The following is a 922,746-nucleotide window of genomic DNA, read 5'->3' as shown; positions in this document are numbered from 1 at the left end:
CGCTTGAGCCAAATGGCCGATCAACAGTTGGCGAGTGGCGTCAGCCTGAATCTGTGGCAAGCCTTTGGCATTCTTGGCCAACTGATCAGGCCGGGTAGCGGTCAGTTCGGCGTTGACGATCTTGCGTCCGAGCGGTGACTGGAAGAATTGCAGCGCAGGGTTCGGGTTGCGCAGACTTTCGCGCAGGCGCTGTTCGGCGCGTTGATCCATGGCTTGTGGGGCGAAACGCTGATTGCTGTTGTTGACCAGCGCTTGAAACACCGCAGGTGGCAGGCTGTTGCGATAGCGTTGTTGCGCGGCTTTAAGAGCGTCATTGAAATGCGCACGCTGTTCTGGCCAGCCGGCGACCTTGTACAACTGGTCATAGCTGTCTGCCCAGGCGGGCATCGTGCAGCACATCAACAACACAACAAACAAACGGCGCATAGGGACTCCTGTCGGCAGGCCGCTATTGTCCCGGTGGTTGCGGGGCTTTGTCGAGTTATGAGTTGGCTGCCCCTGTGAAATTTCGTTCACTATTCTTGGGCGGCTGGATACTATGCGCCATGCAAATCGCCTCTGATCATCCGCTGCTGCTTCGAATCGTCGACGACCTCGCTGCCCGCGGCTGGTCGCAGCAAAATATTTTCCTTCCCGAAAGCCTGACGCTTGAGCTGGCCAGCGAGTGCCGCACGCGCGCCGCCGAAGGTGAGCTGGCGCCCGCCGCTGTCGGTCGCGGGCCATTTCAAGAGATCCGTGAAGGGATTCGTGGTGATCACATCCAGTGGCTGGAGCCCGGGCAGTCTGAACCTTGTGATCGTTATCTGGGGTTGATGGACAGCTTGCGTCAGGCATTGAATCGCGGTTTGTTCCTTGGCCTGGAAGATTTCGAAAGCCATTTCGCGATGTATCCGCCGGGCGCTTTCTATCTCAAGCATGTAGATCGTTTTCGCGACGATGACCGGCGCATGGTCTCAGCGGTGGTTTATCTGAACAATGCCTGGCTGCCGGAGCATGGCGGCCAACTGCGAATGTTCCTTGATAACGACGTGGAATATGACGTGCAGCCAACTGGTGGCTGCCTGGTGGTGTTCATGTCCGGTGATATCCCTCACGAGGTCATGCCTGCCAGCCGTGATCGACTTTCCCTGACGGGTTGGTTTCGTCGGCGTGGGGATGGGGTGTTTTAAGTGTCTCTTTGTCGCGCAGCAAACGCTTGACCTGTAGGAGCTGCCGAGGGCTGCGATAGCGGTCTGTCCGGATTAATGCTTCGCAGCCTTCGGCAGCTCCTGCAAAAGCGAGGTCTGCATGAAATCTTTGTCATAAAGCTCCCTTCTCCAAACCAGTAACTCACCACCACGCTATGGTAATAGGCATGCCATTCAAAGGCTGATCGCTGGTGCCTATAAAAACTGGAGAACTCATGAAAACCCTCTTTGCAAAAACTGCTTTCGCTGGCCTGCTGCTCGGGGTCTCGCTGATGGCCAGTGCTGCCGATATTCCGCGCACGCCTTCACCTGCCGGGGCCGAGGCTTACATCATTTCGCCTAAAGACGGCGCGACGGTGCCTGGCACCTTCAAGGTCCAGTTTGGCCTCAAAGGCATGGGCGTCGCGCCTGCCGGGGTAGACATCCCCGAGACCGGCCATCACCACCTGTTGATCGATGTCAAAGACCAGCCGGACCTGAACGCGCCGCTGCCAATGACCGACAACATTCGTCATTTTGGTAAAGGTCAGACCGAAACCGAAGTCACCTTGCCGCACGGCCCGCACACCTTGCAGTTGCTGGTCGGCGACAAGAGCCACATCCCGCTGAATCCTTCGGTCGAATCGAAGGTGATCAGGGTGAATGTGCGCTGAGGTTACCGATAGTCCTGTAGGTGCTCGTGAGCTCCTACAGATATAGGGCAACACCCAAAAAAAAAGGAGACCCGAAGGTCTCCTTTTTTGTTGCCCCGGAACTGCTTAGAACAACACGCGGCTACGGATTGTGCCTTTGATGTGTTGCAGCTTTTCCTGAGCCAGATCGGAATACTCGGCATCGACGTCGATGACCACGTAGCCGACTTTCTCGTTGGTCTGCAGGAACTGACCGGAAATGTTGATACCGTTTTCGGCGAAGACCTTGTTGATCTCCATCAGCACGCCCGGGATGTTCTCGTGGATGTGCAGCAGGCGGTGCTTGCCAGGGTGAGCAGGCAGGGCCACTTCAGGGAAGTTGACCGAAGACACCGACGTACCGTTGTCGCTGTACTTGACCAGCTTCTCAGCCACTTCCAGACCGATGTTGGCTTGCGCTTCGGCGGTCGAACCACCGATGTGCGGGGTCAGGATCACGTTATCCAGGCCGCGCAGCGGGCTTTCGAAGATGTCGTCGTTGGAGCGAGGCTCAACCGGGAACACGTCGATGGCTGCGCCGATCAGGTGCTTGTCCTTGATGGCGTCTGCCAGAGCATCGAGGTCCACGACCGTGCCGCGAGCGGCGTTGATCAGAATGGCGCCCTTTTTCATGGCGCGGATTTCTTTCTCGCCAATCATCATTTGGGTGGACGGCAATTCAGGCACGTGCAGAGACACGATGTCAGCCAGACCCAGCAGCTCGGTCAGACTGGTGACTTGTGTCGCGTTGCCCAGAGGCAGCTTGGTCAGCGGGTCGAAGAAAAACACCTGCATCCCAAGGCTTTCGGCCAGCACAGACAGCTGAGTACCGATCGAGCCGTAGCCCACGATGCCCAGTTTCTTGCCGCGGATTTCGAAGGAGTTGGCCGCGCTTTTGATCCAGCCACCACGGTGGCAGGATGCGTTCTTCTCCGGGATGCCGCGCAACAGCAGGATAGCTTCGGCCAATACCAGTTCGGCAACGGAGCGAGTATTGGAGTACGGTGCGTTGAACACCGCGATGCCGCGCTCGCGAGCTGCGCCCAGATCAACCTGGTTGGTACCGATGCAGAAGCAGCCGACCGCGACCAGTTTCTTCGCGTGATCGAACATCTCTTCAGTCAGCTGGGTGCGGGAGCGGATGCCGATGAAGTGAGCGTCAGCGATCTTTTCTTTCAGTTCGGCTTCCGGCAGAGACTTGGTGTGGTACTCGATGCTGGTATAACCGGCTGCCTTGAGGACATCCACAGCGGATTGATGGACGCCTTCGAGAAGAAGGAACTTGATCTTGCTCTTGTCGAGGGAAGTCTTGCTCATCTGCTTTAACCTGTGTCCCGGAGAAATTTGGCAGTAAGTGAAGCGGTCGCGAATCGGGCCATCAGCTCGATTGGCGGGGGGCGTATGCTAGCATATGCACCCCGCGAAACCCCATTCCTGGACGTGAAGCGTTCTCAGGATGACCATGAATTGTTCGAGAGTTCCGTCGATGATCCATTCTGCGCTGGTAGATGAACTGAAGACCCTGGTTGAGCCTGGAAAGGTGCTCACCGATGCCGCATCCCTTGAGGCTTACGGCAAGGACTGGACCAAACAATTCACGCCCGCGCCCGTTGCCATTGTCTTTCCCAAGTCCATCGAGCAGGTTCAGGCCATCGTCCTGTGGGCCAACGAACACAAGGTCGCGCTGGTCCCGTCGGGCGGCAGAACGGGTCTTTCCGCGGCGGCGGTGGCTGCCAATGGCGAAGTGGTGGTTTCGTTCGATTACATGAATCAGGTGCTGGAACTGAACGTCACCGAGCGCACGGCTCGCGTTCAACCTGGTGTAATCACCAAACAACTGCAGAACCTCGCGGAAGAAAACGGCCTTTATTATCCGGTGGACTTCGCTTCCTCAGGTTCCAGTCAGATTGGCGGCAACATCGGCACCAATGCCGGCGGGATCAAGGTTATTCGCTACGGCATGACGCGCAATTGGGTCGCGGGCCTGAAAGTGGTGACTGGCAAGGGCGACATCCTTGAACTGAACAAGGACTTGATCAAGAACGCGACCGGTTACGACATGCGTCAGTTGTTCATCGGTGCCGAAGGTACGCTGGGCTTTGTCGTCGAAGCCACCATGCGCCTTGACCGCGCCCCCAAAAACCTGACCGCGATGGTTCTGGGTACAGCTGACTTCAACTCGATCATGCCGGTGCTGCACGCCTTCCACGGCAAGCTGGACCTGACGGCGTTCGAGTTCTTTTCCGACAAGTCCTTTGCCCGTGTCATGGCCCGCGGCGACGTACCTTCACCGTTCGATACGCCATGCCCGTTCTATGTACTGCTGGAATTCGAAGCCACCACTGAAGACCTTGCCAATGAAGCATTGGCGACCTTCGAGCATTGCGTCGAGCAGGGCTGGGTGCTGGATGGCGTGATGAGCCAGAGCGAGCAGCAACTGAAAAACCTGTGGAAGCTGCGCGAGTACATCTCCGAGACCATTTCCCACTTCACGCCTTATAAGAACGACATCTCCGTGACCGTCTCGAAAGTGCCCGCGTTTCTGAGTGAAATTGATTCGATCGTCGCCGAGCACTACCCCGACTTTGAAGTGCTCTGGTACGGCCATATCGGTGATGGCAACCTGCACCTGAATATCCTCAAGCCTGAGACGCTCGACAAGGAAGAGTTCTTCGTCAAATGCGCCAGAGTGAACAAATGGGTGTTCGAGACCGTGCAGAAGTACAACGGCTCGATTTCTGCCGAGCACGGCGTTGGCATGACCAAGCGTGATTACCTGACGTATAGCCGTTCACCCGTCGAAATCGAATACATGAAGGCCATCAAGGCAGCGTTCGATCCGAACGGCATCATGAACCCCGGAAAAATCTTCGCTGTTTAATGGGCCGTCACTTTATAGTGGCGTGACCACAACGAGACCAAGGAGCCGCCATGAGCTATCAGCACAAGTATGTCGACGGAACGAGCATCCACTTTCCCATGGGCAAGGCCGTATGCGTGGGTCGTAACTACGCCGAGCACGCCAAGGAACTGAATAACGCGGTGCCAACCGAGCCGCTGCTGTTCATCAAGCCCGGCAGCGCTGTAGTTGCGCTGGAAGGTGGTTTCACCATTCCGGCTGATCGTGGCGCAGTGCACTACGAAGCGGAAATTGTCGTGCTGATCGGTAAACCCCTGACCAAGAACCCGACCCGTGAAGAAGTGCTGGACGCTATCTCCGGCTTTGCTCCGGGCCTGGACCTGACCTTGCGTGACGTGCAAACCAAGCTGCGCGACAAGGGTTATCCATGGGAAGAGGCCAAGTCTTTCGACGGTGCAGCGGTCATCGCTCCGTTTGTTCCGGCTGAAACCTTCTCCGACCTGACCGACATCGGCATTCGTCTGACCATCAATGGCGAAGTCCGCCAGGACGGTAACAGCCGCGACATGCTCAACCCTATCGTGCCGGTGATTCAACACATGGCTGCCTGCTTCTCGCTGCAGGCCGGTGACGTCATCATGACCGGCACTCCGGCAGGCGTCGGCCCGCTGTTGGCTGGCGATGAGCTGGTACTGGAATTGGTAGGGCAGAAGCCCTTCGAAAGCAGCGTTCGCTGATCCCCTGAAGTCGCCCAAAGCCGTCTGCGACCAGCGTCGCAGGCGGCTTTCGCGTTTTTTGCAGCCTTAAATAGAATAATTGGCGTTTTTTTCACAATTGATCTGGATAATCCGGCCACCAGCGCTCTGATCAGGGCACTGTGCCATCGAATGCTATCCATAATCGGGAATGCTCATGACCAGCCCTTCATCGTCCGCCAGATCCTCGCGTCGTCTACCCCGTCTGCGTTGGTACGGTCTGTTGCTGCTGGTCGTGGTGATTGGTTATGGCATTGCCTGGGCAATGCATTGGGATGACCGCGGGCTACTGTGGCTCGGGGAGCGTTTCGAAAGTCCGGCCGAACGCAAGGCAAGCGTCTGGCTTCCGGACTATGTCGTCGATGTCGACGCCAAGCTGTTGCCGGGTATGGAGGACGACGAAGCGTCGGATGTGTCTTATAACCCGGTGACCAAAACGCTTTTCGCGGTCATGGGCAAGAATCCTTTCCTCGTTGAGCTGACCCTTAAAGGCGACGTACTGCGCAAGATTCCGATGGTAGGGTGGAGCAATCCCGAGGCGATTGCAGTGATGGAGAATGGCTTCATGGCTATTAGCGATGAGCGCCAGCATCACCTGACCATCGTCAAGGTCACCCCGCAAACCACGACGCTGAACATCGCGGATTTCCCGGAGTACGACCTTGGTCCCTCCAGGAACCAGAATAAAGCTTTCGAGGGGACCGCCTGGGACCCTCGCCGGCAACAATTGCTGCTGGGGGAAGAGCGCCCACCGGCAATATTTACCTGGGCAAGCGACGGCAGCGACATTTTGAAAGGCGAAAAACAGAAGGTCGTGAGCAAGTCTCTGGATTTGCGCAATCTCTCTTCATTGACTGTCGAGCCTCGGACTGGGCATACCCTTGCCCTGTCTGCGGAGTCGCACATGCTGCTGGAGCTGGATGAAAACGGCGAGCAGGTCAGCTTCATGACGTTGCTCGGCGGTTTCAACGGTCTGAAGGACACTATCCCTCGCGCTGAAGGAGTAGCGTTCGACGATGACGGTAACCTGTACATCGTCAGCGAGCCGAACCTGTTTTATTCGTTTAAGAAGAAGTGATTCGCAGAGTCTTTTTCTGGGCCTCTTCGGTATCCAAGGCCACAAACAATGGACTGTAGGAGCTCACCGAGGTTACGAGGCCAGCGATGGTGGAGTGTCAGATAAACCGCTATCGCTGGCCTCGTAACCTCGGTGAGCTCCTACAGGAGTAGCGTCTAATGGCCCTCCGCCATTAAGCTTCAATTCATATTCGCATGCTATTTATGCTGCCCGCCTATCCTTGAGCCCTCTGAATGCGCCAGCTCCTGACTTTCCGAAAAATCCTTGTCGTGCTTCTTGTTCTGCTGGCGTTGCTGCTGTTTTTTGCCAACCGTGAATACCGTTTCGCCGAGCGTGCCTTGTTCAACTGGCACCTGCTTTGGCAAGACAAAGACGCGCAGGCCATGGGATTGGGCGATTACCGGGTGGTCATTGAGGGGCAGGTTATTGCGGGGCTTGAGGACGATGTCTCGGCCCTGAGCTACGACCCGGAGCGCAAGAGCCTGTTCACCGTAACCAATTCAAACGCCGAAATGGTTGAGCTGAGCCTCGATGGTCGGGTTTTGCGTCGTATTCCATTGACGGGGTTCGGTGATGCCGAAGCGGTGGAATACATCAGTCCGGGTATCTATGTGATTAGTGATGAGCGAAAGCAGAGACTGATCAAGGTGCATGTCGATAATGAAACGACCTTCCTTGATGCTGCTGATGCCGAGCAACTGACGCTCGGCATCGGGTCTGGCAACAACAACGGTTATGAAGGGCTGGCATACGACACCAAAGGACAACGGCTGTTTGTCGCCAAGGAGCGCAGGCCTACGCAGATCATCGAAGTGCGTGGGTTCCCCAACTTGAACGCGGGCACGCCGAGCATGATTGAGGTGTCTTCTGATGCCAAACGTGATGCGGGGCTGTTTGTGCGGGACATTTCCAGCCTGCAGTTCGACGAACGAAGCGGTCATTTGCTCGCCCTGTCGGATGAGTCCCGCCAAATCGTTGAACTCGATACCAAAGGCCGGGCGGTGGGTAATGTTTCTTTGAGCCAGGGTTCAATGGGCCTGCGCAAAACCGTGCCGCAGGCCGAGGGCATCGCCATGGATGACGAAGGTACCCTGTACCTGGTGAGCGAGCCGAATCTGTTTTATGTGTTCAAGAAGCCGTAATACATAAAGCACTGGGCCCTGGAGGAGTTGCCGAACGCTGCGAAGCGTCTATCCCGACATACCGCATCGCAGCCTTCGGCAGATCCTACAGATCACCTGTTTGCCATAAAAGGCACCGTGACCGTTCTCACCGGTGCTATCAACGCGTCAGCGTCTTAACCCCTTCACTTGTCCCCAACAGCAGCAAATCTGCCGGGCGCGCAGCAAACAGGCCATTAGTCACAACGCCGACGATTGCGTTGATCTGGTTTTCCAGCTCAGCCGGATTGGTGATGTTCATGTTGTGCACATCAAGAATGATATTGCCGTTATCGGTCAGCACGCCTTCGCGATAAACCGGGTCGCCGCCCAGTTTCACCAGTTGGCGGGCAACGTGGCTGCGCGCCATCGGGATCACTTCGACCGGCAGCGGAAATGCGCCGAGTACCGGCACCAGCTTGCTGGCGTCAGCGATGCAGATAAAGGTCTTGGCAACGGCTGCGACGATTTTTTCGCGGGTCAATGCTGCGCCGCCGCCCTTGATCAGATTCAGGTGCTCGTCGCTTTCATCAGCGCCGTCGATGTAGAACTCCAGATCACTGACGGTATTGAGCTCGTACACCGGAATGCCGTGGCCTTTGAGGCGTGCGGCCGTGGCTTCGGAGCTGGCAACTGCGCCGTCGAATGCGCCTTTGTGCTGGGCAAGTGCATCAATGAAGCAGTTGGCAGTGGAGCCGGTGCCGACGCCGACGATGCTTTTATCGTCCAGTTTCGGAAGGATGAAGTCCACGGCGGCCTGCGCCACGGCTTGTTTGAGTTGATCCTGGTTCATGCGGGCTCCACGGGTGCCTGATATATAGACCTGTAGGAGCGCGCTTGCCCGCGATTGCGCTGTGTCAGGCGCCATCCACGTTGGATGTGCCAATGCCATCGCGGGCAAGCGCGCTCCTGCAGATTGAGGAAAAGGGCGCGCATTATAGCGACATGCCAGCGCCAAAGCCCCGTGATTCGTGTGGTCGTGCATCGGAGTGCGGGTTAGACTTCTCGTCCTTGCCCTTTCGCCAGTGATGTCGCCGTGATGCTTGAACAGTACGTCAAAAAAATTCTCACCTCCCGCGTCTACGACGTGGCCGTGGAAACCCCGCTGCAGGGCGCTCGTCAGTTGTCTGAGCGACTGGGCAACCAGGTGCTGCTCAAGCGCGAAGACTTGCAGCCGGTGTTCTCGTTCAAGATCCGTGGCGCCTACAACAAGCTGGCGCAGCTCAGCCCTGAAGAACTGGCCCGTGGCGTAGTGACTGCCTCGGCAGGCAATCATGCGCAAGGCCTGGCGCTGGCGGCTAAGACGCTGGGTGTCGAAGCCACCATCGTGATGCCTAAAACCACCCCTGAGATCAAGGTCGAGGGTGTACGTTCTCGCGGCGGTAAAGTGGTACTGCACGGCGACTCGTTCCCGGAAGCACTGGCTTATTCGCTGGAGCTGGTCGAGGAAATGGGCTTCGTTTACATCCACCCTTATGACGATCCAGACACGATTGCAGGGCAAGGCACTGTGGCAATGGAGATTCTTCGCCAGCATCAGGGCCCGCTGGACGCAATTTTCGTCCCGGTGGGTGGCGGCGGTTTGATCGCTGGTATTGCGGCTTACGTGAAATACCTGCGTCCCGACATCAAAGTAATCGGCGTCGAGCCGGACGATTCCAACTGCCTGCAACAGGCCATGGCCTATGGCGAGCGGGTTGTGCTGCAGCAGGTCGGGTTGTTCGCCGATGGTGTAGCGGTGGCGCAGATTGGTCAGTACACCTTCGACATCTGCAAGGATTACGTCGACGAAGTGATCACCGTCAGCACCGACGAAATATGTGCGGCGATCAAGGATATTTACGACGATACCCGCTCGATCACCGAGCCTGCTGGCGCTCTGGGCGTGGCCGGGATCAAGAAGTACGTCGAGCATTACGAAGTCAGTGGCCAGACCTTTGTCGCGATTGACTCCGGTGCCAACGTCAACTTCGACCGCTTGCGTCACGTCGCCGAGCGCGCTGAACTGGGCGAAGGTCGCGAGGCGATCATCGCCGTGACCATCCCCGAGCAGCCAGGCAGCTTCAAGGCCTTTTGCGAAGCCATTGGCAAACGCCAGATCACCGAGTTCAACTATCGTTACCACACCGACCGTGAAGCGCACATTTTTGTCGGCGTGCAGACGCATCCGGACACTGATCCGCGCAAGGGCTTGATCAGCAGCCTCACGGAACAGGGCTTCCCGGTAATCGACCTGACCGACAACGAGCTGGCCAAGCTGCATATCCGGCATATGGTCGGCGGGCATGCCGAGCGGGTCAGCGACGAAGTGGTGTTCCGTTTTGAGTTCCCGGAGCGGCCGGGCGCGCTGTTCAACTTCCTCAACAAACTGGGCGGCCAGTGGACGATTTCGATGTTCCACTACCGTAACCACGGCGCGGCGGATGGTCGTGTCGTTGCGGGGCTAGTGGTGCCTGAGGATGAGCGACACCTGGTACCGGCGGCACTGGCCGAGATTGGCTATCCGTACTGGGATGAGAGCGAGAATCCGGCTTACAAGCTGTTTTTGGGGTAATAAAGCGATCCCGGTAGGAGCGAACTCGTTCGCGAAACAGACCACCGGGTGTGTCAGGTAAACGCCTCGCGAACAAGTTCGCTCCTACCGATTCACCAGCTGAGCATCTAGAAAATGGATCATCTTACCGCCCTGAAAACCTTGCACATCTCGGCGACGGTGCTGTTTTTGCTCAGCGCCCTCGGTTTGACTATCTGGTTGATCAAGGGCCGCAGGGCAGGGTTTACCACCAACCACACCCGCTTGTTACTACGTCCTCGGCTATTTGCCTGGATCCTGATGGGGTTGTGCCTGCTGACCATGCCAATCACCGGCTGGTGGCTGGCGCACCTGGTGGGCTGGCCTCTTGGGCAAACCTGGGTATTAGCGAGCAGCGTGCTTTACACCTTGGGGGCGTTGAGCTGGCTGTGGCTGGTAGTGCGTTTGAACCGGTTGCGTATTGATCCAGCCAAGGCCGGGCTGAAATTCACTTTGGCGCTGGCGATTTTCAGTTTTGTCTGTTTTATCGCCATTGCCGGGTTGATTGGCGCGAAGCCGGTTTGAGGCTAAAGATTGGCTAACCTGGATGCAATCTCCTTGTGGGAGCGGTGCTTGCCCGCGATACGGTTTAGGTGATCCACCTGCAGAACTGCGGTGTCCTTATCGCGGGCAAGCACCGCTCCCACAGGGGCCGTATTCCACAGTGCGATCTTATTTCGCTGGAGTCATCCGCGCAGTGTAATCACCGGCCAGCCACGGCTTTCAGCTTCGGCGCGCAATTTCGGGTCCGGGTCCACGGCTACCGGGTTGGCGACCTTTTCCAGCAGCGGCAGATCATTCAGCGAGTCGCTGTAAAAATAGCTGTCTTCCAGACTGAGCTGGTTCTCTTCCAGCCATCGATTGAGTCGTGTCACTTTGCCTTCGCGGAAGCACGGCACATCGGTGGTTCGTCCGGTATAGCGTCCGTCGACCATTTCGCATTCAGTCGCCAGCAGCGTCTCGATACCCAGGCGCTCAACGATCGGTCCGGTGACGAAGCGGTTGGTAGCGGTGATGACGACCAGCGTGTCGCCGGCTTCGCGATGTTTGGCGATCAGTTCCAGCGCCTTGGGCAAGATGATCGGTTCGATGCAATCACGCATGAAATCCCGATGCCACGCGTCTAGCTGGGCCATCTCGGTGCTGCCGAGGATTTCCAGTGAGAAGTTCAGGTAGTCGGTCAGGTTCAAAGTCCCGGCCAGATAATCCTGATAGAACTCATCGTTGCGGGTTTTGTAAGTCGCGGTATCCAGGATGCCGCGTTCGCACAGGTAATCACCCCAGGCGTGGTCGCTGTCACCACCCAGAAGTGTGTTGTCGAGGTCGAATAAAGCCAGGCGCATGCGGTTACTCGCTGAAATTGCTGAAAAAAGAGCACCAGAATACGAGGTTTTCACAACTCTTCACATAACCTGCTAAGCCTCGTTGCTGCTTTGATCGGCTTTGTGGAACAATGCGGTGACATGCGTTTGCGAGGTTGTTGCCGTGATCGACCCCGATGGTTTCCGTCCTAATGTCGGGATAATTCTGACAAACGACTCCGGCCAGGTCCTATGGGCTCGGCGAATCAACCAAGATGCCTGGCAGTTTCCACAGGGTGGTATCAACCCGCAGGAAACGCCGGAAGACGCGCTTTATCGTGAATTGAACGAAGAAGTCGGGCTTGAACCTGAGGATGTGCAAATTCTTGCCTGTACTCGGGGTTGGTTGCGCTATCGTTTGCCGCAACGTCTGGTCAGGACGCACAGCCAACCGCTGTGCATTGGCCAGAAGCAAAAATGGTTTCTCCTGCGCCTGGTCTCCAATGAGCAGCGGGTGCGGATGGATTTGACCGGGAAACCGGAGTTCGATGGTTGGCGTTGGGTCAGCTATTGGTATCCGCTGGGTCAGGTGGTGACATTCAAGCGCGAGGTGTATCGACGCGCACTCAAAGAGCTTGCCCCGCGCCTCTTATCGCGCGACTGACACGGAGTTCGACCCCGAGCCATGCTCAATACGCTGCGCAAGATCGTCCAGGAAGTTAACTCCGCCAAGGATCTCAAGGCGGCGTTGGGGATTATTGTGTTACGCGTCAAAGAGGCCATGGGCAGCCAAGTCTGCTCGGTCTATTTGCTCGATCCCGAAAGTAATCGCTTTGTGCTGATGGCCACCGAGGGCCTGAACAAGCGCTCCATCGGCAAAGTCAGCATGGCACCGAACGAGGGCCTGGTTGGCCTGGTCGGTACCCGTGAAGAACCGCTGAACCTCGAAAACGCCGCCGATCACCCGCGTTATCGCTACTTTGCCGAAACCGGCGAGGAGCGCTACGCGTCGTTCCTCGGCGCGCCGATCATCCACCACCGTCGTGTGGTGGGGGTTCTGGTTATCCAGCAAAAGGAGCGCCGTCAGTTCGACGAGGGCGAAGAAGCCTTCCTCGTGACCATGAGCGCGCAACTCGCCGGGGTTATCGCTCACGCCGAGGCCACTGGCTCGATCCGCGGTCTGGGTCGTCAGGGCAAAGGTATCCAGGAAACCAAATTCGTTGGTGTTGCCGGTTCTCCCGGCGCGGCCGTGGGTGTCGCGGTGGTCATGCTGCCGCCTGCGGACCTCGAAGTGGTTCCCGACAAGACGGTCACCGACATAAAGGCCGAGCTGGCCCTGTTTCAGACGGCGCTGGAAGGTGTGCGCAGCGATATGCGCGCCCTGTCTGCCAAGCTCGCCAATCAGCTGCGACCTGAAGAGCGCGCACTGTTTGACGTGTACCTCATGATGCTGGATGACGCTTCACTGGGCAGCGAAGTGACCAATGTCATCAAGGCCGGTCAGTGGGCTCAGGGCGCATTGCGCTCGGTGGTCAACGAGCACGTCAAACGTTTCGAGTTGATGGACGACGCCTATCTGCGCGAGCGTGCCTCTGACGTTAAAGATCTTGGCCGTCGCTTGCTCGCGTACTTACAAGAGGCGCGGCAACAGACGCTGGTGTATCCAGATAACACGATCCTTGTCAGCGAAGAACTGACGGCCGCCATGCTGGGCGAAGTTCCGGAAGGCAAGCTGGCAGGTCTGGTGTCGGTACTCGGCTCCGGCAACTCCCACGTGGCGATTCTGGCCCGAGCCATGGGTATCCCCACGGTCATGGGTGTGGTCGACCTGCCTTACTCCAAGGTCGACGGCATCGAACTGATCGTCGACGGCTACCACGGCGAAGTCTTCACCAACCCTAGCGATGTCATGCGTAAGCAGTTCGCCAAGGTCGTTGAAGAAGAACGCCAGTTGTCTCAAGGGCTGGACGCGCTGCGCGAGCTGCCTTGCGTCACTCTGGATGGCCATCGCATGCCGCTCTGGGTCAACACCGGCTTGCTGGCTGACGTGGCTCGCGCCCAACAACGCGGCGCGGAAGGTGTGGGTCTGTATCGCACCGAAGTACCGTTCATGATCCAGCAACGCTTTCCGAGCGAGAAAGAACAACTGGCGATTTATCGCGAGCAACTGGCAGCTTTCCACCCGCTGCCCGTGACCATGCGCAGCCTGGATATCGGCGGCGACAAGGCACTGTCCTACTTCCCGATCAAGGAAGAGAACCCGTTTCTGGGCTGGCGCGGTATTCGCGTCACTCTCGACCATCCGGAAATCTTCCTCGTGCAGACCCGCGCGATGCTCAAGGCCAGTGAAGGCTTGAACAACCTGCGGATTCTGCTGCCGATGATTTCCAGCACTCACGAAGTGGAAGAGGCGTTGCACCTTATCCACAGGGCTTGGGGCGAAGTCCGCGACGAAGGCACCGATGTACCGATGCCGCCTGTTGGCGTGATGATCGAAGTGCCGGCTGCGGTTTATCAGACTCGTGATCTGGCGCGTCAGGTGGATTTCCTTTCTGTAGGCTCCAACGACTTGACTCAATATCTGCTGGCCGTGGATCGAAATAACCCACGGGTTGCAGACCTTTACGACTACTTGCACCCGGCCGTGCTGCAAGCCCTTCAGAACGTGGTGCGCGATGCTCATGCTGAGGGCAAACCGGTCAGCATTTGCGGTGAAATGGCCGGCGATCCTGCTGCTGCGGTGCTGTTGATGGCGATGGGGTTCGACAGCCTGTCAATGAACGCCACCAACCTGCCAAAAGTGAAGTGGATGCTGCGCCAGATCAATCTGAGCAAAGCCAAGGAATTGTTGGCGCAGTTGATGACCAACGACAACCCGCAAGTCATCAGCAGCTCGCTGCAACTGGCGCTGAAGAACCTGGGGTTGTCGCGGATGATCAATCCGGGGTCTGTGAAAGGGCATTGATTTCTAGCTGTAGCTAGACAAACCCAGACCTGTAAGAGCGTACGAGCACCGCGAGGCCGCGATAGCGGTGTATCGGACGGGACGCCATCGCTGCCTCGCGGTGCTCGTGAGGTCCTACAGGATCTGCTTTCCCCTGTGGGAGCCGGGCTTGCCCGCGATTCAGGCACCTCGTTGTATCAGGCATATCGAGTAATCTGTATCGCGGGCAAGCCCAGCTCCCACAAACGATCGCATTTCCGCTGCTGAGCTGTGTCAGATCCTAAATTCCACCTCACCCAATCTCCCGCCATATGGGCCGAAGCTGTGCTCCACAAACTGTTGGCTACCGTCAGCATTGACGATCAGCACGGTGCTGGCGCGGGTGCCGTAATTGGGACTGGCGATGAACACACTGGACAGCAGTTTTTCGGTCTCCAGGCTTACGCCCGTATCAGGCAGCTCAACGGTCGGTGCGGTGGCCGGGTCGCTCAACAACGCCATGAGCGCCAGTGGATTCGGGTCCTCAAGTTGGGTGCTCATGGCCGCCTTGGCTTTTTCCACCTTCGGCCAAGGAGTATTCAGCTCTGCGTTTGACAGCCCGTAAACGCCTGCAGCCAACAGGCGTGGTTCCGGGTGGGCGCCATTCAGGTAATACAACCGCTCGCGATCACCTACCAGCAGGTTGAAACCACCATACTCCGCAGCCCTTAGCGCGATATCGGCAAGGTAGTCTTCAGCCGGAACGTCGCTGGTTAAAAATTGAGCAACCAGTTCGCCTCGCGAGCGGTTACCCATTGGTAGGTCAGGGTTGCGAATATTGGTCAGCGCTGCAAATCGTCCGTCGGAAGTTACGCCTAGCCAGGTTCCACCTGCTTCGAGGTCGCGCCCGGCATAAACTTGAGGCGCGTCTGCCCATTGCGCCAAGGGTTGAGTCGGGCGGGCGTAAAACTCATCACGATTGGCGGCCACGATCAGCGGCAGGGCGTGCGAAGGGCGCCACGCGAAAACAATCAGACACATGCAGTACTCCTTTTTAAGCCACTGTAACCACACATGAGGCTCACATCCATCGCACGCCGCTAGAGCGCCGGGCGTTGCTCCGGTAACATGCCGGTCTCTTTTCGTCATGCCCGGCCTTAGCTGTTCAGCGCGGGTTTATGTTTCCTGCTTTAGTGTGTCTGGTTAAGTGCTCGCAAGAGCGTTCCCATTTAAGGAGTTGCAATGCTGCCTTACCCGCAGATTGACCCGGTGGCGGTGGCCATCGGCCCGCTGCAAATTCACTGGTACGGTTTGATGTACCTGGTCGGGATTGGCGGCGCGTGGCTGCTGGCATCGCGGCGTTTGAACCGCTTTGATCCGACCTGGACCAAAGAAAAACTCTCCGACATGATTTTCTGGCTGGCCATGGGCGTGATCGTCGGTGGGCGGTTGGGTTATGTCCTGTTCTACGATCTGCCTGCCTATATTTCCAATCCGCTGCTGATTTTCGAAGTCTGGAAAGGCGGCATGGCGTTCCACGGCGGTTTTGTCGGCGTGATGCTGGCCGCGTGGTTTTTTGCTCGACGCAACGGCAAGTCGTTCTTCGAACTCATGGACTTCATTGCGCCCATGGTGCCGATTGGTCTGGGTGCCGGTCGGATCGGTAACTTCATCAATGCCGAGTTGTGGGGCAAACCGACTGACGTGCCTTGGGCGATGATCTTCCCGCCGTTCAGCGATCCGGCGCAGTTACCGCGCCATCCGTCACAGCTGTACCAGTTCGCGCTGGAAGGCGTTGCGCTGTTCCTGATCCTCTATCTGTTCTCGCGTAAACCGCGCCCGACCATGGCCATTTCCGGCATGTTCGCGTTGTTTTACGGGATTTTCCGTTTCATCGTCGAGTTTGTCCGCGTGCCGGATGCGCAGTTGGGTTATCTGGCCTGGGGTTGGGTCACGATGGGCCAAATCCTCAGTCTGCCGATGATCATCGCGGGTGCTGTGCTGATCTGGCTGGCTTACAACCGCGCCCCCGCTGGCAAGAACGCGGCGGTCTAACACCGAAACGCCGGGCGAGGCTGCCCGGCGGATTCACCGAAGCAGGTAATTTATGAAGCAATATCTGGATCTAGTCGCCCACGTCATCAAGAACGGTACGTTGCAGGCCAACCGCACCGGCGTGAAAACCATCAGTTTTCCCGGCGCGATGCTGCGTTATGACCTCAAGGAAGGCTTCCCGGCGATTACCACCCGGCGTATGGCCTTCAAGTCAGCTATCGGCGAAATGGTCGGCTTCCTGCGGGGCGTGAACAACGCTGCTGAGTTTCGCGAACTGGGCTGCAAAGTCTGGGACCAGAATGCCAACGAAAACGCCCAGTGGCTGGACAACCCGTTCCGCAAGGGCGAAGACGATCTGGGCGAAATCTACGGGGTGCAATGGCGCAAATGGCCTGCTTACAAGCGCATTGACCTGAGCAACCCGAAAGCCATCGAACTGGCAATCAGTCAGGGTTACCAGCAGATCGCCCAGTCTGAAGAAGACGGTCAGCCTTACGTGGTGCTGTACAAGGCCATTGACCAGATTCGCCAATGCGTCGACACCATCATCAAGGACCCGGGCAGCCGCCGTATTCTGTTCCACGGCTGGAACTGCGCGCAGCTGGACGAAATGGCCTTGCCGCCGTGCCACCTGCTGTATCAGTTCCACCCGAATCAGGAGACCAAAGAAATCTCCCTGACGTTATACATCCGCTCCAACGATCTGGGCCTGGGCACGCCGTTCAATCTGACTGAAGGGGCTGCGCTGCTGAGCCTGATCGGCCGTCTGACGGGCTACACGCCGCGCTGGTTCACGTATTTCATTGGCGATGCTCATGTCTACGAAAACCACCTGGACATGCTCAACGAACAGCTCAAGCGCGAGCCGTATCCGATGCCTAAGCTGGTGATTTCCGATCGGGTGCCGGAGTTTGCCAAGACTGGCGTATACCAGCCGGAATGGCTGGAGCAGATCGAACCGTCAGACTTTTCGCTGGAAGGTTACGAGCATCACCCGGCAATGACCGCGCCGATGGCGGTTTAAGAGTCTGCATGTTATCCGGTAGGAGGCAACTTGTTGGCGAGAGGTTTTACGCGGTGAGTCAGGTCTGCCGCCTCGCGAACAAGTTCGCTCCTACCGATTGGGTTGTTCCTGATCCCTCAATGCCCATGACTCCTGCCCACATGGGAGTGTTCTACATCAGCGGTCACTACGCTGCCGCTGACTTCCAGTCGATCCAGAATCCCGCAATGATCCGGTGCTCCATCGCTGCAGCGTTGGCGCAGGTCCAGTAGCTGCGTCTGCAGGGCTTGCAGGCTGGCGATGCGGTCATTGACGTGCTGGATGTGCTCATCAATCAGCGCATTGACACTTACGCACTGGTCTTGCGGGCTGTCGCGCAAGTTGAGCAGGCTGCGGATCTCTTCGAGCGTCATGTCCAGGCTGCGACAGTTGCGGATGAAGGTCAGCCGCTCCACATGGGCCTGGGTGTACAGCCGATAGTTGCCATCGCTACGTGCAGGTGCCGGGAGCAATCCCTCGCGCTCGTAGTAGCGGATGGTTTCTACCTGCGCATCAGTCAGTTTTGCCAGCTCGCCAATCTTCATTGTCGTTGATTCCGTTTCAGTGCTTGACCCTATAGTGGCTACAGGGTGTTCACTTGGCAACAAGCACGATAAAGGACCGGACCATGAGCCAGTTGACCCCCGTTCACGACAAGCACGATCACGACAAGTATGACCATGAAAGCCACGATCATCAAAGCCATGACCATTCCCAGCATGATCACGGTAAGGTCGAACAAGGTCACGGCAGTTGCTGCTCGTCGAAAGTCGCGCCTGCGGTGGTCACGTTCAGCGATGCCCCTGCATCGGGGGCGCAACTGAGCACATTCCGTATCGAGCAGATGGATTGCCCTACGGAGCAGACGCTCATCCAGAACAAGCTGGGCAAACTGGCCGGCGTGCAGAAACTTGAATTCAACCTGATCAATCGCCTGCTCGGCGTCTGGCACGAACTGCCGTCCACCGATCCGATTCGGGACGCCATCGCCTCATTGGGCATGCAAGCCGAGCCGGTTGAGGAGGGCGCAGAGTCCGCACCTGCACCGGTAGTGAAAAAAGCCTGGTGGCCGTTGGCGTTGTCCGGTGTTACCGCGCTGGCCGCTGAAGTCATTCACTTCGGCTCATTTGCGTCGGATTGGGTCGTGGCCATCGTGGCGCTGGTTTCCATCCTCAGCGGCGGGTTGGGCACCTACAAAAAAGGCTGGATCGCACTCAAGAACCTCAACCTGAACATCAACGCGTTGATGAGCATTGCCGTGACCGGCGCCGTGTTGATCGGGCAATGGCCGGAAGCAGCGATGGTGATGTTCCTGTTTACCGTCGCCGAGCTGATTGAAGCCAAATCCCTGGACCGCGCTCGCAACGCTATCAGTGGCTTGATGCAGCTCACGCCGGAACTGGCTACCGTGAAGCAGGCGGATGGTCAGTGGTTGGAACTGGAAGCCAAAAACATCGAGTTGGGCGCCATCGTCCGGGTTAAACCGGGTGAGCGCGTCGCTCTGGATGGTGAGGTGGTGTCCGGTAACTCCACGATTGATCAGGCGCCGATTACCGGTGAAAGCCTGCCGGTCGAGAAAACCATCGGCGATAAAGTCTTTGCCGGGACTATCAACCAGTCTGGCTCGCTGGAGTATCGCGTGACTGCCGTGGCGAATAACTCGACGCTGGCGCGAATCATTCATGCGGTTGAGGCTGCTCAAGGCTCGCGGGCACCGACTCAGCGTTTCGTCGACAGCTTCTCGCGCATCTACACCCCGGCGGTGTTCATCTTCGCCCTCGGCGTAGCGATCATCCCGCCGCTGTTCATGGGCGCGGCGTGGTTCGACTGGATCTATCGCGCGCTTGTGCTGCTGGTTGTAGCTTGCCCTTGTGCATTGGTGATCTCCACGCCGGTGACCATTGTCAGCGGGCTGGCGGCTGCGGCGCGCAGAGGCATCCTTATCAAGGGCGGCGTGTACCTGGAAATGGGCCACAAGCTTGATTACCTGGCTCTGGACAAGACCGGCACGATCACCCACGGCAAGCCGGTGCAGACCGATTTCGTGTTGCTTGAGTCAACCGCTGCGGATCGCGTTCCGGGTGTGGCGGCGAGTCTGGCGGGGCGCTCTGATCACCCGGTTTCCCAGGCAATTGCCAAGGCCGCCGAGCACAACGTTAATGCCCATGAGGTCAACGCGTTCGAAGCGTTGGCTGGGCGTGGGGTGCGCGGCGAGATCAATGGCGAGCTTTACCACTTGGGCAACCATCGCTTGGTAGAAGAGCTGGGCCTTTGCTCTGCGCAGTTGGAAGCACAGCTGGATGCGCTGGAACAGCAAGGCAAAAGCGTCGTGTTGCTACTGGATAAATCTGGCCCGCTGGCGTTGTTTGCAGTGGCCGATACGGTCAAGGAAAGCAGCCGTGAAGCGATCCAGCAACTGCATGAACTGGGCGTTAAAACCCTGATGCTGACCGGTGACAACCCGCACACCGCCAAGGCGATCGCTGCGCAGGTGGGTATCGATTCGGCTCAGGGCAACCTGATGCCAAGCGACAAACTGGAGGCTATCGAAGCGCTGTATGCCAAAGGGCATCGGGTCGGCATGGTCGGCGACGGCATCAACGACGCACCCGCGCTGGCGCGCTCCGAGATTGGCTTCGCCATGGCGGCAGCGGGTACCGATACTGCGATTGAAACGGCGGATGTCGCCCTGATGGACGACGATCTGCGCAAGATTCCAGCGTTTATCCAACTGTCGCGCCGGACGTCGGCGGTATTGAAGCAGAACATCTTCCTCGCTCTGTTTATCAAAGCGATCTTCCTGGCGATGACCTTTGCAGGTATGGCGACGATGTGGATGGCGGTGTTCGCGGATATGGGAGTGAGCCTGTTGGTGGTGTTCAATGGGTTGCGGTTGCTTAAAAAGTAATGAGTTCGCTCCTACCGGATGGTGCGATGATCTTGAAGACGCCAAGGTTGGCCGCCGCGTTACGGTAGGAGCCAACTTGTTGGCGAAGCGGTGTGTCAGGCGGACCGTCTCGCGAACAAGTTCGCTCCTACCGGATGGTGGATGATCCTGAAGACGCCAAGGTTGGCCGCCGCGTTACGGTAGGAGCCAACTTGTTGGCGAAGCGGTGTGTCAGGCGGACCGTCTCGCGAACAAGTTCGCTCCTACCGGATGGTGGATGATCCTGAAGATGCCAAGGTTGGCCGCCGCGTTACGGTAGGAGCCAACTTGTTGGCGAAGCGGTGTGTCAGGCGGACCGTCTCGCGAACAAGTTCGCTCCTACCGGATGGTGGATGATCCTGAAGACGCCAAGGTTGGCCGCCGCGTTACGGTAGGAGCCAACTTGTTGGCGAAGCGGCGTGTCAGGCGGACCGTCTCGCGAACAAGTTCGCTCCTACCGGTGCATGTATTACCTGCCAAATTTTTCCTGCCCCCACTCAATCATCTTTTCAACCAACTGCCTTAACACCACCCGCGTCGGCTCGGCCAGATCCGGGCGGTAGTGGAACGGCACGAATTCGTCCATGTAGGTTGCCTGCACCAGTTCCAGTTGCACCGCATGGATATTGTTGGCCGGGTCGCCGTAGTGGCGGGTGATGTGGCCGCCTTTGAAGCGGCCGTTCAGCACATGGCTGTAATCGCCCGCGGCAGCGCAGGTGGCTTCCAGGCGTTTGGCCAATTGTTCATCGCAGCTTGCGCCGTTGAAGGTGCCGAGGTTGAAGTCCGGCAAGCGGCCTTCGAAAAGATGAGGGATATGTCCGCGAATCGAGTGGGCATCAAACAGCAACGCGTAGCCGAACTCATCTCTCAGGCGTGCAAGCTCTTGCTCAAGCGTCTGGTGATATGGCGTCCAGATATGTTCCAGATAAGTCGCCCGCTCTTCAGCGCTCGGTGCCAGACCGTCTTTGAACAGCGGTACACCGTCGAACAGGATCGACGGGAACAACCCGGTGGTTGCTCCGGCATACAGCGGCTTGTCGTCTGAGGGGCGATTCAGGTCGATCACAAAGCGCGAATACTCGGCGGCCAATGTACTGGCACCCAGTTCTGCGGCGAAATCGTAGAGCTTCGGAATATGCCAATCAGTATCTGGCAGGCTCAGCGCCTCATCCACCAGCCCCGACTCGACAGCAGGTGTCAGACGCAACCCGGCGTGGGGCATGCTGATCAGCAGCGGCACCCGGCCGCGAGAAAATTTCAGAACGTTGTCCATGAATCTCTCCTGTTAACCAAATATTGAACCCATTCCTGTAGGAGCCCACGAGCAACGCGAGGCAGCGATGGCGATTTGCCTGGCACACCGCTATCGCTGCCTCGCGTTGCTCGTGAGCTCCTACAGGTTCAGCGATTCAACACCGTTGCGGACGATGCGTTTGTCCAGATCGCCACCCAGCCAATACGCCAGGTCAGCGGGGCGTTCGATGTTCCAGGCGACGAAGTCTGCGACTTTGCCGACCTCCAGCGAACCATGGGTTTCGCCCATGCCGAGGGCTTTCGCGGCGTTGATCGTGACCCCGGCCAGGGCTTCTTCGGGTGTCATGCGGAACAGTGTGCACGCCATGTTCAGCATCAAACGCAACGACAACGCTGGCGATGTGCCGGGGTTGAGGTCGCTGGCAATCGCGATGTCGACGCCATGTTTGCGCAGCGCATCCATCGGCGGCAATTGAGTTTCGCGCAGGAAGTAATAAGCGCCCGGCAGCAGCACCGCGACGGTTCCAGCCGCGGCCATGGCGACGGCATCGGCCTCGGTCATGAATTCCAGATGATCCGCCGACAAGGCTTGGTAGCGCGCCGCCAGACTAGAGCCTGCCAACGGCGAAAGCTGCTCGGCATGCAGTTTTACCGGCAAGCCCAATTGTCCGGCAGTGATGAAAACCTGCTCGACCTGCGCCGGGGAGAACGCCAGGTACTCACAGAACGCATCCACCGCATCGACCAAACCTTCCTCGGCCAGCGCGGGCAGCATTTCGCTACAGATGTGGTTGATATAATCGTCAGCGCGGTCGGCGTATTCCGGCGGCAGTGCGTGGGCAGCCAGACAGGTGCTGCGCACTGTCACCGGCAGCGTGTTGCCCAGTCGGCGGATCACCCGCAGCAACTTGCGCTCGCTGGCCAGATCCAGCCCGTAGCCGGATTTCATTTCCACCGTGGTCACGCCATCCTTGAGCAAATGCCGCAGGCGACGCTCGGCGCTGGCGTACAGCTCGTCTTCACTGGCCGCGCGTGTGGCGCGCACGGTGCTGGCAATGCCGCCACCGGCCGCCGCTATTTCGGCATAACTCACACCTTGCAGACGCTGCTCGAATTCGCCGCTGCGGTTGCCGCCGAACACCGTATGAGTGTGGCAGTCGATCAGCCCCGGCGTGACCCACGCGCCTTTCAAGTCGATGACACTGTCGTAAGCTGTTTCAACGAGAGCCGATTGAGGCCCGATCCACTCGATCAACGCTCCAGAGGTCACGATGGCGGCATCTTCGATGATCGAGTATTTGCCTTGAGCCATGCTTGCTACGTGACAGTGTTTCCAGAGCGTTTTCATGTCCAGTCTCCGAGGCTACCGGTGGGTGGGAGGGGAATGTTCAGGGCGTTTTGCCGAGCCCGGCTTGCCCCAAATGCGGTAGGCCGCGATCAACAGCACAACCCAGCCTGCGCCAACGATCAGCGCGATACGGTTGTCGGGGAAATAACCCAGCACGCCGAAAATAAACAGCATGAACACAATGGCGGCGGCCGGAGCGTAGGGCCAGAACGGCACCGGGAATTTCAGCTGCGCTGCGTCTTCGCGGCTCATCTTGCGGCGCATGGCGACTTGAGTGAGCAGAATCATCAACCAGACCCAAACGGTGGCAAAGGTCGCAATCGAGGCGATGACCATGAACACGTTTTCCGGGATTCGGTAATTCAGCCAAACACCAAGCAGCAGCGCGACGCCCATCACCAGCACGGTCATCCACGGCACGCCTTGTCTGGACAGTTGCGAGAACGCAGCCGGTGCCTGACCCTGTTGCGCCAAGCCGTACATAATGCGGCCAGCGCCGAACACGTCGCTGTTGATCGCCGACACCGCTGCAGAAATCACCACAACGTTTAGCAGCGCAGCCGCCCATGGCAGGCCGAGGCTGGAGAAAATCTGCACGAACGGGCTGTTTGCCTTGGTGATCTGCGACCACGGGAACAGCGACATCAGCACGAACAAGGTCAGCACGTAGAACAGCAGAATGCGCAGCGGCACCGAATTGATGGCCTGCGGAATAGTACGTTGCGGGTCTTTGGCTTCGCCCGCGGTGATGCCGATGATTTCGATACCGCCAAACGCGAACATCACCACCGCAAAGCAGGCGATCAAACCGCCGATGCCATTGGGCATGAATCCGCCGTGGCTCCACAGGTTACTGATGCTGGAGACGGTTTCACCGCTGCCCGACAGGTTGACCCCGAACAGCAGCAAGCCAAGCCCGGCTACGATCATCGCGACGATGGCGCCGACTTTGAGCAGTGACAGCCAGAACTCGGTCTCGCCGAAGACTTTGACGTTGCACAGGTTGAGTGCGCCGATCAGGAAAACGATGCCCAGCACCCAGATCCAGCGCGGGACTTCCGGGAACCAGAAACCCATGTAAATCCCGAAGGCGGTGACGTCGGCGATGCAGACAATGATCATCTCAAAGGCGTAGGTCCAGCCGAGCACGAAGCCCGCCATCGGGCCCAGGTAGGTGCTGGCGTATTCGCCGAACGAGCCGGAGACCGGGTTGTGCACGGCCATTTCACCCAAGGCGCGCATGACCATGAAAACGGCTGCGCCACCGATCAGGTAAGCCAGTAAAACGGCCGGGCCTGCCATCTGGATCGCTGAAGCCGAGCCGTAGAACAGGCCGGTGCCGATGGCTGACCCCAGCGCCATGAAGCGAATGTGACGGGCCGAAAGCCCGCGTTTCAAACCTTGCTGTGACGTCATTTCAATCCAATCCAGTTTCTTTCCAGCGAACTGCCAGGTACTCAGGCGCGCAAGGATACCTGCTGGGTCGCGTCGGCCAAATCATTGGCCTGTCGGGTGTCGCCTGGCTGACATCCGGTGTCATGGATGTCTATACGTTTGTGACCCCTTGCGGCTAAAGCCGCTCCTACGGACGACACGCATCCGTAGGACTGGCTTTAGCCGGGAGGACGTCATCACATTTGCCGCATCTGTTTCGTCAGGAATATCGAGTCATCGTTCTTCGCGGGCAAGCCCGGCTCCCACAGGAGAACGCGATCTCATGTTGGAGCAGCCGGGGTGGCGCTCCACCTTGCCCGCGATAAACGATAACGCGGTGTGTCGTCTGACTGCGTCTTATGTATCGCGAGCAAGGTGGAGCGCCACCCCGGCCGCTCCCACAGGGGAACGCATTCCTTTGTGGGAGCTGGGCTTGCCCGCGATATAGGCGACTCAATCTAAAGTCATACCGCGTCCAGTCTTATCGTCGGAATGCCGCCCAGACCAGGCTCAGCTCCCAAATGAGTGGTGTGCTCCATAAGATTGGATTCGCCTCGCGAGACATCGACTGTTGTCGACCGGCACTGGCGAAATACTCTTTCCAGCAGCGCTTCACTTCTCAACACCTTGGCACTGCTGGCAATATCCGGCGCGAGCCTGCGGTCCTCGTCGTACGGCGGGACTTCTTCACGCAGCACGCGCCACGCGGCATCGGTGCCGACGCCAAAGCGCTGGATCTTCAAAAATTCGAAGGCTTGGGCCGCAAGCAAATACTCAATCGCCAGAATCTGAGTGGTGTTATCCAGCACCTTGTGCAGCTTCAGCGCAGCGTTGGTGCCCATGCTCAAATGGTCTTCCTGCAGGCCCGAGGTGACGAAGTTATCGGTAACCGCCGGTTGCGCCAGTTGGCGGTTTTCAGCGCACAGGGACGCCGCGACGTACTGAACAATCATCATCCCCGAGTTGACCCCCGGCTGGCTGACCAGAAACGCCGGCAGGTTGCTGATGGTCGGGTTGATCAGGCGATCCAGTCGCCGCTCGGCAATCGAGCCCAGTTCCGCCACGGCAATCGCCAGCAAATCGGCAGCCATGGCCACAGACTGACCGTGCGGGTTGGCTTGCGACACCACGCGGTACGCTTCAGGTGAGCCGAGCACCAGCGGGTTGTCGGTGGCCGAGTTCAGCTCGATTTCAATTTGCCGGGTCGCGTGTACCAACTGATCGCGGGTCGCGCCGTGCACCTGCGGGATCGAGCGAACGCTCAGCGCGTCCTGAGTCCGGATGCCATGGCTGTTGACCACCACTTCGCTGCCGTCCAGCAACCCGCGCAGGTTGCTGCCAACGATTTGCATGCCCGGATGCGGCTTGAGTGCGATGATCTCGGGATCGAACGCATTGATCTGACCGCCAAGCGCTTCAAAGCTCATGGCGCCAATCACATCCGCCCACTGCGTCAGGCGCTGCGCATCGGCGATCGCCAGGCAGCTCAGGCCGGTCATGCACGGCGTACCGTTAACCAGGCACAGCCCGTCTTTCGCACCCAGCACCACCGGACTCAACCCTTCGGCGTCCAGCGCTTGCTGTGCAGGTACGACATGGCCGCGATAACTGACGTTGCCCACGCCCAGCAAGGCAATGCCGATGTGTGCCATATGGGTCAGATAACCCACCGAACCCTGGGATGGCACGTGCGGCGTGATGTTGCGGTTAAGCAGGTTGAGTAGAGCCTCGACGACTTGCCGGTGCAGTCCGGATTTGCCCTGGCTGTAATTGATGATTGCCGCGCAGATGATCGACCGGGTTTGCTCGTCTGAAAGCGCTACACCGACGCCACACGCGTGGCTCAGCAAGGTATTGCGCGACAGCTGGCTCAGTTGCTCGCCTTGCAGGGAAATGTTGCACAGCGCGCCCAGCCCGGTGTTCACGCCATAAGCCTGCTCGCCGCTGGCGACGATGCGCTCGACAATGGCCTGAGCGTTGTCGATCCGCGCCCAGGCGCCGGCCGAAAGCGCGAGCTGTGCGCCCCGGCGAGCAACTGCAACCACGTCCTGCCAACGGACCGGACCTTCACCAATGACCACTTGTTCGACGGGCGACATCTGCACGCTTCCTTACACGGTGACTGCGCGCCGCTGCACGAAACGATCAACGTATTCGTCGGCGGGGGAGTAGAGGATTTCTTTCGGAGTGCCCACTTGAATCAACTGCCCGTCCTTGAGAATCGCGATGCGATTACCAATGCGCACGGCTTCATCGAGGTCATGGGTGATGAACACGATGGTTTTCTTCAGGCTGCTTTGCAGCTCCAGTAACTGATCCTGCATTTCGGCGCGAATCAGCGGATCGAGAGCACTGAACGCCTCATCCATCAGGATGATGTCAGTGTCCGCAGCCAGTGCCCGAGCGAGCCCAACCCGTTGGCGCATGCCGCCGGAGAGCTGATGCGGGTATTTGTTTTCGTAGCCTTGCAGGCCCACGGTACTGATCCAGTGCCGGGCGCGCTCGATGCAATACTCTTTGCTCTCGCCGCGCACTTTCAGGCCGTAGGCGACGTTGTCCTGCACAGTCTTGTGCGGCAGCAGGCCGAAGCTCTGGAACACCATGCTGATTTTCTGGCGACGAAATTGGCGCAGGGCTTCCATGTCGTACTGCAGGATGTCTTCGCCATCGACCAGGATTTCACCGCTGGTGGGATCAATCAGGCGGTTGAAGTGGCGCACCAACGTCGATTTACCTGAACCGGACAGGCCCATGATCACGAAGATTTCACCGCTGCCGATGGACAGCGACAAGTCGTTCACGCCGACCACGCAGCCGGTTTTTGCCAGAACTTCGTCTTTACTGCCGTTCTGCCTGACCATTTCCAGCGCGTCCTTGGGACGGTTGCCAAAAATCTTGAAGACGTTGCGGACCACGATTTTGTTGGGCTCTTGGTCAGTCATTTGTTCGCCTCATGCCGTGGTCGGCCGTATGCCTGGGTGATGCGGTCGATGACCACTGCGAGAATCACGATAGCCAGCCCGGCTTCCAGTCCGCGTCCGACGTTCAGGGTCTGAATGCCCACCAACACATCTTCGCCAAGGCCGCGAGCACCGATCATCGAGGCGATAACCACCATCGACAGCGCCATCATCGTGGTCTGGTTGATCCCGGCCATGATGCTTGGCAGTGCCAGCGGCAGTTGCACGCCGAACAACTGCTGCCAGCGGTTCGCGCCGAAGGCATTGATTGCTTCCATGACTTCGCCGTCCACCTGACGAATGCCCAGATCAGTGAGGCGAATCAGCGGCGGTGCGGCGTAGATCACGGTGGCAAAAATCGCCGGAACCTTGCCCAGGCCAAACAGCATCAGCACCGGAATCAGGTAAACGAAGCTGGGCATGGTCTGCATGATGTCCAGCAATGGCATCAGCACCGAACGCAGACGATTGCTGCGTGCCGAGAGAATGCCCAGCGGTATGCCGATGATTACCGAAATCACGGTGGCGACCAGCATCAGCGCCAGCGTCTGCATCAGCTTGTCCCACAGCCCGACCGCGCCGACCAGAAACAGCAGGCCGACGATGACCGCCGTAGTGACGATTTTGCGTGTGGCGTGCCAGGCAATGCCGCCGACAATCGCCAGCATCAACCACCACGGCGCCATGCGCAGCAGGCCTTCCAGATTGACGATGGCCCACAGCAGCGTGTCGGAGATCTGCCGGAACACATCGCCGTAATTGGTCACCAGCGCATCAACCCAGTCGTTGACCAGATTGGCGATGGAGAATGTGAAGCTTTCGGGGAACATAAGGTGCTCTCTGAACTGGAATTCAATTCTGTAGGAGCTGCCGAAGGCTGCGAAGGCGGTGGATCAGGTACATCGCTTCGCAGCCTTCGGCAGCTCCTACAGGGGATTGCGTTACAACGAAGCATCCACCTTTTTCGCCGCTTCTTCACTCACCCAGGCATGCCAGACTTCCGGGTGTTCCTTGAGGAAGATCTTCGCCAGTTTCGGCGATTCGATGCGGTCCTTGGTCATGCGGGCCAGGTTCTGGTTGAGCAGATCAATGGGGATGTTGACCTTTTCCATGACTGACACCAATTCAGGGGCCTGTTCGTGGAAGGTCTTGGACAAGCCCACCTTGATTTCGATGTTCTTGTTCGCGCCATCCTTCTCTTCCAGACGTACCAGATCCACCTGGCCCATCAGAGGCGTCGGCGACCAGTAGTAAGTCAGGATCGGCTCGCCACGTTTGTAGCTCGACAGGATCGCTGCATCCAGCGCCGGGCCAGTGCCTGGGCGGAAATTAGTGTATTTATCTTCCAGACCGTAGGTCTTCAGCATTTCGCTGTTTTCCAGCTCGCAGGTCCAGCCAGCGGGGCAGTTGTAGAAACGGCCTTTGCCCGGCTCTTCAGCGTCTTTGAACAGCGTCGAGTATTTGGCCAGATCGCTGATGGATTTCAGGTCCGGAGCCTTGGCTTCCAGCTTGCGCTTGGCGTCGCCTTCGATCACATAACGCGGCACGTACCAACCTTCGACCGCGCCTTTGACGGGGCTGCCGACACCGACCACTTTCCCGGCTTTCTCAGCCTTGTTCCACACGTCGCTGCGGCCGACCCACTCTTCGGCAAACACCTGAATATCGTTGGTGCTCAGGGCGTTTTCCATGGTGATGGAATTGCCCGGCAAGCTGTCGACTTCACAGCCGTAACCCTTGTTCAGGACCACCTGCAACACGTCGGTCAGCAACATGGCGCTTTCCCAGTTCAGACCGGCGAACTTCACCGGCTTGCCGGATTCGCACCAACCCGCTGCCTGACTTGCGCCAGCGCCGGTGAGCAAACCCAGTGAAATCAACGTGGATAGCAGTGCCTTTTTGGTTTTCATTGTGTGACGCTCCTCGCGAATGGATGTGGGCAGTTTCCAGATCAAAAGGCCAGAAGCCTGATTGCAGGACACTTGACGGTCCTTTGGGGTGGTCAGTTCACTTTTGAGTTGGGGAAGATCCCTGTGGGAGCTGGGCTTGCCCGCGATAAGGACACCTCTATCTAAAGTGAACCGAGTCCAACCGTATCGCGGGCAAGCACCGCTCCCACAAGGAAACTCGCTAGCCCTTGATCATCGGCAGATTCAGGCCCTTCTCGTTGGCGCAATCAATCGCGATCTGATAACCCGCATCCGCATGGCGCATCACGCCGGTGGCCGGGTCGTTATGCAACACGCGGGCGATGCGTTCGGCGGCTTCGTCGCTGCCGTCGCACACAATCACCATCCCCGAATGCTGGGAGAAGCCCATGCCGACGCCGCCGCCGTGGTGCAGCGAAACCCAGGTCGCGCCGCTGGCGGTGTTGAGCAGGGCGTTGAGCAGTGGCCAGTCGGACACGGCATCGGAACCGTCCTGCATGGATTCGGTTTCGCGGTTCGGGCTGGAGACCGAGCCGGAGTCCAGGTGGTCGCGGCCGATCACAACCGGTGCCGACAACTCACCGCTGCGGACCATTTCGTTGAACGCCAGACCGAGTTTGGCGCGCTGACCCAGGCCGACCCAGCAGATACGCGCTGGCAGACCTTGAAAGGCAATGCGCTCGCGGGCCATGTTCAGCCAGTTGTGCAGGTGCGCGTCGTCCGGGATCAGTTCTTTGACCTTGGCGTCGGTCTTGTAGATGTCTTCCGGGTCGCCCGACAGCGCGGCCCAGCGGAAAGGCCCTACCCCACGACAGAACAACGGACGAATGTAGGCTGGAACGAAACCCGGGAAGTCGAACGCATTGGCTACGCCTTCTTCCTTGGCCATCTGCCGGATGTTGTTGCCGTAATCGAAGGTCGGAATCCCCATCTTCTGGAAGGCCAACATCGCCTCGACGTGCTCAGCCATGGACTGCTTGGCGGCTTTGACCACTGCGGCTGGCTCGGTCAAAGAGCGAGCGCGGTACTCGTCCCAGGTCCAGCCTTTTGGCAGATAGCCATTGAGTGGGTCGTGAGCGCTGGTCTGGTCGGTGACCATGTCCGGGCGCACGCCACGACGCACCATTTCCGGCAGGATTTCTGCGGCGTTACCACACAATGCGATGGAGATTGCTTTGCCTTCAGCGGTGTATTTCGCGATACGCGCCAGGGCGTCATCCAGATCGTCGGCTTGTTCATCGACGTAGCGGGTCTTGAGGCGGAAGTCGATGCGGCTCTGTTGGCATTCGATGTTCAGCGAGCTGGCCCCGGCCATACCTGCGGCCAGAGGTTGCGCGCCTCCCATGCCGCCCAGGCCTGCGGTCAGGACCCACTTGCCTTTGAGGCTGCCGTTGTAATGCTGGCGACCGGCTTCGACGAAGGTTTCGTATGTACCTTGAACGATCCCCTGGCTGCCGATGTAGATCCAGCTACCAGCGGTCATCTGGCCGTACATGGCCAAGCCTTTGGCATCCAGTTCGTTGAAGTGCTCCCAGCTTGCCCAGTGCGGCACCAGATTGGAGTTTGCGATCAATACCCGAGGCGCGTTGCTGTGGGTCTTGAACACGCCGACCGGCTTGCCGGACTGAACCAGCAGGGTTTCGTCGTCATTCAGGTGGGTCAGGCTTTCAACGATCTTGTCGTAGCACTCCCAGTTGCGCGCTGCGCGCCCGATGCCGCCGTAAACCACCAGTTCTTTGGGATTTTCGGCCACTTCCGGGTCAAGGTTGTTCATCAGCATGCGCAATGGTGCTTCGGTCATCCAGCTTTTGGCGGTGAGCCTGGTGCCACGAGCCGCGCGAACTTCGACGTCACGGTAGCGGGTCCAGTGTTGGTTATTCTCGGTCACGAAAGAAGTCCTCAGCGATCAGTTCAATGCACTTGGCTTTACTTGTATGTACAAGCATATGCAATTGAAAGACCAACTCTTGAAAACCAGTCCGTAGGAGCGCGTTTGCCCGCGATGGCGTCGGGTCAGTCTATGCATATGTAGGCTGACCCGACGCTATCGCGGGCAAGCGCGCTCCTACGGGGAATTTAATTAAACTCAATAGGTTAGGAGTTTTTACAAATGCTCCTGAGGACAGGATGAGGGGCGCAGGATTATCAGGGGATGACGAGACGATTGGACGTCGTACACCTCACAAGCCAATCACCTACGCGTGTTACTCCGAAGGCGATTTGCTTGTTTTTGGGGCGCTCGGTAACAGAATGGTGCGCGGCTTGAGTCAGATGACCTTCACCGCACGCCCGATAAACTGGATCGGACCGGTAGGCTTGCCTATCGGTGAACCGGTGGCTTGTTCCAGCGTCAGCTCGAACAGTTGGTTAGGCTGCAACGGCGGCAGTTTATCCAGTGGCACTTGCAGAGTTTGCCCCGGCTTGACCAGTCCGAGGGAAACCGGGCCTTGCCAGTCATCGCCCTTGGTCCAGAATTCCAGCGCCTTGTCGGCGGGCACTTCGGTAACGCTCAGCGGAATGAGCTGGATGTCTGTGGAGTTGCTGGTCTGAATCACCCAGCCCGGCGCTTTGTCCTGCGGCGCGACCAGCACCACCAGATACGAAGGCGCCGGAGTCGAGCGCGACTGGGTGAACAGCGTCATGCCCAACACCAATGACGCAGCCAGCCCGGCACCGGCAAGACCACGCCAGATCGACAGGTTGTTCCACCAGCTTTGCACGTCGCGTTTTGCGGCTTTTTGTGGCGCGAGCAAATCATCCAGGCTGCGCTCGATTCGCGCCCAAAGGTGAGGCGGTGGGTTCTGCGGCTCTACCATGTCCGTCAGCGGCAGCAGACGTGCTTCCCATTCGTCGACTGCGGCGCGCAAGGCGGGCTCGTTGGGCAGTCGACGCTCTACTTCAATTCGTTGCTCGGCAGACAAAGTGCCCAGCACATATTCGCCCGCTAATTCGTTCAGCGGTTTTTGGGGTTCAGTGCCCGAGCTGTTGCTCATCCGATGCACTCCCGTAATGCATTCAGGCTGCGCTTGATCCAGGCTTTGACAGTGCCCAGCGGCGCGCCGATTTTTTGCGCAATCTCTTGATGTGAATAGCCGTCCACGTAAGCGTGGAACACGCAGTTGCGACGTACCGGTTCAAGCTGCTCCAGACAGAATTCGATCCGCCCCGGATTTACCCGCCAGTCAAAACTGTCCACCGTTACGTTCCAGCCTTCCAGCGTCGCCTGTGCTTCATCGTGCTCGTCTTCATCTTCACTCTGCACTTCCCGGGCATTGTTGCGAATGGCGTTCAACGCCAGATGCCGGGTGATGCTGAATATCCAGCCACGCGCCGAACCCCGGGTCTTGTCAAAGCTTGCCGCTCCGGTCCAGACCTTGATAAAGGCGTCGTGCACGATGTCCTGAGCCAATGCGCTGTCGCGCACCAAGCGTTGCGCAACACCGAGCAAACGAGGACTTTCCTGGGCATACAGCCGCTCAAGCGCCTGCCGCTCGCCTCGGGCGCAGGCATCCAGTGCTGCTTCGTAATCAAACAGGGATTCTTGGGAGGACAATTCAATACGCCGTATACAGAGTACTTCTACCCCGATTTGAATCGGAGCACCCGCGCAGGAGCATAGACCAGTTCCTGCGCAGGCTCGCGCTAATTACTTCGCAGACCAGAAGATATAGTCAGCTTGATATTTAACGATTTCCTTGGCGCCTTTGTTGCTCTCGGCACACGCTTTGGCGGGGGCTACGCCGCCTTTGAGAGCGGTACGCTGAATGTACGCAACGCCGGTCATTGCGCCTTTGCCTTCAGCCGGGTTGGCTTTGACCAACTGATACGGCAGGTTGCCAGCGCTGGACGGTGCCACCGCGAGTTGGGTGCCGGTCACTTTCGAACCGTCTTTGGCTTCCCAGGTGGCTGGCGGGCCGTAGTAGGTGCCGACTTGCTTGCCGCTGCGATCATTGAGCACGGCTTTAGGACCCACGAACGCCCATTCCATGCCTTCTGCAGCATTGGCTTTGGCGCGGCACTCGTAAGTGATCTCGCCGACACCGGTGGTTTCCAGGCTGACTTTGAAGCCATCCGGCACCCGCACAGTTTCCGGCAGGTTGCTTTGAGCGAAGGCAGAGGGCGCCAGGCAAGTGAAAGCCAGTGCAGCACCAGTCAGGCAGAGCAAGCGTTTTGCGTTCATGCAGACATCTCCAGTTTTGGGTTTTCGCTTAACAGCCAAACCGGCTGCTTATCTGTACTACCCGCGAGAAACCCATCTGGATGCAGAGATTTGAAAATAAATTTTCAGCCCTTGCTGATTCGGCTGCGCAACAGGATCACGCCAGCGATTGCCGCCAGTCCGGAGCCCATCAATACGCCGACTTTTACTTCGTCGATCAGATGTGCGGAACCGGGGAAGGCGAGGTTGCCGATGAACAGACTCATGGTGAAACCGATGCCGCAGAGAATCGCGACGCCATACAACTGCACCCAGTTGCTGCCTTCCGGCATCGACGCCAGGCCGGAGCGAATGGCCAGAACAGCGGCGAGGAATACGCCAATCTGTTTACCCACGAAAAGACCAAGCGCAACGCCCAGCGGTACAGGATCAATCAGGTTCTGCAGCGAGATTCCTGACAACGAAACCCCCGCGTTGGCAAAGCCGAAGATGGGCACGATGGCAAACGCGACCCAGTAGTGCAGCTTCTCCTCAAGGAACAGCAGAGGCGAGCGGGACTCTTCTTCAGGTTTGCCCAAGGGAATACACAGCGCCAGAGCGACACCGGCCAGCGTCGCGTGAACGCCCGATTGCAGGACGAAAAACCACAGGGCGGCGCCCAGCAACAAGTACGGCAGCAGTCGGCGTACGCGCAGGCGATTCATCACGATCAAAACCGCGAGCGTGGCGAAGGAGGCCAGCAGCATCGGCATGTTCAGGCCCGAGCTGTAGAAGAAAGCAATGATGGTAACGGCGCCCAGATCGTCGAGAATCGCCAGTGCGGCGAGGAAGACTTTCAGGGAGGTCGGCACGCGTTTACCAAGCAGCGACAGTACGCCAAGGGCGAAGGCAATGTCGGTAGCGGCAGGGATTGCCCAGCCGCTCATGGTTTCCTTGTTGCCCCAGTTGACCGCAATGTAGATCAGCGCAGGCACCAACATGCCGCCAGCCGCCGCAAAGCCGGGCAGGGCACGCTGGCCCCAGGTAGCCAGACCGCCCGCGAGCACTTCACGCTTGATTTCCAGACCGACCATCAGGAAGAAGATCGCCATCAGCCCGTCGTTGATCCAGAGCTCGACGGAAAGCCCCAGCCAGACGCTGTGCAGTGCTGCGAAGTAGCCAGCGGAAAGTCCGGAGTTGGCGACGATCAATGCAGCCAGCGCCGCGCCCATCAAGACGATGCCACCGGCTGATTCGGAGGCCAGGAAGCTGGCGAGAATGGCGATGGCTCTTGGGGTTTCTTTTTTGTTAGTGGTTGATGTCGTCATTGGCAGGGTGGGGCGTCCTTGGAGTAGCGCTGGCGTTCAATCTGTAGGAGTGAGCTTGCTCGCGATTGCATTAGATCAGGCGATTCGGTGGCGGCTGACATACCGCAATCGCGAGCAAGCTCACTCCTACAGGGACGCGTTAAGTTTAGATTTTAGTTAGCTCAATCAAACAGCAGCGGCTCGCACGGGGGGCATACAGCACAACCTCCAGCAGCGCGCCGGATTCATTGTCCAACTGCAGGCAATCGTGCTTTTCCAGCAATTGCGGCGGATGTTCGGCCAGGTTCGCGGCCATCTGCTCTGCCGCGCTGAACAGCAACAGCGTAGACGCCGAACTGAACAAACGCTGCGGTTTGAGCACATCGACCCACTGCAAACTGACGCGATAACGTTCTGGTGAGTAGATCAGGTTGAAATCGCGAATCGCACCGTCGAGCAATGTGCAACTGACCTGACTGTCGCCGCTGAACGCGAACGGGTCGCCGGGCAGTAGCGGCTCGGTTGTCTTGCCATCGATATCCAGCGTCATGCCCATGCCTTGCAGCACGGTGATGATGCGCTGATAGCCCGGGAACAATGAAAAGCCGCCGGACTGCTCGATATCGGCAATCGACAGACGCCAGCCGAAACCTTCCAGGCCTTCGCCTGCATCGCGGGTCACTTCTTCCGTGCTGCCGCCGCCGTTTTTCCAGGGCATGCGCGGATAGTCGGCGGCGCGTAAAACGGTCAGTTGGCTCATTTGCTGAAACGTCCTTCCAGGCGATGACGGGAACCGGGGTGGATCAGTCGTGCAGCGGTCACTGGCTGACGGCCGGACCATGTGCGACGACGGATCAACAGGCAAGGTTCGTTGGGGCTGATCTGCAACAGTTCGCACTCATTCGGCTCGGCGAGAATGGCCTCAACCACATGCTCGCCTTCGGTCAAGGGCGCGACTTGCGAGAGATAGGCGTAAGGCGTCTGCTGGGTGAAGTCCTGGCTCAAGTAATCCGGCGCGACCAACGCGTTGACATAGCGATCTTCGATTTGCACCGGCAGATCGTTTTCCAGATGCACGATCAACGAGTGAAAAACCCGCTGACCTTCGCGCATATCCAGCGCCAGGGCTCGCTCGGAGCCTGCGGCTTCTTCTTTCAGCAGGATGACCTTGCAGGTGTGCCGATGACCACGGGCAGCGATTTCGTCAGCGATGTTATGCACTTCAAACAGTGCCGACTGACTCTTGGGCTCGGCGACGAAGGTGCCAACGCCCTGCATACGCACCAACAGGCCTTCGGCGGTCATTTCACGCAGGGCGCGGTTGATGGTCATGCGGCTGAAACCCAGTTGGGTCACCAACTCGCTTTCCGACGGGACGCGGTGATGTGGCGGCCAGTTTCCGCACTGGATCTGCTGGGCGATCATCTGCTTTACGCGGGCGTATAGCGGGGCCGGACTGTCGCCCATTTGGGCAGCCAACGGAGAAGTGGCGGGCGGAGTCGGCACTGAGGGCAATCCTTTTCGAAGGTAATTCAGGTGCGGGTCGGCGCTGATCTTGCAGCGCCTGGTCATTAATAACGTGTGCTCACGCTAACCATTAACCTGTTCGGCGACAAGCTTGCCGGAGTTTACCGAGCGTGCAAACGTCTGTATATGTATATACAAATCACTTTTTACGGGATTCAGAGCCATGTCTGCCTACTTTGCCGAGCGTGCATTGTTGCCCAGCGGTTGGGCCAATAACGTTCGTATTGAGGTCAGCGCCGCTGGCGTGATCACTCATATCGTCGCGGAGGCAGACGCTTCAGGCGCGGAGTTGCTAAAAGGACCGTTGCTGCCAGGCATGCCGAATCTGCATTCCCACGCGTTCCAGCGGGCGATGGCCGGGCTGGCGGAAGTGGCAGGGAACCCCAATGACAGCTTCTGGACCTGGCGCGATTTGATGTACCGCCTGGTCGGCAAGATCAGCCCGCAGCAACTGGGTGTCATTGCCCGTCAGTTGTACATCGAAATGCTCAAGGGCGGTTTTACCTCGGTCGCTGAATTTCATTACGTGCATCAGGACACTACCGGCAAGTCGTATGCAAATCCCGCGGAACTGGCGCTGCAAATAAGTCAGGCGGCGAGTTCTGCCGGGATCGGACTGACGCTGTTGCCGGTGCTCTACAGCCACTCCGGTTTCGGCGGGCAAACGCCGAACGAGGGTCAGCGGCGGTTTATCCACAGCACCGACAGCTATCTTGATCTGCACGCGCGTCTGCAACCTGTATTGCGCGAGCAGCCAGCACAGCAGTTGGGCCTTTGTTTTCATTCGCTACGTGCGGTAACGCCTGAGCAGATCAGCGCGGTACTGGCCGCCAGCGACCAGCATTGTCCGGTCCATATCCACATCGCCGAACAGCAGAAGGAAGTCGACGACTGCCTGAGCTGGAGCGGCCGTCGGCCTGTGCAATGGCTTTACGAGAACGCTCCGGTGGATGAGCGCTGGTGTCTGGTGCATGCCACGCATGTCGAAGTCGATGAAGTTGCGTTGATGGCGCGAAGCGGTGCGGTTGCCGGGTTGTGCCTGACCACTGAAGCGAATCTGGGTGACGGGATTTTCCCGGCAGTGGACTACATCGCTCAAGGCGGGCGCTGGGGGATCGGTTCAGACAGCCACGTGTCGTTGAGTGTGGTCGAGGAGTTGCGTTGGCTTGAGTACGGTCAGCGATTGCGGGATCAGCGTCGCAATCGCTTGTATCGCAGCGATCAGCCAATGGTCGGCAGGACGTTGTTTGATGCAGCGCTGGTCGGTGGGGCGCAGGCGTTGGGGCAGCCTATCGGTGGTCTGGAAGTGGGGCAGCGTGCCGACTGGCTGGTGCTTGATGGCAATGATCCATACATCGCCACCGCGTCGGACGACGGGATCCTCAACCGCTGGTTATTCGCGGGCAGCGACCGGCAGATTCGCGACGTGATGGTCAACGGCAAGTGGGTGGTGCGTGAAGGGCATCATGCCGGGGAAGAGCAGAGTAGTCGGGAGTTTGCGCAGGTATTGCGGGAGTTGTTGGGGTAGCGATATCAACAAAACGCATTCCTTTGAATCGAAATCCATTCCCTGTAGGAGCTGCCGAAGGCTGCGAAAGCGCTTGGCCTGACGGACCGCTATCGCAGCCTTCGGCAGCTCCTACAGGTCATTTTTGATTCATGACTGGCGCGTATTACTTGCCGATCTTCGAATCTTCAACCCGCCAGACCAGCTTGGTGGTGTCGTATCCCTGCTGTTGAGCCTGGCTGAGCAAATGCTCTTTCACTTCCTTGGAGATGGTAGGCGTGCGCGAAAGCAGCCACAGGTATTTGCGGTCCGGATTGCCCACGACAGCGGTCTTGTAGCCGTCGCCGATATACAGCACCCAGTAGTCGCCTTTGGCTACGCCGGGCAGCAGGCGGGAGAACCAGTTATCGAACTCCACCCATAACTTGTCGGTTTTACCCGCCACTTGCGGTGTAGCTGTGCCTGTCGCTTCCTGCCACTCACCTTCAATGGTCCGGCAGCGGTTGGTCACGCCGACGTTGCCATCTTCCTTGAGGGCGTAATGCGCTTCGGATTGCGCGCAGTTACGCTGGAAGAACATCGGTAAACGAGCGATTTCGTACCAAGTACCCTGATACTGTTTGAGGTCGACGTTACCAACCGTTCTTGGCTCAAGGTTTTCAGCGGAATGCGCGAAACCGATTGCGAGAAAGCTGGCCATGACCACCAGCCCAAAGCGCACGAGTAATTTGATCATCTGTTATTTCAAACCCTGTCCCGAAAAAAGCACAACCTTGTCGGCGGCGTACTGCACGCTGATAAAGCTCTTCTGATCGCCCCACGTGCAGCTGGACATACCCAGCGCGCCGGAGCATTCGGTCGGGCTGCCGAGCAGGCGTTCAACTTCAGCCTTGGGCATACCCGCAGAAAGCTTCGAGTAATTTTCCTGATTAACCTTGCTGCATGCGGTCAGCAATACGAGAAACGACAACAACGCTAGAGAGCGCAGAGACATGGGTGAAGCTCCTGAACGGAAAAGGGCAACGCCGCAGCAAACGGTCGATGGGCAGGTTGCTGGCGTAATACCGCAAGCTTAGAAGAGAAAAGCGGGGTCTGGTTCCGTTGAGGATAAAATCCATTTTTTCGAGCAAACGCATACCTGTGGGAGCGGTGCTTGCCCATGCGCGCGTTTCTTACTTAAAACCGCGAACCAGGCTGTTTCAGGAATTCAATCTCTTCCGGCGTTGAAGCACGGCCAAGAATTGCGTTGCGATGCGGGAAGCGCCCAAAGCGATCGATGACTGCCCGGTGGCGTTCGGCGTAATCAAGACTGTCGTTGAAATAGTCGCGGTCTGTGGAGGGGAGCAGGGGGAGGAGTTCGGTGAAGCGCGCGACGGCTTCATTTTGTGCGTCGAGGGTTTCGCTGTGTTCCAGCACCAGATAGATGAAGGTGCGCTGCAGCGGATCCAGATGCTGGTCGCGGCCAAGCTTCAGGCCGTGGGCAACAAGCGCCTGAGCGCGTTGATCGCCAGCGAAAGCTTTAGGCGTGTCGCGAAAAATCATGCGTGGTAGTTGGTCGAGCAGCAGTACCAACGCCAGCCAGCCATCAGGACTTTCAGTCCACTCTTTCAAACCGCCCGAAAGTGCGGATTCGACCAGATCACCAAAACGCGTCCGCGCTTCGGTGTCCTGAGCCTGATCCTTGCCGAACCACAACTTGCCCTTGGCCTTCGCCATTTCGGAGGGCGATCCGGCAGAGCCGAACCACCATTCCAGCAGCGGGAGCCAAGGGGCAGTCATGTTAGTCAGGCCTTGTGGTACGAGGTCGCGCGCTCAACTTCTTCTTTCGAGCCCAGGAACACAGCCACACGCTGGTGCAGACCGTCCGGCTGAATGTCGAGGATGCGCTGATGACCGTCGGTGGACGCGCCGCCAGCTTGTTCGACCAGGAACGACATCGGGTTGGCCTCGTACATCAAACGCAGTTTGCCCGGCTTGGATGGTTCGCGGCTGTCACGTGGGTACATGAACAGACCGCCACGGGTCAGGATGCGGTGTACATCGCCGACCATCGCAGCAACCCAGCGCATGTTGTAGTTCTTTTTCAGTGGACCGGCTTCGCCAGCCAGCAGTTCGTCAACGTAGCGTTGTACTGGAGCTTCCCAGTGGCGCTGGTTGGACATGTTGATCGCGAATTCCTGGGTGGAAGTCGGGATCTTGATGTCTTCGTGGGTCAGTACGAAGCTGCCCATTTCACGATCCAGCGTGAAGCCTTTGACGCCGTCGCCCAAGGTCAGAACCAGCATGGTTTGTGGGCCGTAGATTGCATAACCTGCGGCTACTTGCTGAGTACCTGGCTGCAGGAAAGCCTTTTCGTTCAAAGGCTCGTTCTGGCTCAGGTATTCATTCGGGCAGCGCAGTACGGAGAAGATGGTGCCGACCGGGGCGTTGATGTCGATGTTCGACGAGCCGTCCAGTGGGTCGAAAACCAGCAGGTAGGCGCCTTTCGGGTATTTGCCCGGGATCTGGTAGGCGTTGTCCATTTCTTCGGACGCCATGCCTGCCAGGTGACCGCCCCACTCGTTGGCTTCGAGCAGGATTTCGTTGGAGATCACGTCGAGCTTCTTCTGCACTTCGCCCTGAACGTTTTCAGTGCCCATGCTGCCGAGCACGCCGCCCAGCGCGCCTTTGGAAACGGCGTGGCTGATTTCCTTGCACGCTCGCGCCACCACTTCGATCAGGAAGCGCAGATCGGCAGGAGTGTTGTTGCTGCGGGTCTGCTCAATCAAATAGCGACTCAGGGTAACGCGGGACATGGATAGCTCCGAATAGGGGGAATAAAAAACCCGCGCAGTTTAGCGCGAGTCGAGACGTAATACTGCCTATAAGACTGGGTTAACACCCATTGAGTTCACGTGTGGGCAGAGCGTAGCTGGAAAATGCTGAAACGGTGGCTGAAACGAGTTGGTTACCGAGTGAAGCACGATCCCCTGTGGGAGCTGGGCTTGCCCGCGATAAGAATGGCGCGATTTAAAGTGAACCGCGTCCAGCCCTATCGCGGGCAAGCCCGGCTCCCACATTGGCCGTATTGCCAAAGTGGGAGCGGTTTGCGCTTATTCCATCAATCCAGCGCGTTCCAGATATCCCCAGCGTATTCCCGGATCGTCCGGTCAGACGAGAACCAGCCCATGCGTGAAGTGTTGAGCACCGCGGAGCGCCACCACTCTTTCGAGTCGTGCCAGTGGGCTTCGACCCTGGCCTGGGCGTCCCAGTAGGAATCAAAGTCGGCACAGACCAGAAAGCGGTCGTAGGCCAGCAATTGATCGATCAGGCCGGCATAACGGTTAGGATCATCCGGCGAAAACACGCCGCCCCGAATGGCTTGCAGAACGTCATTAAGTCGACCCGATGCCGCCGCTGCCGCGTAAGCGCTGAAGTCGCCCACTTGCTTATGAGCTTCGACTTCCCGAGCGGTCATGCCGAAGATGAACATGTGTTCCAGGCCCACCTGCTCGCTCATTTCCACGTTGGCACCGTCCAGCGTGCCGATGGTCAGCGCACCGTTGAGGCCGAATTTCATGTTGCTGGTGCCCGATGCTTCCAGGCCCGCAGTTGAAATTTGCTCGGACAAGTCGGCTGCCGGGATGATGCTTTCCGCCAGGCTGACGTTGTAGTTGGGCATAAACACGACTTTGAGCAGGCCGCGTACGGTCGGGTCGCTATTAACCGTGCGAGCAATATCGTTAGTCAGCTTGATGATCAGCTTGGCCGAGTGATAACTGGCCGCCGCTTTACCCGCGAAGATCTTCACGCGTGGCACCCAATCGGTGCCCGGCTGAGCCCGGATGGCCTGATATAAGGCAACGGTGTGAAACAGGTTCAACAGCTGGCGCTTGTATTCATGAATCCGTTTGACCTGCACATCGAACATTGCCGCCGGATTGACCACGATCCCCAGGCGTTCCTTGATGATCGCCGCCAGTGCGCGTTTGCTGTGCAGGCGCTGATCCGCGAACTGCTTGCGGAAAGAGCTCTTGTCCGCGAACGGTTCCAGCTCGATCAGGCGCGTTTCTGCGTTATCCAGCACGTCCTCGCCCAGCGACTCGGTGAGCATTTCGGTGAGCTTGGGATTTGCCTGGAACAGCCAGCGGCGAAAGGTAATGCCGTTGGTTTTGTTGTTGATCCGGTCCGGATACAGCTTGTGCAGTTCGGCGAAAACCGTCTTGCGCATCAACTGGGTATGCAGCGCGGAAACGCCGTTAATGCTGTGGGAGCCGAGGAACGCCAGGTTGCCCATGCGCACTCGACGACCGTTCTCTTCCTCGATCAGCGATACCGCGCGCAGCACGTCAAAGTCGTGAATGCCTTTGGCACGCAAGGTGTCGATGTGCTGAGCATTGATGATGTAGATGATCTGCATGTGGCGCGGCAGCATCCGCTCCATCAAGCCAACCGACCAGGTTTCCAGCGCCTCGGGCAGCAAGGTGTGGTTGGTGTAGGCGAGGGTGCCCACGGTGATCTTCCATGCCGCATCCCACGCGATACCGTGGGTGTCGATCAACTGGCGCATCAGCTCGGCGACTGCGATGGACGGGTGCGTGTCGTTCATCTGGATGGCTGCGTGTTCCGGCAGGTCCATCAATGTTGCGTGCATGTTCAGATGGCGGCGCAGCAAATCCTGCAGCGACGCGGAAACGAAGAAGTATTCCTGGCGCAGGCGTAATTCCTGGCCGGCCTCAGTGGCGTCGTTCGGATAGAGCACGCGGGAGATACTTTCTGCGCGCACAACTTCGGCCACTGCACCAAAGTGGTCACCGGCGTTGAAACGCTCCAGATGCAGATCGCCCACCGCGCGGGCGCGCCACAGACGCAAGGTGTTCACGCTTTTACCGCGCCATCCCACCACAGGCGTGTCGTAGGCAATAGCCCGGACGGTTTCAGACGGGCGCCAGACCTGACGCTGTTCACCGGCCTCGTTGGTGAGGGTGTCGACACTGCCGCCGAAACCAATCGGGTAAACCACTTCCGGGCGCTCAAACTCCCATGGGTTACCGAAGTCCAGCCAGTTCTCGGTTTGTTCCTGCTGCCAGCCATCGACGATTGCCTGCCGGAACAAGCCGTGTTCGTAACGAATACCGTAACCGTGACCTGCGATGCCCAGCGTCGACATGCTTTCCATGAAACAGGCTGCCAGACGACCCAGGCCGCCGTTACCCAGCGCGGCGTCCGGCTCAAGTAATTTGATGCGCTCGATGTCCACGCCCAGTTCAGTCATCGCTTCGCGAGCTACTTCCAGCAGGCCAAGGTTGCTCAGGCTGTCGTACAGCAAACGCCCGATAAGAAACTCCAGCGACAGGTAATACACCCGTTTCTGGACCTTGCGATAAATCTGCCGGGTATGGTCCATCCAGTGCTCGACCATGTGGTCACGAGCAGCGAGTGCTACAGCTTCGAACCAGTCATGCTCAAACGCATGGTCAGGGTCCTTACCCACCGAATAGGTGAGTTTGGCGAGAACAGCGGCGCGAAAAGCAGCCACTTCAGCGTCACGAACGAGTGGTTCCTGAGACATCGATACGACCTCAAGTAGTCAGACGAATGAAGGATGGGGTTTCTTTGACTGTAGGGCGTGTCTGCAAAACTTTCCTGAATTTTTCCTAAATTACTCAGGACACGACTCACGCTTCGACAGACTCATGCCGCTCTGGTTCGCCCATTTGAGCAATTGGCAAACCGCTTGCATCGATCGTTCCACACTTGGCATGAGCTGCGAGTGACAGCATGAACATTCCTCGTTTCGGGTTTATGATGCCTCCACGGCAAAAAAATAGAAGAACCCGAACCGCACTTACGGAGCACCTATGCAGACCTTGTATCCGCAGATCAAACCTTACGCCCGGCACGATCTGGCTGTAGAGGCGCCGCACGTTTTGTATGTCGATGAAAGCGGGTCACCGGAAGGTCTGCCGGTGGTGTTTATTCATGGCGGCCCCGGCGCGGGCTGCGATGCGCAAAGCCGTCGCTATTTCGATCCCAATCTGTATCGCATCATCACTTTCGATCAGCGTGGTTGCGGTCGTTCGACGCCTCATGCAAGCCTGGAAAACAACACCACCTGGGATCTGGTTGCCGACCTTGAGCGAATTCGCGAGCATCTGGGCATTGATAAATGGGTGTTGTTTGGTGGCTCGTGGGGTTCGACTCTGTCGTTGGCCTACGCTCAAACTCATCCGGATCGCGTCCACGCCCTGATCCTGCGCGGCATTTTTCTGGCTCGCCCGCAGGAAATCGAGTGGTTCTATCAGGCGGGTGCCAGCCGCATGTTCCCGGATTACTGGCAGGATTATGTGGCTCCGATCCCGCTGGAAGAACGCGGCGATCTGTTGACCGCGTTCCATAAACGCCTGACCGGTACCGACCAGATTGCCCAGATGCATGCGGCCAAGGCCTGGTCCACGTGGGAAGGCCGTGCTGCGACGCTGCGTCCTAATCCGCAAGTGGTGGATCGCTTCTCCGAGCCGCAGCGCGCATTGTCCATCGCGCGTATCGAGTGCCATTACTTCACCAATAACTCCTTCCTTGAAGAAAACCAGTTGATCCGCGACATGCCGAAAATCGCCCATTTGCCGGGGATCATCGTGCACGGCCGCTATGACGTCATCTGCCCGCTGGATAATGCCTGGGAGCTGCACCAGGCCTGGCCGAACAGCGAGCTGCAAGTGATTCGCGATGCGGGGCATGCTGCGTCCGAGCCGGGTATCACCGACGCACTGGTCCGCGCCGCCGCGCAAGTGGCTGCTCGTTTGCTGGATTTGCCGCCTGAAGAGGCGTGATGGAATTTGTCGGAGCGGTGCTTGCCCGCGATAAGGCTGGACACGGTTCCCTTTAGATCGCGTCGCTCTTATCGCGGGCAAGCACCGCTCCCACAGGAATCCTCAGCAAGGGCCAATATGGAATTTGATACATGAAAGGCTTGCTACAACGCGTCAGCAGCGCACGAGTTGAAGTTGAAGGGCAGATTGTTGGCTCTATCAATCAGGGTTTGATGGTTCTGGTGGGAGTCGAGCCTCAAGACACTCAGGCCAGTGCCGACAAGCTGCTACATAAGCTGCTTAACTACCGCGTGTTCAGCGATGCTGACGGCAAGATGAATCTATCCTTGCGCGATGTCGCAGGAGGTTTGCTGTTGGTTTCGCAGTTCACGCTGGCAGCGGATACCAAAAGCGGCATGCGGCCGAGCTTCTCCAAAGCAGCCCCGCCCGCCTTGGGAGCCGAATTGTTCGAGTATTTATTGAGTCAGGCAAAAAGCTCGCATGCGGTGGTTGAATCGGGCCAATTTGGTGCAGACATGCAAGTTCATTTGGTAAATGATGGCCCCGTGACTTTTCTGCTGGAGGGGTAAAGTATCGATTTGCTGTACTGCCCCCGGATTTATTAGGCTGCAAAGCAATAAATACTTCATCGGACATGGTGCGTTGTGGCGCGCGCTACTAGATAATCGCGCCGTCCGGGGATCCGCGTTTGTGGCACCGTTTGGCAAGGTCAGAAGCTGGTCCGACACCGTTTGGGGAATCATTAGGTTCTTTCGGAGTCGGAACAATGCTCGCCAACCCGGCAATTGATAGCTGGCCGTTGGTTTCTTCATCTGTTTTCGGCGAGGGTTGCTCGTGATTGTTAGTCCCTGTAATGCGGTAAAGACACCTGGCAAGCGGTTGCGTAGCGCGCTATTGGCAAGTTCAGCCCTGATCTCATTGTTCAGCGCCACACAATTGTGGGCGTTTAGTCTTGATGACGTAGCGAGCAGAGCGAAGGAACTGGCCGACAAGAAGTACGAAGCCCCGCGTAGCAATCTGCCGGCCGAGTTCCGCGACATGAAGTTCGCGGACTACCAGAAAATCCGTTTCCGTGAGGATCGTGCTGAATGGGCGGGCGACAGAACGCCGTTCAAAGTCTCGTTCTATCACCAGGGTATGCACTTCGACACCCCGGTCAAAATCAACGAAGTCACTGCGACAACCGTTGAAGAGATCAAGTACGACTCCAGCCGCTTTGATTTTGGCGATGTGAAGTTCGATCCTAAAGCGACCGAGAAACTCGGCTATGCCGGTTTCCGTGTCCTGTACCCGATCAACAAAGACGACAAACAAGACGAAATCATGACCATGCTGGGCGCGAGCTACTTCCGCGTTATCGGTAAAGGTCAGGTTTATGGTCTGTCTGCGCGTGGCATGGCGATCGATACCGCACTGCCGTCTGGCGAAGAGTTTCCACGTTTCACCGAGTTCTGGATCGAGAAGCCAGGCACCGATGACAACCATCTGGTGATCTTTGCGCTGCTCGACTCCCCGCGTGCGACCGGTGCTTACAAGCTGACCCTGCGTCCGGGTACCAATACTCTGGTTGATGTCCAGTCGCGCATGTATCTGCGTGACAAGGTCTCCAAGCTGGGCGTTGCTCCGCTGACGAGCATGTACCTGTTTGGTGCCAACCAGCCTTCGCGCGTGCAGAACTACCGCCGCGAGCTGCATGACTCCAATGGTCTGTCGATCCAGGCGGCCAACGGCCAATGGCTGTGGCGTCCACTGACCAACCCTAAACACCTCGCTGTCAGCAGCTTCTCGGTAGAGAACCCGCGCGGCTTCGGTCTGCTGCAACGTGGTCGCGACTTCAGCAACTATGAAGATCTGGACGACCGCTACGACAAGCGTCCAAGTGCATGGATCGAACCTAAGGGCGATTGGGGCAAAGGTACCGTCGATCTGGTAGAAATCCCGACTGCTGACGAAACCAACGACAACATCGTTGCGTTCTGGAAGCCAGACACTCTGCCAGCACCGGGCGAGCCAGTTGACTTCAACTATCGCATCCACTGGACCATGGACGAGAAAGCCATTCACTCGCCTGATCTGGGCTGGGTCAAGCAGACCCTGCGTTCTGCCGGTGATATCCGTCAGTCCAACCTGATTCGTCAGCTGGACGGCAGCGTAGCGTTCCAGGTCGATTTCGTCGGTCCGATCCTCGCGTCGATGCCTGAAGACAAGACCATTCGTAGCCAGGTCACCACTGACACCAATACTGAGCTGGTGGAAAACAACCTGCGCTACAACCCGGTGACCAAAGGCTATCGCCTGACGTTGCGGGTCAAGGTCAAGGACACCAACAAGCCGATCGAGATGCAGGCCTATCTGCTGCGCGAGATCCCGGCCGAGCCAGGCAAGGAACCTGCGGTATTGGTTGCTGCCAAAGCTCACATCGGTGACGAGAAAAAAGCTGCGCCTAAAGAGGCTCCGAAGAAAGAAGCCGCCGCAGACGCCGCGAAGGATCCGAAAGCCGACGTAGCCAAGGCTGACGCAGCCAAACCTGCCGATGCCAAAGCCGATGCAGCCAAACCTGCTGATGCTGCCAAGTCCGACGCCAAGCCAGCCGACGCTGCCAAAACAGACGTGGCCAAAGCTGACGTAGCCAAAGACGGCAAAGAGACCCAGCAGCCAGAAGCCGATGCGGCACCCACCAATCCAGAGCCGGCCAAGACGCTGCAAGTCATGACCGAGACCTGGAGCTACCAGTTGCCAGCCGATGAGTAATTCCGTACCGGTGCCAGTGTCTCTCAGCGAGTACCTGGCACACCTCCCGATGAGCGATGAGCAGCGAGCCGAACTGGCTGGCTGCACCTCGTTCGCCGAGTTGCATGAGCGTTTGTCTGCTCAGCCAGTTACCGATACTGCCGAAGCCGCTCAGGCTTCGGTGGGTCGCCGACTGACTCTGACTACCGCCGAGGCCTTGGAAGAGGCTGAAATGCTGACCCTCGACGCCAATGGTCGCGTGTGCCTCAAGGCTACGCCACCGATCCGTCGGACCAAAGTCGTGCCTGAGCCATGGCGGACCAACATTCTGGTTCGTATCTGGCGTCGCATGACCGGTCGCAGCAATCCGGTCGAGCCAAAGGTTGAACGCGATCTGCCCAAGGCGCGCTGGCGCACCGTGGGTTCGATTCGTCGTTACATCCTGCTGATCCTGATGCTCGGTCAGACCATCGTGGCTGGCTGGTACATGAAAGGCATTCTGCCGTACCAGGGCTGGTCGCTGGTTTCACTCGATGAAATCACGCACCAGACTTTCGTGCAGACCATGTGGCAGGTTCTGCCCTATGCCTTGCAGACCAGTATTCTGCTGCTTTTCGGTATTCTGTTCTGCTGGGTTTCAGCCGGTTTCTGGACAGCCTTGATGGGCTTCCTGGAGTTGCTGACAGGCCGCGACAAATACCGGATTTCCGGTGCCAGTGCGGGTAACGAGCCGATTGAGAAGGGTGCTCGTACTGCGTTGGTCATGCCGATTTGTAACGAAGACGTGCCTCGTGTGTTTGCGGGTTTGCGGGCGACTTTCGAGTCGGTTGCGGCCACCGGTGACCTCGACCGTTTCGACTTCTTCGTGCTCAGCGATACCAACGAGACCGACATCGCCGTAGCCGAGCAACAGGCCTGGCTGGACGTGTGCCGCGAGACAAAAGGCTTCGGCAAGATCTTCTATCGCCGTCGCCGTCGTCGCGTAAAACGCAAAAGCGGCAACCTCGACGACTTCTGCCGTCGCTGGGGCGGTGATTACCGTTACATGGTCGTGCTTGATGCCGACAGTGTCATGAGCGGTGAATGTCTGACCAGTCTGGTGCGCTTGATGGAAGCCACTCCGGACGCGGGTATCATCCAGACCGCGCCACGGGCGTCGGGCATGGACACTCTTTATGCGCGCATGCAGCAGTTTGCTACTCGCGTGTACGGTCCGTTGTTTACGGCCGGTCTGCACTTCTGGCAGCTGGGTGAATCCCACTATTGGGGTCACAACGCGATCATCCGCATGAAGCCGTTTATCGAGCACTGCGCCCTCGCGCCGTTGCCTGGTAAAGGTGCGTTCGCCGGTGCGATCCTTTCTCACGACTTCGTTGAAGCAGCTTTGATGCGTCGTGCTGGCTGGGGCGTGTGGATTGCCTACGACCTGCCGGGCAGTTACGAAGAGCTTCCGCCAAACCTGCTCGACGAGCTCAAGCGTGACCGTCGCTGGTGCCACGGCAACCTGATGAACTTCAGGCTGTTCCTGGTAAAAGGCATGCACCCGGTTCACCGTGCGGTGTTCCTGACGGGCGTGATGTCATACCTGTCGGCGCCGTTGTGGTTCTTCTTCCTGGTGTTGTCCACGGCCTTGCTGGCGGTGAACACGCTGATGGAGCCGACGTACTTCCTTGAGCCGCGTCAGCTTTATCCGCTCTGGCCACAATGGCACCCGGAAAAAGCCGTTGCGCTGTTCTCGACGACCATCGTGCTGCTGTTCCTGCCTAAATTGCTCAGCATCATTCTGATCTGGGCCAAGGGCGCAGTCGGTTACGGCGGCAAGATCAAGGTCACGCTGTCGATGCTGATGGAAATGCTGTTTTCGGTGCTGCTGGCTCCGGTGCGTATGCTGTTCCACACCCGCTTCGTATTGGCTGCTTTCCTGGGCTGGGCTGCGACCTGGAATTCGCCACAACGTGACGACGACTCCACGCCTTGGCTGGAAGCGGTCAAGCGTCATGGTCCGCAGACGCTGCTGGGTGCGTGCTGGGCGCTGCTGGTGGCCTGGTTGAACCCAAGCTTCCTGTGGTGGCTGGCACCAATCGTTGGTTCGCTGATGCTGTCGATTCCGGTCTCGGTGATTTCCAGCCGTACCGGTCTGGGGCTCAAGGCGCGCGACGAGAAGTTCTTCCTGATTCCTGAAGAGCACACGCCGCCGCAAGAACTGGTCTCGACTGATCTGTACACCCACGAGAACCGCTGGCACGCACTGAAGCAAGGCTTCATCCGCGCCGTGGTTGATCCGCAACAGAACGCACTGGCTTGCGCACTGGCGACCTCGCGTCACCGTACTGCCGAGCCAATCGAGTTCGTTCGGATGGAGCGTGTGCGTCATGCACTGGCTGTCGGGCCTGAGAAACTCAGTAACCACGACCGTTTGATGCTGCTTAGCGACCCTGTTGCCTTGGGCCGCCTGCATGAACAGGTCTGGAGTGAAAACCACCCTGAATGGCTGGATGCATGGCGAGAGTCCGTCGCCGCTGACCCGCACGCGCCGCTGCTGCCTTTGCAGCCGGTCGTACGCGAGCCTGAGCCTTCTTTGGTTCACGCTTGATTCAAGGCTGGTAAACAAAAACGGCGCCCCGCAAGGGCGCCGTTTTTTGTGGTCTGGATATTTCTATAGGTACGGCGCGGTCCTTTGTGGGAGCTGGGCTTGCCCGCGATAAGGCCGGACACGATTCACTTTACATCGCGTCCGGCCTTATCGCGGGCAAGCCCAGCTCCCACAGGGACGGTGGTGATCAACAATCCGGCTTGTCCGCCGTGTAACGCCGCGCCGGGTTCACCGCTGCGCCAAACTCGCGCAAGGCCTTGGCACCAATCAACAGCGGGTAGTTGAAGTGGCTGCGGTCTACCAGGTTCACCTCGACCGTGCGCTTGACGTTACCCAGGCATAGCTCAAGATCGACAACCGGGCGCTTGGTTGGATCGAGGTCTTCGTCCTCGTCGTCACCTTCGGCGCGGCTTTTGATTTTGCTGATCCGGGATACCTTGTGCTCGTAAACCTTGTTGCTGGCACCTTTGGTGGCGAGGCGGAAGCGTACCCAGTCATCACCATCGCGGGTAAACAGCTCAATGTCCTTGGCCGACAATGACGCTGTCAGTGCCCCGGTATCCATCTTGGCTTTGAAGGTCTCACCGATTTCCGCGACCTTGATATTTTCGTAGCGACCATACAGCGTCGGCTCGGCAGCCATGACAGGCAGTGCCAGCAGGGACAGTAGCGCCAGGGTTGATTTCACTGGGTGGGTACCTCTATTTGATTGGAATGCAATCGACCTTGTGGGAGCGGTGCTTGCCCGCGATGGCTGCGTCTCGGTCTGTCAGATGCGCCCCGTTATCGTTTATCGCGGGCAAGCCCGGCTCCCACAAGAGCAGTTTTGCAGCATGCCGTTTTAGACATCGCTATCACACATCGTTCGCAGGCCAGAGCTTACCTGTAACCTTGTGAAACATTTGTCCGCGACCAGCGGATTTGGCGCGAACGCAGTTGCTCTTTATCATGGCGGCCCTTGTAGTCCTCCAGAGATCCGTATGCGTCGCCTGCTCACTGGCTGTTTCGTTACATTGCTGCTGTTGCTTAACACGCTGGTCATGATCGGGCCGTTACTGATTTTCGGCTTGCTCAAGCTGACTTTCAGCGGCCAGTTGCGCGATAGCTGCTCGCAAGCGGTGGTATGGATTGCCGAAACGTGGGCAGAAGTCGACAAGCTGATTTTTTCGCTATGCATTCCGACCCGGTGGGAAATTCGCGGTGACGAGGGTTTGCGCAGCGACACCTCTTACCTGGTGATCAGCAATCACCAGTCGTGGGTCGATATCCCCGCGCTGATTCAAGCGTTGAACCGCCGCACGCCGTTTTTCAAATTCTTCCTGAAGAAAGAACTGATCTGGGTGCCGCTGTTGGGCCTGGCCTGGTGGGCGCTGGATTATCCGTTCATGAAGCGCTACAGCAAGGCTTTTCTGGCCAAGCATCCTGAGCTCAAAGGTCATGACCTTGAGATCACCCGTCAGGCCTGTGAACTGTACAAAAATCAACCAGTGACCGTGGTCAACTATCTGGAAGGTACCCGCTTCACAGCAGCTAAACATGCGCAACAGAACTCGCCTTATTCACACCTCCTCAAGCCCAAGGCGGGCGGCGTGGCGTTCGTACTGGCGGCCATGGGTGAAAAACTGGATGCGATTCTGGATGTGACGGTGGTTTATCCAGGTGAGCGCATTCCGGGTTTCTGGAACTTGCTGTGCGGTGACGTTCCGAGGGTGATCATCGATATCCAGACGCGCGAGCTGGACCCGGCGTTATGGCAGGGCGATTACGAGAACGATCCAGTGTTTCGCGAGAAAGTGCAGGGCTGGGTCAACCAGCTTTGGCAGGAGAAGAATGCACGCATCGCCACCTTGCGCGGCGATGCATCCCAAGATTGAAGGATCAGCGCTGAATCAGCTGCCTGCGCCCCACACGCTGCTCAGGCTTTGCAGTGCTGACCCGCCAGCACCTTGTTGACCGAGGTATTGCAGAATCAGTGGTACAAACTGGCTGACCATTGAGCTGTCCATGCCCAAAGCACTGAACGCCTTGTTCACGTCGCCCATGTTTTGTACGTTACCTAACGCGCTGTTCAGCACCGAGCTTTCAGCGCTGTTGCCGGAGTTGCCCAACAGACTTCCCAGGCCATTCAGGCTGCCAAGGCTGCTCAGTGCGCCGTTGCCAGCGAGCTGATCGAGGCCGGGAACGGATTTGCTCAATTGGCTGTAGTCATTACCGGCAAGTTTGTTCTTCGCCAGACCCAGCAATGCACCCGTGCCGCCGACGGCTTGCTCGGGGGTGATATTGAGATTGGTGCCCAGCAGATTGAGCAGGCCAGCAGCTTCAGGCGCTGCGGTGGCTTTCTGATTGCCGTTAGTGGCGTTGGAAACGGCGTTGGCCGCGTCATTCAGATTGAAAGCGAACACTGGACTGGCGGCGAAGGCCATCAAGGTTGCCAGTGCCACACCGCGGGAAATCTTCATTGCAACAAACCCCTCAAACCAGAAAATCCGGCAGCTGCCGGTAGAAACACGTGTTCGACCTTGAGCGGGGTGGCAATGTTCCATCTGGTTGAGAAATGCATAGATACCTGTAGGAGCTCACGAGCACCGCGAGGCAGCGATAGCGATATGTCTGACACACCGCTATCGCTGCCTCGCGGTGCTCGTGAGCTCCTACAGGGGCCGAGGTTTACGCCGCGCTAAACAACTTGTGCGGATCAATCACAAACTTCTTCGGTACACCTGCATCGAACTCGCCATAACCGCGTGGCGCGTCGTCGAGGCTGATGACTTCGACGCCGACGATATCGGCAATCTTGATGCGGTCCCACATGATCGCCTGCATCAACTGGCGGTTGTACTTCATCACGGGCGTCTGACCCGTGTGGAAGCTGTGGGATTTGGCCCAGCCCAGACCGAAGCGAATACTCAGGCTGCCCATTTTAGCCGCAGCATCGACAGCGCCCGGATCTTCAGTGACGTAGAGACCGGGGATACCGATCTTGCCCGCCACCCGCACCACGCCCATCAACGAGTTGAGGACGGTCGCCGGTGCTTCATGCTGCACACCCGCATGGCCATGACCGCGTGCTTCGAAGCCTACGGCGTCGACCGCGCAGTCCACTTCCGGCTCGCCCAGCAGTGCGGCGATTTGCTCGTGCAGCGGGGTATCGAGGGACAGGTCGGCAACTTCGAAACCCTGAGCCTTGGCATGGACCAAGCGAGCAGGGTTCACGTCACCGATGATGACCACCGCGGCACCCAGCAGGCGTGCAGATGCCGCAGCGGCCAGACCAACCGGGCCCGCGCCAGCGATGTATACGGTACTGCCCGGACCTACACCGGCTGTCACCGCGCCGTGATAGCCGGTGGGCAGAATGTCGGACAGGCAGGTCAGGTCGCGGATTTTCTCCATCGCCCGGTCGCGGTCAGGGAGCTTGAGCAGGTTGAAGTCGGCGTAGGGCACCAGCACGTATTCGGCCTGGCCACCGGTCCAGTCGCCCATGTCGACGTAACCGTAGGCACCGCCCGGGCGGGCCGGATTGACGGTGAGGCACACACCGGTGTGTTGTTCCTTGCAGGATCGGCACAAACCGCAAGCGACGTTGAAGGGCACTGATACCAGATCGCCGATTTTCAGATTCTCGACGCCAGTGCCTTTTTCGATCACTTCGCCGGTGATTTCATGGCCCAGTACCAGGCCGGTTTGTGCAGTGGTACGGCCGCGAACCATATGCTGGTCCGAGCCACAGATATTGGTGGAAACCACCCGCAGGATGACGCCGTGTTCGATCTTGCGCCCACGCGGGTCCTGCATTTTCGGATAGTCGATTTTTTGCACTTCGACCTTGCCAGCGCCGAGATACACCACACCACGATTGTCAGACATTCTTTCACCTCGATTTTGTTGTTATGTCGCGGGGAAACGCGCTGCTTTTGTTGGGTGTTGCAAGCAACGCAGGGATTGCTCTTGGGTGCCTGCCTGGATTGATGTTGTTCATACCGCCGCCATCGCGAGCAAGCTCACTCCTACAGTTGATCGCGTTTTCCTGTAGGAGTGAGCTTGCTCGCGATACCGCGAAGCGGTGCCCTTAAAGCACCACTGTCCTGTTGGCGTTCAAAAACACACGCCGCTCAATGTGATAACCCACTGCCCGTGCCAGCGTCAGGCCTTCGATGTCGCGCCCTTTGGCGATCAAGTCTTCGGGGTAATGACTGTGATCCACCACTTCCACGCCTTGGGCAATGATCGGGCCTTCGTCCAGGTCGTTATTGATGTAATGCGCAGTAGCGCCTACCAGCTTCACACCTTTGTTGTAGGCCTGATGGTAAGGCTTGGCGCCCTTGAAACCGGGCAACAGCGAGTGATGAATATTGATCGCTTTACCGTCCAGCTTGCGGCACAGGTCCGGCGACAGCACCTGCATGTAGCGGGCAAGGATCACCAGCTCGGCACCTGAATCCTCGATCACTTGCCAGACTTTGCTTTCCTGAGCGGGCTTGTCGTTCGGGTCCAGGGGGAAATGGTAGTACGGAATTTCATGCCAGCGCGCCAATGGTTCCAGATCCGGATGGTTGGACACCACCGCGACCACGTCCATGGACAGTTGGTTGATGCGCTGACGGTAGAGCAGGTCGTTGAGGCAGTGATCGGCCTTGGAAACCATGATCACCACTTTCGGCCGGTAATTCGGCGCAGTCAGCTCGAAGATCATGCCAAAGGCTTCGCCGCGTTCAGTCAGGCCTGCGCGAAAACCTTGTTCGTCAAAGCCATCAGGCTGGCGGAATTCAACCCGGATGAAGAAGCGGCCCGACAGGCGATCATCAAACGAGTGGTGCTCAGTAACGTAGCAGCCCTGCTCGAACAAATAGCGGGTCACCGCGTCCACCGTGCCCAGCACGCTTGGGCAGTCGGCGGTCAGAATCCATGTGTCGGGGGCGCGGCTCATTCGATAACTCCAATATTGATGTGATCACTGTAGGAGCGCGCTTGCCCGCGATCGGCTGCGAAGCAGTCGTGAAAATGGTGAATTCACCATTGCCTGAAAGTCGTTCCGACTTTATCGCGTGCAAGCGCGCTCCTACAGGACCTGATCAGGCCTGAATGGTCAGGCCGTACTCAGCACTCGCATCCTGCAACCACAGCCACCAGTAATCGGCGAAGCTGCGGCGGATCAGTAGCTCCCAGGTTTCTTCGCCAGTGCGGCGGATCACCAGTTGGGATTTCGCGAATACCGTGCCTACAGCCTTGCCCACCGGGAAGTTGTCCGGGTGTACATCGTAGCTGGTGGATTTCATCAGCACTTCGCGGACTTTCGGGCCGCTCAGTTCAAGGATGGACTGACCGCCGCTGACGTTCACGATGGCGATGTGCAGACCGGTCAGTTCCTGGCGCAGTTTCTGCTCCACGGCGAACTCTTCACCGGTCGGCACGATCAGCAGCCATTCATCCGGGCCAAGCCACTGGATCGAGCTCTCGCCACTGATAACCAGTGCCAGTGCGCCGGGCAATTCCATGCCCAGTGCCTTGTGGACTCCTGCGGCGAAAGCCGGGTCGTGAGCGTCGCCACGGATGGTCAGGTGGCCGAGGAGTTTCTTCTCGCGCAGGATCACACCAGGATTGGCGCGACCTTTACCGACCAGGCTGTTGAGGTCGGCATGAAACAACGGTGACTCGGCTTTCTCGCCGGTCGTTGGCCGCTGCTGGTAAACGTTGGCTGTGGTCATAGAGCACCTGTTCTGAATTCTTTTCCAGTGAGCTGGGACCTGTAGGAGCTAGCTTGCTTGCGATAAAGTCGGAACGACTTTCAGGCAATGGTGCATTCACCATTTTCACGACTGCTGCGCAGCCGATCGCGAGCAAGCTCACTCCTACAGGGTAGGCGCACGCCATCAAACGTTCTGCTGCTCACCCTTCGGATCGAAGAACACCGAGGAGACAATTTCGGCTTCGATCACGCTGCCATCAGCCTGAGGTGAGAACACCCGCTCGCCCATACGCTGCAAGCCACCTTTGACCACACCCATCGCGAACGAATAGCCGAGCGAGTTGGCCGCATAGCTGGAGGTCACGTGACCAACCATGGTCATCGGGATCGACTGTTTAGGGTCGAACACCAGTTGCGCACCTTCTGGCAGCCACTTGGTTGGATCAACCGGCTTGAGGCCGACCAGTTGCTTGCGTTGCTCACGCACGCAGTCTTCGCGGTTCATGCCTCGTTGGCCGATCCACGAGAACGGTTTGGTGCGGCCAACACACCAGCCCATGTTCAGGTCGTCCGGGGTCATCGAGCCGTCGGTGTCCTGACCCACGATGATGAAACCCTTCTCGGCGCGCAGCACGTGCATAGTCTCGGTGCCGTATGGCGTGAGGTTGTACTGCTTGCCAGCTTCGATGATCTTTTCCAGCACGCCCATCGCGTAGTCGGCCTGGATATTGACCTCATACGACAGCTCGCCGGTGAACGAGATACGGAATACCCGTGCCGGAACGCCGCCAACCAAACCTTCTTTCCAGGTCATGAACGGGAAGGCTTCACGGTCCAGATCGATGTCGGTCACTTCGCTGAGCAGCTTGCGGCTGTTCGGGCCAGACAGCGTCAGGGTCGCGTAATGGTCAGTCACGGAGGTGAAGTACACCTTCAGATCAGGCCATTCAGTCTGCTGATAGATTTCCAGCCATTGCAGGACGCGAGCTGCGCCGCCTGTGGTGGTGGTCATGATGAAATGGTTGTCGGCGACACAGGCGGTAACCCCGTCGTCGAAGACCATGCCGTCTTCTTTGCACATCAGGCCGTAACGCGCCTTGCCCACGTCGAGCTTGGTCCAGGCGTTGGTGTAAACCCGGTTCAGGAACTCACGGGCATCCGGGCCTTGAATGTCGATCTTGCCAAGGGTCGAAGCGTCCAGCAGGCCGACGCTTTCACGCACGGCTTTGCACTCGCGAGCCACGGCAGCATGGATGTCTTCACCGGCTTTCGGGAAGTACCACGGGCGTTTCCACTGGCCGACATCTTCGAATTCAGCGCCGTTTTTCACATGCCAGGCGTGCAGGGCAGTGAAACGCACAGGCTCGAAGATATGCCCGCAGTGACGACCGGCTACCGCGCCGAAGGTCACCGGCGTGTAGTTCGGGCGGAACATGGTGGTGCCCATTTCCGGGATGGAAACGTTCAGCGAGCGAGCGGCAATGGCCAGGCCGTTGACGTTACCCAGCTTGCCTTGATCGGTGCCGAATCCCAGAGCGGTGTAACGTTTGACGTGCTCAACCGATTCGAAACCTTCACGGGTCGCCAACTCGATGGCGGCGGCAGTGACGTCGTTCTGCAGGTCGACGAATTGCTTCGGCGCACGGGCAGTCGGTTTGTCATGCGGCACCTGGAACAGGGCCAGCGTCGGTTCTTCCGCACGGCTCAGAGCTTTTGGTAATACACCTTCGACGACTTTGAACCCGGCTTCGCTGGCCGCGCGCACGCCACCCTCGAAACCGTCGGCCAAGGCGTCGCCCAATGCGTAGACGCCATTCACGCCGCCGACGCAAACGCGCTTCTGCGGCGCTTCACCCGGTACGAAACCGAGAATGTCTTCACGCCAGACGGGCTTGCCGCCCAGGTGCGAAGCGAGGTGAACGATAGGGCTGTAGCCACCGGAGCTGGCAACCAGATCGCATTCGAGCCATTCGCCAGGACTGGTTACGCGATGAGCTTTCACATCAATCGCTGCTACACGAGCGGCGGTAACGTGCTTGCTGCCACGGGCTTCGATCACCGCGCTGCCGGTCAGAATGCGAATGCCTTTTGCACGAGCTTCTTCAACCAGCGCGCCGCGTGGGTTGTGCCGCGCATCGGCAATCGCGACCACTTGCAGGCTGGCGTCGAGCCAGTCCAGCGCGACGCGGTAGGCGTGGTCGTTGTTGGTGGACAGCACCAGTTTCTTGCCCGGTGCCACGCCATAACGGCGCACATAAGTGGAAACTGCACCGGCCAGCATGTTACCCGGCACGTCGTTGTTGCCGTAAACCAATGGACGTTCGTGAGTGCCGGTAGCCAGCACTACGCGCTTGGCGCGAACCCGATGCATGCGCTGACGCACCTGACCGATAGGCGCACGATCACCCAGGTGGTCGGTCAGCCGCTCATGAATGGTCAGGAAGTTATGATCGTGATAGCCGTTGACCGTGGCGCGAGGCAGCAACACCACGTTCTTCAGGCTTTTCAGCTCAGCGATAACGGTGGTGACCCATTCAGCAGCCGGTTTGCCGTCGAGGCTTTCGCGGCTGTCCAGCAGACTGCCGCCGAACTCTTCCTGCTCATCGGCCAGAATGACTCGAGCACCGCTGCGGGCCGAAGCCAGAGCCGCCGCCAGACCCGCTGGGCCACCGCCAACGATCAGCACGTCGCAGTGCTGGTTCATGTTGTCGTAGGTGTCCGGATCGTTTTCAGTCGGCGAACGACCAAGGCCAGCAGCCTTACGAATGTACTTCTCGTAAGTCATCCAGAACGATTGCGGGTACATGAAGGTTTTGTAGTAGAAACCCGGCGGCATCAGCTTGCCGCCGACTTTGCCGAGAATCCCCATCACATCATTGTTCACGCTCGGCCAGCCGTTGGTGCTGGTTGCGACCAGACCCGAATACAGCGCTTGTTGCGTGGCGCGCACGTTGGGGATCTGCGTGGCTTCGGTAGCACCAATCTGCAGTACCGCGTTCGGCTCTTCAGAACCTGCGGCGAAAATCCCACGAGGGCGTGAATACTTGAAGCTGCGACCGATGATGTCCACGCCATTGGCCAGCAGAGCGGCGGCTAATGTGTCGCCTTCGAAGCCCTGATACGTCTGGCCATTGAAGTTGAAGTTCAGGACCTTGCTGCGGTCGATGCGGCCGCCGTTGGGCAGTCGGTTGGTCTGGCTCATACCTGGTCTCCCTCGCCGCTGGCTGTCTTCTCAAACGCAGGGTTTCTGAACTGCGGTTTGGTGCCAATCGGGTAGGTTTCGAGAATTTCGTAAGTCACGGTGTCGCGGGTCGCGTTGAAGTACTGACGGCAGCCAGCGGCGTGGATCCACAGTTCGTGATGCAGCCCGCGTGGGTTATCGCGGAAGAACATGTAGTCGCCCCATTGCTCGTCGGTGCAGGCGGCCGGGTCCAGTGGACGCGGGATGTGGGCCTGACCTGAAGCGTGGAATTCCTCTTCGGAGCGCAGTTCGCCACAGTGAGGACAGAAGATGTGCAGCATAGGTAGTGCTCCTCTTAGTGGGCGACCGCGGCTGCGCCGTGTTCATCGATCAACGCACCGTTGTGGAAACGGTCGATGGAGAAAGGTTTGGCCAATGGATGCATTTCACCTTTAGCCAGACTTGCCGCAAACACGTTGCCCGAGCCCGGTGTAGCCTTGAAGCCACCGGTGCCCCAACCGCAGTTGAAGAACATGTTCGGCACCGGGGTCTTGGAAATGATCGGGCAGGCATCCGGCGTGGTGTCGACGATGCCGCCCCACTGACGGTTCATGCGCACTCGGGATAGCACCGGGAACATTTCGACGATGGCCTGAATCGTGTGCTCGATCACCGGGTACGATCCGCGTTGACCATAGCCAACCCAGCCGTCGATACCGGCACCGATCACCAGGTCGCCCTTGTCGGACTGGCTGATGTAACCGTGTACGGCGTTGGACATGATCACGCTGTCGATAATCGGCTTGATCGGCTCTGATACCAGCGCTTGCAGCGGGTGGGATTCAATCGGCAAACGGAAGCCGGCGAGTTTTGCCATGTGCCCCGAGTTACCGGCGGTCACCACGCCGACGCGCTTGGCGCCGATGAAGCCTTTGTTGGTTTCAACACCGATGCACACGCCGTTTTCCTTGCGGAAGCCGGTTACTTCGGTCTGCTGGATCAAGTCCACGCCCAAGGCGTCAGCGGCACGGGCGAAACCCCACGCCACGGCATCGTGACGGGCTACGCCGCCGCGACGTTGCACGGTGGCGCCGATAATGGGGTAGCGGGTATTTTTCGAGCAATCGAGGTACGGGATTTCGTCCGCCACCTGTTTGCCGTTGAGCAATTCGCCGTCCACGCCATTAAGGCGGTTGGCGCTGACCCGGCGCTCTGAATCACGCATGTCCTGCAGGGTGTGGCACAAGTTGTACACGCCGCGCTGGGAGAACATAACGTTGTAGTTCAGGTCTTGCGAAAGGCCTTCCCACAATTTCATCGCGTGCTCATACAGGTGAGCAGACTCGTCCCACAGGTAGTTGGAACGCACGATGGTAGTGTTACGCGCCGTGTTGCCGCCGCCCAACCAGCCTTTCTCGACCACGGCGACGTTAGTGATGCCGTGCTCTTTGGCAAGGTAATAGGCAGTCGCCAGACCATGCCCGCCGCCACCGACGATGACCACGTCGTAGACTTTTTTCGGGGTAGGCGTGCGCCACATGCGCTGCCAGTTTTCGTGGTGGCTGAGGGAGTGCTTGAGAAGGCCGAAGCCTGAGTAATGCTGCATGAATAACTACTCCTGACTCAGCTATAAACCGGGAAATCGGAACACAGTGCTGCAACCTGGCTGGCGACATTGGCCTCGACATCAGCGTCACCGAGGTTGTCGAGAATGTCGCAGATCCAGCCGGCCAGCGTGATGCATTGGGTGACTTTGAAACCGCGGGTGGTCACTGCTGGAGTGCCGATACGCAGGCCCGAGGTCACGAACGGCGATTGCGGATCGTTGGGCACCGAGTTCTTGTTAACGGTGATGTGCGCACGACCCAAAGCGGCGTCGGCGTCTTTGCCGGTCAGGCCCTGACGGATCAGGCTGACCAGAAACAGATGGTTATCGGTGCCGCCGGAGACCACGTCGTAGCCACGGTCGATGAACACTTGCGCCATGGCCTGAGCGTTATCGATCACCTGCTGTTGATACGCCACGAAGCCGGGCTCTGCTGCTTCTTTGAAGCACACGGCCTTGGCGGCGATCACGTGCATCAATGGGCCGCCCTGACCGCCTGGGAACACGGCAGAATTGAGCTTTTTCTCGATTTCTTCGTTGGCCTTGGCCAGGATCAACCCCCCACGTGGGCCGCGCAGCGTTTTGTGCGTGGTGGTCGTTACCACGTCGGCGTACGGCAGCGGGTTCGGGTACAGACCGGCCGCGACCAGGCCTGCAACGTGGGCCATGTCGACAAACAGGTAAGCACCGACTTTGTCGGCGATCTCCCGGAAACGAGGGAAGTCGAGGGTTTTCGAATATGCCGAGAAACCGGCGATGATCATTTTGGGTTTGGACTCGACGGCGATGCGCTCGACTTCGTCGTAATCGATCAGCCCGGTAGCGGTGTCGATGCCGTACTGGACTGCGTTGTAGAGCTTGCCGGAGAAACTGACTTTCGCGCCGTGGGTCAAGTGACCGCCGTGGGCCAGGCTCATGCCCAGCACGGTGTCGCCAGCTTGCAGCAATGCCAGGTAAACCGCTGCGTTGGCCGAGCTGCCGGAGTGCGGCTGAACGTTGGCGTAATCCGCACCGAACAGTTGCTTGGCTCTGTCTATCGCCAATTGCTCGACTTTATCCACATGCTCGCAGCCGCCGTAGTAGCGCTTGCCCGGATAACCTTCGGCGTATTTGTTGGTCAGGCCGCTGCCCTGGGCTTCCATCACGCGCTGGCTGGTGTAGTTCTCCGAAGCGATCAGCTCGATATGATCTTCCTGACGCTGCTCCTCGGCATTCATCGCGGCCAGCAGTGCATCGTCATAGCCTTGGATTTGGTCGTTCTTGCTGAACATCGCGGTTCTCCCAGCGGCGGCGTCGCGCCTGACTTATCGGTAGGACCGCAGCATCTAAGCAGGGCCCTTTGACAGCGATACTAGGGCCGGACCAAAGACGCCAAATGCCTACGCACGCCACGCAAAGGTGCGTTTACGACATGGCTGGGAGAGGAGAGCGAATAACGTGCGGGTGAGGTTGGAACGCGATCCATGTGGGAGCCGGGCTTGCCCGCGATAAGGTCGACGCAATTCTCGGATAGACCGAGGTGTCCTTATCGCGGGCAAGCCCGGCTCCCACAGGGGAGTGCGGTGTGCAGGGATTAAAGAGCCTTGCCCGGCAACTGCCCATCCGCCCGGAACATCCCGCGAATACCGCGCACGGCCTGGCGAATCCGGTCCTGATTCTCGATCAGCGCAAAGCGCACATGGTCATCGCCGTACTCACCAAAACCGACACCCGGCGAAACGCAGACCTTGGCTTCGGCCAGCAGCTTTTTGGCGAATTCCAATGAGCCGAGATGAGCATAGGCGGGTGGTATCTTGGCCCACACATACATTGAGGCTTTAGGGTTTTCCACCATCCAGCCCAGTTCATGCAGGCCTTTGACCAACACGTTGCGACGCTGACGGTACTGCTCGGCGATATCCAGCACGCATTGCTGATCGCCTTCCAGCGCAGCAATAGCCGCGACTTGCAGCGGGGTGAAGGTGCCGTAGTCGTGGTAGCTCTTGATCCGCGCCAGAGCGTTGACCAGCTCCGGGTTGCCGACCATGAAGCCGATCCGCCAGCCCGCCATGTTGTAGCTCTTGGACAGCGTGAAGAATTCCACGGCGATGTCTTTCGCGCCCGGCACCTGCATGATCGACGGCGCTTTCCAGCCGTCGTAGACGATATCGGCGTAGGCGAGGTCGTGAACCACCAGCACGTCGTACTGTTTGGCCAGGGCAACCACGCGCTCGAAGAAGTCCAGCTCCACGCACTGCGCGGTCGGGTTGGACGGGAAGCCGAGGATCATCATCTTAGGCTTCGGGATCGAGCCACGAATGGCCTTTTCCAGCTCGGCGAAGAAATCCACACCCGGGATCAGGGGCACCGAACGCACTTGTGCGCCAGCAATCACAGCACCGTAGATATGAATCGGATAGCTCGGGTTCGGTACCAATACCGTGTCGCCCTGATCGAGGGTGGCGAGCATCAAATGCGCCAGGCCTTCTTTCGAGCCGATGGTAACGATGGCCTCTTCTTCCGGGTCGATATCCACGTCGTAGCGTTTTTTGTACCAGTTGGAAATCGCCCGACGCAGACGCGGGATGCCACGCGAAGTCGAGTAGCCGTGAGTGTCTTCACGTTGGGCGACAGTAACCAGTTTTTCGACGATATGCGGTGGGGTTGGCCCGTCGGGGTTGCCCATGCTCAAGTCGATGATGTCTTCACCACGGCGGCGAGCGGCCATTTTCAGCTCGGCGGTGATATTGAAGACGTACGGGGGGAGTCGATCGATACGCGCAAAACGGCGCGGCGAAGGTAAGTCTGCCATGGAGGCCTCAGATACGTAAGCGCCCGGAACCGTCCGAGCGACGTCGGCCACTGCGGTGGCCAGCGCAGAAGATAAGGGCGCTGCTGGCGTTTTGTCTACAGGGATTTTCAGCTCACCTCAATCTCTGCGTAGGAGCGCACGAGCACCGCGAGGCCGCGATGGCGGTGTGTCAGGAGAAACGCCATCGCGGCCTCGCGGTGCTCGTGCGCTCCTACAGGATTGTGGGGGGGGCCCATATTGCCAATATTTCCCGCAAACCCAGCAGCACCAGAAAATGCGCTGGATAGATCGCGTACGCCCAACGCCGCATCGGTTTGACAGGAAAGCTCAAACGACGGCGCAACAACGCCAGCCCAAGTATGGGCGCGATCAAGCAGGCAACCAGCGAGCCGATGGAAACCGGATCACCCCAGGCGGCACCGGCAAACATCTGCGGCCATGCGTTGCCTGCCACGCAGATTGCTCCCGGCAGCAGTGCAAGCCAGATCGGGCGATGCATCACCAACAGCAGCGCCAGCGGCAGCAATGTCCCGAAGAAACCAAACATCAGGTATTTGTGGAAAATGGCTGCGCCCAGTAAAGCGATAAGCGCCATGACGCGCGTCACTGGTAGCCGGTGTCGCCAACCCTGGGCGATCAGCAGACCGAGCACCAGTGTGGGCAGTACGTTAAGCGTGTGAGCGTCATCCATGTACAGCCGATAAGGAGCCTCCGCCATTACGGCGAACAACGACATCCAGCCCAGATAACGCCACTGCACTTTCGGCTCGGGAAAAAGCGCGGATCTGCGTCCCAGATTTGCCGCAATCGCCAGGCAGAACCAAGGAAATGCCAGTCGTCCCGGCACATACAACACATCTATCGACCAGCCGACATAGCGCAAGTGGTCAAGTACCATGGCCAACATCGCCAGCCATTTGAGAAGGTCCAGTGCCTTGTCGCGTCCGGGCAGGTAAGGCGGGTTCGATAGATCCATATCTCTCCGAGAGGGTTAAGCGCGGATTCTAAGGTGGAACGAATTACCTGTGGGAGCGGTGCATGTCACAAGTACAGCGCCTGATACAACAACCCATGACCAAACGCTGCGATCTTCGTTACAGTGCGCAGCATAATCAATGACAAGGATTCGGCCATGACCGATAAAAGCCAGCAGTTTGCCAGTGATAACTATTCAGGCATTTGCCCTGAAGCCTGGGCTGCGATGGAACAGGCTAACCACGGCCATCAGCGCGCTTACGGCGATGACGAATGGACCGCACGGGCCTCGGATCAATTCCGTAAATTATTTGAAACTGACTGTGAAGTGTTCTTCGCTTTCAACGGCACGGCGGCCAACTCGCTGGCGCTGTCGTCGCTGTGTCAGAGCTATCACAGCGTTATCTGCTCGGAAACCGCTCACGTCGAGACTGACGAGTGCGGCGCTCCGGAGTTTTTCTCCAACGGCTCCAAGCTCCTCACTGCACGTAGCGAGCAGGGCAAACTGACGCCCGAGTCGATCCGCGAAGTCGCGCTCAAGCGCCAGGATATCCACTACCCAAAACCTCGGGTCGTTACCCTGACCCAAGCCACCGAAGTCGGCAGCGTTTACCAGCCTGACGAACTCAAGGCGATCAGCGCGACCTGTAAAGAGCTTAATCTGAACCTGCACATGGACGGCGCGCGATTCGCTAACGCCTGCGCTTTTCTGGAGTGTTCACCGGCAGAGCTGACCTGGAAGTCGGGCGTCGACGTGCTGTGCTTTGGCGGCACCAAAAACGGTATGGCGGTGGGGGAGGCGATTCTGTTCTTCAACCTCAAGTTGGCTGAAGACTTTGACTATCGTTGCAAACAGGCCGGGCAACTGGCGTCGAAAATGCGTTTCCTTTCCGCCCCGTGGGTCGGGCTACTAGAAGGTGATGCATGGCTCAAGCACGCCAGCCATGCCAACCATTGCGCGCAATTGCTCGCCTCGCTGGTCCAGGATATTCCGGGCGTTGAACTGATGTTCCCGGTCCAGGCCAATGGCGTGTTTCTGCAGCTATCCGAATCCGCCATTGCCGCGCTGACGGCCAAGGGCTGGCGCTTCTATACCTTCATTGGTAATGGTGGCGCGCGCTTCATGTGCTCATGGGACACCGAAGAAGCCCGCGTGCGCGAGCTGGCGGCGGATATCCGGCTGGTGATGGGGGCTTAGTCTGGTTTGGGCGGCTTTTGTAGGAGCTGCCGAAGGCTGCGAAGCGATGTGTCAGTAATACTGCTTCGCAGCCTGCGGCAGCTCCTACAGGGGCATTTGGCTCAGTTCTGCGCAATCGTCTTCGAAATCGCATCCACGGTGGCATCGACCTTCTCGCGGCAGCGGTCGAGTTCAACCTGGTGTTGCTGCTTGAGTTCGATCTGCTGCGAACACAGGTTCAGGGCAGCCAGTACCAACAGGCGGTCGCCAATCAGAGTCGGGTATTTGCGCTTGGTATCGGCCAGCGATGCACGAAGCAGTGCCGTAGCCTGCTGCAGAGTTTGCTCTTCGCCGGCGGGCGCCTTGATCGAATAGTCGTTACCGAGAATCGAAACGACCGTCACCCCGTTTCTGTCGGTACTCATGCGCTGACTGCGCTTGCGCTGGTCGCACGGTCAACAAGGGCCTGAATGCGCGCAGCAGTGGCACCTTGTTTCTCTTCCTGCTCCATCAGACTCAATTGCAGACTGTCGTTTTCATCCCTGGCTTGAGCCAGCTCCGTAGTGAGCTGGGTATTTGTGCTTTGCAGCTGCTGGTTTTGTTGCACCAGATCGCTGACAAGTTGTTCCAATTGGCTAAGGGATGCTTCCAACATTTTGATTTCTCGAGCAAATTTCAACGGGCGCACACCTTAAAGAAAAGTCACTGCGCATACCAGTGAAGCCGCTTAAATAACGACGTTTCGGCGCGCGGGCTTCCTCCCTGAAGGCAAGTGCATAAACAGGCCCTGTTGACTGTGATTTATCCATCTGGTTCCTGCTGCTCGTCAGTCCGGTCAGAGCGAGAAAATATGCGGTCTTCAACATTTACAGATTTTCAGCTCAGAGCCCCGTAAACGTTGCCTTTCAATGACTTGCATGGCGTTTTGCCGCATTTTAAAAAGACTGCGACTTTCCGACGCGCCCCCATTTGCGACCACCCACCTCAAGACTTCTGCTCATCGACCGATAGGCATGCAATCGCAACGGTTCAAATCTCTTTCTCGCAAGGAATGCTCCTCCTCTTTCTCTGGAAAAAAACATGTCATTACGATCCATGAATATTGCGCCGCGCGCGTTCCTCGGTTTTGCCTTGATTGGCACGCTGATGCTAATCCTCGGCGTATTTGCGTTGACGCAAATGAGCAAGATCCGCACCGCGGGTGACCAGGTTGCACAGAACAGCGTGCCCAGCATTCAAAGCCTGAACGGGCTGACGGTGGCTGGCATTCGCATGCGTGTTCTGTCCTATCGGTTGTTGACCAATCGCGAACAGGATGTTCAGGACAAGACCATTGAGTTGTTTGCCGCGCGCAACAAGCAGATCAGCGAAGCCCAGGCGGTCTATGAAAAACTGATCGAGGCCCCGGAGGAGAAAGCAGCCTACAACGAGTTTGTGCAGTTGCTGGGCGAGTACCGCCAAATCGAAGCGCGCGTGATCGCTTTGAGCCGTGCAGGCAAAGTCGACGAGATGGCCAGGCTGCTTAATGCGGAGTCAGCCTCCAACTCTGACAAAATGAATGTGGTCCTGGCCAGACTGGCCGACCTTAACACCAGGCAATTGACGGTCACCAACCAGGCTGCCGCCGACGAGTACTCGTCAGCGTTCAATCTGGTTGTCGGTCTGCTGATTATCGCTACGGTCCTGACCATGCTGTTCGCCTGGCTGCTGACCAATAGCATCACCCGTCCAATCGCGTCGGCGCTTGAAGCGGCCGAAACAATTGCTGAAGGCAACCTGACTCGCCCAATCAAGGTCGACGGCACCGACGAAGCCGGTCGTTTGCTCGCCGCCATGCAGAAGATGCAGGAAAAACTGCGAGACACCTTGACCCGTATTTCGGGTTCCGCCACTCAGCTGGCTTCTGCCGCTGAAGAGCTGAACGCGGTAACCGACGAGAGTGCTCGTGGGCTCTCGAAACAGAACAACGAAATCGAACAAGCCGCTACCGCTGTCAACGAGATGACCAGTGCCGTTGAAGAAGTCGCACGTAATGCCGTGAGCACTTCTGAAGCGTCGAAAAACGCCACTGCGTCGGCGGGTGACGGTCGTGATCTGGTTCAGGAAACGGTCAATGCCATCGAGCGCATGAGCGGCGATGTGCAAAGCACGGCGGACCTGATTGGCAATCTGGCTGAAGAGTCCCGTGATATCGGCAAGGTACTGGATGTGATTCGCGGTCTCGCCGATCAGACCAACCTGTTGGCCCTCAACGCAGCCATTGAAGCCGCGCGTGCTGGTGAAGCCGGTCGTGGTTTTGCTGTGGTGGCTGATGAAGTACGTGCACTGGCGCATCGTACCCAGCAGTCGACCAGTGAAATCGAACGCATGATCGGCAGCATTCAGGGCGGCACCGAGCAGGCAGTCAGCTCCATGCGTAACAGCACAGAACGTGCTGAGTCGACGCTGAACATCGCCAAAGGCGCAGGCTTGGCGCTGGACACCATCAACACCGCCGTAGTGGAAATCAACGAGCGCAATCTGGTTATCGCCAGCGCCGCCGAAGAGCAGGCCCAGGTGGCCCGTGAAGTGGACCGCAACCTAGTCAACATCCGCGACCTGTCGGCTCAGTCATCCGACGGTGCGGCCCAGACCAGCGCTGCAAGTGGTGAGCTGACGCGCCTGGCTGTGGACCTGAACAGCATGGTTTCGCGGTTTAGTCTGTAACAAGCTTGAGTTCGTTGGAGCGCCTCCTGCTCGCTCCAACTTAACCACGCACTCCGGTAGGAGCGAACTTGTTCGCGAGGTGTTTGTAAGGGCGATGGATAAATTCGCCTGCCGAGCCTCCTCGCGAACAAGTTAGCGCCTACCCGTATCAATCGCCCAAGCGATTAATACTCGATCCGCACATCCCCTTTCGGAATACTGTAGTAACTCTACTGAGCGGTTAGTTAGAATAGTTTGGAATTATCTTAATAGCAAAAGTTAAAAGGCTGCCCAAACTATTGAAAGTTATAATTTTGCGACGAGTTTTTCGCTGGCGCTGCAACTGTTACTTTTGACAGTGACAACTTTTTTCGCATGTTCTAGTCTCTATCTACGTCAGCGCAAATGCACCACTGGCATTGGCGGCGTCTTCTGATATCACGTGTCTACTTGTAAATATTAAGAGGGATCTGTAATGAGCATGAGACAGGATGGAGGTCCGAAGAGACTCGGAGCGATGAAAGCCCCTGTTATTTTGGAGGCAGAGATAGTTAACGGTGAAAGTACTATAGATTTTGGTCGCCTTGAACCGGAAGGAGCTACCTTGGAAGTTGCCTATGTCGGCATCAAGACGGGAGATATAGTTCAAGCATGGGGGCTGAGAGCTCCCGATAATTACAGTGAAACCCAAGTGGTGCCGGAGGGAGCGACTTCTTTGACCTTCAAGGTGCCTAAAGCCTATTTTGATAGAAAACCGAATGTGATTTTCCAGTATTTCTTATTGGGGGACGACGATGCACCAATTGCTATATCTGATGGCGCTTTCTATATAGTTACAGGATCGATTCCAGAGCCATTACCTGCTCCAGTGATACGGGAAGCTGTCGGCGAGTCTGTTGATGTTTCGAGCCTTCCAATAGTCGGTGCAACCCTTCTGGTTGATTACCCCGGTGCTCAGGCTGGCGACGTAATTACAGCTACTTCTATGGGCCCAAACGACATGCCCCCCCACGTGGAGGTCAAGACTTTTATTGGTACTGCCCCGATGGCATTCACGGTGCCTAAGGCTTGGTTTGAGAAGGTCCTGGCGGACGGGGGGAGCAGTTCGGTCTATCAATACTATGTCGATTACGCTAATGGTGATACAGCCCATATTTCAGACATGCAGAGATATAGGCTTGTGTGACTGGATTAACACTTTATGTTTGATGCCGCGAGCTTTGAGCGTCGCGGCTTTATAGGTCTTTCTAGAGGCCAATTTGTTGTCGAGGCGATTGATCAACACCGCCTCGCCGACACGTTAGCGCCTACCCGTATCAATCGCCCAGGCGATTAATACTCGATTCGCACATCCCCCTTCGGAATACTGCAGCACGACAGGATGTAGCCTTCGGCTTCGTCCTCTTCGGTGATCCCGCCGTTGTGCTCCATCTCCACTTCGCCACTGAGCTTCATCACCTTGCACGTTCCGCAGATGCCCATGCCGCAGGCTTTGGGGATCATCAGGCCGAGCTTGGCGGCGGCAGCGTGAACGGTTTCGCCCGGTGCCACGCGGATGCTCTTGCCGGTGTCGGTGAACTCCACCTGATGCAGATCCGACGCATCGACCTCGGGTGCTTCGGCGGCGATTTCGGCTTGCTCCACAGCATCGGCACGCGCTTCGGGAGGCGTCGCGCCGAACGATTCCTCATGGTATTGCGCCATGTTGAAACCATTGGCTTCCAGCAGGCGTTTGACGGCCGTCATGTATGGCGTCGGCCCACAGCAGAACACCTCGCGCTCCATGAAGTCCGGCGCCATCAGCTCAAGCATCTTCTGGTTCAGATAGCCGCGATAACCGGCCCAGGGTTCGCCAAGGCCGTGCTTCTCGCAGATCAGATGCAGACTGAAGTTATCGATCCGCGACGCCATGTGCTCCAGCTCGCGGTGGTAAATGATGTCTTTGGGTGAGCGAGCGCTGTGTACGAACACCATGTCGACGTTGGCGTTGGTGTCGTAGAACCAGCGCGCCATGGACATCACCGGCGTGATGCCGACGCCGCCACTCAAGTAGAGGATTTTGGGGTTCGGGAAGTCGATGGCATTGAACAGCCCGACCGGACCGTGCACCGCCAGCTCCTGACCTTCATGCAGCGTGTCGTGCAGGTAATTGGAAACTTTGCCGCCAGGCACGCGCTTGATCGTCACCGAGAAGCTGTAAGGCACCGAGGGTGAGCTGGAAATAGTGTACGAGCGCATTACCGGCACGCCTTCGATTTCAAGCTCCAGGGTCACGAACTGGCCCGGTTTGAAGAAGAACATGATCGGCTGATCAGCCATGAAACAGAAGGTGCGCACGTCCCAGGTTTCCTGGATCACCTTGACGACGCGCACCAAGTGGCGGCCATTGGCCCAGGTCTGGGTGTTTACCGGGCTCAGGAAGCTTTGGGACATGCTCAATCTCCACGGCCGACTACCGGCCTCATGTTGCGAATTCTGCGTAAGGCGCAGACCACCCACTTACCTGCCAGCGACATCGGCGTACTTATCGCGACCAGCCCCTGACTACCTGCGTTAGCGCGTCGGAAACGGATTCGGCCATGTCGCCCATGGATAAGGTCAAGTCTGCGCCGGACTCCACACTCGGCACTAAATGTTTATCAAAAAGCATGAGCGGCAAAACAACGGCCGCCTTGCGTGCCAAACGCCACAAAGAACCGTATTAGCCACATTCGTCGACCATAAACCGTATGGTCATGAGGACTTCAAACGATGGACGTCACCGCAACTTTGAGCTTGGGCGATCCGCTGGAACCGGCACGTAAGGCCACTGCCGAAATGCTGCAGAACCGCGAACGCACCTATTCGCTACCGCAGCCTTTCTACAGTGATGAGCGGTTGTTTGAAATCGACATGCAGGAGATCTTCCACAAAGAGTGGCTGATCGCTGGCATGACTGCCGAGATTCCGGCCAAGGGTAACTACCTGACGCTGCAGATCGGCAAGAACCCGGTAGTTGTGGTGCGCGGTCCGGATGGCGCGGTTAACGCCTTCCATAACGTCTGCCGCCACCGTGGTTCGCGTTTGTGCACCAAGGAAAAAGGCAAGGTCGCCAAGCTGGTCTGCCCTTACCACCAGTGGACGTATGAGCTGGATGGCCGCCTGCTGTATGCGGGCAGCGAAATGGGCGATGACTTCGACATGAAGAACTTCAGCCTCAAGCCAATCAACGTCAAAACCGCTGGCGGTTATATCTTCATCAGCCTTGCGGAAAATCCGCCGGCCATCGACGAGTTCCTGCAGACCCTCAAGCACTACATGGAACCGTACGACATGGAAAACACCAAGGTGGCGGTGCAAACCACCTTGATGGAAAAGGCGAACTGGAAACTGGTGCTGGAAAACAACCGCGAGTGCTACCACTGCTCCGGTTCACACCCCGAACTGCTCAACACGTTGCTGGAATGGGACGACGTCACCGATCCGCGTGCCACGCAGTCGTTCAAGGACCACGTCGCTGAATCGGCTGCGGCCTGGGAGGCAGAGAAGATTCCTTACGCGCATGCTGCTTTCGGCTTGCGCAACCGCATCGTGCGCATGCCGCTGCTCAAAGGCACCGTGTCCATGACTATGGACGGCAAGCAAGGTAGCAAGAAACTCATGGGCCGGATCACGAACCCGGACCTGGGCTCAATGCGCATCCTGCACCTGCCGCATTCCTGGAACCACTGTATGGGCGATCACATCATCGTGTTCACGGTGTGGCCAATCAGCGCCCAGGAAACCATGGTCAGCACCAAATGGCTGGTCCACAAAGACGCTGTCGAAGGCGTGGACTACGACGTGGCGCGCCTGCGTGAAGTCTGGGACGCGACCAACGATCAGGACCGCCGTCTGGCCGAAGAGAACCAGCGTGGCATCAACTCCAGCGCCTATCAGCCGGGTCCGTACTCCAAGACCTATGAGTTCGGCGTGGTCAACTTCATCGACTGGTACAGCGCCCGCATGCTGGAAAATCTGGGGGCTGAGCCTGCGCCGTACCTGAAGGGTGTGGCGGTTAATCACGAGTGATGCGTTAGCCCCCTGTAGGAGCTGCCGCAGGCTGCGATACCGCTCGCAGCCTTCGGCAGTCCCTACATGGTAAGCAAAACCTGAAACGCTACGCCTTCCTTGTAGGAGTGAACTTGTTCGCGAGACCTTGCACCTGACGCAAAGCCTCGCCAACTAGATGGCTCTCCCAGGTAATTTCTCCATCTGATCATAATTTGATCAAACCCCCGCAAGCCCAACCCCACCGCGCGTCCCAGCGTCAGCAAACAACTTATCCACAGAGCAACCCACAGCAATTGTGGGGAAGTCGGTTGTTTACCCAGTAAAAATCAATAAAAAACCGTGACTTATTCAAAACAGCGTTTTCAGATTGTTATTGGTCAATAATTGATCGTCTGTCTCCAAGCCTCGTTATGTAAGGGCTGTAGCGGATCGTAAACACCTTATCCACAGATGCGCCAACAGACTCTGGGGGCAACTTTCGATCTAAGGGTCACGATCTGTGGAAAACTGCTGGAAGCCTTGATTTTCAAGGTTGACAGAAGAATATTCAGGGCTTTGTGGTGTGGTTGGTTGTTTTTTGATCGTTTGCTTGAAAGCCTTGATATACGTGACTTGTGGCGGTAAGTAAACAACTTGTCCACAGAAGCGCCAACAGACTTTGTGGGTATTTGTGGATGATCTTATTGCTCGGTGGACTCTTTATCCACAGAGAATAACCAATAAAAACCGTGGGTTATGCTGGTCGTTTTTCAATCAAATGCCTGTAGGCCTCGGTTTCTATAGGGTTTAGGGATAAGCGAACATGTTATCCACAGAGCCGTTAACAGCCTTTGTGCACAACTTCCCGTAGGAGCACGCTTGCGTACGATGGGCTGCTGCTTATGTCCCGAAGGTCCATCGGCCCTGTCGCGGGCAAGCGCTTCTACAGGGGAATAAGGTCTCGGGTTTTAAAACGAATGACTCTGCTGACGCCGACGCCACTTGCTCAGGCTCTGGTCGAGGCGGGCGGGGCTGTCGATCTCTTGGCGGCGGGCGTGGCTGAACAGGATCAACGCCAGTTCTGCCGTTACCAACGCATCGGCGCTGGCATGGTGGCGTTCTTCTGCCTGAAGCCCGAAGAACTGAGTCCAGTCATCCAGTCCGGCTTTACGCAAGCCAGCCTGTGGAAAAAGCAGCGGGGCGATTTCTGCCACATCGAGGAAGTGATGTTCGAACGGGTAATCCAGGCTCTCCTTCAGGGCCCGGCTCAGCATGTGCTGATCAAACGGCGCGTGAAAGGCCAGCAGCGGGCTTTCACCCACGAACTCCATGAAGTCCAGCAAGGCCTGTACCGGTTCGCTGCCCGCCGCGATCGCGCTGGGTGCCAGACCGTGAATCAGTACCGCGGGGCTGACTTTGTGGTTAGGGCGCAACAGAGTCCGCTCAAACTGCTGGCTCAGGTCTATAGCGCCGTCTTCGATCACGACCGCGCCAATGGACAACACTTGGTCACGATTCATGTTCAGGCCGCTGGTTTCCAGATCGACCACTACCCAGCGTTGTTGCCGCAACGGGTTTTCACTCAGAGGCGCGGCTGGCGCGAGATTGGCGAGACGTTGCTGATCGCGTTTATCCAGCGTCGGTTTGGGAGGGCGAGGTCGCAGCCATTGAAACAGGTTCATGCCGGTAAACAGACTCATAGTTGATAACGCAGGGTCAGGCTGATTTGCAGACGTTGGGCCTGGCGTAATGATTCACGCAGAATCCGCCGGTCCAGGTGATTGAGCGTGTCCGGATCTATGCGGTTGGACCAAGGCAGGTTCTGGCGGCTTTGCTGTTGATGTTGCTGCATGCGGGTTTGTTGAATGAAGTGGTATGCCTCTTCATACGCCGCACCGTCCTGCGAATCGATGACCTCGCGTGCCACCAACTGACGCAGGCGCTCCAGCGTGTTATTGGCGCCAATACCGTTGGCCAGCGCAAGGACTCGCGCACCATCGACGAAAGGTGTCAGGCCCTGAGTCTTGAGGTCCATGGTGTCCTTGTCGCTGCCTTTGCGGGCGAGCACGAAGTCTTTGAAGCGGCCCACCGGTGGGCGCTGTCGCAACGCATTCTCTGCCAGCATGCGCTGGAACAGACGGTTGTCAGCGACCTGGTCGAGGATCTGCTGGCGCAATTGCTCACCGCCGCTTTCATCGCCCCAAACCACTCGCAGGTCGAAGTAAATACTGGAGTTGAGCAGGTTTTCCGGTGTTGCCTCACGAATGAATGCCGCAAAGCGTCGGGACCATTCAGCGCGAGACAGGCACAGTTCCGGATTGCTGGCCATGATGTTGCCTTTGCACAACGTGAATCCGCACAGGGCCAGGTTCTGGTTGATGCGCTCGGCAATCGGCAGCAGCAGACCGCGAATGCGCTCCGCTTCAGCCGCGTCTTTGGCGTCGAACAGGATGCCGTTGTCCTGATCGGTGTGCAGAGTCTGCTCGCGTCGGCCTTCGCTGCCGAAACACAGCCAGCTGAACGGAACGCCGGGGTCGCCTCTTTCCTGCACGGTCAGCTCGATCACGCGGCATACGGTGTGGTCGTTCAGCAGGGTGATGATCTGCGTGATCTGGGTCGACGATGCGCCATGGGCGAGCATGCGATCCACCAACTGGACGATATCGCCGCGCAGGTTGCACAGGCTGTCGATGCGTGGCGCAGTGCGAATGGTCCTCGCAAGATGCACCAGGTCGACCCGCTGCAAGGAGAATAGATCGCGCTCGGATACCACGCCGCACAAACGACCGTCTCTGACCAGACAGACGTGCGCGATGTGCCGGCTGGTCATGGCAATAGCCGCGTCAAAGGCGCTGGCGTCAGGGCTGAGATGAAAGGGCGCCTGGATCATGCGGCTTTCGATCGGCTGGCTGAAGTCGACGTTGATATCGGCGACCGCTTCACGCAGGTCACGCAAGGTGAAAATGCCCAGCGGCGCTTGATGTTGATCAATGATCACAATGCTGCCGACCTGTTGCTCATGCATCAGTTTCACGGCTTCACGCATCGGCGTATCCGGCGCGCACATCACTGGATGACGCATGGCCAATTCACCCAGTCGGGTATTGAGCGAGTACTGGGTGCCGAGGGTTTCTACCGCGCGTTGCTGAACCTGCTGATTGACCTGATCCAGCAAGCTGCTGACGCCGCGTAGAGCGAAGTCGCGGAAGGTTGTGGATAACGCAAACAGCTTGATGAACGCCTGCTTGTTCAACTGCAGGCAGAAAGTATCTTCGGCGGCCAAATGTTCGGTGCGGGTGGCTCGCTCACCTAGTAACGCGGCCAGCGGGAAGCATTCGCCGGTGGTGATTTCGAAGGTGGTTTCAGTGCCGCCTTTTGCCGTATGAGGGCGCTCGCCGACCACTCGCCCTTGTTTGACGATGTAGAAATGCTCTACTGGCCCATCGCCAGGCTTGATGATGCTTTCATCGGCGGCGTAAAAACGCAGTTGGCATTGTTCGACCAGATAGGCCAGATGCGCGTTTTCCATATGGTCGAATGGCGGGAATTTTTGCAGGAACTGCATGGTGCCGTGAATGTTCTGCAACACCGCTGTTTTCCCGGCCTGGGTGAATGCATCCGCTCGACTCATGACCTGCACCGCTTTGTTTTTATTGAAGGCTATGGTCGGCCGCTTGAGGAGTAGTGCCCATTGGACGTAAGTCTTACGGCAATAAAAAGATTTCTGCCTTCTCGCCTCATGGTGTAAAAAGCAGCTGTATACAGTTATACGATGCCTTGGACGGCGTTTAGCTCAACGCAGGGACGTCAGCAAAAGCACATAGATATCTCCGGGTAGAGCCCGGTGTTTTTGTCAGTTAGTGCAAGGGAATGAGGCGGGTATGCTGGATTACGATATTTTGAGCGATGAAGAGCGCGAAGCTCTGAATGAGGTCATGCTCGCGCCGGCGTCCAATTCGGAGCAACGGGTGTTGATCGTTGACGACGATCGGGACGCTCGCGAACTGCTGGCCGAAATACTCAGCCTCAACGATATAAGTTGTCTGACGGCGGCAGGCGGTAACAGCGCCATGGAGCTGATTCGCACCCGTGAGAGTATCGCTCTGCTGATTACCGACTTGCGCATGGCGCCTTGTAACGGCCTGGACCTGATTCGCCAGGTCCGTGATTCCGAGCGCGCCTCATTGCCCATCATCATCGTGTCAGGTGACGCCAACGTGCGCGACGCCATCGACGCCATGCACCTGAGCGTGCTGGACTTCCTGCTCAAGCCCATCAACACCAAGCAGTTGGTGAAGCTGGTGAAGAGAGAGTTGGGGATGGAGTGAGGGTTATGTGGGAGCCGAGCTTGCTCGCGATCAGACTGGACGCGGTTCACTTCAGATCACGTCTAGCCTTATCGCGAGCAAGCTCGGCTCCCACAGGAAGCGTCAGAGCTGCTCGCGAAATTGCTTACAACCCGTTCTTCGCCTTGAATTCCCGACGCCGACGGTGCAAGACCGGCTCGGTGTAACCGTTAGGTTGTTTAGTCCCTTCGATCACCAGTTCAACCGCTGCCTGGAACGCGATGTTGCTGTCGAAATCCGGTGCCAGCGGACGGTACAGCGAATCCCCCGCATTCTGGCGGTCAACCACAGGCGCCATACGCTTGAGGCTGTCCATCACCTGAGTTTCATTGACCACGCCGTGGCGCAGCCAGTTGGCAATGTGCTGGCTGGAAATACGCAGCGTGGCGCGGTCTTCCATCAGGCCGATGTCATTGATGTCCGGCACCTTCGAGCAGCCCACGCCCTGGTCGATCCAGCGCACCACGTAGCCGAGAATGCCCTGTGAGTTGTTATCCAGTTCGTTCTGGATCTCTTCAGCAGTCCAGTCGGTATTCGGGGCCAGCGGGATGGTCAGGATGTCATCCACTGAGGCGCGAGTGCGCTGGGCCAACTCAGCCTGACGGGCGAACACGTCGACCTTGTGATAGTGCAGCGCATGCAGCGCGGCAGCCGTCGGCGAAGGCACCCAGGCCGTGTTTGCACCGGCCAGCGGGTGAGCAATTTTCTGTTCCAGCATCGCCGCCATCAGGTCCGGCATGGCCCACATGCCTTTACCAATCTGCGCACGACCTTGCAGGCCGCAGCTCAAACCGATATCGACGTTCGAGTTCTCGTAGGCACTGATCCATTTCTCGGCCTTCATCTGCGCCTTGCGCACGACTGGACCGGCTTCCATGGAGGTGTGGATTTCGTCGCCAGTACGATCGAGGAAGCCCGTGTTGATGAACACCACGCGCTCGCTGGCCGCCTTGATGCACGCCTTGAGGTTGACCGTGGTACGACGCTCCTCGTCCATGATCCCGACTTTGAGCGTGTTGCGTGGCAGACGCAGAACATCTTCGACGCGACCAAACAATTCGTTGGTGAATGCGGCTTCTTCCGGGCCATGCATCTTCGGTTTGACGATGTACACCGAGCGGGTGCGGCTGTTGCTGCGTGTGGTGTTGCCATTGAGGCTGTGGATCGCCGCAAGGCTGGTCAACAGGCCATCCAGAATGCCTTCCGGTACTTCCTGACCATTCTTGTCGAGGATCGCATCAATGGTCATCAAGTGACCCACGTTGCGGATGAACAGCAGTGAACGCCCGTGCAGCTTCACGTCGCCGCCATTAGGTGCGGTGTAGTGACGATCGCCGTTCATGGTGCGGGTGAAGGTCTGACCGCCTTTGGAGACTTCCTCGGCCAGATCGCCTTTCATCAGGCCAAGCCAGTTGCGATAAACCACGACCTTGTCGTCGGCATCAACGGCGGCGATGGAATCTTCGCAGTCCATGATGGTGGTCAGGGCAGCCTCCATCAGCACGTCTTTGACGCCAGCCTGATCGGTCTGGCCAACAGGGCTTGAGGCGTCGATCTGAATCTCGAAATGCAGGCCGTTGTGCTTGAGCAGCACGGCGGTCGGTGCTGACGCGTCACCTTGATAGCCGATCAACTGCGCATCGTCCTGCAGGCCGGTATTGCTACCGCCTTTGAGGCTGATCACCAGTTTGCCGTCGATCAGTTTGTAGCCCGTGGAATCGACATGGGAGCCAGCGGCCAGCGGCGCGGCCTCATCGAGGAACGCGCGAGCAAAGGCGATGACTTTGTCCCCGCGAACCTTGTTGTAGTCTTTGCCTTTCTCCGCGCCGTCGGCTTCGCTGATGGCATCGGTGCCATAGAGCGCGTCATACAGCGAGCCCCAGCGGGCGTTCGAGGCGTTGAGGGCGAAGCGGGCGTTCATGACCGGCACCACCAACTGTGGGCCAGCCATGCGAGCGATTTCTTCATCGACGTTTTGCGTCGTGATCTGGAAGTCCGCCGCTTCTGGCAGCAGATAACCGATTTGCTCTAGGAAAGTCTTATAAGCCGAGGCGTCGTGGGCCTGTCCGGCATGGGACTGGTGCCAGGCGTCGATCTGCGCCTGCAAGTCATCACGTTTGGCGAGCAGTGCCTTGTTTTTTGGGGCCAGCTCGTTGATCAACTGGTCTGCACCCATCCAGAAGCCAGCAGCATCAAGACCGGTCCCGGGAAGTGCTTCGTTATTCACGAAGTCATACAGGACTTTGGCGACCTGCAGGCCACCGACTTGAACGTGTTCAGTCATTGCACTTGCCTCACTCTGCTCAGCTTTTTTGCGCTCGGAGGGAGCGCTCTGTTGTTAGGTCAACGTTATGTAGTGCGCGACGCGGGATACTACATGAAGGCTTGACGCGTGGAAACGGAACTAAATATGTCACTTCGCGCCTGAAATTTCATGGTCAGTCATCATCGAGATCAGGATGTTCTCAAAGATGCTGTCGATTGTTCCAGATAAAAATGGAAATCGTACACAAAATGGCACCCAAGCCCTGTTCCGGCGTGGCGGGCAGGGTTGCCTATACTTGCCCCGTTGTCGTCAGCCCGCCGGGTTGGCGCTGGCGCGGATTCAAGACCAGAAGGAGTCAGCAGTGGATCATCTCGTAATCACCGTGTTTGCCCCCGACAAGCCAGGCCAGGTCGAAGCCATCGCCAAATGCATCGCCGACCACGGCGGGAACTGGCTGGAAAGCCGCATGTCGCACATGGCCGGGCAGTTCGCCGGCATCCTGCGCATTGGCGTAGTGGCTGACGCCCATGAAGAATTGAAGAGCGCATTGATCGAGTTGTCCGGGCGAGGCATACGCGTGTTGTTCGCCGAAACCGCCATTGAATCCCCCGGTACCTGGAAACACATCGGTATGGAACTGGTGGGTAACGATCGCCCCGGCATCGTGCGCGACATCACGCGGTTGCTGTCAGAGCAGGGCGTTAACGTCGAAAGGCTGGTCACCGAAGTCAAACCCGCCCCCATGAGCAGCGAGCTGTTGTTCCATGCGGATGCGGTGTTGGGCGTGCCTGAATCGCTGGCGCTGGATGATCTGCAACAGGCGTTGGAAACCCTGGCGGATGATTTGATGGTGGACCTGGTGTTGCGTACGGATTTGTAGGATACCGATTAGCTGACACCGCGCTATGGCCTTGCTAACGAAGGGCCTTGTGGGAGCAGAGCTTGCTCGCGATAAGTCTGGACGCGATCTAAAGTGAATTGCGTCCAGCCTTTTCGCGAGCAAGCTCTGCTCCCACATAAGGGATTGTGCTTGCCTGAGGTTATCCACTTTATCCATTAGCCTGCCTGTGGATAACCTTGGGAGAACCGTTTGCAGGGCTTGTAACTTAAGGCATGCAAGCAATTGATCAATAAATGATCAAGCCCTGCGGCGCAAAGTTATCCACGCATCAACGCTGTAAACCGCCAACCCCGCCCAGATAAAGGCGAAAGTCACAATGGTGCTTGTCGCAAGGTGTTCCTTGAATACCAGCACCGCCAATGCCAGCACCAACGTCGGGCCGATGTATTGCAGGAAGCCCAGGGTGGTGTAGGGCAGATGCCGGGCGGCGGCGTTGAAGGCGACCAGCGGCAAGATCGTCACCGGGCCTGCGGCGGCGAGCCAGAGTGCCTCGCTGGTGGTCCAGAATTCCGGTTGTGAGGTGTACGCCGCCGGGTTGAGCAGCAGCCAGCCCACGGCGATGGGTACCAGAATCCAGGTTTCCACTACAAGGCCGGGAAGGGCGGCAACCGGGGCTTTCTTGCGCACGATTCCGTACACCGCGAACGTTCCGGCAATCACCAGCGAGACCCACGGCAGGCTGCCGACTTGCCACAGTTGCTGCGCCACACCCGTCGTCGCCAGACCGACGGCGATCCATTGCAAGCGCCGTAGCCGTTCGCCCAATACCAGCATCCCCAGCAAGACGTTGACCAGCGGGTTGATGTAGTAACCCAGGCTGGCCTCGACCATGCGCTCGTTATTCACTGCCCACACATACACCAGCCAGTTGACGGCGATCATCGAGCCGCTGAAAGCCAGTACCGCCAGACGCTGTGGATTGTCCCGCAGTTCGCGCCACCAGCCGGGGTGTTTCCAGAACATCAGCAGCAACGAGCCGAACAACGCCGACCAGAGCACTCGATGGACGATGATTTCCACAGATGGCACTTGGGCAATGGCTTTGAAGTAGAGCGGAAACAAACCCCAGATGGTGTAGGCACTAAGCCCGAGAATGTACCCGCGTCGCGGGTTGACGGCTGGCATGGTGGGTCCTGTTGGCAGGTGGTAAATTCTTGTTTTATTTCTTCTGTAGGAGCTCACGAGCACCGCGAGGCAGCGATGGAGGTTCGCCTGACACACCGCCATCGCTGCCTCGCGGTGCTCGTGAGCTCCTACAGGTGATGATGTGATTCATTCAAAACAACTTCAACGGCTCCTCGTTAAGCGCCGACAACTGTTCGCGCAAGGCCAGAATCTGGTCGCCCCAATAACGTTCGGTGCCAAACCACGGGAAGCTGTGCGGGAACGCCGGGTCGTCCCAGCGACGGGCCAGCCAAGCGCTGTAGTGCATCAGGCGCAGCGCGCGCAGTGGTTCGATGAGGGCCAGTTCACGCGGGTTGAAATCATGGAATTCGTTGTAGCCGTCCATCAACTCCGATAATTGCCCGAGGCATTCCTGGCGATCACCGGCCAGCATCATCCAGATGTCCTGGACGGCAGGGCCCATGCGGCAGTCATCGAGGTCGACGATGTGGAACATCTCGTCGCGCGCCATCATGTTGCCGGGGTGGCAGTCGCCGTGCATACGGATGTTCTGATGCGGCGTGGCGGCGTAGGCATCTTCGACGCGCTTGAGCAGATCCTTTGCCACTGACTCGTAAGCAGGCAACAGACTGCGCGGGATGCAGTCGTTCTGCAGCAGGAAATCCAGTGAGGCCTGACCGAAGTTCTGCACGGCCAGTGCTTCGCGGTGCTCGAAAGGTTTGGTCGCGCCAACAGCGTGGATGCGCCCGAGCAACTGGCCCAGGCGATACAACTGATCAAGATTGCCCGGCTCTGGCGCTCGGCCGCCGCGACGGGGAAACAGCGTGAAGCGAAATCCTGCGTGTTCGAACAGGGTCTGCCCGTTATGCACCATCGGCGCGACCACCGGAATATCGACGTTGGCCAGTTCGAACGTGAAGCTGTGTTCTTCCAGGATGGCTTCGTTGGTCCAGCGCTGCGGCCGGTAGAACTTGGCGATCAGCGGCTGGCCGTCTTCGATGCCGACTTGATAGACGCGGTTCTCGTAACTGTTGAGCGCAAGGATGCGGGCGTCACTGAGAAACCCGATGCTTTCAACGGCATCAAGGACCAGGTCTGGCGTAAGTGTTGCGAACGGGTGGGCCATGCTAACTCCTGCGCGCAGCAGGCTGCCGCGTCGGCCCGTGATGGTAGCGCAGACGGGCAAGCGATGGGTTTTTAGCTTCACCGCAAAGTTGCGCGCTGCAATCAAACTGTCATCACCTGTTAGCTGTAACGAAATATTGAATCGCTAATGTCGCAGCCAATGAGATCGATCTCAAGGCGAGCGAATGTGAGTGATTTGAAAGAAGTGGCACGACTGGCAGGGGTTTCGCGGGCAACTGCCGCGCGGGCCTTTGCGTCCCCCGATGTCGTGCGCCCAACTACTCGCGATCAGGTGTTCGAGGCCGCCCGTCAGTTGGGTTTTCGGCCTAATCGCCTGGGGCGCCAGTTGCGTCTGCAAACCACCAATCTGATTGGCGTGATTGTGCCCAATCTGCTTAACCCGGTCTTCGCCGAGCAATTCCAGGCCATGGAGCGGGCTGCGCGTCTGAAAGGCTACAACCTGCTATTGGCGACGACTGATTACAGCAGCGAGCGTGAAAGCGCCGTGGTTGAGGAGCTGCTGCGGCAGCGGGTCGATGGCCTGGTGCTGACCGTGACCGATGCCGAAAGCAATCGTGTTTTGCAAAGCCTGGTCAACGAAGACACGCCGTTCGTGCTGGCGTATCACCAGCCTGGCAATCCAGATTACAGCGCCGTGTCTGTGGATAACCGCGCAGGCATGGCGTTGGCGACGCGATACCTGCTCGACTCCGGTCATCGTCGCATCGGCATGGTCGCCGGTCCCGCGTTGCAATCGGACCGCGCCCGCCTGCGTTATGCCGGGTATTGCGAGGCCATGGTCGAGCGGGGTCTGGAAAGTCTGCCAGTGATTGAAATGCCTGCGCATACCCAGGCCGACTTCGCTGCTCTTGAGCCTTTGCTGCGTGGGCCTCATCGACCCAGCGCGCTGGTCTGCTCCAACGATTTACTGGCGATCAGCCTGATCGCCGAACTGCGCCGCAACGGCTGGAGCGTGCCCGGCCAGCTCTCCGTTATCGGCTTCGATGGCATCGCCCTCGGCGCTCAGATGCATCCGACGCTATGTAGCGTCGTGCAACCCATCGCGGCGCTGGCCAGCACCGTGATCGATCAACTGCTGGCGCAAATTGCCGGTGCCGCTCCGATTTCCCATTGCCTGCCTTGCCATATCCGGCCGGGTGAAAGTACTCAGCCCTACGAGGAGATGCTTCATGATCCGCTTCAGTAAAACCCTGGCAGCGCTGCTGCTGTGCGGTGCGGCCAGCCTGGCTCAGGCCGCTGAAACTGCCATCTGCTACAACTGCCCGCCAGAGTGGGCGGATTGGGGCACGCAGCTCAAGGCAATTGCCGACACCACTGGCGTGCAAGTGCCGCTGGACAATAAGAACTCCGGCCAGTCGCTGGCACAATTGGTCGCTGAAAAGGCCGCTCCGGTTGCCGACGTGGTGTATTACGGCGTGACCTTCGGCCTGCAGGCGCAGAAAGCGGGCGTGGTCGGCAGCTACAAACCAAAAGGCTGGGAGCAGATTCCGGCCGGTTTGAAAGACCCGGAAGGCCACTGGTTCGCGATCCACTCCGGCACTTTGGGCATCATGGTCAACGTCGATGCGCTGGGCGGTCTGCCGGTCCCGCAAAGCTGGGCTGACCTGCTAAAGCCTGAGTACAAAGGCATGGTTGGTTACCTGGATCCGTCCAGCGCCTTTGTCGGTTACGTGTCTGCGGTGGCGATCAACCAGGCCATGGGCGGCACCCTGGACGACTTCAAACCGGCCATCGATTACTTCCAGAAGCTGGCGAAAAACTCGCCGATCGTGCCTAAGCAAACTGCCTATGCACGTGTGCTCTCAGGTGAGTTGCCGATCCTCGTCGACTACGACTTCAACGCCTATCGCGCCCGCTATAAAGACAAGGCCAATGTTGCTTTCGTGATTCCGAAAGAAGGCAGCATCAGCGTGCCGTACGTGATGAGCATTGTGGATAAAGCACCGCATCGCGCAAACGCTGAAAAGGTGCTGGATTTCACTCTGTCCGATCAAGGCCAGTCGCTGTGGGCCAAGGCTTATCTACGCCCGGTACGTGACGTGAAAATGCCTGCCGATGTGGCTGCGCAGTTTCTGCCGGACAGCGATTACGCCCGTGCTGGCGTGGTCGACTACGAGCACATGGCCGCGGTGCAGGAAGCTTTCGCAGCGCGCTATCTGAGTGAGGTCAAGTAAGTGACCGCTTCGGTTCTGAAAGCTCAGGGCGCGAAGTCGGGCAGGCGTGGATTCTTGCGCCTGCGTCCGACCGCGGCCTGGGCGCTGGCTCCGGCCGCAGCCATGCTGTTCGCGTTCTGGTTGCTGCCATTGGCGCACCTGATTTTGCTGGGTGGCGAAAGCCGTGACGGCAGCGCGGGTTACTGGCAGGTGCTGAGCAGTGCGCAGTATCTGGGCAGTCTTGCCCAGACCTGTGTGTTGGCAATCGTGGTCACGCTGGCGGCTTTACTGGTCGGTGGCATCAGCGGCGTTTTTCTCGCCCGGCAGCGGTTTTTCGGTCGTTCGGCACTGGTGGCGTTGCTGACTTTTCCACTGGCGTTTCCCGGCGTAGTCGTAGGGTTTCTGGTGATTCTGCTGGCCGGTCGCCAAGGCTTGTTTGCGATGCTGGGTATGGAGTTGGCGGGGGAGCGCTGGATCTTCGCCTATTCGCTGACCGGACTGTTTCTGGGCTACCTGTATTTCTCGATTCCTCGCGTGATCCTCACGGTGATGGCGGCCTGTGAAAGTCTGGATCGCAGCCTTGAAGAGGCCGCTCATTCACTCGGCGCGGGTCATTGGCGAGTGGTCTGCGACGTCATCGTGCCGGGCCTCGCGCCCGCGTTGGTGTCCTGTGGCGCGATTTGTTTTGCGACTTCCATGGGCGCGTTCGGTACGGCGTTCACGCTGGGCACGCGGCTCAACGTCACGCCCGTCGCGATCTACAACGTGTTCACTAATTACGCCAATTTTGCGGTCGCTGCGGCGCTGTCCGTGGTGCTGGGCGCGTTGACCTGGGCCGTGTTGTTGCTGGCGCGACGTCTGGTGAAAAACTCGGGGACTGTCCTGTGAAGCGCTCATCGCTGTTTGTCATGCAGTTGCTGTTTACCCTGTTGGTCTGCGCGTTCATGTTGGTGCCAGTGTTGTTGTCATTACTGGCGGGACTGACGCGCAATTATTTCCAGGGCCTGTCGAGCGGCTTGACCTTCGACTGGCTGATTCAGGTTTGGCAGGCCTATTCGCCGACGGTCTGGTTGTCGATCCAGTTGGCTGTGGCCTGCGCTGTGTGCGTCTGCGTGATTGGCGTACCGGCTGCGTATGCCTTGGTGCGGATGAACAATCGCTTTAGCCGTGCCTTCGAAGAATTGATGGTCTTGCCGGTGGCCATGCCCGGTCTGGCCAGCGCCTTGGCGTTGCTGCTGACCTACGGCCAGTTCGGCGGGTTTCGCAGCAGTTGGTTGTTCATCTTGGTCGGCCACGTGCTGTTCACGTTGCCGTTTCTGGTGCGCCCGGTCATGGCCGTGATGCAGCGTCAGCAATTGTTGGTGCTGGAAGAGGCGGCAGCCAGTCTTGGCGCAGGTCCGTTCAAGCGATTTTTCAGCGTCGTGGTGCCCAATTGTCGGGCCGGGATTCTGGCCGGGGTGTTGATGGTCGTCACCTTGTCCTTGGGTGAATTCAACCTGACCTGGATGCTGCACACGCCGATGACCAAAACCCTGCCGGTGGGTCTCGCCGACAGCTACGCGTCTGCGCGGCTGGAAGTCGCCAGCGCCTATACCCTTATTTTTCTGTTGATGATCGTGCCGCTGTTGATTGCGTTGCAGGCCATCAGCGCCCGTCTTTCCCGTGGAGAGAGTCGATGACCGGAACCACTATTCGTTTGCAGGGCTGCCGCAAGTCATTCGCTGACGGCACCGTCGCTGTGCATGACCTGAACCTGACTATCGAACCCGGCGAAACCCTGGCGATTCTCGGTCCGTCGGGCTGCGGTAAAACCACTACGTTGCGGCTAATCGCCGGGCTGGAAAGTCCGGATGTCGGGCAGATTTTTTTCGGTGACAACGATGTCACCCGCTTGCCTATCGAGAAGCGTGATGTGGGCATGGTGTTTCAGAACTACGCGCTGTTCCCCAATCTGCATGTGGCCGGAAATATCGTTTATGGCCTAAAGATTCGCGGCATGTCGCCTGCCGAGCGCAACAAGCGCTGCACTGAACTGCTGGAGTTGGTCGGCTTGCAGGAGCACGGCAAGCGCAGCATTCACGAGCTGTCCGGCGGTCAGCGTCAGCGGGTTGCCTTGGCCCGCGCGCTCGCGCCACGGCCTCGGGTGTTGCTGCTCGATGAGCCGCTGGCGGCACTGGATGCGCAATTACGTGAACGCTTGCGCAGCGAGCTGGATGAGCTGCTGCGTGGGTTGGGGATAACTTCAGTTTTCGTCACCCACGATCAAGGCGAGGCCATGGCGCTGGGCGACCGGATTCTGGTGATGGAGAAAGGACGTGTCGCGCAGTTGGCGACGCCCCGCGAGATTTATCAACAACCCGCCAATGCCTTCGTCGCCAGTTTTGTCGGCAATCTCAATGCGTTTTCGGTGGTTGAGCGTACGGCTCATGGGTTGAAAGTCAGCGGCGGCGAATTGCCGTGGACGGCTGCGAATCAGCCGTCAACGGTGTATTGCCGCCCCGAGCATTTGCGCGTGGCGGACGGTGAAAGTCATTTGCGCGGGCGGTTGGTCGGGCAGTTTTTTCAGGGCGCACAGAGTCGGCTGTTGGTGGATGTCGGTGGTGCTCAGCCTCTGTTGGTCGACAGTTCCGACAACGTTATCCACAGCCCTGGCGCGTTGATCGGTCTGACCGTCGCGCCGCAGGTGTTGTTTACCCTGGGTTCCTGATACTGCGCGAATTTGAACCTGCATCGGACCTGTGGGAGCCGGGCTTGCCCGCGATGAAGGCACCGCGATTTATCAGGAATTGCGTCCAGCCTCATCGCGGGCAAGCCCGGCTCCCACAAATCTGTATTTTTTGTTGAGATCTAATTTTGAACCACCCATTCCTCATTGCGCAGATCAGCGATCTGCACCTTAAAGCCGGTCAGAAACTGACCTATGGCGTCGTCGATACCCTGAGCGCATTGCGTCGTGCCGTGGATCACCTGAACGCCAGCGTGCCGCGTCCCGATATCGTGGTGATCAGTGGCGACCTGGTGGACTTCGGTCGTGCGGATGAATACGCCGTGCTGCATCCAGAACTGAAACGGCTGCACATGCCGTTTTATCTGGTGCCGGGCAATCACGATGATCGCCAGCACTTGCTGGCCGAGTTCGCCAATCAGACGTACCTGCCCCTTTCATCCGATGCGCCACTGGATTGGGTCGTGGAAGAGCATCCCGTGCGGTTGATTGGCCTGGATACCAGTGTTCCCGGCTCACATGGCGGACAACTGTCGGAGTGTCAGTTGCTCTGGCTCGATGAGTTACTGGCGCGCCGCCCGGATGTGCCGACGGTGTTGGTCTTGCATCATCCGCCGTTCATCACCGGTATTGGCCACATGGACCGTGAGCCGTTTATCAACAGGGGGCCATTCGAAAAAGTGATTGCCCGTCACCCGCAAGTCGAACGCTTGCTGTGCGGGCATTTGCATCGTCCGATGCAGCGTCGTTTTGGTGGCAGCCTGAGCTGCATTTGTCCCGGTACTTCCCACCAGATCGTGCTTGATCTGCAGGAAGACGCCCCGGCGCATTTCAATCTGGAACCGGCCGGTTACCTGCTGCACCGCTGGCACCCAGAGCAAGGGCTGGTGACACATAACGCGGTGTTCGGCGAGTACCCGGGGCCGTATCCGTTTTATGACGTGAATGGGTTGATTGATTAGTCGGCGATAGGTTAACGACTTGGAATACCACCTGTGGGAGCTGGGCTTGCCCGCGATAAGGCTGGATGCGATCTAAAGTGAACCGCGTCCAGACTTATCGCGAGCAAGCTCAGCTCCCACAGGTTAAGCGAATCAGATCAAGCGCCGATCACGCCACCATCATCCCGCGTAATCACCATCACCGATGAGCGCGGTTTGCCGTTGGGCAGGTGCTCGGGGAAGGTCGAACCGCCGTTTTCACCTGGATGCTGGATGCCGATGAACATGGTTTTGTAATCCGGCGCGAAGCTGATGCCGGTGACTTCGCAACCAATCGGGCCGACCATGAAACGACGGATTTCGCCGCTTTGCGGGTCGGCACATAACATCTGATTGTTGCCCATGCCGGCGAAGTCGCCTTTGTTGCTGGAGTCGCCGTCAGTCTGGATCCACAGGCGACCGGCGCTATCGAAACTCAGGCCGTCCGGGCTGTTGAACATGTTCTGCGGGTTGATGTTGCTCGATCCGCCTTGTGGCGTGCCGCTGTGTACGGTCGGGTTGCCCGCAACCACGAACAAGTCCCAATCGAAAGCCATTGCCGAGGCGTTGTCGTCGTTTTCGCGCCAGCGCAGGATCTGCCCATACTGGTTTTTCGCCCGAGGGTTAGGCCCGCCAACCGGTTGCCCGTCTTCGCCGCGCTTGGCGTTGTTGGTCAGCGTGCAATAAACCTGACCGTCTTTCGGGCTGACCACGATCCATTCAGGACGGTCCATGCGCGTGGCTTTCACAACGCTGGCCGCGAGGCGAGCATGGATCAGCACTTCAGCCTGGTTATTGAAACCGGCAGATGCATCCAGGCCGTTTTTGCCGTGGGTCAACTCGATCCATTCGCCGGTGCCTTTCGGACGGTCCGGGTTACCGTCGCCATTATCGAAGCGAGCGACGTACAGCGTGCCGTGGTCGAGCAGGTTGCGGTTGGCTTTTGGATCCTGGTGATTGATCTTGTCGCGGCTGATGAACTTGTAGATGAACTCGCCACGCTCGTCATCGCCCATGTACACCACAGCACGGCCGCCTTTGGTTTCTGCCAGGGCTGCGTTTTCATGCTTGAAGCGACCCAGCGCGGTGCGTTTGACCGGGGTGGATTTCGGGTCGAACGGATCGATTTCCACGACCCAGCCATGGCGATTGATCTCGTTAGGGTTTTTGGCCAGATCGAAGCGCGGGTCGTGCTGGTGCCAGTTGATGTCTTTACTGGCGGCAACAGCGCCGTAACGCTTGATGCCCGCGTCGAACTTCTGCTCGGGATCGGTGCTACCGAAGCAGTCGGTGAAGTTCTCTTCGCAGGTCAGGTAAGTGCCCCACGGCGTTTTGCCGTTGGCGCAGTTCTGAAAAGTCCCGAGTGCTTTGGTGCCGGTGCTGTCGGCGGCAGTCTTGAGCCACTCGTGCCCGGCGGCAGGGCCGCTCAGATTGATCGGGGTATTGCCATGGATGCGGCGGTTGTATTTGGAGTTCTGCACGAACTGCCATTTGCCGTTCTTTTGCTGCACTTCAATCACCGACACGCCTTCACTGGCCAGCGCTTTGCGCACGTCTTCAGCGGATTGCGGCTCTTTGCCGTGATCGAACAGGTAGCGGTAGTTGGTGTATTCGTTGTTGATGGCCATCAGCGCGCGGTCTTTATGACCCGGCATCGGGAACAGGCTCATGCCATCGTTGTTATCGCCGAACTGCACTTCCTGCGCCTCGGCGGTGCCTTTGCCGCTCGGGTCGAATGCCGGGCCGCCCACGTGCAGCGGCTGACCCCAACTGATCAGCACGGAAGATTTATAACCCGGCGGCAAGCTGATGCTGTCAGCCGTGGCGGCTGGAATGCTGTCGAAACCCAGCAGCGTGCCTGATGCGGCGCTGACACTCTTGGCCAGCGCGGTGCGGCTCAGCAGGCCGCCGCCGAGAAACATCGCTGCGCCACACAAGGCGCCAGCGGTGATGAAGCCACGGCGGGTCAGGCCGACCATTTGTTCGAGGTCTGTAGATTGGTTTTCTTCTAGTAGTTTCATCAACACGGCTCCCAGCAGGTGTGGCAGACACCTTAGTGAGCGGATATGACGAAATTGTGTCGCGGCAATGACGCCGTTGCGCTTACAGCGGCGTGCCCAGCAGCACGAGGGATGGCGCGAATTGAACCTGCACGGCGCTGCCCGTTTTTAGCTGAAGGGTCGCGAGCTGCGCGGGCTCTGCCAACGCGCAGAGAATCTGCCCGCTGGGAAGGGTGATACGCACCTCGCTGGGACCATCAGTCGCGTCGATGACCTCTTCTATCGTGCCGTTCAAGAAATTGTGTCCATTTGTTACAGGATGCCCGGGTGCCTGTAATTCCAGCCAGCCGGCCTTGATCAGCGCCACCACATCGGTGTCCACCGCCAGATCCAGGCGCAGCGTGCTGTCGTGGGTGATCTGTGCATTGATGAACACATCTCCGGCCAGACGCAGGCGGACCAGATCGTTGTGGCCGTGAGCGGAGATACTCTCGACACGCCCCAGTAACTGGTTGCGAGCACTGGTACGTAATGTCAGGCGGCTGAGTAAATCCAGGTCGGCGCTTTCTTCAGTGGCTTCCAGAACCTGAGCCTGAAGCGCTTGCAGACGATGGTACAAACGCAAAACGCGTTCGCCCTCGACAGACAGCTTCGCACCACCACCGCCGCGCCCACCTACACTGCGCTCGACCAACGGCTGCTGTGCCAGGTTGTTCAGCTCATCAATGGCATCCCACGTCGCCTTGTAACTCAACCCCGCACTCTTCGCCGCCCGGGTGATCGAGCCCTGCTCGGCAATGTGCTGCAACAGCGCGATGCGTTGCGGGCGACGGACCATGTGTTGAGTGAGCAGGGTGGGTAGGGGCATGGGGGCAGCTTTTTGGTCGTGATGATGGCTGGCAGTGTAAGGCATGAAGTACTTATCGGTGTGCAGGGTCTAGCGCCAGACTCATACCTGTAGGCGCTGCCGGAGGCTGCGATGGCGGCGTGTCAGGATGAATGCTTCGCAGCCTTTGGCAGCTCCTACAAAATGCCGTTCTCTGTTGATGCTAATCAATCCCCCGGTTTGGGCGTCCGCGCCAGGCAATAAACATCCACCCGACACGCCCCGGCCTTGATCAGCAGCTTTGCAATCACATCCGCGGTAGAGCCGGTGGTCAGCACATCGTCCACCAGCGCCACATGCTTGCCTTTGATCTTCTCCCCATCCATCACAACAAACGCATTCCGCAGGTTGCGCTTGCGGGCCTTGGCGTCGAGGCCTTGTTGGGCCGGGGTTTCCTGAGTGCGGAGTATCAGCCGCTCCTCCACCGGCAGTTGCAGTTGATCGCCCAGCCAGTCAGCGAGCATTGCGGCCTGGTTATAGCCGCGCTGGCGCAGGCGTTTTACGGCGAGTGGCACGGGCAGGAGAAAGTCCGGGCGGGGCAGGTCTTCTTCGAAGCTGTGTTGCAGAAACTGCCCGAGCAATTGCGCCATCAGGCGTCCCATTGGCCAGTTGCCCTGATGCTTGAAGCGCGTAATCAGACTGTCGATGGGGAACTGGTATAGCCAGGGAGCTGCGACCTCATCGAAAGCCGGTGCGTTTCGAATGCATTGCGCGCAACTCAGGCCTGACATTCCCAGCGGGAGTGCGCATTGCTGGCATTGGTCGCCGAGCCAAGGCAGTTCGGTTTCGCAGGCGGTACAGATGGCATAAGGCGTATCGGTTGATTCATCACATAATAAACATGGTTGTTTGTTTTTTAACCAGTTGTAAACCTGATACGTAGGATGTGGTTGACAGCGCATGGCTCTTCCTTAAACATGCCGACATATCCGTGTCACGACTGTGGACTTTCAGCCTGTTCAAGCAGGGTTGAGTCGCAGGGTCGTTCGCTAACAGAACCAATGCAGAAACCGAGGACCGCCCGATGAGCGCCAGCACCACCGCCACTTTGCGTCATGACTGGACTTTAGCTGAGGTCAAAGCGCTGTTCGTACAGCCTTTCAATGACCTGCTGTTTCAGGCGCAGACTGTGCACCGTGCTCACTTCGACGCCAATCGCGTGCAGGTCTCGACCCTGCTGTCGATCAAGACCGGCGCCTGCCCGGAAGACTGTAAGTACTGCCCGCAGTCGGGCCACTACAACACCGGCCTGGAAAAAGAAAAGCTGCTGGAAGTGCAGAAGGTTCTCGAAGAAGCCGCCCGCGCCAAGGCCATTGGCTCGACCCGCTTCTGCATGGGCGCTGCCTGGAAGCATCCTTCGGCCAAAGACATGCCTTACGTGCTGGAAATGGTCAAAGGCGTGAAAGCCCTTGGCCTGGAAACCTGCATGACGCTCGGTCGTCTGGATCAGGAGCAGACTGAAGCGCTGGCGTCGGCAGGCCTGGATTACTACAACCACAACCTGGATACATCGCCGGATTTCTACACCAGCATCATCACGACCCGAACCTACAGTGAGCGCCTGCAAACACTGGCTTACGTGCGTGATTCCGGGATGAAGATCTGTTCGGGCGGCATTCTGGGCATGGGTGAGTCCCTGGATGACCGCGCCAATTTGTTGATCCAGTTGGCTAACCTGCCAGAGCATCCGGAATCGGTGCCGATCAACATGCTGGTCAAGGTCGCCGGTACGCCGTTGGAAAATGCCGAAGACATCGATCCGTTTGATTTCATCCGCATGCTTGCCGTGGCGCGCATTCTGATGCCTCAGTCCCACGTGCGTCTGTCGGCAGGTCGTGAGGCCATGAACGAGCAAATGCAGGCGCTGGCGTTTTTTGCCGGTGCCAACTCGATCTTCTACGGCGACAAGTTGCTGACCACCGCGAACCCGCAGGCTGACAAAGACATGCTGTTGTTCTCGCGACTGGGCATCAAGCCGGAAGCTCGCGAAGAACATGCTGACGAAGTGCACCAGGCTGCCATCGAGCAGGCGCTGGTTGAGCAAAAAAGCAGCGAGCAGTTTTATAACGCCGTGGTTTAACGCGAAGATTCCTGTTGCTCGAGGTCCTGTGGGAGCGAGGCTTGCCCGCGATTTTGGTTAACCCCTATCGCGGGCAGGCCTCGCTCCCACATGGAACTCCAGACAGCTTCCCTCCCCGAGGCCTTCCATGTCTTTCGATCTGAACGCACGTCTGGCTCGCCGGCGTGCTGACAATCTCTATCGCCAGCGTCCTTTGTTGCAAAGCCCTCAAGGCCCTGAAGTGGTGGTCGACGGCAAGCCGTTGCTGGCGTTCTGCAACAACGATTACCTGGGGCTGGCGAATCACCCCGAGATTATCGCCGCCTGGCAGGCCGGTGCCGATAAGTGGGGCGTAGGCGGTGGCTCATCGCATCTGGTGATTGGCCATAGCAGCCCGCATCACGAACTTGAAGAGGCGCTGGCCGAGCTCACCGGTCGACCCCGGGCGCTGCTGTTCTCCAACGGTTACATGGCCAACCTTGGTGCTGTCACGGCGTTGGTCGGGCAGGGCGATACCGTGCTCGAAGATCGCCTCAATCACGCTTCGCTACTGGACGCCGGATTGCTCAGCGGCGCGCGGTTTTCCCGTTATCTGCACAATGACGCTCAGAGTTTGAGTACACGTCTGGAGAAGGCCGTTGGCGATACGCTGGTGGTCACCGATGGCGTGTTCAGCATGGACGGCGATATCGCTGATCTGCCGACCCTGGCGCAAACCGCGAAAGCCAAAGGTGCCTGGCTGATGGTTGACGATGCTCATGGCTTCGGTCCGTTGGGTGCCCATGGCGGCGGCATCGTTGAGCATTTTGGTTTGGGCATGGATGACGTGCCGGTATTGATCGGCACGTTGGGCAAGGCGTTTGGCACGTCTGGAGCCTTTGTCGCGGGCAGCGAGGAGCTGGTTGAAACCCTGATTCAATTCGCCCGACCATACATCTACACCACCAGCCAGCCACCTGCTTTGGCGTGCGCGACGTTGAAAAGTCTTGAGCTGCTGCGCACCGAGCATTGGCGTCGTGAGCACTTGGCGCGGCTGATCGCACAGTTTCGCGCCGGAGCTGAACAGATTGGCCTGACGCTAATGGACAGCTTCACGCCGATCCAGCCGATCCTGATTGGCGATGCCGGGCAAGCTGTGCGTCTCTCGCAGATGCTGCGTGAGCACGGCCTGCTGGTGACCGCTATCCGACCACCGACTGTGCCCGCAGGCAGTGCGCGTTTGCGCGTGACGTTATCCGCCGCACACAGCGCCGCCCAAGTGCAGCTATTGTTGAATGCATTGGCGCAGTGTTACCCGCTGCTGGGCGCGAGCGAATCGGTGGAGCCAGAACATGCGTGATCGGTTGATTCTGTTACCGGGCTGGGGCTTGGGTATCTCGCCTCTGGAGCCTTTGGCTGCTGCGCTGCGGGGGCTGGACGAGCACCTTAGGGTGGAAATCGAGCCGTTGCCAGAACTGGACAGTAGCGATCCTCGAGAATGGCTCGACGAACTGGACTCGACGTTGCCCGATGACGCGTGGCTGGGTGGCTGGTCGCTGGGCGGTATGCTCGCGGCTGAGTTGGCGGCGCGTCGTGGTGAACGTTGCTGTGGTCTGCTGACGCTGGCCAGCAACGCCAGCTTCGTACCTCGTGGCGCGTGGCCCAATGCGATGCCCGCCGGGGATTTCGATGCGTTCCTGACCGGGTGTATTGATCATCCGGACGCGACCTTGAAGCGCTTCAGTCTGCTCTGTGCGCAAGGGGCCGAAGATCCACGTGCAATCTCGCGACTGCTCAAGGCCGGTGCTCCTCATGGCTCCGTCAATGCATTGGTGCATGGCCTGCAGTTGCTCGAGCAACTCGATACCCGCAGCGCGTTGCAGACCTTTCGCGGCCCGCAACTGCATCTGTTCGCCGGGCTGGATGCGTTTGTGCCCGCCGAGGCGGCGAGTGATCTGCTGGCGCTGCTACCTGATGTGGAAGTGGGGCTGATCGAACAGGCCAGTCACGCCTTCCTGCTGGAAAACCCTCACGGCGTGGCGGCGGCGATCCACGCTTTTTTGCATGAGTCCGGTGATGACTGATCTTTCCAATCCACGGCTGCCGGGTGGTTTGCCAGACAAACGCCAGGTGGCGGCCTCTTTTTCTCGTGCGGCGGGCAGTTATGACAGCGTTGCGGAATTGCAGCGTGCGGTAGGCGGCGAACTGCTGTCGCGTCTGCCTGTCGGGCTGAATCCTCAGCGCTGGCTGGATCTGGGCAGCGGCACGGGCTACTTCAGTCGCGCGTTGGCCGAAACCTTTGCGGGCAGCACAGGCGTGGCGCTGGATATCGCCGAAGGCATGTTGCGCCACGCGCAGCCTTTGGGTGGTGCCGAGCATTTCGTCGCTGGCGATGCGGAGCGCATGCCGTTGCGCGATGACAGCTGTGAGCTGATTTTCTCGAGTCTGGCGGTGCAGTGGTGTGCTGATTTTGCGGCTGTCCTCAGTGAAGCTCGCCGCGTACTGCAACCGGGCGGAGTGTTCGCCTTCGCCAGTTTGTGTGTCGGTACGCTTTATGAGTTGCGCGACAGTTGGCAGGCGGTGGACGGTCTGGTTCACGTCAATCGCTTCCGGCAACTCGACGATTACCGTCAGTTGTGCGCGTCCAGCGGGATGCGAGTACGCTCGCTTGAGGTCAGGCCTCATGTTCTGCATTACCCGGATGTGCGCAGCCTCACACATGAGTTGAAAGCGTTGGGCGCGCACAATCTGAATCCGGGCCGTCCCGGCGGTTTGACCGGACGCGCGCGACTACTAGCCTTGATTGAGGCGTATGAAGGTTATCGCCAGCCTGAGGGGTTGCCTGCGACGTATCAGGTCGTCTACGCCGTGCTGGAAAAAGCAGTCTGAGTTCACCACGTTAGTTAGAAGGGATTGCCGAGATGAGCCGTGCGTACTTCATCGCAGGCACCGACACCGATGTCGGTAAAACCACCATCGCTGCAGGCCTGCTGCATGCCGCCCGGTTGAGCGGGCTGAGTACTCTTGCGGGTAAACCGGTCGCGTCGGGCTGCGTAATTGCCCCTGACGGCCTGCGTAACGCGGATGCCTTGGCGCTGATGGCTGAAAGTTCTGTGGCGCTGAGCTATGACGAGATCAATCCGTTTGCGTTCGAACCCGCCATCGCGCCGCATCTGGCTGCGCGGGAGGCGGGCGTGACGCTCACGGTGCAGGCGCTGCTCGGTCCAATGCGTTTATTGCTGGCCCGCAATGCTGACTTCACTCTGATCGAAGGAGCGGGTGGCTGGCGTGTGCCGCTGGCCGACCAGGCCAACCTGTCGGACTTGGCTGTCGGTCTGCAGTTGCCGGTCATTCTGGTTGTTGGCGTGCGCCTGGGTTGCATCAGCCATGCGTTGCTCACCGCCGAAGCCATCGCCGCCGATGGCCTGCAATTGGCCGGTTGGGTGGCCAATATCATTGATCCGAAAACCTCGCGCCTCGAAGAAAATCTGGCCACATTGGCAGAGCGCTTGCCTGCGCCATGTCTGGGTCGCGTGCCCAAGTTGAAGAGGGCCGGGGCTGATGCTGTGGCGGAGCATCTGCATCTGGAATTGCTGGATTGATCGCTGAGCGGTTTATGTAGGTGCTGCCAAAGGCTGCGTTGCGGTCTGTCGGAGACACCGCTTGGCGATCGTCGTAACCTCCGATGGCTCCTGCGGGAGTTGGTGTAGCCGAGATGTGCGCCACTGCACAAAAATTGACCAATGCGAGGCTGTTCGAAGCAGTAAACTGGCCAAGGCAAAAAGGATTAGTCTATGAAGAGGCCTAGTGCCATTAGTCTTTTTGTCGGGTGTTTCACTGGGTTTACTGCTTAAATAAGCCCGTGTTCGCTTTATGAACAGAGGATCGACTTATGCAAATCACCATGAACAACACGCTGTATCCAGGCCTCAGTGCAATGGAAGTTGGGCAGTCGCGTGTCGATCAGGCGGCTACTCAAATCGCCAGCAGCAACATTGAAGTGTCTGGCAGAAGCCAGTCTTCAGACTTCCAGCTTGAAAACCTGCGCTCAGTTGATCGTTCCCAGCGTTCCGACCTGTCTGCCAATCTGGTCGAAATGGCCTCGGGCAAAAGCCAGGTTGAAGTCGGTGTTGCCGTACAAAAAGCCAGCGACGAAATGCTCGGCACGTTGATCGATACCTACGCCTGATTTATCCCCTCTGTGCCGTGCGATCGCGCACGGCATGCGCTGAATTCCCTGCCATCACCCGCTTCTATTTCCTGCGCAGCTGCTCTGCAAACCCGACTCTCTCAACTAGACTCATGCCATCGACGAACGGCTTGTGCAGCGCTGCACGCCTTTGCCCGTGCGCCCTGTAAAACTTCAGAGGATGAAAGGTTGCAGACGCATGCTTGACAAGATTTGGGCGTAAACGTATGTTTCAAACACCTGTTTGACCGCTAGGCATCCGAGATTGTCCGGTGGTTGGGGAACGTTCCCACAGCGACCGATCGGTCACACATTTCCAGGTTTCATCAGCAGAGGTTTATCGCTATGCCTGACTACAAGGCCCCCTTGCGTGATATTCGCTTCGTACGTGACGAACTGCTCGGCTACGAAGCGCACTATCAAAGTCTGCCGGCTTGCCAGGACGCTACTCCAGATATGGTCGACGCCATTCTTGAAGAGGGCGCCAAATTTTGTGAGCAGGTTCTGGCACCGTTGAATCGTGTTGGTGATCTGGAAGGTTGTACCTGGAGCGAGTCTGGCGTGAAAACGCCGAGCGGTTTCAAAGAGGCTTACAAGCAATTCGTCGAAGGTGGCTGGCCAAGTCTGGCCCATGATGTGGAGCATGGTGGTCAGGGCTTGCCTGAGTCTTTGGGGCTCGCGGTCAGCGAAATGGTCGGCGAAGCCAACTGGTCGTGGGGCATGTACCCAGGCCTGTCGCATGGCGCGATGAACACCATTTCCGAACACGGCACCGAAGAACAGCAGCACCTGTACCTGACCAAGCTGGTTTCCGGTGAATGGACTGGCACCATGTGCCTGACCGAATCCCACTGCGGCACCGATCTGGGCATGCTGCGTACCAAAGCCGAACCTCAGGCCGATGGCTCGTACCGCGTGACCGGTACCAAAATTTTTATCTCGGCTGGCGAGCACGACATGGCCGATAACATCGTCCACATCGTACTGGCGCGCCTGCCGGATGCTCCTGCGGGCACCAAAGGTATCTCGCTGTTCATCGTGCCGAAATTCCTGCCAAACGCTGACGGCAGCGTTGGCGAGCGCAATGCCGTGACCTGTGGTTCTCTGGAACACAAGATGGGTATTCACGGCAACGCGACCTGCGTGATGAACTTCGACGCGGCCACCGGTTTCCTGATCGGCCCGGCGAACAAAGGCCTGAACTGCATGTTCACCTTCATGAACACTGCGCGTCTGGGTACTGCGCTGCAAGGTCTGGCTCATGCCGAAATCGGCTTTCAAGGCGGCCTGAAATACGCGCGTGATCGCTTGCAGATGCGTTCCCTGACTGGCCCGAAAGCGCCGGACAAAGCCGCTGACCCGATCATCGTTCACCCTGATGTACGTCGTATGCTGCTGACCATGAAGGCCTTCTCTGAAGGCACCCGTGCCATGGTGTACTTCACTGCCAAGCAGGTTGATATCGCCAAGTACAGCCAAGACGCCGAGCACAAGAAGCAGGCTGATGCACTGCTGGCGTTCATGACTCCGATTGCCAAGGCATTCATGACCGAAGTGGGTTTTGAGTCCGCTAACCACGGTGTGCAAATCTACGGCGGTCACGGCTTCATTGCCGAGTGGGGCATGGAGCAGAACGTTCGCGACAGCCGCATTTCGATGCTGTACGAAGGCACCACCGGTATTCAGGCGCTGGACCTGCTGGGTCGTAAAGTGCTGATGACTCAAGGCGAAGCACTGAAAGGCTTCACCAAGATCGTCCACAAGTTCTGCCAGAACAACGAAGGGGCCGAAGCTGTTCAGGAGTTCATCACTCCGCTGGCGGCACTGAACAAGGAGTGGGGCGAACTGACCATGAAAGTGGGGATGGCCGCCATGAAGGACCGTGAAGAAGTCGGTGCCGCCTCGGTGGATTACCTGATGTATTCCGGTTACGCCTGCCTGGCTTACTTCTGGGCTGACATGGCCCGCGTGGCGTCCGAGAAGCTCGCGGCCGGTACCAGCGAAGAAGCGTTCTATACCGCCAAGTTGCAGACCGCGCGCTTCTACTTCCAGCGCATCCTGCCGCGCACCCGTTCGCACGTCGCCGCCATGCTGTCGGGTGCCAATAACCTGATGGACATGAAAGAAGAGGATTTCGGCCTGGCTTACTAAGCCGCGTCGGATTCACTCAAAGCCGCTTCTCCTTCGGGGGAGGCGGCTTTTTTGTGGCTGCTCGTATCGGGGGCGCCGTTCGCAAACAAACTACAACTATCTGATTGGCATACTTTTCTGTAGGAGCGCACGAGCACCGCGAGGCCGCGATGGCGTACTGTCTGATACACCGCCATCGCGGCCTCGCGGTGCTCGTGCGCTCCTACAGATTCAATGTTTGCTGCGCGACAGCGCGGTGTCAGTGACGAAGGGACAGCTCCTACCGGTGATGTCATCGCCCACTCGGGTTCTGCGGTAAGCAAATCCGGATGATGCAGGGAATCTCGGTAGGAGCGAACTTGTTCGCGAGCGGTGCCCCCGGTATGGCTTATCAGTGCCGCTCCGCGATCTTCATCTCCCCGCAATAAACATTTTCGGATTGCTGCCGTTAAAGAAAGTAGCCCGCTATTTAGTTCTTCTGAATGCATATCCGAGCGGATGAAGGCACAATGCCAGCTACTAAGTTCTTTACCCTGTGATGGGTAGGAGACATCCCTTTTGTTGCGTTCTTCTGCTGCACGCTTGAGTCATTTTCTCCCCTCGCTGTTTTTATTGCTGGCGGGGCTGGCGGCTGCGTACGTCAAGGACCTGAACGTTTTCTTCACGTCCCTGTTCAACGTTCTGCCCACGCTGGTCCTGCTGTTGGGCGGCGCGTATTGCTGTGTCTATCGTCGCCAGCGCGAGCTGTTTCTGATGATCACCGTGTATATCGCGTACTTTTTGCTCGATACCCAGACTGACTACTTTCGGGACAACGGCAAGGTTCGTGAAGACGCAGCTGTGGTGTTTCATCTCGTGTGTCTGCTGCTGCCGTTGTTGTATGGCACTTACGCGGCCTGGGAGGAGCGAACTCATCTGGTTCAAGACCTGGTCGCGCGACTTGCGGTATTAGTGGCCGTCGGCGGTGTTGCGCTGGGGCTGGAGCAGAGCTACCCGGCGGCGCTGCTGGCCTCGCTGGCAGAAATCCGCTGGCCTGCGTTGCACGGATCGTGGATGAGCCTGATTCAGCTGTCGTACGTATCCTTCCTGATTGCCTTCGCCTTATTGATCACCCAGTACGTGCGCAAACCTCGGCCGCTGCATGCCGCGCAGTTGATTGGCCTGCTTGGATTATTCTGGGCATTGCCGAAAACTTTCATTCTGCCGTTCACGCTGAACATCATGTGCAGTCAGGTCATGTTGATGATTGCTGCGGGTGTTGCTCATGAGGCCTATCAAATGGCTTTCCGGGATGAATTGACCGGGCTGCCGGGACGCCGCGCCCTCAACGAGCGTATGCAGCGTCTGGGGCGTAATTACGTTCTGGCGATGAGCGATGTCGACCACTTCAAGAAATTCAACGACACCCATGGCCATGATGTGGGTGATCAGGTACTCCGGCTGGTGGCCAGCAAACTGTCGAAAATCACCAACGGCGGCGGCAAGGCCTATCGCTACGGCGGTGAGGAATTCGCCATCGTATTTGCCGCCAAGTCCATTGAGGAATGCATTCCTCATCTGGAGGCCATTCGCGAAGTCATCGCCAACTATGAGATTCAGTTGCGTAACCCGGATAACCGCCCCAAGGATGATCAGCAAGGTCGCCAGCGACGTGGGGCAGGACCGGCGACCAGCGTGTCGGTGACCGTCAGTATTGGCGTCGCCGAACGTCTGCCGGAACACCGCACTCCCGAAGAAGTCCTCAAGGCGGCAGACCAGGCGTTGTACGCCGCCAAAGGCGCAGGCCGCAACTGTGTCATGTCTCATGGGCAAAGCACCAAACGCGGTGCTGTGCGGACTGCGGCCGCTTAACCTCCTTGGCACGCGCACTTCTCTGTAAACATCGCCAGGCCGCGATAGCTGTTTGCCCGACACACCGCTTTGCGGCCGCCGTTACCTCCTTGCGCTCCTACAGAAAAATGGCATGAACCCGGACAGCCGTGGGCTTCTGAGGATCGCTGCATATTTATGTGACTATTATTTGATAAATGGTCACATATCGACCCTATGTGTCGCTAATGGTGTTCGAGTACACTCGGTTCATCGACACTGATTTCGCGCTTTCTCTGCGGGATCACTCCATTCGAACGTACTGCTCCTGTTCCTGTGAGGTTTGCCATGGCTGACTACAAAGCGCCGTTGCGCGATATGCGTTTCGTACTTAATGAAGTCTTCGAAGTCTCGAAGCTTTGGGCGCAGTTACCGGTACTGGCCGAGACGGTTGATGCTGAAACAGTCGAAGCCATCCTTGAGGAAGCAGGCAAGGTCACCAGCAAAGGCATCGCTCCGTTGAGCCGCAATGGTGACGAGCAGGGCTGTCGCTGGAATGACACCGCCGTGACCACCCCCGACGGTTTTCCACAGGCCTATCAAACCTATGCCGAGGGCGGCTGGGTCGGCGTCGGCGGTAATCCTGATTTCGGTGGCATGGGCATGCCCAAAGCGGTTTCGGCTCAGGTCGAGGAGATGCTCAATTCGGCGAGCCTTGCCTTTGGTCTCTATCCGATGCTGACTTCCGGGGCCTGTGTTTCGATCAACACTCACGCCACAGAAGAACTCAAGGCTGCTTACCTGCCGAACATGTATTCCGGCGCCTGGTCGGGTTCGATGTGCCTGACTGAAGCCCACGCAGGGACTGATCTTGGCATCATCCGTACAAAGGCCGAACCGCAGGCGGATGATTCTTACAAGATTTCCGGCACCAAGATTTTCATCACCGGTGGCGAGCACGACCTCACCGAAAACATCATCCATCTGGTCTTGGCCAAGTTGCCTGATGCGCCTGCCGGGCCAAAAGGTATCTCACTGTTCCTGGTGCCGAAATTCATGGTCAATGCCGATGGCAGCCTGGGTGCGCGTAACACCGTGAGCTGCGGTTCCATTGAACACAAAATGGGCATCCAGGCGTCCGCGACCTGCGTCATGAACTTCGACGAAGCCGTTGGCTATCTGATCGGCGAGCCAAACAAAGGCCTGGCGGCGATGTTCACCATGATGAACTACGAGCGTCTTGGCGTAGGTATTCAGGGGCTGGCGTCGGGTGAGCGCTCTTACCAAAATGCCATTGATTACGCCCGTGATCGTCTGCAAAGCCGTTCGCCGACTGGCGCACAGCAGCCCGAGAAAGTGGCTGACCCGATCATCGTCCACCCGGATGTGCGGCGCATGTTGCTGACCATGAAAGCGCTGAATGAGGGCGGTCGGGCATTCTCCACTTACGTGGCCATGCAACTGGATATCGCCAAATTCAGCGAAGATGAGGTTGCTCGTCAGCGGGCTGATGAACTGGTCGCGCTGCTGACGCCAGTCGCCAAAGCGTTCCTGACCGACATGGGCCTGGAAACGACTATTCACGGCCAGCAAGTATTTGGCGGCCACGGCTACATTCGTGAGTGGGGCCAGGAGCAACTGGTGCGTGATGTGCGCATCACCCAGATCTACGAAGGCACCAACGGCATTCAGGCACTGGATTTGGTCGGTCGCAAGATCGTTGGCAGCGGCGGTGCGTATTACAAGCTGTTTGCTGACGAGGTCCGTGGATTCATCGCTGGCTCTGATGCGTCATTGAGCGAGTTCACCAAGCCGCTGAGCGCTGCGCTGGATACGCTGGACGAACTGACCCACTGGATTCTCGATCGCTCCCGTAACAATCCGCAGGAAATTGGTGCGGCGTCCGTTGAGTATCTGCATGTGTTTGGCTACACCACTTATGCGTATCTGTGGGCGATGATGGCCAAAGCGGCGTTGGGCAAAGAAGCTCAGGAAGATTTCTACGCCAGCAAGCTTGGGACGGCACGTTTTTACTTCGCCCGTTTGCTGCCGCGCATCCACTCGCTGAGTGCTTCGGTCAAGGCGGGAAGCGACTCGCTGTTCCTGCTGGACGCGGCGCAATTTTGACGACAGAGGCTCTGTAAGCATTTACTTACATGCTGTGGTGCTATTTGGCCTCTATCGCTGTAATGGATCCAAAGTTAATCTTTATTCCAAGGACGTAGCGCAGGAAGCGCAACAAATAACACGGACACGTAAGGATGCCTGCCAGGATGGTGGGGAGAAAGGGAAGTCAGGGAAACAGTCTGCAAAACCCCGCTTAGGCGGGGTTTTCTTATTGGGGCCGATTAAGTTGCAGGCAATCTGCAGCAGCTACAGCCGTTGAATTCGCTCGGTAATGGCTTGTTGCCAGACCAAAATGGAACCTCTTTCACCGCCCGCAGGTCAATTCGCTGTGTGGCTTACGAGAGCCATTTAAAATCTGGAGCTATCCCATGGACATTATTCGCATCATCTTCGCTATTCTGCTGCCGCCCGTGGGCGTGTTCATGCAAGTCGGTTTCGCCGGCGCGTTCTGGTTGAACATCCTGCTGACCATCCTTGGTTACTTCCCAGGCATCATCCACGCTGTGTACATCATCGCCAGTCGGAAATAATTCGATATTTTTGAATCGGGCACATTTCTTATGTGGGAGTAGAGCCTGCTCGCGATAAGGCTGGACGCAATTGGCCTGAAATCGGGTGCCCTTATCGTGAGCAAGCTCTACTCCTACACGTTGATCTTCAACCCACCCGGAACTTCGCCACCAATTCCTGCAACTGCGTGCCCAGCCGCGCCAGCTCTACGCTGGACGCCGCCGTCTGATCGCTCGCCTCAGCGGTCTGCTCTGACACATCCCTCACACTGATAATGTTGCGATTGATCTGCTCGGCCACGGCGCTTTGCTCTTCGCTGGCGGTGGCTATCTGTTGATTCATGTCCTGAATGGTGGATACGGTGCGGGTGATCTGCTCCAGCGCACTGCCTGCGCGGCGGCTCAGTTGCACGCTGTTGTCGGTCAGGCTGCGGCTGTTATCCAGTGTGGTAGCGACTTGTTGGGTACCGCTTTGCAAGGCTGCAATCAACTCCTCGATCTCTTCTGTGGATTGCTGAGTGCGCTGCGCCAGGCCGCGTACTTCATCGGCCACGACGGCAAAGCCGCGTCCTGCTTCGCCAGCGCGTGCGGCTTCAATGGCGGCGTTCAGCGCTAATAGATTGGTTTGTTGTGACACCGACTTGATGACGTCCAGTACACCGCCGATCTTGTCGCTTTCCAGCTTCAGTCGGTTCATGGCCTGGGTTGATTTCTTGACCTCATCTGCCAATTGCTCAATCTGCCCGATCGCTTCACCGACCACCTTGTCTCCTTCACGCGCCTGCTGGTCTGCTTGAGCTGCCGCCTGAGAGGCATCCTGCGCGCTACGTGCCACTTCGTGCACGGTAGCGGTCATTTCGTTCATGGCCGCAGCAACCTGATCGGTCTCGTCTTTCTGGCTGTTGACCCCGGTGCTTGTCTGTTCGGTCACTGCGGATAACTGCTGCGCCGCGTCGGTAATCTGCCCCACGCCCTGGCTGATCCCGCCGATCAGTTGTCGCAAGCTGAGGGTCATGGCCTGCATGCTGTCTTGAAGTTGTCCCATTTCATCTTTGCGCTGAACCTGCAAATCTTTGCTCAAATCACCTTTGGCGATGCGCTCTGCCGCCGCAAGTGTCTGGCGCAGCGGGGCGATGATCTGTTGCGTCATGACCCAGGCGGCGAGCAGGCCGAGCAGTAATGCCAGTGAGGCAACACTGCTCAGTGTCGTGCGAGAGGTGTCAGCTTCGGTATCACGTTGCTGGCTTTGCAGCGCAAGGAGTTCGGCAACGCTGCTGAGCATCTTGTCGCCCAGGTCTTCGAGCGTCTCCTGAGCGGCCTCAACTTTGACCTGAATGTCCTTGAAGTGACCGAGCTGAGCACGATAACGCTCCAGCGCCTCTTTGGCAGGCTGCAGACCTTTAAGATTACTGTCGGCCTGATCCTGGCCAATCTGCTGCACCTCCTTCAGTGATTCATCGATAGCCGCAATGGCTGCCGTTTCATACACATCGCGTGCAGTGAAGGTGTAGGCCTGCACCTGAAATCGAGCGTTCTGGATCTGCTGTTTGAGTTGGGAGATGTTGGTGAATTCGTCCAGCCGCTCTCCATTGTCCTGTTCCTGGCTAACGGCTTTAAGCACTTCGCTCTCCACCAGCGCGACGGCCTGTACTGCCTGTTCCGATTGCTGTTCCAGCTGACTCCGGGATAGATCTCGCCGCTGGTTCTCCTCATTGAGCGCCGCGAAGGTCTTCTCCATGTCGGCGACGAGCTTGCTCTGCCCGGTCAGCAAACTGACGCTTTTGCTGTCGTCGATTTCTTTGCGCAACGTCTCCAGGTGACTCTCCAGCCCGTTGAGTTGATTGACGACTTTGTTCGCGTTTTCCGGGCTGTTTTTCTGCCGAAAGATAATGCGATCGGTGCGCAAATCCTTGGTCATGTTGCTCAGTTGGCCGATGGACGTCAGGGATTCCGAGCGTTCGATCATGGTGTCCAGACCATGCCAGCCGGTCAGGGTGATCGCCATTGTGAGCATCAGCACCAGACCGAAACCTAAGGACAGTTTGAGTTTTACGCTGGTGTTGCCAAGTGTGTGGTTGATCCATCGAAACATCGGAAAGCTCCTGCAAGTGTGCGAAACAGGTAGGGCCTGGGCGAGCCAGGATCTACGTTGTCAGCGCATCGGCAGGGCAAAGAAGAGCGCGACCTGAGTCGGTCGTAGGACGATTCTGAGTGGGGTGTGTGAATGGAGTCACGCGCTATGTCCTGACACAGCGCGCTCCCACATAAAAGCCCATAGGCGTTAAACCTTAAACTTACTCACCATCACCTGCAGGTGATTGCCCAATCTCGCCAGTTCAACACTGGACGCTGCGGTTTCTTCACTGGCAGCGGAAGTCTGTTCGGAGACGTCGCGCACGTTAAGGATGCTGCGATTGATCTCTTCGGCGGTAGCGCTTTGCTCTTCAGCTGCTGCGGCAATCTGTTGGTTCATCGCCTGGATCGCCGAAACGGTCTTGGTGATGTTTTCCAGCGAACTACCGGCGCGGCGCGTCAGTTCCACACTGCTTACGGTCAATTCGCGGCTGTTATCCATGATGGTCGCCACTTGCTGCGTGCCACTCTGCAGGCCTGCAATCAGTTGCTCGATCTCTTCTGTCGACTTCTGAGTACGTTGGGCGAGGCTGCGGACTTCGTCGGCGACAACCGCGAAGCCTCGACCGGCTTCACCCGCGCGCGCTGCTTCGATGGCGGCGTTGAGAGCGAGCAGGTTGGTTTGTTGTGCAACCGACTTGATCACGTCCAGCACGCTGCCAATCTTGTCGCTTTCACGCTTGAGTTCGTTCATGGCTTCGGTAGAGTTGCCCACTTCCGAGGCCAGACGCTCTATCTGAGTGATGGCTTCGTTAACCACGCGATCACCTTCACGAGCTTGCTGATCTGCCGCGACGGCCGCCTCAGAGGCTTCCTCGGCATTACGTGCGACTTCCTGCACGGTGGCAGTCATCTCATGCATCGCGGTCGCTACCTGGTCAGTCTCGACCTTCTGGCTGTTGACCCCGGCACTGGTTTGCTCGGTCACCGCAGACAGCTCTTCAGCTGCACTGGCGATCTGGGTCACGCCGTCGCGAATTCCGCCGATCAACTGGCGCAGGTTGACGGTCATAGTCTGGATGCTGCGTTGCAGAGAGCCCAGTTCGTCCTTTCGATCAATGGTCAGGTCGCGACTCAGATCACCGGCGGCCACGCGTTCTACGACTTCCAGCGTCTCGCGCAAAGGCGTGGAGATCTGGCGAGTAATGATCCACGCTGCAAGGATGCTGAAAAGCAGGGCTAATACCGTTGCTATGCTGATCATCTGCACCGATTGCGCGCTTTCGTCATCACGGCTCTTGTTCTGAGTAACAATCATCTGGTTGTTGACGTCGATCATCTTGCCGCCCAGGACTGTCATTTTTCCCAGTGCTGCTTTACTCGCGGCTTGGGCGTCGCGGTACACGCCCACTGCTGCGCGATAACCTTTCAAGCCTTCGAGCGCTTGCTGCAACTGTGGCAAATAAACGGAGGAGATACTTCCGGCCAGGGTGTTGATGCCAGTCATGGCTTCATCAATGGCTTGATTGGCGTTCTTTTCGAATTCAGGTCGACCGCTGTAGGTATAACCGCGCACTTGAAAGCGCGCCTGCTGGATCTGCTTGCTGACATCGACGATGCTGTTGAAAGCCAGAATGTCATCGGCCGTGAGCAGAGCCGCTTCGATTTTGTCCGCTTCCGCGACGGCCTTGTCGGCACTGTCGCCCATCTGGCTGCGACTGCCTTCACGCGTTGCGATGGCTTTGACCATTTCACTGAAGGCGTCGCGATACTCACGAGCAGACTGTATCTGCTCATCCAGCAGCGCAATGTTGGCCGGAGAGCGAAGTAGCTCCCGCGCCTTTTTCAGGCGTGCGTCGAGCTTATCAAGGTTGGCTTTGACCTCGGCTTCGGTCTCTGCGTTATAAAGCACCTCGTAGCGCATGCGGCTGACACGCAACTGGAGGGTCACCTCGTTAACGTCCGCAATTGCGGTCACGCGGTCGCCGCGGGAGATCAGGTTCTGGGTGCTGAACCATCCTGTGGCGCTGATCACCAGGGTCATCAACACGACCAGGCCAAAGCCAATTGCCAATTTCAAGCTGACACTCGCATTAGCGAGACTTCGGGTAAACCAGCGATGCATGACCCACTCCTTGGCGGATTTTAGATGTATTCACCTACATCGGCCGGAGGAGCATGAACTAAAGGGATGTAATTAACGCAAGTAAGCGTTAGAACAAACGTGCCAACAGGGCAGTAACTGCAGTTTCCACCCGCAGAATACGCTCGCCAAGCTGCACCGGTTGCAGGCCTGCCTTGGTCAGCAGGTCGACTTCATAGGGAATCCAGCCACCTTCCGGACCAATGGCCAAGGTCACAGGGCCCGTGACGGCACGCGGGCAGGCGGGAAAACTGCCGGGATGTCCGACCAATCCCATCGTGTCTTTAACTAGCTCCGGCAGGCGATCTTCGACAAACGGCTTGAAGCGTTTTTCGATGATGATCTCGGGCAACACACTGTCCCGGGCCTGTTCGAGGCCGAGGATCAGTTGCTCGCGGATCGCTTGCGGTTCCAGGAACGGCGTCTGCCAGAAGCTTTTTTCCACGCGATAGCTGTTGAGCAGAATGACCTTGGGCACGCCCATGGTCGCCACTGTCTGAAACACCCGGCGGAGCATTTTCGGACGGGGCAGGGCCAGCAGCAGGGTCAACGGCAGTTTGGCGGGCGGGGCGCTGTCGAGGGTGATACGCAGCTCGGCTTCGTGTGCCTCAAGTCGCAGCAGCTCAGCGCTGCCCAGCAAGCCGCCAATGCGGCCTACACGCAGGCTGTCGCCGACTTCTGCGCGATGCACCTCTTGCATGTGCTTGAGGCGTCGGTCGCGCAGTACGACCCGGTCAGCCGCAACGAAGTCGGCGTCTTCGAGAAGCAGCAGATTCACGGCTGAGTCGCGGGCGGCTGGTCTTGCTTGTCTTGTTCGGGCTGATCATCGGCATGATCGCCGCGCTTGGTGATCAGCGAGCTGCACAGCACGCCAATCTCGAACAACAGCCACATCGGCACCGCCAACAGTGTCTGCGAGAAAATATCCGGTGGAGTCAGAATCATGCCGACCACGAAGCAACCGATAATCACGTACGGACGGATCTTTTTCAGGTACTTCACGTCAACGACGCCGATCCACACCAGCAGCACGACGGCTACCGGAATCTCAAACGCCACGCCGAAGGCGAAGAACAGCGTCATGACGAAGTCCAGATAACTGGCGATGTCCGTCATCATCGAAACGCCTTCAGGCGTCACGCTGGCGAAGAAGTGGAAAATCAGCGGGAAGACCAGGTAGTAAGCGAAGGCCATGCCCGAATAGAACAGGATGATGCTCGATACCAGCAACGGTACCGCGATGCGTTTCTCATGCTTGTACAGGCCTGGCGCGATAAAACCCCAGATCTGGTGCAGGATCACCGGCATGGCCAGGAACAACGCAACCATCATGGTCAGCTTGAACGGCGTGATGAACGGCGAGGCCACATCAGTGGCGATCATTGTCGCGCCTTCAGGCAGGAAAACCCGGAGCGGTGCCGAGACGAATGTGTAGATCTTCTGCGTGAAATAAAACAGGCAGCCGAAGATAACGAAAATCGCCAGGACACATTTCAGCAGGCGCGAACGGAGTTCTGTGAGGTGCGAGACCAGCGGCATTTGCTGGTCATTTTCCGGAATATCGCTCATGGGGCTCGCGGTGGCAGTGACGAATCGTTGGCGGAGGGTGCGTTGGGTGCTGGCGCTGCTGGCGAAGCGTGCGCAGGTTCAGTCGCCACCTGAGTCGTCGGTTCGGCAGCAGGCGTTGTGCCCGCCGGGGCGGCTGGACCCAGGTCGGTAGCAGGTGTCACAGACGGCGTGTTCGGGATGCTCGAAACCACCGGTTCAGCGGGCGCCTGCTCAGTTGCGGGTGCGGGAGCCGGGTTGGCCGGTGGCTGCTGCGGAGACATGATCTTGCGCGCTTCTTCTTCCAGCGACAGGATGTGCTCGTTATGCAATTGGCGACGGATTTCGTCTGCTCCGATTTCGCGTTCAACTTCCTGTTTGATCGCATTGAAGCTGCGTTTTAACCGGCCAATCCACAGACCGGCGGTACGCGCAGCACCGGGCAGACGCTCAGGGCCAAGCACCAGCAAGGCGACGAGGCCGACCAGCAGCAGTTCAGAGAAGCTGATACCAAACATTCAATACGACCTAGTCTTTGCGGATTGGCTCTTCGACTTTATGCGCTTGCGCGTCGATGGTGTGCGGCTGGTTCAGGGGTGAGCCCTGTGGTGCAGCTTGCGGCGGCTGCTGAGGTTGCACTGGCGGCTGCTCTGCGTTTTTTTCGTCGTCGTTCATGGCCTTGCGAAAGCCCTTGATCGATTCGCCGACGTCAGTACCCAGGTTCTTGAGTTTCTTGGTGCCGAATACCAGTACCACGACAACCAGGATGACGATCCAGTGTTTCCAGTCAAAAATACCCATGAAGCAATCCTCGTAGAAATTTCAAGCTCGAAAAGTGAAGGTCAGTCAGCTGTGCGTGCGGCTTTTTCCGCATGCCCGGACAAGCCGAAACGGCGGTCCAGTTCATCCAGCACTGCTTGTGGGTGCTGACCCAATGCAGCAAGCATCACCATGCTGTGAAACCACAGGTCAGCGGTTTCGTAGATGACATCGCTGCAATCGCCGCTCACAGCGGCATCCTTGGCGGCAATGATGGTTTCGACCGACTCTTCGCCGACCTTTTCCAGAATCTTGTTCAATCCCTTGTGATACAGGCTGGCGACGTAAGAGCTGTCGGCAGCGGCACCTTTGCGCGACTCCAGCACTTCGGCCAGGCGGGTCAAGGTATCAGTCATGTTTCAGTGTCCTGCGTGATAAATAGCTTCAGGATCTTTCAAGACCGGTTCGACGGTCTTCCAGGCGGCGTCTTCGTAGACGCGGTAGAAGCAGCTTTCACGCCCGGTATGGCAAGCAATGCCGCCGATCTGCTCGACCATCAGGATGATCACATCGGCGTCGCAGTCCAGACGCAGCTCATGAAGCTTCTGCACATGGCCCGATTCTTCGCCTTTGCGCCAGAGTTTGCCACGCGAACGCGACCAATAGATTGCACGATTCTCTGCGGCGGTGAGGTTCAGGGCCTCGCGGTTCATCCACGCCATCATCAGAACTCGTCCGGTCTTGTGATCCTGAGCAATAGCAGGCACCAGACCGTCGCTGTCCCACTTGATTTCGTCCAGCCAGTCTTTCATATCTACTCCGGCAGCCGGGCTTCAGGCCTCGGCGGATTGAACAGTGTGCCAGCGGGCAGCGTCGCTGGCTATCGGCGGATGACCAGATACAGGCCCGCCACCAACATGATCCACGCGGGCCAGGCGAGTGGAGCCACTAGCGCAGTACCCTCGGCGAACAAGGTCGAGGCCATTACTGCGCCACCAGCTAGCAGCGCCGAACCCAGCAAACGCAATGCCCAACCGTCACCGCGCTCACGCCATGGTGGCGGCGGATCAGACCGGTGCGGTTGCGACATGCGTTCCAGCAAGTCCCGCGTCATGTTGGCCAGATGCGGGATCTGCTCAACCTGGGACTGCAAATTGCCAAACAGCGTTTTCGGGCTAACGCGATCACGCATCCAGCGCTCCAGAAACGGCTGCGCGGTGCTCCACAGATCCAGATCCGGATACAACTGACGGCCCAGGCCTTCGATGTTCAACAGGGTTTTCTGCAGCAGAACGAGCTGCGGCTGGACTTCCATGTTGAAGCGGCGAGCGGTCTGGAACAGACGCATCAGCACCTGACCGAAGGAAATATCCTTGAGCGGCTTCTCGAAAATCGGCTCACACACGGTACGAATCGCAGCTTCAAACTCATTCAGTTTGGTTTCCGCAGGTACCCAGCCCGAATCAATGTGCAGTTGCGCGACGCGACGATAATCACGTTTAAAAAAGGCAAACAGGTTACGAGCCAGATAATCCTGATCTTCCGGCGTCAGGCTGCCAACGATTCCGCAATCGATAGCGATGTACTGCGGGCTCCACGGGTTGACCGTGCTGACAAAAATATTGCCGGGGTGCATGTCGGCATGGAAGAAGCTGTCGCGGAACACCTGAGTGAAGAAAATCTCCACACCGCGCTCGGCCAGCAATTTCATGTCGGTGCGCTGATCCGCCAGGGTCGCCAGGTCGTTGACCTGAATCCCGTAGATTCGCTCCATGACCAGCACCTTGGGGCGGCACCAGTCCCAGTAGACCTGAGGCACGTAGAGCAGGTCCGAGCCTTCGAAGTTACGGCGCAACTGGCTGGAGTTGGCGGCTTCACGCAGCAGGTCCAGTTCGTCGTAGATGGTCTTTTCGTAGTCGGCAACCACGTCCACCGGGTGCAGCAGGCGGGCGTCGGCGGACATCCGCTCCGCAGTGCGGGCCAGAATGAACAGCCATGCCAGATCCTGGCTGATGACGGGCTTGAGGCCTGGGCGCACAACCTTGACCACCACTTCTTCGCCGGTCTTCAGTTGCGCCGCATGGACCTGCGCTACAGAAGCCGAAGCCAGTGGCGTGACGTCGAAGCGACTGAACACTTCGCTGATCTTCGCGCCCAGCTGCTCTTCGATCAGCTTGATCGCCACTTGCGGGTCGAACGGCGGAACGCGGTCCTGCAATAGCATCAGTTCGTCGGCGATGTCCTCGGGCAGCAGGTCGCGACGGGTCGACAGGATCTGCCCGAATTTGATGAAGATCGGCCCAAGGTCTTGCAGCGCCAGACGCAGACGCGCACCACGGGGCAATTCTGCGTTGTTGCGCGGAAGCAGGCGCCACGGCATGACAAAGCGCGTGGCCTTCATCCACCACGGTAACGGCAGAGCAAACAGCAAGTCATCGAGACGGTAGCGGATCACGACACGCTGGATACGAAACAAACGGCGGACGGCAAGCAGCTTCATGCGTTATCGCTGGAGTCAGAGGATTGGGCGAGGCGCTCAAAGCGCGCCTCAAGGCGTTCCAGATCAAGTTTTATCTGGTCGAGTTCGGCGAAACGGGCTTCGGCTTCGTGTTTCCCCACCAGAGTGCGCGACTCTTCGTTCAAGTAGTCGGCAAGGCTCTGGCTGAGGTTGGTGAAGCTGTCTTTGCTCCAGCGCGCGCGGCTGCGCAAATGATCGCCCAGCAAGGTCGTGGCCACCGGGCCAAGCCAGCGGGACAGCTCGTATTCCCAGTCCAGTTCGAGGTCCTGAAGGATCCCGACCAGTTCCAGTAATACGCCGCTGTCGCCGTCCAGTTCGACATCCGGGCCATGCAGCACAGCGCTCTTGTCTTTGCTCACAGCCAGACGCATCAGGCTGGCAGCAGGGGCGCGCAAGGTGCAATCAGCTTCAACTTCCCAATGCGAGGCCAGCAGCAGGCCTTCGTCGCTGGGCAGAATGAACAGTTGCAGCGAAGGATTGCGGCAATCAACCGCAATCACCTTGCCCGACAGGCGCTCAAGACGCGGCAACGCGGTGCTGTCCAGACGCAACACGCGGTTAATGCCGTGCTCGACGCTGGCGAGCAAGCCGCTAAGCAACATCAGGGTTTGATGCCGCGATGCAGTGCCACGACGCCTGCGGTCATGTTGTGGTAAGTCACGCGATCAAAACCGGCTTCCACCATCATCGACTTCAGGGTTTCCTGATTCGGGTGCATGCGGATCGATTCGGCCAGATAGCGATAGCTTTCCGAGTCATTGGTGACCAGCTTGCCCATCAATGGCATGAACGCGAACGAGTAAGCGTCATAGGCTTTGGACATGAGCTTGTTGGTCGGCTTGGAGAACTCCAGCACCAACAGACGACCGCCCGGTTTGAGCACGCGTAGCATCGAGCGCAGCGCGTCTTCCTTGTGAGTCACGTTGCGCAGACCGAAAGCGATGGTCACGCAATCGAAATGGTTGTCAGGGAACGGCAGCTTTTCAGCGTCGGCCTGAACGAATTTGACGTTGCCCGCCACACCCAGATCAAGCAGGCGATCACGGCCGACCTTGAGCATGGAAGCGTTGATGTCGGCCAGTACCACTTCGCCGGTCGGGCCGACAAGGTGGGAGAATTTTTTGGTCAGGTCGCCAGTACCGCCCGCGATGTCGAGCACGCGGTTACCGGTACGAACGCCGGAGAGTTCGATAGCGAAGCGCTTCCAGAGGCGATGCATGCCGCCGGACAGCAGGTCGTTCATCAGGTCGTACTTGGCTGCGACGGAGTGAAACACCTCCGCCACTTTCTCGGCCTTCTGGCTTTCCGGCACGTTTTTGTAGCCGAAGTGAGTAGTAGGTTCGGCATCGCTGCCTTTGCGCGGATCATTCATATCGCGTTCACCGGAATAAAGTGTTGCCATTCTAATCGTCGTGGCTGGCTTTGTCTTGACAAGGCTCATCGCCAACAGTTTCTTCATCCGGGGCGGCTGTTATAGTTGCGCCACGATTGACCTTGCGCTGAAGGAGCCATCGAATGGCCAAGATTACTGTTGAACGCCCGCATTCGCTGGGTAAGGAAAAGGCTCGCGAGAAGGCTGAGCTGCTGGTCGAGAAGCTGGCTGACAAATACGGCATCGAGCATGAGTGGAACGGCGACAGCGTCAAGCTGGAAGGCAAGGGCGCCAAAGGTGCGGTGGATGTCGAGGACGCACTGGTGCGCGTAAACCTTGAGCTGAATTTCTTCCTGTCGGCCATGAGCGGACAGATCCAGGCAGAGGTAGAGCGGCAGCTGGATAAAGCACTGCTGGCCTGATCGCGTTCCCTTGTAGGAGTGAACTTGTTCGCGAGGCGATTTGTACGGCTCACGGGCCTCTCGCCAACAAGTTGGCTCCTACAGCTGTTATGTCTATCCAGCCAATTCCTACTCCCAATTCCTACACCCCTTCAACATCACCCAAACCTAGGGTGAGCTTTCTAATTTTTCCGACTACTTTCGTGTCCATGCCCCGTTGTCCCTGGGGGCGATCCTCAAACATTCGAGCGTGAGGTGCACCATGGCCAAAGTTACGTTGAAGAAAAAAATCAAAGACGAAGAAACCAAATCGGTCTCCGACGTCCGCCTGTATGCCCGCAAGGTCTGGCTGGCGGGGTTGGGTGCTTACTCCTGGGCGGGGCAGGAAGGTGCCGAGTACTTCAAAGAGCTGGTCAAGGTTGGCGAGCAGACCGAGAAGAAAGCCAAGCAGGTGATCGATGAAAAGGTCGACGCGGCCAATAGCGAAATCGATTCGGCCAAAGAAGAACTGACTTCGGTGAAGGGCCGGGTTGAGGTGCAGCTCGATAAAATCGAAAGCGCATTTGATCGGCGGGTCGCCAGCGCCTTGAATCGCATCGGTATACCGTCTAAACATGACGTGGAGACACTGTCTGCTAAGCTCGATGAGCTGACGGCATTGCTTGAACGTGTCGCGCGTAAACAATAAGGAGAGCAGGATGGCTGGCAAGAAAAAAATCGAGAAAGAAGGCAGCTCCTGGATTGGCGAGGTCGAGAAGTACTCCCGCCAAATCTGGCTGGCTGGTTTAGGCGCTTACTCCAAGATCAGCAATGACGGCAGTAAGCTTTTTGAAACGCTGGTTAAAGATGGCGAAAAAGCCGAGAAGCAGACCAAGGTTGAAGTCGATAAACAAGTCGACTCCGCCAAGGACTCTGCCAAGGCAGCGAAGTCTCGTGTGGGCGATGTCAAAGACCTCGCACTGGGCAAATGGAGCGAGCTGGAAGGTGCCTTCGACAAGCGCCTGAACAGCGCCATTTCGCGCCTGGGTGTTCCGAGCCGCAATGAAGTGAAAGCGCTGCACAGCAAGGTCGATCTGCTGACCAAGCAAATCGAGAAGCTGACTGGCGCTTCGGTGACTCCTGTTTCCAGGGCGCCTGCTTCCAAAGCTTCGGCTTCCAGGGTTGCTGCTTCCAAACCAGCACCTAAAACCACCGCTAAACCATTGGTGAAAGCCGCCGCGAAACCGGTCGCCAAAGCCGCCGACAAAGTTGCCGCGAAAACTGCAGCAGCCAAACCGGCCGTGAAAGCCACAGCGGCCAAACCCGTTGCCGCTGCCAACAAGGCTGCAACCAAAACCGCGACCAAGGCCAAGTCTGTAGCGGCCAGCAAGCCGGCTGCGGCGAAGAAACCGGCTGCGGCCAAAAAACCTGCTGCACCGAAGGCGGCCCCAAAAGCAGCCGCCAAACCGGCGCCGAAACCCGCCGCCAAGCCAGCTGCCACACCAGCTGCCACACCAGCAGCAACGCCTGCACCCGCTGCGACCAATACCGCCGCAGCACCGGCATCGACAACGCCGTCGACCCCAGCCAGCCAGTCCTGATTCAAGGGCTGTAATGCGAAAGCCCGACCTGCGAAACCAGGTCGGGCTTTTTTATTGGGCTGAAATGCAATCTCTGTGGGAGCTGGGCTTGGTCTGGGCGGCATTCCGACGATAAACGATAACCCGGTGCATGCCTGTAAATAAGGTTGACCCTATCGCGGGCAAGCCTCGCTCCCACAGGGATATGTGTTTGTTGCGCCAACGCACAGTGTCAGAGGCAAAGCCACTGCCTGAAGAACTGTCAGTACTGCGAGAAATCACTCCTCCAGATAATGCCTCGCCAACTGTTGCGCCGCATGCCGTGAGTCCGGCGTCAGGTGCGGCGCGACGAGCATCATGATCTGGTAGACCACGACCCGTACTTCAGCGTCGCGACCGAGAATCCGTTGGTAGTCCAGCGAGAACAGCAGGGTCATGGTGATTTGCTCCACCAACTGCCCCAGGGCCTGGGTGTCGCTGACAACCTGACCCTCAGCTTTCAGGCGCGCCAGTAGCGATGCCAGCGTACGTTTCAGATTGTTGAGCAGGTTGCGAATACCGCGAGCCAGCTTGGGCAATCGCCCGGCCAGGTTAGACAGGTCCTGAAACAGGAAGCGATAGTCGGACAGTCGCTCGACGATCAAGTGCAGGAACAACCAGTAATCTTCAGCGGCCAGTTGCGCATCTTCGGGTGGGTTGAGCAGGGGCGAAAGCTCTGCCTGGAAACGCTCGAACAGGCCGAGCACCAAGGGCTCCTTGCCGTGGAAGTGGTAGTAAAGATTGCCGGGACTGATACCCAGTTCGTTGGCAATTTCCAGGGTGGAGACATTGGGCTCGCCCTGCTGGTTGAACAATGTCAGGGCGCATTCAAGGATACGGTCGCGGGTTTTCATCCAGTCTTCTTGTTGGCAGATAATTTCGAAGGGAAATGTGTGCATCTGTAGGCGCTGCCGAAGGCTGCGAATCGTGTATCCGTGACACTCCGCTTTCGCAGCCTTCGGCAGCTCCTACAAGGGATTAGTGCCGAGCGCTTTATCGAACATGCACATAAGTCCCAGGCGCAGCCTCCATTGGCGTGTATGTGGCGTTGCCCAATGCCATCTGGGTTTCGCGCTGGGTGCCTGAGCGGGCTTGTATCCATTCCAGCCAGGTCGGCCACCAACTGCCCTCGTGGTTTTTCGCATCGTAGTACCAGGCACGAGGGTCGCTGCTGAGTTTGCCGTTTTCGACGAAGTTGGCTTTGGGGTTGCCCGGCGGGTTGAGAATGCTCTGCACATGACCGCTGTTGGACAGCAGAAAGCGCCGGTCGCCGCCCAGCAGCAGGGTCGAGCGATAGACCGCGTCCCATGGCGTGATGTGGTCGTTGATACCGGCTACGTTGAAGCTGTCGACTGTCACTTTCTGCAGATCGATCGGTGTACCGCAGACTTCCAGCCCGCCAGGATGGGTCAGCGGATTGTGCTTGAAGAAGTCCAGCAGATCGCCGTGCAACGCTGCGGGCAAGCGAGTGCTGTCGTTGTTCCAGTACAGGATGTCGAAGGCGGGTGGGGCTTTGCCCAGCAAGTAGTTGTTGATCCAGTAACTCCAGATCAAATCATTCGGGCGCATCCAGGCGAAGATTTTCGCCATGTCCCTGCCGTCCAGTACGCCTTGTTGATACGAGCGACGCTTGGCAGCTTCAAGGGTCGTTTCGTCGATGAACAACGTCGCAGCGCTGTCGATCTGGCTGTCCAGCAGGCTGACCATGTACGTGGCGCTGGACACTTTGCGCAGTTGGCGCTTCGCCTGTAAATGCCCTTGCAGCGCGGCGATGGTCAGTCCGCCTGCACAGGCGCCCACCAGATTCACTTCTTTTGCGCCGGTTATGGAGCGACATACGGCCATCGCTTCTTCGGTGGCCTGGACGTAAGTGGACAGCCCCCATTCGCGGTGGCGAACGTCCGGATTGCGCCAGCTGATCATGAAAGTTTGCAAGCCATTCTTCAGGCAATACTGGACGAAGCTGTTGGCGGGGCTGAGATCGAAAATATAGAACTTGTTGATTTGCGGCGGCACGATCAACAAAGGCCTGGCGTACTGCTTTTCACTCATGGGCTTGTACTGGATCAACTCCAGCAGTTCGTTGCGAAACACCACCGAGCCTTGAGTTGCAGCCACCGTGCGGCCGACTTCGAAGGCGTCTTTGGTGGTCTGTCGCGGCAAGCCGTTGTTGTGCAACAGATCGTCGAACATGTGGCCAAGGCCTTTGATCACACTGTTGCCGCCGCTATTGAAGAGCTCTTTGATGGCCACGGGATTGAGCAAGGTATTGGACGGTGACAGGGCATCGTTGAGCAGCGAAAAAATGAAGTGCGCCCGGTCGCGATCATCCTTGGACAGGTCCGTCTCATCGATCCAGTGTTTGACTTGATGCTGCCACGCCAGATAAGACTGCAAGCCTCGACGATACAGCGGATTGAGACTCCATGTCGGGTCTGCGAAACGGGTGTCGCGGGCAGGTAATGGGTAGGGCGTTTCGCCCAGCAACACGACGCGGCTGACTTGCTTGCCGAGGGCCAAAGCGTGACGAGCGCTGCGCAACGGATGCTGCAAGCCTTGGGCGGCAACCTTGCGTAAGGTCGAAAACAAATCCTGGCCACGCAGGCCGGTGATCGCGCTTTGCGCGTTTATGTAAGTCGCCGGTACGGTGTCGGCGCTCTTTGCTGATTTTTCTCGCATGGGGCAACACTCCTTCGTCGTGCCATCGACCGATACTTCTGTGCAGGCGCATTCCCGCTCAGGGCATGCGTCGTTCTGCGCCGTACAACTTCCATTCAAACGGCGCAGTCAGTGACGATTCTTTGCGGTACTGAGAATCCTTATTGGTCTGTAATGATCAGCGTGTGCTGGGTGTCGGATGTGGGTGCATCACGGCGCGCTGACGTTCCTGCTGGAGGAATTTCATGATGATGGGCGCGACTGCTTCGGCACGGGTGATCAAGAACAAATGACCGTCATCGATTATGTGTAGCTGGGCGTTGGGGATCCGCCAAGCCAGCAGGCGCATATTTATCAACGGGATCAGTGGATCGTCGTCGCCCGCCAACACTAATGTCGGCTGACGAATCTTGTGCAGCCAGTGGATGCTGGTCCAGCCCATGCCAGCAAACAGCTGCCAGTAGTAGCCCAGCTTGCCGGACGAACGGACCTTTGCCGCGTGGTTGGCGGCCAGATAAGGATCCCGCCGAAAAGCGCCGCCGTAGATTTCCGGTGCAATGCGGATTACGTGAGAGGGCTGGATATACCGCCGTGGGCTGGCCATCAACCAGAGCACGCGCGGTTTGCCGGGCACCATCACCGCACCGGCCGCTGTTGCTGCCAGCACCAGCTTTTTGCAACGCTCGGGGTAGTCGTAAGCGAACTGTTGAGCCAGCGCGCCACCCCATGAAACGCCGATGGCGTTGACCTGGCCATAGTCCAGATAGTCGAGCATGCGCGCCGCCAGTTTAGCCAGACCGGGAAACCGGTACGGGCGACTGGGTGTCGAGGAGCCACCGACGCCAGGCACATCGAAAGCGATGACTTCCAGGTCCGGGTCCAGCGCATCAACGAACGGGAACACCAACTCAAGATTGGCGCCAATACCATTGAAAATCAGCAGAGGAGTCAGATGACTCTTGCCTGGGCGTACTGCGGTTCGGATGCTGTGGCCATCCAGATCGATAGTGCGAAAAATAAACGGTTGCGGCATGCGCGAAGCCCTGTGGGTTAAACCGCTGGGAAAGCCGTCCTGCGCTTTGACCAGATCGCCCGAGGCCGGGCGCCGATGTGGAATGTCAGTGATTACTGTAGGAACTGCCGAAGGCTGCGAAAGGGACTGAAAACGCTTCACAGCCTTCGGCAGCTCCTACAGGTTTTCTGTTTGCCGCGAGATAGCTCCTGCCTTTGTAACGGCCATCGGCAGCCATTCCTGACTCCACCCGTCGCGTCAACCTTTAGCGTTCATGCACATAGGTTCCCGGTGAAGCCTCACCTGCCGGGAAAGCCTTGCTGCCAAGCGTCGCAGGAGATTTTTTCAATTTTCCGGAGCGTTCGCTCAGCCAGTTCTGCCAGTGCAACCACCACGAGTCAGTGTGCTTGGTGCCGTTTTCCTGCCAGACCTTCGGATCGACCGGCAACTCGCTGTTGGTCATGTAACGTGCCTTGGGGTTGCCGGGCGGATTGAGAATGCTCTGGATATGGCCACTGCTGGACAGAACAAATTCAGTCTTTCCGCCGAACAGTCGTGCTGATTTGTAGCAGGAGCCCCAAGGCGTGATGTGATCGTTGGTTCCGGCCAGGCAAAACACATCGCTGGTGACCTGCTTGAGGTCGATAGGCGTACCGCACACTTCAAGCGCGTTGGGGCGGATCAACGGGTTGTTCTTGAACATCTCGATCAGATCGCCATGGAACGCAGCGGGCAGGCGGGTGGTGTCGTTGTTCCAGAAAAGGATGTCGAACACCGGCGGTTCGTTGCCCAGCAAGTAATTGTTGACCCAGTAATTCCAGATCAGGTCGTTGGGACGCATCCAGGCAAATACCTTGGCCATGTCGCTGCCTTCCAGCACGCCTGCCTGATAGGAGTGGCGCTTGGCCGACTCCAGAGTCTGCTCGTCAACGAACAACGCAACGTCGGTGTCCAGCGTAGTATCCAGCACACTGACCAGCAACGTCAGGGCGTTGACCTTTTGATCGCCCAGTGCCGCGTAATGACCCAGCAGCGCAGTGCAGGTAATGCCGCCCGAGCAGGCGCCGAGCATATTGATATCTTTGCTGCCGGTGATCGCCGTCACCACGTCCACAGCTTCCTTGACGGCATCGATGTACGTTGACAGGCCCCATTCACGCTGGGCCTTGGTCGGGTTACGCCAACTGATAATGAACGTCTGCACGTTACTGCGCAGGCAGAAACGCGCCAGGCTTTTTTCCGGGCTCAGGTCGAAGACGTAGAACTTGTTGATTTGTGGCGGCACGACCAGCAGCGGTCGCTCATGTACTTGTTCGGTGATGGGCTTGTACTGAATCAGCTCCAGCACGTCGTTGCGAAACACCACCGAGCCTTCGCTGGTGCCCAGACTCTTGCCGACTTCGAAGGCGTCCATGTTGACCTGGCTGGGCATGCCGCCGTTGTGTACCAGGTCCTTGGCGAGATGAGACAGGCCGTCGAGAATGCTTTTACCGCCGGTTTCGAAGAAACGCTTGATCGCTGCGGGGTTGGCAGCGGTGTTGGTGGGCGACATTGCTTCGGTCATCAGATTGATCACGAAGTGCCCGCGGCTGATTTCCTGAGGTGCAAGGTTGCTGTCATCTATCCAGTCATGCAGTTCTTTACGCCAAGCCAGATACGTCTGCAAGTAACGGCGATAAACCGGATTCTGGCTCCAGGCCGGATCGCTGAAGCGCCTGTCGTCAGGGGTTGGCTGCAAGGCTGATTTTCCCAGCAGGACGTTCTTGAGCTCGACGCTCAAATGCGCGATGTGTTTAGCGCTATGAAAGGGCTGTTTCAACGCCTGGCGCAGAACCATGCGGGCTGTGGTCAGCAAGTCCTTGCGCCGCAGGCCGACGACCGGGTTCAAACCCAGTGTGTGTTCCGAAGCTTGTTGCTGCAGGTCATCGTTGTTTCTGCTACTCATTCACGACGCTCCATTGTCCTGAGGTGAGTACCGCTTCCCTGTGAATCAGTGACACAGGCAGACGCCGGTACTACTGCTCGGGTGACCGATGATGGCTAAACCGCTTATCCCTTAAGAGGTAGCCGTCGCGGTGGATGCGTGAACCATTGCGCTCCTTGCGACGACTTCTTGCACACCTTTCAACTGCATTCGAGGATGCAGGGAACTTGCCAAAACCATTGGTTACGCGAGATTGCGAAAAATCGCAAGCAGCACCAGTCGTTGGCCGCTGCGCGGCACATTCAAACAAAAGGAATTAGAAAGCGCGTCCTAAAATGCCGGACGGCTCTGTGGTGCGGGTTAGAGCATCAGCCGGATGACTTGCTCGGAAGGGTCGCGGGATTTGCCTGCGTTTTTCAGCTCAAGCAAATAGTCGTTCCACAAATCGTCCTGACGTTGCGCCAGTTCGTAGAGGTATTCCCACGTGAACAATCCGCTGTCATGACCGTCATCGAAGGTCAATTTCAGTGCGTATTGGCCCGCCGGTTCAACTTTGGTCAGGCCCACCCCCAGCTTGCCAAATTGCAGGATCGGCTTGCCGTGGCCTTGAACCTCCGCAGACGGCGAGTGCACCCGGAGGAATTCTGCAGGCAAGTGGTATTCCTCGTTCGGCCCGTACTTGAGGGTCAGGGTTTTCGAGGCTTTGTGGAGCTGGATGGCGGTTGGGAGTTTGGGCATGGATACAATCCCTGTGGGAAATACAACGTACCTGTAGGAGCTTACGAGCAACGCGAGGCAGCGATGGCGGTGTGTCAGATGGACCGCTATCGCTGCCTCGCGTTGCTCGTGAGCTCCTACAGTAACTGCATTTCAGTTAAAGGATATACCGCGACAGATCTTCATCCTTGGCCAGTTCGCCAAGATGACTGTTCACATAGTCGGCATCAATGCGGATCGGCGCTGCGTCCGGATCGGTGGCCAGATCACCTGCGCTGAACGACACTTCCTCAAGCAGACGCTCAAGCAAGGTGTGCAAGCGACGGGCACCAATGTTCTCGGTCTTTTCGTTGACCTGCCAGGCAATCTCGGCAAGACGCTTGATGCCGTCCGCTTCGAACGCGATGTTCAAACCTTCGGTTTTCAGCAGCGCGCAGTATTGCTCGGTCAGGGACGCATGCGGTTCGCTGAGGATACGTTCGAAGTCCTGCGGCGACAGCGCCTTGAGTTCGACGCGGATCGGCAGACGGCCTTGCAGCTCAGGTACCAGATCGCTTGGCTTGCTCAAGTGGAACGCACCGGAGGCGATGAACAGGATATGGTCGGTTTTGACCATGCCCAGCTTGGTGTTGACCGTGCAGCCTTCGATCAGCGGCAGCAGGTCGCGCTGGACGCCTTCACGGGACACATCGGCACCGCCCACATTGCCGCGCTTGGCGACCTTGTCGATTTCGTCGATGAACACGATGCCGTGTTGCTCAACAGCTTCCAGCGCTTTGGCCTTGAGTTCTTCCTCGTTGACGAGGCGACCGGCTTCTTCTTCACGCACCAGCTTGAAGGCTTCCTTGACCTTGAGCTTGCGGCTCTTTTTCTTGCCCTTGCCCATGTTCGCAAACAGGCTTTGCAACTGGTTGGTCATCTCTTCCATGCCCGGCGGCGCGGAAATGTCGACGCCAACGGCTTCGTTGATTTCGATCTCGATTTCCTTGTCGTCCAGCTGACCTTCACGCAAGCGCTTGCGGAACAGCTGACGGGTGTTGGAATCGTTGCTCGGCGCGGCTTCTTCCTGAAAGCCCGTACGAGCTGGAGGCAACAGGGCGTCCAGGATGCGGTCTTCAGCAGCATCCTCGGCACGATGGCGAACCTTGATGATTTCCTGTTCGCGCAGCAGCTTGATGGCCGCGTCGGCCAGGTCACGAATGATCGACTCGACGTCGCGGCCGACATAGCCGACCTCGGTGAATTTGGTCGCTTCGACCTTGATGAACGGCGCGTTGGCCAGCTTGGCCAGACGACGGGCGATCTCGGTTTTACCGACACCGGTCGGGCCGATCATCAAGATATTCTTGGGCGTGACCTCAACGCGCAATTCTTCCGGCAGTTGCATCCGGCGCCAGCGGTTACGCAGGGCGATGGCGACAGCGCGCTTGGCATCGTCCTGGCCGATGATATGGCGGTTCAGTTCGTGGACAATTTCACGGGGGGTCATTGACATGGTATTTGGCGGTCCTCCAGCTGATTCAAGGTCTGTCAGGCCGCTGGTCGCAGCGGCCGGTACGAGACTTATTCAGCGAGGTCCTGCTCCTCAATGGTGATGTTGTGGTTGGTGAACACGCAGATATCGCCCGCGATATGCAATGCGGTTTCGGCAATTTCACGCGCCGAGAGATCGGTTTTTTGCAGCAGGGCGCGAGCAGCGGCCTGGGCGAAAGCACCGCCGGAACCCATGGCAATCAGGCCATCTTCAGGTTCAACGACGTCACCGTTACCGGTGATGATCAGCGAAGCGTCTTTGTTGGCGACGGCCAGCATGGCCTCCAGACGGCTCAGGGAGCGGTCGGTCCGCCAGTCTTTGGCGAGTTCAACGGCGGCACGCACCAGATGACCTTGGTGCTTTTCAAGTTGCCCTTCAAAGCGTTCGAAAAGAGTGAACGCGTCGGCCGTAGCGCCAGCGAAACCGGCAATCACTTCGCCGTGGTACAGACGACGCACTTTCTTGGCGTTGCCTTTCATGACGGTGTTGCCCAGAGAAACCTGGCCGTCGCCAGCCATGACGACTTTGCCGTGGCGGCGAACTGAAACGATGGTGGTCAAGGGAGAGTCTCCACACAGCGGGGCGAAAATGCCCTGGTGAAAACTCATATGGGGGTGGGGGAAGGGATTTCAACCGTTGGGTATGAGTGGTGGTGAGGGGCGAGCATAACAACTGTAGGAGTGAGCTTGCTCGCGATGGCGTCAGTTCATGCGACAAATTCGTCGACCGTGAAATCGGATCGCGAGCAAGCTCACTCCTACAGGGTCCGCGTTTGCTGCGCGGCATCGCGGGTTCTGGACGACGGGGGTGCTCCTACAGGCCAGCATTTCGGCAGTGACCTGTGGGAGCGAATTCATTCGCGAAGGCGTTGTGTCAGGCACGGTGGTGCTAAACGTGGGGCCCATTCCCGGATGAATCCAGCCCACTGGGATCTGCGTCTGGCTGTTACTTACTACGCTGCTGCAACAACAAGTTACTAAAACCACCGGTCGCCAATTGTTTCTGGGCAACGGTCAGTTGTTCGCGGTTGCTGAACGGGCCAACCAATACGCGGTACCAGGTTTCTTCTTTGACGGTACCCGATTCAACGGCAGCGCTCTGGCCGAGCAGAATGATCTGCGCTCGCACTTTGTCGGCGTCTTCTTTCTTGCGGAACGAGCCCGCTTGCAGGAAGAACTGCGTCACTGCTGCCGGTTTGACCACGGGCGGAGCTGGCGGAGGCGTCAGGCCGCTGAGTGCAGCTTGAGCTCGTGCGGTATCAATCTTCGCTGCCTGCTCGGGCGTAACTGGGGCAACCACCGGTGGCGGCGTTTTCTCAGGTACGGCTTCGTTAGGCACGATGACTTCCGATTCCGGCAACAATGTGTAGAAGTCGTACTTGGGCTTCACCGGTGCAGTCGGGCTCGGCGGCGTCTTGTTGGCTTCGGCGATCTTCGCAGCCTTGGCATCGGCCCGGACCCGTTTGATGTCATCACCGCCCGGTTCGAGCTTCATCAAAAAGACGACAAATGCACCGACGCTCAGGCCGATTGCCAGCCACAGCCATCCAGGAATCGGCTTCTTCGCGGGTGCCTGATAACGGCTGGCGCCGCGCTTGGGAGCAGGTTTCTTTTTCGCAGCAGCCAACTTACATACGCTCCAGAGTTTCCAGACCCAACAGTTGCAGGCCTTGCTTGAGGGTGCGGCCGGTCAATGCAGCAAGGCGCAAACGGCTCTGCTGTTGTTCGGCATTATCGGCAGCCAGGATAGGGCAGTTCTCGTAGAAGCTGGAGAACAACCCGGCGAGGTCGTAAATGTAAGCGCACAGGACGTGAGGCGTACCTTTTTCGGCAACGTTGTTGAGGATTTCCCCAAACTGCGCCAGACGTGCCGCCAGTTCCTGTTCCTGTGGTGCTTCAAGGACGATCTGACCCTTGCTGGCATCAAACGGCGTACCGAGTTTACGGAACACACCCGCGACTCGCGTGTATGCATACAGCAAATACGGTGCGGTATTGCCTTCGAAGCTGAGCATCTGGTCGAAGTTGAAGCTGTAGTCGCTGGCCCGGTGTTTGGACAGGTCGGCGTACTTCACCGCACTGATACCCACCGCCTGGGCGATGGTGCGCAGTTCGTCTTCTGGCAGCTCCGGATTCTTTTCCTTCACCAGGGTGTAGGCGCGCTCCTTGGCTTCTTCGAGCAGGTCGATCAGTTTGACTGTGCCGCCGTCGCGGGTCTTGAACGGACGGCCGTCGGCGCCGTTCATGGTGCCGAAGCCCATGTGCTCCAGTTGCATGCCTTCGTGAACGAAGCCTGCACGGCGTGCCACTTCAAAGACTTGCTGGAAGTGCAGGGCCTGACGCTGGTCAACGAAATACAGGGCGCGATCAGCCTTCAACACCTTGCTGCGGTAGCGGATCGCTGCCAGATCTGTGGTCGCATACAAATAGCCGCCACCGGCCTTCTGCACGATGACCGGCAGCGGGGTGTCGTCTGCGGTGCGGAATTCTTCGAGGAACACGCACTGTGCGCCGTTGCTCTCGACCAGCAGGCCAGTCGCTTTCAGATCGGCAACTACGTTGGCCAGATCGTCGTTGTAAGCACTTTCGCCCATCACGTCTGCCGGGGTCAGTTTGACGTTCAGCAGGTCGTAGACTTTCTGGCAGTGCGACAGCGAGATGTCTTTGAATTTTGTCCACAGGCTCAGGCATTCGGCGTCACCGGCCTGCAGCCTTACCACCAGTCCACGGGCGCGGTCGGCGAACTCTTCGGATTCATCGAAGCGTTTTTTCGCCGCGCGGTAGAAGTCTTCCAGGTCCGACAGTTCGTCACTGGTAGCTGGCTGCTCTTGCAGGTAAGCCAGCAGCATGCCGAACTGCGTCCCCCAGTCGCCCACGTGGTTCTGGCGGATGACGGTGTCGCCCAGAAACTCCAGAACGCTGGCAACGCCGTCGCCGATGATGGTCGAGCGCAAGTGGCCAACGTGCATCTCTTTGGCCAGGTTCGGAGCCGACAGGTCGACTACTGTGCGCTGTGCCGGGCCGGTTTTGCGGACCGACAGTTGGGCATCGGAGAGGGCGGCATCAAGACGTGCGGCCAAGGCCTGAGTGTTCTGGAAGAAATTCAGGAAGCCAGGACCGGCGATTTCCACCTTGCTGATCTGCTCGTCGGCAGGCAGTGCGGCGATCAGTTTTTCAGCCAGATCACGCGGTTTCATGCCGGCTGGCTTGGCCAGCATCATGGCGATGTTGCTGGCGAAGTCGCCGTGGGTCTTGTCCTTGGCATTCTCCACCTGAATCGCTGGCGACAGGCCTTCTGGCAAGACGCCCTCGGTGACGAGTTGGCTCAGGGCTTGTTGGATCAGCTGGCGAATGGTGTCTTTCATGGTGCTCTCTTTCGACCGCAAGCGCGGCAGCGCCTGGATGCGCGGGTGGAAAAACTGGGCATTATCCGTTGCCGGAGCCACCTTGCCAACCGCGTTGGATGTGCGGTCTGAAATTTCCCCTGTGGGAGCTGAGCTTGCTCGCGATAAGGACACCGGGGTCTAAAGTGAACCGCGTTCAACCTTATCGTCGGAATGCCGCCCAGACCAAGCTCAGCTCCCACAAGGGATTTGCGCGTTTAATACAAATCCACCGGATCCACATCCAGCGACCACCTGACCTGCCTGCCACTCGGCATCTGTTCCAGCGCCAATAGCCAGGAAGCAAGCAGCCGATGCAGCGGCGCGCGGGCGCTGGATTGCAGCAGCAATTGCGCTCGATAACGACCGGCGCGGCGCTCCATCGGTGCTGGAACCGGGCCGAGCAGTTCGATACCGCCCAGATTCATGTCGTTCAACAGTTGCTCGGCAACCGAGCAGGCTTCATCAAGAAACCCTTCGGCCTGGCCCGGTTTATGCGCTTCTGCCCGTAAAAGCGCCAGATGCGCAAAAGGCGGCAAGCCCGCAGCGCGGCGTTCACTCAAGGCCTGCTCGGCGAAGGCGAAGTAACCTTGCTCGGTGAGTTGAATCAGCAGCGGATGGTCTGCCAGATGCGTCTGGATAATCACCCGGCCCGGTTCTTCAGCTCGTCCGGCCCGCCCGGCCACCTGTACGATCAACTGTGCCATGCGCTCGCTGGCGCGGAAATCTCCGGAAAACAGGCCTCCGTCGGCATCCAGAATCGACACCAGCGTTACACGCGGAAAGTGGTGCCCTTTGGCGAGCATCTGCGTGCCCACCAGAATGCAAGGCTGGCCGCGCTGAATGGTCGCGAACAGTTGATTCATCGCGTCTTTGCGCGAGGTGCTGTCGCGATCAACCCGTAATACGGGGTAATCCGGAAACAGAATGGCCAGACGCTCTTCGGCGCGCTCGGTGCCTGCGCCAACCGGACGCAAATCGACTTTGCCGCAGGACGGGCACTGGCGCGGCACGCGTTCGACGTGACCACAGTGGTGGCAGCGCAACTCGCCGGAGCGTTGATGCACGGTCATCCGCGCATCACATCGCGGGCAGCCCGACAGCCAGCCGCAATCGTGGCAAAGCAGCGTCGGCGCAAAGCCCCGTCGGTTCAGAAAGACCAATACTTGCTGGCCCGCAGCGAGGGTCTGGCCGATGGCCTGTTGCATCGGTCCGGAGATACCGCTGTCCAGTGGACGGCTTTTTACGTCCAGACGCATGAATTTCGGTTGCTGCGCACCGCCCGCCCGCTGGTTCAAGCGCAACAGGCCGTAACGGCCGGTGTAGGCGTTGTGCAGGCTTTCCAGCGAAGGCGTGGCTGAGCCGAGCACAATGGGGATGTTTTCCTGGCGTGCCCGCACCAGAGCCAGATCCCGAGCGTGATAGCGCAGGCCTTCCTGCTGTTTATAAGAGCCGTCGTGCTCTTCGTCGATGATGATCAGACCGGGATTCTTCATCGGCGTGAACAGTGCCGAACGGGTACCAATAATAATGTCGGCTTCGCCATCCCGCGCTGCCAGCCATGCATCCAGCCGATCACGGTCATTGACCGCCGAATGCAGCAGCGCGATGCGTGCGTTGAAGCGCTGCTCAAAGCGCGCCAGGGTTTGCGGCCCCAGGTTAATTTCCGGGATCAGCACCAGCGCCTGTTTCCCGGCTTCCAGGGTTTCACGGATCAACTGCAAATAGACTTCGGTTTTGCCGCTGCCGGTAACACCCGCCAGCAGAAACGCATGGAAGCTTTCGAACCCGGCGCGAATTGCCTCGCAGGCGGCACGTTGTTCAGTGTTGAGTGGCAGTTCCGGCTGGGCCAGCCAGTGTTCATGGCGCGCTGAGGGTGCATGACTGCGCACTTCAACTTGCACCAGCTCTTTAGCCAGCAGCAGGTTGAGGCTTTCTTTATTAAGCATCAGCTTGCTCAGTAACTGATGCGCAACGCCGTGCGGGTGCTGGGCAAGGGTCGTCAGTGCTTCGCGCTGCTTGGGCGCCCGGGCGATACGCGGATCGTCAACGCTGGCATTTGGCGCAACCTGCCAGAAGCGTTCCTGACGCGATTCTGCCGGTTCGCCTTGGCGCAGCAGCACCGGCAGCGCCCAACTCAAGGTGTCGCCGAGGCTGTGCTGATAATACTGAGAGGTCCACAGGCACAATTTGAACAGCGCTGGAGGCAGCGGCGCTTGTTCATCGAGCAGGGCGATGGCGGGCTTGAGCTTCTCGGCGGGCACTTCGCTGTGATCGGCGATCTCGATCAGGATGCCGATCATTTCCCGGCGGCCGAATGGCACTCGCAAGCGCATGCCTGGCTGCAAGGCACTGCGCAGCACTCCTGCAGGCGCTCGATAGTCGAACAGGCGCCGCAGTGGCGAGGGCAGGGCAAGGCGCAGAATGGCGTCGGGCACGCGGGGTTTCCCTGTTACGGTGTGTGACGGATGCGCGATCTTAGCAGACGACCGGCGTAAAGCCCCGCTTGCGTGATCTGGATTGTCTGGTAATATTCGCGGCCTATTTACGTGCGGTATTCAACAATAGTGTTGGATGGCGGCACGCTAGCCCGAGGAAGTACCGATGAAAGCTGATATCCATCCAGTTTACGAAGCCATTGACGCTACTTGCAGCTGCGGCAATGTCATCAAAACCCGTTCGACTCTCGCCAAGCCTCTGAGCCTGGACGTTTGCAACGAGTGCCACCCGTTCTACACCGGCAAGCAGAAGACTCTTGACGTTGGCGGCCGTGTTGACAAGTTCAAGTCGCGCTTCGGTGCGTTCGGCGCGACCAAGCCTGCTGCTCAGTAAGGTCGGTCGTTCTGGAAGGTCCAATGGATTTCTCCAGGCTGCTAAAAAAGGCGTCCCTTGTGGGCGCCTTTTTTGTGGCCGCGATTTGGCTGCCTGCGGCTCAGGCTCTGTGCCCCGCGCCATCCTCGCTCCCGGTTGCTCAGGTCGAGCGTGTGGTCGATGGCGATACCCTGCGCCTCAAAGATGGCCGCAACGTACGCATGGTTGGCCTCAATACTCCCGAGACGGGCAAGAAAGGTCGTTCCGCCGAGCCGTTTGCCGAGGCTGCCAAGCGCCGCTTGCAAGCGCTGGTGGATGAAAGCGACGGCTCCGTCAGGTTGCGCGTCGGCCAACAGGGCAAAGATCACTACGGTCGTGTGCTGGCCAATGTCTATGGGGGCAACGGTGCGAATTTCGAAGCGCAGCTGCTGAGCGAGGGCTTGGGCTATCTGGTCGCAGTATCGCCGAATGTGGCGCTGGTGGATTGCCAGCAAGCGGCTGAGCGCATCGCTCGCGACGCCAGGCTTGGTCTGTGGCGTGATTCGCCGGTACAGCCCGCCGCGCAGATCGACAAGGGTGGCTTTGCCTTGGTGTCCGGGCAGATCGTTGATGTGCAGCGCAATGGCGGTGGCGTCTGGATCGAATTGCAGGGCTCACTGGTGCTGCGTATCGCCCCTGATCTGGTCAGCCAGTTCGATGTAAAGCAGCTGAGTCGCCTGAAGGGCCAGCGCATCGAGGCGCGTGGCTGGATCGTTGATCGCTCCCGACGGGGCGGTCTCAAGGACGGACAGGCGCGCTGGATGATGCCCATTACCCATCCGGCGATGCTTGATTCATCGATCCCCTGACAGACAGATGTGTAGGAGCGCGCCTCCATCAAACAACACGCAAACTAATGGATTGGAATGCATTTTCTGTAGGAGCTGCCGAAGGCTGCGAAGCGTTTATCCTGGCACACCGCAATCGCAGCCTTCGGCAGCTCCTACAAACCCTTTCCCCTGATGCAACTCCTCCGCTCTAAGCGTAAAGTCTTAGTCCCCGCCTATTGACAGTTGTGACTGGCCAGTCTTGTTAGGACTTTGCATCTTGCGTATCCTCGGCGGTCCGTCTGTCCCACAGTAAAAAAAAGCGGAATGCCCACATGTCTGATTTGAAAACTGCTGCGCTTGAATATCACGCCAATCCTCGCCCGGGGAAACTGAGCGTAGAACTGACCAAGCCTACCGCAACTGCTCGCGATCTGGCCCTGGCTTACAGCCCTGGCGTTGCTGAGCCTGTGCGCGAAATCGCCCGTGACCCTGAGCTGGCTTACAAGTACACCGGCAAAGGCAACCTGGTAGCAGTTATTTCCGACGGTACCGCGATCCTTGGCCTGGGTGATCTGGGTCCATTGGCTTCCAAGCCAGTGATGGAAGGCAAGGGTGTTCTGTTCAAGCGTTTCGCCGGTATCGACGTTTTCGATATCGAAGTGGATTCCGAAAGCCCGCAAGCTTTCATCGACACTGTAAAGCGCATCTCCATCACCTTCGGCGGTATCAACCTCGAAGACATCAAGGCGCCTGAATGCTTTGAGATCGAGAAAGCGCTGATCGAACAATGCGACATCCCGGTTTTCCACGATGACCAGCACGGTACCGCGATTGTTACCGCGGCCGGCATGATCAACGCACTGGAAATCGTCGGCAAGAACCTCGCTGACGCCAAGATCGTCTGCCTGGGGGCTGGCGCTGCGGCCATCTCCTGCATGAAATTGCTGGTGAGCATGGGCGCGAAGATTGAAAACATCTTCATGATCGACCGTTCCGGCGTGATCCACTCCGGCCGTACCGATCTGAACCAGTACAAAGCGGTATTCGCTCACGCGACCGAAAAACGCACACTGGCTGACGCGCTCGACGGCGCAGACGTGTTCGTGGGTCTGTCTGGCCCGAACCTGCTGAGCGCTGAAGGTCTGAAGTCCATGGCCAAGGATCCGATCGTGTTCGCATGCTCGAACCCTGATCCGGAAATCTCCCCAGAGCTGGCTCACGCTACTCGTAGCGACGTGATCATGGCGACTGGTCGTTCCGACTACCCGAACCAGGTCAACAACGTACTGGGCTTCCCGTTCATCTTCCGTGGTGCTCTGGACGTTCGTGCCAAGCGCATCAACGAAGAAATGAAGATCGCCGCGGCTAACGCCCTGCGTGAACTGGCTAAACTGCCAGTGCCTCAGGAAGTGTGCGACGCCTATGGCGGTATCAAGCTGGAGTTCGGTCGTGAGTACATCATCCCGAAACCAATGGACACCCGTCTGCTGGGCTTGATCGCTGATGCCGTTGCCAAAGCAGCCATCGAAAGCGGCGTTGCAACCCTGCCGTATCCAAAGCACTACCCGCTGACCAGCGTTGATGACGTTTTCAACGGCTAATCGCTGATTCAGATGCACAAAAAACCCTGCTGAGATGCAGGGTTTTTTTGTGGGTGATGATTTGATCTTGATCTGGCGTTGGACCCAATCGCTGCCTCGCGTTGCTCATGAGCTCCTACAACATCCTGTAGGGGCTCATGAGCAACGCGAGGCAGCGATGACCGATGGCGCAGGTCAGAACAAGTCGATCGGCGCCGACTCATCCGCTGGCAGCGGGCTGCCCGGTGCCTGACCGCCCAGCTCGTTGACGCTTGGTGGCGTATCTTCGCTTTTGAACAGCTCGAAGAATGCGTTAGGTGTGCTCGGCGTCGCTGCCCGGCCGCTGATCGGATCAACCCTCAAGCTCAGGATGCCGTCTGGTTCAGCTTGCTGATGCGGAGGCTTGTCTTTGAGCGCAGCACTCATGTAGTTCATCCAGATTGGCAGGGCAACGGTGCCGCCAAACTCATGACGGCCCAGGCTTTCGGGTTGATCGAAGCCTGTCCAGACGGTGGTCACATAATCTGCGTTGTAGCCAGTGAACCAGGCATCCTTGGATTCGTTGGTCGTACCGGTCTTGCCAGCGATGTCCGGACGATTCATTGCCAAGGCCCGGCGGCCTGTGCCGCGCTTGATAACGTCCTGCAGCATGCTGTTGAGGATGAACGTGGTACGCCCATCAACAATGCGAGGGGCAATGGCCGGTGCCTGAGGATCAACCGGCGCAGCAGGCTGTGCCGGGCCTTCGGTCGAGGAGGTGATCAGCGCTGGGCCATTGGGCACTGCTACCGTATTTGTATTGGGCACGGGCTGACTGTCGACAGCGGGAACGCTCGGCGGATTCGCCTGGAACAGTGTCACGCCATCACGGCTTTCAATGTTCTGAATCAGATACGGGTTGATCTTGTAGCCGCCGTTGGCGAACGCAGACCAGCCGGTGACGATTTCCATCGGGGTCAGAGTCGCGGTGCCCAGCGCCAGTGACAGGTTGCGCGGCAGATCGCTCTTGTTGAAGCCAAAGCGCGTGATGTAGTCGATCGAGGTGTCGATGCCCAACTGTTGCAGCAGGCGGATCGATACCAGGTTGCGCGACTTGTACAGCGCTTCACGCAGGCGGATCGGACCGAGGAAAGTATTGGTGTCGTTTTTCGGACGCCACACCTTGTCCAGATACTCATCAACAAAAACGATCGGCGCATCGTTTACCAGGCTCGACGCGGTATAGCCATTGTCCAGTGCTGCGCTGTACAGGAACGGCTTGAAGCTCGAACCTGGCTGACGCTTGGCTTGCAGGGCGCGGTTGTAGTTGCTCTGTTCGAAGGCAAAGCCGCCGACCAGCGCGCGAATTGCACCGTTCTGTGGATCAAGTGAAACCAGTGCGCTTTGTGCTGCCGGTATCTGACTGAATTTGATCGAGCCATTTTCCTGACGCTGCACGCGAATCAGGTCGCCAACACGCGCTACGTCAGCAGGTTGCTTCGGATTTGCGCCCAGGCTGTTGGTATTCAGATAAGGACGTGCCCACTTCATGCTCGCCCAGTCGACGGTTTCTTCCTTTTCGCCATTACGGGTCAGGACGCGCACGCCGGTCTTGTCGACCTGGGTAACAATCGCTGGCTCCAGGCCGCTGATTGGCCGCTGTTTAGTCAGCTCTTGTGCCCAGCCTTCGCGGGTCATACCCGGGAAGCGGCTTTCAGGGCCGCGATAACCATGGCGCTGGTCATATTCGATCAGGCCTTCCTGAACTGCTGTATTGGCGTGCTCCTGAAGATCGCTCGGTACCGTCGTGGTAACGCGGAAGCCTTCTGTGTAAGCGTCGCTGCCATAGCGGCCAACCATTTCTGCGCGAGCCATCTCGGCAATATAAGGTGCGTTAACTTCAGGTGTAGGCACGTGATAGCTGGCGTTGAGTGGCTCGCTGAGCGCGGCTTGATAGGCGCTCTGGTCGATTTTGCCCAGCTTGTACATGCGGCCCAGAATCCAGTCGCGACGCTCTTTGGCGCGTGTCGGGTTGGCGAGCGGGTTGAAGCGCGAAGGTGCTTTAGGCAGGCCGGCAATCATCGCCATTTGCGCAAGACTTACGTCACGGATGGATTTGCCGTAATACACTTGAGCCGCCGCTTCGATCCCGTAGGCTCTGTTGCCCAGGTAGATCTTGTTGACGTAAAGCTCAAGAATTTCGTCTTTGGTCAGTTGGCGCTCAATTTGCAGAGCAAGAAGGATCTCGGTGGTTTTGCGCGAAAAACTGCGTTCACTCGTCAGAAAATAGTTCTTTGCCACCTGCATGGTGATGGTGCTGCCGCCCGACTGAATATGGCCGCTTTTAACCAGCTGCGAAGCTGCGCGCATCAAACTGCCGGGATCGACCCCGTAGTGATTGGCGAAATTGTCGTCTTCGGCAGAGAGCAGGGCGTTGATGAAGTTCGGCGGAATCTCGGCGAAGCGGATAGGGGTGCGGCGCATTTCGCCAAACTCCGCAATCAACTTGCCATCGCTGCTGTAGACGCGCAGAGGTATTTGCAGTTGGATGCTGCGCAGCGCTTCAACAGACGGAAGGTTCGGGCTCAGATAAAGAAAGGCACCGCTGAGGCCGAGTAGCAGCGCACAGAATACGGCGACGAGAGACCACCAGAAAAACTTCAGCAGGCGTATCAAGGCTTTTTGATTTCCAGAATAAAAAGAATGAGTTAAGCGCAGGCATTAACAAATAGACACGCCTTGAAGCTTGGTTATACGAAAAAAGCGCTCGGCATTATAAGCATTTTTCGTCTCCGAGCGTTATTTGCGCTACTGTCAGGATTGCCGACAGTGGCGTTGGACAACAAATAATCCGTAAGTGACGGAAACTCATAGGGAACAGGTTGTGTTCGAACTCTTCAGTAAGAAGGCCAACACCCTTCTAGGGATCGATATTAGCTCTACATCGGTGAAACTCCTTGAATTGAGTCGTTCCGGCACGCGCTACAAGGTCGAGTCTTACGCGGTTGAGCCACTTCCCGCGAACGCTGTGATTGAGAAGAACATTGCCGAGCTTGAAGGGGTCGGCAATGCGCTGACGCGTGTCTTGGTCAAGGCTCGCACAAGCGTCAAATCTGTGGCGGTTGCCGTGGCCGGTTCGGCGGTGATCACCAAGACCATCGAGATGGACGCTGGCCTGTCGGATGATGACATGGAGAACCAGCTGAAGATCGAGGCCGATCAATACATTCCTTATCCGCTGGAAGAGGTCGCCATCGATTTCGAGGTCCAGGGATATTCGCTGCGCAACCCTGAGCGTGTTGAGGTCTTGCTTGCTGCCTGCCGCAAAGAAAACGTCGAGGTGCGCGAAGCAGCTTTGGCGCTGGCGGGGCTTAGTGCACGGGTTGTTGACGTGGAGGCTTATGCCCTGGAGCGCGCATTCGGATTGCTGTCGGCACAGTTGGGTAATGGTCATGACCAACTGACCGTTGCAATTGTCGATATCGGCGCAACCATGACGACCCTCAGCGTGCTGCACAACGGCCGCATCATCTATACCCGCGAACAGCTGTTCGGCGGGCGTCAGCTCACCGAAGAAATCCAGCGCCGCTATGGCCTCTCTGTGGAAGAGGCCGGTCTGGCGAAGAAGCAGGGCGGTCTGCCGGATGATTATTTATCCGAAGTGTTGCAGCCGTTCAAGGACGCCGTGGTGCAGCAGGTTTCCCGATCCTTGCAGTTTTTTTTCGCGGCAGGGCAATACAGTGCGGTGGACTACATCATGCTGGCCGGTGGTACCGCATCCGTTTCCGGGCTGGATAATCTGGTTCAGCAGCGTATCGGCACGCCGACGCTGGTCGCCAACCCGTTTGCGGACATGGCTCTTGGCGCCAAGGTCAATGCCGGTGCGTTGGCCACTGATGCTCCAGCGTTGATGATCGCATGCGGTCTGGCCCTGAGGAGCTTTGACTGATGGCACGGATTAACCTTCTCCCTTGGCGTGAACAGCTTCGCGAAGAGCGCAAGAAACGTTTCCTGATATCGCTGGCTGGCGTGTTTGTCGCCTCAGTGGGTGCGTTGTTCATGGTTGATCAATATTTGAGCAGCGCAATTACTCATCAGGCTGCGCGCAATGCGTTTATCCAGCAAGAAGTGGTGCAACTCGACGAGCGCATCAAGGAGATCAGCGATCTGCGAGCCCGTCGCAAGCAACTGCTCGAGCGGATGAAAATCATCCAGGACTTGCAAGGCAATCGCCCGATTATTGGCCGGGTGTTTGACCAGATGGCGCGAACCCTGCCGGACGGCGTGTATTTCTCGGATGTGAAGATGGTCGACAACCTCATCAGCATCACCGGGGCGGCGGAGTCGAACAATCGCGTTTCAGACTTGATGCGTAACCTTGATGCCTCTGACTGGTTCGAAGCGCCAAGCCTGACCGAGGTCAAGGCAACGACCGCAGGTGCGCTGGATCAGGCCAACATCTTTCAGTTAACGGTACGCCAGACCCAGCCGAACCTTGATGGAGCCAAACCATGAATCTTTCCGAGACGCTGGAAGGTCTGCGCCGGATCGATCTTGGCGATCTGGACGTCAACAACCTTGGCTCGTGGCCCGCTGCGGTCAAGGTCGTAGCGGGTGCGTTGCTGGCGGTGTTAGTGCTTGCTCTGGGGTACTTTTTCTACATCCAGGATCTGGAGAGTCAGCTCGCTGCCGCCCGAGCCAATGAAGGTACGCTCAAGGAGCAGTTCACCAACAAGGCGTTCCAGGCCGCGAACCTGCAGCCTTATAAGGTGCAGATGACCGAAATGGAAAATACCTTCGGCGCGTTGTTGCGGCAGTTGCCGAGCGATACCGAAGTACCAGGCTTGCTGGAGGACATCACCCGGACAGGGTTGGGTAGCGGGCTGGAGTTCGAAGAAATCAAGTTACTGCCCGAGGCTGCCCAGCAGTTTTACATCGAATTGCCGATACAAATTACCGTGGTTGGCGCGTATCACGACCTGGCAACCTTTGTCAGCGGTGTCGCCAGTCTGCCGCGGATCGTTACCTTGCACGATTTCGAGATCAAACCTCTGGAAGCTTCCAACCCGTCCAGGCTGCGCATGAATATTCTGGCCAAAACCTATCGCTACAACGATGAAGGGCTGAAGAAATGAGGCTGGCGAGATTGTTGTGCGCCAGTGTGGCGTTGATCAGTCTGGCCGGTTGTAACGATGACTCGACGTTTACCGACCTGACCAGCTTTATGGATGAAGCGCGTGCACGGCCGACAGGCACGATTGAGCCGCTGCCAAAGTTTCGCCCGTATGAAGCGTTTACTTATAACGCTGCGAATATGCGCAGCCCGTTTCAACCGCCGGTCAAGGCTGATTTGGTCAATCGTCAGAAAGGTTCAAGATTGGTGGCGCCGGATGAAACCCGGCCAAGGCAGTTCCTGGAAGGTTTCAACATCGAGGCTTTTGAAATGGTCGGCACCATGGGCAACGACTCCGGGACATTTGCTTTGCTCAAAGGGGCTGGCGGCGTGTATCGGGTAAAAGTCGGTGATTATCTGGGGCGTAACAATGGCCGGATTGTCTCAGTCGATGAATCCCGCGTTGATGTCGTAGAAATAGTTCCTGATGGAGAGGGGGCATGGTTGGAAAGGCCGCGCAGTATTTCCCTGAAAGAACGCTCATGAAACGGGCACAGCCAAGCATGCAAAACACCCTCGGGTTCGCAGGACGGAAAATGATCATGACCAGGATTCTTTCAACTATCGGTGTATCGCTATGGATTGCGATGATTTCGCCGATTCTTCAGGCCGCCACTCTCAAAACACTGGATGTGGCAGCGTTGCCTGGAGACCGGATCGAGCTGAAGCTGACCTTTGACGCTCCGGTACCTGCTCCGAAGGGCTATACCACGGAACAACCGGCGCGCATCGCGCTGGACTTGCCCGGCGTGAGCAGTCAGCTGGCGACCAAAAGCCGTGAGTTGGGCAGTGGCAATGCTCGCAGTGTGGTCGTGGTCGAAGCCAAGGATCGTACTCGGATCATTATCAATATGACGACCCTGGCGCCCTACAGCTCGCGTGTTGATGGCAATAATCTGTTTGTCGTGATCGGTCAGGGGGCCGCAGCGGCTCAGGCATCGCAGCCGACCACTGCGCTGGGCGCCGCGCGGGTTGCCGTGCCACCACCAGCTCCGGCAAAGCCCAAGGCCTACGCGCCTGTAGGCAAGGCGATCAGGAACGTTGATTTTCAGCGAGGCGAGTTGGGTGAAGGGAATGTGATCATCGATTTGACTGATCCCGGTGTCGCCCCAGATATTCAGGAGCAGGGCGGCAGGATTCGTGTCGATTTTGCGAAGACTCAATTACCTGAGAAACTGCGGGTGCGACTGGACGTCAAGGATTTCGCCACCCCGGTGCAGTTCGTCAACGCCAGTGCTACGGGTGATAAGGCCAGTATCACCATCGAGCCTTCCGGGGCCTTTGACTACTCGGCCTATCAGACCGAAGGCAAGCTAACCATTAGCGTGCGCCCCTTGACCAATGAAGATCTGGATCGCCGCAACGCGGAGAAACTGGTCTACACCGGTGAAAAACTGTCGCTCAACTTTCAGGACATCGACGTGCGTTCGGTGCTGCAGCTGATCGCCGATTTCACCAGCCTCAACCTGGTCGCCAGCGACACGGTTCAGGGCGGCATTACCTTGCGTCTGCAGAACGTGCCTTGGGATCAAGCGCTGGATCTGGTGTTGAAAACCAAAGGCCTGGACAAGCGCAAGATTGGCAATGTGTTGCTGGTGGCACCTGCCGACGAAATTGCCGCCCGTGAGCGTCAGGAGCTGGAATCTCTCAAGCAGATCGCCGAGCTGGCACCACTGCGCCGCGAATTGCTGCAAGTCAACTACGCCAAAGCGGCGGACATTGCCAAGCTGTTCCAGTCGGTGACCAGTGCCGAGTCCAAAGTCGATGAGCGTGGCTCGATCACGGTGGATGAGCGTACCAACAACATCATTGCCTACCAGACTCAGGATCGTCTGGACGAGCTGCGCCGCATCGTTTCCCAACTGGATATTCCGGTGCGTCAGGTGATGATCGAGGCACGTATCGTTGAGGCCAACGTGGGTTACGACAAAGCACTTGGGGTTCGCTGGGCGGGTGACACCAACCGCAACAACAATCACAAGTGGAGTGGTTACGGTCTGGACGACAACGGCGACGAGGCGGGCAACACCGGTGACGCACTGACCTCCAACGTGCCGTTCGTCGACCTGGGCGCGGCGGACGCTACGTCTGGTATTGGTATCGCGTTCATGACCAATAACACGTTGCTGGACCTTGAGCTGAGCGCCATGGAACGGACCGGTAACGGCGAGATCGTCTCTCAGCCCAAGGTCGTCACCTCCGACAAGGAGACCGCGAAAATTCTGAAAGGCACCGAGATTCCTTATCAGGAGTCCAGCTCCAGTGGTGCAACCACCGTGTCCTTCAAAGAGGCTTCGCTGTCGTTGGAGGTTACTCCGCAGATCACCCCGGACAATCGCATCATCATGGAAGTCAAAGTCACCAAGGATGAGCCGGATTACCTCAATACCGTGCTCGGTGTACCGCCCATTCGCAAAAACGAAGTCAACGCCAAGGTGCTGGTTGCCGACGGCGAAACCATCGTGATCGGTGGTGTGTTCTCCAATACGCAAAGTAAAGTTGTCGATAAGGTGCCATTTCTCGGCGATGTGCCGTATGTTGGCCGCCTTTTCCGGCGCGATGTGGTCTCGGAGGCAAAATCCGAGCTGCTGGTGTTCCTCACTCCGCGTATCATGAACAACCAGGCGATTGCTGTGAGTCGTTGATTCTGTGCGAAATTTAATACTTGTAGGGCCGATGGGGGCTGGTAAAAGCACCATCGGCCGTTTGCTGGCCAAAGAGCTACGCCTGCCGTTCAAGGATTCCGACAAGGAAATTGAACTGCGCACGGGCGCCAATATCCCGTGGATTTTCGATAAGGAAGGCGAGCCAGGCTTCCGTGATCGCGAGCAGGCCATGATTGCCGAGCTGTGCAGCGTGGATGGAATTGTCCTCGCGACAGGCGGTGGCGCGGTCATGCGCAGTGAAAACCGTCAGGCCCTGCATCAGGGTGGCCGCGTGGTTTATCTGCATGCTTCGGTAGAGCAGCAAGTGGGACGTACGGCCCGCGACCGTAACCGTCCGTTATTGCGTACCGCTGACCCGGCCAAGGTTTTGCGCGATCTGCTGGAGATGCGCGACCCGCTTTATCGGGAGATCGCCGATCTGGTGGTTGAAACCGATGAGCGGCCGCCACGAATGGTGGTTCTTGATATCCTTGCGCGCCTGGCGGAGCTTCCTCCCCGTTAAAGCCCAGGCAGAAATGCGCTATCCTCGGCGACCAATAAAAAACAGGACGAGGCACAGCCTTGAGCCACATTTTGCGTGAGCGCCAACAAGCGCTTGCGAAGACGTATTCGGTAATCATCGTGGGGACACATGCAGACACTTAAGGTCGAGCTTGGCGAGCGCAGCTACCCGATTCATATTGGCGAAGGCTTGCTGGATCGTTTGGATTTACTGGCTCCGCATATCGTCGGACGGCAGGTGGCGATTGTCTCCAACTCCACTGTCGCACCTCTTTACCTTGAGCGACTGACCCGTACTCTGGCTGGCTATAACGTATTGCCCGTCATCCTCCCTGACGGCGAAGCTTTCAAGAATTGGGAAACGCTGCAAACCATTTTCGATGGCCTGCTGGGTGCCCGTCATGATCGGCGCACCACAGTGATTGCGCTCGGTGGAGGTGTGATCGGCGACATGGCCGGTTTTGCGGCCGCCTGCTATCAGCGCGGCGTGAATTTCATCCAGATCCCGACTACCCTGCTGTCCCAGGTCGACTCGTCGGTGGGTGGCAAGACCGGGATCAACCATCCGCTTGGCAAAAACATGATCGGCGCGTTCTATCAGCCGAGCGTTGTGCTGATCGATACGACCAGCCTCAACACTCTGCCGGAGCGCGAGCTTTCGGCGGGTCTTGCCGAAGTCATCAAGTACGGCCTGATCAGTGATGAGCCGTTCCTGACCTGGCTTGAAGAAAACATCGATCTGTTGCGTGGGCTGGATCAGGCTGCGTTGACGGTTGCCATCGAGCGCTCCTGCGCCGCAAAGGCCTTGATCGTCGGCGCTGATGAGCGGGAAACCGGCGTGCGGGCCACGCTCAACCTCGGCCACACCTTCGGGCATGCCATCGAGACCCATATGGGTTATGGCGTCTGGCTGCATGGTGAGGCGGTAGGTGCTGGCACCGCCATGGCACTGGAAATGTCTTGCCGTCTGGGCTGGATCAGCGAACAGGAGCGCAATCGCGGTATTCGTCTGCTTCAGCGCGCCGGTTTGCCGGTGGTGCCGCCTCAGGAGATGACGCCGGAGCATTTCCTTGAACACATGGCTGTCGACAAAAAAGTCCTGGATGGTCGTATGCGTCTGGTCCTGTTGAGCCGCATGGGCGAAGCAGTGATCACCGACGAATATCCAAAAGAAGTATTACAGGCCACGCTGGCGGCGGATTACCGCGCCCTCGTGGATCAGCTCAGAGGTTAATGAAAATCCATGACGAGTAGTTTGCACGCCGACGAGGCCTTTCTCGGCCATTATCAGTTGAGTCATGACCCCTTCGCAGCGCGGGTACCTGGCTTCAAATTCTTCCCTGCCCAGCGTAAGCCGGTGTTGGGACAACTGCACCATCTGGCGCGTTACAGCCAGCTATTGCTGGTAGTCACCGGGCCAAATGGCAGCGGTAAGACCTTGTTGCGTCAGGCACTGGTTGCCAGCACCAACAAGCAATCGGTCCAGAGCGTAGTGATTTCAGCGCGCGGAGCCACTGATGCGGCAGGTCTGCTGCGTCAGGTCGCTCAGGCGCTGAATGTCGCCCAGCCAGAGATACAAGCCATTCTCGGCCAGATCGTGCAATTGGCCCTGACCGGTCAGGAAGTCTATTTGTTAGTGGACGATGCCGAACAACTGGGCGAATCCGCAATCGAAGCACTGCTTGGTCTGGCCGATGGAAGCCCTGAGGGGCGTCCGCATGTATTCCTGTTCGGTGAAGCCTCGCTGATTGATCGACTCGATCAGTTGTTTGCTGAAGCCGAAACCGAGGGCGAGCGCTATCACGTCATCGAGCTGGCACCTTACACGGAAGATGAAACACGGGAATATCTGGAGCAACGACTGGAAGGTGCCGGACAAGGCATCGAATTGTTCACGGCCGAGCAGATAACCGATATTCACGAGCATTCCGGTGGATGGCCTGGAGCTATCAATCAGGTTGCCCGGGACTCAATGATCGAGGCGATGATCGCCAGCCGTTCGGCGGTCAAGCGCCCAAGTGTGGGATTTAAAATGCCGAAGAAATATGTACTGGCACTGGGTGCTGTGGTTGCAGTCGGGGTGTTGGCAGCAGTGCTGATTCCTGGCCGTGGCGGCAACTCCAGCGCCCCAGCGACGCAGTCTGCCAACTCTCAGGCGCAATTGCCTCTGGGGCAGGGGCAGCCTAGCGCTCAACAGTCCAACAATGGTGGCCCGGCCATCGAATTCGCGGGTAATTCGCAGCCTATGCCGTTGCCGTTGGTCGGTAACTCGCAGCCGGTAATGCGCGGTCCGCTGGCTGAAGCGGCTGGCTCGGGTGATGGCGAAGACGATGGCGTGCCGGTCGGTTCCGTTGATCAGCCGCCTACCGTGACCACTACTGCGCCACCTGCGGGTGTTCCAGCCGGTGCCGCGCCGTCGACACCTCGTTCTTCCATAGCCCCGCCAGCGGCAGCAACCGCTCCGAAGCCAGCCGCACCTGCTGCGACCGCTCCGAAGCCAGCAGCGCCTGCTCAGGCTCCAGCGCAAGTAGCCACCGCCAAGACTGCACCGGCCGCTGCTGCAAAACCTGCTGCCGGTGGCAGCTGGTACAGCGCCCAGGCACCCGGTCGTTACGTGGTGCAGATTCTGGGTACCAGCTCTGAAAGCACCGCTCAGGCGTTCGTTGCAGAGCAAGGTGGTGAGTACCGTTATTTCAAGAAAACGCTTCAGGGCAAGCCGCTGTATGTGATCACCTACGGCAACTTCTCTGACCGCGCAGCTGCACTTGCAGCCATCAAGGTATTGCCAGCGAAGGTTCAGGCTGGTAAACCTTGGCCTCGTACTGTCGCCAGTATCCAACAGGAACTCGGCGCAGCCCGCTGAAGTCGCAGCGGCCTTATCCAGGCCGCTCACCCAGCAACCTGATTCAACCCTCGAGCGTGCTGCCAATGGGCAGCGCGCCTTGTGGTGTCTGCATTACAGACACCTTTGACAATCAGTGCGCTTCTGGTCAGATTGATAAAAGTTCTTTCGGCTAGCACAGCATCCAGCTATAAACGTTCATAAATGCGACACGAATTTACGACTGTTCGTCGTTAAATTTGTGAGGCTTTGTGTCGCTGTGTACAATGACCTCCCTTTTGCTCCCGCTAAGCTGGCGTACGTTCAGCGCGTGAGGTAACTGGTTGAATTGAAAAGAAATTTGCCTCGGAAAGAGGCAGCCTGGTGAGAAAGTGTCTATGAAAGCAGGTCTGTACCATCCAGATGAATTCAAGGATAACTGTGGTTTTGGCCTGATTGCTCACATGCAGGGCGAACCCAGTCATCACCTGTTGCAGACGGCTATCCAAGCCCTGACCTGCATGACCCACCGTGGTGGGATCAACGCCGACGGCAAGACCGGTGACGGTTGCGGGCTGTTGATTCAAAAACCGGACGCGTTCCTGCGCGCCGTTGCCAAAGAGCACTTTGGTAATGAGCTGCCGCGTCAATACGCCGTGGGCATGGTGTTCCTCAATCAGGACGACACTAAAGCAGACGCTGCCCGCGAGAACATGAATCGCGAAATCCTCGCCGCTGGCCTGACCCTTGTCGGCTGGCGCCAGGTGCCTATCGACACCAGCGTGCTGGGTCGTCTGGCCCTGGAGCGTCTGCCGAAAATCGAGCAGGTGTTCATTGGCGGTGAAGGCCTGAGCGATCAAGAGTTCGCAATCAAGCTGTTCAGCGCCCGTCGCCGTTCTTCGGTCGCCAACGCTGAAGACACCGATCACTACATCTGCAGCTTTTCTCACAAGACCATCATCTACAAAGGTCTGATGATGCCGCGCGACCTGACGGCATTTTTCCCGGACCTGAGCGACGAGCGCCTGCAAACCGCGATTTGCGTGTTCCACCAGCGTTTCTCGACCAACACCTTGCCGAAATGGCCGTTGGCCCAGCCGTTCCGCTTCCTCGCCCACAACGGCGAGATCAACACCATCACCGGTAACCGCAACTGGGCGCAGGCCCGTCGCACCAAGTTCGCCAACGAACTGATTCCGGATCTGGACGAGCTGGGCCCGCTGGTCAACCGCGTTGGCTCTGACTCCTCGAGCATGGACAACATGCTGGAGCTGATGGTTACCGGCGGCATCGACCTGTTCCGTGGCGTGCGCATGATCATTCCGCCTGCGTGGCAGAACGTTGAAACCATGGACCCCGATCTGCGGGCGTTCTATGAGTACAACTCCATGCACATGGAGCCATGGGATGGTCCGGCCGGCGTCGTAATGACCGAAGGTCGCCACGCGGTGTGTCTGCTTGACCGTAACGGTCTGCGTCCGGCGCGCTGGGTCACCACCAAGAATGGTTACATCACTCTCGCGTCGGAAATCGGCGTGTGGGACTACAAGCCGGAAGACGTCATCGCCAAGGGCCGTGTCGGTCCGGGTCAGATCTTTGCCGTGGACACCGAAACCGGCCAGATCCTCGACACCGACGCCATCGACAACCGCTTGAAGTCGCGTCATCCGTACAAGCAATGGCTGCGCAAGAACGCTTTGCGTATCCAGGCGACCATCGAAGACAACGACCATGGTTCGGCTTTCTACAATGCCGACCAGCTCAAGCAATACATGAAGATGTATCAGGTCACCTTCGAAGAGCGCGATCAGGTATTGCGTCCGCTGGGTGAACAAGGCCAGGAAGCGGTCGGCTCCATGGGCGATGACACGCCGATGGCGATCCTGTCGCAGCGCGTGCGTTCGCCCTACGACTACTTCCGTCAGCAGTTCGCGCAGGTGACAAACCCGCCGATCGACCCGCTGCGTGAAGCCATCGTCATGTCGCTGGAAATCTGCCTCGGTGCCGAGCGCAACATTTTCCAGGAGTCGCCAGAGCACGCTTCCCGCGTGATTCTCAGCTCGCCGGTCATTTCTCCAGCCAAGTGGCGCTCCTTGATGACTCTGGAGCGTCCAGGTTTCGAGCGGCAGATCATCGACCTGAACTACGACGAGAGCATCGGCCTTGAAGCGGCTGTGCGTAACATCGCCGATCAGGCTGAAGAAGCCGTGCGTGCCGGTCGTACCCAGATCGTCCTGACTGACCGTCATATCGCTCCGGGCAAGCTGCCGGCTCACGCCTCTCTGGCTGTTGGCGCAGTGCACCACCGCCTGACCGAAAAAGGCCTGCGTTGCGACAGTAACATCCTGGTTGAAACCGCCACGGCTCGTGACCCGCATCACTTTGCGGTGTTGATCGGCTTTGGTGCTTCGGCGGTTTACCCGTTCCTGGCCTACGAAGTGCTGGGCGATCTGATCCGTACGGGTGAAGTGCTGGGTGACCTCTATGAGGTGTTCAAGAACTACCGTAAAGGCATCACTAAAGGCCTGCTCAAGATCCTGTCGAAGATGGGGATCTCGACCATCGCTTCGTACCGCGGTGCGCAATTGTTCGAAGCCATCGGCCTTTCCGAAGAAGTGTGCGAGCTGAGCTACCGTGGTGTGCCTAGCCGCATCAAGGGTGCACGCTTCGTCGATATCGAAGCCGAGCAGAAGCTGCTGTCCAATGAAGCCTGGAGCCCGCGCAAGCCGATCCAGCAGGGCGGCCTGCTCAAGTTCGTGTTTGGTGGCGAATACCACGCCTACAACCCGGACGTGGTCAGCATGCTGCAAGCTGCTGTGCAGCAAGGCGACTACAGCAAGTTCAAGGAATACACCTCGCTGGTGGACAAGCGTCCGGTGTCGATGATTCGCGACCTGTTCCAAGTCAAGACACTCGACACGCCGATGTCCATCGACGAAGTCGAGCCGCTGGCGGAAATCCTCAAGCGCTTTGACTCGGCGGGCATCTCGCTGGGCGCACTGTCTCCTGAAGCTCACGAAGCGCTGGCTGAAGCCATGAACCGTCTGGGTGCACGCTCCAACTCCGGCGAGGGCGGCGAAGACCCTGCGCGCTACGGCACCATCCGCAGCTCGAAAATCAAACAGATCGCTACTGGCCGTTTTGGTGTGACCCCTGAGTATCTGGTCAACGCCGATGTGTTGCAGATCAAGGTTGCTCAAGGCGCCAAACCGGGCGAGGGCGGGCAACTGCCGGGCGGTAAAGTGAACGGTCTGATCGCCAAACTGCGTTATGCAGTGCCGGGCGTGACCTTGATTTCACCGCCGCCGCACCACGACATCTATTCCATCGAAGACTTGTCGCAGCTGATTTTCGACCTCAAGCAGGTCAATCCGGATGCGCTGGTTTCGGTCAAGCTGGTTGCTGAAGCCGGCGTGGGTACGATTGCCGCTGGTGTTGCCAAGGCTTACGCCGACCTGATCACCATTTCCGGCTATGACGGCGGCACCGGTGCTTCGCCGCTGTCGTCGATCAAATACGCCGGCGCTCCGTGGGAACTCGGTCTGGCCGAAACTCACCAGACCCTGCGTGGCAACGACCTGCGCGGCAAGGTCCGGGTACAGACCGATGGTGGTCTGAAAACCGGTCTGGACGTGATCAAGGCTGCGATTCTCGGCGCTGAAAGCTTCGGTTTCGGTACTGCGCCAATGATCGCGCTGGGCTGCAAATACCTGCGCATTTGCCACCTGAACAACTGCGCCACCGGCGTCGCCACTCAGAACGAGAAGCTGCGCAAAGACCACTACATCGGCACCGTCGACATGGTGATCAACTTCTTCACCTACGTGGCAGAAGAAACCCGCGAGTGGCTGGCCAAACTGGGTGTCCGTTCGCTGGAAGAGCTGATCGGCCGTACTGATCTGCTCGACATCCTGCCGGGCGAAACCGCCAAGCAACAGCACCTGGACCTGACGCCACTGCTGGGCAGCGACCACATCCCGGCTGATAAACCTCAGTTCAGCCTGGTGGATCGTAACCCGCCGTTCGACAAGGGCCTGCTGGCTGAGCGTATGGTTGAAATGGCCAAACCGGCCATTCAGAGCCTGAGCGGCGGCGAGTTCGAACTGGATATCTGCAACTGCGACCGTTCCATCGGCGCACGGATTTCTGGCGAAATCGCCAAGCTGCACGGCAACCAGGGCATGAACAACGCACCGATCACCTTCCGCTTCAAAGGCACGGCCGGGCAGAGCTTCGGTGTGTGGAACGCCGGTGGCCTGAACATGTATCTGGAAGGCGACGCCAACGACTACGTCGGTAAAGGCATGACGGCCGGTAAGCTGGTGATCGTTCCGCCCAAAGGCAGCCCGTTCAAGACACAGGAAAGCGCCATCATCGGCAACACCTGTCTGTACGGTGCAACCGGCGGCAAATTGTTTGCGGCCGGTACTGCAGGCGAGCGTTTCGCGGTGCGTAACTCCGGTGCGCACACCATCGTGGAAGGCACGGGCGATCACTGCTGCGAATACATGACCGGTGGCTTTGTCTGCGTACTGGGCAAGACCGGCTACAACTTCGGTTCCGGCATGACCGGTGGTTTCGCCTACGTGCTGGACCTGGACAACACCTTCGTTGACCGGGTCAACCATGAACTGGTTGAAATCCAGCGCATCAGCGGCGAAGCGATGGAAGCCTATCGCAGCCATCTGGAGCGTGTACTGGCTGAGTACGTCGAGGAAACCGACAGCGAGTGGGGCCGTAACGTCTGGGAAAACCTGGACGATTACCTGCGCCGCTTCTGGATGGTCAAGCCGAAGGCTGCTTCGTTGAAGTCGTTGCTTTCCAGCACCCGCGCCAACCCGCAATAAAAGCAGCCACGAGCTGCAAGCTTGAAGCTACAAGCTTGCAGCTCAGTGGGTCGAACAGAATTTGATTTCTTGCAGCTTGAAGCTTGTCGCTTGAAGCTGCCGTGAAGAGGCTCCAAATGGCTGAACGTCTAAGTAACGACTTCCAGTTCATCGATGTCGGGCGTAAAGATCCGAAGAAGAAGCTGCTGCGTCAGCGCAAGAAAGAGTTCGTGGAAATCTACGAACCTTTCAAACCCCAACAGTCGGCCGATCAGGCTCACCGTTGCCTGGGTTGCGGTAACCCGTACTGCGAGTGGAAATGCCCGGTACACAACTTCATTCCCAACTGGCTGAAGCTGGTTGCGGAAGGCAACATCCTGGCTGCCGCCGAGCTGTCGCACCAGACCAACACCCTCCCGGAAGTTTGCGGCCGCGTATGCCCGCAAGACCGCCTGTGTGAAGGTGCCTGCACCCTGAACGACGGCTTTGGCGCTGTGACCATTGGTTCGGTGGAGAAGTACATCACCGACACCGCGTTCGCCATGGGCTGGCGTCCGGACATGTCAAAAGTGGTCCCGACCGGCAAGCGCGTCGCGATCATCGGCGCTGGTCCTGCGGGTCTGGGCTGTGCTGACGTACTCGTGCGCGGCGGCGTGACTCCGGTGGTGTTCGACAAGAATCCGGAAATCGGCGGTCTGCTGACCTTCGGTATCCCTGAGTTCAAGCTGGAAAAAACCGTATTGAGCCATCGTCGCGAAGTGTTCACCGGCATGGGTATCGAATTCCGTCTCAATACCGAAGTCGGCAAGGACGTGACCATGGAGCAACTGCTCGAAGAATACGATGCCGTATTCATGGGCATGGGCACCTACACCTATATGAAGGGTGGCTTTGCCGGTGAAGACTTGCCGGGCGTGCACGATGCGTTGGACTTCCTGATCGCCAACGTCAATCGCAACCTGGGCTTTGAAAAGTCGCCGGAAGATTTCGTCGACATGAAAGGCAAGAGGATCGTGGTGCTCGGCGGTGGTGACACGGCTATGGACTGCAACCGCACGTCGATCCGCCAGGGCGCCAAATCGGTGACCTGCGCTTATCGTCGCGACGAAGAAAACATGCCGGGTTCGCGCAAGGAAGTGAAGAACGCCAAGGAAGAAGGCGTGAAGTTTCTCTACAACCGTCAGCCGATCGCCATCGTTGGTGAAGACAAGGTTGAAGGCGTGAAGGTCGTCGAGACCCGTCTCGGCGAGCCGGATGCCCGTGGCCGTCGCAGCCCTGAGCCGATTCCTGGTTCGGAAGAGATCATCCCGGCTGATGCCGTGGTCATCGCGTTCGGCTTCCGCCCAAGCCCTGCGCCGTGGTTCGAACAGTTCAGCATCCAGACCGACAGCCAGGGCCGCGTCATCGCTCCGGAACAGGCGCAGTACAAACACCAGACCAGCAACCCGAAAATCTTCGCCGGTGGCGACATGGTGCGCGGCTCTGACCTGGTGGTAACTGCAATCTTCGAAGGCCGTAATGCGGCCGAAGGGATTCTGGACTACCTGGGCGTCTAAGCGATCCCCTGTAGAAGTGAGCTTGCTCGCGATGAACGATAACGCGATCCGCCTGATAGATCGCGGTGTCCGCATCGCGGCAAGCACTGCTCCCGCTGGTTCTATGATTTGCCTGATACACCGCGCCGCCTGATTCTCGAGCAAAGTGGAGCGCCACTCCGGTCGCTCCAACGGAAAATCGCTGATACAAACCCTGCAACAACTCTGCGCAGTAACGCTGGTTGAAGTAACTCTCCGCCCGACCCCAGCGCTAATACCTCCTCCAGCTTCATCCCCTTCTTTGCACCCATCCATGGCCACTACCTGCTGGCTCGCCGACTCTTTTGCTGCGTATTTCCGTTACGTTTTTCCGTCTTGCAGAGGGACTAGGATTGCCTGATCTACGGGAAATCAGTGTCACGTTGATTTCCTTGTCATACATGACGCTATAAGGAAATAGCCATGTCTCAAGATGCAACCTTGTCCACTCCTTCGACTGCTGAAGCGTCGAATACATTCTTGCCGAGCATCAGCGCTGTCCGTGAGCACCGTGCCCGCCAGCATGCTGACCGGATTCTTGATCAGTTTGCCGAGCGTTTTACCGAGAAAGATTTTTTTCCTGAAGGCGGCGACGGATTGCTGTTCGCCATGCTGACTCGTTTACCCCAGTGGCCCGTCGATACGCAGATCACAGTGCTTGATGACGGGGGGGAGGTCGCGGGATACCTGAAAGACAATGACCAGAGTATTGCCCTGTACGCCGTAGTGCTCGTCCAGCAGGATGATGGCACGTACTCTCTAAACCACAATGAGCCCGCCACGGGGCCGGAGTCATTGTTTCGGCTGATCCTTGGTCAGCTTCCTGCCTCGTCGGGTCTTGGCCTGGGGGGCAACTTCCATGGCAGCAACAGTATTTCCGGGCGTATCGTAACGCTTCGCGAACAGCTCGCAGGAATGGCGCGATCTGAACGTGGATTGTTGTTCGACGCGTTGTTAGCCGATGCCCAGGCAAACAAAAGCGAATCGCCAACCGGTTTACCCAATCCTTTCTTGCCGCTATGGACCCTTGCGGAGGCCGACCGGTTGCCGTCGCTCGTGAAGCTCCACGAGTTAAACCCACAGCTGCCTAGTGAAAGGCTGGGGGACCTGTTGCAAGCTGTTCCGATGACCGAAAGTCAAGAGTCCGAGCTGCTGCTAAGCGGCACAATACCCGCAGAACATGCGGCAGCTTTGACGACTTCGTGGGCAGAGTGGGTTCGCTATCGCGCCATAGACGGCATATTAAATACCCGAGTTTATGACCCTGAAACCGATGCCTTGGCGCGGCAATTCGTCCAGCGGCTTTTAAAGGACACGCTTGACCGTGAATTGATGATTGTCGAGTCAGGCCAGAGCAGCTATTCACCTACGGAGCCCGACGACACTCGTATTGTCCTCTGGCATGACCGTGATGGTATTTATAGGGCAGAAAATCCTGGCACAGGTGAGATCAACAGCTTCGGACAGACCACGGACAGTTTCTATCTGGCTTTGGGTTCGCTACTGCAGCCTCATGAGCTCAGCCTGTGTGGCATGCAGCATGAGCGGGACGTAGCGGGGCTGCGCTCAACGGTAGGTAATCTGGTCGTCAAAGAAAACGGCGGCTGGTTCGAGCTGGACACATCGGCCCAGACCGATAATGCGTTAGCACCTGACTGGTTCATGCAAGCGTCTGCTGCAGACAAACTCGCCTGGGCGGATGCGGTTCAGACGTACACCCAGGCCATGCTTGAAGCGCAAGTTCCTGATTCACCCACGCTGGCCGTGTCTGAGGTCGCCAGAGAACTACGCCAATTCGCCCGTAAGAAACTTCAGGATCAACTCAAATCCGGATTCGGCCTTGAACTGGACCCTGATCTGATCAGGGTTCACATCCCGGTTATACAGCCTTGGGGTACCGGCTCAAGCATTGGCCTGCCACATATTGGAGGTGACCACTCGGCCTCATTGCCGCGCACCGTCAGCCTTACCCAGCTAAGCCTGGAAAACGTAGCATTCAGCGATGTTCTGTTCCTGTTGCGTGCTCAAGTGAGAGACGCAGTCGGCAGGCCGATCGATGGTTTTGGTGCGCTTGATGCTTACAGGCTCGTGCGTGAAGTGGATATTGGCGAGACCTACAAAGCTTTTTTGAGAGCGCGGTTGCTCAACTCTCCTGAAGGGGAGTGGTACAAAGAGCGCTTTGCTCAAGTCATGCAGGCTCAGATGCAGCTGGATGCGTTAGAGGCCAAGCTTGCCGGAGATTACCTTGAAAATGGTACCTCACCGCACGGCCAGGAAGATCGCGGCTACAAGTGGGTCAAAGCCGTTCTGGATCATCCAGTCGATGATGGCGCTCGTCCTTTGGTGGAGGGCAGGCGAGTAAGGGTCGGTTCGCTACGCATTGCATCCGGTACCAAGCCGGATGACAGGGTGATCCTGAATGACTTTCTGGTTTTCGGACTGGCCTCTCCCTTGAGCGTTCCTTCCGCTGTGCTTTACACCGCTGGGGCTAAGGATGGGCGGTGTTTCGTTGAATTGAACAGCCTTGAGGATCTGCGTCCCAGATTGGGAGATAGCGAGTTTCAGGATTATTTGGTCCTTCAGGCTGAACCCTCTCAGAGACCCAGAATCAGGTGGATGTTGGAGAACAAGTGGCAGGATTTGATAATTGATGTGGCACTGCACACCGAAAACTTTCTTGAGACAAGCTATAAAGCCCAAGCGGAGCGCGTAATTGCACTCGTTGATGAAAAGACCAAAAGTACTTGGGAAGTAAACTGGGAAAGTGCCTGGTCAATCGTCAGATCCGTCGGAGACTTTGCGCTAGGCTTCACACCGTTCAGGGTTGCGTTACCCATAGCAGCCGTGCGCAGTTTGCATGCGATGTCCAAGGCGATAAAAAACGAGGACGGTGGTGACCACAGTTCCGCTTTGTATTTTGTTGCAGCGGCCAGCTTCCTGACCGCAGCATTGCCGACGTCAAAACAAACCAACATCAAATCCCCCCCTCGCAAATACCCCACTGTCATTGAATTAAAAGGCAAGGCGGCTCTGGCCGTCAGCCCGGATGGCTTGAGACTGCGCACGGATGGAATTTTTAAAGAAATCTACGAGCAAGCACAGCAAGGGTCAGCATCGCGTTTTTATATAAAACAGGATGGGAAAACCTTCCAGGTACGCTATGACCGTGACAGCGGGGTCTGGCGGCTGATTGATCCTCGCCGCCCTGACGCTTATTACCAACTACCGATACGCTCTCAGGGCGGTAACTGGGTATACGCCAGGTCCGGGTTGATAGGCGGCATGCCCAAAGGCGCAAAAGGCGCCAACGGTGCCACGGCTACGGTGCCAGCCGCGAGCGAAGGACCCAAGCGCTATACGTTGGACCTGACCGGGTTTGAAGAAGCCAAGCCGTTTAAAAAGGCTGATCCGTTTATTAAGGAAAAACTTCTGAAGTCGGCAGAGAGCGTCACTGAAAAGTACGCCCAGGAAGGTGGCGGAAGATTTCATGGCTACAAGGAGAAGGGTACTGGCAGGAGTATCTTTACCCTCGATCTGACAGGCATACCAGGCTCTACCGGCAGAGGCTCGTGGCGATTACAGCTTGTCGAGCGCTTGATAGTTGATGAAACGGGCAGCGTTGTTAAACAGCCGGGCCAGCCCGGTGTATTGGTGTTCGATAAGGTCTTGTCCCAGCACTAATGCAGACATTGTTTCATCTGGCATCGTAGCGGGAATGAGTGGCCGAGCTTCATTTGGCTCACTCAGCCCGCCGCGACAAATCGACCTGATAGATAAAAGGCACGGCTCTGTCCGTGCCTTTTACGTCCGCGTCTGAGAAAATGCCCGCACTTTTTTTGCGGATGCCGACATGACTGCCTTGAAGAACGACCGTTTCCTCCGTGCCCTGCTCAAGCAACCCGTGGACGTTACCCCTGTCTGGATGATGCGCCAGGCCGGCCGTTACCTGCCGGAATACCGCGCCAGCCGCGCCAAAGCCGGAGACTTCATGAGCTTGTGCATGAACCCGGAGTTCGCCTGCGAGGTCACGTTGCAACCACTGGAGCGTTATCCGCTGGACGCTGCAATCCTGTTCTCCGACATCCTGACTATTCCGGATGCCATGGGGTTGGGACTGTACTTTGAAACCGGCGAAGGTCCGCGCTTCAAGAAAACCGTCAACACGATGGCCGATATCGAGGCCTTGCCGATCCCCGATCCGCAAAAAGACCTCGGCTATGTGATGGACGCCGTCAGCACTATTCGTCGCGAATTGAATGGCCGTGTACCGCTGATCGGCTTCTCCGGCAGCCCATGGACCCTCGCCACCTATATGGTTGAAGGCGGTTCTTCGAAGGACCATCGCAAGTCCAAAGCCATGCTCTACGAAAACCCGCAAGCCATGCACCTGCTGCTGGACAAGCTGGCGGACTCAGTCATTGCTTACCTCAATGGCCAGATTCTGGCGGGCGCGCAGGCGGTGCAGGTGTTCGATAGCTGGGGCGGTAGCCTCTCTGATGCTGCCTACCAGGAGTTTTCGCTGGCCTACATGCGCAAGATCGTCAACGGCCTGATTCGCGAGCATGATGGCCGCAAGGTGCCGGTGATTCTGTTCACCAAAGGTGGCGGTCTGTGGCTGGAAAGCATGGCGGACACCGGCGCTGACGCATTGGGTCTGGACTGGACCACCAACATCGGCGACGCCCGTCGTCGCGTTGGTAACAAAGTCGCACTGCAAGGCAACATGGACCCGTCAGTCCTGTACGCCAGCCCGCAAGCGATCCGCGCCGAAGTGGCACGCATCCTAGCCAGCTACGGCAGCGGCAATGGCCACGTCTTCAACCTCGGCCACGGCATCACCCCTGAAGTTGACCCGGCACATGCCGGTGCTTTCATCGAAGCGGTGCATGAGTTGTCGGCGCAGTATCACGATTGATGCAGGCTTCATAAAAAACGCCCGGTTAATCCCGGGCGTTTTTGTTTGCGATTGTTTTCAGCGACTGAGGCGTTGTTCGGCGTAACGGGCAATGATGTGGTCGAACGCGTGTTGATCTGCAATGTCGGTTGATCTGATTACGGCAATCAGACGGTTTAGGTCGTCGTCACTGACGCTCAAAAGGAACTCATCATCGAACACTCCGCCTATTGCGTTCTGGCGTCGATTGTTGAGATAGGCAATATCTAACGCCAGCATCTCAATCATCTTTGCGGCAGGTAAGTCTTCGGCGTTTGTTGGCTTTATCTCACCTGTTAAGAGATATCGAAACCGTAGCTCACAATCTTCATCCATAGGGGAGATGTGCTGCACCTCATCAAACCAGTTGCCCTTGCGGTGCCCGCAGTGCAGCGGGTTACCAGGCAGGGTCTCGCGCAGACAGGAGGCGTGAAGATTTTGATAGTCTAGCTCCATAGCCTCAAATGCTTCCTGAGGCCTGAAGTGCTCGATATGACTGGTGGACGCCTCTATTTCTCTGCCGCAGTAACAGCAGAAGAAGCCCTGTTCGAGCAGCAACGCTTCATGTAACTCGCGTTTTTGCGGATTCTGCAGGGTTGGATAAGTTGGGCTCCAGTCGTCATTCGCCGTCGCTTTCCAATCTATAAATGATGAGGGTTCAGTTCCTTTGAGCACTCGCTTCATTTGCCGAGGATCTCCTTGCGCCTGATCAACGCCTCCGCGCCTGCAAACTCTGGAAGGTCGGGAGCGTCATGTTTTAGAGCGACCAACAGCTCTTTCGCTTTTACGAGATCGTTATCTTCCAGCACTGAAAAAAGCTCAGATAGACGTTTCTCAATATCGGGCTCGCGCTGAGCCACGCCCATGACTTCCTCAAGCACGCTGCTGGAATCCAGACCATACGTAACGCGCGGATGTGAGCTTTGACCATTGTTCAGGACGATAACTTCTTCGGGCTTCAGGCTGCCGATAATCTGCGGTGAGTGACTGGCTGCAATGAACTGTATTTTAGGAAACGCCTGCTTCAATGCCGGGACGATATTGCGCTGCCAAGCCGGATGAAGGTGGATATCCAACTCATCAATAATGACCACGCCTGGGGTGTTTTGCAGGACATCCTTACCCTTGTGGGGGTTAAGGATGCACATGCGGCGCGCAATGTCGGCGATCAGCGCGACCAGGCCGCGTTGTCCGTCACTAAGCTCATTGAACGGGATGAAGTTGTTAGATCCGAAATTCACCAGGAGACTGCGCAACGGCAGGTCGTAATAAATGCCCGTCGAGTCGGGGAGTGCGCACTTTATGGCTGAATTGATCCAGGTTAGCTCATTGTCAAACATCGACATTGCATCTGAGGAGCGTCGAATCGACTGTAGATCCTCAAGAGTTTTGCCGATGATCCAGCTCTCAAAATCTTGAATGTCGGCCGCTGAGTCATACCAATTTTTGTATCCGTCAAACCTGGATATTTTTTGGGTTGCTGAAAATTCGGCAGATACATTTGCTGCAGACCACCTGCGATTACCGCGATAGAACGCCAGTAACGGTAAATCGGTAGTGCTGTTTTGATTCAAGCCTTGGACTTCGTCCCTGACGGTGTCTACAAGGCCGGAGTCAGAGGACGCCATCTCTTCTGAACGCAATAAAATGGTTGACCAATTGCAATAGCCAAACACATCGCCACTTGCTTTCAATGTCACAGGGTATTTACGTTCGAACCGAACTCGACCGTTGTAGTTATCGATGACGAATCGAGCGTCCTGTTCTTTTAGAGAACCGCTGTAAACGCCCATGCTGCCAGAAACGTCATCAAAACTCGCCGCAACCGCCTGCAACAATGAAGTCTTACCGCTCCCATTCACCCCCACCACCAGATTGAATCCCGGCTGAAAGTCAAAAGTGGCATCTTCGTAGCAACGAAAATTCTGAATGTGGAGACGGTCCAGGCGCATGCCGGTTTCCTTTACCAAGTCTGGCTGATGTGCAGCAGTGTACCTTGGTCCGTGATTCCCGCCAGAACGACGTTGTGACTAAACCTGCGCCGTCACCTGCAACGGCGGTAACTTCGCCAACTTCAGCGCCACCCCCAGTGCAATCAACAGCAGCACACCAATAAACAAACCGATGCCGTTCCACCCGCCGTAGTGCCAGCACACCCCGCCTGCCGTCCCGGCCACGCTTGAGCCTGCGTAGTAACTGAATAGATACAGCGACGATGCCTGGCCTTTGGCCTTGAGTGCACGGCGGCCTATCCAGCTACTGGCGACTGAATGGGCACCGAAGAAGCCGAAGGTGAACATCACCACGCCAATGACCACCAGCGCTAATGGCTCAAACATCGTCAGGGCCATGCCTGCCAGCATCAACACGATGACTGCCCAGAGCACCTGGCGACGTCCGAGTTTGTCCGCCAGCGAACCAATTTTCGCCGAGCTATAGATGCCTGACAGGTAAACCACCGAGAACAATCCCACGACCGCCTGGCTCAAGTGATAAGGCTCAGCCAGCAAACGATAGCCAATGTAGTTGAACAGGGTCACGAAGCTGCCCATCAACAGGAACGCTTCAAGGAACAGCAACGGCAGGCCTGCATCACGAAACTGCATGACGAAGCCATCAATCAGGCTACGCGGTTGCAGCGAGCGTGCGCGAAAGTTGCGCGACTCCGGAAGGATTTTCCAGAACACCGCAGCGGCTATCAGGGCCAAAACACCCACCACCATCAACGCTACATGCCAACTGACGTAATCGATCAATACGCCAGTAATGACCCGGCCGCTCATGCCGCCAATCGCGTTGCCGCCAATATACAGACCCATTGCCAGACCGATGTGGTTGGGGTGAATTTCTTCGCTGAGGTAGGTCATCGCCACTGCCGCCAGCCCGCTGAGGGACAGGCCCACCAATGCTCGAGTAATCAACACACCTTCCCAGCTCGGCATCAACGCACTGGCGAGGGTGAAGATCGCCGCGCAAAACAGCGCCAGCACCATCACCGGCTTGCGCCCGAGGCGGTCGGAAATCGGTCCGGTGATCAGCAAACCGATCGCCAGCATGCCGGTCGATACCGAAAGAATCAGGCTGCTCTGCGCCGCATTGATCGAAAACTCTCGGGACAGCACCGGCATCATCGGTTGGACGCAGTACAACAGTGCAAACGTCGCGAAGCCGCCCGCGAACAGCGCCAGCACCGTGCGCATGAACAGTGGCGTGTCTTTCTCGATGTAAACGTCACCCAAAGGGATGGCCGCTTCAATCGTTGTCGATTGGTTTTGCGGAGCAGAAGGGCTGACGGCAGTGTTCACGGTGGGCCTCAAAGAGCGTCTGGCGGGCAATGAGAAAAAAGAATATAGCTCGCTAATCATTCTTTCCAATATATTGTTCGACCTGTTTGATAGGTGAAACGACTTATTGGAAGGGCCATGGAATTACGTCATCTGCGCTACTTCATAGCGGTCGCTGAAGAGTTGCACTTCGGTCGTGCCGCGCAAGTGCTGGGTATTTCCCAGCCACCGCTGAGCCAGCAGATTCAGGCGCTGGAGCAGGAACTGGGTGCGCGTCTATTTGATCGCACCAATCGGCGTGTGGAGTTAAGCGAGGCGGGGCGGTTGTTTCTCGACGAGGCCCGTTTGGTGCTGGCGCAAGTCGACAAGGCGGCAGATGTCGCTCGTCGTGCGCAGTTGGGGGAACTGGGGGAGTTGAAGATCGGCTTCACCACGTCGGCGCCGTTCACCTCGAGCATTCCACAAGCGATCCTCGCTTTTCGCCAGACCTTTCCCGCGGTGCACCTGTCGTTGCAGGAAATGAACAGTAAAGAGGTTGCGGCCGGCCTTGAGGATGAGTCCATTCAGGTCGGCATCATGCGGCCACTGGCGTTGCCGGATTCCCTGGTGGTTCATGAGCTGTTGCGCGAGTCGCTGGTGGCGATCATCAATGCGGATCACCCGCTGGCACAGGGCAGCGATCAAGGCATCCATTTGTCTGAACTGGCCAGTGAACCCTTCGTGTTTTTCCCACGCACTTACGGCAGCGGTTTGTATGCGCAGCTTGTCGATCTGGCGCGAGCGGCCGGGTTCAGCCCCTTGATCACTCAAGAAGCGGGAGAGGTCATGACCATCATTGGCCTGGTTGCTGCGGGGCTTGGCGTGACCGTGTTGCCTGCGTCCTATCGACGTATGCGAATCGAAGGTGTGGTCTATCGCACGTTACTTGATCCGGAGGCCACCAGCGCCGTCTGGCTGGTGCAGCGCAAGGATCAGCAATCACCGATGGCCAAGGCGTTTGTGGAGCTGGTGACGCAGCGGGCGGGGTAAGCGCCATATCGTGACCGTGACGTCACTGTCATTTCTGACAGTACCCGAAGGTTTTCGTAACGATTACCCTATTCGCTCGGTAATACAGTCCAACTGTTTGCACATGGAATCAAGGAGAGAGCCATGAACAAAAGTTTTTGGGTGCTGGGCGTTTTAAGTGTGTCGATGGCAGCTTTTGCAGATGAAAGGATTGTTGGTGGAACGCCGACGCCACCCGGTGCTTATCCGTTTTTCAGCACTGTTACAGAGCAGGACGGAAAGCATATCTGTGGCGGCGCGTTGATTGCTCCGCAGTGGGTGCTAACTGCGGCGCATTGTATACGTAGACAGATGCCTTATCAGGTGCAGGTCGGGATGGAGCAGTACCTTCCTAATGTGGTGAGCCTGGATACCGTTAAAATCGAACAGGCATTTATTCCAGCAGACTGGAAAGGTTGGCAACCTTATTCACGCGAGGCAGGCGAGGCCAGGAGTCAGGGTCAGTACGACATCGCTTTATTGAAGTTGGAGCGTCCGGCCAATAGCACTCAATTTCTCAAGCTCGAACAAGAGCCTGCGAAAGAGCAGGTCGGGGACATTGTGATTCTGGCGGGCTTTGGGTTAAACGAGGCGGGTCAGCGACCTGATCATCTCTACCATGCCTCGGGCGCAATCCTTGAGACTCAACGGTGTATCGATGTTCCTGAAGGTTATCCCGATACTAACTTTGATCCGGTCCTCAATGTGTGCGCCACCGGTATGTCTCGGGGCGGGGATTCCGGTGGGCCTTTGCTATACAAGGAAGGCGCTGGTTACATTGGCTTGGGGTTGGTCAGCCGTGGGTTGATTGATGCTGCGCAGTTAACCCGGATATCGTTCTTCCGCAACTGGATAGATACGGTGATGAGAGCAGGCACATGTGCCAAGCCTGAATTACTTGAAAGCGGTGTGCCTGTTTGCGCTGATGTTAGCGCACACGTTAAGTGAGGCAATTTGGTAATAGCTAATTGAATGGTATTGGCATGCAACTCCTGTAGGAGCCAACGTGTTGGCTCTTACAGGACTGAAGAAATCGCATAGCCCTGGGGGAGCAAGCTTGCTTGCGAAGACAATGGTTCAGACAGGCGTAAACGCATCGAATATAGTCGCTAAGCCACTCCTACAGAGCCTGCACAGGGATTTATGCCATTCAATGCGACCGAAGTCTGGCAAGGAAAGACCGATCCTGTGTCAATCCACCTTGCTCAGGTCACCCTTCAACGCAACGCCAGCGATGATTGCACCGGCATGGCATTCGTAGTTCACAGGGTCTTTGCGTTCGATACTTTTGTAGTAGCTGGTGATGTTGGTCACGGCATTGGCGTTGGCGTTTTTCGCTGCGCCGTACATCTGCAGGATGGCCGATTGCAGGACCCACTCACACGCTTCGGTATCGGTCTTGTTGAATGCGTTGGTTTTTTTGTTGGTCACAGCGCCAGGGCTGACCACGGTAACCTTACCTTTTGGCGGTACGCCTGCCAGGTAGAACTTTACGCTGCCATCGATTTTGCCAGCGGCGGTCATGTCATTGATGACTTTCTGAAACGGCAGGAACAACGCCGTGTCGCGGGCCTGGCTGACAGCAGGCAGGACGGACAACGCGACGGCAGCAGCGGCGATCCAGGATTTCATTTGCATAACGATCTCTCCTTGAGACTAGGTAAAAGGGTCAGGACCAGCGGCGGAAAATCAACGACGTGTTGACCCCACCAAAAGCGAAGTTGTTGTTCATCACGTATTCGTGGCTCATCTGCCGAGGCTCGCCGCGCAGGTAATCCAGGTCGCCGCACTGTGGGTCGATCTCGTCCAGGTTCAGCGTATGGATGTAACGGTCGCGATTGAGCATCTCGATGCAGAACCAGGACTCCAGCGCACCGCATGCGCCCAGGGTGTGGCCCAGAAAGCTTTTCTGCGAACTGATCGGCATGCGTGGTCCGAACAGACTGCTGGTGGCGAGGGTTTCAGCGATGTCGCCTTGCTCGGTTGCGGTGCCGTGACCGTTGACGTAGCCGATGGCTTCAGGCGGCAGGTTGGCGTCTTCCAGCGCCAGCTCCATGGCGCGGCGCATGGTCGCCTGTTCAGGGCGGGTGCTGTGCGCGCCGTCGGCGTTGCTGCCGAAACCCACCAGCTCTGCATGAATGTGCGCGCCACGGGCCAGTGCGTGCTCCAGTTCTTCCAGCACCAGCATGCCGCCGCCTTCGCCGATCACCAGGCCGTCACGTCCGGTGTCATACGGGCGCGGGCTGGTGTGGGGCGCGTCGTTTTTCAGGCTGGTGGCATACAGCGCATCGAAGACCATGGCTTCGGTAGGGCACAGTTCTTCCGCGCCCCCGGCCAGCATCAGCGGCAAGCGGCCGAACTTGATTGCCTCATAGGCATAACCGATGCCTTGGCTGCCGCTGGTGCAGGCGCTGGACGTCGGGATCAAACGACCGGTCAGCCCGAAGAAAATGCTGATATTGGCCGCCGTGGTGTGCGGCATCATCCGCACGTAAGAGTTGGCGTTGAGCCCAACGGCCACCGAGTTGAGCAGCATGTTGCCGAAAGCTTTTACATCTTCGGTGCTGCCCGTGGATGAGCCGCAGGCGGTGCCCATGCGCCCGTCACGGATGATGGGGTCATTGAGCAGGCCCGCACCTATCAAGGCCTGTTCGGCCGCGCCCACTGCCAGACGCGAGACCCGGCCCATGCTGCGCAGTTGTTTGCGGGTCCAGTGCGACGGCACGGCGAAATCATCGATAGGGCCCGCCAGCCGAGTGTTCAGCTCGGTGAAGCGATCCCATTCGTCCATGCGCCGAATGCCGCTGCGGTTGGCGTTGAAGTTGGCTTCAACGCTCGCCCAGTCGCTGCCCAGTGAAGTGATACCGGCCATGCCGGTGACGACGACGCGCTTCATCAGCACAGGCCTCCGTTGACGGCCAGTACTTGGCGAGTGATATACGCGGCTTCGGCGGACATCAGGAAATTCACCGCACCAGCGACTTCTTCAGGGGTGCCCATGCGCTGTGCGGGGATCATCTTCATCAATTCATCCACAGGAACATTTTCGTCGAGCATGGCGGTATCGATCAGTCCGGGCGCGACGCAGTTTACGGTGATCTTGCGCTTGCCCAGCTCGATGGCCAGCGCCTTGGCAGCACCGATTACGCCCGCTTTGGAGGCGCTGTAATTGACTTGGCCACGGTTGCCGATCAGTCCTGAAACCGAGGTGATGCACACGATGCGACCGGCCGCACGGCGACGGATCATTGGCATCATTACCGGGTGCAGCACGTTATAGAAGCCATCGAGGTTGGTTCTGAGCACCACGTCCCAATCATCGTCGCTGAGCGCCGGGAAGGCGCCGTCACGCGTCAGTCCGGCGTTGAGCACCACACCGTAATAGGCACCGTGGGTTTCCACATCCGCTTCCAGAATGGCTTTGCAGGTTTCGCGGTCAGCCACGTCGAATTGCAGGATCCGCGCCCGACGGCCCAACGCGACGATTTCGGCCTGGACAGCTTCGGCTTCGGTGCGTCCACTGCGGCAATGCAGGATCAGGTCGAAGCCTGCTTGCGCCAGTCGTAGCGCAATGGCGCGGCCGATGCCACGGCTGGAGCCGGTGACCAGTATCGAGTCAGTCATGTGCCGGCTCCTTCGTTCAGGTATTGATCGGGGTTGGGCGGGCAGTACACGCTGAGGCGGGCAAACGCTTCAATGGCCGGGCCGGTCAGGCGACACTCGAAAACACCCATGCCGTTGTCGTCCTGCAGCGACCGCAGAGCGTGGATGGTCAATTCACTGCCCGCGGGAAAGTGTTCCACGTTGCATTCGAACTTGCGACTGCCGAGCAGAAAGCCCAGTACTACCGGTTCACCTTGAGTACGAGCCTGACAGCCTGCGTAGGCGGCGACACTCTGAGCCATCAGCTCGATGCCTACCCAGGCGGGCATGTTGCCTTTGGCGTCATTGAGCAGTCCACCGGGTGTGACAGTCAGGCGAGTGTGAATCTGTTCTTCGTCGAACGACAGCACCTCATCGATGAGGATCATGTCGCCGGCATGGGGCAGCAGTTCTGCGAGCGGCCAGGCAATCATGAGGCGTCTCCGATAATCAGGCTGATGTTGTTGCCGCCGAAGGCAAACGAGTTGCTCATCAGGTAGCGCTTTGGCGTTTGTGCCAGGCGAGTCTGCGCGTTAGTCCACTGCAAAGGCGGCAGCAGCGGGTCTGCTTCGCCATCCCAGGTGTGAGGCGGCAGCGCGTGGTCAGTGTTTTCCGGTGCCAGGCTCAGCCAGCAGAACGCTGCTTCAAGCGCACCCGCTGCGCCCAGCGTGTGGCCGGTCATGGGTTTGGTCGAAGAGCAGGGCACGCCGTCAGGGAAAATAGCGTTCACGGCCAGGCTTTCCATGGCGTCGTTGTGAGGCGTGGCCGTGCCGTGCAAGTTCAGGTAACCGATCTGCGTCGCAGCAAGCCCGGCATTGTCCAGCGCTTGTTGCATGGCTTCACGTGCTCCGCGGCCGCTCGGTTCGGGAGCGGAAATATGGTGCGCGTCGCACGTTGCGCCCGCACCCAGTAACGCAATCGAATGCTCGCCGCTGGCTTCGCGGGTCATCAGAAACAACACCGCAGCCTCGCCGATATTGATCCCGTCACGATTGCGCGAAAACGGGTTGCAGCGCTGCTGCGAAACCGCTTCCAACGCCGAGAAACCGTTCAGGGTAAGTTTGCACAGCGTGTCGACACCGCCGCACAGCACCGCATCGCACAGGCCCATGTCCAAGGCGCGTCGGGCACTGAGCAGGGCGCGGGCGCTGGACGTGCAGGCAGTGGAAATCACGTAAGAAGGGCCGCTCAGCTCCAGCCACTCCGAAAGGAAATTGGCCGCTGCACCCAGCTCTTGTTGCTGATAGTGGTAATCAGCAGGGAACTGCTGGCTGCTCAACCATGCGCCAATGCCACGCCCGGCTTCGTCGATGCCCGACGTGCTGGTGCCCAGAATCACCCCGATACGATGAGTGCCATAACGCGTGATGGCCTCACGGATACCCGGCTCGATCTGCAGGGCAGCCGCCAGCAACAGCTGATTGTTGCGGCTGTTGTGGGAGGCCAGAGCAGAGGGGATTTGCGGCAACTCTGTTTTGACTGCACCTACAGGCAAGATGCGCTCCGGGACCCATCCGCCTTCTTCGACCATGCCTGACGTGTCGGCGGCAAATAGCCTGCGGGCGACTTCTTCGCGATCGCTGCCCAGAGAGCAGATCAGCCCTAGTGCGTTCAGGTAGGCGTTCACTGCAGGGCCTCACTGTTCAGCGGGCTGATACCGTAGTTGATCCTGCCGTCTTTGCCGGTGAGGACGACCAGCCTGAAGGTGTCGGCGCTGCTGTATTCCACGCCCCATCGTTCATTGAAAATGCGTTGCGTACCTCGGCGCTGTGCAGTCGGATAGTTACGCCCCAACTCATTGTCCGGGGTCAGGGCGAATAGCAGCGCCGCGAACAGTTCCCGGGCTTCGGCATTGGGCGGTAAAAGACCGTCGGCTTGCCATTGGCCTTTGATCAATTGCTGGCGGGCAAGGGGAATCCCCAGTGGGTCCATCAGTGACCAGCGCAATCCGCTGGCTTCCTGCTGAATCACCAGCAACCAGTCCTGACGCTGATCAGCCTGCTGGCGCTGGATGTGCAATTGCATCGGCAACTGCAGCTCGGGGACCGAAACAGGCAGCGGGGCCTGGCTGGCACACGCCGTGAGCAGCAGGGCACAGGCAATCAGCAATGCGCGAATCATGTTCTTTCACCCTCGACAGGCTTGCGCGCCACCACATTGACCAAGGTTTCCTCGCGTTGGCCAACAGGCGCTGGCTTGCGTAGCTTCAGACGTTCCAGCAAACCGAAATCAGTGGAGCGGCTCCACCAAAGATACGGGTAAGACACGTTCTGCGCACCAAACTCAAAGCCCTGATCGCGGAGCATTTGCAGGTACTGCTCAGCACTTTTCTGCACATGCATCGGGTGGCGGAACAGCCAGCGGATCACCCAGGTGTCGATATAGGCTTCGGTGGATTCAGCGAACAACAAATAACCGCCGGGTTTGAGCACCCGATAGAACTCGGCGAGGGCCTGTTCCTGTTCGACCAGGTGGTGGAATGTCTGGTGGCAGAACAGGATATCGACGCTGGCGTCGGCCAGTTTCAGGGCTGCGCAGTCGCTGCCGATCAGTTCGACATCGATGCCTTGAAGTCGGGCTTCAGTGCGGCTCATGGTCAGGCTTTCAGGATCAGCGTCCACACCTAACAGGCGTGATGGCGCAAACACTTCAGACAGGCGCTTGAAAGACTTGCCCTGACCGCAACCCGCGTCGAGTAGTACTGGCTGGCTTGGCGGTGCGCCGTCAAACAGGCTGCGCAGATCGTCGATCGCCACCCGCAACACGCGGTGTTGCCAGGTATGGCTACGCAGGAACCACAAACCGAAACGGGTTTCTTCGACGTATTTGTCGCTCAGGAACGGGCCGCTCATTGAGCTGTACTCGCGCAGATTTCCGAGAGCATGCGCAGGCGGCGCTTGGGCTCGGCAACAAACGGGTTAAGCGGGTCCCAGGCGTATCCGGCCAGAATCGCGCTGATCATGCGGCGGATATCCCGAGTGCTTTCCGGGTAGAAAATCACATCCTGGAAAGTGCCTTCGTACCAGCCCTCGACATAGGCGCGGAAAGTGTCTACGCCACGCTTGAGCGGTGTGGAGAATTCAGCCTGCCAGTCGACCGTTTCACCTTGCAACTGGCGATGCAGAACCCCCGCCGCCATGCTCGCCGAACGCATGGCAATGGTCACGCCGGATGAGAACACCGGGTCGAGGAATTCAGCCGCATTGCCCAGTAGCGCAAAGCCCGGACCGTGCAGGGTTTTGACGTTGGCCGAGTAACCGCCGATGGTCCGCGCCGGAGTGTCCCACACGGCGTTTTTGAGCAGTTCTTTAAGGTGCGGAGTTTCACCCACGAACTCGCGCAAGCAGGCGTCGAGGTCTTCGGGTTTGTCCTTGAAGCGTTCGGACGCAGCGACGACACCCATGGAGCAGCGGCCGTTGCTGAACGGGATCGACCAGAACCACACGTCGCGCATTTCAGGGTGAATGCTGACGAGGATTTTCTCCCGGTCAAAGGACTCCGGGAAATGATCCTCAACGTGGGTGAACACCGCCTGACGCACCGGAAAATTCGACGGTGCTTCCAGGTCCAGCAAGCGCGGCAGCACGCGACCATAGCCGCTGGCATCGAGCACGAACTGCGCCTGCACTTGATACTTGCTGCCGTCTTCGCGACGCACGTTCAGTACTGGCTGCAGGCTGTTGAAATCGCCCGCGATGATCTCTTGCTGATAGCGGATTTCCACTCCCTGCAATTCAGCCTGATCGGCCAACAGTTTGTCGAACTCACCGCGCTGTACTTGAAAGGTCGATGGCTGGCCTTCGCTGAAGGTGTCGCCGAAGTCGAACGCGCTGTATTGATCGCGCCAGGCAAAGGCAGCGCCATTTTTCTTCTGGAAGCCTGCGGCCTTTACGGCTTCGAGCATGCCGGCTTCTTCGACGAAGTCCAGGCAATGTGACAGCAGGCTCTCACCGATGGAAAAACGTGGGAACTGCTGGCGCTCAATGATCAGCACGTCATGCCCGTTGCGCTTGAGCAGGGCTGCGGCGATCGCACCGGCAGGACCCGCACCGATCACCACGACTGTCCGGCTTTCCCTATCAGTTACTGGCATATGACTTCCTTACTGGATCGACAGCGTTTACGGGTGGCTGCACCGGTGCGCGGCCCATGCCCAGCAAGGCTGGCATCAGGGTCGCGAGCAGGCTCATCAACATCAGCGCGAAGTACAGCGCCGGGTTGATCAGTTGTTGTTGCAGCAGCATATTGAGAAAGACGATTTCGCTCAGGCCGCGAATATTCAGCAGCACGCTTTCACGCCAGCGGCTGGCACCGGCAAAGGACGGCGTTGCCCAGCTCAACCCGAGCCAGTTGCCGAGCATCTTGCTGACAATCGGCAGCAGAATCAGCGCGCCGAGCTGTACCCAACTGAGGCTGCCCATGGCGCTGTGCACATTAATCTGCACGATGCCAAAGGTCAGGATCAGCGGGATCGCCAGCCAGGTTTGCAGGCGTATGAACCATTCGCGCTTGATCGGCAGCACCCACGGCTGTTTGAGTTGGGCCATGCACAGCAGATAGCCGATGCCGAAAATCAGCGCATTGAGCTTGTAGTGCTCGGCGACTACCAACAAAGCGAAAAACGTGACGCTGTACACCAGCGGTTGGCGCAGTTGCAGAGCCCGCAACAGCAAAGGCACGCACGCGCCGAGCAGCGGCAGTAAAAGGCTATTGATGTTCAGGCTGCCTTGGGCGATGCCAAACAGGCTCCAGCACATCAGGTCGATAAGGATTGCGGTCTGCACCAGACGCCGGGTCGCCTCTGGCGGATAGTCGATATGGCGCAGGTACAGGTACAGCACCGGGATCGCCGTAATCGCGAATACGAGACCGAGAGCCAATGAACTGATCCACGGCTGTGCAGGCAGAAACCAGAAGGCGCAACCCAACCCGGCCAGGAATGGCACAGCAAAACTAGGCAGTGCGACTTTCAGGCTTTGGCGATCCATCTTTACGTCGATAACGTCGCTGAGGATGTGCCCCAACACGATGGCGAAACTCAGGCCATACAAGGTCTTTAGCCAGACTGGCGACACCAGCTGTGCACCGCTCAGTTGCCAGTACGGTTCCACCCAGAACAGCATGATCAGCGGCAGGGCGAAGGTCGCCAGTAACAACTGACTGACGATGGGAATCAAGCCGAAACGGCGTCCCAGATGCGTCGCGACCGCAAACATCAGTAAGGCCATCAACCAGAACAGCGCGGTCATCATGAATGAGCCTCGCTTTCAGTTGCGGGTTTGGTCTTTCGAGAAGCAGCCCACGGTGCGAGCATGAAGCTGAACGCCAGTCCGAGGCTCACCGACAGGCCAAAGTTGCTGATGGCGGGCGTGCTGGAAACGGCCAGCAAACCGAACGATAACCATGTGGTGACGGCGGCGAGCAAGGTACCCAGCAAACTCACTGCGGCACCACCAATCTGTTCGCGCATCAGGATCGCGTAGTCAACACTGATCGCGGTCACCAGTAACAGGCCGAACAGGCTGAACAACGTCAGCGGCTGGCCGAGCCAACCCAGGCTGGCAAGGCTGCACAGCGCGGCGAGCAACGGTAGCGCGACGATGCGCAGCGCACCGCCAAATCCGAATGGCGCAATCAGCAACAGCACGATCAACACGCAGGACGCCAGTTTCAATTCTGCGGCGCTGATCTGGGTGGCGGCAAAGACAGTGTTGAGTTGTCCCAGACGATCCACCAGCCGCACGCCCGGCAAGTCCTGAGCTTGCAAACGCAGCAAGGCGGCGTTGTTCAAACCTTGCAGGCTGACCATGCCAGCGACACCATTTTTGCTCGCGCCCAGCCACAGCACTCGCCATGGTTCGCCGAGTGGTCCGGCCAGTGCTGCGTCGATATCAGTGACCGGCAACGCCTGCAGTTGAGTCAGTTCAGCTTGCAGTGCATTGGCGGGAACGCCGAGCTCAACCAGCGTTTGCCAGTGCTCAGGCAAGGTGCTCAGGGCTTTGCGCACGGCCTCTTGTTCGGAAGGGGGCGCAACCAACTGGTTCAACGCCAGATAACCGTTCAGTTCGTCCAGATTCACCAATTGGTCGAGACGTTGGGTCAGTGCCGTCTGACGCTCCAGCAATTCTTGCTGGTCTTTGCCCTCGACCAAAAAGAACTGGCTGGTGGGCTGGTAACCCGTGATCTTCGCAATGGTCTGCGCTTGCGCGGTAAGTTGCGGCGGCGCCGAGATCCATTGACGGATGTCATTCTTGGTGGTCAGTTGCCACAGTCCTGCTGCGCAGAACAGCACCAGCAACGTCAGCAGAATGGGCGTGCCGACCCGTTGCAGCAGGGTTTCGCGCCAGCCCAACAAGCGTTCAGCCAGGCGCAAAGGCCATTGAGCCGGGTTCAATTCAGTGCTGTTGAGCATCGCGGGCAACAGGCAAACGGCAGTGAGATAAGCGCCAATCAGGCCCGCCGCAGAGAACACGGCGATTTGTGTCAGCGCCGGGAAAGGCGTCCAGGCCAACGCCAGGTAACCGATGCAACTGGTCGCCAGGCTCAGACTCAGGCCCGGCAGCGTCAGGCGCAGGGCAGGCCAGCTGCGCCAGGGTTTCAGGCTCCAGCTTTTGGACAGGTAATGCAGCGGGTAATCCACCGCTACGCCAATCAGGCTGGACCCCAGTACCAGTGTCATCACGTGCATATGGCCGAAGAACGCGACGCAGGCGACGGCGCCAAACAGCATGCCCACCAGCACCGGCACGAACGCCAGCAAGACACGCCAGCGGCGGAAAGCCAACAGCAGCAACAGCAGAATGCCCGCTGTTGCACCACCGCCGACCCAGGTGATTTCCCGACTGGCCTGACGTTGGCCGTCGGCGGCATACAGCAGGCCGCTGGCTGCCAGTAACTGCCCATCGGCCTGCGCAGCCTGTTGGCGGGCCGCGCTGAGCAAGTCGGCGACGCGCAGCGGCAAGTGCATGTCGAACGCATCGCCGTTTGTACGGGCTCGCAGCAGTACCCAGTTTTTGCCATCGGCGTTGGCGATTAGCGCCCCGGTGCCGATATCCGGCCGCACGGCGCCGTGTTGTGGCATGCCGCTCTGAATACGTCCAGTCAGGCCCAGCCAGTCATCCTGGCTGGGCACCAGGCTGAAGCCGCTGAATGGGTCGAACAGGCTTTGCACGCGTTGTTGAATAAAGGCCTGAGGGTTGTCGATCAATTGCGTCCGGTCTGCCGTTGGCAGCATCGCCAGTCGACCTTGCAGCAGCTGGGTGCGCAGCGCAGGCAGATCGGCTTGCAGGCTCCATTGGACCTTGTCGAACAGACCGCTGGCCTGCCATTGCTCTCCCAATTCTTGGGCCAGTTTGATGGCTTGCTGTTGATCGGTGTGGCCGACCAACACCAGCATTTCGCGGTTCAGTGGTTCTTGCATGCGCTGTTCGGCGCGCAGTTCCAAAGGATCGGGGCTGCTACCGGGGACCAGCTCCATCAGGTTGGCTGACAGCGGCGCACCGTCGCGCCATTGCCAGCCCGCGAGAGCCAGCACCGCCAACAGGATGATCAGGAACAGGCGCGGCAACAGGCGTTCAATTCGCAAAATCAGTACGCTCCGCATCGCTCAAGGCTGGCACGCTCTGGCTGTCGACCATCTTCAACAGTGTGCTGTCACCTTGGGTTTCCAGCAGTTCGATACGCTGCACCAGTTCCCCGCCGTCGATATTGATCTGCTTGAACACCTGTTGCAGCAACAGCGAACGCGGGGTCAATGTCAGTTGCCAGGCTTTGGCATCGCCTTTGAGCTGCAATTCGAAGTCGCGCTGCAGGCCGCTGCTGTCACCCTGCAACACGGCAAGGAACAGTCGGTTCTGTTCAGCTCCGGCGCTCTTGTTGGGCAGCAAATGCCAGCCATTGGCTGCGTCACGGCGGGCAATGCCAGCCGGGGTGATGCGGTAATCCTGTTTGAGCGGCGTATCCAGCAGCCACAGCAGACCGAACTCCTTGGCCAGTACAAAACGGCCTTTGCTGATCAATGGAGTTGGCAGGGCGCGCAGGTGTTTTTCCTGGATGAAGTTGCCGCGTACCACGACCGGTTTTGCCAGTTGATCGCTTAGTTGCTGTAAGTCAAAAGCCTGGGCCAGTGGTGACAGGCACAGCAGCGCCATAAGGCAAAACACACGACCCATGGTTGAAATGAGGTTCATGTGGGAGCGGTGCTTGCCCGCGATAAGTGCACCGCAGATATCAGGTCTACCGCGTCCAGCCTTATCGCGGGCAAGCACCGCTCCCACAGGGTTGAGACCTGTTTCGATACAGAGATTCATGGCAACACCCTCTCAACCGCATCAGTGAAGGCTTTCGGCGACGCCAGCTGCATTTCGCGGGTTTCGATGGCCACTGCCACCTGAATCGAGCTGGCGCGGGTCATGCGTTCGCCGGTCTCGGCATCGGTGATCAGGTAATTAATCTTCAAGCGGTTCTCCCACTCCACAAGGCTGGCGCGCACGATCAGCCGTTGGCCGAATACCGCGCCGCGCACGTAGCGCAACTGGATGTCTATCACCGGCCAGCCGTAACCGGATTCGAGCATCTGCGTGTAGTTGTGGCCGATGTGGTCCAGCAAGGCGCAGCGGGCGACTTCCAGGTACTTGATGTAATGGCCGTGCCAAACGATGTTCATCGAGTCGACGTCAAAAAAGGGCACCAGAATTTCGGTGTCGACATCGATTACGCCTTTACTGCGCATGCAACCTCCAGTGGCGATCAGCGATGCGCTGCAGGCACAGACGCAGTTCACCTTCCAGCGCACGGTCTTCGATCACCGGCGGGAAATCAGCGGCCAGTTGTTCGTGCATGGCTGCCAGCGCTGGCGGTAGAGGGCGCGCATCAGCGGCCTTACTGCGCAGCCAGACGCCCTGATTCGCGGCGATCAATGTGGCGGCTGCCACTTGCTCGGTCAGCTCCAGCACGCGAATGGCGTCCCGGGCGGCGATGGTGCCCATGCTGACTTTGTCCTGATTGTGGCACTCGGTAGAACGCGAGAACACGCTGGCTGGCATGGTGTTCTTCAAGGCTTCGGCGGTCCAGGCGCTGGTGCCGATCTGCACGGCCTTGAAGCCATGGTTGATCATCGCCCGGTCCGCTGGCGCGCCGGACAAATTGCTCGGCAACCCGTGGTTGTAGCGTTCATCTACCAGCAGCGCGAGCTGGCGATCAAGCAGATCGGCGACGTTGGCGACGAGGTTTTTCAGGCTGTCCATGGCGAACGCAATGTGGCCGCCGTAGAAATGCCCGCCGTGCAGCACGCGTTCGGCTTCGGCGTCGATGATCGGGTTGTCGTTGGCGCTGTTCAATTCAATTTCGATGAACGAACGCAGCCAGTTCAGGCTGTCAGCCAGTACGCCCAGCACATGCGGGGCGCAACGTAGCGAGTAGCGATCCTGCAAACGATGCAGTGGCGCGGTTGGTGCGTCGATGGCCAGATCCTTGCGCAACCAGGCCGCGACTTGCATCTGGCCCGGATGAGGCTTGGCAGCAAACAGGCGTTCGTCGAAATGCTCAGGGTTGCCTTGCAGCGCAACGACGTTCATCGCGGTGATACGCGTTGCCAGTTGCAGCAGGTAATCAGCGCGGGCAAAGGCCAGGCACGCCAGACCGGTCATCACCGCTGTGCCGTTCATCAAGGCCAGGGCCTCTTTGGGGCGCAACACCAACGGGTCCCAGCCCAGCTCGCGATGCACGTCGCTGGACTGACGGCGTTCGCCGCGGAACATGACTTCGCGCTCGCCGGACAAGGTCGCCGCGACGTAAGACAGCGGCGTCAGATCGCCGCTGGCACCCACCGAACCTTCTTCCGGAATCAGCGGCAATACTTCCTGATCAAGAAACGCCTGCAGCCGCTCCAGCAGCTCAATGCGAACCCCGGAAACGCCGTGGCACAACGACTGCAAACGCGCCGCCAGTACCGCACGAGTGGCTTGGGCATCGAGCAGTTTGCCCAGCCCACAACCGTGAAACGTGTACAGGTGACGTGGCAAGGCTTCCACATGCTGCAGCGGTACAGCCACCACGCAGGAATCACCGTAACCGGTAGTCACGCCGTAAATCACGCCTTCCTTGTCCAGCAGCGAATCGAGGAACTGCGCGCCTTTGGCGATGCGCTGACGGTAGGCGCTGTCGCTTTGCAGAGCGGTCGGCACTTGGCGATTGGCCAGGGCCAGCACGTCTTCGATCTGCAACGCACGCTCGCCGAAGGTGACCGGCTCAGGAACTTGATTCGTCATCGGACTTCCAGAAAGGGTAGAAATTGAACCACTGCTGCGGGGCTTGCAGGCTGTAGTGGGCGAGGCGGTCGGCATAGCGCTGAGCGTGATCGGCAATGACTTGTTGCCGGTCGCTGCGCCTCCACTCGACGGCATTGGCGAAAGGCTCAAGCGTCACTTGATAACCGCTTGGGCGCTTGAGGCAGAAAATCAGATTGATCGGGCATTTTAATAATCCGGCCAGCAGCCACGGGCCCTGGGGGAACGCAGCCTTGGCACCCAGGAAGTCGACCCGCGCATTGCGCCCGCCATGAAGGGCCACTCGGTCACCGGCGATGGCCAGCCACTCGCCTTCATCCAGACGCTGGCTCAGTTGCAGCATGACCGACGGGTCCAGCTCGCTGACCTGAATCAGACGCAGATTGGTCGCGCCTGCTTCACCCAAAAGACGGTTGAAGCGCTCGGCGTGCCGTGTATGGACCAGCACGTTCATGGTGACTTTTTCGCCCAGTTCGGCCAGCGCGCGGCAGACTTCGAGATTGCCCAGATGCGCGCCCACCAGCATCTGGCCGCGTTCGCCACGCAACTGAGTGCGCAACAGGGCCGGGTCAACGATTTCGATCTGCTCCAGGCGCAGCTTGCCGTTCCAGACGTCGAGCTTGTCGAGCAACGAATCAGCAAAGGCCATGAACTGGCCGAACACCCGTTTGTGGGTTGGCATCAGCTCTGGTCTGGCGCTCCACTCGGACAAGCGTCGTTGGTATTCCCAGGCACTCTTGCGCGCCTGACGGCCGAACAGGAAGAAATACAGCACGATGCCGTGCAGCACCGGGCTCAGCACCCGACGACCCAGATGGCGTACGCCCCATGCGGTGAGTTTCATCAGCATGAAACTGCCGCGTTCTTCGTGTTTGGCCCAGTGCTTATCGCTCATCGTTGCGTCCCCCTGTAGAAGCGCACGAGCAGCGCGAGGCCGCGATGGCGGTGTGTCAGGGCGAACGCTTGCTCGTGAGCTCCTGCATTTCCTGCCAGCAAACCGATCACGGCAACCACCGTCGCCAGAGGATCAACGGGAAACGCCCCAACATGCCGAAGAACAGCTTGGTGTGCATTTTCGAGATCAATGCGTTGTCGTGGAACATCCGGAAATGCGACAGGCCGTCCTGCGGGTAATGCACTTTGGTCGGCAGCCAGATCATTGGCTGATTGAGCCACGACAGGCGCACGAGGATTTCCGAGTCGAAATCCATCCGCTTGCCCACTTGTACGGTATTGATCAGGTGCAGGACGGGCGCCAGCGGGTAAACCCTGAAACCGCACATCGAATCCTTGATCTGCAAGGACAGGCTGTTGACCCATACCCAGAAATGCGTGAGGTAGCGGGCATACAACCGGCCTTTGGGAACGCTGGCATCGTATTGCGGATAACCGCAGATCAGCGCGTTGGGTTGTTGGCGTGACGTTTCGAGGAAAATGCCGAGATCAGCGAGATTGTGCTGACCGTCAGCATCCACTTGCAGGGCATGGCTGAAACCCAGGCGCTGAGCCTCACGGAAACCCGCCATGACCGCGCCGCCTTTACCTTGATTGACGGGCAGCGTGACCAGATAAACGTTGTCGCGTTGCGCCAGTTCGCGCAGCACTGCAGCGCAAGCCGGGCTGCTGGCGTCGTCTACCAGGACACACGGCAAACCGGCCGCTAGCACCGCTTCAAGCACCGCAGGTACCGCCAGCTCATGGTCGAACACCGGGATGATGGCGCAGGGGTTATGCATGCGTAGGTACCTGTTCCCGGGTTATCGAGTGCGCTGGAGACTGTGTGGGAGCGAATGCGCTGAGGCTGGAATCGAGTTCATGGCAGAGAATGAATGTCCTGTAGGAGCTTACGAGCATCGCGAGGCAGCGATGGCGGCTCGGCTGGCACACCGCTTTCGCTGCCTCGCGATGCTCGTGAGCTCCTACAGAACTGATGTTTGCCGCGCGATCATGCAGCGGCAGGGAAGATGCAGCATGGAGCTTCGGGTCAAACATCTCCCACCTCCAGCAATATCCGGCCACTGGAGCACGCTGCGTCGCCGTTGCGGAAGGCGAAGTAGAGTTTGCTGCGTTCTGTGTCGAACCGCAGGTTCAGGCTGATCTGGTCACCGGGGCGGACCAGTTGCTGAAACTTGAGGACTTCCATCCCGGCAAATTTCGGCGGCACGTCCAGCAAGCGCTGACCCAATGCCATTGCCCAGTTCACCTGAACCACGCCCGGTAACACCGGGACCTTCGGAAAGTGTCCGCTGAAGTACGCCAGATCCGGCGGCACACTCAATTGCAGATGCCACTCGCCATCAATGTTCTGCTGCTCCAGCACTTCCGGATCGAGTCCGCGGGATGCCATCAATAGGGCTTGAACCTCAGCCTGGGGCAGCTTGCCTTGTGCATTCAACGGTAGCTGTCGCAGCATGCGCCAGCGGCGGGGCAGGGCAATGGCTTCGCAATGACCGCTCAAGTGCTGGCGCAGGGTTTGCGTCAGATTACGTCGTCCTTGATTGCGCAAGGCATGCAAACCCGCGTCGCTCAGCACTACCAGTGCGCCGAGCGAGGCCCGATTTTCCTGCACCACGCCAAGACGCGCTTCACTGACCCATTCATGGCTGACCAGTGCTTGCTCCAGTAGCGGCAGGGAAATGCGTTTTTCTTCGAGCTTGACGATGCGATCCAGTCGGCCGATCAATTCAAAGCGGCCGTCATCGGTCATGCGAACTGCGTCCGCAGTTTGCTCGACGTGGCCCGGCGGCATGTAGCTCGAACTGATACGCAGGGCGCCGTCGGCGTCCTGACCCAGCTCCACGCCAGCGAAGGCTTGCCACAGGTCCTGACCTTGACGCCAGGCGATGCCACCGGTTTCCGAGCTGCCAAGGATCTCAGTCGGCCATTGGCCCAAGCGCTGGTGAAGGCTGGCGGCTGCGTCAGCAGGCAGTGCGCCACCGGAGGAAAATACCCGACGTACTTTACCCAGGCTTGGCCAGTCGAGGTTGTCGCCCATACGCTTGAGCAGTGCGGGGCTGGCTACCCAGGCGAAATTCGCGAACTCGCGACTGGTGCGCTGTAAGTCTTCGGGGAAAGGCAGTTGTTTACGGACAAAGCAGCGACCTGCGCTCAATGGCCACAACACGCGGAACAGCAAGCCATAGATATGCTGAGTCGCCACGCTGCCGATGATGCAGGCCGTGTCCAGCTCTGCGCCCCAGAGTTGCTCCAGTGCATCGACTTCATTGGCCAGTTGACGCAGGCGTTTCTCAATCAGCTTGGGTTCACCGCTGGAGCCGGACGTACACAGGCTCAGGCGGCATTGATCCAGATCCAGCAGTTCGGACGGCATCGGTTCGGCGTGCAGTTCATGCAGCTTGCGATCGCCGGGCAGGTCCGTCAGCCAGGCATCCACATGCCCGGACCAGCGCTCGCGGGTCTGCGCTTGCAGGTCGGCGGGTAGCAACACGCTGACGCCCGCGCGCCAGGCTGCAAACAGCGCAACCGCCAGTTCGCCCGCATCTTCAAGATGCAGGGCCAGGCGCTTGATGCCTCGGGCCTGAAGGCCCGCCGCGACGCTCAACGTCTGCTCGCAGAATTGTGCGTGGTTCAGGCCCTGCGTCAGCTCGCGGGCTGGCTGCGGGGCGAGCAACAGACGCTCGGGTTTTATCCAGTCAACAACCATCCGGTTCATGCATTCCATTTCATGCCGCGCCTCTGACTCGGCGGCGGATCAGCCATTCGCCTGCAAACAGCAGGCCCATCAATCCGTATGAAACAAGCCCGGTGTACAACGCCCACCAGGACAGTGGAGCCCACAGCGTCAAGCCGGCTGCCGTCAGCCCGTTGGCGAGAAAAAACCAGCACCACACGACCGTCACCTTACGGGTGTAGCGAATGGCTTTTTCCGGCAGTTGCGGGTCGGTCAGGCGCGCCAGGCGCTCGACGATCGGCGGCCCATAAATCAGGCTCATGCCAAACAGGCTCAACATCGAAGCACTGATCAGCACCGGGTACCAACGTAGCAATTGCGGGCTGCCCAGCAGGCCCAGCAACAGGCAGAAGACAATGGCGATCAGTGCGGTAATCAGCGTGGCGGGCCGTCGGCCTGCGGTCAGTGCTCGTCCTAGCCACAAGACACCCAACAGCAGGGCGAACTGCCAGGGTGCGAAGTGTTCGGTGCCGTAGTAAACCGCGAACGGGTAAAGCACGCCTGCCAGCAACAGACCCAGGCCAATCAGCCGTTTCATTCGGCGTTGTTGGCCAGACGGTAAACCGCCTCGACGACGTCATTGACGGTGCGTACCGCCTTGAATTCTTCGGCAGCGATTTTGGTGCCGGTCTTGCGTTTGATGTGGTCGATCAGGTCCACGGCGTCAATGCTGTCAATTTCCAGATCCTGATAAAGATTGGCTTGCAGAGTGACTCGCTCAGGCTCAAGTTCGAACAGCTCAACCAGCGCATCGCGCAGGATTTCGAAGATGTCTTCACGGGTTTGCATGTCAAATCCTCAGGCCGCTTGTCGCGCGCTGACAAAAGCCGCAAGGCTGTCGACGCTAGTGAAATGATCACGGGTATCTTTGGCGTCCGCATCGATCTTGATGCCATAACGCTTCTGAATGGCAAGGCCCAGTTCCAGCGCATCGACGGAGTCAAGACCCAGCCCTTCACCGAAGAGGATCTGGTCGTTGCCAATGTCATGGGTGCTGATGTCTTCGAGGCCCAGGGCATCGATGATCAGCTGTTTAATGTCTTGATGTAGATCGCTCATCTAAGGCGAGCTCCCGGATGAAATAGTGATGCAAGTGATCGTTGAGCTTGCGCGACGCAACAGGCGCCGGGCCAAGCGCAGCAAAGGCGTGTGGATCTATATCGGCACCTACGCGCAAACTGAAATGCACGCGACGCAACGGGATGCGATACCAGGGTTCGGCCTTGGTCAGCGTCGTCGGGCTGACCTGAATGACGACCGGAGTGATCACTGAGGCACCACGCAAGGCAATTGCCGCTGCGCCGCGATGAAACTCAGGTGCGCAACCGGGCCGGGTGCGTGTGCCCTCCGGGAAAACAATCAGGGTCTGGCCTTCGCGCAAAGCGTCGGCGGCGTTGTCGAGCATCTCGGCGCTGCCGTCGTTGCTGATGTAGCCGGTGGAGCGCACCGGGCCGCAGGTAAAGGGGTTTTCCCAGAGGCTGTGTTTGACCACGCAATTGGCGTCGCGCACCAGACCGATGAGAAACACCACATCAATCAGCGAAGGATGGTTGGCGATGATCATCTGTCCGGGGCGACCCAGGCGTTCTGCGCCCTCTATTTCGTAGGTCAGGACACCGTTGCGAGCCATGCGCTGAATAAACACCCAGAACAGACGACTGATGGTTCTTCTGGCCCGCTGGCGTTTTTTGCCCTGATCACCCGGCAGGCAGCGCAGCAGCGGAAAAAACAGCAAACGCAGGCACAGCCCACCCAGCCCGAACAAGGCAAAGCACATCGCAGTTGCGAACAAGCGCCAGTAGTAGGCGTCCTGACGCTTTTTCAGTGGTTGCGTTGCCAGTTCCATAACCGGTTCTTCCAGGTGTGTCGGCATGTGGTGCGTTCAGTGTTGAGTGCTTGCAGCAGGTTCAAGGCGTGCGGCCATTGGCTGCACGGCAGTTTCTCTTCGCCGGCGGGTTGCAAGGACAGCTGCCAGTCCGTTCCTGGTGTCAGCAGCAAGCCAACGGCGTAGGGAAAGGGCACGTCGTCTATCCAGTCCGAGTAAGCGTGGGGCGGTTGTTCTTCGGTGACGATCAAGAGCACCGCGGAGGCGCCTTCGGCCAGCAGCGCCGCAGCTTCAAAAGCGCCATGTTCCAGGCCATCACCCGCGGCAGCCAAGGCTGTCATTTCGCTGGTTTCACCGCGCATGATCGACCACAGACCGATGACTGCGTTGTGCACGGACAGGCTGAACTGTGTCGGTGACAGAGGCTGGTCGGCGGCTACGTCACGCAGGATCTCGAACGTGCGCGGTGTTTCACCGTGGCGCGAGACAAACACCAGTGGCAAACGCTCGTGGCCCTCGGCCAGTGGCCAGCCTACGGCGAATGCCATGCGCGCCAGACGACCGAGGCGTCGACGTTGCATGGCGGGCAGGAACGAAACATCCGGCGCTTCATCGCTGCTCTGCAAAGGCGTTGGGTGCTGACTCCACTGCTGCCAGTCGCCGACGCTAGTCAACCCCGGTGCCCAGGCGCGCCATTGTGCGATGTTGAAGGTGATCAATGGATTTATCTTCCCGCCCCTGCGGGCTACTGCTTACTGCTATAGAGCTGGCAATCTGCCCTGATCGTGCAATTTTTGCTCAAACGTCGGGCATTATCCCGATGAGGATGATGAGTAGCAATTTGTAAAGAACAAATATGTCGAAATTTGCCACTTTCATTGTCGGATGCTGTCGAGTCGATGGCTGAACCGCTCGCCGTTGTCACGTGCATTGCATAGACTCCAGCCATCCACTAATTCCCTGTACTCAATCCAGGCACCAAGGAGGTCAACTCATGCGTCGGGTGGTTTTCAATCAGAAGGGGGGCGTTGGCAAGTCCAGCATCGCCTGTAACCTGGCCGCGGTCAGTGCTCACGAAGGGTATCGGACGCTCTTGATCGATCTTGATGCCCAAGCGAATTCGACCCAATACCTCACCGGGTTGACGGGTGATGATATTCCTATGGGGATCGCGGATTTCTTCAAGCAGACCCTGTCGTCGGGGCCCTTCGCGAAAAAAAATCAGGTGGATATCTACGAAACACCGTTCGACAACCTGCATGTTGTGACCGCGACCCCGGAACTGGCCGACTTGCAGCCCAAGCTTGAAGCCAAGCACAAGATCAACAAACTCAGGAAACTGCTGGACGAGCTGGATGAGGACTACGACCGGATCTACCTGGACACCCCACCAGCGCTTAACTTCTATGCTGTTTCGGCACTGATCGCAGCGGATCGCGTTTTAATCCCTTTTGACTGCGACAGTTTTTCCCGTCAGGCGCTGTACGGTCTTATCAAGGAAGTGGAAGAGCTTCGTGAGGATCACAACGAAGAGCTGCAGGTTGAAGGAATTATCGTCAACCAGTTCCAGCCACGGGCCAGCCTGCCCCAGCAGATTCTTGATGAGTTGATTGCCGAGGGCTTGCCGGTTTTGCCCGTGTACCTGAATGCTTCGGTGAAGATGCGTGAATCACATCAGGCCAGTAAACCGCTGATCTATCTCGAGCCACGCCACAAACTGACTCAGCAGTTTGTGGAGCTGCATCATTTGCTGGAGACCAATGCGTAGAGTTAAGTGATGCTGTGGCAATCATGACCTGTAGGAGTCATCGGAGGTCACGATGGTCGCGAAGCGGAGTTTCAGACTGAGCGCTATCGCAGCCTTCGGCAGTTCCTACAAAAATATGTTTCGCCTTGACCCTCAGTTTTTGCTGCCTGTGCGCAGGTCACGAGGCTGCGCTCCGTCTTTAACCGCCGCACTCATCTTGTCCACCACAAGCCTTGCGCGTTTGGCCAGGCCCTTCGGGATATCAATAGCGGCATCCATGTCGGCAGCCAGGGTCTGCTGAGTCGCTATCAATTGATGGCTGCCGGGCTCGCATTCACACCGCACGTGATGCCCATGGGTCGCGACGGCGATGTATTCATCAACAAAAGTCGGGTTGCCCTGAGCGATGTAACCGACTGTTCCACAAGCCGGGCACCACACAGGATCGCCCATGCGCGCCAGTTTGCGCTCGTCCAGGCGCTGTATTGCCGAAGCACTCAATACAAAACCACCGGTAGTGGTTGGATCGTCTTCCCTGACTACATAAGGCATAGGTGTGCTTCCGTTAAGCGAGTCGGACCTGAATCCTAGGTCCGAATCGCGCAATCGGCAGCGGCAAATCGCAGTTTCGGAAATGCCCTACGGAAAAATCAGCAAAGCGAGTTCGCTGCTTTCCCTTGGACCGGTCAGATGCCTTGGCTTTTTAACCACGCCAGCAACTGCTGCAACGGGAATGCGCCACTTTGACGGGCGACTTCCTGACCATTGCGGAACAGAATCAGGCTGGGTATCGAACGAATACCCAACTGTCCAGATAGCTGCTGGTTGGCTTCGCTGTCCAGCTTGGCCAACCGGCAGCGCCCGGTCAGTTCGCTGGCAGCTTGTTCGAAGACAGGGGCAAAGGATTTGCACGGCCCACACCATTCAGCCCAGACATCCACCAGCAGTGGCAAATCACCTTTGATCTGGCTGGCGTAATCGCCCTGGGTCAGATTGAACGGCGTGCTCAGCAAGACCTGCTGTTTGCAGCGGCCACATTTGGGGTGGTCGCCGAGGCGCTCGCTCGGGATGCGGTTAAGGCCGTTGCAGTGCGGGCAGGGGATCAGCATGGGGTCGGACATGATGCCTCCAAAATCTAATGACTGGCAGATTGTACTGCTCGGTTCTCGTCTGGCTGTAGCTGGTTGTGACGGGGGAATGCCCTTAGGCTGATTTCAATGGTTCAGCGACGGAGCAAAGCATGAAAACCCTCGGAGTTATAGGCGGAATGAGCTGGGAATCCACAGCCACTTATTACAAATGTCTTAATGAGGGTGTTCGTGATGCGCTGGGCGGCCTGCATTCGGCGCCTATTCTTCTGCATTCAGTCGACTTCGCTGGTATCGCTACGTTGCAGAAGTCAGGTGAGTGGGACGTTGCGGGTGAGCAACTGGCCCAGGTCGCGCACAGCTTGCAACGAGCCGGAGCGGGCGCGCTGCTGCTGGCTACGAATACCATGCACAAAGTTGCTCCAGCCATCGAAGCTGCGGTGAATATCCCCCTGCTGCATATCGGCGATGCCGTCGGCCAGACACTGCAAGCCCGCGGCGTGTCACGTGCTGCACTGCTGGGCACGCGCTTCACCATGCAGGAAGACTTCTATCGCAGCCGTCTTGCCGAGCGCTTTGGGATTGAATGCCTGCTGCCTGACGCTCAAGCCATGGCCGAAATCGACCGCGTGATCTTTGCCGAATTGTGCCTGGGCCAATTCAACCAACCGGCTCGGGACTACTACCTGAAAGTGCTTGAACAACTTCGCGATCAGGGTGCGCAGGCGGCGATTCTGGGCTGTACCGAAATCGGCTTGCTGCTTGATGGCGTTAAAAGTCCGTTGCCGTTGATCGACAGCACCGAGCAGCATGTGGCGATGGGGTTGCGATGGTTGCTTGAACTGTAAGAACCAACACTCGTTAGCGCCTACCGAAATGCATTCCAGTTCCGGGATTTATTTATTGTTAGGAATAACGTCTGGTGATTGGTGTTTCTGCTTGAGTGGTAGCTATATATGGTGTGCGTAAGATAATTCTTACAATAAATAAAGAATATTCGGAAATTTGATATTTTTGTTGGTCTGATTGTCCAGTGATTGCGTGGCGCTATCCATTAACTATCCGTTCGGATAGTTGTGGGTTCTTTCATTTGGTGATTACCTTTTCTCAAGTTTTAATAATTGATAAAAGGAAATTAACTAATGAAATTGATTAGCGCTTTGGCGCTCGCGTCGCTTTCTGTCGCTGCTACATCAGGTGTTGCTCTTGCAGGGCCTGAGGCTACAGTGACGTTCAAGAATAACTCTGAATTTGATGCCGATTATGATCCGGTGAGTATCAGTGCGTATACCTACGCTCACGCTGATCCAAAGCCACCTGCTCGTGTGGGGACGCGTTCCTCAACAGTCTTTAACGTCAAAGGACCTACCGCTGATGTAACGTCGGTCATTTTTCAATACAAGATTGGGCGGAAGGTTTGCAGGTTTAAAACCAGCTATTTGAAGCTCCCTGGCCGTAACGGCGCGCCAAAGTGGAATAAAAGCGTTGAGGAAAGTGGGGGCGCGCGCTGTGAAGTTAAAATTACCGCGGTCAACTACTCCAATCATGACTGGGCTGCGGAATTCACCATGAGATAAAAAATCACGTCTGCGTGATGTCCGGTCACAGGGCTGTTATTCAGTCCTGTGGCTACACGGTTGGTGGTTGTATCTTATCGCTTGGAGGTTAGGTCATGATTAATGCTGTTTCCATTGGCTCCGGTATTCATATCAACTCTGCCAAACAGGCCAGTGATGTCGCATCAGTACCTGTTCAGGAAAAAGAATCAATAAGGGGTGACGCATCACCCGCAAATGCAACATTGTCGACGCTTTCTCGACAGCTCGCAGAGAGTGCGGTACGTGCTGAGCATAGAGACAAGACAATGGATCGCCGGCAGTTGGGGGCCGAGGCCAGTCGTATCATGAGCCGAATGGCTGAAAGTAACTGGCGATTGGACAGGGCCGATTACAAAATTGAGCTACCTGACACTACCGACCCTGAGTTGTTGACGAGGGCCCGGCAAGCCGCTGAATATGTCGCTCGTTATGCTCATGGCCACGTGGGTGCTACAAATCCTTTTGCCGGGCTTTCCAGGGAGCAGTTGAACCTGATTGTCTATGACGAAGAAGGGCCGTACACGATGGATGAAAGAAGTGCGGCGTGTAGTGAGGTTTGTGAAATTGAAGGCAAATGGAATCACGCTTTATGGGGCCCGGAGCGCCTGGAATCGGCGGCCAATAACGGCAGAACGCCTATGTTTCTGACCGAGGTGCTGGCTCATTATCGGACGCTTGAGCCCATCGAACAGGCTCAATATCCTGATATTTATGAGAGCCGTTTAGAGCGAGAAATAAAAGAAGCCAGCGATCCAAACTTTTCAGATAAAAAAAGCGACTTCGAGTTGTTGTCGCTTTTCGAGTTTCTCGCCCGTTATGGATTTCCCGGGGACAAGAAAAAGCCTGGAATGCTGGACGAGGACCTCAACGGCACGCCCTCTATGGCTGTAAACACAAACCAGGCCTCCAACCTTACGACGAGCAACTTATCTCCAAGTGCTTCCCCCACTCCGGCGGCCGCTGGGCGTAGCTAGCCATGCCCGGTTGCTCGTTGAACGGATCGCTGAGGACTTTGTGCAGACGGCGGACTTCTTCGTAGTCGCCGTTCTCGGCGGCATCGATGGCTTGTTGTGCCAGGTAGTTACGCAGGATGTACAGCGGGTTGACCGCGTGCATGCGCGTCTGGCGTTGCTGATCGGTGCCGTTGTCTTCACGGCTTATCCGCGCCAGATAGCGTTCGGCCCAGCTGTCGAAGCCTTTGATGTCGACGAAATCATCACGTAGCACATGCAGTGCTTCAGCGGCCGGGGCGTCGCCGAGGCGACGGAAGAACAGGGTGTAATCCACACCACTGTTCTGCATCAGTTTGAGCAATCCGCTGATCAACTCTCCGTCATCGTCTTCGGCGCTGGTCAGGCCCAAGCGACGGCGCATCAGGTCTTGATAATGGGCTTCATAGAGCGGCAGGAACAGGCCGATGGTCTCGCGCAAGGCCTCGACACTGATGAAGGGCGTCAATGCCTGAGCCAGGGCGCTGAGGTTCCACTGGGCAATGGGCACCTGATTGCTGAAGGCGTAGCGGCCTTCATGATCCGAGTGGTTGCAGATGAAGTTCTGATCGAAATCATCAAGAAACGCGAACGGCCCAAAATCGAAGGTGATGCCCAGAATCGACATGTTGTCGGTGTTCATCACCCCGTGGCAGAAGCCATAAGCCTGCCACTTGGCGATCAGCTCGGCGTTACGCTCGACGATCTCCTTGAACATCGCCAGGTACGGTTCCGGCTGCTCCAGGCACTGCGGGAAATGCATCGCGAGTAAGTGCTCGCCCAATTCCTTCAGCTTCTCAGGCTGCTTGGTGTAGTAGAAATATTCGAAGCTGCCAAAGCGTACATGGCTTTGCGCCAGGCGCAGGACCATCGCGCCTCGCTCCTGCTTTTCGCGCCACACGGGTGTACTTGAGCCGATGACGCAGCCCGCGCGACTGCTGGGTATGCCCAGCGCAAACAGCGCTTCGGAAGCCAGAAACTCGCGGATCGAGGAGCGCAACACGGCGCGCCCGTCACCCATTCGGGAGTAGGGCGTTTGCCCGGCGCCTTTCAAATGCAGGTCCCAGTGCTCGCCCGCCTCGTTATAAACCTCGCCAAGCAACAACCCACGGCCATCGCCCAGGCGCGGATTGTAGGAGCCAAATTGGTGGCCCGAATAAACCATCGCCCGTGGATCGGCGTCAGCCCAGAGTTTATGGCCGCTGAAAATTTCCGCGAACAATGGCAGTTCGGCTTGCGCGGGATCGAGATCGAGCAGGGCCAGCGCTGCATCGCTGGCCACTACCAGACGCGGCTCGGCAAGCGGTTCGGGTAATACCGAGGTGGAGAACGCATCGCCCAGGCGGGCAAAGCGATTGTCGAAGGTCAGTTCGTCGAGGGCTTTCACAGGCCTTCTCCAGCAGAATGTCCGAGCATTCTGCTGGGTTGGTCTGGATGCGTCCAGTTGGTGGGGTGGGTATAGGGGACCTGCAGGTTCATCTGATGGTCCTTCGCGCCGCGCTGTCTCGCGGAAAACATCAAACCTGTAGGAGCGCACGAGCACCGCGAGGCCGCGATAGCGGTGTATCAGACAGACCGCCATCGCGGGCTCGCGGTGCTCGTGCGCTCCTACAGAAAGAATTCCAGATCAGGTGGTTGCATGTTATTTGATAACAGCTGCCGACGGCTGGCGTGTCAGGATGAATGCTTCGCAGCCTTCGGCAGCTTTTCCAGGGTTCTGTAAACGGCTTTAATCCAACCGCAACTCAGGCGGCTCGGGCTGGTCTTTTGGCGCGGGTTTGACCGGCTCCGCAGATTCCAGCTTGAGCGGCCCGCTCGGTTTTGGTTCTTCGTCCGTCGGCACCAGTTTGTATTCCTGGCCATGCAGGTTCTTGAGGTAGACCTCCATTTGCCGGAACGAGATGTTGATGTGCTGCTTCTTGAATTCTTTATTGATGAAGCGGTTGATCTCGTCGAGCACCGGGTTACGGTCGCCGAGGTCGCGTACGTGCATGCGCAACTCATGGTCCAGAGTGCTTTCGCCGAAATTCAGGAAGTAGACGATCGGCTCCGGGTCCTTGAGCACTCGCGGGTTATCCCGTGCGGCCTTGAGCAGCAGCGTGCGAACCAGATCCAGATCGGAGCCGTAGTCCACGCCAAGCTTGAGGGTCACTCGGGTAATGGTGTCGGTCAGCGACCAGTTGATCAATTGACCGGTAATGAACGTCTTGTTCGGGACAATGATGTCCTTGCGGTCAAAGTCAGTGATGGTCGTCGCACGGATACGGATCTTGCTTACCGTACCCGACAGGTTGCCGATGGTGATCGTATCGCCAATCCGCACCGGGCGTTCAAACAAGATCATGATGCCCGAGATGAAGTTGGCGAAGATCTCCTGCATGCCGAAACCCAGGCCGACCGACAGCGCCGCCACCAGCCATTGCAGCTTGTCCCAGCTCACACCCAGCGCAGACAACGTAGACACGAAGCCGATACCGGCGATGGCATAAGACAGCAATGTAGTCGTCGCGTAAGCACTGCCTTGAGCCAGACTCAGACGTGACAACACCAGCACTTCAAGCAAGCCGGGCAGGTTACCCGCCAGCACAAAGGTGATGCCGATAATCACCAGTGCGCCAATCATGTCGCCGAGGCTGATCGGTACCATGCTCATGGTGGCGCCGGTACCGCTGGTGTATTCGTACAGGGTGATGTTGTCCAGATACGAGAATACGGTGATCAGGTCCGACCACACCCAGTACAGCGCAGCCACGAATCCTGCCAGCAGCGCCAGACGAATCAGACGCAGCGATTGTTGGTTGACCTGTTCGATGTCGAGCGTTGGCTCTTCAACCACCGCATCTCCGTCGCCTGCCTCTTTGGCCGCCTGACGTTTAGCCAAGGCTCGCTGATAGGCCAAGCGTCGTGCGGCAACACTCAGGCCGCGGACGAAGGTCGCCTCGATCACCAGCCAGAGCATCATCAGATACAAGGTGTCGATCAGGCGATCGCTGAGTTTCAGGGCGGTATAGTAGTAGCCGAAGCACACCGCGACAAATAGCGCGATCGGCAGCGCTGTGAACGCCAGGCCCATGGTTTTTCGGAACAGTGAGGCGTTGTGGTTGCTCGGGCTGATCAGCAGCAGGCGGCACAGCAGCAAGGCCATCAGTGCGTAGCAGGTCAGAACTACGCCAATGCCCAGTACATCATCAGCCAGCGCAGCGGGTTGATGCTCGGCCACCGCTACAACGGCGACCAGCGCCAGCACGACCAGCCCCAGCTTGCGTATCCAGCCTTGAAGGAATTCGACCTGTGCCTTTTCCCAGCGGAAGTGCAGCTGAGCCACGCCGCCCGGTGCCAGAATTCGATAGGCGGTATAGAACACAAGCCATGCCAGAGCGATTTGCAGCAGCGCCTCGCCCAGATTGGCATTTTGCCCGCGAGCGTCGATCTGCAAGGCGTAGCCGCACAAGGCAAGCGCCAGAGCCACCGGCATCGCCAGCAGGATATTGATCAGAATCGCCAAGGGCGTTTGCAACTGGCTATCACGTTTGAAGTGGCCGATGTCGGCATGAAGCTTGTTGAGTTTGTCGTAGAGCGCTTTGCGCTTCCAGGTCAGCACGCCAATCAATAGCAGCAGCGGCAGGAACAGCAACGGTCGCTGGGTCAGGCCGTCGCTCAGCTCGCTGACGCTGGACGCCACTGGCAATGTCGCCACCTGTTTTTGCAGGCGCGGCCAGATGCCCTGGAACCACTCCACATCGAGCGGCTTGTTGCTGGGAATCCAGAACATCTGCTCATCCAGCGTCGAACGCAGGCTCATGGCCGTGCTCACCAATTGCTTCTGGTTGAGCTGCAAGGTGATGGATTCGTTGAGCAACGAACTGAGTTCGCGGTTCAGACGCTCCAGCAGATCGCTTCGGGTCACCGCCAGATCCAGCAAGGTCTTGCGCAATTGCGGCGTGATGTCCGCTGGCTGTTGCGTGGCCAACAGCTTTTCAACGTAGGCCACCGGGCTGCTCATCGCTTCACGTTGCTGATTGACCTCGAACTGGTACAGGCGGATGTCGGCAATCTCGTCGGCCAGGCCTTTGTCCAGTTGCAGGTGCGGCAACGACTGCTTTTGCTTGTAGAGAATCTTGGACAGCAACAGGCTGCCACGCAGCACGTTGATCTGCTCGTCCAGCGCCTGATCCGTCTGGGTCAGGTTGTCTAACTGCTGCTTGGTCTTGAGGTTCTGCTGAGTCAGCTCGTTCAGACGGTCGGTGCCGCGCAACAAATAGTCGGAAAGCTTGAGGTTGGCCGCGCTTTCGGTCGCCAGGAGGCTGCTGCTCCCGGCTTTTTGCGCTTCCAGAGACAGCTGCGTGACCGTTTGCTGCGACTGCGCGCGGCGCTTGTCGTTGATCAGGGTTTGCAGCTCCTGGATTTCCTGCTCCTGGCGGCTGACCTTTTCCACAAGCAAGTCATGCTGGCTGTTGCCCAGATCCTGCAACTGACTGTTGCCCGCCAGTTCCTGACGGCGCAACGTGTTCAAGGCATTGATCGACGCCAGTTCGGCGTTGAGCTGATTGCGTTGTTCGGGGCTGAGGTTTTTACCGTTGTCTTTACCCAGCTTGAGCGTGGCGTTGATTTGCTGGATACGGTTCTGGTTATTACTGATTTCAGCCTGAGCCCGTTCGGGACGGGTCTGCGCGGTGATGACCATGCTGCTGGCATCGCTCAAGGCTTTTTGCAATTCGCCTTGTTGGGTGCTGCGCTCGCTGAGCATGTTTTCCAGTTGCGGCACATCAAGGCTGCCGTAACGCTGGGCGACAGGGATGATCCTGCTGCCCTTCAGGCGAGTCAGTTCTCGCTGGTTTTCACTGATCTGCTTCTGGGCATCGTTCAATTGCTGCTTGAGTGCCGCGAGTTTTTTCTCGTTGTCACTTTTGCTATCGATAAACCCCAGCGTCTGTTCAAGCACTTGCTGCAGGGCTTTCTGGTCGGCGTCCGGCAGTTTGCGGTCGGCAATTTTGTCGAGGCTTTGCTGCACGGCGTCACGGGTGGGCGGATCAGCAGCCAGCACCGGGAAAGAAGACAGGCAAAGGCCGAATACAATGGCAGCAAAAAAAGTACGCAGGGGCAACATAGACACCGGTCGAGCTGATCGAATAGAAGGGCAGTTTAGAGGAACAACCCAGGGCCCGGGTTGCTTCCTTCCGGGAATCTGACGCCGACTTTGAGGATCTTGTTCCCCTCCATAACCGCAACTGTCCAAATAGTTCCATTCCATTCAATCTGGTCGCCGACAACTGGCTCGCCGCGATTCTTCTGCACGATGAACTGGCTCAGCGGCATGTTGCCGTCCTGGCCGTCCAGTTTCAGGCCATACAGCGCGGCGACGGCGCTCAGTTGGGCGTCGCCTTCCAGTACGAAGTCGCCAAAAAAACGCAGATCCAGACCGCGTTGCGGAGCCTGACTGAACAGTTTGCCCAGCGCCGGCAGGTCATGTTCGTGGCCGATGACACACAGCAGGTCGCCCACTTCCAGCGTCGTACTACCCGATGGGTGGAGCAGTTGCTGACCACGGAACAACGCCGCGATACGTGTTCCTTCGGGCATTTTCAGTTCGCGCAGTGCAGCACCGATGCACCACTTCTCCGCACCGAGGCGATAGACGAACAGCTCCCATTCGCTGGTGACGTGCACTTCCAGCGGCGCCCGTGAAATCGGTGCAGGTTCTGGCGGAACGGTTACTTTGAGCAGCTTGGCCACCCAAGGCAGGCTAGTACCTTGCACCAGCAGCGAGACGAGCACGATGAAGAACGCAAGGTTGAAGTACAGCTGCGCATTAGGCAGGTTGGCCATCAGTGGGAACACCGCCAGAATGATCGGTACTGCACCGCGCAAACCCACCCAGGCAATGAACGCTTTTTCACGTCCGTGGAAGGCTTTGAACGGCAGCAGTCCCACCAGTACCGAAAGCGGGCGTGCGACCAGAATCATCCACAGGGCCAGACCCAGTGCCGGGATCGCAATCGGTAGCAGGTCATGCGGCGTGACCAGCAGACCGAGCACCAGAAACATACCGATCTGCGCCAGCCACGCCATGCCGTCAAGCATATGCAAAATACCGTGTCGGCTGCGGATCGGACGGTTGCCCATCACCAGACCACACAGGTAAACCGCCAGAAAACCGCTACCGTGGATGGCGTTGGTCAGGGCAAACACCGCCAAACCGCCAGAAATAACGAGAATCGGGTACAGCCCGGCAGCCAGATTGATGCGGTTGACCAGTTGCAACATGAGCCAGCCACCGCCCAGACCAATCACGCCGCCGATACCGAATTCGCGAACCAGATGGGCCAACAAGCTCCATTCCAGATTGGTCTGGCCGTTGGCGAGCATACCGATCAGGGTTACGGTGAGAAACACCGCCATGGGGTCGTTACTGCCGGATTCGATTTCCAGGCTGGCGGTCACCCGCTCATTCAGGCCTTTGCCACCCAGCAACGAGAACACGGCGGCGGCGTCGGTTGAGCCCACAATGGCGCCGATCAGCAGTCCTTGAATCATGTTCAGATTAAACAGCCAGGCGGCGACCATGCCTGTCAGAGCCGTCGTAATCAGCACCCCGACGGTTGCCAGCGACAGCGCGGGCCACAACGCTACCCGGAAACTGGAAACCCGCGTACGCAGGCCGCCGTCGAGCAAAATCACTGCAAGTGCGAGGTTACCCACCAGATAGGCGGTGGCGTAGTTGTCGAAAATAATCCCGCCGCCGTCCACACCCGCGACCATGCCGACCGCCAGGATGATCACCAGAATCGGGATGCCCAGTCGCGAGGAGAGCGAACTGACCAGAATGCTTGCACCCACCAGCAACGCGCCGATCAAGAACAGGCTGTTGATGGTCGTGGCATCCAAGGGCATTACTCCATGCAGAAAAGTCGATCAAAAAAAGAAGGGGCACGTAATGACCATGCAGTCACCGTGCCAACCGATTCTAACCTGTTGAATTGGTTGGCTGTCAAAGCATTGCTGTTGATTGGCTGAACAGAGGTGTTTATAGCCGATGAGAACTGCACGAACCCATCGCTCACGAGCAATGCGCGGCGACGCTGGGTGATCGGTTCCTACCTTTACGGTCTGGCACGTTGATCGTTTAAAACCAGTTTTCCTGCATGCTCAGGCAGGTGTCATCACGGGCTTCGAGAATTGCCAGATCGTGATGGCAGCCCGGTACTTCCCAAGTCAGGAAGTAGCGGGCGGCTTGCAGTTTGCCTTGATAGAAGTCGCGGTCTGCGGGGTTGCCTTCGCTCAGTCCGCGTTCAGCGTGGATCGCCTGCTCCAGCCAGCGCCAGCCGATCACGGTGTGGCCGAAGACCTTCAGATACAGCGCTGAGTTGGCCAAGGTGGAATTGACCTTGCCCTGCGCCAGATCGCCCAACAATCCTAGCGTCACGGCTTGCAGGCGAGTCACCAGTTGCTCCAGTGGCTGGCGCAGCTCAGTCAGCGTTTCATGCGCTTGGGCGCGCTGGCCGGTGGCTGCGATCAGGCGCAGCAATTGTTTAAGGCCAGCGCCGCCATTCTGCGCGAGCTTGCGCCCCAGCAGATCCAGCGACTGAATGCCGTTGGTGCCCTCATGGATCGGGTTCAGACGGTTGTCGCGGTAATACTGTTCCACCGGATACTCCCGGGTGTAGCCATGGCCGCCGAGAATCTGGATCGCAAGCTCGTTAGCCTTCAGGCAGAACTCCGATGGCCAGGCTTTGACGATAGGTGTGAGCAAATCCAGCAACTGTTGGGCCTGCTGGCGCGCCTCGTCGGTTTCTCCGGTGGTGGTGTCATCGAACAGTCGAGCCGCATACAACCCAAGATCGAATGCGCCTTCCACGTAAGCTTTTTGGGTCAGCAGCATGCGTTTCACGTCGGCGTGCTGGATGATCGGCACTGGCGCGCTTTCCGGATTTTTACTGTCGGGCAATCGACCTTGAGGCCGCTCGCGCGCGTAATCCAGCGAGTACAGATAGCCCGCGTAACCGAGCATCACCGCGCCCATGCCAACACCGATGCGTGCCTCGTTCATCATCTGAAACATGCAGTTCAGGCCTTGATGCGGCTTGCCTACTAAATAGCCAACGCATTGTCCGTTATCACCGAAGTTAAGCGCAGTCGAGGTGGTGCCACGCCAGCCCATTTTGTGGAACAACCCGGCCAGAATCACGTCATTACGCGGGCCTAGGCTGCCATCTTCGTTGACCATAAACTTGGGCACGATAAACAGTGAAATGCCCTTCACTCCGGCTGGCGCATTCGGCAGCTTGGCAAGCACCATGTGCACGATGTTTTCCGAGAGCTGATGATCGCCACCGGAGATAAAGATCTTGTTGCCGCGTAAGCGATAGCTGCCGTCCTCGTGAGGCTCAGCGCGGGTGCGAATGTCCGAGAGTGATGAACCGGCGTGAGGTTCGGTCAAGGCCATGGTGCCGAAGAAGCGCCCCTCAATCATCGGCTGCAGGAAGCGTCGTTTTTGCTCATCGCTGCCAAAGCTTTCGATGAGGTTGGCAGCGCCCATGGTCAGGAATGGGTAAGCGGTAGAGCCTGCGTTTGCGGCTTGAAAATGGGCAAAGCACGCTTGTGACAAGAGCGTCGGCAACTGCATGCCACCGTCCTCGAAACTGCGTGCGGCGTTTAGAAAGCCCGCTTCCAGAAATGCATCGACGGCAGGTTTGACCTCGGGAATCAGGATCGCCTCACCGTTTTCATAGCGCGGCTCGTTTTCATCGGCCTTGCGGTTGTGCGGGGCGAAGTACCTCTCGGCGATGGTACGGGCCGTGCCAATCGCCGCATCGAACGTCTCGCGATTGTGCTCGGCAAACCGCTCACGCCGTGTCAGCGTTTCGGCGTCCAGCACTTCGTAAAGCTCAAAAGCCAGATTGCGCGAACTGAGCAGCGACTCGGACATGACCCTGTACCTGTTTATTGAAGTGGGTTGAGTCTAGGCGCGGGTTCTTGGGCTGCACAGGATGATTAATTTGGGTGATGGTGGGGGCATGACCGTATGAACCTGGATTGGCCGCTGACGGCAGACAGAAGTGATCTTGCTGGTCATTTATAAAGGAGCCCAAACCAGGCTGCTGAATCCGATCAGCGTTTAACATTGATCGGCGCAGCCTGTGATACGTAAAAAGGCGTTAGAGAACAGGCCCGAGCCTGTTCCTCTAAATCGTCACGCTGCCGCCGAATGATGGGTGGAGCATTCGGCGCCCTGGATGTTAAGCCAACAACCTCAACAACGCCGTGGTCGACCCGAATGTTCCGGCGATAACAATCTTCCCGTCAGGCTGGGCCACGACGCCTTTGACAAACGAGATCTGATCGCTGGTCGTGGTGAATACGCCTGTGCCGTTGTCGCCAAATGACGTGTCCGCGCTGCCGGTAGGCAGGTATCGGGTGACGTGATTGCCGGTCTGCGGGCTGCGATGGGCTACCAGGAATTTGCCGTCGGCTTGCAGCGACATGTCTTCGCCTACCTCGCCCACCCGCACGGGGTCGCCACGATTGAAGGTGGCGTCAACTCGCCCTGTCTCGGTCAGTCGAATGACATGACAGGCTGGATCTGCATCGGAGCCTGAGCCGTTGACCAATGCGAGGATCTTGCCATCGGCGAGTGCAATAACCCGGCGACAGGCGCTGTAGCGGGCGTCGAGCATTTTGATCCTGTATACGCCTGCATTGGCAAAACCTGGATCAAGATTGCCTGAAAGATCCATACGCACTATATAACCATCATTCGCCACTTCCCCTGCCAAATAAAACAATGAGGAATCAATGTTTCTCGCCATGTGCAACGTAGACACATAACTGCTGCCTGTCAGAAAAGTTGCTTTGCCGTCGGTTCCAAAGTCAGGGCCATCCGGTTGTTCAGGATAGCGGTAAACAATCCCGCCTTCAGGGTTGGAGGTCGCCACCATGACGGTATCGCTCATTGCCAGTAGTTGCGAAGTTGCAGTGGGTGAGTCAACTAACGATAGAGATTCTATGAGTGTGCCATCTCGATCATAGTGCACGAGTGGAAGCTGGTTGAATGCTGGGCCAGTTATATAAAAAGATTCATCTGGCATCCACGCCAGCCCGCTGGCGGTGGCCGCCTCGACGTTTTCAGGAGCGACCGTGAGGCCGTCCTTATATGCGCCAAACGCGATGTTGAAGTCTCCGCTGTCCAAAAGCCTCCCGACGCCCGGCCTGTTAGCGACGGGTGATACGCGTTGGTAGCTGCCAATAAGAGTCAGGCGGCCCTGGGGATCGATGGCGACAGTTGAAAGGTTGTTGGTGAAGTTTCCCGGTGTCTGGACGACCTGTCTTCCGTTTTCGCCAAATGAGGCGTCAAGCTCCGCGGCTTGAGTGCATTTTAAAGTCATTTCCCTATTCCTTTTTATGAATAAATACTGCCATTCGTAACACCTGTTGCGAACAGTCGATAATTGTTTAATCACAGTGCAAGGTTGGGGGCAATAGTTATTTTTGCGATTGTATTAGGGTTGGATCCTTACTTCACGTGTACCGGTTTGGGAGTCTCTATTCTCGGTGCCATCGGTTTGTGAGTGGGTACTGACATGAACGGGAAGATAAAAAAAGAGAGCCGAAGCTCTCTTTTTTAATTGCCAATTAATCCATCAGCCAATAGTCATCAAGCTCGCATTACCCCCCGCCGCAGCCGTATTGACGCTCAATGCGCGTTCAATCACCAGACGCTCCAGCGCGACGTTGGTTTCGCCATGGGACAAGCCGTTGACCCCAACGATGGCGCCGGCGCGTTGGGCCACTTGCTCGCAGACTGCGCGCAGTTGGTCCGAGTCGCCGTGGTGCAGAACGGCGTCGATCAGCACTTCATCCTTGGTCCAGTCAGCTACCAGCTTGATGCGCGCCTGGACTTCTTTCGGCAGGCGAGCACGCAGTGGCTTGCTGAGCGAGTTGTCAGGCCATATCGCTGTGCTGCCAACCGCCAGAACCGCGGCCAGTTGAACCAGCAGATCGCTTTCTGCTTCGGCCAGACACAGCACGTGCTCACGCGGCAGGATGCTGTAGCTGTTGCGCTCGCCGGTCGGGCCCGCCAGCAGGCGAGTGATACCGCTTTGCGATTGCACGGCGAACTGGCTGCACAGCTGATCCAGCTCGGGGTGCTGATTGGCGGTTGCCCAGGTTTTCAGCGCCTGCAACGGCTGGCTCAGGGCTTCGCGCATGCGGGTGTCTGGCGTGGCAAGCGCGTCACCGCGCACGAACGATTGCTCGATGGCGTCGACCGGGCGGGTCGAGAGCAGGCGATACAGATACAGCGGCCCGCCTGCTTTTGGACCGGTACCCGACAGGCCTTCACCGCCGAATGGCTGCACACCTACTACAGCGCCGACGATGTTGCGGTTAACGTAAACGTTGCCCGCGTTAACGTTGTCGATGACCTTGGCAATCGTTTCGTCGATACGGGTGTGCACACCGAGGGTCAGACCGTAACCGGAAGCGTTGATCTGGCCGATCAACTGGTCCAGTTCCTTGCGCTTGTAGCGAACCACGTGCAGCACCGGGCCGAAGATCTCGCGTTGCAGCTCGTCGAAGCTTTCCAGCTCAATCAGGGTTGGCATCACGTAGGTGCCGCGCTTGATTTCGTCGCTGTCGGCAATGGCGACTTGATAAACCGTACGGCCTTTGTCGCGCATGCCCTGGATGTGCTTGTCGATACCGGCTTTGGCTTCGGCGTCGATCACCGGGCCGATGTCTACGGACAGGCGCTCCGGGTTACCGAGACGGCATTCAGCCATGGCCCCTTTGAGCATTTCGATCACGCGGTCGGCGGAGTCTTCCTGCAGACACAGCACGCGCAGGGCCGAGCAGCGTTGGCCGGCGCTGTCGAACGCGGAAGAGACCACGTCGATGACCACTTGCTCAGTGAGCGCCGAGGAGTCGACGATCATCGCGTTCTGGCCACCGGTTTCCGCGATTAGCGGGATTGGACGGCCTTGCGCATCAAGGCGACCGGCAATGTTGCGTTGCAGCAGACGAGCGACTTCAGTGGAGCCGGTGAACATCACGCCCTTGACGCGATCATCGCCGACCAACCGGGCGCCGACGGTTTCGCCACGGCCGGGTAGCAATTGCAGTACGCCTTCCGGGATGCCCGCTTCGAGCAGAATGCGAACGGCTTGTGCGGCGACCAGTGGCGTCTGTTCCGCTGGTTTGGCCAACACCGGGTTACCGGCGGCCAGCGCAGCGGCAACTTGACCGCTGAAGATTGCCAGCGGGAAGTTCCACGGGCTGATACACACCACTGGTCCCAGCGGACGATGGGCGTCGTTGCTGAAATCGTTGCGTGCCTGCACGGCGTAGTAGCGCAGGAAGTCCACAGCTTCGCGGACTTCAGCGATGGCGTTGGCGAAGGTTTTGCCTGCTTCACGAGCCAGCAGGCCCATCAGCGGCTGGATTTCAGCTTCCATCAGGTCGGCAGCGCGCTCCAGAATTGCAGCGCGCTCGGCGGGTGGGGTGGCTTGCCAGATTGGTCCGGAACTCAAAGCGCAAAGCAGGGCGTTATCGACATCTTCCAGGCTGGCTTCCTGCACATGACCGACCACATCGCGCAGGTCGGATGGATTCAGCAGCGGGGTCGTCGTGCCTTCACTGGCGGGGCTGCCGAGCATTGGCGCCGCTTTCCAGTCGTTGTGGGCGGTGGCCAGCAGGGCGGAAGACAGCGAGCCCAGACGGTGTTCGTTGGCCAGGTCGATGCCGCTGGAGTTGGCGCGCTCCGAGCCATACAGGTCACGCGGCAGCGGAATGCGCGGGTGCGGCAGGCCAAAGCCGCCTTCCTGAGTCGCCATGCGCTCGATGCTGGCCACTGGATCAGCCACCAGCTCCTGAATGGAGATGGACTGATCGGCAATCCGGTTGACGAAAGACGTGTTAGCGCCGTTTTCCAGCAGGCGACGAACCAGGTAAGCCAGCAGTGTTTCGTGTGTGCCTACCGGGGCATACACGCGGCACGGTCGGTTCAGCTTGCCATCGGCAACCTTGCCCACCACTTGCTCGTAAAGCGGTTCGCCCATGCCGTGCAGGCACTGGAATTCGTACTGGCCGGGGTAATAGTTCTGACCGGCGATATGGTAAATGGCCGACAGCGTATGGGCGTTGTGCGTGGCGAACTGCGGATAGATGACTTCCGGCACCGACAGCAGTTTGCGTGCGCAGGCAATGTACGAAACGTCGGTGTACACCTTGCGGGTATAGACCGGATAACCTTCCAGGCCTTCGACCTGGGCACGCTTGATTTCGCTGTCCCAATACGCGCCTTTCACCAGACGAATCATCAGGCGGTGGCGGCTGCGACGGGCCAGATCAATCACGTAGTCGATCACATACGGGCAGCGTTTCTGGTAAGCCTGGATCACGAAGCCGATGCCGTTCCAGCCGGTCAGTTGCGGCTCGAAGCACAGGCGTTCAAGCAGGTCCAGCGACAGTTCAAGGCGGTCGGCCTCTTCGGCGTCGATGTTCAGGCCGATATCGTATTGCTTGGCCAGCAGTGTCAGCGACAGCAGGCGCGGGTACAGCTCCTCCATCACGCGCTCGTACTGGGCGCGGCTGTAACGCGGGTGCAGCGCCGACAGCTTGATGGAGATGCCCGGGCCTTCGTAAATGCCACGGCCATGAGACGCTTTGCCGATGGAGTGGATCGCCTGCTCGTAAGAGGCCAGGTATTTCTGTGCGTCGTGCTCGGTCAGTGCGGCTTCGCCAAGCATGTCGTAGGAATAACGGAAGCCTTTGGCTTCGAAGCGGCTGGCGTTGGCCAGGGCTTCACCGATGGTTTCACCGGTGACGAATTGCTCGCCCATCAGGCGCATGGCCATGTCAACGCCTTTGCGGATCATCGGCTCACCGCTCTTGCCAATGATGCGGCTCAGGGAGGACGTCAGCCCGGCTTCGTTGTGAGTCGCAACCAGTTTGCCGGTCAGCAGCAGGCCCCAGGTCGCAGCGTTGACGAACAGCGAAGGGCTGTTGCCCAAATGCGGATGCCAGTTGCCGGTGCTGATCTTGTCGCGGATCAAGGCGTCGCGAGTGCCTTTATCCGGGATGCGCAGCAGCGCCTCGGCCAGGCACATCAAAGCGACGCCTTCCTGAGAAGAAAGCGAAAATTCCTGCAGAAGGCCCTGAACAATTCCCGCACGGCCGCCTGCGCTCTTCTGATTGCGCAGTTTCTCGGCGATGGTTGCCGCGAGCTTGTTGGTGGCGTCGGCCATCGGTGCAGGCAGTCGCGCCTGTTCGATGAGCATCGGCACCACTTCGGGTTCCGGACGACGATAAGCCGCAGTGATAGCCGCGCGCAGTACCGATTGCGGCAAGATGCTTTCCGCAAACTCCAGGAAGCATTGGTGAGCGGTGTCCACGGGTAGTTCGCCGTGATCATCGCCATCTTTGCTTGCAGTGCCATTGAGTTCAGAAAGGGTTGCACCACCTTCGAGCTTTTCCAGGTAATTGAAAATTGCCTGTTTGATAAGCCAGTGCGGAGTCCGGTCAATAGACTGGGCAGCTGCCTTCAATCGCTCGCGGGTCGGGTCGTCGAGTTTGACACCCAGGGTGGTGGTCGCCATGTGCAGTCCTCATCGTGCCACTGTGAATGTGGCCTTGGTTGTCGGACAAGATTAGCTATGAGCGGGTTGGGGTGCAACCGGGTGCAACCCTTTTCTTCATGAATATTTTCGATGTCTTCCTGGCCGTAACCAACGTCCGGTATCTGCGCACAATCACGGTGCCAAGGGGCTGACGAAAGGTGCATGCGGCTCTGGAACGGGGCGCCGCGCCCAAGATTGGGAGCTTGCTCGTGGCTGGGTGCAACTTTTTGTCGGTAAATAGGTTGCACCTTTGGCGGCAGGTTGAATAGGATGCTCCGCTTTGGTGCGAGAACGATCAAGAATCGTTCGCGTGGGACTGGCTTATTGACGGTCCCACTCAATAAAAACAATGCCTAGGCGAAATCCCCCATGAGTGTCAGCAATCCCACCCTGATCACGTTCGTAATCTACATCGCAGCAATGGTGCTGATCGGCCTGATGGCTTATCGCTCAACCAATAATCTTTCGGACTATATTCTTGGCGGTCGCAGCCTGGGCAGCGTTGTAACGGCGCTGTCGGCAGGTGCTTCGGACATGAGCGGCTGGCTGTTGATGGGCTTGCCGGGCGCGATCTACATGTCGGGTCTGTCGGAAAGCTGGATCGCCATCGGCCTTATCGTCGGTGCTTATCTGAACTGGCTGTTTGTGGCCGGTCGCTTGCGCGTACAGACCGAGCACAACGGCGATGCGCTGACCTTGCCGGATTACTTCACCAGCCGCTTTGAAGATAAAAGCGGTCTTCTGCGAGTGATCTCTGCAGTGGTGATTCTGGTGTTCTTCACTATTTATTGCGCGTCGGGCATTGTCGCCGGTGCGCGGTTGTTCGAAAGCACCTTCGGCATGTCCTACGAAACTGCGCTGTGGGCGGGGGCTGCGGCAACCATCGCTTACACCTTTGTGGGTGGATTCCTGGCGGTGAGCTGGACGGATACCGTTCAGGCCACGCTGATGATCTTCGCGTTGATCCTGACGCCCATCATTGTGCTGCTGGCAACGGGTGGAGTTGATGCAACCTTCCTGGCCATCGAAGCCAAGGATCCGGCCAACTTTGACATGTTCCGCAACACCAGCATCATCGGCATCATTTCCCTGATGGGCTGGGGCCTGGGCTACTTTGGCCAGCCGCACATTCTGGCGCGCTTCATGGCAGCGGATTCGGTGAAGTCCATTGCCAGTGCACGTCGCATTTCCATGACCTGGATGATCCTCTGCCTGGGCGGTACGGTCGCGGCGGGCTTCTTCGGTATTGCTTACTTCTCGGCGCACCCGGAAGTTGCCGGTCCGGTGACTGAAAACCCTGAGCGTGTGTTCATCGAGCTGGCCAAGTTGCTGTTCAACCCGTGGGTGACCGGAGTGTTGCTTTCGGCGATTCTGGCAGCGGTGATGAGCACTTTGAGCTGCCAGTTGCTGGTGTGCTCCAGCGCGCTGACTGAAGACTTCTACAAAGCCTTTTTGCGTAAAAACGCTTCGCAGAAGGAACTGGTCTGGGTCGGTCGCGCGATGGTGTTGCTGATCGCGATCATTTCCATCCTGCTGGCTGCCGATCCGAACAACCGTGTGTTGGGGCTGGTGAGTTACGCCTGGGCCGGTTTCGGTGCAGCATTTGGTCCGGTGGTTTTGATCTCGGTACTGTGGAAAGGCATGACCCGCAACGGCGCCTTGGCGGGCGTGCTGGTTGGCGCGATCACCGTGATCGTCTGGAAGCAGTTGGGGATCTGGGGGCTGTACGAAATCATTCCGGGCTTCCTGTTCGCCAGCATCGCCATCGTCGTGTTCAGCCTGCTGGGCAAAGGGCCTTCGACGGGCATGCAGACGCGTTTTGAGCTGGCAGAGAAAGAGTTCAAGGCGGCGAGCCATTGAGTTGAAATGATGTTCTGCAGGAGCGCACGAGCAGCGCGAGGCCGCGATCGCGCTGTATCAGGCAGACCGCTATCGCTGCCTCGCCTTGCTCGTGAGCTCCTACAGATTTTTGGGCTGTCAGGTATACAGCGCTAAATCTTGTTGTGATCAATATCCAGCTTGTAGAAGGTGGCCTTGCCGCCTTCGCTGCTGTAGCCCTTGTTGTCCTGAACGTAAACCCCTGCCTTGAAGTACAGCGGCTTGTCCCGCCAGGAGGCGCTGATCGGGCTGCTCCAGTTCTGGCCTCTCGCGCTGACGCTTAGATCACCTCCGGGGCTGAGGTGAATCTTGTAATTGAAGCGCTCATTGAGCGGCACGCCTTCAGCGATCTTGATGACGCGACTTTTATCGTCGTCATAACGCTTACGGACCTTGGCAACGATATTTCCGGTCTTGCTCTCTTCTTTGTACTGATACTCCACCTTGAGCATCGGCTCGGTGCTTTCATAGGCGTGTATCTGACCGATCACGATCTTGCCGGAAGAGGGCACCTGATTAACTTCCAGCGTTGCATCGAGAAAGTTGTCAGCTTGCGGATACATCCAGTTATGCAGCGTGCCGTCGGCCCAGGTTTCGCGCAATTCACTGCGCGGGTATTTGGCGTTGGCTGTTTTCGAACCGGTTACGGGTGACCAGAAGAAGATGTAACCCGATTCGGAGCGAAAATATTTGCCGTCGTACCCTTTCTTCAGTTGGGACGTCTCGATTGTTTTGGGGGGCGAACCCACAGGAATACTTAGATTCCACGAAGCCATGTCTACCATGTGATGTTTTCCAATATGTCGCATTGCCAGTAATAGGCGTCTAAGTCAAGCCTTTGCGGGTTGTTGTTATACGTTCTCAATAACGATGTGTTAATGCCTGATTGCCGAACGGATGACGTCAAAGTGCTGTCACATTGGCTGTAGGGCATGTGCTCAGTGGCCTGTAGGAAATGACCGTTAGTCGGTTAGATGTGAACTTTAGAGACAGCTGTCACAAAGCTATCTCCGGTTTTCGTCAGAGCCGACTAGAGTTACGCCGATTGGAAATCAAAAACGATGGTCTCAGGATCTCGTGCCACATAAGAGAAGTTGCATGGAATGCGCGCAAACCAAGCCGGGTGATGGCTGTTCTGTTTTGTTGGTTGTTGATGACTATCCAGAGAACCTGGTAACGATGCGTGCCGTTCTGCAGAGGCAGGACTGGTGCATTGTGACTGCAAGTTCCGGCATTGAAGCGTTGACTGTGCTCCTGGAGCGCGAAGTCGACCTGGTGCTGCTCGATGTGCAGATGCCGGGCATGGATGGTTTTGAGGTTGCCCGCTTGATGCGCGGCAGTCAGCGAACGCGGCTGACCCCTATTATCTTCCTCACCGCTAACGAGCAATCTCAGGATGCGGTGCATCGCGGCTATGCCAGTGGCGCGATCGACTATCTGTTCAAACCGTTTGACCCCAACGTTCTCAGGCCCAAAGTTCAGGTATTGCTGGAGCAGCAGCAGAATCAGCGCGCCCTGCAACGAATATCCCGTGAGCTGGAGGCTGCAAGAGCCTTTAACGCTTCGGTGCTCGATAACATTGACGAGGGCATATTGGTCGTCAACGAGGCCGGGCTGATCAATTTCGCTAACCCGGCCATCTGTCGTCTGTTGGGGGCCAGCGTCGAGGCGTTGAATGGCACTAGCGTGATTGATTACCTGATTGAGCCGGAGGTTGTCGATTGGGCTCAGTCCGGGTTCTACCGCCACTATCGCAATGCTGAAATCTACCGACTGCACGATGCGATCATGCGCACCAGTGACGGCTGCAAGCTGCCGGTGGCACTGTCCTGCGCGCCTTTGCCGGTTGAGCAGAAAGCCATGGTGTTCAGCATTCTGGACATGTCGGTGGTGCGCGATCTTTATCAGCAACTCGAGCAGCAAGCAGTTACCGATGCCTTGACCGGGTTGCTCAACCGACGCGGCTTCTACCAGGCAGTAGAAGGCATGTTGCTGCGCAATGAGCAGCCGGGCCGGTTCCTGGTGTTGCTGTATCTGGATCTGGACGGTTTCAAGCGCGTCAATGATTCACTTGGGCACGACGCCGGGGATCAGGTGTTGCTTTGGGTCTCTCAGCAGCTCAAAGAGTGCATGCGGCCCTACGATGTGCTGGCACGCATGGGGGGCGACGAATTCACCGTGGTCATCGATGGTCTGGACTTCCCCGAGCAGGCCGCCAAAGTGGCGGAAAAACTCATCGAGCGGGTTTCGGTGCGCAGGCAAATCGATGGTCTGGACGTTACGCTGGGTGCCAGCATCGGTATCGCGACCTACCCGGACTGTGGCTCCAACCTTGATGGTTTGCTGCGTGCGGCGGATATCGCCATGTACGAAGCCAAGCGCGCGGGGCGTCAGCAATACCGCTTCTACGATCAGGAAATGAACGGTCGCGCCCGTTCCAGGCTGATGCTTGAAGACAGCGTGCGCACCGCCATTGATGGCAAAGACTTCTCCATGGTTTATCAACCTCAGGTCTCCATTGCCGATGGGAAGTTGCGAGGCTTCGAAGCGCTGTTGCGTTGGCAACATCCCAACGCCGGTGATGTGCCGCCGGGTGTATTTATCCCGTTGCTGGAAGAGACCCGGCTGATCAACAGGCTGGGCGGCTGGATCTTCGAACAGGGGGCCGAGCATCGCAGCCGTTGCACTGACGTGTTCGACGATGATCTGGTGCTGAGCATCAGTGTCAGCCCAACCCAGTTCTGCATGCCGAATCTTGCTGGCGAATTACGCCGTGCCATGCAGCGCTACGGCTTGAAACCCGGTCAGTTGGAAGTGGAGCTCACCGAGGCGTCGCTGGTGCATAACCTGTCGCACAGCCGGAATCAGATTCGTCACTTGCATGACATCGGTATCAGCGTCGCACTGGACGATTTTGGCGTTGGAGAGTGTTCGCTGACGCATTTGCGCAATCTGGATATCGATACGCTGAAGATCGACCGGCATTTCATCGCGGGCATGCTCACCACGCCGCGCGATACCGCAGTAGCGCGCAGCATTATTGATCTGTGTCGCAATCTGGATGTGTTGGTGATCGCTGAAGGTGTCGAAACCGTTGAGCAATATCAGTGGCTGGCCGACAACGGTTGCCAGCTGATTCAGGGCTATCTGGTAGCGCGCCCGATGCTGGCTGATGAGGCATTAGGCTTCCCGAAGGTGTTTGACTGGGAGAGCCTAAAGCAACAGTGAGTTCTGTACACTGGCGCCTTTCACTCTACGTTACGGCTCATGACTGCATCGGCGATTGCTCCTCTCAAATACCTTCAGGCCTATCCGCCAGCGCTTCAGGATCAGGTCCGGCAACTGATCGCCCAGAACAAACTGGGCGACTATTTGCAGCAGCGCTATCCCGCTCGTCACGAAGTGCAAAGCGACAAGGCGCTGTACGCATACGCGCTGGCGCTCAAGCAGGAATACCTGCGCAATGCGCCGAACATCGACAAAGTCCTGTTTGATAATCGCCTTGACCTGACGCATCGCGCACTGGGCCTGCATACGACGATTTCCCGGGTGCAGGGCGGCAAGCTCAAGGCCAAGAAAGAAATCCGTGTCGCCTCACTGTTCAAGGAAGCGCCCCCGGAGTTCCTGAAAATGATCGTGGTGCACGAACTGGCGCACTTCAAGGAATCAGATCACAACAAGGCTTTTTACCAGCTATGCGAGCACATGCAGCCCGGTTATCACCAGTTGGAGTTTGATCTGCGGATCTATCTGACCTGGCGGGATATGCAGTAAACGCTTCTATACCGACGTGGGACCGGCTTTAGCCGGGAAGAGGCCCGGACAGGCGCTGAATCTTCATCTGCAAAAATACCGCCTTCCGGCTAAAGCCGGTCCCACGACCTCAGTGAGGATTCCTAACGATGGACGTCAGCAAAACCAAATCCAGTTTCTACCGCCGACTTTACGTGGCGTATCTGATCGATAGCGAACTGGCCAGCAACGTCCCGGCATTGGTCGACGTCACCGGCATGCCACGCCGTACCGCGCAGGACACGATTGCCGCGCTGGCGGATCTGGATATCGAATGTGAGTTCGAACAGCTCGATGGCGCCCGCAACCACGCCGGGCAATACCGGATTCGTCGTTGGGGGGCGATAGACAAAAGCTGGATTGCGGGCAACCTCGCACAGATCAAAGCCGTGCTCGGTTACCCCTGAGCGCGTTACTCGAGATCGCGGCGCATGCCGATGTGGGGGATTTCGTCTTCCAGATACACCTCGCCCACCGGCTCGAAGCCGTAGCGTGCGTAATAGCGTTGCAAGTGTGCCTGAGCTGACAGATAGATCGGCTGATCGGGCCAGGTCTTCTCTGCGTTCTCCAATGCCTGTTCCATCAGTTCGTGACCAATGCCACGGCTGCGTATCGAAGGCGCAGTCACCACGCGGCCAATGGTCACGTCGCCGCCTTGCTGAATAGGGTCGAGCAGGCGCAAATAGGCCACCAGTTTGTCTTCCTGCCAGGCCATCAGGTGGCAGGTATCACCCAGCAGATCCTGGCCGTCGACGTCCAGGTAAACGCACTGCTGCTCAACCACGAACACCTGTGCGCGCAATTGCAGGATGGCGTAAAGCTGCTCCTTGCTCAGATCGGTGTGGTGTTTGCAAATCCAGTTGATAGGCATGTCGCTGACTCGGAGAAGAAATCTGGAGCGAATACTAACCCATCCGGTCAGATACCCCATAAACCCCTGCAATGAATGGCGGGTGAATGTTTCGTTTCGGGTGCCGATAACCCTTAAGGGTTTTTGCGGAGCGCCGCACGTAATGTCATCTAAGCGTGAGTTGTGAAAAGGGCTTTATGCAGCTTCAATGAGGCTACGTGCCACTACCAGTGCCGGGTTTTGCGGGCGTTGGCTGTAATCATCCGGGCATTGCCCGTCTCAGGGATATGAGCATGACGTGTGTGCTTCGAGCCATAGCGTTGCTGGGATTGCTGTTGATGACTCAGGTCAGTGCAGGAGAGAGATTGCGATTGGTGGCCGACTCCTGGCCGCCTTTCACGGACGCCTCATTACTTAATAATGGTCTGGCCAGTGATCTGGTCAGCACTGCGTTGCAGCGTGCCGGATACAGCACAGAGTATGAGCAAGTGCCGTGGGCGCGAGCGTTGCTCGGGGTTGAGGAGGGGCGTTACGACGTGCTGATCAACGCCTGGTTCAGTGACGACCGAACCCGCATTGGCCGCTTCTCGCAAGAGTACCTGCTCAATCGTGTCCGGTTTCTCAAGCGCACCCGCTCCAGCGTACAGTTTCAGGATTTAAGCCAGTTGTACGAGCGGCCCATCGCTGTCGTGCGCGGCTACAGCTATTCCCCGGAATTTGATAACGACGACTTGCTGGAAAAAGTGCCGGTGAACAGCTTTTCAATGGCGCTGCGCATGGTTGCGGCGGGGCGAGTGGACCTGGCTGTAGAGGACGAATTCGTCGCACGTTACTACCTGGCTGCCGAGCCCAAAAGCGTTCGCGACAAGCTGGAGTTTCTCTCTAAATCCTTGAGCGAGAACAACCTGCATATTCTGGTCAGCCTCAAGAATCCAAAGAATCAGGGGATCGTCGCTGATTTCAACCGAGAGATTGCCGCCATGAAGGCTGACGGCAGTTACGCGGAAATCTTCAAGCGACACGGTCTGTAGCGGCCGGCTCCGGAACCTTGATCAAGTGCGCGGCAAGGGTGCGCAGTGGGCCCAGTTGACGGCAGATCAGCGCCAGTTGGGTTTGCACCAGACGCTGACTCTCATCCAGTTCATCGGGCATTTGCTCAAGCTCAGTGGCCAATGCCTCTTCAGCATCGCTGTGAATCGCCACCGGCTGCTTCTCGGAGAGGCCTTGGGCAATCTCATCGATACTCGCCGCCAGTGTCGTACCGGCGCCATTGATGAGCTGTTCGTGGACCTCGGCTGGCAACTGCGTCTCCCGATGCGCGCCAAGCCCTGACAGATAACTGAGCAAGGTGTGCGACAGCACCAGAAAGCGGAAGCCAACGTCCGCTTCCTTACGGAAGTGCCCAGGCTCCATCAGCATGTTGGCCAGCGTGGTGGACAGCGCCGCATCGGCGTTGTGAGCGTTACGTCGGGCCAGACGATAAGCCAGGTCGTCACTCTTGCCCTTGGCGTATTGCTGCATGATCTGGCGCAAGTAAATGCTGTTGCAGGTGAGGGTATTAGCCAGCACTTTGTTCAGGCGTCGACCTTGCCAGTCCGGCAGGAACAGGAACACCGCGAGGCCTGCGATCAGACTGCCCAGCAGGGTATCGAACAAGCGTGGCAGGAACAGGCCATAGCCGTCGCCGACCTGGTTGAAGCAGAACAGCACCATGATGGTGATGGCTGCTGTGGACAGCGTATAGCGCGTGGTGCGATTGACGAAGAACACCACGCCGGCGAGCACTGCACACATCGATTGCAGAATCGGGCTGGTGACCAGATCAAACAGCGCCCAGCCGATAGTCAGGCCAATAGCCGTGCCGACGATTCGTTGGCCCAGCTTGCGACGAGTTGCGCCGTAACTCGGCTGGCAGACAAATACCGTGGTGAGGATGATCCAGTAGCCCTGCGACGGGTGAATCAAATGCACCATTGCATAGCCGATCGTCAGCGCCAGCGGCAAGCGCAACGCGTGGCGGAACAGCAACGAAGTCGGGGTCATCTGCAAGCGCAACCGGGTCCAGGCATCCTTGAAGGTGCGAGGCGAGCGGTCCAGCAGCGAGCTGTCGGTGGCGTCGGCCACGGCATCGGGGTTGCTGGCATCGCTGAGCAGGCGATCAAGGGTTTCCAGATTATTCGCCAAAGCACGCAGCGAACGCAGCAGGCCGCGCCATGCCGGGTTGCTCTGAATACGCAAGTGTTCCAGCGAGGCGCGCAGGTCTTCCATGGCGTAGGCGAAACTGTCGTTGTACACGAACGGCTGGCGCAGCTGGATTGACTCGGACAATGCTTGGCAGGCCGAGCCCTGCTGGCGCAGCAGGCGCTGACAGCGGAACAGCACGTCGCTGTGGAAGAACGCTTCGGCCAGTGAGTTGTACGGGTAGTGCGATGAACTGGCGCGCTCGTGGATGTCCTGAGCAATGAAGTACAGCTTCAGGTAGCGGCTGACTTTCGAACCGGGCCGACCGTTGCCCACCCGGTGCAGAATGATTTCCTTGGTGGCGTTCAGCGCCGCGACTACCCGGCCGTTTTGCTGGGCCAACTCCAGGCGGCGGGCTTCAACGTCCAGTTGGCGAATCGGCTCGAACAGGCTCGACTTCAATTTCAGGTACTGGCCCAGTTCGCGAAACAGCCGCGCCAGCGCCTGTTGCACCGGCTGATTGGAAAACAGCATTTGCCACAACACTGACAGCAAGCCATACCATGCAGCGCCCGCGACCAGCAGCATCGGCTCGTGCCAGAAATCGAGGACTTCCCCACCACGCTGATCGACGCCGATCATGGTGTACACCGACAGGATCAAGGTGCCGTAGGCAATCGCGCTATAACGTTCGCCCAGCGCGCCGAGCATGGTCAGCGCAAAACTGGCTATCGCCAGTGATATGGCGAAGATCCACGGGTAGGGGAACAACAGCTCAACGGCCATGGCGGCGATGCTGAAACACACCAGCGTCACCGCCAGCGCGTTGAGGCGGCCTTGCCAGCTGTCATCGGTTTCGGCGAGGGCGCAGGCGATAATCCCCAGGAACAACGGAATCAGCAGGCCCATTTCATTCTGGTACCAGCACAGCGCCATGCTGCCGGTCAGCGCAATGAAAACGCGAACGCTGTAACTGAACTTATCCAGCGCCCACAGACGGCGGAAGGTATGACGAAGAGATTTCGATGCCATAAAGGAGCTGTTTCACGATTGATCAATGCTGAAGTGGATATGTACAGGCCTTGGCCTCATCTGTACATCCGGTTGGCGAGATTTATTCGATAGATGCAGATGTGAAGGCGGAGCTCAAATCCTGTGGGAGCAGAGCTTGCTCGCGATAAGGCTGGACGCGGTTCACTTTAGAACTGCGGTGCCCTTATCGCGAGCAAGCTCTGCTCCCACAAGGGTTAAATCGCATTCCGGTTGTCAAACAAACTGCGCAGCCGCGTACCCCGAGGCCCACGCCCACTGGAAGTTGAAGCCGCCCAGATGCCCGCTGACGTCCAACACTTCACCGACAAAGTAAAGCCCCGGTGATTTCAGGGATTCCATGGTCTTGGAAGAAACCTCTCGCGTATCGATCCCACCGAGGGTGACTTCCGCCGTGCGATAGCCTTCTGTCCCAGCCGGTACAACCTGCCAGGAAGCCAGCTTTGTGGCGATGTCGGTCAGCTCGGCATGGGTGTATTGCTTCATAGGCTTGGACACAAACCATTGCTCGGCTATCAGGTTGGCCATCTTCTTGGTGAAGATTTCCCCCAGCAAGGTCTTCAATTCGCTATTGGGCCGTTCGGCTTGTTGCTCGTTGAGCCAGCTTGGGACGTCGTGATCGGGTAGCAGGTTGATTTCCACCGCGTCGCCCGGATGCCAAAACGAAGAAATCTGCAAAATCGCCGGGCCACTGAGGCCGCGGTGAGTGAACAGGATGTTCTCGCGAAAACTCGTGTCGTTGCAGCTGACCAGACAATCCACCGACGTACCGGACAGCTCGGTGCACAGCTCTTTGAGCTGATCGGTGATGGTGAACGGTACCAGCCCGGCGCGCGTCGGCAGCAAGGTGTGACCAAACTGCTTGCCCACCTGATAACCAAAACCGGTCGCGCCCAGTGTCGGAATAGACAAACCACCCGTGGCGATCACCAGCGATTCACAGCTGATGTTGCCCAGTGTCGTGATCAGCGTGTAACCGATTTCGGTTTTTTCGATCTGCTGCACGGACGTGTCCATATGCAGGCTGGCACCGGCCTGTCTGCATTCGTCGAGGAGCATCTCGAGGATGTCGCTGGACTTGTTGTCGCAGAACAATTGCCCGAGTTTTTTCTCGTGGTACGGCACGCCGTGCTTGCCCACCAGACCAATGAAATCCCACTGGGTGTAACGCGCCAGCGCCGACTTGCAGAAGTGCGGGTTCTGCGAGAGGAAGTTGCTCGGCTCGGTATACATATTGGTGAAATTGCAACGCCCGCCGCCGGACATGAGGATCTTCTTGCCGGGCTTGTTGGCGTGATCGATCAGCATCACTTTGCGGCCACGGCCAGCAGCAGTCAGCGCGCACATCAAACCTGCGGCGCCAGCGCCAATGATCACAACGTCAGTAACGGGCAAAGCGATTTCCTCGGGGTGTGATGTTTTATGTGGGAGCAGAGCTTGCTCGCGATAAGGCTGGACGCGATCTAAAGTGAATTGCGTCCAGCCTTATCGCGAGCAAGCTCTGCTCCCACAGGTCCTGCGTTCGGCTTTAGATCTTACAAAATCCGCACGCGCAGCGACTTGCCCTTGATCTTGCCGTTGTTCAAGCGCTCCAGCGCTTGCTTGGCGACGCTGCGTTCAACGGCCACGTAGGCCTGGAAATCAAAGATCGCGATCTTGCCTACCTGAGCGCCTGGAATACCGGCTTCGCCCGTCAGTGCACCGAGAATGTCGCCCGGACGCAATTTGTCTTTACGACCGGAACCGATGCACAGCGTGCTCATGGTCGGGATCAACTGAGAACCGCCAGCGTTTTTCAGGCTGTCGAGCTGTTCCCAGCGCAGCGAGGCTTTCTGGATTTCTTCAATGGCGCGGGCACGTTGGCTTTCCGATGGTGCCACGAGGCTGACCGCAACACCTTTTTCCCCGGCGCGACCGGTACGGCCTACGCGGTGAATGTGCATTTCCGAATCACGGGCCAGTTCGACGTTGATCACCATGTCCAGCGCATCGATGTCCAGACCACGGGCTGCAACGTCAGTGGCAACCAGTACCGAGGTACTGCGGTTGGCAAACATCGCCAGCACCTGATCGCGGTCGCGCTGTTCCAGGTCGCCATGCAGGCCGACGGCGGAAATACCTTTGGCGGTCAGGTGATCGACCACTTCCTGGCACTGCTGCTTGGTGAAGCAGAACGCAACGCAGGATTGCGGACGGAAATGACCGAGGACTTTCACAACGGCGTCGAGACGATCTTCCGGGGAGATTTCGTAGAAAATCTGCTCAATCTGGCTGTCGGCGTGCAGGGCTTCGACCTTGACGGTCTGCGGATCGCGCATGAACTTGGACGACAGCTGCTTGATGCCCACCGGGTAAGTGGCGGAGAACAACAGGGTCTGACGCTTTTTCGGAGTCTGCTCGATGATGTCGGCAATCGCGTCGTAGAAGCCCATGTCCAGCATGCGGTCGGCTTCGTCGAGGATCAGCGTGTTCAGGCCGTCCAGCACCAGCGAGCCTTTGCGCAAGTGCTGCTGAATGCGACCCGGCGTACCGACGATGATGTGCGCGCCGTGCTCCAGCGAGCCGATCTGCGGGCCAAACGGCACACCGCCACACAGGGTCAGGACCTTGATGTTGTCTTCCGAACGGGCCAGACGACGGATTTCCTTGGCGACCTGGTCAGCCAGTTCACGGGTCGGGCACAGCACCAGCGCCTGACAGCCGAAGTAGCGCGGGTTGATCGGGTTAAGCAGGCCAATACCGAACGCTGCGGTCTTGCCGCTACCGGTCTTGGCCTGAGCGATCAGGTCCATACCCTTGAGAATCACCGGCAGGCTCTGCGCCTGAATCGGCGTCATCTCGGCATAACCAAGGGACTCCAGGTTAGCCAACATGGGGGCGGACAGGGGCAAAGTATTGAAAGCGGTGTTAGTCACGGTAAAGAGCCTGCAAAACAAAATGTCGCGCAGTGTATCAGGTCACAGAGCCATCAGGCGTGCTCCCGCCGGGTGGCATGGGTGCGCAGGTTGGAATAAACCCTGTGGGAGCGGTGCTTGCCCGCGATAAGGACATCTCGATTCTGCAGGTAGATCACCTAAACCTTATCGCGGGCAAGCACCGCTCCCACATGGAATGTATTTCAATTCGCCGCCGGTTTTGCTTCCCTCGCCGGCAACTGCAGGAAGATCCCCGCCGCCAGCATCGCCATCACGCCCACGGTCAGGAACGTCAGTTGAAACGCGCCCAGCACGCTGCTGACTTCGCCGGTCGACACTTGCTCGGTAAACCCACCCAACAGCGCCGCTGCGCACGCTACACCGAAGCTCAGGGACAATTGCGCTACCACCGAGAGCAAGCTGTTGCCGCTGGCGGCGCTGGCATCATCCAGATCGATCAGGGTCACGGTGTTCATGGCGGTGAATTGCAGCGAGTTGACCGCGCCCAGCAGACCCAGATGCACCAGCAACACCCAATACGGTGTTTGCGCATCTACCAGCGCGATGCTCGACAGCAGGATACCCAGCATCAGCGTGTTGCCGGTCAGGATGATTCGATAGCCAAGCCGTTCGATCAGCCAGCGCGCGACGGACTTGGCGAACATCGCCGCAGCCGCCAGCGGCAACATGCTCATGCCCGCTTGCGACGGCGAGTAACCCAGCGCTACTTGCAGCAACAAGGGCATGAGAAACGGCAGGGCACCGCTGCCCAGTCGGGCGAACAGATTGCCAAGAATGCCTACCGCGAAGGTGCGAGTGCGGAACAGTGACGGCGCGAACAGTGGCGACTCAACGTGCCCGGCCCGCAGCCAATACGCCGCCAGGCAACCAAAGCCTGCGAACAACAACAGCACCACGCGCAAGTGCGGCAAATGCAATTCGCCCAGGCCTTCCAGTGCTATCGTGATCAGCACCATCGCCGCGCCAAACAGCGCGAAGCCTATGCCGTCAAATTTTGTGCGGCCGCCACCGGCCAGGTTCGGGATGAAATGATGCACCGCCCAGCAACCGAGGATGCCCACCGGAATATTGATCAGGAAGATCCAGTGCCAGCTCAGGTATTCAACCATCCAGCCGCCCATGGTCGGGCCCATCAGTGGGCCAAGCAGGCCGGGGAGGGTGATGAAGCTCATGATCCGCACCAGTTCCGAGCGCGGGTAAGCGCGCAGCACGATCAATCGCCCGATGGGCAGCATCAATGCCCCGCCCAAACCCTGAACAATCCGTGCACCCACCAGCATGCCCAATGAGTTGGACATGGCGCAGAGCAGTGAGCCAAAACTGAACAGCAAGATGGCGCTGAAAAATATCTGTTTGATACCAAACCGGTCCGCGATCCAGCCCGAGGCAGGGATCAACAGGGCGATGGTCAGCATGTAAGCGATGACTACCGACTGCATGCGTAGCGGATCTTCCGCCAGCGAGCGGGCCATGGAAGGCAGCGCAGTATTGAGAATCGTGCCGTCCAGGCTCTGCATGAAGAACGCGATAGCGACTACCCAAGGCAGCCAGCGCAGGGTTTTTTCATCCAGAAGCGGTGTGGTGGTCGGCATGTGGGTCCTCTGTTGTCGGAAACCATCCTGAGGTTGATCGATATCCTGTGGGAGCCGGGCTTTCCCGCGATGGGGTTGGGCGCGATATAGCTGATATCTGCAGCGTCCGTATCGCGAGCAAGCTCTGCTCCCACAAAAGCCTCATTTCACAGTGATTTTTCAGCGGTCTTTAAAGCGTCAATATCGACTTGCTCCAATAGACTGATGAGTACTCTGTGGGAGCCGGGCTTGCCCGCGATGGGGTTGGACGCGATATTCCTGATATCAGCAGCGTCCTTATCGCGAGCAAGCTCTGCTCCCGCAAAAGCCTCATTTCCCAGTCATTTTTCAGCGGTCTTTAAAGCGTCAATATCGACTTGCTCCAATAGACTGATGAGTACTCTGTGGGAGCCGGGCTTGCCCGCGATGGGGTTGGACGCGATATAGCTGATATCTGCAGCGTCCTTATCGCGAGCAAGCTCTGCTCCCACAAAAGCCTCGTTTCCCAGTCATTTTTCAGCGGTCTTTAAAGCGTCAATTTCGACTTGCTCCAATAGACTGATGAGTACTCTGTGGGAGCCGGGCTTGCCCGCGATGGGGTTGGACGCGATGTACCTGATATCTGCAGCGTCCTTATCGCGAGCAAGCTCTGCTCCCACAAAAGCCTCAGTTCACAGTGATTTTTCAGCGGTCTTTACAACGTCAACGTCAACTTGCTGATTAACGCACCGGGCAGCTGGCTGGAAGCTGTCTGGCGCTGACTATAGGTACTTGTGGACAGAATCAGTTCCCGCTCTCTGGTCAAATCTTCCAGTGCGCTGCCCAGCAGGCTGTAAGCGCTGTCGTCGAAACGCATGGTGCTGACCGGGGCCTGGATTTTGCCATCTTCCACCCAGAATGTCGCAAAACGGGTCATGCCGGTCAGGCGCGCAGCGGGCTGGTCGGAGTAGTTCAAGTACCACAGGTTTCCGATGTACAGACCCGTGCCGATTTTCTCCAGAATCTGCTCCAGTTCCAGGCTACCACCCGCCATGCTCAACGAGTTCGGTGCTTCCCAAGGCTCAGCGCCGTTGGCTGCCAAACCATACTCGGCAGCACTGGCAGAACCCACCAGTTGCTCGCCGCCTTTACCTTCACGAATCAATGCCAGATCCCGACGTGGATAGCCTTCGCCGGAAAACGCCGGGGAAAGCGAACCGCTGACCTGCTCGTCGAGGCTCACCAGCGGACTGAACTGAGCATCGCCGCTGTACAGCCGCTGTAATGGACTTGTCTTGTTCGCCAGCGACTGCGCCGAGAAACCGCCCCAGCACAGCATACCGATGATTTCATCCATGGCTGCCGGGGCCAGATACGCACGGTATTGACCCGGCGCCAGAGTTTTCAGCGGCTTGCCAAGAAACTCCAGTTGTTCGCGAGCCAGTTCGAAGCGACGTGCAAAACCGTCGTCACTCCAGTCGTGCCCGGCGTAGTTGGCTTTGACCGCCTGACCGTTCTCGTGAAACAGACTCCAGTCGAAATTGAAGCTGTTGGCTTCATGCCAGCCGAACGCGCCCCACGAGCTGGCGAAACCGCGATACAGCGGTCCTGCAGCATAGAAACCAACCAGATCCAGCCCTTCGCCAAGCTCAGCAATTTGCCCGACCACATGTTCGCTGTCGGCAACGGCAAGTCTTGAACGTTTGTGTTCTGCCACGCTTCGGTGTTGGGCTTGAGGTACGGATCTTTCGGCAACAGCGCTACCGTTTCACGCAGTTGCTCCAAGGCCTCGCTCAAACGCTGACGATCAAGCTCGCCGTCGCCGCTGAGGGTCAGTTGCAAGTCGGCGTGGCGCTCGTCGTTGATCAGCTTGAGGGTCACGCTGGCCTGTTGCACATGGCCGACCTGACGCACCTTGGCGTGATTTAAACGAATGAAGTCCGACTCTTCGGCGTTGTAGGCGAGGGTGAAGCGCTCTTGATCGCTGATCGCAGCGTTGAGTACTGCGACCAGTGCCTGAAATTGCTGTTGATGCGACATCAGGCATCCCCTCCAAATACATCGACTTGCTTGAATACGCAGGCGGGCGAGGCATGGCCCACGCGCACCACTTGATTGGGTTCGCCTTTACCGCAGTTGGGCGTGCCCAATACTTTGAAGGTACTGGCGTCGCCCACGGCGCTGAGGTTTTTCCAGAACTGCGCGGAAATAGCCCGGTAGTTCGGGTTCTTCACCACACCTTTGAGTTCGCCGTTCTCGATCAACTGGCCCCACTCGCAGCCGAACTGGAATTTGTTGCGCGCATCGTCGATGGACCACGAGCGGTTGGTCGACATCAGCACGCCATGTTCGATGCCGCCAATCAACTGGTCGAGGGACTTATCCCCAGGCTCGATGTTGAGGTTGGCCATGCGATCAATCGGTGGACGGTTCCAGTTACAGGCGCGACTGTTGGCGACGCCTGGCAGGTCAGCGCGGTATTGCGACAGTGCACCGCCCAAAGGACGTTCCAGCACACCGTTGCGAATCAGGAACTGCTTGCTGGCCGGCGTGCCGTCATCGTCGTGGCTGTAGCTCGCCAGTTGCTCTGGAATGTCCGGGTCGAAGGTCACGTTGAGCAATTCGGAACCGTATTGCAGATGACCGAAATCACTGGCCTTCACAAAACTGGTACCGGCATAGTTGCGCTCGTCACCGAGGATGCGATCCAGCTCCAGCGGGTGGCCGATGGACTCATGGATTTGCAGGATCATCTGGTCCGGCGTCAACAGCAGGTCGCGGGGGCCGTTCGGCGTGTTCGGGGCCATGATCAGTTGCAAGGCCTGGTCGGCGACTTTGCTTGCCGCGCCCACCAGTCCGCAACTGCTGATCACTTCCGCGCCGCCCTGCTGGCCGAAGTTGTCCCGGCCCAGGCTACGGGTCTGGCTGTCGCTGCCGTCATAGGCGGTAACGGTCATGCCCGGATAGACAAAACGCTGCGCCCGACGAATCTGTGCGCCTGCGTTATTCAGATAAATCTGCTCGACGTTTTCCAGACCGAGCGTGACTTGCCAGTTCACCAGTCGCTCGTCTTTGGGAACGGCGCTGGATTCGCTGAGCAACAGCTGGAGGCAATCGCTCAAGGGCGGGAAGGCGTCCTGCAAATGTGGCGAAAGGTAATCAGCCTGCGCGGTCGCAACAGGTTGATCGCTGAGGTTCAGCAGTGCGTGAGGGGCAAGCCTGCGGGCGTGGGCTTCGGCCTGTTCCAGCGCGGCTTGCAGACCCCGTTGCGAAATGTCCCGCGTCGCTGCGTAAGCTTCGACGCCGTTGAGGCGCACGGTCAGCATCGCCCCTTCGTCAGTGCTCAAGTGCGGCGGTTCAGCGACGTTCTTGCGTACGCAAAGATGCTGGCTGGTTTGACGGACATAACGCAGGGAGAAGAACTGGGCACGGCTCTGCAAGGCGGCAAACCGCTGCTGGAGCTGAGCGGAAAAATCGAACATGCAGAGTCATCCTTGTTCGGGTGAAGCGGGGGATTTGGGCGTTGTTGCGGCTCGCAGCTGAAGCCGCTCCTACGGATTCTGCCGTCGTCGTAGGAGCGGCTTCAGCCGCGAGCCGCAACAATGCAGGATGGCGCTAGATTAGGCCTGTGGCCATGTCGGGATCAAGCGCGGTTGTGGCGGGTGGGTGTTTCGAGCAATGCAGGTGCATGCGGGGCCCGATTGAAATGCGATCTATGTGGGAGCCGGGCTTGCCCGCGATACATGAGACGCAGCTTGAAGACACACCGCGTTATCGTTTATCGCGGGCAAGCCCAGCTCCCACAGGTTTTGCATTTTCAAATTTTACTGCGCAGTGCGGCTCACTTCCCGCACTGGCTTGCCACGTGCTGGCTTGTCACCCGCGACGAAGTAATCGGCAGTGCTGCGAGGCAGCGGTGCGCGGCCGCGGATCTTGTCGGCGATTTTCTCGGCGATCATGATCGTTGGTGCGTTCAGGTTACCGGTGGTGATCAGCGGCATGATCGAGGCATCGACCACACGCAGGCTTTGCATGCCATGCACGCGGCCTTCGCCATCGACTACGGCCATTTCATCGGTGCCCATCTTGCACGAGCAGGACGGGTGATAAGCCGTTTCAGCGTGTTCACGGATGAACGTGTCGAGGTCTTCATCCGACTGCACTTCGATGCCAGGGCTGATCTCGCGGCCACGGTATGGGTCGAGCGCAGGCTGCTGCATGATTTCCCGGGTCAGGCGAATGCCGTCGCGGAATTCCTGCCAGTCCTGCTCGCTGGCCATGTAGTTGAACAGGATGCTTGGGTAGTCACGCGGGTTCTTCGATTTGACCTGCACACGACCGCGACTTGGCGAACGCATCGAGCCTACGTGAGCCTGGAAACCATGCTCTTTGACGCCCTTAGTGCCGTTGTAGTTAATCGCTACCGGCAGGAAGTGGTACTGAATATTCGGCCATTCGAATTCTTCGCTGGAACGAATAAAACCGCCCGCTTCAAACTGGTTGCTGGCGCCGATGCCCGTACCCAGGAACATCCACTCTGCGCCAATGGCAGGCTGGTTCCACCACAACAGTGACGGGTACAGCGAGACCGGTTGAGTGCAGGAATATTGCAGGTACATCTCCAGGTGGTCCTGAAGGTTCTGGCCGACACCTGGCAGGTCATGAACCACAGGAATATCCAGCGCGTTCAGAACTTCAGCCGGACCTACGCCGGAGCGTTGCAGAATCTGCGGCGAGGCAATGGCGCCGCTGCACAGCAAGACTTCCTTGCGTGCACGGGCTTCGATGCGTGCGTCGCTGTCACCCACCAGGTAGCTCACGCCGACTGCTTTTTTGCCGTCGAACAGAATGCGGTCTGTCAGGGCGTGAGTGACGATGGTCAGGGTGTCGCGCTTCTTGGCTTCATCCAGATAACCGCGAGCGGTGCTGGCGCGACGGCCTTTGGGCGTCACAGTGCGGTCCATGGGACCAAAGCCTTCTTGCTGATAACCGTTGAGGTCATCGGTGCGCGGGTAACCGGCCTGCACACCGGCTTCGACCATGGCGTGGAACAACGGGTTGTTGCCCGCTTTCGGCGTGGTCACGCTGACCGGACCTTCGCCGCCGTGATAATCGTTGGCGCCGATGTCGCGTGTTTCGGCTTTGCGGAAATACGGCAGGCAGTCTGCGTAGGTCCAGTCTTCCAGACCTGGGTTTTTTGCCCAGCCGTCGTAGTCCATCGCATTGCCGCGGATGTAGCACATGCCATTGATCAGCGACGAACCGCCGAGGCCTTTGCCGCGACCGCATTCCATACGACGACCGCCCATGTGTGGCTCTGGATCGGTTTCGTAGGCCCAGTTATAGCGACGGCCTTGCAGCGGGAATGCCAGAGCAGCCGGCATTTGTGTCCGGAAATCCAGACGATAGTCCGGGCCACCGGCTTCCAGCAGCAGAACGGTGACGCCCGCGTCTTCGGTGAGACGGGCTGCCAAGGTGTTACCGGCCGAGCCTGCGCCGATGATGATGTAATCGAATTCCTGGGACATTACTGCACCCTCTAAAAAAATGTTTGAGGTCTACGGTCCCTGTAGGAGTGAGCTTGCTCGCGATTGCGGTGGTTCTGGAAAAATACCGGTGTCTGACACACCGCAATCGCGAGCAAGCTCACTCCTACAGGATCCGGGCGGCAACTTGCTCGCCGCCTGGAGGGGACGGCGTTCCTAGAACACCGACGCGTAATCACCCAACTCAACCTGAACAGACTTGATCCGCGTGTACTGCGCCAACGAGCTGATGCCGTTTTCGCGGCCTACACCGGATTGCTTGTAGCCACCGACTGGCATCTTCGCGTCGGATTCGCCCCAGGCGTTGATCCAGCAGATACCGGCTTCCAGCTGATGAATCACGCGATGGGCGCGGTTCAGGTCTTTGGTGACGATGCCTGCTGCCAGACCGAAATCAGTGTCGTTGGCGCGGCGGATGACTTCTTCTTCGGTGTCGTAACCGAGGATGCTCATCACTGGGCCGAAGATTTCTTCCTGGACGATTTTCATGTCGTCTGTGCAATCAGTGAAAACCGTAGGGGCCACATAAGCGCCTTTGGCCAACTCACCTTCAGTCAGTCGCTCGCCACCGGCCAGCAAGCGTGCGCCTTGCTCTTTGCCGGACGCGATGTAGCCCAGTACGTTTTCCATATGGGCGAAACTCACCAGCGGGCCGAAATTGGTATTTTCGTCTTCCGGGTCGCCGACACGTATGCGCTTCACACGCTCCAGAATTTTTGCTTCAAACGCAGCCTTCAACGCGTTGGGTACGAACACCCGAGTGCCGTTGGTGCAGACCTGACCGGAGCTGTAGAAGTTGGCCATCATCGCAACGTCGGCCGCGCGATCCAGATCAGCGTCGTCGAAGATGATCAGCGGCGATTTGCCGCCCAGTTCCATGGTCACTTCTTTCAGGGACGAACCCGAAGCGCTGGCCATGACTTTCTTGCCGGTTTGCACGCCGCCGGTGAACGAGATCTTCTCGATGCGCGGGTGCTCGGTCAGCCAGCTGCCGACTTCAGCGCCGGTGCCCGGCAGCACGTTGAACACGCCATCCGGTACGCCTGCTTCGGTATAGATTTCAGCCAGCTTCAAGGTGGTCAGCGAAGTGACTTCGCTCGGCTTGAAGATCATCGCGTTACCGGCAGCCAGCGCCGGGGCGGACTTCCACAAAGCGATCTGGATCGGGTAATTCCAGGCGCCGATACCGGCGACCACACCCAGCGGCTCGCGGCGGGTGTAAACGAAAGAAGAGGTGCGTAGCGGGATCTGCTCGCCTTCGATGGCAGGCACCAGACCTGCGTAATATTCCAGCACGTCTGCACCGGTGACGATGTCGACGTATTTGGTTTCCGAGAATGCTTTGCCGGTGTCCAGAGTCTCCAGCGCGGCCAGTTCATCGTTGCGTTCACGCAGGATGTCCACGGCACGGCGCAGGATGCGCGAGCGCTCCATCGCGGTCATTTCGGCCCAGATTTTCTGGCCTTTCTCGGCGCTGACCACGGCGCGTTCAACGTCCTCTTTGGAGGCACGCTGGACTTGAGCCAACAGCTCACCGTTGGCAGGGTTGATAGCATCGAAAGTCGCATTGCTGGTGGCGTCGACGTAACCGCCGTCGATGTAGAGTTTTTGCTGTTCGAAACGGGCCATAAAGTCCTCGCAAATTCAGAGTGGCTGGCGATGACTGACGTCAGGTTGCCTTAGCGATTTGGGCAACTTTGGTGCGTAGTCGTTCGGTGCTCGCCTCATCAAATGTGAAACGTTTCAGCTCACCGCTTTCGCCAGTTGGAAATCCATGTATTCGTAGGCGATTTGCAGCGCCTGATCGGTGTCGAACTCATCGCCCGACAGCGCGCCGCGTAGCCATAAACCGTCGATCAGTGCCGCAAGACCGCGGGCCGCGCTACGCGCTTGCTCCGGTGCCAGTACGCGGCGGAACTGACAGCACAGGTTTGAATACAGACGGTGATCGTTGATCCGCTGCAGCCTGTGCAATGACGGGTGGTGCATGCTGGTGGCCCAGAAGGCCAGCCAGGTTTTCATTGCCGGGCCGTTGACCTGGCTGGCGTCGAAGTTGCCCTCGATGATCACTTGCAGATGCGCCCTTGGGCTGTCATCGGTGAGGGCCTGACGACGTTCACGTACGGTCAGGATCAGGGCATTCATCAGGTGGCGCATGGTGGCTGCGATCAGGCCGTTCTTGTCCTGAAAGTAGTGGCTGATGATGCCGTTCGAGACGCCTGCCAGACGAGCAATCAGCGCAATGCTGGCGTCGCCCATGCCGACTTGATCGACCGCTGTAAGCGTGGCCTGGATCAACTGCTGACGGCGTATAGGTTGCATACCGACCTTGGGCATTCGCTAAATCTCCTGATTCGCCTGACTGATCGCTCTGCCCAAAGAGGCTCAGCCAGTCTAAAGATTTTTTATTGAACGTTCAATCAATAAAAAATGATGGGCGTGCGGAAAGCCTTGTAGATGCACATGTGTGGGCGATGAAATTCGGTTCCCTTGTGGGAGATTCTATGTTCGCCTGCTCCCATAAGGGGCTGTGGTGTGCTTTTACCCTAGATTCTTGCCAAGCAGCGCGTGATACAACTCGCTATCCCCCAGAATCCCCACCACCTGGTTGCCATCCTGCAGCACCAGTTTGTTGCCCGTCTGATAACGAATCTGCAGGGCGTCGCGCATACCGATATTGGAATGCACCAGGGTCGGTTTGCGATCCAGAGAGTCCATGGGTTGGCCGGGCGTCCAGTTTTGCAGGTCGAGTTGACCTGCCCCCTGACGTGCGCCTTTGATGGTGTTGCCTTCGGCCAGTTCTAGCCACGAATCCACGCTTGGGTCCAGGCACACCGAGCCGTTGACTCGGGTGCAATTGTCCAGCGTACGCATCAGGCTGCGGCCACACAGCACGTTGAGCGGATTGGTATGGGCGACGAAGGTACGCACATATTCATCGGCCGGGTTGAGCACGATCTGTTCCGGCACGCTGTACTGCACGATGCGGCCGTCTTTCATGATCGCGATCCGACTGCCCAGCTTGAGCGCCTCGTCCAGATCGTGGCTGACGAACACAATGGTTTTATTCAGCTTGCTTTGCAGCGCCAGCAGCTCATCCTGCAAGCCTTGGCGGATCAGTGGATCAAGGGCGGAGAAGGGTTCGTCCATCAACAGAATGTCGGCATCCATGGCCAGTGCACGGGCCAGGCCAACGCGCTGCTGCATGCCGCCGGATAACTCGTCGGGCTTCTTGTTGCGCCACTGGGTCAGGCCAACCAGTTCGAGTTTTTCGTCCACCAGCTTGCGGCGTTCTTTCTCGGGGCGGCCCTGCATTTCCAGACCAAAGCTGATGTTCTCGCGCACCGTCAGCCAAGGCATCAAGGCGAACTTCTGGAACACCATGGCGATGCGTTTGGTGCGCATCAGTTTCAGCTCGGCCGGAGTGCAGTTGGCGATGTTGATCTGCGAGCCTTCATGCTCGACGTAGAGCGCGCCGCGGCTCACGGTATTGAGGCCGTTGATGCAGCGCAACAGGCTGGATTTGCCCGAGCCGGACAGGCCCATCAATACACAGATTTCGCCTTTCTCGATATCCAGACTGGCTTTTTCCACGCCGACGATCTGGCCGGTTTTCTTCAGGATCTGGTCACGGGTCAAGCCTTCATCAAGCAGCTTGAGTGCCTCGCGCGGATCATTGGCAAAGATAACGTCGACGTTATCGAATTGGATAATGCTCATGCGTCAGCCCTCACTTTTGCTTCGGGTTGTTTGCAGATACGGTCGAGCATGATTGCCAGCAGTACGATCGCCAGGCCAGCTTCGAAGCCTTGGGAGATGTCGGCAGTATTCAGTGCATTGACCACGGGTTTGCCCAGGCCATCGGCGCCTACCAATGCGGCAATCACCACCATCGACAACGACAGCATGATGCACTGGGTGATACCGGCGGCGATGCTGGGCATGGCGTAAGGCAGTTCGATACGCGTCAGCAGTTGGCGACGCGACGAGCCAAAGGCTTTGCCTGCGTCGAGCAATTCGTGGGGTACATCACGGATACCCAGATACGTCAGGCGGATCGGCGCGGCAATGGCGAAGACCACCGTTGAAATCAGACCGGGCACCACGCCCAGGCCAAATAGCGTCAGGGTAGGGATCAGGTAAACGAAGGTCGGTACGGTTTGCATCAAGTCCAGCACCGGTCGCATCACGGTGTAGAACATCGGTTTGTGCGCAGCAACAATGCCCAGCGGCACGCCGATGATGACGCAGACGAAGGTGGCGAACAGCACCTGAGCCAGAGTTTCCAGGGTTTGATCCCAGTAACCCAGATTGAGGATCAGCAAAAACGACGCGACGACGAACACGGTCAGACCCCATTTGCGCTGGATGAAGTGCGCGAGCAGGGCAATCAGGCCAATCAGCACGAAGGGGTTGAACCAAGTCAGCGCAAACGTCAGGCCGTGGATCATGGTTTCAAGCGATGACGCGATTGCATCGAAAGTGCTGGCGCCGTGTTGGGTCAGCCAGTCTACGAAGGCCGCGATGTACTCGCCTAAGGGGATTTTATGATCTGTCAGCATGGTATCGATTGTCCGCTTGCGGGAGAAAAGGGGGACAACAGGCGGGCGTACCCGCCTGCGCGTCGGCTTACTTTGTCAGCTTGGCTTTTGCTGCCTCCAGGCCAGGTTTGCCGTCAATGGTGGTCACGCCAGCCAGCCAGGTGTCGAGCACCTGCGGGTTGGCTTTGAGCCAGGCTTTGGCGGCCGCGTCAGGCTTCTGCTTGTCGTCCAGAACCTTGCCCATCAGGGTGCTTTCCATGTCGAGGGTGAACGACAGGTTTTTCAGCAGTTGGCCGACGTTGCTGCATTCCTGTGCGTAGCCTTTACGCGTGTTGGTGAAGATGGTGGCCTGACCGAAGTTCGGGCCAAAAAACTCATCGCCCCCAGTCAGGTACTGCATTTTGAAACGGGTGTTCATCGGGTGCGGTTCCCAGCCCAGGAACACCACATCGGATTTGCGACGCTGAGCGCGATCAACCTGGGAGAGCATGCCTGCTTCGCTGGATTCAACGACTTTGAAACCGGCGTCTTTCAGGCCGAAAGCATTCTTGTCGATCATGCTCTGGATCAGGCGATTGCCGTCGTTGCCAGGCTCGATACCGTAGATTTTGCCGTCCAGTTCTTTCTTGAACTTGGCGATGTCGGCGAAATCTTTCAGGCCCTTGTCGTAGAGCGCTTGAGGAACGGCCAGGGTGTATTTGGCGTTTTCCAGGTTGGCACGAATGGTCTCCACGGTGCCGGCATCACGATACGGCTTGATGTCGTTTTCCATGGTCGGCATCCAGTTACCGAGGAACACGTCCATGTTCTTGCCGTCGGCCAGGGACTTGTAAGTCACCGGTACGGAAATCATCGTGGTTTTGGTTTTGTAGCCGAGGGACTCGAGAACGGCGCTGGTGACGGCGGTGGTGACCGTGATGTCTGTCCAGCCGACATCCGAAAAGTTGACTGTGCTGCACTGCTCAGGCTCAGCGGCCTGTGCCAGCATCGGTAAGCCCAGCGCAACAGCCAGTAGCAACGATTTAGAACCTTTCATATATGGACTCCCTTGGTGTTTTTTTTCTCGCTATCAGCTTCGCAAGCTGACGCGGTTGGTGTTTTTTTGGCTGAAGTACAAGGCGTTTGATCAAGGCTCTTCCACTGCGCTGGCGAACGAGTCGATACGGATCATGTAACAGCAAAAATCAAACGCCTACAGGGGGCGTCGTAACCAGTACACAGGGCGTCGTATCCAGTGTTGGTGACGTCGCTTACAGGTTTTTTCCATGCCGCAAGAGCGTTTTTGCTGCGTGAAAGCGGCAAAAACCGGCATGAGTCATCGCGCCGGGACTCAGCGAATCTCGGACGACGTTGGTGGGGATGTGCATGTCGTTGCGGGATGCCACAGGCGCTACAAAAGCCTGATGATGGATGCATCCACAGCGAGGGAACAGCAAGAGCGTAGCAGCTGCGGCGGCGCTCGCTATTACCCCTCAAACCGCTCATCACGGTGGTTTTGGATGGTCATTCGGGTGTTATGTTCCCTGGGCGACGCTTATCAGTCTTTGTAGACGCTGCCGAAGGCCGCGAATGAATTGTCATGCCCGCACCTGTTTCGCAGCCGTTGGCAGCGCCTGCAACGGCATGCGTCGGGCTGGATTCAAAGGTGCGCACTTATCGAACACTCACCCTGAATACCGCCACCTTTTGGCGCGGAAGCTCTTAAATATGGCGCAATGTCAGGTGATGGCTTTCCAGTTTCGACCATCCCCCGTGCATTGAGTGACAATCGGCTACGACCCCTCGTTTCGAGCCTGCACACAAGTGCTACCGAACTGCTCACCCGCCACTGCCATTAAGGTCGCAAGGGATGCCGACGTCGCTAATCGACAACTCAAGTCGCTGCTGACTAGACGCATCGCGACGTCGTTTTCAGGTGTAATTGAATGAGCATTCAACTTTAGGCATGGCATTTGCGTTGTCATCACAAAGCCCTGCTTCGTACAGGGTAATAACAAGAGCCTCCGCCTGAGGCCTCCAACCGCTTTGTGTGAGGAGATACTGTGATGACATCGTTCAACTCCGGGGCCCAACCCCAGAATCGCGCACCACAATCCATCGGCTTTCTGCTGCTGGATAACTTCACTCTGATATCTCTCGCATCAGCGGTTGAACCTCTGCGTATGGCGAACCAGTTGTCGGGCCGCGAGTTGTATCGCTGGACCACGCTGAGCGCTGATGGCGGTCAGGTCTGGGCCAGCGATGGCCTGCAGATCACCCCTGATGCGGCCATGCACAAGGCTCCGGCAATGGACACGGTAATTGTCTGCGGCGGCGTCGGTATCCAGCGCACGGTTACCCGTGAACACGTCAGTTGGCTGCAAAGTCAGGCACGTCAATCCAAGCGCCTTGGCGCGGTATGCACTGGTAGTTGGGCACTGGCCTGCGCCGGTCTGCTCGATGGTTTTGATTGCAGCGTGCATTGGGAATGTCTGGCCTCCATGCAGGAGGCGTTTCCCCGCGTGGCGATGAGCACCCGCTTGTTCACCCTGGACCGCAACCGCTTCACCAGTTCCGGTGGTACCGCACCACTGGACATGATGTTGCACCTGATCAGCCGTGATCATGGTCGTGAACTGTCGGCTGCCATCTCGGAGATGTTTGTCTACGAGCGCATTCGCAATGAGCAGGATCACCAGCGTGTGCCGCTCAAGCACATGCTCGGCACTAACCAGCCGAAGCTGCAGGAAATCGTCGCGCTGATGGAGGCTAATCTTGAAGAGCCGATCGATCTGGACGAACTGGCAGTTTATGTCGCCGTTTCTCGTCGTCAACTGGAGCGGTTATTCCAGAAATACCTCCACTGCTCCCCATCGCGTTATTACCTCAAGTTGCGCCTGATCCGCGCCCGGCAGTTGCTTAAACAAACACCGATGTCGATTATCGAAGTGGCCTCGGTCTGCGGCTTTGTGTCTACACCGCATTTCTCCAAGTGCTACCGCGAATACTTCGGCATCCCGCCGCGTGACGAACGAGTAGGTTCCAATACCACCCAGCAAGTGGCGATGATGCCCATCCCGCAAGCGATGGTCCTGGCACCGCTGTCTGGTCCTTTGTCGGCGTTGAGTCAGGCCCGTAATGAATCGACGTTTGCGAGTGTGCGGTTGTAGTGCAGGACAAGCATCCCTGCATCAACTGAAACACCGCTTCTCTGTAGAAGTGAGCTTGTTCGCGAGACATCAGACCGGCTTACGCAGAAATACCGCCTTGCAGCCAAGGTCACTCCTACAGGAAAAGCTTCATCCACGTCTTTGTTTGTACTGCGCGAGCGCTGGCAATAGCTGCTGATCAATTGCCTGCCTTACTGCTGGCAAAATCGTCGCGCTACCCGTGAGCATTTGCTCCACCAGACAACGCAACGCCGTGGCGCGGTCTTCGGTCAGGCCGCAGACGGCCTGTGCGCAGGCCTGTTCGGCGGTGGCTCCTGACGGCATCTCGAAGCCAATCGATCTTAACTGGCTGATCAAGTCTTCCTGGTCGATCAAGTCCGCATGCATCATGTCCTGTGCTCCATTTCCTGTGAGGTATGGAGCGATTCTGGTAGCGGGCAGGTGACTCGACAAGAGTCGTTGTCCGGCATGACTACGAACAGGTCGTTTTCGGTCAACTCGCGACGAGGAGGTTGATCTCAGGCATTAGCTCATGGCTGAACCGCTTGGTCCGCTGCGTTGTAGCTAAACGGTTTGGCATTAATCTGAGTAAAGTCGAGCCGAAGAACGGGTACCCAGAGTCCGGTTTTATTCTTGAATTTGGTTTGATAAGTTTTGGCTTCTTCCACCGAGCCTGGAGCACTGGTTTTCCAGAAAAAAGCCTCCAGCGGTAGCTTGTTGCCTGAATCTTGCAGCCACGTGGCAACCATTACTTCATTCCAATCGCGCGGATGTATTCCAGTTGCACGTGCTTCAATGCTGACTTGGAACTGCGCGGGATCCTGAGTGCTCAATGAGCATTGATAACTGGGGGCTGGCAGCGGGGTTGAATAGGTGATCCATTGTGCAAGTGTCCGCACATTAACGGAAGCGCAGGAACTCAGGTCTGCCGCGGACAGACTTCTCACCCTGATGCTACACCCTTTGTCTTTTCGGCCGCTAACTAAAGTTCCTGCATCGTTGGCATATATGCAGACGTAGTCCACAGACTTATTGGCGGCGATTGCATCATTTTGACTTGAAAAAATAAAACCACTGTTATGGTAAAGATCGGTGATTTTTGCATCGAGCCTCATGTAAGCAAACGACACACCGCCTAAATCAATTGCGCTAGGTGCTGGATTCCATGGGTCATAATTACCATTTTGAGTTGCACGTATGATCACGCCGTTGCAATAGTAAGCTGGCTTGTCGCCTGGGCATGCTGTCCCTGTATTGCGATACCTGGTGTTAATAGCTTCCGCGATGGCGGCTCCATCAAAGGGAAGAGTATTGATGACCTCAATCGAGAGTGGGGCGGAAATCTTGAGTTGCCCCTCTCCGCTACCCACGCTGTAAGTCAAGACAGCTGTATTTCCCACGTCTTTGGCGATTTCGGCTTTAGGAATGACAAACACCAGTGGTCGGGTCGCTCCTACTGTCTGGATAGGCACAACGTTGTAAACCGCCTTACCTGTCCAGCGCATGCCGACGGTTTGCCCATTGGCAATGCTGGGGTAAATAACAGTCACACTAACGGTTTCTCCCATCGTCCTGAGGTCGAGCTTACCGTTGAGTGCGGACGCTACGGTCGGTTCTGGATAATCATCACCGGGGACTGGCGTGCCAACGACGTTGATGAGTAGCGGTTGAGATATTTCGATCCGGTTGGGGCCAACTCCTACGCTGTAGGTCAGTACGCCTGTACGCCCTGCATCCAGTGCGAGGGTAGCTTTTGGAATGGTGAAGGCTAGCGGACGAGTTGCCCCCACCGTTTGCACCGGCGTGTCATAGGTGGTTCTACCTGTCCATCGCAGCCTGACGGTATGCCCATTGGTAATCGCCGGGTAAATAACTGTCGCGTTGGCATGAGTCCCAAGGTTCTGCAGCACCAGTTCGCCGTTAGGTGCTTCCGTCACTTTGGTTGGAGGTAGCTCCAGAGCGAGTGGCTGTATTTGTGTTTGGGACGCTGCGGCTTGACCCTTATGAGGTGGAGCGAGAAGATCAGATGAGCAGCCATAAACGAGCAGGCTTATACACAGCAACGCGCTCATGTGCACTTTAATAGTCATCGCTGGCTTCCATGTCGATAATAATATGGTGTTAGAGAGCTGGATTGTCTTTTTGGGACAAGATTGAATTGCCTCGGGCGTTAATAGTCGCAAAGCCTAGAGTCAGGCTAGTTGCTCGTCATCTAATTGTCTATCAGTCCGGGCACGGATTTATAAAGTAAATAGCGATTATAAAACCTCCAGTGATTCCGAAGTTAATATGAAGATTGAGAGTTTTAGGGGGGCTTGATTGCCTATAGCGAACGGCGATAATAAAATTCCAGTATTAATTTTTATCGCAAAAAAAGGGCCTGCGAAGGCCCTTTTGAAACAGGCTAACTATTACCAGTTGTAGAGTGTGCCCAAGTTTATGCCCCATGGCTGCTCGATGTTGCTACCTTTCATGTAATCGAAGTCTGCATGCACCTGCAGTAAATCTGTCAGTTGGGCTGCGATGCCTGCGCCCACTTCAAGACGGGTACCCGACAGATCGTTAGCAAGACGGGTGTCGTTGATCGTCACTTCATTGGAGGTCACGAATTCGCGTGCTACGGCTGCTTTGACATAAGGCTGTACAAAACCGCCGTCTTTCAACGCAAATTTGCGACCGATGTGGCTACCCAATTTGCCGAGCAGGGAGTCTGCCTGATTGCTGCTGGCATCCAGGCCATTGTCCAGTGTGTAATCTTTGCCACTGACCCACAGTGCCGATACCTGTGCGTAGGGTTCAACAAACCAGTCGTCAGCAAAGGTGATGTGTTTGCCGACTTCCACCGAACCGCCGATGCCGTGGTTGGTGTAGTCACCTTTGGTTTTTACCCCGTCACGCATGGTCACGTCAGCGGAGTTTTTAAAACGGTTGGCCTTGATGAGTGCGTCAATATAGAAACCGTTGTCCGCCAGCCAGGTGCTGTAGGCGCCGATATAGTAGCTGTCGACCTTGCCTTTGTTGCCCGCTTTGAGATCCAGATCGGATTTACTGTAACCGCCCATCAGACCTGTCAACCATTGGCCGCTGCTGTTGGAGACCGGCATGTCCGCACCGAACGAAATGCCTTGCTGCTGTTGCGAGTACTGGACGCCGCCCGCCGCAGACATGTTGTATTTGTTGCCGTAGGTGCGCATCCAGCCGCCACCCTGATTACTGTCGGTACGCAATTCACCCATGCGGCTGCGCAGGCTGGCTGATTCGCTGTACCAGACGGTAGGCGCCGCACTGAACAAGCCGATGGCCACTTCAGAGCTTTTGGACAGGCCACTGGTTTGCACCAGAAACCAATCGTTGCCACCAGCCCCGTCCGCACGTTGCTCCAGCGCGTAGGCGTAGGTGCCGGTATCCACCAGGCCATCATCGCTTGCAACGGCGAATTGCGCGTCGCCGTCTTCAATGTGTACTAACCGAAGATCAGCGCCGCCGAATGTAGGGCTCGCCCCGGTGTTTTCAATCATCAACTTATGATCACCGGTTGCGGTCCCGGAAACGTTCAGCGAGTCACCCACACCAGCCGTCAAATCGGTGCCTAGCCCAAAGGTGCCGCTGCCAGAAAGCTCCTCGACGTCCAGTTGATGAAAGCTTGCGCCGCCATCGGTACCGCGCAGGTCAACCGTGCCGCCATTCAGGTTCAGCTTGCCGACGCTGGAGTCATCTTTCATGACCCACTGCGACGAATTGTCGATGATTAATGATGTGGCGTTGGTGATGGTGCCGGTCAGGCTGGCGTTGTTTTTCAGGTCCAGGTTGGCGGTCGAGCCAGCTTCTACTACAACGTCACCCACCAAGCGGCTGTTGTTGACGTTGAAGTTGGCCACGGCCGATTTCTCCACCTCCAGAATGATGCCGTTGCCACCAGTGAGCGTCGAGCCGTTGTCGATGTTGATCGTCGCTTCAGTGCCTTGGGTATATACCTGGCTGACCAGAATGGCACTGCCGTTGACGCCGTCTACGTGGGAAGCATTGAGGTTGAAAGTGGCTTTCTCCGGGAAGGCACCAATTTTGTCCCCAGTGATGACCACGCCATTGTTGTACCCAGTCACCACACTGCCAGCGTTCACATGAGCAGTGCTGCCAATAAGTGCGATGCCTACACCGCCCGCTATAGGACCGTTGGGGTCCAGCCCATCACGGCCTGTTACCTGAGTGTTTTCCAGTATCAGCGTGCTGCCTTCTGTCACATTGATGCCTCGGCCTACGCCGAAAACTTCGCTGTCTATCACTGTTGCTTTAGAACCCGGGCCGCCGCCAAGCGTTGGATCCCGGCCTTCCAGGGAAATACCGTAACTTTTTTGTGAGGCATTACTTGATGAGTTCGAACCCCGGATGATCGAGTTCTTGATCAGCGCTTCGCTGTCGGTCAGACGGACTCCTGAGTTGCCAGGTATAGCACTGACTGTACCGCCGGTAATTTCAACTTTTGAGCCCCAGGTGGCAGAGATTTGCCGGGCCCGCCCACCTTGATTGACGATGATCGTGGCGTTGTCGAGTTCCCACGAGTCGACGGCCGTGCCTGAGTCGATGATCTTTGTATCGCCGGGATTCACAGGCGTGGCCCAAGTATTATCAACGCTTGAGGCTGTGGCGAGAATCGCCGCACAGAGCAATGATTTTTTTAAAAAAACGGGTCTTGCGTTCATACGTATAGCGCCGATGTGGTGCATGTTTAATGCAGGTTTAATTCGAAGGCGCTATTTGATAGAAGCGAACTACAAAGTTCCCTAGGATGCGTCCTAAGTATTTGTAAGAACATTCCTTGGTTCTGAATGAATAAGCTGATTTAACAATGCCCATGGTCCTATTGTGCGTCGGGTTTGAGACTACGGGCATTTATCTCCTGCCGAGATGCTTGTTTACCATGAGTAACGAAACCCTACATTCACACCCCAAGGCTGCTCGATTTTTTCCCCATTGCTGTAGTCCACGTCTGCATGAACCTGCAGAACATCGGTCAATTGAGCGGCAAGCCCGGCGCCGATTTCGCCGCGGCTACCGGATAAATCGTCACTGAAGGTCGTGCTGTTAACCTTCACCTTATTGCTTCTGAGAAACTCCTGAACGGCGGCAATCTTGACGTAAGGCTGCACAAAACCACCTCTGGCCAATGGGTAGGTACGGCCTACATGAGTGCCAACCTTGCCCAGCAGCGAATCAGCATGATTGCTGCGTGCTTGCATGCCGTTGTCCAGATCATAGTTTTCGCCGGAAACCCACAGAGTGGAAATCTGAGCATAAGGCTCGATAAACCAGTTGTCGGCGAGTTTGATGTGTTTGCCTGCTTCAATGGAACCGCCCAGACCGTAGGAGCGATAGTCGCCCTCGGATTTAACGTTGTCGCTCATCAGCACATCGGCCTTGTTCTCAAAACGGTTGGCTTTGATGACAGCATCAATGTAATACCCGGATGTTGATAGCCATGTGCTGTAAACGCCCAGGTAGTAACTGTTTACCTCCCCTGAGGTGCCCCGTTGCAGATCGAGGTCTGACCGGCTGTAGCCGCCCATTACTCCGAGCAGCCATTGCCCGTCTGCGCTGGGTAGCGGGGTGTCGATGCCGAAGGAAATCCCCTGCTGGTTCTGTTGATAGTTCACCTGATCGGTGGTCGAGATGCTGAACTTGGTGCCATAAGCTCGCGTCCATAAGCCGCCTTTTGTCTGGCCATTGCGCAGCTCGCCCATACGGCTACGCAACGTGCTGAGTTCGCCGTACCACACGGTCGGCGCCGCACTGAAGAGGCCAATGACGGCTCTGGTGCTGGGGGTAATGATGGGATCGCCAGGATCGGTGGGGTCTGGTCCAGGTGTAATGGCCTGAACCAGAAACCAGTCAGTGCCCCGTTTCTCCAGCCGATACTGAAACGTACCCACATCCACCGTGCCACCGGGCACTGCAAACGCCCCGTCACCACTGCCTGTATGCACGACTTGTTGTGCATGGTTTTCCTCGACGGGTTCCACGCCGGTATTTTGCACCGCCAATGTGTGGCTGCCGGTCGCACTACCGGTCACGTTGACCAGATCACTCAGATGGCCTGCCAGGTCAGTGCCCAACGCAAACGTACCCCCGCCAGACAACGAGTCAAGTGTAAGTGTCCGAAAGCCTGCGTTGGCGCCTCGCAAATTAACCGTACCGCCATTCAGCGTCAGGCTGCCAATGGACGAATCATTGATCATATTCCATCGCGACGTAGCGTCGAGATTCATGCTCTGGGCGTTACTAACGCTGCCCGTCAGTGTGCCGTTATTGCTCAGGGTGATCGCCGCAGGGGTTGCAGCATCCTGCACCACATCACCCGTCATGAGGCTTTGATCAATATTCAATGTGCCAATATTTGTGAGCTGCCCGGTGAGCGTCGAGTTGTTGGCCAGTGTTACAAGCGTCGTCGAGCCGCTGGTCGAGATGACGTTCCCGGTGAGCGTGCTGCTGTTCATGTCCAGACTGCCAATGTCGAGCAACTGCCCGGTCATGGTCGAGTTGTTGACCATACTCACAGGCGTGGTCGAGCCGGGCTGTTGCGCGACATTGCCGGTCATCGTGCTGCTGTCCATGTTCAGGCTGGCGATGTTGGTCATGTTGCCAGTGGTCGAGGCGTTGTTGCGCAGCGTGATGTTCGCAGTAGACGGCGCAGTGACCAACACATCGCCGGTCAGGATGCTGTTGTCTACGGTGAAGTTAACGGTTGAGGGTGCGGCAGTCCCGGCCAGCCCGACTTCCAGCATGACTCCGTTGCCGCCAGTGAGGGTCGAGCCGTTCTGCACGATAAAGGTCGCATTGGGCGATAAGGAAGGTATTACTGCATTCACCAGTATCGCGCTGCCCGCGGTCCCGGTTATCGACGTATCGTCCAGTGTCACCACCGAAGGCGCCTGCGCGCTACCGGATGCAGAAACGGCAATCCCTCTATTGCTTCCAGTAATGTTGCTGCTTTGCACATTCGCTGTTGCGCCTAGCACCGCCATGCCGACCCCGTCACCCACGACGCCGCCAGCACCTGTCCCGCTTCCCGACACTTGCGAGCCAACCATCGTTAGCACACTGGCGCTGGTGACGTTGACGCCGCGACTTTTGCCCGTGATTGACGAGTTGGTGACTGTTACGGTGGACGCTGCAGGGCCGGCAACGCTTGTGCCTTCATTGATGCTCAGCCCCAGGTCATTGACCGAGGTAATAGTCGAGTCGGTGATTGTTGCAGTAGCCCCACGCAGCCAGATGCCTCGTGACGTTTCGGGCGTGCCAATGGGGCCAACCCCTGCTATTGCTCCCTGGTTGATGATGAGCGTTGAAGCACCCTCGGTAATGATGCCCAGTGTCTGGCCGCCGGGGTTGACGGTTAACGCGGCGCTGACCAGGTTCCAGCTTGCACGCTGACTACCTGGATCCACAACTGCAGAGTCTCCAGGGTTCAGCGTTACTGCACCCACGGGGCTGGCCATTATTAACGTAGCGGCAATGCAGGAAGTCAGCCGTACTGTCTCAATATGATTACAGATGATTTTCATTAGATAATACCCTGATTAGTTCGCGGATAAAGGAGCGAATAATGGGTGTTTCTAAAATCTAATAGTGCGATTTGCTATTCAATCAAGCGTACGTCGAGGTGCTTGTCAATATTATTTATTGGATATAGCGCGGCGCTGTATAAAGTGAATTTTTTAAAGCGATATGTGCGGACAGATTTAAATAAATGCCAGCACGGCGACGATGGAGAAGTTTTAAGACTTTGTTGGATTGGGCCTTATCGCGGCTCGCTATACACCTTTCGTTAGTTCGTTGAATCGTATCGGTTTTTGAAGGGGACTTATTGGGGTTTCTAATTTATTCGCCCGCGTCCTTCGTTGCGCGTGCAGGGTGTCCGGACTAATGTGATAGGGCGATTACTAACTCACTTGACAAAGGATGTCGCCATGACAAGTTCTTCCACACCCCCTGTCCCCGGCAGAGCAAAACGCGGTGCAGGCGTGCTAACCTTTAACCAGGCTGTAGTTGTGGGGCTGCCCGCCCATGGAGTGGTGCCTGTTACCCTGCTCGATCCCCTGGTGCCTTTAGTCGTCAAGATTAAGAACAGTGCGGCTGATTTTGTAGCGTTGGATCAGATTCAACTCCACTGGAATAAGCCCACTTTAGGGGGAGGCTTTGGTGATAAATGGACTGTCACTGATGCCCAGGCAAAGGATCCCGATTTCGTTTACGAACTGAAGATCACCACTGATTTAATTCCTGCCGAGTGGATGTATGAGGAAAACCAGCTTGAATACGAGGTGGGCGATACTTTCTCGTCGACCGGTGCGATGTCAGGAAAACCGGTCACTGTCATATTCGACAGAATAATCCCCGGCGGAGATGCTCCTCCCGCGTTATTGACCTTCACCGAAGAGCAAGCACATGAAATCACTGAAGACGATATGGTTTTAGACAAGCTGCCGGTCTTTGCCCAGGCCTGGTATGACATGCGCGAAGGTGATGTTCTCACACCGTGGTTGGGCACAGGGCCGCTTGATGCTGATGGTAATTACCTGGCGCCCATGCCGGCGGTTAAACCCGGTGAAGATCACGGACGTTTTCCAGTTTTATTTGAGCGTTCCGACTTGGTTAACCTGGGTAATAAGGAACAATATTTTGCGTACAAGGTAGAAGATTTGGCAGGCAACGTATCACAGCGTTCGGTTTCGATTCATGCATTCGTTTTTCTTGCCAACCCGCCTAGCGGATTCCTGGCGCCGCTCATTCCGGCGGCTGACGATAAAGTGGTAACTGAATCAGACACCCGGCCCAACGCTCTGGATGTCGAAATACCGCTGTACACCAACCCGGCAGTAGGACAGGAAATCGTCGTGGTGTGGGGCGGTGTTGAAATGCCCGGTGTCTTCCTTGATGCCACTCATGTTCCACCCGGCTCAGGGGTCCCTTCGGATCCGTTGATCGTTATCCCGCTTAGGTATGAAGACGTAGTGAAGGGGGGCGTCAAGGTCTCCGGCTTGGTCGTTAATTACAAGGTCAAAGTGAAAACAATAGTGGTCGGAACGTCTCTTGGCACCCCTATCGATGTTGATTTGACAACCCCCGGTGGCCAGCCTGACCCTGACCCGACCACACCGTGGCATGAAGATCTCGGCCTGTTAACTGTGCAGAGCAGTAGCGGCGCTCCGGTTAATACTATTCCCGCTCGTGATTACGACAAAGATGCCGTCATTACAATTCCTCGAACAGGCGTCATTAGTACCCTGCCTATCTGGATTCTGGGTGACGAAGTCAAGATCACTTACAGGTCGGAAGAACTCCCGGTCGTGCCGATAACAGCCAGCAATGAGCCGAATAATTTGACAGTGACCTTGCCTGCCGCGGTCATTGGCAGAGGCGGACCGAATCCTCAGATGCCGGTGAAATACCGAATCGAGCGCGCGCTCGCTGGCGTGAGTCCTGCTCAATTAGGCACGGCTTATTCAAACGCTACACTTGTGGATGTTTCATCGTCAGCTGATTTTCCGAATGATGGGAATCCGCTGCGGGCTGTTGATTTTCCTGAGAAGAAAGAGGTTGAGGGGAATTATTATATCCAGCGCGCAGAGGGGCGTGACGGTACGATTATTCACGTGCCGGTGAACTACTCCAACGTGGACAATACAAGTACTATTGATCTGAGGTTTGTGGGTATTGAGGGGTTCAATAACCCAAGCGGTGCTGATATCACGGGCACGGAGGTACCGTTCACTGGACATCCTATTACGGATGCGGACTTGGTGCGTGGTTATGTGGAACTAGCTATTTCGGCGGAGATCTTGTTGAAAATATGCCACAGAAACGGTTCAAAAACTAACTACAGTATTACAAATGGTTCTGGACCCACCAACTCTGTAAACACGTTTATGAATATTGCCGTGCAGCACAAGGATCCTGACTGGGGCTGTAAATACCCGGTTCCTCCCAGTGAGCCATAGATAAAACTTCGTCAAAGAGGGGGCAGAATCGGCATCCCATCTTTGATGCAATGTCATCAAGGATGAATCATCATGACTGTGCAAAAGGTGTTATCTCGGGCCGGAATACGGGCCGACCTGGACCCCATAAAAATTCCTGTTATTGACGACGGCGGTCATGGCGGTATTGGCCACGATGACCTGAACGACCCGGAAGACGGTCTTGTACTCAGTGTAAACATGGGGCCCAACTTTTTTGAGGGCGACTTCATAAAACTTTTCTGGGAGGACGTCGAAGTTCAGGCATTCCCTATCACCGCAGAGCATTATCAACACGGAATCATCGGGTTTAGCGTACTGCCGCGTTATATTATCAAGCCAAATGTTGACGTTTACACGGCGAAGATTTACTACATCGTATCTGATGCCAGCAGTGGAACTTCCGCCCGGCTTGATCCGCCGCGCGAAGCATTGGTAAAAAACACGGTGCCGGGCAATCCCGACCCGATCCCCGATACGCCCTACCTCAATGAAAACCTCCACGCACCCGCTGGTGTCCCATCGCAGATCAAGCCGCCGGTAAAGCCGGTGACATTAACGATAGAACCGTGGGACAAGATGCACGAAGACGATCAGTTGACGGTGTATTGGGGGAGTACGCAAAACAAGGTGACTCAACCGATTGTTGGCCTGGGTCGACCGCAAACAGTAACCGTACCTGCTGAGGTCATCGAAAGCGGTGGCGACAGCACTAATTTACGGGTGCTCTACAGCATTCGTGACTTTGCGGGCAATTGGTCATTGTACTCGGAAGCGGCGCTGACCAATGTTGCCATCGATCCCTCGAAGCCGAGCCAGCCAAGGGTTCTGGACGATGGCAGGCCAACCCTCAGGATTGATCTCGATACGCCAGGCACGCACACAATCACCGTTGAGATCCCGGCGTACGTCAATGCCAGCGAGATTACGGCACACGGAGCCGACACCCAAAAAGGCCGTATGGCGCTCGGCGACGAGATCACGTTGACCTGGGCGGGTGAAACGGCTGATGGCATTCCACTTGTATATACCCCGCCAAGTCAGCCAGTCACAGATACAGGCTTCGGTCCTGTTTTTGATATACCGGATGATAACGTCACAAAAATCGCCAATGGTTTTGCCACTGTATCTTATGAAGTGGATCCTGCAGATGGCACAGCCAATCGTTTTTCGCGCAGCACCACTGTCACAGTCGTGCGCAAACAGGTTGAGGAACTCATAGCGCCCGAACTGCTTGACGCGAAGGGGGGGACAACTGTGGACCCTGCAGATGTGCCCGCGACAGGGGCGTCGGTCAATATCCCGCACTACACGGGTAAGCAATTTGGCGACATTATTTACTTGCTCTGGGAGGGCAAGAATTCGCTGGGCGATCCTGTCGTTTATGAAAATGATCACAGCGTTTTGCAAAATGAAGAAACGCTACCGTATGTATTCACCGTCGATAAATCCCAAGTCGATAGGCTGATCGACGGCTCATTGAAACTGAGCTATAGCGTTAAATTTTTCGCCAGCGTGACCCTACCTTCCGCCCCTTCCAGCTATACAGTGGTCGGTCAGGGTTTATTGGAGAAACCATCAGTTGATCATGTCGACGCCGACGGAGTTCTTGATCCCGAACTTTACCCCACCACCTCAGTGCGGATCGATGGTACCAAGGCCATGTTGAAAATCGGGGATACGGTGACAGCGTACTGGGTTGGCGCTCCCGGGCCAGGTACCGGCAACCAGCCATTCAGGGTTGGGGGGGATAATCAGAATCTGGTATGGCCAATCACCAATGCTCTGATAGCGCCCAACCGTGACCTCTCCGTACAAGTGCGCTACATCGTAGTCCGGGCTGCGGGCGGTCAACAGAATTCCGGCATCCAGCCCATCCAGATCAAAGTCGCAGCCACCGGACCTGTTACGGGCGATGAAAGTTTTGAAGCTCAACCGCTACGCGCTTTGCCTTTGAATACGCCTTTGCAATTTGCTAATAACCTCACCATTACGGTGAGCGGTGCAGCGGGTACAGCCACGGTCACTCCCGGCATCAATGAATTTGGTAATGTGGCCCTTTACTGTGCGGGAGACGCCAAAATAAAGTTTGAGTTTGGCGGTAACATCACCAGCTTGGCGTTTAGCCATGCCATTACAGATACAGCATTCAACACGCTGGAGTTTTTTAATGCGGCGGGTGGTTCGGTGTCGATTCATAATCTTTCAGCGATCCCCGTCGGCAGCGACGTCAAGTTTGAGGATGTTAGTTTGCCGTCGACTTCCGTTTATTGCGAATTAACGGTCGATAACATTGGGACGATGCTGGATAACCTGATCTGGACTTAGGCTGTCGTGGTGCAGAAGTTCGATGGTTATTCCCTGGCTGTCCCCGTGTTGTGGGTAGTCAGGGTGTTTGAAGTTCTGGCTCGCGCCCTCTAGTCAGTCGTACTCTAATACAAAATAGCGATGGCGTAGTGTTCTGAAAGCCATAACTTATTGTCGTTATACTTACTGTGCAATTTATCAAATGCTCGGCTAAATTTTTTATATTAATTCACAACTCGTCAGCGGTGTGTAACTTCTTTCGCATAGGTAGGGTGACCACTATGAATACCCAATCAAAAACCGCTTCAACCCTTGCCACCCCTTCTATTACCAAAGTGCAGGACAGCAAGGATGAGCTCTCAAACCCCGGCCAGACTGAGGACACCCTTCTAACCCTGTCGGGTACGGCAGACCCCAGCACAGTGGTCAGCTTGTACGATGGCTCGGGACGCGTACGCACCGCCTCGGTGACTAACTTGGGGGCGTGGGCCATATCGTCAGTGCAAGCGCCTATTGGCTCGCATAGTTATACAATTCGTGCGCTCGATGGAGCGTCTTCGCGGGCCTGGGTGATCACCGTGGGTACGGTAGTCGTGGGGCGTGAGAATTTTGAGAGTTTACCGCTTGGCAAGCTTCCTCAGGATACCAACGTGCTTTTCTCAGATGGGCTAATAGGCTTCTTCCCTTGGCAGCCGGATCAGGAGGCAAGTTCAGGCCCATACATTGTATCTTTAGAGAGTATCCCGGCCTTAGGGCTAAGGACTTTTAGGGCTTCGCGTCGTGACGTATTTAATTTCAACTTTCGTGAGCCAGTCACACACTTTAAACTGACTTGTGCCTCAGTAAATACCGCGGACGGTAATTTTGTAGAGTTTTACGATGCTCATGGTAGTTTAATTGATAGGTTTTTTCTTCCTGTTGTTACTGGTGATAACTCTATTGAGTTACGAATGGCACTTGATAGTCCTTGCGTACGTTTTGTTCTCACAGTGAATGATCTGGATCTTGGGATTCATATAGATAACTTTGAATGGTACTGATGCCCACTTTTTTACTGTGTAGCGACCCACTGCATAGAACACCATGCGTCCTGCAACGGATCGTTCTGTTAATGCGACACGTCTCGCTCACTAGCTTCCCGTTCGGAGGTGATGGCCAATCAGGATTTCCCCAACTAACTAAAGCGCCAATCAATATAACCACTGTTATTTATGACAGTAGATGTGCCCGTATTATTAACCAATAATTTATAGGCCTTTAATCAAACCTGGCATATCGCCGTTGTCAGCCAACGGCCTTGATCGCTACAGGTGACCACTGTGCATACCCAATCAATAACGGCTTCAACCCTTGTCACTCCTTCTATTACGAAGGTGCTGGACAGCAAGGAGGAACTCTCAAACCCCGGCCAGACTGAAGACACCCTTCTGACCCTGTCGGGTACGGCAGACCCCAGCACAGTGGTCAGTTTGTACGATGGCTTGATACGCGTTCGGACTGCCTCGGTCACCGAGTTGGGAGAATGGGCCATATCGTCAGTGCAAACGCCTATTGGCTCGCATAGTTTTACGATTCTTGCGCGTGGGGTGGCGTCATCGCCGCCTTGGCTGATTACCGTAGGTACGGTCGAACTGGATCTGGAAAAACCCGCCGTCGCTCAGGCGCCCGGCGGGATTCTGGACCCTGTGAATGGTATTAACGGTGCGACGGTGGTGGTGACTTACGCCATGCTAACCACCGACACCGTCGAGCTTGGCTGGAATGGTCTCGATAACCTTGTGCTGCCTCAACCTGGTAGCGCGCTGGGCAGCGTGACATTCACCGTACCGGCTTCGGCCGTGGCGGCGGTGATCGGTAAAACCATCCCGGTGCTGTATACCGTGACGCGCAATGGTGTCGCGAAACCATCCGAGGTGCTTAACCTGACGGTCCATACCTTGGCCGAATCCGTGCTCGAAGCGCCGAAAATTACCCAGGCCGCCGATTCCCTGAACCTTGATGTCAACGCGTTGACCGGCGATGCCGAGCTTAGGGTCAAGCCCTGGCCTTTCATTGGCGTAGGGCAGCGCGTCAGTCTGCGATTTGAAGGCACAAAGGCTGATGGCACCGCTTATAACTGGCCGCATCCGACGTGGCAGAACCTGCCGATCACCTCGACGGGGGAGCCGAGCACGACGGTCGCGTTGGCTAATCTGAAGGAGTTGAAAGATGAATCAAGTTTGAGGCTGGTGTTTGAGGTGTCGTTTGATGAGGGGAGTACGAAGGTGGCGTTTCCGGTGCGGACCTATACGGTCAAGACGTTTATGCCCGTTTTTGAAGTTACATCGGTTAAAACTGCACAAGGCGAAGAAGTGCTTGAAGGCAGTCTGCTCTACATGTCCGATCTGATCCTTACCGGCACCGCCGCTCCTGGTGAGCAGGTTGATATTTTAGATGGCGTCAACGTCAAAGGTACGACACCCGTTGATACCAACGGTAACTGGATATTCTCACTACCGAATCTTACGCCCAGCCAGCACAGCCTTTGGGCCATCGGGCGCTATGACGGTAATCCGGAGTCAAGGACGGTTAATTTTGAGTTCGTTAATACGTATGAGGATTTTGAACTGCACCCGCCTATTCACCCTTTCCCTGTAGGTAGGTCACTGGAATATCCAACGATGACTTTTACATGCCTAGGACCGCTTGTATATATAGGGCCAATGCTAAGTCCGGGGAATTACTATGCGGGCAATGTTCTTTTCTGTAATCAGTATAACCTAGCCAATCCGGTCGATCAGATACGGCTAAGGCTCAGGGTGCCAGTCAGTTCGGTTGAGTTTGGTTGTTACTCTCCCAAACTTGTGTTTAAGTGCTTTGATTCATCAGATGCTCAGATACTTTTAACCCGGCCTGCTAAGTATCATGGCTACACGAAGTTGTCGGTTCCTGGAAAAAAAATACAGTCGATCATACTTGTAGGCATGACTGAAAGTTATAGTTTTGTTGATAACTTTCGCTTGGCTATGTGAAGGAATATTAATGTCTGAATTTTTTCCGTCTGGTTGCGGCTCAGTACTACTGTCCAGAGACGATTGTCACAAGTGAATTTATTCGCGAAGGCGATACATCAACTGCCTTCAAGGCCGAATGTACCGACGCCTTCGCGGATAAATCCGACCCTATAGGTCACGCGAGAGCACCCTTCAACTTGATCAAAACAACCCGTGTCGAAGTGCGTTCCACCAACCACTCTCCAATCGCCGCCCACCCACGACCTCTCGCCTAGGCAACAAACACGGCATGTCCCGCAACCGAATCCATGGTTCATCCTGCCAATGCATCACATTCAGCTCTCCTGTGTTCCACTCCAGCACCCCCGGCGTTGGGCAGTTGTGATCAGGCGTCAGCTGGCCGTAACGCAATCTGGGCAGCACGCTATACGTCAGCCATTTACGCAGTGGCAGGTTGGCCGGGTTTGGGTGATAGACGAGCAGGGCATAGACGGCGGACTCGCTGACCATCAGGGTTTCTTTCGCTTCGCCGTAGTAGCTCATAGTCAGGCTGCGGCGCTGGTCCGGGGCGAGTTTGCGGGTGAAGCGTTCTTCAAGGAACAGGCCCATCATGCGGCCCAGATCCCGGGCGCAGAACCATGCCTGGCGCTCGATGAGCAGGGCGTGCAATTGGTATTTATGGCGGGTGAACACCATGGGTTCGTAAGGCTGTTCCATTGCTGTCTGTCCGTTTTGGCTTTTTTGGGGGACCCAAGGCGTCGGGAGCTAAGAACACCTACAAGCAGTGCCGGCATATTCCCCCGAAGGGTCTTGTATTAGCCGACTCCCGACATAACAGACATGCGAGGGCATTATGCGCCCGCGATAAACGAATTTATCGCGGGCACAAAAAAACCGCTTTCTGTCGTGGCGGGTGACGCTTGTAAAGAGTTCTTAGGCTCAGGGCGCGCATGATTGGGTAGGCGGGGGTGGGCGTAAATGCTGGCACGTGTGTGCGGATGTAACCGTTGGGTGGGTTGAGGGACCGGCTTTAGCCGGGAAAGCCTCACGTGTCACCCCGCAAAACTGATAGCGCTCAAACTGGCCTCCTCCCGGCTGAAGCCGGTCCCACTGCCTCCATTCGCCACACGTAAGTTTGGTTAATGCCGCTGATATAGCAAAGATAACGATTTATTAAATTGTAATCGCCGATCAACCTAACCACTGTTATTTATGACAGTGGTCAAACCCACACCCTTAACCAATACTTTAAAGACTCTTTAATTAAACCTGACATATCGCAGTTGTCAGCCAACGGCCTTGATCGCTAAAGGTGACCACTGTGCATACCCAATCAATAACGGCTTCAACCCTTGTCACTCCTTCTATTACGAAGGTGCTGGACAGCAAGGAGGAACTCTCAAACCCCGGCCAGACTGAAGACACTCTTCTGACCCTGTCGGGTACGGCGGACCCCAGCATAGTGGTCAGTTTGTATGATGGATTGACAATCGTACGCACCGCATCGGTGACCGAGTTGGGTGTATGGACCCTATCATCAGTACCAGCGTCTATTGGCTCGCATAGTTTTACGATTCTTGCGCGTGGGGTGGCGTCATCGCCGCCTTGGGTGATTACTGTCATCGACGCATCGATCAAACCTGTCATCGCTCTACTCGAAAATTCCCAAGGCGCCGAGATACCGCCCGACACTACAACCCCGGATACCAATGTGACTGTGAGCGGTTCGGCCCAGGCCCAGCAAATGGTCGAGCTGTTTGATTTTGCTGTTTCCAAGGGCGGGGCAAGTGCTGACATCAATGGCGCTTGGCGAAAAGAACTCACTAATCTGGCAGTGGGTGCCCATGCTATGAAGGCGAGGGCGCTTTACGGGAACAATCCAGAGTCAGGTATCTATGGCTTCACCGTAGAGCGGCCGCCTCTGGACCTGGTAATGCCAGAAGTACTTGAGGCATTTGGACCCAATAAAGATCAATTAGAGTTCGCCCGCCTTGCTGACGGCGCAGATGTGCATGTGCGGGTAAGTTATACCGGTATGGCGACCGGTCAAGCAGTTAGGGTGCGGTGGGGCGGGCGTGTTGAACACACCACTGATATCAAAACTGTTCAAGACCCATCCAGGCCGATCGATTTCACTATTTGGCGGGATCAGGTAATTGATTCCATTGGTCGACGCGTGGATATAAATTATTCGGTTGTCGAGTCCCAAGGAGGGCCAGTACTCCCTTCAAAAATATTGCCTTTGAATATTTTACCCCAAGCTTTTGATCTGGTTGAGCCTACTATTAACGGTGGATATACCATTGTAACTGTCGCTTACCTTGGAAGTTTGACCAGCCATACCATTGCCGTACGCTGGCGAGGCGCTGTGGATCGCTCGACCGAGGTAAAGCGCCCTCCTAACAATGGCAGCCCTGTGTCATTCACTATTCCCTCTCAATGGGTAGGGGAAAGTCGCGGGCGGCAAGTACTCATTAATTACAGCGTCGGCGCAGGTAATAATTCGTTGATTTTCTCGCAGTTGTTAAGGGTTAGTATTCCTTGATGGATTAAACTTCAGTCGGGTGAAAGGTATTGATCATGAATATGAAATGCTTGCTTTCGTGTTTCTTTAGTTTTTATCTTGTTGCCTGTGCGGAACATGGGCTTGACACGCTTCCTCCTACCCCGGAAGTTATCGGCGCAGTAAACTTTCCGTCTGATCAGTTGAGGGTAGTCCCTGGTGTTCAGCCTCCCGTAGCGGTACTGGAGGCCATGAACCGGAACTACGGTGAGTCCCAGCGGAACTGTCTGGAATATGGGTCAAGTTTACCGAGAGGCCACTACTATTGCAGTGGAGTTTTGTTGCGCACTGTGGATGATGGCAATTTTAATCCCTGGAACTACAGTCCAGCAGCAGTAGCGCTGGGCGCCACGTCCTATTCATGGATACGCCAAGATGTCAATAATCGGATACTTTACCATCCAGCAGGATTTATTCTTCGAAACAAGGCGGAAGCCAATGCACTTGGACTTCGTGCACTCGAGACGGGGTTTGTCTGTTTATATCCCTTTGATGCTGGCACGCTAGCGAATCTCAATAATCATCAAGGCTGTGGTATTAGGCCCGCGATCGCGACACAGGCTATTAACACCCGATCACCGCATCGCGAGTTGAAAAATAACAATCCTTACGGCTGGGGTTCATGTGATGGGGTGGGCGTTTCCACGGCAGAGCAATGGAACAATTACCTGATCGCTCACGGGACAACCTTGGATCGCCAGTGTTCGTGGAACATCGAAAGTCAAAGTGGCTGGAATGCCATGGTCGCCTCGCGGCCCACTTTCCCTCAATACGCAAATACGTGGAATGAAATAATGCTCAATAACAAAGCAGGCGACAACGGGGACAGTCTGAAACCGTTCATTGCTGCTTTTTTTTACGACGTGACCCGGGGCGGAGGCTTGCAAGCAGCAAGAAATTTTCAAACAAAACTCAATGCCAACGGCTACAACGTACCTATTCTCAGACTTGATTTCTCAACCCCTTCTGCGCAGCGTTTCTTCTACGTTGAAGCTGATCAAGCGGTTCCTCAGCAGTAATGCGAAATACACCATTGATATTCCATGATCTCAAGGAGGTCGTCATGCAAAAGTTGATATTAGGTACTCTTTTTTTAAGCGTGGGGTGGATAGCCAATACAAGCGCAGCCGAGCCTGTACGTGCGCCTACCTGCCAGACTTATATTGAGAGGGGTCAATGGATCTACCGTTTTAACGAGTGGACGCTGGAAATAGTGCCTACTGAATGCGGAAGAGAAATTGGTGCAGAAGAAACGGCTTATATGTTTTTTGAGTTGGTGAAAAAATTCTCGGGCAATCAGCACTGGAAGAATACTCGAGGGATGATTAATCAACTGACTTGCCATTATGCAATTGCACGCACCAAAGCTGAGTGGAATCTTGATCCTTGGCGTCCCTATGTAGGGCATGCCGCAACCGTGGCAGCGCAGTGTAACGTGACGGTTCCCAAACCCGATGAACCTTTTGAGTGACTTAGCGTTTTTTTAATTTAATCGCTATCGGCCTCTGTCCATGACTAGCCTCATATAAAAATAAGGATGAGTGGTCATGGACTATCCGAGCAGAAAAAACAAAACAGGACATATAAAATGACAAGCACACGCATGCTTATTGTTTTCTGGATGGCGTTGTTAGTGGGGTGCTCTACCCCTGTGTCAGACGAAGCTACACGGACTGGTTTAGGGCCCGCACCGCCTAAAGTGTTTGGGGCGGTTAAGCATCCGGCCCCGTCAATAAAGATTGATTTAAGCGATGGGCCTGGTCTCGCTGCGTGGTTTAACAACGAATACAATGATTCTACGACGTCCTGTGCTCAGCCTGGTACAGGCACTCCTCGAGGCTTGTATTTTTGTAGTGGGGTACTGTTGAGGACTGTAGATAACGGAAATTTCAATCCTTGGGACTACAGCCCTGCGTCGGAGGCCTTACGCGGTATTTCATTTTCCTGGATCAGGCGGGATGTAGGGATTGAAAATCTGTATCACCGGGCAGGTTTTATTTTACTGAGCCCGGAAGCGTCCATTGCAAATTTCGTCCCCGGAATTGCCGCTCTCGATGAGACTCTGTGTGTGTACCCATTTGACGCGTGGACCACTCGAACAATGAATCGAAACCACGGAGGCTGTGATTTTGAAGGGACTGGCATTGGGGTGGATTACCCAAGACAGTGGGGAAGTTGTGATAATAAACTTGCCTACACTTCTGCTGCTCAATGGAACGCTCATTATTCTTCCATGGGGCAGGTCAACTATCAGCAGTGCTCATGGAATGCCGACAATGCCCAAGGGTGGCGAAACATGATCGAGTCCCGCAGGAGTTTTACTAGCCCGAACTCCTGGAATGAAGTGATGCTGGCCGCCAGGCAGACCTGGGGTCCTCATATGCGCAACTGGCTGACCACCTTTTTCTACGATGTTCGTAAATTAGGCGGTCTGGAAGATGCCAGGATTTTTCAGCAGAAAATGGCCAACACGGGCAAGCGAGTTCCGATACTCCGGCTGGACTTCGCGGCTGCACCTACCAGCCGTTTTCAATACGTGGTATCGGACCAGGTTACCTATCCTTGATGGGGAATTGAAAGTACGCCTTTTCACATAGGCATGCGTGTGAGCAATTTGACATGCCCGTGGCAAGCGAATGTATTTGTGACGATGGCGCTGATTGCAAACGCGGGGCGGGGAGGAAGTCGCTCATTCTCAAATGAATTTGCTCCTACTGCGGCAGAGTGCTGCGGGATGCACATGATGGGAGGCATACACCTGAGCTGTGGCGCGGAGTTATCCGCGTCAACAGCGGGCGTAAAAGCCAGAAACCTGGCAGTTCCTGCCCCATCTCGAATGAGTTGCTTCCACTTGACGGCGGCAATAGCTGCCAATGCTGGTTTCTGATTTTTGCTAAACTGCGCAGCCCTCGAGGAGCTGCCATGAATTACCGCCACGCCTTCCATGCCGGCAACCACGCCGATGTACTCAAACACTTGATCATGACTCGCTTGTTTGCCCTGATGGCACGCAAGGAGCAGCCGTTCGCCTATATCGACAGCCACGCCGGGTTGGGCCTTTATGACCTTCAGGGTGATCAGGCCAGCCGCACGGGCGAATATCTGGAAGGCATTGCCCGTTTGTGGGACGCGCCGGATTTGCCTGCTCTGGCGGCGGATTACATGCAGCTGCTGCACGACATGAACCCCAACGGTGAGCTGCGTTATTACCCCGGCTCCCCGGAAATCGCCCGCCGCTCGACCCGCGCCAATGATCGCGTGTTGCTCAACGAGAAACACCCGGAAGACGGGCGCTTGCTGAAAGAGAACATGAAGGGCGATCGCCGCGTGGCCGTGCATCTTGGCGAAGGCTGGCACGTGCCGCGTGCGCTGCTGCCGGTGGCGGAAAAGCGTGCCGTGCTGCTGATCGACCCGCCATTCGAGCAGCTCGATGAGATGAAACGCTGCGCCGTGGCCCTGAAAGAAACCATCGGCCGCATGCGTCAGACCGTAGCGGCGATCTGGTACCCGATCAAGGATCAGCGCCTGCTCAAGCGTTTTTATCAGGACCTTGCTGAAACCGGCGCGCCGAAGCTGTTGCGTGTCGAGTTGTATGTTCACCCGCTGGACACGCCCTCCAGCCTCAACGGCTCAGGTCTAGCCATCGCCAACCCGCCTTGGGGCCTGGAAGAAGAGCTGCGCGAGCTACTGCCATATCTGGCGCAGAAGCTGGGGCAGACCAAGGGTGACTGGAAGATGGATTGGTTGATAGCGGAATAAACTATAGGCGCCGCTTCGGCGGCGCCTATAGGTTCAATAGTTAGTGCAATACATCACGCTTATATCGTCAGGCAATCGCCAATTAATCTTAATGTCATCACTTTAATTATTGTGCTAGGTTGTGGGCTGTTCAATACTGTGTAGGGCTGAATTCCGTTGTGGTCGGGCTGTTATCAGTATTCACCTGAGTAAAAATGGATGATATTTACGCCGTTGCCCGCGTAGTTAATAAAGCAGGAGTATGTGCTCCTTAAATCGTAAGCTGCTACGCGGTGAGGCAAGAATACCTTCCAGTCGTGTAAATTCTTTCATAGACCCGGTTTGTACTACCGGTCTAACTAATAGGGTGAGTGTTATGGCTATCGAACCACGCCCCACAAGTTCTCTCGTGGCACGGGTTATTACAGGTGTCGTGGACAGCGAAAGTAAGCCAATACCCAACAACGGCACGACCGAAGATAAAGTGTTAACGCTCTCGGGTACCGGCTCGGCCAATAGTGCGGTGATCATTGCTGATAATAATGAGCCTGTCGCATTAGCTCAGGTCAGTGAACGGGGGGAGTGGGCAAAGACAGTTGCAGCCTCGCTTGGCATGCACAGCTACACCCTTCGTCTGTCCAATGAAGCTTGGGTAATAACGGTGGTCGATGCAGTTGTTGCGCCTACTATTACTATCGTGCGCGATTCCCGTGGTGATGTCGCCAACGGCGGCAGCACGTATGACACTTCTATCACCGTTGAGGGCAGGGCTGCCACTGATCAGCAAGTGGAGATTCTGGACAAAGCACAAGTACTTGGCACTGTAACGGCGGTCGGAGGCGATTGGGCGATTACGTTGTCAGCGCTGGCTTTCAAAGGCTATAGCCTCAAAGCGCGGGGTTTATATGGCAGTATTCCTGAATCTGCAATCAGAACGTTCAGTGTCATTTATGCGGGTGAAGATTTTGAAACCGGCACTGTTGGCGTTATTCCCGTCGATACCGTTCGGGAGTACCCCGCGATGATGGTTATGCCCAGAGGCAAAGATGCCAGCCTGGTTATAGACTCCATTGCCGCACCCATTGTGGCGGGACAGGCTATTTCATTGGCCGATGAAAGTGTAGTGCGCTTTGTTTTGAAGTCGCCGGTCAATAAAATAAAATTTGGTGCTTTTGCATCAGCCAGTATTCCGGGCATCGTGCCGCCGATTCTTGCGTGCTTTGATGAGCAGGATGCCCTTATTTTCGAACGCAAACTGGATTTCGGTCTTGAGTTTGCGGCGTGGCACGATGCTGTAAGCATTGACCGAAAGATTAAAGCGATAGAACTTACCGTGAATCCCGGCACGAGTGCTTTTCTGGTCGATAACTTCACGTTTTCTTGAGCGTGGATAGATAAGGGCGTAGTGAGTGTCTCCGCTGTAGTTTAATCACAGTAATGTACAAAGGATAATTCCCATGGAAAGGATAATCGGTCAAATACCTTCTTGGCATGCGAGTGCCGTGCGGCGGGCAGAAATCATTCAATTAAGGCCCGGTATAAAAACGTTATTTCCACCCATTCTCGTAGAAGCCAATCATGAGTCGGGTGGCCAGTTTCTTGAGCCCAATACAGTCCCCGCCACGGGCGCCACGGTGCGTGTTGTGGCGTACGAAGGGATGGCCCAAGGACAGCGAATCGAGCTGACCTGGAGCGGTAAGGTCAACTATGTTGCCAGCCTCGATGTTGTGGAGGGTGGCCGTTATCTGGATTTTATCGTGCCCAGACAGATAGTCGTGGATAACAGCGCTGCTGGCTCTATCGGTTATTGCGACATCAGCTATACGGTCATGCGCGGGGGCAATATTGAAATTTCACCCCTCAGCCGTATCGGTATTGTTGAAGAGAGCGCTGTGAACCCGGCGCCGATTGTCCCTCAGGCGGTCAATGGCGAATTTAACCCGAACGATATCCCTGAACCGGGCTTGAGAATTGAATACGAGCTTGAAGTGAATTGGGGGGCGTTCTGGATCAGTTATGGACGTGATGGGCGGGTGATTGCTTCGGTGTCCTTCGGAGTCGTTGAGGGTGAGCGGTTTGTCTATATGTGGCGAGTTATGCTGGATCAAACCGAACCCGGCGGCGAGGTGCGGACCAACTATGTAGCGCGTAATAAGGACGGGGTTTTTTGCCAGTCCTTGCATGCGGTACTGCATGTAATCTGAGTTGCCAAGGTGACCCAGGTTAAAGCGGGGACCATGCGACCATGCATATTCCGGGCTATGAAGCGGCTCGTGGCACACCGCTCGTGCGGAGGAGCGGTGTGCCGCAGCTCGGTTTAATTCCCTGCCAGACTCGGCGGCATGCAAACGCCCGTACCGCCAATGCCGCAATAGCCCTGTGGATTTTTCGCCAGGTATTGCTGGTGATACGCCTCGGCGAAGAACACGGTAGGCGCTTCTTCGATTTCGGTGGTGATTTCACCCAGTCCGGCTTTGCTCAGTTCTGCCTGATAGACAGCAGCGCTGGCTTTGGCGGCAGCAAGCTGTTCTGGCGTGGTGCAGTAGATCACCGAGCGGTATTGGGTGCCGATGTCGTTGCCCTGGCGCATGCCTTGGGTTGGGTTATGCAGTTCCCAGAACTGAGTCAGCAGTTGCTCGTAGCTGACCTTTTCTGGCTCATAGACCACCAGCACGACTTCAGTGTGCCCGGTCAGGCCGGAGCAGACTTCTTCGTAAGTCGGGTTAGGTGTGAAGCCGCCCGCGTAACCGACGACGGTGCTGACCACGCCTTCTCTCTGCCAGAAGCGGCGCTCGGCACCCCAGAAGCAACCCAGCCCAAAGATGGCGAACTCCACATTGGCAGTGAACGGACCCAATAGCGGATTACCGTTGACGAAGTGGGTTTCCGGGAGGGCCATCGGCGTTTCGCGACCTGGCAGGGCCTGTTCAGCGGTGGGCAGCACGTTTTTGTTCACAAGAATTTCCGAGCGTAGAGCCATGAACCTTTTCCTCATGGTGGGATGCGGGTGGACCGCGAAGGTAATCAGGGCGCGACTCCCGATAGGAGCGAACTTGTTCGCGAGGCGATGTCAGCTTCGCCGTCTCGCCAACAAGTCGCCTCCTACCGAGGGCGGCGTGATGTCAGTTAGCAGCAAGTGTGCCCCAAACAAGCGGGCAGGGGGAAGCCTGTCAGGCCAACGGTCCGCGGGGATAGCGACGCAGCTTGTTGATCAGGTCCTGACCGGGGATGGGCTTGTCGAACAGATAGCCCTGGCCCACGTCGCAGCGATGGCGGCGCAGGAAGGCCAGTTGAGCGGCGGTTTCGATGCCTTCGGCGACCACCTTGAGCTTGAGGTTGTGGGCCATGGCGATCACTGCCGAGGTGATTTCCATATCGTCCTCATCATCCGGAATGTCGCGGATGAAGCTGCGGTCGATCTTGATCACGTCGATGGGGAATTTTTTCAGGTAGCTGAACGATGAATAGCCGGTACCGAAATCGTCCATCGCCAGAGACAGGCCCATTCTTTTCAACGAATCCAGTTGCTGGCGAGTGTCTTCGGTCGCTTCCAGCAGCAGACCTTCGGTCAGCTCGAGTTCCAGCAGCGAAGCGTCGAGCTGTTCTTCCTTGAGGATTGCAGCGATTGCACTGACCAGCTCAGGGTCGGAGAACTGCTTGGGCGACACGTTGATCGCGACTTGCAGGTTGCCAAACCCGGCGGCGGTCAGTTGCTTGCTCATCCGGCAAGACTGGCGGGCGACCCATTTGCCGATCGGGATGATCAGGCCTGTTTCTTCGGCCACGCTGATGAACTGATCCGGGCGGATCATGCCCTTCTCTGGGTGGTTCCAGCGCAACAGCGCTTCCATACCGATCAGGCGACCGCTGAGCAGGCACAGTTTGGGCTGATAGAACACTTCCAGCTCATTCTGGGTCAGGGCGCGCCGCAGGTTGTTTTCGACGAACAGCTTGTAGCTGGCTTCGGCGTTCAAGGCCTCGGTGAACACCTGAACCTGATGCTTGCCGTTGGCTTTCGCCTTGTGCAGCGCCAAACCTGCGTTTTTCATCAAGGTCTGCGGATCACGGCCATGCAGCGGCGCACACGCCAGGCCTACGGAGCCGGTGACGCTGATCAACTGGTTATCGACGAAGATCGGCTTGTCGAGTGTCGCCAATACCTGGCTGGCGATGCTTTGGCCTGCGTCCGGCCCGGTCTGGTCGAGCAGCACCGCGAATTCGTTACTGGCGAAACGCGCCAATACGTCGCTGGGGCTCAGTGTGTTGCGCAGACGCCGGGCCAGGCTGATCAACAGTTTGTCGCCGGTCTGGTGACCCAGGCTGTCGTTGATGCGTTTGAAATTATCGATGTCCACCAGCAACAGGCTCATGGGCGGGTCGCTGTCGCGGGCAAAGCGCTCGTCCAGCGTGCGAATGAACGCCGGGCGGTTACCAAGGTTGGTCAGGTTGTCAGTGTAGGCCAGGCGCTCGATACGCTGCTGGGCCAGCTTGTTCTGGGTGATGTCTTCGTAAATACCGATGTAATGGGTCAACTCGCGGTTGTCGCCGTACACCTTGGAAATCGACAGTTGGCCCCAGTAGGGTTCCAGATTTTTACGGCGGCTCTTGAACTCACCCTGCCAGCTGTTGCTTTTGGCCAGACTGGAGTTGGCGTCCTTGAGCAAATCGTGGAGGTTCTCAAGGGCTGGCAGCTCTGAAAGCTTGTGCCCGTGCACCTCGTCGGCGGTGTACTGGGTGATGGCCGTGAAGCTGGGGTTGACGTACTCGACCATGCCGTCGCAATTGACCAGCAGGAAGGCGTTGGCGCTTTGCTCCACCGCGCGCTGGAACAAATGCAGCGCACTGGTGGCGGTGCGTCGGGTGTGGTTGTTGATGGCCTGGGCGAACTGATCGGCCAGCTCACCGGCGAACGCGATTTCATCGGACTGCCAGGCGCGCGGCTCACCGGTGTGCTCCAGGCACAGCACGCCCGTTACCTGGCCGTCGATGCGAATGCTGGCGTCGAGAATGGCACTGATGCCACGCGGCTTTAAGCTGGCGGCCATCTCCTTGGTGCGAGGGTCCTGCTGAACGTCATTCGCATCGATGGCGCGGCTGTTGTGCAGCGCTTCGAGGTAACTCGGGTAGCGGCTCGCGTCGACCGGGGCCGGCAGGCTGAACTCGCCGCTTTCACTGCGGTATTCGGCGATAGGCTCGAGCATCTGACCGTTGAGGTACCACATGCTGGCGCCAGAAAGTTTGTAGATTTCACACGCGCTTTTAGTGATCAGTTCTGCAGCTTCCTGCAGCGCGTTGTTGCTGCTGTAGCGCTGGCGCGTGAGGTGCAGGATCAGGGTCTGTTGAGCGCGAACGCGCTCCAGATGCTCAAACTGTTCGTGCTGGGCTTGTTGATTGAGCTCTAAAGCGATTTGCAGGCGCGAGTTCTGGGTTTCCAGATCCGGATTGGCATACTGGTCGGGATCAATCTGTAACCCGTCGACCACCATCAGGTAGCCCCGCAACAGGTGCCGGCTGTGTTGCTTATAGCCCTCGCCGATTTCGACTACGCTGAGCGCGCCGCGAGCGGTGTGCAGGGTGTAGCGCACGCTGTAATGAGGGGTTTGTGCCAGTTGCAGCTGAATGGCGTCGTGCAGGTGATAACGGGCTTCAGGTTCCATCAGGCTCGCATAGGGCGAGCCCAACAAGGCGCAGAGTTCCACGGCAGCCAGGCCGAACTGTTTTTCACAGTTGGGATCGAGGTAAAGCAGCGCCCAATTGGCTTCATTCAGCCGCTCGAAACGCAGCATGCCGAGCCGAGAGGGCACAGGCAATTGCGTCACTACCTCGGCGGCCGTTCTACCGGCAGCATCGGGTTGGCTCTTCATGAAGAAACTCGCTTCCGGAATACTGATCGCGCACGGGCAAAGCCCTTTCTGAAATCGCGTCTGGCAAGGTTGCATCATGCAGCACTGGCTGACAAGGGAGCGCGGTGGCTTAGTGCTATAAATGTTTGGCCGAAATCGGCTGTTTGTATGCGTTTGCTGAATCAAGCCCTCTAGATCAAGGCTTTGCTGGGAGAGGGAGAAGATTTCGAATTAGCGGCATTTCGCCGCACTTTGCCAAATCGGACACAAAAAAAGCCCCGCCATGTGGGCGGGGTTGAGGTCGAGCGGTTTGGCTCGGTGAAAATGTGAGGGTATTGCCTGGTTCTGTAGGAGCGCACGAGCAATGCGAGGCCGCGATTGCGGTTCATCAGGCAGACCGCTATAGCTGCCTCGCGTTGCTCGTGAGCTCCTACAGATCCTCGGTTACAACAAGATCGTACGAATATCAGCCAGCAGATCGCTCAGGCGCTTGGTGAAGCGCGCGGCTGCTGCGCCGTTGATTACGCGGTGATCGTAGGACAGCGACAGTGGCAGCATCAGCTTCGGCTGGAAGGCTTTGCCGTCCCAGACTGGCTGCATGGTTGCCTTGGAAACACCCAGGATCGCCACTTCAGGCGCGTTGACGATCGGCGTGAAGCCGGTGCCACCAATGTGCCCGAGGCTGGAAATGGTGAAGCAAGCGCCCTGCATTTCGTTCGCCGAAAGCTTCTTGGTACGGGCTTTTTCAGCCAGTACAGCGGCTTCAGCAGCAAGTTGCAGCAGGCTTTTCTTGTCGACGTCCTTGATGACCGGTACCAGCAGGCCTTCAGGGGTATCTACCGCGAAGCCGATGTTCACGTACTTCTTGCGGATCACCGCTTTGCCGCTTGGTGCCAGCGAAGCGTTGAAGTCTGGCAGTTCCTTGAGCAGGAAGGCGCAGGACTTGAGCAGCAGAGGCAGGATGGTCAGTTTGACGCCCGCTTTCTCGGCAACCGCTTTCTGCGCAACGCGGAAAGCTTCCAGGTCGGTGATGTCGGCCTGATCGAATTGCGTCACGTGCGGAATGTTCAGCCAGCTGCGATGCAGGCCGGTCGCGCCCAGTTGCATCAGGCGGGTCATCGGTACTTCTTCGATTTCGCCGAAACGGCTGAAGTCGACTTCAGGGATTGGCTGGATACCCGCGCCGCCGCTTGCGCCGCCCGCTGGAGCGTCCTTGGCCTTCTGCATCATGGCCTTGACGTAAACCTGCACGTCTTCTTTCAGCACACGGCCGTGTGGGCCGGTGGCGCTGACTGCGCTCAGTTCAACACCGAATTCACGAGCCAGTTGGCGAACTGCCGGGCCTGCATGAACTTTGGCGCCGTCTTTGGCAGGTGCGGCGGTTTGGGCCGGGGCAGCGGCTGGCGCTTCTGCTTTCGGTGCAGGTGCAGCGGCCGGTGCAGCTTCAGCTTTGGCCGGTGCGGCGGCAGGCGCAGCTGCTTGAGCCGGTGCAGCAGCAGGTGCAGCGCCAGCCACTTTCAATTTCAGGATCAGGTCGCCGGTGCCGACTTCGTCTTCGAGCTTGACGAGGATGGCTTCGACAACGCCTGCGGCTGGAGACGGGATCTCCATGCTGGCTTTGTCGGATTCCAGGGTGATCAGCGATTGATCAGCGGTGATGGTGTCGCCGACCTTGACCATCAGTTCGATGATCTTGGCTTTGCCCGACGAACCGATGTCCGGTACGTGGATGTCTTGTACGGTTTCAGCAGCGGCAGCAGCTGGCTCGGCAGCAGGCGCTGGTGCAGCTTCAGCAGGCTTCTCGGCCGGTGCCGGAGCGGCAGCAGCAGGGGCAGCTGCTTCGGCTGGAGCTGCGGCAGCTTCGCCTTCAACTTCCAGTTCGAAAAGCTCGTCGCCTTCTTTCAGGCGGTCGCCCAGCTTCACTTTCATGGTCTTGATGACGCCAGCCTTGGGAGCAGGAATTTCCATGCTCGCCTTGTCCGACTCCAGCGTCAGAACGCTCTGGTCAGCTTCGATGCGATCGCCGACCTTGACCATCAATTCAATAACTTCACCTTCACCGTTGCCGATGTCGGGTACGCGAATTAGCTCACTCACAATGTCTCTCCTTCGGAGAACCTGTTCACTCTCGATGCGCCGGGTAAGTCAGTTACGACAAAACAGCCTTCAATGCTCATTACCGTTATCAACAACAGTAAATTCCGCATCTTCAGCTGCCTTGTCGCTCCTCTTTCAGCGCGTTATACGATCTCGAAGCAGACTCTTAACAATCCAGTGGGTTGCGTTTCTCAGGATCGATGCCGAACTTGACGATGGCTTCAGCCACCACCTTAGGTTCGATATCGCCACGATCAGCCAAGGCTTCCAGAGCGGCCAGCACAACGAAGTGACGGTCGACTTCGAAGAAGTTACGCAGTTTCTTGCGGCTGTCGCTGCGGCCGAAACCGTCAGTGCCCAAGACTTTGTATTCCTTGGTCGGAACCCACTGACGGATCTGGTCAGCGAACAGTTTCATGTAGTCGGTCGATGCGATCACCGGACCTTTACGGCCAGCAAGGCACTCTTCAACGTAGCTGACAGCTGGCTTCTGACCAGGATGCAGACGGTTGCTGCGCTCTACGGCCAGGCCGTCGCGACGCAGTTCGTTGAAGCTGGTAACGCTCCAGACATCAGCACCGATGTTGAATTCGTCACGCAGGATTTTCGCCGCTTCGCGAACTTCACGCAGGATGGTGCCCGAGCCCAGCAACTGGACGTGATGCGCCGCTTCCTTGGTGTCTTCTTCGAGCAGGTACATGCCCTTGACGATACCTTCCTCGACACCGGCCGGCATGGCTGGCTGGGCGTAGGATTCGTTCATCACGGTCAGGTAGTAGAAAACGTCCTGCTGTTCTTCGAACATCCGGCGCATGCCGTCCTGGATGATCACTGCCAGCTCGTAACCGTAAGTCGGGTCAAAGGTGCGGCAGTTCGGGATGGTCGAGGCCAGGATGTGGCTGTGACCATCTTCGTGCTGCAGGCCTTCGCCGTTCAGCGTGGTACGGCCGGCGGTGCCGCCGATCAGGAAGCCACGGGTGCGGCTGTCGCCAGCGGCCCATGCCAGGTCGCCGATACGCTGGAAACCGAACATCGAGTAGAAGATGTAGAACGGAATCATCGGCTGGTTGTGGCTGGAGTACGAAGTACCGGCAGCGATGAAGGAGGACATGGCGCCTGCTTCGTTGATGCCTTCTTCCAGGATCTGGCCTTTCTTGTCTTCGCGATAGAACATCACTTGTTCTTTATCGACTGGCTCGTAGAGCTGGCCGACGGACGAGTAGATGCCCAACTGGCGGAACATGCCTTCCATACCGAAGGTACGGGCTTCGTCCGGAATAATCGGCACGATGCGCGGGCCAACTTCCTTGTCCTTGACCAGTTGCGAGAGGATCCGCACGAAGGCCATGGTGGTGGAAATTTCGCGGTCGCCCGAACCGTCCAGGATTGCCTTGAGGGTTTCCAGTGGCGGAGTCGGCAGGTTGAAGCTTTCAGCGCGACGCTGTGGCACGAAGCCGCCCAGCGCAGCACGACGCTCGCTCAGGTAACGGGCTTCGGCACTGCCTTCTTCCGGTTTGAAGAACGGCAGAGATTCCAGCTGGTCGTCTTTGACCGGGATGTCGAAGCGGTCACGGAAGTGACGCAGGCTGTCGACATCGACTTTCTTGGTGTTGTGCGCAGTGTTTTTCGCTTCGCCAGCACCGGTACCGTAACCTTTGATGGTCTTGGCCAGTACCACGGTCGGCTGACCTTTGTGGTTAACAGCCTGGTGGTACGCCGCGTACATTTTGTACGGGTCGTGGCCGCCACGGTTAAGTTTCCAGATTTCGTCGTCGGACAGGTCAGCAACCATCGCCTTGAGTTCAGGCGTGTTGAAGAAGTGTTCACGGACGAATGCGCCGTCTTTGGCTTTGTAGTTCTGGTACTCGCCGTCGATGACTTCGTCCATACGACGTTGCAGGATACCGTCGACGTCTTTGGCCAGCAGTGGGTCCCAGAAACGGCCCCAGACCACTTTGGTCACGTTCCACTGAGCACCGCGGAACACGCCTTCGAGTTCCTGGATGATCTTGCCGTTGCCGCGAACCGGGCCGTCGAGGCGCTGCAGGTTGCAGTTGACGACGAAGATCAGGTTGTCGAGTTTTTCACGACCGGCCAGCGCGATGGCGCCCAGGGATTCCGGCTCGTCGGTCTCGCCGTCGCCCAGGAAGCACCAGACCTTCTGCTTGCCTTCAGGAATGTAGCCGCGATGTTCCAGGTACTTCATGAAGCGCGCCTGGTAGATCGCCTGGATTGGACCCAGACCCATGGATACGGTCGGGAACTGCCAGAAATCTTTCATCAGCCAAGGGTGTGGATAAGACGACAGGCCTTTGCCGTCGACTTCCTGACGGAAGTTGTTCATTTGTTCTTCGGTGATGCGGCCTTCCATGAACGCACGGGCGTAGACGCCTGGCGATGCGTGACCCTGGAAGTAGATCAGGTCGCCGCCGTGTTCGTCGGTCGGGGCCTGGAAGAAGTAGTTGAAGCCAATGTCATACAGCGTGGCGCTGGAGGCGAAGCTGGAGATGTGACCGCCCAGGTCTGGGTCATTCAGGTTGGTTTTGACAACCATGGCCAACGCGTTCCAGCGGATCAGCGAGCGAATGCGGCGTTCCATGAACAGGTCGCCAGGCATGCGTGCTTCGTGAGTCACCGGAATCGTGTTGCGATAAGGCGTGGTGATGGCGTACGGCAGCTGCGAACCACTACGGGTGGCCAGCTCGCCCATACGGGTCATCAGGTAGTGAGCACGGTCTTCGCCTTCTTTGTCGAGAACCGATTCCAGGGCGTCCAGCCATTCCTGGGTTTCGACGGGATCGAGGTCTTGCATGGCTTGCTCCAGGGCGGAAAGGCTTCCAGAATCGGTTGCCTGAGTGTTTGCGACTGGCCTTGTGGGCAGACGACATAAATTCTTGGATGACCGGCGGTTGGTCCGGCGGCGTGTAGTTTTACTACAAATCGTCGGCTATTTCAGCCTTTCGAACTGTAGGGGCAGTAGTAAAGCTACAGGGAAGCGTATAAAACGTTCGTCATGTGTTGTGGGATAAAACGTTCCTGTTGGTTGAAAACAAACATAAACGGATCAAATCAGATGCTGGCTGCTACAAAAATCACTATCCCAGCAATTTATGACTTTTGTTCGACAGTTCTGTCAGTGGCGTGCCGGTTTCCTGCGCGCTACACAGCTCTTCGCACGCCGATCTAGGATAGACCATGAGCCTACCTTCGCTGGCCGATATTCCGGCCATCCTGCTGCCTTTAGTCTCTCGTGCGCAACAGTCGTTTCGCACATCTCTTGCTGCTTCGTCGGACAGCGCTTCGACATCTTTCGACGCCTGGCCTGAATCTCGTCGCGCAGCTTTCGACCGGGTTTGTGCGGCCAGCGACTTCGTCACCGAGCAGGTCTGTCGTGACCCGCATGTCCTGCTGGACCTCGCTGAATCCGGCGAGCTGGAGCGCAGTTTTGCGCCCGGCGAACTGCGCGGGCAGATCGCGGCAGCGTTGGCCGAAGCGGTCAGCGAGGACGAACTGGGGCGTAATCTACGTCGCCAGCGCATGCGCCAGCAAGTACGGATTATCTGGCGCGATCTGACCCGTCAGGCTGATCTGGTGGAAACCTGTCGCGACCTGTCGGAAATGGCTGACGGCTGCATAGACCTGGCTTATCAATGGCTGTACGAGCGCCATTGCCAGCAGTTCGGCACGCCCACTGGTCGGCGCAGCGGCGAAGTGCAGCAAATGGTGATTCTCGGCATGGGCAAGCTGGGTGCCGTGGAGCTGAACCTTTCGTCGGACATCGATCTGATTTTTGCGTACCCCGAAGGCGGCGAGACGGTGGGGGTCAAGCGTCCACTGGACAACCAGGAGTTTTTCATCCGCCTGGGGCAGCGTTTGATCAAGGCGCTGGACCCGATCACCGTTGACGGCTTTGTGTTCCGCGTTGACATGCGCCTGCGGCCTTACGGTTCATCCGGGGCATTGGTGCTGAGCTTCAATGCGCTTGAGCAGTATTACCAGGATCAGGGGCGAGACTGGGAACGTTACGCGATGATCAAGGCCCGCGTAGTCGGCGGTGATCAGGCTGCGGGCGAGCAGTTGCTGGAGATGCTTCGGCCATTCGTCTATCGCCGCTATCTGGATTTCTCGGCCATCGAAGCGCTGCGCACCATGAAACAGCTGATTCAGCAGGAAGTACGCCGCAAGGGCATGGCGGAGAACATCAAGCTTGGCGCAGGCGGCATTCGTGAAGTCGAGTTCATTGCACAGGCATTCCAGTTGATTCACGGTGGCCGTGACTTGAGCCTGCAACAGCGTCCTCTGCTTAAAGTGCTGCGCACGCTGGAAGGGCAGGGCTATTTGCCTGCTGCGGTCATCGACGAGCTGCGTCAGGGTTATGAATTCCTGCGTTATACCGAGCACGCCATCCAGGCGATTGCCGACCGGCAGACGCAAATGTTGCCCGACGACGAAAAGGATCAGGCCCGAATCGCTTTCATGCTGGGTTTTGCCGACTGGCAGAGTTTCCACGAACGGTTGATGCACTGGCGTGGACGAGTGTCGTGGCATTTCCGTCAAGTCATTGCGGACCCGGACTCTGATCCGGACGACGAGCAGCAGGACGAGGCCGAAGTGGTGGTTGGTGTGGAATGGCTGCCGCTGTGGGAAGAGTCCCAGGACGAAGACGCCGCCTGCCGCCAGTTGCTGTCAGGTGGTTTCGTCGACGCAGATAAAGCACTGAAGAACCTCAACGATTTGCGCAACAGCTCACAGTTGCGCTCGATGCAGCGTCTTGGCCGTGAGCGACTGGATGCGTTTATTCCGCGTCTCCTGGCGCAGGCGGTCGAGCATGACAATCCTGATCTGGTGCTCGAACGCGTGCTGCCGCTGGTTGAAGCGGTGGCCCGGCGCTCGGCTTATCTGGTGCTGCTCACCGAAAACCCTGACGCGCTGCGCCGGCTGCTCACCCTTTGCGCCGCAAGCCCGTGGATCGCCGAGCAGATTACCCGCTTCCCGTTACTGCTTGATGAGTTGCTCAACGAGGGTCGTTTATTCAGCCCGCCTCAGGCCCTGGAGTTGGCGGCGGAATTGCGCGAGCGGCTGACGCGCATTCCCGAGGATGATCTGGAGCAGCAAATGGAGGCGCTACGTCACTTCAAGCTGGCGCACCGTTTGCGCGTCGCAGCTTCTGAAATCACCGGCAGCTTGCCCTTGATGAAGGTCAGCGATTACCTGACCTGGCTGGCCGAAGCGATCCTCGAAGAAGTACTGGCTTTGGCATGGCGCCACACCGTTGCACGCCACGGCACACCTTCGCGACCGGATGGCAGCCTGTGTGATCCGGGGTTTGTCATTGTCGGCTACGGCAAGGTTGGCGGCATCGAGCTGGGGCACGGCTCGGACCTTGATCTGGTGTTCATTCATGACGGTGATCCGCAAGCTGAAACCGATGGCGCGAAACCTATCGACAGTGCGCAGTTTTTCACCCGGCTCGGGCAGCGGATCATCCATTTACTGACCGCGCAGACCAACTCCGGCCAGTTATATGAAGTGGACATGCGCCTGCGCCCGTCCGGCGCGTCGGGGTTATTGGTCAGTTCGTTGGGGGCTTTTGCCCGCTATCAAGAAAATGAAGCATGGACGTGGGAGCATCAGGCTCTGGTTCGTGCCCGTGTGCTGGTTGGCAGTCGGGAAGTCGGGCATGCATTCGAGCAAGTGCGTGCAGCGGTGCTGGGTCGTGATCGGGACTTGCCGAAGTTGCAGCAGGAGGTCAGCGAGATGCGCGCCAAGATGCGCGGCAGCCTGGGGACCAAGGCTACAGCGGCCGGAACCGCAGCGAATGCGTTTATGGCGACGGTGCCATTCGATCTCAAGCAGGACGCCGGAGGTATCGTCGATATCGAATTTATGGTGCAATACGCGGCCTTGGCGTGGTCCCGGGAACATCCGGCGCTGCTGCGTTACACCGATAACATTCGTATTCTTGAAGGGCTGGAAGAGGCCGGGCTGATCCCCGCCAGTGATGCCAGCCTGTTGCGTGAGGTTTACAAGATCTACCGTTCGGCCGCTCACCGTCAGGCCTTGCAGAACCAGGCCGGAGTCGTGCCGGGGGATCAGTTTGAAACCCAGCGGCGTGAAGTGATGCGGGTTTGGGGCGAGATGGGGTTGAGCTAGGTTCTTCAGCGCCCCTTATGGTCCCTCCACGGGCAAGCGCGCTCCTAAAGATGGGCCGCATCGTGCTGTAGGAGCGCGCTTGCCCGCGATGATGTCAGTGGAAACGCTGAATGTTCGGGTAGATCTATATAAAGCTATGACAGGGAGGCTGATCGGGTTGTGTGGGAACGTCACGCAAGCCGATCAGCCTCCCTGATCGTTTCTGTCGTTTTGGATGAAACATGAGAATTCTGATCGTTGGGCCTAGCTGGGTAGGCGACATGGTAATGGCGCAAACGCTGTTCCAGTGTCTGAAACAGCGCCACCCCGAATGCGACATCGATGTCCTGGCTCCGGAATGGAGCCGTCCGATTCTGGAGCGTATGCCTGAAGTGCGCGCGGCCCTGAGCTTTCCGCTGGGCCACGGTGCGCTGGAACTGGCCACGCGTCGCCGGATCGGCAAGTCCCTGGCGGGGCAATACGATCAGGCCATTCTGCTGCCCAACTCCTTGAAGTCCGCACTGGTGCCTTTTTTCGCGGGTATTCCAAAACGTACCGGTTGGCGTGGCGAGTTCCGCTACGGTCTGCTCAACGACGTACGGACCCTCGACAAAGAGCGTTATCCGCTGATGATCGAGCGTTTCATGGCACTGGCGTACGAGCCAGGCGCTGATCTGCCGCGTCCGTATCCAAAACCTGACCTGCGCATTGACCTCACCACCCGCGACACCGCGCTCGCCAAGTTTGGCCTGAGCCTGGATCGACCGGTGCTGGCGCTGTGTCCCGGCGCCGAGTTTGGCGAATCCAAACGCTGGCCTGCCGAGCATTACGCGAAAGTCGCCGAAGCGAAGATTCGTGAAGGTTGGCAAGTCTGGTTGTTCGGTTCAAAGAAAGATCATCCTGTCGGTGAAAGCATTCGTGAACGGCTGATTCCGGGCTTGCGCGAAGAGTCGGTCAACCTAAGCGGCGATACTTCGCTGGCTGAAGCCATTGATCTGCTGTCGTGCGCCGATGCCGTTGTGTCCAACGACTCGGGCCTGATGCACGTCGCTGCGGCGCTGAATCGCCCATTGGTGGCGGTTTACGGCTCGACATCGCCGGGCTTCACGCCGCCGCTGGCCGATCAGGTAGAAGTGGTGCGTCTGGGGCTCGAGTGCAGCCCGTGCTTTGATCGTACTTGCCGGTTCGGCCACTACAATTGCATGCGCCTGCTGGAGCCGGACTCTGTGGTGCAGGCACTGGGTAATCTGGACGCCACGCCGGTGGAGGTCGCCTGATTGCGGGTCTTGCTGATCAAAACTTCATCACTGGGTGATGTGATTCACGCGCTGCCAGCGCTGACTGATGCGGCGCGGGCCATACCGGGTATCCAGTTTGACTGGGTGGTCGAGGAGGGTTTTGCCGAAATCCCCACTTGGCACCCAGCCGTTGGCAATGTGATTCCAGTCGCGATCCGGCGCTGGCGCAAGAATCTCTGGCAAACATTCAAGACCGGAGAGTGGCGGCGCTTCAAGCAGCGTTTGCGCGACACCCATTACGACCTGGTGATCGACGCTCAGGGGTTGCTGAAAAGCGCCTGGCTGACCCGCTATGTCAGCGCGCCCGTGGTCGGACTGGACAAGGATTCGGCCCGCGAACCACTCGCCAGTCGTTTTTACGATCAGGCTTATCCAGTCGCGCGCGGGCAACATGCGGTGGAGCGTCTGCGGCAACTGTTCGGTCAGGCGCTGGGTTACGCAGTGCCTGCCGGGTTGGGCGATTATGGTCTCGACCGTGAACGCCTGCTGGGCGCAGACGTGAACACGCCGCCATTCGTTCTATTTCTGCACGGCACCACTTGGGACACTAAGCACTGGCCCGAGCTGTATTGGCGGCAGTTGGCCGAGCGCATGGGCGCGCAGGGCCTGCAAGTACGTCTGCCGTGGGGTAACCCGACTGAGAAAGCCCGTGCCGAGCGCATCGCCGAAGGACTGGAACACGCGGTGGTGCTGCCGAAGCTGAATCTGGCAGGCGTCGCTCAGGTACTCGCCAGTGCGCAGGCGTGTGTGGCCGTGGACACCGGCATCGGTCATTTGGCCGCTGCACTGGATGTGCCGACGGTTTCCCTGTTTGGCCCGACCAACCCGGGCCTGACCGGTGCCTACGGCAAGTCGCAGATTCACCTGGCGGGTGACTACCCGGCGTGTGCGCCATGCCTGCAAAAGAAATGTACGTATCAACCGACGGATGAAGACCGCCGTCAGTTCGATACAAAACGCGAGTGGCCGATGTGCTTCACTCGTATGAATCCCGAGCGGGTAGCGAGCCAATTGGGTTCGCTGTTGCTGGCAAAGGAGCCCGGCTGATGCAACTGGCTTTTGTACTTTATAAATACTTCCCGTTCGGCGGGCTGCAACGCGACTTCATGCGTATCGCTCTGGAGTGCCAGCAGCGCGGGCATCAGATTCGCGTTTACACCCTGATCTGGGAGGGCGAAGTGCCGCCGGGCTTCGAAGTGCTGGTGGCTCCGGTCAAAGCGTTCTTCAACCATCGCCGCAATGAAAAGCTCAGTGCCTGGATGGAAGCGGACCTGGCCAAGCGTCCGGTGGATCGTCTGATCGGCTTCAACAAAATGCCGGGCCTGGACGTGTATTACGCCGCCGACGGTTGCTTTGAGGACAAGGCGCAGACCTTGCGCCATTCGCTGTATCGCCAATGGGGCCGCTATCGCCATTTTGCCGAGTACGAGCGAGCAGTGTTCGCCAAAGACGCGAAGACTCAGGTGCTGATGATTTCCGAAGTTCAGCAGCCTCTGTTCATCAAGTATTACGATACGCCGTTGTCGCGCTTTCATCTGTTGCCGCCGGGCATTGCCCAGGATCGTCGCGCACCGGCTGACGCGCCGCAGATTCGCGCCGGGTTCCGCAAGGAATTCGGGCTGGCTGACGATGACCTGCTGCTGGTGCAAATTGGCTCCGGGTTCAAGACCAAGGGCGTGGATCGCAGCCTGAAGGCGCTCGCCGCGCTGCCAGCCGAACTTAAAAAACGCACCCGGCTGTTTGTAATCGGTCAGGACGACCCCAAAGTATTCCAGCTGCAAAGCGCGACGCTGGGCCTGGGTGATCACGTCACCTTCATGAAAGGGCGCAGCGATATCCCGCGTTTCCTGATGGGGGCCGATGTGTTGATTCATCCGGCGTACAACGAAAACACCGGTACCGTGCTGCTCGAAGCACTGGTCGCAGGCCTGCCTGTGCTGGTCAGCGCGGTGTGTGGCTACGCTCATTACATCGCCGAAGCCGACAGCGGTCTGGTACTGGATGAGCCGTTCGAACAGGCACAGCTCAATCAATATCTGGCGAACATGCTGGCCGACGACACGGCCCGCGCCGACTGGAGCCGCAATGGTCTGGCCTTTGCTGATACGGCAGACCTCTACAGCATGCCGCAGCACGCGGCCGATGTGATTCTGGCGGAGCACTACACATGAAGTTGTTCCTAGCTGAGCCGTTCAAGACCCTTTGGGAAGGCCGTGATGCCTTTGCCGAAGTCGAGCGTCTGGACGGTCAGGTCTATCGCGAGCTCGAAGGTCGACGCACGTTGCGCACCGAAGTCGACGGTCGCGGTTATTTCGTCAAGATTCACCGCGGCATTGGCTGGGGTGAAATTGGCAAGAATCTGCTCACCGCCAAATTGCCCGTGTTGGGTGCCGGCATGGAGTGGCAGGCCATCGCCCGCCTGAAAGAAGTCGGTGTGCCGACCATGACCGCCGTGGCTTATGGCGAACGGGGCAATAACCCGGCGGCCCAGCATTCTTTTATCGTTACTGAAGAGTTGGCGCCTACCGAAAGCCTGGAAGACGTCAGTATCAATTGGCGCAATGAGCCGCCAGAGCCACGTCTCAAGCGCGCGTTCATTGCTGAAGTGGCACGGCTGGTTGGCATGATGCATCGCGCCGGGGTCAACCACCGCGACTGTTACATCTGCCATTTCCTGTTGCACACCGACAAGCCAGTCACTGCCGATGATTTCCGTCTCTCGGTGATCGATCTGCACCGCGCCCAGACCCGCCGGGCGATAACCCCGCGCTGGCGTAACAAGGATCTGGCTGCATTGTATTTCTCGGCTTTGGATATCGGTCTGACGCGGCGCGACAAACTGCGTTTCCTCAAAGGTTATTTCCAGCAACCCTTGCGTCAGGTGCTGGCTGAAGAAGCCAGGCTGCTGCGCTGGCTGGAAGTCAAAGCCGACAAGCTTTATGAGCGTAAAGTCCGCTACGGAGATGCGCTCTGATGGCGGGTTGGAATCTGGAACCAGCTTACGCGTCCCTGGCGGAAGATTTTGGCAGTCTGGACGCGGTGTTTGCCTTGCAGGGCGAGCAACTGACCCGTGATCCGCTGTCCGAGGTGATCAAGGTCCAGCGCGAAGGGGTGAATTATTACGTCAAGCGCTACGTGGGCGCGGGTAAAGGCTTGCGCCGCTACCTGGGCAAGCCGCGGGTCAAGTCCGAGTGGCAGAACCTCAAGCGCTTCGCCAAGTGGGGCATTCCTACTGCCGAGGTCGTGGCGTGGGGCCTTGAGCGTCGTGGTACCGCTTATGATCGGGGGGCGTTGATTACCCGAGAGCTGCCCAACACTGAAGATCTGTCTGCGTTGGCAAACCATAAAGACTCGCGCTTATCGGACCGTTCATGGGTTGATGTCATCAGTCGGCAAGTGGCCCGCTACACTCGCGCCATGCATGATCAGAACTTCACCCACAACGACCTGAAGTGGCGCAACCTGCTGGTGGACGATAAAGCCACGGTGTTCCTGATCGATTGTCCTAACGGAGCCTTCTGGTGGAGCTTCATGCTGCGCTATCGGATCACCAAGGATTTGGCGTGTCTGGACAAGCTGGGTAAATACCATCTGTCCAACACCCAGCGTCTGCGCTTCTATTTGCAGTATCGGCAGCGTGCGCGACTCAATGCGTCCGACAAGAAACGCATCCGCCATGTCGTCAGTTTCTTTGAGGGACGCGAATGACCGATTTTATTGCACCCAGTGAGCGCCCGTTGCTGGAACGCCACGGCCTGGCTGATTTCGACTCGCTTTGGGAGGTCCAGCTTGATGCTGTCGATGAACCCAATACCGGTCGCGGCGGCTGGAGCAGCGTGTTCCGCATGGAGCTTGAAGGCTCGGGCTTTTACCTCAAGCGCCAGAGCAATTACCTGACTCGCACCTTGCACCATCCGTTTGGCGAACCTTCGTTTTCCCGCGAGTTTCGTAACATCAGCCGTTATCAGCAGTTGGGTATTCCCGCGTTGCAGGCGGTGTTTTACGGCGAGCAGCGAGTCAAGGGTGAGCGCCGCGCAATCCTCATGACGCGGGCGCTGGATGGCTGGACTGATCTGGATACGCTGCTGCAGCACTGGCCCGAGATGGAGAGCCAGCAGCAGTCCGCGATTCTGCAATCCTGTGGTGACCTGGCGCGCACGCTGCATGCTGCCCGGCAAGTGCACGGCTGTTTCTATCCCAAGCATATTTTCATGCGGGCCAAGGCGGGCTTTTATCGCGCCCAGTTGATCGACCTGGAAAAAACCCGGCCATTACTGCTGGGCCAGCGTGACCGGATCAAGGACCTGGAGCCGTTGCTGCGTCGAGCACCGATGTGGAGCAGTGCGCAGGTTCGCGAATTGCTGGCGGCTTACCTGCAAGCGGGGATCGAGAGCCCGCAGGTTGAAGATTTGTATGTGCGGCTCGGTAAGCGAGGCAGCCATAAACGCGCTACGCGGCGCAGCGAACATGAAGAGATCCGTTGATGCGTTTGTCTGAACTCAAAGAGGCCGGACGCACGCCTGTTCTGCCGATCAATCTGGCGCTAGCGGATGCCGCTGGCCCTGCTGAATTGCAGTTGCTGACGTTGCTACGGGTTTTGCCTGGGCAGCGTTATGTCGGCGCCGGGGTATGGCGCGGTCGGCCGGTGCTGGCCAAGTTACTGATCGGCCCGAAAGCAGCACGGCATTTTCAGCGCGAGCTGGAAGGCGTACGCGCCTTGGCAGCGCAGGGCATGACCACGCCACTGCTGCTGGCTGACGGCTTACAGGACGGTGAGGGCGGCTGGCTGCTTTTCGAGTTTCTAGAACAGGCCCGCAGTCTGGGGGATGCCTGGCTTGAAGTGGAGCACCAGGCACCGTTGAGCGACGCGCAGCAGGAAGTGTTGGGGGAGGCGTTGTCGGCTATCGCCCGGTTGCACCTCAAAGGGCTTTGGCAGGAAGACCTGCATCTGGACAACCTGCTGCGCTGCAACGGCAAGCTGTACCTGATCGATGGTGCGGGCATTCGTACTGAAGAAGCTGGCAAACCGTTGTCCCGGCAAAAAGTGCTGGAAAACCTCGGCGTGTTTTTCGCGCAGTTGCCCAAGTCTCTTGAACCGTTCACCGAAGAGTTGCTGGTGCACTACCTGTTGAGCAACGGCGAACATGGTTTGCCGATGGAAGCGTTGCAGAAGCAGATCGATAAGGTCCGGGCCTGGCGATTGAAGGATTACCTGGATAAGGCCGGCCGCGATTGCAGCCTGTTCAGCGTGATCGATGAGCCGTCGCAATTGCGCGCGATTCGCCGGGAAGAGGAAGCAGCAATGTTGCCGGTGCTGGCTAACGCCGATGCGTTGCTGGATCAGGGCCACCTGTACAAGACCGGCGGCGCGGCGAGTGTCGCCAAGGTCGAAGTCGATGGCCGTGCGCTGGTGATCAAGCGCTACAACATCAAGGATCTGGCTCACTGGTTCAAGCGCTTCTGGCGTCCGAGCCGTGCCTGGCATTCGTGGCGCGAGGGCAATCGACTGATGTTCCTCGGCATCGCTACGCCCAAGCCACTGGCACTGCTGGAGACACGCTTTTTCGGTTTGCGGAACAAGGCGTATCTGGTCACCGAGTTTTTGCCCGGGCCGGATATCATCGAGCGTTTTGCGCCGTATGTGGCGTCGGGGGATGCGCCGGAAAGCGAGCTGTTGGCGCTGGATCAGCTCTTCGAACAGTTGGTGCGCGAGCGCATCAGCCATGGTGATCTGAAAGGCCATAACGTGTTCTGGCATCAGGATCGCTGGGCTTTGATTGATCTGGACGCGATGTGTCAGCACGCGTCACAGACCTCGTTCGCTACGGCCTTCGCCAAAGACCGCGCCCGTTTCATGCGCAACTGGCCCGCCGACAGCGCGCTGCACCAATTGCTGGAACAGCGGCTGCCGAAGGTTTAGCGCAGGCTACCTACCAACCTGTGGGAGCTGAGCTTGCTCGCGATGCAGGCACCGCAGTCGTTCAGACAGACCGCGTCATCGTTGATCGCGAGCAAGCTCGGCTCCTACAGGTGAGCATTGACCGACGCAGTTGCGATCTATTGTGGGAGCGAGGCTTGCATCGCGATGCAGGCGCCGCAGTCGTTCAGACAGACCGCGTTATCGTTGATCGCGAGCAAGCTCGGCTCCTACAGGTGAGGGTTGACCGACGCAGTTGCGGTCTATTGTGGGAGCTGAGCTTGCTCGCGATGCTAGCACCGCAGTCATTCAGGCAGACCGCGTTATCGTTGATCGCGAGCAAGCTCGGCTCCTACAGGTGAGCGTTGACCGACGCAGTTGCGATCTATTGTGGGAGCGAGGCTTGCCCGCGATGCAGGCGCCGCAGTCGTTCAGGCAGACCGCGTTATCGTTGATCGCGAGCAAGCTCGGCTCCTACAGGTGAGGGTTGACCGACGCAGTTGCGATCTATTATGGGAGCGAGGCTTGCTCGCGATGCAGGCGCCGCAGTCGTTCAGACAGACCGCGTTATCGTTGATCGCGAGCAAGCTCGACTCCTACAGGTGAGGGTTGACCGACGCAGTTGCGATCTATTGTGGGAGCGAGGCTTGCCCGCGATGCAGGCGCCGCAGTCGTTCAGACAGACCGCGTTGTCGTTGATCGCGAGCAAGCTCGGCTCCTACAGGTGAGGGTTGACCGACGCAGTTGCGATCTATTGTGGGAGCGAGGCTTGCCCGCGATGCAGGCGCCGCAGTCGTTCAGACAGACCGCGTTGTCGTTGATCGCGAGCAAGCTCGGCTCCTACAGGTGAGCATTGACCGACGCAGTTGCGATCTATTGTGGGAGCGAGGCTTGCCCGCGATGCAGGCGCCGCAGTCGTTCAGGCAGACCGCGTTGTCGTTGATCGTGAGCAAGCTCGGCTCCTACAGATGAGGGTTGACCGACGCAGTTGCGATCTATTGTGGGAGCGAGGCTTGCCCGCGATGCAGGCGCCGCAGTCGTTCAGGCAGACCGCGTTATCGTTGATCGCGAGCAAGCTCGGCTCCTACAGGTGAGGGTTGACCGACGCAGTTGCGATCTATTGTGGGAGCGAGGCTTGCATCGCGATGCAGGCGCCGCAGTCGTTCAGACAGACCGCGTTATCGTTGATCGCGAGCAAGCTCGGCTCCTACAGGTGAGCATTGACCGACGCAGTTGCGATCTATTGTGGGAGCGAGGCTTGCCCGCGATGCAGGCGCCGCAGTCGTTCAGACAGACCGCGTTGTCGTTGATCGCGAGCAAGCTCGGCTCCTACAGGTGAGCATTGACCGACGCAGTTGCGATCTATTGTGAGAGCGAGGCTTGCCGCGATGCTAGCATCGCAGTCATTCAGGCAGACCGCGTTGTCGTTGATCGCGAGCAAGCTCGACTCCTACAGGTGAGGGTTGACCGACGCAGTTGCGATCTATTGTGGGAGCGAGGCTTGCGCGCGATGCAGGCACCGCAGTCATTCAGGCAGACCGCGTTATCGTTGATCGCGAGCAGACTCGGCTCCTGCCAATATCCCGGTGATGTTTATCCGACTCGCGTCAGGTTGATCTCCTCCAGCCCGACAATCAGGGCATCCATGTCTTCATAAGGTTGCAGGTTGACCGAAGTCCACGTGGCTCGCTCCACATAAACCTGCCCTCGGGCGTTAACCCTCACGGGCGTGCGATGAATCGCGTTGTCTCGCGAGCGATGGACGATGACCGGCAAACTATTCTCACTTTCTTCCACCAGAAACATGCCCGGCCTGATCAGTCGTTCTTCGACAGGCAACGATTGTGCAGGTCTGACAGCAGCGACGGGCTTGAGTGTTTCCATTTCCAACCGGAAGTCGCTTTTGACAAAGCGCTGTTGGCTGCTCAGCGTATCGGTCAGTTTTTCACCCGGATCTATCGATATACCTCGAGCCTGTCCAGGCCTCACATCAATCACTCGAACACCGATACCGCCTTCCAGCTCGGCGAGGCCCGGCACGATTTTTTCGAAGGTGTTGGCATGGCTGTTACCAACCAGGGCTATCCATTTGTGGGCGCCCATAACTTCCTGATGTTTGCGCACGGTGCGTGAAGCGAAGTGACTGAACATCTGTTGACGGGTGGTCGGCGCCAGATTATCGAGGTCTCTGAGGTAGTAACTGGCGCTACAGTCGATGGCCCTGATTTCCAGGCCCTGTCCTCGTGCTTTATTGATCAGTTGCTCAAAGGTGTAAACACCATCGATATCGGTGTGATGCCCTCGGTCCAGCTTCTTCAGATCATGAAGCAGGGTTTTGCTCATGTGACCGGTCTCGACGAAACGATCCAGGTCGGCCTGATGTACGTCGCTAAGCAGATGCTCAACGTAAAGCGTTTTAACATCTTGTCGGGCCAGCAGCGGTAAGTTGTCGATGATCAACTGCTTGCTGGCAATGGATGAGTGGGCCTCGCCAATGACTACGCCGTTGGCATGTTGATAAATGTCTTCGAGAAAATCGCTATGGCCCATGCTTGGCGCAACGGCTGGCATTGGCGGGCGAGCTGGTAGCTCCCTGCTGATGATGGTGCGGGCATCTTTCTGCAATGTGTTGCGCAGGTTGAAGAATTGATCGCTGACCAGCGCGTGCTGTTTGTTAACGCTGAAATAACGTGAGTCCAGTCCGCGGCTTTCGAAATTGATCAACTCATGCAGCGTGTGGTGTGTTTCGGCAGGCATCGAATAGACGGGGTCCTGCAACGATAGCTGTATCGCCGTGGGTGGCGTTTCAGCAGGCCAGTGCTGTGCGTCGACGGGTTGCCAGCCGCTGGCGTCGTTCCATTCAAAGCCTGGTTTACCCGTATAAGGGTTATCGATTTCGGCGCTGATTTTTCCGTGCATCTGTCGATAAAGCGCGTCATCGAGTCGGCTGGGTGGCGAGTGCTTCAGGACTGCTGCAAGGCTTGGTGCGTCTTGATCGCGGATCAGCGGATTAGCCATTTCGATCTTGAAGTCGGCCTTGCCATACGCAGTCCCTGTTTCTTCAATTTCTCTACTGATAATGGTGGCTCGACTGTGGGGCACGTCATGTACGCGTACGCTGATCGCGCCTTGCAACTCGGCAATGCCAGGGACTTGTTGGTAAGTAGTGGCCAGCTTCTGGTCAAGCAATGCCACCCAGCGGCGTGACGGGTGAGAGGCAACGTCGGCGCTGATAAGGATATGAGCAAAAAAGTTGCTCATTTTCTGTTCGGTTGCAAGGTCGCCCACAGCTGTTGCCACCGGGTTGTTAGACAGTGGGTAGCTAACCGAAGAGCTGAGCGGTCGAACTTCCAGACCGTGGTGGTGTGCGGTCTTTATCAAGTGGTAGTAGTCGTATTCCTTGCTGCGGTTTTTCAGTGCGCCGCTGTTGAGGTCTTCCAGCCAGAATTTCAGATCACTGGAGCCTGCTTTGCTTCTGGCCCCCAGCTTTCGGTACTTCTCCAGCTTGTACATATGAAGGTCGGTAAATAGATGCTGGATGTACAGGACCTTCACATCCTGCTCAGCCAGTGCGGCCATGTTCTCGATCAGCAAACGCTTGCTGGCGATCGATCTTGGGGCCTCGCTGATAACCAGAGCGTTGTTGTTTTCAAAGATTTTTTTGATCAGCCCGGTTGCTCCTGCGTTGACATCGAGCTGCGGCAACGCCGGGCGTGGTGAAGGGACGAACGAGGCAAAAAACGCCTGGGCGTCGGCGTAGAGCTTTTCTCTTTGTGTGGTGAACGTCGAGCGCATGTCGCTGAAGATGAACTCGAAATACTCCTCAAAATCCAGCCCCAGCATTTCCCCCGATCTGCCGGTATTACTGATGCCTCTGAAGTGCGGGCGTAACTGTAGTGGTAGTTCGTAGGGCACGACTGCCGCAGTGATGGCATCGGCGGTTGTCGTTGTCGGTTCACTTACCAGCGGCTTGAATGAGTCGTCCATGCCGCCACGCAGGTTGGAGCGTTCCAGTAATTGCCATTTGTTCTGATCATCCAGCCGTACCGGACGCCTGCCGAAAAACGCGAATGGATTCTGTGGATCGATGATGTTCCAGCAGCGCGCACCTGCATCAAATTGAACCTCGAAAACCTGAGTCCCAAGTTCGATGTAGTACTTGTTGTTGACCACGCTGACGCCCTTCGCATGGCCGGACGACAGCACGATTGTATCTTTCAGTGACAGGTTCACTGAGAGCCCCTGTTTTGTACCGTCGGCGCTTGCGTGGGCTGGCTGGCTCAGAGGTCGCCATTTCCCGTCAAGGTCGAGTCGGGCGAACTCCCCGGTCGGCAGTGCTGTCTCGGTTTGATCGCTAACGCCTTTGTACACAGACGCGTGACCATTCACGTTCGGCTTGCTGCGCCAGAAGGTTTCCCCTTCAAGGTTGACCGGGTGCAGATCAGCCTGACTTGGCGTGCGCGTGATGTTTTTTGCAGCCGGAAGTGCTGACGCGTGTTTGGCGCTGTCATCAAGTTGGCGCAGCGCACCGAAGCCTTTCATGCCGGCTGACAAATCCCCGGCAGCGCCCAGGGTGTTGAACAGTGAGCTGAGAATGTAGGCGCTGGCGGTTTCCCGGTCGCCGTTGGCGAAGGCTTGCAGCGCTTTCATGCTGTCGTGCAGGGAAAGCAGGGCGCCGACCGCAAAGCTGGCGGGCGGGAAGGGTAGCGTGACAACGGTGGCGAGCAGTTCGAATGTTGTCCAGGCCAGCTTGGCCAGCATGTCACTGCGGCCGGTGGTGGTGTCTTCGACATCACGCAGTTGTCGTTCGAGCGGGCGATTGAAACAGATGTCCTGAAAGTCCTTCACCGCATCACGAGGTGTAACCGGTGCTTTGCTTTTACCACCCTGCTCCATGTCACGGAGAAAAAATGCCAACTTGCGGCGTGCGTCAACCCGGCAGCGGTCCTTGTAGTAATCAATCATGCCAGCGCTGGAAAGCGAGGCCTTGAAGTCGCTCAACAGACGAAACTCCAGGCCATCCGGTGCCTGCGGGGTGTAGAGCATTGCCCCTTGAGTGGCATCGGTGGATGACAACACATAACAGCCCTGTACGGTTTCAACCTGAGTCAGCTCGACCCTGACAGGCGAAATGATGTTGTAGAGATCTTTCGCTATTTCGCCCGCCTGCGGAATATCGGTAGCTATCAGTGGGTTTTCCAGGCGCAGTTGCAAGGTGTGCAGGGGGTGGCGGCGTCTTGCCTGGCTGTCAGTCTGGTGTAGATGATCCATGGATAGCCTGAGCCATTGATACTGCCCGGGGACGAGTTGGCCTTTGAGATAGCTGCGTAACGCGGCCGCTTTCATTTGCAATACGGTGATCTGCAGGCTGCTGCGCCGGCGATGCTTGTAGCCGGGAGAATCCGGCGCGAGCAGGGTGTCCCTGACCAGCTTGATGTAGTCATCGCTAAGCCATTTACCATGCACCGAGCGTGCGACTTTCTGTGCGGTCAGTGGCGTCAGGTCAATATGCGGCGGGCCGCTGAATGTGGCTTGGGTATCAGCGCTACTGTTGAGGAAACCGAGGGTGTCGTCATGACCGTTGCGCAGCATCTGCGTATAGCTGAGCACTTCGCGTTGGGAGGTAATGATGATCTGGTCTGGGTCGACACTGCCTTCAGCCACGCCCAGCAACTCGCTGATTTTTTTGCTGGCGCGCTGATGAACATAGTCTTCGAATGCCTGAGCCTGAGCGGGCGATTTTGCGTTGAGGTTTTGCGTGGCACCGGCTATCGCGTCCTCCAGAGCCAGCAACTCCTGCTGCTCGACAGGCGTGGCGCGCACGTACCAGTCCGGGATTCGTTGCGCCTGATCGGCAGCAGCCACCCGCACATGTTGGCGCACGAATTGCCCAAGGGCCTGGTTGTAGTGGCTACGACTAATGAGTTGAACGTAATTGGCTGGCGGATAGGGTTTCAGGCGTAAAGCGGCGAAGCGCTTCTCGAGGTTCTCTCGGCTCGACGCAGAAACCTGTTTGAGCAAGTAGCGGCTCATTTCAGGCGATGTGGTCCAGCTGACCAGTTCGTGTGTTAGCTGAGTCTGGTTGTCGAAGCCCTGAAAGCGTTGTGTCCGCGGCGCATCGGCAGCAAACATGATCAGTCGCTCAACACGCCCCTGGCTGTCGTTCTTACGAAAAACCAGTATGCCGCCCAGAATGTCGCCGTCATCGAGCTTGATCTGCTGGACTTGCAGGTTTGGCGTCGTTTGCCCCGTTGGGTCCGCTTCGATTTGTTCGATGACGGCGAAATCTTCGGTCAGGATATGCCCCTGCATCCTTGCCGCGTAAGCCAGCGCTGTAACCTGCTTGCGTGTCAGATCGCACATCAACTGCTGATTGTGTTCAGAGGCGTAGGCTATGCGTTGGTACTCGCGAAACGCTGTGCCCAGCTTCAATTCATCGACCAGTTTCGCCAGATAGGCGTTGGTCAACAGTGGATGGCTCATCTGCATGAGCGAGCCGTTCATTTGAACGGTGGTAAGCGTCTGGAAGGCAGAATTGGCATCACGATCGCCGGGATGCAGCCCGTACAACGCCAGATGCAGCAGTGAGCGTTGTGTCGTATAGCGTTCGCCGGTGATAGCCAGTCGGCGCTGCGTCGTGACTATCACCTGTTCGGGGTCCAGCTCATAGCCAAGGTCAGAAGCGAGGCGGGCGCGCAATTGAACCCGAGCGAAGTGCTCATGCGACGACGCGCCACCCAAGGCGCTGAGCAGTGCCGTGCGGGCCTGTTCGTAATGGGTCAGACGCTGCTGATATTGATTGAGGTCGCTCGGGTCGGCGATCTTGATCCAGTGAGGCAGATGCCGACGTTGTTGGCGTTCCCAGTAAGCCATTTCGCGTTGTGCAAGCATGGCGCCGGGACCAAACAGACCTTGCATGCCAAGAGCCGCGTTAAGTCGCGCCGTTTTATTACCGGGTGCCTGTGTATCGAAAACGGCATGACGTACGTCTTCGCGTTGTTTGTAGAGTTGGCGCTCGAAAGCATGTGCAAAGGGATTGCCGATTACCGCTTGCAACTGCAGGTCAGCAGCGGTGAAGGGCTCCAGATAGAGATTTGGATCCTGGGTGATGGTTTCCAGTAATCGCTGGTCACGCTGCTGGGCATTGTTGAACAGCGCATGGCGTAATACATCGTTGTTGAGCCACTGAACGAGCGCTTCGCTAAAGACGGTCCGGCTCGCGAAACCCTCTGCACCGACGCCGGGCAATACCAGTAAGGTCAGGCCTGTCATGGAAATGAAAACCAGAGCCCCAGCGATTTCAATGGTCGTCCTGTCATTGAGTTGCACGTGCAGAGTGAACGTCTCCAAAGACGTTTCAATCTCTTTGCTGGCCGTTGGCAGAGGTAGGCAGATGCTGTACTGCGTTTCTAGATTGCGTTCATGATTTTTGACAATCACCTCGTTGCGCAGCGTCTGCTCCATCCCGTCGATGAACAGGGCCTTGCGGCTATTGCCCTTGGCGCTGGTTGCTTGCCAGAAGTCGTGGAGTTGTTCGAGCAGAGCGGTCACTTCGGCTTCTTTGGCTGTTTCGTCCTGCCCGGCAGGCGGCTCAACGGTTGCTGTGCTGGCTTTGGGCAATAACTTGAGCTCATCGTTGAGCGTGACATCTAGAGCGCTGAGCTGCTGCAAAGCGGTAGCCGCCAATGGCAGGGTATCTGCTGGGGCAGTGGGGAGCGGAGTGAGTTGTTGCATAGGTGTCGATAATCCTGAATGACTGAATGGTGCAAAAGCGCGGTCCAGAAGCTGTGCCGCTTATTGGGTCAATCAATCAGGAGTGGGGAGGGTGGGGGTGTTAGATAGTTAGTGGGTGTGTCCGGTCTTCCAGTTGTCTGGAGGCGAAATATGCATTTGCAGAAACGTCCCACAGATAAAGCGACATAAACCTGACTGACGATTTATCCGCTTGGGTGCAAAGTCCCGCCTTTTACTCAGGCCAAGGACTCGCCCATGTTCAACCCCGCCAATCGCGCCTCGTTCACGCTGGAAATCGCCGGGCTTGAGCATGATTTACGAGTGCTGGCCTTCACGGCCAAAGAGTCCATCAGTCGTCCGTTTAGCGTACGCATCGAACTGGTCAGCGAGCGGGCCAATCTCAAACTGGAAGAGCTGCTGCACCGTCTGGCCTTCCTGAAAATTGACGCTGACGGTAACGGTTTTCACGGACAGATTGGCGAAATTGCCCAAGGTGATTCCGGCAAGCGCTTCACCCACTACTTCATCCAGCTGGTCCCTTGCCTCAAGCGGCTGGAATACCGCAGCAATCATCGGATTTTTCAGGGCAAGACGGTCCCGGACATCATCGCGCTGGTCCTCAAGGATCACGCCATCTTCAGTAATGCGTTTGCTTTCAGGCTGCGCGAGCCTTGCAAGCCTCGCGACTACTGCACCCAGTATCAGGAAACCGACCTGCATTTCATACGCAGGCTGTGTGAAGAAGAGGGCATCCACTTTCACTTCCAGCACAGCGCTGACCAGCATCTGCTGGTGTTCGCCGACGACCCGATTCAATTGCCGGTACTCAAACCTGCGGTTGCTTATGTACAGAGCAGCGGGCTGGTCGCAGAAGCTTCGGTTATCAATAGATTCAATGTTCGTCTCGCCACCCGATCGGGCAAGGCCAGCCAGCAGAACTATCACTTTCAATTGCCCAAGGTGGACCTGCTCAGCAGCGCGGGCGGCGAGGGTCGTAGTGAGCTGGAGGATTATCACTATCCAGCGCCGTTCACTGACCTCAGCGCCGGCACGCGTCAGGCGCGAAAGGCACTGGAACGAAACCGCAGCGACGTTCAACTGGCCAGTGGCAACAGCGATCAGAGCGCGCTGGTCAGCGGTCACTTGTTTGAACTGACGCACCCCAATCCGCAGTGGAGCCAACAATGGCTGCTGACTTCAGTTTTTCACGAAGGCAAACAACCACAGGTGCTGGAAGAGTCCATGCCTCGCTCGTCTGAGCAGGGAGCATTTACCCAAGGCTATCGCAACCGTTTTGAAGCCATCCCCGGCAAAGTGCCGTTTCGTCCACCGCTCAGGCACCGCAAGCCACGGGTTTTAGGCAGCCAGCACGCGGTGGTCACCGGCCCGCAGGGCGAAGAGATTTACTGCGACGAATACGGCCGGATCAAGGTCAAGTTCTTCTGGGACCGCGAAGGCAAGCGTAATGAACATTCCAGCTGCTGGCTGCGGGTCGCCACCGGCTGGGCGCACGAGCAATACGGCACGACGATGATTCCGCGAGTCGGTATGGAAGTGATCGTCGGTTACTTCGATGCTGATCCGGACCAGCCTTACGTGCAGGCCTGCCTGCCCAATGCCGGTACGCGAGCGCCGCTGAACCTGCCTGCACAAAACACCCAGACCGTGCTCAAGACCCAAAGCAGCCCTGGGGGCGCAGGCTTCAACGAGCTGCGCATCGAAGACCGCAAAGGCGCCGAGTCCATTTCCATCCGCGCTCAACGCAACTGGTCCGAGCATGTACTTAATGATCAGTCGATCCAGGTGGATAACCAGCGCAAGGTCAAGGTCACCGGCTTGTCCAGCCACGAATCGCACGACGAAGAACACCACCTTACGCACGGGGCTCGTAAAACCCAGGTGCTGGCTGATGACTCGTTGACGGTGGTCGGCAGCCAGTACATCAGCGCTGCTAATCACCTGGTTAGCGCAGCCACACAAGTGCATCTGCATTCAAGCGTAGACGTGGTGATCAATGCGGGAATCTGCGCAACGATCAATGCGGGTGGCCACTGGATAAGTATCAGCCCGGCGGGGATTTTCAGCAGTGTGCCCATTCAGCTTGGCGGAGTGCCTGTGGTGGGGATGCCGGCGGTTCCTGACTTGCCTGCAGCGTTGGTACCTCAGGTGGCGTTGCCCGCGAATCCGTCTTTGATTCCAGAGGTACAACTCGAGGCCATCGAACGCGGTGCGCCGTTTTGCCAAGCCTGTGCTGACGCCAAGAAGGAGTTGTCATGAATAGCGCTTGCTCGATGCAATCTCGACTGCCTGACGACTTTCCCTGGGATCAGACGGTCGGACTCCTGCTTGATGCTATTCAGGTCAAAAATCTGATTCAACGTCTTTACCAGTGGAGCCCGGCACCCAAGGTGAGCGTGCTGTATCACGGGACCCGGTGGGCTGAAATCAGTCGACTTTCACCGTGCCTGGTGCGCTTGCATGATTCTGATGATCCAGTGCTTTTGCAGTTTCTGGCCCACAGCCAAGAGTTATGGGGGTACCTACTGGTCAGTGCCGGTTCGTGGGACGAGTTGTTGACTCATATGCGCTGGCTGACCTGTTTCAAGCCGCCTCATGGGGACGAAATGTATTTACGCATCTCCGATCCCGCAGTGGCGCATGCGTTATTTGCAACACGGCGTGATCCAGGGCTGGACCTTTTCGGCCCCTGCCAGCAGATCATTGTTACCAACCTGACGCGGGACGGCTGGACGCAGTTCAAGCGCCTGGATGACAAGCACATCCCGCAATACGACAAGCCGTTCATGGCGAACGATGCTCAGTGGGTGGCTCTGAAAGGTGTGGCTTTTGACAAGTCCATGGGCGCGCTTTACCAGCACCTGCAGCGCTTCTTTCCCGGATACCGGGCCGAGTTGACGCCTGAGCAGCGTCTGGAGCGTATCCACCAACTCGCCCGCTCCGCCATCGAAAAGGGATTCGAGACAGAACAGGAAATCTGGTTATACGCCAACGTCTTTGGTTTTCTGGGGGATGACGTACTGCGGCAGCATCCTGGCATTGCTGAGTTGCTGACAGTCCGTTCGGAGCTGAGCACTCTGGAACGTGTTGATCGCGCTGCGACGATTGCGGCAGAGCTTGCTGGAGCCGGAAGCCTGTAGCGCTCACCGAAGTTATTAGGCCGGCGATGGCGGAGCGTCAGACAGACCTCCATTGCTGCCGTCGTTACCTCCGACAACTCTTGTCGGATAATATAACTAACTGATTTGGAGTGCTTTTACTGTTGGAGGAGCTTGCTCGCGATTGCTTAATTCAGGCGGCAATCTATTGAAGCAAAAATCGAATCGCGAGCAATGGGATCGCCACCCCGGTCACTCCTACAGGGTTCATGTTTGCTTCGCGACGGCGTGGTGTCAGGGACAACGGGGGCGAATCCTTCAGTGCGTGAGTAGTAACCCGATCTGTAGGAGCTATCGGAGTTTACGACGGTCGCGATAGCGATCTGTCAGATACACCGCCATCGCTGCTTCGCGCTGCTCGTGAGCCCTACAGAGTGCTCGCCTGCTGTACCTCGGTGAACCGTGCAGCAATGCTCTGATTGGGTTTTTGTTCGCGCAGTGTTTTGACCGCTTGGGTCATACGTTTCAGCTCTTCACTGGGCTTGGCCCACTGCTCCTCTGGCAGCGGCTCTGACCAGCTTTGCATCGCTTCAGGTATGGCTGCGCGGCCGATACTTTTGATGTGGCGGATTTCCCATTCCGTGAGGTAGTTGGGCAACGTCCACAGAGTCAGCACGTGGTACGTGTACCACCAGAACGGATAGAAGAACCCAACCTCGCGATTTTTGCGCCGACGCCGCATCCGCTCCCGTGCGTTGTAAAACGTATGCAGTCCTTCATGGGGAGGATCGCCGGGGTTTTGCAGTTCAAGCGGGTCCTGAATCTTCTTCAGGGTGTGAACCTCATATTCCATATACGCGCGAATCGCCTCCCAGTTGCACACCGCCAGATCAAACCCGGCGCAGAAAAACTCCAGGCTGTAATGCTCATCGTGAGGCGGATGATAAAACCCGACTCCCATGGCGTAGCGGATGTCCATGCCGTATTGCGTGACTGATCGTGCCTGAACGACCCATGCTGACAGCGATTCCCACGGCACGAAGATAGGTTCGGTATGGCCACGGGGGACGAAGCAGACTTCACGGCGCTGACGGTTGAAGCGGGTGGGGACGACTTCGTGGTATTTGTTGAGGTGGTTGAAGGTGATGACGAGGTAGAGGGTGAGGGCGCCAGCAGCGGCCAAGCTCCCGACTTTAAAACCATAAGACATCACCTGTATTGCGAACTCTGTTGCGAGCTCCACCTCTTCTCCGTCCAGTACTGTCAGCAACCAAACTAGCGCTGGCAGAGCCAAGCCAAGACACCAAATAGCCCAAAAGGGAATTCCTACACCCACCTGCCAGGCGAACACTGCGGGTAGCCCAACGCCGAAGTCCAGATACGTATCGTTCACTTCACCGACCGCGTGGCCGTAATCCTGAGCGGGCAACTCAGTGGGCAATGGCAGAGGAGCCAGATACACGACTTGGCCGGTTGGAAACGTTTCAATCATTCCGGCATGAGGGGCGTGATGAATCGGCGGCGGCCCTTCTAGAGTTTCAGAGGTCATAGTCCTTGGTTCGCTAAATCAGGGTTTGGGCCATATAGAAAAGAGGGTGTTTGTCTTCCGGGTGGCCTGTAGGAGCTTCAACCCGGTGTCGATGGCACCGCGCTGTCTCGCGGCAACGTAGGACCTGTAGGAGCTGCCGAAGGCTGCGATCGCGGTGTATCAGGAGAAATGCTTCGCAGCCTTCGGCAGCTCCTACAGAAAATGCATTTCAATCCAGTGGTTTGCCTGTTGTTTGACGAGAGCGAACTTGTTTGCGAGGCGATCTTTGTGATGTCGGATCGACGTATCGCCAACCAGTTGGCACCTACAGATTCGTCTAAGCTCGTTTGGCCGTATTTCGATCCGCCTGCTGGACCTCGGCAAATCTGGACGCAAGGTTCTGACCAGGCCGCTTCTCTCGCAGGGCTTTCACCGCCTGGCTCAGACGCTGCAATTCTTCACTGGGCCTGGCCCATTGCTCCTCTGGCAGCGGCTCCGACCAGCTTTGCATCGCCTCCGGAATGACTGCACGACCGATGCTCTTGATGTGGCGGATTTCCCATTCGGTGAGGTAGTTGGGCAACGTCCACAAGGTCAGCACGTGGTACGTGTACCACCAGAACGGATAAAAGAAGCCCACCTCCCGATTTTTACGACGACGCCGCATGCGCTCCCGTGCGTTGTAAAACGTATGCAGCCCTTCATGGGGCGGATCGCCGGGGTTTTGCAGCTCCAGTGGGTCCTGGATTTCCTTCAGGGTGTGAACCTCATATTCCATATACGCCCGGATCGCCTCCCAGTTGCACACCGCCAGATCAAACCCGGCGCAGAAAAACTCCAGACTGTAATGCTCATCGTGAGGCGGATGATAAAACCCGACGCCCATGGCGTAACGGATGTCCATGCCGTACTGCGTCACGCTTCGGGCTTGCACGACCCAGGCGGATAGCGATTCCCATGGCACGAAGATGGGCTCTGTTTGGCCGTTGGGGACGAAGCAAACTTCGCGGCGTTGACGGTTGAAGCGGGTGGGGATGACTTCGTGGTATTTGTTGAGGTGGTGGAAGGTGATGATGAGGTAGAGGGTGAGTGCGGCAGCTGCCGCCCATGAACCTACTTGAAAACCGTATGGCATGTAGTCCAAGGCAAGCTTTGTGGCCATGTCTGCGCCATTACCTTCTGCGATGGTCATCAGCCACACGAGTGCGGTTGCAAACAGGCCAAAAAACCAAATAGCCCAGAACGGGCCCCCCAATGTCATTTGCCAGCCGAACACTGCCGGTAATCCCACACCAAAATCCAGATAGGTGTCATTAAGGTCGCCTACGGCATGGCCGTAATCCTGAGCGGGCAAGTCAGTGGGCAGTGGCAGTGGAGCCAGATAGATGACTTGTCCCGTTGGAAATGTTTCAACCATTCCGGCATGAGGGGCATTATGGATCGGTGGCGGTACGTCACCGGAGTGCTTCGTCATCTTAGTCTTGCGCCTTGGGTAGGGATGCCGGGTTGATGTTGAAGTGAGGGCATTGCTCGCCCAGATGCTCAAGGTCAATGGCGGGGAAGTCGCCATTTTCTCCTGTAACCGGAACGCGCAAGTCGTACAGGTTGGCTTCGTAGAGTCCTTCCGGTGTCCTATGGCCCAGTTGAATCGAAAGCACCAGATCACAGCGTCCCGGGATGGGCGAAGTTATTAGCCCGCTAATGTCATTCAGTCGCAGGATCAGCGGCGAGACCTGATGGAGTTGCAGGGTTTCTTGAAGGTTCTCTTTCAAGGGCGTCCATTGTTCCGGGCTGTGATCTCGGCCGAACTGGGCGCGGACGACCTGATATCCACCGATGTTCAGCAAAACGCTGCTGGCGTAACCGCCAATCGGTTGCGCCAGATCCGCAGTGGACAACGTAGGAAAGTGCAGTAGAAAGAGTCTAGGTTGAAGGTTATTCGGATCATCGCTGGACGGAACAATCTGCATACGCGGGGCCTGAACATGGCCGCGAAATTCTTTTTGATAGTCGCTTAGAGGGAGCGATCGACGTTGGTCGTCATCCTTGCTCCAGGGCGTGCTGAGCAACCAGCGGTCATGGAGGCTGAGATTGTTACGGTTGTAAAACCAACTGCCGGACAGCTCCAGTGCAGTAAACAGAATACCCGCCACGTTAAACCTTAAAAACACCGTCGACAGCCTCGTGCCTGCTGCTGCCCAAGCAGCAATACGGGCTGGGGAGTTACGAGCAGTTGCGAGAACGTGTTTGAAGGCTATGCCGGTCTGTGCGCCGCCATAGCTGTTACTGGCGAGAAAACCACTGTTGCCCAGCATGCTGACCGCGGCGCCGGTTTGGGCATCGCTATTGCCATTGCGTACGGCGTCTGACCAATTTTTGTGGGAACTATACAAACTCATTGCGGCGGCCACCGTTCCAGATATGTACCCAACCATGCCGAGCCCGATATGCAATTTCCCCATCTGGACATGCACGCCCAACAGTTCAGCTTTCTGCAGATTTTTCGCTAGTACTGTTGCGTGAGCACTGAGAGCCGTGTCTGCAATACCTTGTGCTGCGCCAAAGCCTGCGGCGACGGTGGCTGCAAGCGAACTTACAAATGGCGCCCAGCTTTTAGCGTCTTCTGGTTGCAGGTTCATTTCATGTTTCACCTGCACAAAATTCACCACCTGCGCCACAAACACCAACAATCCGGCCCCATCCCCCAGCAACCCGGCCTTCGGAGCAACCGTTACCCCGCGCCGATAGTTATCCAGCACGGTTTTAACCTCTTGATGCTGCTGCGCCGGAAATACCAGCGCCAACCCCGGTTTGCCCGAGGATGCCGGCTGAAGATGTGTCGTATCCGAAGGCAGGTCGGCCAGCGGGCTCATGGCCTTGGCCAGTTGTTCTTCCAGACTGCGTAATCTCTCCTGTGTGGCCTGTCGGGAAAGCTTGAGGTTCTCGGCTGCCGTGCTGGTGTGCCAGAGAGCGTGTTTGGCTCTGGATTGCTGTGCTTCGTTGTTCAGATAGCGCAGATATTTGCGCTCTTTTTGTACCGCTTGGACGGTCTTGCCCAGCGCCTCCAGGTCTTCGGCACTGGCGATCTGGAAGGCCACATTCTCTCGTCGTGCTGCATCGAGGATGGTCACGCCCGCTGCTTTGGGCAGACTACGAAACAGGGTATCCATGTCGGGCAACTGGCCCTTGTCCATCTGCTGCAAGAAGGCCTGCACCGCCTGCTGAATGCCCATCTGCAACGCTGGAGCCAGTGTGCCCCAGGCAGCCGTGAGGTTGACTTGAGAGGCGGGCGATAGCCGTCCGGTGTCGAGCACCACGCCAGCGCCCCAACGTTTGAGGCGTTCCAGCCATTGCGGTGCGTCCTTGAAAAACAGCCAGCTCGCGTTTGTGAAGACAGCAAACTGCACGCCCAGCTCGGTTTGCGCACTCAACGGCGCGGCATAAAACATGGGGCGGGACATGGCCGGGTTGTTGTTCAGCCAATCCAGCACTGAATCAACGGCTTTGTCGCTTCGGCAGATGTCTTTCAGACAGGCGTATTCGGTGAGCAGGGCGTGATCAACCTGCTCGCTGTCCTCGACGTCGTAATACCAGATGGCCCGATGCAGGCGGTTTTTGATCAGCAGATCGATGCGATCCTGGGTGATCTTTTCCAATAGCTCGTTGAGCGGTTGCAGGATTGCCCGTTGCTTCTTGAGAAAGACATCCATACGCGGGCGGTCGATCAAGTCATTGATGCCGCGCTGGCCGAATTTGGCGCCGTAGAGCGCGTCTTTAGTGGGTTTGTCCATCTGGCGATACAGCTTCCAGAGGCTTTTGCGATGCCGGGCGATGAAGGCCGGGCTGGTGCCGACGAAACGTTGTTCGAGTTGATATTGCTGAATGGTACTGGCACGTGCCTCAATGCCGTCATCCATGCTCAGCCGGTCAGGTTTGGCTTTTTCGAGGCGTTCCTGCAGGTCTGCCGGTACGTCGGAATCATTGAAATAGGCCCCCGCTTCCTGACGGTTATCCTGGCTCATCACCTCTCGCAACGTATTGCGGGTCTGGGTGCGCTCAGGCTCGGGCAGGATTTCCAGATCATCAAGCAAGGCTTTGAGCGTCCGGTCCTTTTTAGCGCGTTCGTTCAGATCCTCCTCGTTGATCTGGGTAAGAGACTCGATGTAGCAACCCAGCAAGTAGTCGCGCTCGACCTCGCCCTGCTGGCTCAGGGCCCATTTCTCGATCTGGCCGACCACCTGATCCTGATACTGCGCCAGATCACGCATCACCCCGACGTCATCCCGAACGGCCAGAAACAGAAAATCCCGTTTATGAGCGGTGGTGATCTGGCTGGTGAATTCTTCAATAATCGTCTGGCGATACAGCGGGGTGTGTTCCCAGTCGTAGGGAATCCTCGTCGAGTTATCGTCAGGTTTGTCCGCCCGGCTGCCGCTGCTTTCGGCCAGCCAAAGTGCCATTTTCCGGTCGTTGATCAGGTCCCGGGCATTGCCGCGCTGAATATTTTCGAAGCTGACGCGCTGCATGAAGTATTCGCGTTCGGTAGCGACTTTCATGACCTGAGCACATTTGAACGCCGTCCACTGGACCTCGGAAAAGGAGACGTGCAGCACGCTGCTGCGAGAAAACGCCAGCGCGGGATCAGCCTCGATAACGTCCGGTCGACGATCCTTGGTGATCTGATCGCCCTTGAACAGCAGAGCCGCAATGGAGCCGTCGGTAATGCTGTATTCATGCAAAAAGCCAGTGGCGCTGTCGATGATGTACAGATAGCCATCGCGCAGCAGACGAAACCCCAAGGGCAGGGCTTGCAACGTGTACGGCATGGCGATTTCGACGGACGGCTCGAGGTCTTCTACCAGCCCGTAACGCACCGGCAGCAGTTGCAGGGTCTGGCTCATCAACGGACAAAACCCGCCAGCATCAGGCGCTTCGGCAGGCTGAGCCTTGGCGACCAGATTGGCCATGTGGCCACGCGGCGTTATATGAGGGTGGGTCATGCAGGCTCCTTGCCTTGGGCTGGCGAATCGAGGAGGCCAGGGTCCAGATGGCGGAGCGCGTACGACGTGAGTCCGGCCCTGAGCGAGGGCGGGAGAGTGGCTGATGAGCAGCGGGTGCTCAATGCATGGAAAGCACTTTGGGAAAGGCCCTACGTCACGCGTCGTAGATTCATACAACTAGTAGCCAGGCCATGGCTTGCGCGGGATTTACTTACTGCCAAGCAAATCCACTTGTCATTACGCTATAATCCCGCCCTTTAGCTGTTCCTCGCCCCGCTGCGAGGGCACATATTTTTCTCAGGCGCGTGCCGCCTGCATGCAGACTAAAGAGGCTAGACCCCAGTGGCATTGACGATTCTTGGCCTGTCCGGCGCCCTTAGCCATGATCCTTCCGCCGCGCTGTACATCGACGGCAAGCTGGTGGCAGCGGCTGAAGAAGAGCGCTTCGTTCGCGATAAACATGCAAAGAACCGCATGCCCTACGAGTCGGCGAAGTTCTGTCTTGAGCAAGCGGGCATCAAGCCTTCGGATGTCGATGTGGTGGCGATTCCGTTCGCGCCTATCAGCTTGTTCGGCAAAGCGCGCTGGCACTATGCCAAGCGTTACTGGTACGCCCCGGACCGTGCGCTTGATGCGCTGTTGATGGGCAACCGTCGCTATAAGCGTTATCGCAACAAGATCGTCTGGTGTCTTGAACAATTGGGCTTTGATCCTAAAAAGATCAAGATCGAGCCGGTCGAGCACCATTTGGCCCACGCTTCCAGCGCTTACCATTGCTCCGGTTTCAAAGAGAAAACCGCGATCCTGGGTATTGACGGCAAGGGTGAGTACGCAACGACCTTCTTTGGCTACGGTGAGAACGGCAAGATTCACAAGATCAAGGAGTTCTTCGATCCTGACTCCTTGGGCGGCCTGTACGGCGCAATCACTGAATTCCTCGGGTTCGAGATGCTCGACGGCGAATTCAAGGTGATGGGCATGGCGCCGTATGGCGATGCCAGCAAATACGATTTCTCGCGTCTGGCGAAGTTCGAGAACGGCGAACTGGTGATCAACACCGAGCTGGCCAACGTTATCGGCCTGCGTCGTTATAAAGAGAAAGGCAAAGGTTTCTACTTCTCGCCCAAGCTGATCGAGTGGTTGGGTCCCAAGCGCGAAGGCGACATCGCCGACGAACCTTACATCCACTACGCCGCGAGCATGCAAGCGCTGTTCGAGAAGCTGGCGTTGCAGATGATGGATCACTATCTGGGTGACATCCTCAAGGAAACCGGCAAGATCGCTTTCGCGGGCGGCTGTGCGCTGAACGTCAAGCTGAACCAGAAAATCATTGCTCGTCCGGAGGTCAAAGAGCTCTTTGTGCAGCCGGCTTCGGGTGATGCGGGTACTGCGGTCGGTGCGGCGGCTTACGTCTCCCACGCCCGCGGTGTGCCGGTTGAGAAGATGGAGCACGTCTACCTCGGCCCGTCGTATACCAATGAAGATGTGATCGCTGCCTGCGCCCGCCATCCGAGCAAGCCGGTCTGGCGTCAGATCGAAAACACCCCGGAACGCATCGCGCAAATCATGGTTGCAGGTAATCCTGTGGCCTGGTTCCAGGGCCGTATGGAATTTGGCCCACGTGCGTTGGGTGGTCGTTCGATCATCGGCTGCCCGAGCGTGGCTGGCGTGGCTGACCGCATCAACCACCAGATCAAGTTCCGCGAGCGCTGGAGGCCTTTCTGCCCGTCGATGCTCGACACCGTTGCCCCGCAGATGATCAAGATTGATCACCCTGCACCGTTCATGACCTTCACTTTTGAAGTGGCTGAAGAGTGGAAGACCCGCGTGCCGGAAGTCGTCCATGAAGATGGTACTTCGCGTGCCCAGGTCCTGAAGCGCGAATACAACCCGCGCTACTACGACATGATGAAAGCGCTGGAAAACCTGACTGGTAACGGCGTTTCGCTGAATACTTCGCTCAACCGTCGCGGCGAACCGATGATCTGCTCGCCGACAGATGCGCTGAACATGTTCTTCGGCTCGGATCTCGAGTACCTGATCATGGAAGATATTCTGGTGGTCAAAGACGGCGTGGAAGCCTATGACACGCTCGGCTGAGCGCCATGTGCTGCAGTTTTGTCACGGTTATGATGGTCCGTTTCTAGACTGCGCCCGGCAATACGCGAGTCTGTTCGTTGGCAAGGGGTACCGGGTTACGACGGTATTCCTGACCGGCGCGGCGGATGCCGAGGTTGCGGCAGCGTGTGCATCCGACGAAGTACTTTTCATGGAGTACAGCTCCGCGGCCATTCGTGGCCTGAAGCTGCGTGCCATTCGTGATCTGCGCAAGATCGTTGCTTCGCGCAACTTCAGCTTCTGCATCGCACACCGTTTCAAACCGGTGTACATCGCGATGCTGGCCACGCGTTTGCCGGTCATTGGCGTGCATCACGCGTTCGGCGATTATCACCGGCGCGGTCGTAGACTTTTCGCTCACCTGTTTCGCAGACGCTTGAGTTTGCTGGGTGTGTCCGATGCGGTACGTGACGATATTCGTCAAAGTCTGACCAACTGGCCGACCGATCGTATTCAAACCTTGTACAACCGCGTCGATATCGAACGCCTGCAAGCCAGCCAGTTGTCCGCCGAACAGGCGCGTCACGAGCTGGGCCTGTCGTCATCGGCATGGATCGTTGGCAACGTCGGGCGGCTGCATCCGGACAAGGATCAGGCAACTTTGCTACGCGGTTTCGCCAAAGCCTTGCCAAGCTTGCCGCAGGGCAGTCAACTGGTGATTCTGGGTAAGGGGGCGCTCGAGCGCAAACTCAAAGCACTGGCGCTGGAGTTGGGCATTGGCTCACAGGTGTTGTTCCTTGGTCAGGTGCCGCAAGCCAGTCTCTACTACAAAGCGTTCGATGTTTTCGCGCTGAGTTCTGATCATGAACCGTTTGGCATGGTGCTTCTCGAGGCCATGGTTGCAGGTGTGCCTTTATTGGCGACATCCTGTGGCGGAGCGAAGGAAGTGGTCGAGGGTGTGGGCGTACTGTTCCCGCTGGGCGATACCGAACGTCTCGCTCACGGGCTGATTCATTTGTCCGCCCTGGATGCAGGGCAACGTCGCGAGTGTGCAGACCTGATGCTGTTGCGTTTGCGCGAGCGATTTTCTGATCAGGCTGTACGCGAAGTGTTCTGGCGTTTACCTCAGGTCACCAGCCTGATTGCGGAGTCTTGATGCTCAATCGATTCCAAGGCTGGCGCGAGCGTGGCTGGACGCTGATTGACGCTACTGCTTATCAGCAGGCATGGCAACGTTACGGCGGTAGCGTGGCAACTCATCCTATGGTGGTCGAGCGCCTTGCTGGTCTGGCGCAAATCCCGGTGCGTTATCTTGGCTGGGAGCAAGACGGTGAAATCAAGGCGGCGATACCGACATGGGGACGTTCGCTGGCACTGTCCAAGGACGTGCTGAAAAGCCATGGCAAGAAAGGTCTGTTCGATCTTGGCAACGCAGAGTTGATACTGCCAGTTGCGGCCGATGTTCAGGTGCCTGTTCGTCATCGTGGACGCTACATGTCAGCGCTCAATGAAGGGCGTGTCAGTACTTTCAAGCCTCAGGCCGAATGCCTGGCCATGGCCCGTACGCCAGAAGAACTGTCGAAGAAGTTTCGCTACAACCAGCGTCGCGAACTGCGTCTGCTGGAGGAAGCGGGTGGTGTTGTTCGTCCCGTGACGGATTTCACCAGCGATGAAATGGCGCGGATGTACTGCGATCTTTTCCAGCGCCGTTGGGGCTTTGCTGCGACCGGCGCCGAGCGCATGGCCGACGTGATCGAGTTGCTACGCGAGCTGTTGATCGGCTCAGTGGTGTTTCTCAACGATGCGCCGATAGCCATCCAGCTGGTGTATCGCGTTGAAGCACCAGAGTGGATCAGCGTCGAGTACATCAACGGCGGTGTTGATCCCGAAACCCGTGATTTCAGCCCTGGCAGTGTGCTGAGTTTTCTCAACACGCAAAGCGCTTGGGAAGATGCTCGTAACCTGGGTAAACCATTACGCTTTTCATTTGGGCGTTCAGATCGCGAGTACAAGGATCGTTGGTGTAATCCCGTGCCGGTATTCCAGATTTGAGCCGCAAGCAGGCATTACTCAAGCGCCATCGCCGTAACAAGCGCATGGCGTTGCTGGCTGGGCTGTTATTGCTGATTATCGTGGGCGTGGTGATTGCCTGGTGGTTGCCGCTGTTACTTGCGTTCATGGGCTGGATTGCTCACGAAGCCTGGTTCGCTGATCACCTGTTTTATTCCCCGAAAGACGATTATCAATACAATTTTCCGAGTGACGCCGAGGTGATGGGCTTGAGTCTTCAGGGGCAGCGTTTGCACCTGCAAGCTCCTTTGGAACTGAACGGGGATGAAACCCTGATTCTCGCTCTTGAAATTCGAAGCTCGTGGCTGGGGCGATTTTTTGATCCGTACATTGAGCTGTCCGGGGCAGATGTCACTGACAGGCAGGCGTTTGAACGTGGTGTTGGCGGTCTGCGATACCTCAATCTGACGGGTCTTGGTAAAGCATTGGCCGATGGCTCATTGCGCCTGCGTGGCCGTTTTTGCACGGTGCGCGCAGCGCCGCGTTTGTGGGTGTTTCATCAGCCTGATGCTCGCCAGCAGAGCGTTATGGTCATCGCGCCTCACGCTGACGACGCAGAACTCGCGGCCTTTGGTTTGTATAGTCAGGCGGCGGACACCTGGATTGTTACGCTGACGGCGGGCGAGATAGAAGCCGAACACTATCAGCAAATGGGCATGAGCCAGGCTCAAGCGTCGCGGCTCAAGGGGCGACTGCGAGCCTGGGACAGTATTGCCGTGCCGCGATGGGGCGGTGTGCCGGAATCTCAGTGTGTGCAGCTTGGCTACTTCTGTTTGCAGCTACCCGCCATGCAGTCGGCACCGGATCAGCCGGTTGCCTCGCGAGAGGCGCAGATTGTCGATACTCGTATTTTCCGCCAGTTCAACGCCATGACGCTGCCAGGCGATGTCGACGGCGCGCCCACCTGGCACAACTTGCTGGCAGATCTCAGGGCGTTGTTGTTGCAGGCCAGGCCACAAGTGTTGGTCATGCCTCACCCGGCCATCGACCCTCACCCCGACCATATTTGTTCACAGGCTGCAGTTCTTGAGGCGCTCGAAGGGCTCGAGTGGCAGCCTGATGTAATCCTGGGTTACGCCAATCACTTGCACGACAATGACCGCTGGCCCATGGGTAATGCTTATAATGGTGTCAGTTTGCCACCTGTTTTTGACGCCTCATTGCAAATGATTCCCTACAGCCTGGAATTGTCGCTTGATCAGCAGCGGGATAAGGCAATGGCATTAGGCATGATGCATGATCTGCAACCACCGATGCCGTTGAAGAGACGTGTTCGTCGCTGGTTGCAAAGTGTGTTGGCCGGGCGACGCTGGCCTGCCGAGGGTGAAAACGAATTTTTCAGGAAAGCTGTTCGCCGACACGAGCTGTTCTGGCGCAGAGATATCTGATTGGCAGCCTGCGGTACTGCAAGGAAAAAAATGAAAGTTTTACTTCTGGTTCAGAAAGAACAACGAGCCATTCTGGATCGCCTGTACGAAGGGATCGCTGCCCATTGCGAATGTGATGTGCGCTGGCTGACGTCCGCTGAACAACGCAACCTGCGGGGTTACTTTCGCCGTGAAGTGGATGTTACTCAATACGATCGTATTGTGTTTTTCCTGCGCTTCAAGCATGAGATCCGCCAGGCGGGTTTCATTCGCACGATCCCCAATCTGGTAATCCTCGAGCACGACGCTTATCAGAACTACATTGCCTGCAAGTACACCGGAAAGTTCAGCGCTCACTATCGGAAGCTACCTTGGGTGAGGGTCATGTGCTCAGGCTTCAATGTCAGCGAGCGCCTGCGCGATGAAGGGTTCGATGCTGTGTTCGTCCCCAAGGGCTATGACCAGAGTCTGCTCCAGTGGCGTGATCGCGAGCGGGATATCGAGCTGGCTTTTGTCGGCAGTACCAACAGTGTTGCGTACAGTGGCCGCAAGGCATTGCTGGACGAATTGGGCCGTGTTGAAAAGCTGGTGGTGACGCGTACCAAATCAGGCGAAGAGTATTGCGAAACGCTTAACCGGATTCGCTTTTTCGTCAGCGCCGATGTGGGCATGGGCGAGTACATGATCAAGAACTTCGAGGCCATGGCCTGTGGTTGCGTGTTGCTCGCTTACGATCAAGGCGCTGAAGAGAATCGTGCCTTAGGTTTTGTTGATATGCACAACATCGTTTTCTACCGCGATATCCCGCAGCTTCAGGAAAAGCTGCGTCAGTTAAGGGGCAACCCTCAGCTGGCAGATGAAATTTCGCGTAATGGGCAGACTTTGGTTGAACAACGCTTTACATTTCACGCGCTAGGGAAGGCCATTGTTGAAGAGATGCGTCCACCGTTGCGTGCCATGCCAGCCATGGGCTGGTTAGACCGTTTGAGGTCTCGGCTGGGGCTGTGACCGCCTTTTTCAAATTTCAACGATTGAGTACAAATGATGGTGTTCAGCGAAAGTAGCGAGATCACACTGGTGGTTACCAGTTGTGGGCGGTTTGATTTGTTAAAGCGAACGCTTGAGACATTCGACCGCTTCAATACCGCGCCAATACGCAGTGTTTTCATCACTGAGGATTCTGGCGATGCCCAGGTTCAGGATTGTATTCCAGAGCACTGGCGGCCATTCACCCGCTTCATTATCAACAACCCGAAACTGGGTCAGATGCGTTCGATCGATGCCGCTTATGAGCAGATTGATACTCACTGGGTGTTTCACTGCGAAGACGATTGGGACTTCTACCGCCCTGGTTTCATCGAAGAATCGATGACCTTGCTGGAGAATGATCCGCAAGCCTTGCAAGTGTGGTTACGCAGCTTCAACCACGACCTGCAGGTTCACAGCCCTTACGTTTATCTTAATGAGCGTGAAGTGTTTCAGGGCATCCCGTTCTACAAGCTTGGTTCGCACAAGCCTGAGTGGCAGGGTTTCTCCTTCAATCCCGGGCTACGCCGTCTGGTCGACTACAAGCAGCATGCGCCTTATGCCTCTCATGGCGGCGAGAAAAAGCTGTCCGGCCTCTATGCCGCAGAAAACCGCTACGCATTGATTCTGGAGAATGATGCGGTACTGCATACAGGTTTCGGAAATCATCTGGAGCTGCCGCAGGAGCGCATCAGTAAAAAACGCCGCAAGAAACGGGATCGCGTCAAATTGTTGGGAACGCTTGTTCTTGGTCTGGTCATAGGTTGGGTAATCAGTAATGTTGTCTGAGAATTTCGGTTTAAACCCTAAAACAGCAGCCTATTTCAGCGGTGCATTAGTCCTTTTTCTCTTGAGCTTCATTCTGGGGGACTCATCCAAGTTCACCAACAACCTGTTCTATGCATTGATCGCTCTTCCAGGTTTGATCCTCCTGATCATTAACCGCGGGACTGGCCTGTTCTCAGATCGTCTTGGTTGGTTCTGGCTAGCGTTCATGTTGTGTTTTCTGGTGCCTGCTTTTAATTCGGGAGACTTCCAGTTTTATAAGCACATCGCTTACGTCGCCTTATTTGTTTTTGTGCTGGCCAGCTTGGTCAATGTCGACTTTTTCCGCAGTGGCTTCTTTGCGCGCAGCCAGTTCTGGGTTGTCTTCCTGTACATCCTGCTGTCGGGGATTTACGGCTGGGTCACCGGTAAGTTCGAATTTGGCCATAGGGTAGACATACTTCCCTCACGTCTGGATAACGTCATCTACGCCAGCATTTGGCTGTTCTGTGCACTGGGGCTGGTACTGCCTGTCTTGCTGAAACAGAGGCGCTGGGTCGAAGCTACTGCCGCAGTCGTTTTATCTCTGTTCATAGTGTCTTTTGTTGTTCAGACCCGCACAGCCTTGGTGGGTGCAGCTTTTCTGGGTGGGCTATGGGCGTTACATGCAATGCGCCACCATCAGAAACAGGGGGCTATCGCGGTCATCAGCCTTGCTCTGCTGGCTTTGCTTGTCGTGTGGCTGGTCAAGGACGAGGCATGGGTAAAGCTGCTGTTTAAAAGAGGTGACTCTCATCGCATCGAGTTGCTGCAGATCATGGTCGGGGAGTGGCGCAACTGTGGATGGCTGATGGGGTGTGGGGTTGATTTCCATACCACTCAAGTACTCACCGGTGGCATGCCCATCCAGCATCCTCACAATATCTTTGTTGCTATGGGGCTCTATACCGGAACCGTCTCGCTGGTGCTGTTTGTTGCTGTCATGGCATTGACCCTATGGCATTCGTGGCGCATGCGCAGTGCGTGGGGCGTTTATCTTGCGTGCGCGCTGGTCATGCTCAACTTCGATGGCAGCAAGTTGGTCGGTAACCCTGATGAACTATGGGTGCTGGTATTGTTCCCTGCGGTAATGATCTATGCCCAAGTGGTGCGTGAACGCAGGCTTGAACGGCAGTAAAATCAAACGAAAAAAATGGCCCTACCAAGGCCATTTTTTTGCATCTGATTAGCGCCAGGGAGAGCTCAACTGATTACCAGGGTCAGCTCGTTTGCGGAGCAAAGTGTTTGTGCGCCCAGGTATCCATTGATAAACGCCTGATTGTTTTGCCCGAGCAGCCACGCACGGTCTTCGGTATAGCGCAGCATGTGCTTGAAGTTGCGCAGGCGCAGACTCTTACGCAGCGGGCCACGGAAGGTCTTCATGTCTGCTATGTCGATCAAGCCCAGCGTGCCTTGCGGGGTCAGTATCACGTTGCCCAGATGAGCCGACCGGAAGTAGATGCCTTTTTCGTGCAGCTCAGCGATGAAGCGGCCTAGTTCTGTTCGAAGTTCGTCATCGCTGGTCGGCTCATTGAGCACCTGACGCAGTGTTTTTCCGTCCAGCGGCGCGTAATGCACGGCGTCACGCTGAATTTCTGCGATTCTGAACACACTCAGCACTTTGGGGCAGGGGACAGCCCGCTGCGCTAATGTTATGCAGTTGTCTGCGAAGCGTTGCGCATAGGGATACCAGGCTGCCGAGCTGATCAGTCGCTTGCGGCGAAACAGTTTTAGCATTGATCCATCGGTCAGTCGCAGGACTTTATCACCTGAATAATCGGCTTCGAGGACTTCGGCCCCCTCGACCAAGGCAAGGTAATGTGCGTGATCAAGCGCTTGCATCGATACTCCGGTTTCTGTGCCCTAAGGCTTGGACAGCCGCCTATGTTACCGCAGCAGGCTGTAGCAAAATGCGCTTGTGATACAATTCGGCCTCTTTTTATGCATGACGGATTCTCATGACATCCCCCGAATCGTCCAGCCAATCAAGTATGAAGATTTACTTCCGCTTGTTGTCCTATGTGCGTCCGTATGTAGGAATCTTCCTGCTCAGTATCATAGGCTTTGTCATGTTTGCTTCGACCCAGCCTATGCTGGCGGGCATCTTGAAGTACTTCGTCGATGGGCTAAGCAACCCAGAGGCGGTACTGTTCCCCAATGTACCCTACCTGCGCGATCTGCAACTGCTGCAGGCCGTTCCGCTGATTATCGTGCTGATTGCGGCCTGGCAAGGTCTGGGCTCCTTTCTGGGTAATTACTTTCTGGCAAAAGTCTCGCTGGGTCTGGTTCATGACCTGCGTGTCGAACTCTTTAACAAGTTGTTGGTATTGCCTAATCGTTATTTCGATACCCACAACTCAGGACATCTGATTTCACGGATCACGTTCAACGTAACGATGGTGACAGGTGCTGCCACTGATGCAATCAAAGTGGTGATCCGCGAAGGCCTCACTGTCGTATTCCTGTTCGTTTATCTACTGTGGATGAACTGGCAACTCACGCTGGTCATGCTGGCAATTTTGCCGGTGATCGCCGTGATGGTTGGCAGCGCCAGCAAGAAATTCCGCAAGCAAAGCAAGAAGATTCAGGTGGCCATGGGGGATGTAACCCATGTGGCTTCCGAAACTATTCAGGGTTATCGCGTTGTACGCAGCTTTGGCGGCGAGCAATACGAAGAAGCTCGCTTTGCAGGTGCTAGTGCCGACAACACCAAGAAACAACTGCGCATGACCAAAACCGGCGCAATCTACACGCCGATGCTGCAGTTGGTTATCTACACGGCAATGGCTGTGCTGATGTTCCTGGTGCTGTACCTGCGTGGTGATTCGACTGCTGGTGATCTGGTGGCTTACATTACTGCGGCAGGTTTGTTACCAAAGCCTATTCGCCAGTTGTCCGAAGTCAGCTCTACCATTCAAAAGGGTGTGGCTGGCGCGGAGAGCATTTTTGAGCAGCTTGATGTTGAGCCAGAGTTTGACACCGGCACCATTGAGCGTGATCGGGTCAGCGGGCACCTTGAGGTCAAGAATCTCAGCTTCACGTATCCGGGCACAGAGCGTCAGGTGCTGGATGACATCAGTTTTTCCGTAGCTCCAGGTCAGATGGTTGCGCTCGTCGGTCGCTCGGGAAGCGGCAAGTCCACGCTCGCCAGCCTGCTGCCGCGTTTCTATCAGCATCGCGACGGGCAGATTCTGCTCGACGATGTAGAGATCAGCGATTATCGGCTACGTAACCTGCGTCGTCATATCTCTCAGGTTACTCAGAGCGTGACGCTGTTCAACGATACGGTGGCCAATAACATTGCCTATGGTGATCTGGCTGGCGCTCCTCGTGCCGATGTCGAAAAAGCTGCGGCCGATGCATACGCCAAGGAGTTCATCGATCAGCTTCCGCAAGGTCTGGACACTCAGGTCGGGGAAAATGGAGTGCTGCTTTCCGGTGGTCAGCGCCAGCGTCTGGCAATTGCCCGGGCATTACTCAAGAACGCGCCTGTGCTGATCCTCGATGAGGCGACCTCAGCGCTGGATACCGAGTCCGAGCGGCATATTCAGGCCGCACTGGATCACGCCATGCAAGGGCGTACGACGCTGGTGATTGCTCACCGGTTGTCGACGATTGAAAAGGCTGATCAGATTCTGGTGATGGACGGCGGGCGTATTGTAGAGCGTGGCACTCACGCTCAATTGCTCGCACAGAATGGCTATTACTCGCGCCTGCATGCCATGGGGCTTGATGAGCCAGCACCGGTCGGCGCCATCTGATTGAACAGGATGATGTGGTAGCGAGTTGTGGGGGCGAATTTATTCGCGAATAGGTCGGTACTTCACAGGTCTCAGCGCCTGGCCCACCGCTTTCACGAATGAATTCGCTCCCGCACAGCCTATAGAGATCGCCGCGTTCGCAATTCTCAATGTTGCGCAATCCCAAGCCTTCGCAAACCCTGTGCTAAGATTCCGCCCTTGTTCATTCTAGTTACGGGTTGTTCGATGAAGTTGTCCATGCCGCGTTTCGATCAAGCACCAGTCTTGGTAGTGGGCGATGTCATGCTCGACCGCTATTGGCATGGCGGTACCTCAAGGATTTCGCCGGAGGCACCCGTGCCTGTGGTCAAGGTTGAGCAAATCGAAGACCGTCCAGGCGGTGCTGCGAACGTCGCCTTGAACATTGCTGCGTTGGGTGCACCTGCCTCGCTGGTTGGTGTGACCGGTGAAGACGAGGCTGCAGAAAGCCTCTCCAACAGCCTCAAGGCCGCAGGTGTGCTGGCGCGCTTCCAGCGCATTGCCAATCAGCCGACCATCGTCAAGCTGCGGGTCATGAGCCGGCATCAGCAACTGCTGCGCATCGACTTCGAAGAGCCATTTACCACTGACGCCGAGGCTTTGAGCGTTGAAGTGGAAGGGTTGCTCGACGGCATCAAAGTCTTGGTTCTGTCCGATTACGGTAAAGGGGCGCTGAAGAACCATCAGGCGCTGATCAAAGCTGCTCGTGATCGCAACATCCCGGTGCTTGCTGATCCGAAGGGCAAAGATTTTGCGATTTACCGTGGCGCCAGCCTCATCACTCCGAACCTGAGCGAATTTGAAGCCATCGTTGGCCACTGCGTTGACGAGGCTGAGTTAGTCGCAAAGGGCGCGCAGTTGATGAGCGAGCTGGATCTGGGCGCGTTGCTGGTCACCCGTGGCGAGCACGGCATGACGTTGTTGCGTCCGGATCACCAGCCTTTGCATCTGCCTGCCCGCGCTCGTGAAGTGTTCGATGTGACGGGTGCAGGCGACACCGTTATTTCTACCTTGGCGGCGGCTATCGCTGCTGGTGAAGATCTGCCTCACGCGGTGGCGTTGGCCAATCTTGCTGCGGGCATCGTCGTCGGCAAACTGGGTACGGCGGCCATCAGTGCGCCGGAGCTGCGTCGGGCGATCCAGCGAGAAGAAGGCTCTGAGCGAGGTGTTCTGGGCCTTGAGCAACTGCTGGTGGCCATTGACGACGCCCGCGCACATAAGGAAAAGATCGTTTTCACCAACGGTTGCTTCGATATTCTCCATGCCGGTCATGTGACGTATCTGGAGCAAGCGCGTGCTCAAGGTGATCGCCTTATTGTTGCGGTCAACGATGACGCGTCCGTCAGCCGTTTGAAGGGGCCTGGGCGCCCGATCAACAGTGTGGATCGGCGTATGGCGGTACTCGCCGGGCTAGGAGCAGTGGATTGGGTGATCAGCTTCCCTGAAGGCACACCGGAAAACCTGCTCGGCTACGTCAAGCCAGATGTGCTGGTCAAAGGCGGCGATTATGGTATCGACCAGGTGGTCGGCGCGGATATCGTCCAGGCCTATGGCGGTGAGGTTCGGGTGTTGGGGCTTGTGGAAAACAGCTCTACTACCGCGATTGTCGAGAAGATTCGCGGGCAGTGAAGTGATCCGCTCTTGAGTTGTGAATGCTTACTGTGGGAGCCGGGCTTGCCCGCGATAAACGATAACGCGTTATGTCTTCTGGCTGCGTCTCATGTATCGCGGGCAAGCCCGGCTCCCACACTCAGGCCGTATTCCAATGCCACATAGGTTGCGCTTCAGCTTTTAAACGTCACCAACTTCAATAATTGCCGGGCCTTGCCTGTCAGGCGTTTGAGTCCGGTTTTCTTTGGCGGTGGCGTCATGCCTTGCTGGCGTAGCCAGTCCTTCCAGCGAATCCTCTCGTCACGCACCACCCAGCCTTCCTGTGCTGCAAAGCTTTCAGCCAGATACAGGCCCCGGGTTCCGGCCGGTGTCAGCTTGTCGCGCTTCAAGGTGTAAAGCTCGGGCAGCGGCACGCCATTTTCCAGCGGCATCAGGTACAGATCAGGCTTGCTTCGATTGAGGCGGGCGACCAGTTGATCTTTTTCGAGACACTCATCGACATGGAACAAGCTCAGAGGCCGCGCTTCCTTGGGGACCTCCAGACGCATGTCATAAATAAGCTGCAACGATGCGGTGGGCAAGTGTACGTAGGCGCGAGGCCGTTCGATCAAGGTCATGCTACCGCAGCGTACCGGGCGTGCAGCGCCTGATAGCGTGCTGAGACGAAACGGCATCGCTTCACGGTAATGCAGGGCTGCGGCGTAGGGCGCCGGTAGCCAGATATCGTTGAAGCGCCCGCTGAGCCAGCCTTGCGGAGTTTCAATCAGGCACTCTTCAGCGACCTCCTGAATGGCGGTGTGCAACGGTAGATTGAGTTCGTGAGCCGGGACATAACCCGAGATCAACTTCAACACTACATCGCCACGATCCTGACGACGTTGGCGAACCAATACCCAGTAATCGCGGTTTTGCCAATTCAGTGTCAGGCGTACCGAAACCCCCAGATTAGCCAGCTCCGTAGCGAACCGCTCGGTGTCGGCCACTTCTATTTTGCGGCGCCGCTGCAAGGTCTGGGTGAAATTGAGTGGCATCCCGATGCTTTGATAATTGAGGCCTTCGGGCGTGGCTTCTACGAATAACGGCAGGGTCTTGAAGTTGCTTGGATTCTTCCGAATCAAAGTTCGCGGCATATCGGCTCCTTCTTGCGTTGGGGTCGGCCGCCTACATCAGGCTGGACGGCGAATCACGGCAGCGGCTGTGGCTACGTTATGGACCAGATGCATCGGGTTTATGGTCCCGACAATAGCACTGGCAACACCCGGATGGGCAAACAGCAATTCGAAACTGGCCTGCACCGCATCAACTCCAGGTCTCAGGCAGACATGACCGCTGGCCAACGCTTTCTTGACCAGAATGCCTTTGCCGTGGGCAGCAGCGTAGTCGAGCACTGGCTTTTCGCCTTGCTCGGAGAGGTTGTAAGTGACCATGGCGCAATCACCATCACGCAACGCCAGCAGGCCGCCCTCTACGGTTTTGCCGGAAAAACCGAAGCCACGAATCTTGCCTTCACGCTTAAGGTCAGCGAGGGTCTGGTAAACATCGCTGTCGTTAAGAATCGCCAGATCATTGCCGTCGGAGTGCACGAGCACCAAGTCAATAAAATCGGTTTCCAGACGTTTCAGGCTGCGCTCCACCGAGGCTCGAGTGTGTTCAGCGCTGAAGTCGTGACTCGACTGACCGCTTTCAAACTCCTCACCGACCTTGCTGACTATTACCCAATCCTGCCGCTGACCACGCAACAAAGGCCCCAGGCGTTCCTCGCTGGTGCCGTAGGCGGGTGCGGTGTCGATCAGATTGATACCCATGTCACGTGCCATCTTCAGCAGCATTTGCGCTTGCTGATCGTCCGGGATAGTAAAGCCGTTGGGGTATTTGACGCCTTGATCACGGCCGAGCTTGACCGTGCCCAGGCCCAATGGCGATACGCTAATACCGGTGCTGCCCAGCGGGCGATGCAGCTCGTGTAAGGTCTTTACGCTCATGGCAGCAGTTGATCCCAGACAGGTATGGCCAACGGTGGCTTGGGCAGATCGTTTAAAGATGGCTGCGGCGTCGGGTGGATTTCTTCGTGGGACAGCTCGGCCAGCACACGATCGGAAAAGTCCGGAGCCAACGCAAGCTTTGTCGGCCAGCCCACCATCAGGCGGTTCTGCACGCTTAGAAATGCATTGTCAGGACGCACCAACCCGGATTGCGCTGGTTCTGCTCGATCAACCCGCAAGGTTGCCCACTCGACTTGAGTGAGATCAATCCACGGCAACAAAGTGCCCAGTTCTTTTTTCACGGCAGCGATTTGCTGGGCCGGGTCACGGGCTACGCCATCCGCCTCGGCGACATCGCCGCCCACATACCATACCCATTGACCGTTGGCGGCCGGATGAGTCGTGACCGTCAGCCGCGGCTTGGGTCCGCCGCCGAGGCAGTGGGCATACAGCGGTTTCAGGCTCGGGCCTTTGGCAAGCACCATGTGCAGCGGCCGACGTTGCATGGCGGGTTGCGCTACGCCTAGTTTTTTCAGTAGATCAGCGTTGCCTGCACCCGCACACAGCACCACGCGCTGGGCGAAAATATCCCGACCGTCGACGCGCATGCCAACCAGGTCGTCGCCATCTACCAACGGTTCCAGATCGTGACCAGCCAGTAAGCTGCCATCGGCCAGGTCGGCCAGTCGCTCAATCAGGCTTGGTACATCAATGACCAGTTCAGCCAGGCGATAAACCTTGCCCTTGAACTTCGGGTCCTGCAGGGCTGGCGGCAGGTCAGTGCCTTTGACTTGATCAACGCGACCGCGTACGGCCTTGCTGGCAAAGAAACTGGTGAGGTTGCCCGCGAGTGTGCCGGGCGACCAGAGGTAATGGGCCTGGGAAAGTACGCGTACGCCACTCAGATCAAGCTCGCCGGTGCCTGCCAGCGCTTCACGCCAGCGACGTGGCATGTCGGCGATGGCTTCTGATGCACCCGACAACGCGCCATGCAGCGCGTATTTGGCACCGCCGTGGATAATCCCTTGGGATTTAAGGCTTTGTCCGCCGCCGAGGCTGGCGTTTTCGACCAGGACAGTCGAGTACCCCTGGCCGCGCAGTCGGGCATTGAGCCAGAGGCCAGCAACGCCGGCACCGACGATCAGGACGTCAGTGGAAATAACGGAAGGCATGAGCACCTCTGTGGCCGAAAGAATGCGGCCATTATAGAGGAACGCGTTTTCAATGCCCGGCGGTTTTCGAAAACAGCTGTATGACGACGACACCCAAGACAATCAAGCCCATGCCGAGCATGGCGGGGATATCGAGTTTCTGCCCATAGATGAAAAACGCGGCGACACTGACCATGACAATCCCCATGCCCGCCCAGACTGCATAGGCGATGCCTACCGGAATCGTACGAACTACCAGGATCAGCATCCAGAAGGCGATGGCGTAGCCGCAGATAACCAGCAACAGGGGGAGCGGCGTGCTCAGGCCCTTGACGGCTTTCATGGATAGGGTGCCGATGACTTCAGCACAAATGGCGATGGCCAGCAGGTAGTAAGCAGGCATGACGGTAACTCCTCTTCGTATGCCGCGTATTTTAGCCATCACTCAGATGGGGTAAAGTCATTACCTATCGCTATGGGAGATAGGTTTGGCCATGCAGTGGAGTCTTGAGCAAATGCGCCTGTTCGTCAGCGTGGCCGAGCAGCGTTCGTTTTCAGCTGTGGCGCGGGGTATGCATCGCGCACAGTCAGCCGTCAGCAGTTCGATCGCCATGCTCGAATCGGATTTGGGTGTGAGCCTGTTTGAACGCAGTAGTGGCCGCCAGCCGCGCTTGACCGAGGCTGGTACGGCATTGCTCGAAGAGGCGCGCGAGCTGTTGCGTCAATGCGAGCGTATCGACGGACGCGCTCTGGCGTTGATGCGCGGCCAGGAGGCGCAATTGCGCGTGGCGCATGATGAAGCCATGCCTTACCAGCCTGTGCTCGATAGCCTGGAGGCGCTGTCCGAACGCTTTCCGACCCTTGAAGTTCAGCTGGCCAGCGGTGCTCAGGGCGACGTAGCGCGCAAGTTGCTGGAGCGGCGGGCTGATCTGGGTTTGCTGTTTCATCACGAGCAGATGCCCTCCGAGTTGGAGCGCAGAGGGTTGGGCGGTGTGGAAATGGTTACCGTGTGCGCAGTGGATCATCCACTGGCGCGCGATGGGCGCGTCACTCGACAACAACTGGCGCGGCATCGCCAGTTACTGATCGCTCCGCAACAGAGCGGTTATCCCGGTGGTGAGCAACTGAGCCCGCAGGTCTGGCGGGCCGACAGTTTTTATGTGATGGCCGAGCTGTTGATGCGCGGCCTGGGTTGGGCCTGGCTGCCCCGGCATGTGGTGCAATATCCGACCTATCAGCATCAGATGATCGAGCTGGTCGGCGAGTGGACGCCGCCACCGTTGGTAGTGGAAATGGTCTGGCGTCGTGACGAGCCGCTTGGCCCGGCTGCGCAGTGGCTTTCCGAAAGTTTTGCCCGGCATTTGCGCGCCATTGGCTGATAAACTCCGCGCCCATGAATAGAACTTTATATACCTTGCTGTTTCATCTCGGTCTGCCGCTGGTGGCCGTTCGCCTGTGGCTGCGAGCGCGCAAGGCTCCTGCCTATCGCCAGCGAATCGGCGAGCGCTTCGCCCTCGGTTTGCCAGCCATGCAGCCGGGCGGCATCTGGGTGCATGCGGTTTCGGTGGGGGAAAGCATTGCTGCCGCGCCAATGATTCGTGCGCTGCTTGCCCGTTATCCACAGCTGTCGATCACCGTCACCTGCATGACGCCGACCGGTTCGGAACGGATCAAGGCGATGTTCGCCAACGAGCCGCGCATTCAGCATTGCTACCTGCCCTATGATTTGCCATGGGCGGCGGGCCGTTTTCTCGATCATGTGCGACCAGTGCTTGGCGTGATCATGGAGACCGAGCTTTGGCCTAATCATATTCATCAGTGTGCCAAACGCGGCATCCCTGTGGCCTTGGCCAATGCGCGTTTGTCCGAGCGCTCGGCGCGGGGGTATGCGCGGTTTGCCAGGCTGACCCGGCCGATGCTGGAAGAAATGAGCTGGTTCGCGGTACAGACCGAGACCGAAGCGCAGCGCTTTCGGGATTTGGGTGCACGTTCTGAATGCGTGGCCGTAACCGGTTCGATCAAGTTCGACCTGACGATCGACCCGCAACTGTTGACCCGTGCCGCGCAGCTACGTGAAGAATGGCAGACGATTGATCGCCCCGTCTGGATCGCGGCCAGCACCCATGCGGGAGAGGATGAAGTTGTTCTGGCGGCTCATCGGCAGTTGCTGATCAGCTATCCTGATGCGTTGCTGATTTTGGTGCCGCGCCATCCGGAGCGCTTCAACAGCGTTCATGATCTTGCCGTGCAGCAGGGCTTTGCGACGGTGCGTCGCTCATCCGGTCAGCCAGTCACACCGCAGACCTCGGTGCTGGTGGGCGACACCATGGGCGAGCTCCTGTTTCTCTATGCCTTGGCCGACATTGCTTTTGTTGGTGGCAGCCTGGTGCCCAACGGCGGCCACAACCTGCTCGAGCCTGCCGCATTGGCCAAACCGGTGTTGAGCGGCCCGTATCTGTTCAACTTTCTGGAAATCGCCGCGATGCTGCGCAATGCCGACGCACTGGTTGAGTGCGGTGATGCAGCGAGTCTTTCGGCTGCCGTGCAGAGCCTGTTCGACCAGCCACAACGTGCCCGTGAGATGTCCGAGGCGGGGCTACAAGTGATGAAGGCCAATCAAGGCGCATTGCAGCGATTGCTGGATGGGCTTGACCGCGTTCTAGGGTAGGAGGCAACTTGTTGGCGAGAGGGCCTGACGCGGTGTTTCAGACGTATCGCCTCGCGAACAGGTTCGCTCCTACCGCAGTTGCGTGGCGGCGCTGGTTTAGGAGGTTGCCTCATGCTTTTCTGTAGGCACTCACGAGCACCTACAGGTTTCCGTTTGCTGCTCGACAGTGATCTCTACCTTTGCGGCGGCCGTTCGAAGTTCTTTTTCGCGGCCGCTGCCAGATCCGGTGGCAGGAAGTCTTTGTCCGGGTTGTAGTCGGCTTTCAGGTAGCGCGACAAATCCTGCAGGTCGCCGGGATTCAACGTGCCTGCCGCCTGCTTCAAGCGCAGGTTATCGAGGATGTAGTCATAGCGGGTGTTGTTGTAGTCACGCACCGAGGCGTACAGCTGGCGCTGCGCATCCAGCACGTCGACGATGTTACGAGTCCCCACCTGATAACCGATTTCCGTGGCTTCCAACGCGCTCTGGTTGGAGATGATTGACTGCTTGCGGGCCTGAACCTGTTCGACATCGGTATTCACAGCGCGGTGCAGATTGCGAGTGTTCTCCACCACCTGACGACGCAAGCCTTCGCGGCGCTGTTCGCTCTGGCTCAGCCTTGAATACGCTTCGCGCACTTGCGAACTGGTCAGGCCGCCGCTGTAGATCGGGATATTCAACTGCACGCCAATACTGCGCTGCTCTACGTCGCCACGGTAGTTCTGCCCGGTGTAGTTCGGGTTGCTGAAGCCCAGCGCATCGTTATCGCCGCGCTTGTACTGAGCCACCGCATCAAGGGTCGGGGCGTGTCCGGCCTTGCGCTGGCGCAGGGTTTCTTCGGCTGCGCTGACTGCGTAATTGCTGGCCAGCAGATTGAGGTTCTGCTGCGCGGCCGTATCAACCCAGGCTTTTGCATCGTTAGGCATCGGCGCCAGAATCGGTAACGTGTGGACGATGCCCTCAATGGAGTTGTATTCACGATTGGTCAGCGTCACCAGCGCTTGAAAGGCATCATCCACCTGACGTTTGGCAACGATCCGGCTGGCCCGGGCAGTGTCGTAGCTGGCTTGGGCCTGCAACACGTCGGTCTTGTCGGAAAGGCCAACATCAAAGCGCTCGTTGGCTTGATCCAGCTGACGCTTGAAGGCCGCTTCTTCAGCTTTGGTCGAGGCCAGATTGTCCTGGGCGCGCAGCACGGTGAAGTAGCTTTGCGCGCTTTCCAGAATCAGGTTCTGCTCGGTGGCCGACAGCTCCAGTGCTGCTTGTTCGTTGACGGCTTCGGCGGCCTGTAACTGGAACCAGCGGTCGGCACGGAAAATCGGTTGGCTCAGCGTCGCCTGATACACCGTGCCGCTGCGGGTAGCGACGGCGTTGGGTTGGTCGATGCTGGTGCGGGTATTGTTGACGTCTGCGCCTGCAGACAGATTGGGCAGCAAGCCTGCGCGGGCCTGCGGCACGACTTCCTTGCGAGCGGCATAATCGGCGCGGGCTGCTGCAAGATCGGCGTTGTTGTCGACAGCTTCCTGATAAACACTGACCAGGCCGGTCTTGGTTGGCAGCGGCAAATCGGCTGCCCAGGCAATCGAACTGCAGGCACATGACACGGCAATGGCCAATGAAAGTTTGTGCAGCATGGGGTGTTCCCTGTTCATGATTATGGTGCCAGTCCGATTCGAAGAAACTGGTTAGCGAGTGTAGAGGCTGGGGGACCTTGCAACAATCAGGCAGGCCATTTATCCAGCGTTTGAAAACGTGCTTGGCGTTCCGGCCCCGTCCCGACTAGACTGGCGACGTTCTTGTCGGGGTGCCTTGCTTTGAGGCTGAGATCGGTTAAACCGGATCCCGTTGAACCTGATCAGGTTAGCGCCTGCGTAGGGAACAAGATTTCTCGTCTCCCGGCGAGTCCTCTTGAGTGTCGTCCGGGGTCTTTGGTTCATATCTGAGCCGAACATTCTTCCGCTCGATACTCAGCACCAGCCTTGGTGCGTCTTTTCGTCTTCAGGTTCGCTCCGACAATTAATCCGCCGCTGGATGATGTCTGGAGAGCCCGTGATGAGTACAAATCTAAAAAACGCCGCCAACCTGAGTGAGTCCGCACAAGTCGACTCTGGATCGGTGCAGCCGTTTACCCGCTCGCAAAAAATCTATGTTCAGGGTTCTCGCCCGGACATCCGCGTGCCCATGCGCGAAATCACCCTGGACGTGACGCCCACCGACTTTGGTGGGGAAATCAATGCGCCGGTGACGGTGTACGACACGTCCGGGCCTTACACCGACCCGAACGTCATTATTGATGTGCGCAAAGGCCTGGCTGACGTGCGTTCGCCATGGATCGACTCGCGCAATGACACAGAGCGTCTCGACGGCCTGACGTCGAACTTCGGCCAGCAGCGACTGGCCGATGCCGAACTGACCCGTCTGCGTTTTGCCCATGTGCGCAACCCGCGTCGGGCCAAAGCGGGGGCCAATGTCAGCCAGATGCACTATGCGCGTCAGGGCATCATCACGGCGGAGATGGAGTACGTCGCGATTCGCGAAAACATGAAGCTGCAGGAAGCGCGAGCTGCTGGCCTGCTGACTCAGCAACACGCCGGACACAGTTTTGGCGCCAACATCCCCAAAGAAATCACCGCTGAGTTCGTGCGTGAAGAAATCGCCCGTGGTCGCGCGATTATCCCGGCCAACATCAACCATACCGAATTGGAGCCGATGATCATTGGCCGCAACTTTCTGGTGAAGATCAACGGCAACATTGGCAATAGCGCACTGGGCTCTTCCATCGAAGAAGAAGTCGCCAAACTGACCTGGGGTATTCGCTGGGGCTCGGACACGGTCATGGACTTGTCCACCGGCAAACACATCCACGAAACCCGCGAGTGGATCATTCGTAACTCGCCGGTGCCGATCGGTACAGTGCCGATCTATCAGGCGCTGGAAAAAGTCGGCGGTGCTGCCGAGGACCTGACCTGGGAGCTGTTTCGCGACACGCTGATCGAGCAAGCGGAGCAGGGCGTCGATTACTTCACCATCCACGCCGGTGTGCTGTTGCGCTACGTGCCACTGACCGCCAAACGCGTCACCGGCATCGTCAGCCGTGGCGGTTCGATCATGGCCAAGTGGTGCTTGGCGCATCACAAAGAGAACTTCCTTTACACACACTTCGAAGACATCTGCGAAATCATGAAGGCCTACGACGTCAGCTTCTCGCTGGGCGATGGCCTGCGTCCGGGTTCAATTGCCGATGCCAATGACGCTGCGCAGTTTGGTGAGCTGGAAACCCTGGGTGAACTGACCAAGATCGCCTGGAAGCACGACGTACAGACCATGATCGAAGGTCCAGGCCACGTGCCGATGCAACTGATCAAAGAGAACATGGACAAGCAGCTGGAGTGCTGTGACGAAGCGCCGTTCTACACCCTTGGCCCGCTGACCACGGATATTGCGCCGGGCTACGACCACATCACTTCCGGTATCGGGGCAGCGATGATCGGCTGGTTCGGTTGCGCGATGCTCTGCTACGTCACGCCCAAAGAGCATTTGGGCCTGCCGAACAAGGATGACGTGAAGACCGGGATCATCACTTACAAGATTGCTGCGCATGCCGCGGACCTTGCCAAAGGCCATCCGGGCGCGCAGATCCGCGATAACGCACTGAGCAAGGCGCGGTTTGAGTTCCGATGGGAAGACCAGTTCAACCTCGGCTTGGACCCGGACACCGCGCGGTCTTATCACGATGAAACCCTGCCGAAGGATTCCGCCAAGGTCGCGCATTTCTGCTCCATGTGCGGGCCGAAATTCTGCTCGATGAAAATCACCCAGGAAGTGCGGGAGTACGCGGCCAACCAGAAGATTGAAGCCATTGACCTGGACGTCGCCCAAGGGCTGGCGGAACAGGCCGAACGCTTCAAGCAGGAAGGTAGCCAGTTGTACAAAAAGGTTTGATTTATTTCATTAAATAAACCTGCTGGAGCCAATCCCCTGTGGGAGCGAGGCTTGCCCGCGATAAGGTCCTACGCGATCTAAAGTAAACCGCGTCCAGCCTTATCGCGGGCAAGCCTCGCTCCCACAGGTCCGCGTTCCAGCTGATCATTTGCGAGCCCCCACCATGACCACCCCCAGCACCTATTCACCCGATTCCCCCGTCCCCGAAGGCAAGCGTGTTTTCGGCGGGCGCGATCTGTTTTCTCTATGGTTTTCCCTCGGCATTGGCCTGATGGTTCTGCAAACCGGCGCGCTGTTGGCGCCGGGGCTGGGTCTCTCGGGTTCGCTGCTGGCGATCTTCCTCGGCACGCTAGTGGGCGTGTTGCTGCTGGCAGCTGTCGGCGTGATTGGCAGCGACACAGGCTTGTCGTCCATGGCTGCGCTCAAACTCAGCCTGGGCAGCAAAGGCGCGTCACTGCCCGCACTGCTCAACCTGCTGCAACTGATTGGCTGGGGATCGTTCGAAATCATCGTCATGCGCGACGCGGCAAGTTTGCTGGGCACCCGTGCTTTTGGCGAAGGCAGCGTGTGGACAAGCCCGCTGCTCTGGACCCTGTTTTTTGGTGGATTGGCGACATTGCTGGCCGTCAGTGGGCCGCTGACGTTCGTGCGACAGATCCTGCGCAAATGGGGCATCTGGCTGCTGTTGGCCGCGTGCCTGTGGCTGACCTGGAATCTATTCGCCAAGGCGGATCTGGCCGCGCTTTGGGCTCAGGCCGGTGACGGATCTTTGCCCTTTGCCGTGGGCTTCGACATTGCCATCGCCATGCCGCTGTCGTGGCTGCCACTGATTGCCGATTACTCACGTTTCGGCAAGCGAGCGAAAAACGTCTTCGGTGGCACCGCGTTGGGGTTCTTTATCGGTAACTTCTGGCTGATGAGCCTGGGCGTTGCTTACACCCTGGCGTTTGCGCCAAGCGGAGAAGTCAATGCGTTGTTGCTGGCGCTGGCCGGGGCGGGATTGGGGATTCCATTGCTGCTTGTTCTGCTCGACGAGTCGGAAAACGCTTTCGCTGATATTCACTCGGCGGCAGTGTCCAGCGGGATGCTTTCAGGGCTGAAAGTCGAGCATCTGGCCTTGGCTATAGGCGTTATCTGCACGCTGATCGCCTGTCTTGCGCCGTTGGCGCAGTACCAGAACTTCCTGTTGCTGATTGGCTCGGTGTTTGCGCCTTTGTTTGGCGTGGTGCTGGTGGATCACTTTGTGTTGCGCGGGCGCAGCAGCCTGGCGGCTAACGTAGGGTTTCAATGGATGACGTTGCTGGCCTGGTTGGGTGGAGTCAGCACCTATCACTTGCTGGCCAACCTTTATCCGGATATCGGCGCAACACTGCCAGCGCTGATCGTCGCTGGCGTGCTGCAGTTGTTGCTGGGTAAAAAAATTGCTGGGTAAAATTCTCAACCGCGGCCGGGGAACAGCTCCGGTTTGAGGATGCCATTGAGCTGCGGATAAGGAATCTTCAGCTCGATGTGGCCCATGGAATACGGCGCGATGGTGTCCACCTGATACTTGAGAATGAACGCGCCATAGGTCAGAGCGATGTGCGGGGTGCGCTTGAACGGCCAGGTTTTCATGAACTCAGGGTCTTCGTTCATCTTGGTCGACAGCAGCCAGCCCTGATGCGCCAGTTCGGCTTTCTGCCAGAACTCGCCTTCCTTGCCCGGTACGATCATGTCGGCCAGGGTCAGCACTTTCTCTTGCTGGCGCGAGTAGTTGATGAACGCGCGACCAGGAGCGCCGTGTGCGCCGCCCGTGTCCAGATAACTGGACAGCTCGACGACTACGATACCGTCATGTTGCTCACGTACCTTGGCTTGCAGGTAGCTGGCGTTGCGACCCTGGGAATCACGCAGATATTGCTCCTGGTAAGCCTTGAGCGAAATCGGCAGTGGTCCGCTGGAATCCGTGCGAGTCAGTTGCAGCAGGGTTTTCTGCACGATGGCGTCCAGCTTGGGCTCATCAGGGAAGTGCACGGTGTCGATATTCACCAGCGGGCAATCGGCGGCAGTACAGCCCGGCTTGATCAGCTCGGAAGCGTCGCGCTGCACTTGCAGGGGCGCACGGTAATTGGGTTGGAACAGGCTCTGACAAGCGCCCAGCATAAGTGCCAGGCAAGCCAGTGAAGCGATCCTCAATAACGACATGTTGATCCTTTGCGGTGGCAATGAAGACGGTTACGTTGTTCGAGTTCAGGCTGCTTGGACTGCAAACGGTGACATCGGTTCGCCGCCAGGCGGATTAGAGTTCGTTTCGCCATTGACCGTCTACCCTGCATGTTCAAGAGGGGGCTGCATAAGGTTGGCGATGCGCGTTAGGATGGCCTCACGTCACGATTTGCCCGAAGCGAGAACCCCATGACCGACCCGACCCGATCGACCCCGACAGATTTTGAAATCACCAAGCGAGAAAACTGCTTTCAGGGCTTTTATAGACTGGACAAAGTGTTCCTGCGTCACGAACTGTTTGCGGGTGGCTTGGGCAAGGAAATCAGTCGCGAACTTTTTGTGCGTCATGATGCGGTGTGTGTACTGCCGTACGACGCCAAGCGTGACGAAGTGGTGCTGATCGAGCAGTTTCGCGTCGGCGCGCTGGAGAAAACCGCTAACCCGTGGCTGATCGAGTTGGTAGCGGGTTTGATCGACAAGGCGGAGGAACCTGAAGAAGTTGCCCACCGCGAAGCAGAAGAGGAAGCTGGGCTTGTGTTCAGTGCGTTGTGGCCCATCACCAAATACTTTCCTTCGCCCGGTGGCAGTGACGAGTTCGTTCATCTGTACTTAGGTCGTTGTGAAAGCGATGGGGCAGGGGGATTGCACGGACTGGAGTCTGAGGGTGAAGATATCCGCGTCACCGTCTGGTCTTTTGATGACGCACTGCAAGCCGTACGTGACGGGCGAATTATCAATGCTTCGACGATTATTGCGCTGCAATGGCTGGCGTTGAATCGTGCTGAAGTCAGGGGGTTATGGTCGTGAATCTATTGCGCGAGCGCTATCGAGTTGACCTTGCCGGGCTGCAAGCTGCCTGCGAGGCCAACTATGCGCGCTTGATGCGGTTGTTGCCGGACATGCGCAACGCCCAGCGCTCGCGGCGAGTCGCTGTAACACAGGGCGATCAAATGCTCGGCGTGCTGGCGGTTGAGGTATTGCTCGATTGCCCCTACACCACCACCCTGCAAGTCCGTCAGGAACACAGCCTGCCGTGGCTGCCGGTGCCGAGCCTTGAGGTGCAGGTCTATCACGACGCACGCATGGCCGAAGTGATTGGCGCCGAACACGCCCGGCGCTTTCGCGGTATCTACCCGTATCCAAATGCTGAAATGCACCAGCCAGATGAAAAAGCCCAGCTCAATCTGTTTTTAGGCGAGTGGCTGAGCCATTGCCTTGCGTGCGGGCATGAGTTTGAAGCGGTGCGGTGAGCGTTGTATCTCGTCTTTCAAAGAATACATTTATTGCAGGAGCTGCCAAGGGCTGCGAAGCGTTTACCCTGGCCGCCATCGCAGCCGTCGGCAGCTCCTACAGGCCAATCGTTCGTAACTGAGACCTGACACTCACTCCCGGATTTGCCGACCTGATCGCTTCCCACCATAATCGCCAGACTCTGCCCAAGGAGATGGCTTTTGCCAAACGCCCACGTTAAGGACTCAGTCCTGCTGGTCCAGCTGTCCGACAGTCATTTGTTCGCCAATGCGGACGGTACGTTGCTGGGCATGTGTACCCGCGACAGTCTGCAAAAAGTCATCGAACTGGTATTGGCCGAGCAGCCGCAGGTCGATCTGGTGGTTGCCAGTGGCGATGTTTCGCAGGACGGCAGCGTTGAGTCTTATGAGGCGTTCCGCCGGTTGAGCGGGGAGATCGATGCGCCGAAACGCTGGTTCCCCGGTAATCATGACGAATCTCAGGAAATGCGCCAGGCAGCGCAGCAAAGCGATTTGCTTGATCCGGTAATTGATATCGGCAACTGGCGCGTGACGTTACTGGACTCGTCGGTACCGGGGTCGGTACCGGGTTATCTATGTGATCAGCAGTTGCAGCTGTTGGCGCAATCCCTGAGCGAAGCCCCCGAGCGTCATCATCTCGTCTGTCTGCACCACAACCCGGTGCCGATTGGCTGCGAGTGGATGAATCCCATTGGACTGCGCAATCCTGATGCGCTGTTTGCGGTACTTGAGCGTTTTCCACAGGTGCGTGCAGTGCTCTGGGGGCATGTTCATCAGGAATACGACCAGATGCGCGATACCGTTCGGCTGCTGGCTTCCCCCTCAACCTGCATCCAGTTCGCGCCGGGCAGCGTCGACTTCAAGGTCGACACCACGGCGCCGGGCTATCGCTGGCTGCGTCTGTTTGACGACGGAGAGCTGGAAACAGGCGTATCCCGTGTGGTCGGGCTGGACTTCGAAGTGGATTATGGCGGCAAGGGCTACTGATCTTTTTGTCGTGAAACACACGCAGGCGAGTCTTTCAGCGTTAGTCCCTGTAAACTGCGCGGCTTTGTACCTCCCAGTGTTCCAGGAGCGGACGGCGTGACCAGCGAATTACCCACACTGCTGTATATCCACGGCCTGAACAGCTCGGCGCTGTCGAAAAAGGCTACTCAATTGATCGCATTGATGCGCTCGCTTGAGCTGAGTGAGCAGGTGCGTGTCCCCGAATTGCATCATCATCCGCGTCAGTCCATGGTCCAGCTGGAGTCCGCTATCGAAGAGCTCGGGCGGCCACTGCTGGTCGGCAGCTCGCTCGGCGGCTACTATGCGACACACTTGGCGCAGCGCCACGGTCTGAAAGCCGTGCTGATCAACCCGGCAGTCAACCCGCATCAGCTTTTCGACGGCTTTGTCGGTACGCAGCAAAACCTTTATACCGGTGAAACATGGGAACTGACCCACGACCACGTAAAGGCCTTGGCCGAACTGGAAGTGCCTGCACCTCAGGACCCGAAGCGCGTTCAGGTCTGGCTGCAAACCGGTGATGAAACCCTTGATTATCGCCGCGCCGAATCGTTTTATCGGGCATGCGCTTTGCGTATCCAGGCAGGCGGCGACCACAGCTACCAGGGATTTGCCGGGCAATTGCCCGCCCTGTTGAGTTTTGCCGGATTCGCCCCTGAGTTGCTGCAGGCAGTGGATGTTTCCAAGCTTTGAATGTATTGCCGGATTAAATGTAGGAGCTGCCCAAGGCTGCGATTGGTTCGAAAGCCTGGCGTATGCCGGATCGCAGCCTTCGGCAGCTCCTACAGGTTTTCAACTCTGTAACCCCACGAACAACTGATGACGAGACCCCATGGCCAATCCCAGCGCTAGCTCTTATAACGCAGACGCCATCGAAGTCCTCTCGGGCCTCGACCCGGTTCGCAAGCGGCCGGGCATGTACACCGACACTTCGCGGCCGAACCACCTTGCCCAGGAAGTCATCGACAACAGCGTCGACGAAGCTCTGGCAGGCCATGCCAAAGCGGTGCAGGTGATTCTGCATGCCGACAACTCGCTGGAAGTGTCCGACGACGGTCGCGGCATGCCGGTGGACATTCACCCGGAGGAAGGTGTTTCGGGTGTCGAGCTGATCCTCACTAAACTCCACGCGGGCGGCAAGTTCTCCAACAAGAACTACCAGTTCTCCGGTGGTCTGCACGGTGTGGGTATTTCGGTGGTCAACGCGCTGTCGACGCTGGTCAAGGTCCGGGTCAAGCGCGATGGCAATGAATATGAAATGTCCTTCACTGACGGCTACAAGGCGTCGGAGCTGGAAGTTGTCGGTACGGTTGGCAAGCGCAACACCGGTACCAGCGTGTACTTCGCGCCGGACCCCAAGTATTTCGACACCCCGAAGTTCTCGGTCAGCCGCCTCAAGCATGTGCTCAAGGCCAAGGCAGTGCTGTGTCCGGGGCTGCTGGTCAGCTTTGAAGACAAAGCCACTGGCGAAAAAGTCGAGTGGCATTACGAAGATGGCCTGCGTTCCTACTTGCAGGATTCGGTTAGCGACTTCCTGCGTCTGCCGGATGAACCGTTCTGCGGCAGTTTTGCCGGTAATAAAGAAGCGGTCGACTGGGCGCTGCTCTGGTTGCCGGAAGGCGGCGACAGCGTTCAGGAAAGCTACGTCAACCTGATCCCGACGGCGCAAGGCGGTACCCACGTCAACGGTTTGCGTCAGGGCTTGCTTGATGCAATGCGTGAGTTCTGCGAATACCGCAACCTGCTGCCGCGGGGCGTTAAGCTCGCGCCGGAAGACGTCTGGGAGCGCATCGCTTTCGTGCTGTCGATGAAAATGCAGGAGCCACAGTTCTCTGGTCAGACCAAGGAACGCTTGTCGTCCCGCGAGGCTGCGGCGTTTGTCTCCGGCGTCGTCAAAGATGCCTTCAGCCTGTGGCTCAACGCTAACTCCGATCTGGGCATGCAGCTGGCTGAACTGGCGATCAACAACGCCGGTCGTCGTCTCAAGGCCAGCAAGAAGGTTGAGCGCAAGCGCATTACTCAAGGCCCGGCATTGCCTGGCAAACTGGCTGATTGCGCCGGGCAGGACCCTATGCGTTCCGAGCTGTTCCTGGTGGAAGGTGATTCCGCTGGCGGTTCGGCCAAGCAGGCGCGTGACAAGGAGTTTCAGGCGATCCTGCCGTTGCGCGGCAAGATTCTCAACACGTGGGAAGTCGATGGTGGCGAAGTACTCGCCAGTCAGGAAGTCCACAACATTGCCGTCGCCATTGGTGTTGACCCTGGTGCGGTGGACATGAGTCAGCTGCGCTACGGCAAAATCTGCATCCTCGCTGACGCCGACTCCGATGGTCTGCACATCGCGACGTTGCTGTGCGCGCTGTTCGTCCAGCACTTCCGTCCGCTGGTGGATGCCGGACACGTGTATGTCGCCATGCCGCCTCTGTACCGCATCGACTTGGGTAAAGACATTTACTACGCACTGGACGAAGCCGAGCGCGACGGGATTCTGGACCGTCTGGTGGCCGAGAAAAAACGCGGCAAGCCGCAGGTCACGCGATTCAAGGGTCTGGGTGAAATGAACCCGCCGCAACTGCGTGAAACCACCATGGATCCCAATACCCGTCGTCTGGTGCAACTGACGCTGGACGATTTTGAAGTGGCGTCGGAAATGATGGACATGCTGCTGGCCAAAAAACGCGCCGGTGATCGCAAAAGCTGGCTGGAGTCCAAAGGCAACCTCGCCGAGGTTCTGACTTGATGCAAAGCGCCCCGGTGTCCCTGACACCGCGCGATAGCGCCAAACCCGCAGGCGTGCGCTCCTACAGATCCTGTGTTTGCTTCGCGACTGCGCTGCTTGCAACTCTGCTGGCCGCCCCGGCATTCGCAGCCCCTTTGCCAGAGTTGGCGCTTGTCTCTGAGCATCCCGTAGACGGCATGGTCGGCGGCAATCTTTCTGGGCTGGCGGTGTGCAGTGGTCAGCTATGGGCCATATCGGATCGCGACGACGACCTGCTCTACCGCATGGATATGACGAAAAACGTCTGGCTGGCTCAGTCGGAGAAGATTGAGGTGCCGCCTGCGCCGGAAAGTGATTTACCGGCCAATTTGCGTTCGCTGGCCAAGTTATCGTCCTTCGTGCGCGGTGGCAGTCTGGATTTCGAAGGCATCAGTTGCGATGCGGCTGGCAATAAATATGTCGTCAGCGAGGCCCATGCCGAGGTGCTCAAGGTGCCTGCCGAAGGCGCGCCAGTCTGGCTGAAATTGCCGAGCGAACTGGTTGCACAGGCGCGCGCCAACGGCATGTTGCAACACTTCAACGCTATTTTCGAAGGGCTTGCAGTCAGCCCGCAAGGTGACCGGTTGTGGCTGGCCGCCGAGCGCGATCAGCGTGGTTTGCTGGTGGTCAGTCGTGATCAGGACACTTGGCACTGCAAGGGCAGTTGTGTGCTGCGCACTGAACCGGGGAAAGAAGTATTGCCACCACAGGTTGGCGGAAAATCGGTTTCCCGTGATTTTGCCGATTTGTCGCTGTTCAACGGCAAGCTGTTTACCCTGGAGCGTTCGGCCTATCGTATTTGCCGACGCGCTCTGGAGACGGGCAAGAGTGAGCAGTGTTGGTCGTTCGCCAAAGAGGCGTTGATGCCCAACCGGCTTTACGACCAGCCGTTCGCCCTGACCGAGGCACTGGTGGTGGATGAGACTGGCGCCTGGATCGGCATTGATAACAATTTTGATAAGCGCGCCGACGGCGAGACACGTCCAATCGTTTGGCGTTTCGCGGCGCCTGCTGGCGGTTGGAGCGCGCAGCGGTGAGTCAGCAGCCTCCCGGCAAGCGTGCGGGAAAGGTGCTGATGATCGTTGCCTGGGCGGCGGGGCTGTTTCTGGCAACGCGCTTTTTTGGCGAGTGGGAAGACAAACAGGAAAATCCCAACGCTGTGGTCACTTCGCAGCACGGTGATGGTTACGTTGAAGTGCAGTTGGTGGGTAATCGCCAAGGGCATTTTGTCAGCACCGGGAAGATCAACGATCATCTCGTGCAGTTTTTACTGGATACCGGTGCCACTGATGTGGCGATTCCGGGCGAGGTGGCCGACACCTTGCAGTTGCAGCGCGGTGCGCCGGTCTGGGTCAACACTGCCAATGGGCGCAGTGAGGGCTTTCGGACTTCCATCGAGCGCCTGCAACTGGGCGATATAGTCCTGCACAACGTGCGCGCCCTGGTGGTGCCCGGTCTGGACGGAGAACAAGTGCTGCTGGGTATGAGCGCAATGAAACAACTCGAATTTACTCAGCGCGGCGGCACCATGCTGCTGCGTCAGACCACGAAATAATGAGGCCCGCATGAGCGACTCCCTTGACCTCAGCCTGGATGGTGTAGAACGCCGGTCACTGGCTGACTTCACCGAACAGGCCTACCTCAACTACTCCATGTACGTGATCATGGACCGTGCCTTGCCGCACATCGGCGACGGCCTCAAGCCTGTGCAGCGACGCATCGTCTACGCCATGAGCGAGCTGGGCCTGGATGCCGATTCCAAGCACAAGAAGTCGGCGCGTACCGTCGGCGACGTACTCGGTAAGTTTCACCCGCACGGCGACTCGGCCTGTTATGAAGCCATGGTGCTCATGGCTCAGCCGTTCAGCTACCGCTACACGCTGGTAGACGGGCAGGGTAACTGGGGTGCGCCGGATGATCCGAAATCCTTCGCGGCCATGCGTTACACCGAGGCGCGCCTGTCGCGTTACTCCGAAGTGCTGCTCAGCGAGTTGGGCCAGGGCACTGCGGACTGGGTGCCGAACTTCGACGGGACCCTGGACGAACCAGCTGTTTTGCCAGCACGTTTGCCGAATATTCTCCTCAATGGCACCACCGGTATTGCCGTGGGTATGGCCACTGACGTGCCGCCGCATAACTTGCGAGAGGTCGCCACTGCTTGCGTGCGCCTGCTCGATGAGCCGAAAGCTACCGTTGAGCAACTGGTTGAGCACATTCAAGGTCCGGATTACCCGACCGAAGCAGAGATCATCACGCCGCGTGCCGATCTGCTGAAAATGTACGAAACCGGCAAGGGCTCGGTGCGCATGCGCGCTGTGTACCACGTGGAAGATGGCGACATCATCGTCACTTCGCTGCCGCATCAGGTTTCCGGTGCCAAGGTACTCGAGCAGATCGCTGCCCTCATGCAGGCCAAGCCTTCCAAGGCACCGCAGGTCGCGGACCTGCGTGATGAGTCCGACCACGAAAACCCTTGCCGCATCGTGATCATCCCGGTGAACAGCCGTGTCGATCATGAAGCGCTGATGCAGCACCTGTTCGCTACTACTGATCTGGAGTCCAGCTACCGGGTCAACATCAATATCATTGGTCTGGATGGCAAGCCGCAACTTAAAAACCTGCGCGCATTGCTGGTTGAATGGCTGGAGTTCCGTGTCCGCACGGTACGCCGTCGTCTGCAATTCCGCCTCGACAAGGTGGAGCGTCGTCTGCACCTGTTGGACGGTTTGTTGATCGCTTACCTCAACCTGGATGAAGTGATCCACATCATCCGTACCGAGGAACATCCGAAGGCGAAGCTGATCGAGCGCTTCGAATTGAGCGAAATTCAGGCCGACTACATCCTGGATACGCGCTTGCGTCAGTTGGCGCGCCTCGAAGAGATGAAGCTGCGTAACGAGCAGGATGAGCTGAACAAAGAGCGCACCAAGTTGCTGGCCCTGTTGGGTAGCGAAGCCAAGCTGAAGAAGCTGGTCCGCACCGAACTGCTCAAAGACGCTGAAACCTATGGCGACGACCGCCGCTCGCCTATCGTGGAGCGCGCTGAAGCCAAGGCCATGACCGAGCACGACCTGCTGCCGAATGAGAAAGTGACCGTCGTATTGTCGGAAAAAGGCTGGGTGCGCTCTGCCAAAGGCCATGACATCGACGCGACCGGGCTTTCCTACAAGGCAGGGGACGGTTTCCAGACGGCTGCAATGGGTCGCTCCAACCAATATGCGGTATTTATCGACTCCACGGGCCGTAGCTATTCGTTGGCGGCTCATACCTTGCCGTCAGCGCGAGGGCAGGGTGAGCCGTTGACCGGCAAGCTCCAGCCACCGCCAGGCGCTACGTTTGAGTGTGTGTTGCTGCCTGAAGATGATGCGTTGTATGTCATTGCTTCGGATGCGGGCTACGGCTTCGTGGTTAAGGGCGAGGATTTGCAGGCCAAGAACAAGGCCGGCAAAGCGTTGCTGAGTCTGCCGAACGGAGCCAGGGTCATGTTGCCACGGCCGGTTGCTGATCGTGAGCAGAACTGGCTCGCTGCTGTGACCACCGAGGGACGTCTGCTGATCTTCAAGATCAGTGACTTGCCTCAGCTAAGCAAGGGCAAAGGTAACAAGATCATCGGGGTTCCAGGGGACCGAGTCGCCAGTCGCGAAGAGTATGTGACTGATATCGCGGTGATACCACAAGGTGCCACGCTGGTCTTGCAGGCTGGTAAACGTAATTTGTCACTCAAGCCTGATGATCTGGAACATTACAAGGGCGAGCGTGGGCGTCGTGGCAATAAATTGCCCCGTGGCTTCCAGCGGGTCGATGCGTTATTGGTGGAAAACGCCTCTTAATACCCTTTTACAGCTATCGGTCTTCGTTTTGCCATGAAGATCGACGCATAATCGCTGGAGTCATGACGCATATTCACGGATGATATGACGTCTTGAGGCGCAAGCGTGGCTGAGTGCCTGCACGAATTTGTTGAGTTATACACTGTGGCTTGCCTGGCGGCGGCCACCTGGATGGGACGATGAATCTTCTACGCCTTCCCTTTGTTTTGTTGATGACCGGTGTTTTGGGTCTGGCTGGTTGCAGTGTGCACCAACCGACCTCGCTATATCAGCTGGACAGCGGTACACCGGGGCAACCCACGCACGATAAGGGTCTGGCTGTTTTACTTGGGCCAGTCTCAGTGGCGGACTACCTGCAACGCGAAACATTGTTGCAACGTCAGCCGGACGGTAGCCTGACTGCTTCGACCGACGGTCGTTGGGCAGGTAGCCTGTCTTCGGATATTGATCAGCTGCTGCTGCGCCAATTGGCGTGGAAGCTGGACAGCCAGCGTGTCGTGCTGGCGCCTGCGGCGGCGAACTTCACACCTGATGTGCAGGTGGTGTTGTCTATCAGCCGCTTGGACTCGGGCGCGAAGCAGCCAGCGATTTTGGATGCTCAATGGCGTTTGGTCGATCGCAAAGGCAACGTGCGGGACAGCCGGATTGTTCACCTGGAAGAGCTTCACGCCGGGACTTCTGCCGATCAGGTGCGAGCCCAGGGGTTGTTGCTCCAGCGTTTGGCTGATCAGTTGAGTTCTGCGGTCAAGCCGATTTCCTGGCAGCCAGTGGAGGAGCCCAAGAAAGCTCCAGTAGCTCGGGCAAAAGAGCCTGAGAAACCAAAAATCCCTATGGCCTCACCGATACGCACTGATCTGGAAGTGTTCCGCTTCTAGAAACGACGCAAACAAAAAGCCCGCAGCGATGCGGGCTTTTTTGTGGGCTGCTATCTGGCATTCCCTGCAGGAGCTGCCGACGGCTGCCAATGGCGGTATTTCAGCGAAATCGCTTTCACAGCCTTCGGCAGCTCCTACAGGTTCTATGTTTTTCAGAACCATCCGCGATTTGGTCAAGGTTGCCCAAGGCCATCGATCGCGGTGCTCGTGCGCTCCTACAGGTGAAGGCGGAAGGTATCCGCAATCAGACCTTGCGCGCTGTCTCGTGCATACGCGCTAACTGGCGCTCAAGCATTGATGGATAGGGCTCCATCAGGCGCTCCACACAGCATGCACCTTCGGGACTTGCGATCGGGCGGATGCGGGCGCGCTGACGGATCAGTGCGTCATCATTGATCTTGCGCTCAACCAGCAACAGGTTGCGGCTGTGTTGCGACAGGGCCAGAGCGTCTTGTGCGGTTTCGGTCAACAACAAGTCGATCTGACTCAAACCTGCCAGACCTTCGCCGAGTGTCAGGCCCAGCTGCAATTGCAGGGTGATGCCGCTGTCTGCGACCTCAATCTGCAATGCATGGCTCAAGGCACGCAACAACTCGCCGCAGCAGATGGCGTTGGTCAGGTAGTCGTCGCCGCTTTCCTGACTATGGAACAACATCAATGTGCTGCCATCGTTCAGGGTATGCAATTCGCCTTCGTAAAGCGACGAAGCCTGATCCAGGCAATCACGATAGCGCTGCAGCAGATCCGTCAGGCGCGCTCGAGGCAGGCGACGCAGTTGATCTTGCGAGCCGAGCTGTACCGCCAGTACGGCGCTAGGCTGTGGGGTGCTTGGGGCGACCGTTTTACTGACCTGCGGTGCGGCGCTGGTATTGTCGCGCAGGTCGGCAAACGGGTCTTCCTCGTCTTCTTCATCTTCCTCGGCGACCAGACGACGCTGTACCGGTGGCGCAGGCAAACGTGGCTTGGGCGCCTCGTCAAAGCCTGGCTCGCGGGCGGAGCGGCCTTTGGCGGCAGGCTCTACTTCCTCGTCTTCCACATAAAGATCATCCGACTCATCTTCAGCGTATTCCGGCTCTGGTTCAGGCTCCGGTTCTGGCATTGGCGGTGCGAAGGATGCACGTAACTGGCGAGCCAGATCACCGATTTCATCCTGGCGTTCTACAGCCGGAGTGTACGGATCGATATCCCGCAGCCAGATCCGCAATTGCAGCAGCGGAGTGGAAATGTGTCGGCCTAGGCGCAGGCTCAGAGCCAAAGCGAGCGCCAGCAGGATGCCCGCGAGGATACCCATGCTTTGCAGGCTGATGGTCATCGGCTGCTGGAATTGAGACATGTCCAGACTGATCCGCAGATGCCCGGCCATCGTGTCCTGGAAGGTAATCTTGATTTCGTAGAGACCTTGCGCTTCGCCCAGCAGACCGTTTTTCGGGCGCTGACCGGCTTCGGCGAGGATACGATTGTCCACGCTGTAGATCGCGGCATGCGCGACCAGCGGGTTCTTCACAAGATTGCCCAGCAGCACGTTGAGACTGAGGATGTCGTTGGACACCAGCAGCTCCGTGGCGGAGGTCGCAGTTTGCGTGGTCAGTGCCTGACCCAGCGCATCGGCCTGCTCATGCATGGCCTGCTTGAACTGCAAACCCATCACGCCGGCGTAGATCATCAGCGCCAGGGCGACGAGGATCACGTTGTGGCTAGCGATGCGCAAAGCAATCGGTACACGGCGATGGCGCAATGCCCGGAAGATCAGCAGGAAGAAATTATCAGTTTTAACAGGCGTGGGCCGGTTCACAGAGCACGGCTCTTTCGAAGAAGTTGCCGCGCAGTATAACGAGCGACCTAGGAGCGGCAAAGCGCTGCCTGTGCCCGATGGTCACTGAAAGTGGTTAGAATGCGGTTTTTTTCCACTGCTGGGGTGCCCCTTGCGCGAAATCGTCCTGATTAACATCACTGGTGAAGACCGTCCCGGCCTCACTGCGACCATCACCGGCGTGCTTGCCGAGGGTGGCGTGAGCATCCTCGATATCGGCCAGGCGGTGATTCACGGCGTCATGTCGTTCGGCATTCTTGTCGAAATCCCCGACACCGAGCAGGGGGCTTCTGTCCTTGCGGCCATTCAATCGGCGGCGCATGCACTGGATCAGCAGGTGCGCATCAGTCCGCTGTCTGAGGCGGATTATCAGCAGTGGGTCGACAGTCAGGACAACCCGCGGCACATCGTGACGCTACTGACCCGCAAAGTGACTGCCGAACAGTTGCAGCGTGTCGGCTCTATTACGACCCGGCACGGCCTGAGCATTGACAGCATTGATCGTCTGTCCCGGCGCATGCCGCTGGATGCGCCGACTGATCACGGCAAAGGCTGCGTTGAGTTCTCTGTGCGAGGCGAACCCGCTGACGCCAAGGCTTTGCAGGCTGAGTTCCTGCAGGCTGCCGAGGAATTGAACGTCGATATCGCTTTCCAACAAGACTCGTTGTACCGCCGCAACCGGCGCCTGGCGGTGTTTGATATGGACTCCACCCTGATTGAAGCTGAGGTCATCGACGAGTTGGCCAAGGCTCACGGGGTAGGCGATCGGGTTTCTGAGATCACCGAGCGCGCGATGCGTGGTGAACTGGACTTCAGCGCCAGCTTTAAAGAGCGTCTGGCCTTGCTCAAAGGTCTGGACGTCAGCGTGCTGGACGAGATCGGTACTTCGCTTCGGTTGACCGAGGGGACCGAAGTTCTCTTCGCCGAACTCAAACGTCTGGGCTACAAGACCGCGATTCTGTCGGGCGGCTTCACCTACTTTGCCAAGCAGTTGCAGGCCCGACTGGGGATCGACTATGTCTTCGCCAACGAGCTGGAAGTGGTCGATGGCAAATGCACAGGCGTTGCCGTTGAACCTATCGTCAATGCCCAGCGCAAGGCGGATTTGTTGCGCGAGCTGGCAGCGAAGGAAGGCTTGAGTCTGGAGCAGACCATTGCGGTGGGCGACGGCGCCAACGACTTGCCGATGCTGGCCATCGCCGGTCTGGGCGTCGCATTCCGCGCCAAGCCACTGGTCAAGCAATCAGCCAGACAGGCAATCTCTACGTTAGGGCTGGACGGGGTGCTGTATCTGTTGGGCGTCAGAGAGCGAGAAGGGCGCGGCTAAAGCTATGGGTTTGAACCAGTGAGAGCGAATTTATTCGCGCAGGCTGCATTTCAAGAGATAGAAATGTATGGGATTGTCCCGGCCTCTTCGCGAATGAATTCGCTCCCACCGCACGGATGTGTTGCTCTTTAAAGCGACGACCACAGCGAATCGAATTCCTGTTCTGCTTTTGGCGCTCCGCCTCCCGCTGCGCCAGGCAGTTCGAAGGTCTCGTATTCGAACTGGTTGTAACTGCCGCTGCTGGTGCGCTGGTGGCCCAACAGGCCGCGGTGCTCTTCTCCGGCAATGTTGATCATGACGTTGTTGCCCTCTTTGAAGGGCAGTCTCGGCGCCAGCAGGGTTGCCGGTTGCTCGATCGCACGAATTTCCGGCAGCAACAACGCACGCATGTATGGGCTGTTCTGTTCGGGGCGAACGATTTGCAGGCCGCAAGGCTGAGCAAAAGGGGCGATCAGTTCGATCCCCATTTGCGTGCCACCGCTGCGCACCTGGCGTACCCAGCGCACAACCGCGACACTCCAGCCCTGACCGGCGTCATCCTGAATCCCGACTAACTCCCCGGCCTGTAACTGCTGCGGCACATCCTTGGGCCATGCCAGGCAGTAACCGCCAGGGCTGTGGTTGACGATGTTCAGTTCAAAGGTCGGGAATGTCTGCTGAGCGTTGGATGCCGCATCCGTGCCGTCGGCGTCGGGCTGTTCATACTGGATTTCCTCGTAAGGCAGCATGAGCGCTGAAGTAGTGCCGCGCTGAGTATCGAAGGCTCTGCCCCAAGGATCGTCGGCTTTATCGGCCACCAACTGCAGCGTGAACTCAGCCGCCTTGGTGGCCGGCACTTGTAGCATGTCACTGAAAGAGCGTTTGCCGCCCAGGTAATAATGCAAGGCGCTCATGCCTATGCACAGGCTCAGGCTGCCCTGGCCGGGCGTACGCTGAAACGTGCGTTCGGCGACATCGCCCCATGCCGCAGCGAGATGCTCCAGCAAGTCGGGTGAGAAACCCTGAGGGACCAGAAGTGGCGATTGTGCCCGCTGGTCTGCCGGAGTTTCGATGTAACGGCTGATCATCGCCGCTAACGCCTGGGTGTTCAGGCCGAGCAGGACAGGGTACTGCTCTTCGGGAAACAGCGATTTATAAAGCGGCGGCTTGTCATGTTTTGCTGACAGTGCGAACAGACTGTTTTCGTCAGTCGGAGACTGCAGCCGGACAAATGGACTCCACGCATCAAGGACATCGGCAAGACGGCCAATGTTGAGCTGGCGCATCTGGTTGCAACGCGAGCAACCCATCAGCAAGGCAATGATATAGGTCTGTTCTACCGTTAACGCATGCGCATGGATGGCCTGCTCATCCGCGACCGGGGCGTTCTGTAGCCCGTGCTCGCAGGTAATCTGATAGATCTTGTGCATCTCCAGCCAAAGGCCTTCCTGCACGGGGCAATACAATTGATTGGCGCGAATCAGTGGGCCGTTGAGGCATTGCAGTGCCCGTTGAAGTGCCGTGGTGAGCAGAGCAATGCGGTCTTTGCTGAGTCGTGGGCTGACGCGCTCGATGATCAGCTTGTAGCCCACAGCGAGATGGTTTTGCAGCGCCTGACAAAGATTGGCCACTTTTCGCGGGCGTTCATCAAGCACGATGGCCTGATTGAGGAAGTGACGCTCCAGATGCTTGCAGACGAAATGTACTTCGGGACGCAGCAGTTCAAGCAGTTGCAGTCGATTGTCGCTGGGCGTCAGCAGTTGATTGAGTTCAGTAAGGCCTTGATAGAGCTGACGAGCTGTTTCACCCAGGTTTGCTTTAGGCAGCGTTGATATCCAACGCTTGAGATCCTTGGGCGTCGCTTCACAGAATGTCAGGCTCGACTGTGTTGGCGCGGGAACGCGCAACAACACAGGAAGGCTCAAATTACTCATGTGACAGGCTAACTCCAACTACCCACTCTGGCCCGAACGGCGGCATTGAATCGATGCAGTAATAACAGTCCTCTGTTAAAGAACTGAAATCCACATCAATCAAATACGAAGTTTCCTACAGAGCCGGTGTTGGAACTCTAGCAGCATCGGCCTGCTGCCGCAGCCCCGCAGACGAATCTAACGGTGCCGGCTCGAGGGGAAACGTCATGATACGGCTATCAGACCTTGATAGTGGCACATAGTGCCACTATTTTACTGTTTCAAACCTGTACGGGCAGTGCCAAGGCCTGGCCCATGCGCACTGGCGATGTCGCAGTGAGTTGCTCGGCCCACTTCACTTGCTCAGGGCCAAACAGGACGATGGCGGTGGAGCCCAGCTTGAAGCGGCCCATTTCTGCACCTTTCTCCAGATGGATCGGCGCACGAGCGGCTTCGTCATAACGGAACGTTTTCAGCTCGCGTTTTGGAGGCGTCACCAGGCCTGCCCAGACGGTTTCAACGGAGGCCACGATCATCGCGCCGACCAGCACCACGGCCATGGGGCCGCGCTCGGTATCGAAGACGCAGACAACGCGCTCGTTACGGGCGAACAGCTCAGGCACGTTTTCGGCTGTAGTCTGGTTAACCGAGAAGATCCGGCCCGGCACATACACCATTTCACGCAACGTACCGGCCAGCGGCATGTGCACGCGGTGATAGTCCTTGGGGGACAGGTAAACGGTCGCAAACTCGCCACCCATGAACGGCGCGGATAACGCCGGGTCGCCGCCCAGCAGCTCCAGCACGCTGAAGCTGTGGCCTTTGGCCTGGAAAATACGGCCCTGTTCGATGCGGCCCAACTGGCTGATCGCGCCATCTGCAGGGCTCAGGATGGCACCGGGCGTTTCATCGAGCGGGCGAGCGCCGGGTTTCAGAGCACGGGTGAAGAAGGCGTTGAAGTGTTCATAGGCGCTCAAGTCCTCGACCTGCGCTTCAGACATATTGACCTGATAGCGACGGGCGAACCATGCGGTAAAGGCATTCTTGAACCAGCGCACGCGGCACTCGGCAACACAGCCCGCCAGACGCGACAGCAAGTGATGCGGTAGCAGGTACTGGCTGAGGATAAACAGACGCTCTTTCATCAAAATTCCTGAATTTAATGCTTAAAAATGAGCTGGGTTTTCAGCGTTCAACAGGCGTATCGGGGTGGTTGCCCCATTCGCCCCATGAACCGGCATAGCCTTTGACTCGAGGGTAACCCAGCGCCTTGGCGACCAGATAGGTGAATCCTGATCGGTGGTGTGTCTGGCAGTGAGTAATGACTTCTTTATCTGCAGTAATGCCCAGGCTGTCGAGAATCTCTGCGATATCTTCACGGATGCGCAGGTTACGCGCCTTATCCATGCCCGCAGTCCACTCGAAATTGATCGCGCCTGGAATATGACCACCTTTGGCAGCGACAACTTTTTCGCCAGAGTACTCAAGCGGCCCGCGAGCATCCCAGATTGCCAGATCGGCAGCGCCCAGGCGACTTTGCACATATTCGCGCGTGGCCGTGGGGGCGTCGTGCAGTTGCAGCTCGACAGGTGCACCAGCCGGTGTCGGAACCTCAGTGGATAAAGGCAAGCCTTCAGCCTCCCAGGCCAGCAGGCCACCATCGACGTAGTGGTATTTGGCGTGACCGATTACATCCAGTAACCAAATAAATCGGCCGGCCCAGCCGCCGCCTTCGTCGTCGTAGACCACATACACCGCATTGGCGTTGTGGCCCAGTTCGCCGAACAGGGCTTGCAGATCGGTTTGAGCAGGCAGCAGACCGGGCGCTGGAGGCTGGCCCAACTGGGTACGTTTCGGATCAACGAAATGCGCGCCGGGAATGTGTCCGGCGTCGTAGCGGGCGCTGCTGGTCAGATCTACCAGGATCAGTTCCGGAGCATCCAGGCGATCCTTCAGGTCGCTTGGTTCAATGACCAACGGCAAACCAGAGAAGACGGACATGTGCAGCCTCCAATTCGAAAAAAGAGGCGAATTGTAGCCCAGCTGTCAGGCTTTGCGACCACTAAAGCTTGTGAGAGCCCGTTCGATGCACTGGCAGGTTTTACCGAAAGCCTGCACCGAGGTTTCTGAAAACAACCCACCGCCCTGATCTGCCACAACCAGCATCAATACTTTGTTGTTGCTGCTCAGAGATCTAATCAGCCAGTGCTTGCCCGGGAACAGGGCGCGGAGATTGCCCGGCAGTAGTGCAGAGAACTGTTCGATGTTGGCGGGAGTCATGCGCAACTGAGTCGGCTGTGCCAGCAAGCGCTGCAGCACGGTGCTTTCTTTTATAGACAGCGCCAGAGACGTCGCTTCATTACGCAGACCTGCGATCTGATGAACGCGCAACATGGTCCCGGTCTTGTCTGCCATCAGGAGCATCACCCGTTCCATGCCACAGGAGACCAATGCGTCGCGAGCAGTGGTGGTCAGGTGCATGGCGTTGGAGAACGGGCTCGGGGTTGCCAGCAGTTCGGCGCAGAGCTTTCGCCAGTTTTGCAGGGCATCAGGCGAGGGTGGCGGGGCTGCCTGTAATTTGCTGTGAATCCGGCGGGTTGCCCATGGCCAGATCAGGGCTTCTGCCGGGTGCCATAAAACCGGATCGTGATGGTTGCGAGCGCTACTGGCCGCATTCTGGTGGGCCTGTTGTTGCACGTTGTCCATGGTCTGTTGCAGGTAAAGACTGCTCAGTAACTCCCAGCGCAGGCAGTGTGGGCTGTCCCATGCCTGTTGGGCGGCGAGTGCCAGGCCATTTCCCAGTAGAACCGTATTGGCGGGCTGGTTAAACCAGCGACGCAGGTTTGGATCGGCATCCATCAACTGTTGCTGTTGCAACGGGTCGTCGTTTGCCCGGGCTATGTGCAACGCCTTGACCAAGTGCCGTCGTTCGCTGATCAGTAATTTGTAGCCTTGAGTGACCCATAGAGGCAGGCGCCACAGGGTAGCCAACTCCATACACAGCTCCAGCAGGCTGACGCCAAACAGGGCTTTTTCTACTGCGCGGGACGACTCGCCCTTGTGTATGACCCGCAGTTCCCACTCATCCAGCAATTTTGGATGCGCCAGTGCGATCGGCCACAGGGGCGCCAGAAACAACAAGCTGCCCAAGTGGATGTCTTGCCACAGGCGAGCGAGCCGACTGGCAAACAAGCCGTTGGCCTGCTGCGTCGCGTGCTGGCTGATCAGCAGTAATTGGCGGAAGGTGACCGGGATTTTTTCGTTTTCCAGCGCGGGTAGCCGATTGAGTAACACCTCGGTGCGCGCCAGGCCCAACCGAGTGATTGCCACTTCCAGACTTTCCGCCGGCTCGGTCAAGCCAGTGCTTTTATGATTGGCTTCACGCATCACGCTCAGTACCAGCGCCGGGCTGTCCTGCATCATGTCGGCGATGTCCCGCAGCGAGCGGCGACTGTCGTTCAGTGCGCTGCGCACTTTACTGTGGCTGGCCAGAGGAACCGGCAATGCAATGCCGTCCAATTGTTTGAGCCACGCATCGAGTGTGTTCGGGACGGGAAGCTGTGAAGACTTTTCTGGCGGCATGCATCAAGGCCCGTGCGACTGAAATTTAGGCAGTGGACACTGCGAAATCATTGGGTGAGACCCGTGTTTGCGGGCTCCCGTTCAACGGCCAACTGGCTTTTCTATTTTTCAGGCTATAGTCTGGCCCACATATGCCGATAAGTAGAAGAAGAGTTTCAAGAACTTCCGAACACGTCCCTGAACCCGACTCAGTAAGTACTTTCTACCTATGGCTAAAATTATCGGCATCATCGTCGTTTTCGCGAGCGTGCTCGGCGGCTACGTCCTTTCACACGGCAAAATCGCTGCGTTGTGGCAGCCGTTTGAGGTCGTGATCATTGGCGGTGCTGCCTTTGGTGCATTCATGCAGGCCAACCCTGGCTACATGACCATGCACGTGGTCAAGAAGTCGCTGAAGATGTTTGGTACTCGCTTTACGCATGCCTTCTATCTTGAAGTGCTGGGCCTGGTTTACGAAATTCTCAACAAGAGTCGTCGTGAAGGCATGATGGCGATTGAAGGGGACATCGAAGACGCAGCGGCCAGTCCTATTTTTGCCAAGTACCCAGGCGTTCTGAAAGACGAACGCATGACTGCCTACATTTGTGACTACCTGCGCATCATGTCGTCCGGCAACATGGCTCCCCACGAGCTGGAAGGGCTGTTCGATATGGAGCTGCAAAGCATCAAGGAAGAACTTGGCCATCCTTCCCATGCCGTGACGGGTATCGCTGACGGCATGCCCGGGTTCGGTATTGTCGCGGCGGTACTGGGTATCGTGATTACCATGGCTTCCCTGGGGGACGGCGACAAGGCAGCCATCGGTAACCACGTAGGTGCGGCATTGGTGGGTACCTTCTTCGGTATTATCGCGGCCTATGGCTTCTTCGGCCCACTGGCCACTTCTCTGGCCCATGATGCCAAGGAAGAGCTAAACGTTTATGAAGCCATCAAAGCTTCATTGGTGGCTTCGGCTTCCGGTATGCCGCCTTCGCTGGCCGTGGAATTCGGTCGCAAGGTTCTCTATCCCGCGCATCGGCCCAGCTTCAGTGAGCTGGAACAAGCGGTTCGCGGTCGCTGAGTCATGGAAAATAATCAGCCAATAATCATCAAGCGCGTCAAGCGCTACGAGGGCGGGCACCACGGCGGCGCATGGAAAATCGCGTTCGCCGACTTTGCGACCGCTATGATGGCTTTCTTTCTGGTGCTGTGGCTGCTGTCTTCGGCTACGCCGGAGCAACTGGTCGCTATCGCCGGGTACTTCAAGGACCCGGTCGGGTTTTCGGAAAGTGGTTCGCCCTATGTGATTGATCTGGGTGGCTCGCCGGAAATGTCACCCGACCAGACCTTGAACCCGGAAATCAAGAACACCCCGACGCCGGACACTGTTCCAATCGAGGCCGAAACGGCGGAAGCCAAGGCGGAGGAGGTTGAGCAAGAGCGTCTTGAGTTGCTGCTGCAGGAATTGCAGAACAAGGTTAACGAGAACCCTGAACTGCAGAAATTCAAGGACCAGATCCATTTCGAGATTACTCAGGATGGCCTGCGGATCCAGATTACCGACGCGGATAACCGTCCGATGTTCGACTCGGGCAGTTCGCGGCTCAAGCCGTATTTCGAGGACATTCTGCTGGCCATGGCCGACACCATTAAAGCGGTGCCGAACAAGATCAGCGTTAGTGGCCATACCGACGCCAAGCCTTACACGGGCAATGGCGAGTTTGGTAACTGGGAGCTTTCGGCCAACCGTGCCAATGCTGCTCGCCGCGCCCTGGTTGCGGGTACTTACCCTGAAGGTCAGGTGGCTCGCGTGGTCGGCTATGCCTCATCGCTGCTATATGACCGTAATCAGCCGCTGAACCCGGTCAACCGCCGCATCGACATCGTGGTCATGACCAAGAAGGCGTTGCAGCGCATGGAAGGCAGTCAGAACAGCGGTGCCGGTGATTCACATCCTGCAGCGCCTGCTCCGGGCGCAGCGCCTGGGGCGTCGAACATACAGCCGGCTGATCCGCAGCCCTACGCCCAGCCGCGTGAACTGCGTCAGAAGCTCAACCTGTTCGAAGACGGCACCTTGAAGCTGGATGAAACGAAGAACTAGCGTTCAGCGGAAAAACAAAAAGCCCGGATCTCGAAAGAATCCGGGCTTTTTTGTGGGCCGCTAAACCTGTAGGAGCTGCCGAAGGCTGCGAAAGCTTTCTGTCAGACAGCACCGTTTCGCAGCTTGCGGCAGCTCCTGCAAGGTGAAGGGCGCTTCTTCAATAACTGCTTTCCGGCAAGCTGGCGATGATCGAGCGATAGCTGTTCATGCGCTGCTGTTGCACGCGGCCTTCTTCCAGAGCGATCAGCAAAGCACAGCCGGGCTCGCGGTCATGTTTGCAGTCGCGGAAGCGGCAGGTGCCAATCAGTTCGTTGAACTCGATGAAGCCCGCCTCTACATCCGCACGGCTTACATGGCCCAGGCCAAACTCACGAATACCCGGAGAGTCGATCAGGTCGCCGCCACGAGGGAAGTGGAACAGCCGCGCCGTAGTCGTGGTGTGCGTGCCTTGCCCAGAAAGCTCGGACAGTGGGCCTACGCGAGTTTCGACCTCAGGCAACAAACTGTTGACCAGAGATGACTTGCCCACGCCTGACTGACCGACGAATACGCTGATATGCCCGTCCAGTTGAGCTTGCAGTTGCTGCATACCATCGCCGTGGTGCGCAGAGACTTCAAGTACCGGATAACCCAGTGTCCGGTAAACCTCCAGCAGCGCGTTAAGCGCCGGGGCGTTCTGCTCGTTGATCAGGTCGAACTTGTTCAGCAGCAGTAGCGGACGAATGCCCGCATGCTCTGCGGCCACCAGATAACGGTCGATCAGGTTGGCGTGAGGCTCCGGCATTGGTGCAAACACAATGACGATCAGATCGACGTTGGCGGCAACCGGCTTGAGTTGCCCGCGGCTATCAGGGCGGCACAGCTCCGTGGTGCGCGGCAGTTGCGCGACGATAACGCCGATGCCTTGGTTGCCAGCGCGCCAGACGACGCGATCACCGGTAACCAGTGCAGGCAGATTGGCGCGCAGGTGGCAGCGGAAAACCTGACCCGCCTGATCGCCGTCCTGCGCTTCGACTTCGACTTGTACGCCGAAGTGAGCGATCACCAACCCCGTTTGCTCGGGGCCAAGGTCGCCGCCCTCAAGTGTTTCCAGCGTTTGGGATTCGCGTTTGGCGGCGCGGGCAGCGCGCTCGCCTTGAATTTTTTCGATGCGCCAGTTTTGACGACGATTGAGTTGGCGTTTGGCCATGGGTGTTCCGAGTGATAAAGCAGCTGATAAGTAAACGCGGGGGAGTCTAGCACGGCGGGGTGAGCTAAACTGCGCGCCTACGCTGAGGAGCCAAATATGCAGAGCAAGCAGAACCTGATCTGGATCGATCTGGAAATGACCGGTCTGGACCCAGACACCGACGTCATCATTGAAATGGCCACGATCATTACTGACAGCCAACTCAACACCCTGGCTGAAGGTCCGGTCATCGCGGTGCACCAGAGTGATGAAACCCTGGCCAGAATGGACGAGTGGAATACCCGTCAGCACGGCGGCTCGGGCCTTACCCAGCGGGTTCGCGAGAGCACGATCAGCATGGCTGAGGCCGAAGCTCAGACCCTTGAGTTCATCAAGCAATGGGTCCCGGAGCGCAGCTCACCGATCTGCGGCAACAGTATTTGCCAGGATCGTCGCTTCCTTTATCGGCACATGCCGACCCTGGAACACTACTTCCACTACCGCAATCTGGACGTTTCCACGCTCAAAGAGCTGGCTGCCCGTTGGTCGCCTGAGCTGAAGTTCCAGAAGGGCAGCACCCATCTGGCGCTGGATGACATCCGCGACTCGATCGCCGAGCTGCGCTTTTATCGCGAGCATTTCATTAAAGGCTGATGCATCCATCATTCCTGTAGGAGCTGCCGAAGGCTGCGATTGCGGCGTGTCAGATGCGACGGTTTCGCAGCCTTCGGCAGCTCCTACAGAAATTGGTTGTGATCGGTAATTTCGCTCTTTGCCCTCTTTTGGTGCTTGCCCTAAACTGCGCGGCTTCGTCGCAGGGACTGCCGCCATGTTGTTGATGCTCTATCTGATCGCTATTACCGCTGAAGCCATGACCGGCGCGCTGTCTGCTGGCCGACGGGGCATGGACTGGTTTGGGGTGGTGTTGATCGCCTGCGTCACAGCACTTGGCGGTGGTTCGGTGCGTGATGTATTGCTGGGCCATTACCCGCTGACGTGGGTCAAGCACCCGGAATACCTGATCCTGACCAGCGTCGCAGCCTTGCTGACCATCTTCATCGCACCGCTGATGCGCCATCTGCGCTCGCTGTTTCTGGTGCTCGACGCGCTTGGTCTAGTGGCTTTCACCCTGATCGGCACGATGACCGCACTGGAAGCCGGGACCGGCTTGCTGGTGGCGTCAGTGTGCGGGGTTATCACCGGAGTATTTGGCGGCATCCTGCGGGATATTTTCTGCAACGACATTCCTCTGGTATTCCGTCGCGAGCTATACGCCAGCGTCTCGTTCCTCGCGGCCTGGTGCTTTCTGCTGTGTCAGCATCTGCAGTTGCCTGAAGAGCAGAGCATCCTGATTACCCTGTTTGGTGGCTTGCTGCTGCGGCTATTGGCTATCCGGTTTAACTGGAACATGCCGAAGTTTGTCTACAAGGGTGATGAGCACTAACCGGTAGGAGCTAACTTGTTCGCGAGGATTTCTGTCATTCGATGCGAATTCATCGGTTGAAGTAATTTCTCGCGAACAAGTTCGCTCCAGCCGTTAACCGCGGTGTTGGTGCTGCCGCAAAGCCCACTCCACATGCTCCCTCACCAACTCCGACGGATACTCACGCCGCGCCTCAAGCGCCTCAAGCACGGGGATCGTCGACGGCGCATTACCCAACCCCACCGCCAGGTTGCGCAACCAACGTTCGTAACCGGCGCGGCGTAGGGGTGACCCTTCGGTATTGCTGAGGAATTTATCCTCGTCCCACATGAACAACTCCGCCAAACCCGCGTTATCCAGATTATGGCGTGGCTGGAAATCACTTTGGTCGGTCGGGCGGGCGAAGCGATTCCATGGGCAAACGATCTGGCAGTCATCGCAACCGAACACCCGGTTGCCGATGAGCGGCCTGAGCTCCTCGGGGATGGCGGTTTTCAATTCAATGGTCAGATAAGAAATGCAGCGTCTGGCATCCAGCACATAAGGCCCAACGAAGGCAGCGGTGGGGCAAATGTCCAGGCACGCAGTGCAGCGGCCGCAATGTTCGGTGGCATGGGGAGCGTCCACCGGCAATGGCAGGTCGACAAACAGCTCACTCAGGAAGAAGAAACTGCCAGCCTTGCGATTGAGCACCAGCGTGTTCTTGCCAATCCAGCCAAGCCCGGCCTTTTCGGCGATGGCTTTCTCCAGCACCGGGGCGCTGTCAACGAAGGCGCGATAGCCGAACGGGCCGATGGCTTGCTGGATGCGCTCGGCCAGTTGCTGAACACGTTTGCGGATCAACTTGTGATAATCGCGACCCAGAGCGTAGCGGGACACGTAGGCTTTTTCCGGCTCAGTCAGGCGCTGAGTCATCTCGGTGTCACCCGGCAGGTAATCCATGCGCAACGACACTACCCGCAAGGTGCCGGGTACCAGCTCTTCAGGATGCGAACGTTTGCTGCCATGCGCTGCCATATAGTCCATCTCGCCGTGATAGCCCGCCTCAAGCCAGCGCTCAAGGTGTTGCTCATGTTCGGCGAGATCGAGCCCGGCAATCCCGACTTGCTGAAAACCCAGCTCGCGGCCCCACTCCTTGATCGATTGAGCAAGGGTGACAAGGTCAACAGTATTGGGCGAATCAACAGTAATTACGGGCATGCGCAAGGAGAAACCGGGTGGAGGTGCGTATAATTCTGCCAGACATCGGAGCCAAGAGACGCATGGTCGACACGAATCCCCAATTACCCGACGCGCTGTACAGTGCCGCGCAGGTCCGCGAACTGGACGCACAGCTCATTGCTGCGGGTACTTGCGGCGGTGAATTGATGCAACGGGCCGCCCATGCGACGTGGCGTGCGCTGCGTCGACACTGGCCCGAAGCGCGGGAATTGAGCGTGCTGGCCGGTCGCGGCAACAACGCGGGCGACGGTTATCTGATCGCCGCTCTGGCGCGCAAAGCGGGCTGGAATGTTCAGGTGTTCAGCGTGGCCGATCCCGCCGCGCTGGCTGGCGATGCCGCTGACGCTTACCGCGCGGCAGTCGCTGCTGGTCTGAATGTTCAATCGTGGGCTGATCAGCCGTTGCGCGGCATTGTGCTGGATGCGCTGCTGGGGACTGGCTTGAACGGTGACGTTCGCCAGCCGTACGCCGCGGCAATCGAGTCGATCAATGCCAGTGGCTTGCCGGTCGTGGCGGTGGATATTCCCTCCGGGCTGAGCGCCGATACCGGACGTACTCTGGGTGTCGCGGTGCGGGCCGATCTGACCGTGACCTATATAGGCTTGAAGCTGGGCCTGCTGACCGGTGATGCACCGGACCTGGTGGGCGAGCTGGTATTCGACGACTTGCAGGCTGATCCGGCCATTGTCGCTCACGCCACTCGCAGCGCGACTCGCCTTGATACCTTCAATCTGCCGCATCTGGCTTCACGCCCTCGCACTGCTCATAAAGGTCTGTATGGTCGGGTGCTGGTGATTGGCGGCGATCATGGTTTCGGCGGGGCCTGTCTGCTGAGTGCTGAAAGTGCTTTGCGCTGTGGCGGGGGCATGGTCACGTTGGCGACCCGAGCCGAACACATTCCTGCTGCGCTGACTCGCATGCCCGAAGTGATGAGCGCGGCGATTCGTTCGGCTAACCAGTTGATGGCATTGATTGAGCCCGCCAGTGTTCTGGTGGTCGGCCCTGGCATGGGGCAAGCCGCCTGGGGCCGTAGCCTGCTGTCAGCGGCGGCCAATGCTCAACGTCCGCAAGTGTGGGACGCCGATGCCCTTAATCAGTTGGCGCAAGGTTTTGTTTCACTTCCCGAGGGCAGCGTTATTACCCCGCATCCTGGCGAGGCTGCGCGCTTGCTGGGGATGACCACTAAACAAGTCCAGGCTGACCGCCCTGCTGCCGCGCGGGCACTGGCCGATAAATACCAGGCGGTTTGTGTATTGAAGGGCAGCGGCAGCCTGATCGCTGACGTCGATGGGCAATTAATGCTGTGTGATCGCGGCCATCCGGCCATGGCGACTGCGGGTCTGGGCGATGTCCTCGCCGGGCTGATCGGTGCGCTGATGGCGCAAAAAATGAAACCGTTCGATGCGGCGTGTCTGGCGGTCTGGCTGCATGCCAGCGCTGGACAGCGGGTCGGCGAAGCGGGCCGTGGGCTGGCGGCCAGTGATTTGATTCCAGCCATTCGTCAGTTATTGGAGGAGCAGCAACCGTGTCTGAGTTAACGCTGCATTTGGTCGGTGAAGAGGCCATGACCAGCTTTGGTGAACGTATTGCCCAGGTGACTCAAGGGAGCGGCGTTATTTTTCTGGAAGGGGATCTGGGCGCAGGGAAAACCACGCTTTCACGGGGCATCATCCGTGGCCTCGGGCATGAGGGCGCGGTCAAGAGTCCGACCTTCACCTTGGTCGAACCCTATGAAATTGGTTCGGTTCGCGTATTCCACTTCGACCTGTATCGATTGGTCGACCCCGAGGAGCTTGAGTACCTGGGCATCCGCGATTACCTGGAAGGCGATGCACTTTGTTTGATCGAGTGGCCCCAGCTCGGTGCAGGCTTTTTGCCAAAGCCTGACCTGACCATTACCATTAGGCAGCATGCGCAAGGTCGAGCACTGACTTTGAGCCCGACGGGCTCGCGTGGCGAAACCTGGTGTGCCGCTTTGGCGTTGGAATTCAAATAGAAATGGGGTTAGGTATGCGCATTCGCGCGCTGGTTACTGTAGTGGGTCTGCTTTTGACAGCCCTGGCTGTTGATGCGCTGGCCGCAACACAGGTAAAAAGTGTCCGCCTATGGCGTGCACCGGATAACACACGACTGGTTTTTGACCTGTCCGGACCCGTCCAGCACAGCGTTTTCACCCTGACTTCTCCTGACCGACTGGTTATCGATATCAACGGTGCGACCCTCGGTGGTCCGCTGAATGTGCCCATGGCCAATACGCCCATTACCAGCATGCGTTCCGCTCAGCGGACCGCTACGGATTTGCGCGTGGTTATCGACTTGAAAAAGGCCGTGACCCCCAAGAGCTTCACCCTGGCCCCGAACCAGCAATACGGCAACCGCCTTGTCGTTGACCTGTTCGATGAACCGGGTGATGCCAATCCGAGTCCGACCATTCCCGATACGGCCGCGAACACCGCGCCTGCCGTACCGGTCAGTCCGGCCAAACCCGAAATCAAACTGACGCCCGTGCCTAACGGCAAGCGTGACATTGTGATCGTGATTGATGCAGGTCACGGTGGAGAGGATCCGGGTGCGTCCGGCAGTAGCGGGCAGAAAGAAAAGAATCTGGTACTGGCCATCGCCAAAGAGCTGCAACGTCAGATCAATGCTGAAAAAGGCTACCGCGCCGAGCTGACCCGAACCGGTGACTACTTCATCCCGTTGCGTAAACGCACCGAAATTGCCAGGGCCAAAGGCGCGGACCTGTTCGTGTCGATTCACGCTGACGCTGCGCCGTCGCGAGCGGCGTTTGGCGCCTCGGTATTCGCCCTGTCCGAGCGCGGCGCTACGTCTGAGACGGCGCGTTGGCTGGCTGATAGCGAAAACCGTTCCGACTTGATCGGTGGTGCTGGCGCGGTAAGCCTGGATGACAAGGACCGGATGCTGGCCGGGGTATTGCTGGACCTGTCCATGACTGCTTCGTTGTCATCGAGCCTCAATGTCGGGCAGAAAGTCCTGACCAATATTGGTCGCGTGACGTCGCTGCACAAATCCCGTGTTGAGCAGGCAGGCTTCATGGTGCTCAAATCGCCTGATATCCCGTCGATTCTTGTTGAAACCGGCTTCATCTCCAACAACGCCGAAGCCGCCAAGCTCAGCGCTGCCTCGCACCAGCAAGCACTGGCGCGTTCAATCAACTCTGGCGTGAAGCAGTTCTTCCAGCAGAATCCACCGCAAGGCACTTATATCTCCTGGCTACGCGATAACGGCAAACTTGCCCAAGGGCCGCGTAACCATGTGGTGCGTTCGGGGGAAAGCCTTTCGATGCTTGCCGCCCGTTACGACATGAGCCCTGCTGCGTTGCGCAGTGCCAATAATCTGAAGACGGATGAGTTGCGTGTCGGGCAGGACCTGAAAATCCCTAGCTCCGAGGTGGCGACTCAACCATGACCGATCTTCTTCTCGACAGTGTTGAGCCTGACGTTCAGGCCCCCGCCAGCGCAGCAGCCCTAAACGCTGCGCGCATCGAGTTGCTCAGCCCGCGGCTGGCCAACCAGATCGCAGCGGGTGAGGTGGTCGAGCGGCCAGCATCGGTCATCAAGGAGTTGCTGGAAAACAGCCTGGACTCAGGCGCCAAGCGTATTGATGTCGATGTTGAACAGGCAGGCATCAAGCTGCTGCGGGTTCGTGACGACGGCAGCGGGATTTCCTCTGATGACCTGCCTTTAGCCCTGGCTCGTCATGCCACCAGCAAGATCCGCGAGCTGGAAGACCTTGAGCGGGTCATGAGTCTTGGTTTTCGCGGCGAAGCGCTGGCGTCGATCAGCTCTGTGGCGCGATTGACTCTGACCTCCCGAACGCGTGATGCCGATCAAGCCTGGCAAGTCGAAACCGAAGGTCGCGACATGGCCTCCCGAGTCCAGCCTGCTGCGCATCCGGTGGGCACCTCGGTTGAAGTCCGCGACCTGTTCTTCAATACCCCGGCGCGACGCAAGTTTCTCAAGGCGGAAAAAACCGAATTCGATCACCTCCAGGAAGTGATCAAGCGCATGGCACTGGCACGTTTCGACGTGGCGTTCCATTTGCGGCACAACGGTAAGACGATCCTCAGTCTGCATGAAGCCAACGACGACACGGCTCGCGCCAGACGCGTTTCGGCCATTTGCGGCCCTGGTTTTCTGGAGCAGGCGCTGCCCATCGAGATTGAGCGCAATGGCTTGCATCTGTGGGGCTGGGTCGGGTTGCCGACCTTTTCTCGTAGCCAGGCAGACTTGCAGTATTTCTTTGTGAACGGCCGGGCAGTGCGCGACAAGCTGGTAGCGCATGCGGTGCGCCAGGCTTATCGCGACGTATTGTTCAATGGTCGTCACCCGACCTTCGTGTTGTTCTTCGAGGTTGATCCCGCCGTCGTTGACGTCAACGTGCATCCGACCAAACACGAAGTCCGCTTCCGTGACGGGCGTATGGTGCATGACTTCCTGTATGGCACGTTGCACCGGGCGCTGGGCGATGTGCGTCCCGAAGATCAGCTCGCGGGCGCTGCGCCCGTCACTGCCGTCGAGCGACCCACTGGCCCGCAAGCCGGTGAGTTCGGGCCGCAGGGTGAAATGCGTCTGGCCAATAATCTGCTGGAGCAGCCTCAGGCTCAACCTTATGCGCCGCCAGCCGGTTCAGGTGCGGGCGCTGGTTATCAATATCAGTACACGCCACGCCCTACAGCGACCTTACCCGCCGCCGAAGCGCAAAGCGCTTATCGCGAGTTTTATGCGCCGTTGCCCGGTACGCCTGCCGTTTCGTTGCCAGAAACTCAGGGCGACATTCCCCCGTTGGGTTATGCCTTGGCGCAACTCAAGGGCATTTATATTCTGTCGGAAAACGCTCACGGGCTGGTGCTGGTAGACATGCATGCTGCGCACGAGCGGATCATGTACGAGCGGCTGAAGATTGCGATGGCCAGTGAAGGCTTGAGCGGTCAGCCTTTATTGGTGCCTGAGTCTATTGCAGTCAGCCAGCGCGAAGCCGATTGCGCCGAAGAGCATATCGAGACATTCCAGCGTCTGGGCTTCGAGTTGCAGCGCCTTGGCCCTGAAAGTCTGGCGATCCGGCAGATTCCGGCCTTGTTGAAACAGGCCGAGGCCAATCGTCTGGTCAGCGACGTGCTGGCGGATCTGATGGAGTACGGCACCAGTGACCGGGTTCAGGCTCACATGAACGAATTGCTGGGCACCATGGCTTGCCACGGTGCGATTCGGGCCAACCGCCGTCTGGCGATCCCGGAAATGAACGGTCTGCTGCGCGACATGGAAAACACCGAGCGCAGCGGTCAATGCAACCATGGCCGACCTACCTGGACCCAAATGGGTCTGGATGATCTGGACAAACTCTTCCTGCGCGGTCGTTGAATGAGCGCTCTACCTCCGGCCATCTTTCTGATGGGGCCGACGGCTTCGGGTAAGACCGATCTGGCCATGGAACTGTGCAAAGTCCTGCCTTGCGAACTGATCAGCGTCGATTCGGCGCTGGTCTATCGCGGCATGGACATCGGCACCGCCAAGCCTTCCAAAGCGCAACTGGCCGAGTTTCCTCATCGTCTGGTGGACATTCTTGATCCAGCCGAAAGCTATTCTGCAGCCGATTTTCGCAGTGATGCGCTGGCTGCGATGGCGGAAATTACCGCTCGCGGAAAAATTCCGCTGCTGGTCGGCGGCACTATGTTGTATTTCAAGGCTCTACTGGACGGGTTGGCGGATATGCCGGCCGCTGATGCAAGTGTTCGCGCGGAGCTGGAAGCACAGGCTGCAACCCACGGCTGGCAGTCATTGCATGACCAGTTGGCAGCAGTGGATCCGGTGTCTGCGGCGCGCATCCACCCCAATGACCCGCAGCGATTGATACGTGCGCTGGAGGTTTATCGGGTCAGCGGGTTGAGCATGACAGCACATAGAGAACAACAAACTGCGCAAACTACTGATGCTGCGGCTTCTGGTAGACCGCAATTGCCCTATACTGTCGCCAACCTGGCCATTGCTCCGGCAGATCGCAAGGTGTTGCATGGCCGTATCGCATCAAGGTTTTCAACAATGCTGGACCAGGGATTCCTGGACGAAGTTCTGGCGTTACGCTCAAGAGGCGACCTGCACGCGGGTCTGCCATCGATAAGAGCCGTCGGTTATCGCCAGGTCTGGGATCATCTGGATGGAAAGCTGACATGGGCTGAAATGCAGGAGCGGGGCATTATTGCCACTCGCCAACTGGCCAAACGACAGTTTACCTGGCTACGTAGCTGGGACGATTTACACTGGTTGGACAGCCTGGCCAGCGACAATTTGCCACGCGCCTTGAAATACCTGGGGTCGGTCTCCATATTGAGCTGAGTCCTTGCAATAGCCGTCTATCCTTGGGGGGTGGCGGTTCAAGCCAATTGAATTCGAATTATTATTGATCCTTAAAGGAGTGCGGCACATGTCAAAAGGGCATTCGCTACAAGACCCTTACCTGAACACCCTGCGTAAAGAGAAGGTTGGGGTTTCGATCTATCTCGTCAACGGCATCAAGCTGCAAGGCACCATCGAGTCCTTTGACCAGTTCGTTATTTTGCTGAAGAACACTGTCAGCCAAATGGTCTACAAGCACGCAATCTCTACCGTTGTTCCGGTTCGCCCGATTCGTCTGCCTAGCGCAACCGAAGGTGAGCAGGGCGACGCTGAGCCAGGTAACGCCTGATAGGAGTCTGCTTTGTTCTTTGAGCGCCACAGTGGTGGTGAACGCGCAATACTCGTTCACCTGGATGGTCAGGACCCTGAGGCGCGCGAAGATCCGCAGGAGTTTCGGGAGTTGGCCATATCGGCTGGCGCCGATACCGTCGCGTTCGTCAACGTGCCGCGTCATCGGCCATCGGCCAAATATCTGATTGGCAGTGGCAAGGTCGAGGAGCTTCGCGACCAGGTCAAAGCCGAAAAAATCGATATCGTCATCTTCAATCACGTGCTGACACCCAGTCAGGAACGTAACCTCGAACGAGTTTTCGAGTGTCGCGTCCTTGATCGCACGGGGTTGATCCTCGACATCTTCGCGCAACGTGCGCGTACTCATGAAGGCAAGTTGCAGGTCGAGCTGGCACAGCTCGAGCACATGAGCACGCGGCTGGTTCGCGGCTGGACTCACCTTGAGCGCCAGGGCGGTGGTATTGGCCTGCGTGGTCCTGGTGAAACCCAGCTGGAAACGGATCGGCGCCTGTTGCGGGTTCGTCTGCGACAGATCAAAGGCCGTCTTGAAAAGGTCCGCAGTCAGCGTGAGCAAGCCCGTCGCGGGCGTAAGCGCGCCGATATCCCTTCGGTTTCACTGGTGGGTTATACCAACGCCGGCAAATCGACATTGTTCAATGCTGTGACCGATTCCGATGTGTTTGCTGCGGATCAGCTCTTCGCCACACTCGACCCGACCCTTCGCCGTCTGCAACTCGACGACCTGGGGCCTATCGTGCTGGCCGACACAGTGGGCTTCATTCGTCACCTGCCACACAAGCTGGTCGAGGCCTTTCGCGCTACGCTCGAAGAGTCCAGCAACTCTGATTTGCTGCTGCATGTCATCGACTCTCACGAGCCTGAGCGAATGGAGCAGATCGAGCAGGTTATGGCGGTACTCGGCGAGATCGGTGCCGAGGGCTTGCCGATACTCGAGGTCTATAACAAACTCGACCTGCTTGAAGGCGTAGAGCCGCAGATACAACGCGATGCCGATGGCAAGCCGCAACGTGTCTGGGTTTCAGCGCGTGATGGTCGCGGGCTGGACCTGTTAAAGCAGGCTGTTGCCGAGTTACTCGGTGACGATCTGTTCGTCGGCACCCTGCATCTGTCTCAGGATTTCGCCCGGTTGCGCGCCCAGTTCTTCGAGTTGGGTGCGGTGCAGAGCGAAGAATATGACGAGCAAGGCAGTAGCTTGTTGGCAGTACGTTTACCGCGCGTTGAGTTCAATCGTCTGGTGAGTCGCGAAGGACTGCAGCCGCTGGAATTCATCGAGCAACACACTTTGCAATAAAAGCGTGAGAAAGCCGTTGTACGGCTTTCTCGGGCATTCTGTAGCATTGGTCGGCGCGCCGCGGGCGCGTCTTTGCTTTATCAGATGGAGAGCGCTATGGCTTGGAATGAGCCGGGTGGCAACTCGAATAATCAGGATCCTTGGGGTGGTAAGCGCAAGGGCGGCGACCGCAAGGGGCCACCGGATCTCGACGAGGCCTTCCGAAAGCTGCAGGAAAGCCTGAATGGGTTGTTCGGTGGTGGTAAGAAACGCAGTGGTGGTGACGGTGGCGGTAACGGCAACCCTGGCAAGGGTGGCGGTTTCGGCTTGCTGGGCATTGGTCTGGTCGTGCTGGTCGCGATCTGGCTGTACAGCGCCATTTACGTCGTGGACGAGCAGGAGCAAGCCGTTGTGCTGCGCTTCGGTCAGTACCACGAAACCGTAGGTTCGGGTCTGAATATCTATTTCCCGCCGTTTGATCGCAAGTACATGGAAAACGTGACTCGCGAACGTGCCTACAGCAAACAGGGCCAGATGCTGACTGAAGACGAAAACATCGTCGAAGTGCCGCTGACCGTGCAGTACAAAATCTCCAACCTGCGTGATTTCGTGCTGAACGTTGATCAGCCGGAAGTCAGTCTGCAACACGCCACTGAAAGTGCTTTGCGTCATGTCGTGGGTTCCACGGCCATGGACCAGGTGCTGACTGAAGGTCGTGAGCTGATGGCGAGTGAAATCAAGGAGCGTCTGCAACGCTTCCTCGATACCTATCGCACCGGTATCACCGTCACTCAGGTGAACGTGCAGAGTGCTGCCGCGCCTCGTGAGGTTCAGGAAGCGTTCGATGACGTGATCCGTGCCCGTGAAGACGAGCAACGTTCGCGCAACCAGGCTGAAACCTACGCTAACGGTGTGATTCCGGAAGCGCGTGGTCAGGCCCAACGCATCATCGAAGATGCCAACGGTTATCGCGACGAAGTGATCTCGCGCGCCAAGGGTGAAGCTGATCGCTTTACCAAACTGGTTGCCGAGTATCGCAAGGCTCCGGAAGTCACGCGTGAGCGTCTGTACCTGGACACCATGCAAGAGTTGTTCACCAATACGAGCAAGGTCCTCGTAACGGGCGAAAAGGGCGGGAACAACCTGCTTTATCTGCCGCTGGACAAGATGATCGAAAATGGCCGTAGCGGTAACAGCGCTGCCCCGACTAACGGTGCCGCCGCAGTCGGAGCTGATGCAGGCGCACGCGCCGCAGAAATTCAGCAGCCGCGTACAAGGGAGACTCGCTGATGAGCAATAAATCGCTGATCGCCCTGATTGTTGCTGTAGTGCTGGCGGTAGTTGCCTGGAATAGCCTGTTTATCGTGTCCCAGACTGAACGTGCCGTAATGCTGCAATTTGGTCGCGTGGTTGAACCTAATATTCAACCGGGTCTGCACGTGAAGATTCCTTACGTCAATCAGGTGCGCAAGTTCGACGGCCGCCTGCTGACTCTGGATGCACCGACCCAACGCTTCCTGACGCTGGAAAAGAAAGCGGTCATGGTTGATGCCTACGCCAAGTGGCGTGTGAAGGACGCGGAAGTGTTCTACACCGCGACATCGGGCCTCAAGCAAATCGCTGATGAGCGTCTGTCGCGTCGTCTTGAATCCGGTCTGCGTGACCAGTTCGGTAAGCGCACCCTGCACGAAGCTGTGTCGGGCGAGCGTGACGCGCTGATGGCTGACATCACCGCTTCGCTGAATGCAATGGCAAGCAAGGAACTGGGTATCGAGGTTATCGATGTTCGGGTCAAGGCTATCGACCTGCCGAAAGAAGTGAACCGCAGCGTCTTCGAGCGGATGAGTACCGAACGTGAACGTGAAGCGCGTGAGCATCGGGCCAAGGGTAACGAGCTGGCTGAAGGCATCCGTGCCGACGCTGATCGTCAGCGTCGTGTGTTGCTGGCTGAAGCCTATCGCGAGTCTGAAGAGGCCCGTGGTGATGGTGATGCACAAGCTTCCGCGATCTACTCCAAGGCATACGGTCAGGATCAGGAGTTCTACGCGTTCTACCGTAGCCTGCGCGCCTACCGTGAAAGCTTCGCGAACAAGAGCGACGTGATGGTTCTGGATCCGAGCAGCGATTTCTTCCGCTACCTGGAAAAATCCAAGCCGTGATCTGAAAGCCGTAATCCACCCGCCGGGCGGCAAAACCGTTCGGCGGGGTGATCATGCGGTAAAACGTGTGTATGATGCGGCAGCCGGGAAATTCCCGGCTTTTTTGCGTCTGCACGATTGATTGGCCACAGCAGTGGCAAGATTTTCGAGGACAGTGGTCTGAAAGAGCCATTCTCGGGCGCTCGCCGTGCCCGCAGGAATGGGCGCAGCACCTGACCACTCTCTGCTTTACTCAAGGCTCGCCTCGGCGCGGGCCGCCCGGATCATAGGGGAAAGGCGTAATGGCAACGGTTGACCGCTGGCTGCTACCAGATGGCATCGAAGAAGTACTGCCACCTGAAGCGGCGCGCATAGAAGTAGCGCGCCGTCAGGTGTTGGATCTGTTCCAGAGCTGGGGCTATGAATTCGTAGTCACCCCTCATATCGAATACCTTGAATCTTTGCTCACTGGCGCGGGCTCGGACCTGGATCTGCGCACCTTCAAAGTGATTGACCCGCAGTCGGGCCGGCAAATGGGCTTTCGTGCCGACATCACGCCGCAAGTGGCGCGCATCGATGCGCATACCCTGCGTCGTGAAGGCCCGAGCCGTCTGTGCTATGCCGGTAGCGTGCTGCATGCGCAGCCGCGGGCCCTGTCTTCTTCGCGTAGCCCGATTCAACTGGGTGCCGAGTTGTACGGCGATGCAAGCCCGAGCAGCGACGTTGAAGTCATCAGTCTGATGCTCGCCATGCTACAACTGGCCGATGTGCCGGATGTCCACATGGACCTGGGGCATGTCGGTATCTACCGTGGTCTGGCTCGTGCTGCTGGTTTGTCCGGTGAAGTTGAGCAACTGTTGTTTGATGCCCTGCAGCGCAAAGCCATCGACGAAGTGATCGAGCTGACGGCCAATCTGCCTGCCGATCTGGCGTCGATGCTGCGTGCGCTGGTTGACTTGTGTGGCGGTCGTGAAGTGCTGGCTGCGGCCCGTGATCGTCTGGCCAATGCGCCTGCGCCGGTGTTGGCTGCCCTTGACGATCTGCTGACTGTTGCCGAGCGCCTTGCGGCGCGATTCCCTGAGCTCCCGCTGTATTTCGATCTGGGTGAGTTGCGCGGTTATCACTATCACACGGGTGTCGTGTTCGCAGTGTTCGTTCCGGGCGTGGGTCAATCCATTGCTCAGGGCGGTCGCTATGATGACATCGGTGCGGATTTCGGTCGGGCTCGCCCGGCCACCGGTTTTTCCACGGACCTGAAGACTTTGGTGACATTGGGCCGTGCGGAAATCGAATTGCCTTCCGGCGGTATCTGGATGCCGGACAGTACGGATGCAGCACTCTGGCAGCAGGTTTGTCAGTTGCGCAGTGAGGGTCAGCGTGTTGTGCAGGCGTTGCCTGGGCAACTGGTGGCTGCAGCGCGTGATGCCGATTGTGATCGGCAATTGATTCAGCATGGCGAGCGTTGGCAAGTCGTGCCGCTGGCTTCTTGAGTTTTCCTGTCGGCGGCCGCCGACACCAAGTTTGCGTGAATGAGGACAAGTGTTATGGGTAAGAATGTCGTAGTCCTGGGCACCCAATGGGGTGATGAGGGCAAAGGCAAGATCGTTGATCTGCTGACCGAACATGCTACCGCTGTAGTGCGTTACCAGGGTGGCCACAACGCTGGTCACACTCTGGTGATCGACGGCGAAAAAACCGTCTTGCACCTGATCCCGTCCGGTGTGTTGCGTGAAGGCGTGCAATGCCTGATCGGTAACGGTGTGGTGGTTGCTCCTGATGCGCTCATGCGTGAAATCATCAAGCTGGAAGAGAAAGGCATTCCGGTGCGCGAGCGTCTGCGCATCAGCCCGTCCTGCCCGCTGATCCTGTCGTATCACGTTGCGCTGGATCAGGCGCGTGAAAAGGCGCGTGGCGAGTTCAAGATCGGCACCACCGGTCGTGGCATTGGCCCGGCTTACGAAGACAAGGTTGCACGTCGCGGTCTGCGTATCGGCGACCTGTTCCATCGCGAGCGTTTCGCCGCCAAGCTGGGCGAGTTGCTCGACTATCACAACTTTGTGCTGGTCAATTACTACAAAGAGCCAGCCATCGACTTCCAGAAGACTCTCGACGAGTGCATGGAATACGCCGAACTGCTCAAGCCACTGATGCTCGACGTCACTGCCGCGCTGCATGAAATGCGTCGCGACGGTAAAGACATCATGTTCGAAGGCGCTCAAGGTTCGCTGCTGGACATCGACCACGGTACCTACCCGTACGTCACCAGCTCCAACACCACGGCTGGCGGCATTGCCACCGGTTCGGGTTTTGGTCCGATGTACCTGGATTACATCCTGGGTATTACCAAGGCTTACACCACGCGTGTGGGTTCGGGTCCGTTCCCGACTGAGCTGTTTGATGATGTTGGTGCGTTCCTGGCCAAGCGTGGGCACGAATTTGGTGCAACCACTGGCCGTGCTCGTCGCTGCGGTTGGTTCGATGCCGTGATCCTGCGTCGTGCTATTGAAATCAACAGCATCTCCGGCATCTGCCTGACGAAGCTTGACGTGCTTGATGGCCTCGAAACCATCAATATCTGCGTCGGTTACGAGAACGAGCAGGGCGCAGTCATCGAAGCACCAACCGATGCTGACAGCTACCTGGGCCTCAAGCCTGTGTACGAGCAAGTGCCGGGCTGGACTGAATCGACTCTGGGCGCCAAGACTCTTGAAGAGCTGCCAGCTAACGCTCGCGCTTACATCAAGCGTCTGGAAGAGCTGGTTGGCGCGCCAATCGACATTATCTCGACAGGTCCTGATCGCAACGAAACCATCGTTCTGCGTCACCCGTTTGGCTGATAAGTCGTTGATCTAAAAATAAAGGGTCGCATATGCGGCCCTTTGTTTTTTCTGGTTTTACCGTGGCCGCAGGAACGGCACGGCGATTGCTGTAATAAGCGTCAGAAAAGGTGCCATCATTTTAATGGCGCCGATGGTGGAGGGATTCCCCGTGTCAGCTGTCCTTTCTCTCTTGCGCAGCCGCTTGCTGCGCCCTGTGTTCATTGCCCTGGGTATCGCTCTTTTGGTGCAGGTGCTGGTTGCGGTCGCTCTTACCCGGAGCACTGTTACTGCGCTTGAAGCCGATCTTGCGAGTCGCCTGGGTGTAGATTCGCAACACTTGTCCTCCGAGCTCGAGCAGGCAAGTCGCGAAGTCACTTCAAGCCTCGACAATCTGGCGACCAGTACGAGCCAGCGCTTGAGCGTCGGCCTTGCAGCCCGTCTGAAGGATGAGCAGGCTCAACTGCGTGCCACGCTGGAAAAAGACCTCAAGGATTCAGCCACCGATATGGCCGAACTGTTGGCCGCTGTGGCACCCCGCGCCATGTGGGATAACGACACCCCTACACTGTCCGAATTTGCTCGTCGTGCGCAGCGCAATCCTAATGTGTTGTTCGTGATCTATGACGATGCGGCTGGCGAGCACTTGACCCGTTACCTGAATCGCGAAAATCCCCTGATCCAGGCGTTGCTTGCCAAGGGTGAAGGCGAGCGGGCGATGGATAAGGTGCTGAACGCTGCGAAAACAGACAGCTCGGTTTACTACGTCGAGGCCTCCATCAGCCCGAATGGTGTTGAGATCGGCAAGGTGCGCATGGGAGTTTCCACGGCCACAGTCGAAGAAAATCTCGTGGCTCTGGACAAGCGTTTTGCGACGCTGATCACCAGTGGCGGGCAGTTGGTTTCCGAAAGTCTGGCGGGCGCATCGAAGGACAGTTCGGCAGCACTGCGCTCGCGTCTGGATTCCGCGCAAAACGCTGCTTCTGCCATGTCGGCCAATACCACGTCGGCTGTGCAGGAAGCGGCTCAAACGCTGCGGTGGCGGATCGGCATGGGCCTTGCGCTAGTCGGGCTGGGCGTACTCCTGGTTCTGGCTGTGGTGCTGGGACGCAGGGTGGTCAACAAGCTGCTGTTGTTGATTGCAGCGCTGGATGATCTGGCGGCGGGCGAGGGTGATCTGACCAAGCGAGTGAAGCTCGACAGTAATGATGAAATTGGTGACATGGCGGCAGCCGTCAACCGTTTTGTCGCCAAGCTTCAGCCGATCGTCCGCGAGGCAGGAGATGTGGCACAGCGCACGGGCGTTGAAATCAATGCGATGAGCCAGCGTAACGCGGGTGCCGGTGCTGCCGCAGAGCTGCAGCGCGACGAAGTGGCCGCCAGCCTTCAGGCCCTTGAGCATATGGCTGAAGAAGCTCAGTCCGAAAGCCATGCCATGCAGGCAGCTTTGCGGCAGGTGGTGGACATCCGTCAGGCAACTGATGAAAACACGCGCACTTCAAACCAGGTGGGCGGCTTGATTGAAGCGCTGGCGGGCCAGGTCGAAACCGGTTCGAAAGTCATCGAGCGGCTGGCTCAGCAGAGCGAGCAGATCGAAGTGGTACTGGAAGTGATTCACGGCATTGCCGAGCAAACGAATCTGTTGGCACTGAACGCTGCCATTGAAGCTGCGCGGGCAGGGGAGACGGGTCGAGGTTTTGCTGTAGTGGCGGACGAAGTTCGTGCGCTGGCGAGCAAGACGCAAAGCTCTACCGGAGATATTCAGGCGCACATCGGCGCCTTGCAATCGGGGGCGAAAGAGGCTGTGGCGGCGATTGGACTGGCGGGGCGTCAGGCCAATGAAGGTCTGGCGGTGCTGCGCAATAGCGCTAAATTGCAGCAATCGGTTCAAGAGTCTGTTGAGCAGGTACACGCGGCGATTGGTCTGGCGACCAAGGCGGCAGTTCATCAGGCCGAAGGTGCTCACGCCGTGCGGGGGCGAGTGGAGGTCATACATGCTCAGGCACAACGTGCGGCGCAGGTCGTTGAGGAAACCACTGCTAGCGGCAAAGTGCTGGATGGTCTGGCTGCACAGTTGAAGGCGAGCCTGGGGCAGTTCCGGGCTTAATTGCAGGGGCGCTGGGGGATTTTTGTGGGAGCAGAGCCTGCTCTGCTCCCGCAGGTCCGGCTGCAATCCAAACCCCAGAAAGCACAAAACCGAGCACATGGCTCGGTTTTGTTTGAATTGGTGCCCAGAAGAAGACTCGAACTTCCACGACCTTGCGGTCACCAGCACCTGAAGCTGGCGTGTCTACCAATTTCACCATCTGGGCAGCATCAGCAGCGTTGCACGCCGTTGATGGAGCGCACTATACGGAGCAGGTTTTGATCTGTAAACCCCTGTTTTGGTTTTAATAAATGCTTTCCAGCTTCTGGGAATAAAAATGGAAAACAAAAATCTGAAATGCAAAAACCCGCTTTCGCGGGTTTTTGTGGGAGTCAGTAGATTTTACAATCTGCTACTCGAAATTGGTGCCCAGAAGAAGACTCGAACTTCCACGACCTTGCGGTCACCAGCACCTGAAGCTGGCGTGTCTACCAATTTCACCATCTGGGCAGTATCGACAAGCGTCTGCCTGTCGATGGCGCGCACTATACGGAGCGCTTTTTACACTGTAAACCCCCGTGGCGAAAAAAATCTGAAAAATTTCGCAGGCGGCGTATTCCGGGGCTCTTTTGCGTCTTGTCACAGGTTTTTCAGGCGCTGTTGGAGTCTGAAATTTCCCGTTTCAATAGGTGTATGCCAAACTAGCCCGCATATAGACAAGGTGAAAACTATCTAATGGCCGATTGGCAGTCCCTCGATCCCGAGGCCGCTCGTGAAGCGGAAAAATACGAAAACCCTATCCCCAGCCGTGAATTGATTCTGGCTCACCTCTCCGAGCGCGGTTCGCCGGCGAGCCGTGAGCAACTGGTGGAAGAATTTGGCCTGACAACTGAAGATCAGTTCGAAGCCCTGCGCCGCCGTTTGCGAGCCATGGAACGCGACGCGCAATTGATCTACACCCGTCGTGGCACTTATGCCCCGGTGGACAAGCTGGACCTCATCCTGGGGCGTATCTCCGGGCATCGTGACGGTTTCGGCTTCCTGGTACCTGACGATGGCAGCGATGACCTGTTCATGAGTCCGGCCCAGATGCGTCTGGTGTTCGATGGTGACCGTGCTCTGGCGCGCGTTTCCGGCCTGGACCGTCGCGGTCGTCGTGAAGGCGTTATCGTCGAAGTGATTTCTCGCGCCCATGAAACGGTGGTCGGTCGTTACTTCGAAGAGAGCGGTATTGGTTTTGTCATTCCAGACAATCCAAAAATCCAGCAGGAAGTGCTGGTCACTCCGGGGCGTAATAACAACGCGAAGATAGGTCAGTTCGTCGAGGTGAAAATCACCCACTGGCCGACTCCGCGCTTCCAGCCTCAGGGCGATATCGTCGAAGTCGTGGGCAACTACATGGCGCCCGGCATGGAAATCGATGTCGCGTTGCGCACCTACGATATTCCTCACGTCTGGCCTGAGGCCGTGCTGAAAGAAGCCGCCAAGCTCAAGCCGGAAGTTGAAGAAAAAGACAAAGAAAATCGCGTCGACTTGCGTCATCTGCCGTTCGTTACCATCGACGGTGAAGATGCTCGCGACTTCGACGATGCGGTTTATTGCGAAGCCAAACCCGGCAAATTGCGTCTGTTCTCGGGCGGCTGGAAGCTCTACGTAGCCATCGCTGACGTATCGAGCTACGTGAAGATCGGCTCGGCACTGGATGCTGAGTCGCAAGTGCGTGGCAACTCGGTGTACTTCCCCGAGCGCGTTGTGCCGATGCTTCCTGAGCAGCTTTCCAACGGCCTGTGTTCGTTGAATCCGCACGTTGATCGTCTGGCCATGGTTTGTGAGATGACCATCTCCAAGTCTGGCGAGATGACTGACTACGTGTTCTACGAAGCGGTGATCCATTCCCACGCACGTCTGACCTACAACAAGGTCAGCACTATGCTGGAACAGCCTAAAAGCAGCGACGCCCGCCAGTTGCGGGGCGAATACCCGGAAGTGTTGCCACACCTTAAACAGCTCTATGCGCTGTACAAGGTGCTGTTGGGCGCTCGTCATACTCGCGGCGCTATCGATTTTGAAACGCAAGAAACCCGCATCATCTTCGGGACCGAGCGCAAGATCGCCGAAATTCGTCCGACCACTCGCAACGATGCTCACAAGCTGATTGAAGAATGCATGCTGGCCGCTAACGTGGCCACTGCCGAGTTCCTCAAGAAGCACGAGATTCCTGCGCTTTACCGCGTGCACGATGGTCCTCCGCCTGAGCGTCTGGAAAAACTCCGGGCGTTCCTGGGTGAGCTGGGTCTATCCCTGCACAAAGGTAAAGATGGTCCGACGCCGAAGGATTATCAGGCGTTGCTGGAAACTGTACGTGATCGTCCGGACTATCACTTGATCCAGACGGTAATGCTGCGTTCGTTGAGTCAGGCGGTGTACAGCTCTGACAATAACGGCCACTTCGGTCTGAATTACGAAGCGTATACCCACTTCACCTCGCCGATTCGTCGTTATCCTGACTTGCTGACTCACCGTGCAATCCGCAGCGTGATTCGCTCCAAGCAGGACACGCCGCATGTGCGTCGTGCTGGCGGGGCGACGATTCCGAAAGCGCGTATCTACCCGTACGACGAGGCGATCCTCGAGCAGTTGGGCGAACAATGCTCAATGAGCGAGCGCCGTGCCGATGAAGCCACCCGCGACGTGGTCAACTGGCTCAAGTGTGAGTTCATGAAAGACCGCGTTGGCGAGTCCTTCCCGGGTGTGATCACCGCCGTCACCGGCTTTGGTCTGTTCGTTGAACTGACTGATATCTACGTTGAAGGTCTGGTGCACGTCACTGCATTGCCGGGCGACTACTACCACTTCGATCCTGTGCATCACCGCCTGGCGGGCGAGCGCACCGGTCGTAGCTTCCGCTTGGGCGACACGGTTGAAGTGCGCGTTATGCGTGTCGACCTCGATGAGCGCAAGATCGACTTCGAGATGGCCGAAAAAACCATCAGTGCGCCGATTGGTCGCAAGCGTCGTGGCGCCGAACCGCAGCCTGTCGAAAAAGCCGCCGCTCCAGAGCGTGCGCCGAGCAAGCGTCCGGCCAAGGCTAAAGCCAAGGTCAGCGCGGAGCCCGAAGCCTATCGGCCTAGTGACGCAGCAGCGAAAAACGCTGAAGTGCGTAAAAGTCGAGAATTGAAACAGGCTCTGCTGGCTGAAGCGAAGGGTGGTAGCAAGGCATCGTCGGGAAAGTCCGGTAAAGCCGGTTCTGCGCCATCATCGGACAGACCTGCTAAACCCAGTAAACACCGTAAAGGCCCGCCTAAGGCGGGTTCGGCCCCAGCCGCGAAAAGCGGCGGGGCGCGCAAGCCTAAGGCCAAGTCATGAGTTCGTTGGAAAAAATCTACGGCGTGCATGCTGTAGAAGCGTTGTTGCGTCACCACCCAAAGCGGGTCAAGCAAATCTGGCTGGCCGAGGGACGTAGCGATCCTCGTGTTCAAGTGCTGGTTGCGCTGGCCGGTGAGAATCGCGTTTCGATCGGCCAGGCCGAGCGTCGTGAAATGGATGCGTGGGTCGATGGCGTGCATCAGGGTGTTGTTGCTGAAGTCAGCCCTAGTCAGGTCTGGGGCGAGGCGATGCTCGATGAACTACTGGATCGTACCGAAGGCGCGCCGCTGATTCTGGTGCTCGACGGTGTAACCGACCCGCATAACCTAGGCGCGTGCCTGCGCACTGCCGATGCTGCCGGAGCGCTGGCAGTGGTTGTCCCCAAGGACAAGTCCGCAACCCTGACGCCTGCAGTGCGTAAAGTGGCTTGCGGTGCGGCTGAGGTCATCCCGTTGGTTGCTGTGACGAACCTGGCGCGCACTCTGGAAAAGCTTCAGCAGCGTGGCCTTTGGGTTGTCGGTACGGCGGGGGAGGCTGAGCAGGAGTTGTATCAGCAAGACCTCACCGGTCCGACCATTCTGATCATGGGTGCCGAAGGTAAGGGCATGCGTCGCCTGACCCGTGAACATTGCGATTACCTGGTGCGTCTGCCGATGGCAGGCAGCGTCAGCAGCCTCAACGTATCGGTTGCAACCGGTGTTTGCCTGTTTGAAGCGTTGCGTCAGCGTAATGTGAAAGCGGCTGCAAAGAAATAGTTGATGTATTTTCTGTAGGAGCGCACGAGCACCGCGAGGCCGCGATAGCGGTGTCTCAGGAAAAATGCTATCGCGGCCTCGCGGTGCTCGTGCGCTCCTACTAGATGCTTTACTGCAATTGTTCAAATATTCACCAATTGCCTTGCACCTCTGCATCCCCTTCTCTACAATTGCGCCCCTTGCTGTCACGGCAGGCGCTCATGTGCCTGTCCCTGAGCAAGACTAACAGTGTCATTCACTCCTTGTCTGACCGCTTATTGGCGGCAGGCTACAACCCGTAAGGAGCATTCATGCGTCATTACGAAATCATCTTTTTGGTCCACCCGGATCAAAGCGAGCAAGTCGGCGGCATGGTAGAGCGTTACACCAAGCTGATCGAAGAAGACGGCGGCAAAATCCACCGTCTGGAAGATTGGGGCCGTCGTCAACTGGCTTACGCAATCAACAATGTTCACAAGGCTCACTACGTGATGCTGAACGTTGAGTGCACTGGCAAGGCTCTGGCCGAGCTGGAAGACAACTTCCGCTACAACGATGCAGTGATCCGTAACCTGGTCATCCGTCGTGACGAAGCCGTAACTGGCCAGTCCGAGATGCTCAAGGCTGAAGAAAACCGCAGTGAGCGCCGTGAGCGTCGCGACCGTCCTGAGCACTCCGACAGCGCCGATGGCGTTGATGGTGATGACAGCGACAACAGCGATAACGCTGACGAGTAATCCACGGACCTTTTAAGGAGCCAATCACATGGCACGTTTCTTCCGTCGTCGTAAATTCTGCCGCTTCACCGCTGAAGACGTGAAAGAGATCGATTACAAAGATCTCAACACTCTGAAAGCATACGTATCCGAGACCGGCAAAATCGTTCCAAGCCGTATCACTGGTACCAAAGCACGTTATCAGCGTCAGCTGGCCACCGCTATCAAGCGTGCCCGCTTCCTGGCCCTGCTGGCCTACACCGACAGCCACGGCCGCTGAGACCGGGCAGTCGACAAAGTAGTAAGGGATCTAATGCATGCGCGCCTTGGCTGAATTCATCATGCGGGGACGTTTGCAGGCCATGCTGGTTGTGGCCGGATTTGCGGCATTGCCGCTGTTGTACTGTGTGAGTGCCGCCGCAGCTAGTCTTGTGCTACTGCGGCGCGGTTCGGACGCCATCGGCGTCATTGGTGTGGGAGTGCTTTCAGCGTTGGTTTGCTGGTACTTCCAGAAGGATCCCAGTGCACTGTTAGTGTTGCTAGGGGCTTGTGGTCTGGCGCTGGTTTTACGCGCAGGCCACACCTGGAATCGCGTGCTGCTGGTCAGCGTGGTAGTCGGGTTGTTGTGTGCAGTGAGCCTTGGAACGGTGTTCAGCTCCATGGTTGACAGTTTGAGTCAGGAGTTCGAGAAACTCATGCCTCAGGCTTTCGGTGAGGTCTACGAGAAACTCTCGGCAGACCAGCGAGTTACCTTCGCTTCACTGATTCCGCCTCTGATCATCGGTTCAATAGCGGTTACGTTGCAGGTTTTCAGTGTGTTGTGCCTGATTCTTGGGCGCTATTGGCAGGCGCTGTTGTACAACCCCGGTGGTTTTGGTCGCGAATTTCGTCAGATCAGAATCCCTAAAGGGCTGGCGTTATCGCTGCTGGCAGCGATGTTTGTAGGGCCGATGCTTGGCGTACAAATGTTGGTTCTGTTGCCGTTGCTGAGCGTACCGTTGGCCTTCGCCGGGCTAGCCTTGATTCATGGGCTGGTGGCGCAAAAAAAACTGGCCAATTTCTGGTTGGTGGGGATGTACGTCACGCTGGTGCCATTCATGCACCTGATAGGTCCGTTGCTTGTGGTTATTGCCATTGTCGACAGCCTGATTGATTTTCGCGGTCGTCTGGGATCGAAAGACTCCGATAGCGCGAACGGTGAAGGTTAAAAGTTAAGAGGATTTTCACATGCAACTGATCCTTCTGGAAAAAGTCGCTAACCTGGGCAACCTGGGCGACAAAGTAAATGTTAAGGCCGGTTACGGTCGTAACTACCTGCTGCCTTACGGCAAAGCTACCGCTGCGACCGCTGCTAACATTGCTGCGTTCGAAGAGCGTCGTGCCGAGCTGGAAAAACTGGCTGCAGACAAAAAAGCTTCTGCCGAAACTCGCGCTGCCCAACTGGCTGAGCTGGAAGTGACTATCACTGCCACCGCTGGTGACGAAGGCAAGCTGTTCGGTTCGATCGGCACCCACGACATCGCTGATGCACTGACCGCCTCTGGCGTTGAAGTTGCAAAAAGCGAAGTTCGTCTGCCGAACGGCACCATCCGTAACGTTGGCGAATTCGACGTAGCCGTGCACCTGCACAGCGACGTAGAAGCAACCGTTCGCGTTGTCGTGGTGGCTGCTTAAGCAGTACGTAATCGTCTGGCGACTTGTTCGTCAGAGGATTAACATCGGGCACGATCCTGTTTACAGGTCGTGCCCTTTGTCTTTCTGTACCGATGGTTTTTACCATCCCTGATTTCGAGTCGACATGAACGATATCTCCGCCCCCGAGCAATATGATCTGCAAACTGCTGCCCTGAAGGTGCCGCCGCATTCCATCGAGGCCGAACAGGCAGTACTCGGCGGTCTGATGCTGGACAACAACGCCTGGGAACGCGTGCTCGATCAGGTGTCGGACGGTGACTTCTATCGACATGACCATCGCCTGATCTTCCGCGCCATCGCACGTCTGGCTGATCAGAACCAGCCGATCGACGTGGTAACCCTGGCCGAACAGCTGGAAAAGGAAGGTCAGACTTCGCAAGTGGGCGGTCTGGGCTACCTCAGTGAGTTGGCAAAAAACATTCCGTCGGTGGCCAACATCAAGGCCTATGCGCAAATCGTCCGGGAGCGGGCGACCTTGCGGCAGTTGATCAGCATCAGCACCGAAATTGCTGACAGCGCGTTCAACCCGGAAGGGCGTAACGCCGAAGAGATTCTCGATGAGGCCGAACGGCAGATCTTCCAGATCGCTGAAGCGCGTCCGAAAACGGGCGGTCCAGTCGCTGTGACCGATCTCCTTACGATGGCCATCGATCGTATTGATACGCTGTTCAACACTGATAACGCTATTACCGGACTTTCCACCGGTTATACCGACCTGGACGAGAAGACCAGCGGCCTGCAACCGGCCGACTTGATCATCGTCGCGGGTCGTCCGTCCATGGGTAAAACCACGTTTGCCATGAACCTGGTGGAAAACGCCGTATTGCGCAGCGACAAGGCGGTACTGGTTTACTCGCTGGAGATGCCAGGTGAATCGCTGATCATGCGTATGCTGTCTTCGCTGGGGCGTATCGATCAGACCAAGGTCCGTGCCGGTCGCCTGGAAGATGACGACTGGCCGCGTCTGACGTCTGCGGTCAACCTGCTCAACGAACGCAAGTTGTTCATCGACGATACCGCGGGCATCAGCCCGTCGGAGATGCGTGCCCGGACCCGGCGTCTGGTGCGTGAGCACGGTGATATCGCCCTGATCATGATCGACTACCTGCAGCTGATGCAGATTCCGGGTTCCGGTGGTGACAACCGGACCAACGAGATTTCCGAGATTTCCCGCTCGTTGAAAGCCCTCGCCAAGGAATTCAACTGCCCGGTCGTTGCTCTGTCGCAGCTCAACCGCTCCCTGGAGCAACGTCCGAACAAGCGCCCGATCAACTCCGACTTGCGGGAATCCGGAGCGATCGAGCAGGACGCCGACGTCATCATGTTCGTTTACCGGGACGAGGTGTATCACCCGGAAACCGAGCACAAAGGCATCGCCGAGATCATCATCGGTAAGCAGCGTAACGGTCCAATTGGTACAACGCGGCTGGCGTTCATCGGCAAATACACCCGCTTTGAAAACCTCGCGCCGGGCAGTTATAACTTCGAAGACGAATAACATGCGGTGACTGTTTTACGTGGGAGCGGTGCTTGGGTTGGTAGTATCTCAAGCTTATGCAAAACCTGTGGGACCGAATTTATTCGGGAAAAGGCCGGCAGATTCAACACTTCTGTCGCCTGACATGACGCATTCGCGAATGAATTCGCTCCCACCGGGATCAACCCTTGCAGGCCACCATGGAATCTCCCACAGATAACCGTCTCAGGCGGATCGCAAACCCCTGTGGGAGCCGGGCTCGCCCGCGATACTGGCGACCCGGTTTCATGGCGATAGCGCGTCATCGTTCATCGCGAGCAAGCTCAGCTCCCACAGGTAATGGGCAGTACCACCATCAGTAACTCAATTCCGACCATTGCCGTCGGACTTGATCAAAATTTGTGCTATATTCCGCGCCCGCGATTTTTCCAACGTGCAAACGTAGGTTCCGACATGCAAGCAGCCAAGCCGTTATTTGACTATCCGAAGTACTGGGCCGAATGTTTCGGGCCTGCGCCTTTCCTGCCCATGAGCCGGGAAGAAATGGATCAGCTTGGCTGGGATTCCTGCGACATCATCATCGTCACCGGTGATGCGTACGTCGATCACCCGTCGTTTGGCATGGCAATCATTGGCCGGCTGTTGGAGTCTCAGGGCTTCCGCGTCGGAATCATTGCCCAGCCTAACTGGCAGTCCAAAGACGACTTCATGAAGCTCGGTGAGCCGAACCTGTTCTTCGGTGTCGCTGCCGGCAACATGGACTCGATGATCAACCGCTACACCGCGGACAAGAAAATCCGCTCCGATGACGCCTATACCCCAGGCGGCATGGCGGGCAAGCGTCCGGATCGCGCCAGTCTCGTTTATAGCCAGCGTTGCAAGGAAGCCTACAAGCATGTGCCTATCGTGCTGGGCGGCATCGAAGCTTCGCTGCGTCGTATTGCACATTACGATTACTGGCAGGACAAAGTCCGTAACTCGATTCTGATCGACGCCTGCGCCGATATTCTGCTGTACGGCAACGCCGAGCGGGCAATCGTCGAAGTTGCTCAGCGTCTGTCCTACGGCCACAAGATTGAAGACATCACTGATGTGCGCGGCACCGCGTTCATTCGCCGTGATACGCCTAAAGACTGGTACGAAGTGGATTCCACCCGTATCGACCGTCCAGGCAAGATCGACAAGATCATCAACCCGTACGTGAACACCCAGGACACCCAAGCCTGCGCCATCGAGCAGGAAAAAGGCCCGGTTGAAGACCCGAACGAGGCCAAGGTCGTACAGATTCTGGCCAGCCCGCGCATGACCCGTGACAAAACGGTTATCCGTTTGCCGTCCGTGGAAAAAGTACGTGGCGATGCCGTTCTCTACGCTCACGCTAACCGCGTACTGCACCTTGAAACAAACCCGGGCAACGCCCGTGCGCTGGTGCAGAAGCATGGCGAAGTGGACGTCTGGTTCAATCCGCCTCCGATTCCGATGACCACTGAAGAAATGGACTACGTGTTCGGCATGCCGTACGCACGTGTCCCGCATCCTGCGTACGGCAAGGAAAAGATTCCTGCCTACGACATGATTCGTTTCTCTGTGAACATCATGCGTGGCTGTTTCGGCGGCTGTACCTTCTGCTCGATCACCGAGCACGAAGGCCGGATCATTCAGAACCGCTCTGAAGAGTCGATCATTCGCGAGATCGAAGAAATTCGTGACAAGGTTCCAGGGTTCACCGGGGTCATTTCCGACCTTGGCGGCCCGACTGCGAACATGTACCGCATTGCCTGCAAGAGCCCGGAAATCGAGTCCGCTTGCCGCAAGCCGTCGTGCGTATTCCCTGGTATCTGCCCGAACCTGAATACTGACCATTCGTCGCTGATTCAGCTGTATCGCAGCGCTCGTGCTTTGCCGGGCGTGAAGAAAATCCTGATCGCTTCCGGCCTGCGCTATGACCTCGCGGTCGAGTCGCCGGAGTACGTTAAAGAGCTGGTGACCCACCACGTGGGTGGTTACCTGAAGATCGCCCCGGAACACACCGAGGAAGGTCCGCTCAACCAGATGATGAAACCGGGCATTGGCAGCTATGAGAAATTCAAGCGCATGTTCGAGAAGTATTCAAAGGAAGCAGGCAAAGAGCAGTACTTGATTCCTTACTTCATCGCAGCCCACCCGGGTACCACCGATGAAGACATGATGAATCTGGCGCTGTGGCTCAAGGGTAACGGTTTCCGTGCTGATCAGGTGCAGGCTTTCTATCCGTCGCCTATGGCCTCGGCGACTGCCATGTACCACTCGGGCAAAAACCCGCTGCGCAAGGTCACCTACAAGAGCGATGCGGTGACCATCGTGAAAAGCGAAGAGCAGCGTCGTCTGCACAAGGCGTTCCTTCGCTATCACGACCCGAAAGGCTGGCCAATGTTGCGCGAAGCGTTGATCCGTATGGGTCGCGCCGACTTGATTGGCTCGGGCAAGGATCAGTTGATCCCGCAACATCAGCCTGCAACCGACAGTTACCAGAGCGCCCGACGTAAAAACTCGACCCCCGCCGGTAGCCATAAGGTAGCCAAGGGAACTACACGGATCCTCACCCAGCACACCGGCTTGCCACCTCGCGCCAGCGACGGCAGCAAACCCTGGGACAAACGCGAGCAAGCGAAAGCTGCCGCCGAGGCGCGTAACAGGCAGGCTGCCAAAGAGCGCATGGATGCTGCGAAAGGCAAAGGTCCCAAGCCGCCGAAGCGTAAGCCTGTCGTTCCGCGCTAAACCCGCTTACCAGCTTTTCTGTAGCAGCTGCCGAAGGCTGCGAAAGGGGTGTTGACTAAAGCGCACATCCTTGTAGGAGCCAACAAGTTGGCTCCTACAAGGGCTGTGTTTGCTGCAAGTCAGTCGGTTTCAGTGGCTCAGGGCAATCTAGCTCCGAAAAATTTCCCCTCCCCATGCCTTATTTCTGTGCAACGCTTGCACCGCGGGGCACAGTGGGCGCTTTAATAGTGCCTGGTTCTGCCTCGCCACCGAGGAACCGCCGTATTTGCCCGGATGGCATAAGTCTTGCGCGGTTCCGATACCGTCCAGGCTCGCAGGAGGCACGCCGTGTCGATTCATATTGCCTTGCACCATGTCACGCATTACCGCTACGAGAGAGCGGTTGAGCTAGGTCCGCAAATTGTTCGTTTGCGTCCGGCGGCTCACAGCCGTACCCGAGTGCTGTCGTATTCACTGAAAGTCCTGCCGGAAAACCACTTCATCAACTGGCAGCAGGATCCCCAAGGCAATTATCTGGCGCGGCTGGTCTTCCCGGAAAAGACCAACGAGCTGCGTGTTGAAGTCGATCTGGTCGCCGAAATGGCGGTCTTCAATCCGTTCGACTTCTTCCTTGAGCCCTATGCCGAGAAGATCCCGTTCTTCTATGCCAGTGAAGAGCAGCGCGAGCTGGCGCCGTATCTTGAAAAACTGCCACTGACGCCGAAGTTTGCTGACTATCTGGCCAGCATCGACCGCACCCCGTTGCCAGCCATCGACTTTCTGGTGGGGCTCAACCAGCGCCTGAGTCAGGACATCGATTACCTGATCCGCATGGAGCCGGGTGTACAAACCCCGGAATTCACGCTGGAAAACGCGTCCGGCTCATGCCGAGACTCGGCGTGGCTGCTGGTGCAGTTGCTGCGTCACTTGGGCATGGCTGCGCGTTTCGTGTCCGGCTACCTGATTCAGCTCAAGGCCGATGTTGAAGCCCTCGACGGGCCTTCGGGCACGGATGTCGATTTCACCGATTTGCACGCCTGGTGTGAGGTTTATCTGCCCGGCGCAGGTTGGGTGGGTCTTGACGCCACTTCCGGGTTGTTCGCAGGTGAGGGGCATATTCCCTTGGCTTGTAGTCCTGAACCGTCATCGGCGGCGCCGATCAGTGGCTTGGTCGAGCCTTGCGAAACCGAGTTCAGCCATGAGATGTCGGTGGAGCGTATCTGGGAAGTACCTCGCGTCACCAAACCTTACACCGAAGAACAATGGGCCGAGATTCAAGCGCTAGGCCATCAGATCGACCGCGATCTGACTGAAAACGATGTGCGCCTGACCATGGGCGGCGAACCAACCTTCGTCTCCATTGACGATCGCGACGGTGCCGAGTGGAACACTGCTGCACTGGGGCCGAAAAAGCGTGCCTTGTCGGCCGAGCTGTTCCAGCGCATGCGCAAGCACTATGCGCCGCTGGGTATCGTGCATTTTGGTCAGGGCAAGTGGTATCCGGGCGAGCAACTGCCGCGTTGGTCGCTTAACTGCTTCTGGCGCAAAGACGGGCAGCCGGTCTGGCACAACAATACGTTGATTGCTGAAGAAACCGAAAACTACGGCGCGACAGGTGAGCTGGCGGGAAGGTTTTTGGCCTGCGTGGCCGAGCGACTGAAAGTGCCTACGCGTTTTGTGTTCCCGGCCTACGAAGACAATTTCTATTACCTGTGGCGTGAGGGCGCACTGCCTGCCAACGTCAGCGCCGAAGACTCACGCCTCAGTGACGAACTTGAGCGTGCACGGCTGCGCAAAGTGTTCGCTCAAGGTCTGGACAAGGTTATCGGTCAGGTCCTTCCTCTGGCGCGCTCCGTTGATGGTGATCGCTGGCAGAGCGGTCGCTGGTATCTGCGGGACACCCATTGCCGCTTGGTGCCCGGTGATTCGGCGCTGGGCTATCGCTTGCCGCTGGCATCGCAACCTTGGGTCAAAGCGGCGGAATATCCGTTCATTCACCCCACCGACTTCAATCAGGATTTCCCCGAGCTGCCAGATGACGGGCAAGTTCAGGCGCAACTCACCGGGCTCACCGAGCAGCCAGACGCCAATGCTGAGCGTATGCCGAAGATCGACGAGTCGGCTGACTGGCTGACCCGCACGGCCTTATGTGCCGAAGCGCGGGAAGGGCGTTTGTACCTGTTCATGCCACCGCTGGAAAAGCTTGAGCATTATCTCGAGTTGGTGGCGGCCATTGAGGCCAGCGCTGAAGAGCTTAACTGCCCGGTCTTGCTCGAAGGCTACGAGCCGCCGAGCGATCCGCGTCTGGCGAATTTCCGTATCACGCCTGATCCGGGTGTTATCGAAGTTAACGTGCAGCCGTCCGCGTCCTGGGATGAACTGGTGGAGCGCACCGAATTTCTCTACGAGCAGGCGCGTCTGACGCGGCTGACCACCGAGAAATTCATGATCGATGGCCGTCATACCGGCACCGGCGGTGGCAACCACTTTGTTCTGGGGGGCGCGACGCCGGGTGATTCACCTTTCCTGCGCCGTCCTGACGTGCTGCGCAGCCTGCTCAGTTACTGGCATAACCATCCATCGCTGTCGTATCTGTTTTCCGGGCTATTCATTGGCCCGACTTCACAGGCTCCGCGGGTTGATGAGGCGCGTAACGACTCTCTGTACGAGCTGGAAATTGCGTTTGCGCAAATGCCCAAACCCGGCGAAGAAGTTGCCCCCTGGGTCGTTGACCGGTTGCTGCGTAATTTGCTGATCGACGTCACTGGCAATACTCACCGGGCTGAGTTCTGTATCGACAAGCTCTATTCCCCTGACGGCGCTACTGGCCGACTGGGCCTGTTGGAGCTGCGCGCCTTCGAGATGCCGCCCCATGCGCGGATGAGTCTGGCTCAACAGTTGTTGCTGCGTGCATTGGTTGCGCGGTTCTGGCGCGAGCCGTATGCGCCAGCCAAGCTGGCTCGTTGGGGCACAGAGCTGCATGACCGCTTCATGTTGCCGCACTTCATTGAGCAAGACTTTGCGGACGTTATCGAAGAGTTGAACGGTGCTGGTTATCCGGTACGTGCAGAGTGGTTCGCGGCGCATCTGGAGTTCCGCTTCCCTAAAGTCGGTGATTACGCGGTCAGTGGCATCGAGCTGGAATTGCGTCAGGCGCTAGAGCCTTGGCATGTGCTGGGTGAGGAAGGTTCGGCCGGTGGTGCGGTGCGTTACGTGGACTCCTCTCTGGAGCGCCTGCAGGTCAAGATTAATGGCTTGCCGCCGAAACGGTATGTATTGACCTGTAATGGCATTGCGATACCTTTGCAGCCCACTGGACGAGTTGGCGAGTTTGTCGCCGGTGTGCGTTATCGCGCCTGGCAGCCTGCCAACTGCCTGCAACCGACTATTCCAGTACATGCGCCGCTGGTATTCGACCTTGTCGATACCTGGATGCAGCGTTCTCTGGGCGGCTGCGAGTATCATGTCGCGCATCCTGGCGGTCGCAACTACGAGACCCTGCCGGTCAACGCGAACGAAGCGGAAAGCCGTCGTCTGGCACGGTTCTTCAGGATCGGTCACACCCCCGGCAAACTGGAAGTGCCTTTGCTGAGCATCAACGATGAACTGCCGATGACGCTGGATATGCGTTTGCATAGATAAAAAACCGGCATCGTTCAGGAAGTACGAACCTTATAGGCGCTCACGAGCACCACGAGGCAGCGATGTTGGTCTGCCTGACACACCGTCATCGCGGCCTCGCGGTGCTCGTGCGCTCCTACAGGGAATCCGGTTTTGTATAAGAGATTCCGCCAGTCGCAAGCAGCTAACCATCAGCTGACATCCGACTGCGCTACTCTGAAATTTTTAGTCTCTGCCGAGCTTTCCATGCGCGACTTGCTTGACCAATATCCGTTGTTCGCGGGTACCTATCACGAAATGCTTGATGCCGATGGCGCCGTTCGCCCCCATTGGCAGCGCATGTATGAGCACCTTCAGCGCAGCACTCCCGCGCAACTGATTCAGCGGCAGGCGCTGTTGGCCCGGCAAATTCAGGAAAATGGCGTGACGTACAACGTCTATGCCGATCCCAAGGGCGCTGACCGGCCGTGGGAGCTGGACCTTCTGCCGCACCTGATTCCCGCCGAAGAATGGCAACAGGTTGCCGCCGGTATTGCGCAACGGGCGAAAGTGCTCAACGCGGTATTGGCCGACTTGTATGGCCCGCAAACGCTGATCGCAAAAGGCCTGCTGCCCGCCGAACTGGTGTTCGGTCACAACAACTTCCTCTGGCCTTGCCAAGGTATCACCCCGCCGGAGGGTGCGTTCCTGCACATGTACGCGGTGGATCTGGCACGCACCCCTGATGGTCGCTGGTGGGTGACGGCAGATCGTACGCAAGCGCCGTCCGGTGCGGGTTACGCTCTGGAGAACCGTCAGATCGTGTCCCGTGCTTTTCCGGAAACCTATCGGGATTTGCAGGTTCAGCACCTGTCCGGTTTTTTCCGCACGTTGCAGGAAACCCTGGCACGCCAGGCGCCAGCCAATAACGAAACACCGTTAATCGTGTTGTTGACGCCGGGCCGCTTCAACGAAAGCTATTTCGAGCATCTGTATCTGGCGCGCCAGCTGGGTTATCCACTGGTTGAAGGCGGCGACCTCACGGTTCGTGATGCAGCGGTGTATCTGAAGACCCTCAGCGGTCTGCGTCGAGTGCACGCCATCATGCGTCGTCTGGATGATGACTTCTGCGATCCGCTGGAGCTGCGCACCGATTCCGCGCTCGGCGTGCCGGGCCTGCTGGAAGCGGTGCGTCAGGGCAAAGTGCTGGTTGCCAATGCGTTGGGCAGCGGCGTGCTGGAGTCACCGGGTCTGCTGGGATTTTTACCGAAGATTTGCCAGCACCTGTTTGGCGAGGACTTGATCCTGCCGTCCGTTGCGACCTGGTGGTGTGGTGAGCCGCCCGTATTGGCTCAGGCGTTAGAGAAGCTGCCGGATTTGTTGATCAAGCCCGCTTTCCCTTCCCAGAGTTTCTCGCCGGTATTCGGTCGAGATTTGAACAAAGCCCAGCGCGAAGCCCTCGCACTGCGCATGCAGGCCAGACCCTACGCCTACGTGGCTCAGGAATTGGCGCAGCTCTCTCACGCGCCGATCTGGCAGGCCGATGGCGAACAATTACAGCCTCGTGCCATTGGCATGCGTGTTTATGCCGTGGCCAGTTCTGAAGGCTACCGAGTCTTGCCGGGCGGATTGACTCGCGTTGCTGCTGAAGCCGATGCCGACGTGGTCTCGATGCAGCGCGGCGGTGCCAGTAAAGACACATGGGTGCTGGGCGAACTGTCGCAAACCGGTGAGCCCTGGAAAAGCCAGCGCACATTGGGCGTGCATGACTTGATCCGCCGTGACCCGTATTTGCCCTCTCGCGTAGTAGAAAACCTTTTCTGGTTTGGCCGTTATTGCGAGCGTTGCGATAACAGTGCGCGTTTGCTGCGCATCATGCTGACCCGTTATGTGGATGGCGACGATCCTGAAGCGCTTGAGGCCGCCGTGGCGCTGGGTGAGCGCCTGAACCTGCTGCCTCAAGAGGAGGAGGGCGGTACGTTGCCTGAGCGGCTGCTTGCGGCTCTTCTCGGCGAAGAGTGGCCGTTCAGCCTGCGCGCTAACCTGCAGCGCTTGCAGTGGGCGGCCTCGCAAGTACGCGGCAAGCTGTCTCGGGAGAACTGGCAGGCGCTGGTCGAATTACAGCGCGAAGCCACTAGCCTGGACAGCAAGGATCCGGATTTTGGCGAACTGTTGGACTTCCTCAACCGACTGGTCATGTCGCTGGCAGCGTTATCCGGGTTTGCTCTGGATGACATGACCCGGGACGAAGGCTGGCGCTTTTTGATGATAGGTCGGCGTATCGAGCGTCTGAAGTTTCTCAGCAATAGCCTGGCGGCGTTCCTGCGCAGCGCTGCTGTGACCGATCAGGCTGGTCTGGAATGGCTACTCGAACTGGGCAACAGCAGCATTACCTACCGCTCGCGATACCTGGCCGTGCCGCAGTTGATTCCGGTGCTGGACTTGCTGTTGCTCGATGATCAGAACCCTCACGCTGTGCTGTTCCAGCTCAAACTGGTTTCCAAGTCGCTGAATCGTCTGAATGAAGAGTTCGGCGCGCCTCGCGATGCGAGCCTGGGGACGCTGGTTCGACGCCTGTCGAGTTTCGACCTGGGTTGTCTGGAGAACCCCTTGTTTGGTGACAGCAGTATCAAGGCGGTGTTAGAGGGCCTTGCAGACATGTTGCAAAGCATTGGCGATGCCAGCGCACAAGTTTCGGATCGATTGGCTTTGCGTCACTTTGCCCACGTCGACGATATCAGCCAACGTACGGTGTCTGTCTGATGAGCGCCCGTTACCAGATTTTTCACGACACGCATTACAAATACGACAGCCCGGTTTCGCTGGCCCAGCAGTTGGCACATCTGTGGCCGCGACCCAATCCCTGGCAGCGCTGTACTGAGCAGCAGTTGCTGGTCAGCCCGATTCCGACGATTCGCCGTGATGAGTTCGACGTGTTCGGCAACCCGCTGACGCGTCTGGCTTTTGAGCGGCCTCATGATGAGTTGGAGGTCAATGCGCGCCTGCAGGTCGAAGTCCTTGAGCGTGCGCCGCTTAACTTCAATCATTCGCCCGCGTGGGAAATGACGCGCAGCATCATGACCTACAACGCTCGGCCGATGTCGGCGGACATCATGGAAGCCTGTCGCTATCGTTTCGAGTCGCCCTATGTGCATTTGAAGCAATCGTTCATCGAGTTCTCGGCGGATTGCTTCGTGCCGAGTCAGCCGCTGATGTGGTGCGTACAGGCATTGATGGAGAAGATCTTCACCGAGTTCACGTTTGACGGCGAAGCCACACAGGTCGCAACACCCTTGGTTGAAGTGTTGGAAACACGCCGTGGCGTCTGTCAGGACTTTGCCCACTTGATGCTGGCCTGCTTGCGCTCACGTGGCTTGTCGGCGCGATACATCAGTGGTTATTTGCTGACTCAGCCACCACCTGGCCAGCCGAGACTGATCGGCGCGGATGCTTCCCATGCGTGGGTGTCGGTGTTTTGTCCGGTGCTGGGGTGGGTGGACTTCGATCCAACCAATAACGTGCAGCCGGCGCTGGAGCATATCAGCCTGGCCTGGGGACGGGATTTTTCAGATGTATCGCCATTACGCGGCGTGATTCTTGGCGGTGGCAGTCATGACCCTGAAGTGCGGGTGACGGTGATGCCGATCGAAGGGTGAGGTGTCGATGGCTATCCACCGGTAGGAGCTAACGTGTTGGCGACGCGGTGGGACTGACACGCCGCTTCGCCAACAAGAAAGTATTTCAGCTAGCTGGCTTGTCGTCAGTGCTGGTCTGTTCCACTGGCGCAGCTTCATCGGTCGCGTCAGATGCCTCGGTCTCGCCTTCAGTACTGGTTTCGGCCAGGGCAGCATTTTTGCGCTGTAGCTTTTCCTCTTTCTTCTGCTCTTTAGCCAGATCTCGCTGACGTTTCGCGAAGGAGTAGTTAGGTTTAGCCATGGGCGATCCTCTTTTAAGGCGATTAATGGCGTCATTCTGCCTGAGAAAGGCGTCGGGCACACGGCGTTGTATGTCCTCCGGTCCAAAGCCTTAATTCCCCAGTGCGGCTTTTCGTCTTTAAGTCGTCATTAAACCCGGTTTGATTCCTCTGCATAGCTGCCGGTGGCACCGCAAGCGTAAGCCGCGAGCAAACTACGGAAAAGACTGTTGAGCTGCATGATGACCTTCCTGAAAGATGGCGATGAGGCATCTTGCGCGGGCGACCGACATAGCGCTCTTAGATTGTTTCGATGGATCCGATAGCTGATTGCCACTGAGCCTTGTTGACGCAGGTCATTGGAACCTGGCGACTTATCAGGCAGTCTTGCCGTAATCAACAAAATACCCAGCCTTGGAGATTCACCATGATTCGCAAGCTTGTTGCTGTATCCCTGCTGACATTGGCCAGCGGGCATTTGCTGGCGGCAGAGTGCAGTGTAGATGTCGACTCCACTGATCAAATGTCCTTCAACACCAAGGCCGTTGAAATCGATAAAAGCTGCAAAACGTTCACTGTAAATCTGACCCATTCCGGCAGCCTGCCAAAGAACGTCATGGGCCATAACTGGGTGCTGAGCAAAGAAGCAGACATGCAGGCTATCGCTACTGATGGCCTGGGTGCAGGTATCGACAAGCAGTACCTGAAAGAAGGCGACGCTCGCATCATCGCGCACACCAAAGTGATTGGCGCTGGCGAGACGGATTCGGTGACCTTCGATGTGTCGAAGCTGGATCCGGCTGAAAAGTATGGCTTCTTCTGCTCGTTCCCAGGCCACATCAGCATGATGAAGGGCACTGTGACGCTGAAGTAAGCGTTCCCTCAAGAGCATCCCGGGTCCATGGTGCCGCGCTGTCTTGCGGCAAGGATTGGACCTGTAGGAGCTGCCGAAGGCTGCGATCGCGGTGTATCAGGAGAAATGCTTCGCAGCCTTCGGCAGCTCCTACAGAAAATGCATTTCAATCCACTGGATTGCATGTTGTTTGATAACTTGTTTGCGAGGCGGTGTGTCAGGTAACACGCCTCGCGAACAAGTTCACTCCTGCAGGGGCCTCGCCCGCATCAAGGCGCGTACGGCAATTCCCGTTTGTGCTGGGTTTTGGCGTAGGTGTCGCAAATGATCTTGAACGCTTCTTCACGCACTGGCTCACCGTGCAGGAAGGCGTCGATCTCGGCGTAAGTCACGCCGTGTGACGCTTCGTCCGGCTTGCCTGGCATCAGGTCTTCCAGGTCGGCTGTCGGCACTTTCTCGACCAGCGACTCCGGCGCACCGAAGTGACGGGCTATCGCGCGAACCTGATTTTTTACCAGCCCGCTCAGTGGTGCGAGGTCACAAGCGCCGTCGCCAAATTTGGTGAAGAAACCCATCACGGCTTCCGCTGCATGATCGGTCCCGATCACCAGACCCTGATGAGCGCCAGCGATGGTGTACTGCGCGACCATGCGCATGCGCGCTTTGGTGTTGCCGAGTACGAAATCCACAGCGCTGGCATGCTGGCCTTCGAACGCCTTGATCTCGCTCGCCATCGCTTTGACCGCGCCGCCGATGTTCACCGTGTGGCGTATGTCCGGATTGATGAAGTCCACCGACGCCTGAGCTTCGTGTTCGTCATGCTGGACGAGGTAAGGCAAGCGTACAGCGATAAATTGGTAGCTTTCGTCACCGGTTGTGGACCGCAGTTCTTCAACGGCGCGCTGAGCCAGCAACCCCGCGGTCAATGAGTCCACCCCGCCGCTGATGCCCAATACAAGGGTCTTGAGTCGAGCGTTGGTCAGGCAGTCCTGAATGAAAACGATACGCCGGGCTACCTCGGCCTGAAGTGCGTTTTCGTCGGCGAAAGGTGGTTGGACCTTGAGCTGCTCAGCAATCTGGAGCTGTACGGCTTGCATGATTCACTCCTTGGTAAGGATGGAGGCGACGGATTCTGTTTGCGGATTAATCCGCCACTTTGAATACATGTCGCAGGTACGAGACGAAATTGGGGTCCTTGCATTGCGTCTTGCCAGGCTCGTCGGAAATTTTCGCAACGGGCTGTCCGGCGCAGGCGGTCATTTTCAGGACGATACTCATGGGTTCAACGCCCGGTATGTCTGCGGTCAGGTTAGTGCCTATTCCGAAGCTGACATTGATGCGACCGCGCAACGCACGAAATATTTCCAGCGCCTTGGGTAAAGTCAGGCCGTCAGAGAACACCAGCGTCTTGCTCATAGGGTCAATCCCCAGCTTCTGATAGTGCGAGATGCATTTTTCGGCCCACTTCACCGGATCGCCGGAGTCATGGCGCAGACCGTCGAAGAGTTTGGCGAAATACAGATCGAAGTCCCGCAGGAAGGCATCGGTGGTGATGCAGTCTGTCAGGGCAATACCCAGCAAACCCCGGTATTCATGCACCCAACAGTCAAGCGCGGCGCTCTGACTGTCGATCAGGCGTGGCCCGAGTTGTTGATGAGCCATGATCCATTCGTGGGCCATGGTGCCCAACGGTTTCAGGTCAAACTTGCGTGCCAGTTGCACATTACTGGTGCCGACGAACTGGCCAGGGAAGTCACGCTTGAGCACGTCGACGACTTCTTCCTGAACGCGGTAGGAAAAACGCCGACGGGTACCGAAGTCCGCGACCTTGAGTTGGGCCAATTCGTCAGCATCAGCGTTGGCGGCGAGCCAGTCGAACTTGCGATAAAGCTGATCTCGCGCCTGGCTGAGCAGAATCTCAGGATGACGATGGCGGTTGCGCACCTCGCTGACGATCGCGAGCACGGGTACCTCGAAGAGGATCACATGCAGCCATGGCCCTTGCAGGCGAATGCACAGTTCATCATTTTCAATAGTGGTTTTGACGTAGCGGGTGTTGAAGCGGAACAAGCCAAGAAACCTCAGGAAGTCTGGCTTCATGAAGTTGATGCGTTCCAGGAAGTTCAGCTCCGGAGCCGCCAGTGACAGTTCGCACAGTTTCTGGATTTGTTGCTGGATTTCACCCAGGTAAGGGCGCAAGTCCTCACCATTACGGCAGCGGAACTCCCACTCAACGTCGACGTTGGGGTAGTTGTGCAATACCGCCTGCATCATGCTCAGTTTGTACAGATCGGTGTCGAGCAGGTTTTGCACGATGCGATTGGAGAAAGCGCTCTCGCTCATTGGGTCGCTCCAGCAGGACCGGCCGCCAGACGCGGCCAAACAAAAATGAATCAAGTGGTCACGGGCGTCCCGTGGCAGAGCCATCGAGCGCTCATTGAGCTTGTTGTTGATAATGCCCGACATAATGCCAGTCAGTGCGGGATAGGGGCAGTTTTCTTTGGTAGGAGCAGTTCACTTTGCATGCCCGGCTTTAGCCGGGAGGACGTTTTCCCTTGCGAAATATGGGTGGATCACCATTCGCCGTCTCCCCGCTATAGCTGGCTCTGCAGATTCAGCTGATTTGAAAATCTACGTTTTGTTTTGATACTGAAGGTTGCAGAAGCGGATAAACGATTCTGAACGAAGGCTTTGAAAGGGTGGCTGTTACAGTGAAATCAATCCTTGCGCCAACGCTACGCCTACTGCTTGCTGGCGACTGAAAGAGCCCAGTTTCCGACTTGCATTGGCGATGTGATAATTGATGGTGCGCTCCGAGCAGCCCAGTATGTAACTCATCTCCCAAGTTGTTTTGCCAACTCCTGACCATTTCAGCACTTCAGACTCTCGCAAGGTCAGGCTACAGATTTGTTTGTCTGATATCTTCAGATGCTTTTGTGAACCTTCTAGAAGGAAAGGAACAAGCATGAACAGCTTCCCTAGTGGCGCATTCAGATCATCGTCCAACTCGTCAGTAAAATTCATGCACTGAGCCACATTCAGAGATCCGACCATTTCGTTGCGTCGAAGTGGAATACTTATCCCTCGCAATAACCCGTACCCCTCCCGCGCCTTCCAGAACTCGTTAGACCTGCCCTGCGCCCGCCGCCGGGCGTTCCCCCAGAAAAGCGGTACGAAATGGTGGCGGCAATGCTTTATTATTGGATCTATCTGAATAAAGTTTTCCTCCTTGTATTTTTTGAGCCAGCCCGAAGGATAAGTTGTAATAATCTTGTTAAAAGGATCATCTGTTGTAGGAGGCCCCAAGCTAAATAAGTAGCTGTCATAGCCAATTCGACGCAGTACCACCCGCAGCTGGCTTTCCCAGTCGCGCCGATGTAATTGCTTTGCTAACGTGGAAAAGTCCTCCCAAACATTTTCGAAATTAGTTTTCAAGGATGCGTGTTTTTTTCTATATTTCGATAAGCCATCCACGATGAGTTCCTTCCGCCCATAAAAATTTCAATGCGATACAGTGCTGAGTTCGGGAGTTGCAGTAGATGCCACTTTGCTCAACGTTTATACCCTGTGGTTTAGGCAGTGTTGCTCTATAAAGCTTTTGAATATTCTGATTCCATCCTCCGTTAATATGCTCTCGGGATGAAACTGCACGCCCTCAATTGGGTACAAAAAATGCCGCACTCCCATAATGTACCCGTCATCATTCGAGGTCGATGTTACAACTAGCTCTTTGGTCAGGCTTTTTTCATCAATAATTAGCGAATGGTAACGTGTTGCCTTGATTGACTTACCCTTTGTATGGGTGTATATACCCAGGCCGTCATTGTTTATCGAACTGATCTTTCCATGCATGACATGGTTAGCCCGAATAATCGATCCACCGAAAGCCAGACCAATAGCTTGGTGCCCAAGGCATACCCCTAATATGGGCAAACGCCCTTTAAAGTGCTGGATCACTTCGAGATAACCGGCATCCTGTGGATGGCCAGGCCCAGGGCCTAGTACGCAAAAGTCGGGTGCATAGGCCTCAATTTTTTTGATCAGGTCTGGAAAATCATTGCGCTCTATATGAGTTTCCAGGCCCAACTGCTCCAGGTACTGACTGATAATAAATACAAAGCTGTCGTAAGCATCAATCAGGAAAACTTTCATCGCAGCATCTCCTTTCCGGTAACTGCGCGGTAAACAGATCCCATTTTGTAGAATGTTTCAATCCATTCCTTATCTGGAACTGAATCTGCGACGATCCCCGCGGAAGCCCTCAAGTAATAGGTGCCCTCTTTATGTACCGCTGATCGGATACACAAGGCTGTGTTCACACTGCCGTCGAATCCGATCAGGCCTACCGCGCCTGCATAGATTCCACGGCGGTTGTTTTCAATACTCTCGATAATCTGCATCGCCCGAATTTTCGGTGCGCCCGTCATGGTTCCCGCGGGGAAAGAAGCCTTGATGACGTCAAAGGCATCGAATCCTTTTCGTACTAACCCGCGAACGTTTGACACCATGTGATAGAGGTGGGAATACTCTTCTACCAGCATCAATTCATCGACTTCAAGTGATCCTGGCTGACAGACGCGACCGATATCGTTTCTGCACAGGTCCACCAGCATTAAGTGCTCTGCGCGCTCTTTTTCAGAGCGTGTCATGCTCAAGATCAACTCGCTTGAGGAAACATTGGGTATTTTTCCCACGGTTCCTGCGATGGGTCTCATCTCGATCAGATCGTCTTTGATCCGAACAAAGAGTTCGGGGCTGGCGCCGATCAGGTCGACCCCCCCCAGATTTGCTAGGTACATGTAGGGTGAAGGGTTGTTTTTGCGCAATGCCCGATACACGTCAAATGGGTTGACCGGTGTATCAACTTGCACTTCGTGACCCAGCTGAATTTGATAGATATCACCTTGGCGAATGTGCTCAAGCGCCTTATCGACCCAGCAAAGGAACTGCTCTTTTTCCACAGTATCACGGGCAATTGTGACAGCGGGGTAAGTAATCGTGTCGGAGGCCTGAATAGCTACGGCATCTGTCAATAGCGCGGCATAGTCTTCAGCGTTGCGTATTTTCCACAGAGGACAATTATTGATCATAAGATCTACAGTCCCGTTAGCGTGGAAATACACCAGGGTCTGGAATACAGTCAAGGCAATAATCGGATATTCATTGGTTCTTTCGGTAACTTCAGGAATATCCTCGACAAACCGAACACTGTCATAAGAAAGATACCCAAAAAAAGCTAGGCTGGGGTTCGTCTGGTTTGGAACACTGAAGGGAGCTTGTACGGCGCGCAGTAAGTCCCATACGGCATCGTTCGAAGCAATATCGACTCGCTTATGTTCGCACAGGAAGAATCCCTGTTCACTCAATGAGCTTCTTAAATGAGTCGTCAGTCGCTCATTGCCCTCAAACGTTGCATGTCCCTCATAAATATTTACCGATAATAATGGCTCCATCCCTACAATGGTTGCTTTGCGATCTCGACTGGGGCCAGATAGAGATTCGAGAATAAAAGCGCCCTCGGACCCAAGCGACTTGACGGCAGTCTCATATACAGCCAGCGGGTTGCATTTCAAGCGCTCAGTGTGTAGCTGAACGCTAATGTCGACGTTTACCTTATTCATTGTATCGCACCTTTATTTTTGTCATATCTTTCGGGTTGGCTTCAAGTGCGCCGACATTTTCTCGGGCGCCAATCATTCAAATTTAATTTCAATTAGATGTATGTCTCACCATTAATCAGAAAGGCGAACACGGTCGCTCAAAGAACTGCCTGGGAAATAGGCAAAACTTTACCGCGCCTCCGGGTATTCTGATTTCATGCGAGCGGCCATGAAACACTGAATAGGGCACTTGGCTATCTAATTAACCGTTGTTTTGGGTGTTTGACTGAAGCAGACAGCAAGACACCGGCGATTGCCGAATTAGCGACGCCAGATATTGCTTTTGAATACCGAAAGAAAGGCAGTGTTGAACTCGGATGAGGATCCGGGAGAATGTTTCCGCACTGATAGTCGGTAATACATTTTAGACTTCCTGTGTCTTAAAGACATTGCAGGATCTATTCCTGAATGACAGTTGGATACTACGGAATGGTTAAAAAAGGGTCAACCTGCAATTGACAGAGTATTTGTAACAGCGATATTAAATGATGTGAAATGGCTATCGTTCTAGGAATCGATGGATGGCATCCAGAGTTTGCTCACCACATTCTAGATATGGAATATGTCCCGCACCCTCAATGATGCATACGCTTGCGTGGGGAAGGAGGTTATCAATCTCATCTATGCAGGAAATATCAAAAACGCGATCTTTGTTTCCCCATAAAATTAAGGTCCGGGCCTGGACTTCAGCCAGCCGTTGTGGGAGTGGATACAATCCGGTGCGTTCGAAGTCTCGTAGTATTTTTCCGACCTTTTCATGGCGAAGCTCACCATTAATAGCTAGCGCCTTCGCCAGAAATCCAGGGATTTTTGGTGTGTGAGTAAATACGATCTCCCAAAACGCCTGCATTTCTCTGACTGTCCGGTAGCCAAACGGATGAGTTCCAGACTCAAAATACTGCTTCATGGCAGGGCTAAGCTTTGCAGCTGGCAAGCCAGCAGGCGACATTGCGATCAGATGGGATACCTCTGCTGGATAAGTGGCTGCGTAGAGGCAGGCAATGCAGCCACCAATGGAGCTGCCAATCAATATGACACCCTTAATGGGTAGCGCATCAAAAAATGCTTTCAGCCGCTCGACTTGATCCTCAGGGCTATAATTTTGCGCACTGTCGAATGAGGATTCACCCTCACCTGGAAGGTCCAGAAAAATGCAATTGTAAGCGTCCGCCAGCGAATAAATCTGCGTCCCCCACTGATCTTTACTGGCCCCTAATCCATGGAGGAACACCAAAGTGGGACCGGCTTCAAAGCCGTTCGATTGCAAATACGCGATTTGATACCCATCTGCTTTCCAGTGCTCGATTTTGAGCTTGTGGCGAAACCGGGTTTGCTTACGCAATGCGAGCAGGACTAACTGACCTGGCCAATTCATGAAAAAACCTCTTAACAGACTCATTGATCAATCAGATGGGTTGTTGCCCACGCAAGTCTGCTTGGGCGGTAGCCGTGCTTGGCATAGCCCGACTCCGAGCAAAACTGCCGCGCCGCCGACGACAAGGCTGAGCGATAGACCTTCTTTCAATAGAAACTGACTGACTGCGACCGCAAACACCGGCACCAATAACAGAAACGGCGCAAGGCGCTGGACCGGGTGTCTGCCCAAAAGCCAATACCAGAGGCCAAACCCAATTAACCCGCCGCTGATGGCCGTATATAGAACCGCAGCCCATGCTATTGGGCTGGCCGTCAGGACTGAACCCCATGCAGGTCCCTCAACTGCAGCCGAAACAATCAACAACTCAGGCGCAGCAACCAAGGCCGTCCACGCGGTTATTGCCACCGGATTGAAAGGTCCCCACTGCTTGGTTAGCAACGTACCCGCGGCGAAGACGAAAGCGGCAGCAATTACCATCAATATTCCCGACAACTCACCACCCTTGCCGACCCCACCCAACACCGTCAGCACGCCAAGAAGTGCGATGACAATCCCTGCTGCGACGGGGAGCGTGATGCGCTCCCCCAGAACCACAAATGCCAGCAACAAAGTAAAAGGTGTTGCCAGTTGGTAAGCGACGGCGGACGTCGAAGCATCTACTTGCGAAATGCCGCTATAAAGCAACCCGAAATGAAGCGCCCCTACAAGGGAAGCGATCCAGATCACCTGAGGCAGTTCGCTACGCTTGGGAAATCCACAAAATGGTACTAATACCGCTGCCATCAAGGTGAAGCGCATAGCTACCATGAAGATAGGTGGAAACTCTAGTCCGCCAATTTTGACTGCTGTGACTTGCGCTCCCCATAGGAACGCTACCAACACTGCTATTAATGAATCTCGAATAGGCATTTATCCATCATCCCGTTTGAAATTGGACTTGCTTGAGCAGTCGCAAGCGCTCGACGCCGTGACGGGGCTGTTGGTTTAACTTTTGATAGAACTCCAAGAGGCGGTCCAGGGTTTCTCGCAATGCTTGTTCTGCTTCCGGATCTTGAGCCATTTGTGTGTTGAATGTGGCTGGAAACCCCGAACCGACCAACACCATTTTGTTCAGTAGGACGTTTAGCACCACTTGGCCAAATACCGCCGTGTGACCATATCTACGTCCTACTACCACCACCGCTGCGAGCTTGTCTCGCAATGGCCGCTCTCGCGGACGCATGAAGCCATATCCCACCCGCTCCAAAAACGCTTGAAAGCGACTGTTGGTTCCATAGGCATGCATAACTGGCAGGTATAGAACGGCGTCGGCCGCTACCATTTCATTAACTATCGCGGCGACCTCATCTGGCAGAGAACAATCGCTTTTTGAGCAGGCATTATCGGCGTCGCAGTAGTCGATACGATAATCGCGCAGCCAGAGATCCTTGACCGATGCGCGTCCCTCAAGGTGGAGTCGAATCATCGACACCACCCGACTACTGGCCCCGTGCGACCGGCTTGAGCCGACAATGACGATTAACTTCATCAGTTCAGGACGCCTTGGCCAATGGCGCGTCGATCAGACGTTCAAATTCCAGCAACGACTCTTCCAACAGCTGACCCGTGAGGTACAACGTTACCCTCGCTACTTCTTTGATCTGTGCCCTGTCTTCATCCGTTGTCACAGCGCGTTGTATTGCCAAGCGCACTTCTTCGGAATGCTTTTCATCAATGGACGAATGGGCGACAAAGAACGTCATTTGCTCGTCTTTGAGCCCGAGGTCTTCACGAAATTTATTAAGTATTGGCTGTATGTGGTCATAAACATCTTCCGCCCAATAACTGTACCCCAAGCGCGCAATAGGTCCTAAGCGAATGGCCACGTCGCTCAGATAAGCTATCAGCGCCTGCGTGGGAGGAAGTGGCGACGGCAGCGTAGTAGGCAAAGCATCGATTGACTCCAGATCACGAATGACCATTTTCTCATGGCCCAGTTCTTCAAGAGCATGCTTGTAAATGAAGCGTAGCAGCGTCGTCTGGCCCGGGTCTGCGCTAAATGCACAGGCTGCCTGATTGATTGAGTTGAATCGGGTGTAATGGTAAATCTGGAGCATCACCTGTTGATAAAAATCGACAGTAATAGGTTGTTCGAGGCTGCGATTCCAGTAGCGACCTTGTTTAATTTTGGCCCAACCATTGTCCACAATCAGATCTAGTTCTTTGAAGAAATTATCCATGAGCTACGTTCCCATTTATAGTGTTAAAGACGGTTTCTAATTCAAGATAAATTAAGCTGTAATCACGTGCTGAATGAAAATTTCTCCAGGTAACATCGCTTGCTAAAACATGTCCGCCGATATCGACATACAACGCAGCCAAGCGTGCTCGGCATAAAGCTGAAATGTATCGAAAATGAGTGTTGGCCTTTAACCAGATAGCTGCTTGCAGAAGAAAGAACCTTAGGTGTATACCGCCCCTGTATCGCTCATCCAACACAAGACGGTTTGCATCAAACGAATCCATTGGATGAGTAAAGTAGGTTCCCACCTCAACAACCCGCTCGACAAAGCTTATGCCATGCCCTAGTGGCGTTATACGGATTGCACCGACAATATCGGCCCCATCCAGATAAGCCATGTGATAGGAGTAGGTGTCGCGCAATATTTCGGCATCACAGTGACTCTCTTCATTGGCCGGATTGTCACCAATGTAGCGAGACCTTAAAGCACGCACTTTATGGAAGAGTTCACTTTTCACCGATACGACTTGCACAGACATATTCATACCGTGCATAACCTATCGGCCTCGCTGGTCAATAATTCGGGCCTCTTTCCAACTGAACCAACTACCCAGATTTACATGGTCATCCAAGTCATCTACAATCATGATTGTTGTTTCAACTCCTAGGCGTTCGCGTACGCGTTCACGCGCCATCAAGGTCAGTTGACTGCGGTCGCCCCGATAAAAACGAGACATTTCCATTTTGGCGATCACAGTGTCAGCGCCATTCACACAGTTGATGACAATCTGATAGCCCAAGCATTGCTCGACACCTTCAAGCAATGCCTGCTCGATATGACCAGCCGTGAAGGCCTTGCCGTTAAGAATCATCGCGTCTTTGACACGCCCGACCACTTTCATTACTTGTGCCAATGCAATCGGTTGTTTGGCTGCTTTTTGAATGCAAACCAAATCACCCGTGCGGTAGCGAATCAATGGTTTTATACCGTCGATTAGCATTGTGACGCACAGCTCACCTTCACCGCTGTCACCCAGACTTTCGCCGGTATTCGGATCCAAAACTTCAATAATATAATTGAGCCTATGAGGCATCAGTTGGTCATTAGTATTGGCTGCGGCAATAATCATTGCTTCCTGTGAGCCGTAAAGACTGTTGTAGGCCTCACACCCCCATAGGCTGTACAAATTGTTCTTCAGAGCTGGCGTACAAAGCTCACCGCTCATCATGAACGCCCGCAAATAAAAGTCCTCGCGCGGATTAAAGCCCAGCCGCTCAGCCTCTTTTGCCAGTGCGAGCAGCAGTCCCGGTGCAGAAGCAACGACGCCAATACGCAAGTCCTTCATCAACTGGAGCGTCTTGGGATAGCCTATGACCGGGGAGTGTGGCCAGATTTTTGCGTTACAAACGCCTAGCTGATCGCATACCTCACCCAGCGTATCACCAAAGGAATGCACCTCGGTCGGTCCCATGATTCCTACAACAGTTTTGCCTGCTGGGAAGTGTTTTTCCAGTACACCCTGATAAGCCATAGAGAGTTGTTTGTTATTTGCATAGCTCTCTTTTTTATCTCGCGGACAAGGGGTCGCTGAACCGGTTGTGCCGGTGGTTTCATAATAGTAAATGCTGTCCTCCAGTGTGCCGGACAAGATGTCCAGCATGGAAGCTCTCAAATCATCCTTGGTGGTAAAGGGTAGCGAGGAAAGATTCGCTAATGTGACGTTCTCGACATCAATATTTTTAAAGTGCTTACTATAAAAAACGGATTGGCTTTTAACGTGACAAAAGACTTTTTTGAGCCGTTCTTCATGCCAGAGCGTGAGGTCGTCTTCACTAATCGTATTGGTCCAGTACGCTCTATGAATATCGTCATACCTAACGGTGAACTCGTCAAACACTTTTCTCGTACCCACAACTTGCTTCCTCATCGCCATTACAGCTGTTCCTCTCAATGCGCGAACATTAACAAGCTGCGAAGAGCGATATACCTGTCTGATTTGGCAGTTGTAGTGAGTGGGATAATGTGCTTGGACTAATCTGTCAGATGAGATGTTGGGTGATAGCTTATTGCCGCGCGACCCTCAATTAGATGTCAAAACTACCTAATGTCATTCAGCAAGCGTGTCGAGTGTTCCAACGATGAGTAATCAACGTGTTCTGTAAGGCTGGCTTGGCTGGAAGGAGGTTCTTCCGCTGAAGAATATGTCGCGAATGTACCGGTAAGTCGCCAGGTAAAGCCGCTGTAATCGGACCGGCTTTACCCACGGGACGTGAACCCGGACGATGAGTGTGTCGCTCATGTTCCAGCGTCTCTCGGCTGAAGCCGGTCTTGTAGACCGTGTGAAAACTGCTGCAAGCTGGGTATTTTGGTCACTACGCGTAGCGACTTACCGCACCGCCGCAACCACCGGAAAACTCAGAGTGAATTTCCCGTTGGGTGTTTCATCACGAAATCGCTCCATCACGGCCTTGAGCTTTTTCGCTGATTCTTCGTCCGTGGCGTAGTAAAAAACGCTGGATGCTGCGGCCGAGGCGCGAGGGATGGTCAGGCGCATCTCTGCCACTTCAATCCAGTTCTTCGGCCTTTCGGGGAACCACTCGTTGTAAACAAACGCGTAATGCACGTGTTTCTCGTCCATCAGGGTTGTCATCCAGTCAACGTCGTTGCGCGTCTTCCGATAGTGCAGCGCCTGGATGCTGCCCAGTCCCCACAAATCCAGGATGTATTGATTGCCATTGAGCGCCACCAGGCCCAAGTCATTGACGGCAACCGGTTCGCCCAATGCCCGGACAATCTCTGCGCTGGAATACTGCTGGTTATAAATCGCTGCCGAGGAAAGAGGCACCCGCAGCGTCGTGTACACGGGAATCGCAAAGGCAACCGGTAGCATGGCGAACAGCGCAGTCATGTAACGCTCACTCATGCGCGTGACACAGGCGTAAATCACGAACACGCCAACAAAGGTTAGCCAATAGGCTTCATAACGGCCTTGCCCGGACCGACCAAACAGCGTGTGCAGTGCGGCCACTGTAAGCAGCATAAGAATCAGCGGCTTTCTGTCGAAGAACAGCACGCACACGAACAACTGGGCGAGCAAGACCCAGCCATAGGCGTCGAGCTGATTGGTGAGGTTGAAGAACAGTGCGGCCAGCCCAGTACCGGTTTTTGCCTGCACGGAAGAAGGTATATAGCCCAGCCCCAGACGACTGAGAAACAGTGAGAACGCGATGACCAGCGCACCGATGAGGGCTGCGCTGACGACTGTCGCGCGTCGTTCGCCATGCCAGAACAGATAAGCCAGCACTGGCAGCGAAACGGCCAGTCCTTCATAGCGCACCAGTGGCAATAAAATCAGCGCGACGTAGACGGTCAGGGGAGTTATGGCTATCTGGCCAAACTCCCTTTTCACCATCGCGCAGGCTATCAAGGTCACAAGATAGACCTGCAGCGTGTGCTCCATCCCTGCGAAAATCAGACCATAGAGATTAGTGGCAAGGAAGAAACCGCCGAGAATGAAAACTTTGCTGATCGGATGCAGACCGTCGAGCAACTTGATAAGCGGACCGATAGTCAGGAGCGCAAAAATCACATTCAGGAAGAACGGCGCGAAGACCATCCCGCTACCAAAAACGGCAAAAGGTGCGAGCAGGAATGGCCAGAGAATGCTTGAGGACGGCGCCGAAAACTCGCCTGGATTGATACCGTAATGGCCGCTGAACATTTGTTTGGCCAGCGCGAGGTGAATGTAGGGATCGTCCAGCGTGTAGATGAACATCCCGTGGTTGTTGATCAGGATCGCCAGCGTCATCAGCATCACTGGCAACACGAGCAGGATAACCGTCAGATGCCTGTCATTGAGCCAGGTCTGGGAGTTTGCCTCTGCAATATGAGTTGTCGCCATAGCGTCACCTGTCAGGAGATCAAGTCAGGAAACTACGGAGCGATCGACATGCAGACGCGAAAGCTTCTACCCAAGGTTGCTGGAATATAGGTTCAACGCCGGAGCAGCACACAGCCATAAAAAACTATTTGGTGGGTGGAAGCAGCCGTAATGCTGGCGTCAGGATTTGGTGGGGTGTCAGGTAGGAGGCAACTTGTTGGCGAAAGGTTTACGCGGTGAATCAGGTCTGCCGCTTCGCGGACAAGTTCGCTCCTACCGTTTGGTGGGGTGTCAGGTAGGAGGCAACTTGTTGGCGAAAGGTTTCGTACGCTCATTCTCCCCCCAACTGCTCCAGCATCCACTTGGCAAAATCCCTGATCTTCGGCACTTCAGCCGCATGCTCCGGGTAGGCCATGTAGTACGCGTCGCTGCTCGGCAAAGCGTGGTGCCAAGGGATGACCAGCTTGCCGTCGGCCAGTTCTTCTTCCACCAGAAAACGCGGCAGCAGGGCGACGCCGCAGCCGACCTGTGCAGCCCGAATGCACATGTAGAACGTTTCGAAGCGCGGCCCGTGGTAGCTGTGTTCGGTGTGATAGCCCTGACTGTCGAACCAGTCATGCCAGCCTTGCGGACGATTGGCGTTTTGCAGCAGGACCAGATCGGCCAATTGCGTCGGATCGGTAAACGGCGTCGCGGGTAGGGCGCTCGGTGCGCAGACGGGCACCAGTTCTTCGCCGAACAAGCGAATACTCTCCGCTCCCGGCCGTGCGCCCTGGCCGAAGTAAAACGTGAAATCGCAGCGGCTTTGAATCAGGTCATCGTTTTCCTGCTCGTTGACCACATCCAGATGGATATGCGGATGGCGCAGACGCCAGCCTTTCAAGCGCGGCACCAGCCAGCGTGCGCCGAAGGTCGAGGGTGTAGAAACCCGCAGCACCTCGGTTTCGCCGCCATAGGAGCGCAGGAAGTGGGTGGACATCTCCATCTGGCTCAGAATCTTGCGCACTTCGCCCAGGTACAGCGCGCCCGCCGGGGTCAACTGCAAACGGCGACGCACGCGGCGGAACAGTAAGTGCTGGACTAATTCCTCAAGCTGCGCCACTTGCTTGCTGACCGCACTTTGCGTGAGGTTCAGTTCCTCGGCCGCGCGCGTGAAGCTCAAATGCCGGGTGACCGCTTCGAAGCATTGCAACGCTGTGATGGACGGCAGGTGGCGTCTGTTGAGCATGTTCTAGCCTTTTCCGATCTTGATACTGCGAGCATGAATAAAAGGAATGATATCTCGCCTAATGGTCGTTTGTTGATGGCGTTAAGGCCAGTTATTACTAGAGCCTGAAGATTTACCGTTATTTCAGCATTCCCGAAATCAGGAGAGAACATGCTTACCGACCTGCTAACCCGCCTCGGTGTCGACCCCGCGCTTTACCAGAAGGGCGACCAGCCTGTTCACACCCCCATCGACGGCAGCCGAATTGGCGCGGTGAGTTGGGAAGGCGCTGCCGAAGTCGAGCAGCAGGTCACACGTGCCGACGCTGCGTTCCAGGCCTGGCGCAAAGTACCGGCCCCGCGTCGCGGCGAGCTGATTCGTCTGTTCGGTGAAGCGCTGCGCAAGCACAAGGCTGATCTGGGGGAGCTGGTTTCCTGGGAGGCTGGCAAGATCACTCAGGAAGGTCTGGGTGAAGTGCAGGAAATGATCGATATCTGCGACTTCGCCGTCGGCCTGTCTCGCCAGTTGTACGGCTTGACCATCGCCTCCGAGCGTCCAGGCCACCACATGCGTGAAACCTGGCATCCGCTGGGCGTTGTTGGCGTGATCAGTGCGTTCAACTTCCCGGTCGCGGTCTGGTCTTGGAATACCGCGTTGGCGCTGGTGTGCGGCAACTCGGTGATCTGGAAACCGTCGGAGAAAACGCCGTTGACCGGTCTGGCGTGTCAGGCGCTGTTCGACAAAGTTGCGGCTGACTTCGCCGATGCGCCGAAGTATCTGGCACAGGTGGTCATTGGTGGTCGCGATGCCGGTGAAGCGCTGGTCGATGATCCGCGTGTGGCTCTGATCAGTGCAACGGGCAGCACCCGAATGGGGCGTGAAGTGGCTCCAAAAGTCGCCGCGCGTTTCGCTCGCAGCATCCTCGAACTGGGCGGTAACAACGCCATGATTCTCAGCCCGACAGCCGACCTGGATCTCGCCGTACGTGCCATCCTGTTCAGCGCTGTAGGGACTGCCGGGCAGCGTTGCACGAGTTTGCGTCGTTTGATCGCCCATGAGTCGGTGAGGGCCGAGATCGTTTCGCGTCTGAAAACCGCTTACGAGAAAATCCGGATTGGTCACCCGCTGGAAGGCAATCTGATCGGTCCGCTGATCGACAAACACAGCTATCAAGCCATGCAGGATGCGCTGGAGCAGGCAACGAGCGAAGGCGGCAAGGTGTTTGGCGGCAAGCGGCAGCTGGAAGATAAATTCCCCAATGCCTATTACGTGTCTCCAGCCATCGTTGAGATGCCAGAACAGAGCGACGTCGTGCGCGATGAGACTTTCGCACCGATTCTGTACGTAGTGGGCTACGAAGATTTCAACGAAGCGCTGCGTTTGAACAACGCCGTGCCGCAAGGTCTGTCGTCGTGCATTTTCACCACGGATGTGCGCGAGGCTGAGCAGTTCATGTCGGCGCTGGGCAGCGATTGCGGTATCGCAAACGTCAACATCGGCCCGAGCGGTGCTGAAATCGGCGGCGCATTCGGGGGTGAGAAAGAAACCGGTGGCGGTCGTGAGTCCGGCTCCGATTCGTGGCGCGCTTACATGCGTCGCCAGACAGCAACCGTGAACTACTCGCTGGAACTGCCGCTGGCGCAGGGCATTACGTTCGATTGAGGCCTGGCTTCGGCACAACGCAATCCCTGTAGGAGCTCTCCGAGATTACGAGGCCAGCGATGGCGATATGTCTGACACATCGCCATCGCTGGCCTCGTAATCTCGGTGAGTTCCTACAGGATAGGGGCAGCCAAAAGATGCGATTTTCCGCAGTAGCTCATATCCTCCACTAACCTCAATTGGTGCGTCCCGTAGCGCCAGCGCACCGACGGTGTGCAGTTAGGTGACGCATGCTGTTACAGCAGGGTTGTACGTGGCTTGATGCGTAGGTTGCTACCTATTTCAGTCGTGGTTGCACCTTTTTATTCAAAGGTTGCACATTGCTTGATGTAGAGGGTTGCATGCGCCGTAGTGCAAGGCTTTAGCCGGGCCAAACGCAACAAATCCATGAGTTTCATCAGAATAAAAAACGAATGGCACGCCACTTGCTCAGAGCAACTCTGTAGTTGCAGTGCTAATCAAAAAAATCTCAGGAGCACCACTCATGTCGCAGACGTTTTACAGAAAAGGCTTTCTTGCACTTGCAGTCGCTACTGCATTCGGTGTGTCTTCGTTTGCTCAGGCTGATCTGAAGATCGGTGTCGCGGGGCCAATGACTGGCGCCAACGCATCGTTTGGTGAGCAATACATGAAGGGCGCTCAAGCAGCTGCCGACGCGATCAACAAAGCTGGCGGCGTTAACGGCGAAAAAATTGTACTGACGTCGTATGACGATGCCTGCGAACCGAAACAGGCCGTTGCCGTCGCCAACAAGGCAGCGTCCGACAAAGTCGCGGGCGTTGTCGGTCACTTCTGCTCCTCCTCGACGATCCCCGCATCGGAAGTTTATGACGAAGCAGGCATCATCGCGATTACCCCAGGCTCTACCAACCCGACGGTGACCGAGCGCGGCCTGACCGCGATGTTCCGCATGTGCGGTCGTGATGACCAGCAAGGTATCGTGGCGGGCGACTACATTGTCGATGTCCTGAAAGGCAAGAAAATCGCCGTCATCAACGACAAAGATACCTACGGCAAAGGCCTGGCTGATGCGACCGCCAAGCAGCTCACCGCTCGCGGCGTGAAACCGGTTCTTGAAGAAGGCCTGACCCGAGGCGAGAAAGACTTCAGCGCCCTGGTTACCAAAATCCGCTCTGTCGGCGCAGACGTCGTCTACTTCGGCGGCCTGCACCCGGAAGCCGGTCCTCTGGTTCGTCAGATGCGTGAGCAAGGTCTGAAAGACGTCAAGTTCATGTCCGATGACGGCATCGTGACCGACGAACTGGTTACCACCGCTGGCGGCGCGCAATACGTTGATGGCGTGTACATGACATTCGGCGCTGACCCACGCGTACTGCCAGACAGCAAGGCCATCGTGGATGAGTTTCGCAAGTCCGGCTACGAGCCCGAAGGCTACACACTGTATGCCTACGCTTCGGTCCAGGCCCTGGCCGCTGGCTTCAATGGCGCCAAATCCAACAAGGGCGAAGACGCCAGCAAGTGGCTCAAAGCTCACCCCGTTAAAACCGTAATGGGCGAGAAAGCCTGGGATTCCAAAGGTGACCTCAAGGTTTCCGATTACGTGGTTTATCAGTGGGACAAAGACGGTAAATACCACCAGCTTGAAAAACAGAAGTAAGCAAAACGCATAGCCGCGCGGGTGCCTCAAGGTGCTCGCGCGTCTTGGTAATGGGGGCGCAAGGTCGCGAACCCCGAAGTTCTTCTGTCAGCTACTGGGTGACGGTCCTCTGATCCTCACAAGGGAACCGTGGGCCGGCATCAGCAGCCTTTCAAGTTCGTGAGCGTGCGTGATGGACGGTATTTTCCTGCAGCAAATGATCAACGGTCTGACCCTCGGGTCGGTCTACGGTTTGATCGCCATCGGTTACACGATGGTCTACGGCATCATCGGCATGATCAACTTCGCCCACGGCGACGTGTATATGATCTCCGCGTACCTGGCCGCCATCGGCTTGGCCGTCCTTTCATTTTTTGGTCTGGAGTCTTTCCCTTTCCTCATTCTCGGCACGCTGATCTTCACCATTGTGGTGACCGGCGTGTATGGCTTTGTCATTGAGCGTGTGGCTTACAAACCACTGCGTAACTCGACACGCCTTGCTCCCCTGATCAGCGCCATTGGTATCTCGCTGATCCTGCAAAACTACGCGCAAATCAGCCAAGGGGCGCGCCAGCAAGGCGTACCGACCCTGCTTGAAGGCGCATGGCGCTTTGAAGTGGGCAGTGGCTTTGTGCAGATCACTTACACCAAGATCTTCATCCTGATTGCTGCGTTTGTCGGCATGGGCGTACTGACCTACATCATCAAGTACACCAAGCTGGGCCGGATGTGCCGTGCGACCCAACAGGATCGCAAGATGGCATCGATTCTGGGCATCAATACCGATCGAGTGATTTCCTACGTGTTTATCATCGGTGCTGCCATGGCCGCATTGGCCGGTGTGCTGATCACCATGAATTACGGCACCTTTGACTTCTACGCCGGCTTCATCATTGGCATCAAGGCGTTCACGGCTGCGGTGCTAGGCGGCATTGGTTCGCTGCCGGGCGCGATGCTCGGTGGGTTGATCCTGGGAGTTGCGGAGTCGCAGTTCTCCGGTTTGATCAACTCAGATTACAAAGACGTGTTCAGCTTCGGCCTGTTGGTACTGATCCTGATTTTCCGTCCTCAAGGCCTGCTGGGTCGCCCACTCGTGGCGAAGGTATAAATATGTCTGCTCCTATAAAACCCGTCAGTTTCAAACAAAGCCTGATCGATGCCGTGATTGCGGGTCTATTGGCGCTGATTGTCTTTGGTCCGATTGTTGGTGTGGTGCTCGACGGTTATAGCTTCAACCTTGAGCCTACCCGCGTTGCCGTTCTGGTCAGCGTTGTCATGGTCGGTCGTCTGCTGTTAAGCCTGTTCATGCAGACGCCCAAGGGCTTGAGCATTGCCCAGAGCTTTGAGAGCTCGGGTTCCGGTGTTCATGTGCTGCCACCGGATTACAAGTCGCGTCTGCGCTTCATCATCCCGGCGATGATCGTCATCGCCATGGTGTTCCCGGTGTTTGCCGACAAGTACGTGCTGACGGTCGTCATTCTGGGGCTGATCTACGTGTTGCTCGGCCTTGGCTTGAACATCGTAGTTGGCTTGGCCGGTTTGCTTGACCTCGGTTACGTGGCGTTCTACGCCATCGGCGCCTATGGTCTGGCGCTGGGGTATCAATACCTCGGCCTGGGCTTCTGGTCGGCGTTGCCGTTGGCAGCCATCGCTGCGGCTTTGGCCGGTTGCATACTGGGCTTCCCGGTGTTGCGCATGCACGGTGATTATCTGGCCATTGTCACGCTGGGCTTTGGTGAAATCATCCGGCTGGTGCTGAATAACTGGCTGTCTTTCACCGGTGGCCCAAACGGCGTTGCGGTTCCTTCGCCGACTTTCTTCGGTCTGGAGTTCGGACGTCGCGCCAAAGACGGCGGGGTGCCCATCCATGAGTATTTCGGTTTCGATTATAACCCCGACCTCAAATTCATCTTCATCTACGCGGTGCTGTTCCTAGTCGTCCTGGCGGTGTTGTACATCAAGCATCGTCTGACCCGCATGCCGATCGGCCGTGCCTGGGAAGCGCTGCGAGAAGACGAGATTGCCTGCCGTTCCATGGGCCTGAACCACGTTCTGGTGAAACTCTCGGCATTCACTATCGGCGCATCGACTGCGGGCCTGGCAGGGGTGTTTTTCGCCAGCTATCAGGGCTTCATCAACCCGACCTCGTTCACCTTCTTCGAGTCAGCATTGATCCTTGCCATCGTGGTACTGGGCGGGATGGGATCGACCATGGGCGTGGTCATTGCCGCGTTTGTGTTGACGGTCGCTCCTGAGTTACTGCGCAGCTTTGCGGAATACCGTGTGTTGCTGTTCGGGATACTCATGGTGTTGATGATGATCTGGCGGCCGCGCGGGCTGATTCGTGTTTCACGTACCGGGGTTACTCCACGCAAGGGGGTTGCGCCATGAGCAACGACATCGTTCTTTCGGTTGAGCACCTGATGATGCACTTCGGCGGCATCAAGGCGCTCAGCGACGTCAGCATTCAAGTGCGACGCAATTCCATTTTTGCCCTGATCGGCCCTAATGGCGCAGGCAAGACTACGGTCTTCAACTGCCTGACCGGTTTCTACAAAGCCACTGGCGGGCGCATCGAATTGCACACCCGAGGCAAGACCACCAACGTGATCAAGCTGCTGGGTGAACCGTTCAAGGGGGCGGACTTTGTCTCGCCGAAAAGCTTCCTCAGTCGTGTCTACTACAAGATGTTCGGCGGCACGCATCTGGTGAATCGGGCAGGGCTGGCGCGGACTTTCCAGAACATTCGTCTGTTCAAGGAAATGTCTGTACTGGAAAACCTTCTGGTGGCGCAGCACATGTGGGTCAATCGCAGCCTGTTGGCCGGCATCCTCAATACCAAGGGTTATCGCGAGGCCGAGGAAGTCGCTATCAACACGGCGTTCTACTGGCTGGAAGTGGTGGACCTTGTTGATTGTGCCAACCGCCTGGCGGGTGAGCTTTCCTACGGTCAACAACGCCGTCTGGAGATCGCCCGCGCCATGTGCACCCGGCCGCAGGTGATTTGCCTGGACGAACCGGCAGCGGGCCTCAATCCTCAGGAAACCGAAGCGCTGAGCGGCATGATCCGCCTGCTGCGCGATGAACACGATATGACCATCGTGCTGATCGAGCACGACATGGGCATGGTCATGGGGATTTCCGACGATATTGTGGTGCTCGACCACGGCAACGTGATTGCCACTGGTGGGCCTGAACAGATCCGCAACGATCCGAAAGTGATCGCGGCGTATCTGGGCGCTGATGAAGAGGAACTGGTATGAGTACGCCGATCCTCGAAATGAAAGAGATCGATGTGTTTTACGGGCCGATTCAGGCCCTGAAAAAAGTCTCGTTGCACATCAATGAAGGCGAAACCGTCAGCCTGATCGGCTCCAACGGCGCGGGCAAGTCCACGCTGCTGATGTCGATTTTTGGGCAGCCACGGGCGGCTGCCGGGCAGATCATTTATCAGGGCACCGACATCACCCAGAAGTCGTCCCACTACATCGCGTCCAACGGCATTGCGCAGTCGCCGGAAGGACGCCGGGTGTTCCCCGACATGTCAGTCGAGGAAAACCTGATGATGGGCACCATCCCGATTGGCGACAAACATTCGGCTGAAGACATGCAGCGCATGTTCGAACTGTTTCCGCGTCTCAAGGAGCGACGTAATCAGCGGGCCATGACCATGTCCGGAGGCGAGCAACAAATGCTCGCTATCGCACGGGCCTTGATGAGTCGCCCGAAGTTGCTGTTGCTCGATGAGCCGAGCCTGGGTCTGGCTCCGATCATCGTCAAACAGATCTTCGCCACCCTGCGTGAACTGGCCTCTACCGGCATGACCATCTTCCTCGTCGAGCAAAACGCGAACCACGCGCTGAAGCTGTCGGACCGGGCGTATGTGATGGTCAACGGCGAGATCCGCCTCAGCGGCACGGGGCAGGAGTTGCTGGTTAATGAAGAGGTGCGTAACGCTTATCTGGGGGGGCATTGATGAGCTGCCGGGAGGGAAATTGCCGGCAACTCAAATGTCTTTACATTGGCCGAGCCGTCAAGGCTTAAATACCCACCGACGGAGCAGTGCTAGCCCGATTAATAATAAAAAAGCGCAGAAAGATAGACATGATATTTTTATTATGAAGGTCAACTGCTCCACAAACACCACCGAGTCGACAATTTTTTGCAGGCAATTTTCTTGAATAAAATGCTGAAGCGTTGATCCTGATTGTGAAGGCTGTAAACAATTAGCTTCCCTTGAAGGCATTTTAAGGGTTATAAATATAGTCGTTAAAACTGCAAGGCTTATAAAGAGGCCAATTGTTTTCTTTTGGAATAAGCTTAGTTTGTTTTCAAATGTAATTTGCATTATGGTGTCCTAGTTTAAAATCTGCATTCCATTTTTTCGGTAAGCAATAGTCTATTGGTTTAGTGTTAGGTTTGTATAATTGTTTTATCCTCGAGCCGGGCTTTCCTAGCTCAGGTCTTTTTACTCTAAGATATTTGTCGACTTCACAAAAGATGTTTTGGCAGTCGATAAGTTGTAATGGTCTGTTCTTTATCGGAATAAATGATAATTCAAGCCTTTTAAACTCATGTTCTTGCTCTGCCGCCATTTTTTCAATGATATACGTAAAGTCCTCCTCCGTTGCCCGAGGGAAACATTTTATGATCCCTCTTTTTGCACCGGGCCCCGCCATTACGAATTGGCATTCTAAAGCGTCAGAAAAGCTACTGTATGCGATATCTGTTGCATACTGGTATGCTAAAAAACGTCCTATGCTCGGGATTTTTAAGAACATCTCATATATTCTTTTTAGGTGGTTTAGATCCCATATTGAATTGTGCATTTCAAGGCTGAGCATGTGGCGAATCATACGTAAATTGTTTTCGTGCTTTATGGCGCTGCCCCACTCCCGTTTACCTGAGGGCATTATGTAGGCCGCTGAGTAAATTTTTAATTTATTTTTTTTGATGGTCGTTAGCGTGTTGGCATAATGTTTTTCGTTGAAATTTTCAATTGTTAAGGGGCCAAGCTCTTTCTCTAATGCTTCCCATGTTTCAATTTTATTAAATACTTTGAAGATAATAGTTCTAAAAAAAATATTAGCCGGGCTTTGTTTGTCGTCTGATGTGATCTGGCGGACGAGGTACTGCGATGTTCGATCTAGAACTCTGTAGCAGTTGGTGAATTTGTATTCGCTAAGTATCGGAGAGTGATCTGATTTTATGTTGTATAAAGTATCGATGAAACGCTGTTGGCGAAGAGCGGAGAATCGCCAGTAATCATCATAAGCCATTGATTTAGATAAGTTTTTTCTAAATATCGTTTCCATTTTTATTTATAGGCCTATCGCTTTTCCGAGCTCGGCCCCAGCTGCAATTATTTTTTCTCTGAGCGAAAAAGCAATTACCGCAGTAAAAACAGCAAAGATAATAGTGGAGTATCTGGTGACTATTTTACTTTCAAGTGTAAGTAGTTCTTTCTTGAGTTCGTCGATCTCTTTCTTTAGTTTGAATGGTGAATACACCTCGCCCATCATGTTTGAGATTTTTTCATGATCTAGATGCGTGGGTGGGTTATCAATATTTTTTGCGTATTCTTTGCTGGCAGAGTTATCAAGGTCTGCATACCATATGAGCGCAAATGGTGCGCCTTTCTCAAGAACTATGCTTGTTGGTCCTGCGTTATAGACCGAGAAGGTAAGTTTGCCCTTCCATCCAGGGTCAACATGAAAGCCTGATACGTTAATCAATCCTTTGAATTTATATTTAGCTTTGAAAGATATCAGTGCTAATGCTGTTGCAGGGACTTTAACTGTTTCAGCTGTGAGGAGTAACGCAAATTGGCCAGTGGGAATAACAAACTGCGGGTTTTTGTCGGTTAGATTCTGTTTTACGTTAGGATCTTTCTCGCCGTTAGGTGTGATGTATACCTCATCTCCTACGGTTAGAGATATGGCAGCACAATCAACGCTCTTAGGGTCAGCAAACCCGCTAGGTGTTTCTATCAGGTTACGTAATTCAGCAGTAAGTTTATTTCCACTCCAAAACATCCTTCAGTATCCCTTTTTATAATTACCTAACTTGTTAAAAAAGTAATTTTTACTCTCTACTTCGTAAAGCCGGTTAGCAATTTTTTCTGGGATGTCACGCATGTCGGAGCTATAGCAAAGCGCAAGCAAGGCCTTGAATATACTTGCTATATTGTCAAGTATTCCTTCTCGATATTCGAGTGTTTCAAGGTGGTCTAATGATTCAACGAGTTTACACATTCTTCCCGTGCAGCCAAGTATTTCTAACGTTATTTTTGTGTCGGGGTCGCTGCTATAAAAATCGTATGAATGAAATATTTTCTCAGCCGCTGAGTCAATACTTTCTTGGCTTGAAAAAGATTCGGGTAGTGCGAATTTTGATAATAATTTGCTAAATATATTAGCGCACGAAAAGGCGATTATGAGCGCGTCAATTGCAGTCTTTTTTAATGTTTCAGAATCTCGTTCGAATGCTGCAATCGTCAGCTTTGAGCTATATTTTGACATGTGCAGCGTCATATGAGTTATGCGCTGCTGGACTGTCAAAAGCCAAATCTCTTTGTGATAGGCCTCGTCGTGCTGCAGCTGCTTCCACTGCATTTCTTCGAGTTGACTGAAAAGTGGCATAGTCAAGTCCTAGGGTCCGTAAGCTGGTGTAAAAATTATAGGTTTCAGAATAGATTAAAACCATGCGCTGCATTCTACTACACAATATTGATCAACCCACGAATTCGATGACTAGCCGATTTCATCGTCGAGCGTGCTGGAAGCCTTGGCTAACCAAGCGTGTCAAACGTCAGTGATCACCGCTTTGCCTCGACCCTGCGGGAATTAGCGCAGACCGGCATGACCATCTTTCTGGTCGAGCAAAACGCCAACCATGCGCTGAAGCTGTCGGACCGGGCGTATGTGATGGTCAACGGCGAGATCCGCCTGAGCGGCACGGGGCAGGAGTTGCTGGTCAATGAAGAGGTGCGTAATGCGTATCTGGGCGGGCATTAATAGGCTGGCGTGACTCCTGCGACGACGCAATACATGGGTAGGAGCGAACTTGTTCGCGAGGTTGTGTGCCTGTAAAACCGCATCAGCCTCCCTCGCCAACAAGTTGCCTCCTACCTTTGAGCGCGGTGGGCCTGAGACTGCGCAATGCCTGGTAGGAGCGAACTTGTTCGCGAGGCGGCATGCCTGAAGAACCGCGTCAGCCTTTCTCGCCAACAAGTTGCCTCCTACCTTTGAAGGCGGTGCGATGCCTGAGAGATCGCATTTTAATCCCTTCGGCTTTGCACCGTCTCAGCTCACAACGGAATCATCGTTGTCGACAGCACCGAACGCAGTCCCATGAACGAGCGAATCTGGCGCACGCCGGGCAGATACAGCAACTGCTCGGCGTGCAGTCGGTTGAAACTCTGGCTGTCGCGAGTACGCAGCATCATCAAGTAGTCAAATTCCCCCGTCACCACATGCAGCTCCATACAGCCCGAGATTTTCTGCGCAGCGGTCTCGAAGGCCGAGAATGACTCCGGCGTCGAGCGATCCAGCACTACCCCAATGATCACCACCATCCCCGCATCCAGCGCTTCGTAATCCAGCACCGCCACAATCTTCTTGATCAGCCCTGCCTGCTTCAGGCGTTCGACTCGTCGCAAGCAGGCCGGGGCACTGAGCTTGACCTTTTCCGCCAGCGCGACGTTAGAGATCGAAGCGTCTTTTTGCAGGGCTTTGAGGATGGCCCGGTCAATTCGGTCGGTACTGCTGGCGTCTGCGCTGATAGTCATTTTGGTAGTGATCTTTTATTGCGTGATTGAGATAATCCTAACAATTTAATTAAGTTAAATCTCCAGCGGGTTAATAAAGAACCGAAAATAGCCTTAAGTTTGCAACCCGTTTTTTTGCTCGTTTCCTTAACATTGAGTTCATCGCAAGCACTGCAGAACGTGCCTGGATACTCTCACTATCAAGGAGCCCTGTTATGAATCTGAGCAAATTCAAGCGCTACCCTTTGACGTTTGGTCCTTCGCCCATCACGCCTCTCAAGCGACTCAGTGCGCACTTGGGTGGCAAGGTCGATCTGTATGCCAAGCGTGAAGACTGCAACAGCGGTCTGGCCTTCGGCGGTAACAAAACCCGCAAGCTTGAGTACCTCATTCCAGAAGCGCTGGAGCAGGGCTGCGACACGCTGGTGTCCATCGGCGGTATTCAATCCAACCAGACGCGCCAGGTGGCTGCCGTAGCGGCTCACCTGGGCATGAAGTGCGTGCTGGTTCAGGAGAACTGGGTCAACTATTCCGATGCGGTGTATGACCGGGTCGGCAACATCGAGATGTCGCGAATCATGGGCGCTGATGTGCGCCTGGACGCGGCCGGATTCGACATTGGCATTCGTCCGAGTTGGGAAAAAGCCATGTCGGACGTTGAGGAAAGCGGCGGCAAGCCTTTCCCGATTCCTGCTGGTTGTTCCGAACATCCTTACGGCGGACTGGGCTTTGTTGGCTTCGCCGAAGAAGTCCGCGAGCAGGAGAAAGAGCTGGGCTTCAAGTTTGACTACATCGTGGTCTGCTCGGTAACCGGCAGCACCCACGCGGGCATGCTGGTGGGATTCGCTGCGGATGGTCGCGCACGCCGGGTGATTGGTATCGATGCGTCAGCCAAGCCGGAAAAGACCAAGGCGCAGGTTCTGCGCATCGCACAAAACACCGCGAAGCTCGTGGAACTGGGGCAGGACATTACCGAAGAGGACGTCATCCTCGACACGCGTTTCGCTTATCCGGAATATGGTCTGCCGAACGAAGGTACCCTTGAAGCAATCCGCCTGTGCGCTCGAACCGAAGGCGTACTGACTGACCCTGTGTATGAAGGCAAGTCGATGCACGGCATGATCGAAATGGTCCGCAACGGCGAATTCCCGGAAGGCTCGAAAGTACTCTACGCCCACTTGGGTGGTGTGCCTGCGTTGAGTGCTTACAGCTTCATCTTCCGTAATGGTTGATAGGTTGGCTCCATAGCTGAATTGGAATGCTGCTTCCTTTGTGGGAGCAGAGCTTGCTCGCGATTAGGCTGGACGCGGTTCACTTAATCCCGAGTCGCCCTTATCGCGGGCAAGCCCGGCTCCCACAGGATCTGCGTTCATCTTTAGACCGAGTTGCCCTCGTCGTTGGATTGCCAAGCCGAGCACTCACCTAGGTGTGGCGTCCAATTAAACCCCAATAAACCGCTCCTCCAGAATGCTCTTCGCCAACGTGCTGACCTTCGCCAGAATCTCATCAACCTGCTGATCCATCGCGGCTGTTGATAACTCCGACTCCCCAAGTCTTACCACATGCAATTTGTGGCCGCACACAGAGCCCAGCCACGTGAGTTGGGGTGAGAGACTTTCTTCTATATCCAGTAAATAACAACCTTTGGATACCGAGCGCAGCAGTTGACTGGCATGGCACTGAGTGTCCAGGTTTGGTGCGGGCTGGGTCGATTCTGCCCGAAGCCAGTCCTCAAGAAACTCATGAGCTTGTTTGACGTGCAGGTAGGCGACCTGATCCCAATCATCTATCGCACTGCGCAGGCGTTCGCTGATGTAACCGGGTAGTCCGGCGCGCGTGACTATCACCACCCCGACTTCCGGGGAGGGCGCTTTCACCCAGACTGCAGACTCCGATATTCCAAGCATGACAGCGCTCCTGGCGGCTTGAGTAGGCACGTTTTCTCAGTTCTAAACTACTCAAAGTCTGACGGGGTTTCCTACGTATTTAGGCCTCCTGATCGGAACGTCGTACCTGTTGAAAAGGCTCAGCGGATGAACATTCATCATTTGCGCCCTTGGATGGGGGTTTGTTCATGCCCCGGCACGATTTGCGCATGAGCGTTGCTCACTCCGTCTATTTCAAGTGTGCCAAGGGAGGTCAGCGGACGATGAAAGATCAGCTGCAAACGCCGGAAATGACGGTGCAAGAGCGCAAGATCCTGCGTGCGTTGCAGATCGATGGACGAATCAGCAATGCCGATCTCGCCAAAAAGGTCGGGCTCAGTACTACTGCATGCTGGAACCACACCAAGCGCCTGTACGAAAACGGCATCATCAAAAGCGTGCGTGCCCAGATCGACCCCAACGCAGTGCAGCAAGGCACTGTTGTACTTATCGGCGTGGTCCTGGATCGGTCGACCCCTGAGAGCTTCGCAACCTTCGAGGCGGCGGCCCGTGAGTTGCAGCAGGTGCTGGAGTGCTGGCTGGTCGCGGGCGATGTGGATTACTTCATGAAGATCAGAGTCCGTGATCTGCCGGCATTCAATCACCTGCACAATACGAAGATTATTGCGCTGCCCGGAGTGCGTCAGGTGCGAACTTTTTTTGTGTTGAACGAGGTCAAATCTGACGGCCTGCTGTTGATCTGATGTCCTTCGCAGAACAGTGCTTGGCCAATTGTGGAAAACAATTTTGACGGGCCGCTAAACCGCGACATAAAGCCGCTGCAAATGCTTGTTTTGTCACGCTTTTGACTTGTTCAGGTTTACTGTGGAACTGCCTGTGAATAACGTGGGAGCATTTGGCTGCAGGCCTTGTTCTACGTGCCCTGCAGGCTAGTGGTTAAACTTTGATCAGTGATTTTTCAGTCTGCTTCTGGCCCTTTTGTCAACGACTTGGGGGCTGGTTTTTCATACAGTTATTCTGCGCCTCCGCCCTGTGGATAAGTCTGTGGGCAAGCGTTGGAAATAGTTCGCAAACCGGCAGTGGACATAGGCTGAGGGCAATGCCGGAGAATTTTCCCGTTACCGATGTTTCAGGCGCTTTACACGAGGCGATGATGGCGTCAAGCAAAAAACCTTTGTCGCGGCCCTTCAGCCCCCGTAAACCGCGGCCTGTACAAAAAACAGTTGCCCACGGATATTGTGGGCCTGGCTGTGGATAACGTGGGTAAAACCCCGTTTGAGCCATGCTACGCCTGGTCCGGAGGTTTCTGGTTGTTTTTTGTACAGTGCATGCAATGTTTTATCCACAGACTTGCTCGTGACCTGTCTGGGCGGGCATTCTGCGGGCCTTGTTTATTGATTGTTATCAACCGGGCTGCACTCAAGTGCGGTACTTCAGGAGAATGAAATGACTTCCACTGTGTTCATTACTGGCGCTACTTCAGGTTTTGGCGAAGCCTGTGCCCGCCGCTTCGCACAAGCGGGCTGGTCGCTTGTGCTGACCGGTCGTCGTGAAGAGCGTCTCAATGCCCTCAGCGCCGAATTGTCCAAGCAGACCAAAGTGCACACGCTGGTGCTCGACGTGCGTGATCGCGCGGCCATGGAAGCAGCTATTGAAAGCCTGCCCGCCGAGTTCGCGACCATTCAGGGTTTGATCAACAACGCCGGCCTGGCTCTGGGCATTGATCCAGCACCCCAGTGCAGCCTGGATGACTGGGACACCATGATCGACACCAACATTAAAGGTCTGGTCTACAGCACGCGCCTGCTGCTCTCGCGCCTGATCGCTCACGGTCGCGGTGCCAGTATCGTTAACGTGGGGTCGGTGGCCGGTAACTATCCGTACCCGGGCGGCAACGTTTACGGCGGCACCAAAGCATTCGTCGGTCAGTTCTCGCTCAACCTGCGTAACGATTTGATCGGCACCGGCGTGCGCGTCACCAACCTTGAGCCGGGTCTGTGCGAAAGCGAGTTCTCGCTGGTGCGCTTCGGTGGTGATCAGAGCAAATACGACGCGACCTATGCAGGCGCAGAAGCGATCCAGCCGCAGGACATCGCAGAGACCATCTTCTGGATCATGAACACCCCGGCGCACGTCAACATCAACAGCCTGGAATTGATGCCGGTCAGCCAGACCTGGGCAGGCTTTGCGGTTGATCGGAATCGCGGTTGATAGGCAGCCTGCCAGATTGAACCCAGTCCTGTAGGCGCTCACCGAGGTTACGAGGCCAGCGATGGCGGTTTGTCTGATACCCCGCCATCGCTGGCCTCGTAACCTCGGTGAGCTCCTACAGACCCGATGCTGGCTTCACGACAGCGTTGGGTCGGGGGACCAGGTGAGCTCAGCCTCTGAAATACTCCGCCAACCCGATGTAACACGTCGCCAGGTGATAAGGCGTAGTCGACGGCATGTCGCTGCGGCTGACCTGACCGTTAGCGTCCAGGCACTCGTTCCAGCCGCTGGCGTGCAGGAATCGTGTTTGCAGTGCCAACAACTGTTTACCCAGCACGGCGTTGCTGTCGTGCCGCAAGGTGAGTGCCCGCAAGTATTCGGCCTGTGCCCAGATGCGCTGGGTGCCATCCTGAATATGCCCATCGCTGGTTAAAGCCGCCGCCACGGCGCCTGTCTGCGGGTTCACCCCTTGAGCTTCGGCATGGGCAAACGCCGTGCACAGCGACTGATGCAGCTCGCTACCACGCAGGTGCGGTGACGACTCCAGCAGGAAATACCATTCGAACTGATGGCCTGGCTCGTACCAGTTGTCCACAGCGTCCAGTGGTTTTTCCAGCATCACTCCGTGTTCTTTGTCCACAAAGCGCCGCTGCATGGCTGCTGCCAGCTCGTTCAGCGTCGCCAGTGTCGCCTCGTCGTTACGTACTTCAACAGTGGTCAGTAACGCTTCTGCCAAGTGCATCAGCGGGTTTTGCAGCGGGCCGCTGCCCAGCGTTGCCCAGTCTTCGCCAAGCACTGCTTCATAGAGCCCGTCGCCATCGGCAAATTGCTCTGCAACGACATCCAGTGCCGCGTTCAGCACCGACTCGACCAAGGGTTCGCGAACCTTGGCCCAGTAGTGTGCACAGGCAAAGATGATGAAGGCGTGGGTGTAGAGATCCTTGCGTCGATCCAGCGGCGCGCCTTGCGGATCGATGCTGTAGAACCAGCCGCCGTGCTCGGCATCATGGAAGTGCCGTTGCAGTGAGCGAAACAGCGCTGCTGCACGAGTGGCCGCTTCAGGCACTGCCGGGTGATCGATCAGGCTGGAAAATACAAACAACTGCCGTGCACAGGCCATGGCCCGATAACGCTGCCGTGGCAGAGGCTGATGCGCAGCATCGACCGCCTCATACGGCAACGCGAGTTGTGCATTCCAGCCAGGGCCAAGCCAGACCGGCACAATGGTTTGCAGGAAGTGCGCCTGGACGTTGGCGAAAACGGCGTTCAGGTCAGGCTGAGGGGCGGAGCTGGAAACATCTGGCATCGGCAGGCGTCACGGCAGGGGCGAATTGCGCGACATGGTAGCAGTTCGTATCAGCGTGAGCGCGTTTGCCCTCGTACTGGAACGCAGACAATTTATTCAGTTTGAGCGCTATTTACTTGTGGGAGCAGAGCTTGCTCGCGATAAGGCTGAACGCTATTCACTTTAGATCGCGTCCAGCCTTATCGCGAGCAAGCTCTGCTCCCACAGGGTTTTGTGTTGATGCAAGACCGTGCGGTGTCAGGCAGCCAGTAACCAAACGCCCGCAGCGGCCGAGGCAGCCCCGGCAATACGCACCAACGGCGCAGCCGCAGTCGGCAGGTAGCGCACGACGGCATAACCGGCAGCGTGCAGGGCGGCAGTGGCGACCACGAAGCCGATGGCATAAGCCGCCGGGCTGGACATGTCTGGCAGTTCAAGACCGTGTGCCACGCCATGGAACAAGGCGAACAGCGCAGTCGCGCCCACAGCCATGAACAGTGGTGGACGAATCGCCAGTGCTACGGCCAGACCCAAGGCCAGCACCGACGCGGCAATACCGCTTTCCAGCGCAGGCAGGTTCAGGCCTTCGAAACCCAGCAGACCGCCGATCAGCATGGTGCCGACGAAGGTGCAAGGCAGCGCCCAGCGCGCAGCGCCTTTTTGTTGAGCGGCCCACAGGCCGACGGCCAACATGGCCAACAAGTGATCCAGACCACCAATCGGGTGGCTGATACCCGCTACGAGGCCGTTGTCGCCATGCCCTGGGTGAGCGAAGGCCAGCGCTGGGACCAGCAGCAGAGCCAGGGTGCCGAAGACTTGTTTGTAGTTCATGCAAAGCTTCCTTGAGGGAGTGAAATCATGCCGCTTCGGTCAACAGACCCTGGCGTTCGATGAAGGCGATGATCTGTTCCAGACCCTGGCCGGTTTTCTGATTACTGAACACGAACGGCTTTTCGCCGCGCATCTTTTTAGTGTCGCGATCCATCATTTCCAGAGACGCGCCCACCAGTGGTGCCAGGTCGATCTTGTTGATCACCAGCAGGTCGGATTTGCAGATGCCCGGTCCGCCTTTGCGGGGCAGCTTGTCGCCCGCCGAAACGTCGATCACGTAGATGGTCAGATCGGAGAGTTCCGGGCTGAAGGTGGCTGAAAGGTTGTCACCGCCGGACTCGACAATGATCAGGTCCAGCCCTTCGAAGCGGCGGTTCAACTGGTCGACGGCTTCGAGGTTGATTGATGCGTCTTCGCGAATCGCCGTGTGCGGGCAACCGCCGGTTTCCACACCAATGATTCGCTCAGGTGCCAGGGCTTCATTGCGCACCAGAAAATCAGCGTCTTCGCGGGTGTAAATATCGTTGGTGACCACCGCCAGGTTGTAGCGCTCGCGCAGGGCCAGACACAGGGCCAGCGTCAGCGCTGTTTTGCCTGACCCGACCGGGCCACCGATGCCGACACGCAGAGGTTGGCTGTTCATTGAGTTCTCCATTGAGCTCTGGTTCTCAAGCTCTGTTAGTCATCAGTTATGCATAAGATCAGGACCGAAACAGTCGGCTGTATTGGCGTTCATGGGCCATGCTCGCCAACGACAGACCGAAAGCGGCACTGCCAATATGCTGTGGATCAAGGTTTGTAGCGTGCTGTTGAGCTTGTTGCAGCAACGGCAGCAATTCGCTGGTCAGGCGTTGCGCAGCCTGTTGACCCAGCGGCAAGGTTTTCATCAGGACCGCGAGCTGGTTTTCCAGCCAGCTCCACAACCAGGCAGCCAAAGCGTCCTGCGGGCTGATCTGCCAGGCACGGGCAGCCAGGGCCCAACCCAGCGCCAGATGCGGCTCTTCGGTTTGCGCCAGAAACTCGCGCGCGGTGTGATCAAGCTCAGGCAGCCCGATGAGCAACTGCTTCAAGGAGTAGCCCATTTGTCGGCTCTCCAGATTCAGCTCGCGGGTTTCGCGGCTGGCGCGATGTTCGTCGCTCAGTTGCAGCAGTTGGCACCAGTTTTCGTCTGCCGCGGCTACGCAATGAGCGAGCAGCAGCGGAGCTTCGAAGCGGGCGAGGTTGAGCAGCAACTGGTCGCCGATCCAGCGTGATGCGCTGGACGGATCAACCACTCGTTGGTTTTCCACAGCCATTTCCAGGCCTTGGGAATAGCTGTAGCCGCCAATCGGTAATTGCGGACTGGCCAGGCGCAGCAGCGCCCAGGCGCTGTTCATATGCGCACGCCAAACTGGTGCAGTTTCGGCGAATAGTTGAAGTCTTCTTCACCCGCTCGGGAGTGATGATGACCGCCGCCATACGCCCCGGTTTCTGGCGAGAAAGGCGCTTCGATCGATTCCGTTGTTGCGCCCAACTGATCGAGCATTGCCTTGAGCACATAGTCGTCGAGCAAGCGCAGCCAGCCGTCACCCACTTGCAGCGCGACGTGACGGTTGCCCAAATGGTAGGCGGCGCGGGTCAGTTCGAAGGTGCTGCTGCAGGTGACGTGCATCAATTGCTCAGGGCGGGCGCACACACGGACGATGCGTCCGTCTTCAGCCTGTAGAAATTCACCGTCGTGAAGTGGTTGCTGACCACGTTCCAGGAACAGGCCAACATCTTCACCGTCAGCGCTATAGCAACGCAGGCGGCTTTTGCTGCGGGCTTCGAAATTCAAATGCAGCTCGGCAGCCCATTCGGTTTGAGATTCGATTCTTTTGTGAATCACCAGCATCAGAAGGCATCCAGCTATTTGCGATGCTTCAAATCAGAGCAAGGGGCTTGCCAACAGTGCAGGACGTAGGAAAAAGCTGACGGAAAAGGCAGGAACGGAACGCGGAGGTGGATATATCGACCCAAAACGGTGCTGTCTGGATGGATTGCACCAATATGGATCGACTGAAGTTATTCGGCGTTGGGCAGACCACGCCAGTGCTTGGCGCCGCTGAAAATGAAACGCAGTTGGTGGGTGATCTTGGCTTGAGGCTTCAGATGCGCAGGCAGCGCGTCACTCGGTGGGTCGATCAGCTCGGGGAGCATGGCGAATACGCTTTTGACGACCAGGTCAGCCAGGATCGACAGTGCTGCGCTATCCAGATGCTGCCATTTGGGCATGGTGCCCAAGTCTGTCGCAAGGTCAGTGCTTATCCCGTCCCGCAACGCACAAAGCGCTTGCCGCACCTGCCGCGAGCCACCGTATTGCTCACGAGCCAGAAACAGGAACTGCGCACGCTTGGCTGCAACGACATCGAGAAAGATCCGTACCGAGGCTTCGATCAGGCCGCCCATGACGAATTCGTTGTGCCGTACCAGACGCAGGGTTTCGCGAAATGTCTGGCCGACCTCGCTGACCAATGCCAGACCCAATTGGTCCATGTCGTCGAAGTGGCGATAGAAACCCGTAGGGACGATGCCTGCGGTACGCGCCACTTCCCGCAAGCTCAGGCTGCCGAAACCGCGCCCGCTTTCCATCAGCGTATGAGCCGCGTTAAGCAGGGCGTGGCGGGTCTGTTGTTTCTGTTCGGCGCGGGGCAGCATGACGGTAGACAAATCAGAGATGACAGTCAGCACTTTAGCAAATGCGCTTTGGATGCGTCGAAGGGGTTTTAGCCTGGGGCGGTTGATCGGTCACCCGCAGGCGCTGCCACCTCGTCTAAGCCGCCGCTGTCGCGAGGCAAACACAGGACCTGTAGGAGCGCGCTTGCCCGCGATAGCTTCAGTGCAGCCGACATATTTATCGACTGACATACCGAATCGCGGGCAAGCGCGCTCCTGCAGGATAAAAAAGGATTCCAAATCAAATAGTTGAATATTGTCTGGATGGGAGATTTTCAGCTTCTAAACCCGCTGAAACTGCTTGATCAACTGCGCATGGCCATCCTGCGCGATCGTCTCGTGCAAGGTCTGCATGCCCATCTTCACTTCAGCGCTTGGCTCGCGCTCAGGCGCGGGTACAGCCCAGACGTTAGCGGCCAGAATGGAAAGGGTCAGTGCAAGCCATACGTGGCGTTTCATGGTATTCGCTCCTCTCAAGAGCTTCCGGGGTGGTGTATGGCAGCGATATTACTCCCGGCCTGTCGATATAAAAGTTCGTATTCCTAATGGTGAAAATCAACAATATTGATTGATCCTCCAGCCCTTGCGGGCTGTGGCTTGCACGCTGCGCTCGATATGGAGGCTTGGGTTTTCAGCCCTATGCTGTAATTTGCACATCCGATCAAACCCTCAGGGTTTTTGTCAGTCGAAGTTCAAAGTCGTATGCAACAGGCCAGGGCCGGGCTGTTGTTATCTGGAGAGTCATGCAATGACGCGCAGCCGTAAAATTTTTGCCTGGACCGGTGCCATTCTGTTGTTGGTGCTGGCCGTATTGGTCGTTGTGATCGCCACTTTTGACTGGAACCGCATCAAGCCGACGCTCAACGAAAAAGTCAGTGAAGCGTTGCATCGTCCCTTCGCGATCAATGGCAACCTGGCGGTGATCTGGGGTCGCGAACCCGAGGAGGGCGGCTGGCGGGCATGGGTGCCATGGCCGCATTTCGTGGCTGAAGACCTGAGCCTGGGTAACCCTGAGTGGTCGAAAACGCCACAGATGGTCACTCTTAAACGCGTCGAATTTCGTCTCTCGCCTTTGCCATTGATCGTGCAGCATGTCGTGATCCCGCGCATTGATCTGACCGGGCCGGATGCAAAACTTGAGCGCCTGGCCGATGGCCGCGCGAATTGGGTTTTCGATATGCCCAAATCGGACCCGAATGCCGAGCCTTCCAGTTGGGTGCTGGACATCGGTGCGATCAAATTCGACAAAGGCTTGGTGAGCTTCAATGACCAGACCCTTAACACTCAGGTGGATCTGGTTATTGACCCGCTGGGCAAGCCGATTCCATTCAGCGACATCGTTGGCAGCAATGAGGCGAAGAAGGCTGAAGACAAGGGCGTAAGGCCACAGGACTACGCGTTCGGCGTGACCTTCAAAGGCCAATATAAAGGCCAGAAGCTCAACGGCAGCGGCAAGCTCGGCGGGCTGCTGGCGCTCAAGGATGCCGCTCAGCCATTCCCGGTTCAGGTCGATGCGCATATCGGTGATACCAACGCGGCTGTCGCGGGTACCGTGACTGATCCGCAGAACCTCGGCGCACTTGATCTGCGCCTGAAGTTGTCAGGCAGCAGCCTGAGCAATTTGTATCCGCTGACGGGTGTGACCCTGCCCGACTCGCCGGCTTACTCCACTGATGGTCGGTTGATCGCCAAAATTCATGATCCGGCGGGTGCTAACTTCCGTTACGAAGGCTTCAACGGCAAAATCGGCAACAGCGACATTCATGGCGATCTGGGCTTTGTCGCCAGTCAGCCAAGGCCGAAACTTACTGGCGCGCTGGTTTCCAATCAATTGCTGTTCACTGACCTGGCGCCGTTGATCGGTGCGGACTCCAACGCCGCGCAGAAGAAACGCGGTGGGGAAAGCAAGCAGCCATCGGGCAAGTTGTTGCCTGTGGAAGAATTCCAGACCGACCGCTGGCGTGCCATGGACGCCGATGTCGAGTTCACCGGCAAGCGCATCGTGCAAAGCCCGGACCTGCCGTTTTCTGATCTCTACACGCACGTTGTGCTGAACGACGGCCAACTGAGCCTGCAACCGCTGCGCTTTGGTGTTGCGGGTGGCAAGCTGGACGCCGACATTCGTCTGGATGGCCGTAGCAAGCCGTTGCAAGGCAGGGCGAAGCTCTCTGCGCGCAATCTCAAACTCAAGCAACTGTTCCCGACTTTTGAACCGATGAAAACCAGCTTTGGTGAGCTGGCCGGTGATGCCGATATCAGCGGCAAGGGCAACTCGGTTGCTGCGTTGCTGGGTACTGCCAATGGTGACTTGAAGATGCTGGTCAATGACGGCGCGATCAGCCGCGGCCTGATGGAAATCGCCGGGCTCAACGTCGGTAACTATGTGGTGGGCAAGCTGTTCGGCGATCAGGACGTCAAGATCAACTGCGCAGCGTCTGATGTGGGGATCAAAGACGGTCTGGCGACGCCTCGTCTGTTTGTATTCGATACCGAGAACGCGATCATCTTCATTGATGGCACTGCCAACTTCAAAACCGAGCAGCTGGATTTGAGCGTCAAGCCTGAGTCGAAAGGCTTCCGCGTGTTCTCGTTGCGGTCCCCTCTGTACGTACGCGGACCGTTCGCCAAACCGAATGCGGGTGTGCAGTCCGGGCCGTTGCTGTTGCGCGGAGCAGGGATGGTATTGCTGGGAGCAGCGATAGGCCCGGCGGCCGGCTTGCTGGCACTGGTTGCGCCAAGCAGTGGTGAAGAACCCAACCAATGCGCGCCGTTGCTGGAACAGATGAAAGCGGGCAAAGCACCGAAGACGGTTCAATAGAACCAGGGCGCACCACGCTTTGTTTGTGGGAGCTGAGCTTGCTCGCGATATTGGCGACCCGGTTTCATAGCCGTACCCCGTCATCGTTCATCGCGAGCAAGCTCGGCTCCCACATAGACCGCACTACTGCGTAGGACTGGCCGGGCGGCGTTCCGCTTCAGCCGGGAGGACGTCGGGGGATTCGCTAGATTGCCTAAGGCCGAAATATCGCCCTCCCGGCTAAAGCCGGTCCTACAGTTCTTCGCGTTGGCAGGCACAAAAAAGCCAGGACTCAGTCCTGGCTTTTTGCATCACAACTCACCCATCACAGGTCGTTGAGAATATCCGCCATGTCGTCGGCGTGTTCTTCTTCCTGCGCCAGGATGGTTTCGAAGATACGACGGGTTGTCGGGTCGTCTTCGCCGATGTATTTGATGATTTCGCTGTAGCTATCGATGGCGATACGTTCAGCCACCAGGTCTTCGTAGACCATTTCTTTCAGCGTTGTGCCTGCCACGTACTGAGCGTGGGAGTTCTTGGACAGGGTGTCCGGGTTGAACTCCGGCTCGCCACCCAACTGCACAATACGTTCGGCCAGCAAATCCGCGTGTTCGGCTTCCTGCTGTGCGTGCTCCAGAAACTCGGCAGCAGCAACGCTAGCCTTGAGGCCGGTCGCCATATAGTAGTGGCGCTTGTAACGCAGCACGCACACCAACTCGGTCGCCAGTGATTCGTTCAGCAGGCGCAGTACCGTTTCACGATCGGCGCTGTAACCTTCGGTCACTGCACCGTTTTCCACGTTATGACGCGCACGCTCGCGCAGGGTGCTCACATCAGACAATTGCTGGGCTTGATTCATGGTTTATCTCCAAAGCTAATCCGGTATCCGTCTCGCTCTTGATGCGCCAGTCTTCTACTGCGTTGAGTGGCGCCCGGCATGATCGGTAATAGGTGTGAGTGGTCAGCTTCGGGAAAAGTTTTATTCTTTTGCGTCATCGGTCCATGAACAAAATATTAGGAAACGACTGTTGCACGTCGCGGTCCCAACCTTGAGACGAAAATATATGGAGATACACAATGCTCAAGTTCCTCGGCAGCACCATCGGCATCATCTTCCTGATCGGCCTGATTGTGGTCATCGCCCTGTTCAAGCTGGTTTTCTAAAGCCGTCAGGCTGCACCTGTAAAAGCAACGCCCAATAAAAAGCCCGATGCATATGCATCGGGCTTTTGCGTTTCAACGAGCGTCTTACATGGCGCGTTCGTTGGCTTCGCGTTGCTCGCAGGTCATGAAACCCTTGTGATCCACGCGACCGTTGGCGTCGAAGCTGACGTGATAGACCTGTTCGTGGCCATCTTTATTCATCACGTAGTTATTGCAAACACCTGGATGAACCTTGCGTTGTACGCGAGTCGACGGCGTGCCGCCGATGGTCAGCACTTGCTGCTCGGTCATGCCGTCTTCGACTTGCTTGACCAGCGGCTCGTTGCGATAGGTCACGTAATCCACCGGGTTCTGCACGGTGGTGTTAGCGCAACCGCTGACTGCGGCGATAACGAAAGCTGCTGCGAGGCTCTTCTTGATCATGACAATCCACTCCAATGACTGAGCCATTGTTGGCCCGTTGCAGCTTGGAGCTATGGAGGTGCGCGAGAGTTCGATTATTTGATGGCCTTTGAATACTACCGCGCACCGAGCGGCTCAATGCCGGGAGAGGACGCCCGTATTCCACGTCGCGCTGTGGCGCAGCAAACATTGGACCTGTAGGAGCGCACGAGCACCGCGAGGCCGCGATAGCGGTATATCAGACAGACCGCCATCGCTGCCTCGCGGTGCCCGTGAGCTCCTACAGAAAAGTATTCCAAATCAGCTGGTTATATTTTTGATAAAAGCTAGCGCCATGCCGGGCCTGTGTTTGAGCCAATTGCCGCTATGGTTCAGTCATCCATTTGCTGATCGCTCGCAAGGAGGCTTCGCCATGAATCAGGAACAAGCGACCCGTTACCCGCTGATACTGGTGCCCGGTTTATTGGGCTTTGTCAGGCTGGTGATCTATCCATACTGGTACGGCATCGTCAGGGCCTTGCGCCGTGGCGGCGCAACAGTGACGCCAGTGATGGTGTCGGCGGTCAACTCCTCGGAAGTACGTGGCGAGCAGTTGATAACGTTGATCGTCGAGATGCTGGAAAAGACCGGTGCCGAAAAGGTCAACCTGATCGGTCACAGCCAGGGCGCGCTGACCATCCGTTATGTCGCGGCCAAGCGCCCGGACCTGGTCGCATCCGTTACCTCGGTTGCCGGGCCCAACCATGGATCAGAACTGGCAGATTTTCTGGAGCGAAATTTTCCTGAGCGAACCCTGCGCGGCTGGTTGCTCAACACCCTGTTGCGCGTCACGGTCTGGATCATGGCGATGCTCGACACCGGTTATCGCGGCACGCGTTTGCCCACTGACGTCACTTCCTCGCACAAGTCCCTGACCAGTGCTGGCGTGGCGTTGTTCAACAGTAAATATCCCCAAGGGTTACCAGGCACATGGGGTGGGCAGGGCGAGGAACTGGTCAACGGCGTGCGTTATTACTCATGGTCCGGGACTTTACAGCCAGGGCTCAGTGACCGTGGCCTTAACCGTTTCGATGGCACCAACGTGACGTGTCGAATATTCGCTCGCACGTTCATAAAAGAGCGCGGTCAATGTGATGGCATGGTCGGGAAATTCAGTTCTCACCTCGGTACTGTCATTGGTGACAACTATCCTCTCGACCATTTCGACATCGTCAACCAGACCTTCGGGCTGGTTGGCAAAGGTGTCGACCCTGTGAAGTTGTTTGTTGAGCACGCCGCGCGCCTCAAGGCTGCGGGCCTTTAGCTGTTTAAAGCTGTTGTTCGTAGTTTGCCGCCCGGTCGGGTCGGTATTGGAGTGATGCAATGAGCGATAAAGAACACTATGCAATCGAGTACACCCTGGCGGGCGAGCACCACGTCGATGTGATCGAAGATCTGGATGTGCCAATCATCGAAGTGGTCCATGAGCTGGCGCAAAAGCACCACGTGTTGCTGGATGACGAATTACAGAGCGTTACTGCGGTGGATGAAGCAACGGCCCATGCATCGGGCATAACCGACGTATCGATTCACAGCATCGAAGAAGAGGATTTGCAGCTCGACACGCGCAACGTCGGGTAGTCCTGAGCCGACCATGTCGGCTCGCACATTCTTTATTTGGCTACACTCCGAAGCAGGCCACGCTGGTCGGCATGGCCACTGCGGAGAGAAGAACAATGAAAATGCTGCGCGCGCCTCTATTGTTGGTGAGTCTGTTGCTGTGCGCCCAAGGTTATGCGGCCACTGCGCAACAGAACAAAATGACGACCTGTAATGCCGATGCTACTGCTCAGTCCCTGAAGGGGGATGAGCGCAAGAGTTTCATGAGTAATTGCCTTAAAGCGTCACCGCCGCAAACACAGCAACAGAAGATGACCACCTGCAACGCAACGGCGACCACTCAGGCGCTCAAGGGCGATGCTCGCAAGGCGTTTATGAGTGATTGTCTCAAGAAGAAATAATTTTCCAATCAGGGTTCAGGCGCTGGATATTGTGCCGTCTGGCGCCCTGAAACCTTTAATTTCGGTGCCTGATGCAGGTCATTCCTGCATCGGCTTGTCAGTCGTTTCCGATGGGGTCGTCTGATCACTGGTCCTTAGCTCAGAACGCTGGCAGACTGCCTGCCTCTTTGCGCCGTTCGTCTTGAGGCTCTATGCCAACGTTTTCCTCGCGACAAGTGTTGTTGGCCAGCTGGATACTGATATTTGGCGGTCTGTTGATGGTTCTGCCGTTCAAACTGCTGCCTAGCCTGTTGGCCGGGTTGCTGGTGTATGAACTGGTCAACATGCTGACGCCCAAGCTGCAAAGGCTGATCGCAGGGGAGCGTGCGCGCTGGCTCGCGGTGGCGTTGCTTGGCACGTTGGTGGTCAGTGTGCTGGCGTTGATCTTCGCCGGCGCTTTCAGCTTTGTCCTTCATGAAGCGGAAAACCCTGGCGCATCGCTGGACAAGTTCATGGTGTTAGTGGATCGCGCCCGGGGTCAATTGCCGCCGTTTGTAGATGCCTACTTGCCCGCCAGTGCTGCGGAATTCCGGATCTCCTTGGGTGAATGGATACAAAAGCACGTCGGCGAGCTGCAGCTGATTGGTAAAGGTGCGGCGCACATGTTCGTCACCATGCTCATCGGCATGGTCCTGGGCGCAATCATCGCCCTGCAGCGCATCTCCGATGTGCACACTCGCAAGCCGCTGGCGGCTGCGCTGTTTGATCGCCTGAGCCTGTTGAGCAAAGCGTTTCGCAACATCGTTTTCGCTCAGATCAAGATTTCCCTGCTGAACACTGCGTTCACCTCGGTATTCCTGGTCATCGTCTTGCCGTTGTGCGGAATTCACCTGCCGCTGACCAAAACGCTGATCATCATGACCTTCCTGCTCGGCCTGCTGCCGGTGGTGGGTAACCTGATGTCCAACACGCTGATCTTCATCGTGGGCATGTCGATCTCGATCTGGGTGGCGCTGGCGGCTCTGGGCTACCTGATCGTGATCCACAAGGTCGAGTACTTCCTGAATGCACGGATCGTCGGCGGGCAAATCAATGCCAAGTCGTGGGAGTTGCTGCTGGCGATGCTGCTCTTCGAAGCCGCATTCGGCCTGCCGGGTGTCGTGGCCGGGCCGATTTACTATGCGTACCTGAAGAGCGAGTTGCAGCGGGAAGGGTTAGTCTAGAAGCATTCCCTGTAGGAGCTCACGAGCACCGCGAGGCAGCGATAGCGGTATTCCTGAAACACCGTCATCGCTGCCTCGCGGTGCTCGTGAGCTCCTACAAAGTAATGTGTTGTAATTCCTAGCCGTAGCGCTTCTTGGCCTCAATCGCCAACCCGCTACCGATACTGCCGAAGATATTCCCTTCAACATGCCGGGCGTTGGGCAGCATGGCTGAGACGCTGTTGCGCAGCGCCGGGATGCCGCTTGAACCGCCGGTAAAGAACACGGTGCTGACCTGATCAACCCCGGCACCCGCCTTGAGCAGCAACTCGGTCACGCTGTTACGCACGCGCTCCAGCTGCGAATCAATGGCGGCTTCGAACATTGTCCGGCTCAAATCCACACTCAAGCCCGGCTCAATGCGATCCATCGGCAAGTGACGGCTTTCGCTGTGGGTCAGCTGGATCTTGGTTTCTTCCACTTCCATCGCCAGCCAGTGTCCGGCGCGTTGTTCAATCAGCTTGAACAGGCGGTCGATGCCTTGGGTGTCCTCAATGTCGTAACGCATGCTGCCCAGCGCGAGCTGAGACTTTTGCGAGTACACCGAGTTGATGGTGTGCCAGGTCGCCAGGTTCATGTGGTGGCTGGTCGGCATGTACGCCTGGCTTTTCATCCGGCTGCCATAGCCGAACAGCGGCATGACGCCCTGAATGCTCAGTTGCTTGTCGAAGTCGGTTCCGCCGATATGCACGCCGCCGGTGGCGAGAATGTCCTCGTGGCGGTCATCGTAGAAACGACGGTCAGGTGACAGGCGCACGAGGGAGAAGTCCGAAGTACCACCGCCGATGTCGACAATCAGTACCAGTTCTTCTTCGTTTATCGTGGATTCATAGTCGAACGCGGCAGCGATAGGCTCGTACTGGAACGACACTTCCTTGAAGCCGATCTTGCGGGCGACTTCGGCCAGCGTGTCTTCTGCTTCCTGATCAGCGGTAATGTCGTCATCGACGAAATGCACCGGGCGGCCCAGCACCACTTCTTCAAATTCACGACCTGCATTGGCTTCGGCCCGCTTTTTCAGCTCGCCGATAAACAGCGCCAACAGGTCCTTGAACGGCATCGCCGTGCCCAGCACGCTGGTGTCGTGTTTGATCAACTTGGAACCCAGCAGGCTTTTGAGCGAGCGCATCAGGCGCCCTTCGTAGCCTTCCAGATATTCGTGCAGCGCCAGGCGGCCGTACACCGGGCGGCGTTCTTCCATGTTGAAGAACACCACCGACGGCAGGGTAATCTTGTCGTCCTCCAGCGCGATCAACGATTCCATGCCGGGGCGCAGCCAGCCGACGGTGGAATTGGACGTGCCAAAATCGATACCGCAGGCACGGGCCGGGGATTGGTCATTCATGTCTTTTACGTTCCAGTCAAAAAACGGCCGCGCAGTGTATGCCAGTGCACGACGGATGCGTAGGGCGAAACATCGGTTAAATGTAGATAACTGTATTTGTACGCCTGACTTGAACTGGCGGACCGAACCCCCAATCTTCTGGGAATTGTCAGAACATCAGGCCGTCGAACGTTTGCAGCATCAAGCTGGCGGGTTTGACGGCCGACACATCTCAACGTATTAGATCCAAACACCTCAAAATAGAGGATGCTGTGCGTCGTATAGAGGCTGCACGGCATAACCGGGGAAACGCATTAGATGGACTTCAAAGACTATTACAAGATTCTTGCGGTGGATCCGACTGCGGATGAGAAAGCGATCAAGGTCGCTTACCGCAAGTTGGCGCGCAAGTATCACCCGGACGTCAGCAAAGAAGCTGGCGCGGAAGATAAATTCAAAGAAGCGAGCGAAGCTTACGAGGTGCTGAGCAGCCCTGAAAAGCGCGCCGAGTACGACGATATACGCAAATACGGTCAGCAGGGTCGGCCGTTTCAGGCCCCGCCAGGCTGGCAAAGCCGTGCCGGAGCTGGTGGTTTCGGTGGTGCTGATAACGGTGACTTCTCCGATTTTTTCAGCTCCATCTTTGGTGGCCGTGCGCAGCAGCAGGGTGGTCGCTCGCGCAATCCGGGCCGTCGAGGGCAAGACGTGGAAATGGAACTGGCAGTCTTCCTCGAGGAAACACTGTCGGCCGAGTCCAAACAGGTCAGCTTCAAAGTGCCGCAACACAACGCGGGCGGTCAGCGCGTGGCGGATATCACCAAGACCCTGAACGTGAAAATTCCGGCCGGGGTTGCCGATGGCGAGCGTATTCGCCTCAAAGGCCAAGGCGCGCCGGGTGTGGCAGGCGGTGAAAACGGTGATTTATACCTGATCATTCGATTTGCGCCACATCCGAAATTCGAAGTCGAAGGCCACGACCTGATCATCACCGTGCCCGTTACCCCTTGGGAGGCAGCTTTGGGTGCAAAAGTTGCCGTGCCGACCCTGACCGGCAAGATCAACCTGACTATCCGTCCTGATAGCCAGAACGGTCAGCGTCTACGCATCAAGGGCAATGGTCTGTCGAACAAACAAGGCCAGCGTGGCGATCTGCTCGCACAGATCAAAGTGGTGATGCCCAAGTCCAGCGATGAGGCGACTCAGGAGCTGTGGAAAAAACTGGCCGCTAAGGCAGCGTTTGATCCGCGTGCGCAGTGGTGAGGTAAAGTCGGTCCTGCGGGGTTGTATAAACCCTGTGGGAGCCGGGCTTGCCTGGGCTGCATTCCGACGATAAACAATAACGCGGTATGTCTTCTGGCCGCGTCTCATGTATCGCGGGCAAGCCCGGCTCCCACATAAAGCTGCTATTCAGCCCGTCAGACGTTTTTCGGCAACACCACTGTAAATGTCGTCCCGTCACCTATGTTGGATGTCACGGTAATGCTGCCGCCGTGGGCGTTGACCACTTCCTTGACGATGAACAGTCCCAGGCCGAGGCTGGTGGACCGGCCGCTGGGCGTGGAACCTTCGCTGATGGCGCGCACCAAGGGGTCAAAGATGCTGCCGATGGCATCTTCGGAAATAGGGTCGCCGAGATTGTGCACGATCAACTGCACATGATCATGCTCACCGCTGACTTTTACAGAGACCTCTTCTTCGCCCTGGCCGTGTTGCAGTGCATTGCCAATCAGATTCTGCAGGAGCTGGTCGATACGTCCACGGTCCCAGTGGCCAGTGGTGTCGCCTTCAACAACAAGTTGTGGGTGTGAGTCCGGCTTACCGGCGCAGGCTTCGTCGATGGCTTCGCGGCAGGCAATGCCCATGTCCATGCGTTGGCGATCCACTGGCAGGCTCGCGCCGAGGCGGCTGCGTACGAATTCCAGCAGGTCGCTGACCATCGCCCCCATATGTCGACTACTGCTCTTGATCCGCGAAACGTAGTTCTGGGACTTGGCATCCAGTTCTTGCCTGTGCTCCAGCAGGTCGGCGGACATGCTCACCGCTTGCAGAGGCGCACGCAGGTCATGCCCCAGAATGGCCAGGAAGATGTCACGTGAGCGCGCCACCTGTTCGGCATACGCCGCCGTGGACTCGGCCAACGCTTCATCGATGGCTTCGTTGAAGCGAATCATGTCCGTGAAATAGGCCAGATCCGGGGTTTTCAGACTTTCGACCCACAGGCGGATGACACTGGCGCGCAAATGGCGGAACTCGGATGTCATCTGCACCAGATCAAACCCGACCATGTGCCGCAGTTCGCCGTGGCTGGCTGCGGCCGCGTCCAGACTTGGGGTCTTTTGCAGGTCCGCACCCTTGGACTTGGCCGCCTGCTCGCTTTTGGTCTGCGCGGTGTTCATGTCCCGCGCAGCAGCCAGAAGAATCGCCTTGGCATGATCGCGTAGTTCTACGCTGGTCATGGAGTCAGCGGCAGGCTTGATGGTTTTGGCGAAGCTTTCCCACTCGTCGACGATAGGATCTACGTGAGCAACGATGAAGTCCGAGAGGCGCATGGCCGGTTACCTTGCTGCGGGAGCTGTAATGGGATGGCGCATCTTACAGCCTTTAACCTTCAGGTATCGAGACAGGGACCAAAGGCGACCGTCATTTCCGACAACAGAGGCAACCAGCGGCTAGGATTGATGGGTATCAGGGACTATCTGGCAGGAGAGCCGTCATGTTTACCACCGCTTTCACGACGTTTATCGAAGAGCAGATAAATCAGGCCGAACAAAAGCTTCACAACGGCAAGAGTGCGAGGCTGGACGATGTGGCGTTTGGAAAGCTGGGTTTTTACCTGGCGTTGCGGCGGGTTCTGGAGGGGACCAGTACGCCTGAGGACCTGGGGCTGATTGAGGCTGTCAACGACACGCTGCAAGCATTGAAGCTGCTAGACAACGACGAGACTTTTCTGGCGGGCATCAAACAATAGGTTACCGGCAAAGAACAAAGGCAGCTTATGGCTGCCTTTGTTCCGTCGTGCGGTTGATCAGAACAAGAAGTATCGCTGCGCCATTGGCAATACATCTGCCGGTTCGCACCACAGCAGCACGCCATCGGCCTTGACCTGATAAGTCTGTGGGTCGACGTCGATTTTCGGCAGGTAGTCGTTGTGGATCAGGTCTTTCTTCTGCACGGACCGGCAGCCTTTGACCACGCCAATAACCTTTTTCAGCCCCAGTGCTTCCGGCACACCGGCATCGAACGCCGCCTGGCTGATGAATGTCAGGCTGGTGGCGTGCAACGAACTGCCGTAGCTGGCGAACATTGGGCGATAGTGCACCGGCTGCGGTGTCGGGATCGACGCGTTTGCGTCACCCATCAGGCTCGCAGCAATCGCACCGCCCTTGAGGATCAGGGTGGGTTTAACACCGAAGAACGCAGGGCGCCAGAGCACCAGATCAGCCCATTTGCCCACTTCCACCGAGCCGACTTCATGGCTGATGCCGTGGGTGATCGCCGGGTTGATGGTGTATTTGGCGATGTAGCGTTTGGCGCGGAAGTTATCGTTGCCTTCACCATCGCCGGGCAATGGTCCGCGCTGGCGCTTCATCTTGTCGGCGGTTTGCCAGGTGCGCATGATCACCTCGCCAACCCGGCCCATGGCCTGGCTGTCGGAGCTGAGCATCGAGAAAGCACCCAGGTCATGCAGGATGTCTTCGGCGGCGATGGTTTCCCGGCGGATGCGGCTTTCAGCGAAGGCCACGTCTTCAGCGATGCTTGGGTCCAGGTGATGGCAGACCATCAGCATGTCCAGGTGTTCATCGATGGTGTTGCGGGTAAACGGCCGGGTCGGGTTGGTCGAGCTGGGCAACACATTAGGGAAGCCGCACGCCTTGATGATGTCCGGCGCGTGACCGCCGCCTGCACCTTCAGTGTGATAGGTGTGAATGGTCCGATTTTTGAACGCCGCCAGGGTGGTTTCGACGAAGCCGGATTCGTTCAGGGTGTCGGTGTGAATCGCGACCTGCACGTCGTACTCGTCGGCAACGCTCAGGCAGTTATCGATGGCGGCGGGCGTGGTGCCCCAGTCTTCATGCAGCTTCAGGCCAATTGCCCCGGCTTTGACTTGTTCTACCAGCGGGCCGGGCAGGCTGACGTTGCCTTTGCCGGTAAAGCCGATGTTCATCGGGAATGAGTCCGCCGCCTCGAGCATGCGCGCCATGTGCCATGGACCGGGTGTGACGGTGGTCGCGTTGGTGCCGGTTGCCGGGCCGGTGCCGCCACCGATCATGGTGGTCACGCCGCTCATCAAGGCCTCTTCAATCTGCTGCGGGCAGATGAAGTGAATGTGCGTATCGACGCCGCCAGCGGTGAGGATCATGCCTTCACCGGCAATGATCTCGGTGGAAGCACCGATAGCGATGGTTACGTCCGGCTGAATGTCCGGGTTGCCTGCTTTGCCGATGGCCGCGATGCGCCCGTTCTTGAGGCCGACGTCGGCTTTGACGATGCCCCAATGGTCGACGATCAGGGCATTGGTAATCAGCGTGTCGACCACTTCGGCGGCCAGCAACTGGCCTTGGCCCATGCCGTCACGAATGACCTTGCCGCCACCGAATTTCACTTCTTCGCCATAAGTAGTGAAGTCTTTTTCGACCTCAATCCACAGCTCGGTATCGGCCAGCCGAACACGGTCACCGACGGTAGGGCCGAACATGTCGGCGTAGGCTTGTCTGGAAATCTTCATGGCGATTCCTTGAATTCAAAAATAATGCAGAGAAGCAGGCACGTGGGGTCTGTAGGAGTGAGCTTGCTCGCGATAAAGTCGGAACGATTTTCCAGCGGTGGTTTGTTCACTACTTTTGCGACTGCTGCGCAGCCGATCGCGAGCAAGCTCACTCCTACAGGGGGACGGATCTGGGATTACAGATCGCCCATCACCCGCCCGGCAAAACCAAACACCCGCCTCAACCCCGCCAGATCCACCAGTTCCACGTCCCTGGACTGCCCAGGCTCGAAGCGCACGGCGGTGCCGGCCGGGATGTTCAGGCGCATGCCGCGGCTGGCGGCACGGTCGAAGGTCAGGGCGTCGTTGGTTTCGAAAAAGTGGAAATGCGAGCCGACCTGGATCGGCCGGTCGCCGCTGTTGGCGACGTTCAGGCTGATGGTCCGGCGACCGGCATTGAGCTCGATTTCGCCGGGTTGAATCTGGTATTGGCCAGGAATCATGCGGGTTGTCCCAAGGTCTTGAAATAGATAGCGGTCGGCGTATAACGGCCGTCCGGGCTTTGGCAGTAGTTGGGCAGCTCGCCGACACGGGTGTAGTCCAGCGAGCGATAGAATGCTTCGGCGGGCGATCCGGCTTCTGTATCCAGATACAGCAGCCCGCGCTTGAGCTGACGCGCCGCTTGTTCCAGCGCCAGCATCAGTTGCTGGCCCAGGCCGCGACGTCGCGCCTCTTTAAGCACCAAGAGTTTTTGCACCTCTGCGCGGTTCAGGCCATTGGCTTTCTGGCACAGCGCGAGCTGTGTGCTGGCCAGTACCTGTTCATCCTGAACCACAACCCACAGCAGCAAGTTGCCGTTGGCGACCTCTTCCCGGAGTCCGTCGCACCAGGCGTAAGCCTGCTCGGCATCCAGATCTGCCATGAACCCTACCGAGGCGCCGTTGTGTACGGCGTCCAGTAACAGACTCGCCAGGCCATGGCGGTAGTGTGCAAAACTTTCATCCGTGACGCGGCGTATCTGGGCAGGATTCATGGTCGCCTCTCAGTTGGAAACAGGAGCTTGCGAAGGTGGGGCGGATGCACCGGGAGACAAATCCAGTTGCATGAAGGTCAGGTCCAGCCAGCGTCCAAACTTGGTGCCGACCTGTGGCATCTGGCCGGTGATGATGAAGCCTAGTCGTTCATGCAGGCTGATGGAGGCGGCGTTACCGCTTTCAATCGCAGCGACCATGATGTGTTTGTCGCACAGGCGGGCGCGGTCGATGAGCGCTTTCATCAGCTTGGGACCCAGGCCTTTGCCGCGCTGGTCGGCACGTACATAAACCGAATGCTCGACGGTGTGGCGGAAGCCTTCAAAAGGACGCCAGTCGCCAAACGACGAATAACCTGTGACCTGGCCGTCCTCATCCACGGCGACCAGAATCGGATAACCCTGGGTCTGGCGCGCATCGAACCATGCCTGACGATTAGCCAGGTCTACCGGCTGCTCGTTCCAGATCGCGGTGGTGTTGAGCACTGCGTCGGTGTAAATCGCCAGGATGCCCGGCAGATCGGCTGGCAGTGCGTCGCGAATCGAATTACTCATGATCAGTTCCAGAGTCTTGTTCGGGGTCAGGCGATTGGCTGGTGCACAGTAACCAGCTTGGTGCCATCCGGGAACGTTGCCTCGACCTGAATTTCAGGAATCATTTCCGGGATGCCTTCCATGACCTGTTCGCGGGTCAGCAGGGTGGTGCCGTAATGCATCAGGTCCGCCACGGTTTGTCCGTCGCGAGCGCCTTCAAGCAGCGCCGCCGAGATATAGGCCATGGCTTCCGGGTAGTTGAGCTTCACGCCACGGGCCAGACGCCTTTCGGCAACCAGGCCAGCGGTGAAAATCAGCATCTTATCTTTTTCGCGTGGGGTGAGATCCATGTTTAGTCCGCTGTAATTTTTTTGGTTGTTAGCAATCCCTGTGGGAGCGAGGCTTGCCCGCGATAAGGCTGGACGCGGTTCACTTTAGATCGCGTCGCTCTTATCGCGGGCAAGCCTCGCTCCCACAGGATCAAGTACTCCAGATCCTCGGCGCTACCGCCTCGCGGCCCAACAGCGCCGGGCGCAGCAATTTCCACAATTCGATCATCCAGGCCCGGGCATGCAACGCCTCGTCAGCCAGGCAACGAGCCACCAGCAAACCGGGCAGTTGGGTCAGATCACCGCGTACCGAATTGGGCACCGAACGGCAGGCCTCAAGCAATTCACTGTCGATCTCACCGGTCATCAGCAATGTGCCCAGGACAGTTTTGCCATCCAGACCAATCGGCGAATTGAGCAAGCCGTCGCCACCGACGATGCGTTGCCGTTCATGCCACAGCAACTTGCCGTCCCGACGCACATCCAGATGAGCCTGGAAATGCCCGCTCTCGAAGCGTTCGCCGCTCGCCGGTCTGCCCAGCGCCACGACGTCCCAGTAAAACAATCTGGCATCGCCCTGCAGTTCGATGCGGGTGGTCAGCTCGGCCTGGGCAGCACTGAACACGATAGTTTCTTGCGGCAGCCATTCCAGTGTCGCGCCGGGCGCAACGCTCAGTTCCAGTTGCTGATACGCAGGCCCCGCCGCGCGATACCACTTGGCTGCGCCGGGGCTGGTCAATTGCGCCCAGGCATTGGGGCCGACGCTGGCGCTGATGTCCAGTCGGTCGCCACCGGCAATGCCTCCGGGCGGGTGAACAATGATGTGCTGGCAAACTTGCGGACCTTCGGCATACAGGTGTTTTTGCACCCGCAGCGGGCCTTTGTGGCGGCGCTGGGTCGGTCGCGTGCTGTCGCCAAAACGCCCATAGCCCAGCTCCAGCTCGGCATGCCAGCTGGCTGTGAACAATGCGGTGTGGGCGGGAAGATTCATTGGCTCGCTGTCGTTGTGTTCAAAGTTTGCACCTTAACGGATACCTGTCAGATGGTCACCAGACCACGGACACCTTCGGCTTCCATATTCTCGCCACGGCCTTGCTGAACGATCTCGCCACGGGACATCACCAGATACTGATCAGCCAGCTCGGCGGCAAAGTCGTAAAACTGTTCAACCAGCAGGATAGCCATGTCGCCTCGTTCGGCGAGCTTCTTGATCACCACGCCGATCTCCTTGATCACCGACGGCTGAATACCTTCGGTAGGCTCATCGAGGATCAGCAAGCGCGGACGGCTGGCCAGCGCGCGACCAATCGCCAGTTGCTGCTGTTGACCGCCCGACAAATCGCCGCCGCGTCGATGTTTCATCTGTAGCAATACCGGGAATAGCTCGTAAATGAAGGGGGGAACTTCCTTGGCTTCGGAGCCAGGAAATCGAGACAGACCCATCAACAGGTTTTCTTCGACGGTCAGTCGACCGAAGATCTCCCGGCCCTGTGGCACGTAAGCGATCCCGGCATGCACCCGTTGATGAGGCTTGAAGCCGGTGATGGCTTTGCCTTCCCACTGCACCGCGCCTTCTTTGGCAGGCAGCAGGCCCATGAGCACCTTGAGCAACGTGGTCTTGCCCACGCCGTTACGGCCCAGCAGGCACGTCACTTCGCCGACCTTCACATCAAAGGACAGCCCGCGCAGGATGTGGCTACCGCCGTAGTACTGATGGAGCTTTTCGACTTGGAGCATATTCAATTCCCATCTGTTGCGGGCGCTGTTGTCTCCTGTGGGAGCGAGGCTTGCCCGCGATAAGTGCGACGCGATCTAAAGTGAACTGCGTCCAGCCTTATCGCGGGCAAGCCTCGCTCCTACGGCCTTCGGCCAGAAGCTTCAGCGACCCAGGTAAACTTCGATCACTCGTTCATCCGCCTGCACATCCGTCAGCGAGCCTTCGGCCAGTACGCTGCCCTGATGCAAAACGGTCACGTGGTCGGCAATTGAGCCTACGAAGCCCATGTCATGTTCCACCACCATCAACGAGTGCTTGACCGCCAGGCTCTTGAACAGCTCTGCGGTGAATTCTGTTTCGGCGTCGGTCATGCCAGCTACCGGCTCGTCGAGCAGCAGCAGTTGCGGATCCTGGACCAGCAACATGCCGATCTCCAGAAACTGTTTTTGACCGTGTGAAAGCAGACCGGCCGGGCGTTGCATGGACGACGTCAGGCGTATGGTTTCCAGCACTTCATTGATGCGGTCGCGTTGTTCGCCAGTGAGTTTCGCTCGCAGGCTGGCCCACACCGACTTGTCGGTCTTCTGCGCCAGTTCCAGGTTTTCAAACACGCTCAAGGCTTCGAATACCGTGGGCTTCTGAAACTTGCGGCCGATGCCCGCCTGAGCAATTTCCACTTCGCTCATCTGCGTCAGGTCCAGGGTTTCACCAAACCAGGCCTTGCCGTGACTCGGACGGGTCTTGCCGGTGATCACGTCCATCAGCGTGGTTTTACCCGCGCCGTTGGGGCCGATGATGCAGCGAAGTTCGCCGACGCTGATGTACAGGTTCAGATCATTAAGGGCTTTGAAACCATCGAAACTGACACTGATGTCTTCCAGCGTGAGGATGGTGCCGTGTCTTGTGTTCAGGCCTTTGCCAACGCTTTGACCCAGGCCAATCGCATCACGGCTGGTGCCTGCATCGGCGTTGGGATCAAGGATAGGTTCGAGCATGAATGCAGGTGTCGGAGTGGTTTTCATTGTTCGCTCCTCTTCTTGAGCAAACCGATCACGCCCTTAGGCAGATACAGCGTGACGATGATGAACAGTGCGCCGAGGAAGAACAGCCAGTATTCAGGGAAGGCCACGGTGAACCAGCTCTTCATGCCGTTGACCAGACCGGCACCCAGCAGCGGGCCGATCAGCGTTCCGCGTCCACCCAGCGCAACCCAGACCGCCGCTTCAATGGAATTGGTCGGTGACATTTCGCTCGGGTTGATGATGCCGACCTGTGGCACATACAACGCACCAGCCAGGCCGCAGAGCACCGCGCTCAGCACCCACACAAACAGCTTGAAGCCGCGTGGGTCGTAACCGCAGAACATCAGTCGGTTTTCCGCGTCACGCAGTGCGGTCAGTACCCGGCCAAACTTGCTCTGCGCGAGACGCCAGCCAACATACAGGCTCGCCACCAGCAGGATCACCGTCGCGAGAAACAGCGTAGCGCGGGTGCCTTGCGAACTGATGCTGAAGCCCAGAATGCTGCGGAAGTTGGTAAAGCCGTTGTTGCCGCCGAAACCTGTTTCGTTGCGGAAGAACAGCAACATGCCAGCGAAGGTCAGGGCTTGGGTCATGATCGAGAAATACACGCCTTTGATCCGCGAACGGAAGGCGAAGAAACCGAACACCAGCGCCAGCAAACCCGGCGCCAACACCACCAGACACAGGGCCCACAGGAAGTTATCGGTGCCCGCCCAATACCAGGGCAGTTCGGTCCACGACAGAAACGTCATGAACGCTGGCAAGCCATCGCCTGCCGCCTCGCGCATCAGGTACATGCCCATGGCGTACCCACCCAGGGCGAAGAACAGACCGTGCCCGAGGGACAGCAAACCGGCGTAACCCCAGACCAGATCCAGCGCCAGTGCGACGATGGCGTAGCAGAGAATCTTGCCCACCAGCGTCAGGGTGTAGGCCGAGACCTGAAAGCTGTTGTCGGCGGGCAGCAAGGACAAAAGGGGCATTGCCAGCAGGATTGCGAGCACGACCACGCCCACAGCCAACGTACCTTTTGGGCCGACTTTTTGTGCGGCCGTCACCATCAATGGTTGGTTCATCAGTCGATCACCCGTCCTTTCAATGCGAAGAGGCCTTGCGGACGTTTCTGGATAAACAGAATGATCAGCGCCAGGATCAGGATCTTGCCCAATACAGCGCCGATTTGCGGTTCGAGAATCTTGTTGGCGATGCCCAGGCCGAAGGCGGCCATGACGCTACCGGCCAGTTGCCCGACGCCGCCGAGCACCACCACCAGGAACGAGTCGATGATGTAGCTCTGGCCCAGATCCGGGCCGACGTTGCCGATCTGACTCAAGGCAACGCCGCCCAGCCCGGCAATGCCTGAGCCGAGCCCGAACGCCATCATGTCGATGCGTCCGGTCGGCACACCGCAGCAGGCGGCCATGTTGCGGTTCTGAGTCACAGCACGCACGTTCAGACCCAGGCGGGTTTTGTTCAGCAACAGCCAGGTCAGCACCACCACAAACAGCGCGAAGGCGATGATCACGATGCGGTTGTACGGCAGCACGAGATTGGGCAGGACCTGGAACCCGCCAGACAGCCATTCCGGGTTGGCGACTTCAACGTTCTGAGCGCCGAACGCCAGACGCACCGCCTGAATCAGCATCAGGCTGATACCCCAGGTGGCGAGCAGGGTTTCCAATGGGCGGCCATACAAATGGCGGATTACGGTGCGCTCCAGCGCCATGCCGATTGCCGCTGTGACGAAGAATGCCACCGGCAAGGCGATCAGCGGGTAGTACTCGATAGCGCCCGGCGCGTAACGCTGAAACATCAACTGCACGACATACGTGGAGTACGCCCCGAGCATCAGCATTTCACCGTGGGCCATGTTGATCACGCCCAGCAAGCCGAAGGTGATCGCCAGCCCCAGCGCCGCGAGCAGCAGGATAGAACCCAGAGACATACCGCTGAACGCCTGACCGAGGAGTTCGCCGACCATCAGTTTGCGCTTCACCTGCGCCAGGCTGGTTTCGGCTGCGATACGCACGCTGGCGTCGGTTTCGACGCCAGGTGCCAGCAAGGTTTCCAGACGCGTGCGGGCCAAGGGCTCGCCGGTTTCTCCCAGCAGGCGCACGGCCGCCAGACGCACCGTTGGGCTGGTGTCGACCAATTGCAGATTGGCCAGAGCCAGCGTTAATGCGTCGTGAACGTCATCGTCTTTTTCATCGGCCAGCCGCAGGCTCAGGAAGGGTAACTGAGCGGGGCGGGCGGACTTTTGCAATTGCTGCGCGGCAGCCAGACGTACTTTCGCATCGTCGGCCAGCAGTTGATGGCTGGCCAGTGCGGTTTCTATCAAGCCACGCAGACGGTTATTCAGGCGCAGTTTGCGCGGTTCATCGGTCGTTGGAGTATCAGCATCGACAGCGACGTATTGGTCGCCCGTTTCGATAAAGGCGCGCTTGTTGCCGTCGGCAGCGACGCGACCTTCCTGCAGGGCGTTGATCAGTTCGACACGTCCCGCAACAGGCTGGGCAGCCCAGCTCTCGAGGAGTTCGGCTTGTTGTGCGGAACTGGCCGCCACGAAATCACCGGCATCGCTGGCCTGTGCCGCGACGGGCAGCAGCAGGGCGAGGGTGAAGATGAAGCGGTACAGAATGTTGGGCATGGCGGGTGTCCTGAAAGGCGTCCAGATCGAGTGGATCTGGTGATCCCTGTAGGAGCTGCCGAAGGCTGCGATCGCGGTGTGTCAGGCAGACCCTGTCGCAGCCTTCGGCAGCTCCTACAGAAGATGTGTTCGACCGCGCCATAGGGCCGGTCGAACATCCAGCGAGTTAGTTACTCTTCACCGCATGATCCGGCTTCTTGTCGTTACCCGGGATGTACGGGCTCCACGGCTGGGCGCGGATTGGCTCTTTGGTCTGCCACACGACGTTGAACTGACCGTCATCCTGGATTTCGCCGATCATCACTGGCTTGTGCAGGTGATGGTTGGTTTTGTCCATGGTCAGGGTGAAGCCCGATGGCGCTGCAAAGGTCTGACCGGCCATGGCTTCGCGGACTTTATCCACGTCGGTGGACTTGGCTTTCTCGACCGCTTGCGCCCACATGTGGATACCCACGTAGGTGGCTTCCATCGGGTCGTTTGTTACGACAGTTTTGGCGTTCGGGAGGTTTTTCTTCAGTGCGTAAGCTTTCCAGTCCGCTACGAACTTTTTGTTGACCGGGTTTTCCACCGACTGGAAGTAGTTCCACGCGGCCAGGTTGCCGACCAGTGGTTTGGTGTCGATACCGCGCAGTTCTTCTTCGCCCACCGAGAACGCCACAACCGGTACGTCGGTAGCCTTCAGACCCTGATTGGCCAGCTCTTTATAGAACGGCACGTTGGAGTCGCCGTTCACCGTCGAGATCACAGCCGTCTTGCCGCCCGCAGAGAACTTCTTGATGTTGGCAACGATGGTTTGGTAATCAGCATGACCGAACGGGGTGTAGACCTCTTCGATGTCCTTGTCCGCCACACCTTTGGAGTGCAGGAACGAGCGCAGAATCTTGTTGGTGGTACGCGGGTAAACATAGTCGGTACCCAGCAGGAAGTAACGCTTGGCAGCGCCGCCGTCTTCGCTCATCAGGTACTCGACCGCAGGAATGGCCTGCTGGTTTGGCGCCGCGCCGGTGTAGAACACGTTCGGCGACATCTCTTCGCCTTCGTACTGAACCGGGTAGAACAGCAGGCCGTTAAGTTCTTCGAACACTGGCAAAACAGATTTGCGCGACACCGAGGTCCAGCAGCCGAATACCACAGCAACCTTGTCCTGAGTCAGCAACTGACGGCCTTTTTCAGCAAACAACGGCCAGTTGGAAGCCGGATCGACGACGACCGCTTCCAGCATCTTGCCGTTGACGCCGCCCTTGGCATTGATTTCGTCGATGGTCATCAACGCCATGTCTTTGAGCGATGTTTCGGAGATAGCCATGGTGCCCGACAGCGAGTGCAGAATACCGACCTTGATGGTCTCGGCCGCTTGAACGGTCCAGGTGAGACCCATGGCTGCGATAGACGCGGACAGGGTAAAGGCTTTGATCAGACTGCGACGCTTCATTGGGCTAGCTCCGTTATTGGTATTCGATGGGGCGCACGAGATAACGCATATCTGATTGCTGTTTAGCAAAGGCTGGGCCAAGGCGCGAAATAGCCCACCGGAACAGGAAACTGTCCGGGTGGGCAGGAAATGAACGCACCAGCGTGGAACTTATTTGCCGGGCTGGTGCGCGGGGCTGCGCTTAATTGGTGCTTGTGCTTTACAGCATCAACTCAGTATTGCCGGAGTAAAGATCGAACATTTTATCCGGAAGGGCAGTTGGGCTTTTGAAGTAGACGTAGAACCGTTTGCCTACCAGCCGGCTTGCCACCAGTTGCAGCGGCGTGGACGGCGCAATCGCTACGTGGTCTCCCAGGAAGCTGGTGAACAGATTTTTCTTCGGTACCGACTCGTTGAATATGACGAATACGGTACTGTCCTCACTGCTTGCCGACTGGCGAATGAAGCCGTCACGGCTCCACTGCTCGCTGCTCCAGCGACTGACAGATGCTGACTGCACGCCGTTATCGACGAACACTTGCCCGATCTCGCTGGTCAGTTTTCGCAGTCCTGCGGCACTGACCAAGGCGGCCCGGTAAGCCTTTCCCTGATATTCGTTGAGGCTATAGAACTCGCTCAGAAAACGGACGGTCAGCGGCGTATTCAGGCGTGCGCGCAACAACGTGTTGATAGGTTGCGAGCCGCCCTCACAGTAATCAAGTATTTCCGGCAGTTCATCGGTATTGGAGGTTTTTGCCAGGCGCAGATAGTTGCGATTGAACGCCAGTTTGGACACGTTGCTGACCTCGTCCGCCGAGTTCGGCCAATTCTGAACCACGTCTCCCAATTCCTGATCTGACTGCTTCAGCACCAGACTGCTGATTTTGGTGCGCAGTGTTTCTATTCTGTTCCAGACGCCGGGGCTGGACTCCACCGCATAGGCCGGCTCTTTAATCAACACGTCAGGATTGGCGACGTCTACCCGATACAGCTGGCAGTGACCAAACAGCCAGGGCCGACGTTTGATGAAGTACTGTCTGTCGCCTATCTGCACGGCGTGAAACTGATCAGCGTCGTATGGCACAACCGCATCCAGATCGGTCTGCTGCGAAGGAGGGCTGGTGGAGGACTCCAGAAAACCGATCTGCTCCTCACCCTCGGCGCTGGTGCGCTGGACCAATGGCGAAGCAGGGCGCAGATTTTCCAGTGCGGTGAAGGGCTCGCGATTTATCACCCATCGACCCAGCGCAGCAGCCCCAAGGTAGCCAACAGCACACAACAATTCGAAGGCAGCCCCATAGTAATCACCTTCCCTGAGATGCTGGAAAGCCTCCCAGAGTTTGAACAGACCGACACCGGCCGCCAACGCGATGAGCACAGGTGAGGGAATGAACAGCATGGCAATATTCAGCGCGATGCTTCCAAACAACGAACCGTGTTTCTTGATCACCTCGGGCCTCAAGTGAAGCGTCTGTTGGCGAGTGTGTTTCAGGTCGTGATGGGTCATGAGGTAGTCCTCGCCCTCATCAACGTAATCAGGTTCGCCAAAAATCAAGCTGGGCAGCCTGGCTGGCGTTTGCAGATGCTTGAATGTGTCCCTTGCACGAAAATGCTTGAGCCATTGCTCGTACTCTTCGGCGCTGCATTCCACTGGCCGGCTTTCCTCGGGCAATTGACGCAGCAGGTATCGAGTGAAATCAGGATTCTCCAGAAACTCTTCACGCATGGTTGCCTCATCGGGAAACCAGCGAAATACTCGACTGTCCGGTGCGTTGAGGGTGCAGAGCAACAATGGCTGTCTGGGTGTTGAACCTAGCGGGGCAATACGCATGACATCCGGGAGCGGATGTTGCTCAAGGATCATGAAATCGAGGTTGATGGTTTGGCCATCGACCTTCTGCCGCTCCTCGACGCAAGGGCTATCAATAATGACCTTCATCCAGGCTTTGGCCACACTCGGCAGCCGGTCGGTCTGAGCCTGTACCTGATCCATGCGCAGCTGGGAGATGGCGAGGTTTTTCACGTTTTCTAGCCACGCCGCCTGATGAGCTCCCTGGGGTTGCGGGCCGTCAGGCAGGTTGGTGCACAGGTGATGCAGCTGCATGATGGATTTGCTGTAATCCTGCGCCGCGGCGACCCAGTGCTGCTGGTGCTCGCGACTTACGTTCTGCCACCAGTGCGGCATGTGACTGGTGATCATGCGATGGTCGTTACGATCAAGCATGAGCGCATTGTCCAGGTGCGCAGCCTGGGCGAGTTGCACGGGCAAGGTCCGCGCAAACTCATCCGGATTGACCCTGGATGTCTTTGCCTGCCGAACCAGGTAGCTGAAGTCGGCTTGTTGCCTGGCCACTTGCTGATCGAACAGTTTTTGCAGCACATCGCCGCTCAGTGCCGATAGACGCCATGCGGGCACGGCTGGCGTGAGTTTGAGGATTTTCTCTCGTGAATCAGCGCTGAGGTTCTGGAGTAAAACCTGCTTTTGTATTGCGTCGTTAAAGCGCACCCCCAATGAGCGGATCATCGTTGCGATGCTCTCGAAACCTTCCAGCCCCTGATGTTCGGTACAAAGCAGTACTTCACCCAGATTGGTGTCAGTCAGCGCCGGTGGCTGCGGGCTATGGGTATGAGTCAGTACAAACGCGCCGGGTAAAATCTGTGCTTCACCTTGCCCATCCACCAGTGCCAACTGAAAGGCACCATATTTCTGCACACTGTTGTTATCAGCAATACGCGGCCTGTTCAGTTGCTCTTCAAGCATCAAGTGCTGGGTGGTCGTGAGCAGGCTTTGCTCCACGGCCGCTATGGATTCCAGCAGTAAGGCTTTTTTTCGCTCAGCGATGAATCGCTCACGGCGGCTGATGCCATTGTGGAGGTAGGTCCAGTAGTCAGCGAGTTGCTGGCGATAGACCGGTTCAAGCGCACTGTTGAAGCGTGTGTAAAGGTCCAGGATTTGCTGGCATTCGAGATGCGCGATCTCGTCGGATTCCGCCACCGTGTTAGCGGCTTTGTAGAAGCCTGCATGGACGGATGGATCAAAGCTCGACCGTTCCAGAAAGTGGCTGAGCAATGTATCTCGCACGGGTTCCGAGCGCAGGAACTGACGCAGCGAGCGTTCAATGGTCGGGTGGCTTTCCTCCGGGAGCTGTGTGAAGGGTGGGATCGTCAGGGGCTTGAGTGTGTAGGACGTCAGCCAGGTGCGACTCATGTCCAGGCTGGCCTGGGGGCTGTCGCTTCGGAGTAGGCGCAGAAACTCCTGTTCAGCGACGGTGCGCAAATCGGGTGGATACGCTGCGTTGCTGGCAGCGGGTGAAGCAGATTGAGTAGACATGATTTCGTTTCGTTTTATGAAAGATGCCGCTCACGAAATCGGATTTGGGTCAGCGCGTCTGTCGGCTGGAGGACGTTTTTTGTTTGGGATATTCCTGCAAGACTTGTAGGCGTTCAGAGGTTAAAGGCACGACATTTACGTGTCCATGGCACCGCGCTGTCGCGCAGCAGACACAGGACCTGTAGGAGCTGCCGAAGGCTACGATGGCGAAGGAAATGCTTCGCAGCCTTCGGCAACTACTACAACGGGAGGCACATTCAGCAATATCGAATCTGCCTGGGTGAGCCTTCAATGACTGTGTGCCGACGCTCCAGGCGGCTGTTTCAACACTTCAACCTCTACCGTGACCGCACCTGATTTCTCGAAGTGCAAGGTCAACGGGAAGGTTTTGCCCTCCGTGAGCGCAGCCTTGTCCTTCAGGTCCAGGAGCATCACGTGATAAGCCATTGGCGCGAACACGGTGTCGCCGCCTGCCGGTACTTCCACGTTCGGCACTTGCTGCATCTTCATCAGGCCATTGGCGTGGACGTGTTCGTGAAGCTCAGCCTTTCCGGCGATCGGGGTTTCAACGCTGAGCAGACGGTCTGCGTTCTGGCCGTTGTTGTGTATGACGAAATAGGCCGCGACGTTGGGCGCATTGGGCGGCAGCTCCATGGACCAAGGGGCAGCAATCTTCAGCTCGGCGGCGCGATAGTCATTGGCGTTGGCGTAACTCACTGGCAGCAATAATGCAGTCAGCATCAGCAGTTGCTTCAGCATGAACAGACTCCTGTCGATTGGACTTTCATTTAGCCTGAACAGCCAGCCGATGTAAAAAGCCCCGCGCAATCCCGGTGGGAGTTGCCCACGTCTCGCTGACACCACGCTGTCGCGAAGCAAGCAAAGACCTGTAGGAGTGCACGAGCACCGCGAGGCCGCGATGGCGGTGTATCAGACAGGACGCCATCGCTGCCTCGCGGTGCTCGTGAGCTCCTACAGAAAAGCATTCCAGGTCATGTGATTGCATTTTTTGATGGGAGCGTCTCCGTCGTCAGACGCCGCGCTGTCGCGCAGCAAGCATGGACCTGAGTCAGCTTGCTCGCGATAACGGCAGACCTGCTGAGAAATTACCTTAGTACCACCTTCCCGAATAAATTCGGTCCTACGGAATCAGCGTCAGAGCTGATACTGATGCAGCGCCTCAAACAACGCTCTCGCAGACCCAAACTCCCGGTCCACCTTCGGCAACTCCGGGCGTTTCAGGATCACTACCGGGACTTTCAATTCCCGCGCCACTTCCAGCTTGGCTTCGGTCGCATCACCGCCGCTGTTCTTGCTGATCAACACATCAATATTGCGCTGCCGAAAGAGCGCGCGTTCGTCCTCCAGCAGAAACGGACCGCGTGCGCCGATGACTTCACAGCGCTCGTGCTGCGGCACGTCGCGCAGGGTGTTTTCCAGGGCGCGTAACGTCCAGAACTGATGCGCGGGGATTTCATCCAGATGCTGCAATGGTTCGCGGCCCAAGGTGAACAATGGTCGCTGGAAAGGCTTGAGGGCCTGAACCAGTTCGGCCCAGTCCGCCACCTCCCGCCAATCGTCCTTCGGACCCGCCTGCCAGGCTGGCCGTCGCAATGCCCAGCAAGGGACGTTGGCCTGTTCTGCGGCACGGGCGGCGTTATGGCTGATTTGCGCGGCGTATGCGTGAGTCGCGTCGATCAGTAAATCAATACCGCGTTCGGCAATGAATTGCGCCAGCCCATCAGCGCCACCGTAACCGCCGACTCGCACTTCACAGGCAAGGTCAGTCGGCACTCGGCCCACGCCCGCGAGGCTGTAGATATGCTGCGGGCCGAGGGTGCGAGCGATGGCCAGTGCGTCGGTCACACCGCCGAGCAGTAGCACGCGCTTCATGGATTGACCCCAGCCGTGCCGACGATGCCACCCTGGCGATCAATCGCGAAGACTTCCACTTCAACCTGCGCCGGAACCACGCTGCGGGCGAAGTCCAGAGCATGCTGACAAACAATGTCGCCCAATGGCACGCCCACAGCAGCGCACATCGCCAAGGCCTGCTGACTGGTATTGGCTTCAAGGATTGCCTGCTGCAGTGCTTGATCAGCTCCGCCATCCGCCGCCCATTGCGCGAGTTGCGGCAGATCGATACTGGAATGCCGGCTGTGCAGATCCATATGCCGCGCGGCTAGCTTGCTGATTTTGCCAAAGCCGCCGCAGATGCTCAGCTTGGCCACCGGCACTTTGCGCAGGTGTTTAAGCACGGCACCGACAAAGTCGCCCATTTCGATCAGCGCGATGTCCGGCATCTGGTAGAAGCGGCGCATGGTGTCTTCGCTGGCGTTGCCGGTGCAGGCGGCAATGTGCAGATAGCCGTTGGTTTTGGCGACGTCGATACCTTGATGAATCGAGGCGATGTAGGCCGCACAGGAGAACGGCCGGACAACGCCGCTGGTGCCCAGAATAGACAACCCGCCGACAATCCCGAGGCGCGGGTTCATGGTCTTCAACGCCAGAGCTTCGCCGCCTTCGACGTTTACCGTGATTTCAAAGCCGCCGCTGTAACCCAGCTCGTTTGCCAGCGCTTGCAGGTGTTCAATGATCATCATCCGTGGCACCGGGTTGATCGCGGGCTCACCCACTTTCAACACCAGACCGGGTCGCGTGACAGTGCCCACGCCCCGGCCTGCGACAAACTGAACGGTTGGCTCGTCCAGCAGGCGCACGCGAGAAAACACCAGGGCGCCGTGGGTGACATCAGGGTCATCACCGGCATCCTTGATCGTGCCAGCCTCCGCTCCATCCGCAACCAGTCGGCAAAACTCCAGGCGCATTTGTACCCGCTTGCCTTTGGGCAGGATGATCTCCACCGCATCGTTGACTTCGCCGCCCAGCAATAGTCGCGCGGCTGCCAGGCAGGTTGCGGTCGCGCAACTGCCTGTAGTCAGGCCACTGCGTAGCGGTGCGGGTTGTTCAGCGGTTTCGTCACGCATCAGGGTTTGATCACATCCAGCAGGGTGATAGGCAGTGCCTGACGCCACGTATCGAATTCGCCCAATGGTTTGGCGTGGGCAATATGTATGCGGGTCAGTTCACCGCCATGTAGATCGCGCCAGGCCATCAACGTTGCTTCGCTTTGCAAGGTGACGGCATTGGCCACCAAGCGACCGCCAGAGCGCAGTTGCTGCCAGCAGGCGTCCAGCATGCCGGGACGGGTCACACCGCCGCCGATAAAAATCGCGTCGGGGCGTTCAAGTCCGATCAGGGCTTGTGGAGCACTGCCGCGCACCAATTGCAGGCCCGGTACGCCCAGCGCGTCGCGATTGAACTCGATCAACTGCTGACGGCCTTCGTCGGCCTCAATCGCCAGTGTTCGGCAAGTGGGATGGGCGCGCATCCATTCAATACCGATAGAGCCGCAACCCGCGCCGACGTCCCACAGCAACTCGCCTGGCACCGGGGCCAGACGCGCCAGAGTGATCGCCCGGACATCGCGTTTGGTCAGTTGGCCGTCATGCTCGAAGGCCTCGTCGGGCAAACCGGCCAGTGGCGAAAGACGCAAGGCATTGGCGTCGGCACGGCAATCGATCGCCACTACATTCAGCGCAGCGATTTCAGGATTGGCCCATTCACTGGCCAAACCGTCCACACGACGTTCGGCCGTACCGCCCAGATGCTCCAGCACGGTCATGTAGCTCGGGCCGAAACCACGATCGCGCAGCAAACCGGCAATCGCTGCCGGGCTCGTGCCGTCGTTGCTCAGAATCAGCAGGCGCACGCCATGATGGAACCGGGCATTCAGTGCGGCCAGTGGTCGGGCCACTACGGACAGCGTGACCACGTCCTGCAACGGCCAGCCCAAACGAGCCGCGGCGAGGGAATAGGAGGAGGGTGCAGGCAGGATCAGCATTTCTTCGACGGCAACCACACGCGAAAGGCTGGCACCCACACCAAACAGCATTGGATCGCCACTGGCTAGCACGCAGACTTCGGCACCGCGCTGTTCCAGTACTGGATTCAGCGAGAAAGGGGTGGGCCAGGCGCGGCGTTCAGCCTTGATGCAAGGCGGCAGCAAATCCAGCTGACGCGGCCCGCCGAACACCTGATCGGCGCGCAATAGAGCGTGCCGGGCGTTCTTGCCCAAGCCTTTGTAGCCATCTTCACCAATTCCCACGACTGTCAGCCAGGGCGACATTTGCTTACCTCAATCCGGTCTTCCGACAGAGCGGCTTTTCATGCCTGCGGACAAAGCAGGCATAATACCGCGCCCAAGGGGCACAAGTGACCAATTCCAGTACCCGTTCCGTTTCATCAAGGTGATCCATTGATCGAGCAGAAGTCCGCTCGCACACCATCCGCATCGCTACGCCCCTCGGCTTGCCCGGGGTTGCTGCGTATCGTCCCGGCACTGGATGGCGGCATCTGCCGGATCAAACTGGCAGGCGGCTCGATCAGCGCGGCTCAGGCTCAAGCTGTTGCAAACGCAGCGCAAACCTACGCCCACGGCGTGATCGAAGCCACCAACCGGGCCAACCTGCAGATTCGCGGCATCGGCGATCAACAGATTGCCTTGATCGACACGCTGTTGGCGGCCGGGCTTGGCCCAAATAACCCCGACAGCGACGATGTGCGTAACCTGATGCTCAGCCCTGTGGCTGGCCTGGACCCGCATATGCTGCTGGACGTGCGACCTTTGGCCGCGCAGATTCTGGCTGCGCTGGAAAACAATCCGCGCTTTCATGACCTGTCGCCCAAATTCGCCCTGTCACTGGACGGCGGCGAAGCCATGGTGATGCTCGAACATCCGCATGATCTGTGGCTGTCGGCGTTGAAGGTGGGCGGCGAGATCATGCTGGGCTTCGGTCTGGCGGGTTGCCCTGCTCAAGACTCGCCATTGGCAGCGGTTCCGATGGCTAACGGGCTAGAGCTGGTATTAGCGGTGCTTGAGCTGTTTCTCGATCTGGCGCGCCCGGAGCAGGTGCGCATGCGACATCTGCTGGAGGAAGTTCCGGCGCAGCAGCTTCTGGCAAACCTGCAGCAGCGCTTGAGTATTGAACTGCGTGTTGATCAAAAAATAACCGCTTGGCGACGTCCAGCAATCGTCAGCAACCAGCACCTTGGGGTTTATCCACAGCAGCAAGCCGGAAAGGTTGCAGTGGGCGGGGGCGTTCCATTGGGACGACTCGATCCTGCGATGCTGAACGCTGTTGCACGACTGGCGGCTGATTTTGGCGACGGCAGCCTGCGACTGACCCCGTGGCAAAGCCTGTTGTTGCCGAATGTCCCGAGCGAGCGGGGCGAGCAGGTGTTGTCTGCATTGGAGGCCGCCGGGCTGCTGTGTTCCGCCGATCAGCCGTTGGCACAGATCATCGCCTGCACCGGTTCGACCGATTGCGCCAAGGGACTGGCCGACACCAAAACTGATGCACGGCTGCTGGCCGGGCAATTGCAACGCAGCGGCGTCAGCCGGGCGGTACACCTGTCGGCCTGCAAGCGCTCGTGCGCAGCGGCGCACCTGGCCTCGGTGACCTTGCTGGCAGTTTCCCCCGGCCACTATGACCTTTATTTTCGCGATGCAGCGCAGCCCGGTTTCGGTGCTCTGCAAGCGCGTGACCTCACTATTGAAGCAGCCGGCGCATTGTTGATCGCCGACTCACGGAGCAGCACCCATGATTGATTACATCCGCGATGGTCAGGAGATTTATCGCAACTCCTTCTCGATCATTCGTGCGGAAGCGCGGCTGGAGACGATCCCTGCCGACCTGGAAAAACTCGCCGTGCGCGTGATCCATGCCTGCGGCATGGTTGAAGTCATCGAAGACCTGCGCTTCTCGGAAGGTGCGGGCAAGGCCGGACGCGATGCGCTGGCCGCTGGCGCGCCGATTCTCTGCGATGCGCGCATGGTGTCCGAAGGCATCACGCGGACTCGCCTGCCGGCCAACAATCAGATTATCTGTACCTTGCATGATGAAGGCGTGCGCGAGTTGGCTCTGGAGCTGGGCAACACCCGTTCGGCGGTGGCGCTGGAGCACTGGCGTGAACATCTGGAAGGCAGTGTCGTGGTCATTGGCAACGCACCGACTGCGCTGTTCTATCTGCTTGAAATGCTCGACGCAGGTGCGCCGAAACCGGCCCTGATCCTTGGCTTCCCTGTCGGGTTCGTCGGCGCTGCCGAGTCCAAGGCCATGCTCGCCGCTGACAGCCGTGGCGTGCCGTTTGTGATCATGCAGGGTCGTCGTGGTGGCAGCGCCATGGCGGTGGCTGCGGTCAACGCACTGGCCACGGAGATCGAATAATGCAGGCACGCGGTCGATTGATTGGCTTGGGCGTCGGTCCCGGTGACCCGGAGCTGATTACCGTCAAGGCACTGCGCCTGCTGCGCGAGTCGCCAGTGGTTGCCTACTTCGTTGCCAAGGGCAAGAAGGGCAACGCGTTCGGCATCATCGAAGGTCATCTGCAGGACGCTCAGACCTTGATGCCACTGGTTTACCCGGTGACCACCGAAGCGTTGCCCGCGCCAATGTCCTATGAAAAAGTCATCAGTGATTTTTATGATGAAGCCAGTGTCGACGTGGCGGCCCATCTGGACGCCGGACGTGATGTGGCGGTGATCTGCGAAGGTGATCCGTTCTTTTACGGCTCCTACATGTACCTGCATGATCGCCTTGCCGATAAGTATGAGGCTCAAGTCATACCGGGCGTCTGCTCGATGCTCGGCGGTGCTTCGGTCTTGGGTGCGCCGCTGGTGTATCGCAACCAGAGCCTGTCGGTCTTGTCCGGCGTGCTGCCCCACGAGGAACTCAAGCGAAAACTGGCCGATGCCGACGCGGCGGTGATCATGAAGCTGGGCCGCAATTTCCCGAAAGTTCGCCAAGTGCTGGAAGAGTTGGGCCTTGCCGGTCGCGCGCTGTACGTTGAGCGGGCTACCATGGCCAATCAGAAAATCGTCCCGCTGGATGAAGTGGTACCGATGTCTTCGCCGTATTTCTCGCTGATCATTGTTCCCGGCGAAAGGTGGCAGGGCTGATGGCGCATAACATTCCGGCCATTGTGATTCTGGGCAATGGCAGCCTGGCAACTGCGCGGCGCATTCAGCAGTTGTACGCGGACTCGTTGATTTACGGTCTTGTTGATCGAGTGCAGGGCGCAGATCGAACCTACAGCGAATTTGGCGCAACCCTGCGCCAGTTCTACCAACAGAACACGCCGATCATTGCCCTGTGCGCAGCGGGCATCGTCATTCGCACGCTAGCACCTGTGCTGCTGGAAAAAGGCGCTGAACCCGCCGTACTCGCCATTGCTGAAGACGCCAGTGCCGTAGTGCCGCTGCTGGGCGGGCTGGGCGGCGTCAACGTCATGGCACGGGAGATTGCTGCCGGTCTGGGCATTGCTCCTGCGATCACTACCAGTGGCGAGCTGCGTTTCGGTACCTGCCTGCTCAATCCTCCAAGCGGCTACGCGCTGGGTGATCTGGAACTGGGCAAGCGTTTTGTCTCTGATCTGCTCTCTGGCGAAAGCGTGCGTATTGAAGGTGCCGCGCCCTGGCTGGCCAAGGCACAACTGCCGGAAGATGAGCACGCACAACTGGCGATACACGTGAGCTGCGCCGAACGTGAGCCGTCGGCCAACGAGTTGCTGATCTACCCGCGCAGCGTGGCGGTGGCTGTCACGGCAATCAGTGCCGGGCTGGCAGCCAGCATCCGGGCTGCGCTGCACGATGCGGGTATCGCTATTCAGTCGCTGGCCTGCCTGTTGGCGGCTGATTCGCAGATGGCCGATCCGTTGCTGCATCAGGCTGCCATTGAGCTGGATGTTGCGCTGCGCTTTGTGCCAGCGGCCTGCGCGGTTGATATGGCTGCGCAAGCCGTGCCGCAACTGTTGCCGCCGATCAGCGTGAATGACGACCTGGCAATTACCGTCGCGCCCCAACCGCTGGATGTTCAGCAGATTGGTAAAGGGCGGGGCAGGCTTGCGGTTATCGGCCTTGGGCCGGGTGCCGCAGATCTGATGGTGCCCGCGGTCAAGGCCGAACTGGCTCGGGCCAATGACATCCTGGGCTACGAAACTTATGTGCGCATGGCCGGGCCGTTCCGCGCTGATCAGGTCATGCACTGCACCGATAACCGTGAAGAAATGCAGCGTGCCCGACACGCTTTCGAATTGGCAGCTTCCGGGCGTTCAGTCGTTGTGGTGTCGTCCGGCGACCCTGGTGTGTTTGCCATGGCCTCGGCGGTGCTGGAAGCGCTGCACGAATCGACCAACCCTGATTGGCACAACGTCGATCTGGAAATCCTGCCCGGTGTCTCCGCGTCATTGGCAACCGCTGCTCAGGCCGGTGCGCCGTTGGGGCATGACTTCTGCGTAATGTCGCTGTCGGACAACCTCAAACCCTGGGATATCATTGAGAAGCGTCTGGATCTAGCCTCTCAGGCTGATCTGGCGCTGGCCTTCTACAACCCGATTTCCCGTTCCCGCCCATGGCAGCTGGGGCGCGCGCTGGAGATCGTCCGCCAGCACCGCACGCCTGAAACGCCCGTGACGTTGGGGCGTGATATAGGTCGACCGGGTCAGACCTTGCGCATCATCACGCTAGGCGAGTTGACGCCGGATCAGGTCGACATGCGCACGATGGTGCTGATTGGTTCATCAACGACCTGCACTTTTGCACGTCCTGATGGGAGTCAGTGGGTTTACACGCCTCGGTGGTATGGCGGAAAACCGACTGGCTAGCTCAGGCAGTTGAGGGCGGTGGCAGCTCCCTGGGTTTTATGCTTCCGGCAGACAAGGTTCGGGGGCTGCCGACAGCAGCTTCCTGTCGCCATATCACTTCCTGAAGAGAAAGGCGCTGCGTTCCAGTGCCCAGACCGCTGTTCCCAATCTCTCCTATGTACTAATTCCCTGTAGGAATATGCGATTTCTTACTGGCTTTCTATAACTTGTTCTGTCCGAAGGTTCTTGTGTGTGAGTAAGTGCTCGGGCGCCACGTCCTGTTTGCGGTAAGTTGGTAGTGTTATAAAAGTTTTGTCATGGATTACCGCCAGTTGCTATCGGTAAATTATTTGCCTAGGCTGAGCGTGTAGTTTCGATGTAACGGATGTTATGAGTTTGACTAGTTAATCTATTACCGCCTCTAAACAGGCATTCCATCATATGTATTTGCTTTATAACGACGAGGTGAGGTTTTGCCTTGAAAGTCCGCATGAACTGAAGACTGACTCGTGGACGAGTCTTTAACTAAAAGGAATTTTTTATGAATGATACATTCGACTCTCTTGAAAACCCGGCTGAACGAATCAGTTTTGTACGAGGCCTGGACCTCGATACTGCTGCACCGGTCGCCATGAGCCGCGCACGAATGACGCGGGCGCTGGACCTTGATCCAAAGAACGATGAGGGTGCCGTAGTTGCCAACACTATTCTGGGGTTCGTCGCGGGAATGTCGCGAGAAAACAAGGATGCCGTGAAAAAGACGGTGCTGCTGGCGGTGCTCGTTGCCGACAACGCATTTGGCCTGGAACGAGGCGGCGAAAACTGGTTCAACAAATTCTACAGCGTCATGAACGGGCTGGGCTGGGTCCCGGAACACTGGGATTACGCTCAATACCGGACGACCGATCAGCGCTTCACGATGGAGCAGGTCGGGCTGAAAATCCTGGGTTCAGCCATTGCCGCAATGGCTGGCCCTGGGCCTGCCGCGATGGTATTGGCCAAGGTGGCAAAAGACGCTATCGAAACGCTTCAAGTCAGTAATGAGCCAGTGGAACTGTTCAAAAGACATACTCGCGACTACGACAAAGGAAATTTCTGTATTGGTTCATGTATTGAATCTCGAGGCGAGGTTTATTTTGCATTAGGTGCGCTGCGCTGCAGCCTGAGAATCAATACAGTCGATGTGTTGTTCACGGAGTGGTATCACTCTGCAATCAATATTTCTCGTGGGGAGGCTGCCTGGATTCTCGATCAGGAAGAGTACAGCTTTCACCGTGAAGCTATTGTTGGCAAGTTGCGTGAAAAAGCACAGCGCGATATCGCCAGTTACCCGATCTGAAGTGTTGCAAAAGGGGGCGTGAGCCCCCGTCTATTTAATATTCAGGAGGCGTAATATGTGTGATATAGCGTTGGATGCCTATGTTAATGCCCGGGATTTTATAATGTTCGACCGGCGAGTGGCGTCGACCATGAAGTCGGATATTCTTGCGTCGACACTTTATGCGCAACTGGCAGCCGATAAAAAAATATCGAGAGTGTCCGATTATTCCTGCTGGCGGCAAACCTATCTGGACGCAATGACCACCTTTGGCTGGCAGCTACGCACCAGCAAAGCGTACAACCATACGCCGGACAGTTCAGCTGCGTTTGACGTCTGGACACTGATTAACGATGTATTTGCCGAGACAAAGGTCATCGGTTTGCCTGACACAGCGCGCGATTATGTCGCCCTGGCCAGTCCGTTGCTGGCCAGGATCAGCCCGTGTGAATGTACTGCTTCGACCTCTGGTCAGCAGTCGATAGCGGTGTTCAGCGGACAGTTTCAGGTCAGCTTTGTGTCTGCAGAGTCCATCCTGCATTCGGTAATGGTGTCGTTCAATACAACGCAACCTCTGGATGACGACCCGCTGCAGATGTCCCTCGATCCGACGCTTATTGTCGGTGCCATTGACGTCATGTTCTTTTCCGCAGAACTGCTGGATATCCACTACGAGATGTACCGGGACGCTTTCGAATCTGCCTTGGCCGAAAGAAAGAAGACGTTGACTGCACGAGTGGGGGAAGAGCCATGAATGAGATGACATCGAACGTCGTCATTGCTGGCAGCAATCTTGTTTCCTTCATGGCCGGGCTGAGCCGCGAAGAGAAGAAGGATCTCTCGGACTTGTTGAGGTACGCCGATTACTTCGCGAGCCAGACCTTCGACCGCAGTGAATTCTGGACCAGCTGGATGGAGTATTACCGCAACCGGCTGGAGAGATTCAGCACGGTGCGAGCTCGCATCGTGAAAGACCCAATGGTGATCACTGACGCCGAAGAGCTTGAGCAGATAGCTCCCGGTGTTAACGGGACTATAGGCTCGGCCAGCCTTGGCAGGCTGATGCAGCAAAGCCTGAGGAAAGTAAGAATCGACAGGGATGCGCGATTGTTTTTCCAGCAAGGCCGAGGCAGTGGTCGTCTACGCACTTTTCAGGTGGTCGGCTGTGAAAAAACGCCTGACGGGCGGATCCTGATCATGCTGTGCGCGTTACACGCCAATGCCTACACCGAGGTTGATATCCTGGGCCTCTCCGAGCGAGTCGAACGCGACATCGTATTGCGCATCACGGGCGGAGTTTATGAGCTCCATCGTGACCAATATGCAACTCAACGGGAAAGCATCAATTCAAAACTGAGAAACGTTACACGCCTGGCAATTCAGGAAATATGAATTCGGGCCTTCAAGGCACCAGATAGCCGCGAACCCCGGTAAAGATAATCTGCGCCGCCAGCGCACACACGAATAACCCCATCAACCGACTGACGATCTGCAAGCCTTGTTCGCCGAGGATGCGTTCGATGTTATTGGCCATGTAAAGCACGACGCCAACCGTCAGGCTGGCCAGGGCAATACTGACAATGGCGGTCAGTTTGTCATCCCAGTGAGGCTGGCTGACGCCCATTACCAGCAGTGCACCAATGGTGCCGGGGCCGACAGTGAGCGGGATGGTCAGCGGGACGATGGTGACGTCCTGCTGAACATTGTCGGTTTGTACCGCTGACTTGCCTTGCGCCATGCCCAGTGCCGAAATGAACAGCACACTGCCTGCGCCAATCCTGAAGGCGTCAACGGTGATGCCGAACACGCTGAATATCACCCGGCCGAACAGGTACAGGAGCACACTGGAGATCAGGGTTGCCAGCGCTACTTTCCACGCCAGGCGCCGTTGCTCTTTGCGCGAGTGGCCGCGAGTCAGGCTGATGAAGCAGGACAAGACGAAGAACGGGCTGTAAAGCACCAGCATCTTCAGATAAACGCTGAACAACACATGCAGCATGGCTTGGGCTCGGCAGCAGATAAATACGTGGCGAGTCTATCAGGGCGCAATAGACGGACGTAGCGGTGCAGCAACAGATCAATTTTTTTGGTAAAGGTCACTGTTCGATGTCAGGGTACGAGCCTTTTCACGTTGAGCGACCCAATGCTCAACCAGCTCGCGCAACTGCGACAGCTCAACCGGTTTGGCCATATGACCATCCATGCCAGCCTGCCGGGCGCGATCCTTGTGTTCGGTCAGAATGTGCGCGGTCAGCGCCACCACGGGGGTGCGCACCCGCTGGTTGCCGACTTCCCATGCGCGCAGCTGTTCGGTGGCGGAGAAGCCATCCAGAATCGGCATTTCACAATCCATCAGTACCAGGTCATAGCGCTGCGCTTTCATCGCTCGCAAGGCTTCTTCGCCGTTACTGGCAGTGTCCGGGTTCAAGTTCAGCTTGCCGAGCATGCCGCGAATCACTTTGGTGGAGATGTTGTTGTCTTCTGCAACCAGAATGCGGAAGTCGCTGGGTACCTTGACCGGAACACTCTGTAGCGGCGTGACCTGATGCGAGGTCGCGCCTTTGTTCAACTGGGTGAGCTCATCCGCCAGAGTGGTTTTGAGTGTGTAGCCAGCGACGGGCTTGGCCAGGATTCTCTTGATTCCGGAGTTGCGGGCAACGATTTTGCTCGGCGCGTTGCTTATGCCGGTCAGCATGATCAGCAGGATGTCGTGGTTGAGGCTCGGATCCTCCTTGATCTTGGCCGCCAGTTGCATGCCGGTCATACCTGGCATGTTCTGATCCAGTAGCACCACATCAAAGTAATCACGCAAATGTGCCTTCGTCCGCAACAGCGCCAGAGCTTCTTTGCCGGAAGACACGGCGCTAACGTTCAGCCCCCAGGCGCTGCATTGCTGGACCAGGACTTTGCGGCACGTCTCATTGTCATCAACCACTAGCACGCGAGCACCCTTGAGCGGGCTGTCGAGATCCAGTGGCGGTTGCTGCAGGCGATTAGGGTCCAGCGGCAGGCTCAGCCACAGCGTGCTGCCGTGAGTCGCGCCGGATTGAATACCGAATTCGCCGCCCATCAATACGATCAACTGGCGAGCAATGACCAGCCCCAAGTGCCCGCCCAGTTTGCTCGACGCCATGAAGTTCTTGCTGTGCAGTTCGGCATGCAGCAGTGCGTCACGTTCGTCAGCGGAGAGCGCCTCACCGCTGTCCTGCACCGCAATGCGCAGGCGGGGTTTGCCGGCGCGTGAGTCCAGTGCGACCACTACCAGAATCTCGCCTTCGTCGGTTTTCCTAAGGGCGTTTTCCAGCAGGCTCAGCACGGTCTGGCGCAAGCGCGTCGGGTCGCCGCTGATGACGCGGGGTACTTGCGGCTGAATCAGGCTGATCAGCTCCACTTCTTGTTGCTCAGCCTTGGCGCGGAAGATGTTCAGGCAGTCTTCGATGAGTGCGCTGAGGTCGAATTGCACGTCATCCAGCTCGATCTGGCCCGACTCAAGCTTGGTAATGTCGAGAATTTCATTGATCAGACTGAGCAGCTCGTTGCCTGCGCTGTGAATGGTCTGCACATAGTCACGCTGCTTGACCGACAACGGCGTGCCCAACAGCAATTCAGTCATACCCAGCACGCCGTTCATCGGCGTACGGATTTCATGGCTGATTTTGGCCAGAAACTCCGCCTTGGCGTTGATTTCTGCATTACTGGCAGCCTTGTCGCGACTGATGCTGAAGTTGTCTTCGGTGAAGCTGCGGTGCCGTTCACTGATAGCAACGCTCATCAACAGACCGCTGAAGCAGAACACTGCCAGCAGGGTAAGGATCAGCCATTGCGGGGAAATCCAGGTCAGCCACAGCAGCGCCGGGAGAATGACCAGGCAACCAATGTTGAAGGTCACCATCGACAGCACGAACAGACGGGCTGGCCAGTAACCTTTTTGCCAATGGTAAGCAGAGGCGAACAGGATACTGAGGGTCGCCAGGGTCACGAGCCCGAAGGTCAGCAGGTTGAGTGGCAGCGTATCGACGAACAGTATCAACAGACAGCCAAGGGCGATGACCACCAGGCTGCCCATTAAAAGGCGATTGAGCACTACCACATTGCGATGCATGAAAAAGGAGTGGGCGTACATCAAGCCGGCGAGTGCAGCGAACAGCAGGGTCAGATGCGCAGCGGGGGTCTGTGCGATGTGCCAGGTCTTGAGCCATGGAGTCAGCAGGTTGAGCAACAGTGCGGCGCTGAGGGCCAATAACCCTTCACAGCCTGCGAGCCACAGATTGGTGCGAGATCGCGTATGCGCATAACGCGTCAGGTTTTGCAGAATCAACATGCCCAGCGAGCCAAACAAAAGGCCGAACAGAAACGGCTCGCGCTCGTCGGCTGCGCTGTTTATCGCGGGTTGCAGGCTGATATTGGGGCGTAGTTGCTGAGTTGATACCAGCCGCAGATAGATATCCACAGGCGCATTGCTTTGCGGAATAGGCAGCATGAAATCGCTGGCCCGCAAGACATTGTTCTGGGGCGCGACACTGTTACCGGTGCGCGTATGGTTGAGTACCTGGTCGCCTTCCAGGACATAAAGGTCCAGGCTGGCAAGATCGGGCGCGAAGATGCGCAGGAGTTGTTCGTGATCGCTGGGTTGTAATTGATAGTGCAGCCATAACGCGCTGTTGCGATCAGCAGCAACGACCTGGTCGAGGTCGGTGGGGCTGAGCTGGTTCTGGTAGCGGGCCGAACGGACGTCGCTTAATTGCAGGTTTGCCTGAGTGTCGAGCAACGTTGACCATCCCGCACTCGGCTGGGCTTGCGCCGACAACACGAAGAGCAGAGCCAACAGCCCTACAGTTAAACTTTTGGCAATCCTGAGCCAGCGCACGGTGAAATCCCTTCGTAAGATGAATGCCCGATAACTCTAAACTCTATTTTGATCTTTGCATGCAGCCCTGAAATCGCCTGTCGGACCTGGCAGGCGGGGAAAGCGCTGCTGCGCCCCCCAGCCTGCCGAAGCCCGGATGATGGCTTGTTACAGGTCTTCACCGCGCTCGCGGGCAATGGCGCGATAGCCGATGTCACTGCGATAGAAGCAACCTTCCCAATTAACCTTGGCGGCCAGAGCATAGGCGTGTTTTTGAGCATCGCCCACTGTTTCGCCCAATGCAGTAGCGCACAGCACGCGACCGCCACTGGTGACTACCTGACCGTCTTGCAGCGCAGTGCCCGCATGGAACACTTTACCCGGCAGTTGCGCAGCATCTTCAAGACCGTTGATCGCTGCGCCCTTGGCGTAATCGCCTGGGTAGCCGCCAGCGGCGAGAACGATGCCCAGGCTCGGGCGTGGGTCCCATTGAGCTTCAACTTTATCCAGTGCCTGAGCCAGTGCAGCCTCAACCAGCAAGACCAGACTCGACTGCAGACGCAGCATCACCGGTTGGGTTTCCGGATCACCGAAGCGGCAGTTGAACTCGATAACCTTTGGGTTGCCGGCTTTGTCGATCATCAGCCCGGCGTAGAGGAAGCCGGTGTAGACGTTGCCTTCGTCAGCCATGCCGCGCACGGTCGGCCAGATGACCAGATCCATCACGCGCTGGTGAACGTCGGCAGTGACAACCGGGGCAGGGGAGTAAGCACCCATGCCGCCCGTGTTCGGACCGCTGTCGCCATCGCCGACGCGCTTGTGATCCTGGCTGGTGGCCATCGGCAGAACGTTCTTGCCGTCGACCATGACGATGAAGCTGGCTTCTTCGCCATCGAGGAACTCTTCGATGACAACCCGCGAACCGGCTTCGCCGAAAGCGTTACCGGCCAGCATGTCGCGGACGGCGTCTTCGGCTTCGGCCAGGGTCATGGCGACAATAACGCCTTTGCCCGCAGCCAGGCCGTCAGCCTTGATGACAATCGGGGCACCTTTTTCGCGCAGGTAGGCCAGCGCTGGCTCGATTTCAGTGAAGTTCTGGTAATCGGCAGTCGGGATCTTGTGGCGCGCCAGGAAGTCTTTAGTGAACGCTTTCGAGCCTTCAAGCTGGGCTGCGCCAGCGGTAGGGCCGAAGCAGTCCAGGCCGCGGCTGCGGAACAGGTCTACAACACCTGCAACCAGTGGCACTTCCGGACCAACGATGGTCAGGGAGACGTTCTTTTCGGCGAAGTCCGCCAGTTGCTCAAGGGCCAGCACGTCAATAGCGACGTTCTCGCACTTCGCTTCGATGGCGGTCCCGGCATTGCCCGGCGCAACAAAAACTTTCTCGACGCGTGGGTCCTGAGCGACTTTCCACGCCAGAGCGTGTTCGCGGCCACCACTGCCAATGATCAATACGTTCATTTCAAAAACCTCGATGACGCTGAATTCTGTTTTTGGAACTGCTAACCCGATCCATGTAGGAGCGCTTGCCCGCGATCCAGCGCGAAGCGCTGGCAAAGGATTCCAAATCAAATCCGATTGAAGGTCGTTCCGACCTTATCGCGGGCAAGCGCGCTCCTGCAGGTCAATGACGGAAATGCCGCATCCCGGTGAACACCATGGCGATACCGGCCTCATCAGCCGCCGCAATCACTTCGTTGTCACGCATCGAGCCGCCTGGCTGGATCACCGCAGTGATACCGACCTTGGCGGCGTTATCGATGCCGTCACGGAACGGGAAGAATGCGTCGGAAGCCATTACCGCGCCCGCGACCTGCAGACCAGCATGCTCGGCTTTGATTGCAGCAATACGCGCCGAGTTTACGCGGCTCATCTGGCCCGCGCCGACACCGATGGTCTGGCGGTTTTTGGCGTAGACGATGGCGTTGGACTTGACGTACTTGGCCACTTTCCAGGCGAAGATCAGGTCGTGGATTTCTTTCTCGCTTGGTGCGCGTTTGGTGACCACTTTCAGGTCATCAGCGGTGATCATGCCGATATCACGGCTCTGCACCAGCAAGCCGCCATTGACGCGCTTGTAGTCCCACGCGGCGCCACGTTCGGCAGCCCATTGGCCGGTGCTCAGCAAGCGCACGTTGGCTTTGCTTGCAACGATGGCCTGCGCTTCGGCGCTGACGCTCGGGGCGATGATCACTTCAACGAACTGACGTTCGACGATGGCTTTTGCAGTCTCGGCGTCCAGCTCGCGGTTGAAGGCAATGATGCCGCCAAACGCAGATTCGGTATCGGTCGCGTAGGCCAGTTCGTAGGCCTGACGGATACCGCCTTCGTTGTCCAGTGCAACAGCAACGCCGCAAGGGTTGGCGTGCTTGACGATAACGCAGGCTGGTTTGACGAAGCTTTTCACGCATTCCAGTGCAGCGTCAGTATCGGCAACGTTGTTGAACGACAGTTCTTTGCCCTGCAATTGAGTTGCAGTGGCGATACCGATTTCAGCCGGGTTGGCCTCAACGTAGAACGCCGCGCTCTGGTGCGGGTTCTCGCCGTAGCGCATTTCCTGAGCTTTCACGAACTGGCTGTTGAAGGTGCGCGGGAATTCGCTGCGGCCTTCGGTGCTCAGGGTCTCGGCGCTCTGATCGACGCTGCCCAGATAGTTGGCGATCATGCCGTCGTAGGCAGCGGTGTGCTCGAAAGCCTTGAGCATCAGGTCGAAACGCTGAGCGTAAGTCAGACCGCCAGCCTTGAGGCTTTCCAGTACCTGACCGTAATCGCTGGCATTGACCACGATAGCGACATCTTTATGGTTTTTTGCTGCAGAACGGACCATGGTCGGGCCGCCGATGTCGATGTTCTCGATGGCGGTCGGCAGGTCGCAACCCGGTTTGGCAACCGTGGCCTGGAACGGGTAGAGGTTCACCGCAACCAGGTCGATCGGGTTGATGCCGTGTTCGCTCATGATGGCATCGTCGATACCGCGACGGCCCAGGATGCCGCCGTGGATTTTCGGATGCAGAGTCTTGACCCGGCCGTCCATCATTTCTGCGAAGCCGGTGTAATCAGCGACTTCTACCGCTGCGACGCCATTGTCCTGCAACAGCTTGAAGGTACCGCCGGTGGACAGGATCTCAACGCCAAGGGCTTCCAGTTCACGGGCAAATTCAAGGATGCCGGTCTTGTCGGAAACACTGATCAAGGCGCGGCGAATCGGCAGGCGGGTAGTCTGGTCGGTCATTTCAATTTCCATCAAGGCAAAAGCAAATGGATTCAGCAAAAAAGGCGACCTCGATAAGGGTCGCCTTTTTTGTATGGAATGCTTAAAGCAGGTCGTACTGCTTGAGTTTCTTGCGCAAGGTGCCGCGATTGAGGCCCAGCAGTTCGGATGCCTTCGTCTGGTTGCCCTTGACGTAGTTCATCACGCACTCGAGCAACGGCGCCTCGACTTCCGACAACACTAGGTTGTAGACGTCAGTGACGGGAGCTCCTTCGAGGTGGGCGAAATAATTGTGCAGCGCCTTCTCAACATTGCCGCGCAGGGTCTGGCCCTCTTCGCTCGGCGTGTTGAGGTGCTGTTTCAAATTGACGTTGTCGCTCACGGGTGTCGTTCCACTCACTAAAGTCTCAGTCATCATCGTCATGCGGCCACCTCTTCTTCTTGCCCTGTTTGCGGGCTCTTGTAGCGTTCGCTGAAGAACTCGCGAACGTTGGCGCACTGTGCTTCCGTATCTTGCAAACGATTGAAGTGGGCGCGAAACTCCTTGGCGCCCGGCAAGGTTGCGAGATACCAGCCAACATGCTTGCGTGCTATTCGCACACCCAGCACATCGCCGTAGAAAATGTGAAGCGCTGCCAGATGCTCTAGCAGAATGCGTTCCACTTCACTCAACTGCAGCGCTGGCAATATTTCGCCTGTACGCAGGTAGTGTTCTATTTCGCGAAAAATCCACGGACGCCCTTGAGCAGCCCGTCCAATCAACAGCCCGTCTGCACCGGTTGCTTGCAGCACATGCCGGGCCTTCTGGGGTGAATCAATATCGCCATTGGCGAACACCGGAATCGAAATTGCCTGTTTGATTTCGGCAATGGTGTCGTATTCGGCTTCGCCGGTGTACAGGTCGGCACGGGTCCGTCCATGAACGGCCAGAGCCTGAATGCCTGACTGTTCGGCGATTTTCGCCACAGTCACGCCATTCTTGTTGTCGCGGTCCCAGCCGGTGCGAATCTTCAGGGTGACCGGTACATCGACTGCGGCAACGACTGCCTGCAGGATCTCGCTCACCAGTTGTTCGTCTTTCAATAGCGCTGAACCGGCCGCCTTGTTACAGACCTTCTTGGCGGGGCAGCCCATATTGATGTCAATGATCTGCGCGCCCAGTTCGACATTGGCGCGCGCGGCATCGGCGAGCATTTGCGGATCACCACCAGCGATCTGTACCGAGCGCGGCTCGGGATCACCTTCGTGGATCATGCGCAGACGCGATTTGCGGCTGTTCCACAGGCTCATGTCACTGGTAACCATTTCCGAAACCACCAGACCTGCGCCGAGTTGGCGGCAGAGCTGACGAAAAGGCTGGTCAGTGACGCCCGCCATAGGAGCGAGAATCAAGCCGTTCTGCAATGTATACGGACCGATGCGTACCGCCGACATAGGTGTGCCTGTTGTGGGGCCGAATCATGGCAAACCGTGTGCAATGCGTTATCTACACGGTCCGTTCGAGCCCGGCCTGACAAGTGCTTGCGCGCCTTTCAGACCGAATCCAGAGTAAGAAAAAGGGTTGGCATGATACCCGCTCTCGATGACTGGATAAAGGCTGAATTGGATAAAATCTGAACAGTTGTTGCCGGGCAGATCACGGATTTTCCGTCTACTGCGCTGCCATCATGTGTTAGTAGCGTCTCAGGCGCTGATTTGCGTCCGATCAGCGGCCATTCATTTCGTCGCTGAGTCTCGTCGGGGGCTTACTCCGGAGAGCGAAAGCTGAGGCTGTAATTTACGGCTTTTGCACCCGGATCGAGGATGTCCAGCGCGATATGGATCGGGGTCTGTGGCGGCATTTCTTCCTTCCCGGCGATTTCGCCGCTCAGGTACTCCGCGGGCTTGAACCGACGACTGGCAATCAATTGGCCGCTGGTGTCGGCAAAACGCAGTTCCAGCAGTGGGAACGGCTGAGAAAATGGCGCGCGGTTGTAGATGATCGCGTCGACCACCAGCGCGCCTTTGAACTCGGGATGGCTGCGTACCACCAGATTGCTGCTCTTGAGCTGGTTGATATCGACCTTGGACGGGACTTTACAGTCGATTTTCGGGCAGATCATCTGGAACCACGGTCGGTACTGATCCTGGCGCGCCAGCTCGTCGAAGTGATACCAGACGTATTGTCCGGCCAGTCCGGCCAGCGCTATCAAGGTGAGCAGGGTCCAGATCAGCTTGCGGCCCCAGCGAGACTTGGGTGGTTGCCAGTCCAGTTGCAGTGGATCGTCGGTCAGGTCCAGCAGTGCCTGCTCGCGCACGCCGGGCTCGGTGCGCTCGCGGCGCGAACGAGGTTCCGGTTGCGGCTCGTCCAGCTCTTCGTCACTGTCGTCATCCAGCGCCGAAAAGCGTTGTGGCTTTTCACTGCTCGAGGTTTTGCGCTGAATCTGGGCGGGAACCGTGGGTTCGTCGTCCAGATGATTGTCACTCAGCGAAAACGACGGTTCGGTTCTGCCGTCGCGGGCGTCAGGTTCCGACTCTGGTAGCGTTTCGGGCTCGTCAACTATCTGCGCATGCAACTCGGGCAGTTGGCTGACTTCATCATTGGGAAGGCTGTCGACCCAGTCGTCAGCGTCGGTCTGCGCGACATCGCGACGAGCGGACAGGGTGGAATCGTCGTGACCGGAACGCTCCCGGCCAAACGTTTCCGGCAACTGAATTTCGCGCTGTTCGAGGCGGGCAAGCTCTTCATCCAGATCCAGATTGTCCAGATCCACGGCATTGGCTCGCCATGATTCCGGAGTCTGGGGCGGCTCGACTGCGGGAGCCTGAGTCGCAACCACCTCACTTTCTGCAACAGGCAGTGTTTCGACGACTACCGGTGTTGCGGACGAGGGGGCAATCGGCAATTGTGCCTGTTCCGGCGCGGACTGCTGGTTACTGCGCTGCTCCAGCAGTTGCTTCGCGGCATTGAAAACCTGCAGGCAGGCGCCACATCGCACGACGCCGCGGGCCACACTCAATTGTGCGTGGCTGACTCGGAAACTGGTCTGGCAGTGCGGGCACTGAGTGACAAAACTGTCGGTCATGCGGCTATCCGGTTAAGCGGCTATTAACGGCGACGGCCAGTGATACGAACCCAACCGTCACGGTTGGCGATCGGATCAAGCTCGAAGGTGTCGGCATAGGCAGCAGCAACTTCTTCGCCCTGCTCGGCAAGAATGCCGGAAAGCGCCAGGCGGCCACCGGTTTTAATCAGCGTGGCCAACTGAGGAGCCAAGGCTACCAACGGACCAGCAAGAATATTGGCGACCAGTACATCGGCCTGTTGTGCTGGCATGTCTTCAGGCAGATACAGCTCGAAGCGCTCCGGGGCAATGTTGTTGCGCCCGGCGTTATCGCGCGATGCTTCCAGTGCCTGCACGTCGATGTCTGTACCGACCGCCTGTTTGACGCCCAATAGAAGCGCGGCGATGGCCAGAATTCCCGAACCGCAACCGAAGTCCAACAGGTTGCAATCTTTCAAATCCTGGCCGTCGAGCCATTCCAGGCACAGCGCGGTGGTCGGGTGCGTACCAGTACCGAACGCCAGGCCCGGATCAAGCAGCAGGTTGACGGCTTCAGGTTCCGGCGCGGCGTGCCAGCTCGGTACGATCCACAGGCGTTGACCGAAGCGCATCGGCTGGAAGTTATCCATCCAGCTGCGCTCCCAGTCCTGATCTTCGATCACTTCACTCATGTGCTCTGGCAACTCGGCATCGGTCAGCAGGCGCAAGTGCGCCAGGACGTGCTCGGCGTCAGTGTCGGCTTCAAACAATGCCAGCAGGTGCGTGTGCGACCACAGCGGTGTGGTGTTGAGTTCCGGCTCGAAGATCGGCTGATCTTCAGCGTCCATGAACGTGACCGATACGGCGCCGACTTCGAGAAGGGCGTCTTCGTAGGTTTCGGCTTGTTCTGGACTGATGGCGAGACGGACTTGCAGCCAGGGCATGGCGGGTTACCTATGGAAATAGCAGGAAAGCCGCGAAGTTTACTTCAGGTTCGTCGTAAATGCTCGCTGGCAAACGTATCTGAATCAGGGAACTCGCCATTTTCCTGGTACTGGTCACGCCTTGAAATTGTAGGTTCCTTTTCCTTCAATATTTAAGTTGGATTGTCGCGGAGTTATGTAGGCGAACCGCCCCGAGAATTGCTTGTTCTCAGGTGCAAAGTCCACGTGGACATGGCCCTCCATGCCGACACGGATAGCATCGAAGTCATCAGGTCCGGTTGGCTTGTTCCAGATGTAGGTATAGACAAAGCCTGGCTCGGGAGTGCCTGGCTGGGAAATGAACTGATGCTGGATGGGTGTTTCGGCCGTTGCAGCAGGTATACGCAGCTGAAATTGTTGGTAATCGCGGCGTTGCGGGTTGCCTCTGCTGGCGTAGATCAGCCAAGCGCCGTCTTGCCACTCAGCGGTAATCGAGTCAGCTGCGATCAGACCGGGAGCACTGCTCCATTGAAAGTCTCCAACTGCTTTCACGCCGTTTTCTGGGGGTTTTTGCTTGTCCACGACTGGCACTCTCCATGATTTGTGCGCAGTATGCGCAGACACAGTGTGAGCCGCCGCCCGGGCTGCAACGACTGTCAGAAATGACAGTTGCTACTCCAGAAACCAAAAAGCCCCGACACGTCGGGGCTTCCAGGCTTGGAACATTTGGCGATTGCGTTATTTCTGTTCCGCCAGCTTGTGTTCCAGGTAGTGAATGTTGACGCCGCCTTCGCAGAAGCCTTCATCACGGGTCAGATCACGGTGCAGCGGGATGTTGGTCTTGATGCCGTCGACCACGATTTCGTCCAGAGCGTTGCGCATGCGAGCCATGGCTTCGTCGCGGGTTGCGCCCCAGGTGATCAGCTTGCCGATCAATGAGTCGTAGTTGGACGGAACCTTGTAGCCGCTGTACAGGTGCGAGTCGACCCGCACGCCGTTACCGCCTGGCGCGTGGAAATGTTTGACCAGCCCTGGACTCGGGATAAAGGTTTTAGGATCTTCAGCATTGATCCGGCATTCCAGCGAGTGCCCGTGAATGACGACGTCATCCTGAGTAAACGACAGTTTATTGCCGGCGGCGATGCTGAGCATCTCTTTGACGATATCGATACCGGTGACCATTTCCGAAACCGGGTGCTCTACCTGAACGCGAGTGTTCATCTCGATGAAGTAGAAGCGGCCGTTCTCGTACAGGAACTCGAAGGTGCCAGCACCACGGTAGCCGATATCTACGCAAGCCTTGACGCAGGCTGCGAACACGTCTTTACGCGCTTGTTCGTCGATGAACGGTGCAGGCGCTTCTTCCAGAACCTTCTGGTGACGACGCTGCAGCGAGCAGTCACGGTCGCCCAGGTGGATGGCGTTGCCCTGACCGTCGGAAATAACCTGAACTTCCACGTGACGTGGGTTGGTCAGGTACTTTTCCAGGTAGACCGTCGGGTTGCTGAACCAGGCAGCCGCTTCAGCACGGGTCTGCTTGGCCGCTTCGATCAGGTCTTCTTCTTTGTGAACAACGCGCATGCCGCGACCACCACCGCCGCCAGCGGCTTTGATGATCACCGGGTAGCCGACTTCACGGCCTATACGCAGCGCAGTTTCTTCGTCTTCCGGCAACGGGCCGTCAGAACCAGGAACGGTTGGCACCTTGGCGCGCTTCATGGCGTCCTTGGCAGAAACCTTGTCGCCCATCAGGCGGATGGTTTCAGCTTTCGGGCCGATGAAGGCGAAGCCGGACTTCTCTACCTGTTCGGCAAAGTCGGCGTTTTCCGCGAGGAAACCGTAGCCTGGGTGAATCGCTGTAGCGCCAGTCAATTCCGCAGCGGAAATGATGGCCGGGATGTTCAGGTACGACAGGTTGGCTGGCGCCGGACCGATGCAGACAGTTTCGTCTGCCAGGCCCAGGTGCATCAGCTCACGGTCTGCCGTGGAATGGACCGCGACGGTCTTGATGCCCAGTTCTTTACAGGCACGCAAGATACGCAAGGCGATTTCGCCGCGGTTGGCGATCAGGACTTTTTCCAACATCGCAGGCTCTCCCCGGTTCAAACGATGGTGAACAGCGGCTGGTCATACTCAACCGGCTGACCGTTTTCTACCAGGATCGACTCGATCACACCGCTGACTTCAGCTTCGATGTGGTTCATCATTTTCATCGCTTCAACGATGCAGATGGTGTCGCCTTTCTTGACAGTCTTGCCGACTTCAACGAACGCTGGCGAACCAGGCGCTGGAGTGCGGTAGAACGTACCTACCATTGGCGACTTGACGACGGTGCCGTTCAGTTTTGGTGCCGAAGGTGCTTCAGCAGCGGCAGCAACCGGAGCAGCTACAGGTGCTGCAACCGGCGCGGCTGCCGGAGCAGGCGCGTAGTACGGTTGTGCTGGAGTCTTGCTGTGACGGCTGATCCGTACGGACTCTTCACCTTCACGGATTTCCAGTTCGTCGATGCCAGACTCTTCCAGCAGTTCGATCAGTTTCTTGACTTTACGGATATCCATTAATCATCAACTCCCAAGGGTCGGTCAGGGGTAAAAGTTGTTAGTGGTTCGGGTCATGCCGCGCAGCCTTTGGCTGTGCGGTCATGGCTTCGAACTGACGGCCAATTGTTCCAGGGCGGCTTCAAGGGCCATTCGGTATCCGCTGGCGCCAAGGCCGCAAATCACACCTACAGCAACATCTGAAAAGTAGGAGTGATGACGGAAAGCTTCACGTTTGTGCACGTTCGAAAGGTGCACTTCGATGAATGGGATGCTCACTCCCAGCAACGCGTCACGTATTGCAACACTGGTATGTGTGAAAGCAGCCGGATTGATCACGATGAAATCCACACCTTCATCACGAGCGGCGTGGATGCGATCGATCAATTCGTACTCGGCGTTGCTTTGCAGATACATCAGATGATGACCAGCCTCACGCGCCCTTTTTTCCAGGTCTTGATTGATCTGCGCCAGAGTGACTGCGCCGTAGATCCCCGGTTCACGGGTCCCGAGCAGGTTCAGGTTAGGGCCATGCAGTACCAGAATAGTCGCCATCGGATGATCCTTGTTATGGTTACGAGCATCAAAGCCCGGCGACTATGCCGGAAACACCCTTGGACTGTCCAGTTAACTGCAATAGCTGGCACGATTACCGAAGTTCGCGAAAAGTTTGTGACTCAATAGCTAGATTGGGTCATTTGCTCTAATCAGCCGCTCTATGAGGCCCTTCGCGTCGATTTCGCCGACGACCCTAACATCGCTGCGTTCCGCACCATTTTTACCGAAGATCAGCAATGCAGGCGGGCCAAACAATTTATAGCGATCCAGCAGGGCACGTTGCTCGGCATTGCTATCGGTCATGTCAAAACGAATCAGGCGATAGCCTTCAAGCTGGCTGATCACGCTGGGGTCAGGCAGCACTTCATGCTCGATGACCTTGCAACTGATGCACCAGTCCGCGTACCAATCGAGCAGTAACGGCTGACCTGCATTTTTTGCTTCGCTCAGCACCCGATCCAGTTCTGCGGCGGTGGTGATGGTTTGCCAGTTGGAGGCGTTGCTGGGCGCGGCGCCATTGTTGCTGATTGCCGCTTGTGGTCGGCCGAGTGGGCGAGTCGGATCGGTCTGGCCGCTCCAGGCGCCGAACCAGCAGGTCAGAGCATAGACCAGTAGAAAAAGCCCCAATAACTGCGCCAGCCGTTGACGGGTAGTTTTCACGCCAAACTCCAGCGTGCCCAGGAACAATGCGACGCCAGCCGCCAGCAAGCCGGTCAGCAGCAATGTGACCTGACCCGGCAGCACGCGACTGAGCAAGGCAATAGCCAAGCCCAGCAGCAGCACGCCGATCGCGTTTTTAACCGTGACCAGCCATGGGCCGCTTTTCGGTAGCCAGGTCGCGCCACCTGTTGCAACCAGCAATAACGGTGCGCCCATGCCCAGGCCCAGCGCGAAAAGCTTCAACGCCCCACCCAGCGCATCGCCGCTGGCGCTTATATAAAGCAGCGCACCGGCCAGCGGTGCAGAAACACAAGGGGAGACCAGCAGGCTGGAAACCACACCCAGCACCGCAGCGCCCCACAGCGAGCCGCCTTCGGTTTTGCCAGCGATGCGATCAAGTCGGTTACTGAGTGCCTGAGGCAGGCGCAACTCGAAAGCGCCGAACATGGCAACCGCAAAAATCACGAAGAACAGTGAAAACGGCACCAACACCCAGGCCGATTGCAGGCGGGCTTGTAGATTCAGGCCCGCGCCGAACATGCCCATCAGCGCGCCAAGCGCGGCAAAACTGATTGCCATCGGTAATACGTAAGCCAGCGACAGGCTTAACCCGCGAAGTCCACCCACCTGACCGCGCAAAACAACGCCGGACAGAATCGGCAGCATGGGCAGTACGCAAGGGGTGAATGTCAGACCGATGCCCGCGAGGAAGAACAGCGCCAGTTCTTTCCAGCTCCAGGCCGTGCTTGCTGTCGGGGCCCCAACAGTACTGCTGCTTGCTGCGGCCGCCGGATCGCCGATACTCAGTCGCTCGGTTTCGGGTGGGTAGCACAGGCCTTTGTCGGCGCAGCCTTGATAGGTCACTACGAGCGTGAACGGTCGGTTATCGCCTGGTTTGCGTGGCAGGTCGATGTCGAGGATGCCGTGGTACACCTCAACGTCGCCGAAATATTCGTCGTGCTTTTTCTCGCCGTCCGGCAATTGCGCAGCGCCCAGGCCGATGTCGGCGGGCTCGGTACGGAACTGAAAACGATGGCGATAGAGGTAATAGCCTTCAGTTGCGACGAAACGCAGCTTTATCGACTCGGGCGTTGTGTCGATCAAATTCAGCTGAAAAGCCTGACGGACGGGCAGAAAATCTTTGCTGTTATCCAGCGCGGCGCCACCGAGGGTGGCATTGGGTCGGCTGTCCAGGAGGCCAGCGCCAGTAGCGGGGAGGGCCAGGATCAACAGCAACAGGCAGAGCAAACGGCGCATGGCAGTCTCAAGTCGCAAAAGTCCGCGCATGATAGCGGAGTGTTCCACGGCGTGCAGGGATGGGGTTTGTAAGTGGGGGTTTCCGAGGGCGTCGGCCACCAGACACCGTGTTGTCACGCAGCAATAAAGAGCCATGTGGGAGCGGTGCTTGCCCGCGATAAGGTTGGACGCGGTTCACTTTAAATCGCGCCCAGCCTTATCGCGGGCAAGCACCGCTCCCACATAAAAATCTCATCTATTCAGGTAGTTATAAATTTTTTGATGGGAGCGTTTGCGTGCTGACGAACTCAGGCCTTGTCAGCCAAACTCAGCAGCAGTGAGCTCTGCTTGGCATCATATTCAAGAAACACATGATTGCGCCCGGCATGTTTCGCCCGGTACAGCGCTTCGTCGGCACGAGAGGCGAGCAGCAGGCTGTCGTCCTTGTCGCTCATTTCCACAACGCCTGCGCTGAATGTGCAGAACAGATCAGCCGGTTGTGCGGGGTAGTGGATTTCAGCAAAGCGCCGACGAATTTCGTCCAGTACCAGATGGGCGCTCTGAATATCGGTATCTGGCATCACGATGGCGAATTCTTCCCCGCCATAACGGCCAATGTAGTCCGTCTTGCGCAGCCGCTGTTTGAGAAACAGCGCCAGACTCTTGATCACCCGGTCGCCCATGGGGTGACCGTGGCTGTCGTTGACCTTCTTGAAGTGGTCAATGTCCAGCATCGCGAAGCAAAGCCGCTGACTTTCCCGCCGCGCACGGAAGCAGCAATCTTCCAGCAATTGCAGGATATGAGTGTGGTTATACAGCCCCGTCAGGCTGTCACGAACCATGCGCGCCTTGAGGTTGCGCGCCCGCGCTGCACGGTTACGCACCGTGGTGATCAGGTGGCGCGGCTTGATCGGCTTGGTCAGGAAGTCATCGCCGCCTTCGCTCATGGCGTCAAGTTGCTTGTCCAGATCGTCTTCAGCCGACAGATAAATGATCGGCACACTGACATAGCGGTCGTTGTGACGGATGACTTTGGCCAGCTCGGTACCGGTACATCCCGGCATATACATATCGAGGATGATCAGGTCCGGCTGAAAGTCCGCAAGTTCGGCCATTGCCTGAATCGGATCCAGCAACGTGCGAGTCACGATCCCGGCACTGTTGAGCAGGCGCTCGGTATGCAGGGCCTGCGCGCGGGAGTCATCAATGATCAGTACTTTGTACGGCTCGTATTGCGCAACGCAGGTGAGGATTTCGATTTTCTCCAGCAGGCTGGAGGCTTCCAGCGTACCGGTCAGGAACTCCTCGCCCCCGGCGCGCACTGCGGCCAGACGTGTGGGGGTATCTGTTTCGTGATGGCTGAAAAACAGCAGCGGCAACTTCTGCTCGAGCCCTTGCTGAACACTTGCCGCCAGCTTCAGCCCTTCGCCCGGGCCGCAGAAGTCCACGTCAATGACGATGGCGGACGGATGGCGATGAGTCATGGCCGTCTGGAAATTGCTCCGCCCGTCCAGCGCCTGAGCGTACAAGCCAAAAAACTCCAACTGCTTGCTCAAGCGCTCGGCGCGTTCAAAATCCTGCAGAGCAATATAGATAGGCTTGCGCAATGGCGGCAGGGCGGTCTGCTCAAAGCGATCGCCATGGCGCAGCCCCGTGCGGGACAAACGCTGCATCAAGCTGTTGAGTTCTGTGATCAGACTACTGCTCAAACGTCCGCGGTTAGCTTCGACCCCTTCCAGCGAGGTATTGATGGCCTGCGCCAACTCGATATGCTCGATTTGCTCAAAACGCTCCGCGAAGCGCAGCAGGCGCTGGTTGGCGTCCTGAAATTCCACCATATCCGCCGCAGACCATTCGCCCTGCTGCAGTCGCTGCCAAGCCTCAAGAATCTGACGTGCCTGATGGATGACGCGCTGAGCGAAATGATGTTTGAGACGATCGCGACTTGGATCTGCTGGCTCGGTCATATCGGGCTACGTGTGTGTTCTCTGGTAGATCACTGCTGGCGCTATGCTACCACCTACTTTCCGCCTCGAACGTGCCCTAAGTCAAATAATTGGCAACAATTCGATGACTGGATGGTTTCGTGAGGGTTGCAGGTGGGGGAAGGCCGCTGTTGTAGGACCAAAGCTTAACTGCCTAGTTGTTTGGCGGGAATCCTGAGGGCGTGGCGTAGGGTATTTCTGAATTTCTCGGTGGTTGATTTTGGGGGATTTGGCGCTGGTAGGGTGGCTGGTATCTCACCGGAAGACCGCTCCATGACCCGATGCTTTAAAGATCTCGGCTGCGATACGCAGACCCTGAATGGAAACACTCAGCCAATAGCGGACTGTGAAACGCTCAACATCAATCTTTATGACTGTGATGTCGATGTCATCGAAGTCCCCATCCTCACTTGTGAGGGTCTTTGGCGTATTTTTCAACGCGAGGCAGAAGAGATAGTCGCTCCGGGTGGCACTCTTATCGCCGATCCGATAGAGCGCAATCGCGCCATTAATGCTGCTTACGCCAGATTGTGGCTTCACGATTCGCGTTTCCAGTGGGCAGGGCTCGCAGCATTTGCTTCCAAGCAGGTGGGCTGCGGTTTACTCCATGCCGCGCAGATGAATGAGCTGATTCGGGCAGAGCGCGATGCGATTCAGCCTCTGCGCGATAGCCGGAGTGAGTCGGGTTTGCTCACTCCCGCCCGGATGGAAGAACAAGCGCAACTCGCAAAGGAAGCCGACAAGATGGATGCAGCCAACCCTTCTCCGGATTGGCTGCCGAAGGCCGCGGTGCAAGATCAAATCCAGTACGTGTACGAGATGATGGCTCTAGGTAACACCACCTTGTTTCTGGATATCTACCCGTTGCATATGTTTTATGCGAAGCGTGGTTTTGAGGAGTTCAAAACGTGCCTGAATCGTCGCTCAAGTATCTACGGTCATCCGAAATTTCCTGTGCTTTGGCTTGTTGAACAGCGTGAGCTCGCATTCGGGGAATACCAGTTCAAGGTATTACTGGGTTTTGATGCTATCGAGCGTGGTGAGGTGGCTGAAAGCGTTGGGCACCTGGCTTGGCATGAACAGCAAAATATCCTACAACCCTCGATGTACAACAAACCAAAGTTGGCGTGGTCGCTGCGTAGTAATCATTTAGCCTATGTCACTAACTTACCATCAGGCCTTTCTCAGGCAATTGAGTTGACACTCGCCAATCAATGCCCAGCCCTGCAAGACGGTCGCACTATAGGTTTTGTCGATAATCCTTTAGCGGATCTTTCGAACCTGGATGAGCGCATGCGTTTTGTACTCAGGGCTGCTGATAGATTTGATGAATTGCTCAAGGGGCCGACTCGCGACGTTCTGGCGCAGTCAATCAGTGATATCGCTGCTGGACTGACTATCGAATGAGTGCCCAGATGAAGCTATCCGGCAAGCAAGTCGGACTTGTTACGTGCCTGAGCGCGATAGCAGTGTATTGGGTAATAGAGTCGTATTTTGGGGAGCGTGAAATCGCGCTTATTATCGGCGAACCTTGGGATCGCATGCGTGACCGCTCTTCTGCGAGTATTGGCGCCGCACCACCCGGAGTAATGTGGGGATTCTCTCCTAAAACGGATGCTCGTCTACGCTTTATAGATCCAGTGTATGGATTTGTGACCCCCGTAGCTGATTTTTTTATTATTGCGTTCGATAATCAAAAAGTCGAAAGTGTAGTTATCCGTCCTCAAACGAAGCTGTTATCGCTGGATGGCGCGCTTGGCGTTGTACTGGATCTACAACAGCAGTGGCAAGCAAAAGGGTGGTCGCCCCTTTATCCTATTGATAATCCACCGATTGCCGACTCGCAAGAGTGGCGTACTAAGATTCGGGGTTTTAGCAGCGGTGCGACTACTTACTGGCAGGCTGGGGAAAAGTATCATGCATCACTGTCGATTCACTGCTCCAACGTTAAAGAATCTCTTGCTGAAGAGCGCTGCCAAATAAAGCTGAATGTCGCTAAAGCATGGATGCAACGCAGGGAGGAACACGAGAATGCAAAATCACAGACATTGGTTTGCGACGAACGCTGTCTGCAAAAACTAAAGGAGAAATTGTAATGCCCAGTCCTTGTTACATGACAATAAAAGGTAGAACGCAAGGCCTTATCAGCGCCGGCGCGATGGGGGAGGCATCAATGGGTTCCAAATGGCAAAAAGACCATGAAGACAAAATTATGGTCCAGGCTTTTAATCACGGGTTATCAGTACCAACGGGCAAAAGCGCGGGGCATCGTATGCATAAGCCTTTCGTCATCACCAAGGCTTTTGATAAGTCATCACCTCTTCTGCACATGGCTCTGTGCGACGGCGAGGTGTTGAGTTTGTGTCGGCTGGAATTTTATCGTACCTCTGCCAATGGCAATCAAGAGCACTTCTACACTGTCGAGTTCAAAAAAGCGGTCGTCGTCGGCGTCGACATAATCATGCCTCACTGCCAAGACTCCCAGTTCGAGCAGTTCACCCAGTTGGAAAAAATCAGCTTTTCTTATCAGGAAATTCTCTGGAAACACGAGACTGCTCGGACGATTGGTTCGGATGAGTGGCAAGGAGCTGCATTCGATTGAAGCTAATTAACGCCGATGTGTCTTTACCCGAAGAACTTGAACACGCTTACTCCTCAGCTGAAGCGCACGTGTTGGTCAATCAGTCATTTGACTCATTTGAGAAAATTGAAGGCATGGCTCAACTCAGGCGGGAATTGATGCTTGATCTTGATTCTGAGGTATTGGCGCTGGTTGGAAGTGGCGAATGGTTGTTGATAAAGGATCAGGCTTATTATTTTGATAACAGCCTTGTGACTAAAAAAACCAATGAGCAGATCCGAGAGTGCCGAGCGCTTGAACTCATGCGTTCACCACCGCCTCAGCCGAAAATCGAAAGAACCCTGTTTAGAATGGTGGATAGCTACACAGGAGAGAGAATCATCCGTAACCGATTTCTTTGTCGGATCAATGGGGGGAAGCACCATTGCTCAACCGATGGGTTTGGCGTGCTGCACACTAAAAAAATTACTAAAAGTGAAATGGTGGCTGCTGATATGAATATCCAGTTGCGGGTTTAACGTTGATTGCTCCGCCGGTGCTTGAGCGGTTTGCGAGGAGAGCGTTGATATGAAGGTGTTGATTTACTGTGCGTTGGTTGCTTTGTATTTTTGTCTTAGCTACGGGTATTATGATTATCTGGAAGATGCTGATCTGGAAGCAATTCTGTTCAAGAAGAAATATTTCACTATACAAGTTAAATTCTATAATATTTTTGCCAGTCAGGGCGAGGGAAAGACTCTGCAGGAGCTGTCGATGGTGGATAAGCAGCTAGTTATTGATTATTGCAAATATAGACTTGGAATAATTACCACCCTCTCTACTGAGGCGGATCTTGAACGATGTAGCTATGGCTACGACCGTGGAAACTTTCATTCAGAACCATGTAAGGAAACCAGATGAGCCGTGCTGCGATATATGTGCGTTAGCATTCGCTACACGTGAGCAACTTCCGGTAAAAACTACAAGCGGCCAGATCGGGTACGGGCTCATCGCGATTCTGTTTTTCTCGATAGAGGTGGGAAGGGTAAGCGCTTTCTGGCATTCGTCAGTTCGGTAATCAGAAACGCATTTGCTCTCTTCCCTGGCGGACTCCCAACCGACGCTTAATCCGCCTCCACCAACTCACCGGCCTGACCTGCAACCCCTCTCGCCCCGGCAACAAGCTCGGCATGTCCCGCAGCCTGATCCACGGTTCATTTTGCCAATGGATAACGCCCAGTTCGCCGCCTTGCCATTCCAGTCGCGCGGGCGTTGGGCTGTTATGCAGTGAATGAATGCGTGCGGCGAATAGCGTAGGCATGACTTCATGGGTGATCCACTGGCGCAACTGGCTATTGGCCGGGTGATGGTGGTGGACCAGCAATGCGTAAGCAGCGGATTCACTGACCATGAGCATTTCCTGCGCCTCGCCGTAGTAGTTCAGGGTCAGGGTGCAGCGCTGGTCGGGGTCGAGTTTGCGGACCAGCCGGTTTTCAAGGAACAGGCCCATCAAACGACCAAGGTCGCGGGCGCAGAACCAGGCTTGTTGCTCCATGATAAGGGCGTGCAGATGGCGTTTCTGATGGGTGAAACGTAGGGGTTCGAAAGGCGTGTCCATGCTGTCTGTCCTTGTTTTAACTGAAAGGCGTCGGGAGCTAAGAACACCAACCACTGATGCCGACATATTTCCCCGAAGGGTCTTGTATTAGTCGACTCCCGACATGACAGACGCGCAGATGCATAAACGGCTGCGCTAAGTGACCTTAGCGCAGACGCAGAAAAACCGCTGTCTGTCGTGGCGGGTGAACGGTGGTTTTTGAGTTCTTAGGCTCAGGGCGGGAATGATCAAATAGCAGCCGTTTAGGGTCAATGGCCAATGCTGTAGGGCGTTTCTGCTTTTGTTGTGGTCATTAGTTGCGGTTCTTTATGACACCGCGCTACCTGTAGGAGTGAGCTTGCTCGCGATGCGTTCTGTCATTCAAAGACCTGCTCGCAGAGAGAAAGCCATCGCGAGCAAGCTCACTCCTACAGGTTCTTCTTCTGCTTCGTGATCGCGGGGGCAAACGGGTAAACCCACTGCTGATGTATATGTTCGCGAGCCATCCTCAACAAAACCTCCCACCCCGACATACCTGCAAAAGGCACCTTGCTGTAAGGTTGCGGTCAGAGCACTGAACCCTGTGATTGAAAGGACATAGCCATGCTGGATTGGAAGAACCGCGCAGGCAGCGCGAAAGAGCGCGTCGATGAACCGGCTTCGGTCAAGCGCCGTGGGTACCTGGGTGGGCTGTTTTACAGCCGTGCGCTGGGTGCCGTGGTTGCGATTTACCTGGTGGTCACCTTGCTGATCGGCTGGTACTGGAGCAGTGAACCGGCGTTGTTCCCCGTCCAGCAAAACGCTCAGGCTGCGGCCGAGCGCGAAGGCAAGCAGATGGTGATTGGTTACACCACCGTCGAAACTCTCAAGACCGTCGTCAATACATTGCTCGAGAAGCGCGGTGGCTATCTGTCCAACGACCGCTTCCCGCCTGGCTTGTGGCTGGACAATATTCCTAGCTGGGAATACGGCGTGATGTTCCAGGTGCGGGACTTGAGCCGTGCCTTGCGTAAGGATTTTTCCCGTTCCCAGTCCCAATCGGCTGAAGACGGCGATTTGGCCCGCGCTGAGCCGTTGTTCAACTTCAGCAATAACAGCTGGGTGCTGCCTTCGAGCGAGTCTCAGTACCGCGAAGGTATTGCAGCACTGAATCGTTATGAAGCACGTCTGTCCGACCCGAATTCAAAAACTGCGTTGTTCTATGCGCGGGCTGACAACCTCAGCAACTGGCTGGGCGACGTCAATACCCGTCTGGGTTCGCTGTCGCAACGTCTTTCAGCGAGCGTTGGCCGTGTGAAGCTCAACAGCACGTTGAAAACTGAAGCGCTGGTGGCCGTGAAGCCGGGTGAAGTGCCGCAGGTTGATGAGGAGATCGTCGAGACGCCATGGCTGGAAATCGACAACGTGTTCTATGAAGCACGCGGTCAGGCCTGGGCGCTGTCGCACTTGCTGCGCGCCATCGAAGTCGACTTTGCCGATGTACTGGCCAAGAAGAACGCCACTGTCAGCGTGCGTCAGATCATTCGTGAGCTGGAAGCTTCGCAAGAACCGCTGTGGAGCCCAATGGTGCTCAACGGCAGCGCATTTGGTGTATTGGCCAACCACTCGCTGGTCATGGCCAACTACATTTCTCGCGCTAACGCCGCTGTGATCGACCTTCGTCAACTGCTGTCGCAGGGTTGATCGATGTCGTTTTCATCCGCCGAGGCTGCGCACCGCGCCGCCTCGGACGCCGAGTTGATCGCTTGGGTTGATGAGCTGGACCAGCCACTCGGGGGCATGGTCCGTTCGCAATTGCGTGAAGCCGGTCTGATCGGACGCGGCACTTATATTCTGTTGTTCAATTCTGCCGGCGAGCTTTGCGTGCATCGTCGTACGCTGAGCAAGGCAATTTATCCCGGTTACTGGGATGTGGCGGCGGGCGGCATGGTGCAGGCCGACGAGAGCTACGCTGAGTCAGCTGCGCGGGAATTGGCCGAGGAATTGGGCGTCAGCGGTGTGCCTTTGACTGAGCACGAGCACTTTTTCTTTGATCAACCGGGCAACCGGCTCTGGTGCGCGGTGTTCTCCGCGGTCTGGGACGGGCCTTTGACGTTGCAGCCGGAAGAGGTGCTGGAGGCGCGTTTCATTCCTGTGGATGAGGCCCTGCGCGAGGCCGAACAGAAGCCTTATTGTCCGGATTCGGTGGCGGCGTTGAAGCGGTATTTGGGAGCTACGGGTTAATCCTGTGGGAGCGGTGCTTGCCCGCGATAAAGCTGGACGCGATTCACTTTGGATCGCGGTGCCCTTATCGCGGGCAAGCACCGCTCCCACATGACGCAGTGATCAGTTAGATGACGAGTCATCCCCAACGTCGCAAATGTTGAGTAAATTGGCGCACATTGGCCCTTAGCAACCGGGCTTTTTGCCGTTACACTGCGCGACCTTTTCAAGCTGGCCGGGGGTTTCCGTCCAGCTGCGCTGCCCCTGCCTGAGTGGGGCTTCGCGGCCGACCCTTTATGGATGTCGACCAATCTTCAGTCCTCAACAAGAGGATTTGCGGTGGCTAAAAAAGCCTCATCCTTCGCCGCCCTGGGTGGCCTGGTATTTTCCACCGACGCGGGACGGCATTGTCCCGACTGTCGTCAGCCCATTGATGCCTGCATCTGCAAACAGACGCTGATCCCGGAAGGGGATGGCATTGCCCGTGTGCGCCGCGAAAGCAAAGGCCGTGGCGGTAAAACGGTAACGACTATTACCGGTGTGCCATTGCCTGAAGACGGCCTCAAGGATCTGGCCAAGACCCTCAAGCAACGGTGCGGCACCGGCGGAGCGCTCAAGGACGGCGTGATCGAGATTCAGGGCGATCATGTCGAACTGCTGCTGGCCGAGCTGATCAAGCAGGGCTTCAAGGCGAAGAAGTCCGGCGGCTGATGGCACCGCGGACCGCAGGCAAACTCTGGCTTGCATTGCGGGTCTACTTTCCATCAGTCGCTGGAACCAAACCGTCACTTGCACTCTTTACACTGCGCCCAGCCCGTTTATGGCTGGCGCTACCTGACTTTTTTATAGGGGACTTCGATGTCCGTACGACGCACACGTAAAGACGATGGCAGCCAATGGACCGTTGCGGACAGCCGCAGTGTCTACGGGATCCGCCATTGGGGCGCTGGTTATTTCGCGATCAACGAAGCGGGTCGTGTTGAAGTTCGTCCCAACGGGCCGGGCAGTTCGCCTATCGATCTTTACGAGCAGGTCGATGACTTGCGCAAAAGCGGGCTGAGCCTGCCATTGCTGGTGCGTTTCCCCGACATTCTGCAAGACCGCGTGCGTCAGCTGACTGGCGCTTTCGACGCGAATATTGCGCGCTTGGAATACCAGAGCCAGTACACCGCGCTGTACCCGATCAAAGTTAACCAGCAGGAAGCGGTGGTGGAAAACATCATCGCGACCCAGAACGTGTCCATCGGTCTGGAAGCCGGTTCCAAGCCGGAGTTGATGGCGGTACTGGCGCTGGCCCCGAAAGGCGGCACTATTGTCTGCAACGGTTACAAGGACCGTGAGTTCATTCGTCTGGCGTTGATGGGCCAGAAGCTGGGTCACAATGTGTTCATCGTGATCGAAAAAGAGTCCGAAGTTGAGCTGGTGATTGAAGAAGCCGCCGAGCTCAAGGTTCAGCCACAAGTGGGCCTGCGCGTGCGCTTGTCCTCCTTGGCGTCCAGCAAGTGGGCTGACACCGGTGGCGAAAAGTCCAAATTCGGTTTGTCGGCGGCGCAACTGCTGTCCGTGGTTGAGCGCTTCCGCAAGGCGGGTCTGGATCAGGGCATTCGCCTGCTGCACTTCCACATGGGTTCGCAGATCGCCAACCTTGCCGATTATCAGCATGGCTTCAAGGAAGCGATTCGTTACTACGGCGAACTGCGCAACCTCGGCCTGCCGGTGGATCACATCGACGTGGGCGGCGGCCTGGGTGTCGACTACGACGGTACTCACTCGCGCAACGCCAGCTCCATCAACTACGACATGGACGATTACGCCGGTGTTGTCGTGGGCATGCTCAAAGAGTTCTGCGATGCGCAGGGCCTGCCGCACCCGCACATTTTCTCGGAAAGCGGCCGCTCGCTGACCGCGCACCACGCCATGCTGGTCATTCAGGTCACTGACGTCGAGAAGCATAACGACGAAGTCCCGGTGATCGAAGACAAGGAAAGCCTGCCGGAAACCCTGCAATGGCTGGTCGATCTGCTCGGCCCGACCGATATCGAAATGGTCACCGAAACCTACTGGCGCGCCACTCACTATATGAGTGACATCGCGGCTCAGTACGCCGATGGCAAAATCTCCCTGTCGCAAAAAGCCTTGGGCGAGCAGTGCTACTTCGCCGTTTGCCGTCGCCTGCACAACTCGTTGAAAGCGCGTCAACGCTCTCATCGTCAGGTGCTGGACGAACTCAACGACAAGCTGGCCGACAAGTACATCTGCAACTTCTCGGTATTCCAGAGCCTTCCGGATACCTGGGCTATCGATCAGGTGTTGCCGATCATCCCGCTGCACCGTCTGAACGAAGAGCCGGTGCGTCGCGCTGTGCTGCAAGATCTGACCTGCGACTCTGACGGCAAGATCAATCAGTACGTGGACGAGCAGAGCATCGAAACCAGCCTGCCGGTACACGGCCTGAACGAAGGCGAAGACTATTTGCTGGGCGTATTCCTGGTCGGCGCGTATCAGGAAATTCTTGGCGACATGCACAACCTGTTTGGTGACACCGATTCGGTGAACATCTACCAGAACCCGGATGGCAGCGTTTATTCCGCCGGCATCGAAACCCACGACACCATCGAAGACATGTTGCGCTACGTGCACTTGTCGCCGGAAGAACTGATGACCCATTACCGGGACAAAGTTGCCAGCGCCAAAATCACCCCGCGTGAACGCACGTACTTCCTGGATGCGCTGCGCTTGGGCCTGACGCGGTCTTCTTACCTGTCTTCTTGATATGAGGCTGGGGTCAACTTGTGGCTATCCTCTGAGTTGACCCCGGTCCTGTAGGAGCTCACCGAGGTTACGAGGCCAGCGATGGCGGTGTGTCAGGCAAACCGCCATCGCTGGCCTCGTAACCTCGGTGAGCTCCTACAGGTACAGTGTTTGCTGCACGACGATGTGCAGTCCAACAGGCGCCTTCTTTAGGGCAAGATGGATGCCTCCGCCGTCTGCTCCACTTTCCTATTCCTCTGTAGGCAACGTCCTATTCTTCGTTTCGCTCTCTACCCGACGGATCTTCTCGGCCAGAATCCACGGCCGCGTTCCTGTAGAGAAGCCACCCATGCCCGGCCCCGCTGTCGCTCATCACTTTAGTCTGGACATAACTCCTCTGTTCCGGGGGTTGCAGGTCTTGTCGTTTACCGGGAAGGAAGCCATCAGCGAGCCATTTGTCCTTGATCTGGAAGTGTTGATCGACGAGCCGCATCTGGATCAACAGGGGCTGATGTATCGCGCTGCATTTTTGAGTTTCCAAGGGGAGAAAACAGGTTTTCACGGGCAGATCCACAGCGTTGTGCGCAGCCATTTCAAGCCGGGGCCTGCGTGTTACCGACTGTCCATCGGGCCTCGGCTCGCCTGTCTCGCGCAACGCTATACCCCCAGGGTTTTTCAGCACCTGACTGCGCCGCAAATCATCAGTCGGGTGCTGTCAGAGCACGGTATCCGGGATGACAGTTATCGCTTCGATCTTCGGGCCGAGTACTGCAAGCGCGATTTCTGTGCGCAGTACCGCGAGTCGGACTTGCAGTTTGTGCAGCGCCTGTGTGCGCAAGAGGGCATTCACTACCACTTTCGCCATTCCAGGAAAGGCCATGAGCAGGTATTCGGCGATGGCTTGCGGGTCTTTCGTCGGACATCAACGGCGAACTTTCAGCAGGTACCGATGCAGGCTGGGGTGACTCGCTTCAGGGTGTTGGAGGTGGACGATGAGCAAGCTGATCGCACGCGTCAGAAGGGGGAAGGTGAAAGCACGTTGCCGTTCGTTTCCTCCGGGCATTTGTTGCCGCTCAAGGGGCATCCGGACGCAGGTATGAATCATCTGTGGCTTGTGACTGCCGTGACGCACCACGGCTTTGATCCTGGCCAACTGAGCAACGTAACCGCCGTCCAGAAAGGCATGTACATCAATCATTTTCAGGTTGCCCCGTGGGAGTCGGGTTTCAAACCGCCGCTATTGCCGCAAGGCTGTGTCGCGACAATCCAGTGCGCTCATGTGGTCGGCGCGTTAGATGAGCCTGTCAGCCCTGACGCCGAAGGCCGGATCAATGTGCAGTTCGACTGGACTTATTCAGGGCAGGGCGCTGCTTGTACCAACTGTTGGTTGCCGGTGGCCTCGCATCTGAACACGGCACTGCGTGGCGGCATGCAGGTGGTGGTGAGTTTTATCGACGGGGACATGGGGCGGCCACTGATCAGCGCCTGTGTTTGGCAATCCACGGATGTCATCGCCGATCCACCGCAAGCGTCATCGCCGCCTGAAAAGCTTGAGATGAATCTTGGGGCCATGGCGGCTGTGGACGGCGAGTCCTGGATTCAGATCGAGGGCGGCGCGCGGATTATTTATCAACAAGGCTGTGAGCTCTCCTTCACTGTCGGCGACAGCACGCTGAGCATTGATGCTGCCGGGGTGAAGCTGAGCAGCCCGCAAATCCTGCTGACTGCCGGGGTTACGCTTGATGTTGACCCGGAGCGCTGAACCAGGCGCCGCGCTTGCTCAGTTGCCAAGTGACAAACCCCAGGGTCAAGGCCCGTAGCAGCATGAACAGCAGCAGAGTCAGCCATAAGCCATGGTTGCCAAAACTTTGCAGCCCAAACGCGAACGGCGCGATAAGCAGCATGTTGACCAACATGGTGTTGCGCATTTCCCGGGCGCGGGTGGCGCCGATGAACAGGCCGTCGAGCAGGTAACTCCAGACTGCCAGCAAGGGCAGCGCGGCCAGATAAGGTAAATAGATAAAGGCCGTTTCGCGGACCTCGACGATGTCGGTCTGCATGCTGATGAACAGATGCCCGGCCACCAGAAACAGCAGCGCGAAGGCCACGCTGGCAATCAGCGACCAGCCTCCGGCGACGGTCAGTGAGCGGCGCAACGCGATCTTGTTTCTGGCGCCGATCGCATGGCCGCACAGTGCTTCAACTGCATGAGCCAGCCCGTCCAGCGCATGGGCGGTGAGCAGCAAACCATTGAGCAGCAGCGCATTGGCGGCCACCGTTGCATCACCCAGCCGTGCGCCCTGAACGGTAATCAGAAAAAACACCGATTGCAGCACCAGGCTGCGGATGAATATGTCGCGGTTTACAGCCAATAGTGGCCGCCAGTTTTCCCAGCGTTTCAGGGCTGGCCACAACACTTGGCCGGGCCAGGCGAGCAGGGTTTTCTGCGTTAATGCCAGACCCAGCAGTGCGCCCGTCCACTCGGCAATGACCGAAGCCCGGGCTGAGCCGACAACGCCCCAGTCCAGCCCGAGTACGAACCACAGGTTCAGGGCGATGTTGACCAGATTGGTGGTCAACAGAATTATCAGCGGCGCGCGTGCGTTCTGGGTGCCCAGAAACCAGCCGACCAGTGCATAACCGGCCAGCGCGGCAGGCAGGCCCAGGAGTCGGGTATGGAAGAATTCCTCTGTCAGTTGTTGCAGGTCAGCCGATGGTTGCATCAGGCTCAGCGCCAGATGGCTGAACGGCAGGCCGATTACGCCGAGCAATAGCGCCAGTCCCATCGCCAGCAACAGCCCTTGCAGCAGGATCTGACGTAACGCCGAACCGTCATTGCGCCCCGCGGCCTGTGACGCAAAGCCGGTGGTGCCCATGCGCAGAAAACCCATGGTCCAGGCAAGAAAGGTGTAGAGGGTCGAGCCTACAGCCACTGCACCCAGTTGATGGGCGTGGGGCAGATGGCCAATCACCGCGCTGTCGACCAGTGCCACCATGGGCACGGAAATGTTCGACAGAATCATCGGCGCAGCCAACGCCCAGACCCGGCGGTGGGTAGCGCGATCGCGCCAGTCATCAAGCAAATTGGACATGAAGGCTCCCGGACAAGGCGGGCATTGTAGAGGTATCCAGCCATTCAGTGGGACCCCACACTGAAACCTGCGGCCCCACAATGCCTGTCCTCTTTTCCTACGCAGCCCCCTGAGAACAAAGTCTCATACCAGCGGTCTATTCTCGCGCTCTGACATCTCCGGTCATATGCCTGCTATATAGTTACCTCTCTCAACCTGCCGCCGATGAGTGCCCCATGTTTAACAAAGGACTGTTTCTGGCCTGCGCGCTTGCGCTGCTGAGCGCCTGTGATTCTTCTGCTCCGGACAAACCCGCCCCGGCGTCACAACCTGTGGCGGTGGAGTCGAACAAGCCCAAGCCAGCGATTGATCTTCCCGCGTTGAGCAAGCGTTATGAGGGCCGCGACTTGACCGTCGTGGACGTTTCGGAAATTCAGGTGGACGGGGCGAGCACCTTGTCGGTGAGCTTTTCCGTGCCGCTCGACCCGGAGCAGAAGTTCGCTGAAAAACTGCATCTGGTGGACAGCAAGAATGGCAAGGTCGACGGCGCATGGGAGCTGTCCGACAACCTGATGGAACTGCGTCTGCGGCATCTTGAGCCCAAGCGCAAACTGGTGCTCACGGTGGATGCGGGCCTGATCGGCGTCAATAAGGCGAAACTGGCGGCGGAGTTCATCAGCCGCCTGGAGACCGCCGACCTGCAGCCCACCGTCGGTTTCGCCAGCCGTGGCAGCCTGCTGCCGACTCGTCTGGCTGAAGGTTTGCCGGTAATCGCGCTGAATGTCGACAAGGTCAACGTCGAGTTCTTCCGGGTCAAACCCGATGCGTTGCCAGCCTTTCTCAGCAATTGGCGCGGTGCATCGAGCATCGAGTATTACGAATCAAAAGACCTGTTGGACAAGGCGGATCTGGTTTACGAAGGGCGCTTTGACCTGAACCCGGCGCGCAACACTCGGGAAACCCTGTTGTTGCCGATTGCCGGAATCAAAGCGCTGCAAGGTCCTGGGGTTTATCTGGCGGTAATGCGCGCCTCTGGCACTTACACCTACTCCAATCCAGCCACTCTGTTCACCCTCAGTGACATCGGTTTGTCGGTGCACCGCTACGCCAATCGTCTTGATGCTTTTACCCAGGCGCTTGAGGGCGGTAAAGCTTTGAGCGGTGTCGAGCTGGAGCTTTATGACAGCAAAGGCAACGTCATTGGTCAGGCAAAAACCGACGCTGCCGGCCATGCCGAGTTGCCGCTGCCGATCAAGGCTGCTGTGCTGCTGGCGCATAAAGACGAGCAGACCAGCATGTTGCGCCTGGACAGCTCGGCGCTGGATCTGGCTGAGTTCGACATCACCGGACCGCAAGCCCATCCTCTACAGTTTTTCATTTTCGGCCCACGGGATTTGTATCGTCCGGGGGAAACGGTGTTGCTTAACGGCTTGCTGCGCGACATCGACGGCAAGGATGTAAAACCCCAACCGATTACCGTCGAAGTGCGTCGACCGGACGAGCAGGTCAGCCGCAAGTTTGTCTGGGACGCAGACAAATCGGGCTTGTATCAATATCAGCTGCAACTGGCGGACGAGGCTCCGACCGGGCGCTGGCAGTTGGTGTTTGATCTGGGGGACGGCAAGCCGCAGTTGTATGAGTTTCAGGTCGAAGACTTCCTGCCAGAGCGGCTGGCGCTGGAAATCAAAGGCAGCGAGACCCCCATCGCCACAACCGAAAACGCGGTGTTCGATATCACCGGCCGTTACCTCTACGGTGCTCCGGCGTCCGGCAATAATCTGACCGGTTTGCTCCACGTAAGGCCGTTGCGCGAAGCGGTGCCGGGCTTGCCGGGTTATCAGTTTGGCTCGATCACCGAGCAAGAGCTCAAGCAGGATCTGGAGCTCGAAGCCAGCACCCTGGACGCACAGGGCAAGCTGAGCCTGGACGTTGAAAGCAAATGGTCGAACGCCAAGTCGCCGGTGCAGTTGATCCTGCAAGCCAGTCTGCAAGAGTCCGGTGGTCGCCCGATCACTCGACGGCTGGTGCAGCCGGTGTGGCCTGCCGAGCAGATGCCGGGGCTGCGCCCTCTGTTCGGTAGCAATCCGGGCAGCAACGATGAATACGATGAAGCCAGCGGCATGCCGCAGACCGATGGTGATGGTCCGGTTGAGTTTGAAGTGCTGGTCGCCGACTACGCGGGCAATAAGCTGTCGGCCGATAACGTCAAAGTCCGGCTGGTTCGCGAGCGTCGTGACTATTACTGGAATTACTCGGACAGCGAAGGCTGGAGTTATCACTTCAACGAGAAATTCCTCAACCTCAGCGAAGAAACCATCAACATCAAGCAAGACTCGACCGCCAAGGTTACTTTTCCGGTGGAATGGGGCCCTTATCGGGTTGAAGTCGAAGATCCTGCAACCGGTTTGATCAGCAGTCTGCGTTTCTGGGCGGGTTATCGCTGGCAGGACAACGCGGAAGGCGGTGCGGTGCGTCCCGATCAGGTCAAGCTGGCGCTGGATAAACCGGGTTACACCGATGGCGATACGGCCAAGGTCACGGTTACGCCGCCTGCCGCAGGCAAGGGTTATTTGCTGGTTGAGTCCAGTGAAGGGCCGCTGTGGTGGCAAGAGATTGACGTACCTGCCGAGGGCAAGAGCTTCGATGTGCCGCTGGACAAGCAATGGGCGCGGCATGATTTGTATGTGAGTGCACTGGTGGTTCGTCCCGGTGAACGCAAGGCCAACGTCACCCCTAAACGTGCGGTCGGTGTGTTGCATCTGCCACTGGATCGCTCGCCGCGCAAACTGGCTTTGACGGTGACTGCACCTGAAAAAATGCGTCCCAAACAGCCATTGAAACTCAAGGTTGCGGCGAAGAACGCAGATGGCAGCGTGCCGAAAGAAGTCCATGTATTGGTATCTGCAGTGGACGTGGGCATCCTCAATATCACCCGTTACGCCACGCCGGATCCATTCGCCAGTCTGTTTGGCCGCAAAGAGTATGGTGCCGATCAGCTGGATGTTTACGGCCAGTTGATCGAAGCCGGTCGCAACCGTCTGGCCAGTCTGGCTTTCGGTGGTGACGCCCTGGCCAAGGGCGGCAAGCGTCCTGATACGTCGGTGACGATCGTGGCGTTGCAAAGCGCGCCGGTCACCCTCAACGAGCAGGGCGAAGGTGAAGTCAGCGTCGACATTCCGGATTTCAACGGTGAGTTGCGCATCATGGCCCAGGCCTGGACCGGCGAGCGCTACGGCATGGCCGAAGCTAAAACCGTAGTGGCCGCGCCGATCATTGCCGAGCTGTCTGCCCCGCGTTTCCTTGCCGGTGGCGATCAGACTACGGTAGCGCTGGACCTCTCTAATCTGTCCGGTCAGGCGCAAAAGCTCACGGTGCAAGCCACCGCTGAAGGCCAGTTGAGTCTTGCCAATGGTCAACTCAGCCAGAGCGTGCAACTGGCACAGGGTGAACGTACAACGTTGCGTATTCCGGTGCGCGCCGAGGGCGGGCTGGGGCAGGGCAAGTTCAAGGTCGTGGTAAACGGATTGGTGTTGCCGGACGAAAACCTGCCGCCGTTCTCCCGAGAGTGGACCATCGGCGTACGGCCGGTTTATCCGGCGATGCTCAAGCATTACCGCACAACCCTGAATGAGCAGCCGTGGAACCTGCCGGAAGGCGCGCTCGATGCGTTCGAACCTGCCGGTCGCGAAGCCATGCTGTCGGTGTCTAGTCGTCCGCCGCTCAATCTGGGTGAGCAGATTCGCGCTCTGGAAGCCTACCCCTATGGCTGCCTCGAACAGACCGCCAGCGGGCTTTATCCATCGCTCTATGCTGATGCCGCCACTCTCAAGCGTCTGGGCATCAAAGGCGAAGCCGATGCCGTGCGCAAGCGCAAGGTCGAGTTAGGTATCGAGCGGTTGTTGGGCATGCAGCGTCATAACGGCAGCTTCGGGTTGTGGAATGCCGATGGCGAGGAAGAATACTGGCTGACGGCTTACGTCACCGACTTCCTGTTGCGGGCGCGTGATCAGGGTTTTGCAGTGCCGCCTGATGCGCTGAAGAAAGCCAATGAGCGCCTGCTGCGTTATCTGCAGGAGCGCAACCAGATCGAAGTCAGTTATAGCCAGAACGCTGAGCACACGCGCTTTGCGGTGCAAGCCTATGCAGGTCTGGTGTTGTCTCGCAGTCAGCAAGCTCCGCTGGGCGCTTTGCGCAGTCTGTTTGATCGTCGCACCGATGCCCGCTCCGGTTTACCGCTGGTGCAGCTGTCGGTGGCACTGGAGAAGATGGGCGACAAGCCGCGTGCCGATCAAGCCATGATGGCTGGTCTGGCAGCAGGCCGTAAAGGCAACGAATGGCTCGCCGATTACGGCAGTCCGCTGCGTGATCAGGCGTTGATCCTGGCGCTGCTGGAAGAAAACAATCTGGCAGCGGACAAGCGCGACCAGCGCCTGTTTGCTCTGGCAGATGAAGTGGCGGCGAGCCGCTATCTGTCCACTCAGGAGCGTAACGCGCTGTTCCTCGCGGGACGTGATCTGTTGGGCAAGCCGGAAAGCAAATGGGCGGCGACGCTTCATGCAGGCGCTGAAAGTCGCGAGCTGAGCAACGAACAGCCAGGTCTCAAACTTGAAGGGCCTTTGCTGGCTTCGCCGATGTCGGTGCAGAACCAGAATGGCGGGACGCTGTATCAGCAGTTGACGCTCTCGGGGTATCCGACTCAGGCACCGGTGGCCGGAGGCGAGAACCTCAGTATTCGCCGCGATTACCTTGGTCTTGATGGCGAACCTGCCAACCTCAACGCGTTGAAAAGTGGCCAGCTGTTGCTGGTGCACATTGAAGTCAAAGCTCAGCAACGGGTGCCGGATGCACTGGTCGTGGATCTACTGCCTGCCGGTCTGGAGCTGGAAAACCAGAATCTGGCGCAAAGCGCTGCCAGCCTGGAAGACGCCAGCGAGTCAGTAAAAGAGTGGCGCCAGTCGATGGAGAATGCCGGTATCAAACATCAGGAATACCGCGGTGATCGCTTCGTTGCTGCGCTGGATTTGAATGGCTACAACACGGTGCACCTGCTGTACCTGGCTCGCGCCGTGACCCCGGGTGTCTATCGCGTACCGCCGCCGCAAGTGGAGTCGATGTATCGGCCGAACTGGCAAGCGCTGGGTGAAGCGGCTGCGCAGATGGTGGTGAAGGGTAAGTAAGTATGCAAATCCCTGTAGGCGCTGCCCTGTGTCACTGACACCGCGCTGTCGCGCAGCAAACATTGGAACTGTAGGAGCGCACGAGTACCGCGAGGCCGCGATGGCGGTGAATCAGGCAGGACGCTATCGCGGCCTCGCGGTGCTCGTGCGCTCCTACAGGTTAGGGCGCATCAATGAATAATCCAGCTCAGCAACCACAGGCCCAGCACCAGCCAGATGATGCCCATGATGATTGAAGCGCGCATGAATGCGCGGATCGCCGAGTACAGGAACAGCAAACCGACGATCAATGCCAGGATGCTGACCAGTGAAGTGTCCATGCCCAGAGTGCGGGACAACCCATCGACAAAATTTCCGCCCGCGCTGGCGAAGAGATTGAAGAACCATTCCAGTCCATCGACGATAAACCGGATGACGGCGCCGAGCGCTTGGCCCAACCATTCAAAAAAGCTTTCTACCTGCATATGTGCGTCCTGATGAAGGTCATGAGAAAAGGCGACTGTTCGCTTTGGCTATCAATGGGTGCGGCGAGTTCCGTGGAGTGTAAGGGCGTTTTGCCTTGAAACCGGGAATATTGTCACGATTCTTCAAGCGCCGGAGACCTGTGCAACCTTTGGGAACCACGGAATCTGTGGGAGCGGTGCTTGCCCGCGATAAGGGCCCCGAAGATATCAGGCCAATCGCGTCCGGCCCTATCGCGGGCAATCACCGCTCCCACAGGTTAGCCACACAGTGCCTGTGTGGGCTTACTGCCGGATTGGCATTGATCATCACCCTGCTCTGGCTCGCCGACCGTCTTTGGCCGTTGCCATTACCGAAGGACGATCTAGCCCGCGTGGTGCTGGCCGAAGACGGGACGCCGCTCTGGCGCTTTGCCGATGCTGACGGGGTATGGCGTTATCCGGTGTCGATCAATCAGGTTTCGCCGTATTACATCGAAGCATTACTGACTTACGAAGATCGCTGGTTCTACAGCCACCCCGGGGTCAATCCACTGTCGCTGGTGCGAGCGACGTGGCAGAACCTGAAAGGCGCACGGGTTGTATCGGGCGGTAGCACGTTGTCGATGCAAGTGGCGCGGTTGCTCGACCCGCATGCGCGCACCTTGCCCGGCAAGGTGCGACAACTGTGGCGCACGATGCAGCTGGAGTGTCACCTCTCCAAGGACGAAATTCTCGCCATCTACCTCAATCGCGCGCCGTTTGGCGGTACTTTGCAGGGGGTTGCCGCCGCCAGCTGGGCCTATCTGGGCAAGTCACCGCAGCAACTGACCCGCTCCGAAGCGGCAATGCTGGCGGTGTTGCCCCAAGCGCCGAGTCGCTTGCGGCCTGATCGTCATCCTCAACGGGCGCAGGTTGCACGGGACAAAGTACTCAAGCGTCTGGCGCAGTTCCAGGTCTGGCCGCAACGGGCGGTGGACGAAGCGCTGGAAGAGCCGTTGCTGCTGGCCCCGCGTCAGGAGCCAAGCCTTGCTCCATTGCTGGCGCGGCGTTTGAATCGCCCCGACAGTCCGCCGTTGATTCGCACCACGCTGGATGCCGGTCTGCAGCGTCGCCTTGAAGATTTACTGTTGGGCTGGCGTGCCCGATTACCCGAGCGCACCTCGGCTGCGATCCTTGTGGTCGAGGCGCAGAGCATGGCGGTACGCGCTTATGTCGGTTCGGTGGACATCAACGACGCCAAGCGTTTTGGCCATGTGGACATGATCAGCGCCCTGCGTTCGCCAGGCTCGACTCTCAAACCTTTTCTGTACGGGCTGTCGATGGATGCCGGGCTGATCCATTCCGAATCCCTGATGCAGGACGTGCCACGCCACTACGGCGACTACCGACCGGGTAACTTCGCGGCGGGGTTCAGCGGAGCGGTGGCTGCCAGTTCGGCGTTGTCGATGTCCCTCAACTTGCCAGCGGTACAGCTACTGGAAGCCTACGGACCGAAGCGGTTTGCCGCCGAATTGCGCAACGGCGGAGTGCCGTTGACCTTGCCGCCGCTGGCCGAACCGAATCTGGCGATGATTCTGGGCGGCGTTGGCAGTCGTCTGGAGGATCTGGTTGGTGGTTATAGCGCTTTCGCCCGGGGCGGACGCAGCGCTGATATCCGCCTGCAACCCGATGCGCCACTGCGCGAGCGACGCATGATGTCGCCGGGCGCCGCGTGGATTGTTCGCAAGATTCTCAGCGGTCAGTCCCGGCCGGATCTCGATCCTCACGCTGAACTGGTGCAGCGTCCGCAACTGGCCTGGAAAACCGGCACTAGTTACGGCTTTCGTGATGCCTGGGCGATTGGTGTCGGCCCGCGTTTTCTGGTCGGTGTGTGGATCGGTCGTCCCGACGGGACGCCGGTGCCGGGGCAGTTTGGCCTGGCTTCGGCCGCGCCGTTGATGTTGCAGGTTCATGACGTACTGGCTAATCGGGACAGTCAGCGAGGGATCACCGCGCCGATTCACCCTGTGCCGTCGAGCGTGGGCGTGGCAGCGATTTGTTGGCCGCTGGGCCAGCCCATGAGCAAGAACGATCCGAATTGTCGCAGGCAGCGGTTTGCCTGGACGCTGGACGGCACCACGCCGCCAACCTTGCAGGCCGTCGATCAACCGTTGGGATTGGGGCTGCAGGAAAAAATCTGGGTCAATGCTCAGGGCTTGCGGGTTGCGGCGGGCTGTCCAGGAGCGCAGGCGCAACCCCTGATTCTGTGGCCTGCCGCCCTCGAACCATGGCTGGCGCGTGATGAACGCAGGGAAGCGCGTCTGCCCGCAGTCGATCCTGCGTGCCCGCCACAAGGTCTGAGTCTGGCGCCGCCACTGTCGATCGTCGGCGTGCGTGAGGGCGATCACCTGCGCTTGCCTGCTGGCAGTCGTCAGGCGCTGCGCCTTACTCTTTCAGCCTTGGGCGGCAGTGGTCGTCGCTGGTGGTTTATCGACGGCGTGCCGATGGCCGACACCGACAATCAGACCTCTTTCAGTCCGACCCTTACCCGACTGGGTCGTTATGAACTGAGCGTACTTGATGAAAGCGGTCAGACGGCGAGAGTGGTCTTCGATACCGTCGACTGAACCACCGGAGGTTTAATGAGCGGTATCCCGTTGCCGACCAGCCCCGCTCGGCGACATGGCCAATGCCAATTGCGTGCGGTTATGCATGTGGGTCAGGCGCAGTATTTGCGACACGTACAGCTTGACCGTGTTTTCAGTGATGCCCAGCTTGCAGCCGATCTGATAGTTGGTATGACCTTTGGCGACCAGTCGGGCTACGTCTTGCTGACGAGGGGAGAGGGGCGCAAAGAGAATCGACAGATCCACTTCGCCGTCGGCGTCTTCGTCAACACTTGGAGTTGGGAGTGACGGGCGACGGAGCTGGTCCAGATCTTCATACAGACCATCAATGGACGCGGCGAGAAACCGCAGCTTTTCGTTGAGTTCGCCCAGTTGGCGGTAACTCTTTTGCCGCTCATGAAGGACGGCTTCCTGACGCTGGACGCCTTCGAGCACTTCATGGAGATTCACCGGCTTCTGGAAGTAATCGGCAACACCGGCGCGCAACGCTTTGATCACATCCTGCTTGTCGTCGTTGACGGTCAGGACGATGGTCTCGAAGACGCGCTTTTTACCGGCGGCCTGCTTGAACGCCTCTACCAGTTCAACGCCGTTGGACTCATGCATATGCAAGTCACACAGGACGATGCCGACGTCAGGGTCGTTGCGAAATTGTTCAAGTGCTTCTTTGCTGGAGTAACTGCCAGCACATTCGTAGCCGTTGCGTTGTAAAAAACCGCTCAGTTCGTTCACAACGGAGGGTTGATCATCGACGACTAGTACTTTCACTGAAGAATTGGTGTTCACGCGCTACTCCCTGTCTGCGAAATACAAAGCGTTGTCAGAGTCGAACTCACGCTTTATCGATACGATCTAGGTCACGTGTTCCATGAGACCTTCACTACCGTAGTCAGACTTTCGCGTTATGTACATAGTGTTAACCGGGTTTGCGACTAGTGGATATTTTCTTTCATGGAGTTGTTAACTCAATACGCATCCTCAAGGGTGAATGCGTTCACTCAGGAACTTTCCCGCGTCACTACACATCGCTGGTGTGAGGAGGCGCGGACCTTGTAGGAGTGAGCTTGCTCGCGATCTGGTTTCTTGGTGAAAGCATTTATCGCCTGAACTGACGCGATCGCGAGCAAGCTCACTCCTACAGATGTCGCGTTTTCTAGACGATAGTGTTACTTATTGGATCCAATATTTTGGCGCGATAGGCAATGCATACCCATGTTGGGAAGTATTTTTGACGTTTTATCAAGTTCGATGGCGCAAGCGGGTTAACGTATTGAAGTAGCGTGTACTTACTCTTAATAATTATCTATGTAAAAAGGGGGCGGTATCGTCAGCCCCCGACAAACTAATCAACCGAATCAACGTGGCGGATATTGCTCCAGAATCTTCGCAACCGTCTGCCGAATAGCCGTTTCGCGGGCGTTCGGGGCGTTGTCCTGGTTGAGGATGCGCTCGGTGCTGCCACGCCAGACCAGCTTCCCGTCTTTGCCGTCAAACAGGTCGATCTGCAGGGTGGTGACTTTGTAGTCCACGCTGCGGGTTTCGGTCATCGGCGCGTTCCAGTAGCCGTAACCACCCCAAGGGCCCCAGCCTCCACCGTAATTGGTACTGACCAGTTGCTGGCGGTTTTCCATGATCAGCCATGCCTGGACCTTCAGATCGCCGTTGGCACCGGATGGCGCCATGCGCAGGCCGCGCTGGTCGAGCTGCTCGCCGATTGACTGGCGAATACGCTGGTCGGTCAGGTCGCTTTTGATCCGAGGGTCATCCGGCTGATACTGCACGCCGGGCTCCTTCCAGCTCCAGCTGCGGTAGCCGCCAAAGTCACGACTGGCGTCGAAGTCACGATTGATCTGGTTGGTTTGGCACGCACTGAGCAGCACTAACAGGGACAGCAGAGCAAGACGGCGAAACATGGCAGTTCTCCGAAGATGTCAGGAAGGAGGATACGCGCTCAGAGCCTTTTGCACAGCTTGGCGAAGCGCCTTGGAGCGATCCGATTGATCACTGCCGTTACGCGTCTCGGCGCTGGCGCTCCACACCGGTTGGCCGTTGCGAGCGTCGAACAGGCTGATGCTGATGACGACTACCTGTTCTTGATAAGTGCGTACGATCGGCACGCTGGCATAACCGCCGTAACGGTTGCCGTACGGACCGTGGCCATAACCGATGCCGCTGCCGCCGTAGTAAGGATCGTAATAATCGTCACGCACCTGGCGCGTACGAATCTCCATGCGGGTTTGCGCGCTGACCTGCAGATCCGCTGGCTGTGTGCTCTGGACCGGACGTAGGCCCCGTTGGTCCAGGCCATTGCTTACGGCCTCGGCGATTTGTGCCGAATCAGCCCAGGCCGAACCGGGTGGCAATTGATTGTTGCGCCAGGTCCAGCTGCGATAACGAACGTAGTCACGAGGCGGGGCAGGGTACGCGCTCATGTCGACGGCATTGGCCGCCTGCGCGGGAGCCGGTGGCAGCGGATTGGAATCAGCGCGATAGGGGTTATCGGTCTGACAGGCAGCCAGACCGAGGAAGAGCGTAAACAATACGAGGCGGCGTTTCATCATGGCCTCCGCAAAGTGGCCTTCGAAGACAGGAAGCAGCGATCAGCAACGCCAGGCTGCCTGTGATCAGCCTGGCGATTTCGGTAGTCAGAGTGGGCGGCAGACCCAGTGCAGGTAACGACCCAATCCTGCATAGGCGGGATGCCGACGGTGCGCCAGTTCCATTTCCAGCAGGTCCACCAGTTCAGCCCGCGCCTGAAACTCTACTGGCATGTAGTCGTGAAACACTCTGACACCGCTTTGGGTTTCGACACGCCACAGCCCATCAAGTTGCGCCGCCAGTTCACGCGGATCAAGTGGCTGTTGTGGCGTCAGGCTTTGTTTCTCGCCTGCCATGACGTTCTTGCGCATTTTCTTGAAGTGACCTTTGAGCAAGTTGCGATAGATCAGCGCGTCGCGGTTGTAGAACGCCAGGGATAGCCAGCCATCGGTCTTGATCAGTTGCCGCAGTACCGGCAGGATGGTGTGGGGCTCGGCCAGCCATTCCAGCACGGCGTGACACAACACCAGATCGTAAGGCTCATGCAGCTGGCTGGTGAGTTCCTGCCATGGCGCTTGAATGAAAGTCGCGGTCTGGCCTGCATCGGCGAAACGTTGTCGAGCGCCTTCGAGCATCGGAGCGGCCGGTTCGGCGAGGGTGACCTCATGGCCACGTTCGGCCAGCCACAACGACATATGACCCAGCCCGGCGCCGATATCCAGCACGCGCAACGGGCGTTCGGGAAGCGCTTCAGTCAGGTCAGCCTGAAGTACCGCAAGGCGAATCGCGCCCTTGGCACCGCCGTAGATCTTTTCGGCGAAGCGGGTCGCCAGTTGGTCGAAGTGGCGATCACTCATTTGGCGAACCTGCGCTCGCTGTCGGCCAGTTTGCTGCGTACTACGGTGTCCATATCGATGCCCAGTTCGCTGCACAGCAGCAGTAGATAAAGAATGATATCGCCCACTTCCTGACCCGCATGCTCAAGCTTGTCGGATGGCAGCTGGCGAGACTGGTCTTCAGTCAACCACTGGAAGATCTCCACCAGCTCGGACATCTCTACGCTGGCGGCCATGGCCAGGTTCTTCGGACTATGAAACTGCTTCCAGTCGTTCTGATCGCGGATGCGGTGCAGGCGTTGGGTGAGTTCTTCTAGGTTCATGGGGTGTCCTGAGTATCAAAGAGTTTGTGTCTGGCCATGGTTATGCGGGGGATTCTATGTTGCCCTCGTCATCAGCGAATTCTGTGGGAGCAGAGCTTGCCCGCGATGAAGACTACGCGGTTTGATTTGGATCGCGTCCAGCCTTATCGCGGGCAAGCCCTGCTCCCACAGGCTTGGGCGTGGCGCGCCGCTTCATCCGGGAAGGCAGCACTTAAAGCCATGCATAAGCTGCGTATGAACCGGCGCCCTCGCGAATAAATTCGCTCCTACCTATCAGCGTTTGCAGGCCAACATCGAATCTCCCACAGAAGCGTTATGTTGACTCTGCTTCAACCACTCCAAAACCCCCAACCCCGCAGCCTTGCCACTGGCGAAGCATGCGGTGAGCAGGTAGCCACCGGTGGGGGCTTCCCAGTCGAGCATTTCACCGGCGCAGAATACGCCGGGCAGTGACTTGAGCATCAGGCGTTGGTCTATGGTTTCGAAGGTTACACCGCCTGCAGTGCTGATGGCTTCGTCCAGCGGGCGGGCTTTGATCAAGGGTAGCGGCAGGGCTTTCAATGCCTGGCTGAGTTGCGCTGGATCGTCGAAAGCTTCACGCGGGGCCAATTCGCGCAACAGGGCGGCTTTCACCCCATCGATACCCAACTGGCTATGCAAGTGCTTGGACATGGAGCGTGAGCCCCGGGGTTTTTCCAGGGCTTTTTGAATGGCGGAAGGCGTCTTACCCGGCAGCAGATCGATCAGCACGGTAGAAGAGCCCTGCTCATTGATCTCTTCACGAATCTGCGCCGACAGGGCATAGATCAGGCTGCCCTCTACGCCGGTGTCGGTGATCACACATTCACCCAAACGAGGCGTTTGGCCGCGCATACCGATACCAATGTTTTTCAACGGAGCGCCCGCGAACTTGCTGCGCAGCAACTCGCTCCATCCGGCCACTTCGAAACCGCAGTTGGCGGCTTGCAGCGTCTTGAGATCAACGCCTTGCTCGGCCAGCAGTGGCCACCATGCGCCGTCTGAGCCCAGGCGCGACCAGCTTGCGCCGCCAAGCGCCAGCACCAGCGCATCGGGGCTCAAGGTTGTTTCGCCTTCGGGATGAGCGATACGTACATCGCCCGCCGCGTCCCAGCCGAGCCAGCGATGTCGCGTATGGATCGTGACGCCGCTTTCACGCAAGCGCTTGAGCCAGGCTCGCAGCAGTGGTGCGGCCTTCATGTCCGTAGGGAAGACCCGCCCCGAACTGCCGACGAAGGTTTTGATACCCAGGCCGTGAATCCACGCACACAGGTCATCCGCGCCAAAACTGCGCAGCAAAGGAGCGATATCGCCAGAACGTTCCGCATAGCGGGAAAGGAAGGCAGGGTAGGGCTCGGAATGGGTGATGTTCATGCCACCGACGCCCGCCAATAGAAATTTGCGCCCCACCGAAGGCATGCTGTCGTACAGATCGACTTTGACCCCGGCCTGGCTTAACACCTCGGCTGCCATCAACCCCGCAGGGCCACCGCCGATGATGGCAACTGAGGGGGGGATGGTCGGCGTGATGTCAGTCATGGCGAGGTGCTTGTCTTTGCGGTTTGGTGGGGCATTCTACCTGCCTCGCAACATCTGTAGGAGAGCGCCGTCGCGCAGTTAACACAGATAGGTAGGAGCGCACGAGCACCGCGAGGCCGCGATGGCGGTGTATCAGACAGGACGCCGTCGCGGCCTCGCGGTGCTCGTGCGCTCCTACAGATCCTGCGCTGTGTCATGAGACAGAGTTCACAACCCCTCCGACACCCAGACCCGCTGTGCGCTGTGATGCAATATTCCATGCCGTCGCGCCAGGGCCTGTCGGTCTTTGCTGTAACCGCCGCCAATCACGCCCATGACCGGGATGTTGCGTCCGATGCAGTGGCGCAATACGGCTTCATCGCGGGCAGCCACCCCGGTGTCAGTCAACTTCAGATAACCCAGCGCATCATCCTGATGGACATCGACGCCGGCATCGTAGAGCACCAGATCTGGCTGATAGAACGGCAACAGGTAGTTGAGCAGGTCATCGACGACTTTCAGGTATTCGCCATCGCCCATGCCCATCGGCAGCGGTATGTCCCAGTCGCTTTCGGCTTTACGCGCCGGGAAGTTCTTTTCGCAGTGCAGCGAGACAGTGATGGCGTCCTCGGTATCAGCAAGAATCCGCGCGGTGCCGTCGCCTTGGTGCACGTCGCAGTCGAAGATCAATACTTTGTCGACGCGACCGCTTTGCAGCAGGTACTGACTGATCACCGCCAGATCGTTAAAAATGCAGAAGCCGGCCGGATAGTCGTAATGCGCGTGGTGGGTGCCACCCGCCAGATGACACGCCAGTCCATGCTGGAGGGCTTGTTCAGCGGTCAGCAACGAACCGCCCACGGCGCGTACGGTACGCCGCGCCAGGTCCTCACTCCATGGCAGGCCCAGACGACGCTGATCTTCACGGGACAACTCACCTTCCATATAACGGCGTATATAAGAAGGGTCATGAGCCAGTGCCAGAATGTCATTCGGGCAGATCTGCGGGCGCAGCAGGGCGGCGTCGCTGGTCAGGCCGCTGTCGATCAGGTGATCGTGCAGCAGGCGGAACTTGTCCATGGGGAAACGATGGTCAGCCGGAAAGTCCGGGCTGTAATCTTCGTGATAGATGAGTGGCAGGGACATTTTGCGTCCGGTCAGAGGTCGAAGCCGGATAGTGCCAGCATTGCCCCCTGAACGCCCAGCTTTGTGGCTTGCCGCAGAGCTACACTGGCCGACACAGTGACTGACCGGTTAATGGAGAAACCGATGGAGCCGATTCTGAAACTCGAGAGCGCGCGATTGTTGATGCGCCAATGGCGAGACGACGATTTAGCCGCATTTGCTGATATGTGCGCAGATCCCCACGTCATGCGTTATTTCCCGGAGCCTTTGAGTCGGCTGGAAAGTGCTGCATTGATTGGTCGTATCCGTGGGGACTTTGCCGAGCTGGGTTTTGGCTTGTGGGCGCTGGAGCGCAAGGACACGGGAGAATTCATCGGGTTTACCGGGCTGAGTGTGGTGAGTTTTGAGTCGCACTTCACGCCTGCGATAGAAATCGGCTGGCGTCTGGCTCGCGAACACTGGGGGCTTGGCTATGCCAGCGAAGCCGCCTGGACTGCGCTGGGCTGCGGTTTCGAGCATTTGGGGGTGGATGAGATCGTGTCGTTCACTGCACAAAGCAACGAGCCATCGCAAAAAGTCATGCAGGCTATTGGCATGACCACCGACTCCGTCGACGACTTCAACCATCCGCAGCTGGCGGCGGGGCATCCATTGCAACCTCACGTGCTGTATCGCATTACGCGCCAACAATGGCTGGATACGCTGCAAGCTTGAAAAGGCTCGCGGTGTTAATTTCTGTATCATTTCAGCTAGTGTCACGCTTGAAGCGCCGGCGAACAGTTTTGTGCAAGGAGTAATGAATGAGCCAAGTGTTGGATGATCTGGTTGCGCTGTTGAGCCTGGAACCGATTGAAGAGAACCTGTTCCGTGGTCGCAGCCAGGACCTTGGTTTTCGCCAACTGTTCGGTGGGCAGGTGTTGGGCCAGTCGTTGTCGGCGGCGAGTCAGACAGTAGAAGATGCACGGCACGTGCACTCGTTACACGGTTATTTTCTGCGTCCGGGTGATGCCGGTTTGCCGGTGGTGTATCAGGTGGACCGGGTTCGCGATGGTGGCAGTTTCAGCACCCGCCGGGTAACGGCGATCCAGAAAGGCCAGCCGATCTTTACCTGCAGCGCTTCGTTTCAGTACGACGAGCAGGGGTTCGAGCACCAGACGTCGATGCCGCAGATCGTCGGCCCGGAAAACCTGCCTTCGGAACTGGAGTTGATGCAACAACGCGCGCACCTGATCCCCGAATCCATGCGCGACAAGATGCTCTGCCCCAAGCCTATCGAGTTTCGCCCGGTCACCGCTGTCGATCCTTACAACCCGCAGCCCACCGAGGCTGTGAAGTACATCTGGTTCCGTACCGATGGCGCACTGCCGGAAGTGCCTGCGCTGCACAAATACCTGATGGCTTATGCCTCGGACTTCAACCTGCTCACCACTTCGTTGCTGCCGCATGGCAAGACGGTCTGGCAGAAAGACATGCAGGTTGCGAGCCTCGACCATTCGCTGTGGTTCCACGGTGATCTGCGTGCGGATGACTGGTTGTTGTACGCCATGGACAGCCCATGGGCTGGCAATTCCCGTGGTTTCTCCCGTGGAAGTGTGTACAACCGTGCCGGGCAACTGGTGGCGTCGGTCAGTCAGGAAGGTTTGATTCGTCATCGCAAGGATTGGGCATGAGTCTTTCCGGGATTCGCCACTGGGTATTCGACATGGACGGCACGCTGACCGTGGCTGCCCATGACTTCCCGGCGATCAAGCGTGCGCTGGATATCCCGCAGGATCACGACATTCTGGGGCATCTCGCTGCACTGCCTGCTGATGTCGCCGCAGCCAAGCATGCCTGGCTGTTGGAGCATGAGCGGGAACTGGCTCTGGCTTCGCAACCTGCGCCGGGCGCTGTTGAGCTGGTCCGGGATCTGGCCGGGCGTGGTTATCGTCTGGGTATCCTGACGCGCAACGCCCGGGAACTGGCCCACGAAACGCTGGAGGCTATCGGTCTGGCGGACTGTTTTGCGGTGGAGGACATTCTTGGTCGTGACGAAGCCCCGCACAAACCTGATCCCGCGGGCTTGCTGCACTTTGCCAGTGCGTGGCAGGTGCCTGCCGCGCAGATGGTCATGGTGGGGGATTACCGCTTTGATCTGGATTGCGGGCGGGCGGCTGGCACAAAGACCATTCTGGTCAACCTGCCGGAAAATCCCTGGCCGGAATTGGCGGACTGGCATGCGCAGGATTGTGGGGAATTGAGGGCACTGCTGGATTGATCACAACTTCAAAAAAACATCCGAATCTTTGGATTTGAACGCCATCCTCTGTGGGAGCCGGGCTTGCCCGCGAAAAGGCTGGACGCGATCTAAAGTGAACCGCGTCCAGCTTTATCGCGGGCAAGCCCGGCTCCCACAAGGTTTATCTGCTTCAGATTCAAAAATCCTTGAACAAAACCGCCTGCCCCTGTGGTGAGGTAAACATCCCATCGCCGCTGTGGCCGACGTTCGGCACCACGATGAGGCGCTGATTCAGGCCTTCTGGATGGCGTTTCTGCAGGTACTTGAAGTAGTTCTCACCGCGCTCCAGACGCTGGGCACCTTGTGCTTCTGCACCGCAGGTCTTGTCCAGAGCCGGGTGTTTCGGGTCGGTGTCATGCTGGCCGAGCAGATAGGTCACGTCGCGTTTCACGTAATCGTCTTCGATGTCAGCGGCTTTGATTTTGCCCGCATAAGGCGGCATGCCGTTCAGACCGTATTTCCACTCATTAAAGCCCGGGCAACTGGCTTTGGTCACGGGAACCGGCCTTTCGGTATCGAAATAGGCATACGACGAAGGGTTAGCGATCACGTAGCGCAGCTTGATGCCTTCTTTGGTCAGCAGTACATCTTCCTTGCCGCCCAGCATCACGTAACGCTGAACCACCTGCGCACCTCCGGAATGCCCGGCGATGACAATTTCCTTGAGGTTCGGGAACAGCTTGCTGTCGCTCAGGCGACGCAGGATATGGTCGATGACCAGAAACGAGCTGACCGGTTTGGGCCCAACAGCGTTTTCACCTGCCATCCATTGGTTGCCATGCCAACGCAACACGTTGTCGCCCATGTGGTGCGCGGTGATGTCTTTCTCATCAAGGAATTGCGGCGCAATGAGCAGGGTTTTGTTGCGCTGTTTCGACTGATTGGCGGCGCGCTCGATGCTGCGCAGATAAGTCGGTGCGTTACGCAACCGGCCATGCAGCACGATCACCGCCCTTTCAATCTGCGGCCGGGGCTGTTTCCAGTTGAGACTCAAGCCCAGCGTTGCCTGAGCGCCATTGATCGTCAGGCGCTCCGGGCTGATGGATTTGACCGCCTGATCCTCGGCGTGAGCGTTGAAACTCAGAAGGGTGCTTAACGACAGGATCAGTAGCGGTTTTATCATGTGATCAGAGGCTCTTGGCGGCGAACGTGTCGCATTGATTGAGTTGACCCTGGGCAAAGCCGGTTTTGAACCAGCGAACCCGTTGGGCGGACGTCCCGTGAGTAAACGAGTCTGGCACTACTCGGCCTTGACCCTGTTGCTGAAGTCGGTCATCGCCAATGGCGTTAGCTGCGTTCAGCGCTTCTTCAATATCACCCGGCTCGAGCCAGTTCAAACGCTTTTGTGCGTTATAGGCCCAAACACCTGCCAGACAGTCAGCCTGTAGCTCCTGGCGAACCAGCAAACCGTTGCTGCCTTCCATGCGCTGACCACTTCTGCGGGCTGCGTCGACTTTTTCTGAAACCCCCAGCAAGGTTTGCACATGGTGGCCTACTTCGTGAGCAATCACGTAAGCCTGAGCAAAATCACCCGCCGCTTTGAAGCGTTGTGACATTTCGCGGAAGAACTCCATGTCCAGATAGACCTTCTGGTCGGCAGGGCAGTAGAACGGTCCGCTGGCCGATGTGGCAAATCCACACGCGGACTGCACCTGGCCGCTGAACAGCACCAGCGTCGGATCTTTATATTGGCGGCCGCCCAGTTGAAAGGCTGCGCGCCAGGTGTCTTCGGTGTCGCCGAGAATCGACCGAACGAACTCCGCCTGTTCATCGTTGGCCGGTGGAGCCTGGCGGGTCTGGCTGGACGTTGGGGCTTGTGTCGCCTGGCCGGTGAGCTGGCCGAGAATCTGCATCGGGTCCTGACCGGTCAACAGGCCGATGGCCACGATGATGATCACGCCGCCGATACCGAGTCCCTTGCCTCCTATGCGCATCCCACCGCCGCCGCTGCTGCCGTCACGTGCGTCCACGACGTTATCGCTGCGCCGACCCTTTTTCCATTGCATGTGGGAATCCTCTTCTTATCCTGTAAGGAGTGTCGCTGCTACCCACACACTGCGCCAGTCCGATTGTCAGACGCATTAGCTGAATGGGAGTTGAACGACGTACATCTAGCGCAGGAGTAGAGAGGGGCGTGGGGCAATTAGTTCGCGGTCATGCGGGAGTAAATCAGGCGCGTATGACACGCTGCTGGTTTTTCACCGAGTTCATGAATGCCTGCATCGCTGAAGACTGCACGCGATGGCGGCGGGTGATCAGGCCGTAAGGCGGCAGACGGGCTTCAAATTTGATCGGCAGCACCGCCAGCAGATCCCGACCGGGATAGTCCTCGACCACTGAAACCGGCGTCACGCCGAGCATGTCAGTCTGCTGCACCAGCGACAGCAAAGTCATGATCGACGTGGTTTCAACAATGCTGCTGGGGATGTCGACCCGTGCGTTATGGAACACCTGATTGATGATCGAGCGCATCGGACTCGGATGCTGTTGCAGCACCCAGGTCATGTTTTGCATGTCGGCCCAGCCCAGATGCGTCGCGTTGGCCATTGGGTGCCTGGCGCCCGCAACCACGCATAGCTCTTCTTCGCCCAGGCTGTCGAACAACAGTTCTTCGGAACGGGCGCCGCCAGGAATTCGACCAAGCACCACGTCCAGTTGGTCTTGCAGCAACGCCTGAACCAGCACATCGCTGGTGTCGACCTGAATACTCATGGACAGGCGCGGATGGCTTTTCTTCAATTCGGCGATGGTCCGGGTCAGCAGGCCCGAAGCCAGGGCTGGAATCGCGCCCACTGCGACCCGGCCCAGGTTGCCGGACTCCAGCGCGACCAGCTCTTCACGCATGCCGCTCAGTTCGGCAAACACCATGCGCGCGTAATAGATGACGGTTTCGCCGAACTGCGTGGCGCGCATGCCCCGTGGCAGACGCTCAAACAGTTCGACACCGAGCAAGTCTTCCGCTTCGTGAAGCATCTTGGTCGCGGCGGGCTGTGTCATGCCGATGTTGTCGGCAGCCCGCCGTAACGAACCCAACTCCTGAAGCGCCAGCATCAACCGCAACTGACGCAGGCGCAGGCGGCTGTGAATAACGTTGGCATCAGGAATTCGGGTCATGGGCGTTGCTCGCAGAAAAGTCTGGGGCTGAGCCTGACAAGAAATGTCCGGTGTTGCCAGCCCCTTACTGTTCATAGCGCTGATTTCGCTTTGGCGTTTTGACGCGTGCGCCAGCCCAATGCGTTTCTGACGCCGCTGGAAATCAGCGGCCAGAACAGCATCAGCAGGGCCGCAGTCGTCAGGCTGCCCACCAATGGGTTGGACCAGAAAATGCCTAATTGCCCATCGGAAAACAGCATCGATTGGCGGAATGCATCCTCGGCCTTGTCACCCAGAACAGCCGCCAGTACCAGCGGTGCGATCGGGTAACCGAGCTTCTTGAACACATAGCCCAAGGCACCGAAGGCCAGCATCAGCCCGACATCAAACAGCGAGTTGTGCACCGAGTACGCGCCAATTGCGCAGATCATGATGATGATCGGGGCAATGATCGAGAACGGAATGCGCAGGATCGAAGCGAACAGCGGCACGGTTGCAAGTACGACGATCAGACTGACCACGTTACCCAGATACATGCTGGCGATCAGGCCCCAGACAAAGTCGTGCTGTTCGACAAACAGCGTCGGGCCGGGATGCAGACCCCAGATCATCAAGCCGCCCATCATCACTGCCGCCGTGGCCGAACCAGGAATGCCCAGGGTCAGCATCGGCAACAGGGCGCTTGTGCCAGCAGCGTGATCCGCCGTTTCCGGCGCAATAACGCCTTCGACTTCACCCTTGCCAAAGTTGTCGCGGTTTTTCGAGAAGCGCCGCGCCAGGCTGTAACCCATGAACGACGCTGCCGTCGGGCCGCCCGGTGTAATGCCCATCCAGCAACCCACCAGCGTGCTACGCAAAATCGTCAGCCAGTAACGCGGCAACCTGGCCCAGGTGCGCAAAATGGTCATGGGCGTGATGCGCGCATGCTCGCCCCGGAACACCAGGCCTTCTTCAACGGTGCAAAGAATTTCACCGATACCGAACAGGCCGATCACCGCTACTTCGAAGCTGATCCCGGTCATCAGCACCGGTTGGTCGAAGGTCAGACGCAGGTTGCCGGACACGGTGTCCATACCGACCGCCGCCATGGCAAAGCCGATCATCATCGCGACCACGGTTTTCAGCGGCGGGTTCTTGCTCATGCCGATGAACGTACAGAACGCCAGCAAATACACCGCGAAGAATTCCGGTGAGCTGAAGGACATGGCGAATTCGGCGATGCGTGTCGACAAAAACGTCAGCAACAGCACACCCGCCAGCGCGCCGATCAGTGCCGAACTGAACGCCGCAGTCAGCGCCTCGGCCGCTCTACCGTCGCGGGCCATGGGGTAGCCGTCAAAGGTGGTCGCCACCGATGACGGCTCGCCGGGAATGTTGAACAGGATCGAAGTGATCGACCCGCCGAACAAAGCCCCCCAATACATGCACGACAGAAGAATGATGGCCGAGACGGGGGACATGGTGAAGGTTAGCGGCAACAGCAGGGCAACGCCATTCGGAGCACCGAGGCCAGGCAATACGCCGACCAGAATGCCCAGCAGCACGCCAACGACCATCAGCCCGATATGGCCGGGGGTGAGGATCAGGTTCATGCCGTGCAGCAGGGAGTCGAACTCGCTCATTGCATCGATCTCCCGGCCATTGCCAGCCAGTCACCGACCGGACCTGCGTCCAGTGGAACCTTGAACCACAGCGCGAAGATCAGGTAGCTGGCCAGGACCGCCCCGCCAGATACCGAACAGATCATCAATTTGCCGTAGGGCTTGGCGCGCACCCGGTCGTGCCACATGAACCAGGCGATGAACACCACCGAGGCCATGTAAATGCCGGTGAACGGCATGGCCGCCACGAACAGGGCTATAGGGATGAACACCGACAGCACCTGACGGAATTGACCACGGCTGACAAACGAAACGCTTAGCGCTTGCCAGCGAATTAGCGTCAGGACGACGTTGCCCAGACTGGCGCAGCTCAGCAGCAAGCCAATGTAGAAGGGGAAATAACCCGGCTCGGGACCGGCGTCGCCCCAGCCAATGCCTTGGTCGAGGCTGCCGTACATCACGACGGCGCCAATCAGCAGGGTGAACAGCGCCAGCCCGAACTCGACCCAGCGAGTGCCGACCAGCGCAGATGTTTCAGAAGAATGGGGCATGGAACACCTCCAGATATAACTGCCGGGCGAACACCCGGCAGTGGGGCCCGATCAGTCAGTTCACTCGCGCAGCCAGCCAGCATCCTTGAACACCGGCGTAACGCGGGCCGTGTCCTGCTGGATGTAGGCACTCAGTTGCTCGCCTTCGAGGAAGGTCGGCACCAGTGCGTTCTGTTTCACGTAGGCCTTGAATTCAGGCGCCTCGGAGACTTTGCGCATCAGCTCGGTATAGAACGCGCGCTGTTCTGTGGTGACTTTGCCAGGCATGAACACGGTGCGCGGGAAGCGATATTGCTCAACGCCCAGGCCTTGCTCGTGGCAAGTCGGTACGTCGGCCCAGGATTTATCTCCGGCTACTTTTTCGGTGTAGCCCATGCGCTCTTTACTGAACACGCACAGCGGCTGGACCTGATCACCGCGCCACTGGCTGATGCTTTCGCTCGGGTTGTTCACGTTGGCGGCGATGTGCTTACCGGCCAGTTGGGTGGAGGCTTCGCTGCCGCTTTTGAAAGGGATGTAAACCAGTTTGCTGCCAGTGGTTTTGTTCAGCAGCAGGGTCAGGGTCTGGTCGACGTCCTTGGACTGGCTGCCGCCCATGCGCAGCTTGGACGGATCGGCCTTGACCGCTTCGTAGAAGCTTTTGGCGTCTTTCCAGGGCGCGTCTTTGTAGGTCCAGAGGATGAAGTCGTCTTCCGCGACGGCGGCAACCGGGGTCAGTTCTTGCCATTGATAACCAAGCTTGGAGACCAGTGGCAGCAGGTAAATGTTGTTGGTGCCGATCACCAGTTTGTCGGCATCGCCTTCGGACATTTTGATGTCCAGAAACGCCTCGGCCCCGTTACCGCCGCCTTTGTTGAGGACCACGGTGTTGACGTCCAGCAGCTTGTGAGTGGTGATGATTGACTGGATCAGACGACCTAGTTGATCAGTCCCGCCACCAGGGCCACCGGCGACGATGATTTCAACGTTCTTGTCGGGTTGCCAGGCATTGGCCAGAGCGGGAAGGGTGCCAGCGCAAACAAGTGAACAGCCGAGCAGAAGACGGGACACGCGTCGAAGGGATGCGGTTCGCATGATGATGAAACCTCTATTTCTTGTAATTGTTTTTTGAGCGATCTGCCGGATACGGGGACCGGCAAATCTTGGGTCGAGTGTGGGAAGCTATTGCGGTGGCGTCTACTCAAAACATCAGATACACCGATAGCCTGGGGTTATCGGTTGGGTATCTTGAGGTTGCAAATCAGAATCTGTGGGGTGTTTATATCTTCTGCCCGGCGATGCCCTGTAGGAGCAGAGCTTGCTCGCGATAAGGCTGGACGCGATCCAAAGTGAACCTATCCAGCCTTATCGCGAGCAAGCTCTGCTCCCACAAAGAATCCATATTGGCCGTTCGTTTTTGACATATCTCTGGGTTATCACCGTATGTATTTTTTTGATTAGACGGTTATCGCTTCGCCTTTGATAGTGAGCGCCACAGCAACACCTACAACAACAATAAAAAAACGAGGTACGCACCATGGATCGTTCCAGTGCACCCGTGCATCTGTCTGACGCAGGTGTCGTTTCTGCTCCCGCCAACCCGGCGGTCGCCACCACTGCCCGAGCCACTTCGGTGCGCTGGCGGATCTTTGCCATCATCTTTCTGCTGACCATGGTCAACCTGATCGACCGGGTCTCGCTATCCATCGCCATGCCCACCATCGCCAAAGAGTTCGAGCTGTCACCGAGCATGCAGGGCCTGATCCTCAGCAGTTTTTTCTGGGCGTATGCGCTGCTGCAGATTCCAGGTGGCTGGATGATCGACCGCTTCGGCCCGCGTCGTGTGATCACTTGGTCCACCGGTTTGTGGGGCACCTTCCAAGTGTTGGCAGGTTTCGCAACAGGCGGTATTTCGCTGCTGTTTGCGCGGATGTTTCTTGGCGCTGCTGAAGCGCCATTGTTCCCGTCGGGCGGCAAGCTGATTTCGCTGTGGCTGGCCCCAAGCGAACGCAGTCGCGGTGCGGTAATGATGGACAGCGGCAGCCCGCTGGGCGTGGCGCTCGGCGGTTTGATCATTGCCTATCTGATTGCCACGCTGGACTCCTGGCGGATGGCATTCGTCATCGCCGGTGTCGCGACCTTATTGCTGGGCTGGGTCTCATGGCGTTATCTGCGTGATGATCCATCGGTTCATCCGCAGGTCAATCAGGCCGAGCTGGACAAGATTAATGCGGGTCGCGCCACACCGGCTGCCGAGGCAGCCCGCGCTCCCGTCAAAGGCTTGGGTATCGCCGCTCGTTCGCTGACCGGTCTGCTGATCGGGCGTTCCAGTTGGGCGATGGTCTATTTCGGTCTGCTGACTTGGGGGCCGAGCTATCTGGCTCAGGCCCGTGGCTTTGATATCAAAGGCATTGGCGCGGCAACGTTCGTGATCTTCATTTGCGGCGCGCTCGGCTCGCTCACCGGTGGTTTCCTGTGTGACGGCCTGATTCGCAAGGGCGTGCGCCGAGGCCTGGCGGTCAAAGGCCTGCTGACCTTTTCCGGTCTGATTGCCCTGGCCGCGCTGGTGATGCTGCCGACCCTGAGCAACCCGTTCGCTGCGGTCGGGCTGTTGGCGATGACCGCGTTCTTCCTGATGTGGGGCAGCCTGTACTGGAGTTTCCCGGCGTTGCTGGCGGCACCGGCCCGCGTCGGCCTGATCGGCGGCGTGATGAATCTGGCGGGCAGCATCGGCGGGATCTTCGTGCCGATTCTGGTCGGGGTGATCCTGCAGTTCTTCGGTGGCTTCGGCGCAGTACTCGCTTTCTTTGCCTTTTGCGCCGCACTGTTTGTTCTGGCCACCTTGTTTATCAGCCTGGATGGGCAGCAGGAGGTGGCTGATGTCTGAGTTGTGGAGCGGGCCAATCGTCGATGCTCACCATCATTTCTGGGACCCGCAGGTCAATCATCATCCCTGGCTGGCCCCAGAAGCCAACATCCCGTTTCGCTATGGTGATTATTCAGCGATCAAGCGTCGCTACCTGCCGCCAGAGTATTTTGCCGACGCCGGTGAACATCAGGTTGTACAGACCGTGTACGTCGAAACCGAATGGGACCCGCGTGACCCGATTGGTGAGACGCATTTTGTCGAGCAACTGGCCGTTCGTTATGGGGTGCCCAATGCCATCGTTGCGCAGGCTTGGCTGGATCATCCGGATGCCGTGGATGTGCTTCGTGCCCAGGCGGCATTTCAATGCGTGCGCAGCGTCAGGCACAAACCTGAAGGGCCGACATCGCCGGAGCAGGTCGGCACGCATCGCAGCCTGATGAGCGACGAGCACTGGCGGCGCAGTTTTGCTGCCTTGCACGGTCTGGGTCTGCATTTCGATTTGCAGACGCCCTGGTGGAATCTGCCCGAAGCTGAGCTGCTGGCGCGAGACTTCCCGGACACCACCATCATTCTCAACCATGCGGGGCTGCCTTCTGATCGCAGCGAGCAAGGCCTGGCCGGTTGGCATGCTGCGATGAGCCAACTGGCCGAGCAGCCTAATGTCGTCGTGAAGATTTCAGGCCTGGGTCAGCCGGGTAAACCTTGGCGCGCCGAGGACAACGCGTGGATCGTCCGGGAAATCATCGCCATGTTCGGCGCAGACCGGGCGATGTTCGCCAGTAACTTTCCGGTCGACAGCCTGTGCGGCTCGTTCGACGACATTTACAGCGGCTTCAAGCAGATCGTTCGCGACTTGCCTGTCGCCGACCAGCAACAGCTTTTTTACAGCAATGCGCGACGTATTTACCGTTGCGAGCCTTCAGCCACTGCACAGACGTGGCCCGAACAGATGAGGAATCAAGCATGAGCAAGACTCGAATTGCGATGGTATTGGGTGACCCGGCCGGTATCGGTCCTGAACTGATTGCCCGTTTACTGGCCGAGCCGCAGGTGCGCAGCCAGGCCCAGGTGATCCTGATTGCTGATGAAGCCGAAATGCTGCGCGGCATGCAGATTGCCGGTAAGGAATTTCCCTATCGTCAGGTTGAGTCTCTGCAAGACCTGAATTTCAGCGACGACACGCCGCTGTTCTTCAACTATCGCGGCGATGCGGTGGGTGAATTCCCGCGCAGCGAAGCCAGTGTCATCGGTGGGCGCTATTGCCTGGATACGCTGAAAATCGCTGTTGAACTAACCGCAGCAAAAACCACCGATGCCGTGTTGTTCGGGCCATTGAACAAGACCTCGCTGCACATGGCGGGCATGGCCCACAGTGACGAACTGCACTGGTTTGCCGAGCTGCTGGGTTTCGACGGGCCGTTCTGTGAGTTCAACGTGCTGGATAATCTCTGGACCTCCCGCGTGACCTCCCACGTGGCGCTGTCGGCGGTGCCGGGCATGCTCAATCAGAATCGCGTTGTCGAAGCGATTCGTCTGATCGACACCGCACTCAAACGCAACGGCCTTGAGCGTCCGCGTATCGGCGTTTGCGGCCTCAATCCGCACAACGGCGACAACGGTTCGTTTGGCCGTGAAGAGCTGGACATCATCGGCCCAGCTGTGAAAACCGCGCAGGCGCAGGGCATTGCGGCGGATGGGCCGTACCCCGGCGATACGATCTTCCTCAAGGTGCAGGGCGATGCCAGTGCATTCGATGCGGTGGTGACGATGTACCACGACCAGGGGCAGATCGCGATCAAACTGATGGGCTTCTCCCGTGGCGTGACGGTGCAGGGCGGTTTGCCGATCCCGATTACCACACCTGCCCATGGCACCGCGTTTGATATTGCGGGGCAGGGCAAGGCCAATGTCGGCGCTATACGCCAGGCGTTCGAAATTGCTTGCCGGATGGGGCGCAGCACCTACTGATTCAACCCGGATTAAAACTGTGGGAGCGGTGCTTGCCCGCGATAAGGCTGGATGCGATCTAACGTGAATCGCGTCCAGCCTTATCGCGGGCAAGCCCAGCTCCCACCGTTCTTTTTTCAAGCCGATAACTTTGCAGTTAAAGATATTGGTGAAGTGATCACCCCAAGCTATCACTGGATACGCATAAGTGATTAGCCGACGCCTCTCTCAGCTGGCTAAATTTCCCCATCGACTTGTCGATCAACAACTACAAAAAGCCGGTCCCGCGCCATGCAGGACATACCGGCACACAAGGAAAAGCAGCCCATGAAAATCAAAGCGATTCGTACCCGTGTCTTCGAATGGAAAGGCAAGGTCGTTCCTCCCCAAGCGCACTTCTGCACCAACGCCAGCGATATCCTTTTCGAACGTGGCGATGCCATGGGCTCGTTCCGTTTTCATGGCTGGCTGGTGGTGGAAATTGAAACCGACACTGGTCTGGTCGGTATCGGTAACTGCGCGCTGGCGCCGCGTGTGGCGAAGGAAATCATCGATACGTACCTGGCCCCCATCGCCATTGGCGAAGACCCGTTCGACAACGAATACATCTGGCAGAAGATGTATCGCCAGAGTCATGCCTGGGGCCGTAAAGGCATCGGCATGGCGGCCATCTCGGCCATCGATATCGCCATCTGGGACATCATGGGCAAGGCCGTGAACAAGCCGGTCTTCAAACTGCTGGGCGGGCGTACCAAGGAAAAGATCTGGACCTACGCCTCCAAGCTCTACGCCAATGACAACCTCGACCTGTTCCTCGAAGAAGCTCAGGGCTATCTGAATCAGGGTTTCACCGCGCTGAAAATGCGCTTCGGTTACGGCCCGAAAGACGGCCCCGCAGGCATGCGTCGCAACATCGAGCAGGTACGTGCGCTGCGTGAGCTCGCTGGCCCGGACGTGGACATCATGCTCGAATGCTACATGGGCTGGACGCTGGAATACGCTCGCCGCATGTTGCCGAAACTGGCCGAGTTCGAGCCGCGCTGGCTGGAAGAGCCAGTGATTGCCGATGACATCGAAGGCTATATCGAGCTGAAGAAGATGAACATCATGCCGATCTCCGGCGGCGAGCATGAATTCACTTCGTACGGCTTCAAGGACCTGCTGGAACGCCGTGCTGTAGATGTGATCCAGTACGACACCAACCGCGTCGGCGGTATCACCGCTGCCCGCAAGATCAACGCCATGGCCGAAGCCTGGTCAGTGCCGGTGATTCCTCATGCCGGGCAGATGCACAACTACCACCTGACCATGTCCACCACCGCCTCGCCGATGGCCGAGTTCTTCCCGGTGTTCGATGTCGAGGTGGGTAACGAGTTGTTCTACTACGTGTTCAAGGGCGAGCCGCAGCCGGTCAACGGTTATATCCAGCTGGATGACAACAAACCGGGCCTTGGGCTGGAAATCTCCGATGAGTATCTGAGTGATTTCAACATTATTGAATGATGTAAGGCATCGCGGGTTAACGGCGAACCCTGTGGGGGCAGAGCTTGCTCGCGATAAGGCTGAACGCGATTCACTTTAGATCGCGTCCAGCCTTATCGCGGGCAAGCCCAGCTCCCACAAGGGGTTGCGCTTTGCAGGCTACTATCTGGAGATTTCCCCCCATGCGCCTTATCCAATTCGAAACCCAATCGGGTCAACGCCAGGTCGGCATCGTCGATGGCAACTTGATCAACGTAGTACGTGCAACCCAAAGCACCCGCGAACTGGCCCTCGCCGCCATTCGCACCGGTAAAAGCCTGGCCGATGAAGTGGCCAGCCGTGGCACTGAGGCCGGTCCTGATTACGCATCGCTGTTAAAAAACCAAAAGATTCTGCCGCCACTCGATCACGAAGACCCGGCGCACTGCCTGATCAGCGGCACTGGCCTGACTCACTTGGGCAGCGCCTCCGCGCGAGACAAGATGCACCAGCATGACGGCCAGGTCGAAGCCGGCATGACTGACACCATGAAGATCTTCAAGTGGGGCATCGAAGGCGGTAAACCCGCTGCCGGTCAGGTCGGTGCTCAGCCGGAATGGTTCTACAAAGGCGATGGCAGCATCGTCGTGCGGCCGGGGGCTGATTTTCCGGTGCCGTCATTTGCTGAAGATGCGGGCGAAGAACCTGAGCTGACGGGCCTGTATGTGATCGGCGACGATGGTCAGCCGTATCGTTTGGGGTATGCCTTGGGCAACGAGTTTTCCGATCACGTCATGGAGCGCCGCAACTACCTGTATCTGGCGCATTCCAAGCTGCGCTATTGCGCGTACGGTCCGGAATTGCGGGTGGGCGAATTACCACGGCATCTGTCCGGTATGAGTCGCGTTCTGCGTGACGGGCAGGTGTTGTGGGAGAAGGAGTTCCTGAGTGGCGAAGACAACATGTGCCACAGCCTGGCGAACCTTGAATATCACCACTTCAAGTACGCGCAGTTCCTGCGTCCGGGGGATGTGCACATTCACTACTTCGGTACTGCGACTTTGTCGTTTGCGGACGGGGTGAAGACCCAGCCGGGTGATCGTTTCCAGATCAGCCTTGATGCGTTTGGTGCGCCGTTGGAGAACGGGATTGGTGAAGGGCCAGGTGCGGTGGGGATTGGGCAGATAAAAGCGTTGTGAGGAGATGCTGAGATTCCTGTGGGAGCAGAGCTTGCTCGCGATAAGGCTGGACTCGGTCCAAAGTGAACTGCGTCCAGCAAGCTCTGCTCCCACAAGGAATTAGCGTCTGACGAGTAAAACCCCGGATTCCATATGGTGGGTATACGGGAACTGGTCGAACAGCGCGCAACGCTCGACACGGTGAGTGTCGTGGAGTTGGGCGATGTTGGCGGCCAGGGTTTCCGGGTTGCAGGAAATGTACAGAATGCGCTCGAAGCGGCGCGTCAGCTCGCAAGTGTCCGGGTCCATACCGGCGCGGGGCGGGTCGACGAAGACGCTGCCGAAGTCGTAGCTCTTCAGATCCACGCCATTCAGGCGACGGAACGGACGCACTTCATTGAGCGCCTGAGTCAGCTCTTCCGCAGACAGACGCACCAGCGTGACGTTATCCACGGCGTTATCGGCCAGGTTGCTCAGTGCGGCATTAACCGAAGTCTTGCTGATTTCGGTGGCCAGCACTTTGCGTACTCGGGTCGCCAACGGCAGGGTGAAGTTGCCGTTGCCGCAATACAACTCCAGCAAATCATCTTCACGGTCGCCCAATGCCGCGTAGGCCCAGTCGAGCATTTTCTGGTTCACGGTACCGTTTGGCTGAGTGAACGCGCCTTCAGGCTGACGGTAAGTGAAGGTGCGACCGGCGACTTCAAGTTCTTCAGTCACGTAATCACGACCTATTACCAGACGCTGGCCTTTGGAGCGACCGATCAGGCTCACGTCCAGGTCAGCGGCCAGCTTTTCAGCTTCGGCCAGCCACTCGTCATCGAGCGGGCGGTGATAACACATTGTGATCATCGCATCGCCTGCCAGTGTGGTCAGGAAGTCCACCTGGAACAGCTTGTGGTTAAGCACCTTGCTGGCTTCCCAGCGGTCACGCAGTACTGGCATCAATGCGTTGATGCGCAGGCTGGCAATCGGCAAACCATCGAGCAGAATCGGGTTCTTGTTATCGCCGGGGGTGAACATCGCGTAGTGACGCTTCTGGTCTTCGCGCCACAGGCGGAACTCGGCGCGCAGCCGGTAGTTTGCCTTGGGCGAGTCAAACACCTGAGGTTCAGGCGCGTCAAACGGAGCCAGCAGTTCACGCAGGCGATCGGCTTTGGCCTGGAGCTGAGTGTCATAGCTCGCAGGATCGAACGGAATACTTGCACTCATGCCGGAAACCAACCCAATTTGATAACGAACAGAATCGACAGGATCACCAGCGCGGGATTCAGCTCACGCCACTGGCCCGACAACAGTTTGATACCTGTCCAGGCGATGAAACCAAAAGCAATGCCGTTGGCGATGGAGTAGGTGAATGGCATCGCCAGCGCAGTAATAACGACGGGCGCAGCGACCGACAGATCATCCCAATCGATTTCCGCCAGCCCGGAGGTCATCAGAACCGCCACGAACAGCAGCGCCGGGGCAGTGGCGAACGCTGGAACGCTGCTCGCCAATGGGGCGAAGAACAACGCCAGCAGGAACAGGACCGCAACGACAATGGCGGTCAAGCCGGTACGCCCGCCAGCACTGACGCCTGCCGCCGATTCGATATAGCTGGTGGTGGTCGAAGTACCCAGCAGCGAACCGGCCATGGCGGCGGTGCTGTCGGCGATCAGCGCACGGCCCATTTTCGGCATGTGACCGTTCTTGTCCATCAGCCCGGCGCGTTTGGCGACGCCGATCAGCGTGCCGGAGTTGTCGAACAGGTCCACGAACAGGAAGGCGAAGATCACGCTGATCAGGCCGACATCAAAGGCGCCTTTGATGTCCAGTTGCAGGAAGGTCGGGGCCAGGGATGGTGGCATCGACACCACGCCACCGAAAGGCGTGAAGCCCAGCAGAATCGAGACAATGGTTACGGCCAGAATGCCGATCAGCACGGCGCCACGCACCTTGAGTTTTTCCAGGGCAACAATCAGGAAGAAGCCCAGCGTGGCGAGTACCGGTGCGGGTTGCTTCAGATCACCCATGCCGACCATGGTGGCCGGGTTGCTGACCACGATGCCAGCGTTGTGCAGGGCGATCAGCGCCAGGAACAGGCCGATACCGGCGGCAATCGCCGAGCGCAGTGGCAGCGGAATGCTGTTGATGATCCATTCACGGATACGAAAGATCGACAGGACAAAGAACATCACCGCCGAAATGAATACCGCGCCCAGTGCCACCTGCCAGGTATGGCCCATGTGTAGCACAACGGTGTAAGTAAAGAACGCGTTCAGGCCCATGCCCGGTGCCAGGGCAATCGGGTAGTTGGCTATGATGCCCATGGTCGCCGAGCCAATCGCGGCGGCCAGACAGGTGGCGACGAACAGCGCGCCTTTGTCCATGCCGGTCGCGCCGAGGATGCTCGGGTTGACGAACAGGATGTAGGCCATGGCCAGAAAGGTCGTGACGCCCGCGAGAATCTCGGTGCGCACGTTGGTGTTGTGTGCCTTGAGTTGAAACAGCCGTTCCAGCATGTCTGGCTCCCCGGTGACGCGCCTGCGTCGTGAATGAATCGACTAGAACAGCAAAGCACAGACTGCCGAAGCGGCCCGCGGATTTTGTACCGGTCGGAAAAAGCCGCGCATGATACCAGTCGAACGGGTTTGTGACTGCCTGCCGATGAATGGTGTGCTGTTGCATTCATTCTTAAGATTTTCTGACACAGCGCTGGACAGCGGTTCGCTGTAGATCAAAACGGCTGCATCGCGAGCAAGCACCGCGCCCACAGGTCCAGCGTCTGACTCAAATGCTTGTGTGAATCCAGTCCAATAGGCTGGCGTGGATCCTGTGGGAGCCGGGCTTGCCCGCGATACATCAGACGCAGCCAGAAGACTCACTGCATTGTCGTTTATCGCCCGGATGCCATCCAAGTCACGCACAACCCACTGGATCAACACTCATCAACAAACCCTGAACGATTCCAAAACTCCACGAGTCGTACCCCTTAAGACGCAGAAAAACTGCGCTGTTCGAGTACCTACCGTGAGGTTTCCATGAGTTCACCAACCCCCCAGGATTTCGCTGGCCATGCGATTAGCCTGACCCTCAACGGTCAGCCGCGACAGCTCAACGTCCAGCCTTGGACAACATTGCTCGACTTGCTTCGAGACCAGCTTGATCTGGTCGGCAGCAAGAAAGGCTGCGATCACGGCCAATGCGGCGCGTGTACCGTTCTGCGCGACGGCAAGCGCATCAATTCCTGTCTGACCCTGGCGATCATGTGTGACGGCGCAGAGCTGACCACGATTGAAGGGCTGGCAGATGGCGAGCAACTGCACCCGATGCAGCAGGCGTTCATCAAGCATGACGCCTTTCAGTGCGGCTATTGCACGCCGGGGCAGATTTGCTCGGCGGTCGGGCTGGCCAATGAAGGTCGCGCCAACAGCCGTGCCGAGATTCAGGAACTGATGAGCGGCAACCTGTGCCGCTGCGGTGCCTACAGCAACATTCTGGCGGCGGTGGAAGAAGTCCTGCCCGAGCTGCGCAACACCCATTCAGAGATGGGTAGCTTCGAGAAAGCGGAGGGCAGCCGATGAATCCCTTTATCTACAGCCGCCCAACCAGTGTCAGCGAAGCGGTCAATCTTAGCGGTGCTGCGACCCGGTTTATCGCGGGCGGCACTAACCTGCTCGATCTGATGAAAGAAAACGTCGCACGCCCCGAACATCTGATCGATATCACCCGGCTGCCACTGAACGACATCAGCGAAACCGACAACGGTGGGTTGCTCATCGGCGCGCTGGTGAGCAACGCTGATCTGGCCTGGCATCCGTTGATTGAGCAACGTTACCCGCTGCTGTCCCAAGCCGTACTGGCCGGAGCATCGCCACAGCTTCGCAACATGGCGAGCACAGGCGGCAACCTGCTGCAGCGCACACGTTGCTACTACTTCTATGACTCCACTGTGCCGTGCAATAAACGCGAGCCCGGCAGCGGTTGCCCGGCGCGCGACGGCCTGAACCGTATTCACGCGATTCTGGGGGCCAGCGACGAATGCGTCGCGACTCATCCTTCGGACATGTGCGTTGCTCTCGCCGCGCTTGAAGCCATCGTCCATGTTCAGGGGCGTGCAGGTCAGCGCACCATCGAGTTTGCCGACTTCCATCGCCTGCCCGGCGATGCGCCTCAGCGGGATAACCAATTGGCCGATGACGAGCTGATTACCGCAATCGAACTCCCGGCACCCAGCTTCGCGGGTCAGGGCAAGTACCTGAAAATCCGTGATCGGGCCTCCTACGCCTTTGCGCTGATCTCGGTTGCAGCGTCGTTGGAGCTGGACGGTGATGTCATTCGCGACGTGCGTCTGGCGCTGGGCGGTGTTGCTCACAAGCCATGGCGCGATAAGGTCGTGGAGCAAATGCTGGTCGGCAAACCGGTCTCTCGCGAGAACTTCGCGGCCGCCGCCGATGCCTTGCTGGCCGATGCCGAGCCGCTCGAACACAACGCTTTTAAAGTCAAACTGGCACGTCGGGCGATCATTCGAACCCTCAGCGATGCCGCGGTCGATGCTGCTGCCACAGGAGGAAGCGCCCAATGAATACGCCTGTTTCGCCACTGGGCCAAGCGCTTGACCGGGTAGACGGCAAGCTTAAAGTTACCGGTCAGGCCCGTTATGCCGGTGAATACCCGGAAACCGGTTTGCTGCATGGCAGCGTGGTCTCCAGCACTATCGCTCGCGGGCGTGTGACGCACATCGACATCTCCGAAGCCCTGCGCGTGCCGGGCGTCGTGATGGTGTTGGATCACAAGAACCGTCCAAAGCTCGCCAGCTATGACGAGAACTATGAAGACGCCGATTCGGCAGACGGTTCGCCATTCCGTCCTCTATATCACGATCGCGTGCTGTACAGCGGCCAGCCGCTGGCGCTTGTGGTCGCCGAAACCCTTGAGCTGGCGCGTTACGCCGGTTCGCTGGTGCGTATCGAATATCTGGTCGAAGCCCATGAAACCGATTTGCTGGCGGTGCAGGGAGACAGCTATGACGCACCGGCGGAACTGCCTGCGCCGCGCGGTGACTTTCAGGCGGGATTCGCCAATTCCGCACTGACTGTCGATGCCCACTACAGCACGCCGGTCGAACATCACAACCCGATGGAGCCGCATGCTTCGACGGTGTTTTACAAGGACGATGGCAGTCTGCAGGTCCATGACAAGACCCAGGGTCCGCAAAACTGTCAGGACTATCTGCACAACGTATTCGGTATCCCGAAAGACAAGATTCAGGTGCTGGCTGCCTTTGTCGGTGGTGCGTTCGGCTCGGGCCTGCGTCCGCAGTATCAGCTGCCTCTGGCGGTCATGGCGGCGCTGGAACTCAAGCGTTCAGTGCGCGTCACCCTGACCCGGCAGCAGATGTTCACCTTCGGCTATCGTCCGCGCACATTGCAGCATCTGCGTCTGGGCGCGGCGGCGGATGGCCGTTTGCTGGCGGTTGGGCACGGTGCAATCGGTCAGACGTCCCGGTTTGAGGACTTCAGCGAGCACGTGGTGGAATGGAGCGGCATGCTCTACAAGTGCGACAACGTCGAACTCACTTACAAGCTAGCGCCACTGGACGTCTACACCCCGTTGGACATGCGTGCGCCAGGCGCTGCGTTGGGTCTGATCGGCCTGGAGTGCGCCATGGATGAACTGGCTGTTGCCTTGGCCATGGACCCGGTGCAGCTGCGTCAGGTCAATTTCGCTGATCGCAACGGCAATGAAGACAAGCCGTATTCCAGCAAGCAATTGCGTGCTTGTTATACCCAGGGCGCAGATCGCTTCGGCTGGAGCCATCGCAACCCTGAGCCACGGAGCATGCGCGAAGGTCGCCAACTGATCGGCTGGGGCATGGCGGGCGGTGTCTGGGAAGCGATGCAGATGAAAGCCAGTGCCAAGGCGCATATCGACGCCCAAGGCAAGCTGACCGTTAGCAGTGCGACGACCGATATCGGCACCGGCACTTACACGGTCATGACACAGATTGCAGCCGAAGCGGCGGGCGTTGCTGTTGAAGACACCACGTTCGTGCTGGGGGATTCGTCGCTGCCAACGGCGCCCTTGCAGGGTGGCTCGTTCACGGTGTCGTCGGTGGGCACTGCCGTGCAGCAAGCCAGCAAGGCGTTGCGCGAGAAGTTGTTCACCGCAGCGGGTCAGATTGACGCGAAGTTTTTCGCCGCGAAGGTCGAGCAAATGACCGTTGCTGACGGATACGTCTCGTTGGGCGATCACCGATTGGCACTGAGCGAAGTGCTGAGCAGTTGGCCTGAAGGCTTGCAGGTGCAGGTCGATGCCGAGCCTGATGCGAAGCGTGAAGGTTACTCGAGCGCGACACACTCGGCGGTATTCGTTGAAGTGCAGGTCGATGAAGACCTGGGCACGATTCGCGTCAGCCGGGTGGTCAGTGCAGTGGCCGCGGGCCGAGTGGTCAATCCGAAAATGGCTCGCAGCCAGATACTGGGCGGCGTGGTCTGGGGGCTGGGCATGGCCTTGCAGGAAGAAACCCAGAGCGATCACAAACTGGGCCGTTTCATGAACCACAGCCTTGCCGAGTACCACATCCCGGTTAACGCCGATATCAACGACATAGACGTGATTTTTGTCGAAGAAAACGATGAAATCGTTAACGCGCTGGGTTCGAAAGGGGTGGGCGAGATCGGCATCGTCGGCGTCGCGGCGGCAGTCGCCAATGCGATTTACCATGCAACCGGCAAGCGGGTTCGGGACTTCCCGATAACCCTGGATAAGGTGCTCTGACGAGCTATCCCTCCAGCAAAATGCAAAGTCGCGATGGCGTTCTGTCTTACACGCCGCCATCGCGACCGTCGTAAACTCCGATGGCTCATACAGGATCGCTGTGAGCCTGATCTGAAAAGCAATCTCCCCCGCATTTCATTCCGTCCTCTCTAATGTCGCCAGAGTGCAAACACAGGTCGCGCTGGTGCGTTTCGTCCCTTGTGCTGCTGGGTAACGTGCTCAGGCGTGCCGCATTCGCATGGCCGCAGTTGTTCAAATAATCAAAACCAAAAAACAACCTGCCGACCGAGGGAGCACGCATGAACCGATTTATCCGTCATATCAGCTGTGGGTTATTGATGATAAGCAGCACAGCGTTGATGGCCGCAGAGCCCGCCAAATGCCAGAACGTGCGCATGGGGGTGGTGAACTGGACCGACGTGGTGGCAACCAGTGCCGTGGCTGAAGTGCTGCTCAAGGGCATGGGTTATGAAGTGAAGCAGACCAGCGCCGCCCAACAAATCATTTTCGGCGGCCTGCGCGATGACAAACTGGACATCTTCCTGGGCTACTGGAAGCCTGCGATGGACAAAAACATCGCGCCGTTTTTAGCAGCCAATCAGGTCAAAGTGCTGAATGAACCGAGCATGAGTGATGCCCAGGCGACCCTGGCTGTGCCCGATTATGTTGCTGCGGGTGGGCTGAAAACGTTCGGTGATATCGCGAAATTCAAGGACAAACTCGGCGGCAAGATTTACGGGATCGAGCCGGGTACCGGTGCCAATGCCAACATCAAGGGCATGATCGATAAGAATCAATTTGGCCTGGGCGGGTTCCAGTTGGTGGAGTCCGGCGAGGCCGGCATGCTTGCGGCGGTGGCTCGGGCGGTCAAGCGAGGCGAGTGGGTGGTGTTTGTAGGCTGGACCCCGCATCCAATGAACATCAACATGAAGCTGGCGTATCTGACCGGCAGCGAAGATGTATTCGGACCGGGCGAGGGCGCGGCCACGGTATCCACGGTCACCGCACCGGACTACGCGCAACGCTGTCCGAATGTCAGCAAGCTTCTGAGTAATCTGACCTTCACCGCCGCTCAGGAAAGCCAGATGATGGTGCCGATCATGGACCGCAAGGCTCCGGACGAAGTCGCCAGACAGTGGCTCAAGGATCACCCGGAAGATCTGAGCCGATGGCTGGCGGGGGTGACGACGTTTGACGGTAAAGACGCAGCGCCAGTGGTCATGGCGGCGATCAAGAAGTAAGGCCGGTTTACAGGTGCTAAAGAGGCTTGGGGAGGCAACTGCATGAGCGACGGCTTTCCCTTGTCTCCCGAACTCTGGGCGTTTGTCACCCAGACCCTGAGTTTCTCCTCAAAGGCGTCTGACTTCCGCAGTCAGCGCCAGGCTTACTCGCATATGTGCCGCGCCTTTACTCCAGCGCGGCCAGCGGGCCTTGAGGTGGCGGATTTTCAACTGGCCGATGTGCCTGTTCGCTGCTATCGACCACAACACGTGCACCCCGAGGCAGCGCCCTGTGTGATTTATCTGCATGGTGGCGGTTGGGTGGTGGGCGATCTCGACTCTCATGATTTCATCGCCGCACCGCTGGCCGTCGATGTTGGCTGTGTGCTGATCGCGGTGGATTATCGGTTGGCCCCTGAGCATCCGTTCCCGGCAGCGTTCGAGGATTGTCTGGCCGTCTGGCACGCGGTGCAGGTGCAGGCAGAACGGCTGGGGATTGATCCGTCGCGGGTCGCTCTTGCAGGGGATAGTGCCGGCGGTAACCTTGCTGCCGCTTTGTGTCTGGCACTGAGGGATGCGGGTTTTGCGCAGCCCAGAGGTCAGGCATTGGTTTATCCGGCGCTGGGCGGCGCAGATGACCTGCCGTCACGTAGCGAATGCGCCGAAGCGCCCCTGCTGAGTCGCACTGATCTTGAGTGCTATCTGGCGTTATACCTGAGCCGCGCCGCAGATTTTCAATCGCCTTACGCGATGCCGTTGCGTGCGAAGGACTTCACCGGGCTGGCGCCTGCGTTCATTGCCGTTGCGCAGTTCGACCCGTTGCGGGATGACGGCGTGGCTTACGAACGTTGTCTGCGTGAAGCTGGAGTGACAACTGTTTTTGATCCGGGCTTCGGCCTGGTGCATGGCTGTTTGCGGGCCAAAGGGCTGGCAACTGAGGTTGACCGGCTGTATGAGCGGTTGCTGGTTGCGCTACGCGGTTTTTTACAGCCCGTCTTGTAAGACTCACCGAGGTTGCAATCCCGTAAGGCTGGCTTGAACCGGGAGGGGGATCGCTGTAACCCTTACACCTTCTGCTCTTGCGCCTCGGCCACCACATCCCGCATGCGGTCGCGATTGGCCAGGGTCGGGAACAGTTTGATCCAGATGCCGGTTACCGCAAGGGTGCCGACGCCGCCCATGACCACTGCCGGAACCACGCCGAACCAGTGCGCGGTGAGGCCCGATTCAAATTCGCCGAGTTGATTGGAAGCACCAATGAACAGCCCGTTGACCGCGCTGACCCGGCCACGCATTTCATCCGGTGTTTCCAGTTGCACGAAGGACGCACGGATCACCATGCTGATCATGTCCGCTGCGCCAAGCACCACCAGCACCGCCATGGAAAACCAGAACGATGTCGACAGCCCGAACGCAATGGTTGCCACGCCGAACACGCCGACCGCGGTAAACATCACGCGGCCTACGTGCCGTTCGACATTGAAATGCGCAAGCCACAGCGACATTGCCAGCGCGCCGACTGCTGGCGCCGAACGCAACATGCCCAGCCCCCACGGACCGGTCAGCAGAATGTCTTTGGCAAACACCGGCAGCAGCGCCGTTGCACCACCCAGCAGCACCGCGAACAGGTCCAGCGAGATGGCACCGAGTACATCCGGACGACTGCGGATGAAGCGAATCCCGGCCAATAGCGAATCCATCGTCGCCTTGTTCTTGTTCAGTGGTGTCTGTCGGGCGGGCAGGCTGAGCATCAACGAGCAAGCGACGACATATAGCAGCACGGTCGGCCCATAGACCCAACTGCTGCCGAATGCATAAAGAAAACCGCCCAGTGCAGGTGCGACGATGGTTGCCGATTGCTGGGCCGACTGCGCGGCAGCCACTGCCCGAGGGAACAGCGCGGGCGGCACGATGCTCGGCAACAAAGCCTGAGTGGTAGGCATTTCAAAAGATCGGGACGCGCCTAGCGCGAAGGCCAGGATGAAGATCATTTCCCGGGTGACGCTGTCGGTGCTACTGCCGATGAACAGCGCCAAGGCGATACAGGCTTGCATCGTCTGGCAAATGGCGGCCACTTTGCGGCGGTCGTATCGGTCTGCCACATGGCCGGTGTGCAGCATGAACAGCACGCGAGGGGCGAACTCCACCAGACCGACTAACCCAAGGTCCAGGACGTTACCGGTCAGCTGATAGAGATTCCAGCCGATAGCCACCGTCAGCATTTGAAAACCGCTGGCGGTAAAGATGCGGGCAAACCAGAAAGCGACGAACGGGCGATGGTGGCGCAGTAACACTGGGGCTTGAGTCGGCATGAGCAACAACAGCCAGGCAGGGAAGAACCGCAAGATTATCAGTTTGTAACAGTTAGTTGCATGAAAAGCCGGTCAGATTGGATCCCAAAGTATGATTTTTTTGCTGCTTGCATGATCGTCGACGCAGGTCCCAAATGCTCTCATATGCCTGCGACGCAGGATTCCAGAGCGGTGAGACAACTCGTCACGCGGCAAAAGACCACACGTCCTACACGCTCAAATACGACTACTCTTTGACAGTCAGTTGATCTGCGTCAATGCCCTCAAGGCAAAAGAAACGGCAGGCGACTTGACGGACTTCAAGGTTGCGATATGGGCTGATGAGACGGGCATAGCCACTTTTTCGTCCAGAACCCAGAACGTTTTCAACCTGCCGCGCTCCTTACCAGTGGGGGGCAGTGGCTGCTGACCTCGGGGTCATCGGCCGTATCACCTGATAGAGGAAAACCCAATGTTCGGTTTGGATGCAATTGAGCTCGCCCGAATTCAGTTCGCGTTTACCATCTCGTTCCACATCCTGTTCCCTGCCATCACCATCGGTCTGGCAAGTTACCTGGCGGTGCTGGAAGGCCTGTGGCTCAAGACCCACAACAACGTCTACCGAGACCTTTACCATTTCTGGTCGAAGATCTTCGCCGTCAACTTCGGCATGGGCGTGGTATCCGGTCTGGTCATGGCGTATCAGTTTGGTACCAACTGGAGCCGTTTCTCCGACTTTGCCGGAGCCGTCACCGGGCCGTTGCTGACGTATGAAGTGCTTACAGCTTTCTTCCTCGAAGCCGGCTTCCTGGGCGTCATGCTCTTTGGCTGGAACCGCGTCGGGCGCAATCTGCACTTTTTCTCTACGGTCATGGTCGCCATCGGCACCCTGATCTCGACTTTCTGGATTCTGTCCTCCAACAGCTGGATGCAGACACCACAGGGTTACGAAATCATCGACGGTCGTGTGATCCCGACTGACTGGTTCGCGGTGGTGTTCAACCCGTCGTTCCCTTATCGCCTGGCGCACATGTCGATTGCGGCATTCGTGGCAACGGCATTCTTCGTAGGTTCGTCGGCGGCCTGGCACCTTTTGCGTGGTCGCGATACACCGCAGATCCGCAAGATGCTGTCGATGGCCATGTGGATGGCTTTGCTGGTCGCACCTTTGCAGGCAGTGGTTGGCGACTTCCATGGTCTGAATACCCTCAAGCATCAACCGGCGAAAATCGCCGCCATCGAAGGTCACTGGGAAAACGTGGGCGACGAGCCGACGCCGTTGATCCTGTTCGGCTGGCCGGACATGAAGGAAGAACGCACCAAGTACGCGGTTGAAATCCCGTACCTGGGCAGCCTGATCCTGACGCACAGCCTCGACAAGCAGGTTCCCGCACTCAAGGAATTCAAGCCTGAAGACCGCCCTAATTCGACTGTCGTGTTCTGGTCGTTCCGGGTCATGGTTGGCCTTGGCTTCCTGATGATCTTCACCGGTTTGTGGAGCCTCTGGCTGCGCAAGCGTGGCACGCTCTACAAATCCAGGGCATTCCTGTACCTCGCGTTGTGGATGGGGCCGTCGGGTCTGATCGCTATCCTGGCGGGCTGGTTCACCACTGAAATCGGCCGTCAGCCGTGGGTTGTCTACGGTCTGATGCGCACCTCCGATGCCTCGTCCGGGCACAGCGTTGCGCAGATGAGCATTACGCTGGTGTTGTTCGTCGTGGTCTATTTCGTGCTGTTTGGCGCAGGCCTTGGCTACATGATGCGTCTGGTACGCAAAGGGCCGAAGGTTCATGAAGACCATCAGCCAACCGGTGGCCCAGGTCAGCAACGTACTCCGGCTCGTCCGCTCTCCGCTGCTGAAGAAGGCAACGAAGACTCGCTCAATCACGACAGCCTGAATAAGGGGAACTGAGTCATGGGTATTGATCTTCCACTTATCTGGGCAATCATCATTATCTTCGGCGTAATGATGTATGTGGTGATGGACGGTTTCGACCTCGGGATCGGGATTCTCTTCCCGTTCATGAAGGACAAGACCGACCGTGACGTCATGATGAACACCGTTGCACCGGTCTGGGACGGCAACGAAACCTGGCTGGTCCTGGGGGGCGCTGGTTTGTTCGGCGCTTTCCCGTTGGCATATTCGGTCGTGTTGTCGGCACTTTATCTGCCATTGATCCTGATGCTGATCGGCCTGATTTTCCGTGGCGTGGCATTCGAATTCCGCTTCAAGGCCACTGATGAGAAGCGTCACCTGTGGGACAAGGCCTTTATCGGCGGCTCACTGGCAGCGACATTCTTTCAGGGCGTTGCACTGGGCGCGTTTATCGATGGCATCCCGGTGGTTGATCGCCAGTTCGCCGGTGGCGGTCTGGATTGGCTCACCCCGTTCTCCATGTTCTGCGGCCTTGCATTGATCGTGGCTTACGCACTACTGGGCTGCACCTGGTTGATCATGAAGACCGAGGGTGCACTGCAAAAAGCCATGCATGATCTGGCTCGTCCATTGGCAATTGCGGTGTTGGTCGTGATGGGTATTGTCAGCCTGTGGACTCCATTGGCTCACCCTGACATCGCTAACCGCTGGTTCACGTTGCCGAATTTGTTCTGGTTCCTGCCAGTGCCAATTCTGGTGCTGGTGACCATGTACGGTTTGTTCAAAGCCGTGGCGCGCAATGCCAACTACACACCGTTTCTGTTGACCCTGTTGCTGATCTTCCTCGGCTACAGCGGCCTGGGTATCAGCCTTTGGCCGAACATCATCCCGCCATCGATTTCGATCTGGGATGCTTCGTCGCCACCGCAAAGCCAAGGCTTCATGCTGGTGGGCACTTTGTTCATCATCCCGTTCATCCTGGGTTACACCTTCTGGAGCTACTACGTGTTCCGCGGCAAGGTTACCCATGAAGACGGCTACCACTAGCAGATAACCGCCCCAATGCCTGGCATTGGGGCTATCGATAGAGGAGAGACTGGCGATGTCTGGCAAAGAATCTTTTCATGATGAGCAAGACCCGGCGTTGAAGAAGCCGTTATGGCAACGTCTGGCATGGCTGGCCGGTATCTGGGCAGCAAGCGTATTTGCACTGTTCATCGTCGCTAGCGTACTGCGACTGTTCATGAACGCTGCGGGTCTGACGACCCACTGATTACAAATCCCATCCCGCGTCCCATCGACGCGGTTTTATAACCCTCCTCTGGAGGGTTTTTTTTGCCATCCCGATATTGATCCTGTAGGAGCTGCCGAAGGCTGCGAACTGCGGTTTATCAGACAAAACGCGTTCGCAGCCTACGGCAGCTCCTACAGGGTATGGTTTAGGCTTGGAGTTATTACTTGCGCGCTTTAAGAATCACAAACTTCGGCGTGGCCGCTACTTGCTCTACGCCGCGAAACAGGCGCGCCAGTTTGGTGTGATAACCCAAATGACGGTTGCCCACCACATAGAGCGCGCCGCCCGGCACGAGCGCAGCACGGGCTTGCTGAAACATGCGCCAGGCTAAAAAATCACCGACGACTTGCTGCTGGTGGAACGGCGGATTGCACAGCACTACGTCGAGGGAGTCAGGTTCCTGACCCGCCAGACCGTCATCGGCACGCAGCACCACTTCTCGTTCGCCCAATGCGGTGCGCCAGTTCTGCTCCGCTGACTGCACCGCCATATACGACTCATCAACCAGCGTGTACTGCGCCTGAGGATTTGCCAAAGCGCTGGCAATTGCCAATACGCCGTTGCCACAACCGAGGTCGGCAACTCGTGCGGTGCCCAGGTTTTTCGGCAGATGCGGCAAGAATGCGCGAGTCCCGATGTCCAGACCCTCACGGCAGAATACGTTGGCGTGATTCACCAGTTCGATGGCCGGCTCGTCCAGCGTATAACGGGTCGGGTAGGGCGAACGGACCACTTCTTTTGGTTGTGGTGTTGCGAACAGCAGCCTGGCTTTTTTCACGGCAAGTGAGGCGCTGACAGGGCCAACATACTCCTCGAGTAAGTCACCGGCTGAGCGAGGCAGATGTTTGACCATCGCGGCTGCGACTATCTGGGCCTCAGGTGCGAGTTGACCCTGAAGCCGGATCAACTGCTCCTCTAGCAGCGCGAGGGTTTTCGGAACGCGAATCAGCACCCAGTCGAACGGGCCGACAATGGCTTCACTGGCTGGAACCAAAGTGACTGCGTCGTAAGCCATGCCGTTGCGGACCAGATTTTTCTGCAAGCCGTGGGCGGCCAGATATGAATCGGTACTGCTGGTGACCGTCGCATGCTGGGCAAGGCTGGCCGCCAGCGCACCAAAGCTGTCGTTGAGCACCAGCACTTTGCTTTGCAGTGTCAGGCCACGCTCCGCGACGTAATTGAGCAGATACTCATCAGCAGCGTCGAAAGCCTGCAGCGGTTCGTCTTGCTGTTCCGGTTGGCGAATGAGGTCAAGCTGGGCGAGCGGAGTAACAAGCAACGGCATGGGCGGCAAAACTCTGGGCAATCGACGATTGGTCACTTGAGCCCTTGAAGCGGTGGGCTAGCGAAAGCGTGTGATTTTACGTGCTTTTTGCCTCTTGGCACCTGTCCTTGCGTCGTTAGTTAAAACATTCCGCTAAGTGCAGCCTGGACCACTGCCGAGGTCTTGTTACACGCCCCCATCTTCTGCACTGCATTGGCTACATGAAAATGCACGGTGCGCTCCTTCATGCTCAGAATAATGGCGATATCTCCCGCTGTTTTTCCTTCAGCAGTCCATTTCAGTATTTCGATTTCCCTGGCAGTCAGCTTCTTCATGCCGAAACTGTGCAGGACCTCTAGAGATTGGGTCCCCATTTTTCACCTCCATGTCGTTCAGATCGTGTCCGTTGTTCTTGTTCCTAAGTGTAGGGAACATTGCGTCGCGAAAACTCAAAGCGGCGGCATCGCAGACAGATGGAGTGCTGGCGTTTTGTCCCCAAGTTCAGTTGGCGAATGAACGAATCCTTGCAGGGGCGGACGTAGACGGGTCAGGTGATTTCAATCGCCGGAGTGGCTATACCCTCAAGAGGCAAATGATCTAACAGGCGTGTCGTAGACATTACGGATGTCACTACAAACCAGCGGTGTTTATCCACAGCGCTTTGCGGGACACTGGGCATCTCGGATTTACGTGCAGGAGTCAGGATCGACCATGACCGCCAGTGAAGAAAAGTACACCCGTCAGACGCTGCTCAACGTCACGCCGTTGACCCCGAGCCTGTTCACGCTGCGCACCAGCCGTGATCCAGGCTTTCGCTTTACCGCCGGGCAGTTCGCGCGTCTGGGTGTCACCAAGCCTGACGGCACCATCGTTTGGCGTGCCTATTCAATGGTTTCCTCGCCTCATGATGAGTTTCTCGAGTTCTTCTCTATTGTGGTGCCGGGTGGCGAATTCACCAGCGAGCTGAGCCGCTTGCGTGAGGGGGACACGCTGCTGATCGAAAGGCTGGCGACGGGGTATCTGACTGTGGACAGATTTACCGACGGCCGTGATCTCTGGTTGTTATCCACAGGGACAGGCGTCGCGCCGTTCTTGTCGATCCTGCAGGATTTCGAGGTGTGGGAGAAATTTGAACGTATCGTCCTGGTATACAGCGCCCGTGAGGCGAAAGAGTTGGCGTATCAACCGCTGATTGCCGGGCTGACTGAGCGTGAGTATCTGGCTGAATATGCCGACAAGCTGATCTACGTCCCGGTGGTGACTCGCGAACAAGTCCCTGGCGCGTTGAATGGCCGTATTACCCAGTTGATTGAAAACGGTGAGCTGGAGCGCGCTACAGGCCTGCCGCTGAACCCTGAGCACTCGCGAGTGATGATTTGCGGCAATCCACAAATGATCGAAGACACCCGAGCGATGCTCAAGGCCCGCGACATGAATTTGAACCTGACACGGCGGCCGGGGCAGGTGGTTGTCGAGAATTATTGGTAACAGGGTTAGAGCTGGACGCTGTTTCCTCTGGGAGTGGCGCTTGCCCGTGATAAGTCACGGTGATTTAACTGAAAAATCGCGGCGTTCTTTTCGCGGGCAAGCACCGCTCCCACAAAGCGAGTCAGCTATTCCTGTCAGCCCGGATGCTTCGGATCCACGGTAATCGGTGCCGACGGCTGGTGCTGTTCTTTCAACAGGTCACGAATCTCACCCAGCAGCAGTTCCTGCTTGGTTGGCGTCGGTGGCAGGGTGGGTGCCTTGGCTTCTTCGCGCTTGAGGCGATTGATCGCTTTCACGCCCATGAAGATGGCGAATGCGACAATGATGAAGTCGATAACCGTCTGGATGAACTTGCCGTAAGCCAGCACTACCGCAGGGGCCGCGCCTTCTGCTGGTCTGAGGATGACGGCAAGATCACTGAAGTCCACACCGCCGATCAGCAGCCCGAGAGGCGGCATGATGACATCGCCGACGAACGACGAAACGATCTTGCCGAATGCCGCACCAATGATGATACCGACGGCCATATCGACCACGTTACCTTTGACGGCAAAGGCTTTGAACTCGCTTAGTACGCTCATGGGTCATTCCTTGTAACTGATGAGATTTGTCCAGTGCAGTGTATGTCAGCTGCACGCGTTGCGCTGGGCACCCTGCAATCGACCGGGCTTTTCTGACGAAGTTTTATGAAATTCCTCAAAAAGACAGCGCCACATGCTTACCGACGCGCTGGCGGCAGCTGCGTTATGATTGCCAACTTTTACCGACGGGGTTGTCATGGCCAAGGCCAAACGTTTGTATGGCTGCACTGAGTGCGGCGCAACCTTTCCCAAGTGGGCCGGGCAGTGCAGCGAATGCGGTGCCTGGAACACACTGGTTGAAACCGTGCTGGAAAGCGGCAGCGCTGCGCCTCCGAGCGGGCGCTCCGGCTGGACCGGGCAGCAGACCCAGATCCGTACACTGGCTGAGGTCAGCGTCGAGGAGATCCCAAGGTTCTCCACTAACTCGGCCGAGTTGGACCGGGTATTGGGCGGCGGCCTGGTTGATGGCTCGGTGGTGCTGATCGGCGGTGATCCGGGGATAGGCAAATCAACCATCCTTCTGCAGACGCTATGCAACATTGCCGAGCGCATGCCCGCTTTGTACGTCACCGGCGAAGAATCCCAGCAGCAAGTCGCGATGCGCGCCCGTCGTCTGGGGCTGCCTCAGGACAAGCTGCAGGTCATGACTGAAACCTGTATCGAAAACATTATTGCCACCGCCAAGGTCGAAAAGCCCAAGGTGATGGTGATCGACTCGATCCAGACGATTTTCACCGAACAACTGCAATCCGCTCCGGGCGGCGTTTCGCAAGTCCGGGAAAGTGCGGCCTTGCTGGTGCGTTATGCCAAGCAAAGCGGTACAGCGATCTTTCTGGTAGGCCATGTCACTAAAGAGGGCGCATTGGCGGGACCGCGAGTGCTTGAGCACATGGTCGATACGGTTCTGTACTTCGAGGGCGAATCCGACGGTCGTCTGCGATTGCTGCGCGCGGTGAAGAACCGCTTCGGTGCGGTCAACGAGCTGGGTGTATTCGGCATGACGGACAAGGGGCTGAAAGAAGTCTCCAATCCCTCGGCGATCTTTCTGACTCGCGCTCAGGAAGAAGTCCCGGGAAGCGTGGTCATGGCGACCTGGGAAGGCACGCGGCCGATGCTGGTGGAGGTTCAGGCGTTGGTTGACGACAGCCACATGTCCAATCCGCGTCGCGTGACGTTGGGGCTGGATCAGAATCGTCTGGCGATGCTGCTGGCGGTCCTGCACCGTCACGGCGGTATTCCTACTCACGATCAGGATGTTTTCCTCAACGTGGTGGGTGGCGTCAAAGTCCTGGAAACCGCTTCGGATCTGGCATTGATGGCGGCGGTCATGTCCAGTTTGCGCAACCGTCCTCTGCCTCATGATTTGTTGGTGTTTGGCGAGGTCGGGCTGTCCGGCGAAGTCCGCCCGGTGCCGAGCGGCCAGGAGCGGCTCAAGGAAGCGGCCAAGCACGGTTTCAAACGGGCGATCGTGCCCAAAGGCAACGCCCCGAAAGAAGCGCCACCGGGATTGCAGATTATTGCGGTAACACGGCTGGAACAGGCGCTGGATGCGTTGTTTGAGTAACGTTCGAGAGGCCTTGTAGGAGCCCGCTTGCCCGCGATCAGGCCAGTGCATCAGATACAACCCCTGCGTCTGAAATACCGTCATCGCGGGCAAGCGCGCTCCTACAGTTAAAAACCATGCGTATCCTTACACCTCAATCAACGCTGCCAGCTCCCGCTCCAGCTCATCATGATCAGCCAGGTTCAGTTCAACCAGCCTGCGCAGATGGCTAATGGAGTCCAGGGTGATCTGCTCACAGACAAACCCCAACTGGCCGTTGTCATCGTGGGTCAGGCGTACGTCCATTTGCACATGCACTTCATTGCTTAACTTGATGTCGGCGTGGAAGGCCTGTCCGGTATCGGCCTGCCAAGGGGTAGGGCGCTCAATAAGCATGCCTTTGAGGGATAAATCGACAAGCTGGACCTGCCAGTTGCGGTCGCCCTGGCTGAGCGTGGTTTTCGCATCGAAGGCGATGCGTTTGAAGCGGCGGCGGTCATCGTTGGAGTCGGTCATCGAATCACTTCTCTTGGAATCGTCTGACTTACAGTCAGCGGTTCAACGCCATTCAAGGCGTCGCCTGTAACGACGATAGTCCCGATCGCGATTTCCGGATAGTTTTCATAACCGGATTTACATTTCCCCTGCGCTGAAGGGTACTTGCTGCCCGGTCTTTTCAATGAGCAGGTGAAGAGCAAATCTGTCTTATCGGATCTTTTAGGCTCTAGACCATAGTGGGGGTGGCCTTTCGCTGTGGCAGAGCTAAACTCGCGTAGCTGGCCTTTCAGTCATCTGCTGGAATACAAAAAATGAAAAATAATAATAGCCTCATGCGCCATGTGCCTTGGCTGATCGTTGCAATTATCGGGGCATGTGCCCTTGGGGTCGTGGCCTTGCGCCGCGGGGAAGCAATCAACGCCTTGTGGATCGTGGTCGCTGCGGTCGCCATCTACCTGGTCGCCTATCGTTATTACAGTTTGTTCATTGCCCGTCACGTGATGCAACTCGATCCGCTGCGGGCAACTCCAGCAGTGGTCAACAATGATGGTCTGGACTACGTGCCGACCAACAAACACATTCTTTTCGGTCACCACTTTGCCGCTATTGCTGGCGCCGGACCTCTGGTCGGGCCAGTACTGGCTGCGCAAATGGGCTATCTGCCCGGCACGCTCTGGCTCATTGCCGGTGTGGTTCTCGCCGGCGCGGTACAGGATTTCATGATCCTGTTCCTGTCCACACGCCGTAACGGTCGCTCGCTGGGCGACATGGTGCGTGAGGAAATGGGCCGTATCCCTGGCACTATCGCGCTGTTCGGCTGCTTCCTGATCATGATCATCATCCTCGCGGTGCTGGCGCTGATTGTGGTTAAAGCGCTGGCTGAAAGCCCTTGGGGGATGTTCACGGTCATGGCGACCATCCCGACCGCGATGTTCATGGGCATCTACATGCGCTACATCCGGCCGGGTCGCATCGGGGAAATCTCCGTCATCGGCGTGGTGCTGTTGCTGCTCTCGATCTGGGCCGGTGGGCACATCGCTGCCAGCCCTGAATGGGCGCCGCTGTTCACCTTTACCGGCGTGCAGATCACCTGGATGCTGGTCGGTTACGGTTTTGTCGCTGCCATGCTGCCGGTCTGGCTGCTGCTGGCACCGCGTGACTATCTGTCGACCTTCCTGAAAATCGGCACCATCGTCGCTTTGGCCATCGGCATTCTGGTCCTCGCGCCTGAGCTGAAAATGCCTGCGTTGACTCAGTTCACTGACGGCACCGGTCCAGTCTGGAAAGGCACACTGTTCCCGTTCCTGTTCATCACCATTGCTTGTGGTGCGGTGTCCGGTTTCCATGCGCTGATTTCTTCCGGGACCACGCCGAAGCTGCTGGATAACGAAACCAACGCCCGTTACATCGGTTACGGCGGCATGCTTATGGAGTCCTTCGTGGCAATCATGGCCATGGTTGCAGCGTCGGTCATCGAGCCTGGTATCTACTTCGCCATGAACAGCCCTGCTGCAGTAGTGGGCAGTGATGTTGTGACAGTAGCGGCCACGATCACCAACTGGGGCTTCGCTATCACGCCTGAGCAACTGACAGCGGTTGCCAAGGACATCGGTGAAAACACCGTTCTGGCCCGTGCCGGCGGTGCGCCGACTCTGGCGGTGGGTATCGCACAGATCCTGCACCAGGCCTTGCCGGGTGCTAGCACCATGGCGTTCTGGTACCACTTCGCAATTCTGTTTGAAGCGCTGTTTATTCTGACGGCGGTTGACGCCGGTACTCGTGCCGGTCGCTTCATGCTGCAAGACCTGCTCGGCAGCTTCGTGCCAGCCCTGAAACGCACTGAATCCTGGACGGCCAACGCCATCGGCACCGGTGGTTGCGTGGCGCTGTGGGGGTACTTGCTGTATCAAGGCGTGATCGACCCACTGGGTGGCATCAACACCTTGTGGCCGCTGTTCGGTATCTCTAACCAGATGCTGGCAGGTATCGCTCTGATGCTGGCAACTGTTGTGCTGATCAAAATGAAACGCCAACGCTACATCTGGGTGACCATGCTGCCTGCGACCTGGCTCTTGATCTGCACCGTGACAGCGGGCTTCATCAAGCTGTTCGATAGCAACCCGGCTGTTGGTTTCCTGGCCTTGGCCAAGAAATACAGCACAGCGGCTGACGCAGGTCAGATTCTGGCCCCGGCCAAGTCCATGGACCAGATGCAGCACGTGATCTTCAACGCGTACACCAACGCGACGCTGACGATTCTGTTCCTGTTCGTGGTGTTCAGCATCCTATTCTACGCGCTGAAAGTCGGCGTCGCGGCATGGGGCAACAAAGAGCGTACGGATAAAGAAGCGCCTTTCCAGGCGTTGACGACTCCGACCAACGTTTGAAAGACGCGAGGATCTGCATATGTTCAACGACCTGAGTCGCCTCGGGAAATACCTCGGTCAGGCAGCGCGTCTGATGGTGGGCATGCCTGACTATGACAATTACGTCGCGCATATGCAGGTCAAACACCCTGACAAGCCGATGATGGATTACGAAACGTTCTTCCGGGAACGCCAGGAAGCCCGTTATGGCGGCAAGGGTGGGCCTAAATGCTGTTAATAGTTGATTAACAGAAGGCGTTAACCTGTGGGAGCGGTGCTTGCCCGCGATTAGCCCAAACCGGTATTCGAGACTGGGTTGGGCTTATCGCGGGCAAGCACCGCTCCCACACTGTTTTGTGTAGTTTGAAATGACAGGAGCATCCATGACCACCCCGCAACCCATCCCCGTCACTGTCCTCAGCGGCTTCCTCGGCGCGGGCAAGACCACGTTGCTGCGTCATCTGCTCAAGACTGAGCACGGCCTGAAAATCGCCGTGATCGAAAACGAATTCAGTGATGCCGGTATCGATACCCAATTGCTGGGCGCCGAACCTGTGCAAGTCATGACCCTCTCCAATGGCTGCGTCTGCTGCACCATCCACACCGACCTGACCAAAGCCCTGTTTCTGCTGCTGGAGCGGCTGGACAGCGGCGAGATCGCGTTTGATCGTCTGGTGATCGAATGCACTGGCCTGGCCGATCCGGCACCTGTCGCGCAGACCTTTTTCATCGATGAAGAGTTGCGCGAGCGCTACATCCTCGACGGCATCATCACCTTGGTCGACGCTGCGAATGCCGACACGCATCTGGCCCAGACCATCGCCCAGGCACAGATTGGTTTTGCCGACCGTCTGTTGGTGAGCAAGCGTGATCTGGTGGACGACGCCACATTCGACGCCCTCAGCGCTCGACTGACCCGTATCAACCGCCGCGCACCGATTCGTGTGGTCGAGCATGGCCAGATTGATCTGGCTGAATTGCTGGATGTACGAGGCTTTAACCTGAACGCCGACTTGGGCGGCGGCATGACTTTGCGTCCGCTGGCCCCGGCCGGTAACGCCATTGACCGTATCTCCAGCCTCGTCCTACGTACCGACGAACCGCTGGATATCGAGAAGCTCAGCGAGTTCATGAACGAATTGCTTGAAGAACATGGGCAACAGCTGTTGCGCTACAAAGGCGTGTTGAATATTGCGGGGGAGCCCAAGCGTATGGTGTTTCAGGGCGTGCTGAAGCTGTATGGCTTTGACTGGGATACCGAATGGGAGGAAGGCGAGAAGCGCGAAAGCGTGATTGTGTTCATTGCCGATGAACTGCCGGAGGAGAAGATCCGGGCGGGGTTTGCCAAAGTCGCAGGCTGAACAGTATCCCTGTAGGAGTGAGCTTGCTCGCGATAGCGTTCTATCAGTCACAAAATAATCGGCTGACAGGCCGCTATCGCGAGCAAGCTCACTCCTACAGGTCCGATGTTGATTGCAATGCAGCGTTTCAGATCAAATACGGCGCCCACAAAAAGCCCGGCTTAAAAGCCGGGCTTTTTGTTACTGCTGCAAACGGGGCTGATTAAGCGCCGTATACCGGCAGTCGGGCGCAGATGGCTTTTACTTTTTCACGTACTGCATCGATCACGGCTTCGTTGTTCAGGTCCGCAAGGATGTCGCAGATCCAGGTTGCCAGTTCTTTGCACTCTGCCTCTTTGAAGCCGCGAGTGGTGACTGCCGGTGTACCGAAGCGCAGGCCGGAAGTGACGAACGGGGAGCGTGGGTCGTTAGGTACGGAGTTCTTGTTCACGGTGATGAAGGCGCGACCCAGGGCAGCGTCTGCGTCTTTACCGGAGATGTCCTGCTTGATCAGCGAGAGCAGGAACAGGTGGTTTTCAGTACCGCCGGAAACCACGTCGAAACCGCGCTCGATGAATACACCGGCCATGGCCTTGGCGTTTTTCACGACTTGTTGCTGGTAAGCCTTGAACTCAGGCTGCAGCGCTTCCTTGAAGCACACGGCCTTGGCGGCGATGACGTGCTCAAGCGGGCCGCCCTGGGCGCCTGGGAACACAGCAGAGTTCAGCTTTTTCTCGATATCGGCGTTGGCGCGAGCGAGGATCAGGCCGCCACGTGGACCGCGCAGGGTTTTGTGCGTGGTGGTGGTCACGACGTCAGCGAAAGGCACCGGGTTCGGGTAAACGCCAGCAGCAACCAGACCGGCTACGTGAGCCATGTCGACGAACAGGTATGCGCCAACCTTGTCAGCGATAGCGCGGAAGCGCGGGAAGTCGAGGATCTGCGAATAGGCAGAGAAACCGGCCACGATCATTTTTGGTTTGTGTTCAACGGCCAGACGCTCGACTTCGTCGTAGTCGATCATGCCATTGGCGTCGATGCCGTACTGAACAGCGTTGTACAGCTTGCCCGACGAGCTGACGCTGGCGCCGTGGGTCAGGTGACCGCCGTGGGCCAGGCTCATGCCCAGAATGGTGTCGCCACCTTGCAGCAGAGCCAGATAAACCGCGCTGTTGGCTTGCGAACCAGCGTGCGGCTGAACGTTGGCGTAGTCAGCGCCGAACAGTTCTTTGGCGCGGTCGATGGCCAGTTGCTCAACCACGTCGACGTATTCGCAGCCACCGTAGTAACGCTTGCCTGGATAGCCTTCAGCGTATTTGTTGGTCAGGACCGAACCCTGAGCTTCCATCACCGCTGGGCTGGTGTAGTTTTCCGAAGCGATCAGCTCGATGTGCTCTTCCTGGCGCAGGGCTTCTTGCTCCATCGCGGCGAAGAGATCGGAGTCGTACTTGGCGAGAGTCAAATCACGGCTGAACATGGCGGTCCTCAAGGATCGGGGCAGAAAAGGGGGGCATTCTAACTCATTGGCTTTTATCTGGCATATGAAAGGCAGTCATGTGCTGGACAAGTGGTGTTCATCTGAAGCGCCGCACCTATTGAATAGAATTGCGATTTCCATGTGGCAGTGAGGCTTGCGCGCGTTAAGGCTGGATCCGATTCACTTTAGATCGCGTCTAGCCTTATCGCGGGCAAGCCTCGCTCCCACAGAAGCATTCCAGGTCAGTCAAACATGAACAGCGCGTTATCACTGTACTGCGCTTCGAACCGGCTGGGCGGCATCGGGCGGCCGAACAGGTAGCCTTGCACTTCGTCACAGCCATGCTCGCGGAGGAACTCAAGCTGCTCGTGCGTTTCGACGCCCTCGGCAATTACCGCTAGATTCAAGCTGTGTGCCATGGCGATAATGGCGCGCGCGATCTGTGCGTCCTGCTCACCGGAGGGCAGGCCGTCAACGAAGGTGCGGTCAATCTTGAGGATGTCGATAGGGAACTGCTTGAGGTAGTTCAGCGACGAATAACCGGTGCCGAAGTCGTCTACCGCGATGCTCAGGCCCAGACGCTTGAGGCCGTCGAGGATATGCATCGCCACGCCCACTTCACGCATCAGAATACTTTCGGTCAATTCCAGCTCAAGGCAGGCCGGTGACAGACCGGTTTCCTGAAGAATATTGGCAATCCGGTTACCTAGCTGACCGTCGGCGAATTGCCGTGCAGAGATGTTGACCGAGACCTTGGGGACACGGACCTTGGCCTTATGCCATGCCTTGAGCTGGCGGCAAGCTTCGGTCAGCACCCAGTCGCCGACTTCCACCACCAGCCCCAGTTCTTCAAGGACCGGAATGAACTCGTTGGGCGAGACCAGCCCGCGGCGCGGATGGCGCCAGCGCAAAAGAGCTTCGGCTCCGGTCAGGCGTTTGCCGTCGCCGCTGAACTGCGGTTGGTAGAACAGGGTGAATTCCTGCTGTTCCAGGGCGTGACGCAAATCGCTCTCCAGCTCCAGGCGCTCCAACGCTGAGGCGTTCATGTCGGCCTGATAGAACTGGAAGTTGTTTTTGCCGTTTTCCTTGGCGTGATACATCGCGGTGTCGGCGTTTTTCATCAACTGGCTCAGCTCGTTGCCGTCCTGAGGGCTGAGAGCGATGCCGATACTGGCGGTCACGAAGAATTCTCGACCTTCAAGGACGAATGGCGTCACCAGACTGTTAAGGATCTGCTCGGCAACATGAATGGCACGGTTCAGGGCCAGTTCGCGGGTCGGACTCGGTTGTAGCAGCAAGGTGAACTCGTCGCCACCCATCCGCGCGACCGTATCGTCATCGGCCACGCAAGCCAGCAGGCGTGTGGCCATTTCCTTGAGCATGCGATCACCGGCCGCGTGCCCGAGGGAGTCGTTGATCGGCTTGAAACGGTCCAGATCGAGGAACATCAACACAACCCATGCATTTTGCCGCTCTGCCTGTTGCAGCGCCGAGTGCAGGCGGTCCTGGAACAGCGAGCGGTTGGGCAGGTGAGTAAGGGCGTCGTAATAAGCCAGACGATGGATGCGCTGCTCACTCGCCTTGCGTTCGCTGATGTCGGTAAAGAAGCACACGTAGCTGGCCAGATCACCTTCGTCATCCAGTACTGCGGTAATGCCAACCCACGCGGGGTAATGTTCTTCATTGCGACGCTTGAGCCAGACTTCGCCTTCCCAACTGCTGTGCTGATTCAGCTGTTTGACGATGTAGCGCAGGTGCGCTTCCTGCTGGTTGTCGACGGTCAGCATGGTCGGCAACTGGTCAAGCACTTGAGCTGCTTCGTAACCGCTCACCCGGCTGAACGCTTCGTTGGTTTGTACGATATAGCCCGCAGGGTCTGTAATCAGGATCGCAGATGTCGAGTGCTCGAATACGGTCGCGGCCATGCGCAGGTCTTTTTCAGCCCGACGTTGCTGGCTGATGTCGCGGCCGACGCCGAGAATGCCTTCGAAGGTGCCTTGATCGTCCCAGACCAGCACCAGTCGCAATTCAATGGGGATTTTTCGTCCATCGGCGCGCAGGCAGTCGAACAGGAATAACTGGGTCGGAATTTCATAGCGCAGGGCTGCCAGTGCTTCCGGCTTTTTCAGCACCTTGCGGATGCGCTCCATCAGCCCGTATACGCCGGCCAGTTGCTGCGGATTGGCGACGGTGGATTTCCAGCCATGCTTGAGAATCCACTCGGCACTGTAGCCCAGTACGCTCTGCACTGAAGGGCTGACATAGTTGGGCGTGAGTTTGCTGTCGGTGGAGAAGATTACGTCGCTGATACTTTCGGCCAGCATGCGGTAGCGCTGTTCGCTGTCACGCAGGGATTCACTGGCTTCCAGTTGCTCGGTGATGTCTTTGGCGACGCCAATAATGCGTGTGACCTGATCATCAAGATCCCTGGAAAGCGCTTGCTCACGGATATCGAAACGTCGCCATTTATCATCGCGGGCACGAAAGCGCAGTTGGCATTGCAGGAGTTCGCTATGGCCCCGGTGGCGTTGGCGTAATCGCATGTCCTGATAGCTTTTGGCGTCATCGGGGTGCAGCAGCATTTCCCAGAAAAACTCGCCCATGCGCAGCAGTTCGGTTCTGCTGTAGCCAAGTGTCTGGCCCAGGTTGTGGTTGCTATAGATCATCCGCTGGCTCAGAACGTCCTGGACATACAGATGGTCGGGTACGGTGCGGACCACATTCGACCAGAACCCTTCACGCTCCTGCTGCGACAGCTCGATCCGCTTGCGACTGGTGATGTCGCCAATACTCAGAATAACGGCATTGAGGTCTTCGCGGTCTTCAGGCAGTCGCAATACCAGCCACAGGTGCTGATCTTCACCGCGATCCTGAGTCAGGCGGATTTCGATCTCCAGTTGATCCTTTTTGGAAAGCAGGCCATGAATCAACGCTTGGCCAATACCTTGCCGACCGCGCTGACAGCCTTCGATCAAGTACTGCCAGGCCTGCTCACTGGATTGAACATTGAGCAGGCTCAGTGCGACCTGATTGACTTCAGTGATGCGTATTTTGTGCAGGAGTGCATTCAACTGCCCGGGCTGCGCCTTGAGCAGTGCGTCCAGGTCTTCACCGGTCTCGATTTGCAAGGTTTCGAGGTAACCAGGCAGGGCGGACATATCCAGCACACAGATCGCTACGCCAGCACCTTCGAATATGTCCTGGTAGCGGCGTCTGCTTTCATGCAACTGGCGTTGACGGCGACGTAGACTAAGCAGGGCCAGCAGCGGCAGGATCGAAAGGAACAGACCCACCACACATTTTCCTATCAGCGGCCCGAGCAGTTGTTCTCGAGCCGTGCTGACATCGAACAGGCCGCGTAACTGCCAGTTGCTGTTGATCAGGGGTTGGAGCAACACGCTCTCGACTTCGCCAATACTGCTGACCACCGGCTCATTCCGGATGGTGGTATCGCGGAACAGCAGGCGATCGGTGGAACGGTTTTCCAGGCGCCAAAGAGGATTGAAACCTTGACGGGCCTGTCGCGTCAGGGGCTTCAGTACGTCCGGCGCCAGACGCAAGGCCCAGTATTTCTGATCGTTCTCAGCGGGGTAACGGATCAGCAGATAGACCTGTGAACCGTCATCATTGTTGTCGTAGTAGTAAGGCCGGCCCATAGCCTGCTGCAGCGTCTGTTTGAGAAACAGCGCGTCGGTCGACGTATCCATGCTATCGGTTGTCACTTTTCCGGTAGCGTCCAGCCACGCAACACTGCGCAGCGAGGGCAGGGATTGACGCAAATTGGTCAGCAGACGTGTTTCCTGCTCCGGGCTTTGTGGCTCTTGCTGGCTGGTGTTGCTCAGGAGGTTGAGCGCAATCTGCGCGCTGAGCTCCATATTAAGGCTCAGCCGGTCGGCCAGTTGCACGCTGTAATCAAGGCTGCGCTGGCGTTGGCGATCCTGAGTCTGTTGAAACTGATCGATCAGTTGCCACAGGATCAATGCAAGCATTAACAACACCAATGCTGCCAGCACACCTTTTAATGACCCGCGCAACGGCATAGCGGGTACGCCCCTGTTGGCGCTCGATGGAGACGAGTGTGCTGATGTTGGCAACATTGATCCTGACTACTGAACTGAACAGGCTATTTGATAGATTACGGTTATCGCTGCGTCGGTGAGCGCCGGGCGCACTATAAGCTGCACGCCCAAAGGGCGGCTAGCTTGCCCTGAGTTGTGGCTAAGTGCCAGCCCTGTTGGTTCAGACGGTTTGCCCTCAAGCCTGCATTCGGGTAGCTTTGCCCAACGCGCAGCCTCTGCCGACTTCTGCATGAGTGACTCCACTGCTTGCAAACTTTGATCCAGTTCCACGGCGCTCACATCCTGCGATGTAGATAATTCAAGGCGTGGAACCGTCCAGCGGCAAGTGCCGGCGACAAATAAAAGCTTTTTTACGTCGGAGCGCCAAGCTCGCGTCTTTATTCAACAGTCATAAACCCAGGTTTTCATCCCATGGCCCAATACGTCTTCACCATGCATCGGCTGAGCAAAGTTGTGCCGCCGAAGCGGGAAATTCTCAAAAATATTTCCCTGTCGTTTTTCCCGGGAGCCAAGATCGGCGTGCTCGGTCTGAACGGTTCGGGTAAATCCACTCTTCTGAAAATCATGGCGGGTGTCGATACCGAATTCGACGGCGAAGCGCGCCCGATGCCTGAGCTGAACATTGGCTATCTGCCGCAAGAGCCACAGCTGGATCCGACCAAGACCGTGCGTGAAGTGGTTGAGGAAGCGGTCAGCGTGATCAAGAACGCTCAGGCGCGTCTTGATGAAGTGTATGCAGAATATGCAGACCCGGACGCCGACTTCGACAAGCTGGCTGCCGAGCAAGCAAAGCTGGAAGCCATCCTGCAAGCCGCTGACGGCCATAACCTGGACCGCCAGCTGGAAGTCGCCGCCGATGCGCTGCGTTTGCCAGCATGGGATGCGAAGGTTGAAGTGCTGTCCGGTGGTGAGAAGCGTCGTGTGGCCTTGTGCCGCTTGCTGTTGTCTGCCCCGGACATGCTGCTGCTCGACGAACCGACTAACCACCTGGACGCCGATTCGGTCGCCTGGCTTGAACATTTCCTGCACGACTTCCCGGGCACCGTGGTTGCGATTACGCACGACCGGTACTTCCTGGATAACGTCGCTGGCTGGATTCTGGAACTCGACCGCGGCGCTGGCATTCCTTACGAGGGCAACTATTCGGGCTGGCTTGAAGCCAAGTCCGATCGTCTGGCCCAGGAATCCAAGCAACAGTCGGCCCATGAAAAGGCAATGAAAGAGGAGCTGGAATGGGTTCGTAAAGGTGCCAAGGCGCGCCAGTCCAAATCCAAGGCTCGTCTGCAACGCTTCGAAGAAATGCAATCGCAGGAATTCCAGAAGCGCAGCGAAACCAACGAGATCTACATCCCGGCAGGTCCTCGCCTGGGTGACAAGGTCATCGAGTTCAAGAACGTCAGCAAGGGTTACGGCGATCGCGTGTTGATCGACAACCTGTCGTTCGCCATGCCAAAAGGCGCGATTGTGGGCGTGATCGGTGGTAACGGTGCCGGTAAATCGACGCTGTTCCGCATGCTGATGGGCAAGGAACAACCGGATTCTGGCAGCATCGAGATCGGTGAGACCGTGCAACTGGCCTGTGTTGACCAGAGTCGTGACGACCTGGATGGCAGCAAGACGGTGTTCCAGCAGATTTCCGACGGTTCCGACCAGATCCGTATCGGCAACTATGAAATCCCGTCGCGCACCTATGTCGGCCGCTTCAACTTCAAGGGCGGCGATCAGCAGAAGTTCGTCAAGGATCTCTCTGGCGGTGAGCGTGGTCGCTTGCACCTGGCGCTGACCCTGAAGGAAGGCGGCAACGTCTTGCTGCTCGACGAACCGTCCAACGACCTCGACGTGGAAACCCTGCGTTCGCTGGAAGAAGCACTGCTGGACTTCCCTGGCGCCGCCATTGTGATTTCTCACGATCGGTGGTTCCTGGACCGGGTTGCGACCCACATCCTCGCTTATGAAGATGACTCGCAAGCGGTGTTCTTCGAAGGTAACTACACCGAGTACGAAGCTGACCGCAAGAAGCGTCTTGGCGATGCTGCGGCCCAGCCACACCGGGTACGCCACAAGAAACTGGCCTGATATTCAGGTGGTACAAAAAACGGAGCCTTCGGGCTCCGTTTTTTTTGGCGGACGCTGGTAGGAGCGAACTTGTTCGCGAGGCGATGCGCCTCACACATCCGGTCGCCTGTCTCGCGAACAAGTTCGCTCCTACCGGGGGGCGTACCTAGACATCCGGTTCAATCAGAACAATCTCGATATCCTGATCCCCAGCCGGACGCTTCCACAGCACTTCATCGCCCAACTGCGCGCCAATCAAGGCACGGCCCAGCGGCGAAGCCCAATTAATTAAGCCCGCCGTTGCGTCTGCTTGATCTTCGCCCACCAGATGCACGCGGTGTTTTGTGTTTTCTTCATCCACGTACGTCACCCAACTGCCGATCTGAACCTTCTCCTTTGAAATGGCCGGGGCGACTACCTGCGCACTTTGCAGGCGCTGGTTGAAGTAGCGAAGGTCGCGTTCGAGGTCAGCCAGCAGTTGTTTGTCGTTGTCCTCATCCCGCGCAGCGATTTCACTGTGCCTGGCTTGAAGTTCTGCAACGCGGTGCTGTAAATGCTCCAGACCGCTGGCAGTGACGTAATTGGGTTGCTCACTGATCAGGCGCTCGACCGGCTGGTCTGCATCTGCAGCGGCATTGTCTTCGTTGACGAAGGCGCGGCTCATGGCTTTTCTCCTCTAATGAAGGTTGGGCCGTGGCAGCGGGGGATAAGTTTCGTTGAATATCGCGAGGACCCTGTCACCTGTAGGAGCCGCCGAAGGCTGCGATGGGGGCGTGTCAGGATGAACGCTTTCGCAGCCTTCGGCAGCTTCTACAAGTATTCGCGCAGCTTGTGAATCAATAGTGATACCACTTCACCTCAAGCATCACTTCGTTCTGCGGGGAGCTCATTTGGCTGAATTCCCGCTGGGCGCTCAGGCGCAGACCGAGATTGCGTGACAACTCCCACTGCTGGTTGAGGCTGATACTGCGGCGGACTTCGCCATTGGTGAAGTAATCGCCCTTGGTCTCCAGGCTCAGATTTCCGACTGGATTACGCCACAAAATACCGGTGTTGAAACCGGCAGCCGGTGAGATGAACTCGGCAAAATCATTGTTGTGTTCTACCCGAACCGTACCCAGTGCAAAGCCCAGCACATCGTCGCCCAACTGCCATGTGCCACCGGCGCCGCCGTTCACGTGGGAAACCAGCGTCTCGTCGCCGTGTTTGCCGAGCACTCGTTCCAGACCACCCGTCACTTGCCACGACCAAGGTTGCAGCAGCGCATTGCGCGGGGTCAGCGAACGAATCGTCGCCAGATCCAGTTGCTGTAACTGCCAGTGATTGCCTTCGTACTGGCGCAGCTTGAGTTGCAGGATTTCGATCTGCGCCCCCAGTGGGAAGCCATAGGCATTGTCATTGAGGTCGTGATACGCCATGCGCAGCCCGTACTCGGCGAAGGCCTTGTCATCTCGGGTGCCGACGCCAGCCTGCCATGTCCGGGACTCATGACCGTCCTCCGGTAAACCGGGGCGTTCGATGTCCAGCGCTGGCGGCGGATTCTGATTGATTGCCCGCAGCAGCTCAAAACTACGCTGAGCGCGTCCGGCATCACGTTCCTGACCGTTGGCGCGGTAGCGCTCCAGGCGATACGCGGCATCCTGAATCAACGCACGGCGTTCTTTGGGTTGCGCAAGGTATTCAGGGTTTTGCAGTTGCTTCTGATCGGCACTGACGTCCAGTACCCATTGCTGCTCAGTGCTGTTCAGCGGTTTGGCACGCTCCAGCAGCTCGCGCTCGCGGGAAGGGCGGTAGTCGATCTTGTCGACAAGGCCCGCGGCTTTAACGGCTTTGACGGTATCGGTGGGGATGGCGGTCAGCGGGAATTGCTCGGTCAGTTTCAAGCCGGGGCGCGCAACCTGCAGCAGTTCCAGCAGGCGATAGGAGCAGTTTTCGTCGAAGAAGAAGTAGCCGAAACGGATCTGCTTGAGTTCCCAAACGTGCTCCACCATGCGCCCGGTTTCTTCCGGGGTCAGGTTGAGGTGGTATTCCCAAAGGTCACGGTTTTCCAGGCTGCGATATTCCGACAGTTTTTCCTGATAGGGCACCAGTGCGAACAGGCCGGGGTAGCCGCCCGCCAAACCTTTCCACGCGTACAGGATGCTGTTGTCCATACCTTCGATGTAAGCGCCGAAGTTGATCGCATAGCTGAGCAGGGCGGTGTTGTTGGTCTTGACGTCAGCCTGATCGATGCGCAACAGCGTATGGCCAAACATGGACGACGGGCTATTCAGGTAAGCGGCGGGGAAGATCATCACTGCGCTATCGGGCGCAACGTCCTTGAACCACTGAGTGAACTCCTTGCACTCAACGGCTGGCAGGTCTTTGAGTTGCAATTGATCCTTCAGCCAGCGAGTCCGTGCCGGGTAAACACACTGGGCGTGTTTCTCACCTGCGCTTGCCGGGGCATAGAGGGCATCAAGGGTCGCGCTCAGCTCGGCCTTCGGGTCGTGTTCACCGTTGGCCGAGAGAAAGAATTTTGGGTCGTCGACATAGCTGCGCCAGCCACCGAGCTTCGCAGTCTCGTAATGCCCCAGTGAAATCCAGAACGGCTCATTGGCCAGTTGCTGCAAACGTTCATCGCTCGCGTGTTGCGCGGCGGACAGCGGGGTGCAGACGCAGAGCGCCAGATACACAAGGCGTTTGAGCATATAAAGCAACTATTCAGGTCAGGGGGCAATCAGGCAGCAGACGCGTCAACGCAACAAAAAGCCCGCCCTCCGAGTGGAAGGGCGGGCGCAACGAGCTTATGCCTGGGTAGCGTACTTGGCCAGGGTTGGATCGTTTTTCAGCACGTCGAGGGTATTGGTGTGAACGTCTTCAGCGGTGGCGTCTGCCTTGCTGAAAATCTGGTTGAAGTGCTCGTGGGTGACAGCGGCGAAATGCGCACGGTCTTCCGGTGCAACGCCCAGCACGACCGCGTAAGTGGTCAGTGCTTCGCCTTGACCCATTGCCATGTCCTTTGAGAGCTCGTCCATCATGCCGTTCATGGCAATCCAGGATTTACCGCCATAGGTCAGGGCGCTGTTGGTGGAGCAGCCATTGGTGCCCGAGGTCATGCCGAAAGTGGCGTTACCCGAAGTACCGTTAGTGGTTGATGCGAGGAAATGAGCGGGAGTACCGCGTTGACCTTCGAACAACATGTTGCCCCAGCCGCAATCCGGGCCACCTGGAGCCTGGGCCATAGCGTTGATGGAAACAGCTGCGAAGAGACTACCAAGAAGAATCCGTTTCATAGCTTTATTCTCTTTATATTCAACCAAGGGTCAGGGTTCATGGCTTCAGTTGCGCCAAGGCGTCCAGCGTTAAATGTCTGGTGCGCCAAGGTTGGAGCTTAGGCGTTATCCAAGGGTTCCGCCTTTTATTACAAAATGTTCATCAAAAAAACGCATTGATATAACGCTCTGGCCAGCGTACCGCGGGAGTTGTGACGACTTGAGTTTTTTCCTGTCTTGCAAGTCGAGTCCAGCGAGCGCCAGAATGCCGCCATCTGCCCCGCCTGATGTAAGGATGCCCGATGCCCGATACTGTTGCTGCCAGCCTGCGTCTTGCGCCTGAAGCGCTGACGCGTCCTTTTTCCGCTGAACAGTTCAGCTTTTCGACGACCAATGATCTGGAGCCTTTCCGCGGTGTGCTCGGCCAGGAACGAGCAGTAGAAGCCCTGCAATTTGGTGTGGCCATGCCGCGCCCGGGTTACAACGTGTTTGTCATGGGCGAGCCCGGTACCGGGCGTTTCTCGTTTGTGAAGCGTTACCTCAAGGCCGAAGGCAAGCGCCTGCAAACCCCGAGCGACTGGGTTTATGTCAACCATTTCGACGAGCCCCGCGAGCCTCGTGCGCTGGAGTTGCCACCGGGCAGCGCGCATCAGTTCATCACGGATATTGGCGGCTTGATCGATAACCTGCTGGCGACTTTCCCGGCCGTTTTCGAGCATCCGTCCTACCAGCAAAAGAAAAGCGCTATCGACCGCGCTTTCAATCAGCGTTACGACAAGGCACTGGACGTGATCGAACGTCTGGCGCTGGAAAAAGACATCGCGTTATACCGGGACAGCACCAACATTGCCTTTACCCCGATGCTGGAGGGCAAGGCGCTGGACGAAGCCGAGTTTTCGCAACTCCCGGAAGCTGATCGCGAGCGGTTCCATGAAGACATTTCGGGGCTTGAAGAGCGCCTGAACGAGGAACTAGCCAGCCTGCCGCAGTGGAAGCGCGAGTCCAGCAATCAACTACGTCAGCTTAACGAAGAGACCATCACCCTGGCGCTGCAACCGTTGCTGGCGCCACTGTCTGAGCAGTACGCGGAAAACGCTGCGGTCTGTGCGTATTTACAGGCGATGCAGGTTTACCTGCTGAAAACTGTGGTCGAGCAACTGGTCGACGACAGCAAGACTGATGCTCAGGCGCGCAAGCTGCTTGAAGAGCAATACAGCCCGAGTCTGGTGGTAGGTCACTCGGCTAGCGGTGGTGCGCCTGTCGTGTTCGAGCCACATCCGACTTACGACAACCTGTTTGGCCGCATCGAATACAGCACCGATCAAGGCGCGCTTTACACCACTTATCGTCAGTTGCGACCCGGTGCGTTGCATCGCGCCAACGGCGGTTTCCTGATTCTCGAAGCGGAGAAAATGCTCAGCGAGCCGTTTGTCTGGGACGCTCTGAAGCGCGCCCTGCAATCGCGCAAGCTGAAAATGGAGTCGCCGCTGGGTGAAATGGGGCGTCTGGCCACGGTCAGCCTGACCCCGCAAGTCATTCCGTTGCAGGTCAAAGTGATCATCATCGGTGCGCGGTCGCTGTATTACACCCTGCAAGACCTGGATCCGGACTTCCAGGAGATGTTCCGGGTGCTGGTGGATTTCGACGAAGACATCCCGATGTACGACGAAACCCTGGAGCAGTTCGCTCAGTTGCTGAAAACCCGTACTTCGGAAGAAGGCATGGCGCCGCTGACGGCCGATGCTGTTGCGCGCCTTGCGACCTACAGCGCTCGCCTGGCGGAGCATCAGGGACGTCTGTCGGCGCGAATCGGCGATTTGTTCCAATTGGTCAGCGAGGCGGATTTCATTCGCCAACTGGCTAACGATGAGCAGACCGACGCGGGCCATATCGAACGGGCGCTCAAGGCCAAGGCCACGCGTACCGGGCGTGTGTCAGCGCGAATCCTCGACGACATGATGGCTGGCATCATTCTGATCGACACCGACGGGGCTGCGGTCGGCAAGTGCAACGGCCTGACCGTGCTGGAAGTCGGTGATTCGGCCTTTGGTGTGCCAGCGCGTATTTCCGCCACGGTCTATCCGGGTGGCAGCGGCATTGTCGACATCGAACGTGAGGTTAACCTCGGTCAGCCGATCCACTCCAAGGGTGTGATGATTCTCACCGGATATCTGGGGAGCCGGTACGCGCAGGAATTCCCGTTGGCGATTTCCGCAAGTATCGCGCTGGAGCAATCCTACGGTTACGTGGATGGCGACAGTGCGTCGCTGGGCGAGGCGTGCACGCTGATTTCGGCCTTGTCGAAAACGCCGCTCAAGCAGTGCTTCGCTATCACCGGTTCGATTAACCAGTTCGGTGAAGTGCAGGCGGTGGGTGGGGTCAACGAGAAGATCGAAGGCTTCTTCCGACTCTGTGAGGCCCGAGGTCTGACGGGTGAGCAGGGGGCAATTATCCCGCAAGCCAACGTGGCGACACTGATGCTTGATGAACGTGTACTGCAGGCGGTGCGCGCCGGTCAGTTCCACGTCTATGCGGTGCGTCAGGCAGATGAAGCCTTGAGCTTGCTGGTGGGCGAACCCGCTGGCGAACCGGATGAGAAGGGCGAATTCCCTGAGGGCAGCGTCAACGCTCGGGTCGTCGAGCGTCTGCGGGACATCGCCGAAATGCTCAGCGATGATGACCTGAGGGAAGAGCTGGAGAAGGAGCCAGCGCAACTGGCGCCAGAACTCAAAGCTTAAACGCAAGCACGGACCTGTAGGAGCTCACCGAGGTTACGAGGCCAGCGATCGCGGTTTGCCTGATACACCGCCATCGCGACCGTCGTAAACTCCGAGGGCTCCTACAGGGTCTCTGTCAGGCCTGTTCTGTAGGAGTTGCCGGAGGTAACGACGGCAGCGATCGCGGTTTGTCAGACGGAACGCTATTGCTGGCCTCGTAACCTCAATGAGCTCGTACAGGGTCTGATAGCGGGCTCACGGACTCGCCGTTCATCCCCTCAACTTTCCCAATTCAGCTTTTCTTCTATTCTGTCTCGGTACCACGGTTGTCAAAGGGACTGACGCGCCTTACAGCACTTTTAGTGCGGCGAATACCGTAGCCAACGAGGAGCTCGCCATGTCGCGCAGCCTCTGCCTTACCCGCCAATGCCTGGGTCTCATGACCCGAATCGAGTGTGTGATACGCCCCCTTTCTGGCGACAATGGCATGTGGACGTTGCTGTTCGCTGCTGGAATGACCGGGGAACAACCGTCGGCAATCAAGACACAAGGGCCGTTTCCCGGAGCCCCTGCTGCCGAATCGGTGATGCTGGCCATCGCCGAGAGTCTGACTTCAAGCGGTTATGAAGCCGTCGATGATATGCCCATCTGGAGTCTGCACCTGCAGAGCGAGTTACGCCGTATCAATGGCGATGTCTCCAAGGCTCAGCGTTCTTCCCCGTTCTAGCCCGCTGTAACCTGCGTTACGACGTTACCTTGCGATTCACATGGTCGATGTGGAGGGCAGCAGTGGTTTCGTCGACTTCTGCGTTTAATCTCTCATGCGTGGCTTTAGGTCACATTCTGCGAATCGTTGGGCGACTGGTATACTCGCCGGCATTTCCACGCATCTGTGAGTTCAAATGGAACGTTTTGTCGAAAATGCCATGTACGCCTCGCGCTGGCTGCTGGCCCCTCTGTATTTCGGTCTGTCCCTGGGTTTGCTGGCACTGGTGCTGAAGTTCTTCCAGGAGATCTTTCACGTTCTGCCTAACGTGTTTGCGTTGGCCGAGGCTGACCTGATTCTGGTTCTGCTGTCCCTGATCGACATGGCGCTGGTGGGTGGCCTGCTGGTAATGGTGATGATCTCTGGCTACGAAAACTTCGTGTCGCAGCTGGATATCGATGAAGGTAAAGAGAAGCTCAACTGGCTGGGGACCATGGATTCTTCTTCGCTGAAGATGAAAGTGGCAGCCTCCATCGTGGCGATCTCTTCGATTCACCTGTTGCGGGTGTTCATGGACGCCAAGAACATCGAGCCGCAATACCTGATGTGGTACGTGATCATCCACATGACCTTTGTTGTTTCGGCATTTGCCATGGGGTATCTGGACAAGGTCACCAAGCACTGATCAGCGCTGCTTACAAAGCTTCAAACCGCCGCCGCCCGGCCATTGAAAAATGGACGGGCGGCGTCGTTTCAGGTGGCTGAAATCCGTTACCTTGTTTAGCGATCGCGTTCTTGCATAAACACAGTTGAGCGAGGGATTCAGATGACCGAAGAAGAATTGGCAGTACATCTCAATGCCGGCAGTATCGACGAATTGAACCTGATCTCCATCGAAGGCGGGATTTACCTGCTTGAGGCGCGCATTCAAGGCGATATACAGCTTCTAAGGGGCGAGCGAGGCGAGACGGTCCGGTTGCGCTCGGTGGAGCATGCTCGCGAGTTGCTCAAAGACTTTAACCCTGTGCCGTTTCATCTGGTTCACGCGGTGGTTCACGATGAAATGTGCGGTATGCCGGTGGATAAGCGCGATGCGCTGCGGGTGCCGATCAGTTTTCATTCGAAGTGGTAGTTTGTGATTTTTCCAGGAGCTGCCGCGGGCTGCGAACAGCGGCGTGTCAGGAATATTGCTTTCGCAGCCTTCGGCAGCTCCTACAGTGGCCTATGCCGGTACTTCATGTGCTAGGCTGCTCGCCCTTTTGATTCGGAGCGTCTGGTTCAGGCGCTCCTTTAGCGGAGCAGTGATATGTCCGAAGTCAACCTGTCCACCGACGAAACTCGCGTCAGCTACGGCATTGGCCGTCAGTTGGGCGGCCAACTGCGCGACAACCCTCCGCCGGGCGTTAACCTGGAAGCGATCCTGGCTGGCCTGACCGATGCGTTCAGTGGCAAGCCAAGCCGTGTTGGCGAAGAAGAAATGACCGCCAGCTTCAAAGTCATCCGCGAAATCATGCAAGCCGAAGCAGCTGCCAAAGCTGAAGAAGCTGCTGGTGCTGGCCTGGCTTACCTGGCTGAGAACGGCAAGCGTGAAGGCGTCACCACTCTGCCTTCCGGCCTGCAATTTGAAGTGCTGACCACCGGTACTGGCGCCAAGCCGACCCGTGAAGATCAGGTTCGCACTCACTACCACGGCATGCTGACTGATGGCACCGTGTTCGACAGCTCCTACGAACGTGGCGAGCCTGCTGAATTCCCGGTCGGTGGCGTTATTGCTGGCTGGACCGAGGCGCTGCAACTGATGAACGCCGGTAGCAAATGGCGTCTGCACGTCCCGAGCGAGCTTGCTTACGGTGCTCAGGGCGTTGGCAGCATCCCGCCGCACAGCGTGCTGGTATTCGACGTCGAGCTGCTCGACGTTCTCTGATCGCTTTCAAGTCGATTCAGTGAGGTGCAGAGTGAGCCTGACGGTTTGCCCTGCACCTGTTCAAAGACTGGCTTCATGGTCAGTGCAGTTCCGTGATCGGGCGCAAGGCTCGGGCATAGCAGAACAGAAAAAGATTGCGCACCAGCTCCTTGAGCACGATCGGCTCGCTTGAGCTCAGCTCATTGACGTCCAGATCCCCCTGATCCCGCAGCTCATCCAGCGCTTCCTCCTCTAGCACAGCACACACTTCCCCGGTCTCGCGATGCAGAATTCGCAGATAAGGGTGAGGGCGGTCCAGCCATGCATCGATCAAATAAGTCATGTCGCTTCTCCTTGAAGGTTTTCAATGAGAATAATTCTTATTGGTGGAATAGCAAGTCTCTATTGAGAATTGTTCGCATTTTACGCTGAGTGGTTGATTTGGGTCAGGTTGGGGCATTGAAAATTTTTGTTCTGTGGGAGCTGGACTTGCCCGCGATAAGGCTGAATAGGGTTCACATTTAGATCGCGTGCAGCCTTATCGCGGGCAAGCCCAGCTCCCACAGTATCGCGATATTCAGCACGTTTTCGTTTACCAATAAAAAGCCCGTCACATGGACGGGCTCTTTTAGCGCTTAGCGATCAATGCGTACGCGCTACTGCAAACTCGCTCAGTTCGACCAGCGCATCGCGGTATTCGCTTGGCGGCAGGGCATCCAGGCATTTGATCGCCCGAGCGACGTAATCGCGGGCCAACTGTGCGGTGTAGTCCAGAGCGCCAGAGCTCTCGACGGCATTGCGGATGCTTTCCAGATCTTCCAGGCCGCCTTTCTGAATGGCCTGACGCACCAAAGCAGCCTGTTCGGCAGTGCCTTCGCGCATGGTGTAGATCAGCGGCAGGGTCGGCTTACCTTCGGCCAGATCGTCACCGACGTTCTTGCCCAGGGTTTCTGCGTCGCCGCGATAATCGAGCAGGTCGTCTACCAGCTGGAAAGCCACGCCCAGGTGGTCGCCAAACGTGCGCAGCGCTTCGCTTTGCTCGTCGGTGGCGTTGCACAGGGCGGCGGCGCTGTGAGTCGAGGCTTCGAACAGCATGGCTGTCTTGCCGCGAATCACTTCCATGTAGATTTCTTCAGTGGTGCTGGCGTCGCGAACTTTCGACAGCTGCAGCACTTCGCCTTCGGCAATGACCCGGGTCGCTTTCGACAGGATCTTCATGACAGGCATCGAACCCAGCTCGACCATCATTTCGAACGAGCGCGAATAAAGGAAGTCACCGACCAGAACGCTTGGCGCGTTGCCCCAAAGAGCATTGGCGGTAGAGCGGCCACGGCGCATGCCGGACATGTCGACGACGTCGTCATGGAGCAGGGTCGCGGTGTGCAGGAACTCGATGGTGGCGGCCAGCAGACGGACGTCATCGCCTTCGCGACCCAGAGCCTTCCCACACAAAAGAACCAGCAGCGGACGCAGGCGTTTGCCACCCGCCGAGGTAATATAGTCGCCGATTTTCGAGACCAACGGTACCCGCGACGTCAGTTGCTTCTTGATAATGACGTCGACGGCACTAAAATCGTCCGCCACAGCGCGGTAGAAGGCTTGAGGTTGCATCAGCGAGAGGTGCTCCAGAAGGGTTGCGCCGCATGCTAGGTTGCGGGTTAGAGCGTGTCAAGGTATGACGTCCCGCCTCTTGCAACCGCTTGATGCCTTGCGTACAATCGCGCACCCTAACTTTCCTGGGCAGCACCTGCCTTACGCAATTGCGACCGGGCCTTTCCAGCCCCGAGCAGCCATGCCAGCCGATACTCTACTTATAAAGAGCTGGGTGAGCAGGATTTACGGAGAAATACCATGTCTTATGCAGTAATCGTTACCGGTGGCAAGCAGTACAAAGTTGCTCCAGGTGAATACCTGAAGATCGAAAAACTGGAAATCGCTACCGGCGAATCCGTTACTTTTGATCGTGTTCTGTTGGTTGCCAACGGCGACGACGTTAACATCGGCGCACCAGTTGTTGCCGGCGCTACCGTTGTAGCTGAAGTGATCTCCCAAGGTCGTCACGACAAAGTTCGCATCATCAAGTTCCGTCGTCGTAAGCACCACATGAAGCGTATGGGCCACCGCCAGTGGTACACCGAGATCAAAATCACCGGTATTCAGGCTTAATTTCAGCCTAATCCCTCACTAGGAGAATTGACTCATGGCACACAAAAAAGCTGGTGGTAGTACCCGTAACGGTCGCGACTCAGAAGCCAAACGCCTTGGCGTGAAGATGTATGGCGGCCAGGCTATCATTCCGGGCAACATCATCGTGCGTCAGCGCGGTACCCAATTCCACGCTGGCTACGGCGTTGGTATGGGCAAAGATCACACCCTGTTCGCGAAAGTGGAAGGCGTGATCAAGTTCCAGGTTAAAGGCGCCTTCGGTCGTCGCTACGTGAGCATCGTTCCGAAGACTGAAGTCTCCGCAGCGTAATCATGCAGCAGCTGGAAAAGCCCTGTCTCGCGACGGGGCTTTTTCGTTTTTGAAGATTGTTGGCTGTAGGCTTTAAAAGGCTTTGGTGAGTCTCTTGCAAAACTGTTTGTGCGGGCTGTTGTGATGTTGACCTGTGGGGTCACTGGTTTTTGATCGGTATCGCAACGCTCATTTTTGCAAGAGTCTTATGTATTTATGTTGTTCTGCTCGTCCCTGTGGCGGGAGGCGTGCGTTATGAAATTTGTAGATGAAGTATCGATTCGAGTAAAAGCCGGTGACGGCGGCAACGGTTGCATGAGCTTCCGTCGCGAAAAATTCATTGAAAACGGCGGCCCTAACGGCGGTGATGGTGGTGATGGCGGCTCGATCTTCATGGTCGCCGACGAAAACCTCAACACCCTGGTTGACTACCGTTACACCCGTCACTTTGACGCTGAGCGCGGCTCCAACGGTGGCAGTGCTGACTGCACCGGCAAGAAGGGCGAAGAGTTGGTGTTGCGCGTGCCAGTGGGTACGACGGTCATCGACGCCAGCACTCAGGAAGTCATTGGCGACCTGACAAAGGCTGGTCAGCGTCTGTTGGTGGCGATGGGTGGTTGGCACGGTCTGGGCAACACCCGATTCAAATCCAGTACCAACCGTGCGCCACGTCAGACTACGCCGGGCAAGCCGGGCGACCAGCGTGACCTCAAGCTTGAGCTGAAAGTGCTGGCTGACGTTGGTTTACTGGGCTTGCCTAACGCAGGCAAAAGTACCTTCATTCGCTCTGTTTCTGCGGCCAAGCCGAAAGTGGCTGACTATCCGTTCACGACCCTGGTGCCAAACCTGGGTGTGGTCAGTGTCGATCGCTGGAAGAGCTTTGTGGTTGCGGACATTCCGGGTCTGATCGAAGGTGCTTCCGGTGGCGCAGGCCTGGGGATTCGCTTCCTCAAGCACTTGGCGCGTACTCGCTTGTTGCTGCACCTCGTTGATATGGCTCCGCTGGACGAGAGCAGTGCTCCGGATGCTGCTGAAGTCATCGTCAATGAGTTGGTCAAATTCAGCCCGTCCCTGGCTGAGCGTGATCGTTGGCTGGTACTGAACAAGTGCGACCAGATTCTTGAGGAGGAGCATGAGGCTCGCGTCAAGGAGATTGTTGATCGTCTGGAATGGACGGGCCCTGTCTACGTAATCTCGGCGATTGCCAAAGAAGGCACCGAGCAGCTTAGCCGTGACATCATGCGCTATCTCGAAGAGCGCGCTCAGCGCATTGCTGAAGAGCCTGGCTATGCTGAAGAGCTGGCTGAGCTGGATCAGCGCATCGAAGATGAAGCCCGCGCCCAGTTGCAGGCGCTGGATGACAAGCGTGCGTTGCGCCGTAGCGGCGTGAAGAGCGTGCATGACATCGGCGAAGACGATTGGGATGAGGAAGACGAGGATGATGAAGACGGTCCGGAAATCATTTACGTCCGCGACTGATCCTCTGCAGTAAACTAGACGCCGCTTAGAGATAAGCGGCGTTTTTGTATCTGATATCTTGAATTTGTATCTACCAAAATTCTCTGGCTAAGGTTGGAAGATGATGCGCAGCAAAGTGACGGGTGCCCAACGCTGGGTCGTGAAGATTGGCAGTGCCTTGCTGACCGCGGATGGCAAGGGGCTGGATCGTTCGGCGATGGGTGTTTGGGTCGAGCAGATGGTGGCGCTGCATGAGGCGGGCGTTGAGTTGGTCCTGGTTTCTTCCGGGGCCGTGGCTGCCGGTATGAGCCGTTTGGGCTGGACTTCACGACCCAGTGCCATGCATGAGCTGCAAGCTGCCGCTGCAATTGGTCAGATGGGGCTGGTTCAGGCGTGGGAATCCAGCTTTGCCGAGCACGGCCGCCACACAGCGCAGATTTTGCTTACCCATGACGACCTTTCCGACCGCAAGCGTTACCTGAATGCTCGCAGTACGCTGCGCACTCTGGTTGATCTGGGTGTTGTTCCGGTCATCAATGAAAACGACACCGTTGTGACTGACGAGATTCGTTTTGGTGACAACGATACCCTTGCGGCCTTGGTCGCCAATCTGGTCGAGGCGGACTTGCTGGTTATCCTTACGGATCGCGACGGCATGTTTGATGCTGACCCGCGCAACAACCCTGAGGCTCAATTGATCTACGAGGCGCGTGCCGATGATCCGGCGCTGGACGCCGTGGCGGGTGGTACGGGTGGTGCGCTCGGACGTGGTGGTATGCAGACCAAGTTGCGTGCGGCGCGGTTGGCGGCCCGTTCGGGGGCGCACACGGTGATCGTGGGTGGGCGTATCGAGCGCGTGCTGGCGCGTCTTAAAGGTGGTGAGCGCCTGGGTACGTTGTTATCGCCTGAGCGTGAAATGCTTGCTGCTCGCAAGCAGTGGCTGGCCGGGCACTTGCAAACTCGCGGCACGTTGGTGCTGGACGAGGGAGCCGTGGCTGCGCTGAGCAAGGATCATAAAAGTCTGCTGCCTGTCGGGGTCAAGCTGGTTCAGGGCAGCTTCCGTCGTGGCGAGATGGTTGTGTGCGTTGCACCTGATGGTCGCGAAGTTGCTCGTGGTCTGAGTAATTACAGCGCTCTTGAGGCGCAGAAGATTATTGGTCAGTCATCGGATGCGATCGTGCGGGTGCTTGGTTATATGGCTGAGCCTGAGCTGGTTCATCGGGATAACCTGATTCTGGTTTGAAATGCTGTTCCTGTAGGGGCGCGCTTGCCCGCGATTGCGTCAGGTCAGCCAAAAATGTACTGCCTGACCTGACGCCATCGCGGGCAAGCGCGCTCCTACGGGTTCTGCGTTCGCCGGTAGCTAGCTTTCCACAAGATAAGGAGCACGTAATGCGCGTAATTAAGGGATTGCTCGGGGCTTTGCTGGTGCTACCGATGCTGGCTTCTGCCGAAGAAATCGGTCAGGTGTCGACGGTGTTCAAACTCGTCGGGCCGAACGACCGAATTGTGGTTGAGGCTTTCGATGATCCAAAAGTCGATGGCGTAACCTGCTATCTGTCGCGTGCCAAGACGGGAGGGGTGAAGGGTGGTCTTGGTCTGGCTGAAGATCGTGCCGAGGCGTCCATCGCTTGTCGTCAGGTTGGTCCGATTCACTTCAAGGGCGAGCTGAAGGACGGTGATGAGGTTTTCAAAGAGCGCACCTCGCTGGTGTTCAAAACCATGCAGGTTGTGCGTTTCTTCGATAAAAAGCGTAATGCTCTGGTTTATCTGGTGTACAGCGACCGGATTATCGAAGGAAGCCCGCAGAATGCTGTGACGGCGATTCCGATTCTGCCGTGGTCGCCAGCTCCTGCGCCGTGATGCTGTTTGTTCCTGGCATCGCGCCGTCCTGTGGCAGGCATGAGGCTTGTAGGAGCGCGCTTGCCCGCGATTGCGTCAGAGCAGTCTATAAATTCATTGGCTGATAGAGCCTAATCGCGGGCAAGCGCGCTCCTACAGGTCCTGTGTTTACCTCGTGAAGGGGTAGTGTTAGGAGCAAGTGCGATTATTCAATAATTGCAGGCAACAAAAAACCGACCCTTGGGTCGGTTTTTTTACGGCTTAAGCTTATCGCTTAGGCTGCAGCAGCAACGCTCAGGTCTTTGATGTGACCGTTCAGGCGGCTTTTATGACGAGCAGCTTTGTTCTTGTGGATGATGCCTTTATCGGCCATACGGTCGATAACTGGCACGGCCAGAACATAAGCAGCTTGTGCTTTTTCAGCGTCTTTTGCGTCGATGGCTTTAACTACATTCTTGATGTAGGTACGAACCATGGAACGCAGGCTGGCGTTGTGGCTGCGACGCTTCTCAGCCTGTTTTGCACGTTTTTTGGCGGAAGGTGTGTTGGCCACCGTCGAGCTCCTCGAAAGACTTTTTAGGGAATAGCTTACAAAATAGGCCGCGAATCATGCCGATGACTGAATTGATTGTCAAGGGTTGGTGATCGGTTCCGCCGAGTGGTTGCTATGTTCAACCGGGATATTTATTTCCGGTGTGCGACCTGTAAACTCGCCGGCTTTGCCTCTGTGCTTTTGCGGCGCGGAGTATCGCATAAATGGACAGGTTAATCGCCTTGTCCTTTAGCCAAGGCGCTAAATTCTTTAATGAACCTACTCAAATCATTGGCTGCCGTTAGCTCTATCACCATGCTTTCCCGGGTGTTGGGCTTTGTTCGCGATACCATCATCGCGCGTACATTTGGCGCGGGAATGGCGACGGATGCGTTCTTCATTGCCTTCAAATTGCCCAATTTACTGCGCCGTATTTTTGCGGAGGGGGCTTTTTCCCAGGCATTCGTGCCTATCCTGGCGGAATACAAAAGCCAGCAAGGCGAGGAGGCGACGCGCACCTTTGTGGCGTACGTCACCGGGCTGCTGACGCTGGTTCTGGCACTGGTCACTTTGCTCGGGATAATCGCTGCGCCTTGGGTGATCTGGGCGACTGCCCCGGGGTTTGCCGACACGCCGGAAAAGTTCGCGCTGACGTCTGATCTGTTGCGAGTGACCTTTCCTTATATATTGCTGATTTCGCTGTCTTCGCTGGCTGGCGCAATTCTGAATACCTGGAACCGCTTTTCGGTTCCGGCTTTCGTGCCGACCCTGCTTAACGTCAGCATGATTTTCTTTGCGTTATTTCTGACGCCTTATTTCGACCCGCCAGTGATGGCGTTGGGCTGGGCGGTACTGGTCGGCGGATTGCTGCAATTGCTCTATCAACTGCCGCATCTGAAAAAGATCGGTATGTTGGTACTGCCGCGCCTTAATCTGCGTGACACCGGCGTGTGGCGGGTTATGAAGCAGATGCTGCCTGCCATCCTTGGCGTATCGGTCAGTCAGATTTCTCTGATCATCAATACGATATTTGCCTCGTTTCTTGTCGCCGGTTCGGTGTCCTGGATGTACTACGCCGACCGTTTGATGGAATTGCCGTCAGGTGTGCTGGGGGTGGCCTTGGGCACGATCCTGTTGCCGATCCTCTCGAAAACCTATGCCAGCAAGGATCGTCAGGAGTATTCAAGAATTCTCGACTGGGGCTTGCGCCTGTGTTTTGTGCTGGTTCTGCCTTGCACTCTGGCACTGGGGATTCTGGCCGAGCCGTTGACCGTTTCCCTGTTCCAGTACGGTAAATTCGATGCCGTGGATGCGGCCATGACCCAGCGGGCATTGATCGCTTATTCAGTGGGCTTGCTGGGCATCATTCTCATCAAGGTGCTGGCACCGGGCTTTTATGCACAACAAAATATTCGCACCCCGGTGAAAATCGCGATCTTCACCCTTATTGTTACTCAACTGCTCAACCTGATCTTTATCGTACCGCTGCAACATGCCGGTCTGGCCCTGGCGATCAGCGTTGGCGCCTGCATCAACGCACTGCTGCTGTTCTGGCAGTTGCGCAAGCAGGATCTGTTTCAGCCGCAGCCGGGCTGGACGAAGTTTCTGTTCAAGCTGTGTCTGGCGGTCGGGGTGATGTCTGGCGTGTTGTTTGGCCTGATGCACGTGATGCCCGCCTGGAGTGACGGGCAAATGCTGGAGCGCTTCATTCGTCTTGGCGCACTGGTGGCAGCAGGGGTTGTGGCGTATTTCGCGACTTTGTTGCTACTGGGCTTCCGGCTTAAGGATTTCGCCCGCAGCGCAGTACTGTAAGCCAGAGTTGTAACGGGTAGTCGTCGGTTTTTCCCATTGTGGAGCGGCGACTGTTGTTTTGCCTCGGCGTGTTCCTGTCGTCCGGGGCTGTGTGTGGTTATAATCGGCCACTTTATGAGCAAGAAGTGCTTTATGCAGCTGGTTCGAGGCCTCCATAATCTGCGCCCCCAGCATCGGGGCTGCGTCGCCACTATTGGCAACTTTGACGGTGTTCACCGGGGCCACCAGGCTATCCTGGGGCGCTTGCGTGATCGTGCTGTCGAGTTGGGCGTGCCCAGTTGCGTGGTTATTTTCGAGCCGCAGCCGCGTGAGTTTTTTGCTCCGGCTACTGCTCCCGCCCGTTTGGCTCGCTTGCGTGACAAGCTGGAGCTGCTGGCCGCTGAAGGCGTTGATCGGGTGCTGTGTCTGGCGTTCAACCAGCGTTTGAGTAAGCTCAGCGCGGCGGAGTTCGTCGACACCGTGTTGATCGACGGGCTTGGCATACAACATTTAGAGGTGGGCGATGATTTCCGCTTCGGTTGCGACCGGATCGGCGACTTCGACTTCCTGCAAAAGGCGGGCGATGCCCGCAGCTTTACGGTTGAGGCGGCGCAGACCGTTGAGATCGATGGCGTTCGCGTCAGCAGTACCAAGGTGCGTAACGCTCTGGCAGTGGCGGATTTCGCCCTCGCCGAGCGTATGCTCGGACGTCCGTTCCGGATTACCGGGCGGATTCTGCACGGCCAGAAACTCGCGCGGCAGTTGGGTACGCCCACGGCCAACGTGCAGCTCAAACGGCGTCGTGTGCCGCTGACCGGGGTTTATCTGGTCAGTGCGAGCATTGATGGCAAGACCTGGCCGGGTGTCGCCAATATTGGCGTGCGCCCGACCGTGGCAGGTGATGGCAGTGCCCACCTTGAAGTGCATCTTCTGGACTTTGCCGGTGATCTTTACGACCGGCGTTTGACGGTGGCTTTCCACCATAAGCTGCGCGATGAGCAGCGGTTCGCCTCACTGGAGGCGCTCAAGACGGCGATCAATGCGGATGTCGCCGCCGCCCGTGCCCATTGGCATGGCCAACCCGCTAATTAAGAGCCTGAAATGACCGATTATAAAGCCACGCTAAACCTTCCGGACACCGCCTTCCCAATGAAGGCCGGCCTGCCCCAGCGCGAGCCGCAAACTCTGCAGCGCTGGGACAGCATTGGCCTGTACCAGAAGCTGCGCGAAATTGGCAAGGATCGTCCGAAGTTCGTTCTGCACGACGGTCCTCCTTATGCCAACGGCAATATTCACATCGGTCACGCCGTTAACAAGATTCTCAAGGACATGATCCTGCGCTCGAAAACGCTTGCGGGTTTCGACGCGCCTTATGTTCCGGGTTGGGATTGCCACGGTCTGCCGATCGAGCACAAGGTTGAAGTGACTCACGGCAAGAACCTGTCCGCGGACAAGACTCGCGAGCTGTGCCGCGCTTATGCCGCCGAACAGATTGAAGGGCAGAAGTCCGAGTTCATTCGCCTGGGTGTCCTGGGCGATTGGAGCAATCCTTACCTGACCATGAACTTCACCAACGAAGCCGGGGAAATCCGTGCGTTGGCGGAAATGGTCAAGGGCGGGTTCGTGTTCAAGGGTCTCAAGCCCGTGAACTGGTGTTTCGACTGTGGCTCGGCTCTGGCTGAAGCAGAAGTCGAGTATCAAGACAAAAAGTCTTCCACCATCGACGTGGCGTTCCCGGTTGCCGATGAAGCGAAGCTGGCGGCCGCGTTTGGCGTGGAATCGTTGAGCAAACCTGCCGCCATCGTGATCTGGACCACCACCCCGTGGACCATCCCTGCCAACCAGGCGCTGAACGTTCATCCCGAGTTCGAATACGCGCTGGTTGATGTTGGCGACAGGCTGCTGGTGCTGGCCGCCGAGCTGGTTGAAAGCTGCCTGACCCGCTACAAGCTGGAAGGTACCGTTATCGCCACCGCGACCGGTGCCGCGCTGGAGCTGATCAATTTCCGCCACCCGTTCTATGACCGTTTGTCGCCGCTGTATCTGGCCGACTACGTTGAGCTGGGCGCTGGCACCGGCGTTGTACACAGCGCCCCGGCCTATGGCGTGGACGACTTTGTCAGCTGCAAAAAATACGGCATGACCAACGACGACATCCTCAGCCCGGTGCAGAGCAACGGTGTGTATGTCGATTCGCTGGAGTTCTTCGGTGGTCAGTTCATCTTCAAGGCGAACCAGGCGATCATCGACAAGCTGGCCGAAGTCGGCAGCCTGATGGACACTGAAACCATCACTCACAGCTACATGCACTGCTGGCGTCACAAGTCCCCGCTGATCTACCGCGCAACCGCGCAGTGGTTCGTCGGCATGGACAAGCAGCCTGAAGCTGGCGAGACCCTGCGTGAGCGGGCGGTCAAGGCTATCGAAGACACCACATTTGTTCCGGCATGGGGGCAGGCGCGCCTGCACTCTATGATCGCCAACCGTCCTGACTGGTGCATTTCGCGTCAGCGCAACTGGGGCGTGCCGATCCCGTTCTTCCTGCACAAGGAAAGCGGCGAACTGCATCCGCGGACCGTTGAGCTGATGGAAGAAGTCGCCAAGCGCGTCGAGAAAGAAGGCATCGAAGCCTGGTTCAAGCTGGACGCTTCCGAGCTATTGGGTGACGAAGCGCCGAAGTACGACAAGATTTCCGACACGCTGGACGTCTGGTTCGACTCGGGTACTACGCATTGGCACGTGCTGCGCGGTTCGCACCCGATGGGGCATGAAACTGGCCCGCGTGCCGACTTGTACCTGGAAGGCTCCGATCAACACCGTGGCTGGTTCCACTCGTCGCTGCTGACCGGATGTGCCATCGACAACCACGCGCCTTACCGCGAATTGCTGACCCATGGTTTCGTCGTCGACGAAAACGGTCGCAAGATGTCCAAATCGCTGAACAACGTCGTGGCGCCGCAGAAAGTCAACGATTCGCTGGGCGCAGACATCATGCGTCTGTGGGTTTCGGCGACTGACTACTCCGGCGAAATGGCTGTTTCCGATCAGATCCTGCAGCGCAGTGCTGATGCCTACCGCCGGATCCGCAACACTGCCCGTTTCCTGCTCTCGAACCTGAGCGGTTTCAATCCAGCTACCGATATTCTGCCACCGGAAGACATGCTCGCGCTGGATCGTTGGGCGGTAGACCGTGCATTGCTGTTGCAACGCGAGCTGGAAGAGCATTACGGCGAATACCGTTTCTGGAACGTGTACTCCAAGATCCACAACTTCTGCGTGCAGGAGTTGGGTGGTTTCTATCTGGACATCATCAAGGACCGCCAATACACCACGGCAGCGGACAGCACGGCACGTCGCTCTTGCCAGACCGCGTTGTTCCACATCTCCGAAGCGCTGGTTCGCTGGATCGCACCGATCCTGGCGTTCACCGCCGATGAGCTGTGGCAGTACCTGCCGGGCGAGCGTAACGAGTCGGTCATGCTCAACACCTGGTATCAGGGGCTGAGCGAAATGCCGGCTGACTTCGAGCTGGACCGCGCCTACTGGGAGCGGATCATGGCGGTGAAGGTCGCGGTCAACAAGGAAATGGAAAATCTGCGCGCAGCCAAGGCGATTGGCGGCAACCTGCAGGCCGAAGTGACTCTGTATGCTGAAGACGCACTGGTCACCGACCTGTCGAAGCTGAGCAACGAGCTGCGCTTTGTATTGATTACTTCCACGGCCAGTGTCGCGCCATTGCTCGATGCTCCGGCCGATGCAGTAGTGACCGAAGTGGCAGGGCTGAAGCTCAAGGTAGTCAAATCCAGCCACGCCAAGTGCGCCCGTTGCTGGCATCACCGTGCTGACGTGGGTGTGAATCCGGAGCATCCGGAAATCTGCGGTCGTTGCGTAGACAACATCAGCGGTGCAGGCGAGGTTCGTCACTATGCCTAAGGCAGCTTTTGGCCGCTTGGCCTGGCTCTGGTTGAGTCTGTTGGTCCTGGTCGTTGACCAGGCCACCAAGTACTACTTCGAGAACCGCCTGGAGTTGTACGAGCAAATCGTGATCATTCCGGACTACTTCAGCTGGATGCTCGCGTACAACACCGGCGCGGCTTTCAGCTTCCTGGCGGACAGTTCGGGCTGGCAGCGCTGGCTGTTTGCATTGATTGCTGTTGTGGTCAGTGTGGTGCTCGTGGTCTGGCTCAAGCGTCTTGGGCGTGATGACACTTGGCTGGCCATTGCTCTGGCATTGGTATTGGGCGGCGCGCTCGGCAATCTGTACGACCGTGTTGCTATCGGTCACGTCATCGACTTCATTTTTGTTCATTGGAAAGAGCACGGCTTCCCGGCGTTCAATGTCGCTGACAGCGCGATTACTGTCGGCGCAATCATGCTGGCGCTGGACATGTTCAAGAGCAAGAAAACCGGAGAACCTGCTAATGACTGAACAGTTATTGACCGAGCAACGCATCGGTCAGAACACGGAAGTCACTCTGCATTTCGCTTTGCGCCTTGAGAACGGCGAGACAGTCGACAGCACCTTTGACAAAGCTCCGGCGACGTTCAAGGTGGGGGACGGCAATCTGCTGCCTGGCTTTGAAGCTGCGCTGTTCGGCTTCAAGGCTGGAGACAAGCGCACCGTGCAGATTCAGCCGGAAAATGCCTTCGGTCAGCCGAACCCGCAAAATGTGCAGATCATCCCGCGTTCGCAGTTCCAGGACATGGAACTGTCGGAAGGTTTGCTGGTGATCTTCAATGATGCGGCCAATACTGAGCTGCCGGGCGTAGTGAAGGCATTCGATGACGCGCAAGTGACCATCGACTTCAATCACCCGCTGGCGGGCAAGACCTTGAACTTCGAAGTGGAAATCTTCGAGGTCAAGGCGCTCTAAGCAAGCTTGAACCTGAGCCCGACTTTTGTTGGGCTGTTTTGCACGTAGATACGAGGCACCCCATGCAAATCAAACTCGCCAACCCCCGCGGCTTCTGCGCTGGAGTGGATCGTGCGATCGAAATCGTCAATCGCGCCCTGGAAGTGTTTGGCCCGCCGATCTATGTGCGCCATGAAGTGGTTCATAACAAATTTGTTGTCGAAGACCTGCGTGCTCGTGGCGCAATCTTCGTTGAAGAACTGGATCAGGTACCCGACGACGTCATCGTGATCTTCAGTGCTCACGGCGTATCGCAAGCGGTGCGCACCGAAGCGTCGGGCCGCGGCCTGAAAGTGTTCGATGCCACTTGCCCGCTGGTGACCAAGGTGCATATCGAAGTGGCGCGCTACAGCCGCGACGGTCGTGAATGCATCCTGATCGGCCACCAGGGTCACCCGGAAGTCGAAGGCACCATGGGGCAGTACGATGCCAGCAATGGTGGTGCGATCTATCTGGTCGAGGATGAAGAGGACGTCGCCAGCCTTCAGGTGCGTAATCCTGAAGCGCTGGCGTTCGTGACCCAGACTACGTTATCCATGGACGACACCAGTCGTGTTATCGATGCCTTGCGCACGCGCTTCCCTGCGATTGGCGGGCCGCGCAAGGATGATATCTGCTACGCCACGCAAAACCGCCAGGATGCGGTCAAGCAGTTGGCCGATGAGTGCGACGTGGTATTGGTCGTTGGCAGCCCGAACAGCTCCAACTCCAACCGCTTGCGTGAATTGGCCGAGCGCATGGCTACCCCGGCTTACCTGATCGATGGCGCCGAAGACATGCAGCGCAGCTGGTTCGACGGCGTTGAGCGCATCGGTATCACCGCAGGTGCTTCTGCACCGGAAGTGCTCGTGCGTGGCGTGATCCAGCAACTGCACGCCTGGGGCGCGACCGGTGCCGACGAGCTGGCTGGCCGCGAAGAGAACGTCACCTTCTCGATGCCCAAGGAATTGCGGGTCAAGTCGCTGTTGTAACGCGGCGAATGACGGACCTGTAGGAGCGCACGAGCACCGCGAGGCCGCGATAGCGATGTATCAGACATGCCGCTATTGCTGCCTCGCGGTGCTCGTGAGCTCCTACAGAAAATGCGTTGCAGGCAGGGGGCTGCAAGGCCAGCGTGAAGCGGCAACCTCCCGATTCAGATGACTTAACCGCAAAGCTTTTCCGGCTTGGGTACGCTTTCAATTCTGACCCTGCCGGTATTGGCCATCACTACTGTGTGATGGCTCAGCGCGTCATTCACGTCGCAGATGAAGAGTCTTCCAGCCACGAATCCGCTGTCTGATGGCGACCCCAAGGCGTTGAAGCGAATCTGTCGAGTGACATGTTGGTTGCCGAAGACTGGTACTTTCCCGCTTCGAGTCCGCTCTGTCAGCACCAGATCATCGTCACTGCCTTTCGGATCAACCACGATCTGCCAGCCTTTGCTCCAGTTGTCTTCGATGGCCCGAATCACCACCGGCCGACTTCTAAGAATCGCCTCCGTTCGCGCCGTGCGTATGCCGCTGGCCAGTTGCTGGGCTACATCAAGCCTGCGCTGGCTCATGACTATTTCACTGAATGCCGGAACGGCAAGGGTAACGATCAGTCCGATGATTACCATCGTGACTGCTAGCTCGATAATCGTAAAAGCAGCTTGTTTCATATATTTCCCTCCCTGGAAATTGTCATTTGAATGCCAGCCGGGCGTTCGTCCCTGCCAAACAACCGTACATCCCTGTTTACAGTTTCAGCTCTGGATGCTGTCCTATAGTCGTAACGTCAAGGAGACACTCAATGACTCAGCGATCCAAGGGGTTCACCCTTATCGAATTGTTAATCACTGTGTCGTTGGTGGGGATACTCGCGGCTATTGCCATTCCCAGTTTCAATAGTTCGATACAGAGTTCAAAGGCTGATACCGAAGTCAGTGATTTGCAGCGCGCGCTCAACTATGCCCGGCTTGAGGCGATAAACAGAGGTGTGAACATTCAGGTTCGGCCCAATGTCGACGGTACGGCATGGAACACTGCGCTTAAGGTGGTGCCGGCGTCAGATACTTCCAGCGCGTCGGCTTTGAGGGTCACATCGCCCATGGGAACGGGGTCGGCGCTGGCTGTTCCGGGTGTCAATTTGATCGAGTTCAATAACCTTGGTGGGCTCTCGGCTCCGGCCAGTGCCGTTGCAATGACTTACACACTGGGCACGACGATCACCAAGACTGTGTATGTATGCTTGAACGGCCGAATAGTTTCGAGTGGAAATTGCGATGGTTAAGGGACGAAAGAGTAGTCAGGTTGGCATGACGCTGATCGAGGTGCTGGTGTCGGTGTTGATTTTAGGCATTGGTCTGTTGGGGGCTGCGGCTATTCAACTGAACGCGTTGCGGTACACCGATAGCTCGGCAATGACCAGTCAGGCCAGTTTCATTGCCTACGACATGATGGACCGCATCCGGGCGAACGTAGATGGTAATGCCGCGAACAATAGCGCCAATGTCCTGGCCAGCTATGCCCTGGCTTCATTGGCCAATGCGCCCGCAGCCAGTGCCAGCAATATGAGCAATGCCGTCACGCAAGACCTTGCTGACTTCAGCACCAATATCACCAACTTTGCCGGGGCCTCTGGTGCTGCCAGCAAAATCGTGATCGCCAAGCCTGTCGTGACCATCACCATTACCTGGGATGACACGCGGGCTGCCGCTGCAAGCGATACGTTTCTGGGGAGAACCCCGGGCGCGACAAATCCACAACAGTTTGTTCTGAGCTCACGCATCGGTGTCAACGACGTGGTAGCCCCATGAATAGATCTGTCCGAGGGTTTGGTCTGGTCGAGATCATGGTGGCGCTGGTGCTGGGGTTGATCGTGAGCATGGGGATCGTGCAGATTTTCATTGCCTCCAAAGGCACTTATCAGTCTCAGAATGCTGCTGCACGGATGCAGGAAGATGCGCGTTTCGCCCTGAGCAAGTTGATGCAGGAAATCCGCATGACCGGGATGTACGGCTGCGTTGATTTCGATACGACGATAGTCGCCCCCGCCATTACCAAACCTGCGGATCTCAATAATCCGATTCTCTGGGATAACGCCAACAATACGCTCACCCTTGTCACCGCAGACGTGGGGACCTCCGGCAGTTCGCCGACCTGGAGTGTGGTGTCCAATTGCAGGACGACTTCCCGGATTTATAACGGCACGCGAGCGCCGGGTGTGGGAGAAACCAGCTTCCCTCTGCGCAAGATCACTTATAGCCTGGTCGGAACCGATCTGAGAGTGAAGGTCGGAAATGGTACCGAGCCTGCACAACCGTTGGTGAGTAATGTCCGGGCATTCACCGTCGATTTCGGGGTAACCGGATCACCGATGTCCTACATCAAGGTTATCGACAGCACCGCGCTCGCCCTTAATATTCGCAGCGTGCGCCTGACATTGGTCGTATTTGACCCGGCGGGCAAAGTGCGTGACCAGACCTATAACGTTGTTGCCGCTTTGCGTAACCGGTTCTGAACGGATGCATGCCATGAAAACTAAGTCGCGCGCTACTTCAACGGGATATCCCTCCAGGCAAAAGGGCATGGTGCTGCTGGTCAGTCTGGTCTTTTTGCTGCTGTTGACGCTGGTGGGCGTCTCTTCGATGCAGAACGCGACCCTGCAGGAAAAAATGGCCGGCAGCGTGACAATACGTAATCAATCTTTCCAGATGGCAGAAGCGGTATTGCGTCTTGGTGAGTCGGCTATTCAGGTCGTGGGTTACTCATTGGCTGCCTGCACCACCCCGGCCGGGTGTGCTCCTCCAACGGATTCAACGACGGTGACCGCCGCAGGCAACAGTTCGGCAGGGGTTCCGTGGATAGCCGCGGGCGGGGGCTTCTATGTCATTCAGAACCTTGGCACCACCGCCTCGCCGGTCAATCGGCCGCCAAGCTGTTCGGCCAGCAGTTCCGTCACGCTTTATCGAGTGACGGCGAGCGTAGTTCAAGGGGTATCGAGAACGGTACTGGAGAGTATTTATGCCAATTGCTAGGTTGCCGGGCCGTATTCTGAAGTATGTCTACGGTGCATTACTGGCGTTGTACCTGACAGCCCCCGCTTATGCGTTTACGCCCGCGCAAGTGCCGCTGCTGAGTTCTCCGGCGGTGCCGCCGAATCTGATGCTCCTGGTGGATAACTCGGGGAGTATGTACAACATTATCTGGTCGTCGGCATTTGATCCGACGGTGAACCGTACAGAGGTCAGTTACTACTCTACGCAGTGTCTGAACGCTGCCGGGCTGATCGTATTGTGTACGACCCCAACCACCATAAGGGGAAACGACACTCTGACGGTGGGAGATATTAACGCCACTGGCGTCCTAGGCCTGTCTCTGAACTGTTTGTTAGGCGGGGTCCCCATTTTTCGCAATAACAACATGTACTGCCTGAAATTGCCTGACCCCGCAGGCAATGGCCAAACCCGCTATACCGCTAACTATCTGTCGTGGCTGATCGACTCGGTTCCTTACACGTTCCTGTTTGGCTACTACAAGGATTACACCACCGGCAATATTCCCAACGATTATCGGATGAATATCGCCAAGACTGTCGCCACCAATCTGGTGACTAACAACACTTCGTTGCGTATCGGCCTGGCTCAGTTCAATGAGCCCAACAATCTCGATCTCGGCCCTGGCGGCAGAATATCCCGACCTGTCGCCGACCTTTCTCCGGTAACCGCCACGGTTTACCAACCCACGCCAGTGACTCAGGCTCAGGCCACCACCAATATCAATAATCTGAAGAACTCTATCGCGGCGCTGACGCCATCTGCCAATACCCCGATCGCAGAAACCTATTACGAGATCACGCGTTATTTCCGGGGGATGACCTCGTACTATCCAAGTCCCCCGACGACGTATACCAGTCCGATTCAGTATCGCTGTCAGAAGAACTATGGAGTGGTGATCACTGATGGCTTGCCAACCTATGACCGGACGTTTCCCGCCAACGACCCGGATGACCTCGCTGATTCCTCTCGGTCGCTACCCAATTGGGACTTGAATGCTGCCAACGACGGCACGTTGAATGGCGACGACGAAGGCAGTACGTTTTACCTTGATGACCTGGCCAAATTCGCCTACGACATTGACATGCGCAAGGCGTCGAACGGTACTGACCTGACGGGCAAGAGCTGGGACACCACTGGTTTCAACAAGCAAAACATGAATACCTACACCATCGGTTTTACGCTGGGAGACCAGATGCTGATCGACGCCGCCGACGATAACCACGGGCGAGGCAAGTATTACCAAACGAACGACAGCGCCGGATTGACCAATGCACTCAATCTCGCACTCAGTGACATCTATGCCAAAGCCGGTTCGGGTGGTGGCGGGGCGGCAAGCTCATCAACGCTCACGTCCTCGACGCGGATCTATCAGACCCTGTATGACCCCACTGATTGGCACGGCACGATCAGGGCTTACAACCTTAATGCAACGACGGGGGTGCAGCAAACAACCCCGGCCTGGAGTACCGACTCACAAATTACCAGCACGGCAACCCCCCCGGCGTTCGAGTCGTGGAACACTGCCACGTCGGCAAAGATAACCCTTAACTACGCTAACTTTTCCGCACCACAACAAACTGCGCTCAATGCAACCCTGCCCACAGGTGTTACCGGAGCGCAACTCATTGCATGGACCCAGGGCACTGCGAACGCCAGGCTGCGCACCCGTACTCGCTTGTTGGGCGACATCATCAACTCACCCCTTACGGTCGCGCAGCCTACTGAAAAGACCTCTGCGGACCTGACCGGTAATACCTCGTACTCGACGTATCTGACCACCAAAGCCGCCAACATGAACCTCAACCTGCTGGTTAATGCCAATGACGGATTCTTCAACGTCATTGACGCCAATACCGGCTCCCGCCGTTACGCGTATATGCCATCGACTGCCTTGACGTCACTCGCAACCATTGCATCGACGACTTATGGTTCCGGTGCTCATAAATTTACAGTCGACGGACAGATAGGTGTTTTTGATACCCAGATCGGGACGAATTGGTCGACTGTTGCCTATGGCGGCACCGGTGCTGGTGGCAAGGCCTTCTTTGCGATCAGCCTGTTTCAAGGGAGCGCCAATAACATCGGGGCGTTGTGGGAGGTTAAAGCCCCCGATACCTCTACGCCAGCCAACCTCTATAACAACCTCGGTTACACCTATGCAAAACCAGATGTGGCCCGTATGGCCAATGGCACCGGCATCGTCGTGGTCGGTAACGGCTATGGCAGCTTCACCGGCAACGCATCGCTGTTCGTGCTTAATGCCGCCACCGGCGCAGTGATCAGAGAAATTCCGATCCCTCCAGCGTATGCCCTGGCGGATAACGGTCTGTCCTCAGTCAAGTTGCGGGTCAATGCGCAGAACGTCGTGCAAGCAGCTTATGCGGGCGATTTGAAAGGACGCATGTGGAAGTTCGACATGAGTGGTGCGGCCGCCAGTAGCTGGGGAGTCGCCTTTGGCAATAAACCACTGTTTACTGCACCGGGTGGTGCTGCACAGCCGATCACAGTGCAGCCGTTGCTGATGGACCATCCCACGAATGGCAAAATGGTCTATTTCGGTACCGGCAAGTTTATGGAGGTCGCGGATAAAACCACCACGGCTCAGCAAGCGTTCTATGCCGTCTGGGATGCCGACACAGGTGTCGGTGACATTGTGCAAAGTGGTTTGCAGGTGCAGAACATCAATCCTGGCAGCATAACTGGCAGCGGTGCCACCTATTACTCCACCACTAATAATGATGTGGACTGGGCATCGAGAAAAGGCTGGTATCTGCCGCTGTCCACCACCGAACCTTTTGTTGGTGAGCGGATTATCTATCCGGCGCAAACGACGCGAGGTCGTATTCTGTTTACAACTGCGGCGGTCAACTCGACCGATCCTTGTGAAAGCACCGGCACCGGCCGTGTGTTCCAGCTAGATGCTGCCAAGGGCGGGATGCTCAACTACTCGATCCTGGATACCAATGGCGACGGCAGGATCGATTCTGCTGATTCGCGTGTCGCCGGTATCGCGATCGGTACCGGGATTCCTAATCTGGTCGCTGTTGTGGCCGGGCTGGCTGGCGCGGATGACAACATGTATATCATCGACTCCAGCGGGAACTTCATTCGTCTTCCAACGAAGGGCGATGGTAGCGGCACTAACGTTTACCAACGCATCATGTGGCGGCAAATACAGTAGGAATACGGCGTATGCGCAGCAGATCAGCAGGCTTTACCTTGATGGAACTCATGATCGTCGTGGCGATTGTCGGTATTCTTGCCGCCATCGCGTACCCCAGTTACACGGAGTATGTGAGGCGTACCCACCGGGCGGAGATTGCGAGCCTGTTGACTGAGCAGACTCAGGCACTGGAGCGGTTCTTCTCTCGCAATGGCAAATATACGGATGTTCCTGCAGCCGGAGGCAATGCTGCGGTGAACCTGATTATCTCGCCGGGTAATGCTTATTACACGATCGCGGCGGTTCGGGCCGATCAGACGTTCACGTTGACGGCGACACCTATTGCGGGGTCGATAATGAACGGTGACAAATGCGGTAATTTCATCATTACCAATACTGGCGCCATCAGCAACTCCACTGGCCTGGCCAGCAAAGACTGCTGGGGCCGCTGATCGCTTTTTTGAATGAGTGCAAGATGTCCAGGCAGGTTGTGATTGTTGGCGGTGGTGTGATCGGTCTGTTGACTGCATTTAACCTCGCATCCGAAGTTGAACAGGTGATCCTTCTGGATCGCTCTGATGTAGGGCAAGAGTCTTCCTGGGCGGGCGGCGGCATTGTTTCTCCCCTTTATCCCTGGCGTTACAGCTCTGCTGTGACAGCGCTGGCGCATTGGTCGCAGGATTTCTATCCACAACTTGCCGAGCGTCTGCTTGCACAGACAGGCGTCGACCCTGAAGTTCACACCACCGGGTTGTACTGGCTGGATCTGGATGATGAGCAGCAAGCGCTGGAGTGGGCGATTCGCGAGGGGCGCCCGTTGAGTTCGGTGGACATCTCTGCGGTTCACGATGCGGTGCCCGTGCTGGGGGAGGGATACACACGAGCCATCTATATGGCTAACGTTGCTAACGTGCGCAATCCCCGGCTGGTCAAATCCCTTAAAGCCGCATTGCTGGCGCTGCCTAATGTCACCCTTCATGAACAATGCGAAGTCTTGGGCTTTGTCCGCGAAGCAGATCGGGTTTTGGGTGTGAGTACGTCTTCCGGAGATATTCTCGGCGATCAGGTGGTTCTGGCGGCCGGGGCCTGGAGTGGTGAGTTGCTCAAGACGCTTGGCCTTGAGCTGCCGGTCGAGCCGGTAAAGGGCCAGATGATTCTGTACAAGTGCGCAGAGGATTTTCTACCGAGCATGGTGCTTGCCAAGGGGCGTTACGCGATCCCCCGACGCGACGGGCATATTCTGATCGGGAGCACGCTGGAGCACGAAGGCTTCGACAAGACGCCGACTGATGTCGCGCTGGAAAGTCTCAAGGCGTCTGCTGTAGAGCTGCTGCCTGCGCTGGCTGATGCTCAAGTGGTGGGTCATTGGGCAGGACTGCGTCCGGGCTCACCTGAAGGCATTCCTTACATCGGGCCTGTTCAAGGGTTTGAGGGGCTGTGGCTCAACTGCGGGCATTACCGAAACGGTCTGGTCCTTGCCCCCGCGTCCTGCCAGTTGCTGGCGGACCTGCTGGTCGGACGTGAACCCGTCATTGATGCTGCGCCGTATGCGCCGACGGGTAGGTTGGCTGGGCTATGACTCGTTCTTCGATCCGGCGCTGTCGTGCAGCAAGCACGGACCTATAGGAGCGCACGAGCACCGCGAGGCCGCGATAACGGAGTATCAGACAGGACGCCATCGCAGCCTTCGGCAGCTCCTGCTGGTCACTTGTCGTTGCATACCCAATTTAGAGCCCTCTACTCCAAGCCCAACTTTTTCAACCGATAACGCATCGAGCGAAACGTCAGGTTCAGGCGCTGTGCCGCTGCGGTGCGGTTCCAGCGGGTTTCTTCGAGGGCTTGCAGAATCAGTTTGCGCTCGATGCTTTCCAGATAATCTTCAAGGTTGTCGATGTCCGCGAGGTTGGCGCCGTCTTGCTCGGCGGATGCTGACGGCTGCGCCAGACGCAGGTCGGCTACATTGATCTGGTTGTTTTCGCACAAGGTATAGGCGCGCTCGAGAATATTTTCCAGCTCACGCACGTTCCCCGGAAAACGGTAACTCTTGAGTGCCTCAAGCGCTTGCGGGGCGAGCTGCGCAACGGGCTGTGATGATTCATCTGCCAGGCGCTTGAGTACGTGGGCGGCCAGTTGTTCGATGTCTTGCCGACGTTCCCGCAACGGGGGCACCTGCAGCTCGATGACGTTCAGCCGGTAATACAAGTCCTGACGAAAGCGCTGAGCGCTGACTTCGACCTGCAGGTCTTTGTGCGTGGCGCACAGCACGCGTACGTCCACTACCAATTCCTGCTGAGCACCCACGCTGCGTACCGATTTCTCCTGTATCGCCCGCAGCAGTTTTACCTGCATGGTCAGCGGCAGGTCGGCAACTTCATCAAGAAACAGCGTCCCACCGTTGGCCGCCTGAAACAGCCCCGGTTTATCCTCATGTGCCCCGCTGAAGCTGCCCTTGCGATGGCCGAAGAATTCGCTCTCCATCAACTCGGAAGGAATAGCGCCGCAGTTGACCGGGATAAACGGCCGTTCGGCGCGGGGTCCTTGCTCATGAATCAGCCGGGCTACGCGCTCCTTGCCACTGCCCGATTCGCCGCTGATATAGACCGGAGCCTGGCTGCGCGCCAGCTTGTCGATTTGCTGGCGCAGAGCCTGGATGGGCGGCGAGTCGCCAAGCAGGCGACGAGCAATGCCCGGCGCAGGCTGACTTGGCGGGTTGAGTCGCAGCGCGCTGCTAACCAATTCCCGCAGTCGGTTCAGGTCCACGGGTTTGGTGAGAAAATCAAAAGCCCCAGCCTTCAAGGCATGAATCGCAGTGTCCAGGCTGCCATGTGCAGTAATCATCGCGACGGGTGTGAGGGGATGGCGCTGCTGGATGTGCTGCACCAGTTCAAGGCCAGTGCCGTCGGGCAGGCGCATGTCGGTCAGACACAGATCGAAGGGCTCACGGGCCAGCCAATCCATGGCTTCCTTGACGTTGCACGCACTACGGGTATCGAGTTTCATCCGGCCTAGAGTGATCTCCAGCAGTTCGCGGATGTCCGGCTCGTCGTCGACTATCAGGATTTTTTGCCGCTGGCTCATGTTCAACTCAACTTCAACGGATGGGCAAAAGTGATGCGCAGACAACTGCCGCCACCTTCCCGAAATGTGTAGTCCAGATGTGCCTGATTGCTTTCGCAAAGCTCCCTTGAAAGATAAAGACCCAGGCCGGTGCCCTTGCTCTCTGTTGTGAAAAAGGGTTCAAACATTTTCGTCATGTGTTCATGAGGGACGCCGGGTCCATCATCGAGTACTTCCAGAATCGCCTGATCACTGCGTGGCTCCTGAAACAGGCGGATCCACACTTGTGCGTGTTCATGGCTTTTACCACTGTAGCGCATAGCGTTTTGCACGAGGTTGTTGAGGACCTGATTCAACTGCTCGGCATCCATACGCGTGGTGAGCGGAGCCGGGGTTATTTGCAGGTGGATCGACTGATGGGCGGGCAGTCGACTGCGAGTCTCCTCGACAAACTGTTCCAGCCAGATCTTCAGATCCAGTAATTGCGGCTCGGCGTGGCGTTGGCGGGACAGCTGCAAAACGTTTTCGATGACGCGATTCATGCGCTGTGATTGCTCATGAATGATCTGCCCCAGGCGATGATCGGCGCTGGTCAGTTCTTCCGACTCATTGAGCAATTGCGCGGCATGACTGATGGCGCCCAGCGGGTTACGGATTTCGTGGGCAATACCTGCCGTCAGACGGCCTAGCGCGGCGAGTTTCAGTTGCTGAGCCTGTTGCGATATCTGCGACAGATCTTCAAGAAAGATCAGGGTCTGGCGCTGATCGCCGCGGTTAAGCGCAGCGAAGCCCGGTTGCAGGACCGGCCCGTTGGGTGACACTGAAATACTTTGTGGAACCAGTGCGGGATTGATCAGCCACTGCCGTAGCCCTGTTACCAACTGCGGCGAATAAGTGTCGATAATCGAGCCGGTCAGTTGTTCGTGGCCGAGCAGATTCAGCGCGCTCTGATTGGCCAGTAACACACGGCGACGTGCGTTCAGTACCACGATGCCGGTGCGCATGCGTTGCAGAATCAGGGCGTTGAGTTCTTCGAGATTGTCCACATCGGCAGCGCGTTGTTCGGCCAGTGTCTCGCTGATGTGCAAACGTCGGGTCAGGGCCTGAACCAGCAGGGCTGCCGCAAAGCACAGCGCGCCCAATGAGCCGGCCTGTAAGTAGTGACTTGCCACCGTGGGGTTGCTGAAACTGATGTAGAACGTCAGATAGATGATGCCAATGGCTGCAACGGCAGCAATCAGCAAGCCGATGCGGCCGCGAAGCAATACGTTGCTGATGGCGACTGAAGCGATCAGGACGTTGCCGATACCGCTGGGCGGTCCACCTCCGGCATAGAAAAGCGCCGATAGCAGCAGCGCGTCGGCCATTGCCAGGACGAACAGTTGTGCCTGACGATTGGGGCGCTCCAGCAATACAACGATCAGGATGTTGAAGACCAGATACAGCCAGCAACCGGCGCGAAACAGGTTGGGGTTGGCCATTTCCAGCAGTTCGGTGTCCAGACTGCTGGAAATCAACAGCACCAACATGATGCCGATGGTTAATCGATAGAGGTTATACAGACGCAGAATGCGCTGGGCCTGAAGGCTGCCCAGCGAAAGTGTTTCAGCGATCACGAGTCGCAGGGCCTTCCAGGCGATGTGCTTCGCTGCAGTACCATTGCTGGCCTTGGTTCAAGGCTCTGTCCTGAGGTAGATGGACACCGCATTGGGCGCAGCGGACCATTGGCGCAGCAACCTCTTCTGGTGGCCGGGCAGTGCGACGTGGAGCTGGCGGGTTGAGCAGACGCTTGATGAACCACACAACCGCCGCGATCAGCGCGACCCACATAAGTAAGCGAATCATGATTTCCAGCTTAGTGATTGGAGATTTTGCAGTGTAGCGAAGGAGGGTAGGTTGTGTCTCTGTGAGAGACCAGCCACTGGAGACAGGACTTATTCGGCCCACTACGCTGCTAAGCATTATTTAGCAGGGTGCTAATGCTGCGACTGTCAACAAACGAAACCTGATCTGGAATACGGTTCTGTAGCTCACGAGCACCGCGAGGCAGCGATGGCGGTCTGTCTGATAAACCGCTATCGCGGCCTCGCGTTGCTCGTGCGCTCCTACAGGCCCGCCGTTTGACGCGATGTACACCAAGACAGCTCCTGAAAAAGCGGGTAATCCCGGGCACAAAAAAAGAGGCCCTCAGGCCTCTTCTTTGTTAACGCGGATGTCAGTCGAACACACCAAACGTCATGTAGCTGAACCACGAGCGGTCGTTGTTGCCTTCCGCTTCGTGTTCCTGCTCGTCGAGCTCTTCCTGATTTTCTGGCAGCAGCTCACGCGGGATGGCTTGCTTGGCGTCTTCGTACTGCTTGATCACGTCCTGGTTGGCGCGGGTTTCGCCCGGCGGCAGCGGCGGATTGCTTTCGATCAGGCCCAGTGTTGCCTTGGACAGCCACGAGCGGTTGTCGGCTTCGTCTTCACGCGGTACGAACTGACCGTCCACCAGTTGCGGGTGGTTAGGGTAGTTGGCTTTGAGCACTTCCAGGCTGGTAGCTGCCAGGTCGTCCAGATGCAGGCGCTGATAGGACTCGACCATTACGGCCAGGCCATCACCCACGGATGGGGTTTCCTGGAAGTTTTCGATCACGTAACGGCCACGGTTAGCGGCGGCTACATAGGCCTGACGGGTCAGGTAGTAGTCGGCTACGTGAATTTCGTAAGACGCCAGCAGGTTGCGCAGGTAAATCATGCGCTGCTTGGCGTCCGGCGAATAACGGCTGTTCGGGTAGCGGCTGGTCAACTGAGCGAACTCGTTGAAAGAGTCGCGGGCGGCACCCGGGTCACGTTTGGTCTGATCCAGCGGCAGGAAGCGCGCCAGCAGGCCCACGTCCTGATCGAAGGAAGTCAGGCCTTTCATGTAGTAGGCGTAGTCGACGTTCGGATGCTGAGGGTGCAGGCGGATAAAGCGCTCGGCAGCAGATTTTGCGGCCTCCGGCTCACCGTTCTTGTAGTTCGCGTAAATCAGTTCGAGCTGTGCCTGATCAGCATAGCGACCGAATGGATAACGCGACTCCAGTGCCTTGAGCTTTTCAGTGGCGGTCGAATAGCTGTTGTTACCCAGGTCGGCCTGCGCCTGCTGGTACAGCTCGACTTCGCTCAGGTTTTCGTCAATCACTTCCTTCGACGAGCAGGCAGCGGTGAGTGCGAGGATGGCTATCAGCAGCAGGTGTTTCACTTGCATGGCGGCTTGCGTCCCTATAACGGTCGCTGTCTTGGGCGTGACCGTCCTGTTATGATGAGCACCCCGCGGAACCCCCGGGGCAAAAGACGCCGTATTTAACCACAAGCGCGCTGCCGAAACCAAAGGCTAGCCGCCACCTAGTCTGGCCATGTCCGAAAATATAGAACTTCGCGCAGAGGTGCCGTCCGAATTGGGCGGTCAACGCCTCGATCAAGTCGCCGCACAATTATTCGCTGAGCACTCGCGCTCGCGCCTTTCTGCCTGGATCAAGGACGGCCGTCTGACGGTGGACGGAGGCGTATTGCGTCCTCGTGACATCGTACACGGCGGTGCTGTTCTGCAATTGATTGCAGAGCAGGAGGCGCAAGGCGAGTGGCTCGCCCAGGACATCGAACTCGATATCGTCTACGAAGACGATCAGATCCTTGTCATCAACAAACCTGCCGGTCTGGTCGTGCATCCCGCTGCTGGTCACGCCGACGGCACGCTGCTCAATGCCTTGCTGCACCACGTACCGGACATCATCAATGTGCCGCGCGCCGGTATCGTGCACCGTCTCGATAAGGACACCACCGGTCTGATGGTGGTCGCCAAGACGATTCAGGCGCAGACCCAGCTTGTGACGCAACTGCAAAGCCGTACCGTCAGCCGCATCTATGAATGCATCGTGATCGGTGTCGTCACTGCAGGCGGCAAGATCGACGCGCCGATTGGCCGTCACGGTCAGCAACGTCAGCGCATGGCGGTGATGGAAGGTGGCAAGCAGGCGGTGAGTCACTATCGCGTGCTTGAGCGTTTCCGTTCCCACACGCATGTGCGGGTCAAACTGGAAACCGGGCGTACTCACCAGATCCGCGTGCACATGGCGCACATCAACTATCCGTTGGTGGGTGATCAGGCCTACGGCGGCCGCTTCCGTATTCCGCCAGCCGCCAGCGTGACCATGGTCGATTCGTTGAAAACCTTCCCGCGTCAGGCGCTGCATGCACGTTTCCTGGAACTGGATCATCCGACCACCGGTAAGCGCATGAGCTGGGAATCGCCATTGCCTGACGATTTCGTCTGGCTGCTGTCGTTGCTCAAGCAGGATCGCGAGGCGTTCATCGGGTGAGTGACTGGCTGATTCCTGACTGGCCCGCGCCTGCGGGGATCAAGTCCTGCGTCACAACCCGTAATGGCGGCGTCAGTCTGGCGCCGTTCGACAGTTTCAATCTGGGCGATCACGTTGATGACGATCCACACGCCGTCGCGGCCAATCGCCTGCGTCTGACGTCAGAGCTGCAGATTCAGGCCGCCTGGCTCAAACAGGTACATGGTGTGGGAGTGGCGCAGGCCGATCCGACCCAGGTGGTCGAAGCGGACGCAAGTTGGACCGATAAGCCAGGTATTGCCTGCACCATCATGACTGCCGATTGCCTGCCTGCACTTTTCTGTGATCGGGCCGGTACTCGTGTGGCGGCTGCTCACGCCGGTTGGCGTGGTCTGGCAGCTGGCGTGCTGGAGGCTGCTGCCGATAGCCTGCAAGTGGCACCCGAGAACATCATGGTCTGGCTTGGCCCTGCCATCGGCCAACCGTCCTTTGAAGTGGGCCCGGAAGTTCGCGAAGCGTTTATAAGCACGCATCCGCAAACCGACGCTGCTTTTATGCCCAGCAAAAATTCGGGTCGGTTCATGGCCGACATCTATGCCCTCGCTCGCTTGAGATTGGCAGCCCACGGAATTACTGCCGTATACGGCGGTGGCTTCGATACCTTCACTGATCCTCGCTTCTATTCCTACCGACGAAGCGCCCGCAACGGTCGTTTTGCGTCGCTGATCTGGATCGATCGAGGCTGATTTCATACGCAAGTCAGGCAGGAACGCGCCTTGCGAAGCAAACATTGGACCTGTAGGAGCGCACGAGCACCGCGAGGCCGCGATAGCGGTATATCAGACAGACCGCCATCGCTGCCTCGCGGTGCTCGTGAGCTCCCACAGAAAAACATTCCAGATTAGATAGTTATTGTTTGTTTGATGAGAGCGATAGCACCGTTTACCCGTGCGCGAATTCATCCATGAGGCTATCTTTCAAACGTCCCACTGCAATGCTGGTCTGCGTCAATTAAATTCAGCTTGAATCTCACGCAAACGCCCGCATGTACTTGGGCATCCAGCAGGTTTTTTTCATAGGTGTGTTTATTTGCTCCGGCCTGCTTATATAGGAAGGTGACTAATGCGTATCGATAGATTGACCAGCAAGCTGCAATTAGCGTTATCTGATTCCCAATCCTTGGCGGTAGGTCTCGACCATCCGGCCATTGAGTCTGCGCACTTGATGCAGGCATTGCTTGATCAGCAGGGCGGCACCATCAAGCCTCTGCTCCTGCAAGTGGGCTTCGACATCAACAGCCTGCGCAAAGAATTGAGCAAAGAGCTCGACCAACTGCCGAAAATCCAAAACCCGACGGGCGACGTGAATATGTCGCAGGATCTGGCGCGTCTGCTTAATCAGGCAGATCGTCTGGCACAGCAGAAGGGCGACCAGTTTATCTCCAGTGAGCTGGTTTTGCTGGCAGCCATGGACGAAAACAGCAAGTTGGGCAAATTGCTGCTCGGCCAAGGCGTCAGCAAGAAGGCGCTTGAGAATGCCATCAGCAACCTGCGCGGTGGCTCGGCCGTCAACGACCCTAATGTCGAAGAGTCGCGCCAGGCTCTGGATAAATACACCGTCGACCTGACCAAGCGTGCCGAGGAAGGCAAGCTCGACCCGGTGATCGGCCGTGACGACGAAATTCGTCGGACCATTCAGGTGCTGCAGCGCCGGACCAAAAACAACCCGGTGTTGATTGGCGAACCTGGCGTGGGTAAAACCGCCATCGCGGAAGGCCTCGCTCAGCGGATCATTAATGGTGAAGTGCCGGATGGCCTCAAAGGCAAGCGCTTGCTGTCGCTGGACATGGGCGCGCTGATCGCCGGTGCCAAGTTTCGGGGTGAGTTCGAGGAGCGCCTGAAATCGCTGCTCAATGAGCTATCCAAACAGGATGGCCAGATCATCCTCTTCATCGACGAATTGCACACCATGGTCGGCGCCGGTAAAGGCGAAGGCTCCATGGATGCGGGCAACATGCTCAAGCCTGCCTTGGCGCGTGGCGAGCTGCATTGTGTCGGTGCGACCACGCTCAACGAGTACCGCCAATATATAGAGAAGGACGCGGCCCTTGAGCGGCGCTTCCAGAAAGTGCTGGTGGATGAGCCGAGCGAGGAAGACACCATCGCGATCCTGCGTGGCTTGAAAGAACGCTATGAGGTCCACCATAAAGTCGCGATCACTGACGGCGCGATCATTGCGGCGGCCAAACTGAGCCACCGTTACATCACCGATCGGCAGTTGCCGGACAAGGCCATCGACCTGATCGACGAAGCGGCCAGCCGTATTCGTATGGAAATCGACTCCAAGCCGGAAGTGCTCGACCGCCTTGAGCGCCGCTTGATCCAGTTGAAGGTTGAATCCCAGGCATTAAAGAAAGAAGACGACGAAGCCGCGATCAAGCGCCTGGAAAAACTGCAGGAAGAAATTGTCCGTCTGGATCGTGAATACGCTGACCTGGAAGAAATCTGGACTTCAGAGAAAGCCGAAGTCACCGGTTCTGCGCAGATCCAGCAAAAGATCGAACAGTCGCGTCAGGAGCTGGAAGCGGCTCGTCGCCGTGGTGATCTGAACCGCATGGCTGAATTGCAGTACGGGATCATTCCGGACCTGGAGCGCAGCCTGCAAATGGTCGACCAGCACGGCAAGCCTGAGAATCAGTTGCTGCGCAGCAAGGTGACCGAGGAGGAGATTGCCGAAGTCGTCTCCAAGTGGACCGGGATTCCGGTATCGAAGATGCTCGAAGGCGAACGCGACAAGCTGCTGCGTATGGAAAGCCTGCTGCACCAGCGCGTTATTGGTCAGGACGAAGCCGTGGTTGCGGTTTCCAACGCGGTACGTCGTTCTCGTGCGGGATTGTCTGATCCGAATCGCCCAAGCGGTTCGTTCATGTTCCTGGGCCCAACCGGTGTCGGTAAGACCGAGCTGTGCAAGGCGCTGGCGGAGTTTCTGTTCGACACCGAAGAAGCGATGGTGCGAATCGACATGTCCGAGTTCATGGAGAAACATTCCGTGGCGCGGTTGATCGGTGCACCACCAGGCTATGTAGGTTATGAGGAGGGCGGTTATCTCACTGAGGCGGTCCGTCGCAAGCCTTACTCCGTTATCTTGCTGGACGAGGTGGAGAAGGCGCATCCGGATGTTTTCAACATCTTGCTGCAAGTGCTGGAAGACGGCCGTCTGACCGACAGCCACGGCCGGACAGTGGATTTCCGCAATACCGTGATCGTCATGACCTCCAACCTGGGCTCGGCGCAGATCATCGAGCTTTCGGGGGATCGCGAAGCACAGCGCGCGGCGGTGATGGATGCGGTAAGTAACCACTTCCGTCCGGAGTTCCTGAACCGTATCGACGAAGTGGTGATCTTCGAACCTCTGGCCCGCGACCAGATTGCCGGCATTACGGATATTCAGCTGGCTCGCCTGCGAAGCCGTCTGACCGAGCGCGAACTGAAACTGGAGCTGAGCCCTGAGGCGATGGATAAACTCATCGCAGTGGGTTACGACCCGGTTTACGGCGCTCGTCCGCTCAAGCGTGCGATTCAGCGCTGGATTGAAAACCCGCTTGCACAGTTGATTCTGTCGGGTGGTCTCATGCCGGGCTCCAGCGTCACTGGCACAGTAGTAGACGACGAAATCGTCTTCAACTGATGGGGTTTGCAGTTCAGGCTCGCCAGCGGTGTGCTATCGCAGGTGGGCCTGGCGCTGCTGATTGTTGGATTTGCGAGGGCTTAAAGGCCATCTGAAAAAAAATCGCAAATCATTGTCTTAAAAGCAATTTAAGGGGTTGACACCTCTTTTTAAAATTGTAGAATAGCGCGCCTCAGAGACGTGAACGCAGCGATGCAAACACATCGAAGAGGTTGAATTAACAAGTTAACAGCGCGTTAGTTCAGAGCAGTAAGTTGTAGAAGTTGCATCTGAAATCGATACGTTCCGCGATAGCTCAGTTGGTAGAGCAAGTGACTGTTAATCACTGGGTCCCTGGTTCGAGTCCAGGTCGTGGAGCCAGATTTCAAAATGTAGCTGTATCGGGGTATAGCGCAGTCCGGTAGCGCGCCTGCTTTGGGAGCAGGATGTCAGGAGTTCGAATCCCCTTACCCCGACCATTTTTGGGTCGTTAGCTCAGTTGGTAGAGCAGTTGGCTTTTAACCAATTGGTCGTAGGTTCGAATCCCACACGACCCACCATTTTTGGCCTCAGTAGAAATACCGTGGCCGAATCTTATAGATCTGATGCCATTCGCATCAAATCGCAGACGGCTTGTTGAGGCGTCTTTAAAAAGTTTCACCCGGGGTATAGCGCAGTCCGGTAGCGCGCCTGCTTTGGGAGCAGGATGTCAGGAGTTCGAATCCCCTTACCCCGACCATCTTCACAAAATAGCCTGATTTAAGCCTGGTGCTCAAATCGGGCTTTTTTGCGTCTGCGTTTTGGTGCGGGAATGGGGTCGCGTGAAGTGGGCGTTGTGGCCTGACTGAAAAGACCGCTCCCGCCGTCGCAACCTCCATGCACCTAAGGCAGTGAGTAAGCGCCGTAAACATAGTCAAGAAGCTAACTCTCTGGTCAGTGTGGTGCCGCCGGGATTCATTGGTGTTGTCGCAGCATTGTTGGTTACGGGCTATCCGTTGGGGGGCGTGGCGATTCTTGGGGTATTGCCATCGCCACCGTGCTGACGCTGTTTTTCCTGCCGGCACTTACATCGTTTGCTATGGGATCAAGCCGCCGAACAATTAAAGCGCAGTTGTTGTAAGCGCCAATGTGTTGACGAGATGTTTGAAGTGCTCAATCGAGACTTCAGTTCGCCAAGACGTAGGATGCTGTAAGGCGGTAATTCTTTTACGATTGTGCTCTTATATGTATGTATGTGCTGTTTAGTTTATTGGTTGAAAATTATCTGAACTAATTTTCAACTAGTCAGTAAAGTCTTGCCCAAAATGGCCGATAGCCATTACTTCGTATATAAAACTAATAATCCGAAGGAAAAGAGCCCCAGGGCTTTTTCAAGGAGCTGGACGTGAAGTTATCGCACCGTTTGATGATTCTGGTTTTTACTTCTATTGTGGGCCTCGCCACGATTGGTATTCTGGCCTTGAACACCCTGCACTCAACCATGCAGGAAGATAAGCGAAACGAAATCCACACCGTGCTTAGTCTCGCCACCCAGCAAGTGGCTTATTTTCAGGGGCTGGAAAAAAGTGGCAAGCTGACCCGCGCTGAGGCTCAGGCTAAAGCCGTTGAAGCGCTCACCAATATGCGCAACGGCACACAAACATACATATGGGCGCGGAGTATTGACGGCCTGGGCCTGGTGCACGCCATCGCCGACAAGGTCGGGAAAATTGACCTCGGAAAGGCCGCTAACGGCAAAACCAGTATCCAGAATTACGTCGATAACCTGGCCACCACCCAGTTCTATTATTACGACGACATTACAACCCACCCCGAAACCAAAGCGGTGGTGCCAAAAATAAACGGCGTTACACGCATCAGTGACTGGAACTGGTTTATCGGCTTCGGCATATTTGTCGCCGATATAGAAACGGCCTACTGGAAGTTGGCGTATGACTTCATTGTTGTCGGTATTGTATTAATCCTGATCGTGGTGGTTGTCGCGTGGCGTATCTCGAAAAGTATCTACAGCAGCCTGGGCGGTGAGCCGGCTTACGCCGCGAGTGCTGTCGGCGCCATTACTAATGGTGATCTAAGTCAGACCATTGCTTACAGTCCCGGTAAGCTCAGCCTGCTGTACAGCGTCGCGCAGATGCAGAAAAACCTCAGGGAAATGATCAACTCCATTCAGCACAATGCGCAACAATTAGGACAGGCAGCCAATGGTCTGTCGGGACAAATGAATCAGCTGGATTCTGCGTCGCAGCAAACCTCGGATGCGACAACCGCGACGGCTGCTGCGATCGAGGAAATGTCGGTGACCATCGAACACATCTCCTATAGCGCGGGTGAAACCGAGAAGAACTCGGCGAACTCCACACAGCTTGCTGCGCAGGGCGAGAGACTGGTCAATGATGCCGCTCAGGCGATTCAGCAAGTGTCGGTGCAGATAGAGGACGCTTCGCAGCTGATTGCCGGGCTGGTCACGCGGACCCATGAAATCGATGGCATCGCCAGCGTCATCAAAAACATCGCGAGTCAAACCAACTTGCTGGCGCTCAATGCGGCCATTGAGGCTGCACGGGCGGGGGAGCAGGGACGCGGCTTTGCCGTGGTGGCAGATGAGGTGAGGAACCTTGCTCAGCGTACGTCCCTGGCAACCGAGGAAATCACCGCCATGATCACCTCGATTCAGACAGATACCGGTTCGGTCGTTGCGGGAATGGGAGCCGTGACCCCGCAAGTGGTACTAGGGGTGGAGTTGGCTGAAAAGGCCGCGAATGCTTTGCGCCACATTAATCAGGAGGCCTCTGCCACGCTGGTGCAGGTGCGTGAGGTGGCGGCATCGACGGGTGAGCAAAGCCAGGCCAGTGCCAGTGTGGCGCAAAATATCGAGCGTATTGCCAATATGGTTGAGGCCACCGCAGATTCCGTCGGCCACGCCAACAACAACGTGCAGCAACTTGAGGTACTGGCTCAGGAGCTGCGTACCTCAGTGTCCAGATTTGTGCTCTAGATCAGCGAACGATGACTACCGGGTAGCCGTCCACGGGGTGTTCCTGGATCAGTACTTCCAGGCCAAAAACCTCATGCAGCACATGCGGCTGTAGCACTTCGGCGGGAGTGCCCAAGGCGTGGATGCGCCCTTCGGCCAGCAAGAGCAGTTGATCGCAGTAGCGGGAAGCCAGGTTCAGGTCGTGCAACACCAGCGCGACTGACACGCCGTCGGCGGCCAGTTGCCGGATTCGTTGCAGGGATGCGTGCTGATGGCGTGGGTCGAGGGCGGCGGTCGGCTCGTCCAGCAACAGGGTTTTGCCGGGTACGGCAGGCCAGAGCTGGGCGAGGGCGCGAGCCAGTTGTACCCGCTGGCGTTCGCCGCCGGACAGTTGTGTATATGATCGTTCGGTCAGGTGGCTCAGGGCGCAATGAGCTAACACTTGTTCGACGATTTCGGCGTCGGCTTGCGCGCCGCTGTCGTGTGGCAAACGACCGAACCCCACTACCTGATTGACCAGGAAATCGAACTCCAGGGTTGATGTCTGTGGGAGTACTGTCAGCTTCTGTGCCCGTTCGCGTCCTGTCCAGGTGCTCAGTGATTCGCCCTCCAGCAACACGTGGCCGGTACTCGGTGAAAGCTCGCCACTCATAGCCCCGAACAGGCTGCTTTTGCCCGCGCCGTTAGGGCCGAGTACACCCAGTACTTCGCCTCCGACTAAGCTCAGGTCAATATCACGCAAGCGCCAGTTGCTACCGGTTTGCAGCCCCAGGCCAGAAACGCTGAGCATCAAATCCCCCTACGTATCAATAGATAGAGAAAAAAGGGTGCACCGAGCAGTGCGGTGACAATCCCCAGCGGCAACTCGGCGGGGGTCAGCAGCATGCGCGCAATGGTGTCGGCCAGGAGCAGCAGACTCGCGCCGCCCAGCAGAGACGCAGGCAGCAACAGTCGATGATCGGGGCCCGCCAGCAGCCGCAACAAATGCGGGACGACCAGCCCGATGAACCCAATCAGACCGGCTGCGGCAACCGCTGCGCCGACGCCCAGTGCTGTGCAGAAAATCAGCTCGGCCTTGAGCCGTTCAACTTCGATACCCAAGTGTCGGGCTTCCGATTCGCCCAGCAACAGCACGTTCAAGGCCGCTGCCCGACGCGGTAACCAGACGGCGACCGCCAGCACAATCACTAGCAAGGGCCAGAGACGCGCATAGCTGGCACCGTTGAGGCTACCCAGATTCCAGGAGGTCAGTTGCCGAAGGGTTGCGTCATCGGCCAAATAACCCAGAAGGCCGATCAGCGCGGCTGCCATGGCGGTGATGGCGATCCCGGCGAGCAGCATGATCCCGACGCGGGTCTGCCCGGCGCGGTAACCCAATCGGTAGACAATGGCCGTCACGCCCAAACCTCCAGCGAACGCGCACAACGAAAGCAAATACGGCTGGAACCAGGCAGGGGCCGCCATACCCCCCAGGCAGATAGCAAATGCTGCGCCCAACGCTGCGCCGGTGGAGACGCCGATCAATCCTGGATCGGCCAGCGGATTGCGGAACAACGCTTGAATGGCAACGCCTGTGATCGCCAGCACCGCACCCACGGCAATGCCGAGTAATGTGCGCGGTAGTCGAATCTGACCGATGACCAGCACGGCCTGTTCATCGGCTGCTATAGGGAAGCCTGCGATATGCGCCAAGGCCCGCAAGGTATCAACCAGCGCCAGATTCAACGGGCCCAGGGTCAACGACAGCAGGACGCTGACCAGCGTCAATCCGCCAAGGCCAATCAATAAGGGTCTGGCCTGAAGTCTCAGGCTCATGGTTTATGGGCGATCGTCGCGCCGAGGCTTGGGCGGAAAGCTTGGGCCAGTGCTTCGGCAGCGGCGGGCAGACGAGGACCCAGGCCGCCGACCAGCAGCGTGGCGTCTAGCGGCAGCAAATGGTTTTCACGTACGGCGCGGCTACTGGCGAGGCCAGGGTTTTGCGCGACCAGTGCTTGTGCCGCCTCGGGACCATTGATTCGCCGGTCAGCGATGACAATGAAAGCCGGATCCAGTCCCAGCAGCATCTCACTGGACAGCGGTTTGTAACCTTTGTGCGTGGCGATGTTATTGGCTCCGGCCTGGGTCAGCAACCATGCACCCAGCGTGTCCGAGCCTGCCACCAGTGGCCGGTCGCCGGCGCCACCGACCAGCAAAAGCACGCGTGGTGCCTGGTCCTTGTTGGTCGCCAAGCGGCTGGAGAGTTTGTTCAGGTTGTCGCGAAACGCTGCAAACTCTGATTGAGCCTGATCGTTTTTGCCCAGCCACGAACCCAGTTGCTTGAGGTTGCTTTCAAGTGCCGGGAGTTCCGGTTTGGAGGACAGCATCTCGACACGCACCGAAGCCCGACGCAATTGTTCCAGCACCGGTGGCGGCCCCATTTCCTCGCTGCCCACCAGTAAGTCTGGACGCAGTGCCAGAATGCCTTCAGCGCTGAGTTGGCGTTGATAACCAATTTTCGGCATCTTTTCCAGGCTGGCTGGATGTTGACTGGTGGTGTCTACGGCCACCAGCCGCGACTCGCCGCCCAGCTCGACGATCCACTCACTGATCGAGCCGCCCGCCGAAACCCAGCGTTGCGGCAAGTCCGCCGCCAGGCTGGTCTGGGCCAGCAGCCACAAACCCGTTGCAGCGACGAGGGCTTTGGAGAAAGAAAAAGACTGGGCTGCGAGGCGGCTCATGGTTATGTCCTTAAGGCATTACCCGGCAAATAGTGATCAGAATTGCCAAGATGAAGAATTCGAGAACACATACTATCCGCAAATGACATTTTTTCTCATTAAGATGTCGTAACCTTTTTGTCCTGCCGCATTGTCCGGAGAAAATCAGCACACCGTCATCGCTACCTTGCCTTGCTCGTTAGCTTCGAAAAAATGCAACTACCTGATTGGAGTGCTTTTCTGTAGGAGCGCACGAGCAATGCGAGGCCGCGATGGCGTCCTGTCTGATACACCGCTATCGCGGCCTCGCGTTGCTCGCGCGCTCCTACAGGTCAGTATTTGTTGAGCGACAGCGGACAGGCCCAGCAACTTCAGGTCCCTAGACTCCTCAGCCGCAACTGCGCGCAACATCCGCCATCGGGGCGGTTGCCGATCTGCAGGGTGCTGTCGAGTTTCTTGACGATCATTTCGACGATGGCCAATCCCAGCCCTGCACCGTTGCTGTGGCCATTGCTGTAGAAACGTTCCAGCAGGCGCGGTGCATTTTTTTCGTCGATGCCCGGCCCGCTGTCCTCGACGCGCAACTCGGCCAGGCCGTCATGGCTGTGGTCCAGAATGACTCGAATCTCACTGTTGGCCGGAGCGAAATTCAGGGCGTTGGTCAGCAGGTTCTGGAAGGCCACAGTGATGGCCGCGGGATCACTGTGTAACCGGAAATTTTCTACCCCATCAAAGACCAGTTCTACTTTTTTCTCGGCCGCCAGCGGTGTCAGTTCGGCAAGTTCTTCACGTACCAGACTGCCCAGGTCGAACGTCTGCAATTCGCTTTGATTTACCTTCGGTTCCAAGCGCGCCATGGTCAGCAACTGGCTGGCAATCCGCGTGGCGCGGTCGACGCCATGCACCAGATAGTCCAGCGCCTCTTCGCGTTGTTCCGGCAGTTGCGCCTGTCTGGCGTTTTGCGCGTGGATGCGCAGGATGGTCAGCGGTGTCCGCAGTTCGTGGGCCGCATCTGCGATAAAACGGCGCTCTCGTTCCAGCAGATTTTCGATCTGGATCAGCAGGCGATTGAGCGCGGTCTGCATCGGTTCCAGCTCTTTGGGCAGCGGTGCCAGATGCAGCGGCTCAAGACTCTCCGGCTCGCGTCGACGAATGACGCTGGCCATGAATTGCAGTGGGCGCAAACCCCAGCCAATCGCCAGCCAGATCGCCAGGGCCAGAAGGGGAACGCCAATCACAGTGGGCCACAAGGTGTGGCGGACGATGCGCTGAATTAGGTCTTGGCGCACATCGTCACGCTCGCCGACCCAGATCAGCAACCCTTGCTGCGCGTCGACCAGCAGGAAACCACACCAGTCATTGCCGTCTTTGAGGAAATCATGTGAGCCCTCGGTAACAGGCGGGCCGTCCAGCTCCGGCGCCTCGGCGGAGCGCACCAACAGTTCGCCGTTGCTGCGCCAGATCTGGAACGTCAAACGGGTCTCATAGGGATGAGCAGCCTCACCGCCGCCCACTCGACTCATGGCTTCATCGAAAGCCTGATACAGCCGATCAAGGTCGGTCTCGCCCGGTGGCCGTTGGCGCAGAACGCCCTGCAGCAGGCGTGCGCTTTGCGCCAGTTGGGCGTCGTAGACTTCTTCAATTTCATTGTGGCTATCGCGTAGCGCCAACCAACTGATAGTCAGGTCGCCCAACAGCAGCAGAAGCAACACAGGGACGAGAATGCGCGCGCGAACTGAACTCATGACAAGGTCTCGATCCGGTAGCCCACACCGCGCACGGTGCGGATCAATTCGGCGGAGAGTTTTTTACGCAGGTTGTGGATCAACACCTCCAGCGTGTTGCTCTCCACCTTGTCTTGCCAGCCGTAAAGCGTCGACGACAAACGCTCGCGGGTCACGACTTTACCGGGCCGGATCATCAGTTGATGCAGTAACTGATACTCCATCGGCGTCATGGCGATTTCGACACCGTTGAAGCTGACTTGTTGGGTCGCCGGATCAAGGCTGATTTGCCCATGTTCCAGCAACGGTTGCGCACGACCCTGACTGCGTCGCAGCAGTGCACGAACCCGGGCTTTGAGCTCGTCCACATCGAAGGGTTTGACCAGATAGTCATCAGCGCCAGCGTCCAGCCCGGCGATACGGTCGGGGGTGCCGTCACGAGCGGTCAGGATCAATACAGGCAGGGACTGTTGCTCCGCGCGAATCTGACGCAGCAAGTCGATGCCGTCCAGACGCGGCAGGCCAAGGTCAAGCAACAGTAAGTCGAATCGCTCGCTGCGCAAGGCATGTAAAGCACTCGCGCCGTCCTGCAACCAGTCCAGCGTATAGCCTTCGCTGCCGAGGGCGACACGGATGCCCTGGCCTACGGCGCGGTCATCTTCCACAAGGAGCAGGCGCATAAGGTGTTCCGTATTGGTTTCAGCCGGTGAGGGCGCACATGATGCCGCTACGCCAGCGCTTCGGGCAGGGCCTTGCGTCGGGGAAGATGTAACGGTCTGTTGCGTCCTAAGCTTTCGCTAAGCTTTGTTTCGCACAGTAGCGGCTCCTTAGTTCTTACGAGTGTCTGCCATGCGTAAAGTCCTGTTGCTGGTTCCCTTCCTGCTCGCCAGTCCGCTGGCCCTTGCCGGTCCACAATGCACCACTGCCGAACGCTCCACCTGGCAGGATCAGGGCAAATTCCAGGAGCAACTGAAAGCTCAGGGTTACGAGATCAGCAAGTTCAAAGTCACTGACGGCAACTGCTACGAAATCTACGGCTTCGACAAAGACAAACGCAAAGTCGAGATCTACCACGATCCGGTCACCGGTAAAGCTGTGAAGACCGAGATCAAAGGCTAATGACTCGGCCGACCCTGCGCCTGTGGGACCCGCTGGTGCGGCTGTTCCACATTTCCCTGGCCGGTGTTTTCGTCGCTAATTACTTCTTCAATGAAGCCGGTGACGATTGGCACGTCTGGCTGGGTTACTACGCGGTTGCCTGGCTGGTGGTCCGAGTGGTGTGGGGTTTCATCGGGCCGCGCAGTGCGCGCTGGTCCGATTTCTGGCCGACGCTTGCGCGTTTGCGTGCCCACGTTGGCTCGCTAATCAGGCGTCAGCCGGAACATCGGCTTGGGCATTCGCCGCTGGGCGCGCTGGTCATGGTGCTGATGATGGCGATGATTTGCGGTATCGGTTTGACCGGATGGCTGATGACCGAAGTGGATGCCCTGTGGGGCGCAGACTGGCCTCAGCAGATTCATGAAACGCTGGCTGACGGCCTGGCGTTGGTGGTGTGCCTGCACATAGCGGCGGCACTGTTTGAAAGTTATCAGGTGAAGGACAACCTGCCGTTGTCGATGATCACGGGTCGGCGACGGCCACTTGCCGAAGAGCCACGTGATTGAGCCCAGACATTTTGCCTTCACGATTGTGATCACTCCCCATGCGACTGACTTCTTTCAATGTACCTGTCTTGAGTGCATACCTTGCGCTCGCTCTGATTTTCATCGGTGCCTGGTTCAGCCATCCCCAGCACAGCTTGTCCGGCTTCGCTGTTGCACCCGTTTTAACGCCGGTTTCGGGCGTTGCGGCAAAAGCCAGTTATAGCAGCCGTTTCGCGTCCTCTGATCTGGATGACTTTGTTCACTCGTCTGCGGTGACCGCCTTGCCCGGTGGCGACCTGATGTCGGTGTGGTTCGCGGGCTCTCGTGAAGGTGCGGGCGATGTGGAAATCCGCGCCTCGCGATTCGACGCACGTGCTGGCGAGTGGGGCGATGAGCAGGTGCTGGCAACGCGTCAGTCCACTCAGGAGGGCACCGGCAAGTACATTCGCAAACTCGGTAACCCGGTGGTTGCTTTGGCACCGGACCAGCGCTTGTGGTTGTTCTATGTCTCGGTCTCGGTGGGCGGCTGGGCAGGCAGTTCGGTCAACGTGATGGTCTCCGAGGACATGGGCAAGAACTGGTCGCAGCCTCGTCAACTGATCACCTCGCCGTTCCTGAACATCAGTACATTGGTGCGCGCCGCACCAGTGTTTCACGCTGACGGTTCGATCGGCCTGCCGGTTTACCACGAGTTTCTCGGCAAGTTTGCCGAGTACCTGTACCTGAGCGCCGACGGTGATGTGATCGACAAATTCCGTATCAGCCGCGGCAAGAACTCTCTGCAGCCAACGGTGGTGCCACTGGATGGCAAGCGCGCGGTCGCACTGCTGCGTTACGCGGGCAACACGCATCACAAAGTGCTCGCCAGTCGCACCGAGGATGGCGGTCAGACCTGGAGTGAACCGCTGCCTCTTGCGCCAAGCAATCCCAACTCCTCGCTGGCTGCAGTTGGCACGCCCGATCGCGGTCTGTTGGTCGCGCTGAATGACCTGCGCGACGGTCGTTTCAAATTGAGCCTTTATGGCACGGACGAGCAGATGGATCACTGGACCTCGCTGATCGATCTGGATAAGTCGCCCGATCCGCTGGGCAATCCGTTTTCCTTTGATGCCTACAAGGAAATCATCGGCGAAGGTTTCCGCGCCTCCAGCGGCGTGCGCCGTCATCCGCTTGAGGAAAAGTTCCTGAGCAATCTCGATCAGCGTGTGTGCTCGCCTCAAGGCTGCGACTTTGAGTATGAGTATCCGTACTTCATCCGCAGCCCCGACGGTCTCTACCACTTGGTTTATTCGTGGAATAACACCTTTATCAAACACGTCAGCTTCAATGAAGCCTGGCTGGCGGAGCAATTACTGTGATGTCTCTGTGGCAAGCTCATCTGTTTTTCAGCCTGACGTTGTTCATCGTGGCGGCTTCTTGGGTCGCTAACCTGAAGTGGCGCCTGATCATTCTGGCGAGTGCTTCAGTGCTGGGTTTTGTCAGTATCAATGGTCTTTCGCTGGCGGCGTACGTGCGCAGCTTTACCGACGATCTGGCGATCACGACCGCGATCGTCCTTGTCTGGCTCACCTTGCAGCGTCTGGGTGTGAAACTGCCTGGAGTCGGTCGACCTGGCACCGTCGTGGTGATCGTTTTTGCTGCGCTGGCACTGGTTCTCTATCCGGCCACATTAGGCCTCAGCTATAGCGATCCTTATCGCTTGGGCTTTAATCCGCGCCCTCTGATCATTGCCGTTGCAGTCATCGCTTTCGGCTTGCTGTACCTGCGCAATGGCTTGGGCGTCGTGATGTTGGCAGGCGCGACACTGGCCTTCGCAGTGCGTAGCAAGCCTTCGGAAAACTATTGGGATTATCTGATCGACCCGTTGCTGGCGTTGTATTGCTGTGTGGCGCTGGTGGTGATGGTCGTGCGTGGCATCTATCGTCGCTGGCGCAGTCGCCAGCCATCAACACTATCAAACGGCAAGCCGGTTTCGGGCTTGTGAGTGTAAGAGTCAAGGGGATGAAAATGGGTTGGCTGCAATCACGGCGCTTGCTGTATTGGCTGGGCGTGACCGTGCTTTTTTTGGTGCTGCTGAGTGTTTTGCGGCTGGTGTTTTTCTTCGGCTTCTCCGGCGTTGATCCTGCCAGCCTGAGCACTGACGCCACCGTCGCTCAGACGCTGGGCATTGGCTTTCGCTTCGATTTACGTTTGGCCCTGCTGTTGGCGTTACCCCTCGTCGTGCTGTTGTGGTTCCCCCGTTGGAATCTGCTGAGCGTGAGGATGCTGCGCTGGTTGGCGCGGGGGTACCTCGCCGTTGTATTGGCGCTGGTCACTCTGATCTACATCGTCGATTTTGGTCATTACGCGTATCTGGGTGTGCGGATCAACGCCAGTGTTATGCGCTATCTGGACGACGCGCAGATTTCCCGGGACATGCTCTGGCAAACCTATCCAGTGCTGTGGATCACCGCCAGTTGGCTCGCCGGTATCGGGGTGATAATCGCGGCGTTCATCGGGCTGGAGCAGATTACCCTTGAGCGCCAGGCCAAACCGATCACGCGTTGGTCTGCCGCATTTGGCGCAGTACTGGTGACGTTGGCCACTTTATTGGGGCTGCTGGGTCGCGTTGAAAACCTCAATCTGGAGAACCCGGTCCCGCTGCGTTGGAGTGACGCGTTCTTCTCGGGAAACAGTCAGGTCGCCGCGCTGGGTTTGAATCCGGTGCTGTTCCTCTATGACACGCTCAAGGTAGGGCAGTCGCGTTATGACGAAGAGGTAGTACGCCGCCATTATTCTGTGGTCGCTGATTACCTGGGCGTCGATAAACCAGACCCACAAAGCCTGAACTTCAAGCGTCAGCAAGACGTGCAGCCTTACAACGTGGCTGCTACCCGGCCGCCGAACGTAGTGTTTGTGATGCTTGAGTCCTTGGGCACCAGTGCTGTGGGGGCGTATGGCAACCCGCTCAATCCGACCCCTAATCTGGATCGGCTGGCTGAGCAAAGCTGGTTCTTTCGGCATTTCTACGTGCCGGTTACCGGAACCGCCAAGACCGTGTGGGCAAGCATTACCGGGGTTCCCGACGTTACACGTCAGGAAACCGCAACCCGGCACCCGATGCTGACCCGGCAAAATACGCTGATCAACGATTTCAAGGGTTACGAGAAGCTGTACATGATTGGCGGCAACTCTGGTTGGGCCAACATGAACGCGCTGATCCGCCGCAGCATCGTCGACATTCGACTGTATGACGAGCGTGACTGGCGTTCGCCTGTGGTGGATGTGTGGGGGATTTCCGATCTGGATCTGTTCAAGGAAAGCGACCGAATCCTGCGCGCGCTGCCCAAGGATCAGCCGTTTTTCGCCTATTTGCAGACGGCAGGCAATCACCGGCCGTTTACCATCCCTAAAGAAAACGACGGTTTTGAAGTCAGCAATCTGAGCCTCGAGCAAGTGCAGGCAGCGGGTTCGCGCAGCGTGGAGCAATACAACGCAGTGCGCTTGCTGGACTTCAATATCGGGCGGCTGATGGAGCTGGCCAAGGCGGGCGGTTACTACGAAAACACGATTTTTGTTCTGTTTGGCGACCACAACACCCGTATCAGCCAGATCCCGCATATGCCTCCGGCATTTGAGCAATTGGGCCTGGAGAGCAACAACGTGCCGATGTTGATCCACGCACCAGGCCTGATAGGGACGAAGGTTGTCGAGGAGGCGGTCGGGTTGGCGGACTTGTTGCCAACCGTGGCGGGTATGGCAGGGATTCCGTTCAGCAACGGTGCCATGGGCCGGGATATCCAGCAGCCTGCACCTGAAGGTGAGCGCGTCGTGCCGTTGGTGCTGCGCGAAGGTACTTTCCCGTTGATCGGTGGTGTCACCCGGCACTTTTTACTGCAAATGGAACACGACGGCACCTCGCCGACGCTGCATGACCTGGCCTCGGCAACTCCGTTGGAGGATGTTGCAGAGCGGCACCCGGAGGAGTTCAGTCGCCTGCGAGCGCTGACCCTGGGGCTGCATGAGAGTGCGCGGTTGATGTTGTATCGGAATGTGCAGTGACGTTATTAACTTCACATGACGGTTTGAATTGGAGTGCATTCCTTGTGGGAGCTGGGCTTGCCCGCGATAAGGCTGGATGCGATCTGAAGTGAATCGCGTCCAGCCTTATCGCGGGCAAGCCCAGCTCCCACAGGAATAGGGTTACTCAGATAAATCGCGTATCGCCCCGAAACTTGTGAACCGTTTGACGATATTTTCATGCCCTGAACGGGTATGATGCCCACCTTCGTTGGGGAGTAGCCTGCTGCTGAGTGACGTCAGCAGCGTTCGTATCAACATTCTCGGCAGCAGCCGTGGTACGAGCACCTTTTGGTTGGCGAGACCAGCGACATATCCATGCCTAAAGTCGGGCGTGTGGATGTGTCGTTGACTCATAGCCCGACTGGAAGTAAACCGTGAGCCCCATCTCCCTCATATTTGTCGCCTTGGCCATGTCCACGGACGCTTTCGCAGCGGCCATCGGTAAAGGCTCCAGCCTGCACAAACCGCGCTTTATCGAAGCGTTACGTACCGGTCTTATCTTCGGCGTGATTGAAGCCATCACGCCCGTTATCGGCTGGGCCATCGGTAATGCCGCGAGCAGCTTCGTCGAAAGCTGGGATCACTGGATCGCCTTTACGCTGCTGCTGATTCTCGGCTTGCACATGATCTACAACGGCGTGAAGCAGGATGATGAAGAGCCAGAGGAAAAGGCCGGTCAGCATTCGTTCCTGATTCTCGCTGTCACTGCTTTTGCCACCAGCATCGACGCGCTTGCCGTCGGTGTCGGCCTTGCTTTTGTGGACGTGAACATTCTCGTCGCAGCCGCTGCAATCGGTCTGGCTACCATGACCATGGTGACGATTGGTGTGATGTTGGGCCGGGTACTGGGGACGATGGTCGGCAAGCGCGCCGAGATCATTGGCGGCTTGGTGCTGATACTGGTGGGCGCGACGATCTTGTACGAACACTTGTCGGCTTGATTTCTGATTTGTATCAATTCCTGTAGGAGCTCACCGAGGTTACGAGGCCAGCGATAGCGGTTTGTCTGACACTCCTCGATCGCTGGCCTCGTAACCTCGGTGAGCTCCTACAGTCCAATGTTTGCTGTTCAACCCGTTAAGGCCTTAACCCTTCACCGCAAACGCCGCGCCCAGCGCCTGAAGCCGGTTAGCCATTGGCAAAAGGTCTTCGCTGCACTGAATAAGGGTTACGACATCCGTGGCATTGTTCTGCGCAATGGCGTGGACGGTTGTCAGGCGATCATTGATGCCCACCGATGCAGCGGATTGCTGTTCGGTGGTGCCCGCGATCATCACGTTCAACCGGTGGATTTCCAGCACATCGGCGACGGTGCTTTTCAACAGTTCGGAGCCCATTTGGCTAGCCTGGACGCAGCGCTCGACTTCTTCGCCGCTGTTACGCATCGAGTCCGCAGCGGTGCGGCTTTCCTTCTGCAATGATTCGACGATCTGGCGTATCTCTTCCACCGAGCCTGCGGTTTTCTGCGCCAGGCCGCGAACTTCATCGGCAACCACGGCAAACCCTCGGCCCTGCTCACCCGCGCGGGCAGCCTCAATGGCGGCATTGAGCGCCAGCAAATTGGTTTGTTCGGCGATTTCGCGGATCACGTTGATCACCTTGCCAATCTTTTCTGCCTGCTCTGCCAGCGATTGCACGCTCTGGTTGGCGCCGCTGATGGACGACTCCAGGTTGGAGATGTCCTTGCTGGCCTGGTCGACTGATTCGCGACCTTTGACCAATTGCTCATTGGCCTTGTTGGCACCCTGATGCGCTTCGCTGGCGTGTTGCGAGATGTCATCCAGTGCCGTGGTGAGCATTTGCATTGAGTGAGCCATGCGAGTGATTTCTGCCAGTTGCTGCTGGGCGCCTTTGTCCAGCGTTTCGCCTGCGACCGACAGCTGGCGACCCATGTCGCTCAAACCGCTGGTTTCATGAATCACGCCACCCACGGTATTGGTGATCAACGCCAGGAATTCATCAAAGCGCTGGGAGGAGTGCATGCCGGCGCGGCTTTCAGTAACGCCTGCTCTTTTATCCAGACGCGCAGCGGCCTGAAGGATTTTGTCCAGCAGATCCTGGTTCTCGCTGGCTTCGCGATGGCTGTGGATGGCGAGATAAATCAGGATAGCGCTTTCAGCGACGACATAGGCGGCATGGATGAAGACCACATCCCAACCGCCGTGATGCTGCATCACGTAAACCGGATAACCTGCATGCTGCAGCACATGGAAGAGTAGATGGTGAACAGCGATGGTCGCGGCAGCCACGACAATGGGCAGCCAGTCCCGGTAGAACGTCAGCACCGCCAACAGCGCGAAAATACCGAAGTGGACTTCGATGAGGCCTTGCGTCTGATTGATGTGCAGACCGGACATGACCATCAGGGCCACGCCCGTCAGGCAGCGAAACAAGCGAGTACCGCGCAGGACGGGATACAACGCAGTCATCCCGAGGGCAGTGCCGCCACCGACCAGAACGGCTTGGCCGAAAGTCGAGTGAAGTGTCGCCAGCCCCAAGGCGTAGACAAAACATAGCCACAAAAGCCCGAGCATGATGCGGTCGGCTTTACGGTAATGATCGGTAAAACGAGGCACCGTCGACATAGCGCAAATCCTCAACATCCATTTCATGGAACCGCATGAACGCCGAGTATGCCTGTGTCTATGGGACTAAAGAAGCGATATGCCATTACTGGCGCTGTCGCGCGCCATACAGTAGACCTGTAGGAGCGCACGAGCACCGCGAGGCCGCGATAGCGTTGTATCAGACGGGACGCTATCGCTGCCTCGCGGTGCTCGTGAGCTCCTGCAGAAAAATAGCGATGCGTCAGCGTTAACGCTTTCGCAGCCTTCGGCAGCCCTTACAGGGAAGGGCGGTTATTAATGCAACTTCATTCTCGGCTCGGTCCCTTTGCCGATACGGCTGCCGAGCATCAGCATCAGGGTGCGGAAGGTGCCATACAGCGCCATTTGGTGCATGCGATACAAGGAGATGTAGAACATGCGCGCCAGCCAGCCTTCGAGCATGACGCTGCCGGTCAGGTTGCCCATCAGGTTACCCACCGCCGAGAACTTCGACAGGGAGATCAGCGAGCCGTAGTCGGTGTATTTGTAGTCCGGCAGCGGCTTGCCTTCAATACGCAGTTTGAGCGATTTGACCAGCAGCGACGCTTGCTGATGCGCGGCCTGGGCGCGCGGCGGGACGTTGCGATCCGAGCCTTTTTGCGGGCAGGCTGCGCAGTCACCAAAGGCGAAGATGTTTTCATCGCGAGTGGTTTGCAGCGTTGGCAGCACTTGCAACTGGTTGATGCGGTTGGTTTCCAGCCCGTCGATTTCCTGCAGGAAACCGGGTGCACGAATGCCCGCTGCCCAGACCTTGAGCGTGGCCGGGATCACCAGGCCGCTCGCAGTGATCAGCGAGTCGGCAGTCACTTCACTGACGGCCGCATCGGTCAGCACTGTGACGCCAAGCTTCTCCAGGGTTTTATGCACAGGCCCGCCGATGCGTTCCGGCAGTGCAGGCAATACACGTGGGCCGGCTTCGATCACAGTGATGCGCAGGTTTTCCGGCTTGATGCGGCCCAGTCCGTAAGCAGCCAGCTCGTGAGCGGCGTTATGCAGTTCAGCCGCCAGCTCAACACCCGTCGCACCTGCGCCAACGATGGCCACGGTGATTTCCTGAGCGGTGTCGGTTTGCCCGGCGTGGGCGCGCAGGTAGTGATTGAGCAGTTGTTGGTGGAATTTCTCGGCTTGTTTACGCGAGTCCAGAAACAGGCAGTGTTCGGCTGCGCCCAGCGTGTTGAAGTCGTTGGTGGTGCTGCCGACTGAAATCACCAGCGAGTCATATTCCAGACTGCGCGCAGGAACAAGTTCCAGACCGTCTTCATCCAGAGTCGCTGCCAGATGAATCTGTCGTGCTTCACGGTTCAGCCCGGTCATTTTGCCCAACTGAAACTGGAAGTGGTTCCACTTGGCCTGAGCCACGTAGTTCAGCTCATCTTCATAGGAATTGAGCGAGCCCGCGGCGACTTCGTGCAGCAGCGGTTTCCAGATGTGGGTCAGGTTGGCGTCGACGAGAGTCACGCTGGCTGTGCCTTTTTTGCCCAGGGTCTTACCCAGGCGGGTGGCCAGCTCCAGACCGCCAGCGCCGCCGCCAACGATGACAATACGATGAGTCATAGGGATATCTCATAAGGTTTAAGGAATTCGGGGGGAGTGGGTCTATCTGCGCGAGCACTGTTTTGCTGCTGCTCATAGCGTCAGATAACTCAACAAACGGCTCAACAAGCCAAGGCCAATCACCACCGCAACCACCACGCTCAGGAGCAGCCATGGCCGAAAAGGCCGGCGCTCGACTTGATGCTGGGGGGCTTGCAGGTACTCTTCGACACGCTTTTGGTCTTCGGGTTTCAGGTGACTGGACATAGGAGCCTCAGAAAAGAGGGCAACTGCGTTATTCGACAATCAGTTCGAGCGGTTCGACCCGTAACGAATCATCTAGACGAATGATGCCGCTTTGTATCACTCGTGCGGTAATTCCGCCATGCCCACGTACCGCCTGAAAGGTCCCATGGCCAAGACGTTGCTCCAGCCGCGCACAAGGTTGGCACCAGCCGGTGGTCTCGAGGATCGCCTGACCGATTTTGAATCGACGGCCTTTGAGGCTGAACAGGTTGATGCCGCTGATCACCAGGTTGCGGCGCAGGTCCTGCGGCACGATGGGTTGATCCTCAGCGCGATTCAGCAAGGAGCTGACCACCGCCAGATGTTCCCATTGAATCAACGTGACCTGCCGCGCATTGCGAGGGCCGGGGCGCGCATGATCGCCGGTCAGACCTGCTTCGCGGCGAGCTTCCACCGCCTCCAGCTCAACCATTTCGCCACGGGATTCAGGGCGCACCCCGATCCAGCGCACCCGACCGGTTTGCGGTACGTCGGCCAACAGCTCTTGCAGAGGGCTCATAAACTGATTCCAACATCAAAGACTACGCTGCGCCCCAGATTGGTCCGTAGAAAATCCGGTGCATCGGGATGGGCATACAGCACTCGGGCAAAGGTCGGCCCGACCAGTGACAGCGAGCGCCAGCCCTGGCGCAGATATTCGGTGGGCGGCGGGAAGTGGCTGTTCAAATCCAGCACTTCGCGTTTAAGGCTGGCGAACGCAATGATGTCCAGCTGTCCTGTATCAATGCTGCGTTCGTTGTAGTTACTGGCTTTTTTACGCAACGTCGGCCCCAGGCGCTGTAGCAGCTCACTGGCAGGAATACGTTTGGGCTTGGCTTCGCGGCGCACGAGTTGGCTCAGGGAAAACGCGCCACGCCTTCGCGCCAGTTCTTCACGCCATTCGTCGTTCAGGCGTCGGCCTTCATCGAGGACAAAAAATACTTCGAAACAGGCATCACGAAACAGCACATCCGGCGGTTCCTGCCCGGCAGCGGTGAAGTCTTCGTGACGATGCGGGATGTTCAAACCCTGCAGTAAACGCTCACAAACCCATCGCTCACGCTCCCACTTTCGCGCATTGGAAAGAAACGCGTTGGCTTGTTCGGCCTGGATCGTGAGCAGGCGAAGGTAGTCTGAGTCATCCATGGGCCAAGCTTAGCGTTCTAATAGCTACAACTGGAAGATGCTGCTACGCATTTCGAATACAGCACAGGTAGAAGCGGCCCCGATCGTCAGAGCAGTGCTCTGGCTTGCGGCAAACATAGGACCTGTAGGACCGAAGGCTGCGATCGCGGTGTGTCAGGATAAATGCTTCGCAGCCTTCGGCAGCTCCTACAGAAAATGCATTTCAATCCAGCAGTTTGGCTTTTGTTTGATGAGCGCGCGCGTGCACGCGATCGAGTTGGCATAGGCGCTGACAAGTGCGTTCTCTGCGGCAGATTGCGTTTAATTAGGCTCCAGACCCAAACCAAGGGAGGGCTCGTCGGTGTTGCGACCCGACATGGATCAGCCAACTCCGCACCCATTTGGGCTATGGTGTTGGTTTTCCCATCCCTCTCAGGAGAGTTGCACCCTTGAAGCTTTGGCCCATTCTGCTGTTGATCCTGTTGCCATTCACCGCTCAGGCCATGGAAATCGGTGACCCGGTACCGACCTGGAGCCTGTTGGATCAGTTTGATGAGCCGTACGTGATGAACCCGCAAAAGACCCAGACGATTCTGGTCGCCAGCAGCATGAGTGCGGGCAAGATCATGGAGAAGGCGCTCAAGGACAAGCCCAAAGGTTTTCTGGAGGCCCGACATACTGTGTTCATCGCCAACATCGAGCCAATGCCAGCGTACGTCACCAAATTTTTTGCCGTGCCTAAAATGCGCAGGACCTATTCTTATCGGGTAGCCCTTGACCGCGAGGCGCAGATCGCACCGGGTTATGGCGGCGACGCGGCTGCCGTTCAGTGGTTGCAACTCAAAGATGGCAAGTTGCTTGAGCGTCGTGAATTCAACGGTCCCGATGCACTTCGCGAGGCACTCGAAAAACCATGATCGGCGCGCAGGTCCTGACACCGCAAGCAATGACCCTGGCGTGGTTGTTGTACTTGCCGGTGTTGGCCTGGGCGGTCTGGCGTTCACCGTGGGTGGAGTTGTTCACGGACAACCGCCGTCAGCATCTGTTGTTCGGCACTGTGTTTGCGTTGTTCCTGCTGTGGCTTGTCAGGCGGGACTTCGAGACCGGTGTGTCATATCACTTCATCGGCATGACCGCGGTGACGTTGCTGCTGGACTGGCCTCTGGCGATTCTCGGCGGGTTGGCGGCGCAAGTCGGGCTGCTTACCCTGGGCCGTCAGGACCTGGCTGCGCTGGGCGTCAACGGCCTGCTGTTTATCGGCTTGCCGGTACTGGTGACCGAAGCGTGCGCGGTATTGGTGGAGCGGGCACGGCCTAAAAGCCCTTTCGTTTACATATTCTGTTCGGGGTTTCTCGCAGCCGTCCTGGCGGCGTTGATGTGCTTGCTGTTGGCGCTGGGCTTGCTCTGGCACGAAGGGATGTTCGAGATGCCGATCTGGCTGGAGGATTTCGCGGGCTATCTGTGGCTGATCATCTTTCCCGAAGCCTTCATCAACGGCATGGTCATCAGCGCGTTAGTGGTGTTCAGCCCCGAGTGGCTGGAGACATTCAACCGCACGCGCTATCTGTCAGCGCCCTGGAAGGATAGCGGGGACAGATGACTGAGCCTTTATATTGGCACGGGACCGTCGCGGGACCGGCTTTAGCCGGGAAGGCTGCGTGACTGACAACAAAAATGTATTGAATGCACTGGCCTCTTCCCGGCTAAAGCCGGTCCCACAGGGGCGATTAATGGCGTTCAGGCAAATCACCGGAAAACATTTCATCTTCGGCATCCGGGCTGACCGGAATGGCGTGTTCTTCGGACGCCCATGCGCCCAGGTCGATCAGCTTGCAGCGTTCGGAGCAGAACGGCCGGGCAGGGCTGGCTGCGCTCCATTCCACTGGGGCGCCACAGGTTGGGCAATCGACGGTCATTGGTTGGCTCATGATTGGCCTCCGGGCAAAGTTAAATAAAATTGATGCAGACGCGAGACTTCGCTTTGCAGCCAGGCAGCATCCCGGTCATTGACCAGTACATCATCGGCACGACTCAATCGATCTTCGCGATTGGCCTGGGCCTGGATAATCGCCTGGACTTGTTCCTGGCTGGAGCTGTCACGCAGCATGGTGCGTTGGACCTGCACCTGCTGCGGTACGTCAATCACCAGCACGCGCTGGGTGGTTTTCCACTGGCCGGACTCAACCAGCAGTGGGGAAACCAGAATCGCGTAGGGCGAAGTGGCGCTGGCAAGATCGCGCTGAATCTCCTTGGCGATCAACGGATGCAGCAGGGCTTCAAGCCAGCGGCGCTGTTCGGCATTCTCGAAAATCAAACCGCGCAGGGCACCGCGATTCAGCGTGCCATCGGCATTCAGCACCGTTGGCCCGAAGTGCTCGGCAATCAGCGCCAACGCAGGACGACCAGGTTCAACCACCCAGCGCGCCGCGTGGTCGGCGTCGACCACATGGATGCCCAGATCAATGAAGCATTGCGCTGCGGCGCTTTTACCGCTGCCAATGCCGCCAGTAAGGCCGAGAATCCAGGGTTTTTTAGCGGTTGGGTTCATCTGAATCCGGCGAATTGCAAATAGGAGTCGGTTATTTGACCACCCCAGAGCAAAGCGATCCAGCCTGCGATGGCCAGATAGGGACCGAAGGGGATCGGCGTGCTGGTTTCGGCATTGCGCAAACGCAGCATGATCAGCCCCAATACAGCGCCCACCAGCGATGACAGCAGAATGGTCAACGGCAGGATCTGCCAGCCACCCCACGCCCCGAGCATCGCCAGTAATTTGAAGTCGCCATGGCCCATGCCTTCCTTGCCGGTAATCAGTTTGAACAGCCAGTACACCGACCACAACACCAGATAACCCGCCACCGCGCCCCAGAGAGCGTCGCCCAAGGTCGTGAGCACGCCGAATGAGTTAACGATCAGGCCCATCCACAGCAGCGGTAACACCAAGTCATCAGGCAGCAACTGGTGGTCGGCATCGATCAGACTCATGGCCAGCAAGCCCCAGCTCAGTACCAGCATCGCCGCAGCAGCCCAGCCGAAACCGAAGTGCCAGGCGACGTAGCCGGACAGCAGGCCGCAGGCCAGTTCTACTAACGGATAGCGCTTGCTGATCGGTGCCTTGCAGCTTGAACACTTGCCACCCAGAAACAGATAACTGATCACCGGCAGGTTTTCCCACGGGCGGATTTGATGGGCGCAATGGGGGCAGCGCGAGTGGGGCAGGATCAGGTTGAAGGTCTCGCTTACTGGCTCGGCGGGCAGCTTGAGCATTTCCCTGGATTGAGCCTGCCAGTCGCGCTCCATCATGATCGGCAGACGGTAGACCAGCACATTGAGAAAGCTGCCCACCAGCAAACCAAGAATCAGCGCGGATAAAACAAAGGCCAGCGGTGAGCTGGCCAGGAAATCAACAAGGGACATATTCAGACAACGCTTCCGAGTTTGAAGATAGGCAAGTACATAGCGATCACCAGACCGCCAACGATCACGCCGAGGATGGCCATGATCATCGGCTCCATCATGCTGGTGAGGTTGTCGACCATGTTGTCGACTTCATCCTCGTAGTAAGTGGCGACTTTATCGAGCATGGCGTCCAGCGCACCTGACTCCTCGCCAATCGCGGTCATCTGAATCGCCAGGCTGGGAAACACACCGGTGGCGCGCATGGAGAAGTTGAGCTGCATACCGGTGGAAACATCCTGCTTGACCTTGTTCACCGCGTTGCGGAACACGACGTTGCCGGTCGCTCCGGCTACGGAGTCCAGCGCTTCGACCAACGGCACCCCAGCGGCAAAGGTTGTGGACAGGGTACGAGCGAAACGGGCGATCGAAGACTTGAAGAGCAGCGGGCCGATAATCGGGAGCTTCAGCAACTTGCGATCAACGCTGTCGCGGAAGTTCTGTGATCCTTTGTAACTGCGTCGGAACAGGAAAATACTGGCGAACATCAACCCAAGGATGATGAGCCACCAATCCTGAACGATTTTCGAGAGGCCGATGACCATCAGGGTGAACGCGGGCAGCTCTGCACCAAAGCCGGCAAAGATGTCCTGAAATTTCGGCACCACGTACAGCAGCATGATCCCGGAAACCACAAACGCCATGATCATTACCATGATCGGGTAAGTCATTGCTTTCTTGATCTTGGCTTTGAGCGCTTCGGTCTTTTCCTTGTAAGTTGCTACCCGGTCCAGCAAGGCTTCCAGCGCACCCGCCTGTTCACCAGCGTCGACCAGATTGCAGTACAAGTCGTCGAAGTATTGCGGTTTCTGCCGCAGAGCGGTAGCGAAGCTGTTACCCGCGGCGACTTCGCTTTTTATTTCCTCGATCAGCTTGCGCATGTTCGGGTTTTCCGAACCCTCGGCAATGATGTCGAAGGACTGCAACAGCGGTACTCCGGCTTTCATCATGGTCGCCATTTGCCGGGAGAAAAACGCGATATCCAGCGGTTTGATTTTTTTCCCGGAGCCGAAGATCGAAACCGGTTTCTTGCGCACTTTAGTCGGGTTGATGCCCTGCTTACGCAACTGCGCTTTGATCAGCGCCGGATTGTGGCCGGTCAGTTCGCCGGTCATCTTCGCGCCTTTCTTGTCCGTACCTTCCCAAGTAAAAACGATAGCTTTCGCCGCTTTGCTGGCCATGATCAGTCCTTGGTCACGCGGTTGACTTCTTCCAGGCTGGTGACGCCCTGCATGGCTTTGATCAAGCCTGAAGTGCGCAGGTCATTAAAGCCGTCCTTGCGCATTTGAGCGGAGATATCCAGAGAGTTGCCTTCTTCCATGATGATGCGCTCCAGAGCCGGGGTCTTCTTGACCACCTCGTAAATCCCGACGCGGCCCTTGTAACCGCCGTTGCACTGATCGCAGCCTACGGCAGTGTAGATTTTGAAGGTGCCGACTTTGTCTTCCGGGAAGCCTTCCTTGATCAGGGTTTCGCGGGGTATGTCTGCTTCCTTCTTGCAGTGCGGGCAGAGTTTGCGCGCCAGACGCTGGGCAATGATCAGGTTGATGGCCGTGGCAATATTGAAGGCGGCCACGCCCATGTGATGCAGGCGGGTCAGGGTTTCTGCTGCGCTGTTGGTGTGCAGGGTGGAAAGCACCATATGCCCGGTCTGCGAAGCCTTGATCGCAATTTCGGCGGTTTCCAGGTCACGAATCTCACCGACCATGATTACGTCAGGATCCTGACGCAGGAACGCACGAAGTGCCTGGGAGAAGTCCATTCCTTGACGCGGATTGACGTTGACCTGGTTAACGCCTTCAAGGTTGATCTCGACCGGATCTTCAGCGGTTGAAATGTTGATGTCCACGGTGTTGAGGATGTTCAAGCCGGTGTACAGCGACACAGTCTTACCCGAACCAGTAGGGCCGGTGACCAGAATCATGCCTTGCGGCTGCTTGAGCGCCTCCAGATACAGGGCTTTCTGCTCCGGTTCATAGCCCAGTGCGTCGATGCCCATTTTCGCCGTGGTCGGGTCGAGCAGTCGCATCACGATCTTTTCGCCCCACAGCGTCGGCAGGGTGTTCATCCGGAAATCAATGGCTTTGGTTTTCGAAATGCGCAATTTGACCCGGCCATCCTGCGGCTTGCGGCGCTCGGAAATATCCAGGCTGGCCATGACCTTCAAACGCGCTGCGATGCGGCTGGCGAGGTGGATCGGCGGTTTGGCCACTTCATGCAGGATACCGTCGGTGCGTAGCCGGACCCGGAAGGTTTTTTCGTAAGGCTCGAAGTGCAAGTCGGAGGAGCCCAGGCGAATGGCGTCCATCAGCATTTTGTTGACGAAACGCACCACCGGCGCGTCGTCGGCATCGTCCTGACCGAGAGAGGTTTCCTTGGTGTCGCTGCCCGACACCACTTCCAGGCTGAGATCGACATCACCCATGTCGCCCAGAGCCGAGTGGCCGTCGAAGAATTTTTCGATGGCGTCGGTGAGCTTGTCGTCCTCCACCAGAATCGCTTCGATAGCCAGCCCGGTGCTGAACTGCAGATCGGTTATGGCCTGTTGATTGGCTGGGTCGGAGATGCCGATATAGAGCTTGTTGGCACGTTTCCAGAGCGGCAGGGCATGATGCTGGCGGATGAGTTTTTCACTCACCAAACCCTTGGGCTGCTCTTCTTTATTAAGGCAATTGAGGTCGAGAAAGGGCAGGCCGAAATGGTCCGAGGACATTTCGGCCAGAACCAGCGCCCTGACCAAGCGGTTTTGCACCAGATAACTGATCAGCGAAACCTTGTCGCGCCGGGCTTGCTGATAAGCCTGTTGCGCCGCTTTTTCAGTCAGAAGTTCGGCAACTACCAATTGTTTGGCCAAACCGCTCAGAACAACATCACTCATAACACCACCAACCCCAGACAGTATCTGGTTTATAGCGTAGTCAGGCGGCGCTGCCAATGATGCACGGCAAGGTGACCAAAATTGTCAGTTAGTGATCATGCAGGGAAGCGCAATTGCGCAGTCAATCAAAGGATTAGCAATAAAGGAGGATTGAAGAGCGTTTGGCATGACCTATGCTTTGGCACAGGCAAGCAACACCTTATTGACGCACCGGAGCAGTACCTATGAAAGCACAAAAAGGTTTTACGTTGATCGAGTTGATGATCGTAGTAGCGATCGTCGGTATTTTGGCTGCTGTGGCGATTCCGTCGTATCAGAACTACACCCGTAAGGCGGCGTACTCGGAAGTGCTTACGGCCATGGCTGCTATAAAAACAGGTATGGGCGTCTGCTTGTCCCAGGCCGCTGCGCTTACTGACTGCGATACCGCTGCTGAAATCGGTGTAACTTTGCCTCCTGTTTCAACTGTGGGTGCTGTGAACAACATTGCGATTGGAGCCGGCACTATCACCGCAACTCCTAACGCCTATAAAGGCATTGCAACTACCGATTCGTGCATACTCACAGCTCCTTTGCCTGTTGCTGGCGCACCTTTGGTATGGACATACTCGGGTAACTGCGTAACCAACGGCTACGTTCGTAACTAAACCGCTTAATGTCTTAGCCAGTGCGGCTAGTGCTTGTTCATCGTATTGCAGGCACTAGCCTTACCTGACTAGCCGAAATAGCTCTGTCCGATAGAGCAGCGCACTCGTAACGCGAAGGTCGCAGGTTCGATTCCTGTTTTCGGCACCGTAGACCCAAAAAGCCCGATCCAGATGGATCGGGCTTTTTCGTTTGGGTGGCATTGTTAGTGCGTGATGCCCATGAACAGACTGAATCCAGACTCAGGTCCCTGACACCCCGATCCCGCGGGTCAAATACTCTATCTGTAGGAGCGCACGAGCACCGCGAGGCCGCGATAGCGGTGCATCAGACAGAACGCTGTCGCGGCCTCGCGGTGCTCGTGCGCTCCTACAGGTCTGTTCCGTATTGACCTCAAAGACTCAACCGCATCGACAAATCCACCGCCTTCACGTCCTTGGTCATCGCACCAATCGAGATGTAGTCCACACCTGTTTCGGCAATCACCAGCAGCGTGTCGTCGTTGATCCCGCCGCTGGCTTCCAGCTTCGCTTTGCCTGCATTGAGGCGAACGGCTTCGCGCATGTCGTCGAGGCTGAGTTCGTCGAGCATGACGATGTCGGCTCCGGCATCCAGCGCTTCGCGCAGCTCGGCGAGACTTTCCACCTCGATCTCCACCGGTTTGCCTGGGGCGATCTTGTGCGCAGCGTTAATGGCCTGGGCGATCCCACCACAGGCAGCGATGTGGTTTTCCTTGATCAGGAAGGCATCGAACAACCCGATGCGGTGGTTATGGCAGCCGCCGCAAGTCACCGCGTATTTTTGCGCGAAGCGCAGGCCCGGCAGGGTTTTGCGGGTGTCCAGCAGCTTGACCTGGGTATTGGCGACCATGTCTGCGTAATGCCGCGCTTTGGTCGCGACGCCTGAGAGCATCTGCAAGAAGTTAAGCGCGCTGCGCTCACCCGTCAGCAACGAACGCGCTGGACCTTCCAGGTGGAACAGCGCCTGGTTCGGCTGCACCCGATCGCCATCCACCACCTGCCAGTGCACCGCAACTCGCGGATCCAGTTGGCGGAATACCGCATCCACCCAGGCCGTTCCGGCAATCACTGCGGCATCTCTGGAGATAACCGTGGCTTTGGCGAGACGTTCGGCGGGGATCAACTGAGCAGTGATATCGCCACTGCCGACGTCTTCCAGCAACGCACGGCGCACGTTGGCTTCGATTTCGGCGGTGAGGGTGGCGAGTTGTAGATTCGGCATAGCGGACTCCATTTCAGGTGGGCCGAGTATAAGGCAAGTTGCCCACGGAACTCACGGCACCCCATCTATAACGGGCCTCTGCGGTTCTCAAACGAATGACAGTTGGTCGGTTTTTTACATTCCGTTGCGATGGATTGCATTTTTCGCGGTCTATCCCTGCACGCGTCAAACCGCCAGCGGGCGGCGAAATGTAAAGAAGCAGGCAGCGCTGGCAAATTGGATATATTTTGAAAGATGATGCGACTTGTAATTGACGTCACGCTTTTGACGTGTGGCGAAATGAATTGGGGGATCGCCTCGCAGGTAAGGGAAGATGCCCGGCTTGCGATGAGATCGAGGATGCCTTCTGGCAGGTGGCTTGATGCAAAACGACGAGAATGTTGTGCCGTTAACTAAAGCAAATACCGACCAGACGGCTAATTCGTCCCTCGCGCGGTTGCCCGTCGTTTTGTTGCAGGTTCGCGACAAGGCTGCTCAGCAACTCAAGGATGCTTTGCAGGAGCTGTTCGATAACGCGGATGACACGCTGTTCGAGATGGCGGATCGCGCGCACAACAATTCTGAGCAAAACACTTTCTTTGAAGCCATGCGCGACCTGCGCCTCAAGCGTAAAAGCATCGAGCGAGCGTTTCTCGACAAGTTTTACGACGCCTTTTTACGCCTTGGCCAATATCAGGTTACCGAGCCGGTCATCGCCGCGCCGGTGTCGTTCGACAAGCTTTCGCTGGTGCATAACGACGATCTGGAAAAGACCGTGGCTGTCGATGCGATGGTCACCAAGGTCCTTAGCCGTGACGGCACTGCGCTGGCCCAATTGACCACACGCCTGAACCAGCTGGTTACCCAGCCCTTGAGCAACGAAGCCAACCCGATGGGGCCGGCGATGTTGTGTGATTATTTCTTGCAGGCCGGGCGCAGTCTCGGCGTGGGCATCAAGGTCAAACTGATCTTGCTCAAGCTGTTTGAAAAGTATGTGCTGGCCGACGCTGATGACTTGTACGGCGAAGCCAACCAACTGCTGATAGCCACCGGCGTGCTGCCTGAGCTGAAGGCCGTGCCTGCGCGTCGCTCTACTGATCGCAGCGCCCGGCCAAGCCGTAGCGTCGAGCCATTCGCCGATCCGGCTCTGGCCCAGACGGCAGACAAACTGGACAAAGGTGTCCAGGACGTTTTTTCTGCCTTGCAGGAGTTACTGCTGCAGGTGCGCGGCAACCTTGCGCCGCGTCACGAGCCAAACGCCGAATCACGGCCTATCTCTAGCCATGACTTGCTGCGTCTGCTGTCACATATGCAGCAGTACGTCCCTTCTTCGGATCTGCCCGACGATTTCGACCTGCGCAATCAGCTCGAACAACTGCTCACTCGCGTCAGCATGAAGAGCGGCAAAGTCCGGGTGGTGGGTGTCGGTGATGAAGATGTCATCAATCTGATTGCGATGCTTTTCGAGTTCATCCTGGATGACCGCAACCTGCCATCGTCGCTGCGTGCGCTGATTGGTCGGTTGCAAATCCCGATGCTCAAAATCGCCGTGATCGACAAGAGCTTTTTCAGTCGTGGCAGCCACCCTGCGCGGCGACTGCTTAACGAAATTGCCTCGGCGGCGCTGGGTTGGGGCGGGCGTGATGACTATCAACGCGACTCGCTCTATGTCCGCGTTGAGCAGATTGTGCAGCGTCTGCTGAACGACTTTGTAGACGACCCGGCAATCTTCTCCGAGCTATTGGTGGATTTCCTCGCCTTTACCAGCGATGAGCGTCGTCGTAGTGAGTTGCTTGAGCAGCGCACCCGTGATGCCGAAGAAGGTCGGGCGCGTGCCGAGTTGGCCCGTCAGCGGGTGCAGCAGGAATTGAATCAACGTCTGCTGGGCAAAATCCTGCCTGAGGTGGTCGTGCGTTTGCTGCAAGAGGCCTGGAGCAAGGTGTTGCTGCTGACCTGCCTCAAGCATGGTGACGACTCTGTTGAGTGGCAGGCCGGCCTGGCCGCGATGGACGATCTGATCTGGAGCGTCGAGCTGCATGAAGAGCCGGAAGCCAGGCAGCGTTTGCTGGATCTGGTGCCTGGCTTGCTCAAGGCGTTGCGTGAAGGCCTGACCAGCGCCGCGTTCGATCCGTTTGCCACCAGCGAATTCTTTAGCCAGCTGGAAGCGTTGCATGTGCAAGCGTTTCAGCATTTCTCGCGCCAGCAGGATGAATCAGCCCCTGGCGTGCCGGATTCCGCTGAAGCCGAGGATGCGCACGGCCCGGCGATGATTCAGGTGGTCGAGGAAATCGTCTTGATCGCGGCTGGCGATCAACCGTTCAACGAGCCTGCACCACGCTTGCCCGAAGACGACGCAGGTCTGGCGCAGGTCGATAAACTGCGTTTGGGCGGCTGGGTGGAAATTCAGGAGGACGAAGAGCACAAGCTGCGTTGCAAGCTGGCTGCCATCGTTGAGCCGAGCGGGCGTTATGTCTTCGTCAACCGCACCGGCATGAAGGTTCTGGAAAAGACCCGTATGGGGCTGGCAATGGAATTCCGTCGCGGCACCATCCGCATGCTCGACGACGCGCTGCTGTTTGATCGCGCACTGGAGTCAGTGCTGGGTAACCTGCGCAAGCTCAAGGGCGCATAAGGTTGCACCGCACAAACCTGTAGGAGCCAACTTGTCGGCGAGGCCTCATGTCTGACATCGCCTCGCCAGCAAGTTGGCTCCCGCACGTGAACGCCGCACCAGACCCTTCCTACCCAATCCTCATCCATTTACACCCTCCCTATTTTTCTCATAGCGGGCATACTTGCCCTCTGTCGATTTATCCGCGCAAGGAACCTTCATGCAGCTCGATTGTGCAAGCGGCTGGTGCCACGGCATCCATCACTGCCCATCGCCCAACTTCAATGCACGCCCTGCGGGTGAAGTCTCATTGTTGGTGATTCACAACATCAGCCTGCCGCCTGCCCAGTTCAAAACCGGCAAGGTGCAGGCTTTTTTTCAGAACCAACTGGATGTCACCGAGCATCCGTATTTTGAAGGGATTGCAGATCTACGCGTGTCGGCGCATTTTCTGATTGAGCGGGACGGGGAGGTGACTCAGTTCGTTTCCTGTCTTGATCGGGCGTGGCATGCAGGCGTGTCGAATTTTGAAGGGCGGGAAACGTGCAATGACTTCTCCATTGGTATCGAGCTTGAAGGCACTGATGAGCAGCCGTTCACCGACGCGCAATACTCGGCCTTGATAGATCTGACTCGCCAGTTACAGTCTGCGTATCCGGCGATCAGCAGTGCACGGATCTGTGGCCACAGCGACATTGCGCCAGGGCGAAAGACTGATCCGGGCCCATTTTTTGACTGGTTGCGTTTCAAAGCGGCCTTGCAGGCTTGAAGTGAGGGACAGGTAAATGAGTTTTCTGGTGTTACTGCTGGCAGTGTTGATCGAGAAGTTTTCTGCCCTGCGTGAGCGAGTCCAGCGTGACGGTATGTGGCGAGCCGAACTGGCCAGGCTTGAAGCCAGTCCGCGTATGGCTTCACATCCCTGGCTGATTCTCGGGCTGAGCGTCCTGCTGCCAGTATTGCTGTTGGCATTGATTCTGGTGGTGCTGGGTTCGGTCGCCAACGGCTGGCTGGCACTGCCGGTGCACTTGCTGGTCTTGATCTACAGCCTGGGCCGGGGCGATCTGATCGCTGCGCTCGGGCCGTTCCGCGATGCGTGCCGTCGCGGTGATGCGCAGGCAGCGGTGCACGTTGCTGAACGCGACATGGGTGTACTGGCGGACAACAGCGAAGAGTTGCTCAAAGGCGTGCAGGGCCATTTGTTGTGGCAGGCCTATCAAAGTTTCTTTGCGGTGATTTTCTGGTACTTCCTGCTGGGGCCGGTCGCCGCACTGGCTTACCGTTTGCTGGCACTGGCTGCCGAGCATGCCAAGACGCCCGGAGTGGCGGAAAATGCCGCCCAATTGCGCCACGCTTTCGACTGGATTCCGGTTCGTCTGCTGGCGGCGAGCTTCGCCCTGGTGGGTAACTTCGTCGCGGTCAGTCGAGTCATGCTGCATGAACTGCTCAACTGGGACATCAGCGCCGCGCAACTCATTGCGAAAGTCGGCTGCGTGGCAGGCGAGGTACCTGCGCCGGTGGTGGGGGCCGAAGGCGTAAACAGTCTCGATGTGCTGTGGGAATTGCTAATCCGCGCCGCGATTGTTTGGTACGCCGGGTTTGCGTTGTGGACGTTGCTGGTTTGAGCTTTCAACGCTATCGATCTGTAGGAGCTGCCGCAGGCTGCGAATAGGGCGTGTCCGATGGTTTGCTTCGCAGCCTGCGGCAGCTCCTACAGAGACGCTTTCCAATTCAGTGACTTTGCTGTTCGTTCCACCCAAACAACTCACACGCATTCCGTGTACTCACCTCAGCCAACCGCTCAGGCGCAACATTCATCAACCCAGCCAGCGCCTTACAAATATCCGGCAAATGCTCCGGGCTGTTGCGTTGGCCGGGATACATGGCCGGGGCCATGTCGGGCGAGTCGGTTTCCAGCACAACGCTCTCCAGCGGCAGCTCAGCGATCACCCGGTGCATGCGCAGCGCTTGTGGCCAGGTCGCGGCACCGCCAAGGCCGAGTTTGAAACCCAGCTTGATGTACTCCCGCGCTTCTTCTCGACTTCCGGCAAACGCATGGATGATGCCGCTGCGCTTGAGTTTGAAGCGCTTGAGCGTGGCGATCACATCCGCATGGCTGCGGCGTACATGCAGCAGCGCGGGCAAATCAAAATCCGCCGCGAGTTGAAGTTGCGCCTCGAACACATCCTGCTGATGCTGACGATCGAGGCTTTCAACGTAGTAATCCAGACCGATTTCTCCCACTGCGCATAATTGCGGATGGCCTTGCAGGCGAGTCAACCAGTCGGCCAGTTGATCGAGGTGTTCCGGCTGATGCTCGTCGATATACACCGGATGCAGACCGAACGCGGCGTGCAGTGACGGGCTCTCCAACGTCAGGTCCCAGACGCGCTGCCAATTGCGCTCATACACACCCAACACCACCATGCGTTCGACGCTCAGGGTTCGGCAGTGGTCGAGAACCGCTGCGCGATCGGCGTCGAAATCATCGAAGTCCAGATGAGTGTGGGTGTCGATGAGCCTCACCTTCAATCCTCGTGAATGCGCTGTTTGAAGGTCCGTACGATGGCGTGTACGCCCGGCTCGTACTGGTTTTTTTCAATCGCGGCCAACGCAAGATCCAGCGCAGCGCTGGCGATCAATTGATGTTGCTGCGCCATGGCGTTGACCGGCAGCGGCAGGAAGTCCAGCAACTGCGTGTCACCAAAGGTGCCCAGGTGGAACTGGTCCGGATTCACCGCGCGACGTTGCAGTACATCGAAAACGCCCTGCAACAGCACGTAAGAGGTGGTGACCAACGCGTCCGGAAAATATCCAAGACGGTCAAAAATGCCCTGCATCAACTGTTGGCCGCACTGCCTGCTGAACGCCTCGCCGTGCTCGATGATCACCGCGCCTTCAAAGCCAGCCAGCGCATCCTCGAAACCGCTGGCCCGAGCCCGGCTGATGCTCAGCTCCGGTCGGGCGCCAATCAGCGCGATGTGCTTGGGGTGGGTTTGTAGCAGGCTGCGGGTCAGTTGCAGGCTGGCGTCATGGTCGTCACTGACGACTGAGCAGAAGTGTTTGGGGTCCATTTCCCGGTCGATAGCGATAACCGGCAAGCCTTTATCCTGCAGCTCGCGATAGCTGTCGTCGCTGGCTGGCAGGCAGCTTGCAACAAACAGCGCATCGCAGCGCCGGGCCCGGAACAGCTGTAACAGTTGCAGCTCACTGATGGGATCATCGTCGGAGCTGGCGATCAGCAGCTGATAGCCGTGCGCGCGTGCACCTTGTTCCAGCAACTTGGCGATCCGCGCATAACTGGGGTTTTCCAGGTCAGGCAGGATAAATCCAAGGGTTCGGGTATGACGGCTGCGCAAGCCTGCGGCCTGAGGGTTTGGGCGAAAGCCGTGTTCTTCAACCACAGCCTGAACGCGCTCGACAGTGGCGTTGCTGATGCGCTGCTGTTCGGCCTTTCCGTTGATCACGTAACTGGCCGTGGTGACGGACACTCCCGCCAGACGTGCAATATCACTGAGTTTCACTCGTGATTCCTTTTGTTATGGATGCCTCATCAGAGAAGATTTTCACCGAAAGTGGCTGATCTGCACAGCAGACCATGGTCCACCTCAATGTTCTCAGGTTTATTTACGCTTTGCCGGGCAACATTGGACCGGGTGCACTTCAACCGATGGAGATAATCGAGTAACGTGCCGCTCAATTAGATTAAACGTTTCAGCAACTATATTTGTTGCTGCTGTCTTAGGGATACCTCTGATCGTTTATCTGTTCCATCACCTAAGCTGTCGATCAGTTCATGATCGTTCTTAAAACAAGAATCAGGCGCTTGCCCGCGCTGTACAGGAGACAGGCATGCTCGAGCTCACCGTTGAGCAAATATCCATGGCCCAGACGGCTGTGGATAAGTCCGCCGCTTTGCAACTGCTTGCTGATTTTCTGGTCGCCGATGGCCTTGTCGCCGAAGGCTACCTGACCGGTTTACAGAACCGCGAAAAGCAAGGCTCGACCTTTCTCGGTCAAGGCATCGCAATCCCCCATGGCACACCAGAGACCCGCGACCAGGTATTCGCCACCGGCGTACGCCTGCTGCAGTTCCCGGAAGGCGTTGATTGGGGCGACGGCCACATGGTGTATCTGGCCATTGGTATCGCGGCCAAGTCCGACGAGCATTTGCGCCTGCTGCAACTGCTTACGCGAGCCTTGGGCGAAACTGATCTGGGTCAAGAGCTGCGCAAAGCTGACAGCCCTGACGCCCTGCTCAAACTGCTGCAAGGCGCACCGCAAGAGCTGGCCCTTGATAGCCAGTTGATCAGCCTTGGGGTTTCTGCCGACGATTTCGAAGAACTGGTCTGGCGCGGTGCACGTTTGTTGCGTAAAGCCGACTGCGTCAATAACGGCTTCGCTGCCGTGCTCCAGCAGGTCGAAGCCCTGTCTCTGGGTGATGGCCTGTGGTGGTTGCACAGCGAGCAAACCGTCAAGCGTCCAGGCCTGGCGTTCGTTACACCGGACAAACCGATCCGTTACCTCGGTCAACCGCTCACCGGGTTGTTCTGCCTCGCCAGTCTGGGCGAAGCACACCAGACGTTGCTTGAGCGTTTGTGCTCTCTGCTGATTGAAGGCCGCGGTCATGAGCTGGGCCACGCCACCAGTAATCGTGCGGTACTCGAAGCCCTGGGCGGCGAAGTGCCTGCCGAGTGGCCGACCCAGCACGTGACGCTGGCCAACGCACATGGCTTGCATGCTCGTCCGGCGAAAATCCTTGCGCAACTGGCCAAAGAGTTTGACGGCGATGTTCGCGTTCGCGTGCTGGACACTGGCGAGAGCGCTGTATCCGCCAAGAGTTTGAGCAAGCTGTTGAGTCTGGGTGCGCGTCGTGGTCAGGTGCTGGAGTTCATCGCCGAGCCGAGCGTGGCCGCCGATGCGTTGCCTGCTCTGTTGGCTGCCGTCGAGCAAGGGCTGGGTGAGGAAGTCGAGCCGCTACCAACAGCGTCATCGCCGACACCGGTTGCTGCGGTCGTCGCCAAAGAGACAGCGGCTCCACTGGATGGCGCTCAAATAACTGCGGTTCCGGCGTCGCCGGGTATCGCCATCGGTCCTGCGCATATTCAAGTGCTGCAAGCCTTTGATTACCCGCTGCAGGGCGAATCTGCCGCGATCGAGCGCGAGCGTCTGGAAAAAGCGCTGGCGGAGGTGCGTCAGGATATTCAAGGCCTGATCCAGCGCAGCAAGGCCAAGGCAATCCGCGAGATTTTCATCACGCACGTCGAAATGCTCGACGACCCTGAGCTGACCAACGAAGTTATCTTGCGCCTGAGGCAGGGCGAAAGCGCCGCAGCGGCCTGGAACAACGTGATCGACAGCGCCGCGCGCCAGCAGGAGCAGTTGAAGGATGCGCTTCTGGCGGAACGCGCAGCGGATTTGCGTGACGTCGGCCGTCGGGTTCTGGCGCAGATTTGCGGCATCGAAACCCTGGTCGCGCCGGACGAACCCTACATTCTGGTGATGGATGAAGTGGGTCCGTCCGATGTGGCGCGGCTCGATCCTGTGCAGGTTGCCGGCATTCTGACCGCGCGTGGCGGCGCGACGGCGCACAGCGCAATTGTTGCGCGCGCACTGGGCATTCCCGCGCTGGTTGGCGCCGGTGATGGCGTGCTGTTGCTCAAACCGGGCACGATGCTGTTGCTCGACGGCCAGAAAGGTCGCCTGACGGTTGCCCCGGATACCGAGACGTTGCAGCGCGCTGCAGAGGATCGCGATAACCGCGAACGACGCCTGCAAGCCGCCGCCGCGAAACGTATGGAGCCCGCGCTGACCCTCGATGGTCATGCGGTTGAAGTCTTCGCCAACATTGGCGACAGCGCCGGTACACCGGCTGCGGTAGAGCAGGGCGCGGAAGGCATCGGCCTGTTGCGTACCGAGTTGCTGTTCATGGCCCACTCACAGGCGCCGGATGAGGCAACTCAGGAAGCGGAATACCGCCGCGTGCTGGATGACCTGCAAGGTCGCCCGTTGGTGGTTCGTACGCTGGACGTAGGTGGCGACAAACCGCTGCCTTACTGGCCAATCGACAAGGAAGAAAACCCGTTTCTCGGTGTGCGCGGCATTCGCCTGACCCTGCAACGACCGCAAGTCATGGAAAGCCAGTTGCGCGCTTTGCTGCGTGCTGCTGACAACCGCCCTCTGCGCATCATGTTCCCGATGGTCGGCACCGTTGAGGAATGGCGTCAGGCACGGGACATGACCTTGCGACTGCGCGAAGAGATCCCGGTGGCGGACTTGCAGATCGGCATCATGATCGAAGTCCCGTCAGCCGCCTTGCTTGCACCCGTGCTCGCCAAGGAAGTGGATTTTTTCAGCGTCGGCACCAACGACCTGACCCAATACACCCTGGCCATCGATCGTGGCCACCCGACCTTGTCGGCTCAGGCTGACGGTTTGCATCCAGCGGTCTTGCAATTGATCGACATGACCGTGCGTGCGGCCCATGCCAACGGCAAGTGGGTCGGCATCTGCGGTGAGCTGGCGGCTGATCCGTTGGCGGTTCCGGTGCTGGTGGGGCTGGGCGTCGATGAGTTGAGTGTTTCGGCGCGCAGCATTGGCGAGGTCAAAGCCTGTGTACGTGAACTGAATTTGAGAACCGCTAAGCAACTGGCGCAAAACGCGCTGACGGTGGGCAGTGCCGCCGAAGTTCGCGCTCTCGTGGAGGCTTTGTAATGGCCAAGATACTGACCCTGACCATGAACCCCGCACTGGACCTGACTGTGCAGTTGGGACCGTTGCAGCTCGGACAAGTCAACCGCAGCGAAGCCATGCTCAGCCATGCGGCGGGTAAAGGTTTGAACGTTGCCCAGGTGCTGGCTGATCTGGGGCATCAAGTGACCGTCGCTGGCTTTCTCGGCGTCGACAACCAGCAACCGTTCGAGGCGCTGTTTACGCGTCGCGGCTTTGTCGATGAGTTCGTTCGCGTGCCGGGTGAAACCCGCAGCAACATCAAGCTGGCCGAGCAGAGCGGGCGTATCACCGACCTGAATGGCCCCGGCCCGATGGTCAGCGAGGATGCGCAGCAAGCGTTGTATGCCCGTGTCGAACAGATCGCGACGCAGTTCGACGCGGTCGTGGTTGCAGGCAGCTTGCCGCGTGGTGTCAGCCCGGAATGGCTGCACAAGTTGCTGGTACGCCTGAAAGATCTAGGTCTGAAAGTTGCGCTGGACAGCAGTGGCCTGGCTTTGCGTGCGGGTCTTGCGGCGGGTCCGTGGCTGATCAAGCCCAATACTGAAGAGCTGGCCGATGCGTTGGATGCGCCGATCATTTCCATCGCTGCTCAGGCCGAAGCTGCCGCCAGCCTGCGCGCCCGTGGCATTGAACATGTGGTGATCTCGCAGGGTTCTGAAGGCGTGCATTGGTTCAGCGCTGAGACTGCGCTGCAGTCGCTGCCGCCGAAAGTCACCGTGGCGAGCACGGTGGGTGCCGGAGACTCGCTGCTGGCGGGCATGGTGCACGGGTTGCTCAGCGGTCATCCGGCTCAGCAAACCTTGCGCACTGCCACGGCCATTGCGGCCATGGCGGTGACCCAGATCGGGTTTGGTATTACCGATAACGCACAGCTTAAAAAGCTTGAAGGCGGCGTGAACGTGCGCACTCTGGCGGAAAAATAAGGGAGCCGGCCACTGCATGGCCGGTGCAGGAGCTGCCGAAGGCTGCGATCAGGTGTGCCAGATACATCGCGATCGCAGCCTTCGGCAGCTCCTACAGAATGCATTCCAATCAACTTGGTGATGCGCTGTTTAATAAGAGAGGCCAGGTAATGAAATTAGCCATTGTGACAGCCTGCCCAAATGGCAAGGTCAGCAGCGTTCTCAGTGCGAGGCTGCTGGATGCCGCGGCCCAGCGTATGGGCTGGAGCACCAGCGTCGAAGTATTTGATCCGCGCAACCCGACACAGGTTTTGTCCGCGCAAGAAGTCGCCGACGCAGACTGGATTCTGGTGGTCAACACCGGCGAAGTCGATCTGTCGCGTTTCGTGGGCAAGCGCCTGTTTCAAGACTCTCCCGCTCACGCGCTGCAAGACGTGGACGGCTTTCTGCATCGTGCGGCCGAGCAGGCCAAAGTCTATGAGGCTCCCGTTGCGACAGCCTCTGCAGCGCCTTCTGCCGTGAGCACCGGCAGTGTGCCGCGCATTGTCGCAGTCACTGCGTGTCCGACCGGCGTTGCACATACGTTCATGGCAGCCGAGGCAATTCAGCAAGCCGCCAAGCGTCTGGGTTATGAGCTTCAGGTTGAAACTCAAGGCTCGGTAGGCGCACGTAATCCCCTCAGCGCTCAAGCGATTGCCGACGCTGACGTGGTATTGCTGGCAGCCGATATCGAAGTCGCCACCGAGCGCTTCGCGGGTAAGCGCATCTATCGTTGCGGCACCGGTATTGCCCTCAAGCAATCCGACGCAACCTTGAAGAAGGCCTTGGCTGAAGCTCAGGTGGAATCCTCTGGCAGCACCTCGAAGGAGCCTGCCAAGCAGGAAAAAACCGGCGTCTACAAACACTTGCTCACCGGCGTGTCGTACATGCTGCCGATGGTGGTGGCGGGCGGTTTGCTGATCGCGCTGTCATTTGTTTTCGGCATCGAGGCTTTCAAAGAGCCGGGCACGCTGGCTGCGGTGCTCAAACAGGTGGGTGATGCTGCGTTTACGTTGATGGTTCCTTTGCTGGCTGGTTACATCGCCTATTCCATCGCAGATCGGCCGGGGCTGGCTCCAGGCATGATTGGTGGTCTATTGGCGAGCACTCTTGGCGCAGGTTTCATCGGCGGGATCGCGGCAGGTTTCATTGCGGGTTATAGCGCTTGGGCAATCAGTCGCTATGTGCGTTTGCCAGCCAGTGTTGAAGCGCTCAAACCGATTCTGATTATCCCGTTGCTGGCCAGCCTCATCACTGGCTTGCTGATGATTTACGCCGTAGGCAAACCGGTGGCAGGGCTGCTGGAAAGCCTGACGGTGTTCCTCAACAGCATGGGCACCACTAACGCCATTCTGCTGGGCGTGCTGCTCGGGGCGATGATGTGTGTCGATCTGGGTGGGCCGATCAACAAAGCGTCCTACGCGTTCTCGGTCGGTTTGCTGGCCTCCCAGAGCTACGCGCCGATGGCCGCTGCGATGGCGGCAGGCATGGTACCGCCGATCGGGATGGGCATCGCCAGTTTCATCGCTCGCCGCAAATTCGCTCAGAGCGAGCGGGAGGCGGGTAAGGCCGCGTTCGTCCTGGGCCTGTGTTTCATTTCCGAAGGCGCCATTCCGTTTGCTGCGAAAGATCCGTTGCGCGTCATCCCGGCCAGCATCGCTGGTGGGGCGTTGACCGGTGCGTTGTCGATGTACTTCGGTTGCAAGCTGATGGCACCGCACGGTGGTCTTTTCGTGATGCTTATCCCGAATGCGATGAACCATGCGCTGTTGTATCTGCTGGCGATTGTTGCGGGTAGCGTGGTGACAGGTGTGACGTACGCCTTGCTCAAGCGTCCTGAGGTGGTTGAGATGGAGGTTGCGCCCGCGCAGGCTTGATTTACACCCTGCCCTGGTAATGCGATGTCCCCGGTAGGAGCGAACGTGTTCGCGAGGCGATTTGAAAGACACACCGCCTCTCGCCAACAAGTTGGCTCCTACCGGTTGAATGTCTGCCCCATTGTCATATTTCCCCCATCTTGCACTGCTAGCTTTCCCCTTTACCTTCAACAAGGGGACCCTCCATGACTCAGTTCGACCCGACACGACGTCGCATCATTCAGGCTGCTGGTGCAGGTTTGCTTTTGCCTGGTCTGGCTCCAGCCGTTATCGCTTCGATTCAGGACCGACCGAAAATCACCGACGGCGTGCAGTCCGGTGACGTACTCGGTGATCGGGCGATGGTCTGGAGTCGCAGTGATCGACCGTCGCGCATGGTCGTGGAGTGGGACACCCGCAGCATGTTCACCAATCCGCGGCGTCTGGTTTCAGCCCTCGCTGATCAGCGCACTGACTTTACTGCGCGAGTCGAATTGACCGGACTGCCCACCGATCAGGCGATTTTCTATCGCGTGCAGTTCGAAGATGCCCAGTCAGGCACGACCAGTGAGCCCTGGTTCGGCCATCTGCGCAGTGTGCCGCAACAGCGTCGGGACCTGCGTTTCGTCTGGAGTGGCGACACGGTGGGTCAAGGCTTCGGCATCAACCCGGATGTGGGCGGCATGCGTATCTATGAAGCCATGCGTCTGCGTCTGCCGGATTTTTTTATCCACAGCGGCGACACCATCTATGCCGATGGCCCTGTCCCGGCGCAGATCGTTACCGAAGGTGGGCGCATCTGGCGCAACATCACTACCGAAGCCAAGAGCAAAGTCGCGGAAACCCTCGACGAATACCGTGGTGCTTATCGCTACAACCTGATGGATGACAACCTGCGCCGTTTCAATGCTGAGGTGCCGCAGATCTGGCAGTGGGACGACCACGAAGTGACGAACAACTGGTCGCCGAGCAAACAGCTGGACGACCGTTACAAGGTCAAGGACATACAACTGTTGGCGTCCCGTGGTCGTCAGGCATTCCTTGAATACGCGCCTATGCGTTTGCAGGAGGCGGATAAGGGCGGGCGCATCTATCGCAAGATGAGTTACGGGCCGATGCTGGATGTGTTCGTGCTGGACATGCGCAGTTATCGCGACGGTAACGACTCCAATCTGGCTGATAAACCTGGCCCTACCACGGCGTTTCTGGGACGCACTCAACTGGACTGGCTCAAAAGCGGACTCAAGAATTCCACTGCACAATGGAAGGTGATCGCTGCAGACATGCCGATTGGTCTGGGTGTGCCGGATGGCGAAGTCAGCCCCGGCGTGGCGCGCTGGGAAGCCATCGCCAATGGCAACGACGGCCCGGCGGCCGGTCGCGAACTGGAAATCGCTGAACTGCTGACCTATCTGCGCGCGCAAAAAATCCGCGACTGCGTGTGGCTGACTGCCGATGTGCATTACTGCGCGGCGCATCACTATCAACCGGATCGGGCGGTGTTTCAGGACTTCGATCCATTCTGGGAATTTGTTGCCGGGCCGTTGAACGCGGGTAGCTTCGGGCCTAACCCGCTGGATAAAACCTTCGGCCCTGAACTGGTCTTCCAGAAGGCCCCGCCTGCGCAGAACACCTCCCCGTTTGCCGGTTTCCAGTTTTTTGGCGAGGTGAACATCGACGGGCAAAGTTCGGAGATGACCGTGACCTTGCGGGATCTGGATGGGGTTTCGGTGTTCGAGAAGAAACTGGTGCCCGCCCGGGAGGCATGAAGCGCTGAGCATTCCTGTAGGAACTCGCCCCTTGTTTCTGACGCAGCACTATTGCGCAGCAAACATGGACCTGTAGGAGCTCACCGAGCTTACGAGGCCCGCGACGGCGTAGTGTCATGCAAACCGCTATCGCTGGCCTCGTAACCTCGGTGAGCTGCTACAGGATTGGGTTCAATCTGGAAGATTGCAGTTTGTCTGAGAAGTGCCAACCTGTTGGCGAGGCGATCTTCTGTTTAGCCAGATAGGCCGCTCGCGAACAAGTTCACTCCTACAGCGGCTTTCCGAAATTCCCTGTAACGCTATCGTCTATGCTGGCTTATCATTAGCTACCTAACGACGGGACAGGGTTCGACGAATGCTGGACATTTTCTATCAGACCCTGGCCATCACTGCGCCGGTTTTCGCCATGCTGTTCCTAGGGGTGCTGCTCAAGCGCATCAACTGGATTGATGACGGTTTCATCATGACCGCGTCGAGCCTGGTGTTTAACGTGACCATGCCCGCGCTGCTGTTTCTGGGCATCATCCACGCCGATTTGCGTGAAGCCTTGCAGCCATCGCTGCTGATCTTTTTCACCATCATCACCCTGGCTGGTTTCGCGTTCGCGTGGGGCTGGGCGATCTGGCGTGTGCCGCTGGTAGATCGTGGGGTTTTCGTTCAGGGCGCCTTTCGCGGTAACAACGGTGTGATCGGTCTGGCGCTGGCCGCCAGCATGTACGGCGATTACGGGATTTCTCTGGGAGCGATTCTCGCGGCCCTGGTCATCCTGTTCTACAACGCGCTCTCGACCATCGTGCTCGCGGTGTACAGCCCGGTGATCAAGTCTGACCCGTGGAGCCTGTTCAAAAGCGTGTTGGGCAACCCGTTGATCATCAGCATCATCGCGGCTACGCCCTTTGCCTATTTCAAGATTCCGCTGCCTCACTGGATCGAAACGTCGGGCAATTATCTGGCGCAGATGACCCTGCCGCTGGCCCTGATCTGTATCGGCGGCACGCTGTCACTGAGTTCGCTGCATCAGAGCGGCAAGCTGGCAATCAGCGCCAGTGTCATGAAGATGGTCACTTTGCCGGTGCTGTCTACGCTGGCAGCCTGGCTGTGTGGATTCCGTGGGGCAGAGTTGGGGATTCTGTTTCTGTACTTCGCCAGCCCGACCGCCGCGTCCAGTTACGTCATGGCCCGGGCGGCCAATGGCAATCATGTGCTGGCTGCAGCGATCATCGTGATCACGACACTGGCGGCAGCGGTGACCACCAATATCGGGATCTTTATCCTGCAATGGGGCGGCTGGATCTAGTGCTGACGTCGCCATGCTCTGATTGTGCTGAAGGTAATCATCACCGCGAACACCGGCAGTACAAACTGGACCATCAGCCGCTCAAGCTTGTCGGCCAGCGGCATGCCGGTGGTGAACGATACGATGTGCAGTCCGTACGCGGCATACAGCGCCAGCAGCATCAGCCCTTCGATCCGGGTGATCCGGTAGCCGGAGTAGAACAAAGGCATGCACAGCGCCGCTACGCCAAGCATCACGGGCAGGTCAAAATCCAGCGCATTGGGCGAGACTGACAGTGGCATGGGTGCGATAAGGGCTGTGATGCCCAGGACGCCCAACAGATTGAACAGGTTACTGCCAACAACGTTGCCCACGGCAATGTCACGCTCGCCACGCAATGCGGCGATCAATGAAGTGGTCAAGGCGGGCAGGGAGGTACTGACGGCAATCACGGTGAGGCCAATCACCCGTTCAGACAGACCAAGATCCATCGCGATCACCACTGATGCTGCCACCAGCAGATGACTGCCCAGCACCACGCAAGCGATACCACCCAACAACGCGCCCAGGCGCAACACGACCTGACCTGTTTTGCGTGAGTGTTCCGTGCCACTGGATTGGCGATAGGCAAAGCGTTGCCCGGATTGACGCAAGACAACCAGTAGGTAGACGAGCAAACCCAGCAGCAGGATCGCGCCATCCAGCGCACCGAGCACGCCGTTCCAGGAAAGTGCCAAAACCAATGCACTCGCTGCAATCATCAGCGGGATTTCCAGGCGTACCAGCTGCCGGGTAACCCGTAGCGGAATGATCAGCGCGCACAATCCCAAGGTGACCAGTACATTGAAGATGTTGCTGCCTACCACGCTGCCCACGGCGATATCCGCGCTGGAGGTGAACGCTGCTTGCAGGCCCACCGCCATTTGCGGCGCGCTGCTGCCCAGCGCAACAAAGGTCAGGCCAATGAACAGCGGCCGTACCCCAAGGGTGGTCGCCAGACTCACTGCGGCACGCACGGAAAGCTCGGCCCCGATAAGCAGCAACAGCAAACCGCAGACCCACTGAAGTACGTCGGGAAAGGGCAGGGATGATAGTTCGAGAATTCGGGGCGTCCTTAGTCGCTCAGACTTTGTACGCGCACAGGCGCGGTTCCGCTGCGCACCATGCCGATCTGTTCGGCAGCCGCGCGTGATAGATCAATCAGTCGGCCACGTGTGTGAGGGCCGCGATCATTGATCCGGACAATAACGCTTTTGTCGTTATCAAGATTGGTGACTTTGACTCGGGTGCCAAAGGGTAGCTGACGGTGGGCCGCCGTGAGCGCGTTTTGATCAAAGGGTTCGCCGCTGGCGGTACGCTTGCCGTGGTGCCGGGCGCCGTAATAGGAGGCATCGCCCGTTTGATTGTAGCCACGAGCGTCGATGATCTGGTTCTGGCTGGCGCAGCCAACCAGGAAGGTGAACAGGGCTGTGGTGCCGAGAAGCCGCAGCATGGGTTGCGATCCTTAAGATTTTTTAGACTACCGCATCTCTCTGTAGGGGCTCACCGAAGTTACGAGGCCAGCGATGGCGGCCTGTCTGACACTTCGCCATCGCTGGCCTCGTAACCTCGGTGAGTTCCTACAGGTAAGGTCCGGCAGGAGCTTTTAAATCAACCTTCCAGCTTCTTCTTCAGCAGTTCATTGACCTGCTGTGGGTTCGCTTTGCCTTTCGATACTTTCATCGCCTGACCTACGAAGAAGCCGAACATCTTGCCGCGTTTGGCTTCATCAGCGGCGCGGTACTGTTCGACCTGCTCAGCGTTGGCTGCCAGCATTTCGTCGAGCATCGACTCGATGGCTCCGCTGTCAGTCACTTGCTTCAGGCCGCGTTTTTCGATGATTTCATCGGCGCTGCCTTCGCCATTGGCCATGGCTTCGAAGACCATTTTCGCGATTTTGCCGGAAATGGTGTTGTCGGTGATGCGCTTGAGCATGCCGCCCAGTTGCTCGGCGCTGACCGGCGACTCTTCGATTTCCAGGCCTTGCTTGTTCAGCAGGCTGCCCAGTTCGACCATGACCCAGTTGGCGGCCAGTTTTGCGTCGCCACTGATGCTGACCACTTGTTCGAAGTAGTCCGCCTGCTCGCGACTGGAGGCCAGCACGCTCGCGTCATAAGCCGACAGGCTGAACTGACTCTGGAAGCGCTCGCGTTTCTGCGGCGGCAACTCCGGCAGGGTTGCGCGGGTTTCTTCGATGAACGAATCTTCGATCACCACTGGCAGCAGGTCCGGATCGGGGAAGTAACGGTAGTCGTTGGCTTCCTCTTTGCTGCGCATGGCGCGGGTTTCGTCTTTGTTTGGATCGTAAAGACGGGTCTGCTGCACGACCTTGCCGCCATCTTCGATCAGATCGATCTGACGCTGGATTTCGCTGTTGATCGCCTTTTCGATGAAGCGGAACGAGTTGACGTTCTTGATCTCGCAACGGGTACCGAATTCGACCTGACCCTTCGGACGGATCGAAACGTTACAGTCGCAGCGCAGCGAACCTTCAGCCATGTTGCCGTCGCAGATGCCCAGGTAACGAACAAGCGCGTGCATGGCTTTAACGTAAGCCACTGCTTCCTTGGCCGAACGCATGTCCGGCTCGGAAACGATTTCCAGCAGCGGGGTGCCCGCACGGTTCAGGTCGATGCCGGTCATGCCGCTGAAGTCTTCGTGCAGGCTTTTGCCGGCGTCTTCTTCAAGGTGGGCGCGGGTGATGCCGACGCGTTTCACGGTGCCGTCTTCAAGGGTGATGTCCAGGTGGCCTTTGCCGACAATCGGCAATTCCATCTGGCTGATCTGATAACCCTTGGGCAGGTCTGGGTAGAAGTAGTTTTTGCGGGCAAACACGTTGTGCTGGCCGATCTCGGCGTCTACCGCCAGACCGAACTTGACCGCCATGCGCACAGCTTCTTTATTGAGCACCGGCAAAACGCCGGGCATGCCCAGGTCAACCAGGCTGGCCTGCGTGTTGGGCTCGGAGCCGAACGCGATGGCGCTGCCGGAGAAAATCTTCGATTGGGTCGAAAGCTGGGTGTGAATCTCCAGCCCGATAACGACTTCCCATTGCATGTGTTTTCTCCTTAGAAGCCGTCAGGCGTGCGCAGATGCCAATCGGTGACTTGCTGATACTGATGAGCAACGTTCAGCAAGCGGCTTTCCTGGAAATACGGGGCGAGCAATTGCACGCCTACCGGCAGACCATCGGCAAAGCCCGCTGGCATGGACAAGCCCGGCAGACCCGCGAGGTTGGCGGTGATGGTGTAGAAGTCTTCCAGATACTCGGCGATCGGGTCGTTGGTCTTGGCGCCGATTTTCCAGGCCGGGTTAGGCGTGGTCGGCCCGAGGATCACATCGACTTCAGCGAAAGCGTTCATGAAGTCGTTCTTGATCAGGCGACGGATTTTCTGCGCCTGCAGGTAGTACGCGTCGTAGTAGCCAGCGGACAGCGCGTAAGCACCGACCAGAATCCGGCGTTGTACTTCAGGGCCAAAGCCCTCAGCGCGGGAGCGCTCGTACAGGTCGGTGAGGTCTTTCGGTTCTTCGCAGCGATGGCCAAAGCGCACGCCGTCAAAACGCGACAGGTTCGAAGAGGCTTCTGCCGGAGCGATCACGTAATAAGCCGGGATGCCGTGTTGCAGGTTTGGCAGGCTGATTTCCTTGACCACGGCACCGAGCTTTTTCAGCTCTTCGACGCTGGCCATGACCATATCTGCAATGCGCGGGTCGAGACCAGCACTGAAATATTCCTTTGGAAGGCCGATGCGCAGGCCTTGCAGCGAGCCGTTAAGGCTGGCGCTGTAGTCCGGCACAGGCTCGTCGATGCTGGTGGAGTCGAGCGGGTCGAAACCGGCCATGCCTTGCAGCAACAACGCGCAGTCTTCAGCGGTACGTGCCAGCGGACCACCCTGATCAAGGCTCGAGGCATAAGCGATCATGCCCCAGCGGGAAACCCGACCGTAGGTCGGTTTCAGGCCGGTCAGGTTAGTCAGTGCGGCCGGTTGGCGAATCGAGCCGCCGGTGTCGGTGCCCGTCGCGGCTGGCAGCAAGCGAGCGGCAACCGCAGCAGCTGAACCACCCGAGGAACCACCCGGTACGTGCTCAAGACTCCATGGGTTTTTCACCGCGCCGTAGTGGCTGGACTCGTTGGCCGAACCCATGGCGAATTCGTCCATGTTGGTCTTGCCAAGGGTGACGGTACCCGCAGCCGCCAGCTTTGCAACGACAGTGGCGTCGTACGGCGCCTTGAAGTTGTCGAGCATTTTCGATGCGCAGCTGGTGCGCACGCCTTGTGTGCAGAACAGGTCCTTGTGAGCGATCGGTGCGCCCAGTAACGGATTGTTTTCACCAGCAGCGCGACGGGCATCAGCGGCTTGCGCCTGGGTGATGGCCAGGTCTTCGGTAAGGGTAATGAAGCTGTTGAGCTGCGGGTCGAGCTGCGTAATGCGCGCGAGCAGGACACGGGTCAATTCTTCGGAAGAAAACTTTTTATCGGCGAGTCCGCGGGCGATCTCTGCCAGAGTCATTTTATGCATTGAAGGCACATTCCCTTAGTCGATGACTTTTGGAACCAGATAAAGGCCGTCTTGGACCGCTGGTGCGATGGCTTGATAGGTTTCCCGGCGATTTCGCTCGGTAACCACGTCTTCGCGCAGGCGTTGGGACGCTTCGAGAGGGTGGGCAAGTGGTTCAATACCGGTGGTATCGACTGCTTGCATCTGATCAACCAGGCCAAGAATGCTGTTTAGTGCTTCGGTAGTACGCGGGATATCGGCGTCATTCAGGCGAATTCGTGCCAGATGAGCGATCTTTTCCACGTCGGAGCGATCAAGCGCCATGGGTTTCTCCAGTGGAATGACTACGGATTGGATCCGTGTGGTAGATTGAGGAACACTATCGCATTTCTACGGTCAGAAGGCCGCGAACGTCGAGGGTCGTGCTCGGAAAAACCGCTAATTTAACATATTGGCTCCTTGCCCAAAATCCCTGTCGTTGTTAGAGTTTGCCGCACTTTTTTACCCACGCGTTCCCTAGGGTCCCTTTCCCATGTTCAAGAAACTGCGTGGCATGTTTTCCAGCGATCTGTCTATCGACCTGGGCACTGCCAACACCCTTATTTACGTGCGTGAGCGCGGCATCGTTCTGAATGAACCATCAGTTGTGGCCATTCGGACCCACGGAAACCAGAAGAGCGTCGTTGCTGTCGGGATGGAAGCCAAGCGCATGCTCGGCCGTACCCCGGGCAACATCGCCGCTATTCGCCCAATGAAAGACGGCGTTATCGCCGACTTCAGCGTTTGCGAAAAAATGCTGCAGTACTTCATCAACAAGGTTCACGAAAACAGCTTCCTGCAGCCAAGCCCTCGGGTATTGATCTGCGTGCCGTGCAAATCGACTCAGGTAGAGCGTCGTGCGATTCGCGAATCAGCGCTGGGTGCTGGTGCACGTGAAGTGTTCCTGATCGAAGAGCCAATGGCTGCTGCCATCGGTGCCGGCTTGCCGGTCGAAGAGGCCCGCGGTTCGATGGTCGTCGATATCGGTGGTGGTACCACTGAAATCGCTTTGATCTCGCTCAATGGTGTGGTTTATGCCGAATCCGTACGGGTTGGCGGCGACCGTTTCGACGAAGCGATCATCACCTACGTGCGTCGTAACTACGGCAGCCTGATCGGTGAATCCACTGCCGAGCGCATCAAGCAGGAAATCGGTACTGCCTATCCAGGCGGCGAAGTGCGTGAAGTTGACGTGCGTGGCCGTAACCTGGCTGAAGGCGTTCCACGCGCCTTCACTCTGAATTCCAACGAAGTGCTTGAAGCGCTGCAGGAATCTCTGGCGACCATCGTTCAGGCTGTGAAGAGCGCATTGGAGCAATCGCCTCCGGAACTGGCATCGGACATCGCTGAGCGCGGTCTGGTATTGACCGGTGGTGGTGCATTGCTGCGTGACCTGGACAAATTGCTGGCTCAGGAGACTGGTCTGCCGGTGATCGTTGCCGAAGATCCGTTGACCTGCGTAGCGCGTGGCGGTGGCCGTGCGCTGGAAATGATGGATAAGCACACGATGGATCTGCTCTCGAGCGAGTAATTCGCTGGCAAGACCTATCATGCATCCTTATGTGTACAGGTAGCGATTTGGCTACCTGTATGCGTTAGGCTGACGCCAAAATATGGTGTTACTTTTTCCACCCGTTCAGGCCGGTTGCATATCGCATGAATAACAACAGCCGATTGAAATCTTGCTTCGGAGGAGCGGCTTATTAAACCGCTTTTCGCAAAAGGCCCTTCGTTGGGCGTGCGCCTGTTGGTGCTGGTCGTGTTGTCGGTGGCGCTGATGGTCGTCGATGCGCGCTTCACCGTGCTCAAGCCTGTGCGCAGCCAGATGTCGCTGGTGCTGATGCAGTCGTACTGGATTGTCGATCTTCCGCAACGGCTGATGCAGGGTGTGGCCAGCCAGTTCGGCAGTCGTACCGAGCTGATCGCTGAAAACGAAAAACTCAAGACCGAAGCCTTGCTCCTGCAAGGGCGCCTGCAGAAGCTGGCAGCCCTGACCGAGCAAAACGTGCGCTTGCGCGAGTTGCTTAACTCGTCGGCACTGGTCAACGAGAAGGTCGAAGTGGCCGAACTCATCGGCATGGATCCTAATCCGTTCACTCACCGGATCATTATCAACAAAGGCGAACGCGACGGTGTGGTCCTCGGCCAGCCTGTGCTCGACGCACGCGGCCTGATGGGGCAAGTGGTCGAGTTGATGCCCTACACGTCGCGCGTGTTGCTGCTGACTGACACAACCCACAGCATTCCAGTACAGGTCAACCGTAACGGGCTGCGGGCAATTGCCAGCGGTACGGGTAACCCAGAGCGTCTTGAGCTGCGTCATGTAGCGGACACCGCTGACATCAAGGAAGGCGACCTGCTGGTCAGCTCCGGCCTGGGTCAGCGTTTTCCTGCCGGATATCCCGTCGCCACTGTCAAAGAAGTCATTCATGACTCTGGACAACCGTTTGCCATTGTTCGGGCTGTCCCGACCGCTGCGCTGAACCGCAGCCGCTACCTGCTGTTGGTGTTCTCCGACGGCCGTTCGCCGGAAGAACGTGCTGCCGATGCCGCTCGCGCTCAAGAGTCCATCGAGAAAGGTGCTGATCCAGCTGTGTCACCCGCTACGGCTCCTGCTGCTAACGGCGTCGTGCCTGCGGGAACACATTCTGCGCCTGCTGCCCACGGTGCTGCTGCTCCGGCTGCCGCGCCCGCTGCAACACCGGCCGCGACGCCTGCGACACCAGCACCCAAACCCGCCAGCAAGCCGCCTGTGAAGCCTGCCGCGACCAAGCCACCGGCCGCCGCGCCTGCCGCCACTCGGGAGAGAATTGATGGCTAGTCATGCCCCGGAACGTAACGGGTGGGTCGTCTGGTTCACTTTTGTCGTGGGTTTGCTGTTGAGCGTCTCGCCTCTGCCGCAGTTCATGGAAATCTTTCGCCCGCTCTGGCTGGCGCTGCTTGTGACCTTCTGGGCGCTGTATCTGCCCCATAAGGTGGGGATGACCACTGCGTGGTTGTTGGGCCTGATGGAGGACGTGCTTTACGGCACATTGCTGGGGCAGAACGCCCTGACCTTGTGTTTGATCACCTTCCTAGTGATGTCCCTGCAGCAACGCTTGCGCATGTTTCCCATGTGGCAGCAGTGTCTGATTCTGTTGGTTATTTTCGGGCTGGCCCAATTGGCACAGCTCTGGCTCAGCGCCCTGACCGGCAACCGACAACCAACGCTGGCGTTGGTCTTGCCTGCTCTGGTCAGTGCCTTGTTATGGCCTTGGGTCAGCTATGGCCTGCGAGGCTTGAGCAAGCGTTTGAAAATCAACTGACGCGGCATGTAGCCCCGGGTGAGCATCTCTGGCTCGGGGCTGCATTACGAACTTTGACACGGAGATGTCCCAATGCCCCCGCTTTTTCTGGCCTCTGGCTCGCCGCGCCGTCGGGAATTACTGACCCAGATTGGTGTTCGCTTCACGGTGCTCAGTGCACAGATCGATGAAACTCCCTACAACGAAGAAACCCCGACGGCCTATGTCGAGCGGCTCGCACGTGGCAAAGCACAGGCCGGACTGGCGTTGCTGACCGATGTTGCTGGCTGCGTGTTGGGAGCTGACACTGCGGTGGTGCTCGACGGTCAGATTCTCGGCAAGCCGCTGGATGAGGCGGATGCCCTGAGCATGCTGACGGCGTTGTCAGGGCGCGAACACGAGGTGTTGACGGCGATTGCGCTGGTCAATCAACAGCGTTGCGAGACTCGTGTCGTCGCCAGTCGGGTGCGTTTTCGTTCGATCTCTACTGCCGAAATTCAGACCTACTGGGCCAGTGGCGAACCTCAGGATAAAGCGGGCAGCTACGCTATTCAGGGGCTGGCGGCGATTTTCGTCGAGAGCTTGCAGGGCAGTTATTCCGCAGTGGTCGGGTTGCCTCTATGCGAAACCGCAGAACTGCTGGGCCGTTTCGGCATACCCTGTTGGCAAGGCCAGGAAGGTGACAAGTCATGAGTGAAGAGATTCTGATCAATATCACGCCGATGGAATCACGCGTGGCAGTGGTGGAAAACGGTGTTCTGCAAGAGGTTCACGTCGAGCGGACCCAGCGTCGCGGTATCGTTGGCAACATCTACAAAGGCAAGGTTGTACGAGTCCTGCCGGGTATGCAGGCCGCGTTCATCGATATTGGTCTGGACCGTGCTGCATTCATTCACGCCTCGGAGATATCCATGCGTGAGGGTTCGGCCGTAGAAACCATCAGTTCGCTGGTGCATGAAGGTCAGAGCCTTGTCGTTCAAGTCACCAAGGACCCGATAGGCAGCAAAGGCGCGCGCCTGACGACGCAGCTGTCGATCCCTTCGCGTTATCTGGTGTACATGCCCAAGACTGCGCACGTCGGGATTTCGTTGAAGATCGAGGACGAAGGCGAGCGCGAGCGACTGAAAAAAGTGGTCAGCGATTGCGTCGCCCTCGAAGGCATCAAAGAGGCTGGTGGTTTCATTCTGCGCACCGCTGCTGAAGGTGCCGGGGCTGACGAAATCCTCATGGATATCCGTTATCTGCGCCGCCTCTGGGATCAGATTGGCGATCAGATCAAGACCGTCAGCCCGCCTAATGTGATCTACGAAGACCTTGGTCTGGCGCTGCGTACTCTGCGCGACCTGGTCAGCCCGCGTATCGAGAAGATTCGCATCGATTCCCGGGAAACCTTCCAGAAAACCACTCAGTTCGTCGCTGAGCTGATGCCGGAGATCGCCGACCGCCTGGAGCACTACCCTGGCGAACGGCCGATTTTTGACCTCTACGGTGTTGAGGATGAAATCCAGAAAGCCCTGGAGCGCAAAGTGCCGCTCAAGTCAGGTGGCTATCTGGTGATCGATCCGGCCGAGGCGATGAGCACCATCGACGTTAATACCGGCGCATTCGTCGGGCATCGAAACCTCGAAGAAACCATCTTCAAGACCAATCTGGAAGCGGCAACCGCCATTGCCCGGCAGCTGCGCCTGCGCAATCTGGGCGGCATCATCATTATCGATTTCATCGACATGGAAGACGGTGAGCATCAGCGCCAGGTGCTGCGTACTCTGGAGAAACAACTGGAGCGCGATCACGCCAAGACCAACATCATCGGTATCACCGAGTTGGGTCTTGTGCAGATGACTCGCAAGCGTACCCGTGAAAGCCTTGAGCAGGTGCTATGCGAGCCTTGCCATGCGTGTCAGGGGCGCGGCAAGCTGAAGACGCCGGAAACGGTCTGTTACGAGATTTTCCGGGAAATCCTGCGTGAGGCACGAGCCTATCAGGCGGTGGGCTACCGTGTATTGGCTAATCAGCGGGTCGTGGACCGCCTTCTGGACGAAGAGTCGGGTAATGTGGCGGAGCTGGAAGCGTTCATTGGCCGCACTATCCGTTTTCAGGTAGAAACCATGTATTCCCAGGAACAATACGACGTCGTGCTGCTCTGACATTGCGCCAAATGAAAATGAATTGATAACAGCGCCTGAGGGCCAGCGGCATGGAAGCCGTCATAAAGAGAATACGCGTGTTAATGAGCAACCCCCACTACAGCACCTGCACCATTGAGTGGGGCCATTTCACGCAAGCCAGCAATTGCGAATCTCCGTGTGGAGGTTCGCTGACATGAGCCATCTGACACGTTTCTTCTCACTCCTGACTCGCTGGGGGCTGAGTCTCTGTGCGCTGGTTCTGGTCCTGGCAGCGTTGTATGTCAGCGTGGGCCGTGAGCTGACGCCTTTGGTTTCCGGGTATCGCGTTGAAGTCCAGAGCAAGGCTCAGGCAGCGATCGGCATGCCGCTGGCGATCGGCAGCCTGGAAGGCAGCTGGCGGGGTTTTTCACCGGTTTTCGTTGCCAACGATGTGATGGTCGGCGAAGGCGCAAGCGCTGTACGCCTCGATGAAGTGCGTGCAGAGCCCGACATCTGGGCCAGCCTGCTGGCGTGGGATGTGCGTTTGTCCCATGTGGAGGTCAACGGCCTGCAAGTGATCCTCAAGGAAGATCAGGACGGTCATTGGGCGCTGCAAGGGCTGCCGGTTCAGAATGACAAGCCGCTGGACCCTGAGCAGATTCTGAATCAGATGCAGGTGGTATCGCGCCTCTCGCTGCTCAACAGTCAGGTCACTCTGCAACCTTTTGAACAAGCACCGCTGACCCTGACTTACGTGAATATCAGTCTGGCCACGGGCAGCGCTCATCAACGCCTTGATGCACGGTTGACGCTCCCGGATGGTCAGCCGCTGGCTCTTAATGTTCGCTCGCGGATTCAGGCCAGAGCCTGGAAAGAGGGTGAGGCCGATATCTACCTGAGTCTGCCGCAAAGCGACTGGGCGAAGTGGCTGCCCAAAACCCTGACGAAACAATGGAAAGTGTCGACCCTCAAGGCGGGTGGCGAATTCTGGCTAAGCTGGGGTAAAGGCACCGTACAGAGTGCCGTCGCACGCCTCAATGCCCCTTCACTGAAAGCGGCTTATGCAGAACGTAAATCGTCGAAGATCGACAATCTGGCGCTAAACGCCTGGCTCAAGCGGAACGATACCGGCTTTGAAGTAAACCTGAGCTCGCTGGCCATGGACCTGAACGGCAAGCGCTGGGAAAGCCGCGTTCAGCTTGAGCAAAAAATGGCCACCAGCGATCAGGAAGAAATCTGGCATGTTCAGGCTGATCGGCTTGATCTGACTCCCATAACGCCGCTGTTGAAATCCCTTGCTCCGTTGCCGGACACGCTTATGGAGGTTATCGATAACCTTCAAGTGACAGGTGCCCTGCGTAACGCACTGGTTGATTACCGACCGCAAGCGGTGGGTGACAAGCGCTTGAGCTTTGCCGCCAATCTGGAAAATATCGGATTTCACGCTTATCACGGTGCTCCGGCGGCAGGTAATGTCAGCGGGGCAATCAGCGGCGATCTGGGCCAGGGAGAGCTGCGCCTCGACAGCGACAATTTCATGTTGCACCTGTATCCGATCTTCAAGAATGAGTGGACCTACCCGAAAGCCAATGCACGCCTGACCTGGCGACTGGATGACGAAACATTCACCCTGATCGCGCCGTACATCAAAGTGCTGGGTGATGAGGGCAAGATCGCTGCCGACTTCCTGATTCGCCTGCATCTAGCTCATGAGCGAGCCGATGAGGATTATATGGACCTGCGGGTTGGCATGGTCGACGGCGACGGCAGTTACACCAGCAAGTATCTGCCGGCTGTCCTCAGTCCGGATCTGGACAAATGGCTGCGTACGGCAATCATTGGCGGCAAGGTCGATCAGGGGTTCTTCCAGTATCAAGGTTCGCTGAGCAAGAACGCAGCGGACACGGCACGGGTTATCAGCCTGTTCTTCAAAGTGCGTGATGCGACGCTGGATTTCGAGCCAGGCTGGCCGCAACTGACCGGTGTTGATGGCAAGGTCTACGTCGAAAACAGCGGTGTCCGTGTCAAAGCCAGCAAAGGTCGGCTGCTCAATACTGATGTCAGCAAAGTCCTGGTCAATATTCCCCATGCGCCAGCCGGACAGCCCAGCCATTTGCTGGTGGACGGCAACTTTTCCGGACAACTGGCCGACGGTGTGAAGATTTTGCAGGAAGCGCCTATCGGTACTGCCAGTACCTTTGCGGGTTGGCAGGGCGAGGGGCCACTGAACGGCAAGCTGAAACTGGACATACCGCTGATCAAAGGGCAGGAGCCGAAGATCGCCGTAGACTTCAGCACCGAAGGGGCGCGCTTGAAGCTTGCTGATCCGGCGCTGGACCTGACCCAGTTGAAAGGCGAGTTCCGTTTCGACAACGCCAAAGGGTTAAGTGGCAAAGGCGTGCGTGCGCAGGCGTTTGATCGCCCGGTGACCGCAGAAATTGCTGCCGAAGGTAAACCCGGTGCGAACCTGACCCGTGTGGTCGCCAATGGTCAGATCACAGTAAAAAGGCTGACTGAATGGCTCGGTATTACACAGCCGTTGCCTGTTTCTGGCGATATCCCCTACCAATTGCAGCTGACGTTGGGGGGCGCCGATAGTTTGTTGCGGATCAACTCCAGCCTCAAGGGCGTAGCGGTGGATCTGCCTGCGCCGTTCGGTAAAACGGCTGATGCCGGTCTGGACAGCGAATTCCGCATGACGCTGCAGGGGGCAGAGCAGCGTTTTGGTTTCGCCTACGGCAAGCTGGCCAATCTGGCGTACGCCGCTGCACCGGGCAAGCTGGCGGACGGGCGGGGTGAGCTGTTTCTGGGTGACGGCGGCGCGATTGTGCCGGATGCCAAAGGTCTGCGCGTTCGCGGTTCGCTGACCGAGCTTGATGTATCGCCCTGGCAGGCAACGCTTGAACGCTATGCGGGTGGTGATCCTGGTGGCAGCGCCAAGCAAGTGGTCAACAACGTCGACCTGCAGATAGGCAAGTTGACGGCCATGGGCACAACGCTGGACAAGGCCAGCGTTCAGCTCAAGCGCAATGCTGATAACTGGGCGCTGTCTCTGGACAGCCAGCTTGCCAAAGGGACCGCGACGCTGCCAGATGCCAAGAACGCGCCCATCGGCATCAATATGCTTTATGTCCGCTTACCGGCACCTGATCCGGCGGCAGCGGTTGTGGAAAATGCTCCGGATCCGCTGGCTGATATCAATCCGGGCAAGATTCCGGCACTGGATGTCAGCGTCACACAACTCTTTCAGGGTGAGCAATTACTGGGGGCCTGGTCGCTCAAGGTTCGTCCGACGGCTACAGGTCTTCGCTTGTCTGATTTGGACCTTGGCCTCAAAGGCATGCAGCTAAAAGGTGAGGGGGGCTGGGAAGGCACACCGGGCTCAACCAGCAGTTGGTACCGCGGCAATATCGAAGGTAAGCAGTTGGGTGACGTACTCAAAGCCTGGGGGTTTGCCCCAACAGTCACCAGCGAAACGTTCGAGCTGAAAGTAGACGGCCGCTGGCCGGGTTCACCGGCCTGGGTGTCGCTCAAGCGTTTCTCTGGCAGCCTTGATGCCAAGCTTGAGAGAGGCCAGTTTGTCGAAGTCGAAGGCGGCGCACAGGCGCTGCGGGTTTTTGGCCTGCTCAATTTCAATTCCATCGGTCGCCGGTTGCGCCTGGACTTCTCCGACTTGCTGGGCAAAGGCTTGAGCTACGATAGGGTTAAAGGGCTGTTGGTCGCCAGCGACGGTGTCTATGTCACACGGACGCCGATTACCCTGACCGGCCCTTCCAGCAATCTGGAGCTGAACGGCACGCTGGACATGGTCAAGGATCGGGTAGATGCCAAGCTGTTGGTAACGTTGCCGGTCACCAACAACCTGCCAATTGCTGCATTGATTGTCGGTGCGCCGGCGATTGGCGGGGCGTTGTTCCTGGTCGACAAATTGCTGGGTGATCGGGTCGCGCGCTTCGCCAGTGTTCAATACAAGGTCGAAGGGCCGTGGAAAGAACCGAAGATCACTTTCGACAAGCCTTTTGAAAAACCTCAATAGTTCGCCATGGAGTACAGTGGGAGCCATTACGAGAGCTGCCATCCAGACGGCGGGAGACTTTGTAGGAGCTGACGAGCACCGCGAGGCCGCGATAGCGATCCATCTGATACACCGCTATCGCAGCCTCGCGGTGCTCGTCAGCTCCTACAGAAAAAAGTCTCCGGATTCATAGGGTCGCGTGTTGTTTGAGGAGAAGCTGACATGTCTTTTGCCGTGATCCAGATGGTCAGCCAGAGCGACCTGCAGGGTAATCTGGCGCAGGCACGGCGTTTACTGGAGCAGGCCGCAGCTTCAGGCGCTCGCCTGGCCGTATTGCCGGAAAACTTCGCTGCCATGGGCCGTCGCGATGCTGCGGATATCGGCCGGGCCGAGGCTTTAGGGCAAGGGCCGATCCTGCCATGGTTGAAACTCGCCGCTCGCGACCTCAAGTTATGGATAGTTGCTGGCACCATACCGTTACCCCCGACTGATAAGCCCGACGGCAAAATCACCGCATGTTCATTGTTGGTTGATGAGCAGGGCGAGCAAGTAGCCCGTTACGACAAGCTGCATTTGTTTAATGTTGACGTCGCCGATAGCCGCGGACGCTATCGGGAATCTGATGACTATGCTCATGGCAGCAATGTGGTGGTTGCCGACACACCAGTAGGTCGCCTGGGTCTGAGCGTGTGTTATGACTTGCGCTTCCCTGAGCTGTATACCGCCCTGCGAAAGGCAGGTGCTGAATTGATTACTGCCCCGTCGGCCTTCACCGCTGTCACGGGGGCAGCGCATTGGGACGTTCTGATTCGGGCGCGAGCCATCGAAACCCAGTGCTACTTGCTGGCGGCCGCTCAGGGCGGGGTCCATCCGGGACCACGGGAAACATACGGGCATGCAGCGATCGTCGACCCTTGGGGTCGGGTTCTGGCCGAACAGGCGCAGGGCGAAGCGGTACTGCTGGCCGAGCGGGACAATGAAGAACAGGCGTCCATCAGGGCGCGGATGCCGGTGTCCAGTCACCGGCGATTTTTTACGCAGGACGCAGTGCGGCCTGTGCAGACCTCGGAGTGAATATGAGCGACTTGTCCTCTGTCAGCGAACACCTTCTGGCACCCGGCGGCTTGAACCTCGACAGCCTGCAATCGGTGTTGGGCGAGCTGGCTGGTCCGGGCATTGATGCCGCTGACCTGTATTTCCAGGGGCAGATTTCTGAATCCTGGTCGTTGGAAGACGGCATCGTCAAAGAGGGTAGCTTCAACCTCGATCAGGGCGTTGGCGTGCGTGCCCAATCCGGCGAGAAAACCGGCTTTGCCTATAGCAACGCGATTACCCATGAAGCGCTGACCACGGCGGCTCGTGCTGCACGCTCGATTTCCCGCGCCGGTCAAAACGGCACTGTGCAGGCTTTCACTGCACAGGACGTTGCCCAGTTGTATGCGCCGGATAATCCGCTGGAAGTCATGACCCGTGCAGAGAAGGTCGACCTGCTCAAGCGCGTTGACGTTGCCACCCGGGCTTTGGACCCGCGCATTCAGCAGGTCACGGTGAGCATGGCGGGCGTTTGGGAGCGGATTCTGGTGGCTTCCACCGATGGCAGCCTGGCGGCCGATGTGCGCCCGCTGGTGCGCTTCAATGTCAGCGTCATCGTCGAACAGAACGGTCGTCGCGAGCGGGGCGGCCACGGTGGCGGCGGACGTACTGATTACCGCTATTTCCTCAACGACGACCGCGCCATGGGTTATGCCCGTGAAGCACTGCGTCAGGCACTGGTCAATCTCGAAGCGATTCCTGCTCCGGCGGGTACGCTGCCTGTGGTACTCGGTTCCGGCTGGTCTGGCGTCTTGCTGCACGAAGCAGTGGGCCATGGCCTGGAAGGCGACTTCAACCGCAAAGGCAGTTCAGCCTACAGCGGTCGCATGGGTGAAATGGTCGCCTCCAAGCTCTGCACCATCGTCGATGACGGTACGCTTGCCGGTCGTCGGGGCTCGCTGAGCGTCGATGACGAAGGGACGCCGACCGAGTGCACCACCCTGATCGAGAACGGTGTGCTCAAAGGCTACATGCAGGACAAGCTCAACGCGCGTCTGATGGGCGTTGCGCGTACCGGTAATGGTCGTCGTGAGTCCTATGCACACCTGCCGATGCCGCGCATGACCAACACTTATATGCTGGGTGGTCAAAGCGATCCACAGGAAATCATCGCCTCGGTGAAGCGCGGCATCTACTGCGCCAATCTGGGTGGCGGTCAGGTAGACATCACCAGCGGCAAGTTCGTGTTCTCCACCAGCGAAGCGTATTTGATCGAAGACGGCAAAATCACTGCGCCGGTCAAAGGTGCCACGTTGATTGGTAACGGGCCGGAAGCCATGAGCAAGGTGTCGATGGTCGGTAACGATCTGTCGCTAGACAGCGGCGTCGGTACTTGCGGCAAGGATGGGCAGTCGGTTCCGGTGGGCGTGGGTCAGCCGACCCTGAAGATCGATGCGATCACGGTAGGCGGCACAGGCGGTTGATACATGATCCTCGCAGGAGCGGCTTCAGCCGCTCCTGCGGGACCAGACGCGAATCAACGCAAACCGCGTTGTTTCTCGTCGAGCTCACGGATGTATTTGAAGATTTTCCGGCTCGAAGCAGGCGCCTTGTTATGGGCCAATTCGTGTTGGGCCTGACGGATCAGCGAACGCAGTTGCTGACGATCCGCATCCGGATACTCAGTGACAAACGTTTCGAGAACGCCATCGTCACCCGCGATCAAGCGATCACGCCAGCGTTCCAGACCGTGAAAACGTTCGTTGTATTGGCGAGTGGAGGCATCGAGTTGATCGAGAAGCACCAGAATGGCGTCCAGATCCTGATCGCGCATCAGCTTGCCGATGAACTGAATATGCCGTTTGCGCGCGATATGAGCCGTGTGCTTGGGCGCATCGGCCAGGGCTCTGCGCAGCGGATCGGTCAAAGGCAGTTTGTTCAGCAAATCAGGTTTGAGCGACACAAGACGCTCGCCAAGTTCAACCAGAGCATGCAGCTCGCGTTTGACCTGGGTTTTGCTTTTCTCCCCGTCGAGGGAGTCGTCGTAAGAATCAACCATGGGGGCAGTCCGCAAATAAACGCCGCCATGATAACCAGTCAGGGGCCTCTTGTCCGGCCCGCTCGGTATTCGGCTCGTGCCGAAAGCAGAATTTGATGGAGAAAGTCATGAGTGCATCACAAAGCGTCGGCCCACAGGCCTTGCCCGCACTGCAGGAACAAGTCGAGCAAATCATCGCCGAGGCCAGGCGCCAGGGAGCCAGTGCCTGTGAAGTTGCAGTGTCTCTGGAGCAGGGTTTGTCCACTTCGGTACGGCAGCGTGAGGTGGAAACCGTCGAATTCAATCGTGACCAGGGTTTCGGCATTACCTTGTATGTCGGCCAGCGCAAAGGCTCGGCCAGTACCTCGGCCAGCGGCGCTGACGCGATTCGTGAGACCGTCGCTGCCGCGCTCGCCATCGCTAAGCATACTTCTGAAGATGAGGCCTCAGGCCTGGCTGATGCGGCGCTGATGGCCAGGGAGCAGCAGGATTTTGACCTGTTCCACGCTTGGGATATCACCCCCGAGCAGGCCATCGAGAAAGCGTTGATCTGCGAAGCCGCAGCTTTTGACGCCGATAGCCGGATCAAGAATGCCGATGGGACGACGCTTAATACCCACCAAGGCTGCCGGGTATATGGCAACAGCCACGGTTTCATCGGCGGCTATGCCTCTACTCGCCACAGTTTGAGTTGCGTGATGATTGCAGAAGGCGACGGCCAGATGCAGCGTGATTACTGGTATGACGTCAGTCGCCAGGGTGAGTTGCTGGCCGATCCGCAGAGCATCGGTCGTAAAGCTGCCGAACGTGCAGCCAGCCGTCTTGGTGCGCGCCCGGTCCCTACGTGTGAAGTGCCGGTGTTGTTTTCCGCCGAGCTGGCGGGTGGACTGTTCGGCAGTTTCCTGGGAGCGATTTCCGGCGGCAATCTGTATCGCAAGTCATCATTCCTTGAAGGCTCCATCGGCCAGCGCCTCTTCCCTGAGTGGCTGACCATCGACGAGCGCCCGCATTTAATGCGTGCCATGGGCAGTTCTGCGTTCGATGGCGATGGTCTGGCGACTTACGCCAAGCCATTCGTCGAAAACGGCGAATTGGTCTCGTACATTCTCAGTACTTACTCGGGCCGCAAACTGGGCTTGCCAAGCACCGCCAACGCGGGGGGCGTGCATAACCTGTTCGTCACCCACGGGACTGAAGACCAGGCAGCGCTGATCCGCCGCATGGGGCGCGGGCTGTTGGTCACCGAGTTGATGGGCAGCGGCTTGAACATGGTAACAGGCGATTATTCGCGTGGCGCTGCTGGTTACTGGGTTGAGAACGGCGAAATTCAGTTCGCGGTGCAGGAAGTGACCATTGCCGGGAACATGCGTGACATGTTCAAGCAGATCGTCGCGGTTGGTAGCGATCTTGAGCTGCGTAGCAACATCCGCACGGGTTCGGTGTTGATCGAACGGATGACCGTGGCCGGTAGCTGATTCCAACTATCTTCAATGCTATGGCTAACACCCTGTGGGAGCGGTGCTTGCCCGCGATAAGGCTGGATGCGATCTCGAGTGAACCGCATCCAGCCTATCGCGGGCAAGCACCGCTCCCACAAGTTATTTCACATCTCGTTATCTAAAACCTTTCACCCTCTACGGTTGTTTTGATTCTCAATATCATTTAATAATGAATATCATTATCTGAATGAGCCGTGGTCATGGGTCCTGTTTTGCACGCACTCCCTGCGCACCTCGAAAACTGGCGCGGGATGAGTTTCAGAATTCGTTGCGCCCTTGAGCCTGACGAACCACGACTGATTGATCGCTATCTGGCCGAAGGCCGTTATCTGGCGCGTTTCACCGCCACCCCTCAGCGCATGATCGCTGAAACTTCCTTTCGTCTGCTCATCGATACCGCGCGCGACACTATGTTGCCCTGGCACTGGCGCTGCCTGTGCGTCGATCAGGCGTGGCGTCCCTTACGTGATCTCAAAGCCTTGATTAACTCCCCGGCCGACCAACAACGCTGGCAGGCCTGTACCTGGCAGTTGGCGACATGCCTGCTGCAGCCCTCGATCTCTCTTACTGAACTGGTGCAAGGAAATTCCGATGAGTAATACCCGTATCGAACGCGACAGCATGGGCGAATTGCAGGTCCCGGCCGAGGCCCTGTATGGCGCTCAGACCCAGCGTGCGGTGAACAACTTCCCCATCAGTAACCTGCGCATGCCCGCACAGTTCATTCGCGCGCTTTTGCTCGCCAAGGCCGCAGCTGCGCACGCCAACCTTGAGCTGGAGCAGATCAGCGCTGCACAGAGTGAAGCGATCGTCAGTGCCTGTCAGCAATTGCTGAGCGGTGATTACATGGCGCACTTCCCGGTGGATGTGTTCCAGACCGGTTCGGGCACCAGCACCAACATGAATGCCAACGAGGTCATTGCAACCATCGCCAGCCGCGTACTGGGCGACAAGGTCAATGCCAATGATCACGTGAACTGCGGACAGAGCAGTAATGACATCATCCCGACCACCATTCATGTCAGCGCCGCGCTGGCACTGCATGAGCAATTGTTGCCGGCGTTGACTCATCTGGTTGAAGTGATCGAGCGCAAGGCAGGTGAAGTGCATCCCTTCATCAAGACCGGTCGTACGCACCTGATGGACGCTATGCCGGTGCGCATGAGTCAGGTGCTCAATGGCTGGGCTCAGCAGATCCGCGCCAATATCGAACATCTGCAGGCATTGCTGCCAAGTCTTCAAGCGCTGGCCCAAGGCGGTACCGCCGTTGGCACCGGGATCAATGCGCATCCTGAGTTTGCCAAGCGTTTCAGCAGCCACTTGAGCCGTTTGAGTAACGTGGCTTTTGTACCAGGCAAGGATTTGTTCGCGTTGATCGGCTCGCAGGACACCGCGGTTGCCGTCTCCGGGCAGCTCAAAGGCACTGCCGTTTCGCTGATGAAAATCGCCAATGATCTGCGCTGGATGAACTCCGGTCCACTCGCTGGCCTGGGTGAAATCGAACTGGAAGCGCTGCAGCCGGGCTCGTCGATCATGCCGGGCAAGGTCAATCCGGTGATCCCGGAAGCCACCGCCATGGTTGCAGCGCAGGTCATTGGCAATGACGCGGCGATCACGGTCGCCGGGCAGTCGGGCAACTTTGAGTTGAACGTGATGCTGCCAATCATTGCGCAAAACCTGTTGAGCAGCATCGAGTTGCTGGCCAACTCCAGCCGATTGCTGGCCAACAAGGCCATCGCGACCTTCAAGGTCAATGAAGCGAAGCTCAAGGAAGCCTTGTCGCGCAACCCGATTCTGGTGACCGCGTTGAATCCGATCATTGGTTACCAGAAGGCCGCCGAAATTGCCAAGACGGCCTACAAACAAGGGCGTCCGATTATTGATGTCGCCCTTGAACACACCGACCTGCAACGCAGCCAACTGGAAGCATTGCTGGATCCGGAAAAACTCACTGCTGGCGGGATCTGACCTGTCGGCCATCGCTTGAGGAGTCGCGCCATGGAGCATTGGAAACGCACAATCGAACACGCCAATCGCTGTTTCAATCTCGGTGAGCTGGTTGACGCCCGCGAGTTGTATTTGCAGGCGTTGGCGCTGGCTCAGGTGTTGTTCGAGCGCTGGCCAAACCCTGATGAAGCGGTGGCAGCCTGCGTCATTTCCCATCACAACCTTGCCGACCTGCATTTGAGTCTGGGCCAGCCGGAGGAGAGCGCGGAGTACCTGTGCGCGATCCATCAGCACCTGTTGCGGGTCATGCAAGAGCAACGTCTGCCGCCAGCACTGCGTCAGGCAGCGTTGCGCCACAGCAGCAAAACCTACGCCGAGCTTCTGAATTTTATCAGTGAACACGGTGAATACCCGCGCACCCATCGCCTGTTGAACAGTGGCGGCGAGCATTCGCGCTCGTCATTACAACGCAATGCCGCAGCCACTTCCGGCCTTTTCTACGGAGTACATTGATATGCCGTTTACTTTGCCTGCCTTGCCATACGCTTACGACGCCCTGGAACCGCATATCGATGCGCAGACCATGGAGATTCACTACAGCAAGCACCACCAGACTTACATCAACAACCTGAACGCGGCGGTTGAAGGTACTGAGTGGGCTGAGTGGCCAATCGAGAAGCTGGTATCAGCTGTCGCTCAACTTCCGGAGAAACTGCGCCCTGCGGTCATCAACCAGGGCGGAGGTCATGCCAACCATTCGTTGTTCTGGGATGTCATGACGCCAACCGGTGGCGGCTTGCCCGATGGCGCACTGGCGAAAGCCATTGACGAGCAATTGGGTGGCTTCGAGCAGTTCAAGGATGCTTTCACCAAGGCCGCGCTGACCCGTTTCGGCAGTGGCTGGGCCTGGCTGAGCGTGACTCCGGAGAAAAAGCTGGTAGTTGAGAGCAGCGGTAACCAGGACAGCCCACTCATGACTGGCAACACGCCAATTCTGGGCCTGGACGTCTGGGAACACGCGTATTACCTGCGTTACCAGAACCGTCGCCCGGAATACATCAATGCGTTCTACAACGTCGTCAACTGGGCGGAAGTCGCTCGGCGTTATCAGGCTGCTTTGGCCTGAATTCCAATAATTAGATCCTAGGCAGTTTATGCGCACGGAAATACTCACCATCAGCAGTGGGCGGTTGTTTCGCCTGGCATTGGGTTCGGTTCTGCTGTTGGCAGGTATGGCGCTTCTGGTAGCACATGCGCTTGAGTGGCTGAATCTGGAACCACGCCTGATGCGGGCGCTGGAGGGCGGGGCAATATGCGCCTTGGGCACTGCGCTGGGCGCTGTTCCGGTGTTGGTGATCAGAGGCATGCCCGCGTCGGTGTCCGATGGTTTACTGGGCTTCGGTGCCGGGGTGATGCTGGCGGCGACTGCGTTCTCCTTGATCGTGCCTGGGCTGGCCGCAGCTGAAAACCTCGGGTTCTCGCCGTGGGGCGCGGGTGGTCTGGTCAGTCTTGGGATTTTCCTCGGTGCAGTGGGTTTGTTTGTGGTTGATCATACGGTCTCAAAGGGTTCGCCTTTGAGCGGTGATGAGCTTCCAGCCATTGCGCCGCGGATCTGGTTGTTCGTGATCGCGATCATTGCTCACAACATTCCGGAAGGCATGGCCATTGGTGTGTCTGCAGGCGGCGGTTTGCCCGATGCCGACAGCCTGGCCATGGGCATCGCGATTCAGGATGTGCCCGAGGGGTTGGTCATTGCGTTGGTGCTGGCAGGGGCAGGGATGTCGCGCTTCAAGGCATTTCTGATTGGTGCGGCCTCGGGGCTGGTTGAGCCGGTTTTCGCCTTGCTGTGCGCGTGGTTGGTGGCAATTGCCGAGTTGTTGCTCCCGTTAGGTCTGGCCTTCGCTGCTGGTGCCATGTTGCTGGTGGTTACTCAGGAAATCATCCCGGAATCGCGCCGTAATGGTCACGACAAGGTCGCCAGTCTTGGCTTGATTACCGGATTCTGTTTGATGATGGTGATGGATACCGCGCTGGCTTGAGGAACGAGCGGGGCGGCGAAATGATATTCGCCTCCTTCGCAGGTGAAAAACCACTTATAATCCATGGTTTTTACCCTTCTACGCGAGAATGTCCGTGAGCTTACCTGCCTGCCCAAAATGCAATTCCGAATACACCTACGAAGACGGTGATCAACTGATCTGCCCGGAATGCGCTCATGAGTGGTCCGCCAATGGCAGTGCCGAAGTGGCCGACGACGTAAAAGTCATCAAGGACTCGGTAGGCAATACCCTCCAGGATGGCGATACCGTCACCGTCATCAAGGACCTAAAAGTCAAAGGCTCGTCGCTGGTGGTCAAAGTGGGCACCAAGGTGAAGAACATTCGTCTGGTGGATGGCGATCACGACATCGATTGCAAGATCGACGGCATTGGTGCGATGAAGCTGAAGTCGGAGTTTGTGAAGAAGGGATGAGGTTTCAGCTGATTAGTAACGTGAGCGGTTAAGGAATCCGGCCTCTGAAAGTGGCCGGATTTTTTTGGGGTTAGCAGTGCACGTGGCCAATTCCTACACAAATTGAAGAGGCTTCTATGGTCGTTCGCTGATATATTCCGTTGAGGTTATATTTCCGCCCATTCATAGTTCTTCCATGAATTGGGAAATTGAATACACAGATGAGTTTGGTTGCTGGTGGGAGTGTTTGACTGAGGGCGAGCAGGCCAGCGTCGAATCGAGCGTCAGGTTGTTGGGGCAATCCGGCCCATCATTGCGGTTCCCTCATTGCAGCGGTCTCAATGGGGCGCGGATTGGTAGCTTGAGAGAGCTTCGTGTGCAGCATGCCGGCCGGCCTTATCGAATCCTTTACGCCTTCGATCCCAGGCGCTGTGCAGTATTACTGATCGGCGGGGACAAGACAGGACAGGACCGCTGGTACGATGAATATGTGCCTTTAGCTGAACGTCTATACCGCGAGCACCTGGAAACATTGCGTACAGAGGGCCTTACAGATGGCTAAAAAATTCTCCGAGCTGCAAGCGCGTATGTCGCCTGATTCCCTTGCTGCTGCTGATCGGTTGTATCAAGAGCACCTGGAGCAAATGCCGCTTCACGAATTACGGCAAGCAAAAGCGTTGAGCCAGGCGACTTTGGCCAAGACGTTGCACGTAAATCAGGCAGCTATTTCAAAGATGGAGCGTCGCACGGACATGTACATCAGTACATTGCGCAATTACATCCGCGCAATGGGTGGAGAGTTGGAGATCGTTGCTACTTTTCCTGATGGACAGGTCAAGATCGAAAATTTCGCGAGTTGAAGGTTCTCGGCCGAGGAAACAGTTGAGCGCCGAGCTCTACAATTACTCCCCCTCATCAAACTTGTTGTTAATCAATTCAACCAGACCATCCAGCGCTGCCTGCTCCTGATCGCCTTCGGTCGAAAGGTGAATCTCCGTGCCTTTGCCCGCGGCAAGCATCATCACCGCCATGATGCTTTTGCCGTCGACCATGCTTTCCGGTGAGCGCCCCACGCGGATCTGACAGGGAAACTTGCCGGCGACCCCAACGAATTTGGCGGCTGCGCGGGCGTGCAGGCCCAGCTTGTTGATAATGGTTATTTGAAGAGCGGGCATCGCAGAGGAAGTCCTTTCAGCTTAAGTCGCGGTGGCGAACCTGAACGTTTTTGAGGGATTGTTGCAGGACCTGACCCAGACGCTCGGTCAGGTACACCGAGCGGTGATGGCCGCCGGTACAGCCTATGGCTATAGTGACGTACGAGCGGTTGCTGGCAGCGAAGCGCGGCAACCACTTGTTGAGATAAGTGAATATGTCCTGAAACATCTCTTCGACATCAGGCTGCGCAGCCAGGTAGTCGACAACCGCCTGGTCCTTGCCCGACTGCTCTCGCAGTTCAGGCTTCCAGTAGGGGTTGGGCAAGCAGCGGACGTCGAACACCAGATCGGCATCCACCGGCATGCCGCGCTTGAACCCGAAGGATTCGATCAGGAATGCCGTACCCGGCTCCGGCTTGTTCAGCAAGCGAAGCTTCAGCGTATCGCGCAGTTGATAGAGGTTCAGGTGGGTCGTGTTGATCTTCAGGTCGGCAAGATCAATGATCGGCCCCAGCAACGCGGTCTCGTCCCGAATGGCTTCTGCCAGTGAGCGGTTGGCGTTACTTAATGGGTGGCGACGGCGGGTTTCAGAGAAGCGCTTGAAGAGGGTTGATTCATCTGCGTCCAGGTACAGCACGTCGCACTGGATATTGCGTGAACGAACTTCTTCAAGCATCTGCGGGAAGCGTGTCAGGTGGCTGGGTAGATTGCGCGCATCGATAGATACGGCTAACAGCGGTTCGGCGAGTTCGGTATTGATCAATGCGCGTTCGGCAAGCTCCGGGAGAAGCCCGGCCGGAAGGTTATCAACGCAGTAAAAGCCGTTGTCTTCCAGCACATCAAGCGCCGTGCTTTTGCCGGAGCCTGAGCGACCACTAACGATGATCATGCGCATGATTAGTGCCCGTTCTGCTCGTTCAGTACCACCTGATAGAGCGCTTCATTGCTCGCGGCGCTGCGCAGGCGTTCACGCACTTCTTTACGGTCGAGCATGCTGGCGATCTGGCGCAGCAACTCCAGGTGTGCATCGGTAGCGGCTTCCGGAACCAGCAGGACAAACAGCAAGTCCACGGGCGCGCCGTCGATGGCGTCGAAATCTACAGGGGCGTTCAGGTGCAGCAGTGCACTGATGGGCGAAGCACAGCCCTTCAGGCGACAGTGCGGAATGGCGATGCCATTGCCAAAGCCGGTAGAGCCAAGTTTCTCGCGGGCGACAAGGCTCTCGAACACGACTTGCGAGTCCAGATCAGGCACTTCTCTGCCGATCAGGTTGGCAATTTGTTCGAGGACTTTTTTCTTGCTGCCGCCCGGCACGTTCACGAGTGAACGGCCGGGGGTCAGGATATTTTCTAATCGGATCATGTTTGGGGGGTTATCAGCGAGCCGTCGCACCCTGAAGGAGGCTGAGCTGCTTTTCCTTATGCTTGAGCAGTTGTCTATCCAGCTTGTCGGTCAAAAGGTCGATTGCCGCGTACATGTCATCATGTTCCGCATTGGCGACGACCTTTGAGCCGGGGATGTGCAGGGTGGCTTCGATTTTCTGTTTCAGCTTCTCGACCTCCATGATGACCTGCACATTAGTGATCTTGTCGAAGTGGCGCTCCAGTCGTCCGAGTTTTTCGGTGATGTAGTCGCGTAGGGCGTCGGTCACATCCAGTTGATGTCCACTGATGTTGACTTGCATACCGCTTTCTCCTTATTGCCAGTGCATAAAGAGGCAGGCTTTTGCCTGCCACTGGAACGCTGTGGCTAGCAACCGGGTTGCGTAAAGCCGTCACGGGCAATGCTCGCTGGGCTACTACTGTACCTCTCGTCACATCAGTCGCTTGCGTTCGCTTGACGGCGCTATGCCAAGTGATTCGCGGTATTTGGCTACTGTGCGACGGGCTACTTGAATGCCTTGTGCCTCCAGTAAACCAGCGATCTTGCTGTCACTCAACGGCTTTTTCTGATTTTCCGCCGCAACCAGTTTTTTGATGATCGCCCGAATCGCTGTCGACGAACATTCACCGCCCTCGGAGGTGCTTACGTGGCTGGAGAAGAAATATTTCAACTCGTAAATACCGCGGGGGGTATGCATGAATTTCTGTGTGGTTACACGGGAGATGGTCGACTCGTGCATGCCTACCGCTTCAGCGATGTCATGCAGGACCAGTGGCTTCATAGCCTCATCGCCGTACTCAAGGAAGCCGCGCTGGTGTTCGACGATTTGCGTGGCGACCTTCATCAGCGTTTCATTGCGGCTCTGCAGGCTTTTGATGAACCAGCGTGCCTCTTGCAGCTGATTGCGCATGAACGTGTTGTCGGCGCTGGTATCGGCGCGGCGGACAAAACCGGCGTACTGCGGGTTCACGCGCAGGCGCGGGACTGATTCCTGATTGAGCTCAACCAGCCAGCGTTCATTGTCTTTGCGGACGATGACATCCGGCACCACGTATTCGGCTTCGGTGGATTCGATTTGCGAACCGGGCCGGGGGTTGAGGCTTTGCACCAGTTCGATGACCTGGCGCAGCTCATCCTCTTTGAGCTTCATGCGGCGCATCAGTTGCGAGTAATCGCGGCTGCCGAGGAGGTCGATGAAATCACTGACAAGGCGCTGTGCTTCGCTGAGCCAGCGGGTTTTTGCAGGAAGCTGGCGCAGTTGCAGCAGCAGACATTCGCTTAGATTGCGAGCGCCGATGCCTGCTGGTTCAAACTGCTGGATGCGGTGCAGCACGGCTTCGATCTCATCAAGCTCGATATCAAGCTCGGGATCAAAGGCGTCGAGAATCTCTTCCAGCGTCTCGTCCAGATATCCTTGATTGTTGATGCAGTCGATCAGTGTCACGGCGATCAAGCGATCGGTGTCGGACATCGGTGCCAGATTCAGTTGCCAGAGCAAATGGCTTTGCAGGCTTTCACCGGCTGAGGTGCGGGTAGTGAAGTCCCACTCATCGTCATCGTTGCTGGGCAGGCTGCTGGCGCTGGTCTGATAGACGTCTTCCCAGGCGGTATCGACAGGCAGTTCGTTGGGGATGCGCTCGTTCCAGTCGCCTTCTTCAAGATTGTCCACTGTTGGAGCGGATTCCTGATAGGTCGGCTCCTGAACATCAGGGTTGGGCTTCTGCTCGATGTTGTCAGCCAGCGGATCGGCGTTGTCGAAGTCGTCGCCTTCTTCCTGGCGTTCCAGCATAGGGTTTGACTCCAGCGCCTCCTGAATCTCCTGTTGGAGGTCCAGCGTCGACAGTTGGAGTAAGCGGATGGCCTGTTGCAGCTGCGGCGTCATCGTCAGCTGCTGGCCCATTCTCAAGACTAGCGATGGTTTCATGGCTGGGGCTTAACACCTTATTCGCCGGCGCACATGCGCCATCCACTACAGAGCGCCGGGGCGCCTACATAAGCAAATTATATGCCTGAAACCGAAGTGTTTGCCTAGGGTGTGCTGGCATTTAATAAGTATCAGCACAAACACTCAGGCCTGCCCGCCTTTAACAGCGGGCACCGCAGCTTATTTACAGGCGGAACTCGTGGCCGAGGTAAACCTCTTTCACCAGCTGATTTGCCAGAATGGTTTCCGAATCGCCTTCGGCGATCAACTGCCCGTCATTGACGATGTAAGCGGTTTCACAGATGTCCAGAGTTTCACGGACGTTGTGATCGGTGATCAGCACGCCGATGCCCTTGGCTTTCAGATGGTGGATGATCTGCTTGATATCGCCTACGGAAATCGGGTCTACACCAGCAAAAGGTTCGTCGAGCAGAATGAACTTCGGCGCGGTCGCAAGTGCGCGGGCGATCTCTACCCGGCGGCGCTCACCACCGGACAAGCTCATACCCAGGTTGTCGCGAATGTGAGTGATGTGGAATTCCTGTAGCAGGCTTTCCAGCTCCTTGCGGCGTCCTTCGCGGTCCAGCTCCTGGCGAGTTTCGAGAATCGCCATGATGTTGTCTGCAACCGAAAGCTTGCGAAAGATCGAGGCTTCCTGTGGCAGGTAGCCGATACCTGCGCGGGCGCGTCCGTGCATGGGCTGGTGGCTTACATCCAGATCGTCAATCAGCACGCGTCCTTGGTCCGCCTGGACCAAGCCGACAATCATGTAGAAGCATGTGGTCTTGCCAGCGCCGTTAGGCCCCAGCAATCCTACGATCTGGCCGCTGTCGATAGACAGGCTCACATCACGCACGACCTGACGGCCCTTGTAGCTTTTAGCCAAATGCTGGGCTTTCAGGGTCGCCATTACGGGGCCTTCTGCTGGTCGGTTTTCTTTTTCGGCTGGATAACCATGTCGATACGCGGTCGCGGCGTGGTCACTTTGCTGCCGCCATTGGCGCGACCTGCGCTCACAATCTGCTTAACCGTGTCGTAAACGATCTTCTCGCCTTCGGAGGTGTTGCCATCGTTGATGACCTTGGCCTTGTCGATCAGCACAATACGATCCTGGGCAGCGTAGTACTGGATAGTGATCGCGTAGGCTTGAACGATTGGCTTGTCCACTGACGGCTTTTGCTCGTAGTAGGCAAGGTTGCCAACCGAGGTGAAGACGTCGACTTCGCCCTGGGCATTACGTGTGATGGTCACAGTGTTGCCTGTGATCTTCATCGAACCCTGGGTGATGATTACGTTGCCCTTGTAGGTGGCAACGCCTTTCTTGTCATCGAGTTGTGCGTCGTCTGACTGAATGTGAATCGGCTGATCGCGATCAGTCGGCAGGGACCAGGCGCTCGCGCTTCCCAGTGCTGCACCCAGGCCGAGCAAAAAAGGAAGGGTTTTAACGAGCCTCATACTGTCCTCTTACTTTAGATAGCAGGTCCATCCTGCCGTCGTTCAAATACGCTTTCATTCCCTTGGCCGTCGTCACACCGCCAGCGCCGTCGATTCTAACGGCTTGCTCGGTCTGCGCATATTGCTTCTGTGGGAATACGGTCATTCGACTGCTGGTGATAATGGTCGTACGGTTTTTGTCGTCGGTTCGTGCTACGCGAACCGAATCGATCAGCTCGACCTGCTCGCCGCCTGGCGACACTTCACCCGTTTTGCTCTGGATGTGCCAAGGATAGAGAGTGCCACGGTACATCTGCAGGTCTGGCGTGGTCAGCATTGTTACGTCAGTGGCCTTGATATGCTCGACCTTGTCGGCAGTCATTTCGTACTGCAATTTGCCATCCGGCAGATACTGCACGCTGTGCGCATTGATTGCGTAAAAATCGATGGCGCTCTCGTCCACTGTTGCAGCCGGTTGCTCCATGAAGCTTTCCGGGCTGATGTTCCAGTAGCCTGCGGCTGCCAGCAAAAATGCCAGCACGCCGAGGGTCAGAAACGTTCGAATTCTTTTGCTAAGCATAAATGGCTTCTATCTATAAGTAGGCGGCGTGAGCGGCTTCAAGGCTGCCTTGAGCGCTCATGATCAATTCACAGAACTCGCGAGCCGCGCCTTCGCCACCGCGTGCCTGGGTGATGCCATGGGCGTGCTGCCGGACAAAAGTGGCCGCATTGGCCACCGCCATGCCCATGCCGACACGCCGAATGACTGGCAAGTCTGGCAGATCATCACCCAGATAAGCGACCTGTTCGTAATTCAGGCCGAGTTGGCCGAGTAGTTCGTCGAGAACCACCAGCTTGTCTTCCCGGCCCTGGTAAAGATGTTCGATGCCCAGATTCTTTGCCCGGCGCTCGACTACCGGCGTTTTGCGACCGCTGATAATGGCCGTTGTCACGCCTGAAGCGATCAGCATTTTAATGCCTTGGCCGTCCAGCGTGTTGAAAGTCTTGAACTCGCTGCCGTCTTCAAGGAAATACAGGCGGCCGTCGGTCAGTACGCCGTCGACATCAAAAATCGCCAGTTTGATTTTTTTGCCGCGTTGCAGAAGGTCCGTGGTCATTTGCAAATCTCCATTACATGACGCCTGCACGCAGCAGGTCCTGCAGATTGAAAGCACCGACCGGATGATCATTTTCATCGACGACGATGAGTGAGCCGATCTTGTGGTCTTCCATTATTTTCAGCGCTTCGGCGGCAAGCATTTCAGGACGTGCCGTCTTGCCGTGCAGGGTCATCACGTCATCTATGGTCGCCAGGCGAATGTCGATCGGGCGATCCAGGGTGCGGCGCAGATCGCCGTCGGTGAATATCCCGGCCAGGCGTCCGTCAGCTTCGAGGATGGCGGTCATACCCAGCCCCTTGCGGGTCATTTCCATCAGTGCGTCGCGTAGCAGGGTGCCGCGTTGCACTTTTGGCAACTGGTCGCCGCTGTGCATGACGTGCTCGACCTTGAGCAGCAGGCGGCGACCCAGTGCGCCACCAGGGTGTGAAAAAGCGAAGTCCTCGGCGGTGAACCCCCGGGCCTCAAGCAAGGCAACCGCCAAGGCGTCGCCCATGACCAGTGCCGCAGTGGTCGAAGAGGTCGGAGCCAGATTCAGTGGGCAGGCTTCGTGTTCGACATGAGCGTTGAGATTGACGTCGGCAGCTTCGGCCAGAGTCGACTCTGGATTACCTGTCAGGCTGATCATCTTGATGCCCAGGCGCTTGATCAGGGGGAGCAGGGTAACGATTTCGGCAGTCGTGCCCGAATTGGACAAGGCCAGAATGATGTCGTCGGAGGTAATCATACCCATGTCGCCGTGGCTGGCCTCGGCAGGGTGGACAAAAAAAGATGTAGTGCCGGTGCTTGCCAGGGTGGCAGCGATTTTCTTGCCGATATGGCCGGATTTGCCCATGCCAACCACGACAACACGGCCCTTGCTCGCCAGAATCATCTCGCAAGCCTGGACGAAATCCGCATCGATATGAGCTAACAAGCCCTCCACCGCTTCGATCTCGAGACGGATGGTGCGTTGTGCTGATTGGATCAGGTCGCTGGTTTGGTTCATGGCAAAAAATCGGTCAGCTGGCTAAAAGGCGGCGATTATAGCGGTAATGCGCGATTCCCTCACGTCTGATCGTCGAGCTTTACTTTTAATCGTTCGGGGTGGCGATAAGCGAGTCGTCTTTGTGGGAAATGTCGCAAAATGTTTGTGCCGATATTGATTGATCAGCCTTCCTCTTGGGTGGCGCCTTATAGCGGTGGTATAGTTCGCGGCCTGTTCAGCCCACCGAGACAGCATGTCTCCCGCCAGGGACTCGGCAGCTGGACGTGAGGCTGCATCGCAAGGAGTTTAGATGAGCGCCGATAACGCCTACGCGATCGAGCTGAAGGGCGTTTCCTTCAAGCGCGGTACGCGCAGCATTTTCGAAAATGTCGATATTCGCATTCCCCGTGGCAAAGTCACCGGCATCATGGGACCTTCGGGCAGCGGCAAAACCACATTGCTGCGTCTGATGGGCGCCCAGTTGCGGCCGTCTGCGGGCGAAGTGTGGGTGAACGGTCAGAACCTGCCCACGCTGTCGCGCAGCGATCTGTTCGATGCGCGCAAGCACATGGGCGTGCTGTTTCAGAGTGGTGCGTTGTTCACTGATCTGGATGTATTCGAGAACGTCGCCTTTCCACTGCGCGTTCATACCGAGCTGCCTGAAGAAATGATCCGCGACATCGTCCTGCTGAAATTGCAGGCGGTTGGACTGCGCGGTGCTGTCGAATTGATGCCCGACGAGCTGTCAGGTGGTATGAAGCGTCGCGTGGCGCTGGCCAGAGCCATTGCCCTTGATCCGCAGATTCTCATGTATGACGAGCCGTTTGTGGGGCAGGACCCGATCGCTATGGGAGTCCTGGTTCGTCTGATCAAGTTGCTAAATGACGCGCTCGGCATCACCAGTGTCGTGGTTTCTCATGATCTGGACGAAACGGCGAGTATCGCCGATTACCTGTACGTGGTTGGCGATGGTCAGGTGCTGGGGCAGGGTACGCCCGAGGAACTGATGGGCTCGGACAATCCACGTATTCGTCAATTCATGACCGGTAATCCGGACGGCCCGGTGCCGTTTCATTATCCGGCGCCGGATTATCGCGAAGATCTTTTGGGGAAGCGCTGATGCGCAAGAAGTCACTAATGGAGCGGATACGCCTGCTGGGGCGTGCCGCAATAGATATCCTGGCTGTCCTCGGACGTTCGGCGATCTTTCTGGTTCATGCGTTGCTGGGGCGCAGTTCAATCGGCGGCAGTTTCCAGTTGCTGGTCAGACAGCTTTACTCGGTGGGTGTCATGTCGCTGGCGATTATTGTCGTCTCTGGCATGTTCATCGGCATGGTGTTGTCGCTGCAGGGGTTCAGCATCCTGACCAAGTACGGTTCGGAGCAGGCTGTCGGGCAAATGGTTGCGCTGACACTGCTGCGTGAGTTGGGGCCGGTTGTCACCGCTCTGCTGTTCGCGGGTCGTGCCGGTTCGGCATTGACCGCCGAAATCGGCAACATGAAGTCCACCGAGCAATTGTCCAGTCTGGAAATGATCGGCGTGGACCCTCTCAAGTACATTGTCGCGCCACGGTTGTGGGCAGGGTTCATTTCCCTGCCGTTGCTGGCCATGATCTTTAGCGTAGTGGGTATCTGGGGAGGCTCCTGGGTAGCAATCGACTGGCTGGGTGTTTACGAGGGTTCCTTCTGGTCAAATATGCAAAACAGCGTTTCTTTCGTTGATGATGTGATTAACGGAGTTATCAAGAGCGTCGTATTTGCCTTCGTGGTGACCTGGATCGCCGTGTTCCAGGGTTACGACTGCGAACCCACCTCAGAAGGGATCAGTCGTGCCACGACCAAAACAGTCGTGTATGCCTCCCTGGCCGTGTTAGGCCTGGACTTTATTCTGACCGCATTGATGTTTGGAGATTTCTGATGCAAAACCGCACCATCGAAACAGGTGTCGGCCTGTTCCTGCTGGCCGGGATACTGGCTTTGCTCCTGCTTGCCCTGCGCGTCAGCGGTCTGAGCTCCAGTGCCAGCACTGATACTTATAAACTTTATGCAAATTTCGACAATATTGCCGGTTTGACTGTCAGAGCCAAAGTGAGCATGGCAGGGGTCACTATCGGTAAGGTCACTGCGATCGATCTGGATCGCGATACTTTCACCGGCCGGGTGACGATGGAAGTACAGAAAAAGGTTAATAACCTGCCTCTCGATTCCACCGCATCGATTTTGACCGCTGGCTTGCTCGGTGAGAAGTATGTGGGTATCAGCGTAGGTGGTGACGACGGGTTGCTGAAGGATGGCAGTACCATCCATGACACGCAGTCGTCACTTGTGCTGGAAGACCTTATCGGAAAATTTCTGCTCAATACCGTGAGTAAAGACGCTAAATGAGGAGCTTCTAGATGATCTCAATCGTGCGCCGTGGTCTGTTGGTGTTGCTGGCATTGCTACCAATGTTGGGCAATGCTGCCGCCACACCGTCCGCTCATGATCTGGTGGATCGCACCACCAAGGAATTGCTGAGCGATCTGGCAGCCAACAAAGAACAGTACAAAAGCAATCCGGGCGCTTTTTATGATGCGTTGAACCGCATCGTTGGTCCGGTGGTAGATGCCGACGGCATCTCCAAAAGCATCATGACCGTCAAGTATTCACGCAACGCTTCTCCTGAGCAGATGCAGCGCTTTCAGGAAAACTTCAAGCGTAGCCTGATGCAGTTCTACGGCAACGCGTTGCTGGAATACAACAATCAGGGCATCACCGTTTCGCCTGAAAAGGCTGAAGGCGCGGATCGCACCAGCGTTGAAATGCAGGTCAAGGGTAATAACGGCGCGGTTTATCCTGTGTCCTATACGCTCGTGAAGATTGGTGGTGAGTGGAAGGTGCGCAACGTCATCATCAACGGCATCAATATCGGTAAGCTGTTCCGCGATCAGTTCGCTGATGCGATGCAGCGCAACGGCAATAATCTGGACGAGACGATCAATAGCTGGGCAGGTGAAGTTGCCAAAGCTAAAGAAAAAGCCCCTGAAGCTGCCGGTCCGGCCGCGCAATGACTGAGTCAGCCGTAAGGCTCGCCGCGCCGGGTGAGCTGCAATTGATCGGCACGCTCGACTATTCGACCGGTCCAGCCTTGCGCAAGCAAGGCGCTGCGCTGATCAAGTCGAGCGAGTTGTCGACCGTTGTTCTGGACTGCGCCGGCGTCGAGAAGTCCAGCAGCGTAGGCCTTGCCTTGCTGCTGGCGTTCATGCGTGATGCGCAGGATGCGGGCAAGAACGTGAGTATTCGTGCGATGCCCGAAGACATGCGCAAGATTGCCCAGGTGTCAGAGCTGACCGAACTGCTTCAAGATCATTGATCTTCTTTTATGAAAGCCCCTCGTCCGGGTCCTGCGTTGCGGGGTTCGCATTGAGTGGGCTTTTTTGTATGATGGCCGACCCGCGCGCGTAGGTCGCCAATCGAGGTTTTGCATGCACGCCGTAGAAGTTAAGAGCTTCCTTGAAGGGAAGCTGCCCGAGGTACAGGTCGAAGTTGAAGGCGAAGGCTGCAACTTCCAGCTGAACGTGATCAATGACGAGTTGGCTACGCTGAGCCCGGTCAAGCGTCAGCAACAGATCTACACGCATTTGAACCCCTGGATTGCCGATGGCAGCATCCACGCGGTCACCATGAAATTTTTCAGCCGCGCTGCGTGGGCCGAGCGCACCTGAGCCACTTGGCGTCGAGACTCTAATGGATAAATTGATTATTACTGGCGGCGTTCGTCTTGATGGCGAAATCCGCATTTCCGGGGCAAAGAACTCTGCCCTGCCGATTCTTGCCGCTACCCTGTTGGCCGATGGCCCGGTAACCGTCCAGAACCTGCCGCATTTGCATGACATCACCACCATGATCGAGCTGTTCGGTCGTATGGGCATCGAGCCAGTGATCGACGAAAAACTCAGCGTGGAAATCGATCCGCGTACGATCAAGACGCTGATTGCACCGTATGAGCTGGTGAAAACCATGCGCGCCTCGATTCTGGTGCTCGGCCCTATGGTCGCCCGTTTCGGCGAAGCTGAAGTTGCGTTGCCTGGCGGTTGCGCCATTGGCTCGCGTCCAGTTGATCTGCACATTCGTGGTCTTGAAGCCATGGGCGCGATCATTGACGTCGAAGGCGGCTACATCAAAGCCAAAGCGCCTGAGGGTGGCCTGCGCGGTGCCAACTTCTTCTTCGATACCGTGAGCGTGACCGGTACCGAAAACATCATGATGGCCGCGAGCCTGGCCAACGGCCGTAGCGTTCTGCAGAACGCCGCCCGCGAACCTGAAGTCGTTGACCTGGCAAACTTCCTGATTGCCATGGGTGCGAAGATTCATGGCGCTGGTACTGACACCATCACTATTGATGGCGTGAAGCGTCTGCACTCGGCGACTTATAAAGTCATGCCTGACCGCATCGAGACCGGCACTTACCTGGTCGCTGCTGCTGCTACCGGCGGTCGCGTCAAGGTCAAGGATACCGATCCGACCATCCTCGAAGCGGTGTTGCTCAAGCTCCAGGAAGCCGGTGCTGAAGTCACCAGCGGTGTCGACTGGATCGAGCTGAACATGCACGGCAAGCGTCCTAAAGCAGTGAACGTGCGTACCGCTCCTTACCCAGCGTTCCCGACCGACATGCAGGCGCAGTTCATCTCGCTCAACGCTATTGCTGAGGGCACTGGTGCGGTAATCGAAACGATCTTCGAAAACCGTTTCATGCATGTGTATGAAATGCACCGCATGGGTGCTCAGATTCAGGTTGAAGGCAACACTGCCATTGTTACCGGTACCCAGGTCCTCAAAGGCGCGCCAGTCATGGCCACCGACTTGCGTGCATCGGCCAGCCTGGTTATCTCGGCACTCGTTGCGCAGGGTGATACGCTGATCGATCGCATTTACCACATAGACCGTGGTTACGAGTGCATCGAAGAGAAACTGCAGATGCTGGGCGCGAAGATCCGTCGCGTTCCGGGCTAGCAGCCGTATGACTGACGCCTGAGCCCAATGCGGTGCAAGGCGTCGGTCTCGCACGCTCAAGGGTGTGTGAATTCTGATTCGTTTCACCTTGTGTCCGTTTTTACGTGACACGAGGGTTTGTCTGGCGCTGATTGCGTCCAGGCAAAGGTTTCCTGATAAGGACTGACGTTTCCCATGTTGACCATCGCACTGTCCAAGGGCCGCATCCTCGACGATACCCTGCCGCTTCTCGCCGAAGCAGGCATTGTGCCGACCGAGAATCCGGACAAGAGCCGCAAGCTGATCATCCCCACGACTCAGGCCGATGTGCGCTTGTTGATCGTGCGTGCTACCGATGTGCCGACCTACGTCGAGCATGGCGCTGCTGATCTGGGCGTTGCCGGTAAAGATGTGCTGATGGAATACACCGGCCAGGGCTTGTATGAGCCGTTGGACCTGCAAATAGCCAAGTGCCGTTTGATGACAGCGGGTGCCATCGGTGCCGCCGAGCCTAAAGGCCGTCTGCGCGTAGCAACCAAGTTCGTCAATGTCGCCAAGCGTTACTACGCAGAGCAAGGTCGTCAGGTCGACATCATCAAGCTGTACGGCTCCATGGAGCTGGCACCGCTGATTGGCCTGGCTGACAAGATCATTGACGTTGTTGACACCGGCAACACGCTGCGTGCTAACGGTCTGGAGCCTCAGGAGTTGATCGCCACGATCAGTTCCCGTCTGGTGGTCAACAAGGCTTCCATGAAAATGCAGCACGCTCGCATCCAGTCGCTCATCGATACCCTGCGCAATGCAGTGGAGTCACGACACCGCGGCTGACTTACCCGCGCAACGTTAAGTTGCGCCCGTCTATCCGCCTCATAGCCAGAATTCTCAGGTGCCCAAGCGGAACGACTGCTAGTTTAGGGCGCCTGAGTTTTTGCCATTCCTATGAGGCTCTCGCTATGACCGCACCGACTGCAATTCGCCGACTCAATGCTGCTGACCCGGATTTCGCGCATCATCTGGATCATCTGCTGAGCTGGGAAAGTGTGTCTGACGATTCGGTCAACGAGCGTGTTCTCGACATCATCAAGGCGGTGCGCGAACGTGGCGATGCCGCATTGGTAGAGTTCACCGAACGCTTCGATGGTCTGCAAGTTGCTTCCATGGCTGATCTGATCCTGCCTCGCGAGCGTCTTGAGCTGGCATTGACCCGCATCACCCCGGCCCAGCGCGCAGCTCTGGAAAAAGCCGCAGATCGCGTACGCATGTACCACGAAAAGCAGAAGCAGGACTCCTGGACCTACACCGAGGCCGACGGCACGGTGCTGGGCCAGAAAGTTACGCCGCTGGATCGTGCCGGTCTTTATGTGCCGGGCGGCAAGGCTTCGTATCCGTCGTCGGTGTTGATGAACGCAATTCCTGCCAAGGTTGCGGGTGTCGCTGAAGTCGTCATGGTAGTGCCGACTCCACGTGGGGAAATCAACGAGCTGGTGTTGGCTGCGGCCTGTATCGCTGGTGTTGACCGAGTGTTCACCATCGGTGGTGCTCAGGCGGTTGCTGCACTGGCGTACGGTACTGAAAGCGTGCCACGTGTCGACAAGGTCGTAGGTCCCGGCAACATCTACGTTGCTACTGCCAAGCGCCATGTTTTTGGTCAGGTCGGGATCGACATGATCGCCGGTCCTTCCGAGATTCTTGTGGTTTGCGATGGCCAGACGGATCCGGACTGGATCGCAATGGACCTGTTTTCACAGGCTGAACACGACGAAGACGCTCAGGCGATACTGGTGAGTCCGGATGCAGCTTTCCTTGATCAAGTGGCGGCGAGCATCGCCAAATTGATGCCGACCCTGGAGCGTGCAGACATCATCGACAAGTCGATCAATGGCCGTGGCGCGTTGATCAAGGTCGTCGATATGCAGCAGGCCATTGAAGTTGCCAACCGTATTGCTCCGGAGCACCTGGAGTTGTCGGTGGCGGATCCAGAAACCTGGTTGCCGCAGATTCGCCACGCGGGTGCGATCTTCATGGGGCGTCACACTTCCGAGGCGCTGGGTGATTACTGCGCAGGCCCTAATCACGTGTTGCCGACCTCCGGCACCGCTCGCTTCTCATCGCCGCTGGGTGTTTACGACTTCCAGAAACGTTCGTCGATCATCTACTGCTCGCAGCAAGGTGCATCCGAACTTGGCAAGACGGCATCGGTACTGGCCCGTGGCGAATCACTGACTGCACACGCCCGCAGCGCCGAGTACCGCATCATCGACAGTGAAGGGCAGGGGAACTGAGCATGAGTAAATTCTGGAGTCCGTTCGTCAACAGCCTGGTGCCGTATGTGCCGGGCGAACAGCCCAAGCTGACCAAACTGGTCAAGCTCAACACCAATGAAAATCCTTACGGCCCTTCGCCAAAAGCGCTGGCCGCGATGCGCGCAGAGCTGACTGATGACCTGCGTCTTTATCCCGATCCTAATAGCGACCTGCTCAAGCACGCAGTGGCAAGCTATTACGGCGTTCAGGCCAGCCATGTGTTTCTCGGGAATGGCTCCGATGAAGTGCTTGCACACGTGTTCAACGCGTTCTTCCAGCACGGCAAGCCTTTGCTGTTTCCGGACATCAGCTATAGCTTTTATCCGGTTTACTGTGGCCTGTACGGCATTGAGTTCGACGCTATTGCACTGGATGAGCAGTTCCAGATTCGTGTCTCGGACTACGCCAAGCCTAATGGCGGGATCATTTTCCCGAACCCTAACGCGCCAACCGGTTGCGTGGTGGGGCTGGAGGCGGTCGAGCAGATGCTCAAGGCGAGCCCTGATTCAGTTGTCGTGGTCGATGAGGCTTATATCGATTTTGGTGGCGAGACGGCGATCTCGCTGGTGGACCGTTATCCGAACCTGCTGGTTACCCAGACGTTGTCCAAGTCTCGATCACTGGCGGGCCTGCGCGTTGGTCTGGCGGTCGGGCATCCTGATCTGATCGAAGCGCTGGAGCGGGTCAAGAACAGCTTCAACTCGTATCCGCTGGATCGTCTGGCAATCGTCGGTGCCGCTGCTGCCTTTGAGGATCGCGAGCACTTTGATTTCACTCGTAATGCGGTGATCGCCAGCCGGGAAGCATTGACTGCTGAGCTACAGGCCCTTGGTTTTGAAGTGCTGCCGTCTGCGGCCAACTTCATCTTTGCCCGTCACCCGCAACATGACGCGGCAGGCATTGCGGCGAAACTGCGGGAGCAGGGTGTCATCGTTCGGCACTTCAAGCAGCAACGTATCGCCCAGTTCCTGCGCATCAGCATTGGCACGCCGGAGCAGAATCAAGCGCTGCTGGATGGGTTGGTGGGGTTGTAACAACCCCATCGCAGTATCACATCACACCTGTGGGAGCGAGGCTTGCCTGCGATAAGGCCACCGCGGTTTATCAGATGGACCTCAGTGCTTTTATCGCGGGCTAGCCTCGCTCCCACAGGTATCTACGCAACTCAGTGGGAACGGATTCATCCGGGTACAGGCCGGTACAGCCGACGCTTTGTATCGTCAAGAGTATCGCCTTGCGGGATAAATCCGGTTCCACGTCGTCAATTTCTCGCGGTGCGATCACTGTTCCTCAACTGGCGTAGCTGACGGTGGAGGCGGCGGGCGCAGGCCAACTTCAGCGTTGAGTTTTAACTCTTTACCGTTGCGCATGACCTCGATGGCGATTTTGTCGCTCGGCTTGGTGCGCGCGACCTGATTCATCGAGCGACGGCCGTCACCGGCAGGTTCACCGTTGATGCTCAAAATCACATCACCCAACTGCAGTCCGGCTTTCTGTGCCGGGCCATCGCGGAAAATTCCCGCGACGACGATGCCTGGACGGTCCTTCAGACCGAACGATTCAGCCAGATCCTGGGTGAGCGGCTGTACTTCAATACCCAGCCAGCCACGAATTACCTGGCCATGCTCGATGATCGATTTCATGACCTCCATTGCCAGCTTGGTCGGAATCGCGAAACCGATGCCTTGAGAACCGCCAGACTTGGAAAAGATCGCAGTGTTGATGCCGGTAAGGTTGCCGTTTGCGTCAACCAGTGCGCCGCCCGAGTTGCCCGGGTTGATCGCTGCGTCGGTCTGAATGAAGTCTTCGTAAGTGTTCAGGCCCAGTTGGTTTCGACCGGTGGCACTGATGATGCCCATGGTGACGGTTTGACCGACCCCGAACGGGTTGCCGATGGCCAGCGCGACGTCGCCGATACGGATGCTGTCAGAGCGGCCAATAGTGATCGCCGGGATGTTCTTGAGATCAATTTTCAGCACGGCCAGGTCGGTTTCCGGATCGTTACCGATCACCCGGGCGATAGTTTCCCGACCGTCCTTGAGCGCGACGACGATTTGATCCGCACCAGTCGTCACGTGGTTGTTGGTCAGAATGTAGCCTTCCGGGCTCATCAGTACGCCGGAGCCGAGACTGGACTCCATGCGTTTCTGTTTGGGCATGTTGTCGCCGAAGAAGCGCCTGAACTGAGGGTCCTCGAACATCGGATTGGCCGCTTTGTTGACCATCTTGGTGGTGTAGAGATTGACTACCGCAGGTGCCGCCATGCCAACCGCGTCTGCGTAAGAGACCGGGCCTTGCTGGACATAGCTGGTTTGTGGCGCTTGTTGCAGATTGACGTCCAGGCTTGGCAGGCCAACCATTTCCGGGAAACGCTGAATAATCAGTAGTGCGATGAGTACGCCTGCCAGCAACGGCCAACCAAAAAAGCGCAGTGCCTTGAACATTGAGCAAATCCTGAAAGTGATCCGACGCTGCGGCTTTTCGCCCATCTGCGCCATAATGGGCGGCATTATACGAGCACTTGGGGTCGTGTCTCGCAAATAAGATATTCAGAAGTGAACCATTTCAGCAACACGACCCTATCAGCTTTAAATCATAGATTCAGGAGTCTTTTATGGCTGTTGCGCTCAGCACTCTGGTAGAAGAAGCCGACCGTTATCTCGGTAGCTCCCGCATCCAGGATTATTGCCCCAACGGCCTGCAGGTCGAGGGGCGGCCGCAGGTCATGCGTATCGTCAGCGGCGTCACTGCCAGCCAGGCTTTGCTGGATGCCGCAGTGGACGCACAGGCTGATCTGATCCTCGTGCATCACGGTTATTTCTGGAAAGGCGAAAACCCCTGCGTGGTCGGTATGAAGCAGCGCCGACTGAAAACCCTGCTCAAACACGACGTCAGTCTGCTGGCCTATCACTTGCCACTGGATGTGCATCCGGACGTGGGTAATAACGTGCAACTGGCTCGTCAGTTGGACATCACTGTCGAAGGCCCGCTGGATCCGGATAACGCTCGCATCGTCGGATTGGTCGGCTCACTGAATGAACCCATGATGCCGCGCGACTTTGCCCGTCGTGTGCAGGAAGCGTTGGGGCGTGAACCGCTGTTGATTGAAGGCAGTGAAATGATTCGCCGCGTGGGGTGGTGTACCGGAGGCGGGCAGGGCTACATCGATCAGGCGATAGCGGCCGGAGTTGATCTGTTTATCAGTGGCGAAGCATCCGAACAGACCGTGCACAGCGCCCGGGAAAACGGCATCAGCTTTATAGCCGCCGGACACCACGCCACCGAGCGTTACGGGGTTCAGGCACTGGGCGACTATCTGGCGCGGCGGTTTGCGTTGGAGCACCTGTTTATCGACTGCCCGAACCCGGTTTGAGTATCAAACGAGACGGTATATAGATAGAACGTTTCGATCTATTGGGCCTCCTGAATAGAATTAGTTGCTGTGCTAGAGTGCCGCCTCGAACACGGCCCGCTGGCCGTCCCGGGCGTTGTCCGGTCAATAATGAATGCAACCCGTGAGTAACCATGGTCGATAAACTGACGCATCTGAAGCAACTGGAGGCGGAAAGCATCCACATCATCCGCGAGGTCGCCGCCGAGTTTGATAACCCGGTGATGCTGTACTCCGTCGGTAAAGACTCTGCCGTAATGCTGCACCTTGCGCGCAAGGCGTTCTTTCCAGGCAAGTTGCCATTCCCGGTGATGCACGTGGACACCCGCTGGAAATTTCAGGAAATGTACCGTTTTCGCGACCAGATGGTTAAGGAAATGGGCCTGGATTTGATCGTCCACATCAACCCTGACGGCGTGGCTCAAAATATCAGCCCGCTGACCCACGGCAGCTCCAAGCATACCGACATCATGAAGACCGAAGGTCTCAAGCAGGCCCTGGACAAGCACGGCTTTGATGCCGCGTTCGGTGGGGCGCGTCGTGATGAAGAGAAATCCCGTGCCAAAGAGCGCGTGTATTCGTTCCGCGACAGCAAGCACCGCTGGGATCCGAAGAACCAGCGTCCCGAGCTGTGGAACGTCTACAACGGCAACGTCAACAAAGGCGAGTCGATCCGTGTGTTCCCGCTGTCCAACTGGACCGAGCTGGACATCTGGCAGTACATCTATCTGGAAAGCATTCCGATTGTCCCGCTGTACTTCGCCGCCGAGCGCGATGTGATCGAGATGAATGGTACCTGGATCATGATCGACGACGAGCGTCTTCTGAATCACCTCAGCGATGAGGACAAGGCACGCATCGTCAAGAAGAAAGTTCGCTTCCGCACACTTGGCGACTACCCGTTGACGGGCGCAGTCGAGTCCGAGGCCACCAGCCTCACTGACATCATTCAGGAAATGCTTCTGACGCGTACTTCCGAGCGCCAGGGCCGGGTCATCGATCACGATGGCGCAGGTTCCATGGAAGAAAAGAAACGTCAGGGTTATTTCTAAGGGGTTGTCATGTCGCACGCATCTGATTTGATCAGCGAGGACATCCTCGCCTATCTGGGCCAGCACGAACGCAAGGAAATGCTGCGCTTTCTTACCTGTGGCAACGTCGACGACGGCAAGAGCACGTTGATCGGGCGTCTGCTGCACGACTCCAAAATGATCTACGAAGATCACCTGGAAGCCATTACCCGCGATTCGAAGAAGTCCGGCACCACTGGCGAGGACGTCGATCTGGCTTTGCTGGTTGACGGTTTGCAGGCCGAGCGTGAGCAAGGCATCACGATTGACGTTGCCTACCGCTACTTCTCGACTGCCAAGCGCAAGTTCATCATCGCCGATACTCCGGGCCATGAGCAGTACACGCGCAACATGGCTACCGGTGCATCAACCTGCGACCTGGCGATCATTCTGGTAGATGCCCGTTATGGCGTGCAAACCCAGACTCGCCGTCACAGCTACATCGCATCGCTGTTGGGCATCAAACACATCGTTGTGGCCATCAACAAGATGGACCTCAATGGTTTCGACGAAAGCGTCTTCGAGTCAATCAAGTCTGATTACTTGAAGTTCGCCGAAGGTATTGCCTTCAAGCCGACTACCATGGCCTTTGTGCCGATGTCTGCTCTCAAAGGCGACAACGTGGTGAACAAGAGCGAGCGTTCGCCTTGGTATACCGGTCAGTCGCTGATGGAAATTCTCGAAACCGTCGAGATCGCCAACGACCGTAACTACACCGACATGCGATTCCCGGTGCAGTACGTCAACCGTCCAAACCTGAATTTCCGTGGTTTCGCCGGTACATTGGCGAGCGGTATCGTGCACAAGGGTGACGAAATCGTCGTGCTCCCTTCGGGCAAGAGCAGCCGCGTCAAATCCATCGTCACCTTCGAAGGTGAGCTGGAAAATGCAGGGCCGGGTCAGGCCGTGACCCTGACCATGGAAGACGAGATCGACATCTCCCGTGGTGACCTGCTGGTGCATGCCGATAACGTTCCGCAAGTCGCTGACGCGTTCGACGCCATGCTCGTGTGGATGGCTGAAGAGCCGATGCTGCCGGGCAAGAAATATGACATCAAGCGCGCTACCAGCTATGTGCCGGGCTCGATTGCCAGCATTACTCATCGCGTCGATGTGAATACGCTGGCCGAAGGGCCAGCCAGTTCTCTGGGGCTGAACGAGATTGGTCGCGTCAAGATCAGCCTCGACTCAGCCATCGCGCTGGACGGCTACGACAGCAACCGCACCACCGGTTCGTTTATCGTGATTGACCGTTTGACCAACGGCACTGTGGCAGCGGGCATGATCATTGCCAAGCCCGTCGGCGGCGCAGGTGCCAACCATCACGGTGCTCTGGCTCACGTCGCAACCGAAGAGCGTGCTCAGCGTTTCGGTCAGCAACCGGCTACCGTGCTGTTCAGCGGCCTGTCCGGCGCAGGCAAAAGCACCCTGGCTTACGCAGTAGAGCGCAAGCTGTTCGACATGGGGCGTGCGGTTTACGTACTGGATGGCCAGAATCTGCGTCATGACCTGAACAAAGGTCTGCCGCAGGATCGCGCCGGCCGTACTGAAAACTGGCGTCGTGCTGCTCACGTGGCGCGTCAGTTCAACCAGGCGGGTCTGATCACCCTGGCGGCGTTCGTTGCACCGGATGGCGAGGGTCGCGAACAGGCGAAGTCTCTGATCGGTGCTGATCGTCTGCTCACCGTCTACGTGCAAGCGTCCCCTGCGGTCTGCCGCGAACGCGATCCACAAGGCCTTTACGCAGCCGATGGCGATAACATCCCGGGTGAGTCCTTCCCGTACGACGTACCGCTCAATGCGGACCTGGTCATCGATACTCAGTCCCTGAGCCTCGAAGACAGCGTCAAGCAAGTGCTGGACTTGCTGCGCAGCCGCGGCGCGATCTGACGATCGTTTGCTGTAAACAAGAAACCCGCCATTGATGGCGGGTTTTTTGTTGTTCAGCACGGCCCTGTAGGAGCGCGCTTGCCCGCGATGCAGGCGACTCGGTCTGTCACGCATACCACGTCATCGTTCATCGCGAGCAAGCTCGGCTCCCACAGGCTATAAGCAATTTTGTGGGATCGGCTTTAGCTGGGAAGAGGCCGTTGCAGTCGCCGAAAGCTGATCGTATGAAATACCACCTTTGCGGCTATAGCCGGTCCCATGACGAAGGTGCAGATGTAAAAAAGCCCGCCATTCTCGCAAATGGCGGGCTTTTCTGATTCGGCTTTCGCTTACGGCTTTTTCAAACCGTAATGCTCGTCGAGCATGCCGGGAGCGTTGGGTGATTTTGGCGCGTAGTCTTTCGGTGCTTCAGTTGTGCGCGGTGGCGTCAGACGATCGCGCTGGACCTGGTTGGCTTCAGGATGCAGGGCCGCCAACAAGCGCTGGCGAGTCAACTCGTCAGTGGCCAGACGATTGGCACCCTCGGCGAGATGCTCCTGTACGTCCTGATAGCTTTGCGAAAGCTTCTGGACCAGATTAGCCGTGCTGTTGAAGTGAGTAACCACTTCGTTCTGATAGATATCGAAACGCTCCTGAACATCATCCAGCTGGCGCTGGGTTCCATTGGGAGCGGCGTTGGGCACCAGACGTGCGACCAGAAAACCGATGACAACACCGACAACCAGGGCAATGGTCGGCAACAACCAAACTAAGAGCGACAGTTCCACGAGTCCTTCCTCTATAAACGGCTTTGCTTTACGTTAACGGCTCGAACCTGCTCTGTATACCGCGACACGCTCACGGATATGCTATTTGCAGACAATCAGCTAGACGAGTCGACCCATTGCGAGGTCACGGAGTTCCTTTTTGCTCATGCGCGAAACCCCCGTATTGATCGATGGCCCGGTGGGCCAGCTTGAAGCCCTTTACCTGGATTTGCCCGATGCTACGGGCCTGGCGTTGATCTGCCACCCCAACCCGATCCAGGGGGGTACCATGCTCAACAAGGTCGTCTCGACCCTGCAGCGTACTGCCCGTGATGCAGGTTTGATTACCTTGCGTTTCAATTATCGTGGCGTGGGTGCCAGCGCCGGTACCTCCGAAGCGGGGGCCGGGGAAGTCGAAGACGCCCAGGCTGTCGCTCGCTGGCTGCTGGAAAAGCATCCCGGTCTGCCTCTGACGCTGTTCGGCTTTTCCTTTGGCGGTTTCGTTGCCGCCAGTCTTGGCGGTCGTCTGGAAGCGTCTGGACACAAGCTTAGCCACTTGTTCATGGTCGCGCCTGCGGTCATGCGCTTGAGCGAGCAGTATCCGCTGCCTCAGAGCTGTCCGCTGACTGTTATCCAGCCGGAGACCGATGAAGTTGTCGAGCCGCAGCTGGTCTATGACTGGTCAGCCGCATTGCCGCGCCCACATGAGCTACTGAAAGTGGCAGAATGCGGACACTTTTTTCATGGCAAGCTGACCGATCTCAAAGATCTGGTTGCGCCACGCCTTTCAAACTGATGACAGCCCCATAAGCGACCTGCCATGACCACTCGTATCCTGACCGGTATCACCACTACCGGCACGCCTCACCTAGGTAATTACGCGGGCGCGATCCGCCCGGCCATTGTTGCCAGTCGCCAGAGCGACGCTGATTCGTTCTACTTCCTGGCTGACTACCACGCCTTGATCAAATGCGATGACCCGCTGCGCATTCAGCGTTCGCGTCTGGAAATCGCTGCGACCTGGCTGGCTGCCGGCCTTGATGTGGATCGCGTGACGTTCTATCGCCAGTCCGATATCCCGGAAATCACTGAGCTGACCTGGCTGTTGACGTGTGTTGCTGCCAAGGGCCTGCTCAACCGTGCTCACGCCTACAAGGCGTCCGTGGACAAGAACGTCGAGACCGGTGAAGACCCGGATGCTGGCGTCACCATGGGCTTGTACAGCTACCCGGTGTTGATGGCTGCGGACATTCTGATGTTCAACGCGCATAAGGTTCCGGTTGGTCGCGACCAGATTCAGCACGTCGAAATGGCCCGTGATATCGGCCAGCGTTTCAACCACCTGTTCGGCAAAGGCAAAGAATTCTTCGTCATGCCTGAAGCCCTGATCGAGGAGAGCGTCGCTACGCTGCCAGGTCTGGACGGGCGCAAAATGTCGAAAAGCTACGACAACACGATTCCGTTGTTCAGCAGCGCCAAAGACATGAAGGACGCGATCTCGCGCATCGTTACCGACTCCAAAGCGCCGGGCGAAGCCAAGGATCCTGATAACTCCCACTTGTTCACGCTCTATCAGGCATTTGCTACCCCTGAGCAGAACGCTGAGTTCCGTTCCGAGCTGCTGCAGGGCCTCGGCTGGGGCGAAGCCAAGAATCGTCTGTTCACACTCTTGGACCGTGAGCTGGGCGAGGCACGTGAAAACTACCACCGCTTGATCGAGCGTCCGGCGGATCTGGAAGACATTCTGCTGGCTGGCGCAGAGAAAGCCCGCAAAGTCGCCACGCCGTTCCTTGGCGAATTGCGTGAAGCGGTTGGCTTGCGTTCATTCCGCAGCAACGTACAAGTGGCCGAAACTGGCAAGAAGAAAGCCGCCAAGGGCGCACGCTTTGTCAGCTTCCGTGAAGACGATGGCAGCTTCCGCTTCCGTCTGCTGGCGGCCGATGGCGAGCAGTTGCTGTTGTCGCGCAACTTCGCCGATGGCAAGGCCGCTGGTGCAGTCAGCAAACAGTTGCAGCAGGGCGGTGAGCTGGACCTTCGTGCCGAAGCCGACAGCTTCACGCTCTGGCTTGATGGCCAATGTGTGGCTGACAGCCCGGTATTCAGCGACGCCGCTGCGCGCGATGCTGCCATCGAGAGCCTTACGCTCGCCCTCGCACCACAACAGGATTGATTGCCAATCTGCCGGGCCGTCGCTACAGTGACGGCCCGTTTTTGTTGCCTTGTTAGCGAATATGACCCCTCTAGAACGATACCAAGCTGATCTGAAACGCCCTGACTTCTTCCATGATGCGGCGCAGGAAACGGCTGTGCGTCATTTGCAGCGTCTCTATGACGATCTGGTCGCCGCCAACCAGAGCAAGCCGGGCATCTTCGGCAAGCTCTTCGGCAAAAAGGAACAGGCGCCAGTCAAAGGCTTGTACTTCTGGGGTGGGGTTGGCCGGGGCAAGACCTATCTGGTCGACACCTTCTTCGACGCCCTGCCGTTCGAGCAGAAGGTCCGTACTCACTTCCACCGCTTCATGAAGCGCGTGCACGAAGAGATGAAGACCCTCAAGGGCGAGAAGAACCCGCTGACCCTCATCGCCAAGCGTTTTTCCGATGAGGCTCGGGTGATCTGTTTCGATGAGTTCTTCGTGTCCGACATCACTGACGCCATGATCCTCGGCACCTTGATGGAGGAACTGTTCAAGAACGGCGTTACGCTGGTTGCGACCTCGAACATCGTGCCCGACGGCTTGTACAAGGACGGCCTGCAACGTGCGCGCTTCCTGCCAGCCATTGCGCTGATCAAGCAGAACACCGACATCGTCAACGTCGACAGCGGCGTGGACTATCGCCTGCGTCACCTCGAGCAGGCTGAACTGTTCCATTTCCCGCTGAATGAAGCCGCGCAGGAAAGCCTGCGCAAGAGCTTCAAGGCGTTGACACCGGATTGCGCTCAGACTGTCGAGAATGACGTCCTGATGGTTGAGAATCGCGAAATCCGAGCACTGCGCACCTGTGACGATGTGGCCTGGTTCGACTTCCGCGAACTGTGCGACGGCCCGCGTAGCCAGAACGATTACATCGAACTCGGCAAGATCTACCACGCGGTGTTGCTTAGCGGCGTAGAGCAGATGAGCGTCACCACTGACGACATCGCCCGACGCTTCATCAACATGGTCGACGAATTCTATGACCGCAACGTCAAGCTGATCATCTCGGCTGAAGTCGAGTTGAAAGACCTGTACACCGGTGGGCGTCTGAATTTCGAGTTTCAGCGGACGCTGAGCCGTTTGCTGGAGATGCAGTCCCACGAGTTTCTGTCGCGGGCGCATAAGCCGTAGCAGCGTTGATCATTAATTAAAGCCCACATGATGTGGGCTTTTTTTTACCGTTATTTTATAGGTAGGATATTTCCTGCAATTACTGAGGAAGAATTCTACGCGCGCAGTCGGCGTTGTTTAATTGTATTTCTTCTGTGAATTCTATTGATTGAACGGTAGATGGCTTAAGGCTTACTTGAGCTGATTTCTGATGGACTTCCCGCTTAATCGGACGGGTATTTCTGTCGATTTGATGAGCAAGCAGGCTTTTATGGATGCCGTCAGGCGAGCTCCAGTTGGTAATTCAACCATTGATCAGCGAGTATCGCACAATACGTATGATGACTCATATTTTAAGGAGGGTGCATTGGGACATATAACTTTGAGAACGCAGGGTGAGCTCCAAAAAAGTCAATCTGGTTCCTGGATTTTAAATAATGGGACGTTGAGAGCTTTTGATGATCGCTTTGATGCTAATAGCTCTACTCATCGCAGTGGGATGGCAGAGCTCGGAACTGCGATGCTTAGACCGTTGATAAGAGAGCCGTTCACAATTCGCTTGCCGGGAGAGCTTCCGGTTTCAGCAAGTGGGCAGCTTCAATGAGCGGTAAGGCTCGGGCCGGGTTGACCAAAGGTTTTTTTCGATCAGCGATAATTATTGGCGTCGAGTATTTTGCCGCCATGATTCTGGTTTTGTTTCATCATTTAACGGTCAGTTTTAAGTTATATGGTGAAATGGGCGAGCTTCCATCGTTGTTTTTCGAGATGTTTGCGATTGCTTTCATAGGAGTTGTTTCGTTATTTTTTCACCTGTTCGGAATATGGGCGGTGCGATCCAGAGTTTCCAGGCGGTTGCGAATTGGAATTGTGATTGCTCTGCAGCTTCCGGTGCTATTAACAGCCTTGCTTCTCGCGATAGTGCTTTGGGTAGAACTAGCCTCGCTGGAAACCGTCGCTGCCGCGTGTGTCGCTAGTACGATCGTGCTGCAAACCCCGGCGCTGATCTCCAGACTGTTGGACTCTTGCTGATCAATTCACGTTTAGAGCTTGTTAAGTGGGAGGGCAGGCTTGACTGGAGTGCGTTTTCTTTTAGTGCGTTCTTCCAATTAGTCGATTAACTGCGGTTTCTCTCCGTGTTAAAAAAGCCTACATTGTGTGGGCTTTTTTGCCGTTTAATGTAATGCCTTGTGGAATGTTTCCTGCAGTTACCAAGGAGGGGGCTACAAGCATAATGGTCTTTGTCCAATTGTATTTCTTTTGTAGATCCTGTTGGGTGCTCCGCGGGGTTTTCTACCAAGATACTCAAGGGCTTGATTAAGTATCCGTTCACGATCCATATTTCGGGAGAGTTCCCAGTGTCATCAAGCGGAGTAGTAAATTGAGTGGAGTCGTGGTAACGGGTAAATCGTTTTGCGGGGCGGCGCTTGTCATAGGGGCCGAGTACTGTGCAGCTTCACTTATGGCTGCTTTTCATTTGATAAAAGTCGGGATCGAGCTAGGGCCAGAGGATGGGGATGCGCTACCGCCCCTATTCGCTATCTTTGCTATAGCATCTGTCTGGACGTTTATGACGTTGCTCTTATATGGGCTTGCCATATGGATAGCAAGGTGGCGAATACGTAGATTGCCGCGGATTTTTATAGTTGCGACTTTACAGCTTCCACTTTTCGCCACAGCAGGTTTCGTTGCGGCTGGCCTCTGGGCCGACTTGAAAGGTTGGGAAACGATTGCGGCTGCCATCATCTATAGCGTGGTCGTACTGCAAACTCCGATGCTGGTCTCCAGGCTTCTGGAACCGACTCGCTCATAACTCACCCCCAAAGGCTGGCCATGTACGGTCAGCCTTTGGTGAAGTAGGCCATTATCCTCTTCTAGCAGGAGCGTTGGCCCTGTAGACGGCCCCTATGTCCAGGGTACCGCGCTGTCTCGCGGCAAACATAGGGCCTGTAGGAACTGCCGAAGGCTTCGATCGCTGTTTGTCAGAATAAATGCTTCGCAGCCTTCGGGAGCTCCTACAGAAAATGCATTTCAATCCAGCAGTCTGCATGTTGTTTGACAAGAGCGAGCAAGCTCACTCCTACAGCTGATGCCCTTTAAGCCGCCTGCTGAAACTGCTGCCGATACTGATTCGGCGACAGCTCGGTGTGTTGACGAAACAGACGGGCGAAGAAGCTGGCGTCGTCATACCCGACTTCATAGCTGATGGTCTTGATGCTCTTGCGCGTACCAGACAGCAGGCCCTTGGCGGTTTCGATGCGCAGCCGTTGTAGGTAATGCAGCGGCTTATCGCCGGTGGCAGTCTGGAAGCGGCGCATGAAGTTGCGGATACTCATGCCGTGATTACGGGCAACATCCTCGAAGCGGAATTTATCGGCGAAGTGCTCCTCCAGCCAGTGCTGGATTTGCAGGATCACAACGTCCTGATGCAGTTTCTGCCCGCCAAAACCCATACGGCCTGGCGCATAGTTGCGCTGCACTTCATACAGAATGTCCCGGGCCACGGCTTGCGCGACATTTGCGCCGCAGAAGCGCTCAATCAGATAAATGTACAAGTCGCAGGCTGAAGTCGTACCGCCTGCGCAGTATAAGTTGTCTGCATCTGTCAGGTGTTTCTCCTGATTCAACAGGACCTTCGGAAAGCGCTCACCGAAGTCGTTGAAAAATCGCCAGTAGGTTGTAGCTTCTTTGCCGTCCAGCAACCCGGATTCCGCCAGCCAGAATACGCCGCTGGCTTCGCCGCAGAGCACCGCGCCATTGGCATGTTGCTCGCGTAACCAGGGAATGACCTGGGGGTAGCGCAAACGCAGGGCGTCAAAGTTATCCCAGAATGCCGGGATGACAATCACATCGCTCTGGTCGAGATCGCCGTCTACGGGCAGCACGACATCGCTGAAGCTGCGAACGGGCTTGCCGTCCGGGCTGACCAGCCGTGTTTCGAACGCGGGGATTCTGCCCAGCCCCAGCTGTTTGCTGTAGCGCAGGGCGGCGAGGTGAAAGAAATCCTTGGCTTGCATCAATGTGGAAGCGAACACCCCGTCAATAGCCAGGATGCTGACGCGCCGCAAAGGCGCGGAGGCGTGAGTCGACATATTCTTTTGTTCTTATATGGGAGAGTGGTCAGGTAACGGCTGGATCGTCTTATTTTTTGGCGGGTGTGTCCAGTTCTGGAATGGTAAGCAGGCTATTGAGCGGTTTTGATCCTGTAGGACCGGCTTTAGCCGGGGGGAGACCTCCTGGCTAAAGTCAGTCCCACAGAGCCGCGTTTCAATTTGAGATGGACAAGTTAAGGCGCAGGATTCGGATGATCCTTGTGAATCGCCTCGATACCGGCCAATACCTCATCGGACAGTTCCAGTCCGAAGCTGGCGATGTTGCTATCCAGTTGCTCAAGCGTGGTGGCGCCGATGATGTTGCTGGTCACGAACGGCTGGCGAGTGACAAAGGCCAAGGCCATTTGGGTCGGTTCCAGGCCGTGCTCGCGAGCAAGTGCCACATAACGGCTGCAGGCTGCTTCCGATTGCGGGTTGAAGTAGCGGGTAAAGCGACTGTAGAGGCTCAGGCGACCTTTGGCCGGGCGAGCACCCCCCTCGTATTTGCCTGACAGCATGCCGAACGCCAGTGGCGAATAGGCCAGCAGACCGCATTGTTCGCGAATGGCCACTTCGGCCAGGCCCACTTCAAAGCTGCGGTTGAGCAGGTTGTAGGGGTTCTGGATAGATACTGCTCGTGGCCAGCCACGGCTTTCGGCCAGTTGCAGGAACTTCATGGTGCCCCAAGGCGTTTCGTTGGAAAGCCCGATGTGGCGAATCTTGCCCGCCTTGACCTGCTCGTCCAGCGCTTCAAGGGTTTCCTCTAGCGGGGTGAAGTCTTCATCTTTATGGGTGTAACCCAATTTGCCGAAAAAGTTGGTGCTGCGCTCAGGCCAGTGCAGTTGATACAGGTCCAGATAATCGGTTTGCAGGCGGGCCAGGCTAGCGTCAAGCGCCGCCACTATATGCTCGCGATTGTGCTTGAGGCTGCCACCGCGAATATGATCGATGGCATTGCCCGGTCCGGCTATCTTGCTGGCCAGAATCCAGTCGGCGCGGTCGCCCTGTTTCTTGAACCAGTTACCGATGATTGTCTCGGTGGCGGAGTAGGTTTCTGCTTTTGGCGGCACCGGATACATCTCGGCGGTATCAAGAAAGTTAATGCCGGCTTCTTTGGCACGCTGGATCTGGGCAAAGGCTTCAGGCTCGCTGTTTTGCTCGCCCCAGGTCATGGTGCCGAGGCAGATTGCACTGACTTTCAGGTCGGTTCTGCCAAGTTGGCGATAGTCCATTTGCTTCTCCTCAGGTAGGAGAGCCATAAAAGCAGGTTGAAATTTATTTCGCAATCCGCATAATCGCGCGCCTCTTTGCAGTGGAAGTGATGCTCCATCTGCCGGAGAGACATCTTTGCCGTACCACAGATGCGCCGACCCGAGCCCTCGGCAGCGTCTGTATCTCGGCTGCCTTTGACATGCTGCTTGTCAAAGTACGATCTATTCAGTAAGATCCGCCGTCTCAATTTATCAGGGCGGCCCCTGAGGCTAAATAATGAAAACTTATACTGCTAAACCGGAAACAGTTAAGCGCGAATGGTTCGTAGTCGATGCTGCTGGTCAGACCCTCGGTCGTCTGGCTACAGAAATCGCTAGCCGTCTGCGTGGCAAGCACAAAGCGGAATACACTCCGCACGTTGACACTGGTGACTACATCGTTGTTATCAACGCTGAGCAAATCCGTGTTACCGGTGCTAAAACCACCGACAAAATCTACTACTCTCACTCCGGTTTTCCGGGCGGGATCAAGTCGATCAACTTCGAAAAGCTGATCGCCAAAGCTCCTGAGCGTGTGCTCGAGACCGCGGTTAAAGGCATGCTGCCTAAAAACCCGCTGGGTCGCGACATGTACCGTAAGCTGAAAGTCTATGCGGGCACTGCACACCCTCATACTGCTCAGCAGCCCCAAGAACTGAAGTTTTAACGGAATAGTTGATTATGTCGGCGACTCAAAATTACGGCACTGGCCGTCGCAAGACCGCTACCGCTCGCGTATTCCTGCGCCCAGGTACCGGTAACATCTCCATCAACAACCGTTCGCTGGACAATTTCTTCGGTCGCGAAACTGCCCGCATGGTAGTTCGTCAGCCGCTGGAACTGACTGAGACTGTTGAGAAGTTCGATATCTACGTTACCGTTATCGGCGGTGGTGTAAGTGGTCAAGCTGGCGCAATCCGCCACGGTATCACTCGCGCTCTGATGCAGTACGACGAAACCCTGCGCGGCGCTCTGCGCAAAGCTGGCTTCGTTACTCGCGACGCCCGTGAAGTTGAACGTAAGAAAGTCGGTCTGCGTAAAGCGCGTAAGCGTCCGCAGTACTCGAAGCGTTAATTCGCACTTCGTTCAAAAAGAACGCCCAGCCTCCTCGCGGAGCTGGGCGTTTTTTTGTGGGCGTCTATTATACATGTGACAACATGACTCATTCCGCGCAGGCCCCGGATTACAAGGCCTTCGGCTTTTCGGGAAAAGTAATTCCCTTGTAGTTTGAAGGGTTTCTATTTACCATCCGGCAAAATTTAGATACTTAAATTTTTAAATTAGACGCCTGATCGAACAGGCCACATAGCTGATGGGAGAGGACGGAATGAGCAATGACGGCGTGAATGCAGGCCGGCGTCGCTTCCTCGTGGCAGCCACATCTGTGGTTGGTGCAGCAGGAGCGGTGGGGGCTGCGGTCCCGTTCGTAGGGTCATGGTTCCCCAGTGCCAAGGCGAAAGCCGCAGGCGCACCGGTAAAGGTGAATATCAGCAAGATCGAAGCAGGACAGCAGATGATTGCTGAGTGGCGTGGTCAACCTGTCTTCATCGTCCGTCGTACCGAGGAGATATTGGGCAACCTTGGCAAAATCACAGGCCAGTTGTCGGACCCCGAATCGAAGAGTTCGGTCCAGCCTACCTACGTTGACCCTGTTGTACGATCAATCAAGCCTGAAATCCTGCTGTTGATCGGTATCTGCACCCACTTGGGATGCTCCCCGACTTTCCGTCCTGAAGTAGCGCCAGCCGACCTGGGCAAGGATTGGGTGGGTGGTTATTTCTGCCCTTGTCACGGCTCACATTACGACCTCGCTGGCCGTGTCTATAAATCGCAACCTGCACCATTGAATCTGCCAGTGCCGCCGCATTCCTATGAGTCGGACAATATTATTGTCATTGGCATCGATCAGGAGAACGCGTGATGAGCAAGTTCATGGATTGGATTGATGCTCGTTTCCCCGCAACCAAAATGTGGGAAGACCACCTCAGCAAGTATTACGCGCCAAAAAACTTCAACTTCTTCTACTTCTTTGGCTCTCTGGCCTTGCTGGTGCTGGTCAATCAGATATTGACCGGTGTGTGGCTCACGATGAGCTACACACCGTCGGCTGAAGAGGCGTTTGCATCCGTCGAAGGCATCATGCGCGATGTCCCATATGGTTCGATTTTGCGTTTGCTGCATTCGACCGGCGCTTCGGCGTTCTTCATCGTGGTTTATATGCATATGTTCCGCGGTCTGCTTTACGGCTCTTATCAGAAGCCTCGTGAGCTGGTGTGGATCTTCGGCATGCTGATTTATCTGGCGCTGATGGCCGAGGCGTTCATGGGGTATTTGCTACCTTGGGGGCAGATGTCCTACTGGGGCGCACAGGTGATCATCTCTCTGTTCGGAGCCATTCCGGTCATCGGCGATGACCTGACTCAATGGATTCGAGGTGACTACCTGATCTCGGGAATCACGCTTAACCGATTCTTCGCGCTACATGTGGTTGCATTGCCGATCGTGGTTCTTGGGTTGGTAGTGCTGCACATTCTGGCATTGCATGAGGTGGGCTCGAACAATCCGGATGGCGTGGATATCAAAAAACACAAAGATGAAAATGGCATCCCGCTGGACGGCATTCCCTTCCACCCGTACTACACGGTCAAGGATATCGTCGGCGTCGTCGTGTTCCTTTTTGTGTTTTGCTTCGTTGTGTTCTTCTTCCCTGAAATGGGTGGCTACTTCCTCGAAAAACCCAACTTCGAGATGGCAAACCCCTTCAAGACACCAGAGCATATTGCACCTGTCTGGTACTTCACGCCTTTCTACGCAATCTTGCGTGCCATCCCTGACAAGCTCATGGGTGTGATTGCGATGGGGGCGGCAATCGCGGTGCTGTTCGTGCTGCCCTGGCTTGATCGAAGCCCGGTTAAATCGATGCGCTACAAAGGCTGGCTGAGCAAAATCTGGCTGCTGGTGTTCTGCGTGTCCTTCGTGATCCTCGGCGTATTGGGGGTTCTGGCTCCGACGCCAGCGCGCACGCTGCTCTCGCAGGTCTGCACCTTCCTGTACTTCGCCTACTTCATTCTGATGCCGTTCTATACCCGGCTTGAGAAGACCAAACCGGTTCCAGAAAGGGTGACTGGCTGATGAAAAAGCTATTTGCTGTATTGATGCTTGCTGCTCTGCCCGTACTGTCGTTTGCCGCCGAGCATGGCGGGCCTGAGCTGGAAAGCATCGACATTGATGTGTCAGACAAGGCTGCCATGCAGGATGGGGCGCGGACGTTCGCCAACTATTGCATGGGTTGCCACAGCGCCAAGTTCCAGCGTTACGAGCGCGTTGCCGATGATTTGGACATCCCTCATGAACTGATGCTGGAGAAACTCGTTTTCACGGGTGCCAAGATTGGCGATCACATGAACATCGGTATGCAGTCAGCCGACGCCAAGGCTTGGTTTGGCGCTGCTCCGCCGGATCTGACGTTGGTGGCGAGGGTTCGCGGTACGGATTGGTTGTATGGCTATCTGCGCTCTTTCTATGAGGATCCTGCGCGTCCGTGGGGTGTGAACAACCGGGTATTTCCGAGCGTGGGGATGCCCAACGTACTGGCCGGTCTGCAAGGGAGGCAGATCATTGGCTGCAAACAAATTCAGGTGGTCGAGGACGGCAAGAAGCAGTACGACCCATTAACAGGGGCGCCGCTGACGCACGAGGCCTGCGACCAGCTGACTATCGTCCCCGAGACCGGCAGCCTCACTGAAGAGCAGTTTGACGAGAAGATCAAGAATCTGGTGACCTTCCTCGCTTATTCGGCCAACCCGGACAAGCTCCGGCATCAACGCATCGGTACTTATGTGTTGCTGTACCTGGCATTCTTCTTTGTCTTCGCGTACTTGCTCAAGCGCGAATACTGGAAGGACGTGCACTGACCGGTTTTGTAGCGCTCAAGAAACACCTGCGCCTTCGTGCGCCTCTTTTAGGCAACAAATGCAGGGCAAATGTGGTTGTGACGACAAGATTGCAGAATTTACTTCGCGTAAATGAGCTATCTTGTCGCCCGCGATGACCACTGCCTCAATGCGGTTGTTGTTGGAGGCGTCCGAGGGCGTATCCGTTTTTGTGTATTCGATAAATTTAACAAGCGAGGAGGACCGCCATGGGCGTGACCAATCGGTTGGCCTGTTACTCCGACCCCGCCGACCACTATTCCCACCGCGTGCGCATTGTGCTCGCCGAGAAAGGTGTCAGCGCCGAGATCATTGATGTCGTGACGGGGACCCACCCGGCGAAATTGATCGAGGTGAACCCGTACGGTAGCGTACCCACGCTGGTTGATCGTGATCTGGCGTTGTACGAGTCGACTGTGGTGATGGAATATCTGGATGAGCGTTATCCGCATCCGCCGTTGCTGCCGGTTTACCCGGTAGCGCGCGCCAATAGCCGCCTGCTGATCCATCGGATTCAGCGCGACTGGTGCGCTCAGGTGGATCTGATTCTGGATCCACGCAGCAAAGAGTCGGCTCGTGTGGTCGCTCGCAAGGAATTGCGTGAAAGCCTGACCGGCGTGTCGCCACTGTTTGCCGAGAAAGCTTTTTTCCTCAGTGACGAGCAAAGTCTGGTCGACTGCTGTCTATTGCCCATACTCTGGCGTTTGCCTGTCTTGGGTATCGAATTGCCACGGCCTGCCAAGCCGTTGCTTGATTATATGGAGCGCCAGTTTGCGCGTGAGGCATTCCAGGCAAGTCTGTCTGCTGCCGAACGTGACATGCGCTAAGGCCTAAGGAGCCGTTAATGAACTCCAGTCGCCCTTATCTGATTCGTGCTCTCTATGAGTGGATCGTCGATAACGATTGCACTCCGCACATGTTGGTCAATGCGGAGTATCCATCGGTGCAGGTCCCGCAAGGGTTTGCCAACGATGGGCAGATTGTCCTGAACGTTTCCCCGTCTGCTGTGCGTCATTTGCACATGGACAACGATGCGGTCAGTTTTGAAGGCCGCTTTGGCGGCGTTCCGCATACCCTGTACGTCCCTGTAGGGGCGATTCTGGGTATTTATGCCCGGGAGAATGGTCAGGGTATGGTTTTCGACCTGGAGCCTCCTTTCGAGGATGACGACAGCGTTGATCCTGATGATGATCTGCCGCCACCAGATGCCGAGCCTCCGCGTCCGAGCGGTCGGCCGAGTCTGAAAGTGGTGAAGTAGCTCGCTTCATGCAATAAAAAAGGCGACCCGAAGGTCGCCTTTTTCATGTGTGCAGATCGTAGTCAGTCGATGTATTCGAACAGCTTCACGATCTTCTGTACGCCGGAAACGCTCTGCACCAGGTTCGTGGCGCGGGTCGCTTCCTGCTGAGTGACCAGGCCAAGCAGGAACACAATGCCATTTTCGGTCACGACCTTGATCCGCGAGCCGGGGATGGCGCTGTCAGTCAGCATCTGGCTTTTGATCTTGGTGGTCAGCCATGCGTCGTTGTTTCGGGCCAGCAATGAAGAGGGAGCCATGACCTGCAGCTCGTTGTTGACCTTCTTCACGCGTTGTACGCCGCTGGCTTCTTTTTCGGCCAGAGCCTTAAGGTCTGCACGTGGTGTCTGGCCAGCCAGCAGCACAATGCCGTTGTAGCTGGTCACGACGATGTGCGAGTTCTGGTCCAGATCAGGGCTAGCCTTGGCGATGTTCACAGCGGCCTTGGTTTCGATCAGCGAGTCATCGATCTTGCTGCCGAACGTGCGCGTCCCACGATCGTCTTCAATCGGGTTGTCGCGGGTAGCAGTCAGCACCGAGCTGCATCCGCTGATGCTTACGCACAGGGTCAAGGCCAGCAGGCTGAGACGATTAACGGTCATTCTTCACTCCCGAACAGTTGGCTGTCGATCAAATCGCACAAGCAATGAATCGCCAGCAGGTGGACTTCTTGAATTCGTGCGGTGACTTTAGCCGGTACGCGGATCTCCACGTCTTCCGGTAAAAGCAGCGAGGCCATGCCGCCGCCGTCGCGTCCCGTCAATGCTACGACAATCATTTCGCGATCATGTGCGGCCTGGATCGCCTGAATTATGTTGGCCGAGTTTCCGCTGGTGGAAATCGCCAGCAGTACATCGCCAGGCTGACCCAGTGCGCGGATCTGTTTGGAGAAGATTTCGTTGAAGCTGTAGTCGTTTGCTATCGAGGTGATCGTCGAGCTGTCAGTTGTTAGCGCAATGGCTGGCAGGCTAGGGCGTTCGCGTTCGAAGCGGTTGAGTAGCTCCGAGGAAAAGTGCTGCGCATCGCCCGCCGAACCGCCATTGCCGCAAGCGAGCATTTTACCTTCGTTGAGCAGCGCGTTAACCATGACCTGGCTGGCTTGCTCGATGTAAGGAGCAAGGACTTCCATTGCTTGCTGCTTGGTGTCGATGCTGGCCTGAAAAAGCTGGCGAATTCGGGATTGCATGTCCATCTGGGTGACCTTAATTAGAACGTATCGCGGCTTGCCGGTTGGCGCAGAGGCAGAAGCTCTCGGCACAACGCTGTACAGCCCGCAAAGCGAAAAGCGAAATCTGTGTTGGGTGGCGTATTACGTGAGTCGTCGCTTCGGTTCCGGGATCGGCCCGCATCGCGGGTATGCCAGGCAGATCAGCTCTCGAATGCATGCTTGATCCAGTTCAAGGATGGGCCGCCAAGCGGATCACCCTCAATGGCGACGACATCGAAACGGCATGCAGCATCTGCCCATCGTATTTCGTTCTGCAGAAACAGTTGTGCTGCCAGAACGAGCTTTTGCTGCTTGCGAAAATCAACGCTTTCCAGTGCTCCGCCCCACGCTGAATGGCGTCGGTAGCGAACTTCGACGAATACTACTGTATCCCCGTCGAGCATGACCAGATCAAGCTCGCCGCGTTTGCATAACCAGTTTTGTGCAATCAGCTGCAATCCCTGCTGCTGTAAATGCTGCAGGGCGCGGGTTTCAGCCTCGCGCCCTGCATTTTGGCGGGTGTTGCCGGGCATTTACTGAGCGGTATCCGGCAGGCGTTGAATCTTGCCGTCAACAAACTCAGCCCAAGGCAACTGACGTTCCACGCGGCGAGCCGGGTTGATGCTCAGGCTTCCGGACAGGCCGTCGATACGGCTTTCAGGCATGGTTTTGAGTTGGCCAAGGCGCGGAGCCAGTCGGTAGGCGTCAACCCCCATGGCGTATAGGCGGCCCAGGCTGCCCGATGCTTGTGGCCATTGGGTGACAACCTGCTGGCGCAGTGGGTCGTTGGCGTTGAGCAACCAAGGGGTTTCGCAGAAGCGCACACCATTGAGGTCCATGTACTGCGCGTGATCGTTGCTGTTGGTAAACAGGTGCGATGTGGCGTAGACCGGAACGTCACCAGCGTATTGGAAGACCATGGTTGGCTTGATCTGCTGAGCTTGTTGTGGCGTCGCAGCAAGAAACATGAAATCAATGTCCTGGCGGCGCGTCGGTTGGGCAGCAACCTGTGTGCCTACGGTGCTCTGCAGGCGTTGCGCGCGACCTTCGCTGTTGCGCAACTGGAACAGGTCGGCAACTTGTTGCGCCAGTGCTACGGGCTGGTCGACGTGCTCAGCGGCAATCAATGTACCGCCTTTGGCTTGCCAGCTTTGACGGAAAGCGTCCAGAACGCGGTCGCCCCATTCACCTTTAGGCACCATGGCAACTGCGCTGCGCTTGCCATCGGCCCACGCACGGCGAGCAACCTCACGGGCTTCGTCTTCTGCGGAAAGGCCAAACTGGAACAACTGCTGTGGGCCTTCAGGACCCGCGTCGCTGTAGTTGAGCGCCAAGGTGGTGATAGGCAGTTGAGGGCGGGTGCTGAGTTGCTTGACCAGTGGTTTTTCCAGCGGGCCAACTACCAGCTGAACGCCAGCAGCCTGGGCCTGGCGATAGAACTCATCCATCGAGGTCAGGCGTGAACTGTCGAATACCTGAATGGCAGGTGGGTTCTGGCCGGCTTGTTGTGCCTGATAGTGCGCGGCCATGAAGCCTTCACGCAGTGCTTTGGCGACCGCTGCGAGCGGGCCTTCCTGTGGCAGCAGCAATGCGATTTTGGTCAACGGTTCGCTGGTCAGTGCACGCAGTTGGGCCAGCGTCGCAGGCAACTGGATGGCGGCAGGGTGTTTTGGGTTTTGTGCTTTCCAGGTGTCGATAGCGGCTTGTTGCTGTTCCAGTGTACCTGCGCCTTTGATGCTACGCGCCAGGCTCAGCCAGCCGCCCATATCGTCGGTGGCAGTACTTTGCAGCTGCTCTGGAGGCAGAGCAGCCACGAGTTTCCAGATGGCGTCGTTGTTGGCGCTCAGGTCATTGCCTTGCAGCAATGGGCCAACAAAGGCTCGTTCGTTGATCGCAGGAAGAATCTGGCCATCGGCTTCGAGGGCGCGAGCGCGAACGGTGTGAGTACGAATCTGTTGTTCAACGGACAGTTCGCCCAAGCGCTGCAGGCTTGGATGGCTCAATGCAGTAAGCGCTGCTTTAGGCTGGTTGCGGCCCATGGCCAACTCGGCGTCGAGGGTCGCTGCAAAGACCTGCTGACCGGGTTTGAGCAGTTCGATCTGCACTTGCGCAAGGATTTGCGCAGCGCGGCCAGGATTGTTTTGCCGATTGGCCAGGTCCGCAGCGCTCAGTCGGAGCAGGGCAGCCTGGTCCGGCGTTTTTGCGGCGGCTGCCTGATCGAGTAATTGCTCGATGCTGGCGTCGGGGGTGCGTGGAAGTTCGCCAAGGCTGGACGAAGGCGAGCTGGCGCAAGCCGCCAACAGGGCAGCGAGGCAGAGGGCAGAGAACAGCCGCAGGCAAGCGATCATGTGTATGTTCCTGATACTCGAGCAAATTAGCGGGGAATTGTACCCAAGCGCTGGCATGGGTGCGACGTCGTTAACATTTAAAGCAGTGATATAAGTCGTGGTGCCTGATTACGCTGGGTAATAAGGCTGTCACGAGCGTGTTGCGCTGGCAGGTGGCGGGCACCAATCATGACTTTTCCTCCCTTTTTTCCGGTCTTCCATGAGTCTGCGAGTCATTGGTTGCGGTCGTAATCTGTACAATGATGACCTTCACCCTTAAAGGGTAACAAATCATGAGGTCTGCGCTTTGACTGCTCCAGTTGCTTTGAATTCCGCCGCGGGCTCGCTTTATGTAGTGGCCACGCCAATCGGCAATCTGGATGACATGAGCGTGAGGGCGTTGAAGGTATTGCGAGAAGTGGCGTTAATTGCCGCTGAGGATACGCGTCACTCGGCGCGATTGATGCAGCATTTCGGCATTTCCACGCCACTGGCTGCTTGCCACGAGCACAACGAGCGCGAGGAGGGCAGTCGGTTTATCACTCGTCTGTTGGCGGGCGATAACGTTGCGCTGATCTCCGATGCCGGGACGCCGCTTATTTCGGATCCTGGTTATCACCTTGTTCGTCAGGCACGGGCTGCAGGTATTGCAGTCGTCCCGGTGCCGGGTGCTTGCGCGTTAATTGCAGCGCTGTCGGCTGCTGGCTTGCCGTCAGACCGTTTCATTTTTGAAGGTTTTCTGCCCGCCAAGGCCGTGGGTCGCCGTGCTCGGCTGGAGTTACTCAAGGAAGAACCGCGCACGCTGATCTTCTATGAGGCGCCGCATCGCATTCTTGAGTGTCTGCAGGATCTGGAGCTGGTTTTCGGAGCGCAGCGTCCTGCGTTGTTGGCGCGCGAGTTGACCAAGACCTTCGAAACCCTCAAAGGCTTGCCGCTGGCCGAGCTGCGTGAGTTCGTCGAAAGCGACAGCAATCAGCAGCGTGGCGAGTGCGTGGTGTTGGTGGCGGGCTGGACTGAACCTGAAGATGAAGACGTCATCGGTAGCGAAGCGCGACGAATTCTGGATCTGCTGCTCGCGGAGATGCCACTCAAGCGCGCCGCCGCTCTGGCTGCGGAAATCACAGGGGTACGCAAAAACCTGCTTTATCAGGTGGCGCTAGACAAGCAAAAAGGCGAATAAATCCCTGCGGCGCAAGTCTGCGACGTTTTAAAGCTTGTTCTGAGGGGGTTGTGCCGCTAACCTTGTCGGCGGAGAGTCGATTGGACAGTCGCTGCCTCTTATTGTTCGCAATTAAGGGGGGGAGGAAAGTCCGGGCTCCATAGGGCGGAGTGCCAGGTAACGCCTGGGAGGCGTGAGCCTACGGAAAGTGCCACAGAAAATAACCGCCTAAGCGCTTCGGCGCCGGTAAGGGTGAAAAGGTGCGGTAAGAGCGCACCGCGCGTCTGGCAACAGTTCGTGGTCAAGGTAAACCCCACTCGGAGCAAGACCAAATAGGGTTCCTAGGCGTGGCCCGCGCTGGAACCGGGTAGGTTGCTAAAGACGTCCAGTGATGGCCGTCGTAGAGGAATGACTGTCCTCGACAGAACCCGGCTTACAGATCGACTCTCCACCTTTTTATCCCCTCTCGTTTCAGCAGCATTACACCCCCTCGTAATACCAAAAAAATCTTAAACCTCACAAATCACTTTAAGTTCGCGCTGCAGCTTTCTGAGCTGTGTCGGAATTTTCCGTAAGACCCCTCCTGAAATTCGCGCCAACAGTCTGATATCGCTCCTAAATCCCAGTTATGTAAGGGTTTTCCTTAAGACCGTGCCTTGACTGTGTGGTGGGCGGGTTCCTATAGTGTGCGCAAGTGGCAGAAAGTGGCGTGAAGTGGGTTTTTTTAACGCAAAAAGCTAGAATTCGGAGAAAGCGCCTGTGTTTCGTGGTGCAAACGCAATCAATCTCGATGCAAAGGGCCGTCTCGCTATGCCGAGCCGGTACCGTGACGAGTTGGATTCGCGTAGCGCCGGGCAATTGATCGTGACCATTGACGCTGTTGACCCTTGCTTGTGCCTTTATCCACTCTCGGAATGGGAGCTGATCGAGGCGAAATTGCGTGAGCTCGCTACCTTCCGCGAAGAAAACCGTCGCCTTCAGCGTTTGCTGATCGGTAACGCGGTTGATCTGGAGCTGGATGGCAGTGGGCGTTTTCTGGTTCCGCCACGCCTTCGCGAATATGCCAAGTTGGATAAGCGCGTGATGTTAGTGGGCCAGCTCAATAAGTTTCAATTGTGGGACGAGGACGCCTGGAACGCTCTTGCTGATGCGGATCTGGCGGCCATTCAACAACCGGGCGCTATGCCTGATGAATTACGTGATCTGATCCTGTGACTATGAATAGCGGTTTTACCCACATCACCGTACTGCTCGACGAAGCCGTAGAGGCTCTCGCGGTGCGCGCTGATGGCTGCTATATGGACGGCACGTTCGGGCGCGGTGGGCATAGTCGGCTTGTATTAGAGAAGCTTGGGCCTGATGGCCGATTGCTGGGATTCGATAAAGATCCTCAAGCAATTGCCACCGGGCAAGCGCTAGCGGCCGAAGACGGCCGCTTTGTCATTGTGCAACGCAGCTTCGCTGAATTGGGCTCGGAGGCTCAAGCACGCGGCATTGCGGGCAAGGTCAGCGGAATCCTGCTGGACCTCGGTGTTTCGTCGCCGCAGCTTGATGACCCGGAGCGCGGCTTCAGTTTTATGAACGATGGTCCGCTGGATATGCGCATGGACCCGACCCGCGGCGTCAGCGCTGCCGAGTTCATCGCCACTGCACCTGTCGAAGAAATTGCCCGCGTATTCAAGGAATACGGCGAAGAACGTTTCGCCAAACGTATGGCAGGCGCTGTAGTTGCGCGTCGTGAAATTCAACCCTTTGAGCGTACGGCTGATCTGGCTGAAGTGCTCAAGGTGGCCAATCCCGCCTGGGAAAAAGGCAAGAATCCGGCGACCCGTGCTTTTCAAGGTCTGCGCATTCACGTCAACAATGAGTTGGGCGACCTGGAGGCGGGTCTGGAAGCAGCGCTTGAAGCGCTGGAAGTGGGTGGCCGCCTGGTCGTCATCAGTTTCCACTCGCTTGAAGATCGCATCGTCAAATTGTTCATGCGCAAGCTCGTCAAGGGTGAGGCGGACAACATGCCGCGCAACCTGCCGATCCAGTACAAGGCTTTTGAACCCAAGATCAAACTCATCGGCAAGGCGCAATTTGCTTCAGACGAAGAAACCAAAGCCAATCCCCGTTCACGCAGCGCTGTCATGCGTGTCGCGGAGAAGCTCAGGTGAGCCGCTTGTTCCTCAAGCCTTTGCCAGGCGGCAGCTTCTTCATGCTACTGCTGTTTCTCGCCGTCCTCGTTTCGGCTATCGGCGTTTCCTACAGTGCTCACTGGAACCGTCAGTTGCTCAACTCGCTGTACTCCGAGCTGAGCATTCGCGACAAGGCTCAAGCTGAATGGGGTCGTCTGATTCTCGAACAAAGTACCTGGACAGCCCACAGCCGCATCGAAACCCTGGCCACTGAACAGCTGAAAATGCGCATCCCGAGCGCCGCTGAAGTTCGCATGGTGGCGCCATGATGAAGCTCGAAGGCGCACTTTATCCATGGCGGTTCCGCGTGGTGGTCGGCCTGCTGCTGGCATTGGTCGGCGCGATCTGCTGGCGCATCATCGATCTGCAAGTGGTTGATCACACGTTCCTCAAGGAACAGGGCGACGCGCGCAGTCTTCGCCATATTCCTATTCCGGCGCACCGCGGCCTGATCACTGACCGTAATGGCGAACCTTTGGCTGTCAGTACGCCGGTGACCACGCTTTGGGCCAACCCGAAAGAAATGCAGCTGGACAAGAGCAAGTGGGCAGTTCTGGCCACGGCACTGGGTCAGGATCCCAAAGCGCTGACTGAGCGGCTCGACGCCCAGGCCGGTAAAGAATTCATCTATCTGGTTCGTGGTCTGACACCTGAGCATGGTCAGGCCGTGCTTGATCTGAAAGTGCCCGGCGTTTACGGCATTGAAGAATTCCGCCGCTTCTATCCGGCTGGCGACGTAACCGCCCACATGGTTGGCTTTACCGACCTGGACGATCACGGTCGCGAAGGTGTGGAGCTGGCCTATGACGACTGGCTGGCTGGGGTTCCCGGCAAAAGGCAGGTCATCAAGGACAGGCGCGGACGACTCATCAAAGACGTTCAGGTCACCAAAAACGCCAAGGCTGGAAAGACCTTGGCTTTGTCTATTGATCTGCGCCTGCAATATCTGGCCACTCGTGAACTGCGTAACGCAATCGTCGAGAACGAAGCCAAGGCCGGCAGCATGGTGATCATGGACGTCAAGACCGGCGAAGTGCTGGCGATGGTCAACTCCCCGACTTACAACCCGAACAATCGCCGCACGATGGTCCCAGCTGCGATGCGTAACCGGGCGATCATTGACGTGTTCGAGCCTGGTTCGACCATGAAGCCGATTTCCATGACTGCCGCGCTGGACAGTGGCCGATGGAAGCCTACTGACAAGGTAGAGGTCTATCCCGGCACCTTGCAGATCGGCAAATACACGATCCGCGACGTTACCAAGACTGAAGGGCCGGTTCTCGATTTGACCGGCATCCTGATCAATTCCAGTAACGTCGGCATGAGTAAAGTGGCTTTCGACGTCGGCGGGGAAGCGATCTTCCAGGCCATGCAGCGTGTTGGCCTGGGCCAGTACACCGGTCTCGGCTTCCCCGGCGAGCGCGTTGGCAACCTGCCTAATTACCGTGAATGGCGTAAAGCAGAGACGGCGACTTTGTCATACGGCTACGGCTTGTCGGTGACTGCGCTGCAACTGGTACACGCCTATGCCGCCATCGCCAATAACGGCCGGATCGTGCCGTTGACCATTCTGAAAAGCGATAACCCGCCGGTAGCGACTCAGGCTATCCCTGAGCAGACCGCCAAGACCCTGCAAACCATGCTGCAAGCCGTGATCGAAGATTCTCGCGGCGTCTATCGTGCGCGGGTTCCTTCGTACCACGTGGCAGGCAAGAGTGGTACGGCACGTAAAACGTCGGTCGGCACCAAAGGTTACGCAGAAAATTCTTATCGCTCGCTCTTCGCCGGCTTTGGTCCGATGAGCAATCCACGCTACGCCGTGGTTGTGGTCATCGATGAGCCAAGCAAGGGCGGTTACTACGGCGGTCTGGTATCGGCACCGGTTTTCAGTAAGGTCATGTCCGGCACCTTGCGCCTGATGAACGTAACGCCTGACAACCTCGCTCCGATTCCACCAGAGCAGGTCAATGCAGCTCCAGTCGTTAAAGGAGGGCGTGGTTGATGTCGTCCAGCCTGAACAAGATTTTCGCCCACGCTTCCAGCGATCTGATGATTCGCGAGTTGACGCTGGATAGTCGCAACGTACGCGGTGGCGACCTGTTTCTTGCGGTTCCCGGTGGCAACTTCGATGGTCGCGATCACATCGCCGATGCCTTGAAGCGTGGCGCTGCGGCCGTTGCTTATGAAGTTGAAGGCGCGAAAGTGTTGCCGATTACCGACGTGCCGCTGATCCCGGTCAAGGGCCTGACTGCACAGTTGTCGGATATCGCCGGGCGCTTCTATGGCGATCCTAGTCGCAGCCTGAATCTGGTTGGCGTAACCGGCACCAACGGTAAAACCAGCGTTACCCAGTTGGTCGCGCAAGCGATGGACCTGCTAGGCCAGCATTGCGGCATCGTCGGCACTCTGGGGACCGGTTTCTACGGTTCATTGCAAAGCGGTCGACACACGACCCCCGACCCAATCGCGGTACAGGCAACACTGTCTGATCTGAGGAAGGCCGGGGCACGCGCAGTGGCAATGGAAGTTTCTTCCCACGGTCTTGATCAAGGTCGCGCAACTGCGTTGGCATTCGATGTCGCAGTACTGACCAATCTGTCCCGTGACCACCTGGACTATCACGGCACCATGGAGGCTTACGGCGCGGCCAAAGCCAAGCTGTTCGCCTGGTCTGACCTGCGTTGCCGCGTGATCAATATCGACGATGAGTTTGGTCGCACTCTGGCCGCTGAAAAGCGCGAGTCCCGGCTCATCACTTATAGCCTGGAAGACTCCAGCGCTTATCTGTATTGCCGCGATGCAAAATTCGATGACGAAGGGGTTCGCGCCACACTGGTCACGCCGCAAGGTCAGCACCTGTTGCGCAGCAGCCTGCTGGGCCGCTTCAACTTGAGTAACGTGCTGGCTGCGATCGGTGCCTTGCTGGGCCTGGATTATGCGCTGGACGAAATTCTTAAAGTCCTGCCGAAGCTCGAAGGCCCGGTAGGGCGCATGCAACGCTTGGGTGGCGGTGAAAAACCGTTGGTTGTGGTTGATTACGCCCACACCCCCGATGCGCTGGAAAAAGTACTGACCGCGCTGCGTCCTCACGCCAAAGGTCGTTTGTTGTGCCTGTTTGGCTGTGGCGGTGATCGTGATCGCGGCAAGCGTCCGTTAATGGCTGAAGTTGTTGAACGTCTTGCGGACAGTGTCCTTGTGACCGATGACAATCCGCGTACTGAAGTGCCGACGAAAATCTTCGACGATATCCGTCAGGGTTTCAGCGCTTCGCAAAATGTTCGTTTCGTTGAAGGGCGTGGTCAGGCGATTGCAGAAATCATCGCCAGCGCTGCCGCGACCGATGTGATCGTTCTGGCAGGCAAAGGGCACGAGGACTATCAGGAAATCGACGGTCAGCGCCAGCCATTCTCCGATCTGGAAGAGGCAGCCAAGGCTTTGACTGTATGGGAGGTGGCGAATGCTTAAGCCGTTGTCCCTCAGTGAATTGACCACCGTGCTCGACGCGCGCCTGGTAGGCGATGACCGCACTTTCGATGGCGTGAGCATCGACAGCCGCGCTATCAAGCTTGGCCAGTTGTTCGTGGCACTGACAGGTCCGCGTTTTGACGGCCATGATTACCTGAGTCAGGTCGCAGCCAAAGGCGCTGTAGCTGCCTTGGTCGAGCGCGAAATTCCGAATGTTGTGTTGCCGCAACTGGTTGTCCTCGATACTCGCAAGGCGCTCGCCCAGTTGGGTGCACTGAATCGTAATGCCTTCGTCGACAGGCCTGTAGCTGCGATTACCGGTTCCAGTGGCAAGACCACTGTGAAAGAAATGCTTGCCAGCATCATGCGTACCCGCGGTTCTGTTCTAGCCACCCGCGGCAATCTGAACAACGAGTTGGGTGTGCCGTTGACCCTCCTTGAGCTGGCGCCTGATTACTCGGCTGCCGTCATCGAAATGGGCGCGTCCCGTGTGGGCGAAATCGCTTTCACTGTGAGTCTGACCAAGCCGCACGTGGCATTGATTACCAATGCGGGTACTGCTCACGTCGGCGAGTTCGGCGGCCCAGACAAAATTGTCGAAGCCAAAGGCGAAATCCTCGAAGGACTCGATAGCTTTGGCGTCGCGGTTCTTAATAAAGAAGACAAGGCATTCTCGATCTGGACTGCCCGTGCAGGGGATCGTCGCATCGTGAGTTTCGCGATTGCCGATCAAAGCGCCGATTTCCATGCTCAGGAACTGAGCGTTGATGCTCGGGGTTGCCCTGGCTTCATTCTCAACAGTCCACTGGGCTCGGCAGCGGTGCAACTCAATCTGCTGGGGACGCACAACGTGGCCAATGCGTTGGCTGCGGCGGCTGCAGGCCACGCGATGGGTGTTGATCTGGACGGTATCGTTTCGGGCCTCAATGCTGTGCAGCCGGTCAAAGGCCGCACTGTCGCGCAGTTGGCGCTCAATGGTGTGCGCGTTATTGATGACACTTACAACGCCAATCCGAGCTCCATCAACGCAGCCGTAGATATTCTTACCGGTTTTACTGGTCGCACCGTGCTGGTCCTCGGTGACATCGGCGAGCTGGGCGACTGGGCAGAACAAGGTCACCGCGAAGTCGGCGCCTATGCCGCGGGCAAAGTCTCTGCACTGTATGCCGTTGGTCCGTTGATGGCCCACGCCGTCGATGCCTTCGGCGAGCATGCGCGCCATTTTGCCAATCAGACTGACCTGATCGCTGCGCTGGGCGCCGAGCAGGATCCTCAAACCACTATTTTGATCAAGGGCTCGCGGAGCGCTGCGATGGAAAACGTCGTCGCTGCCCTGTGCGGTTCTAGCCTGGAGACACATTAATGCTGCTGCTGCTGGCCGAGTTTCTGCAACAGTTCCACAAAGGCTTCGCGGTCTTCCAATACCTGACCCTGCGCGGGATCCTCGGGGTGCTTACGGCATTGTCGCTCTCGCTGTGCCTGGGCCCATGGATGATTCGTGCATTGCAGATGCGCCAGATCGGCCAATCGGTTCGTAACGACGGTCCACAGTCTCACCTGTCCAAATCCGGTACGCCGACCATGGGCGGGGCGTTGATTCTGTCCTCCATCGGTATCAGCACCTTGCTCTGGGCTGACCTGAGCAACCGCTATGTCTGGGTGGTGTTACTGGTGACCCTGCTGTTCGGTGGCATCGGCTGGGTAGACGACTATCGCAAGGTCATCGAGAAGAACTCAAAAGGCTTGCCGAGCCGCTGGAAGTATTTCTGGCAGTCGGTGTTCGGCTTGTGCGCGGCGATCTTCCTTTATGTAACTGCCCCTTCGGCGGTAGAAACCACGCTGATCATTCCGATGTTCAAGGACGCCAGCATCGCGCTGGGCATCGGTTTTATCGTGCTGACCTATTTCGTGATTGTTGGCTCCAGCAACGCGGTCAACCTGACCGACGGCCTCGACGGTCTGGCGATCCTGCCAACCGTGCTTGTAGGCGGCGCGCTGGGCATCTTCTGCTACCTGTCGGGTAACGTGAAATTCGCTGAATACCTGCTGATCCCCTATGTACCGGGCGCGGGCGAACTGATCGTGTTCTGCGGTGCGCTGATCGGTGCGGGACTAGGTTTTCTGTGGTTCAACACCTACCCGGCTCAGGTCTTCATGGGTGACGTTGGCGCACTGGCACTCGGTGCAGCACTGGGCACCATCGCCGTTATCGTCCGTCAGGAAATCGTCCTGTTCATCATGGGCGGCGTGTTCGTGATGGAGACCTTGTCAGTCGTTATTCAGGTTGCATCCTTTAAGTTGACCGGCCGCCGCGTTTTCCGCATGGCGCCGATCCACCACCACTTTGAACTCAAGGGCTGGCCCGAGCCGCGTGTGATCGTCCGTTTCTGGATCATCACCGTGATTCTCGTGTTGATCGGTCTTGCCACGCTGAAACTGAGGTAGAACGAGTGTCTCTTATCGCTTCAGACCATTTCCGCATCATTGTCGGCCTCGGCAAGAGCGGCATGTCCCTGGTTCGCTTTCTGGCGAGCCGGGGCGTGTCGTTTGCCGTGGCCGATACGCGGGAAAATCCACCGGAGCTGGCGACTTTGCGTCGTGACTATCCGCAGGTGGATGTGCGTTGTGGCGAACTGGACGTTGAATTCCTGTGCCGTGGCAACGAGCTGTACGTGAGCCCGGGTCTTGCACTGGCGACCCCGGCGTTGCAGCAAGCGGCTGCGCGCGGCGTGAAGCTGTCCGGCGATATCGAGCTGTTTGCCCGTTACGCCAAGGCTCCGATCATTGCGATCACTGGCTCCAACGCCAAAAGCACCGTGACCACGCTGGTTGGCGAGATGGCTGCAGCGGCGGGCAAGCGTGTTGCGGTCGGCGGCAATCTGGGTACGCCCGCGCTGGATCTGCTTGGCGATGACGTCGAACTCTATGTCATGGAGCTTTCCAGCTTCCAGCTGGAAACCACTGATCAGCTCGGCGCAGAAGTGGCGACCGTGTTGAACATCAGTGAAGACCACATGGACCGTTACAGCGGTTTGCCTGCTTATCATCTCGCCAAGCACCGGGTATTCCGTGGTGCCCGTCAGGTGGTGGTCAACCGTCAGGACGTGCTGACCCGGCCGTTGATTGGTGAGGGTCTGCCGTGCTGGACCTTCGGTCTGAACAAACCCGATTTCCATGGCTTTGGTTTGCGCGAAGAAGACGGCGAAAAATATCTCGCCTTCCAGTTCGACAACCTGATGCCTGTACGCGAATTGAAAATCCGTGGTGCTCATAATCAGGCCAACGCTCTGGCGGCGCTTGCGCTGGGCCACGCTGTCGGTTTGCCGATGGACGCGATGCTTTCCAGCTTGCGCAGCTTTGGCGGCCTGGAACATCGCTGCCAATGGCTGCGTGAGCGCAACGGCGTGAGCTACTACGACGACTCCAAGGCCACCAACGTTGGCGCCGCACTGGCCGCCATCGAGGGCCTGGGCTCAGACATCGAAGGCAAACTGGTATTGATCGCCGGTGGTGATGGCAAGGGTGCTGACTTCAGTGGTCTGCGTGCCCCGGTTGCTGCCAACTGCCGCGCTGTGGTGCTGATCGGCCGCGACGCCGAATTGATCGCTCAGGCGTTGGGCGATGGCGTGGAACTGGTCCGGGTTACGACGCTTGAGGAAGCTGTGTTGCGTTGTGCCGAGATAGCGCAGGCGGGCGACGCCGTGTTGCTGTCCCCGGCATGCGCGAGTTTTGACATGTTCAAGAACTACGAAGAGCGCGGTCGTCTGTTCGCGCAAGCCGTGGGGGACTTGTCATGATCTTCGGCGTAATCAAGCCTTTCCCGTCCCCGATAATCAGTGGTCGTGGCATTGACCTGGACTTCCCGATGCTGGCTGGTTGCCTGGCGTTGCTGGGCCTGGGTCTGGTGATGATCACCTCCGCTTCCTCGGAAGTGGCGGCCGTGAATTCCGGCAACACCCTTTATATGATGACTCGCCATTTGATCTACATGATCATTGGGATCTTCGCCTGCGGTCTGACCATGATGATTCCGGTCGCGACCTGGCAGCGCCTCGGCTGGATGATGCTGTTGGGTGCATTCGGCCTGCTGGTCATGGTGCTGGTGCCGGGTATCGGTCGTGAGGTGAACGGCTCGATGCGCTGGATCGGCTTCGGCATGTTCAACGTCCAGCCTTCGGAAATTGCCAAGGTATTCGTGGTGATTTTCCTCGCGGGTTATTTGATTCGTCGCCAGCAGGAAGTCCGTGAAAGCTGGATGGGCTTCTTCAAGCCTTTCATCGTCCTGCTGCCAATGGCCGGCCTGCTGCTGATGGAGCCAGACTTCGGTGCCACCGTCGTGATGATGGGCGCTGCGGCAGCGATGCTGTTCCTGGGGGGCGTTGGCCTGTTCCGGTTCAGTCTGATGGTCGCCCTGGCGGTCGGCGCGGTGTTCGTGCTGGTTCAGGCGCAACCGTATCGGATGGCACGTCTGATCACCTTTACCGACCCGTGGTCCGATCAATTCGGTTCCGGCTACCAGTTGACTCAGGCATTGATTGCATTTGGTCGCGGTGAATGGCTCGGTGTTGGTCTGGGCAACAGCGTACAGAAGCAGTTCTATCTGCCGGAAGCGCACACTGACTTCGTGTTCTCGGTACTCGCCGAAGAGCTGGGTGTAGTGGGTTCGCTGCTGACCGTCGCGCTATTCGTATTCGTCAGTATCCGCGCCATGTACATCGGTATGTGGGCCGAGCGCGCCAAGCAGTTCTTTGGCGCATACGTTGCCTATGGCCTTGCTTTCCTGTGGATCGGTCAGTTCCTGATCAACATCGGTGTGAACGTCGGCTTGCTGCCAACCAAAGGTTTGACCCTGCCGTTCCTCAGCTACGGCGGCAGTTCATTGGTGATCTGCTGCGCGAGCCTGGGTCTGCTGCTGCGGATCGAGTGGGAGTCGCGCAACAACATGGGCAGCGAAGAAGCGGAATTCAATGAAAGTGACTTCGCCGAGGAGCCTAACCATGGACGCTAACGTGCTGATCATGGCAGGCGGCACCGGTGGTCACGTGTTCCCGGCGCTGGCATGCGCGCGGGAGTTCCAGGCCCGTGGTTACAAGGTGCATTGGCTGGGTACGCCCCGCGGTATTGAAAACGAACTGGTGCCACAGGCCGGGTTCGCTTTGCACCTGATCAACGTTACCGGTTTGCGTGGCAAGGGCCGGTTGTCCTTGCTCAAGGCGCCGCTGATGCTGCTCAAGGCGTTGATGCAGGCCCGTAAAGTCGTGCGTGAGCTCAAGCCGGTTTGTGTGGTGGGCTTTGGTGGGTACGTCACCGGTCCAGGCGGTCTTGCTGCGAAGTTGAGCAAAGTGCCTTTGGTCATTCATGAGCAGAACGCTGTAGCCGGTACTGCCAATCGCAGTCTGGCCTCGTTCGCCAGCCGAGTGTGCGAGGCGTTTCCGAACACCTTCGCAGCGTCCGAAAAACGCCGCACCACGGGTAATCCGGTACGTGCCGAGCTGTTTCTGGAAACCCCACGCCAGGCACTGGCCGGGCGCAAGGCGCGCTTGCTGGTACTGGGCGGTAGCCTCGGTGCCGAGCCGCTGAACAAGTTATTGCCGGAGGCACTTTCGCAGGTGCCTGCGGAGTTCCGGCCTGAAGTGTTTCATCAGGCTGGCAAGAATCACGATGAAGTGACTGCAGAGCGCTATCGCACTGCCGGTGTCGAGGCGCAGGTCGCCCCGTTCATCAAAGACATGGCCCAAGCATATGGCTGGGCCGACCTGGTGGTCTGTCGCGCAGGCGCGCTGACCATCAGTGAACTGGCGGCGGCCGGACTGCCCTCGCTGTTGGTGCCGTTGCCCCATGCGATCGACGATCACCAGTCCCGTAATGCCGACTATCTGGCCCACGAAGGCGCTGCTTTCGTGATGCCACAAGCGACAACTGATGCAGCCGATATGGCGGCGCGTCTGAAAGAGGTTTTGATGCAACCCGAACAACTCAACACCATGGCTCGTACCGCCCGCCGGCTGGCCAAGCCTGATGCAACCAACACCGTTGTGGATATCTGTCTGGAGGTGGCTCATGGTTGAGAATCAACGCGCGATGCCACAGCCGGAAATGCGCCGTATCCGTCGTATCCACTTCGTCGGTATCGGCGGTGTGGGCATGTGCGGGATTGCCGAGGTGTTGTTGAACTTGGGCTATGAAGTTTCCGGTTCAGACCTGAAGGCTTCCCCGGTTACCGAGCGTCTTGAATCCTTTGGTGCTCACATCTTCATCGGCCACCGCGCGGAAAACACTGTGGGCGCTGACGTGCTGGTGGTTTCCAGTGCCGTGAACACTTCCAACCCGGAAGTGGCGACCGCCCTTGAGCGTCGTATCCCGGTGGTGCCACGTGCCGAGATGCTGGCCGAGCTGATGCGTTATCGCCACGGTATCGCCGTTGCCGGTACCCACGGTAAAACCACCACGACCAGCCTGATCGCTTCGGTGTTCGCGGCCGGTGGTCTTGACCCGACTTTCGTGATCGGTGGTCGTCTGAACGCTGCCGGTACCAACGCGCAGTTGGGCACCAGCCGTTACCTCATTGCTGAAGCCGATGAAAGTGATGCCAGCTTCCTGCATTTGCAGCCGCTGGTTGCTGTCGTCACCAACATCGACGCCGATCACATGGCGACCTATGAAGGCGACTTCAACAAACTGAAGAAAACCTTCGTCGAGTTCCTGCACAACCTGCCTTTCTATGGCTTGGCGGTGGTGTGCATCGATGATCCTGTGGTGCGGGAAATCCTGCCGCAAGTCAAACGTCCAACCGTGACCTACGGCTTTACCGAAACGGCGGACGTACGAGCTATTAATGTTCGTCAGGAAGGCATGCTGACGTTCTTCACCGTATTACGTCGCGACCGTGAGCCGCTGGACGTATCGGTGAACATGCCGGGCAATCACAACGTACTCAACTCGTTGGCAACTATCGCCATTGCGACGGATGAGGGCGTCAGCGATGAAGCCATCGTTCAGGGGCTGTCGGGCTTCCAGGGCGTGGGTCGACGCTTCCAGGTTTATGGTGAGCTGCCGGTCGAAGGCGGCAATGTCATGCTGGTTGATGACTACGGTCATCACCCTCGCGAAGTCGCTGCCGTGATCAACGCTGTGCGTGGCGGCTGGCCTGAGCGCCGCTTGGTCATGGTTTATCAGCCCCACCGTTTTAGCCGTACCCGCGATCTGTACGACGATTTCGTGCAAGTGCTGGCGGAGGCCAACGTGCTGTTGCTGATGGAAGTTTACCCGGCAGGCGAAGAGCCAATCCCGGGTGCGGACAGCCGCAACCTGTGCCACAGCATTCGTCAGCGTGGCCAGCTGGACCCTATTTATATCGAGCGCGGCGTCGAGCTGGCGCCTTTGGTCAAACCTTTGCTGCGAGCCGGCGACATCCTGCTCTGCCAAGGGGCGGGTGACATTGGCGGGCTTGCTCCGCAATTGTTGAGAAGCCCGTTGTTCGCGGGGGCCGTCATCGCGCCTACCGAAGGGAAGCTGAAATGACTGCGCCACTGCAAACGCCTTTGCTCTCGACGCTGGAGCCGAAATCGTTCGGCCGCGTTGCCGTGCTGTTTGGCGGCAAAAGCGCTGAGCGGCCGGTTTCATTGAAGTCCGGGCAAGCCGTTCTGGACGCATTGCAGAGCGCTGGTGTCGATGCATTCGGCATCGATGTAGGCGACGATTTTCTGCAGCGTCTGGTCAGCGAAAAGATTGATCGCGCCTTCATCGTCCTGCACGGACGCGGTGGCGAAGACGGCACGATGCAGGGCTTGTTGGAGTGCCTGGAAATTCCTTACACCGGTAGTGGTGTACTGGCTTCAGCACTGGCCATGGACAAGCTGCGGACCAAGCAGGTCTGGCAGAGTCTTGGCCTGCCCACGCCTTTGCACGCGGTACTTGGCAGCGAATCGGATTGTATTTCTGCAACTGCGGAACTGGGCCTGCCTTTGATCGTCAAACCGGCTCATGAAGGTTCCAGTATCGGTATGGCCAAGGTGACCAGCGTCGAAGAATTGATCGTCGCGTGGAAAGCTGCCAGTACCTACGATTCGCAAGTTTTGGTTGAGCAATGGATTCAAGGTCCGGAGTTCACCATCGCATCGCTGCGTGGCCAGGTCTTGCCTCCCATCGGCCTGGGCACTCCTCACAGTTTTTACGACTACGACGCCAAGTACCTGGCTGACGATACCCAGTATCGGATTCCGTGCGGGCTCGATGACACCAAGGAACAGGAACTCAAGCAACTGACCGCTCGCGCGTGCGAAGCAGTTGGCGTTACCGGCTGGGCGCGTACCGATGTCATGCAAGACGCCAATGGCAAGTTCTGGCTGCTGGAAGTGAATACCGTGCCAGGGATGACTGACCACAGCCTGGTGCCAATGGCGGCACGTGCGGCAGGTCTGGATTTCCAGCAACTGGTGTTGGCGATTCTGGCCGACAGCGTCCAGGCGCGAGGTTAAGTCATGAACGCGACGGCGCGTCATCAGCCTCCAGGATCCGGCCGCAAGCCGGTGCCGCGGGGTGCCAGTCGCACGGTGACCAGAGAACCGCTTTCGGCGCGTATGCCGAAAGCCAAAGTGGGTGGCTTCTTCAAGAAGCTGGGTTGGTTGGTACTGATGGTCGCGCTGGGTTACGGCGTTTATGAGGGCGCACAACGGTTGCTGCCTTACGCCGACCGGCCGATCACCAAGATCAACGTTCAGGGCGACCTGAGCTATATCAGCCAGCAGGCGGTGCAGCAGCGGATCGCGCCTTATGTCGCGGCGAGCTTCTTCACCATCGACCTCGCTGCCATGCGCAGCGAGCTGGAAAAGATGCCGTGGATTGCCCACGCGGAAGTAAGACGTGTATGGCCGGATCAAGTAGTGATCCGTCTGGAAGAGCAACTGCCAGTGGCGCGCTGGGGGGATGAAGCTTTGCTCAACAACCAGGGTGAAGCATTTACACCGCGCGAGTTGGCCAATTACGAACACCTGCCGCAATTGTTCGGCCCACAGCGGGCTCAGCAGCAGGTGATGCAGCAGTATCAGGTGTTGAGTCAGATGTTGCGCCCAATGGGGTTCTCCATCGCTCGGCTGGAATTACGTGAACGTGGCAGCTGGTTTTTGACCACGGGCGCGGGCAGTGCGGGACCCGGTATCGAGTTGTTGCTGGGACGCGATCACCTTGTAGAAAAAATGCGCCGTTTTATCGCCATTTACGACAAAACGCTTAAAGAACAGATCACGAATATTGCGCGCGTCGATCTGCGTTACTCCAACGGCCTTGCCGTGGGATGGCGCGAGCAGGCAGCGCCTCCGACGGACAAACCCGCCGTCGCGAAGAATTGACAAGAGGCAGGACCATGGCAAACGTGCAAAGCGGCAAAATGATCGTTGGCTTGGATATCGGCACCTCCAAGGTGGTGGCGCTGGTAGGCGAAGTCGCGGCCGATGGCACGCTGGAAATCGTCGGTATCGGTACCCATCCATCCCGCGGCCTGAAGAAGGGCGTGGTGGTGAATATCGAGTCCACCGTTCAGTCGATCCAGCGCGCAGTGGAGGAAGCTCAGCTGATGGCGGGTTGCCGTATTCACTCGGCGTTCGTCGGCGTGGCGGGCAACCATATTCGCAGCCTGAATTCCCATGGCATCGTCGCGATCCGTGATCGTGAAGTCAGCTCGGCGGACCTGGAGCGCGTACTTGACGCTGCTCAGGCGGTTGCGATTCCGGCTGATCAGCGCGTGCTGCACACCCTGCCGCAGGATTACGTGATCGATAACCAGGAAGGCGTTCGTGAGCCGCTGGGGATGTCGGGCGTACGACTGGAAGCCAAGGTCCACGTAGTGACTTGCGCGGTGAACGCTGCACAGAACATCGAGAAGTGCGTGCGTCGCTGTGGTCTGGAAATCGACGACATCATCCTTGAGCAACTGGCTTCGGCTTACTCGGTCCTGACCGACGATGAAAAAGAGCTGGGCGTGTGCCTGGTAGACATCGGCGGCGGTACCACCGACATCGCGATCTTCACCGAAGGCGCGATTCGCCACACGGCGGTGATCCCGATTGCCGGTGATCAAGTCACCAACGACATCGCCATGGCCTTGCGTACACCGACGCAATACGCCGAAGAAATCAAGATCCGTTACGCCTGCGCCCTGGCCAAGCTGGCCGGTGCCGGTGAAACCATCAAAGTGCCAAGCGTTGGCGACCGTCCACCACGCGAGCTGTCGCGTCAGGCCCTGGCCGAAGTGGTCGAGCCGCGCTACGACGAGCTGTTCACCCTGATCCAGGCGGAACTGCGTCGCAGTGGCTACGAAGATCTTATCCCGGCCGGCATCGTGCTGACCGGTGGTACCTCGAAAATGGAAGGCGCGGTCGAGCTGGCCGAGGAAATCTTCCATATGCCGGTGCGCCTGGGCGTGCCGCATAGCGTCAAAGGGCTCGCAGATGTCGTGCGTAACCCGATTTATTCGACCGGTGTCGGCTTGTTGCTGTACGGCCTGCAAAAGCAGTCTGACGGTTTCTCTTTGTCCGGGATCAGTAGTAGCAATAGCGGCTATGGAGATGAGCCTAAAGCTCCAGTGCTTGAACGCTTCAAGCGCTGGGTGCAAGGCAACTTCTAAGCCTCAAAGCAGTAATGGCAGCAGTGGGCACCAGGCAAAAAAACTAGAGAATGAAAGGAGAGGGAAAATGTTCGAACTCGTAGACAACGTCCCGCAAAGCCCGGTAATCAAAGTTATCGGTGTGGGTGGTGGTGGCGGCAACGCCGTTAATCACATGGTCAAGAGCAACATCGAAGGCGTGGAATTCATCTGCGCCAACACCGATGCTCAGGCGCTGAAAAACATCGGCGCGCGGACCATCCTGCAACTGGGTACTGGCGTTACCAAAGGTCTTGGCGCTGGCGCCAACCCTGAAGTAGGCCGTCAGGCTGCTCTGGAAGATCGTGAGCGCATTGCAGAAGTTCTGCAGGGCACCAACATGGTCTTCATCACCACAGGCATGGGCGGCGGTACCGGTACCGGTGCAGCTCCGATCATTGCTGAAGTGGCCAAGGAAATGGGCATCCTCACCGTCGCGGTGGTGACTCGTCCGTTCCCGTTCGAAGGTCGCAAGCGTATGCAGATCGCCGACGAAGGCATCCGCATGCTGTCCGAAAGCGTCGACTCGTTGATCACCATTCCTAACGAGAAGCTGCTGACCATCCTCGGTAAAGACGCCAGCCTGCTGTCGGCTTTCGCCAAGGCTGACGATGTTCTGGCCGGTGCCGTTCGCGGTATCTCCGACATCATCAAACGTCCGGGCATGATCAACGTCGACTTCGCCGACGTACGTACCGTGATGAGCGAAATGGGTATGGCGATGATGGGCACTGGCTGCGCCAGCGGTCCGAACCGTGCACGTGAAGCGACTGAGGCAGCCATTCGTAACCCGCTGCTCGAAGACGTTAACCTGCAGGGCGCTCGCGGCATCCTGGTCAACATCACTGCCGGTCCTGACCTGTCTCTGGGTGAGTACTCGGACGTGGGTAGCATCATTGAAGCGTTCGCCTCCGAGCACGCAATGGTCAAGGTCGGTACTGTTATCGATCCGGACATGCGCGACGAGTTGCACGTGACTGTGGTTGCCACAGGCCTGGGCGCGAAAATCGAGAAGCCGGTCAAGGTTATCGACAACACTCTGCAAACTGCCCAGCCGTCTCAGGCTCAGCCTGCTGCAGCCCGTCAGGAAGCCCCGTCGGTGAACTACCGCGATCTGGATCGTCCTACCGTGATGCGCAATCAGGCACACGCAGGCGCTACAGCCGCAAAAATGAGCCCGAATGACGATCTGGATTACCTGGACATCCCGGCTTTCCTGCGTCGTCAGGCTGATTGATGAAATGTATCAGGGGTATTAGGGTGATTGGTGTTCAGCAAAGGCCGGGTCTGCTATTATCGCCAGCCTTTGTTGATACCAGTTCGCAACTTGCGCTGAAGCGGCCAATGCCATGATTAAACAACGCACCCTGAAAAATATTATCCGTGCCACAGGTGTCGGTCTGCACTCCGGGGAGAAGGTTTACCTGACCCTCAAGCCTGCACCTGTGGATACCGGTATCGTGTTCGTACGTGCTGACCTCGACCCCGTCGTGCATATTGCTGCCCGCGCGGAAAATGTCGGTGACACCACTCTGTCGACCACGCTGGTCAGCGGTGATGTCAAAGTCGACACCGTAGAACATTTGCTCTCGGCCATGGCTGGTCTGGGCATCGATAACGCTTACGTTGAACTCTCTGCCTCCGAAGTTCCGATCATGGATGGCAGCGCGGGTCCCTTCGTATTCCTGATTCAATCGGCTGGCCTGGAAGAACAGGACGCGCCGAAGAAATTCATCCGGATCCTGCGGGAAGTTACGTTGGAAGAGGGCGGTAAACGCGCTACTTTCGTGCCTTTCGAAGGATTCAAAGTCAGTTTCGAGATCGATTTCGATCACCCGGTCTTCCGCGATCGCACCCAAAGTGCAAGCGTGGACTTTTCCAGCACTTCCTTCGTGAAGGAAGTCAGCCGTGCCCGGACCTTCGGGTTCATGAGTGACATCGAGTACCTGCGCAAGCACAACCTCGCACTCGGCGGCAGCGTGGAAAATGCCATCGTGGTTGATAAGGATGGCGTACTGAACGAAGACGGCCTGCGTTACGAGGACGAATTCGTTAAACACAAGATTCTTGATGCAATTGGTGACCTCTACCTGCTGGGCAACAGCCTGATAGGTGAGTTCATTGGCTTCAAGTCGGGGCATGCACTGAACAATCGTCTTCTGCGTAAATTGATCGCAGAGACAGACGCTTGGGAAGTCGTGACCTTCGAAGATGCCAGTACTGCACCGATTTCTTACATGCGCCCTGTAGCGGCCGTGTAAGGTCAGCTTTACTCTCCTTCCTTTTTTGCTGTTTTTAAAGGCTGCCTTCGGGCGGCCTTTTTTTATGGGGGAATTTCTACACTGCTTGGACCTTTAGGAGCTCACCGAGGTTACGAGGCCAGCGATGACGGCGTGTCAGACAAACCGCCATCGCTGGCCTCGTAACCTCGGTGAGCTCCTACAGGCAGAGGAATAAGCGATTCGTAATCAAGCCTTCGGCTTCGCATGCGCCGCCAGTCGCTCCAGCGCTGCTCGCAGTTTCGGATCAGTGATCCCGTCAGCCGTTGCCTGAATGCTTTCGGCGGCGACGGTCGACAAGTCCATTGTGTGGCCTGTCGCGCCTTGAGGGGTTGTGGGTGGCTGAACCTTGAAAACGATGCGGGTTAGGTTGGCGAATTCGTCAAACGCCGTGAGTTGTCGCTGCAGGCGTTTCTGTTGATAGCGCAATCGCGTTGCCCAATGACCGTCGGTCACAATCAGCAGCAAGCTGCCTTCGCGCCATGAAGCAACATGACAATGTTCGCGCGCAGCAGGCTGCAACTGGCTTTCAAGCAGTCGTTGCAAGTGCCCCAAACGCTGAGCATGGTGAAAAATACCTTTAAGCGGCTTCGCTTCACGCAGCAATACTGCGGGTGCCCGAGCGGGGAGTGGACGAAACGCCATGTGCGAGAACCCTGAATGACAAGTTTGTCATGTTATCAGAAAGCGCCCGCAAGCCCTTGTCCCACGCGGTTTTGCCAGTTTTACCCGCAAAATCAATGGTTAACTTATGTGCTGAATGGGTTGAACTCTCAAGAAATGCCCCTATCTACAAACAGCCCCGTCACAGCGCTGTGCCAGCATCGTGGAATAACGCCACTTTCCTCACCATCGTTTCCGGGTAGAATACTCGTTCGCATGCGGCCATGAGGGCTGCACGGGCGACTCACGGGGCCGCCCTCCATTCCTATGTCTGGAAGATCCTGTCGATATGTTTGCGCCTTTGTTAAAAAAACTTTTTGGAAGCAAGAACGAGCGTGAAGTGAAGCGCATGCTCAAGACGGTACAGATCGTCAATGCCTTCGAAGAGCAAATGGTGGCCCTTTCGGACGAGCAACTACGTGCCAAGACCGAAGAGTTCAAGGCCCGCTTAGCCAAAGGTGAGACCCTCGATAAGCTGCTTCCTGAAGCTTTCGCGGTAGCGCGTGAAGCAGGCAAGCGCGTCATGGGTATGCGCCACTTCGACGTTCAGTTGATTGGCGGCATGACTTTGCACGAAGGCATGATTGCCGAAATGCGCACCGGTGAAGGTAAAACCCTGGTGGGTACACTGGCGGTTTACCTCAACGCGCTGTCCGGTAAGGGCGTGCACGTGGTAACGGTCAACGACTACCTTGCTCGTCGTGATGCCAACTGGATGCGTCCGCTGTACGAATTCCTCGGTTTGAGCGTGGGTATCGTCACGCCATTCCAGCCGCCTGAAGAAAAGCGTGCAGCCTACGCGGCGGACATCACCTACGGCACCAACAACGAGTTCGGTTTCGACTACCTGCGCGACAACATGGCGTTCAGCATGGACGACAAGTTCCAGCGCGAACTCAATTTTGCCGTGATCGACGAAGTGGACTCGATCCTCATCGACGAAGCGCGTACGCCGCTGATCATCTCCGGTCAGGCTGAAGACAGCTCCAAGCTGTACACCGAAATCAACCGCCTGATTCCACGTCTCGTGCAACACATCGAGGAAGTGGAAGGCGAGGTCACCAAAGCCGGTCACTACACCGTTGACGAGAAGACCCGTCAGGTTGAGCTGAACGAAGCCGGTCACCAGTTCATTGAAGAGATGCTCACCGAAGTCGGCATGCTGGCCGAAGGCGAGAGCCTCTATTCGGCCCACAACCTGGGTCTGCTGACTCACGTTTACGCCGGTCTTCGTGCGCACACCCTGTTCCATCGCAACGTCGAGTACATCGTTCAGGACGGCCAGATTCTGTTGGTCGACGAGCACACCGGTCGTACCATGCCGGGTCGTCGTCTGTCCGAGGGCCTGCACCAGGCGATCGAAGCGAAGGAAAACCTGAATATTCAGGCCGAGAGCCAGACCCTGGCATCGACCACTTTCCAGAACTACTTCCGTCTGTACAACAAACTGTCCGGCATGACCGGTACGGCCGACACCGAAGCGTTCGAATTCCACCAGATCTACACCTTGTCGGTCATGGTCATTCCGCCTAACAAACCGCTGGCGCGTAAAGACTTCAACGACCTCGTGTACCTGACGGCGGAAGAGAAGTACGCCGCCATCGTCACCGACATCAAAGCCTGCCTGGCCGAGAATCGTCCGGTGCTGGTGGGTACAGCAACCATCGAAACTTCCGAGCACATGTCCAAGCTGCTCAATCAGGAAGGCATCGAACACAAGGTTCTGAACGCCAAGTTCCACGAAAAAGAAGCCGAGATTATTGCTCAGGCGGGTCGTCCGGGTGCGCTGACCATTGCCACCAACATGGCCGGTCGTGGTACCGACATCCTGTTGGGCGGTAACTGGGAAGTTGAAGTTGCTGCGCTGGAAAACCCAAGCCCGGAGCAAATCGCACAGATCAAAGCCGATTGGCAGAAGCGCCATCAGCAAGTGATCGAAGCGGGTGGCTTGCACGTTATTGCTTCCGAGCGTCACGAGTCGCGTCGTATCGATAACCAGCTGCGTGGTCGTGCCGGCCGTCAGGGTGATACCGGCTCAAGCCGTTTCTATCTGTCGCTGGAAGACAGCCTGATGCGCATCTTCGCCTCTGATCGGGTGAAGAACTTCATGAAAGCACTGGGCATGCAGTCCGGTGAAGCGATTGAACACCGGATGGTGACCAACGCGATCGAGAAGGCGCAGCGCAAGGTTGAAGGCCGTAACTTCGATATTCGTAAGCAATTGCTCGAGTTCGACGACGTGTCCAACGAGCAGCGTAAAGTGATTTACCACATGCGTAACAGCCTGCTGGCCGCTACCAACATTGGTGACACTATCGCCGAGTTCCGTGAAGACGTGCTCAACAGCCTGATCAGCCAACACATTCCGCCGCAGTCGATGCCGGAACAGTGGGACGTTCCTGGCCTGGAAGCGGCGCTCGAGAGCGACTTCGGCGTCAAGCTGCCGATTCAGCAGTGGCTCGATGAAGACGATCACCTGCACGAAGACACACTGCGCGTGAAGCTGCTCGAAGAGTTGCTGGCTGCGTACAACGAGAAAGAAGAGCAAGCCAGCGCCGACGCGCTGCGTACTTTCGAGAAGCAGATTCTGCTTCGCGTTCTGGACGACCTGTGGAAAGACCATCTGTCGACCATGGATCACCTGCGTCACGGTATCCATCTGCGCGGCTACGCTCAGAAGAACCCGAAGCAGGAATACAAGCGCGAGTCGTTCACGCTGTTCCAGGAACTCCTGGATTCGATCAAGCGCGACACCATTCGTGTGCTGTCACACGTTCAGGTTCGCCGCGAAGATCCGGAAGAGGAAGAAGCTCGCCTGCGTCGCGACGCCGAAGAGCTGGCGCAACGCATGCAGTTCGAACATGCCGAAGCGCCTGGCCTTGAGCAGCCGGAAGTTCTGGCCGAAGAGGGTGTTGATATCGCCACTCTTCCGGTCCGTAACGACCAGAAGCAAGGCCGTAACGAGTTGTGCTGGTGTGGTTCGGGCAAGAAGTACAAACACTGCCACGGTCAAATCAGCTGATCCTGATTTGAACCCGTAGCGGGTTTTGCACAAAAAGTACTAACGCCGCGACCGGCTTACCCGTCGCGGCGTTTTTCAATCGATTGCCGTACCGACGCGGACGGCGCAGATATTTTTCAAGGAGCGCACCTCATGGCTGTTGGTCTTGGTCCTTTGCCGACATTGCACCCGGTTCCCGGTTTTGAACTGGGCATTTCCTCTGCTGGCATCAAACGCCCGGGTCGCAAGGACGTAGTGGTCATGCGCTGTGCCGAAGGCTCCAGTGTCGCCGGTGTTTTCACCCTGAATGCGTTTTGTGCGGCGCCAGTGATACTGGCAAAGCAACGTGTGAACGGCCCGGTCCGTTACCTGCTGACCAACACCGGTAACGCCAACGCCGGTACCGGCGAGCCGGGTCTGGCCAACGCTGCGCGTACATGCGCCAAACTTGCCGAGCTGACCGGCGTCGATGCCAATGCCGTGCTTCCGTACTCCACTGGGGTTATCGGCGAGCCGCTGCCTGTGGAAAAAATCGAAGGCGCGTTGCAAGCTGCCCTTGATGACCTGTCTGTGGATAACTGGGCTGCCGCGGCGACCGGCATCATGACCACTGACACCCTGCCTAAAGGTGCGAGCCGTCAGTTCCAGATCGACGGCGTGACCGTGACTGTGACAGGAATCAGCAAAGGCGCGGGCATGATTCGTCCGAACATGGCGACCATGCTGGGTTACATCGCCACGGACGCCAAGGTTTCGCAGAGCGTGCTGCAGGACCTGATCCGCGATGGCGCCAACAAGTCGTTCAACCGCATCACCATTGATGGCGACACGTCGACCAATGACTGCTGCATGTTGATCGCGACAGGGCAGGCCAATCTGCCAGAAGTGACCGAGGCCAAAGGCCCACTGTTCGAAGCGCTGAAAACAGCGGTATTCGAGGTGTGCATGGAAGTGGCCCAGGCTATCGTCCGTGACGGCGAAGGTGCCACCAAGTTCGTGACGGTCGAAGTCAACGGCGGTGGCAATCATCAGGAGTGCCTGGACGTGGGTTATGCTGTGGCTCACTCGCCCCTGATCAAGACTGCACTGTTTGCGTCCGATCCTAACTGGGGCCGAATTCTGGCTGCCGTAGGTCGTGCCGGTGTGCCTGATCTTGATGTGAGCAAGATTGACGTGTTCCTGGGCACCGTCTGCATCGCCAGCAAAGGTTGCCGCGCGACCACCTACACTGAAGAGCAAGGCTCGGCAGTGATGGCCGAAGCCGAAATCACCATCCGTATCGAGCTGGGCCGTGGTGATTGCAGCGAGACCATCTGGACCACTGACCTGTCCCATGAGTACGTGAAGATCAACGCGGAATACCGTACGTAAGTTGCTTCCCGATGATGGTGCAGTGTCTCTGATGCTGCGCTGTCACTTCTGTAGGAGCGCGCGTGACCGCGATTTGATTTCCGGCTCAGCATCATGTTTTTGCCTGTGCTGACGTCATCGCGGGCAAGCGCGCTCCTACAGTCTTTCATTTGAGCAAGGACACTGAAATGACCCTGCACCTGATCATCGGCGACAAACGCTACTCCTCCTGGTCCCTGCGCCCGGCACTGGCGCTGTACATGACCGGTGCTCCGTATACCGAACAACTGATTCGCCTGAATCAGAGCAACACCCGCCAGTTGATTCTCGAGCACTCGCCGTCCGGCAAAGTGCCTCTGTTGAAGACACCGCATGGTGCGATTGCCGATTCGCTGGCAATCATTGAATACCTCGCCGAACAATTCCCCGAAGCTGGCTTGTGGCCAAGCGACACCGCTGCTCGTGCTCAGGCGCGCTCAGCCTGTGCACAAATGCACAGCGGGTTTACGGGCCTGCGCTCCAACATGCCGATGGACTTGCACCGCGATGCGGCGCTGGAAGTCATCTCCGTGGAAGCCCAGGGCGATATCGAACGTATCGTCAAACTGTGGGCTGAATGCCGAGCAGTTGCCGCTGAAAGCGGTCCGTTTTTGTTCGGCAAGCCCAGTGCTGCCGACGCATTCTTCGCCCCCGTGGTGATCCGCTTGCGCACTTATCGGGTCGAACTGCCAGCCGAAGCGTTGGCGTACATCGAAACCATCTACCAATGGCCGCTTTTCCAGCGTTGGCAGAAGGCTGCTTTAGAGGAAGTCGAAGGGTGAAACGTATTCATGTAGCAGCAGCGGTCATTCGCGGTATTGACGGCAGAATCCTTATCGCACGGCGTGCCGATACTCAGCACCAAGGCGGTTTGTGGGAGTTTCCCGGTGGCAAGGTCGAGCCGGGAGAGGCCGTCGAAGCTGCGCTGGTCCGTGAGCTACAAGAAGAGTTGAATATCGTCGTGACCCAGGCCCGGCCTCTGATCAAGATTCAGCATGACTATCCGGACAAGCAGGTTTTGCTGGACGTGTGGGAAGTGTCGGCGTTCACCGGAGAACCTCATGGCGTCGAAGGGCAGCCTTTGGCCTGGGTATCCAATCGCGAATTGGCAGACTATGAGTTCCCGGCGGCGAATCAGCCTATCGTCGCAGCAGCGCGTCTGCCCGGCGAATATCTGATTACTCCCGGTGAGCTGGAAACCCCGCAGCTGCTGCGTGGTATGCAGAAGGCCATTGCCGGTGGCATCAAACTGATCCAGTTGCGCGCACCAAATGGCTATGACCCGCAATACCGCGATCTGGCGGTGGATGCGGTGGGTTTGTGTGCCGGTAAGGCGCAATTGATGCTCAAGGGGCCGCTGGAGTGGCTGGGCGACTTTCCCGCTGCGGGTTGGCACCTGACGTCGGCACAGCTACGCAAACTGGCACCGAACGGGCGTCCGTTTCCGAAGGATCGCTGGCTGGCCGCTTCCTGCCATAACTCCGAGGAGTTGGCTCTGGCTGAACTGATGGACGTCGACTTCGTGACCTTGTCGCCGGTGCAGCCAACCCAGACTCACCCTGACGCTCAGCCGTTGGGCTGGGAGCATGCTCGCGAGTTGATTGCCGGATTCAGCAAACCGGTTTATCTGCTCGGTGGTGTTGGTCCTGCTGAACAGCAGCAAGCGTGGGAAAGTGGCGCGCAAGGCGTGGCGGGGATCAGAGCGTTCTGGCCGGGGGAATAATTGGAATATGTCCAATCCCTGTGGGAGATTCTATGTTCGCCTACAAGCTTGCTCGTGCGCCATTGACCTTGTAGGACCGGCTAAAACCGGTCCTGCGGGATTGCGTAGAACTTGTGGGAGCGAGGCTTGCCCGCGATAAGGCTGACGCGATCTAAAGTAAACCGCGTCCAGCTTTATTGCGGGCAAGCCACGCTCCCACAGGTTTTTCGTTCATCCAGCGGGGGTGGCGATTACGGTTTCTTCGCCGCTTCCCACAATATCTCCGCAATACCCTGCCGCTTGGCAATCAATCGCGCGGCTACGAACAACAAGTCCGACAACCTGTTGATATACGCCAGCCCAACCCCGGCCAAAGGTTCTACAGCGTTCAGATGCTGACAGCGCCGCTCTGCGCTACGGGCCAGGCTGCGGCAGACGTGAGCCTGGGCGATCAGCGCCGAACCGCCGGGCAGAATGAAGTTCTCTAGCGGCCCCAGCTCTTCATTCCACAGGTCGATGGCCGCTTCCAGTCGATCAATTTCAGCCTGATCAAGCGCCTGATAAACCGGCATCGCCAATTCGCCACCCAAGTCGAATAATCGGTGCTGACACGGCGCGAGTACGTCGATCACCTCAGCGAGGGCAGGCTTTGCCGACAGTTGCTCGGCCAACCCGGCAAGGAGTAATCCCAACTGGCTGTTCAGCGTGTCAACTTCGCCGATCGCCTCGACCCGGGGATGATCTTTCGGTACGCGTCGGCCGTCACCCAGGCCGGTTTCACCGGTGTCGCCAGTGCGTGTGTAAATCTTCGACAAGCGAAAGCCCATTCTCAATGCTCCGTTATAGCGGCGAAATAACCGCTTCAGGCACGTTCACTTGATTACCCGCCAAGGGCAGGCGCAAGGTGAAGCAGGTGCCTTGGCCGACGGAGGAGTGCACCTCCATCTGGCCTTTGTGATTGTTGGTAATGATGAAGTACGACACCGACAGCCCAAGCCCGGTGCCCTGACCAATCTCCTTGGTGGTGAAGAACGGTTCGAACGTGCGCTTACGCACTTGCTCGGTCATGCCAATGCCGTTGTCTTCAACCTGAATCTCGGCCCAGGGCGGATTCAATTTTGTGCGCAAAATGATACGTCCCGGTTCGGCATCATCCGGGCGCTGATGAATAGCCTGTGCAGCGTTCTTCAGCAGATTCAACAAAACCTGCTCCAGTTCGTTGGCTGTACCGGGCACCGGGCCCAGCTCCGGGTCGAACTGGCGAATGATCGCCTGGCCCTTGAAGTCGAAACCGATGGTCAGGTCAAAGTCATTACTGGCGATCTCTACCGCCTGATCAATCAGTGCCGGCAAGTCGCACGGGGCCATTTGCCGGGTGCTGAGGCGACTGAAGCTAAGCATGTGGCTGACGATCTTCGCGGCCCTCGCACCGGCTTGCTGAATGCCATCGAGCAGTTTTGGCACTTCGCGGCTGACCAGATAGCGATTGACCGTTTCCAGCTCGATGCCCTCGGCTTCGGCCTGCTCAATGTTTTTCTGCAGGTCGGTCGATAGTCGTCGCCGAATGTTTTGCACGTTATGCAGGATTGCACCCAGCGGATTGTTGATCTCGTGGGCCATGCCTGCCGCCAGTCCGCCGACAGAAAGCATCTTCTCGGACTGCACCATCATCTCTTCCAGCGATAATCGCTGGGTGATGTCATCGACACGAATCACTACGCCCTGGCCTGCACCGCCGGTCAGGGGGTAGAAGGTGAGGGCGTAGTGGCGGCGCTCTTCATCTTTGATCCAGGTGACCCGCTCGATCTTCGTGACACTGTGCTTCTCGACCGTTTGCTTGAGCTGCGGCAGGAAGGTTTTCATCGGCGGGAAGGCCAGAAAGATCGGCTGGTTTAGCGCTTCATCCAGCGGTGTACCCGACAGTGCGCTGGCCTCCTGATTCCACTGGGTGACATACAGCTGCTCATCCAGCGCGATCAGCGCCGAAGGCATCGAGTCGATGATGCTGTTCAGATAGTTCTGGAAACCGGTGAGTTTTTTCTCGATCTTGCTGCGCACCTTCACCTCAAGCTCCAGCTTGCGGTTGGTATTACGAGTCTCTTCGGCCAGACCTTGCGCTTGATCGTAAGCTTCCTGGGAATCGTCCCGGGCGCGCTTGAGTTGCTGCTCCCGGGCCTCGATGCGCGACAGCATGGTGTTGAAGGCTTCCGCCAGACTGCCGATCTCATCTTTGTTGCCCGGCGCAGCGCGCAACGCATAGCTCTCTTCGTGAGTGACCTGGCGTGAGAGCTCTTCAAGCTGATAGATGGGCTCGGTGATCAGGCGACGTATCTGCCGGGCAATGACCAGCCAAAGCAGTACGCTGAAAACCAGAATGCCGAGGCTGGCCGTCAGGGTGCCGGTGTAGAACGCCGTGGGTAATTCGCTGCTGGCCACCAATAACAAGTGGCCTGGCGCCTGGCCTGCTTTGGGTACCGGGATTAACTGAGTGTTACGAAACTCGGTGATGCGCCAGCCTTCGATGTCTCTGAAGCGCGTAGGCAGCTTGAGCTTATCGCCTTGCTGCACTTGGCCAATCCGCTCGCCGTTGGTGTCGTAGAGGGCTGCTGCGCGTAGCGGACCGTAGTTTTTCAACTCTTTGAGCAACGACTCGGCGTCCTCACGTGAGCTGAGTGCCTGTTCGGCGAGGTTCGGGTTGCTGATCAAGCGGCCGATGGTCTGCAGCGCTTGAGGAGCCATGGCTTCTTGAGAGATGTAATAGGCGGCACTGATGAACGTCAGATTAGCGACGAGCAAGACGGTCGTCAGCAAGACCAGCAAGGCCGCCAGCAGCTTCTGGCCGACCGGCAGGTTTTCCAGGCGTTGGCGCAATGGCATGGGGCGAATCACACACGGATGAGGAATGTTCAGGGTAGCGCGCCCTCCGGCCATTGAGCAAACGGGGTGGCGCGTTGAACTGGCCTAGTTGGTGGGCAGTCCTTTATCGGTCAGGTGCTGTACAAGTCTGACCTTGAGCTGCTGCAAGTGTGGAACCACGCAGTGATGGCGCTCGGCCGTTGCGCAGGCATACTCCAACAAATAGCTGATCTCTGTACGGCGTCCTTGCGCGACATCCTGATACATCGACGAGTAATTGGCCGCTGTTGCCTGAATGACTCGTTGCACATCGCTGTGCAGATCCTCGGCCGCTGCTGGTTGTCCGCACTGTTGGAGCAGTTCGGTCAGTTCGGCACACAGGGTGGCCACTTCGCAGTGGTGCTGCATCAGGCCGCCATTGCGGCAATCGTGAAGTACGGTCAGCGGGTTGATCGCACAATTAAGTGCAAGCTTGCGCCAAAGTCGGGTAAGGATGTCCGGCGTCCATTCATGGGGAATGCCTGCCAGCTGCAGGTCGCTCAGCCAGTCAGGCGGGGAGGGATCAGCAGGGTCGCCCAGCCAGTTGTAGCCATGCCCGGCAAACACCACAGACCAATCGCGTTGGCGAAACGCTCCTTCGGTGCTGGAGGCGCAGATACAACGAGCGTTCGGTACTTTCGCGGCCACCGCGTCCTGACTGCCCAAACCGTTTTGCAGCAGGATAATCTGCGCGTCAGTTGTCAGCCGCTGCGCCAAGGCAGCCACGGCTTGCTCGGCATCGTAAGCCTTGCAAGCCAGTAACAGCCGTTCGATCGGCTCTGCACTGTCAGCGGTCTGGGCGCTTATCGCCAGTCGACTTTCAACGCCATTCTCAACCAGTGTCAGGGCCGCGCCATTGGACTCGTAGGCTGCCAGCCGCTTGGCATCACGCAGTACCAACTTTACCGGCACGCCAGCCCGTGCCAGTCGCGTCGCCCAGAGGCTGCCGAGGCTCCCGGCACCTACTACATGCCAGACGACCGCCATCAGCGGGCCACTGCAAGGCGAAGAAAATTGTGCACTAGCGAGAAATTGACGGTCGACATGGATGGCTCGCAGTGAACGCGGAAAAGTCTCGTTATAATAACCGGGTTTTATTCACATCAAAGACAGGCGTTTGATGCGCCATCCATTGGAGAAATGACATGCCCTCGTTCGACGTAGTGTCCGAACTGGATAAACACGAAGTCACTAATGCCGTCGACAACGCTATCAAAGAGCTGGACCGTCGCTACGACTTGAAAGGCAAAGGCGAGTTCGAATTCAAGGAAAAAGACCTGACTGTCAATCTGACTGCCGAGGCGGAGTTTCAGCTTGAAGCGATGATCGAAATCCTCAAACTGTGCCTGGTCAAACGCAAGATCGACGTCAAATGCCTTGAAGTCAAAGATGCTTTTGCTTCCGGTAAATTGATGAAGCAGGACGCCGTTCTCAAAGAAGGCATCGACAAGGAGCTGGCGAAGAAAATCGTCGCTCACATCAAGGAAGCCAAGCTCAAGGTCCAGGCCGCCATCCAGGGCGAGCAAGTGCGTGTGACTGGCAAGAAACGCGATGACCTGCAAGAAGCAATGGCGGTATTGCGTGGTCACGAATTCGGCATGCCGCTGCAATTCAATAACTTCCGCGACTGATTGGCTGGCCTGACCGCAGGGAATCTTCACTCCCCTCGCGCGTCCGAGGCCAGTGCAAGCGACTGAAACCATCAGGCTCGACCAGGTGGTTTCAATCGCCAGTTTCGCGAAATGTAAGGAGAGAAAGATGGATTTGAATGCCGAAATGGACCATCTGGTAAAGGCCTCTCAGGCCTGGATCCCGATGATCATGGAATACGGCAGCCGCGTGCTGTTGGCGTTGGTGACCCTGACCATCGGCTGGTGGTTGATCAACCGGTTGACTACCAAAGTGGGTGCGCTGCTCGCACTGCGCAATGCTGACCTGGCATTGCAGGGTTTTATCAGCAGTCTGGCCAATATCATTCTGAAGATTCTGCTGATCGTCAGCGTCGCATCGATGATTGGCGTAGAAACCACCTCGTTTGTGGCCGCCATCGGTGCTGCGGGTCTGGCAATCGGTCTGGCGCTGCAAGGCAGCCTGGCGAATTTCGCAGGCGGCGTGCTGATTCTGCTGTTTCGCCCGTTCCGCATTGGTGACTGGATCGAAGCCCAAGGCATCGCGGGCACTGTCGACAGCATCCAGATTTTCCACACAGTCGTGCGTACCGGTGACAACAGGACGGTGATCCTGCCTAACGGCAATCTGTCCAACGGGATCATCACCAACACCAATCGCCAGCCGACTCGCAAGATCACGTTCGACGTGGGCGTGGACTACGAAGCTGATCTGAAGCAGGCGCTGCAAGTCCTGATGGACATGGCAGACGATCCTCGTGTTTTGCAGGATCCTGCACCACAGGCCGTGGTAGCTGCGCTAGGTGATAGCTCGATCACTGTTTCGTTGCGAGTGTGGGTCAAGACCGGTGATTTCGGCGATGTGTCGAATCGCTTCAATGCCGAAGCCCGTGACCGCCTGCGTGCTGCCAATATCGATATTCCGTTCCCACAGCGAGTGATTCGCGTGGTTCAGGATTCAGCAGCACCGCAGTAATCGTTACCCCTGTGGGAACTGCCACAATGTCCATCACACCGCGTTGTCCCGCGTGGAACGGTGGACCTGTAAGAGCGCGGGAGTACAGCGAGGCCGCGATAGCGGCATATCAGACAGGCCGCCATCGCTGCCTCGCGGTGCTCTTGAGCTCCTACAGAATGTATTTCAATTCGTTGGTATGCATGATCGCCAGCAGGCTCGGCTCCCACATTTGTCTCATGCGAGCTGCTCTCTCAGAGCTGTTCGCTTGACGGCTTCTCCGCCTCAAGCGCCTCGGCCGCCTTGTCCTGGCGCGCCTCCTTGCTCCACTGCAAGATAATCATGATCAGCGTCGGAACACCCAGTAACGCAGTGATCAGGAAGAAGTTGTGATAGCCATACTTCTCAACCACGACCCCCGAATAGCCTCCCAGCAAACGCGGCAGCAGCAGCATGATCGAGCTGAGCAGCGCGTATTGTGTTGCCGAGAATTTGAGGTTGGTCAGACTCGACAGGTACGCCACGAACGCTGAAGTTGCCAATCCGGAACTGAAGTTATCCAGCGAGATGGTCAGTACCAACATCTTCAGGTTCGGGCCCATATCGGCCAGCATCAGGAACAGCAAGTTGGTGGCCGCTGAACTCAGCCCGCCAATGAACAGAATCGGCATGATGCCGAAACGCACGATCAGCAATCCGCCAAAGCCTGCGCCCAACAGCGTCATGATCAGACCGAAGATCTTGCTGACACTGGCAATCTGGTCCTTGGTAAAGCCCTGATCGATGTAGAAGACGTTGGCCATGACACCCATGACCGTGTCTGACATGCGGTAAGTCGCAATCAAACCCAACAACAGGAACGCCTGCCAGCGATAACGCAGGATGAAGTCGTTGATCGGTGTCAGCACCGGAGCCAGGCCGCGTCGACCCATTGAAGACAGGCAGGCGACCGTCAGCACGATGTAGAGAATGGCGCGCAGAAACGCGCGGTCTTCCATCAGCAGGTCAGTCCAGCTGGCGTTCTGAAACAGGACGCTGGCGAAGTCGGTGTTGTAGAGCTGAGTGAACATCGCCGGTACCGACACCAGCAGCACTATCAGTACGAACACCGACGCCAATTGGTGCGCAAAGCCGTAGCGAGCGGCCGACAGCTGAGTGCGTAGTGCGACGGGAGGTTCGCGCATGATCAGCGTCGTGATCAAGGCGGGCAGCATCAGTAGGCCGAACAACACGTAAGTGCCGGTCCATGCCGAATGCTTGTAGGCGAAACCGGTCGAGCCAAATCCTTCAGCAAAATACAGCGCGCCAGCCGTGGCGAGTAGCGCGGCCACGCGGTAGCCAGACATGTAACTGGCGGCGAGGGCAGCCTGCTGGGTGTCGTTGGCGATTTCCAGACGATAGGCATCAATGGCGATGTCTTGTGTGGCGGATGAAAACGCCACAACTACAGCGATTGCGATAAGCCAGGACAAATGCTGCTGCGGGTCGCAAAAGCCCATCCCTATCAGGCCCAGGATTACCAGGCTCTGCGACAGCACGAGCCAGGAGCGGCGTCGACCCAGCTTGCCCAGCAGCGGCAGGCGCCATTGGTCGAGCAGAGGGGACCATACCCATTTAAAAGCATAGGCAAGCCCGATCAGACTGGCATAGCCAATGGTTTCCCGGGCGACACCGGCTTCACGCAACCAGACCGACAGAGTAGAGAACACCAACATGTAGGGCATGCCCGCAGCGAATCCGAGCAACAACAGCACTAACGTTGAAGGGCTGGCATATGCGGCGAGCGCGGCGCGCCAGGTTTTACGGGGCATGGGCTGGAGTCTGCCTCAGGTTACGAAAACAAAGGGCGCACTCTAACCGCAGTGCTCTATCGGACGCCAGCCATGACGCCGGATATCTACCCGATTGTTCTCCACAAGGATGCCTTCAGCGCGTAAACGGGCACGTTGTTCGTCGCCTGAAACCGTGCCTACCAGCAAACTGACCTTGCCACCCGCGCCGATCACACGGTGCCACGGCAGTGAACTGCCGTCCGGCAACTGGCTCAGTGTCCGGCCGACCCATCGCGCTGCGCGGCCAAGCCCTGCGAGTTCGGCGAGCTGACCGTAAGTGACAACTTTTCCTTCCGGTACCTGATTGAGCGTAAGGTACAGCGCAGTACGCTTGGCCTGGGCCGGGTCCATGCCGGTCGGATCCGCAGAGTGCTGTCGCTCTTTGGTCACCATTTCCCTCCTGTTATAGATCTCTTTATAGATGAGCGGCTGTCCGGGTTTTGAACTACAGAAAATTCCCATTGTCAGTGTTTTCTGTGTCCGCGGCGGTCTTCGATTGCCTTGACGTCATTCTCACGGATGATGCCCGATTTTCCGCTAACCGAGCCTCCTAGTTGCTTATGCTGACCAGAACTCTGCTGTTCCTCGCTGTCTCCATCACCACCACGCCCTTGCTCGCCGACACCGTCTGGTTGAAGAACGGCGACAAGATCACCGGTACCATCAAGCTATTCGACGGCGGCAAGCTGCTGATCGAGACCTCCTACGGAGGAGCAATCCCCGTAGACTGGAAGCAGGTCAAGACCCTGGAGAGTGACCAGCAGTTGATGGTCAAGCAGGATCAGTATCAGGGTGAAATTGCGAAATCGTTAAAAGCCTCGGATGACGGCAAGGTCACGCTGACCAACGGCGAAGCGCCGAAAACCGTCGAGTTGGCTAGCATTCAGCAGATTCTCAAGCCCAAACCTGTCATCACTGATCTGGTATGGAAAGGCAACGTCGATCTGGCAATGGATTTTCAGAAGGCCGAGAACGATACCGACGACTACAACCTGGCCTTCAAGACTTCGGCTCGGCATGGTCAATGGCGGCATAACGCCAAAGGCGATTACAACCGCGAAACTCAGGACGATGTAGTCAGCACCGATAACTGGAGTGCCGAGTATTCCATCGACCGCTTCCTGACCGAGAAATTTTTCTGGGATGGCCGGATCAGCTACAAGCGCGACAAAGTTGAAGACTTGAGCCGTCAGCGTGTTGTGGGTACGGGTCCTGGCTACCAGTTCTGGGATGACGAGCTGGGCGCTTTCAAACTTGGCGCGCTGCTTAACCGTACGGATTACGAGTTCTCCAACGGCGGCAAGGAAAACTTCTATTCGGTTGCAGGCACGTGGGACTACAACCGCTTCCTGATCGGCAAAAAAGTTGAGTTCTTTACCAATGGTGAGCTGGGCAGGCCGTTGAGCAACGTTGCTGACTATGCTCTCGATGCTGAGGTCGGGCTGCGTTACAAAGTCACTGACTGGGCTTCGTTGAACCTCAAGGCCGAGAAGAACGTTATCAGCGGTTCAGACGACGGCGATCTGGACAAGACCCGTTACACCGCAGGTTTTGGTGTGACTTGGTAAACCCCACACCTTTTCTGTAAGAGCTGCCGAAGGCTGCCAAAGCGATATCTCTGATACTCCGCTATCGCAGCCTTTGACAGCTCTTACAGGCGCACTTGCTTTCAGGTGCACCTGCCTCACAAATCCACAGCTTGCGCGCATGAAGTCATCAGCACTTTCTTGCCGCCCCCTTGGCACCCACTCGTAATAATTATTAACTTGTCTTTCAAACCCGTGCACGTGCCCAATCAGCTGATTACTGTTCAGCTTTATTTATACGTGCGTCGATCGTCGACGAGTTCGTTACAAGGAGTCACTGGATGAGTGTGAAGGCTATCAAGCAGGCGCGGGAGCTGCTGCTGAAAGAATACAGAGGCGTTTTGTCCACGCATTCCAAATCCATGCCGGGCTTCCCTTTTGGTTCTTCGGTACCGTATTGCCTTGATGATCAGGGGCGACCTCTGATTCTGATCAGTCGCATCGCTCAGCACACCCACAACCTGGGCAAAGACGCGAAGTGTTCGCTATTGGTGGGCGAGCGCGAAGCTGACGACGTCCAGGCGACGGGACGTGTGACGGTCATGGCCGAAGCCCAAAAGCTTGTTGAACCGGACGATGTCGAAAGTGCTGCTCAGCGCTATTACCGTTTTTTCCCCGAATCGCAGAGCTATCACTCCGCCCATGATTTCGATTTCTGGGTGCTGGTGCCGGTACGCTATCGCTTCATCGGCGGCTTCGGTGCCATTCACTGGTTGGATCACGTTGAGCTGGCAAACCCGTTTGCCGGTGCTGCCGAGACCAGCATGGTCGAGCACATGAATGCTGATCACGCCAAAGCCATTGCCCACTACGTACAGCTCTCGGGGCTGCCGCAGCGTGAAACAGCACAGTTGGCGGGTATCGACAGCGAAGGTATGCACCTGCGCATTGGTCAGAGCCTATACTGGCTGCCTTTCAGTGAGCCCTGTAACACACCGAAACAAGTCCGCGAAGCCTTGGTTCAGCTGGCTCACGCGGAAAAATGGCCCACTCGTGACACTCAAGAGGCTTGAATTCACGCTTTGATGACGTCACGTAGGGTCTACTGCAAGGCATTCTTGCGTTGAGGAATTCAATTGATGCGTGTTTTTCTACTGCTGTTCCTTCTTTTTCCGGTATTGGAGCTGTTTGTTCTGGTACGGGTGGGCATGTCGATCGGCTTCTTTCCGACATTCCTGATGGTCGTCGCGACCTCGCTGTTGGGCCTGTTCGTTATCCGGGTCGCCGGGTTTGCGACCGCTATGCGCGCGCGTGAAAGCCTGTCGCGTGGTGAATTGCCTGCCCAACAGATGCTCGAAGGCCTGATGATTGCCGTCGGTGGCGGGCTTCTTTTGTTGCCGGGTTTTATCAGCGACATCCTTGGCGTGATCTGCCTCCTGCCGATTACGCGTCGGGTATTGGTCAATACCATGCGCAAGCGTGCTGAAGAGCAGGCTATCCGCCAGCGTGCGTTCGCAGAAGACATGCCGGCGAGTAACGATCCGGGTCGTCCGGGTGCTATTCATCCTCCGACTCGCGAACCCGATGTGATCGAAGGCGAGTTCGAGCATCGCGACAAATAATTCCGTCCATCGCTCCGCTGCGCGGCACCTCAGGGTGCCGCGTGCGTTTCATGACGTGGCAACGTTCGACAAAAAAATTCAACTGCTGGCCTTGTAATCACCATGCCCGCCCTTATGTATGGGTCACCGCAAGGTTTCTGGCCATTTCGCCAGACCGTATTCTGCGGTTCGCTCGTCGAACCGTAACCGGCAGCGCCGGATGTTTTAACCCGCCGGTGTATTCACTGGCCGTTCAAAAACCATAATTAGGAGATCGACAATGAAGCTTCGTCCTCTGCATGACCGCGTCGTAATCCGTCGCAGCGAAGAAGAATCCAAAACTGCTGGCGGTATCGTTCTGCCAGGTTCGGCTGCTGAGAAGCCAAACCGTGGCGAGATCATTGCTGTGGGTACCGGCCGCGTGCTGGACAACGGCGAAGTACGTGCGCTGGCCGTGAAAGTGGGTGACAAAGTGGTGTTTGGCCCGTACTCCGGCAGCAACACTGTGAAAGTAGATGGCGAAGACCTGCTGGTGATGAGCGAGAACGAAATTCTCGCGGTCGTCGAAGCCTGAGTCACCCCACTAGTTTCCGTTACTACTCAAAGTATTTAAGGAAGATCGATCATGGCTGCTAAAGAAGTTAAATTCGGCGATTCTGGCCGTAAAAAAATGCTCGCCGGTGTCAACGTCCTGGCTGACGCAGTAAAAGCAACTCTGGGCCCAAAAGGCCGTAACGTAATCATCGAGAAGAGCTTCGGCGCTCCTCTGATCACCAAAGACGGCGTTTCGGTTGCTAAAGAAATCGAACTGAAAGACCGTTTCGAAAACATGGGCGCGCAGCTGGTCAAAGACGTTGCTTCCCGTGCAAACGATGACGCTGGTGACGGTACTACCACTGCAACCGTTCTGGCTCAGGCTATCGTCAACGAAGGCCTGAAGGCCGTCGCTGCCGGCATGAACCCGATGGACCTCAAGCGCGGCATCGACAAGGCGACCATCGCCATCGTTGCAGAGCTGAAGAAACTGTCCAAGCCTTGCACCGACACCAAGGCAATCGCTCAGGTAGGTACTATCTCCGCGAACTCCGACAATTCCATCGGCGACATCATTGCTGAAGCCATGGAAAAAGTGACCAAAGACGGCGTTATCACCGTTGAAGAAGGCACTGGCCTGGAAAACGAACTGTCCGTTGTTGAAGGCATGCAGTTCGACCGTGGCTACCTGTCTCCGTACTTCATCAACAAGCCAGACACCATGGTTGCCGAGCTGGACAGCCCGCTGATCCTGCTGGTCGACAAGAAAATCTCGAACATCCGCGAAATGCTGCCAGTTCTGGAAGCAGTGGCCAAAGCCGGCCGTCCGCTGTTGATCGTTGCTGAAGACGTTGAAGGCGAAGCCCTGGCGACTCTGGTTGTGAACAACATGCGTGGCATCGTCAAAGTTGCAGCCGTCAAGGCTCCAGGCTTCGGCGACCGTCGCAAGGCAATGCTGCAGGACATCGCTGTCCTGACTGGCGGTACCGTTATCTCCGAAGAAATCGGCCTGAGCCTGGAAACCACTACCCTGGAACACCTGGGTAATGCCAAGCGCGTTGTGCTGAACAAAGAAAACACCACCATCATCGACGGTGCTGGCGTTCGCACCGACATCGACGGTCGCATCTCGCAGATTCGTCAGCAGATCGGTGACACCACTTCGGACTACGACAAAGAAAAACTGCAAGAGCGTCTGGCCAAGCTGTCCGGCGGCGTTGCGGTAATCAAGGTCGGCGCTGGTTCCGAAGTTGAAATGAAAGAGAAGAAAGCCCGTGTTGAAGACGCCCTGCACGCTACTCGTGCAGCCGTTGAAGAAGGCGTGGTACCTGGCGGTGGCGTAGCTCTGGTTCGCTCCCTGCAGGCAATCTCCGAACTGAAAGGCGACAACGCCGATCAGAACGTTGGTATTGCTCTGCTGCGTCGCGCTGTAGAAGCTCCACTGCGCCAGATCGTTGCCAACTCCGGTGACGAGCCAAGCGTTGTAGTCGACAAGGTCAAGCAGGGTTCGGGTAACTTCGGTTACAACGCTGCTACCGGCGAATACGGCGACATGATCGAAATGGGCATCCTGGACCCGGCTAAAGTGACTCGCTCTGCTCTGCAGGCTGCGTCCTCTATCGCCAGCCTGATGATCACCACCGAAGCCATGATCGCTGACTCGCCGGACGACAAAGCACCAGCTGGCGGCGGCATGCCAGACATGGGCGGCATGGGTGGTATGGGCGGCATGATGTAAGCCAGCTTTACCCTCTAGCTGTACCCCATAAAAGAACCCCGCCTTGTGCGGGGTTTTTTTATGGCTAGCGCGTGCAGCCGAAACTTTGCTTCTGCTTCTGCTTTTGCTTTTGCTTTTGCTTTTGCTTTTGCTTCAACGAAGTATCGCCATAAACGAATCTCAAGTACGCCACTAAACGAGCGTCGGAAGGCTGAGCGCAGGTGTTGTGGTGTGGGTCGCTCGGCATGGATGCCGAGCGAGCGCCGTTGGGCCAGGGATGGCCCGTCGGCGCGTGCCCACACCACGGCACCGGAGCGAAGGTACCCCTGCGAAGCAGGGGCCGTACGTCAGCGAAAATGGTTTTGGTTACTTTTGTCGAAACAAAAGTGACCCGGCCGTCAGGACGGAACCAAAAAGCAGCAGCACTGAAGATGTCATTGGCGCCACACAATACCAAACGTACTTCTAGTAAACCCATCTGACACTGGCTCTTGCCCCCCATAGGCCTTAAGCTGCGCCAGCCTATTGCTGATGGAGGGCGTGCACATGCGAATTCTTCTTGTGGAAGACAACCGGGACATCCTGGCCAACCTTGCCGATTATCTGGGCATGAAAGGCTATACGGTCGATTGTGCACAGGATGGCCTCTCCGGATTACATCTGGCGGCAACCGAACATTACGACCTCATCGTGCTCGACATCATGCTACCCGGCATCGATGGCTACACGCTGTGCAAGCGACTACGCGAAGACGCCCGCCGCGACACACCGGTCATCATGCTGACCGCCCGTGACCAACTGGATGATCGCCTGCAAGGCTTTCGCTCCGGCGCTGACGATTACCTGCTCAAACCCTTCGCCCTGTCCGAGCTGGCGGCTCGTATTGAAGCGGTGTTGCGCCGCGCTCAGGGTGGCGGCCGACGCACTTTGCAAGTCGCCGAACTGGTCTACGACCTCGACACGCTGGAGGTAACCCGTGAAGGTCGTATGCTCAAGCTCAACCCGGTCGGCCTCAAACTGCTTGCCGTATTGATGCAGAAAAGCCCTCATGTATTGCGTCGCGAGGTCCTGGAAGAGGCGTTGTGGGGTGATGACTGCCCTGATAGCGACAGCCTGCGCAGCCACGTTCACCAACTGCGCCAGGTGATTGATAAGCCTTTCGACAAACCACTGCTGCAAACCGTACATGGTGTCGGTTACCGTCTGGCCGAGGGCCGGGATGGAGTTTAAACAGAGTCTTGCTCAACGCATCATCATCGCCTTCGCGTTGATGAGCGCACTGGTGGCAGGCTCGTTTGCCATGGGGATCGTCGCGACGGTCCACCTCGTGGAAGAAAAACTGATATCTGCCGGCTTGGGTGGTGATCTGAACCGGTTGCTGCTGCTCGACAGTGTCAGTGACTGGAGTCACCGTCCGGAGCCGGATCAGCTGTTCTATTTCAGCGGAGGCCCGGGAGACTTCGATCTGCCCAGCGACCTCCGGCATCTCGAGCCCGGCTTCCATGAAGTCTTTCGCGGCCCGCTGTCCTATCACGCCATGGTTGAAGTAGTAGATGGTCGGCGTTATGCATTACTCCAGGACCAGAGCGATTTTGAAGAGCGCGAGCGGGTCTTGTTTGCGGTGGTGCTGGTGGGGTTCGTGCTTGCTTTGGGGCTGGCGGTGTTCCTGGGCTGGGTGCTGGCTCGGCGGGTCATGGCGCCTGTTGTGCGACTGGCCCGGCAGGTACGCCACCGCGATCAGTTACTCGGGCTGGCGCCACCATTGGCGCCTGACTACGCCGCTGACGAAGTGGGTGAGCTGGCTGTGGCATTCGATGCGACACTAGGGCGTCTGCGTCAGGCATTGACCCGCGAACGCATGTTTACGAGCGACGTTAGCCATGAACTACGAACCCCGCTGATGGTGCTGGCCAGTTCCTGTGAGTTGCTGCTGGCTAACCCGGCTCTGGATAGCCGGGCCAGGGCGCAGGTCGAACGGATTGCCCGGGCCTGTGAGGAAATGCGTGACCTTGTACAGACCTTTCTCATGCTGGCCCGCACGCAACGTGAAGACGCCAACATGGTCCCCAAGGTGTCTTTGGAGAGCGTTGCAGAAGACCTGATCGCGCTTTGGCGCGGACCCATTGAAAGCAAAGGCCTGCAATTGACCGTTCGCTCGGTCGGCTTGAACGAACCTTCGGCAACCCTTTACAACTCCACGTTTCTGCACGCAGTAATGGGCAACCTGCTGCGCAATGCCTTGCACTACACCGATCAGGGATTTATCACCCTGACGTTGCAGCAAGAAGGTTTTTTGGTGGAGGACAGCGGTGTCGGAATCCCGGAAGAAAAGCGCGAAGCGATGTTCGAGCCCTTTGTAAGAGGCAACGAGCAGCGTGGCGAAGGTCTAGGTCTGGGGCTTTCTCTGGTTCAGCGTATCTGCGAGAACCAGGGCTGGAGCGTCAGTTTGAGCCCGATGGAGCCCAACGGTTGTCGTTTTAGCGTGAAGCTCAAGAAGTAACGAAAGACAAAAGCATCACTATTCATTCCTCTCTATGTTTCGGTCCCGAGACAAATCTGACACATCCATGAATCACTCATCATCAAGACTGCTAAGTCATTGACGCATCTGGAAACATCTGGATATTCCGTCAACACTTTTTTCACATAAGCATGACCTGAAGATCACAGCCTGCTCTCTATCTTGGCCGCCATCGAGATCAGGAGGTGCCCCCCATGAGCAAGCGAATCGAGCTTGAGTTCTCACGTAAGTACGACCAAGAGCACGCCCAACAATATTTGCAAAAGCATCAGGACAATCTGTCCCGGCGCTTGTCTCATTGGCGCGATGAGCAAATGGCAAGGACTGCTTTGCATCGTGCGGGTGACCCCGGGTTAGTGCTTGATCTGCCCTGTGGTGCAGGTCGTTTCTGGCCATTACTGGCAGAAAAATCCAACCGGATGATCATCGGTGCGGACAACTCGGCAGACATGCTCAAGACCGCTTGTGCTGCTCAGCCAGCAGAAGTGGTGAAAAGGGTACAACCCTTGCAGACATCTGCGTTCGACATAGATCTACCCGACAACGCCGTGGACAGCATTTTCTGTATGCGATTGCTGCACCATGTCGGCCAGGCCGATCATCGCCGCGCTCTGCTAAAGGAGTTTCAGCGTGTTACACGTGACAGTGTGATCATTTCGCTTTGGGTCGATGGCAATTTCAAGGCATGGAAACGCAAGCGCCTTGATCAGCAGCGGCGAGCGAAAAATGGGCAGGATAGTTACCAAAACCGCTTTGTGTTACCGGCCGCTACTGTCGAGGCTGAGTTTGAACAGGCAGGTTTTCGTATTCAGGAGCGACTGGATTTTTTACCGATGTATGCCATGTGGCGGGTTTATCTATTGCGTAAGAGGTAACGAGATGGGCGTGCAAGCTTCTGTGGAGCCCACAATTTCAAAGGAAGAGCGCTTTGATTATTTCTGGGCGCAACACGGAGAATGGGTCGAAGAGCCCAACCAGCGTCGCGGCGGCGAAAGCGGCGTGCAACGGGTATTAACTGAAGATGGCCGTCTGACCTATATCAAACGGCAGGTTGGGCATACCTATCGCAGTTGGCTGCACCCGTTTGGGCGGCCGACGGTGCTGCGCGAGCGTGACGCTATCGAGGGTTTGAGCCGACTCAATGTCAATGTGCCTGAGTTGATCTACTGCGGCGCGCAACACGATGCAAGGCATGAGTGGCGTGCGCTTCTGGTGACTGCTGCTCTGGATGGATTTGTGGAGATTGAAACCTGGTACGCCGCCGGCGGGCGCGAGAACCATGGTGAAGCGCTGCATGATCAATTGCTCCGGGAACTGGCGGCCAACCTGGCACGTATGCACTTGGGGCGCTGGCAGCATGGCTGTCTCTATATCAAACACGTATTTGTTCGCGTCGTTGGAGACGGTGCCGATGCCAAAGCTGAAGTGGCGCTGCTTGATCTGGAAAAATGTCGACGCCGTTTGAGCGCGGTAGCTGCCGCTCGTCATGACCTCAGACAATTGCGTCGCCACTCGTCGTTCACATCAACAGATTGGCAGAAGTTGGTCTACTTTTACCAGACGGCGTTTGGCAGCGCTATCAAGGGTTTAGACTAATGAAACTAGAACTGGCACGAGGTTTGTTCATTCTAGGTGCGCTGGTGGTTACTTCCGCCGCCATGGCCGCTTGGGTTGAACCTGGAACAAAGGTTTTAAGCGCGTTGCATGGCGAGGGACATTGCCCATTACCGCGAGTAGCGAGAACTCATGAGGTGGTCAGCCCCAGTCATGATCTGTTACTGCTGATGTTCGGATTAGCGCAAGGCTCGGGAACGGCTCGATAGCGTTCCCCGCTTGTGACGTGTCGACTTTAAGGCCCCTTTATCGGGGCCTTGTTGTTTGCGGGCTTTAGCCAGGGTGCGATTCAGGATCTGGACTTGCGGCAGGTTTTTTATCCGGCGCCGCGAGCAGGGTGTAGACGCATGGCAGTACGAATAACGTAAATAACGTCCCGACCGACATGCCGGTAGCGATGACCATACCGATATCGAAGCGGCTAACGGCGCCAGCGCCCGTTGCGAGGATCAATGGCACCATGCCAAAGACCATTGCCGCTGTTGTCATCAATACCGGACGCAGACGAATGGCCGCTGCTTCTTCTACGGCCTCACGCACCGACAGGCCCTTTTCACGTCGTAGCTGGTTGGCGAACTCCACAATCAGAATGCCGTGCTTGCTGATGAGACCTATCAGCGTCACCAGCCCCACCTGGGTGTAGATATTCATACTCGACAGGCCCAGGAACAACGGGACCAACGCTCCGCAAATCGACAGGGGAACCGTAACCAGAATTACCAGCGGGTCGCGAAAGCTCTCAAACTGTGCGGCCAATACCAGGAAAATAATCGCCAGTGCCATGGCGAAAGTCACCCACAGCGCACTGCCTTCCTGAACGTACTGTCGGGATGCGCCTGCGTAGTCATAGGCATAGCCAGCCGGAGCTTCTTCACTGGCGATCTGCCGCACGGTTTCGATGGCTTCTCCCATGCTGACGATCGGGAATCCCTGAATAATCGCCGAGTTCAGTTGCTGGAATTGATTCAATTGGCGAGGTCGCGCGCGGTCGGTCACTTTAATGAGCGTAGAAAGGGCCAGTAGCTGGCCGTCGCTGTTCTTCACGTAATAGTTATTGAGCCAGCCGGGGTTATCCCGGTAAGGGCGCTCGACCTGAGCGATGACCTTGTAACTGCGCCCTTCGATGGTAAACCGATTGATCTCCTGTTCGCCCAGAAGCGTGGCCAGCGTGCCGCCCAGATCCTGCATGGAGACGCCCATTTGCGCGGCTTTAGCGCGGTCGATGTCGACGACGACCTCGGGTTTGTCAAAGGCCAGGTCGATGTCGAGGAACGCAAACTTGCCGGACTCGGCGGCTCGCGCCTTGATCCGTTCAGCTACCTGCAACAACGACGCATAGTCGTTGGCCGTATTCACCACGAACTGGAAGGGCAAGCCTTCACCGGTGCCAGGGAGCGACGGTAAGTTGAAGCCGAAAATCTGCAAACCGCTGATCTGCGCCAACCGCGCCTGGACCTCGGGGAGTATTTCCATTTGAGTGCGACTGCGTTCGTCCCAGGGTTTGAGCAGGAAACCGCCGATACCGGTCTGAACACCATTGAATCCATTGATCTGAAACGATGAGTAATACTCGGGGAATTCCTTGAATATCTTGATGAACTCGTCGGTATACCGGTTGATGTAATTGAGGTTGGTCGGCTGTGGCGACGTCGCCATCATGAAAATGATGCCCTGATCCTCGTCTGGCGCCAGCTCCGATTTGGTGAACTTGAGTAGTATCGGAATCAGGCACAGCACGATGACCGCGAACACTAGCACTACTGGCCTGGTATTCAGTGTGCCATGCAGCATGCGCTGGTAGCGTCGCTTGAGTCCGTCGAATGCGCGGTCGAGTTTGTGCGCCAGACCGCTGGGGTTCGCGTCATGTCTTAATAACAGGGCGCACATCATCGGCGACAGGGTCAGGGCAACCACGCCAGAAATCACCACCGCTCCGGCCAGCGTCAGCGCAAACTCCTTGAACAGTGCCCCCGTCAATCCTTCCAGAAAGCCAATAGGGGCATAAACTGCCGCGAGGGTAATGGTCATCGACACGACTGGCATGGCGATCTCTCTGGCGCCTTCAATCGCGGCGTCAAAGGGCGTTTTTCCTTCTTCGATGTGCCGGTGAATGTTTTCTACAACGACAATCGCATCGTCCACTACCAATCCGATTGCCAATACCATCGCCAGCAGAGTCAGCAGGTTGATGGAATAGCCCATCAGCTGCATGAAGAACAGCACGCCGATCATAGATAGTGGAATGGTGATTACGGGAATCATCACCGAGCGCAGCGCGCCCAAAAACAGGAAAACCACCACGATGACGATCAATACCGCTTCGATCAGGGTTTTGACGACCTCATTGATTGACGCCTGAATGAAGAGCGTGGCGTCGTAAGCAATGGAGACTTTCAGATTGGGCGGGAGCTGGCTTTCCAGCTCAGGCATGATGCGCCGCACCTCTTTGATCACATCCAGAGGGTTAGAGCTGGGCGTGCCTTTGATACCGATATAAACCGACGGTGTGCCATCGAATGAGCTGACGGTGTCGTAGTTTTCCGCACCCATTTCCACTCGGGCTACGTCCCCCAGCAGAACCCGGCTGTCGCCTGCCGTCTTGAGCGGAATAGCGGCGAAAGCCTCGGCGGATTTCAGCTCGGTGGTCGCGTTGATGCTGGTGACCACGTATTCGCCTTTGACTTCCCCGGCAGCGGCCAGAAAGTTGTAGCGTCGTACGGCATTGGTCACGTCTGCAGCGGTCAGGCCAAAGCCGGCCAGTCGTACCGGGTCCAGCCATAGGCGCATGGCGAACACCTGATTACCGAGGATTTGCGCTTCCGCCATGCCAGGCAGTGTGGCCAGCTTGGGCTGTATGACGCGCGACAGATAGTCTGTGATTTGCGGGTTGCTCAGTTCCAAGCTGTAGAAGCTGACATACATCAGGGCAGAAGCATCGGCGGCTTCCTTGCTCAATACCGGATCTTCGGAGTCCTGCGGTAGCTTGTTTTTTACCTCGTTGGCTTTAGCCAGCAATTCGGTGAACAGCCGGTCGCTGTCCGCACCAATACGCGCATAGATTGAAATCACTGAAAAATTCTGGCGACTCACCGAGGTCATGTAGTCAATGCCTTCGGCGCTGGCCAGGCTTTGCTGCAAGGGTTGAGTGATGTAGCCCTGAATGGTTTCGGCGTTGGCACCAGGATAGGCTGTGGTGACGGTAATCAGGGCATTTTCCATCTGCGGATACTGACGAATAGTCAGCTTGCTGAAGGCCTGAAAACCCAACAGTACGATCAGAAGGCTGATCACCGTGGCGAGCACCGGGCGACGAATGAACGGATCTGTAAAAGCCATGAGTATTCCTTGATCAGTCAACCTGGGGTTGGCTGTTCTGTTCGGCTTGCAGTGTCTGGTCGGTACTGATGGCTACGTGAGCGCCAGCATCGAGCTTTAATTGTCCGCCGCTGACCACTTGTTCGCCCGCCTTGAGCCCCTTGCTAATAATGACCAGTCCGTCGCGGCGCTCGCCGGTTTCGACGAAACGACGGTCGACGATTAGCTGTATTTCGCCTTTGGCATCTTTCTCTGGCACGCCCTCGGCGTTTTTCCTTGGGACGACGACGTACACGGAATTGCCGTAAAGCGTGTAGGTGATGGCGCTTTCGGGGATAACTACTTGAGTTTTCGGGCCCGGCAGCAACACCTGCAGATTAGCGAACATGCCCGGCAGCAATGTGCTTTGCGGATTAGGCAATGTGGCGCGAATCAGCACGTTGCGGGTTGCTTCATCGACCTTGGGGTTGATCGCGCTGATCGTGGCTTCGAAGCTCTGGCCGGGATAAGCGGCAACGCTCACCAGTGCAGTCTGCCCAACCGTGACTTTGGGCAGCGCCTGTTCCGGCACATTGAAGTCTACGTAGAGGCTGGTGAGGTCTTGCAGCGTGGCGATGACGGTACCGCTGGCGAGGTAGTCGCCCACATCCACTTGTCGAATACCGATCGTGCCGCTGAATGGCGCCAGGATGCGTTTCTTCGCTAATGAGGCGTTGAGTTGCGCGACGGTGGCACTGGCCTTTTTGAACTGCGCTGCCAGCTTGTCGAAATCGCCTTTTGAGATGGCCTGATCGCCTACCAGTCGACTGCCGCGGCCGTATTCAACCTGAGCAAGCCCCAGATCGGCTTCGGCAGTACCCAACAGGGCTTTTTCGACATCGCTGTCCAGTTGCAGCAAGGGCTGGCCCACGCGGATTTTTTGTCCTGACTCGAACTGCACGGCTTTGACCGTACCAGCGATTTCAAGGCTCAGATCTACGCCTTGCAGGGCCTTCAACGATCCGATGGCCGGAAGGCGGTTCTGCCATGGACGTTCGCTGGCTGTCGCAACCGCAACGCTGATGGGTGGTTTGGGAGCGGTGAACTGTTGAATCTGCTGATAGACAGAAAACGCCTTGTAGGCCGCAAGCAGCAGCACTACAAACAGCACAACACCCAGCATTATCAGCATCCGGCGACGCAGCATATCCATTTCCTTGGAGAGAACCGGGTAAGCCCGGCGAGCGACATTGCTGGATATTACAGGGAGATTGGTCTGGACCGTACCAGCAAAAGAGGTGCTGTCAGTATGTGCTGAATTTTCCTACAGCCAAGAAATCTCTGGCGTTAGCAGAGGGCCTGTAGGCGCTGCCGAAAGCTGCGATGGCGGTGTGTCTGGCGAGAGCGTTCGCAGCCTTCGGCGCTCCTGCGAGAAAATACGTGGAGCACTCAGGCCAAGTGCAGGTGGTTATCCCAAAGCCCGGCAGGCAGATCCAGTGGCTTGGCGAGCAGTTCGTTTTGGCGGCAGTCGTAAAAACGGCAACGGCCCTGGCCTGAGGTGACTACGAATCCATCTGCAACTGCACCGACACCGGCGCAGTCGGGCAGGGCGGTGTCGAGGCGTGTGGCGCCGGTGTCCAGGTCCCAGATGAAAAACCGATTACCCCTCGGCGCAGTCAGCGCTACCAGCCGCAGGTCGCTGTGAACAGCAACACTGGCGGTGTAATGCCCCATCGACGCAAGTTGTTGCTCCTCTACCGGAAAAGCCACAAACGGCTGCCCCGGGCGTTTGATGGCCAGCAGCTCAGAGGACTCGTGAGCGTCGCCCATGAATTGCTGACCGGACACAATGGTACCGTCGCTGGCGATACCCAAGTGACGGACGCTGTTCATGGACTGCGCCAGGGTCTCTTTGCTTAACAGCGTGCCGTCGCGCTGCATCAACACCAGGCTAGGCTGCATGGCATTGAGGTTCATTTCGACGCGACTTTCTGCTTCGGTCCGAATCCCGCCGTTGGCCACCACCAACGTTTCGCCATCAGGCATCCACGACACCTGATGCGGACCAATGCCATGGGTAGATATTTCCCCGGTATGCACTAGACGCTCGTCGACAAACCGATACACGCCAAGCAATCCACGGCCTGGATCAGTGGTGTCATTCTCGGTGGTGTATAGCCACTCGCCGCTGTTGTGGATCACCGCATGACCGTAGAAATGTCGATCAGGCTGCGAATGAATGGTCTGCAACAGACGTCCGTCGCTCAAGTCGATCAGATAACTCTCTGTGCCTGGTCGACGGGCAACGAACAGCGCCAGATTCAGCGTCGGATGATTGATGATGTCGTGGCAGCGCTGGCCGACCTGTGTTGCAAACACCTGTTGGCCATCCAGACGATAACCCACGGCGTAGTGTCGTCCATCGCCATCATCGCGAGCGGACAGCAACAGCGGGCTTTTGCCTTTTTGTCGAAACAGCGTCCAGCCACCCAGGGTGCAGGCGCTGAGCAGCAGACTTCCGAGTGCCAGGGCCTGGCGTCGCAACATCATCTTTACCTCCGATCAGTCGCCGTCGTTGGCGTTGAAGCCCAACTGAATACCCAGTGCCTTGGCCAACTCACCTTCATGCAGGCGATGCACGACGTTAAGGCTGTCGTAGAAGGCATTCAACTGTTGGCGACCTTCTTCGCTGGCCAGCAAATCGGCGAGCGGCGGTTTGAGGTCCGATAGCAGTTTACGGCTGGTAGCGTAAGCAGCGTCGATCTTGTCTGCCAGCGGTTTCTGCTCGGCGGGCAACAGGCCACGCAAGCCCTTGTTGTCGACCCCTGCCCAGACAGTCTGGGCGCTGGCCAGGCTCGCATCCAGGCTGCTCAGCGATGACTGGCTACGCCATGCGTCCGCCTGGAACGGCTGTGGCTGACCTTTGCTCTGACGACCCAGCGGTGTGCCGAGCTTTTTCTTCAGCGTGTCCAGTGCGGTCACTTGTACACGCAGCAATTCGGCGATGGCTTCGTGAGAATCTGCATAGCGCTGGTTGGGGAATTTGCTCAACTGCGCGAGCATGCCGTCGTTACTGTTCCAGCTGTTGAGGATCTCTTCGGCGAGGGCTTTCTGGCGCTCACCAATCGCCGTCAGCAACGGGCAATAACGGGCTTTCTGCTCGGCGTTGGCCATGTCGATGGCAGCGTCGAACAGGATGTATTCATAAGCGGACAGACCTTGAACAACCACGCTGGACTTGGCCAATGCGTCGGGCGTGATCTGCGGCTGGGCGGTCACCAGTTGCTCTACCTGACGGCCGACCAGATTTTTCTTGTCTGGCCAGAACTGCACCTGCCAGGAACGATTGCCCTCGGCCAGCGGCCCGATCAGCAACGGCTGCAGCTCGGCCCAGGTTTTTTGCGCGTAGAGGAAATCGGCGCGGGCGGTAGCCAGATCAGTTTTGCCTTCGCAGAACGCCAAGGCGCTAGTCGCCAACTTGCGATCAGCATCAACCCAGCGGCTATAGGTAGGCAGGATCACCTGCTTGGCAATTGCCGCCGAAGTGACCGCTTGCGGGTCCGAAGGCGCACAGGCACCCAGGGCGAGCGCAGCAAGGCTGGTGAAGAGCAGCTTGGGACGGAACATGTCCGGCTCCTTATAGTTTTTAAATGAAAGAAGTCATAACGAATTCAGGAACGCCAGCAATGCTGCGCGCTGCTCGGCGTCGAACGCCAAGACCTGACGCTGTGCAGCCTGTGCTTCGCCGCCATGCCAGAGCACCGCTTCGAGCAGATTACGAGCGCGTCCATCGTGTAAAAACTGGGTGTGGCCGCTGACGGTTTGCGTCAAGCCTATGCCCCACAGAGGCGGCGTGCGCCATTCGCGTCCCGTCGCCTGAAATTCGGTGCGATTGTCAGCCAACTCGTCGCCCATGTCATGCAATAACAGGTCGCTGTAGGGGCGGATAACCTGATTGGCCAGTTCCGGTTCGGCAGCGTCATGACGAGTTTTGAACTGAGGCGTGTGGCATTGCTGGCAGCCAGCCTTGTAAAACAGGTTTTTCCCCGCCAGCACTTGCGGGCTTTCGATATTGCGACGTGCCGGTACGCCCAGGTTGCGGCTGTAGAACAACACCAGCCGCAGGATGTTATCGCTGACCTCTGGCTCGCCATCTGGCCCGTTGCCATTGGGGGCTGCAAGGCAGTCGGTCTGTGCGGGCGTGCAATCATCGAAATTGCGCAGGCTGGTGGTCAACCCCATGTCACCGGAAAACGCGTGCACGTTTTGTTGATTCAGGCTGGGTTGTCCGGCCTTCCAGCCAAAACGGCCCATGACGACTGTTTGCTGCTCATCGTCCCAGACCCAGTTCGGCCGACCGGAAATACCATCGCCATCTTTATCATCGGGGTCAGCGTTGGCCAGAATCGCTGCATCAGGAATCGCCTCCAGCAGCCCCAAGCCAATCATTGGAGGTGCGACACGCACTGAAGCGCGGGTTTCAGGGTGCATCGGGCCATAGCCCAGATGAGTGATGCTCAAGGTCGGCTTGCGCAACTCGACCACCGTGCCATCGCGGAACCTGACCGGCATGGGCTCGTACTCAATACGCACTCGACCCTCGGGTGCGACACCCGGCACCGACATGTCCTGCAATTGCCCGCCATAAGTCGGCTCGGGCAACACGCCATTCTTCTTTATCAGCTCTGCCTGAGCCGGATCGTCCGGGATCGACAGGCGGACGAGCATCGAAACGGCATTGATGTCGTTAGGCTCGGGTGGATGTCCTCGCCCGTCCTTGATGTGGCAATTCTGGCAGGCGTTGGTGTTGAACAACGGTCCCAGACCGTCGCGGGCCGTCGTGGTCGAAGGGGCAATGACCCAGGGGCTGCGGAAGAAACTGTTGCCCACACTGAAGTCCAGGCGCCGCACGGGAGACAGGTTCGCCGAAGGCATTGAAAACGCATTCACGTCCCGCTTGTTCACGGTAGCCCTGCCACCCGCCAGCGCCTCGCCCGGCTCAGCTTGGGTGAAACGCGGGGCGTCATCGCACGCACCCATCATCAGAGCGCTGAGCAACACAACAAACGGACGCAGCCGCGTAGCCATAACCATCCTGCAACAAGCCCAAAATAAGGGGGTGCAAGCTTAACAGTCTCATCCTTTTTGAATAAGAGGGATTATCGTTTGCCTTGGTGGGTGCAACGTGTTGTTACGAATTCGCTGGTCAGGCAGTTTTCTCGATTTCGGTTCTAGAGCTGCCTTCTTCTCGAAAGTGCTCAAAAAGACTTTTACCCCTGCGCAGGCTTTTACGCACAGCCTTGCTCTGTTCGATCAATTCATCACTGGGCTGCTTCCATTCATCTGGCGGTAGCGGTTTAGACCAGTCGAGCACCGATTTCGGAAAGCTGGTTTTGGGCAATCGCTCCACCCAGGCCGCGATATGGCAGGGCAGAGTCCAGCCGCTGCAGAACTGGACGAGAACGAAGCCCAGCAGGTAAGTGATGTACCAGTGATTGTCGCGGTACACCTGGCGGCAATAATGGAAGTACGCGACGGTGCCTTCTTCAAATTCCCCGCTTACAGGCCGTGGTAATGCACTCAGGCCTTTCTCCATGTAGCCGCGAATGGCTTCCCACTCACTGACGGCTAGCATGAGCGAGCCCGTTGGCACAGTTATCCACGCCACATCGCCAATTTCCGAATCCCGAAGTCCGATCATCAGCGAGAAGCTGTTATGTACACCGTATTGGGTAACGACCTTGCCGCTGGTCACGCAGGCGATGACTTCTTCCCATGGGATGAAACGCGGTGGCTGGCCTCGTTTCGGGACGTAGGCGACTTCGCGGCGTTGGCGGTTGAAGCGGATGGGGGGATAGGAGGTCTGCTGGTGGACCACACGAGCTAGTTGCCAGCAATGAATGGAAATCAGGAAGCCTAGAACGCCCCAAGTGAACCAATTAGGTGAGAACAGGGTAATTACGGGCTCAAGGATAGGCCTTCCGGCGTGCATGTAGTCAGATATGCCTAATCCTAAGCTTACAAGGAACAGGAACATGGTGATGCCTATAACTGAGCCAATCCCGCCTCGAACGCCAAATTCGACTGTGGCTGATCCCGCTGTGAAATCAAGATAGGCCTCGTTCGAGTCTCTATTCAGGCTTCTTGAACTATAAGCTGCAACCCCTGTGGGTATTGGGTATGGGGAAAGATAAAGCACTTCGGTTCCGGATTGCTTCTCTAAATCGCCTGCCTGAGGCAGTTTTTCATATTTATCAGATATCATTTAGCAGCTCACTGGTGATCTGAATTTCTTCTGGCTGCTTAGCTAATGTTGGGACTAGAGCGGATGGCGTTATTGTTTTTTTGCTGACAATATCTGGAGATAATGGAATGCGGTAATGCAGATGGCCTTGGTGTCCTTTCAAGTAGTGAGAGGCTACCGCTGGCTTTACCATTAGATACAGTTGCAACTGCGATTGCATGCCTTGCCATTGTTCTGGGATATCCAGCTCCAAGATCATGGGGCGATCAGCAACGACCCGAATTAGCGAAGCCAGAGCTTGACCTGCATCCCAATCATTTGGTGCCTTTTGTAGTGCGGCGCTCCAGCGCAGTGACGTGTCGTCGAAGGTTCCAAGATTTAGCCCCGGCAAAACCAAATGTAGCCTGCGGATAGGCTCGTCATTGACGAGCTGGCGATGAAGGCCTTTGTCAATTACATGCGGCAACAGGGTGGCTTCAGCGAGTTTTTGCGAATGGGTTGGCCAATCCCAGTTTTCAGGTTGCAGGCCCCAGCAACAACGCAACATCCAGCGTTGCTGATCGTCAAGATTGTTGTAGTTGTATAGCGCTTCGCCACTCAGCTGGAATGCTGTAAACGCAAGACTCAACGGAGTAAAGCGCATGGATAAATAAAGGAACCGGGGGCCTCTAGTTGCCCAAGCTCTGGCGAGGGCAACTTTTCTCTCGTGACGCGGTGCCCTCATGTAGTCCTGACGTATCCCCCAGCCTTCACGGCCAGCTATCAAGGTTGTTATTGTGGCGACCCCTAGAGCCCCTACATCTCCGACCAATGCCGCAAGAGCACCGGCTTTCTCTCCAGCCGTGCCGGTGACAAATGCGTCGTGCCATTTATCCCAGTTGTCCCATGCCGTCCCGATTGAGCCGATGAGTGCAAGCGGAGCAATGATTAATCCTAGCTGCAAACCTAACCTTCCAGCTTTAACAGCGAATAGTGTTCCCGCTTCTCCTGCACTGTTAGTAAGCGTCGCTTGCAAAGCTTTATCCACCATTGCGATATGAATCGACTGGTAGACCGATAGCGCCGCTGCCAAAACTGAAGTCAGACTACCAACTGCAATTGCGATTTCTCTGGCTGTCCTTTTATTGCCAGTATTTTTTTCCCATACCTTCCAAGCCTCCCCCAGATTCCCAACTTGCAACCCCACCGCCAACAACGGCACGAAGCCACTTTTCAGTGCTGCGATTTTCGTCCCCTCAGTCCCATATCCCCGCAACGGGCCAGCCCTAAGCCTTCTCGTCTCATCATTCAACGCCGCGAGATTTTCAGGACTGATATCCAACTGCACACCGACATGCCCGGCCCGATTGGAACTGGTTGGCGTAATACCGTCTTCCAGTTGTCTCACCACCGCCGAACGCTCGTTGCGTGTCGCGAGTAACTCTTTGCTGAACGCTTCTTTACGGACCTGGTATCCGTAGCGTTCTTCTTCGCTCAGCATGCGTTTACGAGTGAGCTTGTCGCAGTTTTTGCGATCTGCCTTGATTTGCTCTTCACGTTCAAGCAGATAAACCAGGCGGGTGAAGTTGTGAGTGAATTTCTCGACATCGTCGGCGCTGGCGATTTTCAGGTGGGCGCCTTCCTGTTGCAGGGCGACCAACATGCCCACCCGTTGCCCACGGTTGGTGAACGTCTTGAAGCTGACCATCTGCTGATGCATGGCAGGCGTGTCGAGTTTGACTTGCATTTGCGCCAGCCATTTCTCCATGCCGAGTGCGATAGCGGGGATGTACGTCGCGCTAACGGCTTGATGGAGTGAATGAGCGCGGCCTTCAATTTGCAGGCTTTTGGTCCAGTGGCTGCCCATGATGCGGCCGATATCGGATATCCGCTTTTCAGCGTCGGCCAGCCCATCGGTAAAGCCGCGCATGTCATCCAGCAGTTTGATCAATGCACCGGATTTGATTCGCAGAAACTCAAGGTTCAGTCGTCCATAAAAAACAGGCAGCACGTAAAACGGCGTGTCATGAAAGTACCCGGCGATTCTCTCCAGCGCCTCGTCGGTGCGGCACAAGTCGCGGGTGCAGTTGTACTCAGTGGCGAGGGCGTTGTTCAGTTGTTCGGGATGGTCTGGATCGAAATACCACGCACTGCGGTGAAACTCGCCCGATGTGAAGAGCCGGGTTCGGTCATGGGTGATGGCATCGAGACGCTCAGTCCAGCGTTTGAGATGGAGGCGTTCGCGTTTTAGATAGCGTTGCATTTCCTCGTGCCGAACCAGATCGAAAATGCCCCGCGAACCCAGACCGCTCCCTTGCAGCGTTCCGATACTGCTGTCTTCGAGGGCCTCGATTTCATCATCAAGGTCCTTGTGTAACGGCTCGCCCAGTGCATCGACCATTTTTCGGTGCTTTTCATCCATCTGACGTTTGGCTATAACCGTTTCAGATCGCTCGCGCAGGTGTGCACCGCGCATTGACGAATAGTGCCCACTCTCGTTACGAGGTACTTCCAGGCCTTGGCTTTTCTCCCAACGCCACTGATTCCGTGCGTTGATGTAGTCGTAAATAAACGTGCGTTGTTCCAGGGTGGTTTTTTCGAAGAGATCCGATGTTGCGTCAGTCCGTAGAGCGTTGTTCTCGCCCAGCGTCATCAGGGTGTCGATATAGCTGCCCACCACGTAGCGCATTTCGTTGTTGTGGCGTTGAGTCCATTCTTCGATCCAGCCGACAACCGTATCCTGTTCCTCTGCAAGGTCGCGCATGATGCCCAGACTGTCTTCCAGAATCAGGTACAAATGGTCGAACTGGTACAGCGCGTTCAGTGAATCCTTGAGTTCGCCGATATGAGCTTCACGGAACAGCGGCTGATGTTCCCACGCGTAGTCCTGGCTTTCTTCGGCGGGCGCATCCGGCGTCGGGCACTGCGGTGCCGGTTTTTCGGCCAGTTCGGCAACGGTTGTTTTGATCTGCTTTTGAACCCGAAGATGCCTGCCGCCGTTTTCGCAGTTCGCTTTAGCCAGATCCACTTGCTGCATGAAGTAAAAGCGTTCAGGGCTGCTGGAGATGACGTGGGCGCATTTTGCAGCAGTCCATTGCAGCTCCGAATACGCTACATGCAGAAGGCTGTTGCGGGCGAAGATGAGTGTCGATTCGCCGGTGTCGAGAGTGCGTTCGTCCTGAGTGACATCATTGCCTTGCCACAACAGCTTTACGGGCGCGCCATTCTCTATGCGGTACTCATGCAGAGTGCTGGTGGTTTCTTCGATGACGTACAGAAAACCGTCGCGAATCAGCCGCAGACCAATTGGCCGCTGTAGCCCTTGATAGGATTCTGTATCTACTTTGCTTGTCAGTCGTTCTACCCGACCATATCGCAGCGGTAGCAGCTGGATTTTCTTACCCATCAGCGGGCAAGTCCCGATACTGGTGCGGGCGTCCTTGTGGCTGCCGCTTCGGGCCTCCCAGTAAGCGCGATCTTCCTTGGGTAGACGTTTACCGGTCATGGTTGCGTTCCTCGCAATTTTCGGGCTCGCTCCAAGGCGAGTAGATTGGCTTTCTGTACCCGTTGCGAAGGCGTGAGTGATGAGCTTTGGTAAAGCAGATTAGTGATGTCTGGATGGGCATCCGGCGGTTGGCTATGGAGAAATTGCATGACGTTAACGAAGTGCAACAGATCGCTTTCGCTGTGAAACCCACGCTCATACGCGCCGTTGGCCATTTCGAGGAAGTACGCGAAGCGCTGTCGGGAATCGAGCTGCGCCTGGAACTCAGGAAAATGCCGACTTGCGTGGAGTTCGATGTTGATCACGACGGTGCGAAAGCTGAGCTCATCCAGCGCTTCGATCTGAGCTTCGCTCAGGCGATAGAGCGTCTGCTGGGCGTTGGTTGCGGGTGTTCCGAAACGCCGGTGATGGCGCCAGCGCTCTTCGAAACGATCTATCGCATACACGTGTTCAATGGGGCCAAATAGCGCGTTATCGGTATCCGCGGGATACAGCTCGAACAAGGCATTCGCGACTTGCGGGTCCGACAGATTGAGCAGGGTGGCTTTGCCCACCGGTTCATCAACGCTGACCAACCAGCGCAGATGATCGACAACCTCACGTTTATTTGCATCGCTGAACAGCAGCAGGCCCCAGAGCTTTTGCGCGTTCTCCAGAAATGCTCCGAATGTAGGGTCGTATTGATCTTCAACGGCCACCACCACGGGCGACACATCCAACAGCTCTTTGAACCGGGTTCCGAGGAACAGCGGATGGCAGTCGACACCAGGATTCCACTGGAAAAGCCGCTTCAACAAGTCGCCGGTTCGTACTGCGTTGAACAGGATGTAGCCATTTTGCGACCACGGCAGGTCATCCGGGCCGGATTCGAGAGATGTCATCGAGACGCGCCTTGCTCAACCGCTTAGATGAAGGCGTGCATATTCGGGGTGGGCAGGGGCAGCTACAAGACCGAGGAGAGTGTTTCGGAAAGAGCTTACAACAGACGCAGAATTGTCTCGCTTCGATGGGCTTCCACAGGATCAACATCGAGCCGGTAGCTAAAAATGAACTGACAACCAGACCTGCTTGCGCGGTTTTGCTCTCTGAGTAAGAGCCAGACCTTACCTGTTCGACGACTGAGCGAAACATCTAACGTTTTTCAGGCGGTCACCGGTCGTGCGGGGCTCGGTCGGTTTCTGGAACTGCACAGGTGTCGTTCCGGCAGCGAGCTCCGCCATCAGGATGAGGCAGCCACGCCAAATGCGGGCGCCAGCGGCAAAAGAGACGATAGCCAATGTTGAATAGCGGCCTGGTCAACCGCCATGATAACGGCGCAGCCCAGACACCCAGGCCCGCCGCTCTCCAACTCCAGAGCGTAGCGTCCAGGCCAGTGACCCATGTGCCATCGTTAAACCTTGCGTGCAACGATGACTCCATTTGCGCAAGCGTGAATCCCACAGATCCGGTATCGAAAGCATCATCACTGATATCAATAAAACAAAGCCGATCAGGATTAGCGCGTGCGCGCAGGATTTTGATTTCTCGAGCGCAGAGTGGGCATTCGCCGTCAAAATAGAGCGTCAGTGGCCACTTTGTTGTCTCGTACATTGATGGTGTGTCCCGTTTCGGTTTTCCACACAGTATTCCCATACGTCCAGGTCGACAATGGGGACTCCGGCCCGGTACGACTTGGTATCCCGCTCCCGTTAGCTTTCAGAGACAATCAACAGCGATAAAAAAAATGCCGGTCAGCAAAGCCGACCGGCATTTTTTAGTTCATCCGTTCGAGGCGTTCATCAGCAAACGCCCAAACCTCGTCGATCAGAATTCGTGATCGGCGTTGTCCGGGTTCAGGTCGGTGATGCCGAGCTTGCCAGCGGCTTGCTCGATGGCACCGGTCTGCTTGACCAGGGCGGCGATGGCGTCACGAACGATCTGGTTGCCCTCGGTGTTACCAGCGGCGATCAACTGGTCGAAATGCTGACCTTTGTTGGCTTGATCGACGAGGGCTTGCAGTTTGGCCTGAGTGGCGTCCAGGTCGGCGCGCAGGGTAGCGTCGGTGGCTGGGTCGGCTTTGGCGACCAGCGACGACAGGCTTGGCCCGCTGACTTTGGTACCGTCTATGCGGGTGTATTCGCCCAGGTAAACGTTGCGGATGCCTTTGCCGTTGTAGAAGTGCGAGTTGTGGGTGTTGTCGCTGAAGCAGTCGTGCTCGTCTTCGCTGGAGTTGGCTTCCAGTGCCACTTTCATGCGCTCGCCAGCCAGCTCACCGAGAGACAGGCTGCCCATGCCGAAAAGCATTTTGCGCAGGCCGCTTTCGCCGGTTTCAGCTTCCAGGCTGGCGCGATAGTTGTCGGCAACACCTGGCTTCCAGTTGTTGACCATTTCTTCCAGATCGCTGACCAGCAAGTCGGTCACGGCGGTCAGGTAAGCGCGACGACGGTCGTTGTGGCCGCCAGTGCCGCCTGCGCCTTCGATGTAATCCGAGGCTGGACGCTCACCCGCGCCAGGACCGTTACCGTGCAGGTCTTGACCCCAGAGCAGGAATTCAATGGCGTGGTAGCCGGTCGCAACGTTGGCTTCGGAACCGCCCAGCTCGTTCAGGCTGGCCAGTTTCTCAGGAGTGATTTCCTTGACGTCGACCTTGTCTTCGCCGACCTGTACTTCGGTGTTGGCGATGATGTTGGCGGTTGCACCCGGGTTGCCCAGCGCGTGCTGGTAGTCTTTGGCGACGTAGTCGATCAGGCCTTCGTCCAGGGGCCAGGCGTTAACCTGTCCTTCCCAGTCGTCGATGATGGTGTTGCCGAAGCGGAACACTTCGCTTTGCATGTAAGGCACGCGCGCAGCGACCCAGGCATCACGAGCAGCCTTCAGGGTTTTGTCATTAGGGGTAGCGAGAAATTCGTTGATTGCAGTCTGCAGCGTTTTCGCGGTGGATTCGGCGTCACTGAATACGGCGTAAACCATGTTCGCGTAGTTGGCGACTACCGCCTTGGCAGCAGCGTCATTGGATTGCGCAGCCGGTGCCGGAGCAGCCGCTTCAGGTGCGGGTGCAGCAGCAGGTGCTGGAGCCGGTGCAGAAGCGGGGGCTGGTGCAGCGGCTTTTTTCTCGTCGCCACAACCGGCGAGGGAAATTGCGATGGCCAGCAGACTAGCGGTTGCCAATGGCATACGAATCATGACGGAATCCTGCGTCTAGAGGGTTCAAGGCGCGAAGCGCCCAAAAAAAGCTGCAACATAATGCGAAAGATTTGCATTCGGTGTAAAGGCCTATTGCCTTTGAGGAAAGATGAGCAGGGGAAGGGTTGTAACAAAGCGTGTCATTTACAAGGCTGATTCATGGGGATTCTTTGACAGCGCTTCTTGGTAACGGCGACTACTTCGCGTTCCGTGGGAGCAGAGCTTACTCGCGATGCAGGCAATGCGGTGCGAGAGATAAATCAGGTTGTTTTTATCGCGGGCGAGCCCGGCTCCCACAGGCAGCAACATATGCAGCCTTAACTTATAAAACCTCCGCGTTACTGCGCTGTGCCTGTTTCAGATAGGCCAGCAGCTCCCGGCCTGGTAGCGGTTTGCTGTAAAGATAACCCTGACCTTCGTGGCAGCCTTCGGAAATGATGTAAGCCTCTTGCTCGACGGTTTCCACGCCTTCGGCGATGACCTGCATGCCCAGGCTTTTCCCCAATTGAATGATGGCGCGTACGATGGTTGCGTCGTCGTCATCATCAATCAGGTCCTGTACGAAGCTCTTGTCGATCTTGATCTTGTCGAGAGGCAAGCTCTTCAGGTAGCTGAGCGACGAATAGCCGGTGCCGAAGTCGTCAATGGCAATCAGCGCGCCGGAGCGTCGCAAGCTGAGCAGATGCTGCGCTGCGGTAGTGATGTCTTCCATCAAGCCGGTTTCGGTGACTTCCAGCTCCAGGCTACGGGGCGGCAGGCGGTAAATCTGCATCAGGTTATTGACCACCCTCGGCAATTCCGAGTGGTGCAACTGGACGGTCGACAGGTTGACCGCCATGCGCAAGTCAGTGAATCCCTGATCATGCCATTCGCGCAGTTGGCGGCAAGCCTGATCCAGCACCCACTCACCAATGGCGATAATCGAGCCGTTCTGTTCTGCCAAAGGGATGAACTGATCAGGGGGAACCATGCCGTGTTCGGGATGCTGCCAGCGGATCAGGGCTTCAACACCCACTACGCGGTTCTCGCGATAGCTGATCTGCGGTTGGTAAACCAGAAACAACTGGTTGCGGGGCAGGGCTTCGCGCAGGTCTTTTTCCAGCTCCCGGCGGCGACGCATTTCACTGTCCACACTGGCGATATAAAACTGATAGCGGTTGCGCGAGCGAGACTTGGCCAGCGTCATGGTCTGCTCGGCTTTTTGCAGCAACTTTTCAGTGCTGTCACCGTCTTCCGGGAACAGCGTGATGCCAATGGTAGCGCGCAGGCGAATTTCCTGATCGCCAAGCGCAAATGGCGCCTCTAGATCATCAAGGATGTTCTGCGCCAGCTCTGCAGCTTCGTAAGGTTGTTCGATATCGGCTTGAACCAGCGCGAACTGGTCGCCACCCAAACGTGCCAAAGCGCCGAGTCGACCACTGTGGCCGCGCAGGCGATCAGCCAGTGCCAACAACAACTGGTCGCCGGTCTGGTAGCTGAATTGCTCGTTGATGCCTTTGAAATCATCCAGTCCGACACACAGCACCGCAACCCGGCGTTGAAGACGGCCGGCGTCGATCAGAATCTTGTCCAGTTGCTGTTGCAACTGTTGGCGGTTGGGCAGGCCGGTCAGAAAATCGTACTGGGCCATGCGCAGCAGGCTGATTTCAGCTTCGTGACGCAAATGGGTATTGCGTTCTATGGAGGCCAGCAACTGGTTGGCAGTATTGACCCAGATGCCCAGCTCGTTTTTCTCATGGCCTTTGAGCAGCGGTAACTGGTGTTCGCTGGGACGATCGGGGTTGATGTTGGTGAGGTGTTCGATGATGCGCGACAGCGGTTTGGTCAGCAGCCAGTGATAGACCAGGTACAACACGAGGCCCATAGCCAGTGCGCGCAGTACTCCGGAGATAAAAATGATCACGGCATTAATGATGAATCCTTCGCCGTAAGTGGCTGTATCCATCGTGATGCGCAAGTCACCGTAGTACTCGCTGTAAGGGCTGCGGCCAACCAGTTGCGTGGTAAAGCTACGCTGCTCGCCGAGGATCAGGTCGGTCAGCCAGCGCGTCGAGGTGGATTTCAAGGGGCGCTCTTTTTCGGCGAGCAAGGTTTCATTCGGATGGCCGATAGAGGCCAGCCGCACAGCGTTGTCCTGAAACAGACCCTCGATAACCTGCATGCCCATTTCCCGGTCCAGGCTATACACAGCCTGAGTCGACGGGTCACGAAACATATCAAGAATTCGCTCAGCATCGCTGGCTACGGCCTGTCGAGTCTTATAAGCGTCGTAGACGATCTGCGCACAACTCAACACGACGCCCACGACCAATGCCGAGAGCAGCACTACGCGTAGCAGTTTTACAGACAGGCTGTTTTTGAGTTCCAGCTTCAAATGGCTATTCCTTAATCCGTGCTGGGTGCGTCAAGCCTTTGCAACCATCAAAAAACAGTCAAACCAGAACGAGATCGCTCACCGCGATTTTGCTCCTCGTCACCTGCTTCCTTGCTCCGTCCTGACTTATCGTAAAGTCAGGCATTCTCACTGTGTCGGACAAAAACCTTTGAAACTTGAACTGAATCGTAAAAACTCCAGCGAATGATATTAGTCCGCTATCGTCTGCTGACAACACATTAAGCACATTTCATCGACGAAAAAAAACCCGGCAATGCCGGGTTTTTTGACTGGATCTGAAATCAGGCAGCGAATTGCTTCGCTACGAAGTCCCAGTTAACCAGGTTCCAGAATGCTTCAACGTACTTCGGACGCAGGTTGCGGTAGTCGATGTAGTAGGCGTGTTCCCATACATCGCAGGTCAGCAGCGGGATGTCGCCGCTGGTGATCGGGTTGCCTGCGCCGATGGTGCTGGCCAAAGCCAGGGAACCGTCAGGTTTTTTCACCAGCCAGCCCCAGCCAGAACCGAAGGTGCCGATAGAGGTTTTGCTGAATTCTTCTTTGAACTTGTCGAACGAGCCGAAAGCCGCGTTGATAGCGTCAGCCAGTGCGCCAGTAGGTTCACCGCCAGCGTTTGGTGCCAGGCAGTTCCAGTAGAACGTGTGGTTCCAGACTTGAGCGGCGTTATTGAAAATGCCACCCGAAGAAGTCTTGATGATTTCTTCCAGGGTTTTGCCTTCGAACTCGGTGCCTGGCACCAGGTTATTCAGGTTAACGACGTAGGTGTTGTGGTGCTTGTCGTGGTGATATTCCAGTGTCTCTGCGGAAATGTGCGGTACCAGAGCATCTTTGGCGTACGGCAGCGGCGGCAATTCAAAAGCCATGGTTTATCTCCTAATCAGGTCAGTTGCGGTGAGCGCAAGGCCGATCACGGGCGGCCAGACAGAACATGCACCGGCGAGTTTGTACTCTTTGCGGCGCAGGGTCAGGATCATAGCACCGGGTCTGCACGTTAACCACGCAACAACTGTGTGGGATAGAGGTTCCAGAGGATTTGACTAATGGAAACGGTCTCCTGAGTAAGATCGCTTTGTTTCTTTGACACCGCGCTGTTGCGCTGCAAACACGACCTTGTGGGAGCGGTGCTTGCACGCGATGCATGTGTCGCCGCTCGCAGGCAAACCGTGTTGTCGTTTATCGCGAGCAAGCTCGGCTCCCACAGATTTTTGTATTAAGTGTTCTGATTTACGCAGCTCTGATCAACTGCACCGCGACGCTGAACATCATCACCGCGACCATCAGGTCCAGCAGCCGCCAGGTGGCCGGACGTGCCAGCCATGGGGCCAGCCACGCCGCGCCGAGTGCCAGGGTGCTGAACCACAACAGTGACGCGCTGGCTGCGCCCACTACATAAGCCTGCGGCACACTTTGCTGAGCACCAAGTGAGCCGACCAGCAATACCGTATCAAGATAAACATGGGGGTTGAGCAACGTGACCGCCAAGGCGCTGAGCAGGACCGCCCGGCGAGAGCGCAGACCAACCACTTCACTTTTCTGCAGGCTCTGACTGGAACAGGCTCGGCGCAATGCAAGGCTGCCGTACCAGAGCAAAAACACCACGCCGCCCCAGCGAGCAACCGCCAGCAATGTCGGGTTTTGCGCCAGCAGATTGGCCAGACCAAATACACCGGCCGCAATCAGGATCGCATCGCAGACAATGCACACTAATGCCACCGGCAAATGGTGTTCACGGCGCAGGCTTTGCGCCAGAACAAACGCATTCTGAGTACCGATCGCCATGATCAGACCGCCCGCCACCAGCAGGCCGTTGAGATAACTTTGCCACATGAAAATACGCTCCACGCATTGAACCACCTGCCTGTTCGACCGGCTTGCCGACAGGTTTATGTGGCGATTGTGGGCGGGGACGCTGTATAAGAAAAACCAATCTTACTGATCGCTCATTAGGAAAACTGATGTTCGACTACAAACTGCTTTCAGCGCTGGCAGCGGTGATAGAACAGGCGGGTTTTGAACGCGCCGCGCAAGTATTGGGTTTGTCCCAGTCTGCGGTATCTCAACGGATCAAACTGCTTGAGGCGCGCGTAGGTCAGCCGGTTCTGGTGCGCGCTGCACCGCCGAGCCCGACTGACATTGGTCGTCGTCTGCTCAACCATGTGCAGCAAGTGCGTCTGCTGGAGCGTGATCTGCAAAGTCAGGTTCCCGCGCTGGATGAAGAGGGCATGCCTGAGCGTCTGCGTATCGCATTGAATGCCGACAGTCTGGCGACATGGTGGGCGGATGCGATTGGGGACTTCTGCGCGCAGAACAATTTGTTGCTGGACCTGGTCGTCGAAGATCAGGATGTCGGCCTCAAGCGCATGCGCGCTGGCGACGTTGCCGCGTGCTTGTGTGCCAGTGAACGGCCGGTTGCCGGCGCGCGCAGTCTGTTGTTGGGAGCGATGCGCTATCGTGGTCTCGCCAGCCCGGCCTTTATTGCGCGCCATTTTTCCGAAAGTTTCGATGCAAAAAAACTCTCCCGCGTCCCGGCGTTAGTGTTCGGCCCGGATGATTTTCTGCAGCATCGCTATCTGGCGTCGCTGGGGATCGAAGGTGGGTTTGAGCATCACGTGTGCCCATCCTCCGAAGGCTTCTTGCGCATGACCGAGGCCGGAGTTGCCTGGGGGCTGGTTCCGGAAATACAGGTGCGCGAGCAATTGCAAAACGGGTCGCTGGTCGAGCTGGCGGCAGACAAACCGGTGGATGTGCCTTTGTACTGGCATCATTGGCGCAATGGCGGGCAATTGTTGACCCGATTGACGGAGCATTTGGCGCAGCAGGCAGGTCGGTGGCTGGTGCCGCTGCACACGAAGTGATTTTCAGGTTGGAATGCGTTCCTGTGGGAGCGAGGCTTGCCCGCGATAAGAGCGCCGCCGATATCTGGTCAATCGCGTCTTGCTCATATCGCGGGCAAGCCTCGCTCCACATGTGATCTCTATCAAGTCAGACAAGACCTGTGTTTTGAAACAAGCAAAAAATATCTAACGGAGCGGTAAATGAAGATTCTGGTCACCGGCGCAAGCGGCTTTATTGGCGGGCGCTTTGCGCGGTTCGCCCTGGAGCAGGGTTTCAGCGTGCGGGTCAATGGCCGACGTGCCGAAGGTGTCGCGCATCTGGTCAAGCGTGGCGCTGAATTCATTCAGGGCGACTTGATCGACCCTGATCTGGTTCGAGAGCTGTGCGACGACGTTGACGCTGTTGTGCATTGCGCAGGTTCAGTGGGCGTCTGGGGGCGCAAGCAGGATTTCTTGCAGGGTAACGTGCAGGTCACTGAGAACGTCGTTGAGGCCTGTCTGAAACAAAGGGTCAGAAGGCTGGTCCATTTGTCGTCGCCTTCAATCTATTTTGATGGCAGCTCGCACCTGGACATCAACGAAGAGCGCGTTCCCAAGCGATTCAAGAGTCACTATGCAGCCAGCAAGTATCTGGCTGAGCAGAAAGTGTTCGGTGCGCAAGAGTTTGGTCTGGAAGTCATCGCCTTGCGCCCGCGTTTCGTGACCGGGGCGGGCGACAGCAGCCTCTTTCCGCGGCTGCTGCACATGCAGCGCAAGAAGCGTCTGTCGATTGTCGGCAATGGTTTGAACAAGGTGGACTTCACCAGCGTGCATAACCTCAACCAGGCGTTGATCAGCAGTCTGCTTGCTGACAGATCGGCACTGGGCAGGGCCTACAACATCAGCAATGGAACGCCGGTGCCGCTTTGGGATGCGGTGAATTACGTGATGCGTCGCATGCAGTTGCCGCAGGTCACGCGTTATCGTTCGTACGGGCTGGCTTATTCAGTGGCCGCGATCAATGAGGCGGCGTGCATGCTTTGGCCGGGCAGGCCGGAACCGACGTTGTCGCGGTTAGGCATGCAGGTCATGAGCAAGGATTTCACGCTGGATATCAGCAGTGCCCGGCATTATCTGGACTACGACCCGCAAGTCAGCCTTTGGTCGGCATTGGACGAGTTTTGCGATTGGTGGCAAACGCAACAAGGCAGGTGAGCGCTTTAGCCTGCGGTATCAGCGGTTATACTCGCGAACTTCGAGCAGTTTTCATCATGGTTTTACACAGGGTTACTCATGCGTAACGATCCTTACGACGACGTCGATGACGTTCCGAATCTCAGCGCCAAGGACGATGACGACGATTTCGTGCCGACGACTGCGGCACGCAAACGCACAACGGTGTACTCCCGCGATACGCCTGTGGTGAAAGTCAAAGGGCCAAGCACCGGGCCTCTATGGGCCTTGGTGGGCGCGTTGTTCATTGCGTTCTGTGGCTTGGGTTGGTGGAGCTTTCAGCAGATATCGCTGATGGAGCAGCAATTGGTGGCGACCCAGGAAAGCTTCGCACGCATTAGCGAAGAAGCAGCCGGTCGTTTGCAGGATATTTCCGGCAAAGTGGTTGCGACTGAGTCGGTGGCAGTCGACGGGGTGGCGCTCAAGCAACGCATCAAGCTGATCGAAGACCAGTTGGCTGATCAGGACAAACAGCAGGAAGGTGCAACCGGACAGCAGACCCAGTTGCAGCAGCGTCTGGAGCAGATCACGACACAGGCGACGCAGCTCCAAACGAGCAATACACAGTTGCAGGAACAGCTCAAAACCGTCACTACCGAGTTGGCGGCAGTGAAGGCTTCCATTGCGGATCACAAAGCGGCTCAGGGCGATCTGGATAAAGTCGACACTCAGTTGAAAAGCCTCAATGCGGATGTCGCTGCACTGAAGAAACAGGGCAATCCCACAGCGGCCATTGAGCGTCTTGAGCAGGATTTGATCGTGCTTAAAAGCGAGCAGGAAAACCGTCCGGCGCCAGCCGCTGCCAGCAGTAACACCGCTGAGTTCGACGCTTTCCGTGCGCAGATGACCCGCAACATCAACACCTTGCAGAGCCAGATTCAGAACTTGTCACAGCAGGTGAATGCGCGCCGGTAACGCTGTTGTGCGGGAAACAAAGACCTGTAGGAGCTGCCGAAGGCTGCGAATGGCGGCGTTTCAGTGACGCAGCGTTCGCAGCCTTCGGCAGCTCCTACAGGTCAGTTACATCCAGATCTGTGAGAGCTGTTCGTATTACAACGCCGGGTAGTCGATATAACCCACTGGCCCTTTGCCGTAGAACGTTTCCGGATGCGGAGTGTTCAACGGCGCATCCTGCTTCAAGCGCGCTGGCAGATCCGGGTTGGCAATGAACGGCACGCCGAACGCCACTGCATCGGCTGAACCGTTGGCCAGCCAGGCATTGGCGCTGTCCTTGGTGAATTTCTCGTTGGCGATGTACGCGCCGCCGAACGCTTTTTTCAGTTGCGGACCAATGCTGTCGCCAGCCTCGCGCTCGCGTGAGCAGATGAATGCGATGCCACGTTTACCCATTTCTGCTGCCACGTAGCCGAAAGTCTCGGCCAGATTGTCGTCGCCCATGTCATGGGAGTCAGCGCGCGGCGCGAGATGCAGGCCCACACGACCTGCGCCCCACACGTCAATCGCCGCATCGACTACTTCGAGCATCAGACGTGCACGGTTTTCCAGAGAGCCGCCATATTGATCGGTGCGCTGGTTGGTGCTGCTTTGCAGGAACTGATCCAGCAGGTAACCGTTGGCTCCGTGGATTTCCACGCCATCAAAACCAGCTGCCTTGGCGTTTTCCGCCCCGGTGCGATAGGCCTCTACAACGTCAGCGATTTCTGCCAGTTCCAGCGCACGTGGTGTGACGTAATCAGACAGCGGACGAACCAGGCTGACATGGCCTTCAGGCTTGATGGCGCTTGGCGCGACCGGGGTTTCACCGTTCAGATATGAAGGGTGGGAAATGCGCCCGACGTGCCACAGTTGCAGAACGATCTTGCCACCTGCGCCGTGAACGGCCTTGGTGATGTTGCTCCAGCCACGCACCTGATCGTTGGACCAAATGCCTGGAGTATCCGGATAGCCAACGCCCATTGGCGTGACTGAAGTGGCTTCGCTGATGATCAGGCCTGCCGATGCACGTTGTACGTAATACTCGGCCATCATCGCGTTCGGCACACGGCCTTCATCCGCACGGCAGCGGGTCAATGGTGCCATGACGATGCGGTTGGCGAGTTGCAGATCGCCCAGAGTGATCGGGTCAAAGATAGTTGTCATGCGTGAAACCTCTTGAATGATCAGTTGATAGCAGGGGCCAGATCGGCGTTGCCGCCCTGGCGAAAAGTAATCAAGGTCACGATCAGCGCGAGTACAGCCAATGCGCCAGCGGCCAATGGCACGCTGGTCAGGCCCAGGCCGTGAGCGATAACGCTGCCACCGACCCATGCACCCAGTGCGTTGCCGACGTTGAAGGCACCGATGTTCAGGGTCGATACCAGATTCGGCGCAGCCTTGCCGAAGGTCACCACGTTGATCTGCAAGGCAGGCACGGCGGCGAATGCGGCCGTGGCCCAGAGGAACAAGGTGATCTCGGTCGGGATCAGCGCGACACTGGTCCAGCTCAAGGCGGTGGAGATCACGGCCATGGCAACGAAGACGCCAATCAGCGTCGCGGCCAGACGATGGTCAGCCAGCTTGCCGCCGATTACGTTGCCCACGGTCAGGCCCAGGCCGATCAGCAGCAGCGTCCAGGTAATGCCGTTTGGCGAAACGCCGGTCACTTCGCCCAGCAGTGGCGCGACGTAAGTGAACAGAGTGAACATCGAAGCCGAGAACAACGCGGTCATGCTCAACGACAGCCAGATGCCTGCGCCTTTGAGCGAGGCAAGTTCGGCGCGCATGTCGAGCTTCAGCTCTTCGCGGTTGGTCGGCAGGAAGCGCATCAGGCCGATCAATGCGATTACACCGATGACGGTGACGGCCCAGAAAGTCGAGCGCCAGCCCGCGTATTGGCCCAATGCAGTGCCCAATGGCACGCCGAGCACGTTGGCGAGGGTCAGACCGGTGAACATCAGGGCAACGGCGGAAGCGCGACGGTTGGCGGGCACCAGACCGGCAGCAACCACAGAACCAATGCCGAAAAATGCACCGTGGCACAGCGCGGTGACCACTCGGGCGAACATCAGCACGTTGTAATCCGCAGCGATGGCGCACAGCAGATTACCGACGATGAAGATGCCCATCAGCGTGACCAGCGCAGCCTTGCGCGGCAGTTTAGCGGTGGCCATGGCCATGAACGGCGCACCGATCGCGACACCCAAGGCATAGCCGGTTACCAGCCAACCTGCGCCGGGAATGGAAACTCCCAAGTCGGCAGCCACTTCGGGCAGCAAGCCCATGATGACGAACTCGGTCGTCCCGATGGCGAAGGCGCTGAGCGCCAGAATAAACAGTGAAAGAGGCACTGGGCGTCTCCTGTCAGTAAAGGGGTAAGTGGTCCTGTAGGCGCTGCCGAAGGCTGCGATCCTCGGTGTTTCAGACAGAAAGCTTTCGCAGCCTTCGGCAGCTCCTACGGGGAATTTTTCGATCGAAATAGATTCAGGACGGCGGACCTAGCTCCAGCAGCAGCGCATCGAAAAAAGCAGAAATAACCTCTTCGTTACGCTTGAAAAAGCTCCATTGCCCGACCTTCTTACTGGTGATCAGGCCTGCGCGTTGCAGGGTTGCAAGGTGAGCAGAGACCGTGGATTGCGAAAGCCCGGCGCGCTGATCGATCTGGCCCGCGCAAACGCCGTTTTCCGTCGAGTGGGTCTGGTCCGGAAAACAACTTTGCGGGTCCTTGAGCCAGACAAGAATCTCCCGGCGAACAGGGTGGGCCAGGGCTTTTATTATTTCGTCGAGGTCGATAGGCATGTCGTTCTCAATATGGGTTTAACGCTATATCGCGATGGAGCGAACTTTATATTTGTATTTCGCGATATACAAATATGATTTTCTGCTGAGAATAGGGAAAAACGCTATATCGGGTTATATCGATATAGGCGGGAGGCACAATTCGGCGTAGGCTGGGCGCCATGAACTATCTCGCACACCTGCATCTGGGCGGCCAACGTCCGGCACAACTCCTTGGTAGCCTGTATGGCGATTTCGTCAAAGGTCCTGTGGCTGGGCGCTTTCCGGACGAGTTGGCGCAGGCGATCCAGTTGCATCGCAGCATTGATGCATTCACCGACAGTCACCCGCTGATCAAACAAGCCATTGCACGCTTTCCTGCCGAGCGGCGACGCTATGCGGGCATTGTGCTGGACGTGTTTTTCGATCATTGCCTGGCCCGGGACTGGACGCATTACGCCGATGTGCCGCTGGCGGTATTCACGCGCAAGGTCTATGGCGTATTGGCCGCAGAGCCAGAGTTACCTGAGCGACTGGCGCGGATTGCACCGCACATGGCCGCTCACGACTGGCTGGGTTCATATCGGGAATTTTCCGTGCTGGAGCAAGTACTGGCGGGGATTTCGCGTCGTTTGTCACGGCCGCAAGGGTTGGCAGGTGCCATGCAGGAATTGCACGGTCTCTACCAACCCTTGAGCGCGGACTTCGCCGAGTTCTATCCGATCTTGCAGGATTTCTCTCAGGCCGCTCTGGCTGAGCGTGGGTTCTCGGCGGTCTGAGCGTCTGGCACTGCTTCGGCTTCTTTAGTAACCAAAGGCTCGGCAACGACGGGTGGCTCGCCAAACAGCGCGATCTGCACCGCCTGTTGTGCCTCATACGCCAACGCTGCGCGTTCCTTGCCCTCGGTCGCAATCGGCGTCAGCAGCCGGATATGCACATCGCCTTGTTCGTTGGCGAACAGGCGGCGCAAGTGCGACAGCAGATCATCATCGCCAATGAAGGGCGCGATAGGGTCCGGTTTGCCATTGCGCGAATAGTGGATCGCCACTGGTTGCAGCAACACGCCGCTATCAATCGCGCTCGACATCAAGCGACCATGAAAGGTGCGCAAGCTGGTGCCGTCTGTGGTGGTGCCTTCGGGGAAAATCACCAGCGCGTTGTTTTGCTGCAGGTGATTGCCCATCTGCTTCTGAATCAGCTTGCTGTCACCCGAACCGCGACGGATGAACAGCGTGCCGGCTTTCAGGGCCAGCCAACCCGCGACGGGCCAGGTGCGTACTTCGGCCTTGGACAGAAACGACAGCGGGGCCAACATGCCCAGCAGTGGAATGTCGGTCCAGGACACGTGATTGCTGACCCACAGCATCGGCTGACGTGGCAGCTCGCCGCTGACGGTCACGCGAAACGGCAGCGCAGCTGTCAGACGCGCCATGAACCAACGGCTCCAGCGCTGACGACGGGCCATTGAGTTGCCGATCTTCATGCGTTCCATGCAGGCGAACGTGCCGGCGATGGTCAGCCCTAGCGCAATCACCAGCAATACCCGTGCGACTCGGGCGTAGCCACGTAACCGGCTCATTACACTGCTGCCTTGAAGTGGCGGGCGTAACGCGGGCACAGCTCGTCACGTTTGAGCAGGATGAATACGTCAGCGACCTGGAAGTCTTCGTCCCAGCACGGCTCGCCGCAGATCTTCGCACCCAGGCGCATGTAGGCTTTGAGCAGCGGCGGCATTTCGCAGATCACGTTGCTGGGCAGATCCAGGGCTGGTAGCGGGTTTTTCGGCTCGGCGCGCAGGTTCTGGTTGCACAGATAACGCTCGCGCAAGCGCTGCATGATGGCGTGGGCCTGAATGCCGCCGTCCTGCATCGGGATGCTCGCGCAACCCATCAGGTAGCTGTAGGCACCTTCGTTGAGGATCTCGGCCAACTCGCTCCACAGCACGGCGATGGTGCCTCCGTTGCGGTAATCCGGGTCAACGCAGGTACGGCCCAACTCAAGGATCGGACCTTGCAGGTGGCCAAGGCCATGCAGGGCGAATTCTTCTTCGCTGTAGAAGCGGCCGATGCTGTTGGCAGCCTTGTGGTCCAGCAGGCGCGTGGTCGCGACCAGCTTGCCGGTATTCAGGTCACGCACGCCGATGTGCGAGCAGTGCACATCGTAATCGTCCATATCCAGGCCTTGGTCAGCGCCTTTGAGTTTGGCGTTGAACTCACCACTGAACACACTGAAACGCAGGGCCTGTGCTTCCTGCAAGGCTTTGCTGCCGGTCAGACGTTCTGCCTGAAGGCGGCGGTCGGATGCTGTGTCGCGAATGCGGGCGATCTGAGTCATGCGAAGTCTCCGTTAGCCTGCCCTGCAAGTGCGGGCGTTGGCTGTAATGGCCTGGCGCTGCTGTACAAACTCAGGCTAAGGAGAGGCGATGTCATGACCATGAAGGTTTGGTGATGGTTGTGTGACGCAGGCACAGCGCCCCCGGTAGGATCGAATTTGTTCGCGAGGCGTCGAACCTGAATCACCGCGTAAAACCCACCCGCCAACAAGTTGGCTCCTACCTGGATATCTGCTCGGCCTGAATATTTGTCACAACTCACTGCTACAGTCCGGCGGTCCACATTCGAGATACACCCCATGCGATTCGCCTGGTTGTTTCTTCTATTTGCTGTCTTCAACGCGAACGCCGACGCGCTCCAGGACCTTGAGAATTACGCCTTCGCGACCCGCAACGACGAAACCCGAGAAGGCATTCGCACTGACGCCTTATTGGTGATGCGCGACGGTCAGGTGCTTTACGAACGCTATGGCGGAGAGACCACATCCCAGACGCCGCATCTGACCTGGTCAATCAGTAAAAGCATCATGGCAACGGTGCTGGGCGTAGCATTCGGAGAGGGGCGCTTTGCGCTGGATGATCCCGCCGCGAAATTCTATCCACCGTTCCGCGCTCATCCCGATATCAAGATCAAGCATCTGATGCAGTGGACCTCCGGGCTGGATTGGCAGGAGGACTACGAGTACGCCCCGCTCAATTCCTCGGTGGTCGCCATGCTTTACACCCGTGGCCGGGACGACATGGCGCGCTTTACGGCCGAGCACCGCAGCGCTCATCCACCGGGTACGTCGTTCCTGTATTCCAGTGGCGACAGCAACGTCCTGTCTGCGGCGTTGAAAGGCATGGTCGGGGAAAAGGCCTACACGGAGTACCCGTGGTCGGCGTTGTTCGAGCCGCTGGGCATTAGCAGCGCTACCTGGGAAGCCGATGCCAGTGGCACTTTTGTCGGTTCTTCCTATGCCTACATGACAGCACGGGACCTGGCCCGCATCGGCTTGCTGATGCAACGTCGAGGATTGTGGAATGGCCAGCAGTTAGTGCCTGAAACCTGGATCGACTTTGTTCTGACGCCCTTTGCCAATTCAAAACCCGACGCCGAAGTTTCTGGCGGCCAGTGGTGGCTCAATCGCACCGCAAACGGCAACAAAGGCCCATGGCCCGATGCGCCCGCCGACACCTTTGCGGCGCTGGGCCATTGGGGGCAGGCATTGTATGTGGTGCCCAGTGCCGGGCTGGTGATCGTGCGTTATGCCGATGATCGGGATGGCAGTTATTCCCATGATCAGCTTCTCAAGCTGGCTATGGCCGCGTTCGGCAAAGAGAAGCCTGCCGTCGTCGCGCAGTAAACAGAAAATGCCTTTCAATAAGGGGAGACCCATGACCAAAGGTTTTATTCGCCGCCGTCCATTCAGCAGCCTGCTGCTATTGATGTTGATTGTGGTGGGGGTGCTGGTCTGGCAAAACCGAGTCGCATTGGCAGCGTTCCCGAGCATCATTAGCGCTTATACCGCCAAAGAGTATTGCTCCTGTCGCTACGTCATGCTTAATTCCGCCGAGTATTGCCGTGGCTACGTCAAACAGTACGTACCGAGCAGTGTGCTCGACGACGCGGCAAATAAACGGGTAACTGCCGAAGGTCTTGGCCGCAGTAATGTGGCCACTTGGCAGGGCGAGCGACAAGGCTGTCGCTTGCTACCGTCAGCGCCATAAAAAACCGGATGCGAACGTAGCAGTTCGCCAGCGGTCAGACAGGCGGTACGGTTGCCCCTTAATGCGCATCTGGAGTTTGCATGCCCATCACAACCCGCCTGCTGCTGGCCTTGCTGGCGCTGACAGCGTTGCCCGCTCAGGCGAACTGGTATCTGGATAACGAATCCTCAAGGCTGTCGTTCACCTCGACTAAAAACGCCAACATTGCTGAAGTGCATCGCTTTTTGACCTTGCACGGGAAAGTTGATCGTAAAGGCGCGGCTGAGCTTGAAGTCGAGCTGGAGTCGGTCAGCACCGGCATCGCCCTGCGTGATGAGCGCATTCGCGAGCAAGTCTTCAACATCGATAAATTCCCCAGAGCGAAAATCAATGCTCAGCTGGATTTGGGACCGATCAATGATCTGGCTCCCGGTGCGCAGCTGGAATTGCGCCTGCCGCTGGTGGTGCAACTGCATGGCAAATCCCACAGCTATCGAGCCGAACTGCTCGCCACGCGTCTTGATGAACGACGTTTTCAGGTCGTGACCCTTGAGCCGTTGGTGGTGAATGCGCAGGATTTCGATCTGGTGCCCGGCTTCACGACCCTGCGCAATGCGGCTGGCTTGTCGGCCGTCAGCCTCGCGGTGCCGGTGGGTGCTGTTTTGATTTTCACGGCGCGCTGATATGGCCGGGGCGATTTTTCCGTGGCGTGAAAACAACCAGTTTCAACTGTTGATCGACGGCCCAGCGTTCTTCCCGCGCATGATCGCCGCCATTGACGGCGCTCAGCAGCAAGTCGAGCTGGAGCTTTATCTGGTCGAGGCGGGCGCGTGTGCTGATGCGGTCGTGCGCGCCTTGGTGGATGCGGCTCAACGCGGCGTGATCGTGCGCTGCCTGTTTGATGACTTCGGCTCCCAGGCTTTTACCTTGGGGCTGCGCAAGCGACTGACTGATGCGGGCGTGATCCTGCGGTTCTACAACCGCATTAACTGGCGGCGCGGTGTGCGCAACTTTTACCGCGACCATCGCAAATTGCTGCTGGTGGATAAGAAGCTCGCAGTGGTTGGCGGTACGGGCGTCACCGATGAATTCTGGCAGCCTGCCGAGGAGGTCAGCGAGTGGCATGAAGTGATGGTGGAAATCACCGGGCCGCTGGTCATCGACTGGCAGGCGTTGTTTGATCGCCAGTTTCACGCCAACCCGCGTCGCACGGCATGGCGCCCTGCGGAGAATTTCGGTTTGCCACGGCTGCCCAAGGTTCCTGTTTCAGGCCACGGATTGGGCCGTGTTGCCTATGCGGATTCCCGCCAGCACCGTGACATTCTGCAGTCCTTGGTGCGGGCGCTGAATAGCGGTCACAAACGTATCTGGCTGGCGACGCCTTATTTTTTGCCAACCTGGAAAGTCCGCCGTTCATTGCGCAAGGCAGCGTCCCAAGGCATTGATGTGCGTTTGCTCCTTACCGGGCCGCGCACCGATCATCCTTCGGTGCGCTACGCCGGGCATCGCTATTACCCGCGGTTGCTGCGTGCGGGCGTCAAAATCTTTGAATACCAGCCCTGCTTTCTGCATTTGAAGATGGTCTTGATCGATGACTGGGTCAGCATTGGTTCGTGCAATTTCGATCACTGGAACCTGCGCTTCAACCTGGAAGCCAACCTGGAAGCCCTCGACGTCGGCCTGACGCGGGACGTGGTTGCCAGCTTCGAAAAAGACTTTGCCGTGAGCAAGCAAATCACCTTGGCCGACTGGAAAGCCCGGCCACTGTGGAGCAGGGTCAAACAGCGGCTGTGGGGATGGGTTGATCGGTTGGTGGTGAACTTGCTGGATCGGCGTGGCTGAGCTGTTGCTCATACCGCAGGACTGGCTTTAGCCGGGAGAGCGGTATGCCTCGCAATGCAGATGTTGCGAATGTATCGACGCCCTCGCGGCTAAAGCCACTCCTACGGGATTGTGCAGGTTCTGTGGGAGCAGGGCTTGCCTGCGATAAGCCGAGCGCAGTGGCAGGTATTCCGCGTTATCGTTCATCGCGAGCAAGTTCGGCTCCCACAGGGCTGTGGCCATTCTGGGAATCACTTATGCCACACCTCTGTCTGGGTGGATGCGATCCAGTGGGAGCGATGCACGGCGTAGAAACCGATTTGCATCTGTAGACTCTAATTGCTAATGTTTGATTCTACAGATGCAAAAGGTATCTTCCATGTCTGTCGTTCCACAACTCCAGCCGCTCTCTAAAGAACACTGCGTGTCCGGCCTGCGCACTGCGCTGCGTATTCTTGATAAGTGGGATGCGTCCAGTGAGCAGGCGTGTCGGATTCTGCGTATCTCCCGCAGCACCTACACCCGTGCCAAGCAGACCGGCTCCGAATGGTCAGTCGGGCTGGACATGGACCAGATGCAGCGAATCAGCTTTGTGCTGAATATTCATGCGGCGTTGCGCACGGTCTTCGATAACCCCGACAACGTGTACGGCTTCCCGTCGATGGACAACGACAATGAGTTCTTCAATGGTCGCAAGCCGCTGGACATCATGGCTCAGGGCGACTTTGTCTCGTTGTATGAAACCTTCCGCCGCGTCGACGCACTTCGGGGCGCGCAGTGGTGATGCTCGACAGCCTGCCACTCCTTGCTGAGCAAGAGCACCGGGCTTATCGATTGGTCAATTCCAGATTCCCGCCCATTGATCTGTTTGACGACGTTGCCGACGCCGCCGAGTTTGAGGGGCTGTACCAGCTACAGGCGCTGACCAATCCCCGGTTGCAGAATGAAATCGGGCGCATCGCGTTGATCCCGGTTGCCGAGATTCCATTTGGTATTCCTGGCTGTTCTTACGCGGTAGGGCCGTTCACCCACGTCAATCCGGCGGGCTCGCGTTTCAGTTCGGGGGATTTCGGAGTGTTGTATCTGGCTGATGTGATGGAAACCGCCATCGCTGAGGTGCGGCATCACCAGAACCAGTACTGGTCGAAAGTGGCGGGGCTCAACTACGAGCGGTTTCTATTTCGTGGTTTGGTCTGCACCTTCGATGAAGTGGCAAATCGCGATGCTACCGGGATGCCGCTGTCAGAGCCGATCTATGATCCTGATGATTATTCCGCTGCTCGCCAGTTGGGCCACGCCGCCAAGCGGGCAGGGTCCCCAGGCCTGCGCTACAACTCCGTTCGCTCGCCGGGCAATCATTGCTGGGCACTGATGACGCCCAGGCACGTGAAGTCGATTGTTCAGACCGCGCATTACGAAATGATCTGGAATGGGCAGATCACCAGTGTTAGTCGGCTTTCGAGTGCTAGGTTGTAAAAATCAAGCCATCGCGCCGCTATTTGTAATGGCTACAAGGACATTCGCCGCTGATGATGTCCAGCCAGCCTGGTTTCCCCAGCCAAATGCAAGGCGGCAAGGTTTGAAGTTTTGGGTTTAATCAGCGTCAGTCGGGCAAGCGGACCGTTGAATGTTTGATTGATAAAAGACGTCAACATTGATACTGAATCGGCGTTACTTAGAATCGTCTTCGATCGTTTGAGCGGATCTGCTGCAAAGCTTTCGCTATCGAGCCTCTGTTCATCTTCCCCCGCCCACATATACCCTGGTCTCCTCATTTGCAGCTTCTGCATGTGTACATACGCTTCGATTCGGCCCGCGTATGAAGCGCCACCGGCCGCTCCTGCCGGCGTGGCACTTGGTGTGTTTATATACCAAATATCCTGGGTTTTCAGCGTCGCGTGACTGAGCTCGTGAATGATATTCCAACTGGCGTTATTAGCGCTTTCATGAAAGACGCTTTCTCTCATGAATACCCTCTGCTGCGGGTCGTCAAGGTAATGCCATGCGACTTTTTTTGAGCCTCTGTCTCCGCCTACACCTATGATTTTTTCGCTAGCATAGTTTTGCAAAGTGGCATTGAGTTGGCTCAAGGCTCTGCTGGTCATGGAGATGATAAGTTCGTCCGTAGTTGCGTTGGATTCTGATGGATTTCGGAAGTACGTCAGTAGCGCTTCTCGACCGCTGGGCTTAGCAAATCCCGATCGTATTAAATTAATAGTTTTAAGTGCGAACGCGACCCCGGCTTTACTGGCTGTGAGGGCTACGGCCAAGGTGCCGCCAAAATTTGGGTTCCTGGCTGCTATCGCCTTCAAACCGATGCCTTTCACAGGGTTACCGCTTTTACTCTCCTCCCTTACCACCTCATTAAAATCAAAGGGTTGCGCACCGGACGTGTCGACCATCAGTACTGGAGTGTTTTTTGAGAATCTATAAAGATTCAATCCATCGACATCCCCGGCCGGGTCTGGGTTAATCCAGCGCTGCAACCACGGCGCGTAATAACGGAAGCCATAATAATAAAGCCCGCTGGCATCGCGCTCTTTACCTGAATAGCGCACCGTCTTGTATTGAGCTTGCACTGCACTGCTCGCCGCCCACCAGGCGGTACCGCCAAACGGGTAATACATTTCCTGGCTGACTACCCCTCCCTGATCATCCAGTTCCAGAGTAGTTGAACCCAGATGATCACTGAGGCTATAGCGCAGCTGATTGTTGGCAACATCGCGCCGTTTGCCAGCATGCCAATGCAGCATTCGCACATCGCCCACTGTGACCACATGAAGGACTTCACCATCGACGTTGCTGCGGATTTCCAGCCCGGGTAAATAGCGCACTTCAGTGATCAGTGTTCGGCTTTGAGTTTGAGCGCTGCTGATTTTGCGACAGCGCTGGCCGCCGCCGTCATAGATATAGGTTTCGATATCGCTTGGCCCGTCATCCCGTCGTACGGTGGTGATCTGCCGAAGTTGATTGCGCGCATCCCAACTCAAATCCTGGCCACGCACCAGTTGCAGAAGATTGCCATTGGCATCGAAGCCGTTTTCAAAATCCACGTCCACTTCGTCGGCGGGCAGGCTGCGGTTACTGTGTGGCGCGACCTCCATGGTTCTGGTAAATAATTGGGCGCCGACGTGGCGCATCTCCAACAAATTACCGCCCGCGTCGTATTCATAGTTTTGCGTGTAGTTGGCGAGCTGGCCGGGATCAGGCGGCAGGTTCTGCAAGTCGGGCAGGGCGGGGCCGTGACTGGCGCCGGTTTTGACTTCCCGGCCGGTGGCTTCGATCAATTGGTACAAAGTGTCGTAACGATACCGGTTGATCGGCTCGATTCGCTGGTTGGCAAAGAAGCGCACCGGTTGGGCGGCATCTTCGATCTGCTCGATATTACCGACCGGGTCGTAGCGGTACTTCAAAAGCTGCAAGGGTGCCTCAGTGCCGAGCGCCGAGCAAAGTTCTTTGAGCCGTCCATCTTGTGGATCGTAAGTCGAACAGCTGATCACGCCGTTGCCTGAGGTGTGCTGCTCAACCTGATCGAAGGCGTTGTAACGGATCTCACTGAGCAAGACCAGCTCGCCAAGGGAAACGGATTTCAGCTGACCCGCGACGGTATGTTTGAAGTACCGGGTATTGTCCATAGCATCGGTTTGCTCAATCGCCTCACCCAGCGCATTGAAAACCCAAGTCGATTCCAGGCCATTGCTCTCGAGCAAGATATCCCGTTCGGCAACCGCCAACGGCCAGTCGGGCATCTCCGGTTCGCGCAAAAATTGCCTTATTTCGGTAATGGGCGAGCCCAGCAAGCCGCAATCCGGTCGATGGACTGTGCCCGCTGTATCGTCATGACGAATTAACTGATTGCATTGGTTATGTTCGGCTAATTCGGGGCCTCCATAGGTAAAGCGCTCGACGACTTGATGCTGTTGGAGGGGGGCGTGCTTTATCTGAGTTGATACGGTGACTGATTCGCGGGCGAGCCTCGCTTCAACAGAGTCCGCGCTGGTTTCTCCGATCAACACCGGTCGCATTAGCTCGTCATAGTCAATCTGCCGCTGACCGTCGCGCCCGTCCCAGCCTTCAAGTAATTGCCCGGCATCGCCGAGCAGTGCTACCCGCCATCCAGCATCGACGCTGTCGGTCAATAGCACCTGGCCAGAAAGGCTGTAGACGCTTTGCTGATTGGGCATTGGCAGGCGCGGGTCCTGGCTGGCGATCAAGCGGCCTGCGGGATCAAAGGATTGGCGGGTGACTCGCAACTCCGGCTCATCACGTTCATTGATCCGGCAGTACGCAATGCTGCCCACCGTTAGACTGCGAGAATCCATCGTCGCAATGCTAGGGGTATGGGCATGCAGAGTCAGGCTCATCAGGCGATATTTCCTGTTTGTGACTATGTTTGAGCTTAGGACATTGGGTCAGATGAGCACAGTTGCATATCGAACAAAAAGCAGCCTTTGGACCAATGGGGAGTACCACCGCGTTGTATCACCTGAAATGCCGCTTCCCCGAATAAAGTTGAGCGCCACTCACGATGCTACCGGGCTGCAACTGTCAGACCCGATCTAAGATCCTGATGATTATTCCCATGCTCGCCGAGCAGCGTCACCCGCCAATCAGTGTCGACGCCGTCGGTCGTTGACACCTGGCGCTGAGGCTGTAGACGCTGCGTTGGTGGGGGGCCGTCAGGCGTGGCTTTTGGCTGGATGTGTGTGTGCATGGCGTGTATAGCGCAGCTGCCGCGGTTAATCCGGTGGCCGGGGTGAATAGGGCTTAAGCCTTTTGGCGACTGCCGAATAAGTACTGATTACTTCTCCGCTGAATAACGAATGTACAGGCCTTTGCAATTCAGATTCAGCAGACTTGCCCAGCAATATATAGGTGGTTTTCTTATTGTTTCTCTCCGTGGTCATTGCCTCGATGACCTCCAGGTTTTCACCCGGAAAAATGGCCACGTGGTCAGCAAATAGTCCGGAGGCCAGGTTGATCTTGGGTACATCCATACCAAAAACCAGCATTACATTTTCTGGGGCGGAAGACGCATCCTGGGCCCATGTTTTTCCCCACTCCATGGCACCGCGCTTTGTCACTGTCGCGCTCTGGACTCCGAAGTCGGCGACCCGCCGGCCTTTCTCTTTTAAAGTTCTCAAACCCTCAGGCTGAACTTTTATCGATCGATACAGGAAAGACTTGGCTTTCATCCATCTCATATTCTCGAAGCTCTCAAGCAAACTTTTGGTGCTGTCAGAGAATTGGTGTTCTGAATCGTTGTGCAGCAGCCGGAGATCGTCGTTGATCTCAGCGTGTCCCCGTTCAATGTAATCAATGAGCGCGGGATGGTCTTCGGCTTCCGAGGTGTCGAGCAGTGTTTGATGGATGTCTCGCAGCTGTTCGGCGCCTGGGTGCGGTTGATTGGTGATTTTGTACAAACTCCAGTTTCCGGGCTCGGACAACGAGGCGGTGGGTCTTGGAATGACCGGCGGTGGTCGTGGTTCTACCAGTGGTGAAGTAACGTTACGTTTCATTCCGCCATTTGAATCCGTGGCTGAAACAGCGCCATTCTGTACAAAACAATAAACATTAAGCCCATCCACAGCACCCGATGGGTCCGGATTAATCCAGCGCTGCAACCACGGAGCGTAAAACCGTAACCCATAGTAATAAAGCCCACTGGCATCTCGCTCTTTACCCGAGTACCTGACAGTTTTGTATTTGGCCTCCACCGCACTGCGCGCCGCCCACCACGCGGTGCCGCCGAACGGGTAGTAACCTTCCTGGCTGATTAATCCCCCCTCATAATCCAGTTCGAGCGTACTGGAACCGAGATGATCCGAGAGGCTGTAACGCAACTGATCGTTGGCGATATCTCGCCGTTTGCCAGCCTGCCAATGCAGCATTCGCACATCGCCCACTGTGACCACATGGAGGATTTCGCCATCGGCGTTGCTGCGGATCTCAAGCCCGGGTAAATAGCGCACTTCATTGATCAGTGTTCGGTTTTGCGTTTGAGCGCTGCTGATTTTGCGACAGCGCTGGCCGCCGCCGTCATAGATATAAGTTTCGATGTCGCTTGGCCCATCATCCCGTTGTACGGTGGTGATGTGCCGGAGCTGATTGCGCGTATCCCAACTTAAATCCTGGCCACGCACCAGTTGCAGAAGATTGCCATTGGCATCGAATCCGTTTTCAAAATCCACGTCCACTTCGTCGACGGGCAGGCTGCGGTTGCTGTCCAGTGCCACGCGCATGGTTCGGGTGAAAAGCTGAGCGCCGACGTGGCGCATCTCCAACAAATTACCGCCCCCGTCGTATTCATAGCTTTGCGTGTAATTGGCGATCTGATTGGCATCAGGCGGCAGGTTCTGCAAGTCGGGCAGAGCGGGGCCGTGACTGGCGCCGGTTTTGACTTCCCGGCCGGTGGCTTCGATCAGTTGGTAAAGGGTGTCGTAACGATACTGGTTGATCGGCTCGATACGCTGGCTGGCAAAGAAACGCACTGGTTGTGCAGCGTCTTCGATCTGCTCGATATTACCGACCGGGTCGTAGCCATATTTCAAATGTTGCAAGGGCGGAGCATCATGCAGCGCAGCGCTGAGTTCAGTCAGGCGGCCATTTTGCGGGTCGTAAGTTGAGCAACTGATGACCCCATTACCGGCGGTTTCCTGCGCTACCTGATCGAAGGCGTTGTAACGGATCTCGCTGAGCAAGACCTGCCCGTCAAGAGAGACCGATTTCAGTTGGCCTGCGATGGTGTGTTTGAACTGTCGGGTATTGCCCTTGGCGTCGGTTTGTTCAATCACTTCGCCTAGAGCATCAAAGGACCAGTTTGATTCCAGGCCATCGGCTTCCAGCAAGTCATCCCGTTCGGCGATCGCCAACGGCCAATCGGGCATCTCCAGCTCGCGCAAAAATTGCCGGACTTCGGTCAGTGGTGATCCGGGCAAACCATAATCCGGGTGATGGACGGTGCCCGCTGTATCGTCATGGCGGATAAGTTGATTGCATTGGTTGTGCTTGGCTGATTCCGGTCCGCCGTAGGTAAGGTACTCGACAACCGAACCTTGTTGGAGCGACCGGGGTGGCGCTCCATCTTGCCCGCGAAATGGAGCACCAGGCTGTACCTGAACGGCTGCGGTGACTGATCCGCGGGCAAGCCTCGCTCCAGCAGCATGCCCGCTAGCTTCGCTGATCAATACTCGCCGCAGCATTTCATCATATTCAACCAGCCCGTGATTACCGCGTCCGTCCCAGTTCTCAAGCCGTTGCCCGGCATCGCCCATCAGCGCCACCCACCAACCGGCGTCGACACTTGCGCTCATCAGGACCTGGCCGGAGAGGCTATACACGTTGTTTTGATTGGGCGAGGGCAGACGCGGGTCTCGGCTGGAGGTTCTTCGCGCAGCGGGATTATAGGTATGTCGTGTGCGGCGAAGTTGCGCCGGTTGATGGTCATCGTTTCGGCAAAAGGCGAGATTGCACACGGTCAGACCACGCGGGTCAAACACTGCAAGAGTGGGAGTTTGCGCATGCAAGGAGGCAGTCATCGGGGTGACCTTTAGTGTGCAACCTGAGTGAAGTCTAGAGCGCCGGACGAGCAGGCGTTGGCCGAGCGTCGCAAAAGGTATTTCGACAGCTCCATCCCTTCGTTAAACAGGCTGCGATTACTACCCGGTACAACGCGTATAAATGGGTAAATGACCTGCCGCCAACATCGCACATGTCCACCACTGCCTTCCTCGCTCGTTTGATATCAAGCCTGCTCGCGCCTCTATCTGTTGAATAACCTGCGAAAAAAACCGACGGGTTCGGAGAATGCAATGAAGTTTCCAATTTCCTTGTTCATGGATCTGAGAGGCGACCGTGCCATCAGTGATTCTCCGCCAGCCCCAATGACCCCCAAAGAAACTGATCCGCCACCGTCGAGGTTTACTGACGAACTTTCTGAACTGTTCAACCGGTCGAGCCTGGCCATTACCTTTGCCCATTCAGGCATTGTGTAGCCAGGAGAGTAATCCACACGTCCGTTAGAGGAACCCATAGCCAGACGTGTACGCGAATCAGCGCCATTTTCTTGCGGACGACTCATACCCGAGCGGGCATTTGGATGCTGAGCATGACCCAGCACCCCAGGTGCGTTGTTTGCCGCACTGAATTGAAACCTCTTGTCTGAGAGCATTGCTTCGGTAAACGTAGCCTGACCGCCCCTCGATAATTTAGGGGCTGCATGGATCATTGATCCATCCTGCATACGAACCTTTTCATAAAAGCTCCCATACCCTTGCGGGACGTCCACTCTTTCACGGCGCTTACCATCAATCACATTGGGTCCAATCGATGCGTGCTCTGGCTTATCGAAGTCTGCCGCTCCATCCATATTGAAAAATCCGCCGTTTATGTAGGCAACGGCGCCAGCACCTTTGAGTCTGGCTACTGACTTGATATTTCCACCATCGGATCGATTGAGGTTCACCATCCGCTTACCCCCTGCAATTTTTCCTTGCAATGAGGCATCAAGCGACAGATAGGAAAGCGCCCGATCGCCGCGAATGTCGCGGTCGAGCCCAACCCCCATGCGATTGAAAAGCTCATTGCCACCGCTTATATCAACTGCAATGATGCCCCGCGCTACCGTGCGTACTCGCACACCTTGGGCCTTGACGCCCCTGTACGCCATTTTCCATCGGCTGGTGGCAAGCTCTCCGGCCAATCCCTCCCGATCAAAAAGATTGACTGGATTGTTATTGACCATCTGGAATGCATTCAGCCCGTCATGTGTGGGGTCAGGGTTTAACCAGCGCTGCAACCACGGCGCGTAATACCGGAAACCGTAATAATAAAGCCCGCTGGCATCGCGCTCTTTACCCGAATACCGAACGGCTTTGTACTTGGCCTCACTCGCACTTCTGGCTGCCCACCACGCAGAGCCGCCAAACGGGTAATAACCTTCCTGGCTGATCAGGCCACCTTGGTGATCCAGTTCCAGTGTGCTGGAGCCGAGATGATCACTGAGGTTGTAGCGGACCTGATCGTTGGCGCTGCGGGAGGGGGGAGTGGAGGTCCAATGCAAAACCCGCACGCTGTTGCGCCCGGCTTGCACGGTGATGACATGCAGGATTTCGTCATCAGGCTCGCTACGGATTTCCAACCCATGCAGGTAGCGCACTTCGCCGATCAGAGTCCGGGTGCTGGTTTGCGAGCTGCGCACTTTACGGCAGCGCTGACCGTTGCCGTCATAGATATACAGTTCTTTGTCGTCAGGCCCGTCGTCGCGTTTAACGGCAGTGACTTCGTACAGTTGATTGCGGGCGTCCCAACTTAAACTCTGACCTCGAACCAGTTGCAGAAGATTGCCATTGGCATCGAAGCCATCGTCAATTTCGACGTCCGCTTCATTGGCGGGCAGGCTGCGGTTGCTGTCCAGTGCCACGCGCATGGTTCGGGTGAAAAGCTGAGCGCCAACGTGGCGCATTTCCAGCAGATTGCCGCCCGCGTCGTATTCATAGCTTTGCGTGTAATTGGCGATCTGATTTGCATCAGGCAGCAGGTTCTGCAAGTCGGGCAGAGCAGGGCCGTGACTGGCGCCGGTTTTGACTTCCCGGCCGGTGGCTTCGATCAGTTGGTACAGGGTGTCGTAACGATACTGGTTGATCGGCTCGATACGCTGGTTCGCAAAGAAACGCACTGGTTGCGCAGCGTCTTCGATCTGATCGATATTACCGACCGGGTCGTAGCCATATTTCAAATGTTGCAGGGGCGGAGCATCAGGCAGCGCAGCGCTGAGTTCAGTCAGGCGGCCATTTTGCGGGTCGTAAGTTGAGCGGCTGATGACCCCATTACCGGCGGTTTCCTGCGCTACCTGATCGAAGGCGTTGTAACGGATCTCGCTGAGCAAGACCTGCCCGTCAAGAGACACCGATTTCAGTTGGCCTGCGATGGTGTGTTTGAACTGTCGGGTATTGCCCATGGCGTCGGTTTGTTCAATCACTTCGCCTAGAGCATCAAAGGACCAGTTTGATTCCAGGCCATCGGCTTCCAGCAAGTCATCCCGTTCGGCGATCGCCAAAGGCCAGTCGGGCATTTCCAGCTCACGCAGAAAATGCCGCACTTCGGTCAGCGGCGAACCCGATAACCCGTAGTCCGGCCGATAGAGCGTGCCCGCCGTATCGTCATGCCGAGTCAGTTGATTGCACTGGTTGTGCTCGGCGGCATCTGGTCCGCCGTAGGTAAAGCGTTCGACAACTTGATCAGGTAGGTTCTGGCTTGAAGTGAGGTTGATCGCGGCCGCTTCCATATTTGCTAGTAGTAATGGCTTTAACCGGGAAGGCGGTATTTCTGACGACACATCTTCAGCGGGTGTACTGGCCTCTTCCCGGCTAAAGCCGGTCCCACTTGATTCGGTGGTAATAGCGGCAGTGGATTCCATGATCAACACCGGCCGCAGCATGTCGTCGTAGGCGGCTTGGCGAACACTGCCACGCCCGTCCCAGCCTTCCAGAGATTGCCCGGCTTCACCCAGCAGGGCCAATCGCCAACCAGCATCTACGCTTTCGGTCAGTAGCACCTGGCCGGAGAGGCTGTACACCATGCGTAAGTTTGGCGAGGAAAGGCGGGGATCCTGACTGGCAATCCTTCGCCCGGCGGAGTTGTAATGGTGCAGGCTTGCTCGCAAATCAGGCAAATGCTGATCATCGCTTCTGCAATAGGCAAGGTTGCCCAGTGTGAGACATCGAGGGTCAAACACTGCAAGAGTGGGCGTATGTGCATACTGGGCCGAAGTCATCCGGTTAACCTCTCGTTGGGAACTTTCATAACGTCTAGCCCCCAGCATCTAATGGCTTTGCAATGGTGCGCTCGCCTTTTCCTAGGCTACAGATGCTCGTTTCCCAGGCTTTATGCTGGCCCAGCCACCTCCACCGTTTAGCCCGCGCGTATATCCTTGAGAAAAAATATTCGATAAAGACCTTGGGTGGCCTACTGAAAAAGCCTCATTGACCTCCGCACGGTAGAAAAAATGCTCGATGGGCAGTCCATAGTGTTGACTTGCTCCCTGTTTTGGCAGGAAGGTTTTTATCATGGACGGACCGGTCATGTGCATGGTCAGTTTAAGTCGGCTGAATAGACCACTGTTCCCAGTGCTCCGTTTTTGTGCCCACCCCATATTTTCATTGTTCATTCTCATGGAGGGATTAGTTGTATAAAGGTCGGTGACGTTGTCCATCATGTTTTGTACTAGTTCTGATTTAGCGGCTGCTGCAATAACTGCGTTGGATGTCAGCGGGCCCTCAATATGGATTAGAAAACCATGGGGCGCTGATAATGTTCCAATGGATCCGCCTACAGCCACATCCGCATCCATATAGATACCGCCTTCAGCGTAGGTTGCTGCCAGCTCTAGAATATCGCTCGCTGCGGCATAGTTTTTATAGGGGCCGGAGAGCTCTCTCGCGAACAATGATTCCAGTTTTCGGGCGGGCGAATACTCACGCGCAAGTGTGTCAAACAAACCACTGGTGTCTCTGATCGATAACGATTCTCCGTGAGCTTGAGAAAGCTCCCGTTGTGCAGGGTGCATGCTCTCTTGCATAGCTGACAGAGTATTTAATATTTGAGGCGGTTTCGACGTCCAGACGTTGATGTTGTATTCGGCATTCAGGTGTTTGAACATTAATATGTTTTGTAAATGCTCATGGGGAATGTTGCTGCCTTCCCAGAAGTAATGGGCATTCGTAGGAATCGGCACATTACCGTCGCGGTCTATTTTATTGACAGGCGTGTTGTGCACCATTTTGAACGCGTTTAGATCATTGTCTCTCCCTGATGTGTCGGCATTTATCCATCGCTGTAACCAAGGCGCGTAGTAACGGGCTCTATAGTAGTAGAGACCACTGCAATCCCGCTCTTTACCTGAATAGCGCACGGTTTTGTACTTGGCCTCACTCGCACTTCTGGCTGCCCACCACGCAGAGCCGCCAAACGGGTAATAACCTTCCTGGCTGATCAGGCCACCTTGGTGATCCAGTTCCAGTGTGCTGGAGCCGAGATGATCACTGAGGTTGTAGCGGACCTGATCGTTGGCGATGCGGGAGGGGGGAGTGGAGGTCCAATGCAAAACCCGCACGCTGTTGCGCCCGGCTTGCACGGTGATGACATGCAGGATTTCGTCATCAGGCTCGCTACGGATTTCCAACCCAGGCAGGTAGCGCACTTCGCCGATCAGAGTCCGGGTGCTGGTTTGCGAGCTGCGCACTTTACGGCAGCGCTGACCGTTGCCGTCATAGATATACAGTTCTTTGTCGTCAGGCCCGTTGTCGCGTTTGACGGCAGTGACTTGGTGCAGCTGATTGCGGGCGTCCCAACTTAAACTCTGACCTCGAACCAGTTGCAGAAGATTGCCATTAGCATCGAAGCCATCGTCAATTTCCACGTCCGCTTCATTGGCGGGCAGGCTGCGGTTGCTGTCCAGTGCCACGCGCATGGTTCGGGTGAAAAGCTGAGCGCCAACGTGACGCATTTCCAGCAGATTGCCGCCCGCGTCGTATTCATAGCTTTGCGTGTAATTGGCGATCTGATTGGCATCAGGCGGCAGGTTCTGCAAGTCGGGCAGAGCGGGGCCGTGACTGGCGCCGGTTTTGACTTCCCGGCCTGTGGCTTCGATCAGTTGGTACAGGGTGTCGTAACGATACTGGTTGATCGGCTCAATACGCTGGTTCGCAAAGAAACGCACTGGTTGCGCAGCGTCTTCGATCTGATCGATATTACCGACCGGGTCGTAGCCATATTTCAAATGTTGCAAGGGCGGAGCATCATGCAGCGCAGCGCTGAGTTCAGTCAGGCGGCCATTTTGCGGGTCGTAAGTTGAGCGGCTGATGACCCCATTCCCCGCGGTTTCCTGCTCTATCTGATCGAAGGCGTTGTAACGGATCTCGCTGAGCAAGACCTGCCCGCCAAGAGAAACCGATTTCAGTTGGCCTGCGATGGTGTGTTTGAACTGTCGGGTATTGCCCTTGGCGTCGGTTTGTTCAATCACTTCACCCTGCGCATCGAATGCCCAAGTCGATTCCAGGCCATCGATCTCCAGCAAGCCATCCCGTTCGGCGACCGTCAAAGGCCAATCGGGCATCTCCAGCTCGCGCAAAAATTGCCGGACTTCGGTCAGTGGTGATCCGGGCAAACCATAATCCGGGTGATGGACGGTGCCCGCTGTATCGTCATGACGGATGAGTTGATTGCACTGGTTATCGTCAGCGGTTTCCGGTCCTCCATAGGTAAAACGCTCGACCACCCGGTTCTGTTCAGCCACCGCCACGGTGCGCAGCAGTTCGTCGTATTCGATCTGCCGCTCGGTACTGCGACTGTCCCAACTGGCTAGAGGTTGACCTGCTTCACCCAACAACGAAGTCCCCCAACCGGCGTCGACGCTGCCGGTCAGCAGCGCCTGACCTGAGAGGCTGTAGACCGTGCGCTGGCTGGCAACAGGTAAGCGCGGATCCTGGCTGGCGACCAGGCGTCCGGCCGTGTCGTGCGCTTGGCGCGTCACGCGCAACTCGAGGGCATTCGCACTGTTCCTTCGATGGCAGGCGACCCGACGCACCGCCAGGCCGCGGCAGTCGACCACGCTGAGTAGCGGCGTGTGTGCATTTAGCGCATGACTCATCGTGCGGCTTCCACTTCTTCGGCGGTGTCGTTTTCATCTTCGCTGATGGTGTACCAGGTCCGGTAAGTTATGCGGCGCATCCAGCCTTTGGCGGTAATGGTGATGGTAGGGCGGCCCAGCGGATCGTAGAACTGCTTGTCGTGATAGGCGTGGTCGCGCATGTTTTTGTCGTTGACATAGACGTGGTTATTGGCGAAGTAAGGACGATAGACCCTGACGGCGAGGCCCTTGTTGTTGTATTCCACGCGCTCGCTGACGCGCCAGCGGGGCGACGCGTGGACGATGACGGGTTGATTACCGATCAAGTTTAAATAGCCGTATTCGTCGACCTCATAGGCGTCGCCATCTTCAACCAGTTGGCGTGTTTGCAAGGTGCGGCCGAAGCCATCCACCGATACCAGGCTGATACGGATTTGCTTGTCCGGATCGCCGGGATAGCGATCGGCCTGAAATGCTGCGCTGGCGAACGGGATGGTGCCGGGATCAAAGTTGGTATTGGCGTCGTAGTAATAGACGCTGGCTCGGTCTTCAAGCACCTGCTCCGGTTGGCTCAAGGCCAGGATGGTTCCGCCCCATATACGTTTGTTCGGGTCCAGCGGTTCGAAGCCCACGGGCGCGCCCAGTTCAGTTCCATAGAAACTGGTCGCCCATAGCCTGCCGAACGCATCGTAGTCCGCTTCCTGGGTGTTCTGATTGGGGTCGAGAATCCGCCGAGGCTGCAAGGTGCGGTAGTCGTATGTCACCTGGGTTGTACAGCCTGCCGGGTCGGTGAGCCGAATGATGAGCAGGTGGTAGGCGTCGTACTCAACCGTGGTCCAGCCATGGCTGCGGGTGGCCCTGAACGTTTCGGGCGTATAAAAACCCTCCAGTCCGGCGTAGCAGGCAAAGCCGCGTTTGACTGACCAGAGATTCAAGCCGTCTTCCGGCAGGAAGCTAGGCATTTGTGCGTAGCCGATTTCTGCGAGCTTGTCTGCCAGTTGCTCGGCGTCCATGACCCGTTCATAGGCGCTGAGGGCATGGTCGTCGAGTTCGGCGCTTTCTGTCGCGTCGCTCAACGCCTCGAAGGTAGCCTCGCCGTCGCCACAGTTGATGTAACGCTGCACCGACAGGCCGGTCAGGGTGCGCGGCAGTTGCGCCAGTTGGCCTTGCGGGTCGCTGAAGTGCTCATAGCTGATGGTTTCGGGCGGTAACTCACTGGCCGCAACGACCATGGCATTGGCACGTGCCCGGTAGGGCAAACCCAGGCGCCAGCTCTGTCGGCCGTCCAGATGAATCGCCTGGGCACGTGCTTCGTTCAGGTAGAACTGTTGTTGCGCCTCATCATGGGACGCCTGCCACCAGAGGCGCTGGTGCTCATCTTCGAAGGGCGGTGCATCGTCCGGTGTCTTGCGTCTCGCATAGTTGACGCAGACGCTATGGGTCAGCACGCCGTAACGATCCCAGGCCAGGCTCAGGCTGTGCTCGCACTGGGGATCTTCAAGCTCGCCGGCCTCGTAGCGATAACTGATTGATTCAAGTAGCAGCGGTAGCATCAGGGCATAGGGCTGATGTTCAGATAGCGGGAGTAGCTGGCGCACCAGGTAGCGCGAGGCCTGCACCGAATACAGCACGCTTGGCTGAAAGTCTTCATCCAGGCCGAACACTTCATTGCGCAGTACCGAGCCGCTAAGGGCCCGGCTCATTTCCTGGCAGGTGTCGGCATCGGCGTCCGCGATCAGTCGGTCGGTATCGCTGGCGAAACGGGATAGCAGGTGCTTACCCAGTGCGCGTGCGGCCGGGTCGCTGGCGTCGTAGTCATCATGGGCGGGTTCGGGATAGCGCCCGGTGTGATACCAGGTTTTACTCAATACCGGCGCGGTGAAGCTTTCTTGCTGGTAGGGCGGCGCCTCGCTGTCGGTTTGCAGCACCAGGCCAAAGCCACGGAACTCCCGTTCGCTAGGGTCGTAAAAGCCCTGCCGATACTGGAACAACTGGGTCAGCGTCGTGGTAGTGAGATCATCTTTTTGCGTTTGTTTGACCACGATATGCACGGGGAACGGCAAGTACGAAATCGCTGGCTTACCGGCTGCCCGCAACGTCTGCTTCTCGTCCAGCCACTCTTGTGCCGAGCTGCGATAGGTGACCGTGCCCGAGCCACCCAAGTGGTTTTCGGTCTGGTTCAGCAGATAGGGTTTGTCCGGGAAAGACAGATGCCAGTGCCGGGGTGCCATATGGGGCACGGTCAGCACCAGGCTGGCGCAACCCAAGCCTTGCAGATCGGCCAGGCTGACCTGGCAGAAGCGATCATAGCGAACGCCGTCGGGCCATTTTTGGCTAAAGGGTGCGGCCAGACCATTGCCGCCTTGATTCATGAATACCTGGATATCGTCCGTTTGTAGGTAAAGCACATCGCTGGCGCCGGAACCGTCCAGGTCGGCCAGCCTGATCCTGCCGGCATCGAAGGTTGCATAATCGAAAGATAGTTCAGCAAATAGCTGACCCTTACCGAAATGGCCGCGTCCCAGATTCGGCCAGAAGCGGATTTCGTTATGGCGAATGCGGATCAGGTGCTGTTGGCCGGTGCCGAGCAGGTCACTGAAGCCCACCAGTTCGCTGGGGCTGTCGCTCAACAGCGGCAAACGGTCTTGGTCGTGGGGCACGTCAAGAGGGGCGGCGAAACCGTCGGCACGGCGGTTGGCATACAGGCGCACGCTGCGCGGGCCGATCATGGCCAAGTCCGACAGGCCGCCGCCGACCAGATCGACCATTTGCCCTTGCGGGTTGAAGAACTCCGTCGGGAAGGCGGCAAAGGTGGCAAACCGCGACCAGCTGCGGTCGGGGTTCAAGGTGAAGAAACCGGCCATGCCCGGCTGCGCGACGATCCAGTCCAGGCGACCATCGCCGGTCAGGTCGGTGAGTGATTGCAGTACCGTCGTTGTGGAATCCGCGAGGGGGATCTGCGGCAATGCCTGCCATTGGTCATAGGCGACATCGTTGGCCTTCGAGCCTGCCGCAGTTGCCCGGATGGGCTCACGGTAGAGCCAGTTCTGATCAGTGCGAAAGAGCACGCCCGGCAAGCCATCGCCATACAAATCGACCAGTTGGTAAGGCTGGCCATCATTGAGCCCTGGCATCGGTTCGAAAGTCTGATAAACGCCCTTCGCTGTGTCGAATTCGTTGTACTTGAATTCCATCGGCGGGCTCTGGTTCAGACTATGTAAGCTCGTGCCATCCCAGGCCTGTCTATGAGCCTTGAGCAGTTTGTTGTAATGCAGGGCGTCCTCGCCGTATTCCAGCAGCAGGCCCTGAATCAGCAGCGCAGAATCGCCCAGCTCATCAGGAAAGTAATGAAACATCAGGACTTGCCTGCACAGGCGCAAATTACCCAGCTCAAAACCATAGGCAAAGCTGGAGTGTGGGTCACTGCGCACAGGCCAGGGCTTTTGTTCGGCATAGCTCGGTTTTTGGTTGGCCGTGGCTTCGTTGCGTTCGCCATAATCGAACAGCAAATCGAAATGCCAGTTCAGTTCATCCAGCGAAGTTTCGTCCCACAAATACAGTTCGGCGTGGGCCAGAAAATTGCCCCAGCGCACGCGCCACAAATAACACTGGGCGATGAAGTCGCGCGGATGATCGTCGGGTAGCCCCTGTTCGTCCTCGGCTTTGTATTCATAAAGAATATGTTCGCCATGGGCGTTCATGCTTTCTTCCAGCAACCACTCGGCCACACGGTTGGAATCGGCCGGATCGGTACGGCGAGAGGAGGCTTGCTTGCCGTAAAAATGCACGCTGCCATCGGCGCCATGGATCAGCCAGAAGCCAGGGTCGACAGGGTCGAGGCGCCAATGTTCGATCAGTTCGAAGGCGCCTTCGACCCTCGCGAAATAGCGAATCACCTGATAAGACGTGCCGTCCTGATTGATCGTGGTGAAGACGATCGCGCCATTGCTGTCGCGCTCCGGCAGCCAGACATCGCCATTGGGGCCGAGCATCACATCGTCATCGGTGTAGGTCGGCACGCCTTTGCTGGCACGCCGGGCCACGCAACCCAGGTTGAGATTCCAGCCCAGGCCGAACAGACCGTTGCCTACCGTGCTCTGGTAATTGAGCGCCAGCCCCGGCGCATAACCACGGCCCTGGCTGATCGGCAGGTCGAGGGCCAGCGACGCCGTGCCAGCGTTGCCCACTGGCCCCCAGCCCTTGCCGATGCTTTGAATGGCGCCCCCACCTTTGGGTAAGGACGGCGTGGCGACGATGGGTTGCGCGTCTTGTCGTGCCTGTTCCTGATTGGCCATGCCGGTGCCTCCGTTCAACGCATGCCGGCGCTTTACGCCGTGTAGCGCATATGCACGATGATATTGAGTTATGTGCCAGATATATGCAGCGACGGGTAAGACGCGTTGTAGCGCGCGGCCAGCAAGGCTTCAACTTCGCTGGCGGTAAGCCCGGTTTTCTCGGCAAATACCATGAGTTGTTTCGGTGGGTTAGAGGCGTCGTCAACATAGACGACGGAGTCTTTTTTCTTGAAGAAGAGTGCGCTGGGCTCATTACCAGACGGGACCGTGTCTACGTAAGTGCGGATCGCTTTGCCGAGTACCTCATGAACAATGTTCAGTACCGGAGCCGGCGTGAAAGTGGCCAATAAAGAAAAAGATGGGGTTCTCATCGCCGTAGCACTCCTTGCTTTGTTCAAGTCATTTTAGCTTCTGCCTTTTTTGCTATAAACGTCTAGCTTTCAGAAGTGCCATCAATGCTCGGTGTTATTAGAGATTACTCATAAAAACAATCTGTTAGGTTGGATAAAAGACTCCTAGAATAATTGGAAATTACGCTTATTGCGTATTGGTAGGTCATTAAATAAAGGTAAAGCTCTATTGTTTGATTTCTGGTGGGTACTCAACAGCGGAGACTAACTCTTAATGCCCGGCACGGATTTCTCTATGCACCGCCACACACCGGTTATTTCGGTGCAAGATCCGCGTGGCTTGACCGTTCGTGGGCTGCAGTTTTATCGCCGGGCAATCGGCGATGCCGTCGAAGTTTGCGTTGCGCAGCAGGTGTTTGATGTTGTTGGACGTCCAGTTGTGCGCCGGGATGCGCGTTTGTTCTCGCTGTTTGAAGCTGATAGTGATGTGCCTGCCAACCTGAGCCAGACGTTCAGCCTCGGCGGGGCGCTGTTGTCGAGTGACAGCGTGGATGCCGGGTGGCGGGTGAGTTTGAGCGGTGAAGCCGGGCAGATGCTTGAGGGCTGGGACGAGCGTGAAACCCATAGCGTTATGCAATACGACGCACTGTTGCGGCCGTTGGCGATCATTGAACAGGATCAAGCGATTGAGCGGTTTACCTACGCGCCTGCCGATGCTCAAGCGGTTGCGCATAACATGTGCGGCCGACTAGCTCGTCATGATGACCCGGCGGGCAGCCAATTGCTTGAGGAATACAGCATTGGTGCGGCGTTGCTGCAAACGACAAGACGTTTCCTGCAGGTTATTGAGCGGCCAGACTGGCCCGTTAGCGAAGCTGCGCGCAATGAATTGCTCGAACCAGTGCCGGGCGCTGTAACGCGCTACGCCTGCAATCCATGGGCTGAAGCTATCGGCCAGACCGATGCGCAGGGCAATGTGCAACGCCTGGAAGTGACCTGCGCTGGCGCACTTCGCAGCACCCATGTGCAACTGGCAGGTCAGGCCGAGCAGGTGCTGGTCAGCGATATTCGTTATAACGCTTTCGGCCAGGTCGAAAGCGAAACGGCGGGCAATGAGGTGCGGAGCATCACGGCCTATGACCCGGCCAGTGGCTTGTTAAAGCGGCTGACGGCCCGCAAAGCCACTGGCGCGACGTTGCAAGACTTGAACTACGAGCACGATCCGCTCGGTAATATCCTGCGCATCGAAGATGCCGCGCAGCCGACCCGTTACTTTCGCAATCAGGCCGTGGCGGATGTCAGCACTTACCGCTACGACACGCTGTATCAACTGATCGAGGCGACGGGCCGTGAAGCATTGGACGCCGATAGCGGGCCTCCACTGGCGCTATTCCAATCCCCTGCCGATCCTAATCAATTGGCCCATTACACCCAGCATTATGCCTACGACGCGGGTGGTAACTTACGCACCCTGAGCCATGTCGGCGCGCAATCGTGCACGCGGCAAATGATCATTGCCCGGTACAGCAATCGCAGCCTTCCGGTAGTCGGTGATCACGTTCCCGATGAAAAAGAACTGGAGGCGGCGTTTGATGCCAATGGCAATCTACTCGAGCTGCAGCGCGGTCAGTTGCTTGCGTGGGACGTACGCAATCAACTGCAACAAGTAACACCGGTACAGCGCGAAGAGGCCGAGGATGACTGTGAAGTATATTGCTACGACGGCAATGGTCAGCGCGTACGCAAAGTCCGGATAACCCAGGCCGCCAATACCACTCATCGCGCTGAAGTGCGTTATCTGCCCGGCCTCGAACTTCGTACCGATACCGCCACGGGGGAAAGCCTGCAGGTAATCAACGCACCAGCCGGCCGTTGTGACGTACGGGTATTGCATTGGCTGGAGGACAGCAATCCTGAGGGCATTGCCAATAACCAAGTGCGCTACAGCCTCAGCGATCATCTGGGTTCCAGCACGCTGGAACTGGACGACAGGGCCAATGTGATCAGCCAGGAACGTTATTATCCTTTCGGCGGGACTTCATGGTGGGCGGGGCGCAGTGCCGTGGAGGCCAAGTACAAAACGATTCGTTATTCAGGTCAGGAGCGTGATGCAACAGGGCTTTATTACTATGGGATGCGCTATTACGCGCCGTGGTTGTGTCGGTGGATAAATCCGGACCCGGCGGGAGTCGCGGCGGGGATGAATTTATATCAAATGGTTGTAAATAATCCGATAGGTCATGTTGATTCACAGGGCTTGGCCCCAGTCGAGCTGGACGACAAATTGAAGGCACTGGCGCAACAGACCGCTGTGCGGTTGTTTCAGTCAGGGGAAGCGCTCATTTCATCTCTTAGACCGTACGAGGAGTCCAAGACTCTTGATTGGATGTTCGACGAAATCAAGGATCTGAAACGCAGTCGCATAAAATACGCCGAAGCGGTGTGGACGTATGCGAAAACTCATTTTTTCGGCCATGAGGAATCACTGGCAAATGACCGGAGGGCGATGACGAAAGACTTAAAAGCAGGACTTAATCTCTTTTGGTCCACCAATGCCGGTGCTCGTTATATCAATAGTGCTACCCGCAGCGTTACCTCCGAGCGCGCCGCAGGTTTACCCTCTTTTGAAGATGCTAAAGCCGCCGCAGGCCAAGAATTAAGCAAGAATAACGGCGAGCATACCGTGAGGCTTAATCACGTGCGCAAAAACGAGCAGTTTGTGCCCGCGCTCAAAATGTTGGGGAAGTATCAGGCATATCCCGCCGGGATAATGAGTCTCTTCACCGCTTCGTTGGGAAAGCCTATTAATGAGGTACTTTATCGCGGAGCACGTATCGCCAGAGAAGAAATAGATGCATTCAAAGAAGGGCTAAAGTTGACAACCAGTGGGTTTACAGCCTTTACGCCTGATAAAGAAACGGCCAAGACATTTCTCGAAAAATATCACGACCCTGCGGTTATCAAGGCTACCGCTCCGGTACTTTTTATCTTGCACGGCGGTGCTCTAAAGGTTAAGTCTCCAACCGAGGTGGAAGGGTTGATTTTGCCGAAGACGCACTTCAGTATCGTCGCTACCGAGCGTAAGCGTGGGTACCTCAATGTAACTATCGTCCCGAGGAAAACGGGCAATACAGGCATGTGGATATGATCGGCCGTTAGAAAACAACGAGTAGTAAGCCGGATTTAATCCAGGCTTACTACTGCGTCATCGCTGGCTTTTACTGCACTTCCACCGCCAGGCTGTCGCTGATCTTTTTCTGCCAGATCTGCGGGCCGGTGACGTGGACGGATTCGCCCTTGCTGTCCACGGCTACCGTGACAGGCATGTCCTTGACCTCGAACTCGTAGATCGCTTCCATGCCCAGTTCGGCAAAGGCCACGACTTTCGATTTCTTGATCGCCTGCGCCACCAGGTACGCAGCGCCACCCACGGCCATCAGGTAAACAGCCTTGTAGTCCTTGATCGCTTCGATAGCGGTTGGGCCGCGCTCGGACTTGCCGATCATGCCCAGCAGGCCGGTTTGATCAAGGATCTGACGGGTGAACTTGTCCATCCGCGTCGCCGTGGTCGGGCCAGCCGGGCCAACCACTTCTTCGCGCACCGGATCAACCGGGCCGACGTAGTAGATGAAGCGACCTTTCAGATCAACCGGCAGGGTTTCACCTTTGTTGAGCATCTCGACCATGCGCTTGTGCGCAGCATCGCGACCGGTGAGCATTTTGCCGTTGAGCAGGACGGTTTCGCCCGGCTTCCAGCTCTGCACTTCTTCCGGGGTCAAAGTGTCGAGGTTCACGCGGCGCGCTGACGGGCCGGCTTCCCAGACGATTTCCGGGTAGGCGTCCAGCGGTGGCGCTTCCAGCGAGGCCGGGCCGGAACCATCAAGCACGAAATGCGCGTGGCGGGTGGCGGCACAGTTAGGAATCATGCACACCGGCAGCGACGCGGCGTGAGTAGGGTAGTCCATGATTTTCACGTCGAGCACGGTGGTCAGACCGCCCAGGCCCTGGGCGCCGATGCCCAGTTGGTTGACCTTCTCGAATAGCTCCAGACGCATCTCTTCGATACGGTTGGATGGGCCGCGCTTTTTCAGCTCGTGGATGTCGATGGATTCCATCAACACTTCCTTGGCCATGACCGCGGCTTTCTCGGCAGTACCGCCGATACCAATGCCAAGCATGCCCGGCGGGCACCAGCCAGCACCCATGGTTGGCACGGTTTTCAGGACCCAGTCGACGATCGAGTCGGACGGGTTGAGCATCGCCATCTTCGATTTGTTTTCCGAACCACCACCTTTGGCAGCCACGTCCACTTCCACGGTGTTACCCGGGACGATGGAGTAATGGATAACGGCCGGGGTGTTGTCCTTGGTGTTTTTGCGAGCACCTGCCGGGTCGGCCAGGATCGAAGCGCGCAGAACGTTTTCCGGCAGGTTGTACGCGCGGCGCACACCTTCGTTGATCATGTCGTCCAGGCCCATGGTGGCCCCGTCCCAACGCACATCCATGCCGACGCGCACGAATACCGTGACGATGCCGGTGTCCTGACAGATTGGGCGATGACCGGTCGCGCACATGCGCGAGTTGATCAAAATTTGCGCCATCGAATCACGGGCAGCAGGCGACTCTTCGCGCAGATAGGCTTCGTGCATGGCCTGAATGAAATCTACCGGATGGTAGTAGGAGATAAATTGCAGGGCGTCGGCTACGCTCTGAATCAGGTCGTCTTGCTTGATCACGGTCATGTGGGGCGCGCTCCTCTGTTTAGGACGGGAACATTCAAAAATATAGTCTGAGCCATGTTTGATCAGATGATGTCCGATGGCTGCACCAGCGCGGCTGGCTGCGACAAAAAGGCGCGGCAGTATAACCCGCATCCCCGCAGGTCCATCCATCGGTTTTGCGCTTTAGGCATGTTTGCCCGCTGATTGGTTTACCCCCCGGATTTTATAGGTATTGCTGACACAGACGCCCTCCAGCCTTCGTATTGCATGGACGCGGGGGCTATTGGTGTCAGTTGCAATTGAACGAGTTTGAACGTATTTATCCTTTTGTCGGCTGGAAACTTTTTGATGCGGGTCTAAGGTTGTTGGCCTGGTGCCACTATGGGAAGGAATCCTTTTTGAGCACGATCAGCCCGCGGGAAATATCCCCAGTCATGCAATCTCTTTTTTTGAAGCGCTTTGGCTTGGCGGCAGCCACGTATCTGGTCGTCATGCTGTTGAGCTGGCTGGCTATCTATGCTGGTGAACTTCACCAGCCCCTTCATGTGGCGGCGATTGGCAGCGTATCTGTGTTGCTCAGTCAACTCGTCGTGCTGGCAATGTTTCTGAGCAAATTCAACCAGCGTTTTAAGGATGCGAGTCTGACTGAACTCCAGGTAGTGCTAGCGCTTTGCTGGCTGGCCTGGCTGCTGTCTTGCCTCGATGGTGCCCGAGGTGTGTTTTTGGTCGTGTATGCGCCGATCCTGCTGTTCGGTCTATTCCAGTTGACGCCGATGGTCTTTGCTCGCTGTTCGGCGTTGGTGCTTTTGAGCTTTGTTGGTATTAACGCGTTGGAGTTCTTCAACGGGACAATGCACAAGCCCGGAACTGTGCTTCTGCAAATCAGTGCCTTGTTCGTCATGTTGCTGTGGCTCAGTCTGTTTGCCGGTTATGTGTATGCCCAGCGTCAGCGGATGCGTCAGCGCCGCTACGCCTTGCAGGCTCACCAAGACACGTTGCGCGGGATGATGGCCCAGCTTGAGGAGTTGGCCGCGACCGATGAACTCACCAATCTGTACAATCGGCGCTACTTTTTACGTATGGCGGCCCGGGAATTGAATCAACTGAGCGGTGACGCTTCCCATGGGCTGGCTTTGATCGATCTTGATCACTTCAAGCGCATCAATGACAACCATGGTCACTCAACGGGCGATCAGGTGCTGCAGGCGTTTGCCTCCCACGCTGAAGAGTGTCTGCGTGAAAGTGATGTGCTGGCGCGCTACGGTGGAGAGGAGTTTGTGTTGTTCATACCGCTATGTAACGAGCAACAGTTGGTCGATTGTTGCGAGCGTGTGCGCGAATCGTTCAGTCGGGTTGAGCTGGCTGCATTGCCTGATTTGAACCTGAGTCTCTCGGTGGGTATGACCCTGTTGCAGCAAGGTGACAATCTTGATGACGCCCTGCATCGAGCAGATCAGGCGTTGTATCGCGCCAAGCGTGCAGGGCGTAATTGTTGTGTGGCTGGCTGGGAAAACGTGGATGCCTGAACTGCATGTAGGCGAGCGTCACTGGACGGTCGCAGCAGGAAGTAATTTACTCGATAGCCTTAATCAGGCTGGCGTCTACGTTCCTTACAGCTGTCGGGCGGGGAGTTGTCACGCCTGTCTGGTGCGCTGTATCGAGGGCGAGCCCGCGGACGCGCTTCCGCAGGCGCTTGATGCCGGTAAGCGTCAGCAGGGCTGGCGGCTGGCTTGCCAATGTCGAGTGACGCAGGATTTGAGCGTCCAGGCTTTTGACCCATTGCGTGACGGGACGCCCGCCCGGGTCGCAGCATGTGACTGGCTCAGTCCAACAGTGCTGCGTTTACGGCTTGAACCGGAACGCCCGCTGCGTTATCGCGCTGGTCAGCATCTGGTGCTGTGGACTGACAGCGGCGTGGCCCGGCCTTACTCGCTGGCGAGTGTGCCGGGTGAAGACCGCTTTCTGGAATTTCATATCGATTGTCGTCAAGCCGGTGCTTTTGCCGACATAGCCCGGCATTTGCGCATAGATGAGCACATCGGGCTTGGCGAGTTGCGGGGTGGTGCGTTGCAATATGACCCCGATTGGCAGGAGCGGCCGCTGTTGTTGCTGGCCGCCGGTACCGGGCTAGGCCCATTGTGGGGCGTGCTGCGTGAAGCGTTGCGTCAGGAGCATGAAGGGCCAATCAGGCTCATTCATTTGGCGCGTGATGGTGGCGAGCATTACTTGCGCGCCGAGCTGATGGAGTTGGCGAGTACTCATGGCAGTGTTCAGGTGCAGCTAGTGAAGGCTGATGAACTGGACGCAATGCTGGCTGATCTGCGCATGCTGTCACGCAAGACTATGGCTTTGCTCTGTGGCAACCCGCAAAGCGTCGAGACTTTTGCCAAGCGGCTTTATCTGGCGGGTATCCCGCGCAATCAGGTACTCGCGGATGTGTTTGTGGGGCGCGAGTAAGGTATTCAAATGCGAGATTGCCTGGTGTCCCTGACACTGCACTCTCGCGCAGAACACACTGGACTTTAGGAGCGCACGAGCATCGCGAGGCCGCGATAGCGGTTTATCAGACAGACCGCCATCGCGGTCTCGCGATGCTCGTGCGCTCTGGGGGGGACCTTGGGTCACCGAACACAAAAAAAGCCCCGGCTCTTGCGAGTCGGGGCTTTTTGTTTCCTGCGCGGGCGGTCTTAGACCAGAGGATCGCCGACGTGCAGGATTTTCATGCCGTTGGTGCCACCGATGGTGTGGTAGCTGTCACCCTTGGTGAGGATGACCCAATCGCCTTGCTCAACGAGACCGCGCTTGAGCAGTTCGTCGACCGCAGACTGGCTGACCTGGCCTGGTGGCAGGTTGGCTGGGTCGAACGGCACGGTGTAAACGCCACGGAACATTGCCGCGCGCGCCTGAGTTTCGCGGTGCGGGGAGAATGCATAGATCGGCACGGAGGAGCGAATGCGCGACATGATCAGCGGGGTGTAGCCGCTTTCAGTCAGGGCAATGATCGCTTTCACGCCAGGGAAGTGGTTGGCGGTGTACATGGCCGCCAGCGCGATGCTTTCGTCACAACGGGTGAACGAGTGACCGATGCGGTGGCTGGAGGTCTTACCTGTCGGGTGCTTTTCAGCGCCGATGCAGATACGGGCCATGGCCTGAACGGCCTCGATCGGGTAAGAACCCGCAGCACTTTCAGCGGACAGCATGACGGCGTCGGTGTAGTCGAGCACGGCGTTGGCCACGTCGGATACTTCAGCGCGTGTCGGCATCGGACTGGAGATCATCGACTCCATCATTTGCGTTGCCACGATCACCGCTTTGTTGTGGCGACGTGCGTGCAGGATGATGCGTTTCTGAACGCCTACCAGCTCTGCGTCACCGATTTCAACGCCCAGGTCGCCACGAGCAACCATAACGGCGTCACTGGCGCGGATCAGCGCGTCTAGCACTTCGTCGTTGGCCACAGCTTCAGCGCGTTCGATCTTCGCCACCAGCCAGGCGGTGCCGCCGGACTCGTCACGCAGTTTACGGGCGTATTCCATATCGGCGGCATCGCGCGGGAAGGAGACGGCCAGATAGTCCAGCTCCATTTCGGCAGCGAGCTTGATGTCCAGCTTGTCTTTTTCAGTCAAAGCCGGAGCGGTGAGGCCGCCGCCGCGACGGTTGATCCCTTTGTGGTCCGACAATGGGCCACCGATCAGCACGGTGCAGTGCAGTTCGTCGGCAGTCTGGGTATCAACGCGCATGACCACGCGACCGTCGTCGAGCAACAGCTCGTCGCCTACGCCGCAATCCTTGACCAGATCCGGGTAGTCGATACCCACGATTTGCTGGTTGCCTTCGGTCAGCGGGTGAACGGTGGAGAAGGTGAATTTATCACCGACTTTGAGTTCGATTTTCTTGCCGGCAAACTTGGCAATACGAATCTTCGGACCTTGCAGGTCACCCAGCAGTGCGACGAAGCGCCCGTGCTTTGCGGCGATTTCGCGAATGAGTTTGGCGCGTGCCTTGTGCTCATCCGGGGTGCCGTGGGAGAAGTTCAGACGAGCAACGTCCAGACCCGAGAGGATCAGCTGTTCGATGACTTCCGGCGAGTTACTGGCAGGGCCAAGAGTGGCGACGATTTTAGTGCGGCGAACGGTCATGCATAAACTCCTTATATGAAGCGCAGCGAGAGGCTACTACTGTCTTGATCTGTAGTCATGTTTCTTTGCACTGTCGCGATATTTTACGAGCGGGTAAACGTCAGACGATTGGTGTCAAAACCACTTGAAGAAATCTTGTTTCAGGTCGATACATTGCAGAGCACAGGAGAGTCCCATGCGAATCGTGATGATTTTAGTATTACTGGCAGCCGTCAGTGGCTGCACCCGAATGGCCATGAATTCAAATTTGAACAGCGCCTACCGGTCGTATGATCGTGGTGACTGCGAGGCCGTGATGTTGAGCTTGTCCAAGGTCGATCGTCAAAGCCGATCGCGTCGTTACGTTCAGCCCGAAGTGTCAATGCTGCGCGGGCAATGCCTCGAGCGGCAAAAACTGTTCGTCGATGCGGCTCAAACTTATCAGTTCATTATTACTCAGTACCCTTACAGCGAGTACGCCTTCAGGGCGCGGGCCCGTCTGGAGACCCTGGCGCAGTTGGGTCACTATCCCCGGGTCCAGACTGCTCAGGTAACCCCTGTAAAGCGCTGATTACACCCGTTTGGATTCTGTGTAACGTTTTTGAGTGGCTATTTGCGACAGCTGGTCTAGTCTTTCGAAAAGCAGACGGACGTACGTGACTTGTGGTGCCTGTAACGGGTCAGAGTCACGTTTCTGCGACGACAAACTCAGGTTTGCTCGTATTTACGGTGCCGACACGCAGTGTTGGTTACCTAGGGAGTTTTAGCGCGACCATGCTCAATGGTCACCTATGGCGGCTGATCTATGTTGAAAGAGCGAAGGATCGAACGGCATCAATTGCCTGGCTATCTGCGGGTTTTCAACCGCTATACCAATAAGCAGTTAGGGTGTTTGGGGAACGTATCCGAAACAGGTTTGATGCTAATCAGCGATTTGCCGATGTTGGTGGGTGCCGATTTCCAGCTGCGTCTCCAAGTCCCCTGTGAGCGCGGAATGCCTGTCACGCTTGAAGTGATGGCGACCTGCGTGTGGTGTCATGAGGATGAAACACCGGGTAGCTACGACTCGGGCTTCATACTGACCGAGTCGCCGCCAGAGTACGCGGAGTTGATACGTGCGCTGCGGCACTACTTCAGTTTTTATCCGATGGAGGCGTCGGCCTGAGGGTATTTCGCTGCGGTGTGGTCTCAATCACCTGATTCACGCGAATCCCTTAGGAGTTGCCGAAGGCTGCGAAGCATTTTTCCCGACACGCCGCCATCGCGGTCTTGGGCAGCTCCTACAGCTCAGTGTTCGCTCCGCGATAGCGGATGTCGGGAAGGAGCCTTCACAGCGATCCGGATTTTTTCAAGTTCAGGTAACGGCTGATCAGCTCCGGCCCCAGTTCTGCCGGGCGTGAATCCAGAACAGGAATGCCGTGGGCGTTCAAGCGATCATGCAGCCCGGCGCGGGCGTTCAAAAAATCGATGGTCCCGCAATACATCAGTGCTTCTTCGTAGGTCTGAACGGGCGTGTGCCGCAGGGCGTCCAGTATCTCCTCGCGCAAGCTGACCACCAGGACCTGATGCTGCTGGCTGAGCAGTTTGACCGCCGACAACAGCTCATCCTCATCTTCATCTCGCAGATTGGTCATCAGCACTACCAGCGTCCGGCGCTTTTGACGAGCCAGCAATTGACGCGCGGCAGTGCTGTAATCCGCGTTTTTGCGAGTGCTGTCCAGGTCGTAGACGCTGTTGAGCAGGACATTCAACTGGCGCTGCCCTTTGACCGGCGCAAGGTAGCGATCCTGCTCACTGGCAAAGGTCGACAGCCCCACCGCATCACCTTGGCGTAGTGCTACATGCCCAAGTAGCAACAGGGCATTGAGCGCATGATCAAAGTGGGAAAGTGCGCCGTCCTGACTGCGCATACGCCGGCCGCAATCGAGCATGAACAGGATTTGCTGGTCAGTTTCTTCCTGGTATTCACGGGCTATGGGCGTTCTGTGACGTGCAGTGGCTTTCCAGTCAATTTGCCGCAAACTGTCGCCTTCGCGAAATTCCCGTAGCTGATTGAACTCCATCCCCAAACCGCGGCGCTGTCGCTGGCGAACACCCATTTGGCTGAGCCAGTTCTCAACAGCCTGCAACTGGCCGCCATAGATCCTTGCGAAATCCGGATAGACCCGAGTGCTGCCGGGCAATTCCAGGTAACGGCGAGTGCGCCATAGCTTCATCGGGCTGGGCAGTTCGATTTCACACTGCGTAAATTCAAAGAAACCTCGTTGCAGCGAACGCAATCGGTAGCCCATTTGGGCTTGCTCACCGGGCTGCAGCGTCACGGCCTGAGGCAGATGCCCTGCTTCAAAGCCCGCGGGCAAGTGGTCAAACACCTGCACCGTGATTTCGTTCGGATAATCGTGATTCAGTTGCAGCTGCACATCCGCCCAGCGACCCAATGCCAGACTGCCGCGAATCTGACGCTGCAGGCGAGGGGATGGCGCACGGCTCAGCCGTATTGCATCTACCAGCGCCAGTATCAACACGGCCAGCAGCAGCCCGTAAAACACTGTGCTGACCTCATCGGGCACAGTAATGGCCAGCGCGGACAGAACGCCAAGCAGCAGCGCAATCCCCGCCAGGCCTCCCAGCCAGCCAAGGAGTGCAATCGATGGTTTCAGCATTTGCTTCATAGGCGGGGGGCCGGGACCTGATCGAGCAGTTGCCCGAGGACCTGATCAACCGACAGGCCTTCGATGTCCAGTTCCGGCGCGAGCCTTACCCGATGGCGCAGCACGGCGAGCGCGCAGCCTTTGATGTCGTCGGGAATGACAAATTCGCCCCCGCGTAACAAGGCCCGAGCCCGGCCGCCGCGGACCAGCGCAATCGAGGCTCGTGGACCCGCACCCAGTGTCAGGCCCGGCCAGGTACGGGTTGCACGCGCCAGCCGAACCGCATAGTCGAGAACCTGATCGTCCAACGGCAGCTCACTGGCGATGCGTTGCAGCGCTTGAACTTCACGGGCCTGAAGCACGACGCGCAACGGTTGCACATCAAGCATGTCGGCGCGGGTCGAGCGCGTGACCTGACGAACCATGCTCAGCTCTTCTTCAGCATCGGGGTAGTCCAGGCGCAGTTTGAGCATGAAACGGTCCAGTTCTGCTTCGGGCAGAGGGTAGGTGCCTTCCTGCTCGATCGGGTTTTGTGTCGCCAGCACCATGAATGGCTGAGCGATTGGCATCGCCTTGCCTTCCAGGGTCACTTGCCGTTCCTGCATGGCTTCAAGCAACGCGGCCTGGGTCTTGGCCGGGGCGCGGTTGATCTCATCGGCCAGCAGCAGGTTGGTGAAAACCGGGCCCTTGCGCAGTTTGAATTGCTCGGTTTGCAGGTCATAGACCGCATGGCCGGTGACGTCGCTGGGCATCAGGTCCGGGGTGAACTGGATACGTGCATGTTCCCCGCCAAAGCAACGGGCCAGTGCCCGTACTAAAAGGGTCTTGCCGAGCCCCGGCACACCCTCGAGCAGGACGTGACCGCCGCCGATCAACGCTGTGAGTACGTCATCAATGACCGCAGCCTGACCAATCACGGCTTTTTGTAGTTCCTTGCGCAGTGCCTGGGCCAACTGACTGGCTCGCTGGCGTTGCTGCGCTTGATTGCTGACGGGGGCCACGGGCGTTGCGGCAGGGTCGATGTTGAACTCGACGACCGGTTCGGAATCGGTAGAGGGTTCGTTGGGAAGATCGCTCATAGGGCATTCCTGATGGTTTGCAGGTGGGCAACCTGACGAGTGAAGTCGGAGCCGGACATGCGCTGTGCCGGACGAGGGCGTAAGGCCTGGCTGATGACGCTGGTAGGCTGGCGAGTCAGGCGTGCCAGAACTTGCCATTGATCGGCGACCATAAGTGTTTCAAAACCTGGGTGACGAATGCGGGCCCGGCGCAGGATTTCCGCTTGTAGATTGCGCAAGAGGGTTTGCTGGCCGCTACGTTGACGCAAAAACTCGGCACTGGCGCGCAGGTGTTCTGTCAGTTGTCGCCGAGCGCCGATAACCGGTGCTGCTACGGGCCCTTGGCGCATGCCTGCCCGCCAGAGTCCGGCACCGATGAGCAGCGTCAGCATCAGCAACAACAGCGGGAAGTGCCGCAGCAACAGGCTGAACAGATTGTCGTGCTGTGTCTTGATGACCATCGTGACCTTGCTGTCCTGGGTCAGATACCACAGAAGCCAGGCATTGTCGTAATGACCGATGGATCGGGATTTCCACAGATTGCTATCAGTCACTACCGTGATCAAGCCGTCGCCATAGATCAGTTGCAACATGTGCGTTGCGCCAGCGCTGTTTGCCCATGACTGTGCTTGATCTTCAGGGTCTTCCAGATGAAATCTGGGGTCGAAGCCAATGTAGGCCGGCGCTTCTTCATTTTCCAGATACAGGCGGGTCAAATCTGGCCAGGGCAACTTGGGTGCTTTGGGTACCGGAGTACGTAGCGGGATCACTGGGCTGACCGGGCTGACTGGCGAGGAATCCTGAGCCTTGAGGTCTTTGGTGAGCAACTGATGAATTTTTAAACGGTCCAGCAACAGGTCGCCGCTACGACCCTTTTTTTCATCCCAGAGTTGCTCTGCGACGAATAGCACGTGCCCACCGGAGCGCGCCCATCGCAATACTTGATCTGCCTGGGATGGGGTCATGTTTTCGCGATGGTCGAGCAGCAGCAAAGTTTGTGATCCCAGGCTCGCGTCGGGCAACTTGCTGGTCGAGTCGGCGATTTTTACCTCGATGGAGCGACTGCGCAGAAAGCTTTCCGCCGCCAGCCAGGGGTTGGTTCGGGCTTCGGGGGACGGGCCTTGATCGACCGTTTCCTCGTAGCGCTCGAGATTTTTCAGAAGGTAGGTCCCTCCGACGGCCGCGACCAGTACCGCCAGAGCGATCAATAACCAACTGCGTCGGGTCATGATCGTACTTCCCGATCAAACAGGCGCCGCCAACCATCGCAAAGTTCCTGCTGCACATGAGCTGCAGGCAGTTGGTGACCGTACGCGAGGTTTTGCCAGTGCAGCGTCAGTGCGCGGCTGAAGGCGTCAAGATCAGGTCGATCAAGTGTGGCTATTCGTTGCAGCACCTCGCCTTCAGTGTCAGCGTTTTTCAGCGGCAGGCTATATTCGCTGAGCATACGGCTGAGAAATGCCCGATACAGCAACCCCAACGCTTCACGTGGCTGGCTCGACCAGAGTTGCTCCGCGCTTCCCGCAATGTTGTCAGGCAGGCTTTCAGCGCTGACTTGCAGGCCAAACAATTGTTCAGGTTGAGTGCGCTGTTGTTTCTCACGAGGAGCGCGACGACTGACGAACGCTGCCAGCCATTTCCGGTAGCGCCAGATCACCACCCCGATCAGCGCGATCACGATGCCCCATAGCAAAACCTTGAAGACCTGTGCGGCGACATTGCCGAATTTCATCAGCCATTTGAGCCAGCCGAACAACGTGCTGCCTTTGCCTGCGATTTTCTCCTGCGAAGTGCTTTGATCTTCTGCCAGTCGCCAACCGGAAACGGTTTTGGGATTCTTGAACGGTGGTTGCTGCAGCAGATTTTTGATTTCTTGACGCGCCGCCGTGCTGGTCAGTTCCTGATTGACCAGGCGCGGACTGTCCGGACCCGCTTCTTCCTCTTGCGACAGTAAAGGAATCGGACAGCTGAAATCCTGCTGCTCGGACCACGCTGTTTGCGCAGGACTGACCAGGGTCAGGCCGAGTCCGACCAGCAATAGATAAGCACTCCCCGTAAGCCGCTGACGCAGTCGACGCAGGACCAGTTCAATATCCCAGGCTTCCAGGACCGTGCGCCGGTTCAGGTAAAGGGTGAAACCGCAGGACACGTAAATCGGTCCCCACACCACCAGAATCAGCGCATAGAAAAAATTGCTCAGGTGCTTCAGCCAGTTCAGTTCGTTGTTCAGGTCGAGCAGCAGCAACCAGTTCCAGTCGAGTTCCACCTGTTTGGGGATCAGTGCGTAAAACAGCACGACCATGCCGGTCCACAGGCATAACTCCAGAGTGGAGCCCATAGCCGTCAGCCAACGGGCGGCGAATTGATCCTTCTGGCTGAGCACGCCAATGCGCAGGCTGAGTGCCTCTGCTCGAAGTTGCTCCAGTTGTTGCACCGGCAAAATGAAGCTACGGCTCAGGCTAAATCGGCGCCAGGCCAGGCTCGCGAAAAGATTCGGGCGTAATGTTTTGAGCCAGCCCTTGAGCGAATCCTTCAGGCTTGGCGCGGGATCGAACAGCGCCTGAGACAGGATCAGCAGCGGCAAGCGTTCATATACGGGCTTGAGCCACCAGAACAGCAAGAAGGCAATGCTCGGATAATTCCAGAGCAGCAGGCTGAGCAGGGCGAAGATCGGCAAGGTGACAATGGCCCAACTGGCCATCAACAAGCCTCGATGCTCCTGTGCCAACAATACGCCAAGGTCTATGGCTTCCCAAGGCGTTCGCGGGTGGATTGCGACGCTGGCATCAGTCAGGCGCATGGTGTGTCCTGCCCGCGAAAACCAGATAGGCGATAACCAGTATCCAGAGGGCCGCACCGACGGCGTATTTGATGGTCGGTCGCGGCCAGGTCATGGATGACCAATAGGCTTCTATAAAGGCTGCAATCAACAGGAAGAGGATGACGCCATAAATAAGCTGCACACTGGCTTTTGCCGCCACTCGTAATGCTTCACCACGGCGCAGGGCCCCGGGAGCCAGCAGTGCCCAGCCAAGCTTGAGCCCGGCGGCACCTGCCAGGGCGATGCCGGTGAGTTCGAATGCACCGTGGCCAATAACGAATGACCAGAATGTCTGGCCTGAGCCGATGCCCGTCAGATGTCCGGCGACAGCCCCGATCGTCAGCCCGTTGAAGAACAGGAAGAACAGGCTGCCAAGTCCGAACAGCAGGCCCGTCGCGTAAGTCTGAAAGGCAATGCCGATGTTGTTCATGATGTAGTAGCCGAACATCATCCAGTCAGCGTCGGCGGCGCGCTCCAGTGTCTGGCCGATACGGCTGGCCTGCGGATCGTACATGCTCTCCATCTGCGCTACTTGTTCCGGGGCAATGACGCTGTAGATCAGGTCGGGGAAACCGTGCACCAGCAAACCCATACCGATCAGGCTGCCGAAAAACAGCAGGCTGGCGATGGTGACCAGACGCCATTCTGCACGTACCAGCCGTGGAAAACCCGCCAGCACGAAGCCCAGCAACTGCGCTGCGAACGGATGACGGTGGCGATACAGCTGCTGATGCCCACGCATGGCCAACTGTTGCAGCGGATCGACCACATGGCTGCTGTAGCCCCTTTCCTGAGCCATGGCCAATTGATTACAGATGCGTCGATAGTCGCGGCTGAAGGTTTCGTTCGAGTCGTCTGGCGTCCGGCCTTTCTCAAGGCGGCCCAGACGCTCTGCAAATCGCTGCCACTCAGCCTGATGTCGAAGTTCGAAAAGGCTTTGTTTCATGTCGGCCCCAGCAGGCCGCTGGCCACGCTGTTGAGTCGTGGCACTGCCAGAGCAGGGCTGACGTTCAGCGGTTCGGCAAGAATGGATGCCAGTTCTTGTGTGCGCTCGGAAGAGAGCTCGGCTTGTCGTTCTGCGAAGCTCAAAATCGCCCGTTGTTCTTCGAGGGTTAGTACGAACGGGGCGATGATTGGCGTTGCTTGAGGCAGTACCGGGCGGCGGGGCGGCTTGTCTTGATAGACCACCAGAGTGCCGGCTGACAGGTCGCCCAGGCGTTTGAATTGCGGATGCTGCAGACAGCTGAGCGCCCCAAGGCTGTAACCGAATGGCAGCATGTCGACGAAGCGCAACAGGTTGCGGATCAGCGAAGCGGTCCAGCCCACCGGTGTCCCATTATCGTGAATCACTCGCAGGCCCATGATCTGTTTGCCGGGTGTGCGACCCTGATTCAGTACTTCAAACAACACCATGTACCACCAGGTCACGAGGAACATCGTGATAGCGCTCAAGCCTGCGCCAAACGATTCGAACAGGCTGAAAATCAGAAAGAGCGCACCGATGATCGCGGCACGAATGCTGAAATCGATGGCGAAGGCCAGTCCACGCGGGACAAGTCCTGCTGGTCGCAAGAGCAGGTCGATACCTTCCGGGGTCTCGACTCGGCTGCGGGTATCCAGCGGCGCGATGGGTGGTGCATTCCTTGGCAAAGCGTGCGGGGATGGCATTGTCGGGAGCGTGACACCTGAGAGCAAAGCCTGATGCTAGGGACTGTTGCAGCGGTAAGCAACCGGACTGTTTCTACATGTGTTGTAAGAAAAGGTTTCTTTATAAGGCCGATATTCCCTGATTCGCCTTTTGTCCTGCTCAAGCCCTACACTTTGCCGGTCTTCTGTTCAGGATCAGTCCGTGACTTCCACCATCTTTTGGTACGACTACGAAACCACCGGTATCAATCCGCGCAATGACCGCCCATTACAAATGGCGGGTATCCGTACCGATGCCGAACTCAATGAAATCGAGTCTGCAGTCAACATCCACTGCCAGCCCAGTGATGACATCCTGCCGCATCCCGCTGCCTGCATGATCACCGGAATCACTCCGGCCACACTTGCAGAGAAAGGGCTATGCGAAGCCGACTTCATGACCCGAGTGCATGCTCAACTCGCAGCGCCGGGTACCTGTGGAGCGGGCTATAACACGTTGCGCTTCGATGATGAGATGACGCGCTACAGCCTTTATCGCAACTTTTTTGACCCTTACGCCCGTGAGTGGCAGGGCGGCAACAGCCGCTGGGATTTGATCGATGTAGTTCGCGCGGCTTATGCGCTGCGGCCGGAAGGCATTGTCTGGCCTGAAGAAGATGGCCGGGTCACGCTTAAGCTTGAGCGCCTGACGGCGGCAAATGGCATCGATCACGGGCAGGCGCATGATGCGCTGTCCGATGTGCGGGCAACGATTGCCTTGGCGCGTTTGATCCGTGAGAAACAGCCTCGTCTTTACGATTACCTCTTCGAACTGCGCAGTAAGCAGAAAGTCCAGCAACAGATACGTCTGATGGAGCCTCTGGTTCATATTTCCGGGCGCTTTTCTGCGGCACGCCATTATCTGGGGGTTGTGCTTCCGTTGGCCTGGCACCCACAGAATCGAAACGCACTGATTGTGTGCGATTTACATCAGGATCATTTGCCCTTACTGGAACAAGATGCACAAATATTGCGACAACGGTTATATACCCGTCGCGAAGAATTGTTGGACGGCGAGCTGCCAGTGCCACTCAAACTCTTGCATATAAATCGTTGTCCGGTGATTGCGCCGCTGAAGGTGCTACGCGCTGAAGATCAACAGCGCTTAAACCTGGACATGACCGTATTTGACGAGCGTGTGCGTAATCTCACCGAAGGTCAGGGAGTCTGGCAGGAAAAGCTGGCCGTCATTTATGCCAGTGATGACTTTGTTGCCAGCGAAGATCCCGAGCAACAATTGTATGACGGGTTTATCGGGGATCGTGACCGCAGGCTTTGTGAGCAAGTACGCAATGCCGAGCCCGAGGAGTTAGCCCATCAGTCATGGCCTTTTGATGATGCACGCTTGCCGGAATTGTTGTTTCGATATCGAGCACGAAATTTCGCTGAAACCCTGAGCGCAGAAGAGCAACAGCGTTGGCTTGCCTTTTGTAGGGCGCGTCTGACAACGCCTGAATTAGGCGCGCCTAATACCCTGAAAAGTTTCACTCATTCCCTTGTTGAACTATCCCTTAGTGCTACCCCCGCACAGCTCAAAATACTGCGCGAGTGGCAGGACTATGTGGAGGCTCTGCGTCATAGGTTAGGCCTTTGAGGCCGTAGCGACGGGTGTTTTTCAGGCAATAAAAAACGCCAGCTTGGCTGGCGTTTTTATGGGTGACGCGAGTGAAGCGGACTTGCGTGGGATTTAGCCCAGCAGGGTAGCCCAGCCTTCAACTTCATCACCGCCCCACTTGGCTTTCCACTCTTTCAGAGTTTTGTGGTTGCCACCTTTGGTTTCGATGACTTCGCCATTGTGCGGGTTTTTATATTGCTTGACCTTGCGCGCGCGCTTGGTGCCGGTCGGTTTAACTGCGCCACGTGCAGACTTGCCAACTTTAGCTTCTGGATCCAGCAGAGCAATGATGTCGCGCAGCGACTTCTGATATTCGCCCATCAGAGTACGCAGTTTGCCTTCGAATTCCAGCTCGGTTTGCAGTTTGTCGTCTTGGGACAGGTTCTTCAAACGGGCTTGCAGTTCTTTGATGGCTTCTTCTGTAGCGCGGTATTCGTTGATCAGAGACATGATGCGTACCTTATGTTGAGAGGTGGCAGGGAGACAGTGAGGCAATAATAGTCACGCACCTTGACCAAGTAAACATTAAATAAAAGTTTTATTTGAATTATTCAGAAATATACAGCGTCCTACAGACGTTTCATAACTAGATGGCTTGGTAGGGGCGGCAAATATAGTCGCTCTTAAGGCGTTTAACTCACGGTCTCATAAGCTGTCATGCAGGGAGCGGTGCCGGGAACGAGAGCGCCGCGATTGCTTAGCTGCGTCGCACCTTTGGCGGTTAACAATCAGTTCAACAGGAATACTGCAGTTTTCCCGCACAGTCGCTAGAATAGCGGCCTTTGCGAAGTTCTGGAGTTTCCCCAATGCGCACTTTTCGTCTGGTGATTTCTTGCCCGGACCGTGTCGGCATCGTTGCCAAAGTCAGTAACTTTCTGGCGTCCTATAACGGCTGGATTACCGAAGCGAGCCATCACTCTGACAATCTGAGTGGCTGGTTCTTCATGCGTCATGAAATTCGGGCGGATACGCTGCCTTTTGATCTGGATGCTTTCCGTGAGGCGTTCACCCCCATCGCTGAGGAATTTGCGATGGATTGGCGTATCACTGACTCAGCGCAGAAGAAGCGCGTTGTGCTGATGGCCAGTCGTGAGTCCCATTGTCTGGCCGACTTGCTGCACCGCTGGCACAGCGATGAGCTGGACTGTGAAATCGCCTGCGTGATTTCCAATCACCAGGATTTGCGCAGCATGGTGGAATGGCATGGCATTCCTTATTACTACGTCCCGGTAAACCCGACTGACAAGGAGCCGGCATTTACCGAGGTTTCTCGTCTGGTCGCCCATCACCAGGCTGACGTAGTGGTGCTGGCGCGTTACATGCAGATTCTGCCGCCGCAACTGTGTCGTGAATATGCTCATCAGGTGATCAATATTCACCACAGCTTCCTGCCTTCATTTGTAGGGGCCAAGCCTTATCACCAGGCCTCTCTGCGTGGGGTCAAGTTGATCGGCGCCACTTGCCACTATGTAACCGAAGAGTTGGATGCGGGCCCGATTATTGAGCAGGACGTAGTACGCGTCAGCCACAGCGACAGTATTGAAAACATGGTGCGCTTCGGTCGCGACGTGGAAAAAATGGTACTGGCCCGCGGCTTGCGCTACCACTTGGAAGATCGTGTGCTGGTGCACGACAACAAGACCGTAGTGTTCGACTAAGCTCCAGTCGAAGTATGAATCTGTAGGAGCTGCCGAAGGCTGCGAATGACTGGGTGTCAGGCGGATTGCTTTCGCAGCCTTTGGCAGCTGCTGCAGAAGATACATTTCCGATGTTCGATGGTGCTTCGATGAATGAGTTGCTCTGCATGGCAAATCCCCTCGACAAAGCCACTTCAACAGCGCCTCCAACGCTTGGTGAGGGCTGTCTCAGTCGGTATGACCCTGATGCGCTGACGCCAGAAGACGGTGCCGACTTCGAGGGCGCAGCCGAGCTTTGGCGCGTTACTCAGGCGGAAAAAGAAAAGTTGCTTAACGACAAGTCCGACACGTGATTCAAACTTGATCGAAGCGCATCAGTTTGTTCAGCAGTGGTCGCCCGACCATCAGCAGGAAGATCGGCCCGCCCACCACCAGATAGAAGTAGTAGGTCACTGTTCGCCAGATCAGGATGGCCGCTGCGGCTGTGGATTTGCCGACCATCGGCGCCAGCAGCGCCGCCGAAGTCAGCTCGGCTGTACCTGCACCTCCCGGCAGCAGACTGAACTGTCCAGCGGTCAACGACAGCATCTGAATCAGAAACGTCCAGGCCCATTGCACGTCAACGCCCAGACCCAGTAGTGCCAGATACAGGATGCTGTAACGCAGCCCCCAGTGCAGGCAGGTCAGCAAAAAGACTGCGATCAGTTTATGGCGTGGCATCTTCCAGGTTTCAGCCAGTGCATTGCGAAAATGCAGAAGTTTGCGCGCCCAACGATGGCGGGTAGTGCCTTTGGTGTTGAAGCGTTTTAACACTCGGCCATTGAACTTGATGACTTGCCGATGAAAGCGTGCGAATCCCAGAAACAGGCACAGGCTCCCCACGACAAGCGCCGCGCTGAACCCCAATAGCCATTCCATACGTTCGCTGAGGGTGTGGAAGAGTGCATAAAACATGATCCCCACCAGTGCGACGAGGAAAAACACCAGATCACTGAGTTGATCTGTGGCAAACACCGCGCTGCTTTTCGCGGGCCCTACGCCGTTTCGAGAGAGCACTGCCATTAATGTCAACGGTCCACCGCTCCCACCCGGTGTTGCGCAGTAAGCGAACTCGCTCGCCATGATGAGGCCAAGGCTTCTGTTCACTGTCAGCTGTCGCGCGCTATCCCCCAGCAGGATTCGCAAGCGCATGGTGTTCAGGCCCCAGCACAGGATGATCATGCCGAACATGCCCATCAGCAGTGCAAAGGGGAAACTGCGCAGACGCTGAAAAATATCGCCGCCGCCCAGCAATAACGGGATCAACACTGCTGCGAGCAAGCCGACTGCCAACCATGCGATACGCTTCATGCCAGACGCCCTGAATATTGTGACTGTTGAGCCAAGCACATGAATGCGGTCATGGGGTGTTATCGGCCTTGTTCGAGCAATTGAGTAACGACGCGCCTGATGATACAGGCCGAAACTGCTCTGGGTGATCACGGAAAAGTCTAACGTTGACCACCGATCAGGACGGATGTTCGCCAAGTGGAGTCGGCGGTGTGTTCGCTGACACTAATTCGCAGGCGTGGCTTTAAGCGCGAGAGCAATTTGTGTAACGCCACAGATGCAAGGATGTGGTCCCCATATCGCGGCGAAAGCGTTAAGTTTTCGAGCTGTTTTCCAGCTTGTGGACCACACTGAGATAACGATCAAGACAGGTGATGAAATGCCAGACGCTCAGAACATTGTGATTGGTGCTGGTCCTGATGGACTGCCGGTGGGTCAGGCTTTGCGTCTGGGCAACCGCCATGGTCTGGTGGCGGGAGCCACCGGGACCGGCAAGACGGTGACACTGCAACGCTTGGCTGAAGCTTTCAGTGATGCAGGCGTCGCGGTTTTCGCTGCGGATATCAAAGGTGATTTGTGTGGACTGGGCGCGCCGGGAGCGCCGCAAGGCAAGATTGCCGAGCGAATCGCTGGCATGCCTTGGCTTAATCACTCCCCAAAAGGGTATCCGGTCACCTTGTGGGACATTCACGGGCAGTCCGGTCATCCGCTTCGGACCACCTTGAGCGAAATGGGGCCGTTGCTGCTCGGCAGTCTGCTGGAGCTGACGGACAGTCAACAGGCGGCGCTATATGCGGCTTTCAAGGTGGCTGATCGCGAAGGTTTGTTACTGCTCGATATCAAGGACCTCAAAGCCTTGCTCAATCACTTGCGGGACAATCCGCAGTTGCTTGGGGACGATAGCTCGCTGATGACCACCGGTTCCAGCCAAGCCTTGCAGCGCCGTCTGGCAGTGCTGGAGCAGCAGGGCGCTGAGGCGTTATTCGGCGAACCTGCGTTGCAACTGGAAGACATTCTGCACCCGACCGCCGATGGGCGAGGGCGCATCCATTTACTGGATGCCAGTCGTCTGGTGCATGAGGCTCCCAAAGTTTATGCAACCTTTCTGTTGTGGCTTTTGGCTGAGTTGTTCGAGCAACTGCCGGAGCGAGGGGACGCAGATAAGCCGATATTGGCGCTGTTTTTCGATGAGGCGCATTTGCTGTTTGCCGACACGCCCAAGGCGCTGCAGGACCGGCTTGAGCAAGTGGTACGCCTGATTCGATCCAAAGGCGTCGGGGTGTATTTCGTTACTCAGTCACCGGGTGATTTACCCGATCAGGTTTTGGCTCAGTTGGGTTTGCGCATTCAGCATGGCTTGCGTGCCTTTACTGCGAAAGAGCAGAAATCCCTACGCGCCGTGGCGGATGGGTTCAGGCCCAATCCGGATATCGACACGCTGGCGGTGCTTACGCAACTCGGCATCGGCGAAGCGTTGGTCGGTACTTTGCAGGACAAGGGGACGCCAGCAATGGTCCAGCAAGTGTTGGTCGCGCCGCCGCAGTCGCGAATCGGGCCCTTGAGCGATACCGAGCGCGCCAGCCTGATCGCCCAGTCGCCACTGGCCGGGCGCTACGACAAACCTGTTGATCGTGAGTCGGCCTATGAAATGCTCATTGCCCGAAAAGTCTCGACCCCAGAGTCGGATGAGGCGCCCGTCAAGAGCGCCAAGGAGCAAGAGACTTTCAGTGATATGGCGGGCGAGTTTTTGGGCGGTGTAGCGGGGCAGGCGATGAAAAGCGCTGTGCGCCAGGCGGCGAATCAGTTGGGGCGTCAATTGGTGCGAGGGTTGTTGGGGTCGTTGCTGGGCGGGGGTAAGAAGCGCAGGTAATTGCATCACTGTCAGTGACAGCTATTGATGCGCAGCGTCAGCAGCTCCTGCATAGGCCGTATTTCAAATGGGTTTATGTAACGCCATCGCGGGTGATGCCCGCGATGGCGCTATTGATCAAGCCAGCGCTTTGGACGCCAGCCAGAACAGGCCAGCCGAGAGGGCAACGGTCGCTGGCAGAGTCAGCACCCATGCCAGGAGGATGGTGCGCACGGTGCCACCTTGCAGGCCGCTCTTGTTGGCGACCATGGTGCCTGCCACGCCGGACGACAGAATGTGCGTCGTGGAGACCGGCAGGCTGAACACGTTAGCAGCAGCGATAGCGCAGGCGGTGGTGATCTGTGCTGACATGCCTTGTGCGTAAGTCATGCCCTGCTTACCGATCTTCTCACCGATGGTCAGAACAACGCGCTTCCAGCCAACCATGGTGCCGATACCCAACGCCAGTGCTACCGCCAGAATTACCCAGAACGGGGCGTATTCGGTGGTCGCGGTGAGGTCCTTGCGCAGTTTTTCGAGGTCTGATTTTTCACGGGGGCCCAGGTTCGGCAGCTTGGCAACCTTGCGCGCGGTGTCATCCAGGCACAGCAGGTAACGGCGTACTTCAATACGGCGCTCAGGAGTCAAAGAGTGGTAATCGGCAACGCCTGTGAGGTTGTCGAGCAGTGCAGCAATGGTTGGCTCGGTTTGTTCGGGGTTGCAGCTGGAGCTTTCCGGCAGGTCGCCTTTTTCGGCTTTGCCCAGCGCCAGGAATTCGCCCAGTGTGCTGTTGTTGCGCTGATAGAACTGGCTCAGGTGCAGGGTTGCGTCCTTCGTCCGTTCGATTTGGTAGGTAGTGCTGTTCAAGTCCAGTACGAACTGGCTTGGCACGATACCGATCAGCACCAGCATGATCAGGCCGATGCCTTTCTGACCATCGTTGGAACCGTGTACAAAGCTCACCGCCATGGCGGAAATCACCAGGACCAGTCGGTTCCAGAATGGCGGGTGCTTCTTGTCGTCGAGTTTGCGACGCTGTTCAGGCGTCTTGTGCATCTTCGACAGCGGTCGCCACCACTTAAGACCGATGAGGACCAATGCGGCGACCAGGAAGCCAGCGAGTGGCGAGAAGACCAGCGACGCGCCGATGTCGATTGCTTTCTGCCAGTTCACGCCGTCGGCCAACGGAATATCGTTGATCAGCGCGTTAGCCAGACCAACGCCGAGGATCGAGCCAATCAGCGTGTGGGAACTCGATGCCGGGATACCGAAATACCAGGTGCCCAGGTTCCAGGTAATCGCGGCGGCGAGTAGCGAGAAGACCATAGCCAGGCCGTGGCCGGTGTTGACGTTGATCAGCAGTTCAACCGGGAGCAGGTGAACAATGGCATAGGCAACGCCGACACCGCCCAGCAGCACACCCAGGAAATTGAAGATCCCGGAGAAGAATACGGCCAGATGAGGCGGCATGGCTTTGGTGTAAATGACTGTCGCCACCGCGTTTGCGGTGTCATGAAAGCCGTTGATGAACTCGAAGGTGAGGACGAAAGCGAGGGCGAGCAACAGGCTCACAAGCACCCAGGCATCTAGTCCGCTGAATAAATCGATCATGAAGGTTTTCTGACCCGGTCTGAAGGGGGCGGGATTATGACAGAAAAAATACAGATCGATGTAACGGCTGCCGACTGGTATCACCGATTGTCGAAATTTTATCGTCGACGAAGCCTCCCCACTCATGAGTCAAGGGGGATATTCACGATTTTTTACGGCCGTCAGATAAGACGATTGCTTGTCCCGAATGGATTCGACCGGGCAGTGCACATTAGCCCGGTTCGCAAGAGCGGTAGATTTACCGCTCTTCGTTCAGGTCTTTTTCCATTTTTTGCAATTCTTGCTTGAAAGCCTGGTCGAGAATGCTGGCTTTCTTGCGCCAAGGTTTGCGTTCCGGCTCTGGTTGAGCGGCGTAAGTGGTGATTTCGCCACCGTAAACTTCCTTGTAGCGTTGTTCCTGGCGCTCAAGTTCCGCGCGCAGTTCATCTTTGGTCACTTTGTTACCTGATCAAGTCAAAATTAATCTGGTGATATCGCTAAGCTGCTTAACCGTCCACACATGAAACCGTCCAGGCAGGTACTGAAAGACGTAAGCCAAACAGCGTGCTCTGGATTGCCATGTTCTGAACATCTTGCGGCTCGCGGCTACGGACACCAGAAAACGTAATTGTCGTAGCGACAGTCGTTTGAGTTGCAAGTGCGATGGCTACTTTGGCCGCATATTCAATCGCGAGGATAACGGTGTTGCAGCACTGCTACAGTGCCTGGATCCTGTGGTATGCCCCGAGCATGGCGCTCGGTCCTGCAGCCACTGCGAATCGTTATTACCCGGCCAAGTGACAGACACTATCTCCAAGAACTTCGAATCAGTCAACTATATGTTAGGTCGCTTATCGAAACACTTCTGCAATGGAGTTTTTCTTGTACGACTGTTCCGAAGTTTCAGTGAGTGACATACGACGTAACTTCTATGTACGAAATATTGACAGCAGCAGACAAATTTCTGGCGACATAGTTCGAGCCGAAACGGGATGTATGTGCAAAGAAGCGGATGTTTGTGACGGAGGCGCGCATCCCGCGATTGTAAGGTGCTGATTTATGGCGTTTCGATATCATTCCCGGAGGGGGATGCGGGAATAAAAACGGCCTCGCTTCATGGGCAAGGCCGTACCTTGGACTTCTCGTGGGTACCTGACCAGTATTTCCAAGAAGCCACTTAAGGCTATGCAAAGGTATAAGTATCTTTGTGATGGGTCAATTGCGATTATCGGCCAGTCGTTCGATAATCGCACGAAGCGGATTGTGCGCTTTCCTTAAAAAGCGTGGAAGCTGCGATTCATATGGCCTGACAGGGTTTACCGAGGTAGTGGCAATGAACGATGAACTACGAAATTCTTTTGCTTCGTTGGCACCGCCGATCGTTGCGTCGCCCGCCAAACGGATTCAGGCGCTGACTGGAGACCCGGATTTCATGACTTCGCTGGCCAGAGGGTTAGCTGTGATTCATGCCTTCCAGGAGCGCAAACGGCATTTGACCATTGCACAGATCAGTCACCGCACCGAAATACCTCGGGCGGCGGTGCGGCGTTGTCTGCTGACGTTGATCAAACTGGGTTATGCAACGACGGACGGGCGAACCTACTCGCTGTTGCCCAAAGTGCTGACCCTTGGCCACGCGTACCTGTCGTCAACACCGTTGGCGGTTTCTTCCCAGCCCTATCTGGACCGGATGAGTGACCAGTTGCATGAGGCCTGCAACATGGCGACTCTGGAGGGAGAAGACATTCTGTACATCGCGCGCTCCGCGACAACCCAGCGCCTGATTTCGGTAGACCTTTCTGTTGGCGGCCGTCTGCCTGCTTATTGCACGTCCATGGGGCGCATTCTGCTTTCGGCACTGGACGATGTTTCGTTACGCGAATATCTGGACCACGTCGATCTGCAACCCAAGACCAGTCGGACTATTCGCACACCTGAAGCCCTGCTCGAATGTCTGCAGCAAGTTCGTCAGCAAGGCTGGTGCATTGTCGATCAGGAGCTGGAGCAAGGATTGCGTTCTATCGCGGTGCCGGTCTATGACGCATCCGGTCAGGTGCTTGCCGCGTTGAATGTGAGTACCAGTGCAGGCCGTGTGGCCAGAAGTGAGCTGGAGCAGCGTTTCCTGCCTATCATGCTGGATGCGAGCAGGGATTTGAGCACCCAGTTATTCACCTGAGCGTTCACTGAATTTGTGCGATTAACGAACGAATAATCGATTATCGGATTGTTTGGCCTCAGGCCCCGGCATAACCTCAATTCCATTCCAGCGTAGTCCATCTGCGCTGTTCATTGGATGCAATTTGAGTTCGGGAGCACCTCATGGCTGAAATTCTTTCTCTACGCAACGCCGTGAAGCAATTGGTCAACGATGGCGACACCGTTGCGCTGGAAGGCTTCACCCATTTGATCCCCACGGCCGCAGGCCATGAAATCATTCGTCAGGGTAAAAAAGACCTGACGCTGGTGCGCATGACGCCTGACCTGATCTACGACCAGCTCATCGGCGCGGGCTGTGCCAAGCGCCTGATTTTCTCGTGGGGCGGTAATCCTGGGGTCGGCTCTCTGCATCGTTTGCGTGACGCCGTTGAAAAACAATGGCCGCACGCGATGGAAATCGAAGAACACAGCCATGCCGACCTGGCTAACGCCTATGTTGCTGGCGCATCGGGTCTTCCATTTGCTGTATTGCGCGCTTACGCCGGTTCCGATTTGCCCAAGGTCAATCCACTGATCAAGACGGTCACTTGCCCGTTCACCGGCGAGGTGCTCGCAGCCGTGCCTGCCGTGCGTCCGGATGTAACGGTCATTCATGCGCAGAAAGCAGACCGCAAAGGCAACGTGCTGCTGTGGGGCATCCTTGGTGTGCAGAAGGAAGCCGCACTGGCTGCCAAGCGTTGCATCGTTACCGTGGAAGAGATCGTTGATGACCTGAATGCTCCGATGAACGCCTGCGTATTGCCAACCTGGGCTTTGAGCGCGGTATGCCTTGTACCCGGTGGTGCTCATCCTTCATACGCCCACGGTTACTACGAGCGCGACAACCGCTTCTATCAGGCCTGGGACCCGATTGCCCGTGACCGCGAGAGCTTCAGTGCGTGGATCAAGGAATACATTCATGGCACCGCGGATTTCAGCGAATTCCAGAGCAAGTTGGCCAGCGCTTCGGAGGCAAAATAATGACTTACACCACCAGTGAAATGATGACCGTGGCGGCGGCTCGCCGCTTGCGTAATGGCGCTGTCTGCTTCGTCGGTATCGGCTTGCCTTCCAAGGCGGCGAACCTGGCTCGCCTGACTTCCTCGCCCGATGTGGTGCTGATTTACGAATCAGGTCCAATTGGGGCCAAACCGACTGTGCTGCCGCTGTCGATTGGCGACGGCGAGCTGGCGGAAACAGCCGACACAGTGGTATCCACCAGTGAGATCTTCCGCTACTGGCTGCAGGGCGGACGAGTGGATGTGGGCTTTCTCGGGGCTGCGCAAGTCGACCGTTTCGGCAACATCAACACCACGGTTGTCGGCGATTACAACAACCCGAAAGTACGTCTGCCAGGGGCTGGCGGTGCGCCGGAAATTGCCGGGTCTGCCAAGCAGGTCTTGATCATCCTCAAGCAATCGGCGCGCGCTTTCGTGAACAAGCTGGATTTCATCACGTCCGTTGGCCATGGCGAAGGCGGCGATTCACGCAAGCGCCTCGGCTTGCCCGGTGCCGGACCGGTCGGGATTATCACTGATCTGTGCATCATGGAGCCGGAAGAGGGCAGTAACGAGTTTGTCGTCACTACGCTGCATCCCGGTGTGACCCGTGAGCAGGTGATCGCCGCTACTGGGTGGGAGTTGCGTTTTGCGGAGAATGTCGAGTACTCCGCCGAGCCGACAGAAACTGAGCTGGCTGCTTTGCGTGACCTGGAAGCCCGGACCGCTAAAGCTCATGGTCAAGCGCCGGGAGAAGCATGATGCGCGAGGTTTTTATCTGCGATGCGATTCGCACCCCGATTGGTCGTTTTGGCGGCGGTCTGTCCAGCGTCCGCGCCGATGATCTGGCGGCTGTGCCGATCAAGGCTCTGATGGAGCGCAACCCTTCGGTCAACTGGAACGAAGTGGACGAGGTGTTTTTCGGCTGCGCCAATCAGGCCGGTGAAGACAACCGCAACGTGGCGCGGATGGCTGCTTTGCTGGCTGGCCTCCCGGAGACGATCCCGGGCGTAACCCTCAACCGTTTGTGCGCCTCGGGCATGGACGCTATTGGCACGGCATTTCGTGCGATTGCTGCTGGTGAAATGGAGCTGGCGATTGCTGGTGGTGTCGAGTCTATGTCGCGCGCGCCCTTTGTCATGGGTAAAGCTGACGCGGCGTATTCACGCAACATGAAGCTGGAAGACACCACTATCGGTTGGCGCTTCATCAACCCGTTGATGAAAGAACAGTACGGCGTCGACTCGATGCCGCAAACCGGCGACAACGTCGCCGATGATTTCAAGATTTCTCGGGCCGATCAGGACGCTTTCGCCCTGCGCAGTCAACAGCGCACCGCCGCTGCTCAGGCTGCGGGCTTTTTTAAAGAAGAAATCACGCCCGTGCGCGTCGTTCATAAAAAGGGCGAAACGGTCGTGGAGCAAGACGAGCACCCGCGTGCCGATACCAGCCTGGAAACCCTGGCCAAATTGAAACCGGTCAATGGTCCGGAAAAGACCGTCACAGCCGGTAATGCGTCCGGGGTCAACGACGGTGCTGCCGCGCTGATCCTGGCATCGGCCGAAGCCGTCAAGAAACATGGTTTGACGCCCCGTGCACGAATTCTCGGCATGGCCAGCGCCGGTGTCGCGCCGCGCGTCATGGGCATCGGTCCGGTGCCAGCGGTGCGTAAGCTGGTGGAGCGCCTTGGCCTGGCGGTCAGCGATTTTGATGTGATCGAACTCAATGAAGCCTTCGCCAGTCAGGGCCTGGCGGTGCTGCGTGAACTGGGACTGGCCGATGATGCGCCGCAAGTGAACCCCAATGGTGGCGCTATCGCCTTGGGGCACCCATTGGGCATGAGTGGCGCCCGACTGGTATTGACCGCGCTGCACCAGTTGGAAAAAAGCGGCGGTCGCCGAGGTCTGGCGACGATGTGCGTCGGCGTAGGGCAGGGGCTAGCGTTGGCGATTGAGCGCTGATACCGAACATCACTGAATACAGTCACCCAGCTTTTTGATGGCCTCCACGAAAAGGTCATTTGAGGGCTGGGTGATTGTTTTTCAGGAGCACCCTCGAGCTCCTGCAGGGATGGGAATTCCAGAGACTTATGCGTTGTCACATGTTACAGGTTATGTCCTGGATGACTGTTCAGCTTTAATGGGGAAAAATAATGACAACCACGCATTACACGGGTGAAGAACGCAGCAAAAGGATCTTTGCGATTGTGGGCGCCTCGTCGGGCAATCTGGTCGAATGGTTCGATTTCTACGTCTACGCCTTCTGCGCTATTTACTTCGCTCCCGCCTTCTTTCCTTCCGATGATCCCACCGTTCAGTTGCTCAACACCGCAGGCGTATTTGCCGCCGGATTTCTGATGCGGCCTATTGGCGGTTGGTTGTTTGGCCGAGTAGCCGACAAGCATGGTCGTAAGAACTCAATGATGATCGCTGTACTGATGATGTGCGGTGGCTCATTGATGATTGCGTGTTTACCGACCTACGCAACGATTGGCGTCTGGGCCCCAGCATTGCTGTTGCTGGCGCGACTGATTCAGGGCCTGTCGGTAGGCGGCGAATACGGCACCACGGCGACGTACATGAGCGAAGTGGCGTTACGCGGCCAGCGCGGCTTCTTTGCGTCGTTCCAGTACGTGACGTTGATCGGCGGGCAACTGCTGGCGGTACTGACTGTGGTGATCATGCAGCAGTTTCTCAGCACTGAAGAGCTGCGCGCGTACGGCTGGCGAATTCCGTTCGTGATCGGTGCCGTCGCAGCGGTGATCTCGCTGCTGTTACGTCGCTCGCTCGAAGAAACCACCACCGCCGAAATGCGTCAGGACAAGGACGCCGGGAGCATCGGCGCACTGTTTCGCGATCACAAGGCCGCGTTTATCACTGTGCTGGGTTACACCGCGGGCGGCTCGCTGATTTTCTATACCTTCACGACGTACATGCAGAAGTACCTGGTGAACACCGGCGGCATGGACCCCAAAATAGCCAGCTACATCATGACCGGCGCGTTGTTCCTGTACATGTGCATGCAGCCGTTGTTCGGCATGCTGGCGGACAAGATCGGTCGCCGTAACTCGATGCTGTGGTTCGGCGCACTGGGTACGCTTTGCACGGTACCGATCCTGATGACCTTGAAGACCACGACCAGCCCGTTCCTGGCTTTTCTGCTCATCACCTTTGCGCTGGCCATCGTGAGTTTCTATACCTCCATCAGCGGTCTGGTGAAGGCCGAAATGTTCCCTCCGCAAGTCCGTGCGCTGGGTGTCGGTCTGGCTTATGCAGTGGCTAACGCGGTGTTTGGTGGTTCTGCAGAGTTTGTTGCGTTGAGCCTCAAGAATCAGGGCATGGAGAGCAATTTCTACTGGTACGTGACGATCATGATGGCCGTCGCTTTCCTGTTCAGCCTGCGCCTGCCCAAGCAGCCGGCTTATTTGCATCACGATCACTGATAGATCGTCTTCTCTGAAGCAATAAAAAACCCACCGATGAGGTGGGTTTTTTATTGAGTGGCTTATCAGGACAAGAGTTAGAACAATTGAACTGATGGCTTCTCTTTATCTATCGGTTTGGCCTGACCGGTTTGCTCGTACCAGCCACCGCCGAGGGCCTTGTACAGGTTGACCTCGCTGGTGAGTTGGGAGAGGCGGTCGGTGATCAGCGATTGTTGTGCGCTGAACAGCGAGCGTTGAGCATCAAGGAAGGTCAGGTTGCTGTCGATCCCGATCCGGTAGCGACGTTCGGCCAGACGGTAGTAGTCCTGGTTGGCATTGACGAAATCACGCTGGGCTTGCAACTGTTCGTTGTAAGTCTTGCGCGAGGCCAGGCCGTCAGAGACTTCCTGGAAGGCGGTTTGAATCGCCTTCTCGTAATTGGCAACGCTGATCTCTTTCTGGATTTTCGAGTAATCCAGGCTGGCACGAAGGCTGCCAGCGTTAAAGATCGGGATGTTAATGCTTGGCTGGAACAACCAGGTACCCGAACCGCCATTGAACAGGCCGGAAAGATCCGGGCTGATCGTACCGGCGTTGGCTGTCAGGCTGATGCTCGGGAAAAACGCCGCACGGGCCGCGCCGATATTGGCGTTGGCAGCTTGCAACGAATGCTCGGCTTGCAGGATGTCTGGACGACGCTGCAGCAGATCCGAAGGCAGCCCTGCTGGCAGAGCGCTCAACAGGTCGGCACTCAAAGGCTGAGCGGGCGGCAAGTTGTCCGGCAGGTTAGTGCCAAGCAGCAAGGTCAGGTTGTTCTGATCCTGAGCGACCTGACGCTGGTAGCGCGCCAGCGCAACCTTGGCGCTTTCCACCGAGGTCCGTGCCTGGCTCAGATCCAGCGCCGACGAGACGCCCACTTCATTACTGCGGGAAGTCAGACGCAGACTTTCCTCGTAGGTCTTGAGTGTTTCTTCGGTCAGCTTGAGCAGCTCTTTATCAGCCTGCCAGGTCATGTAGGCATTGGCGACGTTTGCCACCAGGCTGATCTGCGTGCTGCGACGGGCTTCTTCACTGGAGAAGTACGTCTGCAGAGCTTGCTCGCTCAAGCTGCGAACCCGACCGAAGAGGTCCAGTTCGTAGGCGCTGACGCCCAGCGTGGCGGAATACTGGCTGGTAATGCCTGATTGGCCAGTGGTCGACATATCAGCTGGCAACCGTTGACGGCTGCCGCTGCCATCAGCAGAAACAGCCGGGAACAGATCGGCACGCTGGATGCGGTACTGCGCACGGTAAGCGTCGATGTTCAGCGCCGCGACACGCAGGTCGCGGTTATTGACCAGTGCAGTCTGAATCAGCTGTTGCAGGGCAGGGTCATGGAAAAACTGACGCCAGCCCTGTTCAGCTGCCGCGACGTTCGCCGCTTCAGTCGGCGAATAGGCCGGACCTTGCGGGTACTGCGCCGCGACCGGAGCCGCAGGCTGTTTGTATTCAGGGATCAGCGAGCAACCACTGAGGATGACCGCAGTGACTGCCAGGGAGATCAGGGACTTGCTCATTGGCCAGCCTCATCATGTGATGTTTGTTTCTCGTGTTCCTTGTCGTACTTGCTCTTGAACATCGACGACACGGCAACGTAGAACATTGGGACCCAGAAAATTGCCAGGACGGTGGCGGTGATCATACCGCCGATTACGCCCGTACCGATTGCGTGCTGGCTACCCGAACCGGCACCGGTGGAGATCGCCAGCGGTACCACGCCGAGGATAAACGCCATGGAGGTCATGATGATCGGGCGCAGACGCATGCGGCAGGCTTCCATCGCCGCATCCACCAGACTCTTGCCCTGTTCATGCAGTTCTTTGGCGAACTCGACAATCAGGATCGCATTCTTCGCCGCCAGCCCGATCGTCGTCAACAAGCCGACCTGGAAGAACACGTCGTTGGACAGGCCCCTCAGGCTGGTTGCCATCAGTGCACCGATGATACCCAGCGGTACAACGAGCATGACCGCAATCGGAATCGACCAGCTTTCATACAGTGCGGCCAGACAGAGGAACACGACCAGCATCGACAGTGCGTACAGCGCAGGCGCCTGGGAGCCGGACAAACGTTCTTCGAAAGACAGGCCGGTGAAGGCATAGCCGATACCCGATGGCAGCTTCTTGGCAATCGCCTCGACTTCCGCCATGGCTTGACCCGAACTGTAGCCCGGAGCCGGTGTACCGAGAATTTCCATTGCTGCTACGCCGTTGTAACGCGACAGCTTCGGCGAACCGTAGATCCACTCGCCTGTGGCGATAGCCGACAATGGCACCATGGTTCCTGCGTCATTGCGCACATACCACTTGCCCAGATCCTCTGGGGTCATGCGGCTTGCCGCTTCACCCTGCACGTACACTTTCTTCACCCGACCGCGGTCGATGAAGTCGTTGACGTAGCTGCCACCCAGTGCGATGGACAGGGTCTGGTTGATGTTCGACAAGGTGATGCCCAGGGCACTGGCCTTCTCGTCATCGACGGTGAGTTCGTACTGCGGCTCATCGCCCAGGCCGTTAGGACGTACGCCTGCAAGAATCTTGCTCTGCGCCGCCATACCGAGGAACTGGTTACGCGCCTCGAGCAGCTTCTCGTGGCCTACACCGCCCTGGTCCTGCAGGTACACGTCGAAACCGGTTGCGTTACCCAGTTCGAGTACCGACGGCGGGACCACGGCGTACACCATCGCGTCGCGGAAGCTGGCGAAGTGTGCCTGAGCCCGTTCAGCAATTTTGAAAACGGTATTTTCGGAGTCACGTTCGTCCCACGGTTTCAGCATTACAAACGCAAGGCCCGAGCTCTGACCGCGACCGGCAAAGTTGAAGCCGTTGACGCTGAATACCGAGTTCACGCCGTTGCCTTCGCCGTTCTCTTTGTCGAGCAGGAAGGTACGCATCTCGTCGATGACTTTCTGCGTGCGCTCGGCAGACGAACCGGCCGGGGTTTGCACCTGGGCGAAGATCACGCCCTGGTCTTCTTCGGGCAGGAACGCACTCGGGATGCGGGTGAACAGGAAGATCATGCCCGCAACGATGAGCAGGTACACGCCGAACGCTGGCAGCTTGTGAGTCACCATCCGTCCCACGCCGCGCTCGTAGCTGTCTACGCCACGATCAAAGGTACGGTTGAACCAGCCGAAGAAGCCTTTTTTAGGTTGGCCGTGTTTTTCCGGATCGATCGGCTTGAGCATGGTGGCGCAAAGCGCCGGGGTGAAGATCAATGCGACCAGTACCGACAAGGCCATCGCCGAAACAATGGTGATCGAGAACTGTTTGTAAATAACCCCTGTAGACCCCCCGAAGAACGCCATTGGCAGCAGTACCGCCGAAAGCACCATGGCGATACCCACCAGTGCGCCCTGGATCTGCTCCATGGATTTCTTGGTCGCCTCTTTGGGCGATAAATGCTCTTCGGCCATCACCCGCTCGACGTTCTCCACCACCACGATGGCGTCGTCCACCAAGAGTCCGATGGCCAGAATCATGCCGAACATGGTCAGGGTGTTAATCGTGAAACCGAACGCCGCGAGGATGCCGAATGTACCAAGCAATACTACCGGCACGGTCATCGTAGTGATCACGGTAGCCCGGAAGTTCTGCAGGAACAGGTACATCACCAGGAACACCAGCACGATCGCTTCGATCAGGGTGTGCACAACACCCGAGATCGATTCAGTCACGGTCGGGGTGGTGTCGTATGGATAAACCACTTTCATGCCAGGCGGAAAGAACGGCTCCAGGTTGGCAACGGTGGCGCGAATGGCCTTGGCGGTGTCGAGTGCGTTAGCACCGGAAGCCAGTTTGATCGCCATACCAGAAGCGGGTTTACCGTTGAACTGTGCGTCAATGCTGTAGTTCTGGCCACCGAGCCCGATGCGGGCTACGTCACGCAGACGTACTTGCGAGCCGTCGGTATTGACCTTGAGCAGAATGTTGCCGAACTGCTCAGGGGTTTGCAGACGCGTCTTGCCGATAATCGTGGCATTTAGCTGGGTACCGGGCAGGGCAGGCAGGCCACCCAGTTGGCCGGTTGCGATCTGTACGTTCTGTGCAGAAATCGCTGTGCTCACATCAACCGGTGTCAACTGGAAGTTGTTGAGCTTGGCCGGATCCAGCCAGATGCGCATGGCGTACTGCGAACCAAATACCTGGAAGTCGCCCACACCGGAAGTCCGGGAGATTGGGTCCTGGATGTTGGAAACGATGTAGTTGGACAAGTCTTCACGGGTCAGACCGCTGCCGTCTTCGGCAACCAGACCGATTACCAGCAGGAAGTTCTTCACCGATTTGGTAACGCGCAGACCCTGTTGCTGTACTTCTTGTGGCAACAGCGGCGTGGCGAGGTTGAGCTTGTTCTGGACCTGAACCTGAGCGGTATCCGGGTTGGTACCCTGGTTGAAGGTCACGGTGATGGTCATGCTGCCGTCGGAGTTACTGTCCGAGGAAACATAACGCAGGTTATCAATACCGTTGAGCTGTTGCTCAATGATCTGCACCACGGTGTCCTGCACGGTCTGCGCCGAAGCGCCCGGGTAGGTAACCTGAATGTCGATGGCTGTCGGCGCAATGGCCGGGTATTGGTTGATCGGTAGTTTCAGGATCGAAAGCGTACCCACCAACATGATCACCAGGGCTAATACCCAAGCGAAAATGGGGCGGTCAATAAAGAATTTAGACATCGGTTACTCACCTTTGCCAGTGGCGGCAGGGGCGGACTGAGCGGACTGGGCTGGCGTGAGGTTGGTCGCTTCCTTGACCGTCACTTGCGCGCCTGGCTTGACGAATTGCAGACCTTCGGTGATTACGCGATCACCCGGCTCCAGACCTTTTTCGATCAGCCAGTAAGCACCTGAAGTGCGGTTGGCGATGAGTTCGCGCTGCTCAACCTTGTTGTCTTTATTGACCACCAGGGCTGATGGCTTGCCGCGCATGTCACGGGTCACGCCTTGCTGTGGAGCAAGAATGGCTTCGCTTTTCACACCAGCTTGCAGTTGGGCGTGAACGAACATGCCAGGCAGCAGGGTGTGGTCAGGGTTCGGGAATACTGCACGCAGGGTCACGGAGCCAGTCGCCTGGTCTACCGACACTTCTGAGAACTCAAGTTTGCCCGGCTTGCTGTACTCGCTGCCGTCTTCCAGGGTCAGCTTGACCGTCGCGGCGTTGTCCCCGGCTTTTTGCAGCTTGCCGCTCTCCAGGTCGCGACGCAGCTTGAGCATCTCGGCGGAAGACTGGGTCACGTCAACGTAGATCGGATCAAGTTGCTGGATAGTTGCCATCGCGTTGGTCTGACCGCTGGTGACCAGTGCGCCTTCAGTCACATCGGAGCGCCCGATACGGCCAGAGATCGGTGCCATGACCTTGGTGTAACGCAGGTTGATCTGAGCGGTCTGCAGCGTGGCCTGTGCTTCCTGGCTGGAAGACAGGGCAGTGTCGTATTCCTGACGGCTTACGGCTTGCTCGTTGACCAGTTGCTTGTAGCGATCAGCCAACGACTTGGCCGACTGCAAAGTCGCCTTCGCGCTGTTGGCCGTGGCTTCGTAAAGCGCTGGATCAATCTGATACAGCTGTTGGCCGGCCTTCACATCAGCGCCTTCTGTAAACATGCGCTTGAGAATGATGCCGTTGACCTGTGGCCGAACCTCGGCGATGCGATAAGCCGTGGTGCGGCCCGGCAGTTCCGAAGTCAGGGTGTAGGGTTGGGCTTTGATGGTGACGACGCCGACCTGAGGAGGTGCAGCTGCAGGGGCTGCGGCTTCTTCCTTTTTACTGCATCCACTGAGCAGTGTTGCCAGGGCGACGGCAGTGACCAGTACGGTAACAGCTGGCTTGAATTGCATGAAGATCCTCGGGTCAGGAGCCTGGGTGCTCAAGAAAAGTGAAAGGGTGTGAAAAATTCTGGTTGGATAAGTAGTAGGCTAACGAATATACTTACATTCACGGTTGTTTGTAAATAGCCAGTATTGCTTCTCCAAGCCGTGCTGACTGGGGATCGAAGGTTCGGGACAAGGTGCTACAAATGCCGCCCGGTTTTGCTTCAGGGCCACGCAATTCGTGGCGCGTAGCATATTTAATGAGGTTTTACTGCCATGGTTCGTCGTACCAAAGAGGAAGCTCAGGTTACCCGTAGCCAAATTCTTGTAGCCGCCGAAAAAGCGTTCTATGAAAGGGGGGTTGCGCGTACGACTCTGGCAGATATCGCATCCTTGGCAGGCGTGACTCGCGGTGCGATTTACTGGCACTTCAGCAACAAGGCAGATCTGGTGCAGGCGATGCTCGACAGCATTCAGGAGCCACTGGAAGAGATGGCCAAGGCGAGCGAAAGCGAGGACGAGGTCGACCCATTGGGTTGCATGAAGAAATTGCTTATTCATTTGTTTCATGAAATTACACTGGACCCAAAAACGCGTCGCATTAATGAGATCTTGTTTCATAAATGCGAATTCACCGATGAAATGTGCGATTTCCGCCTTCAGCGCCAAGCCAACGCGCTGGAGTGCAACGACCGTATTGGCCTGGCTCTGAGTAACGCCGTGCGTAAAGGTCAACTGCCCGCAGATCTGGACACTGTCCGCGCTTCTATCGCCCTTCATGCCTACATCGACGGCATGCTGGGTCAATGGCTACTGATTCCTGATAGCTACTCGCTCAACGACAGAGCCGAGAAGTGGGTTGACGCCGGTTTGGATATGCTGCGCCTCAGCCCCGCGCTACGCACCTGAAACTTTTGTCAGAATATTCCCGTTCCCCACAGCCCGCATCTATATCGAAGTATGAAGTGACTGCCCAGTCACTTTACCCACACCTTACGCTGTTGGCGCAATGCCACTATGACTGTCGGCGATCAAAAGCGTTCGGCAGAGGCTATTTTTGTAGGAATTGAGTAGGACACTTCTTGAAGTGTGTAGCTGATTTCCCAAATTGATTTTCCAGTATTGTCCCTGCCGGCAACTCCCTTCACTCTTCCGCGGCATTCGATGACCGGGAGAATAAAAGCGTGTTGCAAACCGTACCTGAAGCAGTAGGAATTCCGGGAAGACTCAAGGACCAGGCCAATCAATTATTGGCTGATGCTGCACAATGCCGACCCGCCGCTAGACTCGGCCTGATGACCACTTTGTATTTCAAGCACGGTCACACTGAGCAGATCAGGCGGCGTATCGAGGAATGTTTTACACATTTTTACGACACGTTTCGCTCGGCCCTTGATTGGCAGTCCTATCAGCGCCTTCGAAAGCTGTCTCCGAGCAGTTTCTCTATCTGTCGACGGCAAGTGCTTGAAAGCTCGCCAGACGAGCCGCTGCTGTGGTCAATTTCCAGCGCCAGGCCAGTCGAAGCCGCCACTCATTGCATGTCGGTGATGGCCCCCTCGCAATCTCAGGCGGCTACGGATCACTCCTGTCTGAAAATGCTCCTGCCCTGGTCCTTTTTGATGGAGAGAGACGGCGCCAGGGTTTATGAAGGATGGATCAAATATCTATGTAATCAGACTCAGGCCGAGCATGGCTACGGCGGTCTTGTGTGTGTCTTGCCAGGAGATGGTCTGCGTTATCTGCCACTGGAATATGAGCTGGCGCGAAACTATATCGGTCTGATGGTGGATGCCGGGCCTCACATGGAAAGCCTGCGTTTACTTGATCGAATCAAGGGCGTCAGTTGGTACAGCGTTCTGGGGAACCGGTTCGTGCATCAGTTGGGCGGCAGTGACCGCTTGCGCAGCGTGCTCAGTACCCATAGCGATGTGGTTTTTCATACTTACGAGCATGGCCTGATGATTCGCGCTGGCGTGTTACCCACCTTGGGCGGCAAGAGCGAGGCGCCATCGAGTGCTTACGTGGCGGTCAATAAAGTGCTCAAACCCATACGGGTGCAGGATACCGGGTGCCTGCATCCTTGCCCGGGGCGGGGCATCGGTTTTACCGAGCAATCCACTGCGCAGTGGTACGCACGCTTCGACGAAAAGCCCATGGCTTCGGTGCGTGCCGGTCAGCCTTGCCCGCAGACCGGCCACTGGTTCAGCAGCGCCATGGCGCGCTCCCGGCGTTTCTTCAACAAAGGTGAAGTCATGCCTGCTTTCGAGCACCTCAAGGCCGAGCGTACGCAGTGGTTCTGGACTGATTTCAGCGGATAGTGATACGGCGCTGACGACCCCTTTTTCATGAATGATTCTTCATCATCCGGCGTTTGTCTAAGCTCTGTGCAGACTTACAAAAAAAGGGGCCGTTCATGCAATTTTCACCACGACGTATGGGTGTTGTTCTGGGGGTTCTATGCTCCGCCTGGCTTGGTCAGGTGTGGGCTGGGGTCGAAAGCCCGGAGCAGGGGCCTGCTGCCAGAGCTCTGCTGGAGAAAGCGGTTGCCCGTTATCAGCAGGCGGGGGACAAGTCGTTTGCCGAATTCAGCCGTCAGGGTGAGTTCGTTGATGGGGAGCGTTATGTGTTCGTCGTCGACACCCATGGCGTCATGCTTGCCAGCGGTGGCCCCTCGGTGGTGTTGATTGGTCGCGATGTCTCTCAGGTGCTGGAGCCGGACCTGCAAAAAGCCTTCAAGGATGTTTTGCAGACGCCGGAAAGCAAAGGTGTACAACAGGCTGAATACCGCTGGCATAACTGGGCCGACGGTAAAGTCGAGCGTAAGCGGGTTTACTTTCAGCGTGTTGGCGAGCGGATTCTGGCGGTGGGTTACTACGTCCCTCGTGCATCGCCTGAACAAGCCAGAGCTTTATTGGACAAAGCAGTCAAGGAATTGAGTCGCGACCAGAAAGGGACCCTCAGTGCAATCAACAGCCTGCGAGGCGGTTTTTTGCAGGATGACCTTTATGTGTTCGTGGTCGATCTGAACAGCAAGCGTTATGTCGCTCATGGCACCAACCTGCGATTGATCAACACCGACTTCCGCAAGGTCAAAGACCCGGAAGGCAAACCGGTCGGCGAGCCAATGTTGGCGCTGATTGGAAAGCAGGACACCGCTGAATACGAGTACCGCTGGCGCAATCCCGTAACTGGCAAAGTAGAAAACAAGCATGCGTATGCGCGCAAGGTTGGCGATTATCTGGTGGCGGTGGGGTATTACAGCCAGTAGCTAAGCGGGGGTTAACTCTGGAAATAGCTCTGTCTCCGCGCGATGAGCTGTAGATGGGGCTCTGTGGGAGCGAATTCATTCGCGAAGACGGTATGTCAGACCCTGAGTTTTTCGGGGGCGCCTATTTCGCGAATGAATCCGCTCCCACAGAAAAACATTCAGGCTAAATGATCGTTGCCCGTTGATCAGCTCTCTTTATTCTCTCCCCCGCAACAGGTTGTTGGGCATCGCCAGTGCGGCAGCCAGACCCAGCAGTGAAATGGCTGCGCTGACGATCATCAGGTGGCGGAAGGTCAGTAACAGCTCATCACGCAAGATTTGCAGCGCCGGGCCGCTGGCGGCATTGAGGCTGTCCATCAGCACGTTGCCTGACGCACCTTCACCGCCGATCGAGCCTGCACCAGCCAACCCTGCATCACCAAATTCAGTGCCTTGCAGCATTGCCAGCAACAATGCCGACATCAACGCCACGCCCACCGCGCCACCCAAAGAGCGAAACAGGTTAGTAGTGCTGGTCGCCACGCCCATGTCGTGTTTCGCGACCGAGTTTTGCGTCCCCACCAACGACGTTGGGAACTGCATGCCACTGGCGATTCCTGTCAGCACCATAAACAAGCTGGTCATCAGCAAGGATTGCGGCGGGGTGAACGCCATGCCCAGAATCGCAATCGGCATCAACATTGCGCCGGTAAGAATCATTGGCTTGTAGCGGCCGGTCAATGAAGTGCGACGCCCCGCAAAAAAAGCGCCCATGGGCATGCCGATCGCCAGTGGCAGAAGGTGCAGTGCGGCGCTGTCGGCACCGCCGCCGGTGACCGTTTGGAATCGTAGCGGCACCAGCACGATCAGCGAAATCGCCTGGAAGCTGGTGAAGAAAATCGTGCACCAGCAGAGCACTGCGCTGCGGTTGGTGAACAAATGCATCGGCAACAGAGGCTCCAATGCTCGCCGTTCGTACCAGACGAAACAAACCAGAGCCAGCAATGCGATACCGAGCAGCGTCAGTACCTGTTGATCCCGCCAGCTATGGCCCTGGCCAATTTCAGTTATGCCCAGCAACAGCGCCGTCAGGCCGACGATCATCAACACCGTACCCAGGTAGTCGATGATCGGTTTGCGTTGCGGGACAGGCAGGCCGAGTAACGTGCGTTTGGCGAACCACCACGCAATCAAGCCCAGTGGCAGGTTGATCAGGAACACCCAGCGCCAGGAGAGGTATTGAGTCATGACGCCTCCCAAAACCGGACCTGACACACTGGCCAAGGCGTACATGCCGCTGAAATAGCCTTGGTAGCGTCCGCGTTCTCGCGGCGGAACAAGATCGCCGATAATTGCCTGACTGACTGAAACCATGCCGCCCGCGCCAATACCTTGAATGACTCGCGCCAGCACCAGTTGCTCCATGCTCTGCGCTATGCCGCAGAACAGCGAGGCCAATGTAAAAAGCCCCAGGCCAAACAGCATCAACTTGCGTCGGCCGTAAAGATCCCCGAGCTTGCCGTAAATCGGTACGGCAACGGTCAGTGCAACCATGTAGGCGGAAATCACCCAGGCCAACAGGTCGAAATCATTGAACTGGGTAGAAATAGCGGGGATCGAGACGGCAACAATCGTCTGATCAAGGGCGCTGAGAAATACGGCCATCATCAACGCGTACAGGACGCTACGGATTGAAGGCGTGGTCTGGGCAATACTTGTCAAGGCAGAACCTGATCGACAGTGATTTCCGCCGAATGCCGACGGGGAGCGCAATCAGTCTAAGCCGATAGCTCCCTAATCGATAGCTGCCTTATGCATTTCCAGCCACTTAAACGCTTCAGCGAAGCCTTATCGCAATGCGCTGAATGTCGCGTTACTGGGCACGCAATGACCGAAGCTGCATGTCGCCACTTGTGGCGCCTGACGAGCCAGTTCGTTGCGGTAAACACCCGCTGCATACACCGCGATAACGGCGCTGATACTCAGAACGGTGACGCATTTTTTTATTTTTATGTTCATGTCGCTTTCCTCATTCCAACTACTTGGCAGTTCAGGAAGGATTAAAGCGAGTGTAGGGCAGGCGTGCAGGGGGCGTAGGACAGAATTGATCTATGGGGTATGGCGTATTGCCTTAAAAGTTATAGCGTCTATAAGTACCAACCACTTCTGCCGTAGGAGCGCACGAGCAACGCGAGGCCGCGATGGCGTTATGTCAGGCGCAAATGCTATCGCGGCCTCGCGGTACTCGTGCGCTTCTACAGGAGTGTGTGGCGAACAGCGCTAAACAGTGGCCCGCAACCGGGCAAGATCGCGCAACGGCGGGGCACCGAACAGACGACTGTATTCCCGGCTGAACTGCGATGGGCTTTCGTAGCCCACTCGGTAACCGGCAGCCGAGGCGTCCAGCCCATCGGCCAGCATCAGGCGTCGCGCCTCCTGAAGCCGCAGCTGCTTCTGATACTGCAATGGACTCATGGCCGTGACTGCCTTGAAGCGATGGTGCAGGGTTGAAACACTTAAGTTCACTTCCCTGGCCAGTTCTTCAATGCGCAAGGATTCGGTGAAGTTCTGGTTGAGCCACCTGATCGCCTGGGTGACGCGATGAGTCTGGCAACTGGTGATGGCTATTTCGTAGAGGCGATGGCCTTGGGGGCTACGCAACAGTCGATAGAGAATTTCGCGTTTGATCAGCGGCGCGAGCATGGGGATGTCTTTCGGGCTATCGAGCAAGCGTGACAGGCGTAGCACTGCATCCAGCAACTGCGTGTCGATCCTTTCGATATAGAGGCCGCGTCCGCTGGGGCGGGTCGGAACGCTCATGGGACCTGCTTCGGCGATCAGGGCGTTAATATCTGCCGGGTCGATATCCAGTCGCAAAGCCAGATTCGGATTTTCCGGTGTCGCGTGAAGGATTCTGCCGCTCAACGGCAACGCGACAGACAGCACCAGGTAGTTGAGTGGATCGTAAGTGTAGGTCTCGTCACCCAGACGCACTTCCTTGCTGCCATGGGCAAACAAGCAAAGCGCAGGCTGAACCAGGCTAGGCAGCGATTGCGCCGGGCTTTCATAGCGCACCATGTGCAGCGGCGAAATAGCCGTCTGAAATGAGCCTTCGGCAGGAGCGAACCGGCGAACCAGGTCAGCCAGCTCGATTCGCTGCTTCTCGAGGTCTTCGCTAAGCGGTTCTTTGAGTGGCTGAAGTGGCGGCATGAGCGAGTCCTTTAATCCTTCATTGATGTGCCCAGCTTATTTTTGTGCAAGCCAAAGCACTACCTGAATCCTGCGAGATGATTGCCTGATTCTGCCGGAGTGCATGTTTCACGCTGTCAAACCGGGTCTGCCTTTGCCTGTTACTGCGTTGGCGTTGCATGAAGTCTGCCCCTTCTGTATCGCGTGATTTTCACAGCTACGCAGGATCAGGCAAGAAGCCGACAGTAACTGACTAACGAGTGTTGCCCTAAGCCTCTAATCTCGGTTCCTGTCGCCGCACCCTGAAAACATCATCCTGTACACCAAAGGAGCTATGACCATGCCTCAGTCATCATCAGTGAGCCATCTGGTTTTCGCCCGCGCCAGGACTGGTCACAGCGAACAACTGGGCGAGCGCTTGCTCTGCCTGGTCGATCCTTCTCGCACGGCTGAAGGTTGCTTGAGCTTCGCTTTGCAGCGCTCGCTAAAGGATCCGGACCTGTGGCTCATTTCCGGCTGCTGGGTCAGCGAAGAGGCAATGAACAGCTGGCTGACCACCCCCGAGTTACAAGTGTTTGCCGACGTCATGCAGACCTATATGGTCAGCAGCCTGGATTTCCATACCTTTGCCACACTTGCTGAGGCCGAGCACCTGATGCAAGCGGTTTGAGCGTCGTAGGTTTAGAATCCCCAGCTTTCAAAGCACAGGCAGGATCTGGACCCATGGCACGTAAAGAACTCAATGGCTTCGAAGCGGTTTCAGCAGTCGTCCCGGGCGAAGGTGGCTACAGCGCCGCCATTGCAGTAAAGGGCCTGGAGGCCGGTGGTGCACCGGTATTCAATCGGGTGCTGCCAGAGCAAAAATTCAAGACCGCCCATGAAGCTGACGTTGCAGCTACCGATGAGCTGAACCGCTTGATCGATATCGATGCTGAGGGCGGTCTTTCATTTCAGGCTCATTGATCAGGCTTTGGGGCGGTGCATCTTGAACAGCGCTTCCGGACCTAGCTGGAAGTAGTCTGCCGGGCCGCCGCCACGCAGAATAGGCTCGCCAGCCGCGGTGTCGTAAATCCCGTCCTTGAGCAGTGATTTTGCGATATGCACCGCCACCACTTCACCCAGAATCAGCCAGCTAGGCACGACTTCTTTGTCGGCGCGTTGTAACTGGATGATCTGGGTCACCTTGCACTCGAACGAAACCGGCGTTTCCTTAACGCGCGGCACGGCCACTATTTGCGATGCCAGCGGCGTCAGGTTTGCCAATTCGAACTCACTGACATCCGCAGCAACCGGTGCGCAGCTCTGATTCATGGCTTCAGCCAGCGACCGCGTGGCCAGATTCCAGACAAACTCGCCAGTCTGTTCGATGTTGTTCAGGCTGTCTTTGCGCCCAACGCTACAGAAGCCAATGATCGGCGGGATGTAGTTGAAGGCGTTGAAGAAGCTGTACGGCGCCAGATTCAACTTGCCGTTGGCATCTTGTGACGAGATCCAGCCGATAGGGCGAGGACCTACGATTGCGTTGAACGGATCGTGTGGCAGGCCGTGGCCTTGGGAGGGTTCGTACGAATAAATATCGTCTGACATGTGCTAATCCTGTGGGCTCAAAGGCGCATGAAAAGATGCGTCTATAGTGCCTGACATTCAAAGCGTCTGACATTTTTGCGTGACTCAAAAACGATTAAGCCCGGCGCAAGGCCGGGCTAAAAGGAACCGTTCGATCAGTTAGATCAGACGATTTGCACCTACGCGGTCTGCGCCATCAGCGGCCAGACGATTTGCACCAACGTGGTCGGCACCGTCAGAAGTCAGACGATTTGCACCTACACGGTCAGCACCGTCTTCAGCCAGACGATTTGCGCCTACGTGATCAGCACCATCAGCGGCCTGGCGGTTAGGACCTACATTGTCGGCACCGTCAGCAGCCAGACGATCAGCACCAACCTGGTCGCTGCCAACAGCCGCTTGGCGGATGCTGCCTACGTTGGTGTGTACGGAACCGCCTTCGGCAACAGTAAGGGTCGAAGACTGCTCAACCGCGTTGGTGTGGTTGTTGCCTGGCAGGCTTGGAAGTTGTGGCGAAGCGAATGCGCTTGAAGCCAGAACAGAGAATGCAATGCCAAAAATCAGTTTGTTGGTTTTCATGATGGTGTACTCCAGTAATCGAATGGGTTGTCAGTTCGGTATGGAGTGAATGCTACGCGCCTGAAATTTATTCAGAAGTGAATAGCAGTGCTAACGACCATCGCTAGAAATGATAGTTGGATACAGGGCACGATTTTCGGGCTTCTCAGCTTGACCTGCATCAGGACGGTGCATTTTTTTGAAAAATCTTGCAATAAACCCTCTTGACAAATTTAAATTGTCATAATTATTGCGTTTTTTGTTGGTTTTTTAGCTGTGCATTGCACCGATCTGGCGGGTGCCAGTTGAGAATTTCTCGTATTAAAAAGGGCAGACCCACGAGTGTGGCTGCCCTTTATCATTGCCGCTGATGGAATCAGTCGGTTTCGATGCGTGAGTGCTTGCGTGTGTCTTTCATGAACACGTAAACCAGCAACGAACAGGCGATACACGCCGTAACGTACCAGTAGTACCCGGTTTCCATACCAATGCTCTTGAACCAGAGCGCGATGTATTCCGCCGTGCCGCCAAAGATCGACACTGTCAGTGCATATGGCAGACCAACGCCCAATGCGCGAATCTCGGTAGGGAACAGTTCCGCTTTCACCACTGCGTTGATCGAGGTGTAACCGCTGACGATGATCAGCGCCGCCATGATCAGGAAGAACGCACCCCACCAGGTCTGGATCGTATGCAGGGTGGTCAGGATCGGCACGGTGCAGAGCGTACCCATCACGCCAAAGGCGATCAGGATGGGGCGGCGACCGACCTTGTCCGATAGCGCGCCAACCAGCGGCTGAATCACCATGAACAGGAACAGGGTTGCGGCAGAGATAGTGGTCGAGTCACTGATACTCATCCCTACTGTGTTTACCAGGTACTTCTGCATGTAGGTGGTGTAGGTATAGAAAGCCAGCGTGCCGCCCATGGTCAGGCCCACGACAGTCATCAGTTCCTTCGGATGGCGCATCAAAGTACGCATCAGGCTTTCTTTTGGCTTTTCCTTCTTGGCACGGGTAAACGATTCGGTTTCTTCCATGCCACGACGCAGGAACAGCGCAACCACAGCACAGAGTGCGCCGATCACGAACGGCACGCGCCAGCCCCACGAGTACAGTTGCTCGGTGGTCAGCGTCTGCTGCAGCACGATCAATACGGCGAGCGCGATGAGTTGGCCGGAAATCAGCGTCACGTACTGGAAGCTCGAGAAGAAGCCGCGACGTTCCTTGGTTGCCATTTCACTGAGATAGGTAGCCGAGGTGCCGTACTCGCCACCGACTGACAGGCCCTGCAGCAATCGGGCGAAGACCAGCAGGATCGGAGCGCCGACGCCGATGACTTCATAGCCCGGTGTCAGCGCGATGATCAGGGAGCCGAAACACATCAACAGTACCGAAGCCATTAGTGCTGCCTTGCGGCCCTTGCGGTCAGCGTACAAACCCATCAGCCACCCGCCAATCGGGCGCATCAGGAAGCCTACGGCGAAAATGGCTGCGGTATTGAGAAGTTGCGCTGTGGTGTCGCCTTTCGGGAAAAAGGACTTGGCGAAGTAAAGGGAAAAGGCGGCGTAGACGTACCAGTCATACCACTCGACCATGTTGCCGACCGAGCCGCTGAAAATCGATTTGAGACGACTTGAGGTGGTTTTTTCAGCCGCTGGAGCGTTGGCCGACCCTTTAGAAGCAGAGTTGGGAATGTCCATCATGTTCCTTTTTATTCATTGTTTTTAGAATGGCGCGTCAGTGCGCGGCCTTGCTGTGGCTATAGCAGGAGCTGTGCCATGTGAGAAAAGGTCGGTTTAGAGGGGATGGCGTTATCTGGATGAGCGGAAATCCGCTTATTGATGGTGTTGGGGTAGGCGGAAAGTTGCCGATAATTTCATCGCTAACGCGAATATTTGTAGGAGCTGCCGAAGGCTGCGATGGCGGTGTGTCAGGAAAAATGCATCGCAGCCTTCGGCAGCTCCTACAGGGACGGTGTTTTCAGATCGATCAGTGATGCCCTGGCTGCAGATCTACTCGACAAACATCTCGCGCAGCAACCCATGCCGTTGCATCTTCTCGTTCAAGGTGCGGCGCGGCAGCTGCAGTTCTTCGAGCACTGCTTTGATATCCCCTTTGTGCCGGGCCAGCGCGGCACGCAGGCATTGTGCTTCGAAGGCTTCCTGTTGGGCCGCAAGGGATTGTCCCGGATCGGTTGTGAATATCGGCGATGAAGTCAGGCCGAGAATTTGCCGCTCGGCAGCGTTAGCCAGTTCGCGAACGTTGCCGGGCCAGTCATGACTCAACAATTGGCCCAGCTGTGCGCCACTGAGTTCAGGTGCGCCGCGTCCCAGACGTTGCGCTGCCGCACTGGCGAAATGTGCGAACAACAGCGGGATGTCCTCACGGCGCTCACGCAACGGTGGCAAGCGCAATTCGGCCACCGTCAGCCGGTAGGCCAGATCCTCGCGAAAGCGTCCGGCGCGCGCCTCTTCCAGCAAGTCCGGTTTGGTGGCTGCGACGATACGCAAGTCGACATCAATGGGCTTGTTTGAACCCAGCCGCTCAAGTTTCTTGTCTTGCAGCACGCGCAGCAGTTTGACCTGTTGAGCCAGCGGCATGCTTTCGATTTCATCAAGAAACAACGTGCCGCCGTCCGCGTATTCCAGCTTGCCGATACGTTTGCCTTGAGCGCCGGTGAAAGCACCGCTCTCGTGGCCGAACAGTTCGGCTTCAAACAACTGCTCCGGGATCGCCGCGCAGTTGAGCGCCACAAAAGGCTTGTGCGCTCGAGGGCCGAAATCATGCAGGCAGCGGGCGACCATTTCCTTGCCGCTACCGGTTTCACCACGAATGACCACGTTAACCGGCAGTTGCGACAAGTCCAGTACCTGTCGCCGCAAGGTTTGCAGGCCGGGTGAAACGCCCAGCAGCGTGGCTTCCAGTTGAGTCCGGGTATCGGCCTGTTCGTGGAGGCGACGGTTTTCCAGAATCAGCTCACGTTTTTCCAGGGCGCGACGCAAGTTGCGCAACAGCACCTCGGGGCTGAAGGGTTTCTCGAGAAAGTCATATGCACCTTCGCGCATGGCATCCACGGCCATGGGTACATCGCCATGTCCGGTCAGCAAAATCACCGGCAGATCGGCGTCGATTTCCCGTAAGCGGCTCAATAACTCCATGCCGTTCATACCCGGCATGCGCACATCGCTGAGGATTACTCCGGGGAAATGCTCGGGCAGATTCGCCAGGCAGTCTTCAGCACGGCTGTAGACCTGAACATCGAAGCTGGACAGGCTTAGCCATTGCTCCACGGCTTCGCGAATCGGGGCTTCGTCGTCGACCACAATCACTGAGTTCAACATGCAGAATCAGGCTCCAGATAGTCATTGGGCAGGCTGAACCAGAACAGCGCGCCATTGTTCTGGTTTTCGGCGCTCAGCCGTCCACCCAACTCGTGGACGATGGCATAGGACACCGCAAGCCCCAACCCCAAACCATCGCCAACAGGTTTAGTGGTGAAAAATGGATCGAAGATATTCGCCAGATGCTCGTCTTCAATACCGCCGCCGCTGTCCGCCACGCTGATGAGCCAGCGCGTCTGCTCCGGATAGATACGGATTTCCAGGCGTTTGACGGGCTTGTCGCGCATGGCGTCCAGCGCATTACGCAGCAGGTTGATCAGTACTTGCTCCAGGCGGATCGCGTCGCCGCGTACCCAGGCCGGTCTCGTCAGGTTCAGGACGCAATCGACATGCTCGTCGCGTAATCGAGAGTCCAGCAACAATAAGGCTTGATCAACCACCGCCGCCAGATCGAGCCGTTCGCGCAAACCTCCGGGGCTTTTGCGGGCGAACGTTTTCAGGTGGCCAGTCAGCGCCTTCATCCGTATCAGCTGTTGATCCAGCGGCTCGAGGGCCTTGTAGGCGTCGTCGATACGGCCGTGATCCAGCAGCAGACGCAGCGTAGCCAATTGCATGCTTTGCGCTGTAAGCGGCTGGTTGATTTCATGGGCCAGGGCTGCGGACATCTGACCCAGCGCGGCGAGCTTGGTCGACTGCACCAGGCCCTCTTGTGCGGTACGCAGATCCCGAGTGCGCTCTTGAACCTGTCGTTCCAGTTCATCCCGGCTGCTTTCGCGCAGGCGTGCCAGACGCCAGCGCTGATAAAGAAACAACCCGAGAAACACTAGCGTCAGCCAGATGCCCGCGGCTGCCAGCGCTGCGTTTCGGGCATCCTCACTGGCCAGTTGCGGTTTGCGTAACAAGTGCAGGGTCCAGTTTTCACCGGGTAGCGGCATGGACTGCCACAGATAATCAGCCTTGCCATCCGGTCCATCGACTTGGGTCAGGTGGCTTTGCTGGTTGAATTCGCGCAGCTCAGTGCGTTGCAGCGGGGACAGCGGTTGTTTGTCGTACTGGCGAGTCGCGGACAGTTCGGCGCGATCTTGCGTAGTAATGGGCAGCAATTCGCGATAACGCCAAAGCGGCTGGCTAGCAATGAAGACGATGCCCTTGGCGTCACTGACCAGCAGCAAGTCTTCGCCCTTGGCCCACTCATGCTCAAGGTCGGGGAATTCCAGTTTGACCACCATGGCCCCCATGAACTCACCTGCATCGCCTGTTACCGCATGGGACAGGAAGTAACCGGGGATGCCGCTGGTCACGCCGACCGCGTAAAAGCGTCCGACGCCGGTGGCTTTGGTCTGCTGGAAATACGGGCGAAAAGCGTAGTTGTGACCCACGTAACTGGTCGGCAGCCGCCAGTTACTGGCGCCGATGGCCAGGCCATTGCGGTCCATTAATTCCAGGGTCGAGGATTGCGCTGCGCCGTTGATCTTTTCCAGTTTGCGGTTCAGGGCATCCTGGGACACGGCCGTAATCGGGCCATTCAGGGCGGCGCGCAATTCCGGGTCAAGGGCCAGGACTGCAGGCAGTGCGCGGTAGCGTTCAATCAGGGTATGCAGGGTGTTGGCGTAAAGCGAAAGCTGATCCTGCGCCCGTGCAGCATCTTGCTCTACGCCATGACGCTGCGCCTGTCGCATCGCCAACCCGGCCGAAACAGCAGCGCCCGCCAGGATCAGCAGGACATACAGCGTGATGCGCAGGGACCGGGAAGTGGAGGGCATGAGCAGGGCAACCAGGATTGCGCATTAGCTGGTTTGGAATGCTAACTCCTGTGGGAGCAAGGTTTGCCCGCGATAAGGACGCCGCAGATATCAGATCTATCGCGTCCAGTCTCATCGCGGGCAAGCCTCGCTCCCACAAGGGGAAGGCCGCGGTGATTACAACAAATTAAAGCTCGTTTCTTTAACCGTCGCAGAATCCAGGCCGATCATCAGCTTGAATTCACCGGCTTCAGCAGCGTATTTCAACTGTGGATTAAAGAACTTCAGGTCTTCTTCGGTCAGGGTGAACGTCACGACTTTTTCTTCGCCGGCTTTCAGCATGATTTTCTCGAAGCCCTTGAGTTCTTTGACCGGGCGGCTGATGGACGCAGCGACATCACGCAGGTATAGCTGAACCACGGTTTCGCCCGCTACCTTGCCGGTATTCTTCACGGTGACGCTGGCAGTCAGCTTGCCCTTTCGTGGCAGGTCTTTGGCGGACAGGGTGATGTCGGAAACATCGAACTGCGTGTAGCTCAGACCAAAACCAAACGGGAACAATGGGCCGTTGGTTTCTTCAAAGTATTGCGATGTGTAGTTGCCTGGCTTCTCCGGTGAATACGGACGCCCTGTGTTCAGGTGCGCGTAATAAATAGGCAACTGACCCACCGAGCGTGGGAACGACATTGCCAGCTTGCCGGACGGGTTGTAGTCGCCAAACAGTACGTCGGCCACGGCATTGCCGCCTTCGGTACCCGGGAACCAGGTTTCCAGCATCGCATCGGCTTGCTCGACTTCGTCGACCAGTGTCAGCGGACGGCCATTCATCAACACCAGTACCAGCGGTTTGCCCGTGGCTTTGAGTGCCTTGATCAATGCCTGCTGGGTGGCAGGGATGTTCAGGCTGCTGCGGCTGGCGGATTCATGTGACATGCCGCGAGACTCGCCCACTACTGCGACGATTACGTCGGCCTGTTCAGCGGTCTTCACCGCTTCGTCGAGCATTTCCTGAGCCGGGCGCGGGTCAACTTCTACTTCGTGTTCGATGAAGTTCAGGTAGTTAAGAATGTGCTCGTTATCGCTGACGTTGGAGCCACGCGCATAAAGCAGTTTTGCCTTGTCGCCGACGGCATTGGCCAGACCGTCATACACAGTGACCGACTGATTCGGGCGACCTGCGGCAGACCAGCTGCCGAGCATGTCCAGCTGACTTTTGGCCAGGCTGCCGATCACGGCGATGGTGCCTTCTTTCTTCAGCGGCAGGGTTTCGTTCTGGTTTTTCAGCAGCACCAGAGTCTTGCGTGCTACGTCGCGCGCTTCTGCGCGGTGCAGACGGTCGTCAGAGTAGGTGTCGGCCGGGTCCTGAGCGGCATCGCCGATGCGCAGGTATGGGTTGGCGAACAGACCCATGTCGTACTTGGCGCCCAGCACTTCGCGGACCGCGCTGTCGATTTCCTTCATGGAAACTTCGCCGCTCTTGACCAGACCTGGCAGTTCTTCACCGTAAGCCTTGTCGTTCATGCTCAGGTCAACGCCGGCCTTGATGGCCAGTTTTGCCGCTTCGCGGTAATCCTTGGCAACGCCGTGATCGATCAACTCCTTGATCGCACCGTGGTCGCTGATAGTCACGCCCTTGAAGCCCCAGTCCTTGCGCAACAGGTCTTGCAGCAGCCAGTTGTTGGAGGTGGACGGTACGCCATTGATTGAGTTGAGTGCGATCATTACACCGCCAGCGCCTGCATCAATACCGGCGCGATAGGGCGGCAGGTAATCCTGATACATGCGGTTCGGACTCATGTCCACAGTGTTGTAATCACGACCACCCTCGACTGCGCCATAAAGGGCGAAGTGTTTGACCGCTGCCATGATGCTGTCCGCAGAAGCGACATTTGCGCCCTGGAACGACTTGACCATTTCTTTGGAAATGCGTGAAACCAGATAAGTGTCTTCGCCAAAGCCTTCGGAGCTACGGCCCCAGCGCGGATCGCGAGAGATATCCACCATCGGTGCGAACGTCATGTCCAGACCGTCGGCACTGGCTTCGATAGCCGAAATGCGACCAGTCTCAGCAATCGCGGCCATGTCCCAGCTGGCAGCCATGCCCAGGCTGATCGGGAAAATAGTCCGATGGCCGTGGATCACGTCGTAGGCGAAGAACATCGGGATTTTCAGACGGCTCTTGGCAACTGCCGCTTCCTGAAGCGGGCGGTTTTCTGCGCGGGTGATGGAATTGAACGTGCCGCCAATGCGACCCGCAGCAATTTCCTTGAGAATCATCGGCTGCGGTACTTCCTGGCTGATGCTGATCAAGCGCAGTTGACCGATCTTTTCGTCGAGGGTCATTTGCTTCATCAAGTTGGCGATGAAGGCGTTTTTAGCTTGCAGCGTGGCCTGACTATTGGCGGCCGAGGCGTTGACATTGTTTGCAGCCAACGCTGGCTGACTGGCCAGACCGACCAGAAGACCGAGTAAACACAGCTTATTCATGAATGATTTCTCAAGGCTTTGCCCGCAACTCGCATTTAATAACAGGCAGCCATATTTTATGGGTTTAGACCTTTGGTATTACTTATCGGCCAGGACTGCAGATTGCCGCGGTACTTCTCATTGCGCTGAGTATCTATAGCGCGCAGGTTTTCGACATCTTGGCGTAGGCGACGGATTATGCAGGGGAACTTACGTTTTGGCTAAAGTCACTTTAGCCATTCGGAATCAAAAAGTAACAAACTGGCTACAGGCTCGCCAATCCGGCTTTATTCTTCCAGACCGGCGTTCATCAATTAATCCAACCTCCAGCGCCTTAACCCGCCTAAAATAGCCGCCTTTGCTATCAGCTCGTTTCCGAGGCGTTTTTCGATGTCAGTCACCGCTACTTCCACCCAGCCCGCGCCGGATCATCGTGCGCAGTTTTTGAGTCTGCTGGAAAACAGTCTTTCCCAGAACTCGTTCATCAAGCTGGTGCTGGCCAAGTACGTGGGCGCTGAAGCCGAGTTGCAGCGGGTGATCATCAAGGCGCTGACGGTCAAGGATCAGCCTTGCCTGTCCTTTGTGTATCGCTACAAAACCCGCGACATTACCAAGAACTTCCCATTGGTCGAGGCGGTGCAGGTCATTGCACAGCTATTGCCTGAGTCTTTCAAGAATGCGCACTTGCTGTCGTTGACCGATGAGGTCCAGCTGGAGTTCAGCAAGAAAGGCAAAAGCACGCTGTTCAAGAGCAAGGCGCAGCAGGAACGTGAAGCACCATCGGCAGGCCATGATCGGGAGAAGAAACGTTATCTGGAATTGACCCGACCGTTTCTGACTGACCTGGGCGTAACGAACAAGCAGCATGAGCTGATCCCGTCCATGTCGCGTAAGTGGAAGCAGATCAATAAATTCATTGAGGTGTTTTCCCACGCCCTGACGTCGTCGCCACTCAAGCTCGATCAGCCGATCAAAGTGGCGGACTTCGGCTCCGGCAAAGGTTACCTGACGTTCGCGATTCATGATTACCTGCGCAACACCTTGCAAGCCGAAGGGCAGGTCACCGGTGTTGAGCTACGCGAGGACATGGTCACGCTGTGCAACAACGCGGCGGTACGTCTTGAACATCCAGGGCTGAAGTTTGAGTGCGGCGACGTACGCAGCGTGGCGCCCAGTGCGCTGGACGTAATGATTGCGCTGCATGCCTGCGACATCGCCACGGATTACGCGATTCACATGGGCATCCGCTCCGGTGCGTCGATCATCATGTGTTCGCCGTGCTGCCATAAGCAGATCCGTCTGCAAATCCAGAGCCCGACGTTGCTGCGGCCGATGTTGCAATACGGTCTGCACATGGGCCAGCAAGCTGAAATGGTCACCGACAGCTTGCGTGCGCTGCTGCTCGAAGCCTGTGGTTACGAGACCAAGGTGTTTGAATTCATCTCGTTGGAGCACACCAATAAGAACAAGATGATTCTGGCCGTCAAACGCGCCGAGCCGCTCAAATCCACCGAGATACTGGCGAAAATCCAGGAACTGAAAGTGTTTTACGGTATTCAGGAACAATGCCTTGAAACCTTGCTGCAGGCGGATGGGTTTATCAGCTAAGACCCACTACCTGTAGGGGCTGACGAGCAGCGCGAGGCTGCGATGACGGTTTATCAGGCAGATCGCTATCGCAGCTTTGCGTTGTTCGCCAGTTCCTACAGGATCGCGCTCACAGCCCAATTCATTGAGCCAGATCAATTTCTCCTTCCTCGGCACGCGCATGCTGTAAGCATTCCCACGCAGGCGATTGCGCCGAGGTTCCATCATGAGCAGCACCTTCTTCATTCCCGCCGTGAACATCATGGGCCTTGGCTGTCTCGACGAGGCCATGCAGGCGATTCGTAAATACGGTTTTCTCAAAGCACTGATCGTTACCGATGCAGGCCTTGCCAAGGCAGGGCTGGCGACCCAGATCGCTGGTCTTCTGGTAGAGCAGGGCATTGACTCGGTGGTATTCGATGGCGCCAAACCCAACCCGACCGTCAGCAACGTTGAAAGCGGACTGGCCATATTGCGTGAGCGAGAATGCGATTTCGTGATTTCTCTGGGCGGCGGCTCGCCTCACGACTGCGCCAAAGGCATTGCGTTGTGCGCCACCAATGGCGGGCACATCAGTGATTACGAAGGCGTGGACCGCTCGAAGAATCCGCAATTGCCGTTGATTGCCATCAACACCACGGCGGGTACAGCGAGTGAGATGACCCGCTTTTGCATCATCACTGACGAAGTCCGTCACGTAAAAATGGCCATTGTAGATCGTAATGTCACGCCACTGCTGTCAGTGAACGACCCGGCGATGATGGCCAAAATGCCCAAATCGCTGACCGCTGCTACCGGCATGGACGCGCTGACTCATGCCATCGAAGCGTACGTCTCGACGGCCGCCACGCCCATCACCGACGCCTGTGCTCTAAAGGCGATGACGTTGATTGCCGGTTATCTGCGTCGCGCAGTGGACGATGGTTCCGACATGGAAGCGCGGGAGAACATGGCGTACGCGCAATTCCTCGCGGGCATGGCGTTCAACAATGCCTCTTTGGGTTTTGTGCATGCCATGGCACACCAACTGGGTGGTTTCTACGACTTGCCGCATGGCGTGTGCAATGCGGTATTGCTGCCTCATGTGCAGAGTTTCAATGCCGCGGTCTGCCCGGCTCGCCTGACGGATGTGGCGCATGCCATGGGGGCGGACATTCGCGGCCTGGCGCCGGAGGAGGGCGCCCGTGCCGCGATTTCTGCGATTCGTACGTTGTCCGGTTCCATCGACATACCGCCGGGGCTGACCGCGCTGGGCGTCAAGGAAGAGGACTTTCCGGTCCTGGCGGCCAACGCTTTGAAAGACGCCTGCGGCCTGACCAACCCGCGTCCTGCTGACCAGGCCCAGATAGAAGACATCTTCCGCCGCGCACTGTGATTGCTTCCCCACTCACTGGGGCAGGACTGCCGATGAAAACCACTTCCAGCGCTATTTGCGAAGCCGCCGACGACCTCGCCGGCTTCGTCGGTTACCACCACAAGGCACAGCGATACATCGTGCGCTTCAGCGAAGATTCGTTTGGTATGGACGTCAGTGATGACGGCATTATCCCGACCTGCGAGTTCGTCTGGATGGCCGCAGAAAACGATTTGATGACCCTCAGCCGTGAGCGCCTTCAGTTGCTTCTGGAGCAGAACATCGACGACCGCTTGCGCATCCGCGAGCCGTTGCGGGTGTACATGCGACGGCTGGATTTGCCGGAGATAGTGGTGGAGCGGCGGGTTAAGGTCTAGAGCTGCTTCCTTCGGACTGGAATGAATTTCCTGCAGGAGCTGCCGAAGGCTGCGAAGGCATTTATCCTGACTCGCCGCGATTCGCAGCCTTCGGCAGCTCCTGCAGGTCTTTCATTTTTTGCAAGACTGCGCCGTGCCTATGACACGGCGGCAGCATGATCATCCTCACATCTTGAAGCGCAATGCCAACTGATTCAGCCCCACTGCCAGTTGCGATAGCTCGCTGCTGGCAGCCGATGTCTGGTTGGCGCCTGCGGATGTTTGCAGGGACAGGTCGCGGATGCTGGTCAGGTTACGATCCACTTCCCGGGCAACCTGCGCTTGCTCTTCAGTGGCGGAAGCAATACTCATGTTGCGCTCGTTGATCTGTATGATCGCCGCCGTGATTTCAGCCAGTGCAAGGCCCGCTGCTTCAGCGACGTCAAGGCTGGCGCGTGCGCGTTCACTGCTGTGACCCATGGCGCTGACCGCTTTACCGGCGCCGTCCTGAATCGAGGCGATCATTTTTTCGATCTCGGCAGTGGACTGCTGAGTACGATGGGCCAGCGCCCGAACTTCGTCTGCTACTACCGCAAAGCCACGACCGGCTTCGCCTGCTCGTGCTGCTTCGATAGCAGCGTTGAGGGCAAGCAGGTTGGTTTGATCAGCGATACCGCGAATCACGTCCAGCACGCCGCTGATGCCTTGCACCTGTACGGCCAGACCGTCGATCTCGACCGCGGTGACACCTACTGCCTGATGCAGCTCATTAATCACGCTCACGGTTTCGCCGACACGCTTGCTGCCGTTTTCTGCCGACTGGCTCGAATCACGCGCAGCAGTGGAAGCCAGCGAAGCGTTGCGTGCTACTTCTTCAACCGCCGCACTCATTTGATTAATGGCTGTGGCAGCCTGATTGATTTCGTCGTTTTGACGCTGCACGCCACGCAACGAGTCCTCGGTAACGGCGGTCATCTCTTCGGAGGTCGATGCCAGTTGCGACGAGGAGTCGCCCAGCTCTCCCAGTGTACGACGCAGGTTTTGTTGCATTACCGATAGTGCTTGTAGCAGGCGGCCCGGCTCATCCTTGCCGTCCACATCAATTGGTTTGCTGAGATCGTTGGCGGCAATTTGCTGGGCAACCATGAGGGCTTTTGCAATGGGCGCGGTCAGGCTGCGAGTGAACAGCGCGGCCAGAACCAGCGTGGCAATCAGCGCTACGAGAATGGCGATGATGGTGACGTTGCGGGACTGGGCATAGTTCTGGTCTGCAATGGCGTCTGACTCTGCAATCTTGAGGTCAAGAAGGCGGGAAATCTCAGCGATGTCTTTACCCAGTCGGTCAGCAGCCTGAGTCATTTCGCCGCCGCTGACAGTCAACGCCTTGATAACGTCTTCACGTTGTTGGCTGACGGCCTCCAGAAAGCGTGTATGCACGGCCAGATAGGCCGTCATGTCCGCTTCCATGGCGACGTAAGTCTGTTTTCCGGCCGCAGTCGTCAGCAAGGGTTTGAGCTTGTGTATGTCGGTCTCCAAACTGCTGCGTGCCTGACTGATCCGTTCGCGGGCTCTGTCTGCGTCCTGAGCACTTTGTGCTGCACGCAGACCGGTGTTACCAAGCCGGATGGTGATCAGGTCGTTCTTGATCTGCTCGACGGCCTGGACGGTGGGCAATATGTTGTCCTGAAGGGTTTCTCGTGATTCTTTCAGGCCAATCGATTGTTGCAGCGAGAACAGGCCCAGGGCTGTGATCAGCAGGGCAAAAAAGCCAAAGCAGATTAGCAATCGGGGGGCGATATTGAGGTTTCTCAGATTCATGCGAAGGGCCTGTCGAGGGAGGAAACGTTAGTAGCCTATCGACGTTAAACGTTTCACCTTTAGACCGCGTAGCCGATTATTTTGAAATATCCAGTAATTAGTTTGAAAAAGCCTTAAAAATCAGTGCTGTTCTCCAAAAGTATCGATTTAGACATGTCGCGGTAAATTTTGAGTTTTATGATTTTTGCTAAAAAATCATATGTGGATCTTCGGCCGTTGCTTTTCAGGCATCAAATCAGTGCCGCTGTCTGGCAGCGGCAATTTTCTGCTCACGCCGCCTGTAACTGGTCTTGAGCATCCAGATAGTCCGCGAGGTTGTGCAAATACACCACTGGCTGACCTTTATTGGAGCCACCCAGGCGAGTAACTTTCAGGGCAATTGCGCCACTGCTGATCTTGCGCATCAGGTAGCGATCGCTCGAAATATGAGAGAAATACCGCTCTCTCACGGCGCTCAGCGTTGGGCAAGGGGTGGCAAATTCGGACCGCAGTTGATTGAGGGTCTGACTCATGCTGCGTCACCTCCCCAAGGGTTGGATTGATCCGCAGTGGCAAAGGCAGGATTGACCTGATCGCGACGATTTTTCGGAGTAATGATCAGCAGCAGGCCGACTTGCTGCTGGATAGTCCGGATTGCAGCAGGACTCGAAGCGGCTGCCGGATGCAGGTACACCAGGCAGCGAGGGTGATGCTTTGGGTTCTTCATGGCTCGTACTCGGTAATGAATGGGTACGAGATTAAATTAGCAATAGCTAAATATTTATACAATAGCGTTTGCTAAATATTTCCTGGCGTTTGAATAAATCATTCAGTCCTGAGCCGGCACGTCCCAGAACACGCGTACGGAGCCGTCGTCCTGAAGGGTTGCGTACACGCCATCCGTCTCGGTGATGGCATCAATGATTTGATCCCAGTCCTGCTGAGATTCGTCTGGTGCCTTGTAGACCAACGCCGCATGTTCCTTGCGAGCGGCGGGTGACGTAATGATTTTCTGAAGGCGTGCGCCTAGCAGTTCGAGCGATGTAGGGGGGACGAGGGCCCTGGTTTGCGTCTTGGACATGTGATCCTCCTTGGTGTTATGTATATACATACAGTAATTATTGAGGGGCAAAACGGCAAGGTAAAAGAGTACGTGTGTACTCCTTTTTCGTTTGGGCGTAAAAAAGCCCGCAGGAGCGGGCGTGTTTTTTAGCTTGGTTCAGAGCCTCAAAGTTTCCTGGCATTCCACACGAGCAAGACCCTCGCTTGAATATGGATTTTTTCCAGATCGGCCCCGTCGATCATGATCGGCGGGTAAACGGGATTGTCCGAGATCATTCGTAGTGCGCCCCCGGTCATCCGCTGAAGCCGCTTGATGAATAGGTCGCCGTCAAGGGTGAACACGTAAACCGCGTCGGTGCGGATTTCGGTGATTCCCCGGTCCACGAGCAGCGAGTCGCCGTCGCGAAAGGTGCCCTCCATACTGTCGCCATCACCGGTGATGATCGCCAGATTTTCAAGACTGGAGTACGGCACGCCCTGGGTTTTCAGCCAATCAAGGTGAACGGTCATCTCGCGAATGACTTCAACCTGATTTTCCGGAACCAGACCGTAGCCCATCGACGCTGCGACGTTGAGGTGCGGAATGGTGATAAACCCCAAGGTTTCCATGACTCTTTTAGTGTCGACGGCAGCCACGGCTTTTGGCGCTGTGCCCTCAAGCAGATCGCTTGTCTCTGGAGCAACCAATGTGCCTGCGGGCAGATCAATTTTGCCCTCAAGGGTTGCAGCCGCTTTCTCGCCCAGCTTTCGATGGCCGTTCAACAGCTGCGATAAATAAGACGCGTCCAGACCGAACTGGTTGGCGAAGTCTTTCTGGGTGAGTCCAGCCATAGCATGGCGAAGGGCTCTAAGGCGTTGTTCGTAGATATCCATGGCTCAATCATCGCTTTGCGTTAGCAGACAGTAAATTACATTTTGCTATTGATGTAAATATTAGCGATTGCTAATCTTCTTGTTCGTCCCACGGGTTTACGACGATTTGCCTGACTTCGGTCAGGTCGATCAATCACGCCTTGGGTTTTTCGCAATGCCAGCTTCGCGGGCATTGAGCTGATGTAGAGGGAACAACAATGATCAAGGAAATTGAAAAGCTGATGGTGCATTGGGGCGAGCAGACCCGTGAGCAAGGTTTGGGTGGTGGTTTAGGCAGCCAGTTGGGCGCATTGATCGAGTGGGGCGGGGCACCGCCGCGCAGCACACCGGGCTCGCGCATTCTTGCAGGCGGCACTGGCATGGACACCATCGCCACCGCGATAGATCGCGCCGTTGCGCAATTACAGCGCACACCCGGCCAGGCGGCTTTAGCCAAGCTGGCCACGCAACGCTACTGCGAGTTGGTACCGGTGCGCGAACAGATGCGCACCGCAGGGATTGCCGAAGGGGCCGACCGAACCTATCGCAACTGGGTACAGCGGCTGCATGAGCAGGTGATGGCGATTGTAATGGTGAGTTCGGGCAAGCGTGGGTTGGCTTCCAGCAAGTGACACATGCAGAACCTGATTTGAAATTTATTTCCCGTAGGAGCGTACGAGCAACGCGAGGCAGAGATGGCGGTGTGTCAGACAGAACGCCATCGCGGCCTCGCGTTGCTCAACAGCTAAATACTGAATTGAAATGCGTTTTCTGTAGGAGCTGCCGAAGGCTGCGAAGCATCTCTTCCGGTACACCGCGATCGCAGCCTTCGGCAGCTCCTACAGATCCTGTGTTTACTTCGCGACAGCTGTGTCATCCGTTTGCCGAGCCTTCAAGTGACGATCTGGCAACCATTCGTCGAGCGACTTTGTCGTGTTCTGGTCACATTCCTGTCGTGTTCCGGTCGCATGTGAACCTCCTCAAAATCGCCTCTTCCCATGCTTTCCGGCGGCAGGTACAAAGGCGGCACGATCTGAGATTTACGCCTGAGGCAGCAACGGCCAGGCAGGCTTTTGCAGCCCTATCATCAGGCCTTTTAAAGGCAGTCACCCACCCCGCTTCGGCGGGGTTTCTTTTTCCCCCTTGGGGTTCGCAATGGAGTATGAGCATGGCCGAGCCAGCGAGCACGGCCGCATCTGTCGTGGTCGCTGGTGCGGCCGGTGCGGGTTTCGCAGGATTGTTGACAGGCATCGATACGCTCGCCGCCATCGGCGCATTGGCAGGTGCATTGGTGTTCTTTACCACCACAGAAGAAATGCCGGTCTGGAAGCGGATGGTCTTTCTGTTGGTGTCATTCGTAATGGGTTATTTGTTCGCCCCCGCGTTGGTGGACTTCGAGGTCTGGGGGATCCGCCCTTTCAAATATTCAGGGCCCGCAGCATTCGGGGCATCCGTGCTGGTGGTCACGGTGGCGCTGGCAGCCATCAAACGGCGCGGCAGATTAGAGACCGGGCAGCCTGGAGGTCAGGATGGATAAGCCTTTGATTAGCGCACTGCTCACCCAGGTGACGTTCTGGTTGTGCATGGGCTTGTTCGTTCGGCTCTTCACGTTTCGCCGCAAGGGCGCACGGTTTCGCCGCAACATGAGCTGTCTCGCCTGGCTGGTCATGGTCAGCGCAGGCACGGTGATGGTTTACATCTGCAAAGGCATGCTGGTCATGCCGGTTCAGGCCTGGCCTCTGGTCATGATTCTGGCTGTATTTGTCGGCTCTGTTTACCAGAGCAACGGCAATCTGGCGCAAGTCTGGAAGATCGGGCAATGAGCTGATGCCTGCATGCCAATAGCTTCTGAGAGCCCGCATTCGGCGGGTTTTTTGAGCCACTTTTCACGATCACTGCAAAGCCCCGTTCTCGGGGCTTTTGCGTTGCAGCGCAAAACCTGCCGACGACTGCGGATTGAGCCTGCGTGCCCCGGCATAAATAAAAGGCATAGGCAGATGTTGAAAGATTGCAGATGTGGGAAATGCAAAAGACTTCTTGCCCGAGTGGGCGAGTACACCGAACTCCAGATCAAATGTTCCCGATGCGGGACGTTGAATCATGTGAGGGCCGAGAGCCCCGAGTCATCGCCTCTGAGCGACCAGCGTGCGGACAGTCCGCGCAACCGGATCAATACCCAGATTAATACCTCGAGGTGAACTATGAAACTGTTCAAAACGCTTCTGTTGGCTACGACCTTGCTGTCGTCCTTTGTTTCCGTGAACACTTGGGCTGCGGCTCAGTCGTGGAACCTGGCTCGCGATATGTATTTGATGAAAGAGAGTGCACCAGCTGGCTCTACTTGGGCATTCATGCAAAGTGCGGCGGGCGGCGGTTCGTCCGCGAACTACACCGCCATGCCTTCCTTTGCGGCAGATCAGTGCGGTGCCTCTCCAGCAACCTGCTGGCAGAACTCTGCCACGGGCGGCTGGATCGCAATTCCAAAGGCTGATTACGGTTTTTCGGGAAGTGGCGGCAGCTTTGTCTTCAAGCAAGGTGATGCCGCGTTGCACCCAGGCAACAACACCCAGTCGGTTATTCGCTGGACGAGTCCAATTACTGGGTCGGTCAGTGTTCACGGCCGTGTGAATGATTTGCATACGTCCTGCGGCAACGGCATTGCCTTGATCATCAAGTCTGGTGACTCTGCGATCAAGACTTACGACCTCCCTAATGGCGGCAGCGCCGTCGTGAGCGAGGATGCTATTCCGGTTACAACAGGTGCTCCTTTGTATTTCGTGTTTGACAACAAAGGCGACTACTCCTGCGACGCCACCAGCCTGGATCTGTTGATCACCAACTAACAAAGATACGTTGTAAGACTTAAAAGCAGCCCGGCGGAAAGGCCGGGCTGCTTCATTGATGACTTACTCATCAGAACCTCTGAAAGCCCCGACCTACAGGGCCTGCCGAGCCATTTTTTACGATCACTGCAAAGCCCCGTCCGCGGGGCTTTGTGGTGTCTGGAGTTCTGAAACTGGAGTTCTGAGATGAACGTAACAACTTTGATCACACAGATAAGTGAGCGCTGTCCCGGTTTTCAGGGCCGGGTCGCCGGTGGTCTGCAATGGGATAGCGCCCGCACCGATGACCAGCTTGCGATGCCTGCTGCCTATGTCCTGACGGCGGGCGATACCGCTCAGGAGTCCACCACCAACGTGGTCCGGCACATCGTTCGTGAGCAATACCTGATCAACGTGGCGCTGGCTAACCGTGACCAATACGGCCAAGTCGCGAGCCAGGATCTGCACAGCATTCGGGTTCAGCTATGGGCTGCTCTGGTGGGTTTTCAGCCTGAAGCTGAGGACGATCCTTTGCAGTACAGCGGCAGCTCGATGTTGCTGATTGACGATAACCGGGTTGTGTACCAATTCCGGTTTTTCACTGAGTTCATGCTGGGTCGCAGTGATCCGGCAGGGCCTCCCGAAACGTGGCAGGAGCAGGTCAACGATGGCCTGCCACTGCTTGAGGGAGTCGATATGGACATCGACTTCATTGACCCCATGGTCGACCGAAATCTGACTGATCGCGGCCCGGATGGCCGTATCGAATTTAAAACCCGTGAGGATATACCCCAGTGAAACGAGTGCATGTGAAACCTGCCGAAGGCCGGGCTGTTCCGGATCCGGCCCGGGGCGGCGAACTGCTGTCCGCCGAGGGCTACGAAGTACCGCTGACTGCCTTTTGGCAGCGACGGATCAATGATGCAGACGTAATCGTGGGTACGGCTCCAAGCCTGCCCAAAGCCAAAGGGAGTGCAGCCAAATGACTGTAGGTTTCAGCCAGATTCCATCCGATCTTCGTGTGCCACTGTTTTACGCCGAGCTTGATAATTCGATGGCCAACAGCGGCGCGTCCAGTCTGCGTCGCCTGATCATTGGTCAGGTCAACGATGATGCAACCAGTGAAGACATCGGCCGCCTGGTGCTGATTTCGCGCAGCACCGAAGCGCGCTCCATCGGCGGCGCCGGTTCGATGTTGTGGGCCATGCATGCAGCGCATCGCAAGATCGACGTTGCGGGCGAAGTCTGGTGCCTGCCACTCAAGATCGAGTCCGGCACCAATGCGCAAGGCAAGGTCACGCTGACCGGTACCGCCACGGCGGCCGGTCTGCTCAACCTGTATGTGGGCGGTGTGCGCGTACGTGCCATCGTGCCTGAATTGGCGACTGCTGCCGAAGCAGCCACTGCGTTGCTGAGCGCTATCAATGCGGCCACCGATCTGCCGGTGACCGCTACCGCCGAAGCGGGCGTTGTGACGCTGGTCAGCAAGTTCAAAGGTGAGTTGGGCAACGATATCCAGTTGAGCTTCAACCGACTGGGTGCCGCCAATGGCGAGCAACTGCCAGCGGGTCTGGAAGTGGTTGTGGCTGCTATGGCCGGTGGTGTGGGCACACCGGAAATGGCCGCCGCGCTGGCCGCGCTGGGCGATGAACCGTTCGAGTTCATCAGCCAGCCATGGACCGACGCTGCAACACTGGATTACTGGAAATCCACCATGGATTTCACCTCGGGCCGCTGGTCCTGGGCGAAGCAGATCTACGGTCGGGTCTACAGTGCCAAGCGCGGTACGTTGGGTGCCCTGGTCGCTGCGGGCAAACTGCGTAATGACCCTTCGGTATCCATCGGCGCAATGGAAAAAAGCATTCCGCAGCCGGTATGGGAAGTGGCCGCGCAGTTCAGCGCACGTACTGCGGTGTTCATCAGCGCTGACCCTGCATGCCCGACCCAGTCGGGTGAGTTGGGGGCTATTGAACCAGCGGCGGTCAGCGACCGTTTCATGCTGGATGAATACCAGTCGTTGCTGGGTAGCGGCATCGCTACGTTCGAATATTCGGGCAGCGCGATGCGTATCCAGCGGGCGATCACGACGTATCAGCGTAACGCGTACAACCAGCCGGATGACTCGTATCTGGACAGCGAGCCGCTGCACCAGTCTGCGTATGTGTTGCGCTTCCTGCGCACTCGCATCACCAGCAAATACGGTCGTCACAAACTGGCGAACGACGGCACCAAATTCGGTCCCGGTCAGCGCATGGTGACCCCGAAGGTGATTCGCGGTGAGCTGATCGCTGCTTATGGTGAGCTGGTGCGTCTGGGGATTGTCGAGAACATCGACGCCTTCAAGGACAACCTGATCGTTGAGCGCGATGCGACCAATCCGAATCGCCTGAACGTGCTGTATCCACCGGATCTGGTCAACCAACTGCGCGTGTTCGCGCTGCTGTATCAGTTCCGTCTGCAGTATTCCGACGCGGCCTGAGCCGCTTAATCAAACGTCATTTCAAGCCCGCCCTGTGCGGGCTTTTTTAGTGGAGATTCACATGGGTCAGAAAGTTGCGGGTACTTGCTACATCAAGGTCGACGGCGAACAGCTGGTTATCACGGGCGCGGTAGAAGTACCGATGTCCCGGGTCAAGCGCGAAACCGTCGTGGTCGGCTACTTCAAGGAAAATGAAGTCACGCCGTTCATCAAGGTCGACGCGATTCGTACCGTCGATTTCCCTCGGGCAAAAATCGAGACCGGCACCAACATGACGGTTACCGCCGAGTTCAACGACGGCACCACTTACGTGCTCAGCGGCGCCTACGCGGTGGATGACATGACCAGCACCAGTGAGGACGGCAAGGTCAGCCTCAAATTCGAAGGTATCTCGGGGGACTGGCAGTGATGAGCAAAGAGACCTTTACCCTGGCCGTTGCCATCAAGGCACACGGTCAGGAACTCACCGAGCTGCACCTGCGTCGCCCGACGGCTGAAGAATGTCGGGCGATCAAGGTGCTGCCTTACACGCTTTCCGATTCGTCGATGCCGGTGGCGGATATCGAAGCGGCCTGCAAATACATCGCGGTGTGTGCAGCCATTCCGGCGGGGTCAGTCAACCAACTGGACTTGGCGGATCTGAACAGCCTGGTGTGGAAAATCATCGGTTTTTTCCTGCAGAGCGCTTCGGTGGCGTCGCCGACCTGATCGGCGTGGTGTACGACCTCGCTTACTTCTGGAGGTCGGACCCTGAGGTGCTCATGGGAAGACCTTTGGATGTGATTCTGGAAAGCGAGTGGCATGCCTTTCGAATACTCGAAGAGCAACGAGGGAATAATGGCTAATAAACTTCAAGTCGCGATGGTGATTACTGGTATTGACCGGGTGTCGCTCCAGCTCAAAGGCGCGCAGAAAGAAGCATCGACCCTGAGTAAATCCTTGAGCGCCTTGGGCAACATCCCCTTCATGGACACTTTGACAGGCAAGGAGGGGCTGATGAAGCCCTTCGTTGATGGCGCCAAAGCTGCTATTGCCTTTGAAAGCTCTATGGCCAAGGTCAGGCGGGTGGTTGATTTTCAGACGCCTGAGCAGTTCAAGACGATGAGCAAGGACGTTCTGGATCTGTCGGAAAAATTGCCGGTGTCCGCTGCGGGCATCGCGCAAGTGTTTGCGTTGGGCGGGAAATCGGGCATAGCCCGAGAGGAATTGAAAGCGTTCGCCGAAGACGCTTTGAAGATGGGCATTGCGTTCGAGCAGACCGGGGAACAGTCCGGTGCAACGATGGCGTCATGGCGCACCGGCTTCAAACTTAACCAGACTGAAGCCATGGCCCTTGCCGACCAGATCGCTCAGTTGGGCCGGGCCGGGGGCGTGGACGCAGGGAAAGTGGCCCGGATCGTCACCGCCGCAGGCTCGTCCGGATTGAGTTCGGGGCAGGCCGCCGCAATGGGCGCTGTATTCGCCAAAGGCGGCGCCTCCGAAGAAGCGGCCGCCAGCAGTATGCGCAATTTTGCCCAAACGCTGAACGCAGGCACTCTCGCAACCGAGGGCCAAAAGCAAGCTTTCAAGGCGTTGGGGCTGGACGCGCAAGCGGTGTCTGAAGGCATGTCTGCAGATGCCGAAGGTACGATCAGCAATGTGCTGACCAAGCTGAATGCGTTGGAAAAAGGCAAGCAGGGCGCGATGCTGTCGCAGTTGTTCGGTGATCAATCTGCTGCTCCGCTATTGGCTGATCTCGACACGCTGTACCGTAACTTCCAGTTGGTTGGCAACAGTCAGCAGTATGCAGGCTCGGTACAGGACGCTTATGCGGCCACTGCGCAGACAACCGCCAGTCGGCTGCAGGTGATGGATAACCAGACGACCCGCTTGGGGATCGCCATTGGCACGGCTTTGTTGCCGCCGGTTAACGATTTCCTCGGCACAATCGGGCCGTTGATCAGCAAGGTCTCGGCGTTTACCGAGGCCAATCCCGGGCTGGTCAGAAGCATCGCCGGTGCGGCGGCGGGGTTTACGTTCCTGCGTTTGGCGGTGGTCGCGGCGACGGTCGCCAGTGCTGTTATGAGCACTGTTATAGGTAACAATCCCGTGGGGCTCATCATTCGTGGTATTGCTCTGGCAGCCGGCTTGTTGATTGCCAACTGGTCGTCGGTTGCTGGCTTCTTTCAGGAGGTCTGGACGACGATTCAAACCGCAGGGATGGTGGCCTGGGGATGGATCACTGAGTTTTTTTCCTGGTCTCCGCTGACGAGCGTCAAAGCTAACTGGGAGCCGATCATTGGTTTGTTCAAATCAATCTGGACGACGATTGAACCCATTATTTCTTCGATCATGGCGTTCTTCGGTGGCAGTGACGCAGTCAAGGTCAATACGAACATCGGCGGGGGCACTGGTCAGTTCGTCATGGCCAATGCCGCCCAGATCGTCCGCGACGAACAAGCACAGCGCAACCTCACTCAAGGCGGTGCATCAGCTGACTCGCTGCTGCGAACACCTGAGCAAGCCGGTGCACCCGGCAGCCTGATCATGGCCGGTTCGCTGAACCAGCAGGCGGCGGCGAACACCCGCATGAACCTGCAAGGCGCGTTGACGGTGCAGTTCCAGAATGCGCCGCCGGGCACGACCGTCGGTGAGGCGCAAACCAATCAGCCGGGTTTCTCGATATCGCCACGAGTGGGCGTACGTAGTCTCTCGCAACACTAGCCTCTCGAAATAAAGGACAGCGACATGAGCAAGACTTGGCGGGATGACCTGCAGTCGGCCTCGTTCCGTGGTGTCGGCTTTTGGGTCGACAGTGACAGCACGGTAGTGGGACGGCGTACGCAGTTGCATGAATATCCCCAGCGTGATCGACCTTTGGTTGAAGACATGGGGCGTAAAACCCGGGCGATAACCTTCGAGGCTTTTGTCATCGGAGACGATTGCTTTGTGCAGCGCGACAACCTGTTGCATGCACTCGATCAACCCGGCTCGGGGGAGTTGATTCACCCTTGGTTCGGGCGCATGACCGTGACCGCGACTGAGGGTTGTCAGGTCAAACAGGCGCGGGCGGACGGCGGCATTGCCAGGTTCTCTCTTTCGTTCGTGGAAGCCGGTGAAAAAGGCTACCCCGTGGGTGTGGCCAATACGGCCAGGCTGCTCGAAATGGAAAACCAGAGCTTTCTGGATTCGGCACTGGCCCGATACAAGAGCGCGATGTCACTGATCAACAAAGCGCGGATCAGCATGACGGCCCTGCAAAACGGCGTTGCCGGGGTGCAGTTGGCGATTCAACGCGAGTTCAGTCAGTTGAGCGGATTTGTCAGTTCGGCGGCTTCGCTGGCGGACACCCTGGCTAACTTTCCCGAAAATCTGTCAACGATGCTGGGCGCGCAATTCTCCAGCATGACCAGCGAGTTTGACCGCTTCAAAACTTCGCAGCGCCAAGCCATGACCAAGGTGGAAACTGCACTGGGGCTGGCGAATCCGGCAACCGCTTCAGGAGGCGCGGCGACGGTCGCAACTGTGACCGCGACGCGTGAACTGGTGCGCGATGTGGTGCTGGCCGATGCCATCCGTCTGGCTTCGGCAATGCCAGTGGTCGCGGCACCTGCGGCGTTGCCGGGGGTGCCCGGTCTTGAGCAGCAGGTCGCCACGCCGGTGACGCGTCCAGAAGTCCCGGTGGCGTCTGACGTGACGCAGTTGCGTGACGCCCTGAACGATGTGCTCTGGCAAGCAGCATTGGTGGCCGATTACGAACACTTCGAGCGGATTGAAGCGGTTCGCAAACGTATGAGGGAACACCTGACCGCCGTTGCACGTTCAGGGGTAAACCTCGTTGACATGACGCCCAAAGAATCAGTGCCCGCTGTGGTGCTGGCTTTTCGGCTGTTTGCAGACGCCACTCGCGGCGATGAAATCGTCGCGCGTAACGGCATTTCTCATCCAGGCTTTTTGCCGGCGGCGACCCTTCAAGTCGCTCAGGAGTAACCCATGGACGCGCAAAACGTCGTCACGCTCAGCGTCGACGGTACGGATTACCGTGGCTGGAAAACAGTCAGTATCACTGCCGGTATTGAGCAGCAGGCGCGCACTTTCACATTGGGTGTGTCCTGGCGCTGGCCGGGCAAGGATATTGAAGTTCCGGTCAAGCAGGGCGCTCGCTGCGAAATTCGTATCGGCGCTGATTTGGTACTCACCGGTCATGTGTATTCGACGCCAGTCAGCTACGACGCCAACAGCGTTACCCGCTCGATTGCCGGGCGCTCGCTGACGGCGGATCTGGTGGATTGCGCGGCAACCGGTTCGGCCAGCCAATGGAAAAAACAGAGCGTGCAGTTCATCGTGCAAGCGCTCGCTACGCCTTACAGCGTAAAGGTGCTCAGTGAGGTCGCCAAAACACTCCCGGTAAAGGAACACGTCATTACGCCGGGCGAAACCGCGTTCGAATCCATCGACAAATTACTCACGCTTTCCCGGCTTTTCTCCTCCGATGATGGAGCAGGTAATTTGGTCATTGTCGCGCCCGGCAGCGGTGGGCGTGCGGTGGACCGGCTGCAATTGGGCGACAACATTCTGACCGGTTCCGCGCAACTGGACTATTCCGGGGTGTTCTCTCAATACCGTGTAACTGGCCAGCGTAAGCGTGAAGACAAAGAACCCGCCAGTGCAGCCGCGCAGGTCGAAGCCTTTGCCAATGACGACACACCACCGCGCAAACGGCTGAAGCACATTCATGAGCAGAATCAGCTGACCCAGGAACTCGCCCAATCTCGTGCCGACTGGGAGCGGGCCAGCCGCAAGGGCAAGGCGCTGACCCGCACCTACAAGATTCAGGGCTGGCGGCAATCGAACGGCGATCTCTGGCGGGAAAACATGATCGTGCGCATCGTCGACCCTTTGATCGGTGAGGATCAGGACATGCTGATCAGCCAGATCCAGTACAACCTCGGGGAAAGCGGCACGACTGCTGACCTCACAGTCGCGCCCATCGAAGCGTTTCTACCTGAGCCCAAAAAGCTTGAGTAACGCCACGTAAAGCATCGCTCACCCACTTTATTACCTACTGGAAGCCTTCGATATGAGAGAGCTGCTGAACACGCTCGTCCGCGGAGTCGTCAATCTGGTCAACCCCGCCGGGGCAATTCAGTCCCTGCAGATGACCTTGACCGCCGACGAAGTGAAGGACGGTCTCGAGCACTTCGAGCCTTATGGTTACACCTCCAACCCGCATCCGGGCGCGGAGGGCCTGACCGCTTTCATCGGCGGCGACCGGTCACACGGCGTGGTGATCTGTATTTCAGACCGCCGCTTTCGTTTGACCGGTCTGAAGAGCGGCGAAGTGGCGCTGCACACCGATGAGGGGGATTTCATCCACTTCAAACGCAATCGTGTCATTGAGTTGCAGACCCTGACCTTGCAGATCAACGCCACGGACTCCGTGGCGTTACAAACCAAAAACTTCAGCGTCAAGGCGAGCGGCGGGGTGACCTTCGACACGCCATTGATCAACACCACCGGGCGCATCGAGTCCTCTGGCGATCATATCGCTGCGGGGGTCAGCCTGGCCACGCATGTGCATGAAGGCTCCGACAAAAAACCAGTGCCGGGAGCCTAGCCATGAGCGTGATCAATGAAGAAACCACAGAGCTGGCCTGGCGCCGCGCGGCAATCATCAGCCTGCTGACATGGCGGCGGGCCGGGGTCGACGACAAGCTCGATGACCCGGAGCGTTACGGCTGGTGGGGCGACAGTTTTCCTTCGGTCACCGACGACCAGATTGGCTCGCGACTTTACCTGCTGCGTCGCCGCACGCTCACCGCGCAGACCGAGCGCGATGCCCGGGATTACGCCCGTGAAGCGCTGCAATGGATGCTCGATGACGGCCGGGTTTCGGCCGTCCTGATCGACATCACACGCGGTGCCGAGCGGCTCGACATGCGGGTGAGGCTGGCCTTGCCTGGCGGCGCCACGGTGGAAATTTATCTCGATAATTTATGGCTGGTGATCAATGCCGTTTAAAACTCCTTCTCTACCTGAGCTGATCAGTCGTGCCCGCAGCGATCTGGCAGGTTCGAGCGCGCTGCTGCGTTCCGACGCCGAGGTGCTGGCGCGCATCAATGGTGCCGCCTCTTATGGTCGCTACGGACATCAACACTACATCGCTGCACAGATCCTGCCTGACACCGCCGATGAGGAAAACCTGCTGCGCATGGCTCTCCTGCGACTGAGGCGCAGCTATCTGCCCGCAGTGAGTTCAGCCGGTACCGCCAGCTTCACCGGGGTCGTGGGTGCGGTGCTGGATGCCGGGACATTGCTGCAACGTGAAGGTGACGGCGCGCTTTTTAAAGTGACGTTGTCGGTCACGCTTACGGCGCTGAGCGGTTCGGTAAAACTGGAAGCTGTGGTGCCGGGCATTCTGGGCAACACCCCTGCGTCGATGCGCTTGACCACTGTGTCGCCGGTCGCTGGGGTTGCCGATACCTTCGTGGTGCTTGAGCCCGGTCTGACCGGTGGCACCGAGCAAGAAAGCCTTGAGGCACTGCGGGCCAAAGTCATGCGCTCGTATGCGGTAGTGCCCCATGGCGGTAATCAGAGTGACTACGTGACCTGGGCGCTGGAAGTGCCCGGCGTGACGCGGGCATGGGTACGCAGGCACTGGATGGGGCCTGGCACGGTTGGCTTGTTCGTGGTGCGCGACGGCGATATCGATCCGATTCCCAATGCCGAGCAGTTGCAGCGCGTTTCCGAGTACATCGAGTCCATGCGCCCGGTGACTGCAGAAGTGCGGGTGTTGGCGCCAGTCGAGTTGCCGATCCAGTACGAAATCAAACTGACGCCCGACAGCGGGGCGATTCGCGCTGCGGTGGAAGACGCCTTGATTGACCTGCACAGCCGCGAGGCCGACCTCGGTGTTGTCATGCTCGGCAGCCATATCGCGGAAGCGATCAGCGGCGCTGCTGGCGAAAAGGATCACACCCTGTTCGCGCCACTCGGCAACGTGCAGCCGGGCGCCAATGAGCTGCCTACCTTTGGAGGCATCTTATGGCGATAAGAACAGCTGCTGCGTATTACGCGCAGCTCAAGGCGCTGCTACCGCAAGGGCCTGCGTGGGATGCAGAACGTGTGCCGGAAATTCATCAGCTGCTCGAAGCCGGTTCCCTGGAGCTGGCCCGCGAAGACCTGCGCTTGTTTGATCTGCTGGGCGAAAGCGATCCAAACCGGGTACGCGAACTGGTTCCCGACTGGGAGCAGGTCATGGGCCTTCCCGATCCGTGCCTTGGCGTGAACCCAAGCTTTGAAGACCGACAACTGGCCGTCCGCCGTCGCCTGACAGAAGTCGGCGGACAGACCCCTGCGTTCTTCGTGCAGCTGGCAATTTCAGTGGGGTATCCGCAAGCGACCGTCACCGAATACCGCACACCACGCTTTGGTAATGCGCGCTTCGGCAAAGCACGTTTCGGCACCTGGTCAGCGCAGTACATGTGGACCCTGAACACCGGCCCACGCCTGCGACTAGGCCGTCGCTTCGCGGTAACCCACTGGGGCGAGCGCTTCGGAGTAAATCCCGGCAGCGCTTTCGAATGCGTCATCCGCCGCGCAGTCCCTGCGCATGCACATGAGTTTATAAATTACGGGGTAAATGAATAATGGATTTTCCAAAAAGTGTGCCCAACGTCGGGCTGGTTGACGGCCGATTTGTCGACGAAAGCAACGTTACCGGTCAGGTCGGATCCTTGATCACGGCGGACTGGGGTAATGCAATGACGTCGGAGATTATTAACGTTATTGAGGCGGCGGAGTTGGTGCCGACTGAAGGGCAGAATGATCAGCTGGTGGTAGCGATTGAGAAGTTGGTTTCGGATGGCTTACCCGATATCGCCACTGAGGAAAAAGCGGGTATTGCCAGGATTGCAACTCAAGCTCAGGTTAATGCTGGCACTGACAATACTGCAGCAGTCACGCCACTGAAACTGGCGGCGAATCAAATCGCGACAGGTGCCACCAGCTTTGCACGCCGGTTCGCAAACTTTCGTGATGTCAAACCCCTTGGTACACCGGGCGGCACCTACACGGCTGGTGCTTGGCGAACGCGTGATCTGAACACGGTGGTGGCTAACAATATTCCAGGCGCCACACTGACTACTAATCAGCTGACCCTGCCCGCCGGTACTTATTTCGTTATCGGACAGTCGGCATTGGGCAACGTCCATAATGCTCGTTTAAGGCTCTACAGCGTTACCGATTCGGTGGCTGTTCTGGAAGGCATCGGGAACGGCGCAGTGGGGACTGGGAACCTGACTAATTCGCTTGCTCACCTTATGGGGTCATTCACATTGAATGCTGCAAAGATCATTGAACTTCAACTTCAGGCTGCCGCAAGTTTAACTACTTACGGACTGGGCTATCCGCTCAATCTGGGAATCAGCGAGGTGTATAGCGATATCACGATTTGGCGTCTTTTTTAGCGCATGGTCCTGCAGTCGCGCTAATGAATGCACCGCAAATCTTTTATATAGGTCTTGGGATAAGTGGTTCATGGCATTAATTTAAAAGTTGAGGTGGATGTGTAATGGATTTTCCTAAAAGCATGCCAGACATTGGGCTGGTTGGTGGGCGATTTGTAGATGAAAACATCAGGACTGGTCAGGTAGGTTCTTATATCCCTTGCTCGTGGGGCAACGCTGTAACAGAGGAGATTATCAATGTCATCGAAGATGCAGAGCTGAAACCTGATGAGGGCGACAATACACAGCTGCTGGTGGCGATAACCAAAATAGCGGCTCGATCCGAAACCGTATTTCGTCATATATCTTCTTCCCAAACTCTGCTGGCTACTGATTTGGGGTTGGTGTTGATTGATGCAACTCTATCGACAGTGAGCGTTACGTTGCCTGCTTCCAATAACGTACTGGGTGTTCGTGATGTGATCTTGCGTCGCACAGACAATACGGGCAATCGACTCAACGTTGTGGTTACAGGTAGCGACAAAATAAAACTGCATACCCATCTTAATACTGCAGGGTATCCCTTGCTTGTTCTTATGGGCGCCGGTGACTGGTGGCACTTGCGCAGTGACGGAGCTGGTAGTTGGTGGCCTGTAGGACGCTGTGATGCGACACCACTGGGGCGGGTAGTTTTTGACACTACAACATCATTTCCTCCTGGCGGTTACGGGGCTATCTCTGGTTCTGTATTCATGCGTCTTGAGTGGCCATGGCTTTGGGACCATGCCCAACAATCCGGAATGTTGACCATTGAAGCAGCACGGCTTGGGAATGAGGGTGGGTGGACTTCCGGCGATGGCGTGTTGACGTTCAGGGGACCAGAGGGCCGAGGTGAGTTCTTGCGGGTTCTGGGCGAGGATCGAGGCGTTGACGCGGGTCGAACTGCTGGTAGCGCTCAGGTTGGAGCTCTACAGAGCCACTCCCATTTGATTCGATACTCCAACGCTACGGGGGCAGATAGTACTGCTATTTATGCAGCCGGTTCGCTCTACAACGGAGGCGCCGCGGTTAAGGACTATGGCACTGGTAGCGTTGGCGGCACCGAGACTCGCCCGCGTAACATCGCTTACCCCGGCCGTATCAAACTCATCTGAGGTTCCAAATGACTGTTATTTATTTGACTGACCCCGCGGGCGTTCTGACGGGACCTGTGACCCTGCCTGTTGTTCCGGGTATGGGTGTGCAGCTTCCAGGTAATGCGATTGAATTAGCGGATGAACTTGCTACACCCGAAGCAGGCTATGTTTTGACATTGATCGATGGAGAGGTGGTGGTTGTCGCTGACCATCGTGGTCCGGTCTTTATGACTGCCACTGGTGATCAGGAGGAATGGTCAGCGCTAGGTCAGTTGCCGGACGGTTATACAATCGAACCCAAGCCGGGTCCGTTTCATGTTTGGCTGGATGGCGGTTGGCAGCTTGACCAAGCTGCGCTTACAGCCTCCAAGACGGCCGAGGTACAGGCCTTGCGCGATGAACGTTTGAGGATGGCTGCTCTGCGCATCGCCCCATTGCAGGACGCCCATGATTTAGGTGAATCAACCGAGACCGAGGAGGCCTTGTTGCTGAGTTGGAAGCGGTATCGCATTGCACTGAATCGCATTGAGCAACAAGCGGGCTACGCGGTAGCTGTCGATTGGCCGTTGCCACCTGGTGCTGAACAGCCTGAATAAGCCCCGCATTGTCGGGGCTTTTTTAGGCGCTTTGCTTGCTGAAAATGCTTTTAAACAAAACCCGCTTCGGTGGGTTTTTTTTCGCCCGGAGAAAACCATGGCAACAACAGAAACAGACCGCGACACCCTCGCCCGCACACTCTGGGGCGAGGCTCGTGGTGAAGGATTGGTGGGGATGATTGCCGTTGGCTGGACCATCCGTAACCGGGTGGAAATGGATTTGCACAACGACGGCAAACCGGACTGGTGGGGGGAGGGATATGTGGGTGTATGCCGGGCGCCGTATCAGTTCAGTTGCTGGAATCGCAATGATCCGAACTACCCCTTTCTGAGCGGCAGCAGGCCCATCCCAGCCGCTCAATTCGCGCTGGCTTCGCGGGCTGCTTCGGCAGTCATCGCAGGCGAGCAATCTGATCCTACTGGCGGCGCAACTCATTACTACGCCACGACTATGCCCAAGGCTCCGGCCTGGGCATCGATGGCCAAGCGGACACTCAAGCTCGGCCGTCACATTTTCTTCAAGGATGTGCCATGAGCGCGTTCTTCAAATGGATCCCTCTATGGGGCTGGATAGTCCTGGCGCTGCTGATCGCCAGTACTTGTCTGGCTGTGCGGCTGGACAACGTAACAACCGACCGCGACACCGTTGCGCTTGAGCGTGATGCCGAACGAGAGAAGGTTCGCCAGCTCACCTCAGCCAATGAATCACGCAAGAAAACCCAGAAGCTGCTGCTCGATCTGGACACCCGACATACTCAGGAACAGGCCCTCGCCGATGAAAAAAATGCTGCCATGCTCACTGCTGTCGCTACTGGCGCTCAGCGGGTGTACGTCAACGCCAGTTGCCCCGCAGTGCGAACCGCCGCCACCTCCACCGGCCAGCCTGATGAAGAAAGTCGAGCCCAACTTGACCCGGCGGTTGCAGAAAGAATTCTCCATACCGGTGTCGACGGAGATGATGCCATCCGTCAATTGAGTGCGTTGCAGGAGTATGTAGAGAGGGTGTGTTTGGGGCAGAGCCGATAGAAAAGTACGTAAATTGCTGTCGTGTAGCAATGATTGCCCTGTAGGAACTCACCGAGGTTACGAGGCCAGCGATTGCGGTTTGTCTGAGACGCCGCGATCGCTGGCCCCGCACCTTCGGTGAACACCTACAGGATTGGGTTCAATTCAGAAACCATCAGCCCTTGATAAAGGCCAGCAGGTCTTCGTTGATGACCTCAGGGTGAGTGGAGCACATGCCGTGCGGATAGCCTTTGTAGACTTTCAGCGTGCCGTTTTTGACCAGCTTGATTGCTAACTCAGCCGAGTCTGCGATCGGCACGATCTGGTCATCATCGCCGTGCAGGATCAGCACCGGTACGGTGATCTTTTTCAGGTCTTCGGTGAAGTCGGTTTCCGAGAAGGCTTTGATGCAGTCGTAATGGGCTTTGGCGCCGCCCATCATGCCCTGACGCCACCAGTTGTCTTTTAGCCCTTCAGAAACTTTGGCGCCGTCGCGATTGAAGCCGTAGAACGGGATCGGCACTTCCTTGTAGAACTGGGCACGATTGGCTGCCAGTGCGGCGCGGAAACCGTCAAACACGTCAATCGGCAGGCCGCCGGGGTTGTTCGCGGACTTGACCATGATTGGTGGTACTGCGCCGATCAGTACGGCCTTGGCCACGCGGCCAGCGCCGTGTTGTGCGACATAGCGAGCCACTTCGCCACCGCCTGTGGAGTGGCCGATGTGCACAGCGTCCTTGAGTTTCAGGTGAGTCACCAGCGCAGAAACGTCGGCGGCGTAGGTGTCCATGTCGTTGCCGGTTGCGGTCTGCGTCGAGCGGCCATGGCCACGACGGTCGTGAGCGATCACACGATAGCCCTTGGACACGAAGAACAGCATCTGCGCGTCCCAGTCATCGGAACTGAGTGGCCAGCCGTGGTGGAAAACGATCGGTTGGCCGGTGCCCCAGTCTTTGTAAAAGATTTCGGTGCCGTCGCTAGTCGTGAAACTTGTCATGTCGTGATGTCCTTTTCCAGTAGGGGCTGAAGTTGCCGCTTGAGCAGCGTTGCTGCCAATGGCCATTGCCGAGAGTGAGCCTGCAGCCAGCGCAGTTGCGCCAACCTTTAGAACCTGCCTGCGTGAACTCGTCGGGGTGTTCGGGGTGCTCGGAGTGTTATTGCTCTCTGACATAAAACCTCCAGCTCTCGGCAGGGTACGAGAGGCTGACTCAAGACGTTAGCTCAATCCATGAGCGTGGGTTGCAGCCACCGACGATCGCGCAACAGGCATCAGAGCCTGGACACTTGACGTGAGCAGTCGCAGCAATGTTTCACTAAAAAGTGGGATGTAAAATACACGTCGAGTTGAACCCGGAATGAACAACACCGATGTAACGAATGTGCTGTTGTCTGAGCAAAACTATACGCAGATGAGCGGAAAAGAATAACGAGGTGGGAACTGACGGATTGTCACTCAGGTGTTGACGGTCAGGCCGCTTGAGCCAGATTGAATGCACAGATCCTTTAGGGACTCACGACCAGTACGAGGCAGCGACAGCGAACCTGTCCTCGCTGGTCTTGAAAACTCGGTGGGCCCTACAGATCGCGGATTGGCTGAGCGACTTCATCACTGCGGCCACTGCTCCAGTAGCATGGCGACAAATTTTTCCGCGGCCGGAGACAGCGAGGCTCCGCGCCGCGACACCAGCCCCAGCGTTCTGTCGACCACAGGATCAACCAGCGGCACGCTGACCAGGGTTGGGTGACCTTCGGCCGGCATCGCCAGGCTGGGCATGGCCGAAATGCCCAAACCTGCTTCGACCATGCCCAGCGATGTCGACAAATGCTGCACCTCATAAAACCATTTTGGACGCCAGCTCAGCCCTGCCAATGCGTGGTCAAGGATCATCCGGTTGCCGCTCAGACGTCCCACACCAATAAGGCGGTATTCGCTGAGTTCGATCCAGGACACAGACTCACGTTTTGCCAGTTCATGGTCGCGACGGCAGGCCAGCACGAAAGGCTCTTTGACCAGTGGCACGAACTCGATATCCGGATGCTGGCCGCTCATCATGTTGATGCCGAAATCTGCTTCTCCGCGCAGCACTGCTTCCAGTCCTTCGTTGGCGCTGAGGTCCAGCAATCGAATGCGAATTTTTGGATAGCGCTCGTTGTACAGGCGAATCACCGAGGGCAAAAAGTAAAACGCCGCAGTGGGAATACAGGCGAGGGTCACTTGACCAATCTGCCGTTCTGCCAGCTCGCGAATGTTCAGAATCGAGTCTTCAAAATCGTCCAGCAGACGGCGTGCTTTGGGAAAAAAGTCTCGGCCTACGCTGGTCAGGCTCACCCTGCGAGTGGTGCGATCGAGTAGCGAGGTGCCCAGTCCCTGCTCGAGCTTCTTGATGCGCCGGGTCAATGCTGGCTGAGAAATATGCAGCACTTCAGCAGCTTCATGAAAACTGCCCAGTTCGGCGATTTTCACGAACGATCGAATATCTTGCAGCTCATATTCCACTTTTTATTCTCCTGTCAGTGGTTAGTCATGGGCGATTTCAAGCGCAGGTTCATTATTCACCAAAGTGGAATAATCGCTACGATCTTTGCATTGGATAAGAAAAAACATCCGTGGGACTCTTGCTTTCAACACATCAATGACACCCATTGATCAACAAGAGTCAGCCATTATGCAACCGATTCCCTGCGTCCTGATGCGCGGCGGCACCTCCAAAGGGCCGGTCTTTCTTGCCTGTGATTTACCTGATTCGACTGCTGAGCGTGATGAACTTCTGTTGGCGCTGATGGGCTCCGGTCACGAGCTGGAAATCGACGGCATCGGCGGCGGCAGTCCGCAAACCAGCAAGGTCGCGATTGTCAGCCCTTCGACCCACGAAGACGCCGACGTGGATTACCTGTTCGTGCAGGTCATGGTGTCCCAGCGTCGGGTTGATACCGCGCCCAACTGCGGCAACATGCTCTGCGCCGTTGGCCCGTTTGCAGTAGAGCAGGGACTGGTCAAGGCAAGCGGTGACGTGACTCAGGTGCGGATTCGTAACCTCAATACCGGCACCTTCGTCTGCGCTGACGTCAACACGCCTGGCGGTCGGGTCAGCTACGAAGGCCAGACCCGTATCGATGGCGTGCCAGGCTCGGCAGCTCCCGTGCAACTGACGTTCCTTGATGCGGCGGGTAGCAAGACCGGCAAGTTGTTCCCCACCGGTCAGCAGACTGACATCCTCGATGGGGTGCCGGTGACCTGCATCGATATGGCGATGCCGATGGTCATCATCGAAGCCTCGTTGTTGGGTAAACGGGGTGACGAAACGCCTGCGGAGCTGGACGCTGACAAGGAGTTCTTGCGCAAACTCGAAGCCCTGCGTCTGCGCGCAGGTATGGCGATGGGGTTGGGCGATGTCAGCGATAAAGTAATCCCCAAACCGGTATTGGTCTCGCGGCCGGATGCAGGTGGCACGCTCAAGGTTCGCTACTTCATGCCCCACAACTGTCATAGGGCGTTGGCCATTACTGGCTCTATCGGGCTGGCGACTGCTTGCGTCAGCGACGGCACCGTTGTCGCGAAGTTGCTCGGAATTGGCAGCGAGCCTACGCGTTTGCAACAGGTCCGGATCGAACACCCCAGTGGCTCTATTCAGGTCGCGCTGGCCTACGTGGGGGACGAGGGGCAAACGATTCGAGCTTCAGTGATCCGCACTGCTCGCCGGCTTTTTTCCGGTGAGGTTTATGCGCCTGTCGCGCAACAGTTGGCCAGTTAAATTTTTGTAGTAACACCCACTCCAAACGATCGCTGTTCGAGTAGATCGGGTATCGTCCACACGGTTCTCGGCAAGCCCGGCTGCATTCGCTTGGCCAGAAAATAACAACAAGAGAATATCCATATGCTTGCCTTCCTTGGCCTCGCCATGGTCGTGGTGTTCACCTACCTGATCATGTCCAAACGTTTGTCTCCCATCGTGGCGTTGACGATCGTTCCGATAGTGTTCGCAGTCATTGGCGGCTTTGGTGGTACCACCGGCAAGATGATGCTCGATGGCCTGAAAATGGTCGCGCCGTCTGCAGCATTGTTGCTGTTCGCGATCCTGTTTTTTGGCTTGATGATCGACTCCGGGTTATTCGATCCGCTGATCCGCAAGATTCTCAAACGCGTGAATGGCGATCCGATGAAAATTGCGGTGGGCACCGCGTTGTTGTCGCTGACCGTCGCGCTTGATGGCGACGGCACCACCACTTACATGATCACCTGCGCCGCAATGCTGCCGCTGTACAAACGTATTGGCATGAACCCGATGATCCTCGGCATCGTGTCGATGCTTTCGTTGAGCATCATGAGTGGCATGACGCCGTGGGGCGGCCCGGCAACACGCGCCATTGCTGCGCTGGGGCTGGATGCCGGGGAGTACTTCATTCCGTTGCTGCCGACCATGATCGGTGGTGCGGCGTGGGTGGTATTCACAGCCTTTCTGCTGGGGCGTGCCGAGCGTAAACGCATCGGTAATGTGAACCTGCAAAGCGGCGGCGGTAACTGCTATATCGAAGCCATTCTGGGCGATACCCCGCACAAGCGTCCCAAGCTGGCCTACGTCAATCTGGCGCTGGTTGTGGTGGTGATGATCGCGTTGGTCATGGGCCTTATGCACTCGGCTGTCCTGTTCCTGATCGGCTTTGTGCTGGCGTTGATGATCAACTATCCGCAACTGGATATTCAGAAAGAACGCATCCTGGCGCACTCCGGCAATGCCATGACCGTGGTGCTGTTGGTATTCGCGGCCGGTGTGTTTGCCGGCATCTTCTCGGGTACCAAAATGGTCGACGCGCTGGCGCAAACTCTGGTGGCCTGGATCCCGCCTGAGTGGGGCCATTTGTTCCCGCTGGTGGTCGCACTGACCAGCATGCCGCTGACCTTTGTCCTGTCCAACGATGCTTACTACTTTGGCGTGGTGCCGATCCTTGCCAATGCCGCAGCGGCGTATGGCATCAGCCCGCTGGAGATTGCCAGGGCATCGATTCTGGGGCAACCGGTGCACTTGATGAGCCCGCTGGTGGCTTCGACTCTGCTGCTGATGGGCATGATCGACCGCGACATCGGCGACTTCCAGAAAGCCGCGGTGAAATGGGCGGTGCTGACGTCGTTGGTGGTCACAGCCCTGGCGCTGCTGACCGGTGCGCTGACGTTGTTTGTTTGATTTAAAAACTGAACTGAAATGCATTTTCTGTAGGAGCTGCCGAAGGCTGCGAAAGCGTATCTCCTGATACACCGCTATCGCAGCCTTCGGCAGCTCCTACAACGACTCCTTATGACTGAACCAACCACACGCCCTTAGCAGGGCGTGCGGATCACTGCATCTCCAATAACAACAATGAGTATTGAGCATGACTATGTTTTTCAAGCGTGGAGCCATCGCCGTCATGAAAGGCGCGCCGCTGTTGACCCTGCTGCCATGGGCGGGTGTGGAAGCCGCTGGTTTTATCGAAGACAGCAAGCTGAAGCTGCAACTGCGCAATGTCTACTTCAACGAGAACTTCCGCGATGAAAACGGCCTGAGCGCTCGCGCTGCCAGTACCGCCAAAAGTGAACGTACTGAATGGGCGCAGGGTTTTCTGCTCGACTACCAGTCCGGTTTCACTCAAGGAACATTAGGCTTTGGCGTCGACGCGTTGGGCTTGTTGGGCGTCAAGCTCGATTCGGGCAAGGGCCGCAGTGGCACTGGCTTGCTGCCCGTGCATGACGACGGTCGTGCGGCCGATGAGTTCGCCAGTCTCGGCGCCGCAGCCAAAGTACGTCTGGCCAAGACCACGCTGAAGTACGGCACGTTGTTGCCTAAAACCCCGGTGCTTATTTACAACGATGCGCGCCTGTTGCCTCAGACGTATCAGGGCACTCAATTCACCAGCACTGACATCGATAACCTGACGCTTACGGGCGGTCATCTGGATCAATTCAAGCTGCGCGATTCGTCGGACAGCCGTTCAATCATTCCCGACGGATTCACGGGTCGAGGTTCGGATTTCTCGTACGTGGGCGGTGATTACAAACTGGGAAAAAACATCAAGCTCAGCTACTTCTACGGCGAACTGGAAAACTTCTATCGGCAGCAATTTGCGTCGATCCAGCATGATTTGCCTTTGGGGTCAGGCGTGCTGACCAGCGACCTGCGTTATTTCAACAGCGTCGATGCCGGGACGGGACGGGGCGGCAAAATCGATAACGACATGCTCAGCGGGCAGCTGACCTATGCACTGGCCGGGCACAGTTTCGGGGGCGGTTATCAAACCCTGAGCGGTGACGCGGGCCTGCCCTATATCAGCGGCGCTACCGTGTATTCGTTCAGCAACGTCGGGATCGGCAAGTTCATCGAGGAGGATGAAAAGACCTGGATGCTCAGCTACGGCTACGATTTTGCGCGCGTTGGGCTACCAGGCCTGACATTCTCGACACGCTATCTGAGTGGCGACAACGGCAAAGCGGGCGCTGCGCAGTTAAAAGAATGGGAACGCGATGCGGAGTTGGCGTATGTGCTGCAAAGCGGCACATTGAAAGGGCTCGGCGTGAAGCTGCGTAACTATGTTTACCGCTCGGACTTCGCCCGCGGCCGTGACAGCAACCGGATCTACGTCACCTATGACATAGCGCTCTGGTGACCAAACCTCTAATTGAAATGTTTTTCTATAGGAGCGACCGGGGTGGCGCTCCTACAGGTTTACGGTTTATCGGGTTGTCACCGGCTTCAAACCGCTGTCTTCAATGGCTTTCGCGCCTTCCTTGGAGGCCATGTATTTCAGCAGTGCCTGAGCCTCTTTTGCATGTTCAGTCGAGCGGGTAACCGCACCCGAATAAAGTGTCATCTGCTGGGCCTGATCCGGAATCAAACCCACGATGTCGATGCCTTCAACCGGCTTGAGCTCGCTGAGCTGCTGAAAGCCTAATTGCGCTTCCTTGCGGGCGACAACTGCACCGACTGGTTCGGCAGGAATCATTCGTGCCTTGGCTGTGAAGTCAGCGCCAAGGGTCATTTTCGGGAACAGGATGCGCGAGAGGTAAACACCGCTGGCGCTATCGGAGTAGGCGATGGACTTGCTGTCGAGCAGCGCTTTGCGAAACGCTTCCATGGTGGAAATATCCGGCTTGGACTCGCCCTTGCGCACGGCCATGGCGATGTAGGATTTGCCCAGATCGACGCGGCTGGCTTTATCGACCTGGTCCTGCGCGACGAGTTTGTCCAGCGCAGACCCGACCATCAGCACCACGTCAGCCGGCTCTTTGCGATCCAGCCGGTTAGGGATGGCTTGAGGTGTCTTGCCCATGGACGGCGACGCTTCAATGTTCAGCTTCACGCCCGTGGCCTTCTCGTAGTCCGGCGCGATTCCCTGAACCGCACCCATGATGCCGCCTGAGCTCAGAACAGTCAGCGTGGTCGGTGTGGACACCGGTGCTGCCTGGGCCGCGAGGGCTGTAAGCAAAGCGCATGAAAAGGCGAGGGGTGTGAACAAGCGTGGCATGGCAGGGGACTCGTTGAAGAAAAACACGACACTAAACGGCGCTCGCGCCGTTAAAAAGTTACCCTGCGTTAATAAATATTTAGTTTACCCACCGTGGCCAACTCCCTAGGCTCGCGGTTCTTCAACGCCGCATGCGCGGACTGTCAGCGGGGATAATCATGAATCAGGCGCTGGTCATCGAAGATGATGAGGTGACCGCACAATCCATCGCCACCGAGCTGCAAGCTCATGGTTTTGACGTGCAACGAGCGAGTACGGGGCGTGACGGCCTGGCGATGGCAATCGCTGGCAGCTATGACGCTATTACCCTGGACCGAATGCTGCCGGATTTCGATGGCCTGACCATCGTCACCACGTTGCGCAGCCTCGGCATTCGCACCCCGGTATTGATGATCAGCGCATTATCCGATGTTGATGAGCGCGTCAGAGGGTTGCGGTGCGGCGGCGATGATTACCTGACCAAGCCGTTCTCGATGGTTGAAATGGTCGCGCGTCTGGAAGTGTTATTAAGACGTCCGACTGCCGAGTCGCAGATCCATCAGCTCAACGTCGGCAACCTCACCCTCGACCTGATCGAGAACACCGTCTCGCGCTCCGGCGAGCGCATCACATTGCTGCCCACCGAGTTCAAATTGCTCACCTACCTGATGCGTCATGCCGGGCAACAAGTGACGCGCACCATGCTGTTTGAAGAGGTCTGGGGTTATCACTTCGATCCCGGCACCAACATCATTGATGTCCACATGGGTCGCTTGCGCAAAAAGATCGAAGGGCCAGGCGCGCCGTTGATTCATACCATTCGTGGGTCGGGGTACGTGCTTGGCACTCAAGACTGAGCGCTGGCGCTCCAGCAACAGTCGGCTGATCGGCCTTTACGCACTGTTCTTTGTGGCGTGGGGCGCGGTGTTCACCGGTGTTCTGTACTGGAAGATTTCCGATTATCTCGGCACCGTGGCCGAACGCACCTTGATGCAGCGCGCGCACTATTACCAGAAAATCGATGACGCCAACCTGCTTGATGAATTGCAGGGCAGCGAGGCGTATTCCATTCCCGGCATCGACGCCTATGGGTTGTTTGAAGGCAACGGGCAGTACATCGCAGGCAACCTGTTGAAGCTGCGGTCCAGCTTGCCCGATGACGGCCGGGTGCATTACCTGAAACGCGGTTTGCGGATCGCCGACACCTTGAGCGAAACCCGTAGCAGCCACGCATTTCTGCAACGCCGCAATGACGGCCGAATACTGGTGCTGGCACGAGACGGCGGCTCTATATCGGCTGTCGCAGGCATCATCGGCCAAGCGCTGTTCTGGGGTTTGTCCCTGACCCTCATACCGGGTCTGATCGGTTGGCAATTACTCAGGCGCAGGCCATTGCGTCGCGTCGAACGGCTGCAGCGCAGCACCGAGCGTATTGTCTCCGGCAACCTGTCAGAGCGGCTGCCACTGTCGCCCGCCCGTGATGAGCTGGACATGCTGGCGAGCGCCGTGAACACCATGCTCGAACATATCGAGCGGCTGTTGCATGAGGTCAAAAGCGTCTGCGATGGCATTGCCCACGACCTGCGCACGCCGTTGACGCGTTTGCGTGCTCGGCTCTATCAATTACAGCAATTGCCCATGACCGACGCGCATGCATCCAGCCTCAGTCTGGCGCTGGAAGAGAGCGAAGCGATCATGTTCCGTTTTCAGGGGCTGCTGAGGATTTCCGAGCTGGAAGATACCCGACGGCGATTGGCCTTTGCGTCTTTTCAGCCTGACGTATTGCTGCGTCAGGCCCACGAGTTCTACGAACCCATGGCGCAGGAAAAGGGCCAGGTTCTCGCCCTTGAACTGGGCGCTGACCTACCTGCCATGAAGGGCGACCAGGCGCTGCTGTTCGAGGCACTGACTAATCTGCTGGATAACGCGATCAAGTTCACCGCGCCGGGCGGGCGGCTTTGTCTGCGGGCGCATGTCGTGGGCGACAGTCTGCGCATCGAAGTGATTGATGACGGTCCGGGCATCCCCGAAGCCGAGCGGGAAAGTGTGGTGCGGCGGCTGTATCGCGGCGATGCCAGCCGTCAGCAACCGGGTTACGGGCTTGGTCTTTCATTGGTGGCGGCCGTGGTGCGCCTGCATGCTTTTACCTTGCATATTCGAGCCTCGGATTCAGGCGGCACACGGATCGTGATCGACTGCCCACTGACTTAACTAACACACTGGCGCGCTTAAACTTTTCTTAACTTTGCTTCATTTGAGACAGGGCAGGTCATCACCTACTTTGGCGGGCCCTCTGCCAATCTGGACCTGCGCCCTGTGAAACCACTGATATTGCGGATCAGCCTGATCTGCGTTTATGCCCTTTGGTCGAACGTCGGCATGGCCGCTCCGACGCCCGGTGCCATGATTCCTTCACCGCCCCAGTTGTCAGCGAATGCCTGGGTATTGATGGACGCGAATACCGGTCATGTCATCGTTGAACACGACGCGGACGAGCGTCTGCCGCCCGCCAGCCTGACAAAACTGATGACGGTGTACGTGGCCACACGGGATATTCAGGCCGGGCAATTGAAACCGGACGAACTGGTCACCGTCAGCGAAAACGCCTGGCGCACCGAAGGCTCCAGAATGTTCCTCGATCCGGGCAGCAGCGTCAGCGTTCACGACTTGCTGCAAGGCATCGTCATCGACTCGGGCAACGATGCCAGTGTTGCGCTGGCCGAACACATTGCAGGCAGCACCGACAGCTTCGCCAGCCTGATGAACAAAACCGCGCAAAGTCTCGGGCTGAGCAATACCCATTTCGATAACCCGACCGGCCTGCCAGAACCTGATCACTATTCGTCTGCCCACGACATGGCGATGCTTGCCCAGTCGATCATCAACGACGAGTCGGCGTACTACCCGCTTTACAAGAAAAAGCACTTCACCTGGAACGGTATTCGACAGCCCAATCGCAACCTGCTGCTCTGGCGTGACAGTACGGTTGACGGCCTCAAGACCGGGCATACCGAAGCGGCGGGTTACTGCATGGTGACCTCCGCTGTACGGGATGGACGACGCCTGATTACCGCAGTGTTCGGCTCCAGTTCGGCGCAGGCACGTGCGACAGATACCGAGAAACTCCTCACCTACGGTTTCCGCTTTTACGAGAACCAGACCTTTGAAAAAGCGCTTCAGCCTTTGAGCCACCCGAGAGTCTGGAAGGGCACTGAAAACACCCTTGCCGTGGGCGTTCTCGACGACATCACGCTGACAACACCCAAGGGTTCGCACAAGCCTGAAACCCGCATCCACATCGACGCGCCGCTGATTGCCCCGGTGGAAGAAGGCGCAGTGGTCGGCAGCATTGACGTGTTTGACGGCGAGCAAAAACTGGCAACTCGGCCGTTGATCGCGCTGGAAAGTGTTGAAGCAGGAAGCTGGTGGACCCGCTGGACGGATGCGGTGCGGTTGCTGTTTCAGGGGTGGTTTGCGGGGATTGGTGCGGATTGACGTTTATTTGTAGGAGGCAATGTTTTGGTGAGGCGGAATGCCTGACAAGCCGCCTCGCCCACAACATGCACACTACTGGATCGAAATACATTTTCTGTAGGAGCTGCCGAAGGCTGCGAAAAATTTTATCCTGACACACCGCCATCGCAGCCTTCGGCAGCTCCTACAGAAAACGGTGCAGCCAGGTATTTACGATGTGCCTAACGGTTCGCTGGTGTAACGTTTGGCGTCTTAACCTCGCACTTCATGCAATACCCTGAGCGCTGCCGAAGCCAAAAAGCCCGAGCGGCTCTTCTCTTCAGGATGATGCTTCACGTATTCATCAATCCGGGTCAGCAGGTGCGCGGGCAGGGTGATGTTGAGCTTCTCGGACTTGCCCATGTACTTGGTGATATCAATGTCCACCAACGCCCATGTGCAGCCTTTGTAATCCGGATTTTGCGCGTGCACGGTCACTTTCTGAGCCGTCGGAATCGGAGAACCATCCTCAGCCAGAATTTCCAGATGTCCTTCAATGGCTTCGCGAGCCATCGCCATGGCGTCGTCCAGGTCGTCACCGGCAGAGAAGCAGCCGGGGATATCTGGAACCTCGACACCCCATGCGTGCTGTTCATCACCGGGAAGAATCGCGATTGGGTAAAGCACTGTTTAGTCCTCCCTGGGACTTAATGAAACCCTGCCTGTCAGAGCAGGGCCTGCTTCAATATGCTGCTTGCTGTCTTGGTCAGTAGATCTTTCTTCGGGTGAGGAATCGTTACCAGTCCAGGCTTGGTTGGGTGCTTGAAATGGTGATGACTGCCCTTGACCCTCACGAGATACCAACCGTCAGCCTCTATCTGAGCGATGAGGTGTCGGCTATTCACACGTCTTCCTTGAGATCTTCAGTGGTGGTTACTATAACCACTAAATTGAATTTATCAATGTGTTCTCTCAGCCCGGTTTTTTACATTTCTTGCCTGACCAAACCCCGCGCGCGTAACCTCCGCGGCTGCTGAATAACTCAGCACTGGATTTGGCGATCCGGCTAGCAATGATGTATAGCGTGTACCATTCGGAAGCGGGCAGTTATTGCCCGCGATCCGCTATGGCGGTTGTACGTGGGAGACTTTCGGGTCTGCCGGTTCTTTGCTCCGGTTCGCCAACCTGCGTACAACTGCCACCCTATTCGTTTGGCGACGGTAGCTGGCAGTCTAACTAGCAAAGAGAAATAGACTGATGCCGACAACTGAAACGACGCCTTTCATCCCAACCCAATTCACCCGCCAAACCCTCCCGCTCCACGCACTCATGCTGGAAAACCAGGCCTGGTTCTGCGCCCGCGATCTGGGCCGTTTGATGGGCCTGTTCATCGACGAACGCAAAACCCGAAAACTCGGACGCGACGAGTGTCGTACCTTGCCGCTGCATTGCTACGGCTCGACTCAGGACACCCTGATGGTCAACGAGTCAGGCGCATACGCATTACTGATTTACCACCCCTCGGCGCAAAATCGTGAGCTGCGTGAATGGCTAACATTGCAGGTCGTGCCTGTGCTGCGTGACGTTCAAAACCCTGGCCGCATCGAACGTCCGCTCCTCGGTGTGCTGGATTGGGACGGCGCGTCGATGAACCTGCTGCACTGGCAGAATGAATCGTGGATACGGCTGCGGGACATGCCCAACATCCTGCTGCACGAAACCCGCGAGAAACGCCCATGGTGGAGAAGGGCGACGCGGTTTTTGTCGATATAGTCAGGGGTTGTAGATTGTAGGAGCTAACGTGTTGGCGAGTCGTAATTTCTGATTGCGCAGGTTCAACGTCTCGCGAACAAGTTCACTCCTACAGGAAACAGTCCCGTCAGGTATTTATGCGGTCGCAGTCACCGATATGACAGCTGCATGACTGACCGGGAAGTTCACCGAGCGCGCGATGAAGCATTTCTCATGAGCTGTCTTGTGCAGGGCCTGAGCGGCTTCGATATCAGAGCCCGGAGCCAGAGTGACTTTTGGCTTCAACACAACCGAGGTGAACTGCCCCGCGCCGTTGCTCTCCTCGATCATTGTCCCTTCTGCATTGTCCTCATACTCAAGCACCACAATCCCTGCCTCGGCACAAAGCCCGAGGTACCAGAGTTTGTGACAGGCCGATAACGAGGCGAGCAGCAATTCCTCCGGGTTCCAGCGTTCTGGGTCGCCGCGAAAGCTTGGATCGGAAGAGCCCTCAATGGAGGGTTTGCCGTTAGCCTGGATGACATGTGACCGGCTGTAACCGCGATAGGACGATGTTCCTGTGCCTTGGTTACCCGTCCAGGTGACCTGGACTTCGTAATGGTGTGCTTTGTCTGCCATTTGATGCTCCTTGGGCGAAGGGGGGCCGGGAGCGATGTTAACTCGCAGGCTCATCAACTGCTGCACTTCAACTCTCTAAGTTGACCGCAATCCTGTAGGAGCTCACCGAGGTTTACGAGGCCAGCGATGGCGGAGTGTCAGGCAAACCGTGATCGCTGGCCTCGTAACCTCGGTGAGCTCCTACAGAATCTGCATTCAGGACAGTCAGCTATTACGCGTTTTTTGGACGAGCGCAGTCGAAGCGTGCCGAAGCGAAAAGAATAAGCAGGAAGTTATGGAGGTGACAAGAAAGGCACAGAAGCCTTGAAAGAAATGGAGCGGGTGGAGGGAATCGAACTCTTATAGGACAAGACTTTAGGAAACTGTGTATGTGTGTAGCCATACCTACATCTTGGAATGGAACATTAGCGTGTATATGTGTATATGAGGTAGGCTATTTCCAGGGCCTCCTTCAAATTGACTATCGCTACAGCCTGGCTCCGGTGTCGGCTCACATGTGAGTAAGGGACTCGGATAAAGGCCAATTCGCCTGCACCCTGAATGCACCGCCTCTTCAGGCGCCACCTACCTACCATTCTGTTTCGATGGTGGCGACTGCGGCCCAAAAAAGGGGGCGATAGGTCACCGACGGCGCGGGATGTGGGGATGGCTTTGCGGAGAGGGTGAGAGCTGGTCGAGTGTTCCATTAACCGAGCTTGATCGCGCACCGATTGGTGCGCGGGATTCGATTTCTTAGGATCGATCAGACTGACTCCGGAGGCACCTATTCTAGTGCTTCTGGTGACCCCAAATACATCGGTTCACCAGAAGTGACGAAGCCCGGCAACCATTCTTCATCTGTTTCCTCATTGGGCGTATATCGATAACTGGAGGTCGAAAATATCACCTGGCCATTGTGTCTCGCTGCGACAGTCCGCAATTCCTGGACGTACGAGTCAAGGTGCTCATTTGGAATATCCTGCTGTTTAGGCGTGTCTAGAATGAGTACTCTGAACGGTGACAGTGGGTCGATGAGGCAAATTTCAAACAGCGCAGCATGGTAGGCCAGGACAGTCCTGGTTTTTGAACTGCCCTTGAAGATGTCCAGCTTTTCCTCTCCCATGGTTGGCTTCAGATAGGAATCAACGGTCACCAACTGAGGTATGGTTCTCGCATGCAGAATGCCGAGCCATTTCGTCATGCCTTCGGAAAGGCGCAGCCGCAGTCGTACAATCTCAGATGACTGCTCTTGCGTTCGTTGCAAGGATTCATAGAGGGTAAGGGCTCGATCACGACGTTCGATGAGTTTTGCATGCTGGGCATTCTGGTCATCGACTTTTTTGTACTTTTCTTTTTCCTGTTGCAGTTCGAAAAGATCAGTCGTGGTACGACTGATTGCTTCGATGAAGGCCTCTACCCCCGATTCTCGCTCAGCAAGCGTTCTCTGGTGAGTCAAGTCTTCAATCTGCTTTTCCACAGTAGTCCTGGCGGTATGGACGGCTTCAGCTAGCTGCATATTCGCTGCCGTAGATATTTCTAAATCTTTAATCTGGTCTTTGAGATAGAGAAGGCTTTTGCCATAGGACTCAGCACTGGCCATGAACATGCCGCAGTTTGGGGTGCTGCATAACTCGGAGAAGAGGACAAATGTCCGTCTTGCATCTTCGTTTAAACTGAGTGTCTCGATCTCACTTTCAATTTCTTGCTTAATGGTGTTGAATCCAGAAATCTTGGATTCCAAAAGATTTTGCTGCTGTAGAAGCTGTCTGAGTTGATTTTGACGTTCGAGAAAAATTTCATCTAAGCTGGAGATGGCCTCACTTTTTATATTTTTGGAGTGTTTTAGACTCTGCATGCGCTCTTTGGCGGCGGTTATAAGCTTCTCAACACTTTCTATGTTTCTTTTGGGAAGTGGTAGGTCTTGCTGGAGTCTCTCAAGCAGTTTACGACTCGCGACAACGCTGGTGTGCAGGTGGTCAATTTCTTTGCGGACGTCAATTGATTTTCGTTTTTTGTCGTAAATATTCAAAGCTGGCAGTTTGTTGATCAAACGTACCATTTCTGTATATTGGTCTTTGATAAAATTTTGTCGTGGCGAATAAAAGTCAGAGTACCCCTTGTCTTGGTCTAAATAGAATAGGGGTATCAGTCCAGTGAAATAGGGGGGTGTGGGAGTTCCGCTAGATGTAATCAAGCGGTCTGTTTTTATACCTAGCTCTTTAAAAATAAAACTAGAAAGATCTTCATCATTGTAAAAGCGGTCAACCGTTTTCTCATTTTCTCTGATGGTGACATCGAATTTTTCGGCGATGACGCGCTCAAATGAAAACAGCCTTGTGCCTATATTAATGGTTAGTCTAGCGAGTCGGCAGTTTTGGGTAATGTCCGCCCTAAACTTTATGTCGAGGCCTAAGCAAAAGAGGATCGACATTATAAGCGGAGTTTTACCGCTTTCGTTGATTGCATAAAGTTGAGTGATAACTTCGCCAAACCTTAGCTCACCCGAACCCCAACCTGATGGGCCATTAGGTATAATTTCAAGAGTTTCAAATCTCATGAAGCTTCGCCTCTTCTGCGTTTTCCTTACAAATGTTCCGATAGGCCCGCTGAGCGGTCAGCAGAAATAAACATAGTTTCGTGTTCTCTTCTGTAAGCTTGTCTAGGATTTTACGTCCAGAGGTGGTGGTCTCAACTCTGTAGGTGTTTTTGTTAACCTTTACAAACTCGGCGGTCTCCAGAAAGGTGAGCGCGCGCACCGTCCGGATTCTTAGGTTTGCTGACCACCCCAACTCTTGACTAGAACCCTTGAAAGTCGACAGGCTCTGCTCGAAACACATGCCAACAAACATGCCTATCTCATCGGCCCTAGGCTTCGAACTGCCTTTGCCGAGTAGCATGATCGTCAGCGCAATCAAAGGCATGTGAAACAAGCTTTCATTTTGTAAAGCGTCTTTCCGAGAACGTGGCGCACTGTGTGTAATGAATCCATCTGCCTCTTCGCTGGCGATATTAATAGCTTCTAATATGCTCATGAGACCTCTCCTCTAACCAACTCGGATAACACTGCCCCAAGGGTTAGTTCGAGAGTGATGTCCTCACGGCAAAGCTGTACTTTGAGTGCGGCATTGAGGGTTCTTACTTCAAGTGTAAGGTCTGGCATTTTTATTGTGCCCCATGCCAGTTTTCGAGCAGATTCAATTATCATTTCAGTGGCTACTGTCATGAGAAAGTCAGGAAGCTCGTGGCGATGTATACGATGCCAGCTTTCCCATTGGCATTTGTATCCAGCAAATGTGTCGACGGTGTTTGCTGAAAACCCTGACCTCAAAAGCATTTTTTGAAGAATAGATGCGGATTTTAGTGCTTTCTCATCCCCACCAGCTCGCAGCATCTCGTAGGTAGACTTTGTGATAGAAAGCGTATTAAGCACGTCATCTATGCAAATGCTCGCAAAGCTGTCCAAATCCTTTTCTTGAATGTTGAAGTTGAGTACGCCAGATGATTTTTCTTCAATGCAGGACAAAAGTTGAATGATGATCTTTTTTACTTCGTCAGGCGTGAGGTTTATTTCGCTGTATCGGAATATCTTACTAGAAGCTAGTGACACAAAGAGCTCGTCATCTTCGTCAAGGATGCTGTGTCTAGGCTCTATCTTCAAATGTGATAAAAACTCAATAACGTCTTGCTGATCCTTGCCGTCTAAACTTAATATTAGCTTCTTAGTCTCTGCGATGAGAGCAGATGTGTGGTCTCCGATGGTGCCTTTTTGTTCGATTTCGGCGATGATGGCTTCTACTTCATCATCGAAGTTTATATTTGTCTTGATCTCGATAGAGTGACAGCTATCCCCAAAGTTTTCGATATGCAGCAGAAGTTTTCCTGCAAAGCTGTCGGGCAATGCATGCTCCGGGTTTTTCTTTGGTCGTTTTTTTAAGCCAAATACTTCGAGTATGGTGTAGCGATAATTAAGTTGGGATTTTGTTTTGACTTGGACGAATCGGTACTGTGCCTTTGAGTCTGTGACGTATTTTACGACATAGTCTTCATGGTAGTCGCAGTAAATTCTCTCAATGTCTTTGTTCTCTAGTAAGGCCAGGCTTTCAATTGTAGCAGCCCTGAACTGAGCGCGAAAACGATTAATCGTGTCTCTACCTGATTGCTCTCGGGTGGCTACTTCATGTAATTTCATTTAAAACACCGATGAATATCGTTGGGGGCGGTGCCATCCGATATAGGCTTGATCTGGCGTTGGTAACAAGAATTGACTATTTCATAAAAAACTTGAAAACAATCGCGCGTAGTCGCTGAGCGTACGGCCAGCGGAGCGCTGGTGATGGCCACGATCTTCAAATCGCACTGAACGAGTGCTGAGGCCTTCACGGCGCGTGAGGCTGATTCAGAATACAGATAACGAGGGGAGGCTTCGAAATGTGTCGGCCTCAGTTCTATTACGGTTCGCGATGTCACAGCTGCCGTCCTGGCTAGGTAATAGTGGCCAAAAGATGGCGCCTAGATTAACCGGTTCTCGATAGGTGGGGAAGATGGTCATGACTTTGGTCGAATTACCCAGGAGAGCATTCAGCCTTCGCCCATGAGCCTTCAACGGCAAACAGATCGTCCTACGTTCTAATGGGATCAAGCGCAAAAGATGAATGCACTCATCCATCATGGTATGGCCTGTCCGCCCATCAGCCGATCAAGCGAGCTAGCCTGACTAATTTATAAATTCCAAAGATCTGCGACGGTCGATTTTGCGAGCTTCAGCCTCTGAGCCGCTTCACGCTGGGTCATGCCTGCAGCTTTGCACTCCTGGACGGCCTCAAGCCGCTTCTGGCGCTCGTGAACTCGGCTGACCATCGCTCCGTTTTTGACCTGGCGATCCAATGCATCAAAACCACCCGCCACTTCAAAAGCGTCCAGCTCAGATTGCACAACCTGCAAGATATTGGAGGCGGCTTGATCAGAACTCGAAACAGCTCCGAGCACCATGAGAGTGATGGGGTGTATTCCGACGGCTTGAGCGATCTCATCAAGCTTGCCGAGCGTAACGTCCGACTTGCCTTGCTCGATGCGATAGACAAACTTCCGATCAGCAGCTTCCCCAAGATCGCTCTGCGCGAGTCCTCGTATGGCCCTGACTGCTCTGAGAGCGGCAGCCAAGCCTGCGCGATTCGACATTGGGTTTCCTCAAAAGTGAGGATGTAGCCATGTTGCACTGCCCGGAACTACGGTCTATATTGCCCATTCCGGGCACGGCTATTGCCTTGTCGATGGTTTCTGCCGTCCGGTCGCTGAAAGCGCTGAGCCTTCGCGGGTGCATGGTTTCGCTATGAAATATCAATAATCACCTAAATCGAGTTTAGCCGCATGCGACTGTATGTCGTCTCAGACCTTCACAACGAATTTCATCTCTTCCATCCGCCAGCCCTTGATCCCGCTGTCGACTTGGTCATCCTTGGCGGTGATATCGATAAAAAGGCAAGGGGTGTGAAATGGGCCAATGAGACATTCAGTTGCCAAGTCGCGTATGTCTGCGGTAACCATGAGTTCTATGACGGGCATATCGACCGCACGCTGCAGAAGATGAGAGACGCTGCCGAGCCTCACGTCCATGTGCTCGAAAATGACCTCGTCATCCTCAATGACATTCGGATCTTGGGCACGACCGGATGGACTGATTTCAGCTCTACTGGCAGTCAAGTTGCAGCGACAGCGATGGCTTGGGAGCGTATGAACGACTTCAACTATATCCGCATCGATGCAGGGTATCGACGTTTGAGGCCGGCTGATCTAATCGTCCGAAATCACATGGCCAGAGCCTGGTTGGCGCAGGAGCTCGCGAAGCCGTTTCAGGGGAAGACTATCGTGGTCACTCACCATTCCCCGTCCTCGGCAGTAGTCGGAGGCAAGCACGAGGGGAATCTCAATGCCGCCTATACAAACGACTGGCCCGAGTTAATTCAGGAGGCTGATCTCTGGATCTTTGGGCACACCCACGAATTTGTCGACGTGGAGTTGGCGGGTTGCCGAGTTGTTTCAAATCCTCGTGGCTACCCCAATGAATCAACGGGCTTTGATCCCTTTTTTGAGATTGAAATCTGAGGAGCGCATGTGCTTTGAAATCAAACGTTATTCGTCTCACAGGCTGCGAGTCCCATCGTAGCGGAGCGCAGGGGCATTCGCCGCCGAGCGAGGTTGCTCAGGCGAAGTCTCAGGAATGGGGCGTCTTTGTAGATGCGTATCTCGTGGATGCTGCACGCGTCGGCAATCGTTACGCAGCTACCGTCTATTGTGATCAGTCGGGCTCGCCCGATGGGGCGACTGTGGCGACTCCCCCGGTACGGGAAATTTCGAAGAAAGGGGGCTTCGCGCTGCTTCAAACCATCGATGCTCAAGATCATTACGTCATAGCCTCGGAGCACGTTACCCCGGGGTGTGACTAATGGCGACCGTCGTAGATTGGCCGCCACAGGTTCTGGCTGCAGCTGCCTTGAAATTCACCACGCCAGTAGGTGCATTCTTGTGGATGCCGGAGGTTGAATTCCCGTGTCTGGTCGGTCGGGTGTTTATGGATCTGAGCAGTAGATTTCAGGACGGACGTATGATCCGTACGTCACAGATCATACGACTGCAGGAAGAGCGGGGCTGGACGATAGCCATCACGTTTTCGGGCAGTTACTACTTACTGGTTCATGAAGGGGAAAATCCCTTTCTGGGACAGACCAGGCTTTTTCGGTCGAACCCTGGTGACGCTGTTAGCAATTTGCATTGAGTCAGCTGTGCGTCCGTGGTCGGTCGGTACGTGATCGACTCTAAGGCCCCAGACATGAGCAATCTTTGTCGTGGGACGGCTTCCGACAGGTCAGGTAAACCACGCTTCGGACGGATTTAATGAAGAAGGAGCAACCATGCAGGACTTTGATATCCGGCAAATGATCGGCCCGAGCTCAGTCATGACAGCAAGTCAAATCGAGCTTGATGAGGCAATTCGAGTTACTCACCAGAAATTCCCAGGCCGTAGCTTTTGTATACCGGGCGAATGGGTATGGCTCGACCTAGAAGCCCCCGATCTCGTTGTTGAAGAGCTAAACGTCGAAGGAAAAAAACCGATGATGTTGCTGGTCTTCGACACGCTGTACGACAGCTCGACGTCGGCTAAGTCGCAATGGTTTCGTACGACGCCTTTGGTTGATTTTACTGACGGAATGTTTTTCCTGACTGAGAACAAAATCTACGTGTTGCTTGGGCGTGGACGTCGAACATCCATGACCCTTTCCGCTGCAGTGCGGTTGTTTTGAAAGGTATGGGAGGTCATGGGTAATGACTCTGTCCACGGTTACCGACATGAGGCTAGCTGAATGATTAATGCCGTGGTGCTCGATGCATTCGGAACAATTCTTCGAATCGATCACCCAACAAACCCCTATAGGGAGCTCATCAGGGAGGGGCGTCGGCAGGGCATCGCTTCAGGTTCAGAAAGCCTTGGCCTTGTCATGACGAAAAACCTGGCGATCGACGAGATGGCTTCATTTCTAGGCATAGCGCTAACGCCATTGCAAAGGGAGAAAATGAGCCAAGCATTAGAGTTGGAGCTCTCGTCTATCAGACCTTTTTCTGACGCCTTGGAGGCCATCCCCCGCCTGCTGGATGCAGGGCTGAAAGTGGGCGTCTGTTCAAATCTAGCCAGCCCTTACGGGCCGGTCGTCAGGCGGTTATTCCCAAAACTGCATGGCTATGCATACAGCTATGAGCTAGGTCTGATGAAACCTAATCCCGCTATCTACCAAGCGGTTTGCGCTCACATGGGGATAGAGCCGGGTCATTATCTGGACGAGAGAAAAGGTGGGGTTGTCATGACTGGAGACTCTAAACGATGTGATCAAGATGGCCCGAGGTCGGTCGGGATAATGGGCCTTCACTTAGATCGTACGGGTCGAGGGTCGATCAATGACCTCCTGCAGTTCGCCGAACTGGTAATAGACCATAACCTCAAATTTAGCTCGGTCAGTTGATGGAGAGCAGCATTGCAGGTTTCTGGCAACTGAGATCGAGGGCGCCAGCAGCGTTGTTCGTTACGTATGCCTGGCTACGATTAGGTTGTACGCGCCGAGTCTGGGCGCTGGGCGACGTGCATAGAGTTTGCCGGTGAATACCGTCTATATGATCGGTGCTGCTTTGGGGTCATTGCCAGCCTGGCTCAGCACTAACTTCATGATGGCCGCCCGATCCCTGAAGTGACTGCGCAAGGTGACAGGTATCTAGCTTCCAACTGATCTGTATCTGACTTTCAGCTTGGCAAAGGGAGGCTGTCTCGCATGCTCAGGCGCCGTGCATCGGGGGCGCTGGAGCTTTCGATCAGGACACCTACGCAAGAAGCCTTCTCCACATCGGGGAAATCATCGACGATCAGACAGCTTTTTTGGTTCCACGCCAGCATCGAGGTGATCGGTTTGAATTGGATTGCATTTAGGTCGTAAGATCGAGTCGCCCAACCTGCATGGAGTCATTACCTTGCCGAACGTATTTTTCTCCTACTGCCATGCAGACGAGGGGTTGCGAGACCAGCTCGAAAAACAGCTGTCCATGCTGAAGCGTCAGGGTGTTATCGAGACCTGGCATGATCGGCGAATCAATGCTGGCCAAGAGATTGATGCTGCCATTGATGAGCACATCAATACCGACGAGATTATTCTGCTGTTGGTTAGCCCCGATTTCATTGCATCCGACTACTGCTACAACGTCGAAATGACTCGTGCCATGGAACGGCATGACGCGAAGCAGGCGATTGTCATTCCCGTAATCCTGCGGGCCTGCGATTGGCACTATGCTCCATTCGGTAAGCTGCTCGGCACCCCCTCGGACGGAAAGCCAGTAACCCTCTGGGCTGATCGGGATGAGGCATTCCTGCAGGTAGCGAAGGAAGTTCGCAAGGCAGCTGAACAATGGCGAACCGATAAACCTGTGGCGCCTCTGAGAAGCGTACGCCCCGATTATGCGATGCCAGTTGCAGCAGCCCTTAGTCCCAGCCCGGGGCCGCGTTCCAGCAACCTTAGGTTAGCCAAGTCCTTTACCCAACTCGATAAGGATCAGTTCCAACTTGAATCTTTCGAGTATATAGCTCGCTACTTTGAGAATTCGCTGGCGGAGCTGCAGGCTCGAAACGAGGGATACCAAGGCGTCTTCCGCCGGATTGATGGAAACCGTTTCTCTGCGACCATTTACAAAGATGGACGAGACATAGCCAAGGCTTCTGTCTTCGTCGGCGGCCAGCTGGGAGCTGGCATCTATTACAGTCAAGGCGATTCGTTCAGCGGTGGCTCCTTCAATGAGGCCCTTCACGTCGAATCAGACGACCAAACCCTTTACTGGCGGACTATGGGGATGGCGTCGTTTCGCAGCCCGAAAGACCAGAAGCTGTCTCAAGAAGGCGCCGCCGAGGCGCTTTGGGACATTGTCATCTCGCCTCTTCAGCGAAGTCGTTGAAGCCCAAGTGGAGCGTCTATGTGTTCTCCGCATTGGCCTAGCCAAGCCGGGGTAAACGACATAGTCGATATCCGTGCACCTCGGCTGGGCCCTATGCGAGCAGGCCTAGCCGTGACCAAAAAACTCAATGACCTCTTGTTTGTTTACCTTCTGCGGACACTCGTAGGATAACTCTCATTTGGAACCACATAGTGGCCAGTCGTAAATGGGAGAGGATGTCCCGCCTGCGTTGCGACTTGGTCAAGTAACGATGGCGCAGAGCCTTTGATCCCCAGCTTGAGGATAGCCGCGTTTCTCAGATTCCGGGGGCTGCGCTGAGGGGGAATAAGTTGAGCATCCTTTTCCCACGATCGAAAAATCTGCAATAGCTCATCCTAGTTCTTAAGGATGATCCTCGGAGGTCAGGTGACGCGCGACAATAAGCCAAGACAGCTTACGGCCCAAGAGTTCGAGCTAATGATGGGCGAGCTAGATACAGCTCAGTAACCGTCCGGTGATGTCACCTACCGAAATCCAGCATTAAGGGCGATGGTGTCCGCGTATTTTAAGCGGACGCGATCACCCTTATCGCCAGGATTTCCATGCGCCAACGAAGCTCTTACCCCAAACCATTCAAAGCCCAGGTCGTCCAGGAATGCTTGCAACCCGGAGCGACAATTTCCAGCGTAGCCATCCATCACGGCATCAATGCTAACGTGATCCGCAAGTGGCTACCGGCTTACCGGGATCAATCGCCTGTAACCTTGCCGGCTTTCGTTCCGGTAAAAACGGTACCAAGGCGAGCAACAGAAGAGATGGTGATCATCTCGCTGCCTCTGGGTGATAAATCCATCACCGTAAAATGGCCAGCCTCGGATCCGGACGGCTGCGCCTGTTTGATTCGTGGCCTGGCCCAATGATTCGCGTCGATGCCATCTGGCTCGCCACCGAGCCTATGGACATGCGCGCCGGCACTGAGACTGCGCTGGCCCGAGTGGTCGCGGTATTCGGTGCGGCGAAGCCGCACTGCGCTTACCTTTTTGCAAACCGCCGGGCCAACCGCATGAAAGTCCTGGTGCACGACGGCGTCGGTATCTGGCTGGCGGCACGGCGTTTGAATCAAGGAAAATTTCATTGGCCGGTCATCCGTCGCGGGGCGGAAGTCGAACTCGACCCCGAACAACTCCAGGCGCTGGTACTGGGATTACCCTGGCAAAGAGTCGGTGCGGGCGGCGCAATTACATTGCTTTAAATGCTGCCTTTTAGCTGAAGCAGTCGGGCTGCTTTGGTAAAATCCAGCCCATGACTTCCTTGCCCGATCTCGACCAAATGACCCCCGAACAACTGCGCGCACTGGCTGCGCAATTGATGTCCAAGGTCGATACTATGGGCCGAAAGATCCATCGCGATGAAACGATCATTGAGCAGCTCACTCACGAGATCGCCATCCTTAAACGGCACAAGTTCGCCAAGCGCAGCGAGCAGATCAGCCCGGCGCAGGGCAGCCTGCTCGATGACCTGCTCAATACCGACCTAGAAGCCATCGAGGCGGAGTTAAAAGCCCTTCATCCCGCACCTGCGCAGGAAGAGCCACGCCAGCAACCCAAGCGTGCGCCGTTGCCACCGCAGTTCCCCCGCACTGTAGTCCATCACGAGCCGGACAACACCCAGTGCGCGTGCGGCTGCCAGCTTCAGCGCATCGGTGAAGACGTCAGCGAAAAGCTGGACTACACACCGGGCGTGTTCACCGTCGAACAGCATGTGCGTGGGAAATGGGCCTGCCGGCAGTGCGAAACACTGATCCAGGCCCCGGTACCCCCACAGGTGATCGACAAGGGTATTCCCACTGCCGGCCTGCTGGCGCACGTGATGGTAGCCAAGTTCGCCGACCACCTGCCGCTGTATCGACAGGAAAAGATCTTCGGCCGTGCCGGCCTGGCTATACCACGTTCGACCCTGGCGCAGTGGGTGGGCCAAACCGGCGTACAGCTTCAGCCGCTGGTCGATGCATTGCGCGAAGTGGTGCTGGCCCAGCGCGTGGTTCACGCCGATGAAAAGCCGGTACAAATGCTGGCGCCCGGCGAGAAGAAAACCCACCGCGCTTATGTCTGGGCCTACAGCACTACGCCATTCTCGGCCCTCAAGGCCGTGGTCTACGACTTCAGCCCCAGCCGTGCCGGTGAACACGCACGCAACTTCCTGGGCACCTGGAACGGCAAGCTGGTCTGTGACGACTTCGCAGGCTACAAGGCTAGCTTCGAGCTGGGCATCACCGAAATCGGCTGCATGGCCCATGCACGCCGTAAGTTCTTTGACTTGCATGTAGCCAACAAAAGCCAATTGGCAGAGCAGGCGCTTCACTCGATTGGCGGGCTTTACGAAGTCGAGCGACACGCCAAGGAAATGAGCGACGAAGACCGTTGGCGATTACGCCAGGAAACAGCGGTGCCCATCGCTGGAAAACTGCATGAGTGGATGCTGGCCCAACGTGAACTTGTGCCCGACGGCTCAGCCACGGCCAAGGCCCTGGATTACAGCCTCAAACGCTGGGTAGCGCTCGCGCTACCTGGCAGATGGTGCTGTGCCCATCGACAACAACCAGATCGAGAACTTGATCCGGCCTTGGGCGCTTGGGCGCTCGAACTGGTTATTTGCAGGGTCGCTGCGCAGCGGCAAGCGGGCGGCGGCGATCATGAGCCTGATCCAGTCGGCGCGCATCAATGGGCATGATCCGTATGCTTATCTCAAGGATGTGCTGACGCGGTTGCCGACGCAGCGGGCCAGCGAGATCGAGCAGCTGCTGCCGCATCAGTGGATGCCTGCCTGATCTGTGCAAGGTTTGTTTGCTGGCCGCTTACATTGCATGGACTTAACCAGGGCAAGGGACTCGCCTTGACCAGTAGAAATCGGCTGAAGCAGACACTTGAATTTACGAGTGAGATGCGACTCGATGCTCCTGTTACTCATGACAAGCTTTTAGGAAAGCTATTCGTCCTTCTATCTGATGATCAAGTTTACATCTCCGGGAGAGATCGCTATATTCGGGCCCTGGAGATGGCATTCCTCCACTTACCAACCGCTGCGCCCGTAGCAGCTGATGATGCCTACAGACACCTGATCAACACAGGGCTGTAGGCGTTCGCGCGAAATATCCCTTTTTGGTCAGGCTCACTTTCCTTGTGTGGCCGACCCCATGTCAAAACTCCGAAAACCTGAACAACTCGTCCTGCTTCCCTACATCGGGAAATGGCTGGTACTTGCCAGCGCCGTGGCACTTTTGGCGGGATCGGCATCCGCGCTATTTCTGTTCTCCCTCGATCACGCCACTCAATGGCGCGAGACCCACCGCTGGGCGATCTGGCTGCTGCCGCTGGCAGGCTTTGCTGTAGGGCTGGTTTACCACCTGGTTGGCAAGCCGGTAGACGCGGGCAACAACCTGCTGATCGACGAGATTCACGACCCGAAGCAAACCGTGCCGCTGCGCATGGTGCCTCTGGTGCTTGCGGGTACGCTAATTTCGCATCTATTTGGCGCATCGGTCGGACGCGAAGGCACCGCCGTGCAAATGGGCGGTGCTCTGGCCGATCAGATAACCCACCTGTTCCGACTGCGCCCCGAAGATCGCCGAATCATGCTCATGGCAGGCATCAGCGCAGGCTTCGCTTCGGTCTTCGGCACCCCGCTGGCGGGAGCATTGTTCGGCCTTGAAGTGCTCGCCATTGGCCGCATGCGCTACGACGCGTTGTTCCCATGCATGGTCGCCGCTATCGTCGCCGATCAAGTCGGGCTGCTCTGGGGCGTCGTGCACACCCACTACGTCATCGGCGAGATCGCGCCCGTGCAGTTCTGGACAGTGGTGGCAATGGTTGTCGCAGGCATCGTGTTCGGACTCGCGGGGCTGCTGTTCGCCACAGCCACCCATACCCTCGGGGCGTGGATAAAAAAGCTGATTCCCTATTCGCCTTTGCGCCCTGTTCTCGGCGGGATAGTGGTGGCCACGGCGGTGTGGGCATTGGATGCCTATCAGTACGTCGGCCTAGGCATTCCGAGCATCGTCCAGTCCTTTGCAGCCCCCGTTGCGCCATGGGACTGGTTCGGCAAACTCGCGTTTACCGTCGCATCACTCGGCACAGGCTTCAAAGGTGGCGAGGTCACGCCGCTGTTCTACATCGGCGCGACGCTGGGCAACGCGCTTGCGCCGCTGCTACACCTCCCATTCTCGATGCTCGCCGGTATCGGCTTCGTCGCAGTCTTCGCCGGCGCCGCCAACACACCACTGGCGACCATCGTCATGGCCATGGAGCTCTTCGGCCCAGAGATTGCCCCACTTGCCGCGATTGCCTGCATCGCCAGTTATCTGGTGTCCGGCCATACCGGGATCTATCACGCCCAACGCGTGGGCCACAGCAAACACCGCCATGCCCTACCGACTGATATCCGTCTTTCGGACATCAATAAATTTCACTCTCAGCGCAACGCCGTGAGCGCCCCGAAAAAAGTCGAGGAGGACGAACCAAAATGAGCAAGTCAGAACCCGATTCATGAGGTAACAGGCGGTCACCTGGGCCTGTTCGAAATGCCACACCCGAGCCCGCTTTCAGTGTCTACAAATCCCAACGCAGCCAAGGCTATCGTTGCGACGCTGTCGCGGGCATCGAGGCGGCTACATGATTTGAATTAACGCTGGGCCTGCTTTGCCTTGAGAGAAGCAATGCAGGGGGATACGAACAGATTCCCTCGGTAAGCACCTATGGTGGTCTTCGCCGCCACCACCAACCACATTACCGTCAACATCAGCACCAAAATCACACCCAGAACGTTAAAAAATGCCAAGTCCAAGATCACGCCCAACTTCAGGGTGGTCACGGCGTAGACGCCTAAAGGAAATGTGAAGCCCCACCAGCCCAGGTTGAATGGAATACCACCTTTCGCATATCGAGCAGTGATAAGCAGTGCCAAAAGCATCCACCACAAGCCAAGGCCCCAGAACAAAATGCCAGCGATCAGGCCAATCCCTGCTGCCACGGCTCCAGCATTAGCCATGCCGTGAGCGGCAAAGATGGCAGGGGCGTCGCCGCCGATGACCAGCATGCCTAGCGCTCCTGTTCCAATAGGCCCCAGCGATAACCACGATGATGCAGCCATGTTCTCGTGAGGCAATTTATGAAGCGCCAGGCGTAGCACCAGGATCACCAGAATGCTCAAGGCTACAGGGACGGAATAGGCCCACAGCACGTAGCTGGTAATCAGCATATTGAACTGCGCGCTCGCGTCGGCTAAATGTGGAGCGATCACCCCACCACTGGCGGCAGCGACTTCCGCAGCGACAACGGGAAGTAACCACACAGCAGTCATCTGGTCGATGCTGTGCTCTTGCCGCGTGAACATCATGAATGGAATGAGAACACCGCATGCCAGTGCCATGGCGACATCTAGCCACCACAGGCCATGGGCTAATGGTATTAGGGCATCACCCCAGGTCGGTACGCCATACTGCATCAAGCCGTTGATGATGGTTGCCAGCCCCATCGGGATCGTGCCGAAAAACATAGAGACGGTTGAATGACCGAAGATTTGCTTGGCTTCGTTGAAAAAGAAAACCCAACGTGCCGCGTACATAAGCGTAAAAGCACTGAAAAGCACAATGTTGAACAGCCAAAGTGCTTTTCCCGCGTATGACAGCAGCGCGATATTTCCTGGAAGCTGTCCTAACGCCAGGGCCAGGATGCCCGTACCCATCGTGGCGGCGAACCAGTTCGGGGTGAACTGCCGGATCGCTTCCCTTGGATTTGAGAGCGCCGACAGCGGCTGCCCTCCTTGCATTACTTTTGACAAGCTGATGTCTCGCATGGTGCCTCCACGGCGTGCTTCATCGGAGCAGTGCCTACAGAATAGCGGGGTGAATTTATCTAGAAAAACGGGTAATTTCTCTATGCCATACCCACTTAATAGGTAAGCTCGTGAAGCTGACTCTCCGCCAGCTCGACATTTTTCGAAGCATCGCTCAACTCGGCTCGACGACCCGGGCGAGTCTTGCACTGGCTTTGTCCCAGTCAGCTACGAGCGCAGCCCTCCAGGAATTGGAAGGCGCACTGGGCATCCAGTTATTTGATCGGGTCGGCAGACGCCTCGTGCTGAATGACAATGGGCAAACGCTTCTACCTCAGGCCATCCGGCTGCTTGAAGCGGCGGCTCAAATTGAAGAAGGTTTTCAAACGGACACGACGGCTCGGATGAGGATCGGTTGCAGCACTACAATTGGCAATTACATCATGCCCCTGCTGATCGAACGTTTGGCTGCGCGAGCGCCGGGCATTCAAGTCGATGTCATCATGGGCAACAGTGCAGATATCGCCAAGCAAGCCGCACAGCTTTCGATTGATATCGGCCTGATTGAGGGGCCGTGCCGCCAACCCGAGCTGACGATTCGTCCATGGTTTGAGGACGAACTGGTGATCATCGCAGCCTCAAATCATCCCCTTGCCGCTCAGGAAAAGCTGACTTCAGACGACCTCAATGCCGCTACCTGGCTGATTCGCGAGGACGGCTCAGGAACTGCTGATGAGGTGCTTCAATGGCTACTTCCCTACCTTGGCGACTGGAGCGACGCTCGCCGGATCGGTAGCTCCGAAGCCATTAAGCGAATGGTCGTTTCTGGAATCGGAATAAGCTGTTTGTCTTACTGGGTAGTGAGCGATGCAATCGCGGAAGGTAAGCTGAGGTTGTTGAATCATGACCTGCCGCCTCATAAGCGACAGCTCCACATCGTGCATCACCGCGAAAAATTTATTTCTCGCTCTCTCGAAGTTTTCTTACGGGCTGTGGAAGATTTTGAAGTGAATGGAGCTGAAAGGCTCGAAATCACATCCAATTCAATGTGAGTTTGCTGAACGCTTACGCTACGCTTAGCGTACTGACGGAAAAGCCTCACTCGGGGGCATCATTCCCATGGCAAAACATCCACTCACATAGCGGCTGGTGAGAGTTGTTCCCCCGATGTTACTTGCTGGCAGCGCTAAAAAAATATCCCCGCCTCTTATGGGGTTCCTGTCAAAAGTGTAATCGCTGCCTAAGCATACTGACAGGTGCCTCCCCTCATCATCCTCATCGAGCCGACGCTCAAACGCTCCAGATTCATCGAGAGTCAGTTCCTTTGAGGAGATGTATCATGAAAGCTATCAACGTTGTGGTTATTGCAATCAGTTTGGCTATGTCGTCACTGGCCTTTGCCGAAGGCGGCGGTGATCGCACCTATGAGCGCATGGAAAAAGCTCGTGTGGCTGCACTGGAGAACCGCAAACCAGTCTCTGAAGCGCAAGAAGATGTTGCGCAAGAAAAGCCTGCGGCTGAAAAGCAGAAGCATCACTGCTAAGTCGACCAGCTTACGGAAATGTAATCACGCCATTTTTTGGCTTATGGCATCTTCGATGTATCAAACGCACTCGCTATCCAAAAGGGCGAACCCTCGGGAATACAGTGCTGTGCGTGCACCTGACTGACAGGACATGAATCGGTATGCAATCCAAAACTTCTCGGCGCACCTTCGTAAAAGGGCTGACCGCTGGCGCGATTCTCGGTGGCTTAGGGCTCTGGCGTACGCCTCTTTGGGCGGCCACCAGCTTTGGCGAGACAAATGTCCTGTCGGGCACAGAGTTCGACCTTTTCATTGGAGAAACGCCGGTAAATATCACCGGAAGCCCCCGGACTGCCTTGACCATAAATGGTGGTATCCCAGGGCCTCTGCTGCGCTGGCGTGAAGGGGACACCGTCACCTTACGGGTCAAGAACCGCCTCAAAGACATGACCTCCATCCATTGGCACGGGATTATTCTTCCCGCGAATATGGACGGTGTGCCGGGCCTTAGCTTCGGTGGGATCGCGCCTGATGGAACGTACGTTTACCAATTCAAGGTCAAGCAGAACGGAACGTACTGGTATCACAGTCACACCGGCTTCCAAGAGCAGGTAGGTGTATACGGCCCGCTGGTAATTGAAGCAAAAGAGCCAGAGCCTTTTGAGTATGACCGTGACCACGTGGTGATGCTCACTGACTGGACGGATGAAGATCCGACTGCGCTAATGAAGACGCTCAAGAAGCAGGCGGACTACTACAACAACCACAAGCGAACAGTCGGTGACTTCATTAAGGACGTAGCGGATAGCGGTTGGTCAGCGACTGTCGCTGATCGCAAGATGTGGGCCGAGATGAAGATGAATCCTACTGACATTGCAGACGTCAGTGGCGCGACATACACCTATTTAATGAACGGCCACGCCCCGGACTCGAACTGGACAGGCACTTTCAAACCTGGCGAAAAGCTTAGGTTGAGGTTCATCAATGGTTCGGCCATGTCCTACTTTGATGTCCGTATTCCGGGCTTGAAGATGACCGTTGTAGCCGCCGATGGCCTGTATGTGAAGCCTGTGACCGTGGATGAATTCAGGATCGCCACAGCTGAGACCTTCGACGTGATCGTCGAACCAACTCAGGACGCCTACACACTGTTTGCGCAGTCGATGGATCGAACGGGGTACGCCAGAGGCACCTTGGCCGTCCGGCCTGGTCTCGCTGCCCCAGTACCTGAGCTTGACCCTCGTCCTCTCGTCACCATGGCCGACATGGGTATGGCCGGGATGGATCATGGCTCAATGTCTGGTATGGGCGATATGGCTGGAATGGATCACAGCAAGATGGCCGGTGCGCAAGACAACTCAATGCAGGGTATGTCGGGAATGGACGGCGGCGACATGAAGGGTATGAATCATGGCGCTACGCGAGACATTTCTGGCATGGACAGCATGGCTGCAATGGATCACAGCAAGATGTCTATGGGTGGCATGGAAGAAATGCAGCAGCACCCGGCCTCAGAGTCCAACAACCCTCTCGTCGATATGCAGGCCATGTCGACGTCGCCAAAGCTTGATGATCCCGGTATGGGCCTTCGCGAGAATGGCCGAAAGGTACTGACGTACTCTGATCTAAAAAGCACGTTTGAAGATCCAGATGGCCGTGAGCCAAGTCGCACCATCGAATTGCACTTGACCGGTCATATGGAGAAGTTTTCCTGGTCTTTCAACGGCGTGAAGTTTTCGGACGCCGAGCCTTTAAAACTGAAATATGGCGAGCGAGTCCGCATCGTTCTCGTGAACGACACGATGATGACGCATCCCATCCACTTGCATGGCATGTGGAGTGACCTTGAAGATGAAAACGGGCAATTCCTCGTCCGCAAACACACCATCGATATGCCGCCAGGATCAAAGCGCAGCTACCGAGTGACCGCCGATGCGCTAGGACGCTGGGCCTACCACTGCCATCTCCTGTACCACATGGAAATGGGCATGTTCCGTGAAGTGCGTGTAGAGGAATAAGGAGCCGACTATGAGCAATTTCTTTTGCGAGACTCGCATGCACTCAGCTGTATTCACGGTTGCTTTAACCGCTGCTTTTATCTTGCCTGTAGCCGCTGAACCGGGCCAGGGCACGAAAGACGGGCAGATGCAGGGTATGGATCACAGCCAGATGCAGGGCATGGATCACAGCAAAATGCAGGGTATGGATCATAGCCAGATGCAGGGTATGCAGCCTCCCAAGCAGCAGACCCAGACCCAAAGCCGGACACCGATAGCGGCTCTAACCGATGCGGATAGAGCCGCAGTCTATAACGCTCCTGGTGGTCACGAAGTCCACGACACTGCCCTCAACTCTTTTTTTATATTTGAGAAGCTGGAATGGCAGGATGCTGACGATGGGAGCGCGCTTAACTGGGAAGCCCAAGGTTGGATAGGTGGAGATGTTGATCGTCTATGGCTGCGCTCCGAAGGCGAGCGCACCAACGGAAAGACCGAAGAAGCTGAGGTTCAAGCTCTTTGGGGCCATTCCATCAGCCCTTGGTGGGATCTGGTCGGCGGGGTTCGTCAAGACTTCAAACCAGGCGACCCTCAAACGTGGGCGGCTTTCGGTATCCAGGGCTTGGCTCTCTACAATTTCGAAGCCCAGGCCACTGCTTATCTGGCTGAAGGTGGCCAGACCGCAGCTCGGCTGGAAGGTGATTACGACATCCTCCTGACCAACAAGCTCATTTTGCAACCGACGGCGGAATTCAATTTCTACGGTAAAAACGATCCCCAGCGGGGCATTGGTTCAGGGCTGTCAGAGAGTGAGGTCGGTTTGCGTCTTCGGTACGAAATCAGGCCAGAATTCGCACCTTACGTAGGTGTGACCTGGAATCGGGCTTATGGAAAGACCGCTGATTACGCCCGCGACGAAGGCGAAGACAGTAACGAAGCACGCCTCGTGCTTGGCGTCCGAGTGTGGTTCTAAATCAAAGTTAGAAGCACCAAATAATTATCTAACCTCATAACAACAGCTTTGCGCTGTGAGGAGCCTTGCATGTCTGTATTTAAATCCTGTGTTGTGGCCGTTGCTCTTTCTTCCAGCCTTCTGCTCAGCGCAGTTGCCCAGGCTCACCCGAAGCTGCTGTCTTCGACTCCGGCTGAAGGGGAGAGCGGCCCAGCTCCTGCGAAGATAGAACTGCATTTTTCCGAAAACCTGGTTACCCAGTTTTCCGGGGCCAAGTTGGTCATGACGGAAATGCCTGGCATGGCACATTCCCCTATGCCCATGAAGGCCAGCGTGGCTGGAAGTAGCGATCCTAAAACCATGATCTTGACTCCGGCAGCACCTCTCACTGCTGGCACCTACAAAGTGGAGTGGCGGGCGGTCTCCTCTGATACCCACCCGATTATCGGCAACGTTACGTTCAAAGTGAAGTAAGCATGAGCGACCCCCTGAATGTGGTGCTGCGCATAGCGCTTTATCTGGATTTGATGCTCTTGTTCGGCCTAGCGGTGTTTGGGCTGTACAGCTTTCGAGGTAAAGAGCGCGTATCCGGAGCGGTACTTCATTTTGGGTGGATACTGCCCGGCACCGCTGCTATAGGCATGCTGTTGTCCATAGCAGCTTTCGTGGTTATGACAAGCAATATGAGCGGCGCCTCCGATTGGGTCGAGCTGCGGCCTCACATAGAAATGATGCTGTACGAGACTGAGATCGGCTATAGCTGGGTGACGCGCATGATCTCGCTAGCGGTGGTCATTGTTGTCGCAAGCCAAAGCAAGCGATGGCCAACAGAGAGTCTATGGGTTGCTACCTTGGCGGGCAGCATCGCCCTAGCGACGCTCGCGTGGACAGGTCATGGAGCCATGGATGAAGGTGCTAAGCGGTTCTGGCACTTTGCCGCTGATATCCTGCATTTACTTGCCGCTGGCGGGTGGATCGGTGCCCTCGCGGCGTTTGGTTTGATGTTGAGGATAAAAGGGTCTGATCCTGAGCTACTTGTCCGAGTACTTTCACGAGCACTCAGCGGATTCGAAACAGCCGGTGCTCTGATCGTTGGTACGGTCATAGTGACCGGTGTCGCCAATTACCTCTTCATCGTTGGGCCGACAGTGGCCAATGTCATATCAGGCGCCTATGGCGTTCTTCTACTCGTGAAAATCGTGCTGTTCGCCGGCATGATCGGACTTGCTACCCTGAATCGTTTCTACCTGAGTCCTGCCCTTGAGCGGTCTGCGCAGGCCGGTGATTACTCTCTGGCAGTGACTGCTTTGAGAAAAAGCGTGGTGCTCGAATCCACCTGTGCCGTGGTCATCGTCGTCCTGGTGGCTTGGCTGGGGACTTTAAGCCCATCAATCGACATGGCTCAAGGGTAAGCTCGATGCCAGATCTGGGCGGCTCCAAGAGGGGCCCAGATCCAGCCAACACTATTGGCTGAGTGGGTAGGTAGCCACCACTTCTTGCGCACCTGCCTTGGTGACTCCCATGACTTTATACGGCTGATAATTTTGACCGTATTCCATGCCTGGAGAACCTGCTGGCATGCCTGGCACTGCAATCCCTACGAGATCGGAGCGGCCGCTCAGCTTCTTGATTTCGTCGGCTGGTACATGACCTTCTACGAATTTGCCGCCAATCACAGCGGTATGGCATGAGGCGAGTTCCTGTGGAACACCCAGTTTCTGCTTGATAGCGCTCATATTGCTTTCTACATGGTCGACCACTTTGAATCCACTCGACTCAAGGTGTTTGACCCACTCCTTGCAGCAGCCGCAGTTCGCGTCGCGGTGTACATCTATTGTGAGCGGCGCTGCCGCCTGGGCGGCACCACAAATCATCAACGCCACAGCCAGCGATAGCTTTCGTTTGAACATTCCATGCACCTCATCAAGGTTAGTCTGCGGTTGCTTAGGCGCCCTTGGCCTAGGCCGCGAGTGGCGCTTACTTACCGGTTACAACGTAGGTTAAGCGCAAAGAATCAGATTGCCGATTACATTTGCGTCAGCTTGCGCATAGCGGCCAATTTGGTAGCACAATTGAACGCCGCACAACCGGAGCCCAAGCATGAAACTCTTGGTAGCAGAAGACGAACCCAAAACAGGCATGTATCTACAGCAAGGTCTAGTAGAGGCCGGGTTCAGTGTTGATCGGGTTGTGACCGGTACGGAAGCACTGCATCAAGCACTGAGTGAGACCTACGATCTCCTAATTCTGGACGTGATGATGCCGGGCATCGACGGCTGGGATGTCGTCCGAAGCGTTCGCGCAGCTGGGCGCGCAGTTCCTGTGCTGTTTCTGACGGCCAGAGACGGAGTTGATGATCGGGTCAAGGGGTTAGAGCTAGGAGCTGACGATTATCTGGTTAAGCCATTCGCCTTTTCCGAGTTGCTTGCTCGCGTAAGAAGCTTGCTTCGCCGTGGTTCCGCCGCGCCCAACCAGACATCAATCAAGATCGGGGATCTGGAAGTCGATCTTCTGAAGCGCCGCGCCATGCGCTCTGGTCGCCGGATAGACCTCACGGCTAAGGAGTTTTCGCTACTTGAATTGCTGATGCGCCGTCGGGGGGAAGTCTTGCCAAAATCCCTGATCGCATCGCAGGTCTGGGATATGAATTTCGACAGCGATACCAACGTAATCGAAGTCGCTATTCGCCGCCTCCGAGCCAAAGTCGATGATGATTTTGACACCAAGCTGATCCAGACCATGAGGGGAATGGGCTACATGCTAGACGCTCCCGAAACAGAATGAAGCGCGCTTCCCTTACCCTCCGTTTGAGCATGATGTTTGTCTGTGCCGTGGTCGCCGTGCTGGTAGTGGCGGGCTTTACTTTCGATGCGTTTAGCCAACATCACTTCAAGGTTCTTGACCGTCAAGCCATGACGGAAAAGCTCGAATCCATCCGCCAAATCATGGAAGGCGAAGCTGGCTCCGCAGACTCATCAGAAGTCGTGCTGCAACTACAGGCTTTGCTTGGTGCACATCAGGAACTCTCCGCCTCGATTACCACCAAGGAAGGGAGGACGATCTTCGCCACACAGAATGCAGTTGAGCATCCTCCTTCCCACTCGGGCGATCCTGGAGAAGACATGTGGGAGTGGACTGTTGGCGGCCATATGTACCGTGGCATGCAGGCCCAGGTTCGATTAGTAAACGAAGCCGAGCCGCTGAACGCGTGGTTGAGTCTAGATATCACTAGCCATCTGCATTTCGTTGAAACCTTGCGGTGGTGGCTGGTGATCGGACTGACGATTAGTGTCTTGGTCAGCGCAGCTTTAGGGTGGTTGGTGGCGCGTAGTGGGTTGAAGCCGGTCGCACAGGTGACGCGGGTCGCAGCCTCGATGTCAGCGGGATCGCTCAAAGAGCGTATCCCGATGGACTCGGTGCCTCGTGAGCTTGAAAGCCTAGTCTCCTCGTTCAACGCCATGCTTGCTCGCCTTGATGAGTCTTTTGTTCGGCTGTCCAACTTTTCGGCTGATATCGCGCACGAGCTGCGCACTCCTATCAGCAATCTGCGGACACATACAGAAGTCATCCTCGCAAAGAAACGTGCGCCCGAAATCTATGAAGAGAATCTCTATTCCAACCTTGAGGATCTGAACCGCCTCTCAAGCATTATTGATGGCATGCTTTTTTTGGCCAAATCGGATAACGGTCTGATTCTACCAACCAAAGAAAAAATCGAGTTGCGTTCGGTCGTCGAAAAGCTCTTCGAGTATTACCAGTTGCTGGCAGACGACACTGGGGTGACGCTACAGCTTTCCGGGCATGGCGCAGTGTACGGCGACGACACTATGTTGGATCGGATGATCTCTAATCTGCTGTCCAATGCGCTCCGGTACACACCACCAGGCTCCGTGATCTCCATCAGAATCGAACCTGATGGCGACATGATCAGCTTGTCAGTGCAAAACCCTGGAGAGGAGATAGCAGCACAACATTTACCCCGGCTGTTTGATCGTTTTTACAGAGTCGATCCTGCTCGCAGAGAGGGCAGCACCACAAACGCGGGGTTAGGTTTGGCAATCGTCAAATCACTGGTTGACGTTCATGGCGGCACCGTTAGATGTGTCTCCGGGGGAGGTTATACGGCCTTTAAGATCAGCCTGCCAGCGTGGGACAGCGATGCTCATAGTGTGTGAGCTATACGAACGCAGCGGCCCCCTCCCAAGGAGAGTGCGCTGGAGGTAGCGGAGGTCGTTAAATACATTCGCTTGGTGTTTGTGCATGCGGTTTGAATGTGGTTACATCTGTATATTCGGTTATCCACATGTATTGGGCGGTCGCTTATGAGCCTGGCACCACACACCTTCTTCAAGTGCCTGGGGGACGAAACTCGCGCTCGGATCATGCTCATGCTTTCGGCTGAGGGTGAGTTGTGCGTGTGCGAGTTGATCTGGGCACTGGACGATAGCCAGTCGAAGGTCTCCAGGCATCTTGCCCAACTGCGGGCTTGCGGGTTACTCGCAGATCGGAGGCAGGGTCAGTGGGTTTACTACCGGCTGCATCCCGAGCTTGAACAGTGGGCACTGGATGTTCTGAACGTCACTACGCAGGCGCACCAGTCCTGGGTTAACGACAGTCAAGGAAGGCTGGCTTCGATGGAAGACAGACCCGTGCGCCAAGCCTCCTGCTGCTGACCTTCTGATTCGGAACATACCCATGCTCATCGCTGCGTCAATTTTCGTAGTTACGCTTGTCTTTGTTATCTGGCAACCCAGGGGGTTAGGTGTCGGCTGGAGCGCGGCAGTGGGTGCCGTCCTGGCATTGCTGACTGGCGTCGTGAGTCTGGGGGATGTGCCGGTTGTGTGGCACATCGTCTGGAACGCTACCGCGACCTTCATTGCAGTGATCATTATCAGTTTGCTGCTTGATGAAGCGGGATTCTTTAACTGGGCGGCGCTGCATGTGGCTCGCTGGGGTCAGGGCAAAGGTGGACGCCTGTTTGCGCTGATGATCCTGCTCGGTGCAGCCGTCTCGGCACTGTTCGCCAATGATGGAGCCGCACTGATTCTGACCCCAATCGTCATCGCGATGCTGACGGCGCTTCGTTTCAGTCCGGCATCCACTCTGGCATTCGTGATGGCCGCAGGCTTCATCGCGGATACCGCCAGTCTGCCCATGGTCGTGTCGAATCTGGTCAACATCGTTTCGGCTGACTTTTTCAGCGTGGGTTTTGGTGAGTACGCCTCGGTGATGTGGCCAGTGAACCTGGTGGCGGTGGCCGCGACGCTGTTCATGCTCTGGATGTTCTATCGCAAGGACATTCCAACCCAGTACGACGCTAATCAGCTTGAAGCCCCAGATGCAGTAATTCGTGACCGGGCGACATTCATTGCTGGCTGGTGGGTACTTGGCCTGCTGCTGCTTGGCCTGTTCGCACTGGAGCCGCTGGGCATCCCCATCAGCGCCGTTGCTGCTGCGTGTGCGGTGATCCTGCTGATCATTGCTGGAAAAGGCCACATCATCTCCACGCGAAAGGTCATCAAGCACGCGCCTTGGCAAATTGTCGTGTTTTCGCTGGGCATGTATCTGGTGGTCTATGGCCTGCGTAATGCCGGGCTAACCGACTCGCTCTCGGCGCTGTTGAACATATTTGCTGAGCATGGCCTATGGGCCGCTACCTTGGGCACCGGTATCACCGCTGCGCTGTTGTCCTCGATGATGAACAACATGCCGAGTGTGCTTATCGGCGCTCTGTCCATTCAGGGCAGCGACGCTACGGGACTGGTGCGTGAGGCCATGATCTACGCCAATGTCATCGGTTGCGATCTCGGCCCAAAGATCACGCCCATCGGAAGCCTGGCCACGTTGCTGTGGCTGCATGTTCTGGCACAGAAAAACATCCGCATCACCTGGGGCTACTACTTCAAAGTCGGCAGCATCCTCACTCTTCCTATCTTGCTGGTAACGCTAGTGGCACTGGCGTTGCGGCTGAGCATCCCTGTCTAGGAGAAACCCATGAAAGTGTTATTTATGTGTACGGCAAACAGCTGCCGGAGCGTTCTCTCGGAGGGGTTGTTCAACCATCTGGCCCCGAGCGGCTTTACTGCCGTCAGTTCTGGCAGCTTCCCTAGCGGGAAACTGAATTTACGCGCCGTGAGTACGCTGCAAGCGCTGGGTATCGATACCTCGGGGCTTTACAGCAAAGGCTCAGAGGTCTTTTCGGACTCACCACCGAATGTTGTGATAACCGTGTGTGACAAGGCTGGAGGCGAAACATGCCCGGTCTATTTTGGGCCTGCTGTCAAAAGCCACTGGGGGCTTGCCGATCCTTCCGATGTGGAAGGAACAGACAGCGAAATCCAGGCCGCATTTGACGCAACCGTCGTCCAGATTAAAAAGCGTTTCGAGGCATTCTTCAGCTTGGATCATTCGACGCTTACACCGCAGGAACTGAAGCGCGAGCTAGATCGTATAGGTGAGCTGTGATGGACGAATTTTCGTCGGAGAGCAGTCCGGATCTACCTAATCTGGATCAGGCGCTGATTGACGTCGCCACACTGGATCGTCTGCAAGGCAACGAGCAACCGACTCACAAGCCGCGCATCTTGTTGCTGTATGGCTCAACCCGTGAGCGCTCTTTCAGCAGGCTACTGACCCAAGAGGCCGCGCGCATCCTGACCCTAATGGGAGCCGAGGCAGTTATTTTTGATCCCTCGGGCTTGCCTCTCCCTGATGACGCTCCGGAAGACCATCCAAAGGTTAAAGAGCTGCGGGATCTGGTTCTGTGGTCAGAGGGACAGGTTTGGTGTTCGCCGGAGCGTCACGGCGCGATGTCTGCTGTATTCAAAGCCCAAATCGATTGGATTCCGCTCACGATGGGGGCTGTCCGGCCCAGCCAGGGCAAGACCCTGGCCGTCATGCAGGTCTGCGGTGGATCACAGTCGTTCAACACGGTAAATCAGCTGCGAATTCTCGGGCGCTGGATGCGGATGATCACCATCCCAAACCAGTCGTCAGTACCCAAGGCCTTCCTGGAGTTCGACGACGCAGGCCGTATGAAGCCATCTGCCTACTACGACCGTGTGGTCGACGTGATGGAGGAACTAATGAAGTTCACGCTGATGGTTCGGGGCCGGGAAACGTATCTGGTAGATCGCTACTCGGAGCGAAAGGAAAGCGCCGAGTCGCTCTCGAAACGAGTCAATCAAAGATCGATTTGAGCCACCAAGGGGATAGAGGATGAGCAAGACGACAGTAAGGATTGCGCAGGTTTCGGACGCTCAAGCCATCCAGGCAATCTACGCACCAATGGTTGGGAGCACTACGATTTCGTTCGAGCTTGAGCCGCCTTCAGTCGAAGAGATGGCCATGCGGATTGAGTCGACTCTGCTAACTTACCCGTACCTGGTTGCGGTGCGAGACGGCCAGGTCATCGGCTATGCATATGCCAGTCAGCACCGGGCTCGTGAGGCCTATCGCTGGTCGGTCGACGTCACCGTTTATATATCGCCAGAAGCGCACCGTAGTGGCGTCGGTCGGGCACTGTATGACGTGTTGCTGCCAACATTGAAGAAGCAAGGTTTTCACGCAGCCTATGCCGGGATCGCTCTGCCCAATGATGGCAGCGTGGGACTACACGAAGCACTTGGCTTCGCTCACATTGGTACGTATCCAGAAGTAGGATTCAAGCATGGCGCTTGGCGTGATGTTGGATATTGGCGTATCGCGCTGGATTCAACGAATCCGCCAAAACTGCCCGTGCTTTTCAGTGAGATCAGTCTCTTCTGAATCAGCCACGACCAGCAGATCAAGTGCGCTTGCCCCCTCAAAAAGAAAACCCCTCAGCTAGCTGGAACAGCATCTCTTCAACCTGGCGAGTTCCAACGGTGCTGGTAAGCATCAATAGTGGGCTTTTACCCGAGAAGCGTTCTTTCGGCTTGGTTATCCGAGTAGCGCTGCAGCGTTTCGAAAGTCGTGAAACGAAAAAACCGGAATTGGGCTTACCAGATTCCGGAATTTTCAGCCTGCAGATTTCACAGGTGCGTTGGGATCAAACCATTCCTCAAACGTTCACCTGCCGGCCTCTGCGGCTGCGATGCTCCATCTTTTTCCACTACCGGACGCCAGTGTGCGGGTCTGCTGTTTAGGATAATGCGGGAGGGGGAAATAAATTCCAGAGGGCATGATGGCGAAAGTTTTTGTGATCGGCGCCACGGGTGAAACGGGAATTCGGCTCTGCCAGCAACTGGTTGCCCGGCGTCACGAGGTGCTCGGACTGCACCGCAAACCTGAGCAATATTCACGCTCAAACTCTATGGCGTCGAGCCTGTCTTGGGTCGTAACCAGATCGTCAAGCTGAATGCGATGTTTTGGTCGGGCCATGAATCGCTTAGCCATGGTAATAGTCAGTTCAATGCCTGATGGATTGGACTGGCGGGACTCCTGGATGGTCTCAAGCTTCAGATCCAGCGCGCTGAAGAAGGTATCTGCGTCGCTCCCACTCTCGACGGTCGCGCGACGGCTTGTGATCTAATGATGAGCGGCTGGGGGGCGTTTTATCAGCGCAAAGGCATGAAAGCTTCTGGGTGGTCGGAGCAGGTCATGAATATACTCCGGGGCGTTTCTAGCTTGCATGGGCGGGAGGAGCTGGTTGCGGAGCTGAAGTAGATGGGTTTGGACTGCGGTGAGTACCTGGTTCGCACCTTTGGCGAGCAGTTTTTATCATATGCCGCCAGTGGAGAGGCCGGGATCCTCCGTCGAGCGGCATGTGACGACGTTCCGTACTCACGGTCTTTACTCCTGAGCGACCCGGGCTGACAAGATGTAAGGGATGAATGGATGTAGGGTAGGGCGTCGTCACAACACTGCTGTAGTAAAAATGTCCGCAGGTATGAAAAAACCCTGAATGACATTTGCCAGATACCCACGATTTATGCGGGCGTCTCGGGCCGTAAAGCCTGCGCGGGCCATCTGATTGTCCGACTCAGCATTGATCTCAGCAATGAATGAACGGGTCTCCTTCACGGAGAGCGCCCGGCTCAGATCACGATGTGGCCATCTCGTAACGTACCCTTGAATAATGCTGGTAATGAACCTGGCGTCCATCTCTGCCCGATCGGCATCCTTATCGATCATGTACATACCAAGGTGATTACGAAGGAACTGCTGCGATGAGCGGCTCAGATGGGGATCCAGAATCGTGAAATCGACGTAGACGCCTTGTCCACTCTGGATAGCAAACCAACTGGCGTAGTAGGAAATTCTATCCTGTAAGCGGTTCAGCCCTTGGTAGGTGCATCGATCGAAAGCCTCATCTTGGCTCAGGGCAAATTGAACATCGCCCTCTCTGATCAGACCATACAGCGCCAGCAGGTCACTAACGGCCCAAACCGTGGCAGTTAACTCCGCCTTAGACATTTCGAGCTCAGTTGCTAGGAACCCTTTGAATCCCACCATTGTCATGGGATTGAGTGCATTATCAATGGGCGCGTCGATAATGGCGAGGTACGCGTCGTAAAAATTCAATGCAAGCATCACACGCTGCTGCCGTTCGATTTGATCAGGGAAGGCCTCCCTCAGCGATAATTCGCACTGGGTTGGATTCAGCATTGTCATACCGCAGGCGAGGATCTGGTCTTGTTTCAGCATACGTATCAAAGTCCCTGGTCGAATTCAGAATGGCTTGTTTAAGAAGTTCTCTCGGTTTGGCAGCCATGAATCGACTTCGGCAGCAGGTAAGAACCGGGTCGGCCTGGCTGCAGAGTTCATCTTGAGATGTAGCCTTTGGACACGTTTTGTTCGTGGTACCACTCATGGTTCCGCAGCGCATTTCCATGCTCCTCCGACGGGTTCGCTCCGGGCTCGCTGGGATAGTCAGCGGGAAACATCTCTCGCAGCCGACAAAGCTCTTCAAAAACGGACTGGGCCCGGGCTATTCTTTGTGATTGAAGGTGTTCAGCGATCTGCCTAAACCCTGGCGAAGCAGCACCGTGGTCAGAGAACCAAGCTTTAAGGTCTTCATAGATTTGTTGATGACGGCGGTCGAATCCGCCACAACGTTGGTCTGTGTCGGAGAAGAACTTGCTTGGATTGTACTGGTATAGGATAAAGTCCTGCAGGAGGTAAGCAGTACCATACATTCCTGTTAGAAAGATGTCGCGGTGAGTAATATACGGTGATTCGGGCATGCTAATATTCTCCTATTGTGCTTCGCATTAAATTAAGTGACCGGGTTTAACGTGTAAGTGGTACTCAATCATTTGGTAAATTTTGATAAGCATGCTCATGCTTGTGCAATGTTTAAGTCCACGAATGGCGTTTTTACGTTGGATTGCAAACTGCCGACATTTCTTGTTATTTCCTCACGGGCATACAATTTGCAGTGGATATAGGTCATGGTGATCACGTTGAGTTCTGAGCGACTTGCTAACTAAAGATGATGGCGGCGGTAGTGTCAAGCTATTATTTAGAGCTGGTGTATTGGTTGCGGGTATAACATTGATTTTGCCTTAAATTGATAACTGAGTTTTCGTAACTAAGATTGTGGGATTACCAATATTTAGTTAATTTAGCTGTCGGTGACTGCGTCGTCGCTAAAGTGGCCATCGGGGCAATTGGAAAAAATGGCTGTTCGCTTCCAAAGGTGAGGTGAGCAGAGTTTCCGGGCCTCTCACGGGATGGCCGGCAATCTCAAGGCGCTGAATTCATGCGGGTGTTCAGGCCGCCGGAGAGCTCTCATCGTGTTGTATAGGGGAGTATTGCCATTGCTGATGGCATTTTCGTGATGTCCAAGATCCAGTTTTTCATGTGGCACAGGAGTGTTCATGGAAGGGAGTTGCTCGCAATCTCACGACTGCGCTGTACAGTCGGCGTACGGGTTCTCCATATGGTGCAGCGAGATTGGAGGCAACGGCAATCTTGATGCCTTCGGCCTGCAGCATTTCCACTGCTCGCATTCCATCATCAAACGGTTCGATGCTATCTAGATCAGCGTCCAGTGCGCCTTGAATTTCGACCATGAGATCGGGTCGTACGCTGATTTCGAAAAGCTCAGCCGCTTCCGCCAGGCTCAGGCTGCGGGTCATGACCTGGTGCAGATTGTTCGGCTGCGGGAGACGCCCTTGTCGGATGCCATCTTTCAAAATCATGCGATAGGGGTGTCTGCCCTGCGGGATTCGAAGTAAGGTGCCGAACGCGTCGAAAAGTATGAATCTGACGGACATCTGGATTGCCTTTAACAACTGCGGTTGAGGCCCGCTTCATCTGGTTTGGCAGGATACAGTGGGTCAGAAGGGCACACATTCGAAGCGACCAGCCGTATGTGGCTGGTCGGCCCTCAAGTGATCTTGATGCTTTGCAGCATCCTTAAGAGCAGAAAATCATCCGGGGCATCCAAGATGAGCTCCCCATCATCAGCGACCCTTACCTCGCATAGCCGGGGATGGCTGAGCAGTCCAGGAGGCAGGGGATGCCGAGCAAACGGATTGTGAAGCACATAGAGTCCGTCCATGAGGTGCTCTGTGTAGTCTCGTTTCCAGGTATTCCGCACCACTGGAATCAGGCTCCCTTGATTAGGGTGCAAGGTGGTGTACACGGACGGTGCCTCAGGACTATCAGCCAGAGCCCTCAGCTTCCCCCAAGTGGCGAGGCAGCTATAAACAACCGCTGATACTTCCGCATGTGAGTCGTCACAAAACAGTCCGACCTCAATGTTGGTATTGGCATTTTTAGGCGCTGCAGTGACGTTGTACGATACGACGTGGGTGTCCCCCGGTTTGGTCGCCGCCTCGTCGTGGTAAAGCCCATACAATGCTGCAAGGATTGGGCGCCCAGATGCGAAATGTGAGTGCGGCCTGTCGAACGATGCGATGCCAATTACGAAGGGTTTGCCTTCAACGTGCGCATGGTTGAGGTAGCTTTTGCGGTACTTCTTAATCTTGGCATCGAAACTGTTGCAAATCCGCAGGGTTGATTCGATGTTGAAATCGGTGAAGTCCTTAGGAGGTGCGGCCATGGGAAAGCCAAATGCAGGTTCTCCGCCAACCGGCGGTCTTGCAATCGTCGCTTCCAGGCAGAATGGCACGCCCCCCTCCACCACGAAGTCAGGGGCATGATGACGAAGGTTGATTGGTAGACCCAATTCCTTGAGCGCAGCAAACAGGTAGAGCTCCCAGAATGAGGACTCGAAAGTCGTTTGCAGCTCTCTGACAAACTTACCGTCACGATCTTCGAAGCCCTCGGCCCATTTAGCCAAAACTGCGCGCTCGGGCCCGTAGGGCGCCTCGTTCATCATTTGAAAAATCGCATGCTGGGTCTCGGCATCGACCTGATGTGTGAATAGATCAATGGGCATGACGCGCTTCCTTGAGCAAAGCCGTTAGAGTTCAGACCTTCGCGGAAGACTATTCGAGGGTGACTATCATATCAACGCTGTGTCCTGGCGTTGAATGTAGTAAAGATTTCGGCAGGGCTAGTACTGGATTTTTGGATGACCCACAGGACAAGCCCGCGAGGGGGCTCAAGGCCCTACTCAACCAGTGGGGTCAGCCGTTGGTGAAAGATCGGTATTGTCTTCGCCGTCATAGGTTGATCATGCACATACACCTGCTTGACCTCAATTCGATAGGCTTTGAGATAATCAATCCAAGCATGCCTCGATGCCTTCGCTGCGATCAGCACGACCGATCGTGCACCTGCCTGTACGGCTGCCTCTGGAGACATGGCGAAGCCAAGTGACACATTCGCCTCGTCAACGAACTCAGGTGACAAGGTGGAGTACCTGCCTTCCGCTTCCACAAACAGCCCCTTTCCTCTGACGGAATGAATCCGGCAGATGAAAGGATCCCACTTGTTGGCATGGGCTGGCCGCACTCTGATCAGATCATGCTTTCTGAAACTTGTCTCCTGGGTTTGAAGGACTACCGGTGCTCGCACTCGACCCAGACGCTGATTGATCGTTGCGATCAGCGAGGGAGAGTCACTGACAAAAATTTCACCCTTTGACGCTTGGTGCCATTGCTCGGCCCAGTGGACATTGAACACCTGGTCTTCGCCGTTGAGCTCAAGGTTCGGCGCTGGGATCGCTGATACGGGGTGACTCGCAGCGTGCAGGGCGATGGTGGGGTAGTAGGCTTTGAGAACGTCCAGGAAATGTGCTGGTTGCTCAGCCATAGCTGGCCGGGCATCGAATAGCACCACCCGCGTGGAGGCAGGGACTCCCTGGAGGGCCACCAAGAAGTCACTGAGCGTCAGTAGATGGCAGTCGGTGATGATGACGGTGCCGTACTCAGCGAGGTCAGGTGGGAGTTCGTGGAAAGGAACTGCAACGTTCTCAGTACAGGCATCATAGATAGGCAGCATGGAGCTCGAATACACGACGAGCTGAGGAGCCGGCGCGTACAAGATCTGCAGGGTGCCGGACAGCTGGCTCGTGAACTCACAAACGCTTGGTAGAGCACGGGCACTGATCACCGACAGCCTTGAGTTGATGGCTACGATGATTTCGTCTTGGTAATTATGATGGTCATAGGATGCGATGACTTGGCTGTATCTGGAATAACTATACTGGACTTCCTGAGGCGTATAGATGGGGAAAAAACTGCTCGATAGGCGTTCGAGCTGTCTGCGCACGGCGACCTGAAGCATAGCGTGGGATTTGAGTTGGCAGTACTCCCCATCAACAATTGTCCAGCCCCGGTCGGTGCAGAGTTCGAGGGCCTTTCCGGAGGACTTGGGCAGCTCCGTCTTGTGAAAGATCGTGCGTCCCTTCGAGCCTTGATCTCTGAACCAGGTCAGTAGCTCAAGCGCCGCACGTTGGCTGGCGTCCAAACTCGTTTGTGAGGACAGGACTGATTGAATCAACTGCGATGTGCCGAACGACAAGAGGGCCTTGAGCCTGGCAAGCGGAACGGCGCATGCATCGGAACCAAACGTGTCATAGCAGGCTTCTGCGCGCGTTTGAGGAAGCCCCCAGGCCATGAGTCCTTTAACGTGCTGGAACCGTTGCTGAGACTCTTGGAACGCTACCCCTAGCAGAGTGCATTGCGGCGCTGGGAGTACTCCTTGCCAGGGTTTCAGGTCATTCTGGACGAGACTGGCTAGAAGCCTCTCGCGTTGAGCTGCGTCCAGGGAGTTGAGCAGTCGTTTTGCAGCAGGTTTGAGCTGAATATCGGCGAGGAAAAAGTTGTGTTCAATGAGCGTGACCCAGGCCGAGATGTCTAGGCCACATTCCAGAGCAGCTATCAGGTTGACTCCATGGCTACGTGCAGCGGTTCGCAGCATGTACATGCGCCCGGCAAGCAGCGGAAAATCGAATGCATCAGTGCGAAAGCGCAATGAGGCGATTCTACCGTTCCCTGAGTGGACGCAGGTGATTTGGCTGATGCCATCTAGCCGATGGATTAGCCGCTTGATGAGGTACTTCTTCATGGGCGATCGCTCAGTACGATGCCGCCTGCGTGGATCATGTTTAGCACATGACGCGCCGATCGAAGTTGTTGCTTCAGCGTCGAATTTTCCTGCTTGATCAGGGTCAATTCGGTTTGCAATCTGGAATTTTCAATATTTAGAGGCGCGCCTCCGGGAAGAGTGGCGATCGAGCTTTCCAGGAATTCATTCAGCATCGCTAGGAGTATATGCACTTCGGGGTTGCCTCGGCGGGCATAAAATATTTGTCGAGTGGCGCCAATCCTGGCTGCCAACCATGTAAGATCAATGCTGCCTTTCCTCATGGGCATAAAGGCGTCTACCTCAATCAGTTTTGCCATTTCCTCTTTCAGTCGAAGAGCGAAGCGATTCTTCAAGTTCAGCTGTGCTAAGCGATCCAAGATTAGTGTTTTTTGCATGGCGCCAGTCCAAGAAGGGTTTGCAAGTTTTTGCATCAGAGAGTGATGCGGGAACTGCTGTCATCGTTGCGCGGGTCATCAAGCGACCTTTTTCAAAATATAGGAACTGATCTTCTTTCAATATGATTTCGATTAGCTTGCAGGTCGTTTCGAAAGCGTGCAGGAAACTGTCAGTTTTAATCATGGGTATTTTTGGTTTCGATTTTTTTGATAGATCGCTCAATATATTTTCCAGAACCAGAATCCTATGTTTCGCTTCGCTAAGTTTGATTTGAAGCGTTTCTTCTGGAATCAAGGATTCTGCAAGTACTCGGGGGATCTTTGTGCAGAGTTTCACAGCATAGCTATCAAAAAGTCTCTTTTGAGGTGTATTTGATTTTCTATAAAGTGAAGGATCCACGCCAACAATGAGAGCCACATCCCTGGCCAAGTTTGAAAAATTTTTGTAGGGCGGCACATTTTTTTTGATCAATGACTCTAAAGTAGCTTTGGTCTTTGCCAAAGTTCTATTGAGTTGCTCCTGCTTCCAATCATGCTTATTTTTATCCTGAAGCGTCAGCTGGTCAGAACGATGATTATTCAATTTTTTCACGCTCCAGGGCCAGGTAAGGATTTGAAACAAGCGTAATCACCTCTTCAAAAGTGAAGTCTGAGCTTCTGAGGATGGTGGCTATCTGGCAGGCGATAAGCTGCTTCGACGTAGGATCGCTTAGTTCTAATTTTAGAAGGTCTGGGTTCTTGGCTAGCCGCTCAACCATGTAGGGGTAATTGGCCGAAGTTAAGTGCGGATAGGCTTCAGAATCAATAATTCCCGCAATAACCCGGTGGAGAGGGTTTGACATGTCTACAGCATGTCGCTTAGCACCAACGAGGTCACGGTAGCGGGAAATATACCCTGGATTTTTATTGTCCGAATCCAATACTTCATTAAGGTGATCGGCCAAATGTTTATATGATGCGATCTCGTAGCGAGCGATTGTCAGTTCGTGATGGTATGGCTCCATCTCAGCTTGTGAAATGGCTGCGTCAGCCAGCTGACTGATTTTATCCACGAGTTGAAGACTGTTGATTTGAGCCTGTCGCATCTTTACATTCATGCCTGGCAAATGATCGATGCCCCATACTGCTGCATCGCAAAGGCTACAAACTCTCGAACGTCCTGTGAACTCCACAAGTTTCTTGGGGCAGTCGCCATCACGCATGCAGATACAATGAGTGTAAAATCCCGGCAGGGCTTTGGTTGTGGCTATCAAATCTGTGCCTGATTCTTGGCTATCGATGAGATAAAATTGCTGGCTTCTGAATTTTTGATCTTTGACGAGCTGCGCCTTGTTTTCGTGCCACCCTTTAACAATGGCGCTGCCCGGCGAGCTCGGCTGATTAATCTTGCCCATCAGCGCTTCATAGGCAATGTCTGTGACGATGCTATTAGCACGGCCTATGTTCTCTAACATATCTTCGGGAGTAACCACTGTATAGTAGTCGGTTGTCACAGCAATCTGATCATTTATTTTGTGACCAGCTTGCTGAGCGGTATAGGTGACATCGAGGTGCCCGTACAATCGCATGTGAGAAATCCACGCCACCCGAAGAGAGTGTGGGACATGCACCGCCAGTTCGTTGCCAGAAGCGCTTATGGTTATGAAGCTGTGATGCGAGTCGGGACTTACAATGGAGTTATATACCTGCTCCAAGCCCCTGCAAAAATGTATCCATTCGTCAGAGTATGTCCCGTCCGAAAAAGGGAGGTCGTGGTCTCCCCAAGGACTTCTAAACAATGGGCAAATCATGCCGTATTTGTTAGGATCCCTCGGGTCATTCTCGTAATAAACAAGGCCAGGAGCTCTGGTGTAAACCTCCGTTTGAAAATATCGCTCATCGATGAGACTCTTCATGACATCGCCATCGATCACAACATCCCTCGATTTCCCAGATTTGTCTGTGTTGACATGCAGCGTGCAGAGATTGAAAGCGTCAACGTATTTTTCGTGATAAAAATTGTCGAACGTTCTGAGATCCAACCATTGGCCATTTTGTATTCTTTGGCCTCCAAATAGTCCGATAGCCAGCATCCTGAGTGTTGAAAGCCAGGGCAAGTATGCCGTAACAATGGTGGCTGCGTTGGTTGAGTGGTAATCGCCATACCACCAGTTGTAGATGTTGGGTATGATTGTAATGGGTATCTGATAGGTCTCCAGTGGACGCTTGGAACTGCGTAAAGTTACCGTGGTGCCGAGGTGGATTTTCGTGAGATCAATCCAATCGCTTGATTTGATTTCTGCAATTGTTTCAGGAGCAATGCGACCATCTAATATGGAGTTTCTGATGTTGATGCCAATGGCGTCAAGCGCGCTCATGTAGGCTTTTGCGATAATTGAAATGTCCCGAGGGAATGGCTTCTTGTCAGACTTCGATCGTCCGCCACTTCCAGTCGAATCCATGGAGCGGTTGACGGGATTGGCATACCCACCATCTACAAACCCATGAGGTGCGCCATAGGTTCTTACTAGCTCAAAGAAGAGATGCACTGAATTAACAAAGGGTTTAGTAGATTTCTCCGTGAACATCAACGTGCGAAGTTTCAATCCGGTCAGTGGCATCTCAAGGTTGCCAGAAATGTCATGATCTCGATAAATCGATTGTACGGTTTCATGGTCAATTAGATCGTCGCACCAAAATACCACTCGCTCGAAGTCAATGATGGTTTCTGGCAGCCGAAGTGTGGAAGTAGGATGCAGCTCTTTCCACATAGGTAGGTAAAAAAATATGTAGTCAAATAAGAATTTGATATGCTGGATCTGGTTGTCTATATAGCTTCTGGAGTTTTTAGGGTTGTTAGGATTGATAAGTTTGGCAACAAATATCTCCGCCATCGTTACCCACTGACGGTAGGTCTTCTCGATTTCGATGTGTGAGCGACCGGGATAGAAATCGTTTGTCACCCAATTGAAGTCAGGCTTTCGCGGAGGTAGAGATAGTAAAAGCAGGTAGTCCTCGGCGGATATCGAAGAGTGAAGCTCGTTATACAAGGCTTCGCTTTCGTCTGCGACGCGCTGCGCCTTTTCTATTCGAGCCATCTGTCTTTCTATGATTGTTCGCTCTTTTCTTTTAAGCTTAGCTGTCGGAGAAGAGCGAGCATACTCTCTGTTAATGTTTCTGATCTTGTAGCGACGAAGTTTTCGGTCGTGCGTGGGTATGTTTTGCGCTTCCTCAGGTGTCATAACATAATATTTTACATACTCATCATAATCCTTAATATTTTGAGCAATACTTTCGTTGTGGGCGCGTTTTGATATAAGGTACATTTGATATCGCTCAAGGTAGAAGCACTGTTCAGGAGACACGATTTCGCTGAACATGGCCGAGAACTTCTTGAGCCAAGGTATGAAAGAGAAGTGTTTATTTCCTTTATCAAGTTTAAGACTCACTATCTCAGGTATGGCGGCCCAGATTTCGTCAAAATTCACATCATCTTTAGATTGCCATGACGTGCGGTACTGCCACCTTCTGGAGGCTCTTTCAATGTTGTTTGAGCCCTTTGCTACCTCGAAAATAAACCCACAGGTTTGTTTTTCCAACTCTGGATTCTTTTTCCATGCAGAGCTCAACTCGAATATGAATGGCAAGGTTACTATCTTCTCTGCCCAGAGCAGGCAGAGCAGCGCCTTAAATGGAACTACTAAGCCCGTCACGTCCTCTGGTCGGTCGGGACGTATACCTGTCAGTTGGTGATACAGCGTTGACGCCGGAGGGCCACCATCACCTTCCAGCAGGGTAATTTTGAAAATATTGTTCAGATCACTCTCGGACGTCTGTCGAGCGGATCTTAATCGGCAGAACTTTACGATGGCGTGACGTTTGTGGTACTGCCTGTCGCTTGAGTATTCGTTTAGGTTCACCCGCTTGGACGTTAATGGCTCGGTCATTTTACTGAAAATCACTTTTGAAGCAGCGTGCAACTTCTCGGGCGCGATTAACCGAATTTCTTTCGATACGTTAATCATGCTGCCAAGCGTCCGCGCAGATCTTGTGCCAAGGCTTCATACGCATCCGCACGCAGGCTGTCGATACTGCTGGTTTCATTCCAGATAGCCGCCATTTGCTGCGAAGCGTGAATTTCGGCCATGAGCACCTCTTGGTCGAGCTTGGCGTAAATAATAGTGGATGCGATATTTGCGTGCCCCATTAGCACCTGAATCTCACCTAGGGTTAATCCAACTCCACGACGCCCAGGGATGTAGACAAAATTCCTGGCCCAATAGCCGTAGAAGTGACGAAGACTATGGGAAGTATATAACTTCGTAGGTGTGCTATCAGTTATTCCTGCTTTTTGTTGAGCTTTTGCGAGTGCGCGATTAATCCTGCGGTTAAGCGAGTTCGGTTTGACAGCATCGACCAATGGCTCACCATAGTTATTGCGGTTGTCTGATATAAAAAGGAACTCGCTATCTGAGGTGGGGCGTATTGCCTTGTATTCAGCCAAAGCATCATAGAAGAGGGTTTCAAAGGGTTCGAACATGTAGATTCTTGCTGTCGTCCTTCCTTTGAAGGGCAAATCTTTAGCGGAAGGGTCGCGCCAGTGGTTAGGGTCTTCTATGCGAAGGGAGCGTTCCTTCAAGTTGATTTCATCGTTTCTCATGGCCCAGGCTTCGGACTGTCGGAGACCACCGCCAGCTTGGAGCAAGGCAACTACCTTCTCTAAGGGCGGCAGATTCTCGATCAGGCTCAAAATTCGACGTGATGGAAACTCCTTTGGGGGCTTGCTTTTGGGAGCCTTTCCGCCCTCTAGGCCTCCCTGCGCGGTCTGATAGACGTCAGCAGGTTTTTCCTTGAACTCCATGAGCTTCGAACGCATCTGTTCGATCTCGATTTTGCTCCGACGTCGATCTGCCAAAGCATCGAGTTCGTTTGGGGCCTCGATCACGATTCCCGGGTTGAGGAAGTTGGCCATGGCCAATGAGTCCCTCAGGAGAGCTGCGTGAAGCCGCAGAAAATGGTTGGCGGCAGCTTTATAGGCAAGGGCCGAGACAACGCTGATTGGCGTCCGACCCAGCCGTTTAGCCACCGTCCTGACCACGAAGTCGGTGCTGTTGACTCCTTGGGTCAAAAAGATGAAGTAGGAATTGATCGTTTCGCCGAGCGCTTCCGGATCAATCTGGCCGGCGCCGATCGCTCTGGACTCATACAGGTAGTCAATGAAGCCCGCATTGCGGTAGGTGTATTGCTCATTTCTCGCCCGTGAGCTTTTCGTTCCCAGCTGTCTGTGGATGCCTCGGGAGTAGGCGTTAAATGAGGGCACCGGTTGCCCGGTTGCCGTTTCGTAGAGGCGCGGCGGCTCGGTATGCACCAGAAGGACATTTTTCAAGTTGCCTTTGCGAGTGCATTGCTGATCAACCCGTTCAACCTTTCGACCTGATCCAATCGCCGCTTGGTCACGTTCGGTTAAAGTCGGCTTAATCATATATTGACTCGCTATAATTCATGTGATATACAATTGGTATAGCTCATAGGTCTAATCTTTTTTGCGTTTATCAATTGAAATAAACTATTGGTACCATTATTATAATAGTTTATTTACATTGATGACGTCATTGTGGGCTTTCAATGACCGCACTCGGCTGAATGTGTTTTCCTCTTCGTTTAACTTCAGCGTCCGGGGCGACTCCCGTTGGTTTATACGTGACATGAGGCGGCCTGCGCTCGTGCCTAGAGAGTGTGTGACGGTTCATGTGCCGTTCGATGGCCGTGAGCTTTTCTTCTTTTGCCAATCGAAGCAGTGGTCGACCCACCTTCCGCGCGCCAAAGTGGCTGGCAGTGAGCTGATCCTTGAGTTCCAGTATCCTTCAGATTCTCCGCGTGAGACACGTCCGGAGATTGACCGGTTGCTGATGGATATTGAGCAATACCCCGGATGGCAGGAATACCAGATCAACGCGCACAATGCGTCGCTCATCATCTGGCCGCGCAGGTGGTGAACGATCGCAAGAAGCGTTTGCTGGCCAAGTCTCAGCGCACGGCAGACCTGGGTATCCCTGTTCGACAGTGTTCAGATGCACCGAAAACCTACGCTGTACCCACCGCTCGCCGCGAGTCCGTACCCACCCTGCAACCGGCTACATCCCAGCCTTTCGAGTCGGAACCTACCTGGGCGATGGATCAGTACGAGCGCGTGCTGAAAATCATGCAGGACATGGCATTGGTCGTGGAGCGCAGTCCTGCCGCTTTCAAGTCCATGGACGAGGAGGCGTTACGGCAACATTTCCTGGTACAGCTCAACGCCCAGTTTGAGGGCAAAGCCTCAGGCGAGACTTTCAACATGAGCGGTAAGACCGTCATCCTGCTGCGCGAGGGGTGATAGCAACGTTTTCATCGCCGAGTGCAAGTTCTGGAAGGGGCCCAAGGCCTTCGGAGAGGCCATCGATCAGTTGCTCGGCTTCACGACCTGGCGAGATAGCAAGACGGCGATTTTGGTCTTCAACAAGGGCGTTGATACCAGCAAGGTGCTGGCTGGCATCGATGCTACTGTCCAGGCGCGTGCGAGCTTCAAGCGCAAAGAGGCGTACCGGCACGAAAGTGGCTTCCGCTAGTCTTCCACCAGCCGGACGACTCGAATCGCGAGCTAATCATCACCGTACCCGTGTTTCACGTACCATCCTGACCAGCCACCCTGACCGACCCTCTCTGAGAAGCGATTTCGACGCAATGAAAGCAGTGCGGTGGACAGTGTTTATCGACATGCTGGGCTTCAAGAAGCTGAACACGGTGGTCACCACCGACCAGCAGGCGCAAGACCTATTGGAGTTTATGATCAGCAATCGGGATGTTTTGACCGGTCATGAGCAGGCGCTCGCTGAGGGGTACAGGATGACTGGCGGACACAACCCCTACGATTGGTATGACGTCAAAAGTACCTGCATCTCTGACTCGGTGGTCGTGACGTTCAAGCCGAAAGAAATGGAGGAAGAGACGGATGCTGATCAGGTGCTAACGCACTCTGCCAACGCCCTGATGCTACTCATTTTTCGGTTGTGCATGCTGATGCACAAATGTCTGCTGGAACAAAAAATCACCTTCCGAGGCGGCATCTCTACTCAATTTTGCGACATTCGCGACAGCTTTGCTGTGGGCGCAGGCCTTAGCGCCGCGAGTGAGACTGAAGGCAAGGCTAAGTTTGCTCGCATTGCCTTGGCAGACGATGTAGTCCAAAACGAGGCGCTAATGGGTAGAGTTCGGCAGCTCTTCAGCCGAATGTATGGTGATTCAGAGTTCTTGGTGGCGGAAAACGGTATCACCTGGGTGAATTCGCTCGACTTGATGCTGGCGGGTCAAGATCTAAGGTCACCCGCTGTTAGCAGGGCGATGTTCCACCCTGCGACCCGCCCATCTGTCCTAGCGACGCGTATGCAGTGCGCACAATACCTCAAGGCTCAGCAAATCTTCGTTGTCGAGTCGATTCGGGAATATTGGGCTGCTTACCGTGAGCATTATGAAGATAACGACCTCAAGAGGGTCAATAGGGGAATCCTCAGAAAATACTTCTGGCTACGGCACTATCACAATGAAACCGTCAAAAATCGGCGCTTGGTAGCGTTTTTCATAGGTTCTCAACGATCACTCAGATGACCGGCTGACTTTCATTCAAGCGTTGATTAGCTGTAGCTCCGACTGCTGGCTCAGCTGATGTTTCAGGTAGTCGGCCAAGGCCATGACACGCTCTGGCAGGTACTTCGTTGAAGGGAAGACCACGAAGAACTCGAAGCTTTCGGTGGGGCAGTCCTCAAGGATTGTAACCATTACTCCGCTTTCCAGCGCCTACTGACCGTAGCAGCTCGGCCCCTGGATAGCGCTCAAGCCTCTCTATGCAGCAGCAACAAGGGCTATGTCATCGTCACTGGCGAACTTCTGTCGTGGATTGACGACTTTGTGGGTGACGTCTTGCTCGTAGTGCCAGCGCCTCTCTTGCAGAGGCAGGAATTTTGGCTTGCAGATCATCGGGCGTAGCGATCTGGCCAAGTGCGTGTCGCAGGGCAGGGGTATCAGGGGAGGGGCAGCGGAATGTCACTTAGCTTTCGGGTCATCAGCGCAGAGTTCAACTGGCCTTAAGCAATGTATGGCGGGCCCTTTTCGATTCAACACCATCCAATTGTCTGGAAAGTCGACTTCTCGTGGAGAGGCTGGGCTTATCGCTGCGTGCGGGTTGAGCTAACTCAGAAGTTCAGGCGGCGGCTCGTAGCGTTGTGCGGTATCGAATGGGCATGGGTAACTAGTCATCACGTTTGTGAGTGAGGTCGTTTCGGGATTTGTGGTTGGGGGTAAGGGGGGGCTTTCGGGGGATTCAGAGTACGAGGCAGAAAGCCTGAACGTGCCCTAGATCACGGAATGTGGAGCGGGTAGAGGGAATCGAACCCTCACCGATTGCTTGGGAAGCAATAGTTGTACCATTCAACTATACCCGCATGTCTTGCTAGTGAAGCTCGCTCACAAAAGCGGTTGTCCAGTAAGAACCCTCAACTAAAGCTTGGGAAGCTTTCGTTTTACCACTAAACTACACCCGCTCTGAAGCGGCTGACTTTGTACCAGAACGGCACGCTGAATTGAAGCGCTAATTTCTCACCCCTGTTTTTAATTCCCTGAATACCTGTCTCGAACGGAGCCCATCCGCGCCTGTTTGTGCGTGCTGCACGGGCGGATGGGTTCCCTTGCTCGGTCGTGCGTCGGGTTCAGAGGGCGAAGGCATGTAGGGGTTGTGCCTGTTGGTAGTGATAGGTTGATCGGCTGCGGGCCTCAGGTTTTGCCGTGAGGAAGTCCATCAGGGCTTCACGCGAGTCACGGCAGGCAGATTTGTGTTCCATGTCTAGGAAGTGCCCGGTGCTCTGGATGGTGCTGAAGGTGCTGTGCTTAACAACAGGGGCGAACAGTCTGGCATCGGTGGCCGCGGTGTACTCGTCCCACTCACCGTTAAGGAACAGCACCGGCACGTTGATGTTCTGCGCGACCGTCAGGTAGCTCTTGGTATCCAGGGTCAATACATCGTTGATGTGGAAGTGCATCTGGTCGTATTCGTGGGTGTCCAGGTTGCTCACGTGCCGATGGTTGAAACGCTTGAACAGCGGCGGCAGGTGTTTGCCAATGGTGCTGTTGACCAGATTGCCGACTTCATAACGATCATGAACGCTGAGGTGCGTGATACCGCGCTCCAGATAGTCGCGCATGTGTACGTTTATCACCGGGGAGAACGAGCTGATCACGGCCTTTTCGATCCGCTGTGGTCGATGGGAAAGGGCAACCAGCGTCGCCGCGCCACCCCACGAGAACGACATCACGTGCTCCGCGTTGAAGTGGTCGATCAGCTCAAGCAGGATCTGACCTTCTAGCTCTTTGCTCAGCGGCTTTTCATTGAGGTTATGAGGCTTTGATTTGCCTGCATAAGGCTGATCGTAAAGTACGACATTAAATTGTGGGTGCAGGTTGCGCACGGTCTGGGCAAACGATGCCGTCGTGGCCAGTGAGCCGTTGACCATGATGATGGTCTTTTCGGCGGCATCTGCCCGATAGAACTCCGTGTAAACCCGAAACTGTCCCTGTATATCAAGCACAGCAATTTCTGGCCTCATATGTGTGTCTCCTGACGTAAACAAGATGTGCGCGCAAACAACGTTGCACGAGTTTCGTGACAGGTAGGCATTGCCTTGCAAAGGGGCCCTTGTCGATCCGAAATGATCTTGCCGACAGGTTTTATTATTGGCGGGCGATTTGCCGTGAGCGTTGGCTCGGGGCGGCAAAAGGTTTCTTGGAATGCACGCATGACTCGCCGGTCACATGTGGACCGACGATTGGATTCAAGCAGTGGATGGGCTAACCCGCAAGTGCCGTTCGTAGTTTGTCTGGCCAGTCTGCCGAGCGGTCAGTAAAGGCTTATACACCCTGAATCTCCGAAGGCTCTAGCTCGCGGTATTGGCCAGGTTGCAGTGCGGGGTCCAGCTTCAGGTGAGCCATGCTTTCACGATGCAGGCGCAGCACTTTGTTGTCGAAATGGCCGAACATGCGCTTGATCTGATGGTAGCGGCCTTCAACGATGCTCAATCTCGCGCTACGTGGACCCAGCACGGTCAGCTGTGCGGGCTGAGTGGTGAGGTCTTCGAAGGCGAAGTACAAACCCTGGGCAAAAGTCTGCACATAACGCTCGTCGATCAGTTGCTCGGTTTCGACGTAATAGACTTTCGGCAGCTTGGTCTGGGGTTGAGTCAGACGCCGTGACCATTGGCCGTCATTGGTCAGCAGCATCAGCCCGGTGGTGTTGAAATCCAGTCGACCGGCGATGTGCAGTTCGTGCTTGTCCGGTTCGTGCAGCAGGTCCAGCACCGTGGGATGTTGCGGGTCGGTGGTGGCGCTGACGCAGCCTTGAGGTTTGTGCAGCATGAAGTAGCGCGCTGGCTTGCCGACTTGCAGGACTTCCTCGTCAAACTCTACCCGATTGAACTCACGCACATCGTGATGCGGGTCGCTGACCCGTTGCCCGTCCACTTTGACCCGCCCGCCAATCAACGCCAGACGTACGTCTTTGCGATTGAAGCGTGGCAGTTTGCTGAGGAAACGATCGAGACGCATGGCGGTGGTGATTACAAGGGAGAAGGGCGGGTATGTTACCTGTTCCGAGGTGTATCCATCTGCTGTGGGGTTTGACCCTACGGGGGAGTCAGCCCGGCAGGTTAATTATGCGTTGTCCGAAAGCGCATCATTGATCCCCGCACAACGCGGGCACAGGCAGGCTTTGTTGCGCAGTTCTTCCGGTAGCGCCTGAATCACCGCCGGGTCGATGCTCACCGAAAAACACCAACACGCCTGATCTGCGGTGCGTGGGTCTGCCAGGGTGCAAGCGTTATTTGCTCCGCAGGCTGGGCAGCGTTGCGCGGCATTGGCTGAGGTGTTCATTGTGCGGGTGGCGCCTCCGTGCAGATCTGATTACGACCGTTTTGCTTGGCGCGATACAGCGCGCTGTCTGCGCGGGCGATCAGGCTTTGCAGCGTGTCGTCGGACCGTACCTGACTCAGGCCGATGCTGACCGTCACCTGTAGCGGTTCGCGGGAGAACAGGTAAGTGTGTTGCTCGGCCAATAGCCGAATTTTTTCCGCGACTTCATGGGCACTAGCGGTATCCGTGCCCTTGAGCAGGATGATGAACTCTTCGCCACCCCAACGACAAATGATGTCCGACTGACGCAGGCAGCTTTTCAGGTCGTCAGCAAAACCGGCCAGCACTTCATCCCCGGCCAGATGCCCGTGGGTGTCGTTGAGTCGTTTGAAGTGATCCAGATCCAGCAGCATCGCTGTGAGTGGACGTGAATCGCGCTGAGCATCCTTTAAGGTCTTGAAGGCCCACAGGTTGAAACCGCGCCGGTTCGGCAGGCCGGTGAGGCTGTCGAGGGTTGCCTGAGCTTCGATCCGGTACTGGAAGCGGCTCACCACCAGGTTCAGCAGGTAGACCACAATCAGCGTGATCACCAGACAGATAAACAGGTTCAGGTACAGCGAGTGGCGTATGTCACTCAGCGCGGATTCTTCTTCCTTGTCGACGAACAGGTACCAGTTCAGCTCCGGTATGTAGCGCACGTTGAGAAAGTGTTCTTTGCCGTTGACCTGATGTTCGTAAGTGCCGCTGAGCGGTTTAGGCATTTTGCTCAGCAGGTTGGCCATGCTCGGCAACTGATTGAGTGACTCGCCGATAGCCGCGCCCTGCGGCCCTCCGCTTTCGCCGGTCAGCACGATACGACCGAAGGCGTCGACGAAATACACGCTGCGGTCATAACGCTGTTGGTAGCGGTCGATCAGCTTGATGACGGCGTCTACCGTCAGCCCGACCCCCGTGGCCCCAATGAATTTGTTGTCGTAGTCGAAGACTTTATAGTTGATGAAAAACGTCAGGTTGTCCTTGTTGGCCATGTCCGGATCGACGTTGATCTCATATGGCGCTTCCATATCCCGGACACGGTAATACCAGACATCGCGCGGCTCGCGGGCGTCGATTTTCTTCAGAATGCCCTTGGCCTGGTAATACGTCAGGCTGCTTTCGGACACAAAAAACGTAGTAAATGCGCCGTAATGGTCCATGACCTCTTTGAGGTAGCGGGTGATCTGCTGCGGGTTGCGTTCACCTTCCACAACCCAGTCACGCATGAACGTGTCACGGGCCATCATTGAAGAAATCAGTACCGGCCGGACCAGATCCTTCTGAATCTCCGAGTAAACGGTGTCGGAGGTCAGCGGCAGCTCGGTATTGATGATGTTGTCGCGAATGGACGTGCGCGACGCGTAATAGCTGAGCAGCGACGTTGCCAGAAAGCCACAGCCCAGGAGGATCACCAGCGTAAACAGGAGCGAGCGTTGCGAAGGGCCAGCAGAGCGAAAAGCCATAACGTGTCCGAATGTTTTGCCTGTCCATGAAGGCAGGCATGCTAGCCCGCCGTCAGTCTTTGCGCTATCGGGAGGTTAAATGTTTTTCGACGATTTTGTCCTCACGCTAGCTGCAAATAGGTTGTTTTGCATTCATGGGGCGCGATACACCGGTGCTTGTCCCACCAGCGCTTTAAGCAATGAGCAGCGGCAGTGCAGGAGCACGATCCGGTCGTAATGAATGCCGCTGTCCGCCAACGCTTCAAACAGGTTTTCCAGGCTGGGATTGGGCATGCCGAAGCGATTTCTGACGGTCAGTATGTCCATGGGGGCAGGCGGCAAAGAACTCAGGAAGAGTGAACTGTTCGAGTTGCGCACGATGTGGCTGATGTCCCGATAGCTCTCGTAGTTGGGGCTCTGGAATTTCCCGAGCGTGTAATTTTTTATCATGCCCTGTCGCGAGGTGCCCGCCATCAACTTATCCGTCAATGTGTAGCCCGGCGGGGCCGGTTTGACTGCGCTGTTGTTCTGCGTATCAAGGACCGCAAATGCTTCCACCCTCCTGCTGACCACCCGATGCAGCCCGGGATCAGACAACGAGTGTCCGTGAGGCGTGTAGACGTGCAACTCGGTCCCATTGGGGATCGCGGCTTGTTTGCTCCACGGCAGGTGGTAGCCATGGCTGCTGATGACCAGCGTGCGTGCCTGCCCTGTTTCGGCGGTCCAGATTAAAAACTGACGTCGCAGCTTCCACGCTTTGACCGCCAGTGTCGAGAACCCGGGGTTGGCGGGAATGCGCCAGGTTTTGAGCATGGCATCGGTATGAAAGAATTTTTCCAGACGGGTTTGCCGGGGCCCCATCGAGCGGTTCAACCAGGTACCAAAATTTCTCGTGGTGTGGGTTGCTGAAGTTACCGAGCGGAGAGCGGGCCTCACCGGCGCTGCCCATTTACGCAACGCGTGGGCCATTCGGGGGGTAAGGGGCGGCATTTGCAACAGCGCTAGAGACAGGATCGTCAGAAAAGCCTGTTGCTTCTCGGCATAACGGGCGCCGGGCAGATTTGCTGAGGCGATACTCAACGCCGCAATGCCGACTTCGGTGGCCAGCGAGGCAATCAGAGCGGGCGTCATGAGTAACGACATGGGCGCCAGTAGTAATTGCAGATGGTTGAATCGGCGGCTCCAGTAACGCAGCGAAACCTCGTGCGAGGTGACGATGATGTCTTCGGCATCCCAGCGGCTGTTCTGCTGCAGTCCTTGTGCGATGCAGGCAAAAGGTGAGTTCGTAACGTTGTGCTTATCCAGGTCTTGCGCCATGGCTTTATGTACGTCGTGATTGATCAGTACATCGGTCCAGGGGCGCAGCGAGGAAACCGGTTCGCTTGGCGTTTGCTCGCCTGACCAGACTTTCAGGATGTAGGTGAGCCGTTCGTGGTGGCGCAGGGGGACGTAGTTGAGCACGGACTGTCGCCACGTCTGACTGAGCGCGGCGTGTTTGAGGTAGTGCTGAAGCAGAGCTTCGCTCGGGCACTCGACGAAGGCTTTGATCATGCCCGCCTGGTAGAACACCCTCGACGCTTTGCCCGGTTCGCTGAGCACCAGTAGGCTGGAGCAGTTCTGGGGCGAAGGGTTTTCAAAGACCGAGTGCTGTAAAAAGAAGCTAGGTACCGACCACTGAACCGGGGTGCCTTCAGGTTTGTTGTGTTGTTCATTCAGCGCTTTCACGATCAGGTCGAACCCCGTTCGCTGCAAACTGCCTAGTTTCAGGCACAGCACCGCTTGGGTCATGAAGTGGTTTTGCAGTGAATCTTCAACGGCGCTTTTATGCTGCTCCCAAAATGTATCGATATGCCCGTTCATCAGCCTCAGAAAGTCTATCTGCTGAATTTTTTTCTCTACGGCCTGCGGATCAATGGGCAACTCTTGGCTGGCTGACCATTCACCTTTGCCTGTCGGATCGAGGTACACGACGCTTCGTCCGCCGTGGTCAATGTAGCCAGTGGGCGACGCAACCCGGTAATTATTCACCAGTGCGTCGCTCAGACTGACGGGGTTTTCGCTGGGCACCTGAATGTCATTGCCCGGATTTCGCGCGTTGCCCAGCGGCGTGATCGAGTGGCCACGCAGGTAGCGGATGAACACATGATCGGGATTCAGGTGCTGACCGTACTTCTCGCGCAGGAAAGTGCCCATGATGTCTGCCGCATGCCGATCCGGAGCAGGTATCTGGCTGAGAATCTGCGGTTGTGTCTGCCAGATATCCACAGCGCTGAGCAGGCTCATTGCGCGCCCGATGGCTTTGAGAGGGTCAGGCTGCTCTCCTGAGCCGACCTGTGTTGCCAGATAATCCAGTGACCGGATTTTCTGGGCCTGGGTGATCGCGGTAAATACATCACCTTCGATCTGCTTCAGGCCCACTGACAATTGCGCAGAGATCGAATCATCGGCTGTGGTGGCGAGCGCATTAACGCTGTTCAACACTTCGATTATTTTCTGCGTCATGTGTCGCGGTTCGTCACTGATGTATTCCAGCGGTGCTGTGCGTCGGCCCGGCATATGGATAAAACAATGCGACGTGTTGTTCGATCTCAATTGAAAGGCGTCAGGTATTACCTGGCCATTGATCGACAGCATGTTCGCTGTCGAGTAGGTGCCGCGAATGGATATTTCCAGAGCGTGCGCAGAAGTGGGAAAACTCTTCAGACCCAGTGCGTCCAGCGCGAGCTGATAGCCCTCCCGTGTAATCACTTTACGCGCGAATTGATGAGCCAGTTCGTCGAGAAACGACAGTTTGGCCAAGGCTCGATAAGTGCCCTGATGCCTGCTCCAGAACTTTTCTATGAGGTCGCGATAATCAGCCCCCCATGAAGCCTTGGTGATCAATTCCAGAGCTGTGCTGGCGGTCAGCGTGGAGGTTGCGCTGGACGACGCATCATCCAGCGGCTTGTCGAAAAAAAACGTGCTGCATGAGCTCCAGAATCATCGGTCTGTTGAAGGACAGCACGCCTATGTCCGTCAGCGACATGCGGCGCGAGTAGCGTTCGCGCCCGCTTTCATCGATTTCGGGGTTGGTGTCAGTTCGTAACCGAATACTCAGTTTGTCGGGCGATAGTGGTTTGCCGGTGGTTTGCAAAAGCATTTTTTTAAGCTGATGACGGACGTAGTCACGCAGCTTGGGCGGGTAATCCATGTCCATCTGGCAGGCTTTGAGCAGCAGCGTTGACTGAGCGATGAGCGCGAAGCCTGGTCTGGCTCTGAGGGCTTGCAGATGTTTTTGGCGGGCCTGCGTTGTCAGTTCGTGCTCGTTGATCAAGGGCACCAACTGATCCCGCGACTGCGTGGCAAAGCCACTGGCAGAGTTCAGGGTGTCCTGCTTCTCCCATGACTTGTCAGGGGTGGTTGCCGTCGCCGGGTGTTCCAGTGTGGCGCCGTGTTCGGGGAGAGGATTCCAGTCTTCGTTCATAAAAAAGCCGACTTAGTGAGTTGAAGCCTCACTATGTCGGCTGGTTTTTTTTGCTTGGGCTAATTATGTATGGCACTCAAGCACAAGGCTGCGGGAGCTCACGAACAACATACAAACCGCAGATTGAAATGCACTTTTTGTGGGAGCGAATTCATTCGCGAAGGGATTTCTCCTGCAAAAATATCTGCGTCTGATACGCCGCCTTCGCGAATCAATTCGCCTTATCAAACAAAATGCAATTTGGTGAGTAGACCCAAATCCTGTAGGAGCTCACCGAGGTTACGAGGCCAGCGATGGCGGTCTGTCTGATACACCGCCATCGCGGCCTCGCGGTGCTCGTGCGCTCCTACAGGTTCAGCGTTTGCTGCGCGACAGCGTGGTGTCATGGACACCGAGGAAAGTCCTGCAGGGATGTGCGTTTCAAGCCGATTTAGCGCATATGGATTTAGATCTATTTCTCAGCTTGCAGATATGCCCGCCAGCCGCCCAGGTAGCTGATGTTTTTTGCCCCTTGCAGACCATAAGCTTCGCAGATAAACCCGCACTCCCAGCGTCCGTCAGCCAGTTGCACTTTGCCCAATCCCAACGGGGCCGGAATACCGGTCAGGAACGAACCCAGTTCGCGGCTCGGCAGCTCCCAGACTTCCACGTCGATCGCAACCCCGCCTTGATCGACCCGAACCATGCCCGGCCGAAACGGCGGACCGCCTGCGAGTGCGTAGAGTTGGTAATCCGGGGAGCTTTGTGTGGTTTCCACCAGACGCGCGCCGCGTTGCTTGAGTTGCCAGTTCAGCGCCAGGCCATCCAGATGCGCGCCGCATACCACCACGCGTGCCATGTCGTTGCGTGCGAAGGTGGCCGGTTTGTTCAACTGCGTGGTCAGGCCGCCAATCAATGGCAGTTCGGTCTGACGTTGCAGAGCGTCGGCCACGCTCAGCAGATATTGATCGGTGAACACCCGACCAAACAGCGTCACGCCCCATGGCAGCCCGTTATCCATGAACCCGCTTGGTACAGCAACGGCGGCGTAATCCAGCAGGTTGACGAAGTTGGTGTAGTAACCCAGTTCGGAGTTACGCAGTACCGGTTCGGCTTCCAGTTCGGCGTTGGTCACCGGGCGGCCGATGCTTGGCGTAAGCACAAAATCCAGTCCTTCCATGGCCTTGTCGCAGATTGCTTTGAGCGCTTGCAGGCGATATTGCGCACGGAATGTTTCTACGCCACTGACTGCTGGAGCTTTGGCCAGCACTGCACGGATGACCGGCAGCACGGCCTCGGGATTGTTTTCCATCAGTTCGCCCGCAACGCTGTAGCGCTCGGCGACCCATGGCCCTTCGTACAGCAGGCGCGCGGCTTCAAGAAACGGTGAAAGGTCTAAAGCGACCGCTTCGCCACCCAGTTCGGTCAGGCGGTCGATGGCGTTGCTAAACAGCAGCGGGCCTTGAGTGCAGCCGAAATACTCCAGATCCTCGGCGCGGGGCACGCCGAAGCGGAAGGGGCGGGGCGTCCCGAACGCCGAAGCGTCGTTCCACAGCGGATTACTTCGGCTGTATTCGTCACGCGGGTCGAGCCTTGCGGTCAGGCTCAGCAACTGACTGGCTTCGCGTGCAGTAGCGGTAAAGGTGGTCACGCAATCCAGGGTGCGGCAGGCCGGTACGACACCTGCGGTGGAGATCAAGCCTTTGCTGGCCTTCATACCCACCAGATTGTTCAGCGCGGCAGGTACCCGGCCCGAGCCAGCGGTATCGGTGCCCAGTGAGAAACTGCTGACGCCCAGCGCTACGGCGAGTGACGAGCCTGAGCTGGAACCTCCGGACGGATACTCTTTTAGTACGCTGTTCGGGCATGCACCAAAGGGTGAGCGACTGCCGTTCAACCCGGTGGCGAATTGATCCAGATTGGTTTTGCCCATGGGAATCGCACCCAGCGCCAACAACTGCTCGACGATGGTGGCCGAGCGTTGTGGCGTGTACGCATACGCCACGCAAGCTGCCGTGGTGGGAATGCCCGCCAGATCTATGTTGTCCTTGATCGAGAAGGGGATGCCATACAGCGGCAGGTCGTTGATGTCACGATCTTCCAGCGCCGCGAGGTAGGGCTCCAGTTCAGCAGCGCTCAGCAGATGTATGAACAGATGATATTCCGGGTTTAGCGCGGCGGCTTTTTCCCGCAGGGCGAGGATCAGTTGGCGAGGTGTCAGGCTGCCGGATTCATAGGCAGCACGGACTGATTCCAGGCGCAGGTCGCGCAACGTTACTTCAAGGCTCATAGAAGAATTCCATAAAAAAGTAAAAGGGTCAGTCGGCTTGCAGCACGACAACACGTTGGCCTGCGCGCACTGCCGAACCTGGCTGCACGCGCACCTCGCGAACCACTCCGGCGGTCGGTGCCAGCAACGGAATTTCCATCTTCATCGACTCCAGAATCACCAGTGCATCACCGGCTTCGACACGCTGGCCGACCTCGACCTGCACTTGCCAGAGGTTGCCGGCGATATGGCTGTCGACACTGTGTTCCCCTGCCTTGAGCGGCGCTTCTTCGGTTAATGGCGCAACGGCTTCTTCGCTTTCGAAATTGGCCTGGCCGCTGGCGATCCAGCGTTCACGTTCAGCGTTGAATGCTGCTTGTTGCTGACTGCGGAAGGCGGAAATGCCCTCTGCTTCGCGGTTGAGGAACGCCTGGTAGTCGGCGAGGTTCAGGGTGCTTTGTTCAATCTCCAGATCGTAACGGCCCAGCGGGAAATCACGACGGATGCGCAGCAGCTCATCGGCGCTGACCGGGTAGAAACGGATCTGATCGAAGAAGCGCAGCAGCCAGGGTTTGCCGTCGAACGCCGCGACCTCCCGGTAGCGATTCCACATCTGCAAGGTGCGCCCCACAAACTGATAACCGCCGGGACCTTCCATGCCATACACGCACATGTAGGCACCGCCGATGCCTACCGAGTTTTCGGCAGTCCAGGTGCGCGCCGGGTTGTACTTGGTAGTGACCAGTCGATGGCGCGGGTCCAGCGGCGTAGCGACCGGCGCACCGAGATACACATCGCCCAGGCCCATGACCAGATAGCTGGCTTCGAAGACGGTGCGCTGCACTTCGTCGAGGTTAGGCAGGTCGTTGATGCGCCGGATGAACTCCAGGTTACTCGGGCACCACGGCGCGTCTTTGCGCACGGTGGTCATGTATTTTTCGATGGCCAGCTGGCAGGCCGGATCGTCCCAGGACAATGGCAGATGGACGATGCGCGAGGGGACTTGCAGGTCTTTCGCGGCGCAAACGGCGTCCCATTCGCCTGCGACGATATCGAGCAGTTGCGACAGCGGTAATTGTTCCGGCTGGTAATGCACTTGCAGCGAACGAATGCCCGGCGTCAGGTCGATCACGCCGTGCAGGCGCTTGGCTTCCAGAGCCTGCATCAACGCGTGACCCCGGAAGCGCAGCACCAGATCCAGCTCAGGCGCGCCGATTTCCAGCAGCAGGTGAGTGTCACCCGAGAGGCGGGCGACCAGGCGGGTATCGTCCTGACCGATGTCGAGCACAACAGGCGAGTTCAATTCTGTTGGAGCGAGGCTTGCCCGCGAAGGCGTCAAATCAGACACCGAGTCGCCTGCTTCGCGAACGAATTCGCCTCCACGGGATTGCGTTGCACCGTCGTTCCCCGGTAGGAGCGAACTTGTTCGCGAGGAGGCCGGTACATTCGATGCGTCATTTGCGTGTGGAAAACTGGTCTCGCGAACAAGTTCGCTCCTACCGATAAATCCGCGTGCCTGTTCGATACTCACCGCTTCAAACATCACCTTGTCCCCAGCCTTGAGCTGGCCCAACTGCCACAGATCCGCCTCGATGATGGTCACCGGGCAGACGAACCCGCCCAGGCTTGGGCCGTCCGGGCCGAGGATCACGGGCATGTCACCGGTGAAATCCACCGCGCCAATTGCGTATGGATTGTCGTGGATGTTCGACGGGTGCAGTCCCGCTTCGCCGCCATCGGCCCTCACCCATTCCGGCTTGGGCCCGATCAGGCGCACGCCGGTACGACTGGAGTTGAAGTGCACTTCCCACTGAGTGGCGAAGAACGTTTGCATGTAGTTTTCAGTGAAGTATTCCGGGGCACCGTGCGGGCCATAGATGACCCGGATGTGGCGTACTTCAGCCAGGTCTTCCATCTGTTCTTGTGGAATGTGCTGCCCGGCGCTGCGATCAACCAGTGGAGACACATGCAGCACGTCACCCGCACGCAGAGCCCGACCACCGTGCCCACCAAACTGGCCAAGGGTGAAGGTGCTTTTGCTGCCCAGATAATCCGGCACATCCAGCCCGCCCCTTACGCACAGGTAACTGCGCGCACCGGCCCCGGCAATCGTGCCCAGTGCCAGTTGTGAACCTGCGGGCACGAACACGGCTGTATTCAGCGGCTGCGCTTGACCATCCAGCGTGAACGGAATAACGGCGCCTGTGACCGCCACCACAGCATCGGTGTTGAAGCGCAGCAACGGGCCGCTCATGGTGATTTCCAGTGCGGCGCAGCCTTCGGCGTTGCCCAGCAAACGGTTGCCCAGACGCAGGGCACGGCTGTCCATCGGACCGGATGGCGGGACGCCTACGGCCCAGTAACCCAAGCGGCCGGGATAATCCTGAACGCTGGTCTGCGTGCCTCCGCTGAGCACTTCAAAGGTGTCGGCGTGATAGACCAGGCCTTCCAGGCAACGGGTCCACGGCTGACCGCTGGCGAACGGCGCGTCGGCGATAATCTGCCGCAGGTAGTCGCGGTTGGTTTCCACGCCATACAGGCGGGTTTCGCTCAAGGCATCGGCCAGCCCATCACTGGCCAATTGGCGATTGGGTGCCCAACTGATCACCTTGGCGATCATCGGATCAAAGAATGGCGGAATCTCACAACCGGCTTCTACCCACGTATCGATACGCAGGCTTTTGCCATCCACAGCGGGGAAGTTCACCGCCGTCAGCAAACCAGGGCAGGGCTGGAAATCCCGGCCCGGATCTTCGGCATACAAGCGTGCCTGAATGGCGTGGCCACTTGGCTTGAGCGCGGCTTGCAGTTCCGACAACGGCGGCAGGTCACCGGCTGCCAGTTGCACCATCCAGCTGACCAGATCCACGCCCCAGACTTGCTCGGTCACGCCGTGCTCGACCTGCAAGCGGGTGTTCACTTCGAGGAAGTAGAAACGCTGATCGTCACTGTCGAAGACAAACTCCACGGTCCCCGCGCTGCGATAGTTGACCGCTTTGGCAAGCTTGATCGCGGCAACACACAACGCTTCACCCATGCCATCGGGCAGGTTCGGCGCCGGGGTTTCTTCGAGGACTTTCTGGTTGCGCCGCTGCACGGAACAATCGCGTACGCCAAGGGCCAGCACTTCACCGCGACCATCGCCAAACACCTGCACTTCAAGGTGCCGGGCGCGCTGGATGTACTTCTCGATGAATACGCCGGAGTCGCTGAAATTATTCTGGCCGAGACGTTTTACAGCTTCGAAGGATTCGCCCAGTTCTGCCGCATCGCGGCACACGCGCATGCCGATACCACCACCGCCTGCGGTGCTTTTGAGCATCACCGGGTAACCGATGAACTCAGCCGCGCTCAGCGCTGCTTCGACGCTGTCGAGCAGTTCGGTGCCTTCGAGCATCGGCACGCCGTGCATTTTGGCCAGCGCTCGTGCGGTGTGCTTGAGGCCAAACACACGAAGTTGCTCGGGCGTTGGCCCCACGAAGGCGATACCAGCGTCTTCGCAGGCTTGAGCGAAGGCGGCGTTTTCCGACAGGAAGCCATAGCCGGGATGGATCGCTGTGGCGCCGCTGGCTTTGGCGATGGCGAGGATTTTATCTACCGCAAGATAGGTCCCGGCCGCACCGCCTTCACCGAGGCTGTGGGCTTCATCGGCCTCCAGCAAATGCAGGCTTGCTGCGTCCGCTTCGGAATACACCGCGACGCCTTTGACGTGCAGTGCACGCAAGGTGCGCAAGATGCGGCAGGCAATGGCGCCGCGGTTGGCAATCAGCAGTTTGTCGAACATGTCTTGAACCCCGGAAGCCGATCAGCTCGGCCTCAAACTGGGAAGCGGGCCGTCCCGCTATTGATGTGTCTGCACGAGGGTCGTCCGTCGTGGTGTGTTCAGGTGCTGCAAAATCTGGATTGCAATGGAGATTCCTTGTGGGAGCAGAGCTTGCTCGCGATAAGGCTAGACTCGGTTCACTTTGGATCGCGTCTAGACTTATCGCGAGCAAGCTCTGCTCCCACAGGTATACATGCAGCCGGAGAGATCAATTCCAGACGTGCAATTCAGCCGGTGTCGGGTTGTAGCCGTTGCACGGGTTGTTCAATTGCGGGCAGTTGGAGATCAGCACGATCACGTCCATCTCCGCGCGCAATTCAACGTATTTGCCTGGCGCGGAAATACCGTCTTCAAAGGTCAGCCCGCCGTCAGCAGTGACCGGCACGTTCATGAAGAAGTTGATGTTCGGCCCGATGTCGCCTTTGCCCAAACGACCGTCATGAACGCAGGCGCGCAGGTAGTTATCGCGGCAGCTGTGCATGTGGCGTTTTTCCAGGGCGTAACGCACGGTGTTGCTCTCTTGCGCACAGGCACCACCGAGGGTGTCGTGGCGACCGCAGGTGTCATCGACGATGGTCAGCATCGGCTTGCCGAGGTTGGAATACAGCACGCTGCCCGTTGTCAGGTAAACACTGCCTTGACGGCGCAATGTACGCTGCACGTCATAACGCTCACGAGGGTTGGCGAGGCTGAAGAACAGCGTATCGACTGCCTGATTACCTTCCAGATCGAGAATGCGCAGGGTTTGCCCGGCCTTGAGTTCGGTCAGCGACGGCTCGCCCGCCGGGATGTGCGTAGTGGTGGTCGGGATGTTGGAATGCAGACTCATGACAATGCTCCTCAGGCGAACAGGCGGTCGGTGTTGATGAAACCGCGCTCGTTTTCCGGGCGGGACGTGCGGCAATGTTCGGCGACGCTGGCGTCGGCTTTCATCCAGCTCAGCTTGACCGGCTGTGGCGCGTATTCCGGGTTGGGGTCCATGGGGTGTTGCAGGGCGGTAAGGACCACCAGCGTGTCCATTGGCGCATACAGCTCGATGTAGTCGCCCGCTTTGGAGTTGTTCGCCACGAAGTGCAGCTTGCCTGCTTCGTCAACGTTGACGCGGCTGAACAGGTTCAAAGTCATCAGCAGGTCGGACAGGCCCAGCCCCCATTTGCCCAGCTCGACCAGCAGATTGTCGACGCCGTTGCGGAAGAAGCCGTTGCGCAGTTCCTGATAGCGGCCCTGGCCATATTTTTCGCTGACTTCATCGGCGCAGAGCACGCCGCCTATGCTGTCGCTCCAGCCGCAGGTATCAGCAGTAATTGCGGCGAGCACGCGGCCCATATCCGAATACAGGCAGTGGCCGCTGGTGAGCTTGGCGGTGTGTTGGCATTTGAGGCTGTCGGGCAGGTTCAGGCGCTCGGTTTTTTCGTGAGCGTTGAGCATCGTCAGGCTGACGTTGGCGTTGCCGTTCAGGTCGGTGAGGCGCAGCAGTTCACCGCGCTTGATGATGAACGAACGATGGCCGCCACCGGGCAGCAGTTCTTCGGCAAAGACCGGGAATAACGTGTTTGTGGTCATGAGCAATGTCCTTTAAGCCTGTTGCAGCGAATCAATCGCGGCGCGTGCGGCGCGGCGGTCGCTGTTCAGGGGAATGTCGTAAGTGATGCGCGCGCCATAAGCGCCGGGTGTGTGAGGGTCGATGCGTACTTTGTCGAAAACCAAAAGCCGGGTGCCGAGGTTGAAGCCTTCGGACAGGTCGTGAGTGACCATGAACACGGTCAGTCGGGTTTCGCGCCACAGCTCCAGCAGCAAAGCGTGCATGTCTTTGCGAATGCCGGGGTCGAGGGCGCCGAACGGCTCGTCGAGCAGCAGCACCCGAGGTTTCATGATCAGCGCTTGAGCGATTGCCAAACGCTGTTGCATGCCGCCAGACAGCTGCGCGGGGTATTTATCCAGCGCGTGACCGAGGCCGACTTTTTGCAGCAGCTGTGCAGCCTGTTCCCTGGCTTCGCGCTTGGCGGTGCCAAACAACCGGCCGAGCAGTGCCGAGCGCGGCAGTTCCAGGCCCAGCGCGACGTTATCCAGCACCGAAAGATGCGGGAACACCGAGTAGCGTTGGAACACCACGCCGCGACTGGCATCCGGTTCGTTCGCCAGTGCCTTGCCGTCCAGGGTGATGCTGCCTTTACTGGCGACTTCCTGACCCAGCAACAGGCGCAGAAAGGTTGACTTGCCGCAGCCCGAAGCGCCCACCAGTGTGCAGAACTCACCTTCAGCGACGCTCAGATTCAGGCCTTCCAGTACCACCAGATCGTCGTATTGCTGCCAGACGTTATTGACTGAAATGAAGCTCATCCGCGTGCCCCCTCGTACCAGGGAAAGGCTTTACGGGTCAGGGTTTTCAGGCCCCAGTCCATCAGCCAGGCGAGGAGGGTGATCCAGACCACGTAAGGCAGAATCACGTCCATGGCCAGGTAACGCCGCACCAGAAAGATCCGATAGCCCAGGCCATCGGTGGAGGCGATGGCTTCGGCGGCAATCAGGAACAGCCACGCCGAACCGAGCACCAGTCGCACCGCAATCAGCAGACGTGGCAGCAGTTGCGGCAGGATGACCCGCAGGATCAGCGTCCAGGTCGACGCGCCCAGGGTCTGCGCCTTGATCAGCAATTCGACGGGAATTTCCCGGGCGCGCTGTTCAAGGTCGCGGGCGAGAATCGGCGTGATGCCGATCACGATCAGCATCACTTTCGACAGCTCGCCCAACCCGAAAACAATGAACAGAATCGGCAGAATCGCCAGCGGCGGCACCATCGACAGCACCGTCAGCAGCGGCGACAAAGGCGCGCCGAACAACGGCAGAATCCCCGAGGCAATGCCCAGGCACAGGCCCAGCAAAGCGCTGATGCCCAGGCCGATACCCAAACGTTGCAGACTGGAACCGGTGTCCTGCCACAGCAAATAGCCGCCGCTGCGTTGGTCCTCGGTGAAGGCCATGCGTTTAACTGCATCGGCCATCTGTACCGCGCTGGGGAGCAGCTTGTCGTTGGGGTTTTCCGTCAGCCGTGTTGCCGAGCCCGTGAAATAGGCGAACAGCAACAAGGCAAACGGCAGGAGCACCAGGATCAAGCGACTGGCGCGATCCGGGCGGCGATTTATCAAACGCATGGCAATGACCTTTGAGCGGGACGCGGATTACAACTTGCCGTCGGCAGCCATCTGCACGTAACTCGGATCGAAGTGCAGCTTCTGGTTGGCCTTGTCACCGGAAGTCACGCCATTGGCGAAGGTCATACCCACTGCACTGGAGTCCTTGGCACCCTCACCGAGCAGGCCGTGTTCGAAGGAGAAGTTGGCGACTTTACGCATGGTGTCCGGCAGCTGTTTGCTGGTGGCGAATTCAAGCGCTTCCTTGGGGGTTGCGAAGAGTTTGGTGGTGTCCAGTTGCGCCTGGAAACCGGCCAGATCCGTGCCTGAAGCTTTGGCCATGTGCTCAAGAGCGGCTTTGCTCTGGGCATTTTTCGCGTTCATCAGGGCGACCACTTCAAACCAAGCGCCGGTGAGGGCTTTGCCCAGTGCCGGATTGTCTTTCAGGGTTTGAGTGTTAACCACCATCATGTCCATGATCTCGCCAGGGATCTGGCTGGAGTTGAACACTTCAGTGACGCCGGGCTTGGCCTTGATGTCGGCCAGCATAGGGTTCCAGGTGGTGACGGCTTGCACGTCATCGGTGTTGAAGGCGGCCGAGATATCCGCATCGGATGTATTGACGACTTTCAGGTCTTTTTCAGCCAGGTCGACGCTGTCCAGCGCGCGGGCCAAGAGGTAGTGGGAAACGGAGAGCTCTACCAGATTGACGTCCATGCCTTTGAGGTCGGCGACTTTCTTGCCAGCGCCTTTGATCACGATGCCGTCGTTACCGTTGGAGAAGTCACTGACCACTAGCGCGGTGCTTTCCACGCCGCCTGCTGCCGGGATGGTCAGCGCGTCCATGTTGGTCATGGTGCAGCCATCGAACTGGCCAGCGGTGTACTGGTTAATGGATTCGACGTAGTCGTTGAGCTGGGTGACATCGATTTTGATGTCGTACTTCTTCGCCCACTTGTCGACGATGCCTTGAGTGCCTGCGTATTCCCAAGGCATCCAGCCGGCATAAATCGTCCAGCAAACGTTGAATTCTTTTTTAACGGCGGCGTGTGCCGGAGAGAGGCTTAATGCAGCGATGAGGCCAGCGCAGAGCAGACCTGATAGACGGGACTTTTGCATGTGTTTACCTCCAGTAGCGAAAGAAAGGCGGTCAGGAGTCACGCGACACCACTGGTGTCCTGTCTCCCGGGCTTTTATCCCGCCGTGTAACCTCTACTGGAGGTCGCCAACTCTCGGACCAGCCACTCGCCAGAGGCGAGCCGGAACCCTAGTCAGCTATTGCAAATTGTGGTGCCGCGAACCTGAGTTGACTCCTGCACAAGGTTTGCTAAGCGAGAGTTGTGCCAAGTCGCGGGGAAGCCCGACCGCTGTGGCCGGTAGCGATATTGACTGCTCACAGCGTGCAATTTTTTTGCTGTCACATGGTGCGCAGCGCACTGCGATGGGGCGGCAGCTCGTCAGGTGACAGGCGGATCAGGGCACTGGATGGTCTTTTTAATGTCCTATTTTCGTCTGTCGCATTTGGTCAGATGCCGACCAGCGTCGCTGGTGTGTGCCCTATCGCGGTCCAGGAGGCCGCCATGTATCGACGAACCTTGCTCATCGTTTTGCTGGCCCTGAGTCTTGCAGGTTGCTACACCGACTCAGGCTACTATTCTTCCCGGGTGACGGCGCTGCCGACCACCTACGGCGCCACTGAAATCTATTCTTACGACAACGGTTATCGCTCTAATTATTATCAGGAGCAGCGCATCTACGTAGCACCGCAGCCACGCTACTATTCTGCGCCACCGGTGCGTTATTACTCACCTCCACCGGTGCGCTATTACGCGCCACCACCGGTGCCGCGCTATTACCAGCCAGGCCGTCCACCCGGCTACGGTTGGGGCGACAACCGCTACCGCGGCAACCCCGGCTATCGCCATCCGCCGCGGAATGACTACCGCGGCAGTCCAGGCCGGCCGGGGCCTTCGTGGGGCGATGGTCATGGTGATGGGAGAGGCCACGGCGGTCCCGGCAGGGGCGGTGGGCGAGGTGACGGTCGAGGCGGTCGCGGTGGCGATGGTCGAGGCGGGCATCGGTAGGTGAATCAGAAACGGCGCTCCTTGGGGCGCCGTTTTTTGTCTGTTCGACTATCTGTTCATCACATTTATTAATGTGCAGCTTTGAAGTTACGCATGGTGACTCAGATACTCGCGTAGCGCTTTACGTGTCAGGTCATTAAGCGAAATTTTATCGCGGGTCGCGGCAACGCTGGCTGCCAAGTGCAGGTCATGCCCGACTCTTACATTGAACGAACCTTTGCACGGCAATTCTGGATCCTGACCCAGCGCTGAGCAGGTATCGAGATAGTCATCGACTGCGGTGCGAAAGGACTGCGATAGCTCCGCGACGGTCTCGCCCTCGTAGCTCACCAATGCGCGTATGAACTGAAGTTTTCCGAACAGGCAGTTATCTTCAGGGCTGGCTTCAATTGAACCGTAATAGCCCCGGTGCTGTAGCAGCGTACTCATGAAATCAAACCTCCCGCTTTCAAATGCTCGATAACCTGTCGCTTAACGTATGCTTTTATTTCATTACCCGGATGAGGGCGATGCAGGTTTATCATGGCTTGAACATTGCCGTTATCAAATTTTACGCGGCTGCCATCACCTTCTATTTGCCTGTAGCCGAAGCCTTTCAATAGCGCGACCACTTCTGGCCAGCTGAATCCCGATTGCCTGTTCAGTAGCTTGGCGAGCAGCTTTTCTTGCTTTGACATCCAGCCTCCATTCTCTGCGACTGATTCTAGTCGCTCATAAAAAGGAGGTCAAACTGAGCTCGGCTCGCGGCTTCGAACAGAAAATCAATACCCTGACAAATCCGCCAACGGATGCCGGCCTTCCCACACCTTGCTGAAGTGCGCATCAATCACCGCCAACGGAATCGTTGCGACGTCCTGCCAATGCCAGTGGGGCGCGTTGTCCTTGTCGATGAGCCGCGCACGTACGCCTTCGCTGAATTCCGGGTGGCGGCAACAGTTCAGGCTGATGGCGTACTCCATTTGCAGCACCTCGGCCAAGGACATGTGGCGGGCGCGCTGGATTTGTTCCCAGACCAGGTGCGCGGTCAGTGGGCAACCCTGCGTCAGGTTTTTCGCGGCGCGGGTCAGCAGAGCGTCATCGCTGTGCTGCAAATGGCTGATTGCATTCCACGCGCAGGGCAGGTTGCCGACGTCGAGCAATTCGTCAATCTGCGCCCGACGTGGTAGCCATTGCGCCTCGGGCAGTTGGCTGAGGGCTTCGTGTTGCAGGGCTTTGAGCAGGCTATTGAGCTGGATAGACGTTTGCTCTTGCCAGTTCAATTGCTGCAGCCCTTCGATCAAATCCTCCTGCTGCTCATCAAGCATGAAGCGATCAGCCAGATCCAGGTCGAGCGCGTCGTGAGCATTGATGTGAGCGCCGGTCAGACCCAGGAACAGGCCGAGCTTGCCGGGCAGGCGTGACAGGAACCAACTGGCGCCGACGTCTGGAAACAGCCCTATGCTGATTTCCGGCATGGCCAGCCGACTGCTCGGCGTCACAATTCGCGTGCTTGCGCCTTGCAACAGGCCCATGCCGCCCCCGAGCACGTAGCCGTGGCCCCAACAGATCAGCGGTTTCGGATAGGTGTGCAGGCTGTAGTCGAGCCGATACTCGGCGGCGAAGAAGCTGGCGGCGAGTGGCGGCACTTCGCCGGGATGTTCACGACATTGATCAACCAGCGAACGTACGTCGCCCCCGGCACAAAAGGCCTTTGCGCCATTACCGCGTAAAAGCACGCAGACGATTTTTTCATTGCTGGCCCAGGCATCAAGTCGATCCTGTAGGGCGAGGATCATGGGCAATGACAGCGCATTCAGTGATTGTTCGGCGTCCAGGGTGGCGATGCCGATACGGGCGCCATCCTGAGCCGGAAATTCTTCAAATTGCAGATTCATCGTGACCTCTCGAGGGCAATGCATGTATCCAACACAGGTGTGATAGTTCTGCGTCGGGTTAAGTTGCATGAGGCTCAGTGTAGGAAAGGGCAGGGCGCGACGCGCTGATTTGACATTGGCGGCCAGCTTTCCTAGTGTCCGCGCATTGATTTCAGGGTGTGACCATGACAAGCGATGACCGTATCAAACTTGAACCCAGCTGGAAGCACGCGCTGCGTGAGGAATTCGAAAAACCTTACATGGGCCAGTTGCGCGAGTTCCTGCGTCAGGAGCATGCCGCAGGCAAGGAAATCTACCCGCCGGGTCCGTTGATTTTCAATGCGCTGAATTCAACGCCGCTGGACAAGGTCAAGGTGGTCATTCTGGGGCAGGATCCTTACCACGGTCCCGGCCAGGCACACGGGCTGTGCTTTTCGGTCCAGCCTGGCGTACCTGCGCCACCCTCGCTGGTCAACATCTATAAAGAGCTCAAGCGCGACCTGAACATTGATATTCCTCGTCACGGTCACTTGCAATCCTGGGCCGATCAAGGGGTGTTGATGCTCAACACCACGCTGACCGTGGAGCGTGCCAACGCCGCTTCACACGCGGGTAAGGGCTGGCAGCATTTCACCGATAAAGTCATCGAAACGGTCAGCGCCGAGCAGCCGCATCTGGTGTTCATGCTGTGGGGCGCCCATGCGCAGAGCAAACAGAAACTGGTGGATGCCACCAAGCATCTCGTTCTGACCTCAGTGCATCCATCGCCTCTGTCGGCCTATAAAGGCTTTCTGGGTTGCGGGCACTTCAGCCGGGCGAACAAGTATCTGGAACAGAATGGTATGGCGCCGATCGAGTGGCGATTGCCACAGGAGTGATGAGATCACCTCTTTTGTAGGAGCTGCCGAAGGCTGCGAAGGCGATGTGACATGGAAATCGTTTCGCAGCCTTCGGCAGCTCCTACAGAAAATGCTAATCTCCAGCCCGCCGATGCCAATACCGAAAAATCGGCTCAGCCAGAAACAGTACGAACAACAACCTCATCACCTGCATCGCAGTCACCAATGGCACTGAGAGTTGCAGCACTTCTGCTGTCAGGCTCATTTCAGCAATACCGCCAGGCATCATGCCCAGGGTCAGTGAGCGCAGATCCAGGTGGGTAGCAGTAGCCAGTGCAAAAGCGGCGAGGGCGGCGATGAGCATGGTCAGGGCGGTGCCGAGCAGGGTCCGGCCTATAAAGGACGGCGCGCGGCGAAAGAACTGACGGTTGAAATGACAACCCAGTCCGCTGCCGATCAGCC

The 922,746-nt window shown here is 57.1% G+C and carries 783 protein-coding genes, 8 tRNA genes, 1 other RNA gene, 10 pseudogenes and 4 riboswitches (2 of these 806 only partly in view); of the genes and pseudogenes, 415 read left to right on the top strand and 387 right to left on the bottom strand.

Translation table 11 applies throughout. The features are described 5' to 3' along the window. A protein-coding gene (locus tag ABRP31_RS25620; protein ID WP_087265886.1) for a DUF2059 domain-containing protein crosses the window boundary here: on the bottom strand, positions 1-426 show its 5' portion. The gene continues 333 nt to the left of window position 1, outside the view; only the first 426 of its 759 coding nucleotides appear in the window; the start codon lies at positions 424-426; its stop codon lies beyond the left edge, outside the window. A gap of 119 nt (positions 427-545) precedes the next feature. On the opposite strand from ABRP31_RS25620, the gene ABRP31_RS25615 reads away from it, so the two are divergent. After that, entirely contained in the window at positions 546-1,169 is a 624-nt protein-coding gene (locus ABRP31_RS25615) for a 2OG-Fe(II) oxygenase (RefSeq protein ID WP_349972659.1), read from the top strand. A 233-nt stretch (positions 1,170-1,402) separates the two neighbouring features. Beyond that, a complete protein-coding gene (locus tag ABRP31_RS25610; protein ID WP_349972660.1) occupies positions 1,403-1,840 on the top strand; it encodes a DUF4399 domain-containing protein in 438 nt (145 codons plus the stop codon). Positions 1,841-1,945: 105 nt separating this feature from the next. On the opposite strand, the gene serA is transcribed toward ABRP31_RS25610, so the two are convergent. Continuing rightward, entirely contained in the window at positions 1,946-3,175 is a 1,230-nt protein-coding gene (serA, locus tag ABRP31_RS25605) for a phosphoglycerate dehydrogenase (RefSeq protein WP_349972661.1), read from the bottom strand. Positions 3,176-3,344: 169 nt separating this feature from the next. Here serA and ABRP31_RS25600 point away from each other — a divergent pair, with 169 nt between their 5' ends. The 4 genes from ABRP31_RS25600 (at position 3,345) to ABRP31_RS25585 (ending at position 7,693) form a co-directional block, all read left to right on the top strand. Beyond that, entirely contained in the window at positions 3,345-4,739 is a 1,395-nt protein-coding gene (locus ABRP31_RS25600; protein ID WP_349972662.1) for an FAD-binding oxidoreductase, read from the top strand. A 50-nt stretch (positions 4,740-4,789) separates the two neighbouring features. Continuing rightward, the gene (locus ABRP31_RS25595) at positions 4,790-5,455 is read left to right on the top strand and encodes a fumarylacetoacetate hydrolase family protein (protein ID WP_087265896.1); all 666 of its coding nucleotides are present in this window, start codon (positions 4,790-4,792) and stop codon (positions 5,453-5,455) included. Between the two features lie 175 nt (positions 5,456-5,630). Next, positions 5,631-6,551, top strand: coding sequence for an SdiA-regulated domain-containing protein (locus ABRP31_RS25590; RefSeq protein WP_349972663.1), 921 nt, complete (start codon positions 5,631-5,633; stop codon positions 6,549-6,551). A gap of 233 nt (positions 6,552-6,784) precedes the next feature. Then, entirely contained in the window at positions 6,785-7,693 is a 909-nt protein-coding gene (locus ABRP31_RS25585) for an SdiA-regulated domain-containing protein (RefSeq protein ID WP_349972664.1), read from the top strand. A gap of 139 nt (positions 7,694-7,832) precedes the next feature. On the opposite strand, the gene rpiA is transcribed toward ABRP31_RS25585, so the two are convergent. Next, positions 7,833-8,504, bottom strand: a complete 672-nt coding sequence (rpiA, locus tag ABRP31_RS25580; protein ID WP_349972665.1) for a ribose-5-phosphate isomerase RpiA — start codon at positions 8,502-8,504, stop codon at positions 7,833-7,835. Between the two features lie 246 nt (positions 8,505-8,750). On the opposite strand from rpiA, the gene ilvA reads away from it, so the two are divergent. Next, entirely contained in the window at positions 8,751-10,265 is a 1,515-nt protein-coding gene (gene ilvA / locus ABRP31_RS25575; protein ID WP_349972694.1) for a threonine ammonia-lyase, biosynthetic, read from the top strand. A 114-nt stretch (positions 10,266-10,379) separates the two neighbouring features. Further along, positions 10,380-10,808, top strand: coding sequence for a DUF2269 family protein (locus ABRP31_RS25570; protein ID WP_349972666.1), 429 nt, complete (start codon positions 10,380-10,382; stop codon positions 10,806-10,808). Between the two features lie 161 nt (positions 10,809-10,969). Here ABRP31_RS25570 and ABRP31_RS25565 read toward each other — a convergent pair whose 3' ends face one another. After that, positions 10,970-11,626: an HAD family hydrolase gene (locus ABRP31_RS25565; protein WP_349972667.1), complete on the bottom strand. Its 657-nt coding sequence runs from the start codon at positions 11,624-11,626 to the stop codon at positions 10,970-10,972. 142 nt (positions 11,627-11,768) lie between these two features. On the opposite strand from ABRP31_RS25565, the gene ABRP31_RS25560 reads away from it, so the two are divergent. Together ABRP31_RS25560 and ptsP (ABRP31_RS25555) are read left to right on the top strand one after the other, a co-directional pair. Next, positions 11,769-12,248, top strand: a complete 480-nt coding sequence (locus ABRP31_RS25560; RefSeq protein ID WP_027898512.1) for an RNA pyrophosphohydrolase — start codon at positions 11,769-11,771, stop codon at positions 12,246-12,248. A gap of 21 nt (positions 12,249-12,269) precedes the next feature. Then, on the top strand, positions 12,270-14,549 hold the full coding sequence (gene ptsP, locus ABRP31_RS25555) for a phosphoenolpyruvate--protein phosphotransferase (protein WP_087265910.1): 2,280 nt from the start codon (positions 12,270-12,272) through the stop codon (positions 14,547-14,549). A gap of 252 nt (positions 14,550-14,801) precedes the next feature. Here the strand turns inward: ptsP (ABRP31_RS25555) and ABRP31_RS25550 are convergent, their stop codons facing one another. Then, the gene (locus ABRP31_RS25550) at positions 14,802-15,548 is read right to left on the bottom strand and encodes an NRDE family protein (protein ID WP_349972668.1); all 747 of its coding nucleotides are present in this window, start codon (positions 15,546-15,548) and stop codon (positions 14,802-14,804) included. A gap of 201 nt (positions 15,549-15,749) precedes the next feature. On the opposite strand from ABRP31_RS25550, the gene lgt reads away from it, so the two are divergent. Beyond that, a complete protein-coding gene (gene lgt, locus ABRP31_RS25545) occupies positions 15,750-16,562 on the top strand; it encodes a prolipoprotein diacylglyceryl transferase (protein WP_087265915.1) in 813 nt (270 codons plus the stop codon). Between the two features lie 52 nt (positions 16,563-16,614). Continuing rightward, complete coding sequence (locus ABRP31_RS25540; RefSeq protein ID WP_087265917.1) at positions 16,615-17,586, top strand: thymidylate synthase; 972 nt, start codon at positions 16,615-16,617, stop codon at positions 17,584-17,586. A 116-nt stretch (positions 17,587-17,702) separates the two neighbouring features. Here the strand turns inward: ABRP31_RS25540 and cadR are convergent, their stop codons facing one another. Then, the gene (gene cadR / locus ABRP31_RS25535) at positions 17,703-18,149 is read right to left on the bottom strand and encodes a Cd(II)/Pb(II)-responsive transcriptional regulator (RefSeq protein WP_087265919.1); all 447 of its coding nucleotides are present in this window, start codon (positions 18,147-18,149) and stop codon (positions 17,703-17,705) included. A gap of 83 nt (positions 18,150-18,232) precedes the next feature. On the opposite strand from cadR, the gene ABRP31_RS25530 reads away from it, so the two are divergent. Continuing rightward, a complete protein-coding gene (locus ABRP31_RS25530; RefSeq protein WP_349972670.1) occupies positions 18,233-20,512 on the top strand; it encodes a heavy metal translocating P-type ATPase in 2,280 nt (759 codons plus the stop codon). 487 nt (positions 20,513-20,999) lie between these two features. Here ABRP31_RS25530 and hutG read toward each other — a convergent pair whose 3' ends face one another. The 14 genes from hutG to hutC form a co-directional block, all read right to left on the bottom strand. Beyond that, a complete protein-coding gene (gene hutG, locus ABRP31_RS25525; RefSeq protein ID WP_349972672.1) occupies positions 21,000-21,803 on the bottom strand; it encodes an N-formylglutamate deformylase in 804 nt (267 codons plus the stop codon). Between the two features lie 120 nt (positions 21,804-21,923). Next, positions 21,924-23,132 carry an imidazolonepropionase gene (gene hutI, locus ABRP31_RS25520; protein ID WP_349972673.1) on the bottom strand — a complete coding sequence of 403 codons (1,209 nt, stop codon included), beginning with the start codon at positions 23,130-23,132 and terminating at the stop codon, positions 21,924-21,926. Positions 23,133-23,147: 15 nt separating this feature from the next. Further along, on the bottom strand, positions 23,148-24,548 hold the full coding sequence (locus ABRP31_RS25515; RefSeq protein ID WP_349972674.1) for an amino acid permease: 1,401 nt from the start codon (positions 24,546-24,548) through the stop codon (positions 23,148-23,150). A 482-nt stretch (positions 24,549-25,030) separates the two neighbouring features. Beyond that, the gene (hutH, locus tag ABRP31_RS25510) at positions 25,031-26,665 is read right to left on the bottom strand and encodes a histidine ammonia-lyase (protein WP_349972675.1); all 1,635 of its coding nucleotides are present in this window, start codon (positions 26,663-26,665) and stop codon (positions 25,031-25,033) included. Positions 26,666-26,677: 12 nt separating this feature from the next. Further along, the gene (locus ABRP31_RS25505) at positions 26,678-27,508 is read right to left on the bottom strand and encodes a glycine betaine/L-proline ABC transporter ATP-binding protein (protein ID WP_349972677.1); all 831 of its coding nucleotides are present in this window, start codon (positions 27,506-27,508) and stop codon (positions 26,678-26,680) included. After that, positions 27,505-28,356, bottom strand: coding sequence for a proline/glycine betaine ABC transporter permease (locus ABRP31_RS25500; RefSeq protein ID WP_087265930.1), 852 nt, complete (start codon positions 28,354-28,356; stop codon positions 27,505-27,507). Before ABRP31_RS25500 ends, ABRP31_RS25505 begins: the two co-directional genes overlap by 4 nt. Positions 28,357-28,467: 111 nt before the next feature. Further along, positions 28,468-29,436, bottom strand: coding sequence for an ABC transporter substrate-binding protein (locus tag ABRP31_RS25495; protein ID WP_349972678.1), 969 nt, complete (start codon positions 29,434-29,436; stop codon positions 28,468-28,470). 220 nt (positions 29,437-29,656) lie between these two features. Next, positions 29,657-31,342: a urocanate hydratase gene (gene hutU / locus ABRP31_RS25490; protein ID WP_349972679.1), complete on the bottom strand. Its 1,686-nt coding sequence runs from the start codon at positions 31,340-31,342 to the stop codon at positions 29,657-29,659. A 379-nt stretch (positions 31,343-31,721) separates the two neighbouring features. Continuing rightward, positions 31,722-32,447: an anti-sigma factor domain-containing protein gene (locus ABRP31_RS25485; RefSeq protein WP_349972680.1), complete on the bottom strand. Its 726-nt coding sequence runs from the start codon at positions 32,445-32,447 to the stop codon at positions 31,722-31,724. Continuing rightward, the gene (locus ABRP31_RS25480) at positions 32,444-33,007 is read right to left on the bottom strand and encodes a sigma-70 family RNA polymerase sigma factor (RefSeq protein ID WP_349972681.1); all 564 of its coding nucleotides are present in this window, start codon (positions 33,005-33,007) and stop codon (positions 32,444-32,446) included. Before ABRP31_RS25480 ends, ABRP31_RS25485 begins: the two co-directional genes overlap by 4 nt. Positions 33,008-33,100: 93 nt before the next feature. After that, entirely contained in the window at positions 33,101-33,634 is a 534-nt protein-coding gene (locus ABRP31_RS25475; protein WP_087265938.1) for a DUF3455 domain-containing protein, read from the bottom strand. A gap of 104 nt (positions 33,635-33,738) precedes the next feature. Further along, entirely contained in the window at positions 33,739-34,920 is a 1,182-nt protein-coding gene (gene nhaA / locus ABRP31_RS25470; RefSeq protein ID WP_349972682.1) for a Na+/H+ antiporter NhaA, read from the bottom strand. A gap of 145 nt (positions 34,921-35,065) precedes the next feature. Beyond that, positions 35,066-35,659, bottom strand: coding sequence for a HutD family protein (locus ABRP31_RS25465; RefSeq protein ID WP_349972683.1), 594 nt, complete (start codon positions 35,657-35,659; stop codon positions 35,066-35,068). Beyond that, a complete protein-coding gene (gene hutC, locus ABRP31_RS25460) occupies positions 35,656-36,366 on the bottom strand; it encodes a histidine utilization repressor (RefSeq protein ID WP_193441856.1) in 711 nt (236 codons plus the stop codon). Before hutC ends, ABRP31_RS25465 begins: the two co-directional genes overlap by 4 nt. A 223-nt stretch (positions 36,367-36,589) precedes the next feature. On the opposite strand from hutC, the gene ABRP31_RS25455 reads away from it, so the two are divergent. Further along, the gene (locus ABRP31_RS25455) at positions 36,590-37,954 is read left to right on the top strand and encodes a formimidoylglutamate deiminase (protein ID WP_349972684.1); all 1,365 of its coding nucleotides are present in this window, start codon (positions 36,590-36,592) and stop codon (positions 37,952-37,954) included. Positions 37,955-38,099: 145 nt separating this feature from the next. On the opposite strand, the gene ABRP31_RS25450 is transcribed toward ABRP31_RS25455, so the two are convergent. From ABRP31_RS25450 to ABRP31_RS25430, 5 genes are all read right to left on the bottom strand, one after another. After that, positions 38,100-38,669, bottom strand: a complete 570-nt coding sequence (locus ABRP31_RS25450) for a lipocalin family protein (protein ID WP_349972685.1) — start codon at positions 38,667-38,669, stop codon at positions 38,100-38,102. 3 nt (positions 38,670-38,672) lie between these two features. Further along, on the bottom strand, positions 38,673-38,927 hold the full coding sequence (locus tag ABRP31_RS25445) for a hypothetical protein (RefSeq protein WP_087265949.1): 255 nt from the start codon (positions 38,925-38,927) through the stop codon (positions 38,673-38,675). A gap of 182 nt (positions 38,928-39,109) precedes the next feature. Next, the gene (locus ABRP31_RS25440; protein WP_349972686.1) at positions 39,110-39,712 is read right to left on the bottom strand and encodes a DUF924 family protein; all 603 of its coding nucleotides are present in this window, start codon (positions 39,710-39,712) and stop codon (positions 39,110-39,112) included. 5 nt (positions 39,713-39,717) lie between these two features. Next, complete coding sequence (locus tag ABRP31_RS25435) at positions 39,718-40,728, bottom strand: class 1 fructose-bisphosphatase (protein WP_087265953.1); 1,011 nt, start codon at positions 40,726-40,728, stop codon at positions 39,718-39,720. A 305-nt stretch (positions 40,729-41,033) separates the two neighbouring features. Next, entirely contained in the window at positions 41,034-43,484 is a 2,451-nt protein-coding gene (locus ABRP31_RS25430; RefSeq protein WP_087265954.1) for a glycogen/starch/alpha-glucan phosphorylase, read from the bottom strand. A gap of 289 nt (positions 43,485-43,773) precedes the next feature. Between ABRP31_RS25430 and pip the strand changes: the two genes are divergently transcribed. The 4 genes from pip (at position 43,774) to mdoH (ending at position 50,068) form a co-directional block, all read left to right on the top strand. Continuing rightward, the gene (pip, locus tag ABRP31_RS25425; protein WP_087265956.1) at positions 43,774-44,745 is read left to right on the top strand and encodes a prolyl aminopeptidase; all 972 of its coding nucleotides are present in this window, start codon (positions 43,774-43,776) and stop codon (positions 44,743-44,745) included. A gap of 131 nt (positions 44,746-44,876) precedes the next feature. Beyond that, entirely contained in the window at positions 44,877-45,314 is a 438-nt protein-coding gene (dtd, locus tag ABRP31_RS25420) for a D-aminoacyl-tRNA deacylase (RefSeq protein WP_349972687.1), read from the top strand. A 259-nt stretch (positions 45,315-45,573) separates the two neighbouring features. Next, on the top strand, positions 45,574-47,496 hold the full coding sequence (locus ABRP31_RS25415) for a glucan biosynthesis protein G (protein WP_349972688.1): 1,923 nt from the start codon (positions 45,574-45,576) through the stop codon (positions 47,494-47,496). After that, on the top strand, positions 47,489-50,068 hold the full coding sequence (mdoH, locus tag ABRP31_RS25410) for a glucans biosynthesis glucosyltransferase MdoH (protein ID WP_349972689.1): 2,580 nt from the start codon (positions 47,489-47,491) through the stop codon (positions 50,066-50,068). Before ABRP31_RS25415 ends, mdoH begins: the two co-directional genes overlap by 8 nt. A gap of 187 nt (positions 50,069-50,255) precedes the next feature. On the opposite strand, the gene ABRP31_RS25405 is transcribed toward mdoH, so the two are convergent. Continuing rightward, positions 50,256-50,756, bottom strand: a complete 501-nt coding sequence (locus ABRP31_RS25405) for an ATP-dependent zinc protease (protein ID WP_087265965.1) — start codon at positions 50,754-50,756, stop codon at positions 50,256-50,258. A gap of 292 nt (positions 50,757-51,048) precedes the next feature. On the opposite strand from ABRP31_RS25405, the gene ABRP31_RS25400 reads away from it, so the two are divergent. Beyond that, positions 51,049-51,942, top strand: a complete 894-nt coding sequence (locus ABRP31_RS25400) for an acyltransferase (protein WP_349972690.1) — start codon at positions 51,049-51,051, stop codon at positions 51,940-51,942. 15 nt (positions 51,943-51,957) lie between these two features. Here ABRP31_RS25400 and ABRP31_RS25395 read toward each other — a convergent pair whose 3' ends face one another. The 10 genes from ABRP31_RS25395 to ABRP31_RS25350 form a co-directional block, all read right to left on the bottom strand. Then, positions 51,958-52,527: a DUF2780 domain-containing protein gene (locus ABRP31_RS25395; RefSeq protein WP_349972691.1), complete on the bottom strand. Its 570-nt coding sequence runs from the start codon at positions 52,525-52,527 to the stop codon at positions 51,958-51,960. Positions 52,528-52,735: 208 nt separating this feature from the next. After that, positions 52,736-53,935: a formaldehyde dehydrogenase, glutathione-independent gene (gene fdhA, locus ABRP31_RS25390; protein WP_349973824.1), complete on the bottom strand. Its 1,200-nt coding sequence runs from the start codon at positions 53,933-53,935 to the stop codon at positions 52,736-52,738. 202 nt (positions 53,936-54,137) lie between these two features. After that, the gene (gene purU, locus ABRP31_RS25385) at positions 54,138-54,995 is read right to left on the bottom strand and encodes a formyltetrahydrofolate deformylase (protein WP_349973826.1); all 858 of its coding nucleotides are present in this window, start codon (positions 54,993-54,995) and stop codon (positions 54,138-54,140) included. A 145-nt stretch (positions 54,996-55,140) separates the two neighbouring features. Further along, positions 55,141-55,773: a sarcosine oxidase subunit gamma family protein gene (locus ABRP31_RS25380; protein ID WP_349973827.1), complete on the bottom strand. Its 633-nt coding sequence runs from the start codon at positions 55,771-55,773 to the stop codon at positions 55,141-55,143. A gap of 165 nt (positions 55,774-55,938) precedes the next feature. Then, the gene (locus ABRP31_RS25375) at positions 55,939-58,956 is read right to left on the bottom strand and encodes a sarcosine oxidase subunit alpha (RefSeq protein ID WP_349973828.1); all 3,018 of its coding nucleotides are present in this window, start codon (positions 58,954-58,956) and stop codon (positions 55,939-55,941) included. After that, on the bottom strand, positions 58,953-59,276 hold the full coding sequence (locus ABRP31_RS25370) for a sarcosine oxidase subunit delta (protein WP_087265976.1): 324 nt from the start codon (positions 59,274-59,276) through the stop codon (positions 58,953-58,955). Before ABRP31_RS25370 ends, ABRP31_RS25375 begins: the two co-directional genes overlap by 4 nt. A 14-nt stretch (positions 59,277-59,290) precedes the next feature. After that, positions 59,291-60,541, bottom strand: coding sequence for a sarcosine oxidase subunit beta family protein (locus ABRP31_RS25365; protein WP_032628141.1), 1,251 nt, complete (start codon positions 60,539-60,541; stop codon positions 59,291-59,293). A 17-nt stretch (positions 60,542-60,558) separates the two neighbouring features. Continuing rightward, entirely contained in the window at positions 60,559-61,812 is a 1,254-nt protein-coding gene (gene glyA, locus ABRP31_RS25360) for a serine hydroxymethyltransferase (RefSeq protein WP_087265980.1), read from the bottom strand. A 302-nt stretch (positions 61,813-62,114) separates the two neighbouring features. After that, positions 62,115-63,332: an alanine transaminase gene (gene alaC, locus ABRP31_RS25355; RefSeq protein ID WP_087265982.1), complete on the bottom strand. Its 1,218-nt coding sequence runs from the start codon at positions 63,330-63,332 to the stop codon at positions 62,115-62,117. Positions 63,333-63,543: 211 nt separating this feature from the next. After that, a complete protein-coding gene (locus ABRP31_RS25350; protein ID WP_349973643.1) occupies positions 63,544-64,308 on the bottom strand; it encodes a TraX family protein in 765 nt (254 codons plus the stop codon). 156 nt (positions 64,309-64,464) lie between these two features. On the opposite strand from ABRP31_RS25350, the gene ABRP31_RS25345 reads away from it, so the two are divergent. Beyond that, complete coding sequence (locus ABRP31_RS25345) at positions 64,465-65,505, top strand: low specificity L-threonine aldolase (RefSeq protein ID WP_349973645.1); 1,041 nt, start codon at positions 64,465-64,467, stop codon at positions 65,503-65,505. A gap of 101 nt (positions 65,506-65,606) precedes the next feature. On the opposite strand, the gene ABRP31_RS25340 is transcribed toward ABRP31_RS25345, so the two are convergent. After that, positions 65,607-65,909, bottom strand: coding sequence for a cell division protein ZapA (locus tag ABRP31_RS25340; protein ID WP_087265987.1), 303 nt, complete (start codon positions 65,907-65,909; stop codon positions 65,607-65,609). Beyond that, positions 65,906-66,139: a hypothetical protein gene (locus ABRP31_RS25335; RefSeq protein ID WP_349973646.1), complete on the bottom strand. Its 234-nt coding sequence runs from the start codon at positions 66,137-66,139 to the stop codon at positions 65,906-65,908. Before ABRP31_RS25335 ends, ABRP31_RS25340 begins: the two co-directional genes overlap by 4 nt. A gap of 425 nt (positions 66,140-66,564) precedes the next feature. On the opposite strand from ABRP31_RS25335, the gene ABRP31_RS25330 reads away from it, so the two are divergent. Both ABRP31_RS25330 and ABRP31_RS25325 read left to right on the top strand, forming a co-directional pair. Continuing rightward, entirely contained in the window at positions 66,565-68,190 is a 1,626-nt protein-coding gene (locus ABRP31_RS25330; protein WP_349973647.1) for a methyl-accepting chemotaxis protein, read from the top strand. A gap of 454 nt (positions 68,191-68,644) precedes the next feature. Further along, on the top strand, positions 68,645-69,355 hold the full coding sequence (locus ABRP31_RS25325) for a hypothetical protein (protein WP_349973649.1): 711 nt from the start codon (positions 68,645-68,647) through the stop codon (positions 69,353-69,355). A 146-nt stretch (positions 69,356-69,501) separates the two neighbouring features. On the opposite strand, the gene gbcB is transcribed toward ABRP31_RS25325, so the two are convergent. Beyond that, positions 69,502-70,602: a glycine-betaine demethylase subunit GbcB gene (gene gbcB / locus ABRP31_RS25320; RefSeq protein WP_187522715.1), complete on the bottom strand. Its 1,101-nt coding sequence runs from the start codon at positions 70,600-70,602 to the stop codon at positions 69,502-69,504. A gap of 318 nt (positions 70,603-70,920) precedes the next feature. Here gbcB and gbcA point away from each other — a divergent pair, with 318 nt between their 5' ends. After that, positions 70,921-72,219 carry a glycine-betaine demethylase subunit GbcA gene (gene gbcA / locus ABRP31_RS25315; RefSeq protein WP_087265995.1) on the top strand — a complete coding sequence of 433 codons (1,299 nt, stop codon included), beginning with the start codon at positions 70,921-70,923 and terminating at the stop codon, positions 72,217-72,219. A 929-nt stretch (positions 72,220-73,148) separates the two neighbouring features. Here gbcA and ABRP31_RS25310 read toward each other — a convergent pair. Both ABRP31_RS25310 and ABRP31_RS25305 read right to left on the bottom strand, forming a co-directional pair. After that, positions 73,149-73,862, bottom strand: coding sequence for a PolC-type DNA polymerase III (locus ABRP31_RS25310; RefSeq protein ID WP_087266044.1), 714 nt, complete (start codon positions 73,860-73,862; stop codon positions 73,149-73,151). Between the two features lie 14 nt (positions 73,863-73,876). Further along, entirely contained in the window at positions 73,877-75,811 is a 1,935-nt protein-coding gene (locus tag ABRP31_RS25305; protein WP_349973651.1) for a putative nucleotidyltransferase substrate binding domain-containing protein, read from the bottom strand. Positions 75,812-76,061: 250 nt separating this feature from the next. On the opposite strand from ABRP31_RS25305, the gene ABRP31_RS25300 reads away from it, so the two are divergent. Beyond that, complete coding sequence (locus ABRP31_RS25300; RefSeq protein WP_167384329.1) at positions 76,062-76,508, top strand: response regulator; 447 nt, start codon at positions 76,062-76,064, stop codon at positions 76,506-76,508. A 124-nt stretch (positions 76,509-76,632) separates the two neighbouring features. On the opposite strand, the gene ABRP31_RS25295 is transcribed toward ABRP31_RS25300, so the two are convergent. Continuing rightward, complete coding sequence (locus ABRP31_RS25295; RefSeq protein WP_349973652.1) at positions 76,633-78,810, bottom strand: malate synthase G; 2,178 nt, start codon at positions 78,808-78,810, stop codon at positions 76,633-76,635. 343 nt (positions 78,811-79,153) lie between these two features. Between ABRP31_RS25295 and ABRP31_RS25290 the strand changes: the two genes are divergently transcribed. Further along, positions 79,154-79,672, top strand: a complete 519-nt coding sequence (locus ABRP31_RS25290) for an ACT domain-containing protein (RefSeq protein ID WP_349973654.1) — start codon at positions 79,154-79,156, stop codon at positions 79,670-79,672. Between the two features lie 258 nt (positions 79,673-79,930). Here ABRP31_RS25290 and rarD read toward each other — a convergent pair whose 3' ends face one another. Together rarD and ABRP31_RS25280 are read right to left on the bottom strand one after the other, a co-directional pair. After that, positions 79,931-80,818, bottom strand: a complete 888-nt coding sequence (gene rarD, locus ABRP31_RS25285) for an EamA family transporter RarD (RefSeq protein WP_349973656.1) — start codon at positions 80,816-80,818, stop codon at positions 79,931-79,933. A gap of 151 nt (positions 80,819-80,969) precedes the next feature. Next, entirely contained in the window at positions 80,970-81,944 is a 975-nt protein-coding gene (locus ABRP31_RS25280) for a serine/threonine protein kinase (RefSeq protein ID WP_027901914.1), read from the bottom strand. A gap of 186 nt (positions 81,945-82,130) precedes the next feature. On the opposite strand from ABRP31_RS25280, the gene ABRP31_RS25275 reads away from it, so the two are divergent. From ABRP31_RS25275 to ABRP31_RS25250, 6 genes are all read left to right on the top strand, one after another. Continuing rightward, complete coding sequence (locus ABRP31_RS25275) at positions 82,131-83,150, top strand: substrate-binding domain-containing protein (RefSeq protein WP_349973658.1); 1,020 nt, start codon at positions 82,131-82,133, stop codon at positions 83,148-83,150. Continuing rightward, positions 83,134-84,138 carry an ABC transporter substrate-binding protein gene (locus ABRP31_RS25270; protein WP_087266018.1) on the top strand — a complete coding sequence of 335 codons (1,005 nt, stop codon included), beginning with the start codon at positions 83,134-83,136 and terminating at the stop codon, positions 84,136-84,138. Before ABRP31_RS25275 ends, ABRP31_RS25270 begins: the two co-directional genes overlap by 17 nt. Before the next feature lie 102 nt (positions 84,139-84,240). After that, the gene (locus ABRP31_RS25265) at positions 84,241-85,005 is read left to right on the top strand and encodes an iron ABC transporter permease (protein WP_264760713.1); all 765 of its coding nucleotides are present in this window, start codon (positions 84,241-84,243) and stop codon (positions 85,003-85,005) included. After that, positions 85,002-85,796: an ABC transporter permease subunit gene (locus ABRP31_RS25260; protein ID WP_349973660.1), complete on the top strand. Its 795-nt coding sequence runs from the start codon at positions 85,002-85,004 to the stop codon at positions 85,794-85,796. The genes ABRP31_RS25265 and ABRP31_RS25260 overlap by 4 nt, the downstream gene beginning before the upstream one ends. Next, a complete protein-coding gene (locus tag ABRP31_RS25255) occupies positions 85,793-86,824 on the top strand; it encodes an ABC transporter ATP-binding protein (protein WP_349973662.1) in 1,032 nt (343 codons plus the stop codon). Before ABRP31_RS25260 ends, ABRP31_RS25255 begins: the two co-directional genes overlap by 4 nt. A gap of 146 nt (positions 86,825-86,970) precedes the next feature. Beyond that, a complete protein-coding gene (locus ABRP31_RS25250; RefSeq protein WP_349973664.1) occupies positions 86,971-87,804 on the top strand; it encodes a phosphodiesterase in 834 nt (277 codons plus the stop codon). A 137-nt stretch (positions 87,805-87,941) separates the two neighbouring features. Here the strand turns inward: ABRP31_RS25250 and ABRP31_RS25245 are convergent, their stop codons facing one another. From ABRP31_RS25245 to ABRP31_RS25235, 3 genes are all read right to left on the bottom strand, one after another. Continuing rightward, positions 87,942-89,843, bottom strand: coding sequence for a PhoX family phosphatase (locus tag ABRP31_RS25245; protein WP_349973666.1), 1,902 nt, complete (start codon positions 89,841-89,843; stop codon positions 87,942-87,944). A gap of 82 nt (positions 89,844-89,925) precedes the next feature. Next, positions 89,926-90,690, bottom strand: a complete 765-nt coding sequence (locus ABRP31_RS25240) for a TOBE domain-containing protein (protein WP_349973668.1) — start codon at positions 90,688-90,690, stop codon at positions 89,926-89,928. Positions 90,691-90,875: 185 nt separating this feature from the next. Beyond that, positions 90,876-91,610 carry a ComF family protein gene (locus ABRP31_RS25235; protein WP_349973669.1) on the bottom strand — a complete coding sequence of 245 codons (735 nt, stop codon included), beginning with the start codon at positions 91,608-91,610 and terminating at the stop codon, positions 90,876-90,878. 122 nt (positions 91,611-91,732) lie between these two features. Between ABRP31_RS25235 and bioB the strand changes: the two genes are divergently transcribed. The 10 genes from bioB to ABRP31_RS25185 all read left to right on the top strand — a co-directional run bounded on the left by bioB (position 91,733) and on the right by ABRP31_RS25185 (position 103,531). Then, positions 91,733-92,788, top strand: coding sequence for a biotin synthase BioB (gene bioB, locus ABRP31_RS25230; RefSeq protein WP_087274446.1), 1,056 nt, complete (start codon positions 91,733-91,735; stop codon positions 92,786-92,788). A 127-nt stretch (positions 92,789-92,915) separates the two neighbouring features. Beyond that, positions 92,916-94,106, top strand: a complete 1,191-nt coding sequence (bioF, locus tag ABRP31_RS25225) for an 8-amino-7-oxononanoate synthase (protein ID WP_349973671.1) — start codon at positions 92,916-92,918, stop codon at positions 94,104-94,106. Further along, on the top strand, positions 94,099-94,830 hold the full coding sequence (locus ABRP31_RS25220; protein ID WP_349973672.1) for an alpha/beta fold hydrolase: 732 nt from the start codon (positions 94,099-94,101) through the stop codon (positions 94,828-94,830). The genes bioF and ABRP31_RS25220 overlap by 8 nt, the downstream gene beginning before the upstream one ends. Beyond that, positions 94,823-95,635, top strand: a complete 813-nt coding sequence (gene bioC, locus ABRP31_RS25215; RefSeq protein WP_349973674.1) for a malonyl-ACP O-methyltransferase BioC — start codon at positions 94,823-94,825, stop codon at positions 95,633-95,635. The genes ABRP31_RS25220 and bioC overlap by 8 nt, the downstream gene beginning before the upstream one ends. A 32-nt stretch (positions 95,636-95,667) precedes the next feature. Further along, a complete protein-coding gene (gene bioD / locus ABRP31_RS25210; RefSeq protein ID WP_349973676.1) occupies positions 95,668-96,348 on the top strand; it encodes a dethiobiotin synthase in 681 nt (226 codons plus the stop codon). A 290-nt stretch (positions 96,349-96,638) separates the two neighbouring features. Next, on the top strand, positions 96,639-96,935 hold the full coding sequence (locus ABRP31_RS25205) for a pyrroloquinoline quinone biosynthesis protein PqqE (protein ID WP_349973678.1): 297 nt from the start codon (positions 96,639-96,641) through the stop codon (positions 96,933-96,935). Between the two features lie 345 nt (positions 96,936-97,280). Next, the gene (locus ABRP31_RS25200) at positions 97,281-99,086 is read left to right on the top strand and encodes a phenylacyl-CoA dehydrogenase (protein WP_087274434.1); all 1,806 of its coding nucleotides are present in this window, start codon (positions 97,281-97,283) and stop codon (positions 99,084-99,086) included. A 537-nt stretch (positions 99,087-99,623) separates the two neighbouring features. Continuing rightward, complete coding sequence (locus tag ABRP31_RS25195; RefSeq protein ID WP_087274432.1) at positions 99,624-100,916, top strand: diguanylate cyclase; 1,293 nt, start codon at positions 99,624-99,626, stop codon at positions 100,914-100,916. Positions 100,917-101,222: 306 nt separating this feature from the next. Next, positions 101,223-103,001: an acyl-CoA dehydrogenase C-terminal domain-containing protein gene (locus ABRP31_RS25190; protein WP_349972163.1), complete on the top strand. Its 1,779-nt coding sequence runs from the start codon at positions 101,223-101,225 to the stop codon at positions 102,999-103,001. A gap of 368 nt (positions 103,002-103,369) precedes the next feature. After that, complete coding sequence (locus ABRP31_RS25185; RefSeq protein ID WP_049826708.1) at positions 103,370-103,531, top strand: YqaE/Pmp3 family membrane protein; 162 nt, start codon at positions 103,370-103,372, stop codon at positions 103,529-103,531. A 127-nt stretch (positions 103,532-103,658) separates the two neighbouring features. Here ABRP31_RS25185 and ABRP31_RS25180 read toward each other — a convergent pair whose 3' ends face one another. The 12 genes and pseudogenes from ABRP31_RS25180 to ubiE all read right to left on the bottom strand — a co-directional run bounded on the left by ABRP31_RS25180 (position 103,659) and on the right by ubiE (position 113,920). Continuing rightward, on the bottom strand, positions 103,659-104,375 hold the full coding sequence (locus tag ABRP31_RS25180) for a methyl-accepting chemotaxis protein (RefSeq protein WP_372489479.1): 717 nt from the start codon (positions 104,373-104,375) through the stop codon (positions 103,659-103,661). Positions 104,376-104,516: 141 nt separating this feature from the next. Then, a pseudogene (locus ABRP31_RS25175) lies at positions 104,517-105,476 on the bottom strand (methyl-accepting chemotaxis protein); the annotation flags it as partial. Positions 105,477-105,791: 315 nt separating this feature from the next. Next, on the bottom strand, positions 105,792-107,627 hold the full coding sequence (locus ABRP31_RS25170) for a methyl-accepting chemotaxis protein (protein WP_372489478.1): 1,836 nt from the start codon (positions 107,625-107,627) through the stop codon (positions 105,792-105,794). 169 nt (positions 107,628-107,796) lie between these two features. Then, a complete protein-coding gene (locus tag ABRP31_RS25165; RefSeq protein ID WP_349972167.1) occupies positions 107,797-108,504 on the bottom strand; it encodes a 16S rRNA (uracil(1498)-N(3))-methyltransferase in 708 nt (235 codons plus the stop codon). Continuing rightward, the gene (tatC, locus tag ABRP31_RS25160; protein WP_349972168.1) at positions 108,501-109,295 is read right to left on the bottom strand and encodes a twin-arginine translocase subunit TatC; all 795 of its coding nucleotides are present in this window, start codon (positions 109,293-109,295) and stop codon (positions 108,501-108,503) included. Before tatC ends, ABRP31_RS25165 begins: the two co-directional genes overlap by 4 nt. Further along, positions 109,292-109,789 carry a Sec-independent protein translocase protein TatB gene (tatB, locus tag ABRP31_RS25155; protein ID WP_349972169.1) on the bottom strand — a complete coding sequence of 166 codons (498 nt, stop codon included), beginning with the start codon at positions 109,787-109,789 and terminating at the stop codon, positions 109,292-109,294. The genes tatC and tatB overlap by 4 nt, the downstream gene beginning before the upstream one ends. Before the next feature lie 10 nt (positions 109,790-109,799). Beyond that, entirely contained in the window at positions 109,800-110,072 is a 273-nt protein-coding gene (locus ABRP31_RS25150; RefSeq protein WP_087274419.1) for a twin-arginine translocase TatA/TatE family subunit, read from the bottom strand. Between the two features lie 41 nt (positions 110,073-110,113). Beyond that, positions 110,114-110,446 carry a phosphoribosyl-ATP diphosphatase gene (locus tag ABRP31_RS25145; protein WP_027901649.1) on the bottom strand — a complete coding sequence of 111 codons (333 nt, stop codon included), beginning with the start codon at positions 110,444-110,446 and terminating at the stop codon, positions 110,114-110,116. A 3-nt stretch (positions 110,447-110,449) separates the two neighbouring features. Then, positions 110,450-110,842: a phosphoribosyl-AMP cyclohydrolase gene (gene hisI / locus ABRP31_RS25140; RefSeq protein WP_087274417.1), complete on the bottom strand. Its 393-nt coding sequence runs from the start codon at positions 110,840-110,842 to the stop codon at positions 110,450-110,452. A gap of 68 nt (positions 110,843-110,910) precedes the next feature. Then, a complete protein-coding gene (gene ubiB / locus ABRP31_RS25135) occupies positions 110,911-112,530 on the bottom strand; it encodes a ubiquinone biosynthesis regulatory protein kinase UbiB (RefSeq protein WP_349972170.1) in 1,620 nt (539 codons plus the stop codon). Continuing rightward, positions 112,527-113,150 (bottom strand): SCP2 sterol-binding domain-containing protein, encoded by a 624-nt coding sequence (locus tag ABRP31_RS25130; protein WP_349972172.1) that lies wholly within the window; start codon positions 113,148-113,150, stop codon positions 112,527-112,529. The genes ubiB and ABRP31_RS25130 overlap by 4 nt, the downstream gene beginning before the upstream one ends. After that, complete coding sequence (gene ubiE / locus ABRP31_RS25125; protein ID WP_020293519.1) at positions 113,150-113,920, bottom strand: bifunctional demethylmenaquinone methyltransferase/2-methoxy-6-polyprenyl-1,4-benzoquinol methylase UbiE; 771 nt, start codon at positions 113,918-113,920, stop codon at positions 113,150-113,152. The genes ABRP31_RS25130 and ubiE overlap by 1 nt, the downstream gene beginning before the upstream one ends. 143 nt (positions 113,921-114,063) lie before the next feature. Here ubiE and ABRP31_RS25120 point away from each other — a divergent pair, with 143 nt between their 5' ends. The 3 genes from ABRP31_RS25120 (at position 114,064) to ABRP31_RS25110 (ending at position 115,901) form a co-directional block, all read left to right on the top strand. Next, positions 114,064-114,342, top strand: coding sequence for a polyhydroxyalkanoic acid system family protein (locus tag ABRP31_RS25120; RefSeq protein ID WP_349972173.1), 279 nt, complete (start codon positions 114,064-114,066; stop codon positions 114,340-114,342). 241 nt (positions 114,343-114,583) lie between these two features. Continuing rightward, complete coding sequence (locus ABRP31_RS25115) at positions 114,584-115,009, top strand: phasin family protein (protein ID WP_087274410.1); 426 nt, start codon at positions 114,584-114,586, stop codon at positions 115,007-115,009. 10 nt (positions 115,010-115,019) lie between these two features. Then, positions 115,020-115,901 (top strand): phasin family protein, encoded by an 882-nt coding sequence (locus ABRP31_RS25110; RefSeq protein WP_349972174.1) that lies wholly within the window; start codon positions 115,020-115,022, stop codon positions 115,899-115,901. Positions 115,902-116,158: 257 nt separating this feature from the next. Here the strand turns inward: ABRP31_RS25110 and ABRP31_RS25105 are convergent, their stop codons facing one another. From ABRP31_RS25105 to ABRP31_RS25060, 10 genes are all read right to left on the bottom strand, one after another. Continuing rightward, on the bottom strand, positions 116,159-116,773 hold the full coding sequence (locus tag ABRP31_RS25105; protein ID WP_349972176.1) for a TetR/AcrR family transcriptional regulator: 615 nt from the start codon (positions 116,771-116,773) through the stop codon (positions 116,159-116,161). A gap of 139 nt (positions 116,774-116,912) precedes the next feature. Further along, positions 116,913-118,598 (bottom strand): class II poly(R)-hydroxyalkanoic acid synthase, encoded by a 1,686-nt coding sequence (gene phaC / locus ABRP31_RS25100; RefSeq protein WP_349972177.1) that lies wholly within the window; start codon positions 118,596-118,598, stop codon positions 116,913-116,915. 157 nt (positions 118,599-118,755) lie between these two features. Next, positions 118,756-119,610 (bottom strand): poly(3-hydroxyalkanoate) depolymerase, encoded by an 855-nt coding sequence (phaZ, locus tag ABRP31_RS25095; RefSeq protein ID WP_087274403.1) that lies wholly within the window; start codon positions 119,608-119,610, stop codon positions 118,756-118,758. Positions 119,611-119,854: 244 nt separating this feature from the next. After that, the gene (phaC, locus tag ABRP31_RS25090) at positions 119,855-121,534 is read right to left on the bottom strand and encodes a class II poly(R)-hydroxyalkanoic acid synthase (protein ID WP_087274401.1); all 1,680 of its coding nucleotides are present in this window, start codon (positions 121,532-121,534) and stop codon (positions 119,855-119,857) included. Between the two features lie 339 nt (positions 121,535-121,873). Beyond that, a complete protein-coding gene (locus ABRP31_RS25085) occupies positions 121,874-122,251 on the bottom strand; it encodes a gamma-butyrobetaine hydroxylase-like domain-containing protein (protein ID WP_087274399.1) in 378 nt (125 codons plus the stop codon). Positions 122,252-122,387: 136 nt separating this feature from the next. Beyond that, the gene (gene hslU, locus ABRP31_RS25080) at positions 122,388-123,725 is read right to left on the bottom strand and encodes an HslU--HslV peptidase ATPase subunit (protein WP_349972178.1); all 1,338 of its coding nucleotides are present in this window, start codon (positions 123,723-123,725) and stop codon (positions 122,388-122,390) included. Between the two features lie 68 nt (positions 123,726-123,793). Then, positions 123,794-124,324, bottom strand: a complete 531-nt coding sequence (gene hslV, locus ABRP31_RS25075) for an ATP-dependent protease subunit HslV (RefSeq protein ID WP_027901992.1) — start codon at positions 124,322-124,324, stop codon at positions 123,794-123,796. 385 nt (positions 124,325-124,709) lie between these two features. Further along, positions 124,710-125,390 (bottom strand): SPOR domain-containing protein, encoded by a 681-nt coding sequence (locus ABRP31_RS25070; RefSeq protein WP_087271104.1) that lies wholly within the window; start codon positions 125,388-125,390, stop codon positions 124,710-124,712. A gap of 1 nt (position 125,391) precedes the next feature. Beyond that, positions 125,392-127,128, bottom strand: a complete 1,737-nt coding sequence (gene argS / locus ABRP31_RS25065; RefSeq protein ID WP_349972179.1) for an arginine--tRNA ligase — start codon at positions 127,126-127,128, stop codon at positions 125,392-125,394. 236 nt (positions 127,129-127,364) lie between these two features. Then, positions 127,365-129,584, bottom strand: a complete 2,220-nt coding sequence (locus ABRP31_RS25060; RefSeq protein WP_349972180.1) for a primosomal protein N' — start codon at positions 129,582-129,584, stop codon at positions 127,365-127,367. Between the two features lie 166 nt (positions 129,585-129,750). Here ABRP31_RS25060 and rpmE point away from each other — a divergent pair, with 166 nt between their 5' ends. The 3 genes from rpmE to ABRP31_RS25045 all read left to right on the top strand — a co-directional run bounded on the left by rpmE (position 129,751) and on the right by ABRP31_RS25045 (position 132,367). Further along, entirely contained in the window at positions 129,751-129,978 is a 228-nt protein-coding gene (gene rpmE, locus ABRP31_RS25055; RefSeq protein ID WP_087271113.1) for a 50S ribosomal protein L31, read from the top strand. Between the two features lie 23 nt (positions 129,979-130,001). Beyond that, on the top strand, positions 130,002-130,805 hold the full coding sequence (locus ABRP31_RS25050) for a thermonuclease family protein (protein ID WP_349972181.1): 804 nt from the start codon (positions 130,002-130,004) through the stop codon (positions 130,803-130,805). Between the two features lie 293 nt (positions 130,806-131,098). Continuing rightward, positions 131,099-132,367 (top strand): malic enzyme-like NAD(P)-binding protein, encoded by a 1,269-nt coding sequence (locus tag ABRP31_RS25045; protein ID WP_027901987.1) that lies wholly within the window; start codon positions 131,099-131,101, stop codon positions 132,365-132,367. A gap of 174 nt (positions 132,368-132,541) precedes the next feature. On the opposite strand, the gene ABRP31_RS25040 is transcribed toward ABRP31_RS25045, so the two are convergent. After that, on the bottom strand, positions 132,542-134,998 hold the full coding sequence (locus ABRP31_RS25040) for a penicillin-binding protein 1A (RefSeq protein WP_372489476.1): 2,457 nt from the start codon (positions 134,996-134,998) through the stop codon (positions 132,542-132,544). Positions 134,999-135,209: 211 nt separating this feature from the next. Between ABRP31_RS25040 and ABRP31_RS25035 the strand changes: the two genes are divergently transcribed. The 12 genes from ABRP31_RS25035 to hemE all read left to right on the top strand — a co-directional run bounded on the left by ABRP31_RS25035 (position 135,210) and on the right by hemE (position 154,801). Further along, positions 135,210-136,274 (top strand): pilus assembly protein PilM, encoded by a 1,065-nt coding sequence (locus ABRP31_RS25035; protein WP_087271122.1) that lies wholly within the window; start codon positions 135,210-135,212, stop codon positions 136,272-136,274. Beyond that, positions 136,274-136,840 (top strand): PilN domain-containing protein, encoded by a 567-nt coding sequence (locus tag ABRP31_RS25030; RefSeq protein ID WP_349972184.1) that lies wholly within the window; start codon positions 136,274-136,276, stop codon positions 136,838-136,840. The genes ABRP31_RS25035 and ABRP31_RS25030 overlap by 1 nt, the downstream gene beginning before the upstream one ends. Beyond that, entirely contained in the window at positions 136,837-137,460 is a 624-nt protein-coding gene (gene pilO / locus ABRP31_RS25025) for a type 4a pilus biogenesis protein PilO (RefSeq protein ID WP_349972185.1), read from the top strand. Before ABRP31_RS25030 ends, pilO begins: the two co-directional genes overlap by 4 nt. Continuing rightward, positions 137,457-137,984: a type 4a pilus biogenesis lipoprotein PilP gene (pilP, locus tag ABRP31_RS25020; protein WP_087271131.1), complete on the top strand. Its 528-nt coding sequence runs from the start codon at positions 137,457-137,459 to the stop codon at positions 137,982-137,984. Before pilO ends, pilP begins: the two co-directional genes overlap by 4 nt. Before the next feature lie 56 nt (positions 137,985-138,040). Beyond that, on the top strand, positions 138,041-140,143 hold the full coding sequence (gene pilQ / locus ABRP31_RS25015; protein WP_349972186.1) for a type IV pilus secretin PilQ: 2,103 nt from the start codon (positions 138,041-138,043) through the stop codon (positions 140,141-140,143). Positions 140,144-140,147: 4 nt separating this feature from the next. Then, on the top strand, positions 140,148-140,666 hold the full coding sequence (gene aroK / locus ABRP31_RS25010) for a shikimate kinase AroK (protein WP_087271137.1): 519 nt from the start codon (positions 140,148-140,150) through the stop codon (positions 140,664-140,666). Positions 140,667-140,795: 129 nt separating this feature from the next. Further along, positions 140,796-141,899: a 3-dehydroquinate synthase gene (gene aroB, locus ABRP31_RS25005; protein ID WP_349972188.1), complete on the top strand. Its 1,104-nt coding sequence runs from the start codon at positions 140,796-140,798 to the stop codon at positions 141,897-141,899. 9 nt (positions 141,900-141,908) lie between these two features. Beyond that, entirely contained in the window at positions 141,909-143,528 is a 1,620-nt protein-coding gene (locus tag ABRP31_RS25000) for an AAA family ATPase (RefSeq protein WP_349972190.1), read from the top strand. Positions 143,529-143,884: 356 nt separating this feature from the next. Beyond that, a complete protein-coding gene (gene gltB / locus ABRP31_RS24995) occupies positions 143,885-148,333 on the top strand; it encodes a glutamate synthase large subunit (protein ID WP_087271145.1) in 4,449 nt (1,482 codons plus the stop codon). A 116-nt stretch (positions 148,334-148,449) separates the two neighbouring features. Next, positions 148,450-149,868 (top strand): FAD-dependent oxidoreductase, encoded by a 1,419-nt coding sequence (locus ABRP31_RS24990; protein ID WP_349972192.1) that lies wholly within the window; start codon positions 148,450-148,452, stop codon positions 149,866-149,868. Positions 149,869-150,309: 441 nt separating this feature from the next. Then, on the top strand, positions 150,310-153,567 hold the full coding sequence (locus ABRP31_RS24985) for a dermonecrotic toxin domain-containing protein (protein WP_349972193.1): 3,258 nt from the start codon (positions 150,310-150,312) through the stop codon (positions 153,565-153,567). A gap of 169 nt (positions 153,568-153,736) precedes the next feature. Further along, positions 153,737-154,801 (top strand): uroporphyrinogen decarboxylase, encoded by a 1,065-nt coding sequence (hemE, locus tag ABRP31_RS24980; protein ID WP_349972194.1) that lies wholly within the window; start codon positions 153,737-153,739, stop codon positions 154,799-154,801. 57 nt (positions 154,802-154,858) lie between these two features. Here the strand turns inward: hemE and ABRP31_RS24975 are convergent, their stop codons facing one another. From ABRP31_RS24975 to ABRP31_RS24965, 3 genes are all read right to left on the bottom strand, one after another. After that, positions 154,859-155,503, bottom strand: coding sequence for a retron system putative HNH endonuclease (locus ABRP31_RS24975; RefSeq protein ID WP_349972195.1), 645 nt, complete (start codon positions 155,501-155,503; stop codon positions 154,859-154,861). After that, positions 155,500-156,771 (bottom strand): AAA family ATPase, encoded by a 1,272-nt coding sequence (locus tag ABRP31_RS24970; protein ID WP_349972196.1) that lies wholly within the window; start codon positions 156,769-156,771, stop codon positions 155,500-155,502. The genes ABRP31_RS24975 and ABRP31_RS24970 overlap by 4 nt, the downstream gene beginning before the upstream one ends. A gap of 78 nt (positions 156,772-156,849) precedes the next feature. Beyond that, positions 156,850-158,019, bottom strand: a complete 1,170-nt coding sequence (locus tag ABRP31_RS24965) for an MFS transporter (RefSeq protein WP_372489475.1) — start codon at positions 158,017-158,019, stop codon at positions 156,850-156,852. A 222-nt stretch (positions 158,020-158,241) separates the two neighbouring features. Between ABRP31_RS24965 and ABRP31_RS24960 the strand changes: the two genes are divergently transcribed. Beyond that, positions 158,242-159,132, top strand: coding sequence for a LysR substrate-binding domain-containing protein (locus ABRP31_RS24960; RefSeq protein ID WP_349972197.1), 891 nt, complete (start codon positions 158,242-158,244; stop codon positions 159,130-159,132). A 123-nt stretch (positions 159,133-159,255) separates the two neighbouring features. Further along, the gene (locus ABRP31_RS24955) at positions 159,256-160,098 is read left to right on the top strand and encodes a serine protease (protein ID WP_349972198.1); all 843 of its coding nucleotides are present in this window, start codon (positions 159,256-159,258) and stop codon (positions 160,096-160,098) included. A gap of 243 nt (positions 160,099-160,341) precedes the next feature. Here the strand turns inward: ABRP31_RS24955 and ABRP31_RS24950 are convergent, their stop codons facing one another. The 21 genes from ABRP31_RS24950 to ABRP31_RS24850 form a co-directional block, all read right to left on the bottom strand. Further along, on the bottom strand, positions 160,342-160,788 hold the full coding sequence (locus tag ABRP31_RS24950) for an excinuclease (RefSeq protein WP_349972199.1): 447 nt from the start codon (positions 160,786-160,788) through the stop codon (positions 160,342-160,344). Between the two features lie 31 nt (positions 160,789-160,819). Beyond that, on the bottom strand, positions 160,820-162,046 hold the full coding sequence (locus ABRP31_RS24945; protein WP_349972200.1) for a beta-ketoacyl-ACP synthase: 1,227 nt from the start codon (positions 162,044-162,046) through the stop codon (positions 160,820-160,822). Further along, entirely contained in the window at positions 162,046-162,774 is a 729-nt protein-coding gene (gene fabG / locus ABRP31_RS24940; RefSeq protein ID WP_349972202.1) for a 3-oxoacyl-ACP reductase FabG, read from the bottom strand. Before fabG ends, ABRP31_RS24945 begins: the two co-directional genes overlap by 1 nt. Next, positions 162,771-163,226 (bottom strand): hotdog family protein, encoded by a 456-nt coding sequence (locus ABRP31_RS24935; protein ID WP_349972203.1) that lies wholly within the window; start codon positions 163,224-163,226, stop codon positions 162,771-162,773. The genes fabG and ABRP31_RS24935 overlap by 4 nt, the downstream gene beginning before the upstream one ends. Then, complete coding sequence (locus ABRP31_RS24930) at positions 163,223-164,419, bottom strand: beta-ketoacyl-[acyl-carrier-protein] synthase family protein (protein ID WP_349972204.1); 1,197 nt, start codon at positions 164,417-164,419, stop codon at positions 163,223-163,225. The genes ABRP31_RS24935 and ABRP31_RS24930 overlap by 4 nt, the downstream gene beginning before the upstream one ends. Beyond that, positions 164,416-164,913 carry a hypothetical protein gene (locus ABRP31_RS24925; protein WP_349972205.1) on the bottom strand — a complete coding sequence of 166 codons (498 nt, stop codon included), beginning with the start codon at positions 164,911-164,913 and terminating at the stop codon, positions 164,416-164,418. The genes ABRP31_RS24930 and ABRP31_RS24925 overlap by 4 nt, the downstream gene beginning before the upstream one ends. Further along, positions 164,910-165,644 carry a class I SAM-dependent methyltransferase gene (locus ABRP31_RS24920; RefSeq protein WP_349972206.1) on the bottom strand — a complete coding sequence of 245 codons (735 nt, stop codon included), beginning with the start codon at positions 165,642-165,644 and terminating at the stop codon, positions 164,910-164,912. Before ABRP31_RS24920 ends, ABRP31_RS24925 begins: the two co-directional genes overlap by 4 nt. Next, the gene (locus ABRP31_RS24915; protein ID WP_349972208.1) at positions 165,641-166,885 is read right to left on the bottom strand and encodes an NAD(P)/FAD-dependent oxidoreductase; all 1,245 of its coding nucleotides are present in this window, start codon (positions 166,883-166,885) and stop codon (positions 165,641-165,643) included. The genes ABRP31_RS24920 and ABRP31_RS24915 overlap by 4 nt, the downstream gene beginning before the upstream one ends. Further along, entirely contained in the window at positions 166,872-168,044 is a 1,173-nt protein-coding gene (locus ABRP31_RS24910) for a sodium:proton antiporter (protein ID WP_349972209.1), read from the bottom strand. The genes ABRP31_RS24915 and ABRP31_RS24910 overlap by 14 nt, the downstream gene beginning before the upstream one ends. After that, positions 168,041-170,395, bottom strand: coding sequence for an MMPL family transporter (locus tag ABRP31_RS24905; RefSeq protein WP_372489072.1), 2,355 nt, complete (start codon positions 170,393-170,395; stop codon positions 168,041-168,043). Before ABRP31_RS24905 ends, ABRP31_RS24910 begins: the two co-directional genes overlap by 4 nt. Beyond that, positions 170,367-170,963, bottom strand: a complete 597-nt coding sequence (locus ABRP31_RS24900) for an outer membrane lipoprotein carrier protein LolA (RefSeq protein WP_349972245.1) — start codon at positions 170,961-170,963, stop codon at positions 170,367-170,369. Before ABRP31_RS24900 ends, ABRP31_RS24905 begins: the two co-directional genes overlap by 29 nt. A gap of 134 nt (positions 170,964-171,097) precedes the next feature. Next, entirely contained in the window at positions 171,098-171,523 is a 426-nt protein-coding gene (locus ABRP31_RS24895; protein ID WP_087271201.1) for a thioesterase family protein, read from the bottom strand. After that, on the bottom strand, positions 171,513-173,060 hold the full coding sequence (locus tag ABRP31_RS24890; protein ID WP_349972212.1) for an aromatic amino acid ammonia-lyase: 1,548 nt from the start codon (positions 173,058-173,060) through the stop codon (positions 171,513-171,515). Before ABRP31_RS24890 ends, ABRP31_RS24895 begins: the two co-directional genes overlap by 11 nt. Next, positions 173,041-173,973: a glycosyl transferase gene (locus ABRP31_RS24885; RefSeq protein ID WP_349972214.1), complete on the bottom strand. Its 933-nt coding sequence runs from the start codon at positions 173,971-173,973 to the stop codon at positions 173,041-173,043. The genes ABRP31_RS24890 and ABRP31_RS24885 overlap by 20 nt, the downstream gene beginning before the upstream one ends. Positions 173,974-174,079: 106 nt before the next feature. Beyond that, a complete protein-coding gene (locus ABRP31_RS24880; RefSeq protein WP_349972215.1) occupies positions 174,080-174,814 on the bottom strand; it encodes a glycosyltransferase family 2 protein in 735 nt (244 codons plus the stop codon). A gap of 248 nt (positions 174,815-175,062) precedes the next feature. Beyond that, the gene (locus ABRP31_RS24875; protein WP_349972217.1) at positions 175,063-176,751 is read right to left on the bottom strand and encodes an AMP-binding protein; all 1,689 of its coding nucleotides are present in this window, start codon (positions 176,749-176,751) and stop codon (positions 175,063-175,065) included. Between the two features lie 10 nt (positions 176,752-176,761). Next, complete coding sequence (locus ABRP31_RS24870) at positions 176,762-177,307, bottom strand: hypothetical protein (RefSeq protein ID WP_349972219.1); 546 nt, start codon at positions 177,305-177,307, stop codon at positions 176,762-176,764. Further along, positions 177,304-177,558, bottom strand: coding sequence for an acyl carrier protein (locus ABRP31_RS24865; RefSeq protein ID WP_087271218.1), 255 nt, complete (start codon positions 177,556-177,558; stop codon positions 177,304-177,306). Before ABRP31_RS24865 ends, ABRP31_RS24870 begins: the two co-directional genes overlap by 4 nt. A gap of 9 nt (positions 177,559-177,567) precedes the next feature. Beyond that, positions 177,568-177,828: a phosphopantetheine-binding protein gene (locus ABRP31_RS24860; protein ID WP_087271221.1), complete on the bottom strand. Its 261-nt coding sequence runs from the start codon at positions 177,826-177,828 to the stop codon at positions 177,568-177,570. Further along, on the bottom strand, positions 177,803-178,615 hold the full coding sequence (locus ABRP31_RS24855) for a lysophospholipid acyltransferase family protein (protein WP_349972246.1): 813 nt from the start codon (positions 178,613-178,615) through the stop codon (positions 177,803-177,805). Before ABRP31_RS24855 ends, ABRP31_RS24860 begins: the two co-directional genes overlap by 26 nt. Continuing rightward, the gene (locus ABRP31_RS24850) at positions 178,591-179,313 is read right to left on the bottom strand and encodes a beta-ketoacyl synthase chain length factor (protein WP_349972220.1); all 723 of its coding nucleotides are present in this window, start codon (positions 179,311-179,313) and stop codon (positions 178,591-178,593) included. Before ABRP31_RS24850 ends, ABRP31_RS24855 begins: the two co-directional genes overlap by 25 nt. A gap of 275 nt (positions 179,314-179,588) precedes the next feature. On the opposite strand from ABRP31_RS24850, the gene ABRP31_RS24845 reads away from it, so the two are divergent. After that, positions 179,589-180,362, top strand: a complete 774-nt coding sequence (locus tag ABRP31_RS24845) for a ParA family protein (protein WP_349972222.1) — start codon at positions 179,589-179,591, stop codon at positions 180,360-180,362. A 132-nt stretch (positions 180,363-180,494) separates the two neighbouring features. On the opposite strand, the gene ABRP31_RS24840 is transcribed toward ABRP31_RS24845, so the two are convergent. Then, on the bottom strand, positions 180,495-180,893 hold the full coding sequence (locus ABRP31_RS24840; RefSeq protein WP_349972223.1) for a PAAR domain-containing protein: 399 nt from the start codon (positions 180,891-180,893) through the stop codon (positions 180,495-180,497). A 134-nt stretch (positions 180,894-181,027) separates the two neighbouring features. Beyond that, a complete protein-coding gene (gene trxC / locus ABRP31_RS24835) occupies positions 181,028-181,462 on the bottom strand; it encodes a thioredoxin TrxC (protein ID WP_349972224.1) in 435 nt (144 codons plus the stop codon). 119 nt (positions 181,463-181,581) lie between these two features. Here trxC and ABRP31_RS24830 point away from each other — a divergent pair, with 119 nt between their 5' ends. The 3 genes from ABRP31_RS24830 to ABRP31_RS24820 all read left to right on the top strand — a co-directional run bounded on the left by ABRP31_RS24830 (position 181,582) and on the right by ABRP31_RS24820 (position 184,001). Next, positions 181,582-182,277 (top strand): amino acid racemase, encoded by a 696-nt coding sequence (locus tag ABRP31_RS24830; RefSeq protein ID WP_349972226.1) that lies wholly within the window; start codon positions 181,582-181,584, stop codon positions 182,275-182,277. A gap of 294 nt (positions 182,278-182,571) precedes the next feature. Further along, entirely contained in the window at positions 182,572-183,006 is a 435-nt protein-coding gene (locus ABRP31_RS24825; RefSeq protein WP_349972227.1) for a hypothetical protein, read from the top strand. Between the two features lie 95 nt (positions 183,007-183,101). After that, complete coding sequence (locus ABRP31_RS24820) at positions 183,102-184,001, top strand: hypothetical protein (protein ID WP_349972229.1); 900 nt, start codon at positions 183,102-183,104, stop codon at positions 183,999-184,001. Here the strand turns inward: ABRP31_RS24820 and selO are convergent. From selO to putA, 6 genes are all read right to left on the bottom strand, one after another. Beyond that, complete coding sequence (selO, locus tag ABRP31_RS24815) at positions 183,940-185,403, bottom strand: protein adenylyltransferase SelO (protein ID WP_349972231.1); 1,464 nt, start codon at positions 185,401-185,403, stop codon at positions 183,940-183,942. The two genes, ABRP31_RS24820 and selO, sit on opposite strands and share 62 nt — an antisense overlap. A gap of 342 nt (positions 185,404-185,745) precedes the next feature. Beyond that, positions 185,746-189,123 (bottom strand): mechanosensitive channel MscK, encoded by a 3,378-nt coding sequence (mscK, locus tag ABRP31_RS24810; protein WP_349972247.1) that lies wholly within the window; start codon positions 189,121-189,123, stop codon positions 185,746-185,748. 35 nt (positions 189,124-189,158) lie between these two features. Next, the gene (locus tag ABRP31_RS24805; protein WP_349972233.1) at positions 189,159-190,901 is read right to left on the bottom strand and encodes a potassium/proton antiporter; all 1,743 of its coding nucleotides are present in this window, start codon (positions 190,899-190,901) and stop codon (positions 189,159-189,161) included. A gap of 238 nt (positions 190,902-191,139) precedes the next feature. Continuing rightward, positions 191,140-192,942, bottom strand: a complete 1,803-nt coding sequence (locus ABRP31_RS24800; protein WP_349972235.1) for an acyl-CoA dehydrogenase — start codon at positions 192,940-192,942, stop codon at positions 191,140-191,142. A 310-nt stretch (positions 192,943-193,252) separates the two neighbouring features. Beyond that, positions 193,253-194,398: a hypothetical protein gene (locus ABRP31_RS24795; RefSeq protein WP_349972236.1), complete on the bottom strand. Its 1,146-nt coding sequence runs from the start codon at positions 194,396-194,398 to the stop codon at positions 193,253-193,255. A gap of 255 nt (positions 194,399-194,653) precedes the next feature. Continuing rightward, on the bottom strand, positions 194,654-198,607 hold the full coding sequence (gene putA / locus ABRP31_RS24790; RefSeq protein WP_349972237.1) for a trifunctional transcriptional regulator/proline dehydrogenase/L-glutamate gamma-semialdehyde dehydrogenase: 3,954 nt from the start codon (positions 198,605-198,607) through the stop codon (positions 194,654-194,656). A gap of 390 nt (positions 198,608-198,997) precedes the next feature. On the opposite strand from putA, the gene putP reads away from it, so the two are divergent. After that, entirely contained in the window at positions 198,998-200,488 is a 1,491-nt protein-coding gene (gene putP / locus ABRP31_RS24785; RefSeq protein ID WP_087271268.1) for a sodium/proline symporter PutP, read from the top strand. Between the two features lie 131 nt (positions 200,489-200,619). Here the strand turns inward: putP and ABRP31_RS24780 are convergent, their stop codons facing one another. Beyond that, positions 200,620-201,291 carry a polysaccharide lyase family 7 protein gene (locus tag ABRP31_RS24780; protein ID WP_349972239.1) on the bottom strand — a complete coding sequence of 224 codons (672 nt, stop codon included), beginning with the start codon at positions 201,289-201,291 and terminating at the stop codon, positions 200,620-200,622. A gap of 313 nt (positions 201,292-201,604) precedes the next feature. Between ABRP31_RS24780 and ABRP31_RS24775 the strand changes: the two genes are divergently transcribed. The 3 genes from ABRP31_RS24775 (at position 201,605) to ABRP31_RS24765 (ending at position 204,705) form a co-directional block, all read left to right on the top strand. Beyond that, positions 201,605-203,734, top strand: coding sequence for an EAL domain-containing protein (locus ABRP31_RS24775; protein WP_349972240.1), 2,130 nt, complete (start codon positions 201,605-201,607; stop codon positions 203,732-203,734). A 54-nt stretch (positions 203,735-203,788) separates the two neighbouring features. Continuing rightward, entirely contained in the window at positions 203,789-204,280 is a 492-nt protein-coding gene (locus ABRP31_RS24770; RefSeq protein ID WP_167384380.1) for a M48 family metallopeptidase, read from the top strand. Between the two features lie 128 nt (positions 204,281-204,408). Further along, complete coding sequence (locus ABRP31_RS24765) at positions 204,409-204,705, top strand: helix-turn-helix domain-containing protein (protein ID WP_087271282.1); 297 nt, start codon at positions 204,409-204,411, stop codon at positions 204,703-204,705. 5 nt (positions 204,706-204,710) lie between these two features. On the opposite strand, the gene ABRP31_RS24760 is transcribed toward ABRP31_RS24765, so the two are convergent. Continuing rightward, the gene (locus tag ABRP31_RS24760) at positions 204,711-205,169 is read right to left on the bottom strand and encodes a GNAT family N-acetyltransferase (protein ID WP_087271285.1); all 459 of its coding nucleotides are present in this window, start codon (positions 205,167-205,169) and stop codon (positions 204,711-204,713) included. 272 nt (positions 205,170-205,441) lie between these two features. Here ABRP31_RS24760 and ABRP31_RS24755 point away from each other — a divergent pair, with 272 nt between their 5' ends. Next, on the top strand, positions 205,442-206,179 hold the full coding sequence (locus ABRP31_RS24755; protein WP_349972248.1) for a transporter substrate-binding domain-containing protein: 738 nt from the start codon (positions 205,442-205,444) through the stop codon (positions 206,177-206,179). Here ABRP31_RS24755 and yccS read toward each other — a convergent pair. The 12 genes and pseudogenes from yccS to ABRP31_RS24695 all read right to left on the bottom strand — a co-directional run bounded on the left by yccS (position 206,160) and on the right by ABRP31_RS24695 (position 223,988). Then, positions 206,160-208,361, bottom strand: a complete 2,202-nt coding sequence (gene yccS, locus ABRP31_RS24750; protein WP_349972242.1) for a YccS family putative transporter — start codon at positions 208,359-208,361, stop codon at positions 206,160-206,162. The genes ABRP31_RS24755 and yccS overlap by 20 nt on opposite strands. 234 nt (positions 208,362-208,595) lie before the next feature. After that, on the bottom strand, positions 208,596-209,774 hold the full coding sequence (locus ABRP31_RS24745) for an NAD(P)/FAD-dependent oxidoreductase (RefSeq protein ID WP_349972243.1): 1,179 nt from the start codon (positions 209,772-209,774) through the stop codon (positions 208,596-208,598). A gap of 140 nt (positions 209,775-209,914) precedes the next feature. Further along, positions 209,915-211,294 (bottom strand): ATP-dependent RNA helicase DbpA, encoded by a 1,380-nt coding sequence (gene dbpA, locus ABRP31_RS24740; RefSeq protein ID WP_087271297.1) that lies wholly within the window; start codon positions 211,292-211,294, stop codon positions 209,915-209,917. A 203-nt stretch (positions 211,295-211,497) separates the two neighbouring features. Beyond that, positions 211,498-212,907 (bottom strand): multidrug transporter subunit MdtD, encoded by a 1,410-nt coding sequence (mdtD, locus tag ABRP31_RS24735; RefSeq protein ID WP_349973195.1) that lies wholly within the window; start codon positions 212,905-212,907, stop codon positions 211,498-211,500. A 673-nt stretch (positions 212,908-213,580) separates the two neighbouring features. Then, positions 213,581-214,905 (bottom strand): annotated as a pseudogene (locus ABRP31_RS24730) (TldD/PmbA family protein). After that, the gene (locus ABRP31_RS24725; RefSeq protein WP_349973198.1) at positions 214,905-216,347 is read right to left on the bottom strand and encodes a TldD/PmbA family protein; all 1,443 of its coding nucleotides are present in this window, start codon (positions 216,345-216,347) and stop codon (positions 214,905-214,907) included. The pseudogene ABRP31_RS24730 and the gene ABRP31_RS24725 overlap by 1 nt, the downstream one beginning before the upstream one ends. 342 nt (positions 216,348-216,689) lie before the next feature. Then, positions 216,690-218,393 carry a choline dehydrogenase gene (betA, locus tag ABRP31_RS24720; RefSeq protein ID WP_349973200.1) on the bottom strand — a complete coding sequence of 568 codons (1,704 nt, stop codon included), beginning with the start codon at positions 218,391-218,393 and terminating at the stop codon, positions 216,690-216,692. A 174-nt stretch (positions 218,394-218,567) separates the two neighbouring features. Further along, positions 218,568-220,040 carry a betaine-aldehyde dehydrogenase gene (gene betB, locus ABRP31_RS24715; RefSeq protein WP_349973202.1) on the bottom strand — a complete coding sequence of 491 codons (1,473 nt, stop codon included), beginning with the start codon at positions 220,038-220,040 and terminating at the stop codon, positions 218,568-218,570. Between the two features lie 114 nt (positions 220,041-220,154). Continuing rightward, positions 220,155-220,748, bottom strand: coding sequence for a transcriptional regulator BetI (gene betI, locus ABRP31_RS24710; RefSeq protein ID WP_087271315.1), 594 nt, complete (start codon positions 220,746-220,748; stop codon positions 220,155-220,157). A gap of 204 nt (positions 220,749-220,952) precedes the next feature. Beyond that, positions 220,953-222,131 (bottom strand): choline ABC transporter ATP-binding protein, encoded by a 1,179-nt coding sequence (gene choV / locus ABRP31_RS24705; RefSeq protein WP_349973204.1) that lies wholly within the window; start codon positions 222,129-222,131, stop codon positions 220,953-220,955. After that, positions 222,128-222,973, bottom strand: coding sequence for a choline ABC transporter permease subunit (choW, locus tag ABRP31_RS24700; protein WP_349973206.1), 846 nt, complete (start codon positions 222,971-222,973; stop codon positions 222,128-222,130). The genes choV and choW overlap by 4 nt, the downstream gene beginning before the upstream one ends. A gap of 67 nt (positions 222,974-223,040) precedes the next feature. Next, positions 223,041-223,988: a choline ABC transporter substrate-binding protein gene (locus ABRP31_RS24695; RefSeq protein ID WP_087271322.1), complete on the bottom strand. Its 948-nt coding sequence runs from the start codon at positions 223,986-223,988 to the stop codon at positions 223,041-223,043. 1,009 nt (positions 223,989-224,997) lie between these two features. Here ABRP31_RS24695 and ABRP31_RS24690 point away from each other — a divergent pair. Then, the gene (locus tag ABRP31_RS24690) at positions 224,998-226,101 is read left to right on the top strand and encodes a GlxA family transcriptional regulator (RefSeq protein WP_027899603.1); all 1,104 of its coding nucleotides are present in this window, start codon (positions 224,998-225,000) and stop codon (positions 226,099-226,101) included. 129 nt (positions 226,102-226,230) lie between these two features. Here the strand turns inward: ABRP31_RS24690 and ABRP31_RS24685 are convergent, their stop codons facing one another. The 4 genes from ABRP31_RS24685 to ABRP31_RS24670 form a co-directional block, all read right to left on the bottom strand. Then, the gene (locus ABRP31_RS24685; RefSeq protein ID WP_349973208.1) at positions 226,231-226,491 is read right to left on the bottom strand and encodes a hypothetical protein; all 261 of its coding nucleotides are present in this window, start codon (positions 226,489-226,491) and stop codon (positions 226,231-226,233) included. Between the two features lie 140 nt (positions 226,492-226,631). After that, entirely contained in the window at positions 226,632-228,191 is a 1,560-nt protein-coding gene (locus tag ABRP31_RS24680) for a hypothetical protein (RefSeq protein WP_349973210.1), read from the bottom strand. A gap of 321 nt (positions 228,192-228,512) precedes the next feature. Further along, positions 228,513-230,801 carry an autotransporter outer membrane beta-barrel domain-containing protein gene (locus tag ABRP31_RS24675; protein WP_349973211.1) on the bottom strand — a complete coding sequence of 763 codons (2,289 nt, stop codon included), beginning with the start codon at positions 230,799-230,801 and terminating at the stop codon, positions 228,513-228,515. Between the two features lie 213 nt (positions 230,802-231,014). Further along, positions 231,015-233,543 carry an autotransporter outer membrane beta-barrel domain-containing protein gene (locus tag ABRP31_RS24670; protein ID WP_349973213.1) on the bottom strand — a complete coding sequence of 843 codons (2,529 nt, stop codon included), beginning with the start codon at positions 233,541-233,543 and terminating at the stop codon, positions 231,015-231,017. 522 nt (positions 233,544-234,065) lie between these two features. Here ABRP31_RS24670 and ABRP31_RS24665 point away from each other — a divergent pair. The 4 genes from ABRP31_RS24665 (at position 234,066) to ABRP31_RS24650 (ending at position 241,432) form a co-directional block, all read left to right on the top strand. Further along, positions 234,066-236,096: a hypothetical protein gene (locus tag ABRP31_RS24665; protein WP_349973214.1), complete on the top strand. Its 2,031-nt coding sequence runs from the start codon at positions 234,066-234,068 to the stop codon at positions 236,094-236,096. A gap of 72 nt (positions 236,097-236,168) precedes the next feature. Then, positions 236,169-238,442 (top strand): hypothetical protein, encoded by a 2,274-nt coding sequence (locus ABRP31_RS24660; RefSeq protein ID WP_349973215.1) that lies wholly within the window; start codon positions 236,169-236,171, stop codon positions 238,440-238,442. A 260-nt stretch (positions 238,443-238,702) separates the two neighbouring features. After that, positions 238,703-239,461 (top strand): hypothetical protein, encoded by a 759-nt coding sequence (locus tag ABRP31_RS24655; protein ID WP_349973216.1) that lies wholly within the window; start codon positions 238,703-238,705, stop codon positions 239,459-239,461. Between the two features lie 279 nt (positions 239,462-239,740). Continuing rightward, positions 239,741-241,432 carry a hypothetical protein gene (locus ABRP31_RS24650; RefSeq protein ID WP_349973219.1) on the top strand — a complete coding sequence of 564 codons (1,692 nt, stop codon included), beginning with the start codon at positions 239,741-239,743 and terminating at the stop codon, positions 241,430-241,432. Positions 241,433-241,615: 183 nt separating this feature from the next. Here the strand turns inward: ABRP31_RS24650 and ABRP31_RS24645 are convergent, their stop codons facing one another. Beyond that, entirely contained in the window at positions 241,616-242,131 is a 516-nt protein-coding gene (locus ABRP31_RS24645) for a Bro-N domain-containing protein (RefSeq protein WP_349973220.1), read from the bottom strand. Between the two features lie 604 nt (positions 242,132-242,735). Between ABRP31_RS24645 and ABRP31_RS24640 the strand changes: the two genes are divergently transcribed. The 7 genes from ABRP31_RS24640 (at position 242,736) to ABRP31_RS24610 (ending at position 249,919) form a co-directional block, all read left to right on the top strand. After that, on the top strand, positions 242,736-243,959 hold the full coding sequence (locus ABRP31_RS24640; protein ID WP_349973221.1) for a hypothetical protein: 1,224 nt from the start codon (positions 242,736-242,738) through the stop codon (positions 243,957-243,959). A 35-nt stretch (positions 243,960-243,994) separates the two neighbouring features. Beyond that, positions 243,995-244,996 carry a hypothetical protein gene (locus tag ABRP31_RS24635; protein ID WP_349973224.1) on the top strand — a complete coding sequence of 334 codons (1,002 nt, stop codon included), beginning with the start codon at positions 243,995-243,997 and terminating at the stop codon, positions 244,994-244,996. A gap of 44 nt (positions 244,997-245,040) precedes the next feature. After that, positions 245,041-245,448, top strand: a complete 408-nt coding sequence (locus tag ABRP31_RS24630; RefSeq protein ID WP_349973226.1) for a DUF2599 domain-containing protein — start codon at positions 245,041-245,043, stop codon at positions 245,446-245,448. 117 nt (positions 245,449-245,565) lie between these two features. Then, positions 245,566-246,543: a hypothetical protein gene (locus tag ABRP31_RS24625; RefSeq protein WP_349973227.1), complete on the top strand. Its 978-nt coding sequence runs from the start codon at positions 245,566-245,568 to the stop codon at positions 246,541-246,543. A gap of 356 nt (positions 246,544-246,899) precedes the next feature. Then, positions 246,900-247,736, top strand: coding sequence for a 23S rRNA (adenine(2030)-N(6))-methyltransferase RlmJ (locus ABRP31_RS24620; protein ID WP_349973228.1), 837 nt, complete (start codon positions 246,900-246,902; stop codon positions 247,734-247,736). A 355-nt stretch (positions 247,737-248,091) separates the two neighbouring features. Then, the gene (locus ABRP31_RS24615) at positions 248,092-249,099 is read left to right on the top strand and encodes a hypothetical protein (RefSeq protein ID WP_349973230.1); all 1,008 of its coding nucleotides are present in this window, start codon (positions 248,092-248,094) and stop codon (positions 249,097-249,099) included. A 73-nt stretch (positions 249,100-249,172) separates the two neighbouring features. Further along, positions 249,173-249,919: a hypothetical protein gene (locus ABRP31_RS24610; protein ID WP_349973232.1), complete on the top strand. Its 747-nt coding sequence runs from the start codon at positions 249,173-249,175 to the stop codon at positions 249,917-249,919. Positions 249,920-250,032: 113 nt separating this feature from the next. Here the strand turns inward: ABRP31_RS24610 and msrA are convergent, their stop codons facing one another. The 4 genes from msrA to aceE all read right to left on the bottom strand — a co-directional run bounded on the left by msrA (position 250,033) and on the right by aceE (position 258,467). Beyond that, positions 250,033-250,695, bottom strand: coding sequence for a peptide-methionine (S)-S-oxide reductase MsrA (msrA, locus tag ABRP31_RS24605; RefSeq protein ID WP_349973234.1), 663 nt, complete (start codon positions 250,693-250,695; stop codon positions 250,033-250,035). A 190-nt stretch (positions 250,696-250,885) separates the two neighbouring features. Continuing rightward, entirely contained in the window at positions 250,886-253,579 is a 2,694-nt protein-coding gene (locus tag ABRP31_RS24600) for an EAL domain-containing protein (RefSeq protein ID WP_349973236.1), read from the bottom strand. Between the two features lie 423 nt (positions 253,580-254,002). Beyond that, the gene (aceF, locus tag ABRP31_RS24595) at positions 254,003-255,655 is read right to left on the bottom strand and encodes a dihydrolipoyllysine-residue acetyltransferase (protein WP_349973239.1); all 1,653 of its coding nucleotides are present in this window, start codon (positions 255,653-255,655) and stop codon (positions 254,003-254,005) included. A gap of 166 nt (positions 255,656-255,821) precedes the next feature. Further along, positions 255,822-258,467, bottom strand: a complete 2,646-nt coding sequence (gene aceE, locus ABRP31_RS24590; RefSeq protein ID WP_087271358.1) for a pyruvate dehydrogenase (acetyl-transferring), homodimeric type — start codon at positions 258,465-258,467, stop codon at positions 255,822-255,824. Between the two features lie 383 nt (positions 258,468-258,850). On the opposite strand from aceE, the gene glnE reads away from it, so the two are divergent. From glnE to ABRP31_RS24550, 8 genes are all read left to right on the top strand, one after another. Then, positions 258,851-261,808: a bifunctional [glutamate--ammonia ligase]-adenylyl-L-tyrosine phosphorylase/[glutamate--ammonia-ligase] adenylyltransferase gene (gene glnE, locus ABRP31_RS24585; protein ID WP_349973242.1), complete on the top strand. Its 2,958-nt coding sequence runs from the start codon at positions 258,851-258,853 to the stop codon at positions 261,806-261,808. A 221-nt stretch (positions 261,809-262,029) separates the two neighbouring features. Further along, positions 262,030-263,064, top strand: a complete 1,035-nt coding sequence (gene waaF / locus ABRP31_RS24580) for a lipopolysaccharide heptosyltransferase II (RefSeq protein WP_349973244.1) — start codon at positions 262,030-262,032, stop codon at positions 263,062-263,064. Further along, complete coding sequence (waaC, locus tag ABRP31_RS24575) at positions 263,065-264,132, top strand: lipopolysaccharide heptosyltransferase I (RefSeq protein ID WP_349973246.1); 1,068 nt, start codon at positions 263,065-263,067, stop codon at positions 264,130-264,132. It abuts the gene before it with no gap. Next, positions 264,132-265,256, top strand: a complete 1,125-nt coding sequence (locus tag ABRP31_RS24570; protein ID WP_349973248.1) for a glycosyltransferase family 4 protein — start codon at positions 264,132-264,134, stop codon at positions 265,254-265,256. The genes waaC and ABRP31_RS24570 overlap by 1 nt, the downstream gene beginning before the upstream one ends. Next, the gene (gene rfaP, locus ABRP31_RS24565; protein WP_087271372.1) at positions 265,253-266,059 is read left to right on the top strand and encodes a lipopolysaccharide core heptose(I) kinase RfaP; all 807 of its coding nucleotides are present in this window, start codon (positions 265,253-265,255) and stop codon (positions 266,057-266,059) included. The genes ABRP31_RS24570 and rfaP overlap by 4 nt, the downstream gene beginning before the upstream one ends. Beyond that, positions 266,059-266,793: a lipopolysaccharide kinase InaA family protein gene (locus ABRP31_RS24560; RefSeq protein ID WP_349973250.1), complete on the top strand. Its 735-nt coding sequence runs from the start codon at positions 266,059-266,061 to the stop codon at positions 266,791-266,793. Before rfaP ends, ABRP31_RS24560 begins: the two co-directional genes overlap by 1 nt. Beyond that, entirely contained in the window at positions 266,790-267,569 is a 780-nt protein-coding gene (locus tag ABRP31_RS24555; RefSeq protein WP_087271378.1) for a lipopolysaccharide kinase InaA family protein, read from the top strand. Before ABRP31_RS24560 ends, ABRP31_RS24555 begins: the two co-directional genes overlap by 4 nt. Continuing rightward, positions 267,569-269,005 (top strand): lipopolysaccharide kinase InaA family protein, encoded by a 1,437-nt coding sequence (locus ABRP31_RS24550; protein ID WP_349973254.1) that lies wholly within the window; start codon positions 267,569-267,571, stop codon positions 269,003-269,005. Before ABRP31_RS24555 ends, ABRP31_RS24550 begins: the two co-directional genes overlap by 1 nt. Positions 269,006-270,595: 1,590 nt before the next feature. On the opposite strand, the gene ABRP31_RS24545 is transcribed toward ABRP31_RS24550, so the two are convergent. Then, a complete protein-coding gene (locus ABRP31_RS24545) occupies positions 270,596-276,736 on the bottom strand; it encodes a membrane-targeted effector domain-containing toxin (RefSeq protein ID WP_349971866.1) in 6,141 nt (2,046 codons plus the stop codon). A gap of 255 nt (positions 276,737-276,991) precedes the next feature. Here ABRP31_RS24545 and tssI point away from each other — a divergent pair, with 255 nt between their 5' ends. Both tssI and ABRP31_RS24535 read left to right on the top strand, forming a co-directional pair. Beyond that, on the top strand, positions 276,992-279,013 hold the full coding sequence (tssI, locus tag ABRP31_RS24540) for a type VI secretion system tip protein TssI/VgrG (protein WP_349971868.1): 2,022 nt from the start codon (positions 276,992-276,994) through the stop codon (positions 279,011-279,013). Further along, on the top strand, positions 279,010-279,894 hold the full coding sequence (locus ABRP31_RS24535) for a DUF4123 domain-containing protein (protein WP_349971869.1): 885 nt from the start codon (positions 279,010-279,012) through the stop codon (positions 279,892-279,894). Before tssI ends, ABRP31_RS24535 begins: the two co-directional genes overlap by 4 nt. 385 nt (positions 279,895-280,279) lie before the next feature. Here ABRP31_RS24535 and ABRP31_RS24530 read toward each other — a convergent pair whose 3' ends face one another. The 3 genes from ABRP31_RS24530 to ABRP31_RS24520 form a co-directional block, all read right to left on the bottom strand. Further along, positions 280,280-281,401 (bottom strand): hypothetical protein, encoded by a 1,122-nt coding sequence (locus ABRP31_RS24530; protein ID WP_349971870.1) that lies wholly within the window; start codon positions 281,399-281,401, stop codon positions 280,280-280,282. 316 nt (positions 281,402-281,717) lie between these two features. Then, positions 281,718-282,854 (bottom strand): hypothetical protein, encoded by a 1,137-nt coding sequence (locus ABRP31_RS24525; RefSeq protein ID WP_349971871.1) that lies wholly within the window; start codon positions 282,852-282,854, stop codon positions 281,718-281,720. Position 282,855: 1 nt separating this feature from the next. Continuing rightward, a complete protein-coding gene (locus ABRP31_RS24520; protein WP_349971872.1) occupies positions 282,856-286,380 on the bottom strand; it encodes a toxin VasX in 3,525 nt (1,174 codons plus the stop codon). A gap of 342 nt (positions 286,381-286,722) precedes the next feature. On the opposite strand from ABRP31_RS24520, the gene ABRP31_RS24515 reads away from it, so the two are divergent. Genes ABRP31_RS24515 through ABRP31_RS24485 form a run of 7 tightly spaced genes read left to right on the top strand, consistent with a single transcriptional unit; the run spans position 286,723 to position 294,843 of the window. Continuing rightward, positions 286,723-288,480 carry a carbamoyltransferase gene (locus ABRP31_RS24515; protein ID WP_349971873.1) on the top strand — a complete coding sequence of 586 codons (1,758 nt, stop codon included), beginning with the start codon at positions 286,723-286,725 and terminating at the stop codon, positions 288,478-288,480. Further along, a complete protein-coding gene (locus ABRP31_RS24510; RefSeq protein ID WP_349971874.1) occupies positions 288,464-289,594 on the top strand; it encodes a glycosyltransferase in 1,131 nt (376 codons plus the stop codon). The genes ABRP31_RS24515 and ABRP31_RS24510 overlap by 17 nt, the downstream gene beginning before the upstream one ends. Next, the gene (locus ABRP31_RS24505) at positions 289,594-290,490 is read left to right on the top strand and encodes an antimicrobial resistance protein Mig-14 (RefSeq protein ID WP_349971875.1); all 897 of its coding nucleotides are present in this window, start codon (positions 289,594-289,596) and stop codon (positions 290,488-290,490) included. Before ABRP31_RS24510 ends, ABRP31_RS24505 begins: the two co-directional genes overlap by 1 nt. After that, positions 290,487-291,896, top strand: coding sequence for a PIG-L family deacetylase (locus tag ABRP31_RS24500; RefSeq protein WP_349971876.1), 1,410 nt, complete (start codon positions 290,487-290,489; stop codon positions 291,894-291,896). The genes ABRP31_RS24505 and ABRP31_RS24500 overlap by 4 nt, the downstream gene beginning before the upstream one ends. A gap of 30 nt (positions 291,897-291,926) precedes the next feature. After that, on the top strand, positions 291,927-292,883 hold the full coding sequence (locus ABRP31_RS24495; protein WP_349971877.1) for a glycosyltransferase: 957 nt from the start codon (positions 291,927-291,929) through the stop codon (positions 292,881-292,883). Between the two features lie 33 nt (positions 292,884-292,916). After that, positions 292,917-293,690 (top strand): glycosyltransferase family 2 protein, encoded by a 774-nt coding sequence (locus ABRP31_RS24490; RefSeq protein WP_349971878.1) that lies wholly within the window; start codon positions 292,917-292,919, stop codon positions 293,688-293,690. Further along, the gene (locus ABRP31_RS24485) at positions 293,680-294,843 is read left to right on the top strand and encodes an O-antigen ligase domain-containing protein (RefSeq protein WP_349971879.1); all 1,164 of its coding nucleotides are present in this window, start codon (positions 293,680-293,682) and stop codon (positions 294,841-294,843) included. The genes ABRP31_RS24490 and ABRP31_RS24485 overlap by 11 nt, the downstream gene beginning before the upstream one ends. A gap of 65 nt (positions 294,844-294,908) precedes the next feature. On the opposite strand, the gene ABRP31_RS24480 is transcribed toward ABRP31_RS24485, so the two are convergent. Next, the gene (locus tag ABRP31_RS24480) at positions 294,909-295,547 is read right to left on the bottom strand and encodes a phosphotransferase (RefSeq protein WP_349971880.1); all 639 of its coding nucleotides are present in this window, start codon (positions 295,545-295,547) and stop codon (positions 294,909-294,911) included. Between the two features lie 116 nt (positions 295,548-295,663). Here ABRP31_RS24480 and msbA point away from each other — a divergent pair, with 116 nt between their 5' ends. Next, on the top strand, positions 295,664-297,466 hold the full coding sequence (msbA, locus tag ABRP31_RS24475; RefSeq protein WP_349971881.1) for a lipid A export permease/ATP-binding protein MsbA: 1,803 nt from the start codon (positions 295,664-295,666) through the stop codon (positions 297,464-297,466). A gap of 225 nt (positions 297,467-297,691) precedes the next feature. Further along, the gene (hldE, locus tag ABRP31_RS24470) at positions 297,692-299,113 is read left to right on the top strand and encodes a bifunctional D-glycero-beta-D-manno-heptose-7-phosphate kinase/D-glycero-beta-D-manno-heptose 1-phosphate adenylyltransferase HldE (protein WP_087269976.1); all 1,422 of its coding nucleotides are present in this window, start codon (positions 297,692-297,694) and stop codon (positions 299,111-299,113) included. 155 nt (positions 299,114-299,268) lie between these two features. On the opposite strand, the gene ABRP31_RS24465 is transcribed toward hldE, so the two are convergent. From ABRP31_RS24465 to ABRP31_RS24450, 4 genes are read right to left on the bottom strand one after another with little or no spacing between them, the layout of a single operon-like run. Further along, on the bottom strand, positions 299,269-300,225 hold the full coding sequence (locus ABRP31_RS24465; RefSeq protein ID WP_087269973.1) for a metal ABC transporter ATPase: 957 nt from the start codon (positions 300,223-300,225) through the stop codon (positions 299,269-299,271). A 36-nt stretch (positions 300,226-300,261) separates the two neighbouring features. Beyond that, entirely contained in the window at positions 300,262-301,077 is an 816-nt protein-coding gene (locus tag ABRP31_RS24460) for an aldo/keto reductase (RefSeq protein WP_087269970.1), read from the bottom strand. Then, the gene (locus ABRP31_RS24455; RefSeq protein WP_349971882.1) at positions 301,074-302,249 is read right to left on the bottom strand and encodes an FAD-dependent oxidoreductase; all 1,176 of its coding nucleotides are present in this window, start codon (positions 302,247-302,249) and stop codon (positions 301,074-301,076) included. Before ABRP31_RS24455 ends, ABRP31_RS24460 begins: the two co-directional genes overlap by 4 nt. Positions 302,250-302,298: 49 nt before the next feature. Then, positions 302,299-302,631 carry a multidrug efflux SMR transporter gene (locus ABRP31_RS24450; RefSeq protein WP_087269965.1) on the bottom strand — a complete coding sequence of 111 codons (333 nt, stop codon included), beginning with the start codon at positions 302,629-302,631 and terminating at the stop codon, positions 302,299-302,301. 85 nt (positions 302,632-302,716) lie between these two features. Here ABRP31_RS24450 and ABRP31_RS24445 point away from each other — a divergent pair, with 85 nt between their 5' ends. Then, positions 302,717-303,607: a LysR family transcriptional regulator gene (locus ABRP31_RS24445; RefSeq protein WP_349971883.1), complete on the top strand. Its 891-nt coding sequence runs from the start codon at positions 302,717-302,719 to the stop codon at positions 303,605-303,607. 14 nt (positions 303,608-303,621) lie between these two features. After that, positions 303,622-304,896, top strand: a complete 1,275-nt coding sequence (gene waaA, locus ABRP31_RS24440; protein WP_349971885.1) for a lipid IV(A) 3-deoxy-D-manno-octulosonic acid transferase — start codon at positions 303,622-303,624, stop codon at positions 304,894-304,896. 173 nt (positions 304,897-305,069) lie between these two features. Here waaA and ABRP31_RS24435 read toward each other — a convergent pair whose 3' ends face one another. Beyond that, positions 305,070-306,509: a TolC family outer membrane protein gene (locus tag ABRP31_RS24435; protein WP_349971886.1), complete on the bottom strand. Its 1,440-nt coding sequence runs from the start codon at positions 306,507-306,509 to the stop codon at positions 305,070-305,072. Between the two features lie 156 nt (positions 306,510-306,665). Continuing rightward, positions 306,666-306,770, top strand: a riboswitch (TPP riboswitch). Positions 306,771-306,927: 157 nt separating this feature from the next. Here ABRP31_RS24435 and thiC point away from each other — a divergent pair. Next, complete coding sequence (gene thiC / locus ABRP31_RS24430) at positions 306,928-308,817, top strand: phosphomethylpyrimidine synthase ThiC (RefSeq protein WP_349971887.1); 1,890 nt, start codon at positions 306,928-306,930, stop codon at positions 308,815-308,817. 163 nt (positions 308,818-308,980) lie between these two features. Continuing rightward, on the top strand, positions 308,981-310,249 hold the full coding sequence (gene cytX, locus ABRP31_RS24425; RefSeq protein ID WP_349971888.1) for a putative hydroxymethylpyrimidine transporter CytX: 1,269 nt from the start codon (positions 308,981-308,983) through the stop codon (positions 310,247-310,249). Between the two features lie 5 nt (positions 310,250-310,254). Here the strand turns inward: cytX and ABRP31_RS24420 are convergent, their stop codons facing one another. Then, the gene (locus ABRP31_RS24420) at positions 310,255-311,001 is read right to left on the bottom strand and encodes an RsiV family protein (RefSeq protein ID WP_349971889.1); all 747 of its coding nucleotides are present in this window, start codon (positions 310,999-311,001) and stop codon (positions 310,255-310,257) included. Positions 311,002-311,211: 210 nt separating this feature from the next. Between ABRP31_RS24420 and ABRP31_RS24415 the strand changes: the two genes are divergently transcribed. From ABRP31_RS24415 to ABRP31_RS24375, 9 genes are all read left to right on the top strand, one after another. Then, the gene (locus ABRP31_RS24415; RefSeq protein ID WP_087269941.1) at positions 311,212-311,829 is read left to right on the top strand and encodes an NUDIX domain-containing protein; all 618 of its coding nucleotides are present in this window, start codon (positions 311,212-311,214) and stop codon (positions 311,827-311,829) included. Next, complete coding sequence (locus ABRP31_RS24410) at positions 311,820-312,272, top strand: DUF1249 domain-containing protein (RefSeq protein WP_087269938.1); 453 nt, start codon at positions 311,820-311,822, stop codon at positions 312,270-312,272. The genes ABRP31_RS24415 and ABRP31_RS24410 overlap by 10 nt, the downstream gene beginning before the upstream one ends. 231 nt (positions 312,273-312,503) lie before the next feature. Beyond that, on the top strand, positions 312,504-313,280 hold the full coding sequence (gene cpdA, locus ABRP31_RS24405; protein ID WP_372489474.1) for a 3',5'-cyclic-AMP phosphodiesterase: 777 nt from the start codon (positions 312,504-312,506) through the stop codon (positions 313,278-313,280). A gap of 96 nt (positions 313,281-313,376) precedes the next feature. After that, positions 313,377-313,994, top strand: a complete 618-nt coding sequence (locus ABRP31_RS24400) for a YqiA/YcfP family alpha/beta fold hydrolase (protein ID WP_349971891.1) — start codon at positions 313,377-313,379, stop codon at positions 313,992-313,994. 139 nt (positions 313,995-314,133) lie between these two features. Then, positions 314,134-316,038: a DNA topoisomerase IV subunit B gene (gene parE / locus ABRP31_RS24395; RefSeq protein ID WP_087269927.1), complete on the top strand. Its 1,905-nt coding sequence runs from the start codon at positions 314,134-314,136 to the stop codon at positions 316,036-316,038. After that, on the top strand, positions 316,038-317,093 hold the full coding sequence (locus ABRP31_RS24390) for an esterase-like activity of phytase family protein (protein WP_349971892.1): 1,056 nt from the start codon (positions 316,038-316,040) through the stop codon (positions 317,091-317,093). Before parE ends, ABRP31_RS24390 begins: the two co-directional genes overlap by 1 nt. A 38-nt stretch (positions 317,094-317,131) precedes the next feature. Continuing rightward, positions 317,132-317,611, top strand: coding sequence for a TIGR02281 family clan AA aspartic protease (locus ABRP31_RS24385; RefSeq protein ID WP_087270041.1), 480 nt, complete (start codon positions 317,132-317,134; stop codon positions 317,609-317,611). 10 nt (positions 317,612-317,621) lie between these two features. Continuing rightward, on the top strand, positions 317,622-319,886 hold the full coding sequence (gene parC / locus ABRP31_RS24380; RefSeq protein ID WP_087269924.1) for a DNA topoisomerase IV subunit A: 2,265 nt from the start codon (positions 317,622-317,624) through the stop codon (positions 319,884-319,886). A 179-nt stretch (positions 319,887-320,065) separates the two neighbouring features. Next, positions 320,066-320,761: a membrane integrity-associated transporter subunit PqiC gene (locus ABRP31_RS24375; RefSeq protein ID WP_087269921.1), complete on the top strand. Its 696-nt coding sequence runs from the start codon at positions 320,066-320,068 to the stop codon at positions 320,759-320,761. Between the two features lie 244 nt (positions 320,762-321,005). Here ABRP31_RS24375 and ABRP31_RS24370 read toward each other — a convergent pair whose 3' ends face one another. After that, on the bottom strand, positions 321,006-322,553 hold the full coding sequence (locus tag ABRP31_RS24370; protein ID WP_349971893.1) for an AhpA/YtjB family protein: 1,548 nt from the start codon (positions 322,551-322,553) through the stop codon (positions 321,006-321,008). Positions 322,554-322,683: 130 nt separating this feature from the next. Between ABRP31_RS24370 and serB the strand changes: the two genes are divergently transcribed. Then, positions 322,684-323,898, top strand: a complete 1,215-nt coding sequence (gene serB / locus ABRP31_RS24365; protein WP_349971894.1) for a phosphoserine phosphatase SerB — start codon at positions 322,684-322,686, stop codon at positions 323,896-323,898. Between the two features lie 128 nt (positions 323,899-324,026). On the opposite strand, the gene ABRP31_RS24360 is transcribed toward serB, so the two are convergent. The 4 genes from ABRP31_RS24360 to ABRP31_RS24345 all read right to left on the bottom strand — a co-directional run bounded on the left by ABRP31_RS24360 (position 324,027) and on the right by ABRP31_RS24345 (position 329,372). Beyond that, positions 324,027-325,811 (bottom strand): molecular chaperone, encoded by a 1,785-nt coding sequence (locus ABRP31_RS24360; protein ID WP_349971895.1) that lies wholly within the window; start codon positions 325,809-325,811, stop codon positions 324,027-324,029. Positions 325,812-326,071: 260 nt separating this feature from the next. Next, positions 326,072-326,941 (bottom strand): archaetidylserine decarboxylase, encoded by an 870-nt coding sequence (gene asd / locus ABRP31_RS24355; RefSeq protein WP_349971937.1) that lies wholly within the window; start codon positions 326,939-326,941, stop codon positions 326,072-326,074. A 34-nt stretch (positions 326,942-326,975) separates the two neighbouring features. After that, on the bottom strand, positions 326,976-327,791 hold the full coding sequence (gene rhdA, locus ABRP31_RS24350; protein WP_349971896.1) for a thiosulfate sulfurtransferase: 816 nt from the start codon (positions 327,789-327,791) through the stop codon (positions 326,976-326,978). A gap of 45 nt (positions 327,792-327,836) precedes the next feature. Beyond that, positions 327,837-329,372, bottom strand: coding sequence for an HDOD domain-containing protein (locus ABRP31_RS24345; protein WP_349971897.1), 1,536 nt, complete (start codon positions 329,370-329,372; stop codon positions 327,837-327,839). A gap of 208 nt (positions 329,373-329,580) precedes the next feature. On the opposite strand from ABRP31_RS24345, the gene motA reads away from it, so the two are divergent. Then, complete coding sequence (gene motA, locus ABRP31_RS24340) at positions 329,581-330,432, top strand: flagellar motor stator protein MotA (RefSeq protein WP_087269900.1); 852 nt, start codon at positions 329,581-329,583, stop codon at positions 330,430-330,432. 3 nt (positions 330,433-330,435) lie between these two features. Beyond that, positions 330,436-331,452 (top strand): flagellar motor protein MotB, encoded by a 1,017-nt coding sequence (gene motB / locus ABRP31_RS24335; RefSeq protein ID WP_087269897.1) that lies wholly within the window; start codon positions 330,436-330,438, stop codon positions 331,450-331,452. Positions 331,453-331,609: 157 nt separating this feature from the next. Here the strand turns inward: motB and rsgA are convergent, their stop codons facing one another. Further along, positions 331,610-332,641 (bottom strand): small ribosomal subunit biogenesis GTPase RsgA, encoded by a 1,032-nt coding sequence (gene rsgA, locus ABRP31_RS24330; protein ID WP_087269894.1) that lies wholly within the window; start codon positions 332,639-332,641, stop codon positions 331,610-331,612. A 96-nt stretch (positions 332,642-332,737) separates the two neighbouring features. Between rsgA and orn the strand changes: the two genes are divergently transcribed. Beyond that, a complete protein-coding gene (gene orn / locus ABRP31_RS24325; protein ID WP_349971898.1) occupies positions 332,738-333,274 on the top strand; it encodes an oligoribonuclease in 537 nt (178 codons plus the stop codon). 175 nt (positions 333,275-333,449) lie between these two features. After that, the gene (locus ABRP31_RS24320) at positions 333,450-334,064 is read left to right on the top strand and encodes a trimeric intracellular cation channel family protein (protein ID WP_087269888.1); all 615 of its coding nucleotides are present in this window, start codon (positions 333,450-333,452) and stop codon (positions 334,062-334,064) included. A gap of 93 nt (positions 334,065-334,157) precedes the next feature. On the opposite strand, the gene queG is transcribed toward ABRP31_RS24320, so the two are convergent. Then, entirely contained in the window at positions 334,158-335,243 is a 1,086-nt protein-coding gene (gene queG, locus ABRP31_RS24315) for a tRNA epoxyqueuosine(34) reductase QueG (protein WP_349971899.1), read from the bottom strand. A gap of 62 nt (positions 335,244-335,305) precedes the next feature. Here queG and ABRP31_RS24310 point away from each other — a divergent pair, with 62 nt between their 5' ends. From ABRP31_RS24310 to ABRP31_RS24250, 13 genes and pseudogenes are all read left to right on the top strand, one after another. Next, on the top strand, positions 335,306-336,802 hold the full coding sequence (locus tag ABRP31_RS24310) for an NAD(P)H-hydrate dehydratase (RefSeq protein WP_349971900.1): 1,497 nt from the start codon (positions 335,306-335,308) through the stop codon (positions 336,800-336,802). Next, positions 336,790-337,260: a tRNA (adenosine(37)-N6)-threonylcarbamoyltransferase complex ATPase subunit type 1 TsaE gene (gene tsaE, locus ABRP31_RS24305; protein WP_349971901.1), complete on the top strand. Its 471-nt coding sequence runs from the start codon at positions 336,790-336,792 to the stop codon at positions 337,258-337,260. The genes ABRP31_RS24310 and tsaE overlap by 13 nt, the downstream gene beginning before the upstream one ends. Positions 337,261-337,274: 14 nt before the next feature. Further along, positions 337,275-338,693 carry an N-acetylmuramoyl-L-alanine amidase gene (locus ABRP31_RS24300; RefSeq protein WP_087270031.1) on the top strand — a complete coding sequence of 473 codons (1,419 nt, stop codon included), beginning with the start codon at positions 337,275-337,277 and terminating at the stop codon, positions 338,691-338,693. Next, complete coding sequence (gene mutL, locus ABRP31_RS24295; protein WP_349971902.1) at positions 338,690-340,645, top strand: DNA mismatch repair endonuclease MutL; 1,956 nt, start codon at positions 338,690-338,692, stop codon at positions 340,643-340,645. The genes ABRP31_RS24300 and mutL overlap by 4 nt, the downstream gene beginning before the upstream one ends. Further along, positions 340,646-341,617 (top strand): tRNA (adenosine(37)-N6)-dimethylallyltransferase MiaA, encoded by a 972-nt coding sequence (miaA, locus tag ABRP31_RS24290; RefSeq protein WP_349971903.1) that lies wholly within the window; start codon positions 340,646-340,648, stop codon positions 341,615-341,617. Between the two features lie 88 nt (positions 341,618-341,705). Next, positions 341,706-341,966 (top strand): RNA chaperone Hfq, encoded by a 261-nt coding sequence (gene hfq, locus ABRP31_RS24285; RefSeq protein ID WP_027900444.1) that lies wholly within the window; start codon positions 341,706-341,708, stop codon positions 341,964-341,966. A gap of 12 nt (positions 341,967-341,978) precedes the next feature. Further along, on the top strand, positions 341,979-343,280 hold the full coding sequence (hflX, locus tag ABRP31_RS24280; protein ID WP_087269877.1) for a ribosome rescue GTPase HflX: 1,302 nt from the start codon (positions 341,979-341,981) through the stop codon (positions 343,278-343,280). A 96-nt stretch (positions 343,281-343,376) separates the two neighbouring features. Then, positions 343,377-344,549, top strand: coding sequence for an FtsH protease activity modulator HflK (gene hflK / locus ABRP31_RS24275; protein WP_349971904.1), 1,173 nt, complete (start codon positions 343,377-343,379; stop codon positions 344,547-344,549). Continuing rightward, a complete protein-coding gene (hflC, locus tag ABRP31_RS24270) occupies positions 344,549-345,418 on the top strand; it encodes a protease modulator HflC (RefSeq protein ID WP_087269871.1) in 870 nt (289 codons plus the stop codon). Before hflK ends, hflC begins: the two co-directional genes overlap by 1 nt. 281 nt (positions 345,419-345,699) lie before the next feature. Next, positions 345,700-346,887 (top strand): ATP phosphoribosyltransferase regulatory subunit, encoded by a 1,188-nt coding sequence (locus ABRP31_RS24265; RefSeq protein ID WP_087269868.1) that lies wholly within the window; start codon positions 345,700-345,702, stop codon positions 346,885-346,887. Between the two features lie 54 nt (positions 346,888-346,941). Then, entirely contained in the window at positions 346,942-348,234 is a 1,293-nt protein-coding gene (locus ABRP31_RS24260; RefSeq protein WP_087269865.1) for an adenylosuccinate synthase, read from the top strand. Positions 348,235-348,358: 124 nt separating this feature from the next. Beyond that, positions 348,359-349,414 (top strand): annotated as a pseudogene (locus ABRP31_RS24255) (methyl-accepting chemotaxis protein); the annotation flags it as partial. 21 nt (positions 349,415-349,435) lie between these two features. Beyond that, on the top strand, positions 349,436-350,320 hold the full coding sequence (locus ABRP31_RS24250; protein ID WP_372489473.1) for a methyl-accepting chemotaxis protein: 885 nt from the start codon (positions 349,436-349,438) through the stop codon (positions 350,318-350,320). A gap of 118 nt (positions 350,321-350,438) precedes the next feature. Here the strand turns inward: ABRP31_RS24250 and ABRP31_RS24245 are convergent. Further along, positions 350,439-350,525: transfer RNA gene (locus ABRP31_RS24245), tRNA-Leu, on the bottom strand. A 197-nt stretch (positions 350,526-350,722) separates the two neighbouring features. Beyond that, positions 350,723-350,809: transfer RNA gene (locus ABRP31_RS24240), tRNA-Leu, on the bottom strand. A 225-nt stretch (positions 350,810-351,034) separates the two neighbouring features. Between ABRP31_RS24240 and rnr the strand changes: the two genes are divergently transcribed. From rnr to ABRP31_RS24185, 11 genes are all read left to right on the top strand, one after another. Continuing rightward, on the top strand, positions 351,035-353,665 hold the full coding sequence (rnr, locus tag ABRP31_RS24235; protein ID WP_349971907.1) for a ribonuclease R: 2,631 nt from the start codon (positions 351,035-351,037) through the stop codon (positions 353,663-353,665). Continuing rightward, positions 353,662-354,420, top strand: coding sequence for a 23S rRNA (guanosine(2251)-2'-O)-methyltransferase RlmB (rlmB, locus tag ABRP31_RS24230; protein WP_349971908.1), 759 nt, complete (start codon positions 353,662-353,664; stop codon positions 354,418-354,420). The genes rnr and rlmB overlap by 4 nt, the downstream gene beginning before the upstream one ends. A gap of 290 nt (positions 354,421-354,710) precedes the next feature. Continuing rightward, positions 354,711-355,136 (top strand): 30S ribosomal protein S6, encoded by a 426-nt coding sequence (gene rpsF, locus ABRP31_RS24225; RefSeq protein ID WP_027900435.1) that lies wholly within the window; start codon positions 354,711-354,713, stop codon positions 355,134-355,136. A 28-nt stretch (positions 355,137-355,164) separates the two neighbouring features. Further along, positions 355,165-355,395, top strand: a complete 231-nt coding sequence (gene rpsR / locus ABRP31_RS24220; RefSeq protein WP_002551829.1) for a 30S ribosomal protein S18 — start codon at positions 355,165-355,167, stop codon at positions 355,393-355,395. Between the two features lie 37 nt (positions 355,396-355,432). Next, positions 355,433-356,323 carry a hypothetical protein gene (locus ABRP31_RS24215; protein ID WP_087269854.1) on the top strand — a complete coding sequence of 297 codons (891 nt, stop codon included), beginning with the start codon at positions 355,433-355,435 and terminating at the stop codon, positions 356,321-356,323. Between the two features lie 19 nt (positions 356,324-356,342). Further along, positions 356,343-356,789: a 50S ribosomal protein L9 gene (gene rplI, locus ABRP31_RS24210; protein ID WP_020293665.1), complete on the top strand. Its 447-nt coding sequence runs from the start codon at positions 356,343-356,345 to the stop codon at positions 356,787-356,789. A 124-nt stretch (positions 356,790-356,913) separates the two neighbouring features. After that, complete coding sequence (gene dnaB, locus ABRP31_RS24205) at positions 356,914-358,308, top strand: replicative DNA helicase (protein ID WP_087269851.1); 1,395 nt, start codon at positions 356,914-356,916, stop codon at positions 358,306-358,308. A gap of 432 nt (positions 358,309-358,740) precedes the next feature. Then, positions 358,741-361,044: a YgiQ family radical SAM protein gene (locus ABRP31_RS24200; RefSeq protein WP_087269848.1), complete on the top strand. Its 2,304-nt coding sequence runs from the start codon at positions 358,741-358,743 to the stop codon at positions 361,042-361,044. 327 nt (positions 361,045-361,371) lie between these two features. Then, positions 361,372-364,665, top strand: coding sequence for a transglutaminase family protein (locus ABRP31_RS24195; RefSeq protein ID WP_349971909.1), 3,294 nt, complete (start codon positions 361,372-361,374; stop codon positions 364,663-364,665). 225 nt (positions 364,666-364,890) lie between these two features. Beyond that, on the top strand, positions 364,891-367,386 hold the full coding sequence (locus ABRP31_RS24190) for a circularly permuted type 2 ATP-grasp protein (RefSeq protein ID WP_349971911.1): 2,496 nt from the start codon (positions 364,891-364,893) through the stop codon (positions 367,384-367,386). Next, positions 367,386-368,279, top strand: coding sequence for a transglutaminase family protein (locus ABRP31_RS24185; RefSeq protein ID WP_087269840.1), 894 nt, complete (start codon positions 367,386-367,388; stop codon positions 368,277-368,279). Before ABRP31_RS24190 ends, ABRP31_RS24185 begins: the two co-directional genes overlap by 1 nt. Positions 368,280-368,364: 85 nt before the next feature. Here the strand turns inward: ABRP31_RS24185 and ABRP31_RS24180 are convergent, their stop codons facing one another. Further along, positions 368,365-368,559 carry a hypothetical protein gene (locus tag ABRP31_RS24180; protein ID WP_087269837.1) on the bottom strand — a complete coding sequence of 65 codons (195 nt, stop codon included), beginning with the start codon at positions 368,557-368,559 and terminating at the stop codon, positions 368,365-368,367. Positions 368,560-368,963: 404 nt separating this feature from the next. Here ABRP31_RS24180 and azu point away from each other — a divergent pair, with 404 nt between their 5' ends. Further along, positions 368,964-369,410: an azurin gene (azu, locus tag ABRP31_RS24175; RefSeq protein ID WP_349971912.1), complete on the top strand. Its 447-nt coding sequence runs from the start codon at positions 368,964-368,966 to the stop codon at positions 369,408-369,410. A 248-nt stretch (positions 369,411-369,658) separates the two neighbouring features. Here azu and nadE read toward each other — a convergent pair whose 3' ends face one another. The 13 genes from nadE to ABRP31_RS24110 form a co-directional block, all read right to left on the bottom strand. Next, positions 369,659-370,486: an ammonia-dependent NAD(+) synthetase gene (gene nadE / locus ABRP31_RS24170; protein ID WP_087269831.1), complete on the bottom strand. Its 828-nt coding sequence runs from the start codon at positions 370,484-370,486 to the stop codon at positions 369,659-369,661. A 46-nt stretch (positions 370,487-370,532) separates the two neighbouring features. Then, positions 370,533-371,732, bottom strand: a complete 1,200-nt coding sequence (gene pncB, locus ABRP31_RS24165) for a nicotinate phosphoribosyltransferase (RefSeq protein ID WP_349971913.1) — start codon at positions 371,730-371,732, stop codon at positions 370,533-370,535. Positions 371,733-372,095: 363 nt separating this feature from the next. Continuing rightward, positions 372,096-372,863, bottom strand: a complete 768-nt coding sequence (locus tag ABRP31_RS24160) for a LuxR family transcriptional regulator (RefSeq protein WP_349971914.1) — start codon at positions 372,861-372,863, stop codon at positions 372,096-372,098. Positions 372,864-372,947: 84 nt separating this feature from the next. Further along, a complete protein-coding gene (locus tag ABRP31_RS24155; protein ID WP_349971915.1) occupies positions 372,948-373,541 on the bottom strand; it encodes an aminodeoxychorismate/anthranilate synthase component II in 594 nt (197 codons plus the stop codon). Next, positions 373,538-375,010 carry an anthranilate synthase component I family protein gene (locus tag ABRP31_RS24150; RefSeq protein ID WP_349971916.1) on the bottom strand — a complete coding sequence of 491 codons (1,473 nt, stop codon included), beginning with the start codon at positions 375,008-375,010 and terminating at the stop codon, positions 373,538-373,540. The genes ABRP31_RS24155 and ABRP31_RS24150 overlap by 4 nt, the downstream gene beginning before the upstream one ends. Positions 375,011-375,548: 538 nt before the next feature. Next, the gene (locus ABRP31_RS24145; RefSeq protein WP_349971917.1) at positions 375,549-376,424 is read right to left on the bottom strand and encodes an alpha/beta hydrolase; all 876 of its coding nucleotides are present in this window, start codon (positions 376,422-376,424) and stop codon (positions 375,549-375,551) included. Positions 376,425-376,451: 27 nt separating this feature from the next. Then, positions 376,452-377,336 carry an EamA family transporter gene (locus ABRP31_RS24140; RefSeq protein ID WP_349971918.1) on the bottom strand — a complete coding sequence of 295 codons (885 nt, stop codon included), beginning with the start codon at positions 377,334-377,336 and terminating at the stop codon, positions 376,452-376,454. Positions 377,337-377,343: 7 nt separating this feature from the next. Beyond that, positions 377,344-377,955 (bottom strand): flavodoxin family protein, encoded by a 612-nt coding sequence (locus tag ABRP31_RS24135; protein ID WP_349971919.1) that lies wholly within the window; start codon positions 377,953-377,955, stop codon positions 377,344-377,346. Between the two features lie 4 nt (positions 377,956-377,959). After that, entirely contained in the window at positions 377,960-378,646 is a 687-nt protein-coding gene (locus ABRP31_RS24130; RefSeq protein ID WP_349971921.1) for an iron-containing redox enzyme family protein, read from the bottom strand. Continuing rightward, positions 378,639-379,193, bottom strand: a complete 555-nt coding sequence (locus tag ABRP31_RS24125; protein ID WP_349971922.1) for an acetyltransferase — start codon at positions 379,191-379,193, stop codon at positions 378,639-378,641. Before ABRP31_RS24125 ends, ABRP31_RS24130 begins: the two co-directional genes overlap by 8 nt. A 12-nt stretch (positions 379,194-379,205) precedes the next feature. Further along, positions 379,206-380,576 (bottom strand): AMP-binding protein, encoded by a 1,371-nt coding sequence (locus ABRP31_RS24120; RefSeq protein WP_349971938.1) that lies wholly within the window; start codon positions 380,574-380,576, stop codon positions 379,206-379,208. 459 nt (positions 380,577-381,035) lie between these two features. Next, a complete protein-coding gene (locus ABRP31_RS24115) occupies positions 381,036-382,550 on the bottom strand; it encodes a hypothetical protein (RefSeq protein WP_349971923.1) in 1,515 nt (504 codons plus the stop codon). Between the two features lie 310 nt (positions 382,551-382,860). Further along, positions 382,861-383,757: a LysR family transcriptional regulator gene (locus ABRP31_RS24110; RefSeq protein WP_349971924.1), complete on the bottom strand. Its 897-nt coding sequence runs from the start codon at positions 383,755-383,757 to the stop codon at positions 382,861-382,863. Positions 383,758-383,907: 150 nt separating this feature from the next. Here ABRP31_RS24110 and ABRP31_RS24105 point away from each other — a divergent pair, with 150 nt between their 5' ends. The 6 genes from ABRP31_RS24105 to ABRP31_RS24080 all read left to right on the top strand — a co-directional run bounded on the left by ABRP31_RS24105 (position 383,908) and on the right by ABRP31_RS24080 (position 390,971). Next, the gene (locus ABRP31_RS24105; protein WP_349971925.1) at positions 383,908-385,398 is read left to right on the top strand and encodes an aldehyde dehydrogenase family protein; all 1,491 of its coding nucleotides are present in this window, start codon (positions 383,908-383,910) and stop codon (positions 385,396-385,398) included. 484 nt (positions 385,399-385,882) lie between these two features. Continuing rightward, on the top strand, positions 385,883-387,016 hold the full coding sequence (locus ABRP31_RS24100) for a branched-chain amino acid ABC transporter substrate-binding protein (protein ID WP_349971926.1): 1,134 nt from the start codon (positions 385,883-385,885) through the stop codon (positions 387,014-387,016). A gap of 172 nt (positions 387,017-387,188) precedes the next feature. Next, complete coding sequence (locus ABRP31_RS24095; protein ID WP_349971927.1) at positions 387,189-388,103, top strand: branched-chain amino acid ABC transporter permease LivH; 915 nt, start codon at positions 387,189-387,191, stop codon at positions 388,101-388,103. Positions 388,104-388,105: 2 nt separating this feature from the next. Continuing rightward, positions 388,106-389,386, top strand: a complete 1,281-nt coding sequence (gene livM / locus ABRP31_RS24090) for a high-affinity branched-chain amino acid ABC transporter permease LivM (RefSeq protein WP_349971928.1) — start codon at positions 388,106-388,108, stop codon at positions 389,384-389,386. Next, entirely contained in the window at positions 389,383-390,258 is an 876-nt protein-coding gene (locus tag ABRP31_RS24085) for an ATP-binding cassette domain-containing protein (RefSeq protein ID WP_349971929.1), read from the top strand. Before livM ends, ABRP31_RS24085 begins: the two co-directional genes overlap by 4 nt. Further along, positions 390,255-390,971, top strand: a complete 717-nt coding sequence (locus ABRP31_RS24080; RefSeq protein WP_349971930.1) for an ABC transporter ATP-binding protein — start codon at positions 390,255-390,257, stop codon at positions 390,969-390,971. The genes ABRP31_RS24085 and ABRP31_RS24080 overlap by 4 nt, the downstream gene beginning before the upstream one ends. A gap of 355 nt (positions 390,972-391,326) precedes the next feature. Here the strand turns inward: ABRP31_RS24080 and ABRP31_RS24075 are convergent, their stop codons facing one another. Genes ABRP31_RS24075 through ABRP31_RS24065 form a run of 3 tightly spaced genes read right to left on the bottom strand, consistent with a single transcriptional unit; the run spans position 391,327 to position 393,636 of the window. Continuing rightward, positions 391,327-392,310: a nucleotide kinase domain-containing protein gene (locus ABRP31_RS24075; protein ID WP_349971931.1), complete on the bottom strand. Its 984-nt coding sequence runs from the start codon at positions 392,308-392,310 to the stop codon at positions 391,327-391,329. A 6-nt stretch (positions 392,311-392,316) separates the two neighbouring features. Continuing rightward, complete coding sequence (locus tag ABRP31_RS24070; RefSeq protein WP_349971932.1) at positions 392,317-393,030, bottom strand: hypothetical protein; 714 nt, start codon at positions 393,028-393,030, stop codon at positions 392,317-392,319. A gap of 3 nt (positions 393,031-393,033) precedes the next feature. Next, positions 393,034-393,636 (bottom strand): hypothetical protein, encoded by a 603-nt coding sequence (locus ABRP31_RS24065; RefSeq protein ID WP_349971933.1) that lies wholly within the window; start codon positions 393,634-393,636, stop codon positions 393,034-393,036. A gap of 192 nt (positions 393,637-393,828) precedes the next feature. On the opposite strand from ABRP31_RS24065, the pseudogene ABRP31_RS24060 reads away from it, so the two are divergent. Then, positions 393,829-394,011, top strand: a pseudogene (locus ABRP31_RS24060) (ABC transporter ATP-binding protein); the annotation flags it as partial. A 293-nt stretch (positions 394,012-394,304) separates the two neighbouring features. Here the strand turns inward: ABRP31_RS24060 and ABRP31_RS24055 are convergent. After that, positions 394,305-394,784 carry an Lrp/AsnC family transcriptional regulator gene (locus ABRP31_RS24055; RefSeq protein WP_087269804.1) on the bottom strand — a complete coding sequence of 160 codons (480 nt, stop codon included), beginning with the start codon at positions 394,782-394,784 and terminating at the stop codon, positions 394,305-394,307. Positions 394,785-394,978: 194 nt separating this feature from the next. On the opposite strand from ABRP31_RS24055, the gene ABRP31_RS24050 reads away from it, so the two are divergent. After that, the gene (locus ABRP31_RS24050) at positions 394,979-395,995 is read left to right on the top strand and encodes a 1-aminocyclopropane-1-carboxylate deaminase (protein WP_087269801.1); all 1,017 of its coding nucleotides are present in this window, start codon (positions 394,979-394,981) and stop codon (positions 395,993-395,995) included. A 207-nt stretch (positions 395,996-396,202) separates the two neighbouring features. Here ABRP31_RS24050 and ABRP31_RS24045 read toward each other — a convergent pair whose 3' ends face one another. Further along, entirely contained in the window at positions 396,203-396,670 is a 468-nt protein-coding gene (locus tag ABRP31_RS24045; protein ID WP_349971934.1) for a transketolase, read from the bottom strand. Positions 396,671-396,912: 242 nt separating this feature from the next. Between ABRP31_RS24045 and ABRP31_RS24040 the strand changes: the two genes are divergently transcribed. Together ABRP31_RS24040 and ABRP31_RS24035 are read left to right on the top strand one after the other, a co-directional pair. Continuing rightward, positions 396,913-397,392, top strand: coding sequence for an Lrp/AsnC family transcriptional regulator (locus ABRP31_RS24040; protein ID WP_349971936.1), 480 nt, complete (start codon positions 396,913-396,915; stop codon positions 397,390-397,392). A 703-nt stretch (positions 397,393-398,095) separates the two neighbouring features. After that, on the top strand, positions 398,096-398,860 hold the full coding sequence (locus ABRP31_RS24035) for an SDR family oxidoreductase (RefSeq protein ID WP_087269792.1): 765 nt from the start codon (positions 398,096-398,098) through the stop codon (positions 398,858-398,860). A gap of 169 nt (positions 398,861-399,029) precedes the next feature. Here the strand turns inward: ABRP31_RS24035 and ABRP31_RS24030 are convergent, their stop codons facing one another. The 7 genes from ABRP31_RS24030 to ABRP31_RS24000 form a co-directional block, all read right to left on the bottom strand. Continuing rightward, a complete protein-coding gene (locus tag ABRP31_RS24030) occupies positions 399,030-400,166 on the bottom strand; it encodes an AGE family epimerase/isomerase (protein WP_349972492.1) in 1,137 nt (378 codons plus the stop codon). A gap of 237 nt (positions 400,167-400,403) precedes the next feature. Further along, the gene (locus ABRP31_RS24025) at positions 400,404-400,976 is read right to left on the bottom strand and encodes a HupE/UreJ family protein (protein ID WP_087269786.1); all 573 of its coding nucleotides are present in this window, start codon (positions 400,974-400,976) and stop codon (positions 400,404-400,406) included. A 25-nt stretch (positions 400,977-401,001) separates the two neighbouring features. Next, positions 401,002-401,619 carry an urease accessory protein UreG gene (gene ureG, locus ABRP31_RS24020; RefSeq protein WP_087269783.1) on the bottom strand — a complete coding sequence of 206 codons (618 nt, stop codon included), beginning with the start codon at positions 401,617-401,619 and terminating at the stop codon, positions 401,002-401,004. A 58-nt stretch (positions 401,620-401,677) separates the two neighbouring features. Continuing rightward, on the bottom strand, positions 401,678-402,352 hold the full coding sequence (locus ABRP31_RS24015) for an urease accessory protein UreF (RefSeq protein WP_349972491.1): 675 nt from the start codon (positions 402,350-402,352) through the stop codon (positions 401,678-401,680). After that, on the bottom strand, positions 402,349-402,849 hold the full coding sequence (gene ureE / locus ABRP31_RS24010; protein WP_349972490.1) for an urease accessory protein UreE: 501 nt from the start codon (positions 402,847-402,849) through the stop codon (positions 402,349-402,351). The genes ABRP31_RS24015 and ureE overlap by 4 nt, the downstream gene beginning before the upstream one ends. 170 nt (positions 402,850-403,019) lie before the next feature. Continuing rightward, positions 403,020-403,652, bottom strand: coding sequence for a TetR family transcriptional regulator (locus ABRP31_RS24005; protein ID WP_087269774.1), 633 nt, complete (start codon positions 403,650-403,652; stop codon positions 403,020-403,022). 300 nt (positions 403,653-403,952) lie between these two features. Next, positions 403,953-404,129, bottom strand: coding sequence for a hypothetical protein (locus ABRP31_RS24000; RefSeq protein WP_158099128.1), 177 nt, complete (start codon positions 404,127-404,129; stop codon positions 403,953-403,955). 289 nt (positions 404,130-404,418) lie between these two features. On the opposite strand from ABRP31_RS24000, the gene ABRP31_RS23995 reads away from it, so the two are divergent. Next, the gene (locus ABRP31_RS23995) at positions 404,419-406,488 is read left to right on the top strand and encodes an AsmA family protein (protein WP_349972489.1); all 2,070 of its coding nucleotides are present in this window, start codon (positions 404,419-404,421) and stop codon (positions 406,486-406,488) included. Positions 406,489-406,792: 304 nt separating this feature from the next. Here ABRP31_RS23995 and ABRP31_RS23990 read toward each other — a convergent pair whose 3' ends face one another. Continuing rightward, positions 406,793-407,326 carry a bacterioferritin gene (locus ABRP31_RS23990; protein WP_087269769.1) on the bottom strand — a complete coding sequence of 178 codons (534 nt, stop codon included), beginning with the start codon at positions 407,324-407,326 and terminating at the stop codon, positions 406,793-406,795. 389 nt (positions 407,327-407,715) lie between these two features. Continuing rightward, positions 407,716-408,054, bottom strand: a complete 339-nt coding sequence (gene osmE / locus ABRP31_RS23985; RefSeq protein WP_087270021.1) for an osmotically-inducible lipoprotein OsmE — start codon at positions 408,052-408,054, stop codon at positions 407,716-407,718. 391 nt (positions 408,055-408,445) lie between these two features. On the opposite strand from osmE, the gene ABRP31_RS23980 reads away from it, so the two are divergent. The 4 genes from ABRP31_RS23980 (at position 408,446) to ABRP31_RS23965 (ending at position 411,235) form a co-directional block, all read left to right on the top strand. Further along, entirely contained in the window at positions 408,446-409,336 is an 891-nt protein-coding gene (locus tag ABRP31_RS23980; RefSeq protein ID WP_349972488.1) for a triacylglycerol lipase, read from the top strand. Between the two features lie 59 nt (positions 409,337-409,395). After that, positions 409,396-409,653: a hypothetical protein gene (locus ABRP31_RS23975; RefSeq protein ID WP_087269763.1), complete on the top strand. Its 258-nt coding sequence runs from the start codon at positions 409,396-409,398 to the stop codon at positions 409,651-409,653. Between the two features lie 95 nt (positions 409,654-409,748). Next, on the top strand, positions 409,749-410,033 hold the full coding sequence (locus tag ABRP31_RS23970; RefSeq protein WP_349972487.1) for a PsiF family protein: 285 nt from the start codon (positions 409,749-409,751) through the stop codon (positions 410,031-410,033). 191 nt (positions 410,034-410,224) lie between these two features. Further along, positions 410,225-411,235, top strand: coding sequence for an AI-2E family transporter (locus ABRP31_RS23965; RefSeq protein ID WP_087269759.1), 1,011 nt, complete (start codon positions 410,225-410,227; stop codon positions 411,233-411,235). A gap of 118 nt (positions 411,236-411,353) precedes the next feature. Here the strand turns inward: ABRP31_RS23965 and ABRP31_RS23960 are convergent, their stop codons facing one another. Beyond that, complete coding sequence (locus ABRP31_RS23960; protein WP_349972486.1) at positions 411,354-412,619, bottom strand: Hsp70 family protein; 1,266 nt, start codon at positions 412,617-412,619, stop codon at positions 411,354-411,356. Positions 412,620-412,916: 297 nt separating this feature from the next. Between ABRP31_RS23960 and cbpA the strand changes: the two genes are divergently transcribed. Further along, the gene (gene cbpA, locus ABRP31_RS23955; protein ID WP_349972485.1) at positions 412,917-413,858 is read left to right on the top strand and encodes a curved DNA-binding protein; all 942 of its coding nucleotides are present in this window, start codon (positions 412,917-412,919) and stop codon (positions 413,856-413,858) included. 155 nt (positions 413,859-414,013) lie between these two features. Here the strand turns inward: cbpA and ABRP31_RS23950 are convergent, their stop codons facing one another. Beyond that, positions 414,014-415,147 carry a HAMP domain-containing sensor histidine kinase gene (locus tag ABRP31_RS23950; RefSeq protein WP_349972484.1) on the bottom strand — a complete coding sequence of 378 codons (1,134 nt, stop codon included), beginning with the start codon at positions 415,145-415,147 and terminating at the stop codon, positions 414,014-414,016. Positions 415,148-415,311: 164 nt separating this feature from the next. Here ABRP31_RS23950 and ABRP31_RS23945 point away from each other — a divergent pair, with 164 nt between their 5' ends. Next, positions 415,312-415,566, top strand: coding sequence for a hypothetical protein (locus ABRP31_RS23945; RefSeq protein WP_349972483.1), 255 nt, complete (start codon positions 415,312-415,314; stop codon positions 415,564-415,566). 57 nt (positions 415,567-415,623) lie between these two features. On the opposite strand, the gene ureC is transcribed toward ABRP31_RS23945, so the two are convergent. The 16 genes from ureC to cbiE form a co-directional block, all read right to left on the bottom strand. After that, on the bottom strand, positions 415,624-417,324 hold the full coding sequence (ureC, locus tag ABRP31_RS23940) for an urease subunit alpha (protein ID WP_349972482.1): 1,701 nt from the start codon (positions 417,322-417,324) through the stop codon (positions 415,624-415,626). 176 nt (positions 417,325-417,500) lie between these two features. Next, on the bottom strand, positions 417,501-417,806 hold the full coding sequence (locus tag ABRP31_RS23935; protein WP_087269742.1) for an urease subunit beta: 306 nt from the start codon (positions 417,804-417,806) through the stop codon (positions 417,501-417,503). Continuing rightward, the gene (locus ABRP31_RS23930; RefSeq protein WP_087269739.1) at positions 417,803-418,336 is read right to left on the bottom strand and encodes a GNAT family N-acetyltransferase; all 534 of its coding nucleotides are present in this window, start codon (positions 418,334-418,336) and stop codon (positions 417,803-417,805) included. Before ABRP31_RS23930 ends, ABRP31_RS23935 begins: the two co-directional genes overlap by 4 nt. Positions 418,337-418,345: 9 nt before the next feature. Then, the gene (locus tag ABRP31_RS23925; RefSeq protein WP_349972481.1) at positions 418,346-418,888 is read right to left on the bottom strand and encodes an N-acetyltransferase family protein; all 543 of its coding nucleotides are present in this window, start codon (positions 418,886-418,888) and stop codon (positions 418,346-418,348) included. 26 nt (positions 418,889-418,914) lie between these two features. Then, complete coding sequence (locus tag ABRP31_RS23920) at positions 418,915-419,217, bottom strand: urease subunit gamma (RefSeq protein WP_027902525.1); 303 nt, start codon at positions 419,215-419,217, stop codon at positions 418,915-418,917. 130 nt (positions 419,218-419,347) lie between these two features. Next, complete coding sequence (locus ABRP31_RS23915; protein WP_349972480.1) at positions 419,348-420,187, bottom strand: urease accessory protein UreD; 840 nt, start codon at positions 420,185-420,187, stop codon at positions 419,348-419,350. Positions 420,188-420,234: 47 nt separating this feature from the next. Further along, positions 420,235-420,933 carry an urea ABC transporter ATP-binding subunit UrtE gene (gene urtE, locus ABRP31_RS23910; protein ID WP_087269730.1) on the bottom strand — a complete coding sequence of 233 codons (699 nt, stop codon included), beginning with the start codon at positions 420,931-420,933 and terminating at the stop codon, positions 420,235-420,237. Positions 420,934-421,074: 141 nt separating this feature from the next. Next, positions 421,075-421,935: an urea ABC transporter ATP-binding protein UrtD gene (gene urtD, locus ABRP31_RS23905; RefSeq protein WP_349972479.1), complete on the bottom strand. Its 861-nt coding sequence runs from the start codon at positions 421,933-421,935 to the stop codon at positions 421,075-421,077. Next, positions 421,932-423,011, bottom strand: a complete 1,080-nt coding sequence (urtC, locus tag ABRP31_RS23900; RefSeq protein ID WP_349972478.1) for an urea ABC transporter permease subunit UrtC — start codon at positions 423,009-423,011, stop codon at positions 421,932-421,934. The genes urtD and urtC overlap by 4 nt, the downstream gene beginning before the upstream one ends. Continuing rightward, positions 423,011-424,582 carry an urea ABC transporter permease subunit UrtB gene (gene urtB / locus ABRP31_RS23895; protein WP_349972477.1) on the bottom strand — a complete coding sequence of 524 codons (1,572 nt, stop codon included), beginning with the start codon at positions 424,580-424,582 and terminating at the stop codon, positions 423,011-423,013. The genes urtC and urtB overlap by 1 nt, the downstream gene beginning before the upstream one ends. 166 nt (positions 424,583-424,748) lie before the next feature. Next, entirely contained in the window at positions 424,749-426,014 is a 1,266-nt protein-coding gene (gene urtA, locus ABRP31_RS23890; protein ID WP_087269718.1) for an urea ABC transporter substrate-binding protein, read from the bottom strand. A gap of 199 nt (positions 426,015-426,213) precedes the next feature. Further along, a complete protein-coding gene (locus ABRP31_RS23885) occupies positions 426,214-429,324 on the bottom strand; it encodes a hypothetical protein (protein WP_349972476.1) in 3,111 nt (1,036 codons plus the stop codon). A 288-nt stretch (positions 429,325-429,612) separates the two neighbouring features. Beyond that, positions 429,613-430,083: a copper chaperone PCu(A)C gene (locus ABRP31_RS23880; protein WP_349972475.1), complete on the bottom strand. Its 471-nt coding sequence runs from the start codon at positions 430,081-430,083 to the stop codon at positions 429,613-429,615. A 396-nt stretch (positions 430,084-430,479) separates the two neighbouring features. Further along, positions 430,480-431,217, bottom strand: coding sequence for a cobalt-precorrin-6A reductase (locus ABRP31_RS23875; RefSeq protein ID WP_349972474.1), 738 nt, complete (start codon positions 431,215-431,217; stop codon positions 430,480-430,482). Further along, positions 431,214-432,311, bottom strand: a complete 1,098-nt coding sequence (locus ABRP31_RS23870) for a cobalt-precorrin-5B (C(1))-methyltransferase (RefSeq protein ID WP_349972473.1) — start codon at positions 432,309-432,311, stop codon at positions 431,214-431,216. The genes ABRP31_RS23875 and ABRP31_RS23870 overlap by 4 nt, the downstream gene beginning before the upstream one ends. Then, positions 432,311-433,513 (bottom strand): precorrin-6y C5,15-methyltransferase (decarboxylating) subunit CbiE, encoded by a 1,203-nt coding sequence (cbiE, locus tag ABRP31_RS23865; RefSeq protein WP_349972472.1) that lies wholly within the window; start codon positions 433,511-433,513, stop codon positions 432,311-432,313. The genes ABRP31_RS23870 and cbiE overlap by 1 nt, the downstream gene beginning before the upstream one ends. Positions 433,514-433,645: 132 nt before the next feature. Here cbiE and cobG point away from each other — a divergent pair, with 132 nt between their 5' ends. The 7 genes from cobG to ABRP31_RS23830 all read left to right on the top strand — a co-directional run bounded on the left by cobG (position 433,646) and on the right by ABRP31_RS23830 (position 440,737). Then, complete coding sequence (gene cobG, locus ABRP31_RS23860; RefSeq protein ID WP_372489472.1) at positions 433,646-434,995, top strand: precorrin-3B synthase; 1,350 nt, start codon at positions 433,646-433,648, stop codon at positions 434,993-434,995. After that, complete coding sequence (locus ABRP31_RS23855; protein WP_087269696.1) at positions 434,988-435,614, top strand: precorrin-8X methylmutase; 627 nt, start codon at positions 434,988-434,990, stop codon at positions 435,612-435,614. Before cobG ends, ABRP31_RS23855 begins: the two co-directional genes overlap by 8 nt. Then, a complete protein-coding gene (locus tag ABRP31_RS23850) occupies positions 435,614-436,345 on the top strand; it encodes a precorrin-2 C(20)-methyltransferase (protein WP_349972469.1) in 732 nt (243 codons plus the stop codon). The genes ABRP31_RS23855 and ABRP31_RS23850 overlap by 1 nt, the downstream gene beginning before the upstream one ends. Then, on the top strand, positions 436,345-438,048 hold the full coding sequence (gene cobJ, locus ABRP31_RS23845; RefSeq protein ID WP_349972468.1) for a precorrin-3B C(17)-methyltransferase: 1,704 nt from the start codon (positions 436,345-436,347) through the stop codon (positions 438,046-438,048). Before ABRP31_RS23850 ends, cobJ begins: the two co-directional genes overlap by 1 nt. A gap of 520 nt (positions 438,049-438,568) precedes the next feature. Then, positions 438,569-439,366: a hypothetical protein gene (locus tag ABRP31_RS23840; RefSeq protein ID WP_349972467.1), complete on the top strand. Its 798-nt coding sequence runs from the start codon at positions 438,569-438,571 to the stop codon at positions 439,364-439,366. A gap of 103 nt (positions 439,367-439,469) precedes the next feature. Beyond that, entirely contained in the window at positions 439,470-440,099 is a 630-nt protein-coding gene (locus tag ABRP31_RS23835; protein WP_349972466.1) for a hypothetical protein, read from the top strand. Further along, a complete protein-coding gene (locus tag ABRP31_RS23830; RefSeq protein ID WP_087269682.1) occupies positions 440,096-440,737 on the top strand; it encodes a hypothetical protein in 642 nt (213 codons plus the stop codon). Before ABRP31_RS23835 ends, ABRP31_RS23830 begins: the two co-directional genes overlap by 4 nt. Before the next feature lie 10 nt (positions 440,738-440,747). On the opposite strand, the gene ABRP31_RS23825 is transcribed toward ABRP31_RS23830, so the two are convergent. The 14 genes from ABRP31_RS23825 to ABRP31_RS23760 form a co-directional block, all read right to left on the bottom strand. After that, positions 440,748-441,344, bottom strand: coding sequence for a MarC family protein (locus ABRP31_RS23825; RefSeq protein ID WP_087269679.1), 597 nt, complete (start codon positions 441,342-441,344; stop codon positions 440,748-440,750). Positions 441,345-441,422: 78 nt separating this feature from the next. After that, complete coding sequence (locus ABRP31_RS23820; protein ID WP_349972465.1) at positions 441,423-444,212, bottom strand: response regulator; 2,790 nt, start codon at positions 444,210-444,212, stop codon at positions 441,423-441,425. A gap of 147 nt (positions 444,213-444,359) precedes the next feature. Next, entirely contained in the window at positions 444,360-445,652 is a 1,293-nt protein-coding gene (purD, locus tag ABRP31_RS23815) for a phosphoribosylamine--glycine ligase (RefSeq protein WP_349972464.1), read from the bottom strand. 163 nt (positions 445,653-445,815) lie between these two features. Beyond that, positions 445,816-447,423 (bottom strand): bifunctional phosphoribosylaminoimidazolecarboxamide formyltransferase/IMP cyclohydrolase, encoded by a 1,608-nt coding sequence (gene purH, locus ABRP31_RS23810; protein ID WP_349972463.1) that lies wholly within the window; start codon positions 447,421-447,423, stop codon positions 445,816-445,818. A gap of 82 nt (positions 447,424-447,505) precedes the next feature. Then, a complete protein-coding gene (gene fis, locus ABRP31_RS23805) occupies positions 447,506-447,826 on the bottom strand; it encodes a DNA-binding transcriptional regulator Fis (protein WP_087269673.1) in 321 nt (106 codons plus the stop codon). Continuing rightward, positions 447,823-448,836: a tRNA dihydrouridine synthase DusB gene (gene dusB, locus ABRP31_RS23800; RefSeq protein WP_349972462.1), complete on the bottom strand. Its 1,014-nt coding sequence runs from the start codon at positions 448,834-448,836 to the stop codon at positions 447,823-447,825. The genes fis and dusB overlap by 4 nt, the downstream gene beginning before the upstream one ends. 311 nt (positions 448,837-449,147) lie before the next feature. Further along, positions 449,148-450,467 (bottom strand): DUF3426 domain-containing protein, encoded by a 1,320-nt coding sequence (locus ABRP31_RS23795; RefSeq protein WP_349972461.1) that lies wholly within the window; start codon positions 450,465-450,467, stop codon positions 449,148-449,150. Between the two features lie 23 nt (positions 450,468-450,490). After that, positions 450,491-451,369, bottom strand: a complete 879-nt coding sequence (prmA, locus tag ABRP31_RS23790; RefSeq protein ID WP_349972460.1) for a 50S ribosomal protein L11 methyltransferase — start codon at positions 451,367-451,369, stop codon at positions 450,491-450,493. Between the two features lie 114 nt (positions 451,370-451,483). Further along, positions 451,484-451,930 (bottom strand): hypothetical protein, encoded by a 447-nt coding sequence (locus tag ABRP31_RS23785; RefSeq protein ID WP_349972459.1) that lies wholly within the window; start codon positions 451,928-451,930, stop codon positions 451,484-451,486. Between the two features lie 156 nt (positions 451,931-452,086). After that, the gene (gene accC / locus ABRP31_RS23780; RefSeq protein WP_349972458.1) at positions 452,087-453,433 is read right to left on the bottom strand and encodes an acetyl-CoA carboxylase biotin carboxylase subunit; all 1,347 of its coding nucleotides are present in this window, start codon (positions 453,431-453,433) and stop codon (positions 452,087-452,089) included. 17 nt (positions 453,434-453,450) lie between these two features. Continuing rightward, positions 453,451-453,906, bottom strand: a complete 456-nt coding sequence (gene accB / locus ABRP31_RS23775; protein WP_087269658.1) for an acetyl-CoA carboxylase biotin carboxyl carrier protein — start codon at positions 453,904-453,906, stop codon at positions 453,451-453,453. An 81-nt stretch (positions 453,907-453,987) separates the two neighbouring features. Continuing rightward, positions 453,988-454,440 carry a type II 3-dehydroquinate dehydratase gene (gene aroQ, locus ABRP31_RS23770; protein ID WP_087269655.1) on the bottom strand — a complete coding sequence of 151 codons (453 nt, stop codon included), beginning with the start codon at positions 454,438-454,440 and terminating at the stop codon, positions 453,988-453,990. 129 nt (positions 454,441-454,569) lie between these two features. Beyond that, positions 454,570-456,360, bottom strand: a complete 1,791-nt coding sequence (locus tag ABRP31_RS23765; protein WP_349972457.1) for a protein-disulfide reductase DsbD — start codon at positions 456,358-456,360, stop codon at positions 454,570-454,572. 287 nt (positions 456,361-456,647) lie between these two features. Further along, positions 456,648-458,306 carry a diguanylate cyclase gene (locus tag ABRP31_RS23760; protein ID WP_087274537.1) on the bottom strand — a complete coding sequence of 553 codons (1,659 nt, stop codon included), beginning with the start codon at positions 458,304-458,306 and terminating at the stop codon, positions 456,648-456,650. A gap of 291 nt (positions 458,307-458,597) precedes the next feature. Here ABRP31_RS23760 and ABRP31_RS23755 point away from each other — a divergent pair, with 291 nt between their 5' ends. From ABRP31_RS23755 to ABRP31_RS23735, 5 genes are read left to right on the top strand one after another with little or no spacing between them, the layout of a single operon-like run. Continuing rightward, positions 458,598-459,731 carry a DUF2515 family protein gene (locus ABRP31_RS23755; RefSeq protein ID WP_349972456.1) on the top strand — a complete coding sequence of 378 codons (1,134 nt, stop codon included), beginning with the start codon at positions 458,598-458,600 and terminating at the stop codon, positions 459,729-459,731. A gap of 8 nt (positions 459,732-459,739) precedes the next feature. Further along, on the top strand, positions 459,740-460,420 hold the full coding sequence (locus ABRP31_RS23750) for a hypothetical protein (protein ID WP_349972455.1): 681 nt from the start codon (positions 459,740-459,742) through the stop codon (positions 460,418-460,420). Beyond that, a complete protein-coding gene (locus ABRP31_RS23745; RefSeq protein WP_349972454.1) occupies positions 460,420-460,926 on the top strand; it encodes an Hcp family type VI secretion system effector in 507 nt (168 codons plus the stop codon). The genes ABRP31_RS23750 and ABRP31_RS23745 overlap by 1 nt, the downstream gene beginning before the upstream one ends. Continuing rightward, positions 460,923-461,423, top strand: a complete 501-nt coding sequence (locus ABRP31_RS23740) for a hypothetical protein (protein WP_349972453.1) — start codon at positions 460,923-460,925, stop codon at positions 461,421-461,423. The genes ABRP31_RS23745 and ABRP31_RS23740 overlap by 4 nt, the downstream gene beginning before the upstream one ends. A 49-nt stretch (positions 461,424-461,472) precedes the next feature. Further along, entirely contained in the window at positions 461,473-461,805 is a 333-nt protein-coding gene (locus ABRP31_RS23735) for a hypothetical protein (protein WP_349972452.1), read from the top strand. A 157-nt stretch (positions 461,806-461,962) separates the two neighbouring features. Here the strand turns inward: ABRP31_RS23735 and ABRP31_RS23730 are convergent, their stop codons facing one another. Next, positions 461,963-462,502: a Bro-N domain-containing protein gene (locus ABRP31_RS23730; RefSeq protein ID WP_349972451.1), complete on the bottom strand. Its 540-nt coding sequence runs from the start codon at positions 462,500-462,502 to the stop codon at positions 461,963-461,965. Positions 462,503-463,084: 582 nt separating this feature from the next. Between ABRP31_RS23730 and ABRP31_RS23725 the strand changes: the two genes are divergently transcribed. The 5 genes from ABRP31_RS23725 (at position 463,085) to ABRP31_RS23705 (ending at position 469,196) form a co-directional block, all read left to right on the top strand. Continuing rightward, a complete protein-coding gene (locus ABRP31_RS23725) occupies positions 463,085-464,164 on the top strand; it encodes a DUF2333 family protein (RefSeq protein ID WP_087274529.1) in 1,080 nt (359 codons plus the stop codon). A 3-nt stretch (positions 464,165-464,167) separates the two neighbouring features. Next, on the top strand, positions 464,168-464,704 hold the full coding sequence (locus ABRP31_RS23720; protein WP_349972450.1) for an NUDIX hydrolase: 537 nt from the start codon (positions 464,168-464,170) through the stop codon (positions 464,702-464,704). Positions 464,705-465,022: 318 nt separating this feature from the next. Continuing rightward, positions 465,023-465,394, top strand: a complete 372-nt coding sequence (locus ABRP31_RS23715) for a translation initiation factor Sui1 (RefSeq protein WP_095101804.1) — start codon at positions 465,023-465,025, stop codon at positions 465,392-465,394. Between the two features lie 147 nt (positions 465,395-465,541). Continuing rightward, on the top strand, positions 465,542-467,455 hold the full coding sequence (gene speA / locus ABRP31_RS23710; protein ID WP_087274523.1) for an arginine decarboxylase: 1,914 nt from the start codon (positions 465,542-465,544) through the stop codon (positions 467,453-467,455). Positions 467,456-467,783: 328 nt separating this feature from the next. After that, on the top strand, positions 467,784-469,196 hold the full coding sequence (locus ABRP31_RS23705) for a contractile injection system protein, VgrG/Pvc8 family (protein ID WP_349972449.1): 1,413 nt from the start codon (positions 467,784-467,786) through the stop codon (positions 469,194-469,196). Here the strand turns inward: ABRP31_RS23705 and ABRP31_RS23700 are convergent. Continuing rightward, positions 469,168-470,526 carry an MATE family efflux transporter gene (locus tag ABRP31_RS23700; protein WP_349972448.1) on the bottom strand — a complete coding sequence of 453 codons (1,359 nt, stop codon included), beginning with the start codon at positions 470,524-470,526 and terminating at the stop codon, positions 469,168-469,170. The genes ABRP31_RS23705 and ABRP31_RS23700 overlap by 29 nt on opposite strands. A gap of 215 nt (positions 470,527-470,741) precedes the next feature. Between ABRP31_RS23700 and ABRP31_RS23695 the strand changes: the two genes are divergently transcribed. Beyond that, complete coding sequence (locus tag ABRP31_RS23695) at positions 470,742-475,682, top strand: alpha-2-macroglobulin (protein ID WP_349972447.1); 4,941 nt, start codon at positions 470,742-470,744, stop codon at positions 475,680-475,682. 170 nt (positions 475,683-475,852) lie between these two features. On the opposite strand, the gene ABRP31_RS23690 is transcribed toward ABRP31_RS23695, so the two are convergent. Further along, a complete protein-coding gene (locus ABRP31_RS23690) occupies positions 475,853-476,146 on the bottom strand; it encodes a hypothetical protein (protein ID WP_027898425.1) in 294 nt (97 codons plus the stop codon). Between the two features lie 230 nt (positions 476,147-476,376). On the opposite strand from ABRP31_RS23690, the gene pbpC reads away from it, so the two are divergent. Further along, positions 476,377-478,731, top strand: a complete 2,355-nt coding sequence (pbpC, locus tag ABRP31_RS23685) for a peptidoglycan glycosyltransferase PbpC (protein ID WP_372489471.1) — start codon at positions 476,377-476,379, stop codon at positions 478,729-478,731. A 12-nt stretch (positions 478,732-478,743) separates the two neighbouring features. On the opposite strand, the gene ABRP31_RS23680 is transcribed toward pbpC, so the two are convergent. The 7 genes from ABRP31_RS23680 to ABRP31_RS23650 all read right to left on the bottom strand — a co-directional run bounded on the left by ABRP31_RS23680 (position 478,744) and on the right by ABRP31_RS23650 (position 485,110). Further along, entirely contained in the window at positions 478,744-479,517 is a 774-nt protein-coding gene (locus ABRP31_RS23680; protein ID WP_087274516.1) for a response regulator transcription factor, read from the bottom strand. Positions 479,518-480,086: 569 nt separating this feature from the next. Further along, positions 480,087-480,644 (bottom strand): DUF4136 domain-containing protein, encoded by a 558-nt coding sequence (locus ABRP31_RS23675; RefSeq protein ID WP_095101792.1) that lies wholly within the window; start codon positions 480,642-480,644, stop codon positions 480,087-480,089. A gap of 18 nt (positions 480,645-480,662) precedes the next feature. Next, positions 480,663-481,289, bottom strand: a complete 627-nt coding sequence (locus ABRP31_RS23670) for a DUF4136 domain-containing protein (RefSeq protein ID WP_349972446.1) — start codon at positions 481,287-481,289, stop codon at positions 480,663-480,665. 87 nt (positions 481,290-481,376) lie between these two features. Continuing rightward, positions 481,377-482,126 (bottom strand): methyltransferase, encoded by a 750-nt coding sequence (locus ABRP31_RS23665; protein WP_349972445.1) that lies wholly within the window; start codon positions 482,124-482,126, stop codon positions 481,377-481,379. After that, entirely contained in the window at positions 482,123-482,428 is a 306-nt protein-coding gene (locus ABRP31_RS23660; RefSeq protein ID WP_087274509.1) for a nucleotide pyrophosphohydrolase, read from the bottom strand. The genes ABRP31_RS23665 and ABRP31_RS23660 overlap by 4 nt, the downstream gene beginning before the upstream one ends. Positions 482,429-482,701: 273 nt before the next feature. Continuing rightward, a complete protein-coding gene (locus ABRP31_RS23655; RefSeq protein ID WP_349972444.1) occupies positions 482,702-483,985 on the bottom strand; it encodes a TIGR03862 family flavoprotein in 1,284 nt (427 codons plus the stop codon). A 207-nt stretch (positions 483,986-484,192) separates the two neighbouring features. Continuing rightward, the gene (locus ABRP31_RS23650; RefSeq protein ID WP_349972554.1) at positions 484,193-485,110 is read right to left on the bottom strand and encodes a histone deacetylase; all 918 of its coding nucleotides are present in this window, start codon (positions 485,108-485,110) and stop codon (positions 484,193-484,195) included. A 123-nt stretch (positions 485,111-485,233) separates the two neighbouring features. Between ABRP31_RS23650 and ABRP31_RS23645 the strand changes: the two genes are divergently transcribed. From ABRP31_RS23645 to ABRP31_RS23635, 3 genes are all read left to right on the top strand, one after another. Next, positions 485,234-485,803: a GNAT family N-acetyltransferase gene (locus ABRP31_RS23645; RefSeq protein WP_087274501.1), complete on the top strand. Its 570-nt coding sequence runs from the start codon at positions 485,234-485,236 to the stop codon at positions 485,801-485,803. Positions 485,804-485,889: 86 nt separating this feature from the next. Then, positions 485,890-486,759: an acyl-CoA thioesterase II gene (tesB, locus tag ABRP31_RS23640; RefSeq protein ID WP_087274500.1), complete on the top strand. Its 870-nt coding sequence runs from the start codon at positions 485,890-485,892 to the stop codon at positions 486,757-486,759. Beyond that, complete coding sequence (locus tag ABRP31_RS23635) at positions 486,756-487,346, top strand: HAD family hydrolase (RefSeq protein WP_349972555.1); 591 nt, start codon at positions 486,756-486,758, stop codon at positions 487,344-487,346. Before tesB ends, ABRP31_RS23635 begins: the two co-directional genes overlap by 4 nt. 157 nt (positions 487,347-487,503) lie before the next feature. Here ABRP31_RS23635 and ABRP31_RS23630 read toward each other — a convergent pair whose 3' ends face one another. From ABRP31_RS23630 to ABRP31_RS23605, 6 genes are all read right to left on the bottom strand, one after another. Continuing rightward, positions 487,504-488,490 carry a hypothetical protein gene (locus ABRP31_RS23630; protein WP_087272566.1) on the bottom strand — a complete coding sequence of 329 codons (987 nt, stop codon included), beginning with the start codon at positions 488,488-488,490 and terminating at the stop codon, positions 487,504-487,506. Between the two features lie 4 nt (positions 488,491-488,494). Further along, entirely contained in the window at positions 488,495-489,373 is an 879-nt protein-coding gene (locus tag ABRP31_RS23625) for a neutral zinc metallopeptidase (RefSeq protein WP_087272569.1), read from the bottom strand. 163 nt (positions 489,374-489,536) lie between these two features. Then, a complete protein-coding gene (locus ABRP31_RS23620; RefSeq protein ID WP_349972556.1) occupies positions 489,537-490,481 on the bottom strand; it encodes a LysR family transcriptional regulator in 945 nt (314 codons plus the stop codon). A gap of 71 nt (positions 490,482-490,552) precedes the next feature. Beyond that, positions 490,553-492,082: a tripartite tricarboxylate transporter permease gene (locus ABRP31_RS23615; RefSeq protein WP_349972557.1), complete on the bottom strand. Its 1,530-nt coding sequence runs from the start codon at positions 492,080-492,082 to the stop codon at positions 490,553-490,555. Further along, positions 492,079-492,612 carry a tripartite tricarboxylate transporter TctB family protein gene (locus tag ABRP31_RS23610; RefSeq protein WP_087272575.1) on the bottom strand — a complete coding sequence of 178 codons (534 nt, stop codon included), beginning with the start codon at positions 492,610-492,612 and terminating at the stop codon, positions 492,079-492,081. Before ABRP31_RS23610 ends, ABRP31_RS23615 begins: the two co-directional genes overlap by 4 nt. 60 nt (positions 492,613-492,672) lie before the next feature. Further along, entirely contained in the window at positions 492,673-493,686 is a 1,014-nt protein-coding gene (locus ABRP31_RS23605) for a tripartite tricarboxylate transporter substrate binding protein (RefSeq protein WP_087272578.1), read from the bottom strand. A 442-nt stretch (positions 493,687-494,128) separates the two neighbouring features. Between ABRP31_RS23605 and ABRP31_RS23600 the strand changes: the two genes are divergently transcribed. The 5 genes from ABRP31_RS23600 (at position 494,129) to araD1 (ending at position 500,067) form a co-directional block, all read left to right on the top strand. Beyond that, entirely contained in the window at positions 494,129-495,478 is a 1,350-nt protein-coding gene (locus tag ABRP31_RS23600) for an MFS transporter (protein WP_349972558.1), read from the top strand. Next, on the top strand, positions 495,471-496,427 hold the full coding sequence (locus ABRP31_RS23595; RefSeq protein WP_349972560.1) for an amidohydrolase: 957 nt from the start codon (positions 495,471-495,473) through the stop codon (positions 496,425-496,427). The genes ABRP31_RS23600 and ABRP31_RS23595 overlap by 8 nt, the downstream gene beginning before the upstream one ends. After that, positions 496,424-497,428, top strand: a complete 1,005-nt coding sequence (locus ABRP31_RS23590; protein WP_349972561.1) for a 4-hydroxythreonine-4-phosphate dehydrogenase PdxA — start codon at positions 496,424-496,426, stop codon at positions 497,426-497,428. Before ABRP31_RS23595 ends, ABRP31_RS23590 begins: the two co-directional genes overlap by 4 nt. A 306-nt stretch (positions 497,429-497,734) precedes the next feature. After that, on the top strand, positions 497,735-498,910 hold the full coding sequence (locus ABRP31_RS23585; protein ID WP_032627344.1) for an L-rhamnonate dehydratase: 1,176 nt from the start codon (positions 497,735-497,737) through the stop codon (positions 498,908-498,910). A 161-nt stretch (positions 498,911-499,071) separates the two neighbouring features. After that, positions 499,072-500,067 (top strand): AraD1 family protein, encoded by a 996-nt coding sequence (gene araD1 / locus ABRP31_RS23580; RefSeq protein ID WP_349972562.1) that lies wholly within the window; start codon positions 499,072-499,074, stop codon positions 500,065-500,067. Between the two features lie 99 nt (positions 500,068-500,166). Here the strand turns inward: araD1 and trmA are convergent, their stop codons facing one another. Together trmA and ABRP31_RS23570 are read right to left on the bottom strand one after the other, a co-directional pair. Beyond that, positions 500,167-501,258, bottom strand: a complete 1,092-nt coding sequence (gene trmA / locus ABRP31_RS23575; RefSeq protein WP_087272592.1) for a tRNA (uridine(54)-C5)-methyltransferase TrmA — start codon at positions 501,256-501,258, stop codon at positions 500,167-500,169. Next, positions 501,255-502,550 (bottom strand): NCS2 family permease, encoded by a 1,296-nt coding sequence (locus tag ABRP31_RS23570; RefSeq protein ID WP_087272596.1) that lies wholly within the window; start codon positions 502,548-502,550, stop codon positions 501,255-501,257. The genes trmA and ABRP31_RS23570 overlap by 4 nt, the downstream gene beginning before the upstream one ends. Before the next feature lie 519 nt (positions 502,551-503,069). On the opposite strand from ABRP31_RS23570, the gene ABRP31_RS23565 reads away from it, so the two are divergent. The 5 genes from ABRP31_RS23565 (at position 503,070) to ABRP31_RS23545 (ending at position 509,030) form a co-directional block, all read left to right on the top strand. Beyond that, complete coding sequence (locus ABRP31_RS23565; protein WP_087272602.1) at positions 503,070-503,612, top strand: (2Fe-2S)-binding protein; 543 nt, start codon at positions 503,070-503,072, stop codon at positions 503,610-503,612. Beyond that, on the top strand, positions 503,609-504,613 hold the full coding sequence (locus tag ABRP31_RS23560) for a xanthine dehydrogenase family protein subunit M (protein ID WP_349972564.1): 1,005 nt from the start codon (positions 503,609-503,611) through the stop codon (positions 504,611-504,613). The genes ABRP31_RS23565 and ABRP31_RS23560 overlap by 4 nt, the downstream gene beginning before the upstream one ends. After that, a complete protein-coding gene (locus tag ABRP31_RS23555; protein ID WP_349972565.1) occupies positions 504,610-506,808 on the top strand; it encodes a xanthine dehydrogenase family protein molybdopterin-binding subunit in 2,199 nt (732 codons plus the stop codon). Before ABRP31_RS23560 ends, ABRP31_RS23555 begins: the two co-directional genes overlap by 4 nt. A gap of 299 nt (positions 506,809-507,107) precedes the next feature. Then, positions 507,108-508,049, top strand: coding sequence for a choline ABC transporter substrate-binding protein (locus ABRP31_RS23550; RefSeq protein WP_087272612.1), 942 nt, complete (start codon positions 507,108-507,110; stop codon positions 508,047-508,049). A 42-nt stretch (positions 508,050-508,091) separates the two neighbouring features. Beyond that, positions 508,092-509,030 carry an alpha/beta hydrolase gene (locus ABRP31_RS23545; protein ID WP_349972566.1) on the top strand — a complete coding sequence of 313 codons (939 nt, stop codon included), beginning with the start codon at positions 508,092-508,094 and terminating at the stop codon, positions 509,028-509,030. Positions 509,031-509,092: 62 nt separating this feature from the next. Here the strand turns inward: ABRP31_RS23545 and ABRP31_RS23540 are convergent, their stop codons facing one another. After that, positions 509,093-510,340, bottom strand: a complete 1,248-nt coding sequence (locus ABRP31_RS23540) for an MFS transporter (RefSeq protein WP_087272784.1) — start codon at positions 510,338-510,340, stop codon at positions 509,093-509,095. Positions 510,341-510,791: 451 nt separating this feature from the next. On the opposite strand from ABRP31_RS23540, the gene ABRP31_RS23535 reads away from it, so the two are divergent. From ABRP31_RS23535 to ABRP31_RS23525, 3 genes are read left to right on the top strand one after another with little or no spacing between them, the layout of a single operon-like run. Continuing rightward, positions 510,792-512,231 (top strand): cytochrome ubiquinol oxidase subunit I, encoded by a 1,440-nt coding sequence (locus ABRP31_RS23535; protein WP_087272619.1) that lies wholly within the window; start codon positions 510,792-510,794, stop codon positions 512,229-512,231. 3 nt (positions 512,232-512,234) lie between these two features. Continuing rightward, a complete protein-coding gene (gene cydB, locus ABRP31_RS23530) occupies positions 512,235-513,242 on the top strand; it encodes a cytochrome d ubiquinol oxidase subunit II (protein WP_087272622.1) in 1,008 nt (335 codons plus the stop codon). A 55-nt stretch (positions 513,243-513,297) separates the two neighbouring features. Continuing rightward, positions 513,298-513,468: a DUF2474 domain-containing protein gene (locus ABRP31_RS23525; protein ID WP_087272625.1), complete on the top strand. Its 171-nt coding sequence runs from the start codon at positions 513,298-513,300 to the stop codon at positions 513,466-513,468. Between the two features lie 181 nt (positions 513,469-513,649). On the opposite strand, the gene ABRP31_RS23520 is transcribed toward ABRP31_RS23525, so the two are convergent. Together ABRP31_RS23520 and ABRP31_RS23515 are read right to left on the bottom strand one after the other, a co-directional pair. After that, positions 513,650-514,774, bottom strand: coding sequence for a methyltransferase (locus tag ABRP31_RS23520; RefSeq protein WP_349972568.1), 1,125 nt, complete (start codon positions 514,772-514,774; stop codon positions 513,650-513,652). Positions 514,775-514,893: 119 nt separating this feature from the next. Beyond that, on the bottom strand, positions 514,894-515,088 hold the full coding sequence (locus ABRP31_RS23515; RefSeq protein WP_238599619.1) for a LuxR C-terminal-related transcriptional regulator: 195 nt from the start codon (positions 515,086-515,088) through the stop codon (positions 514,894-514,896). Positions 515,089-515,464: 376 nt separating this feature from the next. Between ABRP31_RS23515 and ABRP31_RS23510 the strand changes: the two genes are divergently transcribed. Continuing rightward, on the top strand, positions 515,465-516,241 hold the full coding sequence (locus ABRP31_RS23510; RefSeq protein WP_349972569.1) for a ferredoxin--NADP reductase: 777 nt from the start codon (positions 515,465-515,467) through the stop codon (positions 516,239-516,241). A gap of 134 nt (positions 516,242-516,375) precedes the next feature. On the opposite strand, the gene mscL is transcribed toward ABRP31_RS23510, so the two are convergent. Next, on the bottom strand, positions 516,376-516,822 hold the full coding sequence (gene mscL / locus ABRP31_RS23505) for a large-conductance mechanosensitive channel protein MscL (protein ID WP_349972570.1): 447 nt from the start codon (positions 516,820-516,822) through the stop codon (positions 516,376-516,378). 196 nt (positions 516,823-517,018) lie between these two features. Here mscL and radA point away from each other — a divergent pair, with 196 nt between their 5' ends. Further along, on the top strand, positions 517,019-518,386 hold the full coding sequence (gene radA, locus ABRP31_RS23500) for a DNA repair protein RadA (protein ID WP_087272641.1): 1,368 nt from the start codon (positions 517,019-517,021) through the stop codon (positions 518,384-518,386). Between the two features lie 126 nt (positions 518,387-518,512). Here radA and ABRP31_RS23495 read toward each other — a convergent pair whose 3' ends face one another. Then, on the bottom strand, positions 518,513-518,881 hold the full coding sequence (locus ABRP31_RS23495) for a PilZ domain-containing protein (protein WP_349972571.1): 369 nt from the start codon (positions 518,879-518,881) through the stop codon (positions 518,513-518,515). Positions 518,882-519,174: 293 nt separating this feature from the next. Between ABRP31_RS23495 and ABRP31_RS23490 the strand changes: the two genes are divergently transcribed. The 3 genes from ABRP31_RS23490 (at position 519,175) to yjiA (ending at position 522,590) form a co-directional block, all read left to right on the top strand. Beyond that, the gene (locus tag ABRP31_RS23490) at positions 519,175-521,250 is read left to right on the top strand and encodes a carbon starvation CstA family protein (RefSeq protein WP_349972572.1); all 2,076 of its coding nucleotides are present in this window, start codon (positions 519,175-519,177) and stop codon (positions 521,248-521,250) included. Between the two features lie 19 nt (positions 521,251-521,269). After that, positions 521,270-521,467: a YbdD/YjiX family protein gene (locus ABRP31_RS23485; protein WP_027902281.1), complete on the top strand. Its 198-nt coding sequence runs from the start codon at positions 521,270-521,272 to the stop codon at positions 521,465-521,467. 145 nt (positions 521,468-521,612) lie between these two features. Next, a complete protein-coding gene (gene yjiA, locus ABRP31_RS23480) occupies positions 521,613-522,590 on the top strand; it encodes a GTPase (protein ID WP_349972573.1) in 978 nt (325 codons plus the stop codon). A gap of 202 nt (positions 522,591-522,792) precedes the next feature. Here the strand turns inward: yjiA and glyA (ABRP31_RS23475) are convergent, their stop codons facing one another. Further along, complete coding sequence (gene glyA, locus ABRP31_RS23475) at positions 522,793-524,046, bottom strand: serine hydroxymethyltransferase (protein WP_099271024.1); 1,254 nt, start codon at positions 524,044-524,046, stop codon at positions 522,793-522,795. 242 nt (positions 524,047-524,288) lie between these two features. Continuing rightward, positions 524,289-528,086, bottom strand: coding sequence for an EAL domain-containing protein (locus tag ABRP31_RS23470; RefSeq protein ID WP_349972574.1), 3,798 nt, complete (start codon positions 528,084-528,086; stop codon positions 524,289-524,291). A 450-nt stretch (positions 528,087-528,536) separates the two neighbouring features. On the opposite strand from ABRP31_RS23470, the gene ettA reads away from it, so the two are divergent. Then, entirely contained in the window at positions 528,537-530,201 is a 1,665-nt protein-coding gene (gene ettA / locus ABRP31_RS23465; RefSeq protein WP_032627371.1) for an energy-dependent translational throttle protein EttA, read from the top strand. A 145-nt stretch (positions 530,202-530,346) separates the two neighbouring features. On the opposite strand, the gene ABRP31_RS23460 is transcribed toward ettA, so the two are convergent. The 3 genes from ABRP31_RS23460 to ABRP31_RS23450 form a co-directional block, all read right to left on the bottom strand. Continuing rightward, the gene (locus ABRP31_RS23460) at positions 530,347-530,844 is read right to left on the bottom strand and encodes a GreA/GreB family elongation factor (RefSeq protein WP_087272659.1); all 498 of its coding nucleotides are present in this window, start codon (positions 530,842-530,844) and stop codon (positions 530,347-530,349) included. 172 nt (positions 530,845-531,016) lie between these two features. Continuing rightward, positions 531,017-532,870, bottom strand: coding sequence for a DUF4105 domain-containing protein (locus ABRP31_RS23455; protein WP_349972575.1), 1,854 nt, complete (start codon positions 532,868-532,870; stop codon positions 531,017-531,019). Positions 532,871-532,966: 96 nt separating this feature from the next. Continuing rightward, positions 532,967-533,455, bottom strand: coding sequence for a DUF3015 domain-containing protein (locus ABRP31_RS23450; RefSeq protein ID WP_027901843.1), 489 nt, complete (start codon positions 533,453-533,455; stop codon positions 532,967-532,969). A gap of 281 nt (positions 533,456-533,736) precedes the next feature. On the opposite strand from ABRP31_RS23450, the gene ABRP31_RS23445 reads away from it, so the two are divergent. The 5 genes from ABRP31_RS23445 (at position 533,737) to ABRP31_RS23425 (ending at position 538,781) form a co-directional block, all read left to right on the top strand. Next, entirely contained in the window at positions 533,737-536,172 is a 2,436-nt protein-coding gene (locus tag ABRP31_RS23445) for a Lon protease family protein (protein ID WP_087272666.1), read from the top strand. 376 nt (positions 536,173-536,548) lie between these two features. After that, the gene (locus ABRP31_RS23440; protein WP_087272669.1) at positions 536,549-536,878 is read left to right on the top strand and encodes a hypothetical protein; all 330 of its coding nucleotides are present in this window, start codon (positions 536,549-536,551) and stop codon (positions 536,876-536,878) included. 175 nt (positions 536,879-537,053) lie between these two features. Continuing rightward, a complete protein-coding gene (locus ABRP31_RS23435) occupies positions 537,054-537,542 on the top strand; it encodes a TIGR00645 family protein (RefSeq protein ID WP_027901846.1) in 489 nt (162 codons plus the stop codon). A gap of 141 nt (positions 537,543-537,683) precedes the next feature. Further along, entirely contained in the window at positions 537,684-537,989 is a 306-nt protein-coding gene (locus ABRP31_RS23430) for a DUF6482 family protein (protein WP_087272671.1), read from the top strand. Between the two features lie 174 nt (positions 537,990-538,163). After that, entirely contained in the window at positions 538,164-538,781 is a 618-nt protein-coding gene (locus ABRP31_RS23425) for an FKBP-type peptidyl-prolyl cis-trans isomerase (protein WP_349972576.1), read from the top strand. Positions 538,782-538,860: 79 nt separating this feature from the next. On the opposite strand, the gene ABRP31_RS23420 is transcribed toward ABRP31_RS23425, so the two are convergent. Then, positions 538,861-539,103: a hypothetical protein gene (locus tag ABRP31_RS23420; RefSeq protein ID WP_087272677.1), complete on the bottom strand. Its 243-nt coding sequence runs from the start codon at positions 539,101-539,103 to the stop codon at positions 538,861-538,863. A 299-nt stretch (positions 539,104-539,402) separates the two neighbouring features. Then, on the bottom strand, positions 539,403-540,371 hold the full coding sequence (locus ABRP31_RS23415) for a polyprenyl synthetase family protein (RefSeq protein ID WP_087272680.1): 969 nt from the start codon (positions 540,369-540,371) through the stop codon (positions 539,403-539,405). A gap of 240 nt (positions 540,372-540,611) precedes the next feature. Here ABRP31_RS23415 and rplU point away from each other — a divergent pair, with 240 nt between their 5' ends. The 5 genes from rplU (at position 540,612) to ABRP31_RS23390 (ending at position 544,536) form a co-directional block, all read left to right on the top strand. After that, positions 540,612-540,926: a 50S ribosomal protein L21 gene (gene rplU / locus ABRP31_RS23410; RefSeq protein WP_003176051.1), complete on the top strand. Its 315-nt coding sequence runs from the start codon at positions 540,612-540,614 to the stop codon at positions 540,924-540,926. Positions 540,927-540,960: 34 nt separating this feature from the next. Further along, positions 540,961-541,236, top strand: a complete 276-nt coding sequence (gene rpmA / locus ABRP31_RS23405) for a 50S ribosomal protein L27 (RefSeq protein WP_002551972.1) — start codon at positions 540,961-540,963, stop codon at positions 541,234-541,236. Positions 541,237-541,470: 234 nt separating this feature from the next. After that, positions 541,471-542,694 (top strand): Obg family GTPase CgtA, encoded by a 1,224-nt coding sequence (gene cgtA, locus ABRP31_RS23400; protein WP_027899708.1) that lies wholly within the window; start codon positions 541,471-541,473, stop codon positions 542,692-542,694. A 103-nt stretch (positions 542,695-542,797) separates the two neighbouring features. Further along, the gene (proB, locus tag ABRP31_RS23395) at positions 542,798-543,916 is read left to right on the top strand and encodes a glutamate 5-kinase (protein ID WP_087272787.1); all 1,119 of its coding nucleotides are present in this window, start codon (positions 542,798-542,800) and stop codon (positions 543,914-543,916) included. Between the two features lie 149 nt (positions 543,917-544,065). Beyond that, the gene (locus ABRP31_RS23390; protein WP_087272683.1) at positions 544,066-544,536 is read left to right on the top strand and encodes a CreA family protein; all 471 of its coding nucleotides are present in this window, start codon (positions 544,066-544,068) and stop codon (positions 544,534-544,536) included. Positions 544,537-544,789: 253 nt separating this feature from the next. Here the strand turns inward: ABRP31_RS23390 and rpsT are convergent, their stop codons facing one another. Then, positions 544,790-545,068, bottom strand: coding sequence for a 30S ribosomal protein S20 (gene rpsT / locus ABRP31_RS23385; protein WP_027899711.1), 279 nt, complete (start codon positions 545,066-545,068; stop codon positions 544,790-544,792). A gap of 252 nt (positions 545,069-545,320) precedes the next feature. Here rpsT and murJ point away from each other — a divergent pair, with 252 nt between their 5' ends. From murJ to ispH, 6 genes are all read left to right on the top strand, one after another. Next, positions 545,321-546,859: a murein biosynthesis integral membrane protein MurJ gene (murJ, locus tag ABRP31_RS23380; RefSeq protein WP_087272686.1), complete on the top strand. Its 1,539-nt coding sequence runs from the start codon at positions 545,321-545,323 to the stop codon at positions 546,857-546,859. Positions 546,860-546,991: 132 nt separating this feature from the next. Beyond that, a complete protein-coding gene (gene ribF / locus ABRP31_RS23375; RefSeq protein ID WP_087272688.1) occupies positions 546,992-547,930 on the top strand; it encodes a bifunctional riboflavin kinase/FAD synthetase in 939 nt (312 codons plus the stop codon). Positions 547,931-547,939: 9 nt separating this feature from the next. Next, a complete protein-coding gene (gene ileS / locus ABRP31_RS23370) occupies positions 547,940-550,771 on the top strand; it encodes an isoleucine--tRNA ligase (RefSeq protein WP_349972578.1) in 2,832 nt (943 codons plus the stop codon). Further along, entirely contained in the window at positions 550,764-551,267 is a 504-nt protein-coding gene (gene lspA, locus ABRP31_RS23365) for a signal peptidase II (RefSeq protein ID WP_087272694.1), read from the top strand. Before ileS ends, lspA begins: the two co-directional genes overlap by 8 nt. Next, the gene (gene fkpB / locus ABRP31_RS23360; protein ID WP_349972579.1) at positions 551,260-551,712 is read left to right on the top strand and encodes an FKBP-type peptidyl-prolyl cis-trans isomerase; all 453 of its coding nucleotides are present in this window, start codon (positions 551,260-551,262) and stop codon (positions 551,710-551,712) included. Before lspA ends, fkpB begins: the two co-directional genes overlap by 8 nt. A gap of 62 nt (positions 551,713-551,774) precedes the next feature. After that, positions 551,775-552,722, top strand: a complete 948-nt coding sequence (ispH, locus tag ABRP31_RS23355) for a 4-hydroxy-3-methylbut-2-enyl diphosphate reductase (protein WP_087272699.1) — start codon at positions 551,775-551,777, stop codon at positions 552,720-552,722. A 173-nt stretch (positions 552,723-552,895) separates the two neighbouring features. Here the strand turns inward: ispH and ABRP31_RS23350 are convergent, their stop codons facing one another. Then, positions 552,896-553,393 (bottom strand): GspH/FimT family pseudopilin, encoded by a 498-nt coding sequence (locus ABRP31_RS23350; protein WP_349972580.1) that lies wholly within the window; start codon positions 553,391-553,393, stop codon positions 552,896-552,898. 131 nt (positions 553,394-553,524) lie between these two features. Between ABRP31_RS23350 and ABRP31_RS23345 the strand changes: the two genes are divergently transcribed. The 7 genes from ABRP31_RS23345 to thiO are packed head-to-tail and all read left to right on the top strand — an operon-like array spanning position 553,525 to position 560,514. Continuing rightward, positions 553,525-554,004 (top strand): GspH/FimT family pseudopilin, encoded by a 480-nt coding sequence (locus ABRP31_RS23345; RefSeq protein ID WP_349972581.1) that lies wholly within the window; start codon positions 553,525-553,527, stop codon positions 554,002-554,004. Next, positions 553,997-554,530, top strand: coding sequence for a type IV pilus modification protein PilV (gene pilV, locus ABRP31_RS23340; protein ID WP_349972582.1), 534 nt, complete (start codon positions 553,997-553,999; stop codon positions 554,528-554,530). Before ABRP31_RS23345 ends, pilV begins: the two co-directional genes overlap by 8 nt. Further along, a complete protein-coding gene (locus tag ABRP31_RS23335; RefSeq protein WP_349972583.1) occupies positions 554,527-555,234 on the top strand; it encodes a prepilin-type N-terminal cleavage/methylation domain-containing protein in 708 nt (235 codons plus the stop codon). The genes pilV and ABRP31_RS23335 overlap by 4 nt, the downstream gene beginning before the upstream one ends. Before the next feature lie 13 nt (positions 555,235-555,247). Next, a complete protein-coding gene (locus ABRP31_RS23330) occupies positions 555,248-555,751 on the top strand; it encodes a PilX N-terminal domain-containing pilus assembly protein (protein WP_349972584.1) in 504 nt (167 codons plus the stop codon). Next, the gene (locus ABRP31_RS23325) at positions 555,738-558,953 is read left to right on the top strand and encodes a PilC/PilY family type IV pilus protein (RefSeq protein WP_349972585.1); all 3,216 of its coding nucleotides are present in this window, start codon (positions 555,738-555,740) and stop codon (positions 558,951-558,953) included. Before ABRP31_RS23330 ends, ABRP31_RS23325 begins: the two co-directional genes overlap by 14 nt. Positions 558,954-558,964: 11 nt before the next feature. Further along, positions 558,965-559,387 carry a type IV pilin protein gene (locus ABRP31_RS23320; protein WP_349972586.1) on the top strand — a complete coding sequence of 141 codons (423 nt, stop codon included), beginning with the start codon at positions 558,965-558,967 and terminating at the stop codon, positions 559,385-559,387. Between the two features lie 23 nt (positions 559,388-559,410). Further along, on the top strand, positions 559,411-560,514 hold the full coding sequence (gene thiO, locus ABRP31_RS23315) for a glycine oxidase ThiO (protein WP_349972587.1): 1,104 nt from the start codon (positions 559,411-559,413) through the stop codon (positions 560,512-560,514). 158 nt (positions 560,515-560,672) lie between these two features. On the opposite strand, the gene ABRP31_RS23310 is transcribed toward thiO, so the two are convergent. From ABRP31_RS23310 to ABRP31_RS23295, 4 genes are all read right to left on the bottom strand, one after another. After that, a complete protein-coding gene (locus tag ABRP31_RS23310) occupies positions 560,673-562,013 on the bottom strand; it encodes a sigma-54 dependent transcriptional regulator (protein ID WP_349972588.1) in 1,341 nt (446 codons plus the stop codon). 2 nt (positions 562,014-562,015) lie between these two features. Then, positions 562,016-563,608 carry an ATP-binding protein gene (locus tag ABRP31_RS23305; protein WP_349972589.1) on the bottom strand — a complete coding sequence of 531 codons (1,593 nt, stop codon included), beginning with the start codon at positions 563,606-563,608 and terminating at the stop codon, positions 562,016-562,018. After that, entirely contained in the window at positions 563,598-563,837 is a 240-nt protein-coding gene (locus ABRP31_RS23300) for a PP0621 family protein (RefSeq protein WP_087272729.1), read from the bottom strand. Before ABRP31_RS23300 ends, ABRP31_RS23305 begins: the two co-directional genes overlap by 11 nt. Positions 563,838-564,207: 370 nt before the next feature. Beyond that, on the bottom strand, positions 564,208-565,221 hold the full coding sequence (locus ABRP31_RS23295) for an outer membrane protein assembly factor BamD (protein WP_349972591.1): 1,014 nt from the start codon (positions 565,219-565,221) through the stop codon (positions 564,208-564,210). Positions 565,222-565,369: 148 nt separating this feature from the next. On the opposite strand from ABRP31_RS23295, the gene rluD reads away from it, so the two are divergent. The 9 genes and pseudogenes from rluD to ABRP31_RS23250 all read left to right on the top strand — a co-directional run bounded on the left by rluD (position 565,370) and on the right by ABRP31_RS23250 (position 572,972). Further along, entirely contained in the window at positions 565,370-566,332 is a 963-nt protein-coding gene (rluD, locus tag ABRP31_RS23290) for a 23S rRNA pseudouridine(1911/1915/1917) synthase RluD (RefSeq protein WP_087272735.1), read from the top strand. Beyond that, complete coding sequence (gene pgeF, locus ABRP31_RS23285) at positions 566,329-567,057, top strand: peptidoglycan editing factor PgeF (RefSeq protein WP_349972592.1); 729 nt, start codon at positions 566,329-566,331, stop codon at positions 567,055-567,057. Before rluD ends, pgeF begins: the two co-directional genes overlap by 4 nt. 376 nt (positions 567,058-567,433) lie before the next feature. After that, on the top strand, positions 567,434-569,998 hold the full coding sequence (gene clpB / locus ABRP31_RS23280; protein ID WP_087272742.1) for an ATP-dependent chaperone ClpB: 2,565 nt from the start codon (positions 567,434-567,436) through the stop codon (positions 569,996-569,998). Between the two features lie 284 nt (positions 569,999-570,282). Then, a tRNA-Asn gene (locus ABRP31_RS23275) sits at positions 570,283-570,358 on the top strand. A 21-nt stretch (positions 570,359-570,379) separates the two neighbouring features. Continuing rightward, positions 570,380-570,456: transfer RNA gene (locus ABRP31_RS23270), tRNA-Pro, on the top strand. 5 nt (positions 570,457-570,461) lie between these two features. Then, positions 570,462-570,537, top strand: a tRNA-Lys gene (locus ABRP31_RS23265). Between the two features lie 102 nt (positions 570,538-570,639). Continuing rightward, a tRNA-Pro gene (locus ABRP31_RS23260) sits at positions 570,640-570,716 on the top strand. A 666-nt stretch (positions 570,717-571,382) separates the two neighbouring features. Further along, positions 571,383-571,892 (top strand): annotated as a pseudogene (locus ABRP31_RS23255) (cache domain-containing protein); the annotation flags it as partial. A 216-nt stretch (positions 571,893-572,108) separates the two neighbouring features. After that, positions 572,109-572,972: a methyl-accepting chemotaxis protein gene (locus tag ABRP31_RS23250; protein ID WP_372489470.1), complete on the top strand. Its 864-nt coding sequence runs from the start codon at positions 572,109-572,111 to the stop codon at positions 572,970-572,972. A 1-nt stretch (position 572,973) separates the two neighbouring features. On the opposite strand, the gene ABRP31_RS23245 is transcribed toward ABRP31_RS23250, so the two are convergent. The 5 genes from ABRP31_RS23245 to ABRP31_RS23225 all read right to left on the bottom strand — a co-directional run bounded on the left by ABRP31_RS23245 (position 572,974) and on the right by ABRP31_RS23225 (position 578,051). Then, entirely contained in the window at positions 572,974-573,741 is a 768-nt protein-coding gene (locus ABRP31_RS23245; protein ID WP_349973813.1) for a heme ABC transporter ATP-binding protein, read from the bottom strand. After that, entirely contained in the window at positions 573,741-574,766 is a 1,026-nt protein-coding gene (locus ABRP31_RS23240) for an iron chelate uptake ABC transporter family permease subunit (RefSeq protein ID WP_349973814.1), read from the bottom strand. The genes ABRP31_RS23245 and ABRP31_RS23240 overlap by 1 nt, the downstream gene beginning before the upstream one ends. Continuing rightward, complete coding sequence (locus ABRP31_RS23235; protein WP_349973816.1) at positions 574,763-575,668, bottom strand: ABC transporter substrate-binding protein; 906 nt, start codon at positions 575,666-575,668, stop codon at positions 574,763-574,765. Before ABRP31_RS23235 ends, ABRP31_RS23240 begins: the two co-directional genes overlap by 4 nt. Positions 575,669-576,018: 350 nt before the next feature. Then, positions 576,019-577,392 (bottom strand): ATP-binding protein, encoded by a 1,374-nt coding sequence (locus ABRP31_RS23230; RefSeq protein WP_349973817.1) that lies wholly within the window; start codon positions 577,390-577,392, stop codon positions 576,019-576,021. Then, positions 577,389-578,051, bottom strand: a complete 663-nt coding sequence (locus ABRP31_RS23225) for a response regulator (RefSeq protein ID WP_087272767.1) — start codon at positions 578,049-578,051, stop codon at positions 577,389-577,391. Before ABRP31_RS23225 ends, ABRP31_RS23230 begins: the two co-directional genes overlap by 4 nt. A gap of 169 nt (positions 578,052-578,220) precedes the next feature. Between ABRP31_RS23225 and ABRP31_RS23220 the strand changes: the two genes are divergently transcribed. The 6 genes from ABRP31_RS23220 to mntP all read left to right on the top strand — a co-directional run bounded on the left by ABRP31_RS23220 (position 578,221) and on the right by mntP (position 584,017). Then, entirely contained in the window at positions 578,221-578,490 is a 270-nt protein-coding gene (locus ABRP31_RS23220) for a PepSY domain-containing protein (RefSeq protein WP_027900126.1), read from the top strand. Further along, the gene (locus ABRP31_RS23215; protein WP_349973818.1) at positions 578,490-579,035 is read left to right on the top strand and encodes a cytochrome b/b6 domain-containing protein; all 546 of its coding nucleotides are present in this window, start codon (positions 578,490-578,492) and stop codon (positions 579,033-579,035) included. Before ABRP31_RS23220 ends, ABRP31_RS23215 begins: the two co-directional genes overlap by 1 nt. Before the next feature lie 38 nt (positions 579,036-579,073). Continuing rightward, positions 579,074-580,372, top strand: a complete 1,299-nt coding sequence (locus ABRP31_RS23210; RefSeq protein ID WP_349973819.1) for a sialidase family protein — start codon at positions 579,074-579,076, stop codon at positions 580,370-580,372. Then, positions 580,369-580,998 (top strand): hypothetical protein, encoded by a 630-nt coding sequence (locus ABRP31_RS23205; protein ID WP_349973820.1) that lies wholly within the window; start codon positions 580,369-580,371, stop codon positions 580,996-580,998. Before ABRP31_RS23210 ends, ABRP31_RS23205 begins: the two co-directional genes overlap by 4 nt. Positions 580,999-581,021: 23 nt before the next feature. Next, positions 581,022-583,055, top strand: coding sequence for an LTA synthase family protein (locus ABRP31_RS23200; RefSeq protein ID WP_349973822.1), 2,034 nt, complete (start codon positions 581,022-581,024; stop codon positions 583,053-583,055). Between the two features lie 219 nt (positions 583,056-583,274). Beyond that, a riboswitch (yybP-ykoY riboswitch) is annotated at positions 583,275-583,444 on the top strand. Between the two features lie 6 nt (positions 583,445-583,450). After that, a complete protein-coding gene (gene mntP / locus ABRP31_RS23195) occupies positions 583,451-584,017 on the top strand; it encodes a manganese efflux pump MntP (RefSeq protein ID WP_349969595.1) in 567 nt (188 codons plus the stop codon). Positions 584,018-584,161: 144 nt separating this feature from the next. On the opposite strand, the gene ABRP31_RS23190 is transcribed toward mntP, so the two are convergent. The 5 genes from ABRP31_RS23190 to ABRP31_RS23170 all read right to left on the bottom strand — a co-directional run bounded on the left by ABRP31_RS23190 (position 584,162) and on the right by ABRP31_RS23170 (position 588,646). Further along, complete coding sequence (locus ABRP31_RS23190) at positions 584,162-585,661, bottom strand: methyl-accepting chemotaxis protein (protein WP_349969597.1); 1,500 nt, start codon at positions 585,659-585,661, stop codon at positions 584,162-584,164. Positions 585,662-585,937: 276 nt separating this feature from the next. After that, the gene (locus tag ABRP31_RS23185) at positions 585,938-587,236 is read right to left on the bottom strand and encodes an NAD(P)/FAD-dependent oxidoreductase (RefSeq protein WP_087274543.1); all 1,299 of its coding nucleotides are present in this window, start codon (positions 587,234-587,236) and stop codon (positions 585,938-585,940) included. Positions 587,237-587,308: 72 nt separating this feature from the next. Next, positions 587,309-587,482: a DUF3094 family protein gene (locus tag ABRP31_RS23180; RefSeq protein ID WP_087274545.1), complete on the bottom strand. Its 174-nt coding sequence runs from the start codon at positions 587,480-587,482 to the stop codon at positions 587,309-587,311. A 28-nt stretch (positions 587,483-587,510) separates the two neighbouring features. Then, entirely contained in the window at positions 587,511-588,020 is a 510-nt protein-coding gene (locus ABRP31_RS23175; protein ID WP_349969598.1) for an MOSC domain-containing protein, read from the bottom strand. Further along, positions 588,017-588,646: a DUF1780 domain-containing protein gene (locus ABRP31_RS23170; protein WP_349969599.1), complete on the bottom strand. Its 630-nt coding sequence runs from the start codon at positions 588,644-588,646 to the stop codon at positions 588,017-588,019. The genes ABRP31_RS23175 and ABRP31_RS23170 overlap by 4 nt, the downstream gene beginning before the upstream one ends. 428 nt (positions 588,647-589,074) lie before the next feature. Here ABRP31_RS23170 and ABRP31_RS23165 point away from each other — a divergent pair, with 428 nt between their 5' ends. Next, positions 589,075-589,542 (top strand): hypothetical protein, encoded by a 468-nt coding sequence (locus ABRP31_RS23165; protein WP_349969601.1) that lies wholly within the window; start codon positions 589,075-589,077, stop codon positions 589,540-589,542. Further along, positions 589,539-590,225: an energy-coupling factor ABC transporter permease gene (locus ABRP31_RS23160; RefSeq protein WP_349969602.1), complete on the top strand. Its 687-nt coding sequence runs from the start codon at positions 589,539-589,541 to the stop codon at positions 590,223-590,225. Before ABRP31_RS23165 ends, ABRP31_RS23160 begins: the two co-directional genes overlap by 4 nt. A gap of 127 nt (positions 590,226-590,352) precedes the next feature. Here the strand turns inward: ABRP31_RS23160 and yacG are convergent, their stop codons facing one another. From yacG to pilB, 5 genes are read right to left on the bottom strand one after another with little or no spacing between them, the layout of a single operon-like run. Continuing rightward, complete coding sequence (yacG, locus tag ABRP31_RS23155; RefSeq protein WP_087274556.1) at positions 590,353-590,553, bottom strand: DNA gyrase inhibitor YacG; 201 nt, start codon at positions 590,551-590,553, stop codon at positions 590,353-590,355. Next, positions 590,550-591,173, bottom strand: a complete 624-nt coding sequence (coaE, locus tag ABRP31_RS23150) for a dephospho-CoA kinase (RefSeq protein ID WP_349969603.1) — start codon at positions 591,171-591,173, stop codon at positions 590,550-590,552. Before coaE ends, yacG begins: the two co-directional genes overlap by 4 nt. Then, positions 591,170-592,042, bottom strand: a complete 873-nt coding sequence (locus ABRP31_RS23145; protein ID WP_349969604.1) for an A24 family peptidase — start codon at positions 592,040-592,042, stop codon at positions 591,170-591,172. Before ABRP31_RS23145 ends, coaE begins: the two co-directional genes overlap by 4 nt. Before the next feature lie 2 nt (positions 592,043-592,044). Further along, positions 592,045-593,262 (bottom strand): type II secretion system F family protein, encoded by a 1,218-nt coding sequence (locus ABRP31_RS23140; protein ID WP_087274561.1) that lies wholly within the window; start codon positions 593,260-593,262, stop codon positions 592,045-592,047. Positions 593,263-593,264: 2 nt separating this feature from the next. Next, positions 593,265-594,959, bottom strand: coding sequence for a type IV-A pilus assembly ATPase PilB (pilB, locus tag ABRP31_RS23135; protein ID WP_087274562.1), 1,695 nt, complete (start codon positions 594,957-594,959; stop codon positions 593,265-593,267). Positions 594,960-595,183: 224 nt separating this feature from the next. Here pilB and ABRP31_RS23130 point away from each other — a divergent pair, with 224 nt between their 5' ends. Further along, positions 595,184-595,606, top strand: coding sequence for a prepilin-type N-terminal cleavage/methylation domain-containing protein (locus ABRP31_RS23130; RefSeq protein ID WP_349969605.1), 423 nt, complete (start codon positions 595,184-595,186; stop codon positions 595,604-595,606). A 71-nt stretch (positions 595,607-595,677) separates the two neighbouring features. Continuing rightward, positions 595,678-595,751, top strand: a tRNA-Thr gene (locus ABRP31_RS23125). 246 nt (positions 595,752-595,997) lie between these two features. On the opposite strand, the gene nadC is transcribed toward ABRP31_RS23125, so the two are convergent. Further along, a complete protein-coding gene (gene nadC, locus ABRP31_RS23120) occupies positions 595,998-596,846 on the bottom strand; it encodes a carboxylating nicotinate-nucleotide diphosphorylase (RefSeq protein WP_087264928.1) in 849 nt (282 codons plus the stop codon). Between the two features lie 361 nt (positions 596,847-597,207). Here nadC and ABRP31_RS23115 point away from each other — a divergent pair, with 361 nt between their 5' ends. The 3 genes from ABRP31_RS23115 (at position 597,208) to ampE (ending at position 601,058) form a co-directional block, all read left to right on the top strand. After that, complete coding sequence (locus ABRP31_RS23115) at positions 597,208-599,457, top strand: DUF1631 domain-containing protein (protein WP_349969606.1); 2,250 nt, start codon at positions 597,208-597,210, stop codon at positions 599,455-599,457. A gap of 199 nt (positions 599,458-599,656) precedes the next feature. Further along, positions 599,657-600,205 carry a 1,6-anhydro-N-acetylmuramyl-L-alanine amidase AmpD gene (gene ampD, locus ABRP31_RS23110; RefSeq protein ID WP_087264926.1) on the top strand — a complete coding sequence of 183 codons (549 nt, stop codon included), beginning with the start codon at positions 599,657-599,659 and terminating at the stop codon, positions 600,203-600,205. Between the two features lie 16 nt (positions 600,206-600,221). Further along, positions 600,222-601,058: a regulatory signaling modulator protein AmpE gene (gene ampE, locus ABRP31_RS23105; protein ID WP_087264925.1), complete on the top strand. Its 837-nt coding sequence runs from the start codon at positions 600,222-600,224 to the stop codon at positions 601,056-601,058. Between the two features lie 106 nt (positions 601,059-601,164). On the opposite strand, the gene ABRP31_RS23100 is transcribed toward ampE, so the two are convergent. Together ABRP31_RS23100 and cra are read right to left on the bottom strand one after the other, a co-directional pair. Next, positions 601,165-601,965 carry a TatD family hydrolase gene (locus ABRP31_RS23100; RefSeq protein WP_349969607.1) on the bottom strand — a complete coding sequence of 267 codons (801 nt, stop codon included), beginning with the start codon at positions 601,963-601,965 and terminating at the stop codon, positions 601,165-601,167. Then, on the bottom strand, positions 601,962-602,957 hold the full coding sequence (gene cra, locus ABRP31_RS23095) for a catabolite repressor/activator (protein ID WP_087264923.1): 996 nt from the start codon (positions 602,955-602,957) through the stop codon (positions 601,962-601,964). The genes ABRP31_RS23100 and cra overlap by 4 nt, the downstream gene beginning before the upstream one ends. A 328-nt stretch (positions 602,958-603,285) precedes the next feature. On the opposite strand from cra, the gene ptsP (ABRP31_RS23090) reads away from it, so the two are divergent. The 5 genes from ptsP (ABRP31_RS23090) (at position 603,286) to ABRP31_RS23070 (ending at position 612,028) form a co-directional block, all read left to right on the top strand. After that, the gene (gene ptsP, locus ABRP31_RS23090) at positions 603,286-606,147 is read left to right on the top strand and encodes a phosphoenolpyruvate--protein phosphotransferase (protein ID WP_349969608.1); all 2,862 of its coding nucleotides are present in this window, start codon (positions 603,286-603,288) and stop codon (positions 606,145-606,147) included. Beyond that, a complete protein-coding gene (pfkB, locus tag ABRP31_RS23085; protein ID WP_087264921.1) occupies positions 606,147-607,088 on the top strand; it encodes a 1-phosphofructokinase in 942 nt (313 codons plus the stop codon). Before ptsP (ABRP31_RS23090) ends, pfkB begins: the two co-directional genes overlap by 1 nt. Before the next feature lie 149 nt (positions 607,089-607,237). Next, a complete protein-coding gene (locus tag ABRP31_RS23080) occupies positions 607,238-608,983 on the top strand; it encodes a PTS fructose-like transporter subunit IIB (protein ID WP_087264920.1) in 1,746 nt (581 codons plus the stop codon). Positions 608,984-609,168: 185 nt separating this feature from the next. Further along, positions 609,169-610,731 (top strand): alkaline phosphatase D family protein, encoded by a 1,563-nt coding sequence (locus tag ABRP31_RS23075; RefSeq protein ID WP_349969610.1) that lies wholly within the window; start codon positions 609,169-609,171, stop codon positions 610,729-610,731. A 355-nt stretch (positions 610,732-611,086) separates the two neighbouring features. Then, positions 611,087-612,028: an AEC family transporter gene (locus tag ABRP31_RS23070; RefSeq protein WP_087264918.1), complete on the top strand. Its 942-nt coding sequence runs from the start codon at positions 611,087-611,089 to the stop codon at positions 612,026-612,028. Here the strand turns inward: ABRP31_RS23070 and ABRP31_RS23065 are convergent. From ABRP31_RS23065 to gatC, 5 genes are all read right to left on the bottom strand, one after another. Beyond that, positions 612,025-613,092, bottom strand: a complete 1,068-nt coding sequence (locus ABRP31_RS23065; protein WP_349969860.1) for a calcium/sodium antiporter — start codon at positions 613,090-613,092, stop codon at positions 612,025-612,027. The genes ABRP31_RS23070 and ABRP31_RS23065 overlap by 4 nt on opposite strands. Positions 613,093-613,121: 29 nt before the next feature. Then, positions 613,122-613,499 (bottom strand): septal ring lytic transglycosylase RlpA family protein, encoded by a 378-nt coding sequence (locus ABRP31_RS23060; RefSeq protein ID WP_349969611.1) that lies wholly within the window; start codon positions 613,497-613,499, stop codon positions 613,122-613,124. A gap of 158 nt (positions 613,500-613,657) precedes the next feature. Then, positions 613,658-615,103 carry an Asp-tRNA(Asn)/Glu-tRNA(Gln) amidotransferase subunit GatB gene (gene gatB, locus ABRP31_RS23055; RefSeq protein WP_095096485.1) on the bottom strand — a complete coding sequence of 482 codons (1,446 nt, stop codon included), beginning with the start codon at positions 615,101-615,103 and terminating at the stop codon, positions 613,658-613,660. Between the two features lie 11 nt (positions 615,104-615,114). Beyond that, positions 615,115-616,566: an Asp-tRNA(Asn)/Glu-tRNA(Gln) amidotransferase subunit GatA gene (gatA, locus tag ABRP31_RS23050; protein WP_349969612.1), complete on the bottom strand. Its 1,452-nt coding sequence runs from the start codon at positions 616,564-616,566 to the stop codon at positions 615,115-615,117. Between the two features lie 15 nt (positions 616,567-616,581). Next, the gene (gene gatC / locus ABRP31_RS23045; RefSeq protein ID WP_087264913.1) at positions 616,582-616,869 is read right to left on the bottom strand and encodes an Asp-tRNA(Asn)/Glu-tRNA(Gln) amidotransferase subunit GatC; all 288 of its coding nucleotides are present in this window, start codon (positions 616,867-616,869) and stop codon (positions 616,582-616,584) included. Between the two features lie 208 nt (positions 616,870-617,077). Here gatC and mreB point away from each other — a divergent pair, with 208 nt between their 5' ends. From mreB to tldD, 8 genes are all read left to right on the top strand, one after another. Further along, a complete protein-coding gene (gene mreB, locus ABRP31_RS23040; protein ID WP_020292894.1) occupies positions 617,078-618,115 on the top strand; it encodes a rod shape-determining protein MreB in 1,038 nt (345 codons plus the stop codon). Positions 618,116-618,334: 219 nt separating this feature from the next. Then, positions 618,335-619,405, top strand: a complete 1,071-nt coding sequence (gene mreC, locus ABRP31_RS23035) for a rod shape-determining protein MreC (RefSeq protein ID WP_372489469.1) — start codon at positions 618,335-618,337, stop codon at positions 619,403-619,405. Next, positions 619,398-619,889 (top strand): rod shape-determining protein MreD, encoded by a 492-nt coding sequence (gene mreD, locus ABRP31_RS23030; protein WP_087264911.1) that lies wholly within the window; start codon positions 619,398-619,400, stop codon positions 619,887-619,889. The genes mreC and mreD overlap by 8 nt, the downstream gene beginning before the upstream one ends. 72 nt (positions 619,890-619,961) lie before the next feature. Then, positions 619,962-620,561, top strand: a complete 600-nt coding sequence (locus ABRP31_RS23025) for a Maf family protein (RefSeq protein WP_349969614.1) — start codon at positions 619,962-619,964, stop codon at positions 620,559-620,561. Continuing rightward, on the top strand, positions 620,558-622,015 hold the full coding sequence (rng, locus tag ABRP31_RS23020; protein ID WP_087264909.1) for a ribonuclease G: 1,458 nt from the start codon (positions 620,558-620,560) through the stop codon (positions 622,013-622,015). Before ABRP31_RS23025 ends, rng begins: the two co-directional genes overlap by 4 nt. A 175-nt stretch (positions 622,016-622,190) precedes the next feature. Next, positions 622,191-626,012 (top strand): YhdP family protein, encoded by a 3,822-nt coding sequence (locus ABRP31_RS23015; RefSeq protein WP_349969615.1) that lies wholly within the window; start codon positions 622,191-622,193, stop codon positions 626,010-626,012. A 201-nt stretch (positions 626,013-626,213) separates the two neighbouring features. Beyond that, positions 626,214-627,065 carry a carbon-nitrogen hydrolase family protein gene (locus ABRP31_RS23010; protein ID WP_349969616.1) on the top strand — a complete coding sequence of 284 codons (852 nt, stop codon included), beginning with the start codon at positions 626,214-626,216 and terminating at the stop codon, positions 627,063-627,065. A 2-nt stretch (positions 627,066-627,067) separates the two neighbouring features. Then, the gene (gene tldD / locus ABRP31_RS23005; RefSeq protein ID WP_349969617.1) at positions 627,068-628,507 is read left to right on the top strand and encodes a metalloprotease TldD; all 1,440 of its coding nucleotides are present in this window, start codon (positions 627,068-627,070) and stop codon (positions 628,505-628,507) included. Between the two features lie 53 nt (positions 628,508-628,560). Here tldD and yjgA read toward each other — a convergent pair whose 3' ends face one another. Beyond that, entirely contained in the window at positions 628,561-629,082 is a 522-nt protein-coding gene (gene yjgA / locus ABRP31_RS23000; RefSeq protein ID WP_087264904.1) for a ribosome biogenesis factor YjgA, read from the bottom strand. Between the two features lie 107 nt (positions 629,083-629,189). On the opposite strand from yjgA, the gene pmbA reads away from it, so the two are divergent. From pmbA to ABRP31_RS22955, 9 genes are all read left to right on the top strand, one after another. Further along, entirely contained in the window at positions 629,190-630,536 is a 1,347-nt protein-coding gene (pmbA, locus tag ABRP31_RS22995; RefSeq protein WP_095096467.1) for a metalloprotease PmbA, read from the top strand. 224 nt (positions 630,537-630,760) lie between these two features. Next, the gene (locus ABRP31_RS22990) at positions 630,761-631,159 is read left to right on the top strand and encodes a FagA protein (RefSeq protein WP_349969618.1); all 399 of its coding nucleotides are present in this window, start codon (positions 630,761-630,763) and stop codon (positions 631,157-631,159) included. Then, a complete protein-coding gene (locus ABRP31_RS22985; protein WP_349969619.1) occupies positions 631,152-632,528 on the top strand; it encodes a class II fumarate hydratase in 1,377 nt (458 codons plus the stop codon). The genes ABRP31_RS22990 and ABRP31_RS22985 overlap by 8 nt, the downstream gene beginning before the upstream one ends. Before the next feature lie 30 nt (positions 632,529-632,558). Continuing rightward, positions 632,559-633,020: a hypothetical protein gene (locus tag ABRP31_RS22980; RefSeq protein WP_349969620.1), complete on the top strand. Its 462-nt coding sequence runs from the start codon at positions 632,559-632,561 to the stop codon at positions 633,018-633,020. 1 nt (position 633,021) lies between these two features. Next, positions 633,022-633,633: a superoxide dismutase gene (locus ABRP31_RS22975; RefSeq protein WP_087264899.1), complete on the top strand. Its 612-nt coding sequence runs from the start codon at positions 633,022-633,024 to the stop codon at positions 633,631-633,633. Between the two features lie 28 nt (positions 633,634-633,661). Beyond that, positions 633,662-634,546, top strand: a complete 885-nt coding sequence (locus tag ABRP31_RS22970) for a ZIP family metal transporter (protein WP_087264898.1) — start codon at positions 633,662-633,664, stop codon at positions 634,544-634,546. An 88-nt stretch (positions 634,547-634,634) separates the two neighbouring features. Continuing rightward, positions 634,635-634,979: a zinc ribbon domain-containing protein YjdM gene (locus ABRP31_RS22965; RefSeq protein ID WP_349969621.1), complete on the top strand. Its 345-nt coding sequence runs from the start codon at positions 634,635-634,637 to the stop codon at positions 634,977-634,979. Between the two features lie 175 nt (positions 634,980-635,154). Next, positions 635,155-635,520, top strand: coding sequence for a type II toxin-antitoxin system RelE/ParE family toxin (locus ABRP31_RS22960; RefSeq protein ID WP_349969622.1), 366 nt, complete (start codon positions 635,155-635,157; stop codon positions 635,518-635,520). Further along, positions 635,513-635,818: an XRE family transcriptional regulator gene (locus tag ABRP31_RS22955; RefSeq protein WP_087264895.1), complete on the top strand. Its 306-nt coding sequence runs from the start codon at positions 635,513-635,515 to the stop codon at positions 635,816-635,818. The genes ABRP31_RS22960 and ABRP31_RS22955 overlap by 8 nt, the downstream gene beginning before the upstream one ends. Positions 635,819-635,860: 42 nt before the next feature. Here the strand turns inward: ABRP31_RS22955 and ABRP31_RS22950 are convergent, their stop codons facing one another. The 10 genes from ABRP31_RS22950 to ABRP31_RS22905 all read right to left on the bottom strand — a co-directional run bounded on the left by ABRP31_RS22950 (position 635,861) and on the right by ABRP31_RS22905 (position 642,959). Further along, on the bottom strand, positions 635,861-636,133 hold the full coding sequence (locus ABRP31_RS22950) for an HPr family phosphocarrier protein (protein WP_087264894.1): 273 nt from the start codon (positions 636,131-636,133) through the stop codon (positions 635,861-635,863). 16 nt (positions 636,134-636,149) lie between these two features. Further along, positions 636,150-637,007, bottom strand: coding sequence for an RNase adapter RapZ (gene rapZ / locus ABRP31_RS22945; RefSeq protein ID WP_087264893.1), 858 nt, complete (start codon positions 637,005-637,007; stop codon positions 636,150-636,152). Positions 637,008-637,009: 2 nt separating this feature from the next. Further along, positions 637,010-637,474: a PTS IIA-like nitrogen regulatory protein PtsN gene (gene ptsN / locus ABRP31_RS22940; RefSeq protein ID WP_087264892.1), complete on the bottom strand. Its 465-nt coding sequence runs from the start codon at positions 637,472-637,474 to the stop codon at positions 637,010-637,012. A 13-nt stretch (positions 637,475-637,487) separates the two neighbouring features. Then, entirely contained in the window at positions 637,488-637,796 is a 309-nt protein-coding gene (gene hpf / locus ABRP31_RS22935; RefSeq protein ID WP_027897842.1) for a ribosome hibernation-promoting factor, HPF/YfiA family, read from the bottom strand. A 129-nt stretch (positions 637,797-637,925) separates the two neighbouring features. Next, on the bottom strand, positions 637,926-639,419 hold the full coding sequence (locus ABRP31_RS22930) for an RNA polymerase factor sigma-54 (RefSeq protein WP_087264890.1): 1,494 nt from the start codon (positions 639,417-639,419) through the stop codon (positions 637,926-637,928). A gap of 184 nt (positions 639,420-639,603) precedes the next feature. Continuing rightward, positions 639,604-640,329, bottom strand: coding sequence for an LPS export ABC transporter ATP-binding protein (lptB, locus tag ABRP31_RS22925; RefSeq protein ID WP_349969624.1), 726 nt, complete (start codon positions 640,327-640,329; stop codon positions 639,604-639,606). Then, positions 640,329-640,874, bottom strand: coding sequence for a lipopolysaccharide transport periplasmic protein LptA (lptA, locus tag ABRP31_RS22920; protein ID WP_349969625.1), 546 nt, complete (start codon positions 640,872-640,874; stop codon positions 640,329-640,331). Before lptA ends, lptB begins: the two co-directional genes overlap by 1 nt. Then, a complete protein-coding gene (gene lptC, locus ABRP31_RS22915; RefSeq protein WP_349969626.1) occupies positions 640,861-641,433 on the bottom strand; it encodes an LPS export ABC transporter periplasmic protein LptC in 573 nt (190 codons plus the stop codon). Before lptC ends, lptA begins: the two co-directional genes overlap by 14 nt. 13 nt (positions 641,434-641,446) lie before the next feature. Continuing rightward, on the bottom strand, positions 641,447-641,971 hold the full coding sequence (locus ABRP31_RS22910) for an HAD family hydrolase (RefSeq protein ID WP_349969627.1): 525 nt from the start codon (positions 641,969-641,971) through the stop codon (positions 641,447-641,449). 13 nt (positions 641,972-641,984) lie between these two features. Next, entirely contained in the window at positions 641,985-642,959 is a 975-nt protein-coding gene (locus tag ABRP31_RS22905; RefSeq protein WP_349969628.1) for a KpsF/GutQ family sugar-phosphate isomerase, read from the bottom strand. A gap of 289 nt (positions 642,960-643,248) precedes the next feature. Between ABRP31_RS22905 and ABRP31_RS22900 the strand changes: the two genes are divergently transcribed. From ABRP31_RS22900 to hisC, 10 genes are all read left to right on the top strand, one after another. After that, positions 643,249-644,058, top strand: a complete 810-nt coding sequence (locus ABRP31_RS22900) for an ATP-binding cassette domain-containing protein (RefSeq protein ID WP_349969629.1) — start codon at positions 643,249-643,251, stop codon at positions 644,056-644,058. Next, complete coding sequence (gene mlaE, locus ABRP31_RS22895) at positions 644,058-644,855, top strand: lipid asymmetry maintenance ABC transporter permease subunit MlaE (RefSeq protein WP_087264883.1); 798 nt, start codon at positions 644,058-644,060, stop codon at positions 644,853-644,855. The genes ABRP31_RS22900 and mlaE overlap by 1 nt, the downstream gene beginning before the upstream one ends. Next, complete coding sequence (gene mlaD, locus ABRP31_RS22890) at positions 644,855-645,322, top strand: outer membrane lipid asymmetry maintenance protein MlaD (protein WP_027897833.1); 468 nt, start codon at positions 644,855-644,857, stop codon at positions 645,320-645,322. The genes mlaE and mlaD overlap by 1 nt, the downstream gene beginning before the upstream one ends. Positions 645,323-645,333: 11 nt before the next feature. After that, entirely contained in the window at positions 645,334-645,987 is a 654-nt protein-coding gene (locus ABRP31_RS22885) for a phospholipid-binding protein MlaC (RefSeq protein WP_087264881.1), read from the top strand. After that, entirely contained in the window at positions 645,984-646,289 is a 306-nt protein-coding gene (locus ABRP31_RS22880; RefSeq protein ID WP_349969630.1) for an STAS domain-containing protein, read from the top strand. Before ABRP31_RS22885 ends, ABRP31_RS22880 begins: the two co-directional genes overlap by 4 nt. Before the next feature lie 112 nt (positions 646,290-646,401). Next, positions 646,402-646,641, top strand: coding sequence for a BolA family protein (locus tag ABRP31_RS22875; protein WP_027897830.1), 240 nt, complete (start codon positions 646,402-646,404; stop codon positions 646,639-646,641). Positions 646,642-646,663: 22 nt separating this feature from the next. Further along, positions 646,664-647,929 (top strand): UDP-N-acetylglucosamine 1-carboxyvinyltransferase, encoded by a 1,266-nt coding sequence (gene murA / locus ABRP31_RS22870; RefSeq protein WP_087264879.1) that lies wholly within the window; start codon positions 646,664-646,666, stop codon positions 647,927-647,929. Between the two features lie 174 nt (positions 647,930-648,103). Beyond that, positions 648,104-648,739, top strand: coding sequence for an ATP phosphoribosyltransferase (gene hisG, locus ABRP31_RS22865; protein ID WP_087264878.1), 636 nt, complete (start codon positions 648,104-648,106; stop codon positions 648,737-648,739). Positions 648,740-648,864: 125 nt separating this feature from the next. Further along, positions 648,865-650,193 (top strand): histidinol dehydrogenase, encoded by a 1,329-nt coding sequence (gene hisD / locus ABRP31_RS22860; RefSeq protein ID WP_349969632.1) that lies wholly within the window; start codon positions 648,865-648,867, stop codon positions 650,191-650,193. Positions 650,194-650,195: 2 nt separating this feature from the next. After that, positions 650,196-651,248 (top strand): histidinol-phosphate transaminase, encoded by a 1,053-nt coding sequence (hisC, locus tag ABRP31_RS22855; protein WP_087264876.1) that lies wholly within the window; start codon positions 650,196-650,198, stop codon positions 651,246-651,248. A 246-nt stretch (positions 651,249-651,494) separates the two neighbouring features. On the opposite strand, the gene algW is transcribed toward hisC, so the two are convergent. Next, a complete protein-coding gene (gene algW, locus ABRP31_RS22850; protein WP_349969633.1) occupies positions 651,495-652,658 on the bottom strand; it encodes a Do family serine endopeptidase AlgW in 1,164 nt (387 codons plus the stop codon). 170 nt (positions 652,659-652,828) lie between these two features. Here algW and ABRP31_RS22845 point away from each other — a divergent pair, with 170 nt between their 5' ends. From ABRP31_RS22845 to cysN, 3 genes are all read left to right on the top strand, one after another. After that, positions 652,829-653,587 (top strand): Nif3-like dinuclear metal center hexameric protein, encoded by a 759-nt coding sequence (locus ABRP31_RS22845; protein WP_349969634.1) that lies wholly within the window; start codon positions 652,829-652,831, stop codon positions 653,585-653,587. A gap of 152 nt (positions 653,588-653,739) precedes the next feature. Further along, complete coding sequence (cysD, locus tag ABRP31_RS22840) at positions 653,740-654,657, top strand: sulfate adenylyltransferase subunit CysD (protein ID WP_087264873.1); 918 nt, start codon at positions 653,740-653,742, stop codon at positions 654,655-654,657. Positions 654,658-654,666: 9 nt separating this feature from the next. Then, positions 654,667-656,565 carry a sulfate adenylyltransferase subunit CysN gene (gene cysN, locus ABRP31_RS22835; RefSeq protein WP_349969635.1) on the top strand — a complete coding sequence of 633 codons (1,899 nt, stop codon included), beginning with the start codon at positions 654,667-654,669 and terminating at the stop codon, positions 656,563-656,565. A gap of 329 nt (positions 656,566-656,894) precedes the next feature. On the opposite strand, the gene ABRP31_RS22830 is transcribed toward cysN, so the two are convergent. Then, positions 656,895-657,332, bottom strand: coding sequence for a YhcB family protein (locus ABRP31_RS22830; protein WP_087264870.1), 438 nt, complete (start codon positions 657,330-657,332; stop codon positions 656,895-656,897). A 145-nt stretch (positions 657,333-657,477) separates the two neighbouring features. On the opposite strand from ABRP31_RS22830, the gene ABRP31_RS22825 reads away from it, so the two are divergent. The 5 genes from ABRP31_RS22825 (at position 657,478) to ABRP31_RS22805 (ending at position 661,645) form a co-directional block, all read left to right on the top strand. Further along, a complete protein-coding gene (locus tag ABRP31_RS22825) occupies positions 657,478-658,107 on the top strand; it encodes an alpha/beta fold hydrolase (RefSeq protein WP_349969637.1) in 630 nt (209 codons plus the stop codon). A 24-nt stretch (positions 658,108-658,131) separates the two neighbouring features. Next, a complete protein-coding gene (locus tag ABRP31_RS22820; protein WP_349969639.1) occupies positions 658,132-659,481 on the top strand; it encodes a tryptophan--tRNA ligase in 1,350 nt (449 codons plus the stop codon). Positions 659,482-659,542: 61 nt separating this feature from the next. Continuing rightward, on the top strand, positions 659,543-660,637 hold the full coding sequence (gene zapE / locus ABRP31_RS22815; protein WP_087264867.1) for a cell division protein ZapE: 1,095 nt from the start codon (positions 659,543-659,545) through the stop codon (positions 660,635-660,637). A 190-nt stretch (positions 660,638-660,827) separates the two neighbouring features. Continuing rightward, complete coding sequence (locus ABRP31_RS22810; protein WP_349969640.1) at positions 660,828-661,220, top strand: lipid II-degrading bacteriocin; 393 nt, start codon at positions 660,828-660,830, stop codon at positions 661,218-661,220. Further along, positions 661,217-661,645 carry a hypothetical protein gene (locus ABRP31_RS22805; RefSeq protein WP_349969641.1) on the top strand — a complete coding sequence of 143 codons (429 nt, stop codon included), beginning with the start codon at positions 661,217-661,219 and terminating at the stop codon, positions 661,643-661,645. Before ABRP31_RS22810 ends, ABRP31_RS22805 begins: the two co-directional genes overlap by 4 nt. Positions 661,646-662,709: 1,064 nt before the next feature. On the opposite strand, the gene ABRP31_RS22800 is transcribed toward ABRP31_RS22805, so the two are convergent. Further along, positions 662,710-663,630, bottom strand: a complete 921-nt coding sequence (locus ABRP31_RS22800) for a GlxA family transcriptional regulator (RefSeq protein WP_193441844.1) — start codon at positions 663,628-663,630, stop codon at positions 662,710-662,712. Between the two features lie 269 nt (positions 663,631-663,899). Next, positions 663,900-664,937, bottom strand: coding sequence for an NADP(H)-dependent aldo-keto reductase (locus ABRP31_RS22795; protein WP_349969642.1), 1,038 nt, complete (start codon positions 664,935-664,937; stop codon positions 663,900-663,902). Positions 664,938-665,193: 256 nt separating this feature from the next. On the opposite strand from ABRP31_RS22795, the gene rplM reads away from it, so the two are divergent. The 7 genes from rplM (at position 665,194) to ABRP31_RS22760 (ending at position 670,145) form a co-directional block, all read left to right on the top strand. Next, positions 665,194-665,622 carry a 50S ribosomal protein L13 gene (rplM, locus tag ABRP31_RS22790; protein WP_027900224.1) on the top strand — a complete coding sequence of 143 codons (429 nt, stop codon included), beginning with the start codon at positions 665,194-665,196 and terminating at the stop codon, positions 665,620-665,622. A 14-nt stretch (positions 665,623-665,636) separates the two neighbouring features. Continuing rightward, positions 665,637-666,029, top strand: coding sequence for a 30S ribosomal protein S9 (gene rpsI, locus ABRP31_RS22785; RefSeq protein ID WP_002555064.1), 393 nt, complete (start codon positions 665,637-665,639; stop codon positions 666,027-666,029). Positions 666,030-666,282: 253 nt separating this feature from the next. Beyond that, entirely contained in the window at positions 666,283-666,876 is a 594-nt protein-coding gene (petA, locus tag ABRP31_RS22780) for a ubiquinol-cytochrome c reductase iron-sulfur subunit (RefSeq protein WP_087264864.1), read from the top strand. After that, complete coding sequence (locus ABRP31_RS22775; protein ID WP_349969644.1) at positions 666,876-668,087, top strand: cytochrome bc complex cytochrome b subunit; 1,212 nt, start codon at positions 666,876-666,878, stop codon at positions 668,085-668,087. Before petA ends, ABRP31_RS22775 begins: the two co-directional genes overlap by 1 nt. Then, positions 668,087-668,869, top strand: a complete 783-nt coding sequence (locus ABRP31_RS22770) for a cytochrome c1 (protein WP_349969645.1) — start codon at positions 668,087-668,089, stop codon at positions 668,867-668,869. The genes ABRP31_RS22775 and ABRP31_RS22770 overlap by 1 nt, the downstream gene beginning before the upstream one ends. A gap of 227 nt (positions 668,870-669,096) precedes the next feature. Then, positions 669,097-669,714: a glutathione S-transferase N-terminal domain-containing protein gene (locus ABRP31_RS22765; RefSeq protein WP_087264861.1), complete on the top strand. Its 618-nt coding sequence runs from the start codon at positions 669,097-669,099 to the stop codon at positions 669,712-669,714. A 17-nt stretch (positions 669,715-669,731) separates the two neighbouring features. Continuing rightward, positions 669,732-670,145 (top strand): ClpXP protease specificity-enhancing factor, encoded by a 414-nt coding sequence (locus ABRP31_RS22760; protein WP_087264860.1) that lies wholly within the window; start codon positions 669,732-669,734, stop codon positions 670,143-670,145. 62 nt (positions 670,146-670,207) lie between these two features. Here the strand turns inward: ABRP31_RS22760 and ABRP31_RS22755 are convergent, their stop codons facing one another. From ABRP31_RS22755 to ABRP31_RS22740, 4 genes are all read right to left on the bottom strand, one after another. Next, positions 670,208-670,786, bottom strand: a complete 579-nt coding sequence (locus tag ABRP31_RS22755) for a BON domain-containing protein (RefSeq protein WP_087264859.1) — start codon at positions 670,784-670,786, stop codon at positions 670,208-670,210. Then, positions 670,783-671,376 carry a phosphoheptose isomerase gene (locus ABRP31_RS22750; RefSeq protein ID WP_087264858.1) on the bottom strand — a complete coding sequence of 198 codons (594 nt, stop codon included), beginning with the start codon at positions 671,374-671,376 and terminating at the stop codon, positions 670,783-670,785. Before ABRP31_RS22750 ends, ABRP31_RS22755 begins: the two co-directional genes overlap by 4 nt. A gap of 176 nt (positions 671,377-671,552) precedes the next feature. Continuing rightward, on the bottom strand, positions 671,553-671,924 hold the full coding sequence (locus ABRP31_RS22745; RefSeq protein WP_349969646.1) for a YraN family protein: 372 nt from the start codon (positions 671,922-671,924) through the stop codon (positions 671,553-671,555). Continuing rightward, positions 671,925-673,739, bottom strand: coding sequence for a penicillin-binding protein activator (locus tag ABRP31_RS22740; protein WP_349969648.1), 1,815 nt, complete (start codon positions 673,737-673,739; stop codon positions 671,925-671,927). Positions 673,740-674,025: 286 nt separating this feature from the next. Here ABRP31_RS22740 and rsmI point away from each other — a divergent pair, with 286 nt between their 5' ends. From rsmI to lpxC, 18 genes are all read left to right on the top strand, one after another. Beyond that, the gene (gene rsmI / locus ABRP31_RS22735; RefSeq protein WP_349969649.1) at positions 674,026-674,898 is read left to right on the top strand and encodes a 16S rRNA (cytidine(1402)-2'-O)-methyltransferase; all 873 of its coding nucleotides are present in this window, start codon (positions 674,026-674,028) and stop codon (positions 674,896-674,898) included. Positions 674,899-674,970: 72 nt separating this feature from the next. Further along, positions 674,971-675,329: RNase P RNA component class A (gene rnpB, locus ABRP31_RS22730), an RNA gene on the top strand. A gap of 307 nt (positions 675,330-675,636) precedes the next feature. Continuing rightward, the gene (gene mraZ, locus ABRP31_RS22725; RefSeq protein WP_004881513.1) at positions 675,637-676,092 is read left to right on the top strand and encodes a division/cell wall cluster transcriptional repressor MraZ; all 456 of its coding nucleotides are present in this window, start codon (positions 675,637-675,639) and stop codon (positions 676,090-676,092) included. Positions 676,093-676,094: 2 nt separating this feature from the next. Further along, positions 676,095-677,036: a 16S rRNA (cytosine(1402)-N(4))-methyltransferase RsmH gene (gene rsmH / locus ABRP31_RS22720; protein WP_087264854.1), complete on the top strand. Its 942-nt coding sequence runs from the start codon at positions 676,095-676,097 to the stop codon at positions 677,034-677,036. After that, complete coding sequence (gene ftsL, locus ABRP31_RS22715) at positions 677,033-677,326, top strand: cell division protein FtsL (protein WP_087264853.1); 294 nt, start codon at positions 677,033-677,035, stop codon at positions 677,324-677,326. The genes rsmH and ftsL overlap by 4 nt, the downstream gene beginning before the upstream one ends. After that, positions 677,323-679,059 (top strand): penicillin-binding protein 2, encoded by a 1,737-nt coding sequence (locus ABRP31_RS22710; RefSeq protein WP_349969650.1) that lies wholly within the window; start codon positions 677,323-677,325, stop codon positions 679,057-679,059. The genes ftsL and ABRP31_RS22710 overlap by 4 nt, the downstream gene beginning before the upstream one ends. Next, positions 679,059-680,522 (top strand): UDP-N-acetylmuramoyl-L-alanyl-D-glutamate--2,6-diaminopimelate ligase, encoded by a 1,464-nt coding sequence (locus ABRP31_RS22705; RefSeq protein ID WP_349969652.1) that lies wholly within the window; start codon positions 679,059-679,061, stop codon positions 680,520-680,522. The genes ABRP31_RS22710 and ABRP31_RS22705 overlap by 1 nt, the downstream gene beginning before the upstream one ends. Further along, entirely contained in the window at positions 680,515-681,885 is a 1,371-nt protein-coding gene (gene murF / locus ABRP31_RS22700) for a UDP-N-acetylmuramoyl-tripeptide--D-alanyl-D-alanine ligase (protein ID WP_349969653.1), read from the top strand. Before ABRP31_RS22705 ends, murF begins: the two co-directional genes overlap by 8 nt. Beyond that, positions 681,885-682,967, top strand: coding sequence for a phospho-N-acetylmuramoyl-pentapeptide-transferase (gene mraY, locus ABRP31_RS22695; protein WP_027900240.1), 1,083 nt, complete (start codon positions 681,885-681,887; stop codon positions 682,965-682,967). The genes murF and mraY overlap by 1 nt, the downstream gene beginning before the upstream one ends. Positions 682,968-682,972: 5 nt before the next feature. Next, entirely contained in the window at positions 682,973-684,319 is a 1,347-nt protein-coding gene (gene murD, locus ABRP31_RS22690; protein ID WP_349969654.1) for a UDP-N-acetylmuramoyl-L-alanine--D-glutamate ligase, read from the top strand. Beyond that, positions 684,316-685,530 (top strand): putative lipid II flippase FtsW, encoded by a 1,215-nt coding sequence (ftsW, locus tag ABRP31_RS22685; RefSeq protein ID WP_087264848.1) that lies wholly within the window; start codon positions 684,316-684,318, stop codon positions 685,528-685,530. Before murD ends, ftsW begins: the two co-directional genes overlap by 4 nt. Then, entirely contained in the window at positions 685,520-686,590 is a 1,071-nt protein-coding gene (gene murG / locus ABRP31_RS22680; RefSeq protein WP_349969655.1) for an undecaprenyldiphospho-muramoylpentapeptide beta-N-acetylglucosaminyltransferase, read from the top strand. Before ftsW ends, murG begins: the two co-directional genes overlap by 11 nt. Further along, on the top strand, positions 686,583-688,043 hold the full coding sequence (murC, locus tag ABRP31_RS22675) for a UDP-N-acetylmuramate--L-alanine ligase (protein WP_087264846.1): 1,461 nt from the start codon (positions 686,583-686,585) through the stop codon (positions 688,041-688,043). The genes murG and murC overlap by 8 nt, the downstream gene beginning before the upstream one ends. Beyond that, the gene (locus ABRP31_RS22670; protein WP_349969656.1) at positions 688,040-688,999 is read left to right on the top strand and encodes a D-alanine--D-alanine ligase; all 960 of its coding nucleotides are present in this window, start codon (positions 688,040-688,042) and stop codon (positions 688,997-688,999) included. The genes murC and ABRP31_RS22670 overlap by 4 nt, the downstream gene beginning before the upstream one ends. 3 nt (positions 689,000-689,002) lie before the next feature. Then, positions 689,003-689,869 carry a cell division protein FtsQ/DivIB gene (locus tag ABRP31_RS22665; RefSeq protein ID WP_087264844.1) on the top strand — a complete coding sequence of 289 codons (867 nt, stop codon included), beginning with the start codon at positions 689,003-689,005 and terminating at the stop codon, positions 689,867-689,869. A gap of 14 nt (positions 689,870-689,883) precedes the next feature. After that, a complete protein-coding gene (ftsA, locus tag ABRP31_RS22660; RefSeq protein ID WP_087264843.1) occupies positions 689,884-691,143 on the top strand; it encodes a cell division protein FtsA in 1,260 nt (419 codons plus the stop codon). A gap of 67 nt (positions 691,144-691,210) precedes the next feature. Then, a complete protein-coding gene (gene ftsZ, locus ABRP31_RS22655; RefSeq protein WP_027900248.1) occupies positions 691,211-692,398 on the top strand; it encodes a cell division protein FtsZ in 1,188 nt (395 codons plus the stop codon). Between the two features lie 112 nt (positions 692,399-692,510). Then, complete coding sequence (gene lpxC / locus ABRP31_RS22650) at positions 692,511-693,422, top strand: UDP-3-O-acyl-N-acetylglucosamine deacetylase (protein WP_027900249.1); 912 nt, start codon at positions 692,511-692,513, stop codon at positions 693,420-693,422. A gap of 207 nt (positions 693,423-693,629) precedes the next feature. Here lpxC and ABRP31_RS22645 read toward each other — a convergent pair whose 3' ends face one another. Further along, a complete protein-coding gene (locus ABRP31_RS22645; protein WP_087264842.1) occupies positions 693,630-694,085 on the bottom strand; it encodes a DUF721 domain-containing protein in 456 nt (151 codons plus the stop codon). A 307-nt stretch (positions 694,086-694,392) separates the two neighbouring features. On the opposite strand from ABRP31_RS22645, the gene secA reads away from it, so the two are divergent. The 4 genes from secA (at position 694,393) to ABRP31_RS22625 (ending at position 700,216) form a co-directional block, all read left to right on the top strand. Beyond that, positions 694,393-697,125, top strand: a complete 2,733-nt coding sequence (gene secA / locus ABRP31_RS22640; RefSeq protein ID WP_087264841.1) for a preprotein translocase subunit SecA — start codon at positions 694,393-694,395, stop codon at positions 697,123-697,125. A gap of 132 nt (positions 697,126-697,257) precedes the next feature. After that, positions 697,258-698,475 (top strand): bifunctional glutamate N-acetyltransferase/amino-acid acetyltransferase ArgJ, encoded by a 1,218-nt coding sequence (gene argJ / locus ABRP31_RS22635; RefSeq protein WP_087264840.1) that lies wholly within the window; start codon positions 697,258-697,260, stop codon positions 698,473-698,475. 167 nt (positions 698,476-698,642) lie between these two features. Next, positions 698,643-699,275 carry a glutathione S-transferase family protein gene (locus tag ABRP31_RS22630; RefSeq protein WP_349969658.1) on the top strand — a complete coding sequence of 211 codons (633 nt, stop codon included), beginning with the start codon at positions 698,643-698,645 and terminating at the stop codon, positions 699,273-699,275. After that, on the top strand, positions 699,272-700,216 hold the full coding sequence (locus ABRP31_RS22625) for a Nudix family hydrolase (protein ID WP_349969659.1): 945 nt from the start codon (positions 699,272-699,274) through the stop codon (positions 700,214-700,216). Before ABRP31_RS22630 ends, ABRP31_RS22625 begins: the two co-directional genes overlap by 4 nt. Positions 700,217-700,446: 230 nt before the next feature. Here the strand turns inward: ABRP31_RS22625 and ABRP31_RS22620 are convergent, their stop codons facing one another. The 3 genes from ABRP31_RS22620 to ABRP31_RS22610 form a co-directional block, all read right to left on the bottom strand. Then, positions 700,447-701,022 (bottom strand): cob(I)yrinic acid a,c-diamide adenosyltransferase, encoded by a 576-nt coding sequence (locus ABRP31_RS22620; RefSeq protein ID WP_349969661.1) that lies wholly within the window; start codon positions 701,020-701,022, stop codon positions 700,447-700,449. A 13-nt stretch (positions 701,023-701,035) separates the two neighbouring features. Further along, positions 701,036-703,072, bottom strand: a complete 2,037-nt coding sequence (locus ABRP31_RS22615; protein ID WP_349969662.1) for an ATP-binding protein — start codon at positions 703,070-703,072, stop codon at positions 701,036-701,038. Positions 703,073-703,156: 84 nt separating this feature from the next. Continuing rightward, positions 703,157-704,077 (bottom strand): putative 2-dehydropantoate 2-reductase, encoded by a 921-nt coding sequence (locus ABRP31_RS22610; RefSeq protein WP_349969663.1) that lies wholly within the window; start codon positions 704,075-704,077, stop codon positions 703,157-703,159. A 158-nt stretch (positions 704,078-704,235) separates the two neighbouring features. Here ABRP31_RS22610 and ABRP31_RS22605 point away from each other — a divergent pair, with 158 nt between their 5' ends. Next, positions 704,236-704,721 (top strand): YajQ family cyclic di-GMP-binding protein, encoded by a 486-nt coding sequence (locus ABRP31_RS22605; RefSeq protein ID WP_087264834.1) that lies wholly within the window; start codon positions 704,236-704,238, stop codon positions 704,719-704,721. Between the two features lie 127 nt (positions 704,722-704,848). Beyond that, positions 704,849-705,694, top strand: coding sequence for a mechanosensitive ion channel family protein (locus ABRP31_RS22600; protein WP_087264833.1), 846 nt, complete (start codon positions 704,849-704,851; stop codon positions 705,692-705,694). A 233-nt stretch (positions 705,695-705,927) separates the two neighbouring features. Here the strand turns inward: ABRP31_RS22600 and ABRP31_RS22595 are convergent, their stop codons facing one another. Beyond that, the gene (locus tag ABRP31_RS22595; protein ID WP_349969664.1) at positions 705,928-707,484 is read right to left on the bottom strand and encodes an AmpG family muropeptide MFS transporter; all 1,557 of its coding nucleotides are present in this window, start codon (positions 707,482-707,484) and stop codon (positions 705,928-705,930) included. A 42-nt stretch (positions 707,485-707,526) separates the two neighbouring features. After that, positions 707,527-707,898 carry an MGMT family protein gene (locus tag ABRP31_RS22590; protein WP_349969665.1) on the bottom strand — a complete coding sequence of 124 codons (372 nt, stop codon included), beginning with the start codon at positions 707,896-707,898 and terminating at the stop codon, positions 707,527-707,529. A gap of 167 nt (positions 707,899-708,065) precedes the next feature. Here ABRP31_RS22590 and ABRP31_RS22585 point away from each other — a divergent pair, with 167 nt between their 5' ends. From ABRP31_RS22585 to groL, 5 genes are all read left to right on the top strand, one after another. Beyond that, a complete protein-coding gene (locus ABRP31_RS22585) occupies positions 708,066-709,073 on the top strand; it encodes a DUF481 domain-containing protein (protein ID WP_349969667.1) in 1,008 nt (335 codons plus the stop codon). Between the two features lie 299 nt (positions 709,074-709,372). Then, on the top strand, positions 709,373-710,104 hold the full coding sequence (locus ABRP31_RS22580; protein ID WP_349969668.1) for a HugZ family protein: 732 nt from the start codon (positions 709,373-709,375) through the stop codon (positions 710,102-710,104). Between the two features lie 66 nt (positions 710,105-710,170). Beyond that, on the top strand, positions 710,171-710,653 hold the full coding sequence (locus ABRP31_RS22575) for an FxsA family protein (RefSeq protein WP_027900277.1): 483 nt from the start codon (positions 710,171-710,173) through the stop codon (positions 710,651-710,653). A 259-nt stretch (positions 710,654-710,912) separates the two neighbouring features. Then, positions 710,913-711,206 (top strand): co-chaperone GroES, encoded by a 294-nt coding sequence (locus tag ABRP31_RS22570; RefSeq protein WP_087264828.1) that lies wholly within the window; start codon positions 710,913-710,915, stop codon positions 711,204-711,206. 51 nt (positions 711,207-711,257) lie between these two features. After that, positions 711,258-712,904 carry a chaperonin GroEL gene (groL, locus tag ABRP31_RS22565; RefSeq protein WP_087264827.1) on the top strand — a complete coding sequence of 549 codons (1,647 nt, stop codon included), beginning with the start codon at positions 711,258-711,260 and terminating at the stop codon, positions 712,902-712,904. A 64-nt stretch (positions 712,905-712,968) separates the two neighbouring features. On the opposite strand, the gene ABRP31_RS22560 is transcribed toward groL, so the two are convergent. Beyond that, a complete protein-coding gene (locus tag ABRP31_RS22560; RefSeq protein WP_349969670.1) occupies positions 712,969-713,361 on the bottom strand; it encodes a hypothetical protein in 393 nt (130 codons plus the stop codon). 68 nt (positions 713,362-713,429) lie between these two features. Between ABRP31_RS22560 and colR the strand changes: the two genes are divergently transcribed. From colR to ABRP31_RS22535, 5 genes are all read left to right on the top strand, one after another. Continuing rightward, positions 713,430-714,113 carry a two-component system response regulator ColR gene (gene colR / locus ABRP31_RS22555; RefSeq protein WP_087264826.1) on the top strand — a complete coding sequence of 228 codons (684 nt, stop codon included), beginning with the start codon at positions 713,430-713,432 and terminating at the stop codon, positions 714,111-714,113. Then, entirely contained in the window at positions 714,103-715,383 is a 1,281-nt protein-coding gene (locus ABRP31_RS22550) for a HAMP domain-containing sensor histidine kinase (protein ID WP_349969671.1), read from the top strand. Before colR ends, ABRP31_RS22550 begins: the two co-directional genes overlap by 11 nt. A gap of 215 nt (positions 715,384-715,598) precedes the next feature. Further along, positions 715,599-716,279 carry a class I SAM-dependent methyltransferase gene (locus ABRP31_RS22545; protein ID WP_349969673.1) on the top strand — a complete coding sequence of 227 codons (681 nt, stop codon included), beginning with the start codon at positions 715,599-715,601 and terminating at the stop codon, positions 716,277-716,279. Between the two features lie 4 nt (positions 716,280-716,283). Further along, the gene (locus ABRP31_RS22540) at positions 716,284-717,000 is read left to right on the top strand and encodes a lipopolysaccharide kinase InaA family protein (protein WP_349969675.1); all 717 of its coding nucleotides are present in this window, start codon (positions 716,284-716,286) and stop codon (positions 716,998-717,000) included. After that, the gene (locus ABRP31_RS22535; protein ID WP_087264822.1) at positions 717,000-717,227 is read left to right on the top strand and encodes a hypothetical protein; all 228 of its coding nucleotides are present in this window, start codon (positions 717,000-717,002) and stop codon (positions 717,225-717,227) included. Before ABRP31_RS22540 ends, ABRP31_RS22535 begins: the two co-directional genes overlap by 1 nt. A 64-nt stretch (positions 717,228-717,291) precedes the next feature. Here ABRP31_RS22535 and ABRP31_RS22530 read toward each other — a convergent pair whose 3' ends face one another. From ABRP31_RS22530 to ABRP31_RS22470, 13 genes are all read right to left on the bottom strand, one after another. Continuing rightward, positions 717,292-720,354 carry a multidrug efflux RND transporter permease subunit gene (locus ABRP31_RS22530; RefSeq protein ID WP_349969676.1) on the bottom strand — a complete coding sequence of 1,021 codons (3,063 nt, stop codon included), beginning with the start codon at positions 720,352-720,354 and terminating at the stop codon, positions 717,292-717,294. Between the two features lie 13 nt (positions 720,355-720,367). Next, positions 720,368-721,519 (bottom strand): efflux RND transporter periplasmic adaptor subunit, encoded by a 1,152-nt coding sequence (locus ABRP31_RS22525; protein ID WP_349969677.1) that lies wholly within the window; start codon positions 721,517-721,519, stop codon positions 720,368-720,370. Positions 721,520-721,761: 242 nt separating this feature from the next. Beyond that, the gene (locus ABRP31_RS22520) at positions 721,762-722,859 is read right to left on the bottom strand and encodes a DUF1513 domain-containing protein (RefSeq protein WP_349969864.1); all 1,098 of its coding nucleotides are present in this window, start codon (positions 722,857-722,859) and stop codon (positions 721,762-721,764) included. A 15-nt stretch (positions 722,860-722,874) separates the two neighbouring features. Further along, a complete protein-coding gene (locus ABRP31_RS22515; RefSeq protein ID WP_087264819.1) occupies positions 722,875-723,939 on the bottom strand; it encodes an imelysin family protein in 1,065 nt (354 codons plus the stop codon). A 33-nt stretch (positions 723,940-723,972) separates the two neighbouring features. Then, a complete protein-coding gene (locus ABRP31_RS22510) occupies positions 723,973-725,400 on the bottom strand; it encodes a di-heme oxidoredictase family protein (RefSeq protein ID WP_349969678.1) in 1,428 nt (475 codons plus the stop codon). A 118-nt stretch (positions 725,401-725,518) separates the two neighbouring features. Continuing rightward, entirely contained in the window at positions 725,519-726,577 is a 1,059-nt protein-coding gene (locus ABRP31_RS22505; protein WP_349969679.1) for a hypothetical protein, read from the bottom strand. Beyond that, positions 726,567-730,040, bottom strand: coding sequence for a toxin VasX (locus tag ABRP31_RS22500; protein ID WP_349969681.1), 3,474 nt, complete (start codon positions 730,038-730,040; stop codon positions 726,567-726,569). Before ABRP31_RS22500 ends, ABRP31_RS22505 begins: the two co-directional genes overlap by 11 nt. After that, positions 730,037-730,921: a DUF4123 domain-containing protein gene (locus ABRP31_RS22495; RefSeq protein ID WP_349969682.1), complete on the bottom strand. Its 885-nt coding sequence runs from the start codon at positions 730,919-730,921 to the stop codon at positions 730,037-730,039. Before ABRP31_RS22495 ends, ABRP31_RS22500 begins: the two co-directional genes overlap by 4 nt. A gap of 268 nt (positions 730,922-731,189) precedes the next feature. After that, positions 731,190-731,630: a DUF393 domain-containing protein gene (locus ABRP31_RS22490; RefSeq protein WP_349969683.1), complete on the bottom strand. Its 441-nt coding sequence runs from the start codon at positions 731,628-731,630 to the stop codon at positions 731,190-731,192. A 213-nt stretch (positions 731,631-731,843) separates the two neighbouring features. Further along, complete coding sequence (locus ABRP31_RS22485; protein ID WP_087264815.1) at positions 731,844-733,202, bottom strand: imelysin family protein; 1,359 nt, start codon at positions 733,200-733,202, stop codon at positions 731,844-731,846. Positions 733,203-733,524: 322 nt separating this feature from the next. Then, positions 733,525-735,576, bottom strand: a complete 2,052-nt coding sequence (locus tag ABRP31_RS22480; protein WP_087264814.1) for a bifunctional diguanylate cyclase/phosphodiesterase — start codon at positions 735,574-735,576, stop codon at positions 733,525-733,527. Positions 735,577-735,878: 302 nt separating this feature from the next. Next, positions 735,879-736,460, bottom strand: coding sequence for a superoxide dismutase (locus ABRP31_RS22475; protein WP_095096263.1), 582 nt, complete (start codon positions 736,458-736,460; stop codon positions 735,879-735,881). Between the two features lie 361 nt (positions 736,461-736,821). Beyond that, on the bottom strand, positions 736,822-737,424 hold the full coding sequence (locus tag ABRP31_RS22470; protein ID WP_349969685.1) for a LysE/ArgO family amino acid transporter: 603 nt from the start codon (positions 737,422-737,424) through the stop codon (positions 736,822-736,824). Between the two features lie 128 nt (positions 737,425-737,552). Here ABRP31_RS22470 and ABRP31_RS22465 point away from each other — a divergent pair, with 128 nt between their 5' ends. The 3 genes from ABRP31_RS22465 to ABRP31_RS22455 all read left to right on the top strand — a co-directional run bounded on the left by ABRP31_RS22465 (position 737,553) and on the right by ABRP31_RS22455 (position 740,558). Continuing rightward, positions 737,553-738,452, top strand: a complete 900-nt coding sequence (locus ABRP31_RS22465) for a LysR family transcriptional regulator ArgP (protein WP_349969686.1) — start codon at positions 737,553-737,555, stop codon at positions 738,450-738,452. Positions 738,453-738,632: 180 nt separating this feature from the next. Further along, positions 738,633-739,625 (top strand): NAD(P)-dependent oxidoreductase, encoded by a 993-nt coding sequence (locus ABRP31_RS22460; protein WP_349969688.1) that lies wholly within the window; start codon positions 738,633-738,635, stop codon positions 739,623-739,625. Positions 739,626-739,703: 78 nt separating this feature from the next. Further along, positions 739,704-740,558: an ATPase gene (locus ABRP31_RS22455; protein WP_087264809.1), complete on the top strand. Its 855-nt coding sequence runs from the start codon at positions 739,704-739,706 to the stop codon at positions 740,556-740,558. A gap of 135 nt (positions 740,559-740,693) precedes the next feature. Here ABRP31_RS22455 and ABRP31_RS22450 read toward each other — a convergent pair whose 3' ends face one another. From ABRP31_RS22450 to ABRP31_RS22440, 3 genes are all read right to left on the bottom strand, one after another. Continuing rightward, entirely contained in the window at positions 740,694-741,743 is a 1,050-nt protein-coding gene (locus ABRP31_RS22450; protein ID WP_087264808.1) for an alkene reductase, read from the bottom strand. 20 nt (positions 741,744-741,763) lie between these two features. Beyond that, positions 741,764-742,930: an MFS transporter gene (locus ABRP31_RS22445; protein WP_087264807.1), complete on the bottom strand. Its 1,167-nt coding sequence runs from the start codon at positions 742,928-742,930 to the stop codon at positions 741,764-741,766. Positions 742,931-743,063: 133 nt separating this feature from the next. Next, positions 743,064-743,378 carry a helix-turn-helix transcriptional regulator gene (locus ABRP31_RS22440; RefSeq protein ID WP_349969689.1) on the bottom strand — a complete coding sequence of 105 codons (315 nt, stop codon included), beginning with the start codon at positions 743,376-743,378 and terminating at the stop codon, positions 743,064-743,066. A gap of 161 nt (positions 743,379-743,539) precedes the next feature. On the opposite strand from ABRP31_RS22440, the gene ABRP31_RS22435 reads away from it, so the two are divergent. Next, complete coding sequence (locus ABRP31_RS22435; protein ID WP_349969690.1) at positions 743,540-744,136, top strand: ACP phosphodiesterase; 597 nt, start codon at positions 743,540-743,542, stop codon at positions 744,134-744,136. Here ABRP31_RS22435 and ABRP31_RS22430 read toward each other — a convergent pair. After that, entirely contained in the window at positions 744,097-744,936 is an 840-nt protein-coding gene (locus tag ABRP31_RS22430) for a lysophospholipid acyltransferase family protein (protein WP_349969691.1), read from the bottom strand. The two genes, ABRP31_RS22435 and ABRP31_RS22430, sit on opposite strands and share 40 nt — an antisense overlap. Next, on the bottom strand, positions 744,936-745,691 hold the full coding sequence (gene olsB / locus ABRP31_RS22425; RefSeq protein ID WP_087264803.1) for an L-ornithine N(alpha)-acyltransferase: 756 nt from the start codon (positions 745,689-745,691) through the stop codon (positions 744,936-744,938). The genes ABRP31_RS22430 and olsB overlap by 1 nt, the downstream gene beginning before the upstream one ends. A gap of 351 nt (positions 745,692-746,042) precedes the next feature. Here olsB and ABRP31_RS22420 point away from each other — a divergent pair. The 6 genes and pseudogenes from ABRP31_RS22420 to ABRP31_RS22395 all read left to right on the top strand — a co-directional run. Further along, positions 746,043-747,035: pseudogene (locus ABRP31_RS22420) on the top strand (serine hydrolase domain-containing protein); the annotation flags it as partial. Positions 747,036-747,066: 31 nt separating this feature from the next. Then, on the top strand, positions 747,067-747,399 hold the full coding sequence (locus tag ABRP31_RS22415) for an amidase (RefSeq protein ID WP_349969694.1): 333 nt from the start codon (positions 747,067-747,069) through the stop codon (positions 747,397-747,399). 80 nt (positions 747,400-747,479) lie between these two features. After that, positions 747,480-748,061, top strand: coding sequence for a YceI family protein (locus tag ABRP31_RS22410; RefSeq protein WP_087264800.1), 582 nt, complete (start codon positions 747,480-747,482; stop codon positions 748,059-748,061). A gap of 1 nt (position 748,062) precedes the next feature. Continuing rightward, positions 748,063-749,220: a phosphatidylserine/phosphatidylglycerophosphate/cardiolipin synthase family protein gene (locus ABRP31_RS22405; RefSeq protein WP_087264799.1), complete on the top strand. Its 1,158-nt coding sequence runs from the start codon at positions 748,063-748,065 to the stop codon at positions 749,218-749,220. Between the two features lie 358 nt (positions 749,221-749,578). Then, positions 749,579-749,983 carry an antitoxin Xre-like helix-turn-helix domain-containing protein gene (locus ABRP31_RS22400; RefSeq protein ID WP_349969695.1) on the top strand — a complete coding sequence of 135 codons (405 nt, stop codon included), beginning with the start codon at positions 749,579-749,581 and terminating at the stop codon, positions 749,981-749,983. Next, on the top strand, positions 749,983-750,675 hold the full coding sequence (locus tag ABRP31_RS22395) for an RES family NAD+ phosphorylase (RefSeq protein ID WP_349969696.1): 693 nt from the start codon (positions 749,983-749,985) through the stop codon (positions 750,673-750,675). Before ABRP31_RS22400 ends, ABRP31_RS22395 begins: the two co-directional genes overlap by 1 nt. Before the next feature lie 32 nt (positions 750,676-750,707). Here the strand turns inward: ABRP31_RS22395 and ABRP31_RS22390 are convergent, their stop codons facing one another. From ABRP31_RS22390 to ABRP31_RS22365, 6 genes are all read right to left on the bottom strand, one after another. Further along, positions 750,708-753,563, bottom strand: a complete 2,856-nt coding sequence (locus ABRP31_RS22390; RefSeq protein WP_349969697.1) for an RHS repeat-associated core domain-containing protein — start codon at positions 753,561-753,563, stop codon at positions 750,708-750,710. A 375-nt stretch (positions 753,564-753,938) separates the two neighbouring features. Continuing rightward, complete coding sequence (locus ABRP31_RS22385; RefSeq protein WP_349969699.1) at positions 753,939-756,737, bottom strand: RHS repeat-associated core domain-containing protein; 2,799 nt, start codon at positions 756,735-756,737, stop codon at positions 753,939-753,941. 224 nt (positions 756,738-756,961) lie between these two features. Next, the gene (locus ABRP31_RS22380; protein ID WP_349969700.1) at positions 756,962-759,973 is read right to left on the bottom strand and encodes an RHS repeat-associated core domain-containing protein; all 3,012 of its coding nucleotides are present in this window, start codon (positions 759,971-759,973) and stop codon (positions 756,962-756,964) included. Between the two features lie 81 nt (positions 759,974-760,054). Beyond that, the gene (locus ABRP31_RS22375) at positions 760,055-762,847 is read right to left on the bottom strand and encodes an RHS repeat-associated core domain-containing protein (protein ID WP_349969701.1); all 2,793 of its coding nucleotides are present in this window, start codon (positions 762,845-762,847) and stop codon (positions 760,055-760,057) included. Then, positions 762,844-767,121: a SpvB/TcaC N-terminal domain-containing protein gene (locus ABRP31_RS22370; protein ID WP_349969702.1), complete on the bottom strand. Its 4,278-nt coding sequence runs from the start codon at positions 767,119-767,121 to the stop codon at positions 762,844-762,846. The genes ABRP31_RS22375 and ABRP31_RS22370 overlap by 4 nt, the downstream gene beginning before the upstream one ends. Positions 767,122-767,189: 68 nt before the next feature. Next, positions 767,190-767,492: a hypothetical protein gene (locus ABRP31_RS22365; RefSeq protein WP_349969703.1), complete on the bottom strand. Its 303-nt coding sequence runs from the start codon at positions 767,490-767,492 to the stop codon at positions 767,190-767,192. 253 nt (positions 767,493-767,745) lie between these two features. Between ABRP31_RS22365 and ABRP31_RS22360 the strand changes: the two genes are divergently transcribed. After that, a complete protein-coding gene (locus ABRP31_RS22360) occupies positions 767,746-770,619 on the top strand; it encodes an RHS repeat-associated core domain-containing protein (protein WP_349969704.1) in 2,874 nt (957 codons plus the stop codon). 70 nt (positions 770,620-770,689) lie between these two features. Here the strand turns inward: ABRP31_RS22360 and ABRP31_RS22355 are convergent, their stop codons facing one another. Then, positions 770,690-772,213, bottom strand: coding sequence for a fumarate hydratase (locus ABRP31_RS22355; protein ID WP_087264796.1), 1,524 nt, complete (start codon positions 772,211-772,213; stop codon positions 770,690-770,692). Between the two features lie 413 nt (positions 772,214-772,626). On the opposite strand from ABRP31_RS22355, the gene ABRP31_RS22350 reads away from it, so the two are divergent. Both ABRP31_RS22350 and ABRP31_RS22345 read left to right on the top strand, forming a co-directional pair. After that, positions 772,627-773,718 (top strand): GGDEF domain-containing protein, encoded by a 1,092-nt coding sequence (locus ABRP31_RS22350; RefSeq protein WP_349969705.1) that lies wholly within the window; start codon positions 772,627-772,629, stop codon positions 773,716-773,718. After that, the gene (locus tag ABRP31_RS22345; RefSeq protein ID WP_349969706.1) at positions 773,711-774,649 is read left to right on the top strand and encodes an iron-sulfur-binding ferredoxin reductase; all 939 of its coding nucleotides are present in this window, start codon (positions 773,711-773,713) and stop codon (positions 774,647-774,649) included. The genes ABRP31_RS22350 and ABRP31_RS22345 overlap by 8 nt, the downstream gene beginning before the upstream one ends. Before the next feature lie 230 nt (positions 774,650-774,879). On the opposite strand, the gene pyk is transcribed toward ABRP31_RS22345, so the two are convergent. Next, positions 774,880-776,331, bottom strand: a complete 1,452-nt coding sequence (gene pyk, locus ABRP31_RS22340; RefSeq protein ID WP_087264794.1) for a pyruvate kinase — start codon at positions 776,329-776,331, stop codon at positions 774,880-774,882. A 175-nt stretch (positions 776,332-776,506) separates the two neighbouring features. Here pyk and ABRP31_RS22335 point away from each other — a divergent pair, with 175 nt between their 5' ends. Then, entirely contained in the window at positions 776,507-776,881 is a 375-nt protein-coding gene (locus ABRP31_RS22335; protein WP_087264793.1) for a tol-pal system YbgF family protein, read from the top strand. A 234-nt stretch (positions 776,882-777,115) separates the two neighbouring features. After that, a complete protein-coding gene (locus ABRP31_RS22330) occupies positions 777,116-777,475 on the top strand; it encodes a PilZ domain-containing protein (protein WP_087264792.1) in 360 nt (119 codons plus the stop codon). Positions 777,476-777,638: 163 nt separating this feature from the next. On the opposite strand, the gene ABRP31_RS22325 is transcribed toward ABRP31_RS22330, so the two are convergent. The 6 genes from ABRP31_RS22325 to ABRP31_RS22300 are packed head-to-tail and all read right to left on the bottom strand — an operon-like array spanning position 777,639 to position 784,508. Continuing rightward, the gene (locus tag ABRP31_RS22325; protein WP_349969865.1) at positions 777,639-778,970 is read right to left on the bottom strand and encodes a DUF58 domain-containing protein; all 1,332 of its coding nucleotides are present in this window, start codon (positions 778,968-778,970) and stop codon (positions 777,639-777,641) included. A gap of 8 nt (positions 778,971-778,978) precedes the next feature. After that, the gene (locus ABRP31_RS22320) at positions 778,979-780,040 is read right to left on the bottom strand and encodes a MoxR family ATPase (RefSeq protein WP_349969709.1); all 1,062 of its coding nucleotides are present in this window, start codon (positions 780,038-780,040) and stop codon (positions 778,979-778,981) included. Then, positions 780,037-781,248, bottom strand: coding sequence for a DUF4350 domain-containing protein (locus ABRP31_RS22315; protein ID WP_349969710.1), 1,212 nt, complete (start codon positions 781,246-781,248; stop codon positions 780,037-780,039). Before ABRP31_RS22315 ends, ABRP31_RS22320 begins: the two co-directional genes overlap by 4 nt. Beyond that, positions 781,245-782,819, bottom strand: coding sequence for a DUF4129 domain-containing protein (locus tag ABRP31_RS22310; protein ID WP_349969711.1), 1,575 nt, complete (start codon positions 782,817-782,819; stop codon positions 781,245-781,247). Before ABRP31_RS22310 ends, ABRP31_RS22315 begins: the two co-directional genes overlap by 4 nt. Then, positions 782,806-783,786, bottom strand: a complete 981-nt coding sequence (locus ABRP31_RS22305; RefSeq protein WP_349969712.1) for a stage II sporulation protein M — start codon at positions 783,784-783,786, stop codon at positions 782,806-782,808. The genes ABRP31_RS22310 and ABRP31_RS22305 overlap by 14 nt, the downstream gene beginning before the upstream one ends. Further along, positions 783,783-784,508 (bottom strand): RDD family protein, encoded by a 726-nt coding sequence (locus ABRP31_RS22300; protein ID WP_349969713.1) that lies wholly within the window; start codon positions 784,506-784,508, stop codon positions 783,783-783,785. Before ABRP31_RS22300 ends, ABRP31_RS22305 begins: the two co-directional genes overlap by 4 nt. 181 nt (positions 784,509-784,689) lie before the next feature. Between ABRP31_RS22300 and sbcB the strand changes: the two genes are divergently transcribed. Then, complete coding sequence (sbcB, locus tag ABRP31_RS22295; protein WP_349969714.1) at positions 784,690-786,120, top strand: exodeoxyribonuclease I; 1,431 nt, start codon at positions 784,690-784,692, stop codon at positions 786,118-786,120. Between the two features lie 93 nt (positions 786,121-786,213). Here the strand turns inward: sbcB and mvaT are convergent, their stop codons facing one another. Continuing rightward, on the bottom strand, positions 786,214-786,591 hold the full coding sequence (gene mvaT, locus ABRP31_RS22290; protein ID WP_087264785.1) for a histone-like nucleoid-structuring protein MvaT: 378 nt from the start codon (positions 786,589-786,591) through the stop codon (positions 786,214-786,216). Positions 786,592-786,947: 356 nt separating this feature from the next. Here mvaT and purU (ABRP31_RS22285) point away from each other — a divergent pair, with 356 nt between their 5' ends. Both purU (ABRP31_RS22285) and ABRP31_RS22280 read left to right on the top strand, forming a co-directional pair. Next, positions 786,948-787,799, top strand: a complete 852-nt coding sequence (purU, locus tag ABRP31_RS22285; RefSeq protein WP_349969715.1) for a formyltetrahydrofolate deformylase — start codon at positions 786,948-786,950, stop codon at positions 787,797-787,799. A gap of 146 nt (positions 787,800-787,945) precedes the next feature. Further along, positions 787,946-788,131: a hypothetical protein gene (locus ABRP31_RS22280; protein ID WP_349969717.1), complete on the top strand. Its 186-nt coding sequence runs from the start codon at positions 787,946-787,948 to the stop codon at positions 788,129-788,131. 1 nt (position 788,132) lies between these two features. Here the strand turns inward: ABRP31_RS22280 and ABRP31_RS22275 are convergent, their stop codons facing one another. Further along, positions 788,133-789,128 carry a lysylphosphatidylglycerol synthase transmembrane domain-containing protein gene (locus ABRP31_RS22275; protein WP_349969718.1) on the bottom strand — a complete coding sequence of 332 codons (996 nt, stop codon included), beginning with the start codon at positions 789,126-789,128 and terminating at the stop codon, positions 788,133-788,135. 358 nt (positions 789,129-789,486) lie between these two features. Between ABRP31_RS22275 and ABRP31_RS22270 the strand changes: the two genes are divergently transcribed. Next, entirely contained in the window at positions 789,487-790,977 is a 1,491-nt protein-coding gene (locus ABRP31_RS22270; protein WP_349969719.1) for a helicase HerA-like domain-containing protein, read from the top strand. Positions 790,978-791,094: 117 nt separating this feature from the next. On the opposite strand, the gene ABRP31_RS22265 is transcribed toward ABRP31_RS22270, so the two are convergent. Both ABRP31_RS22265 and ABRP31_RS22260 read right to left on the bottom strand, forming a co-directional pair. Beyond that, positions 791,095-792,567, bottom strand: coding sequence for an inorganic phosphate transporter (locus tag ABRP31_RS22265; protein WP_087264781.1), 1,473 nt, complete (start codon positions 792,565-792,567; stop codon positions 791,095-791,097). A gap of 238 nt (positions 792,568-792,805) precedes the next feature. After that, positions 792,806-793,003 carry a hypothetical protein gene (locus ABRP31_RS22260; protein WP_087264780.1) on the bottom strand — a complete coding sequence of 66 codons (198 nt, stop codon included), beginning with the start codon at positions 793,001-793,003 and terminating at the stop codon, positions 792,806-792,808. Between the two features lie 876 nt (positions 793,004-793,879). On the opposite strand from ABRP31_RS22260, the gene pcaR reads away from it, so the two are divergent. From pcaR to ABRP31_RS22235, 5 genes are all read left to right on the top strand, one after another. Then, entirely contained in the window at positions 793,880-794,722 is an 843-nt protein-coding gene (gene pcaR / locus ABRP31_RS22255; protein ID WP_087264779.1) for a pca regulon transcriptional regulator PcaR, read from the top strand. Between the two features lie 143 nt (positions 794,723-794,865). Continuing rightward, on the top strand, positions 794,866-795,723 hold the full coding sequence (locus ABRP31_RS22250; RefSeq protein WP_349969721.1) for a CoA transferase subunit A: 858 nt from the start codon (positions 794,866-794,868) through the stop codon (positions 795,721-795,723). Beyond that, positions 795,723-796,502, top strand: a complete 780-nt coding sequence (locus tag ABRP31_RS22245; protein WP_087264777.1) for a CoA-transferase subunit beta — start codon at positions 795,723-795,725, stop codon at positions 796,500-796,502. The genes ABRP31_RS22250 and ABRP31_RS22245 overlap by 1 nt, the downstream gene beginning before the upstream one ends. Next, positions 796,499-797,701: a 3-oxoadipyl-CoA thiolase gene (gene pcaF / locus ABRP31_RS22240; protein ID WP_193441839.1), complete on the top strand. Its 1,203-nt coding sequence runs from the start codon at positions 796,499-796,501 to the stop codon at positions 797,699-797,701. Before ABRP31_RS22245 ends, pcaF begins: the two co-directional genes overlap by 4 nt. 191 nt (positions 797,702-797,892) lie before the next feature. After that, positions 797,893-799,182 (top strand): MFS family transporter, encoded by a 1,290-nt coding sequence (locus ABRP31_RS22235; RefSeq protein WP_087264775.1) that lies wholly within the window; start codon positions 797,893-797,895, stop codon positions 799,180-799,182. Positions 799,183-799,259: 77 nt separating this feature from the next. Here ABRP31_RS22235 and ABRP31_RS22230 read toward each other — a convergent pair whose 3' ends face one another. From ABRP31_RS22230 to ABRP31_RS22220, 3 genes are read right to left on the bottom strand one after another with little or no spacing between them, the layout of a single operon-like run. Further along, positions 799,260-800,720, bottom strand: a complete 1,461-nt coding sequence (locus ABRP31_RS22230) for an AdeC/AdeK/OprM family multidrug efflux complex outer membrane factor (RefSeq protein WP_349969723.1) — start codon at positions 800,718-800,720, stop codon at positions 799,260-799,262. Next, positions 800,717-803,878, bottom strand: coding sequence for an efflux RND transporter permease subunit (locus ABRP31_RS22225; protein ID WP_349969725.1), 3,162 nt, complete (start codon positions 803,876-803,878; stop codon positions 800,717-800,719). Before ABRP31_RS22225 ends, ABRP31_RS22230 begins: the two co-directional genes overlap by 4 nt. Positions 803,879-803,881: 3 nt before the next feature. Continuing rightward, complete coding sequence (locus tag ABRP31_RS22220) at positions 803,882-805,036, bottom strand: efflux RND transporter periplasmic adaptor subunit (protein WP_087264772.1); 1,155 nt, start codon at positions 805,034-805,036, stop codon at positions 803,882-803,884. A 249-nt stretch (positions 805,037-805,285) separates the two neighbouring features. On the opposite strand from ABRP31_RS22220, the gene ABRP31_RS22215 reads away from it, so the two are divergent. The 3 genes from ABRP31_RS22215 to ABRP31_RS22205 all read left to right on the top strand — a co-directional run bounded on the left by ABRP31_RS22215 (position 805,286) and on the right by ABRP31_RS22205 (position 808,277). Then, positions 805,286-805,918 (top strand): TetR family transcriptional regulator, encoded by a 633-nt coding sequence (locus tag ABRP31_RS22215; protein WP_087264771.1) that lies wholly within the window; start codon positions 805,286-805,288, stop codon positions 805,916-805,918. Between the two features lie 275 nt (positions 805,919-806,193). Continuing rightward, positions 806,194-807,327 (top strand): type VI immunity family protein, encoded by a 1,134-nt coding sequence (locus tag ABRP31_RS22210; RefSeq protein ID WP_372488989.1) that lies wholly within the window; start codon positions 806,194-806,196, stop codon positions 807,325-807,327. Positions 807,328-807,443: 116 nt separating this feature from the next. Continuing rightward, positions 807,444-808,277 (top strand): cache domain-containing protein, encoded by an 834-nt coding sequence (locus ABRP31_RS22205; protein WP_372489468.1) that lies wholly within the window; start codon positions 807,444-807,446, stop codon positions 808,275-808,277. Positions 808,278-808,472: 195 nt separating this feature from the next. On the opposite strand, the gene ABRP31_RS22200 is transcribed toward ABRP31_RS22205, so the two are convergent. The 3 genes from ABRP31_RS22200 to ABRP31_RS22190 all read right to left on the bottom strand — a co-directional run bounded on the left by ABRP31_RS22200 (position 808,473) and on the right by ABRP31_RS22190 (position 811,466). Beyond that, complete coding sequence (locus ABRP31_RS22200; protein WP_349969728.1) at positions 808,473-809,978, bottom strand: MDR family MFS transporter; 1,506 nt, start codon at positions 809,976-809,978, stop codon at positions 808,473-808,475. A 126-nt stretch (positions 809,979-810,104) separates the two neighbouring features. Beyond that, positions 810,105-810,275, bottom strand: a complete 171-nt coding sequence (locus ABRP31_RS22195; protein WP_167384306.1) for a hypothetical protein — start codon at positions 810,273-810,275, stop codon at positions 810,105-810,107. 261 nt (positions 810,276-810,536) lie between these two features. Further along, positions 810,537-811,466 (bottom strand): AraC family transcriptional regulator, encoded by a 930-nt coding sequence (locus ABRP31_RS22190; RefSeq protein WP_349969729.1) that lies wholly within the window; start codon positions 811,464-811,466, stop codon positions 810,537-810,539. 319 nt (positions 811,467-811,785) lie between these two features. Here ABRP31_RS22190 and ABRP31_RS22185 point away from each other — a divergent pair, with 319 nt between their 5' ends. Continuing rightward, a complete protein-coding gene (locus tag ABRP31_RS22185) occupies positions 811,786-812,115 on the top strand; it encodes an antibiotic biosynthesis monooxygenase family protein (protein ID WP_349969731.1) in 330 nt (109 codons plus the stop codon). Between the two features lie 53 nt (positions 812,116-812,168). Next, the gene (locus ABRP31_RS22180) at positions 812,169-812,408 is read left to right on the top strand and encodes a hypothetical protein (RefSeq protein WP_349969733.1); all 240 of its coding nucleotides are present in this window, start codon (positions 812,169-812,171) and stop codon (positions 812,406-812,408) included. On the opposite strand, the gene ABRP31_RS22175 is transcribed toward ABRP31_RS22180, so the two are convergent. From ABRP31_RS22175 to bglX, 6 genes are all read right to left on the bottom strand, one after another. Continuing rightward, entirely contained in the window at positions 812,409-813,032 is a 624-nt protein-coding gene (locus tag ABRP31_RS22175) for a flavin reductase family protein (RefSeq protein ID WP_087264765.1), read from the bottom strand. A gap of 138 nt (positions 813,033-813,170) precedes the next feature. Beyond that, positions 813,171-813,590, bottom strand: a complete 420-nt coding sequence (locus tag ABRP31_RS22170) for a hypothetical protein (protein ID WP_087264764.1) — start codon at positions 813,588-813,590, stop codon at positions 813,171-813,173. 355 nt (positions 813,591-813,945) lie between these two features. Next, positions 813,946-815,271, bottom strand: a complete 1,326-nt coding sequence (locus tag ABRP31_RS22165) for an MFS transporter (protein WP_087264763.1) — start codon at positions 815,269-815,271, stop codon at positions 813,946-813,948. Positions 815,272-815,583: 312 nt separating this feature from the next. After that, entirely contained in the window at positions 815,584-816,912 is a 1,329-nt protein-coding gene (locus tag ABRP31_RS22160) for a sigma-54 dependent transcriptional regulator (protein ID WP_349969734.1), read from the bottom strand. Next, entirely contained in the window at positions 816,906-818,675 is a 1,770-nt protein-coding gene (locus ABRP31_RS22155) for an ATP-binding protein (protein WP_349969736.1), read from the bottom strand. Before ABRP31_RS22155 ends, ABRP31_RS22160 begins: the two co-directional genes overlap by 7 nt. Positions 818,676-818,831: 156 nt before the next feature. Further along, positions 818,832-821,141 (bottom strand): beta-glucosidase BglX, encoded by a 2,310-nt coding sequence (bglX, locus tag ABRP31_RS22150; protein ID WP_349969737.1) that lies wholly within the window; start codon positions 821,139-821,141, stop codon positions 818,832-818,834. Between the two features lie 369 nt (positions 821,142-821,510). On the opposite strand from bglX, the gene ABRP31_RS22145 reads away from it, so the two are divergent. The 3 genes from ABRP31_RS22145 to ABRP31_RS22135 all read left to right on the top strand — a co-directional run bounded on the left by ABRP31_RS22145 (position 821,511) and on the right by ABRP31_RS22135 (position 824,438). Next, the gene (locus ABRP31_RS22145; protein ID WP_349969738.1) at positions 821,511-822,728 is read left to right on the top strand and encodes an SAM-dependent methyltransferase; all 1,218 of its coding nucleotides are present in this window, start codon (positions 821,511-821,513) and stop codon (positions 822,726-822,728) included. Between the two features lie 205 nt (positions 822,729-822,933). Next, the gene (gene yiaY, locus ABRP31_RS22140; RefSeq protein WP_349969740.1) at positions 822,934-824,082 is read left to right on the top strand and encodes an L-threonine dehydrogenase; all 1,149 of its coding nucleotides are present in this window, start codon (positions 822,934-822,936) and stop codon (positions 824,080-824,082) included. Positions 824,083-824,114: 32 nt separating this feature from the next. After that, positions 824,115-824,438 carry a DUF2025 family protein gene (locus tag ABRP31_RS22135; protein WP_349969742.1) on the top strand — a complete coding sequence of 108 codons (324 nt, stop codon included), beginning with the start codon at positions 824,115-824,117 and terminating at the stop codon, positions 824,436-824,438. A gap of 165 nt (positions 824,439-824,603) precedes the next feature. Here the strand turns inward: ABRP31_RS22135 and ABRP31_RS22130 are convergent. The 6 genes and pseudogenes from ABRP31_RS22130 to ABRP31_RS22105 form a co-directional block, all read right to left on the bottom strand. Beyond that, positions 824,604-825,200: pseudogene (locus ABRP31_RS22130) on the bottom strand (methyl-accepting chemotaxis protein); the annotation flags it as partial. A 306-nt stretch (positions 825,201-825,506) separates the two neighbouring features. Next, positions 825,507-826,235 (bottom strand): annotated as a pseudogene (locus ABRP31_RS22125) (MCP four helix bundle domain-containing protein); the annotation flags it as partial. A gap of 269 nt (positions 826,236-826,504) precedes the next feature. Continuing rightward, positions 826,505-826,747: a pyocin activator PrtN family protein gene (locus ABRP31_RS22120; RefSeq protein WP_087264754.1), complete on the bottom strand. Its 243-nt coding sequence runs from the start codon at positions 826,745-826,747 to the stop codon at positions 826,505-826,507. Further along, positions 826,744-826,941, bottom strand: coding sequence for a hypothetical protein (locus ABRP31_RS22115; RefSeq protein WP_087264753.1), 198 nt, complete (start codon positions 826,939-826,941; stop codon positions 826,744-826,746). Before ABRP31_RS22115 ends, ABRP31_RS22120 begins: the two co-directional genes overlap by 4 nt. Before the next feature lie 102 nt (positions 826,942-827,043). Then, complete coding sequence (locus ABRP31_RS22110; RefSeq protein ID WP_087264752.1) at positions 827,044-827,295, bottom strand: DUF1654 domain-containing protein; 252 nt, start codon at positions 827,293-827,295, stop codon at positions 827,044-827,046. Positions 827,296-827,441: 146 nt separating this feature from the next. After that, a complete protein-coding gene (locus ABRP31_RS22105; protein ID WP_349969745.1) occupies positions 827,442-828,149 on the bottom strand; it encodes a S24 family peptidase in 708 nt (235 codons plus the stop codon). Between the two features lie 197 nt (positions 828,150-828,346). On the opposite strand from ABRP31_RS22105, the gene ABRP31_RS22100 reads away from it, so the two are divergent. The 3 genes from ABRP31_RS22100 to ABRP31_RS22090 all read left to right on the top strand — a co-directional run bounded on the left by ABRP31_RS22100 (position 828,347) and on the right by ABRP31_RS22090 (position 829,951). Then, the gene (locus ABRP31_RS22100) at positions 828,347-828,760 is read left to right on the top strand and encodes a hypothetical protein (protein WP_349969746.1); all 414 of its coding nucleotides are present in this window, start codon (positions 828,347-828,349) and stop codon (positions 828,758-828,760) included. A gap of 536 nt (positions 828,761-829,296) precedes the next feature. Continuing rightward, positions 829,297-829,665: a putative holin gene (locus ABRP31_RS22095; protein WP_087264749.1), complete on the top strand. Its 369-nt coding sequence runs from the start codon at positions 829,297-829,299 to the stop codon at positions 829,663-829,665. Then, positions 829,658-829,951 (top strand): phage holin family protein, encoded by a 294-nt coding sequence (locus ABRP31_RS22090; RefSeq protein WP_238599512.1) that lies wholly within the window; start codon positions 829,658-829,660, stop codon positions 829,949-829,951. The genes ABRP31_RS22095 and ABRP31_RS22090 overlap by 8 nt, the downstream gene beginning before the upstream one ends. A 69-nt stretch (positions 829,952-830,020) precedes the next feature. On the opposite strand, the gene ABRP31_RS22085 is transcribed toward ABRP31_RS22090, so the two are convergent. Continuing rightward, complete coding sequence (locus ABRP31_RS22085; RefSeq protein WP_349969878.1) at positions 830,021-830,230, bottom strand: hypothetical protein; 210 nt, start codon at positions 830,228-830,230, stop codon at positions 830,021-830,023. Here ABRP31_RS22085 and ABRP31_RS22080 point away from each other — a divergent pair. From ABRP31_RS22080 to ABRP31_RS21990, 19 genes are all read left to right on the top strand, one after another. After that, positions 830,174-830,326: a Com family DNA-binding transcriptional regulator gene (locus tag ABRP31_RS22080; RefSeq protein ID WP_349969868.1), complete on the top strand. Its 153-nt coding sequence runs from the start codon at positions 830,174-830,176 to the stop codon at positions 830,324-830,326. The two genes, ABRP31_RS22085 and ABRP31_RS22080, sit on opposite strands and share 57 nt — an antisense overlap. A 3-nt stretch (positions 830,327-830,329) precedes the next feature. Continuing rightward, the gene (locus ABRP31_RS22075) at positions 830,330-830,971 is read left to right on the top strand and encodes a hypothetical protein (protein ID WP_349969747.1); all 642 of its coding nucleotides are present in this window, start codon (positions 830,330-830,332) and stop codon (positions 830,969-830,971) included. A 186-nt stretch (positions 830,972-831,157) separates the two neighbouring features. Then, complete coding sequence (locus ABRP31_RS22070; protein ID WP_349969748.1) at positions 831,158-831,748, top strand: hypothetical protein; 591 nt, start codon at positions 831,158-831,160, stop codon at positions 831,746-831,748. Next, on the top strand, positions 831,745-831,936 hold the full coding sequence (locus ABRP31_RS22065; RefSeq protein WP_087264745.1) for a DUF2635 domain-containing protein: 192 nt from the start codon (positions 831,745-831,747) through the stop codon (positions 831,934-831,936). Before ABRP31_RS22070 ends, ABRP31_RS22065 begins: the two co-directional genes overlap by 4 nt. After that, positions 831,933-833,429, top strand: a complete 1,497-nt coding sequence (locus tag ABRP31_RS22060) for a phage tail sheath C-terminal domain-containing protein (RefSeq protein ID WP_349969750.1) — start codon at positions 831,933-831,935, stop codon at positions 833,427-833,429. Before ABRP31_RS22065 ends, ABRP31_RS22060 begins: the two co-directional genes overlap by 4 nt. A 61-nt stretch (positions 833,430-833,490) precedes the next feature. Continuing rightward, entirely contained in the window at positions 833,491-833,838 is a 348-nt protein-coding gene (locus tag ABRP31_RS22055; protein ID WP_087264743.1) for a phage tail tube protein, read from the top strand. Beyond that, entirely contained in the window at positions 833,838-834,137 is a 300-nt protein-coding gene (locus tag ABRP31_RS22050; protein WP_087264742.1) for a phage tail assembly protein, read from the top strand. The genes ABRP31_RS22055 and ABRP31_RS22050 overlap by 1 nt, the downstream gene beginning before the upstream one ends. A 129-nt stretch (positions 834,138-834,266) precedes the next feature. Next, positions 834,267-836,132, top strand: coding sequence for a phage tail tape measure protein (locus ABRP31_RS22045; protein WP_349969751.1), 1,866 nt, complete (start codon positions 834,267-834,269; stop codon positions 836,130-836,132). Positions 836,133-836,156: 24 nt separating this feature from the next. Further along, a complete protein-coding gene (locus tag ABRP31_RS22040; protein WP_349969752.1) occupies positions 836,157-837,398 on the top strand; it encodes a DNA circularization N-terminal domain-containing protein in 1,242 nt (413 codons plus the stop codon). A 3-nt stretch (positions 837,399-837,401) separates the two neighbouring features. Continuing rightward, on the top strand, positions 837,402-838,436 hold the full coding sequence (locus ABRP31_RS22035; RefSeq protein ID WP_349969754.1) for a phage baseplate assembly protein: 1,035 nt from the start codon (positions 837,402-837,404) through the stop codon (positions 838,434-838,436). A gap of 52 nt (positions 838,437-838,488) precedes the next feature. Then, positions 838,489-839,025: a phage baseplate assembly protein V gene (locus tag ABRP31_RS22030; RefSeq protein ID WP_349969755.1), complete on the top strand. Its 537-nt coding sequence runs from the start codon at positions 838,489-838,491 to the stop codon at positions 839,023-839,025. 8 nt (positions 839,026-839,033) lie between these two features. Beyond that, on the top strand, positions 839,034-839,429 hold the full coding sequence (locus tag ABRP31_RS22025) for a phage GP46 family protein (RefSeq protein ID WP_372489467.1): 396 nt from the start codon (positions 839,034-839,036) through the stop codon (positions 839,427-839,429). Next, positions 839,419-840,462, top strand: coding sequence for a baseplate J/gp47 family protein (locus ABRP31_RS22020; RefSeq protein WP_349969756.1), 1,044 nt, complete (start codon positions 839,419-839,421; stop codon positions 840,460-840,462). Before ABRP31_RS22025 ends, ABRP31_RS22020 begins: the two co-directional genes overlap by 11 nt. Next, positions 840,453-841,058 (top strand): putative phage tail protein, encoded by a 606-nt coding sequence (locus tag ABRP31_RS22015; protein ID WP_349969757.1) that lies wholly within the window; start codon positions 840,453-840,455, stop codon positions 841,056-841,058. The genes ABRP31_RS22020 and ABRP31_RS22015 overlap by 10 nt, the downstream gene beginning before the upstream one ends. Continuing rightward, positions 841,058-841,876, top strand: a complete 819-nt coding sequence (locus ABRP31_RS22010) for a hypothetical protein (RefSeq protein ID WP_349969758.1) — start codon at positions 841,058-841,060, stop codon at positions 841,874-841,876. Before ABRP31_RS22015 ends, ABRP31_RS22010 begins: the two co-directional genes overlap by 1 nt. 104 nt (positions 841,877-841,980) lie before the next feature. Beyond that, entirely contained in the window at positions 841,981-843,009 is a 1,029-nt protein-coding gene (locus ABRP31_RS22005; RefSeq protein ID WP_349969759.1) for a phage tail protein, read from the top strand. An 8-nt stretch (positions 843,010-843,017) separates the two neighbouring features. Then, positions 843,018-843,587: a tail fiber assembly protein gene (locus ABRP31_RS22000; protein ID WP_349969761.1), complete on the top strand. Its 570-nt coding sequence runs from the start codon at positions 843,018-843,020 to the stop codon at positions 843,585-843,587. Between the two features lie 97 nt (positions 843,588-843,684). Beyond that, entirely contained in the window at positions 843,685-844,122 is a 438-nt protein-coding gene (locus ABRP31_RS21995; RefSeq protein ID WP_349969762.1) for a cell wall hydrolase, read from the top strand. After that, positions 844,119-844,613 carry a lysis system i-spanin subunit Rz gene (locus ABRP31_RS21990; protein WP_349969763.1) on the top strand — a complete coding sequence of 165 codons (495 nt, stop codon included), beginning with the start codon at positions 844,119-844,121 and terminating at the stop codon, positions 844,611-844,613. The genes ABRP31_RS21995 and ABRP31_RS21990 overlap by 4 nt, the downstream gene beginning before the upstream one ends. A 154-nt stretch (positions 844,614-844,767) precedes the next feature. Here the strand turns inward: ABRP31_RS21990 and ABRP31_RS21985 are convergent, their stop codons facing one another. Next, positions 844,768-845,589 (bottom strand): alpha/beta hydrolase, encoded by an 822-nt coding sequence (locus ABRP31_RS21985; protein WP_349969764.1) that lies wholly within the window; start codon positions 845,587-845,589, stop codon positions 844,768-844,770. A 609-nt stretch (positions 845,590-846,198) separates the two neighbouring features. Next, positions 846,199-847,089 (bottom strand): LysR family transcriptional regulator, encoded by an 891-nt coding sequence (locus ABRP31_RS21980; RefSeq protein WP_027901660.1) that lies wholly within the window; start codon positions 847,087-847,089, stop codon positions 846,199-846,201. 169 nt (positions 847,090-847,258) lie between these two features. Here ABRP31_RS21980 and ABRP31_RS21975 point away from each other — a divergent pair, with 169 nt between their 5' ends. From ABRP31_RS21975 to ABRP31_RS21965, 3 genes are all read left to right on the top strand, one after another. Continuing rightward, positions 847,259-848,344, top strand: a complete 1,086-nt coding sequence (locus tag ABRP31_RS21975) for a 4-oxalomesaconate tautomerase (RefSeq protein ID WP_349969765.1) — start codon at positions 847,259-847,261, stop codon at positions 848,342-848,344. A 123-nt stretch (positions 848,345-848,467) separates the two neighbouring features. Beyond that, positions 848,468-849,772: a CitMHS family transporter gene (locus ABRP31_RS21970; protein WP_087264727.1), complete on the top strand. Its 1,305-nt coding sequence runs from the start codon at positions 848,468-848,470 to the stop codon at positions 849,770-849,772. A gap of 187 nt (positions 849,773-849,959) precedes the next feature. Beyond that, positions 849,960-851,228: an OprD family porin gene (locus ABRP31_RS21965; protein ID WP_372488982.1), complete on the top strand. Its 1,269-nt coding sequence runs from the start codon at positions 849,960-849,962 to the stop codon at positions 851,226-851,228. Positions 851,229-851,294: 66 nt separating this feature from the next. Here ABRP31_RS21965 and ABRP31_RS21960 read toward each other — a convergent pair whose 3' ends face one another. Further along, a complete protein-coding gene (locus tag ABRP31_RS21960; RefSeq protein ID WP_349969766.1) occupies positions 851,295-852,086 on the bottom strand; it encodes a substrate-binding domain-containing protein in 792 nt (263 codons plus the stop codon). A gap of 158 nt (positions 852,087-852,244) precedes the next feature. Between ABRP31_RS21960 and ABRP31_RS21955 the strand changes: the two genes are divergently transcribed. The 3 genes from ABRP31_RS21955 (at position 852,245) to ABRP31_RS21945 (ending at position 855,560) form a co-directional block, all read left to right on the top strand. After that, on the top strand, positions 852,245-852,922 hold the full coding sequence (locus ABRP31_RS21955; RefSeq protein ID WP_095094040.1) for a response regulator transcription factor: 678 nt from the start codon (positions 852,245-852,247) through the stop codon (positions 852,920-852,922). Beyond that, positions 852,906-854,276 (top strand): HAMP domain-containing sensor histidine kinase, encoded by a 1,371-nt coding sequence (locus tag ABRP31_RS21950; RefSeq protein ID WP_349969767.1) that lies wholly within the window; start codon positions 852,906-852,908, stop codon positions 854,274-854,276. The genes ABRP31_RS21955 and ABRP31_RS21950 overlap by 17 nt, the downstream gene beginning before the upstream one ends. Positions 854,277-854,444: 168 nt before the next feature. Continuing rightward, positions 854,445-855,560, top strand: coding sequence for a D-alanyl-D-alanine carboxypeptidase family protein (locus ABRP31_RS21945; protein WP_372489466.1), 1,116 nt, complete (start codon positions 854,445-854,447; stop codon positions 855,558-855,560). 231 nt (positions 855,561-855,791) lie between these two features. Here ABRP31_RS21945 and ABRP31_RS21940 read toward each other — a convergent pair whose 3' ends face one another. After that, positions 855,792-856,205 (bottom strand): type II toxin-antitoxin system HicB family antitoxin, encoded by a 414-nt coding sequence (locus tag ABRP31_RS21940; RefSeq protein WP_349969770.1) that lies wholly within the window; start codon positions 856,203-856,205, stop codon positions 855,792-855,794. Between the two features lie 38 nt (positions 856,206-856,243). Then, entirely contained in the window at positions 856,244-856,423 is a 180-nt protein-coding gene (locus tag ABRP31_RS21935; protein WP_087264721.1) for a type II toxin-antitoxin system HicA family toxin, read from the bottom strand. 352 nt (positions 856,424-856,775) lie between these two features. Here ABRP31_RS21935 and ABRP31_RS21930 point away from each other — a divergent pair, with 352 nt between their 5' ends. After that, entirely contained in the window at positions 856,776-857,291 is a 516-nt protein-coding gene (locus tag ABRP31_RS21930) for a Bro-N domain-containing protein (RefSeq protein WP_349969771.1), read from the top strand. A gap of 114 nt (positions 857,292-857,405) precedes the next feature. Here ABRP31_RS21930 and ABRP31_RS21925 read toward each other — a convergent pair whose 3' ends face one another. From ABRP31_RS21925 to ABRP31_RS21905, 5 genes are all read right to left on the bottom strand, one after another. Continuing rightward, entirely contained in the window at positions 857,406-857,888 is a 483-nt protein-coding gene (locus tag ABRP31_RS21925; RefSeq protein WP_349969773.1) for an OsmC family protein, read from the bottom strand. A gap of 763 nt (positions 857,889-858,651) precedes the next feature. Beyond that, on the bottom strand, positions 858,652-860,424 hold the full coding sequence (locus ABRP31_RS21920) for a hypothetical protein (protein WP_226506881.1): 1,773 nt from the start codon (positions 860,422-860,424) through the stop codon (positions 858,652-858,654). Next, positions 860,414-860,899 (bottom strand): hypothetical protein, encoded by a 486-nt coding sequence (locus ABRP31_RS21915; protein WP_065992339.1) that lies wholly within the window; start codon positions 860,897-860,899, stop codon positions 860,414-860,416. Before ABRP31_RS21915 ends, ABRP31_RS21920 begins: the two co-directional genes overlap by 11 nt. Beyond that, positions 860,896-862,056 (bottom strand): dsDNA nuclease domain-containing protein, encoded by a 1,161-nt coding sequence (locus ABRP31_RS21910; RefSeq protein ID WP_065992341.1) that lies wholly within the window; start codon positions 862,054-862,056, stop codon positions 860,896-860,898. Before ABRP31_RS21910 ends, ABRP31_RS21915 begins: the two co-directional genes overlap by 4 nt. 530 nt (positions 862,057-862,586) lie before the next feature. Next, positions 862,587-863,045, bottom strand: coding sequence for a helix-turn-helix transcriptional regulator (locus tag ABRP31_RS21905; RefSeq protein ID WP_065992342.1), 459 nt, complete (start codon positions 863,043-863,045; stop codon positions 862,587-862,589). Between the two features lie 189 nt (positions 863,046-863,234). Here ABRP31_RS21905 and ABRP31_RS21900 point away from each other — a divergent pair, with 189 nt between their 5' ends. The 8 genes and pseudogenes from ABRP31_RS21900 to ABRP31_RS21865 all read left to right on the top strand — a co-directional run bounded on the left by ABRP31_RS21900 (position 863,235) and on the right by ABRP31_RS21865 (position 871,851). Beyond that, positions 863,235-863,969 carry a metallophosphoesterase gene (locus ABRP31_RS21900; protein WP_065992343.1) on the top strand — a complete coding sequence of 245 codons (735 nt, stop codon included), beginning with the start codon at positions 863,235-863,237 and terminating at the stop codon, positions 863,967-863,969. Positions 863,970-864,775: 806 nt separating this feature from the next. Beyond that, positions 864,776-865,165: a hypothetical protein gene (locus ABRP31_RS21895; protein ID WP_065992345.1), complete on the top strand. Its 390-nt coding sequence runs from the start codon at positions 864,776-864,778 to the stop codon at positions 865,163-865,165. A gap of 60 nt (positions 865,166-865,225) precedes the next feature. Then, the gene (locus ABRP31_RS21890; protein WP_065992346.1) at positions 865,226-865,879 is read left to right on the top strand and encodes an HAD family hydrolase; all 654 of its coding nucleotides are present in this window, start codon (positions 865,226-865,228) and stop codon (positions 865,877-865,879) included. A gap of 499 nt (positions 865,880-866,378) precedes the next feature. Then, the gene (locus ABRP31_RS21885) at positions 866,379-867,350 is read left to right on the top strand and encodes a TIR domain-containing protein (protein WP_151330729.1); all 972 of its coding nucleotides are present in this window, start codon (positions 866,379-866,381) and stop codon (positions 867,348-867,350) included. A gap of 581 nt (positions 867,351-867,931) precedes the next feature. After that, the gene (locus ABRP31_RS21880; protein WP_065992351.1) at positions 867,932-868,249 is read left to right on the top strand and encodes a transposase; all 318 of its coding nucleotides are present in this window, start codon (positions 867,932-867,934) and stop codon (positions 868,247-868,249) included. After that, on the top strand, positions 868,246-868,581 hold the full coding sequence (gene tnpB, locus ABRP31_RS21875; protein ID WP_065992353.1) for an IS66 family insertion sequence element accessory protein TnpB: 336 nt from the start codon (positions 868,246-868,248) through the stop codon (positions 868,579-868,581). Before ABRP31_RS21880 ends, tnpB begins: the two co-directional genes overlap by 4 nt. Positions 868,582-868,631: 50 nt before the next feature. Continuing rightward, positions 868,632-870,156 (top strand): annotated as a pseudogene (locus ABRP31_RS21870) (IS66 family transposase). A 214-nt stretch (positions 870,157-870,370) separates the two neighbouring features. Further along, positions 870,371-870,443, top strand: a riboswitch (Fluoride riboswitch). Positions 870,444-870,522: 79 nt separating this feature from the next. Then, positions 870,523-871,851 (top strand): voltage-gated chloride channel family protein, encoded by a 1,329-nt coding sequence (locus tag ABRP31_RS21865; protein ID WP_065992356.1) that lies wholly within the window; start codon positions 870,523-870,525, stop codon positions 871,849-871,851. Between the two features lie 155 nt (positions 871,852-872,006). Here ABRP31_RS21865 and ABRP31_RS21860 read toward each other — a convergent pair whose 3' ends face one another. Continuing rightward, complete coding sequence (locus ABRP31_RS21860; protein ID WP_372489465.1) at positions 872,007-873,152, bottom strand: TDT family transporter; 1,146 nt, start codon at positions 873,150-873,152, stop codon at positions 872,007-872,009. Positions 873,153-873,289: 137 nt separating this feature from the next. On the opposite strand from ABRP31_RS21860, the gene ABRP31_RS21855 reads away from it, so the two are divergent. The 6 genes from ABRP31_RS21855 to copD all read left to right on the top strand — a co-directional run bounded on the left by ABRP31_RS21855 (position 873,290) and on the right by copD (position 879,044). Then, positions 873,290-874,210: a LysR family transcriptional regulator gene (locus ABRP31_RS21855; protein ID WP_065992360.1), complete on the top strand. Its 921-nt coding sequence runs from the start codon at positions 873,290-873,292 to the stop codon at positions 874,208-874,210. Positions 874,211-874,497: 287 nt separating this feature from the next. After that, positions 874,498-874,701, top strand: coding sequence for a co-regulatory protein PtrA N-terminal domain-containing protein (locus ABRP31_RS21850; RefSeq protein ID WP_032656495.1), 204 nt, complete (start codon positions 874,498-874,500; stop codon positions 874,699-874,701). A 143-nt stretch (positions 874,702-874,844) separates the two neighbouring features. Then, entirely contained in the window at positions 874,845-876,701 is a 1,857-nt protein-coding gene (locus ABRP31_RS21845) for a copper resistance system multicopper oxidase (protein WP_122280368.1), read from the top strand. A 10-nt stretch (positions 876,702-876,711) separates the two neighbouring features. Then, complete coding sequence (locus ABRP31_RS21840) at positions 876,712-877,653, top strand: copper resistance protein B (protein WP_083233251.1); 942 nt, start codon at positions 876,712-876,714, stop codon at positions 877,651-877,653. A gap of 69 nt (positions 877,654-877,722) precedes the next feature. Beyond that, positions 877,723-878,106 (top strand): copper homeostasis periplasmic binding protein CopC, encoded by a 384-nt coding sequence (copC, locus tag ABRP31_RS21835; protein WP_065992364.1) that lies wholly within the window; start codon positions 877,723-877,725, stop codon positions 878,104-878,106. Positions 878,107-878,108: 2 nt separating this feature from the next. After that, a complete protein-coding gene (copD, locus tag ABRP31_RS21830) occupies positions 878,109-879,044 on the top strand; it encodes a copper homeostasis membrane protein CopD (RefSeq protein ID WP_065992366.1) in 936 nt (311 codons plus the stop codon). Between the two features lie 51 nt (positions 879,045-879,095). Here copD and ABRP31_RS21825 read toward each other — a convergent pair whose 3' ends face one another. Further along, positions 879,096-879,542, bottom strand: coding sequence for a DUF411 domain-containing protein (locus ABRP31_RS21825; RefSeq protein ID WP_065992367.1), 447 nt, complete (start codon positions 879,540-879,542; stop codon positions 879,096-879,098). Positions 879,543-879,732: 190 nt separating this feature from the next. Between ABRP31_RS21825 and ABRP31_RS21820 the strand changes: the two genes are divergently transcribed. The 7 genes from ABRP31_RS21820 (at position 879,733) to ABRP31_RS21790 (ending at position 885,399) form a co-directional block, all read left to right on the top strand. Next, a complete protein-coding gene (locus tag ABRP31_RS21820) occupies positions 879,733-880,416 on the top strand; it encodes a heavy metal response regulator transcription factor (RefSeq protein WP_032656501.1) in 684 nt (227 codons plus the stop codon). After that, entirely contained in the window at positions 880,413-881,807 is a 1,395-nt protein-coding gene (locus tag ABRP31_RS21815; RefSeq protein WP_122280367.1) for a heavy metal sensor histidine kinase, read from the top strand. The genes ABRP31_RS21820 and ABRP31_RS21815 overlap by 4 nt, the downstream gene beginning before the upstream one ends. Before the next feature lie 147 nt (positions 881,808-881,954). Further along, a complete protein-coding gene (locus ABRP31_RS21810) occupies positions 881,955-882,305 on the top strand; it encodes a metalloregulator ArsR/SmtB family transcription factor (protein WP_065992371.1) in 351 nt (116 codons plus the stop codon). A gap of 22 nt (positions 882,306-882,327) precedes the next feature. Then, entirely contained in the window at positions 882,328-883,617 is a 1,290-nt protein-coding gene (locus tag ABRP31_RS21805) for an arsenic transporter (protein ID WP_122280366.1), read from the top strand. 9 nt (positions 883,618-883,626) lie between these two features. Next, positions 883,627-884,097: an arsenate reductase ArsC gene (locus ABRP31_RS21800; protein ID WP_065992376.1), complete on the top strand. Its 471-nt coding sequence runs from the start codon at positions 883,627-883,629 to the stop codon at positions 884,095-884,097. Beyond that, positions 884,097-884,831 carry an arsenical resistance protein ArsH gene (gene arsH, locus ABRP31_RS21795; protein WP_065993189.1) on the top strand — a complete coding sequence of 245 codons (735 nt, stop codon included), beginning with the start codon at positions 884,097-884,099 and terminating at the stop codon, positions 884,829-884,831. Before ABRP31_RS21800 ends, arsH begins: the two co-directional genes overlap by 1 nt. A 19-nt stretch (positions 884,832-884,850) precedes the next feature. Continuing rightward, positions 884,851-885,399: an arsinothricin resistance N-acetyltransferase ArsN1 family B gene (locus ABRP31_RS21790; RefSeq protein WP_330735746.1), complete on the top strand. Its 549-nt coding sequence runs from the start codon at positions 884,851-884,853 to the stop codon at positions 885,397-885,399. Positions 885,400-885,436: 37 nt separating this feature from the next. Here the strand turns inward: ABRP31_RS21790 and ABRP31_RS21785 are convergent. The 10 genes and pseudogenes from ABRP31_RS21785 to ABRP31_RS21740 all read right to left on the bottom strand — a co-directional run. Continuing rightward, a pseudogene (locus ABRP31_RS21785) lies at positions 885,437-885,556 on the bottom strand (antitoxin Xre/MbcA/ParS toxin-binding domain-containing protein); the annotation flags it as partial. Between the two features lie 911 nt (positions 885,557-886,467). Beyond that, complete coding sequence (locus ABRP31_RS21780) at positions 886,468-887,259, bottom strand: hypothetical protein (RefSeq protein WP_065992377.1); 792 nt, start codon at positions 887,257-887,259, stop codon at positions 886,468-886,470. A 116-nt stretch (positions 887,260-887,375) separates the two neighbouring features. Continuing rightward, complete coding sequence (locus ABRP31_RS21775) at positions 887,376-887,798, bottom strand: hypothetical protein (protein ID WP_065992378.1); 423 nt, start codon at positions 887,796-887,798, stop codon at positions 887,376-887,378. Between the two features lie 615 nt (positions 887,799-888,413). Further along, positions 888,414-888,833 (bottom strand): HAD family hydrolase, encoded by a 420-nt coding sequence (locus tag ABRP31_RS21770; RefSeq protein ID WP_226504910.1) that lies wholly within the window; start codon positions 888,831-888,833, stop codon positions 888,414-888,416. A 113-nt stretch (positions 888,834-888,946) separates the two neighbouring features. Next, positions 888,947-889,963 carry a glycosaminoglycan attachment site gene (locus ABRP31_RS21765; RefSeq protein WP_065992379.1) on the bottom strand — a complete coding sequence of 339 codons (1,017 nt, stop codon included), beginning with the start codon at positions 889,961-889,963 and terminating at the stop codon, positions 888,947-888,949. Between the two features lie 173 nt (positions 889,964-890,136). Continuing rightward, on the bottom strand, positions 890,137-892,038 hold the full coding sequence (locus ABRP31_RS21760) for a hypothetical protein (protein WP_065992381.1): 1,902 nt from the start codon (positions 892,036-892,038) through the stop codon (positions 890,137-890,139). After that, positions 892,035-892,376 (bottom strand): hypothetical protein, encoded by a 342-nt coding sequence (locus tag ABRP31_RS21755; RefSeq protein WP_226504912.1) that lies wholly within the window; start codon positions 892,374-892,376, stop codon positions 892,035-892,037. The genes ABRP31_RS21760 and ABRP31_RS21755 overlap by 4 nt, the downstream gene beginning before the upstream one ends. After that, positions 892,360-893,046, bottom strand: a complete 687-nt coding sequence (locus ABRP31_RS21750) for a hypothetical protein (protein WP_227447887.1) — start codon at positions 893,044-893,046, stop codon at positions 892,360-892,362. The genes ABRP31_RS21755 and ABRP31_RS21750 overlap by 17 nt, the downstream gene beginning before the upstream one ends. Continuing rightward, complete coding sequence (locus tag ABRP31_RS21745) at positions 893,030-896,458, bottom strand: site-specific integrase (protein ID WP_122280364.1); 3,429 nt, start codon at positions 896,456-896,458, stop codon at positions 893,030-893,032. Before ABRP31_RS21745 ends, ABRP31_RS21750 begins: the two co-directional genes overlap by 17 nt. Continuing rightward, positions 896,455-897,915 carry a site-specific integrase gene (locus ABRP31_RS21740; RefSeq protein ID WP_083233253.1) on the bottom strand — a complete coding sequence of 487 codons (1,461 nt, stop codon included), beginning with the start codon at positions 897,913-897,915 and terminating at the stop codon, positions 896,455-896,457. Before ABRP31_RS21740 ends, ABRP31_RS21745 begins: the two co-directional genes overlap by 4 nt. 256 nt (positions 897,916-898,171) lie before the next feature. On the opposite strand from ABRP31_RS21740, the gene ABRP31_RS21735 reads away from it, so the two are divergent. Together ABRP31_RS21735 and ABRP31_RS21730 are read left to right on the top strand one after the other, a co-directional pair. Continuing rightward, positions 898,172-898,429 carry a hypothetical protein gene (locus ABRP31_RS21735; RefSeq protein ID WP_065992385.1) on the top strand — a complete coding sequence of 86 codons (258 nt, stop codon included), beginning with the start codon at positions 898,172-898,174 and terminating at the stop codon, positions 898,427-898,429. Continuing rightward, a complete protein-coding gene (locus ABRP31_RS21730) occupies positions 898,426-898,809 on the top strand; it encodes a hypothetical protein (RefSeq protein ID WP_147468546.1) in 384 nt (127 codons plus the stop codon). The genes ABRP31_RS21735 and ABRP31_RS21730 overlap by 4 nt, the downstream gene beginning before the upstream one ends. On the opposite strand, the gene ABRP31_RS21725 is transcribed toward ABRP31_RS21730, so the two are convergent. Continuing rightward, entirely contained in the window at positions 898,787-899,023 is a 237-nt protein-coding gene (locus ABRP31_RS21725) for a hypothetical protein (protein WP_141695260.1), read from the bottom strand. The genes ABRP31_RS21730 and ABRP31_RS21725 overlap by 23 nt on opposite strands. Before the next feature lie 133 nt (positions 899,024-899,156). Between ABRP31_RS21725 and ABRP31_RS21720 the strand changes: the two genes are divergently transcribed. Then, positions 899,157-900,077: a hypothetical protein gene (locus ABRP31_RS21720; protein ID WP_349969781.1), complete on the top strand. Its 921-nt coding sequence runs from the start codon at positions 899,157-899,159 to the stop codon at positions 900,075-900,077. A gap of 15 nt (positions 900,078-900,092) precedes the next feature. On the opposite strand, the gene ABRP31_RS21715 is transcribed toward ABRP31_RS21720, so the two are convergent. From ABRP31_RS21715 to ABRP31_RS21645, 15 genes are all read right to left on the bottom strand, one after another. Beyond that, positions 900,093-900,248 carry a hypothetical protein gene (locus ABRP31_RS21715; protein ID WP_167355830.1) on the bottom strand — a complete coding sequence of 52 codons (156 nt, stop codon included), beginning with the start codon at positions 900,246-900,248 and terminating at the stop codon, positions 900,093-900,095. Between the two features lie 588 nt (positions 900,249-900,836). Next, positions 900,837-900,910: transfer RNA gene (locus ABRP31_RS21710), tRNA-Gly, on the bottom strand. Positions 900,911-901,174: 264 nt separating this feature from the next. Then, on the bottom strand, positions 901,175-902,068 hold the full coding sequence (locus ABRP31_RS21705; RefSeq protein ID WP_349969783.1) for an alpha/beta hydrolase: 894 nt from the start codon (positions 902,066-902,068) through the stop codon (positions 901,175-901,177). A gap of 301 nt (positions 902,069-902,369) precedes the next feature. Further along, a complete protein-coding gene (locus ABRP31_RS21700; RefSeq protein WP_349969784.1) occupies positions 902,370-903,062 on the bottom strand; it encodes a pseudouridine synthase in 693 nt (230 codons plus the stop codon). A gap of 105 nt (positions 903,063-903,167) precedes the next feature. Further along, entirely contained in the window at positions 903,168-903,386 is a 219-nt protein-coding gene (locus tag ABRP31_RS21695; protein ID WP_349969786.1) for a cysteine-rich CWC family protein, read from the bottom strand. Continuing rightward, positions 903,383-904,864 carry a sensor domain-containing diguanylate cyclase gene (locus tag ABRP31_RS21690; RefSeq protein ID WP_349969787.1) on the bottom strand — a complete coding sequence of 494 codons (1,482 nt, stop codon included), beginning with the start codon at positions 904,862-904,864 and terminating at the stop codon, positions 903,383-903,385. Before ABRP31_RS21690 ends, ABRP31_RS21695 begins: the two co-directional genes overlap by 4 nt. A gap of 132 nt (positions 904,865-904,996) precedes the next feature. Then, entirely contained in the window at positions 904,997-907,750 is a 2,754-nt protein-coding gene (locus ABRP31_RS21685; protein ID WP_372489464.1) for a dermonecrotic toxin domain-containing protein, read from the bottom strand. A gap of 25 nt (positions 907,751-907,775) precedes the next feature. Then, the gene (locus ABRP31_RS21680) at positions 907,776-908,306 is read right to left on the bottom strand and encodes a hypothetical protein (protein WP_349969789.1); all 531 of its coding nucleotides are present in this window, start codon (positions 908,304-908,306) and stop codon (positions 907,776-907,778) included. Between the two features lie 451 nt (positions 908,307-908,757). Next, complete coding sequence (gene atzF, locus ABRP31_RS21675) at positions 908,758-910,575, bottom strand: allophanate hydrolase (protein WP_349969790.1); 1,818 nt, start codon at positions 910,573-910,575, stop codon at positions 908,758-908,760. Between the two features lie 28 nt (positions 910,576-910,603). After that, positions 910,604-914,338, bottom strand: a complete 3,735-nt coding sequence (gene uca, locus ABRP31_RS21670) for an urea carboxylase (protein WP_349969791.1) — start codon at positions 914,336-914,338, stop codon at positions 910,604-910,606. 247 nt (positions 914,339-914,585) lie between these two features. Next, complete coding sequence (locus ABRP31_RS21665; protein ID WP_087264711.1) at positions 914,586-915,206, bottom strand: urea amidolyase associated protein UAAP2; 621 nt, start codon at positions 915,204-915,206, stop codon at positions 914,586-914,588. 11 nt (positions 915,207-915,217) lie between these two features. Then, positions 915,218-915,940 (bottom strand): urea amidolyase associated protein UAAP1, encoded by a 723-nt coding sequence (locus tag ABRP31_RS21660; RefSeq protein ID WP_349969792.1) that lies wholly within the window; start codon positions 915,938-915,940, stop codon positions 915,218-915,220. Between the two features lie 12 nt (positions 915,941-915,952). Further along, positions 915,953-916,717, bottom strand: coding sequence for an ABC transporter ATP-binding protein (locus tag ABRP31_RS21655; RefSeq protein ID WP_349969794.1), 765 nt, complete (start codon positions 916,715-916,717; stop codon positions 915,953-915,955). Then, complete coding sequence (locus tag ABRP31_RS21650; protein ID WP_349969795.1) at positions 916,714-917,529, bottom strand: ABC transporter permease; 816 nt, start codon at positions 917,527-917,529, stop codon at positions 916,714-916,716. Before ABRP31_RS21650 ends, ABRP31_RS21655 begins: the two co-directional genes overlap by 4 nt. A 27-nt stretch (positions 917,530-917,556) precedes the next feature. Next, positions 917,557-918,627: a putative urea ABC transporter substrate-binding protein gene (locus ABRP31_RS21645; RefSeq protein ID WP_349969797.1), complete on the bottom strand. Its 1,071-nt coding sequence runs from the start codon at positions 918,625-918,627 to the stop codon at positions 917,557-917,559. Positions 918,628-918,688: 61 nt separating this feature from the next. After that, a riboswitch (guanidine-I (ykkC/yxkD leader) is annotated at positions 918,689-918,790 on the bottom strand. Positions 918,791-919,172: 382 nt separating this feature from the next. Here ABRP31_RS21645 and ABRP31_RS21640 point away from each other — a divergent pair. Continuing rightward, the gene (locus tag ABRP31_RS21640) at positions 919,173-919,592 is read left to right on the top strand and encodes a hypothetical protein (RefSeq protein WP_372489463.1); all 420 of its coding nucleotides are present in this window, start codon (positions 919,173-919,175) and stop codon (positions 919,590-919,592) included. 87 nt (positions 919,593-919,679) lie between these two features. Here ABRP31_RS21640 and ABRP31_RS21635 read toward each other — a convergent pair whose 3' ends face one another. From ABRP31_RS21635 to ABRP31_RS21625, 3 genes are all read right to left on the bottom strand, one after another. Further along, positions 919,680-920,021: a type II toxin-antitoxin system HicB family antitoxin gene (locus ABRP31_RS21635; RefSeq protein ID WP_349969799.1), complete on the bottom strand. Its 342-nt coding sequence runs from the start codon at positions 920,019-920,021 to the stop codon at positions 919,680-919,682. Further along, positions 920,018-920,269: a type II toxin-antitoxin system HicA family toxin gene (locus tag ABRP31_RS21630; RefSeq protein ID WP_349969801.1), complete on the bottom strand. Its 252-nt coding sequence runs from the start codon at positions 920,267-920,269 to the stop codon at positions 920,018-920,020. Before ABRP31_RS21630 ends, ABRP31_RS21635 begins: the two co-directional genes overlap by 4 nt. Positions 920,270-920,353: 84 nt before the next feature. Further along, positions 920,354-921,466, bottom strand: coding sequence for an enoyl-CoA hydratase/isomerase family protein (locus tag ABRP31_RS21625; protein WP_349969803.1), 1,113 nt, complete (start codon positions 921,464-921,466; stop codon positions 920,354-920,356). 164 nt (positions 921,467-921,630) lie between these two features. Here ABRP31_RS21625 and ung point away from each other — a divergent pair, with 164 nt between their 5' ends. Continuing rightward, positions 921,631-922,323: a uracil-DNA glycosylase gene (gene ung / locus ABRP31_RS21620; RefSeq protein WP_349969805.1), complete on the top strand. Its 693-nt coding sequence runs from the start codon at positions 921,631-921,633 to the stop codon at positions 922,321-922,323. Positions 922,324-922,417: 94 nt separating this feature from the next. Here ung and ABRP31_RS21615 read toward each other — a convergent pair whose 3' ends face one another. After that, positions 922,418-922,746, bottom strand: partial view of an AbrB family transcriptional regulator gene (locus tag ABRP31_RS21615; protein WP_349969806.1) — the final stretch only. Its footprint extends 706 nt past the window's final position; only the last 329 of its 1,035 coding nucleotides appear in the window; the start codon falls outside the window, past its right edge; its stop codon occupies positions 922,418-922,420.

The organism is Pseudomonas caspiana (genome assembly GCF_040224095.2).
GTDB classification, from domain to species: domain Bacteria; phylum Pseudomonadota; class Gammaproteobacteria; order Pseudomonadales; family Pseudomonadaceae; genus Aquipseudomonas; species Aquipseudomonas caspiana.
The sequence above is the reverse complement of the archived record's forward strand: the minus strand, read 5'-3'. Positions and strand labels throughout refer to the sequence as shown.

Bases quoted from the DNA above. Each gene is read 5' to 3' on its own strand.
- argS (WP_349972179.1), bottom strand. From the start codon at position 127,128: ATGAAAGACACCATTCGCCAGCTGATCCAACAAGCCCTGAGCCAACTC.
- pilP (WP_087271131.1), top strand. From the start codon at position 137,457: ATGAGGCTGGCGAGATTGTTGTGCGCCAGTGTGGCGTTGATCAGTCTG.
- ABRP31_RS24510 (WP_349971874.1), top strand. From the start codon at position 288,464: ATGACACGCTCGGCTGAGCGCCATGTGCTGCAGTTTTGTCACGGTTAT.
- ABRP31_RS25365 (WP_032628141.1), bottom strand. From the start codon at position 60,541: ATGCAGCATTACTCAGGCTTCGGCCTTCTCAAGCACTCCCTCAGCCAC.
- ABRP31_RS22120 (WP_087264754.1), bottom strand. From the start codon at position 826,747: ATGAGTCAGACCCTCAATCAACTGCGGTCCGAATTTGCCACCCCTTGC.
- ABRP31_RS21790 (WP_330735746.1), top strand. From the start codon at position 884,851: ATGAGCAAGACGACAGTAAGGATTGCGCAGGTTTCGGACGCTCAAGCC.
- rapZ (WP_087264893.1), bottom strand. From the start codon at position 637,007: ATGCGCATGATCATCGTTAGTGGTCGCTCAGGCTCCGGCAAAAGCACG.
- ABRP31_RS24505 (WP_349971875.1), top strand. From the start codon at position 289,594: ATGCTCAATCGATTCCAAGGCTGGCGCGAGCGTGGCTGGACGCTGATT.
- ABRP31_RS25120 (WP_349972173.1), top strand. From the start codon at position 114,064: ATGGCCAAGATTACTGTTGAACGCCCGCATTCGCTGGGTAAGGAAAAG.
- olsB (WP_087264803.1), bottom strand. From the start codon at position 745,691: ATGACTCAGATCGCCCGCATTCGCGACACAGCATCCGACCGCCGCCTT.
- ABRP31_RS25595 (WP_087265896.1), top strand. From the start codon at position 4,790: ATGAGCTATCAGCACAAGTATGTCGACGGAACGAGCATCCACTTTCCC.
- ABRP31_RS23510 (WP_349972569.1), top strand. From the start codon at position 515,465: ATGACCGCCAGTGAAGAAAAGTACACCCGTCAGACGCTGCTCAACGTC.
- gbcB (WP_187522715.1), bottom strand. From the start codon at position 70,602: ATGTCCCAAAGCTTCCTGAGCCCGGTAAACACCCAGACCTGGGCCAAT.
- ABRP31_RS21970 (WP_087264727.1), top strand. From the start codon at position 848,468: ATGCTTGCCTTCCTTGGCCTCGCCATGGTCGTGGTGTTCACCTACCTG.
- fabG (WP_349972202.1), bottom strand. From the start codon at position 162,774: ATGACTGACTCGATACTGGTCACCGGCTCCAGCCGTGGCATCGGCCGC.
- ABRP31_RS23595 (WP_349972560.1), top strand. From the start codon at position 495,471: ATGTCTGAGTTGTGGAGCGGGCCAATCGTCGATGCTCACCATCATTTC.
- ABRP31_RS23175 (WP_349969598.1), bottom strand. From the start codon at position 588,020: ATGAGCCCTCTGCAAGAGCTGTTGGCCGACGTACCGCAAACCGGTCGG.
- ABRP31_RS23855 (WP_087269696.1), top strand. From the start codon at position 434,988: ATGATTGATTACATCCGCGATGGTCAGGAGATTTATCGCAACTCCTTC.
- pilQ (WP_349972186.1), top strand. From the start codon at position 138,041: ATGACCAGGATTCTTTCAACTATCGGTGTATCGCTATGGATTGCGATG.
- ABRP31_RS22175 (WP_087264765.1), bottom strand. From the start codon at position 813,032: ATGTCAGACGATATTTATTCGTACGAACCCTCCCAAGGCCACGGCCTG.
- ABRP31_RS22765 (WP_087264861.1), top strand. From the start codon at position 669,097: ATGGGCGTGACCAATCGGTTGGCCTGTTACTCCGACCCCGCCGACCAC.
- ABRP31_RS23730 (WP_349972451.1), bottom strand. From the start codon at position 462,502: ATGGACACGCCTTTCGAACCCCTACGTTTCACCCATCAGAAACGCCAT.
- ABRP31_RS24875 (WP_349972217.1), bottom strand. From the start codon at position 176,751: ATGAACCGGATGGTTGTTGACTGGATAAAACCCGAGCGTCTGTTGCTC.
- ABRP31_RS22505 (WP_349969679.1), bottom strand. From the start codon at position 726,577: ATGATATCTGATAAATATGAAAAACTGCCTCAGGCAGGCGATTTAGAG.
- ABRP31_RS22250 (WP_349969721.1), top strand. From the start codon at position 794,866: ATGGCTGAAATTCTTTCTCTACGCAACGCCGTGAAGCAATTGGTCAAC.
- orn (WP_349971898.1), top strand. From the start codon at position 332,738: ATGCAGAGCAAGCAGAACCTGATCTGGATCGATCTGGAAATGACCGGT.
- ABRP31_RS21920 (WP_226506881.1), bottom strand. From the start codon at position 860,424: ATGAGATTTGAAACTCTTGAAATTATACCTAATGGCCCATCAGGTTGG.
- ABRP31_RS23660 (WP_087274509.1), bottom strand. From the start codon at position 482,428: ATGAACCTAGAAGAACTCACCCAACGCCTGCACCGCATCCGCGATCAG.
- ABRP31_RS22085 (WP_349969878.1), bottom strand. From the start codon at position 830,230: ATGATTCAACGTCCCGCATCGGGAACATTTGATCTGGAGTTCGGTGTA.
- ABRP31_RS23655 (WP_349972444.1), bottom strand. From the start codon at position 483,985: ATGACTGACATCACGCCGACCATCCCCCCCTCAGTTGCCATCATCGGC.
- ABRP31_RS22950 (WP_087264894.1), bottom strand. From the start codon at position 636,133: ATGCCCGCTCTTCAAATAACCATTATCAACAAGCTGGGCCTGCACGCC.
- lspA (WP_087272694.1), top strand. From the start codon at position 550,764: ATGCCTAAGGCAGCTTTTGGCCGCTTGGCCTGGCTCTGGTTGAGTCTG.
- ABRP31_RS22405 (WP_087264799.1), top strand. From the start codon at position 748,063: ATGGCCGGGGCGATTTTTCCGTGGCGTGAAAACAACCAGTTTCAACTG.
- purU (WP_349973826.1), bottom strand. From the start codon at position 54,995: ATGAGCCGCGCCCCCGACACATGGATTCTGACCGCCGACTGCCCAAGC.
- ABRP31_RS22580 (WP_349969668.1), top strand. From the start codon at position 709,373: ATGAGTGTGAAGGCTATCAAGCAGGCGCGGGAGCTGCTGCTGAAAGAA.
- ABRP31_RS21860 (WP_372489465.1), bottom strand. From the start codon at position 873,152: ATGCAAGGAGGGCAGCCGCTGTCGGCGCTCTCAAATCCAAGGGAAGCG.
- ABRP31_RS21680 (WP_349969789.1), bottom strand. From the start codon at position 908,306: ATGAACGAAGACTGGAATCCTCTCCCCGAACACGGCGCCACACTGGAA.
- serA (WP_349972661.1), bottom strand. From the start codon at position 3,175: ATGAGCAAGACTTCCCTCGACAAGAGCAAGATCAAGTTCCTTCTTCTC.
- ABRP31_RS24095 (WP_349971927.1), top strand. From the start codon at position 387,189: ATGGACGGTATTTTCCTGCAGCAAATGATCAACGGTCTGACCCTCGGG.
- ABRP31_RS21695 (WP_349969786.1), bottom strand. From the start codon at position 903,386: ATGAACACCTCAGCCAATGCCGCGCAACGCTGCCCAGCCTGCGGAGCA.
- ABRP31_RS24085 (WP_349971929.1), top strand. From the start codon at position 389,383: ATGAGCAACGACATCGTTCTTTCGGTTGAGCACCTGATGATGCACTTC.
- ABRP31_RS21890 (WP_065992346.1), top strand. From the start codon at position 865,226: ATGATTAATGCCGTGGTGCTCGATGCATTCGGAACAATTCTTCGAATC.
- phaC (WP_349972177.1), bottom strand. From the start codon at position 118,598: ATGCGAGAAAAATCAGCAAAGAGCGCCGACACCGTACCGGCGACTTAC.
- ABRP31_RS25610 (WP_349972660.1), top strand. From the start codon at position 1,403: ATGAAAACCCTCTTTGCAAAAACTGCTTTCGCTGGCCTGCTGCTCGGG.
- ABRP31_RS24215 (WP_087269854.1), top strand. From the start codon at position 355,433: ATGCGCGCCTTGGCTGAATTCATCATGCGGGGACGTTTGCAGGCCATG.
- ABRP31_RS21960 (WP_349969766.1), bottom strand. From the start codon at position 852,086: ATGCCACGCTTGTTCACACCCCTCGCCTTTTCATGCGCTTTGCTTACA.
- ABRP31_RS21805 (WP_122280366.1), top strand. From the start codon at position 882,328: ATGCTCATCGCTGCGTCAATTTTCGTAGTTACGCTTGTCTTTGTTATC.
- ABRP31_RS22755 (WP_087264859.1), bottom strand. From the start codon at position 670,786: ATGACCGTTAATCGTCTCAGCCTGCTGGCCTTGACCCTGTGCGTAAGC.
- ABRP31_RS22180 (WP_349969733.1), top strand. From the start codon at position 812,169: ATGGCACGTAAAGAACTCAATGGCTTCGAAGCGGTTTCAGCAGTCGTC.
- lptB (WP_349969624.1), bottom strand. From the start codon at position 640,329: ATGGCGACCCTGAAAGCCCAGCATTTGGCTAAAAGCTACAAGGGCCGT.
- ABRP31_RS22145 (WP_349969738.1), top strand. From the start codon at position 821,511: ATGTCAGTCACCGCTACTTCCACCCAGCCCGCGCCGGATCATCGTGCG.
- ABRP31_RS23885 (WP_349972476.1), bottom strand. From the start codon at position 429,324: ATGTCTACTCAATCTGCTTCACCCGCTGCCAGCAACGCAGCGTATCCA.
- ABRP31_RS21745 (WP_122280364.1), bottom strand. From the start codon at position 896,458: ATGATTAACGTATCGAAAGAAATTCGGTTAATCGCGCCCGAGAAGTTG.
- ABRP31_RS24895 (WP_087271201.1), bottom strand. From the start codon at position 171,523: ATGCGCAGTAAAGGCGTAATCGATGTCGACACCGAAATTCTGGTGCCC.
- pyk (WP_087264794.1), bottom strand. From the start codon at position 776,331: ATGACCGTTCGCCGCACTAAAATCGTCGCCACTCTTGGCCCTGCCAGT.
- ABRP31_RS25565 (WP_349972667.1), bottom strand. From the start codon at position 11,626: ATGCGCCTGGCTTTATTCGACCTCGACAACACACTTCTGGGTGGTGAC.
- ABRP31_RS24140 (WP_349971918.1), bottom strand. From the start codon at position 377,336: ATGCCTATTCGAGATTCATTAATAGCAGTGTTGGTAGCGTTCCTATGG.
- ABRP31_RS24490 (WP_349971878.1), top strand. From the start codon at position 292,917: ATGATGGTGTTCAGCGAAAGTAGCGAGATCACACTGGTGGTTACCAGT.
- yiaY (WP_349969740.1), top strand. From the start codon at position 822,934: ATGAGCAGCACCTTCTTCATTCCCGCCGTGAACATCATGGGCCTTGGC.
- ABRP31_RS22455 (WP_087264809.1), top strand. From the start codon at position 739,704: ATGCGTAACGATCCTTACGACGACGTCGATGACGTTCCGAATCTCAGC.
- bioB (WP_087274446.1), top strand. From the start codon at position 91,733: ATGAGCGCCAGCACCACCGCCACTTTGCGTCATGACTGGACTTTAGCT.
- ABRP31_RS22110 (WP_087264752.1), bottom strand. From the start codon at position 827,295: ATGTCCAAGACGCAAACCAGGGCCCTCGTCCCCCCTACATCGCTCGAA.
- ABRP31_RS21900 (WP_065992343.1), top strand. From the start codon at position 863,235: ATGCGACTGTATGTCGTCTCAGACCTTCACAACGAATTTCATCTCTTC.
- ABRP31_RS24525 (WP_349971871.1), bottom strand. From the start codon at position 282,854: ATGACGAAGCACTCCGGTGACGTACCGCCACCGATCCATAATGCCCCT.
- ABRP31_RS23535 (WP_087272619.1), top strand. From the start codon at position 510,792: ATGTTCGGTTTGGATGCAATTGAGCTCGCCCGAATTCAGTTCGCGTTT.
- ABRP31_RS24545 (WP_349971866.1), bottom strand. From the start codon at position 276,736: ATGCAACAACTCACTCCGCTCCCCACTGCCCCAGCAGATACCCTGCCA.
- ABRP31_RS22900 (WP_349969629.1), top strand. From the start codon at position 643,249: ATGAGCGCCGATAACGCCTACGCGATCGAGCTGAAGGGCGTTTCCTTC.
- ABRP31_RS24135 (WP_349971919.1), bottom strand. From the start codon at position 377,955: ATGAAGTTAATCGTCATTGTCGGCTCAAGCCGGTCGCACGGGGCCAGT.
- ureE (WP_349972490.1), bottom strand. From the start codon at position 402,849: ATGCTGGTGATTCACAAAAGAATCGAATCTCAAACCGAATGGGCTGCC.
- ABRP31_RS22475 (WP_095096263.1), bottom strand. From the start codon at position 736,460: ATGGCTTTTGAATTGCCGCCGCTGCCGTACGCCAAAGATGCTCTGGTA.
- ampE (WP_087264925.1), top strand. From the start codon at position 600,222: ATGAGTTTTCTGGTGTTACTGCTGGCAGTGTTGATCGAGAAGTTTTCT.
- ABRP31_RS24345 (WP_349971897.1), bottom strand. From the start codon at position 329,372: ATGCCGCCAGAAAAGTCTTCACAGCTTCCCGTCCCGAACACACTCGAT.
- hflC (WP_087269871.1), top strand. From the start codon at position 344,549: ATGAGCAATAAATCGCTGATCGCCCTGATTGTTGCTGTAGTGCTGGCG.
- ABRP31_RS23170 (WP_349969599.1), bottom strand. From the start codon at position 588,646: ATGGATGACTCAGACTACCTTCGCCTGCTCACGATCCAGGCCGAACAA.
- ABRP31_RS22230 (WP_349969723.1), bottom strand. From the start codon at position 800,720: ATGAGCAAGTCCCTGATCTCCCTGGCAGTCACTGCGGTCATCCTCAGT.
- choW (WP_349973206.1), bottom strand. From the start codon at position 222,973: ATGCTGACAGATCATAAAATCCCCTTAGGCGAGTACATCGCGGCCTTC.
- ABRP31_RS24065 (WP_349971933.1), bottom strand. From the start codon at position 393,636: ATGCCACTTTTCAGTCAACTCGAAGAAATGCAGTGGAAGCAGCTGCAG.
- rfaP (WP_087271372.1), top strand. From the start codon at position 265,253: ATGAAGTTGTTCCTAGCTGAGCCGTTCAAGACCCTTTGGGAAGGCCGT.
- gatC (WP_087264913.1), bottom strand. From the start codon at position 616,869: ATGGCGCTTGATCGCTCCGACGTGGAAAAGATCGCTCATCTGGCACGA.
- ABRP31_RS24690 (WP_027899603.1), top strand. From the start codon at position 224,998: ATGACATCGTTCAACTCCGGGGCCCAACCCCAGAATCGCGCACCACAA.
- ABRP31_RS25370 (WP_087265976.1), bottom strand. From the start codon at position 59,276: ATGCTGCACATCTTCTGTCCTCACTGTGGCGAACTGCGCTCCGAAGAG.
- araD1 (WP_349972562.1), top strand. From the start codon at position 499,072: ATGCGCCTTATCCAATTCGAAACCCAATCGGGTCAACGCCAGGTCGGC.
- ABRP31_RS24935 (WP_349972203.1), bottom strand. From the start codon at position 163,226: ATGATTGCCTGGCCGCTCGCAGAACTGCTGCCCCATGCCGGCGACATG.
- rluD (WP_087272735.1), top strand. From the start codon at position 565,370: ATGTCCGAAAATATAGAACTTCGCGCAGAGGTGCCGTCCGAATTGGGC.
- proB (WP_087272787.1), top strand. From the start codon at position 542,798: ATGCGCAGCAAAGTGACGGGTGCCCAACGCTGGGTCGTGAAGATTGGC.
- accB (WP_087269658.1), bottom strand. From the start codon at position 453,906: ATGGATATCCGTAAAGTCAAGAAACTGATCGAACTGCTGGAAGAGTCT.
- pcaF (WP_193441839.1), top strand. From the start codon at position 796,499: ATGATGCGCGAGGTTTTTATCTGCGATGCGATTCGCACCCCGATTGGT.
- bioD (WP_349973676.1), top strand. From the start codon at position 95,668: ATGAGCCGTGCGTACTTCATCGCAGGCACCGACACCGATGTCGGTAAA.
- ABRP31_RS22105 (WP_349969745.1), bottom strand. From the start codon at position 828,149: ATGGATATCTACGAACAACGCCTTAGAGCCCTTCGCCATGCTATGGCT.
- ABRP31_RS24530 (WP_349971870.1), bottom strand. From the start codon at position 281,401: ATGACCTCTGAAACTCTAGAAGGGCCGCCGCCGATTCATCACGCCCCT.
- ABRP31_RS22750 (WP_087264858.1), bottom strand. From the start codon at position 671,376: ATGGACATGCAATCCCGAATTCGCCAGCTTTTTCAGGCCAGCATCGAC.
- ABRP31_RS23630 (WP_087272566.1), bottom strand. From the start codon at position 488,490: ATGATAAAACCGCTACTGATCCTGTCGTTAAGCACCCTTCTGAGTTTC.
- rplM (WP_027900224.1), top strand. From the start codon at position 665,194: ATGAAAACTTATACTGCTAAACCGGAAACAGTTAAGCGCGAATGGTTC.
- ABRP31_RS22875 (WP_027897830.1), top strand. From the start codon at position 646,402: ATGCACGCCGTAGAAGTTAAGAGCTTCCTTGAAGGGAAGCTGCCCGAG.
- accC (WP_349972458.1), bottom strand. From the start codon at position 453,433: ATGTTGGAAAAAGTCCTGATCGCCAACCGCGGCGAAATCGCCTTGCGT.
- betI (WP_087271315.1), bottom strand. From the start codon at position 220,748: ATGCCCAAGGTCGGTATGCAACCTATACGCCGTCAGCAGTTGATCCAG.
- ABRP31_RS24480 (WP_349971880.1), bottom strand. From the start codon at position 295,547: ATGCAAGCGCTTGATCACGCACATTACCTTGCCTTGGTCGAGGGGGCC.
- ABRP31_RS22930 (WP_087264890.1), bottom strand. From the start codon at position 639,419: ATGAAACCATCGCTAGTCTTGAGAATGGGCCAGCAGCTGACGATGACG.
- ureG (WP_087269783.1), bottom strand. From the start codon at position 401,619: ATGAACAGCCAACCTCTGCGTGTCGGCATCGGTGGCCCGGTCGGGTCA.
- ABRP31_RS24905 (WP_372489072.1), bottom strand. From the start codon at position 170,395: ATGCGGAGCGTACTGATTTTGCGAATTGAACGCCTGTTGCCGCGCCTG.
- ABRP31_RS22000 (WP_349969761.1), top strand. From the start codon at position 843,018: ATGACTGTTATTTATTTGACTGACCCCGCGGGCGTTCTGACGGGACCT.
- lpxC (WP_027900249.1), top strand. From the start codon at position 692,511: ATGATTAAACAACGCACCCTGAAAAATATTATCCGTGCCACAGGTGTC.
- ispH (WP_087272699.1), top strand. From the start codon at position 551,775: ATGCAAATCAAACTCGCCAACCCCCGCGGCTTCTGCGCTGGAGTGGAT.
- ABRP31_RS24100 (WP_349971926.1), top strand. From the start codon at position 385,883: ATGTCGCAGACGTTTTACAGAAAAGGCTTTCTTGCACTTGCAGTCGCT.
- ABRP31_RS24455 (WP_349971882.1), bottom strand. From the start codon at position 302,249: ATGCCTTCCGTTATTTCCACTGACGTCCTGATCGTCGGTGCCGGCGTT.
- ABRP31_RS23010 (WP_349969616.1), top strand. From the start codon at position 626,214: ATGTCTTTTGCCGTGATCCAGATGGTCAGCCAGAGCGACCTGCAGGGT.
- ABRP31_RS24300 (WP_087270031.1), top strand. From the start codon at position 337,275: ATGCGCATTCGCGCGCTGGTTACTGTAGTGGGTCTGCTTTTGACAGCC.
- ABRP31_RS23975 (WP_087269763.1), top strand. From the start codon at position 409,396: ATGAGCGATAAAGAACACTATGCAATCGAGTACACCCTGGCGGGCGAG.
- ABRP31_RS25045 (WP_027901987.1), top strand. From the start codon at position 131,099: ATGTCTGATTTGAAAACTGCTGCGCTTGAATATCACGCCAATCCTCGC.
- ABRP31_RS25515 (WP_349972674.1), bottom strand. From the start codon at position 24,548: ATGACGTCACAGCAAGGTTTGAAACGCGGGCTTTCGGCCCGTCACATT.
- ABRP31_RS22400 (WP_349969695.1), top strand. From the start codon at position 749,579: ATGTCTGTCGTTCCACAACTCCAGCCGCTCTCTAAAGAACACTGCGTG.
- ABRP31_RS24990 (WP_349972192.1), top strand. From the start codon at position 148,450: ATGGCTGAACGTCTAAGTAACGACTTCCAGTTCATCGATGTCGGGCGT.
- copC (WP_065992364.1), top strand. From the start codon at position 877,723: ATGTCTGTATTTAAATCCTGTGTTGTGGCCGTTGCTCTTTCTTCCAGC.
- ABRP31_RS25585 (WP_349972664.1), top strand. From the start codon at position 6,785: ATGCGCCAGCTCCTGACTTTCCGAAAAATCCTTGTCGTGCTTCTTGTT.
- ABRP31_RS22545 (WP_349969673.1), top strand. From the start codon at position 715,599: ATGAGCAAGCGAATCGAGCTTGAGTTCTCACGTAAGTACGACCAAGAG.
- ABRP31_RS22245 (WP_087264777.1), top strand. From the start codon at position 795,723: ATGACTTACACCACCAGTGAAATGATGACCGTGGCGGCGGCTCGCCGC.
- glnE (WP_349973242.1), top strand. From the start codon at position 258,851: ATGAGCCTACCTTCGCTGGCCGATATTCCGGCCATCCTGCTGCCTTTA.
- cbpA (WP_349972485.1), top strand. From the start codon at position 412,917: ATGGACTTCAAAGACTATTACAAGATTCTTGCGGTGGATCCGACTGCG.
- ABRP31_RS25530 (WP_349972670.1), top strand. From the start codon at position 18,233: ATGAGCCAGTTGACCCCCGTTCACGACAAGCACGATCACGACAAGTAT.
- hpf (WP_027897842.1), bottom strand. From the start codon at position 637,796: ATGCAAGTCAACATCAGTGGACATCAACTGGATGTGACCGACGCCCTA.
- ABRP31_RS22490 (WP_349969683.1), bottom strand. From the start codon at position 731,630: ATGTACGAGACAACAAAGTGGCCACTGACGCTCTATTTTGACGGCGAA.
- trxC (WP_349972224.1), bottom strand. From the start codon at position 181,462: ATGTCCGACCCCATGCTGATCCCCTGCCCGCACTGCAACGGCCTTAAC.
- ABRP31_RS25430 (WP_087265954.1), bottom strand. From the start codon at position 43,484: ATGTCTCAGGAACCACTCGTTCGTGACGCTGAAGTGGCTGCTTTTCGC.
- ABRP31_RS22205 (WP_372489468.1), top strand. From the start codon at position 807,444: ATGGGTGTTGTTCTGGGGGTTCTATGCTCCGCCTGGCTTGGTCAGGTG.
- rhdA (WP_349971896.1), bottom strand. From the start codon at position 327,791: ATGTCCGTCTTCTCTGGTTTGCCGTTGGTCATTGAACCAAGCGACCTG.
- ABRP31_RS22300 (WP_349969713.1), bottom strand. From the start codon at position 784,508: ATGCCATCCCCGCACGCTTTGCCAAGGAATGCACCACCCATCGCGCCG.
- ABRP31_RS23755 (WP_349972456.1), top strand. From the start codon at position 458,598: ATGACCCGATGCTTTAAAGATCTCGGCTGCGATACGCAGACCCTGAAT.
- murF (WP_349969653.1), top strand. From the start codon at position 680,515: ATGCTTAAGCCGTTGTCCCTCAGTGAATTGACCACCGTGCTCGACGCG.
- ABRP31_RS22070 (WP_349969748.1), top strand. From the start codon at position 831,158: ATGAACGTAACAACTTTGATCACACAGATAAGTGAGCGCTGTCCCGGT.
- ABRP31_RS23490 (WP_349972572.1), top strand. From the start codon at position 519,175: ATGAAAAATAATAATAGCCTCATGCGCCATGTGCCTTGGCTGATCGTT.
- argJ (WP_087264840.1), top strand. From the start codon at position 697,258: ATGGCTGTTGGTCTTGGTCCTTTGCCGACATTGCACCCGGTTCCCGGT.
- zapE (WP_087264867.1), top strand. From the start codon at position 659,543: ATGACCCCTCTAGAACGATACCAAGCTGATCTGAAACGCCCTGACTTC.
- ABRP31_RS22315 (WP_349969710.1), bottom strand. From the start codon at position 781,248: ATGACCCGACGCAGTTGGTTATTGATCGCTCTGGCGGTACTGGTCGCG.
- ABRP31_RS24035 (WP_087269792.1), top strand. From the start codon at position 398,096: ATGACTTCCACTGTGTTCATTACTGGCGCTACTTCAGGTTTTGGCGAA.
- ABRP31_RS23220 (WP_027900126.1), top strand. From the start codon at position 578,221: ATGCGTAAAGTCCTGTTGCTGGTTCCCTTCCTGCTCGCCAGTCCGCTG.
- ABRP31_RS22310 (WP_349969711.1), bottom strand. From the start codon at position 782,819: ATGCGCCTGACTGATGCCAGCGTCGCAATCCACCCGCGAACGCCTTGG.
- ABRP31_RS24200 (WP_087269848.1), top strand. From the start codon at position 358,741: ATGCAAGCAGCCAAGCCGTTATTTGACTATCCGAAGTACTGGGCCGAA.
- ABRP31_RS22590 (WP_349969665.1), bottom strand. From the start codon at position 707,898: ATGGTGACCAAAGAGCGACAGCACTCTGCGGATCCGACCGGCATGGAC.
- ABRP31_RS24675 (WP_349973211.1), bottom strand. From the start codon at position 230,801: ATGAACGCAAGACCCGTTTTTTTAAAAAAATCATTGCTCTGTGCGGCG.
- ABRP31_RS22905 (WP_349969628.1), bottom strand. From the start codon at position 642,959: ATGAACCAAACCAGCGACCTGATCCAATCAGCACAACGCACCATCCGT.
- ABRP31_RS23185 (WP_087274543.1), bottom strand. From the start codon at position 587,236: ATGACTCATCGTATTGTCATCGTTGGCGGCGGCGCTGGCGGTCTGGAG.
- ABRP31_RS22010 (WP_349969758.1), top strand. From the start codon at position 841,058: ATGGATTTTCCAAAAAGTGTGCCCAACGTCGGGCTGGTTGACGGCCGA.
- hutH (WP_349972675.1), bottom strand. From the start codon at position 26,665: ATGTCGCCCGTCGAACAAGTGGTCATTGGTGAAGGTCCGGTCCGTTGG.
- ABRP31_RS25265 (WP_264760713.1), top strand. From the start codon at position 84,241: ATGCTGTTCGCGTTCTGGTTGCTGCCATTGGCGCACCTGATTTTGCTG.
- ABRP31_RS23950 (WP_349972484.1), bottom strand. From the start codon at position 415,147: ATGCGCCTCTCGGACTTCATCGTTGCTCACGTAGATCCTATCGTCGAC.
- ABRP31_RS22030 (WP_349969755.1), top strand. From the start codon at position 838,489: ATGAGAGAGCTGCTGAACACGCTCGTCCGCGGAGTCGTCAATCTGGTC.
- yacG (WP_087274556.1), bottom strand. From the start codon at position 590,553: ATGAGCCAACCAATGACCGTCGATTGCCCAACCTGTGGCGCCCCAGTG.
- alaC (WP_087265982.1), bottom strand. From the start codon at position 63,332: ATGGCAGACTTACCTTCGCCGCGCCGTTTTGCGCGTATCGATCGACTC.
- ABRP31_RS22885 (WP_087264881.1), top strand. From the start codon at position 645,334: ATGATCTCAATCGTGCGCCGTGGTCTGTTGGTGTTGCTGGCATTGCTA.
- ABRP31_RS22020 (WP_349969756.1), top strand. From the start codon at position 839,419: ATGCCGTTTAAAACTCCTTCTCTACCTGAGCTGATCAGTCGTGCCCGC.
- nadE (WP_087269831.1), bottom strand. From the start codon at position 370,486: ATGCAAGCCGTACAGCTCCAGATTGCTGAGCAGCTCAAGGTCCAACCA.
- ABRP31_RS23245 (WP_349973813.1), bottom strand. From the start codon at position 573,741: ATGCTCAGCGTTTCTGGCCTGGGGCTGCAAACCGGTAGCAACTGGCGC.
- dtd (WP_349972687.1), top strand. From the start codon at position 44,877: ATGAAAGGCTTGCTACAACGCGTCAGCAGCGCACGAGTTGAAGTTGAA.
- ABRP31_RS25495 (WP_349972678.1), bottom strand. From the start codon at position 29,436: ATGAAAACCAAAAAGGCACTGCTATCCACGTTGATTTCACTGGGTTTG.
- ABRP31_RS23645 (WP_087274501.1), top strand. From the start codon at position 485,234: ATGGAGCCGATTCTGAAACTCGAGAGCGCGCGATTGTTGATGCGCCAA.
- ABRP31_RS25400 (WP_349972690.1), top strand. From the start codon at position 51,049: ATGCGTCGCCTGCTCACTGGCTGTTTCGTTACATTGCTGCTGTTGCTT.
- ptsP (WP_087265910.1), top strand. From the start codon at position 12,270: ATGCTCAATACGCTGCGCAAGATCGTCCAGGAAGTTAACTCCGCCAAG.
- ABRP31_RS23850 (WP_349972469.1), top strand. From the start codon at position 435,614: ATGCAGGCACGCGGTCGATTGATTGGCTTGGGCGTCGGTCCCGGTGAC.
- ettA (WP_032627371.1), top strand. From the start codon at position 528,537: ATGGCCCAATACGTCTTCACCATGCATCGGCTGAGCAAAGTTGTGCCG.
- mdoH (WP_349972689.1), top strand. From the start codon at position 47,489: ATGAGTAATTCCGTACCGGTGCCAGTGTCTCTCAGCGAGTACCTGGCA.
- ABRP31_RS23320 (WP_349972586.1), top strand. From the start codon at position 558,965: ATGCGCAGCAGATCAGCAGGCTTTACCTTGATGGAACTCATGATCGTC.
- ABRP31_RS24105 (WP_349971925.1), top strand. From the start codon at position 383,908: ATGCTTACCGACCTGCTAACCCGCCTCGGTGTCGACCCCGCGCTTTAC.
- ABRP31_RS24450 (WP_087269965.1), bottom strand. From the start codon at position 302,631: ATGCCTGCTTACTACCTGCTGGCCATCGCCATTTGTGCTGAAGTCATC.
- ABRP31_RS22350 (WP_349969705.1), top strand. From the start codon at position 772,627: ATGCAATCTCTTTTTTTGAAGCGCTTTGGCTTGGCGGCAGCCACGTAT.
- murC (WP_087264846.1), top strand. From the start codon at position 686,583: ATGGTTGAGAATCAACGCGCGATGCCACAGCCGGAAATGCGCCGTATC.
- ABRP31_RS24970 (WP_349972196.1), bottom strand. From the start codon at position 156,771: ATGCGCCTGGACCGTCTCCACATTCAGAATTTTCGTTGCTACGAAGAT.
- hisD (WP_349969632.1), top strand. From the start codon at position 648,865: ATGACCGCACCGACTGCAATTCGCCGACTCAATGCTGCTGACCCGGAT.
- ABRP31_RS22960 (WP_349969622.1), top strand. From the start codon at position 635,155: ATGAATTGGGAAATTGAATACACAGATGAGTTTGGTTGCTGGTGGGAG.
- ABRP31_RS23675 (WP_095101792.1), bottom strand. From the start codon at position 480,644: ATGTTTCGCCGTCTTGCTCTGCTGTCCCTGTTAGTGCTGCTCAGTGCG.
- ABRP31_RS25150 (WP_087274419.1), bottom strand. From the start codon at position 110,072: ATGGGTATTTTTGACTGGAAACACTGGATCGTCATCCTGGTTGTCGTG.
- ABRP31_RS23250 (WP_372489470.1), top strand. From the start codon at position 572,109: ATGCAGAAAAACCTCAGGGAAATGATCAACTCCATTCAGCACAATGCG.
- ABRP31_RS22195 (WP_167384306.1), bottom strand. From the start codon at position 810,275: ATGAACATAAAAATAAAAAAATGCGTCACCGTTCTGAGTATCAGCGCC.
- ABRP31_RS24860 (WP_087271221.1), bottom strand. From the start codon at position 177,828: ATGAGCGATCTACATCAAGACATTAAACAGCTGATCATCGATGCCCTG.
- ABRP31_RS22540 (WP_349969675.1), top strand. From the start codon at position 716,284: ATGGGCGTGCAAGCTTCTGTGGAGCCCACAATTTCAAAGGAAGAGCGC.
- ABRP31_RS24625 (WP_349973227.1), top strand. From the start codon at position 245,566: ATGACAAGCACACGCATGCTTATTGTTTTCTGGATGGCGTTGTTAGTG.
- ABRP31_RS24485 (WP_349971879.1), top strand. From the start codon at position 293,680: ATGTTGTCTGAGAATTTCGGTTTAAACCCTAAAACAGCAGCCTATTTC.
- ABRP31_RS21690 (WP_349969787.1), bottom strand. From the start codon at position 904,864: ATGGCTTTTCGCTCTGCTGGCCCTTCGCAACGCTCGCTCCTGTTTACG.
- ABRP31_RS21655 (WP_349969794.1), bottom strand. From the start codon at position 916,717: ATGAGCTTCATTTCAGTCAATAACGTCTGGCAGCAATACGACGATCTG.
- ribF (WP_087272688.1), top strand. From the start codon at position 546,992: ATGCAGCTGGTTCGAGGCCTCCATAATCTGCGCCCCCAGCATCGGGGC.
- ABRP31_RS24075 (WP_349971931.1), bottom strand. From the start codon at position 392,310: ATGGAAACGATATTTAGAAAAAACTTATCTAAATCAATGGCTTATGAT.
- ABRP31_RS24755 (WP_349972248.1), top strand. From the start codon at position 205,442: ATGACGTGTGTGCTTCGAGCCATAGCGTTGCTGGGATTGCTGTTGATG.
- ABRP31_RS23415 (WP_087272680.1), bottom strand. From the start codon at position 540,371: ATGCAACCTCAAGCCTTCTACCGCGCTGTGGCGGACGATTTTAGTGCC.
- ABRP31_RS21895 (WP_065992345.1), top strand. From the start codon at position 864,776: ATGCAGGACTTTGATATCCGGCAAATGATCGGCCCGAGCTCAGTCATG.
- ABRP31_RS24190 (WP_349971911.1), top strand. From the start codon at position 364,891: ATGCGCGACTTGCTTGACCAATATCCGTTGTTCGCGGGTACCTATCAC.
- ABRP31_RS24150 (WP_349971916.1), bottom strand. From the start codon at position 375,010: ATGAATAAGGTAAACGTCGACATTAGCGTTCAGCTACACACTGAGCGC.
- mraY (WP_027900240.1), top strand. From the start codon at position 681,885: ATGCTGCTGCTGCTGGCCGAGTTTCTGCAACAGTTCCACAAAGGCTTC.
- ABRP31_RS22670 (WP_349969656.1), top strand. From the start codon at position 688,040: ATGACTGCGCCACTGCAAACGCCTTTGCTCTCGACGCTGGAGCCGAAA.
- ABRP31_RS22190 (WP_349969729.1), bottom strand. From the start codon at position 811,466: ATGCCGCCACTTCAGCCACTCAAAGAACCGCTTAGCGAAGACCTCGAG.
- ABRP31_RS24645 (WP_349973220.1), bottom strand. From the start codon at position 242,131: ATGGAACAGCCTTACGAACCCATGGTGTTCACCCGCCATAAATACCAA.
- gltB (WP_087271145.1), top strand. From the start codon at position 143,885: ATGAAAGCAGGTCTGTACCATCCAGATGAATTCAAGGATAACTGTGGT.
- ABRP31_RS24260 (WP_087269865.1), top strand. From the start codon at position 346,942: ATGGGTAAGAATGTCGTAGTCCTGGGCACCCAATGGGGTGATGAGGGC.
- ABRP31_RS23840 (WP_349972467.1), top strand. From the start codon at position 438,569: ATGAATGATACATTCGACTCTCTTGAAAACCCGGCTGAACGAATCAGT.
- ABRP31_RS24680 (WP_349973210.1), bottom strand. From the start codon at position 228,191: ATGACTATTAAAGTGCACATGAGCGCGTTGCTGTGTATAAGCCTGCTC.
- ABRP31_RS22390 (WP_349969697.1), bottom strand. From the start codon at position 753,563: ATGAGCCTGACTCTGCATGCCCATACCCCTAGCATTGCGACGATGGAT.
- ABRP31_RS22585 (WP_349969667.1), top strand. From the start codon at position 708,066: ATGCTGACCAGAACTCTGCTGTTCCTCGCTGTCTCCATCACCACCACG.
- tesB (WP_087274500.1), top strand. From the start codon at position 485,890: ATGAGCCAAGTGTTGGATGATCTGGTTGCGCTGTTGAGCCTGGAACCG.
- tatB (WP_349972169.1), bottom strand. From the start codon at position 109,789: ATGTTTGGTATCAGCTTCTCTGAACTGCTGCTGGTCGGCCTCGTCGCC.
- ABRP31_RS23670 (WP_349972446.1), bottom strand. From the start codon at position 481,289: ATGAAACGCCGCCTCGTATTGTTTACGCTCTTCCTCGGTCTGGCTGCC.
- waaF (WP_349973244.1), top strand. From the start codon at position 262,030: ATGAGAATTCTGATCGTTGGGCCTAGCTGGGTAGGCGACATGGTAATG.
- urtC (WP_349972478.1), bottom strand. From the start codon at position 423,011: ATGAACCAACCATTGATGGTGACGGCCGCACAAAAAGTCGGCCCAAAA.
- ABRP31_RS22430 (WP_349969691.1), bottom strand. From the start codon at position 744,936: ATGAGCCGGTTACGTGGCTACGCCCGAGTCGCACGGGTATTGCTGGTG.
- ABRP31_RS22990 (WP_349969618.1), top strand. From the start codon at position 630,761: ATGGGTCCTGTTTTGCACGCACTCCCTGCGCACCTCGAAAACTGGCGC.
- cydB (WP_087272622.1), top strand. From the start codon at position 512,235: ATGGGTATTGATCTTCCACTTATCTGGGCAATCATCATTATCTTCGGC.
- ABRP31_RS25305 (WP_349973651.1), bottom strand. From the start codon at position 75,811: ATGAGTCGAGCGGATGCATTCACCCAGGCCGGGAAAACAGCGGTGTTG.
- ABRP31_RS24725 (WP_349973198.1), bottom strand. From the start codon at position 216,347: ATGTTCGATTTTTCCGCTCAGCTCCAGCAGCGGTTTGCCGCCTTGCAG.
- ABRP31_RS23920 (WP_027902525.1), bottom strand. From the start codon at position 419,217: ATGGATCTCACCCCACGCGAAAAAGATAAGATGCTGATTTTCACCGCT.
- ABRP31_RS23485 (WP_027902281.1), top strand. From the start codon at position 521,270: ATGTTCAACGACCTGAGTCGCCTCGGGAAATACCTCGGTCAGGCAGCG.
- colR (WP_087264826.1), top strand. From the start codon at position 713,430: ATGCGAATTCTTCTTGTGGAAGACAACCGGGACATCCTGGCCAACCTT.
- hemE (WP_349972194.1), top strand. From the start codon at position 153,737: ATGACTGCCTTGAAGAACGACCGTTTCCTCCGTGCCCTGCTCAAGCAA.
- ABRP31_RS22965 (WP_349969621.1), top strand. From the start codon at position 634,635: ATGTCCGTGAGCTTACCTGCCTGCCCAAAATGCAATTCCGAATACACC.
- ABRP31_RS21810 (WP_065992371.1), top strand. From the start codon at position 881,955: ATGAGCCTGGCACCACACACCTTCTTCAAGTGCCTGGGGGACGAAACT.
- ilvA (WP_349972694.1), top strand. From the start codon at position 8,751: ATGCTTGAACAGTACGTCAAAAAAATTCTCACCTCCCGCGTCTACGAC.
- ABRP31_RS24795 (WP_349972236.1), bottom strand. From the start codon at position 194,398: ATGACTTTAAAATGCACTCAAGCCGCGGAGCTTGACGCCTCATTTGGC.
- ABRP31_RS21800 (WP_065992376.1), top strand. From the start codon at position 883,627: ATGAAAGTGTTATTTATGTGTACGGCAAACAGCTGCCGGAGCGTTCTC.
- msrA (WP_349973234.1), bottom strand. From the start codon at position 250,695: ATGGCTCTACGCTCGGAAATTCTTGTGAACAAAAACGTGCTGCCCACC.
- ABRP31_RS23210 (WP_349973819.1), top strand. From the start codon at position 579,074: ATGCGACTGACTTCTTTCAATGTACCTGTCTTGAGTGCATACCTTGCG.
- ABRP31_RS21820 (WP_032656501.1), top strand. From the start codon at position 879,733: ATGAAACTCTTGGTAGCAGAAGACGAACCCAAAACAGGCATGTATCTA.
- choV (WP_349973204.1), bottom strand. From the start codon at position 222,131: ATGAGCATTATCCAATTCGATAACGTCGACGTTATCTTTGCCAATGAT.
- ABRP31_RS24265 (WP_087269868.1), top strand. From the start codon at position 345,700: ATGGCAACGGTTGACCGCTGGCTGCTACCAGATGGCATCGAAGAAGTA.
- fdhA (WP_349973824.1), bottom strand. From the start codon at position 53,935: ATGTCTGACAATCGTGGTGTGGTGTATCTCGGCGCTGGCAAGGTCGAA.
- ABRP31_RS22035 (WP_349969754.1), top strand. From the start codon at position 837,402: ATGGACGCGCAAAACGTCGTCACGCTCAGCGTCGACGGTACGGATTAC.
- nadC (WP_087264928.1), bottom strand. From the start codon at position 596,846: ATGCCGAATCTACAACTCGCCACCCTCACCGCCGAAATCGAAGCCAAC.
- ABRP31_RS24760 (WP_087271285.1), bottom strand. From the start codon at position 205,169: ATGCCTATCAACTGGATTTGCAAACACCACACCGATCTGAGCAAGGAG.
- ABRP31_RS23995 (WP_349972489.1), top strand. From the start codon at position 404,419: ATGACGCGCAGCCGTAAAATTTTTGCCTGGACCGGTGCCATTCTGTTG.
- phaC (WP_087274401.1), bottom strand. From the start codon at position 121,534: ATGAGTAGCAGAAACAACGATGACCTGCAGCAACAAGCTTCGGAACAC.
- ABRP31_RS22170 (WP_087264764.1), bottom strand. From the start codon at position 813,590: ATGAAAACCAACAAACTGATTTTTGGCATTGCATTCTCTGTTCTGGCT.
- ABRP31_RS22560 (WP_349969670.1), bottom strand. From the start codon at position 713,361: ATGGGTTTACTAGAAGTACGTTTGGTATTGTGTGGCGCCAATGACATC.
- purH (WP_349972463.1), bottom strand. From the start codon at position 447,423: ATGACCGACCAGACTACCCGCCTGCCGATTCGCCGCGCCTTGATCAGT.
- clpB (WP_087272742.1), top strand. From the start codon at position 567,434: ATGCGTATCGATAGATTGACCAGCAAGCTGCAATTAGCGTTATCTGAT.
- ABRP31_RS25445 (WP_087265949.1), bottom strand. From the start codon at position 38,927: ATGTCTCTGCGCTCTCTAGCGTTGTTGTCGTTTCTCGTATTGCTGACC.
- ABRP31_RS23230 (WP_349973817.1), bottom strand. From the start codon at position 577,392: ATGAGTTCAGTTCGCGCGCGCATTCTCGTCCCTGTGTTGCTTCTGCTG.
- dnaB (WP_087269851.1), top strand. From the start codon at position 356,914: ATGAACGATATCTCCGCCCCCGAGCAATATGATCTGCAAACTGCTGCC.
- gatA (WP_349969612.1), bottom strand. From the start codon at position 616,566: ATGCATAAAATGACTCTGGCAGAGATCGCCCGCGGACTCGCCGATAAA.
- ABRP31_RS23555 (WP_349972565.1), top strand. From the start codon at position 504,610: ATGAATACGCCTGTTTCGCCACTGGGCCAAGCGCTTGACCGGGTAGAC.
- ABRP31_RS22970 (WP_087264898.1), top strand. From the start codon at position 633,662: ATGCGCACGGAAATACTCACCATCAGCAGTGGGCGGTTGTTTCGCCTG.
- ABRP31_RS21985 (WP_349969764.1), bottom strand. From the start codon at position 845,589: ATGACAAGTTTCACGACTAGCGACGGCACCGAAATCTTTTACAAAGAC.
- queG (WP_349971899.1), bottom strand. From the start codon at position 335,243: ATGCCCGTAATTACTGTTGATTCGCCCAATACTGTTGACCTTGTCACC.
- ABRP31_RS24635 (WP_349973224.1), top strand. From the start codon at position 243,995: ATGAATATGAAATGCTTGCTTTCGTGTTTCTTTAGTTTTTATCTTGTT.
- ABRP31_RS22410 (WP_087264800.1), top strand. From the start codon at position 747,480: ATGCCCATCACAACCCGCCTGCTGCTGGCCTTGCTGGCGCTGACAGCG.
- ABRP31_RS23990 (WP_087269769.1), bottom strand. From the start codon at position 407,326: ATGAATCAAGCCCAGCAATTGTCTGATGTGAGCACCCTGCGCGAGCGT.
- radA (WP_087272641.1), top strand. From the start codon at position 517,019: ATGGCCAAGGCCAAACGTTTGTATGGCTGCACTGAGTGCGGCGCAACC.
- ABRP31_RS24375 (WP_087269921.1), top strand. From the start codon at position 320,066: ATGAATCTTCTACGCCTTCCCTTTGTTTTGTTGATGACCGGTGTTTTG.
- ABRP31_RS23695 (WP_349972447.1), top strand. From the start codon at position 470,742: ATGTTTAACAAAGGACTGTTTCTGGCCTGCGCGCTTGCGCTGCTGAGC.
- ABRP31_RS21825 (WP_065992367.1), bottom strand. From the start codon at position 879,542: ATGTTCAAACGAAAGCTATCGCTGGCTGTGGCGTTGATGATTTGTGGT.
- yccS (WP_349972242.1), bottom strand. From the start codon at position 208,361: ATGGCATCGAAATCTCTTCGTCATACCTTCCGCCGTCTGTGGGCGCTG.
- ABRP31_RS22015 (WP_349969757.1), top strand. From the start codon at position 840,453: ATGGCGATAAGAACAGCTGCTGCGTATTACGCGCAGCTCAAGGCGCTG.
- ABRP31_RS22365 (WP_349969703.1), bottom strand. From the start codon at position 767,492: ATGAGAACCCCATCTTTTTCTTTATTGGCCACTTTCACGCCGGCTCCG.
- ABRP31_RS22320 (WP_349969709.1), bottom strand. From the start codon at position 780,040: ATGAGCGATCTTCCCAACGAACCCTCTACCGATTCCGAACCGGTCGTC.
- ABRP31_RS21650 (WP_349969795.1), bottom strand. From the start codon at position 917,529: ATGCGTTTGATAAATCGCCGCCCGGATCGCGCCAGTCGCTTGATCCTG.
- ABRP31_RS22825 (WP_349969637.1), top strand. From the start codon at position 657,478: ATGCGCGAAACCCCCGTATTGATCGATGGCCCGGTGGGCCAGCTTGAA.
- urtD (WP_349972479.1), bottom strand. From the start codon at position 421,935: ATGAAAACCACTCCGACACCTGCATTCATGCTCGAACCTATCCTTGAT.
- ABRP31_RS21990 (WP_349969763.1), top strand. From the start codon at position 844,119: ATGAGCGCGTTCTTCAAATGGATCCCTCTATGGGGCTGGATAGTCCTG.
- arsH (WP_065993189.1), top strand. From the start codon at position 884,097: ATGGACGAATTTTCGTCGGAGAGCAGTCCGGATCTACCTAATCTGGAT.
- ABRP31_RS21665 (WP_087264711.1), bottom strand. From the start codon at position 915,206: ATGAGTCTGCATTCCAACATCCCGACCACCACTACGCACATCCCGGCG.
- ABRP31_RS22165 (WP_087264763.1), bottom strand. From the start codon at position 815,271: ATGGACATTCCCAACTCTGCTTCTAAAGGGTCGGCCAACGCTCCAGCG.
- ABRP31_RS24620 (WP_349973228.1), top strand. From the start codon at position 246,900: ATGAATTACCGCCACGCCTTCCATGCCGGCAACCACGCCGATGTACTC.
- motB (WP_087269897.1), top strand. From the start codon at position 330,436: ATGGAAAATAATCAGCCAATAATCATCAAGCGCGTCAAGCGCTACGAG.
- ABRP31_RS24865 (WP_087271218.1), bottom strand. From the start codon at position 177,558: ATGCAAACCCGTGAAGACATCTTCGAAATCCTGCGCGATGCGCTGGTT.
- hisI (WP_087274417.1), bottom strand. From the start codon at position 110,842: ATGAAAGACTGGCTGGACGAAATCAAGTGGGACAGCGACGGTCTGGTG.
- secA (WP_087264841.1), top strand. From the start codon at position 694,393: ATGTTTGCGCCTTTGTTAAAAAAACTTTTTGGAAGCAAGAACGAGCGT.
- glyA (WP_099271024.1), bottom strand. From the start codon at position 524,046: ATGTTCAGCCGTGATTTGACTCTCGCCAAGTACGACTCCGATCTCTTC.
- ABRP31_RS24110 (WP_349971924.1), bottom strand. From the start codon at position 383,757: ATGCTCAACAGACGCCACCTGCCGTCCATCACAGCGTTGCAATGCTTC.
- pilV (WP_349972582.1), top strand. From the start codon at position 553,997: ATGGTTAAGGGACGAAAGAGTAGTCAGGTTGGCATGACGCTGATCGAG.
- ABRP31_RS22155 (WP_349969736.1), bottom strand. From the start codon at position 818,675: ATGCCCTCCACTTCCCGGTCCCTGCGCATCACGCTGTATGTCCTGCTG.
- ABRP31_RS23735 (WP_349972452.1), top strand. From the start codon at position 461,473: ATGAAGGTGTTGATTTACTGTGCGTTGGTTGCTTTGTATTTTTGTCTT.
- ABRP31_RS24610 (WP_349973232.1), top strand. From the start codon at position 249,173: ATGGAAAGGATAATCGGTCAAATACCTTCTTGGCATGCGAGTGCCGTG.
- ABRP31_RS24890 (WP_349972212.1), bottom strand. From the start codon at position 173,060: ATGACGAATCAAGTTCCTGAGCCGGTCACCTTCGGCGAGCGTGCGTTG.
- ABRP31_RS23825 (WP_087269679.1), bottom strand. From the start codon at position 441,344: ATGCTGCATGTGTTGTTCAGCGTTTATCTGAAGATGCTGGTGCTTTAC.
- ABRP31_RS24130 (WP_349971921.1), bottom strand. From the start codon at position 378,646: ATGGATAATTTCTTCAAAGAACTAGATCTGATTGTGGACAATGGTTGG.
- rng (WP_087264909.1), top strand. From the start codon at position 620,558: ATGAGTGAAGAGATTCTGATCAATATCACGCCGATGGAATCACGCGTG.
- ABRP31_RS25350 (WP_349973643.1), bottom strand. From the start codon at position 64,308: ATGGATCTATCGAACCCGCCTTACCTGCCCGGACGCGACAAGGCACTG.
- mscK (WP_349972247.1), bottom strand. From the start codon at position 189,123: ATGTTGCCCCTGCGTACTTTTTTTGCTGCCATTGTATTCGGCCTTTGC.
- hslU (WP_349972178.1), bottom strand. From the start codon at position 123,725: ATGTCAATGACCCCCCGTGAAATTGTCCACGAACTGAACCGCCATATC.
- ABRP31_RS21700 (WP_349969784.1), bottom strand. From the start codon at position 903,062: ATGCGTCTCGATCGTTTCCTCAGCAAACTGCCACGCTTCAATCGCAAA.
- ABRP31_RS23080 (WP_087264920.1), top strand. From the start codon at position 607,238: ATGAAATTAGCCATTGTGACAGCCTGCCCAAATGGCAAGGTCAGCAGC.
- ABRP31_RS25030 (WP_349972184.1), top strand. From the start codon at position 136,274: ATGGCACGGATTAACCTTCTCCCTTGGCGTGAACAGCTTCGCGAAGAG.
- ABRP31_RS21645 (WP_349969797.1), bottom strand. From the start codon at position 918,627: ATGCAAAAGTCCCGTCTATCAGGTCTGCTCTGCGCTGGCCTCATCGCT.
- bioF (WP_349973671.1), top strand. From the start codon at position 92,916: ATGTCTTTCGATCTGAACGCACGTCTGGCTCGCCGGCGTGCTGACAAT.
- mlaD (WP_027897833.1), top strand. From the start codon at position 644,855: ATGCAAAACCGCACCATCGAAACAGGTGTCGGCCTGTTCCTGCTGGCC.
- aroB (WP_349972188.1), top strand. From the start codon at position 140,796: ATGCAGACACTTAAGGTCGAGCTTGGCGAGCGCAGCTACCCGATTCAT.
- ABRP31_RS23440 (WP_087272669.1), top strand. From the start codon at position 536,549: ATGTCGCGCAGCCTCTGCCTTACCCGCCAATGCCTGGGTCTCATGACC.
- rsgA (WP_087269894.1), bottom strand. From the start codon at position 332,641: ATGGCCAAACGCCAACTCAATCGTCGTCAAAACTGGCGCATCGAAAAA.
- ABRP31_RS23760 (WP_087274537.1), bottom strand. From the start codon at position 458,306: ATGACCGAGCCAGCAGATCCAAGTCGCGATCGTCTCAAACATCATTTC.
- ABRP31_RS23420 (WP_087272677.1), bottom strand. From the start codon at position 539,103: ATGACTTATTTGATCGATGCATGGCTGGACCGCCCTCACCCTTATCTG.
- ABRP31_RS24570 (WP_349973248.1), top strand. From the start codon at position 264,132: ATGCAACTGGCTTTTGTACTTTATAAATACTTCCCGTTCGGCGGGCTG.
- ubiE (WP_020293519.1), bottom strand. From the start codon at position 113,920: ATGAATGATCCGCGCAAAGGCAGCGATGCCGAACCTACTACTCACTTC.
- ABRP31_RS23980 (WP_349972488.1), top strand. From the start codon at position 408,446: ATGAATCAGGAACAAGCGACCCGTTACCCGCTGATACTGGTGCCCGGT.
- hutC (WP_193441856.1), bottom strand. From the start codon at position 36,366: ATGGGCGACAGTCCGGCCCCGCTATACGCCCGCGTAAAGCAGATGATC.
- ABRP31_RS22665 (WP_087264844.1), top strand. From the start codon at position 689,003: ATGAACGCGACGGCGCGTCATCAGCCTCCAGGATCCGGCCGCAAGCCG.
- ABRP31_RS24045 (WP_349971934.1), bottom strand. From the start codon at position 396,670: ATGCTTGGAATATCGGAGTCTGCAGTCTGGGTGAAAGCGCCCTCCCCG.
- rplU (WP_003176051.1), top strand. From the start codon at position 540,612: ATGTCTTATGCAGTAATCGTTACCGGTGGCAAGCAGTACAAAGTTGCT.
- ABRP31_RS24975 (WP_349972195.1), bottom strand. From the start codon at position 155,503: ATGAAGCGAGTGCTCAAAGGAACTGAACCCTCATCATTTATAGATTGG.
- hisC (WP_087264876.1), top strand. From the start codon at position 650,196: ATGAGTAAATTCTGGAGTCCGTTCGTCAACAGCCTGGTGCCGTATGTG.
- dusB (WP_349972462.1), bottom strand. From the start codon at position 448,836: ATGTCGGCGGTACGCATCGGTCCGTATACATTGCAGAACGGCTTGATT.
- ABRP31_RS24960 (WP_349972197.1), top strand. From the start codon at position 158,242: ATGGAATTACGTCATCTGCGCTACTTCATAGCGGTCGCTGAAGAGTTG.
- ABRP31_RS22500 (WP_349969681.1), bottom strand. From the start codon at position 730,040: ATGACCGGTAAACGTCTACCCAAGGAAGATCGCGCTTACTGGGAGGCC.
- mdtD (WP_349973195.1), bottom strand. From the start codon at position 212,907: ATGCCGACCACCACACCGCTTCTGGATGAAAAAACCCTGCGCTGGCTG.
- ABRP31_RS24985 (WP_349972193.1), top strand. From the start codon at position 150,310: ATGTCTCAAGATGCAACCTTGTCCACTCCTTCGACTGCTGAAGCGTCG.
- ABRP31_RS23945 (WP_349972483.1), top strand. From the start codon at position 415,312: ATGTTTACCACCGCTTTCACGACGTTTATCGAAGAGCAGATAAATCAG.
- ABRP31_RS24945 (WP_349972200.1), bottom strand. From the start codon at position 162,046: ATGAAGCGCGTCGTCGTCACCGGCATGGCCGGTATCACTTCACTGGGC.
- ABRP31_RS23130 (WP_349969605.1), top strand. From the start codon at position 595,184: ATGAAAGCACAAAAAGGTTTTACGTTGATCGAGTTGATGATCGTAGTA.
- ABRP31_RS23925 (WP_349972481.1), bottom strand. From the start codon at position 418,888: ATGAGTAATTCGATTCGCGACGCACTGCCAGCCGATCTGCCGGGCATC.
- ABRP31_RS24655 (WP_349973216.1), top strand. From the start codon at position 238,703: ATGAATACCCAATCAAAAACCGCTTCAACCCTTGCCACCCCTTCTATT.
- ABRP31_RS21660 (WP_349969792.1), bottom strand. From the start codon at position 915,940: ATGACCACAAACACGTTATTCCCGGTCTTTGCCGAAGAACTGCTGCCC.
- rarD (WP_349973656.1), bottom strand. From the start codon at position 80,818: ATGCCAGCCGTCAACCCGCGACGCGGGTACATTCTCGGGCTTAGTGCC.
- hutG (WP_349972672.1), bottom strand. From the start codon at position 21,803: ATGGACAACGTTCTGAAATTTTCTCGCGGCCGGGTGCCGCTGCTGATC.
- ABRP31_RS23445 (WP_087272666.1), top strand. From the start codon at position 533,737: ATGCCCGATACTGTTGCTGCCAGCCTGCGTCTTGCGCCTGAAGCGCTG.
- rpmA (WP_002551972.1), top strand. From the start codon at position 540,961: ATGGCACACAAAAAAGCTGGTGGTAGTACCCGTAACGGTCGCGACTCA.
- ABRP31_RS22270 (WP_349969719.1), top strand. From the start codon at position 789,487: ATGCCAGACGCTCAGAACATTGTGATTGGTGCTGGTCCTGATGGACTG.
- rpsF (WP_027900435.1), top strand. From the start codon at position 354,711: ATGCGTCATTACGAAATCATCTTTTTGGTCCACCCGGATCAAAGCGAG.
- phaZ (WP_087274403.1), bottom strand. From the start codon at position 119,610: ATGCCGCAACCGTTTATTTTTCGCACTATCGATCTGGATGGCCACAGC.
- ABRP31_RS24015 (WP_349972491.1), bottom strand. From the start codon at position 402,352: ATGAACAGCGCCTGGGCGCTGCTGCGCCTGGCCAGTCCGCAATTACCG.
- ABRP31_RS22705 (WP_349969652.1), top strand. From the start codon at position 679,059: ATGTCGTCCAGCCTGAACAAGATTTTCGCCCACGCTTCCAGCGATCTG.
- ABRP31_RS24885 (WP_349972214.1), bottom strand. From the start codon at position 173,973: ATGAGCGATAAGCACTGGGCCAAACACGAAGAACGCGGCAGTTTCATG.
- ABRP31_RS25475 (WP_087265938.1), bottom strand. From the start codon at position 33,634: ATGAACGCAAAACGCTTGCTCTGCCTGACTGGTGCTGCACTGGCTTTC.
- ABRP31_RS22470 (WP_349969685.1), bottom strand. From the start codon at position 737,424: ATGTGGCAAAGTTATCTCAACGGCCTGCTGGTGGCGGGCGGTCTGATC.
- ABRP31_RS25180 (WP_372489479.1), bottom strand. From the start codon at position 104,375: ATGAACGAAATGACCGCTACCGTGCACGAAGTGGCACGTAGCGCGCAG.
- ABRP31_RS24600 (WP_349973236.1), bottom strand. From the start codon at position 253,579: ATGAAGAGCCAACCCGATGCTGCCGGTAGAACGGCCGCCGAGGTAGTG.
- bioC (WP_349973674.1), top strand. From the start codon at position 94,823: ATGACTGATCTTTCCAATCCACGGCTGCCGGGTGGTTTGCCAGACAAA.
- ABRP31_RS22040 (WP_349969752.1), top strand. From the start codon at position 836,157: ATGAGCAAGACTTGGCGGGATGACCTGCAGTCGGCCTCGTTCCGTGGT.
- ABRP31_RS25465 (WP_349972683.1), bottom strand. From the start codon at position 35,659: ATGAGCCAACTGACCGTTTTACGCGCCGCCGACTATCCGCGCATGCCC.
- ABRP31_RS23610 (WP_087272575.1), bottom strand. From the start codon at position 492,612: ATGCCCCATTCTTCTGAAACATCTGCGCTGGTCGGCACTCGCTGGGTC.
- ABRP31_RS25200 (WP_087274434.1), top strand. From the start codon at position 97,281: ATGCCTGACTACAAGGCCCCCTTGCGTGATATTCGCTTCGTACGTGAC.
- ABRP31_RS24025 (WP_087269786.1), bottom strand. From the start codon at position 400,976: ATGAACTACAAACAAGTCTTCGGCACCCTGGCTCTGCTGCTGGTCCCA.
- ABRP31_RS23075 (WP_349969610.1), top strand. From the start codon at position 609,169: ATGACTCAGTTCGACCCGACACGACGTCGCATCATTCAGGCTGCTGGT.
- ung (WP_349969805.1), top strand. From the start codon at position 921,631: ATGACAAGCGATGACCGTATCAAACTTGAACCCAGCTGGAAGCACGCG.
- yjiA (WP_349972573.1), top strand. From the start codon at position 521,613: ATGACCACCCCGCAACCCATCCCCGTCACTGTCCTCAGCGGCTTCCTC.
- ABRP31_RS25280 (WP_027901914.1), bottom strand. From the start codon at position 81,944: ATGGCCCACCCGTTCGCAACACTTACGCCAGACCTGGTCCTTGATGCC.
- ABRP31_RS22495 (WP_349969682.1), bottom strand. From the start codon at position 730,921: ATGACATCTCTCGAATCCGGCCCGGATGACCTGCCGTGGTCGCAAAAT.
- ABRP31_RS22525 (WP_349969677.1), bottom strand. From the start codon at position 721,519: ATGCTGCGTCGCCGGATGCTGATAATGCTGGGTGTTGTGCTGTTTGTA.
- ABRP31_RS24855 (WP_349972246.1), bottom strand. From the start codon at position 178,615: ATGGAACTGGCAACGCAACCACTGAAAAAGCGTCAGGACGCCTACTAC.
- ABRP31_RS23700 (WP_349972448.1), bottom strand. From the start codon at position 470,526: ATGTCCAATTTGCTTGATGACTGGCGCGATCGCGCTACCCACCGCCGG.
- ABRP31_RS23620 (WP_349972556.1), bottom strand. From the start codon at position 490,481: ATGACCCGAATTCCTGATGCCAACGTTATTCACAGCCGCCTGCGCCTG.
- ABRP31_RS23705 (WP_349972449.1), top strand. From the start codon at position 467,784: ATGCCCGGCCCCGCTGTCGCTCATCACTTTAGTCTGGACATAACTCCT.
- ABRP31_RS23635 (WP_349972555.1), top strand. From the start codon at position 486,756: ATGAGTCTTTCCGGGATTCGCCACTGGGTATTCGACATGGACGGCACG.
- fkpB (WP_349972579.1), top strand. From the start codon at position 551,260: ATGACTGAACAGTTATTGACCGAGCAACGCATCGGTCAGAACACGGAA.
- ABRP31_RS22615 (WP_349969662.1), bottom strand. From the start codon at position 703,072: ATGCCATTGCGCCAACGCCTGGAAAACCTGCCGGTCGGCCAGAAGCTG.
- ABRP31_RS23835 (WP_349972466.1), top strand. From the start codon at position 439,470: ATGTTCGACCGGCGAGTGGCGTCGACCATGAAGTCGGATATTCTTGCG.
- pip (WP_087265956.1), top strand. From the start codon at position 43,774: ATGCAGACCTTGTATCCGCAGATCAAACCTTACGCCCGGCACGATCTG.
- ABRP31_RS23605 (WP_087272578.1), bottom strand. From the start codon at position 493,686: ATGCGAACCGCATCCCTTCGACGCGTGTCCCGTCTTCTGCTCGGCTGT.
- ABRP31_RS22090 (WP_238599512.1), top strand. From the start codon at position 829,658: ATGGATAAGCCTTTGATTAGCGCACTGCTCACCCAGGTGACGTTCTGG.
- ABRP31_RS23565 (WP_087272602.1), top strand. From the start codon at position 503,070: ATGAGTTCACCAACCCCCCAGGATTTCGCTGGCCATGCGATTAGCCTG.
- ABRP31_RS24520 (WP_349971872.1), bottom strand. From the start codon at position 286,380: ATGACCCACCCTCATATAACGCCGCGTGGCCACATGGCCAATCTGGTC.
- ABRP31_RS22535 (WP_087264822.1), top strand. From the start codon at position 717,000: ATGAAACTAGAACTGGCACGAGGTTTGTTCATTCTAGGTGCGCTGGTG.
- ABRP31_RS23515 (WP_238599619.1), bottom strand. From the start codon at position 515,088: ATGAAGAAGCTGACTGCCAGGGAAATCGAAATACTGAAATGGACTGCT.
- ABRP31_RS21910 (WP_065992341.1), bottom strand. From the start codon at position 862,056: ATGAAATTACATGAAGTAGCCACCCGAGAGCAATCAGGTAGAGACACG.
- ABRP31_RS23140 (WP_087274561.1), bottom strand. From the start codon at position 593,262: ATGGCCAGCAAAGCGGCGAAAGCTATCGTTTTTACTTGGGAAGGTACG.
- ABRP31_RS23390 (WP_087272683.1), top strand. From the start codon at position 544,066: ATGCGCGTAATTAAGGGATTGCTCGGGGCTTTGCTGGTGCTACCGATG.
- ABRP31_RS22345 (WP_349969706.1), top strand. From the start codon at position 773,711: ATGCCTGAACTGCATGTAGGCGAGCGTCACTGGACGGTCGCAGCAGGA.
- ABRP31_RS22380 (WP_349969700.1), bottom strand. From the start codon at position 759,973: ATGACTTCGGCCCAGTATGCACATACGCCCACTCTTGCAGTGTTTGAC.
- ABRP31_RS23295 (WP_349972591.1), bottom strand. From the start codon at position 565,221: ATGCAAGTGAAACACCTGCTGCTGATAGCCATCCTCGCACTCACCGCT.
- urtB (WP_349972477.1), bottom strand. From the start codon at position 424,582: ATGCCCAACATTCTGTACCGCTTCATCTTCACCCTCGCCCTGCTGCTG.
- ABRP31_RS23470 (WP_349972574.1), bottom strand. From the start codon at position 528,086: ATGCCGTTGCGCGGGTCATTAAAAGGTGTGCTGGCAGCATTGGTGTTG.
- glyA (WP_087265980.1), bottom strand. From the start codon at position 61,812: ATGTTCAGCAAGAACGACCAAATCCAAGGCTATGACGATGCACTGCTG.
- ABRP31_RS24435 (WP_349971886.1), bottom strand. From the start codon at position 306,509: ATGCTGCACAAACTTTCATTGGCCATTGCCGTGTCATGTGCCTGCAGT.
- rsmH (WP_087264854.1), top strand. From the start codon at position 676,095: ATGAATAGCGGTTTTACCCACATCACCGTACTGCTCGACGAAGCCGTA.
- ABRP31_RS22185 (WP_349969731.1), top strand. From the start codon at position 811,786: ATGCCTCAGTCATCATCAGTGAGCCATCTGGTTTTCGCCCGCGCCAGG.
- cadR (WP_087265919.1), bottom strand. From the start codon at position 18,149: ATGAAGATTGGCGAGCTGGCAAAACTGACTGATGCGCAGGTAGAAACC.
- ABRP31_RS23765 (WP_349972457.1), bottom strand. From the start codon at position 456,360: ATGCGCCGTTTGCTCTGCCTGTTGCTGTTGATCCTGGCCCTCCCCGCT.
- ABRP31_RS23335 (WP_349972583.1), top strand. From the start codon at position 554,527: ATGAATAGATCTGTCCGAGGGTTTGGTCTGGTCGAGATCATGGTGGCG.
- ABRP31_RS22115 (WP_087264753.1), bottom strand. From the start codon at position 826,941: ATGAAGAACCCAAAGCATCACCCTCGCTGCCTGGTGTACCTGCATCCG.
- ABRP31_RS25485 (WP_349972680.1), bottom strand. From the start codon at position 32,447: ATGAGCAACAGCTCGGGCACTGAACCCCAAAAACCGCTGAACGAATTA.
- ABRP31_RS24310 (WP_349971900.1), top strand. From the start codon at position 335,306: ATGGTCGACACGAATCCCCAATTACCCGACGCGCTGTACAGTGCCGCG.
- ABRP31_RS24555 (WP_087271378.1), top strand. From the start codon at position 266,790: ATGACCGATTTTATTGCACCCAGTGAGCGCCCGTTGCTGGAACGCCAC.
- cgtA (WP_027899708.1), top strand. From the start codon at position 541,471: ATGAAATTTGTAGATGAAGTATCGATTCGAGTAAAAGCCGGTGACGGC.
- ABRP31_RS23560 (WP_349972564.1), top strand. From the start codon at position 503,609: ATGAATCCCTTTATCTACAGCCGCCCAACCAGTGTCAGCGAAGCGGTC.
- ftsW (WP_087264848.1), top strand. From the start codon at position 684,316: ATGATCTTCGGCGTAATCAAGCCTTTCCCGTCCCCGATAATCAGTGGT.
- ABRP31_RS25205 (WP_349973678.1), top strand. From the start codon at position 96,639: ATGCAAATCACCATGAACAACACGCTGTATCCAGGCCTCAGTGCAATG.
- ABRP31_RS21715 (WP_167355830.1), bottom strand. From the start codon at position 900,248: ATGGTTACAATCCTTGAGGACTGCCCCACCGAAAGCTTCGAGTTCTTC.
- ABRP31_RS22845 (WP_349969634.1), top strand. From the start codon at position 652,829: ATGGCTGTTGCGCTCAGCACTCTGGTAGAAGAAGCCGACCGTTATCTC.
- ABRP31_RS22460 (WP_349969688.1), top strand. From the start codon at position 738,633: ATGAAGATTCTGGTCACCGGCGCAAGCGGCTTTATTGGCGGGCGCTTT.
- ABRP31_RS23345 (WP_349972581.1), top strand. From the start codon at position 553,525: ATGACTCAGCGATCCAAGGGGTTCACCCTTATCGAATTGTTAATCACT.
- ABRP31_RS22605 (WP_087264834.1), top strand. From the start codon at position 704,236: ATGCCCTCGTTCGACGTAGTGTCCGAACTGGATAAACACGAAGTCACT.
- ABRP31_RS22485 (WP_087264815.1), bottom strand. From the start codon at position 733,202: ATGATTCGTATGCCATTGGCAACCGCTAGTCTGCTGGCCATCGCAATT.
- ABRP31_RS24000 (WP_158099128.1), bottom strand. From the start codon at position 404,129: ATGAAACGCCACGTATGGCTTGCACTGACCCTTTCCATTCTGGCCGCT.
- ABRP31_RS22135 (WP_349969742.1), top strand. From the start codon at position 824,115: ATGAAAACCACTTCCAGCGCTATTTGCGAAGCCGCCGACGACCTCGCC.
- ABRP31_RS25300 (WP_167384329.1), top strand. From the start codon at position 76,062: ATGCTGGATTACGATATTTTGAGCGATGAAGAGCGCGAAGCTCTGAAT.
- ABRP31_RS24560 (WP_349973250.1), top strand. From the start codon at position 266,059: ATGGCGGGTTGGAATCTGGAACCAGCTTACGCGTCCCTGGCGGAAGAT.
- ABRP31_RS23830 (WP_087269682.1), top strand. From the start codon at position 440,096: ATGAATGAGATGACATCGAACGTCGTCATTGCTGGCAGCAATCTTGTT.
- ABRP31_RS21915 (WP_065992339.1), bottom strand. From the start codon at position 860,899: ATGAGCATATTAGAAGCTATTAATATCGCCAGCGAAGAGGCAGATGGA.
- ABRP31_RS21630 (WP_349969801.1), bottom strand. From the start codon at position 920,269: ATGTCAAAGCAAGAAAAGCTGCTCGCCAAGCTACTGAACAGGCAATCG.
- bglX (WP_349969737.1), bottom strand. From the start codon at position 821,141: ATGAATAAGCTGTGTTTACTCGGTCTTCTGGTCGGTCTGGCCAGTCAG.
- ABRP31_RS24145 (WP_349971917.1), bottom strand. From the start codon at position 376,424: ATGAATTGGCCAGGTCAGTTAGTCCTGCTCGCATTGCGTAAGCAAACC.
- ABRP31_RS22510 (WP_349969678.1), bottom strand. From the start codon at position 725,400: ATGGCTACGCGGCTGCGTCCGTTTGTTGTGTTGCTCAGCGCTCTGATG.
- ABRP31_RS21815 (WP_122280367.1), top strand. From the start codon at position 880,413: ATGAAGCGCGCTTCCCTTACCCTCCGTTTGAGCATGATGTTTGTCTGT.
- ABRP31_RS22360 (WP_349969704.1), top strand. From the start codon at position 767,746: ATGCCCGGCACGGATTTCTCTATGCACCGCCACACACCGGTTATTTCG.
- ABRP31_RS21770 (WP_226504910.1), bottom strand. From the start codon at position 888,833: ATGTCCGTCAGATTCATACTTTTCGACGCGTTCGGCACCTTACTTCGA.
- ABRP31_RS24900 (WP_349972245.1), bottom strand. From the start codon at position 170,963: ATGGGTCGTGTGTTTTGCCTTATGGCGCTGCTGTGCCTGTCACCACTG.
- ABRP31_RS21780 (WP_065992377.1), bottom strand. From the start codon at position 887,259: ATGCTGAAACAAGACCAGATCCTCGCCTGCGGTATGACAATGCTGAAT.
- pcaR (WP_087264779.1), top strand. From the start codon at position 793,880: ATGAACGATGAACTACGAAATTCTTTTGCTTCGTTGGCACCGCCGATC.
- purD (WP_349972464.1), bottom strand. From the start codon at position 445,652: ATGAACGTATTGATCATTGGCAGTGGTGGCCGCGAACACGCTCTGGCG.
- ABRP31_RS24080 (WP_349971930.1), top strand. From the start codon at position 390,255: ATGAGTACGCCGATCCTCGAAATGAAAGAGATCGATGTGTTTTACGGG.
- ABRP31_RS21965 (WP_372488982.1), top strand. From the start codon at position 849,960: ATGACTATGTTTTTCAAGCGTGGAGCCATCGCCGTCATGAAAGGCGCG.
- ABRP31_RS22335 (WP_087264793.1), top strand. From the start codon at position 776,507: ATGCGAATCGTGATGATTTTAGTATTACTGGCAGCCGTCAGTGGCTGC.
- rpsR (WP_002551829.1), top strand. From the start codon at position 355,165: ATGGCACGTTTCTTCCGTCGTCGTAAATTCTGCCGCTTCACCGCTGAA.
- ABRP31_RS25440 (WP_349972686.1), bottom strand. From the start codon at position 39,712: ATGACTGCCCCTTGGCTCCCGCTGCTGGAATGGTGGTTCGGCTCTGCC.
- ABRP31_RS22450 (WP_087264808.1), bottom strand. From the start codon at position 741,743: ATGACAACTATCTTTGACCCGATCACTCTGGGCGATCTGCAACTCGCC.
- ABRP31_RS24125 (WP_349971922.1), bottom strand. From the start codon at position 379,193: ATGAATATGTCTGTGCAAGTCGTATCGGTGAAAAGTGAACTCTTCCAT.
- betA (WP_349973200.1), bottom strand. From the start codon at position 218,393: ATGTCCCAGGAATTCGATTACATCATCATCGGCGCAGGCTCGGCCGGT.
- ABRP31_RS22770 (WP_349969645.1), top strand. From the start codon at position 668,087: ATGAAAAAGCTATTTGCTGTATTGATGCTTGCTGCTCTGCCCGTACTG.
- ABRP31_RS21945 (WP_372489466.1), top strand. From the start codon at position 854,445: ATGGCCGCTCCGACGCCCGGTGCCATGATTCCTTCACCGCCCCAGTTG.
- ABRP31_RS25345 (WP_349973645.1), top strand. From the start codon at position 64,465: ATGACCGATAAAAGCCAGCAGTTTGCCAGTGATAACTATTCAGGCATT.
- ABRP31_RS22395 (WP_349969696.1), top strand. From the start codon at position 749,983: ATGCTCGACAGCCTGCCACTCCTTGCTGAGCAAGAGCACCGGGCTTAT.
- pilO (WP_349972185.1), top strand. From the start codon at position 136,837: ATGAATCTTTCCGAGACGCTGGAAGGTCTGCGCCGGATCGATCTTGGC.
- ABRP31_RS23430 (WP_087272671.1), top strand. From the start codon at position 537,684: ATGACCGAAGAAGAATTGGCAGTACATCTCAATGCCGGCAGTATCGAC.
- ABRP31_RS25395 (WP_349972691.1), bottom strand. From the start codon at position 52,527: ATGAAGATTTCCCGCGGTGTGGCACTGGCAACCTTGATGGCCTTCGCC.
- ABRP31_RS21755 (WP_226504912.1), bottom strand. From the start codon at position 892,376: ATGGCAAAACTGATTGAGGTAGACGCCTTTATGCCCATGAGGAAAGGC.
- urtE (WP_087269730.1), bottom strand. From the start codon at position 420,933: ATGCTCCAAGTCGAAAAGCTCCATCAGTACTACGGCGGTAGCCACATC.
- ABRP31_RS25220 (WP_349973672.1), top strand. From the start codon at position 94,099: ATGCGTGATCGGTTGATTCTGTTACCGGGCTGGGGCTTGGGTATCTCG.
- ABRP31_RS23235 (WP_349973816.1), bottom strand. From the start codon at position 575,668: ATGAGCCGCCTCGCAGCCCAGTCTTTTTCTTTCTCCAAAGCCCTCGTC.
- miaA (WP_349971903.1), top strand. From the start codon at position 340,646: ATGAGCGCTCTACCTCCGGCCATCTTTCTGATGGGGCCGACGGCTTCG.
- ptsP (WP_349969608.1), top strand. From the start codon at position 603,286: ATGCTCGAGCTCACCGTTGAGCAAATATCCATGGCCCAGACGGCTGTG.
- ABRP31_RS24660 (WP_349973215.1), top strand. From the start codon at position 236,169: ATGACTGTGCAAAAGGTGTTATCTCGGGCCGGAATACGGGCCGACCTG.
- ABRP31_RS24040 (WP_349971936.1), top strand. From the start codon at position 396,913: ATGAAAGATCAGCTGCAAACGCCGGAAATGACGGTGCAAGAGCGCAAG.
- ABRP31_RS22355 (WP_087264796.1), bottom strand. From the start codon at position 772,213: ATGACCGTGATCAAGCAAGACGACCTGATTCAGAGCGTAGCCGACGCC.
- thiO (WP_349972587.1), top strand. From the start codon at position 559,411: ATGTCCAGGCAGGTTGTGATTGTTGGCGGTGGTGTGATCGGTCTGTTG.
- ABRP31_RS21850 (WP_032656495.1), top strand. From the start codon at position 874,498: ATGAAAGCTATCAACGTTGTGGTTATTGCAATCAGTTTGGCTATGTCG.
- azu (WP_349971912.1), top strand. From the start codon at position 368,964: ATGATTCGCAAGCTTGTTGCTGTATCCCTGCTGACATTGGCCAGCGGG.
- ABRP31_RS23590 (WP_349972561.1), top strand. From the start codon at position 496,424: ATGAGCAAGACTCGAATTGCGATGGTATTGGGTGACCCGGCCGGTATC.
- ABRP31_RS25550 (WP_349972668.1), bottom strand. From the start codon at position 15,548: ATGTGTCTGATTGTTTTCGCGTGGCGCCCTTCGCACGCCCTGCCGCTG.
- ftsA (WP_087264843.1), top strand. From the start codon at position 689,884: ATGGCAAACGTGCAAAGCGGCAAAATGATCGTTGGCTTGGATATCGGC.
- ABRP31_RS24050 (WP_087269801.1), top strand. From the start codon at position 394,979: ATGAATCTGAGCAAATTCAAGCGCTACCCTTTGACGTTTGGTCCTTCG.
- ABRP31_RS21705 (WP_349969783.1), bottom strand. From the start codon at position 902,068: ATGAGGCCAGAAATTGCTGTGCTTGATATACAGGGACAGTTTCGGGTT.
- ABRP31_RS22530 (WP_349969676.1), bottom strand. From the start codon at position 720,354: ATGGCTTTTACAGATCCGTTCATTCGTCGCCCGGTGCTCGCCACGGTG.
- ABRP31_RS23750 (WP_349972455.1), top strand. From the start codon at position 459,740: ATGAAGCTATCCGGCAAGCAAGTCGGACTTGTTACGTGCCTGAGCGCG.
- ABRP31_RS22610 (WP_349969663.1), bottom strand. From the start codon at position 704,077: ATGGCGGTCGTCTGGCATGTAGTAGGTGCCGGGAGCCTCGGCAGCCTC.
- ABRP31_RS21880 (WP_065992351.1), top strand. From the start codon at position 867,932: ATGCGCCAACGAAGCTCTTACCCCAAACCATTCAAAGCCCAGGTCGTC.
- waaA (WP_349971885.1), top strand. From the start codon at position 303,622: ATGAATAGAACTTTATATACCTTGCTGTTTCATCTCGGTCTGCCGCTG.
- pmbA (WP_095096467.1), top strand. From the start codon at position 629,190: ATGAGTGCATCACAAAGCGTCGGCCCACAGGCCTTGCCCGCACTGCAG.
- ABRP31_RS23225 (WP_087272767.1), bottom strand. From the start codon at position 578,051: ATGCGCCTGCTCCTTGTGGAAGATGACCGCGCCGTAGGCCAGGGCATC.
- ABRP31_RS24390 (WP_349971892.1), top strand. From the start codon at position 316,038: ATGCAAAGCGCCCCGGTGTCCCTGACACCGCGCGATAGCGCCAAACCC.
- ABRP31_RS22045 (WP_349969751.1), top strand. From the start codon at position 834,267: ATGGCTAATAAACTTCAAGTCGCGATGGTGATTACTGGTATTGACCGG.
- ABRP31_RS24415 (WP_087269941.1), top strand. From the start codon at position 311,212: ATGACCGACCCGACCCGATCGACCCCGACAGATTTTGAAATCACCAAG.
- ureC (WP_349972482.1), bottom strand. From the start codon at position 417,324: ATGAAGATTTCCAGACAAGCCTACGCCGACATGTTCGGCCCTACCGTC.
- ABRP31_RS24920 (WP_349972206.1), bottom strand. From the start codon at position 165,644: ATGAGCGGCCCGTTCCTGAGCGACAAATACGTCGAAGAAACCCGTTTC.
- mlaE (WP_087264883.1), top strand. From the start codon at position 644,058: ATGCGCAAGAAGTCACTAATGGAGCGGATACGCCTGCTGGGGCGTGCC.
- ABRP31_RS23960 (WP_349972486.1), bottom strand. From the start codon at position 412,619: ATGAATGACCAATCCCCGGCCCGTGCCTGCGGTATCGATTTTGGCACG.
- parC (WP_087269924.1), top strand. From the start codon at position 317,622: ATGAGCGACTCCCTTGACCTCAGCCTGGATGGTGTAGAACGCCGGTCA.
- ABRP31_RS25330 (WP_349973647.1), top strand. From the start codon at position 66,565: ATGTCATTACGATCCATGAATATTGCGCCGCGCGCGTTCCTCGGTTTT.
- mscL (WP_349972570.1), bottom strand. From the start codon at position 516,822: ATGAGCGTACTAAGCGAGTTCAAAGCCTTTGCCGTCAAAGGTAACGTG.
- ABRP31_RS23160 (WP_349969602.1), top strand. From the start codon at position 589,539: ATGATCGGCGCGCAGGTCCTGACACCGCAAGCAATGACCCTGGCGTGG.
- fis (WP_087269673.1), bottom strand. From the start codon at position 447,826: ATGACGATGATGACTGAGACTTTAGTGAGTGGAACGACACCCGTGAGC.
- ABRP31_RS25255 (WP_349973662.1), top strand. From the start codon at position 85,793: ATGACCGGAACCACTATTCGTTTGCAGGGCTGCCGCAAGTCATTCGCT.
- murG (WP_349969655.1), top strand. From the start codon at position 685,520: ATGGACGCTAACGTGCTGATCATGGCAGGCGGCACCGGTGGTCACGTG.
- ABRP31_RS25110 (WP_349972174.1), top strand. From the start codon at position 115,020: ATGGCTGGCAAGAAAAAAATCGAGAAAGAAGGCAGCTCCTGGATTGGC.
- ABRP31_RS22235 (WP_087264775.1), top strand. From the start codon at position 797,893: ATGACAACCACGCATTACACGGGTGAAGAACGCAGCAAAAGGATCTTT.
- ampD (WP_087264926.1), top strand. From the start codon at position 599,657: ATGCAGCTCGATTGTGCAAGCGGCTGGTGCCACGGCATCCATCACTGC.
- ABRP31_RS22745 (WP_349969646.1), bottom strand. From the start codon at position 671,924: ATGCCCGGCAACACCCGCCAAAATGCAGGGCGCGAGGCTGAAACCCGC.
- pfkB (WP_087264921.1), top strand. From the start codon at position 606,147: ATGGCCAAGATACTGACCCTGACCATGAACCCCGCACTGGACCTGACT.
- ABRP31_RS21975 (WP_349969765.1), top strand. From the start codon at position 847,259: ATGCAACCGATTCCCTGCGTCCTGATGCGCGGCGGCACCTCCAAAGGG.
- algW (WP_349969633.1), bottom strand. From the start codon at position 652,658: ATGTTCAAGGCACTGCGCTTTTTTGGTTGGCCGTTGCTGGCAGGCGTA.
- ABRP31_RS22575 (WP_027900277.1), top strand. From the start codon at position 710,171: ATGCGTGTTTTTCTACTGCTGTTCCTTCTTTTTCCGGTATTGGAGCTG.
- ABRP31_RS23690 (WP_027898425.1), bottom strand. From the start codon at position 476,146: ATGCAGGTAGAAAGCTTTTTTGAATGGTTGGGCCAAGCGCTCGGCGCC.
- ABRP31_RS23965 (WP_087269759.1), top strand. From the start codon at position 410,225: ATGCCAACGTTTTCCTCGCGACAAGTGTTGTTGGCCAGCTGGATACTG.
- ABRP31_RS23190 (WP_349969597.1), bottom strand. From the start codon at position 585,661: ATGTCGACGGTGCCTCGTTTTACCGATCATTACCGTAAAGCCGACCGC.
- ABRP31_RS24465 (WP_087269973.1), bottom strand. From the start codon at position 300,225: ATGCCGCGAACTTTGATTCGGAAGAATCCAAGCAACTTCAAGACCCTG.
- ABRP31_RS23460 (WP_087272659.1), bottom strand. From the start codon at position 530,844: ATGAGCCGCGCCTTCGTCAACGAAGACAATGCCGCTGCAGATGCAGAC.
- ABRP31_RS23930 (WP_087269739.1), bottom strand. From the start codon at position 418,336: ATGAATCCTGCCCAGATACGCCGCGTCACGGATGAAAGTTTTGCACAC.
- ABRP31_RS23330 (WP_349972584.1), top strand. From the start codon at position 555,248: ATGAAAACTAAGTCGCGCGCTACTTCAACGGGATATCCCTCCAGGCAA.
- ABRP31_RS23615 (WP_349972557.1), bottom strand. From the start codon at position 492,082: ATGAGCGAGTTCGACTCCCTGCTGCACGGCATGAACCTGATCCTCACC.
- urtA (WP_087269718.1), bottom strand. From the start codon at position 426,014: ATGAAGCGTCGCAGTCTGATCAAAGCCTTTACCCTGTCCGCGTCTATC.
- ABRP31_RS24870 (WP_349972219.1), bottom strand. From the start codon at position 177,307: ATGAAACGGCTGATTGGCCTGGGTCTGTTGCTGGCAGGCGTGCTTTAC.
- ABRP31_RS25270 (WP_087266018.1), top strand. From the start codon at position 83,134: ATGATCCGCTTCAGTAAAACCCTGGCAGCGCTGCTGCTGTGCGGTGCG.
- ABRP31_RS24320 (WP_087269888.1), top strand. From the start codon at position 333,450: ATGTTGTTGATGCTCTATCTGATCGCTATTACCGCTGAAGCCATGACC.
- tatC (WP_349972168.1), bottom strand. From the start codon at position 109,295: ATGAGCGATATTCCGGAAAATGACCAGCAAATGCCGCTGGTCTCGCAC.
- ABRP31_RS22160 (WP_349969734.1), bottom strand. From the start codon at position 816,912: ATGTTGAACTCAGTGATTGTGGTCGACGACGAAGCCCCGATTCGCGAA.
- hutI (WP_349972673.1), bottom strand. From the start codon at position 23,132: ATGAAAACGCTCTGGAAACACTGTCACGTAGCAAGCATGGCTCAAGGC.
- ABRP31_RS23935 (WP_087269742.1), bottom strand. From the start codon at position 417,806: ATGATTCCTGGCCAATACCAGATTCAACCCGGCGAAATCGAGCTCAAT.
- ABRP31_RS23025 (WP_349969614.1), top strand. From the start codon at position 619,962: ATGCCCCCGCTTTTTCTGGCCTCTGGCTCGCCGCGCCGTCGGGAATTA.
- trmA (WP_087272592.1), bottom strand. From the start codon at position 501,258: ATGAGTGCAAGTATTCCGTTCGATCCTGCGAGCTATGACACTCAGCTC.
- ABRP31_RS22760 (WP_087264860.1), top strand. From the start codon at position 669,732: ATGAACTCCAGTCGCCCTTATCTGATTCGTGCTCTCTATGAGTGGATC.
- ABRP31_RS22215 (WP_087264771.1), top strand. From the start codon at position 805,286: ATGGTTCGTCGTACCAAAGAGGAAGCTCAGGTTACCCGTAGCCAAATT.
- ABRP31_RS22800 (WP_193441844.1), bottom strand. From the start codon at position 663,630: ATGCAAGCCAAGGATTTCTTTCACCTCGCCGCCCTGCGCTACAGCAAA.
- ABRP31_RS23145 (WP_349969604.1), bottom strand. From the start codon at position 592,042: ATGTCCCTTGTTGATTTCCTGGCCAGCTCACCGCTGGCCTTTGTTTTA.
- ABRP31_RS22520 (WP_349969864.1), bottom strand. From the start codon at position 722,859: ATGTTGCGACGCCAGGCCCTGGCACTCGGAAGTCTGCTGCTCAGCGCC.
- lptA (WP_349969625.1), bottom strand. From the start codon at position 640,874: ATGAGGCTCGTTAAAACCCTTCCTTTTTTGCTCGGCCTGGGTGCAGCA.
- ABRP31_RS22620 (WP_349969661.1), bottom strand. From the start codon at position 701,022: ATGGGCTTTCGCTTGTCGAAGATTTACACACGCACTGGCGACACCGGT.
- ABRP31_RS22100 (WP_349969746.1), top strand. From the start codon at position 828,347: ATGATCAAGGAAATTGAAAAGCTGATGGTGCATTGGGGCGAGCAGACC.
- ABRP31_RS21740 (WP_083233253.1), bottom strand. From the start codon at position 897,915: ATGATTAAGCCGACTTTAACCGAACGTGACCAAGCGGCGATTGGATCA.
- ABRP31_RS24840 (WP_349972223.1), bottom strand. From the start codon at position 180,893: ATGCCTTATGTAGTCAGGGAAGACGATCCAACCACTACCGGTGGTTTT.
- lgt (WP_087265915.1), top strand. From the start codon at position 15,750: ATGCTGCCTTACCCGCAGATTGACCCGGTGGCGGTGGCCATCGGCCCG.
- ABRP31_RS23325 (WP_349972585.1), top strand. From the start codon at position 555,738: ATGCCAATTGCTAGGTTGCCGGGCCGTATTCTGAAGTATGTCTACGGT.
- msbA (WP_349971881.1), top strand. From the start codon at position 295,664: ATGACATCCCCCGAATCGTCCAGCCAATCAAGTATGAAGATTTACTTC.
- ABRP31_RS21995 (WP_349969762.1), top strand. From the start codon at position 843,685: ATGGCAACAACAGAAACAGACCGCGACACCCTCGCCCGCACACTCTGG.
- ABRP31_RS25190 (WP_349972163.1), top strand. From the start codon at position 101,223: ATGGCTGACTACAAAGCGCCGTTGCGCGATATGCGTTTCGTACTTAAT.
- mutL (WP_349971902.1), top strand. From the start codon at position 338,690: ATGACCGATCTTCTTCTCGACAGTGTTGAGCCTGACGTTCAGGCCCCC.
- ptsN (WP_087264892.1), bottom strand. From the start codon at position 637,474: ATGATCCGATTAGAAAATATCCTGACCCCCGGCCGTTCACTCGTGAAC.
- ileS (WP_349972578.1), top strand. From the start codon at position 547,940: ATGACCGATTATAAAGCCACGCTAAACCTTCCGGACACCGCCTTCCCA.
- ABRP31_RS21930 (WP_349969771.1), top strand. From the start codon at position 856,776: ATGCCGACAACTGAAACGACGCCTTTCATCCCAACCCAATTCACCCGC.
- ABRP31_RS23300 (WP_087272729.1), bottom strand. From the start codon at position 563,837: ATGATTCGCTTACTTATGTGGGTCGCGCTGATCGCGGCGGTTGTGTGG.
- ABRP31_RS21635 (WP_349969799.1), bottom strand. From the start codon at position 920,021: ATGAGTACGCTGCTACAGCACCGGGGCTATTACGGTTCAATTGAAGCC.
- nhaA (WP_349972682.1), bottom strand. From the start codon at position 34,920: ATGACGACATCAACCACTAACAAAAAAGAAACCCCAAGAGCCATCGCC.
- motA (WP_087269900.1), top strand. From the start codon at position 329,581: ATGGCTAAAATTATCGGCATCATCGTCGTTTTCGCGAGCGTGCTCGGC.
- ABRP31_RS24880 (WP_349972215.1), bottom strand. From the start codon at position 174,814: ATGCATAACCCCTGCGCCATCATCCCGGTGTTCGACCATGAGCTGGCG.
- parE (WP_087269927.1), top strand. From the start codon at position 314,134: ATGGCCAATCCCAGCGCTAGCTCTTATAACGCAGACGCCATCGAAGTC.
- ABRP31_RS23200 (WP_349973822.1), top strand. From the start codon at position 581,022: ATGGGTTGGCTGCAATCACGGCGCTTGCTGTATTGGCTGGGCGTGACC.
- ABRP31_RS23180 (WP_087274545.1), bottom strand. From the start codon at position 587,482: ATGTCCAGTCACCTGAAACCCGAAGACCAAAAGCGTGTCGAAGAGTAC.
- ABRP31_RS25540 (WP_087265917.1), top strand. From the start codon at position 16,615: ATGAAGCAATATCTGGATCTAGTCGCCCACGTCATCAAGAACGGTACG.
- ABRP31_RS22880 (WP_349969630.1), top strand. From the start codon at position 645,984: ATGACTGAGTCAGCCGTAAGGCTCGCCGCGCCGGGTGAGCTGCAATTG.
- ABRP31_RS21955 (WP_095094040.1), top strand. From the start codon at position 852,245: ATGAATCAGGCGCTGGTCATCGAAGATGATGAGGTGACCGCACAATCC.
- cysN (WP_349969635.1), top strand. From the start codon at position 654,667: ATGTCGCACGCATCTGATTTGATCAGCGAGGACATCCTCGCCTATCTG.
- ABRP31_RS22005 (WP_349969759.1), top strand. From the start codon at position 841,981: ATGGATTTTCCTAAAAGCATGCCAGACATTGGGCTGGTTGGTGGGCGA.
- ABRP31_RS22955 (WP_087264895.1), top strand. From the start codon at position 635,513: ATGGCTAAAAAATTCTCCGAGCTGCAAGCGCGTATGTCGCCTGATTCC.
- ABRP31_RS25170 (WP_372489478.1), bottom strand. From the start codon at position 107,627: ATGACCCTGGTGATCAGCGCCACAGGATGGTTCAGCACCCAGAACCTG.
- rnr (WP_349971907.1), top strand. From the start codon at position 351,035: ATGGCCGATTGGCAGTCCCTCGATCCCGAGGCCGCTCGTGAAGCGGAA.
- ABRP31_RS22095 (WP_087264749.1), top strand. From the start codon at position 829,297: ATGGCCGAGCCAGCGAGCACGGCCGCATCTGTCGTGGTCGCTGGTGCG.
- ABRP31_RS25130 (WP_349972172.1), bottom strand. From the start codon at position 113,150: ATGTTGCTTAGCGGCTTGCTCGCCAGCGTCGAGCACGGCATTAACCGC.
- ABRP31_RS22975 (WP_087264899.1), top strand. From the start codon at position 633,022: ATGCCGTTTACTTTGCCTGCCTTGCCATACGCTTACGACGCCCTGGAA.
- ABRP31_RS24685 (WP_349973208.1), bottom strand. From the start codon at position 226,491: ATGATGCATGCGGACTTGATCGACCAGGAAGACTTGATCAGCCAGTTA.
- ABRP31_RS24910 (WP_349972209.1), bottom strand. From the start codon at position 168,044: ATGATGACCGCGCTGTTCTGGTTGATGGCCTTACTGATGTTTGCGGTC.
- mreB (WP_020292894.1), top strand. From the start codon at position 617,078: ATGTTCAAGAAACTGCGTGGCATGTTTTCCAGCGATCTGTCTATCGAC.
- ABRP31_RS24420 (WP_349971889.1), bottom strand. From the start codon at position 311,001: ATGTCGTTATTGAGGATCGCTTCACTGGCTTGCCTGGCACTTATGCTG.
- ABRP31_RS23650 (WP_349972554.1), bottom strand. From the start codon at position 485,110: ATGTCCCTGCCACTCATCTATCACGAAGATTACAGCCCGGACTTTCCG.
- ABRP31_RS21720 (WP_349969781.1), top strand. From the start codon at position 899,157: ATGAAAGCAGTGCGGTGGACAGTGTTTATCGACATGCTGGGCTTCAAG.
- ABRP31_RS22515 (WP_087264819.1), bottom strand. From the start codon at position 723,939: ATGTTCCGTCCCAAGCTGCTCTTCACCAGCCTTGCTGCGCTCGCCCTG.
- ABRP31_RS24460 (WP_087269970.1), bottom strand. From the start codon at position 301,077: ATGAGCGTAAAGACCTTACACGAGCTGCATCGCCCGCTGGGCAGCACC.
- ABRP31_RS23665 (WP_349972445.1), bottom strand. From the start codon at position 482,126: ATGAGTGATCGCCACTTCGACCAACTGGCGACCCGCTTCGCCGAAAAG.
- cytX (WP_349971888.1), top strand. From the start codon at position 308,981: ATGACCACCCCCAGCACCTATTCACCCGATTCCCCCGTCCCCGAAGGC.
- ABRP31_RS24950 (WP_349972199.1), bottom strand. From the start codon at position 160,788: ATGCAAATGAAATCCTGGATCGCCGCTGCTGCCGTCGCGTTGTCCGTC.
- ABRP31_RS21925 (WP_349969773.1), bottom strand. From the start codon at position 857,888: ATGGCAGACAAAGCACACCATTACGAAGTCCAGGTCACCTGGACGGGT.
- lptC (WP_349969626.1), bottom strand. From the start codon at position 641,433: ATGCTTAGCAAAAGAATTCGAACGTTTCTGACCCTCGGCGTGCTGGCA.
- ABRP31_RS25335 (WP_349973646.1), bottom strand. From the start codon at position 66,139: ATGTTGGAAGCATCCCTTAGCCAATTGGAACAACTTGTCAGCGATCTG.
- speA (WP_087274523.1), top strand. From the start codon at position 465,542: ATGTCCGTACGACGCACACGTAAAGACGATGGCAGCCAATGGACCGTT.
- ABRP31_RS25375 (WP_349973828.1), bottom strand. From the start codon at position 58,956: ATGAGCCAGACCAACCGACTGCCCAACGGCGGCCGCATCGACCGCAGC.
- ABRP31_RS22710 (WP_349969650.1), top strand. From the start codon at position 677,323: ATGATGAAGCTCGAAGGCGCACTTTATCCATGGCGGTTCCGCGTGGTG.
- ABRP31_RS25600 (WP_349972662.1), top strand. From the start codon at position 3,345: ATGATCCATTCTGCGCTGGTAGATGAACTGAAGACCCTGGTTGAGCCT.
- ABRP31_RS22645 (WP_087264842.1), bottom strand. From the start codon at position 694,085: ATGGCGTTTCGTCCACTCCCCGCTCGGGCACCCGCAGTATTGCTGCGT.
- ABRP31_RS24630 (WP_349973226.1), top strand. From the start codon at position 245,041: ATGCAAAAGTTGATATTAGGTACTCTTTTTTTAAGCGTGGGGTGGATA.
- ABRP31_RS24615 (WP_349973230.1), top strand. From the start codon at position 248,092: ATGGCTATCGAACCACGCCCCACAAGTTCTCTCGTGGCACGGGTTATT.
- ABRP31_RS21865 (WP_065992356.1), top strand. From the start codon at position 870,523: ATGTCAAAACTCCGAAAACCTGAACAACTCGTCCTGCTTCCCTACATC.
- ABRP31_RS22775 (WP_349969644.1), top strand. From the start codon at position 666,876: ATGAGCAAGTTCATGGATTGGATTGATGCTCGTTTCCCCGCAACCAAA.
- ABRP31_RS24250 (WP_372489473.1), top strand. From the start codon at position 349,436: ATGGCGGCAGCCGTCAACCGTTTTGTCGCCAAGCTTCAGCCGATCGTC.
- groL (WP_087264827.1), top strand. From the start codon at position 711,258: ATGGCTGCTAAAGAAGTTAAATTCGGCGATTCTGGCCGTAAAAAAATG.
- ABRP31_RS22060 (WP_349969750.1), top strand. From the start codon at position 831,933: ATGACTGTAGGTTTCAGCCAGATTCCATCCGATCTTCGTGTGCCACTG.
- ftsZ (WP_027900248.1), top strand. From the start codon at position 691,211: ATGTTCGAACTCGTAGACAACGTCCCGCAAAGCCCGGTAATCAAAGTT.
- gbcA (WP_087265995.1), top strand. From the start codon at position 70,921: ATGGACGTCACCGCAACTTTGAGCTTGGGCGATCCGCTGGAACCGGCA.
- mvaT (WP_087264785.1), bottom strand. From the start codon at position 786,591: ATGTCTCTGATCAACGAATACCGCGCTACAGAAGAAGCCATCAAAGAA.
- ABRP31_RS22810 (WP_349969640.1), top strand. From the start codon at position 660,828: ATGGACTTCCCGCTTAATCGGACGGGTATTTCTGTCGATTTGATGAGC.
- rpsI (WP_002555064.1), top strand. From the start codon at position 665,637: ATGTCGGCGACTCAAAATTACGGCACTGGCCGTCGCAAGACCGCTACC.
- ABRP31_RS22050 (WP_087264742.1), top strand. From the start codon at position 833,838: ATGAGCAAAGAGACCTTTACCCTGGCCGTTGCCATCAAGGCACACGGT.
- ABRP31_RS24070 (WP_349971932.1), bottom strand. From the start codon at position 393,030: ATGTTTTGGAGTGGAAATAAACTTACTGCTGAATTACGTAACCTGATA.
- ABRP31_RS23745 (WP_349972454.1), top strand. From the start codon at position 460,420: ATGCCCAGTCCTTGTTACATGACAATAAAAGGTAGAACGCAAGGCCTT.
- ABRP31_RS23870 (WP_349972473.1), bottom strand. From the start codon at position 432,311: ATGCGTGACGAAACCGCTGAACAACCCGCACCGCTACGCAGTGGCCTG.
- livM (WP_349971928.1), top strand. From the start codon at position 388,106: ATGTCTGCTCCTATAAAACCCGTCAGTTTCAAACAAAGCCTGATCGAT.
- ABRP31_RS23970 (WP_349972487.1), top strand. From the start codon at position 409,749: ATGAAAATGCTGCGCGCGCCTCTATTGTTGGTGAGTCTGTTGCTGTGC.
- ABRP31_RS21625 (WP_349969803.1), bottom strand. From the start codon at position 921,466: ATGAATCTGCAATTTGAAGAATTTCCGGCTCAGGATGGCGCCCGTATC.
- ABRP31_RS24120 (WP_349971938.1), bottom strand. From the start codon at position 380,576: ATGAGGAAGCAAGTTGTGGGTACGAGAAAAGTGTTTGACGAGTTCACC.
- ABRP31_RS23455 (WP_349972575.1), bottom strand. From the start codon at position 532,870: ATGCTCAAACGCCTTGTGTATCTGGCGCTCTGCGTCTGCACCCCGCTG.
- ABRP31_RS23060 (WP_349969611.1), bottom strand. From the start codon at position 613,499: ATGCTGCGGCTTCTCGGCACCACAGCCCTGTTCACCTTCCTGGTTGGC.
- ABRP31_RS25240 (WP_349973668.1), bottom strand. From the start codon at position 90,690: ATGCCCCTACCCACCCTGCTCACTCAACACATGGTCCGTCGCCCGCAA.
- ABRP31_RS22305 (WP_349969712.1), bottom strand. From the start codon at position 783,786: ATGAAACAAAGCCTTTTCGAACTTCGACATCAGGCTGAGTGGCAGCGA.
- ABRP31_RS21765 (WP_065992379.1), bottom strand. From the start codon at position 889,963: ATGCCCATTGATCTATTCACACATCAGGTCGATGCCGAGACCCAGCAT.
- tnpB (WP_065992353.1), top strand. From the start codon at position 868,246: ATGATTCGCGTCGATGCCATCTGGCTCGCCACCGAGCCTATGGACATG.
- ABRP31_RS23115 (WP_349969606.1), top strand. From the start codon at position 597,208: ATGCAAAACGACGAGAATGTTGTGCCGTTAACTAAAGCAAATACCGAC.
- ABRP31_RS25310 (WP_087266044.1), bottom strand. From the start codon at position 73,862: ATGAACCTGTTTCAATGGCTGCGACCTCGCCCTCCCAAACCGACGCTG.
- cobJ (WP_349972468.1), top strand. From the start codon at position 436,345: ATGGCGCATAACATTCCGGCCATTGTGATTCTGGGCAATGGCAGCCTG.
- ABRP31_RS23540 (WP_087272784.1), bottom strand. From the start codon at position 510,340: ATGCCGACTCAAGCCCCAGTGTTACTGCGCCACCATCGCCCGTTCGTC.
- ABRP31_RS25115 (WP_087274410.1), top strand. From the start codon at position 114,584: ATGGCCAAAGTTACGTTGAAGAAAAAAATCAAAGACGAAGAAACCAAA.
- ABRP31_RS22415 (WP_349969694.1), top strand. From the start codon at position 747,067: ATGACCAAAGGTTTTATTCGCCGCCGTCCATTCAGCAGCCTGCTGCTA.
- ABRP31_RS22280 (WP_349969717.1), top strand. From the start codon at position 787,946: ATGGCAAATCCCCTCGACAAAGCCACTTCAACAGCGCCTCCAACGCTT.
- mreD (WP_087264911.1), top strand. From the start codon at position 619,398: ATGGCTAGTCATGCCCCGGAACGTAACGGGTGGGTCGTCTGGTTCACT.
- ABRP31_RS24830 (WP_349972226.1), top strand. From the start codon at position 181,582: ATGAAAACCCTCGGAGTTATAGGCGGAATGAGCTGGGAATCCACAGCC.
- ABRP31_RS24115 (WP_349971923.1), bottom strand. From the start codon at position 382,550: ATGGCGACAACTCATATTGCAGAGGCAAACTCCCAGACCTGGCTCAAT.
- uca (WP_349969791.1), bottom strand. From the start codon at position 914,338: ATGTTCGACAAACTGCTGATTGCCAACCGCGGCGCCATTGCCTGCCGC.
- putA (WP_349972237.1), bottom strand. From the start codon at position 198,607: ATGGCGACCACCACCCTGGGTGTCAAACTCGACGACCCGACCCGCGAG.
- ABRP31_RS24360 (WP_349971895.1), bottom strand. From the start codon at position 325,811: ATGAGTAATTTGAGCCTTCCTGTGTTGTTGCGCGTTCCCGCGCCAACA.
- ABRP31_RS24030 (WP_349972492.1), bottom strand. From the start codon at position 400,166: ATGCCAGATGTTTCCAGCTCCGCCCCTCAGCCTGACCTGAACGCCGTT.
- ABRP31_RS25185 (WP_049826708.1), top strand. From the start codon at position 103,370: ATGGACATTATTCGCATCATCTTCGCTATTCTGCTGCCGCCCGTGGGC.
- ABRP31_RS24495 (WP_349971877.1), top strand. From the start codon at position 291,927: ATGAAAGTTTTACTTCTGGTTCAGAAAGAACAACGAGCCATTCTGGAT.
- ABRP31_RS24955 (WP_349972198.1), top strand. From the start codon at position 159,256: ATGAACAAAAGTTTTTGGGTGCTGGGCGTTTTAAGTGTGTCGATGGCA.
- ABRP31_RS22595 (WP_349969664.1), bottom strand. From the start codon at position 707,484: ATGCCCCGTAAAACCTGGCGCGCCGCGCTCGCCGCATATGCCAGCCCT.
- pilB (WP_087274562.1), bottom strand. From the start codon at position 594,959: ATGAGTGATGTTGTTCTGAGCGGTTTGGCCAAACAATTGGTAGTTGCC.
- pncB (WP_349971913.1), bottom strand. From the start codon at position 371,732: ATGAGCGAGAGCGCTTTCTCCAATCGCATCGTGCAAAACCTGCTCGAC.
- ABRP31_RS25085 (WP_087274399.1), bottom strand. From the start codon at position 122,251: ATGCCCAAACTCCCAACCGCCATCCAGCTCCACAAAGCCTCGAAAACC.
- ABRP31_RS25505 (WP_349972677.1), bottom strand. From the start codon at position 27,508: ATGACTGACCAAGAGCCCAACAAAATCGTGGTCCGCAACGTCTTCAAG.
- rlmB (WP_349971908.1), top strand. From the start codon at position 353,662: ATGAGTTCGTTGGAAAAAATCTACGGCGTGCATGCTGTAGAAGCGTTG.
- ABRP31_RS22385 (WP_349969699.1), bottom strand. From the start codon at position 756,737: ATGACTGCCTCCTTGCATGCGCAAACTCCCACTCTTGCAGTGTTTGAC.
- ABRP31_RS25340 (WP_087265987.1), bottom strand. From the start codon at position 65,909: ATGAGTACCGACAGAAACGGGGTGACGGTCGTTTCGATTCTCGGTAAC.
- ABRP31_RS24385 (WP_087270041.1), top strand. From the start codon at position 317,132: ATGATCGTTGCCTGGGCGGCGGGGCTGTTTCTGGCAACGCGCTTTTTT.
- ABRP31_RS24180 (WP_087269837.1), bottom strand. From the start codon at position 368,559: ATGGCTAAACCTAACTACTCCTTCGCGAAACGTCAGCGAGATCTGGCT.
- yjgA (WP_087264904.1), bottom strand. From the start codon at position 629,082: ATGGTTGATTCTTACGACGACTCCCTCGACGGGGAGAAAAGCAAAACC.
- coaE (WP_349969603.1), bottom strand. From the start codon at position 591,173: ATGAACCCAACCGCTAAAAAACCCTGGATTCTCGGCCTTACTGGCGGC.
- ABRP31_RS23875 (WP_349972474.1), bottom strand. From the start codon at position 431,217: ATGAAGCGCGTGCTACTGCTCGGCGGTGTGACCGACGCACTGGCCATC.
- ABRP31_RS22440 (WP_349969689.1), bottom strand. From the start codon at position 743,378: ATGCCTATCGACCTCGACGAAATAATAAAAGCCCTGGCCCACCCTGTT.
- ABRP31_RS25105 (WP_349972176.1), bottom strand. From the start codon at position 116,773: ATGAAAACCCGCGACCGTATCCTTGAATGCGCCCTGACATTGTTCAAC.
- ubiB (WP_349972170.1), bottom strand. From the start codon at position 112,530: ATGAAGCTGCTTGCCGTCCGCCGTTTGTTTCGTATCCAGCGTGTCGTG.
- ABRP31_RS22570 (WP_087264828.1), top strand. From the start codon at position 710,913: ATGAAGCTTCGTCCTCTGCATGACCGCGTCGTAATCCGTCGCAGCGAA.
- ABRP31_RS25450 (WP_349972685.1), bottom strand. From the start codon at position 38,669: ATGATCAAATTACTCGTGCGCTTTGGGCTGGTGGTCATGGCCAGCTTT.
- ABRP31_RS25435 (WP_087265953.1), bottom strand. From the start codon at position 40,728: ATGTCCCGCGTTACCCTGAGTCGCTATTTGATTGAGCAGACCCGCAGC.
- ABRP31_RS21760 (WP_065992381.1), bottom strand. From the start codon at position 892,038: ATGAAGAAGTACCTCATCAAGCGGCTAATCCATCGGCTAGATGGCATC.
- tldD (WP_349969617.1), top strand. From the start codon at position 627,068: ATGAGCGACTTGTCCTCTGTCAGCGAACACCTTCTGGCACCCGGCGGC.
- rplI (WP_020293665.1), top strand. From the start codon at position 356,343: ATGCAACTGATCCTTCTGGAAAAAGTCGCTAACCTGGGCAACCTGGGC.
- ABRP31_RS23350 (WP_349972580.1), bottom strand. From the start codon at position 553,393: ATGAAACAAGCTGCTTTTACGATTATCGAGCTAGCAGTCACGATGGTA.
- cysD (WP_087264873.1), top strand. From the start codon at position 653,740: ATGGTCGATAAACTGACGCATCTGAAGCAACTGGAGGCGGAAAGCATC.
- rpiA (WP_349972665.1), bottom strand. From the start codon at position 8,504: ATGAACCAGGATCAACTCAAACAAGCCGTGGCGCAGGCCGCCGTGGAC.
- ABRP31_RS23725 (WP_087274529.1), top strand. From the start codon at position 463,085: ATGCTGGATTGGAAGAACCGCGCAGGCAGCGCGAAAGAGCGCGTCGAT.
- ABRP31_RS22435 (WP_349969690.1), top strand. From the start codon at position 743,540: ATGAACTATCTCGCACACCTGCATCTGGGCGGCCAACGTCCGGCACAA.
- ABRP31_RS23240 (WP_349973814.1), bottom strand. From the start codon at position 574,766: ATGAGCCTGAGACTTCAGGCCAGACCCTTATTGATTGGCCTTGGCGGA.
- ABRP31_RS21845 (WP_122280368.1), top strand. From the start codon at position 874,845: ATGCAATCCAAAACTTCTCGGCGCACCTTCGTAAAAGGGCTGACCGCT.
- ABRP31_RS25570 (WP_349972666.1), top strand. From the start codon at position 10,380: ATGGATCATCTTACCGCCCTGAAAACCTTGCACATCTCGGCGACGGTG.
- atzF (WP_349969790.1), bottom strand. From the start codon at position 910,575: ATGAGCCTTGAAGTAACGTTGCGCGACCTGCGCCTGGAATCAGTCCGT.
- aroQ (WP_087269655.1), bottom strand. From the start codon at position 454,440: ATGGCGACTATTCTGGTACTGCATGGCCCTAACCTGAACCTGCTCGGG.
- ABRP31_RS21905 (WP_065992342.1), bottom strand. From the start codon at position 863,045: ATGTCGAATCGCGCAGGCTTGGCTGCCGCTCTCAGAGCAGTCAGGGCC.
- ABRP31_RS24155 (WP_349971915.1), bottom strand. From the start codon at position 373,541: ATGAAAGTTTTCCTGATTGATGCTTACGACAGCTTTGTATTTATTATC.
- ABRP31_RS23015 (WP_349969615.1), top strand. From the start codon at position 622,191: ATGAGCCATCTGACACGTTTCTTCTCACTCCTGACTCGCTGGGGGCTG.
- gatB (WP_095096485.1), bottom strand. From the start codon at position 615,103: ATGCAATGGGAAGTCGTTATCGGGCTGGAGATTCACACCCAGCTTTCG.
- prmA (WP_349972460.1), bottom strand. From the start codon at position 451,369: ATGCCCTGGCTGCAAGTCCGTCTCGCCATCAGTCCAGAACAAGCCGAA.
- ABRP31_RS25455 (WP_349972684.1), top strand. From the start codon at position 36,590: ATGTCTGCCTACTTTGCCGAGCGTGCATTGTTGCCCAGCGGTTGGGCC.
- ABRP31_RS22795 (WP_349969642.1), bottom strand. From the start codon at position 664,937: ATGGACTATCGCCAACTTGGCAGAACCGACCTGAAAGTCAGTGCAATC.
- ABRP31_RS22370 (WP_349969702.1), bottom strand. From the start codon at position 767,121: ATGGCCAATCAGGAACAGGCACGACAAGACGCGCAACCCATCGTCGCC.
- ABRP31_RS24665 (WP_349973214.1), top strand. From the start codon at position 234,066: ATGACAAGTTCTTCCACACCCCCTGTCCCCGGCAGAGCAAAACGCGGT.
- betB (WP_349973202.1), bottom strand. From the start codon at position 220,040: ATGGCCCGTTTCGAACAGCAAAAACTCTACATCGACGGCGGTTACGTC.
- rpmE (WP_087271113.1), top strand. From the start codon at position 129,751: ATGAAAGCTGATATCCATCCAGTTTACGAAGCCATTGACGCTACTTGC.
- ABRP31_RS25245 (WP_349973666.1), bottom strand. From the start codon at position 89,843: ATGAAACTACTAGAAGAAAACCAATCTACAGACCTCGAACAAATGGTC.
- ABRP31_RS24820 (WP_349972229.1), top strand. From the start codon at position 183,102: ATGATTAATGCTGTTTCCATTGGCTCCGGTATTCATATCAACTCTGCC.
- ABRP31_RS24775 (WP_349972240.1), top strand. From the start codon at position 201,605: ATGGAATGCGCGCAAACCAAGCCGGGTGATGGCTGTTCTGTTTTGTTG.
- ABRP31_RS24965 (WP_372489475.1), bottom strand. From the start codon at position 158,019: ATGCGCACGGTGCTGGCGCTGTTCGCGGGCGGCTTCGCGACGTTTGCA.
- ABRP31_RS25000 (WP_349972190.1), top strand. From the start codon at position 141,909: ATGACGAGTAGTTTGCACGCCGACGAGGCCTTTCTCGGCCATTATCAG.
- ABRP31_RS23915 (WP_349972480.1), bottom strand. From the start codon at position 420,187: ATGAATCTTCCCGCCCACACCGCATTGTTCACAGCCAGCTGGCATGCC.
- ABRP31_RS23880 (WP_349972475.1), bottom strand. From the start codon at position 430,083: ATGCTGAAGCAACTGCTGATGCTGACTGCATTATTGCTGCCAGTGAGT.
- ABRP31_RS25145 (WP_027901649.1), bottom strand. From the start codon at position 110,446: ATGACTGATACCTTGACCCGCCTGGCCGAAGTGCTGGAGTCGCGCAAA.
- ABRP31_RS24410 (WP_087269938.1), top strand. From the start codon at position 311,820: ATGGTCGTGAATCTATTGCGCGAGCGCTATCGAGTTGACCTTGCCGGG.
- ABRP31_RS24800 (WP_349972235.1), bottom strand. From the start codon at position 192,942: ATGTCCGAGTCGCTGCTCAGTTCGCGCAATCTGGCTTTTGAGCTTTAC.
- ABRP31_RS24695 (WP_087271322.1), bottom strand. From the start codon at position 223,988: ATGAAAGGTTCTAAATCGTTGCTACTGGCTGTTGCGCTGGGCTTACCG.
- ABRP31_RS25235 (WP_349973669.1), bottom strand. From the start codon at position 91,610: ATGCGCTGTCAACCACATCCTACGTATCAGGTTTACAACTGGTTAAAA.
- putP (WP_087271268.1), top strand. From the start codon at position 198,998: ATGAGTGTCAGCAATCCCACCCTGATCACGTTCGTAATCTACATCGCA.
- ABRP31_RS23720 (WP_349972450.1), top strand. From the start codon at position 464,168: ATGTCGTTTTCATCCGCCGAGGCTGCGCACCGCGCCGCCTCGGACGCC.
- ABRP31_RS24925 (WP_349972205.1), bottom strand. From the start codon at position 164,913: ATGATTCGCGCATTGCTGATTGCCTGTGCCCTGCTGCTCACGGCGTGT.
- ABRP31_RS22630 (WP_349969658.1), top strand. From the start codon at position 698,643: ATGACCCTGCACCTGATCATCGGCGACAAACGCTACTCCTCCTGGTCC.
- hfq (WP_027900444.1), top strand. From the start codon at position 341,706: ATGTCAAAAGGGCATTCGCTACAAGACCCTTACCTGAACACCCTGCGT.
- ABRP31_RS24005 (WP_087269774.1), bottom strand. From the start codon at position 403,652: ATGCTGCCCCGCGCCGAACAGAAACAACAGACCCGCCACGCCCTGCTT.
- ABRP31_RS22075 (WP_349969747.1), top strand. From the start codon at position 830,330: ATGAAACTGTTCAAAACGCTTCTGTTGGCTACGACCTTGCTGTCGTCC.
- ABRP31_RS24915 (WP_349972208.1), bottom strand. From the start codon at position 166,885: ATGCCAGTAACTGATAGGGAAAGCCGGACAGTCGTGGTGATCGGTGCG.
- ABRP31_RS22600 (WP_087264833.1), top strand. From the start codon at position 704,849: ATGGATTTGAATGCCGAAATGGACCATCTGGTAAAGGCCTCTCAGGCC.
- murA (WP_087264879.1), top strand. From the start codon at position 646,664: ATGGATAAATTGATTATTACTGGCGGCGTTCGTCTTGATGGCGAAATC.
- ABRP31_RS25325 (WP_349973649.1), top strand. From the start codon at position 68,645: ATGAGCATGAGACAGGATGGAGGTCCGAAGAGACTCGGAGCGATGAAA.
- ABRP31_RS22550 (WP_349969671.1), top strand. From the start codon at position 714,103: ATGGAGTTTAAACAGAGTCTTGCTCAACGCATCATCATCGCCTTCGCG.
- ABRP31_RS23450 (WP_027901843.1), bottom strand. From the start codon at position 533,455: ATGAAACGGATTCTTCTTGGTAGTCTCTTCGCAGCTGTTTCCATCAAC.
- ABRP31_RS21775 (WP_065992378.1), bottom strand. From the start codon at position 887,798: ATGCCCGAATCACCGTATATTACTCACCGCGACATCTTTCTAACAGGA.
- ABRP31_RS22330 (WP_087264792.1), top strand. From the start codon at position 777,116: ATGTTGAAAGAGCGAAGGATCGAACGGCATCAATTGCCTGGCTATCTG.
- ABRP31_RS23570 (WP_087272596.1), bottom strand. From the start codon at position 502,550: ATGCTGGAACGGCTGTTTCAACTCAAGGCACACAACACCAACGTGCGC.
- ABRP31_RS24845 (WP_349972222.1), top strand. From the start codon at position 179,589: ATGCGTCGGGTGGTTTTCAATCAGAAGGGGGGCGTTGGCAAGTCCAGC.
- ABRP31_RS23525 (WP_087272625.1), top strand. From the start codon at position 513,298: ATGTCTGGCAAAGAATCTTTTCATGATGAGCAAGACCCGGCGTTGAAG.
- purU (WP_349969715.1), top strand. From the start codon at position 786,948: ATGCGCACTTTTCGTCTGGTGATTTCTTGCCCGGACCGTGTCGGCATC.
- hflK (WP_349971904.1), top strand. From the start codon at position 343,377: ATGGCTTGGAATGAGCCGGGTGGCAACTCGAATAATCAGGATCCTTGG.
- ABRP31_RS25615 (WP_349972659.1), top strand. From the start codon at position 546: ATGCAAATCGCCTCTGATCATCCGCTGCTGCTTCGAATCGTCGACGAC.
- ABRP31_RS23425 (WP_349972576.1), top strand. From the start codon at position 538,164: ATGTCCGAAGTCAACCTGTCCACCGACGAAACTCGCGTCAGCTACGGC.
- ABRP31_RS22805 (WP_349969641.1), top strand. From the start codon at position 661,217: ATGAGCGGTAAGGCTCGGGCCGGGTTGACCAAAGGTTTTTTTCGATCA.
- ABRP31_RS22910 (WP_349969627.1), bottom strand. From the start codon at position 641,971: ATGACCACGGACCTTCTGCAACGCGGCAAAAAAATCAAACTGGCGATT.
- copD (WP_065992366.1), top strand. From the start codon at position 878,109: ATGAGCGACCCCCTGAATGTGGTGCTGCGCATAGCGCTTTATCTGGAT.
- ABRP31_RS24765 (WP_087271282.1), top strand. From the start codon at position 204,409: ATGGACGTCAGCAAAACCAAATCCAGTTTCTACCGCCGACTTTACGTG.
- ABRP31_RS22985 (WP_349969619.1), top strand. From the start codon at position 631,152: ATGAGTAATACCCGTATCGAACGCGACAGCATGGGCGAATTGCAGGTC.
- ABRP31_RS24535 (WP_349971869.1), top strand. From the start codon at position 279,010: ATGAATAGCGCTTGCTCGATGCAATCTCGACTGCCTGACGACTTTCCC.
- ABRP31_RS23495 (WP_349972571.1), bottom strand. From the start codon at position 518,881: ATGACCGACTCCAACGATGACCGCCGCCGCTTCAAACGCATCGCCTTC.
- murJ (WP_087272686.1), top strand. From the start codon at position 545,321: ATGAACCTACTCAAATCATTGGCTGCCGTTAGCTCTATCACCATGCTT.
- thiC (WP_349971887.1), top strand. From the start codon at position 306,928: ATGAGTACAAATCTAAAAAACGCCGCCAACCTGAGTGAGTCCGCACAA.
- ABRP31_RS23435 (WP_027901846.1), top strand. From the start codon at position 537,054: ATGGAACGTTTTGTCGAAAATGCCATGTACGCCTCGCGCTGGCTGCTG.
- ABRP31_RS22740 (WP_349969648.1), bottom strand. From the start codon at position 673,739: ATGATCGCTTGCCTGCGGCTGTTCTCTGCCCTCTGCCTCGCTGCCCTG.
- ABRP31_RS24825 (WP_349972227.1), top strand. From the start codon at position 182,572: ATGAAATTGATTAGCGCTTTGGCGCTCGCGTCGCTTTCTGTCGCTGCT.
- ABRP31_RS22265 (WP_087264781.1), bottom strand. From the start codon at position 792,567: ATGATCGATTTATTCAGCGGACTAGATGCCTGGGTGCTTGTGAGCCTG.
- ABRP31_RS22275 (WP_349969718.1), bottom strand. From the start codon at position 789,128: ATGAAGCGTATCGCATGGTTGGCAGTCGGCTTGCTCGCAGCAGTGTTG.
- ABRP31_RS25590 (WP_349972663.1), top strand. From the start codon at position 5,631: ATGACCAGCCCTTCATCGTCCGCCAGATCCTCGCGTCGTCTACCCCGT.
- ABRP31_RS22465 (WP_349969686.1), top strand. From the start codon at position 737,553: ATGTTCGACTACAAACTGCTTTCAGCGCTGGCAGCGGTGATAGAACAG.
- ABRP31_RS23550 (WP_087272612.1), top strand. From the start codon at position 507,108: ATGAACCGATTTATCCGTCATATCAGCTGTGGGTTATTGATGATAAGC.
- ABRP31_RS25380 (WP_349973827.1), bottom strand. From the start codon at position 55,773: ATGACCACAGCCAACGTTTACCAGCAGCGGCCAACGACCGGCGAGAAA.
- cbiE (WP_349972472.1), bottom strand. From the start codon at position 433,513: ATGTCGCCCTGGCTGACAGTCGTGGGAATTGGTGAAGATGGCTACAAA.
- ABRP31_RS23795 (WP_349972461.1), bottom strand. From the start codon at position 450,467: ATGACCGACAGTTTTGTCACTCAGTGCCCGCACTGCCAGACCAGTTTC.
- ABRP31_RS22220 (WP_087264772.1), bottom strand. From the start codon at position 805,036: ATGCAATTCAAGCCAGCTGTTACCGTACTGGTCACTGCCGTCGCCCTG.
- ABRP31_RS23070 (WP_087264918.1), top strand. From the start codon at position 611,087: ATGCTGGACATTTTCTATCAGACCCTGGCCATCACTGCGCCGGTTTTC.
- ABRP31_RS22375 (WP_349969701.1), bottom strand. From the start codon at position 762,847: ATGAGTCATGCGCTAAATGCACACACGCCGCTACTCAGCGTGGTCGAC.
- osmE (WP_087270021.1), bottom strand. From the start codon at position 408,054: ATGATCAAGAAGAGCCTCGCAGCAGCTTTCGTTATCGCCGCAGTCAGC.
- ABRP31_RS25050 (WP_349972181.1), top strand. From the start codon at position 130,002: ATGGATTTCTCCAGGCTGCTAAAAAAGGCGTCCCTTGTGGGCGCCTTT.
- ABRP31_RS23545 (WP_349972566.1), top strand. From the start codon at position 508,092: ATGAGCGACGGCTTTCCCTTGTCTCCCGAACTCTGGGCGTTTGTCACC.
- hldE (WP_087269976.1), top strand. From the start codon at position 297,692: ATGAAGTTGTCCATGCCGCGTTTCGATCAAGCACCAGTCTTGGTAGTG.
- ABRP31_RS25295 (WP_349973652.1), bottom strand. From the start codon at position 78,810: ATGACTGAACACGTTCAAGTCGGTGGCCTGCAGGTCGCCAAAGTCCTG.
- ABRP31_RS24550 (WP_349973254.1), top strand. From the start codon at position 267,569: ATGCGTTTGTCTGAACTCAAAGAGGCCGGACGCACGCCTGTTCTGCCG.
- ABRP31_RS24780 (WP_349972239.1), bottom strand. From the start codon at position 201,291: ATGGTAGACATGGCTTCGTGGAATCTAAGTATTCCTGTGGGTTCGCCC.
- ABRP31_RS24185 (WP_087269840.1), top strand. From the start codon at position 367,386: ATGAGCGCCCGTTACCAGATTTTTCACGACACGCATTACAAATACGAC.
- ABRP31_RS23520 (WP_349972568.1), bottom strand. From the start codon at position 514,774: ATGCCGTTGCTTGTTACTCCGCTCGCCCAGCTTGACCTCATTCGCCAA.
- ABRP31_RS23215 (WP_349973818.1), top strand. From the start codon at position 578,490: ATGACTCGGCCGACCCTGCGCCTGTGGGACCCGCTGGTGCGGCTGTTC.
- ABRP31_RS23310 (WP_349972588.1), bottom strand. From the start codon at position 562,013: ATGAGCCAGCGGCAAAAAATCCTGATAGTCGACGACGAGCCGGACATC.
- ABRP31_RS21840 (WP_083233251.1), top strand. From the start codon at position 876,712: ATGAGCAATTTCTTTTGCGAGACTCGCATGCACTCAGCTGTATTCACG.
- ABRP31_RS23625 (WP_087272569.1), bottom strand. From the start codon at position 489,373: ATGCAATGGAAAAAGGGTCGGCGCAGCGATAACGTCGTGGACGCACGT.
- ABRP31_RS23585 (WP_032627344.1), top strand. From the start codon at position 497,735: ATGAAAATCAAAGCGATTCGTACCCGTGTCTTCGAATGGAAAGGCAAG.
- ABRP31_RS22980 (WP_349969620.1), top strand. From the start codon at position 632,559: ATGGAGCATTGGAAACGCACAATCGAACACGCCAATCGCTGTTTCAAT.
- hisG (WP_087264878.1), top strand. From the start codon at position 648,104: ATGTTGACCATCGCACTGTCCAAGGGCCGCATCCTCGACGATACCCTG.
- ABRP31_RS22820 (WP_349969639.1), top strand. From the start codon at position 658,132: ATGACCACTCGTATCCTGACCGGTATCACCACTACCGGCACGCCTCAC.
- ABRP31_RS25500 (WP_087265930.1), bottom strand. From the start codon at position 28,356: ATGTTCCCCGAAAGCTTCACATTCTCCATCGCCAATCTGGTCAACGAC.
- petA (WP_087264864.1), top strand. From the start codon at position 666,283: ATGAGCAATGACGGCGTGAATGCAGGCCGGCGTCGCTTCCTCGTGGCA.
- ABRP31_RS24055 (WP_087269804.1), bottom strand. From the start codon at position 394,784: ATGACTATCAGCGCAGACGCCAGCAGTACCGACCGAATTGACCGGGCC.
- ABRP31_RS22055 (WP_087264743.1), top strand. From the start codon at position 833,491: ATGGGTCAGAAAGTTGCGGGTACTTGCTACATCAAGGTCGACGGCGAA.
- aceE (WP_087271358.1), bottom strand. From the start codon at position 258,467: ATGCAAGACCTCGATCCCGTCGAAACCCAGGAATGGCTGGACGCCCTG.
- ABRP31_RS22225 (WP_349969725.1), bottom strand. From the start codon at position 803,878: ATGTCTAAATTCTTTATTGACCGCCCCATTTTCGCTTGGGTATTAGCC.
- tssI (WP_349971868.1), top strand. From the start codon at position 276,992: ATGTTCAACCCCGCCAATCGCGCCTCGTTCACGCTGGAAATCGCCGGG.
- ABRP31_RS23600 (WP_349972558.1), top strand. From the start codon at position 494,129: ATGGATCGTTCCAGTGCACCCGTGCATCTGTCTGACGCAGGTGTCGTT.